The 922746-nt window shown below is 45.8% G+C and carries 861 protein-coding genes, 5 tRNA genes, 1 other RNA gene, 15 pseudogenes, 1 riboswitch and 3 other annotated features (3 of these 886 cut by a window edge); of the genes and pseudogenes, 482 read left to right on the top strand and 400 right to left on the bottom strand.

Features of this window, described 5'->3' with window-relative positions:
• Nucleotides 1-17 carry the 5' end (the start) of an SMC-Scp complex subunit ScpB gene (gene scpB / locus NIT79A3_RS16865; RefSeq protein WP_013967349.1) on the bottom strand. The gene continues 613 nt to the left of window position 1, outside the view, so the window shows 17 of its 630 coding nt (coding positions 1-17); it begins with the start codon at nucleotides 15-17; its stop codon lies off the left edge, out of view.
• Nucleotides 1-795, bottom strand: the 5' portion of a protein-coding gene (locus tag NIT79A3_RS16860) for a ScpA family protein (RefSeq protein ID WP_013967348.1). 18 nt of this gene lie to the left of the window's left edge; only the first 795 of its 813 coding nucleotides appear in the window; it begins with the start codon at nucleotides 793-795; the stop codon falls past the left edge of the window. Before NIT79A3_RS16860 ends, scpB begins: the two co-directional genes overlap by 35 nt.
• A 58-nt stretch (nucleotides 796-853) precedes the next feature.
• On the bottom strand, nucleotides 854-2056 hold the full coding sequence (locus NIT79A3_RS16855) for a tryptophan--tRNA ligase (RefSeq protein ID WP_013967347.1): 1203 nt from the start codon (nucleotides 2054-2056) through the stop codon (nucleotides 854-856).
• Nucleotides 2057-2082: 26 nt separating this feature from the next.
• Nucleotides 2083-2748, bottom strand: a complete 666-nt coding sequence (locus NIT79A3_RS16850; protein ID WP_013967346.1) for a site-2 protease family protein — start codon at nucleotides 2746-2748, stop codon at nucleotides 2083-2085.
• Nucleotides 2741-3373 carry an L-threonylcarbamoyladenylate synthase gene (locus tag NIT79A3_RS16845; protein ID WP_013967345.1) on the bottom strand — a complete coding sequence of 211 codons (633 nt, stop codon included), beginning with the start codon at nucleotides 3371-3373 and terminating at the stop codon, nucleotides 2741-2743. The genes NIT79A3_RS16850 and NIT79A3_RS16845 overlap by 8 nt, the downstream gene beginning before the upstream one ends.
• 51 nt (nucleotides 3374-3424) lie before the next feature.
• On the bottom strand, nucleotides 3425-4282 hold the full coding sequence (locus tag NIT79A3_RS16840) for a 3',5'-nucleoside bisphosphate phosphatase (RefSeq protein WP_013967344.1): 858 nt from the start codon (nucleotides 4280-4282) through the stop codon (nucleotides 3425-3427).
• Nucleotides 4283-4554: 272 nt separating this feature from the next.
• Here NIT79A3_RS16840 and NIT79A3_RS16835 point away from each other — a divergent pair, with 272 nt between their 5' ends.
• On the top strand, nucleotides 4555-5781 hold the full coding sequence (locus NIT79A3_RS16835) for an NnrS family protein (protein WP_013967343.1): 1227 nt from the start codon (nucleotides 4555-4557) through the stop codon (nucleotides 5779-5781).
• A 143-nt stretch (nucleotides 5782-5924) separates the two neighbouring features.
• Nucleotides 5925-6533 (top strand): hypothetical protein, encoded by a 609-nt coding sequence (locus tag NIT79A3_RS16830; protein ID WP_013967342.1) that lies wholly within the window; start codon nucleotides 5925-5927, stop codon nucleotides 6531-6533.
• A gap of 65 nt (nucleotides 6534-6598) precedes the next feature.
• Here the strand turns inward: NIT79A3_RS16830 and NIT79A3_RS18950 are convergent, their stop codons facing one another.
• Nucleotides 6599-6754 carry a hypothetical protein gene (locus tag NIT79A3_RS18950; protein ID WP_013967341.1) on the bottom strand — a complete coding sequence of 52 codons (156 nt, stop codon included), beginning with the start codon at nucleotides 6752-6754 and terminating at the stop codon, nucleotides 6599-6601.
• Between the two features lie 16 nt (nucleotides 6755-6770).
• Nucleotides 6771-7046 carry a hypothetical protein gene (locus tag NIT79A3_RS16825; protein WP_013967340.1) on the bottom strand — a complete coding sequence of 92 codons (276 nt, stop codon included), beginning with the start codon at nucleotides 7044-7046 and terminating at the stop codon, nucleotides 6771-6773.
• A 167-nt stretch (nucleotides 7047-7213) separates the two neighbouring features.
• Between NIT79A3_RS16825 and NIT79A3_RS16820 the strand changes: the two genes are divergently transcribed.
• On the top strand, nucleotides 7214-7477 hold the full coding sequence (locus NIT79A3_RS16820; RefSeq protein ID WP_013967339.1) for a type II toxin-antitoxin system Phd/YefM family antitoxin: 264 nt from the start codon (nucleotides 7214-7216) through the stop codon (nucleotides 7475-7477).
• 193 nt (nucleotides 7478-7670) lie between these two features.
• On the opposite strand, the gene NIT79A3_RS16815 is transcribed toward NIT79A3_RS16820, so the two are convergent.
• Both NIT79A3_RS16815 and NIT79A3_RS16810 read right to left on the bottom strand, forming a co-directional pair.
• The gene (locus NIT79A3_RS16815; RefSeq protein ID WP_013967337.1) at nucleotides 7671-7955 is read right to left on the bottom strand and encodes a plasmid stabilization protein; all 285 of its coding nucleotides are present in this window, start codon (nucleotides 7953-7955) and stop codon (nucleotides 7671-7673) included.
• Entirely contained in the window at nucleotides 7952-8200 is a 249-nt protein-coding gene (locus NIT79A3_RS16810; RefSeq protein ID WP_013967336.1) for a prevent-host-death protein, read from the bottom strand. Before NIT79A3_RS16810 ends, NIT79A3_RS16815 begins: the two co-directional genes overlap by 4 nt.
• Nucleotides 8201-8394: 194 nt before the next feature.
• Here NIT79A3_RS16810 and NIT79A3_RS18040 point away from each other — a divergent pair, with 194 nt between their 5' ends.
• The 3 genes from NIT79A3_RS18040 (at nucleotide 8395) to NIT79A3_RS16795 (ending at nucleotide 11191) form a co-directional block, all read left to right on the top strand.
• Complete coding sequence (locus NIT79A3_RS18040) at nucleotides 8395-8934, top strand: histidine phosphatase family protein (protein WP_083817980.1); 540 nt, start codon at nucleotides 8395-8397, stop codon at nucleotides 8932-8934.
• A 277-nt stretch (nucleotides 8935-9211) separates the two neighbouring features.
• Entirely contained in the window at nucleotides 9212-10486 is a 1275-nt protein-coding gene (locus NIT79A3_RS16800; RefSeq protein ID WP_013967334.1) for a prenyltransferase/squalene oxidase repeat-containing protein, read from the top strand.
• A 42-nt stretch (nucleotides 10487-10528) separates the two neighbouring features.
• Nucleotides 10529-11191, top strand: coding sequence for an HAD family phosphatase (locus tag NIT79A3_RS16795; RefSeq protein WP_013967333.1), 663 nt, complete (start codon nucleotides 10529-10531; stop codon nucleotides 11189-11191).
• A gap of 14 nt (nucleotides 11192-11205) precedes the next feature.
• Here NIT79A3_RS16795 and NIT79A3_RS16790 read toward each other — a convergent pair whose 3' ends face one another.
• Nucleotides 11206-11970: a M90 family metallopeptidase gene (locus NIT79A3_RS16790; protein ID WP_013967332.1), complete on the bottom strand. Its 765-nt coding sequence runs from the start codon at nucleotides 11968-11970 to the stop codon at nucleotides 11206-11208.
• Nucleotides 11971-12078: 108 nt separating this feature from the next.
• A complete protein-coding gene (locus tag NIT79A3_RS18945; protein ID WP_156797126.1) occupies nucleotides 12079-12246 on the bottom strand; it encodes a hypothetical protein in 168 nt (55 codons plus the stop codon).
• Nucleotides 12247-12296: 50 nt separating this feature from the next.
• Between NIT79A3_RS18945 and NIT79A3_RS16785 the strand changes: the two genes are divergently transcribed.
• The gene (locus NIT79A3_RS16785; protein ID WP_156797125.1) at nucleotides 12297-12773 is read left to right on the top strand and encodes a hypothetical protein; all 477 of its coding nucleotides are present in this window, start codon (nucleotides 12297-12299) and stop codon (nucleotides 12771-12773) included.
• 54 nt (nucleotides 12774-12827) lie between these two features.
• Here NIT79A3_RS16785 and NIT79A3_RS16780 read toward each other — a convergent pair whose 3' ends face one another.
• Complete coding sequence (locus NIT79A3_RS16780; RefSeq protein WP_013967330.1) at nucleotides 12828-13487, bottom strand: peroxiredoxin; 660 nt, start codon at nucleotides 13485-13487, stop codon at nucleotides 12828-12830.
• 364 nt (nucleotides 13488-13851) lie between these two features.
• Nucleotides 13852-14592 (bottom strand): FxDxF family PEP-CTERM protein, encoded by a 741-nt coding sequence (locus NIT79A3_RS16775; RefSeq protein ID WP_156797217.1) that lies wholly within the window; start codon nucleotides 14590-14592, stop codon nucleotides 13852-13854.
• 627 nt (nucleotides 14593-15219) lie between these two features.
• On the opposite strand from NIT79A3_RS16775, the gene cysK reads away from it, so the two are divergent.
• The 3 genes from cysK (at nucleotide 15220) to NIT79A3_RS16760 (ending at nucleotide 17694) form a co-directional block, all read left to right on the top strand.
• Nucleotides 15220-16200: a cysteine synthase A gene (gene cysK, locus NIT79A3_RS16770; RefSeq protein ID WP_013967328.1), complete on the top strand. Its 981-nt coding sequence runs from the start codon at nucleotides 15220-15222 to the stop codon at nucleotides 16198-16200.
• Nucleotides 16201-16286: 86 nt separating this feature from the next.
• Nucleotides 16287-17150 carry a serine O-acetyltransferase EpsC gene (epsC, locus tag NIT79A3_RS16765; protein ID WP_348225778.1) on the top strand — a complete coding sequence of 288 codons (864 nt, stop codon included), beginning with the start codon at nucleotides 16287-16289 and terminating at the stop codon, nucleotides 17148-17150.
• Between the two features lie 136 nt (nucleotides 17151-17286).
• Nucleotides 17287-17694 (top strand): heme-binding protein, encoded by a 408-nt coding sequence (locus NIT79A3_RS16760; protein WP_013967326.1) that lies wholly within the window; start codon nucleotides 17287-17289, stop codon nucleotides 17692-17694.
• Between the two features lie 141 nt (nucleotides 17695-17835).
• On the opposite strand, the gene NIT79A3_RS16755 is transcribed toward NIT79A3_RS16760, so the two are convergent.
• The 5 genes from NIT79A3_RS16755 to cysB all read right to left on the bottom strand — a co-directional run bounded on the left by NIT79A3_RS16755 (nucleotide 17836) and on the right by cysB (nucleotide 21681).
• Complete coding sequence (locus NIT79A3_RS16755; RefSeq protein WP_013967325.1) at nucleotides 17836-18330, bottom strand: DUF2165 domain-containing protein; 495 nt, start codon at nucleotides 18328-18330, stop codon at nucleotides 17836-17838.
• Between the two features lie 290 nt (nucleotides 18331-18620).
• Nucleotides 18621-19493 carry a Tim44-like domain-containing protein gene (locus NIT79A3_RS16750; RefSeq protein WP_013967324.1) on the bottom strand — a complete coding sequence of 291 codons (873 nt, stop codon included), beginning with the start codon at nucleotides 19491-19493 and terminating at the stop codon, nucleotides 18621-18623.
• A 142-nt stretch (nucleotides 19494-19635) separates the two neighbouring features.
• Nucleotides 19636-20064 carry a DUF3293 domain-containing protein gene (locus NIT79A3_RS16745; protein WP_013967323.1) on the bottom strand — a complete coding sequence of 143 codons (429 nt, stop codon included), beginning with the start codon at nucleotides 20062-20064 and terminating at the stop codon, nucleotides 19636-19638.
• 70 nt (nucleotides 20065-20134) lie between these two features.
• Entirely contained in the window at nucleotides 20135-20686 is a 552-nt protein-coding gene (locus tag NIT79A3_RS16740; RefSeq protein WP_013967322.1) for a cytochrome c, read from the bottom strand.
• Nucleotides 20683-21681, bottom strand: a complete 999-nt coding sequence (gene cysB, locus NIT79A3_RS16735) for an HTH-type transcriptional regulator CysB (RefSeq protein WP_013967321.1) — start codon at nucleotides 21679-21681, stop codon at nucleotides 20683-20685. Before cysB ends, NIT79A3_RS16740 begins: the two co-directional genes overlap by 4 nt.
• A 563-nt stretch (nucleotides 21682-22244) precedes the next feature.
• On the opposite strand from cysB, the gene NIT79A3_RS16730 reads away from it, so the two are divergent.
• From NIT79A3_RS16730 to NIT79A3_RS16670, 13 genes are all read left to right on the top strand, one after another.
• Nucleotides 22245-22475: a hypothetical protein gene (locus tag NIT79A3_RS16730; RefSeq protein ID WP_013967320.1), complete on the top strand. Its 231-nt coding sequence runs from the start codon at nucleotides 22245-22247 to the stop codon at nucleotides 22473-22475.
• Nucleotides 22476-22561: 86 nt separating this feature from the next.
• Complete coding sequence (locus tag NIT79A3_RS16725) at nucleotides 22562-24304, top strand: nitrite/sulfite reductase (RefSeq protein ID WP_013967319.1); 1743 nt, start codon at nucleotides 22562-22564, stop codon at nucleotides 24302-24304.
• Nucleotides 24305-24310: 6 nt separating this feature from the next.
• Entirely contained in the window at nucleotides 24311-24844 is a 534-nt protein-coding gene (locus NIT79A3_RS16720) for a DUF934 domain-containing protein (protein ID WP_013967318.1), read from the top strand.
• Entirely contained in the window at nucleotides 24837-25535 is a 699-nt protein-coding gene (locus NIT79A3_RS16715) for a phosphoadenylyl-sulfate reductase (protein ID WP_013967317.1), read from the top strand. Before NIT79A3_RS16720 ends, NIT79A3_RS16715 begins: the two co-directional genes overlap by 8 nt.
• A gap of 85 nt (nucleotides 25536-25620) precedes the next feature.
• The gene (gene cysD, locus NIT79A3_RS16710; protein WP_013967316.1) at nucleotides 25621-26526 is read left to right on the top strand and encodes a sulfate adenylyltransferase subunit CysD; all 906 of its coding nucleotides are present in this window, start codon (nucleotides 25621-25623) and stop codon (nucleotides 26524-26526) included.
• A 131-nt stretch (nucleotides 26527-26657) separates the two neighbouring features.
• On the top strand, nucleotides 26658-27935 hold the full coding sequence (cysN, locus tag NIT79A3_RS16705) for a sulfate adenylyltransferase subunit CysN (RefSeq protein ID WP_013967315.1): 1278 nt from the start codon (nucleotides 26658-26660) through the stop codon (nucleotides 27933-27935).
• A 75-nt stretch (nucleotides 27936-28010) separates the two neighbouring features.
• A complete protein-coding gene (locus tag NIT79A3_RS16700; protein WP_013967314.1) occupies nucleotides 28011-28451 on the top strand; it encodes a response regulator in 441 nt (146 codons plus the stop codon).
• Between the two features lie 91 nt (nucleotides 28452-28542).
• Nucleotides 28543-29754, top strand: coding sequence for an EAL domain-containing response regulator (locus NIT79A3_RS16695; RefSeq protein WP_013967313.1), 1212 nt, complete (start codon nucleotides 28543-28545; stop codon nucleotides 29752-29754).
• 112 nt (nucleotides 29755-29866) lie between these two features.
• Nucleotides 29867-33412, top strand: coding sequence for an FAD-dependent oxidoreductase (locus NIT79A3_RS16690; protein ID WP_013967312.1), 3546 nt, complete (start codon nucleotides 29867-29869; stop codon nucleotides 33410-33412).
• A gap of 205 nt (nucleotides 33413-33617) precedes the next feature.
• A complete protein-coding gene (locus NIT79A3_RS16685) occupies nucleotides 33618-34013 on the top strand; it encodes an Hpt domain-containing protein (RefSeq protein ID WP_156797123.1) in 396 nt (131 codons plus the stop codon).
• A 317-nt stretch (nucleotides 34014-34330) separates the two neighbouring features.
• On the top strand, nucleotides 34331-35458 hold the full coding sequence (locus NIT79A3_RS16680) for a Re/Si-specific NAD(P)(+) transhydrogenase subunit alpha (protein WP_013967310.1): 1128 nt from the start codon (nucleotides 34331-34333) through the stop codon (nucleotides 35456-35458).
• A gap of 79 nt (nucleotides 35459-35537) precedes the next feature.
• Nucleotides 35538-35846, top strand: coding sequence for an NAD(P) transhydrogenase subunit alpha (locus NIT79A3_RS16675; protein WP_013967309.1), 309 nt, complete (start codon nucleotides 35538-35540; stop codon nucleotides 35844-35846).
• Nucleotides 35847-37229: an NAD(P)(+) transhydrogenase (Re/Si-specific) subunit beta gene (locus NIT79A3_RS16670; RefSeq protein ID WP_013967308.1), complete on the top strand. Its 1383-nt coding sequence runs from the start codon at nucleotides 35847-35849 to the stop codon at nucleotides 37227-37229.
• Between the two features lie 101 nt (nucleotides 37230-37330).
• On the opposite strand, the gene NIT79A3_RS16665 is transcribed toward NIT79A3_RS16670, so the two are convergent.
• From NIT79A3_RS16665 to NIT79A3_RS16645, 5 genes are all read right to left on the bottom strand, one after another.
• The gene (locus tag NIT79A3_RS16665) at nucleotides 37331-38812 is read right to left on the bottom strand and encodes a protein adenylyltransferase SelO (protein WP_013967307.1); all 1482 of its coding nucleotides are present in this window, start codon (nucleotides 38810-38812) and stop codon (nucleotides 37331-37333) included.
• 146 nt (nucleotides 38813-38958) lie between these two features.
• Nucleotides 38959-40728, bottom strand: coding sequence for a restriction endonuclease subunit S (locus tag NIT79A3_RS16660; RefSeq protein WP_013967306.1), 1770 nt, complete (start codon nucleotides 40726-40728; stop codon nucleotides 38959-38961).
• The gene (locus NIT79A3_RS16655; RefSeq protein WP_013967305.1) at nucleotides 40725-41924 is read right to left on the bottom strand and encodes an AAA family ATPase; all 1200 of its coding nucleotides are present in this window, start codon (nucleotides 41922-41924) and stop codon (nucleotides 40725-40727) included. The genes NIT79A3_RS16660 and NIT79A3_RS16655 overlap by 4 nt, the downstream gene beginning before the upstream one ends.
• A gap of 240 nt (nucleotides 41925-42164) precedes the next feature.
• On the bottom strand, nucleotides 42165-43634 hold the full coding sequence (locus tag NIT79A3_RS16650) for a class I SAM-dependent DNA methyltransferase (RefSeq protein ID WP_013967304.1): 1470 nt from the start codon (nucleotides 43632-43634) through the stop codon (nucleotides 42165-42167).
• Between the two features lie 38 nt (nucleotides 43635-43672).
• Nucleotides 43673-46036, bottom strand: coding sequence for a DEAD/DEAH box helicase family protein (locus NIT79A3_RS16645; protein ID WP_013967303.1), 2364 nt, complete (start codon nucleotides 46034-46036; stop codon nucleotides 43673-43675).
• 283 nt (nucleotides 46037-46319) lie between these two features.
• Here NIT79A3_RS16645 and NIT79A3_RS16640 point away from each other — a divergent pair, with 283 nt between their 5' ends.
• Nucleotides 46320-46592: an exosortase system-associated protein, TIGR04073 family gene (locus NIT79A3_RS16640; protein WP_348225667.1), complete on the top strand. Its 273-nt coding sequence runs from the start codon at nucleotides 46320-46322 to the stop codon at nucleotides 46590-46592.
• Between the two features lie 335 nt (nucleotides 46593-46927).
• Here NIT79A3_RS16640 and NIT79A3_RS19645 read toward each other — a convergent pair whose 3' ends face one another.
• Nucleotides 46928-47494 (bottom strand): PEP-CTERM sorting domain-containing protein, encoded by a 567-nt coding sequence (locus tag NIT79A3_RS19645; RefSeq protein WP_013967301.1) that lies wholly within the window; start codon nucleotides 47492-47494, stop codon nucleotides 46928-46930.
• 635 nt (nucleotides 47495-48129) lie between these two features.
• Between NIT79A3_RS19645 and NIT79A3_RS16630 the strand changes: the two genes are divergently transcribed.
• The 6 genes from NIT79A3_RS16630 to NIT79A3_RS16605 all read left to right on the top strand — a co-directional run bounded on the left by NIT79A3_RS16630 (nucleotide 48130) and on the right by NIT79A3_RS16605 (nucleotide 52176).
• A complete protein-coding gene (locus NIT79A3_RS16630) occupies nucleotides 48130-49317 on the top strand; it encodes a site-specific integrase (protein WP_013967300.1) in 1188 nt (395 codons plus the stop codon).
• Nucleotides 49318-49328: 11 nt separating this feature from the next.
• On the top strand, nucleotides 49329-50030 hold the full coding sequence (locus NIT79A3_RS16625; protein ID WP_013967299.1) for a hypothetical protein: 702 nt from the start codon (nucleotides 49329-49331) through the stop codon (nucleotides 50028-50030).
• A 144-nt stretch (nucleotides 50031-50174) separates the two neighbouring features.
• Nucleotides 50175-50405: a helix-turn-helix domain-containing protein gene (locus NIT79A3_RS16620; RefSeq protein WP_013967298.1), complete on the top strand. Its 231-nt coding sequence runs from the start codon at nucleotides 50175-50177 to the stop codon at nucleotides 50403-50405.
• Nucleotides 50406-50482: 77 nt separating this feature from the next.
• The gene (locus NIT79A3_RS16615) at nucleotides 50483-51031 is read left to right on the top strand and encodes a hypothetical protein (protein WP_013967297.1); all 549 of its coding nucleotides are present in this window, start codon (nucleotides 50483-50485) and stop codon (nucleotides 51029-51031) included.
• Nucleotides 51032-51232: 201 nt separating this feature from the next.
• Nucleotides 51233-51952 carry a phage antirepressor KilAC domain-containing protein gene (locus NIT79A3_RS16610; RefSeq protein WP_013967296.1) on the top strand — a complete coding sequence of 240 codons (720 nt, stop codon included), beginning with the start codon at nucleotides 51233-51235 and terminating at the stop codon, nucleotides 51950-51952.
• Complete coding sequence (locus NIT79A3_RS16605; protein ID WP_013967295.1) at nucleotides 51949-52176, top strand: hypothetical protein; 228 nt, start codon at nucleotides 51949-51951, stop codon at nucleotides 52174-52176. The genes NIT79A3_RS16610 and NIT79A3_RS16605 overlap by 4 nt, the downstream gene beginning before the upstream one ends.
• 555 nt (nucleotides 52177-52731) lie before the next feature.
• On the opposite strand, the gene NIT79A3_RS16600 is transcribed toward NIT79A3_RS16605, so the two are convergent.
• The gene (locus NIT79A3_RS16600) at nucleotides 52732-53064 is read right to left on the bottom strand and encodes an HU family DNA-binding protein (RefSeq protein WP_013967294.1); all 333 of its coding nucleotides are present in this window, start codon (nucleotides 53062-53064) and stop codon (nucleotides 52732-52734) included.
• A 316-nt stretch (nucleotides 53065-53380) separates the two neighbouring features.
• On the opposite strand from NIT79A3_RS16600, the gene NIT79A3_RS19640 reads away from it, so the two are divergent.
• The 18 genes and pseudogenes from NIT79A3_RS19640 (at nucleotide 53381) to NIT79A3_RS16520 (ending at nucleotide 70066) form a co-directional block, all read left to right on the top strand.
• Nucleotides 53381-53920, top strand: a complete 540-nt coding sequence (locus NIT79A3_RS19640; protein WP_348225666.1) for a type I restriction-modification system subunit M N-terminal domain-containing protein — start codon at nucleotides 53381-53383, stop codon at nucleotides 53918-53920.
• The gene (locus tag NIT79A3_RS16595) at nucleotides 53850-55124 is read left to right on the top strand and encodes a class I SAM-dependent DNA methyltransferase (RefSeq protein WP_348225665.1); all 1275 of its coding nucleotides are present in this window, start codon (nucleotides 53850-53852) and stop codon (nucleotides 55122-55124) included. Before NIT79A3_RS19640 ends, NIT79A3_RS16595 begins: the two co-directional genes overlap by 71 nt.
• A gap of 140 nt (nucleotides 55125-55264) precedes the next feature.
• On the top strand, nucleotides 55265-55546 hold the full coding sequence (locus NIT79A3_RS16590; protein WP_013967293.1) for a hypothetical protein: 282 nt from the start codon (nucleotides 55265-55267) through the stop codon (nucleotides 55544-55546).
• On the top strand, nucleotides 55536-55958 hold the full coding sequence (locus tag NIT79A3_RS16585) for a PIN domain-containing protein (RefSeq protein WP_013967292.1): 423 nt from the start codon (nucleotides 55536-55538) through the stop codon (nucleotides 55956-55958). Before NIT79A3_RS16590 ends, NIT79A3_RS16585 begins: the two co-directional genes overlap by 11 nt.
• Entirely contained in the window at nucleotides 55955-57346 is a 1392-nt protein-coding gene (locus tag NIT79A3_RS16580) for a restriction endonuclease subunit S (protein WP_013967291.1), read from the top strand. The genes NIT79A3_RS16585 and NIT79A3_RS16580 overlap by 4 nt, the downstream gene beginning before the upstream one ends.
• 49 nt (nucleotides 57347-57395) lie before the next feature.
• Nucleotides 57396-57671, top strand: coding sequence for a type II toxin-antitoxin system prevent-host-death family antitoxin (locus NIT79A3_RS16575; protein ID WP_013967290.1), 276 nt, complete (start codon nucleotides 57396-57398; stop codon nucleotides 57669-57671).
• Nucleotides 57658-58080: a putative toxin-antitoxin system toxin component, PIN family gene (locus tag NIT79A3_RS16570; protein WP_013967289.1), complete on the top strand. Its 423-nt coding sequence runs from the start codon at nucleotides 57658-57660 to the stop codon at nucleotides 58078-58080. The genes NIT79A3_RS16575 and NIT79A3_RS16570 overlap by 14 nt, the downstream gene beginning before the upstream one ends.
• The gene (locus NIT79A3_RS19220; protein WP_198009373.1) at nucleotides 58077-60029 is read left to right on the top strand and encodes a DEAD/DEAH box helicase family protein; all 1953 of its coding nucleotides are present in this window, start codon (nucleotides 58077-58079) and stop codon (nucleotides 60027-60029) included. The genes NIT79A3_RS16570 and NIT79A3_RS19220 overlap by 4 nt, the downstream gene beginning before the upstream one ends.
• The gene (locus NIT79A3_RS19215; protein WP_198009372.1) at nucleotides 60026-61201 is read left to right on the top strand and encodes a type I restriction endonuclease subunit R; all 1176 of its coding nucleotides are present in this window, start codon (nucleotides 60026-60028) and stop codon (nucleotides 61199-61201) included. Before NIT79A3_RS19220 ends, NIT79A3_RS19215 begins: the two co-directional genes overlap by 4 nt.
• Before the next feature lie 87 nt (nucleotides 61202-61288).
• Nucleotides 61289-63124, top strand: coding sequence for a DUF262 domain-containing protein (locus NIT79A3_RS16560; RefSeq protein ID WP_013967288.1), 1836 nt, complete (start codon nucleotides 61289-61291; stop codon nucleotides 63122-63124).
• A 48-nt stretch (nucleotides 63125-63172) separates the two neighbouring features.
• The gene (locus NIT79A3_RS16555) at nucleotides 63173-63463 is read left to right on the top strand and encodes a transposase (RefSeq protein WP_013964263.1); all 291 of its coding nucleotides are present in this window, start codon (nucleotides 63173-63175) and stop codon (nucleotides 63461-63463) included.
• Nucleotides 63454-63801: an IS66 family insertion sequence element accessory protein TnpB gene (tnpB, locus tag NIT79A3_RS16550; protein ID WP_013964262.1), complete on the top strand. Its 348-nt coding sequence runs from the start codon at nucleotides 63454-63456 to the stop codon at nucleotides 63799-63801. Before NIT79A3_RS16555 ends, tnpB (NIT79A3_RS16550) begins: the two co-directional genes overlap by 10 nt.
• A gap of 49 nt (nucleotides 63802-63850) precedes the next feature.
• Nucleotides 63851-65434, top strand: coding sequence for an IS66 family transposase (locus tag NIT79A3_RS16545; protein WP_013964261.1), 1584 nt, complete (start codon nucleotides 63851-63853; stop codon nucleotides 65432-65434).
• A 71-nt stretch (nucleotides 65435-65505) separates the two neighbouring features.
• Nucleotides 65506-66123: a hypothetical protein gene (locus tag NIT79A3_RS16540; RefSeq protein WP_013967287.1), complete on the top strand. Its 618-nt coding sequence runs from the start codon at nucleotides 65506-65508 to the stop codon at nucleotides 66121-66123.
• A gap of 1259 nt (nucleotides 66124-67382) precedes the next feature.
• Complete coding sequence (locus tag NIT79A3_RS16535) at nucleotides 67383-67688, top strand: type II toxin-antitoxin system RelE/ParE family toxin (protein WP_013967286.1); 306 nt, start codon at nucleotides 67383-67385, stop codon at nucleotides 67686-67688.
• A complete protein-coding gene (locus NIT79A3_RS16530; protein ID WP_013967285.1) occupies nucleotides 67678-68763 on the top strand; it encodes a HigA family addiction module antitoxin in 1086 nt (361 codons plus the stop codon). The genes NIT79A3_RS16535 and NIT79A3_RS16530 overlap by 11 nt, the downstream gene beginning before the upstream one ends.
• An 89-nt stretch (nucleotides 68764-68852) precedes the next feature.
• Nucleotides 68853-69173, top strand: a pseudogene (locus tag NIT79A3_RS16525) (IS1595 family transposase); the annotation flags it as partial.
• 185 nt (nucleotides 69174-69358) lie between these two features.
• Entirely contained in the window at nucleotides 69359-70066 is a 708-nt protein-coding gene (locus NIT79A3_RS16520; protein ID WP_013967284.1) for a restriction endonuclease, read from the top strand.
• Between the two features lie 204 nt (nucleotides 70067-70270).
• Here the strand turns inward: NIT79A3_RS16520 and NIT79A3_RS16515 are convergent.
• Nucleotides 70271-70346: transfer RNA gene (locus NIT79A3_RS16515), tRNA-Arg, on the bottom strand.
• A gap of 30 nt (nucleotides 70347-70376) precedes the next feature.
• Between NIT79A3_RS16515 and NIT79A3_RS16510 the strand changes: the two genes are divergently transcribed.
• From NIT79A3_RS16510 to NIT79A3_RS16500, 3 genes are all read left to right on the top strand, one after another.
• Nucleotides 70377-71609 (top strand): MFS transporter, encoded by a 1233-nt coding sequence (locus NIT79A3_RS16510; protein ID WP_013967283.1) that lies wholly within the window; start codon nucleotides 70377-70379, stop codon nucleotides 71607-71609.
• Nucleotides 71610-71624: 15 nt separating this feature from the next.
• Nucleotides 71625-72158, top strand: a complete 534-nt coding sequence (locus tag NIT79A3_RS16505; protein WP_013967282.1) for a peroxiredoxin — start codon at nucleotides 71625-71627, stop codon at nucleotides 72156-72158.
• 103 nt (nucleotides 72159-72261) lie between these two features.
• Nucleotides 72262-72633, top strand: a complete 372-nt coding sequence (locus tag NIT79A3_RS16500) for a TraR/DksA family transcriptional regulator (RefSeq protein ID WP_013967281.1) — start codon at nucleotides 72262-72264, stop codon at nucleotides 72631-72633.
• A 20-nt stretch (nucleotides 72634-72653) separates the two neighbouring features.
• Here the strand turns inward: NIT79A3_RS16500 and NIT79A3_RS16495 are convergent, their stop codons facing one another.
• From NIT79A3_RS16495 to NIT79A3_RS16470, 7 genes are all read right to left on the bottom strand, one after another.
• The gene (locus NIT79A3_RS16495; RefSeq protein WP_013967280.1) at nucleotides 72654-73202 is read right to left on the bottom strand and encodes a Smr/MutS family protein; all 549 of its coding nucleotides are present in this window, start codon (nucleotides 73200-73202) and stop codon (nucleotides 72654-72656) included.
• A 56-nt stretch (nucleotides 73203-73258) separates the two neighbouring features.
• Nucleotides 73259-74209, bottom strand: coding sequence for a thioredoxin-disulfide reductase (trxB, locus tag NIT79A3_RS16490; protein WP_013967279.1), 951 nt, complete (start codon nucleotides 74207-74209; stop codon nucleotides 73259-73261).
• A 3-nt stretch (nucleotides 74210-74212) separates the two neighbouring features.
• Nucleotides 74213-74848 (bottom strand): protocatechuate 3,4-dioxygenase, encoded by a 636-nt coding sequence (locus NIT79A3_RS16485; RefSeq protein WP_348225663.1) that lies wholly within the window; start codon nucleotides 74846-74848, stop codon nucleotides 74213-74215.
• A 453-nt stretch (nucleotides 74849-75301) separates the two neighbouring features.
• Complete coding sequence (locus NIT79A3_RS18940) at nucleotides 75302-75448, bottom strand: hypothetical protein (RefSeq protein WP_156797122.1); 147 nt, start codon at nucleotides 75446-75448, stop codon at nucleotides 75302-75304.
• A 65-nt stretch (nucleotides 75449-75513) separates the two neighbouring features.
• Nucleotides 75514-76836, bottom strand: coding sequence for a porin (locus NIT79A3_RS16480; RefSeq protein ID WP_013967277.1), 1323 nt, complete (start codon nucleotides 76834-76836; stop codon nucleotides 75514-75516).
• 334 nt (nucleotides 76837-77170) lie between these two features.
• Nucleotides 77171-77629 carry a hypothetical protein gene (locus NIT79A3_RS16475; protein ID WP_013967276.1) on the bottom strand — a complete coding sequence of 153 codons (459 nt, stop codon included), beginning with the start codon at nucleotides 77627-77629 and terminating at the stop codon, nucleotides 77171-77173.
• A gap of 333 nt (nucleotides 77630-77962) precedes the next feature.
• Nucleotides 77963-78874 carry a LysR family transcriptional regulator gene (locus tag NIT79A3_RS16470; RefSeq protein WP_013967275.1) on the bottom strand — a complete coding sequence of 304 codons (912 nt, stop codon included), beginning with the start codon at nucleotides 78872-78874 and terminating at the stop codon, nucleotides 77963-77965.
• Nucleotides 78875-79210: 336 nt separating this feature from the next.
• Between NIT79A3_RS16470 and NIT79A3_RS16465 the strand changes: the two genes are divergently transcribed.
• The 4 genes from NIT79A3_RS16465 to NIT79A3_RS16450 all read left to right on the top strand — a co-directional run bounded on the left by NIT79A3_RS16465 (nucleotide 79211) and on the right by NIT79A3_RS16450 (nucleotide 81041).
• The gene (locus tag NIT79A3_RS16465; protein ID WP_013967274.1) at nucleotides 79211-79420 is read left to right on the top strand and encodes a hypothetical protein; all 210 of its coding nucleotides are present in this window, start codon (nucleotides 79211-79213) and stop codon (nucleotides 79418-79420) included.
• 491 nt (nucleotides 79421-79911) lie between these two features.
• Nucleotides 79912-80127: a hypothetical protein gene (locus NIT79A3_RS19635; protein ID WP_013967272.1), complete on the top strand. Its 216-nt coding sequence runs from the start codon at nucleotides 79912-79914 to the stop codon at nucleotides 80125-80127.
• Nucleotides 80124-80471: a DUF488 domain-containing protein gene (locus NIT79A3_RS16455; RefSeq protein ID WP_013967271.1), complete on the top strand. Its 348-nt coding sequence runs from the start codon at nucleotides 80124-80126 to the stop codon at nucleotides 80469-80471. The genes NIT79A3_RS19635 and NIT79A3_RS16455 overlap by 4 nt, the downstream gene beginning before the upstream one ends.
• Before the next feature lie 276 nt (nucleotides 80472-80747).
• Complete coding sequence (locus NIT79A3_RS16450) at nucleotides 80748-81041, top strand: DUF190 domain-containing protein (RefSeq protein WP_013967270.1); 294 nt, start codon at nucleotides 80748-80750, stop codon at nucleotides 81039-81041.
• Between the two features lie 344 nt (nucleotides 81042-81385).
• On the opposite strand, the gene NIT79A3_RS16445 is transcribed toward NIT79A3_RS16450, so the two are convergent.
• The 3 genes and pseudogenes from NIT79A3_RS16445 to NIT79A3_RS19630 form a co-directional block, all read right to left on the bottom strand.
• Complete coding sequence (locus NIT79A3_RS16445) at nucleotides 81386-81973, bottom strand: TIR domain-containing protein (RefSeq protein ID WP_013967269.1); 588 nt, start codon at nucleotides 81971-81973, stop codon at nucleotides 81386-81388.
• A gap of 101 nt (nucleotides 81974-82074) precedes the next feature.
• A complete protein-coding gene (locus tag NIT79A3_RS16440) occupies nucleotides 82075-82584 on the bottom strand; it encodes a DUF1269 domain-containing protein (RefSeq protein ID WP_013967268.1) in 510 nt (169 codons plus the stop codon).
• Nucleotides 82585-82987: 403 nt separating this feature from the next.
• Nucleotides 82988-83098 (bottom strand): annotated as a pseudogene (locus tag NIT79A3_RS19630) (IS5/IS1182 family transposase); the annotation flags it as partial.
• Between the two features lie 165 nt (nucleotides 83099-83263).
• Here NIT79A3_RS19630 and NIT79A3_RS18035 point away from each other — a divergent pair.
• Complete coding sequence (locus tag NIT79A3_RS18035) at nucleotides 83264-85066, top strand: type IV pili methyl-accepting chemotaxis transducer N-terminal domain-containing protein (protein ID WP_013967267.1); 1803 nt, start codon at nucleotides 83264-83266, stop codon at nucleotides 85064-85066.
• Nucleotides 85067-85715: 649 nt separating this feature from the next.
• Here the strand turns inward: NIT79A3_RS18035 and NIT79A3_RS16430 are convergent.
• From NIT79A3_RS16430 to NIT79A3_RS16390, 7 genes are all read right to left on the bottom strand, one after another.
• Nucleotides 85716-86924 (bottom strand): hypothetical protein, encoded by a 1209-nt coding sequence (locus NIT79A3_RS16430; RefSeq protein ID WP_013967266.1) that lies wholly within the window; start codon nucleotides 86922-86924, stop codon nucleotides 85716-85718.
• A 937-nt stretch (nucleotides 86925-87861) separates the two neighbouring features.
• The gene (locus NIT79A3_RS16420; protein WP_083817976.1) at nucleotides 87862-88299 is read right to left on the bottom strand and encodes a hypothetical protein; all 438 of its coding nucleotides are present in this window, start codon (nucleotides 88297-88299) and stop codon (nucleotides 87862-87864) included.
• Nucleotides 88300-88734: 435 nt separating this feature from the next.
• Nucleotides 88735-89211 (bottom strand): hypothetical protein, encoded by a 477-nt coding sequence (locus NIT79A3_RS16415; RefSeq protein ID WP_013967263.1) that lies wholly within the window; start codon nucleotides 89209-89211, stop codon nucleotides 88735-88737.
• 416 nt (nucleotides 89212-89627) lie between these two features.
• Nucleotides 89628-90140, bottom strand: coding sequence for a hypothetical protein (locus NIT79A3_RS16405; RefSeq protein ID WP_013967261.1), 513 nt, complete (start codon nucleotides 90138-90140; stop codon nucleotides 89628-89630).
• Between the two features lie 94 nt (nucleotides 90141-90234).
• Entirely contained in the window at nucleotides 90235-90498 is a 264-nt protein-coding gene (locus NIT79A3_RS16400) for a hypothetical protein (RefSeq protein WP_041360391.1), read from the bottom strand.
• 120 nt (nucleotides 90499-90618) lie between these two features.
• Entirely contained in the window at nucleotides 90619-91122 is a 504-nt protein-coding gene (locus tag NIT79A3_RS18030) for an Imm57 family immunity protein (RefSeq protein WP_013967260.1), read from the bottom strand.
• Nucleotides 91123-91124: 2 nt separating this feature from the next.
• The gene (locus NIT79A3_RS16390) at nucleotides 91125-95510 is read right to left on the bottom strand and encodes an RHS repeat-associated core domain-containing protein (protein ID WP_013967259.1); all 4386 of its coding nucleotides are present in this window, start codon (nucleotides 95508-95510) and stop codon (nucleotides 91125-91127) included.
• Between the two features lie 429 nt (nucleotides 95511-95939).
• Between NIT79A3_RS16390 and gdhA the strand changes: the two genes are divergently transcribed.
• The 3 genes from gdhA to NIT79A3_RS16375 all read left to right on the top strand — a co-directional run bounded on the left by gdhA (nucleotide 95940) and on the right by NIT79A3_RS16375 (nucleotide 100632).
• Complete coding sequence (gdhA, locus tag NIT79A3_RS16385) at nucleotides 95940-97283, top strand: NADP-specific glutamate dehydrogenase (RefSeq protein ID WP_013967258.1); 1344 nt, start codon at nucleotides 95940-95942, stop codon at nucleotides 97281-97283.
• A 157-nt stretch (nucleotides 97284-97440) separates the two neighbouring features.
• A complete protein-coding gene (locus NIT79A3_RS16380) occupies nucleotides 97441-99357 on the top strand; it encodes a lytic transglycosylase domain-containing protein (protein ID WP_013967257.1) in 1917 nt (638 codons plus the stop codon).
• Between the two features lie 42 nt (nucleotides 99358-99399).
• Entirely contained in the window at nucleotides 99400-100632 is a 1233-nt protein-coding gene (locus NIT79A3_RS16375) for a multifunctional CCA addition/repair protein (protein ID WP_013967256.1), read from the top strand.
• A 69-nt stretch (nucleotides 100633-100701) separates the two neighbouring features.
• Here the strand turns inward: NIT79A3_RS16375 and NIT79A3_RS16370 are convergent, their stop codons facing one another.
• The 4 genes from NIT79A3_RS16370 to NIT79A3_RS16355 form a co-directional block, all read right to left on the bottom strand.
• Nucleotides 100702-101790 (bottom strand): hemolysin-type calcium-binding protein, encoded by a 1089-nt coding sequence (locus NIT79A3_RS16370; protein ID WP_013967255.1) that lies wholly within the window; start codon nucleotides 101788-101790, stop codon nucleotides 100702-100704.
• Nucleotides 101791-102091: 301 nt separating this feature from the next.
• Nucleotides 102092-102442 (bottom strand): YdbL family protein, encoded by a 351-nt coding sequence (locus NIT79A3_RS16365; RefSeq protein WP_013967254.1) that lies wholly within the window; start codon nucleotides 102440-102442, stop codon nucleotides 102092-102094.
• 25 nt (nucleotides 102443-102467) lie between these two features.
• Nucleotides 102468-102683, bottom strand: coding sequence for a YnbE family lipoprotein (locus NIT79A3_RS16360; RefSeq protein WP_013967253.1), 216 nt, complete (start codon nucleotides 102681-102683; stop codon nucleotides 102468-102470).
• A 101-nt stretch (nucleotides 102684-102784) separates the two neighbouring features.
• Nucleotides 102785-105337 carry a YdbH domain-containing protein gene (locus tag NIT79A3_RS16355; RefSeq protein ID WP_013967252.1) on the bottom strand — a complete coding sequence of 851 codons (2553 nt, stop codon included), beginning with the start codon at nucleotides 105335-105337 and terminating at the stop codon, nucleotides 102785-102787.
• 235 nt (nucleotides 105338-105572) lie between these two features.
• Here NIT79A3_RS16355 and NIT79A3_RS16350 point away from each other — a divergent pair, with 235 nt between their 5' ends.
• From NIT79A3_RS16350 to NIT79A3_RS16320, 7 genes are all read left to right on the top strand, one after another.
• On the top strand, nucleotides 105573-107000 hold the full coding sequence (locus NIT79A3_RS16350) for an alkaline phosphatase D family protein (RefSeq protein WP_013967251.1): 1428 nt from the start codon (nucleotides 105573-105575) through the stop codon (nucleotides 106998-107000).
• Nucleotides 107001-107146: 146 nt separating this feature from the next.
• Entirely contained in the window at nucleotides 107147-108157 is a 1011-nt protein-coding gene (locus NIT79A3_RS16345; protein ID WP_013967250.1) for a metal-dependent hydrolase, read from the top strand.
• Between the two features lie 69 nt (nucleotides 108158-108226).
• Nucleotides 108227-109063 carry a hypothetical protein gene (locus tag NIT79A3_RS16340; RefSeq protein WP_013967249.1) on the top strand — a complete coding sequence of 279 codons (837 nt, stop codon included), beginning with the start codon at nucleotides 108227-108229 and terminating at the stop codon, nucleotides 109061-109063.
• Nucleotides 109064-109271: 208 nt separating this feature from the next.
• Nucleotides 109272-110522: a hypothetical protein gene (locus tag NIT79A3_RS16335; protein WP_013967248.1), complete on the top strand. Its 1251-nt coding sequence runs from the start codon at nucleotides 109272-109274 to the stop codon at nucleotides 110520-110522.
• Nucleotides 110523-110872: 350 nt separating this feature from the next.
• The gene (locus tag NIT79A3_RS16330; RefSeq protein WP_013967247.1) at nucleotides 110873-113671 is read left to right on the top strand and encodes an SUMF1/EgtB/PvdO family nonheme iron enzyme; all 2799 of its coding nucleotides are present in this window, start codon (nucleotides 110873-110875) and stop codon (nucleotides 113669-113671) included.
• A 112-nt stretch (nucleotides 113672-113783) separates the two neighbouring features.
• Entirely contained in the window at nucleotides 113784-114026 is a 243-nt protein-coding gene (locus NIT79A3_RS16325) for a type II toxin-antitoxin system Phd/YefM family antitoxin (protein WP_013967246.1), read from the top strand.
• Nucleotides 114026-114286, top strand: coding sequence for a Txe/YoeB family addiction module toxin (locus NIT79A3_RS16320; RefSeq protein WP_013967245.1), 261 nt, complete (start codon nucleotides 114026-114028; stop codon nucleotides 114284-114286). Before NIT79A3_RS16325 ends, NIT79A3_RS16320 begins: the two co-directional genes overlap by 1 nt.
• Nucleotides 114287-114308: 22 nt before the next feature.
• On the opposite strand, the gene NIT79A3_RS16315 is transcribed toward NIT79A3_RS16320, so the two are convergent.
• The gene (locus NIT79A3_RS16315; protein ID WP_013967244.1) at nucleotides 114309-115010 is read right to left on the bottom strand and encodes a type 1 glutamine amidotransferase; all 702 of its coding nucleotides are present in this window, start codon (nucleotides 115008-115010) and stop codon (nucleotides 114309-114311) included.
• A 168-nt stretch (nucleotides 115011-115178) separates the two neighbouring features.
• Here NIT79A3_RS16315 and NIT79A3_RS16310 point away from each other — a divergent pair, with 168 nt between their 5' ends.
• Both NIT79A3_RS16310 and NIT79A3_RS16305 read left to right on the top strand, forming a co-directional pair.
• Entirely contained in the window at nucleotides 115179-116561 is a 1383-nt protein-coding gene (locus NIT79A3_RS16310) for a DUF2868 domain-containing protein (protein WP_013967243.1), read from the top strand.
• Nucleotides 116562-116564: 3 nt separating this feature from the next.
• Entirely contained in the window at nucleotides 116565-117977 is a 1413-nt protein-coding gene (locus tag NIT79A3_RS16305) for a DUF3482 domain-containing protein (protein ID WP_013967242.1), read from the top strand.
• A gap of 67 nt (nucleotides 117978-118044) precedes the next feature.
• On the opposite strand, the gene NIT79A3_RS16300 is transcribed toward NIT79A3_RS16305, so the two are convergent.
• From NIT79A3_RS16300 to NIT79A3_RS16265, 8 genes are all read right to left on the bottom strand, one after another.
• On the bottom strand, nucleotides 118045-119079 hold the full coding sequence (locus tag NIT79A3_RS16300; RefSeq protein ID WP_013967241.1) for a methyltransferase: 1035 nt from the start codon (nucleotides 119077-119079) through the stop codon (nucleotides 118045-118047).
• Complete coding sequence (locus NIT79A3_RS16295; protein ID WP_013967240.1) at nucleotides 119079-119597, bottom strand: SRPBCC family protein; 519 nt, start codon at nucleotides 119595-119597, stop codon at nucleotides 119079-119081. The genes NIT79A3_RS16300 and NIT79A3_RS16295 overlap by 1 nt, the downstream gene beginning before the upstream one ends.
• Before the next feature lie 155 nt (nucleotides 119598-119752).
• Nucleotides 119753-121039: a porin gene (locus tag NIT79A3_RS16290; protein ID WP_049785387.1), complete on the bottom strand. Its 1287-nt coding sequence runs from the start codon at nucleotides 121037-121039 to the stop codon at nucleotides 119753-119755.
• A gap of 161 nt (nucleotides 121040-121200) precedes the next feature.
• Nucleotides 121201-122043: an alpha/beta hydrolase gene (locus NIT79A3_RS16285; RefSeq protein WP_013967238.1), complete on the bottom strand. Its 843-nt coding sequence runs from the start codon at nucleotides 122041-122043 to the stop codon at nucleotides 121201-121203.
• 26 nt (nucleotides 122044-122069) lie between these two features.
• Nucleotides 122070-123806 (bottom strand): ABC transporter ATP-binding protein, encoded by a 1737-nt coding sequence (locus NIT79A3_RS16280; protein WP_013967237.1) that lies wholly within the window; start codon nucleotides 123804-123806, stop codon nucleotides 122070-122072.
• Nucleotides 123807-123834: 28 nt separating this feature from the next.
• On the bottom strand, nucleotides 123835-124908 hold the full coding sequence (locus tag NIT79A3_RS16275) for a molybdopterin-guanine dinucleotide biosynthesis protein MobB (RefSeq protein ID WP_013967236.1): 1074 nt from the start codon (nucleotides 124906-124908) through the stop codon (nucleotides 123835-123837).
• A 117-nt stretch (nucleotides 124909-125025) separates the two neighbouring features.
• Complete coding sequence (locus tag NIT79A3_RS16270) at nucleotides 125026-125679, bottom strand: hypothetical protein (RefSeq protein ID WP_013967235.1); 654 nt, start codon at nucleotides 125677-125679, stop codon at nucleotides 125026-125028.
• Nucleotides 125680-125763: 84 nt separating this feature from the next.
• A complete protein-coding gene (locus NIT79A3_RS16265) occupies nucleotides 125764-127611 on the bottom strand; it encodes a multicopper oxidase (RefSeq protein ID WP_013967234.1) in 1848 nt (615 codons plus the stop codon).
• Nucleotides 127612-128257: 646 nt separating this feature from the next.
• On the opposite strand from NIT79A3_RS16265, the gene NIT79A3_RS16255 reads away from it, so the two are divergent.
• The 4 genes from NIT79A3_RS16255 to NIT79A3_RS16240 all read left to right on the top strand — a co-directional run bounded on the left by NIT79A3_RS16255 (nucleotide 128258) and on the right by NIT79A3_RS16240 (nucleotide 131684).
• The gene (locus tag NIT79A3_RS16255; RefSeq protein ID WP_013967232.1) at nucleotides 128258-128998 is read left to right on the top strand and encodes a TorF family putative porin; all 741 of its coding nucleotides are present in this window, start codon (nucleotides 128258-128260) and stop codon (nucleotides 128996-128998) included.
• Nucleotides 128999-129105: 107 nt separating this feature from the next.
• The gene (locus NIT79A3_RS16250; RefSeq protein ID WP_013967231.1) at nucleotides 129106-129708 is read left to right on the top strand and encodes a sigma-70 family RNA polymerase sigma factor; all 603 of its coding nucleotides are present in this window, start codon (nucleotides 129106-129108) and stop codon (nucleotides 129706-129708) included.
• A 2-nt stretch (nucleotides 129709-129710) separates the two neighbouring features.
• Nucleotides 129711-130412, top strand: a complete 702-nt coding sequence (locus NIT79A3_RS16245; RefSeq protein WP_013967230.1) for a zf-HC2 domain-containing protein — start codon at nucleotides 129711-129713, stop codon at nucleotides 130410-130412.
• Nucleotides 130413-130421: 9 nt separating this feature from the next.
• Nucleotides 130422-131684 (top strand): S8 family serine peptidase, encoded by a 1263-nt coding sequence (locus NIT79A3_RS16240; RefSeq protein WP_013967229.1) that lies wholly within the window; start codon nucleotides 130422-130424, stop codon nucleotides 131682-131684.
• A gap of 22 nt (nucleotides 131685-131706) precedes the next feature.
• Here NIT79A3_RS16240 and istA read toward each other — a convergent pair.
• A pseudogene (gene istA, locus NIT79A3_RS16235) lies at nucleotides 131707-132390 on the bottom strand (IS21 family transposase); the annotation flags it as partial.
• The gene (locus NIT79A3_RS19625; protein ID WP_348225662.1) at nucleotides 132354-132545 is read right to left on the bottom strand and encodes a hypothetical protein; all 192 of its coding nucleotides are present in this window, start codon (nucleotides 132543-132545) and stop codon (nucleotides 132354-132356) included. The pseudogene istA and the gene NIT79A3_RS19625, both read right to left, overlap by 37 nt.
• A 283-nt stretch (nucleotides 132546-132828) precedes the next feature.
• Between NIT79A3_RS19625 and NIT79A3_RS16230 the strand changes: the two genes are divergently transcribed.
• Genes NIT79A3_RS16230 through NIT79A3_RS16215 form a run of 4 tightly spaced genes read left to right on the top strand, consistent with a single transcriptional unit; the run spans nucleotide 132829 to nucleotide 138771 of the window.
• Nucleotides 132829-134220: a diguanylate cyclase gene (locus NIT79A3_RS16230; protein WP_041361169.1), complete on the top strand. Its 1392-nt coding sequence runs from the start codon at nucleotides 132829-132831 to the stop codon at nucleotides 134218-134220.
• Nucleotides 134221-134223: 3 nt separating this feature from the next.
• A complete protein-coding gene (locus tag NIT79A3_RS16225) occupies nucleotides 134224-135552 on the top strand; it encodes a glycosyltransferase family 2 protein (protein WP_013967227.1) in 1329 nt (442 codons plus the stop codon).
• Nucleotides 135549-137732 (top strand): TolC family protein, encoded by a 2184-nt coding sequence (locus NIT79A3_RS16220; RefSeq protein WP_013967226.1) that lies wholly within the window; start codon nucleotides 135549-135551, stop codon nucleotides 137730-137732. The genes NIT79A3_RS16225 and NIT79A3_RS16220 overlap by 4 nt, the downstream gene beginning before the upstream one ends.
• On the top strand, nucleotides 137716-138771 hold the full coding sequence (locus NIT79A3_RS16215; protein ID WP_013967225.1) for an HlyD family efflux transporter periplasmic adaptor subunit: 1056 nt from the start codon (nucleotides 137716-137718) through the stop codon (nucleotides 138769-138771). The genes NIT79A3_RS16220 and NIT79A3_RS16215 overlap by 17 nt, the downstream gene beginning before the upstream one ends.
• A 10-nt stretch (nucleotides 138772-138781) precedes the next feature.
• On the opposite strand, the gene NIT79A3_RS19210 is transcribed toward NIT79A3_RS16215, so the two are convergent.
• The gene (locus NIT79A3_RS19210; RefSeq protein ID WP_041360387.1) at nucleotides 138782-138982 is read right to left on the bottom strand and encodes a hypothetical protein; all 201 of its coding nucleotides are present in this window, start codon (nucleotides 138980-138982) and stop codon (nucleotides 138782-138784) included.
• Nucleotides 138983-139162: 180 nt separating this feature from the next.
• On the opposite strand from NIT79A3_RS19210, the gene NIT79A3_RS16205 reads away from it, so the two are divergent.
• Entirely contained in the window at nucleotides 139163-139666 is a 504-nt protein-coding gene (locus tag NIT79A3_RS16205) for a septal ring lytic transglycosylase RlpA family protein (RefSeq protein ID WP_013967224.1), read from the top strand.
• A gap of 16 nt (nucleotides 139667-139682) precedes the next feature.
• On the opposite strand, the gene NIT79A3_RS16200 is transcribed toward NIT79A3_RS16205, so the two are convergent.
• A complete protein-coding gene (locus NIT79A3_RS16200) occupies nucleotides 139683-140369 on the bottom strand; it encodes a response regulator (protein WP_198009371.1) in 687 nt (228 codons plus the stop codon).
• A gap of 122 nt (nucleotides 140370-140491) precedes the next feature.
• Entirely contained in the window at nucleotides 140492-141901 is a 1410-nt protein-coding gene (locus tag NIT79A3_RS16195; RefSeq protein ID WP_013967222.1) for an IS5 family transposase, read from the bottom strand.
• Between the two features lie 252 nt (nucleotides 141902-142153).
• Between NIT79A3_RS16195 and NIT79A3_RS16190 the strand changes: the two genes are divergently transcribed.
• The 5 genes from NIT79A3_RS16190 to NIT79A3_RS19205 all read left to right on the top strand — a co-directional run bounded on the left by NIT79A3_RS16190 (nucleotide 142154) and on the right by NIT79A3_RS19205 (nucleotide 151231).
• Nucleotides 142154-142873, top strand: a complete 720-nt coding sequence (locus NIT79A3_RS16190; protein WP_013967221.1) for a Crp/Fnr family transcriptional regulator — start codon at nucleotides 142154-142156, stop codon at nucleotides 142871-142873.
• A gap of 109 nt (nucleotides 142874-142982) precedes the next feature.
• On the top strand, nucleotides 142983-144230 hold the full coding sequence (locus NIT79A3_RS16185) for a lipoprotein-releasing ABC transporter permease subunit (RefSeq protein WP_013967220.1): 1248 nt from the start codon (nucleotides 142983-142985) through the stop codon (nucleotides 144228-144230).
• Nucleotides 144223-144912, top strand: coding sequence for a lipoprotein-releasing ABC transporter ATP-binding protein LolD (gene lolD, locus NIT79A3_RS16180; RefSeq protein WP_013967219.1), 690 nt, complete (start codon nucleotides 144223-144225; stop codon nucleotides 144910-144912). Before NIT79A3_RS16185 ends, lolD begins: the two co-directional genes overlap by 8 nt.
• A 50-nt stretch (nucleotides 144913-144962) precedes the next feature.
• Complete coding sequence (locus NIT79A3_RS16175) at nucleotides 144963-146699, top strand: ABC transporter ATP-binding protein (RefSeq protein WP_013967218.1); 1737 nt, start codon at nucleotides 144963-144965, stop codon at nucleotides 146697-146699.
• A gap of 362 nt (nucleotides 146700-147061) precedes the next feature.
• Nucleotides 147062-151231: an EAL domain-containing protein gene (locus tag NIT79A3_RS19205; RefSeq protein WP_013967216.1), complete on the top strand. Its 4170-nt coding sequence runs from the start codon at nucleotides 147062-147064 to the stop codon at nucleotides 151229-151231.
• Between the two features lie 45 nt (nucleotides 151232-151276).
• Here NIT79A3_RS19205 and NIT79A3_RS16165 read toward each other — a convergent pair whose 3' ends face one another.
• Nucleotides 151277-152089 (bottom strand): YiiX/YebB-like N1pC/P60 family cysteine hydrolase, encoded by an 813-nt coding sequence (locus NIT79A3_RS16165; protein WP_013967215.1) that lies wholly within the window; start codon nucleotides 152087-152089, stop codon nucleotides 151277-151279.
• 170 nt (nucleotides 152090-152259) lie between these two features.
• Here NIT79A3_RS16165 and NIT79A3_RS16160 point away from each other — a divergent pair, with 170 nt between their 5' ends.
• Both NIT79A3_RS16160 and NIT79A3_RS16155 read left to right on the top strand, forming a co-directional pair.
• On the top strand, nucleotides 152260-152733 hold the full coding sequence (locus NIT79A3_RS16160; RefSeq protein WP_013967214.1) for a potassium channel family protein: 474 nt from the start codon (nucleotides 152260-152262) through the stop codon (nucleotides 152731-152733).
• A gap of 134 nt (nucleotides 152734-152867) precedes the next feature.
• Nucleotides 152868-154271 carry a S8 family peptidase gene (locus NIT79A3_RS16155; protein ID WP_013967213.1) on the top strand — a complete coding sequence of 468 codons (1404 nt, stop codon included), beginning with the start codon at nucleotides 152868-152870 and terminating at the stop codon, nucleotides 154269-154271.
• Between the two features lie 104 nt (nucleotides 154272-154375).
• On the opposite strand, the gene NIT79A3_RS16150 is transcribed toward NIT79A3_RS16155, so the two are convergent.
• Entirely contained in the window at nucleotides 154376-155425 is a 1050-nt protein-coding gene (locus tag NIT79A3_RS16150; protein WP_013967212.1) for a hypothetical protein, read from the bottom strand.
• Nucleotides 155426-155561: 136 nt separating this feature from the next.
• On the opposite strand from NIT79A3_RS16150, the gene NIT79A3_RS16145 reads away from it, so the two are divergent.
• On the top strand, nucleotides 155562-155738 hold the full coding sequence (locus NIT79A3_RS16145; protein WP_156797120.1) for a hypothetical protein: 177 nt from the start codon (nucleotides 155562-155564) through the stop codon (nucleotides 155736-155738).
• 70 nt (nucleotides 155739-155808) lie between these two features.
• On the opposite strand, the gene NIT79A3_RS16140 is transcribed toward NIT79A3_RS16145, so the two are convergent.
• A complete protein-coding gene (locus NIT79A3_RS16140; RefSeq protein ID WP_013967211.1) occupies nucleotides 155809-156336 on the bottom strand; it encodes an SHOCT domain-containing protein in 528 nt (175 codons plus the stop codon).
• Between the two features lie 179 nt (nucleotides 156337-156515).
• Nucleotides 156516-157028, bottom strand: coding sequence for a ribosome biogenesis factor YjgA (yjgA, locus tag NIT79A3_RS16135; RefSeq protein ID WP_013967210.1), 513 nt, complete (start codon nucleotides 157026-157028; stop codon nucleotides 156516-156518).
• A gap of 133 nt (nucleotides 157029-157161) precedes the next feature.
• Here yjgA and pmbA point away from each other — a divergent pair, with 133 nt between their 5' ends.
• Nucleotides 157162-158520, top strand: coding sequence for a metalloprotease PmbA (pmbA, locus tag NIT79A3_RS16130; RefSeq protein ID WP_013967209.1), 1359 nt, complete (start codon nucleotides 157162-157164; stop codon nucleotides 158518-158520).
• A gap of 193 nt (nucleotides 158521-158713) precedes the next feature.
• On the opposite strand, the gene NIT79A3_RS16125 is transcribed toward pmbA, so the two are convergent.
• On the bottom strand, nucleotides 158714-158944 hold the full coding sequence (locus NIT79A3_RS16125; RefSeq protein WP_013967208.1) for a sulfurtransferase TusA family protein: 231 nt from the start codon (nucleotides 158942-158944) through the stop codon (nucleotides 158714-158716).
• 42 nt (nucleotides 158945-158986) lie between these two features.
• Nucleotides 158987-163027, bottom strand: coding sequence for a PAS domain S-box protein (locus NIT79A3_RS18020; protein ID WP_013967207.1), 4041 nt, complete (start codon nucleotides 163025-163027; stop codon nucleotides 158987-158989).
• Between the two features lie 863 nt (nucleotides 163028-163890).
• Here NIT79A3_RS18020 and NIT79A3_RS16115 point away from each other — a divergent pair.
• The 12 genes from NIT79A3_RS16115 to NIT79A3_RS16060 all read left to right on the top strand — a co-directional run bounded on the left by NIT79A3_RS16115 (nucleotide 163891) and on the right by NIT79A3_RS16060 (nucleotide 174610).
• Entirely contained in the window at nucleotides 163891-164574 is a 684-nt protein-coding gene (locus tag NIT79A3_RS16115; protein ID WP_013967206.1) for a zinc metallopeptidase, read from the top strand.
• Nucleotides 164575-164723: 149 nt separating this feature from the next.
• Nucleotides 164724-165158 (top strand): type II secretion system major pseudopilin GspG, encoded by a 435-nt coding sequence (gene gspG, locus NIT79A3_RS16110; protein WP_013967205.1) that lies wholly within the window; start codon nucleotides 164724-164726, stop codon nucleotides 165156-165158.
• Between the two features lie 9 nt (nucleotides 165159-165167).
• Nucleotides 165168-166352, top strand: a complete 1185-nt coding sequence (locus NIT79A3_RS16105) for a type II secretion system F family protein (protein WP_013967204.1) — start codon at nucleotides 165168-165170, stop codon at nucleotides 166350-166352.
• Nucleotides 166353-166387: 35 nt separating this feature from the next.
• A complete protein-coding gene (locus NIT79A3_RS16100; RefSeq protein WP_348225777.1) occupies nucleotides 166388-168040 on the top strand; it encodes a GspE/PulE family protein in 1653 nt (550 codons plus the stop codon).
• Nucleotides 168021-168854: a hypothetical protein gene (locus NIT79A3_RS16095; RefSeq protein WP_013967202.1), complete on the top strand. Its 834-nt coding sequence runs from the start codon at nucleotides 168021-168023 to the stop codon at nucleotides 168852-168854. Before NIT79A3_RS16100 ends, NIT79A3_RS16095 begins: the two co-directional genes overlap by 20 nt.
• The gene (locus NIT79A3_RS16090) at nucleotides 168842-169393 is read left to right on the top strand and encodes a PilN domain-containing protein (protein WP_013967201.1); all 552 of its coding nucleotides are present in this window, start codon (nucleotides 168842-168844) and stop codon (nucleotides 169391-169393) included. The genes NIT79A3_RS16095 and NIT79A3_RS16090 overlap by 13 nt, the downstream gene beginning before the upstream one ends.
• Nucleotides 169390-169971 (top strand): hypothetical protein, encoded by a 582-nt coding sequence (locus NIT79A3_RS16085; protein ID WP_348225661.1) that lies wholly within the window; start codon nucleotides 169390-169392, stop codon nucleotides 169969-169971. The genes NIT79A3_RS16090 and NIT79A3_RS16085 overlap by 4 nt, the downstream gene beginning before the upstream one ends.
• Before the next feature lie 5 nt (nucleotides 169972-169976).
• A complete protein-coding gene (locus NIT79A3_RS16080) occupies nucleotides 169977-170537 on the top strand; it encodes a hypothetical protein (protein ID WP_013967199.1) in 561 nt (186 codons plus the stop codon).
• Nucleotides 170534-172819 carry a secretin and TonB N-terminal domain-containing protein gene (locus NIT79A3_RS16075; protein ID WP_013967198.1) on the top strand — a complete coding sequence of 762 codons (2286 nt, stop codon included), beginning with the start codon at nucleotides 170534-170536 and terminating at the stop codon, nucleotides 172817-172819. The genes NIT79A3_RS16080 and NIT79A3_RS16075 overlap by 4 nt, the downstream gene beginning before the upstream one ends.
• 7 nt (nucleotides 172820-172826) lie before the next feature.
• On the top strand, nucleotides 172827-173339 hold the full coding sequence (locus tag NIT79A3_RS16070) for a type II secretion system protein (RefSeq protein WP_013967197.1): 513 nt from the start codon (nucleotides 172827-172829) through the stop codon (nucleotides 173337-173339).
• Nucleotides 173340-173344: 5 nt separating this feature from the next.
• Entirely contained in the window at nucleotides 173345-173728 is a 384-nt protein-coding gene (locus NIT79A3_RS16065; RefSeq protein ID WP_013967196.1) for a type II secretion system protein, read from the top strand.
• Nucleotides 173729-173767: 39 nt separating this feature from the next.
• On the top strand, nucleotides 173768-174610 hold the full coding sequence (locus NIT79A3_RS16060) for a hypothetical protein (protein WP_013967195.1): 843 nt from the start codon (nucleotides 173768-173770) through the stop codon (nucleotides 174608-174610).
• 139 nt (nucleotides 174611-174749) lie between these two features.
• On the opposite strand, the gene NIT79A3_RS16055 is transcribed toward NIT79A3_RS16060, so the two are convergent.
• Complete coding sequence (locus NIT79A3_RS16055) at nucleotides 174750-175139, bottom strand: RidA family protein (protein ID WP_013967194.1); 390 nt, start codon at nucleotides 175137-175139, stop codon at nucleotides 174750-174752.
• 117 nt (nucleotides 175140-175256) lie between these two features.
• On the opposite strand from NIT79A3_RS16055, the gene sbcB reads away from it, so the two are divergent.
• Nucleotides 175257-176690, top strand: coding sequence for an exodeoxyribonuclease I (sbcB, locus tag NIT79A3_RS16050; protein WP_013967193.1), 1434 nt, complete (start codon nucleotides 175257-175259; stop codon nucleotides 176688-176690).
• 11 nt (nucleotides 176691-176701) lie between these two features.
• Here sbcB and NIT79A3_RS16045 read toward each other — a convergent pair whose 3' ends face one another.
• Complete coding sequence (locus tag NIT79A3_RS16045; RefSeq protein ID WP_013967192.1) at nucleotides 176702-177418, bottom strand: hypothetical protein; 717 nt, start codon at nucleotides 177416-177418, stop codon at nucleotides 176702-176704.
• Nucleotides 177419-177429: 11 nt separating this feature from the next.
• Here NIT79A3_RS16045 and NIT79A3_RS16040 point away from each other — a divergent pair, with 11 nt between their 5' ends.
• A complete protein-coding gene (locus tag NIT79A3_RS16040; RefSeq protein WP_013967191.1) occupies nucleotides 177430-178464 on the top strand; it encodes an IS630 family transposase in 1035 nt (344 codons plus the stop codon).
• Between the two features lie 2 nt (nucleotides 178465-178466).
• Here the strand turns inward: NIT79A3_RS16040 and NIT79A3_RS16035 are convergent, their stop codons facing one another.
• From NIT79A3_RS16035 to NIT79A3_RS16025, 3 genes are all read right to left on the bottom strand, one after another.
• The gene (locus NIT79A3_RS16035; RefSeq protein ID WP_156797118.1) at nucleotides 178467-178712 is read right to left on the bottom strand and encodes a hypothetical protein; all 246 of its coding nucleotides are present in this window, start codon (nucleotides 178710-178712) and stop codon (nucleotides 178467-178469) included.
• Between the two features lie 142 nt (nucleotides 178713-178854).
• Nucleotides 178855-179229: a DUF86 domain-containing protein gene (locus NIT79A3_RS16030; RefSeq protein WP_348225660.1), complete on the bottom strand. Its 375-nt coding sequence runs from the start codon at nucleotides 179227-179229 to the stop codon at nucleotides 178855-178857.
• Nucleotides 179204-179494: a nucleotidyltransferase family protein gene (locus NIT79A3_RS16025; protein WP_013967188.1), complete on the bottom strand. Its 291-nt coding sequence runs from the start codon at nucleotides 179492-179494 to the stop codon at nucleotides 179204-179206. The genes NIT79A3_RS16030 and NIT79A3_RS16025 overlap by 26 nt, the downstream gene beginning before the upstream one ends.
• 232 nt (nucleotides 179495-179726) lie before the next feature.
• On the opposite strand from NIT79A3_RS16025, the gene ilvA reads away from it, so the two are divergent.
• From ilvA to NIT79A3_RS16005, 4 genes are all read left to right on the top strand, one after another.
• The gene (gene ilvA / locus NIT79A3_RS16020; protein ID WP_013967187.1) at nucleotides 179727-181238 is read left to right on the top strand and encodes a threonine ammonia-lyase, biosynthetic; all 1512 of its coding nucleotides are present in this window, start codon (nucleotides 179727-179729) and stop codon (nucleotides 181236-181238) included.
• 272 nt (nucleotides 181239-181510) lie between these two features.
• On the top strand, nucleotides 181511-183619 hold the full coding sequence (locus NIT79A3_RS16015; protein WP_013967186.1) for a methyl-accepting chemotaxis protein: 2109 nt from the start codon (nucleotides 181511-181513) through the stop codon (nucleotides 183617-183619).
• A 41-nt stretch (nucleotides 183620-183660) separates the two neighbouring features.
• Nucleotides 183661-188250 (top strand): Hpt domain-containing protein, encoded by a 4590-nt coding sequence (locus NIT79A3_RS16010; RefSeq protein ID WP_013967185.1) that lies wholly within the window; start codon nucleotides 183661-183663, stop codon nucleotides 188248-188250.
• A gap of 90 nt (nucleotides 188251-188340) precedes the next feature.
• On the top strand, nucleotides 188341-189036 hold the full coding sequence (locus NIT79A3_RS16005) for a TIGR02594 family protein (protein WP_013967184.1): 696 nt from the start codon (nucleotides 188341-188343) through the stop codon (nucleotides 189034-189036).
• 98 nt (nucleotides 189037-189134) lie between these two features.
• Here the strand turns inward: NIT79A3_RS16005 and NIT79A3_RS16000 are convergent, their stop codons facing one another.
• The 5 genes from NIT79A3_RS16000 to NIT79A3_RS15980 all read right to left on the bottom strand — a co-directional run bounded on the left by NIT79A3_RS16000 (nucleotide 189135) and on the right by NIT79A3_RS15980 (nucleotide 193787).
• Nucleotides 189135-190355: a class II fructose-bisphosphate aldolase gene (locus NIT79A3_RS16000; protein WP_013967183.1), complete on the bottom strand. Its 1221-nt coding sequence runs from the start codon at nucleotides 190353-190355 to the stop codon at nucleotides 189135-189137.
• Nucleotides 190356-190393: 38 nt separating this feature from the next.
• Nucleotides 190394-190738, bottom strand: coding sequence for a hypothetical protein (locus NIT79A3_RS15995; protein ID WP_013967182.1), 345 nt, complete (start codon nucleotides 190736-190738; stop codon nucleotides 190394-190396).
• A 26-nt stretch (nucleotides 190739-190764) separates the two neighbouring features.
• Nucleotides 190765-191706: a CbbX protein gene (gene cbbX / locus NIT79A3_RS15990; RefSeq protein ID WP_013967181.1), complete on the bottom strand. Its 942-nt coding sequence runs from the start codon at nucleotides 191704-191706 to the stop codon at nucleotides 190765-190767.
• Nucleotides 191707-191871: 165 nt separating this feature from the next.
• Nucleotides 191872-192306: a ribulose bisphosphate carboxylase small subunit gene (locus NIT79A3_RS15985; protein WP_013967180.1), complete on the bottom strand. Its 435-nt coding sequence runs from the start codon at nucleotides 192304-192306 to the stop codon at nucleotides 191872-191874.
• A gap of 20 nt (nucleotides 192307-192326) precedes the next feature.
• Entirely contained in the window at nucleotides 192327-193787 is a 1461-nt protein-coding gene (locus NIT79A3_RS15980; RefSeq protein WP_198009441.1) for a ribulose-bisphosphate carboxylase large subunit, read from the bottom strand.
• A gap of 192 nt (nucleotides 193788-193979) precedes the next feature.
• On the opposite strand from NIT79A3_RS15980, the gene NIT79A3_RS15975 reads away from it, so the two are divergent.
• From NIT79A3_RS15975 to NIT79A3_RS15965, 3 genes are read left to right on the top strand one after another with little or no spacing between them, the layout of a single operon-like run.
• Entirely contained in the window at nucleotides 193980-194933 is a 954-nt protein-coding gene (locus NIT79A3_RS15975) for a LysR family transcriptional regulator (protein ID WP_013967178.1), read from the top strand.
• Nucleotides 194934-194965: 32 nt separating this feature from the next.
• Entirely contained in the window at nucleotides 194966-197344 is a 2379-nt protein-coding gene (gene ppsA / locus NIT79A3_RS15970) for a phosphoenolpyruvate synthase (RefSeq protein ID WP_013967177.1), read from the top strand.
• The gene (locus tag NIT79A3_RS15965; protein ID WP_013967176.1) at nucleotides 197341-198171 is read left to right on the top strand and encodes a pyruvate, water dikinase regulatory protein; all 831 of its coding nucleotides are present in this window, start codon (nucleotides 197341-197343) and stop codon (nucleotides 198169-198171) included. Before ppsA ends, NIT79A3_RS15965 begins: the two co-directional genes overlap by 4 nt.
• A gap of 133 nt (nucleotides 198172-198304) precedes the next feature.
• Here the strand turns inward: NIT79A3_RS15965 and NIT79A3_RS15960 are convergent, their stop codons facing one another.
• The gene (locus NIT79A3_RS15960; RefSeq protein WP_013967175.1) at nucleotides 198305-199711 is read right to left on the bottom strand and encodes a hypothetical protein; all 1407 of its coding nucleotides are present in this window, start codon (nucleotides 199709-199711) and stop codon (nucleotides 198305-198307) included.
• A 116-nt stretch (nucleotides 199712-199827) separates the two neighbouring features.
• Entirely contained in the window at nucleotides 199828-201621 is a 1794-nt protein-coding gene (gene mutL / locus NIT79A3_RS15955) for a DNA mismatch repair endonuclease MutL (protein ID WP_013967174.1), read from the bottom strand.
• Between the two features lie 121 nt (nucleotides 201622-201742).
• Here mutL and NIT79A3_RS15950 point away from each other — a divergent pair, with 121 nt between their 5' ends.
• Entirely contained in the window at nucleotides 201743-202324 is a 582-nt protein-coding gene (locus tag NIT79A3_RS15950; RefSeq protein ID WP_348225659.1) for a glycoside hydrolase family 19 protein, read from the top strand.
• Nucleotides 202321-202836: a hypothetical protein gene (locus NIT79A3_RS15945; RefSeq protein WP_013967172.1), complete on the top strand. Its 516-nt coding sequence runs from the start codon at nucleotides 202321-202323 to the stop codon at nucleotides 202834-202836. The genes NIT79A3_RS15950 and NIT79A3_RS15945 overlap by 4 nt, the downstream gene beginning before the upstream one ends.
• An 11-nt stretch (nucleotides 202837-202847) precedes the next feature.
• On the opposite strand, the gene NIT79A3_RS15940 is transcribed toward NIT79A3_RS15945, so the two are convergent.
• The 3 genes from NIT79A3_RS15940 to NIT79A3_RS15930 are packed head-to-tail and all read right to left on the bottom strand — an operon-like array spanning nucleotide 202848 to nucleotide 204770.
• Nucleotides 202848-203723: a cell envelope integrity protein TolA gene (locus NIT79A3_RS15940; RefSeq protein ID WP_013967171.1), complete on the bottom strand. Its 876-nt coding sequence runs from the start codon at nucleotides 203721-203723 to the stop codon at nucleotides 202848-202850.
• A gap of 11 nt (nucleotides 203724-203734) precedes the next feature.
• A complete protein-coding gene (locus tag NIT79A3_RS15935) occupies nucleotides 203735-204136 on the bottom strand; it encodes a biopolymer transporter ExbD (RefSeq protein WP_013967170.1) in 402 nt (133 codons plus the stop codon).
• A complete protein-coding gene (locus NIT79A3_RS15930; protein WP_013967169.1) occupies nucleotides 204123-204770 on the bottom strand; it encodes a MotA/TolQ/ExbB proton channel family protein in 648 nt (215 codons plus the stop codon). The genes NIT79A3_RS15935 and NIT79A3_RS15930 overlap by 14 nt, the downstream gene beginning before the upstream one ends.
• Before the next feature lie 467 nt (nucleotides 204771-205237).
• On the opposite strand from NIT79A3_RS15930, the gene NIT79A3_RS15925 reads away from it, so the two are divergent.
• Nucleotides 205238-205621: a surface-adhesin E family protein gene (locus tag NIT79A3_RS15925; protein ID WP_156797117.1), complete on the top strand. Its 384-nt coding sequence runs from the start codon at nucleotides 205238-205240 to the stop codon at nucleotides 205619-205621.
• A 136-nt stretch (nucleotides 205622-205757) separates the two neighbouring features.
• Nucleotides 205758-206714: a TIR domain-containing protein gene (locus NIT79A3_RS15920; protein WP_013967167.1), complete on the top strand. Its 957-nt coding sequence runs from the start codon at nucleotides 205758-205760 to the stop codon at nucleotides 206712-206714.
• A gap of 182 nt (nucleotides 206715-206896) precedes the next feature.
• On the opposite strand, the gene NIT79A3_RS15915 is transcribed toward NIT79A3_RS15920, so the two are convergent.
• The 9 genes from NIT79A3_RS15915 to NIT79A3_RS15875 form a co-directional block, all read right to left on the bottom strand.
• Complete coding sequence (locus tag NIT79A3_RS15915; RefSeq protein ID WP_013967166.1) at nucleotides 206897-207433, bottom strand: YaeQ family protein; 537 nt, start codon at nucleotides 207431-207433, stop codon at nucleotides 206897-206899.
• A gap of 139 nt (nucleotides 207434-207572) precedes the next feature.
• The gene (locus tag NIT79A3_RS15910) at nucleotides 207573-208217 is read right to left on the bottom strand and encodes a DUF2959 domain-containing protein (protein ID WP_013967165.1); all 645 of its coding nucleotides are present in this window, start codon (nucleotides 208215-208217) and stop codon (nucleotides 207573-207575) included.
• A 71-nt stretch (nucleotides 208218-208288) separates the two neighbouring features.
• Nucleotides 208289-210373 carry an acylglycerol kinase family protein gene (locus tag NIT79A3_RS15905; protein ID WP_348225658.1) on the bottom strand — a complete coding sequence of 695 codons (2085 nt, stop codon included), beginning with the start codon at nucleotides 210371-210373 and terminating at the stop codon, nucleotides 208289-208291.
• Nucleotides 210304-211542, bottom strand: a complete 1239-nt coding sequence (locus NIT79A3_RS15900; RefSeq protein WP_013967163.1) for a CDP-alcohol phosphatidyltransferase family protein — start codon at nucleotides 211540-211542, stop codon at nucleotides 210304-210306. Before NIT79A3_RS15900 ends, NIT79A3_RS15905 begins: the two co-directional genes overlap by 70 nt.
• Nucleotides 211543-211664: 122 nt before the next feature.
• Complete coding sequence (lptG, locus tag NIT79A3_RS15895; RefSeq protein WP_348225657.1) at nucleotides 211665-212801, bottom strand: LPS export ABC transporter permease LptG; 1137 nt, start codon at nucleotides 212799-212801, stop codon at nucleotides 211665-211667.
• Nucleotides 212723-213799 carry an LPS export ABC transporter permease LptF gene (gene lptF / locus NIT79A3_RS15890; protein WP_013967161.1) on the bottom strand — a complete coding sequence of 359 codons (1077 nt, stop codon included), beginning with the start codon at nucleotides 213797-213799 and terminating at the stop codon, nucleotides 212723-212725. Before lptF ends, lptG begins: the two co-directional genes overlap by 79 nt.
• A 63-nt stretch (nucleotides 213800-213862) precedes the next feature.
• Nucleotides 213863-214708, bottom strand: a complete 846-nt coding sequence (locus NIT79A3_RS15885) for a nucleotidyltransferase family protein (protein ID WP_013967160.1) — start codon at nucleotides 214706-214708, stop codon at nucleotides 213863-213865.
• The gene (locus NIT79A3_RS15880; protein WP_013967159.1) at nucleotides 214705-215856 is read right to left on the bottom strand and encodes a DNA-binding protein; all 1152 of its coding nucleotides are present in this window, start codon (nucleotides 215854-215856) and stop codon (nucleotides 214705-214707) included. Before NIT79A3_RS15880 ends, NIT79A3_RS15885 begins: the two co-directional genes overlap by 4 nt.
• Nucleotides 215857-216134: 278 nt before the next feature.
• On the bottom strand, nucleotides 216135-216620 hold the full coding sequence (locus tag NIT79A3_RS15875; RefSeq protein ID WP_013967158.1) for a hypothetical protein: 486 nt from the start codon (nucleotides 216618-216620) through the stop codon (nucleotides 216135-216137).
• Between the two features lie 485 nt (nucleotides 216621-217105).
• Between NIT79A3_RS15875 and NIT79A3_RS15870 the strand changes: the two genes are divergently transcribed.
• The 4 genes from NIT79A3_RS15870 (at nucleotide 217106) to folE2 (ending at nucleotide 221031) form a co-directional block, all read left to right on the top strand.
• Nucleotides 217106-217357 (top strand): exodeoxyribonuclease VII small subunit, encoded by a 252-nt coding sequence (locus NIT79A3_RS15870; RefSeq protein ID WP_013967157.1) that lies wholly within the window; start codon nucleotides 217106-217108, stop codon nucleotides 217355-217357.
• A complete protein-coding gene (locus tag NIT79A3_RS15865) occupies nucleotides 217347-218240 on the top strand; it encodes a polyprenyl synthetase family protein (protein WP_013967156.1) in 894 nt (297 codons plus the stop codon). Before NIT79A3_RS15870 ends, NIT79A3_RS15865 begins: the two co-directional genes overlap by 11 nt.
• A gap of 36 nt (nucleotides 218241-218276) precedes the next feature.
• Nucleotides 218277-220121: a 1-deoxy-D-xylulose-5-phosphate synthase gene (gene dxs / locus NIT79A3_RS15860; protein WP_013967155.1), complete on the top strand. Its 1845-nt coding sequence runs from the start codon at nucleotides 218277-218279 to the stop codon at nucleotides 220119-220121.
• 103 nt (nucleotides 220122-220224) lie between these two features.
• Nucleotides 220225-221031, top strand: a complete 807-nt coding sequence (gene folE2 / locus NIT79A3_RS15855; RefSeq protein WP_013967154.1) for a GTP cyclohydrolase FolE2 — start codon at nucleotides 220225-220227, stop codon at nucleotides 221029-221031.
• Between the two features lie 14 nt (nucleotides 221032-221045).
• Here folE2 and murJ read toward each other — a convergent pair whose 3' ends face one another.
• On the bottom strand, nucleotides 221046-222584 hold the full coding sequence (gene murJ / locus NIT79A3_RS15850) for a murein biosynthesis integral membrane protein MurJ (protein WP_013967153.1): 1539 nt from the start codon (nucleotides 222582-222584) through the stop codon (nucleotides 221046-221048).
• 260 nt (nucleotides 222585-222844) lie between these two features.
• Complete coding sequence (locus NIT79A3_RS15845) at nucleotides 222845-223567, bottom strand: hypothetical protein (protein WP_013967152.1); 723 nt, start codon at nucleotides 223565-223567, stop codon at nucleotides 222845-222847.
• Nucleotides 223568-223841: 274 nt separating this feature from the next.
• Between NIT79A3_RS15845 and NIT79A3_RS15840 the strand changes: the two genes are divergently transcribed.
• The 5 genes from NIT79A3_RS15840 to NIT79A3_RS15820 all read left to right on the top strand — a co-directional run bounded on the left by NIT79A3_RS15840 (nucleotide 223842) and on the right by NIT79A3_RS15820 (nucleotide 228297).
• On the top strand, nucleotides 223842-224177 hold the full coding sequence (locus NIT79A3_RS15840; protein ID WP_013967151.1) for a hypothetical protein: 336 nt from the start codon (nucleotides 223842-223844) through the stop codon (nucleotides 224175-224177).
• A gap of 12 nt (nucleotides 224178-224189) precedes the next feature.
• Nucleotides 224190-225047 (top strand): DUF692 domain-containing protein, encoded by an 858-nt coding sequence (locus NIT79A3_RS15835; RefSeq protein WP_013967150.1) that lies wholly within the window; start codon nucleotides 224190-224192, stop codon nucleotides 225045-225047.
• A complete protein-coding gene (locus NIT79A3_RS15830) occupies nucleotides 225025-225813 on the top strand; it encodes a putative DNA-binding domain-containing protein (RefSeq protein ID WP_013967149.1) in 789 nt (262 codons plus the stop codon). The genes NIT79A3_RS15835 and NIT79A3_RS15830 overlap by 23 nt, the downstream gene beginning before the upstream one ends.
• A 107-nt stretch (nucleotides 225814-225920) precedes the next feature.
• Nucleotides 225921-226628: a HAMP domain-containing sensor histidine kinase gene (locus tag NIT79A3_RS15825; protein ID WP_013967148.1), complete on the top strand. Its 708-nt coding sequence runs from the start codon at nucleotides 225921-225923 to the stop codon at nucleotides 226626-226628.
• 22 nt (nucleotides 226629-226650) lie between these two features.
• Nucleotides 226651-228297, top strand: a complete 1647-nt coding sequence (locus NIT79A3_RS15820; protein WP_013967147.1) for a tetratricopeptide repeat protein — start codon at nucleotides 226651-226653, stop codon at nucleotides 228295-228297.
• A gap of 53 nt (nucleotides 228298-228350) precedes the next feature.
• Here NIT79A3_RS15820 and NIT79A3_RS15815 read toward each other — a convergent pair whose 3' ends face one another.
• From NIT79A3_RS15815 to NIT79A3_RS15790, 6 genes are all read right to left on the bottom strand, one after another.
• A complete protein-coding gene (locus NIT79A3_RS15815) occupies nucleotides 228351-229232 on the bottom strand; it encodes a hypothetical protein (protein WP_013967146.1) in 882 nt (293 codons plus the stop codon).
• A 284-nt stretch (nucleotides 229233-229516) separates the two neighbouring features.
• On the bottom strand, nucleotides 229517-230050 hold the full coding sequence (locus NIT79A3_RS15810) for a YfiR family protein (RefSeq protein ID WP_348225655.1): 534 nt from the start codon (nucleotides 230048-230050) through the stop codon (nucleotides 229517-229519).
• A 62-nt stretch (nucleotides 230051-230112) separates the two neighbouring features.
• Nucleotides 230113-232209 carry a TonB-dependent receptor gene (locus NIT79A3_RS15805; protein WP_348225654.1) on the bottom strand — a complete coding sequence of 699 codons (2097 nt, stop codon included), beginning with the start codon at nucleotides 232207-232209 and terminating at the stop codon, nucleotides 230113-230115.
• 20 nt (nucleotides 232210-232229) lie between these two features.
• Complete coding sequence (locus tag NIT79A3_RS15800) at nucleotides 232230-233201, bottom strand: TonB-dependent receptor plug domain-containing protein (protein WP_348225653.1); 972 nt, start codon at nucleotides 233199-233201, stop codon at nucleotides 232230-232232.
• A gap of 323 nt (nucleotides 233202-233524) precedes the next feature.
• Complete coding sequence (locus tag NIT79A3_RS15795; RefSeq protein WP_049785384.1) at nucleotides 233525-233971, bottom strand: YfiR family protein; 447 nt, start codon at nucleotides 233969-233971, stop codon at nucleotides 233525-233527.
• Between the two features lie 144 nt (nucleotides 233972-234115).
• A complete protein-coding gene (locus tag NIT79A3_RS15790) occupies nucleotides 234116-236029 on the bottom strand; it encodes a TonB-dependent receptor (RefSeq protein ID WP_156797115.1) in 1914 nt (637 codons plus the stop codon).
• A 155-nt stretch (nucleotides 236030-236184) separates the two neighbouring features.
• Here NIT79A3_RS15790 and NIT79A3_RS18920 point away from each other — a divergent pair, with 155 nt between their 5' ends.
• Nucleotides 236185-236343, top strand: a complete 159-nt coding sequence (locus NIT79A3_RS18920) for a hypothetical protein (protein WP_156797114.1) — start codon at nucleotides 236185-236187, stop codon at nucleotides 236341-236343.
• 18 nt (nucleotides 236344-236361) lie between these two features.
• On the opposite strand, the gene NIT79A3_RS15785 is transcribed toward NIT79A3_RS18920, so the two are convergent.
• From NIT79A3_RS15785 to NIT79A3_RS15750, 8 genes are all read right to left on the bottom strand, one after another.
• On the bottom strand, nucleotides 236362-238299 hold the full coding sequence (locus NIT79A3_RS15785; RefSeq protein ID WP_013967140.1) for a diguanylate cyclase: 1938 nt from the start codon (nucleotides 238297-238299) through the stop codon (nucleotides 236362-236364).
• Nucleotides 238286-240406 carry an EAL domain-containing protein gene (locus NIT79A3_RS15780; RefSeq protein WP_013967139.1) on the bottom strand — a complete coding sequence of 707 codons (2121 nt, stop codon included), beginning with the start codon at nucleotides 240404-240406 and terminating at the stop codon, nucleotides 238286-238288. The genes NIT79A3_RS15785 and NIT79A3_RS15780 overlap by 14 nt, the downstream gene beginning before the upstream one ends.
• Nucleotides 240403-243168 carry a response regulator gene (locus NIT79A3_RS15775; RefSeq protein WP_013967138.1) on the bottom strand — a complete coding sequence of 922 codons (2766 nt, stop codon included), beginning with the start codon at nucleotides 243166-243168 and terminating at the stop codon, nucleotides 240403-240405. Before NIT79A3_RS15775 ends, NIT79A3_RS15780 begins: the two co-directional genes overlap by 4 nt.
• Nucleotides 243168-243764, bottom strand: a complete 597-nt coding sequence (locus tag NIT79A3_RS15770; RefSeq protein ID WP_013967137.1) for a YfiR family protein — start codon at nucleotides 243762-243764, stop codon at nucleotides 243168-243170. Before NIT79A3_RS15770 ends, NIT79A3_RS15775 begins: the two co-directional genes overlap by 1 nt.
• A gap of 70 nt (nucleotides 243765-243834) precedes the next feature.
• Nucleotides 243835-245769, bottom strand: a complete 1935-nt coding sequence (locus NIT79A3_RS15765) for a TonB-dependent receptor (RefSeq protein ID WP_156797113.1) — start codon at nucleotides 245767-245769, stop codon at nucleotides 243835-243837.
• Nucleotides 245770-246154: 385 nt separating this feature from the next.
• Complete coding sequence (locus NIT79A3_RS15760) at nucleotides 246155-246673, bottom strand: YfiR family protein (protein WP_198009370.1); 519 nt, start codon at nucleotides 246671-246673, stop codon at nucleotides 246155-246157.
• A 668-nt stretch (nucleotides 246674-247341) separates the two neighbouring features.
• The gene (locus NIT79A3_RS15755) at nucleotides 247342-249192 is read right to left on the bottom strand and encodes an ABC transporter ATP-binding protein (RefSeq protein WP_013967134.1); all 1851 of its coding nucleotides are present in this window, start codon (nucleotides 249190-249192) and stop codon (nucleotides 247342-247344) included.
• Nucleotides 249193-249198: 6 nt separating this feature from the next.
• Entirely contained in the window at nucleotides 249199-250440 is a 1242-nt protein-coding gene (locus NIT79A3_RS15750; protein ID WP_013967133.1) for a TraB/GumN family protein, read from the bottom strand.
• Between the two features lie 494 nt (nucleotides 250441-250934).
• Between NIT79A3_RS15750 and NIT79A3_RS18015 the strand changes: the two genes are divergently transcribed.
• A complete protein-coding gene (locus tag NIT79A3_RS18015; protein ID WP_013967132.1) occupies nucleotides 250935-251489 on the top strand; it encodes an FxDxF family PEP-CTERM protein in 555 nt (184 codons plus the stop codon).
• 461 nt (nucleotides 251490-251950) lie between these two features.
• On the top strand, nucleotides 251951-252394 hold the full coding sequence (locus NIT79A3_RS15740) for a hypothetical protein (protein WP_013967131.1): 444 nt from the start codon (nucleotides 251951-251953) through the stop codon (nucleotides 252392-252394).
• A 28-nt stretch (nucleotides 252395-252422) separates the two neighbouring features.
• On the opposite strand, the gene NIT79A3_RS15735 is transcribed toward NIT79A3_RS15740, so the two are convergent.
• Genes NIT79A3_RS15735 through NIT79A3_RS15720 form a run of 4 tightly spaced genes read right to left on the bottom strand, consistent with a single transcriptional unit; the run spans nucleotide 252423 to nucleotide 256596 of the window.
• Nucleotides 252423-254162, bottom strand: coding sequence for a hydrogenase maturation protein (locus tag NIT79A3_RS15735; protein WP_013967130.1), 1740 nt, complete (start codon nucleotides 254160-254162; stop codon nucleotides 252423-252425).
• Nucleotides 254134-255192, bottom strand: a complete 1059-nt coding sequence (gene hypE / locus NIT79A3_RS15730; protein ID WP_013967129.1) for a hydrogenase expression/formation protein HypE — start codon at nucleotides 255190-255192, stop codon at nucleotides 254134-254136. The genes NIT79A3_RS15735 and hypE overlap by 29 nt, the downstream gene beginning before the upstream one ends.
• Nucleotides 255192-256340, bottom strand: a complete 1149-nt coding sequence (gene hypD / locus NIT79A3_RS15725; protein ID WP_013967128.1) for a hydrogenase formation protein HypD — start codon at nucleotides 256338-256340, stop codon at nucleotides 255192-255194. Before hypD ends, hypE begins: the two co-directional genes overlap by 1 nt.
• Nucleotides 256341-256350: 10 nt before the next feature.
• On the bottom strand, nucleotides 256351-256596 hold the full coding sequence (locus tag NIT79A3_RS15720) for a HypC/HybG/HupF family hydrogenase formation chaperone (RefSeq protein WP_013967127.1): 246 nt from the start codon (nucleotides 256594-256596) through the stop codon (nucleotides 256351-256353).
• A gap of 142 nt (nucleotides 256597-256738) precedes the next feature.
• Between NIT79A3_RS15720 and NIT79A3_RS15715 the strand changes: the two genes are divergently transcribed.
• From NIT79A3_RS15715 to NIT79A3_RS15700, 4 genes are all read left to right on the top strand, one after another.
• Nucleotides 256739-257245 carry a L,D-transpeptidase gene (locus NIT79A3_RS15715; protein ID WP_013967126.1) on the top strand — a complete coding sequence of 169 codons (507 nt, stop codon included), beginning with the start codon at nucleotides 256739-256741 and terminating at the stop codon, nucleotides 257243-257245.
• 220 nt (nucleotides 257246-257465) lie between these two features.
• Nucleotides 257466-258182, top strand: a complete 717-nt coding sequence (locus NIT79A3_RS15710; RefSeq protein ID WP_041360383.1) for a transposase — start codon at nucleotides 257466-257468, stop codon at nucleotides 258180-258182.
• A gap of 31 nt (nucleotides 258183-258213) precedes the next feature.
• Nucleotides 258214-258789, top strand: a complete 576-nt coding sequence (locus tag NIT79A3_RS15705; RefSeq protein ID WP_156797112.1) for a transposase — start codon at nucleotides 258214-258216, stop codon at nucleotides 258787-258789.
• Between the two features lie 319 nt (nucleotides 258790-259108).
• A complete protein-coding gene (locus NIT79A3_RS15700) occupies nucleotides 259109-259399 on the top strand; it encodes an Lpp/OprI family alanine-zipper lipoprotein (protein WP_013967125.1) in 291 nt (96 codons plus the stop codon).
• Between the two features lie 104 nt (nucleotides 259400-259503).
• Here the strand turns inward: NIT79A3_RS15700 and NIT79A3_RS15695 are convergent, their stop codons facing one another.
• Nucleotides 259504-260496 carry a L,D-transpeptidase family protein gene (locus NIT79A3_RS15695; RefSeq protein WP_013967124.1) on the bottom strand — a complete coding sequence of 331 codons (993 nt, stop codon included), beginning with the start codon at nucleotides 260494-260496 and terminating at the stop codon, nucleotides 259504-259506.
• An 839-nt stretch (nucleotides 260497-261335) separates the two neighbouring features.
• Here NIT79A3_RS15695 and NIT79A3_RS15690 point away from each other — a divergent pair.
• From NIT79A3_RS15690 to NIT79A3_RS15680, 3 genes are all read left to right on the top strand, one after another.
• On the top strand, nucleotides 261336-262547 hold the full coding sequence (locus tag NIT79A3_RS15690) for a porin (protein WP_013967123.1): 1212 nt from the start codon (nucleotides 261336-261338) through the stop codon (nucleotides 262545-262547).
• A gap of 116 nt (nucleotides 262548-262663) precedes the next feature.
• Complete coding sequence (locus tag NIT79A3_RS15685; RefSeq protein ID WP_348225652.1) at nucleotides 262664-263137, top strand: hypothetical protein; 474 nt, start codon at nucleotides 262664-262666, stop codon at nucleotides 263135-263137.
• 13 nt (nucleotides 263138-263150) lie between these two features.
• Nucleotides 263151-263711: a DUF2806 domain-containing protein gene (locus NIT79A3_RS15680; RefSeq protein ID WP_156797111.1), complete on the top strand. Its 561-nt coding sequence runs from the start codon at nucleotides 263151-263153 to the stop codon at nucleotides 263709-263711.
• Here NIT79A3_RS15680 and NIT79A3_RS15675 read toward each other — a convergent pair.
• Nucleotides 263701-264972, bottom strand: a complete 1272-nt coding sequence (locus NIT79A3_RS15675; RefSeq protein ID WP_013967120.1) for a glycerate kinase — start codon at nucleotides 264970-264972, stop codon at nucleotides 263701-263703. The two genes, NIT79A3_RS15680 and NIT79A3_RS15675, sit on opposite strands and share 11 nt — an antisense overlap.
• Nucleotides 264969-267788 carry an excinuclease ABC subunit UvrA gene (gene uvrA, locus NIT79A3_RS15670; protein WP_013967119.1) on the bottom strand — a complete coding sequence of 940 codons (2820 nt, stop codon included), beginning with the start codon at nucleotides 267786-267788 and terminating at the stop codon, nucleotides 264969-264971. The genes NIT79A3_RS15675 and uvrA overlap by 4 nt, the downstream gene beginning before the upstream one ends.
• 93 nt (nucleotides 267789-267881) lie before the next feature.
• On the opposite strand from uvrA, the gene NIT79A3_RS15665 reads away from it, so the two are divergent.
• Together NIT79A3_RS15665 and ssb are read left to right on the top strand one after the other, a co-directional pair.
• Nucleotides 267882-269240, top strand: a complete 1359-nt coding sequence (locus tag NIT79A3_RS15665; RefSeq protein ID WP_013967118.1) for an MFS transporter — start codon at nucleotides 267882-267884, stop codon at nucleotides 269238-269240.
• Complete coding sequence (ssb, locus tag NIT79A3_RS15660) at nucleotides 269241-269690, top strand: single-stranded DNA-binding protein (RefSeq protein WP_013967117.1); 450 nt, start codon at nucleotides 269241-269243, stop codon at nucleotides 269688-269690.
• Between the two features lie 555 nt (nucleotides 269691-270245).
• Here ssb and NIT79A3_RS18010 read toward each other — a convergent pair.
• The 3 genes from NIT79A3_RS18010 to NIT79A3_RS15640 all read right to left on the bottom strand — a co-directional run bounded on the left by NIT79A3_RS18010 (nucleotide 270246) and on the right by NIT79A3_RS15640 (nucleotide 271900).
• The gene (locus NIT79A3_RS18010; RefSeq protein WP_198009369.1) at nucleotides 270246-270812 is read right to left on the bottom strand and encodes a DUF2325 domain-containing protein; all 567 of its coding nucleotides are present in this window, start codon (nucleotides 270810-270812) and stop codon (nucleotides 270246-270248) included.
• Nucleotides 270813-271034: 222 nt separating this feature from the next.
• Entirely contained in the window at nucleotides 271035-271499 is a 465-nt protein-coding gene (bfr, locus tag NIT79A3_RS15645; RefSeq protein ID WP_013967114.1) for a bacterioferritin, read from the bottom strand.
• A gap of 215 nt (nucleotides 271500-271714) precedes the next feature.
• A complete protein-coding gene (locus NIT79A3_RS15640; protein ID WP_013967113.1) occupies nucleotides 271715-271900 on the bottom strand; it encodes a hemin uptake protein HemP in 186 nt (61 codons plus the stop codon).
• A 349-nt stretch (nucleotides 271901-272249) separates the two neighbouring features.
• Here NIT79A3_RS15640 and NIT79A3_RS15635 point away from each other — a divergent pair, with 349 nt between their 5' ends.
• Entirely contained in the window at nucleotides 272250-273263 is a 1014-nt protein-coding gene (locus tag NIT79A3_RS15635; protein WP_013967111.1) for a DnaJ domain-containing protein, read from the top strand.
• A gap of 123 nt (nucleotides 273264-273386) precedes the next feature.
• Here NIT79A3_RS15635 and NIT79A3_RS15630 read toward each other — a convergent pair whose 3' ends face one another.
• Nucleotides 273387-274247: an MBL fold metallo-hydrolase gene (locus tag NIT79A3_RS15630; RefSeq protein WP_013967110.1), complete on the bottom strand. Its 861-nt coding sequence runs from the start codon at nucleotides 274245-274247 to the stop codon at nucleotides 273387-273389.
• Nucleotides 274248-274371: 124 nt separating this feature from the next.
• Here NIT79A3_RS15630 and NIT79A3_RS18435 point away from each other — a divergent pair.
• The 7 genes and pseudogenes from NIT79A3_RS18435 (at nucleotide 274372) to NIT79A3_RS15605 (ending at nucleotide 278223) form a co-directional block, all read left to right on the top strand.
• Nucleotides 274372-274804: pseudogene (locus NIT79A3_RS18435) on the top strand (YeeE/YedE family protein).
• Between the two features lie 31 nt (nucleotides 274805-274835).
• Nucleotides 274836-275249, top strand: coding sequence for a DUF6691 family protein (locus tag NIT79A3_RS15625; RefSeq protein ID WP_013967109.1), 414 nt, complete (start codon nucleotides 274836-274838; stop codon nucleotides 275247-275249).
• Nucleotides 275250-275369: 120 nt separating this feature from the next.
• Entirely contained in the window at nucleotides 275370-275702 is a 333-nt protein-coding gene (locus tag NIT79A3_RS15620; RefSeq protein WP_013967108.1) for a metalloregulator ArsR/SmtB family transcription factor, read from the top strand.
• Nucleotides 275703-275787: 85 nt separating this feature from the next.
• Nucleotides 275788-276216: a sulfur transferase domain-containing protein gene (locus tag NIT79A3_RS19620; RefSeq protein WP_348225651.1), complete on the top strand. Its 429-nt coding sequence runs from the start codon at nucleotides 275788-275790 to the stop codon at nucleotides 276214-276216.
• A gap of 147 nt (nucleotides 276217-276363) precedes the next feature.
• Nucleotides 276364-277398, top strand: coding sequence for an FAD/NAD(P)-binding oxidoreductase (locus tag NIT79A3_RS19615; RefSeq protein ID WP_348225650.1), 1035 nt, complete (start codon nucleotides 276364-276366; stop codon nucleotides 277396-277398).
• Nucleotides 277399-277402: 4 nt separating this feature from the next.
• Entirely contained in the window at nucleotides 277403-277657 is a 255-nt protein-coding gene (locus NIT79A3_RS19610; RefSeq protein ID WP_348225649.1) for a TSUP family transporter, read from the top strand.
• On the top strand, nucleotides 277612-278223 hold the full coding sequence (locus tag NIT79A3_RS15605; RefSeq protein WP_348225648.1) for a sulfite exporter TauE/SafE family protein: 612 nt from the start codon (nucleotides 277612-277614) through the stop codon (nucleotides 278221-278223). Before NIT79A3_RS19610 ends, NIT79A3_RS15605 begins: the two co-directional genes overlap by 46 nt.
• Before the next feature lie 24 nt (nucleotides 278224-278247).
• On the opposite strand, the gene NIT79A3_RS15600 is transcribed toward NIT79A3_RS15605, so the two are convergent.
• A complete protein-coding gene (locus tag NIT79A3_RS15600) occupies nucleotides 278248-278760 on the bottom strand; it encodes a protein tyrosine phosphatase family protein (RefSeq protein WP_156797109.1) in 513 nt (170 codons plus the stop codon).
• 144 nt (nucleotides 278761-278904) lie between these two features.
• Between NIT79A3_RS15600 and NIT79A3_RS15595 the strand changes: the two genes are divergently transcribed.
• Nucleotides 278905-281622 (top strand): cation-transporting P-type ATPase, encoded by a 2718-nt coding sequence (locus NIT79A3_RS15595; protein WP_013967106.1) that lies wholly within the window; start codon nucleotides 278905-278907, stop codon nucleotides 281620-281622.
• Nucleotides 281623-281643: 21 nt separating this feature from the next.
• Nucleotides 281644-281835 carry a hypothetical protein gene (locus NIT79A3_RS15590; protein WP_041360381.1) on the top strand — a complete coding sequence of 64 codons (192 nt, stop codon included), beginning with the start codon at nucleotides 281644-281646 and terminating at the stop codon, nucleotides 281833-281835.
• 11 nt (nucleotides 281836-281846) lie between these two features.
• On the opposite strand, the gene NIT79A3_RS15585 is transcribed toward NIT79A3_RS15590, so the two are convergent.
• The 8 genes from NIT79A3_RS15585 to NIT79A3_RS15550 form a co-directional block, all read right to left on the bottom strand.
• A complete protein-coding gene (locus NIT79A3_RS15585; RefSeq protein ID WP_013967105.1) occupies nucleotides 281847-283238 on the bottom strand; it encodes a hypothetical protein in 1392 nt (463 codons plus the stop codon).
• A gap of 449 nt (nucleotides 283239-283687) precedes the next feature.
• On the bottom strand, nucleotides 283688-285127 hold the full coding sequence (locus NIT79A3_RS15580) for a cytochrome c peroxidase (protein ID WP_013967104.1): 1440 nt from the start codon (nucleotides 285125-285127) through the stop codon (nucleotides 283688-283690).
• A gap of 298 nt (nucleotides 285128-285425) precedes the next feature.
• Nucleotides 285426-286151, bottom strand: coding sequence for a glycosyltransferase (locus tag NIT79A3_RS15575; RefSeq protein ID WP_013967103.1), 726 nt, complete (start codon nucleotides 286149-286151; stop codon nucleotides 285426-285428).
• Nucleotides 286152-286238: 87 nt separating this feature from the next.
• The gene (locus NIT79A3_RS15570; protein ID WP_013967102.1) at nucleotides 286239-286829 is read right to left on the bottom strand and encodes a protoglobin domain-containing protein; all 591 of its coding nucleotides are present in this window, start codon (nucleotides 286827-286829) and stop codon (nucleotides 286239-286241) included.
• Nucleotides 286830-287017: 188 nt separating this feature from the next.
• A complete protein-coding gene (locus NIT79A3_RS15565; RefSeq protein WP_013967101.1) occupies nucleotides 287018-288424 on the bottom strand; it encodes an FGGY family carbohydrate kinase in 1407 nt (468 codons plus the stop codon).
• On the bottom strand, nucleotides 288409-289998 hold the full coding sequence (locus tag NIT79A3_RS15560) for a glycerol-3-phosphate dehydrogenase/oxidase (RefSeq protein ID WP_013967100.1): 1590 nt from the start codon (nucleotides 289996-289998) through the stop codon (nucleotides 288409-288411). Before NIT79A3_RS15560 ends, NIT79A3_RS15565 begins: the two co-directional genes overlap by 16 nt.
• A complete protein-coding gene (locus NIT79A3_RS15555) occupies nucleotides 289995-290747 on the bottom strand; it encodes a glycerophosphodiester phosphodiesterase (RefSeq protein ID WP_013967099.1) in 753 nt (250 codons plus the stop codon). Before NIT79A3_RS15555 ends, NIT79A3_RS15560 begins: the two co-directional genes overlap by 4 nt.
• Nucleotides 290748-290761: 14 nt before the next feature.
• Complete coding sequence (locus NIT79A3_RS15550; protein ID WP_013967098.1) at nucleotides 290762-291922, bottom strand: ankyrin repeat domain-containing protein; 1161 nt, start codon at nucleotides 291920-291922, stop codon at nucleotides 290762-290764.
• A gap of 232 nt (nucleotides 291923-292154) precedes the next feature.
• On the opposite strand from NIT79A3_RS15550, the gene pgeF reads away from it, so the two are divergent.
• From pgeF to NIT79A3_RS15535, 3 genes are all read left to right on the top strand, one after another.
• A complete protein-coding gene (pgeF, locus tag NIT79A3_RS15545; RefSeq protein ID WP_013967097.1) occupies nucleotides 292155-292901 on the top strand; it encodes a peptidoglycan editing factor PgeF in 747 nt (248 codons plus the stop codon).
• Between the two features lie 72 nt (nucleotides 292902-292973).
• Nucleotides 292974-293774, top strand: a complete 801-nt coding sequence (locus NIT79A3_RS15540; RefSeq protein WP_013967096.1) for a ZIP family metal transporter — start codon at nucleotides 292974-292976, stop codon at nucleotides 293772-293774.
• Between the two features lie 9 nt (nucleotides 293775-293783).
• On the top strand, nucleotides 293784-294239 hold the full coding sequence (locus tag NIT79A3_RS15535; protein ID WP_348225646.1) for a DUF4019 domain-containing protein: 456 nt from the start codon (nucleotides 293784-293786) through the stop codon (nucleotides 294237-294239).
• Between the two features lie 221 nt (nucleotides 294240-294460).
• On the opposite strand, the gene NIT79A3_RS15530 is transcribed toward NIT79A3_RS15535, so the two are convergent.
• The 10 genes from NIT79A3_RS15530 to NIT79A3_RS15485 all read right to left on the bottom strand — a co-directional run bounded on the left by NIT79A3_RS15530 (nucleotide 294461) and on the right by NIT79A3_RS15485 (nucleotide 304180).
• Nucleotides 294461-297049 carry a glycosyltransferase family 39 protein gene (locus NIT79A3_RS15530; RefSeq protein ID WP_013967094.1) on the bottom strand — a complete coding sequence of 863 codons (2589 nt, stop codon included), beginning with the start codon at nucleotides 297047-297049 and terminating at the stop codon, nucleotides 294461-294463.
• Nucleotides 297050-297096: 47 nt separating this feature from the next.
• Nucleotides 297097-298092, bottom strand: coding sequence for an endolytic transglycosylase MltG (gene mltG, locus NIT79A3_RS15525; RefSeq protein ID WP_013967093.1), 996 nt, complete (start codon nucleotides 298090-298092; stop codon nucleotides 297097-297099).
• Between the two features lie 23 nt (nucleotides 298093-298115).
• Complete coding sequence (fabF, locus tag NIT79A3_RS15520) at nucleotides 298116-299357, bottom strand: beta-ketoacyl-ACP synthase II (protein WP_013967092.1); 1242 nt, start codon at nucleotides 299355-299357, stop codon at nucleotides 298116-298118.
• Between the two features lie 36 nt (nucleotides 299358-299393).
• Nucleotides 299394-299630 (bottom strand): acyl carrier protein, encoded by a 237-nt coding sequence (gene acpP, locus NIT79A3_RS15515; RefSeq protein WP_013967091.1) that lies wholly within the window; start codon nucleotides 299628-299630, stop codon nucleotides 299394-299396.
• 117 nt (nucleotides 299631-299747) lie between these two features.
• On the bottom strand, nucleotides 299748-300491 hold the full coding sequence (gene fabG / locus NIT79A3_RS15510) for a 3-oxoacyl-ACP reductase FabG (protein WP_013967090.1): 744 nt from the start codon (nucleotides 300489-300491) through the stop codon (nucleotides 299748-299750).
• 48 nt (nucleotides 300492-300539) lie between these two features.
• Complete coding sequence (gene fabD / locus NIT79A3_RS15505) at nucleotides 300540-301484, bottom strand: ACP S-malonyltransferase (RefSeq protein WP_013967089.1); 945 nt, start codon at nucleotides 301482-301484, stop codon at nucleotides 300540-300542.
• Between the two features lie 3 nt (nucleotides 301485-301487).
• Nucleotides 301488-302444 (bottom strand): beta-ketoacyl-ACP synthase III, encoded by a 957-nt coding sequence (locus NIT79A3_RS15500; protein ID WP_013967088.1) that lies wholly within the window; start codon nucleotides 302442-302444, stop codon nucleotides 301488-301490.
• The gene (plsX, locus tag NIT79A3_RS15495) at nucleotides 302444-303484 is read right to left on the bottom strand and encodes a phosphate acyltransferase PlsX (RefSeq protein ID WP_013967087.1); all 1041 of its coding nucleotides are present in this window, start codon (nucleotides 303482-303484) and stop codon (nucleotides 302444-302446) included. Before plsX ends, NIT79A3_RS15500 begins: the two co-directional genes overlap by 1 nt.
• 66 nt (nucleotides 303485-303550) lie before the next feature.
• Complete coding sequence (rpmF, locus tag NIT79A3_RS15490) at nucleotides 303551-303730, bottom strand: 50S ribosomal protein L32 (protein ID WP_013967086.1); 180 nt, start codon at nucleotides 303728-303730, stop codon at nucleotides 303551-303553.
• A gap of 18 nt (nucleotides 303731-303748) precedes the next feature.
• On the bottom strand, nucleotides 303749-304180 hold the full coding sequence (locus NIT79A3_RS15485; protein ID WP_348225645.1) for a YceD family protein: 432 nt from the start codon (nucleotides 304178-304180) through the stop codon (nucleotides 303749-303751).
• A gap of 151 nt (nucleotides 304181-304331) precedes the next feature.
• On the opposite strand from NIT79A3_RS15485, the gene NIT79A3_RS15480 reads away from it, so the two are divergent.
• From NIT79A3_RS15480 to NIT79A3_RS15460, 5 genes are all read left to right on the top strand, one after another.
• Nucleotides 304332-304928: a Maf family nucleotide pyrophosphatase gene (locus NIT79A3_RS15480; RefSeq protein WP_013967084.1), complete on the top strand. Its 597-nt coding sequence runs from the start codon at nucleotides 304332-304334 to the stop codon at nucleotides 304926-304928.
• A 215-nt stretch (nucleotides 304929-305143) separates the two neighbouring features.
• A complete protein-coding gene (locus NIT79A3_RS15475; RefSeq protein WP_013967083.1) occupies nucleotides 305144-305530 on the top strand; it encodes a hypothetical protein in 387 nt (128 codons plus the stop codon).
• A gap of 112 nt (nucleotides 305531-305642) precedes the next feature.
• Nucleotides 305643-307076: a TolC family protein gene (locus tag NIT79A3_RS15470; RefSeq protein ID WP_013967082.1), complete on the top strand. Its 1434-nt coding sequence runs from the start codon at nucleotides 305643-305645 to the stop codon at nucleotides 307074-307076.
• A gap of 15 nt (nucleotides 307077-307091) precedes the next feature.
• Nucleotides 307092-308594, top strand: coding sequence for an efflux RND transporter periplasmic adaptor subunit (locus NIT79A3_RS15465; protein ID WP_348225644.1), 1503 nt, complete (start codon nucleotides 307092-307094; stop codon nucleotides 308592-308594).
• A 38-nt stretch (nucleotides 308595-308632) separates the two neighbouring features.
• Nucleotides 308633-311785: a CusA/CzcA family heavy metal efflux RND transporter gene (locus NIT79A3_RS15460; RefSeq protein ID WP_013967080.1), complete on the top strand. Its 3153-nt coding sequence runs from the start codon at nucleotides 308633-308635 to the stop codon at nucleotides 311783-311785.
• Nucleotides 311786-311863: 78 nt separating this feature from the next.
• On the opposite strand, the gene NIT79A3_RS15455 is transcribed toward NIT79A3_RS15460, so the two are convergent.
• From NIT79A3_RS15455 to NIT79A3_RS15400, 12 genes are all read right to left on the bottom strand, one after another.
• Nucleotides 311864-312181 carry a type II toxin-antitoxin system PemK/MazF family toxin gene (locus NIT79A3_RS15455; protein ID WP_348225776.1) on the bottom strand — a complete coding sequence of 106 codons (318 nt, stop codon included), beginning with the start codon at nucleotides 312179-312181 and terminating at the stop codon, nucleotides 311864-311866.
• A gap of 52 nt (nucleotides 312182-312233) precedes the next feature.
• Complete coding sequence (locus tag NIT79A3_RS15450; protein WP_013967078.1) at nucleotides 312234-312428, bottom strand: CopG family transcriptional regulator; 195 nt, start codon at nucleotides 312426-312428, stop codon at nucleotides 312234-312236.
• A gap of 167 nt (nucleotides 312429-312595) precedes the next feature.
• Nucleotides 312596-314791, bottom strand: coding sequence for a bifunctional 23S rRNA (guanine(2069)-N(7))-methyltransferase RlmK/23S rRNA (guanine(2445)-N(2))-methyltransferase RlmL (gene rlmKL, locus NIT79A3_RS15445; protein ID WP_013967077.1), 2196 nt, complete (start codon nucleotides 314789-314791; stop codon nucleotides 312596-312598).
• 80 nt (nucleotides 314792-314871) lie between these two features.
• Nucleotides 314872-315084, bottom strand: a complete 213-nt coding sequence (locus tag NIT79A3_RS15440; protein WP_013967076.1) for an RNA-binding S4 domain-containing protein — start codon at nucleotides 315082-315084, stop codon at nucleotides 314872-314874.
• Nucleotides 315081-315326 carry a VF530 family protein gene (locus tag NIT79A3_RS15435; protein WP_013967075.1) on the bottom strand — a complete coding sequence of 82 codons (246 nt, stop codon included), beginning with the start codon at nucleotides 315324-315326 and terminating at the stop codon, nucleotides 315081-315083. Before NIT79A3_RS15435 ends, NIT79A3_RS15440 begins: the two co-directional genes overlap by 4 nt.
• Nucleotides 315327-315573: 247 nt before the next feature.
• Complete coding sequence (locus tag NIT79A3_RS15430; RefSeq protein ID WP_013967074.1) at nucleotides 315574-316242, bottom strand: NAD(P)H-dependent oxidoreductase; 669 nt, start codon at nucleotides 316240-316242, stop codon at nucleotides 315574-315576.
• A gap of 104 nt (nucleotides 316243-316346) precedes the next feature.
• On the bottom strand, nucleotides 316347-316859 hold the full coding sequence (locus NIT79A3_RS15425; RefSeq protein WP_013967073.1) for a hypothetical protein: 513 nt from the start codon (nucleotides 316857-316859) through the stop codon (nucleotides 316347-316349).
• 10 nt (nucleotides 316860-316869) lie between these two features.
• Nucleotides 316870-318309, bottom strand: coding sequence for a magnesium transporter (gene mgtE, locus NIT79A3_RS15420; protein ID WP_013967072.1), 1440 nt, complete (start codon nucleotides 318307-318309; stop codon nucleotides 316870-316872).
• Between the two features lie 334 nt (nucleotides 318310-318643).
• Nucleotides 318644-319459: a shikimate dehydrogenase gene (aroE, locus tag NIT79A3_RS15415; protein WP_013967071.1), complete on the bottom strand. Its 816-nt coding sequence runs from the start codon at nucleotides 319457-319459 to the stop codon at nucleotides 318644-318646.
• Between the two features lie 60 nt (nucleotides 319460-319519).
• Nucleotides 319520-320437 (bottom strand): energy transducer TonB, encoded by a 918-nt coding sequence (locus NIT79A3_RS15410; RefSeq protein WP_013967070.1) that lies wholly within the window; start codon nucleotides 320435-320437, stop codon nucleotides 319520-319522.
• A gap of 89 nt (nucleotides 320438-320526) precedes the next feature.
• Nucleotides 320527-322383 (bottom strand): RNB domain-containing ribonuclease, encoded by a 1857-nt coding sequence (locus tag NIT79A3_RS15405; protein ID WP_013967069.1) that lies wholly within the window; start codon nucleotides 322381-322383, stop codon nucleotides 320527-320529.
• Between the two features lie 284 nt (nucleotides 322384-322667).
• Entirely contained in the window at nucleotides 322668-323132 is a 465-nt protein-coding gene (locus tag NIT79A3_RS15400; RefSeq protein ID WP_013967068.1) for a DUF721 domain-containing protein, read from the bottom strand.
• Between the two features lie 34 nt (nucleotides 323133-323166).
• Here NIT79A3_RS15400 and NIT79A3_RS15395 point away from each other — a divergent pair, with 34 nt between their 5' ends.
• The 8 genes from NIT79A3_RS15395 to NIT79A3_RS15360 all read left to right on the top strand — a co-directional run bounded on the left by NIT79A3_RS15395 (nucleotide 323167) and on the right by NIT79A3_RS15360 (nucleotide 331042).
• A complete protein-coding gene (locus tag NIT79A3_RS15395; RefSeq protein WP_013967067.1) occupies nucleotides 323167-324084 on the top strand; it encodes a peptidoglycan DD-metalloendopeptidase family protein in 918 nt (305 codons plus the stop codon).
• Between the two features lie 257 nt (nucleotides 324085-324341).
• Entirely contained in the window at nucleotides 324342-327074 is a 2733-nt protein-coding gene (gene secA / locus NIT79A3_RS15390; RefSeq protein WP_013967066.1) for a preprotein translocase subunit SecA, read from the top strand.
• Between the two features lie 217 nt (nucleotides 327075-327291).
• On the top strand, nucleotides 327292-327900 hold the full coding sequence (gene petA / locus NIT79A3_RS15385) for a ubiquinol-cytochrome c reductase iron-sulfur subunit (protein ID WP_013967065.1): 609 nt from the start codon (nucleotides 327292-327294) through the stop codon (nucleotides 327898-327900).
• The gene (locus tag NIT79A3_RS15380; RefSeq protein WP_013967064.1) at nucleotides 327901-329136 is read left to right on the top strand and encodes a cytochrome bc complex cytochrome b subunit; all 1236 of its coding nucleotides are present in this window, start codon (nucleotides 327901-327903) and stop codon (nucleotides 329134-329136) included.
• Between the two features lie 4 nt (nucleotides 329137-329140).
• Entirely contained in the window at nucleotides 329141-329863 is a 723-nt protein-coding gene (locus NIT79A3_RS15375; RefSeq protein WP_013967063.1) for a cytochrome c1, read from the top strand.
• 47 nt (nucleotides 329864-329910) lie between these two features.
• On the top strand, nucleotides 329911-330510 hold the full coding sequence (locus NIT79A3_RS15370; protein WP_013967062.1) for a glutathione S-transferase N-terminal domain-containing protein: 600 nt from the start codon (nucleotides 329911-329913) through the stop codon (nucleotides 330508-330510).
• On the top strand, nucleotides 330507-330935 hold the full coding sequence (locus tag NIT79A3_RS15365; protein WP_013967061.1) for a ClpXP protease specificity-enhancing factor: 429 nt from the start codon (nucleotides 330507-330509) through the stop codon (nucleotides 330933-330935). Before NIT79A3_RS15370 ends, NIT79A3_RS15365 begins: the two co-directional genes overlap by 4 nt.
• Nucleotides 330936-330966: 31 nt before the next feature.
• A tRNA-Thr gene (locus tag NIT79A3_RS15360) sits at nucleotides 330967-331042 on the top strand.
• Nucleotides 331043-331055: 13 nt separating this feature from the next.
• On the opposite strand, the gene NIT79A3_RS15355 is transcribed toward NIT79A3_RS15360, so the two are convergent.
• The 8 genes from NIT79A3_RS15355 to NIT79A3_RS15320 form a co-directional block, all read right to left on the bottom strand.
• Nucleotides 331056-332060 carry a site-specific integrase gene (locus tag NIT79A3_RS15355; protein ID WP_348225775.1) on the bottom strand — a complete coding sequence of 335 codons (1005 nt, stop codon included), beginning with the start codon at nucleotides 332058-332060 and terminating at the stop codon, nucleotides 331056-331058.
• A complete protein-coding gene (locus NIT79A3_RS19605) occupies nucleotides 331970-332299 on the bottom strand; it encodes a helix-turn-helix domain-containing protein (protein WP_013967059.1) in 330 nt (109 codons plus the stop codon). Before NIT79A3_RS19605 ends, NIT79A3_RS15355 begins: the two co-directional genes overlap by 91 nt.
• Nucleotides 332296-333678 (bottom strand): replication initiation factor, encoded by a 1383-nt coding sequence (locus NIT79A3_RS15345; RefSeq protein ID WP_013967058.1) that lies wholly within the window; start codon nucleotides 333676-333678, stop codon nucleotides 332296-332298. Before NIT79A3_RS15345 ends, NIT79A3_RS19605 begins: the two co-directional genes overlap by 4 nt.
• Nucleotides 333679-333783: 105 nt before the next feature.
• Nucleotides 333784-334620, bottom strand: a complete 837-nt coding sequence (locus tag NIT79A3_RS15340) for a hypothetical protein (protein WP_013967057.1) — start codon at nucleotides 334618-334620, stop codon at nucleotides 333784-333786.
• Between the two features lie 494 nt (nucleotides 334621-335114).
• Nucleotides 335115-335456 (bottom strand): hypothetical protein, encoded by a 342-nt coding sequence (locus NIT79A3_RS15335; RefSeq protein WP_013967056.1) that lies wholly within the window; start codon nucleotides 335454-335456, stop codon nucleotides 335115-335117.
• A 144-nt stretch (nucleotides 335457-335600) separates the two neighbouring features.
• Nucleotides 335601-336611: a hypothetical protein gene (locus NIT79A3_RS15330; protein ID WP_013967055.1), complete on the bottom strand. Its 1011-nt coding sequence runs from the start codon at nucleotides 336609-336611 to the stop codon at nucleotides 335601-335603.
• A 746-nt stretch (nucleotides 336612-337357) separates the two neighbouring features.
• A complete protein-coding gene (locus NIT79A3_RS18005) occupies nucleotides 337358-338242 on the bottom strand; it encodes a DUF2971 domain-containing protein (RefSeq protein ID WP_013967054.1) in 885 nt (294 codons plus the stop codon).
• 461 nt (nucleotides 338243-338703) lie between these two features.
• Nucleotides 338704-339159, bottom strand: coding sequence for a hypothetical protein (locus tag NIT79A3_RS15320; protein WP_013967053.1), 456 nt, complete (start codon nucleotides 339157-339159; stop codon nucleotides 338704-338706).
• Between the two features lie 806 nt (nucleotides 339160-339965).
• On the opposite strand from NIT79A3_RS15320, the gene NIT79A3_RS15315 reads away from it, so the two are divergent.
• A complete protein-coding gene (locus NIT79A3_RS15315; RefSeq protein ID WP_013967052.1) occupies nucleotides 339966-341765 on the top strand; it encodes a P-loop NTPase fold protein in 1800 nt (599 codons plus the stop codon).
• A gap of 240 nt (nucleotides 341766-342005) precedes the next feature.
• On the opposite strand, the gene NIT79A3_RS15310 is transcribed toward NIT79A3_RS15315, so the two are convergent.
• The 4 genes from NIT79A3_RS15310 to NIT79A3_RS15295 all read right to left on the bottom strand — a co-directional run bounded on the left by NIT79A3_RS15310 (nucleotide 342006) and on the right by NIT79A3_RS15295 (nucleotide 345463).
• Nucleotides 342006-342854 carry an HDOD domain-containing protein gene (locus NIT79A3_RS15310; protein WP_013967051.1) on the bottom strand — a complete coding sequence of 283 codons (849 nt, stop codon included), beginning with the start codon at nucleotides 342852-342854 and terminating at the stop codon, nucleotides 342006-342008.
• Nucleotides 342855-343002: 148 nt separating this feature from the next.
• Nucleotides 343003-343839 (bottom strand): indole-3-glycerol phosphate synthase TrpC, encoded by an 837-nt coding sequence (gene trpC, locus NIT79A3_RS15305; RefSeq protein WP_013967050.1) that lies wholly within the window; start codon nucleotides 343837-343839, stop codon nucleotides 343003-343005.
• A gap of 7 nt (nucleotides 343840-343846) precedes the next feature.
• Nucleotides 343847-344872 carry an anthranilate phosphoribosyltransferase gene (trpD, locus tag NIT79A3_RS15300; protein ID WP_013967049.1) on the bottom strand — a complete coding sequence of 342 codons (1026 nt, stop codon included), beginning with the start codon at nucleotides 344870-344872 and terminating at the stop codon, nucleotides 343847-343849.
• Nucleotides 344873-344899: 27 nt separating this feature from the next.
• Nucleotides 344900-345463, bottom strand: coding sequence for an aminodeoxychorismate/anthranilate synthase component II (locus NIT79A3_RS15295; RefSeq protein WP_013967048.1), 564 nt, complete (start codon nucleotides 345461-345463; stop codon nucleotides 344900-344902).
• 320 nt (nucleotides 345464-345783) lie between these two features.
• On the opposite strand from NIT79A3_RS15295, the gene rpsF reads away from it, so the two are divergent.
• The 10 genes from rpsF to NIT79A3_RS15245 all read left to right on the top strand — a co-directional run bounded on the left by rpsF (nucleotide 345784) and on the right by NIT79A3_RS15245 (nucleotide 353321).
• Nucleotides 345784-346197 (top strand): 30S ribosomal protein S6, encoded by a 414-nt coding sequence (gene rpsF / locus NIT79A3_RS15290; protein WP_041360379.1) that lies wholly within the window; start codon nucleotides 345784-345786, stop codon nucleotides 346195-346197.
• Between the two features lie 12 nt (nucleotides 346198-346209).
• Nucleotides 346210-346506 (top strand): primosomal replication protein N, encoded by a 297-nt coding sequence (gene priB, locus NIT79A3_RS15285; RefSeq protein ID WP_013967046.1) that lies wholly within the window; start codon nucleotides 346210-346212, stop codon nucleotides 346504-346506.
• Between the two features lie 19 nt (nucleotides 346507-346525).
• Nucleotides 346526-346807, top strand: a complete 282-nt coding sequence (rpsR, locus tag NIT79A3_RS15280) for a 30S ribosomal protein S18 (RefSeq protein WP_013967045.1) — start codon at nucleotides 346526-346528, stop codon at nucleotides 346805-346807.
• 11 nt (nucleotides 346808-346818) lie between these two features.
• On the top strand, nucleotides 346819-347274 hold the full coding sequence (gene rplI / locus NIT79A3_RS15275; RefSeq protein ID WP_013967044.1) for a 50S ribosomal protein L9: 456 nt from the start codon (nucleotides 346819-346821) through the stop codon (nucleotides 347272-347274).
• 117 nt (nucleotides 347275-347391) lie between these two features.
• Nucleotides 347392-348777: a replicative DNA helicase gene (dnaB, locus tag NIT79A3_RS15270; RefSeq protein WP_013967043.1), complete on the top strand. Its 1386-nt coding sequence runs from the start codon at nucleotides 347392-347394 to the stop codon at nucleotides 348775-348777.
• A 194-nt stretch (nucleotides 348778-348971) separates the two neighbouring features.
• Complete coding sequence (locus NIT79A3_RS15265) at nucleotides 348972-349808, top strand: CPBP family intramembrane glutamic endopeptidase (RefSeq protein ID WP_013967042.1); 837 nt, start codon at nucleotides 348972-348974, stop codon at nucleotides 349806-349808.
• Nucleotides 349798-351015, top strand: a complete 1218-nt coding sequence (locus NIT79A3_RS15260; RefSeq protein WP_013967041.1) for a hypothetical protein — start codon at nucleotides 349798-349800, stop codon at nucleotides 351013-351015. Before NIT79A3_RS15265 ends, NIT79A3_RS15260 begins: the two co-directional genes overlap by 11 nt.
• A gap of 301 nt (nucleotides 351016-351316) precedes the next feature.
• Entirely contained in the window at nucleotides 351317-351778 is a 462-nt protein-coding gene (locus tag NIT79A3_RS15255) for a hypothetical protein (RefSeq protein WP_156797108.1), read from the top strand.
• A 211-nt stretch (nucleotides 351779-351989) separates the two neighbouring features.
• A complete protein-coding gene (locus NIT79A3_RS15250; RefSeq protein WP_013967039.1) occupies nucleotides 351990-352958 on the top strand; it encodes a 2-hydroxyacid dehydrogenase in 969 nt (322 codons plus the stop codon).
• A gap of 30 nt (nucleotides 352959-352988) precedes the next feature.
• Entirely contained in the window at nucleotides 352989-353321 is a 333-nt protein-coding gene (locus NIT79A3_RS15245; RefSeq protein WP_013967038.1) for an SMR family transporter, read from the top strand.
• Between the two features lie 6 nt (nucleotides 353322-353327).
• Here the strand turns inward: NIT79A3_RS15245 and NIT79A3_RS15240 are convergent, their stop codons facing one another.
• On the bottom strand, nucleotides 353328-354644 hold the full coding sequence (locus tag NIT79A3_RS15240) for a pyridoxal-dependent decarboxylase (RefSeq protein WP_013967037.1): 1317 nt from the start codon (nucleotides 354642-354644) through the stop codon (nucleotides 353328-353330).
• 162 nt (nucleotides 354645-354806) lie between these two features.
• Here NIT79A3_RS15240 and greB point away from each other — a divergent pair, with 162 nt between their 5' ends.
• A complete protein-coding gene (gene greB, locus NIT79A3_RS15235) occupies nucleotides 354807-355355 on the top strand; it encodes a transcription elongation factor GreB (RefSeq protein WP_013967036.1) in 549 nt (182 codons plus the stop codon).
• Nucleotides 355356-355406: 51 nt separating this feature from the next.
• On the opposite strand, the gene NIT79A3_RS18910 is transcribed toward greB, so the two are convergent.
• Entirely contained in the window at nucleotides 355407-355568 is a 162-nt protein-coding gene (locus tag NIT79A3_RS18910) for a hypothetical protein (RefSeq protein WP_156797107.1), read from the bottom strand.
• A 57-nt stretch (nucleotides 355569-355625) separates the two neighbouring features.
• Here NIT79A3_RS18910 and NIT79A3_RS15230 point away from each other — a divergent pair, with 57 nt between their 5' ends.
• Nucleotides 355626-356699: a hypothetical protein gene (locus NIT79A3_RS15230; RefSeq protein WP_156797106.1), complete on the top strand. Its 1074-nt coding sequence runs from the start codon at nucleotides 355626-355628 to the stop codon at nucleotides 356697-356699.
• Nucleotides 356700-356755: 56 nt separating this feature from the next.
• Here NIT79A3_RS15230 and NIT79A3_RS15225 read toward each other — a convergent pair whose 3' ends face one another.
• Nucleotides 356756-357166 carry a YchJ family metal-binding protein gene (locus NIT79A3_RS15225; RefSeq protein WP_013967034.1) on the bottom strand — a complete coding sequence of 137 codons (411 nt, stop codon included), beginning with the start codon at nucleotides 357164-357166 and terminating at the stop codon, nucleotides 356756-356758.
• Between the two features lie 43 nt (nucleotides 357167-357209).
• On the opposite strand from NIT79A3_RS15225, the gene dinB reads away from it, so the two are divergent.
• Nucleotides 357210-358391 carry a DNA polymerase IV gene (gene dinB, locus NIT79A3_RS15220; protein ID WP_013967033.1) on the top strand — a complete coding sequence of 394 codons (1182 nt, stop codon included), beginning with the start codon at nucleotides 357210-357212 and terminating at the stop codon, nucleotides 358389-358391.
• A gap of 171 nt (nucleotides 358392-358562) precedes the next feature.
• Entirely contained in the window at nucleotides 358563-359228 is a 666-nt protein-coding gene (locus NIT79A3_RS15215; RefSeq protein ID WP_013967032.1) for a CAAX prenyl protease-related protein, read from the top strand.
• 29 nt (nucleotides 359229-359257) lie between these two features.
• Here NIT79A3_RS15215 and NIT79A3_RS15210 read toward each other — a convergent pair whose 3' ends face one another.
• Nucleotides 359258-360133, bottom strand: a complete 876-nt coding sequence (locus tag NIT79A3_RS15210) for a flagellar brake protein (RefSeq protein ID WP_013967031.1) — start codon at nucleotides 360131-360133, stop codon at nucleotides 359258-359260.
• Nucleotides 360134-360774: 641 nt separating this feature from the next.
• Between NIT79A3_RS15210 and NIT79A3_RS15205 the strand changes: the two genes are divergently transcribed.
• On the top strand, nucleotides 360775-362148 hold the full coding sequence (locus tag NIT79A3_RS15205) for a porin (RefSeq protein ID WP_013967030.1): 1374 nt from the start codon (nucleotides 360775-360777) through the stop codon (nucleotides 362146-362148).
• Nucleotides 362149-362214: 66 nt separating this feature from the next.
• Here the strand turns inward: NIT79A3_RS15205 and rluD are convergent, their stop codons facing one another.
• Nucleotides 362215-363246 carry a 23S rRNA pseudouridine(1911/1915/1917) synthase RluD gene (gene rluD, locus NIT79A3_RS15200; protein WP_013967029.1) on the bottom strand — a complete coding sequence of 344 codons (1032 nt, stop codon included), beginning with the start codon at nucleotides 363244-363246 and terminating at the stop codon, nucleotides 362215-362217.
• On the opposite strand from rluD, the gene NIT79A3_RS15195 reads away from it, so the two are divergent.
• Nucleotides 363245-364048 (top strand): outer membrane protein assembly factor BamD, encoded by an 804-nt coding sequence (locus NIT79A3_RS15195; protein ID WP_041360377.1) that lies wholly within the window; start codon nucleotides 363245-363247, stop codon nucleotides 364046-364048. The two genes, rluD and NIT79A3_RS15195, sit on opposite strands and share 2 nt — an antisense overlap.
• 26 nt (nucleotides 364049-364074) lie before the next feature.
• On the opposite strand, the gene NIT79A3_RS15190 is transcribed toward NIT79A3_RS15195, so the two are convergent.
• Together NIT79A3_RS15190 and NIT79A3_RS15185 are read right to left on the bottom strand one after the other, a co-directional pair.
• Nucleotides 364075-364524: a universal stress protein gene (locus NIT79A3_RS15190; protein ID WP_013967027.1), complete on the bottom strand. Its 450-nt coding sequence runs from the start codon at nucleotides 364522-364524 to the stop codon at nucleotides 364075-364077.
• 121 nt (nucleotides 364525-364645) lie between these two features.
• Nucleotides 364646-365515 (bottom strand): prolyl oligopeptidase family serine peptidase, encoded by an 870-nt coding sequence (locus tag NIT79A3_RS15185; protein WP_013967026.1) that lies wholly within the window; start codon nucleotides 365513-365515, stop codon nucleotides 364646-364648.
• A gap of 426 nt (nucleotides 365516-365941) precedes the next feature.
• Here NIT79A3_RS15185 and NIT79A3_RS15180 point away from each other — a divergent pair, with 426 nt between their 5' ends.
• Entirely contained in the window at nucleotides 365942-367606 is a 1665-nt protein-coding gene (locus tag NIT79A3_RS15180) for a diguanylate cyclase (protein WP_013967025.1), read from the top strand.
• Between the two features lie 38 nt (nucleotides 367607-367644).
• Here the strand turns inward: NIT79A3_RS15180 and NIT79A3_RS15175 are convergent, their stop codons facing one another.
• The 10 genes from NIT79A3_RS15175 to NIT79A3_RS18905 form a co-directional block, all read right to left on the bottom strand.
• The gene (locus NIT79A3_RS15175; protein WP_013967024.1) at nucleotides 367645-368646 is read right to left on the bottom strand and encodes an alpha-L-glutamate ligase-like protein; all 1002 of its coding nucleotides are present in this window, start codon (nucleotides 368644-368646) and stop codon (nucleotides 367645-367647) included.
• Nucleotides 368627-370180 (bottom strand): inactive transglutaminase family protein, encoded by a 1554-nt coding sequence (locus tag NIT79A3_RS15170; protein ID WP_013967023.1) that lies wholly within the window; start codon nucleotides 370178-370180, stop codon nucleotides 368627-368629. The genes NIT79A3_RS15175 and NIT79A3_RS15170 overlap by 20 nt, the downstream gene beginning before the upstream one ends.
• Nucleotides 370180-370899 carry a RimK/LysX family protein gene (locus NIT79A3_RS15165; protein WP_348225643.1) on the bottom strand — a complete coding sequence of 240 codons (720 nt, stop codon included), beginning with the start codon at nucleotides 370897-370899 and terminating at the stop codon, nucleotides 370180-370182. Before NIT79A3_RS15165 ends, NIT79A3_RS15170 begins: the two co-directional genes overlap by 1 nt.
• Nucleotides 370900-371077: 178 nt before the next feature.
• The gene (locus NIT79A3_RS15160; RefSeq protein WP_013967021.1) at nucleotides 371078-371479 is read right to left on the bottom strand and encodes a hypothetical protein; all 402 of its coding nucleotides are present in this window, start codon (nucleotides 371477-371479) and stop codon (nucleotides 371078-371080) included.
• 89 nt (nucleotides 371480-371568) lie between these two features.
• Nucleotides 371569-373335 (bottom strand): dihydrolipoyl dehydrogenase, encoded by a 1767-nt coding sequence (gene lpdA / locus NIT79A3_RS15155; RefSeq protein WP_013967020.1) that lies wholly within the window; start codon nucleotides 373333-373335, stop codon nucleotides 371569-371571.
• 54 nt (nucleotides 373336-373389) lie between these two features.
• A complete protein-coding gene (locus NIT79A3_RS15150) occupies nucleotides 373390-374655 on the bottom strand; it encodes a glutamate-5-semialdehyde dehydrogenase (RefSeq protein ID WP_013967019.1) in 1266 nt (421 codons plus the stop codon).
• Nucleotides 374656-374913: 258 nt separating this feature from the next.
• Complete coding sequence (locus NIT79A3_RS15145; RefSeq protein WP_013967018.1) at nucleotides 374914-376041, bottom strand: flavodoxin family protein; 1128 nt, start codon at nucleotides 376039-376041, stop codon at nucleotides 374914-374916.
• A gap of 275 nt (nucleotides 376042-376316) precedes the next feature.
• Nucleotides 376317-377879: a di-heme oxidoredictase family protein gene (locus tag NIT79A3_RS15140; RefSeq protein WP_013967017.1), complete on the bottom strand. Its 1563-nt coding sequence runs from the start codon at nucleotides 377877-377879 to the stop codon at nucleotides 376317-376319.
• Between the two features lie 548 nt (nucleotides 377880-378427).
• Entirely contained in the window at nucleotides 378428-379072 is a 645-nt protein-coding gene (locus NIT79A3_RS15135; protein WP_013967016.1) for a hypothetical protein, read from the bottom strand.
• Between the two features lie 243 nt (nucleotides 379073-379315).
• A complete protein-coding gene (locus NIT79A3_RS18905; protein ID WP_156797105.1) occupies nucleotides 379316-379480 on the bottom strand; it encodes a hypothetical protein in 165 nt (54 codons plus the stop codon).
• A 41-nt stretch (nucleotides 379481-379521) separates the two neighbouring features.
• Here NIT79A3_RS18905 and NIT79A3_RS15130 point away from each other — a divergent pair, with 41 nt between their 5' ends.
• The gene (locus NIT79A3_RS15130; protein WP_013967015.1) at nucleotides 379522-380376 is read left to right on the top strand and encodes a hypothetical protein; all 855 of its coding nucleotides are present in this window, start codon (nucleotides 379522-379524) and stop codon (nucleotides 380374-380376) included.
• A gap of 89 nt (nucleotides 380377-380465) precedes the next feature.
• On the opposite strand, the gene NIT79A3_RS18900 is transcribed toward NIT79A3_RS15130, so the two are convergent.
• The 7 genes from NIT79A3_RS18900 to NIT79A3_RS15100 form a co-directional block, all read right to left on the bottom strand.
• Complete coding sequence (locus NIT79A3_RS18900) at nucleotides 380466-380615, bottom strand: hypothetical protein (RefSeq protein ID WP_013967014.1); 150 nt, start codon at nucleotides 380613-380615, stop codon at nucleotides 380466-380468.
• A gap of 13 nt (nucleotides 380616-380628) precedes the next feature.
• On the bottom strand, nucleotides 380629-380952 hold the full coding sequence (locus NIT79A3_RS15125) for a hypothetical protein (RefSeq protein WP_013967013.1): 324 nt from the start codon (nucleotides 380950-380952) through the stop codon (nucleotides 380629-380631).
• A 237-nt stretch (nucleotides 380953-381189) separates the two neighbouring features.
• The gene (locus tag NIT79A3_RS15120) at nucleotides 381190-382401 is read right to left on the bottom strand and encodes an IS110 family transposase (RefSeq protein WP_041360563.1); all 1212 of its coding nucleotides are present in this window, start codon (nucleotides 382399-382401) and stop codon (nucleotides 381190-381192) included.
• Between the two features lie 295 nt (nucleotides 382402-382696).
• A complete protein-coding gene (locus tag NIT79A3_RS19200; RefSeq protein ID WP_198009368.1) occupies nucleotides 382697-383101 on the bottom strand; it encodes a hypothetical protein in 405 nt (134 codons plus the stop codon).
• A gap of 467 nt (nucleotides 383102-383568) precedes the next feature.
• Nucleotides 383569-383931, bottom strand: coding sequence for a hypothetical protein (locus tag NIT79A3_RS15110; protein WP_013967011.1), 363 nt, complete (start codon nucleotides 383929-383931; stop codon nucleotides 383569-383571).
• Entirely contained in the window at nucleotides 383928-384152 is a 225-nt protein-coding gene (locus NIT79A3_RS15105) for a hypothetical protein (protein ID WP_013967010.1), read from the bottom strand. The genes NIT79A3_RS15110 and NIT79A3_RS15105 overlap by 4 nt, the downstream gene beginning before the upstream one ends.
• Nucleotides 384149-384583 carry a VOC family protein gene (locus NIT79A3_RS15100; RefSeq protein ID WP_013967009.1) on the bottom strand — a complete coding sequence of 145 codons (435 nt, stop codon included), beginning with the start codon at nucleotides 384581-384583 and terminating at the stop codon, nucleotides 384149-384151. Before NIT79A3_RS15100 ends, NIT79A3_RS15105 begins: the two co-directional genes overlap by 4 nt.
• An 828-nt stretch (nucleotides 384584-385411) precedes the next feature.
• Between NIT79A3_RS15100 and NIT79A3_RS15095 the strand changes: the two genes are divergently transcribed.
• Nucleotides 385412-386317 (top strand): DUF3494 domain-containing protein, encoded by a 906-nt coding sequence (locus NIT79A3_RS15095; RefSeq protein ID WP_013967008.1) that lies wholly within the window; start codon nucleotides 385412-385414, stop codon nucleotides 386315-386317.
• Nucleotides 386318-386455: 138 nt separating this feature from the next.
• Here the strand turns inward: NIT79A3_RS15095 and NIT79A3_RS15090 are convergent, their stop codons facing one another.
• Nucleotides 386456-388255, bottom strand: coding sequence for a hypothetical protein (locus NIT79A3_RS15090; protein ID WP_013967007.1), 1800 nt, complete (start codon nucleotides 388253-388255; stop codon nucleotides 386456-386458).
• Between the two features lie 190 nt (nucleotides 388256-388445).
• Here NIT79A3_RS15090 and NIT79A3_RS15085 point away from each other — a divergent pair, with 190 nt between their 5' ends.
• The 5 genes from NIT79A3_RS15085 (at nucleotide 388446) to NIT79A3_RS15065 (ending at nucleotide 391693) form a co-directional block, all read left to right on the top strand.
• A complete protein-coding gene (locus NIT79A3_RS15085; RefSeq protein WP_013964816.1) occupies nucleotides 388446-389561 on the top strand; it encodes an ISAs1 family transposase in 1116 nt (371 codons plus the stop codon).
• Between the two features lie 204 nt (nucleotides 389562-389765).
• Complete coding sequence (locus NIT79A3_RS19195) at nucleotides 389766-390044, top strand: CsbD family protein (RefSeq protein WP_013967006.1); 279 nt, start codon at nucleotides 389766-389768, stop codon at nucleotides 390042-390044.
• Nucleotides 390045-390138: 94 nt separating this feature from the next.
• On the top strand, nucleotides 390139-390453 hold the full coding sequence (locus NIT79A3_RS15075) for a BolA/IbaG family iron-sulfur metabolism protein (RefSeq protein ID WP_013967005.1): 315 nt from the start codon (nucleotides 390139-390141) through the stop codon (nucleotides 390451-390453).
• Between the two features lie 103 nt (nucleotides 390454-390556).
• Nucleotides 390557-391027, top strand: a complete 471-nt coding sequence (locus NIT79A3_RS15070; RefSeq protein ID WP_013967004.1) for a ferritin-like domain-containing protein — start codon at nucleotides 390557-390559, stop codon at nucleotides 391025-391027.
• A 135-nt stretch (nucleotides 391028-391162) separates the two neighbouring features.
• Nucleotides 391163-391693: a peroxiredoxin gene (locus NIT79A3_RS15065; RefSeq protein WP_013967003.1), complete on the top strand. Its 531-nt coding sequence runs from the start codon at nucleotides 391163-391165 to the stop codon at nucleotides 391691-391693.
• A 20-nt stretch (nucleotides 391694-391713) separates the two neighbouring features.
• Here the strand turns inward: NIT79A3_RS15065 and NIT79A3_RS15060 are convergent, their stop codons facing one another.
• Nucleotides 391714-392451: a Crp/Fnr family transcriptional regulator gene (locus NIT79A3_RS15060; RefSeq protein WP_041361112.1), complete on the bottom strand. Its 738-nt coding sequence runs from the start codon at nucleotides 392449-392451 to the stop codon at nucleotides 391714-391716.
• A 147-nt stretch (nucleotides 392452-392598) separates the two neighbouring features.
• On the bottom strand, nucleotides 392599-392829 hold the full coding sequence (locus tag NIT79A3_RS18890; RefSeq protein WP_156797104.1) for a hypothetical protein: 231 nt from the start codon (nucleotides 392827-392829) through the stop codon (nucleotides 392599-392601).
• A 315-nt stretch (nucleotides 392830-393144) separates the two neighbouring features.
• On the opposite strand from NIT79A3_RS18890, the gene NIT79A3_RS15050 reads away from it, so the two are divergent.
• The 3 genes from NIT79A3_RS15050 (at nucleotide 393145) to NIT79A3_RS15040 (ending at nucleotide 395306) form a co-directional block, all read left to right on the top strand.
• The gene (locus NIT79A3_RS15050; RefSeq protein ID WP_348225642.1) at nucleotides 393145-393366 is read left to right on the top strand and encodes a hypothetical protein; all 222 of its coding nucleotides are present in this window, start codon (nucleotides 393145-393147) and stop codon (nucleotides 393364-393366) included.
• Between the two features lie 62 nt (nucleotides 393367-393428).
• Nucleotides 393429-393839 carry a low affinity iron permease family protein gene (locus NIT79A3_RS15045; RefSeq protein WP_013966999.1) on the top strand — a complete coding sequence of 137 codons (411 nt, stop codon included), beginning with the start codon at nucleotides 393429-393431 and terminating at the stop codon, nucleotides 393837-393839.
• Nucleotides 393840-393890: 51 nt separating this feature from the next.
• Nucleotides 393891-395306, top strand: coding sequence for a dihydrolipoyl dehydrogenase (locus NIT79A3_RS15040; protein WP_013966998.1), 1416 nt, complete (start codon nucleotides 393891-393893; stop codon nucleotides 395304-395306).
• 49 nt (nucleotides 395307-395355) lie between these two features.
• Here the strand turns inward: NIT79A3_RS15040 and glgA are convergent, their stop codons facing one another.
• The 5 genes from glgA to glgC all read right to left on the bottom strand — a co-directional run bounded on the left by glgA (nucleotide 395356) and on the right by glgC (nucleotide 403732).
• Nucleotides 395356-396831, bottom strand: a complete 1476-nt coding sequence (gene glgA, locus NIT79A3_RS15035; protein ID WP_013966997.1) for a glycogen synthase GlgA — start codon at nucleotides 396829-396831, stop codon at nucleotides 395356-395358.
• A gap of 10 nt (nucleotides 396832-396841) precedes the next feature.
• The gene (pgi, locus tag NIT79A3_RS15030) at nucleotides 396842-398476 is read right to left on the bottom strand and encodes a glucose-6-phosphate isomerase (RefSeq protein ID WP_013966996.1); all 1635 of its coding nucleotides are present in this window, start codon (nucleotides 398474-398476) and stop codon (nucleotides 396842-396844) included.
• 103 nt (nucleotides 398477-398579) lie between these two features.
• On the bottom strand, nucleotides 398580-400592 hold the full coding sequence (locus NIT79A3_RS15025; protein ID WP_013966995.1) for an alpha-amylase/4-alpha-glucanotransferase domain-containing protein: 2013 nt from the start codon (nucleotides 400590-400592) through the stop codon (nucleotides 398580-398582).
• A gap of 89 nt (nucleotides 400593-400681) precedes the next feature.
• Nucleotides 400682-402385 (bottom strand): glycoside hydrolase family 57 protein, encoded by a 1704-nt coding sequence (locus NIT79A3_RS15020; protein WP_013966994.1) that lies wholly within the window; start codon nucleotides 402383-402385, stop codon nucleotides 400682-400684.
• A 27-nt stretch (nucleotides 402386-402412) separates the two neighbouring features.
• On the bottom strand, nucleotides 402413-403732 hold the full coding sequence (gene glgC, locus NIT79A3_RS15015; RefSeq protein ID WP_013966993.1) for a glucose-1-phosphate adenylyltransferase: 1320 nt from the start codon (nucleotides 403730-403732) through the stop codon (nucleotides 402413-402415).
• Nucleotides 403733-403892: 160 nt separating this feature from the next.
• Between glgC and glgB the strand changes: the two genes are divergently transcribed.
• On the top strand, nucleotides 403893-406097 hold the full coding sequence (gene glgB, locus NIT79A3_RS15010) for a 1,4-alpha-glucan branching protein GlgB (protein ID WP_041361108.1): 2205 nt from the start codon (nucleotides 403893-403895) through the stop codon (nucleotides 406095-406097).
• 324 nt (nucleotides 406098-406421) lie between these two features.
• A complete protein-coding gene (locus tag NIT79A3_RS15000) occupies nucleotides 406422-407075 on the top strand; it encodes a response regulator transcription factor (RefSeq protein ID WP_013966991.1) in 654 nt (217 codons plus the stop codon).
• Here NIT79A3_RS15000 and NIT79A3_RS14995 read toward each other — a convergent pair.
• The gene (locus tag NIT79A3_RS14995; protein ID WP_013966990.1) at nucleotides 407065-408870 is read right to left on the bottom strand and encodes a hybrid sensor histidine kinase/response regulator; all 1806 of its coding nucleotides are present in this window, start codon (nucleotides 408868-408870) and stop codon (nucleotides 407065-407067) included. The genes NIT79A3_RS15000 and NIT79A3_RS14995 overlap by 11 nt on opposite strands.
• A gap of 496 nt (nucleotides 408871-409366) precedes the next feature.
• Between NIT79A3_RS14995 and NIT79A3_RS14990 the strand changes: the two genes are divergently transcribed.
• On the top strand, nucleotides 409367-409666 hold the full coding sequence (locus NIT79A3_RS14990; RefSeq protein WP_041360374.1) for a LuxR C-terminal-related transcriptional regulator: 300 nt from the start codon (nucleotides 409367-409369) through the stop codon (nucleotides 409664-409666).
• Nucleotides 409667-409759: 93 nt separating this feature from the next.
• Here NIT79A3_RS14990 and NIT79A3_RS14985 read toward each other — a convergent pair whose 3' ends face one another.
• A complete protein-coding gene (locus tag NIT79A3_RS14985; RefSeq protein ID WP_013966989.1) occupies nucleotides 409760-411166 on the bottom strand; it encodes an outer membrane protein transport protein in 1407 nt (468 codons plus the stop codon).
• A gap of 171 nt (nucleotides 411167-411337) precedes the next feature.
• Between NIT79A3_RS14985 and NIT79A3_RS14980 the strand changes: the two genes are divergently transcribed.
• Nucleotides 411338-412084 (top strand): response regulator transcription factor, encoded by a 747-nt coding sequence (locus NIT79A3_RS14980; RefSeq protein WP_013966988.1) that lies wholly within the window; start codon nucleotides 411338-411340, stop codon nucleotides 412082-412084.
• Here NIT79A3_RS14980 and NIT79A3_RS14975 read toward each other — a convergent pair.
• Nucleotides 412012-414018 carry a hybrid sensor histidine kinase/response regulator gene (locus NIT79A3_RS14975; protein ID WP_013966987.1) on the bottom strand — a complete coding sequence of 669 codons (2007 nt, stop codon included), beginning with the start codon at nucleotides 414016-414018 and terminating at the stop codon, nucleotides 412012-412014. The two genes, NIT79A3_RS14980 and NIT79A3_RS14975, sit on opposite strands and share 73 nt — an antisense overlap.
• A gap of 227 nt (nucleotides 414019-414245) precedes the next feature.
• On the opposite strand from NIT79A3_RS14975, the gene NIT79A3_RS14970 reads away from it, so the two are divergent.
• From NIT79A3_RS14970 to NIT79A3_RS14945, 6 genes are all read left to right on the top strand, one after another.
• On the top strand, nucleotides 414246-414764 hold the full coding sequence (locus NIT79A3_RS14970; RefSeq protein WP_013966986.1) for a hypothetical protein: 519 nt from the start codon (nucleotides 414246-414248) through the stop codon (nucleotides 414762-414764).
• 120 nt (nucleotides 414765-414884) lie between these two features.
• Nucleotides 414885-415391: a TIGR02594 family protein gene (locus tag NIT79A3_RS14965; RefSeq protein ID WP_013966985.1), complete on the top strand. Its 507-nt coding sequence runs from the start codon at nucleotides 414885-414887 to the stop codon at nucleotides 415389-415391.
• 37 nt (nucleotides 415392-415428) lie between these two features.
• Nucleotides 415429-415848 (top strand): DUF6006 family protein, encoded by a 420-nt coding sequence (locus NIT79A3_RS14960; RefSeq protein WP_013966984.1) that lies wholly within the window; start codon nucleotides 415429-415431, stop codon nucleotides 415846-415848.
• 217 nt (nucleotides 415849-416065) lie between these two features.
• Nucleotides 416066-417010: a hypothetical protein gene (locus NIT79A3_RS14955; protein WP_013966983.1), complete on the top strand. Its 945-nt coding sequence runs from the start codon at nucleotides 416066-416068 to the stop codon at nucleotides 417008-417010.
• Nucleotides 417011-417086: 76 nt separating this feature from the next.
• Nucleotides 417087-419105 (top strand): hypothetical protein, encoded by a 2019-nt coding sequence (locus tag NIT79A3_RS14950; protein WP_013966982.1) that lies wholly within the window; start codon nucleotides 417087-417089, stop codon nucleotides 419103-419105.
• Nucleotides 419106-419178: 73 nt separating this feature from the next.
• Complete coding sequence (locus NIT79A3_RS14945; protein ID WP_156797103.1) at nucleotides 419179-421371, top strand: hypothetical protein; 2193 nt, start codon at nucleotides 419179-419181, stop codon at nucleotides 421369-421371.
• A 405-nt stretch (nucleotides 421372-421776) separates the two neighbouring features.
• On the opposite strand, the pseudogene NIT79A3_RS14940 reads toward NIT79A3_RS14945, so the two are convergent.
• Nucleotides 421777-422945: pseudogene (locus NIT79A3_RS14940) on the bottom strand (IS3 family transposase).
• A 44-nt stretch (nucleotides 422946-422989) separates the two neighbouring features.
• Nucleotides 422990-423083, top strand: a sequence feature (AL1L pseudoknot).
• On the opposite strand from NIT79A3_RS14940, the pseudogene NIT79A3_RS14930 reads away from it, so the two are divergent.
• A pseudogene (locus NIT79A3_RS14930) lies at nucleotides 423012-423917 on the top strand (IS3 family transposase); the annotation flags it as partial. It overlaps the preceding feature by 72 nt.
• Before the next feature lie 157 nt (nucleotides 423918-424074).
• Here NIT79A3_RS14930 and NIT79A3_RS14925 read toward each other — a convergent pair.
• From NIT79A3_RS14925 to NIT79A3_RS14910, 3 genes are all read right to left on the bottom strand, one after another.
• The gene (locus NIT79A3_RS14925) at nucleotides 424075-425163 is read right to left on the bottom strand and encodes a hypothetical protein (RefSeq protein ID WP_013966979.1); all 1089 of its coding nucleotides are present in this window, start codon (nucleotides 425161-425163) and stop codon (nucleotides 424075-424077) included.
• 568 nt (nucleotides 425164-425731) lie between these two features.
• Complete coding sequence (locus NIT79A3_RS14920) at nucleotides 425732-426625, bottom strand: DUF3616 domain-containing protein (RefSeq protein WP_013966978.1); 894 nt, start codon at nucleotides 426623-426625, stop codon at nucleotides 425732-425734.
• Between the two features lie 3152 nt (nucleotides 426626-429777).
• Nucleotides 429778-430803, bottom strand: a complete 1026-nt coding sequence (locus NIT79A3_RS14910; protein ID WP_041360372.1) for a helix-turn-helix transcriptional regulator — start codon at nucleotides 430801-430803, stop codon at nucleotides 429778-429780.
• Nucleotides 430804-431480: 677 nt separating this feature from the next.
• Here NIT79A3_RS14910 and metK point away from each other — a divergent pair.
• The 5 genes from metK (at nucleotide 431481) to NIT79A3_RS18885 (ending at nucleotide 437483) form a co-directional block, all read left to right on the top strand.
• Complete coding sequence (metK, locus tag NIT79A3_RS14905) at nucleotides 431481-432674, top strand: methionine adenosyltransferase (RefSeq protein ID WP_013966977.1); 1194 nt, start codon at nucleotides 431481-431483, stop codon at nucleotides 432672-432674.
• Nucleotides 432671-433252, top strand: a complete 582-nt coding sequence (locus NIT79A3_RS14900; protein ID WP_013966976.1) for a hypothetical protein — start codon at nucleotides 432671-432673, stop codon at nucleotides 433250-433252. Before metK ends, NIT79A3_RS14900 begins: the two co-directional genes overlap by 4 nt.
• Before the next feature lie 333 nt (nucleotides 433253-433585).
• A complete protein-coding gene (locus NIT79A3_RS19600) occupies nucleotides 433586-433711 on the top strand; it encodes a hypothetical protein (RefSeq protein ID WP_348225641.1) in 126 nt (41 codons plus the stop codon).
• A gap of 190 nt (nucleotides 433712-433901) precedes the next feature.
• Nucleotides 433902-437252, top strand: coding sequence for a C25 family cysteine peptidase (locus tag NIT79A3_RS14890; protein ID WP_083817973.1), 3351 nt, complete (start codon nucleotides 433902-433904; stop codon nucleotides 437250-437252).
• 54 nt (nucleotides 437253-437306) lie between these two features.
• On the top strand, nucleotides 437307-437483 hold the full coding sequence (locus NIT79A3_RS18885) for a hypothetical protein (RefSeq protein ID WP_156797101.1): 177 nt from the start codon (nucleotides 437307-437309) through the stop codon (nucleotides 437481-437483).
• A gap of 39 nt (nucleotides 437484-437522) precedes the next feature.
• On the opposite strand, the pseudogene NIT79A3_RS14885 reads toward NIT79A3_RS18885, so the two are convergent.
• The 3 genes and pseudogenes from NIT79A3_RS14885 to glk all read right to left on the bottom strand — a co-directional run bounded on the left by NIT79A3_RS14885 (nucleotide 437523) and on the right by glk (nucleotide 442430).
• A pseudogene (locus NIT79A3_RS14885) lies at nucleotides 437523-438696 on the bottom strand (IS3 family transposase).
• Nucleotides 438697-438781: 85 nt separating this feature from the next.
• Nucleotides 438782-441334 carry an alpha-glucan family phosphorylase gene (gene glgP, locus NIT79A3_RS14875; protein ID WP_013966972.1) on the bottom strand — a complete coding sequence of 851 codons (2553 nt, stop codon included), beginning with the start codon at nucleotides 441332-441334 and terminating at the stop codon, nucleotides 438782-438784.
• 91 nt (nucleotides 441335-441425) lie between these two features.
• Nucleotides 441426-442430, bottom strand: a complete 1005-nt coding sequence (gene glk, locus NIT79A3_RS14870; protein ID WP_013966971.1) for a glucokinase — start codon at nucleotides 442428-442430, stop codon at nucleotides 441426-441428.
• A 202-nt stretch (nucleotides 442431-442632) separates the two neighbouring features.
• On the opposite strand from glk, the gene NIT79A3_RS14865 reads away from it, so the two are divergent.
• Both NIT79A3_RS14865 and NIT79A3_RS14860 read left to right on the top strand, forming a co-directional pair.
• On the top strand, nucleotides 442633-444153 hold the full coding sequence (locus NIT79A3_RS14865) for a helicase HerA-like domain-containing protein (protein WP_013966970.1): 1521 nt from the start codon (nucleotides 442633-442635) through the stop codon (nucleotides 444151-444153).
• A 61-nt stretch (nucleotides 444154-444214) separates the two neighbouring features.
• Nucleotides 444215-444499 (top strand): phage tail protein, encoded by a 285-nt coding sequence (locus tag NIT79A3_RS14860; RefSeq protein WP_013966969.1) that lies wholly within the window; start codon nucleotides 444215-444217, stop codon nucleotides 444497-444499.
• A 98-nt stretch (nucleotides 444500-444597) separates the two neighbouring features.
• Here NIT79A3_RS14860 and NIT79A3_RS14855 read toward each other — a convergent pair whose 3' ends face one another.
• A complete protein-coding gene (locus tag NIT79A3_RS14855; RefSeq protein ID WP_013964369.1) occupies nucleotides 444598-445560 on the bottom strand; it encodes an IS5 family transposase in 963 nt (320 codons plus the stop codon).
• On the opposite strand from NIT79A3_RS14855, the gene NIT79A3_RS14850 reads away from it, so the two are divergent.
• The 3 genes from NIT79A3_RS14850 (at nucleotide 445533) to NIT79A3_RS14840 (ending at nucleotide 446914) form a co-directional block, all read left to right on the top strand.
• On the top strand, nucleotides 445533-445868 hold the full coding sequence (locus NIT79A3_RS14850; protein WP_083818002.1) for a phage tail protein: 336 nt from the start codon (nucleotides 445533-445535) through the stop codon (nucleotides 445866-445868). The two genes, NIT79A3_RS14855 and NIT79A3_RS14850, sit on opposite strands and share 28 nt — an antisense overlap.
• Before the next feature lie 318 nt (nucleotides 445869-446186).
• The gene (locus tag NIT79A3_RS14845; RefSeq protein WP_013966968.1) at nucleotides 446187-446558 is read left to right on the top strand and encodes a hypothetical protein; all 372 of its coding nucleotides are present in this window, start codon (nucleotides 446187-446189) and stop codon (nucleotides 446556-446558) included.
• Between the two features lie 20 nt (nucleotides 446559-446578).
• Complete coding sequence (locus NIT79A3_RS14840; protein ID WP_013966967.1) at nucleotides 446579-446914, top strand: hypothetical protein; 336 nt, start codon at nucleotides 446579-446581, stop codon at nucleotides 446912-446914.
• A 446-nt stretch (nucleotides 446915-447360) separates the two neighbouring features.
• On the opposite strand, the gene NIT79A3_RS14835 is transcribed toward NIT79A3_RS14840, so the two are convergent.
• Nucleotides 447361-448296 (bottom strand): DUF6279 family lipoprotein, encoded by a 936-nt coding sequence (locus NIT79A3_RS14835; RefSeq protein WP_013966966.1) that lies wholly within the window; start codon nucleotides 448294-448296, stop codon nucleotides 447361-447363.
• Nucleotides 448297-448501: 205 nt separating this feature from the next.
• On the opposite strand from NIT79A3_RS14835, the gene NIT79A3_RS14825 reads away from it, so the two are divergent.
• Nucleotides 448502-449104, top strand: a complete 603-nt coding sequence (locus tag NIT79A3_RS14825) for a DsbA family protein (protein WP_348225774.1) — start codon at nucleotides 448502-448504, stop codon at nucleotides 449102-449104.
• 295 nt (nucleotides 449105-449399) lie between these two features.
• Entirely contained in the window at nucleotides 449400-450017 is a 618-nt protein-coding gene (locus NIT79A3_RS14820) for a hypothetical protein (protein WP_156797100.1), read from the top strand.
• A gap of 71 nt (nucleotides 450018-450088) precedes the next feature.
• Here the strand turns inward: NIT79A3_RS14820 and dapE are convergent, their stop codons facing one another.
• On the bottom strand, nucleotides 450089-451291 hold the full coding sequence (gene dapE / locus NIT79A3_RS14815) for a succinyl-diaminopimelate desuccinylase (RefSeq protein ID WP_013966963.1): 1203 nt from the start codon (nucleotides 451289-451291) through the stop codon (nucleotides 450089-450091).
• A 241-nt stretch (nucleotides 451292-451532) separates the two neighbouring features.
• Between dapE and NIT79A3_RS14810 the strand changes: the two genes are divergently transcribed.
• The 4 genes from NIT79A3_RS14810 (at nucleotide 451533) to NIT79A3_RS14795 (ending at nucleotide 457083) form a co-directional block, all read left to right on the top strand.
• The gene (locus NIT79A3_RS14810; protein ID WP_013966962.1) at nucleotides 451533-454004 is read left to right on the top strand and encodes an acyl-CoA dehydrogenase; all 2472 of its coding nucleotides are present in this window, start codon (nucleotides 451533-451535) and stop codon (nucleotides 454002-454004) included.
• Nucleotides 454005-454073: 69 nt separating this feature from the next.
• Complete coding sequence (locus NIT79A3_RS14805) at nucleotides 454074-455903, top strand: long-chain fatty acid--CoA ligase (protein WP_013966961.1); 1830 nt, start codon at nucleotides 454074-454076, stop codon at nucleotides 455901-455903.
• Nucleotides 455904-456071: 168 nt separating this feature from the next.
• Complete coding sequence (locus NIT79A3_RS14800; protein WP_013966960.1) at nucleotides 456072-456431, top strand: YajD family HNH nuclease; 360 nt, start codon at nucleotides 456072-456074, stop codon at nucleotides 456429-456431.
• A 190-nt stretch (nucleotides 456432-456621) separates the two neighbouring features.
• Nucleotides 456622-457083 carry a helix-hairpin-helix domain-containing protein gene (locus NIT79A3_RS14795; RefSeq protein ID WP_013966959.1) on the top strand — a complete coding sequence of 154 codons (462 nt, stop codon included), beginning with the start codon at nucleotides 456622-456624 and terminating at the stop codon, nucleotides 457081-457083.
• 45 nt (nucleotides 457084-457128) lie between these two features.
• Here the strand turns inward: NIT79A3_RS14795 and sixA are convergent, their stop codons facing one another.
• Nucleotides 457129-457653, bottom strand: a complete 525-nt coding sequence (gene sixA, locus NIT79A3_RS14790) for a phosphohistidine phosphatase SixA (RefSeq protein WP_013966958.1) — start codon at nucleotides 457651-457653, stop codon at nucleotides 457129-457131.
• A gap of 58 nt (nucleotides 457654-457711) precedes the next feature.
• Here sixA and ppx point away from each other — a divergent pair, with 58 nt between their 5' ends.
• A complete protein-coding gene (ppx, locus tag NIT79A3_RS14785) occupies nucleotides 457712-459196 on the top strand; it encodes an exopolyphosphatase (protein ID WP_013966957.1) in 1485 nt (494 codons plus the stop codon).
• Here ppx and ppk1 read toward each other — a convergent pair.
• The 3 genes from ppk1 to NIT79A3_RS14770 all read right to left on the bottom strand — a co-directional run bounded on the left by ppk1 (nucleotide 459193) and on the right by NIT79A3_RS14770 (nucleotide 464775).
• The gene (gene ppk1 / locus NIT79A3_RS14780; protein WP_013966956.1) at nucleotides 459193-461268 is read right to left on the bottom strand and encodes a polyphosphate kinase 1; all 2076 of its coding nucleotides are present in this window, start codon (nucleotides 461266-461268) and stop codon (nucleotides 459193-459195) included. The genes ppx and ppk1 overlap by 4 nt on opposite strands.
• 284 nt (nucleotides 461269-461552) lie before the next feature.
• Entirely contained in the window at nucleotides 461553-462677 is a 1125-nt protein-coding gene (locus tag NIT79A3_RS14775; RefSeq protein WP_013966955.1) for a PQQ-dependent sugar dehydrogenase, read from the bottom strand.
• Nucleotides 462678-462753: 76 nt separating this feature from the next.
• Nucleotides 462754-464775, bottom strand: a complete 2022-nt coding sequence (locus NIT79A3_RS14770) for a TonB-dependent receptor (protein WP_348225640.1) — start codon at nucleotides 464773-464775, stop codon at nucleotides 462754-462756.
• 379 nt (nucleotides 464776-465154) lie between these two features.
• Here NIT79A3_RS14770 and NIT79A3_RS14765 point away from each other — a divergent pair, with 379 nt between their 5' ends.
• The 18 genes and pseudogenes from NIT79A3_RS14765 (at nucleotide 465155) to NIT79A3_RS14685 (ending at nucleotide 485557) form a co-directional block, all read left to right on the top strand.
• Nucleotides 465155-466234, top strand: coding sequence for a PEP-CTERM sorting domain-containing protein (locus NIT79A3_RS14765; protein WP_013966953.1), 1080 nt, complete (start codon nucleotides 465155-465157; stop codon nucleotides 466232-466234).
• A gap of 178 nt (nucleotides 466235-466412) precedes the next feature.
• On the top strand, nucleotides 466413-467291 hold the full coding sequence (locus tag NIT79A3_RS14760; RefSeq protein WP_013966952.1) for a hypothetical protein: 879 nt from the start codon (nucleotides 466413-466415) through the stop codon (nucleotides 467289-467291).
• 261 nt (nucleotides 467292-467552) lie between these two features.
• Nucleotides 467553-468515 carry an IS5 family transposase gene (locus NIT79A3_RS14755; protein WP_013964369.1) on the top strand — a complete coding sequence of 321 codons (963 nt, stop codon included), beginning with the start codon at nucleotides 467553-467555 and terminating at the stop codon, nucleotides 468513-468515.
• A gap of 158 nt (nucleotides 468516-468673) precedes the next feature.
• A pseudogene (locus tag NIT79A3_RS14750) lies at nucleotides 468674-469813 on the top strand (beta-ketoacyl-[acyl-carrier-protein] synthase family protein); the annotation flags it as partial.
• 19 nt (nucleotides 469814-469832) lie between these two features.
• Nucleotides 469833-470087, top strand: a complete 255-nt coding sequence (locus NIT79A3_RS14745; protein WP_013966951.1) for an acyl carrier protein — start codon at nucleotides 469833-469835, stop codon at nucleotides 470085-470087.
• Between the two features lie 260 nt (nucleotides 470088-470347).
• On the top strand, nucleotides 470348-470644 hold the full coding sequence (locus NIT79A3_RS18420) for a DUF6516 family protein (RefSeq protein ID WP_013966950.1): 297 nt from the start codon (nucleotides 470348-470350) through the stop codon (nucleotides 470642-470644).
• A complete protein-coding gene (locus tag NIT79A3_RS14740; protein ID WP_013966949.1) occupies nucleotides 470625-470972 on the top strand; it encodes a transcriptional regulator in 348 nt (115 codons plus the stop codon). Before NIT79A3_RS18420 ends, NIT79A3_RS14740 begins: the two co-directional genes overlap by 20 nt.
• Nucleotides 470973-471281: 309 nt before the next feature.
• Nucleotides 471282-472442 carry an alpha/beta fold hydrolase gene (locus tag NIT79A3_RS14735; RefSeq protein WP_348225639.1) on the top strand — a complete coding sequence of 387 codons (1161 nt, stop codon included), beginning with the start codon at nucleotides 471282-471284 and terminating at the stop codon, nucleotides 472440-472442.
• A 480-nt stretch (nucleotides 472443-472922) separates the two neighbouring features.
• Nucleotides 472923-473807, top strand: a complete 885-nt coding sequence (locus NIT79A3_RS14730; RefSeq protein WP_013966947.1) for a hypothetical protein — start codon at nucleotides 472923-472925, stop codon at nucleotides 473805-473807.
• A 42-nt stretch (nucleotides 473808-473849) separates the two neighbouring features.
• On the top strand, nucleotides 473850-474170 hold the full coding sequence (locus tag NIT79A3_RS14725) for a hypothetical protein (protein ID WP_013966946.1): 321 nt from the start codon (nucleotides 473850-473852) through the stop codon (nucleotides 474168-474170).
• Nucleotides 474171-474634: 464 nt separating this feature from the next.
• Entirely contained in the window at nucleotides 474635-474973 is a 339-nt protein-coding gene (locus NIT79A3_RS14720) for a cupin domain-containing protein (RefSeq protein ID WP_013966945.1), read from the top strand.
• Between the two features lie 41 nt (nucleotides 474974-475014).
• A complete protein-coding gene (locus NIT79A3_RS14715; RefSeq protein WP_013966944.1) occupies nucleotides 475015-475368 on the top strand; it encodes a Spx/MgsR family RNA polymerase-binding regulatory protein in 354 nt (117 codons plus the stop codon).
• A 129-nt stretch (nucleotides 475369-475497) separates the two neighbouring features.
• Nucleotides 475498-478071, top strand: a complete 2574-nt coding sequence (locus NIT79A3_RS14710; protein WP_348225638.1) for a 3-hydroxyacyl-CoA dehydrogenase/enoyl-CoA hydratase family protein — start codon at nucleotides 475498-475500, stop codon at nucleotides 478069-478071.
• Between the two features lie 58 nt (nucleotides 478072-478129).
• Nucleotides 478130-479329, top strand: coding sequence for an acetyl-CoA C-acyltransferase (locus NIT79A3_RS14705; protein WP_013966942.1), 1200 nt, complete (start codon nucleotides 478130-478132; stop codon nucleotides 479327-479329).
• A 728-nt stretch (nucleotides 479330-480057) separates the two neighbouring features.
• Nucleotides 480058-481647 carry a GGDEF domain-containing protein gene (locus NIT79A3_RS14700; RefSeq protein WP_348225637.1) on the top strand — a complete coding sequence of 530 codons (1590 nt, stop codon included), beginning with the start codon at nucleotides 480058-480060 and terminating at the stop codon, nucleotides 481645-481647.
• Nucleotides 481644-483071 (top strand): HDOD domain-containing protein, encoded by a 1428-nt coding sequence (locus tag NIT79A3_RS14695; protein WP_013966940.1) that lies wholly within the window; start codon nucleotides 481644-481646, stop codon nucleotides 483069-483071. Before NIT79A3_RS14700 ends, NIT79A3_RS14695 begins: the two co-directional genes overlap by 4 nt.
• Nucleotides 483072-483465: 394 nt before the next feature.
• On the top strand, nucleotides 483466-484965 hold the full coding sequence (locus tag NIT79A3_RS14690; RefSeq protein WP_013966939.1) for a transglutaminase domain-containing protein: 1500 nt from the start codon (nucleotides 483466-483468) through the stop codon (nucleotides 484963-484965).
• Between the two features lie 76 nt (nucleotides 484966-485041).
• On the top strand, nucleotides 485042-485557 hold the full coding sequence (locus NIT79A3_RS14685) for a hypothetical protein (RefSeq protein ID WP_013966938.1): 516 nt from the start codon (nucleotides 485042-485044) through the stop codon (nucleotides 485555-485557).
• A gap of 53 nt (nucleotides 485558-485610) precedes the next feature.
• Here NIT79A3_RS14685 and NIT79A3_RS14680 read toward each other — a convergent pair whose 3' ends face one another.
• Nucleotides 485611-486537, bottom strand: coding sequence for a rhodanese-related sulfurtransferase (locus NIT79A3_RS14680; protein ID WP_013966937.1), 927 nt, complete (start codon nucleotides 486535-486537; stop codon nucleotides 485611-485613).
• 250 nt (nucleotides 486538-486787) lie between these two features.
• Here NIT79A3_RS14680 and NIT79A3_RS14675 point away from each other — a divergent pair, with 250 nt between their 5' ends.
• Together NIT79A3_RS14675 and NIT79A3_RS14670 are read left to right on the top strand one after the other, a co-directional pair.
• The gene (locus NIT79A3_RS14675; RefSeq protein WP_013966936.1) at nucleotides 486788-487483 is read left to right on the top strand and encodes a Crp/Fnr family transcriptional regulator; all 696 of its coding nucleotides are present in this window, start codon (nucleotides 486788-486790) and stop codon (nucleotides 487481-487483) included.
• A gap of 104 nt (nucleotides 487484-487587) precedes the next feature.
• On the top strand, nucleotides 487588-487944 hold the full coding sequence (locus tag NIT79A3_RS14670; RefSeq protein ID WP_013966935.1) for a hypothetical protein: 357 nt from the start codon (nucleotides 487588-487590) through the stop codon (nucleotides 487942-487944).
• A gap of 39 nt (nucleotides 487945-487983) precedes the next feature.
• Here the strand turns inward: NIT79A3_RS14670 and NIT79A3_RS14665 are convergent, their stop codons facing one another.
• The gene (locus NIT79A3_RS14665) at nucleotides 487984-488355 is read right to left on the bottom strand and encodes a DUF4156 domain-containing protein (RefSeq protein ID WP_013966934.1); all 372 of its coding nucleotides are present in this window, start codon (nucleotides 488353-488355) and stop codon (nucleotides 487984-487986) included.
• Nucleotides 488356-488623: 268 nt separating this feature from the next.
• On the opposite strand from NIT79A3_RS14665, the gene NIT79A3_RS14660 reads away from it, so the two are divergent.
• The 3 genes and pseudogenes from NIT79A3_RS14660 (at nucleotide 488624) to NIT79A3_RS14650 (ending at nucleotide 491088) form a co-directional block, all read left to right on the top strand.
• The gene (locus NIT79A3_RS14660) at nucleotides 488624-489136 is read left to right on the top strand and encodes a LemA family protein (protein WP_198009437.1); all 513 of its coding nucleotides are present in this window, start codon (nucleotides 488624-488626) and stop codon (nucleotides 489134-489136) included.
• A gap of 14 nt (nucleotides 489137-489150) precedes the next feature.
• Nucleotides 489151-490080, top strand: a complete 930-nt coding sequence (locus tag NIT79A3_RS14655) for a GIDE domain-containing protein (RefSeq protein ID WP_013966932.1) — start codon at nucleotides 489151-489153, stop codon at nucleotides 490078-490080.
• 151 nt (nucleotides 490081-490231) lie between these two features.
• Nucleotides 490232-491088, top strand: a pseudogene (locus tag NIT79A3_RS14650) (IS1595 family transposase).
• Nucleotides 491089-491168: 80 nt separating this feature from the next.
• Here NIT79A3_RS14650 and NIT79A3_RS14645 read toward each other — a convergent pair.
• From NIT79A3_RS14645 to NIT79A3_RS19595, 3 genes are all read right to left on the bottom strand, one after another.
• Nucleotides 491169-492659 (bottom strand): CYTH and CHAD domain-containing protein, encoded by a 1491-nt coding sequence (locus tag NIT79A3_RS14645; RefSeq protein WP_013966931.1) that lies wholly within the window; start codon nucleotides 492657-492659, stop codon nucleotides 491169-491171.
• Between the two features lie 52 nt (nucleotides 492660-492711).
• Entirely contained in the window at nucleotides 492712-493530 is an 819-nt protein-coding gene (locus NIT79A3_RS14640) for a polyphosphate kinase 2 family protein (RefSeq protein ID WP_013966930.1), read from the bottom strand.
• A gap of 157 nt (nucleotides 493531-493687) precedes the next feature.
• Nucleotides 493688-494506, bottom strand: coding sequence for an FxDxF family PEP-CTERM protein (locus NIT79A3_RS19595; protein ID WP_013966929.1), 819 nt, complete (start codon nucleotides 494504-494506; stop codon nucleotides 493688-493690).
• Nucleotides 494507-494789: 283 nt separating this feature from the next.
• Here NIT79A3_RS19595 and NIT79A3_RS14630 point away from each other — a divergent pair, with 283 nt between their 5' ends.
• Nucleotides 494790-495056 carry a hypothetical protein gene (locus NIT79A3_RS14630; RefSeq protein ID WP_013966928.1) on the top strand — a complete coding sequence of 89 codons (267 nt, stop codon included), beginning with the start codon at nucleotides 494790-494792 and terminating at the stop codon, nucleotides 495054-495056.
• A 359-nt stretch (nucleotides 495057-495415) separates the two neighbouring features.
• On the opposite strand, the pseudogene NIT79A3_RS14620 reads toward NIT79A3_RS14630, so the two are convergent.
• Nucleotides 495416-496290, bottom strand: a pseudogene (locus tag NIT79A3_RS14620) (IS1 family transposase).
• 147 nt (nucleotides 496291-496437) lie between these two features.
• On the opposite strand from NIT79A3_RS14620, the gene NIT79A3_RS17995 reads away from it, so the two are divergent.
• Nucleotides 496438-497439 carry a P63C domain-containing protein gene (locus tag NIT79A3_RS17995; RefSeq protein ID WP_013966926.1) on the top strand — a complete coding sequence of 334 codons (1002 nt, stop codon included), beginning with the start codon at nucleotides 496438-496440 and terminating at the stop codon, nucleotides 497437-497439.
• Here NIT79A3_RS17995 and NIT79A3_RS14610 read toward each other — a convergent pair.
• Nucleotides 497422-497661 carry a hypothetical protein gene (locus tag NIT79A3_RS14610; protein WP_013966925.1) on the bottom strand — a complete coding sequence of 80 codons (240 nt, stop codon included), beginning with the start codon at nucleotides 497659-497661 and terminating at the stop codon, nucleotides 497422-497424. The two genes, NIT79A3_RS17995 and NIT79A3_RS14610, sit on opposite strands and share 18 nt — an antisense overlap.
• 161 nt (nucleotides 497662-497822) lie before the next feature.
• Here NIT79A3_RS14610 and NIT79A3_RS14605 point away from each other — a divergent pair, with 161 nt between their 5' ends.
• Nucleotides 497823-499640, top strand: coding sequence for an adenosylcobalamin-dependent ribonucleoside-diphosphate reductase (locus NIT79A3_RS14605; protein WP_041360368.1), 1818 nt, complete (start codon nucleotides 497823-497825; stop codon nucleotides 499638-499640).
• Between the two features lie 24 nt (nucleotides 499641-499664).
• On the opposite strand, the gene NIT79A3_RS14600 is transcribed toward NIT79A3_RS14605, so the two are convergent.
• Together NIT79A3_RS14600 and NIT79A3_RS17990 are read right to left on the bottom strand one after the other, a co-directional pair.
• Nucleotides 499665-500639 (bottom strand): isoaspartyl peptidase/L-asparaginase, encoded by a 975-nt coding sequence (locus NIT79A3_RS14600; RefSeq protein WP_013966923.1) that lies wholly within the window; start codon nucleotides 500637-500639, stop codon nucleotides 499665-499667.
• 79 nt (nucleotides 500640-500718) lie between these two features.
• A complete protein-coding gene (locus NIT79A3_RS17990) occupies nucleotides 500719-501213 on the bottom strand; it encodes a hypothetical protein (protein ID WP_013966922.1) in 495 nt (164 codons plus the stop codon).
• A 263-nt stretch (nucleotides 501214-501476) separates the two neighbouring features.
• Between NIT79A3_RS17990 and NIT79A3_RS14590 the strand changes: the two genes are divergently transcribed.
• Complete coding sequence (locus NIT79A3_RS14590) at nucleotides 501477-502334, top strand: hypothetical protein (protein ID WP_013966921.1); 858 nt, start codon at nucleotides 501477-501479, stop codon at nucleotides 502332-502334.
• Nucleotides 502335-502472: 138 nt separating this feature from the next.
• On the top strand, nucleotides 502473-503396 hold the full coding sequence (locus NIT79A3_RS14585) for a carotenoid biosynthesis protein (protein WP_013966920.1): 924 nt from the start codon (nucleotides 502473-502475) through the stop codon (nucleotides 503394-503396).
• A 46-nt stretch (nucleotides 503397-503442) separates the two neighbouring features.
• Here NIT79A3_RS14585 and NIT79A3_RS17985 read toward each other — a convergent pair whose 3' ends face one another.
• Both NIT79A3_RS17985 and NIT79A3_RS14575 read right to left on the bottom strand, forming a co-directional pair.
• A complete protein-coding gene (locus NIT79A3_RS17985; RefSeq protein ID WP_156797097.1) occupies nucleotides 503443-504612 on the bottom strand; it encodes a L,D-transpeptidase family protein in 1170 nt (389 codons plus the stop codon).
• A gap of 576 nt (nucleotides 504613-505188) precedes the next feature.
• Complete coding sequence (locus NIT79A3_RS14575) at nucleotides 505189-506355, bottom strand: IS4 family transposase (RefSeq protein WP_013964525.1); 1167 nt, start codon at nucleotides 506353-506355, stop codon at nucleotides 505189-505191.
• A 143-nt stretch (nucleotides 506356-506498) separates the two neighbouring features.
• Here NIT79A3_RS14575 and NIT79A3_RS19590 point away from each other — a divergent pair, with 143 nt between their 5' ends.
• The 37 genes from NIT79A3_RS19590 (at nucleotide 506499) to xerD (ending at nucleotide 544219) form a co-directional block, all read left to right on the top strand.
• A complete protein-coding gene (locus NIT79A3_RS19590) occupies nucleotides 506499-507023 on the top strand; it encodes a PEP-CTERM sorting domain-containing protein (protein ID WP_013966918.1) in 525 nt (174 codons plus the stop codon).
• Nucleotides 507024-507101: 78 nt separating this feature from the next.
• Nucleotides 507102-507848, top strand: a complete 747-nt coding sequence (locus NIT79A3_RS19585) for an FxDxF family PEP-CTERM protein (protein ID WP_013966917.1) — start codon at nucleotides 507102-507104, stop codon at nucleotides 507846-507848.
• A 99-nt stretch (nucleotides 507849-507947) separates the two neighbouring features.
• The gene (locus NIT79A3_RS19580) at nucleotides 507948-508958 is read left to right on the top strand and encodes a PEP-CTERM sorting domain-containing protein (protein ID WP_013966916.1); all 1011 of its coding nucleotides are present in this window, start codon (nucleotides 507948-507950) and stop codon (nucleotides 508956-508958) included.
• A 177-nt stretch (nucleotides 508959-509135) separates the two neighbouring features.
• Nucleotides 509136-509849, top strand: coding sequence for a class I SAM-dependent methyltransferase (locus NIT79A3_RS14555; RefSeq protein ID WP_013966915.1), 714 nt, complete (start codon nucleotides 509136-509138; stop codon nucleotides 509847-509849).
• Between the two features lie 25 nt (nucleotides 509850-509874).
• Nucleotides 509875-510795 (top strand): bile acid:sodium symporter family protein, encoded by a 921-nt coding sequence (locus NIT79A3_RS14550; protein ID WP_013966914.1) that lies wholly within the window; start codon nucleotides 509875-509877, stop codon nucleotides 510793-510795.
• Between the two features lie 81 nt (nucleotides 510796-510876).
• Nucleotides 510877-511782, top strand: coding sequence for a 2-hydroxy-3-oxopropionate reductase (locus NIT79A3_RS14545; RefSeq protein WP_013966913.1), 906 nt, complete (start codon nucleotides 510877-510879; stop codon nucleotides 511780-511782).
• Nucleotides 511783-511786: 4 nt separating this feature from the next.
• On the top strand, nucleotides 511787-513241 hold the full coding sequence (locus tag NIT79A3_RS14540; protein WP_013966912.1) for an FAD-linked oxidase C-terminal domain-containing protein: 1455 nt from the start codon (nucleotides 511787-511789) through the stop codon (nucleotides 513239-513241).
• A 5-nt stretch (nucleotides 513242-513246) separates the two neighbouring features.
• Entirely contained in the window at nucleotides 513247-514320 is a 1074-nt protein-coding gene (gene glcE, locus NIT79A3_RS14535; RefSeq protein ID WP_013966911.1) for a glycolate oxidase subunit GlcE, read from the top strand.
• Complete coding sequence (gene glcF, locus NIT79A3_RS14530) at nucleotides 514321-515571, top strand: glycolate oxidase subunit GlcF (RefSeq protein WP_013966910.1); 1251 nt, start codon at nucleotides 514321-514323, stop codon at nucleotides 515569-515571.
• 305 nt (nucleotides 515572-515876) lie between these two features.
• Nucleotides 515877-516647: a hypothetical protein gene (locus NIT79A3_RS19185; RefSeq protein WP_013966909.1), complete on the top strand. Its 771-nt coding sequence runs from the start codon at nucleotides 515877-515879 to the stop codon at nucleotides 516645-516647.
• Between the two features lie 182 nt (nucleotides 516648-516829).
• Nucleotides 516830-518542, top strand: coding sequence for a multiheme c-type cytochrome (locus NIT79A3_RS14520; protein ID WP_013964980.1), 1713 nt, complete (start codon nucleotides 516830-516832; stop codon nucleotides 518540-518542).
• Nucleotides 518539-519573, top strand: coding sequence for a hydroxylamine oxidation protein HaoB (gene haoB / locus NIT79A3_RS14515; RefSeq protein ID WP_013964981.1), 1035 nt, complete (start codon nucleotides 518539-518541; stop codon nucleotides 519571-519573). Before NIT79A3_RS14520 ends, haoB begins: the two co-directional genes overlap by 4 nt.
• 159 nt (nucleotides 519574-519732) lie before the next feature.
• A complete protein-coding gene (cycA, locus tag NIT79A3_RS14510; RefSeq protein WP_013964982.1) occupies nucleotides 519733-520452 on the top strand; it encodes a cytochrome c-550 CycA in 720 nt (239 codons plus the stop codon).
• Entirely contained in the window at nucleotides 520452-521126 is a 675-nt protein-coding gene (locus tag NIT79A3_RS14505) for a NapC/NirT family cytochrome c (RefSeq protein WP_013964995.1), read from the top strand. Before cycA ends, NIT79A3_RS14505 begins: the two co-directional genes overlap by 1 nt.
• Before the next feature lie 296 nt (nucleotides 521127-521422).
• A complete protein-coding gene (gene pstC / locus NIT79A3_RS14500) occupies nucleotides 521423-522355 on the top strand; it encodes a phosphate ABC transporter permease subunit PstC (protein WP_013966908.1) in 933 nt (310 codons plus the stop codon).
• A gap of 92 nt (nucleotides 522356-522447) precedes the next feature.
• Nucleotides 522448-523374 carry a phosphate ABC transporter permease PstA gene (gene pstA, locus NIT79A3_RS14495; RefSeq protein WP_013966907.1) on the top strand — a complete coding sequence of 309 codons (927 nt, stop codon included), beginning with the start codon at nucleotides 522448-522450 and terminating at the stop codon, nucleotides 523372-523374.
• Nucleotides 523322-524176 carry a phosphate ABC transporter ATP-binding protein PstB gene (gene pstB, locus NIT79A3_RS14490; RefSeq protein ID WP_013966906.1) on the top strand — a complete coding sequence of 285 codons (855 nt, stop codon included), beginning with the start codon at nucleotides 523322-523324 and terminating at the stop codon, nucleotides 524174-524176. Before pstA ends, pstB begins: the two co-directional genes overlap by 53 nt.
• Before the next feature lie 254 nt (nucleotides 524177-524430).
• Nucleotides 524431-525186 (top strand): triose-phosphate isomerase, encoded by a 756-nt coding sequence (gene tpiA / locus NIT79A3_RS14485; protein WP_013966905.1) that lies wholly within the window; start codon nucleotides 524431-524433, stop codon nucleotides 525184-525186.
• Nucleotides 525187-525204: 18 nt separating this feature from the next.
• Nucleotides 525205-525588, top strand: coding sequence for a preprotein translocase subunit SecG (gene secG, locus NIT79A3_RS14480; RefSeq protein WP_013966904.1), 384 nt, complete (start codon nucleotides 525205-525207; stop codon nucleotides 525586-525588).
• A gap of 56 nt (nucleotides 525589-525644) precedes the next feature.
• Nucleotides 525645-525729, top strand: a tRNA-Leu gene (locus tag NIT79A3_RS14475).
• 78 nt (nucleotides 525730-525807) lie between these two features.
• A complete protein-coding gene (locus tag NIT79A3_RS14470) occupies nucleotides 525808-526164 on the top strand; it encodes an NADH-quinone oxidoreductase subunit A (protein ID WP_013966903.1) in 357 nt (118 codons plus the stop codon).
• Nucleotides 526165-526168: 4 nt separating this feature from the next.
• A complete protein-coding gene (locus tag NIT79A3_RS14465; RefSeq protein ID WP_013966902.1) occupies nucleotides 526169-526645 on the top strand; it encodes an NADH-quinone oxidoreductase subunit B in 477 nt (158 codons plus the stop codon).
• A 5-nt stretch (nucleotides 526646-526650) separates the two neighbouring features.
• Nucleotides 526651-527271: an NADH-quinone oxidoreductase subunit C gene (locus tag NIT79A3_RS14460; protein WP_013966901.1), complete on the top strand. Its 621-nt coding sequence runs from the start codon at nucleotides 526651-526653 to the stop codon at nucleotides 527269-527271.
• Between the two features lie 60 nt (nucleotides 527272-527331).
• The gene (locus NIT79A3_RS14455) at nucleotides 527332-528585 is read left to right on the top strand and encodes an NADH-quinone oxidoreductase subunit D (protein ID WP_013966900.1); all 1254 of its coding nucleotides are present in this window, start codon (nucleotides 527332-527334) and stop codon (nucleotides 528583-528585) included.
• 6 nt (nucleotides 528586-528591) lie between these two features.
• Entirely contained in the window at nucleotides 528592-529068 is a 477-nt protein-coding gene (nuoE, locus tag NIT79A3_RS14450; protein WP_013966899.1) for an NADH-quinone oxidoreductase subunit NuoE, read from the top strand.
• A complete protein-coding gene (nuoF, locus tag NIT79A3_RS14445) occupies nucleotides 529065-530342 on the top strand; it encodes an NADH-quinone oxidoreductase subunit NuoF (protein ID WP_013966898.1) in 1278 nt (425 codons plus the stop codon). Before nuoE ends, nuoF begins: the two co-directional genes overlap by 4 nt.
• Nucleotides 530343-530411: 69 nt before the next feature.
• The gene (gene nuoG / locus NIT79A3_RS14440; RefSeq protein ID WP_013966897.1) at nucleotides 530412-532823 is read left to right on the top strand and encodes an NADH-quinone oxidoreductase subunit NuoG; all 2412 of its coding nucleotides are present in this window, start codon (nucleotides 530412-530414) and stop codon (nucleotides 532821-532823) included.
• A gap of 22 nt (nucleotides 532824-532845) precedes the next feature.
• The gene (gene nuoH / locus NIT79A3_RS14435; RefSeq protein WP_013966896.1) at nucleotides 532846-533943 is read left to right on the top strand and encodes an NADH-quinone oxidoreductase subunit NuoH; all 1098 of its coding nucleotides are present in this window, start codon (nucleotides 532846-532848) and stop codon (nucleotides 533941-533943) included.
• 15 nt (nucleotides 533944-533958) lie between these two features.
• A complete protein-coding gene (gene nuoI, locus NIT79A3_RS14430) occupies nucleotides 533959-534447 on the top strand; it encodes an NADH-quinone oxidoreductase subunit NuoI (protein WP_013966895.1) in 489 nt (162 codons plus the stop codon).
• A gap of 19 nt (nucleotides 534448-534466) precedes the next feature.
• Complete coding sequence (locus tag NIT79A3_RS14425) at nucleotides 534467-535072, top strand: NADH-quinone oxidoreductase subunit J (protein ID WP_013966894.1); 606 nt, start codon at nucleotides 534467-534469, stop codon at nucleotides 535070-535072.
• Between the two features lie 55 nt (nucleotides 535073-535127).
• The gene (gene nuoK, locus NIT79A3_RS14420; RefSeq protein WP_013966893.1) at nucleotides 535128-535433 is read left to right on the top strand and encodes an NADH-quinone oxidoreductase subunit NuoK; all 306 of its coding nucleotides are present in this window, start codon (nucleotides 535128-535130) and stop codon (nucleotides 535431-535433) included.
• 59 nt (nucleotides 535434-535492) lie between these two features.
• The gene (gene nuoL, locus NIT79A3_RS14415) at nucleotides 535493-537433 is read left to right on the top strand and encodes an NADH-quinone oxidoreductase subunit L (RefSeq protein WP_013966892.1); all 1941 of its coding nucleotides are present in this window, start codon (nucleotides 535493-535495) and stop codon (nucleotides 537431-537433) included.
• A gap of 92 nt (nucleotides 537434-537525) precedes the next feature.
• Nucleotides 537526-539010: an NADH-quinone oxidoreductase subunit M gene (locus NIT79A3_RS14410; RefSeq protein WP_013966891.1), complete on the top strand. Its 1485-nt coding sequence runs from the start codon at nucleotides 537526-537528 to the stop codon at nucleotides 539008-539010.
• Nucleotides 539011-539060: 50 nt separating this feature from the next.
• The gene (gene nuoN, locus NIT79A3_RS14405) at nucleotides 539061-540506 is read left to right on the top strand and encodes an NADH-quinone oxidoreductase subunit NuoN (RefSeq protein ID WP_013966890.1); all 1446 of its coding nucleotides are present in this window, start codon (nucleotides 539061-539063) and stop codon (nucleotides 540504-540506) included.
• A gap of 241 nt (nucleotides 540507-540747) precedes the next feature.
• Nucleotides 540748-542658, top strand: coding sequence for a molecular chaperone HtpG (htpG, locus tag NIT79A3_RS14400; protein WP_013966889.1), 1911 nt, complete (start codon nucleotides 540748-540750; stop codon nucleotides 542656-542658).
• Between the two features lie 159 nt (nucleotides 542659-542817).
• Nucleotides 542818-543321: a methylated-DNA--[protein]-cysteine S-methyltransferase gene (locus tag NIT79A3_RS14395; protein ID WP_013966888.1), complete on the top strand. Its 504-nt coding sequence runs from the start codon at nucleotides 542818-542820 to the stop codon at nucleotides 543319-543321.
• Nucleotides 543308-544219 (top strand): site-specific tyrosine recombinase XerD, encoded by a 912-nt coding sequence (gene xerD, locus NIT79A3_RS14390; RefSeq protein WP_013966887.1) that lies wholly within the window; start codon nucleotides 543308-543310, stop codon nucleotides 544217-544219. The genes NIT79A3_RS14395 and xerD overlap by 14 nt, the downstream gene beginning before the upstream one ends.
• A 10-nt stretch (nucleotides 544220-544229) precedes the next feature.
• Here the strand turns inward: xerD and NIT79A3_RS14385 are convergent, their stop codons facing one another.
• The 5 genes from NIT79A3_RS14385 to NIT79A3_RS14365 form a co-directional block, all read right to left on the bottom strand.
• Entirely contained in the window at nucleotides 544230-544703 is a 474-nt protein-coding gene (locus NIT79A3_RS14385; protein WP_013966886.1) for a disulfide bond formation protein B, read from the bottom strand.
• A 99-nt stretch (nucleotides 544704-544802) separates the two neighbouring features.
• Entirely contained in the window at nucleotides 544803-545147 is a 345-nt protein-coding gene (locus tag NIT79A3_RS14380) for a hypothetical protein (protein ID WP_013966885.1), read from the bottom strand.
• Between the two features lie 389 nt (nucleotides 545148-545536).
• A complete protein-coding gene (gene lon, locus NIT79A3_RS14375; protein WP_013966884.1) occupies nucleotides 545537-547912 on the bottom strand; it encodes an endopeptidase La in 2376 nt (791 codons plus the stop codon).
• A gap of 152 nt (nucleotides 547913-548064) precedes the next feature.
• Nucleotides 548065-548514 carry a CBS domain-containing protein gene (locus NIT79A3_RS14370; protein WP_013966883.1) on the bottom strand — a complete coding sequence of 150 codons (450 nt, stop codon included), beginning with the start codon at nucleotides 548512-548514 and terminating at the stop codon, nucleotides 548065-548067.
• A gap of 165 nt (nucleotides 548515-548679) precedes the next feature.
• Nucleotides 548680-549183, bottom strand: coding sequence for a BCAM0308 family protein (locus NIT79A3_RS14365; protein WP_013966882.1), 504 nt, complete (start codon nucleotides 549181-549183; stop codon nucleotides 548680-548682).
• A gap of 479 nt (nucleotides 549184-549662) precedes the next feature.
• On the opposite strand from NIT79A3_RS14365, the gene NIT79A3_RS17975 reads away from it, so the two are divergent.
• Nucleotides 549663-552923, top strand: coding sequence for a DUF4347 domain-containing protein (locus tag NIT79A3_RS17975; protein ID WP_013966881.1), 3261 nt, complete (start codon nucleotides 549663-549665; stop codon nucleotides 552921-552923).
• A gap of 104 nt (nucleotides 552924-553027) precedes the next feature.
• Here NIT79A3_RS17975 and NIT79A3_RS14355 read toward each other — a convergent pair whose 3' ends face one another.
• The 5 genes from NIT79A3_RS14355 to NIT79A3_RS14335 are packed head-to-tail and all read right to left on the bottom strand — an operon-like array spanning nucleotide 553028 to nucleotide 557441.
• Nucleotides 553028-554386, bottom strand: a complete 1359-nt coding sequence (locus NIT79A3_RS14355) for a nicotinate phosphoribosyltransferase (protein ID WP_013966880.1) — start codon at nucleotides 554384-554386, stop codon at nucleotides 553028-553030.
• Nucleotides 554383-554967: a nicotinamidase gene (locus tag NIT79A3_RS14350; protein ID WP_013966879.1), complete on the bottom strand. Its 585-nt coding sequence runs from the start codon at nucleotides 554965-554967 to the stop codon at nucleotides 554383-554385. Before NIT79A3_RS14350 ends, NIT79A3_RS14355 begins: the two co-directional genes overlap by 4 nt.
• A gap of 35 nt (nucleotides 554968-555002) precedes the next feature.
• Complete coding sequence (raiA, locus tag NIT79A3_RS14345; protein WP_013966878.1) at nucleotides 555003-555563, bottom strand: ribosome-associated translation inhibitor RaiA; 561 nt, start codon at nucleotides 555561-555563, stop codon at nucleotides 555003-555005.
• A gap of 46 nt (nucleotides 555564-555609) precedes the next feature.
• Nucleotides 555610-557037: an RtcB family protein gene (locus tag NIT79A3_RS14340; protein WP_013966877.1), complete on the bottom strand. Its 1428-nt coding sequence runs from the start codon at nucleotides 557035-557037 to the stop codon at nucleotides 555610-555612.
• Nucleotides 557034-557441 (bottom strand): archease, encoded by a 408-nt coding sequence (locus NIT79A3_RS14335; RefSeq protein ID WP_013966876.1) that lies wholly within the window; start codon nucleotides 557439-557441, stop codon nucleotides 557034-557036. The genes NIT79A3_RS14340 and NIT79A3_RS14335 overlap by 4 nt, the downstream gene beginning before the upstream one ends.
• Nucleotides 557442-557576: 135 nt before the next feature.
• Between NIT79A3_RS14335 and polX the strand changes: the two genes are divergently transcribed.
• From polX to NIT79A3_RS14315, 4 genes are all read left to right on the top strand, one after another.
• Complete coding sequence (gene polX, locus NIT79A3_RS14330; protein ID WP_013966875.1) at nucleotides 557577-559310, top strand: DNA polymerase/3'-5' exonuclease PolX; 1734 nt, start codon at nucleotides 557577-557579, stop codon at nucleotides 559308-559310.
• Nucleotides 559311-559328: 18 nt separating this feature from the next.
• Nucleotides 559329-559973, top strand: coding sequence for a phosphoribosyltransferase family protein (locus NIT79A3_RS14325; RefSeq protein WP_013966874.1), 645 nt, complete (start codon nucleotides 559329-559331; stop codon nucleotides 559971-559973).
• Nucleotides 559974-560018: 45 nt separating this feature from the next.
• A complete protein-coding gene (locus tag NIT79A3_RS14320) occupies nucleotides 560019-560519 on the top strand; it encodes a hypothetical protein (protein ID WP_013966873.1) in 501 nt (166 codons plus the stop codon).
• A gap of 121 nt (nucleotides 560520-560640) precedes the next feature.
• Nucleotides 560641-561090 carry a hypothetical protein gene (locus NIT79A3_RS14315; protein WP_013966872.1) on the top strand — a complete coding sequence of 150 codons (450 nt, stop codon included), beginning with the start codon at nucleotides 560641-560643 and terminating at the stop codon, nucleotides 561088-561090.
• Between the two features lie 148 nt (nucleotides 561091-561238).
• Here NIT79A3_RS14315 and NIT79A3_RS14310 read toward each other — a convergent pair whose 3' ends face one another.
• The 3 genes from NIT79A3_RS14310 to NIT79A3_RS14300 all read right to left on the bottom strand — a co-directional run bounded on the left by NIT79A3_RS14310 (nucleotide 561239) and on the right by NIT79A3_RS14300 (nucleotide 563247).
• Entirely contained in the window at nucleotides 561239-562000 is a 762-nt protein-coding gene (locus tag NIT79A3_RS14310; RefSeq protein WP_013966871.1) for a DUF1829 domain-containing protein, read from the bottom strand.
• Nucleotides 561997-562440 carry a hypothetical protein gene (locus NIT79A3_RS14305; protein ID WP_013966870.1) on the bottom strand — a complete coding sequence of 148 codons (444 nt, stop codon included), beginning with the start codon at nucleotides 562438-562440 and terminating at the stop codon, nucleotides 561997-561999. The genes NIT79A3_RS14310 and NIT79A3_RS14305 overlap by 4 nt, the downstream gene beginning before the upstream one ends.
• A gap of 108 nt (nucleotides 562441-562548) precedes the next feature.
• Nucleotides 562549-563247 (bottom strand): SDR family oxidoreductase, encoded by a 699-nt coding sequence (locus NIT79A3_RS14300; RefSeq protein WP_013966869.1) that lies wholly within the window; start codon nucleotides 563245-563247, stop codon nucleotides 562549-562551.
• A gap of 210 nt (nucleotides 563248-563457) precedes the next feature.
• On the opposite strand from NIT79A3_RS14300, the gene rlmJ reads away from it, so the two are divergent.
• The 4 genes from rlmJ (at nucleotide 563458) to dapD (ending at nucleotide 568786) form a co-directional block, all read left to right on the top strand.
• Nucleotides 563458-564330, top strand: coding sequence for a 23S rRNA (adenine(2030)-N(6))-methyltransferase RlmJ (gene rlmJ / locus NIT79A3_RS14295; RefSeq protein ID WP_013966868.1), 873 nt, complete (start codon nucleotides 563458-563460; stop codon nucleotides 564328-564330).
• A 206-nt stretch (nucleotides 564331-564536) separates the two neighbouring features.
• A complete protein-coding gene (locus NIT79A3_RS14290; RefSeq protein WP_013966867.1) occupies nucleotides 564537-566558 on the top strand; it encodes a CopD family protein in 2022 nt (673 codons plus the stop codon).
• 187 nt (nucleotides 566559-566745) lie between these two features.
• The gene (gene dapC / locus NIT79A3_RS14285; protein WP_013966866.1) at nucleotides 566746-567942 is read left to right on the top strand and encodes a succinyldiaminopimelate transaminase; all 1197 of its coding nucleotides are present in this window, start codon (nucleotides 566746-566748) and stop codon (nucleotides 567940-567942) included.
• A gap of 22 nt (nucleotides 567943-567964) precedes the next feature.
• Complete coding sequence (dapD, locus tag NIT79A3_RS14280) at nucleotides 567965-568786, top strand: 2,3,4,5-tetrahydropyridine-2,6-dicarboxylate N-succinyltransferase (RefSeq protein ID WP_013966865.1); 822 nt, start codon at nucleotides 567965-567967, stop codon at nucleotides 568784-568786.
• A gap of 69 nt (nucleotides 568787-568855) precedes the next feature.
• Here the strand turns inward: dapD and NIT79A3_RS14275 are convergent, their stop codons facing one another.
• Complete coding sequence (locus tag NIT79A3_RS14275) at nucleotides 568856-569191, bottom strand: BON domain-containing protein (RefSeq protein ID WP_013966864.1); 336 nt, start codon at nucleotides 569189-569191, stop codon at nucleotides 568856-568858.
• A 196-nt stretch (nucleotides 569192-569387) separates the two neighbouring features.
• Nucleotides 569388-570350, bottom strand: a complete 963-nt coding sequence (gene miaA, locus NIT79A3_RS14270) for a tRNA (adenosine(37)-N6)-dimethylallyltransferase MiaA (RefSeq protein ID WP_013966863.1) — start codon at nucleotides 570348-570350, stop codon at nucleotides 569388-569390.
• 125 nt (nucleotides 570351-570475) lie between these two features.
• Here miaA and NIT79A3_RS18415 point away from each other — a divergent pair, with 125 nt between their 5' ends.
• Together NIT79A3_RS18415 and NIT79A3_RS14265 are read left to right on the top strand one after the other, a co-directional pair.
• Nucleotides 570476-570697 carry a twin transmembrane helix small protein gene (locus NIT79A3_RS18415; RefSeq protein WP_348225636.1) on the top strand — a complete coding sequence of 74 codons (222 nt, stop codon included), beginning with the start codon at nucleotides 570476-570478 and terminating at the stop codon, nucleotides 570695-570697.
• A gap of 45 nt (nucleotides 570698-570742) precedes the next feature.
• Nucleotides 570743-571969 carry an NAD(P)/FAD-dependent oxidoreductase gene (locus tag NIT79A3_RS14265; RefSeq protein WP_348225635.1) on the top strand — a complete coding sequence of 409 codons (1227 nt, stop codon included), beginning with the start codon at nucleotides 570743-570745 and terminating at the stop codon, nucleotides 571967-571969.
• A gap of 166 nt (nucleotides 571970-572135) precedes the next feature.
• On the opposite strand, the gene NIT79A3_RS14260 is transcribed toward NIT79A3_RS14265, so the two are convergent.
• Complete coding sequence (locus NIT79A3_RS14260; protein ID WP_013966860.1) at nucleotides 572136-573440, bottom strand: IS5 family transposase; 1305 nt, start codon at nucleotides 573438-573440, stop codon at nucleotides 572136-572138.
• A 195-nt stretch (nucleotides 573441-573635) separates the two neighbouring features.
• On the opposite strand from NIT79A3_RS14260, the gene NIT79A3_RS14255 reads away from it, so the two are divergent.
• Nucleotides 573636-574358 carry a peptidase M10A and M12B matrixin and adamalysin gene (locus NIT79A3_RS14255; protein ID WP_013966859.1) on the top strand — a complete coding sequence of 241 codons (723 nt, stop codon included), beginning with the start codon at nucleotides 573636-573638 and terminating at the stop codon, nucleotides 574356-574358.
• Here the strand turns inward: NIT79A3_RS14255 and NIT79A3_RS14250 are convergent.
• Nucleotides 574351-575517: an IS4 family transposase gene (locus tag NIT79A3_RS14250; protein WP_013966332.1), complete on the bottom strand. Its 1167-nt coding sequence runs from the start codon at nucleotides 575515-575517 to the stop codon at nucleotides 574351-574353. The genes NIT79A3_RS14255 and NIT79A3_RS14250 overlap by 8 nt on opposite strands.
• A 164-nt stretch (nucleotides 575518-575681) precedes the next feature.
• On the opposite strand from NIT79A3_RS14250, the gene NIT79A3_RS14245 reads away from it, so the two are divergent.
• The 6 genes from NIT79A3_RS14245 to NIT79A3_RS14220 all read left to right on the top strand — a co-directional run bounded on the left by NIT79A3_RS14245 (nucleotide 575682) and on the right by NIT79A3_RS14220 (nucleotide 581185).
• Nucleotides 575682-576215 (top strand): hypothetical protein, encoded by a 534-nt coding sequence (locus NIT79A3_RS14245; RefSeq protein ID WP_013966858.1) that lies wholly within the window; start codon nucleotides 575682-575684, stop codon nucleotides 576213-576215.
• Between the two features lie 491 nt (nucleotides 576216-576706).
• Entirely contained in the window at nucleotides 576707-577516 is an 810-nt protein-coding gene (locus NIT79A3_RS14240; RefSeq protein ID WP_013964653.1) for a methane monooxygenase/ammonia monooxygenase subunit C, read from the top strand.
• A 180-nt stretch (nucleotides 577517-577696) separates the two neighbouring features.
• Nucleotides 577697-578521 (top strand): methane monooxygenase/ammonia monooxygenase subunit A, encoded by an 825-nt coding sequence (locus NIT79A3_RS14235; protein ID WP_013964654.1) that lies wholly within the window; start codon nucleotides 577697-577699, stop codon nucleotides 578519-578521.
• Nucleotides 578521-579783 carry a methane monooxygenase/ammonia monooxygenase subunit B gene (locus NIT79A3_RS14230; RefSeq protein WP_013964655.1) on the top strand — a complete coding sequence of 421 codons (1263 nt, stop codon included), beginning with the start codon at nucleotides 578521-578523 and terminating at the stop codon, nucleotides 579781-579783. Before NIT79A3_RS14235 ends, NIT79A3_RS14230 begins: the two co-directional genes overlap by 1 nt.
• Nucleotides 579784-579952: 169 nt before the next feature.
• The gene (locus NIT79A3_RS14225; RefSeq protein WP_013964656.1) at nucleotides 579953-580537 is read left to right on the top strand and encodes a hypothetical protein; all 585 of its coding nucleotides are present in this window, start codon (nucleotides 579953-579955) and stop codon (nucleotides 580535-580537) included.
• Between the two features lie 66 nt (nucleotides 580538-580603).
• Nucleotides 580604-581185: a hypothetical protein gene (locus NIT79A3_RS14220; RefSeq protein WP_013964657.1), complete on the top strand. Its 582-nt coding sequence runs from the start codon at nucleotides 580604-580606 to the stop codon at nucleotides 581183-581185.
• Between the two features lie 691 nt (nucleotides 581186-581876).
• On the opposite strand, the gene NIT79A3_RS14215 is transcribed toward NIT79A3_RS14220, so the two are convergent.
• The 9 genes from NIT79A3_RS14215 to NIT79A3_RS14175 all read right to left on the bottom strand — a co-directional run bounded on the left by NIT79A3_RS14215 (nucleotide 581877) and on the right by NIT79A3_RS14175 (nucleotide 591017).
• Nucleotides 581877-582653: an adenosylcobinamide-GDP ribazoletransferase gene (locus NIT79A3_RS14215; protein WP_013966857.1), complete on the bottom strand. Its 777-nt coding sequence runs from the start codon at nucleotides 582651-582653 to the stop codon at nucleotides 581877-581879.
• Nucleotides 582650-583246 carry an alpha-ribazole phosphatase family protein gene (cobC, locus tag NIT79A3_RS14210; protein WP_013966856.1) on the bottom strand — a complete coding sequence of 199 codons (597 nt, stop codon included), beginning with the start codon at nucleotides 583244-583246 and terminating at the stop codon, nucleotides 582650-582652. The genes NIT79A3_RS14215 and cobC overlap by 4 nt, the downstream gene beginning before the upstream one ends.
• Nucleotides 583247-583259: 13 nt before the next feature.
• On the bottom strand, nucleotides 583260-584324 hold the full coding sequence (cobT, locus tag NIT79A3_RS14205) for a nicotinate-nucleotide--dimethylbenzimidazole phosphoribosyltransferase (RefSeq protein ID WP_013966855.1): 1065 nt from the start codon (nucleotides 584322-584324) through the stop codon (nucleotides 583260-583262).
• Entirely contained in the window at nucleotides 584321-584851 is a 531-nt protein-coding gene (gene cobU, locus NIT79A3_RS14200) for a bifunctional adenosylcobinamide kinase/adenosylcobinamide-phosphate guanylyltransferase (RefSeq protein WP_013966854.1), read from the bottom strand. The genes cobT and cobU overlap by 4 nt, the downstream gene beginning before the upstream one ends.
• Nucleotides 584848-586329, bottom strand: coding sequence for a cobyric acid synthase (locus tag NIT79A3_RS14195; RefSeq protein WP_013966853.1), 1482 nt, complete (start codon nucleotides 586327-586329; stop codon nucleotides 584848-584850). The genes cobU and NIT79A3_RS14195 overlap by 4 nt, the downstream gene beginning before the upstream one ends.
• A 4-nt stretch (nucleotides 586330-586333) precedes the next feature.
• The gene (gene cobO / locus NIT79A3_RS14190) at nucleotides 586334-586939 is read right to left on the bottom strand and encodes a cob(I)yrinic acid a,c-diamide adenosyltransferase (protein WP_013966852.1); all 606 of its coding nucleotides are present in this window, start codon (nucleotides 586937-586939) and stop codon (nucleotides 586334-586336) included.
• Nucleotides 586940-586943: 4 nt separating this feature from the next.
• Complete coding sequence (locus tag NIT79A3_RS14185) at nucleotides 586944-587528, bottom strand: hypothetical protein (RefSeq protein ID WP_013966851.1); 585 nt, start codon at nucleotides 587526-587528, stop codon at nucleotides 586944-586946.
• A 13-nt stretch (nucleotides 587529-587541) separates the two neighbouring features.
• A complete protein-coding gene (gene btuB, locus NIT79A3_RS14180; RefSeq protein ID WP_013966850.1) occupies nucleotides 587542-589377 on the bottom strand; it encodes a TonB-dependent vitamin B12 receptor in 1836 nt (611 codons plus the stop codon).
• A gap of 140 nt (nucleotides 589378-589517) precedes the next feature.
• Nucleotides 589518-589737, bottom strand: a riboswitch (cobalamin riboswitch).
• 161 nt (nucleotides 589738-589898) lie between these two features.
• A complete protein-coding gene (locus tag NIT79A3_RS14175; RefSeq protein ID WP_013966849.1) occupies nucleotides 589899-591017 on the bottom strand; it encodes a transglutaminase domain-containing protein in 1119 nt (372 codons plus the stop codon).
• 84 nt (nucleotides 591018-591101) lie between these two features.
• On the opposite strand from NIT79A3_RS14175, the gene NIT79A3_RS14170 reads away from it, so the two are divergent.
• Complete coding sequence (locus NIT79A3_RS14170) at nucleotides 591102-591782, top strand: dienelactone hydrolase family protein (protein ID WP_013966848.1); 681 nt, start codon at nucleotides 591102-591104, stop codon at nucleotides 591780-591782.
• 23 nt (nucleotides 591783-591805) lie between these two features.
• On the opposite strand, the gene NIT79A3_RS14165 is transcribed toward NIT79A3_RS14170, so the two are convergent.
• On the bottom strand, nucleotides 591806-593251 hold the full coding sequence (locus tag NIT79A3_RS14165) for an undecaprenyl-phosphate glucose phosphotransferase (protein ID WP_013966847.1): 1446 nt from the start codon (nucleotides 593249-593251) through the stop codon (nucleotides 591806-591808).
• Nucleotides 593248-594540 carry an XrtB/PEP-CTERM-associated polysaccharide biosynthesis outer membrane protein EpsL gene (epsL, locus tag NIT79A3_RS14160; protein WP_156797067.1) on the bottom strand — a complete coding sequence of 431 codons (1293 nt, stop codon included), beginning with the start codon at nucleotides 594538-594540 and terminating at the stop codon, nucleotides 593248-593250. The genes NIT79A3_RS14165 and epsL overlap by 4 nt, the downstream gene beginning before the upstream one ends.
• Nucleotides 594541-594929: 389 nt before the next feature.
• Between epsL and NIT79A3_RS14155 the strand changes: the two genes are divergently transcribed.
• Nucleotides 594930-598673: an ATP-binding protein gene (locus NIT79A3_RS14155; protein ID WP_013966846.1), complete on the top strand. Its 3744-nt coding sequence runs from the start codon at nucleotides 594930-594932 to the stop codon at nucleotides 598671-598673.
• A gap of 44 nt (nucleotides 598674-598717) precedes the next feature.
• Here the strand turns inward: NIT79A3_RS14155 and NIT79A3_RS14150 are convergent, their stop codons facing one another.
• The 5 genes from NIT79A3_RS14150 to NIT79A3_RS14130 all read right to left on the bottom strand — a co-directional run bounded on the left by NIT79A3_RS14150 (nucleotide 598718) and on the right by NIT79A3_RS14130 (nucleotide 604614).
• Nucleotides 598718-599947: an EAL domain-containing protein gene (locus NIT79A3_RS14150; RefSeq protein WP_013966845.1), complete on the bottom strand. Its 1230-nt coding sequence runs from the start codon at nucleotides 599945-599947 to the stop codon at nucleotides 598718-598720.
• Between the two features lie 181 nt (nucleotides 599948-600128).
• Entirely contained in the window at nucleotides 600129-600698 is a 570-nt protein-coding gene (locus NIT79A3_RS14145) for a hypothetical protein (RefSeq protein WP_013966844.1), read from the bottom strand.
• An 8-nt stretch (nucleotides 600699-600706) separates the two neighbouring features.
• Nucleotides 600707-601219 carry a hypothetical protein gene (locus NIT79A3_RS19180; RefSeq protein WP_013966843.1) on the bottom strand — a complete coding sequence of 171 codons (513 nt, stop codon included), beginning with the start codon at nucleotides 601217-601219 and terminating at the stop codon, nucleotides 600707-600709.
• 336 nt (nucleotides 601220-601555) lie between these two features.
• Nucleotides 601556-602866 carry a GNAT family N-acetyltransferase gene (locus NIT79A3_RS14135; protein WP_041360365.1) on the bottom strand — a complete coding sequence of 437 codons (1311 nt, stop codon included), beginning with the start codon at nucleotides 602864-602866 and terminating at the stop codon, nucleotides 601556-601558.
• 227 nt (nucleotides 602867-603093) lie between these two features.
• The gene (locus NIT79A3_RS14130) at nucleotides 603094-604614 is read right to left on the bottom strand and encodes an Ig-like domain-containing protein (protein WP_013966841.1); all 1521 of its coding nucleotides are present in this window, start codon (nucleotides 604612-604614) and stop codon (nucleotides 603094-603096) included.
• A 241-nt stretch (nucleotides 604615-604855) separates the two neighbouring features.
• On the opposite strand from NIT79A3_RS14130, the gene NIT79A3_RS14125 reads away from it, so the two are divergent.
• From NIT79A3_RS14125 to NIT79A3_RS14115, 3 genes are all read left to right on the top strand, one after another.
• Nucleotides 604856-605452 (top strand): TetR/AcrR family transcriptional regulator, encoded by a 597-nt coding sequence (locus NIT79A3_RS14125; protein WP_013966840.1) that lies wholly within the window; start codon nucleotides 604856-604858, stop codon nucleotides 605450-605452.
• A 202-nt stretch (nucleotides 605453-605654) separates the two neighbouring features.
• On the top strand, nucleotides 605655-605933 hold the full coding sequence (locus NIT79A3_RS14120; RefSeq protein WP_013966839.1) for a DUF4242 domain-containing protein: 279 nt from the start codon (nucleotides 605655-605657) through the stop codon (nucleotides 605931-605933).
• Nucleotides 605934-605992: 59 nt separating this feature from the next.
• Nucleotides 605993-607741, top strand: coding sequence for a hypothetical protein (locus NIT79A3_RS14115; protein ID WP_013966838.1), 1749 nt, complete (start codon nucleotides 605993-605995; stop codon nucleotides 607739-607741).
• Between the two features lie 192 nt (nucleotides 607742-607933).
• On the opposite strand, the gene NIT79A3_RS14110 is transcribed toward NIT79A3_RS14115, so the two are convergent.
• Together NIT79A3_RS14110 and NIT79A3_RS14105 are read right to left on the bottom strand one after the other, a co-directional pair.
• A complete protein-coding gene (locus NIT79A3_RS14110; RefSeq protein ID WP_198009365.1) occupies nucleotides 607934-608944 on the bottom strand; it encodes an ABC transporter ATP-binding protein in 1011 nt (336 codons plus the stop codon).
• The gene (locus NIT79A3_RS14105; protein ID WP_013966836.1) at nucleotides 608851-609672 is read right to left on the bottom strand and encodes an ABC transporter permease subunit; all 822 of its coding nucleotides are present in this window, start codon (nucleotides 609670-609672) and stop codon (nucleotides 608851-608853) included. The genes NIT79A3_RS14110 and NIT79A3_RS14105 overlap by 94 nt, the downstream gene beginning before the upstream one ends.
• Before the next feature lie 234 nt (nucleotides 609673-609906).
• Here NIT79A3_RS14105 and NIT79A3_RS14100 point away from each other — a divergent pair, with 234 nt between their 5' ends.
• From NIT79A3_RS14100 to NIT79A3_RS14090, 3 genes are all read left to right on the top strand, one after another.
• Nucleotides 609907-610419: a DUF1993 domain-containing protein gene (locus NIT79A3_RS14100; protein ID WP_013966835.1), complete on the top strand. Its 513-nt coding sequence runs from the start codon at nucleotides 609907-609909 to the stop codon at nucleotides 610417-610419.
• Nucleotides 610420-610497: 78 nt separating this feature from the next.
• Nucleotides 610498-610911 carry a DUF3617 family protein gene (locus NIT79A3_RS14095; protein ID WP_013966834.1) on the top strand — a complete coding sequence of 138 codons (414 nt, stop codon included), beginning with the start codon at nucleotides 610498-610500 and terminating at the stop codon, nucleotides 610909-610911.
• Nucleotides 610912-610992: 81 nt separating this feature from the next.
• Entirely contained in the window at nucleotides 610993-611355 is a 363-nt protein-coding gene (locus NIT79A3_RS14090) for a hypothetical protein (RefSeq protein WP_013966833.1), read from the top strand.
• A gap of 47 nt (nucleotides 611356-611402) precedes the next feature.
• On the opposite strand, the gene NIT79A3_RS14085 is transcribed toward NIT79A3_RS14090, so the two are convergent.
• Nucleotides 611403-612092 (bottom strand): VIT family protein, encoded by a 690-nt coding sequence (locus tag NIT79A3_RS14085; RefSeq protein WP_013966832.1) that lies wholly within the window; start codon nucleotides 612090-612092, stop codon nucleotides 611403-611405.
• A 301-nt stretch (nucleotides 612093-612393) separates the two neighbouring features.
• Here NIT79A3_RS14085 and NIT79A3_RS14080 point away from each other — a divergent pair, with 301 nt between their 5' ends.
• From NIT79A3_RS14080 to NIT79A3_RS14060, 5 genes are all read left to right on the top strand, one after another.
• Nucleotides 612394-613107, top strand: coding sequence for a carbonic anhydrase (locus tag NIT79A3_RS14080; RefSeq protein WP_013966831.1), 714 nt, complete (start codon nucleotides 612394-612396; stop codon nucleotides 613105-613107).
• Nucleotides 613108-613206: 99 nt separating this feature from the next.
• Nucleotides 613207-614556, top strand: a complete 1350-nt coding sequence (locus tag NIT79A3_RS14075) for an HD domain-containing phosphohydrolase (protein WP_013966830.1) — start codon at nucleotides 613207-613209, stop codon at nucleotides 614554-614556.
• Between the two features lie 21 nt (nucleotides 614557-614577).
• Nucleotides 614578-615117, top strand: a complete 540-nt coding sequence (locus NIT79A3_RS14070; RefSeq protein WP_013966829.1) for a DedA family protein — start codon at nucleotides 614578-614580, stop codon at nucleotides 615115-615117.
• A 275-nt stretch (nucleotides 615118-615392) separates the two neighbouring features.
• Nucleotides 615393-616163, top strand: coding sequence for a toll/interleukin-1 receptor domain-containing protein (locus NIT79A3_RS14065; protein WP_013966828.1), 771 nt, complete (start codon nucleotides 615393-615395; stop codon nucleotides 616161-616163).
• Nucleotides 616164-616560: 397 nt separating this feature from the next.
• Nucleotides 616561-617112 carry an acyloxyacyl hydrolase gene (locus NIT79A3_RS14060; RefSeq protein ID WP_013966827.1) on the top strand — a complete coding sequence of 184 codons (552 nt, stop codon included), beginning with the start codon at nucleotides 616561-616563 and terminating at the stop codon, nucleotides 617110-617112.
• A 30-nt stretch (nucleotides 617113-617142) separates the two neighbouring features.
• Here the strand turns inward: NIT79A3_RS14060 and msrB are convergent, their stop codons facing one another.
• The 6 genes from msrB to NIT79A3_RS14030 all read right to left on the bottom strand — a co-directional run bounded on the left by msrB (nucleotide 617143) and on the right by NIT79A3_RS14030 (nucleotide 622568).
• Nucleotides 617143-617661 carry a peptide-methionine (R)-S-oxide reductase MsrB gene (gene msrB / locus NIT79A3_RS14055; protein ID WP_013966826.1) on the bottom strand — a complete coding sequence of 173 codons (519 nt, stop codon included), beginning with the start codon at nucleotides 617659-617661 and terminating at the stop codon, nucleotides 617143-617145.
• 68 nt (nucleotides 617662-617729) lie between these two features.
• Nucleotides 617730-618437, bottom strand: coding sequence for an N-formylglutamate amidohydrolase (locus NIT79A3_RS14050; protein ID WP_013966825.1), 708 nt, complete (start codon nucleotides 618435-618437; stop codon nucleotides 617730-617732).
• 16 nt (nucleotides 618438-618453) lie between these two features.
• Nucleotides 618454-619704: a glutamate-cysteine ligase family protein gene (locus NIT79A3_RS14045; RefSeq protein ID WP_013966824.1), complete on the bottom strand. Its 1251-nt coding sequence runs from the start codon at nucleotides 619702-619704 to the stop codon at nucleotides 618454-618456.
• Nucleotides 619701-621173 carry a RimK family protein gene (locus NIT79A3_RS14040; RefSeq protein WP_013966823.1) on the bottom strand — a complete coding sequence of 491 codons (1473 nt, stop codon included), beginning with the start codon at nucleotides 621171-621173 and terminating at the stop codon, nucleotides 619701-619703. Before NIT79A3_RS14040 ends, NIT79A3_RS14045 begins: the two co-directional genes overlap by 4 nt.
• Nucleotides 621170-621892, bottom strand: coding sequence for a hypothetical protein (locus tag NIT79A3_RS14035; protein ID WP_041360364.1), 723 nt, complete (start codon nucleotides 621890-621892; stop codon nucleotides 621170-621172). Before NIT79A3_RS14035 ends, NIT79A3_RS14040 begins: the two co-directional genes overlap by 4 nt.
• Nucleotides 621893-622214: 322 nt before the next feature.
• Entirely contained in the window at nucleotides 622215-622568 is a 354-nt protein-coding gene (locus tag NIT79A3_RS14030) for a DsrE family protein (RefSeq protein ID WP_013966821.1), read from the bottom strand.
• 282 nt (nucleotides 622569-622850) lie between these two features.
• Here NIT79A3_RS14030 and NIT79A3_RS14025 point away from each other — a divergent pair, with 282 nt between their 5' ends.
• From NIT79A3_RS14025 to NIT79A3_RS14015, 3 genes are all read left to right on the top strand, one after another.
• Nucleotides 622851-623885, top strand: a complete 1035-nt coding sequence (locus NIT79A3_RS14025; protein ID WP_013965466.1) for an IS630 family transposase — start codon at nucleotides 622851-622853, stop codon at nucleotides 623883-623885.
• A 252-nt stretch (nucleotides 623886-624137) separates the two neighbouring features.
• Nucleotides 624138-625115: an IS1595-like element ISNtsp4 family transposase gene (locus NIT79A3_RS14020; RefSeq protein WP_013966820.1), complete on the top strand. Its 978-nt coding sequence runs from the start codon at nucleotides 624138-624140 to the stop codon at nucleotides 625113-625115.
• 115 nt (nucleotides 625116-625230) lie between these two features.
• Entirely contained in the window at nucleotides 625231-625530 is a 300-nt protein-coding gene (locus NIT79A3_RS14015) for a hypothetical protein (protein ID WP_013966819.1), read from the top strand.
• A gap of 96 nt (nucleotides 625531-625626) precedes the next feature.
• Here NIT79A3_RS14015 and NIT79A3_RS17970 read toward each other — a convergent pair whose 3' ends face one another.
• From NIT79A3_RS17970 to gyrA, 10 genes are all read right to left on the bottom strand, one after another.
• Nucleotides 625627-629658 (bottom strand): EAL domain-containing protein, encoded by a 4032-nt coding sequence (locus NIT79A3_RS17970; protein WP_013966818.1) that lies wholly within the window; start codon nucleotides 629656-629658, stop codon nucleotides 625627-625629.
• A gap of 431 nt (nucleotides 629659-630089) precedes the next feature.
• Complete coding sequence (locus tag NIT79A3_RS17965; protein ID WP_013966817.1) at nucleotides 630090-630887, bottom strand: response regulator; 798 nt, start codon at nucleotides 630885-630887, stop codon at nucleotides 630090-630092.
• 291 nt (nucleotides 630888-631178) lie between these two features.
• Nucleotides 631179-631391, bottom strand: a complete 213-nt coding sequence (locus tag NIT79A3_RS13995) for a hypothetical protein (protein WP_013966816.1) — start codon at nucleotides 631389-631391, stop codon at nucleotides 631179-631181.
• 90 nt (nucleotides 631392-631481) lie between these two features.
• Nucleotides 631482-632369, bottom strand: a complete 888-nt coding sequence (locus tag NIT79A3_RS13990) for a prephenate dehydrogenase/arogenate dehydrogenase family protein (protein WP_013966815.1) — start codon at nucleotides 632367-632369, stop codon at nucleotides 631482-631484.
• Between the two features lie 21 nt (nucleotides 632370-632390).
• Complete coding sequence (aroF, locus tag NIT79A3_RS13985; RefSeq protein ID WP_013966814.1) at nucleotides 632391-633407, bottom strand: 3-deoxy-7-phosphoheptulonate synthase; 1017 nt, start codon at nucleotides 633405-633407, stop codon at nucleotides 632391-632393.
• Nucleotides 633404-634522, bottom strand: a complete 1119-nt coding sequence (hisC, locus tag NIT79A3_RS13980; protein ID WP_013966813.1) for a histidinol-phosphate transaminase — start codon at nucleotides 634520-634522, stop codon at nucleotides 633404-633406. The genes aroF and hisC overlap by 4 nt, the downstream gene beginning before the upstream one ends.
• Before the next feature lie 84 nt (nucleotides 634523-634606).
• The gene (gene pheA / locus NIT79A3_RS13975; RefSeq protein WP_013966812.1) at nucleotides 634607-635677 is read right to left on the bottom strand and encodes a prephenate dehydratase; all 1071 of its coding nucleotides are present in this window, start codon (nucleotides 635675-635677) and stop codon (nucleotides 634607-634609) included.
• A 47-nt stretch (nucleotides 635678-635724) separates the two neighbouring features.
• Nucleotides 635725-636921 carry a 3-phosphoglycerate dehydrogenase family protein gene (locus NIT79A3_RS13970; RefSeq protein ID WP_013966811.1) on the bottom strand — a complete coding sequence of 399 codons (1197 nt, stop codon included), beginning with the start codon at nucleotides 636919-636921 and terminating at the stop codon, nucleotides 635725-635727.
• Nucleotides 636914-638005, bottom strand: coding sequence for a 3-phosphoserine/phosphohydroxythreonine transaminase (gene serC / locus NIT79A3_RS13965; RefSeq protein WP_013966810.1), 1092 nt, complete (start codon nucleotides 638003-638005; stop codon nucleotides 636914-636916). The genes NIT79A3_RS13970 and serC overlap by 8 nt, the downstream gene beginning before the upstream one ends.
• 57 nt (nucleotides 638006-638062) lie before the next feature.
• Entirely contained in the window at nucleotides 638063-640633 is a 2571-nt protein-coding gene (gyrA, locus tag NIT79A3_RS13960; RefSeq protein ID WP_013966809.1) for a DNA gyrase subunit A, read from the bottom strand.
• 291 nt (nucleotides 640634-640924) lie between these two features.
• On the opposite strand from gyrA, the gene NIT79A3_RS13955 reads away from it, so the two are divergent.
• From NIT79A3_RS13955 to hemB, 41 genes are all read left to right on the top strand, one after another.
• Nucleotides 640925-642085 (top strand): aspartate aminotransferase family protein, encoded by a 1161-nt coding sequence (locus tag NIT79A3_RS13955; protein ID WP_013966808.1) that lies wholly within the window; start codon nucleotides 640925-640927, stop codon nucleotides 642083-642085.
• A gap of 47 nt (nucleotides 642086-642132) precedes the next feature.
• Nucleotides 642133-643059, top strand: a complete 927-nt coding sequence (argF, locus tag NIT79A3_RS13950) for an ornithine carbamoyltransferase (protein ID WP_013966807.1) — start codon at nucleotides 642133-642135, stop codon at nucleotides 643057-643059.
• Between the two features lie 60 nt (nucleotides 643060-643119).
• Nucleotides 643120-644346: an argininosuccinate synthase gene (locus tag NIT79A3_RS13945; protein WP_013966806.1), complete on the top strand. Its 1227-nt coding sequence runs from the start codon at nucleotides 643120-643122 to the stop codon at nucleotides 644344-644346.
• Nucleotides 644347-644405: 59 nt separating this feature from the next.
• Complete coding sequence (locus NIT79A3_RS13940; protein WP_013966805.1) at nucleotides 644406-644891, top strand: YajQ family cyclic di-GMP-binding protein; 486 nt, start codon at nucleotides 644406-644408, stop codon at nucleotides 644889-644891.
• 259 nt (nucleotides 644892-645150) lie between these two features.
• Nucleotides 645151-645528: a 30S ribosomal protein S12 gene (gene rpsL / locus NIT79A3_RS13935; protein ID WP_013966804.1), complete on the top strand. Its 378-nt coding sequence runs from the start codon at nucleotides 645151-645153 to the stop codon at nucleotides 645526-645528.
• A gap of 64 nt (nucleotides 645529-645592) precedes the next feature.
• A complete protein-coding gene (gene rpsG, locus NIT79A3_RS13930; protein WP_013966803.1) occupies nucleotides 645593-646063 on the top strand; it encodes a 30S ribosomal protein S7 in 471 nt (156 codons plus the stop codon).
• A gap of 61 nt (nucleotides 646064-646124) precedes the next feature.
• A complete protein-coding gene (gene fusA / locus NIT79A3_RS13925) occupies nucleotides 646125-648215 on the top strand; it encodes an elongation factor G (RefSeq protein ID WP_013966802.1) in 2091 nt (696 codons plus the stop codon).
• A gap of 31 nt (nucleotides 648216-648246) precedes the next feature.
• A complete protein-coding gene (gene tuf, locus NIT79A3_RS13920; protein WP_013964986.1) occupies nucleotides 648247-649437 on the top strand; it encodes an elongation factor Tu in 1191 nt (396 codons plus the stop codon).
• Between the two features lie 70 nt (nucleotides 649438-649507).
• Complete coding sequence (rpsJ, locus tag NIT79A3_RS13915) at nucleotides 649508-649816, top strand: 30S ribosomal protein S10 (RefSeq protein WP_013966801.1); 309 nt, start codon at nucleotides 649508-649510, stop codon at nucleotides 649814-649816.
• A gap of 88 nt (nucleotides 649817-649904) precedes the next feature.
• Complete coding sequence (rplC, locus tag NIT79A3_RS13910) at nucleotides 649905-650552, top strand: 50S ribosomal protein L3 (RefSeq protein ID WP_013966800.1); 648 nt, start codon at nucleotides 649905-649907, stop codon at nucleotides 650550-650552.
• Between the two features lie 32 nt (nucleotides 650553-650584).
• Nucleotides 650585-651205: a 50S ribosomal protein L4 gene (rplD, locus tag NIT79A3_RS13905; RefSeq protein WP_013966799.1), complete on the top strand. Its 621-nt coding sequence runs from the start codon at nucleotides 650585-650587 to the stop codon at nucleotides 651203-651205.
• A complete protein-coding gene (gene rplW, locus NIT79A3_RS13900) occupies nucleotides 651202-651537 on the top strand; it encodes a 50S ribosomal protein L23 (protein ID WP_013966798.1) in 336 nt (111 codons plus the stop codon). Before rplD ends, rplW begins: the two co-directional genes overlap by 4 nt.
• Nucleotides 651537-652370, top strand: a complete 834-nt coding sequence (gene rplB, locus NIT79A3_RS13895) for a 50S ribosomal protein L2 (RefSeq protein ID WP_013966797.1) — start codon at nucleotides 651537-651539, stop codon at nucleotides 652368-652370. The genes rplW and rplB overlap by 1 nt, the downstream gene beginning before the upstream one ends.
• Before the next feature lie 7 nt (nucleotides 652371-652377).
• The gene (gene rpsS / locus NIT79A3_RS13890) at nucleotides 652378-652659 is read left to right on the top strand and encodes a 30S ribosomal protein S19 (protein ID WP_013966796.1); all 282 of its coding nucleotides are present in this window, start codon (nucleotides 652378-652380) and stop codon (nucleotides 652657-652659) included.
• Nucleotides 652660-652668: 9 nt separating this feature from the next.
• Nucleotides 652669-653016: a 50S ribosomal protein L22 gene (gene rplV, locus NIT79A3_RS13885; protein ID WP_013966795.1), complete on the top strand. Its 348-nt coding sequence runs from the start codon at nucleotides 652669-652671 to the stop codon at nucleotides 653014-653016.
• A 14-nt stretch (nucleotides 653017-653030) separates the two neighbouring features.
• Entirely contained in the window at nucleotides 653031-653825 is a 795-nt protein-coding gene (gene rpsC / locus NIT79A3_RS13880) for a 30S ribosomal protein S3 (RefSeq protein ID WP_013966794.1), read from the top strand.
• Entirely contained in the window at nucleotides 653809-654225 is a 417-nt protein-coding gene (gene rplP / locus NIT79A3_RS13875) for a 50S ribosomal protein L16 (protein ID WP_013966793.1), read from the top strand. The genes rpsC and rplP overlap by 17 nt, the downstream gene beginning before the upstream one ends.
• 2 nt (nucleotides 654226-654227) lie before the next feature.
• Nucleotides 654228-654425, top strand: coding sequence for a 50S ribosomal protein L29 (gene rpmC / locus NIT79A3_RS13870; protein WP_013966792.1), 198 nt, complete (start codon nucleotides 654228-654230; stop codon nucleotides 654423-654425).
• Nucleotides 654418-654681, top strand: coding sequence for a 30S ribosomal protein S17 (rpsQ, locus tag NIT79A3_RS13865; protein ID WP_013966791.1), 264 nt, complete (start codon nucleotides 654418-654420; stop codon nucleotides 654679-654681). The genes rpmC and rpsQ overlap by 8 nt, the downstream gene beginning before the upstream one ends.
• A gap of 177 nt (nucleotides 654682-654858) precedes the next feature.
• Nucleotides 654859-655227 carry a 50S ribosomal protein L14 gene (rplN, locus tag NIT79A3_RS13860; RefSeq protein WP_013966790.1) on the top strand — a complete coding sequence of 123 codons (369 nt, stop codon included), beginning with the start codon at nucleotides 654859-654861 and terminating at the stop codon, nucleotides 655225-655227.
• Nucleotides 655228-655246: 19 nt separating this feature from the next.
• The gene (rplX, locus tag NIT79A3_RS13855) at nucleotides 655247-655564 is read left to right on the top strand and encodes a 50S ribosomal protein L24 (protein WP_013966789.1); all 318 of its coding nucleotides are present in this window, start codon (nucleotides 655247-655249) and stop codon (nucleotides 655562-655564) included.
• A 17-nt stretch (nucleotides 655565-655581) separates the two neighbouring features.
• The gene (gene rplE / locus NIT79A3_RS13850; protein WP_013966788.1) at nucleotides 655582-656121 is read left to right on the top strand and encodes a 50S ribosomal protein L5; all 540 of its coding nucleotides are present in this window, start codon (nucleotides 655582-655584) and stop codon (nucleotides 656119-656121) included.
• A 9-nt stretch (nucleotides 656122-656130) separates the two neighbouring features.
• Nucleotides 656131-656436, top strand: coding sequence for a 30S ribosomal protein S14 (gene rpsN / locus NIT79A3_RS13845; protein WP_013966787.1), 306 nt, complete (start codon nucleotides 656131-656133; stop codon nucleotides 656434-656436).
• 90 nt (nucleotides 656437-656526) lie between these two features.
• Nucleotides 656527-656922, top strand: coding sequence for a 30S ribosomal protein S8 (gene rpsH, locus NIT79A3_RS13840; RefSeq protein ID WP_013966786.1), 396 nt, complete (start codon nucleotides 656527-656529; stop codon nucleotides 656920-656922).
• A gap of 16 nt (nucleotides 656923-656938) precedes the next feature.
• A complete protein-coding gene (gene rplF / locus NIT79A3_RS13835; protein WP_013966785.1) occupies nucleotides 656939-657478 on the top strand; it encodes a 50S ribosomal protein L6 in 540 nt (179 codons plus the stop codon).
• A gap of 11 nt (nucleotides 657479-657489) precedes the next feature.
• Nucleotides 657490-657846, top strand: a complete 357-nt coding sequence (gene rplR, locus NIT79A3_RS13830; RefSeq protein WP_013966784.1) for a 50S ribosomal protein L18 — start codon at nucleotides 657490-657492, stop codon at nucleotides 657844-657846.
• Between the two features lie 14 nt (nucleotides 657847-657860).
• Nucleotides 657861-658403: a 30S ribosomal protein S5 gene (gene rpsE, locus NIT79A3_RS13825; RefSeq protein ID WP_013966783.1), complete on the top strand. Its 543-nt coding sequence runs from the start codon at nucleotides 657861-657863 to the stop codon at nucleotides 658401-658403.
• Complete coding sequence (gene rpmD / locus NIT79A3_RS18410; protein ID WP_013966782.1) at nucleotides 658396-658584, top strand: 50S ribosomal protein L30; 189 nt, start codon at nucleotides 658396-658398, stop codon at nucleotides 658582-658584. Before rpsE ends, rpmD begins: the two co-directional genes overlap by 8 nt.
• Before the next feature lies 1 nt (nucleotide 658585).
• A complete protein-coding gene (rplO, locus tag NIT79A3_RS13820) occupies nucleotides 658586-659017 on the top strand; it encodes a 50S ribosomal protein L15 (RefSeq protein WP_013966781.1) in 432 nt (143 codons plus the stop codon).
• Between the two features lie 17 nt (nucleotides 659018-659034).
• Nucleotides 659035-660366, top strand: coding sequence for a preprotein translocase subunit SecY (gene secY, locus NIT79A3_RS13815; RefSeq protein ID WP_013966780.1), 1332 nt, complete (start codon nucleotides 659035-659037; stop codon nucleotides 660364-660366).
• A gap of 17 nt (nucleotides 660367-660383) precedes the next feature.
• Nucleotides 660384-660602: a translation initiation factor IF-1 gene (gene infA / locus NIT79A3_RS13810; protein ID WP_013966779.1), complete on the top strand. Its 219-nt coding sequence runs from the start codon at nucleotides 660384-660386 to the stop codon at nucleotides 660600-660602.
• A 59-nt stretch (nucleotides 660603-660661) separates the two neighbouring features.
• On the top strand, nucleotides 660662-660775 hold the full coding sequence (gene rpmJ, locus NIT79A3_RS18405; protein ID WP_013966778.1) for a 50S ribosomal protein L36: 114 nt from the start codon (nucleotides 660662-660664) through the stop codon (nucleotides 660773-660775).
• Nucleotides 660776-660813: 38 nt separating this feature from the next.
• Nucleotides 660814-661173, top strand: a complete 360-nt coding sequence (rpsM, locus tag NIT79A3_RS13805) for a 30S ribosomal protein S13 (RefSeq protein ID WP_013966777.1) — start codon at nucleotides 660814-660816, stop codon at nucleotides 661171-661173.
• Nucleotides 661174-661223: 50 nt separating this feature from the next.
• Nucleotides 661224-661613 carry a 30S ribosomal protein S11 gene (gene rpsK / locus NIT79A3_RS13800; RefSeq protein WP_013966776.1) on the top strand — a complete coding sequence of 130 codons (390 nt, stop codon included), beginning with the start codon at nucleotides 661224-661226 and terminating at the stop codon, nucleotides 661611-661613.
• 10 nt (nucleotides 661614-661623) lie between these two features.
• Nucleotides 661624-662250 carry a 30S ribosomal protein S4 gene (gene rpsD / locus NIT79A3_RS13795; RefSeq protein WP_041360363.1) on the top strand — a complete coding sequence of 209 codons (627 nt, stop codon included), beginning with the start codon at nucleotides 661624-661626 and terminating at the stop codon, nucleotides 662248-662250.
• A gap of 42 nt (nucleotides 662251-662292) precedes the next feature.
• Nucleotides 662293-663297, top strand: coding sequence for a DNA-directed RNA polymerase subunit alpha (gene rpoA, locus NIT79A3_RS13790; RefSeq protein WP_013966774.1), 1005 nt, complete (start codon nucleotides 662293-662295; stop codon nucleotides 663295-663297).
• Entirely contained in the window at nucleotides 663284-663679 is a 396-nt protein-coding gene (gene rplQ, locus NIT79A3_RS13785) for a 50S ribosomal protein L17 (RefSeq protein ID WP_013966773.1), read from the top strand. The genes rpoA and rplQ overlap by 14 nt, the downstream gene beginning before the upstream one ends.
• 97 nt (nucleotides 663680-663776) lie before the next feature.
• A complete protein-coding gene (locus tag NIT79A3_RS13780) occupies nucleotides 663777-664766 on the top strand; it encodes a biotin--[acetyl-CoA-carboxylase] ligase (protein WP_013966772.1) in 990 nt (329 codons plus the stop codon).
• A gap of 7 nt (nucleotides 664767-664773) precedes the next feature.
• Complete coding sequence (locus NIT79A3_RS13775) at nucleotides 664774-665508, top strand: type III pantothenate kinase (RefSeq protein ID WP_013966771.1); 735 nt, start codon at nucleotides 664774-664776, stop codon at nucleotides 665506-665508.
• Nucleotides 665509-665601: 93 nt separating this feature from the next.
• A complete protein-coding gene (yihA, locus tag NIT79A3_RS13770) occupies nucleotides 665602-666138 on the top strand; it encodes a ribosome biogenesis GTP-binding protein YihA/YsxC (protein ID WP_348225634.1) in 537 nt (178 codons plus the stop codon).
• 212 nt (nucleotides 666139-666350) lie between these two features.
• Nucleotides 666351-667358, top strand: coding sequence for a porphobilinogen synthase (gene hemB / locus NIT79A3_RS13765; RefSeq protein ID WP_041360362.1), 1008 nt, complete (start codon nucleotides 666351-666353; stop codon nucleotides 667356-667358).
• A gap of 32 nt (nucleotides 667359-667390) precedes the next feature.
• On the opposite strand, the gene NIT79A3_RS13760 is transcribed toward hemB, so the two are convergent.
• Entirely contained in the window at nucleotides 667391-669709 is a 2319-nt protein-coding gene (locus NIT79A3_RS13760) for a penicillin-binding protein 1A (protein ID WP_013966768.1), read from the bottom strand.
• A gap of 223 nt (nucleotides 669710-669932) precedes the next feature.
• Between NIT79A3_RS13760 and NIT79A3_RS13755 the strand changes: the two genes are divergently transcribed.
• From NIT79A3_RS13755 to pilQ, 5 genes are read left to right on the top strand one after another with little or no spacing between them, the layout of a single operon-like run.
• Entirely contained in the window at nucleotides 669933-671036 is a 1104-nt protein-coding gene (locus NIT79A3_RS13755; RefSeq protein WP_013966767.1) for a pilus assembly protein PilM, read from the top strand.
• Entirely contained in the window at nucleotides 671033-671623 is a 591-nt protein-coding gene (locus NIT79A3_RS13750; protein WP_013966766.1) for a PilN domain-containing protein, read from the top strand. The genes NIT79A3_RS13755 and NIT79A3_RS13750 overlap by 4 nt, the downstream gene beginning before the upstream one ends.
• A gap of 13 nt (nucleotides 671624-671636) precedes the next feature.
• A complete protein-coding gene (locus NIT79A3_RS13745; RefSeq protein WP_013966765.1) occupies nucleotides 671637-672251 on the top strand; it encodes a type 4a pilus biogenesis protein PilO in 615 nt (204 codons plus the stop codon).
• A 3-nt stretch (nucleotides 672252-672254) separates the two neighbouring features.
• A complete protein-coding gene (locus tag NIT79A3_RS13740) occupies nucleotides 672255-672773 on the top strand; it encodes a pilus assembly protein PilP (RefSeq protein WP_013966764.1) in 519 nt (172 codons plus the stop codon).
• A gap of 10 nt (nucleotides 672774-672783) precedes the next feature.
• Nucleotides 672784-674880: a type IV pilus secretin PilQ gene (gene pilQ, locus NIT79A3_RS13735; RefSeq protein ID WP_013966763.1), complete on the top strand. Its 2097-nt coding sequence runs from the start codon at nucleotides 672784-672786 to the stop codon at nucleotides 674878-674880.
• A gap of 7 nt (nucleotides 674881-674887) precedes the next feature.
• On the opposite strand, the gene NIT79A3_RS13730 is transcribed toward pilQ, so the two are convergent.
• On the bottom strand, nucleotides 674888-675352 hold the full coding sequence (locus tag NIT79A3_RS13730; protein ID WP_013966762.1) for a tRNA (cytidine(34)-2'-O)-methyltransferase: 465 nt from the start codon (nucleotides 675350-675352) through the stop codon (nucleotides 674888-674890).
• Nucleotides 675353-675377: 25 nt separating this feature from the next.
• The gene (locus NIT79A3_RS13725) at nucleotides 675378-676073 is read right to left on the bottom strand and encodes a ComF family protein (protein WP_013966761.1); all 696 of its coding nucleotides are present in this window, start codon (nucleotides 676071-676073) and stop codon (nucleotides 675378-675380) included.
• A gap of 131 nt (nucleotides 676074-676204) precedes the next feature.
• Here NIT79A3_RS13725 and bioB point away from each other — a divergent pair, with 131 nt between their 5' ends.
• The 14 genes from bioB to NIT79A3_RS13655 all read left to right on the top strand — a co-directional run bounded on the left by bioB (nucleotide 676205) and on the right by NIT79A3_RS13655 (nucleotide 686995).
• Nucleotides 676205-677209 (top strand): biotin synthase BioB, encoded by a 1005-nt coding sequence (gene bioB / locus NIT79A3_RS13720; RefSeq protein WP_013966760.1) that lies wholly within the window; start codon nucleotides 676205-676207, stop codon nucleotides 677207-677209.
• A gap of 3 nt (nucleotides 677210-677212) precedes the next feature.
• The gene (gene bioF, locus NIT79A3_RS13715; RefSeq protein ID WP_013966759.1) at nucleotides 677213-678379 is read left to right on the top strand and encodes an 8-amino-7-oxononanoate synthase; all 1167 of its coding nucleotides are present in this window, start codon (nucleotides 677213-677215) and stop codon (nucleotides 678377-678379) included.
• Nucleotides 678376-679146: a pimeloyl-ACP methyl ester esterase BioH gene (bioH, locus tag NIT79A3_RS13710; protein WP_013966758.1), complete on the top strand. Its 771-nt coding sequence runs from the start codon at nucleotides 678376-678378 to the stop codon at nucleotides 679144-679146. The genes bioF and bioH overlap by 4 nt, the downstream gene beginning before the upstream one ends.
• Nucleotides 679124-680005 carry a malonyl-ACP O-methyltransferase BioC gene (gene bioC / locus NIT79A3_RS13705; RefSeq protein ID WP_013966757.1) on the top strand — a complete coding sequence of 294 codons (882 nt, stop codon included), beginning with the start codon at nucleotides 679124-679126 and terminating at the stop codon, nucleotides 680003-680005. The genes bioH and bioC overlap by 23 nt, the downstream gene beginning before the upstream one ends.
• 10 nt (nucleotides 680006-680015) lie before the next feature.
• Complete coding sequence (gene bioD / locus NIT79A3_RS13700) at nucleotides 680016-680687, top strand: dethiobiotin synthase (protein ID WP_013966756.1); 672 nt, start codon at nucleotides 680016-680018, stop codon at nucleotides 680685-680687.
• 234 nt (nucleotides 680688-680921) lie between these two features.
• Entirely contained in the window at nucleotides 680922-682031 is a 1110-nt protein-coding gene (locus NIT79A3_RS13695; RefSeq protein WP_013966755.1) for a lipase family protein, read from the top strand.
• Nucleotides 682032-682213: 182 nt separating this feature from the next.
• On the top strand, nucleotides 682214-682375 hold the full coding sequence (locus NIT79A3_RS13690) for a DUF3175 domain-containing protein (RefSeq protein WP_198009363.1): 162 nt from the start codon (nucleotides 682214-682216) through the stop codon (nucleotides 682373-682375).
• 47 nt (nucleotides 682376-682422) lie between these two features.
• A complete protein-coding gene (locus tag NIT79A3_RS13685; RefSeq protein ID WP_013966753.1) occupies nucleotides 682423-683061 on the top strand; it encodes a hypothetical protein in 639 nt (212 codons plus the stop codon).
• Nucleotides 683062-683376: 315 nt separating this feature from the next.
• The gene (locus NIT79A3_RS13680) at nucleotides 683377-683748 is read left to right on the top strand and encodes a DUF202 domain-containing protein (RefSeq protein WP_013966752.1); all 372 of its coding nucleotides are present in this window, start codon (nucleotides 683377-683379) and stop codon (nucleotides 683746-683748) included.
• Between the two features lie 398 nt (nucleotides 683749-684146).
• Entirely contained in the window at nucleotides 684147-684608 is a 462-nt protein-coding gene (locus tag NIT79A3_RS13675) for a hypothetical protein (RefSeq protein WP_198009362.1), read from the top strand.
• A gap of 128 nt (nucleotides 684609-684736) precedes the next feature.
• Nucleotides 684737-684949, top strand: coding sequence for a DUF4177 domain-containing protein (locus NIT79A3_RS13670; protein WP_013966751.1), 213 nt, complete (start codon nucleotides 684737-684739; stop codon nucleotides 684947-684949).
• A gap of 24 nt (nucleotides 684950-684973) precedes the next feature.
• Nucleotides 684974-685357 (top strand): membrane protein, encoded by a 384-nt coding sequence (locus tag NIT79A3_RS13665; RefSeq protein WP_013966750.1) that lies wholly within the window; start codon nucleotides 684974-684976, stop codon nucleotides 685355-685357.
• 85 nt (nucleotides 685358-685442) lie between these two features.
• Nucleotides 685443-685949: a hypothetical protein gene (locus NIT79A3_RS13660; RefSeq protein WP_013966749.1), complete on the top strand. Its 507-nt coding sequence runs from the start codon at nucleotides 685443-685445 to the stop codon at nucleotides 685947-685949.
• 458 nt (nucleotides 685950-686407) lie between these two features.
• Nucleotides 686408-686995: a PEP-CTERM sorting domain-containing protein gene (locus tag NIT79A3_RS13655; protein ID WP_156797095.1), complete on the top strand. Its 588-nt coding sequence runs from the start codon at nucleotides 686408-686410 to the stop codon at nucleotides 686993-686995.
• Between the two features lie 54 nt (nucleotides 686996-687049).
• Here the strand turns inward: NIT79A3_RS13655 and NIT79A3_RS13650 are convergent, their stop codons facing one another.
• Nucleotides 687050-688027 (bottom strand): IS1595-like element ISNtsp3 family transposase, encoded by a 978-nt coding sequence (locus NIT79A3_RS13650; protein ID WP_013966747.1) that lies wholly within the window; start codon nucleotides 688025-688027, stop codon nucleotides 687050-687052.
• 168 nt (nucleotides 688028-688195) lie between these two features.
• Between NIT79A3_RS13650 and NIT79A3_RS13645 the strand changes: the two genes are divergently transcribed.
• The 4 genes from NIT79A3_RS13645 (at nucleotide 688196) to NIT79A3_RS13630 (ending at nucleotide 691479) form a co-directional block, all read left to right on the top strand.
• Nucleotides 688196-689230 carry an IS630 family transposase gene (locus NIT79A3_RS13645; RefSeq protein WP_013966746.1) on the top strand — a complete coding sequence of 345 codons (1035 nt, stop codon included), beginning with the start codon at nucleotides 688196-688198 and terminating at the stop codon, nucleotides 689228-689230.
• An 86-nt stretch (nucleotides 689231-689316) separates the two neighbouring features.
• A complete protein-coding gene (locus tag NIT79A3_RS13640) occupies nucleotides 689317-690186 on the top strand; it encodes a tyrosine-type recombinase/integrase (protein WP_348225633.1) in 870 nt (289 codons plus the stop codon).
• A gap of 236 nt (nucleotides 690187-690422) precedes the next feature.
• Nucleotides 690423-690755, top strand: a complete 333-nt coding sequence (locus tag NIT79A3_RS13635; protein WP_013966745.1) for a helix-turn-helix domain-containing protein — start codon at nucleotides 690423-690425, stop codon at nucleotides 690753-690755.
• A 1-nt stretch (nucleotide 690756) separates the two neighbouring features.
• Nucleotides 690757-691479, top strand: a complete 723-nt coding sequence (locus tag NIT79A3_RS13630; RefSeq protein ID WP_156797094.1) for a UPF0149 family protein — start codon at nucleotides 690757-690759, stop codon at nucleotides 691477-691479.
• Nucleotides 691480-691609: 130 nt separating this feature from the next.
• Here the strand turns inward: NIT79A3_RS13630 and NIT79A3_RS13625 are convergent, their stop codons facing one another.
• Together NIT79A3_RS13625 and NIT79A3_RS13620 are read right to left on the bottom strand one after the other, a co-directional pair.
• The gene (locus tag NIT79A3_RS13625) at nucleotides 691610-691852 is read right to left on the bottom strand and encodes a hypothetical protein (protein ID WP_013966743.1); all 243 of its coding nucleotides are present in this window, start codon (nucleotides 691850-691852) and stop codon (nucleotides 691610-691612) included.
• Between the two features lie 354 nt (nucleotides 691853-692206).
• A complete protein-coding gene (locus NIT79A3_RS13620) occupies nucleotides 692207-692446 on the bottom strand; it encodes a hypothetical protein (RefSeq protein WP_013966741.1) in 240 nt (79 codons plus the stop codon).
• Between the two features lie 919 nt (nucleotides 692447-693365).
• On the opposite strand from NIT79A3_RS13620, the gene NIT79A3_RS17960 reads away from it, so the two are divergent.
• The 4 genes from NIT79A3_RS17960 (at nucleotide 693366) to NIT79A3_RS13600 (ending at nucleotide 695930) form a co-directional block, all read left to right on the top strand.
• A complete protein-coding gene (locus NIT79A3_RS17960) occupies nucleotides 693366-693809 on the top strand; it encodes a MazG-like family protein (RefSeq protein WP_013966740.1) in 444 nt (147 codons plus the stop codon).
• A gap of 286 nt (nucleotides 693810-694095) precedes the next feature.
• Nucleotides 694096-694743, top strand: coding sequence for a 5,6-dimethylbenzimidazole synthase (bluB, locus tag NIT79A3_RS13605; RefSeq protein ID WP_013966739.1), 648 nt, complete (start codon nucleotides 694096-694098; stop codon nucleotides 694741-694743).
• 229 nt (nucleotides 694744-694972) lie between these two features.
• A complete protein-coding gene (locus tag NIT79A3_RS18855) occupies nucleotides 694973-695125 on the top strand; it encodes a hypothetical protein (protein WP_013966738.1) in 153 nt (50 codons plus the stop codon).
• 484 nt (nucleotides 695126-695609) lie between these two features.
• Entirely contained in the window at nucleotides 695610-695930 is a 321-nt protein-coding gene (locus NIT79A3_RS13600; RefSeq protein WP_013966737.1) for a hypothetical protein, read from the top strand.
• A 77-nt stretch (nucleotides 695931-696007) separates the two neighbouring features.
• Here NIT79A3_RS13600 and NIT79A3_RS13595 read toward each other — a convergent pair whose 3' ends face one another.
• A complete protein-coding gene (locus NIT79A3_RS13595; protein ID WP_013966736.1) occupies nucleotides 696008-696388 on the bottom strand; it encodes a hypothetical protein in 381 nt (126 codons plus the stop codon).
• Between the two features lie 193 nt (nucleotides 696389-696581).
• Here NIT79A3_RS13595 and NIT79A3_RS13590 point away from each other — a divergent pair, with 193 nt between their 5' ends.
• From NIT79A3_RS13590 to mauJ, 4 genes are all read left to right on the top strand, one after another.
• Nucleotides 696582-697748 (top strand): IS4 family transposase, encoded by a 1167-nt coding sequence (locus NIT79A3_RS13590; RefSeq protein WP_013964525.1) that lies wholly within the window; start codon nucleotides 696582-696584, stop codon nucleotides 697746-697748.
• Between the two features lie 520 nt (nucleotides 697749-698268).
• Nucleotides 698269-698874: a DUF1566 domain-containing protein gene (locus NIT79A3_RS13585; protein ID WP_013966735.1), complete on the top strand. Its 606-nt coding sequence runs from the start codon at nucleotides 698269-698271 to the stop codon at nucleotides 698872-698874.
• Between the two features lie 332 nt (nucleotides 698875-699206).
• Complete coding sequence (locus NIT79A3_RS13580) at nucleotides 699207-700724, top strand: hypothetical protein (RefSeq protein WP_013966734.1); 1518 nt, start codon at nucleotides 699207-699209, stop codon at nucleotides 700722-700724.
• Between the two features lie 193 nt (nucleotides 700725-700917).
• Nucleotides 700918-701754 carry a methylamine utilization protein MauJ gene (mauJ, locus tag NIT79A3_RS13575; RefSeq protein WP_013966733.1) on the top strand — a complete coding sequence of 279 codons (837 nt, stop codon included), beginning with the start codon at nucleotides 700918-700920 and terminating at the stop codon, nucleotides 701752-701754.
• Nucleotides 701755-702191: 437 nt separating this feature from the next.
• Here mauJ and NIT79A3_RS13565 read toward each other — a convergent pair whose 3' ends face one another.
• The 12 genes from NIT79A3_RS13565 to NIT79A3_RS13510 form a co-directional block, all read right to left on the bottom strand.
• Entirely contained in the window at nucleotides 702192-703775 is a 1584-nt protein-coding gene (locus NIT79A3_RS13565) for an IS66 family transposase (RefSeq protein ID WP_013964261.1), read from the bottom strand.
• 49 nt (nucleotides 703776-703824) lie between these two features.
• Nucleotides 703825-704172: an IS66 family insertion sequence element accessory protein TnpB gene (gene tnpB / locus NIT79A3_RS13560; RefSeq protein ID WP_013964262.1), complete on the bottom strand. Its 348-nt coding sequence runs from the start codon at nucleotides 704170-704172 to the stop codon at nucleotides 703825-703827.
• The gene (locus tag NIT79A3_RS13555; RefSeq protein WP_013964263.1) at nucleotides 704163-704453 is read right to left on the bottom strand and encodes a transposase; all 291 of its coding nucleotides are present in this window, start codon (nucleotides 704451-704453) and stop codon (nucleotides 704163-704165) included. The genes tnpB (NIT79A3_RS13560) and NIT79A3_RS13555 overlap by 10 nt, the downstream gene beginning before the upstream one ends.
• A gap of 397 nt (nucleotides 704454-704850) precedes the next feature.
• On the bottom strand, nucleotides 704851-705057 hold the full coding sequence (locus NIT79A3_RS13550) for a hypothetical protein (protein WP_013966732.1): 207 nt from the start codon (nucleotides 705055-705057) through the stop codon (nucleotides 704851-704853).
• Nucleotides 705054-705314: a hypothetical protein gene (locus NIT79A3_RS13545; protein ID WP_013966731.1), complete on the bottom strand. Its 261-nt coding sequence runs from the start codon at nucleotides 705312-705314 to the stop codon at nucleotides 705054-705056. Before NIT79A3_RS13545 ends, NIT79A3_RS13550 begins: the two co-directional genes overlap by 4 nt.
• A gap of 134 nt (nucleotides 705315-705448) precedes the next feature.
• Complete coding sequence (locus NIT79A3_RS13540) at nucleotides 705449-706732, bottom strand: YfjI family protein (RefSeq protein WP_083817971.1); 1284 nt, start codon at nucleotides 706730-706732, stop codon at nucleotides 705449-705451.
• 77 nt (nucleotides 706733-706809) lie between these two features.
• Nucleotides 706810-708114, bottom strand: coding sequence for an IS5 family transposase (locus tag NIT79A3_RS13535; protein ID WP_013966730.1), 1305 nt, complete (start codon nucleotides 708112-708114; stop codon nucleotides 706810-706812).
• Nucleotides 708115-708224: 110 nt separating this feature from the next.
• Nucleotides 708225-709130 carry a hypothetical protein gene (locus tag NIT79A3_RS13530; RefSeq protein ID WP_156797092.1) on the bottom strand — a complete coding sequence of 302 codons (906 nt, stop codon included), beginning with the start codon at nucleotides 709128-709130 and terminating at the stop codon, nucleotides 708225-708227.
• Nucleotides 709130-709429: a CHC2 zinc finger domain-containing protein gene (locus NIT79A3_RS13525; protein WP_041360357.1), complete on the bottom strand. Its 300-nt coding sequence runs from the start codon at nucleotides 709427-709429 to the stop codon at nucleotides 709130-709132. Before NIT79A3_RS13525 ends, NIT79A3_RS13530 begins: the two co-directional genes overlap by 1 nt.
• Entirely contained in the window at nucleotides 709426-709713 is a 288-nt protein-coding gene (locus NIT79A3_RS13520) for a hypothetical protein (RefSeq protein WP_013966729.1), read from the bottom strand. The genes NIT79A3_RS13525 and NIT79A3_RS13520 overlap by 4 nt, the downstream gene beginning before the upstream one ends.
• 129 nt (nucleotides 709714-709842) lie before the next feature.
• Nucleotides 709843-710772 (bottom strand): hypothetical protein, encoded by a 930-nt coding sequence (locus NIT79A3_RS13515; protein ID WP_013966728.1) that lies wholly within the window; start codon nucleotides 710770-710772, stop codon nucleotides 709843-709845.
• A gap of 8 nt (nucleotides 710773-710780) precedes the next feature.
• Nucleotides 710781-711851 (bottom strand): site-specific integrase, encoded by a 1071-nt coding sequence (locus tag NIT79A3_RS13510; protein WP_013966727.1) that lies wholly within the window; start codon nucleotides 711849-711851, stop codon nucleotides 710781-710783.
• Between the two features lie 284 nt (nucleotides 711852-712135).
• Between NIT79A3_RS13510 and NIT79A3_RS13505 the strand changes: the two genes are divergently transcribed.
• Nucleotides 712136-713047, top strand: coding sequence for a restriction endonuclease (locus NIT79A3_RS13505; RefSeq protein ID WP_013966726.1), 912 nt, complete (start codon nucleotides 712136-712138; stop codon nucleotides 713045-713047).
• A gap of 143 nt (nucleotides 713048-713190) precedes the next feature.
• Here NIT79A3_RS13505 and NIT79A3_RS13500 read toward each other — a convergent pair.
• Nucleotides 713191-713266 (bottom strand) — tRNA-Thr (locus NIT79A3_RS13500).
• A gap of 227 nt (nucleotides 713267-713493) precedes the next feature.
• Here NIT79A3_RS13500 and aroQ point away from each other — a divergent pair.
• From aroQ to NIT79A3_RS13475, 5 genes are all read left to right on the top strand, one after another.
• A complete protein-coding gene (aroQ, locus tag NIT79A3_RS13495) occupies nucleotides 713494-713946 on the top strand; it encodes a type II 3-dehydroquinate dehydratase (protein ID WP_013966725.1) in 453 nt (150 codons plus the stop codon).
• Nucleotides 713947-714096: 150 nt separating this feature from the next.
• Nucleotides 714097-714579 carry an acetyl-CoA carboxylase biotin carboxyl carrier protein gene (accB, locus tag NIT79A3_RS13490; RefSeq protein ID WP_013966724.1) on the top strand — a complete coding sequence of 161 codons (483 nt, stop codon included), beginning with the start codon at nucleotides 714097-714099 and terminating at the stop codon, nucleotides 714577-714579.
• 25 nt (nucleotides 714580-714604) lie between these two features.
• The gene (gene accC, locus NIT79A3_RS13485; RefSeq protein WP_013966723.1) at nucleotides 714605-715960 is read left to right on the top strand and encodes an acetyl-CoA carboxylase biotin carboxylase subunit; all 1356 of its coding nucleotides are present in this window, start codon (nucleotides 714605-714607) and stop codon (nucleotides 715958-715960) included.
• Between the two features lie 53 nt (nucleotides 715961-716013).
• Nucleotides 716014-716931 (top strand): 50S ribosomal protein L11 methyltransferase, encoded by a 918-nt coding sequence (gene prmA / locus NIT79A3_RS13480; protein ID WP_013966722.1) that lies wholly within the window; start codon nucleotides 716014-716016, stop codon nucleotides 716929-716931.
• Nucleotides 716932-717048: 117 nt separating this feature from the next.
• Entirely contained in the window at nucleotides 717049-717864 is an 816-nt protein-coding gene (locus tag NIT79A3_RS13475) for a zinc-ribbon and DUF3426 domain-containing protein (protein ID WP_013966721.1), read from the top strand.
• A gap of 309 nt (nucleotides 717865-718173) precedes the next feature.
• Here NIT79A3_RS13475 and NIT79A3_RS18850 read toward each other — a convergent pair whose 3' ends face one another.
• Nucleotides 718174-718323 carry a hypothetical protein gene (locus tag NIT79A3_RS18850; protein ID WP_156797091.1) on the bottom strand — a complete coding sequence of 50 codons (150 nt, stop codon included), beginning with the start codon at nucleotides 718321-718323 and terminating at the stop codon, nucleotides 718174-718176.
• Nucleotides 718324-718589: 266 nt separating this feature from the next.
• Between NIT79A3_RS18850 and metH the strand changes: the two genes are divergently transcribed.
• Nucleotides 718590-722300, top strand: coding sequence for a methionine synthase (metH, locus tag NIT79A3_RS13465; protein ID WP_013966720.1), 3711 nt, complete (start codon nucleotides 718590-718592; stop codon nucleotides 722298-722300).
• A 46-nt stretch (nucleotides 722301-722346) separates the two neighbouring features.
• Here the strand turns inward: metH and NIT79A3_RS13460 are convergent, their stop codons facing one another.
• From NIT79A3_RS13460 to NIT79A3_RS13425, 8 genes are all read right to left on the bottom strand, one after another.
• Nucleotides 722347-722805, bottom strand: coding sequence for a hypothetical protein (locus NIT79A3_RS13460; protein WP_013966719.1), 459 nt, complete (start codon nucleotides 722803-722805; stop codon nucleotides 722347-722349).
• A 166-nt stretch (nucleotides 722806-722971) separates the two neighbouring features.
• Entirely contained in the window at nucleotides 722972-724588 is a 1617-nt protein-coding gene (locus NIT79A3_RS13455) for an IS5 family transposase (RefSeq protein ID WP_013966533.1), read from the bottom strand.
• 76 nt (nucleotides 724589-724664) lie between these two features.
• On the bottom strand, nucleotides 724665-724991 hold the full coding sequence (locus tag NIT79A3_RS13450) for a hypothetical protein (RefSeq protein WP_013966718.1): 327 nt from the start codon (nucleotides 724989-724991) through the stop codon (nucleotides 724665-724667).
• A 191-nt stretch (nucleotides 724992-725182) separates the two neighbouring features.
• Nucleotides 725183-726301 carry a DNA polymerase III subunit delta gene (gene holA / locus NIT79A3_RS13445; RefSeq protein ID WP_348225631.1) on the bottom strand — a complete coding sequence of 373 codons (1119 nt, stop codon included), beginning with the start codon at nucleotides 726299-726301 and terminating at the stop codon, nucleotides 725183-725185.
• A complete protein-coding gene (gene lptE / locus NIT79A3_RS13440; RefSeq protein WP_013966715.1) occupies nucleotides 726249-726749 on the bottom strand; it encodes an LPS assembly lipoprotein LptE in 501 nt (166 codons plus the stop codon). The genes holA and lptE overlap by 53 nt, the downstream gene beginning before the upstream one ends.
• Before the next feature lie 17 nt (nucleotides 726750-726766).
• Entirely contained in the window at nucleotides 726767-729367 is a 2601-nt protein-coding gene (gene leuS, locus NIT79A3_RS13435) for a leucine--tRNA ligase (protein WP_013966714.1), read from the bottom strand.
• A 64-nt stretch (nucleotides 729368-729431) separates the two neighbouring features.
• Nucleotides 729432-729668, bottom strand: a complete 237-nt coding sequence (locus tag NIT79A3_RS13430; protein WP_013966713.1) for a DUF3622 domain-containing protein — start codon at nucleotides 729666-729668, stop codon at nucleotides 729432-729434.
• 314 nt (nucleotides 729669-729982) lie between these two features.
• On the bottom strand, nucleotides 729983-730189 hold the full coding sequence (locus NIT79A3_RS13425) for a dodecin (RefSeq protein WP_013966712.1): 207 nt from the start codon (nucleotides 730187-730189) through the stop codon (nucleotides 729983-729985).
• A 165-nt stretch (nucleotides 730190-730354) separates the two neighbouring features.
• On the opposite strand from NIT79A3_RS13425, the gene NIT79A3_RS13420 reads away from it, so the two are divergent.
• Nucleotides 730355-731140, top strand: a complete 786-nt coding sequence (locus tag NIT79A3_RS13420; protein WP_013966711.1) for a M48 family metallopeptidase — start codon at nucleotides 730355-730357, stop codon at nucleotides 731138-731140.
• Nucleotides 731141-731144: 4 nt separating this feature from the next.
• On the opposite strand, the gene NIT79A3_RS13415 is transcribed toward NIT79A3_RS13420, so the two are convergent.
• Complete coding sequence (locus NIT79A3_RS13415; protein WP_013966710.1) at nucleotides 731145-731531, bottom strand: VOC family protein; 387 nt, start codon at nucleotides 731529-731531, stop codon at nucleotides 731145-731147.
• A gap of 413 nt (nucleotides 731532-731944) precedes the next feature.
• On the opposite strand from NIT79A3_RS13415, the gene NIT79A3_RS13410 reads away from it, so the two are divergent.
• A complete protein-coding gene (locus NIT79A3_RS13410; protein WP_013966709.1) occupies nucleotides 731945-732457 on the top strand; it encodes a chemotaxis protein CheW in 513 nt (170 codons plus the stop codon).
• A 44-nt stretch (nucleotides 732458-732501) separates the two neighbouring features.
• The gene (locus tag NIT79A3_RS13405; RefSeq protein WP_013966704.1) at nucleotides 732502-734229 is read left to right on the top strand and encodes a methyl-accepting chemotaxis protein; all 1728 of its coding nucleotides are present in this window, start codon (nucleotides 732502-732504) and stop codon (nucleotides 734227-734229) included.
• A 193-nt stretch (nucleotides 734230-734422) separates the two neighbouring features.
• Here NIT79A3_RS13405 and NIT79A3_RS13400 read toward each other — a convergent pair.
• The 8 genes from NIT79A3_RS13400 to NIT79A3_RS13360 form a co-directional block, all read right to left on the bottom strand.
• A protein-coding gene (locus NIT79A3_RS13400; protein WP_156797089.1) for an IS3 family transposase occupies nucleotides 734423-735591 on the bottom strand; the annotation gives its coding sequence in 2 pieces (ribosomal slippage) (nucleotides 734423-735339 and nucleotides 735339-735591; 1170 coding nt in all).
• A 71-nt stretch (nucleotides 735592-735662) separates the two neighbouring features.
• Complete coding sequence (locus tag NIT79A3_RS13390) at nucleotides 735663-737399, bottom strand: methyl-accepting chemotaxis protein (protein ID WP_013965091.1); 1737 nt, start codon at nucleotides 737397-737399, stop codon at nucleotides 735663-735665.
• 63 nt (nucleotides 737400-737462) lie between these two features.
• The gene (locus NIT79A3_RS13385) at nucleotides 737463-737975 is read right to left on the bottom strand and encodes a chemotaxis protein CheW (RefSeq protein WP_013966707.1); all 513 of its coding nucleotides are present in this window, start codon (nucleotides 737973-737975) and stop codon (nucleotides 737463-737465) included.
• An 877-nt stretch (nucleotides 737976-738852) separates the two neighbouring features.
• On the bottom strand, nucleotides 738853-740577 hold the full coding sequence (locus tag NIT79A3_RS13380) for a methyl-accepting chemotaxis protein (protein ID WP_013966706.1): 1725 nt from the start codon (nucleotides 740575-740577) through the stop codon (nucleotides 738853-738855).
• Nucleotides 740578-740622: 45 nt separating this feature from the next.
• Nucleotides 740623-741135: a chemotaxis protein CheW gene (locus tag NIT79A3_RS13375; RefSeq protein ID WP_013966705.1), complete on the bottom strand. Its 513-nt coding sequence runs from the start codon at nucleotides 741133-741135 to the stop codon at nucleotides 740623-740625.
• 612 nt (nucleotides 741136-741747) lie between these two features.
• A complete protein-coding gene (locus tag NIT79A3_RS13370) occupies nucleotides 741748-743475 on the bottom strand; it encodes a methyl-accepting chemotaxis protein (RefSeq protein WP_013966704.1) in 1728 nt (575 codons plus the stop codon).
• A gap of 44 nt (nucleotides 743476-743519) precedes the next feature.
• Nucleotides 743520-744032, bottom strand: a complete 513-nt coding sequence (locus NIT79A3_RS13365; protein WP_013966703.1) for a chemotaxis protein CheW — start codon at nucleotides 744030-744032, stop codon at nucleotides 743520-743522.
• 453 nt (nucleotides 744033-744485) lie between these two features.
• Nucleotides 744486-746414 (bottom strand): IPT/TIG domain-containing protein, encoded by a 1929-nt coding sequence (locus tag NIT79A3_RS13360; protein ID WP_083817970.1) that lies wholly within the window; start codon nucleotides 746412-746414, stop codon nucleotides 744486-744488.
• Between the two features lie 477 nt (nucleotides 746415-746891).
• On the opposite strand from NIT79A3_RS13360, the gene NIT79A3_RS13355 reads away from it, so the two are divergent.
• Nucleotides 746892-748127, top strand: coding sequence for a D-alanyl-D-alanine carboxypeptidase family protein (locus tag NIT79A3_RS13355; RefSeq protein ID WP_013966701.1), 1236 nt, complete (start codon nucleotides 746892-746894; stop codon nucleotides 748125-748127).
• A 532-nt stretch (nucleotides 748128-748659) separates the two neighbouring features.
• On the opposite strand, the gene NIT79A3_RS13345 is transcribed toward NIT79A3_RS13355, so the two are convergent.
• Together NIT79A3_RS13345 and NIT79A3_RS13340 are read right to left on the bottom strand one after the other, a co-directional pair.
• Nucleotides 748660-749208, bottom strand: coding sequence for a FecR family protein (locus tag NIT79A3_RS13345; protein ID WP_013966700.1), 549 nt, complete (start codon nucleotides 749206-749208; stop codon nucleotides 748660-748662).
• A 624-nt stretch (nucleotides 749209-749832) separates the two neighbouring features.
• Nucleotides 749833-750231 (bottom strand): TraR/DksA family transcriptional regulator, encoded by a 399-nt coding sequence (locus NIT79A3_RS13340; RefSeq protein WP_013966699.1) that lies wholly within the window; start codon nucleotides 750229-750231, stop codon nucleotides 749833-749835.
• Nucleotides 750232-750685: 454 nt separating this feature from the next.
• Between NIT79A3_RS13340 and NIT79A3_RS18385 the strand changes: the two genes are divergently transcribed.
• The 5 genes from NIT79A3_RS18385 to NIT79A3_RS13315 are packed head-to-tail and all read left to right on the top strand — an operon-like array spanning nucleotide 750686 to nucleotide 754688.
• A complete protein-coding gene (locus NIT79A3_RS18385; protein WP_013966698.1) occupies nucleotides 750686-751816 on the top strand; it encodes a transposase in 1131 nt (376 codons plus the stop codon).
• 48 nt (nucleotides 751817-751864) lie between these two features.
• Nucleotides 751865-752155 carry a transposase gene (locus NIT79A3_RS13330; protein WP_013964263.1) on the top strand — a complete coding sequence of 97 codons (291 nt, stop codon included), beginning with the start codon at nucleotides 751865-751867 and terminating at the stop codon, nucleotides 752153-752155.
• Complete coding sequence (gene tnpB / locus NIT79A3_RS13325) at nucleotides 752146-752493, top strand: IS66 family insertion sequence element accessory protein TnpB (protein ID WP_013964262.1); 348 nt, start codon at nucleotides 752146-752148, stop codon at nucleotides 752491-752493. Before NIT79A3_RS13330 ends, tnpB (NIT79A3_RS13325) begins: the two co-directional genes overlap by 10 nt.
• Nucleotides 752494-752542: 49 nt before the next feature.
• Nucleotides 752543-754126 (top strand): IS66 family transposase, encoded by a 1584-nt coding sequence (locus NIT79A3_RS13320; protein ID WP_013964261.1) that lies wholly within the window; start codon nucleotides 752543-752545, stop codon nucleotides 754124-754126.
• Nucleotides 754119-754688 carry a transposase gene (locus NIT79A3_RS13315; RefSeq protein ID WP_013966697.1) on the top strand — a complete coding sequence of 190 codons (570 nt, stop codon included), beginning with the start codon at nucleotides 754119-754121 and terminating at the stop codon, nucleotides 754686-754688. Before NIT79A3_RS13320 ends, NIT79A3_RS13315 begins: the two co-directional genes overlap by 8 nt.
• On the opposite strand, the gene NIT79A3_RS13310 is transcribed toward NIT79A3_RS13315, so the two are convergent.
• From NIT79A3_RS13310 to NIT79A3_RS13300, 3 genes are read right to left on the bottom strand one after another with little or no spacing between them, the layout of a single operon-like run.
• Entirely contained in the window at nucleotides 754685-754975 is a 291-nt protein-coding gene (locus tag NIT79A3_RS13310; protein ID WP_013966696.1) for a DUF504 domain-containing protein, read from the bottom strand. The two genes, NIT79A3_RS13315 and NIT79A3_RS13310, sit on opposite strands and share 4 nt — an antisense overlap.
• 2 nt (nucleotides 754976-754977) lie before the next feature.
• On the bottom strand, nucleotides 754978-756012 hold the full coding sequence (gene rtcA / locus NIT79A3_RS13305) for an RNA 3'-terminal phosphate cyclase (protein ID WP_013966695.1): 1035 nt from the start codon (nucleotides 756010-756012) through the stop codon (nucleotides 754978-754980).
• 3 nt (nucleotides 756013-756015) lie between these two features.
• On the bottom strand, nucleotides 756016-756888 hold the full coding sequence (locus NIT79A3_RS13300; protein WP_013966694.1) for an NAD(P)-binding domain-containing protein: 873 nt from the start codon (nucleotides 756886-756888) through the stop codon (nucleotides 756016-756018).
• 517 nt (nucleotides 756889-757405) lie between these two features.
• Between NIT79A3_RS13300 and NIT79A3_RS13290 the strand changes: the two genes are divergently transcribed.
• The 10 genes from NIT79A3_RS13290 to NIT79A3_RS13250 all read left to right on the top strand — a co-directional run bounded on the left by NIT79A3_RS13290 (nucleotide 757406) and on the right by NIT79A3_RS13250 (nucleotide 768725).
• Complete coding sequence (locus NIT79A3_RS13290) at nucleotides 757406-758221, top strand: SDR family NAD(P)-dependent oxidoreductase (protein ID WP_013966693.1); 816 nt, start codon at nucleotides 757406-757408, stop codon at nucleotides 758219-758221.
• A gap of 79 nt (nucleotides 758222-758300) precedes the next feature.
• The gene (locus NIT79A3_RS18380) at nucleotides 758301-758462 is read left to right on the top strand and encodes a hypothetical protein (RefSeq protein WP_198009361.1); all 162 of its coding nucleotides are present in this window, start codon (nucleotides 758301-758303) and stop codon (nucleotides 758460-758462) included.
• Nucleotides 758463-758779: 317 nt separating this feature from the next.
• Nucleotides 758780-759256, top strand: a complete 477-nt coding sequence (locus NIT79A3_RS13285) for a DUF4396 domain-containing protein (protein ID WP_013966692.1) — start codon at nucleotides 758780-758782, stop codon at nucleotides 759254-759256.
• A gap of 9 nt (nucleotides 759257-759265) precedes the next feature.
• A complete protein-coding gene (gene cueR, locus NIT79A3_RS13280) occupies nucleotides 759266-759730 on the top strand; it encodes a Cu(I)-responsive transcriptional regulator (protein ID WP_013966691.1) in 465 nt (154 codons plus the stop codon).
• Nucleotides 759731-759804: 74 nt separating this feature from the next.
• Nucleotides 759805-761403, top strand: coding sequence for a hypothetical protein (locus tag NIT79A3_RS13275; RefSeq protein ID WP_013966690.1), 1599 nt, complete (start codon nucleotides 759805-759807; stop codon nucleotides 761401-761403).
• A 59-nt stretch (nucleotides 761404-761462) separates the two neighbouring features.
• Nucleotides 761463-761846 carry a hypothetical protein gene (locus NIT79A3_RS13270; protein ID WP_013966689.1) on the top strand — a complete coding sequence of 128 codons (384 nt, stop codon included), beginning with the start codon at nucleotides 761463-761465 and terminating at the stop codon, nucleotides 761844-761846.
• Nucleotides 761847-762104: 258 nt separating this feature from the next.
• Entirely contained in the window at nucleotides 762105-763409 is a 1305-nt protein-coding gene (locus tag NIT79A3_RS13265; protein ID WP_348225630.1) for a TolC family protein, read from the top strand.
• A gap of 24 nt (nucleotides 763410-763433) precedes the next feature.
• The gene (locus NIT79A3_RS13260; RefSeq protein ID WP_013966687.1) at nucleotides 763434-765026 is read left to right on the top strand and encodes an efflux RND transporter periplasmic adaptor subunit; all 1593 of its coding nucleotides are present in this window, start codon (nucleotides 763434-763436) and stop codon (nucleotides 765024-765026) included.
• 1 nt (nucleotide 765027) lies between these two features.
• Nucleotides 765028-768174 (top strand): CusA/CzcA family heavy metal efflux RND transporter, encoded by a 3147-nt coding sequence (locus NIT79A3_RS13255; protein WP_013966686.1) that lies wholly within the window; start codon nucleotides 765028-765030, stop codon nucleotides 768172-768174.
• A complete protein-coding gene (locus tag NIT79A3_RS13250) occupies nucleotides 768171-768725 on the top strand; it encodes a methyltransferase domain-containing protein (RefSeq protein WP_013966685.1) in 555 nt (184 codons plus the stop codon). Before NIT79A3_RS13255 ends, NIT79A3_RS13250 begins: the two co-directional genes overlap by 4 nt.
• A gap of 532 nt (nucleotides 768726-769257) precedes the next feature.
• On the opposite strand, the pseudogene NIT79A3_RS13240 reads toward NIT79A3_RS13250, so the two are convergent.
• From NIT79A3_RS13240 to NIT79A3_RS19575, 3 genes and pseudogenes are all read right to left on the bottom strand, one after another.
• A pseudogene (locus NIT79A3_RS13240) lies at nucleotides 769258-770277 on the bottom strand (IS256 family transposase); the annotation flags it as partial.
• A gap of 155 nt (nucleotides 770278-770432) precedes the next feature.
• Nucleotides 770433-771395, bottom strand: a complete 963-nt coding sequence (locus NIT79A3_RS13235; protein WP_013966683.1) for an IS5 family transposase — start codon at nucleotides 771393-771395, stop codon at nucleotides 770433-770435.
• A 159-nt stretch (nucleotides 771396-771554) separates the two neighbouring features.
• Entirely contained in the window at nucleotides 771555-771698 is a 144-nt protein-coding gene (locus NIT79A3_RS19575) for a hypothetical protein (RefSeq protein WP_348225629.1), read from the bottom strand.
• A 712-nt stretch (nucleotides 771699-772410) separates the two neighbouring features.
• Here NIT79A3_RS19575 and NIT79A3_RS13230 point away from each other — a divergent pair.
• Both NIT79A3_RS13230 and umuD read left to right on the top strand, forming a co-directional pair.
• On the top strand, nucleotides 772411-772623 hold the full coding sequence (locus NIT79A3_RS13230; protein ID WP_041360352.1) for a hypothetical protein: 213 nt from the start codon (nucleotides 772411-772413) through the stop codon (nucleotides 772621-772623).
• Between the two features lie 80 nt (nucleotides 772624-772703).
• Nucleotides 772704-773309 carry a translesion error-prone DNA polymerase V autoproteolytic subunit gene (umuD, locus tag NIT79A3_RS13225; protein ID WP_013966681.1) on the top strand — a complete coding sequence of 202 codons (606 nt, stop codon included), beginning with the start codon at nucleotides 772704-772706 and terminating at the stop codon, nucleotides 773307-773309.
• Between the two features lie 262 nt (nucleotides 773310-773571).
• On the opposite strand, the gene NIT79A3_RS13220 is transcribed toward umuD, so the two are convergent.
• On the bottom strand, nucleotides 773572-774255 hold the full coding sequence (locus NIT79A3_RS13220) for a hypothetical protein (protein WP_013966680.1): 684 nt from the start codon (nucleotides 774253-774255) through the stop codon (nucleotides 773572-773574).
• 959 nt (nucleotides 774256-775214) lie between these two features.
• Here NIT79A3_RS13220 and NIT79A3_RS17950 point away from each other — a divergent pair.
• Entirely contained in the window at nucleotides 775215-775622 is a 408-nt protein-coding gene (locus tag NIT79A3_RS17950) for a DUF3579 domain-containing protein (protein WP_013966678.1), read from the top strand.
• A gap of 95 nt (nucleotides 775623-775717) precedes the next feature.
• On the opposite strand, the pseudogene NIT79A3_RS13210 reads toward NIT79A3_RS17950, so the two are convergent.
• From NIT79A3_RS13210 to NIT79A3_RS13190, 5 genes and pseudogenes are all read right to left on the bottom strand, one after another.
• Nucleotides 775718-776029 (bottom strand): annotated as a pseudogene (locus NIT79A3_RS13210) (transposase); the annotation flags it as partial.
• A gap of 22 nt (nucleotides 776030-776051) precedes the next feature.
• Nucleotides 776052-777635 carry an IS66 family transposase gene (locus NIT79A3_RS13205; RefSeq protein ID WP_013964261.1) on the bottom strand — a complete coding sequence of 528 codons (1584 nt, stop codon included), beginning with the start codon at nucleotides 777633-777635 and terminating at the stop codon, nucleotides 776052-776054.
• Between the two features lie 49 nt (nucleotides 777636-777684).
• The gene (gene tnpB / locus NIT79A3_RS13200) at nucleotides 777685-778032 is read right to left on the bottom strand and encodes an IS66 family insertion sequence element accessory protein TnpB (protein ID WP_013964262.1); all 348 of its coding nucleotides are present in this window, start codon (nucleotides 778030-778032) and stop codon (nucleotides 777685-777687) included.
• Nucleotides 778023-778313, bottom strand: a complete 291-nt coding sequence (locus NIT79A3_RS13195; RefSeq protein ID WP_013964263.1) for a transposase — start codon at nucleotides 778311-778313, stop codon at nucleotides 778023-778025. Before NIT79A3_RS13195 ends, tnpB (NIT79A3_RS13200) begins: the two co-directional genes overlap by 10 nt.
• A 75-nt stretch (nucleotides 778314-778388) precedes the next feature.
• Nucleotides 778389-779117: pseudogene (locus tag NIT79A3_RS13190) on the bottom strand (IS630 family transposase); the annotation flags it as partial.
• Between the two features lie 152 nt (nucleotides 779118-779269).
• Here NIT79A3_RS13190 and NIT79A3_RS13185 point away from each other — a divergent pair.
• Nucleotides 779270-779593 carry an IS3 family transposase gene (locus tag NIT79A3_RS13185; RefSeq protein WP_013966677.1) on the top strand — a complete coding sequence of 108 codons (324 nt, stop codon included), beginning with the start codon at nucleotides 779270-779272 and terminating at the stop codon, nucleotides 779591-779593.
• A 227-nt stretch (nucleotides 779594-779820) separates the two neighbouring features.
• On the opposite strand, the gene NIT79A3_RS13180 is transcribed toward NIT79A3_RS13185, so the two are convergent.
• Both NIT79A3_RS13180 and NIT79A3_RS13175 read right to left on the bottom strand, forming a co-directional pair.
• Nucleotides 779821-782283 (bottom strand): plasma-membrane proton-efflux P-type ATPase, encoded by a 2463-nt coding sequence (locus tag NIT79A3_RS13180; RefSeq protein ID WP_049785375.1) that lies wholly within the window; start codon nucleotides 782281-782283, stop codon nucleotides 779821-779823.
• 134 nt (nucleotides 782284-782417) lie between these two features.
• Nucleotides 782418-783278, bottom strand: coding sequence for an MBL fold metallo-hydrolase (locus NIT79A3_RS13175; RefSeq protein ID WP_013966675.1), 861 nt, complete (start codon nucleotides 783276-783278; stop codon nucleotides 782418-782420).
• A 103-nt stretch (nucleotides 783279-783381) separates the two neighbouring features.
• On the opposite strand from NIT79A3_RS13175, the gene NIT79A3_RS13170 reads away from it, so the two are divergent.
• From NIT79A3_RS13170 to NIT79A3_RS13140, 8 genes are all read left to right on the top strand, one after another.
• Nucleotides 783382-783813: a YeeE/YedE family protein gene (locus NIT79A3_RS13170; protein WP_013966674.1), complete on the top strand. Its 432-nt coding sequence runs from the start codon at nucleotides 783382-783384 to the stop codon at nucleotides 783811-783813.
• Between the two features lie 25 nt (nucleotides 783814-783838).
• Nucleotides 783839-784279, top strand: a complete 441-nt coding sequence (locus tag NIT79A3_RS13165) for a YeeE/YedE family protein (RefSeq protein WP_013966673.1) — start codon at nucleotides 783839-783841, stop codon at nucleotides 784277-784279.
• A 64-nt stretch (nucleotides 784280-784343) separates the two neighbouring features.
• A complete protein-coding gene (locus tag NIT79A3_RS13160; protein WP_013966672.1) occupies nucleotides 784344-784751 on the top strand; it encodes a metalloregulator ArsR/SmtB family transcription factor in 408 nt (135 codons plus the stop codon).
• A gap of 105 nt (nucleotides 784752-784856) precedes the next feature.
• Nucleotides 784857-786545 (top strand): bifunctional protein tyrosine phosphatase family protein/NAD(P)/FAD-dependent oxidoreductase, encoded by a 1689-nt coding sequence (locus NIT79A3_RS13155; protein WP_013966671.1) that lies wholly within the window; start codon nucleotides 784857-784859, stop codon nucleotides 786543-786545.
• Between the two features lie 4 nt (nucleotides 786546-786549).
• On the top strand, nucleotides 786550-787368 hold the full coding sequence (locus NIT79A3_RS13150; protein ID WP_013966670.1) for a sulfite exporter TauE/SafE family protein: 819 nt from the start codon (nucleotides 786550-786552) through the stop codon (nucleotides 787366-787368).
• Between the two features lie 243 nt (nucleotides 787369-787611).
• Nucleotides 787612-787767 carry a hypothetical protein gene (locus NIT79A3_RS18840; RefSeq protein WP_156797088.1) on the top strand — a complete coding sequence of 52 codons (156 nt, stop codon included), beginning with the start codon at nucleotides 787612-787614 and terminating at the stop codon, nucleotides 787765-787767.
• A 163-nt stretch (nucleotides 787768-787930) separates the two neighbouring features.
• Nucleotides 787931-788140 carry a hypothetical protein gene (locus NIT79A3_RS13145; protein WP_013966668.1) on the top strand — a complete coding sequence of 70 codons (210 nt, stop codon included), beginning with the start codon at nucleotides 787931-787933 and terminating at the stop codon, nucleotides 788138-788140.
• Nucleotides 788141-788349: 209 nt separating this feature from the next.
• A complete protein-coding gene (locus tag NIT79A3_RS13140) occupies nucleotides 788350-789270 on the top strand; it encodes a cation diffusion facilitator family transporter (protein WP_041361021.1) in 921 nt (306 codons plus the stop codon).
• Between the two features lie 242 nt (nucleotides 789271-789512).
• On the opposite strand, the gene NIT79A3_RS18375 is transcribed toward NIT79A3_RS13140, so the two are convergent.
• The 5 genes from NIT79A3_RS18375 to NIT79A3_RS13115 form a co-directional block, all read right to left on the bottom strand.
• Entirely contained in the window at nucleotides 789513-790064 is a 552-nt protein-coding gene (locus tag NIT79A3_RS18375) for a YMGG-like glycine zipper-containing protein (RefSeq protein WP_013966666.1), read from the bottom strand.
• 14 nt (nucleotides 790065-790078) lie between these two features.
• On the bottom strand, nucleotides 790079-790564 hold the full coding sequence (locus NIT79A3_RS13130) for a hypothetical protein (RefSeq protein WP_156797087.1): 486 nt from the start codon (nucleotides 790562-790564) through the stop codon (nucleotides 790079-790081).
• Nucleotides 790565-790767: 203 nt separating this feature from the next.
• Nucleotides 790768-791043 carry a GIY-YIG nuclease family protein gene (locus NIT79A3_RS13125; protein WP_013966664.1) on the bottom strand — a complete coding sequence of 92 codons (276 nt, stop codon included), beginning with the start codon at nucleotides 791041-791043 and terminating at the stop codon, nucleotides 790768-790770.
• Nucleotides 791044-791258: 215 nt separating this feature from the next.
• Nucleotides 791259-791828, bottom strand: a complete 570-nt coding sequence (locus tag NIT79A3_RS13120; RefSeq protein ID WP_156797086.1) for an HNH endonuclease family protein — start codon at nucleotides 791826-791828, stop codon at nucleotides 791259-791261.
• A gap of 70 nt (nucleotides 791829-791898) precedes the next feature.
• Nucleotides 791899-792108, bottom strand: a complete 210-nt coding sequence (locus NIT79A3_RS13115; protein ID WP_013966662.1) for a transposase — start codon at nucleotides 792106-792108, stop codon at nucleotides 791899-791901.
• Nucleotides 792109-792355: 247 nt separating this feature from the next.
• On the opposite strand from NIT79A3_RS13115, the gene NIT79A3_RS13110 reads away from it, so the two are divergent.
• The 4 genes and pseudogenes from NIT79A3_RS13110 (at nucleotide 792356) to NIT79A3_RS13090 (ending at nucleotide 796135) form a co-directional block, all read left to right on the top strand.
• A complete protein-coding gene (locus tag NIT79A3_RS13110; protein WP_348225627.1) occupies nucleotides 792356-793030 on the top strand; it encodes an IS5 family transposase in 675 nt (224 codons plus the stop codon).
• Nucleotides 792957-794185, top strand: a protein-coding gene (locus NIT79A3_RS13100; protein ID WP_156796972.1) for an IS3 family transposase whose coding sequence is annotated in 2 segments (ribosomal slippage) — nucleotides 792957-793245 and nucleotides 793245-794185 — 1230 coding nt in all. Because the reading frame shifts where the segments join, the coding sequence is not laid out codon by codon here. Before NIT79A3_RS13110 ends, NIT79A3_RS13100 begins: the two co-directional genes overlap by 74 nt.
• Nucleotides 793235-793351 (top strand) — a sequence feature (AL1L pseudoknot). It overlaps the preceding gene by 117 nt.
• 33 nt (nucleotides 794186-794218) lie before the next feature.
• A pseudogene (locus NIT79A3_RS13095) lies at nucleotides 794219-794635 on the top strand (IS5/IS1182 family transposase); the annotation flags it as partial.
• Between the two features lie 274 nt (nucleotides 794636-794909).
• Nucleotides 794910-796135 (top strand): annotated as a pseudogene (locus tag NIT79A3_RS13090) (IS256 family transposase).
• 38 nt (nucleotides 796136-796173) lie between these two features.
• On the opposite strand, the gene NIT79A3_RS13085 reads toward NIT79A3_RS13090, so the two are convergent.
• The 3 genes from NIT79A3_RS13085 to NIT79A3_RS19570 form a co-directional block, all read right to left on the bottom strand.
• Nucleotides 796174-797402 (bottom strand): IS3 family transposase gene (locus tag NIT79A3_RS13085; RefSeq protein WP_156796972.1). Its coding sequence is split into 2 segments (ribosomal slippage): nucleotides 796174-797114 and nucleotides 797114-797402, totalling 1230 coding nucleotides; the frame shifts between segments, so codons are not numbered across the junction.
• Nucleotides 797008-797124: a sequence feature (AL1L pseudoknot), on the bottom strand. It overlaps the preceding gene by 117 nt.
• Nucleotides 797403-797486: 84 nt before the next feature.
• Nucleotides 797487-797594, bottom strand: a complete 108-nt coding sequence (locus NIT79A3_RS18370) for an entericidin A/B family lipoprotein (protein ID WP_348225773.1) — start codon at nucleotides 797592-797594, stop codon at nucleotides 797487-797489.
• A gap of 150 nt (nucleotides 797595-797744) precedes the next feature.
• Complete coding sequence (locus NIT79A3_RS19570; RefSeq protein ID WP_013966660.1) at nucleotides 797745-798095, bottom strand: CsbD family protein; 351 nt, start codon at nucleotides 798093-798095, stop codon at nucleotides 797745-797747.
• A 245-nt stretch (nucleotides 798096-798340) separates the two neighbouring features.
• Here NIT79A3_RS19570 and NIT79A3_RS13070 point away from each other — a divergent pair, with 245 nt between their 5' ends.
• The 5 genes from NIT79A3_RS13070 (at nucleotide 798341) to NIT79A3_RS13050 (ending at nucleotide 802811) form a co-directional block, all read left to right on the top strand.
• Nucleotides 798341-798547 carry a DUF3185 family protein gene (locus NIT79A3_RS13070; RefSeq protein ID WP_013966659.1) on the top strand — a complete coding sequence of 69 codons (207 nt, stop codon included), beginning with the start codon at nucleotides 798341-798343 and terminating at the stop codon, nucleotides 798545-798547.
• A gap of 64 nt (nucleotides 798548-798611) precedes the next feature.
• Nucleotides 798612-798770, top strand: a complete 159-nt coding sequence (locus NIT79A3_RS18360) for a DUF3309 family protein (RefSeq protein WP_013966658.1) — start codon at nucleotides 798612-798614, stop codon at nucleotides 798768-798770.
• A 610-nt stretch (nucleotides 798771-799380) separates the two neighbouring features.
• Nucleotides 799381-801111 carry a ubiquinone-dependent pyruvate dehydrogenase gene (locus NIT79A3_RS13060; RefSeq protein WP_013966657.1) on the top strand — a complete coding sequence of 577 codons (1731 nt, stop codon included), beginning with the start codon at nucleotides 799381-799383 and terminating at the stop codon, nucleotides 801109-801111.
• Between the two features lie 185 nt (nucleotides 801112-801296).
• Nucleotides 801297-802001 carry a glutaredoxin gene (locus tag NIT79A3_RS13055; RefSeq protein WP_013966656.1) on the top strand — a complete coding sequence of 235 codons (705 nt, stop codon included), beginning with the start codon at nucleotides 801297-801299 and terminating at the stop codon, nucleotides 801999-802001.
• A gap of 561 nt (nucleotides 802002-802562) precedes the next feature.
• The gene (locus tag NIT79A3_RS13050; protein WP_013966655.1) at nucleotides 802563-802811 is read left to right on the top strand and encodes a hypothetical protein; all 249 of its coding nucleotides are present in this window, start codon (nucleotides 802563-802565) and stop codon (nucleotides 802809-802811) included.
• A 72-nt stretch (nucleotides 802812-802883) separates the two neighbouring features.
• Here NIT79A3_RS13050 and NIT79A3_RS18835 read toward each other — a convergent pair whose 3' ends face one another.
• The 14 genes from NIT79A3_RS18835 to NIT79A3_RS12990 all read right to left on the bottom strand — a co-directional run bounded on the left by NIT79A3_RS18835 (nucleotide 802884) and on the right by NIT79A3_RS12990 (nucleotide 814942).
• On the bottom strand, nucleotides 802884-803042 hold the full coding sequence (locus tag NIT79A3_RS18835; protein WP_013966654.1) for a hypothetical protein: 159 nt from the start codon (nucleotides 803040-803042) through the stop codon (nucleotides 802884-802886).
• Nucleotides 803043-803407: 365 nt separating this feature from the next.
• Nucleotides 803408-805867, bottom strand: a complete 2460-nt coding sequence (locus tag NIT79A3_RS13045; protein ID WP_013966653.1) for an SIR2 family protein — start codon at nucleotides 805865-805867, stop codon at nucleotides 803408-803410.
• A 286-nt stretch (nucleotides 805868-806153) separates the two neighbouring features.
• Nucleotides 806154-806528, bottom strand: coding sequence for a transcriptional regulator (locus NIT79A3_RS13040; RefSeq protein WP_013966652.1), 375 nt, complete (start codon nucleotides 806526-806528; stop codon nucleotides 806154-806156).
• A gap of 20 nt (nucleotides 806529-806548) precedes the next feature.
• Nucleotides 806549-806851, bottom strand: a complete 303-nt coding sequence (locus NIT79A3_RS13035) for a type II toxin-antitoxin system HigB family toxin (protein WP_013966651.1) — start codon at nucleotides 806849-806851, stop codon at nucleotides 806549-806551.
• Between the two features lie 36 nt (nucleotides 806852-806887).
• Nucleotides 806888-807973, bottom strand: a complete 1086-nt coding sequence (locus tag NIT79A3_RS13030; RefSeq protein ID WP_013966650.1) for a site-specific integrase — start codon at nucleotides 807971-807973, stop codon at nucleotides 806888-806890.
• Entirely contained in the window at nucleotides 807949-808143 is a 195-nt protein-coding gene (locus tag NIT79A3_RS13025) for a MerR family transcriptional regulator (protein WP_013966649.1), read from the bottom strand. Before NIT79A3_RS13025 ends, NIT79A3_RS13030 begins: the two co-directional genes overlap by 25 nt.
• The gene (locus NIT79A3_RS13020) at nucleotides 808140-808553 is read right to left on the bottom strand and encodes a hypothetical protein (protein ID WP_013966648.1); all 414 of its coding nucleotides are present in this window, start codon (nucleotides 808551-808553) and stop codon (nucleotides 808140-808142) included. Before NIT79A3_RS13020 ends, NIT79A3_RS13025 begins: the two co-directional genes overlap by 4 nt.
• 77 nt (nucleotides 808554-808630) lie before the next feature.
• Nucleotides 808631-808903: a hypothetical protein gene (locus NIT79A3_RS13015; RefSeq protein WP_013966647.1), complete on the bottom strand. Its 273-nt coding sequence runs from the start codon at nucleotides 808901-808903 to the stop codon at nucleotides 808631-808633.
• Nucleotides 808881-810569 (bottom strand): replication endonuclease, encoded by a 1689-nt coding sequence (locus tag NIT79A3_RS13010; RefSeq protein ID WP_348225626.1) that lies wholly within the window; start codon nucleotides 810567-810569, stop codon nucleotides 808881-808883. Before NIT79A3_RS13010 ends, NIT79A3_RS13015 begins: the two co-directional genes overlap by 23 nt.
• Before the next feature lie 137 nt (nucleotides 810570-810706).
• Nucleotides 810707-811068, bottom strand: a transfer-messenger RNA (tmRNA) gene (ssrA, locus tag NIT79A3_RS18355).
• A 238-nt stretch (nucleotides 811069-811306) separates the two neighbouring features.
• On the bottom strand, nucleotides 811307-811954 hold the full coding sequence (locus NIT79A3_RS13005) for an HAD-IA family hydrolase (RefSeq protein ID WP_013966645.1): 648 nt from the start codon (nucleotides 811952-811954) through the stop codon (nucleotides 811307-811309).
• A 162-nt stretch (nucleotides 811955-812116) separates the two neighbouring features.
• Complete coding sequence (gene ubiG, locus NIT79A3_RS13000) at nucleotides 812117-812824, bottom strand: bifunctional 2-polyprenyl-6-hydroxyphenol methylase/3-demethylubiquinol 3-O-methyltransferase UbiG (protein WP_013966644.1); 708 nt, start codon at nucleotides 812822-812824, stop codon at nucleotides 812117-812119.
• 19 nt (nucleotides 812825-812843) lie between these two features.
• A complete protein-coding gene (locus NIT79A3_RS12995; protein ID WP_013966643.1) occupies nucleotides 812844-814175 on the bottom strand; it encodes a TRZ/ATZ family hydrolase in 1332 nt (443 codons plus the stop codon).
• A 77-nt stretch (nucleotides 814176-814252) separates the two neighbouring features.
• Nucleotides 814253-814942, bottom strand: coding sequence for an OmpA family protein (locus tag NIT79A3_RS12990; protein WP_013966642.1), 690 nt, complete (start codon nucleotides 814940-814942; stop codon nucleotides 814253-814255).
• A 554-nt stretch (nucleotides 814943-815496) separates the two neighbouring features.
• Between NIT79A3_RS12990 and NIT79A3_RS12985 the strand changes: the two genes are divergently transcribed.
• From NIT79A3_RS12985 to NIT79A3_RS12935, 11 genes are all read left to right on the top strand, one after another.
• Nucleotides 815497-816225 (top strand): ABC transporter ATP-binding protein, encoded by a 729-nt coding sequence (locus tag NIT79A3_RS12985; RefSeq protein ID WP_013966641.1) that lies wholly within the window; start codon nucleotides 815497-815499, stop codon nucleotides 816223-816225.
• A 22-nt stretch (nucleotides 816226-816247) separates the two neighbouring features.
• Nucleotides 816248-816991, top strand: a complete 744-nt coding sequence (locus tag NIT79A3_RS12980; RefSeq protein ID WP_013966640.1) for an ABC transporter permease subunit — start codon at nucleotides 816248-816250, stop codon at nucleotides 816989-816991.
• A gap of 17 nt (nucleotides 816992-817008) precedes the next feature.
• Nucleotides 817009-818367 (top strand): GldG family protein, encoded by a 1359-nt coding sequence (locus tag NIT79A3_RS12975; RefSeq protein WP_013966639.1) that lies wholly within the window; start codon nucleotides 817009-817011, stop codon nucleotides 818365-818367.
• A 2-nt stretch (nucleotides 818368-818369) separates the two neighbouring features.
• Nucleotides 818370-819242, top strand: a complete 873-nt coding sequence (locus NIT79A3_RS12970) for a DUF4340 domain-containing protein (protein ID WP_013966638.1) — start codon at nucleotides 818370-818372, stop codon at nucleotides 819240-819242.
• A complete protein-coding gene (gene mutM, locus NIT79A3_RS12965; protein WP_013966637.1) occupies nucleotides 819242-820072 on the top strand; it encodes a bifunctional DNA-formamidopyrimidine glycosylase/DNA-(apurinic or apyrimidinic site) lyase in 831 nt (276 codons plus the stop codon). Before NIT79A3_RS12970 ends, mutM begins: the two co-directional genes overlap by 1 nt.
• Before the next feature lie 113 nt (nucleotides 820073-820185).
• A complete protein-coding gene (gene proC, locus NIT79A3_RS12960) occupies nucleotides 820186-820998 on the top strand; it encodes a pyrroline-5-carboxylate reductase (protein ID WP_013966636.1) in 813 nt (270 codons plus the stop codon).
• 62 nt (nucleotides 820999-821060) lie between these two features.
• A complete protein-coding gene (locus NIT79A3_RS12955; RefSeq protein ID WP_013966635.1) occupies nucleotides 821061-821636 on the top strand; it encodes a YggT family protein in 576 nt (191 codons plus the stop codon).
• 15 nt (nucleotides 821637-821651) lie between these two features.
• Nucleotides 821652-821948 carry a DUF167 family protein gene (locus tag NIT79A3_RS12950; protein ID WP_013966634.1) on the top strand — a complete coding sequence of 99 codons (297 nt, stop codon included), beginning with the start codon at nucleotides 821652-821654 and terminating at the stop codon, nucleotides 821946-821948.
• Nucleotides 821949-821980: 32 nt separating this feature from the next.
• Complete coding sequence (locus NIT79A3_RS12945) at nucleotides 821981-822433, top strand: histidine phosphatase family protein (protein ID WP_013966633.1); 453 nt, start codon at nucleotides 821981-821983, stop codon at nucleotides 822431-822433.
• 39 nt (nucleotides 822434-822472) lie between these two features.
• On the top strand, nucleotides 822473-823030 hold the full coding sequence (locus NIT79A3_RS12940; protein ID WP_013966632.1) for a pseudouridine synthase: 558 nt from the start codon (nucleotides 822473-822475) through the stop codon (nucleotides 823028-823030).
• Nucleotides 823031-823324: 294 nt separating this feature from the next.
• Entirely contained in the window at nucleotides 823325-824515 is a 1191-nt protein-coding gene (locus NIT79A3_RS12935; RefSeq protein WP_013966631.1) for a fatty acid desaturase, read from the top strand.
• 84 nt (nucleotides 824516-824599) lie between these two features.
• Here NIT79A3_RS12935 and rpmG read toward each other — a convergent pair whose 3' ends face one another.
• The 3 genes from rpmG to radC all read right to left on the bottom strand — a co-directional run bounded on the left by rpmG (nucleotide 824600) and on the right by radC (nucleotide 825867).
• Entirely contained in the window at nucleotides 824600-824755 is a 156-nt protein-coding gene (rpmG, locus tag NIT79A3_RS12930; RefSeq protein ID WP_013966630.1) for a 50S ribosomal protein L33, read from the bottom strand.
• A gap of 34 nt (nucleotides 824756-824789) precedes the next feature.
• On the bottom strand, nucleotides 824790-825026 hold the full coding sequence (gene rpmB / locus NIT79A3_RS12925; RefSeq protein WP_013966629.1) for a 50S ribosomal protein L28: 237 nt from the start codon (nucleotides 825024-825026) through the stop codon (nucleotides 824790-824792).
• Between the two features lie 166 nt (nucleotides 825027-825192).
• Nucleotides 825193-825867, bottom strand: a complete 675-nt coding sequence (gene radC, locus NIT79A3_RS12920; RefSeq protein WP_013966628.1) for a DNA repair protein RadC — start codon at nucleotides 825865-825867, stop codon at nucleotides 825193-825195.
• A gap of 224 nt (nucleotides 825868-826091) precedes the next feature.
• Here radC and coaBC point away from each other — a divergent pair, with 224 nt between their 5' ends.
• Complete coding sequence (coaBC, locus tag NIT79A3_RS12915; RefSeq protein ID WP_013966627.1) at nucleotides 826092-827294, top strand: bifunctional phosphopantothenoylcysteine decarboxylase/phosphopantothenate--cysteine ligase CoaBC; 1203 nt, start codon at nucleotides 826092-826094, stop codon at nucleotides 827292-827294.
• Between the two features lie 25 nt (nucleotides 827295-827319).
• On the top strand, nucleotides 827320-827769 hold the full coding sequence (gene dut, locus NIT79A3_RS12910; protein ID WP_013966626.1) for a dUTP diphosphatase: 450 nt from the start codon (nucleotides 827320-827322) through the stop codon (nucleotides 827767-827769).
• Nucleotides 827770-827987: 218 nt separating this feature from the next.
• On the opposite strand, the gene ffh is transcribed toward dut, so the two are convergent.
• A complete protein-coding gene (gene ffh, locus NIT79A3_RS12905) occupies nucleotides 827988-829337 on the bottom strand; it encodes a signal recognition particle protein (protein WP_013966625.1) in 1350 nt (449 codons plus the stop codon).
• A gap of 141 nt (nucleotides 829338-829478) precedes the next feature.
• On the opposite strand from ffh, the gene ccsA reads away from it, so the two are divergent.
• Nucleotides 829479-830318, top strand: a complete 840-nt coding sequence (ccsA, locus tag NIT79A3_RS12900; protein WP_041361004.1) for a cytochrome c biogenesis protein CcsA — start codon at nucleotides 829479-829481, stop codon at nucleotides 830316-830318.
• A 76-nt stretch (nucleotides 830319-830394) separates the two neighbouring features.
• Here the strand turns inward: ccsA and NIT79A3_RS12895 are convergent, their stop codons facing one another.
• The 10 genes from NIT79A3_RS12895 to rnr all read right to left on the bottom strand — a co-directional run bounded on the left by NIT79A3_RS12895 (nucleotide 830395) and on the right by rnr (nucleotide 842533).
• Nucleotides 830395-832500, bottom strand: a complete 2106-nt coding sequence (locus NIT79A3_RS12895; RefSeq protein ID WP_013966623.1) for a bifunctional (p)ppGpp synthetase/guanosine-3',5'-bis(diphosphate) 3'-pyrophosphohydrolase — start codon at nucleotides 832498-832500, stop codon at nucleotides 830395-830397.
• Between the two features lie 233 nt (nucleotides 832501-832733).
• The gene (gene rpoZ, locus NIT79A3_RS12890; RefSeq protein ID WP_013966622.1) at nucleotides 832734-832940 is read right to left on the bottom strand and encodes a DNA-directed RNA polymerase subunit omega; all 207 of its coding nucleotides are present in this window, start codon (nucleotides 832938-832940) and stop codon (nucleotides 832734-832736) included.
• Between the two features lie 85 nt (nucleotides 832941-833025).
• Nucleotides 833026-833643: a guanylate kinase gene (gene gmk, locus NIT79A3_RS12885; protein WP_013966621.1), complete on the bottom strand. Its 618-nt coding sequence runs from the start codon at nucleotides 833641-833643 to the stop codon at nucleotides 833026-833028.
• A 40-nt stretch (nucleotides 833644-833683) separates the two neighbouring features.
• A complete protein-coding gene (locus NIT79A3_RS12880; RefSeq protein ID WP_013966620.1) occupies nucleotides 833684-835297 on the bottom strand; it encodes an HDOD domain-containing protein in 1614 nt (537 codons plus the stop codon).
• A gap of 149 nt (nucleotides 835298-835446) precedes the next feature.
• Complete coding sequence (gene msrA, locus NIT79A3_RS12875) at nucleotides 835447-835911, bottom strand: peptide-methionine (S)-S-oxide reductase MsrA (RefSeq protein WP_013966619.1); 465 nt, start codon at nucleotides 835909-835911, stop codon at nucleotides 835447-835449.
• Nucleotides 835912-835985: 74 nt separating this feature from the next.
• On the bottom strand, nucleotides 835986-836624 hold the full coding sequence (locus NIT79A3_RS12870; RefSeq protein ID WP_013966618.1) for a thiol:disulfide interchange protein DsbA/DsbL: 639 nt from the start codon (nucleotides 836622-836624) through the stop codon (nucleotides 835986-835988).
• Between the two features lie 98 nt (nucleotides 836625-836722).
• Entirely contained in the window at nucleotides 836723-837511 is a 789-nt protein-coding gene (locus NIT79A3_RS12865; RefSeq protein WP_013966617.1) for an SPOR domain-containing protein, read from the bottom strand.
• Nucleotides 837512-837535: 24 nt separating this feature from the next.
• A complete protein-coding gene (gene argS, locus NIT79A3_RS12860; RefSeq protein WP_013966616.1) occupies nucleotides 837536-839293 on the bottom strand; it encodes an arginine--tRNA ligase in 1758 nt (585 codons plus the stop codon).
• A 104-nt stretch (nucleotides 839294-839397) separates the two neighbouring features.
• Nucleotides 839398-840138: a 23S rRNA (guanosine(2251)-2'-O)-methyltransferase RlmB gene (gene rlmB, locus NIT79A3_RS12855; protein ID WP_013966615.1), complete on the bottom strand. Its 741-nt coding sequence runs from the start codon at nucleotides 840136-840138 to the stop codon at nucleotides 839398-839400.
• A 151-nt stretch (nucleotides 840139-840289) separates the two neighbouring features.
• Nucleotides 840290-842533 carry a ribonuclease R gene (rnr, locus tag NIT79A3_RS12850; protein ID WP_013966614.1) on the bottom strand — a complete coding sequence of 748 codons (2244 nt, stop codon included), beginning with the start codon at nucleotides 842531-842533 and terminating at the stop codon, nucleotides 840290-840292.
• Nucleotides 842534-842590: 57 nt separating this feature from the next.
• Between rnr and NIT79A3_RS12845 the strand changes: the two genes are divergently transcribed.
• A tRNA-Leu gene (locus NIT79A3_RS12845) sits at nucleotides 842591-842675 on the top strand.
• A 282-nt stretch (nucleotides 842676-842957) separates the two neighbouring features.
• On the opposite strand, the gene NIT79A3_RS12840 is transcribed toward NIT79A3_RS12845, so the two are convergent.
• From NIT79A3_RS12840 to NIT79A3_RS12805, 8 genes are all read right to left on the bottom strand, one after another.
• Nucleotides 842958-843599, bottom strand: coding sequence for a hypothetical protein (locus NIT79A3_RS12840; RefSeq protein WP_041360349.1), 642 nt, complete (start codon nucleotides 843597-843599; stop codon nucleotides 842958-842960).
• Nucleotides 843592-846447, bottom strand: coding sequence for a DUF927 domain-containing protein (locus NIT79A3_RS12835; protein ID WP_013966612.1), 2856 nt, complete (start codon nucleotides 846445-846447; stop codon nucleotides 843592-843594). The genes NIT79A3_RS12840 and NIT79A3_RS12835 overlap by 8 nt, the downstream gene beginning before the upstream one ends.
• The gene (locus tag NIT79A3_RS12830; RefSeq protein ID WP_156797085.1) at nucleotides 846425-847291 is read right to left on the bottom strand and encodes a hypothetical protein; all 867 of its coding nucleotides are present in this window, start codon (nucleotides 847289-847291) and stop codon (nucleotides 846425-846427) included. Before NIT79A3_RS12830 ends, NIT79A3_RS12835 begins: the two co-directional genes overlap by 23 nt.
• Nucleotides 847288-847662 (bottom strand): hypothetical protein, encoded by a 375-nt coding sequence (locus NIT79A3_RS12825; protein WP_013966610.1) that lies wholly within the window; start codon nucleotides 847660-847662, stop codon nucleotides 847288-847290. The genes NIT79A3_RS12830 and NIT79A3_RS12825 overlap by 4 nt, the downstream gene beginning before the upstream one ends.
• Nucleotides 847659-847907, bottom strand: coding sequence for an AlpA family phage regulatory protein (locus NIT79A3_RS12820; protein ID WP_013966609.1), 249 nt, complete (start codon nucleotides 847905-847907; stop codon nucleotides 847659-847661). Before NIT79A3_RS12820 ends, NIT79A3_RS12825 begins: the two co-directional genes overlap by 4 nt.
• 133 nt (nucleotides 847908-848040) lie before the next feature.
• Nucleotides 848041-848985: a hypothetical protein gene (locus NIT79A3_RS12815; protein ID WP_013966608.1), complete on the bottom strand. Its 945-nt coding sequence runs from the start codon at nucleotides 848983-848985 to the stop codon at nucleotides 848041-848043.
• Between the two features lie 339 nt (nucleotides 848986-849324).
• Entirely contained in the window at nucleotides 849325-849582 is a 258-nt protein-coding gene (locus NIT79A3_RS12810) for a hypothetical protein (RefSeq protein WP_013966607.1), read from the bottom strand.
• 617 nt (nucleotides 849583-850199) lie between these two features.
• The gene (locus tag NIT79A3_RS12805) at nucleotides 850200-851423 is read right to left on the bottom strand and encodes an integrase arm-type DNA-binding domain-containing protein (RefSeq protein ID WP_013966606.1); all 1224 of its coding nucleotides are present in this window, start codon (nucleotides 851421-851423) and stop codon (nucleotides 850200-850202) included.
• A gap of 551 nt (nucleotides 851424-851974) precedes the next feature.
• Between NIT79A3_RS12805 and NIT79A3_RS12800 the strand changes: the two genes are divergently transcribed.
• The 5 genes from NIT79A3_RS12800 to NIT79A3_RS12780 all read left to right on the top strand — a co-directional run bounded on the left by NIT79A3_RS12800 (nucleotide 851975) and on the right by NIT79A3_RS12780 (nucleotide 859745).
• Entirely contained in the window at nucleotides 851975-852439 is a 465-nt protein-coding gene (locus tag NIT79A3_RS12800; protein WP_013966605.1) for a type I restriction-modification system subunit M N-terminal domain-containing protein, read from the top strand.
• The gene (locus NIT79A3_RS12795) at nucleotides 852436-853374 is read left to right on the top strand and encodes an SIR2 family protein (RefSeq protein ID WP_013966604.1); all 939 of its coding nucleotides are present in this window, start codon (nucleotides 852436-852438) and stop codon (nucleotides 853372-853374) included. The genes NIT79A3_RS12800 and NIT79A3_RS12795 overlap by 4 nt, the downstream gene beginning before the upstream one ends.
• A complete protein-coding gene (locus NIT79A3_RS12790) occupies nucleotides 853367-856192 on the top strand; it encodes a hypothetical protein (RefSeq protein ID WP_013966603.1) in 2826 nt (941 codons plus the stop codon). Before NIT79A3_RS12795 ends, NIT79A3_RS12790 begins: the two co-directional genes overlap by 8 nt.
• Before the next feature lie 245 nt (nucleotides 856193-856437).
• Nucleotides 856438-859221, top strand: coding sequence for an EAL domain-containing protein (locus tag NIT79A3_RS17945; protein ID WP_013966602.1), 2784 nt, complete (start codon nucleotides 856438-856440; stop codon nucleotides 859219-859221).
• A 251-nt stretch (nucleotides 859222-859472) separates the two neighbouring features.
• On the top strand, nucleotides 859473-859745 hold the full coding sequence (locus NIT79A3_RS12780) for a TMEM165/GDT1 family protein (protein ID WP_013966601.1): 273 nt from the start codon (nucleotides 859473-859475) through the stop codon (nucleotides 859743-859745).
• Nucleotides 859746-859763: 18 nt separating this feature from the next.
• Here the strand turns inward: NIT79A3_RS12780 and NIT79A3_RS12775 are convergent, their stop codons facing one another.
• The 4 genes from NIT79A3_RS12775 to NIT79A3_RS12760 form a co-directional block, all read right to left on the bottom strand.
• Nucleotides 859764-861098: an ATP-binding protein gene (locus NIT79A3_RS12775; RefSeq protein ID WP_013966600.1), complete on the bottom strand. Its 1335-nt coding sequence runs from the start codon at nucleotides 861096-861098 to the stop codon at nucleotides 859764-859766.
• On the bottom strand, nucleotides 861095-861781 hold the full coding sequence (locus tag NIT79A3_RS12770; RefSeq protein ID WP_013966599.1) for a response regulator transcription factor: 687 nt from the start codon (nucleotides 861779-861781) through the stop codon (nucleotides 861095-861097). The genes NIT79A3_RS12775 and NIT79A3_RS12770 overlap by 4 nt, the downstream gene beginning before the upstream one ends.
• 36 nt (nucleotides 861782-861817) lie before the next feature.
• Nucleotides 861818-862111, bottom strand: a complete 294-nt coding sequence (locus tag NIT79A3_RS12765) for a PepSY domain-containing protein (protein ID WP_013966598.1) — start codon at nucleotides 862109-862111, stop codon at nucleotides 861818-861820.
• A gap of 80 nt (nucleotides 862112-862191) precedes the next feature.
• Nucleotides 862192-862506: a hypothetical protein gene (locus tag NIT79A3_RS12760; RefSeq protein WP_013966597.1), complete on the bottom strand. Its 315-nt coding sequence runs from the start codon at nucleotides 862504-862506 to the stop codon at nucleotides 862192-862194.
• A 390-nt stretch (nucleotides 862507-862896) separates the two neighbouring features.
• Between NIT79A3_RS12760 and smbP the strand changes: the two genes are divergently transcribed.
• Nucleotides 862897-863241, top strand: a complete 345-nt coding sequence (smbP, locus tag NIT79A3_RS12755) for a small metal-binding protein SmbP (RefSeq protein ID WP_013966596.1) — start codon at nucleotides 862897-862899, stop codon at nucleotides 863239-863241.
• Between the two features lie 47 nt (nucleotides 863242-863288).
• On the opposite strand, the gene hemH is transcribed toward smbP, so the two are convergent.
• Together hemH and hrcA are read right to left on the bottom strand one after the other, a co-directional pair.
• Nucleotides 863289-864374, bottom strand: a complete 1086-nt coding sequence (gene hemH / locus NIT79A3_RS12750; protein ID WP_013966595.1) for a ferrochelatase — start codon at nucleotides 864372-864374, stop codon at nucleotides 863289-863291.
• Nucleotides 864375-864472: 98 nt separating this feature from the next.
• Complete coding sequence (gene hrcA / locus NIT79A3_RS12745; RefSeq protein ID WP_013966594.1) at nucleotides 864473-865492, bottom strand: heat-inducible transcriptional repressor HrcA; 1020 nt, start codon at nucleotides 865490-865492, stop codon at nucleotides 864473-864475.
• A gap of 300 nt (nucleotides 865493-865792) precedes the next feature.
• Here hrcA and NIT79A3_RS12740 point away from each other — a divergent pair, with 300 nt between their 5' ends.
• The gene (locus tag NIT79A3_RS12740; RefSeq protein ID WP_013966593.1) at nucleotides 865793-866665 is read left to right on the top strand and encodes an NAD kinase; all 873 of its coding nucleotides are present in this window, start codon (nucleotides 865793-865795) and stop codon (nucleotides 866663-866665) included.
• A gap of 22 nt (nucleotides 866666-866687) precedes the next feature.
• On the top strand, nucleotides 866688-868364 hold the full coding sequence (gene recN, locus NIT79A3_RS12735; protein ID WP_013966592.1) for a DNA repair protein RecN: 1677 nt from the start codon (nucleotides 866688-866690) through the stop codon (nucleotides 868362-868364).
• A gap of 17 nt (nucleotides 868365-868381) precedes the next feature.
• Here the strand turns inward: recN and NIT79A3_RS12730 are convergent, their stop codons facing one another.
• Nucleotides 868382-869935, bottom strand: a complete 1554-nt coding sequence (locus tag NIT79A3_RS12730) for a fused MFS/spermidine synthase (RefSeq protein WP_013966591.1) — start codon at nucleotides 869933-869935, stop codon at nucleotides 868382-868384.
• A gap of 491 nt (nucleotides 869936-870426) precedes the next feature.
• Here NIT79A3_RS12730 and NIT79A3_RS12725 point away from each other — a divergent pair, with 491 nt between their 5' ends.
• From NIT79A3_RS12725 to NIT79A3_RS12695, 7 genes are all read left to right on the top strand, one after another.
• On the top strand, nucleotides 870427-871161 hold the full coding sequence (locus NIT79A3_RS12725) for a hypothetical protein (RefSeq protein ID WP_013966590.1): 735 nt from the start codon (nucleotides 870427-870429) through the stop codon (nucleotides 871159-871161).
• Between the two features lie 139 nt (nucleotides 871162-871300).
• Nucleotides 871301-872077: a hypothetical protein gene (locus tag NIT79A3_RS12720; protein ID WP_013966589.1), complete on the top strand. Its 777-nt coding sequence runs from the start codon at nucleotides 871301-871303 to the stop codon at nucleotides 872075-872077.
• Between the two features lie 143 nt (nucleotides 872078-872220).
• On the top strand, nucleotides 872221-872679 hold the full coding sequence (locus tag NIT79A3_RS12715) for a hypothetical protein (protein ID WP_013966588.1): 459 nt from the start codon (nucleotides 872221-872223) through the stop codon (nucleotides 872677-872679).
• A 56-nt stretch (nucleotides 872680-872735) separates the two neighbouring features.
• A complete protein-coding gene (locus tag NIT79A3_RS12710; protein WP_013966587.1) occupies nucleotides 872736-873242 on the top strand; it encodes a TlpA disulfide reductase family protein in 507 nt (168 codons plus the stop codon).
• 2 nt (nucleotides 873243-873244) lie between these two features.
• Nucleotides 873245-873499 (top strand): DUF4266 domain-containing protein, encoded by a 255-nt coding sequence (locus NIT79A3_RS12705; RefSeq protein ID WP_013966586.1) that lies wholly within the window; start codon nucleotides 873245-873247, stop codon nucleotides 873497-873499.
• A 57-nt stretch (nucleotides 873500-873556) separates the two neighbouring features.
• Nucleotides 873557-876256 carry a DUF3570 domain-containing protein gene (locus NIT79A3_RS12700; RefSeq protein ID WP_013966585.1) on the top strand — a complete coding sequence of 900 codons (2700 nt, stop codon included), beginning with the start codon at nucleotides 873557-873559 and terminating at the stop codon, nucleotides 876254-876256.
• Nucleotides 876257-876320: 64 nt separating this feature from the next.
• On the top strand, nucleotides 876321-877235 hold the full coding sequence (locus NIT79A3_RS12695; RefSeq protein WP_013966584.1) for an FAD:protein FMN transferase: 915 nt from the start codon (nucleotides 876321-876323) through the stop codon (nucleotides 877233-877235).
• Between the two features lie 203 nt (nucleotides 877236-877438).
• On the opposite strand, the gene NIT79A3_RS12690 is transcribed toward NIT79A3_RS12695, so the two are convergent.
• On the bottom strand, nucleotides 877439-877978 hold the full coding sequence (locus tag NIT79A3_RS12690; RefSeq protein ID WP_013966583.1) for an FxDxF family PEP-CTERM protein: 540 nt from the start codon (nucleotides 877976-877978) through the stop codon (nucleotides 877439-877441).
• Between the two features lie 593 nt (nucleotides 877979-878571).
• On the opposite strand from NIT79A3_RS12690, the gene NIT79A3_RS12685 reads away from it, so the two are divergent.
• From NIT79A3_RS12685 to NIT79A3_RS12650, 8 genes are all read left to right on the top strand, one after another.
• Nucleotides 878572-879810 (top strand): lipase, encoded by a 1239-nt coding sequence (locus NIT79A3_RS12685; protein WP_156797084.1) that lies wholly within the window; start codon nucleotides 878572-878574, stop codon nucleotides 879808-879810.
• A 48-nt stretch (nucleotides 879811-879858) separates the two neighbouring features.
• On the top strand, nucleotides 879859-880596 hold the full coding sequence (locus NIT79A3_RS12680) for a cytoplasmic protein (protein WP_013966581.1): 738 nt from the start codon (nucleotides 879859-879861) through the stop codon (nucleotides 880594-880596).
• A 112-nt stretch (nucleotides 880597-880708) separates the two neighbouring features.
• Entirely contained in the window at nucleotides 880709-881491 is a 783-nt protein-coding gene (amrB, locus tag NIT79A3_RS19565; RefSeq protein WP_013966580.1) for an AmmeMemoRadiSam system protein B, read from the top strand.
• 14 nt (nucleotides 881492-881505) lie between these two features.
• Entirely contained in the window at nucleotides 881506-882099 is a 594-nt protein-coding gene (amrA, locus tag NIT79A3_RS19560) for an AmmeMemoRadiSam system protein A (RefSeq protein ID WP_013966579.1), read from the top strand.
• Nucleotides 882092-883189 (top strand): AmmeMemoRadiSam system radical SAM enzyme, encoded by a 1098-nt coding sequence (gene amrS / locus NIT79A3_RS12665; RefSeq protein ID WP_013966578.1) that lies wholly within the window; start codon nucleotides 882092-882094, stop codon nucleotides 883187-883189. The genes amrA and amrS overlap by 8 nt, the downstream gene beginning before the upstream one ends.
• Complete coding sequence (locus NIT79A3_RS12660; protein ID WP_013966577.1) at nucleotides 883186-883815, top strand: dienelactone hydrolase family protein; 630 nt, start codon at nucleotides 883186-883188, stop codon at nucleotides 883813-883815. The genes amrS and NIT79A3_RS12660 overlap by 4 nt, the downstream gene beginning before the upstream one ends.
• A 572-nt stretch (nucleotides 883816-884387) precedes the next feature.
• A complete protein-coding gene (locus NIT79A3_RS19555; RefSeq protein WP_013966576.1) occupies nucleotides 884388-885071 on the top strand; it encodes a PEP-CTERM sorting domain-containing protein in 684 nt (227 codons plus the stop codon).
• Nucleotides 885072-885296: 225 nt separating this feature from the next.
• Nucleotides 885297-886190: an ROK family protein gene (locus tag NIT79A3_RS12650; RefSeq protein WP_013966575.1), complete on the top strand. Its 894-nt coding sequence runs from the start codon at nucleotides 885297-885299 to the stop codon at nucleotides 886188-886190.
• A 50-nt stretch (nucleotides 886191-886240) separates the two neighbouring features.
• Here the strand turns inward: NIT79A3_RS12650 and NIT79A3_RS12645 are convergent, their stop codons facing one another.
• Nucleotides 886241-887758, bottom strand: a complete 1518-nt coding sequence (locus NIT79A3_RS12645; RefSeq protein WP_013966574.1) for a bifunctional ADP-dependent NAD(P)H-hydrate dehydratase/NAD(P)H-hydrate epimerase — start codon at nucleotides 887756-887758, stop codon at nucleotides 886241-886243.
• An 85-nt stretch (nucleotides 887759-887843) separates the two neighbouring features.
• On the opposite strand from NIT79A3_RS12645, the gene purL reads away from it, so the two are divergent.
• From purL to NIT79A3_RS12630, 3 genes are all read left to right on the top strand, one after another.
• On the top strand, nucleotides 887844-891854 hold the full coding sequence (purL, locus tag NIT79A3_RS12640) for a phosphoribosylformylglycinamidine synthase (RefSeq protein ID WP_013966573.1): 4011 nt from the start codon (nucleotides 887844-887846) through the stop codon (nucleotides 891852-891854).
• 116 nt (nucleotides 891855-891970) lie between these two features.
• Nucleotides 891971-893200: a ChaN family lipoprotein gene (locus tag NIT79A3_RS12635; protein ID WP_013966572.1), complete on the top strand. Its 1230-nt coding sequence runs from the start codon at nucleotides 891971-891973 to the stop codon at nucleotides 893198-893200.
• Nucleotides 893201-893218: 18 nt separating this feature from the next.
• Entirely contained in the window at nucleotides 893219-895252 is a 2034-nt protein-coding gene (locus tag NIT79A3_RS12630; protein ID WP_013966571.1) for a M1 family aminopeptidase, read from the top strand.
• Between the two features lie 121 nt (nucleotides 895253-895373).
• Here the strand turns inward: NIT79A3_RS12630 and NIT79A3_RS12625 are convergent, their stop codons facing one another.
• The gene (locus NIT79A3_RS12625; RefSeq protein WP_041360563.1) at nucleotides 895374-896585 is read right to left on the bottom strand and encodes an IS110 family transposase; all 1212 of its coding nucleotides are present in this window, start codon (nucleotides 896583-896585) and stop codon (nucleotides 895374-895376) included.
• A gap of 275 nt (nucleotides 896586-896860) precedes the next feature.
• Between NIT79A3_RS12625 and NIT79A3_RS12620 the strand changes: the two genes are divergently transcribed.
• From NIT79A3_RS12620 to NIT79A3_RS12605, 4 genes are all read left to right on the top strand, one after another.
• Complete coding sequence (locus NIT79A3_RS12620; RefSeq protein WP_013966570.1) at nucleotides 896861-897748, top strand: SEC-C domain-containing protein; 888 nt, start codon at nucleotides 896861-896863, stop codon at nucleotides 897746-897748.
• 438 nt (nucleotides 897749-898186) lie between these two features.
• A complete protein-coding gene (locus NIT79A3_RS12615; protein ID WP_041360563.1) occupies nucleotides 898187-899398 on the top strand; it encodes an IS110 family transposase in 1212 nt (403 codons plus the stop codon).
• 427 nt (nucleotides 899399-899825) lie between these two features.
• Nucleotides 899826-900989 (top strand): hypothetical protein, encoded by a 1164-nt coding sequence (locus tag NIT79A3_RS12610; RefSeq protein ID WP_013966569.1) that lies wholly within the window; start codon nucleotides 899826-899828, stop codon nucleotides 900987-900989.
• Nucleotides 900990-901445: 456 nt separating this feature from the next.
• Nucleotides 901446-901982 (top strand): hypothetical protein, encoded by a 537-nt coding sequence (locus NIT79A3_RS12605; RefSeq protein WP_013966568.1) that lies wholly within the window; start codon nucleotides 901446-901448, stop codon nucleotides 901980-901982.
• A 61-nt stretch (nucleotides 901983-902043) separates the two neighbouring features.
• Here the strand turns inward: NIT79A3_RS12605 and NIT79A3_RS12600 are convergent, their stop codons facing one another.
• The 11 genes from NIT79A3_RS12600 to NIT79A3_RS12550 form a co-directional block, all read right to left on the bottom strand.
• Complete coding sequence (locus NIT79A3_RS12600) at nucleotides 902044-902652, bottom strand: glutathione S-transferase (RefSeq protein ID WP_013966567.1); 609 nt, start codon at nucleotides 902650-902652, stop codon at nucleotides 902044-902046.
• 146 nt (nucleotides 902653-902798) lie between these two features.
• On the bottom strand, nucleotides 902799-903587 hold the full coding sequence (gene djlA, locus NIT79A3_RS12595; protein WP_013966566.1) for a co-chaperone DjlA: 789 nt from the start codon (nucleotides 903585-903587) through the stop codon (nucleotides 902799-902801).
• A gap of 110 nt (nucleotides 903588-903697) precedes the next feature.
• A complete protein-coding gene (locus tag NIT79A3_RS12590; RefSeq protein WP_013966565.1) occupies nucleotides 903698-903940 on the bottom strand; it encodes a BolA/IbaG family iron-sulfur metabolism protein in 243 nt (80 codons plus the stop codon).
• A gap of 63 nt (nucleotides 903941-904003) precedes the next feature.
• Nucleotides 904004-904759 carry an ABC transporter permease gene (locus NIT79A3_RS12585; protein WP_013966564.1) on the bottom strand — a complete coding sequence of 252 codons (756 nt, stop codon included), beginning with the start codon at nucleotides 904757-904759 and terminating at the stop codon, nucleotides 904004-904006.
• Nucleotides 904756-905673: an ABC transporter ATP-binding protein gene (locus NIT79A3_RS12580; protein ID WP_013966563.1), complete on the bottom strand. Its 918-nt coding sequence runs from the start codon at nucleotides 905671-905673 to the stop codon at nucleotides 904756-904758. The genes NIT79A3_RS12585 and NIT79A3_RS12580 overlap by 4 nt, the downstream gene beginning before the upstream one ends.
• Before the next feature lie 62 nt (nucleotides 905674-905735).
• Nucleotides 905736-906074: an STAS domain-containing protein gene (locus NIT79A3_RS12575; protein WP_013966562.1), complete on the bottom strand. Its 339-nt coding sequence runs from the start codon at nucleotides 906072-906074 to the stop codon at nucleotides 905736-905738.
• Nucleotides 906075-906083: 9 nt separating this feature from the next.
• Complete coding sequence (locus NIT79A3_RS12570) at nucleotides 906084-906704, bottom strand: ABC transporter substrate-binding protein (protein WP_013966561.1); 621 nt, start codon at nucleotides 906702-906704, stop codon at nucleotides 906084-906086.
• Between the two features lie 74 nt (nucleotides 906705-906778).
• A complete protein-coding gene (gene mlaD / locus NIT79A3_RS12565; protein ID WP_013966560.1) occupies nucleotides 906779-907246 on the bottom strand; it encodes an outer membrane lipid asymmetry maintenance protein MlaD in 468 nt (155 codons plus the stop codon).
• On the bottom strand, nucleotides 907246-908043 hold the full coding sequence (gene mlaE, locus NIT79A3_RS12560) for a lipid asymmetry maintenance ABC transporter permease subunit MlaE (RefSeq protein ID WP_013966559.1): 798 nt from the start codon (nucleotides 908041-908043) through the stop codon (nucleotides 907246-907248). Before mlaE ends, mlaD begins: the two co-directional genes overlap by 1 nt.
• The gene (locus NIT79A3_RS12555; RefSeq protein WP_013966558.1) at nucleotides 908036-908848 is read right to left on the bottom strand and encodes an ABC transporter ATP-binding protein; all 813 of its coding nucleotides are present in this window, start codon (nucleotides 908846-908848) and stop codon (nucleotides 908036-908038) included. The genes mlaE and NIT79A3_RS12555 overlap by 8 nt, the downstream gene beginning before the upstream one ends.
• A gap of 115 nt (nucleotides 908849-908963) precedes the next feature.
• Nucleotides 908964-910415, bottom strand: coding sequence for an alanine/glycine:cation symporter family protein (locus NIT79A3_RS12550; RefSeq protein WP_013966557.1), 1452 nt, complete (start codon nucleotides 910413-910415; stop codon nucleotides 908964-908966).
• A 310-nt stretch (nucleotides 910416-910725) separates the two neighbouring features.
• On the opposite strand from NIT79A3_RS12550, the gene NIT79A3_RS12545 reads away from it, so the two are divergent.
• Together NIT79A3_RS12545 and NIT79A3_RS12540 are read left to right on the top strand one after the other, a co-directional pair.
• Nucleotides 910726-911562, top strand: coding sequence for a thermonuclease family protein (locus NIT79A3_RS12545; protein WP_013966556.1), 837 nt, complete (start codon nucleotides 910726-910728; stop codon nucleotides 911560-911562).
• Nucleotides 911563-911975: 413 nt separating this feature from the next.
• On the top strand, nucleotides 911976-912410 hold the full coding sequence (locus NIT79A3_RS12540) for a universal stress protein (protein WP_013966555.1): 435 nt from the start codon (nucleotides 911976-911978) through the stop codon (nucleotides 912408-912410).
• A 226-nt stretch (nucleotides 912411-912636) separates the two neighbouring features.
• On the opposite strand, the gene NIT79A3_RS12535 is transcribed toward NIT79A3_RS12540, so the two are convergent.
• The gene (locus NIT79A3_RS12535; RefSeq protein ID WP_156797083.1) at nucleotides 912637-913401 is read right to left on the bottom strand and encodes a hypothetical protein; all 765 of its coding nucleotides are present in this window, start codon (nucleotides 913399-913401) and stop codon (nucleotides 912637-912639) included.
• Nucleotides 913402-913761: 360 nt separating this feature from the next.
• On the opposite strand from NIT79A3_RS12535, the gene NIT79A3_RS12530 reads away from it, so the two are divergent.
• Both NIT79A3_RS12530 and NIT79A3_RS12525 read left to right on the top strand, forming a co-directional pair.
• Nucleotides 913762-914196: a universal stress protein gene (locus tag NIT79A3_RS12530; protein ID WP_013966553.1), complete on the top strand. Its 435-nt coding sequence runs from the start codon at nucleotides 913762-913764 to the stop codon at nucleotides 914194-914196.
• 79 nt (nucleotides 914197-914275) lie between these two features.
• On the top strand, nucleotides 914276-916990 hold the full coding sequence (locus NIT79A3_RS12525; protein WP_013966552.1) for a cation-transporting P-type ATPase: 2715 nt from the start codon (nucleotides 914276-914278) through the stop codon (nucleotides 916988-916990).
• A gap of 31 nt (nucleotides 916991-917021) precedes the next feature.
• Here the strand turns inward: NIT79A3_RS12525 and NIT79A3_RS12520 are convergent, their stop codons facing one another.
• Nucleotides 917022-917891, bottom strand: coding sequence for a universal stress protein (locus NIT79A3_RS12520; protein WP_013966551.1), 870 nt, complete (start codon nucleotides 917889-917891; stop codon nucleotides 917022-917024).
• 170 nt (nucleotides 917892-918061) lie between these two features.
• Here NIT79A3_RS12520 and NIT79A3_RS12515 point away from each other — a divergent pair, with 170 nt between their 5' ends.
• A complete protein-coding gene (locus NIT79A3_RS12515; RefSeq protein ID WP_013966550.1) occupies nucleotides 918062-919102 on the top strand; it encodes a transporter in 1041 nt (346 codons plus the stop codon).
• Nucleotides 919103-919166: 64 nt separating this feature from the next.
• On the opposite strand, the gene sdhA is transcribed toward NIT79A3_RS12515, so the two are convergent.
• From sdhA to NIT79A3_RS12490, 5 genes are all read right to left on the bottom strand, one after another.
• A complete protein-coding gene (sdhA, locus tag NIT79A3_RS12510; protein WP_013966549.1) occupies nucleotides 919167-920930 on the bottom strand; it encodes a succinate dehydrogenase flavoprotein subunit in 1764 nt (587 codons plus the stop codon).
• 1 nt (nucleotide 920931) lies between these two features.
• Nucleotides 920932-921285 (bottom strand): succinate dehydrogenase, hydrophobic membrane anchor protein, encoded by a 354-nt coding sequence (sdhD, locus tag NIT79A3_RS12505; protein ID WP_013966548.1) that lies wholly within the window; start codon nucleotides 921283-921285, stop codon nucleotides 920932-920934.
• Nucleotides 921279-921656 carry a succinate dehydrogenase, cytochrome b556 subunit gene (gene sdhC, locus NIT79A3_RS12500; protein WP_348225624.1) on the bottom strand — a complete coding sequence of 126 codons (378 nt, stop codon included), beginning with the start codon at nucleotides 921654-921656 and terminating at the stop codon, nucleotides 921279-921281. The genes sdhD and sdhC overlap by 7 nt, the downstream gene beginning before the upstream one ends.
• A gap of 320 nt (nucleotides 921657-921976) precedes the next feature.
• Nucleotides 921977-922357, bottom strand: coding sequence for a DoxX family protein (locus NIT79A3_RS12495; protein WP_013966546.1), 381 nt, complete (start codon nucleotides 922355-922357; stop codon nucleotides 921977-921979).
• A gap of 24 nt (nucleotides 922358-922381) precedes the next feature.
• A protein-coding gene (locus NIT79A3_RS12490) for a pirin family protein (RefSeq protein ID WP_013966545.1) crosses the window boundary here: on the bottom strand, nucleotides 922382-922746 show its end. Its footprint extends 505 nt past the window's final position; only the last 365 of its 870 coding nucleotides appear in the window; its start codon lies off the right edge, out of view; it ends in the stop codon at nucleotides 922382-922384.

The raw sequence follows: 922746 nt of genomic DNA, 5'->3' as shown, positions 1-922746 counted from the left end.
ATCAATGGCGCAGACATAAATAATTCCGGAATCTTTAGCCTGAGAAATTTCCAGCAACAATTCCTTAGCCAGTTCCAGGATCGCCAGAAAAGTGACGACAACTTCGGCAACTGTCGCTGAAGGGCTGAACAAGTCATAGAACTCAACCTGTTTGTGCCCGCGCAGATCGCGCAGAACCTGACTCATATAGGCACGCACGGAAAGGGTTTCACGTTTGATTTGATGATGGCGATTGACTTTGGCGCGCGCCAGAATGGCGACCCAGGCATGGTACAAATCATCCATGTGGATACTGGGTAATCGTTCGACGGTATTTTGTTCGATCCACACCTGAATGATGCTAAAGTCACGCTCAACTTGCGGCAATTCATTGAGGCGTAATGCGGCTTTTTTCATTTGCTCGTATTCGAGTAAACGCCTTACCAGCTCGGCACGCGGATCATGTTCTTGTTCTGCTTCAGTCTTTGGATTGGGCAATAGCATGCGTGATTTGATTTCAATCAGCAACGCGGTCATGAGCAGATATTCCGCTGCCAGTTCCAGTTGATCAACACGCATCATTTCAACGTAGGCCATATATTGCAGGGTGAGTTCGGCCATCGGAATATCCAGAATCTCCAGATTATGTTTGCGGATCAGATATAACAGCAAGTCCAGCGGACCCTGGAAGGTATCCAGGAAAATCTCGAGTGCGTCGGGCGGTATATACAAATCCTGCGGAATTTCCAGTAATGGTTCGCCGCAGATTTTGGCTATAGGCTGCGTCGTATCAGCAGAATCAATAACGGAATTCACTGCTGCCCCCTGTTGCTTATTGGGTGATCGATTCAATTGCCCGGTGTTGCGTGGTCAATCAGGAATAACTGAGTCCCATGGCTTCGCGGATGTCACGCATGGTCTCTTCGGCCAGTTTGTTGGCTTTCTCACAACCATCCGCAATGATGTTGCGCACCAGGGTGGGATCTTCTTCGTACTTCATAATGCGCTCGTACATCGGCGCCTGTTCAGCCAGAATCTTGTCGATGATGGGCGATTTGCAATCCAGGCAGCCAATTTCCGCATTCTTGCAACCGCGCTGCACCCATTCACGGGTATTGTCGTCGGAATAAACCAAATGGAATTGCCATACCGGGCACCTGGCAGGATCGCCGGGATCACTACGCCGCACCCGTGCCGGATCTGTCGGCATGGTGCGGACTTTTTTCCGGATGCTTTCCGGGTCTTCGCGCAGGCTGATGGTGTTGTTATAGGATTTGGACATTTTCTGACCATCCAGGCCGGGCATTCTGGAGGCGTCGGTGAGCAGCGTTTCGGGTTCGGTCAGAATCATTTTGCCGCCGCCTTCCAGATAACCAAATAAGCGTTCCCGGTCACCCAGACTGAGATTCTGTTGCTCATTCAGTAACGACCTGGCTTCTTCCAGCGCATGTTCATCGCCCTGTTCTTGATACAGATTACGTAGCTCGGTATACAATTTTGATTTCTTTGAACCCAGCTTCTTGATGGCTAATTCGGCTTTTTCTTCAAAACCGGGCTCTTTGCCATAAATATGATTGAAGCGGCGTGAAATTTCGCGTGTAAATTCCAGATGCGGCGCTTGATCTTCCCCGACAGGAACCAGATTGGCGCGGTAAATCAGGATATCCGCGCTTTGCAGCAGCGGATAGCCAAGAAAACCATAGGTGCTGAGATCTTTCTCAGACAATTTTTCCTGCTGGTCTTTATAGGTGGGTACGCGTTCCAGCCAGCCGAGCGGTGTCATCATTGACAGCAATAAATACAGTTCGGCGTGTGCAGGGACTTTGGACTGAATGAATAAAATCGCCTGAGAGGGATCGACACCCGCAGCCAGCCAATCAATCACCATATCCCAGACATTCTGTTCGATAATTTCCGGCGTATCGTAATGGGTGGTTAAAGCATGCCAATCCGCGACAAAAAACAGGCATTCATATTGCTGCTGCAATTTCACCCAATTTTTTAATACGCCATGATAATGACCTAAATGCAGGCTGCCGGTGGGGCGCATGCCTGATAAAACACGATCAGCAAACATTTTGATATCCTAAATGTAAAACGTTGTTAGATATATAACCCAAAAATTGACACAATAATTATCTTGGCCCAAGTAATCACTGGCCCGATCACAGCACCCAGCACGCCACTGAATAGCAATCCCAATAATATGATAAGGCCGTAAGGTTCGATCCGTGAAAACGGGTAAGCTAAGCGGTGTGGCAATAGACTGATGGCCATGCGGCCGCCGTCCAAAGGCGGAAGTGGCAGCAGGTTGAGCACCATCAGGATGACATTGATTTCGATCCCTGCGATTCCCATTAGCGCCAACGGTCTTGCGAAACCGCTTTCCGGCATGGCGATGGCTAATTTGATCATCAAAGCCCAAAAAATCGCCATCAACAGATTGGCACCAGGGCCTGCTGCAGCTACCCACAGCATGTCGCGTTTCGGCTGGCGCAAGTTGGAAAAATTAACCGGCACCGGTTTGGCCCAGCCAAATAAGAATCCCGCGCCGACCGTCATCTTGCTGAGAACGAATAACGTCAGCGGTACCAGAATCGTGCCGATGAGGTCAATATGCCGGATCGGGTTGAGGCTGATGCGTCCTTCATTAAAGGCAGTGAAGTCACCAAAATGTTTGGCAATATAACCATGCGCCGCTTCGTGCATGGTGATGGCAAAAATGACCGGTAAGGCATAAATGGCGATGCCTTGAATAATTTCATCCATGACTGAATCCAAAGGGTTCGAGACCGCCTTTACCTTGCCGGATCAATTCGGGCACATCAGTCGTCAAATCAATCACGGTGGTCATTTCTATTCCGCAGGAACCGGCATCCATAATCAGTTCAACCTGATGCTCCAGGCGTTCGCGGATTTCTTCCGCATCATTCAGCGGAAATTCGTCTTCCGGTAATATTAACGTAGAACTGAGTAATGGTTCGCCGAGTTCTTCCAGCAGCGCCAGAACAACCGGATGGTCAGGAATGCGCAGGCCGATGGTATTGCGTTTGGGATGTTGCATGCGGCGTGGGACTTCCCGCGTTGCCTGTAAAATAAACGTGTAGCTGCCGGGTGTCGTGGCTTTGAGTAACCGGTACTGACTGTTATCGACTTTTGCGTAGGTTGAAATTTCCGCCAGATCCCGGCACACCAGCGTGAAATGATGGCGCTCATCCACTTGCCGGATAGTGCGGATACGCGCCATCGCGTTTTTATCACCGAGGTGACAACCCAGGGCATAGCAGGAATCCGTGGGGTAAACGATGATTCCGCCACTGCGAACGATTGCGACGGCCTGTTTGATCAGGCGTAAATGCGGTGTGTCGGTGTGAATAGAAAAAAATTGGGCCACAGTAAGGACTGTATCTGGATTAAATGAGTGTTATCAGTTTATCAACAATTGTTATACAAGTTCGGCTGCCATTGTGTTTTTCCAGTGATGCCAGATGGGTGTGCATCCCTGCGGAAATTCGGGTAATTGCCCCAGGTCGTGAAAGCTTTCTCCCGGACCATGAAAATCAGAGCCGCATGAAGCCATCAGATTCTTGTTTTGCGCATGTTGCGCAAAGTGACGAACCTGCTCCGGCGTGTGACTCGACGTGACCACCTCAATGGCCGATCCGCCCAGCGTACAAAATTCATCGAGTAAATCATTGAGTACATTTTTGCCCAAATCATAGCGTCCCGGATGCGCAATGATTGCACACCCCCCGCTGCCGCAGATCCAGCTTACCGCATCACTGAGCGCCGCCCATTCGTGCGGAGTATATCCCGGCTTGCCTTTCACCAGATATTTTTTAAATACGGATTTTACGTCTTTGGCATAGCCTTGCTCAACCAGGAAACGGGCAAAGTGTGTGCGTCCGATCAAACGCCGTTCGCCCACGTGGGCATAAGCGCCTTCCAGGCTGCCGTGGATACCGATTTTTTCGAGTTCCGCAGCGATATTTGCGGCACGTTGCGAACGGCCTGCGCGGATAGCGGTCAGACCTTCGATGAGTGGCGTATACTCTGGATCAATGTCCAGTCCGACAATGTGCAAGGTACGGCCGCGCCAACTGACGGATATTTCCACGCCGTTTATAAATGTGATATTTTTCGCAGCGGCTGTCTGGCGCGCTTCTGCCAACCCGGCGATGTCGTCATGATCGGTCAAAGCCAGCGTTTCAACACCACGTAGCGCGGCGCGTTCGACCAGTTGAACGGGTGTTAATAAACCATCAGAAATTGTGGAATGACAATGCAGATCAATATTGAGCATGAAGATTCGTTGCGCAAAGCAGGACATGCATCATAGCAAATAACCCGGTTTAAGAGAAATAATTGATCTGGATAATTAAAGAGATAGTTAGAACTATGAAGAAATGCATATTTCATAAGGGCACTTCTAAAAATTCAAAGTTCCAAACAAAACGAGGCGCGAGCAAAAAATGGTGACGCAGCATATAATTGATATGTAAGGAAACATTTTTTGTGAGCAACAAAGTGTTGTGACGAAATTTGGATTTATAGAAGTGCCCATAAGGAGCTTGAATGACCATACCATTGACCGTTCGCGATCATATTTCGGCTGCGCCGCATCGCAGCTTGTTTCTTGCCGGCGCGCTGCAAGGCGTGCTGACACTGCTTTGGTGGGTGTTTGATCTGACCGGGCGCTATGCCCTAATGGGATCCGCTACAGTTTGGAGCATCGCTCCGACCTGGGCGCATGCTTTCCTGATGGTCTATGGGTTTTTCCCGTTCTTTATTTTTGGTTTTTTGTTTACCACGTATCCCAATTGGATGAACGGTGACAAAGTAAAAACGAGTGAGTACATGGCCACCTGTTGCTTGATGGCGATCGGTGTTGTGTTGTTTTATGCCGGGCTATTGACGCACAAAGTAATCCTCATCATGGGCGTAGAATTCATGCTGGCCGGATGGGGCGTTGCGGTTTATGTGTTATTCCGCATCCTGTTGGGCACCGCGCCTGCTCAGGATAAACGCCATGCGCGCGTAATCAGTGCCGCGCTACTCATGGGTTGGCTGGGTATGGCTGCGTATTTGTTGTGGCTGGTCACCGAAAGCCCGGCTGCACTGGATTTTGCGCGCCATGCGGGCATCTGGTTTTTTCTGTTGCCGATCGTGCTGACCGTTTCGCACCGCATGATTCCATTTTTCTCCAGCCGGGTATTGGACAACTACGTATTGATCAGACCCTACTGGATGCTCTGGTTAATGCTGGCTTGTATTGGCGCGCATGGCTGCCTGCAATCGCTGGATATGCCAGCTTATCTATGGATTGTTGATTTTCCGCTGGCGGGCTGTGCATTCTATTTATCGTACCGCTGGGGATTCCTGCGCAGCTTCCGCGTGAGTTTGCTGGCGGTATTGCATGTTTCATTCGCTTGGCTGGGTGTAGCCATGACGCTGTACGCGGTGCAAAGCCTGGTGTATATGCTGTCCGGCAGCATGTTGCTCGGCCTGGCGCCCTTGCACGCACTGGCGATTGGCTATTTTGCCAGCATGATTCTGGCGATGGCGTCACGCGTCACGCTCGGGCACTCGGGGCGTCCACTGGAACTGGATCACATTACCTGGATTCTGTTCTTAAGTTTTCAAGCGGCTACAGTACTGAGAATATTGGCGGATATCGTGCCGATGATCGCGCCGATTTTGTATGTGGCTGCAGGACTTGCTTGGCTGTGCTGTTTTGTATTTTGGGCGGCTAAGTATGCGCCGATTTACTGGCGGCAGCGGGTGGATGGGAAGCCGGGGTAACAAAGTTTGATAGGATGAAATCTAAATCGACGTATTATCCTAAGGAATAAGGAGAAATAATGAATTTAGTAATGATGGATGTTATTTTTGACGTAAGCTATCACGTCATTTCAGAAATCTAATTCGTTAGGCAAGAGAACCAATTGACGAAGCAGCACTTTACAGATAAATATTTACGGTTCACCGAAGAGACGAATGCTTTAGATTATCTGGAGAGGGCGGGCGAGTTTATCGGTCAGGCAATGACCGACGAAAACGCCTGGAAATGGGTGGTGTTGTCATTACACGGGGCTCTGTATGGTTTCGCTATCGCTGCTTGTAAAGATTCTGATTATCAGTCGGTCGTGAAGATTACAAAGAAAGGTCATGAGCGACTAATTACGCTCGATGAAGCCTTGGAAAGCTGCCAGGATGCTAACTGGATGGGAACACTTCACGGTGGGTTACCGCTGAATCTCTCTGAGAGTCAAGTGGATTCCATCAGGCGATTAAAAGAAACACTGAGAAACAGTTTCGAGCATTATATTCCGGGCAGTTGGTCGATAGAGTTGCATGGATTGCCACGAATATCGATGGATGTTCTTGATGTCATTCACTTCCTTGCGATAGAGACGTTCCGATACCAGCGTCTAAACCAGGCACAGCAAGAAAAGATAAAAGCCATGCTTTTTCAAAGCAAACAATTGTTGGAAGAATCGTCTTTGCACCTAGAACTTCTGGCGGCAGAACGTGCCGATAAGGCCGAATCTTGACCAGGCGTAAAAACGTACAGAGATGTAGGGCGTTAATAAGCGTAGCGCATTGCCCCGATTTTGACTCACACAATACAGTGTGCCGGTAATGCGCTTTGCTTATTTTTCATGACGACAAAACATCCCTTGCTGCGCACGGTGATGATGTCTTCCGTCTTATCCGCCAGATTTTCTTGCAGGCACACAATCTCTTTGGTCTTTAGATCGTTGGTTGTAATCATATTCAGCTTGCTCAGATTAAGAGATGTCAGTGATTCTACGCAGAAGTTGTGGCGATACGGTCCATTTATTACCATCCTCTGCCAGGATGGAGACAGTTTTTTTGTTGTAGCGCGTAATGATTCCGAATACCGGAGGTTCATTGTCAGGCTCGAAACAAACTTTGTCACCAATTGAGAATGCAAGCATGCTTGTGTGAGCTCGCATTTGGCGGAGAAAGCGAAGTCGTTCAACGATTCGTCTGTTGAGATCAATGAGTTCTGATTCATTCAATTGATCAATATCGATTTTCATGGATATTCCCCTTTCTTATTCGTTGGCTAACGAGAGAAAAACCGCATTGTATCGTTTTGCTACTGAATATGCGGCAGTGGATTTATGTCTTATTTAGAGATTTTGACCTAATGAACTGACTTGACTAAACGTAGTCCAGTTAATCCAAGTGATAAGAAAATACCAATATGCTTACCATCAACATCCATGAAGCACAAACCCATTTGTCCCGATTTATTGAGAAAGCTGCAGCCGGTGAGGAAATCATCATCGCTAAAGCGGGGAAACCCATTGCTAAATTAGTGCCATTGCACAGCTTACCTTCCTCTCGAAGCCTGGGTATATTCAAGGGGCAATTGAATGTTCCGGAAGATTTCGATGCGGCATTACCCGAGAATGTGGTGATGCAATTTCAGAATGGAGCCATCGAACCATCCTCTGAGAATCGCTAACAATGCGATTGCTGCTCGATACGCAATTCTGCTATAGGCACTGGATACGCCTGATCGATTGCCCTGCTCCCTGAGAACGCAGTTGGAATCGCCGCCTGTCGAAGTGTATTTTAGTGCGGCTAGCATTTGGATTGGGTAGGAAAGCCATAATGGCCGCGCATTAAAAATCTTGTGGTGGCGCAAAGTAGCGCGCCTACCCCGTCTGATACACATCCTCATGACTCCCCACATTAACCAGAATGATTTCTTTTTCAGTAATCAGTATTTCAAGCGTAATGCGGTAACTGAGATTAATCGATACTGAATGTAACGCTGACAATTTGCCTTTTAGCGGGTGAATTCTCAGGGAAGGGTGGTAAGGATTAAAGGCCAGTAATTGCAAGGTCTTGCGATAAGGTTCCTTTAAATCCGGGTGTTTTTGTGCAAAGCGTCGGGCGCGTTTTTTGTAACTGTCGGTGAAGATGAGCGTGTGGCTCATTTAGAAAACAGGTCATCGACATGTTGATCGATCGTATCTTTGCTGAATTGACCGGATGCCATGTCTTGTTTTGCTTCGTAAAGCGCTGCTTCCAATTCCATCTCACGCAGATAATGATATTGCTCGATTTTCATCACGACAAAACATTCTTTGCCGCGCACAGTGATGATGTCTTCCGTTTTATCCGCCAAGCTTTCTTCCAGGCAGGCAATTCCTTTCGTTTTTAGATCATTGGCTGTAATCATTTTTAATCGCTTGTTTAATCGTGTTGTTGACTATATGATTGAAAGTGTGACGTGTCAATTAGAAATTGGCAAATGAATTATGGAGATATCAAATCACCAATAAAGATCAATTTAGTGAAAATTGGTAATCAACTAGCCAAGGAATCGTATCGTGTAATGCACTGTAAGCTTCTTAAATTCTGCTCAACATATACATGAACATCTATTGTATGCGCCATGGGCGCTCGAACTATAACGACCTTGGTCTGTGTAACGACGACCCCAGCCGGGATGTTTATTTAACGGAGGCAGGCATAGCGCAGGCGCAATCGGCAGCGTTGGCGCTGCGCAATGAGGTATTTGAGCGCATCATCGTTTCACCTCTGCCGCGCACGCGTCAAACGGCGGAGATCGTGAACCGGTATCACGCCGCGCCGATTGTGGTGCATGCGGATCTTGCCGACATCCGTTCGGGATTTGAGGGCAAACCGGTATCGGATTATTTTGCAGCGATCAGCCATAATCCGCTCCGGGCGCGCGTGAATGGCGGTGAGTCTTTGCTGGATCACAAGCTGCGTGTTTTGCGCTTTATCGACTGGTTAAAAGCGCAGCAGGATAAAACCCTGCTTATAGTCGCGCATGAAGAAACCATGCGGGTATTTGTCGCCTATTTTGAGGGCGGCGTCGAAGATTCTCAACTAAGGGATATTCATGTGGGGAATTGCGAATATCAGCATTATGTTCTGGGACAATAATTCCAGACGCATCTATACAATGTACCAACCACCTCAAACCTTTTGCTTGTAAGCTCTGGACATAAAGCCGTTCACGGATTCCATTGACCGTATTGGTCTTCGGAAAGGTATCCAGTTGAATCTTGCAAATATTTCACTTCCTGTAAACAAATCAACCCTCGAGTGAGGCACTTCCCAGCATTGGCACATCCTGCCATACTGCAGATTAATTTTTTAGCATCATTCGAGCGGTCATTGTGCCGGTTCTGGCGGTAAAAAATTTAGGAGGGGAGATTGCATGACTCAGATCACTGAAATTATCAAAAATGCGGGTCGATGGCTGGAACAGCAGCAGGATAGTGAATCGAAGGGATGGGGCGAGCGTCGCGGCAGTCATATCAATGTACTCAATACCGCCGAAGCAATGATCGCTCTGATCGATAGCGGGATTTGTCATGCGGGCACTAGCTCGATCCGCGGCGCGGTTGATTTTCTTCTGAAGCATCAAACAGTGGATGGCCAAGATGCCGGTTCGTGGGCACGGGAATTAACCACGGATGATGGTAAAACCATCGATATTCCTGACTTGGTGCGTACTTGCTATGCGATTCAGGCGCTCATCAAAGCCGGCAAGGGGATTGACGAAGGCCCGGTGCAATTGGCGCTGATATGGCTGCTTGCACGCAGAAATGAAAATACAAAAGGCTGGAGTTACGCCCGAGGTAAGCCCGATGCACTGATGCCGACTTGTTTTGCACTGACAGCTTTGCTGGATGCCTACGATGCCTATCCTGGCGCTTATCAAAGCCAGATATCAGAAGGTCTGCAACATTTGGTGGGTGCTTATTACAACGACGGGGGCGATGAAGTGCGCGGCTCATTCGGCGAAGCTGGTCACCTGCAAGGCGTTCATACCATTCATGCCGCGCTGGTATTACAAATTGCGCGCAACAATAATTTAAGTACATTTCCGGAACAGGAAAAACAGGCCATCGAATGGCTGCTGCGAAACCCGGATAAAGCCATCAGGTTGCGAGAAGAATGGGTGGAAATTGACCAAACCAAAATTGCGAATGGCCAAACTGGCGGTTATGGCTTTATGTTCATGACCGATACCTTGTTGATGCGGCTTCTTCTCGGATCGGAGAATTTGGATGATAAAAAAAGCGCATTGGCGCATGAAGCCATGCATAGCCTTAAAGACAAGATCGATGAAAACACCGGGGCTTTTTATGGGCCGCGATTATTTTCCTGGGCCACAGCAAAAGCATTGCCTGCCTTGGCTGTTTTGCAAAAGCATGCCGGTACAGAATATCCGGATCTTCCTGCGCGCACGCCGGAGTCCCGGTCTGAATTAACTGGCTGGAAAATAGCCCCGATTATCATCATCATGGGATTTGCAACCCTGCTCTCCGGGCTTGGTTTTTATTTGATGGTTACCGAGAAATTCGGTCTTCTGGCCTTTACCTTTTTTGTCGTGATGTTGTTAGCTGCCCTTCTGGTATATGGCCATATTAAAGAAAAAACCTTCAAAGAATTATTAAGTAGCCTTGGCGGGCTATTAAAAAAATAAAATGCTGTTTTACATGAACGATTCTAATTTGAGCGCAATATCGTGATTGATACGATTATTTTTGATGCGGAAGGCATCGTGATTGATACGGAAGCGATCTGGGATAAAGGGCAGGAAATCTTTTTGCAGCGTAGAGGCTTTGTCTATGACCGAGAACGGATCAAACCATTACTCACCGGACGGACGCTCGTCGAAGGGGTGGAAGTAATGAAGCAAGCGTATCAGTTTGCAGGAGATACCGAAACGTTAGCGCAAGAACGTGCAGATATCGTGCAGGATCTTTTTATTCATGAAACCAGCTTCATCTCCGGATTTCTTGAATTCTACGAATCCGTGCGCAACCGCTACAAAACCTGTATCGCAACGTCGATGGATAAAGATCTGCTGAAACGCGTGGATCAGCGCCTTAACCTCTCGGCACTGTTTGAGAATAAAATCTACACGCTGGACAAAGTAGGCTATCGCTCCAAACCCAATCCCGACATTTTTCTGTACGCAGCGCAGCAACTCCAGTCATTGCCGGAAAACTGTGTCGTCATTGAAGATGCGCCGCATGGGATTGATGCCGCGAAAAGCGCCGGAATGTGGTGCATTGCGATCACTACAACCTATGATCCCGGAAAATTAGTAAAAGCCGATTTTGTCGTTAGTGCGTACAAAGAAATTGATCTTGACGCTGTGAATAAGTATGCATTAATAAAATAGGCACATAGCAAGAATCAACGCCAGCGCTGCGCCGGATCCTGGCGGTAAAACAGCGCCAACTGTTCATAAACCGAGGGAAAGTATTGCTGGGTGATGAGCGGCAGTTCAAAAAATACTTCACTCAATACCGCGAAAAACTCTGCCGGACTCTCCGCCGCGTACGGATCAATGATGGTTTCATGTCGCTTATCGACCTGATGGCAGAATTTGGCATAGGCGCTGCTGAATACTTCATGCCAGGTATACGCGCTCATGTTGGCGTGTAACTCCGGACAGCCATTGGCGCCTTCGTATAGCATGTCAATCTTGTGCGCAAATTCATGGATGACTACATTATGCCCGGGATGAGTGTTGGTATCTGCTGCATCCTGCCAGGAAAGAATCACCGGCCCGGCAGACCAGGCTTCGCCCGATGCGACGCGATGCACATGATGCACAACGCCAAATTCATCCGCATAATCGTAATCCAGAATAAATTCACCGGGGTACACAATAATCTGGTTCCAGTTCTGATAATAGTCCAGATCAAGATTCAGAATTAGAATGCAAGCCTGCAGCGCAATCGTCACACGCATCTCATCGGTGATTTCCAGCTCGTGCGCGCCGTAAATTTGTTTGTCGTGCAGAAACAATGTCACGCAATCACGCAAGCGCGAGAGTTCCTCAGGACTAAGCCCTTTTAAACAACGCAGATGAATCATCTTCTGCCAGATGGAATCGGATATACCTTCTTGCTGAAGAATGTGATTCCGGTGCCAATTCTTTAGACTCCATGACATGACGGTAATCTCCTGGTTGAGTTATTTGCAGTCATACACCAACAGCTGGATTGCAGTAATCCTGACAAATCAGGTGGCAAGCATTATTATCCTAATTATTTTTTAATTTCAAGCCAATAATGCCAACGGGAGGCCGGTGTGGTTCAAGAATTTGACATTTTTCTTTCCCACAACAGCAGCGATAAACCGGCTATCCGTGAAATTAAGCGATTGTTGGCGCACGGTAGGGTGACGCTGGTGCGGGCGGAATATGATCTGAATTGTTGAACTGACCATTTCACGAATTGTAATTTGATGGCTCTTGCATCGACAAAGCCTATATTCGGGTGCGTGTATTTGCAGCAGGGGGATTTTTAGCAGGCCGTCCGTTGGCTGGATCAAGCTGTAGCCGGCTTGCGCACAGCAGGCATCAGGACATGCTACCTCGCGGCCTGCTTGCTCATGCCGCGTTGTATCGAGACACCCGCAATCCCAAACTTGATTTCACCCGCGCCCATCAAGATTTGCAAGAAGTGTACGGCATCGCCGAACCGAACGGCATGCGGTTGCATTTGACCAGATTATCATCTGGAAATGGCGCGGCTGCTGATTGCGGAGAAAGGGAATCCCCCTTTTTCAAAGAGGGAAGCCGAGAAAGCGGTGTGCCGGAAGTTCCCCCCCCCCTTAGAAAAAGGGGCAGGGGGATTTCGCTGCAAGCGCATGTGGCGCAGGCGGAAAAACTGATCGAAGAAACCGGCTACAAGCGGCGCTTGCCCGAGCTGCAAGAATTACAGAAAATAATCCGTGAGCAGTCATTCAGTTAGCGTTCGTTCATCGCTATCCAGATTCATTCCGTACTTGGACGGAATTAACCTAAATTAACCGGGTTGTTTTGTCGTGCGCAAGTAAGGCTTGATGGTTTTAAACCCTTGTGGAAAGAGTTTTTCTGCTTCTTCATTGGACACACTGGGCACAATGATCACATCTTCCCCTTTTTTCCAATTGACCGGTGTAGCCACTTTATATTGCGCGGTCAACTGCATCGAATCGAGCACGCGCAGAATTTCATTAAAATTGCGGCCTGTGGTCATCGGGTAGGTCATCATTAATTTGATTTTTTTATCCGGCCCAATGATAAATACAGAACGAACGGTCGCATTGGTTGCGGCTGTGCGCCCTTCCGATGTGCCTGATTCATCAGCAGGCAGCATGTTATACAACTTGGCGACAGCCAAATCGGTATCGCCGATGATCGGGAATTTAACCGCGTGACCTTGTGTTTCTTCAATGTCTTTAGCCCATTGCTCATGGTTATCAATTGGATCGATACTTAAACCGATTACCTTGCAGTTGCGTTGTGCAAATTCTTTTTCCAGACCGGCCATATAGCCCAATTCGGTGGTACATACTGGCGTAAAATCTTTGGGATGAGAAAACAGGATAGCCCAGCTATCGCCGATCCATTGATGAAAATCGATAGTTCCCAGAGTAGTTTTCGCAGTGAAGTTCGGGGCGATATCGTTGATGCGTAACGACATGATATTCTCCTTTATTGATAATTTTTAGTCAGTTAGAACGGTTTTAAACGTAATAATTTGTCAGTTGTATCGTAGAGACTATCACGACGAGGATTAAAACGAAATCCAGTTTTTGCTCAAGTGTAAACAGAAAATCTGTTCAGGCTTGCTATTGAGCTTTGCCAAATGATGCTTAAGGAAGCTCTGATTAAGTCCTTCGGCAGGCTCAGGACGAACGGTAATATATTGATTACGTTCGTGGTGAGCTTGTCGAACCATGAATGTATCAACTTAATCAGAGCTTCCTTAACAAAACGACAAAAGAATATTATTCAAGCATTCAGAACAGGGGCAACAGCTCACTCCTGTTCTGAATAATCCCAAGTTATTTGACCATCACCTTCCTGCGTTGTGCCATAAATCCCAATAAGCCTAACCCAGCCAGCAGCATAGCGTAGGTTTCAGGTTCTGGAACGGGTGTTATTTCGAACCCCGCGTATCTTACGGCTTCCTGTGAATTGTTGTAGAACCCGAACTGCCCTGCAGAAAATGTTGAGTCGTTAACGGTAACATTCCACAACTCAGTTACGCCTTGTGTAACAACGATATGAATCTCTCCAGGGTTCAAATTAAAATCGAGGTGAAAGTTATACAGGACATTGTCATTCCAGCCATTGCCGGTATGATTCGTGGCAAGAATTTCCATGTCACCAAAATTAGCTCCATTTTCCCAGAATTCTTCTAAGGATAAATCCACAAGGCCATCGCCAGTCGCGCCGTGAAATTCCTTAATAGTCATTCCTTCCGTAGCGGTTTGGCCAACGTAGCCCTGAGTTCCCTGCTTCCAATCAAACAAATAAAAATTACTCGAATTCTGGTAGCCAAACACGAAACCCATGTAATCATCATCGCTCGTCGTTGTAACTTCCCATGAGCCGTCTACCGAATAACTCGCAGTGTTCTGGTTATTCAGAAAAAAAGAAGGATCGGCGTTAATTACCTGTTTGACAGCAGTATTTCCTGGTTCCAATACCCAGCTGCCGGCTCCTTGCCCTCCCGGATAATTAAGCGTCAGCGGCGTCCAGCTTGATAGATCGATTGGTGCTGCGTAAGCGCCTACCGGCATTAATGACAGTAATCCAATAATTGCGTTATGTTTGAAATTCTTTTTCATAATTTACTCCTTTTGATTTTATAGTAAAAATAATTGCTCTTTTTTATCGAAAATGATTGCATTTTCAATCAATTACTTCAAGGAATTGGGTGTTCAATAACTAACCTTAGTACAGTCAATATATAGCAGCGATATTGATGAACTCCATTTTCTATAAACTGGTTGCCTTGCTTGTTCTGACACCTTTAGCCTTCATCTATTCTTTTCATATATTAAACTGCCGATTTAATTTGTAAATAAGCATTTTGCTTATATTTATGCAGTTTTTACATTTGTATATCTATCCATTCTATTGGCCTGCTAGAAATGAGATATTCAAAAATAATTTATTATCGAAGTACTTTCTTACGTGGCAGCGTGCCAGACAACTTATTTTGGCAATACTGCCAATGCTCCCATAAATTGATGAAATAGCAGCGTATGTACTTTCAGCCTAGGAACGAATGCGCTATAGTGAAATCCTTATGATTCCAGTGAATCCGTTTGGTTAAGTAATATCAGAGCGGGCGGTTTTTTATTTTTGATTAATAAAAGAGTGGTAATGCGTTTGAATAGGCATTACACAAAAAAGGGAAAATCATGTCAAATTGGTTTGAGAATAATTCGTTGTCCATTGGCCGTACGCCGCTGGTGCGTCTTAACCGGGTGATTGATGGCGCACCGACATTGGTATTGGCAAAAATTGAAGGGCGTAATCCGGCGTATTCGGTGAAATGCCGCATTGGTGCTGCAATGATCGATGATGCTGAACACCGGGGATTACTCGGTCCTGGGAAAGAAATTGTCGAACCGACCAGCGGTAATACCGGCATTGCGCTGGCTTTTGTCGCGGCGGCGCGGGGAATCCCGCTGACCTTGACGATGCCGGAAACGATGAGTGTGGAACGGCGTAAATTACTGGTTGCATTGGGTGCCAAATTGGAATTAACCGAAGGGGCGCGAGGGATGAACGGTGCTTTGGCCAAGGCGGAAGAGATTGTTGCTTCTGATCCGGGCCGCTATGTGCTGTTGCAACAGTTCAGAAATCCGGCCAATCCGGCGATTCATGAAAAAACGACCGGCCCGGAAATATGGGATGATACTGATGGCGCCATCGATATTTTTGTAGCGGGCGTGGGAACCGGCGGTACGATTACCGGTGTTTCCCGTTATATCAAGCAAACCAAAGGCAAAGCCATCACGTCGGTGGCGGTTGAACCCGCGGCGAGCGCGGTATTGTCGCAAAAGCGCGCCGGTGTATCACTGGCACCTGGGCCGCATAAAATTCAGGGAATCGGCGCAGGCTTTGTGCCCGATAACCTGGATCTGTCACTGGTCGATGAAATCGAGCAAGTCAGTAATGAAGAAGCGATACTCTATGCACGGCGCTTGGCACGGGAAGAAGGCATTCTGGCCGGTATTTCCTGCGGTGCGGCCGTAGCGGCTGCGGTACGCCATGCCAAACGCCCGCAGAATGCCGGAAAAACCATCGTGGTGATTTTGCCGGATTCCGCCGAACGTTATCTGAGCAGTATTCTTTTTGAGGGCATGTTTGATGAGCGGGGTTTGACGACATCGTGAACGATATCAAGAGAACGCAAGATCCCCTTTTGCGGAGTGCTTATTTGGATGTGGATAATATTGTTGCTGAGTTGCGTGCTTTACGCATGGCTTCACTGGAGAGCCGTAACCGGCGGCACAACAAGCCACCGAAGTTACCGTCGCGCAAAATTCTGATGGGTGTCGCTGAGGGTTTGAGCGCGGCTTTGTTTCCTAACCGTCTGGGTTCGTCGGAATTTGCGGATGAAGGCATTGATTATTATGTTGGGCATACGCTGAACATGACATTGCGCGAATTAATGGTGCAGATCCAGCATGAATTGCACTATAACTCTGGCCTGGAAGTTCTTAGTAATGAAGATCGTGAGCAATCAGTAGCTATTACGCAGGCATTTGCCAAACGGCTGCCGGAAGTCCGGAGTCTGCTGGAAAGCGATATTATTGCAGCTTATGAAGGTGATCCGGCTGCGCGTAATGTGGATGAGGTGCTGGTTTGTTATCCTGGAATAATGGCTATAACGCATTACCGGCTGGCGCATGTTTTGCATGGTCTGGGCGCGCCGCTGATTGCACGCATGTTTTCAGAAATTGCGCATTCAGTAACCGGTATAGAGATACATCCGGGTGCGCAGATTGGCGGCAGGTTTTTTATTGATCATGGTACCGGTGTGGTGATTGGTGAAACCGCGATTATTGGCCAAAATGTGCGCCTGTATCAGGCTGTCACCCTGGGGGCCAAACGTTTTCCGGTAGATGAGAATGGCGCTTTGGTGAAGGGAAATTTGCGCCATCCCATTGTGGAAGATGACGTGGTGATCTATGCCGGTGCAACAATATTGGGACGCATTACCATAGGTCGAGGCTCAACGATCGGCGGTAATGTGTGGTTGACGCGCAGTGTGCCACCGGGCAGTAATATTTCACAAGCCCAGATGCGTCAAGAAGTATTCGAAGGCGGTGCTGGGATTTAAATAACAGTTCCATGAACCAAATAGGCCATTTAGATTTTATTGCAACATAAAAAATAAGCTGCGGGTTCGGACCTGTGGCATCGAAAGTTGGTGTCGATGGGATTACCGGCTTGGCCTGTAGCTTTGAGGGGTAAATATGACTATGAACAAGATAATTCTTACGCTGGACGACGCCAAGAAAATAGCTGCGGGTGCAGAAGCGGAAGCCAAGCGGAATGAATGGCCAGTTGTCATTGTTATCGTAGATGACGGCGGTCATTTGCTTTATCTGCAACGCCTTGATCATACCCAATTCGGCAGTATTAATGTGGCCATTGAAAAAGCGCGCGCCGCCATTGCATTTCGCCGTCCAACTAAAATCTGGGAAGAGAATATTGCGGAGGGACGCCTGAGGTATCTAAATTTACCCGGCACATTGCCCATTGAAGGCGGACTGCCGGTCACTGTCAACAATCAATTTGTCGGCGCGATCGGTGTCAGTGGCGTGCGATCATTCGAGGATGCGCAAATTGCCCAGGCCGGAATAGATGCTTTGGTATCATGACCCGAGTATTCGAAGTTAAGGAAACTCTGAATAACCCTCATATGTCATTCCGAACAAAGTGAAGGATCTTTGGCAATCAATACCATAGATTTCTCGCTACGCTCGAAATGACAGTTATTCAGAGTTTTCTTAGGTATGGTTTTATGGATGTCCCGCTTCATCTGTTTGAGTCAAATAGATGAGGGTGATGCCAATTATCATAACTAAACGAAACGCAGCTTGTTGTCCATTGGCAGTTTCTGATTGCCACATCAAAAACCATTCTCCGCCAATCGTCATGAATCCTGTAAACCACAGGATAAAACCAAGTGTTAATCCCAGGATTGCCAAACCTTTTGCCTGATTAAAGGATGGAGGGTCTTTAAGGTTCTGATATAAACGCAAACTGCCCAGCCAGCAAAGTCCTGCAATCACGACTTCTATCCCAATGATGAAACTATAAACCGTATGATGAATGAAGGGAGAATGAATAGCCCGCCACATTCCCTGGTTATCAGGAAGGGTTGTATCCATCGTAAGAACGTGAGTCACGAGGGAAAAATTTGAGTTGTAATCAGTCAAATTGCCGAAAGCGACCAGCGAGGCATACAGTGCAAAAGCCAAGACCATCACAGTTTTTGATAATCTCGTATACATGGTGTTAGTGATTGGGTGCAGTCATTAAATGAATGCTGAAGATTAATTGGGAGAAATTGTGCGGGTTGATGCAAGCGATAAAAACTATCTGCGTTGCTGTTGCAGTGTTAAAAACTAGACCCAAAATGCTCATTTATCATGCATAAACTGTGCTTTTTCGCCTATTTTCGCCTTGCATCGGCTACCTCGAATACGTTTTTCAACTGCTTGTTAAACCCCGGCCTGATCGTTTAACCAGAAACAGGTGCGTTCCGGCCGGGTTAACTCAATAATGCTATATTGAAAATAACTTAGGAAACTTGCTGAATACCTGCCAATAACCAAGTGGCATCAGGATTCTTAAGATCTTTCTGGACATGCCAGATTTCATCAAATGCTTCAGGCTCGCCATCGGGCGCATCGCGTAGCTGACCGGTGAAGCGGACACTGGCGACTGCCATATCATTGGTTGTTTCAACTTCCAGCAAATTGGCATCAATGAACAGTACTTCCGTTTTCTGCTGCGAATCACCCCGTTCATTAATTTGCGCGCTAATTTCTGCAAGCATTTCGGGGGTTGTGTAGTCACGGATTTCGTTGACATCGCCATGGTCATGCGCAGTCTGTAAGCGCATGAACGAAGCCTTTGCATTGCGTATGAACGGCTCTACTTTAAAGTCTGCCGGAATATTCGGCTGACGGTAAGCAGTTTCGCTGTTATCTGCTGTTGCAGTTCCTGCGGGTGCGGTAAACGGTGGCGTGCTGAAACGGTCTTGCGTGTTTGTGTTCGTCCCTGAATATTGCATCGAAGGTGTGGATTCTGCAGTTTTGGGTTTGCGCAGCATGCGGATAACAAAGAACACTGCGCCGATTAATAACGCCAGCATGACCATATCCATCATGTTGATGTTCTCAAACGCGCCACCCATAAAGAGCGCGGCCAGTAAACCGCCGGCTGCAAGACCTGCCAGTGCGCCACCCCATTTACTTCCACCGCCTGCAGCTGCAGCCGCAGGCGCGGCTGCAGCTGATTTCTGGGAATTAGGCGCAGCTTGCTGCGGGTTAACAGATTGACGTTGTGTGCCTATATTTTTGCCGCCGCCCATGCGCTTTGCTTCCGCATCAAAAGCAAGCAATCCAAAACTGAATATAGCCAAAGTCAGAAAGGTGAGTGTTTGCTTCATAGTTGTATCTCCCAAACTGTTGTGAAAGTAATGAGTATAGCACCGGGTTTGCGTTGGCAGCTATACTGAATTTTTTGATACCCCAATATCTTGTCTGGTGTTAAGTCATTTTCTGTTGAAACAAATGCTTAGTCAATTGTTTCTAGCGCAGCAGGATCAAGCGGGGGATTGCATCACCACCGATCCATACAATCGCATTCTGATCAAATTGCTGTCCTAATGGTTGAGCGGTATTCAGATCCAGTCCGGGCACAAAAAAACTTTTTTCTGCGGGCCATAAGCCGGCCGGGTCAGTATTTAAGCTTTCAATTGTCGGGTAGGAATGCTGACTCAAGAAATTCCTGAGCGATTCGTGCGCCGTCAAATTTTGTTCATTACTTAATCGCCGACTGTATGGATTATAGGCGCTGATAATAGCCGCGCAAGATTGCCCCGATGAAATCAGGAGTTTTGCGAGTGGTTCTGAGAATTGATCAATTCGTAACGAAATTAAATCAGGGCCGGTACCAATCTGATAATTTGCGCACAGGTAGCTTGCAATAAGATCCTTGGCTATGACGGATTGAATCAAAGTTATATACCTTGATAGGCGCAGATCAGGTAATCAAGCTAAGCTGAATCTTGGTTTTTTACTATTCAAGTTAATGATGACTGTGATCATGGTCATGCGAGTGATCTTTGGCTGAACTGATGAGATTTTCATATTGCTCAGGTGTCATATGGCTCATTTTGACAACAAAGGCTGCCATTGCCCAGATCGAATCATCATCGTGACTAAGACCCCAGGCTGGCATGGCGGTCATTTTTAAGCCATTTTTTATTACCCAGAAATATGCTCTGATGCGATCTAATTGTTTGGCTGGATCATTGACTGATTCGCGTTGATGGAATGCGGGTGCTTGCGGATACAAACCTATGGACAATTCTGTTGGTCTCAAACCGGGAGCCAGATGGCAAGTTGTGCACATGGCATTGTAGTGTTCGGCGCCTTTCAGGAGTACCTCTGTGTCATCCAGAGGAGGTACTTCCAGGTTCTTGGCGCGCGCTTCGATGGAGCTTTCACGCACCCATTCGATAATCTTTTCCGTGATGCCCCAGTGTTTTTCTGTGGCTGCCATATTGTAAGCACCGGAACCAAGGACAATGAATGTCAGTATGAGTGATGCCAATATCAAACTAAGAAATGTTTTCATTTTTTGACCTCAACAAATGATTGGTTACTTGCTTTCAATGGAAATGAGTTTGCGATCTCCGCGTCATCATATTTACTACTTTCCAGTTTAGCTTGGATATTTGCGTGGTCAAGATGCGGTGCAAACATTTCGATAAAATCGAAGACATAACCACGTATATAGCTATTGCGGCTGATACCGATGCGTGTCGTGCTGGGTTCGAACAAATGACTAGCATCTATTGATCTGAGATTTTTGTCTCGCTTGGAATCAAAAGCCATGTTTGCCAGTATACCAACACCCAGCCCCAGTTCTACATAAGTTTTGATCACATCCGAGTCAATGGCCGTCAGCACCACATTGGGTTCCAGTCCCCGGCTAGCAAATGCCTGGTTGATTTTTGAACGCCCGGTAAAAGCAAAATCATAAGTAATGATAGGATATTGATTAATCGCCTCCAATGAGAGTTTTTTTAGCTTTAGAAGCGGGTGCTTGGGCGGCACAACGACACATCGATTCCACTGATAACACGGCAGCAATATGAGTTCTGGAAATTGCTCAAAGGCTTCAGTGGCAATCGCAATATCCGCTTCGCCCGAGGTCACTAAAGCAGAAATTTGCATCGGACTTCCTTGCCGCAGGATTAATTTGACTTTTGGGTAACGTTCGGTAAAGCGCTTGATCACAGGGGGTAAAGCATAGCGCGCCTGCGTGTGTGTTGTGGCGATAGTCAGTGTGCCGCCGGCTTCATTAGTAAATTCCTCCGCAATTTTTCTTAGATTATCGGCATCGCGAAGCATCCGGGTGGCCGTTTTTATGATTAATTGCCCAGGTGGCGTTATTTGCACAATACGTTTACCATTGCGCAAAAAAATATCTACACCGAGCTCATCCTCAAGCATCTGAATTTGCTTGCTGATGGCGGGTTGAGAGGTATGTAATTTTTTTGCCGCTTTGGATAAATTCATATCCTGGCTGGCGGTTTCACATAAATAGCGAAGTTGCTGGAGTTTCATTGGTCGTGCCTGTTAATAATAAGTGGTTATATCGATCTAACATAACATTATTTTGAATTATAAAATTGTATTGTTATGATGCTACTTTTTAAAAAGAAAGTAGCAAGATAGCTAAAAGAAATTACCTATGAGGTGCGCGGTGTCAGATTTCCTGATTGGCTCCAGCGCAAGCTCTGTCAAAATGAGTAAAATTCTTTGTGATTTTCTTATTGTTCGTATTTTGATATTTTGTCGGTTTTGCTAACTGTACCATTTCACATCAATTTTTATGTGAAATGAGTGTACTGCATTTTGTCTGTGATTAAATGCATAGGGCGATTCCCATTTCGTTTTTTGCTAGAATAGCAGCATTGCTTATTTTGCCCGCAGCAGGAGTGGCAGATATCAAACTGACTCTTGAAAGTTGGAATTAGAGCCGGACAGTATGATCAATGTGCAATAAATTTAAGGTGACAATTAAGAAGTTGCTTTGTGTGTCAGTGTGATAAGGGGCTGTGATGGTGAGTTGCTGATTCATTGACAGGCTTCAGCAACTTCCCATTAATGAAACAAAGGATTGATTGATGAGTACAAATATTGAGAATAAACCTAAACAGGTCTCATGGTTTAATGGTTGTGGCGGGCGCATTGGTGTGGTGGTGGGTGAGAGTGGCGAACATGCTTATATTGGTATGGCATTAAGACATGACGAGGATGATGATGTGAATCATATTATGAAATATGGTGCTAAATTTCCCTTGGATGCAGCATTATTGTTGCCCGTGTCCAAGCGTTACACGCAATCAGAATCCTAGAATATCAGTTGAATTTCTGATTAATAAAAATATTTTTGTTGCATACCTTACTGAGCAGCTTTAAATGAATATGCGGGGAAATAAATATGTATCGCTATGATGAATATGATCAACAAATAGTGGATGAGCGTGTCAAGCAGTACCGTGATCAGGTACGCCGGCGTCTTTCCGATGAATTGACTGAAGAGGAATTCCTGCCTTTACGGCTGCAAAATGGTTTGTATATGCAAATACATGCCTACATGTTACGTATTGCGGTGCCTTATGGTTTGATCTCGTCGAAGCAGATGCGCATGTTTGCCCATATTGCCCGCAAATATGATCGTAATTACGGGCATTTCACGACACGCCAGAATATTCAGTTTAATTGGCTAAAACTGGAAGATACCCCCGATATCTTGGCTGATCTGGCTTCGGTCGAAATGCATGCCATCCAGACATCCGGTAACTGTGTGCGCAATATTACGTCGGATGAATTCGCCGGTGTGGCTCAGGATGAAGTAGTAGATCCACGTCCCTATGCGGAGATTTTGCGCCAGTGGAGCACTTTTCATCCGGAATTTGCTTATTTGCCGCGAAAATTTAAGATTGCCATCAGTGGTGGAAAAGAAGATCGTGCTGCTGTTTATGCGCATGACATTGGCTTATCCGTCACAAAAAATGCGCAAGGCGAAATCGGTTTCCGGGTGCTGGTGGGTGGAGGATTGGGGCGTACGCCGATCATCGGCAGTGAGATTTGTGGATTTGTGCCCTGGCAACATATCTTGACGTATGTAGAATCCATTTTGAGAATCTATAACCAATATGGGCGCCGGGATAATAAATACAAAGCGCGTATCAAGATACTGGTAAAGGCGTTAGGGATTGATGAGTTTAAACGTCAAGTCGAAGCCGATTGGGCAGATCTCAAGGACGGTCCCGGCACTTTAACCAGTGAGGAAGTCAATCGCGTTGCCACGTTCTTCACTGATCCGGCTTATGAAAAATTAACCGATCATGATTCGCAACTGAATGAATTCAAGGCAGATAGTCGCTCATTTTCCAACTGGATGTTACGCAATGTGAAGGCGCATCGTGTTCCCGGTTATGCGATTGTCGTCTTGTCGTTGAAGAAGCCGGGCACTGTACCCGGCGATGCTACGGCTGAACAGATGGAAGCCATAGCAGACTTGGCGGAGCGCTATAGTTTTGGTGAATTACGCATCACGCATAAACAAAATCTGGTATTGGCGGATGTCCGGCAGAAGGATTTGATTCGGTTATGGCAAGAAGCGACCGCGCAAGAACTGACCGCGCCCAATATCGGTTTGCTGACTGATATTATCAGTTGTCCCGGTGCGGAGTTCTGCACGTTGGCCAATGCACGCTCCATACCGTTGGCACAGTTGATTGCCGAGCGTTTTGAAGATTGGGATTTTCAGCATGATATTGGTGAGATATCACTGAACATCTCCGGTTGTGTCAATGCTTGCGGGCAGCATCATATCGGCAATATCGGCATTACCGGGGTGGAAAAAAAAGATCACGATGAATGGTATCAAGTATCACTGGGCGGTGCTGAAGGTAACCTGAGTTCGATCGGTAAGATTATCGGCCCATCTTTTACATTTAACCAAGTGCCTGAAGTGATCGATCGTCTGCTTCAGGTTTATCTGCGTGAACGGTTGGAAGCTGAAAGCTTTATCGACACAGTGCGCCGCATTGGTCATGCGCCTTTTAAAGAACATGTGTATGCGACGGATTTTGCTGTAGCGGAAGAAGAGATTGCGGATAAGCATGTCGTGGTTCCTGCGCAATATTCAATTCCTTATTATTCCCCAAGGTTTTAAGTGAAGATGATAATAAAAAATAAAACAATCGTTGCAGATGATTGGATTGTTCTCCGTTTAAATGAACAGGAGTCAGCTGAAAATGTCACGGTTCCAGAAGGCAAGGTGATTGTTCCATTGTCAGTGTGGCTGCAGCAACGTGATGCATTGCAACAACGTGCTGAAATTGGTGTGTGGCTGGCGAGCGCCGAGCGGCCGGAGGATTTGAAAGGCGATATACACAAATTTTCTGTGATTGCGGTTGATTTTCCAAAATTCTCAGATGGCCGAGGTTATTCAATAGCTTATAACTTGCGTGCGCGCCTCGGGTATACGGGGGAATTGCGGGCGATCGGCGATGTCTTGCGTGATCAATTATTTTATATGCAGCGCGTGGGTTTTGATGCCTTTGCAACACGTCCGGATCGTAACATGGAAGACGCATTAAAAGGATTGACTGATTTTTCCGAAGTTTATCAAACTTCTTTTGACCAGAAACTGCCATTATTCCGGCGGGTGCAGCGCAAGGGAAATCCGGCGGTGGATATGGTCAATGAGTGAGTTGCAGCAAAAAATTGAGCAGGTTGTTGCAATCCTGACCGAAACCATACGCGACTTTGCACCGGTTACATTCGCGAATAGTCTGGGCGCAGAGGATATGGTGCTGACTGATATCATTGACCGGTATCAACTCGCTATTGATATGTTCAGTCTGGATACCGGGCGATTGCCGCAAGAAACCTATGATTTGATGCAAACAGTACGGGAACGGTACAAAACGCCGCTACGCATCTATTTTCCCAATGTAAAACAAGTGGAAGCCTATGTTGCCGAGAATGGCGTCAATGGTTTTTATCAGAGCATCGAGCTGCGTAAAGCCTGTTGTCATATCCGTAAAGTGGAGCCTTTGCGCCGCGCTTTACAGGGTAAACGTGCGTGGGTGACCGGAATAAGACACGAGCAGGCAACCAGCCGGCTGAGTTTGAAGGTGTCTGCCTATGATATGGGCAATCGTATGCAGAAGGTGAACCCGTTGCTGGAATGGTCTAACGCGGAAGTCTGGGAATATCTCAAGCAGTATGAAGTGCCTTATAACAAGCTGCATGATAAGTTTTATCCGAGTATCGGCTGCGCACCTTGCACGCGTGCGATTACACCGGGCGAAGATATCCGTTCCGGACGCTGGTGGTGGGAAACGCCAGAAACGAAGGAATGTGGATTGCATACCGGCAAGGTTATTCCATTAAAATAGGCGCAATTGAAAGCACCGTCATGAATCCTTTTTTGCAAACTGCGTGACTAGGATTTGCCTTAAACTGAGTATTAAGAGAAAGAAAATGAGTACCCATCCTTTTACCCATCTTGATGCGCTGGAAAGTGAAGCGATCCATATTATGCGCGAAGTGGCGGCAGAATGCGCCAATCCCGTTCTGCTGTTCTCCGGTGGTAAGGATTCCATTGTTTTATTGCGCTTGGCTGAGAAAGCATTTCGTCCCGGCCGCTTCCCGTTTCCCCTGATGCATATTGATACGGAACATAACTTTCCTGATGTCATCGAATTCCGTGATCATCGCGTCAAAGAGTTGGGTGAGCGCTTGATTGTGCGCAGTATGGAAGACTCGATCAAGAAAGGCAGAGTAGTGCTGCGTTCAGAGAATCAGAGCCGTAACGCTTTTCAATCAGTGACGCTGTTGGATGCCATTGCAGAATTTAAATTTGATGCTTGCATCGGTGGTGCACGCCGGGATGAAGAAAAAGCGCGCGCCAAGGAGCGAATCTTTTCTTTCCGCGATGAGTTTGGCCAATGGGATCCAAAAAATCAGCGTCCGGAGTTATGGGATCTTTATAATACCCGGACACACCCCGGCGAGAATATCCGGGTATTTCCAATCAGCAACTGGACTGAGCTGGATGTTTGGGAATATATTGCACGCGAGAATTTGGAAGTACCTAAGATTTATTTTGCCCATAGGCGCGAAGTTATACGGCGTGCTGCAGGCTTGTTGCCCGTTTCTCACCTGGTGCAACCGCAAGCGGACGAAAAAATTGAGCAAATGATGGTGCGCTTCCGCACTGTGGGTGACATGAGTTGCACCTGCCCAGTAGAATCCAATGCTGCTAATGTGGATGCAATCATTGCAGAGACAGCAATGACGAGAATTACTGAGCGCGGTGCCACGCGCATGGACGATCAGACATCCGAAGCATCCATGGAATTGCGTAAAAAAGAAGGCTATTTCTAACATTGGCGGATGCGTGGTGATAATTGACTGGGAAAACACCGCATTCAGTCAATTGAGTGAATCGGCTTCTACTATTCCAAACCACTTGTTTCTATCTATTGCGGTGATACGAATTTCCAGAAGGTTCCTAAATGTCGGCAATTGAAAAAATTTCGTTTGATCAAACCGGGTTATTACGCTTTATTACTGCCGGGAGTGTGGATGATGGCAAAAGTACTTTGATTGGCCGTTTACTGCATGACTCAAAGTCGATTTTTGAGGATCAGTTAACTTCCATTACCAACACGACACGTAAGCGTGGCTCGGAAGGTGTCGACTTGTCTTTGCTGACTGACGGGTTACAGGCCGAGCGTGAGCAAGGGATAACCATTGATGTGGCTTATCGTTACTTCGCGACGCCCAAACGCAAATTTATCATTGCCGATACGCCAGGCCATGAGCAATATACGCGCAATATGGTAACCGGCGCATCGACTGCCAATCTGGCGATTATTCTGATTGATGCACGTAAGGGTGTGCTCACGCAATCGCGCCGCCATGCGTACCTGGCAAGCCTGGTAGGGATTCCGCATCTGGTTGTAGCCATTAACAAGATGGATTTGGTGGATTATTCTCAGTCGGTATTTGAGCACATTTGCAAGGACTTTGCCGCTTTTGCTGAAAACCTCAAGCTGCATAATATTACCTATATTCCCATGTCAGCGCTTAATGGGGATATGGTGGTTGAACGCGGTGATCATCTCGATTGGTATCAAAATTCCACGCTGATGGATTTGCTCGAAAATGTATCGATCGAGGATGATATCAATCGTGAAGATTTTCGTTTTCCAGTGCAATGGGTGTGCCGGCCGCAAACTAAGGAACTGCATGATTTTCGTGGTTACATGGGACGAATTGAATCAGGTTCCATACATGTAGGAGACAATGTCACATTGCTACCATCCGGTTTAACTTCACGCATCAAAGAAATTCTCAGGTACGAGGGGCCCATTGATGAGGCGGTTGCTCCTCAATCCATCACATTGACCATTGAAGATCATTTAGATATTTCACGTGGCGATATGCTGGTGAAAACAGGTGATACACCACGGACTAGCAAAGCGTTTGATGCGATGTTATGCTGGCTTTCAGAACAGCCCCTTGATCCGGGCCGGAAGTACCTGATCAAACATACGACCCGCCTTGTTAAAGCAATCATAAGCCGGATTGATTATCGTGTCGATGTGAATACCCTGGATCACGAAACCGTGAATACTTTAAATATGAATGATATTGCCCATGTTGGACTGAAAGTACAGTCGCCGATTGTGTTCGACGATTATGCACGTAATCGTGCGACCGGGTGTTTTATCATCATTGATGAAAGCAGTAATAATACGGTGGCAGCCGGTATGATTTCTCCCGCATAGAAGTTAAGCGCAAATTCGAAAAAGGACAAAACTATCAAGTTGGTGCTCGCTCCTTGATTAAAGCAAACTAACAAAATGAATTTAACTCAAAATTCACATCAGGAACTAAAAGGATTTACTATCCTGGTAGTCGAGGATAACGAACTGAACCAGCTGGTTGCTAAGGGATTGCTGGAATACAATGGGGCGCATGTAGCTATTGCGAATCATGGAAAAGAAGCATTGGAGATATTGAGTAAGGAGACTATTGATTGTGTGTTGATGGACATTCAAATGCCTGTCATGGATGGCCTGGAGGCTACAAAAATAATCCGCACTAATGCGCAATGGGCGGATTTATTGATTATTGCAGTAACAGCCAATGCAGATCATCATTATAAGGATTTGTGCCGGAGTGTTGGCATGAATGATTTTCTAACTAAGCCAATCAATCCTGAATTATTAGTCAATACGCTATTAAAATGGCTGGTTCCGGAACAGGATAGTAAAGCACGTGTAGATGACAGTAATCGGTAATATGGATTGTATTAGAACAGGGAAAGTGATGATTGAGTGGTTCTTGTACAATGGATCAGCAGCATGGAAGTAGGCTTTAACTACTATTCGAATGAATAATGAAAAGCAGATACGTGTGCTGGTGCTTGATGACGACAAATTCATGCTGGAATTTGTCAGTCATTTATTAAGAGAACTGGGTGTCAATGAGGTGCTGGTTGCGGAAGATGGGAAGGCGGGCTTATTTGTATTGTCTGCGCAAGTAACTGCTGTTGACCTGCTGATTTGTGACATAGAAATGCCGGGGATGGACGGTATTGAGTTTTTGCGCAACATTGCTGATCAAAGTTATAGCGGCAAGATAGTATTGTTTTCAGGCGTAGATCCTGATTTGCTTAAAGCAACAGAACGCCTGGCTACTGTACGCGGACTGAACGTCATTGGCACATTGGCTAAACCGGTTACGGTCGGTTCTTTGGCAACGATTTTGGAACAGCTTGCTTCGCCGGTCCGGAGAAACAGTGATTTGTCCCGAATGAGACAGATCTTTAATCTGGAAGAAATTAAACAAGCACTGCTTGCTGATCATTTCGACTTATTCTATCAACCCAAAGTTGCTGTTTCCAGCGGCCATGTGACGAGCGTTGAATGTCTGGCACGCTGGCGCCATGCGCATTACGGTTATGTTTCACCGGATAGTTTTATTCCCGTTATCGAGCAATGCGGTTTGATCAACGAATTTACCCGCAGAATTTTAACAAAATCCGCTCAGCAATTGGATGTGTGGTTACAGCAAGGTTTGGATTTAAAGATTTCCGTTAATGTTTCAATGGAAAACCTGGATCGGTTTAACTTGCCGGAAATTTATGAAAAAGCAGTGGGTGATTGTAATGTGCCGATCGACCGGGTGACTCTGGAAATCACTGAAAGCAAACTGGGAAAAGACTTTGCGCAAACCCTGGATATTTTGACGCGGATAAGACTTAAGGGGTTTGGATTGTCTATTGACGATTTTGGCACAGGTTATTCATCTATGGAAACACTTAAGCATATGCCCTTTACAGAGCTCAAAGTGGACCGGATCTTTGCGCATGGCGCCGCGGAAGATCTTGCCACTCGTGCAATGCTTGAGTCGAGTATAAAATTAGGCAAGGTTTTTGGCCTGAATGTGGTGGTAGAAGGAATCGAAATTAAAGCGGACTACGAATTGGCAACAGTGCTTGGCTGTGATGAGATTCAAGGCTATTTTATTGCAAAACCTATGTCGCCCGATGAATTTATTAAATGGCTATTTGATTATGAAAAATTAAATTACAAGCATTAATAAAGATTCAGTGCCCGGTACAACTTGCTAACAATAACTGCAAGTATTATCAGAAATAATAACGGCATGTACGGATGTTAGAAATAAATAATAAAATATTGAATAATTGATTATGACAAAAATAGATGCAACGTCGCACACCCAACAAGAAACAATGACAAACTCATCGAATTTTAACTTTGGTTTCACAATTACCGATCTCTACCGGCGCAGTGGCTTGGTCAAGCTGGATCAGATATTTCTGGATTTTCTTCGTACCGGCGATGAGGTGCTATATAGAAAGCTGGAGTATGCGCGCGCGCACCCTGATGAATTGCTACCCAAAGATGATTCGGCACTATTGATTGAGATTGCACCTTGGGTGGAAGATTTTATTGCCCGGTTGTTTAATATAGAGACGGAAGTGCAGCAACTGGCTGCAAAGCATCATGAACTGGCTCCGCTTTATTTCTGTAAACGGCAATTTGTTCAACGCCGGGCCAAGGGAAAAGTCAGTGATGAAGAATTAAGCGGTATCGATGGTTTGGCGCTAGAAAAAGAACTGGCGGCAGAATTTGGTGAAACCTTTTCCGAATTGGTTTTTGCCACCAAAGTGACGCAATGGATGGAAGCGGAAGCAGAAAATGAGTCACGGCTGAACAAGGCACTACACTATGCAGCCTGGGCATTAAGAACACCTGCCGGACAACAGCATACGCAGCAAGGTATTTTATTCAAGTCACCAGCAAAATTAGATTTCCAGCATCTATTGTCGCTGGATACCGATGAATCAGCCGGATACCCCGTGCATCGGCTTGGGCATTTACGTGAGCGTAACGGCTTTGCACTGACTGACGCCGGTACTGACTTAATGGGTGCGCTGGATGAAGCCAATTACTGCATCTGGTGCCACGAGCAAGGTAAAGACTCGTGTTCCAAAGGTTTGATACAAAAATCCAAATCACCGGATGAACCACCCGCCTTCAAGAGAAGTGAGCTGGGTGCTTTGTTGGCAGGCTGCCCCTTGGAAGAGCGTATTTCTGAATTTCACAAGCTCAAGACGCAAGGCGTTGCGGTGGGTAGTCTGGCGATGATTGTGCTGGATAATCCGATGTGCGCTGGCACCGGGCATCGCATTTGTAATGACTGTATGAAATCCTGTATTTATCAAAAACAGGAACCTGTCGATATCCCGCAAGCCGAGACACGGACGTTGAAAGATGTGTTGGCGCTACCGTGGGGATTTGAGATCTATAGCTTACTGACACGCTGGAATCCATTGAATCTGCGCCGGCCGGTACCGAAGCCGGCATCTGGCCGCAAAGTTTTGGTGGTCGGAATGGGGCCTGCCGGCTATACATTGGCACATCATTTGATGAATGAAGGCCATTCCGTTGTAGGAATTGATGGACTTAAGATCGAGCCCCTGTCAGAAGAGATCTCGGGTGTTAATCAACAAGGTAAACGCGTGCCATTTAAAGCGATCCAGGTTGCCAGCATTCTTGAAGAGAATTTGGATCAGCGCATGCCAGCCGGTTTTGGGGGTGTGGCTGAATATGGAATCACTGTGCGTTGGAACAAAAACTTTCTGAAGCTGATCCGTTTGTTACTGGAGCGTAGAGAGGAGTTCGCCTTGTTTGGAGGGGTGCGTTTTGGCGGCACCTTGACGGCCGATGATGCGTTTGCTATGGGTTTTGATCATGTTGCCCTGGCAGCGGGTGCCGGGCGCCCTACCGTGTTGGATTTGCCGAATGGATTGGCACGTGGCGTGCGTGCGGCGTCGGATTTTCTGATGGGGCTACAATTAACAGGTGCCGCACAGAGTGATTCTATTGCCAATATGCAATTACGCTTACCGGTGGTGGTGATTGGCGGTGGTCTGACGGCTATCGATACGGCGACTGAGGCGCTGGCTTATTATCCATTACAAGTAGAAAAATTTCTGCAACGCTATGAAATTTTATCTGCTGCGAAGGGAGAGTCAATTGTTCGTGAAGCTTGGGATGCTGAAGAAAAAGAGATTGCTGACGAATTTCTCAGTCATGCGCGCGCCATTCGGGCGGAACGCCAAGCTGCACAACAGGAAAGAAGGACGCCGGGTGTTATCAATTTGCTGCAATCCTGGGGCGGGGCAACGATAGCTTACCGGAAACGCCTGATAGACAGCCCTTCCTATACGTTGAATCATGAGGAGGTTGAAAAGGCTCTGGAAGAAGGTATCTGGTTTGCCGAAGGCATGACGCCGGTGCGAGTCAATGTGGATGCTTGGGGACATACGCAATCGGTGCGGTTTGCAGTGCAGAAGCGGGATGAGACCGGACAGTGGCAAGATACCGGCGAAGTGGAATTGCCGGCGCGCGCTTTGCTGGTTGCCGCAGGAACTCAACCCAATACGGTGCTGGCGCGGGAAGATGACAAGCAATTTAAACTCAATGGCCGTTATTTCGCAGCCTGCGATGAAGAAGGCAATCCGGTGCAACCGGCGTATGCCAATCCCAAACCGGAAACACCGATGGTGCTGCTCAGCCGCTACAAAGATAGCCAGGATGGGCGTTTTATCAGTTTCTTTGGCGACCTGCATCCGTCTTATTCAGGTAACGTTGTGAAGGCGATGTCCAGTGCCAAGCAAGGTTACCCTGTGGTGAGCCGGGTACTGGAACGTGTCAAGCCAAAATCGGATCAGCCGGCGGAGCAATTTTTTGCACAACTGAATGACCAGTTGCGGGCAACTGTTTATAAAGTGGAAAGGCTTACCCCCAATATTATCGAAGTGGTAGTACATGCCCCGATGGCTGCTGAGCATTTTCAACCGGGCCAGTTTTACCGGTTTCAGAATTATGCAACGCTGGCAACAGTTGCCGGAGATACCCGGCTCGCGATGGAAGGCCTTGCACTGACGGGTGCATCCGTGGATATCGAACGCGGCTTGGTTTCACTCATTGTTTTGGAAATGGGCGGATCGTCTAATCTGTGCGCGTTTTTGAAACCGGGTGAGCCGGTTGTACTGATGGGACCTACTGGTACGCCGACAGAAATTCCAGCGGGTAAAACGGTGGTGCTGGCGGGCGGCGGTTTGGGTAACGCGGTGCTGTTTTCTATTGGCGCAGCGGCGCGCGCTGCCGGGTCTAAAGTATTGTATTTTGCTGGCTATAAAAAGCTGGTAGATCGCTATAAGGTGGCCGAAATTGAAGCGGCAGCGGATATCGTTGTATGGTGTTGTGATGAATCCCCAGGTTTTGAAGCAACCCGTCCGCAGGATAAAAGCTATGTGGGGAATATCGTACAAGCCATGGTTGCTTATGCCAGCGGTGAATTAGGCGTGCAACCGGTGGCGTTGACTGAAGCCGATCATATTATTGCGATTGGTTCAGACCGCATGATGGCAGCAGTCGGCCTGGCGCGTCATAACCAATTGAAACCTTACTTAAAAGCAGATCATTTTGCCATTGGCTCAATTAATTCTCCAATGCAATGCATGATGAAGGAAATTTGCGCACAGTGTCTGCAACCGCATCAGGATCCTGAAACTGGAAAAATCACCTACGTGTTTTCCTGTTTTAACCAGGATCAACCGTTGGATCAGGTGGATTTTCCTGGACTGGCAACGCGCTTACGTCAGAATACGGTACAGGAAAAGTTGACGAATCAGTGGATCGGACGTTGTGTAACGGGCCGTTGAAAAACATTTTCGAGGCAGCCGCTGTAAGGTAAAAACAGGTGAAGAAGCGCAGTTTATGCATAATAAGTAAGTGAGCATTTTTAGCCTGTTTTTAACACCGCAGGGCGACGCAGGTAGTTTTTCAGCGGTCTGATAAACGGCTTGGAATGAAATATTTTGTTTAGGCCTGGATTTTATACACAAAATTTTGCAACGATCTCGGAGGATGAAAAAAGTGACTGAACGAGTAGAGAAAGCGCTGTTGCAGGCTGAACCATTAGCAGTTGATATTGCAGTGCTGCGTCAAATGTTTCATAACAATAATGCATTGGTGCGTAAATTTGGGCTTAAATTCATTGAAGTTGCCAGTGACACGTTAGCAGAGATGAAAGAAGCGCAAGCTAAAAAAGACTTAGCAGAATTAGGCCGTTTAGGACATAAATTAAAATCTTCCGCCAGAACAATCGGTGCTTTAAGTTTCGCTGATTTGTGTGAAGGGCTTGAGAAAGCCAATACCGGCAATGATTGGTCCGGCGCGGAGTCATTGCTGGAAAAGATTCCACCTTTACTGGAAAGTATTACGCAACAATTAGCAAACGAGTTCAGTGAAATGAGTGAATAAGATCTTCCAAAGGGAAGTGCGTGATCAGAAAATCAAGCAATATCAAGTTTTTCCTAATCCATGTAATGCATTACGTGCAAATTGATTTATAATTCGCAGTTCGTTAAAAGAATTCAGGGCGCCTCTAAAAATTCAAAGTTCTAAACAACACGAGGCACGAGCAAAAAATGGTTACGCAGCCTATGTATGATAGGTAAGGAAACATTTTTTGCGAGCAACAAAGTGTTGTGACGTAATTTGGATTTTTTAGAGCTGCCCTTAAGCACAAATTTTGGTTTTTGTATGTAAGTAGGTTGGCAAGAAAAGGGAGATCATCAATGCATATAGGCATACCAGCAGAGATTCGCGGCGGAGAAACGCGTGTATCAGCGACACCGGAGACCGTGAAAAAATATACTGCCAAGGGTGTTCATAAAGTTTTAGTGCAGTCAGGCGCTGGTGCAGGTGCCAGTATACCGGACTCGGCTTATCAAGAAGCGGGCGCAACGATAGTCACTGATGTGGCCGAGTTATATGCGCAATCACAGATTGTACTCAAGGTCCGTAGCCCGGATTCCAGCGAATTAGCAATGGTGCGCAAGGATGCTGTGTTACTGGGTCTTTTGTCCCCCCATCATAAAGAGGGGGTAGATGCATTGGCACAACATGGGCTGACTGCGTTTGCGATGGAAAAGTTGCCACGTATTTCGCGTGCGCAGAATATGGACGTTTTATCCTCACAGGCAAATATTGCGGGCTATAAAGCTGTGATCATGGCGGCAAACGTTTATCAAAGATTCTTTCCCATGCTAATGACGGCAGCGGGTACTGTGAAAGCAGCGCGCGTTCTGATTTTGGGCGCGGGTGTAGCCGGTTTGCAGGCGATTGCAACAGCGAAAAGGCTGGGTGCCGTGGTTGAAGCTTTTGATGTACGGCCGGCAGTCAAAGAACAAGTGGAAAGCTTGGGTGCCAAATTTGTGGAAGTGCCACTCAGTGATGAAGAAAAAGCCAAAGCTGAAACGGCGGGCGGCTATGCAACCGAGATGTCGGAAGACTATAAGCGGCGCCAGGGTGAGTTAGTGCATGAACGCGCGATTGCGGCAGATATCATTATTACAACCGCGTTAATTCCCGGACGTCCGGCACCTGTTCTGATCAAGGAAGAAACTGTGCAAGCGATGAAGCCGGGTTCGGTGATTGTGGATATGGCAGTTGAAGCAGGCGGTAATTGCCCGCTGTCCGAGTTGGATAAAGCGGTCGTTAAACATGGTGTGCATTTGATCGGTATTGCAAATCTTCCAGGATTGGTAGCAGCGGATTCCAGTACATTGTATGCACGAAACCTGATGAATTTTCTGAATTTGATGCTTGACCCAGAAAGCGGTGAACTTAAAATAGATCGTTCTGATGAGATTATTGCAGGGACATTGCTTTGTGCGGGCGGGGAAATCGCCAGTAAATCATAGTCAACGCCGGACTCAAAAATTACGCGATATCAATTGCTACATTGAGAACGTACGGTTAACGAATTTTAAAGGAGTAATCATGATTGGTGAAATTGATCCATTTATTATCAATCTAACGGTTTTTGTGCTGGCGGTTTTTGTTGGCTATCATGTTGTATGGAATGTGACTCCAGCTTTGCATACACCTTTGATGTCAGTAACTAACGCTATTTCTGGCATTATTCTTGTGGGCGCGATGTTAGCAGCCGGACCGGCTGAAACGGATTGGGGAGTGTGGCTCGGTGCTGTTGCGGTAACACTGGCTTCAATTAATGTTTTTGGTGGATTTCTGGTAAGTCAGCGGATGCTGGAAATGTTCAAGAAAAAAGACAAAAAAGGAAGCGCATAAATGTCAGCAAATATGGTAGCACTTGCATATTTAGTGGCTTCAGTATTTTTTATACTGGCACTAAAAGGGCTAAGCTCGCCTGAATCTGCGCGCCGTGGCAATTTATTCGGTATGGTTGGTATGGCGATTGCGGTTGCCACAACCTTGACGCTTACCCAGAACTGGCCTCTGATTTTGGGGTGTATTGCAGTGGGTGGCATTATTGGTGCGCTCGTTGCGCAGCGTGTGCAGATGACAGCAATGCCGGAACTGGTTGCGTTTATGCACTCACTGGTTGGTTTAGCGGCCGTATTTATTGCGATTGCAGCGGTTAATAATCCGGTTTCATTCGGTTTGCCAGAAATTTTACCCGGCGGCAGTAAACTGGAATTGTTTTTGGGCACCTTTATTGGCGCTATGACATGGTCCGGTTCAGTGATTGCGTTCCTGAAATTATCCGGCCGCATGAGCGGTACACCAATTGTTTTCAGCGGTCAGCATATGATTAATCTATTGCTGGCAATCATCATGATTGGATTTGGTCTGTGGTTTTTCTTTAGTGAAACGACAAACTGGAACGCATTTATCGCAATGACCGCCATCGCATTCATTTTGGGGTTCCTGATTATTGTTCCTATTGGCGGCGCTGATATGCCGGTAGTGATATCCATGCTGAACTCCTATTCGGGGTGGGCTGCAGCAGGTATTGGTTTCTCTTTGGGCAATCCAATGTTGATCATCGCAGGATCACTGGTGGGCAGCTCGGGTGCGATTCTTTCCTATATTATGTGTAAAGCCATGAACCGGCCATTTCTATCAGTTATATTGGGTGGATTTGGCAGTGACGGCGGAACTGCAGCAGCGGCAGATGATGGCGTACAGAAGACATACCGCAGCGGCAGTGCGGAAGATGCCGCTTTCTTAATGGGTAATGCCGACAGTGTCATAATTGTGCCTGGCTATGGTTTGGCCGTTGCAAGGGCGCAACATGCCGTCAAGGAATTGGCTGAGAAGCTGCATGAAAAAGGCGTTAATGTACGCTTTGCGATTCATCCGGTAGCCGGACGTATGCCGGGACACATGAATGTGTTGCTGGCAGAAGCCGAGATTCCTTATGAACAAGTCTTGGAAATGGATGAAATCAACAGTGATTTCTCAAACACAGATGTTGTGCTGGTGTTGGGTGCGAATGATGTGGTGAATCCGGCAGCGAATGTTCCCGGTAGTCCGATTTATGGCATGCCGATCTTGGATGCGCATAAAGCGCGTACTGTTATGGTGGTTAAACGCAGTATGGCTGTGGGTTATGCCGGTCTTGATAACGACCTGTTCTATATGGATAAAACCATGATGATCTTTGGAGATGCCAAGAAAGTTGTGGAGAATTTGGTTAAAGCGCTGTGACGCACTGAAATTTTTTATTCAAAGAACGAAGGCGCAATTATTGAAAAATAATTGCGCCTTCGTGTTATCTGGCGCTGATTTAGAATTGTTGCGTAACAGACTTACGTTCCACAGAAAGTTTGATACACACGCTCTGAAGGCGCCGGTGGGGTGCGATACTCTGAATATTCCGGCGCATCGGCGTAGGGATTTGTCACTGCTGCAAGCAGCCGTTGCATCAGCGCGTAATCACCTCGCTCAGAGGCGGCCGCTAGTGCTTCTTCAACGCGATGGTTGCGCGGTATGACCGCAGGATTATTCGCCCGCATTAAGCCCAAAGCCGATGCTATCGATTCCGATTGGCGCGATAGTCTCGCCTGCCAGCGTGCATGCCAGGCAACAAAATCAGCATCTTGCAACACGGCATCTTCAGGAAATGTCTCAGCAGCCAGCGCGCGGAAGCTATTGGTGTAATCGGCCTGATGTTTGTGCATCCAGGTGAGCAGGCTTGCAATCAGCTCGCTATCTTCGGCCTCTTCAGTGAACAATCCCAATTTTCTCCGCATTCCTGCCAGCCAATGGGCTTGGTATATTTCCGGGAAAGCATGAATGGCTTGTTCCGCTAACGCCACTGCTTTTTCCTGCTCGGGATGGATGAGCGATAGCAATGTTTCGGCGAAGCGCGCTAGGTTCCATTGCGCCATATGTGGCTGGTTACTGTAACTATAGCGGCCACGCTGGTCGATTGAGCTAAATACCGTATCCGGATCGTAGGCATCCATAAATGCACAAGGGCCATAATCAATCGTCTCGCCGCTAATGGTCATATTATCCGTATTCATCACGCCATGAATGAAACCAACCAGCAACCACTGAGCAACGAGCGACGCCTGGCGTTCAATCACGCTATTTAAGAGCGCAAGATAAGGATTCTCCGCTTCGGAAAGATCCGGATAATGGCGCTGGATAACATAATCAGCCAAGGTTTTAATCCCCGCTTTATCCCCGGTTCCCGCAACATACTCAAATGTCCCCACACGAATATGACTCGCCGCTACACGAGTGAGAATCGCGCCGGGAAGCATGGTTTCCCGCATCACAGATTCACCGGTGGCAACTACCGCAAGACTGCGCGTAGTGGGTATGTGAAGCGCATGCATCGCCTCGCTGATAATATATTCGCGCAGCATCGGCGCAAGCGCTGCACGGCCGTCGCCGCGCCGTGAGAACGGCGTCTGGCCGGAACCTTTTAGCTGAATATCAAACCGTTCGCCCGCCGGAGTAACATGCTCGCCAAGCAATATCGCCCGCCCATCTCCCAGCATCGATAAGTGGCCAAACTGATGACCGGCATAGGCTTGCGCAATCGGCTGCATCGAGTCAGGCAAAGCATTGCCGGAAAACAGCAAAGCAGCTTCTGCTTCGGGTAATGTGCGGAAATCCAATCCCAGCGATTCTGCGAGTGCATGATTGACTATCACCACTCGCGGTGCACGCACTGGCACGGGATGAAGCTGCGCATACAGCGATTGGGGCAAACGCGCATAGCTGTTATCAAATCGCCAGCCAATGCGATCGTTCGCGGGTTTTGTATCTGTTTTCATGAGCGCTATCTCGTATTTATTAAGCCGGGCATTGTAAAGCATTAGCCGATGAGACAGCCGATGCGGGCATAGGTTGCAAACAGCTCCGCTGCGGAATCTCGGTTCAATTGCTGGAGATAAGCGGTTATTGCTGCTCATACATTCTTTCAGGAAGCTATCGCCTGCTCAACCACCCCATCCGCCAGCTTTTTCTGCAATTGGCTGGCTTGCGTGATGCGGGATTTGAGTTGATCGCAGAGGGTCATGAGTTCGTCGACTTTGGTGACGATGCGGTGTTGTTCACGCAATGTTGGAACTGCGAGTAAACAATTCTTTAGTTGAGTCATGTTGATAGATGCGAGATTAGTGGTTTGCTTTGATGATGCTTGGAAATATGCTTTTGCAATCGAATTCATATACATTTGAATCCATGAACTAGAAAGCCCCTCTGTTATTCTACGCATTCTGAAGATATGATTTTGATGAAGGCAATTCTCAATTTCAGCATTCCAGATAGCTGTTCTTCCAACTTTGTCCCAATCACCGCCTTCTGTTACGAGCAGATCGTCTCTTAACAATTGATAGCGTGATAATTCAGAATACTGTATTTCAACGGTCTTGATGCTATCAAGAACTAAGTATCCTCTCTGTACATTAGCTACGCGCAAGTAGGGTAATTCAACCAAATCAGCACTGGAGATTTTTCTACCGAGAGTTACACCACCAGTAATTTCAAGAACACTACCAAGTCTGACCCACTCCCACCCTTGCGGCAGCTCAAATGGCTTTTCCTCATCTGAAATCGGTGGTAATTGCTTATCCTTCTTGATTTTCCCTTCAGCAACCAACTTAGCCTTTTCCGCCTGTATGCGTTTCAACAATTCACTGGCCGGTTCATCGTTCGGGTCTTGCGGCACGAGTTTGCCCATCACCGCCAGTTGCAGCAAGGTTTGTTTGAGCGCATCGATACTGGCTTCGGTTGTGAACAGCGTATCGAAATGCGCAGCGATGCGTTGCCAGTTGGCGCTAAAGTCTTCCGCACTTTGCGATTGGGTCAGTGTGCCGAGCAGGTGGTTTACCAGTTTTTCGTGGGCTTCGGCGGCGTTGATGTGCTGCGTTTCCAGTTGATCGCACAGCGCCATTAGTTCATCGACTTTGGCTACGATGCGGTGTTGTTCTTCAGTCGGAGGTATAGCTGTGACAATTGCATTTATTTGCTCAGTGCTTAAGTTTGGGATCGCGCTGCCAAATGATTTCTTAAGGTTCTCTGCTATTTTTGTAGTCAAATCAAAATACAGGAACCTCTTTGAAACAATAAATGGAACAATCTTTCCTACACGCTGATTCAGATAAAAAACCTCTTCTGTAGCATTAAATCCAAGCTTTCCTGTGGTGGCACCAGACATTGCAATCACCAGATCACCATTTACAACTTGAAGCCGGACATCCAAGCTATCAACAACATCCTCAGAAACACGCGACATAAACTCAGGTTCGATTTTCCCTTGCTGAATATCACCAATTTTTACAACCCCAATTCCTTGAGTCGTAAAATCTTTACTGGAAAATGCAAAGCCGTTCACGTAATCAATAATACTGCCTAAACGCACCCACTCCCACCCCTTAGGCAATTCAAACGGCTTCTCCTCATCCGTAATCGGCGGCAATGGTTTGTTTTTCTTGATTTTTCCCTCAGCCATCAACCTAGCTTTTTCAACCTGTATGCGCTTCAACAATTCACCAGCCGGTTCATCATTCGGGTCTTGCGGCACCAATTTGCCGCGCACCGCCAGTTCCAGAATCAGCTCGCGCAGTTTCTTGATGCCATATACGCTGGTTCCATTGCCGCTACTGCGGCCACGGCCGGATTTCTTTTCTGTTTCGGCGCTGGTCCAGATGTCGAGTTGACCGGTCAACAATGATGGCAGGACGTTCATGTTTTACCGCCCTTGCCCGGCAATTGCGGCATGGCGCGCTTCATGAAGGTATCAAACAAAGGTACGGTAAATGCCGTGTCGCCGTGTGCCGGGCTGTAAATCATGCCTTTTTTCATTAAGCTGTCGCGCAGGGGGGCTACGGTTTGTACTTTGACACCCAATACGGCGGCGACATCGCCGGAGCGTTGCGGTTCTGCGCCGAGCTCAGCCAAGGCGCGCAAATAGTCTTTCTCACGCGGGGTCAGGCGATCAAAGCGCACGCGGAAAAAATTGGCATCGAGACGCTCGATGATTCGGGGTGTGGCGTGTTTTACATCGGCTAATTGTACCGGTGATTGCGGCGCATAATTCCAAGACTGATAGCCCCATTCTTGCAGAAAATAGGGGTAGCCTTGAGTCAGGCGGATGATTTCATCCAGTGCTTCGTCGGTGAAATCGGCCCCCTCTTTCTGCGCAGGCTCTCGTAAGGCTTGGCGTGCATCATCCGGCGCCAAGGGGCCCACTTCGGGAAAATCAAACAGTCGCTCGGCGTAGGATTTGGAGTCCCCGGCCAGTCCGGCCAATACCGGCAAGCCGGCACCGATCAGCACCAATGGCAAGCGCTTTTGCGCCATTTTGTGCATGGCCATGATCAGGGCGCTCAGTTCCTTGGCGGACAAATATTGAATCTCATCGAGCAGGATGGCGACAGGGATTTTTCTGTCCTGTGCAGCCTCTGCCACAGCGATGAACAACTCGGGTAGATCGGCTTCCAGATCCCCGCTATCGGCAGTCCCTGCTTCCGCTTCGATATCCAGACCGATTTCGAGATCACCCACGGTTATTTTTACGCCGTTGACAAAGCCTTTCAGCACACGCAAACCGCGCCGCACCTTGTTACTGACATTTTCCATGCGATCCAAGGACAATAACAGCTTGCGTAACGACGGTGCCAGCAAGGCTGTGAGTGACTTGCTTTCATGCGCTTCCACCAAAATAGTTTTGTAGCCGATCTGCTCCGCCAGGTTTTCCAACTCATTGAGCAGCACGGTTTTACCTACGCCGCGTAAACCCACCAGCAAGGCGCTTTTTCCCGGACGACCCTCACGGACGCGTGCCAGCAGTAGTTTGATCCTGTCAATTAGGGCGCTACGACCTGCGAGTTCGGGTGGTGGAGTGCCCGCGCCCGGAGAAAAAGGATTGCGTATTTCATCCATTGTTCAAGTCCTCTTTGTTTTTAGCAGTCTGTTAAGGAAGTTTTGAATAACTGTCATTTCGAGTGTAGCGAGAAATCTATAACGTTGATTTACAAAGATTCCTCACTTTTTTCGGAATGACAAACATGACTTAATCAGAGCTTCCTTAAGGTTATCGATATTTATAGATAAGTATATCAGATAATAAGTAACTAATAGTAAACCATAGTAACCTTATATAATCTTTCTATAGAATACCGATCAACGGGATCTGCCAAGCGCCTCTTCCAATATATCTTTCAACTGCCCGCGGAGCGCGGCGATGTCCTTTTGCATGGCGTGGTATTGCGCTAACAGCACGTTCGGGTCATGGATTTCCTGTTCGTTGATGTGCGGGTTTTTGCAGTCGAGGTTGTAGTTGCGTGCTTGGATGTCTTCCAGGCTGACTTTCCAGGTAAATTGGTTGGCTTCGCGGTGCTTGAAGCCGTTGGCTTCAACTCCCCACCAGGCTGCTGCGGCGTCGAATTCTTCGATTTTCATCGGCTTGGTTTTGTTGTAGCTTTTCACGCCAGGCGGGTACGGGTGTTCGTAAAACCAGATGTGTTGGGTCGGTGTGCCTTTGCTGAAAAACAGCAGGTTGGTTTTGATGCCGGTGTACGGGCTGAACACGCCGTTGGGCAGGCGCACGATGGTGTGCAGGTTGCATTCTTGCAGCAATTTTTCCTTGATGCGGGTTTTAATGCCTTCACCAAACAGGAAGCCATCGGGCAGAACCAGTGCAGCACGGCCGCCGGTCTTGAGCAGTTGCATAATCAGCACTAAAAACAGATCGGCGGTTTCGCGCGTGCGGAATGCCGCCGGGAAGTTGGTTTCGATGCCGTCTTCTTCCATGCCGCCGAACGGTGGATTGGTGATCACCACATCCACACGTTCTTTCGGTGTCCAACTGATGAGCGGGCGTGCCAGCGAGTTGTCGTGGCGGATGTTGTTCGGCACGTCGATGCCGTGCAGAATCATGTTGGTGGTGCACAGCAAATGCGGCAGCGGTTTTTTCTCGACGCCGAAAATACTGGCCTGGAGTTGCGTTTCATCATCCACCGTTTTCACGTCGTGTTTGCGCATGTGTTCAATCGAACAAGATAGAAAACCGCCGGTACCGCAGGCCGGGTCCATGATTTTCTCGCCGAGGCGCGGGTTGACCATGCGCACCATGAATTCGGTGACCGCGCGCGGGGTGTAAAACTCGCCGGCATTGCCGGCCGCCTGTAAATCGCGCAACAATTGTTCGTACATATCGCCAAACAGGTGGCGCTCCTGCGCTTTGTTGAAATCGACACCTTCCTGAATCTTGTTGATCACTTGCCGGATCAACTGACCGGATTTCATGTAGTTGTAGGCATCTTCAAACACCGAGCGGATCACATAAGCGCGCTGGTCGCCGCCTTTGGCTTCGAGTTGCTGCAAACCGGGAAACAGATCATTGTCGAGAAACTGCTTAAGGGCATCGCCGGTCATGCCTTCGGCATCCGCCGCCCAGTTGCGCCAGCGGTATCGCTCCGGCAATGGCGACTGGTAAGCGTCTTGCAGCAACTCCCACTCTCTTTCGCGGTCGTCAAAGATTTTCAGGAACAACATCCATACCAATTGGCTCAGGCGCTGCGCGTCACCGTCGACGCCGACGTCTTTGCGCATGATGTCTTGAATGGATTTAATGGTGGCGGAAATGCTCATCGGTGGAATTTTGTATTATTTTGTATTAATTAGGTTAATCAGGCGTAGAGATTGTCTTCCAGCTCGTGCAGCGCAGCCAGATAGGCGGATTTGCCGCCAAAGACGGAGACCAGTTCGCTGGCCGTCCCCATGTCTTTGAACGGGTCGAGCGTGAGGATTTTGATGTCTTCGATGTTTTCAATGCCGGTATCGGCGTATTTTTCCAGCAGACTTTCCAGAACCTGGCGTGCTTGTTCGCTGTACTTGGCAAAGTAGTTGCGCTTTTTCACTTGCTCCGCACGTTCGCGCCGGGTCAGCGGCGGCTGGTCAAAGGCGACATGGCAGATCAGATCAAACGCGTCGAAATCCTTGCCCACTTCATCCGCCAGCGGCTCGAGCAACACGCCGTGTTGTTGCAATTCCAGCAGAATGGAGGCTTTGCGTTCGGCCTGACTCCAACGGCGCAGGAATTCATCCAGCGAGGCATAATCTTTGCGTACTGTCTGGCGCGTGTAATCCTTGAGTGATTCGGTGATCAGTTTACCTTCCGGGCCGTAATACTGCACGCGTTCGGCAACGATATACACGGTGACATCGCCCAGGGTGTATTTCACTCGCTTGGGGGCGGATTCTTCAAATCCCCCCTCGATCCCCCCTTTTTCTAAGGGGGGAAGCGGGTTTCCTTGTTCATCGAAGTGTGTTCCGGGTTCTTCATCCGGTGGTACGGGGGATTCGTCGCTTGCCGGTTCGTAGATCATCACGGGGTCGCCGTCGAAATTCTTGTCGGCGAAAAGTTCGGTTGCTTTCTTAAAGTCCATGATGGTGAACCAGAACTTGTTGTAATCTTCGTTGATACGGGTGCCGCGCCCGATGATTTGTTTGAATTCGGTCATCGACTTGATGTGTTGATCCAGCACCACCAATTTGCAGGTTTGCGCATCGACGCCGGTGGTCATCAGTTTGGAAGTGGTGGCGATCACCGGGTAGCGCTCTTCCGGGTTGATAAAGTTATCCAATTCAGCCTTGCCTTCGATTTCATCGCCGGTAATGCGCATGACGTATTTGCGGTTTTCCTTGATCCGCTCGGGATTTTGATTCACCAACGCTTGGCGCATGCGCTCGGCGTGGTCGATGTCGTCACAAAACACGATGGTCTTGGCATAGGGGTCTGTGGCCGTTAGGAATTCGGTGATTTTCCGGGCGACCAGCTCGGTGCGCTGTTCCAGCACCAGCGTGCGGTCCATGTCGTTCAGATTATAAATACGGTCTTCAATCAACTGGCCATGCTTGTCGGTCTGGCCTTTACTCGGCCGCCAGCCTTGCAGGTCTTTGTCGATGTCGATACGCACGACTTTGTACGGTGCGAGAAAGCCATCTTCAATACCTTGCTTCAGCGTATAACTGTAAATGGGATCGCCAAAGTAATGAATACTCGAAACGTCCCGGGTTTCTTTCGGTGTGGCGGTTAAACCGATATGCGTGGCGGAGGAAAAATACGCCAGGATCTCGCGCCAGGCTGAATCTTCCGCGGCGCTGCCGCGATGGCATTCGTCAATCACGATCAGATCAAAGAAATCCGGCGAGAATTGCTTGTAGATGTTTTGTTCTTCTTCGTTGCCGGTAACCGCCTGATACAGCGACAGGTAAATTTCGTAACTCTTGTCGATCTGGCGTTTACTGATCTTGGTCATCGCTGCGCCAAACGGTTTGAAATCATTGTTTTTGGTCTGATCGACCAGAATATTGCGGTCAGCCAAAAACAGGATGCGCTTCTTGGCGCCGGACTTCCACAATCGCCAGATGATCTGGAATGCTGTGTAGGTTTTGCCCGTGCCGGTTGCCATGACCAGCAAAATGCGCTGCTGGTTTTTCGCCACGGCTTCCACCGTGTTGTTGATGGCATTGGCCTGGTAATAGCGCGGAACACGGCCGGTGCCGTCATCATAGTAAGGCATTTCGATGGTATGGCGTGCCTCGGCTGATTCCAGTCCTTTCGATTGGCAATAGCGTTGCCAGAGTTGTGCGGGCGATGGAAAGGCATCCAACGCCAGTTCTTGTTCGATCCGATCAGCCAGTCCGGTACGGTCATGCATCAGAAAACCATTGCCATTGGAGCTGAATACAAAGGGTACGCCAAGCGTGTCGGCATAATTTAACGCCTGTTGCATACCGGCACCCACGCTGTAATTGTTTTCCTTGGCTTCAATCACCGCCAGCGGGATATTCGATTTAAAGTACAAGATATAGTCGGCGCGTTTTTGTTCTCCACGCGTATGCAACTTGCCGCGCACGATAATGCGGCCTTTGGTGAAACTCACTTCCTCCCGGATCTGACTGTGCAAATCCCATCCGGCTCTAACCAGCGCAGGGGTAATGTATTTGGTGCAGATATCACGTTCGGAAAGGTTCTTTTTGTCGACCATGCGGCGGGTATATCCTTGTGTAGCCGTTTCAATTAGCTTTTATCGATAGGCTATAAAAATGGGCCTTTGAAAAATAGCATGCTTACGATTAAAGTAGAAAATATTCTTATGACGCTAGACTATCAGATTATATCTGCTAGTCTAGAACCTAAAAATTAAAAGGAGTTTTTTGATGAGATCAATTTCCAGATTAGCTTTACTAATTTCTATGCTATTCCTTTTTTCGTCTCAAGCTCAAGCAGACGAATCAATAACCACCGATGTTTATTTTAGCAGGGCAGGCATGAAGATTCTGAGTGGCGTGGCCAATGTGACTACCGGTTGGATGGAGCTACCCAAAAATATCAGTATATGGAACCAAAAGAATAACAACATGCTCAGTGATTTTACTGAAGGCGTGCTATGGGGCATTGTTCATACGGCTGGCCGCACCGCAAGCGGTGCAGTGGATCTGGCCACTTTTTGGCTGCCAACCTTTCCAACGCCAAGCCCAGTATTTGTTTGGGATGATTTTTCTAAAGAGTCAGACTACTACGGGTTCCGGATGGGTAGGTGATCTGCATGGGAAACTGGTCTGATCGCTCGACACATGCCACAATTTGCAGCGTATGTGTCGATACTGTCCAATTTACTGTTTGATTCTTTTCAGAGAAGGCTAACTTTAGTTTAGATGATGCCGGGTGCGTACTTCAATTTCTTTCTAAACATCCAGGAAAAAAATGAAAAGCACTGAGATTAATGGAGTTTAAAGTTGTAAGTTTACGATATTGCTTGAGAATATTTCTTATTCTGCTGTGATTCAGGGATAAAGAGGGATTCATTATCCGAGAAACAGAACGGGAGCTAAAGCTCCCGTTCTGAATTAAAACTGAGTCATAGTCATGAACAAAATTACATGACAGATACTTTTTTACGACGTGTTGCAAAGCCCAATAGACCAAGACCTGTCAGTAACATAGCATAAGTTTCAGGTTCTGGCACAGCAGCTATCGTGTTGGTGAACGAGAAGCTGAGATCATTATAATCGAAAGGCCCGCCGTTGAGATCCTCGAAGCTAACCAAGGTAGTATTGGGTAACCAACCGGATTCTACTCGCGCATGGGCGTGACCATCTGGATTCCGGCTCGCTGGACCAGTAAAAAAATCATCTCCTGTATTGTTGACATGCAGACGGAAAATTAACTCGGTTCCAGCAGAAAATGTGCCCAGACTGACTTCCGTTCCAACCGGTGTGGCGTGATTATTAAAAATAAAAGTTGAATCAAGGTAGAGGTCGTTGCTGTATGCAGCTGAATTACCTTGGTAGGTAGCTTTGATCTCTCCACCTGTTGCTATCACTAATAATCCTTCAGTGCCTGGTGCAGCGATTGGGAAAGCAAAAGCAGAAGTGCTCACCGCTCCAGCTACGATTACCACAGTGGCCAATCGAGCAAATACATGGAAAAGTACTTGAAACATGAAAATCTCCTTTTTGTTGTTGACGGAGAAAACGAAGGTCAACCCGTAATACTTCTCATGTTGAAATTTTCTTCAACACAAAATGTAATTTCTTGTGAATAGCTTATTACTTATTTTTGCAGTTTAAGTATTAAACCGAATAACGGTCTTTAGCTTATATATAAAATTTGCCTAACAGAATGGGAAACTACTCCTTTTTTCCCAGTACATAGATACTGCTATTCTGCATGAGACTGGTAGGACATTTGTCCTATACAATGTTCACCAACATACCGAGATTTCGGTATCTCAACCGCATGCAGCATAATCAAACAGTCATGACTCACTTTCAGATTAAGGTTTTTTGACGGCTGTGAATGTCTATCAAGGAGACTATACTCTGCCGTCAGGTATGCTTATTACTAATATAATCACAATAAAAAACTGAGGAAATATTATTGGCGCCCTGAACACGAATCGAACGTGCGACCTACCCCTTAGGAGTTTCAAAGTCTCCATATTTCCACTGATTAACCAACATTAATGTATATATATTTAACAGCATGTTATAATATTTTTGCATTAATGATGCTACACTAGAATTAACCAAAATTTATCTATTATGTGGCACTGGTGTGGCACCGGATTGGGGCGATATGGAAAATAAAGTTAATTTTACTAAAGCAATTATTGACTCATTGCCGATGCCGGAATCAGGCAAGCGCAATATTTATCACGATACGAAAATATCTGGCTTACAACTACGCGTAACCAGCGTAAAGACTTTTTTTATCAATAGACGAATTAAAGGAGGCGATCCTCAACGCATTACTCTTGGGCGCTATCCTGATATGACGATCGAACAGGCAAGACGCAAAACATTGGAGTTAGTCCACGATATTGCTGAAGGTAAAAATCCTGCTGATATGGTTCGAGAAGCAAGGAAAGAAATGACGCTAGATGGATTATTTGAGGAATATATGAATAGGCGCGCAGTCTTCAATAAACGTCCAGATAAGCCGAAAGCGACATATCGACTTTATTTATCAAAGTTTGGAAAACGAAAGTTATCATCTATCAAACACGAAGAAATCGATCGGTTTCATAAAAAGATCGGGCGAGAAGTTGGAATAGTGACTGCCAATATTGTTCTAAAACTACTTCATGTCATGTTCAACAAAGCAATCAATGAGTGGCGAATATGGAAAGGCGAGAACCCAGCTCACGGGATAGCAAAATTTTCCGAGCAATCCCGTGACCGCTTTCTGCAATCCGACGAATTACCCCGATTCTTTCAAGCAGTAGCAGAAGAAGAAAACGAAACAATCCGGGATTACGTGCTGATATCTTTACTAACGGGCGCAAGAAGATCGAATGTTTTAGCCATGCGCTGGAAAGATATTAATTTTGATCGGGCAGAATGGCGCATTGAAAAAACCAAGAACGGCACACCACAAACCGTTACACTTTCACCCGAAGTGATAGAGATATTGCACAACAGAAAACCTCTAGATGGCACTGCATTTGTTTTTCCTGGTTCGGGTAAATCTCTTCATCTTGAAGAGCCGAAAAAGGGCTGGAAGCGCATTTTAGATCGGGCTGGTATTGAAGACTTACGCCTTCACGATTTGAGGCGAACGCTGGGAAGTTGGCAAGCTAAAACAGGTGCTTCATTGGCGATTATTGGAAAATCACTCAATCACAAGAATCAAAATACTACCGCGATTTATGCACGGCTTGATCTAGATCCCATTCGAGATTCGGTCAATAAGGCTACAAGCGCAATGCTGACTGCTGCCGGTCTTAAAGAAAGCAACAAAGTTGTGAAACTAAAGAAAGACTGAAATGAACTGTTATGTTAAAGCGTTACTACAGTATACAGGAAGCAGTAGAATTCCTAACTTTTGAGATAAAACAAAACTTAAGTGCAAAGGATATAGTGGAAAGCGCTATACGAGGTGAGATTCGTTTCTGCATTTGGTTTGATGGGGGTCTTGCAAAATTCAAATATACCGAAGAATTTCCCTTTTCTTCACTTGATGATGGTCCGTATCTATTTAGAGGGTATATTAAAATTCCGAGAAGTGAGATTGAGCCAGAACGCGAACTTGTATGTTTCGATCCTAATGAAATTCACGAAATATTATTTACTTACGATGATTATCAGTTCCCTGAAATTGAATCTCCCTATTTTTATAGTCCATATGATTACAATCATGAAAAGAAAGAGTATGAACGAGCTTTTTACCAGGTTAACTATAATGATGCCGTAATTCCTAGTGAAGATATATTGGCTCTGATATCGACAAACCAAAGAAAAGTAGTGGCACAGATAATTTCCGTCAATCAGCATAAATCGAAAATGTTGGTAATATTAAATCAAGCATTTAATAAATTTTGGACTAACGTTGACAAAAATGATCCAACAACGTATCCAAAAAAAATTACTGTAGTAGCTTGGCTTCAAAAAAATGGCTTTTCCCAGAGTCTTGCAGAGAAAGGTGCAACAATAATCCGACCAGAGTGGGTGCCAGCAGGACGCAGACCTGAAGAATAGTGGTATCCTTAAACTCAGTAATGACGCCATTTTATAAATGGTTGCACCTTTAATATAGAATCCTTTTTAATTTTTTTATTTCTTCGTTTTGTGTAACTTTCCTAATATCTCTGGATGTGTTCCAGTTTTTACTTAAGGAAATTTATGCAAGCACAATCAGCAATATCATCAATCCTAAAGAATCAATCCACCGATCCACTATTCACTCCATCGGAAGCAGCCGCCTATATTGGCGTAACTGAAAACACACTCAGCGTTTGGCGATGTGTGGGGCGCTATAACATCCAATTCGTCAAAGTCGGTCGGCTGGTTAAATATCGCAAATCTGCACTGGATGCTTTCCTTGATCGTCGCACAATCGGCGGCGAGCCATAATTCCTATGGCAATAAATCTAATTTGTAGCGCACAACAAATAAATTAGTATTTCCGATCTTTCAAGGGAACTTTCTGCATGAGTGGTAAGAAGAAGAACTGGCTTTCACCCGAACGCCGTGAACCGGGTGGATTTGCAGCTTTGCCTCATTGCTTGCTTGAAAGCAAAGTCTATATCGGATTATCCGCTCAGGCAGTGAAGCTCCTGAATGATCTGCTGGCACAATTCAAAGGATTCAATAACGGCGATTTGTGTCTGTCATGGTCGGTCATGGAGAAACGCGGCTGGAAATCACGCGACACACTCAACAAAGCCCGCAAGGAGCTAATGGATGTGGAATTGATCATAGTCTCGCGCTATGGAGACCGCAAGCGCGCACATCTTTACGCCCTGACCTTTTCTGCCATAGATGAATGTGGTGGAAAACTGGATATTAAAGCAACCAATAAGCCCTTGAGTTTATGGCGGCTGCATGAACCATTACCGCCTCTCAAAATTAAATTGACTCCCACGCCCGGCGTGTCAAATGTGGTCGATATAACACGCCCAGCGTGCGGTCCTCCTGATGAAACTGCCGAATATGACACGCCCACCGTGTTAAATCAGGCAATTTCTCAGAACTTATGACACGCCTGTCGTGCACCTTTCTATATAGCCATACTATGGGTTTGAATTTAATGGATGTCAGGAAAGTCTTTATTGGTTCCTTTTTGACAATGAATGCTGTGATAAGGGGTATGAGGCCGGTATCGATGATGGTGACATGAGATCAATTAAAACGATAGAAGATTATCTTTGTCTGGCGAATATAAATAAGGAAGTTTAATCATGAACAATCTAATTAATAGAGATACAGAAGCCGTGACAATGACCAGCCTTGAGTTGGTTGAATTTATCAACTTGCAACGCGAAGAGGGTGAATCTGAGCTTCGTCACGATCATTTTATAGCAAAAGTGCCTCAAGTATTGGGCGAATCAGGTGCCCCAAATTTTCGGGACACCTACAGAGACGTTCAAAACAAAGAGCGTCCTAGCTACCGCTTCCCTAAGCGCGAAGCCTGCCTAATGGCTATGAGCTACAGCTACGATTTGCAGGCAAAAGTGTTCGATAAGATGACGACACTAGAAGCTCAATCAGTCCACAAGATACCTGAAACACTTCCTGAAGCTTTACGTCTTGCGGCTGAGCTAGCGGATGGCCTAGCTAAGGTCGAGGCGAAACTTGCACTTGTCGCACCGAAGGCGGAAGCGCTCGACCTTATCTCAGCCGGGAAAGACACGCTGACGATGACCCAAGTCGCGAAGGTGCTGGGGGTCAAGCGAAAAGATCTCATGGCGCAACTGCATGTTGATGGTTGGGCATATCGTCAGAACGGTTCTTGGGTCGCCTACGACGCGTACATCAAAAACGGGTGCCTGCAATTTAAGGAAGCCATCTACACGGACGACAAGACCGGGCAAGAATGCCGCAAACCTTACTGCCATGTAACTCCCAAGGGTCTGACGAAATTGGCTCGCATGTTTTCAATTGAACTGGAGGCAGCATGAACCGAAACGAACTTATTGCAGAAATCAATAAACATGCAGACTACTTGATTAAAGAAGATCTGCTGGTTAGTCCCAATGATGAAGCATTTTCAGTCTCGATTCTGAATGAATTGGTTGAGGTTGGCGAGAAGCTCCCGGAAAGCACTCTATTAATTTTGTTCGGGTTGCTGGTGGTTTTCGAGATACGCCATCGGAATGAGAAGGCGAGATCGGTAATGCAATGACAAACCGCTACACCTGTGCACATTACGGCGAAAGATATGGTTTTTTTGTCAGAGATATTTCAAGTGAATTAGTTTTGAATTAATTGAAGTAGAAGTGGATCCTGGTAGCAGAGTTCTTTGAGGTTAGTGTGAGTACCATCCTCAATTGGAAGAACGAACATCCTGAATTCTTGGCATCCATAAAAAAGGGAAAGATGGCAGCTGTTTCAAAAGTTGCCGAGAGGAAAAAGACCATAACAACCAGTCTCACTGGATAGGACTGGATAAGCGGATGGTGATTCAAGGGTTATTGGCACACAGAAAGAGACAAAGAAACTCGGGTTTATGTGGTAACTATCGATGCGCCACCTGAATATACTTGGATACATGACCGCTGGCCAAGATTGGTTCGACTGAAGGATCAATAGTCGTTCAGGTTTTATTTGATCTGGTCGATGAATTAATTGTAGACAGAAGAGAAGTCTACAATATGATTTTATTCATAAACTTTCCCCAGGGAATTGTTCTTCCTTGATGATTCCCTGGGCTCTTCCAATCAAAACACACCCAATCGTATTATTTCTTTTTTTCAGTTTGTTTAGGCTTTGCTGATTTGGCAGCATTGGTTTTCTTAACAGAAGCCGCAGCATCAGAAAGGGCTTTACCTGGCTTGAATTTAACGACCTTTTTGGCAGGAATTGTCATGGTTACACCAGTCGCTGGATTGCGGCCTTCACGACCTGCGCGTTCTGTTACTGAGAAAGTACCAAATCCCACAAGCTGAACATCGCTGCCACTAGCCATGGCTTCCTGAATAACTTCAAGCAATTCGTTCAGCATCGCGGTTGTTTGGGCTTTGGTAGTATTAGAGCGCGTAGCAATGGCTTCAATCAATTCGGTCTTGTTCATGGGGATGCCCTATTAGTGGTTTAAGAAGTGGTTGGTAATCTAGCAGGGTATAATGTGAAAAATCAACAACTTTTATTCATTTTATACATTTATCATCTGAAAGCTTATTTCATTCGCAAATATAAGACACAGTAGGATTTTAAAAACAATTATTCGATTTGCTTCATTAGGCTCAATGCAACATTTTATTATTTCAAAAATTAAGCGTGTGGTCCTTTGATATTCTTATTCCAGTATTTTCATGTTACCTATACCATTATGGGTAAATAGAATGCAAATCAGCAGCAAAAATAATAAAAATCAGAATTAAGGACGTATGAATCATCAATCTCTCTCAGCCTTCATTTGGTCGGTCGCCGATCTGTTGCGTGGCGATTACAAACAATCCGATTATGGCAAGATCATCCTGCCATTTACCGTGTTGCGCCGTTTGGATTGCGTTTTGGAATCTACCAAAGCCGCTGTGCTGGCTGAGCATGAAGAAAAGAAAAAACTCGGCTTAAACGCCGATCCCTTCCTGCTCCGTAAAGCCAAGCAAAGTTTCTATAACATTTCGCCCCTGGATATGAAGAAGCTGATGGGCGATCAAGACCATATCAAGGAAAATCTGTTCTCCTATATCCAAAGTTTTTCAGAAGCGGTACGGGATATATTCGAGCGTTTTGAGTTTTATGCCCAGATCGACAAGCTTTCTAAATCTGGGCTTCTGTATCAAGTTACTGAAAAGTTCGTCAATGTCGACTTGCACCCCGACAAAGTCAGTAACAGCCAAATGGGGCTGGTGTTTGAAGAACTCATCCGCAAGTTTGCTGAAATCTCCAACGAAACCGCAGGGGAATCACTTCACCCCACGTGAAGTGATCCGCCTGATGGTCAATCTGCTGTTCATCGAAGATGATCAAGTGCTGGCAAAAGCGGGTGTCGTCCGCACCATTTACGATCCCACGGCAGGAACGGGCGGGATGCTGTCGGTCGCGGGTGAATATCTGGAAGAGCACAACCCCGAAGCCCGCCTCACCATGTTTGGGCAGGAGTTGAACCCGGAATCCTATGCCATTTGCAAAGCCGATATGCTGATAAAAGGGCAGGATGTCGCCAATATCGTGTTCGGCAATACCTTTTCAGAAGACGGCCACCCCCATAAGAAGTTTGACTATATGCTTTCCAATCCGCCCTTTGGTGTGGAATGGAAGAAGGTCGAAAAAGAGGTCCGTAAGGAATATGAGCAGCAAGGATTCAATGGCCGATTCGGGGCGGGCTTGCCGCGCGTGTCCGACGGTTCGCTGCTGTTTCTCATGCACCTGATCAGCAAAATGCGTCCAGCCAACGATGGCGGTAGCCGCTTTGGCATTGTCCTTAACGGTTCTCCGCTGTTCACGGGTGGGGCAGGTTCGGGTGAAAGCGAAATCCGACGCTATGTGCTGGAGAACGACTTTGTGGAAGCCATTATTGGCTTGCCGACCGATATGTTCTACAACACGGGCATTAGCACTTATGTCTGGATACTCAGCAATCGCAAGCTGGCGCATCGCAAAGGCACCGTGCAATTGATTGATGCGAGTGGCTTCTGGCAGAAAATGCGCAAAAGCCTTGGCTCAAAACGCAAAGAGCTATCGGATGACCATATTACCGAGATTACCCGCCTGTTCGGGCAATTCATCGAGACCAGCGAGGGCAAAAAGCCGATTTCCAGAATTTTCAAGAACAGTGATTTTGGTTATCGCACCATCACCGTTGAACGTCCGTTAAAAGACGAGAACGGCAAAATCATTCTCGGTGAAAAAGGCAAGCTAAAAGGCAAACCGCAACCAGATTCCAGTTTGCGTGACACTGAAAACGTGCCGCTCAATGAAGACGTGGAAATCTATTTCAAGCGCGAAGTGCTGCCCCATGCGCCGGATGCGTGGATAGACCATGACAAAACCAAAGTCGGCTATGAAATCCCGTTCAACCGGCATTTCTATGTGTTCGAGCCGCCGCGCGAACTGGCCGCGATTGATGCGGATTTGAAGCAATGCACGGATCGTATCCTGACCATGATTAAAGGGCTGACGGCGTGAGCGTGGCGCGGCAGTTTTGCGAAACTTGCAAGATGATAGAAAATCTCACCACTGGTGAGACAATAACTTGTAACAACATTAATTGCGCCAGTACCGAATACACACTTTTTTAAAACTTTTCTAACTATCATGAGACATCCATGCAAACCGTCTACAAACTAAATGCCGATGAACTGAATAATGAGTTTTTGGAATCAATCAAAACCCTATTCCCTCATAAAACCATCGAAGTTGTCATTCATGAAATTGATGATGTAGACCAAAGCCCACCGAGGGTTGGCCTGCAACATGCAAAATTCTCCCCGCTTCCGACCCGCTTGAAATTGACCCACGATGAGTTACATGACAGAAAGCCGGATTATCTGACCCTACCAGTCGATGAAATCATCATGCCATCCAGAGATGAGCGTTATGAACGCTAGGCTATTTGCAGATGCCAATGTTTGGATATACGCCCATCTGCAACGGGCAAACGATCCGCGCTGCCAACGGGCTGCCGAGATGGTGAAGGTATTGCCGTTAATTATCAGCAATCAAGTAATTAACGAGTATTACAGTGTCATGCTCAAAAACAAGGCCAGCGATGCTTTTATTCAGGTCAATATCAAAAACATGCTTTGGCATTGTGATGTGTTTTGTCTATACCTGGAAACCTTGGCTGCCGCCTTTGAGATACGGGAGCGTTACCGCTTTTCATGGTGGGATAGCCTGATTGTGGCTTCTGCTTTAGAAACCGAATGCGAGCAGTTATATACCGAAGACCTGCAACACGGACAAATAATCGAAGACCGGTTGCGGATCGTCAATCCATTTTTAGAAACGACGCAAACATGAGTTTCCCGCGTTACAAACGCTATAGGGACAGTGGTGTGGAATGGCTAGGTGACGTGCCAGAGCATTGGGATGTAAGGCGATTAAAGGAAGTCTGTGAAGTATTTCCGAGCAATGTTGATAAAAAAACTTACGAGAACGAAACGCCAGTCCTTCTCTGCAATTACACCGACGTGTATTACAACGAGAAAATAACGCCGCATATCGATTTTATGGCGGCAACCGCGTCAGCGGATCAGATCAAGAAATTCACCCTGCGAGGGGGTGATACGATCATCACGAAGGATTCGGAAACCGCCGATGACATTGCAATTGCCGCCTACGTTCCACAGGATTTGCCTAATGTCATTTGTGGCTACCACTTGTCAATGATTCATCCTCGTGAAGCAACTTGTGGCGCATTCATTAAGCGGCTTTTTGACTCAATATATGTGAAGTCGTGCTGCGCTGTATATGCGAATGGACTTACTCGCGTCGGCCTCGGTCAATACGCGCTGGATAATTTGGAAATGCCATTTCCTCCGAAGACAGAACAACAAACCATCGCCGCCTTCCTCGACCGCGAAACCGCCAAGATTGATGCGCTGATTGCCGAACAGCAACGGCTGATAGAACTACTCAAGGAAAAACGGCAAGCGGTCATTTCCCACGCCGTCACCAAAGGCCTAAACCCCAACGTACCGATGAAAGATTCCGGTATCGATTGGCTGGGCGAAGTGCCAAACCATTGGGAAGTTAGACCCATTAAATTTGTAATTGGCAAAATAGATTCTGGTACTAGCGTTAATGCTATCGATGAACCCGCGCAAAATCATGAAATTGGTGTTCTAAAAACAAGTTGTGTCTACTCAGGGATATTTGATCCTGCGGAGAACAAAACCGTAATTGAGCAAGAAATTGATCGTGTCACTTGTCCACTTAAAGCTGATACCCTGATTGTAAGCAGAATGAATACACCTGATTTGGTTGGCGCTACAGGATTAGTAACTGCTGCTCCTATAAATATTTATTTACCTGACCGACTCTGGCAAGTCAGTTTTTCTGATACTTGCACCGCATTCATTTATTTTTGGACGCAAACGCCGGTTTATAGGGCTTACATTAAATCCGTATGTGCTGGAACAAGCTCTAGTATGCAGAATTTGTCTCAGGACCAATTCCGATCTTTTATTTTGGCATTACCGACATTTGATGAACAATTTCGAATCGCCGAGTTTCTTCAGAATGAAACCGCCAAACTCGACACCCTAACCACGGAAGCCAAAACCGCCATTACCTTACTCCAAGAACGCCGCACCGCGCTAATTTCCGCCGCCGTGACCGGGAAAATTGACGTGCGTGGGTTGGTCTCAGCTAAAACGGAAGTAAAAGCGGAAACCGTGCCTTGTTAATTTAGCCGTATTAACTATAATACCTATATTAGCTAGTTGGAGAAAAAATATGCGTACTATGACCTCTGTTGAAGCCCAAAACCGTTTTGGCGAATTGCTGGATACAGCGCAACGCGAACCGATAACCATTACCCGCCGTGGACGTCCTGTGGCGTTTATGGTTTCCTGCCTGGATATGGAGGAACTCATGGAAATCCGTAAGCAGCGTTCCAAAGCGGTAGCGGCTTTCGAAAGTTTTTTCGCCGAAACCGATAAAAAATTAACACCGGAAGCAGATGCATTAACCGTTGAAGCTGTCAAGCAGTTGGTCAATGAGCTTCGTTAAACGAATTGTCATTGATACCAGCACGTTGATCAGTACATTGTTAAAGCCGCAGTCAGTTCCCAGGCAAGCCTTCAATTATGCCTTGGCAACCGGAACGCTTTGTGTCTCGCCTGCTACGCTGGCTGAGTTGGAAAGCGTTTTGCTGCGCGATAAGTTTGATCGTTACCTTGACCGGGAAAGCCGCCTGGGTTTTTTGCAGCTTTATCATGCCGCAACCGCTCTATTTCCGGTCACTCTTGACGAAGAAAAAATCCTAACACCGCCATGCCGGGATTCTCGCGACAACAAGTTTTTAGCTTTGGCATTGCATTGTTCGGCACAGACTGTGATTTCAAGCGATGAGGATTTGCTTATCCTGAACCCTTGGCATGAAATTACAATTGTTAGTCCTGCCCAATTTTTGTCATGAGCGATTTACATAAGGAAATCAATTTCGAGGTTGAAATCTGTGATCATCTGGCCATTAACGGCTGGCTGACTTCGCAAGGCGATGCGGCAAACTATGACCGCACACGGGCGTTATTTCCGGCGGATGTGCTGGCTTGGGTGCAGGATACCCAACCGAAGGCGTGGGAAGCACTGGTGAAGAACCACGGCGCACAGGCGGCGGATGTGTTACTGGGGCGGCTGCGGGATTCACTTAACCAACGCGGTACGTTAGACGTTTTACGCCACGGAATTGAACTGCTTGGGCTTAGGCAACCGCTCATGCTTGCCCAATTCAAACCCGCCTTGGCTATGAATCCGGATATTCTCGTCAAATACACCGCTAATCGTCTGCGGGTTGTGCGGCAATTGCGTTATTCGCTGCACAATGAAAATGCGCTTGACCTTGGCCTATTTCTGAATGGCATTCCGGTTGCCACGGCAGAGTTAAAAACCAACTTCACCCAGTCAGTTGAAGATGCGGTTGACCAATACCGCTTTGACCGCGAACCGCGCCCGAAGGGGCAGGGAAGCGCGGAACCGTTATTGTCTTTCCCCAATGGGGCTTTAGTGCATTTCGCGGTGAGCAATAGCGAAGTGCATATGACCACGCGGCTGGAAGGTTCGGCAACGCGCTTTTTGCCGTTCAACCGGGGCGATAACGGGGCGGCGGGTAATCCACCCAACGAACAAGGGCATCGCACCGCTTATTTATGGGAAGACATCTGGGCGCGGGATAGCTGGCTGGAGATTTTGGGTCGCTATCTGGTGGCGCAAAAGGACGAGAAAAAACAGATTAAGAAAGTCCTCTTCCCGCGTTTTCATCAGTTGGACGCAACGCGCAAGCTGCTGGCGGCGGTGTTGCAGGAAGGTGCGGGCGGTAAATACTTGATCCAGCATTCGGCGGGTTCCGGCAAAACCAATTCAATTGCATGGTCGGCGCATTTTCTGGCCGATTTGCACAATGCCAGCCATAAAAAACTGTTTGATACCGTGTTGGTGGTTTCTGACCGCACTGTGCTGGATGACCAGTTACAGGAAGCGATTTTCGATTTTGAGCGCACGGCTGGCGTGGTCGCCACGATCAAAGGAGAGGGCGCTAGTAAAAGTACGGAATTGGCGGCGGCGCTGTCCGGTGGCAAGAAAATTGTGGTTTGCACCATCCAGACTTTCCCTTTCGCGCTTAAAGCTGTGCAGGAACTGGCCGCGACACAGGGCAAGCGCTTTGCTGTAATTGCTGATGAAGCGCATTCGTCGCAAACCGGAGAGGCGGCAGCTAAACTGAAAGCCGTGCTATCGGCGGAAGAATTGCAAGAGCTGGCCGACGGCGGGGAAATCAGCACTGAAGACATACTGGTCACGCAAATGGAAAGCAGGGCGGCGGAAAGTGGTATTACCTATGTGGCCTTTACCGCTACACCCAAAGCCAAAACCCTTGAACTGTTTGGACGATTGCCCAATCCTGATTTGCCAGCCGGTGCGGACAATCTACCTGCGCCGTTTCATGTCTATTCGATGCGGCAAGCGATTGAAGAAGGCTTCATCCTCGATGTGCTGCAAAACTATACCCCTTATAAATTAGCGTTCAAACTCGCGCATGATGGCAAAGAATTGGATGATAAAGAAGTCGAGCGTAACGAAGCCCTGAAAGGCATTATGCGCTGGGTCAGGCTGCATCCTTACAATATCAGCCAGAAAGTGCAAGTGGTGGTCGAACATTTCCGCGAAAATGTAGCCCCACTGCTGAACGGCAAAGCTAAGGCTATGGTGGTGGTCGGTAGCCGTATTGAAGCGGTGCGCTGGCGGCTGGCGATTGATGCCTACATTATAAAGCCCAAGGCTATAAAATCGGCACGCTGGTGGCGTTTTCCGGTGAGGTCAACGATAGCCAATCAGGCAATGAGCCGTTCAGCGAAACCAGCAAGACCATGAACCCGAACCTAAAAGGGCAGGGTATCCGTGAGGCTTTCAATACAGAAGACTATCAAATCCTGCTGGTTGCCAACAAGTTTCAAACCGGATTTGATCAACCTCTGTTGTGCGGTATGTATGTCGATAAACGGCTGGCAGGTATTACGGCGGTGCAAACGCTGTCCCGCCTCAATCGAGCCCATCAGGGCAAAGATACCACCTATGTGGTGGACTTCGTGAATGACCCCGAAGAAATTCTGGCTGCCTTTCTTACCTATTACGAAACCGCAGAATTAGCCAACGTCACCGACCCGCACCTGGTTTATGATTTACGCATGAAGCTGGACGCGGCGGGTTTTTATGATGAGTTTGAAGTCAACCGTGTGGTTGAGGTGGAGTTTAACCCGAAGTCCAAGCAAAGCGATCTGGCCGGAGCATTAGAGCCAGTCGTCGCACGGATTTTGCATCGTTATAAAGCGGCTCAGGAAAAGCTGAAAGCTGCCAATGCCAAGGAAGATAGCAAAGCAGCCGAAGATGCTAAGAACGAAATGAACGCGCTTATCCTGTTCAAGCATGATATGGGCGCATTCCAACGTATGTATGCGTTCCTTTCCCAGATATTTGACTATGGCAACACTGCCATTGAGAAACGTTTTATCTTCTACAAAAGATTGATCCCGCTGCTGGAATTCGGACGGGAACGTGAAGGACTTGACCTCTCCAAGGTCATGCTGACGCACCATAACTTGAAAGCTGAGGGAAAGCGGACGTTAGCCTTGGTCGATGGCGAATATCCAAAACTGACACCAATGGAAGGTGCGGGTACCGGGCAAGTGCAGGAAAAGGAAACAGCTTATCTGGCGGAAATTATTGCCAAGGTGAACGATTTGTTTGAAGGTGAATTGTCCGATGACGATCAGCTCATTTATGTTAACAATGTCATCAAGGGTAAGTTGCTGGAATCGAAAACACTGGTTCAGCAAGCTGCCAACAACACCAAACAACAGTTTGCCAACTCGCCTGACCTATCCAACGAGTTGATGAATGCCATTATGGATGCCTTGGCTGCCCATAGCACCATGAGCAAACAAGCCCTGGAGTCAGAAAAAGTGCGGAGCGGGTTGCGGGATATTTTGCTCGGCCCGGCGCAACTTTATGAGGCGCTTAGGGAGCGATCGGAAGGACACCCATGAATATGACTGGACTGTATTGGGGGAGTAGGATGGCGTATAGCGGTTGAAAAAACATTAGTGATAGATATTTAGATAAGGACAACGCACATGAAAGCCACCGAAGCCAAACTCCTTGATTTCTTAAAGAAGTCACCGCAATTCGTCATTCCCATCTACCAACGCACATATTCGTGGACCGAGAAAGAGTGTCGACAACTGTGGGAAGATGTTGTCCGCTGTGGAAGAAACGATCATATTCCCGTTCATTTCATTGGGTCCATAGTCTATGTGGAGAGCGGGCTATCGCAGGTTACACATCAAGCGCCTTTGCTGGTCATTGATGGACAGCAACGCCTCACTACTGTATCGCTGTTGCTGACGGCGCTGGCCGAAGCGGTAGGTGAAACGGAACCGTTCGAAGGCTTCTCCCAACGAAAGATTCGTAACTATTTCCTGTTAAATCCAGAGGAAATTGGTGAAAGGCATTTCAAACTTTTGTTGTCACAAACCGACAAAGACACACTGACCGCGTTGGTAGGCAAGCACCCGCAGCCTGATAATCATTCTTTGCGCGTATCTGAGAATTATGCCGCTTTTCAGAAGTGGATCAAGAGCGACGTGGTGAATTTGCCGACTCTTTGCAAGGGATTGGCTAAGCTGGTGGTGGTTGATATTGCTCTGAACCGCGATCAGGATAATCCGCAGCTCATTTTTGAGAGCATGAACTCGACAGGAAAAGAGTTGAGCCAAGCTGACTTGATTCGCAATTTCATATTGATGGGGCTAGAGCCTGCGCTGCAAACGCGCCTCTATGAACAATTCTGGCGTCCTATAGAGATGGATTTCGGGCAAGAAGCTTACGGTACTCATTTTGATGGCTTCATGCGTCATTACTTGACGGTGATGTCGGGCGAAATTCCCAACACCAATGCCGTGTATGAAGCGTTTAAGACCCATGCCCGAGAGACAAGGGCCGGGGCTGTGAGTGATGACAGTCATGTAGAAATGCTGGTCAGTAGAATCCGAGACTATTCGCGCTATTTTTGCGCAATGGGTTTGGGCAAGGAGATCGACCACGAACTGAGTCGAGCGTTTCATGACCTGCGCGAATTGAAAGTCGATGTGGCTTATCCATTCCTACTGGAACTTTATCGCGACTACGCTACACAGTACCTGAGTAAGTCGGATTTTGTGAGCGCGGTGCGTTGGGTTGAAGCCTATGTGTTTCGCCGTGCAGTTTGTGCCATACCCACTAATTCGATGAACAAAACTTTTGCTACCTTTAGCAAGGCACTAAAGAAAGACCGTTATCTGGAGAGTATCGCCGCCCACTTTATGCTACTTCCTTCATACCGACGTTTTCCAAGTGACGATGAATATGTACGCGATATTCAGACTCGTGATCTCTACAATTTCCGCAGTCGCAGTTATTGGCTGCGTCGATTCGAGAACCACGGGCGCAAGGAAGTGGTGCCAGTGGATGAATACACCGTGGAGCACATCCTACCGCAAAATGAAAACCTGAATACTGCGTGGCAAGAATCTCTGGGAGCCGAATGGAAACGTATCCAGCAAACCTGGTTACACACCTTGGGCAATCTGACACTCACTGGTTACAATTCGGAATACAGTGACCGACCATTTATTGTAAAACGCGACATGGATGGAGGCTTCAGGCAGAGCCCTCTCAAGGTAAATCAAGGGCTCGGTCAGGTTCATGTTTGGGACGAAAGTGCGATCATTGAGAGAGCTAAGCGCCTCGCCAAACTCGCCGTGCAAGTTTGGGAATCACCGAAGTTAGACGACGCTATTTTGGCAGCTTATCGCCCCAGGGCTGAGCCTTCCTCAAACTATACGATAGACGATCATCCACACCTGATTACACCGGCAATGCTCTCTCTGTTCGAGGCGTTTCGCAGTAAGCCTCCAATCCATCCACATTAACACCCTGATACGTCATCGCTATCCTCAAACCTTTTACAAGGAGGGACGATGTCATCATCAGAAGCGCGACGAATTCATATCGAAGCATGGCAAACCAGCGGTAAGTCTCAGGCGGCTTATTGCCGGGAACATGGTTTGAATACCAAGACGTTTGGCAATTGGGTTCGCAAGCATCGTGCCGGTCAGGTTATCCGGCCGCCTGCGTTGGTCCCGGTCACGATCAAACCGATGCCTGCACCGACGAGCACGCTACGTCTTCGCGGTCAAGGCAATCATGTGTTGGAGCTGCCATCGACGGTTTCGCCGCATTGGCTGGGGGAGTTGTTGAAGTGTCTTTGATTGCGAATCCAGGGAAGATTTGGTTGATGGTTGAGCCGGTGGATATGCGTCGCGGCATTGACGGATTGTCGGTATTGGTGGAGCAGGCGTTGCAGCGCTCGCCTTGTGCGGGTTCGGCGTTTGTGTTTTGCAATCGCGCGGGCAATCGCATCAAAGTGCTGCTGTGGGACGGCACCGGCGTGTGGTTGTGCCAGCGGCGCTTGCATCAGGGACGGTTCGTTTGGGGGCGTTCGGATACGGGCGGGATGGAACTGACTGCGTTGCAATGGGAGTGGTTGATTGCCGGGGTGGATTGGTGTCGTTTGGGGTTGCAATCCTGCGCAAGAAAATATAGCTGAAAGCCAATACTGGAATCACTTTGCGCAAGTTTTGCAGTATAATAACGCCATGAAAACGCACGCAAAACAGTCAATCGAATTAGATCATTTGAACCTCACGCCGGAAGCTAAAACCGAGGTATCGAACCTTATTCAATCACTGCTTACGCAAGCACAAAACGAGCTCAAACTGCTGGAAGCGAAGAATCAGGCACTGAAGCTGGAACTGGCACATTTGCGCCGCATTCGTTTCGGCGCGAAGAGCGAAGCACTGTCGCAGCCACAATTCAGCCTGTTCGAAGAAGACTGGCAAACTGATGCGGCGGCGATCGAAGCGGAAATCGAGCAACTGCCGCTGCCGGTTCCGCAAAAACCCAAGCGTGCACGCGCTGGGCGCCAACCTCTGCCGGATCACCTGCCACGCATCGAACACCGGCATGAACCGGAATCTTGCCAATGCAAACAGTGCGGCAGCGATCTGGTAAAAATCGGCGAAGACGTCAGCGAACAACTGGACGTCAAACCCGCCGAATTCTTCGTGCACCGTCACATCCGCCCGCAATACGCCTGCCGGGCTTGCGAAACCGTGGTCGCGGAACCGGTTCCGCCCGCGGTGATCGACGGCAGTATGGCAACACCCGGACTGCTTGCTTGGATCACGATCTGCAAATACCTCGATCACCTGCCGCTGTATCGCATCGCACAAATCGCCGCCCGGGAAGGTGTCACTTTATCGCTTTCCACGTTGGCGGAATGGATCGGACGTGTAGGCGTGGCACTACAACCGCTGGTTGACCGGCTGATTTTGCACTTATTGCATGGCTCTGTGTTACACGCCGACGAAACCCCGGTGGCGCAACTTGATCCCGGCAGCGGAAGAACGCAACGCGCCTATCTGTGGGCGTATCGCAGTAACGATTTTGAGTTGGGGCCGCGCATCATCGTATTCGACTACCAAACCAGCCGTAGTGGCAAACATGCGCAAAACTTCCTCAACAGCTGGCAAGGCCACTTGCTGGTAGACGACTATGGCGGTTACAAGGCTTTATTCTCCAAAACAGCATCACCCTGCACTGAATTAGGGTGCTGGGCGCACGCGCGCCGCAAATTCTTCGACCTGCACCAAGCCAATGCCAGCACCGTCGCGTATGAGGTGTTGCAGCGCATAGGCGGACTTTACGCCGTCGAAGCCGAAGGCAAGCACTTATCGACCGAAGCCCGGCAGATACTACGTGCAGAAAAAAGCCTGCCGATCCTGCAATCGTTGCACGACTGGTTACTGCAAACTCGCGCCCAAACTGCCAATGGCGGCGGCACCGCCAAAGCCATCGACTACACCTTGAAGCGCTGGCAAAGCCTAATCCGCTACGCCAGCAGCGGACACCTGCCGATTGACAACAACCCCGTCGAAAACACTATTCGCCCCATCGCGCTCGGCAAGAAAAACTGGCTGTTCACCGGCTCCGAACGCGCCGGAAAACGTGCCGCCGCCATTCAAACCCTACTCGGCACCGCAAAACTCAACGGCCTCAACCCCGCACAATGGCTAGCCGACACCCTCGAAAAACTCCCCACCTGGCCTAATAGCCGAATCGATGAATTGCTACCGCTTGCACCGGAGGATATTGAAGCATTGTTGAAGGAATGTGAGTAGATGGTGGGGTTGGAGGGATACAATCAACAAAATAGAAGGATTTTTAAACCACCAAGGAATGAGGTTCATTTATGGCTGAGTTGACCGATGAAGAAAAGCAGCGGTTTGTCGAATCTATTAAGAATGCCGACACCATCATGGACACTGCTAAACTACATGCAAACACATTGGTGAATGTTTATAAGGATAGGGTGTTTGGAGGAAAAAAAGTAAATCAAGATTATCTGGCGTCATTGGTAAGCGATTTTGCGCTTGATGCAGTAGAAGGCAAATTCGCTAAGTTTGAGCTGCTATTAGCCGGACAGGTCATAGTGCTTGATGCCATTTTTACTGATATGGCGGTAAAAATGGGCAATTCTGATGATGTCAAAACGATTGAAGGCTTGGCGCGTGTGGTGTTAAAAGCGCAGGATAACACTCGGAAAACAATTCTATCTTTATATGAAATGAAGAATCCAAAACCGACAACTTTCATAAAACAGCAGATGAATCAATCCCTTGGGCACATGCAAGTTAATAACTCAGATAAATCAGAAGATCTTAAAAAATCTCAGAATTTACAAAAAACCAAAAACGAACTATTGGAGCAACAACATGGCGAAAGGCTGGACTTTGGAAAGACGCAAGCGACAAGCAGAACAAATCAGGCAATGGCAGCCGTGGGCAAAATCCACGGGACCGAAGACTAAGCAAGGTAAACTTATTGCTTCACAAAATTCACGAAAAAATGGTCTGCACTCCCGTGAAATGCGAAAATTAAAAACTATCTTATTGCTTCAACAACGTAATTTACAGAATTTTCGAATGAGAACTCAAGAATAAACCGCAATAGTCAAATGTAAAAGCTAGGATTTAATCGTGTAAGACATTCACCAAAGCTTCAGACGTAGAAATTGTCCGAGAATTTTGCACGGCCAGAGTCAGTTTTAGATGCGTTTAATGATATAATATATTTTTGAATCAAACTGTTGAGCTAATGAATATGAGTTTTTCAGAACTTGATGTTACCCGTCGCACTCGTAAAGGAAAATTCCTCGATCAACTGATCAACTGATCAACTGATCAATTGGGCACCGATAGAAAGAGCAATCGCCCAGCATTATGCACCTATACCGAAGCACGCTGGGTCAAGAAAGGCGGAAAATCAGTCTTTTGTTATAAACAACATACCGTAGTCGATGATAATGGCTGAGTGATAGCGGTTGAGACGACTGCCGCCAATTGCCATGACAGCAAGCCGTTGCTGACACTGCTTGATAAAGCGGGGATCAAACCCAGCCCCGCGTTCATGCCGACAAAGCTACTGCAGCCAAAAGCATCACGATACCTTGAAGTCACGCGGCATAAAAAAAAGGCATTCAAGATAAAGCGGTCAAGAACAAACCACTAACGCAACGACAATTACAACGAAATAGCCTGATTACCAAAGTTCGCTACGTTGTAGAACGAACCTTCGGCAAGCAGACGCGATGGTTCGGCCATGGTACTTCGTTATCGCGGTCATCCCCATATCTTTTTAGGATATATTGACTATTGACATGACGTTTCCAAATGATTTCGGGCTGAAATGTTACACACTGAGCAGAAAATCGTTGGAGTGGTTGGACTCGAGGAAGCTGCCATAAAAAGAAAGGGGGCGAGCATTTTAGGAAGAACCTTCCAAAAGCCCCAAAGAAGCCAATTTTTAAGATGGTTTTGAAGTATCTATTTATACCCCGGTGGAGATATGGAAAGGTACGGCGGTAATCCGGCGATGTTTGTCAATTCAATTCAATTCAATCCATCCAACATTTACTGGCTATATAAAATGCGTCAATATAGTCAACTTAAACTTTGCGCTGATTTTGGCGTTAGAGCTTTACATCTCGACATAATACCCGTAACCATATACTATTCACCTATTAGGTGAATAGTAGTTCTTAATTCAAATTATACTTAGGATGCAAACTTGATTGTAAACTTCAAGACTAAAAAGCTTGAAAAGTGCTATTGCCAAAGTAGCCAAGCTAAAAAGGAGTTTGGAGACCAAGTTGCAAGAAAGTACATTCATAGGGTTAATTTAATAAAAGCAGCAAAAAACCTAGATGAGGTGATGTTACTTCCAGGTTTAGGATGCCATGCCTTGAAAGGCAATAGACATGGACAATATACTGTCAAGTTAACAGGTTTTTATAGGTTAATTTTCACGGTGGCTGATGGGGATTGTTTAAATATAGCCTTAATTGAAGAAGTGAGTAAGCATTATGATGACTGAAACAGCATTTATTTCTGATATAGCAATTCCTCCTGGAGAATATCTTGAGGAAGTGTTAGAAGATGCGGAAATTAGTCAAGCGGAGTTGGCGAGGAGAATGGGGCGCCCTCCCCAGGCTATCAATGAAATAGTGAAGGGGGAGAAGGCGATAACGCCAGAAACAGCATTGCAATTAGAGCAAGTGCTTGGAGTTTCCGCGCAGTTTTGGAGCAACCTTGAAACTGAATTTAGGCTGATTCTAGCTAAACAACAACAGCTTGAGGAAATTAAAAAAGAGCAGAGCTTAATTAACAGTTTTCCCTACTTACAACTAAGCAAACTAAAATTAGTTGAATCGACAAGCGATAAAACCAAAAGGGTTGTTGAATTAAGAAAATTTTTTGGGGTTTCTTCATTAGAAAATATTCGCACTGTTAAAGAGTTTGCTCCTGCCTTTCGCCAAGAAGAAAAAAACTCTCTCTCTCACGAATCATTAGCTGCATGGCTTAGGGCTGGTCATGTAATAGCTGAGCGTGCAAATGTTTCAGATTTTAGTAAAGAGAAGTTACAACTTACAATTCCTAAACTAAGGAAGTTAACAAATATTGTAGAACCAAACCAATTAATTGAAAAAATTAAAAAAGTTTTAACTGATTGTGGAATAGTATTAGCGCTCGTACCAACATTTCCCAAATCATATACTACTGGAGCAACTTTCTGGGCAGGAAAGAATAAGGCAGTAATTATGATGTCCTTACGTGGTGCATGGTCAGATATTTTTTGGTTTAGTTTATTCCATGAAATTGGTCATATTCTTCTTCATGATAAGAGAGCCACTTTTCTTGAGAACGGAAAGCTTGATCCACAATATCAAAAGCAAGAACAAGAAGCAGATTTGTTTGCTCAGAAAGCGCTAATACCTTGTGAAGAATATCAAACGTTTCTAAAATCAGAAGACATTTCACATGTCTCAATTAAGAATTTTTCAGATTCAATAGGTATTTTCCCAGGAATAGTAACCGGTCGGCTTCAGCATGATAAAAAACTACCTCACACAATTCATTACCATCGAATCAGATATAAGTGGAATACCTAGCACTCTAACAAGTTATCTTCAGAATTGCATACGATGGTCGCAAGAAAGCAGAGACAATCAACCAGAATTAGGCCAGATCAAGCCAGAGCGCTTATAAGCACGGATTAAGTAAGCTGCAAAAGGAAATCGGCCTGTTACTGAGAGAGCATGGAAAGGCGATGAAGTTATTAAGTAGCGCTATCCCGTTGTTAAGCAAAGATGCCATTCTTTGCACAGATGGAATGCCCGCCTACAGACAGATCACCAGGAATGCAAGAATTGTTCATCGTCCAGTCAACATTGCTGCAGGTCAACGAGTTATCAACGATGTTTACCACATTCAGAATGTTAATGCTTATGGCAGCCGACTCAGACAATGGATGGCGAAGTTCCATGGTGTGGCAACACGCTATCTTGCAAGTTATCTGGGGTGATTCACATCTGTATATCGTTCCAATTTAGGATGATATACATTTAGCGAACTTAACAAAGTAATGGCATTGTTGCTGTTAATACTAAAAGCATGGAAAATATGCCTATTAATATAATTACTTGTTGAACATAATGAAATTACTCGCGGTGTGCCCGCATTTATCGGACATGGAAGGCTTTTTATTTGTCAGAAGATTGGAGTGAGTATCAAGAAGAAGCTGCTGAATTCTTCAGATCGCTAGGGCTTGAAGCCAATACAAACGTTACCATACAAGGGGTACGAACAAAGCATGTTATTGACGTCGTAGTCAAATCTCAACATGCAGGGTTCGAGATCACCTGGATTGTCGAATGCAAGCTCTGGAACTCCCGTGTATCGAAGCTACATGTTCTCGCACTTCGCGAGATTGTTGCTGATACTGGTGCAGATCGAGGCATTCTTCTGGCCGAGAAGGGGTTTCAAAGCGGTGCTTCGGAAGCAGCCGCGCTAACCAATGTTCACCTTACATCGCTCGCTGATACTCGTCGAGAAGCTAGGGATGAAGTATTCAGTATGCGACTCAGCGAGCTGTATGATCGAGTAGAGTCAGCAAGCAAGCAATATTGGTCGATCCCAAAGCGCGTTCGAATTGAGCACGACCTACGCCAAGACTTACTAGAGGATGGGTATTGTGGGGCTAGCGTCATTTCCTTAGTCGAAGATCTTCTTAAAAAAGGTTTTCGTGGCACTTATCCTTTCAAGACGAATCACATATTCAGATATGCTGAGTCAGAATTTCCTGAAATCATTAACTCTGCCGAGGAATTGGTTGTTCATCTAGAACATCTTGTCAGTGAACTGGAATATCGCATTGGTACCTGTTTGAAGGCTATTAATGTCACAATGCCTTGAGTTCCAATCTATTTTGGATTAATTAGAGATGTTTCAGAACTAATGTTATATGTACTACCACCATCGCATTTGGTATATCCTTAGATGGGTATAAAAGTATATTGGTATTGATTTTAATTATCTTGTAATTTCTTTGTAGCGTAGCACTGGAGTGGCACTGGATTGTACTTGTCAATTCTATTGCTGATTAACATATTGATTAATTGGCGCCCTGAACACGAATCGAACGTGCGACCTACCCCTTAGGAGGGGGTTGCTCTATCCACTGAGCTACCAGGGCTAACTTGGTATTTTACGCTAATATCACACGATGAATAAGCCTGATCAGACGAATCCTGCGCAACCGGCCATTTCAAGACAATTACCCAGAACAGTAGTTGTTCTCGGATTAGTCAGTTTTTTCAACGATTTTGCTTCGGATATTGTTGTGCCGCTGATTCCTATTTTGCTGGCGACTGTGCTGTCTGCAGGTCCCATTGCGCTGGGGTTGATAGAAGGGGTGGCGGATGCGCTGGCTTGTTTTCTGAAATTATGGGCGGGACGGCATTCCGATGTAATGAGCGGGCGGCGTAAAGGGCTGGCGTTGTCGGGTTATATGCTTTCCAATCTGGCGCGCCCGTTGCTTGGATTGGCGGGTTCCTGGGTCACCGTATTGCTGCTGCGCAGTGTGGATCGTGTCGGTAAAGGATTGCGTAGCGCACCGCGCGATGCGATGGTGGCCGATGCGGCGCCGCCACATATCCGTGGCTATGCGTTTGGTTTTCATCGCGCGTTGGATAATGCCGGTGCGGTTGCCGGCGCATTGACGGCGGCGGCAATACTGGCATGGTCGGATTTGAGCTTAAGTGAAGTGATTCTGTGGTCGGCGATTCCCGGTTTTGTCGCGGTAGCGCTGTTGGGTGCGGGTGTGAAAGAAGAGAAAATCAATCAAGTTCGGCGAACAGAATTGCCGCGAACACTTCCACCGCTACGCTGGTCTGCGTTGTCTGTGCCGATGCAGCGTTATTTATGGGTATTGATGCTGTTCACGTTTGCGCGCGCTTCTGAAACTTTTATTTTGTTATTCGGCCATGAATTAGGTATCGGCGTTGTTGAATTACTGTTGTTATGGGCGGCGCTGAATCTTGCCAAGGCCATCACTTCCACGCAAGGCGGGCAATTGGCGGATCATTTTGGACGCGGTGTTTTGATTCTGATTGGCTGGTCAGCGCTTGCGGTATCGTTTCTGGCAATAAGCCAAGTAACTGCCAGCACCGGCCTTTGGACAGTGAGTATTTTCTATGGCCTGTTGATAGGGTTGAGCGAAGGCGCGGAGCGTGCATTGATCAGTGATTATGCATCACCTGATGAGCGTGGCACGGCTTTTGGCTGGTATCATTTGGTCAGCGGCATTGCCGCCATCCCGGCGGGATTGTTGTTTGGGGTGATTTGGCATCTATACGGCGCGGCGTCGGCATTTTTGTTTGCCAGCTTGCTGGCGCTGCTGGCAATCGTACTATTGCGGCTATGGGCCTGGCCGGTGCGGCATCACTATAACGAATAAGGACGAATAAGTATCATGGAATGGTTAACTATTATCTTGTCGGTGTTTGCGTTGGGATTCATGTTCTGGTTTTTTTCCACGAATAAAAAATCACTCGAAGTGGGGCAATCTGCGCCTGACTTTAAATTGACGGATCAGCATGGAAAGATACATACGTTGGCCGATTTTCACGGGAAATGGCTGGCGTTGTATTTTTATCCGAAAGACGATACGCCCGGATGCACCAAACAAGCCTGTACCTTTCGTGACGGCCTTCAGGAATTGGCGGATTTAGGTGCGGAGGTGATTGGCATCAGTGTAGATGACACGAATAGTCATGCTGATTTTGCTAAAAAATATCATCTGCAATTCCCGCTTCTGGCGGATACCGCAGCAGAAATAGCAGCGCGTTACCATTCCCTGATCAACCTGGGTATTGTTAAGTTTGCCAGGCGCAATACGTTTCTGATCGATCCACAGGGCAAGATCGCACGCATTTATTTGTCGGCAAGTGCGGCACAAAATTCTAAGGAAGTGATTAAAGATTTAAAGCAATTGCAAGCTGCATAACGAATGGCAGGATTTCAATGGATTGATGCTCTGTTGACTTCCATCAAAGATTAATTTTCCATTTCATACAATATGCATGAGATTTCTCTAAAGGGGGTACAGGATGGCCAATTTTACTGAAGATCAATTGACGCAACTTAAAGTTGCATTACACAAACGCTATTTGGATTTGCAGGAAGATATTCGCAGCGAGTTGGCGCATACCAAGGATATTCGTGATTTTGATCTGGTGGAGTATTTAAACAATATTCCCGATGACGTTGATACGGCGCTGGTCGACCGGCAGATTAACGAAATGCGCGAATTGGAAATGTCCCTCAAGTACTTGAGCGAGCTGGAATTCGGCGATTGTATTGATTGCGGCAATGCAATCGGGTTTGAGCGATTGCTGGCGCATCCATCTGCGCAACGTTGCATTGAATGCCAGAGCCGATATGAGAAGTCTTTTCCGCAAGAATCCAACCCTTCGTTATAAATACCGGCTATTCCCCAAGTTTATGCATTGACTTTGAGCAGAATCAGGATAGCACCGCCACCGCCGTCTTCTGGTTTGGCTTGGCAGAATGCCAGAACATCAGCACGTTGCATCAACCAATTTCCGATCCGGATTTTCAAAACCGGCTCACGGTTTTTTGAACTTAACCCTTTGCCATGAATGACACGGACGCAGCGATATTTTTCTAGCACACAGGCATCCAGAAACGCACTTAGCTCCTGCCTTGCTTCGTCGCGTGTGAATCCATGTAAATCCAGATTATCCTGGATTCCCCAGTAACCACGACGTAAACGCCGCAGTGTTTGGCGTGACATGCCCGGCCGCAGATAAGACCACTCGTCTCCCGCCTCAATTTCCATGGCGATATGATCTGAAAGAGCATCTTCTGCTGGAGCCTGTTCTTGAGTATTCTTTTTCCGGGGAATCGGGGGGATTTTTGGACCGCTAGGAGCTAGCTTATCTGTGGCAGGTAATGGCGAAACATCACGCATTGCTGCGTAAAACAGCGCCATTTCGTCTTCATCATGGGCAGAATCTTTTTTAGTCATCCAATCCTATCGTCGACTCGCTGTAGCCACTGTAGCCAAATCTCCGATTCATTCAATTATTTCAGATTGTCCAGATATTTCTCTGCATCAAGTGCTGCCATACAGCCACTGGCAGCGCTGGTTACAGCCTGGCGGTAGATGTGATCCTGCACATCGCCCGCGGCAAATACGCCGGGGATACTGGTTGCCGTCGCATTACCCTGACCACCGCTGTGCGTAACAATATAGCCATTCTCCATTTGCAGTTGTCCGGTAAAAATATCAGTATTGGGTTTATGGCCGATGGCGATAAAAACACCCTGCAAATCGATCTTTTGGGTGGAATCATCCTTTGTGCTTTTAATGCGCATGCCGGTAACCCCGGATTGATCGCCCAGCACTTCATCGAGCACGTGATTCAATGCCAATTTTATGTTGCCGCTACGGGTTTTTTCCATCAATTTATCAATCAGAATTTTTTCCGACCGGAACTGTTCGCGTCGGTGAACTACCGTTACACTGCGTGCGATATTGGCCAGATAGAGCGCTTCTTCCACTGCGGTATTGCCGCCGCCAATCACGGCGACATCCTGTCCTTTATAAAAGAAGCCGTCGCAGGTCGCGCAACCGGATACGCCTCGCCCCATAAATGCTTCTTCTGAAGGTAAGCCGAGATATTGCGCGGAAGCACCGGTGGCAATGATCAGTGCATCACAGGTATAGGTGCTTTGATCACCGGTTAACGTAATCGGTTTTTCAGTCAGTTTTGCGGTATGAATATGATCGAAAATGATTTCGGTATGAAAACGTTCGGCATGCTTCTGGAACCGCTCCATTAATTCCGGGCCTTGCACGCCCATCGCATCCGCTGGCCAGTTGTCCACATCGGTCGTTGTCATCAATTGCCCGCCCTGAGCCAGCCCGGTGATCACGACCGGATTCAGATTGGCGCGCGCGGCATAGACCGCAGCGGTATAGCCAGCAGGGCCGGAACCCAGAATAAGCAATGCACTGTGTTTGGTTGTCATAATTTATTTGCGAAGTAAATCGAGCACGATATTGTACTCGTAAATGGGTAAATTTCCTTGCTGGCCGACATTCTTGGCAATCATCGCGGATTTCTCCGCTGCGGATTTTGCGTTCAGCAATAAATCGGTTTTGTTATGTTTCTCATCGGGAAAATACATTTGTGTCGTCAGCGCGCGATAACCCGGTTTTGAGATCTTTATATGGATATGCGGCGGTCTAATCCAATTTCCGCTGGCTGGATAAGCGCCGGGCATCACGGTTTTAAAGCGGAAGAAACCTTTGTCATCAGTTTGAATGACCGCCCATCCTTGGAAGTTTTCATCCAGCTTAGCTTTGTTGGGATCACGCGGATGACGGTAACGGCCGTTGGCATCGGCTTGCCAAATGTCTAATACCGCATTTGCAATCGAGTGGCCGGTGACATCCTGGACTTGTCCGCTGACAATGATGTATTGCCCGTGAGCAACACCCGTATGCCCCTCAATTTGCGTTAAATCGGCATCTTTATCATTTTGATCTTTTGCCGGATAGAACGGCCCTTCTGTTTCATCGGGCGTAGGTATCAGCGCTAATGCTTTCCCAAAACTACTGCGGCTGCCCAAAGCGCTGGTTATGCCGCCTAACAGACTTAATTGCATCAATTTTCTTCTGGAAATATTTCTCATGGAGTTTTTAGTGCGATTAATTCATAAATATTAACTATTTCATGAGCAATATGCTCAAGTTGTTCAGAATCAACAATTGATATCGGTTTTTGTAACCCATCACTTTTTTGATGACTTTGCTTGATGTTCGTTCAGATTAATTAATCCAGATTGTGCTATGCCGTTTCGTAAACAAAAGGATCATACGCACAAAGTGCGTTAGGTACCGAATCACTCATTCTGATTACAAAAATAGTATGTCATCTTTACTATTCTGGCAGACCAATCAGCTTTGCCAATCTTGGTTTGAGTTTTAATCATCGGTTTTCAATGCAAAAAATACTTCTTCTTCAATATCTAGCAAGTTAACAGCAAATAGGAATGCCCGGTTTTGTAGCAAATAAATTGTCTGCTTTTAATTAAAACGCAGCGAATCTATGTTGCAGTTCATTGCGAAGCTGAAGCGGTGGATTTGCGCGCCAATTTTCCATTTTGTTTTATTTTTAGTCCTGTTTCGTCAAAAGTGACAATTTCTCGTGGCCCATGCAAGATTGCCCGTTTGACCATACTATCCACTTGTGTTGTGTAGCTCAATGCAGCCCCGCCATTCAAGAATCTAAGCGGGTTTGCCAGATTATCGCTAATCTTGTTGATTTGAATTAGAAGGGAATCGTAGCGTCCAGCGAGAACAAAAATTGATCCTTCCTGCCATCAAACGGGCGGAATGCCATATCGATGCCATCTGCCCTGTCATAGCGGATATTTTTACGGATACTGATATTTCGCATCGGTTTCCAGTTAATTTTCAGTCGCTTAGCTGGCTTCCAGTTCATGCCTAGTGTGACAGAGTAATAATCTGCAGGTGCACTAATAAATGGTTTGTTGCCTGCATAGCTAACTCCTTTGTTATTCAGAGCGGAAAGTATCCGGTAAGGTGAGAAAACACGCCAGCCATTCCGGTCATGAAATCGTTCAGCACGTATGCCTATGGATAAATCACGGAAAAGATCATATGTCAGGTGTGTGTTGATGCTATACCATGCGGCATTTTGAATTCCTCCGGGTAGATTGATGTTACTTGCCCAGCCATGGGTATGGTGTAAGACCAAGTGAGTCTTGGGTGTGATCCAATGCTGCAGGACAGTGTTGTACATTATCCAGGGTTCATTGACTGCTGTTTGTCCGTACGTTCCACCCAGTGCTACCGAGGTTTTTTGATCATTACTGTTCCAGCGGATATTGGCTAATCCTCCCCAGTTATCTAATTGTTTATCAAAACCGCCATCCCAGCCACCGGTCGCGCTGCCCGTGGTTGTGCCAGCTTGAATCGCCCAATTTTGATTGATTGTATAACTACCTAAGAAACCTGTATGAGTGAACGGTTCGCCGCTGTTAAGAATATAAGCACGGGTGTAGAAGAAGTTATCGGGAGCAGGGACAGTTTCATAACCAAGCGGTGAATAAAAATGACCGGCTTTAATATTGAGGCCCTTCCCGATCGGCAGGTAAGTTTCAAGGTAAGCTTGAGGAAGTGCGATTCCATAAGTACGGGTCGATTTACAACACAAATTGAGATCCCAGCTACCCCTGTTCGATGGTTCACCGGTATTTTCATCGAAGGCTGATATACCAAAAGCCTGTGTATAGATAGCATCTGTTCCGAATAAAAAATCGAAGCGACCGCCAATATCCCATTTTTTGCCTTCTGATTCCACGTTACGCTGTAAAAAAAGATTGAGCTGATTTAACTGAAATCGGTTGGCGCGATCCGCAAACGTAACGGCACCATTGAAGCCATCCGATGGATTATTAGCATTGTAGGTTGCGCCACCGTTGATCCAGCCACCCAATTCCAAACCACTTTCCTTGAACAGGTTGGTCATGCGATTCGCATGTGCATTACTCAAATTCAATAGAACCGAAAACAAAATCCCTATCCAAATGTATAGCGTTTGATTATTTTTTTCTGCTGTACGATTCATTTTTTTAAATTCTCTTTTCAAAGTGGGTCGTACCTTAGCTCAGTCAAGTCAATGGCGCATACCGGGAAAACCATTATTCTTTATTAAGAGAAACCACTAGAATCGCATTCCGCTTTGTAGAAGGATTTATGATTATTTAGATAAAATGAAGCAACTAACTTGTACGGTCTACGAATGCTTTTGATGTAAAAGCCACTGCAGGAAAAACACAACGCCCAGGGTCAGGAAACCGAGGGCGCTTTGAAGAGGTGGTGTCGGGAATCAAATAATTCTTACTGAATTCTTAGTACCTAATAAAACCAAGATCTTTATCTTTATTGGATTTATAGGTGTTTCACAAGTTGTTTGAGTTCAAATTTTTCTTAGTCTTGATCGTAAGGTTGTCTTGTTGACCGGGAATTTCTGCTGGCTTGGCATATTCGCGTTGCAACAATTCTGCTGCTATCTTTCGATGAAAATGAGCCTGTTTTTGTGCTTCTTGTAAAGCTTGTTCGTAATAACGTAAATTGGCCGTGGCATGTGATTGGAAATCCTGCCCTCCTCGCCCATAGTATTGGCTTTTATCTTCATAGTGCTGCAAGGCTTTCTTTTTTTCTGCTGCTTTTGCCGCCATTTCTTTGGCTACGTCGTCATAGTAATTAGCCAACTTATCATGATCGCTATAAGTTTTTGCATTCTGTGCCAGCTTTCTATCATCATCAATTTGTGCTTCTAGTTGACCCAGTTGTGCACACGCGACCAATAGAGAAAGCAAAGGTAAAACTACAAGATATTTTCTCAGTTTTATGCTCATGATTGTAACTCCAGGTAGAACGATATGGAGGCATACTATCTGAGTCAATAGAGTCATGTATATTGGGGAAACTATTGTTCTTTACTAAGGAAAACTATTAAGAAACATTCAGCTTGGTAATATGACTATGGTTACTTTTTTTGATAAACAGAGCATTTTTAGTTTCTTACTGGAAATCTGACATATGGATTGTTGAAGAATACATTGCATAAAATCAGTCAGAGGGTAATGGTTTGGAAACTTTTCAATGTAGTAAATGGTATTGCGGATCGAATAGGGGTATCGGTCAATAGCTAATTACTTTTCATAAAAGCATTAAATCTAAAGCTTGGCCTATTTCAAAGATTGATCCCAGTAAGGCTTATCTCCGACGTGTTCTGACAAGAAATTAATAAAAGAGCTTATCTTTTTCGGCAAATGCCGACTTGGGAGATAACAGGCATAAATATGACGTTCTACCGACAGGTATTCCGGAAGCGCCGCCTGTAGCCGACCTTTTTGTAATTCCATGCCAATAGTATAAGTGGGCAACAAAGCGATTCCTAATCCATGAAGAGCTGCCTGAGCAAGCGCATCATTATCGTTGATACGTAAGGTTCCTGATACTGGAACTTTGATCTTTCCCTCCGGCCCGATGAAGCGCCAGTAGCTTTGTTCGGCTGAGAGCGCGCAATCGAGACAGTTATGTTTCACCAGATCTTCTGGTGTTTGTGGCACACCCCATTGTTGGAAGTACTGCGGGGTTGCACACAATATGCGGCGCACAGGTGCAATCTTACGAGCTACTAAATTGGGATCAGGCTCGTTTGTCACACGAATTTGTACATCATATCCCTCTTCGATCAAGTCGCCTGGACGATCGGTAATGGTCAAATCAACTTTTATTTTAGGGTAACGAGAAAGAAAACAAGGGAGTGCGGGAGCGACGTGGCGCGTGCCAAAAGAACTCGGTACACTCACTTTCAGTGTTCCGCGCGGCTCAGCATGAAGGCTATTGACTACTTGTTCGGCATGTTCAGCTTCTGTCAGTATACGTGCCACATGCTCTGAAAGCGCGATACCTGTCTCAGTCAAACTAAGATGTCGAGTGCTGCGTAGAAGTAATCGTGTACTAAGATCCTTCTCAAGTTTGGCGACAGCTTTACTGACCGCTGCACGAGAAATATCCATACGACGCGCCGCTTCCGCAAAACTACCTGCCTCCACGACTCGTGCAAAAATGATGAAAAGGTTAAGATCTTGCATAATGTCATTGTATCCAATTTGGAAACAAAATGTTTCATTTCTTGGTACTTCTCTCTAGCGTATTCTCGCTATATTATCTCTTCCAAGGTGAGATATTTATATGATATGCCGTAAAGAAATTATGGTTATTACTGTAATTAAACGACTAATATTTATACGAGCCTTAATTAGCGCGTTCTTGCCCACTTAAGGTGATGTACTTCCGGTTGATTAATTAAGAGTTTTATTGTCAACCTGAGAGAACGTATTATTAATAGGGTTATTTTTACAAGTCAGACGCACATTCTTTACTGCTTGCATAAATAATCAACAAATGTACTACAAGGAGTAGAACTTATGGAAACCAAAGAGTTATTAAAATCACCTCAGTTATTTGTAGTTTATGCAATTACCATCCTTTATACCATTACGTTTTATTTGGCGGCGGTTATAGCACCGTCTAATGATAATGCAGTATGGGGCCTGCAAGGCATAAACCAGGTTGCAAAGCTAGAAACAAATAGCCTTAATCGTTCCCAAGTAGTGCGGAATAACAGCTCGGGTTAAACCGGATATGGATCGTGCCCCCGTGTTTGTAATCAAGCAAATCATTGCAAGGGAACAAAAAATGAGCAACGGGGGCATTTGAACAAAAATATGCGGTTAGGGGGAAATAATACAAACGATTGAAAGGAGTAAGACTTATGAGGATCAAAGATTTATTAAAAAAACCTCAGTTATTTGAGGTTTATGCAATTACTATTTTTTATACTGTCACGTTCTCTTTAATTCTCTTAAGCGGCAGTTATAACGGCATTTACTGATAATGCAGTATGAAGCCAGTAAGGCATACAACAGGTTGTTAAGATAGAGGAAAATAGTCTTTGTTGTTATCAAGTAGTGCGGAATAACAACTCAGGCTAAACCGGATAGGGATCGTGCCCCACCATTTTTGTAATCAAGCAAATCGTTGCAAGAAAGCAAATGCATCGGTGGGGCATTTGAATAAAAATATGTAGCTGCGGAAAACAATACAAACATAAAGGAGAATTAAACAAATGAAGCATCTTTTTTGGCAGGGCATGGGTATTATGCGAGTACAACGACCATATTGCCCTGTACGAATCCTCTCAGAACCGGACATATGCCACGGCCGCACCCGCACCCGCACCCGGCTCCGGAGCAAACAGACTGCCCCGAATCAAATCAGTGAATATTTGAGCACTGATACAGTTTTGAAATTGCTGCCCGATCAAATTCAACAAAAACCATGAGCGCAATTAAAATTAAACGCGTATATGAAAAAGCTGCAAAAGATGAATACAGGATCTTGGTGGATAGATTGTGGCCTAGAGGATTGACGAAAGAACAGGCAGCGATTGATTTGTGGTTAAAAGAGATTGCTCCTTCTTCAGAATTACGTAAGTGGTTTGCGCATGACTCAGAAAGATTCCTAGAATTTAGTACTCGTTATGTCGAGGAGCTTGCACAAAATCCTGCTGTAGCAATTCTTTCAAACTTATTAACCAAACATAAGCATGTAGCTTTGGTCTATGCAGCCAAAAGTGAGGATATTAATCATGCTGTCGTACTTAAAGGATTTATGGAATCAAATTAGCTGATCCTGGTTATGTACACCATCATGCACATCATTGCTGATCTGATTTGTCCGGTAAATAAGTGTTATCTAATGGTTTTCTTTAGGAAAAAACCATGGTTTCCTTAATATACACCTAATGTTAACTGAACTAAGATGGCAGCGTTTGTTTATAACTGAAGAGGATTATCATAAAAGCACATGAGGTTTTTGATATCAGCGAGACTGTCGGTGATTATACGAGAAAGTATCTCGTAATTTTATTTAATGGTTATCTGGTTTTTTTTGGAAAAATAAATGAATAATGCAATCTTAATGAAAAGATTCGAAATTGTTATCGGAGCAGGATATCTCGATCAGCTAATTGAATTATTAGAAAGATCCGGGTTGCGCGGATATACAGTTATCAAAAATGCAGGCGGCCTTGGTTCACAAGGTAAACGAAATCCAGATGATGTTCTCATCGCCGATGAGAATGCTGTAATAATTCTCGCTTGCAATGAAGATCAAGCGCAGGCAGTGCTAAATGAGCTGCAACCGGCAATGAAAAGCTTTAATGGTATGTGCTTGATTTCAGATTGCTATGTATAAATGCACTAAAAAGCTGATCGAGGTAATTGCCGTGGTTATGTAGGCAATGATATGACGGATGTTTTATCATAAATATTTATCGATAAGCAAGATTCATCGTCGCTACCGGCAAAATTCATCTGGCCATTGCAATCGATAATTCTGGCATTTGGTATCACAACATATCATTAAACTGGTAATGAATCATTTCGCTTCAAGCAAAGCAGTGCAACTGCAAAATATGCGAAAAACTCCGTTTTCCAAGTAACAAATTTTGTGACTATTTAAGAATCTGCAACGGCAGTCTTGACTGCTTAATTATAATATAGAGTGGTGTGAATAAATGGTTGCAGAGGTAATATGCGCTAGACTCCAGATTCATGCCACGCATTCCCGAATAAATTTTCCACGAAACTTGGGCGTGAATTGTCTGGGTCGAGTTTATTCCTTCTCTCAGAAGCATCATGGATCCATTTCTGAACGATAAACGGATCAGTATCCCAATCGTAAATGCTGGCGAAGCCGCATTTAATGTTGTCATACAACCTTGGCGGAATAGTATATTGATCGTATTTGGTTATGTCGTTCCGAGGGTATGTGGGAAGGATTATCCCGAGCAACCCCGATCCCGGATTGACTTGTGTCTTTCTGACACTTGCCCCAATTTCCCAGTCCACATGCTTTCGTTTCCACGTCTCAGAGCCTATGAGTACGATCGTAACCGTTGAATCTTTTAGATACATATCCCTTATTTTTTGCTGTAGCATCTCCGAGTCAAGATTAGTATCTATGTTTCCAATCTGAACTGATTTCATAATTAAGACATCTTGGTTGGCTAAAAGGATTTCTTCGAAATGATTGCGATATTCCTGATCTTCAATGGAGTGATGGTAGCTTACATAAACTTTATATTGTGGCTCGGGGAAAAGATTTCTTTCAGGTAGATGATTCATGACAGTTTCCTAAAAACATGAAGTGTGGAAAATTGCAATTTAATACATTGCGCTCAGAATTATTGCAATTTCCCACTCAGAAGAAGATTCAAAATTTTCCCTTAAGGAAATGCAGGTATTCTTGGTTCAGTGCCTTCTATCTCAGCTTGAGGAATATGTTGTTTGATACGTTCCTCAATTTCCTTAAGGCGGCTCGTCGGAGCATCGACAAGGACTAGAAATTTACCCGCTTCTACTGCGTCCTCAAATTCTTTAATCCTTCTGTTCCCAATACTCATTCCTACCATGCCGCTTACCCATGCACCAACACTTGCACCTACAACAGTGGTTGCAAGCAAAATGCCCCCAGCAATCACTGTTGAGGCGGGCGGCAGCATAATCGCAATTAAGCCTGCAAGCATGCCGGTTGATCCTCCAACTGCCAATCCTTGTTCAACTGCAGGAACAAAATCACTCTTTTGTAAAAGAGTAGCTTCCGGAAGATCTTCTAATGGTGTGTTGCGTTTTGCAATTACGTGGATATGTTTTTCATCGATTCTTGCCAGTATTAAGTCATCAACTACGCGCTTAGTTACGGCAATATCAGGGGCAAGAAAATAGATTCGTCGCATAATAACCTCCAAAATTTGGTTATTCAGTACTTAAATCACATGAGATGAATATAATTTTAATTATTGATCTCGTCTGTGATGATAGGAGGGGAGAATAGAAAATACAATAAGCAGTTTCCTTAGATTTTTAAGCCGCTTTATTGATCCAGCCATTAAAAAGATTTACTAGAATCTCCGTATTACGGCCTTCTCTGCTATGAAAAATAGAACTGTTTAATGGCCGACTCTATAATAATTCCAGTGATTGTGAAATAGTAATTCATGCAATGCACGTTCTTCTGCCAAGTCTTCTAGTCTTAACATCGGAATCCGTTAGGATCAGGTACCGAATCACGATTCAGATTACAAAACAATAATATATTCATCGACAATACTCCCAATTCGGGACCTGTCCCCATACTTTCTTCATTCGATGCAAAACACCTTCTACCGTCATGCGCAAATTGTGCTTGTTATAAATGGTTTCTTGAAGCAGAATCTTCTTTAGCTTCGACCAAAACTCATCACTGAGCATCAAGCGGGTATCGTAAACCCGTTTTGTTGGTGGTGAGGGAACACCAATAGTGCGAGTTTGTTTTTTTCTATGAAATACTTATCCCGTACTTCATGCATTAGAATTAGTTAAGGCCCAGAAATGGGAAATTCTGTTTAATCCAAAAAAGTCGCCTCTATAATATCAATGATGACAGATAGAAATTTCGGTTTAAAAAATAAATTATTTCTTATAGGAACCATAATTTTTCTTATAGCATTCCTCTCTGTTGCTTTTACTTTTGTTATCAGCAAGAGCTTAACTGGCACAGCTGCCGCTATTAATGAAGCTGGAAGACTCCGAAAGTTGACCTACAAGATTTATTTGGCACATAAGGGGGAAGACCTGAGCAATTTTAGCTCAGCGATTACTAAATTTGAGAAAAATCTTAATCTCTTGCGCGTGGGAAGTCGGGAAAGGCCTCTTTTTGTTCAGTGGGATAAAATGCAGCGCATACAATTTCTTAAAATTGAGAATGACTTTCAGCGTATCAAAGAAAAATGGTCCAAAAAAATATATCTACATTACGAATCCATAGAAATAAAAAGTTTTATTGACGATATTGAAAATTTTGTGAGGGCGTTAGAAACAAGAAGTATTTATTTAGCAAGGTTATTGCAATTTTCTCAATTCATAATGCTGCTTGGAATTTCATTTATCTCATTATTCATCTTTTATTTCACCAGAAGTTTCATCCTTTCTCCCATTATGCAATTGCATTCTGCATTTGAAGCAGTCAAAGCAGGAAAACTAGACACTAAAGTCAGCATTGAGACAAAAGACGAATTTGCAGATTTGGGTACTAATTTTAATGACATGACTAGTAGCTTGAATAGCATTCATAGTGAACTCAAGATGCAGAATCGTAAACTTAAGGAAACCTGGCAGCAATTGAAGGAAACAAGCGATCGCTACGCTGCACTCTATGACTATGCGCCTGTAGGTTACTTTACCATGGATAAATCTGGGAATCTGCTGGATATTAATAAGACCGGCATTTCCATGCTTCGGATGGAGCGCGCATCCATTATTGGTCAATCATTTTTGGTACATGTTGTCGAAAGAGATGCCTCGCTATTTTTTCAGCATCTAGGAGACATGCTTAGTAATCCTAATAAAATTATTACCGAATTGCGAATTCATGATCGTGACAATAAAGAGCGCTTTATTCGATTAGAATCATCAACTGAAAGTGACGCGAGTGTTATTCGCACTGTCATGACTGACATCTCTCAACTTAAAAATAAAACTCGTCAAATTGACGAGTTGTTGAGAGAGAACCGGCAACTAACCCAGAGCATGTTTATGGTACAGGAGGAAGAACGCCGTTACATTGCGCGAGAGTTACACGACGAGCTGGGGCAGTGGTTGACCGCCATTTCTGTCGAACTCAATCTGATTACTAGTGACGTTGGTGCGTATTCCGGAATCAAAACCTGCGCCCAGGGGGTCAGCGCTTGCGTCGACAAAATGCATACTGTGATCCATGATCTGCAAAATCAACTGCGTCCTCCGCTATTGGATACACTTGGGCTCAAAGATAGTCTGCGCGAATTGAAAAAAGAATGGTGCTCACACCGTCCCGAAATCAGTTTCAAAATGGTGTTAGAAGGAGATCTTGAGAACCTCTCCGAGAGGATTAATATCACCATATACCGCATTATCCAGGAATCGCTCAACAATATTTCCAAGTACGCTGAAGCTTCCCAGGTGAAAATACGGTTGAGTCGTGAACAAGACGAGACTTCAATCGATATCCTGTCCCTGAATGTGGAGGATAACGGCAAAGGTTACAATCTCAATCAGCAAACCGATGGAATAGGGGTGTTGGGGATGCGTGAGCGGGTAATTGCAGCGGGTGGTGAATTTGCTATTCGCAGTGAACCAAACCATGGCACACGTATCGATGTCAGATTTCTTCACGCTGGATCTGTGGACATCTGTGGTTAATCTTTTCTCTATAAGTAATTTATTCTTAACCCTGATTAATATATTGATGTCACTTTTACAGTCAAGAAGAATTCCACAACACCACAACGGGGTCGGATACCGAACTACGAATTTTGATTACAAAACAAAAAATCTATTCATCGACAACATTCTCAATTCGCGACCTGTCTCCATGCTTGCAAAACCTGGACTCAAAACGATTTAACCGAAAAATCGGGAGCGCAGTCGTATATCGAGGATTTGTGAGACCTGCCCACATTTGTGCTCAAAAAAAGTAGCGCTTAGGGTTATCTTCCACTGATGCAGGAGTACATGAACGCTTTTCCTGCTAAAGCACATTCGCTATTTTGTTCTGACTGGTTAGAAGAACCATTAGTTGCGCAGCCGATCAAGCTCCAAATAATCAATGATACGATCACAAAAATTTTCACAAACATTTTTCATCCCAATAAGGTAGCTCGATATCGTTTCTGAAAATAATCTATCACTGTCTCACAAGGCGGCACACTTTAAGAGTGTATTTGGGTGTACATGATTGTAATAACTCAACCGGAGTGACATGTGAGTATCCTAACTTAATCAATACAATGATGTATATTAGGGAAACTTTTGTTTTTTTATAAGTAAAACCATTGTAAGAAATTAGATCTCATTTCTTGCTAGCAATTGCGGCATCAATTGCTTCGCCTATTCCTTGAAGCTTCGAGACGACTCTTACACCATAGCGAGCAGCGTGTTTCTGGATGTGTGGGGCCATGAACGAATCCGCACGGAAGACGTGAACGTAAGGTGCATAAATGGCGTGCATAGCATCGGCGAAGTCGTTGGGTTGCGGTGCTCTCGGCATCTTTGTCGTTGTGGTCCACCAAGCTGAGAAAAGTGATCTAACCGCGACGGTCAAGCCAGGACATCGAAGTTCAAGAATTGCTGGACTAAGAGGTTGAGGCTGAATGTTCAACGCTGATTCGGCCAACTGGGCAGCTACGTTGCTGAGAAACGAGTCTTGGAGCTCGATCCATTTTTTATTGGTAATGATGCTATCAGCAAAGCCCGAACCAAAAGTATGATCCAAGTCACGAATCTCCTTCGCTTTCTCGAAGGCTGATAGAATTGCCTCAACAACGGTGGCAGCTGGTTTACGTAACAGGGTAACAAACTCGTTGAGTTCTGTATGATGTTGCCTGAACCACTGAATCATCCATCGGGGATCACCAAGACTTGCGCGGAACGCTAAGGTTGCCTCGTCAGCGGTTGCGTGGCCTGTGTAGAAGCGCATGAGTGTTCGGGCATCTTCAGGACGCATTGGAAAATGGGCCATGAGCTTATCAATAGACTGATTTTCCGGGTCTTCGCCAAGTGCAGCTCTGACAGCTGGTCTAGGCTGGCCACGTTTTAGGAGCTGTTTCTGAGCTTTCCTTCGTTCGGCGCGGCTGACTCCTGGACCACTAAGCACATCTATGATCGTCTTACAGATGTCAAGTTGATCGTTGGGCAGTAGTCGGAAAACCTCCAATGGATACCAATTCCCGGTGTCAGAATGTGCCGAAAATACAGGGCCTTCTACCTCATAGGCTGAGGCGAGTTCGCTTGCAAGTATCGTGCTATGCCAAGCAAGCGCATTGGTGCCGCAGAGGCGTACCAGCATATCTGTACGTTGTTCTGCCGCGAATGCATATGCAGGATCAAGTGGCGCCATCTCACTCAAGATTGTTCCGGTGTAGTAAAAGCGAATCCGGCCCGAGTCTCTCAGATCAAACAACTCCTGCAATGTATCAGCAAGTGCTGGAGTTTGCTTGTTGGGGTCAGACAGCATTGAGTAGTCGCTGCTATCTAGGAAGATCCGAATCGCTTCGGTCATGCTGTGATGAGACCTAAAGTGAGGTTGAGGAATTGCAAAACTTTTCGGCAGCCCCTTCGAGCTTAGGGCTGGGAATAGGTAGAGAAAATATCATGATTGTAGGCAGCACACAACGGGGTAAGGTACAGAATCACCAATCCAGAATAGGCAATGTACAAAACAAGATCATAAAACATGAGCCATACTTATCCATCGGCTATATTCTCAATCCGCGACCTGTCCCCACGCTTCTGCCCATTTCTCCTACATCAAGCTTTCAAGGTTTGGATCAAGTCAATTCCCGGATAACGCGAACTTATCCGGGCTACTTGCTAGGATTCGTGAGACCTGTCTACATTTGTGCTCATAAAAGTAGCGCTTAGGGTTATCTTCGACTGATGCAGGAATACATAAACGCTCTTCCGGCTAAAGCACATTCGTTATTTTTTTCTGACTGGTTATAAGAGCCATTGGTTGCGCAGCCGATCAAGCCCAAAATAATCAATGAGACGATCACAAAAATCTTCACAAACATATTTCATCCCGATATGGTAGCTCAATTTCATTTCTGAGAATAATCTATCACTGTCTTACAAGACGGCGCACCTTAAGAGTGTTTTTGGGTGTACATGAATGTAATAACTTCAACCGGAGTGATATGTGAGTATCCTAACTTAATCAATACAATGATGTATATTAGGGAAACTTTTGTTTTTCTATAAGTAAAACCATTAGCTGCAACTGCTCTCACAAACGTTGGGGTCAGGTACCGAATCACGAATTCTGCATTACAATGCAAAAAAATATATTCATCGACAACATTCTTAATTCGCGACCTGTTTCCATGCTTTCCCCATGCTTTCTGATTCATGATGTTATTAAATCAGAACAGCCCTTTGATGCAAGTCTCAATCATTCGACAATTTCAATTCATTGCGGTATCTGGCCCTAAAGTTTGTTAACGGGATAAAATTGCTTTCAAGGATGGAGCGTTATTCCCTGGATAAACAATGTCACTAATTCGCCAATCTTCTTTAAATTTAGTAAGCTTATAAAGTAGATTGACCTTCATTCCATTAGAAGGGTAAATAAACTGCACCGTTACAGTATCGTTTTCCACGGAGCTAATGGTTAACTCGCTAGCCGCAGGATCTTGTGATGCAAAAATTGGATCAAATTCTAGGTTGCACAATTCACCTTTGCGAATAACATTACAGTTAGCTTCCTGTAAAAAGAGCATCACCAATTCAGGAGAAAAATATTTACTAAGAACATCCTGTGATTGTTCCTCAATTGTTTTGCCCAGATAATATTTAGCTTCGCCTGAGGCATCAAAAACGGCGCTCCAACCAAAGTCTTTGTATAACTGATAAACAATAGCTTTTTTTGCATCCAATTCAATCGCATTTGCTACACAAGATAGAAAAAGTATTGAACATAAAAAAAACCTAATAATGATGCACTTCATAATTCAATACCCGTACTTCAATGAAAATTATTCAGAACACTGACAATCAGATGCCCTATAAATTTGATACTGTGAGTCATGATACCCTTGTCCTGCAAAATTTTTTTTGCGCACCACAATAGGATCAGGTATCGAACGCACCACAACTAGGTCAGGTACCGAACCACGAATTTTGATTACAAAAAAAACTATTCATCGACAACATTCTCAATTCGCGATCTGTCCTATTAGACGACAATTAACCTGCCTCCATGTATTCCTTCAAAAGCACGGGCAGGATATAGGCACAGATACAAAGGGCTCAGAACAATTTAGGATGCTAATTTAAGGGCCTAACTCTAAGTTTTGCTAAAGTTCCTTCCTTTACTGAAGAATGTCAGATAGGTGTAAACGTGTTACCTTTCGCTCACCCTCATCAAAACGAATGAAGAAGATTTCTAGTTTTCGAGTAGATGAGAGCTCTCTAAGCCTGCATTCGACAAGCTGTTTTGTGTTTTGAATTGTGCATGTGGCATTGGATAGTCGTTTAATTTCCATCTGAACCGCTTCATTTCTACGAGTCTCTTCTTGCCATTGGTTCAAATAAATGTACGAAGAGAAGTAGACGAAGAAACCGAGTACTAGCCGCTGGACATCGTTTTCATTGACAGCTGTAGAGATTTGCAATAAATCACAAGTGTTATCTGGGCAATATTGTACTGACCAATAAATATCCTCGCGCTCTATGATTACAGGGCCTTCCGGAATCTTTGTTAAATACGTTCCTGAATCGATTGTCTCAGCATTAGCAAAGCTCAGAACAAAAATACTTAGAATCGCCATCACCCGCTGCCACATCATGGAAATCTCCGGATCGGAATAGGATCACCTGGTAAAATTTTAGGCACACCATTTCCGGGCTCTAGCTGAAGATGCCAGTGATCTCTATTAGGATACCTCGGAAACATTTCATACTGACCACTACCAAACCCACAGGAAACAGCGCAGGTACCTACGTTCTCATTAGTTAAACCAGGATTAAACTTTGCACTTGCGATATCACAAGCTTGTCCTTTGGAATGGTGAGAATTCTTACTGTGGCCGGTTGTTTCAGCGCCGCCCGTGATTAGCAAGTCCAAACGCTGATTTCCGGTCGATGTCAGATACCGAATCACGAATTCTGATTACAAAACAAAAAATATATTCATCGACAATATTCTCAATTCGCGACTTATCCTTATTCTTTCTTGGAGCCAGATTCCGAGGTTTACTCGCGGCTAAAGTCCATCAATGTTGACAATTTTCCAACTTGATTCATATTTCTTAAAACGCACTAAATCTTCGCGTATTAACAAATTACCTTCAGAAAACAAAATTACGTAATGCTTGAGATTGAGCGTATTATTTTGTTGAAGTTCGAAGTCCGTAACAGCGGTAACAAAGATTTCAGTTTCTGGATCAAGAAGCTTCGACAGTAATTCATTTCTAGTTTTATACCGAGCAAGAAATTCCTGTCCTAAAAATTGCGATAAATCGACATCAGGGTTTTGTATAGGCTTAATAAATGAAGTAAGTATTTGTCTTGCTTCCAATAAATCACGTTTTTGTACAGAAGTAAGAGATTTGAAACGATCTACACCCATACCAAAATGGCTCAGTGCTTGAGGTGTGAACAGTTCTCTCTCGAAGCGTATCAATTCGTTGTCATCATTTGCAAGAACAATACTGAATAAACAAAACTGAAGTGTAAAAATCAGCAAAAGTTGATTTATTTTTAATTTTTTGCGCATAAGCAATTATCTCTGTTTAGTATTACTTCATTAGTTGGGAAAAATACTCGCATACTTGATTTTTGAATATGGGAGAAGAGGAAAAACTTGGAACTCAACGGACATTCTTGGCGATGCGCTGATTCAGTGCGTTGTATTTATAGTTATGCGTTTTGGCGTTCTTGACGGTTGTCGAGAGTTTGCCAGCGGCATTCCAGGTAAAAGTAGTGGCGTCATCGTTCAACGGATTACCGGCTGCGTCATAGCTGTAAGTCTTGGTAACCGGTCCGGCAACATTTTGCAGGCGATTACTATCCGTTGCCACGGCATACGGATAGCCAGTGCCGCCAAATTGCGCAGTCGTGCGGTTACTTTTCAAGCTTTCAAAGTTTGGATCAAGGTGACTCCCGGATGACGCAAGCTTATCCAGGCTACTTGCTGACTAAAAAGTTATATTTTCTAGGTTGCTTCAAGGTTCGCATAGTTATCTACAGAAAAATCAAAAATCCTCAGCCGCACAACGCTGTTCAGAGAGAATGCCTTCAATAAGAAATTGAGTTCGATCTTTTATTTGCGTTTGATTAGAGCAAATATCACTTGGTTGAATTTTCTCAAATAGCCGAGGATTATGTTGTTTATGAATCTCAAATTCCAATTGACATTGTTTCACCAACTCATCCGGTTTAACATTTTTTAAGTAAGTGAGTACCTTCTTACTTTTGTCTAAGGTATAGCACGTATAGTTTTCTGATAATCCTGCATCAATTCTGTACCTCATAAGCTTCACTAGGTGTTTTAATGCGCTGGGAGAATTTTTAATTCCAAGTATGATTAAGCCCAATTCTGCTTGATTATCGGCAGCTATATCTTTACTTACAAGTGCCCAGAATACAGCACTCTCCGCCATTTCAATTTCACGCTGATCTCGAGTTTTTTCTTTTTCGGCATAAGCCGAAAAAGAAGTAAAACTTAACAAGCATGCAAAAATAATGAATTTCTTCATTTCTACTCCATCACATTTAAAGTACTTGTGGGTTCTGCATCGAGTAATTGATTAAGTTGTTGCATGCTATTAGCAGAACCAGTAATACAACCTTCAGAGCAAAATGTAGGACCTAAGGAAGCACCAAAAGCATTCAAGCAGCTATGAGTAAGAAATCCACTTCTGCCAAAAGTATTCGTACCTTTAGCAGGGACTAAACGACGTCCATTAGACTTGGTATTGGCGGCCCCAGGCCCATTGATATTCCAAGTCCACATTCCTATTGGAATAGGACCACGATTTGGAATGTTAATACATGAAGGATTGTTCTTGCACTGCATACTCCGTCCATTATTCCCTGAAGCTACAGGAATATCTACAACAGGGTTAACAGGGCTGTCTGGTATACAAATCAAGCGACCTGCTGAAATACTATATGTGCAGCTTGCTAATCCCAACGAATCGAAAAATGAAATCGGGTTAGCTCTAGCATACCCATAAACATTCACACCCCCTGCCAGCCCAATCGGATCAGGGCTGATATATCTTCCCGTTTCCGGCTCATAATACCGGAAATAATTGTAATGCAAGCCGGTTTCCTTATCAAAATACTGCCCGGGAAATCGAGGGGGGTATTCAAAGAGTTGGCCGTTGCCGTCCGGGTCTTCGTCGGGCAGGTTGGCACCGAAGGCGTGAGTGTTTTCCCAGCGCCACACGGTGTTGTTGTTTTGATTGACGATCACCCTCGGGGTATTGAGATGATCGGCGTGAATGAAGTACACCTGGATCGGGCTGGTGGCTGTGGCTTTCTTGATCACCGCTACCGGAATATCTTCCAGCCAGATGGTTTCTTGTTTTACTAACCAATCATCTGCTGGTGTGGTTGTGAAGGAATTGTCTTTGTATTCACCGATCAGTTTCCCGGTTGGATCATAGAAGAAGAAAAACTTTGAATTCAACGGACCATTTTTGGTGATGCGCTGATCCAGGGCATTGTATTTATAGATGTGCGTTTTGGCGTTCTTGACTGTGGCCGAGAGTTTGCCAGCGGCATTCCAGGTAAAAGTTGTTGCGCCATTGCTCAGAGGATTACCGGCTGCGTCATAGCTGTAAGTTTTGGTAACCGGCCCGGCAACATTTTGTAGGCGATTACTATCCGTTGCCACGGTATACGGATAACCGGTGCCGCCAAATTGCGCAGTCGTGCGGTTACTGTTGGCATCGTAATTCCACAATTTGAATCCGCTGTTGTCCGATTGGCTGATCAGACGATCCAGCGCGTCATAATCATAGGTGCGGTTAGTCACCGGATTGGTATCGGTCATTTGCGTGATGCGGCTGGCGGCATCGTAGGTGAGTGTGCGGGTGTCGCTGCCTATAGGATGGGTTTTGAGCCGACCATCGAAGTCGAAACTGCGTGTATACGCCTGATTATTTCCCCACACCCAGCTTTTGGGTTCACCAAACGGTTGATAAGCGATATTGCTGAGGAGCAGGCTGCCATTAACACGAATTTCAATTGGGCGGCCATCGGCACCATAGGTGGTGCTGACTTGCATGCCGGAAGGATAAACCATTTGCTCAACGCGGCCAAAGCTGTCGTATTGGTAGCTCAGCGTCTGGGTGTAATTGATGGTACCGATCTTGGTGATTTGGGTTTTGTTGAGCAGACGGCCATGCAAGTCATAGCTGAAGCTGGTAGAGCCGGATTCATCCGTCATGCCGGTCAGGCGCCCAATGCCATTGGTGCCGGTATCGTAGCTCCAGACCAGCGCGGTTGCGCCGGGAACTCCGGTCACTGTGGTATGGGTACGCTTGGTCGGGCGATTGAGCGCATCCCAGGTATAGGTATGTTTGACACCGCGCGCATCGGTTACCGTTTTGAGGTTAACGCCGGTATCATAGGTGTAAGTGATCGTGCTGCGATCGGCTGAGATTTCCTGGGTGATATCGCCAAAGCCGTTGACCGTGTAGGTGGTGGCTATGTCTCGCGGATCGGAGACTTGCGTGATCTGATCAAGCGCGTCCAGGGTTTGCCGGGTATGGCCGTTGGCTGGATCGGTGGTCTGTGTCAAGCGATTGAGCGTATCAAACTGATAGGCTGCGGTATGCAGCAGCGGATCGGTGATTTGCTTCAGATTGCCTTGCGCGTCGTATTGGTACTGGGTGATCTGGCTTTGTGCGCCGATGTCTTTCCACAGACGGCTTAACGCATCGAATTCGCGTTGTTGGGTTTTTGTCAGGTTATTGAACGGATCGAAAAGTTCTTCCTTAGTGCGGTTACCTATGTTATCCAGCGTGTAGTGGATGCGGTTGCCGAGATTATCCGTAATATCGGTCAAACGATGCGCGGCATCAAAGGTGTAGCTTAAGAAACTGTTATCCGGAAAAATAATTTTTTTGAGCTGCCCCACGCCGTCATACTGGTAGCTGGTAATTTTTGTGCCGCTGGTGCGCGACAGCAGTCGTTGGCGCATATCGTAGGCAAGTATTGTGGTCAAGCCATTCGGATCAATAATTTCTTCCGGCTGGCCGTGGGCGTTATAACGCGTGATTTGCGTGATATGACCCAATGCGTTGGTGATGCTGGCAACTTGTGCGCGGCAACCCAAATGACCACCCGCACAGGCAGCATCCGGCGCGTAATAATCGGTGGTGGTGACATCGGTTACATCAAAGCGCGGGCCGTCTTCGGATTTTTGCAGGATCACGCCGGGAACGCCGGGGTGATAACTATAGCTGGTATTCCACGTGCGCGTGGCATTGGTGGTGGTGTCTTTAATTTGATGCTGTGTGACGTTGCCGTGAGTATCATACACATAGCTGGTTTCGCGCTTAGATTCAGCGATGAGCGCGGGCAGCCGAAAACTGGCATGCCAGGTCGTGAGGGTTTTGCGCTCGCTGCTGTTGGCGGCCGGTGTGTAACTGAGCAAATCGCCCGGACAAGCGGCACCAGCAGCCAAACCTTCAATTCGGGCGATTTCCAGGTTCCGGGTCAGATCATAGGCATAGCAGGTTTTATTGCCATTGAAATCGGCGCGGCTGTCGACATTGCCGTTGGCATCGTAAGTGGTTGCACTGGAAGCGGCACTACACCCTGAACCGGCCGGTTGCGATTGACCGGTGCTTTTGGCCACGCCAAGAATGGTTTGGAAGGTGTGCGTGTATTGGCTATTCAGCGGATTGGTAACGAGGGTGTTGCTGCCATCTGCGCTGTAGCCCAGTACATACCGGTCAGCACCGCCCGCATGTTCGGTCACTACTGCGCGGCCTTGCGTATCATACGTATAAGTCGCATAACGCACGCCGTTCTCGTCGGTGATGCCGGTTAGCGCATTGGGCAGATTCGCATTGCTAGTGTAAGCGGGTTCGTTGTAGTGGTAGGTGCGGGTTTTGGCATCGGGTGTGATCACCGAAGCAAGATTGCCAGCAGCGTCGTAAGTATATTGAAAGACACCATTTGCCGGATCAGTCATCGTATTGATGCGGCTGGAACCATCGTAGGTAAAGCTCAGTGCGCGACCGGTGTCGTCGGCAACGCTTGCCAGGCGGCCGTTGGTGTCATAATTGAGCGTTTGCGTGCGATCATTGCGATCAGTGATGGAAAGTAATTTACCTGAAGTGTTGTAGGTTTCGATCGCGTCATCGGCTGTGGTCAGCTGCCAGCCGCTACCGGGAACTTCAATGAGTTTATCGGAAATATCACCATCACCTACCCATAGACCACCATTAAGCCTGAAAAATATCGTTCTGCCATCGGGGCGTTCTGCAAAAATTAAAGATTGGATAAAAACCAGTTTGGTACTATAACTATGCCGCCACCGTATACCGATGTGCCGGTCAAGTGTATTTTGCGTGCCGTGGTAGATGCGAGTAAACTCAAGCGGGTGAGAGTTATAATCAGATTCAAATATATATTTGTTGCCGGTTCGAGTATGTATTGGGTTTCCTGCATATAGCCCACAGCTGTTCGAATCAACTCCTAAATTTTTTACTGGGTAAATATTTGTAGTGTTTTGCTCACAATTGTATGCTGCTACCCCAGTAGGGTTACCACCGTATGAACATACATACCATGGCCACATTCTCTGTGATATTGTCCAAGTCCAAGGTGCCCCCATATGAAAACCTGATGCAGTGCAAGTAACATCTTGGGATTCATAAATTATCTCATGCGAACAAGAAACCGATGTTGCATTGTAATATGCCGCAATTGTAGCAGGACATGTAGGTTTAATAGATGCGAATGGGGCTCCTCCAAGCAGACACCCCTCAAGTTGCGCAGGATAAGAAATTATTTCAGCTTTGGCTGGGGTAGATTGGAATCCCAGAGATAATAATGTCAGGAGAAAAAACAAAAATAAATTAAGCAAATGCTTATTTTTATTGCGAATTAAATTTCCTGTCATAACTATCCCCTTGATAGCAGCAGATAATTGGTTATTGCTACAGTTGGTGAAACAATTGCATACATCCATACACAGAACAGTGAAAAAGTTTAATTGTTTTAGTATTACAAGTACTTAAAGTATTCATAAGTGGAGCGCGAGATTCTTAAGAAGCAAGAAATCTTATGATGATTCTTTTAAATTAAAACGGTAAATAGCAATCAGTTTTTCCCTTATTCCTTAGTTTTCCTTCAACAGATTTATCCTTTAATGGACGAGATAACTTGAATCACCTATCCTTGGTAAGAGGGATAGATATTTCAAGTTATCTTCTTATTGGAAAATAACTTCTAAAAAATCCCATTTTTAATAAAAATACAGTGCAGCCTGTACATTAATTTGGCAGAATTAGGCTATTTGAAATAACCTTTCACTAACCGGGGAAATGAAATGAAATATAAGAGCCTTCAAGAGTTCAGCGCGTATGTGGCTGAGCGTAATCCTAATCAACCAGAGTACATGCAAGCGGTTACTGAGGTCGTGGAGAGTTTGTGGCCTTTTATTATGGAACATCCACGTTATGCGGAGCATGGCTTGCTGGATCGCTTGGTCGAGCCGGAGCGGGTGATTATATTTCGCGTGTCCTGGGTTGATGATCATGGTGAAGTTAAAGTTAATCGCGGTTACCGGATACAACACAGTTCTTCCATCGGTCCTTACAAAGGCGGCGTCCGGTTTCATCCTTCGGTGAATTTATCGATTCTTAAATTCCTGGCGTTTGAGCAGACCTTTAAGAATGCATTGACGACGTTGCCGATGGGCGGCGGTAAAGGCGGTTCCGATTTTGATCCGAAAGGGAAAAGCCCTGGCGAAATTATGCGTTTCTGTCAGGCTTTTATGAGTGAGCTATTCCGGCATATCGGCTCCGATACTGACGTTCCCGCAGGCGATATCGGTGTGGGCGGGCGTGAAGTCGGATTCATGGCGGGTATGATGAAAAAATTATCCAATCGCGCGGATTGTGTGTTTACCGGGAAAGGACTGAGTTTTGGCGGATCATTGATTCGTCCGGAAGCAACCGGTTATGGCACGGTGTATTTTGCCCAGGAAGTGTTGAGGCATGCCGGGCGTTATCTGGAAGGCATGCGTGTTTCTGTTTCCGGTTCGGGCAATGTCGCGCAATTTGCCGTGGAAAAAGCGATGTCGCAAGGCGCCAAGGTGGTTACTGTATCCGATTCCAGCGGCACGATTGTGGATGAAGCTGGCTTTACCCCGGAAAAACTGGCGGTCTTGGTCGAAGTAAAAAATCATTTGTATGCGCGTCTGGATGAATATGCCAAACGTGTCAATGTAACTTACTTGCCGGGTGTAAAACCTTGGCATGTGCCAGTGCAAGTGGCATTGCCGTGCGCGACACAAAATGAAATCAATGGCGAGGACGCGCAAACCCTGGTTAAAAATGGTGTTATTTGTGTTGCAGAAGGCGCCAACATGCCATCAACTGCGGAAGCCGTTGAGTGTTTTATCCATAACAAGGTACTGTATGCGCCGGGTAAAGCGAGTAATGCGGGCGGTGTGGCAACGTCCGGGCTGGAAATGAGCCAAAATGCAATGCGCATGTCCTGGTCACGGGAAGAAGTGGATGTGCGCTTGCAGGAAATTATGCAGGCAATTCACAAATCCTGCCTGAAGTACGGCACCAAACCCGATGGCAGCGTTAATTATGTGGATGGCGCCAATATCGCTGGTTTTGTTAAAGTAGCCGAAGCCATGCTGGGTCAGGGCGTCATTTGAAAGTTATTGCCGGTTTATAGACTGGCCGTTAAAATTTCACATCAACTTGAAGCATGACACTGGATTATCGCGGCGCTGCTGCGATAATCCGGATTGATTGCAGAGTGCTCGTTTCCGTCTCTTTATTGTAGTCTCCATTGGTTGTACTTTATTAGCTATGAGAAATTACCTTTTTGGATTAATCCTTTTAGCTTATGCTGGAACGTTATCAGCAAACCAGGACAGCGATTTTCTTGCCGCCCGGCAGGCATTCCAGACTGGCGATGCGAAGCGCCTAGACGATTATGCCAGACGGTTGCAGCGCCACGCGCTATGGCCTTATGTCGAATATTATCAATTCCGCATGGTGTTGCAAACGACCGATATCGCAACGATCAGAAATTTTTTGCAGCGGCACGAAGGCAGTCTGGTTGCAGACCGGTTGCGGGCCGACTGGCTCAAGATACTGGGAAAAAATCAACAATGGCAGCTTTTTGACGCTGAATACCCACTGCTGGGCAATAAGGATACCGAGCTATTGTGCTATTACTATCAGCGCCGCCTGAGTGCCTCTGATAAAACGGCACTGACGGACGCGCGATCATTGTGGTCTACGCCTACCAGCATGCCGGATAGTTGCACACCCATTTTTCAAGCGCTTATTTCCAGCGGGCAGATCTCTCAGCAAGATATCTGGACACGGATCCGGGCTGCGCTGGAAGAAGGTCAAACCGCCGTGGCCACACATGTTAATCGTTATTTAACTGGCAACGATGCGCTGAACAGCGCCGATTTGAATAATGCCGCGAAGAATCCGCAGCGTTACCTGGAGACGCTGAAAAGCAAAATCAAGACGCGTAGTGACCGTGAAATTGTGCTGTTTGCATTGCTGCGCTTGCTGCGCAACGATACTAATCAAGCGTATGTGCAGTGGCTAAAAATAAAAGATCAGCTCACCGCATCCGACCGGTCTTATTTCCTCGGAAGACTGGGATATCGGGCCGCAATGCGGCATGATTCCCGTGCACTGGATTGGTTCAGAGAAGCGCAAAATACCGCGCAGCCTTACCCGCCTTCGGATACCGTGCTCGCGTGGCAGGTACGTGCCGCATTACGGGTTACCAACTGGGACGAAGTCCTGAGAACCATCAACAGAATGTCGCCAGCCGAGCAGCAGGTTGATACGTGGCGTTACTGGAAAGCCCGCGCATTAAAAACAAAAGGGGAAGCGCTGGAAGCGCATAACATTCTTATTCCGCTCAGCGATGAACACAGTTTTTACGGCCAATTGGCGAGAGAAGAACTGGGGACAATGCTCAGTATTGCGGACAAAACCTATCGTGTCAGCAGCGGTGAAGTGTCCGCAATGGAGCATAAACCTGGCATACAGCGCGCTTTGGCTTTTTCCCGTATGAATTTACGTACCGAAGCGTACCGTGAATGGAGCTGGACCGTCCGAAATTTTAGCGACCCAGAGTTACTGGCAGCAGCAGAAGTAGCCCGCCGTCATGGTATGTATGATCGCGCGATTAACACCGCAAATCGGACCGTATCGCAGCATGATTTTAGTCTGCGCTTTTTGTCACCGCATCGGGAAACACTCAAAAAGGTTTTGCGGCAACATGAGCTGGATGAAGCCTGGGTCTATGGTCTAATCCGGCAGGAAAGCCGTTTCATTGCGGATATCAAATCCCATGCCGGGGCGGCGGGCTTAATGCAGTTGATGCCCGCTACTGCCGAATGGGTTGCCAAGCAGTTGGGCATACAAAATTTCCGCCAGAATATCGTGGTGGACGTGAATACCAATCTGCAACTGGGCACGTATTATCTCAAGCATGTGCTCGGTACGCTGGACAATCAGCCGCTGCTGGCTTCAGCCGCTTATAATGCCGGGCCGGGACGAGCCAGGCGCTGGCGCGACAATACCATGCCGCTGGAGGGTGCGATTTATGCTGAGACGATTCCTTTTAATGAAACCCGCGATTACGTCAAAAAGGTCTTGAAGAACTCGATGTATTACGCCAAAGTTTTGGATCATGGACACGATTCGCCAACGCTTAAGCAGCGTCTGGGTGTCGTGCGGGCGGCGAAATAACGGTTGGTTAAACTTTCATTCATTCTGCGATTAGAGTAAACAGTGAAGACTTATCTGGTGGGTGGTTCCGTGCGCGATGAACTGCTGGGGTTGCCCGTCAAAGATCATGATTATGTTGTTGTGGGTGCTTCGCCAGAGGAAATGGAGCGTTTAGGTTATCGTCCGGTCGGCAAGGATTTTCCGGTTTTTTTGCATCCGCAAACCCATGAGCAGTATGCATTGGCCCGTACCGAACGAAAAATTTCACTCGGGTATAAGGGATTTGAGGTGTTTGCCTCACCGCAAGTCACTTTGCAGGAAGATTTGGCGCGGCGTGACTTAACCATCAATTCGATTGCCAAAGACGAAACAGGCAATATCATCGACCCGTTTAACGGTGTCGCCGATTTGGAAGCTGGCATATTGCGCCATGTCAGTCCTGCATTTTCCGAAGATCCGGTACGTATTCTCAGAGCTGCGCGCTTTGCGGCGCGTTTCGGTTTTCGCATTGCACCGGAAACATTGGCGCTGATGAGTGAAATGGTGCATAACGGTGAAGTGGATGCGCTGGTACCTGAGCGCGTCTGGCAAGAGCTTGCGCGCGGACTGATGGAAGAAAATCCTTCACGAATGTTCTATGTGCTGCGCGAATGCGGTGCCCTGACGCGTATCTTGCCGGAGGTCGATGTGTTATTTGGAGTTCCACAACCGGCGCATGCCCACCCTGAAATCGATACCGGGCTGCACATCATGCTGGCCATTGATTACGCTGCAGTAAGGAATTATTCGTTGCCAGTGCGTTTTGCAACGCTGACGCATGATTTAGGTAAAGGCACGACACCGCCCGAGGAATGGCCGCGCCATATCGGTCATGAAGAGCGCAGCATTGATTTGACGCGGAATTTATGCGAACGCATCAGAATCCCCAAGGATTCCCGTGATCTTGCGTTACTGGTCGCCCGCTATCACGGTAATGTGCATCGGGCGGAAGAACTCAAGCCATCTACGCTAGCGGATATACTGCAAGCGGTTGATGCCTACCGGAAACCTGGGAGATTCGAAGAATTTTTACAAGCCTGTGCGTGTGATTTTCATGGACGTCCCGGTTATGCAACAAAAGCTTATGTTCAAGCTGAGCGGTTTCAGCAGGCCTATGTTGCAGCAAAAAGTGTAGACGCCGGTGCAATTGCAGCCGAATTAAGCCAGAGTTTTTCGGATTCCACAAAATTACCCCTGGCAATTAATGCGAAGGTACGCGAGGCGCGAATCGCCAGAATAAAAGCCGAATCAATCTAAAACGGCTTCAGAGAAATAACGCCCCACATACGCAACGCCGTGCAAGAAAACCTATAGCGAGCACAATCGCTATGCGAAAACTACACCGCTTTGCTGAAGCCCGACAAGATCAATGTTCGTTGCATTGACATCAGAATTAGCAGCAAGTACTAGCAGCTCCGCCTGCGTATATGATCCGCCGCTGCCCTGTAGCAATCCGACATAAAAATCATGATCTGCAGCCGAAGGCGCTGCGCCCACTACGTTCTGGAAGACTTTATCCACAAAAGCCCCATTACTAGGATTACCCAACACGCCGATCACGAGTTGCGCTACTTCCAATATACTCTGGCCGGAGTCAAACAGATTTAATCCGATACCAACATAATCCGGATGTTCGTCAATGGTAGGCGCATCGAACGCGGCGCCGATAATTCGAACCGTGTTGCTGGCTGCTTGCCCGGCATTAAGATCAACAGCAATATTTTTATCGGTAAATTGAAAACGCTCAATACCGGAAACTGTATCGTTACCATCGGGCCCGGAAATGCTGAGACCGGTACTTGTTCCGAGAATCGAGTAGTTCGCACGATTGCTGTTGTAGATTGCAGTATCAACACCCAAGCCCCCGCTCAGTGTGTCATTGCCTCCCGTACCATTCAGCGTGTCTTGACCGTCGGCACCCAGGATAAAATCATCCCCTGATGTACCTACCAAATTGTCTGGACCATCTGTCCCAGAAAACACATTGCTGGGTACAGTGCCGGTATCACCCGCAAAATTTTGGGGGGAATTGATTCCAGAGGAGCTGTCAGGGTTGAGTGACTTTATTCCATCAACCGGTAATGTGGCGTAGGTTATCTTGCCTCCAACCATTCCGGGAAAATTCACGATGCCACTGGTGGTAAATAGGAATCCATTCGGAATGATGTAATCGGGTGTAACAATACCCAAATCCGCAAACCCTTGGGTCGCAACCAGTACCGTTTTGTTGAGGGTTGCTTCGCTAGGCAGATTCGTAGGAATAGTGTATGTGTTAGTGGTAACGCCATTGGTCGAAGTAATGGTATGTCCTGCCCACTCGTCCTGGTCATTCGCATCTCCTGAAAATTCGATGAATTGAACAGTTCCATTAGCATTTGAATAGACTTCGTTAATGTGGAATACGTGGAATGTCATTTTTTTCTCCTTAGATCAGCCGTTGAGAGTGCAGTGAAGCTACTAACATGGTAAAAGAATAATTTAGATGTCAGATTGTCTCATTGACTGACCTCAAAATATATAATTTTATTATCCAAATTATAAAATTGTCGCTTTAATAAGGGAATAAGCGAATTGCTTATTTTTATCTATCCTAAACGAAGTAGAAATTTACGGGCAGCGATTTGCTGCAGAAAAATTCTGATGAAGTTTCTAAAATTAAATAATCAGCAGAGAATATGGTATGCGAGCTTTATTTTCTCGCCGGATTTGTTTTGGGCTATTTCTTTCTCCATTGCCCATTGACTTGAATCCAGGTTCCTGCGGGAACTTTCCGGATAATTTCTGCCGCATATACTTTCCCTACCTGCTCAATGTCTATTCCCTGTGCGGCGGCTTTTTCCTGGTAAATTGCTTTGCGCTTGGCGTTAATCGCATCGGCTTCTGCCCGAGCACTCGCTTCTCTTGCCACGACATAGCCCTCGAACGTTTCTCCAATCGCACCCGATGCGCGCAGATCATCGAGCGCATCAGCCCATGCCGGGGTTGTGCAGAGTGCGAGAGCCAGCAAAATAGAGCCGCTGATCCGCGCTAGCGGGTTTTTAACTGTCATTTTTGGAATACGCTGCATAGTGTTCTCCTTGTCTCGTTTAATATCAGAAAATGCCGGGGTTGGCCGCGATATCTTTCTTGGCTTCTTCTTCAAGTTTTACCCGGATATCAGCATCCAGCTTGATATTGAGATTAATCGTAATCGGTTCCTGTGGTGTTTCCAGCTTGACTGTCGGTGCGCACGCAGTGATCACCAGGCCGCAAAGGATCAGGATTACTGTGATGCGTATCGTATTTGTCATTCGATCAATTTTGCGCATGATTGCACTCCTTTTCTAATGGATTCCCAAGCTGTATTTTGGCTGGGAACCGGTAATGAGCATAACTGTGCTCTATGGCTATAAATATGATGCAATCTAACTTAATGACGCCTGAACGCGCTACGCAGAATTTCATGGGTTAAATTGTAGCCTTGATTAATCGTCTGCAGAATTTTGTCGATATCACTTTCCAAATTGATATTCAAGCGAAAAACCTGCCCATCCTTAACCTCAGGATTATTCCCCAGCAAGGAAAGTTTGGCGATCAAACCATGTGCTGCCGATTTATCCAGATCCAGTGACAGCTCGGTGTAATGAAAATCCTGCACAGCTTGCAGTAACAAGTTCATCTCTTCACCGGCGGTGGCTAACAGTTGTGAAGCTTTTGCGGATTGGAAGCGCAAAACACCCGGTGCCTTTGCTGCTAAATGGCCTTTCCTTATCATAACCTGATTATCTTCCAAGCGGAGCGGAATCTGACCATCCAGATGCCCGCTTCCGGTGAGACCATCGATTTGAATCAAATTAAAAAAGGGCTTCAGATCAATGTTGTTCGCGCGGATCAGGATGTCGGTGTGCGTAGCGGCAGGGTTAATGATCGCGGGTGCTAATGAGAGGATGCCATCCATCATGGAAAATTGCGCTTTCTCAAGCGCGATACGCGGTGGATCAGCAGCCTCGATCTGGTAGGAAACCAGCAGATTCTCAACCGGTATGCCGAAATCAATGCGCCGGATCGTGATGGTCTGCTGCGGCGGGCTGCTGGGCGATAATAAGTTCTCTAAATTGAGTGATGCATTGAGATCGCTAATCTTGGCGGTTTCTTGAGTAAATGATACATGGCGCAATTCAAACGCACCGCGACTGCTATGTATTCCCTTGTTGGACCATTTGAATTGCGCGCTCGCGCTGATCTGACCGCTCACATTTTCTAACTGGGATAGAGCAGGGGAAAGTGTATTGGGCTGCAAGCGGTCTGATGAGAAATTGAGCGGAACAATCTCGGCTTTTACCATCCCGTTACCGCTGCCGGGCGAATGCTTACCGGTGATTTTTAAATAGCGTAAATCCGGTACGCCGCCCGCAACGTTTAAAGCATACTCCACTGGTTTTCCTGCGGCGGCTTCATTCCGGATGCCGCCGGAAATGGACAGCGCTGCGAACAGCGGCTCGGGTGCCAGATGTTGCAATTGGCCGACAGTAAAATCAGCGGTAGTGCCGGTTTCTGGGTCATTCAGATGCAGCGTGGCTGAGATAGCCTGCGATTGTAGTTGAGATTGCGGCAACAATACCGCTGCATCGCTGATAGTAAAACGTCCCTGGTACTTCTGTTTGGTGTTGAATGCTCCGGTCAGAGTTATTTTTCCTGGCTGAATCTGTGCCTCAATGGCCGGAGATTTATCTTGATCAATCAGCATGGTAAAACTGGCGGGAGCTATAGCGATATCCTGTTTAACTGCCAAGCTCTGCGAATTCTTAACCAACTCCAGATTGGCTTTGGAAATTGAAAACCTCAAAGGATTCTGGAAGCGCAAAGCAGTGCCGGAGTTAATCTTGCCCAAGGTAACCTGCCCCGGATTGCGCAGTCCAATGCGCCAGCTAGCCTGATCGAGAATAACTTGCATTGGTAAGGAAACAGATATCTGCCGGATATCCATAGAACCAATGATCGATTGGCCGCCAACGATACCTAAATCGAGCTGTCCTACCCAGGAATCCGGTAATCCGCGGATATCTCCTTTGACACTGATTTGATCAATGGCCGTGTCAGGCAATAGGAATGCTGCCGAGTCTTTATCAGCTTGTTCTGAGACTGGTTTCTCTGACATTTTTCCCGGCAATTTAATATCGGATAAAGTAAGTTCTGTGTGGATGTGTTGTAGCCGCATTGCCGCAGCTGTAAAAGTTACTTCGCCCGAGAAATTGGAGATTTTTGCCTCACGCAAGTTCAGTATGCCTTCTGCAACGGAGATCTTGCCCCGCATGTTACCCTGCCTATCCAGAATCGCAGTTAGCGTTACGTTGGTTTGACCAAGTGAACCGGAGACTTCGGCGCCGAGACGTATCGCCTGAGTGCCCGGCTGGTCTTGCTTGATGTCGCCAGCCAAAGCAACCACCAAATCACCCGCCGACGAATGGAGATGAATCGCCGAATCCTTGAGAGAAAAGGCAGGTAGCCAGGGTATGTTGACATCTCTTCCAGTCGTTGACGTCATGGCTTGCAGAGAATCCGAAGGAAAGCGTTCTCCGTTCAAATCGAGCACCCATTGCAAACCGCTGATCTCAACCGATGCCGGTTTTCCGGCGAGCAGATCCTGCAGTTGCCAAGCGACCAGAATTTTTCCAACACGCAATTCCTTGTTATCACCTGCTGTCAGATCCTGCAAGTGTAAGGAATTGAGTGAAATATCGAGAACTGAAATGGATTGCAGCGGAATCCCCTGTTTTTGTAGCTGATCGTTGATAAGCGTCTCTAACAGGGGGTACCGAAATATATAAAGACTAATTCCGGCGGCGATCAGAAGACCTGCTAGAACTAGAAGCCAAGTGTTGAGATGTCTGCGTCTCTTGTTAATTGATGAGGCTTGCAAATGGCTCATTTTATTAGTCGATAAATTATTGGCAATTGCAATGGTTTCTCCGGTAAAGCCCATTTTCTCTATTTATACTTTTTCGGATTTTCAAAATAAATAGAATCTAGTGTAACAAGTGTCGCAGCAAATCTAATGACTGGGTTAGGTAAAATCTATATAGTGACATAAAAGGTCTAGCATAAATCAACAATGGATATTTAAGCTTTTTTATTAGAATGCATTGTTCTTAATGGTCAAGTAATAAGTTAAGAACCAATATGCAAGATATCCGACAGCCAGTTAATTGGAGAAGTAAATGAAAATTCAAACGCCCACGATTGGGCCGATCATCGGATACACCACGCCCAATCAAACGAGGATATTCTTACGTGGCATGGATGAGCGTCAAGGCACTGAATTCCGGCGCTGTTTCGGTGTAGTGAGATGGCGGGCGGCGGGCTTGGAGGCTTGGTCCAAACCGGTATTTAACAAGCTTTCGCCTAACTTTGACATGACCGGTGTTTTCGTGCTGAATGGATTGTCCCCGAGCACGAAATATGAGTATCAGGCAGGTTGGTTCTATGCTGATTCCGAGTTGGAGATGGTTCAGATTCTCGACGACAGACAACTCGAATGGCCGGATCAAATTGATGGTTTCCAAATGAGTTTTAGAACCAGCACTTCGGACACCAATGTTGCGCGATCCTATGTGGTCGGCTCCTGCCGTTACCTCTTGCGTCTCTTTGGCGGCGCATGGTTTGACGATCGTGGCGATAAGGTGTTTCGTACTATTTTGCAACAAATCGAGCAAGAGTTGCATATCGATGCCTTGCTGATGATCGGTGATCAGATTTACGCTGACGACCTCAATTTTGTTTCGCCGGACACTCGTCTGGATCAATTTCTCGAGCGCTACCGCAATGTTTTCTCGCAAGAGAATATTTGCAAACTGATGGCGCAAGTGCCAACCTATATGATTCTTGACGATCACGAAATAGAGGACAATTGGCCCTCCAAAGCGACGAAGCGAGATTGGGTAACCCTGTATCCCCATGCTATTCACGCCTATCAAATTTATCAGTGCAGCCATAGTCCACTTTTTTCTGCACGCGAAGATGGCCGCATTGACGGTACGCTTTCGCGTTTCTGGTACCAATTCTCGGACGGATGCGCAGATTGGTTCGTAATGGATTCCCGCACTGAGCGAAAGCTATCGAAATCTGGCGAGAGAATGATCAGCGAAGTGCAAATGGCGGGATTGTTGGACTGGCTTAACGACGGCTCTGGCCGAGTTAAGTTCGTTGTTACGTCTGTTCCGGTTTTTCCGGACCTGAGTGCGGAAAGTGAGGATGCCAAGGACAAATGGGGCGCCTTCCCGATGCAACGGCAAGCCATCCTTGAACACATCTATAACAATAAGATTCGCAAAGTGGTGTTCGTGTCAGGTGACGTCCATTGCTCCTTCACCAGCCAGCTTACCCTGGAATCAAACCCTGATTTTTCTATCCACTCGATCATCTCTTCATCGTTTTTCTGGCCTTATCCGCATATGACAAAGAGCGATTTCTTGTTTGGTGAAAAATTACTTGGCATGGATCGGCACTACACGAGTGAGTTGACGTCACCGGTATATACTACGGATAACTTTGCAAGAATCGACGCCGATTTGTCTGAAGTCCGGGTTACTTTTTATGAGCGGAAAGGGACTCAGCTCGGGGAAGCGATTCGACTTCCTCTGAAATAATTCAAATGATTGTAGTCGCGCCATGCTTAGTGCTATTGATGGGGAATGCAGAGGTGCACTCATTTCGGGCTATTGGATCTTGAAGAATCAGTAATATACTTTCTAGTACACTAATAAGTATCTTTTCATTTATCGCCTTTTAGAATATGGATTTATTGACCCAGGGATTGCTCGGCGCCACGATGGCGCAATCAGGAGCCAAACAACAGGAAACGCGACTTGCGACCGGCATTGGTTTTTTTGCTGGAATTGCTGCGGATGCCGATATTTTGATTCAGTCGTCGAATGATCCCCTATTGAATATCGAGTTCCATCGCCATTTCACGCATTCGCTGTTTTTTGTGCCGTTCGGTGCCTTAATTGCAGCGCTGCTGCTGTGGCCATTTTTGCGCAAACGCCTGCCCTTTGCCCGTCTGTATTTATTTGCTTTGCTCGGCTATTGTTTGAGCGGCGTGCTGGATGCTTTTACCAGCTATGGTACCAATCTGCTCTGGCCAGTGAGCGATGCGCGCGTGGCGTTTAATATCATTTCGGTACTGGATCCGGCTTTCACGTTGATCTTACTGATTGCCGGGGTGATTGCTTTCAGGAAATACAATCACACGGCGGCCCGGATTGGGTTATTGCTCGCGGGGGTTTACCTATCATTCGGTTGGATGCAATTGCATCGCGCTGAAAACGTCGCGGAAACACTAATTGCGGAAAGGGGGCATCGTGCGGAACAATTGCTGGTGAAACCGACGCTCGCTAACCTGGTACTGTGGCGTTCCATCTACGAATTTGAGGGCAGGCTCTATGTAGATGCAATCCGCGCCGGTTTGTTTTCCGAAGCACGCATTTATCCGGGAGAATCCGTTGAAAAATTTATCCTGGAGCGCGATTTGAGTACATTGCCGCCGTCGTCGGTACTGGCCAACGATATCGCGCGTTTCAGCCATTTCTCGGCAGGATTGCTTGCGATTCGTCCGGAGCAACCGAATGTGCTCGTGGATGTGCGCTATTCCAATTTACCGATGACGCTGGCGCCGTTATGGGGTATCGAAATCAATCCGGAACAACCGAATCAGCATGCGAAATATACGCTTTACCGGGATTCATCCAGCGCAACGCGCGAGAAATTTCTGGCATTGCTCCTGGGTGAACATATTTTAGACTGATTGATCCGGCCTGGATTCTGAAGCAGAAATGAAACCAATCAGGATCAATGTGATAAAGAGGAGAAGAACATGAATTCATCCAATCGTCCTATTACTTCACGAGAATATAAATTGATGCTGAATACAGATCGTTTCAAGGACAGGGAAGAAGGGATCGAAGTATTCCTGCGCCTGATTGAGTTTCTTATCAAGAAAGAAGGCGGGGTTATCAAAAAAATACAAAACAAAAAAGAAGACGAAGAAATTCGTCTAACCTCGTACTTGGATACCCCGGAACTCGCCCTTCGCCAGCAGGGTTACTCGCTACGATTACGCGATGAAGCCAACGCGGAAAAGAGATTCCAGATCAACCTCAAATACCGGTCATCCGATCGCTATATTGCAGCTGCCCGGGATCTATCGTGCACGTATGAAAAAAACGATCATAAATTTGAGGAAGATATTCTGCCGCCATTTGTCAGCAAATTTTCTCATTCCACATCAATCAAAACTGCTGAGATGCCTGATTTAAATAAGGTGAAGAAACTGGCCGCTCTGTTCCCGGGGTTAAAAGAACTGCCGATTGACGAAAAGACTGAAATCAAAACAATCAATGACTTTCAGGTATACGAAGTGGTTCGTAAGCTTTGCCAATTTCGATTTGGCGAAGAATTACTAACTGTCAAAGCCTGTTTGAGTTTCTGGTATTTCATTGACAAAATGAATGATTGGCCACTGGTCGGTGAATTTTCTTTTGATTATGATATGCCTGAAGAAAAAGAGGAAAGCAAAGGAACAAATCTGGAAATGTACCCAAGCCAAACAGTCGAGGGCGCCAATCGGTTTTTCAGCGCGGTGCAAAATCAGGCAGGCTGGATAAATTTTAATACCACAACGAAAACAGCTTTTGCGCTGGAAGTTTTATAGGGAATCTCCGAATGACTCACCTTTGTCATTCCGAACGTAGTGAGGAATCTTTGGCAATCAACTGTATAGATTTTTCGCTATGCTCGAAATGACAGTTATTCAGAGGCTCCATAGCTTTTAAAATGGAACGACCATAGGTTTAATCACGAAAATCAGATTGCGTGGAAGCAGTATGCAAAACGGCATCAACTTGCGGTGAGGAGAAATGATGTTCAAATCAATTGATATACTTATTGGATTATCCGTCATTATGCTGGTCGCCAGTATGGCTGTGACGATGATTACGCAAGCAATCATTGCTGTAAGCGGAAGCCGGGGGCGGAATCTACTGGCAGGGCTTGTTGGTATGATTGAGCAGCTTGATCCTGGATTTTCAAAAAGACACGCACAAGAGATTGTAAAAATGATCCTGACGCACCAGGCTGTCAACGGTGGAACTTCATTTGGCATTGTTCGATATGGTGATGTGATTCACCGCGAAGAGTTGACCAAGATACTTCTGGAACTGGCTTCCAAAGCAGAAACTCCGGATCAAAAAATTACCAAGATCCAGCAGCAGGCATTGAGAGCTCTTAAGAACACAATGGCAGCCAACGGGATCGTCAATCCTGAGCAAACCCTGGATAATGTGCGGCTATTTGCGCTCCAACTGGAGAAATCCAGTCCTGAAATGGCAAGCAATGTTCGACACAACATTGCTTTAATGCGATATGCCCCCAGTCAATTCCTTGCTAAAATTAATAGCCGCTTTGATTCGATCATCGATCGTGTCAGTGATCGATTCACCTTCAATGCCCGCATCCTGGCTTTTTTAAGCGCAACCCTTGTTGCTGTGGCGTTGCAGCTTGATACAATCATGCTGGTCAACCGCTTGGCCATGGATGAATCAACGCGAACGGCAATCGTGCAAGCAGCCATTGATGAAGTCCAGAGTAAGGAAAATAATAACCTTGCGGAAAATCCATCGGGTCAATCTGCTGCAACTGCACCGGAATCAGTAAAGGTTCTTTATAGATCCTTGGCAAATGAAGGCATTCTGGTGGTGCCCAAAATAGGTGAGTGGTCAGATAGCTGGAAAAATGTAAATCCTGCTGGGGTTTTCCTCTCAATCCTGCTTCTCAGCCTAGGCGCGCCGTTCTGGTACGGTGCCCTGGGTAAGCTGCTGCAATTGCGCTCTCTATTGGCGCGGAAAGATGATGTAGAGCGTGTCCTTCGGCAATCTACCCAAGAAGCGGGGAAGTCTGCCACACCAGTGGCACAATCAATGCCACCTATGCCCAGCAATAAATCTGCGACCGCTGCAGCGCCAAGCAGCCCAACGGATAGCACAGCTCTTACTGCCGCCAAGGCTGCAGTAAATGCAGCAAAAGTCGCAGAATCCAAGGCCCAGAGCGCAATGACTGCGATCGATGAGATCAATGTAAAGCTCGATCAACTACTTAAAAAGAAATCTGATTAGTTACTTGACTAAGTGAACTTTAACGATCAAGCGGTGGTTTTTTCGTCGGTCGATATTTGAAATGGATTTGCGATTCACTGTAGTTTTGCCACGGGGTTGTTTATTGGCTGCCGGCCGCTTTTTTCAATGCTGAACCATGGCGCTACGTATCATCGACATCGAGACCCGCATAGAGTATAGTTTTTGCATAGAAACCTAATTTGAATCCGCTATCCCAACAAGAGTGCGTTTGTTTTTATAATTTTCTCAAGTCTTATCATCTCAGTGATTATTTCACCCCCATCTATTTTGAGAAATTTTCAGGCGACTTTCGCCTATGACCCGATTACCTCTTTCTTTTCTGATTGATCATGAGAGTCTATCTTTCTTCCACGTTGAACGACCTGGGGCCTGAGCGGCAGGCGGTCAAAGAGGCCCTTGGCGGCGAGTGCACGGTTGTCGAAAGCTATAGCGCCGACGAGCGCAGTGTGCGGGACAGTTGCCTTGCTGATGTGGCTGGGTGCGATCGATTCATCGGCATTGTTGGTCGCCGTTATGGGTTCATTCCTCCCGGTCAGCCATTTTCCATTACGGAGCTTGAGTACCAGAAAGCACGTGAACATAAACTGCCGACCTTGATCTTCGTCAAGGATGATTCTGCGATCACATTGCCTTTCAGCGATGCAGGCACCAGAGAGCGGGATCCAGAACTGATCGAATCGTTTAGGCAAAAAATCAATAGCGGAGCCGATGATGCTTCTCGTGGAGTACCCTTCAAGACCCCGGCAGATCTAAAGTTTCAAGTCTTGAAAGCTTATCATAATCTTTCACTTCGGCATGACAAGCCCCTATCAAAATGCATCGAGGGCCGCCCATACCCAGGCTTGCGTGCCTTTCGGACCACCGAGTCAGATCGATTCTTCGGCCGGGATGCGGAAATCGAAGCGTTGACTGAACGTCTCATTGTTCGCAGTGAGCGCTTTCTTGCCGTGATCGGGCCATCGGGCTCGGGCAAATCTTCACTGGTGTACGCAGGATTAATTCCAGCTCTTAAGGAGAACGCGATAACAGGAAATGTTCGCTGGGTTCCAGTCAGCTTTTCCCCGGGTAAATTGGGCAATGATCCGTTTCTGCCCTTGGCGGATGCTCTGAGCGAATTATTTCCAGACCAAAACTGGTGCGCGCCGGATCTGACGCAGCGGCTGCAGATGAATCCGGTCGATATTGCCACTGTGGCGAGAGATGCTCTGGGGCTGGATGGCGCAGCCGCCCAGCTTTTGCTGTTCGTCGATCAATTTGAGGAAGTATTTGCCAGTAAAGTGGAAGAAGCTGCTCGCAGTAATTTCTTTAAGCTGCTGACTGCTGCGGTGGAGTGTCCGTTGGTGCGCGTGGTGGTCGCAATGCGCTCTGACTTTTACGACCAATGGCCACAGGAGGAAACCTGCATCGCGTTACTGCGCTCGGGGCATTTTCCGGTTGCCGTCCCGGGACAGGCAGCGTTGGAAAGAATGATCACCGGCCCAGCCCAGGCGGCGGGACTGACTATTTCCCCGCACTTGGTGCAGCGCATTCTGGACGACACTGGATCAGGGCCGGGTGCATTGGCGTTAGCTGAGTTTGCTTTGTCCTTGTTGTATGACAAGCGGGATGGCGATACGCTGACCGAGGCAGCTTACGAGGCCATAGGCGGTGTTGCTGGCGCCATTGACGGCCTGGCTGAGCAAGCAGTTGCGAAGGCAGTTGTGAAGGCTAAAGAAAAGCTTAATCAGGATCCGGAAGTATTTGATGAGAAATCCATTTCACCTTTGTTTCTGGCCATCGCCAGCGTAGAACAGCGCGATAATGCAGCGGGTGGTGCGTTGGCGGTGGTGCGCCGCCGTGCAGCCAAGGGTGATCTGCCTGAAGCTGCTTTGATCCTGGCTAAGGAACTCGTCGATAAGCGCATCTTAGTCAGCAGTAACGAACAGCCGGCGGTGTATGAAGTGGGACATGAGGCCGTGTTTAGCCATTGGAAACGTTTCAAGGACTGGTACGCTCGCTATGCGGCGGATCTGGCGCTGCGCCATCAGGCCGAGCAGGCAGCGCGGGATTGGGACAGGAGCAATGATCAGCAGCGGTCTGTCCTGAAGTGGGGCTGGGAACGGCAAAAGCCCGCCATTGAAGCGTTGCGCAAGCTGAACCAGCTTGCATTGCCTGCTCACGATAAGTATTTTTCTGATTCAGGCATCGCGACTTGGCGGGTGCTCGAACCACAATTGCCCGAGCTCCTGCGTCACTTTCTCACCCCGGAGCCGCTCGCACTGCTTGACGAGCTGAACACTGACCATACACCGCATCACCGCCGCGAAGAAATCGGCCTGCGCCTCAATCAGTTGGGTGATCCACGGCGTGGTGTCGGGCTGAGAGAGGATGGTCTGCCCGATATCGTGTGGGTAGACATGCCGCCTGGTGAAGTCATCCTGGAAGGAACTAAATCCGATAAACTCTTCCCGGTGCCACGTTTTCGCCTGGCCCGCTACCCGGTCACCTGGGCGCAATACCGCGCCTTTCTTGACGCAGCGGATGGTTATTGCAATCCAGCCTGGTGGGAGGGCCAGCCGAGGGAAGAGAAACCCGGTCAGCAGCTGTGGTCTTTTGACAATTACCCTGCGATCAACGTCTCCTGGTACGATGCAGTAGCCTACTGCCGCTGGTTGAGAGTAAAACTGCAATTGCCGATTCGATTGCCCACCGAGTGGGAATGGCAATGGGCTGCTCTCGGGAATACACAGCAGAATTACCCGTGGGGTGAGTGGAACGGGCAGCGTGCAAACAGTGATGAGTCGGGTATTGGTCGTACGGTTGCGGTAGGTTTATATCCGCTGGGCCGCAGGCCGCCCCGTGAAGATGTTTTGGTAGACGATATGGCTGGTAATGTTTGGGAATGGTGTTTATACGAACATGCCGTGCAGGAAAATTGCCAATTATCAGGAAGCGAGGCCTGCGTGCTGCGCGGCGGTTGCTGGCTCGATAGTCCGGACGGCGTGCGCGCGTCGGTGCGCGACGGCACCCATCCGGGCAATCGTAACTTCAATATCGGTTTCCGGGTATTGTGTTCGTCCCCCATCGAATTGCGGATCGCTGAAACGCTGGTGTGCTGTTCACTGATAGCGCCGCGCAGCGGCGCTTGAATTTTATTACCTTTGATTTTGTGCCTGTGCCAATTATTGCCGGCTATTCTACCTTGAAGCAAAATGGACAATGCGTACGTGAAAACGTATGATGCGCTATTGGGAGGTTTTTATGACAACGTTGAATGTAACCGAAGCCAGGGCTAAATTATATAGTTTGATCGATGAAACGGTATCCAGCCATCAGCCTATTATTATTAAAGGGAAAAGATCAAATGCGGTATTGCTTTCCGAGGAAGACTGGAATGCCATTAATGAAACACTTTATCTGGTTTCCATGCCTGGCATGCGTGAATCGATTAGGGAAGGTTTGCAAACTGAGGTTGATGCTTGTAGCAAAGACCTGGATTGGTGATGTGGGTGCTGTGCTATACGCATCAAGCAAAAATGGATGCCAGAAAACTTGCAGCAGCCGGACTGAAACAAAAGGCACTCGCGTTGCTCGATGTCATTCGTAATGATCCTTATCAAAATCCACCGCCTTATGAAAAATTAGTTGGCGATTTGTCGGGCGCTTATTCTCGTCGCATCAATATCCAACACAGGCTTGTTTATCAAGTATTGGAAAAAGAAAAAATTGTGAAAGTATTGCGGCTGTGGACGCATTATGAATAAAGCATTTTGCGAAGCTGTCTACTTATTTCAAATTAATAATCCATTTCTGATATAACCGTTCGGCCACTGCATTCAGTTCCGCTACACGCTCCGGCAGATTCTTCTCAATCTCAGCGATAGCTTGCACCGATGGCTCGTTCAGGCTGGCGAGTTCTTCCGCGCCGACGCTGCACCAGTCAATGACCAGGCGTTCGGTCATTTCCACGTGGCATTGCATGCCTAAGTGCATTCCCAATGCAAACGCCTGATTCTCACAATACGGGCTGGACAGGATGCAGGTGGCACCTTGCGGGATGCTGAACGCTTCGCCATGCCAATGAAATGAGTTGAAAGTCGTCAGATCATCAAACCATGCACGGGCAACCGGGTTGTCCGGCACATTGACTTCGCCCCAGCCCATTTCTTTGACCGGATTGGCGCTGACGATACCACCGAGCGCCTTGGCCATGAGTTGTCCGCCGAGGCAATGGCCCAAAACCGGCATATCTTCTGCAACCGCTTGCCGGATTAAAGCTAACGAGTTTTCAATCCACGGCAAATCGTCATTGACGCTCATCGGCCCGCCCATAAACACCAGGCCGCTGAATTCAGCAATGCCGGTCGGCGGTTTTTCACCGGCGTCTATTTTAATCAGTCGCCAGGGAATATGATTGTTGTCGAGAAATGTGGCAAAATAGCCTGGCCCTTCGATGGGCAAATGTCTAAAAATTGCAACCGGCTTCATGGAATTTTCCTGCCATAATTTTTGAATAATTTAATAATGAATTTTAGCTTGTTTTGCAGCAAATTTTCTGCTGAAAATCCCGGCAATTTTTTCTTTAATACTTGTGAAACAAACATACACCACCAACCGTAACACCCGAATCGTCATTCTCCCGGAATGGGCAAACCCATGCCAGTAAAAAAACATACATTTGATGATCTGGTGCGTATCGAACAGGTACGCAAGATAGAGTCTGCTAAAGCGGAGGATTTGTCGTACGCCAGTATTCAGGAGTTGCCGAGGTCTGCCAATGGTGATTTCAATTATGCGGATTTTATCCAGCGATTGAACACGCGCGCCAAGCGATTGATTCAGGAAAACACGCTGAACGATGCTTTGCAGCAGCCGCACCGGCAATTTATCCGCGCGCGCCGGATTTGTCTGGGAGTTGCCGTCATTCTGGGCGGGTTGGCGGCAAGCCAGGCGGTGGGGGATTATTCGACGCTGAATATTTACTGGTTGCTCGCGGTATTGCTGGGATTTAACTTGATTTCCCTGTTGCTATGGATTTCGGGCATTACGCTGAATCTGCAAAGTTTAAGCAGCGGCATTGTCGCGCAATTGGCCAGTTGGCTGCCTTACCGGCACAAGAAAGATCCCACGATTGCCTCACTGGCATCGCACGCCTGGTGGGAGAGTTGCTTAACCGGCGATGTCGGCAAGTGGCGTATCAGCGTACTCACGCACAAATTCTGGTTAACCTACTTGATCGCCGGCATGGTGTTACTGATATTACTCATGCTGGCCAAACAATATAATTTCATCTGGGGCACCACGTTGCTGCCGGACAGCACGCTGCCACGACTCACGCAAATTCTAGGCACGCCGCTGGAGGCGATGGGATTAAAAATACCGGATGACCCGCAAACTGTTGCCAGCCGGATAGGCGTCAGCAAGCAGGATGCGGAAACACGAATGGCTTGGGCTACTTTTCTAATCGGTGCGTTACTGGTCTATGGCATATTCCCGCGCCTTTTGGTGCTCGGCCTCTCGCTCGTCATGCAAAAATGGAGTGAGCACCGGTTCAAGCTGGATCTTTATTTGCCCTACTATATAGAGCTGCGTCAGCGCTTGATGGCGCGTGAAGTGAAAGCCGAGGTTATTGATGCCGATCCGCTGGCTGGCGTCAAACCCGCCGAAGTTACACTGCCGCCAGCGAATGTCGCCATTCCATCGAATGCGCAGGCGTTTGGTATTGAATTGGATCAAGCAACAAACTGGCCGGAATCAGTAACTTGCCGGTTGAATATCATTGATCAAGATTCTCATGACGAAGCCATTGCGTTGATAAAAAATCTCAATGGCCCGTTATTGCTGGGTGTAGCTGCGCATCGCTTGCCCGATCGCGGCGTGCAACGCCTGATCAAGGAATTGGTCGACAGCAGCAACGGAAAACCCTGGTTAATCCTCTTGAGCAAGCCGTCGGCTCCGGTTACCAATGCGCGCGAATTTGCCTGGTTCCGCCTGGCGGAAGCCTGCGGCATTCCCGCAGAACATGTGATTACCCAATAAATTATGATCGTAAAGAATCCCCATCGCCCGCATACCGATGCTTTGCTGAATATTGCCGTCGTCGGGCATACCAATACGGGCAAAACATCATTGATCCGCACCATGCTGCGCAGCACTGAATTTGGCGTTATTGAAGACGGTGCAGGCACTACGCGGCATGTCGAGCAAGCGACGATATCCGCTGACAACGAAGCGATTCTGAATTTATACGACACACCCGGTTTGGAAGACTCACGGGCGCTATCCGCACATATCAAAAAGCTGGCTGCAAAATCGAAATCGCTACCACCGGTGCAGATACTGGAGCATTTCGTGACGAATGTTGCCGTCAATGATCCACTCGAGCAGGAAGCGAAGGTTATCCGGCAAGTGCTGCGCAGCGATATTCTTCTCTATATCATCGATGTGCGCGAGCCTTTCCTGGAAAAGTACCGCCTGGAACTGGACATACTCACACAATCGGCCAAACCGATTATCCCGGTGTTTAACTTTATCGCCGGGCATGACCGGGAATTGGCGAAATGGCGCGAGCATCTGGCAGCTTTCCACATGCATGCCACGCTGGAATTCGATACCGTTGCGTTTACTTTTGAAGCGGAAAAGCGTCTGTATCAGAAAATGCAGACTTTGGTGGAGTCCCATTACGACCGGCTGCAGAAGCTGATTGATTACCGTGCCAAATTATGGAACCAGCTTTGCTTATCCGGCGCCAAACGGGTTGCTGCGCTGATTGTGAATGTGGCCTGTTATCGCGAGAGCAAATCGACCCAAAATAATCTGATCGCGCATTCACTACTTGAAGACCGGCTGCATGAATTTGTCCGCAAAGCCGAGCAGCATTGTCTGCACGACTTGTTATCCATTTTTAATTTTTCGGAAAAAGATGTCGCGATCCAGAAAATTCCGGTCAGCAACGGCCACTGGCAATTGGACATCTTCGCCCCCGGCATACTCAAAGCGTACGGACTTGATGTCGGCAGCGCCGCAGCCAAGGGCGCGGCAGCCGGAGCGGGTATTGATTTGATGGTTGGTGGCATGAGCCTGGGCGCTGCCACTGCATTGGGTGCCATTGCCGGTGCTGGTTGGTCGACCTTCAAGCGCTATGGCGATGAAATTAAAGCAACCGTAAAAGGTACACAGTGGCAATGCGCCGACGAAACCACGCTGCAAGTATTGTATCTACGCCAAAAACACCTGCTGAATAAATTAATGCACCGCGGTCATGCCGCGCAGGATACCTTGCATGTGGACAAAGCCGAGAGTGAAAAATTACCCGATAACTGGAGCAAACTGACCAGCGCTTTACGCCAGAATCCCTCTTGGCAAGAGCCTTCCGCCGTTCGTAACAACAATCCGCAATACCAGGAAATAGAAGCGAAGCTGGTAGAAGCGTTGCTGGATGAGGGCGCAAACTAATTGCTTGCTCCCGTCTAGTCCGCCCAGCCTGATCGGCTCAAAAAATGCCTGCAAGTATAAGCAAAAGTTAGGGTTTGCGGGCGGTAACGATACTGTAATAGCCTGAGGCTTTGTGAATTTGAATTTCTTCAAATCCTATTTCCTGCAACATCGCTGATAATTCCGAGCCGGAGTATTGCTTTCCTTCGGTCCACCCCATCATCATCATGCCAAATGCCGCCGGTGCAAAAGGACCTGTTTTGTCGTCGTTACACAGCATTTCATGAATTACGATACGTCCGCCACATTCCAAGTAGCGGAAGCTTTTCGCGGTCAGGAAATGACATTTTTCCGGTGGCCAATCGTGGTACATATTTGAAAAGAAATGGAGATCTGCCGATGGCCAATGATCGCACCAAATATTAGCCTCATAGGTTTTAACGCGATCCTGCAAGCCATACTCAACAATGTACCCTTCAGCCACTTCGCACACTTGAGCAAAATCCAGAACAATCGCCTGCAGACTGGGCAAGCGTAAAGCTGCGCCAATCGAGTGCGCGCCTGAGCTGCCGCCGATATCCAGCATCGTCCGGTACTGGGAAAAGTCTATTACCTTCGGCCACACCAGCGCTGAAGCCATGCTCATACTATGCATGCCACAAGTGAAGCGGTGCAACAATTCGATTTGCTCTTCATGCGTCTTGAAAATATCACCGCCGCCGTAAGCCTGCGGGGAATCTGTCAGAATTGCTTTCTCCAGGCTGGCAAAGGAAGATACCTGATAATTGTCGATCATCAGATCCCAAAAAAAACCGAAATAATTAGGGCTGCTCTTCAGCAAATATTCTTCTGAGACGGCAGTCAGAGAATAACGCTCTTCTTGCAATGACAAGAAATCCAAAGCGGTCGCTACGGTCAGGATAGCCTCCGCTGGGCGTTGCTTAATATTTAACGCGCTGCAGATATCGGCCAGTGTGCGCGGGCCATCCGCCAGCAAAGAAAAAACTTCCAACCGATGCGCCAGCAGTAACGCTGGATAGCCATAAACCGCGAAGACTACGTCCCATACCGGACGATCATCGACTCGTGGTGCCTGAATAGTGGGAAAAGTATCTTGTTCCATCAGCCCTCCTTTTTGGCAGAAATTTTTGCGGATCTTTCTGCTTCAACCAAGCGTTTGATATTTTGAACCGTTCTTTCAGCACCCTCTTTGATGGCAATACGAACCAATCCTTCAAATGGCCGCATGATTGCCAGAATCTCAAGCAGCTCAAAAGAAAATGTCAGTTTGGTTGATTCTTCAGGATTGATAGCCTGTAATTCATAGGTGCAGCGGAAAGGATCAGACACCCCGATAAGCGTTAAACGTACGCCGGGTTCGTATGCGGAGATTTTAAATTTAGATTCTGTCCGGCGTCCTTGGTCGATACGCACCTGCCGTCCTTCAGTTCCCAGTTTTATCGGGCCGGGAGTGATTTGCTCAAGCTCTTTAACTTCTGGTGACCATTTTGGATAGTTCTGAAACAAACCTTCTCCGACATACTGGAAAATCTCTTCGGCCGGACACACTACGACAGTATGCGCCTTGCCTACGACCGGCTCGGTGGAGCCTAAATTGAGCATGGAACCTAAATTGAACATATTGCTTAGTCCTTTCTGACTGGTGGATGCCCAATCCAGCTTATTGATTGCGATTGGCTTAGACAGTAAACGAATAAAGGATCTATTTCAAGCGCTATTTTAGTATGTTAGGCAAGAAGAATCTGTTCAGTGCGTATTGTAATTGGCTAAGAAAATCAAAATGCGATTTGCATGCGTGAAAACAAAACCTTCTCTTCGGGGCGGTTGATTCCTCCGCTTGCGCTGCTGGTAAAGTGAGTCTGATTGTAATCCAATTGGAATTTAATATTGCGATTGAGATACCAATTGATACCCACTCCGAAGTCCTGCGCCTTTCTGGCTGATCGATCCGGGTCAAACAATCCATTTGTAAACGCATTGGAATCCAAGTTTAACACCGAATAACGTGTCACGAGTTGCACAGCACCCCATGCGCTGATATTTTCTAGCGTTATTGGATTAATTGGTCTTATCCTGCGAAAAGAAGCATTGCCATTAAATACAACCCAGGATAATTGCGCTTGATAAGCTTCGTTTGAAACCTGATCAGTGGATGTTCCAATCTTGATATCTTGCTGGGAAATTGTATATTCGCCAAGTAGGCCAAATGGGCCGTAATGATAGTAAAGCTGCGGGGAAATTCGTTGGCGGCTGCCATCGGCGAATGCGCCTTGTACATAAGAAGCAATGACTTGCTGACCCGGAGAAATAAAGGCTGGTAAATTATAATGGCCTTGCTGTGCGCGGCCTTGCTGCGTTCCATAACTATAAGCAATACCTAGCCCAAGTCCTTTCAAGAGTTCAGCATCGCTATGTTTCAGGGGATGGGAGAAAATACGTGCAACAAAATCTACACCGCTGTTGTTTGAATTAATAACACTGCCGCGTAATCCTGAGCTATTGTCGATTGCGCCGTTAAATAGTCCAATCTGATATTCCGTCGTATCCCAGAGTATGTTGCCGAAAATTTGTGCACCGATTTCACGATTGGGTGCTAAGTTGGTAGGAAAGGCGCGTTCGTTAAAGGCCAACGCCGTGGCTGATTGCAGCCGCTCCAGCCCAAACGGGGGTTTGAACTTGCCTACACGAACATTGAATGGTTTCGTGAAATTACCCTCTAGATAGACATCCAGGATTCCTGGTGTAGCCCCAAAACCTGACATGATATAGAAACTATAAGTCTTGTTAAATTTAACCTCGAGTGATGGTTGAATTCTCCGCAAAATAAAGCCATCGTTGCCTGAGTTGGTTTGATCATCAAAAAATGTTCGCGAATCAATCTGCATAAACCCGCCAAGGCGGATTTCACTTTTACCTTTATTCCATTGATAGCCTAAGCCAGCATTTCCGATGAAGGGGCCAGGTTTTTTCTTTCTTCTTTTCTTTTCTTTGGAGGTTTTTTTTGAGATTGATTTCTGCGATCGGTCAGAGGTATCTTCTTGTGCATAAGCAGTGATACTCATTAAGAGGCTGCAAGCCATTGCACTGAGCACAATCTTTAACCAGGATATTTTCATTTGCGCGCACTATCAGATTGGCGGATTCTTTTGGTATCACTACCAATCTTTAATAGGATTCTAATTAAACGTATTCGATCTGTTCAAGTGAAAGAAATGGCACACTGTCATCCCTCAGGAAATAAAAAATCAAATGTTTTCTCTCCCATGCCGCCGCGCTGCATACTGATAGAAAACGAGTGGGGTGAATCAGGTAGCAGATGAAATGCATAGGTTGTCAGTAAGCCCTGTGTTCTGGCTTGATGATTCATCTCTTCTACCCAATATTGACCGCGTTCAATGCGGGTTCTACCTTGCAATCTGTCAATTTGTGATGATTTATTGAGTTCTGCATCACGCCGATTATCTTTTTCTCCCACCAATACACAAACAGGGATATGTAAGAATTGCGCAGGGTCGAATTGTATCTGCGGTAGGCGGCGGGATTCTTTGATCCCGATTGGGTACTCAAGTGTTGGATTGGGCAGGGTGTACCACCCCGGCGCCCCCAAAACAATCTTTGCGACACGTTCCGGATAAGCAAGCATATAACGATGCACAAATTGTGCTCCGCCCGAATAGCCAAACAAGTATAGCTTATGTGTGCTGGCTTCAGTAAGTTGGGCAACTTCAGTTACGATTTCATTGAGCATGAGATCGGCGCGTTTACCTTTGTGCCCTAATCTCTGATAATCAGGAAAACGATCAGCTGGAAAATAGGGGGCGATCATCACGACGCCAAATTTCTCAGCAAAAGCTGCAAATCGCTTGGCATGTTCTTTAACATTACGCGAAATTCCATGTACGGTAACAAAGACTCTTGCGTTGTTTCCACCGTAATGGGGTATATAAAGAAAGTATTTCTGGCGTGAATCCATTTGCAGCGTACGTTGCAATACAACTCCTCGCTCTAATGGTTTGGAACGGGGTGTCATATCTATCGCCCTAGCGGTAGAGGCTTGTAGCAACATGAGTAATATCCCCCAGACGATTAGCTTCAAATGGCTACCGATTTGTTCATGCCAAAGAACTGTGCGGTTGGCCCATTGCCGGATAACAGTTCGGCGGGCGCACCAACTTCCAGCAAAAGGCCTGCCTCGAGATACCAAATTACATCAGCGGTCATGATATGGCTTAAGTGGTGCGTTACCATCAATACGGTACCTTGATGTTCAGCGAGCACACGGTCTAAGATTTTGTTGGCTTGTGAATCCAAATTGGCATCCACCTCGTCCAGCAGGAGAAGCGCGGGATTGCCGAGTAAAGCACGTGCTAGAGCGATTCGTTGGCGTTGGCCTACCGACAAGCTCAAACCACCTTCGGCAACACGTGTTTTTTCTCCTTCCGGAAATTGCGCAAGTAATTCATCAATACCGCATAATGCGCGTACTCTGGCAACTTCTTCATCCGGTGCATTACGCCAGCGATAACGCAAATTCCTATCGATGGTACCGCGCAACAAAGGCAAATCCGGGCCTGCCATGCCGATAGCATGCCGGACAGAATTCAAGTTGTGCTCCGCCAGGTTTTGCCCATCAAGAATCACTTTTCCTTCATGAGGGTCAATTAGGCGTGCAGCCAATAACAACAGTGTCGATTTGCCTGCGCCATTGGGACCCACTACCGCAACAATCGTACCTGGCTCTACCGTGGCACTCAATTGACTTAATCCGCCCGCTACACTGACAGAAGCGAACTCTAAACGGCCTGAATTGACTGTTAAATCCGGTGCATTTGCTGATTGTGCGACCAATGAAGGGCTGTCTAAAAATTCTTTGATTCTTTCACGCGCAATACAAGCGCCATGCCAATACTCCTGAACGCGTCCTAAATCACGCAAAGGAGGTAAAAGAATGCCGACAATACTGATCGCTGCAATTACTGAACCCATACTGGCTGTTCCAGCGGCTACGGCAAAAACACCTGCCAGTAGCGTTGTTGCTGATGTCATGGCCACTGAGAATTCAGTTATTCCAAGAATCTGTCCGGCGACCCGTGCTCGTGCGACCATTGAGTTTTGTAAATATTTTCCCTGACGGACAATATGTTCGCGTTCGCGATCAACTTGACCAAATACTTGTACGACAGCAATGCTGGTTACTTTTTCATTCACATTCGCTGCTAAATTGGATAAGCGGCGCCGAGACTCAATTGCAGCAGCACGCATGCGTCTGCCAAATAAGTAGGTTAATCCTGTGCCGATGACTAATGATAGGGTGACCGTCAGAGTCAGCTGCCAATTGATCATTCCTAACACCACTAATGCGGATGCTGTTGATACACCTGCCACCGTTACACGCGCCAATCCCATGCTGACCCAGCGCCGCAATGAAGTCATATCTCCGACAAAACGGAGTGATACACCGCCCCTGCTACGTTTTTGCAAGGTTCTGGGTGTCAGATAACTCAGGCAATCGTACAATAGAATTCGAACCTCGGAGGCATAGTGTTGGCCCATATATTCGGCATCAATACGTTCCATCATGCGCAACCAACTAATGCCAGCAGCAGTAGTGATTAATCCAATGATTAGCCACGCCACGTGCAGGCTGAATGTGGGATGTTCAGCAATCAGAAAACTGTCAAATATTTCTCTTACCAGCCACGCCGTACCAATTGCCAATGCAGCTTGAGTTAGGCCATTGGCAACAAGACGCGTAAACAGAGTACGGCGGCGGCCGTGAAGTATGGGTGGAATGATCATTTTGTCTTTATAAAGGGTATTGATATTCACGGGATCCTGCTGTTGTAGTGAATCAACCTTAACTTGCCAGTACGCTCCGTAGCGATGGTGGTATCTGCAAGGGAATTTGCAATACATCGACTATGGTTGGAGAACTGAGTGCCGCTTTATCTAAAACGGGTAATCCGGTGGCTTTTTCAGTTTCAAAGATCGCCAGGGGGGATGCGGTCAATCGACCGCTGATGGCAGTCACGGGTAATTTGTTACTTTGAAGGCACGCAATGCCAGCCGCCGCGCCCATTGCATCGCCCGCTGCAAAAATTACACTATCTACAGTTTTTGCAAAGACCTTGGAATGAAGTAGAGCGGCTGTTTCGGATTGAAATAAGCCATCCGCTACTTCAATCACAATCGCATCTACTTTGGCTACGCTCAAATGCGTAACAAGCGTTTCGATAATATTGTCAATCTGTGCTGGTGTGGCAAGGTAAGTCGAAGGAAAGCCCGCATGGGTAAAATCTAAGGTTAATTTTGCTCCCGCATCTGTCATGAGCCAAGTATCCCGGCCTGAGCCGGTACCTGTCACCTTGGCAGCACCTACTGTATAACCTGCATTAACCAGGCCACGAATCAAGGTTGCCGCGGTCGTTGTTTTTCCGGCGTTCATGGATGTGCCAACCACTCCGATTGTGTAAGGGCGAGAAAACAAGCTAATCAGCTTAGGCAAAGCAGTATCTTTTAAATTGATTCGCTGTTGAGTATCTGCTAGTAAGCCAATCGGTTGAATACTGGTAGGGGCTTTTACATTGGCATGACGATGATTCATACGTGCTGCGATACCGCCTGATGCGACGAGATCGCACGATTCCAAATCATTGGGTACTTGGGCTTCAAATTGATCAGGCGCATAGCGGTTACCGTAGCACACGATAATTTCATCCCCTACAAACAAGGCAGAACGCCGGCCGTGTGTTAATTCTAACCCGGCATGGTGACCTATCTTTGTTACCTTCGCCAGTACCATATCCCCGGCCTTAGGAATAACATCGTCTCCATCCAGCAAAGCGACCACCGATTCCAGTTTTAAATTGCGCGGCGTATAGGCTATCTTGGCCTTGAGAAGGCGTTCTTGGTTGATGTGTGTAATGTTCATACGAATTCCTTTATCTATGAATCCTAGAAGATAAGATTTTTATGTTGATTATTTTGGGAAAATTTGATAGCGCTTATCAATTCAGAGGAGTTGAAAAACTCCTCTGTTTGCTTGGAATTAGCTCATTACACTGACATCATCCCAACTAATTTGGTCCGGTTGTACGCCAACCAGCGTGATCGATACATCATCGCCAAAGTGCACGATAAAATCTTGACCATCGTGATGGGCATCTGTAACAAAACTAGCCAGCTGCGCGATTGACGTGAGACCAAGGCCGGTGTCAAACACCAGAGTATCGTGGTCCTCCAGTGAATTAAAGTCTGCGATACGCAAATGTGCTGCTTCACGGATAACGAAATCGTCAGCCCCGTTCCCGCCATGACAGTCCTCACCCCCGCGTACTGCAATATGATCATCACCATCTGATGGCGAGAATGAGAGATCGTCCTCAAACTTAAAGTGGTGCCCGTCAGGAGGAGCATCCGGTGAGATTTGCCATTGCTCAGAAACACGCAGATAAACACCATCTGCATCCATGTCAGCATAATGAGTGGTTTCCGTGCCGAATGGTTTCACTTCGGTGCGGATGACTTCACTTCCTTCCACTGTGTAAGTTTCGCTGCCATCGTCATCAATGGACTTGGATTTCCATGAGCCATCGTCCTGTTCGAACACCTCAGTTACCTTGCCGTCCACAATTGTAAACTTGAAGGCTTTGTGATCGTGTCCAGATGAATCATCCTCAAATTCGTCATGTCCTGAACTCATGTTTTTCTCCTAATTAATGTAAGTAAAAGTAGTGATGCATCGTGTTGATGTTAAAGGGATTGACTAAAATAATATTTGTTTTAACTAATTAGTTATAAACGGATTACGTTGGGATGGGGTCAGTTGATTGCTCCAGGAAGCGGGTAGATTCTGAACCCAGCCGTTATAAACCACCGGGATCGGTAAAATACCTTGCCCGCCCATTCCTGGATTGCCTGTTATGCTGGCATCTTTCAGCGTTGTGCTTGCCGAGAAAAGTCCCACCTTACCTACAATCTTGGCATCGGATGGATCTCCATCACCATTTGGATCTGGATCAACAACCAGCATTCTGTTTGAGAATTTGCTTGATACGTAGGCGTAGTAACCGCCTCCTTTCTTAGCGCCGTATTGAACGCCATGGCAACCGGGGTCGCATGCCAGCATCGCCACGACTTCATCCGTTGTAGCCAAATTAGGCCGGGTATCGATGATGGTAATTGTGCCTGTCAGCGTATTGGCTGTGACCATATTTTTTCCGTCCGGAGAAACAGGAGTCTGAATCGGCAATGCGCCTACAGGGCCAGAAATTGCTCCTGATATGGGATCGTAGTGTTCAATCAGGTTGATGTTCTTGATGACGTGGTGTGTATTCATATCCACGACCGTAATTGTGCTATCCAGCAGATTGGCAACGTAATATTTGCTGGCGTCCGGCATCATGCCCGTTGCTAAAGGATGACTAAATGGACGAGTGCCCGATGGCAAAATAGCCTCTATCACATTTGTCTTGAAATTGTATTGCGTGGTATCGCCGGTAATGACATTGGGCGTTACCATGGTTTTGCCGTCATGACTCATCCAATGTGCGTGCGGATTGCCTCGCCCAATGTCCACCCTGCGCAGTATCTGGGTAGCAAAAGGAGTCAGTTCCATCACAGAATCTGTGCGTGTATCGCCGTTATTGGTGATATGAATTCGATCCGAATCGGTCAGAGTCATCACATGCGCCGGTGCTTCACCGACAGATACATTACGGATCAGTGCACCGGTTTGACGATCATAAACCGTCAGTTTCATGTCAAACCATTGTGTCACGTAAATAACGCTTTGATCCTTGTCCGTCCACATATTATGCGGATTGTTCATCTTGATTGAAGGTAGCGCTACTTTGCGTGTTACTTGCCAGGAAGATCCGCTAATCGCAGATACCGTTCCCGGTTTTGATTTACCTGATGTCGTTTCAAACTGGGTAGCTACCCAGATTTCACCTACTGCGGGGGTCACTGGATTTGCCAGCGCCGCCAGATTGATATCATTTCCGTAACGGGCGTTGAGCACAGCGGGTAGATTAACAACTCCGATATCCACGCGCACATCAACATCTGGATAAGTTATATGCCATGGCGCGCTACTCGCGTAATTCTGCCAGTTAGCCGGGTTGGTTGCGATAAAGAATGTTCGCAACAGACGTGTAGCCAGGTCGCTACTGCTCGGAACGGTAATTCCATTAACTAAACTGAGTGAAGATCCAAGATCCAAACCGGTGGTTGTTGGATCATCCACAATCACTGCACCAAACATATACGGATGGATGCTGCAGGTAAAAACATACAACCCCGGTGTTGTTAACGTTAGGCTATCGCCTCCTTTCTTAGGATCGGTATTAAATGGCATACTCGCTGCACCGGATGGATAAATCAGACTGGTTCTCGTATGAACGGTGTTGGAATTGCCAGAAAAATTGATTTGTACACCTGGGGAAGCGATTGCAATCGAACGGTTGCCCGCAACTACGGATCCGGTATCAAACCAGCGTCCTGGATTATCTGTAAGTGCGAAATTGACTTGGTTGCCATCCGCAGAAGCATTGTTTACTGATAAAAAGGTCAGGGTTGTTGTGAAATAAATCATTGTGCTAACAATCTTTCTAAATTGTTTTGTTTCAAACATAGAGAGCCTTCTTCCTTAAGATTGAATTTATTTTGTTCTGTGAGAAAACCTTTTGATGCAACGTTGAAGCGAATGAATGTTGTTAAACAAATAAATGCTTTTTCCTCACATGCTATGTTCATTCTGTTAAAACCAAAAAAGGTTCAAAAGTAGTAAATATTGCAACGATCCCGAATTCTCTGGACTTTGATTTCTATGGTCAAGTGTTTCATTTGTATCAGGTGTTCGGGAAGATATTCATACCTGGCTACCGTTGATTTACGCTTGCGAGTATTTACCGAACCATGCTGCTCGATAATCATAGATACTTCCGCGGCAATAGCTGCTGCCAACATGCCACGCGTTCCTTAATGGATTATTTAGTTGAATAACATTATTATTTGCCATAATGGAGTGTTCATTATCTTGATGGTTAATGTGCGAAATCTTTAGCAAAAGATTTCATCGCTCACTTCCCCAGTCATACATCTGGAGTGGTAATGTTCCAGCATAACTGTGCTGCTCTATACGAGGTGATTGTGATCCTGGCGCTTTCTGATGCTGGTTGTCACTTTGTTGGGTAGATGATTTGTTATTAACCTGCCTATTGCAAATCGAACTTAATCAGAGATTCTCTTTAGTAATTTTTTCAATTAGCAGCTGAAAAATGAAAATACGCTTAAGTTGTTTGAGCCCATATTTCTTGTGGTTTCTACTGATCCTTACCTGTTCTGCAAATTGCTATGCTCAATTAAGTGGCAGTTTTACTGGTGCGACTGATTATATTTGGCGTGGCTATTCTAAGAGTGATGGAAAACCAGTACTGCAAGCTAATATTGATTACGAATTCAGGTCGGGTATTTATCTTGGTACTTTTGCTTCAGCAGTCAATTTTGCTGACCATGGGTTTGAGAATCGTTCCACTGCAGAATTCAGGCCATACCTGGGTTTTGCCTATAAGCTATCTGATGATTGGCGATTTAATACAGCATGGACCCGCTATATCTATGATGGTAAGATTTTCGGTCAGGTGTCTGATTATAATGAATATTATTTATATAGTCATTTTCGTGATTTGCTGACAGTCAACTTAAATTTTTCAGAAAATAGCTATCAGCAGAACCACATGTCATTCAATTCCGAGATTACAGGCCGTTATCCAATCACCGATTCGATCGAAATATCTAGTACCTTTGGCTACAATGACCAGAGGAAGGTTCTGCGCTATGATTATCTTTATTGGACATCCGGGCTAACAATCCATTTCTCCCGTAATATTGGCATCGATGTGCGTTATTACGGCGGCAGTTATGCGTCGTCTGAAAAAGAAGCATCGTTTTCACAGTGGCAATTCCATCCCCATGTTGCCGACAACCGTGTTGTGTTTTCTATCACAGTCGGATTTTGATTTTTCAATTGCTTTCGTGAGTCGTGAACTTTTTTTTCGTTGTGAGGAATAAACAGATCAAAATTATTAAAATCTTAAAAATTAACATTTCAGATTTATGAAACAACATGTATGCGCCGCCAGAGTTAAAAATGCAAAGATCCTTTAGCTCGCAAGCGCAGCAGGAAAAGGAACGGGGTTTGATCGCAGAAATCGCGATTGGGGATGAGCATGCCTTTGAACAACTTTATCAAATCTACTTTACTAGGTTATCTCAGTTTATATTCCATATCACAAGACGACAGGACTGTATTGGAGAGATTATTAATGACGTCATGTATGTGGTCTGGGAAAAAGCACACACTTATGATCAAGTGTGCCGTCCCTCCACGTGGATCTTGGGTATTGCTTATTTTAAGGCATTAAAAAGTACAGTTCAAAGCCAGATAAGAGAGGATCGTTCGGTGGAATTGAATGACGAACTGGATTATTTTCCTGACAGAGGTGCGCAATGGACTTCTCAAATGGAAACCCGTAACTGGCTTGAAGCTGCTTTCGATAAATTGTCTATGGAGCAGCGTGCCGTGGTGGAGATGACATATTATCAAGGCTTGCATTACAGCGAGATTTCAGAAATTATGCAATGCCCTGAAAATACAGTGAAAACAAGAATGTTTCATGCGCGAAAAATTTTGGCAAAAGTTCTTCCAGAGCTTAGCGGCAGGAGTTAAATATGGCACTTACAGATATCAAAATCACTAGTAAAAGCGAGCATCAAGAGGTATGGAACCTGTTACCTTGGTATGTTAACCATACCTTAGAGCCTGCTGAACAATATTTTGTAAGGAAGCATGTTAAGACTTGTGTCACTTGTAGGATTGAAATAAATCAACAACAACAATTGCTTGAAAAGATACAACAGCCTGATCTTTTGCAACAGGTGTCGCAGGTTTCTTTTGCTCAGCTGAAAAAGAGAGTACGAGAACAATCCAGACTGACTGGATCTGCTGAACAAGCCAAGCCAGAAGGAGAGCAAAAGAATTTTTCGCATCAGTTTCCTAGCTTTGTAAAATACACTGCTCTAGCAGCAAGCTTGTTATTGCTGGCAATGCCGTTTATGTTAAATCCACCAACTAATCACCCTGAGTTGAAAGGCGATTACAGAACACTAGCCAGTCTGGCTGAAGGCGAACACAAAAACAATATCATACGTATTGTTTTTGCAGAACATTCAGGCACAGAACAAATTAAAGTCATTTTGAATGGTGTTTCAGGCCATATCATTAAAGGACCATCTAAAAATGGCATTTACGAAGTTCAAATCGGCAATCGGCAAGCTAATTCTCTTGAGGTCAATGATGCCATCACACAATTGCGTAAAAATTCGCTGGTTGTTTTTGCTGAACCCTCTCATGAATTACTTTCTTCTGATTAGGATCATACAATGATGCTGAGTATTCAAATGAGGATTAGTTTACTAATAATAATGCTCGTTGCATTACCAGTCAAAGCTGAGCAGGAATTATCTATTGATCCTCAACTTTTTGATACCGAACAAGCAGACCGTATCATTTTAGTGACCTATGCTGATAAGCACATAAATCGCATTCCGATTGGGGCAGCGAACCAAACATATCGTCGAAGGGGGGATTACAGCAGTTCAACTTGGAGCAAAAGAGTAGCTGCCAGCATAGAGGAGGATTACAAAATAAAAATTCTTTCTCAATGGCCCATCAGAGAAATTGGTGAACATTGCGTGGTATTTCTGGTTAGTGAAGATCAATCTATTGTTGAGGTCATCAACGCGCTAACAAATGACGATCGTATCGATAATGTCCAAACAATGAGCACTTTTAAAGTCATGGCGGACAAATACAATGATCCTTATTATCGTCTGCAATCGAATATTCATTCGATGAATTTAGCTGAAATACACAGCCAGACTACTGGAAAAAATATAACTATTGCGATTATTGATACCGGTGTTGATACAAAACACCCTGATTTGAAGGGGCAAATTCAGCAGAGTAAAGATTTTGTTGCACAAAAATCATCGGATTCTTTTGGTGATAATCATGGTACGGCAATAGCTGGTGTTATAGTGGCCAAGGCAAACAATGGACAAGGCATTGTCGGTATCGCGCCAGATAGTCACGTGATCGCATTGAAAGCCTGCTGGGGAATAAAAACTGGCGGTTTAGAGGCAATTTGTAATAGTTTTACCTTGGCCTTAGCTATCAATACTGCAATTGAGATGAAGGCTGATATTCTTAATTTAAGTTTGACTGGCCCACATGACCCACTTTTGGCCAGGTTAATCGAAAAAGCCATGCAACGAGGTATTATTATCATTGCTTCGCAGCCTGACAAGGATGATGAGAGATCTGGGTTTCCAGCACATCAACCGGGTGTCATTGGGGTTCGAAGCTCAAGTAGCAAGGTTATTCAATCATCTTCTGGAAATCAAATTCTTGCTGTATCCGCTCCTGGGGACGAAATACTCACTACTTTACCCAGGGGTGCCTATGACTTCGTTTCGGGCAGCTCCCTCGCCGCAGCACACGTTTCTGGCCTCGTCGCATTATTGTTACAACTAAAACACAGTTTAACCAAACAAGAGCTTTTCAACCTATTGGCAAGAGCAAATGAGCCAACTTTCTATAAATTATTTAGTAAAGACCAAATAAGCTATACAAACAATTTATGATCAGTAGCAGGCTGTTGTATCTATCAGGCCAACCTTTGACCAGTACTTCCCGGTGATCATATTGGGTAGGCACTGGGTAGTCGTTGGTCCGATAACGTACAAGTGATAGTGACGATGCGCGCGTGGAAATCTTGTGGCAGGTATCAAGAGCAACCGCAGGTAAAGCCATCAACGCAGCGGTGTCGAGTTTCATACGTTCGGCGATGGTTTCTGTTTGGCCGCGTAGTTTGGCTTGGCATCGTTTGATGTAACCATCCAGAAGTTTGGCATTTAAAGCATCAAAGTCATCGGCAATGGGCGGCAGTACCATGAAGTGTCGACGACTATAACCGACCATGCTTTCAACATTGCCCTTGTCGTTACCTTTAGCTGGTCGTCCAAACTTGTCTTCAAACAGGTAGTGGCTTTGCAGTTCGCTGAATGCTTTAGTGCGTTGGCGCTTACCATCACCCAATATCTTGGTTACCGCAATCTTGGTGTTGTCATACAAGATCGATTGCGGCACTCCACCAAAAAACGCAAATGCAGCAACATGGCCATCCAGAAAGGATTCAGTATCTTCAGTCGGGTAAGCTTTGACAAAACAACCATCCGAATGCGGCAAATCAAGGCAGAAATAATGGAATCGAACCAGTTTGCCGCCAATATAGCCATCAGCTTCACCAAAATCTACCTGGGCATGACCAGGCTGGTGCGCCAGCGGCATAACATTTCCTTTTGCCGAACTGCAGCCGTGTAAACAAAATGAACTTGCTTGTCAGCTTCCAGAATGGCATCAATAATGCCAGTGAAAGGGGCAGGCTTGGGAGACACTGGCACGCTCTTGTGCCGATAACCCGGCGATGCCGCGTATTGACACATCTTCTTATAGATCCGGCCAGTGCGTCTCAGTGGTACATTTTTACACCGCTATTTACATGCCATAAAGGCAAGCCGGATCGTAAGCGACATGTGCAGCTTAGTATGAGCATCTTTGTTTGGAAGTTTTCGCTCTAAGGACTGTAATTAATCATATTACTTTATAAATACCAGGTATTTAGGTGGCTATTTGGAGGTAATTTAATAGCCTCTGATGCTATAATTCCTACAAATATTTTTGAGGGAATAAATGATAAATAAATCATCAAGTTTAGGATCGCTCGAAATGAGTGATGAGCTGATATTCTTCTCACATGAAAAAATCAATTTGTTAGATCAATATAATGAATCTTTTAGAACGCATATTTTTCACGACTATGCGGAGTGGAAGAAAGGGAGAATTCTCTCACCGGCAATAATAATCGCCGGGGGAGATAAAAATTACACCGCTGCCATTCTGGATAAAATTCGCAGAGATGAGGATCTATTTGCATCTTTATGTTTTGTAACGGAATCAATTCCTGCATTTTATAGCAATCTTGTGGATGGGCAATTACCGCAACCGCCACAATTAAAACAGATCGTTAATCAATTTTTAGATCTTTTTAGTGCTTACAAGAATAGTGAAGCGCAGATTTCACATTTAGGGCGATTAATTAAATACCTTTGGTTACGTCCGAATTTCATACTCCATCCCTATCAGGATTGGCAGCATCTACGATTTTACCGGTATCCCTTACTAGAAGTGCTGAGTCAGGATAAATCCGATTCCTTTGAATGGTTAAAAAGTCTTTCCGCTTCTAAATTACTGGAACCTGTCGCGCTGATAGACCGGCAAAGGGAGTGTGCTTTTTGTCATTCCTCTCATCTAAGCTTTATCGATATTTGCCCGGGCTGTCATGCAATTGATATTGAACTACAGGCGTCTTTACATTGCTTTACCTGTGGATGCGTTGATGTGCAGGAAAAATTTATCCATAGCGGCGCGCTCATTTGTCCAAAATGCAATACCCAATTGCGGCACATTGGGAGTGATTACGATCGTCCGATCGAGAATCATAGCTGCCATGTTTGCCATCAAACATTTGTAGAGCCGAATGTATTGGCGCGTTGCACCGTGTGTGAAAAAGAAATGTTGCCGAATGACCTCGCTTCAAATCGGATCAGAAGCTGGAAACTAAGCGATAGAGGAAGGATTATTGCGGTGCGTGGTGAAGTTTTTGACATTGCAACGAGCTTTGATCAATTAAATTTTATTCCTAAAGACCTATTCATTCATGATCTCGATTGGTTATTGATCTCATCCCGGCGCTACCCGGATATAACTTTCAGTCTGTTTGGCATTTATTTTTTAAACTTGACAGAGCTGATTGATTTCATCGGGCATACGCAGCTATTGCAAATGCTGGAATCCTTTGCGCAGCGACTGCGTAGTATGCTGCGCACACCTGATTTATCAACACGTACGGCTGAGAATATGCTGTGGTTATTGTTGCCGCATACCGATGTGCAAGGTCTCGGCAGCTTTCAAAAACGTATCGAAAATAGCATGCAATTATTACAAGCAGAGGGAGACATGAAATTGGATTGCCGCTTCATAAGCATTGCTTCTTCTCAAATAGCAAAAATAGAAACTGCGGAATTATTACTGGCTCGCTTATATGGCGAGTTGATTTAAGTCATGCAAACTTTGACACAAACCGGACAGATTCTTCTGGTCTTTTTGCTACAAGATCAGGGCACAGTATCCTATTTGCTTGTATTTGTTCCCTTTGTGTTATTCCTTGAATTGCCATTGTATTTTATTAGTTGGCTGGGAATCTTTCGCTATATTACTAGAGATACTTATGAGATCCCTTTTATCTTACCCTCAGCCCCCCGCGTTACTTGTGCCATTACTTGTTATGCGGAAGGAAAGGCCGTGCAGAATACGGTTATCTCGTTATTGGAACAGACTTATCCAGGGCATATCGAAATCATTGCGATGGTCGATGGCGTCCAAAAAAACCAAGCAACCTATCAAGCTCTGAGAGATCTCATTCCACGGATTTCATCCTATCCCAGACGGTCATTTATTATTATTCCAAAGATTCAACGGGGTGGCCGGGTCTCTTCTCTGAATGCAGGATTGAGTCGTGCGAGCGGTGAAGTGTTTCTGGCACTGGATGGCGATACGTCATTCGATAATCAAATGGTTCACCGGTCTGCTTTGCATTTTCAAAATGACAATGTTGTTGCTGTTACAGGTCCCATGCGTGTGCGGAATGCCAAGAAATCTTTAGTAACCCGGCTGCAAAGCTTAGAGTACATGTTAAGTTTGCAAGTCGGCAAGCTGGGTCTAACGAATCTTAATGTGATTAATAACATACCCGGTGCTTTTGGTATCTTTAGAAAATCTTTTCTCCAGAAAATTGGAGGGTGGAATACGGGTACTGCTGAAGATCTTGATTTAACGCTACGTATCAAACAATATCAAAGACGCTATCCGCAGCTTCGGATTGAATATGAGGCCGGTGCCGTATCGCATACTGATGCGCCTGAAAAATTCAGTGATTTTCTAAGACAACGGCTAAGATGGGATGGAGATCTCTGGTATACCTACTCGAATAAGCACAGGCTCGGGATTTCTGCAGCAATCATGGGTTGGGGTAATTTTCTATTTATACTTTGGTACGGCATCCTATTTCAGATCGTTATGCCTTTTACTATTGTGCTCTATACGATCTATATGGCGATCACTCAACCTCTGCCGTTTTTTTTAGCCAGCATGGTATTAGTCTATCTTTTCTATTTTTGTCTGATACTGGTTCAATTTGTTTTATACCTTGCGGTTCTTTCGGATAGAAAATGGGAAGATTGTAACGCTTTTCTGGTATTGCCAATTTATCCATTATTTTTATTCATCGCGCGTCTCTGGAGTGCGGTTGCTCTTCTCAATCAGATGTTCAACAAAGGTCACTTAGATTCTGCCATGGCGCCCTGGTGGGTTCTGAAAAAGGGTAAGCAATGAAGATTCATTGGTACCTTTTACAGATATTGTTCCTCTTATTACCTATCACTGCTGGAGCTGAAGTCAGAACACTTGCGGATTTTTATTTGCATTTGGATCAAGCAGCTTCCGTTCTGAAGACACAAGCAGATCTTGAAGCGCAGCAATTTCATTTGCGGGCTAGCGAAGCGCAAAAAGGTTGGGAGGTTTTTGGCGGTGTATCAGGAGGTTATCAAAAAAGTCCATTTGCAAGAGAGCCTTTCGGTCACTTTTTTGACCCTTTGGCCCGTATCGGTTTACGTTACCCCTTGCTGGGGAGTGCAGAAAGACAAGATCGTGCGATTGGTGATGCGGAAGCCCAAGTAAAAATTGAGAATGTCCGCCATGAGTGGAGCAAACGATTAGCTGCACTGTTTATGGAAGAGAATTACGCGGCTTATTGGAGCGCAGAGAAAATGCTGGCGCTGAACAATGCCTACATCCATCTGCGCAATGCAGGCATCGAAAAAACTTTGCGCCAGAGACATGAAACAGGGTTGTTACTCATGTCAGATTATTTCGATTTTCTTTCTGCTTTTGAACAGGCAGAGCGGAGGCGATTAGAGTTCATGAACAACAAAGAGCAAGCGTTGATTAGGCTAGCACATTTAACGAATACTTCCGTCACACCTTTTGAGGCAATTAAACCCAAGTTAAATGCGGTAACAGATATCTTATCTTATGATATCAAACAGCTTGATCTGGAGATTTTACAAACTCAAATCGATAATTTACGCAAGGTCCGGGAAACACAAAACTGGCAAGGAATCGATTCCGATATCTCAGTCACTGCATTTGGCGGGCCTGCGATACCGCATCCTTCTCCTGATTCAGTGCAATGGGGCTATGGGGGGGTGGTAGGATTCAATTTTAGGATGCCGCTTGAAATCGTTAGCTACCGGAAAAATGAACAATCTCGCTTAAACAGCCAGCTGATTAGCTTTCAGGCTGAATATACCCGCCGGGATCAGGAACTTAATCTGGAATTTCGATCTATGCTAGGCCGTTATCAGCAGCTCATGCAACAAATCAAGTTTCAGCAAACCCGGCTTGATGCGACCCGGGAATCTGTGCGCGAGCGGTATTTACGTCTGCACGCATTGGATGGAGATGCGCTTGAAAAATATATTCAAGCTATTAATACGTATTACCGGGCTGCCATTGAATACGTGGAAGCGGAAGCAGAACAGTGGAAACTGCATGTTCGTCTGCGTCAATTTATTTCAGCGCCGAGCGGCACGAGCGAGGCCGTTCGCTCAGAAACGGATTTGGCTGGAATGCTTGAACCACTGAAGAAAGCTGATCATTTTTTTGAAAAGCGAGGTGCGAAAGAGACGAAGCCATTGAAATTAATAGATTCGAACGATCAACCTATAGTCAATCGCTCGGATTCAACATCGATGAGTTTCTCAGTTTATGCCTGGAATTATGACGACATTGTGAATCGGCCAGGGTTCTGGGAGAAAAGCCGGTCGATGCAAATAGGCCGCGCACTGCTGTCTTTAGATGAACAACAAATTGCATCGGTTGTCTCTCATCCCGCCGCATTAAATAAATTCTTGCGAGATGCCAAGCACCAGGGCGTGAAAGTTGAATTGTTACTGGGTGATCCGGATTGGATTCTTCCGAAAGAGCGGATACGGTTACTGGAAATTATCAAGAGATTAAAGCCTATTAATTTCGAAGGATTGCATCTTGATATTGAACCCGATCAATTTGCCGGAGAATTAGAGGGAAGAGATAAGCTGGAAGCGTTTTTAGAAACAATTCATCAAGCTGCCCGTATTTCTCCCTGGCCAGTTGCAATCAGTATTCATCCCCGTTATCTGGCGAAAGAAACATCCTTTGATCTATGTATTCCCTGTCAATTGAGAGAGAGCGGCATAAAAGAAATCACGGTAATGTATTACTCTATGAATTTAAACAGTATTGCAATGACAATGAAATCCGCAATGCAACAGTACCCGGAACTCATGTTTAGCCTGGCTCAGAGTCTGGAACCTGAACTAGGTGTGGAAAATAGCTATGCACACAAGCCGCAAGCATTTTTTAGGGACACAATGCAAAAGCTTTACAATCATTTGCGTGCCTCAAATTTTAATGGACTGGTTATTCAATCATTGAAAGATTGGGAAAAATATATTCATGAAAATCCGCTTTAATCAACCAGAGCAAAGAATGCCGGATGATGACCGGGGCTTACGTATTCAGTATGGAGAGGCAAAACGCCCTAGAAAACCGTGGCGCTGGTATTTGATTTTAATCGTCGCTAGCCTTCCCCTGCTATATCTGATTGGATTGGTATTGCAAGAAATGATAATTGTCAAAGCGGACGGGCGTATTACTGTCCCGCATATCATCGTGCGCGCATCGGTTGATGGCTATGTAAAGCAGGTATTTGTCAAATCATTGCATACGGTGACAGAGGGTGAAGAGCTGGCCATATTGGAGAATTTGCCACTGGAAGATAGTTTCCAGCGGATAACCACTGAAATTAATTTTCTGAGTGAGGAAAAAAATAAGCTACAACGCCAATCAGGCAATGCGACGTTGCAGTCTGCGCCACTGTTGAAGTTTGCCCAGGAACAAGAAAAATTCTATCAAAATCGTTTGCATCAATATGAATCATTATTTAAGCAGGGCGCAGCCACACAAGCTGAAGTTGCAACAGCGCGTAACCAATATCATGGTGCGCTTGAGAGTTTAGCGCTGCATGAAAGGTCGCAACGACGAGACCAAGGGTTTCCTGCAGATACTTTTCAGATGGCGAACCGGATTAGTCAATTAAATTTAGAACTGGAGCAAATTAAAGCGCAGAAGAAACAGTTACTGCTTACAGCACCCGCAGAAGGATTAATCACAGAATTATTTGTGCAGCCCGGAGAATATCTAGGGAAAGGTCAACCATTTTTAGACATCATCTTTCCTGAAAAAGCACATATCAGCGCGTTTATTCCGCCGAAATATCAGGATTATGTGGTAATTGATCAGATCGTTACGGTAATTTTTCCCAACGGAGAAACTGCCAAAGCTCGAATTACCTCTATTCCAGGCGTGACTCAAAAATCACCGACTGACGGCATTAATTTACTAGAATACCCTCGATCAGCCATATTGGCTCACCTAGAATTTATCAACCCGGTAGAAACACCATTAATTAATGGTGCGCCGGTTGATATTCGTTTTCCATTTTTTCAGTGACCGGGTAGATTTAACAAGCCGCTAAGTTTTGCGTTTTGCGTAAAGGCAGATCAGGTCGCAGGCGATATGCGCGGCGGCCAGTGCTGTGATCATAAGCAGGAGCAACTTTAACGATATCCATGCCGATCAGATTGATTCCGGTAAAACTACGAATGATCGCTATGCCTGCGCAGTGGACAAAATCCGTCGACAATGCGCTCAGCTTCTGCAATCACGGTATCCGTGTCATGCCGATTTGCACCACGCGCCTGAGATCAGTCCATTTTCATAATGTGATTGACTAGAGCAGATTCAAAATTTTGTTACCAGGACAAAGACCCGCCCAATGGATATTTGCAACAGGATGTGGTTATAATAATCTGCGTATATAAACTTTTGTATTAAAGACGCTATGCAACAATCTGTCTATCGCAAACAAATTGGCTTAATGTTGCTGACCGCCGGTTTGATAAGCGGTTGTGCTTCCATGTTTTCCGGCACTTCGCAGCGATCGGCAGAAATGCGCGGTGATCAGGCGCCTAATCTTACCGCTCCTTACAACAAACCTTATAAAGTACAAGGGATAACCTATTACCCATTACGCTCAGCTGCCGGATACCGGGAAGTCGGCCATGCATCCTGGTACGGTTCAGAATCAGGCAATCGCACGGCCATGGGTACGCGCTTCGTTCCTCATGGTTTAACCGCAGCCCATAAAACGCTTCCGCTGCCTTCCAAAGTCAGAGTTACCAATCTGCACAATGGCCGTCATGTCGATGTCCTCGTCAATGATCGAGGTCCTTTCAAAAAAGGAAGAATCATCGACTTATCCCACGCCGCTGCAAAAAAAATCGGCTTGCATGGGGTGGTTAAAGTAAAAATTGAGCATCTTGACGATAAGATCAGCCAGAAGTAATAACTGGGCTGAAATACTAGTTTCCATTTGATAACGGAAGAAGACTAAGAAGCGTAGTTCCTGATGACGTTATTTCATTGACTCCAGCTTGCAGAGACTCTTGATGTAGTTTTCTTGCCGCCCAACTGCCACAGAATATAAAAAATGGGATCTGAGGATCTATGGTTCGAATTTTCAAGGCAAGATCTATTCCCGCCTTTCCACCCTCAGGACGTCCCATGTCCGAAATAATCATGTCATATGAATGTGATTTGAATTTCGCAATGCCTTCATTAGTATTTAGTGCGACATCCACTTTCACACCTCTGTCCTCAAGCAAAGCGACCAAAAAGCTATTATTCTTTGGCTGATCATCAACCCAAAGAATCCGTTTGGTGCTTGGAGTAAGTGAGTTAATAACTCTAAGAGGTGTAGCATCATTTTTAGCAAGTCGCTTTTCTAGCTCTGCCAGTTTTGACTGAATGTCATCAAGAATTCGACGTTGCTGTTCCGACACTTCTTCCATTGTAAGCTCATTCCCTGCTATTTTGATCTTAAACTTTCTGGAGTGTGCTGATTCGATCAATTTTTTTAGCGGGTCAGAAAATTTGAATAATATCAGAGCAAAAATGACTGGCCATGCTAGCGATGCAAGAGCGATCAAGAGTTTAGAGAGTGATTCCATATGCATTTCATCAAGAAAGCTATTATTTTTAGTAAACAAACCTCAACTTAAAACATAAAATTCTCCAAGTCAATGACAGCATAAAAACGATTGTTGACTAAATCTTTAAATGCTCGCCTTATCCTCATTGTTACGGAGGAGCTGCCGGCCAATCGGTTTTGTTAATTAGTCGACCCTGAAAAAGTATCAAACGACAGTTGTTCTGGAAAAGCTGCCCGGGGAAACTCTTGCTTACTAAAATGCATGCCCTGGTAGTTTAAATTTCCATCAAGGAATCCGATAATTTGCAGTTTCCGCCATGGGAAAAAGAGCCAAAAAATGGCCAGCAGCCATTGTTTCAGATTCCAGGCGGCAGCAGCCATCAGCAGGTTGATGCGATCGCCAATAGCGCCTTTCAGATAGTTCCTCGCCATTCGATAATCCGATTTCAGGTGGCCGATAATGGGTTCAATCGCGGCACGCCTCCTGCACTGTTTCCGCTTCTTGTCTTTCTGGTATCGGGTATCTTTCTTGAGTCCTTTTCCGGGCAAAATGATCTGGGTTCCATTGACTTCACGTTTGCCGCGGTAGCCGCGATCGCATACGGCTTGCTTGGCTGCTTTCCCGCGCGAAATCTCAACATGACGCAGGATCTCTGGTAACGTATTGCTGTCATGCAGATTCTGTTCGTGACTGATTACGCCGACGATCAGATTACCTTTTGCGGTACTGGCGACCGATGCTTGGCTAGCGTACTCATATTGTTTGTGGTCTTTCCCCTTGGCGACACAGTACACTTGCGGTTCGTGCAATGAGTAGATCTTGTTCTTATCGTTTTGCTGTTGCCGTAATACGCGCTCATACAATAGAAAGTCCCGTTGATAGCATTCAAACAGACAGTGCTGCGGTAATTCCCTCCTGAGTTCCCGTATCAATACACCTGCAATGGTTCTGAGCCGCTTTAATGCGCGTTTGGCCTTAGCTCTTTTCTTCACGTGCCGGTAGTACCGAATATCCAGGCGCAGTGACTTCACTTCTTTGACGAAAGTACGCCGCTGTGAAATGCCGTGGGCGGGGCCAATCTTGTTGAGGCGATTGATAATCTTGATCGCTAGTTTGCTATCTGTCGGGTACGTGATGTTCTTCTCATGCACAGTCGTGTCAACATGAACCACATCTTCCAGCGCCGATTCCCCATGCAAACCAACGCTCATCTGGAAAATCCGCTCTACCCCTTGCGCACCTATGCGCTTGCGAAAATGTACTAGCTCCGTACTATGGCAAGGCAGCTTTTGCTGGAATTCTTTCATGCCGCAAAAAGCCTGGTAATAAGGATTGCGCTTCCACTGCAATACTATCGATTCGTCACTCAGATTCTCTAACTGCTTCAGTATCAATAACCCAACCATCAGCCGGATCGGCTTACTCGGCGCACCTGCCGCCGTCGTGTAATGGATGGAAAATGATTCCTCAAATTCTTGCCAGGGTATCGCTGATGCAAGCTTCAGCAACGGATCATTGGGGTCAAGTTGCATCAACAAATCTGTTCCAAACAAATTCGGTTGATGAATCGTACTGCTACGTCTGAGCATTTTTAATCACCATTTCGACCAGAAAACACTTGGATATTTTAACATTTCCGGTCGTTATGAGCATTAAGAATCAGATCATTCAAGCATAGTATCAAGTGCTTGTGGATATTTCAGGGCTGACTAAGTAGTTCCATCAAACAGAATATTCTGTCGAATTGATATATCATTACTCATTTCAGGGGAAAGCAGAGTTGTTTAGAATCACCGGACTGATTGAGGAAGAAACATTCTGGAACGTTGGATAAAAGCGAAATGACCACACGAAATATACCGGCTGAGCGTGCTAATGCCATGCTATCTGTTATCAAGGAATTTCAATGTCTGTCACATGCAGATATTGAAATGGTTGCGGCTGCTTGTCAGTGGCATCGCTATGAGGCCGGGAATGAGATTGTGCGCTATCATGATCACACCAACAGCGCCTTTTTTATTGTGCAGGGTGAAATTCGTGTCATGTATCATGGCCTGTTGGGTCAGGAAGTTATTTTATGTGATTTATCCACCGGTGAGATGTTTGGTGAATTGACGGCGATTGATGGCCATCCCCGCTCGGCAACAGTGGTTGCCAGAACCAGTGTATTGCTGGCATCGATGCATGCGTTGGATTTTCAGAATCTGATTTATTCCAATCGCCAGATAGCCGAAATCATTCTGAAGCGCTTGACCGGCCAAGTTCGCCGCTTGACCGAACGCGTTTATGATTACAGCACACTGGCTGTGCGTAATCGTATTCAGTCGGAATTGCTGCGTTTGGCAAGGAATTACATGACATCTGCGAATGCTGCAATCATCTCTCCGGCGCCAACCCAGACTGAAATCGCCAATTTGGTCAGCACGCATCGTGAAGCCGTATCGCGAGAGCTGAATAAGCTGGTAAAAAGTGAGCTTATTATGCGTCAAGGGCACGATTTACATGTGTTGGACGTAGCCAAGCTGACAGAAATGGTCAATGCGGCGCGCGGCGGTTTCTAACGGAAATCCTGCAGTAACAATTCCTGATTACAATTTCTTGATTATTTGTTATGCCGCGCTTAAGTGTGGCAAACTTCGCAATTGAACTTATTACGGGTCTATTAAATTCGTGTCCCCTTATGAACTTTTCATTGGTTTACGCTATACGCGTGCCAAAAAACGCAATCATTTCATCTCGTTTATTTCATTGATTTCTCTGATGGGTATTACGCTGGGAATGACGGCACTCATTACCGTCATGTCGGTCATGAATGGGTTCCAGAAAGAAGTGCGTACACGGATTCTAGGCGTCGCTTCGCATGTTCAGATCGGTAGCATTCATGGCAATCTGAGTCACTGGCAGCAAACCGCAGAAGAAGCCGTTAAGCATCCATTCGTAGAAGCTGCCGCGCCTTATGTCAATGCGCAAGGTATGCTATCGCACAACCAAGTTGTTCAAGGCGTTGTTGTGCGTGGTGTTCTGCCGACGATGGAGGACAAGGTGGCGGATTTTGGAAGAATGATGGCTAGCGGAAAGTTGGATAATCTGGTGCCGGGCGAATTTGGTATCGTCATCGGCATGGAATTGGCCCGATCTATGGGCACTTTCCTCGGTGATAAAATTGTTTTAATTTCACCGCAAGGGCAAGTCACGCCAGCGGGTATCTTGCCACGGTTAAAGCAATTCACCGTGGTCGGCATCTTCGAAGCAGGGCATTTTGAATATGACTCCGGATTGGTTCTGATTCACATGTTCGATGCGCAAAAACTTTATCGCATGGATAACGATGATGTTTCCGGTGTGCGGCTGAAGCTGAAGGATTTGTTTCTGGCACCTCAAGTTGTTCAAGAATTACCCGCGATGCTGACGATCGACAGCTATATCAGTGACTGGACAAAACAGCATGCCAATTATTTTCGTGCAATCCAGATCGAGAAACGCATGTTATCGTTGATTCTTGCATTGATTATTGCGGTGGCAGCATTCAATATTGTTTCCACATTGGTAATGGCGGTGACCGACAAAGAATCGGATATCGCGATTTTACGTACCCTCGGCGCAAGCCCGCGCAGCATTATGAAGATATTCATTGTGCAGGGGACGTTTATTGGCGTTTTTGGCACTTTTCTGGGCGTTGCGGGTGGTATGCTGCTAGCCTACAACGTGGGTGAGGTGGTGGCATTTATTGAAAGTTTATTCCACGTTCAGTTCTTGTCGCGGGAGATTTATTACATCAGCAAGATTCCAACCGATCCGCAGATGGGGGATATCACGACTGTTGCCGTAACCTCATTTATCCTTAGCCTGCTGGCAACGATTTATCCCAGCTATCGTGCTTCCAAAGTTAATCCGGCAGAGGCGTTACGCTATGAATGATACCGTCATCTCTTGCCGCAATCTGGTCAAGCAGTTTTCCCAGGGTGATTTGGCAGTTCCCGTATTAAAGGGCGTTAATCTGGATCTGATTAAAGGGGAAATGTTAGCGATTGTCGGCGCGTCCGGTTCCGGCAAAAGCACGTTGCTGCATATACTCGGCGGATTGGATGCGCCGACAAGCGGGAATATCCGGATTCTCGGACAAGATATCGCACAAATTAATGAAGAAGAGCGTTGCCGGTTACGCAATGGTTCACTCGGCTTCATTTATCAGTTTCATCATTTGTTACCGGAATTCAGCGCGCTGGAAAATGTGGCCATGCCGCTGCTAATTCGTAGATTGCCGAACCAGGAAGCGTATGACCGGGCAGAAGATATTTTGAAACAAGTTGGATTGAGTCATCGCCTGACACATACTCCCGGTGAATTATCCGGCGGTGAACGCCAGCGCGCTGCGGTTGCGCGTGCATTGGTTACACAACCCGCCTGCATCCTGGCTGATGAACCTACTGGAAATCTTGACCGGCAGACAGCTGAAAGCGTCTTTGATTTGATGCTGGAGTTGAACCATAGAATTAATGCCAGTCTGGTCATTGTGACGCACGATTCCCGTCTTGCCAATCGTGCCCAACAAATCAAGCAATTGATCGATGGCGTTTTATGCGATATTCCAAATGCATAATGACTACGTGAACAAACCACCGATTATTCATCCATTTTTATAACCGGCTTATGCGTACTTTATTTACGTACATTATGGTTTTTCCCCGGCGCAGCGCTTTTGTTCTGATTGCATTGCTGATTGCCGGTATCGCTGAAGGCTTGAGTTTAACAGCGCTGCTGCCTTTATTATCGATCGCTGTCGGCGATTCAGGCGAGTCGGGCGATTCGGGCATCGGTAAATTCATGGAGAAAGCGCTGCAAGATATCGGGATTGAACCCACGCTGGATGCGATCTTGATCATTATCGTTGGCGGTATGTTTCTCAAAGGTGTGGTGCTGCTGCTGGCTAATCGCCAGGTGGGATACACTGTTGCGCATGTGGCGACGGCCCTACGGCTGGATCTTATAGAAGCTTTGCTGGCCAGCAAGTGGCAATACTATTTGCGGCAACCTGTCGGATCGCTCGCCAATTCGGTTGCGACGGAAGCTTATCGCGCAGCCAACGGTTTTGAACACAGTGTTAACGTGCTGGCACTCGCCATTCAAGTGCTGGTATATGCCATCGTGGCATTGTTTATTTCATGGGAAGCAACACTGGCGTCATTGATCATTGGCTTGTTCCTGCTGATTGTGTTGAATAGCTTAGTCAGCGCAACTCGGCGTGCAGGTAACAAGCAAACCCAATTACTGCGTAATTTATTAACGTACTTATCCGATGTGCTAGGTTCGGTGAAATCACTGAAAGCTATGGCGCGTGACAATGTTGCCGACGCTATTCTGCACGAACAGACGCAACACTTGGAAAAAGCCACACGCCGGGAAGTGATGAATAGAGCCGCGCTAACCGCGCTGCAAGAGCCCATACTTGCTGCTCTGACAGCCAGCGGCCTTTACCTTGCTTTGGTAGTATGGCAATTATCTTTGCCGGAAGTCATGTTGATGGTTTTTTTGCTGACGCGGATTCTGGGACTGCTGAATAAAACACAGCGCAGACACCAGCAATTGGCCGCGCAAGAAAGCGCTTACTGGGCTTTACGTAAGGCTGCAGAGGATGCGCGCGCAGCGGCAGAAAGAGCAACGGGAACACTGCAGCCTACGCTGCAAAAAGGCATTTCATTGCAGCATGTCAAATTCGATTATGGCCAGAAAACTATATTCAAAGATCTGAGTATCGAAATACCGATTAACTCATTTACTGCGGTCATGGGACCATCCGGTGCCGGCAAAAGCACTTTGCTGGATCTGCTCTGTGGATTGGCCGAACCACAGTCCGGCGAAGTCCAGATCGACGGCATATCTCTGCATGATATCAATTTGCGCCAATGGCGCCACATGATTGGCTATGTTTCGCAAGATACTATTTTGCTGCATGACACGGTGATGAATAACATTCTGGTTGGAGAGTCCGCACTGACCGCTGCCGACGCAGAACGGGCACTACGTCAGGCCGGTGCTTGGGATTTTGTCAATGCTTTGCCGGAAGGACTGCAAACGGTTGTGGGTGAGCGTGGCGGGCTGCTTTCCGGCGGACAGCGCCAGCGCATCGCCATCGCACGGGCGCTGGCTCATAATCCACCCTTCTTAATTCTGGATGAACCCACCAGCGCACTGGACCCGGAAAGCGAAAAAACTATCTGTGAAACACTACAGAAATTGGCCAAAGAATTGACAGTTATTGCTGTTTCGCATCAACCGGCTGTCATCAATGCGGCAGATCGTGTGTTTATACTTTCCAATGGTATGGCGGAACCGTTGTCGCAGGCAGCGCACCTGAGTAACGAGCTCAGCAGTGAGCGATCCAGTTAAACACTATATGGTAGCGCAATTCAATTAAGATTATCTTTGTGCCGGGTTTCTGTTCTATCAACAGCATCAATCTTACATTGAAGCCATTTGATACTGCACTGGCCATGGTTTCACATCACTCCAAATTCAGATTTATCCTGCTAATTTATCTAAATGTAAATTCTGTTCGTGTCGTTCAACAATAAATGATTACTGGCATTATCAGCCGCGCTCATGCTTTTCTCTTGAGCCTGTATGAAGATAACTGACAGGCTCCTGGGAGTTCCTGAATAAGTAAGATAAAAAACAATAAAATCAATCAATAACCTCCGATATCCAGATGCAGTGCTAAAATTAATAGGTTTAACAAGCCCTCGTTTTCTATGAAACAACACCTAAAAGAATCAGCGGTCCTTCTCGTAGCACGGATTCTGCTACTGGCAATAGCTTATTTCGCCGGAGGAAGGCTTGGGTTAAGCATACCTTATGTGGATTCCAGCATCACTTTGTTCTGGCCGCCGTCTGGGATAGCGTTGGCGGCACTTTTGGTATGGAGACTCACGTGCTGGCCCGGTATCTTTCTGGGCGCGCTTGCTATAAACCTGACTGTCGGTGATCTGACGCTACCGGCTGCTATGGGAATTTCTTTCGGTAATACCGTAGGCCCGGTATTGGGAGCTTTGCTACTCAAACGAACGGTCGGATTCCAGAACAGCTTCATGCGCGGATGTGATGTGACAGCCTTCTTGCTAATCGGGCCAGGTAGCATGCTATTGTCCGCAAGTGGTGGTGTCTTTTCGTTGTATACCGGCGGGAAGCTGCCGGCTGATTTGATATCCCAGGCTTGGTTAGGCTGGTGGCTTGGCGACACTGTGGGAGTTTTGGTTTTTACTCCACTGCTTCTGTTCTTTAGAACTTATCAAATGACTCCCAAATTCCACTTTCCACAGATTAAGTTGGAGTTTATTTTAGCCATGGGGGGATGTCTTTCCTTAGCATGGCTGGTATTCGGTGGTATTCCGGAGATTGGTCAACTCAAGTTGTCGCTTGCTTTCCTGGTGTTCCCTCCTTTGCTATGGGTAGGTTTACGCTTCAATGCTTTAGGGGCTTTTACTGCAGTCATGGCGATTACCTCGATGGCTGTGATAGGAACCGCTAAAGGTTTAGGTCCTTTTTCCAGAGGAAATCCTCAGCTCGATCAATTGATCTTGTGCATTTTTGTGGCGACTACGACGCTTATTGCCTTCATGATGATTGGCATCCAGGCCAGCCGGCGTCAAGCTGAGCAAAACTTGCGTGATAGTGAGTCGCGCCTACGCTTGGCGCTGATGGCGGCAGATCAAGGTCTCTATGACCTCAATGTGCAGACAGGGGAGGCAATCGTAAGTCCAGAATACGCCCGCATGCTAGGTTATGATCCGCTCTCTTTTATAGAAACCAATGCCAGCTGGCGTGATCGTATGCATCCCGAAGATCGTGAATCTGTTTATCAGATTTACACAGACTATATCAGCGGATTACGTAAAGACTATCAGGTGGAGTTCCGGCAACTCACCCGGCAAGGCGAATGGAAATGGATACTTTCCTTAGGTAAAGTGGTTGAGTGGGATCACCAAGGCCACCCGCTACGAATGTTGGGTACACACACCGACATCAGCGAGCGAAAAGCGAAGGAGCTTATTCTACAGCAAAGTGAAGAAGCCCTTCTGCGCGCGCAAGCGTTAGCTAAACTTGGAAGCTGGCACCTCAATTTAGAAAGCAATATGCTGACATGGTCTACAGAAACATTCCAGATTTTTGGCATTGAAGACAACACACCGCTTACTTATGAAGGTTTCCTGGCATGCGTTGTACCAGAGGATCGAGAGCGAGTTGATTTTGCCTGGCAAGCAGCCTTAACAGGCGCGACATACGATATCGAACATCGAATCAATGTGAAAGGACAAATAAAATGGGTGAGGGAACGCGCTGAGATTACGGTCAATGGTACCGGCAGACTAGTTGAAGTATTGGGAACTGTAGAAGATATCAGCGAGCATAAACGAGCAGAAGAAGAAATTAATCAGGCAAAAAATTTATTACGTACTGTTATTGATGCCACCCCGGATTGGATTTTTGTAAAAGACAGACAGCATCGTTTTGTATTGGTAAACCAAGCCTTCGCGAACAGCCAAGGACTGGAGCCGGCAGCAATGCTCGGCAGACCGGATACGGATTTCTGGCCAGAAAATCGATGTTATGGCAATCCAGCTGAAAATATCCGAGGATTTCATACGGATGACGACGAGGTATTTGCTGGCAAAAGAATCCATAATCCTGTTGATCAGGTGACGCTTGCGGATGGCCAGTTGCGCTGGTTTGATATCATAAAATTACCGTTATGCAACGATGTGAACGGTGAAATCATCAGCGTCATAGGGTATGCGCACGACATTACAGAGCGCTTGAGTATCGAATCGAAGTACCGGTCACTGATCGAACAAATCCCGGCTGTGACCTACACCGCTGCCATTAATGCTGATTTCCATACCATTTACGTTAGCCCGCAGCTCGAATCACAACTTGGCTATAGTGTGAAAGAATGGCTTGATAATCCGCAACTCTGGATCAAACAGATACATCCTGATGATAGAGAGCGCGTTATGTCTGGTTTGTCGATCAGCCTGATGACGGGAGCGCCTTATCATTCAGAATATCGTATCTATAAAAAAGGCGGCAGCATTGCCTGGGTCCGGGATGATGCAGTTTGGCTGAAAGATACAGATGGGAAACCTAAGCTGCTACAAGGTGTGATGTTTGATATTACGTACCAAAGACAAGCGGAGGAAGAATTAGGATCAGCCTTAGAAGAATTACAGGTTTCCGAGAAACATCAGCGCGAATTGCGCACCCTGGCAGAGCGAGAACAAAGCCGCATGGGCGCATTACTTTCTGCCATGAGCATTGGTATTTTATTCGAAGACAATGAACGGCAAGTAGAATATGTTAATCCAGCATTTTTGCGCATGTGGGGGATTAATGAACATGAAAATTTATTGCATACGCCCACTAAAGCTGTACTTGAGCGTGCCGTCGAGCGCTTTGTGCAGCCTATCCTTGCCTCCAAGCAAGTGCTGAATGTGCTGGATACGCATGAAATTAGTGAACGGTTTGAACTTGAACTGAATGACGAGCGGATACTTACTCAGTCATCCTACCCGGTAAACGATATTAAATGCCTAATTATTGGGCGGTTGTGGATTTATGAAGATATTACGCAACAGCGTCAAACTGCCCAACAGCTTCTCTATCTGGCTGAGCGCGATCCATTGACCGGTTTGTATAACCGCCATCGCTTTCAGGAGGAGCTGGATAATCTGATTGCAACATCTTTACGCAGTCATCATAAATTTGCACTGATCTATTTTGATTTGGATGATTTTAAATACATTAACGATACATTTGGGCACAAAGCTGGTGATACGGTACTGGTGCGAACTGCTGGGGAAATTTCCAGTATTGTTCGGCATATCGAAGTATTTGCCCGCTTAGGCGGGGATGAGTTCGCCATCCTGAGCCTTATACAGCCGACTGATGATATCGGCATACTGCCCGCTCGTATTGTGACGTCTATTGCAGCTATTCCGCTACATTTCGGTGGAACTAACATTCGGCTGACTACGAGTGTTGGTGTGGCCGTTTTTCCTGAACACGGCGAAACAGCAGAGGACTTAGTTGCTCATGCAGATACCGCCATGTATCAGGCCAAGAATCAGGGCAAGAATACCTGGGCAATCTACGATGCTACTCGTGACTCTTCTGAAGTCATGATGCATAGGCTGACTTGGTATAACCGGATTGCTCAGGCACTTGAGCAAGATCTGTTTCAAATTCATTTCCAGGGTGTATACGAAACTGCGCACAATAGATTGATTCATCTAGAAATACTCGTCAGAATGCGGGATACGAATGAACCGGATAATTTGATTATGCCCGGTCAATTTATCCCTATCGCAGAAAAAAACGGGCAGATTGTCAACATTGATCGATGGGTTATCAAGCGCAGCATCGAGCTACTGAATCAGCATCCGGATATACCGCCGGTGGCAATTAACATTTCCGGGCGTACGTTTGACGATCCGGCTATTCCCAATTTTATTCGTAGCTTGCTTAGCGAATTCAATGTGAATCCGGAACGCCTTATTATTGAGTTGACAGAAACCGCAGCGGTATCAGATATCCAAGATGCCCAGCGTTTTATCGAGGCAGTTCATCAAGCTGGTTGCCGTGTTTGCTTGGATGATTTTGGCAGCGGATTCTCGACTTTTGGCTATCTAAAATATTTAGGAGTTGAAATTCTCAAGATAGATGGGCTATTTATCCGTGATCTTCCCAATAACCGGGATAATCAGATTTTTGTCAAAGCCATGGTAGAAGTCGCGCGTGGACTTGGCAAGATAACTGTTGCCGAATTCGTTGAAGATGCAGCCACGCTTGAAATGGTAAAGAACCTGGGTATCGATCTTGCGCAAGGTTATTACTTTGGGCGCCCGGGAGCAGATATTCCCAGTTAAATCATGCGATAAGATGTAAAAAAATAATTAAGGTTATCAAAATAACTAATCTGCGTTTATTTCCGTTGACTTGCATGGAATCTTCTTTAAATCGTGTGTGGTGTCACTCCAGGGTAGTGACCGGTAGTCAAAGCCATTTTCGATTGCTGGTTTTATAATGTCGAAGAAGGGTGATATGTCGAAATCGCGCGGTGTGTACAGACTGTGATGGCGTATGTGGTAGATTTCTGCATAGCAATCTGCGTGCATTGGATTGTCTGACCAAGTGCGCTGAATCTCCGGTAAGATTGGATAGCGCACCGATTCAAACGCTTGTGCGATCAGGGTGGAACAGATAGCGCGTGTCGGATCGCCGCTGCCAAGGGCCAGTAGGCGTCTGCGGAATCTTGTGGGCACCGGCAGAGTGGGTAGAAGATACCGAACGAGATCGAAAATATGCTTGAGGTCATAGTGATGACCGATACGTGCAATTACATAATCGACAACCCGTTTGCGATCCTCGTCGCTCAAACCGACAGGCCGGCAAATCCGGGTGTGCATTTGCGCATAGTGTGCCAATGATATTGCGCGCACGCCTTCTTTCAGATCGGCTTCAATCAATACCTGCGGTAGCTGCCAGGGTGCGCTATGGGGAAGTACATTACCGACATACAGTGCCGCATGCGACCAGGTGGATTGCGTAAGATATTTGATAGCGACACTGATACGGGTATTTCCTTCAACCAATAGAACATCTCCGGGTTGCAAAGCTGTTGCGAGTTTTTCCTGACTGATCGTGGCAACCTGGGTGCTTTGCCGCACTGGCTTGGTTAGGAATCGTGCCAGACCACGGCCGACAAATTCAGTTACCTGGCCCATAAATTTTTCCTTATGACTATAAGTATTGGTTTGAAACCGTTATTCCCATGGTTATGTAAGGTAATACTGAAGCACATAGAATAATTAAAATAGGCAAAATTTTATGTAATGACAGTAACTTCTATTATATGTGTCTACAATGCGTTTTGTGATTGATAATTTACCTGTTAATGATGAATGAAAATACTTCCTACGTGATGGCATTAGCAATCTCCATTACTATCGTGACAGTCTGCGTAGTATTACATTACGAGGCATTGCGTTTCTTAAGCCGTGCGGTGGGCATACATATGCATAAGCGGATTGGGGTGCTGGTGGTGATGCTAGGATTGCTGGTGGCGCATGTGCTGGAAATTCTTATATTTGCTTCGGGTTACATAGTTATGCAGCATGGCATTGGATTGGGGCATATCACCGGGATGACCGAAGATAATTTATTTGATTTTATTTATTTTTCATCCGTTGTTTATACGACAGTCGGATTTGGCGACTTATTACCGGTTGGAGCCATCCGGATATTAACTGCTGCTGAAGGTTTGGCAGGATTAGCCATGATTACTTGGTCGGCTTCTTTTACGTTCCTGGCGATGCAGCGTCTATGGCCGCATCTATTGACACAATCGGAACGCAATTCCAAAGACTAACAAATGAGGTTTTTTTCTTGAAACCTGCTCGCATGTAAAGTAAAAGGAGTTATTAAAACAACGCATAGCCCTGACGTTCTTAGAAAATGAAGGGTTTTTTTGATTTTGCAGTGTTTAATCTTTAGGAGGCTTGCATGAAGCGTGTGCTTACAGTTGTATTATCTGCTTTAATTTTCTTTCCATTACTATCTTCTGTGCAAGCAAAGGAAAATGAAAGCAATAGTCTTACGGTTACTTCGAATCAACCTAATTTTGTTCCAGGCGAGCTTTTAGTACAGTTTCGTGCTCACAGTGTGGATGAAGATGAGAATAGAGTGCTTGGGAAGATTAAAGGGGAAGTTTTGGAGAGAATCAGAACGCACTTGATGATCTCTGAAGGGCGTGGAAATTTGCTAAGAATTCGTTTTCAACCGGATTTATCACAGCATGTGGCAATCAGATTGCTAAAAGATGATTCTGTCGTTGAATTTGCAGAACCCAATTGGATTTACACACACCAGGCAACTTCAAATGACACGTATTACACCAATGGCTCGCTATGGGGCATGTATGGCGATGATGCTACCACGCCGGTAAATGGCTTCGGCAGCCAAGCGGATGAGGCTTGGGCGGCAGGATGTACGGGAAGTAATAGCGTTTACGTTGGCATTATCGACGAAGGGATTCAATTTAACCACCCTGATTTAATCGCAAATGTATGGACAAACAGTTTTGATCCTGTCGATGGCATCGACAATGATGGAAATGGAAAGATCGATGATATTCATGGCTGGGATTTCGCTGGCAATAATAAGTCAATTTATGACGGTGGTTTGCAAGGGATTGTTGACAGTCATGCTACACACGTTGCCGGCACAATTGCAGGGAAAGGCGGTAACAATAAAGGTGTCGCAGGGGTCAACTGGAATACCACCTATATATCCGCTAAATTCCTGGGTCAGAATGGCGGAACAACTGCCAATGCGATTAAATCGGTAGACTACATAACTGATTTAAAGACTCGCCATGGATTAAATATTATTGCTACGAATAATTCCTGGGGAGGCGGCGGATTCTCGCAAGCCTTACTGGATGCGATTAACCGAGGAGGAGATGCGGGAATCCTGTTCATTGCCGCAGCAAGTAATGGCGGCGCGGATGGTGTGGGCGATAATAACGATACTACGCCAAATTATCCCTCGAACTACCAATGTACCTCGAATGGTAAAGATTACGACTGTGTGATTGCTGTTGCAGCCATTGCCAGTGATGGTTCTAGAGCTTCCTTTTCAAATTATGGCGCGACAACCGTGGATCTCGGAGCTCCCGGATCTGGAATTTGGTCTGCTGTTCCTTACAATAAATATTCCTCATTCAGCGGAACGTCGATGGCCACCCCGCACGTAACGGGTGCGGCGGCGCTTTATGCTTCAAGAAATCCCGGCGCAACCGCGGCGCAGATTAAAGCGGCCATCTTAGATAAAACCATTCCGACGGCTTCACTTTCTGGCAAAACACTAACCGGGGGAAGACTCAATGTGGGGGAATTCTGTCAATAGAATCATTGTGTAAAGACATGCTGTATTAACAAATTAAAACTTGGATGGATGGTTTCTTGTGGTGCACAAAAACCATCCATCCATCCAAGTTTGATTTATGCGGCTTATTTCAGATTACTCATTTCCTGATTCAATTTGCCTTTACATTGTTCTACCTTGCCGCCCAAATCTAGCAATCCCGCAGTTCGCATGCATTCGTTATATTCAAATAAAACGTCATTCTTTTTCTGAGCGATTTCTAACGAAGCAGATAATTGCTTAACTTGCTGGGCAATATTCTTTAAATTGATATCCGAAATTGTGACGCCAATCCCATCAATACTTTGTTTGGTTTCATCCAGTTTCTTCAATGATTCTTGATTGATTTTTTTGGCTTGCTCGGCGAAAGCCTGATTGGCTTTGCCGGAGTAATTTTTTAATTCATCAACGTTTTGTTGGGTAATGCCAGCCAATTTTTCTTGATAGTTATTGAGTTCACCTTGAACAAAAGTATTGATACCTTCTTTGAAACCATCCAATGAGCTGTCAATCTCCTGCTTAAATGCCCGCATTTTCTTTTCGACCAATTGTTTAACGTCATCATCCAGTTTCTTCACAATCGTGTCAGAGATTTTCTCAATAGGAGGCCGTGAGTCGATAATTTCTGTTTTGGTTGCACTCAGGCTGGATTTGATGTCATCGGCGAGCACTTTTTGCTTGCCTTCGATCTGATTGAGCGAATCTTTTTCATTTTCTGCAACCAGCCATGCAATCAGCAGGAGATCTTTTTTCTTCTCCTGATCGAGACCAAGTATCAGTTCATCCAGCATGCTGGTAGCAACTTCTTTATCGGTAACAGCTTTCATGTGGGTTAGGTTGGCGGAATTTAATATGCTCTGCAGGTTGCCATGAATCTCTTTAACATTCGCATCCGCTCTGGCCAAGACAATAGACTGGCGATACAGCTCATACGGCAAATAAACCAATGCCAGGACAGCACACACAACGGAAGCCGCGGTTTTCCATCGTTTGTTTTGAATAAAAAAACTCAACCCAAGAAATACTAAAGCTAAAATGAAAACGGGCATTAAAATTTGCACGATCTCTAGCCAATCTCTTTCTATCAGCGCTTCAATCGAAATAAATTTCAACATTTTGGTAATAAACTCGTTCATCAATGACTCCCCGTACGACGAAAAAATGTAATTAAACGTAACAGCTTTTTTTAGGATACTGATAATTTATCATGGTATCGCCGATTTGATTGTACAAACTTTGGATTTTATTACTGCGTATGGAAGTTGGGTGCAAGTGTCATCATGTAAAAAATTTCACTGGGGGGAATATGCGCATAGCCGCATCGTACTCATATTGGCAGGCGGGCATGAGTGGCAAGCCATCGGGGGTTGTGCCGCAGCGCGTAACCCGCCATTCGCCTATTGTTTTGAACTGCTCTCGGTGGGTTACGCGATGCTTACGCATCACTAACCCACCCTACATTTATGAGGTGTCTTTTTTCATTGAGGCATCTTGCCGCACTTCACTTCATTCACAGCCATTAAAGTTCTGAGACAAGTTTCTTACGCTTTTCTTCATACTCAGCATCAGTAAGTAAGCCGGCGGAATGCGCTTCTTTAAGTTTCTGCATTAGTTCAATTGTGCTTGTTGCCACCTTAGTTATGTTTGCTTTCGAGCGCGCTGAACCTTTGACTTCAGCGATCAACAACTTCAGCTCACTCTTAGCTTCCACAAGCTGCTCTTTTAGGTCGCGCACCAAATCTTGAGCCTCTCTCTTTCCGTCAGCGATCTTGGTTCTTTTTTCGGCAACTTCTTGGGAGATAGATGCATTACTAGTGGCTGCTGCTTGCCTCATTGCTCCCCTAAACTTTGAACCGAGCAGCCCACTAAGGAAGCCTCTACCTGTCCCCTGATTCTTTGCTCGTGCTTCTGCAGCACTTCTTGCCAAAGAAGCGTTGGCGTCAATCCACTGTTGAACTGCGGTCTTAGCTTGATCTAATCGCTCGGTAAGGTAGAGTATCTTATCCTCTAGCACTGCGATTTCAGCGCTCTTATCTTGATCTTTCATCCACAACCTCCTGTTTCTGGGAAGCAATCTCTTGGGGATTGAGTAAAATTAGATGGATTATAAAAAAGCAGAACATTTGCATAAAACCATCTGTCTTCAAGTTAGTGCCTAATTATCAATTCATTAGAATTCTATTTTTATTTTATTCTAATTTTTTTAGGGCATTTTTACACAAGAAATCAAACCGCCGTAATGATTGTCTGCAATTCCTGAAACAATAACCGGAAACTCTTGGGTGGTTTTTCGGCGGCTTTTTCTTTTTGCGCATTGCGGATCAGCAACCTCAGGCGCTGTAAGTCGGCTTGCGGGTATTTCTGCGCAAACTCGGTGAGCGCGTGTTCATCGGCGAGAAGACGTTCGCGCCAGCGTTCGAGCTGATGCAGCCGGGCGGTTTGGTGCACCGATACTTGATGCCAGGAATCGAGCTTTTCTTGGATCGGCAGTGCATCAATTTCGCGCATCAAGCGGCCTATGTATTGCATTTGCCGGCGGCGTGCGCCGTGCTTATTCATGGGCCTAGCAAGGTTGATGGCGTCGACTAAAATTTCCGGCAGATCAAATTCGCTCAATTTCTTTTGATCCAGTTCTACCAGTTGTTCGCCAATTTCCTGCAATGCGTGCATGTCTTTCTTGCGCCGGGTTTTGCTCGGCGTTGCGTCTTGTTCGATATCGTTTTCCGGGGTGTTTTGCACGGTAACCTGTGTAATGCGGTGTCAAGAAGCTGCTATCATAGCGCTTTACAGGAATATTTTCGCCTTTGATTTTTTTAACGATTGAAGCTTTTTATCTAAAATCCAGTTTAAATTCTTTGTCACAACGCTATTTATGAACAATCTACCCGTTTCAGATTCCCGATTCTCTTATCCGCTGAGCACACTGCAACAAATTGCCAAAGATATTTTGGCGCATGCCAAGAAGGGCGGCGCTACTGCCTGCGAAACCAATGTCTCCGATGGCTTTGGCCAAACCGTTACGGTGCGCCAGAATGCGGTTGAAACGATTGAATACAATCGTGATAAAGGACTGTCGGTGACAGTTTATATTGGGCAGAAGCGCGGCCATGCCAGTACCTCCGATTTTTCCCCGCAAGCTATCAGCGATACGGTTACGGCTGCTTTGTCGATCGCCCGCTATACAGCGGACGACGATTGTGCCGGATTGGCGGACGCAGAGCTACTGGCGAAAACATACCCGCACTTGAATTTGTACTACCCTTGGGAATTGACTGTCGAGGGAGCCATCGGCCTGGCAAAAGAGTGCGAGCAAGCAGCGTATGCAGTGGATAAACGCATTACCAATTCCGAGGGTGCAACGATTTCAGTCAGTGAATCGCAATTTATCTATGCGAATAGCCTGGGCTTTATGGGGGGATATCCACTTTCCCGCCACAATATCAGTTGCGCCATGATCGCTGAACAGGGCGACAGCAAACAGCGGGATTACTGGTATAGCGTTGCGCGTGATGCCGCTGATCTGGAGGCAGTGGAAAGTATCGGGAAAAAAGCCGGTATGCGGAGCGCGGCACGCCTGGGCGCAAGAAAAATCGCCACCTGTGAAGTCCCGGTATTGTTTGAAGCGTCAATCGCTTCCGGCTTGATCGGACATTTCGCTTCGGCGGTGAGCGGCGGCAACCTTTACCGGAAATCTTCCTTTTTGCTGGATAGCATCGGGCAGCAGGTTTTTGCACCCGATATACAGATACTTGAATTGCCGCATCTGCACAAAGGGCTGGCCAGCAGTGCATTTGACGATGACGGCGTGGCGACGGTCGAACGTAAAATAGTGGAAAATGGCATCGTACAGGGTTATTTTTTGAGCAGTTATTCGGCCCGGAAACTGGGGCTACGCACGACTGGAAACGCCGGCGGCACGCATAATCTGATTATGCAGAATGCTGCGCCGATGCGTTTTGATGCGCTATTAAAGAAAATGGGTACTGGCTTGCTGGTAACGGAATTAATGGGGCATGGCATCAATGCAGTGACAGGCGATTATTCGCGCGGCGCTTCCGGTTTCTGGGTGGAAAATGGTGCAATCAGTTACCCGGTCGAGGAAATCACCATTGCTGGCAATTTGAAAGACATGTTCCGGGGAATTCTGGCGATTGGTGACGACGTCATAGTGCGCGGATCGAAACAGTGTGGATCAGTTCTGATCGATCGCATGACCATAGCCGGTGGTTGAAAACGTTGCATGGATGGATTGCTTCAACGTCAATCAGTGCGAAGAGCAATTTATTGTTCCGCTTGTATTCCTGCAAGTGCTCATGGGCACTCTCGTGATGATATTTCCGGGGATTATCCAGGTGTTTTGATGACGCTATTTTCAGCCGGTAGAAAAAAGTAAACGGCTGGATTCCTAACGGGAGGATCTACAATTATCTCTTTCTGAGAAGAAAAATAAATTCCTTGTCAGATTCGGATAGCGACAATAATTCATTTCCCGTTTGCTCGGCAAAAACCTGGAAATCAATCACGGAACCCGGATCAGTGGCAACAATTTTCAAGGTTTGTCCGCTGGTCATTCCAGCCAGCGATTGTTTGGTGCGTAAGATGGGCAATGGGCAAACCAAGCCGCGTGCGTCCAGTTCTTTGTCTATTTTCTGCATTTTCCGGTAAAGTAAATTGGCTGGTATCAGATTCTAAAGAGTCTATTTCTGATTGTTGTTATTTTTCTTCTTCAAGAAGCGATAGAGAATCTGGTATAGCTGTTCAGGATCAAATGGCTTAGGCAGGAAGTCGTTCATTCCCGCTTTCATGAATTCATGTTGATCATGCTCTTTCGTGTTAGCGGTGAGAGCAATAATCGGAATATCAGTCAGGTGCAAATCTTGACGAATATGCCGGATTGCTTCTAGTCCCTCCATTTCCGGCATTTGTATATCCATAAAAATTAAATCGAACGGGTGAGAGTCTGATGTCCTGAGCAGATCCAAGCATTCAATGCCGTTTCGCGCAAGACTCACGGTCATCCCCAAATTACTGAGCAACTCAGATATCAGGATTTGATTAACTTCATTGTCTTCGGTAACCAGGATATGCGCACCGGCAAATTGCTTCCGGATAGCGCTGCTCCCTTGTTTCTGATCGGCTTTGCCAGCAGTTTCACTAAAAAGCGCTGCAACTGTATCAAACAGGCCTAATGGCGTGAACGGTTTGATCAGGGCGCTGATCATTCCTTGCGTTTCGTTCCCTTTTGAAAATAGAGAATCCTCTAAATTGCTGGTGATCAGTATAATTTTAGGCCGCCGTGAATCAGGTAGCGCAACTTCAATCGCATGAATGGTCTCGCGATACCCTGGATTGGCCAAATGTGTGGTGAGCAGCAGCAAATCAAACGGTAAGGAATCGGGATCAGCAAGCTGTTCGCTGGCTTCAGCAATGCTGTTGATAGCCACAGCATTCCAGCCTAGAGATTGGACTATTTCCGAAAGCGCTGCACGGGTGGTTGCATGATCGTCAATAATCATGATCTTAAGCGACCGCAGGGTATCGGGGAGGGATATCCATGGCTCCTCGTGAGGATCTGGCCGATGTAGTTTAACCGTGCAATAAAACCGGCTGCCTTTACCATACTGACTTTCGGCCACGATATCGCCGCTCATTTGCTGAGCCAGCCGATGTGAGATGGATAAACCTAAACCGGTACCACCAAAACGTCGTGTAATCGAGCTATCGGCTTGCGAGAAAGCCTTGAAAAGTCCTTCCATCTGTTCACTGGTCATACCAATGCCGCTGTCGGTTACGCTGAAAGCAAGGATGGCCGTTTCAGAGTCTTCGGTGTTCTCAATCGTGATGCGGATAATCACTTCACCTTGGTCGGTGAACTTAATCGCATTGTTAGTGAGGTTGACGAATATCTGACTCAGCCGTAACGGGTCGCCGGTAAAATGCCTGGGGACATCAGGTGCCACATAAATAAGTACATCGATGGCTTTGTCTTTTGCTGCTATTGAGGCCATTGCCGACAGGTTTTCCAGAATACTATTCAGATCGAAGGGAATGTTATCCAATTCGATTTTGTTTGCCTCAATTTTGGAATAATCCAGAATGTCGTTAATGACGCCTAACAGAATATTCGAAGATCCTTCAATGTTGCGCAAATAGGCGTTTTGCTGGGAGTCAAGCGAAGTTTTGCTCAATAGATAAGCCATGCCCAGCACGGCATTCATCGGTGTGCGGATTTCATGTGACATCATGGCTAAGAAACGGGTTTTGGCAATGCTGGCAGCTTCTGCTTGTTGACGTGCTTGTATCAGCATGGTTTCGCGTTCTTTCCGGTCAGTAATGTCCTGATGCGTTCCAAACATCATCAAAGGCTTGCCGTCATTTGTCCAACTTGATACTCTGCCTCGATCAAGAACCCAGATCCAATGCCCTGCTTTGTGATGCATTCGTGCTTCACATTCGTAATAAGGAATCCTTCCGGAAAAATGATCGTTAAGGAGTGCTTCGGATTGCTTTAAGTCATCCGGGTGAGCAAACTTGAGCCAGGTTTCAATGGACGTGGGGGAAAGTTCATCGAGGGTGTAACCGATTATCTCTGCCCAGCGCTGATTGAAAATGACTTCACCGGTTTGCACATTCCATTCCCAGGTGCCGATATGCGTCCCTTCAATGATATTGGATAAGCGCAGGCGCTGGTATTCCAGTTCCTTACTGTGTTGTTTGCGACTGGTAATGTCGCGCGATGAGGCATAAATTAGTTTCTTTCCTGAGATCTCCAGTCTTCTGGCATTGATCTCGACATCGATGATAGTGCCGTCTTTACGCCGGTGTAGCGTTTCAAAAACGCGCGGCGTTATCGAAACTTCACGCACCGCGCTGATCAGTTTTTCTTTCGGAATCATGGCATCCCAGTCCATTACGTTGAGCCGGGCAGTTTCTTCGTAGGAATAACCGAGCATCTTTGCGAATGAGCGGCTAAATTCCACAATATTTCCATCTTCATCCAGAATATGGACGCCATCACTGGCGAGGTCTAGTAAAGCTTCAAATTTCAGTGATACATCTTTTAGTTCCGTAATATCAGTGGCGTAACCATTCCAGATGACGCTTCCGTCATTCTGCTTTTCAGGTTTTGATTGCGCCTGTATCCACTTGAATTTATTTTGCGCAGTAACGATCCGGAACTCAAAGTGCCAATCATGCAGTGTATTTGAAGATTCCTGGATCGACAGCTTCAGTGTTTCAGAATCCTCTGGATGAATGAGTGAAAATATTGGAGAAGCATCTGAGACCACTTTCTCAGGAGGTATGCCAAAAATGTCAATTATTCCTCTGCTGACATAAGGTAAACAACTTCGACCATCGGGAAAGAGTTGGAATTGGTAAATAAATCCAGGAATATTATTGGATAAATCTTCGAGAAATTTATGACTCTTGATGAGCTGGTTTTCCAGATTCTTGCGTAATGTGATATCAATCAGAGTGACCAAATAATTTTTGGGGGATGCCGGAGATTCAAGCGGCGAGGCGGTGGCAATGACACTACGTAGGGAGCCATCTTTACAGCGGATTACGACGTCAATAGGCTCGAAATCCGTATTTTCCCTTGATGCCTTTTCCAGATTCCTGTTCCATGTTTCTGCCACCCATTGGCGATATGCGCTGTCCGGGTAGGCTTTCGGCCACCAATCAGCCAATGTGGGTATATCTTTCAATGTATACCCAAATAGTTGAACAAATGATTTGTTTAAAAAGATGATATTTTGGTGTTCATCATTCACTGCCTTGGGTATAGGGGATGAATCAATGATCGCGTAAAGCTTGGCTTCACTTTTTCGCAATTCTGCTTCAACCTGGCTGCGCTCAGCAAATAGCACACTGACAAACTGTGCTGTGAGCGAGATACCGAGGATAAAGATATTCATGTCGAAAATCTGCGGATTTTCATTCACGACAAAGGGGCCGAATCCGCGTGATGTCTCAAACAATGCCAGTACGGTAATTCCGCTGCAAATAAGGGATACAACGGCTAATCCGCTTTTGATCGCAACCCATAGCAAAAGGGGTACATAGATGACTAGCGCCAGGGCAATGCCGCCGATAGGCGTGTCGCCGAAAACCAGCCAAGTGGCCGGCAGCATCAGAACAATTGGCACGGTCGCGCTTTGAGTGGATAGCAGGATACTTTTGATACGGGCGGACGAGGAAAAGAGAATCAGTAAAAATGGGGTAACCAGGAGTTGCCCCAAGCAGTTTCCAAACCACCAGTATGTCCAGGTTTGTAAGTAGCTCTGTGACTCTTGAATGACGTTAAAGAATAGCAGTGTTGCAGTACCAAAGGTGGCGCTAAATGGCTGGAGAATTAAAAAAATTAAGGTAGCCAGGCGGCTGAAGTCATGTACGCTGCTAAGCGCCGGATCAAGTTTCCAGCGTTTAAACAAGATTGCCCCAATCACTGCTTCGATGCTGTTAATGGCAGAAATAGTCAGGGATGGCAAAAACTCAAGGCCGGTGCTTAAAGCGAGCGCGAGTTGTCCCAAAAAAATACCTGGCCAAACTCTGCGGCCAAATAGAATGATAGCGGCCAGTGCGATACCTTCAGCTACAAAGAAAACTGGGGTGATAATGAAGTGCGAGACGGTAATTAAAAAGCTAATATGACCAAAGGTAAAGTACAAAACAGCTAATGCCAGCAACTGAAATATATACCGACGATAGGAAGCTGGTAGATCGTTACTTGTCATGTCCGGATGGCTTAAAGAAATTGAATATGCAGTTAAAGCCGGTTTGAGTGGATTAATTTGAGTAGTAAAGCATCAAACGTGGAGATTATCACGGCAATGATTAAAACAAAATGTTCGGTGGAGCTCATCGGTATCTGGGTGTTTTTATTTGCGGATAATTTCATATTCTAACCGCATAGCTTATATGCGAGCGCTCAGAATCAATATAGCGGTGCGCTGTTTAATTAGTTTAGCAGGCCGTTGAAAAACTATCTGCGTTGCCGCTGCGGTGTTAAAAACAGACTCAAAATGCTCATTTATTAAGCATAAACTGCGCTTTCTCGCCTGTTTTTGCCTTGCATCGGCTGCCTCGAAAACGTTTTTCAACGGCCTGTTAGACTTGTTGGGATTGTTTTGCTTCTACAAGATTGCTGCTTCTGTGTGATTTAAGGTGTTATCTATATGTTTAATTAATTCTTTATTTTTCAAATGCTGGCTGGATGTCGATGATAGTTACTTTAAAATACTTTTTTATCAAGTTATATCTGAATTCAACAGGTAAAATACGCAATTAAATATATAAATAGTGCCTTTTGATTGATCTGATCGATAAATCGAATGAATGTGTTATGAGTAATCATATAATTTTAGTGCTTTGTAATGGTGTGCTTTTAGGCTTATATTTGGATCGATAAGCAGCATGGCGCGATGTTTTCTTACGATTGATTCAAAAAAGATATTTCCGGACTATATATTTAATAACAGGAAATTTCCTTACGGAACCAATAATTCGAGTTTGTATCTGAATTAACAGTGAAATATTTTCAGGATGCCTAATTTTTTATGCGTTTTCTTGTTGCACTGATGAAGCAGTCGAGTAGATTATGTTTTACTTAGTACTCGTTATTGCGATGACAGCGCTCATTGTCGCGCCGTCTTACTGGGTCAAACATACCCTTAAGAAGTACAGTTACCCTGAAGATCGTTATCCGGGCACTGGCGGAGAGCTGGCGCGTATTTTATTGGATTGGGCAAATTTACAAGCGGTTAAGGTGGAAGTGACGGAACAAGGTGATCATTATGATCCGCTAGAAAAAGCTGTTCGTCTAACGCCGGACAAATTTAACGGCAAATCGTTGACAGCAATTACTGTAGCTGCACATGAAGTGGGGCACGCGATCCAAGACCGGGATGGCTATTTGCCGCTAAGATTACGTACACGATTGATACAAATAGCTGCCCCGGCTGAGAAATTGGGTGCGGCTATTTTGATGATGGCTCCTGTCATTACAGTGATCACCCGGGCACCGGTGGCGGGTGCATTGTTTTTTGCTGGTGGTCTGTTAACGCTGGGTACGGCAACAGTAGTGCATTTGGTTACCCTTCCGATGGAAATGCACGCGAGTTTTGCGCGTGCATTGCCGATGCTGGAGCACGGTAAATACCTGATTCAAGGGGATGAGCCGCATGCACGCAAAATCCTGCGCGCAGCAGCTTGGACGTATGTTTCAGCCTCATTGATGACATTACTCAATATCGGCCGGTGGTGGGCGATTCTTCGACGCTAGCTGTTTTGAGTTTGTAGAATGCCAGCATTTTATGCTACATGCGGTCTTGACCCTGTAATATAGGCGGCTTACCATGTGAATATTCGATGGTAACTATCTATTTACACACAAGTAAAATTATCAGCAATCTCTTAAGTCAAAGGATAAATATGATGCATTTGGTTAAGCGGCAAACAGCAAAAGCGGTACGTGGTTTTACACTTCTTGAGTTGCTCGTTGTGATGGTCATCATTGGTTTACTGGCTGCCTATGTCGGGCCGAAATACTTTTCACAAGTCGGCAAATCGGAAATTAAAATGGCTCAAGCGCAAATCGATGCGTTGGAAAAGGCATTGCATCAATATCGTTTGGATGTGGGAAGCTATCCAGCCACCGAGCAGGGATTAACCGCACTGGTCGCGCGCCCCAATAATGAAGCAAGATGGCAAGGGCCTTATCTTTCAAAATTACCGCCTGCGGACCCCTGGGGGCGCGCCTATGTTTACAAATACCCTGGCGAGCGTGCGGAATTCGATTTACTTTCTTACGGGAAGGATGGGCAACCGGGCGGTGAGGGTGAGGCAGCTGATATAACAAATTGGTAAGACCTGGTAATGCGTTATGAAGTAAAAGCAGTTTTGTCCGGGCAAGGCACCGTGTACCTGGAACTGGAAGCTAACAGCGAGGAGGAGGCTCGTCTTCAGGTTATTGAGCAAGGCGGCATGGTTTTAAGTATCCGGCGAAGCTTTTCAGGTTTCTCGCTGAAATCGAAAAGCCATTTTCCATTAGTGCATTTCAGCCAGGAATTGCTTTCATTACAAACCGCGGGACTCAGTCTGGTAGAAAGTATCGAAACCTTGCTAGAGAAGGAGCAAGACACCGGTAATCGCAAAATTATCCAGAATATCCTTGCAAGACTTTATGAAGGTGTAACCTTCTCGCAAGCGCTGAGTGAGTATCCTCAAGCATTTCCGCCTTTGTATATTGCAACAGTGCGTGCCAGTGAACGAACGGGAGATCTTGCGGAAGCTTTAACACGATTTATTACTTATCAAACACAAATGGATTTTGTACGCAAAAAACTGGTCGGTGCGTCGATATATCCTGTGCTGTTACTGGTTATTGGGTTTTTGGTTTCTATCTTCTTGATGGTATTTGTTGTTCCCAAATTCAGCGCTATTTATGACGATATGGGCAGCGATTTGCCCTGGCTTTCGTTATTGCTGATTAAATGGGGGCATTTTGTCCATGAGCGTGGCTGGGAATTGGCTATTGCAACAGTGATCCTGCTTGCCGTGACAATTTACACAGTAAGCCGGCCAGCCTTTCGCGCCAATGTCATGCGGTTATTGTGGCGCATCCCCGCGATTGGAGAACACATGCGTGTTTATCAGCTGGCGCGTTTTTACAAAACACTGGGTATGTTGTTACGCGGCGGAATTCCCATTACACAAGCACTGGAAATGGTCAGCGGGTTGCTGCAACCCCATTTCCGGCCAAATGTTAAAGCAGCGGCCAAACATATTCGTGAAGGCAAAACGATTTCCAGCGCGATGGAACTCGAGGGGCTAACAACTGCCGTGGGGAATCGTATGCTCCGCGTTGGTGAAAGAACAGGTTTGATGGGAGATATGATGGAGCGAATCGGTAATTTTCACGACGAGGAAATCGCCCGTTGGGTTGAGTGGACAACCAAACTGATTGAGCCGCTACTGATGGCAGTCATCGGCATTGTGATTGGCGGTATTATTATTCTTATGTATATGCCAATATTCGAATTAGCAGGAAGCATCAATTGATTGAAGCGTCGATACCATCCGGGAACAAGCAACCGATTGATATCAATCGCCTGGCTGATGTCCGGCGCAGGGCATTCGAACAAGGCATTTCTGTTATCCAGATTTTGGAAGAAACCGGCGGCTATACACCCGATGAGTTGGTACAGCAGTTAGGGCAACTACTGCATTTGCCGGTGCTGGAAATGAAAGCGATCCATGCCTTAAGTCCGGCATTTGATCGCTTGCCTTTCGCGGAAGCAATCCTGCATGAATGCGTATTATTTCGTCGAGACCAGAACTATTTGCTTGCTGTCAGTAATCCATTTTCAAGCAAATTGCGCGCATGGGCAGAAGAGCGTTTCGATATGGCTGTTGAATGGTATTTGGTGCATCCGGCCGACCTGACTGCTTTTTTTACTCAGCAAGAAAAAACCATGCGTGCCATGGATCAAGTATTACCTTCTACTGAGCTAGACAATATACAAAGCGGCATCGAAGATCTGTCGTTAAAGAGCATCAATGCGGGTACCAGCCAGGTTGTACGGCTGGTACATTCTACGTTGTATGACGCGCACAAATCCCAGGCCAGCGATATTCATCTGGAAATGACAACCGGTGCGCTCTCGATCAAATACCGCATCGATGGTGTATTAACATCCATTGGTGTGATGCAGGGCGCGGACTTGGCTGAGCAAGTCATTTCCCGGATCAAAGTGATGTCGGAATTGGATATCGCTGAGCGCCGGGTGCCGCAAGATGGCCGATTTAAGATTTCTATTCAGGGACGGGAAATTGATTTTCGCGTTTCCATCATGCCGAGTATTTTTGGCGAAGACGCTGTCTTGCGTATTCTTGACCGGCAAGCGCTATCCGATCATATTGAAGGATTGACATTAAACCAGCTGGGTTTTAATCAAGCAGCCATTGCGATTATTCGCCGCCTTAGCTCGGAACCCTATGGAATGTTGCTGGTTACGGGTCCAACCGGCAGTGGTAAGACAACCTCGCTGTATGCGGCGATATCGGAAGTGAATCAGGGCCATGACAAGATCGTTACCATTGAGGATCCGATTGAGTATCAGTTGCCCGGTGTTTTGCAAATACCGGTTAATGAGAAAAAAGGACTGACCTTCGCGCGGGGGCTGCGCTCAATCTTGCGTCATGATCCTGATAAGATAATGGTGGGTGAGATTCGTGACGCTGAAACAGCGCAAATCGCCATACAGGCTGCGCTGACCGGGCATCTTGTATTTACAACGGTTCATGCCAATAATGTGTTTGATGTCATTGGACGCTTTTCCCATATGGGCGTGGATCCTTACAGCTTTGTATCTGCCTTGAACGGGATCGTTGCGCAGAGATTAGTGCGTTTGTTATGTGTACACTGCGCAGTGGATGAACGCCCGGAGGATAAACTGATTGCAGAATCCGGAATTTCCGCCGACGAAGTCAGCCAATTTAAGTTTCGTAGTGGAAAAGGCTGCGGCCAATGCCGGGGAAGCGGGTATCGGGGAAGAAATGCAATTGCCGAGATTCTGATTTTGAATGATGAAATCCGCGAACTGATTGTTGCACAAGAGCCGATACGGCGTATCAAAGAAGCGGCCCGAAACAATGGCACGCGTTTTCTCAGAGAAGGCGCTTTAGATATGGTCAAGCAAGGATTAACCAGTTTAGAGGAGGCAAACCGTGTCACAATTGTGGCGTGATCAGATTCAAGTTTTCCTGGCACCTGAGCGGGTGGACCTGGTTCGTACAGCTCGGGGCTTTAAGCCAGTACAATCCGCTAAAGTGACAGTATTATGCGAGCGTGTTCAAGGCGTGCCTGCTTGGGAATCCGCCTTGCGCCAATTGGAACAAAAACTGGGGGATGCGGCGGGTGCTGGGTTGTCGATGACTCTGTCAAATCACTTTGTTCGCTATGTTGCGCTGCCGCCGCAGGCAGAAATAACCTCACCGGAGGAAGTGATGTCCTATGCCATTTTTCGTATGCGCGAAGTTTATGCCGAGCGTGCTGATTCTTGGATACTCAGTGTCAGCGAGTGGAGTCCGGTGAATGGCGCTGTTTGCGCGGCAATACCTCGTGAATTGATGGCACGGGTGGAAGAGATGGCCGCACGTTATCAATTTAAACTGAAAGAAATTGAACCTTATTTGGCATCCGCTTATGATCGGTGGCAAAAGCTGTTGCGTGGCGACAAAATATACTTTGTTGTAATAGAAACTGGGCGAATTTGTGTTGCCCTATTGATAGACGGAACTTGGTACAGCATACGTAATCAGCGAATCCTGCAGAATGTGGCGGATGAGCTTCTCGCTGCACTGGATCAGGAAGCGGTATTGTCTGGAAATAAAGAAACTGTTGAGGTGGTTCACTTGTTTGCGCCGGAACATCCGGATTTAACACTGCCTGAGAACTGTGGATGGCGTATTGTGCCGATACAAACCGGGCAAATACCTGCACTGGCCCATTATCCATCTGTACCGGCCGATTATGCCGGGATAAATCAATGCCTCGCTTAAGATTAAAATTTCCTGATCATGGGCAATCCGTTCCGCATATTGATTATTCAATACTATTCATTGGATTGTTGGTTCTTGCCGGTGTGCTTTTGCAATTCCAGCAAATCACGGAAGAAGTGAATTACTGGACTAATCGCGTCGAGCACCTGGAAAAACAACAGCAACAAAAAAAGACTGCGCCACGTACTCGTGGAACACCGCGGGTCAAAGAATTTAGTCAGGAAATTCGCAAAGAAATCATCCAAGCCAATGCGGTTTTGGATCAAATTAATTTACCCTGGGAAGCATTATTTGATTCAATCGAAAATGCGGCTACTGAAGAAATTGCGTTATTATCATTGCAACCGACCGTGTCTAGCCGGACATTACGTATCAGCGGTGAAGCTAAGAATATGTCCGAGTTACTCGATTTTGTAGAAGCATTGGAACGTGAATTGACTCTTGAAAATGTACATTTGTTAAATTACAAGATAAAACAAGATAATCCATATCGTCCGATTGTTTTTCTTCTGACTGCAGCATGGATTCAGGCCTCTTGAAAACTGAAACACTCCAAACACAATTAAATCAACTGGCGTTGCTACTGCGCTGGCAGGTAGGCCGCCTTGGTAATATTGGGAAGATCGGTCTAGGCTTAATTGTGGCTAGCGGCATCTATTTCTTCTCGGCGGTTTTGCCGCAAGAATCAACTCTGCTGAAGCTGAAAGAACGCGCTGATTTACTTCAGATGCAGGCATTATCAAAACAAATGCCCGGCGAAATGGAATCTGGAAAACAAATGAGCGGTGAACAAGCGTTGCAAGCGTTTTATGAGTTTTTCCCGCGTATTGATTCATCACCATTTTGGATTCGTGAATTGGTGCAACTGGCCAAGAAACAAGGGGTGGAACTCAGTAGCAGTGAATATCGCCTGGTTAATGAAAACGATGCACGTTTAGCCCGGTATGAGATGATATTGCCGGTAAAAGGCGGATATTCTCAAATACGCGCTTTTATGGCTGATGCGCTTGAGGCTGTTCCTGCCATGGCAATTTCCGCTATCGCCATTAAACGTGAGAACGCCACCTCTGAAAAACTTGAAGCGCGCCTTGAAATTAATCTTTACTTGAATAAATAATCAAGATGGATAAAGCTGAAAAAAAACGTAAATTGATTGTGGGCGGTGCTTTGATTGCAACATTGATCGCCGCCGTGCTGGTTGAAGAGGATGAAACATTGATCGATACAGTAGATACCATACAGCCGGTCAAGCCATCCGGTGATCGGGTAAAGAATCAGGAAAATAATGCCGAGCAACTGGATGTGAGTAAACTGGGTCAAAGAAAATTCAATGCGCTGGCTGGAGAACTTTTTGTATCCACCACATGGGCACCCAAGCAACCGCAAGTCAATCTGCAAGAACAGGCCGTTATCGCAGCACAAGTGGCTAAATCGACTCCTCCTCCGGCGCCAACAGCACCTCCCTTACAATTTAAATATGCTGGTAAGGCAATCGCAGACAATGAAACTTGGGTTTTTCTTTCGCAGTCAGGAGAAAATCTCATTGCCAAGATTGGTGGAAGGATTAACGATAAATACCGGCTCGATTCAATCAATGACGATGCGATTACAATGACTTACTTGCCACTGAATGCCAAACAGACGCTGACGATCAATAATAAAATAGCAGGAAATTTTCGATGAGAAGCTGGAAAATTTTAATCCTTAGCATTCTACTTGCGATCACGGCAGGATGTGCGATTAATAACAAAACATTCGGCACCAGGAATATTGCATTTTCCGATGGGCAGAAACTGATCACGGAAGGCAAGTTGGAAAGCGGTCTTCAGAAACTGGAGCAAGCATTACGTGAAGAACCTGAAAATAAAGAAATTCGCGCAACGCTTATCCGTGTACGCGAGGAAGTGATTGCTAAATTGCTATTTGATGCCGATAGCACGAAATTTTCCGGAAATTTGGAAAAAGCAGAACAAGATTATCAACGTATACTCAACTTATCCCCATTCAATGAGCGTGCAAATGCAGGTCTAGAAGAACTTGAATTAGAGCGCCGGCACATTGCTTCCATCGATTCCGCAAAAGAATTGCTGCGACGTAATGAGGTGATCGAGGCAGAAACAATCGTTCGTGCCGTGTTGCAGGAAAATCCAAAACAATCTCATGCTCGTCAATTGATCGCAGAAATCAATTCACAAATGACGCGTCCGGAAGTATCTAATCTGGCACTAGAGTCTGCTTTCAAAAAAGCGCTGAGTATGGAATTTAAAGATACCGATTTAAAGTCGGTATTTGAAATCATGGCGCGGACGGCCGGTATTAATTTTGTTTTTGATAAGGATATCCGGCAAGATACCAAAATCTCTATTTTTGTGCGTAATAACACTATTGAAGATATTCTCAAATTATTACTCTTGACTAATCAACTGGCCTATAAAGTACTCAATAGTAACTCGCTATTGATATACCCCAGCACACCGGCCAAACAGAAGGATTATCAGGAACTGGTTGTACGCAGCTTTCATGTGGCGCATACGGATGTGAAGCAAATGGTCGCGATGATCAGGGGCATCGTTAAAGCAAAAGATATTTATGTCAATGAACAACTGAACTTGTTTATTATGCGAGATACGCTCGAAGCCATCCGGCTGGCGGAGCGATTGGTAACATTAAACGATCTGGCAGAACCGGAAGTCATGTTAGACGTCGCAATCCTTGAAATCGCGCGTAATAATGATTTTTTGCTAGGTCCAAAGCTACCTCAATCAGTTACATTCAGTGGTTTAACGGGTGTGGGCGCAGCAGCTGCGCCAGCGACTGCTGTACTTAATCAAATTGGTTCTAATGCCCTTGGCCTTAAAAGCTTCACGATCAATAATCAGGCAGTGATCGATTTTAAACAAACTCTCTCAAACGCCGACGTACTTGCAAACCCGAGAATTCGCGTAAGTAATAAAGAAAAAGCCAAGATTCATATTGGTGAAAAGCGGCCTTTTTTCACCGCCAATGTTCAGCCCGGTATTAATTCTATCGTCACCTCAACACCTACTTTTATCGATTTGGGGGTTAAGCTGGATGTCGAGCCGCGTATCGGTTTAAATGACGATGTCACGATGAAAATTACGCTTGAAGTGAGTAATAAAACAGGGGATGCGTCAGGCCCGGGTGGCGCAACTGCTCCCATAGTTGGAACCCGGAATGCTGAAACCATTCTGACATTGAAAGATGGGGAAACGCAAGTATTGGCAGGGCTCATTGATAATAGGGATACAAGAACGGTAGGCGGTCTCGCAGGATTATTAAATATTCCCGGTCTTGACAGACTGCTGTCGAGTCAACTTGTAGCCCGTCAAAAAACTGAAATTGTGTTATTAATTACACCGCGCATCATCCGGAATATTCCTAAACTGACCAACCTGGAGCGAGAATATCATTTTGGTACCGCCAGTGATGCAGGTAAACTGCCGGTCACCATTAAAAAGACTGCAGCGCAAGCATTATCCATTGCACCGGCTGGACCAGGAGGCCGTGGTGCTGTAAGAAATGTGTCTGATGCTTTCGCGCCATCCGATGACCAACAAGCTCCTCCCAATCCTTTTGCCAATGTTGCATCAGCTGCTACGCCATCGCTTACTTTGCAAGCGCCAACCAACGTTGGCTTGGATAAAGAATTTTCAGTTAATGTCCGGTTGCTTGGTGCGAAAGCTACTGTTAATGCTGACTTACAACTAAATTACGAAGCCAGTGTGTTGGAAGCGCTGGATGGCGGAGATAAATCCGGTACACGTACAATCAAGTTAGGTAAAGATCAAACTTCTGGCTTGGCGACACAGATACGCTTTAAGGTAATTGCAGCTAATCCGGGCGCGACAGAAATTAATATTCAGAATGTTGTCGCAGAAGACCTGGAAAATGGCACGGCAGTTGAAGTAACACTACCGCCGCCTGCAAGTGTTACTATCAAATAATCGCGTTATGAAGAATTCATTCGGAATCTCTGGAAGAAACAGGGGTTTTACGCTGATTGAATTAATGATTGTGGTGGCGATTATGGCCATTCTGGCCACATCAGCAATGCCTTTGCGTGAACTCATGGTAAAGCGTGAGAAAGAACAAGAGTTGCGCGTTGCCTTAAGACAGATACGCTCGGCTATTGACGCCTATAAACAAGCGGTAGACGAAGGACGTATCACCAAGAAAGCAGATGAATCCGGTTATCCGCCCCGTCTAGAAGAATTGTTTATGGGTGTGCCGGATATTAAGAGTCCGGATAAGAAGATTATTTATTTTCTGCGCCGCTTACCCAGGGACCCGATGTTTGTCGAGTTAGATGTTGCCGGTATAACGGCAACTCCGGCTGTAGACACCTGGGGAAAACGTAGTTATGAGAGTCCATGGGATAGTCCTAAAGATGGCGATGATGTTTTTGATGTTTACTCACGTTCAGAAGACATCGGCCTTAATGGTGTTCCTTACCGGGATTGGTGATTGATATGCCTGGCAAGCCAAAGCACATGGGATTTACACTGATCGAGCTACTGGTAGTCATGGCAATCATCGCCACTTTATTAAGTATTGTCGCGCCGCGCTATTTCAATTCACTCGATAAAGCCAAAGAAGCCGTTTTGCGCCAGGATCTCGGTATCATGCGTAATGCAATTGATCAATTTTATTCCGATTTTGGTAAGTATCCCATAGATCTGTTGGAGTTGGTCGATAAGCGCTACTTGCGCAGTGTCCCGATAGATCCATTCACTGAAAGTGACAAAACCTGGATTGAAGTACCTCCCAAGAATCCAGTAGAAACAGGTGTCTATGATGTTCACAGCGGCTATTCTGGACGCGCATCGGATGGTTCGTTTTATGAAGAATGGTAAGCGATTCCAACATATTGGAATTTTCGTAGCAAGTATAGTATGTCAAAACTAGAAAATGGTTTTGTTTATCTCTGGGCTTTGTTTGCTGTCGTTTTGGCTGGAATAGTGATGGCAGGTACGGGGCAGGTATGGCAAGTCAAATCACAGCGGGAAAAAGAAGCTGAATTGTTGTACATTGGCGAAGAATTCCGTAAAGCAATCATGTCCTATTACAACACAGGACCTAAGCAATATCCGGAATCGTTAGAAGACTTGCTTCAGGATAAACGTACACCGGCTATCAAGCGCCATTTGCGTAAAATCTATACGGATCCGATAACCAATACAATTGAGTGGGGTATCGTTGAAGAGTCTTCGCCCGGTAATAACCCTGCGTCCACTAAGAGCGCAGCACCTGGTAGTAACCCGGCATCCAATAAGAACTCAACGCCTGGTAATAGCGCTTCACCCAGCAGTAATCAGGCATCAAGCAATACCCTGGCGCCCAGTAATCAGGCGTCGAGTAATAGCCCAACACCCGGCAGTGCAACGGTAAATAGTAGCTTGGCTACAAGCTCCAGTATTAATAAGAGGATTACTGGGGTATACAGCCTCTCTGAAAAAAAGCCGATTAAGAAAGATAAATTTCCTGAGCATTTTGCCAAATTCTCGGAAGCGCTAAACTACCAGGATTGGAAGTTTGTTTATAAGCCGGGTGATACCGGTAGTTCGGCAAAGCCAGCAGCGACCCCAGCAAAACCCAATGCGGCTTCACCAACCGCTTCGCCCTTTACACCACAATCTTCACCAAAGACAAATCCTTCGCCTTTTCCCCCGCAATCTTCGTCACCGGGAAATGCTTCACCCTTTGCACCGCAATCATCAGCACCGGCTAATCCATAGCCATCGTCATCCGGCCTCTCAGCAGAACGCTAATGAGCCGCGCCGGTTAGCCCCGGAAACTGCCCATTCCGATTTACAAACATTAGCCGCGTTGTAAGGCGAGGCTTCTTTTTTTGATTGGAAAAGATTGCTTGCTCCGCTATGCCCCTTCGCTGCGATAAGCCGTCACCTGAATTTCAATTTTCATGCGCGGATCGGATAATCCCGCAGCCAGCATCATGGCCGATGGCCGGACCTCTCCCAGATATTTGCGCATAACCGGCCAGCATTTTTCGAAATCCTCGGCTTTTGGAAACACATACGTGACGCGCACCACATCTTTCATGCTTGCGCCGGCTTGCTGTAGCGCAGCATCGATGTTTTTAAAACACTGCTCCGCTTGTTCCAATAAATCATCAGAAATCGTCATTTTGCTGTAATCAAAACCAGTCGTGCCGGAAACCAGAATCCAGTTGCCTTCAACCACCGCGCGCGAATAACCGATTTCATGTTCAAATGTGGAGCCCGAGCTAATGAGTTTACGTGCCATACTGTTTTATCCTTCTTATTTGATTTAAAAAATTTTGCGTAAGATACCACTATAATTGCGCAACGAGTCAGTTGCAAAGCAAGTTTTTAACCGGCACTTCCAAATCTGTAAACAACAATGGCACTCACACTGTACTGGCATGATTATGAAACCTTTGGCGCCGATCCACGGCGAGACCGCCCTGCGCAATTTGCCGGGGTGCGCACCGATGAGGCGCTGAACGAGATTGGCGAGCCACTGGTTATTTATTGTAAGCCAGCCCGCGATTTCCTGCCGCATCCGGAAGCCTGTTTGCTGACCGGAATTACACCGCAGCTAGCCGATGAGAAAGGCTTACCTGAACCGGAATTTATTGCGCGTATTCATGCCGAGTTTGCGCAGCCGAATACCTGCGGTGTCGGCTACAACTCGCTGCGTTTCGACGATGAAGTCACACGTTTTACGTTGTATCGCAATTTTTACGACCCGTATGCGCGCGAATGGCAGCAAGGCAATTCGCGCTGGGACATTATTGATCTGGTGCGCATGACCTACGCCTTGCGTCCCGTAGGTATCGTTTGGCCGCAACACGAAGAAGGGCAATCCAGCTTCCGCCTGGAAGATTTGGTGGCGGCCAACGGTATTCTGCATGAATCCGCGCATGATGCCTTATCCGATGTGCGTGCCACCATTGCATTGGCGCGATTGCTACGCACGCAACAACCGCGTCTCTACGATTGGCTTTTTCAACTGCGCGATAAACGCACGGCCGCAGCCCAGCTTGATTTAGCTACCCACAATCCGGTCTTGCACACAACACGCATGTACCCGGCCAAAACCGGCTGCACGTCGCTGGTAATGCCAATGATCACCGAACCGGGTAACAACAACAGTGTGCTGGTTTATGACTTGCGCCAAGATCCGGAGCTGTTTCTGCCGCTGGATGCTGATGAGCTGAGTCAATTGCTTTTCACCCGTAGCGACGAATTGCCCGAAGGCATGCAACGGTTACCGGTCAAATCGATAAAGATTAACAAATGCCCGGCGCTGGCGCCAAGGAATACGCTGGATAATGAGGCCGCTGAGCGCATCGCGCTTGATTTGGATGCATGTCACCGGCATTGGCAAGCACTGTGTGCACAACCGGATTTTTTTCAACGTGTGGCAACCGCGTACACCAGCCGCGCGTTCGAGCCTTCCGGTGATGTGGATGTGGCGCTGTATGACGGTTTTCTGGACAACGCGGATGCTGCATCACTGGCGCAAATACGGCGTGCTTCCCCGAAACAACTGGCGAAAATGCGGTTTGATTTTCATGATCAGCGATTGCCTGAGCTGCTATTTCGCTACCGCGCCCGCAACTGGCCGGAAACATTGACGACAATAGAATCTGAACGCTGGGAGCAAATGCGCCTGCAGCGACTGACACAAGGTAATGGCGGTGGGAGCATTACTTTTGCCGAATTTGCTGCGCAGATTGTGTTGTTGCGAGAGGTGCAAAAAGCGGATGAGAATGCTCAACAGATACTGAACGCACTGGAAGCGTGGAGTAATGATTTGTTGGGTTCATAAGAAATTTAATATCATTGAAGTTTTTCTGAAATTAGATTTCTTTCGGCGTGACGTGTAACCCACAGGAACTCCGAATATACATATTTTAGGAATATTAGAATCTCCTCGTCCTGTAAGGATTGCTGATTAGTTGAGAGACTGACTGGGGTAGCATGAAGTAAACGACTCGTATAGCTATAGATGAATTCATATTCTATGTCCATTCTGACCTGTTTTGCTCGCTTGCTCCATTTTTTGATGTTGTACTTTGGGTCACTATCTAAAATACTCTTCCATACTCCGTCGAATTCTGAAAGTGATTCACGATTCTGATTTGCTAAAGAAATAAGCTGTGGGAGTGCTTGAGTTTCGAGGCGGTCAGCTTGAAATGCAAACCCGTAAACTTTGGCATCATCTGAATAGAGCGTGAGCATTGTTGCCAGCCTCTCGTCAATCGCATCTGATGCGGCTTTAATATCTTCAGCTATTTTGTAACCCGGATTTTCGTCCCAATTTTCCTTCGGTGTCAGACTGGTAGATTTGAGGATCGCATCATATTTTTCTATTTCTTCAGCGCTTAAGCTTCGGTATAGTGCAATTTCACGTTCAAGATGCTTTGCGAGCTTTTCATAATGTTCTACGTGTTTCTCGAAAATCTCTCTTGCATAAACTATCGCAAAATGTGGATCGAGTTCAATTCTCTTATAGATCCGGCCAATAAATAGTTTGAATTTTTGTTGATTTTGCATGTCGTAGGAGGATGGAAAAAATAGATGCAAGAACCTTAAAAGATGAAGCGCTGCATGAACGTCGCCGGCAAGTGATTCGTCTTCACAAGCGAGGCGGGAAACCTGGGCAAATAGCGCAGGTTACGGAGCTGAGCGACACGGCTGTGAAGAAGATTATTCGACTTTATGAAGAAGGTGGTGCAGCTGGACTAAAGCCTGGTAGACGCGGCCGACGTACGAGTGACAAACGCAGCCTAAGCGAAGAGCAGGAGTTGAGATTGCAACGGCTTATTTGTGATAAGCGTCCTGAGCAACTGAAGATGGATTTTGCGTTGTGGAATCGTGGGGCGATAAGACAGTTAATTGAGCAGGAATGTGGCATATCCATGCCGATACGCACGGTGGGACACTACCTCAAGCGTTGGGGATTTACCCCGCAGAAGCCGATCCGACGTGCTTATGAACAACGCCTGGAGGCGGTAAAGCAATGGCTCAATGAGCAATATCCGGATATTGCCAAGCGCGCTCAAACTGAAGGCGGGGAGATTCACTGGGGTGATGAGACAGGATTAGTCAATACGGATGTGCGAGGACGTGGCTTTGCACCCAAGGGAAAAACACCCGTGACCTACGCTCCTGGCACGCGGCAACGGCTGTCAATGATTGCCACTGTAACCAACAAAGGCTGTGCACGCTGGCAGATTATTGATGGAAATTTCAATTCAGATAGACTCATTGAATTTCTCGAACTACTGATCAAGGATGCAGGGAAGAAAGTGTTCTTGATCCTGGATAATTTGAGAGTGCACCACAGCAAACCAGAGAAGGCTTGGCTGGAAGAAAATAAGGAAAAGATCGAATGCTTTTATTTACCCAGCTACAGTCCGGAATTAAATCCAGAAGAAAGATTAAACTCAGATTTGAAGCAGGCTATCGGTTCGAAAGTTCCGGTGCGTACCAAGGAGAAATTACATGCCGCTGTCGATGATCATATGTTGATGCTGCAGAATAATCCAGAGCGCGTTGCTTCTTACTTCCAAGATCCGTACGTAAAATATGCCGCTTAAAACTATTTAATGGCCGGATCAATAAGATGGACAACCATTTCGAATGTGTAGCGAGTTAAAGATAGTACGCCCAGAGTTTCTATTACTGAGAAGTTGTTTTCGATGAAATTGCTTACACGCATGAGTGAATCATGCAAGGCAAGTGTTCGCCAGAATTCGATGGTTTGATCCTTATCCTTGTCTGCGGGAAACGAGCGTACTTTGTCAGCATAAACTTGTGCAAGTGGTTTTAGCTGAATTTCGAGCAATTTGATTCTGGAAACGTATGCCGAGATCTGATTTCGAAGCGGTTGAGCCAAATTCGTCTCTGGTGAAATCAAGCTTGAGTTAGTACTCTGAAAATGAAGCAATATAACACTTCAGGAATTTCTTTAGTCTCGATCAATTTCCTCATTTTTGGTGAGTTGTTCTGAGTGACTCCAGCAGCGGCAGTAAGGCTGGAATATCGTCCCGAATAATGCTCCATAGGGTATCGTTGTCAATGCCGAGGTAGCCATGAATCAGTCGGTTACGGGTAGCAATGATCATGCGCCATGGTACTTCAGAATGTGCGGCTCGTATTTCATCTGGGACATGAGTCGCTGCTTCACCGATGAGTTCTAGGTTGCGCAAAGTAGCATCGTAATTCAACCCACTCGCCACGAAAGTAGCTTGATCTAAGCCTTCACTATAAGCAAGTACTTTGTGAGCAAAGTCGACCATATCTTCGATATAAAAGCGCCATTCTCGCGTCAGTAAATCAGACATAAATCCGTTCTTTTTCAATATAAGGGCGCAACTCCGATCGCAATGCTTTTTCGGTAACCAGATCCACCGGGCAGCCCAGCAAATCTTCCAGATAGAATTGCACACCAAAGTAACGCTGTGAGGTTGCCGGTCCATCAAAGGCAACTAGGATATCCACATCACTACCAGCACTCGCTGTATCGCGGGCTGTCGAGCCGAACAGAGCGAGGCGGGTAACGCCGAAGCGGGTTTGCAGTTCTGGCTTGCTTTGGGCCAGCAGTGCCAGGGCGTATTGTCGATTCATTTCTTGATTTTCAGATTATCGCGGATGAACGTACGAGAAGATTGAGTACTGTTCTGCAAATTACACGAATCAAATACGCTGAGTCAAACAATCTTTGTTGATTTGAACCATTCTCCCGCGATGATAATGCTTGTTCCATGACTGTAAGAAAATTTATGCCATCCCTGATCGTGATAAAATCCCTTTCCCCGTTTCGGATTAGAAGGTTGTCTGAATTTACTCATCTCGCATTATGAAAAACAATTACCTAGAAAGAATACTGACCGCGCAGGTTTATGATGTGGCGATCGAGAGTCCGTTGGAGCTTGCTGCCAATTTATCCGGGCGCATCCATAATCAGGTGTTATTAAAACGAGAGGATTTGCAGCAGGTCTTTTCTTTCAAGTTGCGCGGCGCGTATAACAAGATGATTAAGTTATCGCCTGCGGTGCGCAACCGCGGCGTGATTGCGGCCTCTGCCGGGAATCATGCGCAAGGCGTGGCATTAGCTGCCAAGCGGTTGAGCTGTGGCGCTACGATTGTGATGCCGGTGACGACGCCGCAAATCAAGGTAAATGCGGTGATGGCACTGGGTGCGACAGTTGCTTTGCATGGCGATTCCTATAACGATGCTTACGAGCACGCGATAAAACTGGCAAAAGTAGAGCAAGCCACGTTTGTTCATCCCTACGATGACCCGGACGTGATTGCTGGGCAGGGAACGGTCGGCATGGAAATCTTGCGGCAGCATACCGGGAATATTCACGCTATTTTTGTGCCGATTGGCGGCGGCGGGTTGATCTCCGGCATAGCGGCTTATGTGAAGCGGCTGTATCCGAAAATCAAAATCATCGGCGTCGAGCCGGTCGATTCGGATGCGATGTATCGTTCGTTGCAAAGCGGCCGCCGGGTCAAATTGGCGCAAGTGGGTTTGTTTGCGGATGGCGTGGCGGTTCGGCATGTGGGCAAGGAAACCTTCCGCTTATGCCGCGAACTGGTCGACGAAGTGATTCTGGTCGATACCGATGCCATTTGCGCTGCCGTCAAGGATGTATTTGAAGATACGCGCACGATATTGGAGCCTTCCGGCGCACTTTCCGTTGCGGGCATCAAAGCGTACGTCGCGCGTGAAAAGATCTTGCATAAAACGCTGGTTGCGATTGCGTCCGGTGCCAATATGAATTTTGACCGGCTGCGGCATATCTCGGAACGCGCGGAAATCGGTGAACGGCGTGAGGCTGTGTTGACCGTGACGATTCCGGAAAAACCCGGCAGTTTCAAGAAATTCTGTAACTTATTGGGTGCTAAAAGCATCACCGAATTTAACTACCGTTATGCCAATCCGAAAGTGGCGCATGTTTTTGTTGGCGTATCGGTGCGCAATCAGGAAGAAACCCAGAAACTGATCAGCGAATTAAAACAAAGCGGTCTGGCCACCGAAGATATGAGCGACAACGAAATGGCCAAACTGCATATCCGCCATTTAGTCGGCGGGCACGCGCATGACGTTAAAAACGAAATTCTTTACCGTTTTGAATTTCCCGACCGTCCCGGTGCGCTGATGAATTTCCTGAATAACCTGAGCCATAATTGGAACATCAGCCTGTTCCATTACCGAAACCATGGTGCCGACTATGGCCGCGTATTGATCGGAATCCAAGTTCCTCCGGAAGAAAGATCTGACTTCAAAGCATTCCTGAATCAATTGGGTTATCACTATTGGGATGAGACTAAGAATCCCGCCTACAAGTTATTCCTCGGATAATTCATTCAGAGCACGTCAGCTCCTGAGAAGCTGCGTTTGTCATTCCGAATAGAGCGAAGAGTCTTAAGAAATCAATAATATAGAATTATCGCCCTGCTCGAAATGGCTGTTATTCAGTAACTCGCTAAAAGACCTTGTTTTACAGGTCTTATCCCGTTTTTGACCCCACGCTTCAGCGGTTAAGCTATCACCTGACAACAATCGTGTCTGGTGTCGTCTGTCATCAAAAACCTGAATATTCAGACAAGCCCGTATCAATGCTGGAGCAAACAATGGAAGACAATTTTTCTAAATTTGGATTAACAACCAGAATGGTTGCCATAGGAAAGAAACTGCCGGTTATTACCTTGCCGGTGAAGAAAAGTATTCCTAAGAATATTTCCATTTTAAACAATAGCTGGATAATGGGCGGCATCCTGATGCTTTTCACCGTGCTGCTGTTGATCACACTGGCTATCAGTGTCAATCAAGCCAGGCATCATACGATTCAACCGGAACTCGTTGCGCAGTTAGAGATGCAGCATTTGCGCCTGTCAAAGGCCGCACAGCAAGCCCGCATGGGCAATGTCAATGCGTTTGCCGAGTTGCAGGACAGCCAGTATCAGCTAAATCAATATATTGCACTGCTATCTCAGGGCGGGATCTATGGTCACGACAAGACCGTTCCTGCTGCAGATCATTCGCTTGCATTAATCCTGGATGCTTACCAGCAAAATTGGCAGCTTGAGGCTAAAAAGATTGCTCTGATTTTGAATCATAAAGAATCTTCGATTAAGCTAAACAGCAGTATCAAAACAATCCATATCACGCATAGCCAATTGGCCAGACGCATCGAAGAATTAATCCGGCGTATGACAGATATTGGCAATCTGTCGCAGGAAATACGCACGATGGAATCCATAAAAATGCATGCGCGAACCGTAACAAAAAATATTAGTACGATTCTTTCCAGCGAATTCACGATGACAGAAATCACCGCGCAGCTTGCTCAGGATCATGCACAAATTTCAGCGATTACCCAAATTCTAAGTCAAGGGAATAATGGACTTGGGGCGGCTTCAAACAGGGATGAGATAATTCAGGATCTGTTATCTCATGCCTATTCGCTGTTGAGAAAATTTGAAGATCACCTGCGGGTGATTCAACAAGAGATACCGGTAGCTTTTACTGTTCAGTTGGCTATGGATGAAGTTGCGGACAATAGCGAAGCCATGCTGGATATGACACGCGCGCTGGAGAGTGAAATTCAGGAACAAAATAGGCATACTGCGTCCTTATTCAATGCGCTGATTTATACATTCGGCGCATGCGCAGTGCTTGCGCTTATGTTTTTTGTCCAATCAGTACGACGGAATGCGCATTATCAAGATTTGGCGAGCAGAAATGAAGTTGAAAAAGCGCAAAAGGCGATCGTGACGCTTCTGGACGATATGAAAAAAATCGCCGATGGCGACCTGACCGTCCGCACGGATATCACGAACCATATGACCGGTGCGATTGCCGATGCCATCAATTGCACGATTGAAGAATTACATACACTGGTAGAACAGGTCAATCAGGCCAGCGCACTGGTTGTTAAATCGTCGAATCAGGCGCAATATGTTTCATCGGGATTATTAACAGCGGCACAACAACAAACGGCAAAAATTGAACAAACCACCCTGGCAGTGATCGGCATGACGGAATCGATCAGTCAGATTTCCGATATGGCGACGGAATCCGCCAAAGTCGCCAAACAATCGTTATCCACTGCGGAAAAAGGTACCTCGGCCGTGCGTGAATCCATCGCCGGAATGAATGAGATCCGCGCTTATATTCAGGACACTTCCAAGCGGATCAAACGCCTGGGAGAAAGCTCACAGGAAATCGGAGAGATTGTCGCATTGATCACCGATATCACCGATCAGACTAACGTGTTGGCTTTAAATGCAGCGCTGCAGGCAACCGCTGCAGGCGAGGCCGGCCATGGTTTTACCGTGATCGCGCAAGAAGTCCAGCGTCTGGCTGAACGCTCAGCAGAAGCCAGCAAACAAATCAGTGAATTGATCATAACGATACAAGGTGATACTCAAGATGCCATCGCAGCGATGGAAAGAAGCACGCTCGGCGTGGCAAAAGGTGCAAAGCGCTCCGATGCAGCTGGGCGGGCACTGGAAGAAATCGAAGAAGTTTCAAAACAGCTTGCCCAACTGGTTACCAATATTTTTGATGTCACGAATACCCAAACACGGGCGGCACACAAGGTGGTTGCCAATATGGAAGAGATTCTGCATATTACCCGGCAGAATACCGAAGGGACCTTGAAAACCACCGGGTCAATCAAACAGATCACCGGTTTTGCATCCGAGCTGAAAGCATCGGTATCCAATTTCAAGGTGTAATGTTGATTTCGATTTCAAAATGGAATAGATGGTATTGAAAAATGAGCGCGCAACCCAAACTTAATATTGCCTCGATTATCGGAATCAAGGATGGAATCTATCAAGTATTCGCTTTGATTGACCAGAATCTGGAGGTGTATAGCAAACATCCTGGTAATGACAAGCTAATCAGAGATTGCCTGAACTATATTCACCAGCTGGATGGCTTGCTGGAGATGCTGAATCTGACGAGCATCACCATTGTTACGGAAAAAATGGAGCAATTGGTTGCAGCGCTCGTCAGCAAGAAAATTGCGCCCAGTCCGCCGATTTTTGATGCGCTGAAACAATCCACCAAGGCATTGCTGTATTACCTGAATGAACTGATTGAAGGTATGGAAGAAAATCCGCTACGCTTATTTCCGGCGTATCGCGGGTTGATGCAGGTGTATGGTTTTGAGAATGCGCCCGAGAGTGATTTGTTTTTTCCCCGGTTAACGGCTAGCCCGGCGTTAAAAGCGGAATCAGCCCATATTAACGCCATAACAGGCAAATCCTTAGCCAAACAATTGGGAGCCGAATATCAGGCTGGTCTGCTCAAGTGGCTGCGTGATCCATCGAACAGAGACGGCTTGCAGCAGATGGCTGCGGCAGTCAATCAGCTCGAGGAATTTCCGGGAACTACTGAAGGGCGGGCATACTGGTGGGTAGCCGCCGGTTTCCTCGAGGATTTATTGCAGCTGGGAGGCGATCAAATCGATCTTCCGGTGCGCCGCCTGTGCGGAAAGATTGAACAAACCATACGCCATCTTGCGGCTGGGACACTGGGTAATACCGCACCGTTGATGCGTGAATTGCTGTTTCACATTGCCCACAGCGAATCAGCCAGTCAGCGCATCAGCGATATCAAGAACAGTTATACCTGGCCCGGTCTGACGGCAGACCAGGATACGCTGACTTTTGAACAGTCGGAAACCTTGCGTCCCATTTTGGATAGGCTACGTAGCACGCTGATGCAAGCGAATGATATCTGGCGTGAATTTTGTGCGGGGCACCAGGAAAGTCTGGCCTCGTTGCTTGAATACATTGATTGGCTCAACCATCAAGCGCAGCAAACCGAATGCGCGCCGTTAGTGAAATTAATCGATGCCATTGATAGCACCGTTACATATTTACATGATCAGCCTCAGGATGCCAGTGAAGAGCTGGCGATGGAAATGGCGACCGCTTTATTACTGGTTGAGAGTATTATCGATGACTTTAACAAGCTGCCCCCGGATTTATCGCAACAGATCGATGTGATTGCCGCCCGTCTGCGTGGTATTACTGCGGGCGATGTCAATGTCAGTGCGCTGCCACATGCTCCAGCGTTTACTGTGTTAGAAAGTAAATCACAGGAAAAAGAATTACTGGCGCAGGTTGCACAGGAAATTCTGACCAATTTGGGTCAAATCGAGACCATTCTGGATAAATTCTTTTTTGAACCCGAAAAACGTGCAGAATTGTTCGTGTTGCCCGGTTTATTCAAACAAGTCTTCGGCGCTTTGGTCATGCTGGATTTGGAACGTGCGCACACGTTGCTGCATCATTGCCTGAACCTGGTCGAGAAACTGTTAAAACCGGGCTATGCAATTGTTGAGACAGAGCAGATCTTGCTGGTGGATGGATTAAGCAGTCTGGGTTTCTTTATTGAAGCGCTCAGAAGCGGGCAACCCGAGAGTCACCAGATTGTCGAAGAAGCGATCAAGTTATTCCAGATCGCATCAATTCCCGCAAACGCAACGTTACCGGCGCAAACGGCTCCTGCGGAATCCGCCGTCGCGGCAAAACCGGATGCAGCAGCCGTTAAAGCGGCGAGTCCCAGCGTCAATGCCGATTCGGAATTGCTCGCTATTTTCCTGGAAGAAGCGGATGAGGTGCTGGCAAATATTGCCGCTGAACTGCAGAAGTGCCGGATTGACGCAGCCGATCATGAGTCACTCACTGGCTTGCAACGTGGATTTCATACAATCAAAGGCAGTGGCCGCATGGTCAAGCTGGAGAAGATGAGTGAAGTGGCCTGGCGTTTGGAACAAGTTCTGAATCATTGGCTAACTGAAAAAAGACCGGCATCCGATCCATTAATAAACTTAGTCACGCGCACGCATCAGGCCTATAGCGAGTGGTGCGGGAATCTGCGCGAACAGGGTTCAGCAGAGGTTGATGCCGGTGAATTATTGCTTTTAGCCAAAGCGCTATTAACCAGTGAAGAAGCAATTGAAACGCAGGGGATGGATTCAGCAGCAACGGCTAACAGTCTTGTTGATATAGACGCCTCGTTTGAAGCCGAAGCGGAAGAGCCAGCCGTATTCCCGGATTCTTCATCCAGCGGAACAAAAACTAAGCCTGTACAACCTGTGCCGTTTACCGCTGAAGCAGTTGATCGGATCAATTTTGAGCTGCTTCCGGTGTTTCTGGAAGAAACGCAAGACATTATTCCGCAAATGGGCGGTAAATTGCGCGCCTGGCGCATGCTGCCGCAAGACGAGGATATTCATCATGCGCTACTGAGATTGTTGCATACCTTGAAAGGCAGTGCCCGCATGACAGGAGCACTACATCTGGGTGAATTGATCCATGCGATGGAAAGTCATGTGGAAACAGCTTTTCATGCGCGCAATATTTCCGACTCCGCACTGGACCAGCTCGAAAGTGAATTTGATGCCATCAGCGGCAAGATTGAACAGCTTCAGAGCATTGAAGTACCGCCGCTTCCGGCAAAACAAATCGCTAGGGATGCTTTAGCGGATATAGTTGAATCAACAGATTCTGTGTCCGGGAAATCCGAATTGCTTCAGTCAAAAACCATTTTGCGTATTAATTCCGAACTCATTGACCGCTTGGTGAATGATTCCGGAGAAGCCAGCATTCTGCGTTCAAAAATTGAGGCGCAGCTCAATAATTTTAAACAATCGCTGCAGGATCTTACTGAAAGCACGCATCGCTTGCACGACCAGTTGCGCGAAGTGGAGATTCAGGCGGAAACGCAAATGCAATCGCATCTTGCGCAGCAGCATGAAAGTGAGCCTGCGTTTGATCCGCTCGAATTTGATCGATTTTCCCGCTTCCAGGAACTGACGCGGCTGATGGCTGAAAGTGTCGATGACATTATCACCGTGCAAAAAAGCCTGCGTGCAACACAAACGGTCGCGGAAGAAGCTGTCGCGCAGCAATCCGTGATAAACCGCCAGCTCCAGCAATCTTTGCTGCAAATCCGCACGATACCATTTGGTAATTATGCCGAACGTTATTATCGTATCGCCCGGCAAGTGGCGGACGATGTGGGTAAAAAAGCCAATCTGGAAATCCAGGGTGCAGAAGTTGAAATTGACCGCAGTGTATTAGAGAAGATTAATCCGCCTCTGGAACATTTGCTGCGTAACGCGATAGCCCACGGCATCGAAGAACCGCGGCTAAGACAACAAGCAGGCAAGCCTGAAATAGGACAAGTCGCTATCCACCTGCGTCAGGAAGGCAACGAAGTGATCATCACGCTGAGTGATGATGGCCGTGGTTTGAATTTGCCGCGCATTCGTGAGGAAGCACAACGGCTTGGCTTGATCCAGGAAAATGAAATATTGGATGATGACAAGGCGATGTCGCTGATCTTCATCCAAGGCTTATCAACAACTGATTCCATCACCGGAATTGCCGGTCGCGGAATTGGTCTGGATATCGTCAAAAATGAGATTTCGATGCTCGGCGGCCGCATCAGCGTCCAGTCTGTTCCCGGCCAGGGAACAACGTTCACGATTTATTTACCGCTTACACTCTCCGTTGCACAAACTTTCATGGTTCGCGCCGGGAAACAAATCTATGCGATTCCTGCTTTTATTGTCGAACATAACCGGGAATTCGATCCCGATACGCTGAAAACAATCTATCAGGATCGACAGATCGAGTTTAATGGAAAGAAATACTTGTTCTCCCATTTGTCGCATTTGCTGGGTCAGACAGATCATATTCCGGAAATCACCAAACACAGCCAAGTGTTATTCCTGCACAGCGGGACACAATATCTTGCCGTGCATGTCGATGATCTGATCGGTAACACCGAAGTGGTGGCCAAGAACATCGGCTCACAGCTTGCGCATGCGCCCGGTGTTGAAGGCGCTACGATTACCGGTGACGGTGAAGTCATACTGATCCTGAATCCGGTGAAGCTGATACAACGCACCGATGTTCAGAAAGCGCTCAATACTCCGCTGCCAGAACTCACGGCGATCACGCAAAAGAAAACCAACACGGCACCCGCCATCATGGTGGTTGATGATTCATTGACGGTGCGTAAAGTAACCTGCCGCCTGCTGGAACGTGAAGGTTGTGATGTGTTGATTGCTAAGAATGGCAAGGAAGCGATTGAGATTCTTCAGGACAGTATTCCGGATGTCATGCTGATCGACCTGGAAATGCCTAAAATGAATGGTTTTGAGTTGATCGAAAAAGTGCGCGCGAACCCGGAAACGGCTCATATCCCGATGATTATCATTTCCTCACGAACCGCGGAAAAACACCGGAAAATTGCCAAGGATCTGGGAGTTAATATATTTCTTGGTAAGCCTTATAAAGAGGATGAATTGCTAAATCATTTGTCTGAGTTGATAAGAAAGTAAGCAGTAGAAATAATAGAGAAAAATATTGCATAATTCCACCGCCGGATTGTTCACTCAATCTGATTAAATTCAATAAATCGCGGGGACATAATGGGAAGCAATGCAATTACACAGATTCAGCAAGCACTGAAAAACAAAGGATTCGATCCGGGCGGGATCGATGGCATTTGGGGGCGCAACACCATTGCCGCAGTCAAACAATTCCAAATGCAACAAGGTCTTGAAGTGGATGGTATTGTTGGTCCGCAAACCACAGCAGCACTTTTCAAGGATGTTCCATCGGCCATTGAATCACTCCTTCCCTGGTTCGAAGAAGCCAAGCACTTGATGGGCACGAAGGAAGTGCTTGGCGATAAGAATAATCCTGTCATTATGGACTGGGCGAAGGATCTTGATATCAACTATGCCGGTGATGACATTCCATGGTGTGGGCTATTTGTTGCCCATTGTGTTGGGGCGACATTGCAGCAAGAAGTACTGCCGGGGAATCCACTGGGTGCGCGGCAATGGGAAAAATTTGGGAATAGCACTACGCCTTGCCTCGGCGCAGTGATGGTGTTCTGGCGGGAATCACTGGCAAGTGGAAAAGGTCATGTGGGTTTCTACGTCGGTGAAGATGATGAGGCCTATCAGATTCTTGGTGGTAATCAATCCGACAAAGTTTGCCTGATGTGGTTGGGTAAGGACCGATTCCGTAGCGCACGTTGGCCCAGAACTGCTTCTTCACTAACCAGCAGAGTTGTACAAAAAGACAGGGATGAAGGTCTGTCGCTCAATGAAGCTTAATTTATCTGGTCACTTTGCTGATACAAACCTGGTGTTACATTGTAGGGCATGCTGCAATTGTTGCTTATAGCTCTGCTGCTACGGAGCTCAAGGATAGGCTATGCATTGACAGACTCCTTCAGCTGATGGTCCCAACTGGATAAAGTCGAGACAAAAGTAATATTGATTTTTTTAGAGTCAATTGAGTGTGATATTTGACTGTAGAAAGCATTATAGTGCGGATGAGATTGGTAACTGTTAATAACTTCCGCATGTGCCAGTTGTATACGCCAACAAAGGCGGTATTGACCCGGTTCTGATAATGCCCAACTTGAGAAAACCTGGCGCACACCAGGAATTGTCGTTAAAGTTTTACGTGCCTGTTCAGTCAGGGTATCAAATTGCTGTAGATAACGGCTCTCAACATTACAAATAATGATTTGTTCTACAGATTGCCAAGGGCGGCACTGAATCAAAACTTCCGCTGCGCGGCCCGCTGATCCCCAGAGATGCATATACAATTTGATTTGTTCATGGAGGCTTTCTTTAACACCGCGCAACGATTCAATATAGCCTTTTTTGTTGCTTGCTTGGGCATTGGAACGAATTACTGCGGCAGCGATATCGGAAAGCTCCGTGTAGCAGTTAATTTTAGCGATACCATTTAAGATCAGCTTATGGTATTGCTCTTCAACTAATCCACTTCCGCCATGTAGCACCAGTGGAATGCCGAGCTCGTCGTTAATACGTTTCAGACGTTTGAAGTCTAATTTAGTGCTGCGATTGGGCTGGCGGCCATGCATTGTGCCAACGGAAACTGCAAGGAAATCAATTCTGGTACGTTCAACATACACTTTAGCTTCTTCAGAGGAAGTATAGACGGCATCTCCTAAATTATTGATTGCATTTTCTCCCTCCACTCCGCCTATAAAACCAAGTATCCCCTCAACTGCTGTACCGCATGCATGAGCTACTTCTGTAACACGGCTGGTTTGCGTGATATTAACCGGGAGTGCTTCTAAAGAAACATCCAGCATGACACTGTTGCAACCAAGATTAATCGCTTGGACAATGGATTCATGCGCTTTTGCATGATCAAAGTGGATAGCAACCGGCACTTTGGCGTGATGTGCGGCTCGTTCAACAGCTGGCATGATCAGGCTGAAATCATGTTGGTGGAAGAGCGGCTCAGAAAGATTGAGAATAACTGGTGAACGACAGAACTCGGCTGTCATGATAATAGCTTCCAAGAAATCCAAGCTTACTAGTCCAAAACCACCGATGGCGTAGTTATTTTGATAAGCATGATTCAACATATCGCGCATATCTACAAGTGGCATTTTTATCCTCTGAAATTTAAGGGTGTGAAAGAATTAGCTCAATGCATAATTTTTTCAAGTGCCTGATCCAAATCATCCAGAGCTGACCCCATGATAAGACCTGCACAGCTATGGTATAGCCACAATTCACAAGAAACAGGTAGGTGTAAACTACGTCGCCCACGAATCTGAAACTCGCGCCATGCCAAAATGGGCTGATCCTCTGTATTGCTGTCAACACATAACCACATGGTACTGTCTAGAATGACTTCTAACCCACGATGCTGCTGTAATGTAACTCGCAGTGGATAGCCTAATCGCAGCAGCGCAAGCCGCCCGCGGTTATAACAAGCCGCTTCAATCGTTTTAGGGAAAATTCTCCAGGGTAGAGTCAGCGTTTCCATCGCTATTAGAAATATGTCTTAAATTTTTATTTTCTATTTTTTAAATCGGATTCATTATCCGATGTACTTTCAAGAAAAACACGACTCGCTAGAATATCTTCCGCTTCTAATGTGATGAGATCAGTTTTGGACAATGATTTCTTTGTTCCGGAAAATAACCGATTCGCCTGCCGTAGTCGAGCACGATCTAGCGCATTGCGAACCGAGCGTGCATTAGCAAAATGCTCCGACTTCATACGCAAGCGGATATATTTCCCGAATGCCTCTTCTCCGGCTGCACTGAAACAGTAATTCTGGCTTGCTAACATTAACTTAGCGATCGCGACTAACTCATCTGCACCATAATCCGGAAAGTCGATATGGTGCGCTATACGCGAGCGCATACCGGGATTGCTATGGAAGAATTTATCCATGCGATCTTTATAACCTGCCAAGATAACGACCAAGTCTTCGCGGTTATTTTCCATCGTTTGCAGCAGAATTTCTATTGATTCCGCACCATAATCACGTTCGTTTTCTGGTTTATAGAGGTAATAAGCCTCATCGATGAAAAGAACACCTCCCATCGCTTTTTTGATCACTTCTTTTGTTTTTGGTGCGGTATGTCCAATATATTGACCGACCAAGTCATCTCGAGTTACCGAAACCAGATGCCCTTCACGTACATAGCCGAGGCGGTGTAAGATTTCTGCCATACGCAGAGCTACTGTCGTTTTTCCCGTACCAGGATTCCCAGTAAAACACATGTGTAAACTAGGTGCGCCTGCAGATAATCCTAATTGTTTGCGAACGCGATCGACCAGCAACAATGCTGCAGTCTCACGAATACGAGTTTTCACTGGGATTAAACCAATCAACTCCCGATCTAGTTTATCCAGTACTTCCTGGATATTAGATGCTTGGAACTCTGCATCCAAATCAATCGATGTGTCTTGAGTCGATGTTAAGTGTTTAGTTTGCTTAGACATGTTTGATCATCTCTATAAGATAGATACTGGCAACATATATCTATTGTATTAATTTAATTATTAGGACTATTTGTTGAATGCAAAGAAACTTCTTAAGCGACTGCGTTTGCGTTGTTAACTATCTCTCTCTTCTTAATGAAGAGAGAGATTGCTAGCTGCTAGCTGCTAGTAGCGCTCAGCTTCCGGTTTGTCGGTTGCATAGGAGTGAATGGTATAACTAATACTCCGCCCCGCACCTTCTTGACGTACTAAACCAAAACCTGGTTCTTTCTCAGGCCGGTTGACAATATATGACATGGTCGGACTTTCCACGCCGCGTGTTGAGTTAAACGCAGTCACACGGATATAGTGATTTGGGAAAGTTTTGCGGCAGCTATTAATTTCCATCAAAATTCCTGCCGGATCTTTCAAATCAAACATAGGATTGCCAAACATTTCCCAGTACGTGTTACGTGGGTGAGGATCATCTGTATATTCAATTCCGATTGCCCAGCCATTTTTCAACGCATACTTGAGCTGTGTTGAAATTTGCTTGTCGGTCAACGGGGGTAGGAAAGAAAATTGCCCCTGTGTGACGATGTTACCTGGATTGGTCATCATAACTGTTTCTCCTAAATTGATTAAACGTTCGCAGTTGCGGATGGCACAAAGTCAGCGGTATCCGTAGAATCGTAATTAAAGGTAATATCTTTCCACGTATCCAACGCTTGTTTGAGCGGCGTGCACCACTTGGCAGCATCGGCAAGAATTTGCGGACCTTCTTTGACGTAATCCCGGCCTTCATTACGCGCCAGAACCATAGCTTCGAGTGCTACACGGTTTGCCGTTGCGCCTGCCTGGATCCCTTGAGGGTGACCGATCGTGCCGCCACCGAACTGCAATATCACATCTTCGCCGAGATAATCGAGCAATTGATGCATCTGGCCTGCATGAATACCGCCGGAAGCAACAGGCATGACTTTATTAAGTGACGCCCAATCTTGATCAAAGAACAGTCCGTGTTCTAGATTCTTCTCAGTATGTGTGTCGCGCAAGGTGTCGTAAAAACCCTTGATCATCAGCGGATCGCCTTCGAGCTTGCCCACAACGGTGCCCGCATGAATATGATCGACACCCGCCATACGCATCCACTTACAAATCACACGGAAATTCATGCCGTGATTTTTCTGGCGTGAATAGGTTGAATTACCCGCACGATGCAGATGCAATATCATGTCGTTCCTGCGAGCCCACTTTGCCATCGACTGAATCGCGGTATAACCGATCACCAGATCGATCATGACAATGACTGAGCCCAGAGATTTTGCAAACTCTGCTCTTTCATACATGTCTTCCATCGTGCCGGCCGTCACATTCAAATAATGCCCTTTGACTTCACCCGTGGCCGCAGATGCTTTATTCACTGCCTCCATGCAATACAGGAAACGATCACGCCAGTGCATAAAAGGCTGTGAGTTAATATTCTCATCGTCTTTCATGAAATCCAGACCGCCTTTAAGGCCTTCGTATACAACGCGCCCGTAGTTACGTCCGGAAAGACCCAGCTTTGGTTTGGTCGTGGCGCCAAGCAGTGGACGACCAAATTTATCTAAACGTTCACGTTCTACCACGATACCGGTTGCAGGACCTTGGAAGGTCTTGAGGTAAGCAACGGGAATGCGCATGTCTTCCAGACGCAGGGCTTTGACCGCTTTGAATCCAAATACATTACCGATAATAGAAGCGGTTAAGTTTGCGATCGAGCCTTCTTCAAATAGATCAATATCATAGGCGATATATGCAAAGTATTGTGCTTCGTTTTTAGTGCCCGGCCCTGTATTGGGAACAAGCTCAGACTTGTATGCTTTGGCACGATAAAGTTCGCATGCGGTTAGCCGATCAGTCCATACCACGGTCCATGTCGCCGTAGAAGATTCACCTGCGACTGCTGCCGCTGCTTCTTCATGATCTACCCCCGGTTGAGGCGTGATGCGAAACAGCGCGATGACGTCCGTGTCTTTGGGTACATAGCTAGGTTCCCAGTAACCCATTTTTTTGTACGGAATGACACCGGATTTGTAACGTTCTTTACCTTCTTTCATGGTTTCTGAAGCCATAATTTTCTCCAAGTTATTGAAAAACCCACGCTATAAACTTTAGTTAGGAAGTAGACATCAGCGGGTGAAAATATAGTAGAATTTTTGAACTATAAATAACAATCAAATGTTTCTATTATTGCGATAGATTTATATCTATGATAGATCTTTATTGGCAGATAATAAAAGGAGAGACTCATGCGTCACAGCACGTTACGGCAACTTGAAGTATTTGAAGCGATTGCTCGCTTGAAAAGCTTTACTCGTGCAGCCGAAGAGCTATTCTTGACGCAGCCGACGGTATCGATGCAAATCAAGAAACTGACGGATGAGATTGGCCTGCCTTTGTTTGAACAAATCGGTAAAAAAATTTATCTGACCGATGCAGGAAAAGAGCTGTATCAAACCTGCCTGGGTATTTTTGAACATTTTTCCCGTTTTGAAATGATCGCATCGGATATGAAAGGCTTGAAATCAGGAAAACTGCGGCTTGCGGTAGTGACCACCGCAAAATATTTCACGCCACGTTTATTGGGCATGTTTTGCCAGAAATACTCCGGCATAGACGTTGCACTGATAGTGACGAATCGCGAGCGTGTTCTGGAAAGATTAAGCGGTAATCAAGACGATCTCTATATCTTGGGCCAAGTTCCGGACGCCATTGATGCCGTAGCGGAAGAATTTTTGGACAATCCGCTGGTTGTTCTGGCATCGGCCGATCATCCACTGTCTCGCGAAAAAAAGATCAGCATTGAGCGCATCTGTGATGAACCCTTTATCATGCGTGAGCCGGGCTCCGGAACGAGGATGGCGACAGAACGTTTTTTTCTGGAACATGGTCATAAATTGAAAGTCCGCATGGAACTGGGCAGCAACGAGGCGATTAAGCAGGCTATTGTCGGTAGATTGGGTATTGCCGTCTTGTCTCGGCATACCCTGGCCCTGGATGCGCCGATGGGGCAGCTTGCAATACTTGATGTTGAAGGATTTCCGATTGAACGTCACTGGTATTTTGCTTATCCATCCGGCAAGCAATTGTCGATTGTGGCGGAGACATTCTTAGAGTATTTGCGGCAGGCATCTGATTACCTTGAAGATTTATCGTGCCGCCATGCGATTTCTGGACATTGTCCTTTGTTAAAAAACGAATAAGGTATCATCGAATTTGTTGATAGGAGTTTTCTATGACTGGATATATCGCCTGGTTTGATCAATTGACGATGCACGATGTAGGCTTGGTTGGTGGTAAGAATGCCTCGCTGGGAGAAATGATCAGCCACCTTTCACAGGCTGGTGTGAACGTGCCGGCAGGTTTTGCGACCACGACAGAGGCTTATCGGGAGTTTCTGGTTGCCAATGGGCTCGTTGATCGTATCAACCATATATTGGATGGATTGGATATTGACGACATTAATGCGCTGACCGCCGCCGGTAAAGCAATTCGCGGTTGGGTGCTCGATGCCACGCTACCGGATACTATTTTACAAGCAGTGTCAGAAGCCTACGAAAAACTGGCAGCAGGCAGCGGGGATGATGCGGTTTCTTTTGCAGTGCGTTCATCAGCAACGGCTGAGGATTTGGCCGATGCTTCATTTGCCGGTCAGCAGGAAACGTTATTGAATGTTCATGGGTTGAATCAGATTCTTGCAGCGATCAAAGTGGTATTTGCTTCACTGTATAACGACCGCGCCATTGCTTATCGGGTTCATCAACATTTTCCGCACGACAAAGTATATCTGTCCGCCGGGATTCAGAAAATGGTGCGCAGCGATCTGGGCGCCAGTGGCGTGATGTTCACGCTGGATACCGAATCCGGTTTCCGCGATGCGATTTTTATCACCGCTGCGTATGGACTGGGCGAAACCATTGTGCAGGGTACCGTTAATCCGGATGAATTCTATGTGTACAAGCGCGGGTTGACTGCCGGTCGTCCGGCAATTCTCTCGCGGCGTTTAGGTACGAAAGCCATTGAAATGATTTATGGCGATAAAAAAGGCGCCAACGATGCGCTCACGCTTACGCGTGATGTAGAAATGGATCGCCGCATGCGTTTCTCGTTATCGGACAGCCAGGTGGAAGCGTTGGCGCGTCAAGCGCTGATTATTGAACAACACTATGGCCGCCCGATGGACATTGAGTGGGCGCTGGATGGACTGGATGGCCAATTGTACATTGTACAAGCTCGCCCGGAAACTGTGGAAAGCCGCGCTAACCAAGTCATAGAGCGATTCAAACTCAGTGACAAGGGAGAAGTGCTCGCAGAAGGCCGGGCAATCGGACATAAAATTGGCCAGGGAACAGCCCGCCTGATCATGGGTATTGAGCAGATGCACGAAGTTCAGTCCGGCGATGTGCTGGTTACCGAAATGACCGATCCGGACTGGGAGCCGATTATGAAGCGGGCTTCTGCGATTGTTACCAATCGCGGCGGGCGCACTTGTCATGCGGCCATTATTGCACGGGAAATGGGGATTCCTGCGGTGGTCGGATGTGGCAATGCGACAGCACATATCGCGGCGGGGGCGCAAGTCACGGTTTCTTGTGCCGAAGGCGATTCCGGTTATGTGTATGCAGGGCTATTGCCATTCGAGCATACCACGGCGGATACCGGTCAATTGCCTGATTTGCCAGTAAAAATCATGATGAATGTAGGTAACCCATCGCATGCCTTTACATTTTCCCGCATCCCCAATCAAGGCGTCGGGCTGGCCCGACTGGAATTCATTATCAACAACATGATTGGCATCCATCCCAAAGCGCTTTTGGAGTTTGATCAATTACCCGATGCACTGAAAGCCGAAATTAGCAGCCGAATCGCGGGTTATGAAAACCCCGTTCACTTTTATGTGGAAAGATTGGTCGAAGGCATCGCCACGTTAGCCGCTGCTTTCTATCCGCATCCTGTGATTGTGCGCACATCCGATTTTAAGTCCAATGAGTATGCGAATCTGATTGCGGGCAGCCGCTACGAGCCCCAGGAGGAAAACCCGATGATTGGTTTCCGGGGCGCATCGCGCTACCTTGCGGCAACTTTCCGGGAATGTTTTGAGCTCGAATGCAGCGCTTTACGTAAAGTCCGCGACGACATGGGCCTGACCAATGTTGAGATCATGATTCCCTTTTGCCGGACACTCGAAGAAGCAGAACAAGTGGTCGCGTTATTGGCATCACAAGGATTGGTGCGCGGCAAGAATGGTTTACGCTTGATCATGATGTGCGAAATTCCTTCCAACGCGTTACTCGCGGAAGAATTTCTGCAGTACTTCGATGGTTTCTCTATTGGTTCCAATGACATGACCCAACTCACACTCGGTATTGATCGTGATTCCAGTTTGGTTTTCCATGTGTTCGATGAGCGCAATCCCGCCGTGAAGAAATTACTGAAAATGGCCATTGATGCTTGCCACAAGCAGGGTAAATATATCGGTATCTGCGGGCAAGGGCCTTCGGATTATCCTGATTTTGCCGCCTGGCTCTATGAGCAAGGCATCAGCAGTCTGTCGCTGAACCCCGATTCGGTGATGCAAACCTGGCTTGATCTGGCAAATCTGGGCAAACAATGACGCAGCAAAAACGCACGGTTTTCTATTTATCCGATCGTACCGGCATTACTGCGGAAACACTCGGGCACAGTTTGCTGACGCAGTTTGACGGTATTGAATGGGAAACGATCAACGTACCTTTTCTCGACGATATCGAGAATGCCCAAGCCGTGTTAGCGCAGATTAATCACGCTGCCGAGTGCGACGGACATCGGCCTTTGGTGTTTAGTACTTTGCTGAAACCGGAAATTCTGGAAGTCATTAAACAAGCGAATTGTCGCCTATTCGATTTCTTTGAAACATTTGTCCGCTCAATCGAGGAAGAATTGCACCAGCCCTTTGCCCGCATGGCTGGACGTTCTCATGGCTTGCAACATCACTTGTCCTATTTCAAAAGGATTGCCGCTATCAATTACGTGTTGGCGCATGATGACGGCGTTAATCCGAAGAATTTCGCCGAAGCCGACATTATTCTGACCGGTGTCTCGCGTTCCGGTAAAACGCCCACCTGCCTATATTTGGGACTGCAATACGGCATCGCCGCGGCGAATTATCCGCTGACGGAAGAAGATATGTCCTCACAACAGTTGCCGAAGGTATTGGAAAATGTCAGAAGCAAATTATTTGGTTTGACGCTGACCCCCGCCCAACTACATTTTATCCGGCAGGAACGCCGCCCGAATAGCCAATACGCTTCACTGGCGCAATGCCAGCGGGAAATTCAGTGGCAGGAATCGTTGTTTCGTTTATGCAATATTCCCTATTTGGATACAACCCGCATTTCGATTGAGGAAATCAGCGCAATCATATTGAATCGTTGCGGCTTGAAGCGGCAGTTGTATGGTTGATTAGCAAAAAAAGGATTGGGGTGCGTAACTAACGCAAGATTTTGCGCTAGTTACGCACTTTAGTTACAGGGTAAATTTCCCAATCCTGCTGTCATTTCACACAATAGCTTAGAAGTGAGCCTGAAACACGGGGCTATGCCTTCTTCTCAATGGTTATATTCTTTTTAATAATCGCTTGGGCACGATCAATTTTCACGATCTCTTTTGTTTCCACGCTCTCCGTGCTGGTAAATAGGATGCTATGATCTCCAACTGGTACATTACCCAGTATATAAAACCCCTGCGCGTCAGTGATTGATTGTATTTGAGGTGATCCGGACAAAGATACTTCGATTTTCTCAGCAGGCTTTCTTAAGCTAGGATCTTTATCATTCCATGTAACAACGCCGGTAACAGCACCGTACTGTGGCGCAGCATTGTTTTCCGGGGTTATCTTATTGGCGATGGATCGCACCATAAGCAGGATCGTTTCTGATGCAAATCCAGCGGTAAATGCCAAAACGACAGCATTGGTCGTATTGCTGGGTTCAATGAGATAGTACGCAAGAATCGCAAGAAAAGGCGCTGAAATAAATTGCACCATTTGAAATATCAAATGTTCACGAAATTCGTATTGCGATAATTTTGGTTGCTTCTCGGTGGCGATATGCTCTGAACCGGCCTGCTTTTGAAGTTCGGGTAGCCGTCTGGTCAAGCTGATACTGCCTCCCATCAAAGCCATAATGATAAAATAGAGCGGAACAAGCAATCCATCTTTTACCTCACAGATAACTGACTTTCCGAAACCATCCTCATCCTCATTATTAGTACATTTTTTTACATATCCGCCGATGTTTATAACCCATGCATAACCAAAACTAGCTGCTGCTGAGCCAGCAGTAGCAGGTGCTGGTTTAGCATCAGGTGCAGGTGTAGGTGCAATAGGTGCAGGTGGTTGAGATTTATCTTTGAACTCGCAACGTAAATTCTTTGCTTCGCTATCCAGGGTGCAACCAATAAATACAGCAATTGGTCGTTCACGAAGTGTTTTGAGATATTGCTTGTCAGATGCAGTCTCAGACGGTTTATCAGATATAGGCTTAGACTGCTTATCAGGTGCAATCTCAGATGGTTTGTCAGATATAGGCTTAGACGGCTTATCAGATACAATCTCAGACTGTTTATTAGATGGCTGCTTATAAGAACTAAAAAGAGGATTAATAAATGGATAGAAAGTTAAGAACAGTGATAGCAACATAAAACTGTAAGCAAATTTCATCCATTTATTCCGCTGCTGGGATCTTTTTTCTTCTATTTTATTTCTCTCTTCCGGGTCTGATCCTTCTAGGGGTAGCGGTTTGATCGGATCAGTATAGATTTGCACGAAAATGATGCACATAAAGATAACTACTGAAAGTATTTGAATGCCACCTTCTGGAGGAGAGTTTATCAAGGCATACAATAAGTTAAAAATATGAGCGGCAATCCATGGCCAATTAGCTTCTATCCACTCTCCGATGGATGCCTTCCTCTCAGGAATTGTATTTTTATCATCAACCATCACACCCCCCTTTCTATTAGTTTTAAGAAAAAGAACTTTAGGCTACTGTTATACATTTAACCTCAATTTGTTAAAACTCGCTATATCGCAAAGAAAATAAATTAACCAGAATCAATTTACTTTCCCCGCATAAACAATTTATCCAAGTCAGCAAGATTGGTCTCAAACCAGGTGGGTCTGCCATGGTTGCATTGGCCGGCGCGTTCGGTGGTTTCCATTTCGCGCAGCAAGGCGTTCATTTCTTCGACAGTCAGTTTGCGGTTGGCGCGGATTGCGCCGTGGCAGGCCATGGTGGCGAGTATTTCGTTGCGTTTGGCGGTTAGAATCTGACTGGCGCCGTATTCGCGGATTTCGCGCAAGATATCGTGCGTGAGTTGCGCAATGTCGGCGTGTTGTAGCGTCGCCGGGACTGCGCGGACTGCCAGTGTGATGGGTGATAGGATCGCGATTTCGAATCCCAATTGATCCAGCGTTGTCTGATTTTCTTCCACCACGGCGACTTCCAGGCCATCGGCGTAAAAAGTGACCGGAATCAGCAGCGGCTGCATCGGTATTTCATGATGATCAAGCGCCTGCTTGAGTTTCTCGTACATAATCCGCTCATGCGCGGCGTGCATGTCAACAACCACGAGGCCGCGCGTATTTTGCGCCAGAATATAAACGCCGTGCAGTTGTCCCAGCGCGAAACCGAGCGGGTGGCTGTCCTGTTCTTTTTGCACTGAGGCGGGCTGATCCGATTTTTCTATGGGTGTGACAGGCGCTGTGTTTATCGGTGCCGGTTGGTATGAACCAGTCTCCGTGCCAAATAACGTGCGATAAAAGCTTGCCGGTTGCGACACGGCATTGGGCTGAGTAGGGGCTGCTCTGGGGTAAGCAGGGAATGACTGCGTTGCTTGTATCGATTCGCCGGTTTTTATTTCTTTGTTCGGCGAAGCCAGTGCCTTGTTGATTGCATGAAAAATGAATTGATGCAGCGCGCGTGATTCATGGAAACGGACTTCTGTCTTTGTCGGATGCACATTCACATCAACGCTTTCCGGGTCGACATCCAGAAACAGAACAAAAGCCGGATGTTTGTCCAAATGCAATACATCCCGATAGGCTTCGCGCAGGGCGTGCGAGATCAGTTTGTCGCTGACAAAACGGTTATTCACGAAAAAATATTGTGCATCCCGTGATGACCGTGCATAGGCTGGTAGCGCCACCATGCCGTGCAGATAAATATCTGTAGATCGCTCGTCGACAAACGCAGCGGTTTGGCCGAATTCTTCGCCCAGTATTGATTGGATTCGTTGCGCTGAATTGGCTGCGCGTAACTGGCGGCGCACTTTGCCATTATGTTGTAATACAAATTCAATACCGGCTTGGGACAGCGCAATACGTTTGAATACCTCGTCACAGTGCGCAAGCTCAGTGGCTTCCGATTTTAGGAATTTGCGCCGTGCGGGGATATTGAAATATAAATCGTTCACATCCAGAGTTGTTCCGCTTGTCAGCGAAGAAGGCTCTGGCTGCGAGACCGATTTGCCATCGACCTGTATCTGCCAGGCATGACTTTGCCCGGCTTGGCGGCTGGCTAATGTCAGTCTCGATACGGCGGCGATACTTGCCAGCGCCTCGCCGCGAAAGCCCAGGCTGGTGATTTTGTGTAAATCTTCCAGTGTGCTGATTTTGCTGGTGCTATGGCGCGTCAAGGCCAGCAGTAACTCCTCTTTGGCGATGCCCGTGCCGTCATCCATGACGCGAATCTGCTTGACGCCGCCTTGTTGGAGCTGCACGGTAATTTTCTTTGCGCCTGCGTCGACACTATTTTCCAGAATTTCCTTGAGTGCCGAAGCAGGGCGTTCGACCACTTCACCGGCGGCGATTTGGTTAATCAATAACTCGGGAAGCGGCTTAATCGTGGACATAGGAAACGGTGGCTCTAAAGATTGCTATTATATTATTAGGGGCTATGTTTCAATTGTACTTGGGTCGATTATTTAACTCTATTAAATCATTGGAGGTGCCATGATGTTATCAATAGATGGATTGAAAACCCGCATTCCGGATGCCGTGCTCGATCAAATTCCAGATTGCGCCGAGAAGTTCGCTATCAATACGCCACTACGCCTGGCGCACTTTCTGGCGCAATGTGCTCATGAAAGTATGGACTTTAAAGCGCGTGAGGAGAACTTAAACTATTCTGCCGATGGGTTAAAAAAGACCTTTCCAAAATACTTTCCTGATAATTTGGCGGATAGTTATGCGCGCCAGCCAGAGAAAATTGCATCACGGGTTTATGGCGGCAGAATGGGCAATGGCGACGAAGCCAGCAAAGAAGGCTATAAATACCGGGGAAGAGGTTATATCCAACTGACCGGAAAAGACAATTACAGCAAGTTTGCTCAAACCGTCAACGATGATATTTTGAATAATCCTGATTTGGTGGCTTCAAAATATCCACTCCTGTCAGCTGCCTGGTTCTGGAATATTCGTTTACTTAATCAATTGGCCGATGAAGGATCAAGCGATGACGTGGTGACAAAAATAACTAAAAAAGTGAACGGTGGGGTCATCGGTCTAGACGATCGTATCAAGCATTTTAATAATTATTATTTGCTGTTGGCTTGAAGCTAAACGCTTTTGTCTGTCTGTGCGGCCTGCTCACGCTAACCGCCTTACCTGTTTGGGCGGCAGAATCACTTTGTGACACGCATGAACAAGTTATCTTTTCTTGTTCGCTCGGTAAAAAAACAGTTTCAGTGTGTGCTTCCAATGATTTTTCAGCTAGCAAAGGCTATCTGCAGTATCGGTTCGGGCAAAAAGGTGCGCTCGAACTGGCATTCCCGGATTTGACCGAAGCTGCTCCGGCTTCTCAATCCATTCAAGCCAGAACCCTGATGTTTGCTGGCGGTGGCGGGGGTTATCTGCGCTTTATCAACGGGCTGCACCATTACATTGTATATGCCGCGATTGGCAAGGGTTGGGGCGTAAAAGACGGCGTTGCCGTTGAGAAAAACAACCAATTGGTCGCCAATCTGGAATGCCAGGACGTTCCGGTTTCAAAGTTGAGCGAAGCATTTTTCACGCATGCCGGTTTATCGGCTGATCAGAATGAATTCCAGATTCCTGGGATTGACTGATCTCAATACGGTTAACGTACCGGATTAATAAAGAACTCGCGCATCAGAAAATCTTCCAGTCCCGCTGAATCTTTCTCGCGTGCGGATAACACGACGACACGGTGCAGACGGTGTGATTCCCAGTTGAAATCTTCTTTGTAATGCTCACGAATTAATTGGATCATCCGGCGAATCATGGCCAGTTCAACATTGCCATCCGGTCCGGCTTCCACTTGGATCGTTTGCAGCCGGGGGTTACTTTGACCCGTTGTCCAGGCGCGGAAAGAGAATTCAGCCGTGCGCGGACCTATTCTAAGAATTTGAAATATGCCACTGGTGCCGGGAGTCTGAAGGTTGCGTCTGACGTTGGCCATACGGATTTCATCGGCAGTGGGTTGCGGCGCGGCAGTGTTCGCTGCCATTTCATCATTATCAAAAAGTCCTTCCGCTCGGCGGCGCGCTTTGGCCTGATTAATATAATCAGACAGATCGGTAGCTGTATCTGGAGGCGCTTTTGGCGGCGTTTTAGTGATTACCTTGTCTTTGGCAGGCTGGGTGGGCGTGGGTTTGCTGGGCTTCTCAGCCGCTTTCGGCTTGGGTTGTGAACGTGATGGCGGACTTGGAGCGGGAAGCGGCGGTAATTTCGGTGCCGGTTTCGCTTCCTCGACAGGTTTAGGTTTCTCCTGTGGTGGCGTTGGGGCAGATTGCGGAGAAGCGGGCAGCGAGTTCTTGGCATCCTCTGTTTCGTTCAAATCGATAAAGCTGGCAGCAATTGGGGGTGGTGTTTCAATTTCTACTTCGGGAATTGACAAGAAAAACCCCAATCCCCAGATAAGCAACAGCCAGACGAGCGCAGCCAGTGGCAATGGCCACCACAGGCGAATTTCTCTCGATCTGGAACTTACCATTCTTTTCTGTGCTATTTATGTTTGACCGCGATCAGAAAATGCTGGGCACCGGCGGATCGGGCGCGGAGCATGGCCTGCACGACAATACCTTGCGGTGCATCATTATCCGCGGACACAATCAGCTTCTGTTTGGAGTCTGCGAGTAACGGCTTGAGTGTTGTGGCCAGCGTTTCTAGCGTAACCGCCGTCTGATTGATGAAGATTTTACTGTCTTTGGTCAGTGTCAGAGTAACAGGCTTTTCCGCACTGAGCTTCTCAGCTTGGCCTTCGGGCAAATCAACCTGCAATGAATCCAGTTTCTGCATCGATAAAGAAGCCAGCATGAATGTCGCCAGCAAGAAAAACATCACGTCGATCATCGGGATGATTTCTATCTTACCTTTATGAATCACGCGGGATTTACGGAGCTTCATGGGTATTATCCTGTTGATCCAGGCGGATGTTATCGATCAGCCGCGTACCCAGGCGTTCCATTTCATCCAATGTCAGTGATTGTAAGCGGGAAAAATAATTGAACCCAAATAAGGCCACCAGCGCAATCGCCAGGCCCACCACGGTTGCAATCAGCGCCTCTGCAACACCGCCGGTGACCGCCGCGGGGTTAACAATGCCTTCGCTGCCAATCACCTGGAAAGCACGCATCATACCGACCACGGTTCCGACCAATCCAAGCAACGGTGCGGCTGTGACGATGGTTTCTAAAGCCCAAAGCCGGCGCGACAAGGATTCTTCAATGATTTGCGCTTCATCGGCAGCGCGCGATTCCGTCCACCATGCCGGTTTATGCCGGTTGGAAATCACCACTTCAAAGAAGCGCTTGTAATAATGACGCTTATCCAGCCCGGAAAGGATTTTTTCCAGGTCGTTCCACTTGAAGCCATACGTTTCGACAAGATTGAGCAAATCGCTGGAAAGGCGCGCGTAACGCCAATAGATAAATGCTTTTTCAAGCATGATTGCCAGAGCGATAACCGCCAGTAAAGATAGTGGAATGATAATAATTCCACCCAGCTTTAACATGACCCAGGCTTGATTTAGTTCTTCCATAGTTAACTCCAGATTAAGGCTATTCATAAAGCTGTAGATTGCTAGTACTTATTGAACCCAAGAATATACTTTCATTCCAGCAGGCCGTTGAAAAACTATCTGCGTTGCCGCTGCGGTGTTAAAAACAGACTCAAAATGCTCATTTATTATGCATAAACTGCGCTTTTTCGCCTGTTTTTGCCTTGCATCGGCTGCCTCGAATACGTTTTTCAACGGCCTGTTACATTCATAACGTGCACGTCATCGTGTCATTCCATTGAGAAACTGCGATACAGAACCTCACATCACTAGGCCGGATGGATGCTAAGAATAGTTGAAAACACCAGCAGTTGGAACACTTTAATGGCAAAATGATTTACTTTTGTGACTTTGTTGCAGAAAGGCACGAAGCCTATACGGATTACCCATTGCTTGGAAATTCCGGGGAAAGAAAAACAGATTGGACAAGCCAATTATAGCGATTAATTATGAAAAAATGTTTAATGGTACTGTTTCTGCTGATGGCTGTTACAACTGTGCAAGCCAAGTGGATTAAAGCCGATGCTGCTGCCAAACCCGGCGAAGCGCATTACTTTGACCCGGAGACCTTGCAAAAAAACGGCCAGTTCCGAAGAATCTGGGTGTTATCCAGCTACGATGAAACGCAAAAAGGCGGGCACCATGCAGTCAAAACATTGTATGAATTTGACTGCACTTATCACAAAGCCCGTTCAATCACGATGCTGTTGTATCCGGATAAAGAAGCCAAAGGCATGGTAATCGGCGCGCATCATGATGAATCCCGGGATTGGTTTGGTTTTTCGGCCAATTCTATTTTCCGGCATATTGCGGAGACGGTTTGTATTGATTGAATTGATGTGTTTGTTACTTTGAGATAAATGGGTTATAACTTCGCGCACTTCATTGATTTGGTAAATTTGTATTTTATGTGAAGCATGCCTAATCTTAGTTAAGTCACAAAGCTCTCACTTCTTTCAAAGGAATTATATGGATATTACCATTCGCAAGCACGAAACTTGCGTCATTGGACTTCCACGTTGCGATTTTGTCTTTTCTTCGACTCGAACTTGTTTCATCGCATATGGATTTGATGAAAGCACGCTCGAGATGTCATTGCTCAGCAAACTACTTGAGGAGCGCGGAGTTCAAGCAATCCAGGCCGGCGGCACCTTAGCTCCAGGTCAAAACGCATACTGTGCAAAGATTTGCTCGAAAATAATCACATCACAATTTTGCATTGTCCTCCTGAATAATGAAGAGACCGCAGCTGCAGAAATACCGAACGCAAACGTAAATATGGAATATGGCCTCATGCTCGGCTTCAATAAATACGTGATACCATTTCAAAGAGGAAACCAGAAGTTACCTTTCAACGTAGCAGGGCTAGATACAATCAAGTACAGTACTAGGGATTTTGAACGCCTTGCATCTGAAGCCATTGATCAAGCAATCACAGTCACTACTCAGAAGTCATCATCAGAAGTTCCTATTGATCAATTGCTAAGCAGCTTTCTCCTTACGAAAGGTGCTCTGGTGGCTACACTTTCAGAGCAAGGAGAGAGAAACTTATACGAACTTGGTCGTCCACTTGGATTTTCATTTCTTAATGATTTCAGTGGGATGCAAGGAATATATTTTGGCAATTTTACTGCTCTTCGTCCTGAAGCAGTGCTTTGGAGAGTCAGAACAGTTCTGGACATTCTTTCCGAACGTATTGGTAGTTTGGAGCAGCGTGTAAAGACCGGTATCGTTTCATCAGAACAAATTGAATTATTTAATGAAATTCTAAGTAAGCTTGCGATTTGGATATTGGTTACTAGTGAGGATGACAAAAAGTATGTCTCCGAGGCTATTGCTAGCTTACAGGATGGACGCCATTTTGACGTCTTTTCCCTTACCGATGTTTCGGAAGCTTTGGCGAAATCAGGATTCGGTGCGCTCTAGTTTTACCATAGAGGAGAAAACTTCTAGCGGTTTTTGTGAAGAATTTATGCCTAAAGATGACGCTATATAAAACTCAGTTTCAGAGAATAGAACAATAGTTCACTGAGTTTTGCTTCCTTTACTCATTTCTCTGATTCGAGGTTTCTAAGTAGGAATGACGATCGCTTCAAATCCTACAAGAATCAGCCAGCCTTTAATGTCCCCCAATTTACCTCACATTCCCCAGATTCCGCCGCCACATAAGCTGATTCCTCAGTAATCGTGACGGAGATATCCATCGTGCGTTGTACCAACTTGGCTAGTGCCTGAATGTTTGGCCATTGAAACTGGAAAATGGCGGCGGTCAGTTCGTTGAATTTTGCTTTTTCCTGCATCCACCAGACATTCGATTTGGAGTTAAAGCTATACACTTTGACGGTTTGTGCGATCCGGGTGGCTTTTTTGACTCGATCCGGGGCGGGTTCTCCGACATCGATCCATAAAGCAATCCGGCCATCCGGGGTATGTGCCCATAGGTCGGGCTCTTCTACGGTACTCAATCCTTTGCTGAGCGCTAGGGATTCCTGTGCATTGATACAAAACACCAGCATACGCACCATCATGCGCTCAAGCGTCTCGGAGGGGTGCTGGGCAATGGTCAGGTTGAGCGTATCGTAATAATTACGATTGAGGTCGGTCAGTGCAATTTTAAATTTGTAGATGGTGGGTTTGAGTGCCACAGACGTGCCTCTATCGTTAGGAGCTATTGAATAAACCCGTTTGTCATTCCGGACGCTGTGGGGAATCTTTGGCAATCAACGCTATAGATTTCTCGCTGCGCTCGGAATGACAGTTATTCCAAGGTTGCTTTGAGATGGTTTATTTTTCCATCGTGCTGATAAACGCATTCGCTTCATTGATTGATTGCTCCATGGAAACAACCAGCGCGGATACGTCTGATTTAATCGTACCCAATTCACCTTTGAGTGAAGCAATAGCGCGTGCGTTGAGGTTGTGTTTGAGGAACATGACCTGATCGTGAAACACGGTGAGGATCGGTTCAATTTTGCCTTCCGCCTGTTTCATCGAAGCGATTAGCTGACGGTAATGCGTTTGCGTGGCGTCGAGTTTTTTCTGACTGCTTTGCTTCAGCGCGGCGCTGCTGTATTGCGTGATTTCCTGTTTCCATTCGGTAAATAACGCTTCAGAGACGCTTTCAATATCGGCGATGCGGCTTCTGACTTCTTCGGCTTTAGCGGCACTGGCTTCATAGGCTTCGTTCAGCCTTTTATAAGTGGCTTCCAGATCGCCGCCTTGAAAATTGGTTGCGGCGGTGAATTGTTCCAGGGCGGACTTAAATTGTTCTTTGGTTTCTTCCTGTGTGTCGCGCGCTTTTTCAACCCGGTATACCATCACGTCGCGTTTCGGAATGCCAACTTTCTCCAGGCCCTCGAGATACATCGTGGCGCAAGCTGTCAGCATCAAGAATAATGAAAGAACGAGTAGCCGATACAGATAATTCATGTTTGTCTCCATTAAAAAGTCCGTAGATTGTTGATCTTTATTATCTTTTGAAGCACAGTACTGGACTGTACTTAGCGCAATACACCCCGTCGCATCAACCGCCAGGCTACTTTTAAACCCCATAGGATAGGGTGGCGACGCAGCATCGGGGTAATCTCCACTCTGACACCCGTGTGCCGCTCTATTTTCCAGGCAGCGTACTCGACGCTATTATTGAAAGTAAGTGTGGCCTTGGATAATCGCAGGATCGACAGGATCTTTCCTTGCCAGCGGCGCAGCCGCCAGAGCCAGAGCGCTTGCCGTTGTGTTTCCGGAGTGGTCAGGCAGCGATATTTTCCGTTTTCTTGTTTTTCCAATATTCCTGTCAGCATGGGGGCTGCCACTTCTGTCAGGCGGATTAGTGCACTCAGGTTAACCTGCGCCAGGTGGCGTGCACGTGTTTCTCGCTCTGCACGTAATTCGGCAGCGTAGGTGAGCGTCAGACAACGGGTCCAGATTTCTTCGACATCGAGTATGCCTGCCTCGAGTGCCGGTACGCCGGATTTTAGAAAGGTGACGACCGAATGCGCCAGTGCCGCATAAATACGCTCCCGTACGGAATCGTCACGGCAGTAGAGCAGCCGCGAGGGTTGCGCAAAGCGCGCCCAGATATACGGATGAAACCAGAATTGCGCGCCGCGCGCAAAATCACCGGTAGAAATGACGGCGTATTTGGCGCGTAACGTTCTTTCCTGATGCGGGATTTCCAGATAAAAAACATTGGGTGCCAGCCAGGCGTTTAAATTGGCCAAATAACGCTCGGGATAAGCCTTGTGGTAGCTATCAACAATGACATACAGATCGACAATGCCTTCTTCCAGACTGATGGCGGAATGCAAGCAGGAACCGTACAGAATCACCGCATCCAGTGATGTGCCGAAGCGCATGATGAGTGCATCCACCAAAGGAACGAGATCCGGCGATACCGCCTTTTTGCTTTCCCAAGCCACTTCGTTAATCAATCGAACAGGCAGTTGCACAGCGGATGTGGCTTTGGATCTGGTCATGGAAATCGTGGTGTCCTCGGGTAAAAAAAATGTTACGGGATCCGTCGCGGAAATTCGCAAAGGTTCATGTGGGCTTGCAGATCGATACAATTCACCGTCCACAATATATTCATCGTCCATTTGCAAGGTCAAGGAATGGGTATTATGGCTATAGTAGCCATCGGTTTCTTGTAACACTTGGCCGCCGCCTGATAGCAATGGCCATACCGAACGCCACAGATGCTTAGGTTGTTGATTGACCCAAGTGACATGAAGCGGTGCGGGTTCCTTACCCCAATACGGACGGATGTTGAGTAACAAACGATCCAAGGCACTGACCAGTGCAAACAGATAAGTGCCGTGATGGGTTCGTCCATTCGCTTCCGTCATTGTCATATTGACCGGCGCCCACTCGCTTTGCTGGCGGCCAAGTAGCATATCGATAATGATGCCAATGAGTGATCGCAGCATGATCAGAAACGTAAAAATGCTGCCGGTGATTCCCAGTTGTTTGACCGGGCTGCGCGAAAATTTCACGCCGCGCGCCACCAGCCCAATCGCGAAGAACATGCCGTAAATGGGAGGCATTCCAGTCTGTTCGATTCGTAGCACCGGGCGCTGCACCAGCGTAGGTGTTGATGGTTTTAACAGATAATCCCGCAAGCGGTGCAATGCTTGTTCGGGTTTGCCCTGTATGCCCAGATCCAGTGGCGTCATATTGGTGGTGCCGCCGGGTATGACCATCAGCACCGGCCATTTTTCGGGTGCTAATAATTTAAACAGATTGCCGAGTATCGCATGCGTCGTGCCGTCGCCGGCGACAATCACCAGTAAATCGATGTCTGCTTGTATTAGCTGATCAATGGCGCTTTTAAAAGTGATTGCATCCGTAGCTTCGCAGACCATGATGCCGGGTATTTCATGCAATGCTTGCCGGATAGCCGGTTGGCGTTTGCGCGTCTGGCCGCCCATTGGATTAATCAGGCAGCCGATTTTGGCTGTTCCGGTTTTCAGGCGATCAATCCGTGCTTGTGATGTCATTGAGCGTTGCTGCGTGTGGCTTAATGGGATGATACGGAATAGGATTTTCTCAAATTGATCGGCGCGCGTGTAAATATTTTGACTGCCCATATTTCCCGGTCACGTGCGGGATCGATATCCTGCAGCCAGGATCTCAGTGTTCCCTCTTTCTGCTTGGTTTGCCAGCCGATCATCAAGCGCCATATCAGTATCGCCGTTGAGATGACATGCCAGGCGACGACTAACAGCAATCCGAAATCCGGTTGATCGGTTAACCACCCATACGTGAGTAGAATCAGATTCGGATTGCGCCGGGCAGTAATCAGCCGGTTAAATGAGTCTAATTTTTGCCAGATGAACATGTCGAAAGATGCCAGCCAAAACTGGAACGCGCCTTCGCATAAGCGCCCACCCACATAACCTAGGAACATGAGCCACATCATGATCTCCAAGCCGCTGATTGGCGTAAGGGTGCCCGCCAAACCGGCTCCCCACGCCAGATACCACAGGGGTGGATGAACAATATCCAAACCATGATCCAGTACATCCCCCAGGCGGCTGGAAGTTACAGTGACGCGTGCAAGCTTTCCGTCCACGGTGTCGAGAAAGGTCATGAACCATCCCATGAGCAATCCAATCCCGAAAAATCCGCCCCAGAATGCCAGTCCGGTCAGAATGGCGAGCACAATGCTGAGATAGGTGACGTGATTGGGTTGCCAGCCTCGGCGTACGCAATAATGCGTCACCCAGAATGCCGGCAGCGGCCACAGCCATTTGGTGACCAGATCAGTCACGCCTTTGTATGATCCGGAGAACAGCTCTTGTTCCAATAGCGGGCGATTGGCTTCGCTGACCGGTAAAATATAAGGCGGGTCTTTCTTTTTCAGATTTTGCTGAAAATCTATTTTCAGATCTTTCAAGCCAATACGCGGAATGGTTAGTAACACGAATTTGTAATTCTGGCTTTTGTTATTGTTAAGATTCCTGAGTAATTGCGGTGCTTGATTGCCATCGGTGCGTATCGCGGCGGGACAGCCTTCGTCGTTGTATAAGGCGATTTTCTTATCCAATCCGAGCAACGCAGTCAACACTCTGGCGTCAAATAGAAAATTAGAATTCAAAAATAAAGCAGTGGCGCTTGCAGGAATTTTTTCAGCATCATCAACCAGCAGGGCGTGCTCGTGTGCCTGTAACATGCGTTGCAAACGCTCTCGGCCGGTTAGCCCCCAAATGGTTATTTCACTTTCACCAAAAATATAAATATATGTTGAAGTCGACATGTGTGATGGATATTGGATTCTGTCTGAACGCAATTAACGATTGAATTATTAACGTGATGTGCAATGGGTTACGTAAGGCTACGCGATTTTAGATGTTTTGTGGCAACATTAACAGTTCGGTGTTAAAAAGTCCGGCGTAACCAGACATTGGCCAGAATGATCATGGTGAAGCCAGGGGCAAGCGCAATGAATGCAGGGTTTATACGCAATATCAATCCGGCATTGGCAATAATTTGATCCAGCAAGTAAACGGCTATGCCGATCAATGCAGCAAATACCAGTTTGTTGCTCAAGCCGGTGCGGATTGATCCAAATACAAATGGAATGGATAACAGCAGCATGGCTACCGTCATCAGTGCGCTGCCAACTTTTCGCCATAACGCCAATGCGTAGGAATCCGCATCCTGACCTGTGCTGCGGAGAAATTCCACATGCCGCACCAATTCGAGTGGAGACAAGCTCTCGGGTGGCTTGGTGAGCGTCAGGATATCTTCCGGATTCAGAAAAGAGGACCAATTTAATGTATTGAAGCGGGTTGCTAAAATTTGATCATCTTTAAATGTTCTGACAACGACATTGCTTAATTCCCAGATATCGTCATCGATAATGTCCGCATATTGTGCCAAGGTATGTCTTATTAAGAAACCTTCCTGGTCCAGTTGCAGGATTTCAATATCCGCTGCTCTTTTGGCATGTAACATGTGGCCAATGCGCAGGATATTTTGCTCGTTGCGCGTCCAGATTCCCAGATTCTTGCCCAATTCAGCACTTTGCTCCAGCGCGATAGCTCGATAGGTAATCGCTTTTTGTTGCAGTTGGGGTGCCACAAATTGCTCTAATATCGCGACGCTCAGCAGCAGTACAATACCAACGCTTAATGGTGCAAGACTGATACGAAGCGGTGACAATCCGGCAATGCGCATAGCGATTAATTCAGAATGCACGGCCAGTTTCCCAAGTGCAACGACTGTGCCTAATAAAGCAACAAAAGGTGCGATCTGAATAAATCTGCGCGGCAAGAGCATTGCTGTGTAGAGAAAGGCATCTTTGACGCGATAGGTGCCTCTGCCTACATCGTCCAGTTGATCTAATAAATCAAAGAAGCTGAATAAAGGAAGCAGAACCGAGGTGGCAATCATGAAGCCGATCAGAACTTGGTATGCGATATAGCGATAAATGATCATCGTGGGCGCGGAAATTGTCTTTGTCTTAACAGTGCGTAGATACCCAATGCTGCCAGCATGAGCAGGTAAAGCCACCAAACTCCCGGTATGCTGCCAACGACACCTTGCTCAACCCAGCTTTTGGCCAACCCGGTAAAATTATAATAGGCGGCGAAAACGAGTGCTGCAATAAGATACGTTCGATCGGTTTTATCTTGGCGTGGTGTGCTACGAATAAATGTTGCGGCAATTAGAGCCAACAGGATTGTAGAGACCGGGCGGGAAATTCGCCATTGCAATTCGGCAATATCACGCGGCTGATCGGATTCCCAGAGTGTTCTTGTGGCGGCCGCCTTGCGCCGGTAATTCAGAACATAGTCACTATCAATAAAATAAGTCATGGCTTTGAACTGGATGACATCATCAATGCTTGCTGTGCTGGTTAATTGATAAACCATGCCGTCGAATAGCCGAATGTGCGGTCTTTGTTCCGGTTCTGACGGTTGAATCTGGCGAGCTTGCTTGGCAATGACAATCTCACTGCCATCCGGCTTCTTGATATAGTGGAAAATATGCTGCATTTGCTTGTCGGTGTCATTCTTGCTGCGTACATAAACGATTCTGCCCGTCCGTTCACTGCCATGAAAACGCCCTGCCTGAAACCGGTTTGTATTTAATTCGGCTTCCGCCTGTGCATCCAGAATGTAACTTTCTGCATAAGCCCAAGGGCGGACATACGAAGAGAGCATGCCGCTGACAATACCAACCGGTATTGCCACTGTCAGTACGGTGAGAACAATGCGCGTGCCACTGACGCCGAAAGAACGCATTACATTCAGTTCCTGGTCTTTATTGAGTCTGCCAAGACCTATAATGACCGAGATATAGAGCGCGATGGGGATTAATACTTCCAGTGCAATCAGCGTTTTTAGAAATACCAGTTTCAGCAGGGCGGCGATTCCTAAAGTTTCAGTGACGGCTCCTGCCAGAAGCCGTGCGCTACTGAAGCTGGCAAATAAACCGACCAGAATAAGAATCACTACCATGAACGGCAGCAATATCTCCCGCGCGATATACCGTTCAACTAATTTCATAAATCTGCATGATCAACAGGTAACTGATGGTTGGCGAATAGCATTGAAAAGAACAGGTACAACTCACTTGATAGATTGTATGTCACTGTGAAAAAAATTTGGCTTTTGCTTGAGTATGGATTCGGCAAGCACCAAATCTTCTATTTTATCGACATCGACGGCCGCTCGTGGATCATCAAGCATGACTCCTTGTATTTTTACCCCGGATTTTTCGGATACCGCTTGCAATCCTTGTTGCAACGTGAGAAATCCAAACAAATACGACAATACCATTCTGAATCCAAGTATTTGTGCGATCAATCGCCAGGGGCGTTTGCGCAAGTCTTCGGCTTGCCGCCAGAATCTGATCAATGCCCGTCCTTGTGGATTAAAAGTGAACAGATTGCAGCCGCAAAATCCATCGTCGCGTAAGCGGATAACAGTGCGTTTGGAACCGGGAAATGCGACGGTGATATCTTGCTGTCTGACCAAGCCAACCGTGGCATCACACTGGGTTGACAAGGAATCGCGCAGAAAACTGTATACCATATCGGGTGTTAGCAAGGCATGATCGGCGGTGGTTAATAATACCGGCGTATCGCTGGGTATTTGATTCAGACCGCTTTCAGCGCTACGGCTGGGGGAATCCAAATTCGGTATCCAAATAACTTGCCCGGAAGCAATGCGCTGTTTTAATTCCGGACAATGTGAGTGCAGGGATTCGGGAGGGCCGCAAAGGATGGTTGTAGTGACCAAATCGCAAGCCGCCAGCGCATCCAGAACGCGGATAACCATTGGAATGCCATTCACGGGTGCAAAGGCCTTACAAGCTGCACCGGTATGACGTGTGATAGGATCTTTGTTGGTGCGGTCGGCAGCCAGAACCAGTGCGACGAATCGCTGGGGTGCAGGATTAGACGCATCGTTCACAATGTTTTTCCATAAATACGATAACGCTTGTATTGCTCGCTGCCAATACTGTCGAGGATACTGCGCATCGCGACGTTATCTTCAAGTATCCATGACATCTCAACTTCTTCAATACCGCGTGCAATTCCTGCTTGACGTGGCGCATCAATGACCAGGCAAGCCAATGCCAAGCCCAGAGGCGTATTGTGAAATTGTTTGCGTACACCCATCAGGGGTATGCGGCCTGTCCGTATTTCTTGGTTTCTGATCTTTTGGATCATTTTGAGCCAGCCAAACGGAAACAGACTTCCGTTTAATTCGATCAAAACTTCGTTGAGATTGGGCAAACCCACCATAAATGCCGCAGCTTTGCCATCGACTTCGGCAATCTGGATGAATTCATCAGGCAGCAACAGGCGCAGGCTGGTGCCCAGTTCGGCAAATTCTTCCCGGGTAAAGGGAATGAAGCCCCAGTTATTGGACCAAGCGTCGTTAAAAATATCCCGCAACGTTTCCATTTCTTCATCAAAATTATTACGTTGTAATGTACGTAATGTTATCTTTGAAGAAAACCGGTTGATCATAACTTGCATGACACGAGGTATCTCAAAATCGACCCGGACCTTATAAGCCAGTAAATCTTTGACAGGAAGATATCCCTGTTCTTCCAGTAAACGGCCATACCAGCGCGGCGAATGCGGCATCATGATGACCGGTGCTGTATCAAATCCATCGACCAGAATACCGCACTCCTGATTGATAGAGAGATTGAACGGGCCACTCACATGGCGCACTTGCCGGGAAGCCAGCCAAGCTTCGGCATTCAGTATCAATGCAGCAAAAACTTCTGAATCGTCAATACATTCCAGCAAGCCAAAGTGGCCGCTATCTGCGCCGTAGCGTTCCTGGTGCAGCGAATCGATCTGTGCACTGATTCGTCCAACCGGTTGACCATTCTGAAAAGCGACCCACGCCTGCCATTCGCCATGCTTAAAGAAAGGATTGAAACGGGAAAAATGGAAACGCCGCTCCAAGCGTAAAGGCGGTACCCACAAAGGATCATTGGCATAGACGTGCCAGGGAATTTCAATGAATTTGCTCATGTCACGATAAGTCATTACCGGGCGCACCGTTATTTTGGAACCAACCGGTTTATCGTGTGTATTCATGACAGATGAATGATGTGGTTTTAATGAAAATGCATTGAAACTAAGAAACTAAGAGCCGCTGATCTGCTTTCTAAACAATCAGACATCATTGACAATTGCATAAAGTCTATTGTTATACCAATATTTGTTCACTACTAAGGAAACTCTAATTAAGTCCTTCGGAATGCTCAGGACGAACGGTAATATATTGATTACGTTCGTGGTGAGCTTGTCGAACCATGAATGTAATCAACTTAATCAGAGCTTCCCTAACATAAGTAAGTATGGCGAAGAAGTTTTTATATGTGCGTGTGTTTCAACAAATCCGATACAAGCTTATGAAAAACTTCTCTGAGATCTGACTCTTGATTCATAGATTGTTTTTTATCCGCGGATTGATCGGATGCCGAGGATTGTTCAGCTGCGGCAATTTTCTCATCAGTGATATTGCGGCAGAAATCACAAAAGTTATTCCAGTCCGTATTGTAGCTGAGCAGGCGATCCTGCGGAAGGAATACTCTTAAAACTTCAAAATTCTGTTGCATTCCAGGCAGCCGCGAGCAGAGGTAGATGTTGATATTCTTAGGCCAGCGTTTATGTTGGGGATACATATCAGCCAGTTCTATTTCAATCGTATAACGGAAGTTATCAATCGCATCGGCACGGCGCTTGCGATTAAGAATTTCAACAAATACAGCTACCAACCCTAAGAAGCCAAATAAGACAAATGGCCATAAAGGCACGGTTTCAAAATACCCGGAGATTTGATCAATGATTTCGTTCATGGTTGTCTCAATTTAAGTTCATTAGAAAATACAGAATGGGTTCTTGTGTCGAGAACCTTTACCCAGGGATATTGCTGAGATAAGCGGTCGTAATGATGAAACAGGCAAATGACGATTTTGCCAATGGCTTATATTTTGTAACAAATCGAACGTCGAATGTTTGCCTGATCTTAACGAGACCGATCAAAGCTCGTATCTTGCCATAGTAAGCACCATGTATCAATATTGTTGTTTTGTGCAGTGAAAATTGAAAACCAGCTAAAGAAAAAGTGCGGGTAGTCTGTTTTGATTAAAGCACCTACAATCACATGTGGCCTGTGATCCAAGCGGGTTTGCAACTAATCAACAGAAGCTCCAGAAAGCGGGGGGGGGCAGTTATTACTAAATTTGAATTGACCTGACACTGCTTATTGCGTTATTTTTATCTGCTTTTTTATAAAAAAACCACCTATTTCTATATTTGTATTATTGCTGGCTACGTATTTATGACCAAATCAACAAAGCATGCTGTTTCATCTCAGCCAGAGAGTTTTGAGGCAGCATCCGCTGAACTGGAGAAAATAGTGGTTGCCATGGAAGCAGGGCAAATGTCACTGGAAGATTCTCTCTCAGCGTATCAGCGCGGAGCAGAGTTATTGCAATATTGTCAGAATAAACTGCAGGGTGCGCAACAGCAGGTGCGCGTGCTTGAGGCTGGTCTGTTAAAAGATTTCACAGGATCCGACAATGAGCGCTGATTTTCAGAACTGGACTAGCAGTTGTCAGGCGCGTATCGAGACACTTCTGGAATCGCGATTACCTGCCGCAGATTGCGTGCCTGAACGATTACACAAAGCAATGCGTTATTCAGTGCTGGGTGGAGGAAAACGGGTACGTCCGCTATTGTCTTTTGCAGCCGGAGAACTTGCACTTGCAGATACTGATCGGGTGATGGTTGTTGCCGCGGCAGTAGAACTCATTCATGCTTATTCTTTGGTGCATGATGATTTGCCATGCATGGACGACGATATTCTGCGGCGCGGCAAACCTACTTGTCATATAGAGTTTGATGAGGCTACTGCGTTGCTGACGGGGGATAGTTTGCAAACGTTGGCTTTTGAGTTATTGGCAGAGAAGTGTTTGGCGGATGAGCCGGGGACGCAATTAGAGATGATCGCGCAACTGGCAGTAGCTGCTGGTTCGCGTGGTATGGCAGGGGGGCAGGCATTTGATTTGGATAGTGTTGGCAAAACTTTAAGCCTGCCAGAGCTGGAATTTATGCATATCCATAAAACCGGTGCGTTGATTCGTGCTGCTGTGATGCTCGGGGCGCGTTGTAATAACCGTTTAAATAATAATCAGTTGGGTAAATTGGATCACTTCGCCAAATGCGTTGGTCTGGCATTCCAGGTGGTTGACGATTTGTTGGATACCGAGGCAACAACGGCCACATTGGGTAAAACCGCCGGTAAAGATGCTGAGAATAATAAGCCCACTTATGTCAGTATTCTAGGTATTAGTCAGGCGCGTGAATTGGCGGAGAAATTGCAGCACGACGCTTATCAGGCTTTAGATAGCTTTGGTGAAGCTGCATTACGATTGCGTCAAGTAACCGATTTTATAATTAAACGTAAATTCTGAGTCTTATTTCTCCATTATTTTTATTTCAGGTTTTGAATGTATCCATTGTTAGATACCATTAGTTTCCCCTCCCAGTTACGTGAACTGGATCAAAAGAAATTACCGCAGGTTGCTAAGGAATTACGTGGTTTTCTCATTGAATCGGTCGCGAAAACCGGAGGGCATCTGTCCTCCAATCTGGGTACGGTTGAATTAACCATTGCCCTGCACTATGTTTTTAATACACCGCATGACCAGATTGTTTGGGATGTGGGGCATCAAACCTATGCGCACAAAATTCTGACCGGCCGGCGAAGTGGCATGAGTAAGTTGCGCATGCAGGGCGGGTTAGCCGGATTTCCACGCCGCGATGAAAGTGAGTATGACGCATTTGGCACCGCACATTCCAGTACCTCCATCAGTGCCGCACTCGGCATGGCGGTCGCTGCGCAATTAAATAAGACGGACCGGCGTGCAATTGCAATTATTGGCGATGGCGCCATGAGTGCGGGGATGGCGTTTGAAGCGTTGAATAATGCCGGTGTGATGGATGCCAATTTGCTGGTCATTCTAAATGACAACGATATGTCGATTTCACGGCCGGTCGGCGCACTGAACAATTATTTAGCCAAGTTGATGTCGGGGCGATTCTATGCTACGGCGCGGCGTGCTGGCGAAAAAGTGCTGGGTGTCGTCCCGCCTATGCTGGAATTGGCTAAACGCGCCGAGGAGCATGTCAAAGGCATGGTAACGCCGGGTACCTTATTTGAAGAATTCGGATTTAATTATATCGGCCCGATTGATGGCCATGATCTGGATGTTTTAATTACTACGCTGAATAATATCAAGCTCCTTGATGGCCCGCAGTTTCTCCATGTAGTGACGCGTAAAGGTGCTGGTTACAAGGTGGCTGAAGAAGACCCCATTCTGTACCACGGTGTGGGTAAGTTTGATCCGGAAAAAGGAATTATTCCTAAATCAGCAGGAAAACCTGCATATACACAAATATTTGGTGACTGGTTGTGTGATATGGCTGCGCAGGATTCCCGTTTAATAGGCATAACTCCGGCAATGCGTGAGGGATCCGGATTGGTTCGTTTTTCACAGGAATATCCTGAACGTTATTTTGATGTCGGTATCGCTGAGCAACATGCGGTTACATTTGCTGCGGGAGCGGCATGCGATGGCTTAAAGCCGGTGGTGGCGATTTATTCAACCTTTTTGCAACGAGCATATGATCAATTGATTCATGATGTTGCAATCCAGAATCTGCCGGTTGTATTTGCCATTGACCGGGCTGGCTTGGTGGGGGCGGATGGCCCAACGCATGCAGGTAGCTTCGATCTTTCTTATTTGCGTTGTATTCCAAATATGACAGTCATGGCACCTGCGGATGAAAATGAGTGTAGGCAGATGTTGTATACCGCTTTTCAACTGGATACACCAACAGCGGTACGATATCCAAGAGGTACCGGAAGCGGTGTGCAGGTACAAAAAGAAATGAAAGCGTTACCCATTGGCCGCGGTGAAATCCGGCGTCAGGGGGAAAGAATTGCTTTGCTGGCTTTTGGCAGTATGCTGGCACCGTGCCTGGAGGCAGCAGAAGAACTCAACGCAACGGTGATCAATATGCGCTTCATCAAGCCTCTAGACGATGATCTGGTGGCATCTTTGGCTGCCAGCCATGACTTGCTGGTTACGGTTGAAGAAAATACTGTGATGGGGGGGGCTGGTAGTGCTGTTACAGAATCACTAAACAGTCAGCGAATTTGTGTCAAAGTGTTACAACTAGGCTTGCCGGATGTTTTTATCGATCAAGGTGATCATGCACAAATGCTTGCGGATTGCGGATTAAGCAAGAATGGTATTATCCAATCAGTGCGGTCAGTATTTTCTGAGTAATATTTATTTATTGTTGCTTCAACAGCATTGATCCTGACGGGGAGCTGGCGAGTGTGGAACTCAGTTGTTGCCAGAGACTCCTAATCAAATAGGAGGAAATAATATGAATAAACAAATAGATTTGCCCATTGCCGATGTGCAGAGTTCGCCTGACACCCGGCGTATTGCGATCGATAGGGTAGGGATTAAGGCCATACGCCATCCCGTGGTTGTAGCTGACAAGGATGATGGGGTCCAGCATACTGTAGCAATCTTTAACATGTATGTGAATTTGCCGCATAATTTTAAAGGTACGCATATGTCCCGCTTTGTGGAAATACTCAATAGCCACGAACGGGAAATTTCTGTCGAGTCATTTCAGGCTATCTTAAGGGAAATGATCGAAAAACTGGAAACAGACTCCGGTCATATTGAGATGACTTTTCCATATTTCATTAATAAATCCGCACCGGTATCGCAAGTAAGAAGTTTGTTGGATTATGAAGTGACTTTCATTGGTGAGATTAAAAATAGTGAGTATTTCTTTACGATGAAAGTCGTTGTGCCGGTCACGAGTTTATGTCCGTGTTCAAAGAAAATATCGAATTATGGCGCGCATAATCAACGCTCCCACGTCACTATTTCGGTACGCACGAATAGTTTTGTATGGATTGAAGATGTTATTAGAATTGCAGAGAGTAATGCTTCCTGTGAGCTCTATGGTCTTTTGAAACGGCCTGATGAGAAATATGTGACTGAGAAGGCCTATGACAATCCCAAGTTCGTTGAAGACATCGTGAGAGATATTGCGGAAGTGCTAAACCATGACGAGCGTATTGATGCCTATGTGGTCGAATCAGAGAATTTTGAATCTATTCATAATCATTCAGCGTATGCATTGATTGAGAATGATAAGAAAAAACGCGTGTAAATTAATGGTTGTTTTTATATTGCTTGCTGCTTGGTAAAGTCAGTGATACGAAACCCCAGTAGCCATAAAGCGGCAAAATAGCTGAAGGCACCAAGAATGACTATCCAGCTTAGTCGTCCGGCACGCGCTATGGCTGAGCCAGCTAACCAAGAAGCATCGCTGCCTGTTGCGAACCATAAGACAACGCCCATAATCGTCAAAGCAATTAGTATTTTTATTAAGAAAATAAGCCATCCGGGTTGCGGTTGATAAATTTTATGACTGCGTAACTTGTAATACAGTAACCCCGCGTTAAGACAAGCGCCCAGGCCAATTGCCAATGCCAGACCGGCGTGTTTGAGAGGAATGATAAACGCGAGATTCATCAGTTGCGTGGCAATCAGCGTGATGACAGCAATTTTGACAGGTGTTTTGATGTTCTGGCGCGCATAAAATCCAGGCGCAAGCACTTTAACCAATATTAATCCAAGTAATCCCACACTATAGGCAATTAATGCTTCGCGCGTCATCCATACATCATGGTCAGTAAATGCGCCGTGGTGAAAAAGAGTCGTGATTAAAGGCGTCGCTAATAATGCCAATGCCAGGGCTGCCGGTAAGGTCAATAGCATTGTCATTCGCAAACCCCAGTCGAGCAAGCGGGAATATTCTTCGGTGCTATTGCTGTTGTAATGCCGGGCCAGCGATGGCAGAAGAATCGTGCCCAAGGCGACACCCAGCAGACCGGCGGGGAATTCCATCAATCGATCGGCATAATAAAGCCAGGACACACTGCCGGTAACCAGAAGTGAGGCAAAGATGGTGTTGATCAGCAAACTGATCTGACCGACCGAGACTCCAAAGATCGCCGGGCCCATTAACTTGATTACGCGCCAGGCGCCGGTATCCGGGTTTCTGAAACGGAAACGCGGTAATAATTTGAGCCGTAGCAGAAAAGGTATCTGGAAAGCGAGTTGTAATACACCGCCGATAAACACTGCCCATGCCAGCGCCAGAATCGGCGGATCCACTAAAGGCACGAGCCAAAATGCGCAGCCGATGAATGATAAATTCAACAGCGCCGGTGTAATCGCAGGAACATTGAACTTGCCATGGGTGTTGAGTATGCTGCCTGCCAAAGCAACCAAGGAAATAAAAAAAATGTAGGGAAACGTAATCTGCAAGAGTTCAACGGTTAAATTGAATTTCTCCGGATTGGCAGAAAATCCTGGCGCGCTGGCGTAGATGATCAGTGGCGCTGCCAGGATACCAATGAGGGTGACGAGAAAGAGACTGATACTTAAAAGCGTGGTGATGTGATCAACCAAGTCGCGCGTTTCTTCCGGAGTGCGCGTGTTTTTATACTCGGCAAGTATTGGAACAAATGCCTGAGAAAATGCGCCTTCGGCAAATAAGCGCCGTAACAGATTGGGAATACGGAAAGCAACAAAAAAAGCATCGGTGACCATTCCTGCACCAAAAATCCGTGCAATGATGACGTCACGCAAGAAACCGAGAATACGCGATATGAAGGTCATGCTGCTGACAGCAGCGAGGGCTTTGAGTAAATTCAAAACGGTTTATAAGTATATTTGTGCGCTATCGATAGGAAGAATGAAAAATTTTCACGATTGGATTTGTTTCAATCCGGCCTTGATCATTTGAATTTAGCAAGCTGTTGAAGAACTATCTGTATTGCCGTTGCGATGTTAGAAACAGGCTATAAATGCTCATTTATTAAGCATAAGCTGCGCTTTTTCGCCTGTTTCTGCCTTACATCGGCTACTTCAAATACGTTTTCCAACGGCCTGTTAAGAATCGGTTATGCGCTTGTTTAGAAAAGATGGCTTAATTTTTTAATAAAACCTTCTTCAGACCAGTTCCACTGCAGGCAGTATTCCGCACCCAGTTGCGGGTTTTTAATATCCGCTTCAATTTTAGTTTGCCCAGTGACAACTGGCGGCAATAGCGCTTCTTCCTTGCCATTCTGCTTACAGAAAAACCTGGCTGATGAAATACCGCGCCCCTCCGGTAATTCTACGATCAGATGCAATCTGCGCGTGTCATTGTCAATTACATGCGAGAGAACGCCTTCTGTTTGTGTAAAAGCATCTTCATATTCATAGGATAAGGTCAGATCAGAACCATTAATTATTTTTAACTCGGGCGGAAGCTTCATGCAGATTTGATAGCTCCCATTTTCTTTTTTCTGTTCGGCTGGTTCGCTATCATTAACTTTGAAGTTACTGATGCTGCCGACAGCACGGATATTTCCGAACCAATACTCGGTATTATCAACATGGCAGGCAGTAGTCATTTGTGTTTGTGTCAGCGTTGCTTTGTTGCCGCCGGTATCATGGATAATCAGTATTTTTCTTAAATCTGCAATAGAAAATGCGGATTTGTTTTGTCTGATTTGATCGAAAATCAGTAGCGCGGCGCAGATTGCAACGATCAGTCCAATCACAATGAAATTCGTCAGCAGTGCAACCAAAACACCAAAGACAAGGATCACGGCATTGATGTAAAAAACAAGCTGGTTGGGTTTGTCAAACATTCGGAGCTCCTTAGTTAACTGGCATATTTTTATAATATTTTTCGAAGCGCTGAGTTTATCAGAGAGGCGCAGGCAAAAAAAGTAAGATAGATCAGATTGATGTTAGCCGCGTGAAAATAGGGTATTACAGTCTGCATCTAAATATCATCAGCTATTTTTGGGCAAGTAGAATGTGCCAATCAAGCAGACAGTAAAGAAACCAGCGACTTCGCTCTGATTTGGCGCTATCATTGATATTTGCAGTAATTATCAATTTTTATGGAGAAAATAATAGATGTCGAAAAAATCAATGAAACCAGTTTCACTGGCATTAGGCGCTGCATTAGTAACCGGCGTGGCGGCTGGTAATCTCTCGGCTGACACCGTTGCCAACCCGTTTGCTATGAATGAGTTATCCGGCGGCTACATGCAACTTGCCGATGCCAGCGGCGCTAATAAACCAGCGCAAGACGGCGGCAAGGAAACCAAGCAAAATATGGAAGGCAAGTGCGGTGAAGGCAAATGTGGCGGTAAAAAAGAAATGAAACAAAACATGGAAGGTAAATGCGGCGGCAAGAAAGCCGAGCAAGAGGGTAAGTGTGGTGAAGGTAAATGCGGTTCTAAGAAGTAATCCGCACAACCCATGAGCAGCCAGCATTATCCTGTTCATGGTGCCGGTTTGGGTCTGCGGCGTGCTTTGCTCAGTCTGCTGACGGATCAAACCGCCCAACCGGTCGATTTCTGGGAGGCGGCGCCGGAAAATTGGATCAATGTCGGCGGGCGTTACGGCAAGACGTTCCGCGAGCTGACAGAAAGGTTTCCGTTTATTTGTCATGGACTATCGCTTTCAATCGGCGGGCCGTCGCCATTGGACGAGGCTTTTCTGCAACGGCTGAAACGTTTTCTACGCGAACATCAGATCCGTTATTACAGTGAACACCTGAGTTTTTGTAGTGACGATGGTCATCTGTACGACTTGCTGCCGATTCCTTTTGCGGAAGAGGCCGTTCACTACGTAGCCGCACGTGTTCAGCGTGTCCAAGACATCCTCGGACAACGCATTGCAGTGGAAAATGTCTCGTACTATGCGGCACCAGGTAAGGAGATGGAAGAAATTGATTTCCTCAATGCCGTATTGCAGGAAGCGGATTGTGATTTATTGCTGGACGTCAATAACATTTACGTGAACAGCATCAATCATCGTTATGATGCCGGATTATTTCTCAAACAACTGCCAGCCGAACGCATTCGCTATATTCATGTCGCTGGACACTATCAGGAAGCCGAAGATCTCATCGTTGATACGCACGGCGCAAATGTCATCGATCCTGTCTGGCAGCTGCTCGAACAAGCCTATCAACATTTTGGTGTCATTCCCACTTTGCTGGAGCGTGATTTTAATCTCCCCCCCTTGGTAGAGTTGCTGGGAGAAGTAGAAACCATTCGTGCATTGCAGTCGAAATATTCAAACCAAAGCAATGACCTCATACAACACCGCTGATCGCCCTGATTTTGTGCGGCAGCAATATGCCTTTGCGGCACACATTCGCAACCCGGAAAAAAATCCGTGCCCTGAAGCGATCGAAGAACGGCGCATGAAAATTTACCGCGAACTGTTTTATAACAATGTGGAAGATTTTATGGCTAATACGTATCCAGTATTACGTCAAATTACACCGGATGAATGCTGGCATGCCATGATCCGGGATTATTTTGCTAACCACCTGTCGCATACCCCTTTGTTTCCGGAGATGCCGCGCGAATTTCTTAAGTATCTGGAACATGAACGCAGGCCGCATCCTGATGCCCCGCCATTTATGCTGGAACTTGCTCACTATGAGTGGGTTGAATTAGCACTTTCGTTATTGGATGAAAAAATTGACGAAACAAAAATAGATAGACATGGCGATTTGCTGGATGGAATACCTTTTATCTCTCCCTTCGCCTGGTCATTAAGTTATCACTTTCCAGTCCATAGCATTGGCCCGGCTTTTCAGCCTCAGGAAGCCGGTGAGACGCAAACGCACTTGATCGTTTATCGCGATATCAATTTCGACGTGCATTTTATCGAGATCAATCCGGTGACGGCGAGGTTGATGCAACTGATCATGGAAGATAACAGCAAATCTGCGCGGGTTTTGTTGCATCAGATTGCCACAGAACTTAATCACCCGCAGCCCGGTATCGTCATCCAGGGTGGTATGGGAATAATGAACGATCTCAAACAGCGTGGAGTGATCTTGGGGGTTTTTTCTAAAATGGGATGATCAAGAAATAACGTTACAGCTTCAAAGCTTTATGCCGTTAAACTGCCATTGATCAATGATGAAAACGCATACGCTGTGCGTAAAATCAAATGGTATGGACATCCGACATGAAGGAAAATAGCACCGATAGTATCCGCTCTGTGCGCAATATGACAAACTTCCTGGTTTCTTCCGTGCATGATATGAAGAATTCAGTGAGTATGCTGATTGGTGGTCTGGAAAAGGCACTTGCTTCCGTTGAGGCGACCAAACTTTCTACGCACGCTGAATTGATGCAGATGAATCATGAAGCAAAGCGTATTAACAACAACCTGATCCAGCTGCTGACGCTTTATAAGCTGGGTCAGAAAATTTATCCCTTTGATCCGCAATCCGTTTGTCTGGATGATTTTTTGCATGTGATGGTTGCGCAATATAGCGAGTCACTTAAGTTCCATGGGATTAACCTGGAAGTTCTTGCCACTCCTGGGATGTACTGGTATTTCGATGAGGATCTAATCAGTGACGTAATCGGTAATGCGCTAAATAACGCAATGCGTTACACGCGTGATTGCATCCGTATAATCGTTGAGGAGCATGAAGGGAAACTGGAGTTGCGTATTGAAGACAACGGAAATGGCTATCCGAATGAAATTTTGCAGGAAAGCGATGATTATGTACGCAACGTTGATTTTCAGGGAGGTAGCACAGGGCTAGGCTTCTATTTTTCAGCGATGATGGCACGTATGCATCATCATCAAGGTTGCTTAGGCGAGCTAAAGCTGGAGAACGGCGGTTCACTCAGAGGCGCTTGCTTTGTATTACGTCTTCCATAATTAATGATCATTTCTTGTAATCATGAATACTAGCTCGCTTAATTTTTCAACAGCTGAATTGGATTTCTCAGACAAAACTGTGCTGATAATCGATGATTATCAAGAAATGCGTAGCATTTTCCGCGATATCCTGCGTAGTTGCGGAGCTGATGTAAAGAAAATATCCATGGCGGCAAGTGGAAGTGAGGCCATTTCTTTAATCAAAAAAGCGCAGTTTGACATTGTGCTGTGTGATCTCAATTTAGGATCCGGGAAGAATGGGCAGCAAGTACTTGAGGAAGCCAAACATCAATCGCTTGTTGGACCTTCTTGTCTGTGGATCATGATCTCTGCAGAGAAATCTCCGGAAGCAGTGACAGGTGCCGCAGAATATCAACCTGATGCCTATTTGCTTAAACCGGTTACCGAAATGAATTTGCGTTTGCGATTAGCCAAAATCTGGGAAAAAAAGAAAGCATTCACAGAGATTCACCAGGCTATGGAGCAACTGGATTATTCCAAAGCTATGAGTTTGTGCGATCAACGTCTGGCCACTGATAAAGTTAATGCGGCAGATTTGCTCCGGACTAAGTGCAATTTGTTATTCAAGACTGGCGAATATGATCGTGTTAAAAAAGTGTTGGAAAAGATCTTGACTGAGCGTGATTTGCCTTGGGCGAAAGCAGCGTTAGCTAAAATTCTACTAAAGAAAAATGATTTTGAAGCAGCCAGAACTTTGCTCGAAGAAACTACTGAAACTAACCCCGCATTCCTTGAAGCACATGATTTGCTTGCGCAGACATTGCAAGCTATGGGCGATCTCGAAGAAGCAAACAACGTACTGGAGCGTGCAGTAAAGCTATCGCCAAACTCGGTATTACGGCAGAAGAATCTTGGCGGCGTGGCGATGAAAATTGGCAAACTGGAGAATGCTGAACGGGCTTTCCGTAAGAGCGTATCGTTAGGGGAAGATTCCGTACTAAAAACAGCAGATGCCTATTTTGGTCTCGCCAAAGCATGCAGCGCCAATAAGAACCCTGATGAAGCAATTAAAGTGCTGGGCCAGCTCAATAAGAGCTTCGCTAACGACGAAGTGCGCCAGAAAGTGTTAGCAGTTGAAGGAATGATCTATCATCAAAATGGTAACCTTGAGAAGACTAAACAGATTGCCAATGAAATTAACCAGTTGATTGACCAGGATGCTATTCATACAGACAGTGATGGATCATTGGAAATAGCTCGGCTGTTGATGGTTACGGACGATAAGGATAAAGCCATCAAATTATTGCAGCGAGAGATTAAAAATAATCCAGAGAATGCTGCCTTGCTTCAAGATGTCGCAGAAATATTTGATCAAGCTGGCATGGGCGAAGAAGGCAGTAAATTGATCGAGACGTTACGCCAGGAAGCCATGCTGATTATGAATCGCGGTGTATTGCTCGTCAGTAAGGGGCAGTATGAGGAAGCGGTAAGCGCCATGCGGGATGCTTATGCAGCAATGCCAGCAAACATGCGGGTGTTACTGAACTTGGCCTATGTAATTATTACGTATATACAAAAAAACGGGCCAACGCCAGAGTTGATTAAAGAAGCGCACAGTAGTCTTCTCGCAGCAAATGGATTATCGCCCGGCGAACCTCGTTTTATCCGCTTGATGGCTTCACTGAATGAGCTCTCCGCATCAGCATGATCGATCTATACGAAAGCTTTTCTTCTGAAGAAAAGCTTTCAGTACAAACGAGCTTAACTGCCCAGTTTAACAAACCCCCCACCTTGGTTAATCCAAACTTCCCCTGTCAAGGCGTCACTAATCGTCGTAGCATCCGTCTCAAAGCAATCGGGTACGCTCTGACTTTTGTAAGTGCCTTTTGTGAAATAATTCACCGGGGGTGTCATCACTATGCCATCGATGGGTAGAGCCGCGATCGTTTCGGTTATGGCTGTTGTAATATCGAGACAAAGATCGGAATTGACAACCAAGTTGGCAGTTTCAGCCGGCGCATTCATCGTGCAGTGTTTAACGTTTGCTGCTGCATCGACAATAGCTTGAAACGGATTAGGTAATCCTGGAATGCTGGTTGATAAACCTACTATGCTTGATGAAGTAATCGTATTGCTGCCAAGCAAGGAAATGCCGCTTGCAGTAGTTTGTTTTGGTACCTGACAGAGATTGGTTTTAGTCAGATCAGGGGCGGGGACGCATTGGCCGCTGGTAGTGACCGTTACGACATTGCCGCTCTGGCTATAAGATACGCCAGAAAGCGCATCAGTAGTATCACAAGCGGCGATACCGCCACTCCCGCCAGAATTTTCGATTTGGCTAATCAGGTTTGCAAGCGTATCAATAACTGCCGGATTATTTCCCCAAGGCCCCCCCAACACATAAACACTATTATCGTTTTTGTTTACACCGGCATAAATACCAGATTCTGGATAGTGCCGGTATAACCAGGGCTCGATGTTTTGCGTGGCCTGGCGGCTCGGGAAGATCGTCGGGTAAGTGTTCTCAGCCCAGTTGAGCAATGTTTCGGTATCACTTGCAGTATCAGCGAGAGCAGAATGCGTATTGCAGAACAGAAAGAATGTGCAGGCCGATAAAAGTAACTGTTTTATGTGCTGTTTCATGTTAAAGCACCTCGATTGATTAAATGAATTGAATGCTTACGTGATGGAATGTTCCATATATTTTAAAAATCATGGAGACATTATTGCATTTTATGTATTGAATCTAAATTAGGAATTAGTTGGAAGAAAGTGGGTATTTCAACGATTGCGCGGCAATTAATTGTTATAGGAAACTAACAAGTATTGGTCTTCTTGGTGTATTTGTTTGTCAGCGCATATTGCAAGATAAGTCATTGTCATTATAGCGATTTCGTTTGAGTCTGGTTTTTCCAGAGTGGAAGTTTCTATTGATGCACTTTAACAGCGAGTTGTAGTAATTTTGAACTGATATCAAGCCCTGACCTGCGTACTCTGGCTAAATTAATTTCAAAAACAATTTTCTCATTGATTAAGCTCATATTGATTGCAATACCCTGTGCAGTAGCATTCGGGCTGTCAGCAAGCGTGAGGATGGGTTCATTCTGTAATTCGCTTAAGATGCTTGATAAGTGGCTGCTAACCGATTTAGAAAAAAAGATTACCTGACACGCTTTTAATTTCTCAACATCATCAATACGCGTTACTTTGATATGACGTTTATTAATCGATCTGCTTTCTAGCTTGTCGATTTCTTTGCCGAAATAATCTTCCCCATAAACACAAAGATTAATCGTTTGACTGGTGTTGTCCGGCCAATGCGTGAAAGCAATAAAGTTATAAATAAACGCTGCTTTGACTTGATATTCAATTATGCTGTCGGCCATGGCCACCGAGTGAGAAACCGGCAGGCAGAAACCCAGATACAAGGCGAATAAGAAGTGATAGAAACTTCGTTTCACGAATGTGAATGTATCTGAGAGTCTGAGTAGTCGATTAAATAAGGGCATGTCCACGTTTCTCATTAGAAGCGCCACTCCGCTCCTGCGTAAATTCCACGTGGTATAAATGCCGGCATGAAAGGAACACCGTCGGATACTAATTCTCGGTGGTTTTGACTAAAAAGATTTTGCCCTACGAGAAATAATTCAACATTTCGTATTGGTTTGTACGCCAGCTTTGCATCCATCGTGACATAGCTCGGGATACTGTAAAACGAGATAGCACTGGTATAACGCAACCAAAGGTTAAGCTGCAATTTTTCAGAGAAATCATAGTTTGAGCGCAGTGACAATTGATGCTGAGGGTTCACCTTGGCTGCGCCACCATTGGTTGGATCCAGTTTTTTTAGTAATTCATTGGAGGAAATATGCATATCAAGAAAGCTGTAGCTGCTTTGCAGGCGCCATTTATCCACAGGCCGCCAATCAGTAGATACTTCAAAACCATAAGTAAGCGCAGAGGCCTGATTATTAAGTAATGCTGGTAATATCAATTGTCGCGGCAGCCCTGTGCTTAATGACAAAGCACCAAAGCTTAAATCACGCAATTGACTATAATCGTTGATAAAACCAGTCATATCGATGGATGCCTGCGGAGAGAACTGATGCCGGTATCCTATTTCGTAAGCAAGCAACTTCTCTGAATTGAAGCTACTTGAACCTTGCAGTGTTGCTAGAATAGGGATGGGTAAGGGAAAAGATGATCCTGGTAGAGCATGCAATTGCGCTAAATTAAGAATTGCATCATTCTCACTGCGTGAAGGCGTCCGCACGGCACGAGAAACTGACATCCAAGCTGAATTCTCAGGATTGGGCGTCCACATTAAGCGTGCATTGGGTTGAATTTCCAATCCGGTAAAGTCATTGTGATCGAGCCGAGTGCCTAGTGTGAACCGCAAGCGATCCGGCACCAGCGAGATGTCATCTCGTATAAAAGCACTAAACAATTGATTAGATTGCTGGCGGGGACTAAAAGTTACAATATCAGTATCAAAGACTTTGTTGCGGTATAAGCGGTAATTGGTTCCCCAAGTGAGGTCGTGTCTATCGAATAGCGGAAATCGATGTTGAAAATCAATGTCAAAGCTCTCAGAAAGATATTTTCCGACTGGCAATAATTCAGAGCGGCTTTGATCGTAATACGTTTGTAGCATGACTGAAGAACGCTCGGAATAAGTCCGATCCCAGCGGAAGCGTATATTTCCACCTTCCTGATGACCGCGTTGACCATTAGCAGATACAGAAGGTAAATCGAGCACTGCTCTATTGAGTGTCCCGCCGACAGAATTGGTGAAAATATCACCCTGCAAGGTAAATTGATCGATTCCACGGGAGTGGTCTACGCGGAATCCTCCTCTGGCAGAATGCCATTGATCGTGATTGTTCGCTCCTGATAATGATGCCGTGTTGTCTCTGGAGAATCCTTTTGCGTAGACGCGGAAAGGTGTCTCTTCATTGATTTTTCCACCATAGCGTGCCCCCACAAAGCCCTGCTCGAAACTTCCTCCACCAGCAGTAAGGAGTGTGCCTTGCGTATCCGCGGCTTTCTTGGTGATGATATTAATGACGCCATTCACCGCATTCGCTCCCCAGACTGTAGCGGCTGGGCCACGAATCACCTCAATCCGCTCAATGTCTTCAATGAGCGTATCTTGTTGTTCCCATAGCACGCCTGAGAATATCGGAGAATAAACGCTTCGCCCATCCATGAGTACCTGAAGCTTATTGGCATACAGACCATTAAAGCCACGAATACTGATGGACCATTTGTCCGTACCCACGCGTTCCACTTGCACGCCGGGTGCCATTCTTAAAGCATCAGGAATATTCGTTACACCAGACCGGCGTATATCATCTTGTGTAATCACAAAAACAGCCGATGGTATTTCGGTCAATTTTTGTGAGCGTCTGGATGCAGTGGTTACACTGACATTCATCAGTTCTTCGATGCTTAAATTCAGAAACTGATTCTCAACGGATTTACTTCCCGCGTATGAGGTATTTCCAATACCTGCAAGAATGGCAATTATTAAGAATTTCTGGATAAAAAATTCAAACCGGCCCAATTTCAAGGCTAAAAGAGCAGGTGATGACTGGGTTTCAGATTCTAATGTTTTCATAGTGTTTTCGCTTAGATGGGTCATTCGACACCAGCGTATACTCCCCTCGGAATTTGCGTTGCCATGCATAGCCGGTAATTGAGGCCCCAGGTAACATCGTACCGGGTAAATAGCGGCAATCGATGTCGAAAATCTACGTCAAAGCTTTCTGCATATTTTGTCCATGGCGCGAGCTGGTTATTTACCCGGTCGTAGTATGCTTGCAGAATAATGGAAGATTTTTCGGATAAGGTACGGTCCCAGCGCAAACGGATATTTCCGCCTTTTTCTTTGCTATCCACGATATCGGGACGAGTGAAAGGTGCCGCGAGTGATGGTTGTAGTAAGCTATCGCCGATGCTATTAACGAAAATATCGCCTTGTAATGTCAACTGATCGATTCCGCGCCTATGATCCAAGCGGAAACCAGCTCTGGCGGAGCGCCAGTTGTCATGAACGTTGGTGCCGGACAGCGACGTGGTATTGTCTCTGCTAAATCCTTTGGCATAAATGCGGAAGGGCGTGTCTTCATTGAATTTTCTGCCATACCGCACACCTACAAAACCTTGTTCAAAACTACCGCCACCTGTAGTGACAAGCATGCCTTGTGTATCGGCGGCCTTTTTGGTAATGATATTGATCACGCCATTGACGGCATTAGCGCCCCAGACTGTGGCACCGGGTCCGCGTATCACTTCAATGCGTTCAATATCTTCAATGAGCGTATCTTGCTGGCTCCAAATCACACCGGAAAATAGTGGCGTATAGACACTTCGTCCATCCATCAAGACTTGCAGTTTATTGGCAAAGCGTCCATTGAACCCACGCACGCTGATCGACCACTTATCAGTTCCTACGCGTGCCACCTCTACACCAGGTGCCATACGCAGTGCTTCGAGGATGCTGGTTGCGCCTGATCGGCGAATATCGTCTTGAGTTATAACGAAGATCGCAGAAGAAATTTCTGAAAGTTTTTGTGAGTGTCTTGATGCCGAAGTGACTTCAACTTTCATCAACTCCTCGATGCTCAGATCTAGTAGCCGATTGTCTAAAGGCTTATTGGCAGGAATTAATTTACTTCCGGCAACCGCAGAATTTTCTAGGCAATTGGAGAAGGCAAAAATCAATAACCCTAAATTTAGTTTTGCAAATGAATTTTGCAATGGAATCATAAACAAATTGTTTTCAGGGATTATTGAAGTAGGATTTGCTATGGTATTTTAGTATTGGGTGCCTTGAAGCTTGAAGTTGATGGGTTTAAGTCCTTTTTTTGACGTTTAAAACAGGTTCTTTTATCTCCAGAGTCTGGCGAAATAATTCATGCTCACAGAACTGATTATTGATGTACCTTAACAGCGAGCTGTAGCAATTTGGAGCTGATATCCAACCCGGATTCCCGGGCGATAGCTAGATTGATTTCGAAAACAATTTTTTCATTAATCAAGCTCATATTTATTGTGATACCTTTTGATGTGGCGTTTGGAGTATCTGCCAGTGTCAGGATGGGCTCATTTTGTAGGTTAACCAAAATACTTGATAGATTATTACTAACCGATTTGGAAAAGAAGATAGCTTGGCATTCTTTTAATTTCTCAACATTATCAATACGTATCACTTTGATATGACGTTTATTAACCGATCTGCTTTCGAGTTTGTCGATCTCGTTGCCGAAATAATCTTCGCCATAAACACAAAGATTAATCGTTTGACTGGTGCTGTCGGGCCAATGGGTGAAAGCAATAAAGTTATAAATAAAGGCTGCTTTGACTTGGTATTCAACCATACTGTCAGCCATCGCCACTGAGTGGGAAACCGGCAGACAAAACCCCAGACACAAAGCGAATAAAAAGTGATAGAAGCTTAGTTTTACGAATGTAATTAAGCGCTTGAGTAGTCGATTAAATAAGCGCATGTTCACGAAGTTCACTTAGAAGCGCCATTCCGCACCCGCATAAACACCACGGGGTATGGTAGTGGGAAATGAGGGAATAAAATCAGATGCAAACTCTTTGTGGTTTTGGCTAAGCAGGTTCTGGCCAACCAGGAACAGTTCGAAATTTTTTACTGGCTTGAATGACAGCCTGGTATCCATGGTGACGTAGTCTGGAATATGGTAGAAATCTACTTTGCTGACATAGCGCAGCCAGAGGTTGAATTGCAATCTTTCCGATACATCATAGTTTGAGCGCAATGAAACCTGATGTTGCGGACTTACCTTGTTTGCACTGCCTGTTGTTGGATCCAGGTTCTTGAGCGCAGAATCAGAGTGAATATGCATGTCGATAAAGCTGTAGTTCCCTTGTAGACGCCATCTTTCGTTGGGCCGCCAATCGACAGATGTTTCAACCCCTTGTGTATAACCGGAAGCTTTATTGGTTAGCCCTACGGGTAATATCAGGTGAGGGGGAAAGCTGGCATGAAAAGATGGGATTCCGGCAGATAAGTCCCGTAGTTGACTATAATCATTATAGAAAGCCGCGATATCAATCGATGCCTGCGGGGAAAACTGATGGCGATATCCCAGTTCGTAAGCCAGTAACTTTTCAGAATTAAAATTTGATGCACCATTTAACTGCGCAAGAATCGGGAAAGGTAACAATGCTGACAATCCAGGGGCAGTGCTTAATGTTCGGGCATTCAACTGAATATCATTTTCTGCCCGGGATGGTGTGCGAACGGCACGTGAAACTGACGCCCAGATAGAATTTTTTGTATCGGGTGTCCACATCAAGCGTGCGTTAGGCTGAGTTTCCATGCCGGTAAAGTCATTGTGATCGAACCGTGAGCCCAGGTTAAATCGCAAATGTTCGGGTATCAACGTGATTTCATCCCGAATGAATGCGCTCAGGAGTTGATTGGTTTGCAGACGCGGGCTAAATGAGATGAGTTCGGTATCCGAAACTTTATTATGATATAAACGGTAATTGGCTCCCCAGGTCAAATCGTGCTTGTCAAAAAGCGGAAAGCGATGCTGAAAATCAATATCAAAACTTTCGGCTTTAAATATTGAACTGGTTAATAATTTATAGTCGACACGATCGTAATAGGTTTGCAGCATGATCGCCGACCTCTCAGAGATAGTCCGATCCCAGCGCAAGCGGATATTCCCTCCTTCATTATGTCCTCTGGATGCCTCCATTTGAATAATGGGTGCGCTGAGTTGGGATTTGTCTAGCCTATCGCCATACGAGTTGTAAAAAATATCTCCTTGAATTGTAAACAGATCAATTCCGCGTGTGTGATCCAGTCTAAATCCCCCTCTGGCGTTGTGCCAAGCATCATTGGCATTGTCTCCCGAGGTGGTTTTCATCTGATCTCTGGTGAATCCTTTGGCATAGAAGCGGTAGAAGGTATCGTCATTGATTTTTCCACCATGGCGTGCGCCAAAAAACCCTTGCTCAAAACTGCCACCACCCGCTGAAAGCAAGGTACCTTGGGTATCAGCAGCTTTCTTGGTGATAATATTGATAATGCCATTCACCGCATTAGCGCCCCATACGGCTGCATTGGGGCCGCGTATCACTTCGATACGTTCGATATCCTCCATCAAGGTATCTTGTTGTTCCCACTGGACGCCAGCGAAGAGCGGATTGTAAACACTCCGGCCATCCATCAGGACCTGCAGCTTGTCTGCAAACCGGCCATTGAAACCCCGTATGCTGATTGCCCATTTATCCGTGCCGATCCGCGCGACTTCTACACCGGGAGCCATACGTAAGGCTTCCGGGATGCTGGTCGCGCCAGAGCGGCGGATATCGTCCTGGGTAATCACGAAAATAGCAGAGGGGACTTCAGAAAGTTTCTGTGTGCGTCTTGATGCGGAAGTGACTTCAACTTTCATCAATTCTTCGATGCTGAGATCTAGAAATTGATTCTCAATCGATTTTCTTCCAGTAATCGCTTTGCTATCTGCCGCCGAGAAATTGGTTAAACAACATAGAAAAATGAATATGAACAGCTTCAGATTCAATAATATTGTCAGGCCGGAGCCGGGTATTGAGATCACAAGAAACGATTTTAGGGGTTGTTATTGATGTATCGGTTTTTGTTAAAAAAGGATATTCATTCTTTTTTGTCAGAATTTTCCATGATAACCGGGCAGTGTATTCTTTAAAACTTAAATTACCGGGAATTCATGGTTCTTTTCTAGAATAAAAGGGATTCGGCTATGCTTTACCTGGGGGGATTAACGGGTGTTATGGGTGCAGCTAAGAACTTATTGTTTATCATCAGGAAAACTCTATTTCTACCGGCATTTTTAGCGGCATAAAGCGCCTTATCAGCAGCATTGACGAGTTGGTCTTCGCTTTTCATGCTGGTTTCTTTTAAGGCAATACCGATACTAATGGAGACTTGGATGTGCAATTCACCGATGACAATTTGTTGTGCATTGATATGCTGGCGGAGTCTTTCTGCAAATAGAACAAGGGACTTTAATTCGATGTTCCCCGGCTGGCAAATGACCAAAAACTCTTCTCCGCCCATACGGCAAAAAGTATCGCCTTTGCGGGCAATTTTTCGAATAGATGCGGCTACTTGTTTTAGCACTTTGTCGCCAACGGCATGGCCATGGGTATCGTTAACAGCTTTGAAGTGATCAATATCGAGGAGCATAACAGCCATCGATTGGTTGGACCGGTTCGCAACGCTCCATACTTCAGCCAGTGTTTCCATGCCTGAGCGCCGATTGGGCAATTCGGTCAGCATATCGGTCAGAGCAAAATACTCCAATCTACGATTAGTGACGGCTAATTCGGCGGCAAAGCGCTTCAGCTGTTCGCGATCATGATCCCATGAATCCTGTAACTTTCGATAATGCCAGGCTGCTCGCAATCTGGCTCGAAAGGCACGAATATTAATGGGCTTTGTTACATAATCATCAACACCCGCGTCAAATGCCTTGATGACTTCTTCTTCATCTTCTATGCCAGTCAGCATAATGATATATAAATTTTGCCCCCACTCTGTTGCACGCAAAGATTTAGTTAATTCAAGGCCATTCATTACCGGCATCAGCCAGTCTGTTACGACAATATGCGGTAAGATTTCCATCGCTAGCGCTAAAGCTTGCTGACCGTCACTGGCTGAATAGACCGTGTGACCAAGAACTTTAGATAACAGCTCTTTGGCAAGAATGAGGCTGGTTGGATCGTCTTCTACCAAAAGGATGCGCAGCGAAGCGGCATCCGTCGCATTTTCGGTGCGTGGCGCAGCCGCATTCATCATCTTATCGAATGGGGGAGGAATTTCCACAGCAGGCAGCTTGAGTATTTGTCCCCATGCGTGCCATGCCTGCATGATTTGGTCTATAAAGGTACCAAATGTTTCTGTGTCCAGGCCAATTCGTCCACCAAACAATATCAGTTCGGAGATGCGCTGGTTACGTTCAGATTCTTCGGCCAATCCAAAATCAGCTATCTGTTTAGCCAAATACAGCAGATGTACAATTTGATACGGGCGAGAACCTTCGGAAAAACCTGATTCAGTCGGTATTTCATGATAATAGATTGGTTCTACAAAGATTCTGGGAACACCAAAGTTGATCAGCATAGCCGCGGTCAATTCATTATGGTCAGTCTGCAAATATTGTTGTTCCAATTCATTCAGAGTTATGCCGGGCGATTGTTTTGCTATGAGTTCCGTGTACTTATCCGGATAAATTGTGGCTAACGCCAAACAACCGATGCGCATCATCAAACCGCAAGCAAATAATTCATCGGGTGCAGACACGCGAGTTGTTTTACCCAACTCTTGCATAGCAATCGCCATGAGCAGCGAATGTGACCAGAATTCTTGATAATTAAATCCTTTACAAGCGCCCTCTTGATATTGATCGATCAATGAAAAGCCCATTGCTAGCTGTTTGACTACCGTTAAACCGACATGAGGTACTGCCTCAAATACAGAAGAAATAGCGCGGCTACGCTGATTTGTTGCATTGGCTCGTTGAATCAAACGGCCAGAGAGTGCAGGGTCAGTTTGAATGAGTTTGGTGATTTCATTGATGGTGACATCTTCTCGTTGGCAAGCTTCCAGTAGTGCAAGCGCGACCCCTTTGGGACTGGGTAATAATGTGCCGATTTTTAACTGGTCAATATCAGCAATTTTCATGATCTATTCCATTGGGTTTGACAGCCTGGATGATCCACTGTTTATCCGCGAGAGAAAAAATTTCTTTCATGGCGATGGGCTCGCTGAAGAAGAAGCCTTGCAAGGTTTCGCAGCCGAAATATTTCAGAATTTGAGCCTGATTCAGTGTTTCGATCCCTTCGGCAGTCACGGAAAAGCCAAGATTCTTCGATAAAGAGATTATTGCCTTGACGATCGCAAGGCTGTCTTTATCATTCAGCAGGCCACGTATAAAGCTTTGATCCACTTTGATGTTATTAATAGGCAGGCGTTTTAAATAATTCATTGAAGAGTAACCTGTGCCAAAATCATCCAGAGCAATTTCGATACCATGATCGCGTAACGTGTGGAGTCTGGTCAAGGTATTAGCATTGTGCTCCATTAAAGCGCCCTCGGTGATTTCCAGAACAAGCTTATTGGGTGGAAAACCGGTCTCAGCCAGAATGTTGAGGACAGTATCAACCAGCTCAGGGTTTTTTATCTGCAGAGGAGAGAGGTTTACCGCTACTTGTAAGCATTGCCCGTTCTTGTGCCACTGAGCAGCTTCAGAGCAGGCTGTCCGCAACACCCATGCACCGATTGAGATGATGAGGCCATTTTCTTCGGCTAATGGAATAAAATCGAGAGGCGAAATGAGCCCTTGTTGCGGATGCTGCCAGCGAATCAGTGCTTCTACCGATTGTATACTTCCAGTCGCAACATCCAACTGCGGCTGGTATACAAGATGAAATTCATTTTGCTGCAATGCATTACGTAAATCATTTTCCAGATGCATGCGTTTTTCGGCGTGAAGTGTTAGGTCGATATTGTAAAATTGACAGTTATCCCGGCCTTCATTTTTTGCGTGATACATTGCGGTATCCGCATGTTTCAGTAGCGTTTCCGCGTCTTTACCATCGTCTGGGTAGAGGGCAATGCCGATACTCGCAGTCAGGACGACATCACGACTCTCAAGCTGGAAAGGGCGGCGCATGGCTTCACGAATTCGATGCGCCAGAATTAAGGCATCTTCTGCACGAGGGAGATTAGGAATGACGACAGTGAATTCATCGCCCCCGAGGCGAGCGAGTTTAACCTCTGAGTTATCAGCGTTGCTACGGGATATAAAATCAGATGGACGAGTGCTGCTTTGCAGCCGGTCAGCGGTTGATTGCAGAATAACATCGCCGGTATTATGTCCCATCGTGTCATTAATGCTTTTGAATCCATCCAAATCCAGAAAAAGTACCGCCAATTTGCTATCTGTATAGTTTGCGCGTTTAATTTCTCCTTCTAAACGCTCCATAAAGGATTGGCGGTTGGGTAATCCAGTCAGATTATCAAAATAAGCGAGGTGAAATATTTTGTTTTCCGAATCCTTGCGCTCTGTAATATCACGAACCAGGCAAAGTGTTTCCTGAGGATCAATAACCACAATACGATTTTCATAGTATCTGGTTTTATCATCATCCAGTTTGAGCGGATACTCGAAAAGCTCGACCGTTCCATACCGGCGAGCTCGGCCAGCCGCATCCAGATACAAATTGACAATATCTGCAGGTAGGCTTTGATTCAGATTATTTTCCGGTCCGGTGATTAGCCAAGGTGTATTATCCGAATGGCTGCACATATCGACGATTTTGCCGTCATTATTCAAAATGAACATCGTATCTGGAATGGCGCTAAAGATTGCTTTGCTGCGTGCGTTAGCGATTTGGAGTGCAAGGAGGTTCAAGTAGGCGCGTTTTAAATACAGAATGCGATAATTGATCAAATTCCAGTTTATCGGTTTGGCGATAAAATCTGTTGCACCGGCTTCAAAGGCGCGGTCAATGGATTGCACATCATCCATTCCGGTTACCATGATGATGGGTAACTCATTGCCTATTTTCGCGCGAAGGTACGAACAAACTTCATGACCATTCATATAGGGCATTTCAACATCCAGCATGACCATGTCTGTTGGGGATGCTTCAAACAGGCGGATGGCTTCTTCTCCATTGCAAGCCAGCGTTACACCGAAGCCTGCCTTCTCTAATGCAGCCTGCATGAGCAATCTGACTGTGGCATCATCATCGGCCAGTAAGATTTTAAAAGGTTCAACTGTCACGATGGATTGAGTATTTTATTAATTTCGGTGATGACTTGCAGATAGTGTTGCCGTAGGCTTTCTTTTAATCTCTCTGCCTGTGCTAATTCTCCTGTTCGTCCATTCGCTTCCAGTTGCTTGAATAGAGCGGATAGGTTTTCAGCCCCGATATTCCCCGAACTGGATTTTAATGCATGCGCTGACTGACGCAAACTGTCAGCATCACCATTAAGAATAGCTTGTTCAAGCTGGTGCATATTACTGGTGGCAGATTCGAGAAAAGCTTGCAGGATCTTGTGCAGCAAACCGTTTCCTCCGGTTGAGTCAAGCTCGCGAATTTGATCGAGCCGTATCGGATTAAGTGCAGGCATGGCGTTAGTTTTAGGTTCTAGTTCAATGATTTCTGATTTTACAGTATTCATCGGATAGTTTTTTTCTTTACTTAACCAATGATGGATTTTTTGTTGCAATTGATCGATTGAATAAGGTTTGGAAAGAAAATCGTTCATTCCTCCGTCTAAGCAGCGTTTGCGATCGTCTTCTGTGGCATTGGCGGTCAGTGCAATAATGGTATGACTATTGCCAAACTGCTGCCGGATGTGTGCGGTTGCTTCAAAACCATCCATGTTAGGCATTTGGCAGTCCATCAGAATGAGATCGTATTGGTTGTTTTGGATAAGATATAAAGCTTGTTGTCCATCATGAGCAATAACTGTGTCCAAGCCGAGTTTCGCCAGCATCGCCTTGGCTACTTCCTGATTAACAGGATTATCTTCAGCCAGCAAAACTTTGCCATGAAAGCTTTGTGTAAGCGTGCTGACAGATACTTTCTCAAATTCAGGATTTGTGGCGTGGTTATCAAGATCACGCCCCATGACATCAATGATAATGTCCAATAATTCCTTCTGGCGGACAGGCTTGTTTACACAACGTAATATACCCGTATTCTGTCTTTCGAGCTGGCTCGCGTTACTGTAGGTTGAAGTCAGCATCATCATACGGGTCTTGCTGAAATCCGGATGTGCATGAATTTTTCTTGCCAGTTGCAATCCATCCATTTGGGGCATGTGCATGTCCAAAATGACCAAATGAAACGATTTATTCTCGGCAACAGCCTGAGTCATATATGCTAGTGCCTGCTGTGCATCTTCCGCACATTCAACATTTATTTGCCAATTCTGCAATTGTAGTTTAAGAATCTCCCGGTTAGTTTGATTGTCATCTACAACCAGCGCCCTGACGCCGCGTAATTTAGTCATGTCGGGAAAATTGCTGTGTTGCAATTTGGATTTCTCCAGCCGCAGATTAATCCAAAACTTGGAGCCGTGCCCCGGAGAACTTTCAACATGAATGCTTCCTTCCATCAATTCCAATAATTTTTTGCAGATAGTCAGACCAAGGCCGGTTCCTCCATATTGACGGGTTGTGGAACCATCTGCCTGAGAAAAATTCTGGAAAATCTTCTCATGGTATACCGGAGGAATTCCGATACCCGTATCTTCAACGCATATGGAGACCCTAGTCAGGGTTTCGCTTCCATCAAGCAGCATTGTGCGAATGACAATTTCTCCTTGTTCGGTGAACTTAATGGCATTATTGAGCAGATTTGCAATGATCTGACGTATTCGGAATGAATCGCCGCGTAACATGAAGGCTGTGTTGGGTGGCGTAAACTGCGCGATCAATTCCAGACCCTTCTTATCAGCGGGTTGTGCAAACATGGTTAGTGTATCTTCAATCAGCTTGACCAGATCGAAATCGATGGTTTCCAGTTCCATGTGATCGGATTCAATCTTGGAGAAATCAAGAATGTCATTGATGATACCGAGGAGGTGTTGACCTGAGCTTTGAACTGTTTCTGCAAAACGGTGCTGATCTTTATCTAATTGAGTGTCTAACAGTAACTCGGTCATTCCTAGGATGCCATTCATCGGTGTGCGGATCTCGTGGCTCATCGTGGCCAGAAATTCACTTTTGGCTTTACTGGCCGCTTCTGCTGATTCCTTGGCAAGCACCAGCTCTGCTGTCCGTTTTTCAACTTCATCTTCGAGGTGATCAAGATAGTTAGCCAACTTTGCATCACGATCTTGTATCATTTCCAACATGCTATTGAACCCCTTCGATAACATATTCAATTCAACAATCGCACTGGGTTCGGTTCGAGTTGTGTAATCTGCCTTACTCGTGACATGCTCCATGACAGTGGATAGATTATTGAGCGGGTCGAGAACCGATCGATTAAGCCGTTGTAGCATAAGGTTGGCAATCAATAATGCGATAACCGCCGCAGTGATTGTGATCACAACGTGCCAAAGTATTTGCCAGTAAAGGGGATGCAAGGATATTTCCAAGTACAGACTGCCCAGAGGCTGGTGATTGAAGTGAATCGGTTCCGTAATGGCTAGGAAATGGATATTCGTTTGAACGTCTTCTTGCAGAGAAGCTAAAGTTTCCGGAAGCAGTCTGTTTTCAATAGAGTATTGTACAAATTTTGCTTTTTCTGCAGTATAAATGGCTGCAGCCTGGATTTCCCGTGTATTGTTGAGCGAATGTAATAGTGTCTGCGCCGTGCTGGTATCCTGGAACATCAATGTTGCTACTGCATTTTCAGCCAATAATTTTGCGGTTGATTGACTGGTTTGTAATAAAGAAAAAAAGCTTATGAAGAAGCTGCTTAAGATAACGAGTGTTGCTACCAGCAGCATTGCGGTACCCTGTGTGGCAAAGCTGATTTGTTGCAATTTAGAACGCAGTGTCACAGCAGTCGATGATGAACTCTTCATTATTGATAAACCTCGGTGGCGAAACGTAGTAGTTGAGAACTGAGTTTTAAACGATTTCTTTTTGCAATAGCCACATTGGCTTCAAATGTGACTTTTCCCTCATTAATGGCCATGTTGAGAATAACGCCCTGCTGGCTGGCGCCGGGGGTGTCGGCAATAGTTAATATCGGCAATCCATTCAATTGTTTGATGATGTCACTGAGATTATCGATTCCCGAGCGGGTGATGAAAACAATCTGGCAACCGGGAAGATCTTTTGTATTTGTCGTATGCCGGACCAGTATTTTATGTTCATGGACTTTCTTATGCTGTAAGTGCTGTAAATTTTCACCAAATGGATCTTCACCATAAATACATAAATTCAGGGCCTGGTCCGGCAAGCTAGGCCATTCCGTGTAAGCGGAAAAATTATAAAGAAAAGCCACTTTTAAACGGTATTCTGACGGTTGCTCGGCTTGTGTCAATGGCGAGTAACCCAATAACAAGAACCAGCACAGCGGCAAGATTGGAAAATAACGGGTGCACAATCGCTTTCTGATACGGTGATTGCCATAGCAGATCATTGTTTCTTGCTTTCCCAGTTTCCAAATGAGCATATCGTGAGATCTGATTGTCAGTTGTTTTTCAGACGATGTTTTTATACAATAATGTCATATTAACAATCACCTAGAAGCGATAATCCATTCGGAGACGCACGGTCCTGCCAGGCTGCCAGAAAAAGTTCTGCCAGTTGGTATCTGCAGCCGGGTGTTGGTAGTTCTCATTAAACAAGTTGTAGAAGCTCAACGATGCTTCAAGACCTTTCACCCACCGTACATCGGTGACGAGATTCAGATTAGAAAGAAAATAATTATCGGTATGTGTGCCATCAAGCGTTTTGCGCTTGCCGTAATATTGCAACTCATAACCGGCGCGCAAGCCGGTGATCAGCGGTATCGGAATGGAAATATTCAACTTGCCCAGATGGTAGGGTGAGTTGGGGAGGTGTGAGCCCTGTTGCTCAGCATTCTGAATACCAAAACTACTGCGCAATCGTACGCCCCAATCCCATGTTTTATCCAACGATAATTCTGCGCCTTTGGCCAATATTTTTTGTGATGTCTGTTGATATTGCGATAATCCGCTGACCGGATCGATTCCGAGCGCGATGATGTTGTGCATATCCCATGCGTAAACGGTAGCGCGTAAATTCATATTCGGCAGCGGAAGATAATCTGCCACGAGTTCAGCGGTATCAACCATCTCGCTGCGTAATCCTGGATTGGCAACTTGGGAAATGCCATCGGTGTAGTCACGCTCATACGCATTCGGTGACCGGTGGGCGCGGCCATAGAGTGCTTTGAATGTTGTTTTTGGGGTGGCTTGCCAAATCAGCGCGCCGCGTGGACTCAATCGATTGCCAAGACTGCCAATCCAGGCGCTGTAGTCATAACGCAGCCCTACGGTTGCGGACAAGGTGTCGGTAATGCGCCATTCGTCTTGCGCGTACACACCAACACGGACAACAGAACTTTTGATCGCGATATTATCTTCAGGATGATCGAAATTCTGAAAGGATTGCTTGATGGACGTATTATTTTGATACTCAACACCTGCCATCAGTTTATGATTCGACAAGGCAGTGGAAAGCAGGCGCAATTCAGCACCATGCCAGTCGCTGGGTCCGGTGGATAGCGTTTTTTCACCACCATAGACTAAAGGGTTATCATAGCGATATTGACCAAGAAACAACCGGCCCAATACGTTGAGGGTGTCGTTGGCAAAACTGTCGTTATACTGGATTTGTGTGTTGAGCCGACGATCTCGTTGAAATTGACCGGCTGCCAATGGATCAGAAAAGAACATGCCGGTTGGGTCATCTTTACGTCGGTCACCATAAATGAAGTCGAATGCGAGCGGACCATGCTTGGTTTGTGCAAATAATTGCTTAACATTTTCCCCATCCAAACGGCGCGCCACCCCTGAAATACCGGAATCGCCATAATCAAAAAAACGATCTGTTCCGCGGGACTGAAGACCTGAGAAAGAAAGTAACGCATCAGTGCCGTTACTGAACTTTTTACCGAAGGTGGCGCGTTCCTGCGGCATGGTTTCCGCTGTCTGGTATGAGGTCGATAGCTCGGCACCATTGACACTTGCGCCAGTACGCGTAACGATATTGACAACACCCATCATGGCGTTCTGTCCATACACGGCACTGCCAGGACCCGGAAAAAATTCAATCCGTTCGATCAAATCTATATCGAGTGGAAAATCACGCCCGGTGGGTCCCTGGTCATAAGTTGCGTCGTTGATGCGGTTGCCATTGATCGTGATCAGTACGCGGGAATTGAAATCCCCTGGCAGGCCGAATCCGCGTGTGCCTAAATATTCATATTGATAATCATACGTGGTATGAATTCCGGGAAGGCTGGCGAGAGCTTGATTCAGCGTGCGCCAGCCATAGGTTCTGATATCTGCACGGGTAATGACACTGACTGCAGCGGCAACCTGCTGCTGTTTCTGCTCATATTTTGAAGCGCCGACAATGCTGATATTCATCAATTCCTCTAAGCTCATTTGCTCCAAATTCTTTGCCGCACAGACCGGAAATATTTGCATGAAAAGCAAACCGAGCAGCAAGCTTTGTTTTATAGGAGTATTGACGATCGGAAGAACAAGTTTTCTGGGGGTAAACACAATGAACAGGGTTGTTTTTTTAGTTTCATGATTTAAACATACCCAATCACCGATTAAAGCCGAGAAGTAAGATTTTTATTACCCTTAATTTATCAAATTAGGGAGCCTCTGAATCACTGTCATTTCGAGCAGAGCGAGAAATCTATACTGTTGATTGCCAAAGATTCCTCACTACGTTCGGAATGACAAAGGTGAGTTATTCAGAGATTCCTTAGGGATTGTGATCTTCCTTCAGGGAAAAGGACGTGAAAATATGAGATCTTTACAACATACTACAAAACAGTGTGCAGATTTCAGCCATACTTTATTACTGAAGCACCGAAGTGGCAAAGCGCAATAGCTGAGAACTTAGATTCAGACCAGCTTTTCTGACTACTATTAAATTGGCTTCAAATGTAATTCTTTCGTCTTTAACTTCCATGTTGAGTGCAATGCCTTGTTGGATGGCACCTGGACTGTCCGCTACGATGAGTGCAGGTTTATCTTGCAGGGTGTAGATGACGTCTTTTAAGTTGTCAATCGATGAGCGGGAGATAAAAACTAACTGGCATGAATCGAGACGATCAATATTGTTCGTTCGATGAATGGTGATGGTGCGATCACCAATTCTTTTTTTCTGCATTAACAAATCGAGATTCTTGCCAAATGGATCGTTTCCATAGATACATAGGTTAAAAGTACTGGCGTCAGTATCAGGCCATGTCGTATAAACTGCAAAGTTATATAGGAAAGCTGTTTTTAACGTGTATTCATCCAGTTCGCCTGCTCGTGCGTGCGGTGAGTAACTTAAGATCACCCAAAAGAGCAACAGGTATAATTTTGCCAAGGGCATTCTAGACTAAAATACCTTGCAAAATTGATGAGCGAATATCTTGGGTGTTGTCGTCATGGCGCGAAAATTTAATCACTTGAGCAGGGCGCATCATGCATTAAATGTTTTCGATTAAATAGAGAAAGATGTCATTAAAATAATAAGACAAGTGCACTAAAAATGCCCTGGGCGTTAATAGTCTGAGTGCACGAGGGGATGTGCTGAATGTCTTGTTTTGTGCAGAAGGGGAGATTGAGGATGTTCCATAAATCGCTATATTAAATATAGAAATTTAAAGAAATAATGCCTCGACACTATTAGCTATCGTTTACACAAGATCTAGCAGGCCGTTGAAAAACTATCTGCGTTGCCGCTGCGGTGTTAAAAACAGACTCAAAATACTCATTTATCATACATAAACTGCGCTTTTTCGCCTGTTTTTGCCTTGCATCGGCTGCCTCGAAAACGTTTTTCAATGGCCTGCTAGGATATCCTCTAGAAAATTCAACCAAATATTTTCTTCGTTGTTGTGCAGAGGTCTCTGCTGGGTACGGTTCTGTTATATAAGAATAAACAGGAGATCTTGCTTCAGTTCGAAATTAGACCGGTAATTGGTATAAATTGGTATCTATAAGGTACAAACTAAGAAGATATGCATAGGCATTAGCCGTTTCACTATTCAGTTACTCATTCTCCAATAGGCCTAGAAATCCACCCGACTGATGGTTCCATAATTGTGCATAGAGCTGATTACTGGCAATGAGTTTGGCGTGGCTGCCTTGTTCTACAATATGACCTTTGTCAAATACGATGAGCCGGTCCATTGCTGCGATAGTCGATAAACGATGCGCGATGGCGATTACCGTTTTACCTTCCATCAGTTGATACAGGCTTTGCTGGATGCTGGCTTCCACTTCGGAATCCAGCGCGGATGTCGCTTCATCCAATACCAGAATGGGCGCATTCTTTAATAGCACACGGGCAATGGCGATGCGTTGCCGCTGCCCGCCGGAAAGCGTGACGCCGCGTTCGCCCACATGGGCATCATAGCCAATCCGGCCTTTAATATCCCGCAATGTCTGGATAAATTCATGCGCTTGCGCCTGTTTGGCCACTGCGATCATTTGTGCATCGTCGGCATCGGGTTTGCCGAATAGAATATTGTCTCGTACCGAGCGATGTAATAACGAAGTATCCTGTGTCACCATGGCGATGCTGGCACGCAGGCTATCCTGAGTTACTGTACGGATGTCTTGTCCGTCGATGGTGATATTGCCTTGTTGCACATCGTAAAAGCGCAATAACAGGTTAACGAATGTCGATTTGCCTGCGCCTGAGCGGCCAACGATGCCGACTTTTTCGCCAGCTGCAATGTGGAAATTGAGATCATTAAAGATACGATGAGAATCGTGCTGATCGGGGTGATAGGAAAAATAGACGTGATTAAAATCAATCATGCCTTGATGAACTTGTAGTTCTTTTGCATCCGGCACATCGGTGACATGCTGTGGTTTGGACAGTGTATTGATACCATCTTGTACCGTGCCGATATTCTCAAATAGTGCGTTGACTTCCCACATGACCCAATGCGACATGCCAGTCAGCCGGATAGCTAAACTCATGACAATCGCAATAGCCCCCGGGCCGATGGCACCTTGCAACCATAAATGGATACCCAATCCCCCTGTTGCGAATACCAGCAGCATGTTGATAATCCAAACACTGGCATTGAGTTGGGTCGACAGGCGCATTTGCGGGTATACCGTGGCCATGAATTCTTCCATGCCCGCTTTGGCATAAGCGGATTCCCGCTGGCTCTGAGAAAAAAGCTTGAGTGTCAGGATATTGGAATAACTGTCGACAATACGCCCGGTCATGAGAGAGCGTGCATCGGCTTGTAGCGTGGAGATGCGTTTTAATTGCGGGATAATATGCGACAGAATGGCAATGTATAGGAATAACCAAGCCAGTAGCGGCAAACATAGGCGCGGATCTGCATTGAATACCAACAGTAACGTTGTCGTGAGGTAAACGGTTACGAAAAGTATGACGTCAAGCAGTTTCATGACTGTTTCACGCACCGACAGCGCGGTTTGCAGAACTTTGGTGGCAATCCGGCCACTGAACTCATGCTGAAAGAATGCGTAACTTTGATTAAGCAAGTAGCGGTGCGACAACCAACGGACACGCATAGGGAAATTGCCCATGAGCGTCTGGTGGATTACTAACGAATGTAGCAGCACCAGAAGCGGAATCCCTATCAAAATAAATACGGACATGGCCAGTAAAGTCGGCCATTCATCTTCCAGAAAATGTGCGGTTTCTTTTTCCGCCAGCCAGTCGACCATTTGCCCAAGGACACCATACAACATGGCTTCGCTGATTGCCAGGCAAGTAGTTAGTATCGCCAGTAAAATCAGATAAAACTCAATCCCGCGGATATAATGGCGGCAGAATTGATACAGCCCCTTGGGTGGCTCAGCAGGATGCTCTGGAGGATAAGGGTTTATCAGGCGTTCGAAGTAGTCGAACATATCTATTTAACTATTAGTGAGTTGTTCAAATATTCTAAATCCTGCCACATAAGTTCCAATTGCTGAACCCAGCGTTGAAAGTATAAAAATCAGTAAGATGCGCGTTACCTGGTTATTCCACCAACCTTTCAAAGTGGTTGTGTCCGTTCTGAGCCGATTAAAATCACTGACCTTAGGTTTGCGTAAATAAGCTTCAACGGCAGCGACAACCATACCGGCGCCAATGGTTGGATTTAAAGATGTCAAGGGAGCTGCCAAAAAAGCGGTCAGAATAGAAAGTGGATGAGCAAAAGCAATCGCTGCACCCAATGCGGAAAGCCCGCCGTTAATCACTATCCAATCAACGACCATGGCGGTGCCCATTTCCGGGCTGCGCGTAAAACCGATTGCGAAGCCTGCCAGAATCAGCACAACAATTATCCAGGGAATAAATTTGAGCCATTGAGAGGGTGCCGGAATGGTATCGAGTTGTGCAATTCTTTCATCCGGATTGGTGATGCTCTGAGTCTCAAGTTGTTGCACCATGCCATTCAGGTGCCCGGCGCCAATCACCGCCAGGATATGCTGGTAGTTATTTTCTTCGCACTCTTTGATGAGGCGGGCGGACATGTATTCGTCTCGTTCGCTAATGAGCGGACGGAACAAATCCTTTTCGTTCTCAGCAAATTGTGCAAAAGAACTTTCTAGGACGTCGCCTTCTTTGAGTTTTTCAATTTCGGCTGCACTAAATTTTTCTTTGCTGATGACACTTTCTATCAGACCGGCAAATAAAGTAAAACGTTTCCACCAGGGCACATTATGATAAATTCGTTTCAGCGTCGTGCCAATTTCTCGGTCTATCAGTAAAACCGGTAATTTGGCGGCCTGGGCATCTTTGATCGCAACACGCATTTCTGCGCCTGGCTCAATATTAAACTGTTCCGCCATGCGCTGCTGGAAAGCGCCTAACGCAAGACTGGCAGCAACCATACTGGCTTGACCGTTCTTGATTACTTGGAATAAATCCATTTTAGCCATGGCATCGGGGTTGACGATGACTTTGTGACGGCTCGGACATAATTCAACAGCCACAGCATCATACTTTCCTGTGGCAATCAGTTCCTGAACTTTATCTGCACTGGCTTTTGAGACATGTGCAGTTCCCAGTAATGTGACGTTGCAGTTTCTCACCTTGACAGTTTTAAGCGGCTCAGCCTGTGTGGCGTGCTCGCTTGTTAATTCAATAGCTTGTTCTTCTAATTTAAACATTGGTTGTTATTTTTAAGAGTCGTAGGGTTGGCGGGTAAAGGTAATCCAAGTATTGCATAACGGAGATTATCATGGCGATAATTCAAACGACATTCATTTTCTCTAGAATACTTGGGCACTTGAAAAAAGTGTGTAAATGATGCAAAGCGGAAAAACTGGGTTTATTTGCAAAATGAGGAATTCTGTTAGTGTTTTTCAATTTCTGTAATGATGTAACCGTGAACAGGGTCGAATGACGTAGTTCCATATAAATAGTAGGGTTATGATTCGAAATATAAGCGACTGAAATGTTTGCAGGATAGGACAAGTACTAGTACATGTGTACTATAAAAAAAGGAGGAATTTCCTGTGTGCTAAAGTAACTTAGGCATTATAATTCGATCGTAAGGGCTTATTCATAAAATATATTTGTTAATGAATAGACATCTTATGTAAGCTTGTGTTTTATAATGGTAATTTATTGGTTTTTGTAAACTCACCTAGGAGAATTTAAAATGAAAAATAGCTTTAAGTTAAATTTAGTGGCAGCCGCCGTATTGATGGCAAGCAGCGTTGCCCATGCAGGAATTGCTAATGTATCTGGGGATGGTTCGGTAGGAAACGCTTATCAAATGGGGGCGATTACTCCAACTCCTACGGTACTCGCTGCAATTGTAACCGGCTCTCCCTTATCATACTTTGAAGAGTATGCAGATTTTACTATTGCTGGATTTGGCCAGGCGAGTGGTTCTGCGAGTACTCTGTTGCTGACCTTAAGCAACATTAATGTGAGTGAGATAACGGGCTTGACTGTAGAGGTATGGGATAATGTTCATCCCAATGGTAATACTTTACTTACAACATTTTCAGGCAATAATGTAACCACGGCGTTTGGCTCACTGCCTAATGGACAGTATCATTTAGACATTAGCGGCTATCTCGGTAGCCAAGCTTCTGTTGGACAATACTCGGTTGCAATTAGTGCAGTTCCAGAACCAGAAACCTACGCTATGCTGCTGGCTGGCCTTGGTTTAGTCGGTTTTTCAGCACGCCGTCGTAAAGTAGCTTAATCGGTACTTGAGACAGTAGCCACAGAGAAGAGTTTTTCTCTGTGGCTTTTTTGTTTCCAGAATTCAGCATGTAAAAGTATTTCTATCAGCAAATGCGAAGATGCATTGAATAACTGGTAGCTCACAGCACTCTTCCTGTCATTCTGTCCCTAGAATTCCGTTCTTGTGGCTAGCAGAAATCCAATTCATTCAGTTTTGCAAATTACTCTCTAACAAGACGCTGAAGGCTTGAGTTGTCCAGAAGATCAACAACGAATCGTTACTGTTCTTTTTGCATGGCAACTAGAAATATATTGTTTATTATCTTCACTGCATCAATATTATTTCTGGCTGTGATTCTGATTATTTTAGGCGATATCAGGATGCGGGGCTGAAAGGACTAATAACGGTGTACAATTAATAAAAATTAGGTGTGAGAAAGCACTTTGACAGTGTAAGAACCCGAGAAGGAAGTTGGTATTATGAAAAGATTAATTGCTACTATTTTTTTTACCGCTGTGATTCTACTATCGGGTTGCGCGGTATCATCAGAAAACAATCATGTGCCTTACATTTCCCCCGCGCAATTTCAAACTTATAATTGCAATGAATTATTGGCTGAGATTGAACGGATTCAGACTAGAGTCAGCCAGTTAACGGGTAAACCGGATGACAAAAATCCGGCCAAAGACAAATGGGTGCTCGGTGCGGATTTATCGCTTTCATGGGCGGCATTATTTGCATTGGGGGGGACCAAAGAACAAGAAGCTGAGTATGAACAATTAAAAAATGAGTATGATGCGATACAACGGTGGGCAGTTATCAAGCAATGCCCGGGTGTAATTCCACCGGCAGAGAAACCGCCTGAATTTGATCCAAACCTGGTAGAAACATTGAAGTGGGATACAGTGGCAGAGCAGCGGTAATGAAGCAATGCGCAATGAGGATGTTTGTTTATAAGTGGTGATGCCGGGCAAGATAACGGGGCGTCCAACTATGCGGAATTTTGTGTACGAAATGGTAGCGTGCAACATGGTAGCTGGGATCAAAACCATAGAAATTAAGTTGCATATGACGGAGTTCTTCGTCGCGATAATTTTGTAAGGATTTTTGCTGCTCGTCTACTTGACGTTGATGTACTTTTCGCTGAAGTAATACGGGGAAATTAGGGTCGTTTGCGATTGTTTCAGCGATTTGTGTTATCTTTTTCTTGAAATCAATTGGGCTTAAAGCAAAACAATCATCCATTAATCCGATATTGCGCGCCTCCAGAGCACCGATTGGCAAACGATTCTGTGTCAATGACTTTACATGGGATTCATTGACTCGCCGAGGTAGTAGATAAGTCCAGTATTCCGAACCGTATAGATTGCCCATACTTTTATAATGCGGGTTCAGGATAATGCTATCACGAGTGAAAATATAATCGGCGGCCAGTGATAAAAATACACCGCCCGCTCCGGCATTGCCTTGTAGTGCGGCGATCGTCAGTTGCTGGTTAGTGGTGATAATGGCCTGTACCAGATCATTCATGGCGTTAATATTGCACCAGGATTCATCGGCGGGACTGATAGCCCGTTCAATGTGGTTCAAGTGTATGCCATTGCACCAGAAATCAGGTCCACCCATTAACACGATGACTCGAATAGAACGCTCAGTCGCTTTCAGGTATGCTTCCCGCAAACGCTCGCATTGTTTGGTATCCATAGCGCCGTTGTAAAAGGTAAAGTGCAGGTAACCGATAGCATCTTTCTGCTCAAACCAGATGTCACGATAAGTATTGCCGGGTTCTTTGGAGAACGGATCAAATGATATTTCCGGTACATCGGTAAGGTGATTTTTCAATGCCATTGTGGCAGCTAACTTAAAAGTTGATTCGGTATTATTTTTTTGTTTTAGATGGCCAATCCAGATTGCACCATCCACTGTCGCCCGGCAAATGGCATTATTGCGCTTTGCTATAACTGTTCCAGGTCTGCCGGTTAAACATTCTTCCCTGCAAGCATCAAATAGAAAATAAGATTCTCCATACAGTGTGTCCAATACCCCCGGGAATCCGTCAGCAGCATGAATTTTTTTTAAAATGGTAAGTGATTTATCTTGCTGCCAATTGATACTGCGGTCGAGTTGCCGGACTGGAGCATGTAACCGGCCCAGGACGCCGGGACATGAATAATCTAGTGGGAGCGGCTTGAATGTATCAGACTGGAAACGTACGATAGCGGTTAGTATTGCGCGGGTAGCTGCCTCAACAACTTCGTGGCGATAGAGGCTGCTTTTCCTGGCGAAGCGCATCGGGAAAATTTCCGATGCCCAGATATCGCCGGCATCCATTTGTGCGTTTGCCTGTAATACCGTTACCCCCCATTCCTGCCGGTCATGCATGATTGCCCAATCCAGTGCAGAGGGGCCACGATCACCGATAATCCCGGGATGGACAATAAAACAAGTATGCTTGCGCCAGATAGTTTCCGGAATGGCGCGTTTCAGAAATGGGGCAATAATCAGATCGGGCTGAAACAGTTCGACCGCTTGGCATGTAACAGCGTCGTTGATATCAAATTCGATCGATATGCTGTGCCCGCATCGCGTCAACTCAACAAACAGGCGTTGCGCCAAACTGTTGAAGCTATGTGTTAGAAATAGAATCTTCAATTCAATAGTTTTAACAGATACGCGGAAGTTGTTCGCCACTTAACCAATCTACAATGCGTTTGCCACCGAAACGGGTTTGCATCTGTACAAAACAATGGGTATCTTCGATTATTTCACCAATAATGGCAGCATTTTCGCCTAGGGGATGGGCGCGCATCGCATTCAGCAAGTTCGATGAGTCTTCCGCTGCACAGATCGCGATGAGCTTGCCTTCATTGGCAATGTATAGTGGATCCAAACCTAAAAATTCACAGGCCGCGCAGACTTGTTCGCGAATGGGTAGTTCGCTTTCATATAACATCATTCCAACCGATGATTGTAAAGCGATTTCATTGAGTGCGGTGGCAACCCCGCCACGTGTCGGGTCACGTAGTACATGAATATCCGGAGCCGCAGTGATCATATGTGCCACCAGATCATGTAATGCTGCGGTATCGGATGTAATGCTCGTATGAAAAGATAAGTTTTCACGCAATGCCATAATTGCGATACCGTGATCTCCCAGTGTGCCGGATACGAGTATTTTGTCACCGAGTCGTGCATTCTCGCTGGAAATGTTGATTCCTTCCAGTACCATGCCAATTCCGGTGGTGGTGATAAATACGCCATCGCCACTGCCTTTTTCAACTACTTTGGTATCCCCGGTTACAATCGGCACTTGCGCGGCGTGTGCGGCATTTGCCATGGAATCAACGATACGCTTGAGATCAGAAAGCGGGAAACCTTCTTCCAGAATAAAACTGGCTGCCAGATAGGATGGTTTGGCTCCAGACATGGCAATGTCATTAATGGTGCCGTGGACCGAAAGGCTGCCAATATCTCCGCCGGGAAAGAATAATGGTGTAATAACATGACTGTCCGTGGACATCACCATGCGCCCGTTAAAGCTCTGGAAACAGGCTTGATCATTCATTTTTCGCAAATATTCATTATCGAATGCTGTCAAAAACAATTGATGAATAAGCTGCGCCATAGCACGTCCGCCGCTGCCATGCACCATCTCAATACAGCCATTTTTCAAATCAATAGAGCGCATGTATCCGGGTTTGACGATACCATTGCGGGACATCAATTTTCCTTCATCGCAGCATGATTTGTTTCCCGGAAACGGCCATAACTATAATGAGCGGCGCAAGCGCCTTCCGACGATACCATGCAAGATCCGATTGGATTCTCCGGTGTGCAGACTGTACCAAAAATCTTGCAATCCTGTGGCCGTTTTACACCGCGTAAAATTGCACCGCATTCGCAGGCCTTGTTATCTGCGATAGAGAGTGCGGGAATTTGAAAACGTTGTTCGGCATCAAAGCCGGCATAGCATGATTTGATTTTCAGTGCACTGTAGGCCACTAGCCCTAAACCGCGCCATTCAAATGTGCGGCGCAATTCAAAAATTTCAGCTACGAGCTGTTGTGCCTTGATGTTGCCTGCAGGCAACACTGCACGCGTAAATTCATTTTCAACCTCTGCGCGGCCTGCATTAATTTGACGTATCAACATCAATATTGCCTGCATAACATCAAGGGGCTCAAAACCTGCTATTACCACAGGTTTTTGGAATTCTTCCGCGAAATATTCGTAGGGTTGACTGCCGATCACCACAGAAACATGCGCTGGGCCAATAAAGCCGTCTAACGAGACTAATCCGAGCTGGCGGACTTCAGCGGACTGAAGAATATGGGAAATCGCTGAAGGTGTTAACACGTGATTGCAAAATACTGTGAAATTATTCAAACCTAGCGCTTGCGCCTGCTTGATTGCAACAGCGGTGGGCGGTGTGGTGGTTTCGAAGCCAATGGCAAAAAATACCACTTGATGTTGCGGATTTTTCTGTGCAATTTTTATTGCTTCCGCACTGGAATACACCATGCGTACATCTGCGCCCTGTGCTTTTGCTTTCAACAAACTCATACCATTTGCAGTAGGTATGCGTAACATATCGCCGTAACTGCAGAGTATCAGCCCGGGTGTTTGTGCCAACCGAATGGCATTTTCCACGCGGCCGATTGGTAAAACACATACCGGGCAGCCAGGTCCATGAATCATATGTACATTGTCAGGAAGCAGATCAATAATACCGAAACGTGAAATGGCATGAGTATGTCCGCCGCAAAATTCCATAAAATGATAATCGCGTCGAGGACTTACTTCGGATGCGATTTTGGCAGCGATGTTCTGCGCCACAGTACCTGTACGAAATTCGTCAATATATTTCATAGTGGATCATTCAATCGCCATCATTAGGTATTTCTCTGTTGAAAGCGGATATTTGTGCAAACATGGCCAGTGTACGTTCTGCTTCTGTCTGATCCAGTTTCTGTAGCGCAAAACCAACATGTACGATGACATAATCTCCAGGCAAAATATCTTCAACCAATGCCAGCGAAATTTCCTTGCGTATGCCACCCAGGTTTACGATTGCATGATTTTCGGTAGTCAATTGTTCGATGCGAGCAGGAATAGCAAGGCACATAAGCTTTTATGTAAGTTTCTATAGGCTTAAATTATGACATAATTAACTATCTCTAATTTTAATAGTCTAGAAAGTGATCAAACAAAATTCTTTTATTCTTTACATAGTGATCATCCTGATTGGATGGTTTGGCTTGTCAGTAATGCCGAGTTCTGTTTGGGCAGACAATGGAATATGGATTGATGTGGATACGAACGCACATACTTTGTCAGTGATGCAGGGAGATACTATCCAGGCGGTGTTTAAGAATGTAGCGATTGGACGCTATGGCACTACCTGGTCCAAGATGACAAAAGACGACAAAACCCCGCTGGGCAGATTCAGAGTGGGTTGGATCAATGAAAAAAGCCGCTATTATCGTTTTTTTGGGCTGAACTATCCAAATCTCGATACAGCAAAACGTGCATTGGATGAAAATAGAATTACTGAAGAAACTTGGCTATCGATATTGGAAGCAAAAATTATGGGAAAAACGCCGCCTCAGAATACACCGTTAGGAGGGCACATAGGTATACACGGAATCGGGAGAGGTGATCAAGAGATTCATCATGAATACAATTGGACAAATGGCTGTATTGCGCTTACGAATGAGCAGATTGATCAGCTGGGTAAATGGATCAAACCCGGTATATTGGTGAATATCCGTTAGCCACTGATGATTAGCAACCGGATCAAAATGTGAGTTGTTTGTTGTTACTAGAGTTTAGAGTCTCAGCCCCAAAGGAGGTAAATCACCGCAAGAAAATAAGAAAAAAGCTTGACAAAGTAGCATAAAAATCGTTGCCGCCTTTCTAAATATCTTTGTTTTTGAAAGATATTTAGAAAGGCGGCTTCCAGAAAGGAATTTTCATTCACTTCTGGAGGCCGCGATGAATGCAAAAGGATATTCTGGTATCCCAAGCGAACTGTGCCATTGGATAACATTTTTGAGCAAGGCGCTACCCATTAGATCAATCGGTACGTTTATCGAATTGTTGATTGGAGCGATGTTAACACCGACGGGCTTTGTGGCAGATGCGTATTTGATGGTGAATATGCGCAACCACTGGACGAGTTATTACAAGTGGTTGCAACATGGAAAATGGTCATGGCTTGGGTTGGCGCGGCAATTTGCACGACTGGTTTTAGCTTGTTTGAGGCAACATACGGTGTATCTGGTGATCGATGATACGCTGACGCTACGCGCAACGAAGAAAGCGCCGGGAAGCCAGATTCATCATCAGCACGGCAACAAGGCAAACCTAGCTGCATATGTGCTGGGGCAATGCTGGGTAAGTCTGGCAATGGTTGCCAAACGGACAAACGGTGAATCGGTTGCGTTGCCGAATCTATCTCGGCTGATGCCAAGCACCGGCAATACCGGCAAGTTGATTGCGGCCAATACGCTGGTACGCGCGATACAAGGCTTACTGCAAGGATTGAAGGTTTATGTGTTGATGGATAGCTGGTATATGCGGCGCCGTGTGATTTCCGCCAACACCCGGCTAGGTTTTTCGGTGATTGGTCAGGTAAGGATAGACACTCGCCTCTACGATCTACCGCTACCCCGGCGTCACGGCGAATTAGGGCGAAGTAGGGCGAAGTAGGAAGTATGGGGAGAAATACACGCCGGAACATATTGATCAACTGCATCGTACCATCACAACGCTCAAGATTTACGGCAAAGAACAACGCGTGCGATTGCGCAGCCAACTGGTCAAAGCGCGCTTTCTCGATGGTCAGTTAGTGCATGCTGTTTGGTGCGAATTTGAAAGAAGCAATGGAGAATGGAAGGCAGCCAGCCTGATATTGAGCACAGACATCACACTGACGGCGGAACAAGTGATTGAAAGCTATAGCCTGCGTTGGTCGATTGAGCCCATGTTCAATCAACTTAAACAAACTTGGGGCATGAAAGAAGCATGGCAGCAAACACGCAAAACCTTACATCGCTGGGTGCATATCACTATGGTGAGCTATGGCTTAGTACAATTGCTGAGTTGCTTAAACAACCCAACAATCGATGCGCTTTGTCAGCATACGCCTTGGCGCAAAGAAAATCCCAAAACTGCCGGACAAATCCGCAGAGGATTGACTCTTCTTTTTCGACATGTTGCGATCAGGCAGTGGCGGGATGCTACTTGCAAAAAATTCAGACCACCTGACTGGGGCAAAAATGAAGATTATAAGCATCAACAGCGTAACACAACGTAATGCAAAGAAAATTAGTGAAGCAATCAACAGATTCAAGCTGAAAATTACCAGCTTGAACTGATGGGTTCGCTCTAAACTCTAGTGTTGTTAATTACTTGAATTGAAGTTTATAGAAAAAATGTGTTGCTTTATTAGTTACTTAACCGATTGTTTGTGGCTTTTATAGCTGGGTGCTTTGTAAATTTGTCATGCAATCCATTTATTTTGCAGAAAAAATCAGATAAGATTCCGGTGCGTTGCTGATATTTAGGTATCAGTAGCTAGTAAAGTGGTGGATGATTGTGCGTTTTGAATAGAATAAACAACTGAGGAGATCGGAATGAGAGAGAAAATCCAGCATCCAGTTCGTATGCTAACACTGGCAGCAATAGCAGGTGCTTTTATTGGACTAACGGGCTGTGCAACCACAGGTCAATTAGAAGAACATCAAAACAAACTCAGCGCTGATATAGCAGCTGCTAAAGCCGATGCATCTGCCGCTAAAGCAGCAGCAGATGCTGCTAACGCCAAAGCAAATGATGCAGTACGTATTGCAGAGGAAGCAAACAGACGTTCAATGGATACGGAATCAAAAATTGATCGTATGTTTAAGAAAGCGATGCATAAGTAATAACAAAGTAAAAAAACAAGTATAGTATAGCAAGTTATTGTATTCATAAAAAAACCCCTCATCAGAGGGGTTTTTTTATGAATATTTTTTTCTCTTTTCTGGAATTAGTTGTTATTCAGTGTATGAAATTGTGTCTGAGTACGTGAGCGTGATATTAGAACGGGTATACCGCTTTTTTCCATTATCGCTTGCTTTAGGGCCTCTTGGTCTATTTCAAAATCTGCGGGAATATTTTTCTTGCTGCTCTTTAGTTCCAGAAAATCATTAATCGCAGCTATGACTATTTGTTTGTAGTTGGTATATTTTCCTTCATCTTCTTCCAGCGGTGGATGGAGTTCAATAAAAAGCGAATCGAGTAACCAGCCGAGCTTAATAGGTTGGTTAACAATTTGTATTTGCGTGCCTACTGGAACTTTATCAAAGAGCGCTTCGATGTCCTCTGGATACATCCGAACACATCCAGCTGAGACGCGCATTCCAACGCCGAATGGTTTGATAGTCCCATGTATGAGGTAGCTGCCACTGCCGATGCCCAAGCGCATGGCATGTCGGCCGAGTGGATTGGTAGGGCCAGGTGGCACTATGTTTGGATAGGGTTGCTCGCCATTTGCTATCCTGTCCATCTGGAGGGATTTTGGAGGTATCCACGTAGGATCTTTCTTTTTCTCGACTATTTTGGAAATTCCCAATGGCGTTACCCAGTCCATCCTGCCGATCCCTACCGGGTGTGTAATAATCATGGGTTTCTCCCCTTTTTTAGGTTCTGGAAAGTAATAAATCCTCATTTCGGGTAAATTAAGTACCAGATCCTTACGCTCAGCGTGAGGAATAATATAGCGGGTTGGCAAGATAACTTTCGCACCATCTTCAGGCAGCCATCGATCAACATTAGGGTTAGCCAACAAAATCTCTATCTGACCGATATCGTATTGGCGCGCTATATCTAGTAACGTTTCTGCACTACTGGCATGAGTGGTGCGTATCTGACCAAAAATGTCAATATCTGGGGGTGGAAGTGTCCAAGTTTCGGCTCGAATAGAAGAAACACCAATTAAATTAATTATGGCAATAATAATTAGAAGAAGAATTCTAAGCATAAGCTTACCTTGCAATGTGGGGCTAGTTGTAGAGAGATAAACAAAATAATAACTGAAATTTTCTGATTGAAAGCGAGAAAAAGAGGTATATCTGCAAAGATTTAACTGGAATACGTATGCATCAAACTCATCTTTTAATTAGTATACAAGATACGCAACCTATGGTGATCGTATTATGTGCTCACGGCGCGGCTCATATGGCCATGCCATAAAAGAAAGAATCCTATGATTAGTGGAGCCTAATAGGAGCAGAAGATATGGTACGAGTGCGGTGACACAAAGAAAATTACATAAACCGGAATTAAATCTGAAGGATTGGGTGTCTACATTGTTCCAAAATTGTGTGAGGTGGAAGAAAATAAATCACGATAAATCAATATCCTGATTTCTTATTGAGTAATTATTAAGACTTGCGTAGAGCACAAGAATCGTCAGAATCATATACATTTCTTGTGAATAAAAAGCTTGTTAATTTTAAGTGAGGAAGAAAAACTGGATTCGCTCCATTTATCTCTTTTTTTCATAAATTGCAATGCGTGAAATTATTGAGTGCTTGCTGATATTTAAAGGGATTGAGGAAATATAGATTACATCTGGAATGAATAATTAATACAAATTATAGTCAGAAAAACAACAATGATGTTGCTTGGATACAACAGATTTGTTATTTAATTTGCAAAATTTACTCGTTTTTCTTGCAGAGTGCTTCTGTGTTGGGCACAATCCAATCAAACCTCCTGATTCGGGAGGTCCGAACAAGCGGGGTGCATTCCACCGGAGTGTAGTAGGGCAACAATAGGACGGCCCCAGTCGTTTTAACATTAAAGGAGAACTTCCGTATGAAGAAGAAACTTATTTCGTTGGCAGTAGCCGGTGCACTTGCAGCTCCAATGGTTGCGTCAGCACAAGGAACAAATGTAACACTCTTTGGTAGTGTTCAGGCTGAATATGCTACAGTCAATCGTGATGGTCAAAGCAGCCAAGCACATATCGGCGATGATACAGGCCGTTCAAGATGGGGTATGCACGTTACCGAGAATCTGGGTGGCGGATTGAAAGCAAAAGCGCATGTTGAGTATGGCTTTAGCACAGGTAGTGGCGCTTTGGGTATTGCTCGGGAACGTTGGGTTGCGTTGGCTAACGATAGCTGGGGTGAATTGAAATTTGGCCGTGTTCAATCTCCATTTAAAGATTTTGCCGGTGGTATGACCATTGATCCATTTGCATACACAACTCTTCAAGCTTCGGGCAGTGGCGGTACTATGAGTGCTGGAGCCAATGGCTTGGGATCAGGTGCTAATGGCTTTGTAAACAGTGCTGCGCGTTACGATTCACCAAAAGTTGAAGGTTTCAGCTTTTCAGGTTTGCTAATGCCAGGTGACTCTAATAGATTAGACCCAGCAAATGTTATTGCTTCATCGGGAAGTTACGCTGGAAGTCAATCCAATTCCGGCGGTGAAGATGGTGAGTGGGACTTCCAAGTTGCAGGTAAGTACGAAGCGCAAGTCGCAGGGCATAATTTAGGTGTGTTTGGTGGTTATTCTCGCGATAATATCAGTACCCGGCAAAGAACAGGTAATGCGGGTTATCCAGCTTTAGTTAACAACGAACACGTCTGGCGTGGTGGTGCAATGTGGAGTTTCCAAAACTTTAAGCTCAGCGGTCAGTACGAAAATATTAACAATGCAGTGGGCGCAGCAACTTGTACCAATGCTGCTGCGTTAGGTAATCCAGCAACAGGTGCAATTGACTCACGCGGACAATGTAATTCAGCAATGAATTTGGGTGGTGATGGTAATATTTGGTTTGCAGGTGGTCAGTATGACTTTGGCAATACCAGTCTTATCGCTCAAGGCGGTATGACAAATGCCCATGGATTGGCTGGTGGTCCAGCGAAACGTGAAGTAAGTAGTTTCACAGTCGGTGCAATTCATAATCTAAGCAAGCGTTCAAGCCTGTTTGGCGGTTATCAGCGTGCCATGGTTGACGATAGAAACGCTATATTTAAAGATAGCAATACCTACACAGTGGGTATGCGTCACAACTTCTAAAAAAGGTTGATCTCGTAAAAAAGGCACCAATTGGTGCCTTTTTTATTGCTGGAAAGAAATATAATAAGCCTTGTTGATTATTTTCTTGTTGTAAATTGATATCTCAAGAAATGCCGATGGATTCTAAAGGAGGCTTGGTAGTTATGAGTATGAAAAAATGGACGGATGATGAGTTGGTTACCACGCGCGATAATCTCGAAGCCTGGAACAAACGAAATAATAATCTAGGCTCCGGCTCAAAATTATGGTTATTCACTGCATTCTTAGGCGCATTTGCCATTTCTACGGGAGTTGCATTTATCTTTTTAGATGGCGTTGATGTGATGAGCATCATATTGATAACTATGGGAGCAATTACGTGTGCATCTTGGTATAAGAGTGAAAAACAACGCAAAGATAATATTACATTTCTTGCCGAGATTAATAAGGAAATCAAATCCCGCAAGATAAAAGAGGGTTCGAAATCGAAAGATAAAACTGATACGCAGACAAGCGAGATTAAAGAGGATGCACAGAAAGAGTCAGTTGTAACGGAGTCTCAAGTTACTGAGAAGAGTTCTAAGAAAATGGAAGAGAAATCCGAAGAATAATTTGAATATGAAAATGGGTAATTTATTGACAGAATTTTTGCAATTTATTACTTCCAAACTAACCCGATCAGAAAATTTTCTTCGTGGAAATGATTCAAAAATTCAAGTTAATTTGAATCCAGAAGACAGCCGCAGTTTTGAAACGTTGTGTCAATTTTTATGGATTCAAGGGGACCCATTGCCACTTATTTTTGATGTGGAAAATGAAGTTTATACGAAACATGGGCTTACGCTATCAAAATTAAAATATCTCGAAGAAATCGACTTAATTGTATTTGATGTCCACGGATTTGTTAAAAAAGGGTTGGGTAAGCATACGCGATTATTTTATAGTGGAAGGCCGACAAAAATAGGTTTCCAGAACGATGGAAATAATTTTCTGGAGTTGGGGCACGTATTGCTAACAGAGCGTGGTAAAAAAATGGTCTCGATTGTTAAGTTATCAACGAACCAGGAATTTTATGAATATGTGATTAAAAGGTGGTATCAGCAGGGATTAGTATTATCATCAATACAGATTGACCGGAATCAGAAAACTGATTTTGATGGTCGAGCGTGTTCGACTAAAGAATAAGGATGGCGCGGTAATCATTAACATTGGTATAAGTTGGTCCAGTAATCACTAAATCGTTTAGCTGCTCAAAAAAGGTATAGGCATCGTTATTGATTAAAAATGATGCAGCATTCAATCCAAGTTGTCTTGCACGAACTAATGAATCGGGTGAGATGAGCGCTCCGGCATTATTCTCAGTGCCATCCAGTCCATCCGTATCACAGGCAAGTGCATAAGTGTCCTTAAGGCCATCAAGCTCAATCAGCAGCGATAATAAGAACTCAGAATTACGGCCTCCGCAGCCATTGCCTTTGATGGTGACGGTCGTTTCACCGCCCGATAAAAGTGCAATGGGTGCTTTTAACAATTGTGGATGTATGCGGATCTCCCTCGCCAGTGCCGCATAACTTTTAGCAATCTCCCGCGATTCTCCGGTCACTGTATCACCTAAGATCAATGTAGCTATTTTGAGTCCTTGAAAATAATTTGCTGATGCAAGCAGTGATTGATTGGCGCTGGCAATAATTTTATTTTCAACACGAGTGAAAATAGGGGAACCGGGTTTAGGAGTTTCACTGGTTGCATGTACTTTGCCTTCAAGTAAAATTCTCCTAACCGATGGCGGTACATTCAGATGGTACTGATCGAGTACTGCAAGCGCATCAGAAAAAGTACTCGGATCGGGTGAACAAGGGCCAGAAGCAATATGTGTCGCTTCATCGCCGGTAACATCAGAAATAATTAATGCCAGTATGGGGGCTTTGCAAGCTGCAGCAAGCCTTCCGCCCTGAATAGCAGACAAGTGTTTGCGGACGGTATTGATTTCCTGAATACGGGCTCCACACCATAGTAACTGATGGGTGACTTCTTTAAGTTCTTGTAATGAGATACCGTCGACCGGCAGAGAAAGTAGGCTGGATCCTCCGCCACTGAACAAACAGAGTAATAGATCATCAGATTTTAACGCTTTCACCGCAGCCAAAATTTCTCGTGCTGCCTGTTCTCCATTTTCATCGGGAATCGGATGACCGGCCTCAATTACCTTGATCCTTTGGGTGGGTAATTTATGCCCATAACGCGTAACCACTAAACCGTCCAGTTGAACAGAAGACGGCCAGGCGTTTTCAATCGCTAACGCCATAGCAGCGGCCGCTTTGCCAGCACCGACAACGAGCGTGCGGCCTTTAGGGGGGCTGGGCAGATGTTGCGGTACGATGTGAGCCGGATCGGCAGCTTTAACTGCGATTGAAAAACTTCCTAGTAAATAGCTGCACGGATTCATTTTGTTAGCATAGATTGCAGGTAATGGCCTGTGAAACTGTTTGTATTGACCGCAATTGCTTCGGGTGTGCCTTCTGCGATGATACACCCGCCACCGTCGCCACCCTCCGGGCCTAAATCAATAATCCAGTCGGCCGTTTTGATGACATCCAGATTGTGCTCAATTACCACCACGGTATTCCCATGATCACGCAATCTGTGTAAAACTTTTAGCAGCAGATCAATATCCTGGAAATGCAAGCCGGTTGTGGGTTCATCTAGAATATACAGAGTGCGTCCCGTATCACGTTTGGACAGTTCCAATGATAGTTTTACCCGTTGTGCTTCACCGCCGGAGAGTGTCGTGGCAGACTGTCCCAGAGTAATATAGCCGAGACCGACTTCCAGAAGTGTTTGTAATTTTCGCGCGACTACGGGTACGGGGGTAAAAAATTCGGCTGCTTTCTCCACAGTCATTTGCAGAATTTCATTGATATTTTTACCCTTATACTGAATTTCCAGCGTTTCCCGGTTATATCGCCGGCCGTGGCATACGTCACAGGTAACATAAATATCCGGCAGGAAATGCATTTCCACTTTAATTACGCCATCGCCTTGACAAGCTTCGCATCGCCCGCCTTTGACATTGAAAGAAAAGCGGCCGGGTGCATAGCCCCGTTCTCGTGCCTGTGGCACCCCGGCAAACAATTCCCGGATGGGGGTAAACAATCCGGTGTAAGTTGCCGGATTGGAGCGCGGTGTGCGTCCGATGGGACTTTGATCCATATTGATTACTTTATCGAAAAAAGCTAAACCGTCAATTTGTTGATAAGGCGCGGGCTCGGCATTACTGGCGTAAAGGTGCCGGGCGACCGCACGATGCAGCGTTTCATTGATAAGCGTAGACTTGCCGGATCCCGAAACGCCTGTGACGCAGACGAATAATCCTACTGGCAGGTTAAGTGTGACATTTTTAAGATTGTTACCGGATGCGCCATCAATTCGGAGTACTCGCTCTGGATTGGGGGCGTGACGTTTTTCCGGTATTGGGATCGATAATTTGCCAGATAAGTATTTGCCCGTCAGGGAATCATTGTTTTCCTGGATAGCTTGCGGATTACCTTGCGCGACAACGAAGCCGCCATGCTCTCCAGCACCAGGCCCCATGTCGACCACATAATCCGCAATCTGTATGGCATCTTGATCATGCTCAACCACAATGACGCTATTACCCAGATCACGCAGATTTTTAAGTGTATCCAGGAGGCGTCCATTATCACGTTGATGCAATCCGATGGAGGGTTCATCCAAAACGTACATGACACCAGTCAAGCCCGAGCCGATTTGACTGGCAAGCCGTATGCGCTGCGATTCACCGCCCGACAGCGTGTCAGCAGAACGATCCAGGGATAAGTAATCCAGTCCCACATTATTGAGAAATTGCACGCGGCTGGAAATTTCCTTGACGATACGCTCGGCAATTGCGTGTTTGTGACCCGTTAATTCAATTTGATCAAAAAACAGCTTGGCCTTTTTCAACGGGAAAGCACTGATTTCGTAAATCGCTTGTCCGGCAACATGCACATGGCGAGCAGCCTGGCATAAGCGGGTACCGTGGCATTCCGGGCAAGTTTGCGCGTTGAGATATTTTGCCAGCTCCTCACGAACCGTCTGGGATTCCGTTTCCTTATAGCGACGTGTCAGATTGGGAATAATGCCTTCAAAAGCATGCGTTTCCTGGTGCTTGCGGCCACCTTCTGTTAAATAGGAAAAATGTATTTTTTCTTTACCGGAACCATGCAGAATGATATTACGAATAGGCTCATCCAGATTCTCAAATGGGGTTTCCAGATCGAACTCATAATGTTTTGAGAGTGCTGTTAATAGTTGAAAGTAAAATTGATTGCGCCTATCCCAATTTTTTACCGCACCAGCAGCCAGTGAGAGATGCGGGAAGGCTACTACGCGCGCGGGATCAAAGAAAGTGATTTGTCCCAGACCATCGCATTTATTACAGGCACCCAACGGATTATTGAATGAAAATAATCTGGGTTCTAATTCGGATAGGGAATAACTACACACGGGGCAGCTAAACTTGGCAGAAAAAAGGTGTTCAGCGCCAGTGTCCATTTCAACCGCTAAAGCGCGGCCTTCGGAATGGCGTAATGCCACTTCAAATGATTCAGCGAGGCGTTGTTTTGCGTCGGGGGAAACTTTCAAGCGATCAATGACAACTTCAATTGTGTGCTTTTGGTTTTTCTGTAGTTTGGGCAATGCATCAATTTCATACACTTCCCCGTCAATCCGTAAGCGCACAAATCCTTGTGCACGTAATTCATCAAATAATTCAGCTTGCTCGCCTTTGCGTTCAACGATTAATGGTGAAAGAATCATTAAACGCGTATCAAGCGGGAGTTGCAGCACATGATCGACCATTTGCGAGACGCTTTGTGCTGTCAAGATAATGTTGTGTTCTGGACAATGCGGATCACCGACACGGGCAAACAGCAAACGCAAATAATCATGGATTTCAGTGACGGTCCCTACTGTCGAGCGGGGGTTATGTGAGGTTGCCTTTTGTTCTATGGCGATTGCCGGAGAAAGGCCTTCGATCAAATCCACATCGGGTTTTTCCATGAGCTGAAGGAATTGCCTCGCATAAGCTGAAAGTGATTCCACATAGCGGCGTTGGCCCTCAGCATAGAGTGTATCGAACGCGAGTGAGGATTTGCCTGATCCGGATAGCCCAGTGATGACAACAAGTTTGTTACGTGGCAGATCGAGACTGATGTTTTTCAGATTGTGGGTGCGCGCACCGCGTATTTTTATGGATTCCATTAGCTATCTATGTATGAGTCAACCTGCTAATATACCCAACTTTTTGGGAATATCACAACCTGATTCATGTCTGCTTCATCTTCTTCTGAAAAAATGTCCCCAGCAGAGCTGCGTGCGACCATCGGTTTGGCCGGCGTTTATGGTTTGCGGATGTTTGGATTATTTATCATTCTGCCGGTATTTGCTTTTTATGCTGAGGATTTGCCTGGCGGAAATGACTATACACTGATTGGTATTGCACTAGGGGCTTATGGTTTAACTCAAGCCATTTTGCAGATTCCTTTCGGTTGGTTGTCTGATCGTATCGGACGTAAGCCTGTTATTTATTTGGGTCTGATCTTATTTGCAATTGGCAGTCTGATCGCTGCCCTTGCGATAGATATTTACTGGGTGATACTGGGTCGCGTTATTCAAGGTGCTGGCGCAATTTCGGCTGCGGTGATGGCGCTTGCTGCGGATCTCACACGCGAAGAACATCGTACCAAAGCAATGGCGACTATCGGTATGACCATTGGCACTGTTTTTGCCATTTCTTTGATTGTTGCCCCTGTTCTGAATCAATGGATTGGCGTGCCGGGAATTTTTGCTATGACAGGCGTATTGGCGCTTCTGGCCATGATCGTAGTGAAGAAAATAATTCCAGATCCGCAGATCAGTCGTTTTCATTCTGACACGGAAGCATCGGCTGCAAGTTTTGGCAGTGTGTTGCGTGATACACAGTTGTTGCGTTTAAACTATGGTATTTTTGCTCTTCACGCTACTTTGATGGGACTATGGCTGGTTGTGCCGCTCACTTTGCGGCAAGCGGGGATGGAAGCAAATGATCATTGGCAGATTTATTTACCCGTTTTACTTTTGTCGATTGTATTAATCATCCCGGCGATTATCTATGCCGAGAAAAAGGCTCAGTTAAAATTTGTATTTATTGCAGCGATTGCTTTATTGTTGATCGGACAGGTATTGCTGGCAATTGCCTTCGATTCTATTTGGGGTACAGCGATTGCGTTATTAGTTTTTTTCACAGCATTCAATTTGCTGGAAGCCAGCTTGCCATCATTGATCTCAAAGATCGCACCGGTTGGTGCAAAAGGAACTGCAATAGGAATTTACAGTAGTACCCAGTTCCTAGGTGCTTTTGTAGGCGCGGCAGTAGGGGGGTACTTATTTGGAAATTTTGGAAGCTACGCGTTATACACTTTTTGCGGATTACTACTCGTCGTATGGTTGATACTTGCTGTAACGATGAAAGCTCCGGCCGCAGTGCGTTCCAGAATGTATCATGTGCAAGAAATGGATTCGAATAAATCAATAGAACTGTCACGTGCACTTGCAGCAATACCCGGTGTGCATGAAGCATTGGTGCTGGTCAACGAGAGAGTGGCCTATTTGAAAGTTGACATGAAAGGTTTTGATGAAGAGAAAGTGATTAAATTGCTAGGGAAGGAGACATAAATGGCATCAGTCAATAAAGTTATACTCATTGGTAACTTGGGAAAAGACCCGGAAACTCGTTACATGTCAAATGGTGATGCGGTAACGAATATTACATTGGCAACGACAGATACCTGGAAAGACAAGAATGGTGAGAAACAGGAAAAGACTGAATGGCATCGCGTAACCTTTTATCGCAAGCTCGCAGAAATTGCGGGGGAATACTTAAAGAAAGGCCGCCCTGTGTATATAGAGGGCAGGCTGGAAACCCGGAAATGGACTGATAAAAATGGTGTAGAACGTTATACGACGGATATTATTGCAAGCGACATGAAAATGTTGGGCAATCGATCAGGAAGCGGTAGCTTTGAGTCACCTGATCATGAAGAAGTAAATTCTGCTCCTAACCGCTCTTCTTCAGCTAAGAGTGCAGGTGGATTTGATGATATGGATGATGATATCCCGTTCTAGCCGAATAACTGAATTAACGTTTGTCAGGTAACCGAAGCACTCCCGTCCGGAGTTCTATCGCGGGTACATTTGATTGGCGGCGCGGGGGTGATGAAAATTCAATACTTTCTATATTGCCACCAATCTCTCTGGCTATGTTTCTGAATTCAAGTGCTAGCATACATTTTGGAACAATAAATGTTTGCTTAAATCCAGATTTGAAGTGAACAAGAATTTTCATAACTCTATTCCAGGTAAGTTTTATTTATTAAAGGGTTAATTAATATATTTACAGCAATGAAGCTGTTTCTACGACCTAAAAAAATTAAACTTTAGAATATCTTTGTTATGGTTCTTTTATAGCAGTTTCTGCTTGCCAAACTTGCGATTATGATTCCCGTCGCTTTCAGGTTTTACCCAATACAATTGACGGGCACGCTTCACGAAATCCAACCGATAGTCGCTAATTCACCTTAGCCATTCCGCCCGTTTGTAGAGAAATAGAAATTAAATGTAATTCTTATAAGATAGATTCCTAATCGTTTATAAAAAAGATTCAATTGAGATTTCTGGTTTCTAATTGAATGCTTCTTTTGCGGTCATCATGACTAACATATGTATTCCGGCGTTGAAAGTATCTACTTCCGAACGATCCAGCAATACGCAAGGTTTGCCGGAATACTTACAGTAATGCTTAACAATTAAAAAAGCATCATGGTTAACACAATCAACTGGGCAAATTATCATATCGGCCTTGTCGAGGAGTTGCGGTAATTTATCTAAGCGATCACCGGGGTCGCCATGGAATGCAATAAAACTGCCACCGGAATTTTCTATTAGTTGGCTGTATTCCGGATAAAGTTTAATGCGTCCGCCTACACATAGCACAAATCGCTCAGCTAAATAATCACTGCTATTATGCGAATTATTTTGATTGGCGTTGTTAGTGCTGCAAGTTTTTATAGGGAAAGAAGTCTTGACCAAGGGCGCCCAATCGATAATAGGAAAATTTTTAGGAAAAGTTGGATTAACCTTGGTGATTTTATGATCAAGACAATTGAATTCCAGTTTCAGTAGACTGAATATTTCACAGATTAACGGACACTTACTTAGTGTATGGATTAATTTTTGTGGATTGCCCAAACAGAGCAACGAGAACACATTCGTGTATGCAGAATCAGGGGAAGGATATTGAAAGACACTGCCCGGTGAGGTAGTTAAAGCCAGCTTCTTTAGAAAGTTCATAATCGAATCTCCTACAAATCATCAGCAAATAAAAAATTGGCTGGCTGACCTGAAAGGAACAGGTTGGCTGGCTGAGTGTGCCGCTGGAGAAGGAGGAGAACGCCAGCGGCAAGGGAAAAACTATATCTGGCTTTGTAGCCAGTTATGGATACCAATTTTTTGCATGACATCAAGCTGAGTCTCCAGCCAATCTATATGCTCTTCGGTATCTTCCAGAATACGTTCAAAAATTTCCCGTGAGACATAATCTTGTGCTGATTCACAGGCAGCTATTGCAACAAGAAGGGTGTCACGCGAGATATATTCAAGTTTTAGATCGCACGCGATACATTCTTCAGCGGTTTCACCAATCATTAATTTGCCAAGATCTTGCAAGTTTGGCAGGCCTTCCAATAATAGAATTCGCTCAATTAACGCATCAGCATGTTTCATTTCTTCGCAAGATTCTTCGAACTCGTGTTTTCCAAGACTGTTAAACCCCCAGTTCTTGTACATGCGGGCATGAAGGAAATATTGATTAATGGCAGTCAGTTCATGTTGTAGTTGCTGATTCAACCAGCGAATAATATCTACGTTACCTTTCATTTTTAGCTCCTAAGACAAATATATTTTGTATGTGATCGAATTCAGAAAAAAGCTATCGCTCTGGTATTTTACGCTTTGCTTGCTTGGCACCACCTATGCATGATGGCCGTAAACATTTTTCCGCTAAGAAATACCCGGCATAAGTCCAAATCACGCATAACGATACCGGTAACAACTTGCAAGTATAAATATACATGATATGTATCTTTAATCCACTATTTGTTCAGAATTAACTTGCCATTCCGTGTGCGGCGTAGCGTGTATTGTTCGCCTTTATGCAGAATAAATACGACATCGCCATTTCTAAATAGGGCGTCGCTATCAATTAATGTGCTTAAATCTGACAATCCCGATTGATGCAAATTTCTGAGTTGTATTTGGGGTAATTTTAAAATATCCATCTTAGATCAACAATTGTAAATGAGAGTCATTCTCATTATAGTCATTTTTAAACGGTGCGCAAGACTTAAATGTCAAATTATCAAATTAAGAGGCGTATACGATAGGTTGTTCTTGTATTTACAGCAAATAAGATTTTTAACTTGTAATTCCCATGGTCTTGCCACAGGGCGCGTGGAGCAAATTTATTTTGTATTATTATGCATGAGCGGAATCCTAGCGAGCTATCTTGGTGATATTGATCGATATGTGTATACTGTGGATGTTTTTTGATTGCAAGCTATTGAGATAAATGAATAAAAGAATGTTGCGCTCATTCATTGCTAAACTAAACACATTTCTTCGATACGCATGATCGAACGACGTAATTTCTATCGAATTCTTCATGTCCAGCCGGATGCGCCGATGACTGTTATTCAGGAAAGTTATCGGGTATTACTGCAAAAGCTTAAAATTCATCCAGATCTTACTGGCTCTGATTTGAGCGAGAACTTACTCGATATTGCCTATAAAACGCTGCGAGATCCGCTCAAGCGAGCCGCTTATGACCTTGAGTTACTGAAACGTTATCACATTAAAACGCTCAGCCAGGGTGCATTTGGCCAAATTACGGATTCCGGGGGGGAGAAGCAGAAGAATGGACGAGCTTCACAGCTGAATCAACGTAACTATTATCGAATTCTTCAGGTTCAGCCTGATGCGCCCATCGCTACAATTACGGCAAGTTATCAAGCGTTAAGAAAGAATTCATCAGTAGAAGCTGCATTACTTGATGAAGCCTACCGGATTCTTTCAAATCCTTTGGCGCGTAAGCAGTATGATGCCATTTTTGCGGGCAGCTTTTTTCATGCTGCCGGGAAATCTGCCCAAGAAAATACCAACCTGACTGGGTTTTCGTCCGAAGTTAAAAGCATGCCGCAGTTTGCTATAGAATCATATCGGGCAGTGATTACACATTACTGTTTTTTCTGTAAGACGCCGTATGTGCCGCAAACAAGTATATATCGCAGTGAGAGTTGTCTGGAATGCGCAAGCCCATTACTTGTTTTGCAACATGAGAATCTTGAATCCTCGCGCCGGCTAATGATGCGGATCAATGTCAGGGGTGAATTTGTATTTTACTTATTTTGGCCGGGTAGGCCTTGCCAAGGCATATTCCAGGATTTGTCACCTACAGGGATTCGTTTCTTAACCGACGTGATGCTTGATCCAAATGACATCATAAAAATTGATGCGCCTAATTTTCAGGCGGTGGCTGAAGTAACGCATAAACGCTATGACGGTGAGGGGATCTCTGTTGGAACTCGCTTTATTGCAGTGAAATTTGATCAGCAACATGGTAATTTTGTCACAGTACAAGCCTGAGTCTGGTTATATTAAGGAAACTCTGATTAAGTCCTTCGACAGGCTCAGGACGAACGGTAATCAACTTAATCAGAGCTTCCTTAAAATGTTAATTTTCCTTTGCAGCTGGTTTATTGAAACGGATCAAATTAAGTTAACCGGTATTTTAAAATATGCAACTCCGTTTGTCTCGACCGGTGGCAATTTTCCGGCTCTGATGTTTACTTGTATTGAAGGAAGCAGCAAATTGGGCATTTCCAGCGTCGCATCACGTTTGTTGCGCATCGTTACAAATTCATTTTCATTGATGCCATCATGTACATGGATGTTATGGAGACGTTGCTGTGCGACTGTACTTTGCCACGCAGCAGCGCGATTGACAGGCGGATAATCATGGCACATAAACAATCTTGTTTCCGGTGGAAATACCAGTAATTTTTGAATGGACTTAAATAATTGACGTGCATCGCCACCTGGAAAATCTGCGCGTGCAGTACCAATATCGGGCATGAAAAGAGTATCTCCTACAAAGATGGCATCGTCAAATTGGTAAGCCGTGTCCGCAGGCGTGTGACCTGACACGGAGATGGCCTTGGCCGTTAATTTTCCAACCTGAAATAGCTCGTCTTCCGTAAACAAGTGATCAAAATGATGACCATCCGGAATAAACGCATCGCCGAGATTGAAAATTTTCTTAAAAGTCTCTTGTACGACAGGAATATTACTGCCGATACCAATTGTTCCGCCCAATCGATCTCTAAGATAATCAGCAGATGACAAATGATCTGCGTGCGCATGCGTTTCAAGTATCCACTCAACAGATAAACGCTGTTCGTCGATAAACGCTATCAGCTTGTCAGCTGAGCGAGTGCTTGTTCTACTTGCTTTGGGATCGTAATCCAGGACCGGATCAATGATGGCGCAACAACCGCCCGGTTCATCAAAAACAACATAACTGACAGTCCAGGTTGCTGAGTCAAAGAATGCATTGATATTTGGTTTCATATTATTTATCTGCCAATTTAATTAGAACTCTTGCATATTATAATATATAATTATGCATATCGTATGATATCATATCTAAGATATTGAGATGAACTGATTTTCGTTTCTTAGCAGGAGAACGAGAATGTATATTAATCTGGATTCAGTGCCATGGCATGCGGCAGCTGGCGGGTTGATGATTGGTGCCGCAGTGGCACTGTTATTCTATTTAACGGACGTATCGCCGGTATATCGTGTATTGTGGGTGGATTATATCGAATTCAAAAAGGCGATATCAGTTGGCGCATTGCTTTTATTTTAGGACTAATTTTATCAGTGGTTATTTGGAAGTCTTTTTTTGTTTTGCCGGAGATAGTTATTGAAACTAGTTACACGATGTTAGCATTGGCAGGTTTCTTGGTCTGTTACGGTACACGCGCCTGGGTTCTGGTTGTACCAGTGGTCATGGGGTTTGTGGAATAGCAAGAGGATCACCGCGCTCAATTGCAGCGACAACAGTATTTATGCTGGCTGGTTTTGTGACAGTCTATTTGATACGGTATGCATTTACTTTCTAGCTTGGATAGGCATGTATAAGGAAGGCATTTAATGGTTAACTTTATCGCATTGCTATCAGGGATTGTTTTCGGTTTGGGAATTATCTTGTCTGGTATGGTAAATCCAGCCATAGTTTTGGCTTTTCTTGATATAACAGGTAACTGGGATTCTTCCCTGCTATGGGTTATGGGTAGTGCCGTGACTGTGGGTTCGATTGCTTTCGCACTGGCAAAAAACCGTAAACACAGTTACCTAGGCCCATCGATGCAGATACCTGCAGTCACGAAAATAGATAACCGCTTGCTGTTAGGAAGCCTTGTGTTTGGCATTGGCTGGGGGATAGCGGGTATTTGCCCTGGACCGGCCGTGTTGCTGGCTGGAACAGGAAGTATTGATGCATTGGTATTTCTTGCCGCGATGCTATTGGGTATGGGTATTTACCAGAATCTGCAAGGGCGTGGATAAACTTCTTACAATTTGTAGGAAGTTTAGGAAAATGATTTAGAATTTTAACCATTACTGGTCTAATGGATTTATCATTCAGGATTTAAACAGATACACACTAACGTTAGATAAGAATTAATTATGAAAACAGAATCAGTTCCAGTTTTACACAATATCGCTGCGCTACATACATCCGCTTCGGCTGCTTGCGCTTTACTGAAAATACTGGCCAATGAAGACCGGCTACTCATTCTGTGCGAACTGAGTCAGGGAACCCGGAATGTGGGTGAGCTGGAAGAAATGCTCGGCATTCATCAACCTACGCTGTCGCAACAACTGACCGTGCTGCGAGAAGAAAATCTGGTTGCAACGGAGCGCAAAGGTAAATATATTTACTATAGTTTGGCGAGTCAGGAAGCCATTAAGATTATGGAGACTTTGTATAACTTGTATTGTAAGAATCAATCTACCTGAACGGATAATCGTCAATCAGGATTATTTGTGAACTATTGCAACAATAGCTGATACTCAGTATGGTCTGATTGATAGAGGATAGGATATGCGCCTGGATATTACCAAGCTTGACCACATACTGTCGGTTGCCGGTCAAATCAATATCGATGATATCGCCGATATTGCAGCAGCTGGCTATAAATCCATTATTTGTAATCGCCCGGATTATGAGGGTGGCAGAAGCCAGCCGGGCAGTGAAGAACTGGAGGCGATGGCCGAGTTACTGGATATTACTTTTGTCTATCTACCTGTCAGGATGAGCGCCATAAACGCAGAGCGTGCCGAAGCTTTTCAGAAATTTATGGTTGAATTACCCAAACTGGTTCTGGCGTTTTGCGGTTCTGGCAAGCGTGCGACTGCTTTGTATGAAATGACTAAGCAGAATGATAAGGGTGACATAGAAGCGCGGGAATCTGTGGTGACGGCCTGCAACTGGGATAATGCCTTTGATGTGGTTGTCATAGGGGGCGGTTAGGCTGGCATCGGTGTCACTGTAAGCCTGCTTAAACGGCGGCCAGCCCTGCGTGTCGCGATTATCGAACCAAGCGACAAACATTATTATCAGCCTGCTTGAACACTGGTGGGGGCCGGTGCTTATGACATCGCCGAAACAGTGAAACCGATGGATGATGTAATTCCGAGAAATGCTGAATGGATTCAGGCGGCTGCAGCCGGATTTGATCCGGAACACAACAGAGTACACTTGGCAGATGGCCGTGTGATGGGATACCGGCAATTAATTGTTTGCCCGGGTATACGTCTGGCATGGGAAAAGATTGAGGGACTAGAGGAAACACTGGGTAAAAACGGCGTTACTTCAAACTACCGGTATGACCTTGCACCTTATACCTGGTCGCTGGTAAAAGAACTTAAAGCCGGAAAAGCAATTTTTACCCAGCCGCCGATGCCAATCAAATGTGCCGGTGCGCCACAAAATGCCTTGTATCTTTCATGCGATCACTGGCTGCATACACACTGCCTGAAAAATATGGATGTTGAGTTTAATACGGCAGTTGCTGTGTTATTTGGTGTGGCAGATTTTGTTCCACCTCTGATGGAATATGTCAGACGCTACCATGCAAAATTGATATTCAATTCTAATCTGATCAAAGTAGATGGAAACAAAAAGATCGCCTACTTTGAAATTAAAGGCAATGATGGAACGGTAACCCTCGAAGCGAAACTTTTTGACATGCTGCATGTGACACCCTCACAGGCCGCTCCGGATTTTCTTCGCAATAGTCCTTTGGCAGACGCGGGCGGTTTTTGCAAAGTAAATGAAAAGACACTGCAGCATACCGATTACCCGAATGTATTTTCATTGGGGGATGCCTGTTCATCTCCTAACACGAAAACGGCTGCGGCAGCCAGAAAGCAAATCGTTGTAGTGGCGGAGAATCTTCTGGCGGCAAAAGAAGATCGGGAACTGACGACTATCTATGACCGTTATGGCGCATGTCCGCTGACAGTGGGGGATGGCAAAGTCATACTGGCTGAATTTGGTTTTGGCGGAAAATTACTGCCCACATTTCCACTTGACCCAACAGTGCCGAGAAAGCTTAATTGGTTTCTTAAAACGACAGTTTTTCCATGGATCTATTGGAATGGCATGCTAAAAGGCAAGGAATGGCTTGCTCGTCCCCGTAAATTAAGCTGAGCATGTGGATATTTTGTTGATCAGTATTCTGCTCGGCGCTTGTGCTGGTGCTATACTGGCCCTGACTGGCGCTGGCGGTACGATCATTGCAGTTCCTCTGCTGATGTTTGGATTGCATCTGGTTGTTGCCGAAGCTGCTCCCATTGCTTTATTCGCCGTGTGTTTGTCTTCGGCTATCGGTGCGCTATTTGCGCATAGGCAAGGAAAGGAAAGGTGCGTTACCGGGCAGCGGGATTTATTGCTATTACCGGTGTCATGACTGCACCCATCGGCATATGGCTGGCGCAGAAATTGCCTAATGCGCCTCTAACACTTTTGTTTGCTCTGGTATTGTTCTATGTTGCAGTCAGCATGTTGCTGCAAAGTAAGAAGAAGGATGAGAAAAATATGACAGACTCTCCCTCGGATACTGCCTCAATCCCTTGCCAGCTAGCCTATGATCAAGGCCGTTTGGTATGGACTTGGCCGTGCGCCCGGGCATTGGCGTTCTCGGGGATTGCAACCGGATTCTTATCAGGTTTGTTAGGCATCGGAGGAGGCTTTGTCGTTGTGCCGGCGTTAAAAAAAGCGACCAATCTTTCGATGCAATCCATTCTTGCAACCTCATTGGCAGTGATCGCACTTATTACTGCCATAGGTGTTGCCTCTGCAACCTATCTCGGAGGTATGAATTGGACTATTGCACTACCTTTTGCCGCCGGTGCATTGACAGGTATGTTGATCGGGCGAATTTTTGCCCATTTTCTTGCTGGCCCGAGGCTACAGCAAGGATTTGCTGTAGCCTCCATGGGTGTGTCGGTATGGATGATTATTAAATTGTTCTGAGCGAGTTGATGGATGGATTAAAGCTCAGTTCAGCATGATTTCACGAAGTTTTTCTTCCAGCGGCGGGCGCAAACCGGTTTTGCGGGCATCCTCAATGGCTACTTCCGGATCAACACCTTTGGTGATTCGATAGCTAGCCCACATGGCACTTGCCCGGTTACCCGATCCACAGTGAATCAGTATCGGGGCTTGCGCTGATTCGATCACTTTGGTAAATGCGGCCACCTGTTCTTTAGTGATTCCAGCAACGGTCGTCGGAATATTGACATACATCATGCCGGCAATATCGACCAATGCTTTCTCCTCCATAACGCCTTCGTTTTTGGTGCGTAAATCAATAATGGTTTTGAAACCAGTGGCTGCCAATGCTGGCACGCCGCCCTCGCTAATCATTCCTGATATGGCAATTTTTTCCGTAGCGCGGCTGTAGTTTTGTACCGCAATAACCTGATGACCAAAAGGTACCCGCCCAGATGCCTGCGCTATGCTGGTAAACAGAATGGTTAAAAGTACCATCAGAATGATAGAGTATTTCATAGAAAGCCCCATTTGCTGTGTTAAGTGAGAAAAGAATGTTTTCATTGTAGCTGTACTGAATAATTAAATACAAATTATTCCTATCGATTCTGGTCTATGAGATAAACATAATACAATCTGTGATTCCAAAGAAGGAAAATACTTATGCAACACGATCAGACTTCTACACCCGATAAACCACCCGCATGGCATAGCTACTCAGCGCAACAGGTGCTGGAAGCGCTTAAATCTGATTCTGCCGGATTATCACAAACAGAAGCGCAGCAACGTCTCGAACAATATGGTGCAAACCGTTTAAAACCACCTAAGCCAAAAAGTGCCGTTATTCGCTTCTTGCTGCAATTTCATAATGTATTGATTTACATTCTACTGGGGGCATCTGTGATGACTGCTTTTCTGGGGCACTGGGTGGATAGCGGTGTGATCCTGGCAGTCGTTGTCATCAATGCCATTATCGGCACTATCCAGGAAGGTAAGGCGGAAAAAGCATTGGCTTCTATCCGCAATATGTTATCGCTCAATGCTTCAGTTCTGAGAGAAGGACAGCGCAAGCAAATTCCGGCAGAAGAATTGGTGCCTGGCGATATCGTGCTACTGCAATCCGGTGACAAGGTACCCGCCGACTTGCGGTTGCTCAATTGCAAAAACCTGCGGATCGAAGAAGCGGCATTAACCGGAGAATCCGAGGCCGTTGAGAAATCCATCCATGCAGTCGATGCTGTGACCGCGATCGGGGATCGTTTCTGCATGGCGTATTCAGGCACATTGGTGGTTTATGGCCAGGGAATGGGTGTAGTGGTTGCTACCAGTGATCATACTGAGATTGGGCACATTAGTCAGATGCTGGAACAGATCGATAAACTGACAACGCCCCTGTTACGTAAGATTGCAAAATTTGGGCGCTGGTTGGCTAGCGTAACTTTGGTTCTGGCAGTCACTGTTTTTACCTTTGGATTACTGTTTCATGATTACAGTATCGGTGAGATGTTTCTGGCTACAGTCGGTATGGCTGTCGCGGCAATTCCTGAAGAGTTACCGCCTATCTTAACGATTGCGTTAGCTCTAGGGGTGCAGAGTATGGCACGAAATCATGCCATTATTCGCCACTTGCCGGCAGTGGAAGCATTAGGTGCGGTAACCGTGATATGTACCGATAAAACAGGTACTTTAACGCGTAATGAGATGACCGTACAGCTTGTGATTACTGCGGATCATCAGGTACAGGTTAGCGGCGTAGGTTATGCACCGACTGGTGATTTTCGTCTGAATGGAAAGAAAATTGAGATCATTGAATATGCAGGAATGCAGGATATGTTTCGTGCAGGATTGTTATGTAATGATGCAACATTGCATCAGGGTGATGGTACATGGGGCATTCACGGCGATCCGACAGAAGGTGCCTTAATTACCCTGGCAATGAAAGCGGAATTGGATCCGATTTCTGAGCAGGAAACATTACCTCGCACAGATGTGATTCCGTTTGAATCGGAACATCGTTTTATGGCAACGTTGCATCATGGCCATGCCGGGCATAGCCTGATTTATGTCAAAGGCGCTCCGGAAGAAGTAATGGCTATGTGTAGTTATCAGCGCAGTCTGAGCGAGGATCAATTAATCAAACTTGATTTCTGGCATACCAAGATACGAGAAGCCAGTGCGACGGGACAGCGCATCCTCGCCATGGCAAGCCGTGTTGTGCCAGAGGGACAACAAATCCTTCAATCTTCTGATGTTGAAGCGGATTTTACCCTGTTGGGATTGGTAGGAATTATAGATCCTCCGCGTGAGGAAGCCATTGTCGCTGTGCAGCAATGCCATACGGCGGGCATTCGCGTCAAAATGATTACGGGCGATCACCATATTACTGCTTGCGCTATTGGAGCAAAATTAGGCATTGGGGATGGCCACAGCGCCATTACAGGCGTTGAACTGGATAATATGGATGATGCGCAATTGCGTCGAGTGATTGTGGATGTGGATATTTTTGCACGCGCGAATCCTGAGCATAAACTGCGGCTGGTGACAGCCTTACAGGATAACGGCGAAATTGTCGCTATGACCGGTGATGGTGTGAACGATGCCCCAGCTTTGAAACGCGCAGATATTGGCGTCGCCATGGGGCAGAAGGGCACTGAAGTGGCGAAGGAAGCGGCCGAGATGGTGCTTGTGGATGATAATTTTGCGTCGATTGCACACGCCGTGAAGGAAGGGCGCACTGTCTACGACAATATCAAAAAGACCATTGTTTACGTGCTACCGACAAACGGTGGGGAGGCCGGGATAATTATCTTGGCGATTTTTCTGGGAGTGGCAATGCCGATAACCCCGGTTCAGATATTGTGGATCAATATGGTAACCACAGTTACTTTAGCCGTGACACTTTCATTCGAGCGGCCAGAAAGTGATGTGATGTGGCGTCCGCCACGCGACCCTAATGCACCGATATTGTCTGGCTTTCTGGTGTGGCGCATCATTTTTGTTTCGTTATTGATGATTGGTGGCAGTTTAAGTTTATATTTATGGGAAACCATGAATGGCTCCAGCGTCGAACTGGGACGCACGGTGGTGGTTAATGTACTGGTGATGTTTGAAATAGTCTATTTGTTCAATTGCCGTTATTTGGTGGCTTCCGCATGCTCGCGTCAGGGTTTGCTGGATAATCGTTATGTTTTATTGGCTATTGGTCTGTTGTTGGTTTTGCAGTTACTATTCACGTATTTGCCAGTGATGCAACAGTTATTTGGCACGACAGCTCTGGATGTGACAGCCTGGGGACGCATCATCGCAATCAGCTTATTGCTATTTCTGATCATTGAACTTGAGAAATACTTGTTACGGCGGAGGGGGGTGAAGGATCTGTAATCGTTAGAGGTGTTTTTTTACATGTCCTGGAATTTATTGATTGGTCGGTTCACAGCAATTCATTTCGCGCTGGGTTGCCATCAAATTTTCAACTGCCTCTCCGTCGTTGCCAACATCGTTCTATTAAATGTCAACCAGCAGCGTTTTGGCACGAGTTATCAAGTAAACCGTGGCGATGTTTGCTGTGTTGCGGTAAACATCGCCACAGGATGAAACGCATAGGCTTATTTGATAGCAGTTGTAGAAGCCATAAGCTTGGTATAGATATTGGATAAGTTGCTATAAAAAAAGTTGTTATTCCATATGGCTATGGCTTGTCCCGATGCGGCAGCAACTGCTGTAGGACTGGGTGTTATATAGGTGCCCTGCATATCAGCATCTAAAATAGTGTTGGACCAGTTAGTATTGCCCGCTTCCAGTACCGAAACGCCCATATTGTAGCCAGGCGATCCAGCGGGTTGGGCGTCTATCCAGCCGACTACAAATGATCCCGCAGGCGTAGCTGCAATATTAAATGCTTCGACGCTGCCGCTTGGATATGTGATTTCAACAGGTATGCTCCATGTATTGCTGCCGCTCGGTAAAGTGGCGGCATTGAGCGGTGCAGGCGGCACATTTGCATAATAGGTATTGTATGCGGCAACAGCTGTGCCATTGCTGGCCATAGCAATCTTTACGGGTACGGCTGGTACAAAGCCGTCGAAGGTGGCCTTGGCTGTCCAACTGCCGTCGGCCGGTGAACGCCTCGACCACTGAGCGCCCAGATTGGCATCGCTGAATACCGCAATGGCTACACCGTTATCGGCAATTGCTACCGAGGGTGCTGTACCGTACGCGCCGGAAGCAAAATTGGTGAGGGTAGTCCATGTGCCGCTGGTATTGCGACTGGTAACCACGGCAGGGCTGCCGGCATGACGAATGGGCGGGGGTGTTGCACCCAGTGCCAGTGCCGCTTCGCCGCGTTTGTTGATTGCCAAATCAATAAAGTTGTAGCAAGCAGACCCAGTGTCCGCAACAGTAATAACATTGTTCCAGCCGGTGCTCGCATTACCGGTGGCGGCTTTTACGGCACAGGAAGCGCCGGTTTTCTCCGACCAGACCAAAGTGGCAGTGGGTGTTGCCGATGGGGTAGTTTTGCTATCGTATTTAACCCGAGCGTTTAAAACGATAGCGCCTGTTGCTGCTGGGATAACTGCTGGCGTACTCCAAGTACCGGCATGAAAAAAGCTGCTTTGTACCACGGAATTAACAGAAACGACAGCTATAGCATCTCCTAATGGTGACTTGGTTAAATCCAGAAGACTGGCGGTCTGCCCCGTGGCAGCCGGGACTAAAGTGACTACTCCGCTCCAGGTGGTGGCAGATCTGCTGCGTGCCTGGATTTGCGTACCGCGCACCCAAGCAGCGACAGCTTGTCCTTTGGAGTTGATCGCAACCTTTTGGTCGCCCAGGTTTTCATTGGTCTGATTGATATTTTTGGTTGAGGCCAGCAGCGTTGGCGGTGTTGACCAGACTTCGGCTGCTGCGAAAGAAGCGTTACAAGTCAGATAAATCGCCAGGCCGATAATGCCTAATTGCTGGGCGGTGTGGATTGATTTTGCATGACTAATGAACATGTTGGTTACCTCTCAATGATTATTAATAATATATCATATATCATTATATATTATTTTGTGTAAGACACAACATTAGCTGTAAATTTGCTGAAAGAATCGTAAGTGTAATGAACAGATCTGGAAAGACGTGCGGCGTATTGGAATCAAGCTAGTGACAAACGGTGGAGTTTAAACAGGCAAGCCTATAAGATTTAAGGTTTTAAGTGTCGAATGTTTCGAAAACGTACGCTAGTGCAAATGAGGTGCCCGGGGCGGTACGGGGAAGTGAACATTTGGAAGGCTATGATGCGTTACCTCCGCTTTATGCAGGATAAATGCATTTTTTCCAAAAAACGCAGAAGTTCATATGCGGAATCACGAATAATTTGTATCGGAGCAATGAGGCTAATCTATTTTATGATCTAAAATAAATTGCCCCATTGCTCTTCAGCTAGATAGAAAAGGCAGTTTTACAGTGCTGCCAAGAATGCAACGAGATCGGCTTTCTCATCTTCAGTCAGACCAATGCTAAAGCGATTATTGTAAAACTCAACAACGGCTGGTAAGTCTGCAGCAGAACCATCGTGGAAGTAGGGTGGCCGTGAAGCTACCGAACGTAAAATAGGTCCTTTAAAGCGGCCAATATCTTTCCATTTGCCCGTAATCAAAGCCCGGCCAGGATCAGTTGTTTTAATGATTTCATCAGTTCCTATCTTTCTCAGCGTATACAAAGGCATATCCGGTGTCCGGCGCGATTCATCAGCGATACCGATGTCTAGCGGCATCGGTGTTGAGTGATTGCCCGAGTTCGGGGTGTTATGGCATGTTGTGCATGTGCCAGGGAGCACGCTCACGCTTAAGTCATCATTAATCCCTTTTACACCGCTGATCTGGATAGGTTTGGTATTAAATAGTGCTTGACCACGTGCAATGGCGGCACGAGCATTTTTAGTGCTATTGGAGGATTTATTTTTGTTGAACTTATTCCAACTGTCATAGAGTGACATTACATTGGGGCTAAAAGGGCTGTGTGTTTGATAATCCCCAACCAGCGTGTCATTAATACCAAAGTGATATTCTTGCTTCTTCAGCTCTTTTGGACCACCGCCTGCTCTTTCTGCAGTTAGGTTGCCAGCATTGTTATCCTGTATCTGTGCTGTAAATAACCCTAACTCAAATGCCACAATCGCATCACGCTCTTCATCCGTTAATTCGTGTGATGCTTCAGCATGACCTAATGTGGCATGATTGGCCTGGGTTGACAAATCAAAAGGTATTGGAGAAAAACAAGTTGAAGTGCCAGAAATGCAATCAGTGGAACCCGGCATCAGGGTTGTTTCGCGACCATCCCACATGACAGTACTCAGAAACTTAAGATTGGTGGTTGGCATTGGACGGCGGAACAGTGATAGTTGACCTGCACTTGCGAAGCCATAAGGATCATCGGCTTCAAGCAATTCGAATTCTGCGTTAAGCGGGATACCAATTCCTACACGGATATTCCCTTTTTCCAACAACATACTATAGGCTTTGCGACGTTCCTCTAAGGTAGATACAGGTGCATCAGGAGAATTGGCACCATCAACCAGCCGGAAAAGCGGATCAAGGCCCTCGGTGTCGTCGAAGAGCTTTTGAACACCCTGTGGCGTTATTGTCCATCCTTGAGAAGGGGCATGACAGGAACCGCAACTACGGCCATTACTTCCCAAACTTTTAAAAAACGGATTTTTAAGATCAATAAAACCCGCAGTACTATAAGTTGCATCTTTGCCGTGACTATTGGTCGAGCTAAACATATTGGGCAGATGATTAGAATGGTGATCATGATCATGGTCACTCTTCGCAAATGCTGGTGCTGCTAGCATAACAAATAGTGCTGATATTGTTTGTAACTTAATAATATTTCGCATTAAATTTCTCTTGGTTATGGATGTAAAAAAGCTAAATTCTGAAAAAAAATTTAGCTCAACAAAATTTTCGTTAATTGATAACTAATTTGCTAATTAGTTTAGCTACGCTAGTTGAGATTAGACATAGTCTCGCTGTACTAGTGGTTATAGTCTAAATAAACTGGGTGCAATCAGCTGTGAGAAAAATCACATTGTTAGAATTAAATGAAGATGGTTGAGTGGATTCATTTGCTTTGCCAATTCACATGACAGCCAGAGTATCTTTTAAAGAACTATGCTTTGGGGAGTATTGTTTTATTTAACGTCGTCCATCGTACCAAATCGGAAGCTTTTTCTTGTCTTGTAAGGTTTTTCTCGGGTTAAATAGGACGCTGAATATCTGACCGGCAATTTCACGGCCGGTATACAGTTGTACTTTGCGGGGTGAAGTAACGAGCGGGTGACGGGTGAGGATGGTAAATTTCAGGCCGTGTTTGTGCCCCCATTTTTTAAGTAATTGACTGAGGTCAATTTCGTCAGCGGCAAACATCTCCTGATTAAATCCACCGACCTCGCGGAATGCATCCGCCCGGCATACTACCAGCGCGCCCGATGCCCAACGGAACGTAACTGATAACGCGGTCCATAATTGCATCGCGGCGTTACCCCACCACGGCAGGTCGGGCATGTGCATGATGCTGCCGCAGCCAACATGTTTGCCACCTTCAATCATTTGTAAGATATCAGCCACCATACCAGGATTGAGCAAGCTGTCGGCATCCACAAACAGTAGCCAATCTCCCGTTGCAGACGCTGCGCCAGTGTTGCGTGCGCGGCCGATCTGATTGACCGGTTCAAACACGACTTTGGCTCCAGCTTGCATGGCCAGTTCCGCGGTTTTGTCGGTTGAGTTGTTGTCCACGACGATCACTTCGTGAGTAAAGCCGGGTTTCTGATTGGCGTTGACTGATTCTTGAATGGAATTCAGACAATCCAGAATCAATAGTTCTTCGTTAAAAGCGGGGATAACGATGGATAGGTGCATGGGTAAGCGCAGGAATTTCAGTGAGAACGCTATCTGCTGAATGAAGTGATGATGGAGAGCGGGAAATGACCGCTCTCCACAGCAAGATTAGAACTCGCCTTGTTTGATATAAGGTTGTGACCACAGAATGACTTGCATCAAGACTGATTTGCGCCAGGCATCTTGCATACGATCCACATCATCACGGGAGTGGCCGGCTTTTTCCAGGAATGGGCGCAGCGTGGTGGTGATCGGAATGAGCAATGCAAAAATGTAGTGCAAGTGAATGATCGGCACTGATTTTACGTTGTCGGTAGTATTTTTCTTCGTGGTGTGGTGGCGCAATCCAATTTCGTACTGGTAGTTGAGCCAATCTTGGTTGTATTCGGCTTTTGCGGTGTCCAGAATCCATTGACCAAAGCGTTTACGCACACCGCCTAAATAATCCATGTTGGGTGTGCCATCGGCTGCATTGGTGAAGTAGTGCAGCAGGAAAGGTGTCGAGCCTACAAAACCATACCAAACATCCAGAATTTGTTCGGTTTGATCTTTAAGTATGTCGTGCGACATTTTCAGGTAGCGCACATCATCATCGCCAAACAGAGAAGCTTGTTTCAGATTGGCAAAATCATCAAGTGATACGGGTGATTTTGCAAGCGAAGCGCTGCCATAGGTATAGCCAGGTATGTTTGTTGTCATAAAATTTCCTTTTGTTAGATCTGTTAATCATCATAGATAACAAAGCTTATTGTTATCTATGCATTTGATATCATGCTGTTATGCAATGAATTCTTGTCAAATTATATAGAAAAATGCGCCGATTGAGTAATTGAATGGCGGATTCTACAGGATTGATAATTTGTGCGGGAATACTTTTGGGGACTCGGTTAGTTTTTGTGCGTTGCCAATAAGCCATCCAGCCAATTTTTCCAGTGTTGGAATTTTTCTGATAGTGCGTTGTTTCCGCAGTTTATTGCTATTTGTTTAGCTTGCTGGCGGCAGTTTATTTTAAGCCTGGAGGCGAGTAAAGCAGCACCCTGAAGGCTTGCTTCTTTTTGCTGTAAATGAAAAACCGCGAATGGCACGCATTGAGCGATACCTTGCTGCAGGCAGGGTAACTCGGACAGGCCGCCGGATAGGTAGACTTGAGTCAGCGGCGAGTGGTGGTGGAAATCTTCCAGAATGCGTGCGACCCGGAAAATGATAGCTTCGAGCATCAGTACGGTAATTTGTTGTGTGGTCAAAGCGGAGATAGATTGAGAAAAGTAAACTCCCCAGTCTTGGCGGAAATACGGTGCGCCTAAACCACTCGACTCCGCCAGGCAGAAGATGTCGTTGTCAGCCAAATTTTCAATGCGGCAATCTTTCACAGAATATGGCGCCAGTGCAGCGGCGATGGAATTGAGCGTGCCTTCAACGGCAAATTGCGCCTGCTGATTCTCATTCTGATAAACCAATGTCTGAAGGTAACCATCAAACGCCAGCTCGTTTTTGGCGAGGGAACGAATCACAAATCCACCGGTGCCAAGATTGACCAAAGCGTCGGTTCGGCTATCGGTCAGGCTGGCGATCAGCGCAGCCGATTGGTCACCTACACAGGCTTGTAGAATCAAACCAAAATCCGGTAAAGATAAATTCAATCCGGTTGAAAGTTTTATTTGCGGCAGAATCGAGCATGGAATATCGAAGAGTTGGCACAAGGTATCTGACCAGTGTTGCCGGTGGATGTCCATCAGCAAGGTGCGAGCAGCCATCGACGCGTCGGTGAGAAAATGTTGACCGTGCGTCCAACGCCAGATCAGAAAAGTATCCAGCGTGCCTGCCAGCCATTCGCCCTGAACAAGCTTCTCACGCCATGCCGGATTTTCCTGCAATAGGAAGCTGAGCTTGGGAGCAAAATAATAAGCGGTCAAACGTAAACCGGTCAGGTTATGAATGGTGTCTGTTGATGCGTGCAGACGATCACAGCAACTTGCCCCTCGAGCATCTTGCCAAGAAATCAGGGGCGTTACCGGGTTACCACTGATTTTGTCCCAGATCAGGAAAGATGAACGCTGGCTGCATAACCCTAAAGGAAGATTGTTGCCGGTTTGTGCAATACATTCTTTTAGAACCTGCTCGGCAATTACAGCATAATCAAGCGCGTTACTTTCATAGTGTCCATTGTGACTATCAATGGCAGGTGCAGAGCGAGTGACGATATGCTGGAGGTTTCCCTGCCGATCCATTAAAGCGGCTTTAATGGATGTCGTTCCCAGATCAAGGGCAATTGCTGAGGTCAGTGCGTGATCCATTGTTTGCAGCAGCGCTCAATTTCTTGGTGAGTCCTAGTAGCGTCCCAATGCATGGTATCGGCTACGCGCAGGGCAATTTGCTGTAACTCGTTTTCCGTTAGCTTGGCTAGAATGAGTAATGGCAGGCGGCGGCGTAACAAATCTTCTAAGTGGATAACCATTTCCGTAGCGGCGCAATGTAGCAGATCGGCAACAATAAACGGCAGAGACGGAATAATGCGTCGCGCCAAATCAGCTTCTGTTTCAATGCTGCGAAAAATCTCAGTTATTTGTGTGCCATGACGATGCAGCAGCCATCTGGCACTTTCTGTATCAATGCCCAGCTGTGTTGCTTGGCCAAGCATGCGGGCAGACCAGTCTGGAAAATTTTCCTGCGGCGCCCAGGGAAATAATCGATCCTGGGTTGCGCAGGGCAAGGCAGTGCCGAGTTGTGAGCACACCGTATCGACGATACAGGCGGCATCCTGGCGTGACGAAGTTATTTTTCCACCGATGGCATAATGTACGCCGTTGGGGGCAGATTTTAATTCCCAATCGCGGCTGACCGCAGACGGTGAACCGGAAGAAGCCGTTTGAGTATTTTGTTTAAAAACCCGCACCCCGGCAAAATAGCCAATAATGTCTGATTCTTTCCACGGTGTTTTCAGATAATTATTGGCGGCAGCCAGCAAATAATCAATATCACTCGCATCGACGGAAACCTGTTCGATATTGCCTTTAAAATCGGTATCGGTTGTGCCCAACAGCGTCAAGCCATACCAGGGAATCATAAAAAACACCCGGCCATCTGATTTGGTCGTTAGCAATAAGGCTTCATCTTGCAGCACGCCGGGCATGACCAGATGAATCCCTTTCGCAAGACGAAACCATTCGCGGCTTTGCGCTTCTTTTGCCAGCCACTGACCGGTAGTGAAAACAATTTGCTTGGCACTGATTTTCTTCTCGGTTTGAGTGAGCTGATCCTGGACGATTGCTCCATCCGCTTTTCCGTTGGTTTCCAGTAACCGGACCAATTTGCTGTAATTGATGCAGCTTGCACCGGCATCTTGCGCGCCTGAAATTAATTCCAATACCAGCCGCGCGTCATCGGTTCGTGCGTCGGCATAAGTAAATCCGCCTTTCAGTGCCTGTTCATCGAGGCAAGGGAAGTGTTCGGTGAATTGTTTTGGATTGAGATAGCTGTGACGCATTTGCGGATCGGTATCACCGGCCAGAAAATCATAAAGCGTTAACCCTAATTTCAGTTGCAGCCGGTTCATTCGTTGCCGCGCGTAAACAGGTACACCAAAACGTAGCGGCCAGACGCGGTGAGGTGCTGCTTGTAGCAACATTTTGCGTTCTTTGAGCGATTTGCTGACCAGCTTGAGATCATAGGTTTCCAGGTAACGTAGGCCGCCATGGATGAGCTTGCTGGATGCGGATGAAGTGGCGCTGGCCCAATCGCCCTGCTCAACGATGGCAACTTTCAGGCCACGCAGTGCCGCATCATACGCAGTCCAGGCGCCATATATGCCGCCGCCGCAAACCAGGAGATCGAAGTGTTGGTCTTGCAGTGTTGCAAAATCTCTTTTCATTGATCGCGCAATATCAGCGCTTTATGGGGAAAATCGCTGATAAGAATATCCACGCCCAATTGTAAGGCTTTATTGATTTCTGAGTCACTGTTACAGGTATAAACGGCGATACACTTGCCATGTTCTCGTAGCATGTGGACGATCGCTTGATCCAGATTCGCAATAGGCAAACAAAGGCCCTGGAGAAAAGCGTGTGTGTTTAAAAGTTTGCGTGCATCTGCGATGGTTTGCGTGGTTTCAAAGTTGTAAACCAAGGGAAACGCCGGATTGTATTGGTGCGCATAAACCAGGCTGGGAAGATTGAATGAAGAAACGATGATCCATTGATCAGGGTTCTGACCAACCAGATCGAGTGTTTGCCGGATTTTTAATTCGTGACGGGAAACAGGTTCCCAGTCACGATTCTTGATTTCAAGCAATAAACGGCAGCGTCTTCGGTAAGCGGCCAGAAAATCTTGCAAGGTCATAATGCCTTCGCTTTCAGATTCCGGATTAATCAGCGCCTTAAGCTGATGATAATCAAAATCGTCAATATGCTTATCGCTCAATCCGATTCTATCGAGAAAACGGTCATGCCAAAGTACCGCAATTTCATCCCGGCTTAATTGGATATCCGTCTCAATGCCGTCAATCGCATACCCCAATGCTTTATCAAATGCGTTTCGAGTATTTTCCATTGCTTCCGTATTTGCGCCGCGGTGGGCAAACACCAAGCAATTCTTAGGGGAATGACGGGTTTTTCCTGGCATCTATTGATAGATGGCTATTGTGTTGCTGCTTGCAGTAATTCAATAATAGCTGGATCTTTGGCAATTTCGAGTGCGGTTTTTTCTGTTTTGCTTTTAATTTTGGGGTTTGCACCTTTTGCCAGCAACAATTTCACTGCATCGGTATGATCATGTAAAGCAGCCCACATCAGCGGTGTAATGCCATCTTCATTTTGCAGGTCGATTTTAGCGCCATTCTCCAATAATTTTTCTATGACGGACGTATGCCCGTTCTGCGCCGCCAGAATTAGTGCTGTAAAACCATTGGAGGCCTTGTGATCCACTTTGGCGCCATGTTTGATCAATGCATCGACGATTTCAGTATTGCCTATGAGAGCAGCGAGAGTCAGTGCTGTCGCGTCATTTTTATCTTTCAAATCTACTTTAGCGCCTTTTTTTAGCAGTGCATTGACAACCTCAGTATGTCCATTTTGTGCGGCGATATAAAGTGGCGTGGTATCGTTAGCAGCTAACAGATCAACAGGCGCATTCTTGGCCAATAAAGTTTCTACAATCGCTGTGTGTCCGTTTCTGGCGGCCATATAGAGTGCAGTGGTATTGTCAGACGCTTGTACATCAACTTGCGCATTTCTTGCCAATAGCTTGTCGGCAATGCTTGCTCTGCCATCCAATGCTGCAAGCATTAAGGCTGTCAGTTTCTCTTTGGTCTGCAAATTGACATTGGCGTCTTTTTCCAACAGTGCATCCACAATACTTTCATGTCCTTTTTGTGTCGCCAGCATGAGGGCTGTAATGCCATCCGTTGTCTGTGCATCAACCTTGGCGCCTTTACTCAATAGCGCATTGACAACATCGGCATAGCCATTTTTTGCAGCGATAATCAGAGCGGTGGCTCCACCGGCGTTTTGCAGATCAACATTGGCTTTATTTTCTAGCAATAGGTTGACGATATCCCCATGTCCATATTGTGAAGCAATGATGAGTGCGCTAAACCCCTTGTCATTCTGAAGATTAACATTAATACCCTTTTCCAATAGCTGCTTGATTGTTTCCGGTTTGCCTGCAAATGCAGCTTTGATAAACTCTTCTTCGTCATTGGCAAAAGCGCTGGCAGCAGAAATTAACAAGACTGCAGCAGTTACCGTAAAAAATAAAAATGTACGCGTATAATTAATTAAGTGTTTTATATCATTCATTTGTTATACCTATATCTGGCCTTTTTGTTATCAATTCTTGGAGTCTGTTTGTTGGATCGCTCATGATTCACTTTGCAATTTTATGAAGTCAGGGATGAATTGAGAATTGATTTGAACAAGTCCGCATCCGGAAGAAAACCTCAAGCCCGATATTTTAACCTAGAAATGCTGGATTCAAGGTTTAATTAGTTTGTGATTAATAGGAAATACTTTTTCTAAAAATTAGACACCTATGAATGATTGGATAATCCCTGATTGGCCGGCACCCGGCAATGTGAAAGCACTTTTTACAACCCGCAATGGCGGTGTGAGCCGCGGTACAAATGGTACTTATGCTACTTTGAATTTGGGCGCGCATGTCAATGATAATTTGGCGGATGTTGAATGTAATCGGACTCTACTGCGTCGCTATTTACCGGGGGAGCCGAGATGGTTGAAACAGGTTCATGGTACGTTGCCTATTTGGATTGATCAAACGGCAACGGTAAATCCGGAAGGCGATGCGGTATTGAGCCGTACACAAGGTGCGGTTTGTGCTGTCATGGTTGCTGATTGTTTGCCGGTATTCTTGTGTGACGCAGCAGGCACCACAGTGGGTATCGTGCATGCAGGCTGGCGTGGACTGGCCGGAGGTATCATCGAACGATCGATTGCTGCAATGGCAGTGGATCACAACAAACTGATGGCGTGGCTGGGACCGGCTATTGGTCCTGATTACTTTGAAGTCGGCGCAGATGTTTACGAAGCTTTCGTGCAGCAAAATGCGCAGGCGGCGCAAGCTTTTGTGCCTAAGAACAGTAGTCATGAAAAGAAGTGGCTGGCGGATATTTTTTTGCTGGCTCGTCAGCGATTGACAAGTATTGGCATTACAGAGATTTATGGCGGAGGAATTTGTACATTCAGTGATCCTGAACTTTTCTTTTCTTATCGCCGGGATGGTGAAACCGGGCGGATGGCTGCTTTAATCTGGCTCGAATAAACGCTGCTTTAACTTGTTAAATTATTGCCTTGTAACAGCGTATAATCCCGCCTTTATTTTTCAATTAACTTTATGTCAACGCTTACTTGGATTATTGTTGCCAGCTTATTTGGAGGAATATTAAGCTTATTGTGTGCAGCAATATTGGCATTCAATATGCGGGTGTCGTGGCTTTCCATATTGGTTTCTTATGCGATTGGCGCATTATTGGGAGCCGCTTTTCTCAATACCTTGCCAGAAGCATTTGAGCTTTCTGAGAACCCGATGCAGGTGACCGTCACCGTGTTAATTGGGATTCTGATTTTTTTTATTCTGGAGAAATTAGTGTTGTGGCGTCATTGCCATATCGAGGATTGCGAAGTGCATGACCCATTACATGGATCCGCGGCACCGATAGCTAATCAGCATGAGCATGATCACGGGCGTAGCGGAATGATGGTTATTGTGGGGGATACCTTTCATAATTTTGTCGACGGTATTTTAATTGCTGCTGCTTTCATGGTTGACGTGCAATTGGGTATTGTGACATCCATCGCGATTATCGCCCATGAAATTCCTCAAGAAGCAGGGGATTTCATAATCCTTTTGAATTCCGGTTACACGCGCCGCATGGCATTTTTGATGAATTTGTTATCCAGTTTAGCGACCTTGGTTGGCGGTGTATTGGCCTATTTCATGTTGCACAAGATGAGTTTTCTGGTACAGCCGCTATTAGGGCTTGCCTCAGCCAGTATGATTTATGTGGCGATGTCTGATTTGATTCCAAGTTTGCATAAACGCCCGGAAATTAATGCAACTATCCAGCAAGTCGCATTAATATTATTAGGAATATCCACTATCTGGCTGATAGGGAATATTTTTCCGCATGACTAGGCGCGTGTGGTGATTGCAAAATACGGAGTTTTTTTATTAGGAGTTGCAATGACAAAACGGTTAATTGTGTTATTACTGTTGCTTTTTTGTACAAGTGTTGTTTATGCGCAAGAGAGCAATATTCTCGAAAAAGTAGAAAACAGCGCACGTTCCTGGCTTGGGCTGGTCGATAGTGGAAAATATAAAGAAAGCTGGGAAAATTCCTCCGCGCTATTTAAGTTGAAAACATCTGAGTCTGAATGGATCAAATTGATCACAGCAATTAGAGCGTCACGTGGCGCAATGAGTGCTAGGTATATTGCGACGGCAGCATCTGGAAAATCATTATCGGGGTTTCCAGATGGGGAATATGTTGTGCTCCAGTTTTACACAACTTTCCCAGAAAAAGGATTGGCATTTGAGACGGTAACGCTGGCAAAAGCACAAAATGAAACATGGCAGGTTACGGAATACTCGATCAAGTAAAAATAAGAATACTTGAAACTTGGTAGTCATAATTTTTAGCACAAATTGCGTGTCAGATTGATCTTTCTGTACAGATGCTTTTAACAGACCATTGAAAAACATTTTCGAGGCAGCCGATGCAAGGCAAAAACAAGCGAAAAAGCGCAGTTTATGCTTAATAAATGAGCATTTTGAGTCTGTTTTTAACACCGCAGATAGTTTTTCAACGGCCTGTTAATGCATTACGGCAAATTTGCCCCTTTAAACCCCTGGGAAACTCGATAGTAAACGCGACGCACCGGTGTGCCATAGCGTTCAATGACACGGTACTCAATGGCGCCAGGTTGATCAAGCATCTGCTTAACATCAGTGCCCATCCGGGTTTTTTCTAAATGGCGGCGCTTCATGCCTACCTGAATGATGGGCCGGCCGGTCGGGGCTTGAGAAGGAAACCAGAATTCATACATGGCACCGCTATCACCAAACATATTGCGTGAGCGGATATCTAACTGTGCGTTACCATGGGTGTAAAAATATAGTGCGCTGGCAACAGACCACTTGCTCATGCCGACAATAATGGGCTCTTTGCCGGTTTGATTTTTGACTTCTTCGGCAATCTGTGTAATTTCAGTAGCTGTTTCTCGCCAGAAATAATGTTCAGTGAACAGGTGGTAAGGAATTCCTGGAATTCCCAGTACTACGTAGTGCAGTACAAAGGCATACGCAAAGATGCATGTAATAATGGTTACTCGCCAAGACGTCTGGATGCGTTTGGCCAAAGCGCCCAGGTGATCGGTCTGACTGATCATCCAGGCGATAGTTGGTAATATTGCAAGCCAGATTGGGCCAGTCCAGTGAAAGCGCGGCGCATCAAAAGTACTGAGTGCAAAACAAATGAACAATGGAACGCCGGTGAATATCTGTACGAATAACTGGCGCCTGCGTTCAATTTGATGCGCTTCAGGTTTTTTGATTGTAAATAAGGCCAATGCAGCTGCAAGAAAGCCGACTGGGGTTAGCAGGATGATAATGTGGGCAATCAAATAATGTACTGAAAATTTAAAACTATCGGCCAGCACGCGATTCGACTGAAAGGCAAAGGATGCCCAATTATTTTCGTAGTTCCAAATGATGGCCGGCGAAAAGAGTAACAATGCCAATAACGCGGCCAGATAAGGGGGAGGATGTTTCATCCAGCGGCGTGCTGTTGGATCTACTATGACAAATACCAATGCCGCAATACCCAATAACCCCACTGTGTATTTGGATAGTAATCCGAGACCGAAAGCGATTCCCATACCTAGCCATGCCGTGCGTTGGCCAGCTAATAACGCACGCTCCATGTAATACAGTGTGGCAGCCCAAGTTGCGACTAATGGGGCATCGGGTGTCATCAGTAGGCCAGAAGCAAATCCCATTGGCAATATAGACAACAATAATACAGTGCGCATTGCGGTAGATTTGTTGTACAGGTTTTGCGCCAATGCGTATAGATAACCCATGGTTACAAAACCGCAGAGAAGAGCACCAATGCGTACACCAAATTCATTGTGTCCCAGTAATGATGTGCCGAACCAGATTAGCCAGGCCACCATGGGAGGATGATCATAGAAGCTCAGATCCATGTGTTGCGCATACTGCCAGTAATAAGCTTCGTCTGGGATGAGTTGTGCCAAACCAAAATAAACCAAACGCAGTAATATGATAAATATTACAATACCAATTGCTGCAGTGCGCCAGCGTATCTCCAGAGATGGCGGGTCTTCTTTATTGGGGAATACATAAAAAGCTGAGCCTAAGTAGTTTACGGCCGCTGTAGCGATGATCGCCGGAAAAATTGCCAGCAGAGGCGGTACGTGCCAGATATAAACGAGTAAAGCTAATACACCTCCGCGCAGTAATAACGCGAATGCACCCACAGTCAGGAAACGGCCAAATTGATGCCATTGCAGATAGCCTGTGTGATGTTCACGGAACGCCCATTTTGAATTAAGGGTATAGTTAGCCGTTGCGGCGACAAAGAAACTTACGAAGTGGGCTAGAGCAAGCCCGGCGCCACGACTGATCATCCATTGGAAAATGATCGCGTCAATTAAAACGCCCAGCAATCCCACCGCAGCAAAGCGGCCAGCCGTATTGAGTGTGGCCGTGCCTCCGGCTAGTGTGATCAGGCGTTGTATATAAGCTTGCTGATGCGAAAAAGACAATTTGGAAGTGCCATGCGTGCGATCATGGAAACAAATAGGCACTTCGATGACGCGAAGCTTTCCCTGATTGGCCATGAGCAGCTCGAGTAGAATTTTGTAGCCATGTGCAGTATTTGAAATACTTCCAATCAGTTCACGACGGAATGCAAAAAAACCGGACGTGGCGTCATTTACATCACAAATCGGGCGCGCTATCCAGCCACCAACACGTGACAGTAATTGCCGATACAGTGGCCAATTCTCAGTACTTCCGCCGGTAATATAGCGGCTACCAATGGCTACGTCATGGGTGTTGTTCAGTATGGGCGTGACGACAGCCGGTAAGCGTTCGGGCGGATGGCTGAGATCTGCATCCATAACCACAATGACATCGCTTTGCGCTGCAGCAGCTCCTGCCAGTATCGATGCGGTCAAATCCGGTTTCTCCCGCCGTTCGATGAGATGCACGTTTGATCTATTTTCCCAGGCGCGCACCTTGTCGGGGGTGCCATCCGTGGAGCCATCATCAACAAAAATGACTTCAAAACTACCCGGTGCAAAATTCAGTGCAAATATGCGGGATAAGAGTAAATCAATATTCTCGGATTCATTCAGTGTGGGTACTATGATTGAAAATTGGGTCATGTAGCTCCACAGATTAAGATTGATACTTGATTATTGGCGGCATGATTTTATTTTTTTAGTTTTTGGTATTTATTGACCGCTTTATTATGGTCTGCCAGATTACTAGAAAATTGAGATTCTCCATTTCCTTTTGCGACAAAATAGAGTGCATCGGTTTCAGCTGGATTAAGTGCTGCACGGATGGAAGCTAGACTGGGTAGCGCAATGGGAGTGGGCGGCAAGCCTGGGCGCGTATAGGTATTATATTCCTGATCGGCGAGCAGGTCTTTTTTGCGCAGGTTTCCATCAAATTGTTCACCCAAACCATAGATAATGGTGGGATCTGTTTGCAATCGCATGCCCTTACGCAACCGGTTAATAAATACACTGGCTATCGTAGTGCGATCACTTTCCAGGCCGGTTTCTTTCTCTACTAATGAGGCTAGAATGAGCGCTTCATAAGGTGTGGCCAATGGCAAAGAATCGGCGCGTGACGACCAGTTGGATTGTAAATGATTCTGCATGGTTTGATAGGCACGCTGCAGAATTTCTATATCACTGCTATTTTTAATAAAATAATAAGTATCTGGGAAAAATAATCCTTCGGCAGCTGTTTCAGTTGCGCCGATTAATTGTAGAATTTCCTGATCACTCAGGCTGGCTGTATGGCTTTGTATGGCAGGGTGTTCGTTTAATACTTTGCGCATTTGCGCAAAAGTGGAACCTTCAAGAAATCTTATTTCATTCTGCTTTGCATCACCCTTGGTCAGATAATCTAATAGCGCTATTTGAGAGATATTTTCATTCAGCTGATAGTCGCCAGCTCTGATTGCTGATTCCTGATTCAGATAACGTGCTAATAGTATCAATGGCCATTTACTGGGAAAAACACCCGCATCAGCCAGTTGTTGCGAAACTTGTTTTAGATTACTACCAGGACGGATTGAGAACTCATAGGGTGTAGCAGGAAGAGAAATATTTGAATGAACATGAAGATAAAGCCATCCCATTAGTAGAATGGCGATAGAAGCGATCGAAATTAGAAGGCGTTTTAGCGTAGGCATGCGCCACAAAAAGATGAAATTTTTTATACGCTACGGAAAACAAGCGTTCCGTTAGTTCCCCCAAACCCGAAGGAATTCGATAGTGCAACTTTGATGTCCATAGCTCTTGCTGTATTAGGGATATAGTCCAGGTCACATTGCGGATCTTGATTGACAAGGTTGATTGTGGGGGGGGCAATTTGATGATGTATAGCCAATACAGAGAAAATTGCTTCCACACCTCCGGCGGCGCCGAGTAAATGTCCAGTCATCGACTTGGTTGAATTAACGGCAAGTTTGCTCGCATGGTCACCGAAGCATCGTTTAACTGCTATTGTTTCAGCAATATCACCCAGTGGCGTGGACGTGCCATGTGCATTAACGTAGTCGACTTCTGTGGTATTAATGCCTGCATTTTTAAGTGCGTTAGACATGCAACGTGCTGCGCCTTCACCATCGTCGCTAGGCGCGGTCATATGATATGCATCAGCACTCATGCCAAAGCCAGCTAATTCTGCATAAATTTTTGCTCCCCGGCGTTTGGCGTGTTCTATCTCTTCCAGCACCAAAACCCCGGCACCCTCACCGAGTACAAAGCCATCACGGTTGATATCCCAGGGACGGCTCGCAGTTGCCGGATCGGCATTGTGTGCCGATAAGGCTCTTGCAGCAGCAAATCCGCCGATGGCGAGCGGCGTTACGCATGATTCGGCACCGCCGCACACCATGACATCGGCATCGCCATATTCAATCATGCGGGCCGAGCTGCCAATACTGTGTGTGGCTGTGGTGCAAGCTGTCACAATCGCAATGTTGGGACCTTTATATCCATACATAATGGATAAGTTACCTGCGATCATGTTGATGATAGTACTGGGAATAAAGAAAGGTGATATTTTGCGTGGCCCACCTGCATGATAAGCAGTATCTGTATGCTCAATCATGGGCAATCCGCCAATGCCTGAGCCGATATTGACACCGATCCGTTCCGGGTCAAGTTGTCCAGCTTCATCTATACCAGCATCTTTAACAGCTTGAATTGCTGCTGCCATACCATAATGAATAAAGGTATCCATGCGGCGGGCCTCTTTGGCAGACAAATATTGCTGAATATCAAAATCTTTCACTTCACCGGCGATTTGTGAAGTGAAATTGGATGCATCAAAACGGGTTATCCGAGTGATACCGGATTTTCCTGAGATGATATTCTCCCATGCGCTTGATACCGTGTTTCCAACAGGCGACACAATACCCAATCCGGTAACTACTACCTTACGTTTGGACAAAATAACTCCGCTTACATGTACTTGAAAAACAAAATACTAATTAGTATTAGCTGTGACGTAGTCAATCGCTTCCTGGACGGTATTTATTTTTTCAGCTTGTTCATCTGGAATCTCGCATTCGAACTCTTCTTCTAATGCCATTACCAGTTCGACTGTATCGAGTGAATCTGCTCCCAGGTCATTCACAAAAGATGATTCATTCTTGACTTCTGCTTCATTCACGCCAAGCTGTTCAGCTACAATCTTTTTAATACGCTGTTCAATATTTTCCATCTAGGTATTTCCTTCTCGGGTAAGATAAACATTTGCATTCTAGCAAATTTTCAATGCTAGCAAAACTGAAACATGACTGCTAATCGCGTAGTTCCGATTCTCTAACGATTTGTGATATTAGTCCATATACATCCCGCCGTTAACATGGAGTGTGGTGCCCGTAATATAACCAGCCGCCGACGATGCTAAAAACGCCACCGCTGAAGCGACTTCTTCAGGGCGCCCCAGTCTTCCCAAAGGAACATGCTGTATTAAGTTTTGTTGAAACTCCTCGGCCAGTGAGCGTGTCATGTCCGTGTCAATAAAACCAGGGGCAACACAGTTTACAGTAATATTACGACTGCCGACTTCCCGTGCCAATGATTTACTAAAACCAAATATGCCCGCTTTAGCGGCAGCATAGTTTGTTTGTCCCATATTTCCCATTGCGCCGACAACAGAGGAAATATTAATGATGCGTCCGTAACGCGCTTTCATCATGGCACGGAGGACTGCGCGACTGAGTCGAAACACCGATTTTAGATCAGTTTCTATGATTTCATCCCATTCTTCATCTTTCATGCGGACTAACAGGTTATCGCGCGTGACTCCGGCATTATTGACCAATATCTCAACTTCACCAAATTTTTCACGAATGGTTTGAATCGCATTGTTAATTTGCCCGGTATCATTCACATTCAGAGTAATGCCCATGCCTTTGGCACCGGCTTTCTCCAAATATTGATTAATCGTGTTGGCACCGCTTTCAGTGGTCGCTGTACCAATCACTATTGCACCCAGCTGACCCAGCTTAAGTGCAATGGCTTGCCCTATCCCTCGGCTGGCGCCTGTTACTAAAGTTATTTTTTTATCCAAAATCATACCTCCATGAATAGAGCCATGACTGTTCGTTGTAAATGATCATTGTTTTTATATTATCCTTAGATTATCAACAGCTTGTTTGATGGTTTCACTGTTTGACAATGACAGCTGCTGCAAATTTTGATCGATGCGTTTGTTTAGTCCGGCCAATACCTTTCCTGGCCCGCATTCGACAACATGGGTTATACCGGCAGCGGCAAAGGCTCGAATAGTTTCCACCCAGCGTACGGGGCTGATAAGTTGTTGAACTAAAATTTTTTTAATGGCTGCCGTGCCGGGATGCGGTTTTACATCGGCGTTATGCAGAATTGGTATTTTAGGGGCATGCAGCATCACGTGCTCCAGTTGCTGCTGCATGCTTCCGGCTGCCGGTTGCATCAGTGAGCAATGCGAAGGGATACTCATTGGCAACATGATTGCTCGTTTTGCCCCCTTTGATTTAGCCATTTCAATTCCTTGCAGGATGGCATTTCTGTGCCCGGCAATTACTACCTGACCCGGTGAATTGAAGTTGGCCGGCTCCAGAGATTCTCCTTTACCTTGGTTTGTGATGTCATGACATATTGTTTCGATGATTTCATCATCTAATCCGAGAATTGCTGCCATTCCACCCACACCTTCCGGTACAGCCTGTTGCATAGCTTGCGCACGGAAGCGCACCAGCGATAAGGCATCGGTAAAACTCAGCGTCTCGGCTGCGACCAATGCGGTGTATTCGCCCAGGCTATGCCCGGCCAGTAATGCCGGTTTGCCGCCTTCTAAACTGTTCCATGCACGATATACAGCCACCCCTGCAGTTAACATGAGCGGTTGTGTATTGATCGTGAGATTGAGGTCATCCGCCGATCCATTATTTACCATGGACCAGAAGTCCTTCTTGAGGATGTCGGATGCTTCCTGAAAGGTTTCTTGAACGATGGGTAAATCCGTATACCCATTCATCATTCCAACGGATTGTGACCCTTGACCTGGAAATACAAATGCAAATTTCATAAATTACCAGCGCAGTAATACTGCTCCCCACGTAAACCCGCCACCGACACCCTCCAATAGGATAAGTTGATCGGGCTGAATGCGTCCGTCACGTACCGCCATGTCAAGCGCGAGCGGAATGGAAGCCGCAGAAGTGTTGCCATGTTTGTCTACAGCTACCACCACTTTATCCATGGGTAATCCCAGTTTTTTTGCCGTTGATTGAATGATCCGGATATTGGCTTGATGAGGGATTAACCAATCGATGTCTGTAGTCTGCAAGTTATTCTTGGTTATAGCTTCTTGTACTACTTCTTCCAGTACTTTGACAGCAAATTTAAAAACGGTATTGCCTTCCATGTTGATGTAAGGTGTGCCTTGTACTTTTCCACCGCTGATGCAACCCGGTGCTGATAAGATATTACTATAACTGCCATTGGCATGAAGATGAGTGGATAAAATGCCTGGTTGATCACTTTGTGAAAGCACTACTGCACCGGCACCATCACCAAATAAAACACAGGTGCTGCGATCGTTCCAGTCAAGTATTTTAGAATAGATTTCGGTACCGACCACTAAAGCATTCCTACACTTACCCGAACTCACGAACATATCGGCGGTCGCCAACGCATAAACAAAACCACTGCAGACGGCTTGGACATCAAATGCCGGGCAATTTTCTATGCCGAGTTTGTTTTGCAGAATACAAGCAGTACTCGGAAAGATCATGTCCGGAGTCGTGGTGGCGACAATGATGAGATCGATATCTTTATTGGTTACGCCAGCAGCCTTCATAGCATTCTGACACGCATAGAACGCCAAATCGCTGGCTACCTGATCCTCACTGGCAATATGCCGCTGGGTGATACCTGTGCGCGTTCGTATCCACTCGTCACTGGTATCCATCATGCGTTCCAGATCAAAGTTGGTGAGAATTTTTTCCGGTAAATAACTACCTGTTCCAGTAATTCTTGAATACATTATTTTATAATTTCTTTTGAAGAGGCCTGAGAATGCCGGGAAAACTCGGCTACCCGTTCACTGATATGCCGCAGCATCCCGCCACGTACTTCTTCAGCGGCGCGTTTTATGGCAAAACCAAACGCATATTTATCTGCAGAACCATGACTTTTAATCACAATGCCGCGTAAGCCCAGGAAACTGGCGCCATTGTAACGGCGATGATCGACGCGGCGTTTAAAGGAATTGATGACCGGCATTGCGATGACACCAGCTAATTTGGTGAGTAAATTGCGCCTGAATTCTTCGCGTAAATAGGTTGCCAGCATTTGTGCCAGACCTTCTGAAGTTTTTAAGGTGATATTGCCGACAAATCCATCACAAACCACGACATCCGTGGTTCCTTTGTAAATGTCATTGCCTTCAACATTACCATAAAAATTAAGTCCGCTATTGCGCAGTAACTCAGCCGCTTGCTTAACGATTTCATTTCCCTTGATCTCTTCTTCACCAATGTTGAGCAAACCAACGCTTGGGGATGCCTTATTCTCCACCGAGGATACCAGCGAAGCGCCCATGAGTCCAAATTGGAACAAGTGCTCCGCTGTGCAGTCGACGTTGGCACCCAGATCCAATACATAAGTGTGACCAGTAATAGTGGGTAATATGACGGCAAGTGCCGGGCGGTCAACTCCTGGGATTGTTTTTAATACAAACCGGGAGGTTGCCAGCAACGCGCCCGTATTTCCAGCGCTGATACAAGCTTGCGCTTCACCCGTTTTGACGAGATTAATGGAAACACGCATTGAAGAATCTTTCTTGCTTCGCAGGGCTACTGCAGGGGATTCATCCATGCTGACAACTTCACTTGCTGGATGTAACCGGATTCTCGGGCCAAATTCAGAATTTGCGGCGCGCAACTCCGCCGCAATGGCATCGGGAATGCCTACTAGAATAATATTGGCTTCAGGATCGCTGCGCAAATATTCAACTGCTGATGGAACCGTTACGTGCGGGCCATGATCACCGCCCATACAGTCTATTGCTACAGTAATATCCAATTTCAGTGCTCTTGTGGCTGGGAGAAACTATATATTTAGTGCGGTTTGTAGCAATAGATATTATGTTTAATCGTTTTTGGTTTTAACAACTTTCTTGCCACGATAATATCCATTAGGGCTAATATGGTGACGTAAATGAATCTCTCCAGTACTTGATTCAACAGCTAATGGCGGATTGGTCAGAAAATCATGCGAACGGTGCATGCCGCGTTTCGAGGGGGATTTTTTATTTTGTTGAACTGCCATGTGAATAACTCCTTGAACTCAATTTGTCTTTTTTAATGCCAATAATGCTGCAAAAGGATGTGCCGATTGTGTTTTGCTGGGCAGGCTATCATTGATTGATTCCAATTCCTGCATGCTGCATTCACCTTCTGCGTGACGTGATGAAATCGATAAGCTGAGAATTATCTCATCCTCAATTAAGCTGACTATATCCATATCAGGTGTTGCTAAAATCGCATCAGCGGTATCGTCTTCGTCAGCTTGCTCCAGTTCCGCCTCATTCTTCGCCAGTACTAAGAATGTCTGTAAATCAACTGTATGTATTAATTTTCCTAGACAACGCTGGCAGCTAAGATGTATTTTACCCTTGATTTCCAAATGTAGAATGGGCTTTTCATTCTTGTCAAACTGACCACGGATTTGGTAGATTAGCTCCCCTTCTTTGTCAAACAAGAAATCATGCAAACGCACAAGCGCATCCACCGGGATTTTACCATGATGTATACCCGCATTCTGAACAAAATCTAAGGGGTCTATCACAAAGCTTACAGACATATGGCGCGCATGTTATATTTTTTACTCTTAAGTGTCAAAAAATCAGAAGAAAAATCAGAAGGAAATTTTGAAAACACAAAACTTTACCCCGAAAGTGATATTGGGATCCAGCTCGATTTATCGTAAGGAATTGCTCCAGCGCCTGCAAATTCCATTTGAAACGACCAATCCTCAGATTAATGAAGCACCGTTACGCAATGAATTGCCCGAAGAAACTGCCGCACGATTGGCTGAAGCCAAAGCACGCGCAGTTGCTAAAATTCACCCGCAGGCCCTGATTATAGGTTCTGATCAAGTGGCGGCATTGGGAGATATCCGCCTTGGGAAGCCGCTGAACCACACCAATGCTACGGAACAACTCCGACGAGTCCGTGGTAAGGAAGTTGTTTTTTACACTGCTTTATGTCTCCTGAATAGCTTTACGGATCGGCTGCAAATGCGTGTTATTCCTTATCATGTGAAATTCCGGCAATTCAGTGATCAACAAATTGAAAATTATTTGCTCAAAGAGCAACCATATCACTGTGCCGGTAGTGCAAAATCAGAAGGGCTTGGCATTGCACTGATTGAGCAGATGACTGGAGATGACCCGAACGGACTGATTGGATTGCCGCTCATTGCTTTGGTCGACATGCTGGTTCAGGAAGGAATGGAAATTATTTAGGGAGCTTCTGAATAACTGTCATTTCGTGCGTAGCGAGAAATCTTTGCTGTTGATTGCCAAAGATTGCTGACTCTGTTCGGAATGACAAAAGTGAGTTATTCAGAGATTCCTTTAAGGTGTAATTTCTTACAAAGACTTTTGAATTGCAAATATGTTAATAATGTGAAATCATTATACATAGAGTGAAACTTTCACTTATTATAAATCAGACTCCTATGCGGAAATACTCTACCTATCCTGTCATCCTTATGCTGATTGTCAGTATATTAGTGAATGGGCTGAGTTTGTCATTCAGAGGGGAAGTATTTGCGCACGAGCTGGATCATATCCGTCAATCGTTGTCAGCAGATCCTGCGATGCATTTGGAATTGCATCGCAATAATGTATCGTGGGAGGGTGTCGATCTCGATGCGGCAACCCACCTGTGTTTGCATTCGGCGGGGCAGTACCAGCCTTTTTTCTTTAATTCTTTTCCGTTGATACCTGATGTGATTGTGACGGAAGTCATCGCAGTATTCATTTCTCCATTTATCCCCGAAACAATTCCAGATTTACCTTTGCGTCCTCCTCGAAGCATTTCTTTTGCTATAAACCAGATTTAATAAATTGTGTTGTTTGTGGATTGACTGTAGTAATCCATAGCTATGCAAAAACAGATTAATTCTAATTTAATGATCTGTTTTACATTTTGCGTAGGTGTATGCGGAGGAGTTTATGACATTGAGCGGCCTATCGATAGCGCTCTGCTATTGGCGAGCATCCGGGCTAAGGCTCATGCTGCCGGGTTTTATTCTTTTACTGGGTTTTTCATTCCAGCCCGAGGCCGGTGCTGATTCTTTCAGTACTTTGCCGAGGGGTATAAAAGATCACGCAACTGAGTCACTAGTGCATGAAACGGGTGAGCTCACGTTACGTGACGCAGTAAATCTCGCACTACTTCGTAATCCGGAATTGGCTGCTTTTGCCAAGGAAATGCGTGCCTTGGAAGGTGTCACATTACAAGCCGGTTTATTGAAAAATCCGGAATTGACGGCCAATGTGGAGAATCCTGGAAATATACAAAAACTGAGCGGTGACATCAATTCACCGGGTTCGGTGGCTCAAGAAGTGGTGCAACAACTCACAACCATCCGGATAGGACAATTGATCGAGCTGGGCGGTAAACGAGCAGCTCGTGTCAATGCGGCGTTGATTGGTGAAGAACTGGCCGCCAGGGATTATGAATCTAGGCGTGTGGAAATTATGGCTAGGGTTGCCAATTTGTTTACCGATGTTTTGTCCGGTCAGGAGCGGCTTAAGCTTGCAGAAGAGACCAAACAACTGGCGCAAAACGTGGTGGATACCGTGGTTAAGCGGGTGCAGGCGGGTAAAGTGCCGCCCATTGAAGAAACCAGAGCTAAAGTAAGCCTGTCCACGGCGCGCATTGAATTTGAGCAGGCGCAGCGGGATTTGGTCTCCGCCCGGAAACGGTTAGCCTTGATGTGGGATAGTACTGCGCCGCAGTTTGAAAAAGCGTTAGGGGCTCTGGAAGTATCGATTGCCCCTCCCGATTTTCAAACGCTGCAAGAACGTGTGTTAGAAAATCCGATGGCGCTTCGTGCCATGAAAAGCATTGAACATCGCAAAGCACTGCTCGAGGTCGAACAAACCCGCCGCATACCTAACCTGACCTTGAATGCTGGTGCTGTGCATCACGCGCAATTAGGCGGCACCACGGCGGTCGCGAGCGTGATGATTCCATTGCCGCTATTCGATCGCAATCAAGGAAATCTTAAAGAAGCTTATCAGCGGGTGGATAAGGCTGTCGATGAACAGGCGGCGATGGAAATACGGCTTAGAACCGAGCTGGCGCAATCCTATGAGGCGATGTCAGCGGTGTGGAATGAAATTAACATTTTACGTGATGAAATTTTGCCGGGTGCCAAAAGCGCCTTTAACGTCATGCGCAGGGGCTACGAATTAGGAAAATTTGGTTTGCTGGAGCTGCTCGATGCGCAACGTGTGCTATTCCAGAATCAAGTGCTTTATGTTCGCGCACTGGCAAATTATCAGCGTTTAGTAAACGACATTGAGCGACTCATTGCGGCGCCTATTGATAGTGTTAAGCCGAGACATGAGATCAACTTACGCCAACCTGAACGGCGATAAAAAGAAAAGGATTAAATGATGAACAAAACACGATTGATGCCCATCCTGATCGTGATTGCGACCGGGATTGTACTGGGCGGGTTGATTTTGGTGCTGGATAAATCTCCAGGGAATTCAGTGGAAGCGGTAACCGCCGATGCCAATGCCAAGCCTGGAGATACTCCATCAGGTGTTGGGCCAAGAGGCGGTAAGTTGTTTACTGACAATGGTTTTAGCGTAGAACTGACGATCTTTGAAAAAGGTGTGCCACCGCAATTCCGGATTTATCTGTATGAAAACGGTAAGCTGCTTCCGCCGGCCGCCGCCAAAGTCGATATCACATTAACCCGGCTCGGCGCACCGGTGCAATTTTTTAGGTTTACGCCGGAAACAGATTATCTGCTCGGCGATCAAGTGGTGGAAGAACCGCATTCTTTTGATTTGGCGATTGCCGCGGAGCGAAATGGCCGGACGTTCCGGTGGGGTTATAGCCAGGTCGAAGCACGGCTGGAAATGACGGACGAGATGCTAAAGACAATTGGCGTTGAGATACAAACAGCCGGTCCAGCCATTATTAAGTCAACACTCAAGCTACCGGGTGAGATTGTGTTTAATCCGGATAGGATCGTACAAGTGGTGCCGCGCTTGGCGGGCGTGGTGGTCGCAGTGAACTTTGAGCCTGGTCAAGTGGTGCAAAAAGGCGACGTGCTGGCGGTTATCGAAAGCCAAATGCTGGCCGATTTGCATAGCCAGTTCTTAGCAGCTCAAAGGCGGTTAGCATTGGCCCGGACGGTCTATGACCGGGAAAAGCAGCTATGGGAAGAAAAGATTTCGGCTAAGCAGGATTATCTGGCTGCCGAATTGGTGTTGAATGAAGCCAAGATTGCTGCCGATCTGGCGGCGGAAAAGCTGCGCGCGCTGGGTGTGCGGCCTGAAACCGGTGTGCGGACGAAGGAACTGACGCGCTACGAAATCCTTGCGCCTATTTCCGGGCTTATTATTTCCAGAACAGTAGCCCTCGGTGCTGCGCTCAAAGACGATGTGACTATTTTTACCGTAGCGGATATGTCGACCGTGTGGACAGCCGTTACGGTTTATCCGAAAGATCTCAGTGTGGTCAGAATTGGCCAGAACGCAATGGTAAAAGCAACTGCATTTGATGTCGAGGGTGAGGGGACTATTGCCTACATCACTACATTGATCGCCGGGCAAACTCGTACTGCTACGGCTCGAGTCGTACTGGACAACCAGGACGGCAGATGGCATCCGGGCATGTTCGTAAACGTTGAATTGGTGTCTAACGAAATTGAGGTGCCGGTTGCGATTTCGGCGCGAGCCATTCAGACATTCCGTGACTGGACAATCGTTTTTGGCCGCTATGGCAATTATTTCGAAGCGCGTCCGCTTGAGTTGGGCCGCAGCGACGGCAAAATGGTGGAAGTATTAAAGGGTCTTGTCACGGGCGAACAGTACGCTTCCGGCAATAGCTTCGCCATTAAAGCCGATCTGGAAAAGGCCGGTGCCTCGCATGACCATTAGCCAGGTAATTCTAAGAATAAGCTACCCAAGGAAAAGTCATGTTTGAACGCATTTTGAAAATGTCGATATATCAGCGCGGGCTTGTTTTGCTGGCAGTGCTGGCGATGGCTGCATTCGGCATATACAACTATCTGAAGTTACCGATCGATGCAGTACCCGACATTACCAATGTGCAGGTGCAAATCAATACGACGGCACCCGGTTACTCACCCTTAGAGGCTGAACAGCGCATCACCTTTCCGATCGAGATGGCCATGTCCGGTCTGCCCAATCTCGAATATACCCGCTCTCTATCGCGTTACGGCTTGTCACAAGTCACGGTGATTTTTAAGGATGGCACCGATATCTACCTGGTGCGGCAGTTGGTCAGTCAGCGAATTCAGGAATCCAGGAGCAGGCTGCCTGCCGGGATCGTGCCGACGATGGGGCCGATCTCCACGGGTCTGGGCGAGATTTTCATGTGGACTGTTAATGCAGAAAAAGATGCGCTCAAGCCAGATGGCACGCAGTATACGCCGACCGATCTGCGCGAGATTGAAGATTGGATCATCAAGCCGCGGATGCGCATGGTGAAGGGGGTTACGGAAGTCAATTCAGTCGGCGGCTACGTCAAGCAATTTCATGTCACACCGTATCCTGAGAAACTGATTTCTTTTGGACTGACACTGCAAGACCTTGTTGTTGCGCTGGAGCGCAACAACCTCAATGTGGGTGCAGGTTATATTGAAAAAGGCGGCGAACAATACCTGATCAGGGTGCCAGGACAGGTAGCGAATCTGGCTGAAATTGGCGAGATCATTCTGGGCAGTAATCAAGGTGTGCCGATACGCGTCAAGAACGTTGCCGATGTGCTGATCGGCAAGGAATTACGCACCGGGGCCGCGACCCAGAACGGCCATGAAGTGGTGCTGGGTACGGCGCATATGTTGATTGGGGAAAATAGTCGTACCGTTTCGCAGGCAGCGGCGGAAAAACTGACCGAGATCAATCGCAGTCTGCCCGCTGGCGTAGCCGCCACACCCGTTTATAATCGCACTACACTGGTCGATAAAACCATCAGTACGGTTTCAAATAACCTGCTGGAAGGTGCTGCACTCGTCATCGTAGTGCTGTTTATAGCGCTTGGCAACCTTCGAGCTGCCCTGATCACTGCGCTGATTATTCCGCTGTCGATGTTGTTTACTATCAGCGGCATGGTAGCCAGCAATGTCAGCGCTAACCTGCTGAGTTTGGGCGCGCTTGATTTCGGCATCATCGTCGACGGCGCTGTCATTATTGTCGAGAATTGTATTCGCCGTCTTTCGCTTGAACAAGGACGATTGGGGCGGGAATTGACGCCTGCCGAGCGCTTTGAAATCGTCTTTGATGCCTCCAAGGAAGTGAGAAAGGCACTGCTGTTCGGGCAGATTATTATCATGGTGGTTTATCTGCCGGTGTTTGCATTGTCCGGTGTGGAAGGCAAGATGTTTCATCCGATGGCATTCACGGTTTTACTGGCGTTGCTGGGAGCGGTGTTTCTGTCGGTCACATTTGTTCCGGCGGCTGTTGCCATGTTTCTATCCGGCAAAATGATGGAAAAAGAAGGTGCTACGGTGCTATGGGCGAAGAAAATCTATGCGCCTGCGCTGGATTTCTCCATGAATAATAAAGGACTGACGGTCACCATTGCGGCTGTCATCGTGATTCTGTCTCTGATGCTGACCACACGCATGGGCAGTGAGTTTATTCCCAGCCTCGACGAAGAGGATATTGCGTTGCATGCCATTCGCATTCCCGGTACCAGCCTCAGTACAGCCATTGAGATGCAGAATGAACTGGAAGAAACGATCAAGAAGTTTCCAGAAGTCAGCCGGGTGTTTTCCAAGATCGGTACTGCCGAAATTGCCACCGATCCGATGCCGCCGAGCGTTGCGGATATTTTCATCATCATCAAGCCGCAATCCGAATGGTCTGGCAAGTATCGCAATAAACAGGAATTGATCGCAGCGATGGAACAAGCGGTGCGGAAAGTGCCGGGCAACAATTACGAATTCACGCAACCGATACAAATGCGCTTTAACGAACTGCTATCCGGGGTGCGTGCGGATGTCGCGGTAAAAGTGTTTGGTGATGATCTTGACGTCATGCTCAATCTTGCCGAACGGATTGAAAAAATCATCAAAGCGGTTCCCGGCGCGGCGGATGTGCGGGTGGAACAAATCACCGGCTTGCCGGTGCTGTCGATTCAGATGGAACGGACCAAAATGGCGCGCTATGGTCTCAATGGTAGCGATGTGCAAGATGCCATCAATATTGCGATCGGTGGCAGAACAACGGGTCTGGTTTTCGAAGGTGATCGCCGTTTTGAACTGCAAGTGCGGTTACCGGAACAGATTCGCGGTGATATTGAAACGCTCAAACGCTTGCCGATTAAACTTCCTATCCTAAATCCAGCGGGTGCGCCGAATGCACCAGCGGCTCCTTTGCCCATCTATGTTGCTCTGGGTGAAGTGGCTGATCTGCAAATTACCAAAGGCCCCAATCAAATCAGCCGCGAAAATGGTAAACGCCGAGTAGTGATCACTGCGAACGTGCGCGGACGTGATATCGGCTCTTTCGTCATGGAAGCGCAACAGCATATCGAAAAGCAAGTCAAAATTCCGCCTGGCTACTGGCTATCCTGGGGCGGGCAGTTCGAACAACTGATTATGGCTGCCGAGCGCTTGCAAATTGTCATTCCATTGGCACTTGGGCTGGTATTTTTTCTGCTGTATACCATGCTCGGCAGTTTTCGCGACAGTTTACTGGTGTTTAGTGCGATTCCACTGGCGATTACCGGCGGCATTGTGGCGCTGTGGTTACGTGACATCCCGCTGTCGATTTCCGCTGGTGTCGGGTTCATCGCCATGTCCGGCGTAGCGGTACTGGACGGTCTGGTGCTGTTGTCATTTATTCGCGATTTACGGCAACAAGGTTTTTCTTTGGATGAGGCCATTCGAACCGGTTCTCTGTTGCGGTTGCGTCCGGTATTGATCACAACTTGGGTCGAATCGCTGGGTTTTCTGCCGATGGCGCTTAGCACCAGCACCGGTGCCGAAGTGCAACGCACACTGGCGACGGTGATGATCGGCAGCACACTGTCGCAGTCATTGCTGTCGTTGCTGGTTGTGCCGGTGTTGTATCATCTTGTGCACCGCCGGGATAGCAAATGATCCAATGCCATCGAGTGTTGCGGATACTTTCCGCCCGGTAGGATGTGCCGGCCGCAAGGAGGCAAATCCTACCGGGCTTTACAAATCAAACACAATAGTTAAGGCATCTTTTATAGTATCGATATACTGACTTTCCAGTTTTCCTTGTTTTTTGCCAATTCTTGAAACATCAACAGCACGTAATTGCTTAAGATTGATATGACGGTTTTTATCCAAACCGTTTTCTTGGGTTGGTTCAAGGTTTACTGCAAAAGGCCAGGGTTTGTGGTTCGGTAGCAGAGGAGCAACAATCAGTGTTCTGAAGTGTATATTTACAAGATCGCCTTGAACAATCACGCACGGTCTCAGTTTCTTGGTTTCTGCACCTTCTGCCGGTTCAAGATCTATCCAGTGAATATCCAGTTGCTCGAATTCAGTTATTGGTCAGACCATCGGACAGGGTGCTTTCTCATGACTGCAATTCTTCCTGATAATCCGTATCTCCCGCTTCTTCCTGATTTTCTTTGATTAATGCCTGTTTGAGGAGATTAGTACGTTCTTGCTTTAAAAGCGCATTGATGTAAACGCTACGGTTATCACCGGCAACATGATCTAGAAATGCAAAAATTTCATCATCCAGAGTGATGGTGGTTCGGTGTGTCATAATTTAACTCACACTTATGTGAAAACAATCTGATCATACGAAGAAGCATGATCGTTGTCCAGTACGGACAGGATACGTGAACGCATGCAGGTGCGCCAATCACGAAAAATTGACCTGCGTTTATTTGCCTTAACCGGTGGAATACTTGCCTTGTCCCTGCAAGAAGCTCAACGAGAAATTTTCCAGCAATAATGAATCTTGGCATCGCGGGCGAAATCCTCCGGTATCATCTTTGCGCTGATGTCTTCGATGATTAAATCACTGAGCGCTTCCTTGTCCATTTTGAAACGGCGGAAGTTGGTGGAGAAATACAAGATTCCGTCCGATGCCAGCAGGGCGGCGGCGTTACGGATCAGTTGCACGTGGTCTTTCTGGATGTCGAAAGCTTCGTCCATTTTCTTGGAGTTCGAGAAAGTGGGCGGATCGAGGAAGATCAAATCGAACTGCGGTTTGGGTTTGGCACCGGCTTGCTCGACCAGCCATTGCGCGCAATTGGCGCGCACCAGCTTGTGATCGCCGCGGATGTCATTGAGGACGAAATTTCGTCTGGCCCAATCCAAATACGTGTTGGACATATCCACTGTGACGCTCGCCGTTGCACCGCCGATCGCCGCATGTACCGTGGCGCTGCCGGTGTAGGCGAATAAATTCAGGAAGCGCTTGCCTTTGACTTGCTGCTGGATCAGCAAACGCAACGGCCGGTGATCGAGAAACAGGCCGGTGTCCAGATAGTCTTCGAAATTTACCCAGAACTTGCAGCCGCCTTCTTCCACGACATGAAAGCGGCGGGAATCGCCTTGTTTCTCGTATTGGTCGGTGCTTTTCTGCTTGCGGCGTATTTTTAGAAAAACTTGATCGGGAGAAATTTCCAGCACTTTGGGTATCTCCGCCATGATTCCGGCCAGCCGCTGATTGGCCTTGGCGGGATCGATCGTTTTCGGTGACTCGTATTCCTGCACGTTGACCCAGGTTTGCTCGCCTTGATACACATCCACGGCCACCGCGTATTCGGGCAGGTCGGCGTCGTACAGGCGGTAGCAATGAATCTGATTTTGTTTGGCCCACTTGGTCAGTTTTTTTAGATTCTTGCGCAAGCGGTTGGCGAACATCTCCGCTTGGCTGTCGACTTGCCCGGACTGGGCGCGGCGGCTGATGTGTTCGATGCGCTCCTGTTGCGATTTGGCTTTTGGTTCAAAGAAAGCTTTTTCCTCGATCGTGAAGCGCAATAACTTGCACTCCAATGCGCCATTGAACAGTGTGATCGGCTTTTGCGAGCGGATGCCCAATCGGAAGCCCAGTTCCGGATTGCCGATGATCATCGCCACCTGCCAACCGGCGAAGCGTTGCTTTAAGACCTCACCAAACTGGCGGTAGAGCAAGGCGGCTTGTTCTTCATCGCCGAGCCGTTCGCCATACGGCGGGTTGCAGACGATCAGCCCTTTTGCCCAGCTTTCTGCCGCGGAAGCATCGGCAATGTCACGTTTCTCGATGTGGATTCTGCCTGACAATCCGGCATTTTCGACATGTTGCAACGCGGCAGCGACGGTGCGGCGATCCTGGTCGAAACCGGCGATCACCGGCAATTTACCCAGGCCAATCTCGCGGCGCTGCTGCGCATCGTCCCAAACGCTTTGCCAGAGCACGGTGTCGTGCTGTTTCCAGCCAAGAAAACCGAAATAATCGCGTTGTAAGCCCGGTGCAATATCCCCGGCGATCAGCGCGCCCTCTACCAGTAACGTACCGGAACCGCACATCGGATCGAGCAGCGAGCCGCCTTGCGCGGCAATTTCCGGCCAGCCGGCACGCAGCAAAATGGCCGCTGCCAGGTTTTCCTTGATCGGTGCGTCAATGCTGATTTCGCGGTAACCGCGTTTATGCGAACTCTCGCCGGATAAATCCAGGCTCAACTGCGCGGTGTCGTTGTGCAGATAGACATTGACGCGGATGCTGGGGTACTCGGTATCGACATTGGGGCGGCTGCCAAACTTGGCGCGCAGCTGATCGACGATGGCATCCTTTACTTTAAGCGCGCCGAAATGCGTGTTGTTGATTGCCGGATTATTCTTGCTGTTAAACGATACCGCCAGACTGTCATCAGCGTTCAGATGCTCAGACCAGTCGATGCGTTGCACGCCATCGTAGAGATCCTGTTGCGATTTAACCTCGAAGCTGCTGAGCAACAATAGAATGCGGCTGGTGGTGCGCAACCATAAGCAGGCTTGATACGCCATCGCCAGATCGCCTTGGAATGCCACACCGGCCATTTTTTGCTGCACATTTTTCCCGCCGAGCGCTTGGATTTCATTGGCGAGTATGCCTTCCATCGCTTTCGGCGTGGTGGCGAAGAGTTGGTATTGCGTCATGATTCGCGGCTGTGGTTTGAATAGCCGCGTAGGATACTCGAATGTGCTGCCACCGCGCTGGCTTTTTTGAATCGAATCGCTCAGGGTGTTACGGTGATTTGCTCTCGAGCATATTCCACCACTTGGCCATTGCGAATCTTGCAAGTTTTGCGCAACTCAACCTGACCATCCACCTTGACCTTGCCCTTGGCGATCACCACCTTGGCCGCGCCGCCGCTTCCGCACAGGCCGGTGATCTTCAGCAGATCATTCAATGCGATCGTGTCGTGCCCTTTAAGACTGAACTCACTCATGATTTACCTTGTTTCAATTGGATGTAGAGGGCTTCGACTTTCTCTCTGGCCCAGGGCGTCTTGCGCAGAAATTTTAAACTGGACTTGATGCTGGGATCTTGCTTGAAGCAATTGATAGCTACCCTTTTGGCTAATCCCTCCCAGCCATACTGCGCATGCAGCTCGGTCAACAGTGTTTCCAAGGTAACGCCTTGCAAGGGGTTTTTGGTTTGCGGGTGTTTGTTACTTTCGGGGCCGGGCATGGTGACAGGGTGAATAGTTAACTGGATTGTATTATACGTGGAGCAATCACTCGGGCATGAAGCATTTGAAACACCCGCTAGACTTTTCCCTGCTCAGCGCGCAGCCTGCGGGAGCGATGGTTTGCCTAGCGCTGTTGGATAATTCATTCACTAAGGGAGCTGAAAAATTGTCATTTCGAGCAGAGCGAGAAATCTATGCGGTTGATTCGAAAAGATTCCTCACTATGTTCAGAATGACAAAGATGGGTTATTCAGAGTTTCTTGAGGGAGAATTTCTTTGCGAGGGATCTCTTTTGAATGCTGGCACCAGCTTGTGCGGGTCGACTTCGTTCCGCTGATTTTTGGCGGCGGATGCCCACCAAGTGAGCTGCGCGAAGGATCTGGAAAAATAATTCGTCCATCTTTCCGCATCGACGGACGCGAGAAAATTTCCGTCTTCGGCGAGCACTTCATGTGCCTTGGGAATATGGATCATTGCCGAAACTGGTAAACAACCCAGCTCCGACAGAAAAGACCGCATGCCCACCGCGGCCCTGACACCGCCCCATTGCCCCGCCGAATAAGTGACAATCGCGCTGGGTTTATACGAAAACAGCGAGCTGCCGAAGTGATTGAGCAAATGCGCCAAAGCCGGGCTCAGCGAATGATTGTATTCCGGGCTTACCATGACATAGCCGTCTGCGGCTGCGATTTTGTCCGCTAGAGATTGGAGTTGAGCGGGCGCTATGTCTCGCGCGTAAGCAAAGTGCGGTTTGAATATCGAGCCAAGATCAAAATCCAGTGGATCGATCAGTTCCACCGAAATGTCGCCTTGGTGAATCTGCGCCAAACAAGCTTTCGCGACTCTCAGACCCAGCCGGGGAGGGTTGGGTGGTGTGCTGTCTCGGACTGTGCCCAGGAAGATCAGGAATTTCATGGGTGTTCTATATACATTTTTAGAATGTGCATAATGTTTGAATTACTAAGTTTAATCTGGTGCCAATCCTCTCGATGGAGAAGTTAAGTATCTACCTGTTTTGCCTAAAGTGGTAAACCATAGTATGAGCCAGTCTTTTTCTCTGCCGACCAGACGCACTGTACTTTTGGGTTTGAGAAAATGATCTTCATTCCATTGAACCAAGCTTCCCAGACTGATGGATCAATGTAGCCTTTTGTATAGTAGAGATACTCTTCTCCACAAAGGTTGAAATAATCAATCAATGTTTCCATCTCTTGTACTGAGATTTCTACTTCCTTGGATTCGAGAATACTTGCCAACTGCTCGTTCAATTCATCATATCGTGCATTAAACTCTTTGAATAATTCTCGGAACAGGCGTAATTCTTCAAGCTTCTGCTTCTGAAGAAAGTAGACTAAAGAGAGTAATGCACCGATCACAGTAGCGATCGTTGTTATGGGTTCTTTCAACACAATCAAGATGACGCAAGTGGACACAATGACGATACAAAGCAACCACCAATAGTGCTTAAAGAACCAAAATTTTAGTTTGACGCTTATGTGCGTTTGAGATCTCTCATGTGGTGTATACGCCATTATTGTCCATTCATAGCAAAAAGATAGTTGCCAGTCCTAGAAAAATAAAGAATCCGCCACTGTCTGTCACGGCGGTGATCATCACGCTGGAACCGATGGCCGGATCGCGCCCGAATTTGCGCAGAGTCAGCGGGATCAGGACACCGAGTAGCGCTGCCAGCAGTAGATTCAACACCAGCGCCAAGGTCATGACCAGACCCAGTTCGGCGTTCTGGTAAATGGCGAAGGTAAACAAGCCGACGATGGTTCCCCACAGCAGGCCGTTGACGATACTGACGCCGACTTCCTTGGTGATCAATTTCCAGGCGCTGCTGGTGTTGATTTGATCGAGCGCCAGCGCGCGCACGATCATGGTGATGGTTTGATTGCCTGAGTTTCCGCCAATGCCGGCGATGATCGGCATCAGTGCGGCGAGCGCGACCAGTTTTTCGATGGAGTCTTCAAACACGCCGATGACGCGGGAGGCGATGAAAGCGGTGACCAGGTTAATGGCCAACCAGACCCAGCGATTTTTAACGCTCTTTAAGACTGGCGCAAAGAGATCTTCCTCTTCCCTCAAACCCGCTAAATTCAACGCTTCATTCTCGGCTTTTTCGCGGATAAAATCGATCACGGTGTTGACGGTGACGCGACCGAGTAATTTGTCGTTTTCATCCACTACGGAAGCGGAAACCAGATCGTAACGCTCGAATGCATTGGCAGCCTGCTGGGCGACATCGTCCGGTTGCAATTTGATTATTTCGTTGGTCATGACATCGGCAACGAGGGTGTCCGAATCGCTGACGAGCAAGCGGTTGATCAGCAGCACACCTTTCAATTGTTCATTCCGGTCGACCACAAAGAGCTGATCGGTATGATCCGGCATTTCGTCCAACATGCGTAAATAGCGCAGAACTACCTCTATCCGGACATCTTCGCGAATCGTGATGACATCGAAATCCATTAATGCGCCGACGGAATCCTCCGGGTACGACATGGCGGCACGCAGTTGTTCGCGTTCTTCCACAGGGAGCGAGCGGAAAACATCGTCCATGACTTCTTGCGGCAAATCGGGCGCAAGATCGGCGATCTCGTTAGCATCCAGATATTCCGTCGCCGCGACCAATTCCTGATTGTGCATGTCGGTAATCAGTGTGGCACGCACGGCATCGGAGGTTTCCAGCAACACTTCTCCGTCCCGGTCCGATTTGACCATGCTCCAGATCAGCAGCCGGTCTTCCAGCGGCAATGCTTCCAGAATCAGCGCGATGTCCGCAGGGTGGAGTTGATCCAAAAAGGCTTGCAGCTCGAACAGATTTTGTTTCTGTACCGTGGATTCAGCCAGCGATTCTTCCGGCGCATCCTGCAAATTCACCAGGCCTTCGACCAATTTGTATTTACGCAACAGGTAGGTGACTTGTTGCTGCGGGGTCGGTACGTTTTCCGGGTCGTTGGTATCGTTTTCGGTCATAACGGATTGTCACTTGCAAGACAGTTAGTATTATTGTGAGTCAGCCCAGCGCGTTTATACGCGGAACAGTTTGCAGTTTGATGACCGGAAAGTATAACCCTCCCTACGATACCAATACCATTAAATTATCCGATGGATAGTGAAATCATTTAAGGAGTCTCTGAATCACTGTCATTTCGAGCATTGCGAGAAATCTGTACTGTTGATCCCTAAAGATTCCTCACTGCGTTCGGAATGACGAAGGCGGATTTTTCAGAAATGGCTAAAAGTGGTTTGATGGAACTTCTGCAGAACCGCTTTTAATCGGAAAAGCATCCGCTCGTGCAGCATGCATTCAGATCTGTGATTTCAACATGGCAATCACCGGTTTTGTTTGGGGCCGGATGCCGCGCCATAGAAAGAAGGATTCAGCCGCTTGTTCCACCAGCATGCCGATACCATCCGCTATCTGACGCGTGCCATTTTGTTGTGCAAATTTGAGAAAGCGCGTGGACTCCTGGCGATACATCATATCGTAGGCGAGTGTAGCTTGCGCAAAAACACCGGCGGGTATTTCAGGCAGCGCATCGTGCAGGCTGGCGGAAGTGGCATTGATGATAATGTCAAAATGCGCATTAGAAGGCATAAAAATATGCATAACAATATTTCCATAAGCACTAAACTGATCCTGCAGTGCCTCTGCTGTTCCGCGGGTGCGGTTAGCAATCGCCAGCAGCGAAGGTTTTTGTTGCAGCAGCGGTAGGATGACGCCGCGTGCAGCACCGCCAGCACCCAGCAACAATATGCGTTTTTCTGCGATGGGAATTCCAAGATTGTTCTCGATGTCGCGGACTAATCCTGCGCCATCGGTGTTATCACCGAGAATTTCATCGTATTCGAATTTAAGTGTATTGACCGCCTGCGCGATGGTCGCCCGTTCCGTTAAGCGGGTGGCCAGCCGGTAAGCTTCCAGCTTGAATGGCACAGTAACATTCATGCCCTTGCCGCCTTGCTGACGAAAGCTTTCCACAGTTGCCTGGAAACCATCCAGTGGCGCCAGAAGCGCGGCATACTGCATCGCTTGGTTTGTCTGTTGTGCAAAGGTTTTGTGGATCAAGGGGGATTTGCTATGTGAAATGGGATTGCCAATCACGGCATAAGAATCGAGCATGGATAGAGGAATACCTGGTTAAGTTGGAATTAAGAACCGTTTCCGGTTGCTCATGAATGACTATTGACTCAGCAGCATGTCCGAAGAGGCAAATACCCAGGTGCGGGTAATATGCAGGATATCCGTATCCTGACTGATATCAGGCGGGAAAGGCGCAAATCCATTTTGTCCGGCGAGTTTTACAATATTGATGGCGGCGTCATCGAGGATTTTTTCTCCGGATGAGCGATTGATTTCAATCGACTCCACACTGCCATCCGCCCGAATGCTGACGGTAAGCTGTAAATTGCCATAGAGTTTATCTTTTCTGGCGGCTTCGGGGTAATTCAAATTACCGATGCGTTCGACTTTTAAGCGCCAATCCTCGACATAGCGCGCAAAGCGGTACTCTTTGGTGCGCGCCCCGACAAATTTGCGTTTCGGGCGCTTTTGGTAGTCATCATGATCTTGATCAACCTGTGCTCTGAGACGGACGATATCAAGACTGCGCAGCAATAACTCAGCCGGATCTGTTGTGACTGGCTTGCTTTCGGCTTCGTTCTTGTGTTCGCTAGGTTGTTCGATTTGCGGGCTATCGCTGACCGCAGCCATCAGTTTCTTAGCTTCCTGCTCCAGTTGCTTAAATTTTTGCTGGGCTGCGTTGTTATCGATAACCGGTTTGCTTTTGGGCAGTACCGGAAAGGGTGTTTTTGCCCGGCGATCGGCGTCCGTGTTGCCGCCGCCGTCCAGATTATCTTGCGCAAGCAATTCGGTTTCTTTCGGTTTGGTCAGTGTTTTGTTGTTAACCAGCACAACTTCCAGGGATGACGCAATTTTGTCGAATTTCGGTTGAGGGAACTGAAAAGTCACCCCCAAAAAAATGATGACATGCATTAGCATGGAAGCAACCATCGCTACAATCATGCGATTGGTTTCGGAAGCTAGATAACCGCCCGGCGCTGCTGAGGTGGTTTCGTGTGTTTGAATGGTAACAGCCAAAGGGTTAAACCTTGAAAATTAAGTCTTAGCTAATATCATGCAATTATATTATTTTAGGCAGCCGATTCATCATAAATTTGGAGAGTAGCTTATGTATCCTGTTTTTGCAGGAATTCTGCGTGCAAGCTGCGCTCCAGCAGATCCACTTCAGATAATTTAAGTTTGACGTAAGTATTCGGCGCCATCTCGGGGAGTGAAGGTACCCGTGTAACGAATGGAATATGATCAAATTTCACTAAATTTTCTTTAATAACCTGTGCATTGATGATTTGAATTTTTTCCTGCAATAGCCAGCGCAAACACCAGTAACGTTCCATCGCCCGCTGGAATTCGCTATAAATTCCATAGGCTGTTTCAAAGTCTCGCATTGCGATTAAGAGACTGGTGCTCTCCTTGGTATAGTGCGGCGGTTCGGCGCGCAACATGGCAATGAGTTGCCGCTGATTGATCAGATCAACATAACGCCGCATGGGGGAACTGCTCCAGGCATATTGCGAGACTCCCAATCCTTGGTGAGGGGCGGGTGAAGTGCTCATTTTGACCTTGCCATTAGCTTGACTGCGAAAGATGCCGGTAATGCCCGCGTCGGTCAATTGTTTGCCCCACTCCGTATTGACATAAATCATCAGCTCGGACACCACTTTATCAATGGGAGATCCGCGCCGGCGTTCGCTGATTGTGATATGGTCATTGTTGATTTCAAAACTATAATCAACTTTGTCATTATTCGTATCACTGGCTTTGCCGCGTTGGTTTTCCATCTTGCAGGCAAATTTCCACAGCAGGCTCAATTCCTTGCTAAAGGTGTGTTCAAAGTCTCCTTTGCTTAATGTGGCTTCGTTGAAATACGGTTCGAGTGAATTGTGACGTAAATTTGCTGCAATTTTTATTTTCTCAATCCGGCTCTCCGTAGCTGTGACGGTAAAATCATCCGCTACATCAAGATATAGGGAAAGCACGGGGCACAACCGGTTTTCAGCTAATGTGAAGTGATTAATCGTTACATCCGGCAGCATGGTGATTTTGTTTCCGGGCAGATAAACCGTCGACAGGCGCGATGAAGCGGCTTTGTCGAGGGTTGACTCAGGATCGATTCCCAGCGCTGGCGCTGCAATATGTATGCCGATGCGGAAACTGCCAAATGCTAAAGGTGTCACAGAAAAAGCATCATCAATTTCCGTCGTTGAGGCGTCGTCGATACTGAATGCAACCACATCTGCGGCGGGTAAGCCGGGGAAATCGTTCGCTGCCGGATGCGGTTCGAGTTCACCAAATCCGATGCCTTCAGGAAAATGTTCCCAGACAAACTGATTGAAATGGTAATCGTGTGAGGACGGAATGGCGCCACACTTTTCCATCAGTTTTATGACGGTGAGTTTTTTTTCTGTACAGACCGCTTCGAGTGCTTTCCACTCAATCGTGTTTTTGTCCGGTTTGTAAAGTAAATTAGGGATGCGCGGTTTAAATTCCTCTGGCAGAACAAACTGATTTAATTGTTCCATATAACAGGCTTGTTGCGCAGCTTGCAGGCGTTTTTTTTCCTGACCGGCTAAAGCTGCTTTAAGTGCATCCGGTGGTGCCGCTTTGTAGCGTCCGTGCCCTTTTTTATAGAAATACATCGGCGCGTTTTGCAGCAGCAGCAAAGTGGCCGCAGCTTCAACCGGATTGGGCGTATGGCCAAAGTAATCGGCTGCCAGAGTGTCGCTGGCAAATTCTGTATCCTGTGCGCAGCATTCCCAGAGAAAATCCGGATCCAATTCATCGACTATTTCTTGCACATGATTCATGAATTCGGATAAAGGCGGCGCATCAAATCGGAATAGCACTGACGTTGCTTTGATCTTTGACCGTTTGCCATGCACAGCCTCAATCTGTAACGAGGTATTGTTATCAGCCAGTATGGCACCAACCTTAAAGGTTCCAGCTTCTTCGTAAAAAACATTCATAAGATTGCTTTTATCATTGCGGTAGGACAATTAGAGCAGAACTGCATCGGGAGAAATTGAGCCATCATCGGAAAATTAAAGGTTTGACATACAATTCATGAAGGTTTTTTGTGATGTATAAACCTGATCAACAATTCAGCATTATATACGAGACGTTTGCCAAAGATAAAAAGCAGTAGACAATTGTTGCCAGAAATAGTGCCAGCCTTTCTCAAGGAACCGGCTGGGACTGTTGGCAGGACTTCAGAAAGCTACAGGTATTAAAAAAGATAAAGTTATAGAATTTAATCGTTTTTGTGTTTTTTTACAAATGACTGGATAGTGTTTTTTAGCTCGGAATCAGGCAAAGTCGTGGCTAATTGACTTAAACAATCTTTTCCGGTCTGGCTCAATTTTAATTTTTCCTTGGTATATCCTTTATCTGCAAGTGTTTTTGTATTTTTCGCAAAGTTATGTGCTTGCACCAAAATTTGAATTGAAGTAACTTCCCATCCTAGTTCTTGTAGCTTGAGCAGTATTGAGGGTGACATTTGCTTAAGTTTTGAAGCAATAGCGCCATTCTCAGCCATTATTGTCAGCTTGCCATTCGAAGTTCTACTCAAGATGCAATGCTGCGCTAATTGCGCGGGAACAAGTTTAGAGAATATTAATTGATCTGCATATAATTGCTGAGCTAAAGAGAATAGGTTTTCATATTCGGGCGTTTTGCCAAGAAGATTAAGATAAGAATTAACTTTATAAGAGGTCATGTGGTTATTTAAAAATATCCAATGAATACAAAATATGAATATTATTTTTATTTCTAATAAATCAGAACGAGCGAGAAAGATAACATTAACCAGGCTACACATTGCAATATTAATAAGTGCTTTACTATTCGTTATCGTGACTTTAGCACTGAGTCTAAACTTTTTTTCACTCCGTTACGCTGATCGGATCGATGCACCGGTATTAAGAGCGGTATTAGTCAATCCCCAAGAGGAAAGACATCAAAAAATTCAAACCCATTTGCAAGATAACTTGAATATCATGGCCATTAAGTTGGGTCAAATGCAAGCGCAATTATTACGCTTAGACGCATTGGGTGAACGTTTGGCAGAATCTTCCGGTATCAAGTCGAGAGACTTCTTATTTAATGAAATTCCGGGGCAGGGCGGCGCACGGACGGATCAATCGTCTGAAGAATTAACATTTGCTGAATTTAATCATAAGCTCCAGGAATTATCGAATATGTTGGATGAAAGGACAGATAAACTGGGTGCATTAGATTCTTTATTGCGTCATGACAGATTAACAAAATATGTTCTGCCTTCGAAGATGCCAGTTGAGACGGATTGGTATTCATCGGGTTATGGATATCGAATTGATCCATTTACGGGAAAGAGAGCGTTTCACGAAGGCGTGGATTTTTCTGCTGAGATAGGTACGCCGATAAAAGCTGCAGCGGGTGGAGTGGTGGTCTATTCAGATCGACACGCTGAATATGGTAATATGATTGAGATTGATCATGGAGATGATTTGGTGAGTCGTTACGCGCATGCATCGAAACGTTTGGTAGAACTCGGGGAGGTCGTATTGCAGGGGCAGAAGATTGCTGAAGTAGGTAATACGGGACGTTCTACAGGCGCGCATCTGCATTTCGAAATTAGACACAAAGACAAACCCCTTAATCCATCCAAATTTTTAAAAAAAACGAGCTAAAGCGAATTTAAGGAACTGCTGATTTTTCATGTATGCGTCTTTATTATTAAATGTTCTTCGGTTGATCGTTGCGCTTCTTAGAACCAGAGTTGCTTTTAGCGGTGAGTTTCGTTTGAGTTTTATTTTAAGAGATTTTAATCCACTCTATAAATGGTTAAAATTTAGTCGATAATTCATTAAAGTATTTTTGCGGGTGAGGTAAAATCTCACCCTTTGTTTTTTAAACTAATTGTTTAAATAGAATTTCTAGAGACTTTATGCTAAGTAATCTACTTAAGAAGATTTTTGGTAGCCGTAACGACCGGATGGTTAAGCAGTATTCTCAAGCCGTGCGTATTATTAACGAAATGGAATCAGCTATCGCGGGTTTGTCGGATGCTGAATTACGTGCCAAAACAGATGAGTTCAAGCAGCGCATTCATAATGGAGAATCATTGGATGTGTTATTACCCGAAGCATTCTCTGTGGTCCGTGAAGTGGGTAAACGGGTGCTGGAAATGCGCCATTTTGACGTGCAGCTCATTGGCGGCATGGTATTGCACGAGGGCAAGATTTCTGAGATGCGTACTGGCGAGGGTAAAACCCTCATGGCAACTTTGCCTGCATATCTAAATGCTCTGGCGGGTAAAGGTGTGCATATCGTCACTGTGAATGATTATCTGGCAAAGCGTGATGCGGATTGGATGGGAAAAATCTATCAGTTTCTCGGAATGAGCGTGGGTGTGATTTATGCGCAAATGCCCTACAGTGATAAGCAAGCCGCATATGCCGCTGATATCACTTATGGCACTAACAACGAATACGGCTTTGATTATTTGCGTGACAATATGGTGGCGCATGCTTATGAGCGTGTGCAACGTTTGCTCAATTTTGCAATTGTGGATGAAGTGGATTCCATCCTGATTGATGAAGCACGCACGCCATTAATTATTTCGGGGCAGGCAGAAGGCGATACGGAAATATATGTGCGTATTAATGCCTTGATCCCTAAGCTGACGCGCCAAGAAACAGAAGAGAGTCCAGGCGATTATAGTGTGGATGAAAAAACTCACCAGGTTACTCTTAGCGAGGCTGGTTTCGAGCATTCTGAGAAGTTGCTGGCAACAGCTGGTTTGCTGAAGTCGGGAACCAGTCTTTATGATCCAGCTAATATCAATTTGATTCATCATCTGAATGCAGGTTTGCGCGCACATAATTTATATTTTCTGGATCAGAATTATGTCGTACAGAATGGTGAAGTAATTATCGTCGACGAGTTTACTGGACGTTTGATGGCTGGCCGCCGCTGGTCTGATGGGTTGCATCAGGCTGTAGAAGCGAAAGAAGGTGTAGCAATTCAGAAAGAGAATCAGACGCTGGCTTCAATAACTTTCCAGAATTATTTTCGCATGTATCAGAAATTATCCGGTATGACCGGAACTGCTGATACCGAAGCTGCAGAATTCCAGCAAATCTATGGATTGGAGACAGTTATCATTCCGACGCATCGCCCGATGATTCGTGATGATCGTATGGATCAGGTGTTTCGTACAACGAAAGAAAAAAATGAAGCGATGATTCAAGGAATCAAGGAATGTTATGAGCATGGGCAACCGGTTCTGGTGGGTACAACATCCATCGAGAATAATGAATTGCTGTCCAAGTTACTGGAACGGGAGAAACTGCCGCATCAGGTTTTGAACGCAAAACAACATGCCAGTGAAGCGAATATCGTCGCACAAGCTGGCAGGCCTAAAATGATTACCATAGCAACCAACATGGCAGGCCGTGGTACGGATATTGTACTGGGGGGTAATCCTGAGCCGGAAATTGAACGTATACGGCATGATGAAAAATTAAGTGAAGCAGAAAAAGAAAAGCAGATTAATGAAGCTTATGCGAGATGGAAAGTAGCGCATGAAGAGGTTCTGAGTAAAGGCGGCTTGCACATTATTGGTACTGAGCGACATGAGTCACGTCGAGTGGATAATCAGTTGCGCGGGCGCTCAGGCAGGCAAGGGGATCCAGGATCCAGTCGTTTTTATCTTTCACTTGAGGATCCTTTGCTGCGTATATTTGCATCTGACCGTGTTGCCAACATTATGACGCGTCTCAAAATGCCCGAAGGAGAAGCTATTGAACATCCGTGGGTTACTCGTGCTATCGAAAATGCTCAACGCAAGGTAGAGGCGAGAAATTTTGATATGCGCAAGCAGCTGCTGGAATTTGATGATGTGGCTAATGATCAGCGTAATGTAATTTATCAACAGCGTAATGAATTATTAGAAGAAAATCATGATATTTCGGAAACAGTCACAGCAATTCGTGAGAATGTTTTAAGTAATCTATTCAGTTTATATATTCCACCTCAAAGTGTGGAAGAGCAGTGGGATGTGCAGGGATTGGAAAAAGCGCTTGCAGCGGAATATCAATTGCACTTTCCTCTGCAGAAATGGCTCGAGCAAGAGCCAGAGTTGCATGAAGAGAACTTGTTAAAACGTATTATTGACCTTGCAAATGAGCAATATCAAGCGAAAGTCGATACGGTGGGCGCTGAGCCGATGCATCACTATGAACGTGCTGTAATGTTGCAAAGCCTTGATTCGCATTGGCGGGAACATCTCGCAGCATTGGATCATTTGCGTCAAGGTATCCACTTGCGTGGTTATGCGCAGAAGAATCCAAAGCAAGAATATAAACGTGAAGCTTTTGAGCTTTTTACCAATATGCTCGAAGAGATCAAAAATGAGGTCTCGAAAATACTTTTAGCTGTGCAAATAAAGAGTGAGCAGCAGGTAGAGGCCGTGGCCGAGTCGCTTCGATCACCAGAAAATATTCAATTTCATCATGATTCTTACAAGGAAGCACTGGTTGAGGAAACAGAGTTCGAGAGGACTCAAGATGAGAGAACACAACCTTTTGTGCGCCAAAATGAAAAAGTTGGCCGTAACCAATTGTGTCCTTGTGGTTCTGGTAAAAAATATAAGCAATGCCATGGAAAGGTTAAATAGTTATTCAAGTAAACAAGCTGCCATGTGTGTATTTTGTTGGCTTGCTCCATTGAAATACGTTTAAGTCCTCTATAATCCTTAATATGGTTATGGTATACTGCGCGCTTTTGTAGTTTATAGTTTGTAAATTTGCTCGCGAAAGTGGTGGGAGGTCGATAAAATTTGCCTTTTTATTGATAGCCTTACTTGAAAAATATAACTGATGGAATAGTCGAATATGGCTGATAGTTTTAGCATCCCTGATAAAATGAGCGGCAGAAGAAAATTCTTGGTCGCGGTAACATCTGTAGCAGGCGGAATTGCAGGTGTTGCAATTGCAACGCCTTTTGTGATGAGTATGATGCCGAGTGAACGGGCTAAAGCGGCCGGTGCGCCGGTAGAGGTTGATATATCAAAGCTTGAGCCTGGCATGCTTCTGATGGTCGAATGGCGTGGAAAAGTCGTATGGGTTTTGAACCGCACTCCGGAAATGCTTGCGACGCTCACGAAATTAGAACCTGAGCTAGCCGACCCCAATTCAGAAAAACCGCAGCAACCGGAATATGCTAAAAATCGTACGCGATCAATCAAACCGGAAATTCTCGTTACTGAAGGTGTTTGTACACACTTAGGATGTTCTCCTGTATTTAGGAAGGAGATTGCGCCTGCGGATTTGGGTCCAGATTGGTTAGGCGGTTTTTTCTGCCCTTGTCATGGTTCGAAATTTGATTTGGCTGGCCGCGTGTATAAAAGTGTACCGGCTCCAACTAATATGGTTGTTCCTCCTCATGTATATTTGAGTGATAGCCGTCTTTTAATTGGAGCTACAAGCGAGGGATCTGTGTAAATGAATAAGATAATCGAATGGATCGATAAACGATTTCCATTAACGTCAAATTGGAAAGCACATCTTTCCGAATATTATGCCCCTAAGAACTTTAATTTCTGGTATTTCTTTGGCTCATTAGCCTTGTTGGTTCTGGTTAATCAGATACTTACCGGAATTTTTCTCACCATGAATTATAAACCGGATGCCGGTATGGCGTTTGCTGCTGTTGAATATATCATGCGTGATGTGGATTATGGTTGGTTAATTCGCTATATGCATTCCACAGGTGCTTCCATGTTTTTTGTCGTGGTCTATCTGCATATGTTCCGTGGAATGATGTACGGTTCTTATCAAAAGCCACGAGAGCTCTTGTGGTTAGTTGGTATGGCGATATTCCTTGTGTTGATGAGTTTAGCTTTTACTGGGTATATCTTACCTTGGGGACAAATGTCTTACTGGGGTGCGCAAGTGATTGTAAGTATGTTTGGAGCAATTCCGACTATTGGAGAATCTCTTCAGCAATGGGTGCTGGGTGATTTTACACTTTCGGATGTTGCGCTTAATCGTTTCTTTGCCTACCACGTTGTAACGTTACCTTTGATAATGTTAGTTCTAGTGTTCGCACATATTCTAGCGCTGCATGAGGTCGGATCGAATAATCCAGATGGTATTGAAATAAAAGCAAATAAAAACCCGGAAACGGGTATCCCTGTTGATGGAATACCATTTCATCCATATTACTCTGTAAAAGATATAGTCGGTGTTGTGGTGTTTTTAATGGTGTTTTGTGGAATTGTCTTCTTTGCTCCGGAAATGGGCGGATATTTCCTAGAATACAATAATTTTATACCTGCTAACACATTGCAAACGCCAGATCATATAGCGCCTGTATGGTATTTCACACCTTATTACTCTATGCTGCGAGCAGTGACTGTTAATTTTCTTTGGGTAGATGCAAAGTTGTGGGGTGTGATATTGATGGCTGCTTCTGTGGTTATCTTTGCTTTCTTACCTTGGCTAGATAGAAGTCCGGTTAAGTCGATACGCTATAAAGGTAAATATTTCAAGACAGCTTTAACGCTTTTTGTGATTAGCTTTTTCGTATTGGGTTGGCTCGGAACAAAATCTCCAACTCCTTTATATACTTTATTAGCGCAAATCTTTACAGTCATCTATTTTGCATTCTTTATTTTAATGCCGTGGTATAGCAAGATAGATAAAACAAAACCAGAGCCCAAAAGAGTAAAAGAGTGAAAAAATGAAGAAAATAACAATTGTTATATTTATCTTGTGTATGGCTCCATTTAGCTTGTTCGCTGCTGAATCTGGTATGGCACTAGATAGTGCTCCTGTTAGTACAACTGACAATGCTTCGTTACAACGTGGTGCAGAGAGTTTTGTTAACTATTGCCTAACTTGTCATGGCGCAAGCTATATGCGCTATAATCGTCATCTTGATATCGGATTCACTAATGACGAGATTCTTTCTAAGCTGGTATTTACAGGTCAGAAAGTTGGCGGCTTGATGGAATCTGCAATGCAGAAAAAAGAAGGTGAAGTATGGTTTGGTGTTTCGCCGCCTGACTTATCAGTTATAGCTCGTTCGCGAGGAGCGGATTGGTTATATACTTATCTACGTGCTTTTTATCGTGATGATACCACTGCGACTGGATGGAACAATCTTGTATTTGATCGCGCGGCGATGCCACATGTTTTTTATCAATTACAGGGCGAGCAGAAACTGGTTGTTAAAACAAGTGGTAAAGGTGAACAAAAGACCTTGGTACTTGATAAGCAAGGTGAAATGACCAAGGCAGAGTTTGATAACTTTGTTGGTGATTTGGTTAACTATCTGGTTTATTTAGGTGAGCCTCATGCCAATGCCCGTAAGGAATTAGGGCTTAAAGTCATGGCTTTTCTTTTAGGGATGCTGATTTTATCCTATGCGCTAAAAAGAGAATATTGGAAAGATATTCATTGACATCAAACTTGCTGAATATATTGTAAAGAAGTCTGGGAATAGAAGTTATGATGACACTATATTCAACAATTACATGTCCATACAGCCATCGTTGCCGGATTGTTCTGCACGAGAAAGATATGGACTTTCAGGTAATTGATGTTGATCCTAATATTAGATCAGAAGACTTAGCAGTAATGAGTCCATATGGTAAAGCGCCGGTACTTGTGGAACGCGATCTTGTGTTATATGAATCGAATATCATTAATGAATACATCGATGATCGTTTTCCACATCCGCAATTAATGCCGGCCGATCCGGTAATGCGAGCTCGTGCTCGTTTACTGCTGTTTCGTTTTGAACAAGAATTATTTTGTCACATCGATGCATTTGAAGGATCGGATCAAAAAGCAATTGATAAAGCTCGTGCAGTGATAGCAGATAATCTGACGATTATTTCTCCAATCTTTGAGAAGCAAAGATTCATGCTGGGTGATGAATTTTCAATGCTTGATGTCGCTATAGCACCTCTGCTGTGGCGTCTTGAACATTTTGGAATTCGCCTTCCTAAACAAGCGGCACCATTACTAAAGTATTCGGAAAGATTGTTCAGTCGCCCGCTGTTTATTGATGCATTATCAGCTTCAGAAAAAATAATGCGGAAATGAACATTAATACAACGAAACCATACTTAATTCGCTCAATTTATGATTGGTGCATTGACAATGATTTTACACCTTATGTGTCTGTAAGGGCCTACCCGGAATTAGATGTTCCAATGGAATATGTAAAAAATGGTGAGATAGTTTTTAATATTAGTGCAAAAGCAGTACATGAACTTATAATTAATAATGACTATATTTGTTTTACTGCACGATTTAATGGTGTTCCGAGAAAGCTAGAAATATCACTTAATGCTGTAAAGGGTATTTTTGCAAAAGAAGTAAATCAAGGAATAGCATTCTCTTCTGATAATAAGGAAGAGGAGAATCGAGGAAAGTCAGATGATGAACAGCAAAACAGTGCAATCCAAAATTCTTCAACATATCAAACCAAAAAAACACGCAAACCTAATCTTCGGATAATCAAATAACTCTTTTATTTGGGTTTGGTCATAGTAAGTTGCCGGCATAGCTCAGATGGTAGAGCAGCTGATTTGTAATCAGAAGGTCCCGAGTTCGATTCTTGGTGTCGGCACCATAAAAACAATAAGTTAGGTATTTTCTTCAGACTCCTGATTTACCAATTGTGTCAAAATTGTGTCATTCAGGAGTTCATCTACAACCATTGCATGTTTTCTGAATTGCTCAGGAGCCAAATGAGCATAACGTTTCACCATCTCAGTTGACTCCCAAGCACCCATCTCTTGAATCACATTTAACGGAACGCCTTTTTGAGTTAACCAACTCGCCCAGGTATGCCGCAAATCATGCCAACGGAAGTTATCTATTCCAGCCCGTTTCAATGCTCTATACCATGCTTTAGTATTGACCTGAATAATTGGCTTTCCTCGATAAGTAAATACTCTTTCCGGATGTTTACCAATTTGTTTTCTCAATACTTCCATAGCAGTTATATTCAGCGAAATATGAATACTTTTTCTTGCCTTGGCTTGATCAGCATGGATCCATGCAACATTTCTTTGCATATCAACTTGCGACCATTCCAACTCAGTCACATTTCGTTTGCGTAGCCCCGTACAAAGTGAAAATTTTACTAAATCAACCAAATGATCCGGTAACTCATCTAACAACATTTTCACCTGTTCAGGCTCGATCCAACGAATACGCCGTTTAGGTTCCTTATACAGCCGGATAAAAGGTGCTTTCTCGATCCATTCCCAATCTAGAGCAGCTCGACGCAAAATAGCCCGGATTGTTGCTAAATAACGATTAGCCGTTGAAGGTGAAGTTTCCTTACGTTTCACTTCACCCACTTCAGCAATCACTTCCCGAGTCAATTCAGAAAGTAAGCGACCTCTAAAGAACTGTTGTAGCCAGGCAACTTGCTTCATATCTTGCTTATGTGAAGCTTTATGCTGCGTTTCCATCAGCCATTTATAAGCCGCTTCATCCCAAGTGCGTTTTGGCTTATCCCCTAGTTTCACAACTCGCCAAGAATCAGCTTTTAGCTTGTCGTGGAATTCCTGTGCTTGGGTTTTATCTTCAGTTGCAGCAGAGCATCTAATTCGCTCGCCGCTTGGTGTGGTGAAACTAATCCACCACGTCTTACCACGTTTACAGAGTGACATAATTGTTTTTCTCCATGTCCCACTTGCAACGCTTGCCGAGGAGGAGCATATAACGAGCGCATGTAGGCAGCAAGATCTTCTTCAATAAATACCCAACACTTCCCTACCTTAGCGCCGGGGATAATTCCCGCTTTGGCACGACGGCGCACTTCTTCGGGGTGCAATTTGAGAAACTGAGCAGCTTCATCTAAGTTGAGGGTTTTCATTCACCCTCCGATGACTGGCGATAATCTTTAGCAGCCTTCTGAATTTCCAGATTTTTCTGCTCTGCTTCATTGATATTTATAATCGTATTGAATTCTTTGCCACGTAAACGCACTTTTTCAAGAAGACAATCTTCGCCTGAAAGCCCGCCAAACTCTCCGCAGGCGCAAAGATATTGATGCAGCGCTAACAAATAACGATCCAAACCTTCATCAAAGTCAGTAATGCCATACTTCGCCATGTAGGAAGCCATTGAACTGACTCCCAATGCTAATATCCGCTTATCTTCTGGCAATCGTGTGGCTTGGAATGATCTGGAAAGCGTATTTAGGTTTGTTTCCCAATCTATTGATGAGATATAACCCCAAAGCGGATGAATCGGCCAGCGGGAGCGTGTTTGATCATCGGGGTTAGGCAACGTGAGACGCAGCCATTCTGTTGAAGCATAGCTCCATAAGCCGTTTAAATTAGCTAATACCGTATCAAGGCTAATCAAGCCATGCTCAGCCAATACATCGCGCATCAACTGAAATTCAATACGCCAAACAGGTTCACCCTCTTGCCATCCAGCAGCTTTCCATAAGGGAATAAGATCGGTTCTGCCACTGGTATGAATTTCTATTAGTTTGTTATACAAACGGCAGGAAATCTTTCCACCCAAACCAATCGACCAACCCGTGAATTTCTCATTCACTGCATGAGCATCTATCTTCTTACCGCGCGTTATCCATGCCTCACGACCCCAGGATTCCATGTTTTCATGGGAAACAAAATCAGCACATAAATCGATACGGCTGACATGGGCATAATCTGACAAGATACCCAATTCACTCAGGATATGACATAAATGCGTTTCTGCTTCAATAGGGGTAATACTGCATAGATAGCGGGAAGATAACTTCACATACGCCATCGGGGTCTTTTTGCTGGTTTTGGATAGACTGATACGAAAAGCGCCATCTTCTATGACATACGGGAATATTGATGAGCCTTTATCCTTGACCTCAAAGATATGGCCAGCAATAGCATATTGTGCTTGCGCTTGTTGATCTGCTTCAGGATGCTGCGCTAACTGTTTAAGCTTTACCAAACGTTCTTTGACTTCTGGGAATAATTCACCTTGATAAGACAAATACAGACTATCAATCCCAAACCTTAAAAGCTTGAAATACTCATTATTGCAGTTATAGGGTACTGTGTTACTAGACGGCGTACCCTGTGGGAATGAAACAGACTGATGCGATGCGCCAGTCAAATCCTTTTCCACCTCGCCCTCGCATCGCTCCTCCTCGCTGAAGCTCGTCGTCCTCTGCGTTGGCTCGGCGGCTTCGATTTCATTAGATGCTATAGCTTCAGATGAAACTTTTGTTTCTTTCTTCATGATAAACCTCGTATCCACGGCGACCATGCAAAAATTGCTGCATCGCAACGGATAGAGATTTTGTAACTCAGCTCAAGATTTGTATTCCACTCAAAAATTAAGTTTTTAGGTGGTTGCGTTTTTCTTCATGTAGGTATCAGCAAATTTACGCAATGCCTTTTCACTACCGCCGCCTTTTGAATTGGCAGTATAAAGCTTTAATTCCTCGACAAATAATTGGTAAAGTTGCTTATCAGTTAAGCGCAGAGCGCCAGTTTCATAAAGCACTTCAAAGACCAATCGCATTTTTTGGAAGTTGTCTTGTTTGAGCTTTTCCTTCTTGCCATTAATGGCGGATTTCAGTTTCGCAAAAAACTTCACGTCTTGTAATCGCGTAGCCTTGCTTATTTTTCCAACGACAGTTGGACAACCAATAATGGAAGCGTCAATCTTTATGGCATCAGTCAAGGCTTTGTTGTCACCGTTGCGAACCCGTTCGATTAATTCATTCAGGAAACAACCGTGATAAAGCACACACCACAGTGAATATTGCACAGCAATAAAAGTAGCACTAATCTCCGGAAGAAAGGAGCGCAACGATTCAAGATCATCTTTAGTTGGGTTTGGCCGTGCATCAAAGTGCTCGTGCACCTGATTCCAAATATCTGGTAATGCCCCAATGTTTCCAGGAGAATCTGACATTTGCTTGAACCAGCCCAAAATTTGCTCAAGTGAAACAAACTGCAAAAACCCAGTACATAACAATACCAAAAGGTCTTTAGTGGAAACCTCGTAAAAATAGCACCAGCTGAACTCTTCATCTTCTTTATCAAAGAGCCGATCATCACAATCATTTATCGTTTTCTTGGTATCTTCGATCCCAATTGCAACCAATGGCCACAATTCAAGAAATGCACGAAGATTCTGTGCTGTAATGCCTTTAGCGTAGTGGGTTTCATTCATGATAAGAGACCGTGACAATAAATTCTATTTGCAATCAAAACACTAATTGTTAGTTTTATCTTGATTTTTAGCCTGTTACAAAATTTACGGCAACATATACAAATACTGAATGTTAATATTGGGCACAACAGCTTTGCTCTTGTGCATGGCATGGGGACAGACTGGCTATGCCAGACTGTGATGATGGATGTGAAGCTTGCTGCAATTATGGGCGGTAAAGCAAAAAGGGAAAATGAATTTAAATCAATACATAGAAACTATTCATAGACGCTTTCAATCATGCATCACTAACGAACCCGCCAATGTAACTGTTTGTGGTTGCGTGACATTGTTTATATGCTTAGCAAGAATTTCAAGTTGTTGATTTATATAGATTAATAATTTTAAAATTATGTTTTGATCTGACGGTTGCCTTGTCAAGTCCGGCAACTGTCAGATCGAGTACTATTAACTTAAAAGGTGTACTCCAAGGAGGAAAGATTATTGCATACTATCTAACCAACCTTTTTTGCATAATCCAATAGGTCTTTTGCTGACTTCGTTGAGGTTTGGAGTTTTTTGATAAAATTAGGAATTTCCTCGGCCTTAGCACGAGCATCTTTTATAGCTTCGTGGGCTGTCTGTGCGGTCGCATATGCATTTTCGACAAGTGGATTATTATTAGATAGCTCACTGGCAACAGCAGTATAAAAAATCGTGCGTGCATAATAAACATTTGCTTGAATTGCCGTTATCTGGTCTGGTACTAAAGCGCGAGCTAAATCATACGGTTCATTTTCAAGAGCATCTCTATAATTCTTACCTATTATATCTAAGCGTTCTTCCGAAGTAGACATGATAATTACCTCATTTATTTTTGTAAAAGTTAAAAAAAACTATAATTAAACCCTTTAACTGATTCAGGAGCAACAGTAATCCATAAGGAGGTTGGATTATTATTACGTCAAATCATGAATAAAATAACCTATCAAATTGATAGGTTATTTTTTTTGTTTAATCTGATCAAGTAAATCCTGTATTCGTTTAACATGAGCAACAATGCTGTCAAGAGCGATTTGCTGCTTTTCTTTTAATTTTTTATGTTCCAAGCTTAAGGCTTTCAGTGTAGCAAGCGCTGCTTCGTAACTTTCAACGGTAGCTTTTTGTTTACGTTTAGATCTCTCAGCGATAGATATATGTGCCGCTACTTTAATCAAAGCAATATTTTCTTTGGGTGGTGTTTCAACCATTTCAATACCAGGTGCTATTTGTGCCAATAAAGGAGCTAGTGCATTATTGGGTGACACTAATCCACTTTGAACAAAAGCCGAAAATAAAGTATCAGCTTCGCTTCCTAAAGTCATAAGAAATTGTTCTGTAGCATTTTTTTCTATTGTAAGTGCTGCTATCATCGCCTCATTAGCGCGGAGAAGATCTAAATTTGCTGAGAGGATTAATTTGTTTTGGCGTTCTGAAGCAATGATATTACCTATACCAGAAGCAACTGTTGTAAATGTCGAACTTATGGCACTAGCACCTGCGGTTTGTGGAGATGGTGCAATCTTGGCTGCTGCCGCCGTTAATTCATTTATTGCCCCTACAGCTCCCTTAATTGCTTGCTCCGTTTCTGCACCAGCATCGTATTCTGCAAGATTAGCAAAAGATTGATATGCATCATAAACCGCTTGCTCCGCAACAATACGCTTGTTCATAACATCTGATAGCAATTTCAGCTGCTCAGAGAGTGTGCCCGGCTTACTTTTAATAGCTTCATCAACACAATATTTTTTTAAATCTTCTTTTTGAATCGATGAACAAACTAAAACGCCTCTTACGTTCCACCACTCTGGTAATGCATTCACAGTTCTTCTAGAACTATCAGTTTGCTCAATTATAGCTTGAGTAGCTAACTGTCCAGCTTTACCTAATGCTTTTCCATCATCACGAACGCTAACGCAGCCTGAAAAAGATAAGAACAAAACTGGAATTAAAATGCCTAATAATGCTTTCATAAATTTCCTCTTCCTCTAAAAAGTTGTTTGTAAATTCAAAACTAACTATGTTTCTTATTCCCTACAACTAACTACCAAACCTCTTTTGCTCTAATGGTGTTAAGCAAGCCCTTTTCTGTGTATATTTATGTTTCTATATCTTTTTAAGGGAATGCAAACAATGCTAGGATCTGTTGACAATTTGAGATAAGGTTTTAATAAAAAAACAACAAACTCGCAATATCGAGACTTCTACACTACCCATAAAACGAGTTTGCGATGCCCGATTGATGCTCGGTGATGAGTTCTGGGGCTCACCGTTATGAATCGTGATAATTGAATGTATAGGTTATTTTTGTTCAAAATTCACTTTCCATTAAATTCAATTTTATTTCAATAAGCTCTTTTTTTATGTGATTTTTGTCACATTGAAATAAATTTTCATTTTTTTATTAAGGCGAGCGCTAGCAATATCAATCGAGATTCTATCAGAAGGAAATTGAAATAAAAGAAGCAGTACGTGACAAAACTGATGAGTATTAGCGAATGTTGGCGAGCACTGACGAGATTAATATCAATAAAAACAGTCATATATTACACCTGCTCATTCGCAAGCCCTAGGTTCGAACTCTGGTCGGGGATTGATGATTCTCTTGGTCTTATGCTGACAATCTGATTTTTAGTGTTGATGAGCGAAATAAATGATTCAGTAGCTGCAATGCGAGGCAAGGATTAGATCTACAAGGTAAGAAGCAAGTAAATCGATATTATCCATTAATTATAATTGTTTGATTTGTAGTATTTAATTCAACCTTCTTTAGAGAGATGTGCTCGCAATTTGGTGTTGATAGTAAAACTGTTCTAAGTTCTTCATAAAGCAAGGATGAAGCACGCGCACCGATGATTATTGACGATATCGATGATGATGGAACCGAGTAAAGATAAATTTTATCATCCAGTCTTTCCAATGTTTTATTGGCGCTTGCAAGTGGGGCAATTATTCTCCATTCAGCCTCATATTCCCATGATATGTCTTTTGTAGCTAATATATCGTCACCATGCATTTCAGATAGTGTTATATCAGTGCTCAATGAATTATTAACATACCTGACTTTTCTTAGATGGAACAACTCGTCTTTATCAGAACGACGACGATTAAAAAATTCATGATCCGTTTTAAATTCAATTGTAAAACCTCTATGAGAAGCAGCATAGTGCGCCCATAGAAGAGGATGATCAAGCTTTTCAGAAAGGCTTAATATTCCAACTGTTTGAAGGACATCAGACAGAATTTTTTTAGCTTTCGGAGTAAAATTGGATATCTCATTTTTTAGTAGCGGTGCTACTTTATCAATTTCTCCTTGAAGAACGTGCGGATCTTTTTTGGCTTGTAAAAGAAGTTGTCTTATTATTTTTTTTCGAGTTTTCTGTGGGAATTTCAAAAGTTGTTTATTTAAGGCTTCTTCCAGAAAATTGAGATTAAGCTTAAACATATCTCTTAACTCATTTTCAGAGAAAATTTCACCGAATATGGGTTGTAATTCAAATGGATCATTGAGTGCAGATGGTTGAGAAAATCGTATGAGTTGATTTTTTAGAATATCGATACGGTCTGGAACCACATACTTGTATAATTTAGATGGATAACTCATGATTAATATGGCTTTGATTCAATTTATTCAAATATGTCACAGGCCTATTTTCTTTATTAATTACTCAGGCCGACAGTGACAATATATGTGCACCTGTAATCTTTAAAGAATTGCAATTACTAGATTCATCTAATCATCTAATCTGGTAAGCCAAACAGATCAGAAAATTATTGTGACAAATTTGTGTCAATTTTATCTTAAAATGACATTGAATGGAGCTGTGTTACATCGTTTTTAGGCATGACGATTAAAGCAAGTTAATGACTTATAAAGTTATTCTATTTTTAATCACGTTTCGTAATCAGTTGGGCATAGATTCAACTTGCGTAATCGTATGCATTGAGTTACAGATTGCTTATGATTTCTGCGACTGCTTACGATCCGAAGCCGACGGTAGATAGTACAAAATTATTTAAACGTGAAGCTAAGGGGGCGCACTCTTGAGCGTCATATTATGGCTATCAAAGGTTTATTATCCAGCTTGCAAAAGCTCCCCCACCCACAAGAAAAGCAAGGATAGATCCAATTTGGAATGTCGTTATAGTCTTCGAGAAATAATTAGGAGCATTACTAAACTCGACCATGCTTATCTCACCCCTATGCAACTTGATAATTCTCTCCCGGTAGTCGTTCAAGCAATACCATTGGCTTCCCACCAAGAATAGTGCGGCTAGAATCGCCAACAATATACCGAGAGAAAAAACGCTTGCGCTGATTTTCAGAAAAATCGGTGCACAATTTAATGTAACAAGTTTCACAACGCTAACAAATCCAGCAACATTGCCGATGATTAGATAAATAATTAGATGTTTCAGAGATTCACCGAATTTCCGATTTTCATCACTGAGCCATTCGAGCGCAATTGCAGCCCATCTGTCCTTGTCGGCTTCAGAAGCAGAGTCACTGAATTCATTCATACTATTTCTTCTTTTTTGTAACCCAAAGTTTTATTATATGCATGATGCTTCACCTTCATATATGCATAACGAATAATCATACAGTTTCCGTAATCTTCCATACTTTTGGTATTTATAGCAACAGGGTTGACCGGAGATTTATTGAAAGAAATTGACTGGTTGGTTTTGGCGGAAATCAGACACTTGGTCTAGCAAATATAATTGTGTCAAATTTGTGTCAAACTACACTGAAAACCTCACTGATTGAGGTTGTGTGACACAGTTTTTATGCTTGGCAGGCATTGCAAGTTGTTGATTTATATATTGTTAATATTTTAAGTTACGTTTTGTAATCAGAAGGTCCCGAGTTCGATTCTTGGTGTCGGCACCATATAAATCATAGTTATATATTAGTTGGCCTAGAGAATCGCACTTAAGCGGCACTCTAGGGGTGCTAGCTAATAACATTCCGCAACAAATCTCATGTATTTTGTACATTTATCTATGTGCCCCGGTAAGTTTCTAATGGTTTTGGTGCCTTCATTTCTGAGATGAGAAAAATGGCGACATAAAGTCGTAAGCCCACAGTATCAACATCTAATTCAATTAGCGTTCTTTTACTCTTTGCTATATAACAAGAATACGTGTGTTTAGTAGAATAGTTTAGAAAGAATAAGCCAGTAAAAATTAATGAATCTGGCAAGCATTGTAATTATTAATGGTTACAAGTTGTTATTATCCGAAATCATAATATAACTGCATTGATGCAGTTAAAGTCTGTGACAAAGTAAAATTAATAATCCTAGAAATCAATTTTCTCAAAATTTATGAAAAAAATAACTGACACATTAGATGTTTTTTTTAAAGGTAAAGAACAAGTCTTGGTTATAAAGGGCGATTGGGGTTGTGGTAAAACTTTTTTTTGGGATAAATACATACAAAATAAAATAGAAGCTAAAGAAAAAACCGGAAAGATTGATCAAATTGCTTACAGCTATGTTTCTCTTTTTGGAAAGAATTCTCTCGTTGATATTCGTGCTTCCCTATTACAAGCCGCAAAACTTATTACAACAGAAGAAAAGTTTAATGCTTATGTTGAAAAGCATGTGTTTGAGAAGAGTGGATTCTTAGGCCGGATCCTTATCCTAAAAAAAAGATTTCAACGCATAAAATATAATGATTATGTTTTAAAAGCTTTTAATATAACGAATAACATTGATAAATTCACGAGATCCACTGCATTTCTAGAAGATAAACTTGTTGATAATTATGTAATATGTTTCGATGACATAGAGAGAAAAGGTAATTCTTTGTCAATGCGTGACTTTATGGGGTATATCGATGAATTGGCCCGTAAAAGAAACTGTAAGCTAATTCTTATCTTTAATGAGAAATCATTTACAAACGAAATTGATATAAAAGATTTAGAGCAATATAGAGAAAAAGTTGTAGATATTGAATTGGCTTTCAAGCCAACTTATAAGCAAAATCTAAGTTACATATTTCCTGATACACATCCAGTATTCCCTTTACTAGAAAAAGCATTAAATGTTCTGAATCTCAAGAATATACGGATAATAAAAAAAATAAGAAGCCTGATCGATTTAAGCTGGTCTGAGTTGGAGAAATCGGACAAATTAATAATAGAAGAATTTGTTAATCATGCGACCGTATTATGCTGGGCATATTATGCGGAAAGTTCTGGTTTATCATTAGAATTTGTAAAAGAACAGCTTGAAGAAGGCGATTGGACGGCATATTTAACTAAAAAAAAGGGGGAGTTAACGGATAAAGAAAATTATTACAGTTCAATTTCTATAGCACTACAGCTTTCATCATCGCTTTTCGATGAGCAAATAATCGGTTACCTTAGGTATGGGTATATAGATATTGAAGAAATAAGGAGAACAGTAACAGAGCTATCAAATGAAATACAAAAAAGTCATGCACGTGAAGCACTTTCCGATGTATGGAATCTTTATGCGAATTCTTTTAAAGATAATCAAAATGAAATTGTAAAATCTTTTAGGGAAGTTCTCACGAATGACTATACAAAACTCAAGCTATACGATTATGCAGCGGCATTAGAAATGCTAACCGAACTAAATGATGATCCTATAGACTTAATGGAACTCTACATAAAAAACGATCAAGAATTACTACACGATATTATTCAAAAAGAAAGTTGGACAGTAGAAAATAGTAAGATACGCTATGAACCTCTGATAAATTATATGGCACAAATTCAGAGTAGCCGAGAAAATGCGTGGGACATTAATACATTAAGTGCAAGAATTGCTGATAATCATGCATGGAATCCAGAGGACATTGATTATTTGAGTTCTGTCAGCGTAGATGAATTTGTAGCATGGATAAAAACTAATCCTGATGATTTGCCGCGGAAGCTGAAAGAAGGATTGTTGTCTTTCGGTCAGATTGCAGGTAAAGATTCAAGCAAAGCTAAATATGATCGTATTGCAACCAATGTAAAGTCGGCCATTATTAAGCTAGCAAGTGAAAGCTATATAAACAACCACCGAGCCCAAATTTTATACAATATTATTCCGGAACAAGAAACTGAATTTGGACGCCCATCGCTCCGGTCAGGACGGCGTGATTTTCAATGAAGTAAGTCGAACTAAATGGGAGACCTAGTCGACATGACCCTATAAATATGTCCCGGAGCCTCAGAGATACTTTATGTATTCATTTAATACAATCCAGTAATTCAGATCATTTGAAAGTCTTTGATTACCCGCTTGTGCTATTCAGAAGTTTATCTGCGGTCCTTATTTGTTTTCTGAACTGCTTTCATTTCATATGAGTATAACTTTTAACACAGATTTTCTACTTGAAGAGATTCACTCTTAGGAGTGGCTAGTTGATTCCTCATGTTGTTTGTGAGAGCCTACTATAGTCATGACATCCCCTGTTTGTAAATGCAAAAGCTTGGCTATTCCTTCATAATCATCAGGTAAAGCTGCATCACTCCATCCGTTAGCAGAGTGCCTGGCCAAATTGACAGCGAGAGCAACATTGCGCACACGTTGCAGGTTGGAGCAATTATCATCCATCAAGGTAATTAATAATTTAGGTAATCTCCATTTAACAGCAAGTTCCAGTTGTAACTGGTTTAACGAGAAGCCGAAAATACTTTCTTGCGCTGTGACGCTACGCATTGTTTTGTCTAATTTTTGTAGATGCTTGATCTTTAACATCTCATTGGGTGCGAAACACCACATGAGCATTTCAGCAATATCATGTAATAAAGCTGCGATCCGAATTTCTTCAAAATGCAAATCATGTAAACGAACCGCCCAGTCAAAAGCATATGAAGAAGCAATATTTGCGCGATGTGCAGTTTTTAGTAAGTAAACAAGCGCGCCCATGTTGTCGCGTCCTAAAATTTCTTCAGCTAATGGTTTTGCTGATACCTTATTTAAGGTGGTCTCAAGTCCAAGTATCATGATCATCTGTTCAACTTCCACTACATCATGTTCTTGGCTGCGATGTTTGTGTTGCTGTAGATAGCGTAACAACTTTACTGTCATTAGCGGATCATATTTCACAATATGAGCAATGCTGCGAGCGCACATGTGCTGTTCGTCTTGCACCAGAGCTGTAAGATTACGAGCGGTTTGTTTTAGAGCTGGAATTTCCGTTGTCGTGAGAAAATTTACCCACTCAGATAAGTTTCTCTGTTTTGGCTGTAGCATATTGAACCCCAGGTTTGGAATAATGTAAGTTTTTTTACGACAATTCCGTATAAATATTTAGGAAACAATGAGCTATCTGAATATATCTTATCTGATAGTAATAATCGCTTGATTTATGTGAGTTTCTTTAGAGAAAATAAATGCTTGATCAGAAAAATAACCTTTTTAATTCAATGCCTGGATCTTCAGCGCGCATGAAAGCTTCACCAACAAGAAATGCATTAACGTGTTGACTGCGCATCAGTGCAACATCGGCAGGACTATGTATACCGCTTTCCGTAACGACTATTTTGCTGGATGGAATTTGATTCAATAATTCCAGAGTGGTATTTAAAGAGGTTTCAAAAGTCCGTAAGTTGCGGTTATTGATCCCGATTAACGGTGTATTGAGCTGGAGTGCCATCTCCAATTCATTTGCATCATGAACTTCAATCAGAACGGCCATTCCAAGCGAATTGGCGAGTTCTTCAAGCTTCAGCATACGCATTACCGGTTCAATGTTTTCTAGCAAAAAAGCACTGACTATCAGCAAAATACAATCCGCATTCATAGCGCGCGCTTCAGTAACCTGATAATCCTCAAGAATGAAATCTTTGCGTAGAACGGGAAGCGTGCAGGCTGCGCGCGCCTCTTGCAAATATTCAGAGCTTCCCATAAAAAATTGTTTATCAGTCAATACTGACAGACAAGCTGCACCATGTTGCGCATAAGTTTTGGCTATCTCGGCAGGCAGAAATTCAAACGATTGTGCATTGGTGTCAGAGGAGCATCCGCGTAATATCCCTTTGCTGGGACTGGCTTGTTTGATTTCAGCAATAACAGCGGATTGCCCTACATTGATTTTGTTACGAATTGCTGCAACGAAATCGCGCGGTGGGGATACGGATCGGGCTTCTTGGAGTAATAATGGATAGGGCTTTAATGCCGTGGCAGCCATAATTTCTTGTTTTTTTACTGCAAGGATTTTCTTTAAGATATCGGGCATTTTGCGATTAAACAGAATTTCTGTGCGTAAATTTCACTAGTTCCTGAAATTTCATGAGTGCTGCGCCGCTTTCTATTGCTTGATGCGCAGTTTTTATTCCCTGTTCAAGAGTGTCCGCAATACCGGAAACATATATTGCAGCGCCAGCATTCATCAGAACAACATCACGCGCAGGTCCGGCAACATTCTCCAGTACTGAAAGCAACATTGTTTTTGCATGTTCGCTATCCGTAACTCTGATAGTCTCAATTGGTGATGTTTTTAGGTTAAAATCTTCTGGTCTGATGGTATACACTGATACTGTACCATTTCTCAATTCACCGATATTGGTTTCACCGGTTATCGTAATTTCATCTAAGCCATCTTTACCATGAACGATTAATACATGCTCACTACCCAGTAGCTGCAGCACATGCGCCAAGGTTGTAACCAGATCTTCATTAAATACACCCAATACTTGTCTTTTTGCGCTAGCAGGATTCGTGAGTGGTCCCAGAATGTTGAATAATGTTTTAATGCCTAACTCGCGACGTACCGGCGCGGCGTGTTTCATAGCTGCGTGGTAATTTGGAGCAAACATAAAACCGGCACCAATTTCATGGATGCTTTGCGCAACCTGTTGCGGCGTTTGATTTAAATTAACACCGAGCGCTTCAAGCACATCTGCGCTACCCGATTTACTTGAAACTGACCTGCCGCCGTGCTTGGCGACGCGGGCTCCCGCAGCTGCGGCGACAAATGCCGATGCGGTTGAGATATTGAATGTGTGCGCAGAATCTCCGCCTGTGCCGCAAGTATCCACCAAATGCGTGCTGTCGGAGATATCAACTTTGGTTGCGAATTCGCGCATCACTTGAGCTGCCGCAGCTATCTCTCCGATAGTTTCTTTTTTTACCCGGAGACCGGTGATGATCGCGGCGATTAGAACAGGTGAGATTTCTCCCCGCATGATTTGCCGCATCAGAGAAACCATCTCATCATGCATTATTTCTTGATGCGCAATGATGCGGTGTAGCGCTTCTTGTGGAGTCATTAAATTGCCTTTATTCAACTCGAGCTATTAGCGATTCAGAAAATTCTCGAGTATTTTATGTCCATGCTCGCTCAAAATTGATTCAGGGTGAAATTGAATACCTTCGATTGCGAGTGTTTTATGCCGGATACCCATAATCTCATCATCTTCAGTCCACGCTGTAATTTCCAGGCAATCAGGAAGTGATGAGCGCTCAACGACGAGGGAATGATAGCGGGTTGCGATAAAGGGATTGGGCAAATCCCGGAAAACCCCCACATTATGATGAAAAATGGGCGATGTTTTGCCATGCATCAGCTGTTTTGCATGAATAATCCGGCCGCCGAATGCTTGCCCAATACTTTGATGTCCCAGACAAACACCTAAAACCGGAATATTCTGACTGAACTGATTAATCACTGACAGCGACACGCCTGCTTCATTGGGAGTACAAGGTCCTGGAGAAATCACTATTCTTTCAGGATGCAATTGTGAAATTTTATCCAGAGTAATTTCATCATTCCGGTATACAACAACTTTTTCACCTAATTCAGAGAAATATTGCACCAGGTTATAGGTAAAAGAGTCGTAGTTATCAATCATTAGCAACATATTTATTAACGCTTTGTTTGTGCGTGCTATTGTTCAAATATTTCAGTGAAAATTATATCAAATGACGGGTTGTTGGATAGAACAAGCAAATTTTACCAGTTCAATGGACATGAGTGTTGCTTCATCTTTTGTTGTGAATGGTTTATTTTCGTGAGTAATCGATCCGGAAGTTTCCCGAGCTTCTGAATTTATCAATGCAATATATTCGTAATTAATTGAACATTATTTGATATTGCCTTATTAATTCAGTAAAATTAAACGTTTTTAAACCTTGTCTCACCACAAACTAATTGATGGGAGGCTTTATCCATAAGGAATTTATGCGACATTACGAAATAGTTTTTATTGTTCATCCTGATCAGAGTGAGCAAGTACCTGCAATGATCGAACGTTATCGCAGCATTGTAACCGCAAAAAATGGCACAATTCATCGCGTGGAAGATTGGGGGCGCCGCCAGCTTGCCTATCTGATTCAGAAAGTTCACAAGGCGCATTATGTATTGATGAATATTGAATGTGATCAAGAAACCTTGAATGACTTAGACCATGCGTTTAAATTCAGTGATGCTATTCTTCGGCACTTAACCATCAAGACAAAAGGTCCGGTCACAGAACCATCGCCGATGATGCGTCAAGAGGAAAGATCCGTTTCTGCGAGCGTGCATGTCCCCGATGTGATTGCTGATGAAGCAGAGCCTGATGAGGCGCCTGAAGAATCCAGTACTCCTGCGTAAACTTTATAGCAATTGGATTGTAATCAAACAATTATTTGTGGAAAAATTGCTAAACTAGGAGTTATACGCTACACACCTGCTGGTGTTGCCGTCATTGAGTTTACAATCAATCATGTATCGCGGCAAAAGGAAGCGGGGATAGCTCGGCAAATAATATTTGATATTCTTGCAGTAGCATTGGGACCACTGGCTTTGACTGTTGCCGGGTTTGAGATTAACAATACGGTTAAACTTACCGGGTTCATCAATAGAAAAAGCCATATGAATCATCAGCTAGTATTGCATACCGATCATATAGAACTTATTTAATCAGTCAATAGGAATTAAAATGGCACGTTTTACAAGACGTAAAGACAGTAAAGATAAAGAAAGAGAAAAGAAAGTCAACCGCCCTTTATTTAAGCGCAAAAAGTTTTGCCGTTTTACTGCGGAAGGCATAAAAAATGTTGATTATAAAGACATTGAGATATTAAAAGACTTTGTTAATGAAAACGGGAAGATAATCCCAGCACGTATCACCGGTACGACATCTTTTTATCAGCGCCAACTGGGTACAGCGATAGAGCGAGCTCGTTTTCTAGCATTATTACCTTACACTGATCGTCATTAAGGAGTAATCATATGCAGATCATTTTGATGGAAAAGGTTACTAATCTCGGACAATTGGGCGACATTGTTAATGTTAAAAGCGGTTTTGCACGTAATTATCTGATCCCGCAAGGAAAGGCAAAACGAGCAACCGAGCAGGCCATTGCGGAGTTTCAATCCAAACGTGCCGAGCTTGAAAAAGTACAAGCTGCAGCTTTAGCGGCTGCTCAGGCAATGGCAGCGAAACTAGATGGATTATTAGTACAAATTTCCCAGAAAGCCGGGAGCGATGGTAAATTATTTGGTTCCGTGACTAATGCAAATATCGCTGAGGCACTCAGCGGGCAGGGTTTTGCAATTGAAAGAGCCATGATCCGTATGCCGAATGGTCAATTAAAACAAGTTGGCGATTATCCTTTGACAATTTCTCTGCACAGCGATGTTTCAGCCCATATTACTGTTTCGGTATTAGGCGAGGCAATGCTCTGATAGTGCAATTGTAAGCGCACTCGTTTTTAAAAAGGACTATTTCGGTAGTCCTTTTTCATTTGTTCTTCAGCAAGTGATAGAATCAAATATCACTGTTGTGCTTCTATACGGATACCCATGGCGTCAACTCTCAGCATCAATCAGGATCAGCCCATAGATTCCTATAAAACGCCTCCTCACTCTATTGAAAGTGAGCAGTCTGTTTTGGGTGGATTGATGCTGGATAATCATGCTTGGGAGAAAGTCGCTGATGTTATTACGGATAGCGATTTTTACCGGCAGGATCATCGCCTGATTTATCATCATATTTGCAAACTGATAGAACACAATAAACCCGCTGATGTGATCACTGTGGCCGAATCCTTGGAAATATCGGCCGAGCTTCAAAAAATCGGTGGACTCGCTTATATCGGCGCAATTGTACAAAACACTCCCTCTGCGGCGAATATCAAACGCTATGCGGAAATTGTCCGTGAACGTTCAATTATGCGCAATCTGGCACAGATCGGTGTACAGATCACAGATTCTGCATATAGTCCGGCCGGACGTTCTGCCGCGGATTTACTCGATGAAGCGGAAAAGAAGGTTTTTGAAATTGCCGAAGAAGGCGCTCGCGGCAAAGAAGGCTTCATGGATATTCAACCGCTCCTGAAACAAGTGGTTGAAAGGATTGAGCTACTCTACAGCCAGGATAATCCAAGCAATGTCACAGGTATTGCTTCCGGCTTTCACGATCTCGATCAAAAAACATCCGGATTTCAACCCGGGGATCTGATCATAGTGGCGGGGCGGCCATCCATGGGTAAAACTGCTTTCTCACTGAACATCGCCGAACATGTCGCGCTGGAATTGAACAAGCCGGTCGCCGTGTTCAGTATGGAAATGGGGGGAGCCCAGCTTGCCATGCGTATGCTGGGATCGGTCGGAAAGCTGGATCAGCATAAGGTACGTACCGGCCGCCTGGAAGATGCGGATTGGCCCAAGTTGACGCATGCGTTAGGAAAACTGAATGAAGCACCGATTTTCATTGATGAATCTGCGGCACTGAATGCTTTGGAACTCAGGGCACGAGCCAGGCGGCTCTATCGCCAGCATGGTGAATTGGGTTTGATTGTGGTGGATTATTTGCAGCTCATGTCTTCCAGCAGCCAAGGGGAGAATCGTGCCACGGAAATTTCAGAAATATCGCGCGCGTTGAAAGGATTGGCCAAAGAACTGAAAGTGCCGGTCATCGCGTTATCGCAGCTTAATCGCAGTCTTGAGCAACGCCCCAACAAGCGCCCGGTCATGTCGGATTTGCGCGAATCCGGCGCGATCGAACAAGACGCTGATGTCATTCTCTTTATTTACCGGGACGAAGTGTATAACCCGGATTCGCCAGATAAAGGTATCGCTGAGATCATTATTGGTAAACAGCGTAATGGTCCGATCGGAAAAGTCGATCTAACTTTCTTGGGTGAATACACCCGTTTTGAAAGCCATGCCCGGCCTGGATATTATTAGCAGGACTTTACTTTTTCGGTTCAGAATGACAGTTCTATATCCTCAATAAACAACTTGTCATAATCCGATCGAAAAATTAAACTAAAGCATCACTTTATGGTGCGTGCCGTGTTGATGCCTTTGACTTAAAAACGTTAAGCGCTGTTTTGGGGTTCGTCTCTTTTCTATATTTGAATTTCTTCTAGATTAGAAAGATGATCAATAACAAACTTTTCTCATTTATTTTTCTGAAGTCGGAAACTGGCTCACTAAGATCTTTACGGGAAAATGTTAGAAGAATTGATGTTAAAGTCGTTCTGATTTGCTTGGTTGTTGCTTTTTCCCTGACTTGTACGCGTTATCTTGGCGATGCCTGGTTCCTGATTGCCATCTTGCAAGATTTGAATTTAATCCGGTTTGCGCAAGGAATGGAAAATATTTTTACCCATCATGCCAATGCGCAATTGCACCAATTAAGTTATTGGGCGGCTGTCGTCATATTCTTTTATTTTGTACTCCCTGTCTGTATTATTCTTTTTGTTTTCAAGGAGAGTCTGTCCAATTACGGCTGGCGTTTTAAAGGCGCATTGAAAGGTTATCAGCTTTATCTCGGGATGCTGATTATCATGGTTCCACTGGTATTTTATTTTTCCGGAACAAAAAGTTTTCTTGCGCGCTATCCATTTTATAACGTATCTGCGGGTGAGAGCCTTTTCCCGAATTTCTTTATTTGGGAAATATTTTATTTTTTGCAGTTCATCGCACTCGAATTTTTCTTTCGCGGTTTTATAGTGCATGGAACCAAACATAGATTCGGGTTTTATGCTATTTTTGTGATGGTAATTCCGTATTGCATGATTCACTTTGGTAAGCCAATGGCCGAAACAATTGCCGCGATCATCGCAGGTGTTGTTCTGGGATTTCTCAGTTTAAAAAGCAAAAGTATCTGGCTGGGTGTTATGATTCATTGCAGTATCGCACTGACAATGGATCTTTGTGCTTTGGTTAGAAAGGGCGTATTCCAGGATAGCGAGATGATTGGTGAAATATAAAAATGTGAATCCAGAGCGTGGCCTGCGACTGCTGCCTTGCCTCCTGATTCTGATCCTGCTTGCCGGTTGTGTCTCACCGATGGCGCTGAATCGCGCCGTAATCGCTTATGATGATGCCGTCACTGACGCCATATCGCAACAGTTACTGATCAATATCGTGCGTGCGCATCACCGCCATCCGGTTCATTTCACCGGCGTTTCAAATATTGCAGCCACTTTCACCTTCCATGCGAATGCCGGTGCGACACCCGCATTGGGAGGGCTTGCCGGAGCGACCATGTTGCCGATTTTCGGCGGCGGTGTTTCGGAAAGCCCCACCATCAGTATCGTTCCGATCGAAGGAGAAGACTTTACCAAACGCTTGCTTACGCCGTTTCCACAAAGCAAATTAACATTGTTGCTGCGTCAGCGTTTTGATGTCGATCTGTTATTACGGATGATGGCGCAGGAAGTGCGTTTGCTAAATGCTACTGAGCAACATAGCAGTTATCGCAATAATCCATCGGATAAAACCGGTTATGAAATGTTCCGGCGTGTGGTATTGCATCTTTCCGCGATTCAAGATAAAAATGAATTGTATGTAGAACCATTGCCGCTCATCCAGACCTGGACCATCCCGGCTAGCTCAATTGCAGCCGAAGGTTTCCAGGCGCTGCAAAAAGAATTTGGTGTACGCTACAACCCGGAAGACAATACCTATACGCTGCGTAAACAAGTACCGGGGCCGATTCTAATCACCAACCACGATCCCAGCACGCTGACCGATGCAGAACGTGAGGCGTTGCATGATCTGGCGGGAGACTGGAATGTCAGTGATATTGCTTTTGATATCCGGCCCGATCATTACGGTGGGGAATGGCCGATCAGCGGGGTTTTCCGGCTCAGGAGCTTTCACTCGATTCTCGGTTTTCTTGGCAAAGCGCTCGGTGAAGAGCCGGGATATCACGTCGAGAAAGATCCAAGAACACCGCCGATACTCTGGAACGAGAATCCTGATCTGACCATGGAATTTGTCGTTTCAAACTCAACGCCTGCGGAAGTCGATTTCTCAATCCGTTGGAATGATAGCCAGTATTATGCGGTGAATACCAAAGGCCCCTACGCCCGCTGGAATCGCGATGCCTTCCAGTTATTATTCCTGTTGTTCCAAATGACCGTCACCGACATTCCGCGTGTCGGCGTGCCGAGTATTACGATCGCTAAGTAGTTCATTTTGGATTGCTAAAAGATGTTGAATTTCTTTTTGGATTAATTTCTCACTTGTTGCAGCAGCGCACTTTAATTGTTTAATTCTTGGGTGAGAATTTTATTTTGTGCATTGCCTAATCAAATGCATATTGTAAAAAATTTTACAATATGCATTCTTAATGAGTTATCGATGTTGAAAAATGGCTAAGCTCAATACATTATGACGAATATTGAAGTGGGCAAGTGTACTAGCTAGCTTAAATCCAAGCCACCGTGTCATTCTATTTTCATAACTATGGGAGACAGTCGTGATTGAATGTATGAATAACCCCACCATAGGGCACTTGTTAACAATAGTAGGAACAACTTCAAGCAATGCCATGACAGTATTTAATATGTTTATAACAGTGGCGTTTGGTTCGTTTGCATTTGCTACAGGGCTGCCGATGAAAAATATTGGGAGATCCATTAAATTTTTTAACTTTGGTTTAAGTACTACATCAATAACGGTGGGCTTTTCACTACTGGCATTCTACATAATTAGTTTTATTTCTTTTAATGATTTCATTTCAAGTGCAGTTGTTACAATAAAAGATCTGCATCGCATTGTTAACAAATGTGGTGAAGAAATTGAAGTAATTGAATTAATGCTATCAAACGATAGAAAAATATTCGGTATTTATCTCGCAAGTTTCGGATTCATTGTGGGAAGCGCAATAAGTTGGATCGTATTTTTATGGATAGCAAATGCGGATAGAAAATCAACGCAAGATGAATCATGAATAAATTAGATTCTGCATAACTTAAATTTTGGCTATGTAACAATTAATTGTTGAATCTGGTCATCGATATTTAATAAATACCTATTAATTATATAATTGAACAAATTTTTAAGCACTGAAAGCCCTTCAGATTAAGGGGGTTGCAAATTTCAACAGTTATTTGTTACATAGCCTACATTTTTATCACATAAGAACTAACGAGAATCATTCGATGCGTGCTGTTTTTCTGGATTTTGGTTCCGTAACCCGCGGCGATATGGATTGCGTGGCACTGGAGCGGGCGATATCGCCGTGGCAGTATCATCACGATTCTTCCGAAGCGGAAGTGTTGGAGAGAATCCGCGAAGCTGAGGTGATTGTCAGCAACAAGGTATTCATCAGCCGCGCGGCGATTGTCGCGGCGAAACATCTGAAACTCATTTGCGTGGCCGCCACCGGGTACAACAATGTCGACCTCGTTGCAGCCGCCGAGCGCAACATTCCGGTATGCAACGTGCGCGGTTATGCCACGCCTTCGGTAGTGCAGCATGTGTTCATGCTGATGCTGAATCTGGCGCGCCATTTCGTCGACTATCAGGAACTGGTGAAACGCGGCGGCTGGCAAGAGAGCCGGTTTTTCTGTCCGCTGGATTTCGGCATCCAAGAGCTATCCGGGAAAACACTGGGGATCATCGGATTCGGCGAACTGGGCCATGCCGTGGCGCAAATCGCGCAAGCATTTGGCATGCAGGTGCTGATCGCAGATCACAAAGATAAATTGCCACGTCCTGGCAGAATGGCATTTGACGACGTGCTGCAGCAGGCGGATTTTATTACGCTGCATTGCCCGTTATCGCCGGACACGCATCATTTGATCAGCCGCCGCGAATTTGAATTGATGAAACCTTCCGCGTATCTGATTAATACTGCACGGGGGAAACTGGTGCAAGAAGCGGATCTGCTGCATTGCTTGTCCACCGGCCGGATTGCCGGTGCCGCCATCGATGTGATACAGGAAGAACCGCCGGACAAAAATAATCCGATACTTCTGCAACAACCGGCAAACTTGATTATCACACCGCATATCGCCTGGGCCAGCCGCGAATCCCGGCAGCGGTTGCTAGATCAATTGGCGGGCAATATTGATAACTTTTTTCAGCACAAACCCTTTAATCAGATTACCGATGCGCTGGATCAGTAACCTGTTAGCGCAACATATTGGAGTGACCAAATGCAACATTGGATTTATCTTGCTGTCGCCATCATCAGCGAGGTGATCGCGACATCGTTTCTCAAATCAGCCGAGGGATTTACCCGCTTCTGGCCGTCGCTCGTGGTTGTCGTGGGCTATTTGCTGGCTTTTTATTTACTTTCCTTGACGCTTAAAACCATTCCGGTCGGTGTGGCGTATGCGATCTGGTCTGGTGTTGGCATCCTATTGATCGCGCTGAGCGGCTGGCTTTTTCTTGATCAATCGCTGGATATGCCTGCGCTGATCGGTTTGTCATTGATTGTCGCGGGCGTTGCCGTGATCAATGTGTTTTCCCGTACTGTTGCGCACTGATAATCGTCAGGTTTTGCGCAGATCGGTGAGAAATTGATCAAGAATTTCTTTCTTGGCATGCGGCATTACTACGGCATGTGCGCATGGCGTCCACTCTCCTTCAATGTCGATTTGCATGGTCGCTAATGAATAATGATCGACCACGGTTTTGCTCGGTGTGATGAAATAAACCGTATTGGAGCGGTCATTGGCGCGCACTGGCTGCAGGTAGCTATAGTGATTGTTCATTTCCTTCAGCAAATAACCGGTATTATCCAGCATTGCTTTGGCATCGGCAGCTTGCCGTGCAAACGCCGATTCCGAACTGAAGAAATAAAACTCGGCCGGTTTGACCGCATCGCGCGAGCAGGTAATCGTGCCCGGTACTTGCTTGATGTATTCCGGGTCATGAATTTGGCTGAATTGGGCGCGGAACGATTCAAAGTTTGTTCGCGTGGTGATGAACAATCCGGCGGGTGATGGGAAGCCAAAAAATTTGTGGCAGGAAACGGCGATTGAATCGTAGCGTTGCAGTTTTGCTTTGGAAATTGGATCAACGATGCTATGCAACAAATCGCCGGCAAGCGCAGTATGTGGCAAATAGCCGCCGAATAACGCGGCATCCAAGTGAAGGTAAGCGGTGCGTCCTTTTAGCTTAGCCTGAATAGCGTCAACCGGGTCTATCGCGCCTTTGAAGGTGGTGCCAATGGTTGCGACCACCAAAGCAGGGTGGTTGGGGTTGGCATTCAATTGCCGTTCTAAATCATCGGCATCCATGCCGCCATCAGGTCGAGTGGCTACTACTACCCAGTCGAGATGCAATAAGTCGCGTAGGATCTGAATCGAGTAATGCGCTTCGCGGGTGAAATAGATTTTCGGCATTACACCGGTACGGTTTTTCAGGATCGTACGCCCCATATACAGTCCGTGCATATTGCTGTCGGTGCCGCTGTTGGTGAGGAATCCCCAAATATCATCCGGTGCGAAGCCATACACTGCGCCAAAACGATTGATCAATTCTTTCTCAAACGGATGGCAGTTGAAAGGGATATGGCTATGATCGTAAGGATTGCCGACATTATTGAAAGAAAATTGATTGAAACCCGCAGCCGCGAGTTCGTTGCGCCAAGCGAAAAATTCTTCTGGCGGGGTAGTCATATTAATCGGATAGCCGAGTAGCCGGTTTCTCTGTTGCGCGAGTTGCTGCATCGCTTTCAGTGTGGCAGATACGTTTTGTTGCGCACCATGCGTCAGCGTTTGCGCTGTGAGTGCTTGAGGTGAGCATACAGCCACTAGGGCCGTTGCGCCAGACATGCCCAGAAATTGGCGCCGGTTCATTAACATGATCACGACCTCCTGATTAGTATGTTCTTTAGATTCATTGCCGGATGCAAGGTTTCTTTACAATATCGCAGAATATGCACATAAGTATGGAAGTTGTCTTGAATAGATGATAGAAGACCGCTATCTTAACGCTCTGTCTGTTTCCAATGAAGATTTATCAATATGAGTAAAGCATTCACCAAGGAAAGCGAAGACGACGACGAACTCGACGGCACGCCGAAATTACCGCAGGGTTTGAAGAACTATATCACCCCGGCCGGGCATCAGCGCTTGAAGGAGGAGTTCGATCAGTTGTGGAAAGTGGAGCGCCCGGAGTTGGTTAAAACTATTACCTGGGCGGCTTCCAATGGAGATCGTTCGGAAAATGGCGATTATATTTACGGCAAAAGGCGTTTGCGTGAAATTGACCGCCGCCTGCGTTTCTTGTCTAAACGTCTGGAAAACGCCGAAGTGGTCGACCCTGCCCAGCGCGGTGAATGCGATCAGGTGTTCTTCGGCGCCACCGTGACTGTCTGTAATGCGCAAGGCGAGGAACACACTTACAGTATTGTCGGCCTGGACGAGGTAGACCCCGGCCACGGCCGTATCAGTTGGATTTCTCCGCTGGCCAAGGCGTTACTCAAGGCGCGTGAAGGCGATACGGTGAAACTGCATACGCCTGCCGGCGTGGAAGATTTGGAAGTGGTGGAGATCCGCTACGTGGCTTTATGAAACTCGATTGCCGCCACCATTGCGATTGCCCCCTCTTACTGACCTGACTGCTCAATATTCATAAATCTCTGGTGATCTGAATTGATAAGATTCATTGCCTATACATTCTTGTTGCTGCTGATCGCGGCCCCATTTGCGCTGATCGGCATTCTTCATCTGGTGATGGCGGATCAGCCCACGGTCAACCGTGCCGCAGAATTCACGCCGGCGCATATTGAGCGCGCCAAGCATATCATTAAAAAAAATGATCCGCGCACGATGAAACCAGGCGTGTTGCGTACGTTTGCGCTTTCGCAGGAAGATGTCGATCTGACCGTCAATTATCTTGCCAGCCGCTATGCACACGGCAGTTCTCGTGTTGTGCTACAACCGTGCAAGGTGATGCTCTCCGCGAGCTTCGAACTGCCGTCCAATCCTTTTGGACGATTTCTGAACATTTCGGCAGTGCTGCATGAAACCGATGGGCTTCCAGTCTTCGATCTGCTGCAAATCGGGCGGTTATCTGTTCCGGAGTGGCTTGCGGATACGTTGCTCGAATACGCACTAAAACTACTCAGCGCGCGTGAAGAGTATCAAATCGCGAGTGACACCATTAAGAAAATCAGTGTTGCGGATGGCCGATTCACCGTAACCTATGCCTGGCAGGCAGACCTGCCGGATCGAATCAGAAGTATCCTGCTGCCGCATGAAGAACAGGCGCGGTTGAAGGTTTATCAGGAGCGGCTTGCCGAGAATATCCGTAGTGGCTCAGGCGCGGCTACGATGACGCTTGCAGATGTGATGGTGCCGCTGTTCGGGTTGGCAGCCGAACGCTCCACGAGCGGCGATGCCGTGGCGGAAAACCGCGCTGCGATCGTAGTGCTGGCGTTCTTTGTGAATGGTAAGGGGCTCGGCGCCATTGTGCCTGGCGCGCGAGACTGGCCGCAACTGCCGCCAAGCAAGGTATTACTGGACGGGCGTGAGGATTTTTCGCAGCATTTCACGATATCCGCAGCCATCGCCGCCAATGCCGCCGCGCCGCTCTCGGATGCCATTGGACTTTACAAAGAAGTCGATGATTCGCGCAATGGCAGCGGGTTCAGCTTTAACGACGTTGCTGCCGACCGTTCTGGCACGCGCTTTGGCGAACTTGCAGTGAGCAACAAAGAATCTGCGCTGAAATTGCAACGCCAGATTTCCGCAGGTATCCGTGATTCAGATATCCTGCCGAGAGTCGCGGATCTGCCGGAATTTATGCCGGAGACAGAATTTAGGAAACGCTTTGGCGGCATTGGCTCGCCCGCTTATAAGCGCATGATGGGCGATATCGAAAGACGCATTGCCGCTTTGCCATTGCATCGCTGACCGGGGAAGTAAGCGCCGCACCTGGATAAAACGGCGAACTCACTTTGTAATTTCCTTCAATCTTGTAAGATATCCCCATCAACATAAAACCATAATCCGCCCTCACGTACGAATCGGCTGATTTCATGTAACCGGTCAGCGCGGCCATTGATTCTGTAGCGTGCGATAAATTCAACAATCGCATGATCCGGAGCCGATTGTTCGTGACGTTTCACTGTGAGACCCAGCCATTGGTTGCGCGGCTGATTTGCCAGTCCGAGTGCGGCGGGACGCTTGCTGTGATGCCAAGTTGCAAGCAGATAGTCTTCACGATTCAGTGTATAGGCAGTGTAACGCGAGCGCATTAGGTGTTCTGCGGTGGCGGCGGATTCACCCTGATCCAGATGGTGGCCGCAGCAGCCGGTATATTGTTTGCCGCTGCCGCACGGGCAGTGCGGTGTTTTTAAATTTGCAGCTTTGGTCTTCATATACAATGCAAGGTAATTGATGGCGTAATTTATCACAGTCCGCATGAATAACGTTTTGATCAATACAATAAATACTTCGCAACGTCGTATCGCGCATCTGGATATGGATGCCTTTTATGCCTCCGTGGAGTTGCTGCGCTATCCTGAGTTACGCGGTCTGCCGGTTGTGATTGGCGGGCGGGATGAACATCAGCCGTTGATCCAGGCGGATGGCAGCAAGCATTTTTTCCGCTTGCGTGATTATGCCGGACGTGGCGTCATAACGACCGCCACTTATGAAGCGCGTGCAATGGGTGTTCATTCCGCCATGGGTGTCATGAAAGCAGCGCAGCTTGCGCCGGAAGCGATTCTTCTGCCGGTTGATTTTGCTATGTATCGCCATTATTCGCGTTTGTTTAAAGCTGCGGTTGCCGGTATCGCGTCGCAGATTGAGGATTCCGGTATTGATGAGATCTACATTGATCTTACTGATCTCCCGGATGATACCCCGGCACTTGCGCAGCGCATTAAACAGGCGGTGGAAGATGCCACCGGATTATCTTGTTCCATAGGCATCGCACCGAACAAATTACTGTCAAAGATCTGTTCAGATCTGGAGAAACCGGATGGATTGACTATCCTTGGGATATCCGACATACCTGAGCGGATTTGGCCGCTGCCGGTCAGTAAAATTAATGGTATCGGCCCTAAATCCGCCAAAAAACTTGCATTACTGGGTATCACGACCATTGCCGAGTTGGCGCAAACTGAGTTGGGTTTTCTCCGGACTCACTTTGGACGTAGCTATTCGATCTGGTTATATGAGGTGTCTCATGGGATCGACCAGCGTCCAGTCATCACCAATGCTGAACCGAAGTCCTTCAGCCGGGAAACCACTTTTGAAAGAGATCTGCATCCGCGTCAGGATCGTTTTGATCTATCCGAAGCCTTCACCGCATTGTGTCTTCAGGTGGCCGATGACCTGAAACACAAAGGTTATGCTGGGCGTACTATCAGCATCAAACTGCGTTTCGAGGATTTTCATACGCTCACACGAGATTGCTCGCTGGCTACGCACACTGCCGATCCAGCTCTGATTCGCCGCGCAGCAGGAGAATGTTTACGACGGGTGCCGTTGCAGAAAAAAATTAGATTACTCGGCGTAAAAGTCAGTACACTTTCTCCGCTTGAGTCCAAGCGGAGAGACGGAGCTCTTCGCCAGAGAGAGTTGCCGCTCGTGCCTTAAAGTATCAGAAGTGTCCATTGGCAAGTAATTTGCCCAAGGCCGGTTTGCAATTTTTTTCATTATTTCTTCAATTTACGAACTTATTAGCGCTTGCCAGAGCGCAATGAATAAGCGTAGTGTTCATTATGACAATAAACCATAATCAGAAGAAAAATTCAGAAGGAATTTGTTATGTTTGATCGTGTTAATTTATATCGTATAGCGCCTTTCGGCGCGTATGTCTTTTTCATGCTGCTGGAAGATATGCTGTTGAAGTTTGGCTGGGAGGCTAATGATTTGCGCCTGCTTTATGCGGTGAAAATAACTGTCGTGGCCGGTTTGCTTTGGGCGATGAGAAGTGCCTACAGTGAATTGCGCTGGCCGGTTGGTGCAAGCTTTCGTACCTGGACTGTCGCGATAGTTGCCGGTATCGTTGTTTTTGTGGCGTGGATTAACTTGACAGCAGACTGGATGGTGATGGGAGAGCCCGTCGGTTTTGATCCGCGCGAGCAGGATGAGATTGACTGGTTTCTTGTTGCGGTGAGGCTGATGGGTGCGGCACTGATAGTTCCGGTGATGGAAGAGCTTTTCTGGCGGTCATTTTTGATGCGCTGGATTGATCATCCAAACTTCCTTACTGTCAATCCGGCACATGTCGGATTAAAAGCATTCTGCATCACGGCTGTACTTTTTGCACTGGCACACAGCTTATGGCTGGCTGGCTTATTTGCCGGTATTATCTATAACTTGTTATATATGCGTAGCGGAACGTTATGGTCACCGATTCTTGCCCATGCGACCACCAATGCAATACTGGGTATATGGATCGTATCGACAGGTAACTGGGGTTTCTGGTAGACGGATTTGCCGGTGAGATTTTTTCCCGATTAAATTACATTCTCAGGATGCTCGACAATTTCTTGATAAATCAGATGGCGTATTGTATGCATATGTTCCGATTTCATGTCGATAAACTCAACGCCAGAAGAGATTGTTTTCTGGCCATTCTTATTGACTTGTTTCGCAGATCTGATAGCACTTTTTATTGTTACGGGGATTTCTTTGTCAAGGATTGTGATGGTAAAAGACAAGGTGATCATTGTTCCGAGTGGCCCCAAAGGGAGGTTTGAGCTGATCCCCGCACCACATACACTGAGATCTATCAGAGAAACCGGGATAGATTTTTCAACGACAGATCCTGGGAGACTGCAACGGATTCTTCGTGATCTTCGAATGTTTTGACCTTGTATTTCCTTAGGGAAGGACAAGTGCAGATACTTAAACGGCACTTTAATAACCTTGTCGACAAAGACTATAAAATTAAATACTGAGTTTCCGCTGAATAAGCTTACTTGAACTTGATCGCCTTCCACGAAGGGCTCTCCTATTAACTGATCAGTTGCGGGCATGGCGATGATGAGCGAATTGTCTTGCACATAACCAATCAGAGTTGATACATAGGAATTAAATTTTATCTCGATAGGACCTTTTTTTAATCGCGAGGATAGTTTGAGCTGTAGCTTATGTCCTACTCTGAGTTGCATATCATCAAAGCTAAACTTATTGTCGCTTGACTCCTCAGTCTGCTCCGGTTCGGGTTTTTGCATGCGAAATATCGACGATCCTTCCAGTTGCTTTAATTCATCTTCTGTTTTGAAGATATAACCGCGTTTTTGTATCGGTTGATGCGCTTGATCGAATAAATCCCATGGTAATGGCTGGCCAATTGTCAGATCGGTAGTTTGTATCGGTATCAAATTCATAATCAATTATTTTTAGAGTGAACAATGAGTGTCTGGTAATGAATCAGGCAACTGAACTTATAGGATACAAGCCAATGTTAGCAATTAACGCCAGATTTTCTTTATAACGGTGTGAGTGATTCAGAACTTTAGTAGTAGGAACGTTCTGGGATGGATGTATCGGCTAGCAGTGAGTTGGTTATGGAGATTTTTAGCAGGTAAAGGCAAGTTCTATTGCGAATATTTGCTTTTATTGCTTACTCATATGAATTAATCAAGCTTTGGCGGCGTGATGACAGCTCCAGAACTTGCTTGTCATAGTAAGGAATGCTCATTTATTAAGCATAAACTGCGCTTTTTCGCCTGTTTTTACCTTGCATCGGCTGCCTCGAAAACGTTTTTCAATGGCTTGTTAACCAGTGCTTCGATCAGGATGGATGTGGATGACATAATTGCACTGATGTTATAAAACGAACTAAAAATAGTGACGAGAAATTACTATTTGTGTTGTATTTTTTAATGATAAGCCGATTTACTCCCTTGTTCGCGTTGACCCCTTAAGCGATTCAGTGTTAGAGTTCTGTCCATGTGGTGGCTAGGGTCTTTTATAGTTTTTAGTTTTTGTATCTTTTTCATTGTGTTATTTAGAGAGGGGGAGAGTAATGGAATATCAATCGCTATACAAGAAACAGATGATTCATGCTGTGGCTGGTGGGTTACTGTTGATCGGCATGAGTTCATCGGGTGTTCATGCAAACACTGTCACGACTAACAAAGACAGTGGCGGTAACAGTTTTATGAATTTACTTAAAAACAGCGGCGTTAAGTTTGGCGGCTGGGTTCACGGCGGCGCAACTTTCAATCCAAGTCAAACTGATGGTTTTAACGGTCCGGTTACGTTTGCTGATCAGGCGAATAGAGTTCAAATGAATCAGTTGAACCTTTTTATGGAGCGTGCGGTAAAAACAGAAGGCAAAGGCTGGGATGTCGGTTTTCGTGCTGATTTCATGTTTGGTACTGATGCTATCTTTACCCAAGCCTATGGTAACCCGGCGTTTGATCCCAACACGGGAAGGGCTTTGCCTGATCGGGGTAACTGGGATCTTGGAATATGCTGTAATTCCAGTCGTACATACGGCATCGCAATTCCACAAGCTTTTGCAGAAGTTTATGTGCCGGTTGGCAATGGACTCAATGTGAAAGCGGGTCATTTTTATACGCCGATTGGCTATGAATCAGTGCCAGCCCCTAACAATTTCTTCTATACCCATGCATACACGATGCAGTATGGAGAACCTTTTACCCATACCGGTGTATTGAGTAATTATTCGGTGAATAAGAATTTTACCGCGATGGCTGGTGCAATCGGCGGTAGTGGAACCGGTGGCTGGGATGGTAATTTTGATAGGCAGATGGGAAATTGGGGCGGGATTGGCGGCGTTACCTGGACCAGTGATGATAAAAAAAGCTCACTGAATGTTGCTGGCACCGGTAGTACAGCTTCCACACGCAGCAATAATTTCTGGGGTATGTATAGCATCGTGCTGAAACATATGTTTACAGATAAGACTCATTTTATCTTGCAACATGACCATGGTTTTGCAGATGGCGTATTGACAGCTAAAGGCGTGACGAATGCCGAGTGGTATGGCGTTAACTCGCATGCGTATTATGATCTGACGCCGGATCTATCGATCGGTGTTCGCGGTGAATGGTTTCGCGATAGAGACGGCTTTCGTGTTTTCTCGCCAGGACGGGTAAGCGCAGCGACGAATCATCTTGGAAACAGTTATGCGCTGGGCGGTGCAACCTCACTGGCCACCGGTACTCCTGCAGATTATTATGCAGTGACCTTGGGCGCAAACTGGAAAGCAGCTAGAACATTAAATCTTGGCTGGCAGGGGTTAAGAAATCTGAATATTCGCCCCAATATTCGTTACGACAGGGTTGATGCGCTTCATGCCGCTGCTTATAGGCCATTTGGCGGTAATAAAGATCAAATTTTATTCTCACTGGATGCGATACTGCCTTTCTGAGTTTTGACCAGCCTATGAATTTATTGATGAAACATGAAGAAAAAATGCGCCTGCGGGCGCATTTTTTTATTCCCCGATCTCTAATCCGCTCTGTTGCCGTAATTGCTGCAATAAATTATTCAAGTCTTCTGGTGCATCAGCTTCCCATCCAAGGATTTGTTCCGTTTGAGGGTGAGTCAATGCAAGTTTCTGAGCATGCAGGGCTTGCCGGGGAAAGCTAACCAATAACTGTCTGATAATTTGTCCTGTTTTTCCGGGTTTGCCGCCATAAACCGGATCACCAGCCAATGAATGTCCAATGGAACTCAAGTGCACCCGGATTTGATGTGTGCGCCCGGTTTCAAGGCTACACTGCAGTAACGTGCAACCTGTAAAGTTTTCGATAACCTGATAGTGCGTGCGTGCTGACTTGCCTTTTGTTGTAACGGCCATTTTCGTGCGATGTATCGGATGACGGCCTATCGGCGCATCAACACTGCCAGCTTGCGTAACCTCTCCCAGAACCAATGCCAGATAGTCGCGTTTTACAGTATGTTGCTGTAGTTGGCGTACAAGGTTTGTTTGTGCTTCTATTGTTTTTGCAACGACAAGTAAACCGCTGGTGTCTTTGTCCAGACGATGAACTATACCGGCGCGTGGTACAACCTCCAATTGTGGCGCATGATGCAGTAGGGCATTTAACAAAGTGCCCTGCCAGTTGCCATTCCCTGGATGGGTGACCAAACCGGCCGGTTTATTGACAATGATGATTGCATCATCTTCGTGAATAATGTTCAGATTGATATCTTCAGCTACATGCGTTGATTCAACGATAGTATCCTGAGGGGAAATCTGAATAAGCTCATTGCCCCATACTTTTTGTTTTATCGTGGTGATCTGGCCATCCAGTATGACCCGATTCTCAGCAATCCAAGTTTGCAAGCGGTTGCGTGACCAGTTGGGTAGAAGCTTCGCCAAGGCTTGATCAAGGCGCAGTCCTGCATAATCCGCAGGAATCGTTAACGCAATGACGCTATGCGCCGGTTCGTTGCGTACTAGCGGTGGTGGCTTTACGCTATAATCGCAAGATGTATCTTTGTTTTTTACGGAATTCGTCATGTTACGTAGTTTAGCTTTATTTCTGGTGTTATGGTTATCAGCGTGCGGTTTATTGCCGGATCGCACCGAAGATCAACAGGATTGGTCTGCTAATAAGTTCTATAGTGAAGCAAAGGATAAATTAAATGATGGCAATTATGCTGCAGCCATCAAACTGTATGAATCACTGGAAGCGCGCTATCCATATGGCCGAATAGCACAGCAGGCGCAGCTTGAAATTGCCTATGCGCATTATAAAAATGAAGAACCGGCTTCTGCAATCGCTGCGACGGATCGATTTATTAAATTGCATCCTAATCATGTGAATGTTGATTATGCATATTATATCAAGGGATTATCGAGCTTTAATGATAATTGGGGTATGATGGGTTTCTTGATGAAAGGCCCAATCAAACAGGACATGAGTGAGCGTGATTCTAAAGCATCGCGAGAGTCATTTGAAAATTTCAAAGAATTGGTGACAAGATTCCCCGAGAGCAAATACGCAGCCGATGCCAGGCAACGTATGGCCTATTTGCTGAATGCGGTTGCTATGAGCGAAATTCATATTGCACGTTACTATATGAAACGCAAGGCTTATGTTGCGGCAGCCAACCGGGCGCAAAATGCAGTCAAGGAATATCCTCGTACACCGGCGACTGAAGAGGCCTTGTATATTATGATTAAAGCCTATGAAGCACTGGAAATGTATGATTTGCGGGATGACGCTGAGCGCGTGATGCGAATCAATTTTCCTGACAGCCATTTCCTTGCGGAATTGCCGGAGGTAGGCGCTAAGGCTTGGTGGCAGTTCTGGAGATAACCTGAGCGCGTCAGTGGATGTTTTAGTTATTCTTGATGATCTTTCAGGTGAATAGCCAGTACATCACATTCTGCATGATATAAAACCCCCTTGGCCGTTGAGCCCATCAGCATGGCAAGTCCATGGCGCCCATGTGAACCCACAACAATCAGATCAATTTGTTCTTGTGCAGCAAGCTGAGTAATTTCCTGTTGTGGTTCACCCCAGATCATCCAGCGGCGTTCTGGTAAGATATCCAGTTGATTACTGATTTGAATTAATTTATTTTTTTCTGTTTCCAGTAAATCATACGATGAATCATCATTCAGTGGAATTACCATGCCATAAGGTGTGTCAGGCATAGGAATATTATCCAGAACATGGATGATATGGAGACGTGCATTAAATTGTTCTGCCAGAGATTTTGCCCGTTGCGCCACATAATGGCCATAATCGGAGAAATCGATGGCGAGTAGGATATTCTGGTAGTTATTCATATTGAGTTCCTTCTTGCGCAAGCAGAAATGTGGATTTTAAGACAGATCAAACAATACAAGTGACTTTATCACATCCTCTTTTTTGGGACGGGGCAATGTCCTGTCCGCTAGTCGGACGCTATCAGTCAACATTTTGGCGCAAATACTGCGACAGAAAAGCGCTAATACGTTGTTCATATTCTCTACCGGCATAAGCATGCATATTGAAATGTCTGGCGCCAGGAACAATCCATAGTTCCTTAGGGGCTCTGGCGGCAGCGTAGAGACGTTCGGTTTCCAGTTGCGTTGTGTGCGCATCATCTGTTCCGGAAATTATCAATAATGGTGCATTAAGATTATTGATTCGAGTGATAGGGCTTAATGCATCGGTAGAAGCATCCAGGTAAAAAGATAATTGCGACAGCATGAGCGGTAAAAGCACCGATCCATAGTTTCCGAAATGAAGCTTCAAACGATTATCAACTGCCTCTTCAATAGTGGGATGTAATGATTCCAGGATAACCGCATTCAGCTTTAAATCGTGTTTGGCGAGTACGATGGCTGCGGCGCCCAGAGAAACACCGATCGCGCCAATTCGTTCCGTAGGGAAAGTTTTTCTCAGAAAAGCGATTGATGTTTCAATATTCTCAGATTCCCTCAAACCAAAAGTAATTTTTTCCCCGGCAGTTTCGCCATGCGCTTGTAAATCAATGAATAGAGCGCTATAACCCTGGTCTCTCAGGAATCTTGCCCGGCTCAGCATTTCAAGCCGGTTACTGCGCATCGAATGCGCCAGCAATACAACGCCGCCGCCGGGTTGTCCATGAACTAGCCAGCCATGTACGGTGGATTCATTCGGGGCAGGAATCTGTACCGATTCAACCGGAAAATCTGCAGAGAGTGTTCCTACTGCCGTGGGGGCCGGTGCGGTCAAGAGTGCGCCAATGGCAAAGATGCCGAGCGTGATTGCGATGATGAAAGCCAGAATCTGAATAGCTATTTTATGTAACATGACTACGGATGAATTGTTTAACAGGTAAAATGATTAAGTAACCGGGTTTTAGGTGTTTGATCGCGGGATTGAGTTTCAATTCTTTTAATTAGAATGAGCGGGTAATTGTATTGGCTGCATTCAATCCCTCGAGCAGATGAAGCTTTTTGTTGTTTGGGCGGGTAGTGAAGACCCAGAATGATAGAGAAATACTTCGCATCTTATATTGCCGGATATCGTGATGTCAGATGTGGATGGTATAACAAGACAGATCACTTTGGGAAAATTCCACAGGCTGGTGAAATGTTCCTGTTATATTGATGATTAACCGGGTGCGATTGGATTAAGTCGCGCATGCCATGAATCTGGATACATTGACTGTTATCGCAAAACCATTTGATCTCAGGAAGCAAATCACTGAAATCGAACAACATTGGGCACCAAATTATGGAAAATAGAGTACACAACGAATTTCAAGAAAAAATGTGCTTGTTGGTTACTTCGTTTGCAGAAGAATTGCCGGACAGAATCAATGAAATAGAAGTGATATGGAATAAACTGCGGGCTGGCTGGGATGCGACTGTTTTGCAGGAACTTCATCGCGCTGTTCATAATCTGGTTGGTACGGGCAAGACATTTGGTTTTCCACAGCTGAGTGTTGAAGCGCATGCACTGGAGCAAATCCTCAAGAACTTAATGCAGAAAGCAGCTTCAGCGGATGATCTGCAGCTAAACCGAATCTTGCAGCAGATACTTGAGCTGAAGAAAATTTCTGCTGAGAAGGAATCCAGTGTTGCAAACGAAATCACTCAGACGATAGCGAATGAGGATGCATTTTTTTCAAACCCGCACCCATCCAATCTGATATTTGTGGTGGACGATGATGTGGAGGCAGCGCAGGAACTTGCGTTGCAATTGCGCTATTACGGCTATGAAGTGGAGGTGTTTAATCATTTAGACAAATTCCGGGTAGCCATCAAAGATAAACCTCATGCCATTATTCTTATGGAAACGGAGTTCCCAGAGGACGAGATGGGGGGTATCCATGTTATGGAAGAGATTCAAGGGGAATTGACGCAACCTGCACAAGTCATTTTTATTTCGGTACATGATAATATGGATTGCCGGCTGGGAGCGGTTCGAGCCGGTAGTGTTGCGTATTTTACAAAACCATTCAATCCGGTTGAGTTAATTGGCCAGCTTGATTTAATAACAGCATCGCAGATTCAGGATTCTTTTCGCATATTGATGGTAGATGACAGTCCAACGGTACTTTCCTACCATGCTGCGATACTGGAACAGGCCGGAATGGTTGTGAAGGCAGTAACAGAATCCATGAATCTGATGGAAATACTGAGTGATTTTAATCCGGATCTGATCCTGATGGATCTGTATATGCCAGGCTGTAATGGTATTGAACTGGCAAAAGTTATCCGGCAAATGGATGGTTTTGTCAGTACGCCTATTGTTTATCTTTCTTCCGAGAATGATTTCAACACGCAATTTGAAGCAATGAGTCTGAGCGGCGACGATTTCCTGGTTAGACCCATTGATCCCGGGCACCTGGTTTCAGCGGTCACATCGCGTGTTATGCGTGCACGTTCTTTACGCTCTTTGATGGTGCATGACGGTTTGACAAGCCTGCTCAATCATACGGCGCTTAAGGAAGAGTTAGTGCGTGAGGTCGTGCGTTCCATCCGGCTGGACACTCCGATGTCGTTTGCCCTGGTGGATATCGACTTCTTTACGAAAATTAATAATCGCTATGGGCATGCTGCGGGTGACCGTGTGATCAAGAGCCTGTCAAAGCTGTTAAAACAGCGTTTGCGCGGAACAGATATTATCGGGCGTTACGGTGGAGAAGAATTCGCTGTTATCATGAATGATACCGATGCGGCTTCAGCTGCGAAAGTGATTGATGAGATTCGCAATGTGTTTTCGCGTCTACTGCATCTGAGTCAGGATGAGGAGTTCTCGGTCAGCTTTAGTTGCGGGATAGCGGATCTTGCCCATTTCCCGGATGCTGCGAGTCTGAGTGAAGCCGCGGATAAAGCACTTTTTCAGGCTAAACAGAGAGGGCGCAATAAAGTTGTTGTTAATACAGATGATTAAATGCGCTTAACCAGCCTATTGAAATTCGTTTGAATCGCTTATGGTTTGGGGTCATCGCTCCGGGTGCGTAGCAGACGAGGTGGATGAGTGCCGGTGTTTGTTGCGAATTGTTGCTTGCTGAAAGCAGCGCGTGATTGCGGATCAGGATCAATCGCCTTGAGTGCTTCTATCACGGCAACACGCGGTGCCAGACCGGCAGCGTTGGCTACTTGAATGGAAAGCCCGGGGCGTGCGTTGAGTTCAATAATCATGGGACCTTGGTCTCTGTCCAGCACAATATCCGCACCCAGGTATCCCAAACCGGTCATTTCATAGCAGGCGGCAGCCAATTGCAAGAGTTTGTCCCAGTGAGGAATGACTAAATCCGAGAAAGTCTTGCGCGTATCCGGGTGGTGTAAGACCGGTTCACCATATTGCACAGCATGTAGCGCATGACCTGTTCCCATGTCGATTCCAACGCCCACTGCACCCTGATGCAGATTCGCCTTACCATCGGAAGCATGAGTTGTGAGCCGTAGCATCGCCATAATGGGATAGCCGCGGAGTACAATAATGCGCAGATCAGGAATGCCTTCATAGCTATAGTCAGAAAACACCGGATCAAGCTGTATCAACGACTCAATCATGACGTTATCGGGTTTTCCGCCTAAGCTATGGAGACCGCTCAGAATGTTGGAAACATGCCGTTCGATATCCGCCAGCTGTATCTCATCTCCACTGGGTTTGAAGTAGAGATTATGATCATGCGCGGTAATCACCAGGATGCCTTTTCCGCCACTGCCTTTGACCGGTTTTATGACGAACTGGGCGTGCGGGCGGAGTATTTCTTTTAGCGATTTGACATCATGCTGATATTCCACGGTGCCGAGTAATTTGGGTACGGTAATGCCGGCTTTTTGTGCCAGCAATTTGGTTTTCAGTTTGTCATCAACAAGCGGATATAAATGGCGTGGATTGTAGCGGGAGATCAAACCAAAGTTTCTTTGATTCATCCCGATGATGCCAAAACTCCTGAGTTTCTTAACGCTTGCCAGTAACATTGCGTCTTTCCAGCGCATGAAAACGATACAACTCGGATAACCGGTAGCCGGTATATTGTCCAAGGATCAGGATGAATGCTAGATTGACCAGCATCAGTTCGGGAAAGTTAAAGGTTAAATATTCAATCGTCCGGTTGGTCATAAACAAATAAGCAATAACCGCTGTTAACAGGCTACCGCCACCCTGGATAAGGACTTCTCTGGGGCCATCTTCCTCCCACAGAACCGACATGCGCTCAATGGTCCAGGACAGGATGATCATCGGGAAGAAGGTTACCGTCATGGCCTGATCAATTCCGAGTTTATTACTGATGATACTGATACTTGCCATAATTGCGATCACCACAATGATCACTGCCGAGATACGCGCCACAAACAGCAGGTTTAAGCGTGATAAGTAAGAGCGAATCAGCAATCCTGTGCCAACGACAGTCAGAAAGATGATGATGCCGGTTAGTAACGTGGTTTGTATCAGCGCTAATGCGATCAAGATCGGCATAAAGGTGCCGGAAGTCCGTATACCGATCAGCAGGCGCATAATGACCACAATCAATGCGCCAATCGGTAATAATAAGATCATTTTGAATGCATTTTGTTGTTCAATCGGTAAGCTGTAAATAGAGAAATCGATGATCCCGGCTTGCTTATTGATGCTGTCGCGCACAGCAAGATTTCTGGTTGATTGGGTGCTTTTTATGATCGAGAAGGAAATTTTCGAGTTTTTGCCCCCGATGACATCCAGCAGAGACTGATCGCCACGTTGCCAGATTAGAAAATTCTTGGGTTTGCCGCTTTCTCCGGAATTCTGATTAAACAAAAGCCATTGACCGCCTATATAAACTTCCACAAAATTGGTAAGCGACAATCTTTTTCGGCCCTCATTCAGATAGAGTCCACGAACAATATGCGCACTAATACCTTCTGATGCCAGTAAATGGATGATTAAGTGGGTTTTATAATCTTCGCTGGATTGGTCATTGAGGAGCAAGCGTTGATTCTGATCAGGGGTATTGGAGTTTAAAGTTCTGATCAGCTCACGGGTAAAGATTTCAGTATTAGCCGATTTGCTGCGAACTTGATCTAATAATGTGATGGCTGCGGTCTTAAGTACCCCATCAAATTCAGGTTTTTCCGGTTCCGCGGGAAGATCTGCTGCTGCAATGGGTGGTTGAATAAATTGGTCAGTTTCATACATGCTCAGGCGGTAATAAGCTGTTTGAGGCCCTGATGCCGTTCTTTTGCTCCATTGCGCGCGCCGTCCTGTTGGAGAAGCTAATTCACTAAACCCATAGCCGGGCGAAGCAAAGTCTTCTTCCATAAAAACAACATTGGGCGTTTGCGGGGGGAGTGCGAACGAGACGATAACGGGATCACCGCGTGCAATGAAATCGATTTTGGCTTCAATTGTCCAGACTGATTTCTTGTCATCAGGCGATAATGGAAATCCCAAAGCAAAGTGCTTATATAAAATCAGTCCTATGCCAAGCCCTAAAATCAGAAAGACTAAAATATAGAGCCTAAGTTTGGCGGACATTACCTTGTATCACCTTGTTTTATTTTATCATTCCTGACGGTCGTGTATTTTTTGCTGACATCCACGATGGCGAGATCACGTAATAAATTGCGTCCTATTAGAACCTGGTGCTTGAGTTTGCTGCGATCCACCAGCGTAAAATTTATTTGTTCATCAATGTCTGCGATTACTACACGCATTCTGACCACCGGACGATTTTGTGATTCGCGATTGTTCAGTTCTTTAACCCGTGCATAACGTCGCAAGCGTCTTGTTATTTCAGTCTTTTCTCCAGTTTTTGGATTGATTACATTAAACCGTACGTGCGGTTTGCCGTCCCGTTCAAATTCAACAATATCAATCGCATTCAGCGAGGATGTCTGAGCGCCCGTGTCAATTCGCGCGTTAAATTCCAGGCCTGGAGGATCCAGATAAACTTTTTCGATACGGCCTAATAATGTTCTGGAATCAGGGGTAAGATGAATTTTCTCAACACCGCCGGATACTGTCCGGGTATATTTCACAGTGGATTTGTCTCTTTGGGTATTCGCAGCCGGAGTGAGATCGCTGATTGAATCGCATAAACATTCAGTGGTTCTGGAAGGTACAGTATTTTCTTCTTTTTGGGCTGTTTGATTATTTTCTAATGCTTTTTTGTGTTCCAGCAATTCCGCAAATAATGTCACGAGTTCCGATTCCCGGGCATTAATTTCTGCTTCACGCTCTGATAAATCACTCATTTTTGGATTACAAGCGGAAAGCAAGAGCAGTGCTAGAACAAGAGCTAAACAGTTGCGGAAATTTTTAACGATAGGTAATTCCATAAGTATTCTTTTTTGTGCATCGAAGCATTGATAGGGTTTGAAATACTGTCAACTGTAGCTAACCTATTTATCTTGTGTGAATTATTTTTACAAGTTATTTGAATTCAATAGACAGTGTTTGATTTTTGTAGGTGCAAGCATACCGGTGAATTTCCAGGCAGTGTGAAGTAATCGTGATTTGATAGGTGCCTGGCGCTTCATTTTTGCTATCAAACTTAAACTCAAATTGACCTTCCTGATTGCTCGGATAGGATTGATCGACCGCTATCGTGCCATTGGGCCGAGTCAACTTGAAATTGAGCAAAACGTCGGGAGCTGGCTGCGCATTGTAGTCTACCCGCCCGTGCAGAATAACCGTTTCTCCGATTTTATAGCGGGTTCTGGGATCGATCAGAACAGGTTCTGAAATATGCGTTGCAAATGAATTCTGTATCACGCCGCATAAAAGAAGCAGCAATGCGAATGAAATAATGGAAGTTTTTATTGAAGCCATCATAAAATTTGTAAAAGTAAATTGTAGTCGTATTGTTTGCCGGAATCAGAAACCGGCTCGGAATCTTTTTGAATTTTCCGAGACATCCGCGTCTATTTCTTTGGTATATAGAGATCTGTGATAGTTCCTTCCGCCATTTCGGCAGCGAACAGTACGGTTTCCGAAAGCGTCGGATGCGGATGAATGGTCAGACTGATATCTTGCATATCCGCACCCATTTCCAGCGCTAAAACCGTTTCAGCGATCAACTCGCCGGCATTGATGCCCACTATGCCGGCACCCAATATACGACGGGTATTTTTATCCAGCAGCAGTTGCGTCAATCCTTCTTCGCGCGCCATGGATATGGCACGGCCGCTAGCAGCCCAGGGGAAGCTGGCTTTCTCATAATCGATACCTTGCTTGATGGCTTCTTTCTCAGTCAGACCCATCCAGGCAATTTCAGGATCGGTATAAGCAACGGAAGGAATGGTACGGGCATCAAAGATGGCTTTATGTCCGGCAATAATCTCTGCAGCCAATTTGCCTTCATAAGTGGCTTTATGCGCCAGCATCGGCTCACCCACGATATCACCAATCGCAAAAATGTGCGGCAAGTTGGTGCGCATTTGCTGATCCACCGGGATAAAGCCGCGTTCGTTGACTTGAATGCCGATTTCTTCGGCACCGATAGCGCGCCCATTCGGGCGGCGGCCGACGGCCATTAAAATACGGTCATAGGTTTGCGGTTCCGGCGCATTTTCTCCCTCAAAGGTCACTGTCAGCCCGGATTCACCGGCTTCAATCTGAGTCACTTTGGTTTTCAAATAGATCGCTTCGTAGCGCTTCTTGATACGGCGATGCAGCGGTTTGATCAGATCGGGATCAGCGCCCGGGATCAATTGATCCATCCATTCCACCACGCTGATTTTGCTTCCCAGTGCGGAATAGACCGTGGCCATTTCCAGGCCGATGATACCGCCACCAATAACCAGCATGTGTTTCGGCACATCTTTTAGTTCAAGCGCTCCGGTAGAATCAATCAAGCGCGGATCATCGTAAGGAAAACCGGGGATGCGGGCGACACTGGAACCGGCTGCGATAATGCACTGCTCGAAAGAAATTGTTTTCTGTCCCTCCGTAGTTTCGACCTGAATCAGATGGGGCATGGCAAATTTTCCGGTGCCATGGACGATTTCTACCTTGCGTTGTTTCGCCAGTGCTTTCAGGCCCTTGGTCAGTTTGCCGATCACCGATTCTTTCCACGTGCGCAGCTTATCCATATCGATTTGGGGTTTGCCAAAAGCTATGCCCTGCGATTCAACATCTTCCGCTTCCGTGATTACTTTAGCCGCATGCAGCAAAGCCTTGGAAGGAATGCAGCCAACATTCAAGCACACGCCACCGAGTGCGGCATAGCGCTCGATTAAAACTACCTTTTTACCCAAATCGGCGGCGCGAAAAGCGGCGGTATATCCTCCGGGGCCAGCGCCAAGTACTACCACGTCCGCGTGAATGTCTCCCAGTGGGATGGATTGCGGTGATATTGGCGCAGGGGGTGGGGTAACAATGGGAGCAGCAATTGCTTTTTCGCTGGTTGTGGTTGTGGCTTCTGAGTGCGTTGCGGCTGCGGGTTGCTCAGTCACTGCCAAAGTCAGAATGACTGAACCCTCTGACACTTTGTCACCTGCTTTGACTTTGATTTCTTGCACGATACCGGCGTATGGGGAAGGCACTTCCATTGAAGCTTTGTCCGTTTCCAAAGTGATCAGCGAAGTTTCCTTTTCAACCGTATCGCCGGGGGAGACGAGCAGCTCAATGACCGGAACATCCTTGAAATCACCGATATCGGGGATCTTTATTTCGACAACTTGCGTCATAACGGCCTTTTGGGGTGGATTGAGTGCCGGGCACTCGTTATATTCAAAAGCAGGTTACTGTCTTAACTGACCGTCGCCCAGTACGATAAATTTTTGACTGGTTAATCCTTCCAGACCGACCGGACCGCGCGCGTGGATTTTGTCGGTCGAAATGCCGATTTCAGCACCCAGGCCATATTCAAATCCATCGGCAAAACGCGTCGTGGTATTGACCATCACCGAACTGGAATCCACTTCACGCAGAAAACGCCGCGCACGCGTATAGTTTTCCGTGACAATTGCATCGGTATGTTGCGAGCCGTATTTCGTAATGTGATCAATCGCCTGATCCAACCCAGCGACAATGCGGATGCTCAGAATCGGGGCCAGATATTCTTCGTACCAGTCCTGCTCAGTGGCGGCATTCATTTGCGGAATGATGCCGCGTGCTGCTGCATCGCCGCGTAATTCGACACCTTTGTCAAAATATATCTTGCTCAAGGCAGGCAATATTTTCTGTGCAATGTCTTCATGGATCAGCAATGTTTCCATAGTGTTACAAGTGCCATAGCGCTGCGTCTTGGCATTGTCGGCAATTTTTATGGCTTTATCAAAATCAGCCTGATCGTCAATGTACACATGGCATACGCCATCCAGGTGCTTGATCACCGGGATGCGCGCTTCATTGGCAATCCGTTCGATCAATCCCTTGCCGCCGCGCGGCACAATCACATCGACAAATTCTTTCATCGTAATCAATTCGCCCACTGCCGCGCGATCGGTGGTTTCAATCACTTGCACCGCCGTTTCCGGTAAACCGGCCAGTCTTAATCCTTCTTTGACACACGCGGCAATCGCCTGATTGCTATGAATTGCCTCCGATCCGCCGCGTAATATGGCGGCATTTCCCGCTTTCAGGCATAGTCCTGCGGCATCAGCCGTTACATTCGGGCGCGCTTCATAAATGATGCCGATAACGCCCAAAGGCACGCGCATTTTCCCCACCTGTATGCCGGAAGGGCGGTAATTCAATCCACTGATTTCGCCTACCGGATCAGCCAATGCTGCGATCTGCAACAAGCCTTCCGCCATCGTCGCCACGCCTCTGGCCGACAAAGTCAAACGATCAATCATCGAAGCCTCCAAGCCTTTGGCACGCGCATTGTCCAGATCTTTGGCGTTGGCTGCTAATAATAATGGCTCGTCCCGCAGGATGGCATCCGCCATCGCAATCAAAGCACGATTCTTCGCCGCCGTGTCCGCTTTTGCAGTCAAACGCGAAGCCGCGCGTGCTTCCTGGCCGACGGACTGCATGTAACTTTTGATGTCAGTGGTGTTCATGAATTTAGTTTTAATAGGGGAGCGATATGAATTGATGAGTAGTTCGGAATTATAGTACAAGATGGTGGTTATATTGTTGGTGCCGGGTTTAAATTGACCGGCCGTTATCGCGACATAGCGTACTACACCACTGTGGATAAGTCGATCAGACTGAAATGATTGTTCCTCTATAGATTCTGTTCAGATATAGATAGAGTGCCAACAGCGAAGCACCCTCCAGTGTTAGAGTGTGCTGAAGGATGAAATGAGAGAATAGATCTACTTTGGCCGTGGGCGTGGCAGCTCCGCCCGCACCGCATGGAGACGTCCGGCACGTAACTCGACGACGGCTTTCGCTACGGCCAGTGCGACATTGCGTGTCTCTGCCTGTACCGCGATATCCTTGTCCAGGACATCGTGACTGGTCGCATAGGGTTCGAAGTATCCGATGTAGCGATCCAAGCGTGCCTGAGCTCCTGCGTCGATAAAACCCATCCAGTCGAGCCAGTCGGACAAAGAACGGCGCGAACCTTCAATACCGGCCACATCACCGTGGACAATCACGCCGTAGGCACGTCCAGCTAGGTGCTGCGGGTAATCCCATCCGGCCATCTCAAGTTCTTTCGCTTTGCCCGCATTCTTGCCCGATGTCGACGTAGGGTCAGAATTACCCCCATCGGCGCAGACCATGCGGTCTATCATCAATTTCAAAGGGCTTGGGCTCTGGTACCAATACACTGGGGTTACGATGATCACGGCATGGGCAGCCGTCCAGCGCTCATAGATTTCGGCCATCCAATCATTGTTTTGATTAAGAGAATGATTGGGGTAACAACTACACGGCCAGTGACACAAAGGCATTGCCGTCGACACACATCCCTTGCATGGGTGTATGTTACGACCATATTCAGAGGTAATCAGACTCAGATCGAGTACGTCAACCTGGATATCAGCCTGCTCCAGCGTTTCGCGAACAATCTTCAACAGCCGGAAGGATTTGGACATCTCGCCTGGACAGGTTCCATCGTTGCGTGCCGAGCCGCAGATCAGCAATACCCGGGATGGTGTGGAAGGCTCACTCCAGCGCTGTTGTGCTTCTTCTATGCGTTGCTTTGTGGACAGCCATTCGACTGATAATTCGTAATCCGGATCAACATATCCCGGCCCCGCCTTCTGTGTAAAGGGTGCCTTGCGGCCATCGGTGTAGGCTTGCCAAGCGACCTCTTCAAGCCGTGCGATGGATTCGTCTTCGCTTCGAAATGCGGGATCGAGGAATGTGGCACGGAAGCGAACGCTAAATTCAGCACGATCAAGCCGACCTGACGTCTGGCCTTTGCGAATCTCGATCTCAGTTGATTTTACTGCTACGTTGGCCGGATCGGTGTTGTTGCCGCGATGGTTTTCCATAAGTTACTCCTTTATGCATGAGAAGCGATGACAAATAGGCGGCAATGTGTATTGCCAACAAGATTTATCGAATGCAGAGTAATGTTCTGGTGAGTTTGCCGTCTGTGCGCTAACTAACTCAGTGCGAGTTTATGGTAGTCACCGCGCAGCATGTGGCTTCCAAATTCTGTTAATCGGCGTGCGGAAGTTACCAGAAAATATTGCCGGGATTTATCTATGATGGAAACAACCTCGCCACAAGGACGAAGTCGCTTATTTTTCAGATTATTACTTTATTAAGGCCATTCTTTTTTATTGCCACGCTCATCAACCACCAGATGTTTAGTTCCTTCAGGCAAAATCTGGAGAGTTTTCAGGAATTCAATGACTGAATTCTGATTTGCCTCACTGAGAGCTGTCCACTTGACATAGGTGCTATATGCTTCGCCACGATGTGCTTCGATAGCCTGACGCATAGTCGTATATTGCCCATGATGAAAATATGGCGGCTCATTAGCCGTGCCCCAGAGTTTTCGCGTCATAAAACGAGAGTTTCCTGCAAAAAACTCAGCGGATCCTTCAGGCGTATTCTGGTCAATGGGTTCTCGATTGGGATCGCCCGGACCGCTGGTAATATCATGTAGTTTGAGGTCGGTAAAAGCGGGCACCCAAACTATTTCCTTTTCAACTTTCAGTCTTGGTTGATCAAGCTTTGCTTCTGTTAAATCAAGTTTATACTCCGGTGTATTGCCTGCTTGCAAGTTACCCTTGGGATTAAAAGGATTCGGTTCACTATAGATCCATCCTTTTTTATCTAAGGGTAGCTTAGGCACATGGCAGCCGGAACACCCAATGTTTTGGAAAATCTGCTCACCAACACGAACAGCCGCTTCAATTTCAGGATCATTAGGAATCACCCGGCCAGGCACCGCAAGTTGCGCTTGAAATAAAGTTACTGCAGTGATGTCCGCACGAGTAATTTCGTTAACGAACTCATCTCCATCCGCATCAATGTTGGTACCAAACCGTTCGGTCGACTGAATGCCATGGTGCTGATTAAATGCGTTATTAGTGAATTGGCGTAACGATACGACGCCGCCAGACTGATGAAAGGGCTTAATAATCAGGCTTGGCGGATTATCGGCGCCATCACTAACCAGGCTTGATGCAAGCAATCCGTTAACATCACTGGTGTTCCAACTGCCGTCTTCATTTTTGGCCAGAGTGCCGAATGAAACACCTTTACTAATCAACTCCGCATTCTTGCCGGAAGTAATGGAATCCCGGATCTTTTGCAAATCTGTTGTCATCTGACGGCTCAACATCTCTATATAACCAGAACCGAACAAACCCAGCGTATTGCGGGAATTGGCAATAGTTTGCTGTTGTACAAATTTGCCTTCTTCATCTAACGCGCCCCGCGTTGGCGTCGTGTCGTTATGGTCAAAGGTTGCAAAATCAAAACGTTGCCCAGTAATAAATGCATTGGTAACAATTTCTCCTCCGCCACCGATACGGGGCTTGTTATGGCAGCCTGAACAGGAATTCGTATCCGGTGCTGAAATGCGATTAAAGTTACGTGGAAAAACTAATGGCGAGGATGAATCTGTTAGCGGAGAACCGGTTCCCTTGGTTAATGGTCGCCCGCCGCCTTCTTGGCTGGTCCAAGCCGCACCGAATAATAGCTTGCCGTGATTAATAAGCTTTCGCACTTTCATGTTGAATTCATCGCCGTCCTGCAAATGGTTTTGCACAGAAACTTCCTTGCCAAGCTCTGTTGCAAATGCATGGGACCCTCCCATTGTAAATAAGCCGATAACAAAGATTGGAATGACTGCTAATCGATATTGATTATTCATAAATTTCTCCTGTAACAAAATATTTCTAGCCTGAATGTTTTAATAACTGCTTTGAAGCAGAACTTTGTATTAAGGAATCTCTGAATAACTGTCATTTCGAGCAGAGCGAGAAATCTATACTGTTGATTTACAAAGATTCCTTATTATGTTCGCAATGACAAAGATGAGTTATTCAGAGATTCCTTAATTGTTGGCATCGCGTGAAAATGGCAGGGTGTTATGGCTGTGTAGCGGTACTACACAATGATAGGTAAGACGACCAATCCGAAATTTCCAGAAACTTAAAACAATGTATTTCAGCGCTTATTTTTATCATTGCACGCTCGGCTGATGTGCTCAGTTCGGTAACGTACATAGAATCAGGACAAAGTTGCTGTCGGCCTAGTCATTGTTTGATGCAAGTTTTTGCGTTGGCATGGCTAAAATGCTCGGACCGCCGCCTCAATGACTGGTAAGTTTGCACAGTGCTTCCGGCAGGCTATCCGGCGCACCAAACAAAACAGCCCTCCAGAGAGGGCTGCCAATGTTATTGTGTTAGCAATATTTGCTTAAGCGATGGAATCAATTAGCGATGTTTCGCTCGCGGCATCCGATGGCACTATACCGGCCGGATTGCCTTGGTGGTTGTAAACCGATTGGTTAATATTATCTAAACGCTGGGTAATATGGTTCGTTAGGCGCTCAAGGTTGTTAGTGAGCGTGTCCGCTCTCGCATCCAATCTTGACGCAGCGCCTTCATGCGCATCTGCACGCTCCGTGATGGCTGAAAGTACATCGTTAACGTGCGTCGTGACCTTATCGAGACGCTCGGACAATCTCTCACTTACTCGCGCTCCCTGCGACTCGATACGTCCGGCGGCATTATCCAGACCATCAAGGACGCGTGTGCGGTACCCTTCTAAGCCCGCAACCAACTGGTCGCGGCCTTGAGCAGTGGCTCCGGTGATCAACGTATCGACACGAGTATTCACACGATCCTTCAAATAATCGATCCGCTCCAGCGCATCGGCTCTCACTTGTCCGAAGCCTGCTGCAGCGGCTGGGTTGGTTGCCGCGCTGGTATTAGCGTCCGGTGGAAGTGGAGCAATATTGCTCGGGCTTGGCGTGACGGCACCAGATTGCTGTGCTCGCTGTGTTTGATTCAAATGAGACAGGTGATTTAATTGCACTTGTGGGTTAAATGAAATTGTCATGAAAAAATCTCCGTGTTTATTAACAATCAGCGCTCCGTTTGGAGCAGCCACTTTGGTTGCCGGGGGCTAATCACCGCGGCGATAATCTGGAATTAGCAAGCATCGTGCCAATAAGATTAAGAGGTCTTGAATAACCCATCATTGTCATTCCGGAAGCGATTGGGAATCTATTGAAATCAACAGTATAGATTTATCGCTCTGCTCGAAATGGCAGTTGTTCAGAAGCTCTTTCTATCAAGTTTTTTACGGTATTTGAAAGGCGATCATTAAATGACATATCTTGCATTCGATAGGCATTGCTGGAAAAAGCGGCAACAATTGCCGGAGCGGCAGCCGGAAAGCCTGTTTTGACTGCACCGATTCTTCATTCAGTCCTGATTCAGATTGATCGCTATACAGTGATCTCATCAGGAATCCACCCGGAACGAGTAATTGAAAGGAGAAGCTAAATGGACACCAGAAAAACCAAGCTATGCTTCTGCGAGACAAGGGATATTTGTTCGAAGCACTCTCAATGGTTCATGCCATTTTCTTTTAATTTGTCTGGCAGTAAAGGTTTGCTGCTGCTTCTACTGGCAGTTTTTCTACTTGCCGGTTGTAAAACAGTGCCCCTCCAGGATAGGAATTTTTCTGAGAGAGGCGGCTTCTTGGAACAAGCTGAAAATACAGGTTTTCGTATTCATCACAACGCCAGCACTGACAATGCAGTCATCGGTTCGCTATATGCATCGGGCAAAAGCGTTTTACTCAATGGCGCGCAAGTAAAGATTTCTGCGAAGGTAAAGAATAATTCATTTGTGAGCACGGGTCCTCAAAGCAGCGCGCGCATTGAATTCAACGCAGCGGATTCATCCTGCTTGCTACGCGTCGATAGATTTAATGCGGGTAATGCTTATGCGGATTCATCAGATTGCCAGCAAAAAATTGAAACCCTGCATGCAAGGCTACAAGCCAAGGATGCTATCCTGCATATCAGTGTGTCGCAGCATCAAACGGAAGTCATGGTACTCAGCGGCGCGATCAAGGTAATATTGCTGGAAGATGCGACGCAATCCATTGACGTCAGAGCGGATCACGGAATTATTATTACTCACGAGGCGATCGGCCACCCTTATCCGGTTACTCCGGACGAGGTTTGGCAGCGCATACGCTGGAGAGGCGATTTCCAACTCTATAAAACAGTCATTGATTGGAATAAAATAATCGCAGGTGCAGTGACTGTTGCCATCATCGCTGCTGCGATATTATTCAGTAGAGGTCGTGGAGGTGGCGGTTATAGCAGTGGGTTTCCTAGACATCGCTAGCTAGCGATCATCTGTCTCGTGTTACCTATTCATTTTCTTTGTTCGCGGCCCCGGTTGCTGCGACAAGATCTCAAACTTTGAGAGATAATCTATTTTCCTATTTTTATATCTTTAATAGTTATCGTTTCCAGAGCATCGAATTTTTTCGGATCCATCATTTCTTCCAATAATTTCTTTATGTCGGCAATACTGGTTTTATATAAATTGATGTCTAATTCGACCGTCACTTCAACTTTCATAAGTTGCTCTCTTTTATTTGCATTTGATAAATAGATTACGGGTGACTATTGAACCCGAAGATGTCAAATATCCGATTGATGCCGATTGCGTGTTTGCACCAAACTCACGGATTGCTTGAGAGAAAGGAACAATATCACCTTGCTGATTCAGTAGGTGATACCCTCGTGTGCCACAGATTTCCCCCGCTTTCTCAAGACAGTTGCTATAGTTCATTCCAGAGCCGCTGCAGTTGATGTTATGTCCTTTGGTCCCGTCAGCCAGAAACACTTCTCTGGATGAAGCGCAACCTTGAAGCGTTATGACAAAGAGGATAAAAATAAAAAGTGATCGGGACATATTGGTTCCTTCTAATATTTGACCATACTACTGCTATGTGGAAGTAGGACATTGTTCAGTTCGATTTTATACTACATTACAATAACGTTGTTAAGTTCGGATGCTATGTCAAATTGTCACATTCCAAAATATAATTTATTTAATAATTACATCGTCATAAACGAACGATCCCGGCTAATTACCCCGCAACACAAATTCATTTTCTTCGTTCGCGACCTGAACATCCCGCTAGAATTTTCAAGTGTTTTCGTCGATTTTTTTACGTATCTCATAGGCACGATTTTGTTTCAGCATTCTGAATATAATACGGCAAAGCTGTCGGCCAAGCGCCCGAATTGCCTGATTATGTGATTTCCCCTCAATCCGTTTTTTCTCATAGTAACGCTGTGATTCAGGTACGCATTTTCGATGCTTGTCTACAGCGGCCATCATCGCGGTTTTGGCGCGTTTGTTGACATGTTGCGGTGCTTTTGAACCTCGAAACTTCCCTGAGCTGTTATCAAGGTTGGCCATTCCCAAATAGAGCGCCAGACTGCGTTCGCTAGCAAATCGATCAATGGTGCCAATCTCGCCCGCCAACTCTGAAGCACAGATCACAGCGAACCCTGGAATACTGTCAATTAACTGCGCAGCTTGGGATTCTTGCATTAACATCTTGCAACGTAATTCCAATGCTTTGATGTCGTTTTTGAGCGCCAGGATACGCCGGGCATCTTCAATGATCATCTCGCCGACCCATTCCACTTCATGACTAAATGACGCATGCGATTGCCATGCGACAATACTATCGGCGTACTTGCGGCCCACACCAGGAATCTTTAGCAAGGTAGATACGCGTAAACGCGACAGCTTGGTCAATTCATCAACGCTGGTGATAAAGCGTAAGAACCAAAGATTATCTGCATCTTTTGTGATGTCCAGCAGGCCGGGGCACACTGCGTGAAGATCGCCCTGAAGACGACTTTGCAGGCGGCTCTTTTCATCCACCAAAGCACGACGACGGCGACTCAGCCGTTTGAGCATATCGTTTTCCCGTGGTGTCGGCATGATTTCCTGAAGAACGTCTTTAGCCAATGGCAGGTGATCCCGCAGTTGGAATAGCTCCAGGCCTTTGCAAGCATCAATGCGGTCATTCTTGGCCGCAGCCGGAAAAATTTCCTTAAAGCGAGCCAGCTTCAGATTGTTGATGTTGTAGAGTTCATAACCGCGTACTTTCACCAGACTGTCCAAAGGGCGGGCATAGCCATTGTAGCCTTCCATTGCTACCGCTACCGCACCACCATGGCGTTGTCGATGATGTTCAATACGTTCAAAGAATTGTTTAAAACCTTCCGGGCGGTGGAAAATGGCAAACTCATCCAGCACATCGCCATTGGACAGGCCTATTGCTACACTGTGCTGACGACAACCTATATCAACACTGACATAAATTTGTGGGGTATTATCCATGATCATGGGGCCTCCGTACTGTTGCAACTAAACCGATAAATCATCCGTCGGTCTCGTCTACATACAGAGCCACAATCTACTGATCGGCACCATCCCGAACGACACACCGGATGACGCAGGAGGACGGGGACGGCATTTCAAGTCTAGCGAACCAGAATCCCAGCCGCTGACCCCATGAGCCACATCCCCGTCCGTTTGCTATATTAAACTATGGTTCTGTGGCCTGTCATCCTGCAAAATACGATGGTAGACTCCGTTGTTTGTGGTTTCTTGAATTCACTGGCGCTACATGGTTTCATCGCGCAGCGCCCGGTGGAATGATGGGTTGGGCGTATTGGCTAAATTCAGGCATAAGCTGATGAATTGTACTGAGAAGTTCATGAGCAATTTGGCGCATACACGCAAGCTCAGGGCGACTCTCGGGGGCGGATGTTGCGCTGCTATTTACGAAAAGCCAGCCAAGCGAATTTTCACGAGAAATGGCCATATATGCTTCTTCCAGCTCGGGATCGACGTGGGCACCACCATCTGTATCTGCGACGTTAAGCACTAGTTCTCGACGACAGAATGTTCGGTTGCGGTTGTCTTTCAGAACTGGATCATTCCACCAATTTACGAACGGAATGGGTTGCAAAGGCCATGGCCCTCCACCAGCTGCAATGAGTGGGAGATAGCGTGCTTCATCGTTTGAGAACTGCATTGTAATAAGGTCGCAAGTCGTGATGAGGTTTCTGGGGTCTAGTGGTGGTGCTGAAGTTAAATAGTGGCCTAAACGAAAGCCAAGTTGATCAAGGAGGGCGTGTGACTGTCGGTGGTTGTGCAATAGGACTCTGAGATTTAGGGAAATGTACTTTCCTGCTGCTTCCAATCCATTATCAAAGGTTTGGCAAGAGTGCCTCAAGAGCTGTAGCTGTTCGATTAGTTCGCGTTTTAGCTCATCTTTGGGTCGTTGTATCCGCTTTGGCTTGGTCATATTTATCTGGCGCCCCACTAAAATTAGACGTCCGGAATGACGCAATTTATTACGTCAAAAATGAAATCTATTACGGTAAGCTTCATGCTATGTCCTTATGTTTTATGAAAATTGATTAATTTATCTTTCATAATAACAAACTTTGTTAGATCCATAATGAGTGATTTTCACTCATTCCACCACCATGCAAATGCTCAAAACACCATCACATGATCAACCAAATACCTTCCATTTTGATGCACAAGCACCATTTCCGCGACGAACTCCCCCGGCACTTTCGTGAACGATTGTTTCCACACAATGGCTGCTGAGTCCGGGCGTCTGAAAACAGCGACCGGGACGCGGTGAGAGAAATAACCTTTTTCAGCCTGGTACTGCTGGCAGACGTGTTGAAGATACGCCGGAGTAACGATGGCTTTCATCCGGCCAGTAAAATCCCGGACATGCCTGGCATAATCGATATGGGTTGAGGCATCCATCAAGTTGTCCATGATCGGGTTAGCGATGTCCCAGATCTGTTGTTCGCTCAGCTTGTCGAAGCGGATGAGGTGCGTCATTTCGGTTCGCTTCCGGTTCCGGTTCCGGATTGTTGCTTGTACGCCTCATACGAAGTGCTGGTACTCGATAGGCAGCGGCTGCGTTCCTGTTGGTCCATCAGCCGGTTACATTCATTCCGCTGCCACGCTTGGCCGGTGGAGTAGAGCTGCTGAGTGGTGCAACCGGTTCCGGTTATCAGTGCCGTCGCTGCGATGCCAATGATCCAGGCGCCGGATTTCATCCGGTGCATTCATTGGCTACGACATTGATCATCCAACTGATGCCAAAACGGTCGGTGAGCATGCCGAAGCGCGATGACCAGAATGTTTTGGCTAGCGGCATTTGTACCTGGCCGCCATCGGACAGTGCGGAAAAATAGCGATCCGCTTCGGCTTCGGTGGCAACCGCAATCGATAGCGAGAAGCCTTTGAATTGTTGGCCTTCTTCGCAGCCATCGGAGGCCATCAGTACGTTGTCGCCGATGCGAAAGCTGGCGTGCATCACTTTATTTTCAAACCCCGGCGGCAGCATGCCGGGTGGCGTGGGATCCGGGCTTTCCTGGAAGCGCATCAGCATTTCAATCTGCGCGCCGAGCGCGGTGCGGTAAAATTCGAGCGCCTCTTCGCAGCGGCCGCCGAACATTAAATAGGGTTGAATCAATGGGTTTGGCATGATAACTCCTTAAGCTTGGGATTGATCAATATTTTTGGTAGTTATTTTATTGTTGGCTGGGTTTCATGAAGATTAACCCCAAATAGGACTATTCCGATTTTCGAATGAATACCCATATATAAATCCGTGATTGTGAGTGGGGCGGAGGGGCTTTGCCGTCACTCTGAACTGCTTTATTTACGATGCCATCAACATCAGCTCGGTTTTAGTATGTTTGACACAAAAGCACTTTGGTATTTTGATGGGCATTGTAGATCGGCTTATTAGTAAACATACTGAAATGCTGCTTTTGTCAGCAGCATGGCGTAAAATAAATTTTCTTTAGTATAATTTAGGACAAATATCCTGCATAAAAGAGCGTGATGTACTATTCTTTTAACCTCCTTATTAAACTAGCATGCGAGATGTAATTAATTGTATCCGATGAAGAAGTGTAAGAGTGACAAATATTGTTAAAGTAATGTAAGCAGTGAAAACTTATATTTTGCATTCGAAATATATTTTTATTTTTAGTTTAACGATGTCAGGGCAAAGGATATTAGGAATAAATTCGATTTTGTCGTGATTGTAGTCGGCACTTCTTTGTGTCAGCAATTAATTAAACACCGGATGAATCTGATCTATCATATGGTGCGCCTGGAGAATTTGTTCAGGAATGGCAGAAGAGGTGCGCCAGCTGTGACATAAAGTGGCTGATTACCTATGAAAAAAGCAGCCATCGCACGATTTCGACACTAAAGCAATTGGATTTCTGAGAATCTCTAAAGCATAGAACGGTGCGAGATAAAATCGCATTTTAGCAATACCCTCAAAAAAAGGAGATTTACCATGAATGATCATCAAAAATACTTGCCCGTATGGGTTCCAGCACTTACCGTTCTTGCTGGTTTTTTTTCAGTTCCCTCTTTAGGATTGGCTGCGCCGCTTCTGGGTTCGGAATTGGCAAGCTTTGCGGTTCTGGGTGCCTCGACGGTGACCAATACCGGGTCGACTACCCTTAATGGACAGTTAGGTGTCTACCCAGGCCTTTCTATCACTGGCCAAACTGGCATCACCATCAATGGGGAGCCTGCGCTTACTACGGGAGCGGGGTTCGTGCACGCAGGCGATGCAGTCGCAGAATTGGCTCATAATCAACTCACTGCTGCGTGGACTAATCTGGGACTCATGGGACCTGGTACCCTATTGAGTGCAGATCTCGTTAACCTCACGCTTTCTCCGGGTGTCTATACTGTTCCCGCCGGGGTGAGTAATTTGACAGGAACGCTCACGCTCGACGGTGGCGGCAATGCTAACGCGGCTTGGGTATTCCAAATGGAGAGCACGCTGATCACTTCACCCAACTCGGTCGTAAACGTGATTAATACTGGCTTAGACGCTGGGGTATATTGGAATGTTGGCAGCTCCGCCACACTTGACACAAACACATTGTTCGAAGGCAATATTCTTGCACTAGCGAGCATCACGCTGAATACTGGTGTAACCATTGGTTGCGGTAGCGTCTTGGCGGATACTGGCGCTGTGACTATGGACACGGACACCATCGGTGGTGGTTGCGGAGATAGTACGGGTGGGATACATCACAGTTTCAGCGGTGGCCTTACGCTTCCAACAGGTGCAATCGGTGAGACACCCACTTTCCTTCCCTACAGTCCCGTTCCTGAGCCGAGTTCTGTGCTTCTTCTCATTACCGGCCTTGCTGGGTTGACGATTTGGAGGCGCCGTCAAAGCTAATTTCTCCGTTAGGGAACTGGAATTGAGTTTTGTGTGCCCCGCTTCCAGAAAAGAAAAACTCGATGATCAAGTGAGGCAGGCTCGATTATCCCGCCTCTCGCCATACTAGCTAACGGCTTACCACCGCAGGCAATGAAATTACAGAGTTTTTAAATATTCAATAATCGCAAAAGCGCCTTGTTTGTCACTAGACCAGTTGAGGCGATAAGTTTTTTTGCCTTCCGCGATGTCTTTGTCATGGCCTTTATTGCTCAGCGCGGGAATCGCGTTGGTCTGGAATAAGTAGCCTTCGTTTTGGCCGGTTGCCTGTTGCGAATTCCAGGAATAACCGAGATATTTCTGGTCGTAATCCAAGTGGCTCTTGATAAAGCTGGCTGGGCGCTCGTCCGGCACTAATAAGTGATAAACAGTCGGCACGGTGCCATTGTGCAAATACGGCGCTTGCGCCCAGATACCGCTCAGCGGACGGGCATTGTAGCCGTGGTGTTCGTCGTTCGGCGACATTAGCAGATCTTTTTTACCGGCTAACGAAACACCCTCAAATTCAGCGCAAGGTTTGATATCGTTTCCATATAGCTTGATCGTCGTGTCCGGAGAGCAATTATCATAGAGTTCTTTGCGCGCGGCATAGTTTAACAATGCACCCACTACGTAAGCCCGTTTCAGGCTGGTGCCGAGGTTGTCGTAGACTTTGCCGTTCTTGGGTTGATGACAATCGGCGCAATGTTCGGCAAATAAAGTTTGTCCTTGTTTGGCCAGTTCGACATTCACAGCAAAAGGATAGGGACTGGCGGGTAAACCATCCAGCAGTTCCTCGGCAAAGGCAGCGACACGCACGTCGGTTTTTTCCAGGCCCAGGGTTAGCATGGCAATCAGGTTGCGGTAGATGGGCATCGGCACATTGCCGTTCCACTGGCCGCCGCCGTTGATGAGTCTTTTGTGGCTTTCATCCCAACTGGCGAGACGCTTATCCTGTTCCCATACTGCCATGAAATCGGTGATGCCCGGTTCTGGCGGCAAGGTGATACCGGCGAACCATTTCAATAGCGAGCTATTGCGCAAACTGATATAACCATTGACAGCACTCAAACCGGTGGCATCGGCCATGCCGGGGAAACCAGCCAGCATGGCGGATTCAAGCCCCTGATAGTTCTTTGCGATTAAAGCGCCAAAGCCCTCATACTCAGCTTCTGCGCGTTGCGCGAACTGCTTGATTGTTTGCCCGGCGGTTTTCTTGAACAGGGCAATTTGTGCAGCTTCATAGTCAGCATCAAAGCTTCTGCCGGCAGATTGATAATTGTTATAAAAGTAATTGGGGTTTTGTTGATGCGCTGCATCCAATGCGCTCAGTAATTTTTGTGTTAACAACTGGTATTTGTTGTCGCCGGTTTCACCCGCATAGGCTTTCTGCAGGGTTTGATACAGTTTGACGCGGAACTGCACAATGTTGAATGTGGTATTCACTCCGCCATCCAGGTAATCCATTTGGCCGTTCTCCAGCCGCACACGGCCAATGTGACAGGCGCCGCACGTAAACGAAGCGTAGTCAATGTTGCCTTGCGCTTCACTTCGGGATAATCCGCTAAAACCAATGCCGCGCGCGACCGGGTAAGATTTCTGCCGTTCATCGATAAACAGCCCCACGGCATCGAGAAAGTTTTTTTCGCTGCCCCAAAGTTCCGGCACCAGCTTGGGCAATAGCTTCAACGCAATGTAGGGAATACCGTCCACTTCGCTAAAAGCAAAATTGGAGAACCAATCATAAGCAGTCTGATGAGACTGAATATAGTCGGCTTTTTCCTGGGATTTTTTGGTTTGGGCCTGCAACCAATTATCCGGCACTGCATTGACAAAAGCGGGAGGAGATGGCGCTTCCAGCGGGTGAGAACTACAGGCTATAAGTGTGGTAGCGAGCAAAGCGGCGAGATGGACTTTCATGATGTTCCTTACCTTGTTGTTTTGTAGTGATAATGCCATTGCTATGCAATGATCTTCTCAATGCGGATTGATTGTAGCATAGCTTTGATAGGACTCATTGGGAGTGGATTTAACCGGCAGGGCAATCGGGCTAAAAGAGGCTTGAAAACAGAAACAAGATGAGGTATTAGCTTTATCATTTTGATTTCAAATGATAGAGAAACCGATAGCGTCAATTATCCATCACTTTTCAAGCATTGAAGACCCGAGAGTAGACAGGCAAAAGAAACACCAGTTACAGGATATATTTTTTATCGCCTTATGCGCTGTTATCTGTGGGGCGGACAATTGGGTGGCTATTGAAGAATTTGGCAAAGCCAAGATAGACTGGTTCACTAAATTGCTTGGTTTGCAGCATGGGATACCCGCGCATGATACCTTTGGAGATGTTTTTGCAGCGATAGACAATGAACAGTTTGGCGAGTGTTTTTCCAACTGGGTGTCTGACTTAGCCAGTCTGACTGAAGGAGAAGTCATTGCAATTGATGGTAAATGCTTAAGGCGTAGCATTGATAAGGCTTCAAGAAAGGCAGCTATCCATATGGTCAGTGCATGGGCGCAGCACAATAGCCTGGTCTTGGGTCAGGTTAAAGTGGACAATAAATCCAATGAAATTACGGCCATTCCCAAGCTGTTATCGCGACTGAATATTGCAGGAAGTGTGATTACAGTTGATGCCATGGGTTGCCAGAAAAGAATTGCTCAGCAGATTATTCAACAAGGTGGCGATTATGTCTTGAGCCTGAAGGGCAACCAGGGTAACTTACATGAAGATGTTGCCACGTATTTTACCTCGCAGTTATCGCCTGAAGCCGCCATGGTGACTGTTGATGGGGATCATGGACGCATTGAAACACGTACTATCTGTGTGACAGATGAGATCGCATGGTTAAAAGAACGTCATGCTTGGGCAGGACTACAAAGTATCATTGCGGTTACAGCAACAAGAGAATCAGAAAATAGAATCACCGGGGAAACGCGTTATTTCATCAGTAGTCTGAGCGCCAATAATCCGGCTAAACTGGAACATGCTGTTCGCGCTCATTGGGCTATCGAGAACAATTTACATTGGGTGCTTGATATTGCTTTTGATGAAGATAGCAACCGGACACGCAAAGGCCATAGTGCAGCCAATCTTGCCACTATCAGACATATTGCTTTAAACCTGATAAATAAAGAAAAAATATCAAAAGTCGGTGTAAAAATAAAACGATTAAAGGCCGGTTGGAATAATGATTATTTGCTCCGCATTATTGGAGTAATTTAAGCCCGATTGCCCTGATTTAACCGGTGCTTCCGATTTTACACTGCGTTTACGTGCGGTACTGCACAGAACCGATTCGAGGATGATTGTAATGTAGCAGCTGGGCAGTGGAATAGGTAATTCACGCTTTGGCCGCAACTATTCGGTTGTGGCTGAACAGTTCTCAGGAGAGATTCCTGATTACAATTATTTTTAAAGGAAAAAAACATGCAACGCATTAAAATGGAATTTACTCAGCTAGCGGTCGTCATCGCATTGACCTTCTGCACAGTTGGTGTTTATGCGCAAAAAAGCCAAGGGCCAGCCCAAATGAATAAAGATCAAGTAGACGGCCGGGTCGGTGAAGCGGAAGGTAAGGCCAAGGAAGCCACCGGAGTGATACTGGATGACAAAAATATGCAGACAGAAGGCAATGTGCAAAAAAATGTCGGCAAAGCCCAGAAGGGTTATGGTGATATGAAACAAGATATTGAGCAAGGCAAATAACACGAGCAAAACTGAAGTGGGCAGGCGAATCACGGTAGACTAGCGAACTTTGTTTGTTAGGATCCGAGAGGGGTGATATGAGAGTGACCGTACTATGAAAGTTAAAAATTCGATTGAAACCAAACTGCAATCATTACGTCCAGAGTTTCTGGAAGTGGTGAATGAAAGTGATAAGCACAATGTACCGGAAGGATCCGAATCCCATTTCAAGGTGACGATCGTCTCCGATGCGTTTCATGGAAAAATGCTGTTAACGCGTCATCGTATGGTTAATGAAATCCTGGCTGATGAGTTGGCGCAGTCTGTTCATGCGCTTGTTCTGCATACATGGACAATGGAAGAATGGTTTGAAAAGCATGGAACACGAAATGATTCGCCGCCATGTCTGGGGGGTTCCAAATCCCAATAACGCCGGAGTTAATCGATTGGCATCAATTACTCGAGCTTTCCACCTATTTGCGGAGTAGTCAGATTAATCCACGAGCTGTTGAACTAAGTAAAGGAGAAGTCTAATGAACGAGAAATTTGACAAACCAGCGGTGCTGAACTGCCTCAGCAAGATCCTTGAACTTGAGCTGGCTGGTGTGGTGCGCTACACTCACTATGCTTTCATGATCTATGGCTACAATCGTATTCCAATTGTCTCCTGGTTGCAGGAACAGGCGGACGAATCCTTGGCCCATGCGCGAGCGGCAGGCGAGATGATCACCTACCTGGGGGCGCATCCGTCCTTGGCCATCGGCCCTTTGCTCGAAACCCATCAGCATGACATTGGCGACATACTGCGTGAGTCTCTGGAACATGAGCGCGCGGCGCTGGCGGTTTACAAAGAATTGTTGTCTCTGGTGGATGATAAGTTCGTAATGCTTGAAGAGTATGCGCGCCGGATGATCGCTGCGGAAGAAATGCACCAGGGTGATGTGGATAAAATGTTGCGTCGGCCGGGCGCTGTGGAAACTTTTTCAGAGACGAAGGCGGTTTAGCCGGAATACTGCAATGGATTGGTGCGAGATTCGCTGATTTTTACTTTTCTTCAACATGAGTGGGATAGAGTCCCCGGATATCCGCACATTCGGTGTAGTAATTGATAGATGTCACAATAAAACGAGGAAGCGATCATGATAGAGCAATGGCAAGTCCCCAGTGCAACTTTTAAAACGCGCGTGCGCGATGAATCGATAGGTGGCGATAATCCATTTCGCTGGCAGGATGTTACAACGGACGATATTTTTAAGAATAAGCGAATTGTATTATTCGCGTTACCCGGCGCATACACGCCGACGTGTACTACTGCACACTTGCCTGGTTACGAAAAGCACTATGATGATTTCAAAACATTGGGAATTGATGAGGTGGTTTGCTTGTCGGTGAACGATGCATTTGTTATGTATCAATGGCGTAAGCATCTCGGGGTCGAGAAAATATTTATGCTGCCCGATGGCAATGCCGAGTTCACTCGCAAGATGGGAATGCTTGTAGATAAATCGAACTTAGGATTCGGCATGCGTTCCTGGCGGTATTCCATGGTTGTTCAGGATAAGCAGATCGAGAAAATGTTCGTTGAGTCAGGTTTTGCAGACAATTGCCCTACGGATCCATTTGAAATTTCAGGCGCTGATTCTATACTGAAGTACCTGAAGTCTCGCTAAGTGTTGCTGGCAAAGTGTCATTACGAGTCGTGCTGGGAGATATATTTTCCCAGTATCCTTTCGTATTGATCCTTAACAACCTCGTAACACTCACACGCGGCAGCCAGCAGACCCTTTCGATCAAGCAATTCAATTTTGCCGCGCGCATATTTGATGAGTCCTTTGTCCTGAAGCTGTGCGGCCGCTTCGGAAACGCTTTCACGGCGCACACCCAGTATGTTGGAGATGCGGTCGTGCGTCAGATGAATGGTTGTTGATTGCAGATTGTCGCTAATGATTAGCAGAAGCCGGCATAGCTGCTGATCAATAGGATGCAGGCGATTACAGATCACATTCTGAGAGATTTGGGCAAGCAGCGTCTGTGTATAAAGCATGCAGACTTCCTGGAAATCCGGTATGTCTTCAAAATATTTCTCAACATCTTTGGCTTTCATCACATAGGCCTGGCCGGGGTTCATGACTACGGCCCTTTTAGCCATCCGGGCATCCCCGATAAAAGTTACGACACCGACCAACCCCTGCCTACCGGTCATTCCAACCTCAATCGAATCTCCATCTTCTGTTTCGTAGAGTAAGCAGATCATGGCGCTAGTAGGAAAATAGACATGCTTGCGCTTTTCGTCCATTTCCCACAGGACTTCATCCAGTTTAAGGTCGACCAGTTTTAGCGAAGGCTCAATCTTGTCGAATACCTTTCCCGGCAAGGCTGCCAGAAGCAGGTTCTGTATTTTTGAGGGGGCTTTTTCGACCGTGGGCATAATGGCTATCCAAATTATTCCGGCCTTGACCTGCATCGTCAATTCGTCTGGAAATCGTTGATCTTTTAAGAGAATCGTTTGACAGTCCAGATATTAGCATAATTTTGAGTGATATCTCAAAGTGCGATAGCGTACAGACGCTTCTTTTCACCCCCCGTATCTTTTGCGTAATTGCAATTTATGTCTGTAGCTTTTTCTTTCAAGCAAGCTGCATAGAATGCAAGTCGCTTCGTACATCACCTTACTGGAGAATATAACATGAACGATATCAACATGCAGACGTGCATAGATGCGTGTAGTCACTGTCATCAAACCTGCTTGCATACCGCGATGACTCATTGTCTTGTAGTAGGCGGCAAACACGTCGAAGCGAGTCATTTTCAACTCATGATCAACTGCGCAGAAATCTGTCAGGCATCGGCTAACTTCATGTTAAGCGGCTCGGCCTTTCACCAGAAGGTTTGTGCAGTCTGTGCCGAGATATGCGACGCCTGCGCCAAGAGCTGCGAGGAGATCGGTGGTATGGAAGATTGCGTCAAGGCCTGCCGAGAATGCGCGGAGAGCTGCCGAAAAATGGCTGCCGCCAAGCCTTATTAGGCTGAATTGAGGAATGAAATCCAACGGTAACTTCCAGTTTCGATATCGTGTTTAGTCTGCACGATGGATTATCTGCATCAGCTCCAGTGGCCTGCAATGATCGTTACAATAATTGCCGCATGGCTGATTGCCTCTCAAGACAAACGCAGGCGTAAGTTCGGTTTCTGGTGTTCTCTATTCAGCAACTTCCTTTGGTTAGTCTGGGGATGGAATGCCCATGCGCATGCACTCGTTGTCTTGCAGGTCGCATTGGCATTTCTGAACATTCGAGGTGCGAGCAAGAATGAACCAGAATTGAATGCCAAATCAGAGACGTAGCTCTCTACAAAGATGTACACTGATCTTCCAGTGCCGGCTAAGAGCCGAAGGAGAAATATCGTATGCGCAGCGCTGTTTGGTACTCCCAGTTTGCAAAGGCGGCAGCCCATTTCTGCGGCCGTCCGCGTGTGTTCACTTTGGCTGTCGCTGTTATTGTTGTCTGGATCATCACAGGCCCAATGTTTGGTTTCAGTGACACCTGGCAGTTGGTCATCAACACGGGGACAACGATCGTTACGTTCTTGATGGTATTCTTGATTCAAAATACACAAAATCGCGATACGGAAGCGATTCAGGTAAAGCTGGATGAGTTGATCCGTGCAACTCAAGGTGCGCACAATGCCTTGCTAGATTTGGAGGAACTTGAAGAAGAAAATCTCGATGCTTTCAAAGCAAAATACCAGGCACTTGCCGCTGGAGCACGTACTGATTTGAATATGGGAAATCAAGATACAGGAACACCGGAACCATAGATTACAAACGGGCACAGTACTGAATTGCCGTCATCATCGGAGGAAATTGCTATGAATGAGATATTGGATGTGATTATCGTCGGAGCGGGTAGCGCAGGCCTGGCCGCATTGCGGGAGGTAAGAAAATACACGCAACGCTTTGTGATTATCAATGATGGACCCTGGGGGACTGTCTGTGCGCGGGTGGGCTGTATGCCATCCAAAGCATTGATCGAAGCGGCGAATGCCTTTCATCGTCGCGGTACCTTTGAAGAATTCGGTATTCGCGGCGGGGATCAGCTCATGCTTGATATTCCTGCTGTGCTGCGGCGTGTGCGGCGATTGCGTGATGATTTTGTTGCCAGCACAGTAAAAACGACAGAAGAACTGGGCGAACGTGCCATTTCCGGACATGTGCATCTGCTTGCGCCGGATAGATTGGAAGTCAATGGTGAGGAATTGCGTGCGCACAAAATTATTATTGCCACCGGATCGCGTCCGATTGTACCTGCGCCCTGGAATGCATTGGGGGATCGGCTGCTTACGACGGATACTTTGTTTGAGCAAGAGACTCTGCCCGCACGCATGGCAGTACTAGGAATGGGGCCTATCGGTGCCGAGATGGCACAGGCGCTTTCACGGCTTGGTATTCAGGTGGTGGCATTTGGCGGTAGCCAAGCGATCGCCGGATTAACAGACCCGCAGGTGATTGCAGTGACGACAGATCTGTTAGGAAGCGAATTTTCTTTGCATCTGGGTGAAAAAGCCGAGTTGAGCAGGGTGGGCGAGGGCGTACAAGTACGTGCCGGAAAGACAGATGTGATGGTCGATTGTGTGCTTGCTGCGTTGGGGCGTCGCCCGAATATCGACAATCTGGGTCTCGAGACATTGGGCGTTCCGCTCGATGAACACGGCATGCCGCCTGTGAATCCAGGTACCATGCAAGTGGCCAATCTGCCGGTATTCATGGCGGGTGACGCGAATGACCAAGCGCCGCTGCTGCATGAAGCTGCCGATGAAGGATACATCGCTGGGCTTAATGCCACGCGCCCTAATTCAATTTGTTTTACACGCCGGACACCACTGGCCATCGTTTTTGCTGACCCAAACATCGCAGTTGTAGGCAGTCGCTTTCAGGCACTTGACCCTGCAAAGATTCTGGTTGGAGAAGTACATTTTGACCGCCAGGGGCGCGCGCGTGCCGGCCAGCGGAACAAGGGTATTCAGCGTCTTTATGCCGATGCGCTAAGCGGCCAGTTATTGGGTGCGGAAATGTGCGCACCTGCCGGCGAACATATGGCACATCTGCTGGCGCTGGCTATCGATCGCTCGCTCACAGTGCAGCAGTTGCTGCGCCTGCCGTTTTATCATCCGGTTCTGGAAGAAGGCTTGCGTACGGCACTGCGTGCTTTGGCAGTGCAGCTTCCTGCCGTCAACCAATCCGATCTGTCCATGTGCGGCGCTTTTAATACGGAAGCTCTTGATTGATAGCTATCTTGTGAAGCATGCAGTGATGGCATTTTTGCGATTAATCAGGTCAGGGTAACAACGACAAATAGATTTCCCGGTAAGCCGCTGCGCTGGCGTGCCAACTGAAATCTTTTGCCATGCCGTTTTTCTGCAAGCGCTGCCAGACTTTTTTATTGTGATAAGCGAGAGATGCACGTTTTATCGTGCTCAGCAGATTGTCGGCGGTCATTGGGTAAAATAAAAAGCCGCTGGCACTTCCGTCGGCAAGCTTTGCCGGTGTGTAATCCACCACCGTGTCTAACAGACCGCCAGTGGCGTGGACTATTGGCGGCGTGCCGTAATGCTGGCTATACATTTGATTCAAACCGCACGGTTCAAATCGGGATGGCATCAGGAAACAATCTGCGCCTGCTTCAACCAAATGCGATAAGGCTTCATTAAAACCGATACGGACAGCTATTGCATCGGGGTAAGCTTGAGTCAATGTGGATAATTGGTGTTCCAGCTCAGCATGATCGCTGCCGAGTACAACCAGTTGGGCGGGTATTTTTACCAGTTGGGATGCGATCTGTATCAGCAGATCGGTGCCTTTCTGGTGATTCAAACGGCTGACTACACCGAATAATGGGATATCGGCATCAACTGCTAACCCCATCTGCTGTTGTAAAGCGCTTTTATTCGCGGCTTTGTCGGATAATTTCTTGCTGGTGTAGTTTTGCACCAAATGGGGATCTGTCGCAGGATCCCATTCCCGTGTATCGATGCCATTGATAATGCCGGTGAGATGGCGGCGGCGTGTTGCTAGTAATCCTTGCAGACCAAAACCCAATGGTTCGGTTTGAATTTCCTCGGCATAATTGGGACTGACTGTAGTGATATGGTCGGCATAATAAAGTCCTGCTTTGAGAAATGACATGTTGGCATAATATTCAATACCATTGATGTCAAAACTCTCCGCAGGCAATCCCAGTTGGACGACACTGCCGGGTGGAAAGATACCTTGAAATGCGAGGTTGTGGATCGTCATCAGCGTGGCCGCTTTTTTCCCGGAATGATAATGCAGATAAGCGGGGGTGAGGCCGCTTTGCCAATCATTGCAATGCGCGATATGCGGGCGCCAGGCAAGCGGACTGGCGTCACTGGACAGAATCGCGCCAATTTTCGACAACAAACCAAAACGTAATGCATTATCCGGCCAGTCGCGCCCCAGCGTATCCATATAAGGGCCGCCTTCGCGCTGATATAACCCCGGGCAGTCAATCACAAAAACCGGAATGTTTTCAGATTTGCTCAGCGATAACCGCGCTGAGAACAATGTGGCGGGCGGAAATTGTGGCAAAGTATTGAAGTCGGCCACTTTGGATTTGTATTTAACACCGGCCAAAACTTTCGGGTAGCCCGGTAGCAAAAGCCTTACATCGTTTTGCAGCGACCGTAGCGCCGCCGGCAGTGCGGCGCTGACATCGCCCAGGCCGCCGGTTTTGCACAAAGGAAAAACCTCAGAAGTAATAAACAGAACGCGGAGTTCTTGGGATGACAGCATGGAGGTATGTTTACTGATTTGCTTTGAAATAATTGATCAAGCCGTTAGTGGAAGCATCATGCGAAGCCACTGGGGCTTCTTGCTCCAATTCGGTCAGGATTTTTCCGGCCAGTTGTTTGCCCAGTTCCACGCCCCATTGGTCAAATGGATTGATGTTCCAGATCACGCTTTGCACAAAAATTTTATGCTCGTACAGTGCAATGAGCGCGCCCAATGTTTTAGGGTCGAGTTTTTTGAACAAAATGGAAGTGGTCGGACGATTTCCGGGGAAAACTTTATGCGGCAATAGCTGTTCCAGGGATTCACCGCTTAACCCTTGTGATGCCAATTCAGCACGCACTTCCTGTTCATTCTTACCAGCCATCAATGCCTCAGTCTGGGCAAAGAAATTGGCCAATAATATGCGGTGATGTTGCGCCAGCGGATAATGGCTTTGGCAAGGAGCCAGGAAATCAGCCGGAACAGTTTGTGTCCCTTGATGCAATAGCTGGTAGAAAGCATGTTGGCCGTTGGTTCCCGGTTCGCCCCAAACGATTGATCCGGTCGCATAATCGACGGTTTCTCCGTCACGGGTAATGCGCTTGCCATTACTCTCCATTTCCAGTTGTTGTAAATAGGCGGGGAAACGGTGCATGGACTGATCGTACGGCAGCACTGCATGCGCTGACGTACCAAAAAAATTAATTTGCCAGATACCCATCAAACCCAGCATGACTGGGAGATTTTCTGCTAACGGGGCTGTGGCAAAATGCTGATCCATTTCACGTGCGCCCGCAAGCAACGAATAAAAATTGTCCATGCCGACAGCCAAAGCAATCGGTAAGCCAATCGCTGACCATAATGAATAGCGTCCACCCACCCAATCCCAGAACTCAAACATGTTGTCCGGATTAATACCGAATTTCTCCACGGCGGAACGATTGGTGGAAACTGCGACAAAGTGAAGAGCGATATCTTTTTCACTGCCGCCATGAGTCAGAAACCATTTTCGCGCAGAATTTGCATTGGTGAGCGTTTCTTGTGTGGTGAATGTTTTCGAGGCAATCACAAATAATGTTGTGGCTGGATCAAGATGCCGCAACGTTTCGGATAGCTGCGCGCCATCAATGTTTGAGACAAAGTGTGGTGTGATACCGTTTAATTGATAGGGTTTGAGCGCTTCGGTCACCATCACCGGGCCAAGATCCGAACCACCGATGCCAATATTAACGATATCGGTAAAAATTTTTCCGGTATAGCCTCTGCGTGTGCCACTGTGTATGGCGCCTGAAAAGCACTCCATCTGTTTCAATACCCGCTTAATCTCAGGCATGATCGCTACGCCATCCACTTCAATGGGTTGTTCGCCACGTAGCGCAATATGCAGTGCGGCACGGTGTTCCGTTGAATTGATCTTCTCTCCCGAGAACATGCGCGTAATCCAGCTTGGCAGTTGTTGCTGATGTGCCAGCGCCAGCAGTAAGTCCACCGTTTCACGAGTGATTGGCTGTTTCGCGAAATCGATCAGAATATCATTGAAACTGAGCGAGAATTTTTCAAAGCGCTGCGGATCATTTTGAAATAACGCACGCAAGTGTTGCTGCAACATGACAGGTTGATGTGCTTGCAAGGCAAGCCAAGCAGGTGATTGAGTAAGAGATGACATAAGTTTGTTTTAATCGCTGAGGATTATGAATCGTATTGATTGCGCCATAGGCCGCTTGTTAAAGCGGGTAACCGAAGGGGATTAATTTTACACTGTGCACGGGTTACATTTTCCTTGCATTGATCTCCAGCGTGATAACCAATTCTAGCGCTGTGATCGGCCATTCCAATAAGAGAGTGGTTGCCTGCATGATTTTCTCAAATCCGCTCTCGGATTGTGATACCGAAAAATGCGGTTGTGCAGAAAACGTGACAGGAGAAGAAGTTCTGAGTACGACACTGCCGCCTAACGTATCATCGTCCAGTGTTATTTCAGTCAAACCAGACAGCTCGAGCACTTGACCGAAACCGCCGGGAATTTCTCCCCGGTAAATGTAACGCCCGCCCATTCCGTCGCAGCTTGGCATCGCGAGATTAATTTCGGTACTGAACACCTGCGCCATTTTGGCGGTGAAACGATAGGCGACTTGTAGCTGATTATTGTCAAGCAGGATGTGCTTGTGAATCGGATACGCGGTATTCTCGGATTGAAAATGGCTATTCTCAAGTGCTGAAGCTTTGGATCGATAGGTGATGAACGCGCCATCGAGACGATCTACGAACAAACTTCGGGGGTGGTCGTCCGCTTCGGTATCTTCTGCATTGATTTCGTGTTTATAGCTGATTCTGTCGTGCGCCGAAGCAATGCCTGTGACGGCGTGGTCGGATGCTTGACGCTCACCCGGTTGAATTTTCTGGTAATAGTGCTCGATCTGGCAGCGCAGTGTATCGCCAAAGTTATGTTTCAGCCGGTAAGCATCCAGCTCACAAATACTGGCGAAACTATCCAGTTTCACAACTGCCTGCAGTATGCCATTCTGGTGATAAGCTTCTTTCACGCCATCCAGATCGGTGTCTTCGGTTAAAGACACTGGACGTGGCATGCAGGCATCCAGTAATGCTTCCAGTTCAACGAGCGCGCCGTACACGGCGCGCCGCAGATGCGGAAGATACAAACCACCGAACAAACCATGCCAATAGGCATCATTGGCTTGAGATTCGTAGAGTTTCTGCTGCATCAGATCCGTACGATGTTTTTCCGGCAGTGCGTTTAATCGCGCAGAAAGCCCTAACATACGCTTATGCATCCAATTCGATTCAGGGTAACGTGAAAAGAAATTTTTCCAGATACCGCCGCGTAGAAATGCTTTTTTGTGTTCATACCAGCCACTTGCTTTGGCCTGCTGTACCAGATCTGCGTAGGTGTTGGCAGATTGGGCAGGCAGCGTCCATTCATTCATTTCAATATAGGATACTGTGGGCAGATAGATAATACCTCGCGTTTTTTCACTGGCATGGTATTCGCTGTAGTGCCGGGTGCGAATTTTTGTTGATGCGAGCACGCCTTGGATAAATTGCTCAAGCCAGCCTTTTTCATAGACCCACTGGTAGGTTTCCGGCCAGATGCCAAATTTCTCAATGTCATCAAAATAAATCGCCGCGGCGCTGGTATTTAACGAATGGTTATCTGCCAATGATTCCAGATAAGCGATCGTTTCCTCAACGGGTGAAAAGGGGATTTTATAGCGTAAAATCTCAGAAATCGGGAACAAATCAAGTGTCCGCGTATCTTCCTCGGTGGTGAAATAACCGTTTAATTCTTCAGGCGCCTTGCCAGCACAGAGAAAATGGTAGTCATCGACAATCACATAACGGATTCCGCAGTCCGCGAGCGCCGGGACTACGGTTGATTCCCACACGCGTTCTGTCAGCCAGGCGCCTTGCGGGCGTTGCCCTAACTTTGCCGCCAGTTTGTTGGAGAAGGTTTCAATTTGTCCGATCCGGTCACGATTCGGAATAACCGCCAGAACCGGTTCAGTATCGCCTGCGCCGAACAACTCGACTTGTTTCCGCAGAACCATTTCATGAAGTAGCTCCATATCTTCGGGATAATGTTGCATCAGGTAATCGAGCAACCAACCAGAGAAATGGACTGCAAAACGAAAATCCGGATAGCGATAAAGTACTTGTAGAAAGGGTTTGTAACAACGCAAGTGAGCGTCAGTCAGCACGCTGGGGAAATTGCCAACGGGTTGATGCGCATGGACACCAAAAAGTAGCGATACAGGTTGTGACATTCAATTTTTCCGGTAATCGTTTTAAAAACCTGGGCAATCGAAGACCCAATTTCAGTCACTGCGCAATGCAGTTTGAAATCAATCGGGTATTATGAAGATCGCCGCATGGTGCCGCTTGCTTCAGTTTGTACATCACCTTTGCTAATGGGTTCAAGTACTGTAGCGGGTGCCGGCAGTTTTAGCAAAAGATAAAGATTAATCAGATTTTTCCTGAACAACTGATCAAAACTGGCTACCGAATGTGCTGGATTGTAATCACCAAACCACCAGAACCAGTCGGAGCTTTCGCATGATGCCAATTGCCGGCTGGCTAGGACTTTTTCTTCATCGGTCAGCCGGCCGCTTTGCATCACCAGATCAAAACTATGTTTGGCTGCACATAGCATATCCCAGGCATAATTCTTTTCCTTGTCGCCAATCCAGGTGGAAAACGTTCCATATACCCAACTTCCGGCAGCCAGCGTCGGTAATGTCATAATCTTATCCCTGTTTTCAGCGCTGGCGACATAATCACGATAAGTTGTGGTGCGAATAAACGGGTGGTTGTCGAGTAAACTGTAAAGATCATCAAGAAAATAAAATCCATTGTAAGGATAAGATTCCCAGGCATTTTCTCCATCCAGGATGACACTGACAACCGGATTCTCCTCAGCGGGTGTGTTATGGTAGATATGTTCCAGAGATTGTATGAAATTTTCTGCCGCATCACGTCCAAACCATCTGGAATATTCAAAACCAATCAGATCGGATAATTGATCATCACGAAAAAAACACGTGATTTGTTCTGTCTCTCCGGCTATCCGGTAGGGGTGATATAAATAACTATTGCGATCCGGCAACGGGGTATCCGGATAAGCGGCGCGCAGGCTATTCACCAAAACACCTTCACCACTGGCGCTCCACTGACAATTTTGTTCTGCCAGGATTTTCAATAATGCGGTTGATACGGCGCCTTCAGCAGGCCAGATACCGGTGGGTTTTTCATTAAAACGCTGCGTGTGACTGGCGATTGCCGAGGACAGATGAAACGCGACGCGGCCGCGCCCGCCGGGGTAAATAGTATGCGCCGGTAAGGTAACATCGGGTTGACTGTCCCGGGCGGAAGAAAAATCAATCATCAGCGGGGCGAGCGGATGATAATGCGGTGTGGTGGATAATTCAATTTGACCGGATTCAGCGAGTTTGCGGTAGCGCGGAATCAATTTCTGAATCAGCTCCCCGATCAGGTTGAACAACTGCAACCGATCCGCATGGGTGAATCCTTCGCTTTTCGCCATCAGTTTCATCACGAACTCGTTATTCCGGCGCACACTTTCGCCCATCCATGCCAAGTGATACCACACCAGCAGATCGGCCAGATATTGCCCGGAAAAATAAGTTAATTCCCGTTCACCGCGCTTGTTCAGAATAGTGTAGAGCTCATGCAGTCGTTTGTAAGCCGGATAAGGCTTGAGCATCGTTTCGTGATTGCTGAGAAAGCAACTGTCGAACACATATAGCCGATCCTGCATGGTGATGTGCTCGAGTTCGGGGGCGGCTAATAGACGCAGCAAAGGGCTGCGCATCTGTTTTGTGGAAAATTGTTCAGTGAAATCTTCCAATTGATCCAGCAGTACCGGTACAAAATTGATAACCGCTTTGGTTTGTGGATGCATCTCCAGGTGGTAAGCCATATCGGTATAATCCTTGATGGCATGCAGATACACCCAAGGCAGGACGAATTCTTTGGTTACATAATCCCGGTAATCCGGTTGATGCATGTGCCACAACAAGACAAGGTTTAATTGCTTCATTTAATAATAATCATGTGATTTTTGTCATTAGCGTACTTTATGGATTTGCTGCCCCAGCATTTCCGGTGTAATCAATGTGATGCCTTTTTCAGTCACATAAAATCGTTTGCGATCCGCTTTTACGTCATATCCCGCTACCAATCCTTCCGGGATGACGCACTGTTTTTCGACTACCACGCGCCGCAAACGCGCATGCCGGCCAATTTCGACATTGGGTAGTATGACCGAATCCTCCACAGTGCTATAGCTGCGGACTTTTACGTTGGAAAACAGTAAAGAACGGCGAACCGTCGCTCCGCTGATGATACAGCCTCCCGATACGGAAGAATCCAGCGCCTGACCACGGCGATCTTCATCATCGAAAACGAATTTGGCGGGAGGCAATTGTTCCTGATGCGTCCAGATCGGCCAATCTTCATCGTACAGATTGAGCTGCGGCGTTACGGAAATGAGGTCTAAATTGGCTTCCCAATAAGCATCCACCGTGCCCACATCGCGCCAATAAGGTATTCCCGAAGCCATATTCACGCAACTGTTCAGGAACCGGTGCGCAAAAACGCGATAACGAGGCACCAAATACGGGATGATATCTTTACCAAAGTCATGCGACGAATGATCTGCGTTATGGTCACGAACTAATTGGTCATAGAGAAATGCTGCATTAAAAACATAAATCCCCATGCTCACCAGCGCTTTTTCGGGCTGACCCGGTATCGGTACGGGATTGTCTGGTTTTTCAGCAAAACTGGTCACTTGCCATGCATCATTGACACCCATCACGCCAAAAGAACTGGCTTCCTCTACTGGAACTTCAAGACAAGCCACCGTCATATCCGCTGCCTTTTCGATATGTTCGTCCAGCAACTTGCTGTAATCCATTTTGTAAATGTGATCGCCGCCCAGAATCAATACATACTTCGCATCGTGACGCTGCAAAATATCGACGTTCTGGAATACCGCATCGGCTGTGCCCTGGTACCATGTTTCTTCGGCGGTTCGTTGCTGAGCGGGTAGCAGTTCGACAAATTCTTTGAAGCGGCCGTCAAGAAAGCTCCAGCCATGTTGTATATGACGGATCAGGCTCTGTGATTTGTATTGCGTAACGACGCCGATACGCCGGACACCCGAATTAACACAATTTGAAAGCGGGAAATCAATAATACGGAATTTCCCGCCAAAAGGGACTGCTGGTTTGGCGCGCCAATCCGTTAATTGATGCAGGCGGCTGCCGCGCCCGCCCGCTAGTATCAATGCGAGCGTATTGTACGTAACACTGTTATGGAAGCGTGTGCTGGTTGTGCACTCCGCCTGGGATTCGTTCGCATGCATCCGTTCGTTATTATCCATAGCGATGTAATCCTCCCCGATTCATCTCAATATATAGTATCGCATTATGGCATTTTCTTACACCTTACTATTATTTTAATTGTTAATCGCGGTATAAGTAGTATAAGGTGGCAGGCAAGCTATAATTCATTCTAGACCAGTTAACCATCTATAAAATGTGATCACCTTGCATAAAACCAATTCATTGCAGAACGCATTGCTGAAGGCTCAGCTACACGATCCATTTGCGTATCTTGGGCTGCACAAAGAGCACGGACAAACTTTGGTGCGCGTATTCCGTCCCTATGACGTGAATGTGTGGATCAAGACAGCCATCGGTTTTGAGCCGATGCAACGTATTCATCCGCATGGGGTTTTCGAGTGGCGCGGGGAATCACCGCCTGATATGCCGTATCGGTTGCGGATCGAAGAAAAAGGGGCAAAGCATACCGTCTATGAAACGTATGATCCGTATGCTTTTCCACTGCAAATTTCCGATCATGATTTGTATCTGTTCAATGAAGGTAAGTTGCGGCAGGCTTACCGGATGCTCGGCGCGCAGCGGGTCAGGAATGCCGATGTGGACGGCATGCGCTTTTCGGTATGGGCACCGAACGCCGGGCGTGTCAGCGTAGTCGGTGATTTTAATCGCTGGGATGGGCGCATTCATCCGATGGCGGTACACCACGCCAGCGGTGTCTGGGAGCTGTTTATTCCGGGACTGTTGCCGGATTCACTCTACAAATATGAGATCCGCAATCGCGATAGCGGGGAAATTGTTCTCAAGACGGATCCTTATGCTAATCGCTATGAACTCCGTCCCAACACGGCGGCACGGACGCCTGCCACAAGTGCCTATGACTGGTGCGATGCAGCGTGGATAGCGAAGCGCAATAATTGGGATTGGCTGCATGCGCCATTAAATATTCTTGAGATTCACGCCGGATCGTGGAAGCGGCATCCGGATGGCCGTTTTTACACTTACCGGGAATTGGCGCAGCACCTGTTGCCTTATGTGCAGGAAATGGGCTATACCCATATCGAATTGATGCCCGTTTCAGAGCATCCGCTGGATGAATCGTGGGGCTACCAAACCACCGGCTATTTTGCGGTCACCAGCCGCTACGGTTCACCCGATGATTTCCGGTTTTTTGTCGATGCCTGCCACCAGGCAAATATCGGTGTAATCCTTGATTGGGTGCCCGCGCATTTCCCGCAAGATACTTTTGCGCTGGCACGCTTTGACGGCACGGCATTGTATGAACATGAAGACCCGCGCCTTGGATTTCACCAGGATTGGGGTACTTATATCTTTAATTATGGCCGCAACGAGGTCAAATCATTCCTGATATCCAGCGCGCATTACTGGCTATCCGAATTTCATCTGGACGGCTTGCGTGTCGACGCAGTGGCTTCCATGCTGTATCTGGATTACTCGCGCAAAGAAGGCGAATGGCTGCCGAATAAATATGGCGGCAGGGAGAATCTGGAAGCGATCGATTTTCTGCGCGAGCTGAATATTATGGTGCACGAGGAGTTTCCCGGCGCGTTGACCCTGGCGGAGGAATCCACCGCTTGGCCGGCCGTATCGCGCCCAACCTATCTCGGCGGGCTGGGGTTTTCGATGAAATGGAATATGGGCTGGATGCACGACACGCTGTCCTATATGCAACAAGACCCCGTCCACCGGCGCTATCACCACGATAAGCTGACGTTCAGCCAACTGTATGCGTATACGGAAAACTTTGTATTGCCGTTCTCACATGATGAAGTGGTGCATGGAAAAGGCTCTCTCTTCAACAAAATGCCCGGCGATGCCTGGCAAAAATTTGCCAATGTACGCCTGTTGTTTGTCTTCCAGACGACTTGGCCGGGCAAAAAGCTCAATTTCATGGGCAATGAATTTGCCCAGAAACAGGAATGGCGCGTGAGCCATGAGCTGGATTGGCCCTTGCTGCAACAACAACAGCACGCCGGAATTCAGGCTGCATTGCGTGATTTGAATCAATGTTATAAAAACACCCCCGCCTTGCATCAACTCGATTTTGCTGCCGAAGGTTTTAGCTGGATCGACTGCCAGGACGCCGATCAATCCGTCATCAGCTACCTGCGGCGTGCCAAAGACGGCACATTTGTATTGGTGATTCTCAATTTCACCCCGGTTCCGCGCAGCGCTTATCGTATCGGTGTTCCCGCCAGCGGTATTTACCGGGAAATCTTTAACAGCGATTCCACTTATTACGGTGGCAGCAACCTCGGCAATTTAGGCAATATTGCCAGCGTACCGATGCCCTGGATGGGATTTTCTGACTCGATTGCGATTACGTTGCCGCCGTTGGCGGGAGTTGTTTTTTCTTTACAAAAATTATCCGATACTGAAGTTTAATGGGCTGCCTCTAGCTTGTCGGGTGGAATCGGCAAGCCAGGGTATTGTTTTTTGTAGCCGATTCTGGTGATGCTCAATTTCTTGCCGTCCGCGATAAACCAAAAAGACCCGGAGTATACGGGCATCTCTATTAGGCGACATGCAAAGATCTGTAACCTGACGCCATTGATTTTGTCAATCAGTTTTAAGCCCGCAGATACATTGCTGTATGAACCAGTGAGGTGCGTATTTTCCTTTAACACTACCGTTCTTTTAAAAAAGTCGCTACTATTATTTTTAATACTTTAATTACGAGACGAATTACAATCAGGGAGTGTCTAATCGATGCATGTTTTGCTTGTTGACGATCATACCCTGTTTAGAGAAGCACTTATTCATGTGCTTCACCAGCTGGACTCACAAGTCATCGTGCTTGAAGCGGCTAATATTGAAGAAGCAAGACAACTAATCACCCACACCCGTAACCTTGACTTAGTCTTGCTAGATATAGATTTGCCCGGTATTGACGGGTTGACTGCCTTACCCAGTTTGCGGGACTTAGCTCCTACAATTCCAATTGTAGTGCTATCAGGCTCGGAAGCTCCTCAACATGTTAAGCTGGCTTTAGATAATGGAGCAGTTGGTTATATTCCTAAATCATGCAGTAGTCATGAAATGTTGACCGCGCTACGCCTTGTATTACAGGGCGATGTCTATATTCCACCCAAGTTATTGAGTAAATTACACGAATCAGAGCAATCTTTGGTAGCTACCGACGATAAAAACCTACCTCAGAGTTTATTATTAACAGCTCGCCAAATTGAAGTTCTTGATCTTATGGCGCAAGGATTGCCGAATAAATCGATCGCTAAATCATTGAATATGGCAGAAGGAACTGTAAAGCAGCATGTAGCTGCTATCCTGAGAGTGTTGGGTGCACTTAACCGGACGCAGGCAGTGGCGGAAGCTACGCGCCGTGGTTGGTTTCCTACGCCTTGAACAATTTATTATCTGCATTCGATTTCATTAAAAGATATTGCAAAGTGCTTCGCAGTTTGGCAGGTTCTACCGGCTTGTGTAATAGAGGATAACCACTCGCATCGGCCTCACGTAATCGTTCCGGGCCTGTATCACCAGTGATGATTAATACAGCAATTGGGTATCCCAAGTTGGCTTGGAGATTTCTTGCTACCTCTATTCCAGAGATATTTTCTTGCAATCGGTAATCAATAATCAGTAACTCAAACTTTTGCTCACTTGAAATCAGTTTTTCCATCAGCTCATCAGGGGATGAAGCCGTCGTCACCTGACTTCCCCAGCGGGTTAGCAATCCTTTCATACCATCCTGGACTGCGATATCATCGTCCACTACTAAGATAGAGCGGCCTGCTAATGAGTGGTTGGAAAGATAATTTTTGGTAATCTGCCGCTCAGGAAAATTGTTCGCTGTGTCGTGAGCCAAAGGCAAGATGATTGAAAAACAAGAACCATGACCTAGGCGTGAAACTACCTTGATATCGTGATTTAAAAGATTACCCAATCTTTTAACAATTGCTAGCCCCAACCCTAATCCTTGTCGCCGATCCCGTGCCGGATTATGCAATTGATGAAATTCCATAAAGATTTCATCAAGCTGATTGTCAGGAATGCCTGAGCCAGTGTCCCACACCTGAATTTCAATGTTTTCTCCGCGCGGACGGGCAGCCACCAAAATGCGCCCATTCTTAGTGTAGCGTAAAGCGTTTCCTATCAAGTTACGCAGCATTTGTTCCAACATGGCGGGATCAGTATTTACTTTTGCAGTTGTTTGACGAAAGTGCAATGCATTGTGGTTTTCCAGTGCGATCTGCTTAAATTCCCCTTGTAAGCGGATGAACAGCTTCCCTAAAATAAATGGTTCAATATTAGGCTTGACGACCCCGGCATCCAGTTTAGAGACGTCGAGTAAAGCATTCAGCATAGAATTAATGGCAGTGATCGAATCTTCCACTTGCCCTATCACCAAAGCTGTTTCCGGGCTATATACTCGATCAGATAATTCCGCAAAGAACAATCCTAAAGCATGAATTGGCTGGCGTAAGTCATGGCTGGCAGATGCCAAAAAACGGGTCTTGGCTGCATTGGCCTGTTTGGATTCTTCCAGCGCTATTTTCAACAAATCCGATTTTTCATCGGCTTCGCGACGCAATGCAGCATTCTCAAAATTCAAGTACAAAGCATGATCAAGTATTCCGGATAGCCTAAAGCTAGTAGTAACACCATAGACAGTCAATAATGAAAGTATGAGAGCGGGTGCAATGAAGGAATCTCCGCCCTGTAGAAAAAGAAGACTTATCAATAATATTGCAGGTGGGAATGAAGCGATAATCACTGCAGGCAAATAATAAAATGCTGTTAACATGACGCCCACTACGTGAATAATTAAGGCAAAGCTAATGGTGAGTACATTGACTGGTTGAGAAGGCACCAAGAACCAAACTATAGCCATTGCCCAAACCAATCCAAAAAAGGCTGTTACTAAAAGTAAGATGCGCTTAAATTGCCCGAGATTCGCGCTAAGCGTTTTCTTATGTGTATGGTAAAACCGCAGTACCATCCAAAATATAAAACTTACCGCAGCCCATAAAATAAACCAGAGTATGAGTTGTCTATGTGAAGCAACATCCCAAAGCCCAAAAACAAGTAAGGCAGTGACAGGTAACATGCAGAAAAACGAATACCCTGCTTGTTGGGTTGAAACCCACATCCGTTCCACTTCAATTTCATCTTGAAATCTTTGCTTGGTGTTGTTCATCGTTAATTCCCATCAATTACGAATGAAGTCAGATTTTATCTTACTCGCAAAGCGCTAACTGACTTAGCTTTGCTATTATTAATTAAGTTTCAGATTAAGCGTGTAGCCGGTATAGCACAACAGGCCATACGGCCTATGTCTTTTGGCCAAATCTGGCCTTTTGTAGTGCTTTTATGGGCTTGGGGTCTAGGTCATTTGATCAGTACGATAAATGAAACTATATCAGCACTGATTTTTTATAGGACTATAAGTCAAGAAGCCTAATGAAATAAATTGTTTAGCACTTATGGCCCAGGCCGCATGGGATATTTATGAAATGAATGAATCTCATCATACTCTCGACTAAAGATATCTCAGGATACTTTTATTTGTGTAGGTAAAAACTGGATTGGTGAATTTTTCTTGATCACATCATAACTGCATCATAAAAGAAGAAACCACTTAAGAGCTTTCTAGTTTCTGATTTATGTAATAAATAGGACAGGAGGATTGGAAAATGATCACAGATATTGATCAGCCACAACCAATTTCTGCGGCTGACTTGAATATCACAGAGCGGGAGTTTGATGTGTTGCGGCTTGCGATGCAGGGCAACGCACCGTGGAAAGTGGCCAAGATATTGGAGATCAATCCTACGAATACCCGACGTTACTTATCCAAATTGTACAATCAATTCGGAGTGATTGACTTGTATGGCCTGCAATATCACTTCGCTAAAACGGGTCAGTTACTGGGAATTATTTCTTCTTCCCGTGCGCGTGTAGAGCGACGGCTAGGAGAGTTTCCTGAACCTTAATAATGAGAGAATTCAGTGTGTGACTTCCTTATATTTGGCGTATCTTGGAAAACAACTCCTAGGGAACATGAAAATCCGCAAAGCTTAATTAAATCAAAAACGCCAATCCATTTGCAGGCCGCCGATATTGTATTGCTCAGAATATTGCCCTACTAGAAAATCAGCACTTGAGCCTGTTTTGTTGATGGAAGCATCATTCATAAACAAATGTGCATAAGCAGCATGGATACTGATATTTTTTAGAACTAAATAAGTGAGACCAACGGTCAGCCAATAACGACTACTATCAGGGATTCGTGGTGATCTAAGCTGTGAACTTGGAACGGGTGTTTGGTCATAAGCAAACCCAGTTCTAAGAATCCATTTATTAGTTTCTGAAAAATAATTGATACCAAAAGCATATTGCCATGTATCCCGCCATTTTAAATCTAGAACATCGTCACGTTGTGCGGATGCGAAATCTGTTCTGAGCTCCCGTATAAGACTCCAATGTGTCCACAGCGCATCTGCGGAAATAGCCCAGCGATGATTAAGACGGTGGGAAAAACCAAACAAAACAGTGTCAGGTAATGTAACGGAAGTACGAGAATGGGTATCGACGAAAGAATTACTTTGAGTCAGCACAATGGCGTTGTCAGGCACAGAAAAATTCGCGTTGCTGTGCACTTCATGTGCAACTCTGGATCGATAACTGACGCCCAGACGGGTATCTTGAGTAGGTGCATAAAATGCACCGAAATTGTACCCAAACCCTACACTATTACCTTTGAGCGCGGCATGTCCGTCTGCTGCTTGCGGCAAGAGCCCCTGGCTAGCGCAAGATATAGGATCCCTCAGAGCTTGAAGACAAGCTGCTCCTAAATCGACAGCATTCGTTAATTTGGATTGCAGGTACTGGACATTGAAGCCGGCGCCAAGCGAAAATTTTTCCGTTACCTTGAACGATAAGGATGGGTTGAAGTTTAAGGTAACTATTTCTGAGTCTATGGCCTGATAACGCCCTTTCCAATCGGGATGGTAGCTAGTTCGCGCAGCAAATGGAGCATTTACGCCAAGGCCGAATGTAAACCGGTTCGCTAGTTCCTGAACGTAATAAAAGTTTGGAATAAAAGCTGGATTTATTGGTCCTCCTCCATTGCCTCCGGTTAGAGGGGCGCCTCCAAGCACCGGACTTAAATGCGAGGAACTATTTTGGAAGGGATTGGATGGCGCAATGATGTATCCCGATACAGTTACCAATTTGCCTCGGACTTGGCTCATCGCCGCAGGATTAAAGAAAACCATACTGCCGTCTTCGATATTAGTTGGTGCGCCAGAAAATGCCTGACCCAATTCCTTAACACTTTGCTCCATCAAAGCAATACCTGCGCCTAATGCCGGAGCTGAAAAATAAAATAAACTATAGCTTATTAGGCAGCAGATACCTCGACGAGAAGAAGCGGCTACAATTCCATATGATTGAATGATTTCTCTCTCCGTATTTTCATTAAGTACAACCAACCAATTGAATGTATTATTAATTGTAGTGCATTTAGGGTAAAATCAGTAATCTCCATTTATGTTTAAAGAAAATTATGGCAGTACCCTTTGTTTTACTGACAAAAGGGCACCTAGTTTGGTAAATCGTTACCTGCAAAGTGGCGTTATCTTATTTGCGAGAAGGAATTTAGAATGCGAGTTTTGCTTATCGACGATCACAGCTTGGTTTGTGCAGGAATAAGAAATCTGATTTTGCAGGTGCACAAAGAGGCGGAGATTTTTGAAGCAGCCGATGCCAAGGAGGGATTTCAGCTTGCTCGGGATGAGAAACTGGACTTGATTTTCCTTGACCTGAAACTTCCACAAGAAGTAGGGGGCGCAAGTAGTGGTGAGGTTGGATTGAATCTACTTAAAGCAGTTTGCGATCTGGAAAAGTCAGCGCCTGTTATCGTAATGACCGGGGAATTTCTCAGCAAAGGCGCTGTGGAGCGGATCTTGAGGGCCGGAGCTGTTTCATTTGTTCCTAAGACATCTTCTCTGGAAGTTATGCTGGAAGCTATTCAACGTGCGATAGGCGGTGGTGTGTGGCTTCCATCCGAGATGACGGAAATCGGGCAATCTATAGACCAACCCAGTATTGATTCGTTATTGTCTGATCCACCACGGCCAATTACTGCGGCTGACTTGGATATCACTGAACGGGAGTTTGATGTGTTGCGGCTTGCTATGCAGGGCAACGCACCCTGGAAAGTGGCCAAAATATTAGAGATCAATCCTACGAATACTCGACGCTATTTGTCGAAATTGTACAATCAGTTCGGCGTAATCGACTTGTACGGCCTGCAATGCCATTTTGCCAAGACGGGTCAACTGCTGGGAATTATTTCTTCTTCTTCTTCCCGGACGCGGGCGGAGCGCCCGGCTAAAACGGCTTCCTGAACTTTGGTAATGAGGGAGTCCAGTGCGATTCCTTTACGTTCGGTGTACCGAAGCGGCTTGGCAAGTAACTCTTTGGGAATATTAAAATCCGCCGAATAGAAGACGATGGGTACGGCAGTCCAATCAAAGTGTTCTTCAATGAGTTTAGCAACCTCGGCTCCAGTCTGATTGTTACGTAACCGATAGTCCGAGATGACCACATCCGGTGCTCGATCAGGAGCATTTTCAACTAGCTTGTTGAAATCTTTTAGATTGGTGGCTGTGCGTACAATGCAGTTGATAGATTCAAACAATGCTCGTAGCCCGTTTAGTAAGCTCTTATTGTTCTCGACGATGATCACGTAAGCTCCGGCCAGAGAAACTGCGGGTATGCTTACATTCAGTAAGTGTTCGTCATCATATTGGGCAGGCGCATCAGATTTAGGTAAATCAATCGAGAAATGTGAACCACGATTTACTTGGGAGCTAAAGCTTATCTTGTGTCCTGGTAGACGCTCAACCAATAAGCGAACGATGGGTAGGCCAAGGCCGATTCCCGGCGCTTGTTCATCCACTTGATAGAATTCCTCGAATATTTTTGAGCGCTGTTCGGGTGCGATACCAATGCCCGTGTCCCATATATCTATCCGCAGTGTGTGGTGAAGCGCTACTGTACCCACTACGATGCCGCCTTTCTCCGTGTATTTGAGAGCATTGGAAACCAGATTTTCAATCACGCGTTTGAGCATGGCTGAGTCACTTCTTCCATACAATTCATTTGTTCTCGACTGATGAACACGAAACTGAAGATTCGCTAATTTTGCAGATTCGGCGAAGCGTTTCTCGATCTCCATTAATAGCTTTTTCATCGAAACAACTTCCAGCTTTTCCTTGTACACATCCCACTGAAACAGGTCATAGATGCCACGCATACTGTCTCCGATGTCCCGCCCGGATCGTCCGATTTCGTTTAATGCTTCAGTTGCCGAGAGATTGGATCTCAGATTGGGATCCATTTTCATCATCACGGCCTGTGCGCCGATTGCAGCCAGAGGCTGCATGGTGTCATGATAGGCTGCTCGAATAAAGCGTTGGCGTTCTTCCGTTTTACGCTTGAGTAGGTTGATGAATATTTCGCGCTGCTGCGCAGCCGCCGTCATAGTTTCAACGCTGCGTTTACGTTCAAGCCGCGCATTCTCAGCTTCTTGCTCTGCCCGAGCACTGGCTGCAGTTGCCAGGTGTCTTTCCTGATTGGCAATCTGACGTTGCTCTTCCAGTGCTTGTTCCCGTATGAAGCGTTCGCGCTCACTCACCTCGAAACGAACCGCATGACTCACCCCAAAGAAACAGAAACAGAAGTAATAAAAAAACACGGCAAAGGTAAAGTCGGCCTCAAAAGCAGGATGTAACTGATTGATCAGAATGAGGGAGCAAGCTATTACCACTGCCTGTATGATCAGCGGCCTAGCAAAGATATACAGTAATCCAAAAGTAAAAGTGACGGCTAGAATCAAGCCGAAAAAATAGAACTGGTAGTTGACAGGGGTTGGGGCGATGAAAAACATGGCAATGATCCCGAAGCAGCAAAACGTGGATGTGCCTATACCTAGAGCTGTTGCCACTTTCTCATTATGTATGTCACGTGTCCAGAACATTACAAGGCAGATTCCAAGCATAATGGCGCCAGCCAAGCGAATAGCCATAATGGTTGCAAACATCTGCGTAGTATAAATCCATGTTTGGGCTTCATAACTAATCCAATCCCAATAAGCAAAAATAGACCAGGTGAGAAGGGTGATCAGCAAGGTGGCACGGCGGTGTGGAAGAAACCGTTTAGCGTGCGCTGTGCGAAATTCCTGCTCTTGTGCCGGCGGGAAAGGTTGAGGAGGAATCAGTGTTTCCAACACTGCAGCAGCAATTTTCTGAAGCCACTCCGGAAAAATAAATTTGTGCATGATTTGCCTCTTAAACTACTACAGTTGTAGTGCTACGACTGTGGTCTATTAATCAGCCGGTGCTCTCGCCATAATTGAATCAGCAAGCTGAAACATAACGTATTGCTGTTACAAGCCTTGTTGCTGACAAATGGCATGAGGATCAATAGATTGGTCAATTTTTTAACCACATCATATCAATTTACATTAAGTTTCTAATTAATGAAATAAAACAGGAGATTTTAAAAATGATAGCAACAGATAAAGACTCATGGTTTCCTGGATTTGAGTTTCAGGATTGGTTTTATCAGAGCTATTTGGTTCTGCCAACACCTGAGGAAGTCGATGACCTACCAGGTAAAGCAGTTACAGCGAGGAAATGGGCCAGAGGGGAATTCATATGTGGTCAAGCATTCAGATCCACTGTTAATGATAGCGATGGTTACGTATTGGATGGTCGCTTGTCTTTCTTTCCAGGTGTTGAGTTATCGGTATCGGTGAAAGGAGCTCTTGGATCTGGAAAAAATCCAGCGCAATTTGAAGCGACTGGCATCGGAGTGGAAGGTCCAACAAAGGGAGCAATCTATCAACTTACTGGTTGGGCATTCCCCATTGAGAATTTTTTAAACACAGGCGGTAGGAGTATGAGTATTAGAGGTTCGGTGTGGGCAGTTCATGGACCCGATTCGAAACCGGATGTTGATCTTGGTGGTATGCCCATAGGAACAGTTGGAACATTTGTCATTGTAAGCAGAGGCTATGCGTAGTCGGATAAAAATGAGTACGAAAGCGAGAATTATCACGTACAGAATGGCAAATGCATAAGATCATATTGAAATGCACATTCTCAATGTACATTAACTAAATTGAAAATTTGGAGATCTGTTATGTCAAAACCTGATTGGATTATGGAAGCGGAAAAGTTGATCGGCTTACACGAATCACCTGGATCAATAGATAACCCTATCGTTGTTGGATTGTTCAAAGATGCCGGACATTCTGAGGTTATTCATGATGAAACACCATGGTGCGCTGCGTTTGTTGGAGCGGTATTAAATCGCTCTAATCATAAAGGTAATGGATCGTTGTGGGCATTGGATTACGCGAAATGGGGACAGGCACTGGATGATGTTGCACTAGGTGCTGTCGCAACAAAAAAACGCATTGACAATAAAACTGGAAAACTGGTTGGTGGACATGTATTTTTTGTGGTGGGTTGGGATGATAAGCATGTATATGGGCTTGGTGGCAATCAGAGGGATCAAGTATCTATCACAGAATTTAATCGCTCTGACATTGTGGCCTATCGCTGGCCAAGTGATGTACCACTTCCAGACCAACAACCTAAGTTTCTAGCAGTTACGGATTTTGCAGCAGCGGGCTCAGAAGCATAAAAACACGAACATAAATTCAATATCAAGGAAACATATCATGATGATTCTAAAACCACTTTCTTTACTTACAGTGCTAATTGTTATTACTCATTACTTGGTAGAGCCGACACCAGTCAAAGCCAGCATGGTAGTTGGTGGCTGGTGGGCAGGTAGTTGGACATGCAAGATCGATGGAAGGCCTGCTAGGATGGAGTGGCACATCGCGAACAATAGCGAACAAAGCTGTGATGACGACGGTATTTGCAGCTCTACTTCTGCTGTGACATGGAGAGGCCATTTTTCTGACAATGGTTCTCAATGGGTCCAATTAACAAATCTTCAAGTAGGTAAAAAAGGAGGCATCTTTTTTCGTCATGCTGATGGTAATCAATGGTATTTGGGCAAGCCGGTAAACAATAACACGAGTGGATGGACGACATGGAATGGTGTGCGTTATCCACTGTCGTGCTCAAGATGATCGCTAAGAGAAACCTTTTAAAAATCATAGACTGAAAGCTTAGCAAAATAGTGGGCGTTCATGTGTAGAAAGGCTGCTTAAAAAAGTATCCGGTTTTATGTACCACTGCCTAGCCTTTAACCAGTAGTACTGGCAGTTATAGATGCGGGTTCTGGCGGTTCAGAGTCATAAAAATACACTGTAACTGCCAGAATATTTAAAAGTGAGGAGATACATTATGAGTAATAGTGGGAATGAATTGGCCTTTGACGATGCTGATCAACTAGATACTTTTTTAGAAGATAGCAAATCCTTTGATAAGTTGCGTAATTCAACAATTGCAGATGCTAGAAGCGTCATTGATGCATTTAGCACAGAAATTGGTGATAGTGCATGGCCATTCCTAAATCGAGTCGATGTGGCCAACCGACTACTTGAACTAATCGGCAGCGAAAGCAGCGATGCTGAAGACCAGCCGGATGTTGCAGGACGGTTGATCCAGCAAGGTGCGATGAATCTATGTGGCCCTGCTGCATTCTTCCAGTTTGTTATCAAACGCGATCCACTTATGTTTGCGAGTTTTTCAACCAGCCTGTTTAACAATGGGAAGGCTGAACTCGGGCAATTATCTGTGATTCCTGGAGATGAGATTCTCGAGAAAAACTATTCAGATTTTATCCCAAATATGGGAGGATCAATTTGCCCGCAGGCAGATTGGATGGTGATGGGTGCCCTACGTAATGCAACCAATGCTTTCTGGACTGGCTCCTTCCATGGAACACCTGACGAGATGCTCGCTGCAGGGACTACGCCAGCTGAACTTTGCGACTGGCTTAAGAAAACGGGATTGTATTCTTCAGTTCTCAATGAAGCAAACTGGATGCAATCCGCTGGCATCCCCCATGCAACGGGATTGCTGAATGCCGAAGGTACCGATGTCGCGGGACTCATTAATGCTGATCTCATTCGAGCCGCACGTAACCTACCCGCCAATACCTCCTGGCCATTAACAGAGTTTCCCAATCATTGGGTGGTCATCATCGGGGAAACCTCTAAAGATGTGGAGAGAGACGCAGTATTTTTCAATATCTGGACTTGGGGTGGCAGTCAGGCGCTTGAGGTGCCTATGGATGCCTTCATCAATAATTACTACGGTGCTGTGCAAGCCCGGTTCGCGTTTTAATCAATGCTATGTGGCAGATCAGAGATCACGCCGCTATGAACCATCGTTCTTCTAATCATTAACAGGAGATTTAATTATGACCTCTGATTTGCTTTCCCCTCTCGGCCCTCTTTTCGGGCCAAACTTTATCACTATTACGCAGAATGATGAGACTGGTCGAGAATTCCAGCTTGAGGTCTATCCTGATGCGAACAACCACATGTTGAGGGCAAACGGGATGCCGACTCATTATTATTTTGTTCCGCAACGAGTGTTTCTCGCCAAAAAACAGACTTCTCCAGCAGACTTTGATTTCGGGATGACGTTATTTAAGGGACTGCTCACAGGTGAGACTACGATCGGCATTACTGACGACGTGACCACGGGAGGAGCCGTCGAAACAGGGGGCTCATTCTGCACATTTGCGACAACATTTGCAGTGCCAGACAGCGTAATACGGGGCGCGACCAAAAAGTTGAAGCAGTTGGATGGCATTAGACCAGATGAACCCAATCCAGAGCTTGGAATCGTCACGATTGTTGAGAATAATGCTACGATCGAAGTGCCAGATTTAATTAAAGTCGGGCCGGCCAAGATGCCTATGTTTATTAGTGCTCAAGGTGCTGGGAAAGGAAGTATCGAGGCGACCGGCATAAGCGCCTTCCTGGTCACCTGTAACGAGCTTGCTGCAGGTGCGATTGTCGGCTCCCTGAAGAAAGGGATGTCACCGTTTACAGTCCACTACAATCTGAAACAGCAATTTTATATTAATGCGTGCCAGGTTGAGGTGAAGGTCGATGTCGACAAAGTGTTCGAACAGTTTTCCGTAGCACTCTCAGCAGGGGGATTTCTGGGACTTGACAGCATCTCACTTTCCCATGCTTATCAAAGTACCGTAACAAGCGGTGGAATATCGACAAAAATCACTATGAATAACGCCGTGGTAGATGATGCATTGAAGAAAATGATTGAATCTCAAGTCGAAGATATAAGAAAGTTTGCTCTCGACATGGTAAAGCATGAGATTTTTGATTTCAATCCAAAGCCAGACACTCCCGCAACTGCCGATCGTGGATTCTTCAGCAGTATCTTTGGAGGTTCCAACGTCTCGATGAAATCTAACTATCAGAAGCGTAGTGTGCATTTTACTCAAACTTTGGAGATCAACGGGACTATCGCGGTCTATGACACTAAATCCGGTGATCTAAATGATCTAGAGCCAGCAATCAAGGCGAATCTTGATAAATATCTGGCAGTAGTAGATATTGGTGAATATTTTAAAAAACTCCAGGTTGCTGCTACCACAAACGTTAATTGGGATGAAGCTTTGCCCGATGGCACTAAGCTCAATGATCCGATCACTTCGATTCAACTCGAAGTTGGTTATCCGGATTTCTCGAATTCATTTGGAGAAAACAAAAAGCCAAACCCTCAATTCCGCGGTGAAGGCTTTCACTACGTCACTGGTCATAAGGATCAGAACAGGCCAAGTGAGTTGATTCTGTGGAATAATAAGGAGAATGGCAAAGAGATCGTGAATATTGCGTTTATGAAGATGCAGGATCCTGTTCCCGGTTGGGATGTTGATGAAGTGATTCTTCGTAAAACGATTGTCTACGATCCAGGCGATCCACGTGTCGAGTTGTCCAATGGTGGGTCGACCTTCACCAAGGAAGTGCGGACAAAGAGTCATGCTCCCGTCATTACACCCGATGAGGTAGGATATACATTTGTCAAGTTCATGCTTAGCCAAAGGATTCCTAACGCGGCAATTTCTGTGACCTTGGTGTGCAAAATCGGTGAGCGCACAGACCGATTCAACATCACTGCGGAGAACGAGAAGAATATTATTTGGGAGATATTCTCCGACAAGTACTTCAATGAAACCGCTTTCACATACGAGCTCGAGGTTCAAGTGGTTGGCCCGGATTTTACTGACCCCCCCGTTGCTTACGAGACAAAGGAACCCATAAAAATTGACTTGCCGACTGGGCGCATCAAGTATGTGAATCCGGTGAAGCTTCTATTGCCTCCTCCTCCGGTGGATAAGATAGCAACAATCAATGATTACATTAAGAGATTTTCTTCTCTGATAATTGAAAAGAATAACATTTAAGCATCCATAGTTTACATAATCAAAAATATATTCCAGGATCTATTTCTATACAGTATTAGGAGGCTTTATGCCCATGAAACCGATATTCGTTGAATTTGGAAAAAAGCAGACGTCAGATTTAGTGAATCACCAGATATTTGTAGCCCAGGCCACAGACAAGCACGCGCTAGATTCAGTAAGTCGCCAGGAATTTGTAGCGGTATCCCGAGCTTCCACAACCACGCAAATGCTTGATTCAGTAAGTCACCAGAAATTTGTAGCCCAGGCACCTACAGCTGTTAGTGCCCGTACTTTACGTTTCGATGAAAGCCGGATCGCTCTTCGCGCTGTGAATCGTGATATGATTCCAGCGGATGTACCTCATCCTTCCACACCTCCCTTAGATGTGCCTCATATCGCTGAACAGACCGGTAATCTCTTTTCAGTTCCTTCGCAACTTGGTCAGAAGTGGTATCTGCCAAGCTTTTCCCTGATCGATGATCCTGATCTTGCATTCGGATTTGCGGCAAGCCAAACTGCCGAGATCGAGCAAGCTACCGGCAACCCGTTTAATAAGTGCCGGTTTACGATGACAATAAAAAAAATCATACCATCGGATGCAATAGCCTGGAGCGCCGAGAATCCAAAGGGAAATCTGCGAGAAGTTCCTTTGCAAAACCTTATGGGAGACATCGTCATTCAAATGGTCAACCAACAAGGTATTTCCGAGTCATTCGCTTGCTCAGCCACTCTTACACCCAACGATGACGGAACTTATCTGTTTGCCGTCGATAACATTTTCGGTATCCGCGTTATCAGTCTCTATCAAGGTTTGATAGCCGGGAGCTCAGTCAGATGTCGAGTTTCAGCAAGCTATCAAGCTTGGGGGAGAATCCCACAATCGCACATATCTAGTAATATGGCAATGCTCGGGACTATCCCTATTCCCTACAGTATTTCACTAGATATCAATCGAAAGTACGAAGCGGATCTGTATCGTCTTAAATACACTATCGCTTCAATCAGTACACCTCATGTAATCATAAATGCCGAGGATCTTCGCAATTTCAATGCGCATCAGACTGAATTCGTTGAATTCCGGACCTTAGGAGATGTTTCAGCTCGTTATCCTTCCATCAGTAAACTCTATCTGGGTGTGGTTAGTCGGACAATTCTGGTGATCCCTTCCCGTTATGTTATCTTGCGCGAATCCGATAGTTGTGCAGCGGTTTGCAATGCTTTGGTCGATAGCTCGCCGGGACTCAACGCAGGTTGCAAATTCCAGTTCAGTTTTACGCTTATTCCTGACGTCAGCAGTATTGATCTCCTGTTGCTCATTAACGAGATCAATGATCAATCGGAACTAGAACTCCATAATCTGACTTTTCACTTGCCGCGAAGCTTTAAGCTAGAATCCGAATCCGAGCTTGTGACACCGTTTCTCACTTCATTCCACTTCGTCAACGAGGCAACCGATCTTCACGGCGTTACTCTCTCTACCGAAATCAGAGAACAGGTCGGAGGCACTCCAGCCGTTGCCAATGCCAATATGTTTATTGCGCAATTACGGATAACACACGAACCGTTTCTCACTGGAATGCTTGGTATTCGTCTCGATGATGCATTTCCGATTCCGATCGAAGTTCCCGTGCTCTTAAATTTCACAAATACCCAGACCAATGGATCAGCTGGTATGGCTCTTCGGGTTGATGAAGCTAATCAGAAAGCGATTCTCGAGAATGGGTCGTCATTCGATCTTTTCGTGACAAGAATCGCTCTGCTCACGCCACAGAATGTTTCAGTAGTGCCGGTTGGTGAAGTAATTCCTGCTAAGGGGATATTTGCCATGGACTTGCCTGCTGACCACAAAGAATTGGGTTTGTTGTGCGATTGTGAACTCCAGATCGCTGATAATTTGACGAAAACAGATCTTTTTAAATTTGTTCAATTCCAGACGGTCGATGTGCAGAACGTTCAATATCTTTTTTCAGTAAACGCTACAAAGGTGAATTTTGTCACTATGGGTATTGATCGAATCGATATTCTGATTACCTTGCTGAATGCACAAGATGTCGCGATTACACCGATGGTCCTTCATAAGGATCGTCCATTTGACAGCACTAAAATTTTACTGCCTCTTGAACAAGCAATGACTGAGCTTAGTTCGATGCTCATCGCCAAACTGAATTTTCTTGATTCGACAAAACCTCCTGTTCAGCTCACCCTACAGAACGATTTTAGCCAACACCCTATCTTTCTGCTTGACGATCTGAATGAGGTATGCTGATTTTCATGGAGCCCATAGTTTTATAGTTGGGCATAGACCATTTCAAGGATGTAGATTGTGCTGTGTTAGGAAATTTGATGAGACAAGGCAAGAATGATTATATTCCCATGTCGAAACTCAGGAATGTAAGCAATATTAATTCAGGGAGAATTTGCTATGTTCAGAAAAGCACTCAAATTTCGTTTCGATACGATCAAACTTAAAATCTGCTGGCAGCTTTCCAGGATCATTTTTTTCTACAGATGCTGCTTGCTGATAGGATGATCACAAACTAAAGTTTCACGCTTTTTTTATGAACCGATGATTCAATTGTCTGGGATTTTTTCTTGAGTGGCAAGATAGCGCTGATATCGACTGAGGTTCCCTCTGTTTTTCGTCTTCCAACAGGCGAACAGTTTTATGCTATCAGCTTTTTCTTCTGTTGAGGATTAGCCAGTCATTTAGAAACCTCATTGGCGATTTATAGCCTAACGTTGAGTGCTGCCGTTTCCGGTTGTAAAGTACCTCGATGTACTCGAAGCTCATGGCAGCCATCTCTGCGCGTGTTTCATAACGCAGTCCATGTACTCGCTCGTTCTTGAAGCTATTGAACCAACTTTCGGTTGGGGCATTATCCCAACAATTACCTTTACGGCTCATTGAGCAGATCATGCCGTATTTCTTGAGCCTTCTCTGAAATTCTTTGCTGGCATATTGGCTACCCCGATCTGAGTGGTGCATCAATCCTGCTGCAGGTTTCTTGCGAAACCATGCCATCGTTAGTGCATCTGTAACGATGTCTGCAGTCATGCGCGGTTTCAGCGACCAGCCAACCACCTCACGGTTAAACAGATCAAGCACGATAGCCAGATATAGCCAGCCCTCATCTGTCCATAGGTAAGTGAAGTCGAACGTCCAGACCTGATTAGGCGCGACTGGGTTGAAATTCCGATCCAGCAGATTCGGTGCAATCGGCAGATTGTGCCTGGAGTCCGTCGTTATCTTGTAGCGCCGCTTGTGCCTTGCACGAATGCCGTTCTCTCGCATTAGACGTTCAACCCGCTTCTTGGAAGCTGGAAACCCACGGTCACGCAATTCTCTGACCATTCTCGGACTACCGTAGATCCCCTTGAGTTCGGCATGAATAGATTGGATCAGCGTCAGCATTTGAATGTCGGTGAGGCGTTTGCGATCCGGTTTGCCACCACGCTTCTACGACCGGTATCCGCTCACGCTGACATCTAATATCGTACACATCTCGGCGAGAGAAAACTCCCGTTGCTTATCAATCCAGGCGTACTTCGCACAACATCTCTCGCGAAGTACGCCGTTGCTTTTTTTAGGATCTCACACTCCCGTTTCAGCCTTACGTTCTCAGCACGTAACCGGGATAGATCCATTTGTTCCGGTGTGACAACCTTGGTACCCTTACCGTTAAGTTTGCCTGCCTACGCCAACTTTACCCAGTTGCGCAGTGTTTGTTCTACCAGCCCCAGTTCCTTCGCTACCAGAACAATCGACTTTCCCATCTTCACTTGCTTGACCGCTTGCTCCTTGAACTCGGTCGTGTATTCCTGCTTCGGTATCTTCTTCATCGTCTTCCTCTCAATAGTAACGTTAATTGTATGTCACCCTTGGAAGACTATTTTTCGGGGGAAGCTCAGTCGTTTATCGACCGGTATCGTGACACCCACGGGGTCGAGCCGATCTGCAAGGTTTTGCAGGTCGCCCCGTCAGGGTATCGACGTCACGCTGTCGAACTGCGTAATCCGGCATTACGCTGTGCCCGAGCTATTCGTGATGACGAGTTGATGCCGCAGATACAACGAGTCTGGCAAGCCAACCTGCAGGTGTATGGTGCCGACAAGGTATGGCGGCAACTTAAGCGCGAAGGAATACAGGTAGCTCGCTGCACTGTTGAACGGCTCATGAAACGGTTGGGGCTGGAAGGTGTGCGGCGCGGTAAGATTGTCCGCACGACGGTTTCAGACAAGGCGCTGCCGTGCCCGCTGGATCGCGTAAACCGGCAATTCAAGGCGGATCGCCCAAACCAGTTATGGGTGTCGGATTTTACCTATGTTTCCACCTGGCAGGGCTGGCTGTATGTCGCGTTCGTCATTGACGTGTTTGCCCGGTGCATCGTGGGTTGGCGGGTCAGTTCCAGCATGCACACGGACTTCGTACTGGATGCGCTGGAGCAGGCTTTATACGCCCGGCAACCGGAGCTGGGTGCCTTGATTCACCACAGCGACCGGGGTTCCCAGTATGTCTCTATCCGTTATACGGAGCGGCTTGCCGAGGCTGGAATAGAACCGTCTGTTGGCAGTAAAGGAGATAGCTACGACAACGCACTAGCCGAAACGATCAACGGGCTTTACAAAGCTGAATTGATTCACAAGCAGGGGCCATGGAAAAACAGGGAATCCGTTGAATTGGCGACGTTGAACTGGGTGTTCTGGTTCAATCACCAGCGTTTGCTGGGACCCATCGGCTATATACCGCCTGCAGAAGCTGAGGCACAATACTACCGGCAGTTAGCCAACTCGGATTCTGCCAAAGTTACTTAAACCAAACAGCCTCCAGAGAACCCGGGGTGATTCATACAGATACTCTTTCGACAACAATTCAGTGAAGCCACTGACAATAGGCGAAGTGTGGGCTGTTCCCACAAGCGATCAATAGTGTCTGACAGTATTGATTCTGTTCTCTGACGCACTTCTCAATCTAAGGCAGGCAGGTACTATCTTCGTAATTGAATTCCACTGAGCCGGGAACGATCGCGGTGCAAGGAATGCTCCGCTTCGGCAGCGGGCCGGAAATCACTTCCGCCGTTACAGCCCATGTTCCGGTCATCAGTTGGCAAGCTTGGAACGGAACGGCCTTGTAGCCCGCGTAGTTGCTCAGCGTCGGTGACTCGGTTTTCGTGAATTGCATCGCGGCAGTGCTGCCCGACACCGGCGCGCTCTTAAGCGTGCCGTGGAAGCGAACGCCGACGGTGATCTCGCCGGTACCACCATAGCGGCCGGGATCCCAAACGAAGTTCAAACCACCGGCGAGACAGCCTTCTTTCGGCCGCTCCCCAACAGTGACCGTCGCACTTTTTGTCGTGCTTTCGAGCCAATCCTTGGCGGTAAGCGTGTAAGTGGTGGTGGCGTTCGGGGTGACGGTTTTGGAGCCGCTGGGTGGTTGCGTGCCAAGCGGATCGATCCGCACACTGGTGGCATGAGTTGTGTTCCAGGTGAGGGTCGAGCTATCTCCTGGGTAGATGCTGGCAGGAGACGCCGCAAGGCTCGCCTGCACATGGCCGTCGACATAGTAGGTAACCGTGTAGAGCGACGTCATGTCGTTGTAGTTCGTCGCGGACACGAGCGCAGTAAACGTCCCGATCGGATTATTCATCTTCGCGCCGATAGGCGTATTGCCTACACCGCCGGTGCCATTGTGGCCTGCGATCGTCAATTGCGTCGGCACGCGGTTCTGCTTGTCCGGCTGGCTTTCGAGTTGCACGCTGTAGGAGGGCTTGCCGGTTTCAGAGATGACCGCCGAAAGATATTTCACGCCGCCCGGATTCTGCGCAGAAATCGACAGCACCAGTTGTGCGCCGGTGCTCACCGGGTTCTTGCACGGCGAGGCGCAACTCCCGGTGTGCGCATCTGGCACTTTGATCTCACCGCCACCGGAAGCGACCGCGCCGACGTGGATAATGGGATTGGCGTCCTGCTCCGGCGCAGGAATCGGGACCCGCTGATCACAACCGAGCGTGGCGAACACAAGCAGCGTTACAAGCATCCAGCGATAACGGAAGTTGCGCATGGTGATCTCCATTGTGTGGCCGCGCAGGCCGGGGAACGTGCAGTGCGTAGATAACGGCGTGAAGATACAAAAAGAAATATACACCGCTTCGCGTATAGGAAAAATAAAAACTCTTTTCCACCACAATTAAATATATCTGGGAACGGTTTGGTCGTCAACTGAGGTTTCCTCTGTTTTTCGTCTTCCAATGGAAGAATAATTTTATGCTATCAGTGCAATTATTGATCCGGCCATTAAAAAGATTTAGTAGAATCTCCGCATCCCGGCCTTCTCTGCTATGAAAAATCAAACTGTTTAATGGCGGACTCTATATACGATCGCTATATTTCTCACGACCAAAGAAACGAATGTGATGATTTATGGAAAGAGCTGGGTATTGAGCATCTATATAAGGGTGAGTACTGCTGGAATAACTTTATCCGTGTGTCAATGCCACCAGAACCCCGAGGAAAAGGTTTTATTAAGGCTCTATGTTTACCCAAGTGCTGCGAAAGTTCTTATCCTGGGCCTTAGCCAAACCTTTGCAATTTTGTCCGTTTATCGATTTTGATCCATCATCACTAATGATCTAAATTATTTCTTTTTTCTTCGGATAAACAACCAATGCCTCTGGATGTAATCCTCGGAAGTCAGTCTTAATTGATTCAGGTGCTTCGGAAGGATTGCCTGACCATTGATAAAGCTGGAAAACGCCATTATCGTCATAGGGGCCTGCAATAATGAAGTACGCTCCTTTGGCATCCGAGTATTCAATACTGCGTATACCTAATCCATTCAATGCCAGAAGTATTGGCTTACCCAGCTTTGGTTTTTCATTTCCAGTAATGACTTCTTGTGGATTTTCCAATGGAACCAGCAACGCCCTTCCCTCCGGAATAGGGTTACGGAATCCGATCAACAGGGTACCTTGCGGGGTTTTAGTTAGTCCTTCGATGTTGAGCCCATTCTTGGATTCTGGAGCATTCTTCGCGGATTCTCCAAGATTGTAACCCTTTAGTTCTGGGGAATCTTCAAAGGCTTTGACTAGGCCAAGGAAAGGTATGCCAATAGGCTTCAAATTGAACTTTCCGCCGATAGTTTCGATTTCTGTTGCAAAAAAACGGTGGCGGTTAGGACGCGTCTTGCCCTCTTTGTTTGAACCATGTGAGGTGATCCAGTAGATACGATTCTTAATGCGAGTAGCTCCCTCGATATCAGCTTCCGGATGCTTGGGATCAATTTGCAGAAATGAAGAAAGATCCTGCGAGTATATTGATTCACCGGACTCATTCCTTTTATAGACCCTCAGTTTGTTGTCTTCGTCGTTGGCGACGATAAATAGATTAGATCCAACAGGGACGGCGGCGGATGCGTCACACATTCCAAAGTGCTTGGTGATAGGCGAGAGTGTGGCTGCTGTAACTGGTAGCGCAAGAACCATGGCGTCGATAATGACTGCTACAGCGGAAAATTTTCTATTCATAGAAATTCCTTTGGTTTGTGTAACGGCTATAGGATAGCCCAACAAGCTATCAGAAAGGACAAAGATCTGCTGGTCTCTTCGTGATCGATATCCAGTTTTGGACAAGCTCTGATTTTCTCAATTGGCTAGACGTTGATATAAATCACTCACCTTCGAATGCTTCACGGTCTCTGCGCGAGCGATTGATACCATCCTCTGCGCTTTTCTTTAATGATTCATATAGGCGACGTGCTGGCGCGAATCTAGGGATTTCCTGAAGTGCTTTTTCTGCATTATCATGCATCTTGACGTCTTCGGGGAACGGTTCCCCGGGAATGCCCGATTTCGAGTCAGGAATGGCTGAAATGTATAGTGCACTCATCGCATTTTCGAGCATCTCTTTTCCATGCTGCTTTGCCTTGTCCATAAATCGAGTTACGAAAGCACGTTGCTCGAATACAAAGTTCGGACCGCTCTTGCTAAGTACTTGAGAGATGATTCGCATATCGTCAGGTGTGCTTACTTCGACCCAGTCTTGGATGGATCCAAGTAGCTCGTCATCCAAGGGGCTAAACATCACACTAAATAGTTCACCGGCGTAATAATCCTTTTCGGTAAGGTTTTTCATCCACTGAGCCACCTGTCGAAGAAGTGAACCAAACTCCTCTGATTCTCGAAAGCGTAGAGGTATGTGAAGATACGGCCCATAATTGCATGGGCGGTAGCTGTCATCTGTACTTGCCGCATATTCAACCCTAGCCATGAAGAACTCAGCGGTAAATTGCGCGTGATACCTAGAAGCCTTTGACAAGAACTTTTCGATCCAATGCCCATCCAGCTCAGGTATTGTCATCAACTTCTTGAGAAAATGTTCAATATCACTGTCTGTGAGCAAGCGAAACGGAATCATTTCATCTCCCTGAAAGAGCATAAGAACCTCGTCCGCAACTTTGCCTGAAATGCCGATATCAACGCACTTAAGCAGATCAATGGCAAGTAGCTTGTTGTTCTTAGCTACAGATCTGATTGCTCCAATTCCGTTCCGAACGACCCACTGGTCTCTGGACGATAGAACACACCGAAGCAGCATCAAGTCATCTTCTGTATACCCATCGTCTTTCAGGTCTAGTGTGCTGTAGGCTCGACCGATCGCTTTAAGTAGTTCAGGCAAATCTGTTTCGATGAACTTTCGAGCGACAGTTAATCCATAAGCATGGTTATCACTCATCAGCTTCGAGAGTGCGATACCCGCAAACTGTTTTGTCCTTGAACTGGCATCTTGGAGAGCATTTTCTGCCGTTGCTTGAGCAAGGGCATTTGAAGATTGGATGAGCATCTCATACAGAACATGAGGTGATGCATTTCCACCGGCATAGTTTTGATCAATGTTGGCTAGCATAATTTCCAAGAAAGTGCGGAGTTTCTCCCCGTTTGGATATGCGGAAAGGAGATTGCTTGTAAGTGTTACTAAATGCTGGCTCCGCTCCTGCTTGTGCTGTTCATAGTCCAAGCGCTCAAGAAGCTGCCCGTATCCATCAATAAATGCGAGGGTTGTACGAAACTCAAGCGATTGGGGAAGTGAGTCTACTAGCCGCTTTGCAAGTGGTGTCGTCTCCTCCTTTGCATAGTGAGCATGCCACGACACTGAACGAATGAGTTCAATGAAAACGAGCGGGTCAAGTTCATTGGCTTGCGCTGCCACTTCAATCTTTTTCAAAGTACTAACAAACTCTACCGTCCAAACATCATGGGATTCTGTAGATATCTGCATATTAAACAACCCCGTAGGGTATCGCAGGCACTCATGAAGGAACTTGGCTGCTAGCACGGCAATTTTTGTGTCTGTATGCGTGAGCAGATTTATGGTGATATCAATGACCTTTTGACGAAGGGTCGTTACAGCACTAGATAGAACTAGAAACGGTTCATACGAGAAACTATTACGATTCGATGTGGTTGTATGTCCTTCTGTTTTCATAATCCCGTTAAGCACGTCGAACGGGTTGTATGCATATTTCCAAGAGGCTTCCTGATCAAGCAGTGAAAGCCCGAATTCAACAACTACCTCGTTATATTCGATGGGTTTGTTGGGTTCTACCGCACATAACTCGGAGAGGATGCGAATCGCATGACCAGGATGCTGGTGGAGCGCACGATCATCGCTTTTTCCCAGATCCCACAAGCATTCACAAGCACGCGGAAGGTGCTCTAAATTGTATGCTGCATGCTTGATGAGAGTGGGTAGATCGCGGAGATATGCACCTTCGCGGACAAGATGCTCGGCAAATTCAAGTGTACGTCCCGGCTGATAGTAGGCGACGGCTGTGACAGCACTGATGTGCGGGTCTGAGTAATCGCATGAAGGCTTTAATTTCTGCCAGACGCCGTCCAGTAAGCTGCTATTGCTTGGATCGCCATTCGCGCGACGCCAATCGAGCTTTCCAAGATTAACGAGAACATGCTCAATATATGCATAGCTGACCGCATCAAAAACCTGCTCCGCATATCCAGTTGACCTTCCGTTTATCCCTATACAGGCCTTTTCGATGATGTAATCAGCCAGCAAGTCAGGTGAGAGCCGATATTTTCCGCCACGCTTGAACAATACCCCCGCTTCAGTCAATAGGCGAATGAGCCTGTTGGTTTCTGGCAAACTAAGTCCTTCAACTTGCTCGACTGTTTGCGCGACTGCGCTATCTTCAGGATGAAAAGGCTGAATAAGTGCAAGAACATTGAGCAGCTTCTTGATTGATTCTGCATCGCTTTTGTTGCCGACATGGCCAGCGATGATGTCACGGAATTTTCCAAAGAGCGTATCGCGAAAAATACCTTCGTTTTTTGCGAGTTCGAGAGGAATATTTCCTTTGGCGACAACCTGTGCTCCTATAACGGTAAAGAGTGGGCAGTCGAGCGTAAGCCGAGCAATATCCTTTGCAGCTCTGGTGGGGACAGCAAATTTTTCAAGTACTTGGGTAGCAAGCTGCGTGGCTTGATCTAAATTCAGTGGAATAAGTTTGATCTCCGTGATGCTTCCGCCAGTCAAAGCAAAGTTGCTTGCTTGGCCTTTGATATAGTCGAGACCGTATGGGCGAAACGATAGCAGAAGCGTTGTCTTGTTTGCCGGAATGGATGCGTGCTGAAATAGGAGCTGCAGATCGTCGCGATTATGCGCGTCATCGACGATTAATAGCTTCGCACCTCGCCCCAAGTCTTCCAAACTTTTGTTGGTCGCATCTTCCGTGGGCGAAAGGAAGCGGATTAGAACCGTCCTGTTCGTTTGTTCGAAATTCTCCACTGCCTGCTTTAGTACACGCGATTTCCCGCCCCCCCCCTGAGCCGATGAGAAAGGTGGCTCGAATAGTAGGGTTTGACAAGCTGTTAACGATATCCTCTGTTTCCTTCTCCCTCCCTACAAGCCGCCATTGATGGCTAAAGACTTTCTGTTCTCCTGTGAATGCCTCAAAAAATCGCAAGGTGGTCTGCCACGGGCCTGCTTCTGTCTCTCCAAGTAATGCGAGTCGTTGACCATGAAAAAAGGTATCAACAAGACGTAGCTGCTGATCTTTTGATAGGTATTGCCGTATGGTTCTTGATACGTCTTCCCTATCCCAAATATCCCAATCTTCATAATCACGTATTGCTTGCCTAGCCTGAGGGCTTGCGGCAGGGCGAGTGAGAAGCAAGAATTTCTTCGTTGCCTCACGGGTATGTTTGGCAACTGCGACATGTACTTTTTCGGGGCCAAAATTGTCAACACGTTTACATTGAAAGGTATAGTAGATTTTGTCAGGAAAGATCACGTCTATATCAAGACCATCTTGAGTGTGCCCTTGCCCCCCAACACGATGCACTTTGGCGGTCGGATACATTTCCTGCAAGAAATAGAAGCAAAAGCGTTCAAAACTATCAGGATTGAGTGCATCAATTGGGAACGGTTTATCGAAAGTTGCTACTGGTGTAGGTGCCGTGTATCCAGCTGCAACAAGAAGCTCCGCAAGATCAACTTTCAAAACACTAGCAAGCAAAGGCATCTGATTAACTCGCGGACGGGAAAGCCTTGATTCCCAGCGACTGACGGTCTGCTGACATGATTTCACTAAACTAGCAAGATCGGATTGTTGGGCAAATCCAGCCTTTAGTCGCAATTGCATAACTAAATCGCCAAATGCCGTGTATAAAAATGGTTTTTCTGTGGTCATAATTTCGTACTCAAAATATGTGTATTGCATTGCACACACATTATATGTGTACTACATCCCATCAGCATAAGTTGGATAAAATAGCCTGATTGCTTAAGATTTAAATAGCATCAAATAATGTTAGTCACAAGCATTACATACCATACAGTTTTCATTAAAAAACCTTTTGAACTGCTGATTGGGGGGGGGCAGAAGCGGACTTTCTGAATGTTTTGATTGAATGGCCATTTGGCTGAGAATAAGTCATTTCTGATGAGTGGATGTAATGACAGCTTTTGGCCGGACGCGGTCTTTCAAAAATGCCAAAATTGTCAGCGCTTATTCAATTCTATTCCTGAATATGTCAGGTTAAATCCAACCTTTTACAATACAGTCACTTTGCTATGAACCGTTACTACTTCCATCACAGCAAGAAAATTATCACTTGCAAAAATAATCTGACAAGAGAATATATTCAAAAGCGCCGATTTGTTTCGATTGCGGGCGCATTATAAATACAGCTAAACCGGAGAACTTTGAACCCGTTCTCTAGCTTAAAGCCAGAAACGGGTTTTTGCTTTTCAAGTCGCCGATTTACCGATAATTGCGGGCGACTCATAAATTCAGCTAAACGTCGCCAAACTCCTCCTCCCCTAGGAACCGGCGAACGCAGGGATAAATGGGGGAAGGAGTTATTTATGAAAACTGTATACCAATCTAATTCTTTACCATCGGGTAAGAATTGCCTGTTCACCTCGGAATCTGTTTCAGAGGGTCATCCCGACAAAATGGCCGATCAGATCTCTGATCGCATCCTGGATACTTTTCTGACGCTTGAACCCAAAGCAAGGGTCGCATGCGAAACAGTACTGGCTGATCAGTTCGTGCTGGTTGCCGGAGAGTTCAAAACAGCCGATCCGGCAGTATTTGAAACGGCTCGTGACAACGCAGAAAAGATAGTACGCCAGACAATCCGCGACATTGGTTATACCAGCAAGGAAGATGGCATTGATCCTGATCAGTGTGAAGTAAGGATTGCCTTTAATCGCCAGTCTATTCACATCAGCCAGGGTGTTGATCAGGTTGACGGCGAAATTGGTGCGGGCGATCAGGGGCTCATGTTCGGTTATGCCTGCGACGAGACGCCGGAATTCATGCCGCTTGCCCTTAGCTTGGCTCATAAGCTTGTACGTAAGCAATCGGCAATGCGTAAATCGAGTGCACTGCCCTGGCTGCGGCCCGATGCCAAAAGTCAGGTCAGCGTTCGATATGTCGATGGAAAACCCGTTGCAGTGGAGAAGGTGGTTTTATCCACCCAGCATTCGCCTGACATCAGTACCGAAGAGCTACGGAAGACGGTGCGTCGGGAGATTGTTGAAGCAGTGATCCCGATTGAACTGCGCGGCGATCACTTCGAGGCGCTGATCAATCCGACAGGCCGCTTTGAAGTGGGTGGCCCAAATGGTGATACAGGATTGACAGGACGCAAGATCATCGTGGACACCTATGGCGGCAGTTGCCCGCATGGTGGTGGCGCGTTCTCAGGTAAAGACCCCAGTAAAGTAGATCGTTCAGCCGCCTATATGGCGAGATACATTGCCAAGAACATCGTGGCAGCAGGATTGGCTGAAAGATGCCTGGTGCAAATGGCTTACGCCATAGGGGTTGTAGAACCCGTATCGGTGATGGTGGATACCTATGGTACCGGAAAACGATCTGACGAAGATCTTGAATCATTGGTGCGTCATCACTTCAAACTGACACCGAGAGGCATCATCACAACATTCGATCTGGAACGCCCCATCTATGCGCAAACATCGGTATACGGGCACTTCGGACGAACGGATGTCGAGTTGCCTTGGGAAGAGATTGGAATGAAGGGGTTAGTATGAATGGAAAAATTGTAAGTATTAACCTCAAAGCCAGAAGCATTAACGAAATCGAAAAGAATAAGCTCTTTATTAAGCGTTGGCTTGAGCATAGTTACATCATTCGGAGATCGCCAAAAACCGCAATGCTCATAAATGCTATCAGCAACAAAGAAGTAAGTAATGAAAAAAGCAAAGTTAATTACCCACGACTCTGGTTCTGGGTTACTGGTCTTGCTGGTGGTTATGTGAGTATCCCGGAAGATGCAACAATAGAAGAGATTCTGGCGCAAGCAATGAAGGTGGTTATGGGTAGAGGCACCAAATCACGCATTTATCTCTCTGAGTCGGAAATCATAACAATTGCGCCACCGGGTTGGCGTTCATATTTTGGTGCGGAATATCCTCATATTGCAGCATACGACCGTGTTTTGATTTATCCAAACAGCATAACAAAGGATGAGCTAGTCGAGAATGCTAAAAGAATCGCAGCAACGTGGTGCCCGATGGCGTGCGTTATCTGGCCTGCAACAGAAACAATTTGGGCTAGAGATGTTGAAGAAGTAGTAATAAATATTAAAAGGTTTACTGCTCAGGTTTGAACCGTTTTCCGGATGCTGGCATTTATTGCCTCCGGAATCGAGTTGATTAGGTGAATTCCTCTTTCAGCTCGTGGCCAAAAAATGCCTCAATTCAAGACTGTAATTACAGCAAATGCATGAAATAGAAGAGATATGCCGCAAGGAATGGCGAAAATGTCGAAGCGTATGGAAGGGCTCGGATTGGGGACTGTCGGGGATTTATTTGTCGATGCGATTCATGAAGTTGCTATCGATAGTCGGGCCGCTTTGGATGTGCGGTTGCAAGTTTGAACGCGTTTGCTAAAACGGGTGTTCGAGATCGATATTGAGCGCTGCCCGCATTGTGGCGGGAATATGAAAATTATCGCCGGCATTCTGGAGAAAGCCGCAATCACTAAAATTCTTGACCATCTTGGTTTGCCTGCCAGGGTGCCGCCTAGAGCACCTGCACAAATCTTTGATCCTTTCGAGCCAACCTGATCCCGTGCTCGCTCCTTTCAATCCTCTTCATCACTGGGCTGACCTTTACCCCTGGGCGTCTTTCGCCTGAAGCGCCAAAACGCGGCAAAATCTTTGACTTTTTGTGACAACTGAATCGGAATACAGTAATTTTTCAATCGATTATCACCGTGTTTGACAATTGAGCCAGCTTTCAGTACATTCAAAAGTTATGGAAAAGGTGGTTTATTTTTCCTATACCCACACAGGAGAAGGAGTCATGCACTGCGAATGCCATCATGAACCTAACACGGAGCGCGGGACCGTTCGCGTTACCATTTCTTTCGACGCTCACGACCTAACGCTTCACCGCACACCGTTCGGCTTTGTCGCCGAGCTTGCAGGCACTCAAACCAGTGGGGCGGTCGGTGCGCCAGCCCTTCCGCGACGCGTCATCAAGGTGGCGGTGCCGCAGATGGAATGGCCCACAAGCCTCGCGATCGAGAACACCCAGTGCGTCCTCGTCACGCAGGAGCCGACATTCGTCGCGCCGGTGCAACCGCTTCAGCCGGGCGTCGACAAGCGAGCGAGCACAAAGTACCAGGAGGAGAAGCGCCCCGACTGCGAGCCATCGTGCCGGCGGGTGCGGCCGAACGAGCCCTCGGAATTCCCGGAGCCATTCCCGGCGCCGCCGGTCGTCCCTCCCGACGCACGGCTCTACGAGGAGGAGATTCGTTCACCGCGGCCGCTGGCGCGGGCGTTAGGCATCGAGCAGGCTGGCCTGGCGCACCTCGCGCTGATTGAGCTCAATCCACTGCGCTTCAACTCCGAGGGCCTGCTCGAGCTCTGCACGCGCTTCGACCTGGTGCTCACCACCAGTGACACGGTGCCGCTCGCCGACAAGCGGGCGGCGCAGAAAGAGCTGGAGCAGCGCCTGGGCTACGAGATCGACCCGAATCGTATCGCGCCGCTCCCCGAGCCCGTCATCACGTCATCGACGCACGCCAAGCGCGTGTACGACATTGCCCGCGTTGAGGTCGTCAACCCGGATCTGGTGATTGACATCTCGAAGCGCTGGCCGACGCTCGAGTTGAGCTCCGAGTACCTGATTATCACCGACGACTGCGCCTGGAATGAAGCGACGATCACGCGCGGCGCCGCGATCCCCGGCATGGTCGCTGCCTTCAATAAGCTCGCGAGCTGGAAGCGGAGCCGCGGCATCACGACGCGCGTGGTCACGATCACCGACATCGTCGGTGGACGGTACGGGAGCTATCGAAGCGGCGCGCGTGACTTGCAGGAGGTCATTCGCCGCTTCCTGCAGGACGTCGTGCCGCGCTGGGGCGTCTCCTGGCTGCTCCTCGGCGGCGACGTCGGGGTGGTGCCGATCCGCCGCGTCGCGGGAGCGATCGAAGGTGGCATCGGCGTTGGAGCTGTCGATCCTCCGGCGGACAACACATCCTTTTGGACCGGCAGCTTTCTCAAGATGCATGTAGTCAATCCTGGTACGTGGTGGAGTGGCAGTAGCTCCATGAACGTCCTCGTGAATCCGGCGAGCGGAGCTCTGATCCCGTACGACGGCACGGGTGCGTCGAGTGCGACCAGTCCCGGGTGGTACTTCACGACCACGAACAGCTACGCGACGCGCACGACGATGCCGACGAACTTCGTCAGGGTCAACGGGCCGGCTTCCATGGTCAATGCGTCGCTGCAGTGGCTGTACCAATGGAATACACTGCCGACCGACTTGTACTACGCCAGTCTCTCCAGCTACGTGATCGCGTACCTAACGCTGAGCGGTCCATTCGGCATGACGTTCACGCTCCCGTATGTCTACTTCCCGGAACACGATTGGGATGCGCTGAACAACGGCCTGTACGGCCAGTACAACAGCAGCGGCGACATGGATGGGGTGGTACTCAACACCGACATCAGCGTCGGTCGTGCGCCGGTGGACAGCGCGGTGCAAGCGGACACCTTTGTCGCTAAGGTCATCGCCTATGAGAGCTTCCGTTCTCCGGCGACCGGCTTCTCGCTCGATGGAAACTGGCCGCGGCGATTGCTTCTCGCCTCGAGCGACTGGGGCGGCCCGACCTGGATTGCCTCAACGGCGTCCTTCCCCCCCGCCGACAACCAGTATCACCATGCGGCGGGGAGCCAGCACGCGATCATCAAGCTTGCCGCCGCGCCTAACAGCTTTGCGTTTGACGTGATCGCCGAGATCTCGGACAGCGATCGCCGGGTGATCCCGTATGATGAAGCCGTCACCGACGGTGGTCGCGGCTGGCACTTCGCCCGCAGCGTCGCCGACTTGCGTGCCAATGGCATTTCGATTCCACTCCCGCCTTTTGGCATCATCTTCTTCCCGCTTCCGAGCCCCTGGATTGTTGTCTACGGCGCGGTAGTGGAGGTATCGCCGCCAAACTTCCTGATCGACTCGTCTGTTCAGGACAGCTCGATGTCGGATCAGGAGCAGCTGCGCGAGCAACTGCGCACCGAACTCCCTGGGTGGGACAGGGTCTCCCGGTTGTACGAGGACGAGCTCGACCTCACGCCGGCCCAGGCGGTGGCCGCGCCGGTGCAGCATCTGACACCGAACCGCCTGGAAGCGGCGTTGAATGCGGGGCCCCACGTGGTGTCGCTCTCCGGGCACGGTTACGACGGCGGCTGCTGCGGTGGATCGGTCTACATGGCATCTGGGCTGACCAACGGCTACCAGACCTTCATCGGGTATGCCGATTCATGCCTAACGAATCAGGTCGACTCGAACGATGCCTTCAGCGAAGCGCTGGTCTGCGCCCCGAATGGCGGCGCGGTTGCATATGTGGGGAACACGCGTTTTTCCTGGATCAGCGTCGGTGACAACTTCCAGCGCGCTTTCTTCCACCGTTTGACGGCCGTTCGCCAGATCGGTCTGCTGAACGACAGCCGCACGGGGCTGGTTGGCACCACAGGATTCAACCCGGTCTATGAGCGCTGGGCGATCTTTGCGCTCAACCTCCTCGGCGATCCGGAGATGCAGCTCTATAGAAGCGGCCGAGTTCGGCGCGTCACGGTGAAGGTGTCCGAGGTCTACAAGCGCGGGCCGATCGTGGTGCATGTCGAAGAGGTTCAACCACCGATTCCGATCCCACATCCGGAACCGCCGGCGGATGTCCTCGTTCACATCCGCCAGGGCGAGCGAGTTCTCACGGCACGTACCGATGGCAACGGCGACGCACGCTTCGACTTGAGCGGCTTTGCGCGCGGGGACATCGAGATCACCGCGTCGCACAGCGACTTCGCGACGCATCGCGTTGACGCGATCATCACTGGCTCTGACTGGGTGCGCGGTACGGTGCTCGAACTCTCGCACCGGGAGGGTGGGGCGCACCGCAGTACGGTGCGGATGCAAGTGGACGGTTCGGAGCGAAACTTCGTGGCGAGCTCCGAACGCCCCGACTACCGTCTTATCCTCGACGCACTCGAGAACGCGTTTGTGGCTCGGCAGGCGATCGAACTGTTCGTGGACAGCGTAGAGGACGGTGGTGTCATCGAGCGGTTCCGCTTCAGCGAAGGAGAACCGACGTCAGCCGCAACATGAGGACGTGACCTGACCGCGAACCGCACCGCGGATACGCATGGAGAGGCGTCGCCAATGATTCTTGCGCCGCCTCTCCATCGTTTACGAGATTGCCATCGAAAAGCGAGACTTATGCGCCTGGTTGCGGGGCCGGGCGTTCGGTATTGGCGTAGTCGCCCTTCGCCTCTGCTGTTGTGGCCACATCATCGGCGCCCGGAAACATTGGGTAGAACGCCAAACACGGCATCCTGAGGTTCCCCCTGTTTTTCGTCTTCCAATGGGCGAATAGTTTTATGCTATCAGCTTTTCCTTCGGTTGAGTAATTAGCCAGTCATTTAGAAACTGCATTGGCGATTTATAGCCTAACGTTGAGTGCTGCCGTTTCCGGTTGTAAAGTACCTCGATGTACTCGAAGCTCATGGCAGCCATCTCTGCGCGTGTTTCAAACGCAGTCCATGTACTCGCTCGTTCTTGAAGCTATTGAACCAACTTTCGGTTGGGGCATTATCCCAACAATTACCTTTACGGCTCATTGAGCAGATCATGCCGTATTTCTTGAGCCTTCTCTGAAATTCTTTGCTGGCATATTGGCTACCCCGATCTGAGTGGTGCATCAATCCTGCTGCAGGTTTCTTGCGAAACCATGCCATCGTTGCATCTGTAACGATGTCTGCAGTCATGCGCGGTTTCAGCGACCAGCCAACCACCTCACGGTTAAACAGATCAAGCACGATAGCCAGATATAGCCAGCCCTCATCTGTCCATAGGTAAGTGATATCGGATGTCCAGACCTGATTAGGCGCGGCTGGACTGAAATTCCGATCCAGCAGATTCGGTGCAATCGGCAGATTGTGCCTGGAGTCCGTCGTTATCTTGTAGCGCCGCTTGTGCCTTGCACGAATGCCGTTCTCTCGCATTAGACGTTCAACCCGCTTCTTGGAAGCTGGAAACCCACGGTCACGCAATTCTCTGACCATTCTCGGACTACCGTAGATCCCCTTGAGTTCGGCATGAATAGATTGGATCAGCGTCAGCATTTGAACGTCGGTGATGCGTTTGTGATCCGGTTTGCTACCACGCTTCCACGACCGGTATCCGCTCACGCTGACATCTAATATCGTACACATCTCGGCGAGAGAAAACTCCCGTTGCTTATCAATCCAGGCGTACTTCGCACAACATCTCTCGCGAAGTACGCCGTTGCTTTTTTTAGGATCTCACACTCCCGTTTCAGCCTTACGTTCTCAGCACGTAACCGGGATAGATCCATTTGTTCCGGTGTGACAACCTTGGTACCCTTACCGTTAAGTTTGCCTGCCTCCGCCAACTTTACCCAGTTGCGCAGTGTTTGTACTACCAGTCCCAGTTCCTTCGCTACCAGAACAATCGACTTTCCCATCTTCACTTGCTTGACCGCTTGCTCCTTGAACTCGGTCGTGTATTCCTGCTTCGGTATCTTCTTCATCGTCTTCCTCTCAATAGTAACGTTAATTGTACGTCATCCTTGGAAGACTATTTTTCGGGGGAAGCTCAGTTAGCGCTATCGTAATTTACAACCAAACCATCATGCCCATTTCCAATGGGTGAGACAGCAACGGATGACAGGGATAAATACGGATATAATATTCCTGCTTGCCACACAATTCCGGTGTTAACTGCAGTTCAAAAATATGTTCGTCTGAATCCTTTGTGCCTGTATATTCAAACTTGAAATGATTAAAGTTGCTTAATCGGGTTTTTTTATACTGGCGGTGCATCAGTAGCTCTACGATGACATCCTCCGGTTCCAAATTGTTCAGTCTGGCGGCTACTTTAAAATTCAACGCTTCACTAAAATGAGCGCGTTCAGAGGGAATGTCTAACCGGCGTAGTGTTACGCCACGCCAAGCGTTTCTTATTTTGGCTTTCCACGCAGCAATATTTTTTGCGCCAGCAAAATTATTTTCTGTGTATAGCGTGCCTTTGTTACTGGCGGAACGATAGAATTTTGTTACGTATTCATCGACCATGCGGGTAGAGTTATAACGCGGCAGTAGTGACATCATCGAATGTTTCGCCATTTTCACCCATTCAGGCGAATAGCCGAGTTTGCCATAGTTGTAATAGAGCGGAACTACCTGATCTTGCAGGATTTCATACAGCGCGCGGCTTTCTTCTTTATCGCGCAGCACGCCCTCCATATCTCTCGGACCCGGTTTGATCGCCCAGCCATTTTTGCCGTCGTAGCCTTCTCCCCACCAGCCATCCAATACACTCAGGTTAATGGCGCCGTTAATACCAGCTTTCATGCCCGATGTGCCACTGGCTTCGAGCGGATAGATCGGGTTGTTAAGCCAAACATCCACGCCGGCAACTAAGCGGCGGGCGAGCCGTAAATCATAGCCTTCAATTAATAAGAGCCGTCCTTCAAATTCTGGGAATTGTGCAATCTGACTGATTCTCCGGATGACATCCTGACCCGGCACGTCGGCAGGGTGTGCCTTGCCGGCAAAAATAAGCAACACGGGGCGATCCTGATCAAGGATAATTTTCCGCAGCCAGTCGAGGTTTTCGAATAGTAAAGCGGCGCGCTTATACGTGGCGAATCGGCGTGCAAAGCCCAATGTCAGTACGTTTGGATTGATGGGGTCAACAAACTTCAGTAGCCGGTCAAGATGTGCCTCGGAGCCATGATTCCTAGTGTTTTGATCAGTGATGCGCGAGCGGATGCCGTGAAACATTTGCGATTTTAACGATTGACGCACACTCCAGAATAAATGATCAGGTATGGCATTAATATCCGACCAATAGCCGGTATCGCACATTTTATTGCGCCATTCATGGCCGAGATAACGATCAAACAGATCAGACCATTCCTGCGCCAGGAAGGTTGGCACATGGACACCATTCGTAATATAGGAGATCGGATTTTCCTCCGGTTCAATCTGCGGCCACAAATCCCGGCAGATATTTGCTGATACGTCGCCGTGTATCTTACTGACACCATTGTGTGTGCGTGAACCGTGAATCGCCAGTGCCGTCATATTGAAGTCAGGACTTCCAGGGGCATGACCGAGTGCCAGGAATTCTTCGCGCGTAATGTTAAAGCTGCGATAAAAACTGTCAAAATAAGTTTGCATCATTTCTGCACTGAAATGATCATGCCCGGCAGGTACCGCAGTATGCGTCGTAAATACAGTATTGACGGCCACACTCTCCAGCGCACTGGCAAAATCAAGCCCTTGTTCCACCAGATTGTAAATGCGCTCGAGAATCATAAAAGCAGCATGACCTTCGTTGATATGCCACACAGTCGGTTTTATACCAAGCGCCTGGAGTGCACGCACACCCCCGATGCCCAAAATAATCTCCTGTTCAATCCGCATGGTTCTGTCACCCCCATAAAGGTTGTGCGTGATATAGCGGTCTTGTGGAGAATTCTCCGCCAAATCGGTATCGAGCAGATAAAGTGTTACATGGCCGATTTTTGCTTGCCATACTTTTGCAACAACTATGCGTTGCGGCAATGCCACTTCGATTTGTACACTTGAACCATTAGCATGCAAGATTGGCGTGACTGGCAGATCCTCAAAATCCGAGATGGTGTAGGTAACCTGTTGATTGCCCATGCTATCGATCGTCTGAGAAAAATATCCTTGGCGATAGAGCAAGCCAATCGCTACGAATGGCAAGTGTAAATCGCTGGCTGCCTTACAGTGATCACCGGCCAGAATGCCCAAGCCGCCGGAATAAATCGGCAGGCTTTCATGAAATCCAAATTCGAAACAGAAATAGGCAACCTGATCTTGCGGGCCTAGGTGACCCGCATAATCCTGTGATGATGCATCATGATAGGAATCATAAGTGGACAGGATGCTGTTGTAGGTAGCCAGGAAAACCCGGTCTTCCGTTGCTTTCAACAATGCCGATTCATCTACGCGTTTAAGAAACGCCTTGGGATTATGCCCTACTGCTTCCCATAGATGCGGATCAAGGCGGGAAAAAAGCGTGCGTGTAGCACGATCCCAGCTATACCAGAGATTGTTGGCCAATTCTTCCAAACGCCTAAGACGTGGCGGAATTTTAGGATTGACGGTAATGGTGAAAGCAGTTCTCGAAAACATGTTGACTCTCCTTGATGAGAATTATTTTTTGTATGGGTGGCTAATTCATTGTGTTGAAGAATGGGAATTGAATCTTGAAACCGCCAAATTTTCAATCCTGACTATTGAGCAGATTATGTGCCTCTTGTTTGGCACCCAGCAAGCTGATTTCAGTATTTGTTATGACATGCACGGGAATTTCATTCATCAATGCAGAAAATCGTCCTTTGTCTCGAAATGCGCGCATAAAGCCGCCCGAGCTTAATATATTAATAATCCGAGGGGCAATGCCGCCTGCTATGTATACGCCGCCGCGGCATAATCCAGCCAGCGCCAGATTACCCGCGTAGACCCCATAAATCTCAGCAAATAAATCCAATGATTTGATTGCGATCGGATGTTTGCGGGTCTGGGCCAGTGCGGTTATGGTGGCGCCGCTGTCTTCCTCAAGAATAACCGGTGCTAAATCTGAAGCTATCGCTGCATTCATTTGCAGGAAATTAAAAATATTGGTTAATCCGGATCCGGATAGCAAACGTTCTACCGATACATGGCCGAATTTATCATGTAATGCCTTGAGCAAGTGGATTTGTAATTCATTGACCGGTGCAAAATCCATATGACCTGCCTCAGTCGGCAATGCGAAATAGCGGCCTTCCAGCCAGGTAAGCCAGGCCACGCCCATCCCTGTGCCCGCACCCAGTACGACACGCATCGCTTGTGCATGGCTTTGCCCTGTTTGAAGTGTGATCAAATCGTTGGGTGACAGGCTTTCAATCGCCAATGCCGCCGCTTCAAAATCATTGATGAGCTTGACAACGGGAATAGAAAATTCAGCCGAAATGCCCGTGCTACTTATTTGCCAGGGTAAATTGGTTACTTTTGTTTGTTGGGCAACGATAGGTCCTGCGATTGCAAAGCAGGCTGCTACCGGATGATTCGTTGTTTCGGTCCGATTCAGAAAATCTCTCAGCATGTCAGAGAAAGTTACAAAGGCGGCGCTGTCATAACGATGTGTGAATTGCTGATGGATTTCTCCGTCTCTTATTTCAGCCAATTGCAGAATGGTTTTGGTGCCACCAATGTCGCCATAAATAAGCTGTTTGTTCAAAGTCATCAATCCAGAAATTTCTAGGAAGTTTGCTTAAAAAACTGGTGCGTGCATCAGTACCAAAGTAATAGTATACATCGATAGACATGTTTTCATTGTCTTTGCTACGGTTTGACATACAATTGAACATTCAGTACATTTTTTCGGAAATTGGAAGGAATTGATTTCTCAACCGGTAATTTTTTAAAGTGTTTTTATTGAATACATTATGATTGAACCACTGATCATCGCTAAAACAAGTAAAACTGACTTGGCGCTTCTGCCCGCCATGGCGACACGTCATGGCTGCATTACCGGTGCAACCGGTACCGGTAAGACGGTTACCTTGCAGAAGTTGGCAGAGTGTTTCTCCAGTATCGGAGTGCCGGTGTTTATGGCGGATGTCAAAGGCGATTTGACGGGTATTTGTAAACCTGGATCGCTGTCCGGAAAAATAAAAGCACGTGTGGATCTGTTAAAACTGGATCTGCCGGAATGGCAAGGTTTTCCAGTGACTCTGTGGGACGTATTGCAGGAAAGCGGTCATCCGTTACGTGCGACGATTTCTGATATGGGGCCGCTGCTGCTGGCGCGCTTGCTGAATCTGAATGAAACACAGGAAGGCGTACTCGCATTGGTTTTTAAAGTGGCCGATGATCATGGCCTGTTGTTACTCGATTTGAAGGATTTGCGCGCATTATTGCAATTTGTCGGCGACAATGCCGACAAATTCAGAACACAGTATGGCAATGTTTCATCCGCTTCAATCGGTGCAATTCAGCGCAGCTTATTGCAGATAGAAAAGCAGGGCGGGGACAAGTTCTTTGGTGAGCCGATGCTCAATATCGAGGATTTAATGCAGACAATCGATGGCAAAGGTGTCATCAATATTCTTGCTGCTGATAAGTTGTTAAATTCGCCGCGGTTGTACAGCACGTATTTGCTCTGGATGCTGTCTGAATTGTACGAAAATTTGCCGGAGACCGGTGATCGTGAAAAACCTAAACTGGTATTCTTTTTTGACGAAGCGCATTTGTTGTTTAGTATGGCATCTCCCGCTTTGCTGGAGAAGATTGAACAAGTCGTGAGATTGATCCGCTCCAAAGGTGTGGGGGTTTTTTTCGTGACACAAAACCCGTTTGATATCCCGGAAAAAGTCTTGACTCAATTGGGTAATCGCGTTCAGCACGCGTTACGCGCATTCACGCCGCGTGACCAGAAAGCTGTAAATTCTATTGCTGAAACCATGCGGCCTAATCCGAAACTGAATGTCAAACAAGCCATTCTAGAACTTTCGGTTGGCGAAGCATTGATCTCTTTCCTCGATTCCGACGGTTCTCCCAGTATTACCGAGCGCGCTTTTATAGTGCCTCCGGTTAGCCAGATTGGCCCTATTATGCCAGAGGAACGAAAACAACTGATTCGATCCTCGCTTGTGGCTGGTGTGTACGAACAGGAGATAGATCGCGAGAGCGCTTTTGAACTATTGCAGGCGCGAACCGGTACTGAAAAACCGCTTGGCGACTCATCTCAAACCAAAAATCAGGAGAATTTGCAGAAACCAGCGAGCGAAGGAATCTTGGGGGATTTGAGCGACTTGTTGTTGGGTTCATCCGGGAAACGTGGCGGGCGCCGCGAGGGGGTAATTGACGCCTTTGCAAAGAGCGCAGCTCGTTCGGTGGGTTCGTCTATCGCCCGTGAAATTACCCGCGGCTTGCTGGGGTCATTACTAGGCCAGAAAAGGCGCTAGGAGGCTATCCGAGAATAGAGCGATGTTTAATTAGCTTTAGACATAAAAATAGAGATAATTTATGGCAGATGATGGATCAAGTCAATCGACTACTGTTTGGCCCATACCAAAGTTTTATTTTCAGGTTAAGTGGGATTCTCAAGTGATGTTATTTCAGGAAGTGAGCGGATTGGACATCCAGTCAGAAGAAATCAAATATCGTCATGGCGATAGCCCGGAATTTTCGGTGATCAAGATGCCGGGAATGAAGAAGGCCGGAAATATCACCATGAAGAAAGGCATCTTTAAGGAAGCTCTGATTAAGTTATTTATTCTAGTTTTGTCGACAAAGCTATCGGTAGAGTAGCTAATATAGGCATTATTGTGCGATTAATAACTGTAATTTTTAGCAGATTGCATACTATTCTGTCCCCTGATGCTGATTTTCAGGGATATTGGACGGAATTATCCCGTGGTTGGCATCCACACCTTACGGACATGGTAAAGATTAGCCAAGGCAAACAACAGATAAAGCTGTTGTGCATTCTTGAACAATCCTCGGTAACGGACTTTGGTATAACCAAATTGTCTTTTGACAATACGAAACGGATGTTCAACCTTTGCGCGTAGTGAAGCTAGCATACGATTGAGCACGGCATGTTCTGCTGGCAATTCCTCACCGCGCTTGCGTTTGAATGGCATACCCCAGACCGGCTCTTCCGGCTGTCGTTGCGCTTCCAGATTGCGATCATTACGAGTATAAGCCCGATCACCCAATACAATTGCCTCTTCGCCATGTACCAGCGCATCAATCATGTTGCCATCGGCCACTTTGGCCGTGGTAATTTCCAGGCTATGCACCAGGCCGGAATCGGCATCTACGCCTATGTGTGCTTTTAATCCAAAGTAATAGTTGTTGCCTTTCTTAGTCGAACTCATCTCGCCATCACGTTTGCGTTGCCGGTTCTTGGTCGATGGCGCAGCCGCTATCAGCGTGGCGTCAACTATCGTGCCCTGACGCAGCAATAATCCCTGTTGCGCTAACCGCCCAGTTGTTTCAGCAAACAGGCTTTGTGCCAAGTGATGCTTCTCCAGCAGGTGGCGAAACTTGAGGATCGTCGTCTCATCAGGCATAACATCTTCTCCCGCATCTAGTCCTGCAAATTCACGTAGCATCGGCACATCATGTAACGCTTCTTCCATTGCCGGATCTGAATAACCAAACCATTGCTGCATCATATGAATCCGCAGCATCGCTTCCAACGCAAATGGCTTGCGTCCCAAACCTGCTACCGGATAGTGCGGCGCGATCCGATTCGTCCAGTCTACCCATGGAACCACTTGCTCCATTTCTTCGAGAAACTTTTGCCGGCGAGTTACTTTTGGTTTCTTGATAAATAATGGAATCGACAATACTAATTGTTTCATCAATGCATTCCCTTGCAGTGGTTACAATCTACCGCGTATTTTACAAGTTTTTGGGACTTAATCAGAGTTTCCTTAAAGGGGATAGCAAATTCTGGGATTGGTTTAAACAAATTAAAATGAATACGATTAAACGATTGCCGATTACCATCAGTCTGCTGGATGAAACCGGTAAGGCCACCATGGTATGGACACTGACGAATGCTTGGCCGACAAAGATTACCAGTACCGACTTGAAATCGGAAGGTAATGAAGTGGCAATTGAGAGCATAGAAATCGTGCATGAAGGCATAACTATCTCAAATAGTTGATTTTTTAACTCTAATTTTGCAAGTAGGCTAGTACCTGATGGGTATTTCGCTATTCGGACATTTTTATCCACCATCTGCTTTCTATTTTAATGGGGTGGTGGCACCTCCATTAGGCTTGGCGACAATCTGTCGTTAAAACGCGGCATTGCTCCGCTGACTAGTGGTGTAAAAATGTTTTCCAGGGGTTCGGTTGAATCTCTACGAGGCAATTCCTTCTTACTTGCGGCGAGGTTCATAATTTTGAAAGATGCAAATATCACAGAATATGCGGTAAATATTGTCTTACAAATCTAGTCTGCGAAATTCATTTCTATAATCATGGCAAAGAAAACAGAAATTAAGTGGTTAAGTGAACCAGAAGCTCATAATTATCCGGCAGCCTTGTCTTACTTGAACCTGATTTACGATGAACAGACAGCGATTGGTTATGTGGATAATCTAAAACAGGCGAAGATTTCAGAGTTCAAAGCCAAGGATATTTTTAGAGCATCCAATTTATCTTTGCTCGGTATAAGCAATACGCAAATCAATAAAAATCAACAGAAAATACAATCTGGGGATAAGTTATCCCCTATTTTGCTGGTACGAGATCCGGTAAATGGAAAAGTGATTGTTGCGGATGGCTATCATCGGCTTTGTGCAATTTATACTTATGACGAAGATGCCGTCATTCCGTGCAAAATTGTCTAGCAAGTTCAGAGGTATGAGATTTGATTGAGGATATCGATAAGGCCGATCCAACAGTAGTCATGGATGAGATTCAGCTTATTTTGGCTGAAAAACGCACTTCACTTTCCGTGATGCGAACGGGTATAGCCATATTGGCCCTTCCTTTGTCTGTTATGAGTGTGCTGGTAGCGACTTCAAGACTGTATGATGCGCCCAGTGTTTTGCATTTTCTGATTCCATTGGCGATACTTAATTTTGCTTTGGTTGTTTTAAGTGTCTATTTGATTGTTCGTTCGATCATTCGAATTCACTTTTACGACAAGCTGCTTTACAAAATAAAGTTAAAGAAAAGTGATCTTGCTGAGCTGATTGAATAAAATTAACTCAGGAAGTGAGTGGCCACGCTGTGATTCTCATGTTTTTTCGTGGCGCTGATGTGTGTGTTTTTCTCACAAATTCAATGAATTACAATTTCATTCCGGGTGTCATTTTTAATCAGTTGTGATCAAACCCTCTGCTTGCGACAATTTGTCACATTCCCTTTTCTTTATTTCCCCGGGATAATCCTATCCGAACAGTACAGGTTGTGTTGCAGATGTAATCATCTTATGGATCATAACTTTACTTTCTTCCCCCTCCCCATTCCATGCCTCCTTCCCTCAAATGCGCTTCTACTCAGGCAGGCATCGGAATGGTTCTTTTCTTCAATCGGTGAACTGTCAAGTTGAGTATTGGTTGAAATTTATTTCACGCGATTAATGGCTCGGAACAAGAAGCGAACGTCATGGGAGCAAAAGCTGCCGGATAGGTTGGATAGAGCACGTTACCGAGTGTGTTGGCTTGCCAGCGCACGAAAATCACCTTCCCAGCCCTTGAGTTTGTCATGCGCATGGCGGCGCTGGGTGGCATTGGTGCTGTTGTGTAGTTGCGCGATGAAAGCGCAGTTGTATTCGGTCAGTTTCACCTGGTAGGCGCGGTAATCGGCATCAGCAGAGCGCTCGACGCGCTCGATCAATACGCGCAGTGCTGCGACGATTTGCTCGGTTTCGACCGGCTCAGCAGCCAGGCGGCGCAGTGTCAGCAGCGTTTCGTGTTGCCGGCGTTGGCGTTCGATCAGCCAGGCTTCGGGGTCGAAAGGTGATGCTTCAATGTTGGCAACGACCAAGCGCCGTTGCGCCTCGTCAATGCTGCCGTAGAGATTCTCGATGCGTTTGATGGTGCGTTTGGCCGATGCTTCCAGTCGCTCTTCGATATTCGGTTGCAGGTGGTCGCGCCGCAGTTCTTCGTTACCCTTGCTGTAGTGTTTCTCCATGTGTTGCCATTGTGCCTCGCCCAAACCCGGCACCAACGGTGCACCGAGCTGCAACATATGGTCGAACGCTGGCGCCACGGTGTTTCTCAGTTCTTCAGACCAACCGCAAACCTGTGCCGGTGTCACGGAATCATTGAGCTGGTTGCGCAGCCCGGCTAGCAAAGCCGCGTATTCGGGGAGCTGCGTTTTGCGGTGCCAATCAAACCACCGGCGGATCGCCTCCTTAGCGTGTGGCGTCTGTTCGCTGCTAAAGTTCACGTAACCATCGAGCCACCACCAGACGAGCTGTGGTCCTTGATCGTAACCGAGGCGCAACATACTGCAACTGCCGAGCAGAAGCAGCAAACAGATCAATATGCCTTTCGCAAGAGACATCCGCACGGCATTCCCCATTGTACTCATCGGTTGCAAACTAAAAGATGCAAGCAGGGGCTTACGATAATGCATTTGGGTTCTCACGAGATAGAAATACTCCTAGTTTTTTTATAGCAATAGCAATAGCAATAGCAATAGCAATAGAAATTTATATCAATCTGGGCCAAATGGTTAGGATTAATCGCTTATTAGCGATAAGATTACTGATAATACTACCCTTTGAACATTCATTTAAGCATTGAAATCCATTCCTCGGCTTTTTTATATCCATGACCCCATGTGTAGCTGGTGCTACGCATTCAGCCAAAGCTGGTCTGCGTTGCAGCAGGATTTGCCGCGAGACATGAAAATTGTCTACCTTGTCGGCGGGCTGGCACCGGATACCATGGAACCCATGCCGCTCGCGACACAAGCAATGGTGCAACAGGCATGGCAGCGCATCGAGCAAACGGTTCCCGGAGTTCACTTCAATTGGGACTTCTGGTCACAGAATACGCCGATTCGCTCAACTTATCCGGCCTGCCGGGCCGTTCTGGCAGCCAAAAAGCAACGCGCAGAAGCTGAAGTGGAAATGATATGCGCCATTCAGACCGCTTATTATCAACAAGCGAAGAATCCATCGCTGCCGGAAACCTTGCAAGCATGCGCCCGCGAGATTGGATTGAACGAAGCAATTTTTATCGAAGATCTGAGAAGTCCGGCGATAGAAAGTGAACTACGCCATCAAATTCAACGGGCAAGAAGCCTGGATGGCTATTCCTATCCGTCTTTGCGGCTGGTGCATAACAATACCGTGTTTCCGATTGCTATCGATTATTGGGATCATCGAGCCATGCTGGATGAAATAAAATCAATCGAATCTGTATTCACTCAAACTTGATCTGATAGTGATTAACTGAATTCGACCCAAAGGCGACGTATGCGTACGCAGGTGATAGTCCGATGCGTGGAAACCACCGGTACGGAGTCAGAATATACTGATTATGATTATAAATCAAAGCGAAAAACTTGCATTGTGGACATTGTCTAAGTTGCTTCCTGAGGGTAGCCAAGTTGTGCACGTTGAGAAGCAGAGCGACAGAGAGCACGACTTCGATATTTTTGACAAAGAAAATAAAAAGGTTGCAATCGTAGAGGTTACAGCCGCAATCCATCAGGAATCAAAACGCTCTCTCATGAGAGAGAGTAAACATGGGGCGATCCGATGTGCCACGCTCCAGAATGGATGGCTACTGATGGCGCACAATCCAGATCCACGATGGATTCAGGAGTGTGGATGCAAACACCTTGTGGTTTTAGAGAGTCACGGGGTGATTAAGTTTGACCATCAGACCCAATACTTTCAGAACAATGCAGTCGCCCAAGCAGCTACAGAGCTTTATAAGATGGGTATCGAAAACGGTGGAGGCGGGTTTGGTATCCCTGGCGCTATCAGCTTTCTGACTTCGAGAGGCGAAAATTCGGGCGACTGGGTTTTGTCGCATGAGCGGGTTACCGATGTTCTCTTCAAAGCCTTGGAGCAGCCTGATAACCTCAACAAGCTATCGGCAGAAAAGCATTCTCCTGCCGTTAACCGCCATTTCTTCGTAGAAATCGATCGAGCCACACATCCAGCTGCAGGCGATAGCTTGGCCGAGGTGAATCCACCCTCTGAAACACCAGATCTCAACTGCCGCGCAACCCACATTTGGGCGGTGATGCGAACGAACGACGAAGTCATCGCTTGGTGCGGTGACCTAGCGGGCTGGAAGTCGTGGAAGTTGTCTGTTGATAATAGCCTTGATGGCAATTAACCTGCTAGGTATGACGAATGTGCGACTGCAATTGGCCAGAAGCGGGCATTTCAATCATGCCAATTATCATTTCATCCAAAAGAAAAAAATTTCTTCAATTTATCCATGAAACTGTCTGAATTTGCGTGGGCTGTTTCATTTTTTATGGCCAATAAATTTTCCAGGGTAAGCTGATAAATTTTCGACAATTGCTCGATGTCATCGACTGCAACATACTCATTCAGTTTGTGTATCGTTGCATTGAGCGGGCCAAATTCGATGACCTGCGGGCAGATGTCCGCGATAAACCGGCCATCGGAAGTGCCGCCGGAAGTTGAAAGCTGCGGTTCTAGGGTGGTGACTTGGGTAATGGCGCTGCTCATGGCGTTGGCTAATTCACCTTTGGGCGTGAGAAAAGGTTTTCCTGAGAGTTCCCACTCTAATTCATAGTCAAAGCCATGCCGGTCAAGAATTTCATGCACGCGGGCTTTGAGCGATTCGACGGTGCTGGCGGTTGAGAAGCGGAAATTGAATAATAAATTCAGTGTGCCGGGGATGACGTTGGTGGCGCCTGTGCCGCCGTGAATATTCGAGATATGCCAGGTCGTTGGCGGGAAATATTCATTGCCCTGATCCCATTCGGTTTGCGCCAATTCCGCAATCGCAGGTGCGGCGAGATGGATCGGGTTTTTCGCCAGATGCGGATAAGCAATATGGCCTTGTATGCCTTTAATCGTCAGATTGCCGGATAAGGAACCGCGGCGGCCATTTTTGAGGGTATCTCCCAGCTTTTCAGTACAAGTGGGTTCACCCACAATACAGTAGTCCATTAGTTCGCCGCGTGCTTTCAGCGCTTCAACCACTTTGACCGTGCCGTCGATTGCGATGCCTTCTTCGTCGGAAGTGATCAACAGTGCAATCGATCCTTGATGATTGGCATGTTGTGCGACAAAAGCTTCGATGGCGGTGATAAAGGCTGCGAGCGAAGATTTCATGTCGGCAGCGCCGCGTCCATAGAGTTTGCCATCACGGATGGCGGGGGTAAACGGATCGCTGTCCCATTGTTCCAGCGGGCCGGTGGGCACCACATCGGTATGTCCCGCGAAGCAGAGCACCGGAGCCGTATTGCCACGGCGCGCCCAAAGATTATCGACTTCGCCGAAACGCATTTTTTCAATATGGAAGCCGAGTTTTTCCAGACGCTCGATTAAAATGTCCTGACAACCGCCATCGGCAGGTGTCAGTGAGCGGCGGGTAATCAGTGTCTGCGCGAGGGCCAATGTGTCATTGGACATGGGATTTCTCCTGAATTTAAGTAATGAAATATTTTTTATAGCGTGAGTGTATGAATTACACAACAATATGTCTATAAAACTTTCGGGTTAATGTAGGGATTTAAGTGATTATCCTGTAAATTTGAGGCCGTAAGCTGTTTAGACCGATGCCGGATTCTACACAGCTGATTCATGTCTTGCACTGTTGACATGTAATGTGCGTAACTTGATTTGGGCTTAACTCACTACGGGGAAAATCATCATGCTCATGTTTCTCTTTTATGTCATCTTGCTGCTCGTTGCAGTCATTAGTTTGATTCTGGCAGTTCCTGTCATACGCCGTTTCCTGGTTTCCAATCAGATTCTGAAAATTTTTCGCAAAATGCTTCCGCAAATATCCCAGACGGAACAGGAAGCATTGGATGCGGGCACGGTTTGGTGGGAAGGTGAATTATTCAGCGGCAAACCCGACTGGAAAAAATTGCTGGCCTATCCAAAGCCGCAATTGACGGCGGAAGAGCAAGCTTTTCTCAATGGTCCGGTTGAGCAATTGTGCGCGATGCTGGATGAATGGCAAATTACGCATGAGTTGAAAGATTTGCCGCCGGAAGTCTGGCAATTTATCAAGGAAAAAGGCTTTTTTGGTTTAATTATCCCCAAGCAGTATGGCGGTTATGGATTTTCGGCGCTGGCACACTCTGAAGTCGTGATGAAAATCGGTTCGCGCAGCGGTACGGCGGCAGTGACGGTGATGGTGCCGAATTCATTGGGACCGGCTGAGCTGTTGTTGCATTATGGCACCGAGAAACAGAAAGAATATTATCTGCCGCGTCTTGCCAAGGGTCTGGAAGTGCCGTGTTTTGCGCTGACTTCACCGGAAGCCGGGTCCGATGCCGGTTCCATGCCGGATTTTGCTGTCGTCTGCCGGGGTGAATATGAAGGCAAAACAGATGTCCTGGGCATGCGGGTAACCTGGGAAAAACGCTATATTACCCTGGGGCCGGTTGCGACCATTTTAGGTCTGGCATTCAAGCTGTATGATCCCGACAAATTACTCGGCGGAAATGAAGATCTCGGGATTACCCTGGCGCTCATTCCCACCAATACCCCTGGGGTGAATATCGGGCGGCGGCATTATCCGCTCAATGGGGCATTCCAAAATGGTCCGAATTGGGGTAAAGAGGTATTCATTCCCATGGATTGGATCATCGGCGGACAAGAAGGGGTCGGGCAAGGCTGGCGCATGTTGATGAATTGTCTGTCAGTCGGGCGCGCCATTTCGTTGCCAGCCACCAGTGTGGGCGCGGCAAAATTGGCAGCACGAACCGCTGGCGCGTATAGCCGGGTGCGCACGCAATTTAAAACGCCGATCGGTTATTTCGAAGGAATTGAGGAAGCGCTGGCGCGGATTGGCGGTAATACTTACATGATGGATGCCGCGCGGGTTATGACAGCCGGTTCGGTGGATCTGGGTGAGAAACCTTCGGTGGCCTCGGCGATCGTCAAATACCATCTGACCGAGAGGGGGCGTCAAGCGGTTAACGATGCCATGGATATTCACGGCGGCAAAGCAATCTGTATCGGCCCGAGAAACTATTTGGGGCGCACTTATCAGCAGATTCCCGTCAGCATCACCGTGGAAGGCGCCAATATTCTGACGCGCAACATGATCATTTTTGGTCAGGGTGCGCTCCGTTGCCATCCTTATCTGTTAAAAGAAGTCAACGCCACTCATGATAAGAACCCGGATAGCGCGTCGCTGGCATTTGATGAAGCATTGATAGGGCATGCAAAGTTTACGCTGTGTAATACCGCCAACAGTTTGGTGTACGCATTGTTTGGTGATTATATAAAAGACAATGCGCCGGAAAACAGCTCCCCGGAAACGGCCGTTTATTATCGCCAACTGGCACGTTTTTCCGCCAGCTTCGCCTTTATCGCCGATGTCGGGCTGATGCGATTAGGCGGCTCTCTCAAACGTAAAGAAAGATTATCTGCGAGACTGGGTGATATTTTGAGCATGCTTTATTTGTGCTCGGCGACATTGAAACGTTTCGAGGACGATGGCCGTCCTAGCGCTGATTTACCGCTGTTGCACTGGTCGATGCAGGATGCCATGTATCAAATGCAACAGGCTTTCGATGAATTTCTGACTAACTTCCCCGGACATATTGCACTGATCTGGTTGCTGAGAGCGTTGGTTTTTCCGCTCGGCAAACGCTGCAAACGGCCTGCTGACGACCTGGCGCATGAAGTTTCCCGGTTAATGATGGAACCGGGTGCCGTAAGGGATCGATTGACGACCGGGATCTATGTGCCGACAGCGGATAACGAGCCGATGGCGGATTTGGAATTGGCCTTGCAGTGTGTTATCGAGTGCGGGGCGGTTGAGGCCAAGCTGCGGGAAGCTACTAAGTTGCGTCAGATTACTGCGCGAGGCGATGAGAAAATTGCCCAGGCATTGGCACTCAAAGTCATCACTGCTGCAGAAGCCGATTTGCTAAATAAGATGAAAGATTTGCGCAGCCGGGTGGTTAAGGTGGATGATTTTCCACCTGATTTTGGTAAGGAAACCAAAACCGCTAGTAATGGGGGCGGCAAAGCAACCAGAAGTGCAGTAAATAGTGATAAAAATACTGCTGCTGCCAAGCGTGGTGATGATACGGCCAGTACGGCCAGCGAAAGTACAGAGAGCGCCAAGACAGCCAGTGAAAATAAGGATACAGTGGAGTAAAGTTAAGTAGGAGTCCGAAATACTCCAAGAGCTGGATTGGAATTTTTAACTGAAGTAAAAGGGAAAGTTATGCAAATTGAGCAAGACGGAATGACGAGTGTCATTTCGTCGGAGACGGCAATAACACTGGATGGTCTTTTTAATGAACGTGTGCAACGCTCGCCGAAAGAAGTGGCGTACCGTTATTTCAATTTAGTTAGCGAACAGTGGAGTTGTTATACCTGGGAAAGAATGAATCAACTGGTTGCCCGGTGGCAGGCGGCGCTTGAACAGGAAGCGCTGGTTCCAGGTGACCGAGTGGCAATAATGACAAGGAACTGCCCGGAATGGGTTATGTTCGAGCAAGCGGCGCTCGGTCTCGGGTTGATCGTAATACCTTTGTATACCGATGATCGTGCTGAGAACGCGGCTTATATCATTAACGATGCAAACATCAAATTGCTGCTTCTGGAGAATTCTCATCAATGGCAGGAGTTTTTTGCCATCCGTGACCAGATAGAGGGATTGCAACGTATTGTCATATTGCGATCTTATGAATCCGGCGGTTTTGGTTCGTATCATGATGATCGCGTTTTATCAACCTGGGACTGGTTGCCTGCGCATGCCGGCGCAGTCAAGCATATTGGTAACGATCCCGATAGTCTGGCGACAATTATCTATACATCCGGTACGTCAGGCCGCCCCAAAGGGGTCATGCTGAGTCATCGCAATATATTGACTAACGCTTCGAGTTGTTTGCAAGTCATACCGGTATTCCCCGGCGATCTGTTACTTTCATTTTTGCCTTTGTCACACACTTTTGAGCGCACAGCGGGCTACTATGTACCGATGATGGCCGGCGCCACCATTGCCTATGCACGTTCAATCCAGCAATTACAAGAGGATCTGCTGACAATCCGGCCGACATTGTTGATCTCAGTACCACGAATCTATGAAAGAGTGTATGCGGGCATCCGTGCAAAACTTGCCGAAGGCTCCGGTTTTGCACGCTGGTTATTTAATTTTGCGGTAGACGTGGGATATAGCCGTTTTGAATGCCAGCAAGGCAGAGGGAGCTGGCGGCCCGCACATTGTTTGTGGCCAGTATTAGAGAAACTGGTTGCAAGTAAGGTGATGAATAAACTGGGTGGCCGGTTGCGTTTTGTGATGAGCGGCGGGGCTGCGTTATCGACTGAAGTTTCGCGCATATTCATCGGCCTTGGATTACCCATTCTGCAAGGCTATGGTATGACTGAAAGCAGTCCGGTAGTTTGTGCCAATCGAATTAAAGATAATGTTCCGGCCAGTGTGGGTTTGCCTATTCCCGGAGTCGAAGTCAAGTTGGGGGAGGGTAATGCATTACTGATACGCGGACCTAATGTCATGCTGGGGTATTGGAATAATCCGGAAGCAACGAAAGCAATTATTTCCTCGGATGGCTGGCTTAATTCCGGTGATATTGCTTCGATTGATGAACAGGATCATGTAACCATTACCGGGCGCCTAAAAGAAATTGTTGTATTGTCTACCGGTGAGAAAGTACCGCCGGCCGATATGGAAGCGGCAATTTTGCGTGATCCGCTGTTTGATCAAGTGATGTTAATCGGTGAAGCGCGTTCCTATTTAAGTGTTCTGGTTGTTCTGAATCCGGCCCTGCAGAAAGATTTCATGACACAATATGGTCTGGATGGCAGCTTGGACAATGAACAGCAAAGACAACAAGCTGAGGAGATTTTATTAAACAAAGTCGCTCACCAAACCAGTGAGTTTCCAGGCTATGCCAAAATACGCCGTATTGCAGTTATTCCTGAACCCTGGAGTATTGAAAATGGTTTGTTAACGCCTACTTTGAAGTTAAAACGAGCGAAGGTGCTGGAGAAATATAAGGCGGAAGTCGATAAACTTTATACGGGGCACTAACTTTGTTGGAAAACTATCATTTAAGGAACCTATGAATAACTGTCATTTCGAGCAGAGCGAGAAATCTATACTGTTGATTGCCAAAGATTCCTCACTCCGTTCGGAATGACAAAGGTGAGTTATTCAGAGATTCCTTAACTTATCCCTCGCTGTGGAGGAAGCAAATCGATGGCAAAAGACACCAGTAAGCTGGATAAAGTGGTTCTGGAAGCACGCCTGAATGCAGAGAAACGTGCAAGAGGATACCGGGAGCAAGCACTCAAGTTGTTTCCATGGGTCTGTGGCCGTTGCGCACGCACGTTTGATCACAAAAACCTGCAGTTGCTGGAAGTGCATCACAAGAACAGTAATCATGATGACAACCCGCTCGATGGCAGTAATTGGGAACTACTCTGTACCTACTGTCACGAAAATGAACATTCCAAGCTTAAAGATTCCATGGGGCGCGTTGATAGCGGGGGAACTGAAACAGTCGCCACATTTAATCCGTTTGCCAATCTGAAAGACAGACTCAAGAATAAATCGTAATTCATCGGGTGTTATTTAAGAGGAATCTTTGGCAATCAACAGTATAGATTTTTCGCGCCGCTCGAAATGACAGTTATTCGGAGGTTGCTTAAAGTTACGGTTGATAACACCAATACTGCTTGCCGAATGTTCGTTGTATTAAATTGACAGACGGATATAATGAGCTTTTCAAGCAAACAGGAATCTAGTCATGGCTAAATTAACTGATGTTACTGGAATTGGTCCCGCCACAGTCAAACTGCTATCTGAACGCAATATCAAAACTGTCGAAGCACTGGCTTCAATGAGTCTGGCAGAATTGCAGAAAATACCGGGGATGAGTGGTGATATACGCGCACGTGCAGTCAAGAAAGCAGCGGCGGATTGTTTGCGGAGTAAGGTGACTAAGCAGCCAAGCACGCCAGCCAATAAGATTCAGACAGCCGTTAAAAAAGCCGCGACTAAAAAGACTGCAATTGAACAGCCCGCGGTTAAACAGCCTGTAGCTAAACCACCTGTTAATCAGGCCGAAGCGGATGAAATGAAGGACAAGGGCAAGAAAAAGGATAAAAAGGACGACAAGAAAGAAGAAAAAAAAGATAAAAAGAAGAAGGATAAGAGCAAAAAGAAAGATAAAAAGAAAGATAAAAAGAAAGATAAAAAGAAGTCATAGCTAAAACAAGTATTCCAATAAGCTTTTAAGCTTTTTTCAGGAAGCTTATTGGAATTTTGATAAATCGTTGGGTCTGACCAAGTATTGCAACTGTGCCTGAAGCGGATTTGCCGTAATGGCGGCATTGCCGTAATTTAGTATGGCGACTGCGGCGGTAGTCAGAAGTTTGCCGGAGCTGCTGACAGGTGGCGGGTCTTTGGATAGGTAACAGAGTAATTGATCAAGCCCTGGATTATGACCAATGATTAGTAACGTATGAATTCCTTCGCTGTGTTGATTGACAAGGGAGCGTAAGTTATTCAATGAGGCCTCATAAATCCCTGGTTCCCAAAGAATATTATTCTGGGGTATGCCCAGTTCCTTTGATACCAATTGGCAGGTTTGTTTTGCGCGCAACGCAGGTGAGCAAATGATTCGGTCTATGCGATATTGTTTCTGCTTTAACCATTTACTCATGAGTTTTGCGGCTTTTTCCCCGCGAGTTGTTAAAGGCCGATCAAAATCAGATCGGTCTTCTTCAGACCAGTCTGATTTCGCATGGCGCATGATGATCAGTTGATGTTCTTGCATGGGTCTGTTATGAAATTCCTTCGTTGATCTACATATTATCATTTCTATGACACCAAACATGGATGAATCCTACGCCGCTGTCGATTTAGGCTCAAATAGTTTTCACATGATTGTTGCTAATCTGGTGGACGGCCGTCTACAGATTATTGACCGCATGAAAGAGATGGTCAGGTTGGCTGCAGGTTTGAATAACAAGCAGGAGTTGTCGAAAGAATCCATGCAGCAGGCACTGGAATGCTTGCAGCGGTTCGGTCAACGCATCAGAGATATTCCGCATGTGAATGTTCGCGCTGTGGGGACCAATACACTGCGTCAGGCACGAAATGGCGGGGATTTTTTGTCGCAAGCCTATAGCGCACTGGGTCATCAGATCGAGATCATAGCGGGGCGTGAGGAAGCCAGGCTTATCTATTCCGGTGTTGCGCACAGCTTATACGATGATATCAATAAACGTCTGGTTGTTGATATCGGCGGAGGCAGTACCGAGGTAATCATTGGCCGCGGATTTGATACGTACTATACCGAGAGCCTGTATATGGGATGCGTCAATATGCAGCAACGCTTTTTCGAAGATGGCAAAATAAAAGCGAAGAAAATGCGTAAAGCTGTATTGTTTGCGATGCAGGAATTGGAATCGATCGAAACGGCCTATAAGAAAATGGGGTGGGAGCATGCGCTGGGATCTTCCGGAACCATCATGACCATACGCGATGTGGTACAGGCGCAAGGCTGGTGCGATTCGGGCATCACCGCTTCCGCGCTGACACGGTTAATCGAATCACTCATTGCGATTGGTGACAGCGCGTTGATCAATTTTGAAGGTTTATCCGAACGCAGAAAACCTGTATTTGCCAGTGGCGTGGCGATATTATGCGGGGTTTTTGAAGCTCTGAATCTGGATAAGATGAATATATCCGAAGGTGCGCTGCGCGAAGGTTTGTTGTACGACCTGATTGGCCGGGTACACAATGAGGATATCAGAGACAAAACCATCATGGTTGTCGCGCAAAGATACAATGTTGATATGGAGCAGGCGGATCGGGTTAGGGATACGGCGGAGAATCTTTTTCGTCAGGTAGAGACCGATTGGGAGCTGGATGAAAAAACGGATTTGAAATTATTAGTATGGGGGGCCGTCATTCACGAAATCGGTTTATCGGTTGCGCATAATCAGTATCACCGGCATGGCGCCTATTTAACGGCTAACTCGGATTTGGCGGGTTTTTCCCGCCAGGAGCAAATTAAGCTGGCGATGCTGGTTAGAAGTCATCGCAGGAAATTCCCGCTGGAAGAGTTTGAATCCATTTCCCAATCGCGAAGGGTCGCTATCATCAGGATTTGTGTTTTGCTGAGATTAGCCGTCGTTCTGCACAGAAGCCGGTCCAATAGCAAACTTCCGGAAATTCGCATTCGTGTAAACAAAAACAGAATTAATCTGGATTTCCCGCCAGAATGGCTGGATAAACATCCTTTAACACTCGTTGATTTGGGTACTGAGCAAGACTTTCTACAGGTTGCAGACATCAAATTGATGGTCAACTAGGACAAATCGCAATAATGCTCCAATAGAAGCTGTTGCGCCGAACGCGGTTTAGCAGATCCGGGTTTTAAACGTTTGTACGAGCCATCACTTTGCAGTACCCAGGCCTGTGTGTTGTCCGAGAGATAACTTAATAATCCATATTTAATCACGGTGTCACTGGTGCGTTTTTCTTCGATTGGGAAACACACTTCCACCCGGTAATGTAAATTGCGTGTCATCCAGTCAGCACTGGAACAAAATACCAATTCTTCACCGCCGTTATGGAAATAATAAACGCGGGTGTGTTCCAGGAAACGGCCTACGATGGAGCGTACATTAATATTCTCCGAGATACCTTTAATTCCTGGGCGCAGGCAACACACACCGCGAATGATCAGATCGATTTTGACGCCGACCTGTGAAGCCTTATACAATGCTGCGATGATTTCAGGATCAACCAACGCATTCATTTTGGCAATAATCCAGGCTTTTTTTCCTTCATTCGCAGCGCTGATTTCTTTTTCGATATAGTTGAGTATGCCTTTGTGCAGCGTGAAAGGCGATTGCAAAAGCTTTTTCAATTTACCCGCCCGGCCGAGGCCGGTCAGTTGATGAAACATCTTGTTCACATCTTCTCCGATCGCTTTGTCACAAGTCAGCAGACCGTAGTCGGTATATAAACGCGCGGTTCGCGCATGATAATTACCCGTTCCCAAATGGACATAACGACGCAGAGTGCGGCCTTCCCGTCTGACCACCAGGATCATTTTGGCATGGGTTTTATAATTTACTACACCGTATACCACATGCGCCCCAGCTTGCTGAAGTTCACTGGCCAATTCGATATTGGCTTCTTCATCGAACCGTGCCCGCAGCTCAATTACCACGGTGACTTCCTTGCCGGCACGCGCGGCTATTTTTAATATTTCGACGACTGCCGAATCGACACCGGTGCGATAAAGCGTCTGCTTGATCGATAACACATTGGGATCGGCCGCGGCCTGCCGCAGAAAGTCGATAATTGGCGCAAACGATTGAAATGGATGATGCAGCAAGATGTCGCCATTGTGCAGCGCATCAAATATATTGGTATTCTTGAGCAAACGCCTGGGTATTTCCGGTGTGAATCCGGCAAATTTTAATTCAGGACGATCAACCAAATCACAAATCGCGAGCAAGCGTCCCAGATTGACAGGTCCTGCAACCTGATAAAGGTCGCTTGGTTGTAATCCAAATTTTTGCAACAGGAAATTGCTGAGATTATCCGGGCAATTATCTGCAACTTCCAGGCGCACGGCATCACTGAATCGCCGCGAAGGCAATTCACCTTCCAGGGCGCGCAGCAGATCGTCAATTTCTTCATCGTCAATAAACAAATCGCTGTCGCGCGTGACTTTGAATTGGTAGCAACCGGTTGCATTCATACCGGGAAACAGATCGCTCACATGCGCATGAATGATTGATGACAGCATGACAAAATCATGATTCCCGCCACTATATTTTGGCGGAATCTGGACAATCCTGGGCAATGAGCGCGGCGCTTGCACAATGGCCAGTCCTGAGTCTCGTCCAAAGGCGTCTTTTCCTTCCAACGATATAATGAAATAGAGATTTTTGTTCAGAACCTTGGGAAAAGGATGCGCAGGATCCAAGCCAATCGGGCTGAGCACAGGTAATACTTCATCCTTAAAATAGCGATGTACCCAGCGGCTGAGCAAGGGCTTCCAATGCGTGCGGCGTAGCAATCGTATTTTGTCCTTGGCCAGTGCGGGTATGATCATGTCATTCCATACGCTGTACTGCTCAACCACAAACTGATGTGCTGTTTCACTGACACGTGCCAGTACTTCTGCCGGTGACAGATTGTCTGCCCCCGTTTGCACAGAGCTGTATTTGACTTGTTGTTTCAAACCGGCCACGCGGATTTCGAAGAACTCATCCAAATTGGTGCTGGCAATACATAAAAAACGCAGTCTTTCCAGCAGCGGCAAGCTTTCATCTTTGGCTTGTTCGATGACGCGCCGGTTGAATTCCAGCAGACTCAGCTCGCGATTGATATAAAGCGTAGGATTTTTGAGGTCAATGGTATCCATCAATGGTAACTGCTCAGAAAAATTGGTATTTGTTGCGGGCCGGTCAATTCCGCTTAGGGGCGATTAACAGGGAAATATAAAACAAGCTTCATTCTAGCCTAGGAGGCTGTCCGAGAATAGAGCGATCTACTGCAGAAAAGCTATTTTGGTCATATTTCCCGATTATTCTCGTTAAATAGAATAACTATTCGCCTCAAATAATCGAAAAATCTGTCTCAAAATAGCTTTCCCTCGCTACGATCACTATTCTTGGACAGCCTCCTAGTTTGCGCGGTATTGAGCCTTTACTTTGGTGTCAGCTTCAACAGCTTGCCGTTTTCTTCGTCCGTCAATAAATATAACGCGCCGTCCGGGCCTTGTTCCACATCGCGGAAACGCAGCGTATTGGTTAATAATCGCTCTTCGCTGAGAATTTTCTTATCGTCAATCGTTAATCGCACGAGTTGCCGGCCCGCCAAGGTACCGGCAAACAGGCTGCCACGCCACCCCGGAAACAGTTTGCCGGTGTAGAACACCATGCCGGAAGGTGCGATCGAGGGCGTCCAGTAGTGAATCGGTTCTTCAAAGCCCTGTTCGGCATGCTCGTTTTTTATCGGCACACCATTGTAATGTGTGCCGTAATTAGCCTTGGGCCAGCCGTAATTTTTGCCGGGCTGCGGAATATTGATCTCATCGCCCCCCTTGGGGCCGTGTTCATGAATCCACAACGCGCCCGTTTGGGGATGAATCGCAGCGCCCTGCACACTGCGGTGGCCGTACGACCAGATTTCCGGTTTGGCTTGCGGATTATTGACGAATGGATTATCGGCGGGCACCGAGCCATCGGGACGGATACGGATTATTTTGCCGATATGGTTGCTCAAATTCTGCGCTTCTTCCATGTAATCGCCGCGGTCGCCCAAGGTGATGAAAAGATTGCCATCAGGCGCAAATGCTAAGCGTGATCCAAAATGCACTGGTCCTTCCGTTTTTGGCAATTGGCGGAAAATCACTTGCAGGTTTTCCAGCGCACCGTCCTTCAGTTCCGCTCTGGCAACCGCAGTACCGGCTTTTGATCCTTCCGGTTCAGCATAAGACAAATAAATTAGACGGTTTTTTAAAAACTCCGGATCCAACGCAACATCCAGCAAGCCGCCCTGCTGCTGGAAAAAAACAGCGGGCACACCTTTAACAGGCTCTGACACGCGCCCATCCGGCGTGATAATGCGCAATTGGCCAATTTTTTCCGTGACCAGCACATTGCCATCCGGCATAAATGCCATGCCCCAGGGAAATTTCAATCCCTCAGCAACTAAGCGCACATTGAATTCGGTCTGGATGCGTTGCGCTTGTGCAGCGGATGAAAAGAAAAGGCTGCTGCCGATGAGTAAGGTAATCAGTGCGATAACGCTTTTAAGTTTTAATATCATTTTTATTGCCTGATGGTGTATTGCTCGGATTTGCAAATGTACCATCCCTTACAGGAAGGCCTCAATACTTGCGGTATCAAAACGCCACAATGCGGACACGCACGCCGCCAAATACATTGAGCGGCGGGCCGGGCTCATAATAACGTCCGAGCGCGGCATTGATGCGGGTGTTGGCATTGTATTGCGCGTCGAACAGGTTGTTGATACCAAAAAACACAGAACCTTCGATTCCATTGCGCTTCAATTCCCAGCCTGCCAATAACTGCCCGAGGTTATAAGCCGGATTGGTTGCGGTATTGACGTCATTGACGTAAAACTCGCCGACACGATGCACGTGAATTTGCCCGAAGAAACCTAACGGGTGCGAATAGCGCACTAATCCTTCCCAGCGATGGGAGGGAATGCCGGGAAAAATATTGCCTTTCAGACTGACATCGTTGACCACATATTTCTCAAATTCGAAGTTTGAATAGGTATAGCTGACTTCACCGCGCAGTCCTTTCCATTCCGGTGTGGCCAAACGTGTTTCCACGCCTATCCGGCGCGATTGTCCGGCATTGCGGAAAAACGCCCGGCCTGGCGAGGAGGGCAATTCGAACGGCGTGATTTCATCCCAGGTGCGGATGAAAAATACTGCCGTATCGTATTGGAATCCAGCCGTGTTGCCGCGAAAACCCAGTTCGTTGCTAAGCGAGGTTTGCGCATTCAGATTGGGGTTGAATCCGCCTCTTCCTGCCGGATTGTTAAGTAGTTCGGTGGTGGTCGGTGCTTCAAACACAGAAGCAACATGCGTATAAATCTGCTGCTGATTGGTCAGGTGATATACCAGACCGGCCGAGCCGCTGGCCTGCGATACTGTGCGTGAACCGGATTGATTGCCGTCGGTTTTAAATTGGTCTTTGACTTGATAGTTCAACCAATCCCACCGGCCGCCGATGACCAGATCGAGCTTGTCTCGCATATTCCATTCATTGCGGAAAAATGGCCCGGTGCTTTGTACACGCTCGATTTGACTCAAGTTCAACACACTGCGCACACCGAAATTGTTATTGAAACGCTGGCGGTCATCGTTTTGTATGCCGTAATCCACTCCCGCCAGAAAACGGTTGGGCCGGTTGAATAAGATATGATCGTTGACAAACTGCATCATCAGTCCGCCAACCCAGCGATCAAACTGCACCTGCCCGCCGTCAAAAAACGCCTGACGGCTTTGAAAATCACGATGCAGCAGGTGTGTGGTTACGCTGAATTCTTTGCCAGCAGACGGCCTGTGACGGAAACGCGCTCCCATTTCCTCCTGCCGGATTTCCTCACCGGCGTTGTACTGCACATTGCGTGCGGAGGCTTGCCGGGGATTGGCTTGCACCTCCGCACTGGTCAAAGCCCCAGGATCTTTGGACAGTGGCGAATAAAATTCGCGGAATACCAGCATCAAGTCCGAATCGTCGCTCGTTTTGAAGTTTAGTTTGGCTTGTGAAAATGTATTTTGCATCGCACTGTGATCGCGCCAGCCGTCCTGCTGTAAGTGTGAACCGTGCAAACTGTAACCAAAATTCCCTTGCCGTCCGCCCATGAACAATTCCGATTTCAGGTAACCGTACTGACCAAACACCTGGCGCGGCATGATAACGAATTTCTCCGGCGGCGCCTCGCGCGTGGTGATATCGATCATGCCGCCCGATGCATTGCCGTACAACGCCGCCGAAGGCCCGCGCACAATATCCATGCGCTCGATCAATGACGGATCGATTGAATCCAATTGTGTCTGCCCGTCCGGCAATGTGGCCGGAATGCCATCCACGCGCATCTGAATGCCGCGCACGCCGAACGGAGACCGCGCGCCAAACCCGCGAATCGCAATGCGCAAATCCTGTGTGAAATTGAACTGATTCTGAAAGAAAACTCCCGGCGTGCTGCGTGCAAATTCATCCAATGTCGCACCGGGCTGGTAATTATGCTGCGGAGTGCGCGTGATTTGCGTGATGCTGTTTGGAATTTGCGCCGGTGAGCGTTCACTGCGGGTTGCGGTGATGTTGATGGAATCTAGGATGGCGGGGGATGACTTAGGTGCCTGGGCTTGTATGGGTATTGATGTCAAAAATATACCCGGCAGAATAAATAGGAAATTAATCAGAAACAAGAGCCGATGAGAATGATCTGAGGGATTTCTTATTAATAATATTACTTTATAAAACATTATCTTATAGTGATATTCTGGAATCGTAAGATGGATTCTGTTTTTCGAGTAGTAATGATAAATGTGAGTAAGCTTACCATTCCAGTCATTACTGCGTTTCTCTTCACACACATTAAAAAACTTGATCTGAATCAACATTCATATTTAATAATTTTTGATATGATAAAAATTATAGCTTTTGGTAATGTAGGATTTTCTAAAAACAATTTAGTATTGTTTAAAACTTTAGCGGCTCCTAATGGGTGTTATAGTTTTTTAATTATTAAAGGGAGGGGGGGAAATGATTTTTTGCAGAACGAGTATTTTTTTAAGCATTGCTTTTTCTTCTGTGGTTACTACAAGCATTGCATCGGCCTCAGTAATAGGGACATTGGGTAATTTTGATGTCATTAATGATACGGGGAAAACGGCGCATGGTTTTGAAATTGACCTGGAAGGTATCCATAGTTATGAAGTAACTGATGTATTCGGTGGACCCGGAAGAGGGTTTCCAACAGGTCGCGGGTTTGATCCAAGTACAAGCGTTGAACGTTACGGTTCCCCAACCATAACGGAATATACAACTGGCTCTACATTTGGCACGAAAATAACCTATGAGGGAATTTTTGATGGCACAAATTGGGATTATGGAACGCCAAGCGGGACATTCATTACACCAGGCGATAACTGTTGGTCAGGTGGCGGATTGGGTTATGGTGCAGACACGCCCTGTGATCACTTTGGTGTAGGAACCTCTAAAGAGCCAACTCATACTACCTATAGCTGGCTTGTGGAAACCGGCACACCGGGTGTGTTAACTAATGGAATTGTTATCCTTCCAACACCAAGCTGGCAAGTAATTCCTTCTCCTATTCCAGATCAGCCACCACAAGTCATCGCAAAAGTGGAAGCACCTGAACCAGGACCTGGTCAGGAATTTGGTGATGCTATTTGGGTTGAAGTATTCACCACAGAATTGGAAGGCCCGGTGGAATTAGAAGATCTGGTTGGTGGTAGTCCTGTCATTGAACAGGCAGAGACAGAAATTGAATGGCAATTGCTGCAAAAGGAAATTGGCAATCCATTATCCGGTATCCTCGAAAATGAAAGTCCGGTCGGTGCAAATGCGGAATCGATCATTCGGCGTTATGAGTTTTATGAATTTAGCGGAAATTATGATCCGGAAACGCACGAGGCGCTATTTGATGTAGGTTTTGGCGATACTAATCCAGGTCCAAATGATGTTGGGCATTACTTAGGTGCACAGAATGGAGCCGTCAATTTGGTTGCAGCTCCTGTACCTGAACCATCAACCTACTTAATGTTACTCACAGGAGTGTTGCTATTGGCTGGTGTAAGAAAATATTCGCCCAACATTTGAGAAAATTCTGTTCATTAACAAAGAAAGGTGTGGCTGTATTGGAGAAAGGTCTAATTCTGTGTTGATCTGTTTTTACATCTAGTACTGCCACCACATCTTTCAGCTTAAAGATTCCATGAACTCATGCTTCAATGAAGGCAACTCATCTATGTGGTTATAGAATCTGGCAAACAGTTTCATGAATCAGATAATTCTGCTCGGTGCTAGCAACCTTACTTTATCGTTACGTCTCGTTATACACTTGCTGCAGCAGAAATTGGGCGGGCCATGTGAGATTCTGGCTGCTGTCGGGCATGGTCGAGCGTATGGCGTATTCAGTCAAATGCTGTCGCGCGGGTTGCCAGGGATTGTCAACAGCGGATTGTGGCCGCAACTGAATTCGATCGGAGTGCTTCCGACCTATGCGTTGATGACGGATATCGGCAACGATATTTTGTACGGATCGGCGCCGGAGCAGATTTTGCAGCAAGTGGAATGGTGCATTGAACAGTTGCAGAGACAGTCTGCACAGATTATTGTGACTAATCTGCCGATGGCTTCAATTGAGGATCTGTCCGAGCGGCGTTATACGTTCTATCGCAATATTTTTTATCCGTTCTGCCGATTGCCCCGAAGTGAAACCGTGAGCCGGGTTCGAGCCGTGTATCAAGGATTGATTGAACTAGCATCTTGCCGGAATTTTACGTTGTATGAACAGGAACCCGTCTGGTTTGGGCCGGATGGCATTCATGTGCATTACTGGAAACGGCGAGCGTTTTATCGGGATATTTTGGAGCAGTTTCCATTGCGCAGTGATAGGCAAGGTGGTGTTGATGAATCTCCGGATCAGGCGCCGTCCATGGTTCGACAGGCTCACTGTGAGCGGAATCCGCATCTTGTTGTTCGCCCTGAGCTTGTCGAGGGGGCGAATCAAAACTTTCATCCGGACAAAAAAGAATGGCTGCTAACCTGGCAACAACGTCCGAAATTTGCTTATAAGACGTTATTGGGACGAGAAATACATTGCCAGCAGCCGAGTGGCCGGTTAACGGATGGATCAACGATCTCCAAATATTGAACTGGATTCGCGTGTTTGACAGCCCATTCGGCTTTAAGTATATTTATTGAAATAGTAATGCAATCTTATTTTTTGATACCCTGCCTTAAAACCCTCTGTTCAATCTTGTATGCGCGTAGTTGTTACTGGAATGGGGATTGTTTCACCGATCGGCACCGGCACTGACCAATTCTGGAATGCGGCTGTTAAGGAAACTCTGATTAAGTCCCAAAAACTTGTAAAATACGCGGTAGATTGTAACCACTGCAAGGGAATGCATTGATGAAACAATTAGTATTGTCGATTCCATTATTTATCAAGAAACCAAAAGTAACTCGCCGGCAAAAGTTTCTCGAAGAAATGGAGCAAGTGGTTCCATGGGTAGACTGGACGAATCGGATCGCGCCGCACTATCCGGTAGCAGGTTTGGGACGCAAGCCATTTGCGTTGGAAGCGATGCTGCGGATTCATATGATGCAGCAATGGTTTGGTTATTCAGATCCGGCAATGGAAGAAGCGTTACATGATGTGCCGATGCTACGTGAATTTGCAGGACTAGATGCGGGAGAAGATGTTATGCCTGATGAGACGACGATCCTCAAGTTTCGCCACCTGCTGGAGAAGCATCACTTGGCACAAAGCCTGTTTGCTGAAACAACTGGGCGGTTAGCGCAACAGGGATTATTGCTGCGTCAGGGCACGATAGTTGACGCCACGCTGATAGCGGCTGCGCCATCGACCAAGAACCGGCAACGCAAACGTGATGGCGAGATGAGTTCGACTAAGAAAGGCAACAACTATTACTTTGGATTAAAAGCACACATAGGCGTAGATGCCGATTCCGGCCTGGTGCATAGCCTGGAAATTACCACGGCCAAAGTGGCCGATGGCAACATGATTGATGCGCTGGTACATGGCGAAGAGGCAATTGTATTGGGTGATCGGGCTTATACTCGTAATGATCGCAATCTGGAAGCGCAACGACAGCCGGAAGAGCCGGTCTGGGGTATGCCATTCAAACGCAAGCGCGGTGAGGAATTGCCAGCAGAACATGCCGTGCTCAATCGTATGCTAGCTTCACTACGCGCAAAGGTTGAACATCCGTTTCGTATTGTCAAAAGACAATTTGGTTATACCAAAGTCCGTTACCGAGGATTGTTCAAGAATGCACAACAGCTTTATCTGTTGTTTGCCTTGGCTAATCTTTACCATGTCCGTAAGGTGTGGATGCCAACCACGGGATAATTCCGTCCAATATCCCTGAAAATCAGCATCAGGGGACAGAATAGTATGCAATCTGCTAAAAATTACAGTTATTAATCGCACAATAATGCCTATATTAGCTACTTTACCGATAGCTTTGTCGACAAAACTGGAATAAATAACTTAATCAGAGCTTCCTTAACGGTACGAGTGGAATAAGTGCCATTCAATGTTTTGATGCATCCAGTCAGCATTCCCGGATTGCGGGAGAAGTAAAAGGATTCGATCCGAGCACTTTTCTGTCGGCTAAGCAGGTGGAACAGACCGATCGATTCACGCAACTGGCGCTAGTCGCCGCCAATCTGGCGCTGGAAGATGCCGGTAGCCTTGAATCCTATGCACCAAGACGCCTAGCCGTTAGCTTGGGATCAGGAATGGGCGGATTTTCAACGTTTGAATCCTCTGCCGCGCGTAAGCTTCAGAAAAAATCCATGCCGCCCTTTACCGTTCCCCGCATCATGGCAAACTCCGCCGCCGCCTGGATAGCCACTCAATACGGACTGAAAGGTGTGAATTTGATGTGCAGCACGGCGTGTTCCTCGGGTGCGAATGCAATCGGCATGGGGCTTGATCTGTTGCGCACAGGAAAAGCGGATGTTGTCGTTGCAGGCGGCGCGGAAGCATGTGTGTTGCCATTGACCATGTCGGGCTTTGAAGCGTTGTATGCGCTATCCACCGGTTTTAATAACGATCCGGCGCGTGCGTCACGGCCTTTTGCCAAAAACCGAGATGGATTTGTCATGGGAGAAGGCGCGGGCATACTCATTTTGGAAAAAGAGGAAGAAGCGCAACGGCGGGGAGCCAAAATCTATGCCCGGCTCGCTGGCTACGGTTGCGCCTGCGACGCAGCGCATATCGTGATGCCGGATAGGGATGGGCAAGTGGCGGCCATGCAGGCCGCTCTGCAGGATGCTGGCATGCAGCCGAAGAGTGTGGATTACATCAACGCACACGCGACATCCACACCACTGGGTGACGTCGTAGAAACCAAAGCGATTAAGCAGCTTTTCGGAGAACGCGCGCAAGAAATCGCCATCAGTGCCACCAAATCGATGATCGGGCATACCATCGGCGCATCGGTTGCGATTGGCAGCATTGCAACCATCATGGCGTTGCATACCGGCACAATACATCCAACCATCAATCTCGATGAAGCCGACTCGGAGTGTGATCTCAACTACACTCCCAATCATGCTGTCGAGACAAAATCGCAAACCGGCCTATGCAATGCCTTCGGATTCGGCGGCAACAACGCCAGCATCGTCTTTACAACTCTTTAACACAGGTACCAATCAAAGTATGGATACAGCAGACCTCGAAGCGAAAGTCATCGCATTTATTGCCTCAAAAGTTGAAAACATCGACGTTTCTACGATTACCACCGCATCAAAATTTGGTGAACTCGGACTCGACTCGATGGATACCATCCAGCTACTGTTTGACGCGGAAGATACTTTTGGTGTTAGTTTTGACGGCGAAGAAGTCAAAGGTCTCAGCAGTGTGGGGGATATTATTGATTATATCAGTAAGCATCCGCCGGCGGGATCGTCGTGAAATATCTTGGCGTTTCGAGAATTTGTTGTAATTCATATTACGCATGAATCAGTTCGAAGAGCTCAGTAGGGCGCAATCAATATTGCGCCGAATGAAGTTCGCAGGGAAAGCGACTGGTTACTCAAAAAAATTCAGTACAACGCGCTTTGCTTATTATTACTTTCAATTTTCTCGTAACCACAATCAGATGCTTGATTGGGTGTAGTATACTGGTGTTGGGGTAATTGACAACAGTGTCATGTGTTGGTATACCTTACAACATGAAATCTACCGAACTACTTCGACAACGCATAGTATTGGCTGAGAACAAATTCGCCGAACTCGTGCTTTGGCGGCTTACCCAGCCGTTGGCAGAATCTGAACATACTTTTAAGTACCGTCTTGCCTATGTGGTTAATGGGGAATGTGTTCTTCGGTATGACAACGAGGCAGGGAAAGGCGATCATCGGCATTGGGGCGAGAAGGAAACCGAGTACACGTTTTCCACCCCAGAAAAGTTATTGGCAGATTTTCAATATGATATCGAGAGGTGGAACTATGAAAACAGTGATTCTTGACGTTCGAGATCCAAAGGAAGCGATGGCTGACTTTGCCCAAGCCTGGAATTCGAATAAGCAACAAAAATCGGATCGAATCAGTTTTGCATCACCAGAATTGCTGTGGAAAGTGTTGACCGCAAAGCGGTGGGAGCTTCTAAAAGCGCTTTGCGGTGCGGGCCCAATCTCAATTCGAGAGGCTGCGCGGCGTGTAGATCGTGACGTTAAAGGTGTGCACGGAGATGTCGTCGCGCTTCTCGAAGCGGGTCTACTTGATCGTACTAAAGAGGGTGCGATCGAGTTTCCTTATGAGGCTGTGAAGGTTGAATTCCTATTGCGGGCAGCTTAGTTTTGGCGCAGGGAAGCAGCCAAACAATGCGTTTAACTAAAATTCATCTCGTTGAATTGATCAACGATAGTTTTGCGGTGGCACTCAAATCTGTGGAAATTTCACCTGCGGCTAATAGCCGAGCTTGAAGCAAACCCGGAAGCTGGTTAATCATGGAACATGTCAATTTGCACCTTAATGATGATTCTGGCTTTCCCGTCTAAAATTCTTTTTAATGAGCAGTTACCGGCCGGGCCACGTAGGCGATACGCGCCGCGAAATGGGGCTTATTTATTTGGTAGGGTGACAATTCTGATAAGCATGTTTTTGATGCTAATGACGTTATCAGGTTGTGTACATCAGAAGTTTGTTACTGAATCCTATCCTCGCTGGGGGGATGAAAGCAGTTTTTGCCAACCTGGTGGTAATGTGCCACTAATCCTGCGGACCCTTGTTCCGTCAGAATCCGCTAAAGCGCCAGCCTGTGTATTGCTGGTTCACGGCATGAATGAACATATCGGGCGTTATAGCGAAGTGGCGCGTTATTTTTCCCGGCAGTTTTTAGTTACAGGGTTCGATTTTTACGCGCACGGCCTGTCCAATCCGGTATTGCAACAGGCGGATCAAGCACTTGCGGCGGGTGCAGGCAGACAGGAGGTTAGCGACGCTTTTCTGGCGCAATCATTGTTGCATGATCTGGAGCCGCTGCGCAGGACTCTGGATCTGGCACTCAGGCAGACGATTGCGCTTTGTGATGCACAGAGTGATTCGAAACGGCCTGTGTTTATTGTTGCGCACAGCCTGGGTGCTCTGGTTGCTGCTTCTTATCTGATGCAATCCCAGAAAGAAGATGATCCGGCCAAGCGCGTGCAGGGTATTGTTTTTTTGGCACCGGCTTTTGCTGTCAGCGAACCACCCGGTTGGCGTGGCTGGGTGGCAAATCCATTGATCAAGCTGTCTTTTCATGCTGAAACGCATTTTATGCATCCGCAGAATGAGCCTTTGCCACTGTTACTATTCAATCAATTGTTCTCATTGATAACGGTGCCCCTATTAGATGGCATGTTCGAAGTGTTTTCCTGGCCGGGTCTGCGAAGTTTCATGACACCGGTTTCACCGGAGTGGGTGACGGATTATCTGACTGATAGTGAAGCAGAGAAAGCGCGCTTACGCGCCGATAATTGGATCGTCCGCCGCAGCCTGTTGCGCTACGTGAAAGGTATTGAAGAAGAGGTTGTGCGCTTTCGCCGTAAAATGGATCAATTCAAAATACCTTATTATTTGGTTTATTCGGAGCATGATCCGATTACACCAGCTTGGGGCAATGAGGATTTCTCTCGTGCTACATTGAAGAATCATTCCGATAACGAAGTCTTGGCGCTGCCCAATCTTCATTATCACCAGCATCTGTTTTTAAAAGAACCTGCGCGCACTGAGCTTCTGATGAAGATTGAAAAATGGATGGATTTCCGGTTGAGTACTCTGGAATGATAGGTTCTGATCAGCGATTTCTGGCCATGAAAAATTTAAGCGGCTGAAAAAACTATTTGCGCTGCCGCTGTAGTGTTAAAACTGGCTTAAAATGCAAAATCATGTAGAGATTGCCCTTTCTCACCTAATTTTTCTTGGCTATGTCACAATTGATTGTTGAAATTGACTTGAAAAATTACATTATTTATTTTTAATCAATTAGTTATATTTCTTCATCGCTATCAAAAAATCATTTATCAACAGTGAATTGGAAAATTCAACAATTAACTGCTACATAGCCTTTTTCTTGGTATCGGCTGCCCCGAATATAGATTTTTCAGAAGCCTGCTAGAACGCAATAACCTGTCCAGCCTTACACTAACCACTAACGTTTCATTTTTGTGACAATACTCACAACGCGCTGATTTTTAGTTAAGTATACTTTTTGAGTAAGCTCTAATTAGGGTTCCGATAACAACAAACAACAATTTGGAGAGCAGTATGAAAAAACTACTTTGGATTTTCTCATCCGCAATGATGATAGTATTTTTATCGGGCTGTGCGCTAACCTCGACGCAGAAAGAGGCAGCAAGTCGTTTCGCACAAGCATCTGCGGACATTGGAGATTTTGCTGCGACAGAATTTAATCATTTTCGAGCTGCGACTATTGATATGAACGTTACTAGCATAGCGATTCATGGAAAAGCAAAGTTGCTTAACGATAAAAATGAACCAAATCTTGATGAAGCACTAAAGCCAGAATCTGTTATCGAGCGTGTCAAGTCGGCTCAAGCATTATCGAGTTATGGAAAACTGCTATTGTCTCTGGTCACTGAAACTCAAGAAGCTGAGTTAAAACAAGCATCGAATAATTTTGTGAATAGTTTTAAATCCGTGAGCGGAAAGAAGCTGAGTGACGCCCAATATGAAGGACTTGGTCAGTTAGTACACGCTATCGGTTCATTTTGGGTGGAAGCCAAGAAAGCTGAAGCTGTTAAGAGCATAGTAAAGAATGCTGGACCGGATATAGACAAGTTATGTGATTTGCTTATAGAGGATTTTGATAAAGTAGGGCTTCATAATGCTCAGGGATTTGATGCGACGATTTCGAATCTTAGAGCCGATGCCGACATCGCATTGGCAAAAAGCACAAGCTATACGGATCGCCTCATCGCGATTAATGGATTTAAGCAGGCTTTTGTAGAAAGAGAACATTTAAATCATATATCTAAAACAGCTATCGCAACGCTGACAAAATTGAAAGCCGCTAACGTGCAATTGAAACAAGCAATCGAGAGTAACAACCTTTCGATTGATGATATCAAAGCCGTAGGGCAAGAAATGAACAATTTAAGATCCGCCATCAATGCCTTAAGTAGCAAATAATAATTCACTGAGTAGTTTAACAATATTAACAGGAGAGTCTCAATGTCCAACACATCTTTAGGTGCAGAATTACAACAACTATCTCATTTGCTTGAAATACTTATTATTAAGGAACCTGATATTGGCAGAAAAGAGCAGCTCAGAGAGAAACTTCAAGAAGTATTGAATATAATACGTGAATTAGTTGATGCAAACGTTGCCGCAGCTACTCAAGAGTATGCCGAAGCTCGTGAAAGTGTCGAGCAGGTAAATGCTAAAATTCTTGTAGCAATTCAAGATTTGGCAAAAGTTGCTGAAACTATAAATAACCTTTCTAAGGAATTGGATATATTAGAGAAATTATTAAAGGCAGCAAAACCTTAAGATCGGTAGCTCGGGGGAGTGTAATCCATGTTGCACCGAATGAAAACATTCGGTGCAACATAATTATACTGCTGTCTATACTTGCTCTTTATCGGTTTATTCAGAAAATTTTTAAAACCCATTATATCGGTGTTCTTTGTCAAAGGAAAACGTTCCTTGCAGGGATGTTTGTATATCCGGAATATAATTCCGGTAATGCAAGGTTAAAAGTATTCCCAAAAATTCAAATTTTCGAACATATTCTTTGTGGATTATCTGTTTATCGCATCTCGTTACTAAGCTTCGTTACTCGCAGAAAATACTTCCTTGCATATCATATCGGATATATTCTTCATCATCATTTTTTGCGCGTGCTTTGTTTAGCACTGTGGAAGTGCGGTGATTGTTGGTGCCACCTATCGAGTTCACTTATATATGGTCAATATCAAAAAGAGTAGTTTTAAATAGAATACGGGATGATAGTAATGATGAAAGCAACATTATTTGATCTGATGCAACGCATACCCGGCAAAGCGAGTGTGGAATGGCCGATGGGTGAGCCGTTTGCTCAGGCGTTTGCGCATGGTTCCATGTCGGTCGAGTTATATGTACCCAAGGGTACCGATATACAAACGCCGCACGATCAGGATGAGCTGTATTTTATCCATTCCGGTCATGGCGAATTTGTTGTTGCCGGTGAGCGGCACAAATTTGAGCCGGGTATGGTATTTTTCGTGGCGGCCCACGTCGAACATCGTTTCGAGAATTTCTCACCGGATTTTTCTACCTGGGTCGTGTTCTGGGGCCCCAAAGGTGGTGAATGAAAATTCTATCCTCCATTTTTTGAATACTAAGATCACGACACATGCTCAAATTGTATGGTTATAAACAATGCGGTACTTGCCGCAAGGCGGAGCAATATTTGCAACAAGCTGAGATTGCTTACGAATTTATTGATATCACAGAAAATCCGCCAACCGGGGTGGAACTTGCTGCCATTGTCGAGTGCGCCAATGTTCCGCTGAACAAACTCTTCAATACCAGCGGCGTGCAATACCGCGAATTAGAAATTAAGAAAAAATTACCCGTGTTATCCAGCCGGGAGATTCTGGCTTTGCTGGCGAGCAACGGCCGCCTGATCAAAAGACCGTTGATTATCGACGGAAAACGCGCGACGGTGGGTTTCAATGCAGAACAATTTGCAACAGTCTGGGGTTGATGGCTATAGCTGCCCTCCTACCTGCAGGGTACTGACAACGTGAGGCGCTTCAAGCACTATTCATAATCTTGTAATCATACAAGCTTGCGCTTTAGGGCTCATGCTTGTACTCTTTCGGCCATAGGCGGCATGAACAAGGTTTTATTCCATAACCGGATCAAGCAGGAGGCAAAATTGGCTGATAAAAGTTTTTTAGTGCGCAAGGCGGCGGTACTGGGGGCTGGTGTGATGGGAGCGCAGATTGCGGCGCATCTGGTGAATGCTAACATCGAAACGTTACTATTTGAGTTACCGGGTGACGCGGATAATCCCAACGCCAATGTGATTAAGGCGGTGGAGAAACTCAAAAAACAGGAACCTGCGCCGCTATCGGTTAAAGCCAAAGCAACCAGTATTCAGCCTGCGAATTATGATCAGCATCTTGAATTGCTCAAGGATTGCGATCTGGTGATCGAAGCGATTGCCGAGCGCATGGACTGGAAGCGGGATTTATACACCAAAGTTGCTCCATATCTGGGCGAACAGACCATTTTTGCGAGTAATACCTCCGGGCTATCAATCAACCAATTAGCCGAGGCTTTCCCGGAAGCATTGCGTCACCGCTTCTGCGGGATCCATTTTTTCAATCCGCCACGCTACATGCATCTGGTGGAATTGATTCCGTGCAAAACCAGTGATGCGGATATGCTCGATCACCTGGAAGAATTTTTAGTGACTTATCTGGGCAAGGGCGTGATTCGTGCCAAGGATACGCCGAATTTTGTTGCTAATCGCATCGGCGTGTTCTCTTTACTGGCGACGATGCATCATGGCCGGGCTTTTAATTTTGGTTTTGATTTGGTCGACGCGTTGACCGGCTCGCTGATCGGCCGCCCCAAAAGCGCTACATTCCGTACCGCGGATGTCGTGGGCCTGGATACCTTGGCGCATGTCATCAATACGATGCGCGATACTTTACCGGAAGATCCTTGGCATCCTTATTTTGCCGTGCCGGATTGGCTGCAAGGATTGATTGAGATTGGTGCGTTGGGAGAGAAAGTTAAACGCGGCGTGTATCAAAAAATAAAAAATGAAATCCATGTGCTTGATCGGGTGGCACAAACATACCGTTTATCGGCTGCGGAAGTGGATGAGGATCTGAAACGTTTGCTGAAATATAGCAGCCCGGCGGAAAAGTTTGCTGCATTACACAATAGTCAGCAGCCGCAAGCGCAGTTTTTGTGGTCAATTTTTCGTGATTTGTTTCATTATTGCGCCGTGCAACTGGAAACGATTGCCGATAATGCGCGTGATTTGGATCTGGCGGTGCGCTGGGGATTTGGCTGGAATCAGGGGCCATTTGAAATTTGGCAGGCGGCCGGTTGGAAACAGATTGCCAACTGGATTCAAGAGGATATTGCGGCCGGTAAAAGCATGAGTCAAGCGCCATTACCGCAATGGGTGATAACGATTGCAGAAAGCGCTACGCAAAGTGTGCACACGGCGCAAGGCTCTTTTGCCCCGGCATCCGGAAAAATACAACTGCGTTCAAAACTGCCGGTGTATCAACGCCAGCTTTTTCCGGATCGATTAATCGGCGAGGAAGCAGTTTACGGCGAAACCATCTTTGAAACCGATGCGGTCAGGTTATGGCATACCGGCGATCAAATCGCCATTCTCAGCTTCAAGAGCAAAATGCATACGATCGGCGTGGATGTGCTGGAAGGTGTGCAACAGGCGATCAAAGAAGCCGAGCAAAATTGGCGCGCATTGGTGATTTGGCAAACAGAGCCACCATTCTCGGCCGGTGCTAATTTACAGAAAGCCACTGAGCGGCCTAAACCGGATATGCAGCATGGCAGTGCGCCACCTGCTCCACATCAGCCGCCCACCGCTTTTCAGTCATTCTTAAAGAAATTAAGGAAATCGACCCAGGCGACCGTGCTTCAGGTGGCGCGTGAGCTGGATCTCGCCGATGTGCTAATGGCCAAGAAGCTGGCTGAAGTTGATGGAATGATCAAATTGTTTCAGCAAACTTCGCAAGCACTGCGCTATTCGATGATTCCAACTGTTGCTGCTGTGGATGGGTTGGCATTGGGCGGGGGCTGTGAATTTGTGATGCACTGTGATCGTGCCGTGGCTACGCTGGAAACTTATATCGGTTTGGTGGAAGTGGGCGTTGGATTGTTGCCGGCTGGAGGCGGGTGTAAAGAATTTGCCATGAGAGCTGCGCAAGCTGCCAAAGATGGTGATCCTTTCCCGCAATTGAAATATTATTTCCAGACGGTAGCAATGGCGGAACTGGCGAAAAGCGCCGAACAGGCGAAAGAACTGGGGTATCTGCGCCTTGCTGATATCGTGGTGATGCATCGTTTTGAGTTGCTGCATGTCGCCAAAGCGCAGGCGCTGGCGTTAGCCGAAGCAGGCTATCGCCCGCCATTGCGAGCCCGGGAAATTCCGGTGGCAGGTAATACCGGGATTGCGACGATCCAAAGTCAGCTTGTTAACCTGCGCGAAGGTGGATTTATCTCCGAGCATGATAATCTGATTGCTAGTAAGGTGGCGCATGTGATGTGCGGTGGCGATTTGACACCGGGTAGCCTAGTGGATGAAGACTGGTTCCTGGAACTGGAACGCGCAGCCTTCATGGAATTGCTGGCAACCGAAAAAACCCAGGCGCGTATCGAACATACACTGAAAACCGGTAAGCCATTAAGAAACTAAATTTACGACAGGATTCACTTTAAACGTATTCCAAGATCGACGATCCACGGAGAAACCAATGACTAAGCAAACTCAAGAAGCCTATATCGTAGCTGCTGCACGGACACCGGTTGGCAAAGCACCGCGCGGCATGTTCAAGAATGTACGTCCCGACGACATGCTGGTCCATGTGTTACATGCTGTAATGAAACAATGCGAAGGATTGGATCCGGCAGCGATTGACGATGTGATCGTCGGTTGCGCCATGCCGGAGGCGGAGCAGGGCATCAATGTCGCGCGCGTGGCATTGTTATTGGCGGGTCTGCCAAACAGTGTGGCCGGTATGACGGTCAATCGTTTCTGTGCATCGGGTCTGCAATCCGTTGCGCTGGCAGCGGATCGTATCCGTCTAGGGGAAGCGGACGTGATGATCGCAGGAGGAACGGAGAGCATGAGCATGGTGCCGATGATGGGCAACAAAGTTTCCATGAATCCAGCCATGTTCGAGCATGAGGAAAATGTCGCGATTGCTTATGGCATGGGTATGACTGCCGAGAAAGTCGCCGAACAATGGAAAGTGTCGCGGGAAGATCAGGATGAGTTTGCTTTGACCAGCCACCTGCGTGCCTTAAAAGCCATTGAAACGGGCGAATTTCAACAGGAAATCGCACCGTACCGGGTAGACGAGAAACGTCCTGACCTGATCACACATCAAGTGCATGAAGAGATTGCTGTCAAAGATACGGACGAAGGCCCGCGCGCCGATACGAGTCTGGTCGCGCTGGCTAAATTGCGGCCGGTTTTTGCTGCCAAAGGCTCTGTGACCGCAGGGAACAGCTCGCAGATGTCCGATGGTGCGGGTGCTGTGGTGTTGATGAGCGAAGCAGCGATGAAACGTTTTAATCTTTCCCCGTTGGGGCGTTTTGTCGGGTTTTCAGTGGCGGGCGTACCGCCGGAGATTATGGGCGTTGGACCTATTAAAGCCATACCCAAAGTGTTGGCGCAAACCGGTATCAAACTGGATGATCTGGATTGGATTGAGTTGAACGAGGCATTTGCTGCGCAGAGCCTTGCTGTGATTCATGATCTGGGATTGGATCGCAGTAAAGTGAATCCTTTGGGTGGCGCGATTGCACTGGGCCACCCGTTGGGCGCAACCGGCTCCATTCGTGTGGCAACGCTACTACATGGGCTGCGTCGTCATAAACAAAAGTATGGCATGGTAACCATGTGCATTGGCAGCGGCATGGGTGCAGCAGGCATTTTTGAGTCCCTTTAACAGGCTCTTGAAAAACTGTCTGCGTTGCCGCTGCGGTGTTAAAAACAGACTCAATATGCTAATTTATTAAGCATAAACTGCGTTTTTTCGCCTGTTTTTGTCTTGTATCGGCTGCCTCGAAAACGTTTTTCAACGACCTGTTAAGCACGTAGATCAATATTAAATAAAAATAATGTAACTTAAGGAGAGCTACTCAATTTCTGGTATGAATTTTTATAAAAATTTTGTGAAAAAAGTCACAATGAAATTCCTGTCCAATGTATGTCGAAGAAAGCTTATACAACCTGAATTTTCCAAGAAATTTGTGCTTATTTAAGCGCGAAGGTATCGATCATGTTCATCCCGAGCACAATTAACATTTTTTATTTTAATCCCTTAAGAGAATACCCTATTTCTTCTTAATCATTTCCATACTCGTATAGCCAAACCTCAAGTGAATCGACTTGCACGCCGTAATAAACACTGCACCGCATGCGTATTTGGAATGTCTCTGAAAGCGGTGTGAAACTGAATAATTCATACTTTCAGTAAGCGCTCATTAAGTGCAGTAATGGGCTGCTCCATAAGTTATTGGTATTGTTGTATTTGCCGGAAATATTAATCGGCTATGTGTGAATAATTATAAGGCGGCTTTCATACTCAAGTAAGTAGCCGTCCTATAGGGGGATTTTTTTATAGTGAGTTCACAAGCTTCTTACGATTTACTTTCATGTATAAGTGATTTTGCCGTGCGCATTAATGCGCATGGGGTCATTCAGCAAGCATCCGCGTCGTCACAAGCATTTCTGCAATTGCCTGCGGAGTTGTTGCAAGAGTCTATCGAGTTTTTCATTCAGCCTGAAGATAGAGTGCTATTTACGGAAGCCCGGGAGAAAGCGAAGCGTAGTGGAGAAAAACAGGCTTTAGTTTGCCGTCTCTTACGCCAGCGAGTATTGCCGGTGTGGGTCGATTGTTATGTGTTTCAGTTGCCTGAAGACGAGTATCTCATCGCAGCATTTGATGCGACGCACTGGAAGGATAATGAGAATCAGCTGATTTACCTTTCCACGCATGATGCGCTGACCGGATTGCCTGGCAAAGTATTACTAGACGATCGTATTGGTATGAGTATTCATACGGCGCAGCGGGAAAAGAATTTTCTGTCATTGATCGTTTTAAGTTTGGATGGATTCAGGAAAATTAATGACTTGTTGGGACATGGTATTGGCGATGAATTAATTAAAGCTGTTGCTGATCGCTTGGAGAATTCTGTAAGGCATAGTGACACGGTTGCGCGCGTGAGCGACGATGAATTTTCCTTGATCATGATGGGAGTAGGGCAAGCCAATATTGAATTGATAGCCAGGAAAATTTTGACGGCTATGCAGCGGCCTTTTCGTATTCGTGACCACACATTACACATCAGCGCCAGTCTTGGCATCTCAATGTATCCGGAGCACGGTGATAATTCTTTGCACTTATATAGAAACGCAGAAATGGCCATGTACAGAGCCAAAACATTGGGTAAGAATCACTGGAATATTTATAGCGACCAAGTGGATGATACGGAGAGAAGTGATTTATCACTCGAGTCTGCCATGTATGAAGGTATTGAGAACGGTGAATTCATGTTGCATTACCAGCCGATTTTTTGCGCGCAATCCGGTCAATTAAGGGGTGCCGAAGCGCTGATGCGATGGCAGAATCCGAATCACGGCTTTATTTCACCGATGCGATTTATTCCATTGGCGGAAAACAGCGGTTTGATAAAAATTCTCGGTGCGTGGGCATTGCGCAGTGCTTGTCATCAAGCGAAACAGTGGCAGGAAAACGGTCTCGAAGATTTCTATATCTCGGTTAACGTATCTCCACGTCAATTTGTGCAGGAAGATTTCCTGGAAATGATTAATGGGGCGTTAAGTGAATCCGGATTATTACCGGAAAATTTGATGCTGGAAATCACGGAAGGCGTGTTAATGGATAATCCGCAGAAATCGGGGGCGATTCTGGCTCAGCTGCATGCGGCAGGAATAAAAATCGCAATTGATGATTTTGGCACCGGTTATTCATCACTGGCTTATTTAAAGAAATTTCCGTTATCGGTATTGAAAATTGACAAGTCTTTTGTAGATGATGTGGTTAATAGCGCTGAAGATATGGCTATCGTAGGCACAATTCTGAGCCTAGCAGAAGGGCTAAATTTGCTGGTAGTGGCTGAGGGAGTGGAAAATGATGCGCAATTGGGTTTCTTACGGCAGGAAGGATGTAATCTGATACAAGGATACCTGACAGGCAGGCCGGTAAATTCTGAAATGTTTAGAGAGCAACACATGGCATGACAGCATTAATTTCGATGCTTGAAAATGGTAAGGATGATTTTTTCGCGCTATTGACAAAACGTATGGGCGAGAAAGGTGATTTTCCTGCATTCTCTGAGTCAGTTCAGCATCTTGATGAATTAATGCATGACGAAGATATAAATATTGCAGCAATCGCCAGTGTGATTTTAAGTGACTTTACATTGACCCAGAAAGTGATCCGATTAGCTAATTCAGCCATGTATTCCGGTATGGGCGGGGAGATCACAACGATTACTCAGGCAGCAGTAGTGCTTGGCTTAGATACGATTGCACATATTGCGCTCAGTATCCGTTTTATTGATACGCTTTCTACGGCTGCTCCGGATTCTGCAGAGGCTCGTGAGGAACTGGCAAAAGCAATTTTGGCTGGAGAAGTTACGCGAAATATCGTAACTAAATCAACTTTGGTCAATGGTGAGGAAGCGGTAGTTTGCGCCATGCTACATCATTTGGGCCGTCTCCTGCTGGTATTCTACTTTCCCGAAGAGTGGTCGCAGATTCAGAAAATTGCACGGAGTGGCCAAGCGAGTCATAACAGTGCCGCGCTCGAGGTGATTGGTGTGACGACTGATGAGATTTCTCAGGAAATTGCCAGGAACTGGCGCCTGCCAAAGAAAATTTCCAATAGCATGGCAAGTTCAGCAACCTTCGATGAAACCAGCTTGCCGGGCTCAGCAGACTGGCTTAAGGTTATGGTTAATTTTGCCGGAAGCGTTGCATCTATGCTCGCTAATAATAGTAGCAGAGATGATTTAAATAATTTGGTATCACACTATAGTGAATCATTGCTGATTCCCAGTGAAGATATCATGGATTCGATTGATTTGGCTCAGCGTATGGCTCCAAAGCTTATTGTTAAGTCTGAAAACGGAGGTATTCTTGGCAAGCCAAATGATTCTGATGAGCGGTTGGCGGGCAGTGTGCACGAATTCAGTGTCGCGTTGACCCAAGGAATAGATTTTAATAGCGCACTGAGTATGGTTCTTGAAACCATCTATGCGAGTATGGGGTTTAATCGCGTAGTTACTTTTTTTCGCGATGCCGGGATGTTCAGAGCTAAGGTGGGTTTTGGTAATAGGATGCCGGAAGCATTGCCGGATCTCATTTTCCCCGAGGCTTACGCGGCCGATGTGTTTCATTTGTCGCTGGCGAACAAAGCCGATGTATTTATCCAGGATATTACCTCAAGTAAGTCAGCATCCAGTATACCTGCTTGGTTAAGAGAAGCATTGCCGGATGTAGATGCTTTCATTCTGTTGCCTCTGGCTTTCAATGGCCGTGTTGTCGGTTTAATCTACGCTGACTGGCGAACGGGAGCGCCGGGTATGGTTGAACCCGGCGAGCTTTCATCTATGGGTATGCTTAGGGATTACTTGATGCAGGTTTTGGCAAAGAGAAAATAACCTGAAGTTTTTGTCCTATCAGTTTTATCAAAACATCCTGTTTTATTCTATTTCGCGCTATAACACGTAATAATAATGTCGTTCGGGTTCACATAAATTAATGACCATTGCGACAAAATCAGCATATCAATCTCCGGTACTTTGGATCAAACGATAACAGGGTTTGCTGTGTCGCGACCGAATCTCGTTGAGTCGATGCACTTCAGCGTATTGAGGAAACTATGAGTTTGGTGAAATCAATCTCTGGATGAGATTGAATAATTTATTCACTTCATAACGCTAAATAGAATAAGTATCCGGTAGAATGTTCGTGGCTCTTGTGATTCACATAATTTATGTCAAGCCAGAAAATTGGCTTGATGTTTGAAAACGATCATGAGTAAAGGAGAAGGGTATGTGTTTCTCATTTTCAAAAATATCTCAGTCATCTAAATGGAATTGGGATGGAGAACGAATTGTTCATGATTCCATAGTTCCTTCATCGCGTCCCCCGATCGGACATAAAGACGGCAATTATGATATCGATGTCAGGGAATTTCTGATTACTGAGCGCAATGTCGTCATGCGCCGTACGTTGGAAGTCGATATCAAAAAATTTATCGCTAAATTACCCGGTGCCAGTTGGGATCTTTTTCGTTCCAGAGATACAGGGTCTTTTGATTTCCGTGCCCAAATTATTTCCGAATTCGTTTCCGGGAAAATTGAATATCTGCAATCTGACGGGCTTGATCCATGGCAGTTTCCGGAGGAAACGCTAACGCTTAAATCAGGGGATTGCGAGGACCGCGCATTACTGATTGCTTCCTTATTACTGGCCAGTGGCATTAGTTCGTTTAATGTCCGAGTCGCTTTGGGAAAATTTCGCGTATCGATCAAAGGAAAAGAACAAAATTTTGATCATGTGTGGGTCATGTACAAGAGTGAGGCGGGTAACTGGCAAGTCATTGAACCCGCCCACGCAAAAAAAATCAGAACACAAATAGACGTAAAAGAAGAAATGCCCGAACAGGCTGAATATGTGCCTCTTTATTTGTTCAACGATGTGCATTTGTGGCAGGTGCAGCAGCCATCGGTGTATAAAAAAGACATTGCTAAGGATTTAAAACGTAACTGGTCCAGTCTGCATCCCGAGTTTGCCGGATGGGTTCATAAAAGCCTGCTGAACAAAGCACTTTCGCCGGATATCTGCCCGCCTTGGGTTTTGAATGCACTAAACCGGCACTTCACCAGCGTTTTATGGCAGAAGAATTTGACGGTTGATAGTGTCGATCTGCCCGGCTCGTATGATCCCAGAGACCATTTCGATAATGGGTACATCACTGAAGGCTGGCAGATGGTAAAAGACCGGTTAGCGCAGTTTGAGGTGGAAGGTGTAAAAAACCTGGATGCATTTCATCTTGCAGCTCACTCCATTGCTGATTTTTATGCCCATACCAGTTATGGGCACTTTGGCAAGATCACTAATGGAAGCCTGGAATTATTTGATCCGGAGAACCCTAAAAACAATTTACGAGAAAATCCTGATTACAGCCCAGGAGCGTCCTTTGATTTTCAGAAATTCTCCAGAAACGGTAAAGTCAATCCGGGAACAGCTGAAGATGCTGTGAAGAAATGGCAGGGGGAAATCATTTCCGGTCGCTACGCACAGAAAGCAGATTCTCACGATTTGGCTGAACGGATTACTTTTATTCCCAGTTCTTTATTGAAAGACAAGAATTTTACGAACCGGGGGCTATTGCCGCATCATAATGAAATTGCCGTCGATGAAGATAAACGGGATAAGGAGCATATCCTGTATGCCGATAAAAATACCTACTTAAAACAATACGAGTTGCGCTATGACGCAGCGACAAGACACATTAGGGAAGCTTTCCAAAAACATTGGAAACCCTGATTCTACCTTCAGCTGACTCTGTTGTCATCCGATCAGTCGAACGGGTAAATATTGTAGTGAACCTGTGAGAAATAACATGATGAAACTACTTTTGATTCCTTTTTGGTTAACTCTGTTTGCAACATTCTCAATTCACGCTACGGAAAAAGCAGATGAAAAACGACTTGATGAGATTTCAGAGCGCGGTTCTCATGTCATGCCGTTTGATCTGGAAAGGACCACACATATTTTTACCCAAACTCCGGACGGAGGGATACAGCAGGTAATTGTCAAAGACAAATCGGATACCAAGCAAATCAATTTAATTCGAGCCCATCTGTCTGAAATTTCCAACGAATTTAAGTACGGCAACTTTTCTAATCCGGAAAAAATTCATGGCACGAACATGCCTGGGTTGGCTGAGTTGAAGGCGGCGCAACCGGGTCAGATTAAGTTCGAGTATGAGGAACTGCCAGATGGCGCACAGATCACTTATTTCACCAAAGATGAGAAACTTAAGCATGCCATCCATCAGTGGTTTGACGCCCAACTCAGTGACCATGCGCGTCATGCTGTACCGGGACATTCGCACCACCCTATGCGCCATCAGTAAATAAGAAGACCGTAAAAAAACGAGGCACAAACGCTTTAAATCAAGGGCGGCGATCACTTGCTTTTGTAGTTTATCTCCCCAATATGAATTTCGCCTCTGGTTTCGGCTAACTGTACCTGTTTTTCTCGTTCCCGGTACCGGGCCTTGTCTTCTTCCGAGCGATCGTAGTAACAAGCTGGGCAACTGATTCCCTGTTGATAGTGCTCACTTAACTTATCTTCTTCTGATATCGGCAAACGGCAAGCGTGACACTGATCATAACTGCCTTTTTCAAGCTGATGATTCACGGTGACTCGTTCATCAAATACAAAGCACTCACCCTGCCATAAGGATTCAGTCTCTGGAATTTCCTCCAGGTATTTCAGAATGCCGCCCTGCAAATGGTAGACCTCCTCGAATCCCTGCTGTTTTAAATATGCTGTGGATTTCTCACAACGAATTCCGCCCGTACAATACATCGCCACTTTTTTATGCACCGAGGGATCCAGGTACTGGGACACATACTGTGGAAATTCCCGGAAAGTTGTGGTGTGTGGGTTTACTGCATTGACAAAAGCACCGACCGCGACCTCATACTGGTTGCGGGTATCGATTAACAAAACCTCCGGGTCGTTAATTAATTTGTTCCATTGCTGAGGCGCCACATAGGTTCCAACCAATTGCTTGGGATCAATTCCCTTAACCCCCATTGTGACGATCTCTTTCTTCAGTTTTACCTTGCTGCGTTTGAACGGCATCTCGTCGGTCATGGATTCCTTGACCGTGATGCCAGCAAACTCTGGTATCGTTTCCATCCAGCTTAGAACAGAATCAATACCTGCCCGGCTGCCAGAAATGGTGCCGTTGACCCCTTCCTCCGCCAGCAGCAATGTGCCTTTTACCTGATTTTCAACCAGCTTCGCCTGCAGCGGCTGTTGTATCTCTTTGTAAGAAGGTAAGGAGACAAATTTATACAGTGCACATACAACAAATTTTGACATTATGGTTTCCTCTTGCATGCCGAATAGTGAATTAGGCGTAGTAACAGTCATGTTGACACTTATTCAAGGACGCGATCCAGTGACTGCGGTAATTCTGCTTGCTTATTATTATCTTGCATTGTTCTATTTTTAGCATTCATTGCGTTTTGCAGGATAATAGCGCTTTTCATTGTAAGATTGTATTGCTTGTGAATCTTCGAGTCATTAAGAGCGCGTAAGTTGTCAAATTCAGAATTAAAGGGAGGAATGTGTGGCTTTGTCAGAACACAACGCTAAACTGGAATCGATGGATGCATTTTTTGAGTGTGGTTTCGAGCAATTAAAGCAGCATTATCCTTCGATTCAGGAAGTCAATGCGGCAAGTAAAGATTGCCTTTATCGTCAAGGGGATCATTGTGTTTACATCATCTGGATAAAAAGCGGTATCGTGAAACTTTCCCATCTGACCGCGCAGGGAACAGAAATTACCATTGCGCTGCTGAGAAAAGGGGATGTCATTGGCCATTTGCAGGGCGATTCCATCCACCAGGAAATGGAGGAGACGGCGCAAGCACTCGGGGAAGTGAGTTACTATCGTTTGGCCTATAGCGATTTCAAGGCATTGCTGTCACATCACGCAGAACTGGCGTGGCATGTGTTTGAGGAGACATACGCCCGCAAGCAAAAAATCGAACGCAAGCTTCGAACCATTCTGACGCAACCGGTTGAAATGCGTCTTGCCGCAACGTTATTGGAGCTGGCCGAGATGTTTGGAATCCGCTGCACGCATGGCTATGCATTGGAAATTCACTTAACACAGCAGGATGTGGCGGATTTGATCGGTGCCAGCCGTTCGGTCGTGAGCACCATTCTGAATGATTTAAGAAACCGCGGCATGCTCGACTATACGCGCGACCAGATTTGTATCAATGATGCTGCACTCAGTGATCTCTGTCACACCAAGTAATCTCTAGTTTGTTTGGTAGCTAACAGACATCGCGGCAGCGCTGTATTAATGTATGCAACATGGTAACCATTGGGGGAGCCACCCTTTAATACAGGAGCATTAACATGAAAGTGATTTCACCGCGTCTACACGGCTATCTTGATTTTCTGACCGTTATTCTATTTCTACTTGCCCCGGCACTATTAGACTTGGGCCAAGTGCCAGCGATGCTTGCGTATGGCCTGGCGGCAGTTCATCTGATCGTTACATTGGCATCCGACTTTCCTTTCGGTGTCATCAAGATCATTCCATTTCCCATCCATGGCTGGATTGAACGCATCGTCGGTCCTTCGCTGATTGCGGTGCCTTTTATTCTCGGTTTCGCCAATGAAGAGATCGCGCGGAATTTTTATATTGCCGCCGGTCTGGTCATTATCATAGTGGGTGCGTTGACGGATTATCAAGGTACAGTAAAAGAGTGAAAGGATTAATCCATCCAAATTAACCAATATTCTCCGGGGTCATTCGCAACGATAAGCGTTTCCGATAAATAGGATTTCCTTATCAACCCCGGGAATTTCATATTTTCCAGTGTTATTGGAATAGATAATATGCACATTATTGCCGCCCAGTTTCTGTGTTTCGCTTCTTAAGTTGTTTCTGGCTTTAATCAGCCGGCCGGTATAGGGAGTATTGTCTTCTTCGGTTTCGCTCTCTTTTGATGAGCCTTTCACTTTGCCAAGTAATTCGCAGCCATCAGGGCCTTGTTCGCCGAGTATGATCGTTACTGCTTTGGCGCCTTCCGGTTGTGCTGAAATTTCCATGCAGCCGATGATGAGTAATACCAGCACTACTTTTTGGATTCGCTTGTTTATTTCTTTTGAAACACTCATGGGTGACTCCTGATACGTGATTATATTTTTCTTAAGCCGGGGTAGCATAGATAAGCGCAGTGTCACCCGTCAATAGCATTTGTTCAAGCAGCGCAAGGAAATGGTATGCAATGAAAGGAAATAAAGCCACTAGTCGTTCCTTTTTAAGCCATTTCCTGAATTCTTGCTGAGGTATATTGCGTCAATGTAACTTACAGGAGGCGTGACATTGGATATCATCATCTATATTTCCCTGGCAGGGATAGCCATCGTTTTCATCTACGGCATCATGTTGTATAACAGCCTGGTTGATATTAAGCATAGTGTGTCACAGGCATGGTCGAATATTGATATTCTGTTGAAGCAGCGCCATGATGAGCTTCCCAAGCTGGTTGAAACCTGTAAGCAGTATATGGGTTTTGAACAGGAAACGCTCAAGCAGGTGATTGCAGCACGCTCGCAGGTTGCAAACGCACGTGAAACCGGCAATATCGGTGCATTAGGTTCTGCGGAAAACATGATGCGGGTTGGGTTGGGCAATTTGTTCGCAGTGGCGGAAGATTATCCGGAACTGAAAGCCAGCGAAAGATTCCAGCATTTGCAGGCGCGAATTTCCGGATTGGAAAACAGCATCGCGGATCGCCGTGAATACTACAATGAAGCGGTCAGAATTAATAATGTGCGGATTGAGCAGTTTCCCGATGTCATTGTCGCCAATTGGTTTAAATTCAAGCCGCGCGATTTGCTCGAGTTCAGCGATGCCGACAAACAAGATGTCAATATTGGCAAATTGTTTGGCTAATACACAGTTACCCCATGAATATCTTGCCAGCAGAATTTTCACCGGAAGAATATCATTTTGTTTTGGGGGCATTGCTACTAGCCGTCTTGATCAGCTTTTACTTGTTTGTTCGCAATTGGAAGCGGCTGCGTATCATCGAGGATACCCCTACCGCCAAATTACGTTCTGCGCATCAAGGCTATATTGAACTGGAAGGAAAGGGGCAGTTTGTTGATGACCAGCCGATTTATGCGCCGCTTTCGAACCACCCCTGCCTCTGGTATCGCAGTGTAATCGAGCAACAGGAAATGTTTACTGAGAATGGCCGTACACAAACACGTTGGAATGTTGTTTACAAAAATAACAGTGATCACCGGTTTAAGCTGACAGATGGTGTAAACAGTTGCTATGTGGATCCGGATGACGCGGAAGTCAACGGCAACGAAAAACTGGTGTGGTATGGCAATACCGAATGGCCAACCCGGACTCAGATTCTGGAAAGTCAGTCGATAGTGAATGCGATGACAAACAATTACCGCTACAGTGAATGGTTGATACTACCGGGCCAGCCGCTGTATGTATTGGGTCAATTCAGTACTTGGTCTGCAATGGCGCAGCAATCAGCCCGCAATGTGATGATCAATCTGATTAATGACTGGAAACAAGATCAGCAAGCGTTGCGAAACCGGTTTGATGCCAACAATGACGGCAAAATCGATCAGAAAGAATGGGAATCCGCTCGCCAGATGGCGCAATCAGAAGCGCAAAAAATCCATGAGCAACTGGTTCTGGAGCCGGATACCCATGTCATTGCAAAACCCAGAAACACAGCGCAGCCATTTATTATTTCGGTATATCCGCAGGCTTTATTGGTGCAAAAATATCGTCGCAACGCCTTCATGGCACTGGCAGCGTGCATTACATCAATTTGTAGTATCGCTTGGTTCGTCCATATGCATGGGTAATTCAATCAACGGTTAGCAGGCCGTTGAAAAACTATCTGCGTTGCCGCTGCGGTGTTAAAAACAGGCTCAGAATGCTCATTTATTAAGGCTATGTCACCGTTAAATAGTGGTCTATACTGTTTTCATATGAATCAATGAGATAGGATCTTTGATGAAAACTGAAGAATTCCAAATATTAGCGGCAGAACTTGCAAGATTGACGCCGCACCAGAGAAGGTTATTAGCAGATTGTTTGCACAAGATTGGGCATATTCAGGCCGTCAGTACGTTGATTGAAAATCGTATACTGGTCACGCCATTGTGCCCCAAGTGCGGTCATAACCAAATTGCACGCTGGGGATCGGCTTCTGGGTTACAACGCTATCGCTGCTGTGCCTGCCGCGTCACCTTCAATACACTAAGCGGAACACCACTGGCACGCCTGCGCCATAAGGACAAGTGGCTGGAATACGCGCAACAAATAGCATCAGGTCAGAGCGTGCGCACCAGCGCAAAAGTCTGCGATATGCATCGCAACACGGTATGACGCGCCCGCCACATAAGCGCGGCGGCAAAGCATCGAAGCGTGGTTTGTCCTCTGAACAGATTCCTGTGTTGATTTGCCGTGACCGTACTGGGAGCACATCTGACTTCGTTTTGGAGAAAGCTGACAAAGAGCATATCGGCGCGGCACTCAAACCATTGCTGGCAAACGATGCAGTTCTCTGTACTGATAGCGGCAAGGCATTGGGTGCCGCAGTGCGGGAAATCGGCATCGCCCACCGCCCAATCAATCTGGCTGCAGGTATCCGGGTTGTCGGCAAGATCTACCACGTGCAAAACGTGAATGCCTACGATAGTCGACTCAAAGAATGGATGCGCCGATTTCACGGCATCGCCACACATTACCTTGCCAATTATCTCGGGTGGCGACGGCTGATTGATCGTGCTCATGGTTCCTTGTCTCCCCGCTCAGTTTTGCTTGCCGCATTGGGTATGAATGACATTCAACAATTAACGGTGACATAGCCTTTATTAAGCATAAACTGCGCTTTTTCGCCTGTCTTTGCCTTGCATCGGCTGCCTCGAAAACGTTTTTCAACGGCCTGTTAGCGCCAAAACAATTCCGATCTTTCCAGCCGGCGCCAGACAGAATTGGATAAATGCGCGTGCTGCGCAGCTTCAAATTCCAGTGCGCCGCTGAGCCGGCCAAGCTCGAAGCTGAGCGGGATCGATTTTTTAGGCAATGCGCGCAGTAATTGCACACCGGCACGCATATCGTTTTCGCGTCCCAGCTCATCCTGTAATGCCGCTAAAGCCGTGATGAAATGGTTGGCATGTTTGCCGTAGAGCGGTACAAAAGCTTCTGCCGTGTACCGCATCTTCTTGGCGGCGATGCGTGCCAAGTGACGTTCGGAAGAACCCAATGTGGCAAAGCCGTGGCAGCGTTTGTGCAATTTTTGCCAGCGTTTCTCGAGAATCACTTCTGCCCATGCCTTGGAATCCTGCATTTCCAGGCTGGATGGCGTAACCAGCAGGCTGCGGCCGATGTCGAGTACAAGCTGGGTGAAAATGGGTTTGATCAATAATGTTTGCGCCCGCTGACGCGCGTGCGCAGCAACATCACGCATCAGAGCAAGTGTTGTATCATGAATCGGCGCATTCCCCGGTGATTTTTCAAGTACCGCCAAGGTTTGAGATAAAGTCTCCTGTAAAAACACATCCCAGTCGCGCGCCGGATTGAGCGTGTGCAACGATTCACGTAGCGGCTGATCCCAATCGAGGGATTTCTGATCCAACGATTTTGCCAGCAGCACGCCGGTACGCAGGCGGCGAAAAGCGATGCGAAGCTGATGCAGATACTCAGTGTCGTGCGCATTTTCCAGAAAACCGGGTACATTTCTGACCAATTGCACCAGTGCAGCTTGCATCGTCGCATTCCAGACTTCACCAGCAGTTTGATTCTTATGGATTGCCGCTTGCACCGCCTTGATTGGTTCTGGATTCACTGCGCCGCTCAAGATATAACCCCGTTCCGCTTTGCTGCGCGATTCGATGTGGAGTGGCGCCTGTTCTAGCAATTGTGTTGCACTATCGAACAAAAATTCCGGTGCGCCGGATTTTAGCTCAATTTCCACTTCGCAGATGTCCCGGCACATTTCTCCTGCACAGATTTTCCCGATATCGAGCGCCACCTCGGCTTGTGCTGCTGAGTTGCCAATTTGCCAGGTGGTGCGTTCAAACTTGGTCGTGAAAACCGGTGCAATACGTTTTAGTTTGATTCCAGCCAGTAAATCCATCGCTGCTGGTGGTAATACGGAAAAATCCGGCTGGTTGCCGCCGGTGATCGCCATTTCCCACTCCGGGCGGCTCGACAACGCACCGACGGATTGCGTCTCGGCTTTTAACGTCTGAATCCATTGATCATCAACTTGGCGCACGCGCAACGCGATGCCGCGCCGCATCAGATCAAACTTTGGAGTATCGAAATAAATGCTGAGCAGCGGGCGTTTTTCTGGCGTGGTCTTGCTCAGCAAGGGATGTTTCCGGATGCGCGCAGTATGGCGCGGGTGCAAAGCGAGTTTAAGCTCAATTTCCATATCGATTCCTTGTCTAGTGCCAATGCGTGCAGCGGTTGGAACAGATACTTTACTACTCAATCTTCAACGTATCAAAATTGATTCCTGCCGGAGCCCGGGGCGTTTTTAGTTTCATGCTATCCAGCGCATGCACAACCTGTTCAGCGATAACCAGATTGCGATACCACTTCCGGTTGGCGGGTACGATATACCAGGGTGCTCGATCGGTGCTGGTGGCAGCCATCATAGTTTCAAACGACTCAATATAATTTCCCCAAAATTTCCGTTCTTCGATATCTCCTTCATTGAATTTCCAGCGCTTATCCGGATTGTTAATGCGCTCCTCCAGCCGTTTTTTCTGCTCATCCTTCGAGATGTGCAGAAAAAACTTCAGAATGACTATTCCGCTCTCGGACAATAATTCCTCGAATTCTATGATTTGATTAAATCGTTGCTTTATCACTTTTTCCGATATCAGTTCATGCACGCGGGTAATTAGCACATCTTCATAATGCGAGCGGTTGAAAATGCCGATCTGGCCCTTGGCAGGTACTTTTTGATGTACGCGCCACAAAAAATCATGATCGAGTTCTTCTGGAGATGGCGTCTTGAAGGACACCACCTTGCAACCCTGTGGATTGACACCGGACATTACATGCTTGATCGTCCCGTCCTTGCCGCTGGTATCCATCCCCTGCAACACGATCAGCAATGTGCGGTTGCTATTTGCATATAAACGTTCTTGCAGTTCACTCAGTTTGCCAATCAATTTTTCTGTGACTGCTTTGGCTTTTTTCTTGCCTTGCCCGGTCTTTTTGCAATCACCGGTGTCATCGGGATCGAGATGGGACAGTATTAATTTGCTGCCAGGCTTTACTTGGTAGTTTTTCATTTAGTAATGTTACTTCGATTGTTGCCATACGGAATGATATATTGCGATGGGCCGGAAGTATTAAAACACAGAAGCCGGATAATCACGATGTACCATCGGCCCAAAAAACAAAACCCTGTCACTGGGACAGGGTTGTCTGAAACACAGCTCAATCAAATTAAGTGTTTTCTTTTCTGCGGCGTGCTACGAAACCTAGTAGTCCCAGTCCGGCTAGTAACATGGCATAAGTTTCTGGTTCTGGAACGGGTGTGACGTCGCGCAGTACGTAAGCGTTCAGTATCGGGTTGTTGCTACTGTCGATCAGTTGCAGCGTCTGTGTGAGAGCGTCGGCGGTAAAGTTGCCAACGATGCTGGTGTAGCTGTCGCCGCGCACTGCGTCAGATGTGTGACCTGCGCCATCAGAGAAGGACGCCGTGCGCGTGCCGCAGCAGTCGGAACGCGCGGCGAATAGTTGCAGCTGGTATTGGTGCCCCGTTGTCAGTCCGCTCAGGAAATTGGAAATCGTCGGATTGGAACCCGAAATCCATTCGAACGTGTTGAGGATGGTTCCCCACGCTGCATCTGTGTTGCCGCCATTTCCAGCACTGCTCCAGGAATTGGGGTAGAACGGTGAATTAATAGTACTGAATGTGATATTCAATCCACCGGGATCAACCGTTATTGATGCGCCGGGTGCGCCAGCTAGGTTGATGGCTTCGACCAGGCTTCCGTTAGTAAGAATGCCAAGGTGACCGTTTGGTCCGTTGAACGTTGGACCGGTCGACCAAGAAATGTCGGCGGCTGATACGGGTACAGCAGCGGCCAATCCGAGCAAGACGGCGGTAGTACGTAAGAATTTCTGGGACATTACAAGCTCCTTAAGGTTGGAATCTCTTGCGCTGCTGCAGGGCCTAGCATCAACAGCCGGATTTTTAATCTCAGCACATGCAATCAATTCTTTATTGTTAATCTTAGAGAGGATTTTAAAAATTAACATTATGATTTTATTGTTGTATTATTTCTGAAAAATTCTGAAATCTTAATCCTAATAATACAAAATAATTCTAGCATAGCTTCTCATTTGCAAGGAATAAAAGGAATAAGATGCTAGGTAGTGTCTCAGTTTGAAATAATATAAAAATCAGTTTAACTTTGTACATATACAACACAGTTATAGTATATGCACTTATATAAATTAAATTATGGCTTTCTCATAATTTAATAGGCATAATTCAAATGCTATATTTAGCATTAACTATTTAACTAAATTGGAGGGGGAAATGCCAAACACTGCTATCAAAAGACCGGATAGAATTCTTTCCCTAAGACTTCAAAAAAAGTTATACAGGGCATCTTCGTATATTCAATATGCAATAACAGGTGCATTTCTAGCTTTCTCTATACTTACAATAGTCAACATTTTTACAGATGTTCCAGATGTTATACTGTCAATTAAGACAGAATATATATGTACAATACTTGGTGCTGTGATTGGTGGTTTAGGAGGTAGAATTCTTTCTGAGAGATATGAACCTGGTTTTAGATGATATCTGCAGAAATAGCTAACAATGTAGCCGTTATTTTAGGGATTTTTCTTGCGATATGTTTTCCTTATATCAGGTATAGATGTAGAAGAGATCAGAAGATAACTCCACATTATGAGATAGCCCTCTTAAAGCACGACGTGCCAAGTGGTTTGGCTCTACCGCAATACATGCTAATACTTTTCAGTATGTATTCACCAGAAATCGCACCAGGGGCTATACAACTTATCTTGTGCGTATTTTACACATCTCATCTAATGTTCATGGATTTAATGAACAATGGAAGGAATCCATGTTCACGTACTAGATTGGGTGATAAAATTGAAACCGATAATTAATTGATCCTATTAAATAATTATATCTTAATCTCTTGATTTATATTTTCCCCTGCTTCTATCTTTCGATGCTTCTTTAGCATCAATCAACGCAACAACATCATTCATAGACCATAGCGTGTTAGAAATACCTGCTGCCATTGCTGGTGTAACTTTAAGTGTTTTATGAATACGCACAAAGTTATAGTGCATAAAGTGCAATGCTACTGCATGAGCTAAGTTCTCAATCTTCTTGCTGAATCCGTTGGTTAATCTTGTGAATCTACGCATTCCCATGCGCATTGTTAAGTTCTGACGTTCTACATAGCTTGTAGAAACATGTTCAATATCTGGACTTCCTGACATTACACGCTTTTCAGCACTAACAAATGATGCTGGGCTGTAACGTTTTTGTCCTTTTGTTTCTTCTCCATAAATCTTAACCAGCATTGCTAATCAATCGCACCGCCAAAGAACTGTTCAACTGTATTTATATAGCAGCCATAACCATCTGTTGTTAATTGAATACGATCACTCAAGCGGCTTGCCAGATCACCGATGAATGCTTCCGCATATTCATAGTCACGGCGACCAACTAACCATGAAATAGCAAGCTTTGAATCCGCATCAATTGCGGTCCATGTGTAAACATCGCCATAACCAAGAATACCTTTGTCTGCTGGCGCTACGTTCTTTTCTTTCGAGTAGCAGAAAGCCCAAATCTCATCGCATTGAACGCGCTTGCTTTTGATATTAACTAAATGCTCATTCTGATATTAAGCACAAACGATACCGGCATCAACAAGTAACTTAGTTACAGTATTAATTGAAACATCGGCTATACGTGAGACTGAACGCATTGAGCTACCTTCTACTAGCATCGTTAGAATCATTGCGCGTTTTTCAATTGATAGTTTGTTCATTTCAACACCCTTAAGCATTTAATTCATTTTGAATTATACATTATATTTACATAATAGCAAGCATTATTTAAGTTATGCTTGCTATTTATTGAGCAAGCATATAAGCTTCACAAATACTATGCTTGCATTACATAAAAGGAAAAATAAATGGACAGCGATACTAAACAGTCAAAAGGTGGAATAGCCAGAAGAGATTCCCTTACAAAGGAACAGCGTTCAGATATTGCTAAAAGAGCAGCAAAAACGCGATGGACCGGAGAAAAAGCAATCCCAAGCCCCGCACACATTGGAACACTTAAGATACTCGGCAACGAAATACCTTGCGCTGTTATAGAAATAGATGGAGAAATTAAAAGGCTAATTGTTCAGAGGGAGGTTGTTGGACTTATTACAGGAAATAAAAAAGGCGGCTTGGACCGGTACCTATCTGCTATGAATTTACAGCCATTTGTTCCTGAAAAATTCAAAAATAAATCCTTGGACCAAGCCTCAATCCTTTTAGATATTAATGGAAAGAAAGCCCATTGTTACGAATGTGATGATATTGTTGATATTATCAGTATGTATCTTGATGCAAGAAAAAAAGAAAGGGTAGCTGGACATAAAATATTGCTGCCAAGTCAAGAGCATCTTGCTGACAAAGCAGAAATCATCATAAAAAGTCTTGCGAAGGTTGGTATAGTAGGACTAATAGATGAAGCTACCGGATATCAATATGTTAGGGAAAAACTCGCCCTACAAGGTTATTTAGAGAAAGTAATCAGAAAAGAAATTGCTGCATGGGTGCAGATGTTTCCAAACGAATTTTTTGAACAGATCCATAGACTACATAACTGGACATATACAGGACCAGGCAAGAGTCCTTCTGTTGTTGGAAAATATATTAATGACTTAGTCTATTCAAGGCTTGGTCCAAGGGTATTAGAAGAATTAAGAAAAGCAAATCCAAAGAACGAAAAAGGACAAAGGAAAGCAAAGCACCATCAATGGTTAACTGAGGATGTTGGACATCCAATGCTTGCACAGCATTTATATTCATTAACTACATTAATGAGGGGTTTTAAAGGATGGGAAGAATTTTATAAATTTGCTAATAAAATTTACCCAAAATATGATAAAAATCAAATGGACCTATTCTTGGATATCTGACCATCTCTTCTGTGCTGCTTTTTTAGCAATATCGGATCGCTCTCCAGGCGTCAGTTTATCTGCTCTAGCTTTACCACCTTTGATACCACCAAGCCGCCCTGATTCAATGGCGGCTTTTTTCTTTTCGTCTATTTCTGGTTCTGGCTCAATTTCTCCAATAGCCTCATCTACAATGCGCTTGGCTAGTTGATTCAAATCCATCTTTTTAGATCGTTTACTCATGCTGCTATGATAGCATTGATGCAAACAAGTTCAAGCGGATCGAAATTCAAACTGAGACACTACCAGATGCTAATCCCTTTTTTCTAGGACATTTGTCATGGTTTTGCTGTAGTTCTAGTTCTTATTCTTATTTGCCGGTGATTGGTGTTACTCTGGAAATTATGGATAACTCCTATTTCACGACTCCTATAGCGCGACACATCTGGGATACAAAATATCGCTACCGTGAACGCGGCGTAGTCCTGGATGCTTCCATCCAGGATACTTGGAACCGTATTGCGAAGACGTTAGCTGCGCAGGAAACCGGCCGGGATTACTGGCAGGCGCGTTTTTACGATATCCTGCGCAATTTCAAATTCTTGCCGGGCGGGCGGATTCAGGCAGGGGCGGGGACCGCGCATCAGGTAACTTTATTTAATTGTTTTGTGATGGGAACGATTGCCGATTCCATGGATGGCATCTTTGATGCGCTCAAGGAAGGAACATTGACTATGCAACAAGGCGGCGGCGTTGGCTACGATTTTTCCACGTTGCGTCCGCGTGGTGCGCAGGTCCATGGCGTGGGATCGGTGGCCTCGGGTCCGGTTTCTTTTATGAGTATCTGGGATAGCATGTGCGCAACCATTCTCTCTACTGGCGCGCGGCGCGGCGCCATGATGGGGACGTTGCGTTGCGATCATCCGGATATCGAGGAATTCATCGCGGCCAAACAAGACCGCAGCCAGTTGCGGTATTTCAATATCTCGGTGCTCAGCAGTGATGCTTTCATGATCGCCGTGCGAAACGATGAAGATTGGCCGCTGGTTTTTCCTGCCGGTGCGGGCGAGGCTGATGGAGATATGGTGCTGAGAAGCTGGCCAGGCTATGAAAATCCTGTGCCGTGCAAGCTATACAAGTGCGTTCGCGCACGTGTGCTGTGGCAGAAAATCATGCGCGCCAGCTATGACTATGCGGAGCCGGGCGTTCTGTTTATTGATCGCATTAATCAGCGCAATAATCTGTATTACTGCGAAACGATACAAGCCACCAATCCCTGCGGGGAAGTGCCGCTACCGCCATATGGCGCTTGCAATCTGGGTTCGATTAACCTCACGCAATTTATCCGCGACCCTTTTACTGCGCAAGCGCAGCTTGATCTGGATGGCATTGGTACGACAGCCGGGATTGCGGTGCGGTTGCTGGATAATGTTATTGATGTTTCTCATTTTCCATTACCCGGTCAGGCCAAACAAGCCCGCAATTCCCGGCGTATCGGTTTGGGATTGACTGGTTTGGCTGATGCGTTGATTCTATTGCAAATCCGTTATGGCAGCAGTGAGGCAGCGCATATTGCACAACAAGTAATGCAGTGCATCTGTCACGCGGCTTACCGGGCTTCCATTGATCTTGCGCGGGAGAAAGGATCGTTCCCCTTGTTCGACAAGGAAAAATATCTTGCGAGTAATTTTGTGCGAACCCTGCCTGAATCCATCCGCAACGGTATCGTTCAACACGGTATCCGCAATAGCCATCTGACGGCCATTGCCCCGGCTGGCAGCATTAGTCTCCTGGCGAATAATATTTCGAGTGGACTGGAGCCGGTATTTGATAGTAGTTACTCACGGTGGGTATTAAAGCAGGACGGGAGCTATTCAGAATATCAGGTCGTGGATTATGCCGTGGAGGCATGGCGGAAAGTAAGTTCCAGTGGCACTTTTCCGCCTGTTTTCGTTAATGCGTATGCACTAACTCCTGCCGAACACCTGCAAATGCAAGCGGCTATTCAGCCTTATGTGGATCAGGCTATTTCCAAGACGATCAATATACCGGCAGACTATGATTTCGATGACTTTCGTCATCTGTATCAAGATGCCTATGATCTTGGTTTGAAAGGATGTACCACTTTCCGTCCAAATCCGATTACCGGCGCAATTCTAAGTAATGTAGATACAGAACAAGCAATTCTTCATTGCTGTAATTTGGAACGTGAAGCCGATTGAGGATAAGGAAGAGGATAGGGAATGCTAAACCGGCGTTCCGGTTTCGGGAAAAACACCCGTCCACGCAATGCCATCGTTGCCGATGGTGCCGCGGTACATGCCGCTGGTATTGAAACGCATTGCATAATTGCCGTGCATATCCAATACGATCAAGCCGCCATCACCACCCATAGCAGCGATTTCTGCCAGTGTATTATCGGCCGCCTCGGCAATTGGAACGCACTGCAGCCGCACTTGTGCGGCCGTGTTGAAAGCCGCAGCCGTGCGAATGAACATTTCTCCTGTTCCAGTTGCAGATACCGCAACAGAGCGATTGTCTGCATAGGTTCCGGCGCCGATGATCGAAGAATCGCCCACGCGCCCGTAACGTTTGTTCGTGAGCCCGCCGGTCGATGTGCCGGCGGCGAGATTGCCGTAGCGATCCAGTGCCACGGCGCCGACGGTTCCGCGTTTTTCATCCACGCCTGGCAGCGGTGTGCCGGGATCAGCGTCATGGTCACGTAATACGCGTTCTTTAGCGATGGCTTTCTGCAACTGATCCCAGCGGTGCTGCGTGTAAAAATAGGAAGGATCGACGATTTCGAGACCCTGTTCGGCAGCAAAAGTTTCGGCGCCCTGGCCGATCAACATCACATGCGCGCTTTTCGTCATCACGGCTTGGGCGGCACGAATTGGATTGCGAATTGTTGTAACTCCGGCAACGGCACCCGCCATGCGCGTGGCGCCATCCATGATTGACGCTTCCAGTTCATTGTGGCCTGCATGGCTGAAAACGGCACCTTTGCCTGCATTGAACAAAGGTGAGTCTTCCATCGTCACGATTGCCGCAATGACAGCATCCATACTACTGCCGCCTTCTGCAAGCACGGCATGACCAGCAATCAACGATTGCGCAAGTGCGTGCCTATAAGCGTGTTCACGCTCATTAGTCAGCTTGTTGCGCTTGATAGTCCCGGCGCCTCCATGAATGATCAGCCGGATGGGTGAGCTATCTGCCATAGTTATCAGTTTGTATTGTCATGGCCAGCAGAATAAAAGTAGGATTTGTGAAGTCAATCACGATAGGCCGTCTATTCTATTAATTTTTCGGGTTTTCCCAAATGACAGCACCGCCTGTGCGCGTATCTGTAAAATCGGGACATTTGCCGTCTCCGCCACCCGAAAAGCCGCCATCAGGCGCACAAATAATACTGCCGGTTACGTCATAAAGATAATTGAACTGATCGCAACACTGCGAAGTAAAGTGATAAACCACTGCCCCTTTGTATCCAAACTGTCTGATTAATAACGGGTGATCGGCTGCCGGTTCTTTTATGAAGCCATCAATCATTTGCATCAGCCATAACGGAAGAAAATTTTCTCCATAGCCTTCGACAACAAATGTATTCCCGGATGGCGTTAATCTTAGATTCGCCCATATCTTTTTATCACCAATCGTAACACAAGGGATATGCACAACATTATTGGTAATGTCGTAACGTGCGGCACACTGTTCCTCCGAAAATGCTTTTGCCGGGAGAAAAGCAAATAACATGATGATTGCGAGCAACCGTAGCGGGTATTTTCTCGGCATTTCCTATCCTTTCTTTGCTTATAAATGGCGTAAAAAATGAATCTGCAAGGATACTATTATAAAAGTTTCTTTCTCTCGGTAAACAGACAGCGTTAAACTGCACATAGCCGGTAGCTGATAGTACCAAACCGTATACAAGGATAGGATGGAAAGTCTGGATATCTTTCCTAGACATCTAAGTTTTTTACTTGTACGGGGTTCTGGCAGAAATTCCTGCATTCTCAAGTTTGAAGTCCTGCAGCACACAAGGAGGTACGTGATCAATGAAGCTCAGTCATAAATTGCAGCAGATGGCGGTATTTATCGAATTTCTCGCCGGAGCAGGATTAGCAATTTTCTTTCACTTGGTGCTGCATAATGAGATGGCATCCTACCTGATTTTTGGTGTCGGAGTGCTCTTGTCATTGGCTACCTATCTGCTTCGGGAAGACATTGAAAAGACCCGCACTGAATTGACAAACCTTTATCACCAAGCCCACGAAGTAACCTACGCTATCAGCCGGGTTACCGATGCCGAATGTCAGGTAAAGGCTCAAGAATTATTGGCTAATACGATGCGCACCATTACCATGTTGCAGAATGGTTTTATTCCGCTGGATGAAACCGAATTCTATCTGGATGGCGCAAAATGCAGTGATGCGGCTACTCTGCGCATCCGGGCTGTCGATCCGGTAACTTTTGGCTGGCTGGCTCGCGCGACACTGGTGAATTTCTACCAGAGCAACTTGCGAGCTCTGGAACGGAAGGTCAATATCACACGGATTTTTGTCATGCATCGGGAAGAATTTGTTGAACCGGAATTTCAGAAGATCATGATGGCCCAATTGAAAGACGGAGCCGATATCCGGGTAGCTTTTCGGGATGAATTCCCAGGAGCTAATGCCGTGAGCGATAGGGATACGAATATTCCCTGGGATTTTGCGGTGTATGACGATCAAGTTGCCACCGAAGTTTTTCCCAATGCCGGCAAATACTATGGCCGCAAGACCAGTCAACCAGCAGAGGTGGAAAAATATCTGCATTACTACCAGTTGATTGAACACAGCGCGCATGCCGTGATGATTGAAGGAGAGCAGGTAATGCTGGCTAGCGATATTATAGCCAGCGCTCAGCTAAAATAATATTCCGGTTATTACCTTGCTGTACGCTACGGCGGGGTTGATCCTTAGCTTTAGTATGCGAAAATCAAATCACAATTTCATTTTTCTATTTTGCTTTATTAAATTTCAGTATGCCTGATAAATCAATCTGATCATTTCATGTTAGAACTTCTCTACAGCTTCGCGTTTCGTCCCTATGTAACCCTATTCCTGTTGGCTTTTCTGACTTTGAGCTGGCTTGAGCAGGGAATGCTGCGCACTTTTATCTGGCTGGTTACGGGCTATCTGGTTGCGCTTGCCGCCGAGTGGGGGAGCATTAATCACGGCATACCGTTCGGCTACTATGCATACCATTACGAAGCCCTGGAAAATGACTTGATTGTCTTCGGTGTCCCGTTCTTTGATTCACTGTCATTTGTTTTCCTCAGTTACGTGAGTTTTTCGTTCGCGCAATTCCTTCTGTCTCCGCACTGGCATCGCGGACTCAACGTGCAACGCGTAACCCCACGCGATCTTCGTAACAGCACTACCATGCTGTTCGTTGGCGCTTTCTTCATGATGGTACTGGACTTGATCACCGATCCCGTTGCGCATCTGGGTGAGCATTGGTTTCTGGGCGATATTTACCACTATCCCGATCCCGGCTGGCACTTTGACGTTACGCTGGCTAATTATGCCGGCTGGTTTGTCGTCGGGTGGGCGATCATCTTCATCAATCAGCGGGTGGATGTGGCGCTGGCCAGGCGCGAACAGTTTGGCGGCAAGCCGTTACAACTGCACTATGTCCCCGGCAAGGGACTATTCGCGCCATTGTTTTGGTTCGGCATTGCCATCTTTATGCTGGGAATGACAGCGTGGTTGGGTTGGGGTTACGATCTTGCGCAGGTGCCCGTTGCAGAACGCGAAGCTTTTGTAGCTGAGACACGTAAGCTGTTTATTGCCGGCGCTTTTATCATCGCACCGATTGCCGTGCTTGCCTGGGTGCACCTGACGCGGCGTGGCGGCCAACCTTCATCCGAGCAACTGAGGGTGTGGCTGAAGGATTATCCCAATACCGAGCTGAAGGCGCGTTTAGACGTTTAGTACTGTTAATCGGCATGCCATCGAACTGAAAGAAATAGGGATAATCCTATCGAGCCGGATCGGATTCCTTATTCGCTAACTTGAGTACTTCCGCAGCAGTCAACTGTCCATCCATATCGCCTTCCCAAGTTGCGTTGAAAGGCAGGATGTTTTGCACGCGCGTGGCGCGGTCAAGATAGGTTTGTAACGTCATATTCTGTTGCGTGACTGGCGTGGCTATGGCGCGCGGATTGCGGGTGACTTCATCAAGCAGAGCCTGGTTGATCTTGGTTTGGGCGCGCGCCGCGCGTTTTGCCTTAGGTGTTGCGCGCACGGCGCTTAGCGACTTCTTAAGTAATTGAGCGTGATTGCGCTTATCGTCTTCCAGAATCGGATAGGTTTGCAGATACAATTTCTGGTCAAGCCAGCCGAGCAGGCGGGGTTGATTCACTACGCGCACGGGGGTGCCGACCGGTACACTGTGATATATGCCTACGATATCTTCCGGATACATGCGCAGACAGCCGTGACTGCCGCGCAGACCGACACTCGGCGGTTTGTCGGTGCCGTGAATGGCGTAGCTCGGCCAAGCGAGTTTCAGCACATGCGTGCCCATCGGGTTATCCGGTCCGGGTGGAACAATGGCAGGCAATGGATCGCCGTTTTTTTCGTGTTCTTTACGGATGGAAGGCGTCGGTATCCAAGCGGGATTTTCCTTTTTGGATACAACCTGAGTGATACCTTCCGGTGTTTTCCATTCCACGCGTCCGATGCCGAGTGGATGGGTAATGACTCTCTGCGGTTCACCGGCTTTGGCTTTGGGAAAATAAAACAATCGCATGGCAGCGAGATTGATCACAATGCCTTGGCGCGGCGCATTTGGCAGCACGAACTGGGTGGGGATCACGATTGGAGTGCCTGCTTTCGGCAGCCAGGGATCAACATTCGGATTGGCGCTGACGATTTCCTCGAAGCCCAGGTTGAAACGCCGGGCGATATCGGAGAGCGTGTCATCTTTGTTGGCAGTGATTACCTGAAGCGTGCCGACGACATCATCACGGGCGGGATCGAAGCTGAACTCATGGCTGGCCACCGGAATGGGCAGTGGCTTTACCGATGGTACGGGTGACACCGCTTGTTGGATTGGGACTAATTGGCAGCCGCTCAACAGGAAAAGGCTGATGCAAAAGGCGCATGCGAGACCATCGCGGAGTAACGATAAATGTTTTTTATTCATAGTAATCAACAAGATCATTAAAATTTAACGTGATCGATGGCAGTCAATTTACTAGATTTCTCATGATGACACAACCATTAATCCTAACAAATCAGGATATTCTTAGTGTTATTTAAAGTACTAGCTGAGAGATTGGAAGTGTGTTAATTACGTTATCCAGGACAGTAAATCCGAGTGTAAATCTCTGAGAGTTCAATTCCCTCTCCCTTGGGGCGAAAGCTGGTTGAAAACCACCAGATTGAAGAGTGAAGCTAATACCCCGCTGAATGCGGCGAGGTGCTTTATTTTAAGCCTGTATCAAAATCTAAAAGGAACAATATAATTGATGGCTTAGATAAAAATAAGCATTTTGCTTATTGTCTTATTAGACAGACAAGATCAATATCCCAAAAAAAGAATAATAGTTTGTATCCAAAAGCATTTTGGAACAAGTGAGTAAATCAGTAGAATTTCGAGCTTACCAAAAACGCTAATCAGCATTAACTTTTTTTATGGAGTGATCAAAAATGAAAATGAAACTTAGAGCAAGTTTTTTAGCAATAGCGTTAATATCCTCTACCAGAAGTGTCCGGAGATTTAATTGAATAGATTCAGTTGGTTATTATTTTTCGACATGGTTATTTGCACCTCGGTATTTTTAACCAATTGATCGATAGGTGTTTTCTCGAAAAGAGTCAGGCTTAAAATCTGTAGAATTGTGTAAAGCGAAGCTTCGGTATTGAGCCGCTTTTTCACGATGGCAACCAAGACATAAACCGATATGGCAATCCATATCTGCGTTTTGACTGCGTTCTCAGTAGTTCCGTAGAAACGCTTGATACGAAGATGTTGCTTGATCCACTTGAAGAATAGTTCGACCTGCCAGCGACAACGATAAAGCTGAGCGATGGTCAGCGCAGGTAAGTCGAAGTTGTTGGCTAGAAATACCAGATGCTTGTCGTGTTCTGCATCGTAGAACTTGATACGCCGCAGGTGCTGAGGATAATCCTTGCTAGCCTTGGGAGCCCTTAGGGCAATGGTTTGGTCACAGCGCAGTCCGGTGGATTTGTCCACGGAGCGAGAGTAGACGCGGCGAAAAAGCAGATTGGATTTAGCGCGTGTTACAAAAAATGCTTGTGCTTGGTGCATGGTGTACCAGCGAGAAAAATCGGTGAAGCCCCGATCCATGATGTAAAAGCTGCCAGCTTCGGGTGTCAGGATGTCGAACACATTGACCTCGTGCATCTTGCCATCGCTGATATGAATGAAGGTTGGAATATTGCCGCGCAGGTCAAGCAGCGTATGCATCTTAACGGCAGCCTTGGTGGAGCGGAAGCGTGCCCACGGAAAGACGCTCAAGCACAAGTCAATGGTCGTGGTATCGAGTGCGTAGACCGTTTGTTCCAGCTCGACAGCAAAGCTGTCGCTGGCGTAAAGCTTTCTGGCTGTCTGGATCAGGCTCATCGCGAAATCCATATAGATGCGGCAGTCGCGCTGCTCGTTGGCATCAGCCAACGTACTCTTGGCGATGTTGCCTCGTATGCCCAAATGGTAGAGCTTGGCTTGGTGGGCGCGCAGACAGGTTTCGATGTCGCGCAGACTCTCGCGGTAAGTCAGTTGTGCGAAAGCCATGCACAGAAACTGGTCGAGATGCGAGAACTTGAGTGTTGGATATCGACCTGAATATCTGGCTACGCACTGATGAAACGTGCGCAAAGGCAGGTGCTCCATTAATTGGGCAAACACCAATTTCCCTGCGTGCATATGCAGTCTCCTGACAAAAGTCAGAAGTTTGGCGCAAGTTGAAATCGATTACAGAAAAATATGTCATTTAGTAATGGTCGTTCAACGAGTTATCATGCGACAATTCTCGAATCTCCGGACACTACTGATCCTCTACCAGTGTTATGGCCGCACCTATGCAATGGGGGAACACCGGTCACTGGTATGAATTCATCAGTACCCCTACTTCTGCAACAGATGCATTTACCTTTGCACAAGCTTCTACTTTTGATGGCATGCATGGCTATCTCGCAACCATTACAAGTGCCGACGAAAATTGGTTTGTTTCAAATGATATAGCTGGTGGTTCTTTTGCGTGGCTGGGAGGTTCTGATGCTGGTGCTCCAATTAATCAGTTCACATGGCGTAATGGTCCAGAAACAGGGCAGGCCTTTACCTATACATCTTGGTGGCGTGACGATCCAAACAATGTCGGTGGAGAAGATTATGTCTTCACTAACTATCAAATAGGCTTGTGGGTTGATTACACCGACAGCCCATTTCATAGAGGTGAACCCATTGGATATGTAATTGAATATGGCGACACTCCTCTTCCTCTAGTTCCAGAGCCAGAGACATATGCGATGCTGCTTGCAGGGCTTGGTTTGTTGAGTATTGCGGCACATCGCAGAAAAGTAACTGAAGCGTAATTCAAATTTACAATAAAGCATCCCCGCAGCAAATAGCGAGTGTTCCATTTTTTTCTATTCTTTGAGGTGAGGCAGCAAATGAAATTGAATCGAATCAGCATTTTCTTCGCTTTGCTAGTTCTAAGCTTGGGTTTCGCCGCTCAGTCGCAAGGAGCGAATGTGCCTTTACAGAACGCAACCGCAACGTTTAGCCAAAATTCAGATTTAACTCCCGATAAAACGATCGATGGCATTATATCTGGTCCAGATTGGACTTCATGGGCTGTCTTTCCGCACCAAACCAGTACGCAAATTATCGTGTGGGAAACGCAAAGCGATCAAACATTCAATCACGCATCTGTGAATTTTTTGCTTTATCATCATGACCTTCTAGCTGCTCCGGCGCACAGTTTGGGACATTTTCGCCTTTCTTACACAACGGACAGTCGTGATTTGTTTGCCGATGGACTCGCCAACGGCGGTGACGTGACAGCCAATTGGATACCGATTAATCCTATGCTTATGTCATCAACCGAAGGGGAAACTTTTACCGGGTTGCCAGATTTTTCGATACTGGTATCCGGTGGCGCGAATCAGTTTCCGACTTACACCATAGGCAGCTTACTCACTGCAAGCGGTGTCACCGGATTTCGGCTGGAAGCGATACCCGATCCTTCCTTGCCGCATGGCGGTTCGGGCCGACAACCCGCCAACGGCAATTTTGCTTTGTCTGAGTTCGTAGTTTCGGTAGTGCCTGAGCCGGAAACTTATGCGATGTTGCTGGCAGGGCTTGGCTTGTTGGGTTTTATTGCACGTCGTAGAAAAGAAAACGCCATGTCCATGTAATTGTATATTCTGATAATTTCTATTTATATTCATAAAAGAATAGAGACATATAAAAGAAAGCTGGTAAAGATTGGGGTAGTACTTTAAAGGAGGATCAGCATGAAAAAATCTTTTTTTCAAAAGATAGTTGATGTTATGAAGGTACGTGACTTTGCTCGTGCAGGCAGTGTCGCGCGTTTGGCTACCTTAGGGTTGGTTATGTTGCTGATGGGTCTACCGGCAGTTGCCAAAGACCAATATCTTCTGGTCGGCAGCATTGCTTCCAACGATATCCTTCGTTACGACGCAAACACCGGTGCCTTTGCCGGCGTTCTTATCCCTTCGGGTACAGGTGGGATGGGTCAGCCCCAAAGCATGACTATTGGCCCAGACGGTAACCTGTACATCGGCTCCGGCTCGAACATACTGGAGTTCGATAGCCAAACTGGGAAATTTCTGGAAACGTTTGTGTCGGATAGCCAGATGGGCCAGCCGATCGGTTTAAACTTCGGTCCAGACGGAAACTTATACGTAAGTGACCCTGGAGCTCATGATGGGAGCAAAGTGTTCCGTTTCGATGGAAAAACCGGGGCATCAATGGGTGTATTTGCCACAACCGAACCCAGCGAACGAAACCCGGGGTTCATCGGGAGCGCCTGGGGTCCTGACGGGGATCTATACGTAGCAATGGGTTGGGACGGCTACGTCGCCCATTTCGATGGCGCGACCGGCGCTCGGCTGGCTAACCTGTCGACACCTGAGATAGAGTATGGGAACGGCGCGATGTTCGGTCCGGACGGTTTGTTGTATGTCAGCGATTATTGGATCGGCGAGGTAGAGGTCTACGACATTCACACCGGAACACATGTCAAGACATTGGATGGAGGAATGTATGGTGCTGCTAATATGGAGTTTCGTGACGATGGCAGTCTTCTGGTAGCAAGCGTTTTTACCGACCATATCTTCGAATTCAAAAGCGGCTCCGATTCCCCGACTGTATTTGCAGCAGCCTCCTCTCCATACGCATTGGTGCTATCCGCCGTCCCAGAGCCTTCCACCTACATAATGCTGTTGGCAGGTTCATGCCTACTGGGTTTCATGGCACGCCGCAGAAAAGAATCAGTAATTTAAATTAGGCTTATATTTAATCCAGAATGGGGACTTAGGCTCCCATTTTGTTTCGCGAAATGTGAAAGTTCTGTAGGGCGGATAAGCGCAGCGTCATCTGTCATGAAGCTTGAATGGCATCCACCATCGCTTAAATTTCATGTACAGTGCTACCTACTGAGTTTTCTTATTTAATCACTGATGACATCTGCTGAATCAACCACCATCTTTACGCGTTCCTGGTCGTTGTACGATCTGATCACGCAACACAATTACATGTTTCATCAGGAAATCTACGCGGGCGTGGGGCGGCTGTTGAGCTTGCGCGAGGATACCGGGCGTTACCGTTTGCTGGATTTGGGTTGTGGCAATGCGCGCTATCTGGCGCATTGCCTAAAGCAATCTCCTCCGGCGGTGTATGAAGGCGTTGATTTGTCCGAAGCGGCGTTGATCGAAGCGCGCGGTTATTTGGCCGACTTGCATGGTTCAGCGATTACGCTGACGCAGGGCGATCTGCTGGAAGCTGTCGAAGCCACCGGCAAAACCTGGGATGTGATTTTCACCGGATTTGCGGTGCATCATTTGACGTCTGCGGATAAAGCACGTTTTTTCCAGGCCGTTGGGCGTTGTCTGGCCGAGAAAGGCTGGTTGATTCTGGTGGATGTGGTGCGTGAGGAAAACCAGAGCCGCGAGGATTATTTGGATGGTTATCTGAAATGGATGCGCGACACCTGGAGCAAAATACCGCCGGATCAATTGGAGGAAGCGTGCACGCATGTGCATGATCACGACTATCCGGAGTATTTCTCAACGTTGCAGACAATGGCCGCAGCGGCCGGTTTGCAAGCCAACCGTATCGTCAATCAGTACGGGCAGCACCATACCTTGTTATTTGCGCGTTCTTCCATGCCATAAATCTAAACGGATCCGACAAACCCCTATGCTGCAAAGATTGACCCTGTTGTTTCCGCTCTGGATGATATTGGCCGGTGCTTTGGCTTTGTCCTCGCCGGAGTGGTTGCTGCCGCTGAATCAGGGGCCGGTTGTGGTGTTGATTCTGGCTTTTGTCATGCTGTGCATGGGATTGACCTTAACCTTCGATGATTTCCGCCGGATCGCCCGCATGCCGGGGGTGGTGGCAATTGGGTTTGCCGCGCAATATACCATCATGCCCTTGCTGGCTTGGGGAATTGCAACGGGGCTTGATTTGCCGGTGCATTTTGCGGTCGGGTTGATTCTGGTGGGCTGCTGTCCTGGCGGCACGGCTTCGAATCTGGTGTCTTATATCGCGAAAGCTGATGTGGCGCTGTCAGTGGTGATGACCGTTTGCTCCACGTTGGCGGCGGTGATTCTGACGCCGGTACTGACGCAATTATTTGCGGGCACGCTGGTTCCGGTGGATACCTGGATGTTGTTCAAACAAACCCTGCAAGTCGTGATTCTACCTGTTGTGCTGGGCGTTTTGCTCAATCGCTGGGTGCCGCAGCTTGTGCAGCGCGTGATGCCTGTCGCGCCGCTGCTGTCGGTGCTGGGGGTGTGCGTGATCTGCGCGGTGGTGTTTGCAGCCAATGCTGAGACCATTCTCAAGCATGGCGGCGCGCTGATTCTCGCGGTTGCGTTGTTGCATGGCGGCGGTTTTCTGATTGGCTATCAACTCGCACGGATCCTCGGTTGTCAGACACAGAGCGCCCGCACTATCTCGATTGAAGTCGGCATGCAGAATTCCGGCCTGGCTATCGTGCTGGCCAAACAGGCATTTCCGTTGCTGCCGCTGGCACCGGTTGTGGGGGCGATTTCCGTGCTGATGCATTCTTTGGTCGGCAGTTCGCTGGCGGCGCTGTGGCGGGCCCGGTCATCTTAGCGCTAGCAATAGTTTTTTCTTTCGTTATTCCTGCTGTCGACATATCATTCGACTATTCACTTTCTAACTAAGTAAGCAGCTATGGCAAATATCGGTTTTATCGGTCTGGGTATTATGGGCAAGCCTATGGCCGGGCATTTGATCAAGGGCGGACACAGTTTGTTCTTGCATTCGCGCAGTGGCGTGCCTACAGATTTGGTTGCGCTGGGCGGTAGAGCATTTTCTTCGCCTAAGGTGGTGGCGCAGCATGCGGATATTGTTATTACGATGTTGCCGGATACGCCGGATGTGGAGAAAGTGTTATTCGGGGAGAATGGCGTTGTTGAGGGCTTAGAACCCCATTCTGATCAGGCCAAGATGATTGTGGATATGAGTTCGATCTCGCCATTGGAAACACGCAAGTTTGCGACACGGTTGAATGGGCTGGGGCATGAATATGCCGATGCGCCGGTATCAGGCGGCGATGTGGGCGCGCAAAATGCGACGCTGACGATTATGGTGGGTGCAAGCGCCGCGGTATTTGCAAGGATTAAACCGGTGCTCGAATTGATGGGTAAGACAGTTACCCATGTGGGTGAGACGGGTGCCGGTCAGATTTGTAAAGTCGCCAATCAAATTATTGTGTCATCAACCATTGAAGCCGTGGCTGAGGCATTGCTGTTTGCATCCAAGGCGGGTGCCGATCCGGAAAAGGTGCGGCAGGCTTTGCTGGGCGGTTTTGCAGCTTCGCGTGTGCTGGAAGTGCATGGCGAGCGCATGATCCAGCGGAATTTTGAACCGGGTTTTCGCATCGAGTTGCATCAAAAAGATTTGGATATTGCCTTGGCGAGTGCTTCCACTTTGGGGGTTAGCCTGCCCAATACCGCAACTGTGCGCGAATTGTTTTCTGCCTGTCTCGCACATGGCGGCGCGAAATGGGATAATTCGGCCATTGTAAAAATGCTGGAAAAATTGGCCAATCACGAAATTCAAAAGCATCCGGAATAATTGTATGTCTCCTCAAGAACTCGTCAATAATTTGCGGTCTTTTTTACCTCCAGAGGCGGTGTTGTATGAAACCGAGGATTTGAGGCCGTATGAGTGCGATGGTCTGTCGGCTTACCGGCAATTGCCGCTGGTGGTTGTTTTGCCGCGCACGGAAGAACAAATCATCAAAATCCTCAAGCTTTGCTATGCAACCCAAACGCCTGTAGTGGCGCGGGGCGCGGGAACAGGTCTGTCAGGCGGTGCATTGCCGCATGCCCAAGGTGTCCTGTTGTCACTTGCCAAGCTGAACCAAATCATCGCGATTGACCCGCTCGCACGCATGGCGCGGGTTCAGCCGGGCGTCAGGAATTTGGCGATCAGTGAGGCGGTGGCGGCGTATGGTTTGTATTATGCACCGGATCCTTCGTCACAAATTGCTTGTTCGATTGGCGGCAATGTGGCGGAAAACTCAGGCGGTGTGCATTGCCTAAAATATGGCCTGACAGTGCATAACATTCTCAAATTGCGTGTTCTGACTATCGATGGCGAATGTCTGGAAATTGGCGGCGAAAGCCTGGATAGTGCGGGGTATGATTTGCTGGCGTTGATGACGGGCAGTGAAGGTATGCTGGGCATTGTCACGGAAGTTACGGTGAAGCTGATTCCGCTACCCGAAAAGGCGCAACTAGTAATGGCTGCGTTTGATGATGTGCATAAAGCAGGCAATGCGGTGGCGAATGTGATTGGTGCGGGCATTATTCCTGCCGGTATGGAAATGATGGATAGAATTACCATCCATGCGGTGGAAGAATTTTTGCATGCGGGTTATGACCTGGATGCAGCGGCAATTTTGTTGTGTGAATCGGATGGAGGCACTGAAGAAGTGGCCGATGAAATCGAGCGCATTTATGCCATCATGCAGCAAAGTGGCGCGACTAAAATCAGCACTTCTCGAAATGAAGCTGAGCGGCTCAGGTTCTGGGCCGGGCGTAAAGCGGCATTCCCGGCAGCGGGCAGGGTTTCGCCGGATTATTACTGTATGGACGGCACCATTCCGCGCAAGCATCTGGCGGATGTGTTGGACGGCATTGAAAAACTTTCCCAGGAATATGGATTGCGCTGTATGAATGTGTTCCATGCTGGAGATGGCAACCTGCATCCGCTGATTCTGTACGACGCCAATCAACCGGGTGAACTGGAGAGAACGGAAGAATTTGGCGGAAAAATACTGGAAATGTGTATTCATGCCGGTGGCACGATCACCGGAGAGCATGGTGTGGGGATGGAGAAAATCAATCAGATGTGTAGCCAATTTAACACGGGCGAACTGGAAATGTTTCATGCGGTGAAGGCGGCATTTGATCCTGCAGGACTGCTCAATCCCGGTAAAGCCGTGCCCACACTACATCGCTGTGCAGAATTGGGTGCGATGCATGTGCATCGCGGTGAAGAAAAATTTGCTGAATTGCCGCGTTTTTAAAGTCCATGCAAGCCATTTTTGAGCAATATAAAGAAATTATTTGTACAGCGGCTGAACACAAATCCACGCTGCAGATACGCGGTGGCGGCACTAAAGACTTTTATGGCAACGCGGTAATGACACAAAGTAACACGATACTGGATGCGACAGCTTACAGCGGCATTATCGAGTATGAACCGACTGAGTTGGTCATCACAGCGCGTGCAGGCACCCGTCTGGCTGATTTGGAAGCTGCGCTGGACCAAAAGGGACAAATGCTGGCGTTTGAGCCGCCTCATTTTGGCGCGGCGGCAACATTGGGTGGCTGTATTGCTGCCGGTTTGTCAGGTCCGCGCCGTGCTGCTGTCGGTTCGGTGCGCGATTTTGTGCTGGGTGTCCGGTTACTCAATGGCAAAGGGGATGATCTAAGTTTCGGCGGGCAGGTGATGAAGAATGTTGCGGGTTATGATGTTTCGCGACTGATGGTCGGTGCTATGGGCACACTGGGGATGTTGCTTGAAGTCTCGCTCAAAGTCTTGCCGAAGCCGATGACCGAAATAACTCTGCATATGCAGATGGATGAAGCTACAGCCATCGAGAATATGAATCAATGGGCCGGTAAGCCGCTGCCGATTTCTGCGACATGTTATAGGAATGGTGAGCTGTTTCTCAGGTTATCCGGTGCTGAGTCCGCGGTACGCGCAGCCCAGTTAAAATTGGGCGGTGAAGAATTACGTGAATGTGAAATTTTCTGGGAATCGATACGCGAACAAACGCATAGCTTTTTCCAGTCTGCTGACTCTCTGTGGCGTTTATCGATCAATCCGGCAACACCGCCTCTAAATTTACCTGGAGAACAGCTAATAGAATGGAATGGTGGTTTGCGCTGGCTACTGGGTGATGAAAAATTGGATGCAGTAGCCATTCGCAAAACAGCGAAAGATGCGGGGGGGCATGCCACCTTGTTTCGCAGCAATGAGCCGGGTATTTCCGTGTTTCATCCGCTTGATCCCGGCATGAGAAAAATTCATTGTGCGCTGAAAGAAAAATTTGATCCGTCGGGGATCTTGAATCCTGGCCGACTCTACTCTGAGATGTAAATGCAAACTAAGCTCGCTGATTTTATAAGAAATTCTCCGCAAGGACAGGAAGCAGACGCCATTCTACGCAGTTGTGTGCATTGCGGTTTTTGTTTGGCTACTTGCCCGACTTATCAGATTCTGGGCGACGAACTGGATAGTCCGCGCGGTCGTATTTATCTGATGAAGCAGATGATGGAAGGACAGCCGGTTACGCAAAAAACACAACTGCATCTGGATCGTTGTTTGACTTGCCGTGCCTGTGAAACAACTTGTCCATCAGGAGTGCGATATGGAGAATTGGTAGATATCAGTCGCGATCTGCTTGAAAAGCAGGTAAAACGTGACATCAAATCTGATATTGTGCGTTATATGCTACGCAAGATCTTACCAAACGCATTGATATTCAACGTATTACTTAAGTCTGGGCAGGCAGTGCGTCCATTTCTGCCAGAAAGTTTAAAAAAAACAATCCCGGTCAAGTCTAAACCCGCTAAAAAATGGCCTGTCGCAAATCATGCGCGCAAAATGCTGGTCCTTGATGGTTGTGTGCAACCGGTATTAGCGCCCAACATCAATGCAGCGACTGCACGTGTACTGGATAATCTCGGTATAGCTTTGATTAGGGCAGAGAAGGCGGGATGTTGCGGTGCTGTTACTTTTCACCTGAATGCCCAGCAGGAAAGTTTGGATTATATGCGCCGTAATATTGATGCGTGGTGGTCATGGGTAGAACGGGAGGAGGTTGAAGCGATTGTGGTAACAGCCAGCGGGTGTGGTGTAACTGTGAAAGAATATGGCCACTTATTACAGCATGATCCGGTATATGCCGGGAAAGCGGCCAAAATATCAGCACTTGCAAAAGACATCAGCGAAATACTCTATGTTGAGCTCGAAAATATTGCGCGATTGATGGATAAGCGAAATATCAATACCGGTAAGACAAAGCTGTCTTTTCACTCCCCTTGTACTTTGCAACATGGCATGAAAATTCGTGGTGTAACTGAGAAAATATTGGTTGCTGCCGGTTTTGACTTGACCATAGTTCCCAATGCACACCTTTGCTGCGGTTCGGCCGGAACGTATTCAATTCTGCAACCTGAACTTTCGCAGCAATTACTAAAAAACAAAGTGATCGCCCTGGAGTCTGGTAAACCTGATCAAATTGCTACTGGCAATATTGGTTGTCTGATGCATTTACAAGGTGGCACCGCGAAATCTGTCAAGCACTGGATTGAATTGGTTGATGAACGATTAGCCTGTGGTGAATAGATTTAATGTATTTATATAGTGCAATTCCGCAAATTTTGTTTATGATCAAAATCAAATTCCGGCTATTGTTTGTGCTGAGAAATTGAGAGCCTCTGTTTGCTGGTTGTATACGGTAACTCGATTTGTCATTGCTTGATAAGCAAGGAAATTGCCGGAGATCTATAAGTTAGAGGACTAAAAATTTTTATTTCGATTAAAATTCTGAATTTTTTGTTATACAATCCCGTGCTAAGTTGTTCGGGCGGAATTTCTGAGCATACATAATTATGAAAAAATTAGCTTACAGATAACAAATTGGAGAGAACATGAAGGTAGTTCCTAGAAGTGGTTGGGTAGCAAGATTAAGCGGCGCCATATTGGCATCTTTTTTAGCACTGCCGGTATATGCACAGTTAATGCTGGCGCATGAAGGTCATCATGACGCAGGAGGGTGTACGATAACCAATGCTGAATTTCCAATCGCATTCAGTGCTTATGAGGTTCCTGAAAACGATCTGCCGCCAATGCACTCATATTGTTCAAATATACCAACGCCTGGTAGAGTGCAACTAACTATAGAATTGTCTGACTGGGATTCTCGTGAAATACCCTTGGCTGTGCGTTTGGTAAAAGCCGGACATGACGGTCACGGCGGAGGACATAGCGATGGCCATAAAAGCGCGGCAGTAAGTAAAAGTAAAGAAGGGTCAAACAATGAAGAAGACCACAGCGGCCATGATATGGGTGATCACCAGGATCATGTAATGGAACATGAAGGGCCCGGGCACACAGATCCCAGTGCTGGCGAGCATGGTATTAATTACATTCCATATATGAAACATGCTTCTGGAATTATAGTGGTTTCTGCAGTACTTGAAAAAGGGAACTATGAGATTTTGCTAGAAAGAAAGGATGATGCGGGTAATGTAGTTGTTGCTGGCCGTGTTCCTTTTGGTGTCGGTGGTAGTGGCGGCCATGGTAGTCATGGCGGTGGTTTTGGTCTGATGGAATTTGTCGTATTACTGCTGGTATCTGTTGGCGGCGGATTTTATTTTTTACACCACCGGAAATCGAAACAGTTGGCAGATAAATCTTAATATATTCTTTGCTGAAGAGAAGCTGATCGAATTGTCTTGACAGTAAAGATCTGGCTAAGTAGTCTAGTCAGGCAGATCGTTATGAACCGTAAGTGGAACGAAGGAGAAGCTTGCGGTAGAAGACAAGAAGAACGACGAGAGCAAGAGAAGGCAAAAATTTTGGAAAAACAAAGGAGAGAGAGATGGTTGCCAAGCTATGGCTGAGGATAGTTACGGTAATGTTGGGAGGGCTGCTGATAGGAGTGGCACAAGCGAACATACCGACAGTTCCGAATGAATTATATGAAGCACTGAAGCTGGACCGTGAGAAGACGAGTCCAAAGGAATTATACGAAGCGCTGGTGAAGCGTTACAAGGATCCTGCGCAAGGAGCGGGTCCTGGAACGTTGGCGCAATACTGGGAACCGATACCGTATGGAATCTATCTGGACCCGGCGACCTTTTACAAAGCACCTACATCGAACAAAGACGTAGCGAGCCGTAAGGAATGCGTAGAATGCCACACTGACGAATCGCCGGTATGGGTACAAGCCTGGAAGCGCAGCAGCCATGCGAACCTGGACAAGATCCGCAACCTGAAGCCAAGCGACCCTACTTTTTACAAGAAAGGGAAACTGGAAGATGTAGAGAAGAACCTGCGTTCGATGGGCAAACTGGCGGAAGGCGAGCAACTGAAAGAAGTCGGTTGTATTGACTGCCACGTAGAAGTTGGTGCGAAGAAGAAAGCGGACCACGCCAAAGACCTGAAGATGCCGACGGCAGACGTATGCGGCACCTGTCACCTGCAAGAATTTGCAGAACGTGAATCGGAACGTGATACGATGATTTGGCCAGCAGGCCAATGGCCGGATGGACGTCCATCACACGCCCTGGACTACAAAGCAAACGTAGAAACCACAGTTTGGGCGGCAATGCCACAACGTGAAGTAGCCGAAGGCTGCTCGATGTGTCACACCAACCAAAACAAATGCGACTCCTGTCATACCCGCCATGAATTCTCAGCGGCAGAATCACGCAAGCCAGAAGCCTGCGCAACCTGCCACAGTGGTGTAGACCACAACAACTGGGAAGCTTACTCAATGTCCAAGCACGGCAAGATGGTGTCGATGTTGGGTAACCAATGGAACTGGGACGTGCAATTGAAAGATGCGTATGCCAAGGGTGGTCAGAATGCACCAACCTGTGCAGGCTGTCACATGGAATACGAAGGTGAGTATGCCCACAACATGGTTAGAAAGATCCGTTGGGCGAACTATCCATTTGTTCCAGGCATTGCAGAGAACATCAACAGTGAATGGTCGTCAGCTCGCTTGGACTCATGGGTTGTCACCTGTACCCAATGTCACTCAGAACGTTTTGCTCGCTCCTACCTGGAATTGATGGACAAAGGTACGTTGGCAGGACTGGCTAAATACCAAGAAGCGAATGGCATTGTTCATCAACTGTACAAGGAAGGTTTATTGACAGGTCAAAAAACCAACCGTTCTGCACCGCCAGCGCCAGAGAAAGAAGGCTATGCATATTTTGCACAGCTATTCTGGTCTAAAGGCAACAGTCCGGCAGCAATTGAGCTGAAAGTACTAGAAATGCATGAAAATGACTTAGCGAAGATGCACGTAGGCTTAGCCCACGTTAATCCAGGTGGCTGGACCTACACCGAAGGCTGGGGTCCAATAAACCGTGCTTATGTTGAAATTCAAGACGAAAACACCCGCATCCGTGAAATGGTTGCACTGCAAGAACGTGTTAAGAATCTTGAATCCAAGAAAACCAGCTTACTGGACTTAGACGGCACAGCAGAGAAGATCTCGCTGGGCGGTTTAGGTGGTGGCATGCTGCTGGCCGGAACACTGGCCTTAGCAGGCTGGCGCAAACGTAAGCAAAGCGAAGCTTGACAAGCACTAACGCAACCGATCGCACTACCGCCCAGGTAGCGCGATCGGGAGACAAACTACTCCCGTCATTAGGTATACTCCTGGTGACGGGAGGTTTGGTTTTATTGGGCTGGTTTGCTTATCTTTGGTTTAAACTGCCGCCTGCCCCCTACCAATATCAACTGATTGCGGAAGGTGACAATAAACGATTCTCCCAAATGAACCTGGATGATTGGCCGGAGCTAAAGCTAGGTCAATACAAAGTACAAGCGGACGGAGTAGACAAACCGATTGCTGAATTCATCGTTGCGAGACAAAATGAAGGGCCGCCGGTACTGATCTACTGGAAGAACAGTACGAATGAAATACTGTACAATTTTGACAGAAAGCCATCGGAACTCAGTGCACTGGCAGCAGCGATCAGCAAGCACGCACCGAAAGACGCCCTGATACTCTCCTGGTGGGACACCTCTCGGCAAATCAAACTGCTTACCGGACACGACACGCTTTTTACCAATCATCTGAACGAGCCACTGATGATACCGGTAACCTGGTTAGAACAAAGTAAAGCCATTCAAGCCTATGAAAACCAATTCTGGGGAAGCAAAGCCAACCCAAAGGAACGGGAACAATTTGAACGCTTCAGTCAAGCACTGGCAGCCCCCGCAGAAGAAGGTATCAAGCAACTGCGCGAACTGATTGGTTCAAACCGGGAAGCGTATGTAATCGTACACGTCACTGACCTATACAGACTAGGAATCATGTACCCGGAAAAAATGGGTGTTGCATATCAGAACTTCCCCATGACAGGCAACATGCACGGCATGATCAATCAAATGAAAATGCAACTCAAGCAAAATGGTTTTGATACCTACACACTACAATCCGTATCGGATAATGAAATCAGAGCATTCTTTCTGAGTGATAAAGCCAGTAGTGAAACGTTATTAGCAAGAATGCTGCCCTTTGTAGACAAGAAAGCGCCAGTGGAATTGGACGTGGCACAACTGATATATCAACAAGGCGGTTACTGGGTTTACAAAATACCTTAAGAAGAATAAGGCACAAAAGCTAAGTGAGACTGCAAGTAAAAAGAGACAACTGAAGAACCAAAAAAATACAAAGCGAACACATAGTCATTTACACAATCTGATGATAGCGTACAATACGCGGCATAAAAACTTGAATTAAAAAAAGCATAAGGAGGAAGGATGAAACACCCAATAGCTTACATACTTGCTGTTTTGGCAATGATCGCATTTTTTAGCGGTGCGGCAATAGCAGACACCTTTGAAGGACGCAGCAAATGCAGCTCCTGCCACAAATCGCAAGCCAAATCATGGAAAGACACGGCACATGCGAAAGCGATGGAATCGCTGAAGCCTGGTACACGTAAAGAAGCCAAAGTTAAAGCCAAACTGGATCCGGAAAAAGACTACACGCAAGACAAAGACTGTGTAGGTTGCCACGTAGATGGATTTGGCAAGAAAGGTGGATATACGATAGATACACCGAAGAAACCACTTGCAGCGGTTGGCTGTGAATCCTGCCATGGACCTGGAAAGAGTTACCGGGGAGATCACCGTAAAGCAGGGCAAGTATTTGAAAGTAAAGGAACCGCAATGCAACGCAAAGTAGTTGCTGACAAAGGCCAAGACTTTCACTTTGAAGAAGCATGTGCTGCCTGTCACTTGAACTATGAAGGCTCACCTTGGAAAGGCGCGAAAGCACCTTACACCCCATTCACACCGGCTGTAGACCCGAAATACACCTTTGACTTTGACAAAATGGTCAAAGATGTGAAAGCGATGCATGAGCATTATAAGCTTGACGGTACCTTCGCAGGAGAGCCCAAATTCAAGTATCACGACGAATTCCAGGCGAATGCTAAGGAAAAGACAGGGGATAAAAAAGGTAAAGGAAAAGAGTAATGACAGGCATACAAAAAGGCGCGATAGGCACGCTACTGACAGGGGGGTTACTGGGGATAGTACTGGTAGCGGTTGTATTTGGAGGAGAAGCGGCACTCTCAACGGAAGAGTTCTGTACCAGCTGTCACTCGATGACCTATACGCAGAAGGAACTAAGGGAATCGACGCACTATGGAGCACTGGGAGTAAATCCCAGTTGTAAAGACTGTCATATACCGCAGGGATTCAAGAACTTTCATTTAGCGGTATATTCCCATGCGGTAGATGGAGCCAGGGAATTATATTTGGAACTGATTAATGATTATTCGACGCTAGAGAAGTTCAATGAACGTCGTTTGATTATGGCGCATGATGCGCGCATGAACCTGAAGAAATGGGACAGTATAACCTGTCGCGACTGTCACAAGAACCCAAATCCACCTGGAGCGGATGCACAGGAAGCGCACAAGAAGCTAAAGACGGAAGGAGCGACCTGTATAGATTGTCATCAGAATCTGGTGCATGAAGAGGTTGCAAAGACAGACCTGAATGCGAGCTTAGCGGCTGGTAAGATGGTACTGCAGAAAGAAGAGGATAGTGGCGCAGACGAAGAAGGCGAAGATGAAGATGAGGATGCGGCGAGTGAAGTAGAAGCTGAAGCTCAGGGTGACGAGGATGACGAGGATGAGGAGTAATTTCAGCCCGGATTCTCACATCTGAAATAGAATATATAGAATTCTGAAGATATATTATCTCTCCAGAATTCTGTAGATAGCAGAAAGGCATCACAAAGAGATAGTTTTTTTTGATAAATTTTATTTTTACACATCTAAAATAATCAACATTATTTTAGATGTGTAAGTGTTTAATAAAATTCTTCCGAAGTAAATCAATGCTAATCCTAATCTCTTTATTAGAAAGTTAATTATTTACTTTCCTCGATTAGCGACTCTCTTACTATAATGCTTCAACTTATAGAAGGGCTTTCACTGTGGCAGAAGAGTCACACAATAAAATAGTTCACGCTGGCAAATTAGGATATAGCTTTCGTCGTCATTTGCGCGAAAGATTTATAGAAACATTTCTATTTTTGTCAGCAGTGCTTTCGGTTGCCATAATGCTTGCAATCATTATGATGCTGGTGAAAGAATCATTTGTATTTTTTCAACATGTATCTATCTGGGATTTTCTAACTGATACGCAATGGACACCATTATTTGATGATGCACACTATGGGATTTTGCCATTAGTTTCCGGTACGGTAGTGAGTTCTCTTATTGCGCTTCTGGTTGCTCTTCCACTAGGAACTATTATTGCAATCTATCTTTCAGAGTTCGCACCATTCACCGTACGTGAAATAGCAAAGCCATTCCTTGAACTGTTGGGGGGTGTGCCGACAGTTGTTTATGGTTATTTTGCATTATTATTTGTAACTCCGTTGTTACAAGTTATCTTTCCTGAACTGCCTGGTTTTAACTTACTATCTGCCGGATTAGTTATGGGGATTATGATTATCCCGTATGTAAGTTCGATGACTGAAGACGCTATGCGCGCAGTTCCTATGAATTTACGAGAAGGCTCTTATGCAATGGGGGCTACTCGTTTTCAAACGGCAATTCGGGTTGTTATGCCGGCAGCATTTTCTGGAATTGCGGCCGCATATATATTAGGTATATCACGCGCGGTAGGTGAAACAATGGTGGTTGCAATTGCAGCAGGGATGCAACCAAATCTGACATGGAATCCAATGGAACCTGCGGCAACAATAACAGCTTATATAGTACAGGTTAGCTTAGGTGATTTGCCTCATGGAAGTATTGGTTATCAAACCATATTTGCTGCGGGTTTAACTTTGCTGCTAATTACGCTTGTGTTTAATATTATTGGGCATGTATTACGCAAGCGTTATAGAGAAATTTATTGATTGAGTTGGAATAAATATCGTGTCATAAGAAGTGCGAGCTAATTTGCTGTACCTTTAGTGTCTTTGGAAATGCTAGCAGGTGATGTTTGACGATGAAAAATGTTAACAATCTAGATGAGATTAGAAGAATTATCAGTTTGCATAAAAAATGGGATTTCATTTTTATGATAGCTGGTGTTTTTGCACTGATGATTGCAGTAATGACCTTTATGGCGTTATTTGCACATATGCTGATTGATGGAATGCCGCGTTTATCCTGGGATTTCTTTACGTCATTTCCATCACGAAAACCTGAGTCCGCCGGAATTTTATCGGCTTGGGTTGGCACTACTTTAGTTATGCTAGTCACAGCGGTTGCAGCAGTACCCTTAGGGATAGGATCGGGCGTTTATTTGGAAGAGTATGCTCCTAGAAATCTGTTAACAGAAATTATCGAAATCAATGTAACAAACTTAGCCGGTGTACCTTCAATAATATATGGTCTACTTGCATTAGGATTATTTGTATATCAACTAGGTTTCGGACAAAGTATTTTAGCAGCGGGATTGGCTTTGGCGCTACTGATTCTACCTGTTGTTATTGTAGCAACGCGTGAGGCGATTCGATCTATTCCCGTAACAATTCGAGAAGGCGCATATGCACTAGGAGCAACAAAATGGCAAACCGTATCGGACCATTTATTACCGTACTCATCGGCGGGAATTCTAACAGGAATTATAATCGGTCTGGCGCGAGCTATCGGTGAAACAGCGCCGATTATTACTATTGGAGCACTGACATTTATTGCATTTTTGCCGCCATCGCCCGTGAAGAATGAATTTCCATATGTTTCGATTGAATGGCTAACAGCGCCTTTCACTGTGATGCCAATACAGATGTTTAACTGGGTATCGAGGCCAGAAGAAGCTTTTCAACTGAATGCAGCAGCAGCGGGTTTAGTATTAGTAGTCATGACGCTTGCCATGAATGGTCTGGCAATTTATTTACGATATCGTATGCGTAAAAATATTAAGTGGTAAAAGAATCGTGCAAAATAACTCCGACAAGAAAAACGTACTGAGACAGTTTAAATCTGAAGTAAAGAATTTGAATTTCTATTATGGTGGATTTAATGCGCTGAAAAAGATCGACATGGTGCTACATGATAAAAAAATTACAGCATTAATAGGGCCATCAGGTTGCGGTAAATCAACATTTTTACGTTGTTTTAATCGAATGCATGATTTATATCCCGGAAATCGATATGAAGGTGAAATTATATTGCATCCTGATGATGTAAATATTTTAGCGTCTAACGTTGATCCGATTGAAGTGCGGATGAGAATAAGTATGGTGTTTCAGAAGCCTAATCCCTTTCCGAAATCAATCTATGAAAATGTTGCTTATGGATTACGTGTTAGAGGGATTAAGCAACGAGCTATTTTGGATGAGAAAGTTGAGGTGGCTTTACGTAATTCAGCTTTATGGGATGAAGTAAAAGATCGCTTGCATCATTTGGCATTTAACCTGTCTGGGGGACAACAACAGAGGCTTTGTATAGCGCGTGCACTTGCAACTGATCCAGAAATATTGCTATTTGACGAACCAACTTCAGCGCTCGATCCAATAGCGACTGCCAGTATTGAAGAATTAATAACTGATTTAAAAAATAAAGTCACTATATTAATAGTAACTCATAATATGCAACAGGCTGCGAGAGTATCTGATTATACAGCTTATATGTACTTAGGTGAGTTGATAGAATTTAACGTGACAGATACAATATTTATCAAACCACAGAATAAACAGACAGAAGATTACATAACAGGTCGGTTTGGTTAATCCATGTAAAGCGATGTAAGACAGGTATTATTTTTCGGTAAATGGGTAATATTTAATTTCATATCTGAAATAAGAAGAATCAGTTGTTAAAAATAATTTAAGAATTTGTATAAATTAAGAATCTGTAAAATATTAAATTTCTAACCTTAAATTAGTGCACATAAATAGGCGCAACAATAAAGATCTAGAATTGACTTGATGAAGAATGAAGGGTAGCATCGCCCATTTTGGTAAGCTGATGCAAGAGAGGTGATATGCGCAAAAAGATGGTGGCTGGTAACTGGAAGATGCACGGTAATTTGGTTGAAAATAAACAGCTACTCGATGCGATTGTTACGGGCTTGAATGGATTATACAAGGTTAATTTTTTTGTTTGTGTGCCTTATCCCTATCTACCGTCGGTACAAAGCATATTACAGAATACGAACATAGCTTGGGGTGCTCAAAATTTAAGTCAGTTTGAAAGAGGCGCATATACAGGAGAGATATCGGCTTCCATGTTGAATGATTTTGAATGCCGCTATGTAATTGTAGGACACTCGGAAAGAAGGTCATTATTTGGTGAAGATTCTCAAATCGTCGCTGAAAAATATCAAGCAGCCCAACGGGCTGGTATAACTCCTATCCTATGTGTAGGGGAATCACTTGAACAGCGTGAGGCGGGTACAACAGAGCAAGTTATTGAAGAGCAGTTAGCAACGGTTATCAAATTGGCAGGAGTCGAATCGCTAGCTAAGGCGATTGTCGCTTATGAGCCAGTATGGGCTATCGGTACGGGTCGAACAGCATCGCCGGAGCAAGCTCAAGATGTGCATTCTTTTATAAGAGAAGGTATAGCTAAGCAAAATGTAAATATAGCCAAAAGCTTAACTATTCTATATGGCGGAAGTGTCAAAGCAAGCAATGCATCAGCGCTATTTGATATGTCTGATATTGATGGTGGTTTAATTGGTGGTGCATCACTGGTTGCAAATGATTTTGTTGCGATATGTCGCGCTTTACATCAATAAATTTTTTGGAGTAACACGTTGGAAATCTTGGTCTGGGCAGCACATGTTTTGTTAGCGATTGCGCTAATCGTTTTGGTATTATTACAACATGGAAAAGGTGCGGACATGGGAGCTGCGTTTGGTAGCGGCTCAGCGGGCAGTTTATTTGGAGCAAGTGGTTCAGCGACATTTCTGAGCCGTGCAACAAGTTTTGTTGCTGCGCTTTTTTTTGCAACAAGTATGAGTTTAACTTATCTTTCTGTGAATCAAACTGGAAGTGGAAAAGTCATGAGCATCATGGATCGGATCGAGGAATCTGAAAGTGGATCTGAAGTCGAGCTGGAAAAAAATTCGTCTTTAGAAAAGGATCGTGTTATACCCGAAGTTGAAGGAAACTCAAAAGTTAATCAGATACCAGAGTAGCTTCTTTGATAGAAATATTGTGGCAGATTTTTGATCAAAAAATGCATAGTTTTGCCGCCGACGTGGTGGAATTGGTAGACACGCCGTCTTGAGGGGGCGGTGGCGAAAGCTGTGCGAGTTCGAGTCTCGCCGTCGGCACCACGCAAAGATCGTATCAGTATAGCTTGTAACAACAAATTCAGTTTCTGGAATCTGTCACATTTAAATAAAAGATCAAATATGCTTGAAAACTATTTTCCAATATTACTTTTTCTTGTTGTTGGATTTTTGGTTGGTGTTGTACCCATGCTATGTGGTTGGCTACTTGCACCAAATCGTCCTGATAGTGAGAAGTTATCGCCATACGAATGCGGATTTGAAGCCTTTGAAGATGCGCGAATGAAATTTGATGTGCGCTATTATCTGGTCGCAATTTTATTTATCTTATTTGATCTGGAAATTGCTTTTCTCTTCCCGTGGGCAATCGTACTTGATGAAATTGGAATGTTTGGATTTATTGCTATGATGATATTCCTGAGTATCCTGGTGGTTGGATTTATCTACGAATGGATGAAAGGAGCATTAGAATGGGATTAAAGTTATGAGTATAGAGGGAACTCTTGAAAAGGGTTTTATTACAACCAGCTTAGACTCAATTATTAACTGGGGACGTACTGGCTCCATGTGGCCAATGACCTTTGGATTGGCTTGTTGTGCAGTTGAGATGATGGAGACAGGAGCGTCACGTTATGATCTTGATCGATTTGGTATAGTGTTTCGGCCAAGTCCGCGGCAGTCCGATGTCATGATTGTGGCGGGTACATTATGTAACAAAATGGCTCCAGCTTTACGTAAGGTTTATGATCAAATGGCTGAACCGCGCTGGGTAATATCGATGGGATCGTGTGCAAATGGTGGAGGGTATTACCATTACTCATATTCAGTAGTACGTGGTTGTGATCGCATAGTACCGGTTGATATTTATGTGCCTGGTTGCCCTCCCACAGCAGAAGCTTTGTTATATGGCATTATCCAGTTGCAAAATAAAATAAATCGTACCAACACCATTGCACGATAATTCCTATGCTTACTAATTATCTGGAAAAGCTTGCAGAATCGTTGCGGGGTGTGCTCGGGGATAAACTGATCAGTTTGCAAATTCGGTATGGAGAAGTAACTATCAATGTGCGTGCAGAAGACATATTAGCAGCCAGTGAAATGTTGCGTGACAGTCCTACTCTGATTTTTGATACGTTGATTGATTTGTGTGGAATTGATTATTCGACGTATGGTGACGCGCTTTCTGAAAAAAATAACTTTAAGAATAGGCGCTTCGCCGTGATATATCATTTACTTTCGGTTGATCATAATCATAGATTGCGTATTCGGGTTTTAGCTGAAAACAATGATTTTCCGGTAGTGAATTCAGTCACTGAAATATGGCCTGTCGCTAACTGGTTTGAACGTGAAGCATTCGATCTTTATGGCATTGTTTTTACTGGACATCCCGATCTGCGAAGAATATTGACAGACTATGGTTTTATTGGGAATCCATTTCGTAAGGATTTTCCAATAACAGGTCATGTTGAAATGCGTTATGATGCGGAACAAAAGCGCGTTATTTATCAGCCTGTCACTATTGAGCCGCGAGAGATAACGCCGCTCGTGATACGCGAAGAAAATTATGGGGACTGTGAATCCTGATCTTCGTACGATTTCAGTGCATGGATTATGTTTTTAAATAAGAATTTTGTGAAATAACTTATGGCTGAAATACGTAATTACACCATGAATTTTGGACCTCAGCACCCGGCAGCTCACGGCGTGTTGAGATTGGTACTTGAATTAGATGGCGAAGTTGTGTTGCGTGCGGATCCCCATATTGGATTGTTGCATCGTGCAACTGAAAAATTAGCGGAAAATAAGACTTATATTCAATCAGTTCCATATATGGACCGATTGGATTATGTTTCGATGATGGCTAACGAACATGCGTACGTCATGGCTATCGAAAAACTGCTGCAAGTTGAAGTGCCAATAAGAGCACAGTACATACGTGTAATGTTTGATGAGATTACTCGTATACTGAATCACTTGTTGTGGATTGGCGCGCATGCGCTTGATGTCGGTGCTATGACAATGTTTCTGTATGCTTTTCGTGAAAGAGAAGATCTGATGGATTGTTATGAAGCAGTATCAGGGGCTCGGTTGCATGCTGCCTACTACAGACCTGGTGGAGTATACCGTGATTTACCCGATACTATGCCTCAGTATCAATCATCGAAAATTCACAATCAAAAGCAGACTCGTCTTCGAAACGCTAATCGAGAAGGATCTTTATTAGATTTTATTGAAGATTTTACGAATCGTTTTCCAAAGTATGTTGACGAATATGAAACATTATTAACTGACAATAGAATTTGGAAGCAACGATTGGTAGATATTGGTATCGTTTCTCCTGAGCGTGCTAAAGCGTTAGGTTTTACTGGTCCGATGTTACGTGGTTCTGGTGTGGAATGGGATTTAAGAAGGAAACAGCCATATGAAGTATACGACCGTATGGATTTTGATATACCAGTAGGCGTTAATGGTGATTGCTATGATCGTTATTTGGTGCGTATGGAGGAATTTCGACAATCTAATCGCATCATTAAGCAATGTGTAGATTGGTTGCGTAAGAATCCTGGACCGGTGATCACTGATAATCATAAAATTGCACCACCTTCACGTGTAGATATGAAACAAAATATGGAAGAGATGATTCATCATTTCAAATTATTTACTGAGGGTTTCCATATACCTCCGGGGGAAACTTACGCAGCGGTTGAACATCCCAAAGGTGAGTTTGGTATCTACTTAGTATCCAATGGGGCTAATAAGCCTTATCGACTAAAAATACGTGCACCTGGATTTGCACATCTGGCTGCTTTGGATGAAATGTCGAGAGGACACATGATTTCAGATGTAGTAGCAATCATTGGCACACAAGATATAGTATTTGGCGAGATAGATAGATAATAAACGATGTTAAGCACAGAGTCCCTTAAAAGAATTGATCGAGAGATCGCTAAATATCCGGCTGAACAAAAGCAATCCGCTGTCATGTCAGCGCTTGCAATTGCACAAGATGAAAAGGGTTGGCTGGCCAATGAGACAATGAATTTTGTGGCTGAATATTTAGGGATGCCTCCCATTGCAGTCTACGAAGTGGCCACTTTTTATAATATGTATAACCTCGAGCCCGTGGGTAAATACAAGATTATGGTATGCACTAATTTACCTTGCGCGCTATCTGGTAGTAATGATAGTGCTGCCTATTTAAAGAAAAAATTAGGCATTGAATTTAACCAGACAACTCCTGATGGTAAATTTACGCTAAAGGAAGGTGAGTGCTTTGGGGCTTGTGGTGATGCACCGGTGCTATTAGTCAATAACAAACGCATGTGTAGTTTCATGTCTAATGAAACGATCGATAAATTGCTGGAGGAACTGAGCGAATGAATCAGTATCCGAAGACATTAATGCATGGTGTTGACCCTTCTGATCCGGAAAATTGGCGGCTCAGAAATTATGAGAAACGTGAAGGCTATGCAGCGCTTAGAAAAATACTGGCTAAGAAAATTACGCCTGAAGAAGTGATTGAAGAAGTTAAGAAATCTGCACTTCGTGGTCGGGGGGGGGCTGGCTTTCCCACCGGATTGAAGTGGAGTTTCATGCCTAAAGGATATGAAGGAAGCAAATATATCGTTTGTAACTCAGATGAAGGCGAGCCTGGTACATTTAAAGATCGGGACATTATGCGATTTAACCCGCATTTATTGATCGAAGGCATGATAATAGCTGCCTATGCAATGGGTGTTAAAGCTGGCTACAACTATATTCATGGTGAGATATGGGAAACTTACGAGCGCATGGAAGAAGCTGTAGAAGAAGCGCGAGTGGCGGGTTATCTAGGGAATAATATTCTGGGATCAACATTTAGCTTCCAACTATACAATCATCATGGGTATGGGGCTTATATTTGCGGTGAAGAAACGGCATTGTTGGAATCCATAGAAGGCAAGAAAGGACAGCCGCGCTTTAAACCGCCTTTTCCAGCAAATTATGGCCTGTATGGCAAACCGACCACTATTAATAATACTGAAACTTTTTCTTCGGTTCCCTGGATTATTCGTAATGGTGGAGAGAAATATTTGCAACTTGGTAAACCTAATAACGGTGGTACAAAACTATTTTCAGTATCAGGGCATGTTAATAAACCAGGAAATTATGAAATACCGCTAGGAACACCTTTTGCTGAGTTATTGGAATTGGCAGGAGGGATGCGCGGAGGACGAAAATTAAAAGGCTGTATCCCGGGTGGATCGTCGATGCCAGTATTACCTGGTGATATTATGATGCAAACGGATATGGACTATGATTCTATAGCGAAAGCAGGGTCTATGCTCGGCTCGGGGGCCGTCATCATCATGGATGACACAACCTGCATGGTAAGAGCGCTGGAAAGATTGTCATATTTTTATTACGAAGAGTCATGCGGTCAATGTACGCCGTGTCGTGAGGGTACAGGATGGCTTTATCGTATTGTTAATCGCATTGAACATGGCAAAGGCCGACTTGAAGATCTAGATCTGCTTGATAATATTGCTGATAACATACAGGGACGAACAATTTGCGCCTTGGGCGATGCTGCGGCAATGCCGGTGCGTGCAATGATTCAGCATTTTAGGAACGAGTTTGTTTACCATATAGAGAATAAGAAATGTATGGTCTAATTGTTCTTATGCTAAGTAATTAGCACGCATCATTTTTTTAATTCGTGATTAACCCAAGAATTTTAGCCGATGGTCAATATAGAAATCGACGGTAAGCAAGTATCTGTTCCTAAAGGGAGCACCATCATGGATGGTGCTAAACAGATTGGTGTATATATTCCGCATTTTTGCTATCACAAGAAATTATCCATTGCAGCCAATTGCCGCATGTGTCTTGTACAGGTAGAGAAAGCACCAAAACCATTACCTGCTTGTGCTACACCAGTAATGGATGGAATGAAGGTATATACACATTCACAGCAGGCAGTGACAGCACAAAAAGGTGTCATGGAGTTTCTGCTGATCAATCATCCGCTGGATTGCCCTATTTGTGATCAAGGTGGAGAGTGTCAACTGCAAGATCTCGCTGTTGGGTATGGTGCAAGCGGGTCACGCTATGCCGAAACGAAACGGGTCGTAGTCAATAAAAATTTAGGACCACTGATATCAACAGATATGACGCGGTGTATCCATTGCACACGTTGCGTTCGCTTTGGTCAGGAAATTGCCGGAATTATGGAACTTGGAATGGTTGGGCGCGGTGAACATTCTGAAATAATTTCATTCGTCGGTAAAACCGTGGATTCTGAGTTGTCTGGCAATGTTATAGATCTCTGCCCTGTTGGTGCACTGGTTAGTAAACCTTTTCGTTATTCAGCGCGGACCTGGGAGTTATCGCGCAGAAAATCAATAAGCCCGCACTGTGGTCTAGGTTCAAATCTGATTGTGCAAGTCAAACAGAATCGCGTAATGCGCGTTCTTCCGCGGGACAATGAAGCGATCAATGAATGTTGGTTGTCGGATAAAGATCGCTTTTCTTACGAAGGATTAAACTCCGAAGATAGATTGACACGTCCCATGATCAAACGCGATGGACAATGGTTTGAGTGTGACTGGCAAGAAGCATTGGAATTCACCGCCAATACCCTACAGTCAATCAAACAAAAATATGGTGTGAAAAGCATAGCTGCATTAGGATCTGCGCATAGCACATCAGAAGAATTGTATTTATTGCAAAAATTATTACGCGCCATGGGCAGCAGCAATATTGATCATCGTCTGCGCCAGTCAGACTTTCGTGCAGATAAACAAATACAAGGCGTTCCGTGGTTAGGTACTAGTATTGCAGACATTTCACAATTAAAGTCGACGCTTCTTATAGGCAGTACGTTACGTAAAGATCATCCGCTTATAGCACAGCGTTTACGCCACGCCGTTAAAAATGGCATGCAATTAAATATTGTAAATCCAGTAGATGATGATTTATTAGTTAGTGTTGCGAATAAGGCCATAGTTGCTCCTGGTGCAATGATAAAGAAGATGGCAGAGATTTTAAAAGCAGCAGTTGAGATAAAAGGTACAGAACAAACGAAAGAGATACAGCAACTTATCAATTCATTAAATGTTTCGAGTACTGCCAGCGCATTTGCTATTGCTTCGAGTCTAATAGAAAACGCACCAGCAGCAATTTATTTAGGTAATTTATCCCAACACCATCCAGATTACTCAAAGATTAATTTGCTTGCAAATTTGCTTGCGCAAATTACAGGAGCGAGCTATGGCGTATTGGGTGAAGCTGCAAACAGTGTCGGCGCTTATCTGGTAGGTGCAATACCGGACATCAACACACTGTCTATCACAGAGAAATTTTATCAGTTAGAAGCCGGATTAAACGCAGCACAAATGCTGGGATTTAGCAATGACTTGGCCGATGAAAAGTGTCAAGCATTTATATTAATGAATATGGAACCAGAATTTGATACCTATAATTCCCAGAAAGCATTAAAGACAATCAAGTCAAGTGAATTTGTGGTATCGCTGAGTGCTTATAAAGGAAATGCAGCAGATTACGCAGATGTCTTATTACCTATTACACCCTTTACCGAAACATCGGGAACTTATGTCAATACTGAGGGTAGAATACAAAGTTTCAATGGTGTTGTTTCCCCATTAGGAGAAGCACGACCTGGTTGGAAAGTGCTTCGTGTACTGGCGAATTTACTGGCCCTGGAAAAATTCAATTATGAAACACCAGAGCAGATTCGTGCAGAAATTTTTCCTGATGGATTAGAAATAAATCGATACCTCAATAATGCTGTAGGAAACTTTGATATTGAGATCAAAGTAACTGAAGAACAGGGCATACAACGTATTGGAGAGGTGCCAATTTATCAAGCGGATCCGATTGTTCGTCGCGCTGAATCCTTACAGGCTACTCATGATGCTGTGCCACCCAAAGCTTGGATGACAACTGCAATGCTAGAGAGCTTGGGTGTTATCGCGGGTGATCAGGTAAAAGTTATGCAGGACGATGAATTCGTTAAGCTCGAGGTAGGGCATGATGAAAAATTACCTGATAATTGTGTACGTATTGCAGGTGCACATCCTAAGACAGTAGCGCTCGGCGATTTGTTCGGGGAAATTCTGGTGGAAAAACTGTGATGGCAAAGGTTGGAATCTATTAATGGATAATATTCAACAACAATTTTTGGAAATATTGGGAGCAGAATGGGGATCCATGTTGTTCTCTTTAGCTTCAAATATGACATTTATTTTTGCTATTGTCATCCCATTGTTATTAGGTGTCGCCTACCTAACTTTTGCTGAACGGAAAATAATTGCCTATATGCAAATTCGTGTCGGACCTAATAGAGTAACCTTTTTTGGAATACCGTGGTTGCGCGGGTGGGGTCAACCGATTGCTGATGCAGTTAAGGCAATAATGAAAGAAATCATTATTCCGACTGGCGCAAACAAGTTTTTATTTATTCTTGCACCAGTGTTAACAATTATGCCAGCGCTTGCGGCCTGGGCAGTAATACCTTTTTCTCCTGAGCTTGTTCTTGCTGATATCAATGCAGGTTTACTATATATTTTGGCAATGACGTCAATGGGTATCTACGGTATTATCATCGCTGGATGGGCATCGAATTCGAAATATGCTTTCCTGGGTGCCATGCGTTCGGCTGCTCAGGTAGTTTCATACGAATTGGCAATGGGTTTTGCTTTGGTCTGTGTTTTAATGATGTCGCAAAGTTTGAATTTGGGTGATATTGTTAACGGGCAACAAGGTAACAGTTTGTTGAACTGGTATTTGATTCCGCTATTTCCAATGTTTCTGGTTTATCTAATTTCAGGGATAGCTGAAACAAATCGCGCCCCGTTTGATGTAGCAGAAGGCGAATCAGAAATTGTTGCAGGTTTCCATGTAGATTATTCAGGTATGGCCTTTACCGTATTTTTTCTGGCCGAATATTCTAACATGATACTGGTGGCTACTCTGACATCGATCATGTTCCTGGGTGGCTGGTTACCGCCGGTTGATATGGAGCCTTTTACATGGATTCCCGGTTTTATTTGGCTGTTATTGAAGATTGCATTTATCCTGTTTTTCTTTCTTTGGTTTCGTGCGACCTTCCCGCGCTATCGCTATGATCAAATTATGAGATTGGGATGGAAGATATTTATTCCGATTACACTCATTTGGATTGTTCTATTAGGATTGGTAATGCAACTACCAGAATCGATAAGGAATTCATTTCCTTTAAATATCTGGTTCTAAAATAGAGAAAATACCATGGATCGCATCAAGAATTTTTTCAGTACCTTTTTATTATTTGAATTATTAAAGGGAATGGCTGTTACTGGACGGTATCTATTCAAGCCAAAGATTACTGTACACTTTCCAGAGGAAAAAACTCCTCAATCGCCCCGGTTTCGTGGCCTGCATGCATTGCGACGTTATCCAAATGGTGAAGAACGTTGTATTGCTTGCAAATTATGCGAAGCAGTTTGTCCTGCTATGGCAATAACTATTGATTCAGAACAGCGTGCGGACGGCACACGACGTACTACACGCTATGATATTGACTTGAGTAAATGTATCTTCTGTGGTTTTTGTGAAGAATCCTGTCCTGTTGATTCAATCGTAGAGACTCGTATATTGGAGTATCACGGCGAGAAAAGAGGTGATTTGATCTATACCAAAGAAATGCTGCTGGCTATTGGAGATCGTTATGAGGAACAGATTGCCAAGGATCGAGAAGCCGATGCTCGTTATCGTTGAATCTCACTGGTAAATTCAAATGAATTTTCAAGATATTTTATTTTATATTTTTTCAACTGTATTGGTTGCATCGGCCCTCGGCGTGATTACAGTTCGTAATCCAGTCTATTCGGCGCTATTGCTGGTGCTGGCTTTTGTTACCTGTGCCGGCTTGTGGCTACTGCTGGAAGCGGAATTTCTTGCGATTACCTTGGTGTTGGTGTATGTCGGTGCTGTAATGGTATTGTTCCTGTTTGTAGTGATGATGCTGGATATCAATCTGGATCGATTACGCGAAGGATTCTGGAAGTGGTTCCCCTTCGGTGCAGTTATTGCGCTTATTATGGTTGCTGAAATGTCAATGGTTTTGATGGGCAAATATTTTGGAATCGAAGAAATGCCAGCACCCCAGCCACATGACGCTGATTACAGTAATACCAGAGAGTTAGGCCGCTTAATTTACACCGAATATGTGTACGCCTTTGAATTGGCAGCAGTACTTCTGCTTGTTGCAATGGTAACAGCGATTGCATTGACTTTGCGACATCGTGAAGATAAGAAATCACCGAATCCATCCAAACAAGTCAAAGTGAGAAAAGAAGATCGGATACGTGTGGTGGCAATGGCATCAGAAAAGAAAGAATGAGACGGTCAAACGATAAATTTTTTGCAGATTTTAATCATAGGAAGAGGTAGTTAGCTTGGTATCGTTATCTCATTACTTAGTACTTGGCGCAATTTTGTTTGCTATCGGTTTAGTTGGTATTTTTCTCAACAGAAAAAATGTCATTATTTTACTGATGTCTATTGAATTGATGCTGTTAGCAGTAAATATGAATTTTGTTGCGTTCTCGCACTATTTGCAGGATATATCTGGCCAAATTTTCGTATTCTTCATTCTGACAGTTGCGGCAGCAGAGTCAGCTATTGGTTTAGCTATACTCGTTGTGCTGTTTCGCAATATGCGTACGATTAATGTTGATGACCTGGATAAACTCAAAGGCTAGTACAAAATAACGAAGAAAAGTTTTAGTACTCATAACTGACATAAGAATAATTGACCGAGATGCAAAATCTATATTTACTAGTGCCACTAGCCCCGCTATTAGGAGCACTTATAGCTGGATTATTTGGACGTTTTATCGGCCCCGCGTGGAGCCACCGCACAACGATCTTACTTGTTTTCGTTTCCTTAGTGGCATCTATAGTGATTTTGCTCGATGTGCTGAAAGGTAATATTTATAATGGTAATGCGTATACTTGGTTGGTGACTGGTGATACTCGATTCGAGATTGGATTCCTGATCGATCAATTGTCAGCAACAATGATGGTAGTTGTCAGTTTAGTTTCATTGATGGTGCATATTTATACCATTGGATATATGCATGACGATCCAGGTTATCAACGATTCTTTAGTTATATCTCCTTATTCACCTTCTCAATGATGATGTTGGTGATGTCAAATAATTTCTTGCAGTTATTTTTTGGTTGGGAAGCAGTCGGACTTGTATCTTATTTATTAATTGGCTTCTGGTATACGCGCCCAACGGCTATCTATGCAAATATGAAGGCATTTTTAGTTAACCGTGTCGGCGATTTTGGTTTTCTCCTTGGCATCGCTCTGGTGTTAATGTATTTTGGTACATTAGATTATGCTGCTGTTTTTTCTCAAGCAACTGGGATAGTCGATGAAAAGATAGAATTAATACCTGGTATGCCCTGGCTGGTAATTACACTTATTTGTATTTTACTTTTTGTCGGTGCAATGGGTAAATCAGCACAGTTTCCATTACATGTGTGGTTACCTGATTCGATGGAAGGTCCTACACCAATTTCTGCGCTGATTCATGCGGCTACCATGGTGACAGCAGGAATTTTTATGGTGGCACGAATGTCGCCTCTATTTGAATTATCGGATACGGCACTATCTGTCATATTGATTATTGGTGGAATTACGACATTATTTATGGCACTTGTTGCAGTAGTGCAAAACGATATTAAACGAGTTGTCGCCTATTCTACTTTATCGCAATTAGGATATATGACTGTTGCACTAGGCGCGTCTGCCTATTCTGCTGCAATTTTCCATTTGATGACCCATGCCTTCTTTAAAGCTGTGCTATTTTTAGGTGCAGGTTCTGTCATTATTGCCATGCATCATGAACAAAATATGCAGAAAATGGGTGGACTTAAAAGTTATATGCCTATTACTTATTGGACGATGTTTATCGCTGCCCTGGCCAGTGCTGGTGTTCCCGGCTTCTCCGGTTTCTTTTCTAAAGATGCGATCATTGAAGCTGTGCACTTTGCCAATATTACTGGCAGTGGTTTTGCTTATTTCTGTGTGTTGGTAACGGTTTTTATTACGGCCTTATATACATTCCGGCTGATATTCATGACTTTCCATGGACAAACTCGAATGGATGCGCATACCAAAGAGCATTTACATGAATCGCCCTGGGTAGTCACTTTGCCGCTTATGATTCTAGCTGTACCAACCATTGCTGCGGGCTGGTTAATTGGTCCAATTGTTTTTGGTGATTATTTTTACAATGTAATTTATGTGCTGCCGCAACATGATGCTCTTGAGAAATTGGGTGCGGAATTTACAGGAATCGGTGGAATGATGATGCACGCGTTGTCGACAGCACCATTCTGGCTATCTGTGGCTGGTATTTTTACCGCATGGTATTTATATAGTGCAAGAACGGATATCCCTGGAAAAATAAAAGCGCAGTGTGGCCCTTTATATAATTTATTGGATCGCAAATATTATATCGATGAATTTTATTCGTGGTTGTTTGCTGGCGGCACACGTGCTTTAGGCACTATGTTATGGAAGTATGGTGATATAAAAGTGATTGATGGATTCTTTGTTAATGGTGCTGCTCATGTTGTAGCTCTGACGGCTACAGTAGTGCGACGTTACCAAACAGGTTATATCTATCATTATGCGTTTACTATGATTGTTGGCGTATTTGTTATCTTGACGTTATGGCTTTACTAGATTTTATTAAGAAACTGTAATCCTGATGTTGGATATATTAATAAACAAAATACTTAAAGATAATAAGTACTAACAAATAAAACGGAAAAAGCATGTCGTTTGATTTCCCACTACTGAGTTTAATTATTTGGTTGCCAATTGTGTTTGGTATTGCCGTATTTGCAACTGGAAATGATCACAATGCACAGTTAGCCCGCAGGATTTCGCTCGTAGGATCCATAATGGGATTGCTGGTAGCGATTCCTCTTTTTACCAGCTTTGACTCTACGACTGGTGCAATGCAATTTATTGAGAATCATGTCTGGTTTGAACGTTTTAATGTTAATTATCATTTGGGCGTAGATGGCATATCAATGCCGTTAATTTTGTTGAATTGTTTTATTACACCATTGGTTATTGTGGCAGGGTGGGAAGTGATTAAGGAACGTGTATCACAATACATGGGTGCATTCTTAATCATGTCGGGTATTGTCAATGGTGTTTTTGCTTCATTAGATGCAATTTTATTTTACGTGTTTTGGGAAGCATCACTAATACCAATGTTTTTAATCATTGGTATATGGGGCGGTCCAAATCGTGTGTATGCCGCTATTAAGTTCTTTCTTTATACACTCCTTGGTTCTTTACTGATGTTGATTGCATTTATTTATCTGTATCAGGAATCTGGTGGAAGCTTCTCGATTGAGGATTATCATAAACTTGCAATTCCATTAACACCGCAGATCTTAATATTCGTTGCATTCCTGCTTGCATTTGCAGTTAAGGTACCAATGTGGCCAGTACATACGTGGTTGCCCGATGCGCATGTAGAAGCGCCAACGGGGGGATCGGTTGTTCTGGCGGCGATTCTGCTTAAACTAGGAGGATATGGTTTTCTTCGTTTCTCCTTGCCTATTGCACCTGATGCCAGTCATTATTTGGCGACTATGATGATTGTGTTGTCGCTGATAGCAGTGGTCTACATTGGACTTATTGCGCTCATGCAGGTTGATATGAAAAAGTTGATTGCTTATTCGTCAGTAGCGCATATGGGATTCGTGACATTAGGCTTTTTTCTGTTAAACGCCTATGGGATTGAAGGTGCGATGGTACAGATGATTTCGCATGGATTTATTTCCGGTGCCATGTTTCTGTGTGTAGGTGTGTTATACGATCGGTTGCATTCGCGTCAGATTGCTGATTATGGCGGGGTTGTGAATAAAATGCCTGTATTCGCTGCTTTCTTCATGTTATTTGCAATGGCAAATGCTGGGCTCCCAGGCACAAGTGGTTTTGTGGGTGAGTTCATGGTCATTATGAGTGCAATGAAAGTTAATTTCTGGTATGCATTCTTGGCAGCAACTACACTGATTTTTGGTGCAGCTTATACCTTATGGATGTATAAACGAGTCATATTCGGTGCCGTGGCAAGCCCTGCAGTTGAAGGGTTGAAAGATATTTCAAAGCGTGAGTTTGTATTATTGGCAATTTTAGCAATTTCAGTTTTATGGATTGGTATTTATCCTTTCCCGTTAACTGAAGTTATGCATGTAACAGTAGATCAACTTCTGACACATGTCAGTAATAGTAAATTGTAATAAACTGATTCTGGAATAGTAATAGTTCCTGATATAAGGATTATGAATTAATGAATTTTATACCACCTGATTTTGCGCCAGCCTCTTCTGAGATATTTATGCTCATCATGGTGTGCGTGGTAATGCTGGCAGATCTCACCGCAGGTGACAATAAGCGTTATGTTGCATACCTGCTGACACAGATTACGTTATTGGGTTGTGCGCTGCTTACTTTTATTTCATTTTCTACAGAAGTTACACAAACATTTAGCGGTATGTTTGTTGATGATGCGATGGCGGATATATTGAAATTGATGGTGTATGGTACTGTATCGGCAGTTCTTGTATATTCTCATACTTATATCAGCGATCGTGGCATGCTGAGGGGCGAGTTCTTTAGCTTAATACTTTTTGCAACAATGGGAATGATGGTGATGATTTCCGCCAGCCATTTTCTGACGCTTTATATTGGTTTAGAGTTGCTCTCGCTATCGCTTTATGCATTAGTAGCATTACGGCGCGATTCATTGGTGGCAACTGAAGCAGCTATGAAGTTCTTTGTGTTGGGTGCCTTGGCATCCGGTTTTTTGCTTTATGGCATGTCAATGGTTTACGGCGCAACTGGAACACTACATGTTTCTCAGCTTGCTCAAATTATACAGAGTGAAGCAAGCAGTAAGGAGGTTTTAGTTGTAGGTCTTGTATTTATTGTGGCTGGAATTAGCTTCAAGCTAAGCGTGGCACCTTTTCACATGTGGGCGCCTGATGTATATCAAGGTGCACCAACTGCTGTGACATTGTTTATTGGTTCCGCGCCAAAATTGGCAGCCTTTGGTTTTGTAATGCGCTTGTTGGTCGAAGGAATGGGAGAAATGTCCGATGATTGGCAAGGTATGCTGGTAATCCTGGCTGTCATGTCGATGGCGATAGGTAATCTTGCCGCCATTGCACAAACAAATATCAAGCGCATGCTGGCTTACTCAACCATTTCGCATATGGGTTTTTTGTTACTTGGATTCATAAGTGCAGATTCGAATGGCTATAGCTCCGCGTTATTTTATGTTATTGCTTATGTTCTGATGACATTAGGCACTTTTGCAATGGTTATGCTGTTGTGCCGCAGTGGATTCGAAGCTGAAAATATAAATGATTTCAAGGGTCTAAGCAAAAGAAATTCTTGGTACGCATTTATTGCCTTGTTGTTGATGCTATCGCTCGCAGGCATTCCACCGATGATTGGATTTTATGCGAAATTTTCTGTATTACAGGCAGTTGTCAATGCTGGGTATGTTTGGCTAGCGATTGTAGCAGTACTGTTCTCGTTAATTGGTGCTTTCTATTATTTGCGCATTATCAAGTTGATGTACTTTGATGAACCAGAAACCAATGAACCCATTATGCCTAATAGTGATGTAAAGATTCTTCTCAGTGCAAATGGTCTTGCAGTACTGGCATTCGGTATATTTCCTCAGGCATTGATGGGACTGAGTCTCTATGCCATTCAGAATTCAATGTAATTAAATGCAATTCATTAACAAGGGTATTCTTCAATAACTCTCTTGTGATTACATTCACAAAAGCATTTTAAGCAAAAATTTCTGCAAGTAGAGTCATTTACTGAAAGCTCTTTGTGATTCTCTCATATTAATTCTCTTCTTGAAGCACTGAGTTTGTTTGAAGTAAATAATTCGCTACCAAACAAACTTGAATTTTCCGGTGTGATCTCCATATACAACCAAAATATTTTAGGAGGAAAACGTGCAATCTGAAACAATCAAAGAACAGTTAAGTTTTCAAGCAGAAGCTAAGCAGCTGTTAAAGCTGATGATTCACTCATTGTACAGCAACAAAGAAATCTTTTTGCGTGAACTGATTTCGAACGCATCTGATGCTGCCGATAAATTACGCTTTGAAGGCCTTACAGATGCAGCGCTTTATGAATCGGATTCGGACCTCAATATTCAAGTGAGTTACGATGTCGATGCGCATACCATCACCATTTCGGATAATGGTATCGGTATGTCTCGGCAAGAGGTAATCGACCATATCGGAACTATTGCCAAATCAGGCACGCGAGAGTTTTTTAATTCGTTGACTGGTGACCAGGCTAAAGATGCGAATTTAATCGGTCAATTCGGAGTAGGTTTTTACTCAGCATTTATAATTGCAGATAAAGTAACCTTGATTACTAGGCGTGCGGGAATAACCCCTGAGCATGGGGTCCGATGGGAATCAAGTGGGGAAGGTGACTATACACTGGAAACGGTAACGAAGCAGACGCGCGGCACCGAAATAATTTTACACCTGCGCAAAGATGAGGATGAGTTTCTCAATGGAATGCGGATTAGGACAATTATTCGTAAATATTCCGACCATATTACTTTGCCCATTTTAATGAAGAAGGAAGAATGGTCTCAGGAAGAGAAGAAAAACAAAATCACTGATGAAGATGAAACAATTAATCAGGCAAATGCATTATGGACGCGACCCAAGAATGAAATTACGGTTGAGCAATACAATGAATTCTATAAACATGTGGCGCATGATTTTGAGCCACCGCTTGCTTATTTACATGCACGAGTAGAAGGCAAACAGGAATACACGCAATTACTCTATATACCTGCGCGGGCGCCTTTCGATTTGTTTGACCGCGAACATCGACATGGCATTAAGTTATATGTGCAGCGTGTATTTATTATGGATGACGCTGAAAAACTGTTGCCAAATTACCTGCGCTTCGTGCGCGGGGTAATTGATTCGAGTAGTTTGCCTCTGAATGTGTCTCGCGAAATATTGCAGGAATCCAAAGATATCGAATCGATCAGAGCAGGCATAGTCAAGAAGGTGTTGGGATTGATAGAAGAATTATCCAAGAATGAAGATGTTGACGGGAAAGAGAAGTTCAGAACTTTCTACCGGGAATTTGGACAAGTTCTGAAAGAAGGCGTGGGTGAAGATTATACAAATCGTGAACGTATTGCCAAACTGCTACGTTTTGTCACCACTCAAAGTGATACCGATGAGCCGACTGTTTCTCTGGAAAACTATTTGCATCGTATGAAAGAGGGGCAGGACAAGATTTATTATGTCACTGCTGACAATCTCAAAGCAGCTAAAAATAGCCCCCATTTAGAAGTTTTCCGTAAGAAAGGTATCGAAGTACTCCTGTTATCAGATCGTGTTGATGAGTGGCTAGTAACCAATTTGACCGAGTTCGAAGGAAAGCCGCTCCAATCCGTTGCAAAAGGTGGTTTGGATCTGGGAAGCTTGGAAGACGAAACTGAAAAAGAAGAACGTGAGAAAGAAAGCAACGCCTATCAGGAATTAACAGAAAGAATGAAAGCGGCGCTCAATGAACAGGTAAAAGATGTACGTGTGACATTTCGCTTGACCGAATCGCCAGCCTGCCTGGTCGCGGATACTTATGATATGGGTGGTAATCTGGAAAGATTACTGAAATCTGCAGGACAGAAAGTACAACATGCTAAGCCAATCCTTGAAATCAATCCACATCATCCGATGGTGCAAAGGCTAAAAACAGAAGTGGAGAATTTTGAAGACTGGAGTCATATTTTGTTTGATCAAGCATTACTGGCTGAAGGCGGACAGCTTGAGGATCCAGCAGCATTCGTAAAAAGACTTAACGAGTTATTATTGCTAAAATACTGAGTCCACGAACGCTTTATGGTATGCGCAATCTCCCGGCTTTGTTCTATTAGGCTGGGAGATTGATGTTGTATTATGAAACTTCTTCTCATTTCTAATGTCCATTCTTTGAATATTGCATAAAACGCTAAATCATTTCCTAAATAAATATTCAAGTAGACAGTGGGCAAATCAACGAATAATCATATTTCTGATCCAATCAAGGTATATCAAGCAAAACTGATTACTCCATTTGCTGTTTTAGGTATTAGAACAGAAGAAGATTGGCTTACGGATATTGATTATTTGCCGGTTGATACAAAACCTTTATTACCACAAACCCTACTGGCAAAAGAAGTAAGTAGGCAATTACTGGCATATCTGGCAAAACCAAATTTTATGTTTGATTTATGTTTGCATATCGGTGGTACAACGCACCAGCAGCGTGTTTGGCAGGCTATTCAGGCTATCCCTAGCGGTGAAACGAGCAGTTATGCAGAAATAGCAGCGCAACTGCACTCTGCACCGAGAGCCGTAGGCCGGGCATGTGGCGCCAATAGAATTCCGATCGTCATACCATGTCATCGGGTTATTTCTAAGAATGGCGGATTAGGAGGCTTTATGAATGCAAGTGATGGAGACCCTTTAGAGATCAAGCGTTGGTTGTTGCGTCATGAGAGCACCTGAACTAAATGCCGGTTTGCTGGATGAGTTTTCCGATGCCTTATGGCTGGAAGATGGCTTATCGCGTAATACACTGGATAGTTACCGTAACGATCTACAGCTTTTTAGTGAATGGCTAAGAAAACGAAATCAAGATAATAGTGTACTAACTGACGCAACGCACTCTGACTTGCTCGATTTTCTGGCGTCCAGAGTTTCCGCTAAAATGAAGGCCAGTACAACAAGCCGTGAATTGTCCAGCTTAAAGCGTTTTTACCGTTTCTTATTGCGCCAAGGCAAAATTACGACAGATCCCAGTCTCAACATTGATACACCCAAACTGCAGCGCAGCCTGCCCGATAGCCTTACAGAGACAGAAGTCGAGCTGCTGCTGAGCGCACCTGATCTTAAACACCCGCTCGGTTTGCGTGATCGTGCGATGCTGGAAGTTCTGTATGCCAGTGGATTACGGGTATCTGAACTGATCAACCTAAGATATTCGCAAGTCAGCATGGATATGGGAGTGTTACGAGTCATGGGCAAGGGGAGAAAGGAACGCCTTGCTCCGCTTGGAGAAGAATCTCTTGAGTGGTTGAGCCGTTATACCAAAGAAGCCAGACCTGCTTTGCTGAATGGTATTGTTACCGATACCATATTTGTGACAACACGCGGAGCTGCAATGACACGCCAGGCATTCTGGTATCTCATCAAACGTTATGCGCAACTAGTGGGTAATGATAAGCCGCTATCCCCGCACACCCTGCGCCATGCATTTGCTACTCACTTGTTGAATCACGGTGCTGATTTGCGAGTGGTACAATTACTGTTGGGTCACGCAGATATCTCCACTACGCAGATTTATACCCATATCGCGCGTGAACGCCTGAAACAATTGCATACCAAGCATCATCCTCGCGGATAGTAGCTTTAAACTATTTTTTCGCCAATAGTATATAAAGCGATACGATTCCAAGGCTAATAAAAGCAATCAACGACCAATCCGGAATGGTCAGCGATAAGAATTTCCAATCGATGTCCGCACAATCCCCATTTGCTTCGAACATCCCTGGCCACCAACCGGCAAGGGGTAATGAATTTAGAAAAGCTTCCTCCGGACTAATACCGCATTCAAATGATTCCGGGAAACGTACCAACCAAGCGTGCCTTGCAGCGATGACTGTGCCTATGAGTGCCAAAATGCACATCAAAACAGCATAGAAGCGGCGCCCTATGACTTTAGGATTGTGTAGAAATGCCAATAGTGCGACTAATCCCAGCAACCAGTAGGCAAGACGTTGTGCTACACAAAGCGGGCAGGGTAGTAATCCTTCCAAATGTTGCAGATATTGTGCATAGCCCAGAAGACTGATGCAGATGAGCAGGATAAATAAGAATAATAATCTCATTGGGCAATCTTTCTTTTTTGCAAACGATCATATGATCACAATAAGAATATTAGCATGATGAGATTGGGATTTTAGTGTAGTTTCTACTGCGAATTAGAATTAGATAATGACAGAGGCTTTATATTGGAGATTTTCTGAGATATCTTGATATGCGCCAAGTATGGTTCGGATTCTTTGGAATTCGTTACGGATTGTGGCCGGCGATCGTTTTAAGTAAACAGCAAGAGTTTTCGAATCTGTTGTTTCCAGAACCAGGCTGGCTTCCAATAGCCGGTGCAAGGACGGAGGCAGCACTTTGTTGCTGTCGATAGATTCGATAAGGCATGCTGCATGCATCTTTGCGCGTCTTAATTGGCCAATTCTATGAAATGACTCACTGCCTTTTTGTTTATTTAGGTGATCATTATTGCTACTAAGTTTGGTTTGGATTTCGGACTGTTTCATTTGAATTCACTCCTCGTACATGATTATGGCTCTAACAGCCCGTTGAAAAACGTTTTCGAGGCAGCCGATGCAAGGCAAAGACAGGCGAAAAAGCGCAGTTTATGCTTAATAAATGAGCATTTTGAGCTTGTTTTTAACACTGCAGCGGCAACGCAGATAGTTTTTCAACGGCCTGCTAGAGTAACAAGGGAATATGACAAGAATATAACAGCTTCATTTAAACTTATTCATTAATGTTTTTTTCTATTTTGGGTTATGGCGGCTCAAGCGTCAATGCGGCATATAGCCGCATCTGTTGCGATGTGATGAGTTTATTTCAGGAAAGACTTTGTTGGTTTAAATTACTGATATATTTTAGTCTTAGGTTTGTATGCTATGGTGAGCTATGCTCACACAAGTTTGAATTCCGAAGTCGGCGCATGTGTTCCGGCATGGCGTAATGCAACTTGAATGGCGTCATCTGCTGTTTCTAATAAAACAAACTGCATTGCCGTACGTGTTGCTTCCGGTAAATCGCGTAGATCCTTCTGGTTTCGAGCAGGCAACAATACCGTTCGCAGACCGGCACGTTCTGCCGCCAGTATCTTTTCCTTGATGCCGCCTACGGGTAATACTAATCCACGTAGACTGATTTCTCCGGTCATTGCGACATCATGACATACGGGCCGATTAGTGAATAACGAAACGAGCGCAATGAACATCGCCACACCTGCACTCGGCCCGTCTTTTGGAATGGCGCCTGCCGGGACATGCAGATGCACATCAACACCATCAAACAGGGATGCCGGGATATTCAGATCGCTGGCACGCGCCTTGACTAAGGTAAGTGCTGCTTGCGCACTTTCTTTCATCACATCACCGAGCTGCCCGGTCAGAATCAATCGCCCGCTACCATTGACCCGTGTGGCCTCAATAAACAGAATATCGCCACCCACTGGTGTCCAGGCCAAGCCCGTGGCGACTCCGGGCAGATCGGTATGCAGTGCTAATTCATGTTCATATTTTTTCGAACCCAGAATAGCATCCAAATCAGCTGCATCAATATGCACTTTCTGCTGTTCACCTTCCGCGATACGCAAAGCCGCGTGACGCATCACCCGGCCGATTTCCCGTTCGAACTGACGCACGCCGGCTTCACGGGTGTAATCAGCAATAATGCTTGCCAGCGCTTCGGATGTTAATTGGCATTGTTCCTCGCGCAAACCATTTGCTTCACTCTGCCGCTGTACTAGATAACGCAACGCGATTTGAAGCTTTTCTTCTTGTGTGTAACCGGGCAAATCAATAATTTCCATGCGGTCACGTACTGGCGGCGACACATTGTCGATTACATTCGCCGTAGCAATGAAGATCACCCGGCTTAGATCAAACGGCACACCTAAATAATTATCACGAAAAGTTGAGTTCTGCTCCGGATCCAGTACTTCAAGCAGTGCCGCGGACGGGTCGCCCTGTATGCTGGCTGACATTTTGTCGATTTCATCAAGCATCATGACACAATTACGCGCGCTAGCCTTACGTATTCCTTGCACAATATTTCCTGGCATGGCACCGATATAGGTGCGGCGATGGCCGCGCATTTCGGCTTCATCATGCACGCCGCCTAATGACACACGCACAAAAGGCCGTTGCAAAGCACGTGCGATGCTTTGGCCTAGCGAAGTCTTACCTACTCCCGGCGGTCCGACAAAGCAAAGAATAGGCGCCCGGCCCTGCGGTTTCAGCTTTTGTACCGCCAGAAATTCAATAATGCGCTGCTTGATGCGCTCCAATCCAAAATGATCGGCTTCCAGAATTTGACGCGCGCTATTCAAATCGATCGGTGTTTCCTCAGGTAGCCGCCACGGTAATTCGGTCATCCATTCCAGATAGGTATGCAGCATCGAGTATTCGCTCGATGCGCTTGGCATGCGCTGCAATCGTTGCAATTCTTTGCGTGCCTGCGCTTCGATATCACTGGGCATGCTTGCTTTGGTGATCGCCTCATTCAATTGCGCAATTTCTTGATCGTTACCGCCGTCTTCACCCAGTTCTTTCTGGATTGCTTTTAACTGTTCGTGTAATAAATACTTGCGCTCGCGATCTTCCATTTGTTCTTTGGTGCGCTCGCCGATCTCCTGGGAAAGTCTTAAAACTTCGATGCGGCGCGACAAAATCTGCAGTACTTTCTGCAACCGTTCTTCGGTATCAACCGTTTCGAGCAGCATCTGCTTCTCAACGACTTCGGTATCAAGCAGGCTGGCAGTTATGTCGGCCAGATCCGAAGGCGCGCGCGTGGCTTGCAATGCATGTGCAAGTTCTGCGGGAACTCCGGGCAATAGCGATAAAATCTCGACAGCCCGTTCGCGCAATTGTAATGCGAGTGCTTCCGCCTGCGTCGTGACTTGCGCTGTTTCCTTAATACGTTTTATACGGGCTGCAAGGAATGGATAACCTTCGATGATTTCTTCAATCTGAAAACGCTCTATTCCTTGGCAGATGGCATGATGAGTTCCGTCGTCTGAAGCGACATGGCGCACAACGTTGGCAATAGTGCCGATACTGCACAATGCATCAATTCCCGGATCGTCGACAGCGGCATCCTTTTGTAGCACGATACCGATGGATGCTTTGGATTGCAGGGCATGCTCCACGGTGGCTATTGATCTGATCCGGCCAACAGTGATCGGCATTAACACATGGGGAAATAACACCACATTGCGCATTGGCACCAATGCGATGACATCGGCAGGCAGCTCAAATTGGGTTGGGGCAGATTGTTCCATAGCAACTCATCCTCCAGGGATTTAATGACTGGTTTTAATATTCACTAGAATATTTGAGTGCTTAACCAGGAATTCAAGTGAACCCCTTTTATTTTATTTAACGCAACCGGTCAGTGCGAGCAATTTTCCGGTTGCCTGGAGTCACTACGTTACTACGGACGATGCCGTGATTCTTTTTTTTGCTCGTACCTTACCAGTTTGGAGAGATTAAGTAATTCTTCGGATAGCAATTCCAGCGCGTCATCCAAAGTCAGTATACCGACCAATTCTCCGGATTCATCCACGATCGGTAAGCGCCGGATAGTTTTGCGGCGCATAAATTCAATTGCTTCGTAAGTCGCGGTACTTTCTTTCACCGTAAATACTTCCGGCGCCATGATATCGCCGACGGTAATCACCGTTTCATCCAATTCCGTTGCCAGAACTTCGACAACCAGATCACGATCCGTGACAATACCTACAGGGGCTGTACGACCATCAAGCTTATCGGTCACAATAACAGCCCCGACATGATATTGCCGCATCAGCTTGGCAGCTTCCAGAACCGTCTCATCCCGTTGAATAGTAATTACTTCACGATTGCAAATTTCACCGACACTCATCATATTCTCCTTTATTGTTTATCCAATCTATCTAACGGGCTGAATCTCGAGTTAGGGGATCTCTGAGTAACTGTCATTTCGAGCAGGGCGAGAAATCTATACTGTTGATCTAAAAAGATTCCTCACTTCGTTTCGCATGACAAAGGTGGATTGTTTAGAAGCTCCTTAACGCGACCAATTCACACGCAATAAGTTTTCTGCCGGATTGTAGTGAAATTCCAAGTCACCTTGATAAGCATGGTGAATCGCTTCACCAATACCGCGCGCAAGGTGAATATCGGTGGTGGTTATCAATACCCCATTTCCCTCTTCTTCGGTTGCCATGATTCGCTTCAGCGGATGCTCGGATTTTTCTTTTTTTTCTACATTGTGTATCAAGCTTACGATTTCATCCCGATGCGCAACGAAAAAATCACCTGCTAAGGTCACAAAGCCTGCTGGCTGACTCTCAAGAATACGCTGGCAAGCCGGACAGTTGTGTTGATGCGCATTAGCAGGCGCCGCAAGCCATTGCCATCGCCCTTTATGAAATACTGCGCTGCATTGCGGGCAAACCGTTGGTTCCGGGAGCTTGCCTTTGGTTTGGTAAGTATCGTGTACTTGTTCCTGAAAAATACCATCGTGGCGGGCAATTGGATGAAAACCGGGGGGTGTGCTTTTTGTACCCATGATAAATCTCCTCTGATGCAATTTATTGATTGTAAATTAGTAGCCATATTGGTTCATTCGGACGGTAGCTATTTATTAAGTAATGGCTAAACCGCTAATTACATCTTGCGCGCTTTGATAATTTTTCTCAAGCGTTTCACAAGACAGGATGACGATATACTTTGATTCATAAGGCGGATTCAGGAATGAAGCGTGATTATGAATAACCCAAGAATGAGAAGATGCCTATCTTGGGTTAATTCTTCTTTGTCGCATTATCACAGCATATAGGCAACACATAAACCGGGACATATGTCCTGGTAATTGAATGAATTATCAGGGCAGATGAATTCTATCTTCTTCACAAATACTCTGATATATTCCCGCGAGATTAAAAGAATGGTGTGATTAACCAGTTAAAACAACTGTGTCTCAAACTGGGCTCGCCTATTCACTCATGAAGAATGGCCACTTTATTTCATCAGTAAGGAATAACAATAATGACCTCTCGCATCGTATTCATCGATTCAAATATAGCCGAATATCAAAGCCTGATTCCACAACTACCATCAGATTCACAAGTGATTGTGCTGGATGCAAACAAAGATGGAGTGTTGCAGATTCTGACTGCATTGCAAGGAGAATCAGAATTCAACGCGATAGACATCATCTCGCATGGTAAGCCGGGTACATTGCTGCTGGGTTCCATCGAGTTGAACAATGTCAACTTGACAGATTATGCCGAGCAATTAACTGAAATTGGCGCACATTTATGCATCGATAGCGACATCCTGCTGTATGGCTGCGAGGTGGCGCAAGGGAAGACTGGGCAAGCGTTTATCGATCAACTGGCGCAATTAACCGGCGCAAATGTTGCGGCATCCACCAATCTGACCGGCGCGGCTGATTTGGGAGGAGATTGGGTACTGGAAGCACAAGCCGGTATGACTCAAGCGCCAACGTTACAACTGTCTTATCACGGAGTCTTGGCAATTCTCACCGGCACTACCGGCAATGATGTACTCAATGGAAGCACGGGTGATGACACATTCACGGGTGGTTTAGGCGACGATACTTTGAATGGGGGAACTGGCAACGATATAGCAATTTTTTCAGGCAACGAAGCGGATTATAGATTCTCGCGCAATTCAAGCGGTCATATTACGGTGAAGGATATGAACACCGCCAATGGTGATGAAGGCACGGATACTCTATTAAATATTGAAACTGCCCGGTTTTCGGATGGGGATATTGGAACATCTTTTGAGAAAAATGGTGAATTCGGCGTCAACACTTATTATTCTTACGGAAATACACCAGCTGCGATCACCGGATTAAGCAATGGTGGTTTTGTAGTTAGTTGGTATTCTAATCCGCAAGATGGTTCGCTTTCTAGTATTAGCGCTCAGCTTTATGATGCCAATGGAGTGCCGCAAGGCGGTGAGTTTAGTGTAGGTAATGCATATAGCGGATATCTCTATCCCACAATAACCGCATTGAACAATGGCGGTTTTGTGATTGCCTGGGATTTTCCTGGGGCTGAGACTGCCAATGATGGCATACATGCCCGGATTTATGATGCCAATGGCATAGCACATGCCAGTGAATTTATTGTTAATACTAATACTGGCGGCTATCAAGGAAATCCTTCAATTGCCACACTGAGCGATGGAGGATTTGTGGTGAGTTGGAGTTCAACTTCTAACTATAGCCCGGATGAGATCAATGCCCAACGCTATGATGCTAATGGTGTTCCTCAAGGCAGTGAATTCAAGGTCGATACTTATACGGCCATCGATCAAATGGACGGGGAATGGTGGCCTTCGATCACTGCACTAACCAATGGTGGTTTTGTAGTGAGCTGGACGTCTTACAATCAAGATGGCCGTTATGGCTATGACATTTATGCGCAACGCTATGATGCTAGTGGAGCGGCACAGGGCGGTGAGTTCATGGTCAGCACTACTACAACTGGCGGCGGATTGGATTCTTCAATGACTGCGTTAACCGATGGCGGTTTTGTGGTGACCTGGTCAATACCTTTTAGCCCCGGTGGTATTTATGCTCAGCGCTATGATAGTAATGGAGTGGCACTGGGCAGTCAATTTCAGGTTGGTTCTGATACATTCGTTTATGGTTCACGATCTTCTATTACTACGCTGACTAACGGTGGTTTTGTGGTGGCTTGGGAATCTACAGATCCTGAAGATGGCAGCAGGAGCATTTATGCCCAACGCTATGATGCTGATGGCATTGCTCAAGGCAGTGGATTCAGGGTTAATACTTATTTAATCGATACTCAAGAATGGCCTTCTATCACTTCACTGGCCGATGGTGGTTTTGTAATCACCTGGATAGATGGTAACCGAGGCGGTATTTTTGCCCAGCGCTACGATTCCGAAGGAAAGGCTGTTGGTGGCGACCTTACGTTGACGGGCAGCGCAAATGACGATCATCTCACTGTTGCTTCAACATTGACTGAACCAGTCTATCTGCTGGGAATGGCGGGAAACGATGTGCTGCAAGGCGCAAAAGGTAATGATAATCTGGATGGTGGAACTGGCAACGATACGATCAATGGTGGCATTGGTGCGGACACGATGATCGGCGGATTGGGTAACGACAATTTCACTGTTGATAATGTCGGCGATGTCATCATCGAGAAACCTGCTGAAGGAACCGACAAAGTCAATAGCAGCGTGTCTTATTATACGCTACCTGCTAAAGTTGAGAATCTGACGTTGACAGGTACAGCGGCAATCAATGGCGCAGGCAATGACCTGGCTAACAGTCTCACTGGAAATGCTGCAATCAACGTACTCACTGGCGGAGCAGGCAATGACACACTAAATGGCGGCGCGGGTGCAGATAGCCTAATCGGTGGATTGGGTGATGATACTTATACTATCGACAACGCCGGTGATGCCGTCACAGAAAATCTCGGTGAGGGCACTGATAAAGTCAATAGCAGCGTGACCTACACGTTATCAGCCAATGTTGAAAATCTTACGTTAACGGGTGCATTGGCCATCGATGGCACAGGCAATGACCTGGCGAACAGTCTCACTGGGAATACTGCAATCAATGTACTCATTGGTGGCGCTGGCAATGACATACTCAATGGTGGGGCGGGTGCAGATAGCTTAATCGGTGGATTGGGTAATGATACTTATACGGTCGACAACGCTGGTGACGTCGTCACGGAGAATCTCGGTGAGGGCACTGATAAAATCAATAGCAGTGTGACTTACACGCTATCAACCAATGTTGAGAATCTGACCTTAACCGGATCATCAGCCATCAACGGCACGGGCAATGACCTGGTGAATAATGTGACTGGCAATACAGCGGATAACCAGTTGAATGGCGAGGCGGGTAATGACACGCTCAATGGCGGGACGGGTAACGATATGCTCACTGGCGGCACCGGAAAAGATACCATGACAGGCGGAACTGGGAGCGATATTTTCAGATTTATTGCAAAAGACAGTATTGACAAGATTGTTGACTATAACGCCGCTGATGACACTATTCAGCTCGAAGACTCTATATTCACGGCATTAACAACGATTGGCACTTTAGCTGCTAATAATTTTATCATCGGCACAAGCGCAGCCGATTCAAACGATTTCATCGTATATAACTCGGCAACAGGCGCACTGCTCTATGATGCGGATGGCAATGGAGTGATTGCTGCCGTACAAATTGCTACACTGACGAGTGGATTGGCTTTGACCAATGCGGATTTTGTAGTGATCTAAAGAGCCTCTGAATAACTGTCATTTCGAGCATAGCGAGAAATCTGTACTGTCTTTTCTCAAAGATTCCTTGCTACGTTCGGAATGACAAATGTGTATTGGCCTGCTTACTTGACAGCTTCCCGGTCATGCAGAACTCGTTCCTTATCTAACTGATCTGCCATTGCTCTTAATGCGGAAGAAATTGTTACCGGATAACCGGGAGCGGGATCGAGAGCAGTCATTGCAGCGGGCAGACGTTTGTAATTGACTAAGGTTTGACTGCGCAGTTCATGCAAGGACGGATTCGGATGAAGACGTTTACCTGATCGCATGAAAGGCTGGATTAGCGATTCACCTTGCTGCGGATCATCATCTTCCAGCGCCACGATATCTCCGGCCATACAGCCAGCATCAGCATGCTGCCGGTAGACCTGCTTTCTTCCGGGCCATGTGGCCTTGCCTTCCGAGCGTTTGCGGCGGGGCTTGCCAGCATATTCTTGAAGTTTGTATGCGCAATCCAATGAAGGGGCATCGATCGAGATATCCAATGCGGTACCGATGCCAACACCATCAATCGGTGCGTGGGCGGATAACAGTGTTTGCAGTTTGTATTCATCCAGGTTGCCGCTGGCGAAGATAGTTGTGTTTTGCAAGCCGCCTTCGTCGAGTATCTGGCGTACATTTTTAGCGTGTTCAGCTAGATTGCCGCTATCCAGACGAATCCCTTGGATGTTGATCTTGTCTGCCTTGAGTTTCTTCGCCAATGTAACGACTTTGTGTGCCGCCGCTTCGGTGTCATAGGTATCAATGAGTAACACCGTGTTGTTGGGATGGGAGCGCGCAAAATGTTCAAAGGCGTCGCTTTCATCTTGATGCGCCTGAATGAAGGAGTGCGCCATCGTGCCGAACAGTGGAATGTCGAACAGTGTTCCCGCCAGTACGGTTGCCGTGCCGGAAAAGCCTGCTAAGTAACTGGCCCGGGCGGCCAGTAATCCCGCTTCTGCGCCATGCGCCCGGCGCATGCCGAAATCAACCAGCAGTTGATCCGGCGCTACCAGTACCGAGCGGGCTGCTTTGGAAGCGATCAGTGTTTCAAAATGCATCAAATTAATAATACGTGATTCGACCAATTGAGCCTGCGGCATCTTCGCAGTAATCCTCAGAATAGGTTCATTGGGGAAGAAAATCGTCCCTTCCGGCATGGCATGAACATCGCCATCAAAACGGAATTGTTCGAGATAAGTCATCACATGCGGTGGAAAGCGTGTTGCCAGCCAGTCCAGTTCTTCCGGCGAGAATTTGAGGTTTTCCAGGAATTCCATGACCTGTTCCAGTCCGGCTGCAACCATGAAATTTCTTCCAGGCGGCAGTTTACGCACGAACAGTTCAAATACCGCAGTTTCTTCCATATCCTGTTCAAGATAGGTTTGCAGCATGGTGAATTGATACAGATCGGCCAATAAAGGACTGGTTAGCGGGTTCATGGCATAAGATCCTCATAATGGACCGGTCTGGCGCCCAGCCGGATCATTTCGTTAAGCGCGCGCTGGCCGTCTCCGGGCTGCTGATTGATTGCGCGCACCGCGTCCTCGAGTATAAGAGTTGTGTACTGGAGTCGCAGGGCATCCTTCACGGTGTTGAGCACACAGTATTCGGTTGCGATGCCGCCCACAAAAACCCGCTGAATATGGAGTGATTGTAATAGCGCATTGAACTGCGTTCCGGTAAAGCCAGAATATGCATCGGTTTCCGGTGAAGTTGCTTTGGAAATGATGTGAGCATTGGCGGGTAATTTAAGGCCGGGATGAAATGCCGCGCCGTCTGAACCGGCAATGCAGTGTGGCGGCCATGGACCCCCTTGCGATTGAAAGGAACAATGCGACAAGGGGTGCCAGTCACGTGTTGCGAAGACCGGCAATTGATGTGCAGCAAAATGCGCAAGGTAGCGATTCAACTGCGGGATGATTTCATTTCCTCCCGCAACCGCGAGATTACCGCCCGGCAAAAAATCATTTTGCATATCAACCACAATCAACGCGTCTCCTGAAGCAGGCGCAATTTTCACGATGTGGACTGAATCAATAGCTTCTTGATAGCCGGTTATTCATTTTCACTGCCGGGAATATGATGTTTTCCTGTGCTTACTCGTTTTGCTTGATAACCCTCGCTGCCAATATCTTCAAGAAATTGCACGGTGTCGCCGACTGCCAATTGATCAAAATCATGACCTGCCAGATTGTCACGGTGAAAGTACAATTCACACCCGTCAGACGTCTCGATAAAACCATAATCTTCCGTTTTAAACAGGCGCATTACCTTGCCCTGCAATACCGGCGCGTGCAGCTTGGTATCGCCGCGCTGACGGCGGGCATAATCTTCCAGTTGCCGCTTGGCGGCATCGAAAGCATCTCGCACGGCGACATACACATCTTCATTGGCGACACGATTGACCACCAATTCGCCGCCCGGCACCGTCATGTCAATGCGCACGTCAAATAGTCTTCCTTGATGGTGATGCTTGTGCGGAAGCTCGACGACTATCCGGCAACTCATGATGTGCGGATAAAACTTTTCAAGCTTTTCCGCTTTTTCCCGGATATGGGTTTCAAGCGCTTCAGAGTGGGGGATATCCCGTGTTGTGATTTGTAAGGTAACTTCCATAGTTATTTCCTCTTAATAGACTGATAAATAATATTATCTTCAGAAACTATCCTTTAACACATACTTTCGGGCGCAGAAAGGCAATCCGGCGCGCCAATCCTGCTTGTTCCGTAACCTCGGCCACTTGGTCGACATCCTTATAAGCGCCCGGCGCTTCTTCCGCTGCGCCGCGCATTGAGCGAGTGCGAATTAGTATACCTTGTTGCGCTAGATCATTGATCAATGCACGGCCATTCCATTGCTTCAATGCTTGGTTCCGGCTCATCGCGCGGCCTGCGCCGTGGCTGCATGAGGCAAAAGCCTGATTGCTGCTGGTGCCAGCAAGAATATACGAACCGGTACCCATGCTGCCGCCGATGATGACAGGTTGGCCCGCTGCACGATAACGTGCTGGCAGTTTGGGATGTCCTGGCGCAAACGCCCGTGTTGCACCTTTACGATGCACATGCAGCAATCGGGATTTGCCATCCACTTCGTGCATTTCTTCCTTGCAAGTATTGTGCGAAACGTCAAACAGTGTTTCCAGCGCTGCATGCGGATAAACTTCTGCAAACGTGGCGCGGGTCAAATGTGTCAGGATTTGCCGGTTAGCCAGTGCGCAATTAATGGCGGCATTCATCGCGCCGATATATTGCTGGCCTTCCGGAGATTTTATCGGTGCGCAGGCTAACTCCCGGTCGGGCAAGTGTATGCCGAGGCGACTCGCCGCCTTGGCCAGCATCATCAGATAATCGGTGCCGACTTGATGCCCGAGTCCCCGTGAACCGCAGTGAATGGAAATGATTAGCTGACCTTCGTGTAAGCCGAAAGCTTGCGCAGTAAGGGCATCGTAAATATGCTCTACTACCTGTACTTCCAGATAATGGTTGCCGGAACCCAAGGTACCCATTTCACCACGCTGGCGCTTTTTGGCCAGTTCAGAGACATTTTCCGGTATAGCACCGGCTACACGCCCATTTTCTTCCACATATTCCAGATCGGCCGCATCACCATAACCCTGTTTCACAGCCCATTGCGCGCCGCCGTGTAGTACTTGGTCGAGCTGGTGCGGATTCAAACTGATATTGCCTTCTTCACCGACGCCAGCAGGAATGGTTGCGAACAGTCTATCCGCCAGTTGACGCAAAAGCGGTGCGGCGTCGTGCAAATTGAGATTGCTGCGCAGGCAGCGGATGCCGCAGGAAATATCGAATCCGACACCGCCGGCTGAAATGATGCCGCCTTGTTCCGCATCAAATGCCGCCACGCCGCCGATGGGAAATCCATACCCCCAATGCGCGTCCGGCATTGTCATTGCTGCACCGGCCAAGCCAGGTAATGCGGCGACATTGGCAATTTGCTGCAATACCTTTTCATCCATGCTTTCGAGCAAAGGTTGATTACCGTAAAGCAATACTTCTGCGCGTTTTTCACCGGCGGCTTTGGGGAGCGTCCAGAGATAAGCGTGCAACTGCTGTAATTGTTGACTATTCATACGTCCACCACGCAACGAGATTCCCAGATCGGGCCGATTTGTTTTACCGCAAGCATAGTCAGCGTAGCGCCTTTGACTTCAACGCCGCGCTCCAATCCATCGCGCCATTTCTCACCGAGCGCTTTTCCATGCCATCGATTCTCCTGGCGCCGGATATAAAAATGACTGAACACCATGCCGAGCTCTCGTGATTTACCGAGTAAAAGATTGAGCCAAACCACCAGTGCCAGTTCAATATCGGATTCTTCAAACTCGATGGTCACTGTAATATCCGGCTGCACTACCTCAAGATTGGTAATAATCGCAAAAACCGCATGCGCCGCCGCTTCGAAAGACTGTTCGATGGTTAAACCACGGCCGATAATTCCAATGTCAGCGTCATGTTCAAAATACGATGAGCTCATGTTTGATCATTCCAGATGCATGATTTTTCATTGTAGTAGTTTTGTAGATTGAAATGTATTAATCTGAATAACCGTTGCGATAGATCAATTCTCCAAGGTGTTAAGACGCAGTACAGTACAAATGAGGAGATTTTTATGCCGAAACATAATGCTGATATTGCCGCTGTCTTCGAGGAAATTGCCGATTTGCTGGAAATACAGGGTGCCAATCCGTTTCGCATACGTGCCTATCGCAACGCCGCGCGTGTGGTAGGCGAGTTCTCGCAGGAAGTATCCCGTTTATTGGAGAAAGGTGAAGATCTGACAGAGCTGCCGGGTATTGGAGACGATCTGGCTGGCAAAATCAAAGAAATTGTCGGCAGCGGTCATTGCAGCTTACTGGATCGATTACATACCGAACTGCCGTCCGCCATTACTGAACTTCTGAAAATACCCGGTCTTGGTCCTAAGCGGGTCAAAGCGCTGTATCACGATCTCGATGTGCAAACGCTGGAACAATTGTACCGGGCTGCGCGTGATGGTCGAATTCGCGCCTTGCCGGGTTTTGGCGAAAAAACCGAGAACAACATTCTGCAAGCGATCGAGGTGCATGCCAATCAGACACGGCGCTTCAAATTGGCAATAGCAGCGCAATATGCGGAAGCGCTGGAAAAATTTCTTGTGGCGATTCCAGGCGTTTTGAAAGTCACTGTGGCAGGCAGTTACCGGCGCATGCGTGAAACGGTTGGCGATTTGGATATTCTCGCAACAGCTTCAACGACCGCAACAAGCCAAGTGGTGCAACGTTTTACAAATTACGACGAGGTGGCCGAAATCTTGTCGGCAGGGCCCACACGCGCCAGTGTGATTCTTAAATGCGGCTTGCAAGTGGATTTGCGCGTCGTCAAGGAAGAATCCTATGGTGCGGCACTGCATTATTTTACCGGCTCGAAGTCACATAACATTGCGATCCGGCGCATGGCACAGAAGAGTGGATTAAAGATCAATGAATACGGTGTTTTCCGGGATAAAACACGTATTGCGGGTGAAACGGAAGCATCAGTATATGCCGCTGTGGGACTATCTTATATTCCCCCTGAGTTGCGTGAAAATCGCGGGGAAATTGCCATGGCAAGGGCAGGGAAATTGCCGCAATTAGTGGAACAAACCGATCTGCGCGGCGACTTGCATGTGCATACCAAGGCAACGGATGGGCATAACAGCTTGCGTGAAATGGCGCAGGCGGCTTTATCGAATGGTTTTGAGTATATTGCGATTACCGAGCATTCGCGCCGGTTAGCTTTCACGCATGGTCTTGATCCATTGAAACTGGCGCAACAATGCGATGAAATTGATCAACTCAATGCCGAGTTAAAAGGAATTACCTTGCTTAAGAGCATTGAGGTGGATATTCTGGAGGATGGCAGTCTGGATTTGCCGGATAGCGCGCTGGCACGGTTGGATATGGTCGTGGGTGCGGTGCATAGCAGTTTTAATCTGTCGCGAGCCAAACAAACGGAACGCATTTTGCGCGCCATGCAGCATCCGTATTTTACCCTGCTGGCACATCCGACAGGACGCTTGATTCAGCGCCGCGCGCCTTATGACGTCGACATGCTGCGCATTATTCGCGAAGCCAGAAATCGCGGTTGCTTTTTGGAACTGAACGCGCATCCGGAACGACTAGATTTGCTCGACACCCAATGTCAAATGGCCAAGGAAGAAGGTGTGTTAGTCAGCATTAATTCCGATGCCCATAGCGTTTACGATTTCGCCAATCTGCGCTTTGGCATCGGGCAAGCGCGGCGTGGCTGGCTGGAGAAACATGATGTACTGAATACCCGTTCCTTGAAGGAATTGCGTCTCCTAATCAATCGCACCATGTCATAATTATGTTAAGGAGTTATTATGATTTTTTCCGACCGTATCACAGCAGCCGGGAAACTGGCGGAAGCGCTTTCTGAATATCAAGATAGAAATCCGCTGATACTGGCGATTCCCCGAGGCGCCGTGCCGATGGCCAAGGTGATTGCTGAGGAATTGAACGGTGAAATGGATGTGGTGCTGGTGCGTAAATTGCGCGCACCAGGCAATCCCGAGTTTGCGATCGGTTCTGTTGATGAGAGCGGTTGGGTTTATCTGACGGAGTATGCCGAGCAAGCCGGTGCCGATCAGGATTACATCAACCGGGAAGTATCTGTTCAGCTTGAAACCATCCGACAGCGGCGTGCGCAATACACCCCTATGCATCCGCCGGTTGATCCCGCTGGACGGATTGTCATTGTCATCGATGACGGGCTGGCCACGGGATCGACGATGATTGCCGCACTGCATGCATTACGTAACAAAAAACCGGCAGAATTGATCTGCGCCGTGCCCGTCGCTCCGCCGGAGACATTGAGGAAATTAGAAGGAAAAGCGGATCGAACCGTATGCTTGTCATCGCCGCTCAATTTCTATGCGGTAGGACAGTTTTACGCGGATTTTCCGCAAGTGACCGATGAAGAAGTGATTGCTTGTCTTGCCGGGTCAAATCGGCGAGAGAAGGAGTAATTGTGCGTATTCTGTTGATCGAAAATTATTTACTAGGAGTTTGCCATGATACGAAACCCGATTGATATAGCTAGCCGTGTCAGCTCTAATTTATCCGCGCTTATTGAAGATCGCGTGAATAAGTCAGAACTGGGACAGGACATAACGCTCGCCACCATTCATGATTTTGTTGCGGGTCTGCTTAGCGATGCATTTACTGAAACAGAGGAGCGGCACCATTTTGATATTAATGAATCATTGCTGGATGAGCTGAATGCATTGATCGAGGAATTTGGAGAATCGGCGCTAGCCATTGACTTTGTGCAGGAAAATGCCAGTGAGCCCTTATCACGAGTCATTGACGCCGTGGTTAATGACAGGGATCAAGAAAACCCGCCGACACTCGAGGCCGTAAAAGATGCGATGATTTCTGGGTTGTTAGCAAGTTTGGTCGGCGCTGGTGTATTGGATGAGGATGAAGATGATGTCTTGCTGGCAGAAATTGATGCGCTGATCGACCGGCATGGCGCCGATGCCCTGGCAGAAGAGTTTATACGATACGAATAGAATAATCATTCGTTTCTTTTTTGTTGCAACTACCATTCCTCTGAGTAAAAATGAACCTTAGCATCGATTCTCAATCGAATTGTTCATTGGCTTCGGCTTCTTTATTTATTTTTACTGATTTATGGACCTCGATAAAATCTACGTATTGCAAACGGGTGTAAGCCTTAAAATTTCGACTATTGCTTTGCAAGAATTAATTGCAAATGCCATCAGTAAACAAAAGTTTCCTGAACTTGAAAAGATCCGAAGCACATCGGATTTATATGCCTATCTATCGGTTGTTGTCTGTGAAGGCGCGGAAGATTTAATCAGCAGACGGCAGCGTTGGATAGATCAAAAAATAAAAGCCGACTTAATCGCAGGACGGCCGGTTCCCTTCAATAACTTTTGCAATCTTTTCTGGCGCAATCTCGATGAAGACGATCCGGATGGTGACGAATGGCAGCAGTTGATGGCAAGCGACCAGTTTTATTCTCAATTGACTGTGCTGCTGAACAAATTGCGCATCGCTGAACGCAGCTTGCAGCAATATAAGGGAGCAGTTCCTGATTGGTATATGGGTTCGGCTTAAGGGTCATCCAGATTAATCAAGAAGTATCTTCCCGAGAAATCGTATTAGCACTATGGTATACGGTCATTGCTGCTGCAATGAATGAAATATTTCTATATGCGTTTTGCTTATTGACTCGTGAGCCTTGCGTGTTGCAACATGATTCCAATTATGCCGCGAGGCGATCTCTGAAATTTTCACGTTTCGACCATAGAATTGGAGTAATGTCGTAACTTTGGAGAGCATCTTCTATTGCATTCGTGACTTTGTGTTCGCGATCATTCAGTACAGCAAAGGCTAGCGAATCAGCTGGACGAACGTCTTTTGTATCCAGCCAGGCAAAGGCTGCATTTTTGGCATTATCTTTATTTGGGTTGTTGATAACCCGTAATATTCTTTCCGGTTCATGCCGAGACTTCGGTATAACAAAATCAAACTGATGGTTGAAGCGGCTATGACCAATAAAATTAACCCTTGGTGTATACCGTACATCCGCTTTGTCAAGCCAGAGGGCTACGTCTTCAAAGAAAAAACTCTCAACATTAGTCCGTGTCACATAAAACAGATCATTTACAGCAAGAATAGCCTGCAACAAATTGTGTTTTTGCAAAGAAAAATTGTCTTCGGTAGCTTTTATCTCAATTGCATCATGAACTTGATGTACGCCAAAACCATTCAGCGTTGCTTGAAGAAGCGCCTTGCGGTGGGGGGTATCAATTATGCAGCCTGACTGAGCCAGATCCGTGAGTGTGTAGCCATCATCCGTGAGTGTCCATTCATTACCTTGTTGTCGTAAATAAATTTGAATGTAATCGTTGTGCCGATCCAGGTAAGGTGTTGTTATTTCAATCCAGTCATCAATCTCTCGCCACGCAGTTTTAGCTTTGAGCCAGTCGTAATATCGGCCGATAAGATCATCTGTCGTAGTCACGCGAATAATCCTCTAATGATATTTGGTTTTTCCATAATGTGACAGTAAAGCATAAAGTCCTGAAGTACCTGCCATACATCATCAGGATTGCTCAGCATCCCGTCGGGAATGTCATACGCCCATTTGTCGCCATAGCCTTCACGATAGAGGTGAAGGTGGGGAATTCCCACTTCGACACCATCTGGGTTTCGATGAGGGGAAGCGAAATCAAGCCGCGCTAGCACTATAACTTGACGTCCTCGTGTTTGAAATCCTGTTTTTAATGAGATTCGCTTCTGATTAATATCAAGCGAAAAGCTCTCCCGTTGATCGCGAGAAGATAACGGTATCTCCAATCGACCTCCCAAGCCTGGAAAGTAGAATGGTTGGATACTGGCGGAAATCTTTTCCATCCGAAGCAATGCTTCGGCATCAGCTTGAGAAAACGAATCTTCGGTCACTACTCTGTCCTTAAAATTTATTGTATTTATTTGACATGCCAAATCGCTAAGGAACTGGAATGATAGCTTGATACGAGACATCCTACCAGGATGACGGAATATCTTTGGTTACCAAGGTACAATCTGCCCATCAAATGCATAAAACTTCCCGGAATCCGAAAATTTCAAGTTGCTGATGACAGCGCGCATGCCGGTGACGCTTTGTTCGGTAGTAATCAATGCATTCGGGCCGCCCATGTCGGTTCTGACCCATCCCGGATGGAGTAATACTGCGGTAATCCGGCTTGAATCCAAGTCAATCGACAGGCTTTTCATTACGATATTGACCGCCGCTTTGCTGGAGCGGTAAATGTGGCTGCCGCCGCCACGATTGTCTGCGATGCTCCCCATTTTGCTGGTGATGGTGATGATGGTTTTTAGCTGGCTTGTGGAAATTTGTTGAATGAATGCTTCGGCCATTTTTAGCGGTGCCATTGTATTGACCGCAAAGGAATAAGACCATGCGGCATAATCCGTTGTTCCAAAGGAATCGCCGTGTTCTGGCGGATAGACACCGGCATTATTGATCAATAAGTCAATCGTCTGATTGGATAAAGCTTGCGATAACTGTTCAATCTGATGATGGCTGGTTACATCCAGAGGATGGACAGTTATCTGATCCGGATATTGCGCGGCCAAACGATTCAGTGCCTCCGCTGTTACCGGATTGCGGCAGCAAGCAAAAACACGCCAGCCATCTTTGGCATATTGCCGGACAAATTCAAGTCCGATGCCACGATTTGTTCCTGTAATTAATGCTGTTTTCATGTCTTTTCCTTATAATTATTCGATAATCTGTGTTTTAGCGCTTAAATCCAAACTTCAATGGCGCTTATTTTACAATGCTTGATAACTTTCGAAACGGCTGTTGCAAGATCATGGTGTCAAAGCACGTTGTTTTCTCACAATATCCCAGCAAAAGCTGATAGCATCAACCCAGTCTGAAGATGTAAATCCGAGAAAATTTCAATCCAATCCATGCTGAGTTACCGACACGCCTTTCATGCAGGCAATCACGCCGATGTCCTGAAACATTTGATTGAAGTGCAATTGCTGCGTCATCTGATGCAGAAAGATAAACCGTTTTGGTATATCGATACCCATGCTGGCGCAGGCTGCTATGTGCTGGATCGCGGCTTTGCTGCACAGAATGCGGAATACGAAAGTGGTATCGCCCGTTTGTGGGATCGCGACGATTTGCCGGGTGCGCTGGCCGATTATGTGTCGCTGGTGAAAAACATCAATCCGGACAAGCAGATGAAGTTGTATCCCGGTTCGCCATTGTTCGCGCTGCACTTGTTGCGTGAGCAGGATCGGCTGCGGTTGTTTGAGCTGCATCCGGCGGATAGCGAAATCCTTTTACAAAACTTTGCCGCCGAGGGTGCACGGGTGCAAGTGCAGAGTACCGATGGTTTTGGTGCGTTGAAGGCTTTGTTGCCCCCTCCATCACGCCGCGCGCTGGTGTTGATTGATCCGCCTTACGAGGATAAACAGGATTATCGTCGCGTCATTTCGGCGCTGGGAGAAGGATTGAAGCGTTTTGCCAACGGTATCTATGCGGTGTGGTATCCGCAGTTGCAGCGCGTTGAGGCAAAACAGTTGCCCGAGCAGTTCAAGCGATTACCCATGAAGAGTTGGCTGCATGTTGCGCTCAGTGTGCAGACGCCGGGTAAAGGCGGCTTCGGTATGCATGGTAGCGGCATGTTTGTGTTCAACCCGCCGTGGACACTTTATGGGATATTGCAGGAGGTGATGCCTTATCTCGTCCGGCAATTAGCGCAGGATGCACAAGCACATTTCATTCTTGAGAAGCACGAATCAAACTCTCATTCAGGCAATCTGGGGCAATGACAACGCTACCCATCTGAGTGGCAGATAGCCTTAAAATGCCTTGAATATCATGCGGCGCTACGCTAGGCTATCGCATTTTTGTAAAATGTTTTACGGATATTCTGTTGAATCCGGGAAATCCAGAATTTTTCCGGTGCTGCATATCCGGCAAACTCCCTAGATACCGGTGTTGTCAAAATAATTATAATAATTCCTATTGTAAAACCATGATTGAAACCATTGCTGCATTTGCCCGGTGGTCGCAACTGACCGCCAATTTGATCTTGTTTGGAAGTTGCGTTTTTTTTGCCATTATCGGGTCGCAAAAAACCATTTTTGAGACGCCGTGGGTTATGCGGCTGGAAAAGGGATTTCCGTGGTTAGCAGGCGCGGTCTTGCTGGGGCTCATCGGTATTTTGGCTACCACAACGAGCGAAGCAACCGCGAATTTAGCCAATTTCTGGAGCCCGGCAGCCTGGCTGAAAATTGTGCAGCAAACGCAAATTGGGCATATCTGGGTGGCTCGCGCGCTTTTGGCATGCGTGTTATTGGGTGTTATTTTGTTGTTTCGGCGTATTCATCGGGAACGATGGCATTATTTTTTATGGGCTGGTGTCGCGTCGCTTCCTTTGATAGCAGGCGCACTCATGAGTCATTCCAGCGCGGATGAGATGTCGTTTCAGGCGGTTGCGCCTTATGCGTTGCATATTCTGTTTGCTGGTGTGTGGTTTGGCGCATTGCCGGCATTTTTGTTTATTTTGTATAGTAATCATAGTGAGCCAGGTAAGCCATCCAATCTGACAATTGCAAACTATCTGAAGAAATTCTCGGCAATTGCGTTACCCGCTATGGTGTTACTGGTAGTGACTGGTCTGATTGTAACTGATCGTTTAGTTGAAACCTTTTATCACACACTGGTTTCCAGTCCTTATGGCTGGTTATTGAATGCCAAACTGAGTATTTTGGCAATTATTCTGGTAATTGCCTTTCAGGCGCGTAATAAGTGGCTGCCTATGCTTTTAGAAGGAAATACACAACAGAATAATGAAGGTGTTATCCATTTAAAAAAATGGGTCGGCATCGAATTTATTCTGGCGCTATTACTGGTTCTGATTGCAACTATCCTGGCTAATACACTTCCTGCCAAACATACGATGATCGAGAATTGGCCTTATCCGTTCCGTTTCTCGATCAGTGCGACATGGGATGAGCCGAATGTGCAGGAAATGGTGTGGTCGGGTGTTGTGCTGTTTCTTGTTGCACTGGGTACGGTTTGGCTGGGCGCAAAAAATAACTGGAACAAAATGAAAAGAATTCTGGTTCCGGGTTTATTGGGAATCAGTTCGATGGCGATCGCTTTGCCGCCTTTGGCCATTGAGGCTTATCCTGAAACTTATCTGAAACCAACCGTTCCTTTCGATGCGATTTCAATCTCGAATGGGTTCCGGTTGTTTAGTGAGCATTGCGCAAACTGTCATGGCCCGCAAGGCAAAGGAACTGGCACTATCGTAGATCCGGAGGTCAGAGATCCAACGGATCTTTTGACCGAGGAGCATACGGCTAAATATACCGTGGGTAACGTTTTTCACCAGCTATCGCAGGGTATTCCGGGAACAAAAATGCCGGGTTTTGCTGCGTCTTTGTCCGAAGACGACCGCTGGGATCTTATCAATTTTCTCCACGCGTTGTCGCGCGGTTTTGATGCGCGCTTACTGGGAAGCATGATCGTCCCAGAGAGTCCGGTGATTGCATCACCAGTATTTAATTATTCTGCAAGTGATGGTTCCGATGGCAATTTAAAGGATTTTCGCTTGCAAAAAAATGTGGTGCTGGTGTTATTCTCCTGGCCGCAATCAAAGGAACGATTTTTTCAACTGGCTGCATCTTATGACAGAATAAAAGCGCTTAATACTGAGATTCTGGCGGTTCCAATTCATGCACTTAATGAGCAGGAATTACAGCAAATCGTCAGTATCGCTCCTTTCCCAGTAGTTACTGAAGGCTGGTCGGAAATCAAAGACAGCTACTGGTTATACCGGCGTGTTAGAACGGTTCCCGATCTGTCGAGAAAAGGTATGTTTCCAGGGCATATGGAGTTTGTAACCGACCGTTTCGGATATTTGCGCGCCCGATGGGTTGCTCAGTTTGAAGGGTTTGGCTGGCAGAATATCAGTGCTTTAACGCTGCAATTGACTCAGCTCAATCAAGAAGGCGAGATTATGCCGCCGCCAGGCGATCATGCGCATTGATGTGCCGCACTGAAGATCAACCGAGGTTAGAAGCCAAACAAGCTGGCACAACTACATTATTACGCTTTACTATTTAAGTTGGTCATTCTTCTAAGCGCGTTTTATAATCCCTACACAAAACAATAATCCTAATCTTCCGGGGCAATCAGTGTGACAATTTATGACTAAGCACTGCAGCTAATAGCGAATGAATCCAAATCTGAATCAGTTACAACCTTATCCTTTTCAGAAGCTGCGCCAACTGTTTGAGGGGGTAATACGCAACACTGCGCTGCACCCGATTGATTTGCAGATTGGTGAGCCCAAGCATGCGACACCCGATTTTATTCGTCATGCGATGATAGATAATCTGGATGGTTTATCCACTTATCCGACCACGCTGGGAACGCCGACGCTGAGGAATAGCATCGCGGCGTGGATCAATCGACGATTTAACCTGCCCGGTATCAATCCAGACACAGAAATCATTCCCGTCAATGGCAGCCGTGAAGCTTTATTTTCTTTTGCGCAGGCGGTGATTGATCCCAGTGCCAATCATCCGGTGGTGGTTTGCCCCAATCCTTTTTATCAAATTTACGAAGGTGCCGCGCTATTGGCAGGCGCTACTCCCTATTTTATTAACACATTGCCGGAAAATCGTTTCAGATTGGATTATTCACAATTAGCCGATGCAGTGTGGTCACGCACGCAGTTGATTTATGTGTGCTCGCCGAACAATCCAACAGGTGGCGTGATGAAACTGGATGAATGGCGGGAATTGTTTGCGTTGTCGGATCGTTATGGTTTTGTGATCGCTTCGGATGAATGTTATTCAGAAATATATTTTGATGAAACAGATCCGCCTTTAGGGGCGCTGGATGCTGCGCAGCGACTGGGCCGTTCTGGTTTTCCGCGGTTGGTGGTATTCAATAGTTTGTCGAAACGCTCAAATGTGCCGGGGTTGCGTTCCGGGTATGCGGCCGGAGACGCTACGCTACTGGAAAAATTCCTGCTGTACCGGACTTATCATGGCTCTGCGATGAATCCAGCCGCTCAGGCGGCGAGTGCCGCAGCGTGGAGTGATGAAGCGCATGTGGTGGAGAATCGTCGTTTATATGCGCAGAAATTTTCTTCATCGATAGCACTGTTGTCGGATACGATGGCGGTGCAGATGCCGGATGCGGGTTTTTATTTGTGGATTAAAACACCGGTCAATGACACTGAATTCACCAAACGGCTTTATCAAGATTATAATGTTACGGTGCTGCCGGGCAGCTATCTGGCACGTGATGCGCATGGCATGAATCCGGGAAAAAATTATGTACGGATTGCGCTGGTTGCTTCACCGCAGGAATGTATCGAGGCCATGAACAGAATCAAGAGCTTGGTGATTCAACTGAGCTGAATTTAAATTATTAGGAAAAATTATGAATGAATTGAAAACCATCATTGAAGAAGCTTTTGACCGCCGTGCTGATATTACCCCGCGTAATGTCGATGCCAATCTGAAGGAATCTATCGCGCAAGTGCTCAATATGCTCGATGGCGGCAAACTACGCGTGGCCGAGAAAATCAATGGCGATTGGGTGACGCATCAATGGATCAAGAAAGCCGTGCTGCTGTCATTTCGTATCGAAGACAATAGTTTCATCAAAGGCGGTTTCTCCAACTATTTTGACAAAGTACCGTCAAAATTCGCTGATTACAGTTCCAGGGATTTCCGTGACGGCGGTTTCCGTGTGGTGCCACCTGCAGCCGTACGCAAAGGTTCGTTTATTGCTAACAATGTGGTTCTGATGCCGTCTTATGTCAATATTGGCGCGTATGTGGATGAGGGTACCATGGTTGATACCTGGGCAACAGTGGGTTCCTGTGCGCAAATTGGCAAGAATGTGCATTTATCCGGCGGTGTTGGCATCGGAGGTGTGTTGGAGCCGGTTCAGGCAAATCCAACAATTATTGAGGATAATTGTTTTATCGGGGCACGTTCAGAAGTGGTGGAGGGTGTGATTGTCGGTGAGAATTCAGTGATTTCGATGGGTGTATATATTGGCCAGAGTACAAAAATATATAACCGCGAAACGGGTGAAGTTAGTTATGGCCGTATTCCGCCGGGATCGGTTGTGGTATCAGGTAACTTGCCGGCTGAGAATGGAAAATACAGTCTGTATTGTGCAGTGATTGTTAAACAGGTTGATGCCAAGACCCGGTCAAAAACGGGTATTAATGAGTTGCTGCGTGGAATCTGAAAATTTTCTAGAAATATAAAGATATAATAAAAATCCCCTTATGAGGGGATTTTTATTGGGTATTTAAGATTATTTTTTGACGATCTGGTTATCTACTTTTTTTACCCCGTCTACAATCCAGGTATGCATATTGACACGGGTAAGTTGGTCTTCATTATTGACCGTGCCACTTAAAACGACATTGCCATCGTTGACCTTAATTTCGACTTTAGCGCCTTGTAACACAGGATCTGATTGCACGGCTTGGGTGATGCGGGCAAAAATAGTTGAATCATCATAAACGGCTCCTGGCGGTGGTGTAACCCAGGATTCATGTGTTTTTTCTGCATAGTTTTCGCAACCGCTCAGTGTGAGTATACTCATGAGGAGTATGGAAAAAGTAAATAATTTATAACGAGTTTGCATGGTGTTTTTTTCCTATCAATGATTTTCTTGAAATTGCATGTGAATGTTGTAACGTAATTGTTTTGTTTTTATGGCAGCCACTTCTCATCTATGTATGTTATTTATCCCCTCTGGCATGTATGGAATCATAACGCTACAGGCGGGACATAAACAAGCCGGTGTAATCAAAATGTGGTAATGGAGATGTCTTCAGTACTTAAAATGTGCACTTTTCTATTGCTGCATGTAAAAAGTGTTGTACTTGAGCGGTTAAATCACTCGTCAGGCAATCAAATTCTTTCACTTCATCAGTTTTCATGCTACGTAGCCATGTGAGTTGTCGCTTAGCCAATTGTCGAGTGGCAGCAACCCCCATGTCATGTAATTCCGTGCTATTTATTTTGTTATCCAGGTAAAGGCAGGTCTGGCGGTAACCGACACAACGCATCGATGGGGATTCCAGGCTAAGTGAAAATCGTTTTCGAATAGATTGAACTTCATCAATTAATCCATGGCTCAACATGGCTTCAAAGCGTTCTGCGATGCGCAGGTGTAGCTGACTGCGATTACTTGGGATGAGTGCAATACTTATTTTACGGTAAGGAAAATTTGTTTGTCTGGGGATTTTGAGAATCTCAGACATCGGTTGTTGGGTTAGATAACATACTTCCAAAGCGCGTTGAATGCGCTGACTATCCGTTGGTTTGATACGTGCTGCAGTTTCCTGATCCAGTTCTTCGAGCTTTTGATGCATGGCTGGCCAGCCCAATTCCTTGGCCATGTTTTCAAGCATCAGGCGAAGATTCTTATCCGCCGATGGCAATATCGAAAGTCCATCTTGCAACGCCCGGTAGTAAAGCATGGTACCACCTACAAGTAATGGAATTTTATTGCGCAGTGTAATTTCATGCATGATATTTAATGCATCACTACGAAATTGTGCTGCAGAATAGTGCTGGTCTGGATCGATTAGATTAATCAGGTGATGAGGTACTCGGATAAGGGTTGCTGGTTCTGGTTTAGCTGTTCCGATATCTAAATGTCGATAGACTTGGGCAGAATCAACGCTAATGATCTCAACAGGAAAGTTGTCAGCAATATCCAGAGCTATTTGACTTTTGCCACTTGCGGTTGGTCCCATCAGAAAAATAGCGAATGGCAAGGGTGTTGAATATTGCATTTTAGGTTTTAAGTGATGAATGTTGAAACGAAGTATCGGTCTAATGACGACTCAGTTGATGCTGTGAATGATTAGAATTTAAAAATTAAATAGTCATTGGACAATCAGCAAAACTCGGCTAAACTTTGAAAAATTTAACTTCTCGTGGGAACAAGCCATTGAAAATCTTCGCAGCGGTAATATTTGTCCTTATATTATATAACCTGGGATCGGCTCTGTATTACATGTATAAAGATAAAGGTCAATCGCCACGTATGGTCAGGTCCTTGGGTATACGTGTTGGTTTGTCACTTTTTCTGTTTATTGTCATGATGATATCAACTCGTTTGGATATGATGTCTGATTAAGAAGCTTTCTCTTGCAAGAAAGCCTTGATGCATGCATTGCGATCAATGCTCTTGAAAAAAATCTCCAAAGATGTGGTTATCATTGGTGCGGGTGCTGCAGGAATGATGTGCGCGATTGAAGCCGGCAAACGGGGTCGCAGTGTGATGCTGGTTGATCATGCCCGTAAGTTGGCAGAAAAAATCCGTATCTCCGGCGGTGGCCGCTGCAATTTTACCAATCGTGATGCCAAGGCCGAAAACTTTCTCTCCGGTAATCCTCATTTTTGCCGTTCTGCACTTGCTCGTTTTACACCCCAGGATTTTATTGCATTGCTTGAGAAACATGATATTCGCTATCATGAGAAAAAATCAGGACAATTGTTTTGTGATGACAGCTCACAGCAAATCATTGATATGCTGCAGCGTGAATGCGCAGCAGTTGGTGTGGATTGGCAGATGCCTTCTCAGCTAAAGCAAGTCGAATATCTCCCAGCAGATAAAGAAACCCGGCATACCGAGCGGAAATTCATACTGACGACTGAACGCAATATTATAGAAGCGAGCTCATTAGTAATTGCCACAGGTGGTTTATCCATCCCGCAAATTGGTGCCAGTGGTTTGGGTTATCAAATTGCGAGTCAATTTAGTATTCGTGTGACGCCCTTACGTCCTGCCTTGGTCGGTTTGACTTTTGCAGTTGAAGACTTTATCAGTTTTAAGGATATTCCAGGCGTAGCGATGGATGCTGAAGTGAGTTGCAGGGGCAACGCATTCCGTGAAAGCATATTATTTACGCATCGTGGCTTGAGTGGGCCAGCTATCTTACAGATTTCTTCCTACTGGCAACCGGGGGAATTAATCCATATTAATCTGTTACCGAACCAGGATGTTCAGCAAATTTTTTTGGCGCACAGACATAGTGCGATGCTGTTATCCAATTTGCTGGCACATTATTTGCCTAAACGGTTTGTGCAGGCGTGGTGTTCAGCAATGTTTGCTCAACTATCTTTGACTGCAAAACCTATGAACCAATATCGTGAAGTTGATTTGCGCCAGGTTGCACATAAACTCCATGATTGGAAGATTACTCCAACTGGAACAGTTGGTTATAAAAAAGCAGAAGTGACGCTGGGGGGGGTTGATACACATGAATTATCATCCAAAACCATGGAATCCAAGCGCATACCAGGTTTGTATTTTGTTGGAGAAGTAGTCGACATGACCGGTCACTTGGGTGGGTTTAATTTTCAGTGGGCTTGGTCTTCGGGTTACGCAGCCGGGCAGGTTGCCTAGATTACTAACAAAATGTCCATCAAAAGTGTTAGCGATCATCTTTCTAGGGTTCTACTCACGCTAATTAGTCGACCCTGAAAAAGTATCAAACGACAGTTGTTCTGGAAAAGCTGCCTGGGGAAACTCTTGCTTACTAAAATGCATGCCCTGGTAGTTTAAATTTCCATCAAGGAATCCGATAAATTTGCAGTTTTCGCCATGGGAAAAAGAGCCAAAAAATGGCCAGCAGCCATTGTTTCAGATTCCAGGCGGCAGCAGCCATCAGCAGGTTGCTGCGATCGCCAATAGCGCCTTTCAGATAGTTCCTCGCCATTCGATAATCCGATTTCAGGTGGCCGATAATGGGTTCAATCGCGGCACGCCTCCTGCACTGTTTCCGCTTCTTGTCTTTCTGGTATCGGGTATCTTTCTTGAGTCCTTTTCCGGGCAAAATGATCTGGGTTCCATTGACTTCACGTTTGCCGCGGTAGCCGCGATCGCATACGGCTTGCTTGGCTGCTTTCCCGCGCGAAATCTCAACATGACGCAGGATCTCTGGTAACGTATTGCTGTCATGCAGATTCTGTTCGTGACTGATTACGCCGACGATCAGATTACCTTTTGCGGTACTGGCGATCGATGCTTGGCTAGCGTACTCATATTGTTTGTGGTCTTTCCCCTTGGCGACACAGTACACTTGCGGTTCATGCAATGAGTAGATCTTGTTCTTATCGTTTTGCTGTTGCCGTAATACGCGCTCATACAATAGAAAGTCCCGTTGATAGCATTCAAACAGACAGTGTTGCGGTAATTCTCTCCTGAGTTCCCGTATCAATACACCTGCAATGGTTCTGAGCCGCTTTAATGCGCGTTTGGCCTTAGCTCTTTTCTTCACGTGCCGGTAGTGCCGAATATCCAGGCGCAGTGACTTCACTTCTTTGACGAAAGTGCGCCGCTGTGAAATGCCGTGGGCGGGGCCAATCTTGTTGAGGCGATTGATAATCTTGATCGCTAGTTTGCTATCCGTCGGGTACGTGATGTTCTTCTCATGCACAGTCGTGTCAACATGAACCACATCTTCCAGCGCCGATTCCCCATGCAAACCAACGCTCATCCGGAAAATCCGCTCTACACCTTGCGCACCTATGCGCTTGCGAAAATGTACTAGCTCCGTACTATGGCAAGGCAGCTTTTGCTGGAATTCTTTCATGCCGCAAAAAGCCTGGTAATAAGGATTGCGCTTCCACTGCAATACTATCGATTCGTCACTCAGATTCTCTAACTGCTTCAGTATCAATAACCCAACCATCAGCCGGATCGGCTTACTCGGCGCACCTGCCGCCGTCGTGTAATGGATGGAAAATGATTCCTCAAATTCTTGCCAGGGTATCGCTGATGCAAGCTTCAGCAACAAATCATTGGGATCAAGTTGCATCAACAAATCTGTTCCAAACAAATTCGGTTGATGAATCGTACTGCTATGTCTTAGCATTTTTAATCACCATTTCGACCAGAAAACACTTGGATATTTTAACATTTCCGGTCGTTATGAGCATTAAGAATCAGATCATTCAAGCATAGTATCAAGTGCTTGTGGATATTTCAGGGCTGACTAATTATACTAATATTATTAGAACCAACAAAAGCAGGGGTTTTTGAATTCGCCGGAGATGTTTACGGGATTGATGTGATAACTCATCCAACTGGCTATGATGGAACAGGGGGAAAACTGATTATAACAGTAGGTATTTTACCTTCCTCACTCCATGCGGATAGGATGGAAATACCTCTTCAGAATGCTATTAACATTTGGAATCAATTAGTGCCTACAACCGGGAATGTAATCACATCAGGAAATAGTATTCCTGAAAATCACTTTGATTTTGAGTCTGTTGCTCTTCATGAGCTGGGGCATTGTATTGGGCTTTCGCATCCCAATTTGGCGTCGGAATCAGGTCTTGCCGATGATAATAAAAATTATACGGCCTCTACCAAAGGCGCCAATAATTTATTTGATTTAAATAGCGGTACTGATGGAGTCATTGGTTCCAGAGATGACATACGTGGCGATGATGTGAATTTATATTGGTTTTTAAAAGGAATTAATAATCCTTTTCTTTTGCCAATAGTGATTGATAAGACAACATATAGTCAGAATCTTGACGATCTACCTTTGCGTGATCAGTATGTAGTCAATGGTGATCGCAGTGTATCGAAATTATTCGGATTGGAGAAAACTGAGGCAGTAATGCAGCAAGGTATCCAAGCAAGCGAGTCAAGGCGTACCTTAACTAGTGATGATGTGGCAACCTTACGTTTGGGTATGAGTGGTCTTGATATGCTTGCAGGGACGAGCGATGACTATACAGTACTACTGCAGTATGTCAGAAGTGTCCGGAGATTTAATTGAATAGATTCAGTTGGTTATTATTTTTCGACATGGTTATTTGCACCTCGGTATTTTTAACCAATTGATCGATAGGTGTTTTCTCGAAAAGAGTCAGGCTTAAAATCTGTAGAATTGTGTAAAGCGAAGCTTCGGTATTGAGCCGCTTTTTCACGATGGCAACCAAGACATAAACCGATATGGCAATCCATATCTGCGTTTTGACTGCGTTCTCAGTAGTTCCGTAGAAACGCTTGATACGAAGATGTTGCTTGATCCACTTGAAGAATAGTTCGACCTGCCAGCGACAACGATAAAGCTGAGCGATGGTCAGCGCAGGTAAGTCGAAGTTGTTGGCTAGAAATACCAGATGCTTGTCGTGTTCTGCATCGTAGAACTTGATACGCCGCAGGTGCTGAGGATAATCCTTGCTAGCCTTGGGAGCCCTTAGGGCAATGGTTTGGTCACAGCGCAGTCCGGTGGATTTGTCCACGGAGCGAGAGTAGACGCGGCGAAAAAGCAGATTGGATTTAGCGCGTGTTACAAAAAATGCTTGTGCTTGGTGCATGGTGTACCAGCGAGAAAAATCGGTGAAGCCCCGATCCATGATGTAAAAGCTGCCAGCTTCGGGTGTCAGGATGTCGAACACATTGACCTCGTGCATCTTGCCATCGCTGATATGAATGAAGGTTGGAATATTGCCGCGCAGGTCAAGCAGCGTATGCATCTTAACGGTAGCCTTGGTGGAGCGGAAGCGTGCCCACGGAAAGACGCTCAAGCACAAGTCAATGGTCGTGGTATCGAGTGCGTAGACCGTTTGTTCCAGCTCGACAGCAAAGCTGTCGCTGGCGTAAAGCTTTCTGGCTGTCTGGATCAGGCTCATCGCGAAATCCATATAGATGCGGCAGTCGCGCTGCTCGTTGGCATCAGCCAACGTACTCTTGGCGATGTTGCCTCGTATGCCCAAATGGTAGAGCTTGGCTTGGTGGGCGCGCAGACAGGTTTCGATGTCGCGCAGACTCTCGCGGTAAGTCAGTTGTGCGAAAGCCATGCACAGAAACTGGTCGAGATGCGAGAACTTGAGTGTTGGATATCGACCTGAATATCTGGCTACGCACTGATGAAACGTGCGCAAAGGCAGGTGCTCCATTAATTGGGCAAACACCAATTTCCCTGCGTGCATATGCAGTCTCCTGACAAAAGTCAGAAGTTTGGCGCAAGTTGAAATCGATTACAGAAAAATATGTCATTTAGTAATGGTCGTTCAACGAGTTATCATGCGACAATTCTCGAATCTCCGGACACTACTGGCAGTATGTAGGAATTACTGAAAATGCAAATATTGTTTTGGTTTTTGATAACAAAACTCCTTTTTCTGCCTGTGAGGTCAGTGCGCAGTATATAGGTGATAATGATTCTCATATTGTCATTAATTCAGGACATATTTCATTCAATAGTGATTATTCATGGTTCTTTAATCAGGAATTGGCTGTTACAGATTCACATCTTCCGGAAGTCTCAGTGGTCGCCAATGGAACATCGGATTTAGTCAAATTAAAGCAAGGTGAAGATCTGACAATTTTGGTTGCGCTAAACCCGAATAAAAGTGTCGGGAATTTGGCCGATTATTGGATCAAGGCAATAACTCCAGCAGGGACGATATATTGGTTCAATGATCAATTTCAATTTGTTGCATCAGAAACACCCATAAGAGTTTTTGGTGGACCCTTAGCGAACATTGCTTCATTTACACTTTTTGATAGCGATACACTTAATCTACCCCCCGGAAAATATATTATCAGCTTTGCAGTTGATAATAATATGAATATTATTCACGATGCTACTTATGAAGATTCGGTCATTATTACAATAAGGCCATAATTTATCTTTGTTTAAGCAGGAAAAATTTGGTTAATATAATGGTTAGTAATGTTTTTATTGGCTATTTTATTAGCTAGTTCTATGAAGTAGTTTATCAATATCAGATGAATTTCGTTGATGCGTTTTGAGGTAATTGCATGATACCCTGATATCAATTTTTCTGGCTAGCAATGAGGTAAATTTGGAAGTGCCTACAGAAAATTTCACAAAATTTTGGAGGAAGGCAATTATCCCTTTACTTATTGTGAGTAAAGGAAAAAGTTTGAATATTGGGGTGTAAGACCATTGGGGAAGGTAGGAGATTTTATGACAAATGACTTGACTTTAAACCCCAAGGTCGACTAGCCTGAGAGGTGTAGCTAAATTGAGAGAAGTAAGCAGGGAAGATTTAGCTGCCGAATTTTAAAGCAGTACTAATTAATTAGTATTAAAAGTGATAAGAAGTAGTAAGAACGGGAAGTAGTTTTGATTAACAGTTAGGAGATAGAAACATGGCAACAACTTATGGCACAACGAGCGCAAGTTCGAGCGCTAACTATGACATGTCGCTGTGGTACGACTCAAAGTACTACAAGATAGGAATGCTCACCATGTTATTGGTGGCGATATTTTGGATCTGGTATCAAAGGACATTTGCATATTCACACGGCATGGACTCGATGGAACCGGAATTTGACAAAGTGTGGATGGGACTGTGGCGCGTACACATGACCCTGATGCCTTTATTTGCTTTGATCACCTGGGGCTGGATCCTGAAGACCCGTGACACGAAAGAACAACTGGACAACCTGGATCCAAAGTTAGAGATCAAACGTTATTTCTACTGGATGATGTGGCTGGGTGTGTATTTGTTTGGTGTTTACTGGGGCGGAAGCTTCTTCACCGAACAAGATGCATCGTGGCACCAAGTGATTATTCGTGACACTAGCTTCACGCCAAGTCACGTAGTGGTGTTTTACGGCTCATTCCCGATGTACATCGTATGTGGCATAGCCTCATACCTGTACGCGATGACCCGTTTGCCACTGTATAGCCGCGGCACATCATTCCCGCTGGTTATGGCAATTGCAGGCCCATTGATGATTCTGCCTAACGTAGGATTGAACGAATGGGGTCATGCATTCTGGTTCATGGAAGAACTGTTCAGTGCGCCATTGCACTGGGGCTTTGTGATTCTGGGCTGGGCAGGCTTGTTTTCAGGTGGTATCGCAGCACAAATTATCACCCGTTACTCCAACCTGACCGACGTTATCTGGAATAACTCAAGCAAAGAGATTCTGAACAACCGGATAGTTCCTTAATCTAGGCGAGATTACCACTCCTGTCTCGAAGAGAGATAGGAGTGGTAAAGAGATTTAAGTTACTTGCAGTTATGGAAACGAAATGTATCGCGACGACGAATTAGCAGCAAAGTAGTAGTAAAGGAATCGTCAAAGAGTTTTCATATTTAATATCACACGAAAAGAAGAAGGGAGGGTCTAGTGAGTAGAACAGACGAAATTTTAGCAGCGGCAAAGATGCCGCCAGAAGCAGTCAGAATGTCCAGATATATAGATGCGGTGTATTTTCCAATTCTCTGTATTCTTCTGGTTGGTACCTATCACATGCACTTCATGCTACTGGCAGGAGACTGGGATTTTTGGCTTGACTGGAAAGACCGTCAATGGTGGCCTGTTGTAACACCGATTGTAGGTATCATGTACTGTGCAGCGCTTCAGTATTACCTGTGGGTAAACTATCGCCTGCCATTTGGCGCGACACTCTGTATCGTATGCCTGTTAGTAGGTGAATGGCTGACCCGTTACTGGGGCTTCTACTGGTGGTCACATTACCCAATCAACTTTGTATTGCCATCAACCATGATTCCTGGTGCGCTGATGTTAGATACAGTTTTACTGTTGACGGGTAACTGGCTGATTACAGCACTGTTAGGCGGTGGTTTCTGGGGATTGTTTTTCTATCCAGGCAACTGGCCGATATTTGGCCCGACCCACTTACCAGTGGTAGTAGAAGGTGTATTACTGTCAGTAGCTGACTACACAGGATTCCTGTATGTGCGGACTGGTACACCGGAATATGTGCGCTTGATTGAACAAGGCTCACTGCGTACGTTTGGTGGACACACCACAGTGATTGCGGCCTTCTTCGGGGCTTTTGTATCCATGCTGATGTTCTGTGTATGGTGGTACTTTGGCAAATTATATTGCACCGCTTTCTACTATGTTAAAGGTGAAAGAGGTCGTATCTCTATGAAGAACGACGTAACAGCTTTTGGTGAAAAAGGCTTTGCACAGGGGATCAAATAATGAATATAAAAAGCATTTTAAAGCTGGGCGTATTAGGCCTGTATGGAGCTGCGATAGGAGCGGCATCACTGGCGGTAACGCTGGTAGTAGACGTAGCACCGGCAGCGGCACACGGTGAACGTTCACAAGAACCGTTCCTGCGTATGCGTAGTATTCAATGGTACGACTTGAAATGGCAACCGAAAGTCACCAAAGTCAATGACATTGCTACCATGACAGGGAAGTTTCACTTAGCAGAAGATTGGCCACGTGCGGTAGGTAAGCCAACACGTGCATTTTTTAACGTAGGAAGTCCTAGCCCGGTGTTTGTACGTTTAAGCACCAAGCTGAATGGCGAACCGACCTTCATATCAGGCCCACTGGAAATTGGACGTGACTATGAATTTGAAGTGAAACTGAAAGCAAGGATTCCAGGACGTCATCACATGCACGCGATGGTAAACATCAAGGACGCAGGACCTATTGCAGGCCCAGCCTCTTGGATGAACATCTCTGGAAGTTGGGATGACTTCACCAACCCAATCACCACACTGACTGGTAAAACCATTGACCTGGAGAATTTCAACTTCAGCAATGGCATATTCTGGCATGTATTATGGCTAGCTATCGGCTGCTTCTGGATTGGCTACTTTGTAGCGAAACCGATGTTCCTGCCACGTAGCCGTGTATTGCTGGCGTATGGTGATGAGTTACTGACATCACCAACGGACAGAAAAGTTGGATTGGCAGTTGCGATCCTGACCTGTGCAGTGGTATGGGGAGGCTATCGTTATACAGAAAGCGTGCACCCATACACAGTACCGATCCAAGCTGGTGAATCTAAAGTAGCACCAATGCCGATTGCACCGAACCCAGTTGCAATCAAAGTAACACATGCTAACTATGACGTACCAGGCCGCGCATTACGTGTGACCATGGAAATCACCAACAATGGAGACTCAGCGGTCAACATCGGTGAATTCACCACAGCAGGTGTACGTTTTGTTAACAAATTGGGACAGCAACACCTGGATCCAGATTATCCAAGAGAACTGGTAGCAACTGGTTTATCAATGGATGACGACAAAGGAATTCAGCCTGGAGAAACCCGTGAAGTTAAGATGGAAGCCAAAGATGCGTTGTGGGAAGTACAACGTTTGATGGCACTGTTGGGTGACCCAGAAAGCCGCTTTGGTGGCTTACTGATGACCTGGGACCAAGAAGGCAATCGCTATATTAATAGTATTGCTGGTGCAGTTATCCCAGTCTTTACCAAGCTATAAGCTTAGTTAAGCATCAACGCCGGTACACCACTGTCGCAAGACAGCCGGTGTACCGGCTTTTTTATCAGTAGAAGAGAACAAAGTAAAATTTAGGGTACTACACAAAGAGAATGCGGACACTAGAAGAACAGGCAAAATTAGAGGCGCTTACCCAAGAGGAGGATTTGTCGTGACAAGACAAATAACACAAGCAGGGATCGCAGTCTTTATACTTGTTATGGCACTTTACACAAATACAGTTAGCGCACATGGCAAAGTTGCCATGGAAGAAGACAGCTGTATGCGCCGGATCGGCGAGAACATGATTCACCTCAGTACCTACCAGCCACAGGTAGATGAAGGCGGACATTATTGCACGGATATACCCAAGGCAGGCAGCACCGTACTCGTTATAGATTTAGTAGATCCAGCATTGCGTGATATGCCAATTGGCGTAAAGGTAATCAAAGGCAGCAAAGCAAGTGAAGGAGAAACCGTCACAAATGCACGACCTGCACTGTATCAAGATGGTGTCATCAGCATGAGCAGCGCGTTGGACCCAGGGAAATATCTCGTAGTGGTCACGGCGGAAGGAGTGCCGCCACTGAACTATGAGTATCACTTGCGAGTAGAAATGATTAATTATGCAGAAGTATTCAGAGCAACCATAGGACCAGCAGTCGGCCTATTGCTGACAACAATACTTGGGTATAAACTCATCAGATCAAGGCGTTTCAGAGACTGGATAGCCTCGCGTCGTGCAAAGAAAAGCTGAATTACACGATGACACCTAAAAGAAAGTCATCATAAACTAACCATTTATCGACAGGAAATTCAAACAATGTCAGCAAGAATAATAGATATAAAGCAAGCAATATTGACAGTATTATTTGCAATGAGCATGATGTTCACAGCGCAAGTACAAGCGCATGGCGGCTTGGCTTTGGCGGAAGATATGTGTGTATTGACAGTAGGGCCCTACAGAATGCACTTTACGGGCTATCAACCCCTCTCACAAGAAGAAGAGTTCTGTGAAGACATCCCGGAAGTTGGAAAAACAGTGATCGCACTGGATTACATCCAAGAAGAATTGCGCCCACTAAAAACGGAAGTACGGATTATTCGTGACACGGGATCAGAAGAGAATCTGGATGCGATAACAGTATTTCATTTACCGCCGAAGGTATACCCAACGGCATCAATAACTGTAGACCATACTTTCCCGGAGAAAGGTAAATTTGTAGGACTGGTGACAGTGACAGGTGGTGCACAGGATTATGTGTCACGCTTTCCATTCTCAGTAGGAGAAGGCCGTCCAACACCTAAATCGGCAATAATTGCACCGGTTGTGCTGGTGCTTGCAATTGGCGTTTTCTTCTATATGCGAAGCAAACGCAAATCAGATAAACAAACTGCAGCTTAAAGTGGTTGTAAATCTGTATTAAGATTTAAAAATAAGCGGGGATTATTGAGCTCATACTCATGAGAAAAGAATGTTGGATATGCCAAAGCTGAAGAATCGAGCAGAAAATAGCACAAGATAACTATCATTAGGGTTTTGGCTGAAAAGGCAGTTGATTTTGTATTTTGTTACATTGCTAGCGATATAAACACTGTTGTTCCAAGTAAACTCCGTGAGTGTGCACGAAGCCTAGTTTAAGTTTGAGTCGCCGCGAAGAGATAGTCTTTCATTCCAGGTTTTCTATTAGAACTTTTTAAGGGGAAAAGATTGGTGCTAATTTCACGGGCAGCGTGAAAGTTATGGATTTATCCCTAAAGCCTTTCGCGCTGACGCATGGAAACTGCTAGATTGATAATTTTTTTGCGACAGTTCTTGGTGATGTAACCTACTTTAGAAATAACTTTATATGCCTCTATACTATTTTCAGTATGAAGTTCGAATTTCAGAAAAATTTTCCGAAATTGCAGGGTAAGTCGCCACTTAATTGCTTTAATAATCCCCAGAAAGCATCAAACTGAAAGTGGTATTGTTCATAGACATATAAATCAATGGGGTGGTGTTTGATATTAAGAGGCGGAAGCAACAGAGAAGCTTGCCGAATCGAAAAAAGATAAAAATATAGTTATCAGAATAATTTTTGCTGGTTATAAAATTATTGCAGATTCATTATAGTATTGATAATACTGTATATATTTATAGTTATCACCGAAACCAATAAAACAGTAGTTTCTGTAATCTCTACCAAGGCACCTGCCGTATCACCCGTTGTTCCGCCGATTCGTTGAATCATAAGATTGCGTAAAAAGAAGAACGTAATGAGTGCAGTCAGTGCTAGTAATAAATAGCGCATATCAGCTATTAGGAACATAAGCATAAATACTACGACTATGATTAAAATACTCAATAGTCGCGGCTGATTGGAAGACAGTGATGAACCTAATCCATTGCTTCTGACGTACGGTGTGGTCAGAAACAGCAGCGGTAATAACGTTCTGGCGAGAGTAATAGCAAATAATAGAGTGATCCATTCGCCAGCAATTATCGTGGTATGTAGCGCTACAAACTTGAGTAGTATGATTACTACGATTGCCACCACACCGGCTGGGCCGCAACTCGGATCTTTCATAATTGCCAGTGTTTTTAATTGATCGCCCATTCCGCCAATCCAAGCATCAGCACTATCCGCTAGGCCGTCCAGATGTAATCCTCCGGTTAGTAATATCCAGGAAGTGATAAGTAATGCAGTAATCACCAGCGGTGGTGTGCCGGTCAACAGCCAGCCCAATCCAATGAGAATGGACCCGATGATCAAACCAACAAGCGGATAGAACAGTAAGGAGTATCCAAGGTCTTTCTCGCTAGGCTGTGTTGCCAGCTGAACGGGTAATCGAGTCAGGAATTGCATCGCAATGAGAAATGGCCTAATCATGTATAAGGATTGGAAATATACAGGTCATGAGGGGGTTCTGTTTGTTCGATACATACATGCTTGATATCTGCATGGTTAACCGAAAATTCTAGCAAACGTTCAAGCGGGTGCTGCTGAAGATGACAAAGAATGATGCGAATTACGCCACTATGCGAAATGAGTAAAACTTTCTTACCGCTGAATTGTTGCTGAATATCCTGCCATGCGGCCAATACGCGCGCTTCGAAATCAAGTAAATGTTCGCTGTTAGGAGGGGGATAATGCAGAGGATTATGCCAGAAACGGGATAAAGCGTCGGCATCGGTTTGCATCAACTCAGAAGCAGAATGATCTTCCCACTCTCCAAAATGAATTTCCTGTATACGGCCATCTTGTGTTACCGGAATGGAATATTGTTGTCCTAGTGCGTGTGCAAAGCTTGCGCAACGTGCTAAAGGCGAAGTGATGATCTGTTGCCACTGGCATGGATTTTCTTCAATGGCGCTCCACATTTGCTTCCAGCCGAGTTGAGTCAGTGGATAATTAGTGCTGCCGCAATAGCGATTATTGTTCTCAGTTTCACCATGTCTGAGTAGATCAATAAAAGTCATCATGGTTTAATGGAGATTAGTTCTTTTGCGAAACCTGGGCTTCTGAGAATGTAGCCATTTCATTATGCAACTTACAGGCCATGAGTATTAGACTGAATGCGATCGCTGCGCCACTACCTTCTCCTAATCGCATGTCTAAATCAATCAACGGCTTTGCATCGAGCGCTTTGAGAATCGTATCGTGTCCGGATTCTGTAGATCTATGGGAATATAAGAACCACTTCTTACATCCCGGCAAAATATGCTCAGCGGTTAATGCAGCAACTGTACTGATAAAACCATCAATTAGCATCGGTAATCCTATTTGCGCACCATGAATATACGCACCGGTCAAAGCAGCAATCTCAAATCCTCCGACACGGCGAAGCGCATCCAAAGGAGAATCGATGATTGGGTTATGCAAAGACAATGCTTGTGAAATGACGTTGATCTTATGTGCGATGCCGTCACTGTCAAGTCCGGTACCGGAACCAGTCAGCATTGCAGGCTGCTCATTCAGTAAGACACACGCCAGAGCAGTGGCGCTTGTGGTATTGCCAATTCCCATTTCGCCCCCGATAAATAATTGTTTGTTATTTTGTTTTGTGCGCTCAATTACCTCAAAACCAACGCTCAATGCTCGATTCAGTTGATTCCATGTCATTGCGGGCTCGTGAAGAAAACTTGCTGTGCCAGATCCCAGGTTGAAATGCTCTACACCCATCAATGACTGCATATCTTGCACTGTTCCCAGATTAATAATCTCAAGCGAAGCCTTCAGAGTGCGAGCGAGAATATTGATTGCACCGCCGCCGTTTGCAAAGTTACGGATCATCTCACCGGTTACCGATTGCGGAAACGCTGAGACACCTTCTGCTGCAATGCCATGATCACCGGCAAATATTGCGATGTGAACCTGATCAACGCAAGGTTTTTGTGTATTTTGCAAAGCGGCCAGTTGAATAGCAATTTCTTCAAGGCGACCGAGAGATCCGGGTGGCTTAGTCAGTTGTGCTTGGCGTAGCTGTGCTAGTCGAGCCATTTCAAGGTTAGGAATAGCTAATGGTATATTCAGCCAGCTAAGGGTAGTTTGTTCGGTCACACACGTTCTCCTTTGAGCATCAAAGGCAATCCGGCAACGGTTAAAACCACTTGCTCGCAGTGGTGAGCAATTTCTTGGTGCAATTTACCGGCTTCATCACAATAGCGCCGACTCAGTTCACCCATTGGTGTGATTCCCATGTTTGTTTCGTTGCTGACTAGAATAAGTTTTCCTGTTAAATGAGGCAGTGCTTTAATCAATGCCGCACGCTCAGTGTCAAATTTTGATGTGTCCGGTTGAATCAATAAATTGGTTAACCAGAGTGTCAGGCAATCGACTAATAAGCAGCTTTTTATATTTGCATTCTGGATCAGAACTGAAGCTAGCTCTAAAGGCTCTTCAATGACTTGCCAATGATCAGGACGTCGCACCCGATGCGCGGTAATTCGCTTTCGCATTTCGTCGTCTTCGATAGTGGCTGTTGCGATATAGGTAACTGGAAGCTGGCTTTCCGTGGCTAATCGTTCTGCCAACCGGCTTTTACCTGAACGGACGCCGCCGAGAATCAATGTTTTGCCTGTCCTCATGATGTTTTCACTGATAAGCTGAGTAAACGATGCAAATATGCAGTATCCAGATATTGATCAACACAATCTGCTAAACGATTAATTTGAACGTCGCGTATCGCATAGTAATCAAGTTTATGATTTAGATTACCTAATCCGGACCAGATTAATAATTCGTCGCAGGCGGGAGGTGATTCAAAAATGCCATGCAGATAGGTTCCCAGTATCAAGCCATCCTCACTGATTGCGCCATCATCACTGTGCGTCAGATGAACGGAAGGTTGATAGTGGGTGTGATAAGTGGTGATGCCTGTATGGATCTCATAACCCGTTATGACTGCATTATTAAAGGCGAATGTTCCCTGCGTGTTACGCAGTAATTTTTCTGGTTCAAGCGTTGTTTCCATATCGAAGAAAGCAAATCCTTGTGCGCTACCGGCGTCACCTTCAAGGCCGTTGGGGTCATGAATATGTTTTCCCAGCATTTGGAAACCGCCACAGATACCTATCAGTTTTCCGCCGTAGCGTAAGTGCCGGCGGATTGCCAATTCCCAACCTTGATCGCGTAGCCAATTTAAATCAGCGCATACGCTTTTGGAGCCCGGTAGTATGATCAAATCGGTAGGTGGAATGGTTTCTCCGGGACCAATAAATTGTAGATTGACCTGTGGATGCAAGCGCAACGGGTCAAAATCGGTGTGATTACTGATGCGTGGTAAAGCAGGGACAATAACTCGAAGACAATCCTGCTCCATAGGTTCAACAAAATCTGTTGTACGCGGTAAAGCATCTTCCGCTTCCAGATGTAAGCCCTGTAGATAAGGTAAAACACCCAATACGGGCTTGCCTGTATATTGTTCCAGCCAGTCTAGTCCCGGTTGAAGTAATGCGATATCGCCACGAAAGCGATTGATGATGAAACCTTGGATGCGCGCCTGCTCACTTTCGCTTAATAATGCCAGTGTGCCCACTAGATGGGCAAAAACACCGCCGCGATCAATATCGGCAATGAGAATCACCGGGCAATCGACAGCTTCCGCAAAGCCCATATTTGCAATATCGTTGGCACGCAGATTGATTTCAACCGGTGAGCCGGCACCTTCCACAATAATCTTGTCGTATTTTTCGATGAGCCGCGAATGCGATTCGAGCGCTGCCTTCAGTGCTATCGATTTATAATCATGAAATCCGCGAGCATCCATGTTGTCGATTGCATGACCATGAATGATGATTTGCGCATTTTTATCTGTATTGGGTTTGAGCAATACCGGATTCATATCCGTATGCGGTGCCAATCCAGCGGCCAAGGCTTGAACTGCCTGCGCACGACCAATCTCTCCGCCATCAACCGTTACAACACTATTGAGTGCCATATTTTGCGGTTTGAATGGCGCAACACTAACACCTTGACGTGCCAGCCAGCGGCATAATGCCGTCACCAGCATACTCTTCCCCGCATCCGAAGTGGTGCCTTGAACCATCAATGTTTGTGTGGTCATGATGTTACAGGTCAATGCCTTTCTGTGCCTGAATACCGGCACGAAAGGCGTGCTTGATGTCTGTCATCTCAGTAACCGTGTCCGCAGCTTCGCACAGTGCTTCGGGTGCGCTACGTCCGGTAATCACGACATGCTGCATGGGCGGGCGGTTTTTCAGATCGCCCAGCACCGTGGTTAAATCCAGCCAGCCAAACTTGAGCGGATAGGTCAGTTCGTCGAGCACGATTAGATCGATTGCTGGATCGTGCAGCATTTCCTGTACGATGGCCCAGCCGCGCTGTGCTGTTTCCGTGTCGCGTTCCAGATTTTGCGTGTCCCAAGTAAAACCTTCACCTAAGACATGCCAGATGACATTCTCCTGTTTACGGAAAAAGGCTTCTTCGCCCGTGTCCGAGCGGCCTTTGATAAATTGCGCCACGCCTACGCGCATGCCATGACCCAGTGCCCGTGCGATCATGCCGAATGCTGAACTGGATTTGCCTTTGCCGTTGCCAGTGAGAATTAGCAGTAAACCTTGTTCACGATCCGCACGTGCAATCGCCGCATCAATGACTTCTTTTTTGCGTTGCATGCGTGTGCGGTGGCGTTCAGAACGCTCGGAATCAACCATACCGTTATCCCGTTGTGGTGTTACGTGGATTATTGAATTGCTGAATAATCAACGTAAATAGCGTATGCATCACGATGGCGAGGCCCAAATAAAAAACGAATGTCTCGATATAAAGCGGGAAGTATTTGATCACTTGCTCGCCAAATTCGCTAAAGGACGTTTCCGCAATTCGACCGGAGAAAAAATAAAAGCCGCCGCTGGAAAATAATTCACACAGAATTAAACCTGCTATGACACTGAGAGAAAGCGGCGCTACGGTATGCCATGTAAATTGGTATTGCTTGGCGTACCAGCGGCCAGCCAGCCATAACGAAGCATAAGCCGGTAGCAGGAACACATAAGCCGGTGTGATACAAAAATCACTGACGCCGCCCCAAGTATAAGCTGCAAAGTCCAGCCACCAGCTCAAAGCAAAGAAACCCAGTAATGGCCATGCAGAACGCAGATAGACTCCGGCCAGAAAGAAAATGGCCCAAGAGGCATCTGCCAGATTATGTACCGAGGCAAAGTGATGGCTGCGGGTGAGAATCATCAATAACACAAGTAACAATCCGATAGCCATTTGATTGCGGGTGGATAAAGTCAACATATTTAACTCCTTGTTAAGGTTGATAACGTACCATGGCAAAGAAATTCCGCCCTGGTTGATTGAAGAATGCAGCTGTTTCATAGCGTTCATTAAATAAATTTTCAATACGTCCCTGCAAGCGCCAATGTTTGTTCAAGATATATTCAGCACGCAGATCAAATTTGACGTAACTGTCCAGTTTACGGGTATTGGCCAGATCATCATAACGCTCGCCTTCGGCCAGAAGCATGGCACCCAATTTATAATATTGCCCAAACTGACGATCGGCATCCAGCCGAAATGATTGTTCAGCGCGCCGTGGCAGTATATTACCTCGATTTAACTCAGATGAACGATTCACTGGGTCAAGCAATGACAGGTTCGTATTGAATTGCCAGCCTTTAATTTGTGTGCTGATTACGCCTTCAAATCCGCGTATGCGTGCCTGATCAATATTGGCGGGTGCGAAGGTATTGGCGTCAAAAGCAATCAAATGGAGAATATGGGTTTCATAAACGTTCAACGACCAATTTCCCCAATCCGCTTTGCCGCGAGTGCCGAATTCGTAGCTGCGTGAGTCTTCCGGACGCAAATTCGGGTTACTAAAGCCGGGAAAATACAGTTCATTGAATGTGGGGGATTTAAAAGCGCTGCCAAAATTGGCCAGCAGGCGAATATTCTCAGTGAGCGGATAACCCCAGCCAGCGCCACCGGTCACTCGGCTGCCAAATTGCTGATTATCATCATGTCGCAGGGACAGCAGGATATCATGCTTAGCGACAGTTGCCTGATGCTGAGCAAATGCGCCCCAATTAGTGCGCGAGTTGACAATGAATGCTTCCGTACTTTTGACGTGATCATTTTGATAATCTGTACCGACTGTTAACAATTGATTTTTGCCCAAAGTAAAGTCGTTCAACAAGGTAACTGTATCACGTATGGTATTAAACCGGCTTTGGAAGGCAGTGCCCAAGAAATTGTCTGAATCGTCCCGGCTGCGGCCTGCAATCAGATTGATGCGCCAGAAATCTACTGGGGAGTAACGTGCTGTGCCGCCAAGGACCTGTTGTGCCAAGACAGCCTTATTGACAAAACTGCCATCAAACTCGGTTTTGCCCGCGGAATGCATGAAGCTGGCATCAATTTCCAGCCCATTCTGAAACCGATAGCCTGCGCGCATGCTGCCCGCGACATTGCGATAACCATCCCGGTCAGGCTCATGAGTAAAGCAGCCTGCCGTATCGGAACCGGTACAAGCATTGAATCCTTTTGTGCCGATTCCGCTGGCGTTCATATTTAACCAGCCTTGCGCACCTCTTTGCGACAAGCCCACCGAGCCCTCCAATGTGCCATAGGTGCCGCCGCCAAAACCAAAATTCGGCTTGAGACCGCCACTATCACCTTTTCGGGTGAAAATATGAATAACACCGCCGATGGCCTCAGAGCCATACAAACTGGAGCGTGGGCCACGTACAATCTCAATTCGTTCAATCTGTTCAATGGGAATATTCTCAAACGCAGTCGCGCCCGATGTGGCCGAGCCAACCTTGATGTTATCGATCATCACCAGAATATGGTCAGATTCAGTGCCACGCATGAAAACCGAAGTGCTCTTGCCAGCTCCCCCGCTATTGGAAATACTCACGCCGGGTACACCGCGTAACAGATCCTGAATCGATCGCGCTTGCTGACGCTCAATATCCGCGCGTGTAATGACCGTCACTGAAGCCAGCGAAGATTCGGCAGTTTGTGCCGTGCGTGTGGCCGTGACAATAACGGGTTTTTCCTGATGATTTGCAGTGGCTGCAAACACACTTGATGCTGTGCCAAGCCATAGCACAGCCACTGCCGGTAAACGGCATTTTTGCATGATCTGATTCCTTCGCGCACACCCGCGCGTTGATAAATTCAATAAATAAGGAATGCAGAAGGGAGATTTGGAATGGACAAACAGACCAGCCTGGAAAATGAAAGCTGATCATATTGACACCGATTGCCCTCCGCAATACCGTAGTAATGTTCACTTCTGGCCGGTCTCCGGACTCATGAGCGGAATAAATCCCAGATCTGCGCCTTCCCGTGTCGTTGCACAGTGGCATGATGCAGATTGTTAACTCAATTACCGTTGCGGGGGCAGTGCTGGCATTGCCTGAATTTAATCAGAGCGCACCAGCTTCCCGTTTAACCTTCAAGGAGAAAACTTAAAGGCACCTGAAGCAAGTGTGACGCAGACTACATAAATGAAAAGTAAGTGTCAAGTTCTGAAGAAGTATATGTAGAATGTATTCATATTAGGGGATTAAACAGACTCAAGTTTGGGTGCCTGAGCATTCGTGTTGTAAATTGCAAGTTCAAATGTGTCCTTTACTTTACTTCAGCAGCTAACTATATCTAAAACTTAGCGCCGGTTCCTATCAGCTCAGCTGAGGTTATTTTGTATGAAAAACTCTCAGGATCTAAGCTATCCAACGTTTTTCCGTCTATTTCAGCATGAGGGAACATAAAGAATGGTAACTTGCTGGTATTACTTGCAGGGTTTAGTGACAAGTCTTCAGCGTGATTGAATGCCAACCAGTTCATTTCCCAAGTACCAAAAAATTTTTCCCTTAACTGAACAATCTTCGAATCATTCAGAGGCAGGTTTTCTAATTTTGATACTTGTAGAACATCAGCTGGATTTACCGGTATCCAGCCGCGACCGGCTAGAAAGAATTCTGCCCGGCAATGCTGGGATTGACTAATGTCACCGTATTGCCCGATACAAGGGTGTAATTTTGATTCGTTGATGCGAATGCCATATTGGTTGCGTGCGGGAATATTGGCTGCTTTTGCAAGCGCAACAAACAATGAGTTTAGATCAACGCATTTTCCGGATAAATCGTTTTTTTCAAGCATTGATTTAACGTCGCCTCGCCCGCGTCCACGAGTTCCTTCATCATATTGTCCATTGTCTATAACCCAATTATAGATAGCTCTTGCCTGTTCCAAGGTCGTTGCGGCATTTTTTTCCTTTATGATGGAATGTACGGTTTCACGTACAATGCCATTCGTTGGTTTTAGGTGGGTTGGGTTAAGGTAATTCTTGATGCTATTGGGCAGTGCAGCATTCTTGCTCGCAGGGTAATGGTCAAGATCAAAGGAATGATTGGAAGTTTTTACAATGCAACTGACCGTGATATGCCGCTGATTGCTCTTTTGTTTTCCTTGCCATTCTGCTTTAAATATGGGAAAGGCACTTGTGCCGATGGTGGAAAATGAAGCTTTTGTGGCATTGCCGCTCCAGTTACTACCTTGAGTAAATTGAAAACCGGGATCGTTGGTGTCCGGCAGTGGGAGCCATAATCGAGCAGAATTACCTTTATCCGGTAGGTCGACCTGAAAGGACAGACGATAGCTGGTCCAATTACTAAAATCTGTCGATTGTGCCGACTGTTGCGAGGCCATTAAGGACGAAATTGGAAAAGTCAGTACACCTGATCCAATTAATTTAATAAAATCCCTGCGTTTCATAGTTTCCTTTATAGTTTCTTTGAGTTGCGCAAATTTTATCCTATCAATTCTTTATGTCAATACAATGTAGGTTATTGCTTCTATATGATTAATGAAACAGCTGATTATTTACCCGTTGTTGAGATTGAGACGAGTATTTGCCCTACGCATGCTATTATTTGGTTACATGGACTGGGTGCCGATGGGAATGATTTTGTGCCGATAGTCAGTGAACTGGAGTTACTGCCTGAAACATCGATGCGGTTTGTTTTTCCGCATGCGCCTGAGCGTCCAGTCAGTATAAATAATGGCTATATCATGCGTGCCTGGTATGACATTTATCATGCTGATTTTAATAATCGTCAAGATGAATCCGGTATTCGTGATTCGCAAAAAGCTATTGATGCTTTGATTGAAAGAGAAATTCAGCGTGGTATTCCCTCAAAACATATCCTGTTGGCCGGATTCTCACAAGGCGGTGCGATGGCATTGCAGGCCGGGTTGCGTCAGACCAATCCTCTTGCTGGGATTATCGCTTTGTCATGCTACTTACCGCTTGTGGAAACACTTACGACGGAAGCCAGTGTTGCAAATGCCTCAACACGAATATTTATGGCGCATGGCATTTATGATGCAGTAATACCCATAACACATGCAATTGCTTCGAAAGAAAAATTACTCACCGCTAATTATTCGCTTGAATGGCATGAATACCCTATGGCGCATAGCGTATGTGAACAGGAAATAAGCGATATCAGTCGCTGGCTGGGGGGCATAACTGGATAAGCTTCATCCGGGATAGGCATTAGTTAGTACGCATTATCTTTACGCAGTACGATCCAGACGGTTTTGAGGATGATCCAGAGGTCGAGCCAGATAGACCAATGTTTAAGATAATACAAATCGTGTTCGATGCGTACTTTCATTTTTTCCAACACTTCAGTTTCACCGCGCCAGCCGTTGACTTGAGCCCATCCGGTAATGCCTGGTTTGGCCTTGTGGCGTAGCATATAGCCTTTAATCAGCTTGCGATACAGCTCATTATGGGCCACCGCATGCGGGCGCGGGCCGACAATACTCATGCGTCCCTGCAACACATTAAAGAACTGCGGCAACTCATCCAATGATGTGCGGCGCAAGAAGCCGCCGATTTTCGTAAGCCGTTGATCGTTTTGTTTCGCCTGTTGAATGCTTGCACCATCTTCCGTGACGGTCATCGAGCGAAACTTATAGACGATAATCTCCTCGCCGTTGAGACCATAACGGCGCTGTTTAAAGATAACCGGACCCGGCGAAGTAAACTTTACCGCCAATGCAATGCACGCCATCACTGGAGAGAGCAAAATAATAATCACCAAAGCCAGCACAAAGTCGCTAGCAGCCTTGACCACGCCATCGACACCGACAAAAGGTGACTCACTCATTGCAACTACTGGCACATCACCAATGTATTCGAAACGGGTTTGCATCAAATCAAAGATATAAATATCCGGCAGGAAATAGATAGAAACCGTAGTGTCGGGTAACTCATCCATAAGCTTCTGAATACGCGGCTGAGACGACATCGGCAAGCTAATAAAAACCATCTCGATATTATGCTTTTGAATGTAAGGCACGACATCAGCCAGTCCACCCAAACGGGATCCGAAGTTATCCGGCCTGGTAACCGTTGCGGCTACGGGAGGATGGGTCAGTTCTCCCAAATGGGATCCAAAATCGCCGGCGATTCGGGAACTGTTGCGTTCATCGAAGAAACCCTGATATTTAATCAACAGAAAGGGGAGCTCTGCGATATGCTGGATGAACGCAAAACTGGTTTCGTTCGCTCCGATCACAATTGCTAAACGCAATTTACCTTTGTTGTACAGGTTGGTGACGATACTGCGTACGGTGATATGACTGGCAATCAGCATCAATGGTGTGACAATAAACCAGGTCAGAAGCACTTTTCCGGAAAACTGATTGTGAAATTTGGTGGCATAACCTAGAAATATCAGGATAGTGATAATCACCAGCCAGCCCATTACCGTATCCCGCATATAGGCAAGCAATCTGCCTTTGCGCCAATTGCGGTAAATGAGAATACGCTCGTAAATGTAGGTGGAAATGAAAAAGGTAATAATGACTAATACTAGATAGTAACTGGTAAAATCTTCGTCATACATCCAGGTTGTCAGTATCAGCATGCTCCATATGATGAAAGGGTCGAGCAGGTGCTTGAAGAAGGCCACTATGGGTAAATCGTTGGCTGTCATCGTCTTCCGTAAGTATACTGTAAATTGATATTTGCACCATTTGCGTCAAACCCGCCTCGAGAGGAATCTGATTTTAAGTGATTATTGTAGATCGAGGCACTGAGCTGCAAACCAAGATAAGGGGTGTATATGAGTTTTATCGCTGCATTGCGAAGCGTGTTGTTTATACCCAATGGTAATGCTCCGTCGGTGAGAATCGAAAAGCGGTCAAACTTCATATGCTGATAGAAAAAATCTCCCTCCAATCTTATTTTCTGTGTAATGTCCCAGGATGGAGCAACACGTACCCCAGTATTAAGACTAAAACTTGCAGTAAGCTGTTGCATTGCTGCGGTCTCGCGCCATCCGGAAATCGATAATCCGATCTTGTCGGTAGGTTGCCAGTGATAGGTCATGCGGGCATTAAATCCGCTAAAATTACGCGCTGTAAAGCTGGCATTATTGCGTTCTACCCACCCGCCCGTCCCGCTAAGGCTGGATTTTGCAGATACTGCCCAGTTGATTTTGGCCAATGCTTCTTTCTGATCATAGCTGTTGTCTGTGAATGAGCCATCCGGTGCTCGGACAAGAATCGGAAAATCACCGATTATATTGCGAAAGAGCACACCCACAGTATTTCTACCGGATGTCAGGTAGTCTACTCCGCCTTCAAACCGGTCTTCAGTCCGGTTTAGAAATCTAAAGATGTTGCTCGGACTATCGTTACTGAGATCATAGCGCGTATAGTCGCCATGTAAATTCCAGCTTGGGTGAAAGCGCCAGACGGCATTAATAAATTCTCTCTGCTCGGTACGTATATTTCTAACACCCGGCTGAAACAGGAACGGTGACAGGGATTGCACGTAGCTTGCTCCCATATTACCTTCCAACCGGTTGCCTAAAAACCAGTTCCAGTTACCGGTCAAACTCTTCAGATCGTTATCCATCTGATTGAATTTATCGAAACTGGTGTGGGTCCAGTTCAAATTGGCGGTCAATCGTTGCCGGCTGATTTCTTTCTCGAACATGAGACCGCCGGTAAAACGATGGGACATATCGAAAAGATTACGCGTGCCGAGCAGCGGCAGGGGATCCACTTTATCCCGTATACGCAATAGGTTGTCATCAGCAGTATAGGTATAACTCCCAAAGGGCTGCACTACTTTGCCTATTACGGCAGCAGATGCAGGCTGGTGGAGAAAGAACAACAGCAAAACCCCTGGAAGGAAGGACTGCAACCGGCTGGGTCGTGTAAAGCAGGGCGCTATGCGCGGAAAATACTGATTGATGTTCGTAAGTGTAACTTCCATGAACTGATGTATCATTAATGTGAGATTCTCAGAATTTCCAATGGCCAAGTATCAATGGCATTTGACAGAATTTACCTTTTCTTTAACATGTTCTCATAAAACTATTTTGAACAACACCTTTTACAGGAGAAAAAACGCTTTTTTGCCCAAAGGGCAATATTACTGTCGCTATTTTTGGCAAATCGGACTAGGCTCATAATTTGAGAGGCAATCTTGGTTATCTATAATAAGTATTGCAGAAATGATTGTGGCTGGATCAACGGCACAATGTTCAATAAAATTAATACGAGGATATGTACAACGAAATTTTATAATCTGGGGCCGTCAGTAAAAATTCAAATAGCTTAGACAAAGAATAGAGCCTCCAACCAGAATTCAAGGAGAAACTGATGAAATTTACTTCACTGACACAGCGTTTCGCTGTTTGGTTTACATTAGTTTCTTTATTACCAATATTGTTTATTGGTAATAGTTTACTGCATACCTTTGAAAATGAAATAAAGAAATCAGCTATCCGGAATGTTTCCGCCATCGCCGATAAAAAGATTGAGCAGATCGACAGCTATTTGAAGGAGCGTTTTCTTGATTCCAGCTTGGTGCGTGATTCCAGTACAACGCACGAAGCCTTAATAGAATTCTCCAGAATCTATGAGCAAAGCGGCGTGGAATCCGATGACTATCGTCGATTGGATGCCAGTTATCGTGAAAATTTCAAACGTTTTGTTCAGGAAGCGAAATATTATGATATTTTTCTGATTTCTACAAAAGGCGATATCGTCTACACGCAAGCGCATGAGTCTGATTTTGCAACTAATTTACTCACAGGTCCGTATCGCGATACGGGACTCGGTAAGGTCACTCGCTATGCACTGGATAATTTAAGAAGCAGCATCTCTGACTTTGAAAGATACGCGCCATCCAAGGGAGCAATCGCAGCTTTCGTTGCAACTCCTGTAATAATAAATGGAGAGATTAGAGGTGTATTAGCGCTGCAAATCTTTAGTGAACGTGTATTCGCAGTGATAGCGAATAACGTTGGACTAAGTGAGAGTGGTGAAACGGTTGTGGCGCGTCTTGAAGATGATCGTTCCGCTTTGGTAATGGCCCCGCTTAAGTATGATCCTGATGCTGCATTAAAACGCAGGATTCCTCTCAATACACCTTCCGCTGAATCCATGCAGAAAGCTCTAAACGGTGATTCTGAGAGCGCGCTGACTTTAGATTACCGTGGCAAAGAGGTTGTTGCCGCATGGCGCTACTTGCCGCTCATGAAATGGGGCATCGTGGTGCAAATTGATGCCGATGAAGCATTTGCCTCAGTGAATAAACTGCATTATGTCGGCTTAATGATCTTGGTTGTGACATTACTTGCCGCGCTATTGGGCGCTATTTTGTTTAATCGCCGTGTTGTAGATCCTTTAAAACATTTGAATCGAAGCGCTTTAGAAATCTCGACAGGTAATTTACATCAACGTGTTGCGATAGAAGGCTGGGATGAAATGAGGCAATTGGCGAATACCTTCAACATTATGGTGGAGCGGTTGAATGCCAGCGATCAGGAACGCAACAAGGCAGAAGAAAATCTGCTGCAACTCAATCAAGAACTGGAAAATAAAGTAGCAACGCGCACCGCCGATTTGCAACGCGCGAATGTGTCTCTGGCCATTAAAGAAGAAGAAATGCGTTCTGTCGTTGAGCACATGGTGGATTGCGTGGTGACTACCGATGAAAGGGGCGTGATTCTCTCCGCCAATCCGGTGATGGAAAAACTATTCGGCTATAGTCATGATGAAATGATCGGGCAGAATGTATCGATTATAGTGCCCGAACCGGATCGTAGTAAACATGACAGTTATATGGAAAATTATTGCCGTACCGGGCATGGTCAGGAATATGTCGGTCGTCCTTATTTGCCGGGTTCGCATGGAATTGGGCTTGGCCGTGAAGTTGAAGGCGTCCGCAAGGATGGCGAACGAATCGAACTGTATCTGGCAGTCAGTGAATATTTTGTTGGGGGAAAGCGGCATTTTACCGGCGTGATGCGTGATATTCGTGAGCATGTACGCATGATGAAGGACTTAAAGCAAGCCAGAATCGATGCTGAACAGGCAAGCAGAGCCAAATCTTCTTTTCTTGCCGCCATGAGTCACGAGATTCGCACGCCCATGAATGGCGTGATTGGCATGATTGATGTGTTGCGGCAAACCAGTTTGAGCGGCTATCAAATGGAAATGGCTAATTTGATTCGGGATTCTGCTTATGCCCTGCTTTCCATCATTGAAGACATACTTGATTTTTCCAAGATTGAAGCAGGCAAGCTGGAAATAGAAAAAATTCCTATGCGCTTGGCCAGTGTTGTGGAAAATGCTTGTGGCATGCTGGCACATCTGGCGCTCACTAAAGGAGTGGAATTGACTCTGTTTATTGATCCAGGAATTCCAGAAAATGTATTGGGAGATCCACTGCGGCTTCGCCAGGTACTCGTCAATATTATCAATAATGCGATCAAATTTTCCAGTGCACAGGAGAAACCGGGTAAGGTTTCAGTGAGAGTATTATTGACCGAATCGAATCCTGATCAAGTAGTGATTACATTTCAGATTACCGATAATGGCATCGGAATGGATAAAGAGACGCAGGACAAACTCTTTAAATCCTTCTCACAAGGCGATCCTTCAACGACTCGGCGCTTTGGAGGGACCGGACTTGGATTGGCGATTTCTCATCATCTGGCGGAATTGATGGATGCAGAAATAACGGTACAAAGCGAACCTCTGCAGGGTTCCACATTTATCATACAAATGCCATTTAAGCCGTTGCCCGCGATAACCGTCTCGGATAGCAAGCTCGATGATCTCAGCGGCTTGACTTGCCTGATACTGGGTGACGACAATGGTATGAGTGATGATCTGGCCATCTATTTGAAAAGTGCCGGAGCGAATGTTGAACAAATCTCCGATCTGAATACAGTTCGTCAACGAATCCAGAGTTTGGCGCCCGGCTTGTGGCTTGTTGTCATTGATGCCGGGCAACAAACACCTTCTATTGAGGAATTACGTGCTGCATTTACTGCCCGTTCAAGTGCAATAAAGAGTGCCGTAAAAGTTGAATCCGATGCGTTGCAACCTGATATTGAGCCGCGTTTTATCGTTATCAAACGTGGTCGCCGCCGGCAAGCGCGGACTGAGGATATCGATATCGTCACGCTGGATGGTGATGTAATGTATCGTCAGTCCTTGCTTCGGGCAATGGCCATTGCTGCCGGAAGAGCAGAAGTAAGCATGGGAAGTGCGCCATCAGACAATTTGCTCAAGTCAGGACCTGTGCCTGTTTCGCGCGAGGAAGCACTGCGGCAAGGCAAACTGATATTGGTGGCAGAAGATAACGATATCAATCAAAAAGTGATCCGGCAACAGCTTAACCTGCTCGGTTATGCGGGTGATATTGCAAACGATGGGCGTGAAGCATTGAAGCGTTTGCAAGACTGTAATTACGCTCTGTTACTGACAGACTTGCATATGCCAGAAATGGATGGTTTCGAGTTGACCAAAGCGATCCGTTCCGGGGAAACAAGCAAGAAACATATTCCCATTATCGCGCTGACTGCAAATGCGCTGAAAGGTGAAAGAGAACACTGTTTGAATGCCGGGATGGATGATTATTTGAGCAAGCCGGTACAGCTTGAAGATTTGCGCTTGACCTTGGAAAAATATCTGTCTAACGCTAAATCGGCAGAAGAGCCAAAATTAGCTTCTCAGTTATCTGTACCAATGAATGGTGCGGGATCAGCTGTTGCTCCGGTTAACGTTCATGTTCTTGAAGAATTAATAGGCAATGACCCGGAAATGATTAAAGAGATGCTATTGGATTTTCGCGCCAGTTCGGGAAAAATAGCTACAGAACTGCATGCGGCTTATCGGATAAGTCAATTCGCAGTGGTTGGTTCACTCGCGCATAAGCTCAAATCATCAGCACGTTCTATCGGTGCGCTTGCACTGGGTGAGTTGTGCGCAGAAATGGAACAAGCGGGTAAAGAAAGTGATACGGAAGCGTTGACTGTATTACTGCCGTTATTTGATGCTCAATTAATGAGCGTAAAAAACTATCTGGATACTTTGTATGCGAAGGAGTGAAAGAAACTCTGAATATTAGATTATTTTGAGATAAAGCCACGGCGTTAAGATGATGCAGGCGAAGTTATTAAGCCATCGTTTACCCTGGCTTGCCATTCTTCCACCCAACGTGAAAAATCGGCGGGTAGTAATGGAATCGAAACAAAATTTCCTTGCGCATAATCACAGCCTGTTTGCCGTAAAAGCTCCCAGTCGTTACGATCTTCAACCCCTTCTGCCACGACTTCCATACCCAGTTGTTTGGCCATCGATAAACTGGCATCATAGATGGCACGCAGCGTGTCATCCATCCAGGCGCGATGAACAAACCCCTGGTCAATCTTGAGTTCACTAAAAGGAATGTCGCGTAATTGAGCCATTGATGAATGCCCGGTACCAAAATCATCAATCGACAAATGAAAACGTTTGAGACGTAACCGAGTCAGAATCTCCAAAGGGATTCGTGTATCAGGCCCCATTAATTGGCTCTCCGTGACTTCGAGTGTGATTTTTTGCGGCGGCAGGCCATTCTCGGTAACCAGTTTCACTACGAGATCCTGAAAATCCAATGATGCCAGATTGTCCATTGAAACATTAATCGCTACACGTAGTATCTGTCCACTCTGATGCCATATTTTCGCCTGAGCCAGTGCTTGCTTCAGAACCAGGCCTGTCAAGTCGTTGATCAGATCATGCTGTTCTGCAGTATGGATAAACCGGTCCGGCAGTATCAGACCATCTTGCGGATGGTGCCAGCGTACCAGTGTTTCTACGCCGATTACGTCACCGGTGGCCACGGATACTTTAGGCTGGTAATAATTCACTAATTCATGATTGGAAATAGCCGATTGAATCTCTGCGGCGCCATAGATTTTTTTGTCGGATGGTTTGGCTGGAGAGTAGGGTTCCCATTTCTGCAATAATTCAGATAGTTTTTCTGGATTCACTGGCTTATGTAGATAGCCAAGCATCGGAATTTTATGCGCATGAACCAGTTTTTCCGCAGTTTTTAGCATGCGCTCATCTTCACCGCTAACCAATACAAGATTGCCTTGGTAGTTCCGGTCAACCAAGTAACGTACAAATTCAATCCCATCCATATCCGGCATATTCAAATCAAGCAGAATCAAATCTGGGCAGGTATCGGCGTGATCAATTTTTTTGAGAGCATCTCGTCCGTTGTCGCACGCGCTGACAGTAGTATAGCCTTGCTTGGCGAGCATCCGTGTCAGAAGCTTGAGCATAAAGGTGTCATCATCAAGGATTAATATCTTAATATCTGAGGCGCTCTGCATGACTTGCCTTTTCTTTGAATATTAGGGTAGGAATAATGAAAATTGTATGATTCATAATGCTATGAATCATACACTGTGTTTCTACTATGATGATAGTGATAGCTGGATTCCGGCGTGTAAGCAGGATTCGCGAGCAGCCTCGATGAGATGGCAGAAGTATGACTGAGCAGATAATGTGAATTTAGTCATCGATCAGTAGGTGCCCAAAAAAAGCAAAAACTCCGATGGCGATGCCGGTGACAAACTGTGCATGCACTAAGTGAGAAAATTTCTTGAGCTCATCGGGTGTGTAACGCCAAGTTAAAAACAGGCCGAAAAGTCCTTGCCAGATAACCAGCGCCAATAATGCTGGAAAGAAGAGAATATGACTGTAACGGGAAAATCCCATTAGCGAGATATGCAGCAGGATGACAGCAATGGCCGCGATACCGAAATAAATGTGCGTGCGGTTCATCCAGGTTAACAGTCGATTCAGATGGGATGAATCGATTGGAGAGGTGTAGTCCGGGAGCAGGCGCTGTGCCAATTTTCCTTGTCCCAGCAGCAGTTTCAATAAGGTACGGAAATAAATAAATACCAGCATCGCCAAACCAATTTTTCCAAAACCCTCACCCATCTCAGTCAGAAAAGTTTCACGCTCTTCAGGAATCGAGTGAACTGCGTATGCATAAATAAAATACGCCAATGAAACCAGTGCAATCACAAAGGTGTAAATAAGGATATTTCTAATATTGTTAAGTGATTTCTGCATGGTATGGATCAGTGCGTTTGATACCCCATGACCTTAATGATTTTCCACTCAAAATCATGGATATGGACATCTTCATTGGCTAGTGGCATGGAGAGAGCGCCTTTCGATAAAGGGGCTAGCTCCTGATTAATTTGATGTATTTTAGGGTCATGTGACATGCTTGCGTGCATTTCCATGTGATGATGCCCGTGGATAGGTACCATGCTGACAATCAATTGCGTCACATGGTAATTTTCATTGCCATTGTAGATAGTGCCACTAAAAATCCCCCAGCCGAAACCGGCGTCAATTTTTAGTTTCTTGATTGCTTCATCCGGTAGTTCAATCCACTTAGATTGAGTCTTGTGACAAGTGCTTTCGCTCTGGCCGGATTGTGCTGAGCTTAATTGATGAATGCATGGATTTGCGTTCGACTGAGACTGATCGGCGCTAGCGCTGTGTGAAACCAGGAGTATTGCCAGCGCTGTTTCAGCGCAAATAAGCTTGAAAAATTTTGAATGTTCAGCAGTTATCTTAGCCATCCGGTGCCTTTTAATGAATATCAGTATTTTAGGAAAGGGCAGTCAAGTTTGATTCTATCGATTCTTGCAATTGACTCCCCAATCGATGAGTTTTCTTTGGTTATGATTGTTGATTCTTTGTAGAGACCTAGTCCCGTCGTTTAATTCACCAGTGGTAACCATCATTATTGATGAGTCTACCAAAAAAGAAAAGGTCTCGTAAGGTGATACTGCCAGGCTGAGCAACTTGATCTGAGCTAGAACAAATTATTGGAAATAAATCTCGCAGTCATTTGGTAAATTCGTGCGTGTTGAGATGACTGGCGTAGCCGCAAAATATCCTCGCTAAATAATCGATTAGTTGTCTTTCAAGCTTAATGGGCATGTGATGTCACGTCTCAACAAGCGCCATGATAATTTTGGTATGCGCTTGTTGTTACGAAAATCATTCAGCGTCATTCCATTGCCATAAAGATTTAAAAATTTTTCACCGTTTGGTTCCATAATCTGCTCGCGTAGATAGCTTTCTTGAACAAACCCCAATGCCAAGCTATTTTTCTGCGCGAAGACGTTATCGCTGTACACGATAGTAGTCAGTTTATTCAGGCCAACCCGATTGAAAGCATAATCGAGTACCAGCAAGGTTGCCTCTAGGCCATAGCTTTTATTATGGTGTTCAGGGTTTGCAAAACCAATCAGAAACTCAGCACGCCGGTGATGGAATTGGATTTCGACAAGATTAGCAATACCGACAGGCTGATCAGTCGCTTTCTTGAAAATAATCCAATCAACCGATTTCAATTGACAGGGATGTTTCGCATTGGTTTCGCGCAACTTTATTGCCAAATCTTCAATGCGCTGATGACGAGGTATATAGTGATTATATTGTGTCATGAAAGTGTTATTTTTATAACATTGATGTAGATACTCAGCATCGTCTTCGCTGTATCGGCGAAGCGTGAGTTTCTCTCCGTCCAATGGTTCAATCCAAGCCGGATCAATCTCCAAGTAATTCTGCGCTGCTTTATGAAAATCAGGGCGGAGTTTAATTGCGCTACGAAAATGGCCTCTCGCTTCATCAAGCCTACCTAAGCTTTTGAGCGCTTGCCCGAGGTTATTGTGTGCTTCCGGATAGTTTTCTTGCAACTTGAGTGCCTGGCGATAACAATTGACAGCATCTTCTGCCTGATTGAGTTTTTGCAGCGCATTTCCCAGATTGTTCAATACATGAACGTAAGTTGGATGAATCTCAAGTGCTTTGCGGAAACTGATGACTGCTTCTTCCAATCGATTTTGCGACAAATAAACATTACCCAGAATATTATGCGCTTCAGCACGATTTGCATCGAGTGCTAATGATTGATGGCAATAATGTATTGCTTCTTCGATACGATTTTGTTCCCACAATGCATTCCCATAGTTACTATAAAAATCAGCACGCGAAGGATCTTTGTCAATTGCTTTAAAAAAATTATCATTTGCTGCCTGATAATGCCCTGTTTGCGCATAGATAATCGCAAGCAAATGCAAAGCATCCGGGAGATTAGGAGCGACAGTGCAAATACGCAGGCAATGCTTTTCTGCTTCCTGAAGCCTTCCGGCTTGATGGCATTGAATAGCCGCTTGCAGCAGAGCAGACAATGAAATACCAGTGTTAGGCACTGTCATCTTCTTTTTCATTTCCTGTTGTAAATTTCAGCCAGAGTGAGAATTCTTCTATTAAAACTATTAGTATCAATAGCATCCAGAATTTCTATTCAAATGATAGTACTGTCATCAAAGCGAGTGAAATTAATCAGGAGTAGCTCGGCCAGGTATAACAGAAGACCTCCGCTGATTGTTTTGATGAGATACTTACAACAACAGAATCTTTCAGGAGCCTATCAACGTAAAGTTCAAGTCTGTAAAACTTGGATTCCTATTAGGTCTGCGTATGTGGCGCCGCCAGTATCATCTATGGTAGTGAATTTTAATGTAGTTTCATCGTTAATACCTTCATAAGGATTCCCTTCTGTATCCATAATGACACCGCTGGCCATTTGGATATTGTAGGCCGTGTTAGTAACCAAATCCGTCGCTAGATTGATGATGACGGCACCATATCCATCAAACGTGACTTGATTGGTGTCATGAATGGCTATATTACGTGTGTCTGATCCGTTGGAGATAATAATATGACCATTGCCTGCAATTACGTCTTCATCAAAAAGTAAAAAAATATTGTTACTAACCCCGATGAATGACTCATCCCATGGATTGCTCTGTATCAGGAGTGGATTAGAGGACAAAGTTGTGAAGTTAAGCATAGTAGTATCACTGATACCTGCATAGGCATTGCCCGCTGTATCTGTAATAACGTCACTGCCCATCTGGATACTGTAGGTGGTGTTAGGGATCAAATCCGCTGTCGGATTGATAGTAATGGTGTTGCCCATTTTACTGTTACTAAACGCAACCTGACTTGCATCATTAATGGCGATAGTACGTGTATCCAAACCGTTAGAGATGACAATATTGCCGATGCCAGCCGCCACTTCTTCATCAAAGTATAATGTGATATTGTCATCAAGCTTTAAGGTTGAATCATCTTGTGGATTGCTCCATACCAGGAGTGGATTTGATGCGACGGATGTGTAATTGAGTGGATTAGCATTGCTGGTACCCGCATAGGAATTGCCTGCTGTATCCCTGATGACGCCACTGGCAATCTGGACACTGTAGGTGGTATTCGGAATCAAGTCTTCTAGCGGATTGATGCTTACCGTGCGATGCGACTCATCGGAGTAAGTGACTTGACTGACATCATTGATAGCGATAGTACGCGTATCCGAGCCATTAGAAATGATAATATCACCACTACCTGCCACTACTTCCTCATCAAAGTATAGTTTAAAAGTGTCATCAATTTTGAACTCCTGAGGGCCAAATAGCGCAGCGGAGCTGTCCCAACCGTTGCCGAGCAGCAGTGGATCAGAGGCGATCGTCGTGAAATTAAGTGTGGTTTGATCGCTGATACCGGAAAAGGAGTTTCCTGCTGTATCCCTGATGACACCACTGGTCATCGTAACATGGTATTTGGTGTTAGGAATCAAGTCCGCTGTCGGGTTGATCGTTACTTCACCATACTCGTTAAATGTGACCTGACTGGCATCATTAATAGCAATAGTACGCGTGTCCGAACCATTAGAGATGACAATATCACCGCTACCCGCCATCACCGCTTCATCAAAGGACAATGCAAGATTTTCATCAATTTTAATGGTATAGCTCGTAAGGCTGTCACTCCAGAAAAATTGGCCATTCCATGTATAACTACCAACAAACATTGGCGTTGTATTATCAATTTGGTAAATCGAATTAATTACATTTCCAATTCTTTTGCCGGATTCCTGATCGTTCTCTTTTGCTACGCTCATGGTATTAATCTCCTATTAACAATAATCGTTAGCCGATAACTACAATTCCTGTATTTGCGTAAAAGGTATCAAAATTTCCGGGGCTACCAATTCATAAGAACAGCCATTAATTGCCCTCTATACGATCCGCTGACTTTGCGGAGAGGATTTACATTCTGAAACAACAGGAAATTTCGTAATTCTGTGTGCAAGGTTCAAAAGACAATTTGACATATGAGACAACCGGTCGTATTATCTGTGCATGTCAAAATCAACCAAAAAAGAATTAAATAGAGAGAGTCTGCTAAGCCAAGGCGTCACTCGATTCATCGGACAAGGTTATCATGGCACCGGACTGCAAGAAATCTTGGATGCAGTCAATGTTCCCAAGGGTTCTTTTTATAATTATTTTGGCAGCAAGGAGGATTTTGGCGCCGATGTCATTCAGTACTACATTGATCCGTTTATTGCACAATTGGCAAGTTACTTGGATAACTCGGGTACCGATGCTCTTGGTGCAATCAAATGTTATTTTGATGAGCTTATTATAGAACTTGAAAAGAATGCGTTTAAAGGGGGGTGCCTCTTAGGCAATCTGATGGGAGAAATAGGCGATACCAGCGAAGTTTGCCAGAAATCTCTGCAGTCTGCGGTCAATCGCTACCGAGATCTTTTGCAACTGGGAATAGCTAAGGCGCAGCAACAAGGTACGGTAAGAAAAGATAAATCAGCAGAAGAAATGGCTGATCTGCTCATAAATACCTGGCAAGGCGCTTTACTGCGGATGAAGATAGAAAAATCATCCGCTCCGCTCAAACAGTGTTGTCAGAATTTATTGGGCGCTTATTTCAGACCTTAATTTTTTTACTGAGTAGAAATACGACTGGTCATATTTAATTAATTCTAACAGGCCGTTGAAGAACGTTTTCGAGGTAGCCGATGCAAGGCAAAAACAGGCGAAAAAGCGCAGTTTATGCTTAATAAATGAGCATTCTGAGTCTGTTTTTAACACCGCAGCGGCGACGCAGATAGTTTTTCGACGGCTTGCTAAGGGAGGCGAAATGCCGAAATATATAATAGAACGTGAAATTTCCGGAGCAGGTTCACTGACACCGCAAGATTTACAAGCCATTTCTCAGAAATCGTGCAATGTGTTGAACCATATGGGTCCAAGAATCCAATGGCTGGAAAGTTACGTGACGGATGACAAAGTCTATTGCATCTACATTGCACCCGACGAAGCGACTATCAGAGCGCATGCCGAACAAGGCGGGTTTCCCGCTCAGCGTGTTTCTCGAATCAAATCTGTGATTGATCCAACTACTGCCGAGCAGAATTAGAGCATTTCTCTCGGTTACGTAAATTGAGTACTGTTATGTTATAGAGGGAGGTAAAAATCATGCAATCCTATACTGCCATCCGTTCCACGATTTTAGTTCTGACTCTGGTTGTCGCGAGTACCCACGAATCGTATGCCGAGTCAGAAGCAATAACAGCAACCCAACAACAGCAGTCTTCCACCGGACATGGCGGTGGCCATAAGCATTATAAGGAATCCGAGATGGCGAATAAGCCAAGCCCGGATGGCCAGCTTGCGCCCAGGTTGCATAATTTAGGTACGCACACATTCCCCGTCAGTACCCGCAACCCGTTAGCACAGCAGTACATCAACCAGGGACTCAATCTTGCTTACGCGTTCAACCATGCCGAGGCACGCCGGTCGTTCCGTGAAGCGGCGCGATTGGATCCCGGGCTTGCGATGGCTTATTGGGGGCAAGCACTCGTGCTGGGTCCCAACATCAACGCGATGATGGAACCGAACGAAGAGCCACAGGCTTTGGAGATCGTGCAGCAGGCCAGATCATTGATGAAAAATGCATCACCGAAGGAGCAAGCGCTTATCAGCGCGCTCGAGAAGCGCTATTCCGGGCAGGCTGAGCAACGAGAGGCGAATAATAAGGCTTACGCAGAGGCGATGCAGGCAGTGCATGAGCGTTTTCCAGACGACCCGGATATTGCGATGTTCTATGTGGAATCCATGATGGATCTCCGGCCTTGGGGTTATTGGATGCTTGATGGCCAGCCGTATGAGGGAACAGCCGAAATCGTCGCGCTCACCGAGGAAGTGCTGCGGCGCAATCCGAAACATCCGGGGGCGCTGCATATGTATATCCACCTGATAGAGCCAACCAGTACGCCCGAGCGCGCAGAGCAAGCAGCCGACACGCTACTGACGCTGATGCCAACGGCGGGGCATATGATACACATGGCATCGCATATTTATCAACGTGTAGGCCGCTATGCCGATTCCATGAAGAGCAACCAGCTTGCAATCGCCGCCGATGAAGATTACATCACGCAGTGTCACGCGCAAGGGTTATATCCGATGGTGTACTACCCGCACAATATTCATTTTCTTTGGTTCGCAGCGACCGTGGATGGTCAAAGCAAGATTGCCATCCAATCCGCACGCGAAGTTGCCAGTAAGATTAGCGATGAAGTGTTGAAGGCAATACCGTTGACAGCAGTTTTCCGTGTAACCCCTTATTGGGCCCTCGCAAGATTTGGGCACTGGCAGGAAATTCTAGCTGAACCCGCACCGCCATCGACCAATCTATTTTTGACGGGAAGCTGGCACTATGTACGCGGCCTCGCATTGGTCGCAACAGAACAATTACAACAAGCCGAGCAAGAGCTGGAATCGCTACGCAAGATCATGAATGATCCATTGCTGGATGGTCCTCTTCTTTCAAAAAACACCACAAAAACGGTACTGAGTGCTGCACCGGAAGTACTCGCGGGTGAGATTGCTGCTGCGCGTGGACAGTTCGATCAGGCCATTACACACCTTGAGAAAGCAGTTCGTCTGGAAGATGCGCTGGTGTATACAGAACCGTTAGAATTTCATTTGCCGCCACGGCTGGCACTGGGTGCTATTCTGCTTAAATCAGGGCGGGCAGACGAAGCAGAGACGGTGTATTGGGAGGATCTGCGACGGAATCGTAACAACGGATGGGCGCTTTACGGATTGCAGCAGGCTTTGCGTGCGCAAAAGAAAGATGATCAAGCAAGGGTCATTGCAGCGCGGTTTGAGCAAGCCTGGGCGCGTGCAGACGTAAAATTGAGCGCTTCCCGTTTCGGGCGTTAGTGGAAGTAAAGTGCTGTGAATAAGGATCTTAGCCCGGATATTGCATGAATTCGCACTAAGGAACCTCTGAATAACTGTCATTTCGAGCAGAGCGAGAAATCTATACTGTTGATTGCCAAAGATTCCTCACTACGTTCGGAATGACAAAGGTGAGTTATTCAGAGATTCCTTAGTGCGAATTCATTAGAAATGCTATGAATTTCTTGAGAAAAGCTTTTCTTCCAACGTTTTGCCGTGGCTTAACTGCCGGTATTGCCAGTGATTGGTTTGAATACAATGCATGAGTTGCAGATCCATGCTGGGTTGCAAGTCAGGGTTGTATTCTACGATAAATTCATTTTTTTGCGGGTTAGTGACTTGTAAGACGCCTTCTAAAACTATGAATTTAGCAATTACCTCCGCTGCCGGACAATTTTCCATTTGCAGGGTAATGAATCGGGAAGCAGTCTGTTGCTGGTTAGCGCTTACTTTCTCGGTCTGCAAAATGCCATTTTCCAGCAGCAAAATTTGCTGACATAACCGGTCAAGTTCGGCCAAATCGTGAGAACTGATGATGAAAGTCGTCGCGGACGATAGTTCTGCAATGATTGATCGCACGGTCCGGACGCTCATAGGATCCAGCCCAGCGGTGGGTTCATCGAGTAAGATGAGCGCTGGTTTGCCGATCAGCGCTTGCGCGATGGCCACCCGTTTTGCCATGCCATGACTGAGTGCCAGAGGTTTTTCATGTGCGGCGTCTTTAAGTGCAAATATCTCTAACACCCGGCTGGCTTCCAGGTTTGCTTGTTGGTGAGTGAATCCTTGTAGCCGCGCATAAAAAACCAGTTGCTCTGTCAGCGTAAAGCTCGGGTCTAACCGGGCATCCTGGGGTAATGCCGAGACTTTGCCAATGAGTTGCGTGGTACCGGGCGGATGACCAAACACCCGGACAGTGCCGGAAGAAGGGTGTAGAAAACCAGACAAGATACTTAGCAAGGTGGTTTTTCCAGCGCCATTCGGACCTACCAAACCGATAGGTTCCCCCGCATTCAGTTCAAAACTGACATTGGTGAGGGCGGCTTTGCCGGAATAAGCGTGGCTAAGCTGCTGGCATTGAATAATAGGCGAATTCACAGGGCCTGCCTTGCCATTATCCAGCGCCCCAAGATTAACAAGATCAGGCTTTGCAGGAGCGGAATATAAGCCAATGACAGCGTTTGCCATCCGGACAGTTGCGCCAAATCAGATAATTGATAGCCGGGGATCAGGCATTTTAGAAAAGCCAGTACGGGGAGATAATAAGCTAAGCTGCCGATAATCCCAGCCAAAAACATCCAGATCAGAATAGCCCAGAGGGTTGCTTGCCGGGCAGATTTAACTTTGGCGGATAAAGCGGCCATCATGGCGGTAAAGGGTAGAACGACCAAGATTAAATTAACGTTTAAGATGAGTAGATCCGGTAGTGCAAAAGCAAGAAGCGACGCATCACGGGTCAGGGTCAGCGCGAGGGTGCTGAATAGGGCGCCACTGATCCACAGTGCCTGAATCATCATTGCGCCAACAAACCGGCCAAAGAACACGCTGTCGCGGCTGCTGCGTATGACAATAAAACGTAATGTGCCGCGCTCACGATCGGAACAGGTTTGATCGGCTGCAAGCATAATGCTCAACATCGGGAAGATCATCAGCGCAAAATGCCAAAATACGCCGAATTCAGGAATGGGCCAATGCTGGATTGCGCCAAAGCCAATCAACTCAAAAATACTGAATTCTGCCTGTAATCCCTTTTCCTGCACCAACAGCTCAGCGGCAAATCGAAGCGGATAAAGCAGAATAAAATACCAAATGACCGCAAAGGTCACTAGAGACACTATGCCTTTTCTGGTCGCAAAGCCTCTCTTGAGTTCAAACGCGCAGATGAGTAAGAGATGATTGAAGAAAGCTGGTTGCATTGTTGAATATTCAGAAATAGTCTAAGCGTTTATCTTGACTGGAAAATTCGGAGCATTTTACCTCGAATACACACACCAGCCGAATTTAAACTAGAAAAAGCACTTCCCCAGAGCGAGTAGAATCTACCCGCCTTAGCGGTAGGTACGTATTGTCCGCACCCAACCAGGCTTGTTCATGAGATACTTAATTCCAATATATGACAATCACTGCCATCAATTAACCGAGGAAAATCTATGACCACTCCCTATATGTACAAAACATCCATACCCGTTTTCAAACAATTGCTGAACAGCTTAAGCGCCATTTTGACGAAAGCCGAAGCCTATGCCGCCGCGAAGAAATTTGAACCGGCAGTATTGCTGAACGCCCGGCTATACCCGGATATGTTTCCCCTCATCCGGCAAGTGCAAGTTGCCGCCGATTTTGCCAAGAGTGTATCAGCGCGGCTGGCAGGTGTTGAAGTGCCGGTGTATGAAGATAACGAACAAACCTTCGCCGATTTGCAGGCACGAATTAGCAAGACCTTATCATTTATCGAGAGACTGACACCCGCACAATTTGAAGGCAGCGAAACGCGTGAAATCGTGTTACGCCCGGGCACACCGAAAGAGAAAAAGCTAGTTGGCCACAATTACCTGATCAATTACGGGCTGCCGCAATTTCTCTTCCATGTCACCACTGCCTATGCGATTTTGCGCCACAATGGTCTGGAAGTCGGTAAAGGTGATTTTATGGGTGCTTTTTAGGTTCTGTTGCACTATTTACCCGGCGCATTCCATGGTGAGGTTCTTCATTCATTTTAATGCAGGCAGGAGTGGTTTGAATTGAAGCATTTTCTTAGATACCTGGTGTTGAGTATTACTTTATTGCTTGTTTTTAGTGCTCATGCGCAACAATTTCCGAAAGGTAAGTGGGAGGTGACAACTCAAACAATAATGCCTCACATAATGACTCCACTGCCAGCCCATAAAGACATAATTTGCATTGATGATAAAAATCGGGGAAAACCGCCGATTGCTGTCCATGAGTCATGTGAGTTTTTTGACTATAAAATTATAAATAATGATGCTTCATGGCAAATGAAATGCAAAGGCGAATTGAAAATGAATGGCGCTGGAAGAATTATTTTCAGTGCAGATAGATATAAAGGTTCCGCGATCATCAAAATGAAAATGCCTCAGTCAGAGCCGATGGAAATAGACCACATCTACTCAGGTAAGCGAATTGGTGATTGCTAGGAGTCTGCCGGACTTGCGGCTGATCTACGGCACCGGTGGGAATGGCGGTTCTTATTTGCCCGAATTGTTTTCCATTCAACTATGAAAACCGTCAACGCGGAACAAGCTGCAGAATCGATCTTTGCGCTTCTCAAAGCAAATCCATGGCTGAATACGCCTGAAGTAATGACAGAAAATGATTTTCACGCGAAAGGTGAGGCCATTCTGTTTTTACAGCGGATGGCGACTCATGGCGTAAAAGGCTTTGGTGATACCAGCGAACCAGCGCAGCGGATAGCAAGCGGGTTTTTGCTGGACTTTATGGGCAAGCTGATGCAGCCTGAACATCCTTTAAACAGAAAGACCTGGCTTGTGGATGACTCAAAATCATTGATTGACCAAGCGTTGCAGATCATCGCTGCAGAAATTGTTGAAAGTCATCCCCGGTTTCAAGATTTGCATTAATAGTTTGCCTTCTGGAGGGATCGATTAATTCCTGGTTTCGCACCTGATCAAACAGCCACACCAAATAATCTGCCTACGGCCGCAGTTAAGCCCATTGCAAGCGCACCCCAGAATGTAACGCGGAGCGCACCGATAGAGATTGCCGCGCCGCCTGCGCGTGCGGCAAGGCCGCCTAAAGCTGCCAGAAATACCAGTGACGATACCGCAACCGCCGGTATAAGCTGAATGCCCGGCACATTCCATGCAATCAATAATGGCAGCGCAGCGCCAATCGTGAATGTACCCGCAGAGAAAAGTGCGGCCTGAATGGGGCGGGCTCTCACATTCTCAGCTAAACCTAATTCATCTCTCGCGTGTGCTCCCAATGCATCATCTGCCATTAGTTGCTCCGCCACTTGTCTGGCTAGATTGGAATCCAGTCCTCTTTTTTCATAAATATTGGCAAGTTCTTTCAGCTCAAATTCGAAGTCATTTTTTATTGATTCTTTCTCAAGTTCCAGATCAGCTTTTTCTGTATCGGATTGAGAGCTGACCGATACATATTCGCCGGCAGCCATAGACATCGCGCCGGCAACCAAGCCAGCAACGCCAGCAAGAAGAATATCTGCATGTGCAGCTTGAGCTGATGCCACGCCGATAATAAGGCTGGCTGTTGAAACGATACCATCATTGGCGCCAAGAACAGCAGCGCGTAACCAGCCGATGCGATGTGATCGATGTATTTCATGGCGGCTCATAATACTTCCCTCCGGTATTTTTAAGTGTATTCTTAGATAAAGCATTCTTATCCATTTTTCCTGATTCTTGCTTTTTTCTGGTTTACAGAACTGGCAACTAAAAAGCAAGAACAGAGTAACTTGATTTCAATTTCATCACATTGCGTTGATATCGATCCATAATTGAAGCTGTCAATGATTTTGAATGCTGTTAGTATGAAACGATATCGATTTATACTTCTTAATGATGACAGTGCAAGATTATCAAGGCATCGAGAAACCCTAAATTACGGTTTATTTTAACCAGTGGAGCGTGAATGAAATGCAGAAATTTAGTTTCATTGTTTTACTAGCCTTCTTGCTTAATACCACTAGCTTGATGGCTGAATCTCCAGCGCCCGTCAACAAGAGCGAGAAAGATCAGGTGAGAGAGATTATTCGTCATGTTCTGGAATCCAATGAGAAATTCGTTAATGGCTTGCCGCCGGAGTACTTCGCTCATTTTATTCACGGGCAAAAGCCTATGGCCACCATGGTAACCTGTGCCGATTCCCGTTTGCATACGCATGCGCTGGATATTCATCCTGACGGAGACCTTTTTCTAGTTCGCAACATTGGCAATCAGGTTTCAACCGCTGAAGGATCGATTGAATATGGCATCCGTCATCTGCATACCCCGGTATTATTCATTATAGGGCATTCCTCTTGCGGCGCGGTTGAGGCGGCAATGTCTAAACCGGCGCATCTTGAACCATCCATTTGGCGTGAATTAGATACAATAAAGGTTGCTGGTCATAAATCGGATGATCCCGCAGAAGTTAAAGCAAGTGTTGAATCAAACGTGAACCATCAGGTTTCGTCCGCCATAAAGAAATATGCAACAGAAGTCAATGCAGGACATTTGACTATCATTGGCGGTGTTTATGACTTTCGCAATGACTATTCTCAAGGCAGTGGCCGTCTTGTCATGATTAATGTTAATGGCGAAACAAACTTGGCGGAAATCAAGAAAATGCCTGTCGTTAATTACAAATAAACGTAAAGTGCGTTCTCAAATATAGGGAACCTCTTAGGTTATCGGTTGTGGTCAACTGTGCAAAGACATTAGGCTACTGGCAGGCAGTCAGGAAAATGGATGAAACAAAAACCGATTACTCAGAGAACCTTTGATGTCAGGGCGGATTCAAAAGCGGCGCTTGCTACCAGCCAGCTGATACATCGAAAAATTCTGGTTCGCTTGTTTCTGGGATGGTTGCTGCTTTGCATCACCATTGGCGGTATTGTCTTGTGGCTGGAAATCAATCGTTTTCAGCAAGTAATCCATGAACTGGCATTGAAGGAGTCTGCGACATTAAGCGCAGAGTCACCCTACAATCTGAAGCAATTGGATGGAGCGGCTTATCAGCATTTAACAAACTTGGCGCAGCAGCTTGTTAACCAACATTTCGTTGTGGTTGAGCTTTATGATCTCGACAAACAACTCAGGATTGAAGCCGTCCGGCAGGGACAGGAAGCTACTGAGCAGTGGATTGACCAATATCGCCACCGGTTTCCACAACAAGGAGAGTTCTCCAACCAATTCCGTTTGATCAATAACACGTTTCTGATGGTCATACTGATCCCGATGAAAGGATCGCAGAATACTCTGGCTGGTTATTTCGAGGGCATTTACCAGGTTGATCAGCAGACTCAGGATTCGATCCGGAACGAGCTGCTTCGCACATTACTATTTATAACCATCAGCATCACGGTAACTACCCTCCTGATGTATCCAATCATCCTGACGCTTAATCGGGGATTGATCAAGCTTTCAGACGATCTCTTAATGGGAAATATGGAGCTAATGAATGTGCTGGGTTGTGCCATTGCAGAACGTGATTCTGATACCAATAGCCATAACTACCGGGTAACTTATTATGCGTTGCGGCTTGGAGAAACCATAAGGCTCTCTCGCGAAGATATCCGCAACCTGATAACGGGGGCCTTCTTGCACGATGTGGGTAAAATCGGTATTCGCGATCCGATTTTGCTGAAATCCGGAAAATTGACGCCACAAGAGTTTGATGTCATGAAAACCCATGTTTCTCTGGGCGTGGATATTTTGAGCAAATCAAGCTGGCTCGGTGGCGCACGCGATGTGGTTGAATTTCATCACGAGAAATACGATGGCAGCGGCTATCTGCAGGGACTCAAAGGTGAATCGATCCCATTGAATGCGCGGATTTTCGCCATTGCCGATGTGTTCGATGCGCTTACTTCCAAACGCCCTTATAAGGAATCATGGACTGTGGATGCCGCGATCGCCATGCTTGAGCAGAATAGTGGCAGTCATTTCGACCCGAAGCTGGTGAGTACTTTTGTAACAATTGCGCCAGCGCTTTACCATGAGGTCAGTTGTTTGGAGGAGCATCAGATGGTGACATTGCTGCAACACCGCATTGCCCATCTTTTTCTGACAACTGCAATTAACACCGGCAGCAAATAAAATGCTCGTATTGGAAGTGTTGTGAATTTAGAAGAAATAGTTACGCATTATGGCTATATCGGCATCCTGGCGGGTACCTTTCTTGAAGGTGAAACCATATTGGTGATTGCGGGATTCTTAGCGCATCGCGGTTACTTGGAGCTACCTTTCGTCATAGCCGCCGCATTTGTGGGTACGTTAGCGGGCGACCAATTATATTTTCACATTGGCCGTAGGAAAGGCAAGGAATTCATTGACAACAAGCCGGGCTGGAAAGCAAAAACTGATCGCGTGTTCAAACTGCTTGAAAAATACCATACTTTATTCATATTAGGATTTCGTTTTCTATATGGTATTCGAACAGTCGCGCCATTTGTTTTAGGCGCCAGCGGGATCTCCCCAATTCGTTATCTTGCCCTCAACCTATGCGGGGCACTGATCTGGGCAATCGTGATAGGAATGCTGGGATATTATTTCGGCCACGCGATTGAAATTCTGCTGGGTGAAATAAAGCAGTATGAAGAATGGGTCATCATGGGTTTGCTGTTAGTGGGTGCCACGGGATGGGTCGTATATAAATGAGAATGCTTTTTTTGGGGTAGGCCGAATGTTATTGCGGCAGGCAGGGGATCGAACTTTGATCTCTTTATGATATTTCAATCATTTATTTCGCCTCTGCTATTTCCCTATCATTTCAAGTTATTTACATTAGCTTAAGAAAAACAAATGCTATATTAAATTAAATCTAAACTCATTCGCTAAAACTCTCGAGAATACTGTCACCTATAATCATAGTTTATTCACGGTAAAAACATTAATTTTCTTTACGTTAACACCACTTAAGAAGGCTACCTAAATTGAGCAGCATATTCCTCAGTCATTCACATGCTGACAAAATATTTGCAAAGAAGCTTGCCGCTGATCTACGTAGAGCGGGACATGGCGTTTGGATAGATGAGGCTGAAATTAATATCGGTGACTCACTGATCGAAAAGATCCGCGAAGGCCTAGATCAAGTAGATTTTGTTGCGGCAATACTTTCTTCCGCATCAATAAGCAGCCCGTGGGTTACGCGTGAACTCGATATTGCATCAAATCGGGAGATAGACGAGAAAAGAATAGTAGTATTACCACTTATGTTAGAACCGGTTGAACTTCCTGGATTCCTTAAAGGTAAGTTTTACGGCGACTTTACTGATCTCTCTTGGTATGAAGAAACCCTTTCTCTACTTCTTCGAAAACTAAATCCAGCAATAGAGCCAGTTCAACCTTCTGAAGCTGAAATAGCTACTTTACGTGCTCAATTGGCTACCGCAAAAGCGGTGGCAGCGCAGCACGAAGAGGCATTGCAGGCACATCAAAGAATTGCGCTTAGAGGTAAAAGTGAAAAGCTTGTTAAAGCAATTCTGGCGGCAAATAAAAAGTTTCCTTTTCATGCACCAGTTAACACCACCCATGCATTTGAAGTTTCTAATACTCTTATAACACTTGATTATTTACTATGGGTCATCGCAAAATCAAACCGGAAAGGCGGTCATCCCTTAGAGGTACTTCTCAGCACAGATAACAAATGGCGAGAAGTTGAAGCTATGCTTGAAGCATACGATGATTTGCTCCACGCAATTTAATGCGAATTCTTCCCTTTAGTTGAACTGCGCAATAGTTATTGCGCCGAATGATAATCTTGGTGTAATGCGCTTCGCTTGTTGACACCCTACCTCATTGATAAGTGAGTGTTCATTAAGCGTTATTTGTTTGAGCGGGTTGTTTTATCAGAAATTAAGCAGGAATATCCAATTCTTGATGAAGTTTCCAGGTCATTTTTTGCTCGTGCCGCGTGTTGTTTAGAACTTTGAATTTTTAGAGGTGCCCATAAGGAATCTCTGAATAACTGTCATTTCGAGCAGAGCGAGAAATCTATATTGTTGATTGCCAAAGATTCCTCACTACGTTCGGAATGACAAAGGTGAGTTATTCAGAGATTCCATAAAGTAATCATCAGGATCTGAACGGGAGGATCTGATCATGCGTGGACAGATTAAACTATTGGTTTGTTGCTTGGGCTGTGTGATTTCATCCGCTGCAGTCGCGGATGAGCGGAGGGTGTCCGCTTGGTTGCATGAGGTTAAGTTCGGTGTGCTTCACCATGACACGGGTGATTTGTGGAGTGGCTTCCGTCGCGAGAACGGCGTTGATCTGAATCTGGAAGGTATTTTTTCGCCGCATATTAAATTTTTGGGCGGAACCGTTCGTCCCGCTTTAGGCGGATCGGTAAATACTAACGGTGATACGTCCAAACTTTACTCCGGCCTTCGCTGGCAATACGAACACGCGAGCGGTATGTTTTTTGGTGTTGGTTTGGGCGGGGCGATTCATGACGGCAAACTTCATCTTCAGCACAATGACCGCAAAGCACTCGGATCACGAGTGCTGTTTCACATTCCGGTCGAAATCGGCTACCGCTTCACTGCCAAAAGTTCATTATCCGTGTACTTTGATCACGTCTCCAATGCCTATCTCGCGAGTTCCAATGAAGGCATGGATACCTTGGGCGGGCGTTTCGGTTACCGATTTTAGGGGGCAGTATCCCTGAAGCGCAACCAATCCTCAGCTCCTGAGCGTTGGCAGTTGTTCGTCTTTGGGCACAAACTTCAGTGCAGTGCCGTTGTTGCACCAGCGTTCTCCACGCGGCGGCGGACCATCATTAAATACGTGGCCTTGATGACCCCCGCAGCGCACGCAATGGTATTCCGTGCGCGGCTTGATCATCTTGAAATCAAGCTTGGTCGTTATGTGTCCAGCGATGGGGTGGGTAAAACTTGGCCAGCCTGTACCGCTTTCATATTTAGCCGTGCTTTCAAATAACGGCAGATAACAGGCGGCGCAAATAAAGGTGCCTTCACGATCCTCATACACCAGATTGCTGGATTCCGGGCGTTCGGTTTCTTCTTCAAACAAGATCTTGTAAGCTTTGGGCGAGACTAACCCGCGCCATGCTTCGTGGGGTTTGTTTAAGGGTGTAACCGGATTGGGCACATCTCCAATTACATTTTCACGCAAGCAGGCGGGAATCAGCGGAAACACGGCCACCATGGCGAGGCTTTTTAACAAAGTGCGTCGTTTCATCAAGTTTTCTCCAAAGCAGGGGTATTTTACGTAGGTTGATCAGTTTGAGCGTATTTCATACCACTCAGTCAGTTTTTTATTCGAGCTATCTCATCCAGTGCTTCCAATACTGAATGACGCAGTGCTAGCCATTCAGTTCCGTCACTGAGAACATATTTCTGGTTAATCTCTAACTCGATCCCTGCATACACGTCCGCTGGAAACCGGCGGCGCAAGTAAGTCGTGAATCCATCCGCTTTACCGGTATAAGGATAATTGCGCCGCACCGTCAAACCAGGCGCTTTTGTTTTGAGGGCTGCTTGCCAGCGCTGGCATAGCGCTCGTTCAGCGGGTCGTGATGGATCATACAGCAAGCCGATATCGGCCTTACGTGCTTGCCCATCAAGTTCCGGCGTGAAACTGTGTGAAGAGATATGGATGACCCGGTTTCCGTGCCGGATCGTTTCAGCAATCGCCAGCTCGACCCGATTGCGGTAAGGCAGATAGTATCGTGCCAGAATCTCTCGCCGCGTGTCATTCGGCAGGCAGCGAGTTATTTCGGAGAATAGGTTTGGATGCGCAATGGAGCGGTTTAGATCAACCAATAAACGGCTTGTGGTAGCGGCGAACAAGGAAGCATCGAGCTTCCGGGCCATTTCCCTGGCCATGCGTAATGCGCCGAAGTCATAGCCGCGATGACTGTGCAGCAAGGATTCAAATCCGCGAAAGATAGATAGATAGGTATGTGGTATTCGATTCCCTCCGTGCTCACAACTAATGACAAAATGTGTGGCCACGATTGATTCTCTTACCTTATTTTTTGGAAATTCCAGAAAACATGCGTCCTTCCGCTAAGCAATCACACAGCTCGCGGTAAACCGTTTCCAGCCGCGCTGGACTAAAATCCTGGTTAACTGCTTGTAAGATCCGGCGTGCGAGCGGACCCTGTTCCAGTAGGGTAGTAAGCGCTTCTTGCCAGATTTCTGATTGTGTTGTTTGCTTGGGTTTCATTGAAGCGATGAGATGTTGCCAGAGTTCTCGCGCCTCACAGCGCGGCGCAGGAAAACCCATTAATTCCAAATATTCTCGATCGGTTATGATCGTTTGTTCAGCATGCCGGATACAATCACGCAGGATGTTGACCAGCGCATCCGTGCTGATTGCCTGTTGCTCAGCTTGCGGTGCGGTTTGCTGATCATACAACGCGTGCACAACGTCACGCACGGCAGCGGCTATAGCCAGATCGGCATATGGACATTCCTGCACGTCGATCACACGGATTTCAATGGCATGCCGGATAAAGCGCGCCGCTGCGCCACGGACATTGAGCCATTCGTGTTGCAATACCCCCTCTAAATCCAGTTGTGCGCTCTCACGGTACATCGGCGCCAGAATCTGTGTTTCATATGCGGCATGGCTCGTAATCGTGTCGGGTATCACTTTCCCCATCGTCGAGGGGATTTTCATTTGATGTGTCAGATAATTTTCCATGCGGAAATCCAGAAATCCGGCCTGACGGCCTTCAGCAATCGGTGAACTTGCTGCCAGCGCAGGAAGGATGGGCAGCACTAACCGGATAGCTGCGTGCAAGCGGGAAAATTCCTGATTATCAGCAAACGGCAAGTTAAGATGCATGCTTTGCAGATTCGCCCAGCCGTGGCGCTTGCAATCAAAAATACGATCATAGGTACGGTAGATTTCTGCATTGTCGTACGGCCATAGCTGGGTTTCATGACGGGGATTCATCCAGGGATGCATGGCGGAAGGCATCAGCCTTGCGCCCAAGGGCTCGAGTTCACTATTGATGCGCTGAATTTCGCTCTGGAATAGATCCGGAAGCGATTCAATGACAGGCTCCGGGTTTAAATTCTTTAACTCAATCAGATGCAGCACGATCTCATTGGACCAGGCAAGCCGGCCATGCGTGACTTCAGAAACAAACTTGCCCGAGAGTTTGTGCAACAGCTTATCTGCAATGGGCATAATTGAAAGATTCTTGCGGCCGACAATCATGTACTCCAATTCAATACCGTAACCGGTAAAAGCTGGCAGCGGAGCATTCACCGCTGATTACCCCGTTTACGGATTTCTATCCGGCGTAAGAACACTTCCATGATTTGCGCATACACAGCATCTTTGAGTATGCCGTCTTCATTGCCGGCATCTACATTAGGGTTGTCATTGATTTCGATAACATAACATTTCTTGCCAATCTGTTTGATATCCACCCCATAAAAACCATCGCCGATCAGATTGGCTGCCTTGAGCGCAATTTTTACTACCTTGACTGGCGTTTCTTCCAGTGATATGGCCTGCGTGAGCCCTTCGATATAATCGCGTTTTTGCTCACCATGTTTGATAATTTGCCAGTGCCCGGGTGCCATGAAGTATTTGCAGGCGAATAATGGACGGCGGTCGAGGATGGCTATTCGCCAATCAAACTCAGTCGGTAAATATTCCTGTGCAACAATCAGCTCAGACTTATCCAGCAGTTCGTTCACTTTGTTTCGCAACTCTTCTTCTGAAGTAACTTTGACGACGCCCAGCGAGAATGAGCTATCCGGCTGCTTGAGCACACAGGGTAAGGCCAGTATGGGAATGACTTGTTCCAGGTTGTCCTTGTGTACCAGTATGGTTTTAGGCACGGGGATATGGTGCCGGATCAATAACTCCGCTAAATAAACCTTGTTGTTGCATTTCAGTATGGAGTTCGGATCATCGATTACCACCAACCCTTCTGCAACCGCGCGCCGCGAGAAACGATAGGTGTAATGGTTAACAAATGTAGTGTCGCGAATAAACAGCGCATCAAATTCCGGTAACCGTCCTAGATCAGTCCGCGTAATCAATTCCACATGCATTCCCAAGTTTTCTGCGGCTTTCTCGAAATGTTTCATTGCCTTGGCATTGGATGGCGGCTCGGTATTATCCGGGTCATGCAGGATAGCCAGGTCGTAGCGTGGTGTAACCAGTTTGGTCGGCCACGGTGTATGCCGCGAAAAATAATCCGTTGCAGCCTGCACGACAAAGTCCTGATGTTGTGGCGGAATATCATTAGTGGCGATGGTCTTTATGCTACGAATACTCCATTGATTGCCGTGACGATCAAAATAAGCGCGCAACAAAGGAGCCTGCAACAAGTTAAATAACTGACGGCTCAGATGATCGTAATGTTTGGCCACATTGTGACCAAAATAGATACTGAGTTCGAAGTGATCCGATTTGATCGCTGACAGGGATTTTTGTACTAATTCATCCAGATTCTCAGTGAGCAATCTTACCAAGCTCGGGGATTGCATATCCTCGATGGCATTAACCCGCGGCAGAGGTTTATGTCCTCGCGCCTCCGCGAGTAGCGAAACATAATATCCAAGGCTTTGGTAGCGATAGGATTTACACAAATTGAACACGCGCGCCCTGAGCTGTCCCCCATAAGCTGGATCAGTCAGATACACTCTTGCAGATACCACTGTTACGTCGGGGATATCCAGCGGCCAATCATGCGGGTTGCTCACGACAATGAGAATACTCATGGCATTTTAGCGACTTGTTGTTTATGTGCAGAATGGATAACGAGCAAATTGGAATCATATGTCACGATTCCTAAGAGAATCGCGCTGATTACCCGATCAATATTACTCCAGTACTCTTGAATTGGCCCGTAAGGATCGGCAACCAGCAAAGTACGCTTGGTTCGATTATATCCAGTGATAATAACAAAATGCCCCGAGGGGACGCCACGTACATCATCCGGTGTGTCATCCGGTCCATATTCACGCGCGACACGATATAAAAATGTTGAACTCAAGCCAGTTAGAATCGGCAGGCCACGGCGCAGGAGTCCATGAATCAGAGAATGGGAAAGATCAGCCAATCGCAGGCGGCCGCCCAGACTCAAAAATTCCAGATAACCTTCAGTAACGTATTGCAATCTCCTGTTCGTTTTGATCTCACATTGTTGCCGCAATCGCTCGGCGATATCGACACCCGCGACAAACCAGGTAGGATCGAATACCGTCAAGTTGTAGGTATAGATCGTCGCCTGAAAACCACTACGCAGTGCATCACAAGCCAGAAAAACATCAAAGGTACCGGCACCGCTTTCCAGCTTTCGTGTGCGGGCTATAATATCTTTCAGCGATTCGCTTTTTCCCCAATAGTTGTAAATAGCATGCAAGCAAGTCGGGCCACAGGTGGTTTCATCCGGTTGCGGCAGTATTTTTATGGGTAAGTGGTGTACTGGTCGTAACAAACATGGTAAGCAATTAAGGATTGGCTGAATAAGTCCTACTGTGGAACATATCTGCATCGTGCGGCATCGATAATTTCATTTTCGCTCCAGCTATGTTCAATGTTGCGGCGCACCTGATTGATTAAGGAAACTCTGATTAAATCCTTCGACAGGCTCAGGACGAACGGTAATATATTGATTACGTTCGTGGTGAGCTTGTCGAACCATGAATATAATCAACTTAATCAGAGATTCCTTAAACTATGCCAGTTTATCGTTGCATTTCCTCATGCCAATCAATAATTCCTGGCAATGCCAGTGTTTCTCATCGAAAACACACAAGCTAGAAACTGATGAATTTCGCATCTGGCCGGGATGCATGCTGATGCAAGTCGTTCATGCCTCCAAATGAAGCGTTCTTTACCAGCATATCTTCCCTGATGGAACGCGTCTCAGCACAGGGTTTACATACAAGAACCTTAGCGTTGGGACTGGAAAATATTTCAGAAAATTTTGAAGGCGGGCCAAAAGGAATCATTTTTTGATGGGCTCCATCGAGAGCGATAGTTACTGCATCATGAAACAGCATAATCATTACCGTGTCTCCTGCTTGCAGGGCCGAGGACGCAAAAACAAACGGTAACGCAGCCCGTGTGACATCTGTTGGACCCCAGGTTGTAGAAATAACGTAATGCATCTAGCCTCCTAATTTGATTTGAATTTTACTGTAAAAATAATTGTTAACGGAATTCATTGTAAACCCTCCGGGCCTTCGCAGCAGAACGAAAGCAATTTTTTGAGCTGGCTAAACAAATTAATTCGTAGAGTGGCTGCTATATTTGGGTTTTATATTGCTTTAATAAATATTATTTGTTAATACCACTCAAAATCTAACATATTTTTATCGTTCCAGAAAACTTCCTATAGATACGGCCAATAAATAGTTTGAATTTTTGTTGATTTTGCATGTCGTAGGAGGATGGAAAAAATAGATGCAAGAACCTTAAAAGATGAAGCGCTGCATGAACGTCGCCGGCAAGTGATTCGTCTTCACAAGCGAGGCGGCAAACCTGGGCAAATAGCGCAGGTTACGGAGCTGAGCGACACGGCTGTGAAGAAGATTATTCGACTTTATGAAGAAGGTGGTGCAGCTGGACTAAAGCCTGGTAGACGCGGCCGACGTACGGGTGACAAACGCAGCCTAAGCGAAGAGCAGGAGTTGAGATTGCAACGGCTTATTTGTGATAAGCGTCCTGAGCAACTGAAGATGGATTTTGCGTTGTGGAATCGTGGGGCGATAAGACAGTTAATTGAGCAGGAATGTGGCATATCCATGCCGATACGCACGGTGGGACACTACCTCAAGCGTTGGGGATTTACCCCGCAGAAGCCGATCCGACGTGCTTATGAACAACGCCCGGAGGCGGTAAAGCAATGGCTCAATGAGCAATATCCGGATATTGCCAAGCGCGCTCGAACTGAAGGCGGGGAGATTCACTGGGGTGATGAGACAGGATTAGTCAATACGGATGTGCGAGGACGTGGCTTTGCACCCAAGGGAAAAACACCCGTGACCTACGCTCCTGGCACGCGGCAACGGCTGTCAATGATTGCCACTGTAACCAACAAAGGCTGTGCACGCTGGCAGATTATTGATGGAAATTTCAATTCAGATAGACTCATTGAATTTCTCGAACTACTGATCAAGGATGCAGGGAAGAAAGTGTTCTTGATCCTGGATAATTTGAGAGTGCACCACAGCAAACCAGTGAAGGCTTGGCTGGAAGAAAATAAGGAAAAGATCGAATGCTTTTATTTACCCAGCTACAGTCCGGAATTAAATCCAGAAGAAAGATTAAACTCAGATTTGAAGCAGGCTATCGGTTCGAAAGTTCCGGTGCGTACCAAGGAGAAATTACATGCCGCTGTCGATGATCATATGTTGATGCTGCAGAATAATCCAGAGCGCGTTGCTTCTTACTTCCAAGATCCGTACGTAAAATATGCCGCTTAAAACTATTTAATGGCCGGATCAATAAGCTATCATTCACAGGCCGTTGAAAAACGTTTTCGAGGCAGCCGATGCAAGGCAAAAACAGGCGAAAAAGCGCAGTTTATGCTTAATAAATGGGTATTTTGAGCCTGTTTTTAACACCGTACCGGCAACACAGATAGTTTTTCAACGGCCTGTTAAAGGCTCTGTAGCAATTAATTGTTGAATTGCTAGTCAAATATGCATCGGAATGTAAAAGAGGGGTTATGCATCATGAAAGCAGCTGAATTCAAAGATTGGATAAAATCGATTGAGAGGATGAGCCGCGGTCAGCGAGACAAGCTTCGAGAAAGATTAGAAAGAAAAGCCGGTGCTGATACGATCATAGAATTGATTGAGCAAGGGCAGAATGAAGAACGAATTTGTCCCTATTGTCAGGGAACAAAGCTGTATCGGTGGGGTAAAGCCAGTGAGTTACAACGCTACCGATGCCGCCACTGCAATCACACATTTAATGCCCTGACAGGCACGGCATTGGCCCGATTACGCCACAAAGACAAATGGTTTGATTATGAGCAAGCGATGGTTCAAGGGGTAAGTGTACGTAAAGCAGCGGTCAGCTGCGGAGTAACCACGAACACGAGCTTTAAATGGCGTCACCGTTTTTTGCGAACGCCTGCACTCCATCAATCTCCCAAAATGAATGGCATTGTTGAAGCTGACGAAATGTATTTTCTGGAATCTTTTAAGGGACAACATCATTTACCGAGAGCCGCACGCAAACGAGGCGGCAAAGCTGCCAAGCGCGGCACATCAAAAGAACAGATACCTGTGCTAGTGGTGCGCGATCGTTATGGTGAAACTGATGACCGTATACTGCATGACACAAGCGCAGAGCAAATCGGAACAGTGCTTATCCCTTTGTTAAGCAAAGATGTCATTCTCTGCACAGATGGAATGCCCGCCTACAGACAGATCACCAGGAATGCAAGAATTGTTCATCGTCCAGTCAACATTGCTGCAGGTCAACGAGTTATCAACGATGTTTACCACATTCAGAATGTTAATGCTTATGGCAGCCGACTCAGACAATGGATGGCGAAGTTCCATGGTGTGGCAACACGCTATCTTGCAAGTTATCTGGGGTGGCATAGAATGATTGACCGTCTCGGTCAGAACGTTACACCAACCCTTTGTTTCCTAATGTCACTTGGGAAAACAAGACAATTTCAACAGTTAATTACTACATAGCCCTGTTAAACCCCTTTATGATAGAAGCCGTGCATACGGGAGATTTAGTTGGTAAACTTGCTGACCAGAATGCCTAGCACACGCGGCAAGCACACTTTGAAAAGAGGAAAATGAAATGAATGAAAAAACAGTGAAAGAACAATTGCAAACTGAATTGGCAAACTTACAGGCAATGGTTGATGAAGTTAAGTTGCAGATGCACCTTGGCGTGAAAGAAGCGCAGGACAATATGCGACCACATCTTGAGGAACTGGAACTGGAGTTAAGCCAGGCAAAGAAAAAATGGGATCAGTTGGAAAGCAGCTCAGAAGGCGCATGGGAAGACATTCAAGCCGGACTCAGAAAATCACTGAAATCTATGCAACAAGCCTTTGAGAAAGCGAAGAAGCATTTTCCAGAACAGGACAAAAAGTGATTCACAGGTTTATTGAAACTTGAACTGAAACTGATCTGACAGATACCCGGATCAATTTGGTAACTGTACGATTTGATTTGAACTAGTACAATTTTGTTAATAAATTGAGCTGTGTTCTTTTGTACGCAGTAAATTTACGATTTCTGAAGCAGGCACAGGCTTACAAAAATAAAATCCTTGAAATAAGTCACAACCTCTCTCATTCAGAAATGCCAACTGTGCTGCGGTTTCTACGCCTTCTGCAATTACTTCTATACCTAAGCTATGTGCCATTCCTATCGTCGCGATTACGATAGCAGCATCGTTCTCATCGGTTGTAATATCGCTCACAAAAGAGCGGTCAATTTTAAGCTTATTGATTGGATAATGTTTGAGATAAGATAAGCTTGAATAGCCTGTACCAAAGTCATCAATTGCAATCATGAATCCCAAATTACTTAACTGATTCAGCGTTTTTATCACATTATCATTATCTTTCATCAGCAAACTCTCTGTGATTTCTAAAATTAAGTGATGTGCAGTTACGTCAGTTTCATTCAAGATACGTTGAATATTCGGGAAAAAGGATTTATGCTGGAATTGCTTCGCCGAGAGATTTATTGATATTCTCGGTACGTCGAAGCCATCATTTTCCCATGTTTTGATTTGTAGGCATGCTGATTTAATAATCCATTCCCCTAGCGGCAAAATCAATCCGGATTCTTCAGCGAGTGGAATAAATTTGGAGGGGGAAATCCATCCTTCTACAGCATGCTGCCAACGTAGTAGTATCTCCAAGCTAATGATAGTGTTTTTGACATCAACGATTGGCTGGAAAAATAACTGTAGCTGATTTCCTTTGATTGCAGAGTGTAAGTAATTGGTGAGTCTATGATTTTCTATCGCTTGGAGATTCATTTCCTCGGAGAAATAGCGGAAACTGTTGCGGCCGGCTGATTTTGCATGATACATCGCTGTGTCGCTGTGTTTTAGAAGTATATCTGCTTCTTTGCCATGCTCTGGATACAAAGCAATACCAATACTGCAGGTGATATAGAATTCATGCTCATTGACGAAATAAGGTTCTGACAGTTGATTCAATATCTTCTGTGCTACAAAGTCAACAACGTTAGTTTCGATTAGATAAGGCAACACAACGATGAATTCGTCACCTCCCTGACGTGCTACAGTATCTTCGCTACGTATACTGGCAGAGAGTCTCTCTGCAACCTTTTTAAGTAAAAGATCTCCCAAATTATGGCCAAATGTATCATTGATATTTTTAAAATTATCCAGATCAATGAATAAAACAGCGATCATGCCATGATGACGTTGATTAAATTCCAATGCTTTGGTGATCCGGTCCTGAAGTAAAAGCCGGTTGGGCAAACCGGTTAATACATCATGACTCGCCATGTGATTGATATGTTGCTCATGATTTCTACGTTCAAACCATATGCCCAGATCTTCAGCGATGAAATTGATGAGATTTTGTTCATCAGGCAAAATGAAAGGTTTGTCTTCGGTGTAGAAAACGCTTAATCGACCGCAGACATTTCCGCTCACTTTGATTTTTGTGGAGATATAGTTTGAAAGATCACTCTGATAATTATCAGAGGTAAAAAATTCTTGGAACAATTTGATGCTGCAAACAGCGATTTCCGGAAAGCGCATTGCTAACGTCAGGTGCTTAATAATCTGGCTACACAGTTTTTGTAACGAAGTTTCTAGCACCATATCACGGTGAATTGCATAGAGGCAGCTTTTTTCTTTGAGCTGCTCCACGAGTTGCAACTCCTTTTGCTTACGTTTGCTGATATCAACCCGGATGGATATATAGCGTTCAACTCGCCCTTCAGTATCCTTGAGGGGCACAATTACCGAGTCTACCCAGTATAGTTTGCCACTCTTTGTGCGATTGCATATTTCCTTGTGCCAGATGTTCCCGCCTGCAATGGTTTTCCACAGCTCTACAAAAAAAGCCTTGGAGTGCGTTCCCGATTTGAGAATGCTGTGGTTCTGACCGATTAATTCTTCTTTGCTATATTCGCTGATCTCGCAGAATCTTGCATTGGCTTCCGTGATTTTACCTGTACGATCTGCTACAGATACCAGTGCAAGTTCACCGATTGCCTTAATGTAGGTGACCAGTTCTGTATTGGTCGACTTCAATCGTTCATTGGTATCGAGCAACTTCTTCTTAAAATCAACCAATTCTTGGTTAGTAAGCTGTAAATTTTCATTGGCATGGTGTAAATCCTCATTAGTAGCACGCAGTTCTTCATTGCCCGATCTAAGCTCTTCCTGTGATGTTTGCATCTCTTCATGGACGGCATGAAGTTCCTCGCGTGAAATTTGTAGTTCCGTCATCAATGACTCCAGAGTAGTCACATCGGATAAATTTTCTAAGGCACTGTTTTCATTTAAGCCGGAGTGAATATTGGAATTCTTGATGGAGTACACAATCTCCCCCTTTTTATTTATCAGTAAAGACAGTGGGGTGTAATCGTCCGATTGGGATTCGTCTAACAATGGCGATAGCTTGACATTCTTATTTGAGAAAATTTTCTTATTTCTTATTGTTTCTAAATAAGCGTCCTTTATATTCGGGAAATGCAAATATACTGATTGCAAGCTGCTGTCAGTGCGTTTGTAAATCGGCAATTTAATATCGATTGGATGAAATAAATCATTATATCGGCCTATCGTTTCAGCGGTTCCAAGCAACAAAATCCCTTCAGGATTCAGTGCGTAGTGAAACATTGGCAGGAGATTTTCTTGTAATTCCCGGTTTAGATAAATCAACAGGTTACGACATGAAAGTAAATCCAGTTTAGAAAAGGGAGCCTCTTTTGTAATATTATGTTCTGCGAATATTACCAATTCTCTGACTTCATCTTTGATTTGATAGCCGTTTTTGTTTTTGATAAAGAAGCGCTTAAGACGTGCTGATGAAATATTCTCAGCAATAGTGAGCGGATAGAATCCTTTGCGCGCTTTATTAAGTGCTTCTGCATCCAAATCAGTAGCAAAAATTTGTAGCAAAACTGCGTTTTTCAGTTTTGTCCGGTTAATTGCTTCTTTAAATAGTATTGCCAGGCTATAAGCCTCTTCTCCGGTAGAACAGGCAGGAATCCACGCGCGTAATACTGTCCCTTTGGGATGTTTTCTAAGTAACGGCGGGAGCGCTTCTTCTTCTAAATATTGCCATACATCGGGGTCACGAAAGAAGTATGTGACATTGATTAATAGCTCCTTGAATAGAATATCTACTTCTTGATAATTTTCATGCAGATACTGCGCATAGGCAGCCATACTATTAATTTTGCATTCTTTTACGCGACGCTCGATGCGACGATATAAAGTGCTTTTTTTATATTGGGAAAACTCGTGACCGGTTCGCTCATATATCAAATGCAAAATTTTGTTTAAAGCACTTGAATGTTTACTGGTGTCTAAACCGTTCTGATCGGGCTTATTTAGCTGATAGTGTTTTAATCTGGATATAATCATTCCTGGTAGTTCTTCAACCAGACCAACATCGTCTACATAGCCCGCATCAATGGCGTTTCTTGGCATACTGTCAAATTCACAAGAAATTGGATCTTGTACAAAGGTCCAACCATTATTTTTCTTTATGGCTTTTAGACCCAGTGTGCCATCAGAACCCATGCCTGAGAGGATAACGCCGATTGCCGATTCTCCCTTATCTTCTGCGAGTGCTTGAAAAAACAAATCAGCAGGTAAATGCAGTTTGTGCTGAGAGGGTCGACTAACCAGATACAGAATTCCATCTTTGATTGTAAGATCGCGATCGGATGGCATGACGTAAATACAATTGGAATTGATTTCCATCCTGTTATCCGCTTGGATAACTTTCATTTGAGTGCCCGGTTGCAGTAGCTCAACGAGCTTGCTCTCAAAAGTTGACTCCAGATGTTGTATAACAACAAACGCCATGCCTGTTTTGGGTGGCGCATGCATAAAAAAACTCTTTAGTGCCGAGACCCCTCCCGCCGACGACGCAATACCAACAACTGGAAGGGTATCTTCAGAAGTATTCTTAGTATGTCGGGTATATTCGGCGCTAGTTGAATTATTAGTAATATTTATCGATTCAGATGATTTTGATTTTTCTTTCTTAGACATTTAACAAGAATGCCTTGATATGATTTTTAGCAGACTGGCGGATTAGTGTGGTTGACATACAGAAAGTTGGATGAGAGAGCACATTCATGTGGTTCTAGGCCAAAAGTGAAGCTATGCAATTGAAATTCGGTAAAATTTGCATTCCCGTTCAGGCCGGGTAGTGAATAGCTCTCAAGTTTAACTAGATATTAGAATGCCATAATATACAAATAGCTTTTGATAATAGCTGTTTGGAAAGTTATAAGCCATAGGAATATTCTGATATTTTCTTATTTTATTCAACTATTTTTGATCACTGTCCGTCTCAACGGAAGTCGAACTAATTTGGAATATATCTATCGTTTCAACAACTAATTTAACCGGACACTACTGAGGAATAATGGCGTTGAAAGTTGGGATAAATAGGCGCCTATTGGTAATTAAATCTGATTTTAACCCACAAGTATTCGGGAGATATTTTGTGTTACTTTATCCGGATGAAATGGTTTGATGATGTATCCCTTCGCTCCGGCGTTTGTTGCCCGAATAAATAGTTCACGGCTGGCTAAAGCGGTAATCATGACGACCTTGGTTGCAGCATTTTGATTGTGTATGATTTTCAAAGCTTCTAAACCGTTCATTACAGGCATTTCGAAATCCAGACATGCAATGTCAGGTTTGTGTTCTGATACCAGTTCGGCGGCTTGCTTGCCATCATACGCTTCGCCGACCACTTCAACTCCCATGTGCGTCAGAATTGCCGTCAGCAACCGGCGCAGTGTCAGGCTGTCATCGGCAATCACTGCCCTGGCGTGATAAGGTTTATCCTCGAAAGGATTATTTTTCCTGGCGGCGATCATCAACAGCCGCTGCGCGTGCGCTACTTTTTGCAGCACTTTAATTATTTGTTCTTGCGAAAAGGGCTTGTAGATAAAACCGGCAGTACCCGCTTCGGCTGCGATATGCTCTAGCTCGAGATTATTGCTACCGGTGATCATGACCACGGCGATGTGTGGATACGCCGCCTGAATCTTATTCAGAAGTGAGAGGCCATCGGTATCAGGCAAATTGTAATCAAGACAAATGATATGCGGATTGAGCTTGGCGATAGTGGCGAGAAGTTTTACACCGCTGCCAAGCTCGCCCACAACCTCATAGCCATCGTTGTTGAGTAACGCGCGCAGAACACTGCGAATAGAAATGGAATCGTCCACGATGAGGATGCGGAGTTTGTTTTGTGTCTGCATCATAATTCTGAGCACCTCTGTATTCTTTTTTCTGGCAAGCGATGTCGGATAATGCGATGTATACGACATTATTCACCCAGAAATTTATAGAGATGCTGCATAACTATGGCTAATTTCTATTAGCCTATGATTCTAAGATATAAAGTTATGAGTATTGGAAGTTAAGTTTCGATACAAGATTTGGAATATTTCTGCTCCTATCTAAATGATGTTTGAATCTTATAGAGCAATCAAAACTGACTCGATTGGTCTTAAGGTAGCTTTCATTGATTTACTTATATTAAGAAGAAATTATCAGCATGCAATTTGAAGAATGGCAGCGTATGCACTGGCACCTGTAATAGCTGTTGTCAAGATCCACTTCCAATGTAGAAGGTAAAAGTGGATGAACGGATTTAAGGCAATACGCCACGGAGGTAAGTGTGGTTTCCCCGCCATTTCTGTTTCAAAGTCATGGTTTTCTAACCAGTCATCGTATTTCTTCTTCAGATTAGAAATCGGCCACATAGAAACCTCCAGCTAGATTTAGATAAACTATAAACATGCGATTCCCCATGGCTTGCCACGGGGTTGTTTATTTAGAACGTAAAGACTACATCAATTCTTGCTCATCAACCAATTCTCCCTGATACTCCGCGCCAGAGAAAAAGTTTTTTCCAGTGCCTCACCGTCATTATTTTTTAGAATTTCCTGCAAAGCATTCAATTCATTCTGATACATATCGATCTGCTTGAGCAGTGCGTCGCGATTGGCCAAACAGATGTCGCGCCACATTTCCGGGGAGCTGCTGGCGATGCGGGTGAAGTCGCGGAAGCCGCTGCCGGCAAAACGGAGCAGGTTTTCTGGATTGCTGGTGCTGTGATGAAGGTGATTCATCATGGCGAATGCCAGGATATGCGGCAAATGGCTGGTGGCTGCGAGCACTTGGTCGTGCTCATGGGCTGGCATCAATGAGACTTGCGCGCCGCAGGCTTGCCATAATTCGCTGATTCGATCGACAGCATCTATGCTGGTTTCCGGCAGCGGAGTCAGGATGACGTGTTTATTGCGATACAAATCGGCTTGTGCAGCTTGCGCGCCACTTTGTTCCGTACCGGCGATGGGATGGCCGGGCACGAAGTGATGCCGGTTTTGCATCGGGAGATGGTGGCGTGCTGCGGCGATGACATCCTGCTTGGTGCTGCCGGCGTCGGTGATGATCGTGTTGGCTTGCAGATGCGGGGCGATTCTCTCCATGATGTGGGCGGTCTGGCCCACCGGCATCGCCAGCAACAACAGATCCGCTTGATGCAAAGCAGAAGCCATATCGGCGGCTATTTCATCAATGACACCACACTCTACAGCACATTGCATATTTTGCTGGCTGCGCCCGATCCCAACGATATGCTTGACCAAACCTGCTTTACGTAGTGCTAGGGCAAATGATCCGCCGATCAAGCCGACACCGATGATGACCAGTTTGCCGAGTGCCGCGGTATTTGTCATGAGTTTAACCAGAGTTTCGCGTTATAAGGTGCGTCCGATGACTTCTGCGATGCCTCTTAATGATCCCATCAGATCCTTGAATTCCTGCGGATTGAGTGCTTGATCGGCATCGCACCACGCTTCGCACGGATTCGGATGCATTTCTACCAGCAAGCCGTCAGCGCCTGCTGCAATGGCTGCGCGCGCTAACGCGGGTACCATCCAGGCTTTACCGCCGGCATGCGAAGGATCAATGATAACCGGTAGATGGGTTTCGCGTTTGAGAACTGGCACGCAAGTGACATCCATGACATTGCGGTAGGCGGTTTCAAACGTGCGAATACCGCGCTCGCAAAAAATAATATTATGATTGCCACCCGCAGCAATATATTCAGCTGCCATGAGCCATTCGGAAATGGTAGCGGATAGGCCGCGCTTCAGAATAACCGGTTTATTGATGCGACCGACCTCTTTCAGCAGGTCAAAATTCTGCATGTTGCGCGTACCGATTTGAATCACATCGACATCATGTTTGAGAAAAGTATCAAGCATGCGCACATCCATCAGTTCAGTGACAATCGGCAAGTTATATTTGTCGGCTGCCTGACGGAATATGGCCAGACCATCGACGCCTTTACCTTGGAAAGTGTACGGACTGGTGCGGGGTTTGAAAGCGCCGCCGCGCATCAGGCGGCAACCGGCTGCCGCGACTTGCTGTGCGGCCAGATCCATTTGTTCTTGTGTTTCTACCGAACAAGGTCCGCCGATTACCTGTATTTGTTTGCCGCCGACCGGGATGCCGCGTACATCGATGATCGAGTCTTGTTTATGGGATTCGCGCGAAACAATTTTGTATTGTTTGACGATGTGCATGGAATATTCAACACCCGGCATGGAATCAAATAATTCCGTGTCGAGCTTGCTTTCATCGCCGATGGCACCGATGACAATACGATTGGTGCCCCGAGAAATATTGACTTCGTGACCCAAATCTTGGATTTTTTGCACAACTGTACCGATTTGCTCCTCGGTAACATCTTTATTCATGACGATAATCACGCTAATTCTCCCATTGCATGCTCAAGTGATTCCAGAAATCGTTTATTTTCGGATTCTAATCCAACCGTAACCCGAAGGTGGTGAGGCATTTCGTAAATACCCAGAGGGCGCACGATCACACCCTGCTGTAGAAGGCTCTGATAGACTTTCGGAGTGTTCGTCGCATCGCCTTTCACGCGGAAACTGATAAAATTTCCATACGAAGGAATGTGTTCAATACCTAGTTTACGAAAACCATCGGTGAGTTGTAACATGCCTGCCCGGTTCAGGGCGTACGATTTCTGTACAAATTCGGCATCCTGTAGCGCGGCCAGCGCACCCACCAAACCAATGCTACTGACGTTGAACGGTTGGCGCACGCGATTCATCAGGTTCGCCACATCCGGATGCGTCAATCCAAACCCGACACGCACCCCGGCGAGGCCATAGACCTTGGAAAAGGTGCGCGTGATCAGTAAATTGGAAAATTGTTTTAACCATTTGATACTGTCCGGTTTGTTGGCCTCGGGCAAATATTCGTGGTACGCCTCATCCATAACGACCAGTACATCGCGGGATACGCGCTCCATGAAGCGCAGTAGATCGTCGGCGCTGGATAATGTGCCGGTAGGGTTGTTGGGGCTGGCAATAAATACAATACGTGTTTCAGGTGTAATGGCATCCAGCATGGCGGGCAAATCATGACCATAATCCAGAGCAGGCACCGATATGCCATTAGCGCCGATCATCTGCACCACCAGTGGATAAACCGCGAAAGCATGCTGTGAATACACCGCAGCAGCGCCCGGTTTAAGGAATACGCGCGCAGCGAGATCCAGGATATCATTGGAACCATTCCCTAAAATGATTTGTTCTGGGGCAACATTATAACGTTTGGACAATGCGGCTTTTAATTCATAACCGCTGCCGTCCGGATAGAGTGCGACATCATGTAATGCATTAATCATCGCATCGAGTGCGAGCGGACTGGTTCCCAACGGATTTTCGTTGGATGCCAGTTTGATGACACACGACTCGTCCAGTCCCAGTTCCCGTGCCAGCTCAGAGATAGGTTTGCCGGGTTGATAAGGTTGAATGGAGCGGATATATTCCGGAGCAAAGTCACAAAGATTCATAAAATTAAGTCTGTTAGCGATTGAGAAAAGATTACAAAGAGTTTGATAAGTTTGAGTGGATGACTATTCGGAAATCACGAACAGTTATGTGGCCGGATAAGATCCAAGGATTTTCAGGAAAGCCGCTTTTTCACGTAATTCAGTCAATGCTGCTGCTACATTCTCATCTTGTTGGTGCCCCTCGATATCAATAAAAAATACATATTGCCAGAGACCGGTACGCGATGGTCGTGATTCCAGGCGGCTCATGCTGACGCCATGCTGCGCCAGCGGTTCAAGTAATTTATAGATAGCCCCGGAACGGTTATTGGTCGATAGGATCAACGAGGTCTTATCTTTTCCGGAGACATCCACAATTTGCTTACCGATAACCAGAAAGCGTGTGGTATTTCGCGGATCATCCTCAATGTTTTCCGCGCAGATACTGAGTCCAAATAGCTCTGCCGCTCTTTTGCTTGCCACCGCTGCTGCTTGCTTGTCAGCCGCGGCCAGCCGGGCTGCATCGGCATTGCTGGCGGCATTGATAAATGCAGAATGAGGGACGTGCGGTAAATTGGTTTTTAACCAATGATGGCACTGCGCCAACGATTGCGGATGCGAATAGATTTTGCTGATTTGTGATAAATCAGTTTGCTGTGCCATCAGAAACTGATGTACGGGCAACTGAATTTCGCCACAGATGGTTAATGGTGTTTGTAACAGCAAATCCATGGTTCTGCCAACCGCGCCTTCGGAAGAATTCTCAACCGGTACCACGCCATAATTGGCATTATCCGATTCGACGTTGCGGAACACGTCGTCGATCGAATCACAGGCTATCGTTGTGATGGCGCTGCCAAAACGTTTTAATGCGGCATCTTCAGAAAAGGTACCGTTGGGGCCCAGGTAAGCCACGCTCATGGATTTTTCCAATGCGCGGCACAGCGACATAATTTCAGTGAACAACTGTTTGATATGCGTGCTGCTGATGGGGCCGGGATTTTGTTTCTGGATACGTGCCAATATTTGCGCTTCACGTTCAGGGCGATAGACGATACCGCTCTTTTTTATCTTACCAATCTGCTGCGCAAGGCCAGCGCGTTTGCTTACCAGCTGGAGTAATTTGTCGTCAATGGCGTCAATCTGATCGCGTAATTGTTTGAGTTGTTCGGACATGGGTGGTGAAGATTTTAGCTTAATGATAATTCATCAAAGTTCAGATTTTATCGGGGAAGCGGTAGATAGCGTGCCAATAATACACCCGTGATCCCGGCAATTTCATCCACGACATGCTGCGGTACCGGACTGTCTACATCAACCAGTGTATAAGCCATTTCGCCACGTGATTTGTTGATCATGTTATGGATATTCAATCCGGCCTTGGCCATACTGGTGGAGATCTGCCCCAGAATATTGGGGACATTGGCATTTGCTACCGCGACGCGGTAAGGGGATTCTCGCTCCATGAAGATGTCAGGAAAATTGACCGTGTTCGTGATGCTGCCGTTTTGCAGATGATCCATGAGTTGATTGACCACCATGATGGCACAATTTTCTTCCGCTTCCAGTGTCGAAGCACCCAGATGCGGCAGGGTGATCACTGCATTTTGGTGCTGCAGTTTTTCACTGGGGAAATCACAGACATAGTATTTTATTTTGTTAGCGGCTATACCCGCTAAAATAGCCTCTTCATCGACGATAGCGCCACGCGAGAAATTTAACAGAATGACGTTCTGATTCATCATTCTTATATGCTTCTCATCAATCAGGTGCTGCGTGGAATCCAGCAACGGGATGTGCACGGTGACAAATTCGCTATGGCGGAGCAAGTCTCCCATGCTGTGTGCTTTTTTTACTTCTGCGGATAGGCTCCAGGCCGAATCGACAGTAATCTTTGGATCATATCCGATGACCTTCATTCCTAATTTAATCGCTGCATTGGCCACTAACCGGCCGATTTCACCCAAACCAATAATGCCCAATGTACGGCCCGGTAATTCGATGCCGGAAAAGCGTTTCTTCTCACTCTCCGCCAGCTTGTTTAGCGTCGCATCATCGCCTTGCATGTTTTCTACAAACCGCAAGGCGGGAACCAAATTGCGTGCGGCTAGAAACATGCCTGCCAGAACCAGTTCTTTGACTGCATTGGCATTTGCACCCGGTGTGTTGAATACTGGAACACCACGGGTATTCATATCCTGCACAGGAATGTTATTGGTACCGGCGCCCGCCCGTCCGATTGCTTTGACACTGCCAGGAATTTTCCAATTCAGTAAATTTTGCGAGCGCACCAGAATGGCATCCGGCTCTGCGATATCACTGCCTACTTGATAGTAATCTGCAGGTAAGCGCTTCAGGCCGAGAGGGGAAATCTGATTAATGGTTAGAATCTTAAAGATTCTGTCTTGATGTTCAGGCATGCTGACTGGCGAACTCCTTCATAAACGCTGCCAATTTTGCCACACCTTCTATGGGCATGGCATTATATATTGAAGCACGCATGCCCCCTACTGAGCGATGTCCCTTCAGTTGGATTAAGCCATTGATTTCGGCTTGCTTGAGGAACTCGCCATCCAATTCAGGGTTTTTGAGCGTGAAGGGCACATTCATACGCGAGCGATCGGATTGAGTCACCGGACAATGATAAGAATCGGTGTTATCCAGTAAGTCATATAACAGATTGGCCTTGGTGATATTGATTTTTTCCATTGCCGCCAGACCGCCTTGTTTCTTCAACCATGCGAATACCAGTCCGGTAATATACATGGCATAGGTTGGCGGTGTGTTGTACATCGAATCATTTTTAGCATGAATTTGGTAATCATAAAGCGTTGGGGTGCCTGCTATCGGCATGCCCAGTAAATCCTCGCGCACAATGACGAGTGTCAGCCCGGCCGGTCCGAGGTTTTTCTGCGCACCTGCATAGATCAATCCAAAACGTGTGACATCCAAAGGTCGAGACAGGATATTGGATGACATATCGGCTACCAATGGAATATTGTTTTCCGTAGCGATTTCCGGGATCCAGTGAAACTCGACACCACCGATAGTTTCATTGCTGGTGTAATGAACATAGGCTGCCTCCGGATCCAAGTGCCATTGATCTTGCGGCGGGATATATGTGAAATTGGCACCCTCTGATGAAGCGGCGACATTGACTGCGCAATACCGGTTGGCTTCTTCGATGGCTTTTGCCGACCATTGACCGGTACTGATGTAGTCCGCTTTGTTTTTGCCGCGCAGCAGATTCATCGGTACCATGGAAAACTGGCTGGAAGCGCCGCCTTGCAGAAATAAGACTTTATAGTTTTGCGGTATTCCAACCAGATCGCGTAAATCGCTTTCAGTTTTTTCAGCAATGGCCATAAATTCTTTGCCGCGATGGCTCATTTCCATGACGGACATGCCACTGCCATGCCAGTCCAGCATTTCATCACGCGCTTGCTGCAGAACCTCTTTGGGTAGAACCGCAGGCCCTGCACTGAAATTATAGATTGGATCCATTGAATTTTTTTGAGTAATTATTGTTTCGCACCCAGGAGGTAGGCAGCTCGTTTGATTTTAATCATCACTATCACCACCACTATCGCTGTCTTCGCTCTCTACCACTCTTTCCAAGCCAGCGAGTTTCTCGCCTGCATCCAAGTTAATTAGGGTAACGCCTTGCGTGGCACGGCTCATTTCCCGCACTTCGTTGACACGGGTACGGATGAGTACACCGCCGGAAGTGATCAGCATGATCTCATCATCTGGTTTTACCAGCTTTGCTGTGACAACTTTACCATTACGTTCACTGGTTTTAATCGCAATCATGCCTTGCGTGCCGCGGTTGTGGCGTGTGTATTCGCTGATAGGCGTACGCTTGCCATAGCCATTTTCAGTTGCCGTTAATACAGAGAGTTCCTCATTTTCGGCAACCAGCAAGGAAATTACTTTTTGTCCGGAACCGAGTTTCATGCCACGCACACCGCGGGCGGTTCGTCCCATTGGGCGTACATCATTTTCACTGAAGCGCATGGCTTTGCCGTTATCTGAGAACAGCATGACATCATGCTTTCCTTCGGTCAGTTCAACACCAATCAAATAATCGCCTTCATCCAATCCGATGGCGATAATGCCATTGTTCCGCGGGCGGGAAAATTCTGATAGAGGTGTTTTCTTGACGGTTCCAAAAGAAGTCGCCATAAATATATAGCGGGTTTCATCGAAAGCCTTAACCGGCAGAATCGCGTTAATTTTTTCGCCTTCTTCCAGTTGCACCAAATTAATGATCGGCTTGCCGCGGGATAATCGGCCACCCTGCGGCACTTCATAGACCTTGATCCAGTACACACGACCCAAACTTGAAAAGCACAGAATATAGTCATGGGTGTTCGCGATGAACAGTTTGTCTATGAAATCATCTTCTTTGGTGCTTGTGGCCAGCTTGCCGCGTCCGCCACGTTTTTGTGCGCGATATTCATCAAGTAATTGCGATTTAATATAACCGCTGTGCGATAGTGTGACGACGACATCGGCCGGTGTAATCAAATCTTCCATACTCATATCGTGAGTATCGACAATAATTTCACTGCGGCGTTTGTCACCAAATTGCTGTTTGATTGCATCAAGCTCTTCGGTGATGATGCTGGTGATGCGCTCTGGATTAGCCAGAATATTGAGATAATCAATAATCTTTTCTATGATTTCTTTGTATTCTTCAACGATCTTTTCTTGTTCCAAACCGGTTAGGCGTTGCAAGCGTAATTCCAGAATCGCCTGCGCTTGTGCGTCCGATAAACGGTATCCCTGAGCCTTTAAACCAAACCCTTCACCTAATCCATCCGGGCGGAGTGCGTTGGCATCCGCCATGGCACGTGACAGCATTTCCTCTACCAATTGAGAACGCCAAACTTTTGCCATGATTGCATCTTTGGCGACAGCTGGTGTGGGTGCAGCTTTAATTAAGGCGATGATTTCATCGACATTGGATAAAGCAACTGCCAGACCTTCCAATAAATGTCCGCGTTCACGCGCTTTCTTGAGTTCGAAAACAGTGCGTCGCGTGACAACTTCACGGCGATGCCGCAAGAAAGCATCCAGTATTTGCTTTAAATTCAGCAGGCGCGGCTGGCCATCCAAGAGTGCCACCATGTTCATGCCGAAGGTATCTTGCATCTGTGTTTCTTTATACAAGTTATTCAGTATGACTTCAGGTACCTCGCCGCGCTTTAGTTCAATCACAACACGCATACCTGATTTATCCGATTCGTCACGCAAATCAGAAATGCCTTCAATTTTTTTGTCGCGAACCAGCTCGCCAATACGGATTAATAAATTAGCTTTATTGACTTGATAAGGCAATTCATCGACGACGATGCATTGACGGCTGCCTTTCTCCATATCTTCAAAATGAGTACGGGCACGCATGACAACACGGCCACGGCCTGTGCGATAACCGTCCCTTACTCCGGAAATACCATAAATAATGCCGGCCGTAGGAAAATCCGGAGCCGGGATGTATTCTATGAGCTCATCAATACTGATATCGGGATTTTTGAGTAAGGCGAGACAGGCTTCAATAACTTCATTCAGATTGTGCGGCGGAATGTTGGTCGCCATACCTACGGCAATGCCTGATGAGCCGTTGATCAGCAGATTGGGAATTTTGGCGGGAAGTATGAGCGGTTCTTTCTCGGAATCGTCATAATTGGGGCCAAAATCCACTGTTTCTTTATCGAGATCAATAAGCAGCTCGTGCGCAATACGCGACATACGGATCTCAGTGTAGCGCATCGCTGCGGCATTATCGCCATCCACTGAACCAAAGTTACCTTGTCCGTCAATTAACATGTAGCGCAAGGAAAAGTCTTGCGCCATGCGAACAATCGTGTCATAAACGGCGGTATCGCCATGGGGATGGTATTTACCGATCACATCACCCACAATACGCGCAGATTTTTTGTAAGGCCGGTTCCAGTCGTTAGAAAGCTCATGCATTGCAAACAATACGCGCCGATGTACCGGTTTTAATCCATCGCGCACGTCTGGCAGAGCGCGGCCGACAATAACGCTCATGGCGTAATCAAGATAGGAACGCCGCATCTCTTCTTCAAGACTGATGGGCAAAGTTTCCTTAGCAAATTGATTCATATCTTATGATTTTTCTGAGAAACAACGGGTTATGATGCAGAGGTGAATCTTCTTACAATTAAGTATAAGAAATTTATAAACAGTGCATTCTAACATGCTGTCATCGTTTCTCAGTTAACTTTGACATATAAAGATTGTGATAATAAGTAGGTCTTTAAAGAAAAAAAGCTTGAAAAAGCAGAACAAATAGGTAAACATAATAGCTTTTCCAAATTTTCCTTAGCTTGCTGGTTGGGACGCCTAATATGAATTTTTCATCTGAAATGCGAGTGTAATGTTGTGCCTAATTTAATGAATACCTACTCACGGTTACCCGTTACCTTTGTCAAAGGCGAAGGGGTGTGGCTGTGGGATAACCAGGGTGAACGGTATCTGGATGCATTGGCTGGTGTGGCAGTCTGCGGACTGGGGCATTGTCATCCAAGACTAACTAAAGCAATATGTGAGCAGTCAGGAACGCTGATCCATACTTCTAATCTGTATCATATCGAAAAGCAGGAACGGTTGGCGGATCGCTTGATTGAATTATCAGGAATGGATAATGCATTTTTCTGCAATTCCGGTGCGGAAGCCAATGAAGCAGCCATAAAACTAGCGCGACTGCATGGACATAATAAAGGAATTTCAATCCCAACTATTATTGTTATGGAACGTTCATTTCATGGCCGCACGATGGCAACACTGACGGCAAGCGGAAATCGCAAAGTACAAGCTGGGTTTGAGCCTTTACTGTCCGGTTTTGTGCGCGTTCCCTATAACAATATGGAAGCGATTACACAGGTTGCTGTGAATAATAAAGATGTCGTTGCGGTACTGGTGGAGCCGTTTCAGGGAGAAGGTGGTGTCAATATTCCTGAGGCGCATTATCTCCAGGAATTACGGAGTCTGTGTAATCAATATGGCTGGCTTCTGATGCTGGACGAGGTGCAATCTGGGATCGGGCGGAGTGGAAAATGGTTTGCGTTTCAGCATAGTAATATTATGCCGGATGTCATAACGCTGGCTAAAGGCCTGGGAGGAGGGGTCGCGATTGGCGCTTGCTTAGCAAAAGGCATAGCTGCAGAAGTCTTCAAACCGGGTAATCATGCGTCTACTTTTGGCGGTAATCCACTGGCTTGTGCTGCAGCGCTGGAAACACTGAGCGTAATTGACGATGAAAATCTTCTCGATCATGTGACAAAATTGGGCGATTTCATTCGTGATAAACTGAGAAGTCAATTGGCAGATGTCACAGGAGTTGTGCAAGTAAGGGGGCAGGGTTTAATTATCGGTATCGAGCTGACAGTACCTTGTGGCGAGTTGGTGAAGAAAGCATTAGAAAATAAGTTATTAATCAATGTAACATCCGATAAAGTGATACGTTTGTTGCCTGCGTTTGTGATGCGGCAAGGTGAAGCCGAGCAAGTTGTTGATATTACTTGCTTGTTAATAAAGGAGTTTTTGAATAGCTAATACAGATTACCTAAGGTAATGTATCTCTATTAGTTATTTATCTCGTTATGCAACTAAAGCATTTTCTGCAATTCAATGATTTTTGCCGTGAAGAATATGAATATTTATTTGAGCGCACACGCTGGATAAAGCGGGAGTTCAAGCAATACCGGCAATATTGGCCATTGAGCGATCGCACGTTGGCGATGATTTTTGACAAAAATTCGACACGTACGCGCCTGTCCTTTGAAGCAGGTATGCATCAATTAGGCGGTGCGGCAATCTATCTGTCAACGCGGGATACGCAACTGGGGCGAGGTGAACCGGTAGAGGACGCGGCGCGAGTGATTTCACGCATGGTCGATTTGATAATGATTCGTACCTATAAGCATGACATTATTAAGCGCTTTGCGGAAAACTCGAGAGTACCTATAATTAATGGTTTAACCGATGAATATCACCCCTGCCAAATTATGAGTGATATTTTTACTTATACAGAATACAGAGGCAGTATAGAAGGCAAAACCGTCGCGTGGATTGGTGATTCCAATAACATGTGTAACACTTGGTTGCAGGCCGCTGAGATTTTTAATTTTAAAGTGCATGTGTCAACGCCTCCGGGCTATGATGTTAATCCTGAGCGAATAGGGTTAAGTGGTACAACTTATTATGAAAAGTTTGTTAATCCCCACAAAGCAGTGATCGGCGCGGATCTTGTTACTACGGATGTGTGGACCAGTATGGGATTTGAAGCAGAAACTGAGCAACGAAAAAATGATTTTGCTGAATTCTGCGTTGATGAAGAGATGATGTCTTTGGCTAAAAGCAATGCGTTATTTATGCATTGTTTGCCGGCTCATCGCGGAGAAGAAGTCAGCGCTGAAGTTTTAGACGGACCGCAATCCGTGGTATGGGATGAAGCAGAAAACCGGTTGCATACGCAAAAAGCACTGATGGAATATTTGCTGTTGGGTAAATTAGATACCGGAAGTTAAGTTTATAATTAAAATTAATGGTTGAAGCGTTAGATCATAGCTGCGCGAGAAAAAAACATAATGAGAAAAATTAACAAAGTGGTATTGGCCTTCTCGGGGGGCTTGGATACTTCAGTGATCTTGAAATGGTTACAGGATACCTATCAATGTGAAGTAGTTACATTTACTGCTGATATCGGGCAGGGAGAAGAAGTTGAACCAGCGCGGGCAAAGGCAAAACAACTCGGTGTGAAAGAAATTTATATTGATGATTTGCGCGAAGAGTTTGTAGGTGATTTTGTATTTCCCATGTTTCGGGCGAATACGATTTATGAAGGGGAATATTTACTGGGTACAAGTATAGCGCGCCCATTGATTGCAAAAAGGCAAATTGAGATTGCCAAAGAAACAGGGGCAGACGCTGTTTCGCATGGTGCAACTGGTAAAGGTAATGATCAGGTTCGGTTTGAATTGGGATATTATGCCCTACAGCCAGATATTCATGTGATCGCTCCATGGCGCGAGTGGGATTTAACTTCAAGAGAAAAGCTGCTTCTGTATGCTGAGCAGCATGGTATTCCGGTTGAAATGAAAAAGAAAGCTGGTTCACCGTACAGTATGGATGCAAATCTCTTGCATATTTCCTACGAAGGCAGGATTCTTGAGGATCCAGCGGCGGAGCCGGAGGAATCGATGTGGCGTTGGAGTGTTTCGCCCGAGAAAGCACCCGATGAGCCTGAATATCTGGATGTAGAGTTTAAGCGTGGTGATGTTGTCGCCCTGAATGGCAATAAATTATCACCAGCGAGTGTACTAGAGAAGCTCAATAAATTGGGTGGAAAACACGGGATTGGCAGGTTGGATTTGGTTGAGAATCGCTATGTTGGAATGAAGTCTCGAGGATGCTATGAAACGCCCGGTGGAACAATCTTATTGCGTGCGCATCGTGCCATAGAATCAATAACTCTGGATCGGGAAGTTGCGCATTTAAAGGATGATCTGATGCCGCGCTATGCCGCTCTAATTTATAATGGCTATTGGTGGAGTCCGGAACGCAAAATGCTGCAGACAATGATTGATGCGAGTCAGGAAAAGGTGAACGGGTGGGTAAGATTGAAATTGTATAAAGGAAATGTCATTGTAGTAGGCAGAGATTCTCATACAGACTCGTTATTTGATCCTAACATAGCGACATTTGAGGATGATGCGGGTGCTTATAATCAAGGCGATGCGGCAGGATTCATAAAACTGAATGCATTGAGGCTGCGTATTGCAGCCGGAGTAGAGCAGACTAAGAGTAAAAAGTAGGAGCTTTCTGCTATCGCAGAGTAAGATCCGGATCAATAGTCTCAGTTAAGAGAGATAGAATGCCGACATTTGATATTGTCTCAGAAGTTGATAAACAAGAAGTCAAGAATGCAGTGGATCAAGTAAACAAAGAAGTAACCACGCGATTTGACTTTAAAGGATCCGATGCGAGGGTAGAACAGGCTGATTACCAACTGACAATATTTGCTGATGATGAATTTAAATTGGAACAAGTTTCTGACATTCTGATGGCTAAATTAACGAAGCGGAATGTGGATGTGCGATGTCTGGACAAGGGACAGGTTGAGAAAATCAGTGGTAATAAAGTAAAACAGGTAGTGACAGTTAAAACAGGACTTGAAACAGAGCTAGCAAAAAAAATTATTAAGTATATAAAGGAAAGTAAGCTTAAAGTGCAAGCGAGTATTCAAGGGGATATAGTGCGCATAACAGGTGCTAAAAAAGATGTGCTGCAGGAATCGATACAATTAATTAAAAAATCAATTGATGATTTTCCACTGCAATTCCAGAACTTTAGGGATTAATAAGACGGAATAGTCAGTATGGAACAAATTGGAAATCTTCAGCATGATTTAAGAAATAAAATTGTAGCGGCAAAATGCGCCATGATTGTCTTGACATAAAACAATAAACCCAATAGAATCCGCTCTCTTTTTTGTCGCATACGGTTTGTAAAATGAAGGTGCCGTATTACGAATTACCTAGCGGTATTAGTGAATTAAATCAAATCAGCAAATAGCAAGTGGACGGCGAAAAGCCGTCCCAGTTTTTTAGGACATAGAAATGCCGACAATCAGTCAGTTAGTTCGAAAACCACGCGCAGCTAAGCGAGTCAAAAGCAGTGTTCCAGCATTAGAGAACAGCCCACAAAAAAGAGGGGTGTGCACAAGGGTATACACGACAACACCAAAAAAACCGAATTCTGCGTTGCGTAAAGTTGCAAGGGTTCGATTAACTAACGGATTTGAAGTGTCAAGTTATATTGGTGGTGAGGGGCACAATCTTCAAGAGCATTCGGTTGTGCTGATACGCGGGGGTCGTGTAAAAGATTTGCCAGGTGTGCGTTATCATACTGTTAGGGGTAGTTTGGATACAGCTGGTGTGAAAGATCGTAAGCAAGGACGATCAAAGTATGGTTCCAAAAGACCAAAAACTGCTTAGAAGCTAGAAACAAGTGCTGTTATATAGATGAAAAACATGTTGGAAAAGGTTATGAGGTTGCATAATGCCAAGACGTAGAGAAGTTCCAAAGCGTGAGATATTGCCAGATCCGAAATATCACAATGTAGAATTAGCAAAGTTTGTAAATGTTCTCATGACTCGTGGTAAAAAATCGGTAGCGGAAAGGATTATCTACGGAGCGTTGGAGAATATTGAAAAGAAAACCGGTAATGATCCTTTGGAAGTATTTACACAAGCGTTGACTAATGTTCGCCCAATAGTGGAGGTTAAGAGCCGACGGGTTGGTGGAGCAAATTATCAGGTGCCGGTAGAGGTACGATCAGTGCGTCGCAACGCTTTGGCAATGCGATGGCTTAGGGATGCGGCTAGAAAAAGAAGCGAAAAATCAATGGATGCAAGGCTAGCTGGAGAGCTAACAGAAGCAGCTGAGGGACGTGGAGGGGCGGTAAAGAAAAGAGAGGAGGTGCATAGAATGGCGGAATCAAATAAAGCATTCTCTCATTTTAGGTTTTAATTAATAGAAATTAAAGTATTAAAATCATTCATCAATTGAATAAATCGTAAGGCATCTGACTGTGGCAAGAAAAACACCCATTGAGCGTTATAGAAACATCGGTATTATGGCGCATATCGACGCTGGAAAAACAACGACAACAGAGCGTGTGCTCTTTTATACTGGCGTATCGCATAAATTAGGTGAAGTTCATGATGGTGCGGCGACCATGGATTGGATGGAGCAAGAGCAGGAGAGAGGGATAACAATTACCTCTGCAGCCACAACTTGTTTCTGGAAAGGAATGGCTGAAAATTATCCAGAGCATCGAATCAATATTATTGATACACCAGGACACGTAGATTTCACTATTGAGGTTGAGCGCTCATTGCGTGTTCTCGATGGAGCATGTACGGTATTTTGTGCGGTTGGTGGTGTGCAGCCACAAACTGAAACGGTTTGGAGGCAAGCAAACAAGTATAAAGTTCCTCGCTTGGCGTTTGTAAATAAGATGGACAGGTCGGGGGCGAATTTCATGCGTGTGTATGATCAGATAAAAACGCGGCTTAAAGCCGTGCCTGTACCAATACAACTGCCAATAGGTGCAGAGGATAAGTTTGAAGGTGTCATTGATTTAGTAAAGATGAAAGCTATTTACTGGGATGAAGAAAGTAAAGGCACAAAATTTGAAGAGCGTGATATACCAGCAGATTTGACAGCGGATGCGCAGGCGTGGAGAGAAAAAATGCTCGAGACGGCAGCAGAAGCAAACGAAGATTTGATGAACAAATATCTTGAGAATGGAGATTTGGAAGCTTCGGATATTAAAAGTGGTTTGCGAGCACGGACTATAAATAATGAAATAGTTCCAATGATGTGCGGAACCGCCTTTAAGAATAAAGGTGTGCAAGCTATGTTGGATGCTGTGATAGATTATATGCCAGCACCCACTGATGTCTTGGCGATTCAGGGTGAAACTGAGCGTGGTGAGCCGGATAAAAGAATGGCTGATGACAACGAGCCTTTTTCAGCATTGGCGTTCAAGATTGCAACCGATCCCTATGTAGGGCAACTAATATTTTTTAGAGTTTATTCTGGGGTTGTTGTGTCAGGTGATACAATCTACAACCCAGTGAAAGGAAAAAAAGAAAGAATTGGCAGGATACTGCAGATGCACGCAAATCAGCGTGAAGAAATCAAGGAAGTCCGGGCTGGAGATATTGCGGCAGCTGTTGGTCTGAAAGATGTCGTTACCGGAGATACCTTGTGTGATCCGCAAAAAATAATCACACTGGAAAGAATGGATTTTCCAGAACCGGTCATTCATGTGGCAGTTGAGCCAAAGACAAAAGTAGATCAGGAAAAGATGGGGATTGCGCTCAATAGATTGGCGCAGGAAGATCCTTCGTTTAGGGTGCGGACAGATGAGGAATCTGGGCAGACAATTATCTCTGGTATGGGTGAATTGCATCTCGAAATCATCGTCGACCGTATGAAAAGAGAATTTGGTGTAGAAGCAAATGTAGGAGCGCCACAGGTTGCTTATCGTGAAGCGATACGAAAACAAGTTGAAATAGAAGGTAAATTTGTGAAGCAATCGGGAGGGCGCGGGCAGTATGGTCATGTGTGGTTGAGAATGGAGCCAAATGAAACTGGAAAAGGTTTTGAGTTCATAGACCAAATAAAAGGTGGCTCAGTGCCGCGAGAATATATACCAGCCGTTGAAAAGGGATTATTGGAAACGCTGCCAAGCGGCGTATTAGCTGGGTATCCAGTAGTGGACGTAAAGGTTACACTTTTTGATGGCTCATATCATGATGTGGATTCTAATGAGAATGCATTCAAAATGGCTGCTTCAATAGCATTCAAGGACGGAATGCGCAAGGCAAGTCCAGTGTTGCTGGAGCCCATGATGGCGGTTGAAGTGGAATCACCAGAAGATTTTATGGGGAATGTTGTCGGCGACTTGTCTTCAAGACGCGGCATGATCCAAGGAATGGAAGACGTTCCGGGATTCAAGGTAATTCGGGCTGAAGTGCCCTTGGCAGAAATGTTTGGATATTCCACGGCATTGCGCTCAGCTACTCAAGGCAGGGCAACCTATTCAATGGAGTTTAAGCATTATTCTGAGGCTCCGAAGAATGTAGCAGAAGCAATAATAAATAAGAAATAATTGAATTGTATAGAGTGTAAAGGAACGAGTCATGGCAAAAAGTAAATTTGAGCGGTCGAAGCCACACGTAAATGTAGGTACGATAGGACATGTCGATCATGGAAAGACGACGCTGACGGCGGCGATTACGACGATATTGACAAAGAAATTTGGTGGTGAAGCGAAGAGCTACGCGCAAATTGACTCAGCGCCAGAGGAACGTGCGCGCGGAATTACAATCAATACGGCACATGTGGAGTATGAGACAGCTAATCGCCATTATGCCCACGTAGATTGTCCTGGGCATGCGGATTATGTGAAAAACATGATTACTGGTGCAGCGCAAATGGACGGAGCGATACTGGTGGTGTCAGCAGCGGATGGCCCGATGCCGCAAACGCGTGAGCATATACTATTAGCACGCCAAGTAGGCGTACCGTACATCATCGTATACATGAATAAAGCCGACATGGTGGATGATGCGGAATTAATTGAGTTAGTGGAAATGGAAATAAGGGAATTGTTGTCGAAGTACGACTTTCCTGGAGATGACACGCCAATCATTGTTGGATCCGCTCTAAAGGCACTGGAAGGCGATCAAAGTGAAATAGGTGAAGCCTCCATCCTGAAACTGGCAGAAGCATTAGATAGCTATATTCCACAACCCGAACGTGCAATCGATGGTGCCTTTCTTATGCCGGTTGAAGACGTTTTCTCGATCTCAGGTCGTGGAACGGTAGTGACTGGACGAGTGGAGAGAGGTGTCATCAAAGTCGGGGAAGAAATCGAAATTGTTGGTCTTAAGCCCACACTGAAGACTGTATGTACAGGTGTTGAAATGTTCCGTAAACTGCTGGACCAAGGTCAGGCAGGTGACAATGTTGGAATATTGTTACGTGGTACGAAACGTGAAGAAGTAGAACGAGGTCAAGTTTTGGCAAAGCCAAGTAGCATATCACCGCATACTAAATTCACGGCTGAGATTTATGTGTTGAGCAAAGAAGAAGGTGGAAGGCATACGCCGTTTTTCCCCGGATATCGTCCGCAATTTTATTTCCGTACAACGGACGTTACAGGGGCAATTGAATTACCGGCGGGAACTGAGATGGTAATGCCTGGGGATAATGTGTCAGTGACAGTGAATTTAATAGCGCCGATAGCGATGGAAGATGGATTGCGTTTTGCTATACGCGAAGGCGGAAGAACTGTTGGTGCCGGTGTCGTTGCTAAAATAATTGAGTGATTTTGGAAGGTTATAAAGAGTAAAGTTCAATCAAAAGTTATATTGAATTTATAAACTCAGAAACGAATATATGCAAAACCAGAAAATTAGAATTCGTCTTAAAGCCTTTGATTATCGGTTAATAGATAAATCGGCATTAGAAATTGTTGAAACAGCAAAAAGAACGGGGGCTGTTGTTAAAGGCCCCGTACCCTTGCCGACTAGAATTGAACGTTTTGATGTGCTGAGATCACCGCACGTAAACAAAACATCACGTGATCAATTTGAAATTAGGACGCACTTAAGGCTAATGGATATTATTGATCCAACGGATAAAACAGTCGATGCGCTTATGAAACTGGATCTGCCGGCTGGTGTGGATGTAGAAATTAAATTGTAAAAAAATACATTTCTTTGGTAAGAAGAAAATGTTTATTGAAGTAAAATAAGTTAGATAGTATTAAAAAGACTCCTTAAAGAGGATAAAAATGAGTTTAGGATTAATCGGTCGGAAGATCGGTATGACACGAATATTTACAGAAAATGGCGAAAGTTTGCCAGTGACGGTCATTGATGTATCTGATAATCGTGTGACTCAGATAAAGAAAATTGGGAAAGATGGCTATTCTGCTGTTCAACTTGCTTTTGGAAAAAAAAGAGCGAGCAGAGTAAACAAATCCAGTGCTGGTCATTTTGCTAAAGCAGGTGTTGAAGCTGGGAGTATTCTAAAAGAATTTAGAATAAATAAAGATGAAGATCTTGATCAACTTCAAAACGGAATGGTGATTAAGAATGATATTTTTAAAGTTGGACAAAAGGTAGATGTGTCAGGAATAACAATCGGTAAAGGATATGCCGGTGTAATTAAAAGACATCACTTTTCATCTAATAGAGCAAGTCATGGCAACTCAAAAGCACATAATAAGCCTGGCTCAATTGGTATGGCGCAAGATCCAGGACGTATTTTCCCCGGGAAACGTATGTCTGGGCATTTGGGGAATGTTAAAAGAACCACACAAAATCTTGAAGTAATAAGAATTGACAGTGAAAGAAATCTATTGTTGGTAAAAGGTGCGATACCTGGAGCAAAAGATGGGAATGTCATTGTGCGTCCGAGTATAAAAGAAAAAAAATAAATTAATTGAAAAAGTAATAAGGTGAACAGGTAATGGAACTACAGCTTATCGATAAAAAGAATCAGAAAACAGGCAGTATTACAGTTTCTGATGAGCTTTTTAATAGAGATTACAATGAGGCACTTGTTCATCAAGTCATAACATCATATTTGTCCAATGCGCGTGGAGCTACACGAGCTCAAAAGGGTCGATCAGATGTGGCTAAATCAACACGTAAACCATGGAGACAAAAAGGTACTGGGCGTGCGCGCGTAGGGATGGCATCTAGTCCAATTTGGCGTGGTGGTGGTAAAATTTTTCCAAGTAGTCCTGATGAAAATTTTAGAAAAAAGTTGAATAAAAAAATGTATCGTGCTGGTGTCAGTGTGATTGTATCTCAGTTAATACGGGATAATCGATTGTTAGTCACAGATGCGTTTGCTGTTGATACGCATAAAACTAAAGCACTTTCGGAAAAATTAGAAGCACTTGGATTAAATGAAGTAATGGTTATAACCCATGAGATTGATGATAATTTGTATTTGTCGTCACGAAATATTCCTCGTGTTGCTGTTGTGGAAGTAAAAAATATTGATCCGGTAAGTCTTTTAAGATTCGAAAAAATTCTTATTACCACTGAAGGACTGAAGAAATTTGAGGAGCTACTTTCATGAATAATGTAAATATCAACCATGAACGCTTATTAAAAATAATATTAGCTCCACATATTTCTGAAAAAGCAACATTTCTGGGAGAAAAAAATAATCAAACAGTATTCCGTGTGGCGACAGATGCAACTAAAAATGAGATTAAAGCTGCTGTCGAATTATTGTGGAAAGAACAAAAAATTGAAGTTAAAAATGTTCGCACTCTCAATGTAAAAGGAAAACGAAAGAGATTTGGACGTTTCATGGGGAGTCGAAGGGATTGGAAGAAAGCTGTTGTTAGCATCAAAGAAGGACAAGAATTAAATTTTACAAATTTTTCAAATGCAGAGGCTAAGTGATGGCACTTGTAAAATTAAAACCGACATCACCAGGGCGAAGATCTGTAGTCAGATTGATTAATAAGGATTTGCATAAAGGTGAGCCACATAAAAATTTACTTGAAAAACAATCCAAAACTGCTGGGCGTAATCATCATGGACGAATTACAACCAGGCACCGCGGTGGTGGTCATAAACAGCATTATAGAATGATTGATTTTAAGCGTGACAAAGATGACATTGCAGCCGTTGTTGAGCGTATCGAATACGATCCAAATCGAACTGCGAATATTGCTTTGATATGTTATATAGATGGTGAAAGAAGATACATAATAGCTCCTAAAGGGCTAACTGTTGGTACCCGAATTAGTAGCGGCAGAAACGCCCAGATTAAGACAGGTGATTCTTTACCATTACGCAACATACCGATGGGAACGATAATTCATTGTGTTGAATTGTTGCCAGGTAAAGGAGCTCAATTGGCACGTTCTGCGGGAGCATCGGTTCAACTGCAAGCACGCGAAGGTAATTATGCTCAAATTAAGCTTCGCTCTGGCGAGATGCGTAAGGTTCATATCGATTGTCGAGCAACAATAGGTGAAGTGGGGAATGCTGAGCATAACTTAAGATCTATTGGTAAAGCGGGTGCAGTACGATGGCGAGGAATCAGACCGACAGTTAGGGGAGTTGCGATGAATCCAATTGATCATCCTCATGGAGGAGGTGAAGGTAGGACTTCTGCTGGACGGCATCCCGTAAGCCCATGGGGAACTCCTGCCAAAGGCTACAGAACTCGTAATAATAAAAGAACAGATGTGATGATTGTACGTCATCGTTATTCAAAAAAAGGATGATAGTTAAATGGCACGCTCAGTAAAAAAAGGTCCGTTCGTTGATTCACATTTATTATCAAAAATTGAAAAATCGCGTGAAACAAATGATAAGAGGCCTATAAAAACATGGTCAAGGAGATCAACAATTCTGCCAGACTTTATAGGATTGACAGTTGCAGTTCATAATGGAAAACAACATATTCCGCTTTTTGTGACAGAAAATATGGTTGGTCATAAGTTTGGTGAATTTTCATTAACACGCACTTTTAAAGGCCATGCTGGCGACAAAAAAGCTGTAACGAAGCGATAGGACATAATCATGGAAACAACTGCTATATTACGCGGCGTTAGTTTATCAGCTCAAAAAGGACGTCTTGTAGCTGATCAAATTAGAGGTCTTTCTGTAGACAAGGCATTAAATATATTATCGTTCAGTCCAAAGAAAGGAGCTGAAATAATACGAAAGCTTTTGGAGTCTGCAATAGCTAATGCAGAGCACAATGATGGAGCTGATATAGATGAACTTAAAGTTTCTACTATATATATCGATCGAGGAACATCGATGAAGCGCACAAGTGCGCGCGCGAAGGGACGTGGCAATAGAATTGTAAAACCTACATGTCATATATTGCTTACTGTAGGCGATAGTGATAGTCACACTAAATAAAGGTATTAATTGATATGGGTCAAAAAATTCATCCAACCGGATTTCGTCTATCAGTTCAAAGGAATTGGTTGTCTAGATGGTATGCAAATAGTAATAATTTTGCCACTATGCTCAATGAAGACATAAAAGTTCGAGAATTTCTTAGCGATAGATTAAAAAATGCATCGGTTGGTAGAATCCTGATAGAGAGACCCTCGAAAAATGCAAGGATTACAATTTTTAGTTCACGCCCCGGTGTTGTGATTGGTAAAAAAGGGGAAGATATCGAAGTGTTACGGAGTGAACTGCAAAAAAGAATGGGGGTTCCTGTTCATGTTAATATCGAAGAGATCAGAAAGCCGGAGCTTGATGCGCAGTTAATAGCAGATAACATAGCACAGCAATTAGAAAAACGAATAATGTTTCGTCGTGCCATGAAACGGGCTATGCAAAATGCAATGCGGCTGGGTGCCCAAGGGATCAAAATAATGAGTTCTGGAAGATTGAACGGAATAGAAATTGCTCGTACAGAGTGGTATCGTGAAGGAAGAGTTCCTCTTCATACGTTAAGAGCTGATCTCGATTATGGAACATCGGAAGCAAAAACTACTTATGGAATTATAGGTATAAAGGTGTGGATATTTAAAGGTGAAGTGCTTGGAAAGGGCGATCAGGCTGCACTTACAATAACAAATCCTAATACAGATAACGAAAAAAAGAAGACTTCTAAGAAAACAGCTGTTTCTTTTGTGAAAGCAGCTGGTACAGAACATACAACAAATACAGAAGTTAACAAGAATTCTGGAGAGAAAAATGCTTCAGCCAGCTAGAACAAAGTATAGAAAACAGCAAAAAGGTAGGAATACCGGAGTGGCAACACGTGGAGCAAAAGTAAGTTTTGGCGAATTCGGACTCAAAGCGATTGGTAGGGGTAGATTAACAGCACGTCAGATTGAGGCAGCACGTAGAGCCATGACAAGGCATATAAAAAGAGGCGGACGTATTTGGATTCGGATTTTCCCAGACAAACCCATTTCACATAAACCAGCAGAAGTTAGAATGGGTAAGGGAAAAGGGAATCCAGAATATTACGTAGCTGAAATACAGCCAGGCAAGATGTTATATGAAATGGATGGTGTTAATGAAGAAACGGCAAAAGAAGCATTCCGTCTTGCTGCTGCTAAGTTACCAATCAGAACAATGTTTACAATAAGACAAATTGGCGGATAGTAATGAAAGCAAGTGAATTAAGAGAAAAACAATTGCCTGAATTGAATAAAGAACTAGTTTCATTGCTAAAAGCACATTTTGGTCTACGTATGCAACTAGCCACTCAACAGTTATCAAATACAAGACAATTGAAATTAATAAAAAGAGATATTGCAAGAGTGAAAACTGTTATAACTCAGAAACAAGCAAATCATGACTAATGAAAAATTAAAGCGTACTTTAAGTGGGCGGGTCACAAGCAATAAAATGAATAAAACTGTGACAGTTCTTGTAGAACGTAGATTAAAGCATCCTTTGTATGGAAAGTTTATAACAAGATCTAAGAAGTACCATGCCCATGATGATAGCAATCAGTTTTCGATTGGAGATTTTGTTCAAATTGTTGAGTGCAAACCATTATCAAAAACCAAAAGCTGGATGGTAACAAAGCTTCTTACTGATGAATCAAATACATGATCTTCTAATTGTAGATTTAATATTATGTTTTCTTGCAGTGAATCATTAGGTATAATGAAAAATTTAGCCGTGAATAACTCAAGGTGATAAATTAACTTTTGCAAGCTTTAATGTAAGCGATACTTTAGAGTGCTATAAAACGCTGGTTACGAAAAATCATATGAAAAGCGAATAAAAATGATTCAAATGCAATCAATATTAAAAGTAGCAGATAATACTGGGGCAAGGTCACTAATGTGTATCAAAGTTCTCGGTGGTTCTAAAAGACAATATGCTGGCATCGGTGACATAATTAAAGTAAGTGTTAAAGATGCAGCTCCTAGAGGCCGAGTTAAAAAAGGTGAAGTTTATAATGCTGTTGTGGTTCGCACCGCAAAAGGCGTAAGACGTATTGACGGATCTTTATTAAAATTCGATGAAAATGCTGCAGTATTGTTGAATAATAAATTTGAACCAATTGGAACACGTATTTTTGGCCCAGTAACTAGAGAATTACGTAACGCGCGTTTTATGAAAATCGTATCATTAGCGCCAGAAGTTTTATAGTAGTAAAAAGGGAACAGATATGCAGAAAATTAGAAAAGGCGATGATGTTATAATTATTGCGGGAAAAGATAAGGGTAAAAGAGGAGCTGTGATGCGTACCGTTGGCGAAGATCGTGTTTTGGTTCAAGGTATAAATACTGTAAAAAAACATCAGAAACCAAACCCAACCATCGGAAATGCTGGTGGAATAATTGATCGTGAAATGTCAATACATATTTCAAATGTTGCTATTTATAATTTTATTTCAAAAAAATCGGATAGAGTTGGCGTTATTGTAGATAACAATAATAATAAAGTACGTATATTTAAATCTACTGGCGATTTAATTAAAACTTAATAAGGGAATTGGAATTTATGGCGCGTCTGCAAGAGTATTATCGGAATACTGTTACTAAACAGTTGATCGATCAATTTAGTTACAAATCCATTATGGAGGTACCTTGCATCAGCAAAATAACTCTAAATATAGGTTTAGGTGAAGCAACTGTTGATAAAAAGATTGTCGAGCACGCGATTTCTGATATGAAGAAGATTTGCGGACAGCAACCTGTAGTTACAAAAGCCAAAAAATCAATTGCTACTTTCAAGGTGAGGCAAGACTATCCTATTGGATGTATGGTTACACTTCGTCGAGTAAGGATGTATGAATTTCTTGATAGATTGATAACAGTGGCGATACCTCGAATTCGTGATTTTCGTGGTATATCTGGAAAATCATTCGATGGGAGAGGAAATTATAATATGGGCATTAAAGAGCAAATAATATTCCCTGAAATTGATTACGATAAAATAGACGCATTGCGCGGCATGAATATATCGATTACAACAACTGCAAAGAGTGATGCAGAAGCAAAAGCTTTGCTAATTGCTTTTAATTTTCCATTTAAGAATTGAGGTTATACGATGGCAAAGCTTTCAATTATTAATAGAAATTTAAAAAGAATTAAGGTAGTGGAGAAATTTGCTGAAAAACGCTTAGCATTATTTAAGATAATTAATGATGCTAAACTTAATGAAGATGATCGTTTTAATGCACGAATAGCATTGCAAAATCTTCCAAGAGACTCGAGTCCTGTAAGATTGCGAAATAGATGCTCATTAACAGGAAGACCACGTGGAGTATATTCAAAATTTGGTTTGGGAAGAAACAAACTAAGAGAAATAGCGATGAGCGGTAAGATACCTGGCATTATTAAAGCGAGCTGGTAAATTTATTGTGCCCCTCCATCTACCGAATTTACTAAATCAAAACAAATATGAAATTTTTTATTTCAAATATTATAAATAGTAGGTACTGATATGAGTATGAGTGATCCAATTGCCGATATGTTAACGCGAATAAGAAATGCGCAATTGGCAAAGATAAATTCTGTAAAAATGCCGAGCTCGAATATTAAGTTATCGATTGCAAATGTTCTTAAAGATGAAGGATATATTTCTGATTTCAGTATAATTACCGATAAAAATAAAAATATTTTGGAAATTTCTCTGAAATACTATTCAGGTGCTCCTGTTATCGAGCAAATAAAACGTATTAGCAAACCGGGTTTGAGAATATATAAATCTAGTAAGAATCTACCTGATATAATGAACGGTTTGGGAATAGCAATAGTATCCACTTCTAATGGAGTAATGACTGAAAGGAAGGCGCGTGCATCAGGTATTGGTGGTGAACTTCTGTGTGTTGTTGTTTAGTTTAAAGGATTTTTAAATGTCTCGAGTAAGCAAGAACCCGATATCAATACCTGCTAATGTAGAAGTTAGTATAATGCCTTGCAATGTTTCAGTAAAAGGACCTTTAGGCACACTGAATCAGGCATTAACTAATGATATTATGCTAGAAATTAATGAAAATGTTCTAAAGATTCAAACGACTAACAATTCGCAACATGCAAATGCGCTTTCAGGTACTATTCGCGCACTTATTGCCAATATGGTTCATGGAGTATCGATTGGATTTGAAAAAAAATTACAATTAGTTGGTGTTGGCTATAGAGCACAAGCACAGGCGGGTCAGAATAAAGTAAATTTAACTTTAGGTTTTTCGCATCCAGTAGATCATGTAATACCAGATGGTATAACAATTGAAACTCCATCACAAACAGAAATAATAATTAAGGGTATAGATAAGCAGAAAGTAGGTCAAACTGCAGCAGATATTCGTGCTTATAGAAAACCTGAGCCCTATAAAGGTAAAGGTGTTCGGTATTCTGATGAGGTTATTATTCTCAAAGAAACGAAGAAAAAATAATTGAGATAAATATGTTGAACTTAAAAGAAAATAGAATTAGACGCTCATTAAAAACACGTATTAAAATTGCAAAATTAGGTGTAATTCGATTATCTGTGCATCGTACAAATTCTCATATATATGCTCAGCTCATAGATGATAAAAATAATAAGATCATAACTTGTGCTTCAACTCTAGAACCTGAAGTTCGAAAGTCTCTAACAAAAGGCGGTAACGTAGCTGCAGCTGCGTTAATAGGCAAAAGACTTGCTGAAAAGGCAGTAAATTGTGGAATATCCAATATAGCTTTTGATCGTTCAGGTTATAAATATCATGGACGTGTAAAAGCCTTAGCTGATGCAGCTCGTGAAAATGGATTGAAATTTTAAATTAAGGTTTTACTATGGCCAAAACTACAAAAACTAACGGAAAAACAACAGGAATAGAAGAAAGCGGTGATGATTTACGCGAGAAAATGGTGGCCATTAATAGAGTTACTAAGGTAGTAAAAGGTGGGCGTATTCTCGGCTTTGCAGCACTCACAGTTGTCGGAGATGGTGATGGTAGTGTCGGAATGGGTAAAGGAAAATCCCGCGAAGTTCCGGTTGCTGTACAAAAGGCCATGGATGAAGCGAGAAGACGAATGACTAAAATTAAAATTAAGGGCGGTACTATTTATCACCCTATTACTGCTTCGCATGGTGCTGCAAAAGTTTATATGCAACCTGCGCCAGAGGGAACAGGAATTATTGCTGGAGGACCCATGCGCGCGATTTTTGAAGTCATGGGAATGACCAATATTCTTGCGAAATGTATCGGCTCTACAAATCCCTATAATGTTGTGAGAGCGACCCTCAAAGGTCTTAATGCAATGAATACGCCAGCAAATATTGCAGCAAAAAGGGGTAAGACAGTAAAAGAAATTCTTGGACAAGATAATGGTTAATAAAGCATTAAGAACAATAAAAGTTACTCTTGTAAAAAGCCCTATAGGTACGAAACAATCTCATCGAGCTACTGTTCGCGGATTAGGATTACGCAAAATTAATAGTTTTTCAATCCTAAATGACACGCCTGAAATTCGTGGAATGGTTAATAAAATTAATTACTTAGTTAAGTGTGAATAATATGTACTTGAATTCAATTAAATCAGCAGCTGGCTCAAAGAAAAATAAATTAAGAGTCGGAAGAGGTATGGGTTCAGGAATTGGAAAAACTTGTGGTAGAGGACACAAAGGACAAAAATCACGCGCAGGTGGTTTTCATAAAGTGGGATTTGAAGGTGGTCAAATGCCGATTCAACGAAGATTACCTAAACGTGGATTTTCTACTATAAAAGAACTTAATACTTGTGAATTAAAATTATCCGATCTAATTGATTGTTCAGATCAGGAAATTAATCTTCAATTATTGAAGAAATTAAAACTTATTTCAAATAAAGTACAAAAAGTAAAAATATTAAATTCTGGTACTTTAGATAAGAAAATTCAAATAAAAGGAATTCTTGTAACTAACAGTGCTAAAAAAACCATAGAATCACATGGTGGCTCTATTACATAGAAGTATAAGGATATAAATTGGCTACAAAAGGTGCATCAGTTAAAGCTGTTGATAAATTTGCTGATCTGAAACAACGTTTATGGTTTCTACTGTTAGCGTTGATAGTATATAGAATTGGAGCGCATGTCCCTGTTCCAGGAATTGACCCAATTACTCTGAAAGAGTTATTTGATTCTCAAGAAAGTAGTGTGCTGGGAATGTTTAATATGTTTTCCGGTGGAGCACTTTCAAGATTTTCAATTTTTGCACTTGGTATAATGCCGTATATTTCAGCTTCCATCATAATGCAATTAGGAACAGTGGCAGTTCCTTATCTCGAAGCATTAAAGAAAGAAGGGGAAAGCGGACGTAGAAAAATTTCACAATACACAAGATATGGTACGTTAGCATTAGCCTTAGTTCAAAGTTATGGGATTTCAGTTGCCCTGCAATCTCAACCAGGTTTAGTTATACAACCTGGTGGAATGTTTGTACTTACGACAGTCATAACATTAGTTACAGGTACCATTTTTTTAATGTGGCTTGGTGAACAAATTACAGAACGCGGAATAGGAAATGGCATATCTTTAATTATTTTTGCAGGAATTGCTGCTGGATTACCAAGTGCAATTGGTGGAACTTTAGATTTAGTTAGCACTGGTTCTATGCATTTTCTTGTTGCACTCTGTATTTTTCTTGCAGCTGCATTAGTTACTGCAATAGTTGTTTTTGTAGAAAAGGGACAAAGGCGAATTCTTGTTAATTACGCCAAACGTCAAGTTGGACAGAAGGTATATGGAGGACAAAGCTCTCATTTGCCTTTAAAGCTCAATATGGCTGGTGTTATACCACCTATTTTTGCTTCAAGTATTATTTTATTTCCTGCTACTTTAGCAGGTTGGTTTGCTACTGGCGAATCAATGATATGGCTAAAAGATGTTAGTGCAGCATTATCACCTGGACAGCCTATATACGTAATACTGTATGCCGTAATGATAATATTCTTTTGCTTTTTTTATACTGCGCTTGTATTTAACCCAAAAGAAACATCCGATAACCTTAAAAAGAGTGGCGCATTTATTCCAGGAATAAGACCAGGCGAGCAGACAACAAGATACATCGAAAAGATAATGCTGCGCTTGACTCTTACAGGATCTATTTATGTGACTCTCGTTTGTTTATTACCTGAATTTTTAATACTTAAATGGAACGTGCCATTTTATTTTGGCGGTACATCATTATTAATCATTGTAATCGTAACAATGGATTTTATGTCGCAAATTCAATCACATGTTATGTCTTCACAATATGATAGCTTACTGAAGAAAGCTAATTTTAAAACAGGTAACGCGAAGTTACCTACAAGATAATTAAATAATGATAGTTAATGGCTAAAGAAGACACTATACAGATGCAAGGTGAGATATTAGAAACTCTCCCTAATGCTACTTTTAGAGTAAAACTAGAAAATGGGCATATTGTGCTTGGACATATTTCAGGAAAGATGCGTATGCACTATATACGTATCTTACCTGGTGATAAAGTTACAGTAGATTTAACCCCATATGATTTAACAAGAGCCAGAATAACATTTAGAGCTAAATAACTTTCTTATTTGAACAATTGTTTAAATAAAATTAATTTTCGTTTAATGGAACTTCTATAATGAAAGTAAATGCATCTGTTAAGAAATTTTGCAGAAATTGTAAAATAATTCGACGTAATCGGGTAGTTCGCGTAATTTGTTCTGACCCGAGACATAAGCAACGGCAAGGTTAATTGTAATAAATTTTGTATATACAAGACAGGAAAATTAAATGGCGCGTATCGCTGGCGTAAATATACCCAATCATCAGCATGTTGGTATCGCACTTACAGCAATTTATGGTATTGGAAGATCCAGTTCTAAAAATATTTGTAATGTGGTTGGTATTGAAACAGATAAAAAATTAAAAGATTTGTCTGAAGAACAAATTGATCAATTACGAGATCATATATCAAAGCTTACTATTGAAGGTGATTTACGTCGTGAAATATCCATGAATATAAAAAGATTAATGGATCTTGGATGTTATCGAGGACTCCGGCATAGACGAGGCTTGCCAGTGCGGGGTCAACGAACACGAACAAATGCTCGAACAAGAAAGGGGCCACGCAAAGCAATACGAGCAAGATAAAGAATTAAATTTAATCCAAATATGTATTATTAAAAAGGAATTTATTTTCCATGGTAAAAGTAGCTACAAGAGTTCGTAAGAAAATTAAAAAAAACGTATCGGAAGGGATAGCACATATTCACGCCTCGTTTAACAATACCATTGTTACTATCACAGATAGACAAGGCAATGCATTATCGTGGGCAACTTCAGGTGGAGCTGGTTTTAAAGGATCAAGAAAGAGTACTCCTTTTGCTGCTCAAGTAGCAGCTGAAAATGCAAGCAAAATTGCTATTGAATGCGGAGTAAAGAATCTCGAAGTAAGAGTCAAAGGGCCGGGTCCTGGACGCGATTCTGCTGTAAGGGCATTAAATGCAGCTGGTTTCAAGATTACAAGTATTTCTGATGTAACGCCAGTCCCGCATAATGGTTGTCGACCACCAAAAAAACGTCGTATTTGAGGAGAGTACGTTGGCTAGAAATCTTGATCCAAAATGCAAACAATGTCGGCGGGAAGGCGAGAAGCTTTTCTTGAAAGGCGAAAAATGTTTTACTGATAAATGCGCAATTGAAAGACGAAATTATCCTCCGGGTCAACATGGCCAGAAGAAAGGAAGATTATCAGACTATGGCGGACAACTTCGTGAAAAACAAAAAATTAGAAAGATATATGGAATTCTGGAAAGCCAATTCCGTAATATTTACAAATCTGCAGATCAACAACGTGGTGTAACGGGTGATAATTTGCTTCAATTATTGGAAAGCAGACTAGATAATGTTGCTTATCATATGGGGTTTGGATCATCCCGATCAGAAGCGAGACAAATAGTTAGGCATAATTGTATCCTTGTCAATGGTAAGCGTGTGAATATTCCAGCTTATTTGGTTAAAACAGGTGATACGATTGAAATAACTAAGAATGCTAAAGATCAATTAAGAATTAAAGCATCTATTGAAGCTGCAGATAGACGAAATTTCCCTGCTTGGATAGATATGAATGTGAAAGAAATGAAAGGAATTTTTAAATCTAAGCCAGAGCGATCTGAACTACCTGCAACAATAAATGAATCCTTAGTTGTTGAATTATACTCTAAGTAAAATAATAAATTTTTGGTTAGCTTTTAGCTAAAGGACATTACTATGCAAGGTAATGAATTATTAACACCACGTATTATTGATGTTCAGAATATATCTCCTTTACATGCTAAAGTTGTTATGGAACCTTTTGAAAGAGGATATGGCCATACTTTAGGTAATGCTTTAAGAAGAATACTTTTGTCGTCTATGACAGGATTTGCTCCTACTGAAGTAAAAATAGCTGGAGTAGTACATGAGTATTCAGCGCTTGACGGTGTTCAAGAAGATATTGTTGATATTCTTCTGAATATTAAAGGGATAGTATTAAAGCTTCATAATAACGATGAAGCTATTATAACTTTGAAAAAATCTGGGAAATGTGTTGTTACTGCTGGTGATATTGATGTTGGGCATGATGTTGAGATACTAAATCCTGATCATGTTTTAGCGCATTTAACATCTGATGGAAAGATTGATATTCAATTAAAAATAGAAAAAGGAAGAGGGTACGTACCTGCTACTGTTAGAAAAAATAAAAATATTGAAAATAGTGTAGGTACGATCTTACTGGATGCTTCATTCAGTCCTATCAGACGTGTTAGTTATACAGTCGAGAGTGCTCGCGTTGAACAAAGAACTGACCTTGATAAATTAATAATGGATTTGGAAACTAATGGTGTAGTTGAGCCCGAAGAAGCAATACGCTTTGCTGCGCGTGTACTGGTGCAGCAATTATCTGTGTTTGCCGATTTAGAGAGCACGCCTATTCCTAAGGAACAGCCGCAAGTACCTCAAATAGATCCTATTTTATTAAGGCCAGTTGATGACCTGGAACTCACAGTAAGATCTGCTAATTGCTTGAAAGTAGAGAACATTTATTACATTGGTGATCTTATTCAACGTACGGAAGCTGAACTACTACGTACGCCTAATCTAGGAAGAAAGTCTTTAAATGAAATAAAAGAAGTCCTTGCTTCACGCGAACTTACTCTTGGAATGAAATTAGATAATTGGCCACCGGCAAATCTTGATAATCTAGCTAAGGACTCAAATCATGCGCCACAATAACGCATTAAGAAAATTAAACAGATCTAGTAGTCACAGGGCAGCAATGTTTCGTAATATGAGTAATTCCTTATTGAAGCATGAAATTATTAAAACAACTCTTCCAAAGGCAAAGGAACTGAGAAGATATGTTGAACCTGTTATAACATTGGCCAAGATACCAACACTCGCAAATAGACGATTGGCATTTAATAGATTAAGAGATCGAGACAATGTTACAAAACTCTTTAGCGAACTCGGACCGCGCTATATAACAAGACCTGGTGGATATATTAGAATTCTTAAATATGGTTTTAGAAAAGGCGATAATGCACCTATGGCTCTTGTTGAACTTGTTGACAGACCACAAGATAATCAAGATCTGAAAACTGAAGTTGCAGAATAATAATTAGTATTTAATCTGTTAATAGAAGATCGCTAATTTATGAATTTCATAATAATTCAGAATAAAATATAAAAATCTGACATACCCCTCTTTTTGTATGAATCAGAGAACATTAACAATTCTGAAACTTTTGAATGATGGACAATTTCAAACCGGTATATCTTTAGCTAAGAAGCTTAATTGTTCACGTGCAACAATTTCCAATGCTTTAAAAAATATTGATTCTTATGGTATTGTATTAGTTAAAATTAGAGGACGTGGGTATCGTTGGATTAATACAATTTCATATTTAAATAAGGATGTAATTCTTGGTTTTTCCTTAATTAATCCGAAAAGCTTCTCTATCAGAATTTTTGAGACTCTAGAATCAACAAATAGTTTTTTATTAAACAATCTGGAATTGAGAGTATCAAACAATGATTGTATACCAGTAGTTGCTACTGAATTTCAAACACATGGACGAGGTCGTGCAGGAAGATCTTGGCAGAGTGGTTTTGGGGACAGTCTTACTTTCTCTATAGTCTGGCGCTTTGAGCAAGGCGTGTCTACACTATCGGGATTAAGCTTATTGATAGGTGTCGCTGTAGTTCGTGTTTTAAAATCATTCTCGATTACTGAAGTTGGTCTTAAATGGCCTAATGATATTTTATTTGATAATCAAAAATTGGCCGGCGTATTGATTGATCTTCGAGGCGAAATATTTGGACCTTCTTATGCAATAATTGGAATTGGTATCAATTTTAAGCTCTCTGAAATTATTAAATCTTCTATTAAACAAAAAATAACCGATTTGTCAACAGTTTCTTGTCTAAAAATCGATCGTAATTTAATCTTTAGCGCATTATTAGTAGAACTTAAAAAATTATTATCTGATTTTGGTTGTTATGGCTTTTCATATTTCAAGAATGAATGGATAAGCTATCATGTGTATGAAGGAAAGGAAGTTAGCTTGATATTGCCAAATGGTAGTAGCATTGTGGGCACTGTTGATGGCGTAGTTGATGATGGTTCGATTTGTTTAAGAACGCCTGTGGGGAAAAAATCGTATCATGTAGGTGATATTTCTTTGCGCTCGAATTATCATTGAGATTTTGATGCCTTATATTCTAGCGATTGACTCTGGCAATTCATACGTAAAATGGGGATTGTTTAATCACGGACGATGCTTAAGACAAGGAAAAGTGTCTAACGAACAGATACTTAGTTTAAATAAAGAATTTAGAGAATTAATTATTCCAGAAAAAATTGTAATTTCTCATGTCGCACGAGTGATTACGAAAAATGAAATCTGTGAGCAAATTTCAATTTGGCCGGTTGTGCCACTTTGGATTCGAACGCACTCCTTCCAATGTGGTGTTTCTAATGGTTATTCTGATTTTAGTCAATTAGGATGTGATCGCTGGGCAGCTTTAATTGCAGCATGGAAAATGCAACGACATGCTTGTTTAGTTATAAATGTTGGTTCGGCTGTGACCATTGATGCTTTGTCTGATTCTGGAAATTTTCTTGGCGGCATCATTTTACCTGGTTTCCAAATGATGCTCAAAAGTCTGCAACAGGGCACTCAGTTAATTGATGCGGATTTGGATAAATATGAAGACTTCCCTGTGTGCACCAATAGTGCAATACATAGCGGTATAATAGATTCTTTGGTAGGAGCTATTGAACGTATGTATAATTTACTATCTCTAAAGATAGATCATCCTGTAGAAAAGTGCATTATAAGCGGAGGTGGGGCATCTTTATTAATTCCTTTTATTAAGCTTCCAATTAAAGCTATTGATAATTTAGTACTGGAGGGACTTATTGTTATCGCTGAAGATTCTTAATGCGCTTTTAAGTTGTAATTTCAAAGTAAATTTATGTCTCGATTCAACAATGTAACCTTCTATACATCAGTCAATGATATACGGGATTTGCCCGTGCATGCAGGTATTGAGATTGCATTTGCAGGGCGGTCCAATGCTGGAAAATCAAGTGCAATTAATACACTTACAAATCGGAGCCGGTTGGCTTTTGTCAGCAAAACTCCTGGTCGCACACAATTAATTAATTATTTTAAATTAAATACAGACCAATTCTTGGTTGATTTGCCTGGGTATGGATACGCTAAAGTTCCAGATTCGATACGCCAACACTGGCAGAATTTATTGAGCAATTATTTGCAAACGCGCGAGCCCCTCAAGGGCTTAGTGTTGATAATGGATATTCGTCATCCACTCAAACCTCTCGATATTAAAATGCTTGATTGGTTTGCACCAACTGGAAAAGCAATTCATATATTACTAACGAAAGCTGACAAGTTGAGCGCACAACAGGCAAATATTACCTTAAAAGACGTAGCTCTGTATCTGAAGAGTGCCTATCCGCAATGCACTGTTCAGTTATTTTCGAGCTTAGCATCCACTGGCGTTGAAGGTGCCGCGACCGTTATTAGCGATTGGTTAGGTGCTAATTAGAAATTTACTGATAATGATATTGTTAGTTCAGCGGAAGAATAAAAAAACCCCGGTTAAAGGGGAGTAAAACCGGGGGAACCGCCTTAATATCACTTAAGGCCCTGCCTCAGGGAGGAAAGACAGGGGGACAATCAGAATGTCCTTTTATAAGAGGACTTAAAGATTAAATTAGTTCCCAACCAGAATTCTTTTTTATTATATTTTTATTCATTATGTTTTCTTATAGCCAATTTCCTCAAAGAAGAATGCGTCGTATGCGTCGTGATAAATTTTCTCGGCGTCTTATGCAAGAAACTCACCTTCGAATCGATGATCTGATTTATCCAGTTTTTGTATTGGATGGAAAAAAACGTATTGAGAATGTCAAGTCTATGCCTGGCGTTGTAAGGCAGAGTGTTGATATTTTAATGACTAAAGCTGAAAATTGTTTGCAACTAGGTATTCCAGCGCTTGCTATTTTTCCGGTTATTGATACTGAACTTAAGAACCTCACGGCGAGCGAAGCATATAATCCCGATGGGTTGGTACCTAGAGCGGTCATGCAATTAAAAAAGAATTTTCCTGAGTTAGGAGTGATTACAGATGTAGCGCTGGATCCATATACAAGTCATGGTCAAGATGGTTTGATTGATCAACATGGCTACGTACTGAATGATGAAACAGTAGATGTTCTCTGTCAGCAAGCATTGGTACATGCGCAAGCTGGTGCTAATATTGTAGCGCCATCCGATATGATGGACGGACGCATTGCGGCAATCCGTAATAGTTTGGATAGTCAGCAGTTTATTCATACACGAATATTGGCTTATTCAGCTAAATATGCTTCAAGTTTTTATGGGCCATTTCGAGATGCTGTCGGTTCGGCGACAAACCTCGGGGCTAGTAATAAATATACATATCAAATGGATCCGTCAAATTCAGATGAAGCACTTTGGGAAGTTGGAGCAGATTTGAACGAAGGTGCTGACATGGTAATGATTAAACCTGGGATGCCCTATTTGGACATTGTTCGTCGGGTGAAAGATCATTTTGGCGCACCGACCTTTGTATATCAGGTTAGTGGCGAGTATGCAATGCTCAAAGCTTCTGCAATTAACGGATGGTTAAATGAAGAGGCCTGTGTGCTTGAATCTTTGCTTGCTTTTAAACGCGCAGGCGCGGATGGGATTTTAACTTATTATGCGGTAGAAGCAGCAAATTGGTTGAGAAAGAGTCTATAATTTATTGAATAATAATAAATTATTGGTTGATATTAGAACAATTGGTCTTTTAAATCTCTTGTTACTTTCGGTGCATCATGAATAAAACTGTCAGTGAGCGGAGGAAGTTGTTCATTATAGAAATATTCTGTAGCATCTCCGGATGGTTCTCTGAATCCTGTTACTGAATTAATTCTTGTGGCAAGGACTCCATTAGGAGGTTTGTATTCTGCCATGGGTATACCCTTCAGGACTGGACCCATATAATCCATCCAAATAGGTAATGCTACACGACCCCCTGTTTCATTATTTCCTAGGGACTTAGGCTCGTCATATCCTGTCCAGGCAATTGTGACCAAATCTTTCTGAAAACCACAGAACCAAGCGTCAATAAAATTACTGGTGGTACCGGTTTTTCCTGCCAAATCGTTGCGTCCCAGCTGTTTAGCTTTAATGGCTGTGCCGTGATTGATAACATCCTGCATCATGCTTGTCATGATAAATGCATTACGGGGATCAATGACACGTTTGGCGCCATTCAAAACTGCTACGGGTTGGAATTGTTCGATTATGGTTCCTTTCTCATCTTCAATTCGCTTTATAAAATAGGGCGCAATACGGAAACCGCCATTTGCAAAAATTGCATACCCTGCAGCCATTTGCATTGGTGTAACCGAACCAGATCCTAATGCCATGGGTAAATACGGTGGATGACGATTTGCATCAAAACCAAATCGGGTAATGTAATCTTGAGCATACTGTATACCGATTGCCTGAAGTATTCGAATAGACACAAGATTTTTAGATTTTACTAGCGCAGTACGCAAGCGCATAGGCCCTTCGAATTTTCCATCAAAATTCTTTGGCTCCCATAATTGACTACCCGTTTGGGCAGCACTGAAAGATAGCGGTGCATCATTAATGATTGTGGCGGGAGTGAAACCCTTTTCCAAAGCTGCTGAATATATAAATGGTTTAAAACTGGAGCCAGGTTGTCGCCAGGCTTGCGTGACATGATTAAATTGATTTTTCTGAAAATCAAACCCGCCAATTAAAGCACGGATAGCACCATCATTGGGGTCAAGGGAAACAAGCGCGGCTTCTATTTCTGGAAGTTGGGTGATATGCCAACTGTTGTTTTTATCTTTTTGTACACGAATCAATGCACCCGGAGTAATGTATTTTTTTCCAGCTTCTTTTTTATCAACCAGAAATTTTTGTGCAAATTTAAGCCCATCGCCCGTAATTTCAATGATTTCCCCACCCTTACGATAAGCCTGGATTGTATTTGGTTTAGCACTTAGTACGATGGCTGCATAAATATCATCACTATCATTGATTTCTTCCAATGCATCATCAAGAGTTTTTTCCTGATTACTGCCATGTTTAAGTAAGTTCACATATGCTTCTGGGCCACGATAACCACGACGCCTGTCATATTCGATGACGTTTTTACGTAGCGCCCTGTAGGCGGCTTCCTGATCCAACTGACGGATTGTTGTATAGACTTTGATACCTTTGCTATAGGTTTCTTCTTGGTAACGGTCATATATCACCTGGCGGACCATCTCAGCAACATAATCAGCCGGCATTGCAAAGGTGGTCGACTGCTTCTTAACGGGAATAGGTTGTTTCTCTAATTCGCCCAATTCCTCGCTGGAGATGTAGTTAAGTTTATGTAAGCGGCCCAATACATAAAGTTGCCTGCTTTTAGCACCCTTAGGATTACTGATAGGGTTATAACTCGAAGGCGCCTTAGGTAATCCGGCCAACATGGCCGCTTCTGCAATATTAATTTCTTGCAGTGATTTTCCAAAATATGTTTGTGCCGCAGCTGCAAAACCATAACTGCGCTGGCCGAGGTAAATTTGATTGACGTAAAGTTCTAGGATGTTGTCTTTGCTAAGATTGTTTTCAATTTTGAAAGCCAAAAGCGCTTCGCTGAATTTTCTAGTCAGTGTTTTTTCTCTTGTCAGAAAAAAATTTCGTGCTACTTGCATTGTTATAGTGCTGGCACCCTGACGTACACTTCCCGCAGAAAAATTTGAATAAGCTGCACGCAAAACTCCTAGGTAATCAACGCCGCTATGTTCATAAAAACGATCGTCTTCGGCAGCAAGGATTGCCTGTTTAAGATTTTCCGGTACATCAGAAATATTGACAACATTCCTACGTTCCGCTCCAAATTCTCCTATTAATAGGCCTTCATCACTATAAATGCGCAAAGGTATTTTAGGGCGGTAATCAGTTAGTGTATCTAATGATGGTAAGTTGGAATGGATGACCAGTGCGGCAAATCCAGCTAGCAACACGCCAATCAAACCTAATGCTGATAATGTGACAAAAAAATAATACAGCCAACGTGCTAACATGAATTTGGATTTATTAATTGATGCGATCGTTAAAATACACAGTTATAGGGGGTATATCTATTGTTTTTCTTTGAATAGGATTTCTTGGATTCTGTCAGAATCAATGCCAATCATTTAGTCTGTTGAGTAACTATATTGAATTGCTGTAGATAATGAGTAGTTTACATATATTCAGCATTAATAGGGTAATTTATAATTTGCGAGTATCGCTTCTAATAAGCCAATGTTCAAGGGAAATTTTGCTATCAATTTAGACTTCTTTAAGATGAAGTCGCCACCATTAATAGGTGTGGACATTAGTTCTTCATCTGTAAAGATGGTCGAATTATCATTGGTTGATAAAGAAAATCATACCTATCGTATTGAACGCTATGCAATTGAATCCATGCCGGCGGATGCAATGTTGGATGGCGCGATCGAAAACATGGAGGCGGTCAGTGAATGTCTGCGGCGTGGATGGAAACGTATGGGAACCCGCCAGAAGAATGTTGTGCTTGCACTGCCCGCGACTGATGTGATTACCAAAAAGATCGTTGTTCCAGATGGACAGCGTGAGGATGATTTGGTTTTTCAAGTCGAAAACGAAGCCAGTCAATATATCCCTTTTCCTTTAGATGAAGTTGATTTGGATTTTCAAGTTACTAGGCCAGTTCCAGATAATCCGGAAGAAGTTGAAGTGCTTATCGCCGCATCACGTAAAGAGAAGGTGGAAGACCGTGTGGCTGCCGCGCTCGCTGCAGGTCTTAAGACAGTCATTATGGATGTTGAGCCTTATGCAGCGCACGCAGCATTTGAGTTAACCCTGAGTCAATTACCTGGGGGTGGAAAAGATCAGGTTATGGCACTGGTTGACATTGGTGCAACAATTATGAAAATTAATGTACTTCTTAATGGAGAATCATTATATACGCGAGATCAGCCATTTGGTGGCAATCAACTGACTCAGGAGATTCATAATCAATTTAATCTCTCGCTGGAAGATTCGGAGACTGCTAAAAGAGGTGGGAGTCTTCCTGAGAACTATAAAGCGGATGTTTTGCAGCCATTTTGCGAAACACTGGCTATTGAAGTGATGCGCGCTATTCAGTTTTTTTACACATCAACACAATATACCGAAGTTAATTATATTTTTATTGCAGGTGGATGCGCAGTTATTCCCGGGTTAGACGCAATCATCACATCACGTACCCAAGTAAGCACGCTCGTTGTGAATCCTTTCTCAACCATGGAGTTGTCGAGTCGTATCATTCCAAGGCAACTTAATATGGATGCGCCTTCTCTGCTAATTGCCTGCGGTTTGGCGCTACGTAGTTTTGATCCATCATGATTCGTATTAATCTACTACCCCATCGCGAACTAAAGCGTAAAGCGAGGCAGCAGCAGATTGCAGTTCTGGCAGGTTTGATAGGTTTATTATCGATTGCTGTTGTTATGAGCATTCATACGATTAACGCTGGAAGAATAGATTACCAGAATGGCCGCAATCAATACTTAACTGACCAGATTACTATTCTGGATAAAGAAATTGCTGAAATCAGAGAAATAAAAACGCAGACACAGGAACTGCTAGCGCGCAAGCAAGTTGTTGAGACATTGCAGAGCAGCAGGTCTGAAGTTGTTCATCTATTGGATCAGTTGGTCAGATTACTTCCGGATGGCGTGTATTTACAAAGTGTCAAACAAGTAGACCATAACATTACTTTAGTTGGGTATGCGCAATCTAATGCCTGGGTTTCTGTGTTGATGCGTAACCTTGAATCATCTCAATGGCTTGAATCACCCTTATTGATAGAAATTAAGGCGATGACTGTGAATAATGTGCGCCAAAATGAATTTAACATGCAAATAAAGCTCAAGAGGGTAACTTTAGACGCTGTGCCAAATCTATCCCGCGGTACCGCTACGAAATCTTAAGACTGTGCTTGCGATGAATAATCTACTTCTTGAATTACGCCAGCTCGATATCAACCAAGCTGGAAACTGGCCGGTGGCATTTAAGATTGCCGCTTTGGCTATTTTATTTATTGCCATTATCGTTGCAGGTCATTTCCTGGTGTGGCAGGAGCAAATTGAAACACTGGAGAATATTCAAGCTCAGGAAGAAACTTTAAAAAACACTTATCTGGCTAAAAAAAGAAGTGCTGTTAATTTGCCCGCTTTACGTCTGCAATTAAAGGATATTGAACAATCGCTCAGTGCTTTGCTGAAACAACTTCCCAATAAATCAGAAATGGAAGCGTTATTGGTTGATATTAATCAGGCTGGCCTAGGCCGTGGGTTACAGTTTGAATTATTTAAGCCAGCGGCGAAGGAAACGATGCACGCGTTTTATGCCGAACTCCCCGTTTCTATCCGTGTGACAGGCGGCTATCACGATATTGGGGCATTTGCCAGCGATGTTGCACAGTTATCACGTATCGTAACATTAAATGATATTAGTGTAACACCGGGAACTGATGGAAAATTAGTCTTGGATGCTGTTGCAAAAACATTCCGCTATCTGGATGAAGAAGAAATAACAAAGCAAGCCGGGGGCAAATGAATTATGATAAGAAATATACTTCTGCTCGCCTTGTTTGTGATTTCTCTAACCATGATAGCTGCTTGTACTCAGAATGATTATACTGACCTGGAAGCATTTGTTCAGAGTTCCGGAAATGGCTTGCAAGGACAGGTTGATCCAGTGCCGGATGTTAAGCCTCACCAATATTTTACTTATCAGGCATTTGATATATCCAGCCCATTTGTGCCGCGTAAAAACGATCAAGCACAAACTATTACGAGTGGAGTTCAACCTGATTTAAACCGGCATAAGGAAGTACTGGAATCCTACCCACTGGAAAGCTTATCGATGGTTGGCTCACTGCAGCGACACGATAGCATTTTTGCCTTGATTAAATCTCCAGATGGTACATTGCATCGAGTGAAAATTGGTAATCACCTGGGTCAGAACTTCGGGAAAATTGACCATATTTCAGAAGCAGAAGTTAAACTGTCGGAAATTGTGCAAGACGGTGTGAATGAATGGACTGAACGGACTAGTGCGCTTATGCTGAAAAATTAGGAATAAAGCCATGAAGCTAACAATAATGAGAAGATATAGCCTATGCATGGTTATAGCAGCACTGCTAATTTGTTTTGCATCAGTAATTTTTGCTGCAGAAACAGCTCAAAACAGTATCCGTTCTATTGATATTTCTACTTTCCGGAATGGTCAGGTAATTGCCAAATTAACTTTAGATCAACCGTTAGACACTCTACCAACGGGTGTTGCACTGGATAATCCCTATCGTATTTATTTTGACTTCTATCAGGTTTCTAATGGTCTGGGTAAGAACATTCAAGAAGCCGCAGATGGAGATTTACGCAGTGTCAATATCGTGCAGGTCGGGGATAGAACACGGCTGGTACTGAATTTAGCGAAATTAATGCGGCATGATATCCGGGCGCAGGAGAATGTACTACTAATCAAATTGGTGAGTGTGGCTGAGAATCCAATGGCTAATACAGTCGTTCGTTTTGCCGAAGAGACACCCAATAAGCAATTGAATAGTCTGCAGGATATTGATTTTCGGCGTGGCGAGAATGGTGAAGGCCGCATAGAAGTTGATATGACAAAAGCGGGTGCAGCCGTTGATGTACAACAGCAAGGCGATGATATTTTTGTCGAGTTTGTGGATGCTTTACTGCCAGGTAGCATGCGAAGACGATTTGATGTTGTGGATTTTGCTACACCTGTGCATACCATTGAAACTTCCAAGAAAGGCGATAATGTTCGGATGGTGGTGAAGTCCAAAGGCCGATGGGAGCACTCTGCGCGACAATCCGGTACCCGGTTTATTCTGGAAGTACGGGCATTGAGTGAAGATGAAGAGGAATTGGCACGAAAAAAACGTGCCAATGGCGGATATACGGGTGAGAGACTTTCGCTTAATTTTCAGGATGTGGAAGTGCGAGCAGTACTGCAAGTGATTGCTGATTTCACTAATTTTAATATCATTGCCAGTGATTCCGTGGCGGGAAATCTCACATTGCGTTTAAAAGATGTTCCTTGGGATCAGGCACTCGATATTGTGCTGCAGGCGCAAGGTTTGGATAAGCGTAAGACGGGCAACGTTATTTTTGTAGCGCCGCGTAAAGAAATGGCAGACAGAGAGCTGCTTGATCTGGAAGCACAGTTGCAGATAACTGAAATGGAGCCTTTGCGCTCAGAAATTTTTCATTTGAACCATCGCAGAGTGAACTCATTGTCGTTTGAAGGAATGTTGAGCAAACGCGGCACGATTAACTTGGATGAGATCAGTAATACCGTAACGGTTACCGATATTCCTATGCGATTAAGTGAAATTAGGAAGCGTATACAGCGATTGGATGTTTATGAAAGGCAAGTCATGATTGAAGCCCGTATTGTGGATGCGACAGACACATTCAGTCGTAATTTAGGTGCGCGTTTTGGTATTCAGAATTCATCAAACATAGGCAATCAGGGACTCGGAATATCAGGGAATTTGACTGATTCAAGTGCATTAGCTGGCGGTGGTTCGGCGGGGGGCGGCGGCAATCTGAATGTGAATTTGCCAGCTGCTGCTGCGACTGGATTATTAGGCGGACCTGCTGCGCTGGGGCTAAGTTTGATGAAGATTAATAATGGCCGTTTAATTAATCTCGAGTTATCTGCATTAGAAACCGATCAAAAAGGAAGAGTGATCGCCAGTCCTCGTGTGGTGACCGCACATGGCATAGAAGCGGTTATTGAGCAAGGTGACCGGATTCCGTATCAGCAAGCAACCAGTAGCGGTGCCACCAGTATCCGCTTTATGGATGCGACACTAAAACTAAGAGTTAAGCCATTGATTACCTATAATGGGCAGATTGATATGGAATTGAGTGTTAACCAGGACCAGATTGGTACAGCCATCAATCAATTCCTGCCGCCACCGATTAATACTAAACAAGTAACGACCAAGGTTTTGGTAGAGAATGGTGGAACCGTGGTGATTGGCGGTATTTTTAACCGGACTGAGAATCAAGTTGTGAATAAGGTACCCATGTTGGGTGACATTCCTGTGCTAGGTCATGTTTTTCGTAATACAACCAAAGTGGATAATAAACGTGAATTGTTGATTTTTGTGACGCCACGTATTATTAGTGAAAATCTCAATCTGCAGTAATTGTCTTTTATTGCCCTGACGGGAATCCAGATTGGCGCCATGCCTCATAAGCAACAATGGCTACAGCATTGGATAAATTCAAACTTCGGCTGGTTGTAATCATTGGAACTCGAATACGCTGTAGTTCCAGGAAAGATTCCATGATGTGAATAGGTAATCCGCAGCTTTCTGCGCCAAACAGGAAAGCATCTCCGGCCTGGTATATCACGTTGTCATAGCGCTGTTTTCCCTTTGTGGTTATCGCAAACATGCGATGTCCTTGCAAACTTTGACAGCAATCTGTCCAATTCTCATGCACTTTTATTTGAGCAAATTCATGATAATCCAGCCCGGCTCGTAATAACTGTTTATCTTTCAGTGGAAAGCCTAAGGGTTTAACGAGATGTAATTGCATACCGGTGTTAGCGCATAGGCGGATAATATTACCCGTATTGGGGGGGATTTCCGGTTGATGAAGAATGATGTTAAACATATAAGTAAGATTGATGATGCTTTGGTTATAACGTGTAACGGACGATCTGATTTTTCTCGGGAAGTGTTCTGGCGATAACCCAGTTACTGATTTCCGTAGCGCCTTGCTTACGCAATACTTTAGCCAGCTCGTTTAATGTAGCACCTGTTGTCATCACGTCATCGACCAGTGCGACATGTTTGCCAGACAAATCTATTTTACAGCTAAAAGCCTTACGGATATTTTTCTGGCGATCCTTCCAGGGTAATCCGGTTTGCGGCGGCGTATGTTTGATACGCTGACAACTATCGGGTAGTAAAACAATTCGCATATGTTTCGAGATATAACGGCTGATCTCCATCGCCTGATTAAATCCGCGTTCACGTAATCTGACCCGATGTAGCGGCATCGGTATGATGATATCCGGCATTCTTTCTGTTGCTATTAATCGTGTGATGAGCAAGTTAGCAAGAATCGGTGCGATAGCGAGATTGTTTTGATATTTTAACGCATGGATCATTGCATCGACAGGAAAGGTATAACGCAGTGCTGCAATGGTGCGGGTGAATGCAGGCGGTTTTGTCAGGCAAGCGCCACAGATTTCCGCTGTTGGCACAGGCCACAGACAAATAGGGCAGTGATTAAGCGGGAGTTGCGGTAAGTGGTTATAACAAGGCTCGCACAAATCCTGTTTTGCGGAGACGCTGCACAACACACAATTTTTCTGGCTGAAAATTTGCACGATAACTAATCAGTTGTTTAAAAATGAGTGCTAGAGAAATTGACAATGTTCATTGAATCCTTGATCATCCAGAATTATCGGCAATCGGTGCGATTGATGCATCAATTTTACAAAACGACAGGTAAATTGGTATGAATTTGGATTCACTCACAACCAGCGAAACACAAAGTGACTTAAGCAGTATAACCGGGAAATCAGATGATTCAGTCTATTGGAGTGTGGCAGAAATTCAGTCGTTACTGGATACGCCATTTAATGATCTGATGTACCGTGCCCAGTGTATACACCGCCAGCATCATGATGCCAATGGCGTGCAATTATCTACATTGATTTCAGTCAAAACAGGCGGTTGCCCGGAAGACTGCGGTTATTGTCCGCAAGCAGCCCGGTATCATACCGGCGTTGATAATCAGGACATGCTATCGCTGGATGAAGTGGTATCTGCAGCCGCTGCAGCAAAAGCTAACGGTGCTTCGCGGTTTTGCATGGGAGCGGCGTGGCGTGGACCGAAACAACGGGATATGGACAAAATGACCGAAATGGTACGCGCGGTCAAATCGCTAGGGATGGAAACTTGTGCGACATTGGGATTGTTAAAACCCGGGCAGGCGCAACAACTCGGTGATGCCGGTTTGGATTATTACAATCACAATCTCGATACCGCACCGGAATTTTATGAAGAAATCATCACCACACGTCAATATCAGGATCGCTTGGATACATTGCAGCAAGTGCGCGATGCCGGAATTAACGTGTGCTGCGGCGGTATTGTCGGCATGGGAGAAACGCGTTTGTCGCGTGCCGGACTAATCGCGCAATTGGCCAATCTGAATCCTTATCCGGAATCCGTTCCGATCAATCATCTGGTCCAAGTTCAGGGTACGCCACTGTATGGCACTGCGGCGCTGGATCCGTTGGAGTTTGTACGTACGATTGCAGCAGCGCGGATTACCATGCCGAAAGCGATGGTGCGGTTGTCTGCTGGCCGGCAGGAAATGTCAGAAGCCGTACAAGCGCTGTGTTTTCTGGCCGGTGCCAATTCGATTTTTTATGGCGATAAATTGTTGACGACGGGAAATCCGGAAACAGATCGTGACCGGGCGTTATTGGATAAACTGGGACTACACGCGCTGTAACGCATGTTTCCGGATTGGGCTGAACAACTGCGTGCCCGCGAGCAGCAAGGGCTGCGGCGTTTCCGGCAAGTCGTGGAAAGCCCGCAAGCAAGCCATATCACCATTAATGGTCATGACTATCTCGCATTCAGCAGTAATGACTATCTGGGACTGGCCAATCATCCGGATTTGATTAAATCAGTCGAAGAAGGCGCGCGGCATTATGGCGTGGGTGCAGGCGCATCGCATCTCATTCATGGCCATTCTGCCGCGCATCATATTCTGGAAGAATCTCTGGCGCAGTTTGCCGGTTTTCCAAAAGCACTACTGTTTTCTACTGGGTATATGGCAAATATCGGTGTGGTAACGGCCTTGGTGGGACGGGAAGATGCTATTTTTGCGGATAAGCTAAACCACGCTTCGCTGAACGATGCGGCTTTACTGTCACGGGCTAAATTTATTCGCTTTCCGCATTTGGATCTCACTGCTTTGGAGCAACGCTTGGCGGACTCCAATGCCCGGCGCAAACTGGTCATTTCTGACGCGGTGTTCAGTATGGAAGGCGATATCGCACCGGTCAAGCAGCTTACTGCACTGTGTGAGAAATATCATGCGCTGTTACTGTTGGATGATGCGCATGGTTTTGGTGTATTGGGGCGGCAGGGGCGAGGCAGCTTATTCGTGGCGGACAGCGATGTTGTTCATTCACCGAGCGTCGTGTATATGGCAACGCTGGGTAAAGCAGCGGGTGTATTTGGTGCGTTTGTTGCCGCGCAAGCAGATGTGATCGAAACCTTGATCCAGTCTGCGCGCAGTTATATCTACACAACAGCGACACCGCCATTGCTCTCGCACGCGCTATTGACGAGTCTGAAACTGATTGAACAAGAGGAGTGGCGGCGTGAAGCCTTGCTGCAAAACATTGCACAATTGAAAAATGACTTACTGTCCTCGTGCTGGAAATTACTGCCTTCCAGCACGCCGATTCAACCCTTGTTGATTGGTGAAAGCCATGAAGCAGTGCGCGTCAGTCAGGCATTACACGAACGCGGTATTTTGGTTCCGGCGATTCGCCCGCCGACGGTGCCGCAAGGTAAGGCTCGATTACGTATCTCCTTGTCTGCCGCGCATCAGCCGAATGATATTTTGCGCCTGACACAGGCATTGAATGAGTTGGCACCCCATTCATGACGCATCTGCATGTCGAATCGATAGGGAATGGCCCCGATCTCGTTTTATTGCACGGCTGGGCCATGCACAGTGGTATTTGGGGTGGCGTTCGTGATCAATTGGCGCGAAAATTCCACTTGCATTTGGTAGATTTGCCGGGGCACGGACTCAGCCCCGCGTGTGAACCGGGAACGCTGAATCACCTCATTGAGATTATCACGGAAATTCTGCCGGCGCATTGCATGGTGGGCGGTTGGTCATTGGGCGGACAGATTGCGATGGAACTGGCGCTGCGTGAACCGGTACGTGTGCAGCAACTGATTCTGATTTCGACTACGCCCAGTTTCGCCAAACGTGAAGATTGGGAGTGGGGAATGGAGCAGAAATTGTTACAACTATTTTTGGAAAATCTGAAACTCAATTATGCGACCACGATCAACCGCTTCCTGACTTTGCAAATGAGCGGAGACCGGGATGCAAGCAAGATTCTGCTGCAACTGCGCGAGCACTTTCTTCAGCGCGCCGAACCCGATCCGGATGCATTGCAGAAGGGGCTCAGGATTTTGCAAGAGAGTGACTTACGTGATCGTGTGGCAGCCATCAAACAACCGGTTTTAATAGTGCACGGTAATAATGACGTGATTACGCATCCCGCCGCTGCCGAGTGGATGCATCAGCAATTACCGCAATCGCAGCGGGTACTGTTTTCGCACTGCGGCCATGCACCATTTTTATCCTATCCTGAACAATTTGTGACTTGCCTTAATGAATTCCGAACACACGCTTGATAAAAAACAATTGCGCACTGCGTTTGAACGCGCCGTCGGCAGCTACGACCAGGCAGCTGTGCTGCAACGTGAAATCAGTAATCGCATGCTGTCGCGCTTGGAATTCATTAAATATGTACCCGAAGTCATTCTAGATGCTGGCAGTGGAACGGGGTATGGCAGTCAACAGTTGGCTAAACGCTATTCAAACAGTCAATTGATTGCCATGGATATCGCCTGGGCGATGCTATCGCACGCGCGACCGAACACGGCTTGGTGGCAGCGCTTGCTGCCATTACTGCAACAACACTCTTACTATGTGTGCGCCGATATTGAGCAGATTCCGGTTAAAAATGAAAGTGTCGGTATGATATGGTCGAATCTTGCGCTGCAATGGTGTAATGATCTGGAGCATACGTTTGCCGAGATGCACCGGATTTTACGCACTGATGGCTTGGTGATGTTTAGCACCTTTGGTCCGGATACGCTGAAAGAACTGCGCCAGTCTTTTGCCCAAGTGGATGCGTTCAGTCACGTCAACCGTTTTATCGACATGCATGATATCGGCGATCTGCTGGTGCACAATGGTTTTTCTACGCCGGTTATGGATATGGAATATATCACTCTGACTTACCCGGATGTTACGAGTGTGATGCGTGATTTAAAAGCCATTGGCGCGCATAACGTGACACAAGGCCGACAGCAGGGGCTGATGGGGAAAAACAAATGGCAGAAAGCCATCGCGGAATACGAAAAATTACGCCGTGACGGCAAACTGCCCGCCACGTATGAAGTGGTGTACGGCCATGCCTGGAAACCGCAATCGCGCAAATCCGTATTGACGCCGGAGACGCGCAGACAATTGGGTTTAATGGGGTAATCAGCTTCTTATGAGTAAAGGTTTTTTTGTCACCGGAACCGATACCGGCATCGGCAAAACCACTGTGAGCTGCGCATTGCTGCATGCTTTTGCCGCACAAGGCAAAAAGGTAATCGGCATGAAACCGGTTGCCGCGGGTAGTGAGAACGGCCAATGGATGGATGTCGAGCACCTGCTGGTAGCGAGTAACGTGAGCGTTTCGCGTCAGCAGATCAATCCCTATGCATTCGATCCGCCCATTTCTCCGCATGTCGCGGCACAACAATCGGGAACGGAAATTGATCTGTTGGTGATTCATCACGCTTATCAGCAACTCAGTGCAAAAGCGGATCTTGTCATCGTCGAAGGTGCCGGAGGGTTTCTGGTGCCGATCAATCAGCATCAGACCGGTGCGGATCTGGCACGTGCGTTGAATCTTCCGGTGATACTGGTGGTCGGTATGCGCTTAGGCTGTTTAAATCACGCATTGCTAACAGCTCAGGCAATACAGGCTGCAGGATTGACATTGGCAGGCTGGGTGGCGAATTGTATAGATCCGCAGATGGAAGTGATTGCCGAGAATATTGCGACATTGGAGCAGCGGTTGGATTGTCCGTTGCTGGGTGTGTTGCCGTTTAGCAAAAAAGAAGATGTGGGAGAAATATCTAACCTGATAAATTTTAATAAACTTTACACCTCCTAAACGAGAATGATTGCTCTGATTCAAGAATTGATTTCATTTCATTCCATTTATTCGCACGGGGGTGACTTGGGTTAATTGATTACGGTTCTCGCAATGTGAAGAATTTCAGGCGGATTGTGACTTTTCACACGAGATGATAGTTTTAAAAATCTAATTTCAGATTGCGCAGTGCTATATTATGGATCAGTAATCGCACTTATAGATTACGCCCAACTTCAATAAAAGGAGAATATTGTGAAATTAGTATTAGTAATAACTGCTATTTTTTCTGCGTTCTATGCCTTGTCATCTAGTGCTGCGAATGAATGGGATATCAAAACTGCATATCGATTAGCAGTAGCGTCGGATTGTGCTTATAGTGCAGAAAACGGAAAATCAAAAGTAAGAGACTGTTTTAATCTACATATTAATAATGCTCCAAAAGGATCAGATGTTTTAGATGTATTCAAAGAATTACCTGACAATGCAATAGAGACTTTTAGAACCGGTGGTGTGTTTAGTGATGAGGATATAAACGCCGCTATATTGGTAAAAATTCCCGGTGGTGCGATTGTTGCTTTTAGGGGAACCAAGGCATCGCCGCAAGATTGGTTGCATAACATTTTTCTTACCAGTATTGAAAATGTATCGCAAGGGACATTATTTGATGGGGGTAGGCATTATGGCTTTAATCAATCCCTAGACTCCTTGAAAAAAGAAATCATAAAAGACAAAAACATTTGGCTACCTTTCGAAAATCAATCAGGAGAATCTCTATATATTACTGGGCATAGCAAAGGTGGTGCGTTGGCAACGGGAGCAACTGTTGATTTTGCCGAACAGTTTCCTGGTAAGAAGATTGAAACTTATATTTTTGAAGCAGCGAGATTTTTTACGGCAAAAGGAGCAAATGATAAACATAACAAACCTTTACTTGATAAAATTTGGCGCTTTGAGTATCAATATGACCTAGTTCCACATGTCCCATTAGGAAAAGTTACGTATGATTTCTTGCTAGAGCATGAGCGGCCACTTGCATATTTGGCAGAGAAATTTAAATTACCTGAGGATTCGATCAAGAGTTGGGCTAAAAAGGTTGAAGATAATAATATCAACTTTGTTTCAGTGGGTAAATTGGCATATGTTGATGGGAGTGATCAATTAGCGTTTTTTCCAACCGTGCAACCAGATCAAATTGATCTTAAGTATTACAGAACTCGCTTTATAAAGTCTTTAGGAATGACAGCAATGGAGATGGGTAATATGGGACATTTTGTGAAAGAGCAACACAGCGATTGTTATCTCGGTTATCTCAAGGCTAAGGCGACTAATCGATCAATAACCGAATTATCAAAAAACTGCTAGGGGCTCGATGATACGTATGTGCTGTTAGGAGAAATAATTGGGTATGGCGTAAAATGTTTGTATTTTGCGCCATACTAGCATCAAATGTGGCTCACTGTCTCAACACAAATTTAATCATTGGATGCAGCAAGCCACCGGGGCCAGCACTGTGCTTGATCCTGAATACGGTGTTTTTACGTAGGATGATCCGCGCAAATTCGCATTGTCGCTTAAGCGGTATGTCGATGTTCAATGTTTATATCAGCCGGGTGGGAAAGCATTTGTCCGTACAGAAACGGGAAGTGCTGAAAGAATCCAAGGATGAGCTGTGTGAATTGTATGGAAAGCCGCGTACCAAAGTTTAATAGGTATATTAATAACCTATTAGTTAGGAATAATTTTCTTGATATCCATGAATTACTTAGATCTAGCAGACAATCAATTCAACCCATTCGGATATTGGGATCAACCGCTTGACAGGTTGTGTCCGCCTTTGGCCAGCGATTTGGCTCTTTTTGATCAAAACGGTTACGACTTAACCGATTTGGAGCAATGTTTCGCGGTAGCTAACTTAACGCCTGTTCACGCGCATCGAGAACATCGCCATGCTTTAAAGGCGCCTTGGTTCACACAACCGGATAGGGTAGAAGGTGCAGTGCTTAACCACAGTTTGTTATTTGAACGCAAAGGGTATGCCGGAGAAGCACTTGAACAGCTTGAACGCTGGGCGCACACAAACCCTCTGGTCTACAAAATCATCAAAATGCGCCCCAAGTGGGGGCTGGACTTCAGCATGGATTATGCGGATCGCGCAGGCAATGTCTTTGAAGTACTGCACTGGGAATACGACGGCTTTGATTTTGCGGAAGTAGCGGAACGTAAGCGCCAACTAGAGGTTAAATTTGCGGCCACGGATTGGGACGATGCCGCAGCCCGAATCCTGAAACAAAAAGACCAATGGCATCACTTGGATTTTTTTGCGCAAAGCGATTGGAAGTGTAACTACTTTGGGATCGTTAAAGAACGATTCAAAATGGTGATTTGGGAGTAGAAATCTGCCGGACTTGAGACAAGTTATTGAGAGATATCTGTCGTGATGTATGGGACATAGCATGCCGTACCAAGCGATATCGTAAAGTGGATCTCATTCGACATGTTATGATGAAATGCAAATCATGCGTCATTTCGGAATCTAACAAGCCATTGAGAAACGTTTTCGAGGTAGCCGATGCAAGGCAAAAACAGGCGAAAAAACGCAGTTTATGCTTAATAAATGAGCATTTTGAGTCTGTTTTTAACACCGCAGCGGCAACGCAGATAGTTTTTCAACGGCCTGTTAATTCTAGTCCTACGAATAGGAGAAAGTATGTCAGACCTCAAAGATCCCAGAGTTCTCTTCGCGGCAGAGCGCACTTTACTGGCATGGAACCGTACCAGCCTTGCCTTGATTGCTTTTGGCTTTCTGGTTGAGCGTGCTGGTCTTCTGCTGAATGCCATTGCGCCAAGCCAGGCGCACGCTGCTAGTATGGTGCTGACATTTTGGTTGGGTTTGGCTTTCATCGCTTTGGGTGCATTGTCTGCAGCATATTCTTCCCGTCAGTATGCGGCCGTTCTGAAAACCCTGAGTCCAGCCGAATTTCCTGAGGGTTACGAAGCGCGTTGGGGCATGTTGGTTAATGTCATCGTGGCAATCTTGGGTGTGGGGCTCATCGTGGTTCTCTACATTGCACGCTCCTAATTTTCTCTCACCTTGCTGTCAGACAAATTTCTTTGTCATCAGGGCCGTAGGGTGCAATAGCGGTCTTCCGCGTATTGCACCGAATGAGTTCCGTGGCGCAATACGGCTATCGCCTATTACGACCTACTAATGAATGTGGATTACGAGTTACTGCATTCCAAACGTAGTAAGGGATCTAGGATAATCAACAATAACGATTTTTTGTTGTGTGCGAAATGACAGTTATTCAGGTTTTCGTCAGCAAGGAAGAACAAAGGAGCTATGCCTTACAAAGAGATTTTAAGCGGTGTTGCTATCGTACTGACATTGATGGCGTTTATTCCGTATATCCGCGCAATCTTTAATGGAGCCATCAAACCGCATGTCTTTTCCTGGGTCTTTGGGGTGCGACTACCTTTTTGGCTTTTCTGGCGCAGTTGGAGGACAAAGGCGGCGTGGGCGCGTGGCCGATCGGTGTTTCGGGTAGCATTACGATATTTATTGCATTCCTGGCTTACTTGAAACGTACCGATGTGACTATCACCAAAACCGATTGGCTGTTTTTTGTCGCGGCATTGTCTTCTTTGCCACTCTGGTATCTCACGTCAGATCCATTATGGGCGGTCGTTTTGCTGACTACTGTCGATGTGATCGGATTCGGACCAACAGTCAGAAAAGCCTACCATTTTCCGTATTCAGAATCGTTGCTGTTTTTCGGTTTGTTCGCGGTGCGTAATCTGCTCGTTATGATGGCGTTTGAAAATTATTCGGTGACAACGCTATTGTTTCCTGCCGTCATCGCGGCAGTGTGTGTAGCTTTAATTGTCATGATCACGTATCGCAGGCGAGTTCTCGCCACTCAAAGAATGGGGGCGATATGATTTTGAGGAACTTGAGACCATGATTTAGCAAAATTTCCGGAATGCTGCGCCAGTTAATGATACGCATGGTTTGATGAGCTCATTTTCTGAATGGGCTCCATTCTGATTAAACTGCAGGAGATTAAAGGATGGCTTACAAGGAATATAAAGTGTTATATGTGACCGAAGGCGGACTGGGGACCATTTTTCTGGGCGCTTCGGGGATTCCGATCAAGCGGCTGGAAATAACGCTCAATAAGGAAGCCGCAGATGGCTGGACGTTGGTGTTTCAGTTTGTCGAGCAAAAGCGGTTTATGCTGTTCTGGAAACGGGAAGCGGTCATTATTACGCTGGCCCGCTGACAGTCAAAGCGGATACGCAGAAAGGTGAAAACGAAAGAAGCAATCCAAGAAGAGGAGGAGCGTATCCGAAAGCTGGTGCGCGAATTGCCGGATGAGAAAAGGCTTCTATTTTTCCAGCAGGCAGAAAAAAATCTGAAAGATCCGGACACCTACGCGACGTTAAACTTTCTGTTTGTGGCCGGGCTTCATCACTATTATCTGGGTCAATGGGTTCGCGGTTCGATTAATTTATTTATATTTTTGGCCGGCATTGTTTTTCTATTTTCTGGGCAAGTGGCAATTGGAATCGTGTTGCTGATTGCGATCAGTATGGTTGAGCTAAGAGCTTTATTTGCTGCGCAGACCGTGGTTCAGGATTACAACAATGCTGTGATGGAAAGAATCTATCGTGCAGTGATCAAGGATTGATTAAACTTAAGTTCCGCTCGTGATCGCGCTGTTTGTACCTTTTAACAGGGTGGTGTTATAAAGACTGCATCTTAGGAAATATCAAATGCAAGAGTTGTTACGTGTGATCCTATCAAAAGCCGCTTCTGTCGCACTGCTCGTTGCCGGTGCGCTATTCGTGCAAAATGCCGGAGCAGAGAAAATATGGAACTGGACCTATAGGGGGGGCAACATTGTTGCCAGCGGGACATTTACGACGTCCGAGAACGTGGATTCTCTGGGTTTTTATCAAATTACCCGTATTGCCGGTCACCGCAACGGTGATCCCATTAAAGGATTGCACCCGGCCGGTAGCGTGATTCCGGGTAACGAACCCCATACGCTGGATAATTTAATCCGCGTTGACTCACAAGGTCAGATCACAGCACATGGGTTTGGTTTTGTTACCGCATCGGGTAACTATGCCAACACCTTTTATTCCGATTCTCATGAAACACTGGGTTATATTGAAGTGTTTACAACCGTATCGACCTTTAGTGAACTACCGGTTACATTCGTTGCTACACCGGTGTCCGAACCCGAAATCAATGTGGAGCTGCCTGCCGGGCAATGAAGGAATTAGGATCAATAATATCGAGGCAATATCGTTTATAAGATGTGACTCTATTGGTTTCGTGAGGCTGTCAGGGTGTGTTCGCAGTGTCGATCAGATAGTGTGCGATTATAGTTCCTGATAAATACTGTAATAATACGGAAAAATCTTTTTTGGAGCGCTAACAGGCCGTTGAAAAACGTTTTCGAGGCAGCCGATGCAAGGCAAAAACAGGCGAGAAAGCGCAGTTTATGCTTAATAAATGAGCATTTTAGTCTGTTTTTAACACCGCAGCGGCAACGCAGATAGATTTTTCAATGGCCTGCTAATAGTATATCTGTACTAGCAGAAAAGGAGCAATGTGCTATTTCTTTAAGGAAATTTTAAGCTTATTCTCTATTCATCTTGCTGCAGATAACCTGCACTATTTGCAGAGTTTTTCCCAGGCTCAACTTATCCACTATCGAAAGGGGTTAGAAATGAAAAAATTAATCGGACTTGTGACACTTTTTACGCTCGCTATGCCGCTGCAATCAATGGCAGCAGCAGTTAGCGTTGATGCGAAACTAAACTCCACGAGTGGCGGCAGTGGTGCAAGTGTATCTGTTTTCTCAGGTAATTCTTTTTCGGTAACGGTTGGTCCACTTGATTTATGGAGTGCAGGGGCTTTTCCGCGCTGGTCTAATGCAAATGGCATTGATGGTCCGGACTTGCTTGCTACCGGATTGCCAGATACTAATGGCGACAATCCAGGTGTTTCTGCAGGCACGATCATTGGATCAGATATTTTTGGAAACTGGACGCAAGGTGGCTTGAATGCACCGTTCGGTTCGCTGGTGGGGTCTTTTGATAATGGTGTAAGCTTCTTTAATATTGGTACCAATTATGTTGGAATTGCTGCCAGCAATATTTTGAATCTATACTACTTTGATTCCAACAATGGGGACAATATAGGCAGTATTATCGCTAATGTATCCGCCGTGCCCGAACCAGAAACCTACGTCATGTTGTTGGCTGGACTAGGTTTGCTGGGTTTTTCCGCAAGCCGTAGGAAGCAAGGCACCTAATTTTATTAAGGCCCGCTTCAGACAGCCCCGTTCAAGTAGCGGGGTTTATTTGGGCTATGTCACCGTTAATTGTTGAATGTCATTCATACCCAATGCGGCAAGCAAAACTGAGCGGGGAGACAAGGAACCATGAGCACGATCAATCAGCCGTCGCCACCCGAGATAATTGGCAAGGTAATGTGTGGCGATGCCGTGAAATCGGCGCATCCATTCTTTGAGTCGACTGTCGTAGGCATTCACGTTTTGCACGTGGTAGATCTTGCCGACAACCCGGATACCTGCAGCCAGATTGATTGGGCGGTGGGCGATGCCGATTTCCCGCACTGCGGCACCCAATGCCTTGCCGCTATCAGTACAGAGAACTGCATCGTTTGCCAGCAATGGTTTGAGTGCCGCGCCGATATGCTCTTTGTCAGCTTTCTCCAAAACGAAGTCAGATGTGCTCCCAGTACGGTCACGGCAAATCAACACAGGAATCTGTTCAGAGGACAAACCACGCTTCGATGCTTTGCCGCCGCGCTTATGTGGCGGGCGCGTCATACCGTGTTTCTTACCTTTGAATGATTCAAGAAAGAAGGTTTCGTCAGCTTCAGCAATGCCAACCAAACTTGTGGCTTTCTGCTCATTAGGCAGCTTAAGAAAACGATGGCGCCAGCGAAATGCCGTGTTGCGATGCATATCGCAGACTTTTGCGCTGGTGCGCACGCTCTGACCTGATGCTATTTGTTGCGCGTATTCCAGCCACTTGTCCTTATGGCGCAGGCGTGCCAGTGGTGTTCCGCTTAGTGTATTGAAGGTGACGCGGCAGGCACAGCAGCGGTAGCGTTGTAACCCAGAAGCCGATCCCCAGCGTGCAATTTGGTTATGACCGCACTTGGGGCACAATGGCGTGACCAGTATACGATTTTCAATCAACGTACTGACGGCCTGAATATGCCCAATCTTGTGCAAACAATCTGCTAATAACCTTCTCTGGTGCGGCGTCAATCTTGCAAGTTCTGCCGCTAATATTTGGAATTCTTCAGTTTTCATCAAAGATCCTATCTCATTGATTCATATGAAAACAGTATAGACCACTATTTAACGGTGACATAGCCAAAAGAAATATAAAGCACTGCAAGGAACCACTCTGGAGCAAGCCCTTATAGATCCGGCCAATAAATAGTTTGAATTTTTGTTGATTTTGCATGTCGTAGGAGGATGGAAAAAATAGATGCAAGAACCTTAAAAGATGAAGCGCTGCATGAACGTCGCCGGCAAGTGATTCGTCTTCACAAGCGAGGCGGCAAACCTGGGCAAATAGCGCAGGTTACGGAGCTGAGCGACACGGCTGTGAAGAAGATTATTCGACTTTATGAAGAAGGTGGTGCAGCTGGACTAAAGCCTGGTAGACGCGGCCGACGTACGGGTGACAAACGCAGCCTAAGCGAAGAGCAGGAGTTGAGATTGCAACGGCTTATTTGTGATAAGCGTCCTGAGCAACTGAAGATAGATTTTGCGTTGTGGAATCGTGGGGCGATAAGACAGTTAATTGAGCAGGAATGTGGCATATCCATGCCGATACGCACGGTGGGACACTACCTCAAGCGTTGGGGATTTACCCCGCAGAAGCCGATCCGACGTGCTTATGAACAACGCCTGGAGGCGGTAAAGCAATGGCTCAATGAGCAATATCCGGATATTGCCAAGCGCGCTCAAACTGAAGGCGGGGAGATTCACTGGGGTGATGAGACAGGATTAGTCAATACGGATGTGCGAGGACGTGGCTTTGCACCCAAGGGAAAAACACCCGTGACCTACGCTCCTGGCACGCGGCAACGGCTGTCAATGATTGCCACTGTAACCAACAAAGGCTGTGCACGCTGGCAGATTATTGATGGAAATTTCAATTCAGATAGACTCATTGAATTTCTCGAACTACTGATCAAGGATGCAGGGAAGAAAGTGTTCTTGATCCTGGATAATTTGAGAGTGCACCACAGCAAACCAGAGAAGGCTTGGCTGGAAGAAAATAAGGAAAAGATCGAATGCTTTTATTTACCCAGCTACAGTCCGGAATTAAATCCAGAAGAAAGATTAAACTCAGATTTGAAGCAGGCTATCGGTTCGAAAGTTCCGGTGCGTACCAAGGAGAAATTACATGCCGCTGTCGATGATCATATGTTGATGCTGCAGAATAATCCAGAGCGCGTTGCTTCTTACTTCCAAGATCCGTACGTAAAATATGCCGCTTAAAACTATTTAATGGCCGGATCAATAATGACTTCATCACGGTTAGAAAGAATCTTAAACTCCGAACTTTTTATAATTATCAGCGTGTAATGCAGGTTGTGTTTGCTGATTGGCAAAACAAAGCAATGCTGGATATTGGTAAAGATATGATCTCCAAACGTCACAGCAAAATCGGTACAAAGCGTGGAGAAGCCTACGCCAACCTTTCTATGCGCTTTCTACGTGCACTATTTAATTTCGCTAGTGCACAATACGAAGATGGCAGTGGCCATGCAATCTTACGAGAGAATCCCGTGATGCACCTCACCCAAACCCGCGCGTGGTATCGGGTAGATCGCCGTCAAACTGTTATCAAACCCCATCAACTTGCCTCTTGGTATCAGGCCGTTCTATCTCTAAAACAAGACAAAGTTACTAACCAATCCGCACTGGTGGCTGATTATCTTTTATTCCTTTTGTTTACCGGTTTACGTCGTCAGGAAGCTGCAACCGTGAAATGGGAAGATATTGATTTAAATGATCGTTTTTTCACATTGACTGATACCAAGAATCGAGAACCTTTGACGCCGCCGTTAACTGATTTTATTTCCGATCTTCTGAGAAGCAGAAAGGCTGCAACAGATTCGGAATATGTTTTTGCTGGGGATGGTAAAGCAGGGTATTTAATTGAACCCCGCCGGCAGGTGCAGAAAGTCACCGAATTATCCAGTGTATCGTTTACGCTTCATGATCTACGCCGGACTTTTATCACGGTGGCCGAGAGTATCGATATATCCGCTTATGCACTCAAACGACTAGTGAATCATAAAATGACCAATGATGTAACGGCGGGTTATATTTTTAATGATGTGGAACGCTTAAGAAAATCTATGGAACAAATATCAGCGCAATTATTACGATACTTTGAAATCAATGAAGAAAAGAAAATACTGAAATTTCCTGTTCATCAGAACACTTGAATATAATATTTTATAACTTATAATATGCGCGAACCATACAGCTTATTGATTCGGTCTCAAGCCAAGAAAAAATTACAAGGTTTGCCCAGATCAGAGTGATTCAGGATTGCCGAGAAACTGGAAGGTGAACCGTACTTTCGATTAAGAGTTGGTAACTGGCGTATTATTTTTGAACGGCATGATGTCGTTAAGATTATTGCTGTTGAAAAAATCAAACCGCGTGGAGATGCTTACAAATGACATTACAAAAAATAAAATCCATTCATGGAAAAGATGAATATGTCTTGTTACCTGTGGCGATTTATCGTGCCCTGAAAGATCAGATCGAAAAAGAATTGGCTGCTTGTGCGACAAACCAAAGTTCTGAGCAAGCTTATGAGCCATTTATTCTTGAAGATTATGTCGATAATCCTGTGGCCTTGGCACGCATCAAGGAAGGTATTACCCAAGAACAGCTTGCACAGCGGCTTGGTGTCAGTCAAGCTTATGTTAGCCAGCTCGAACGCCGTTCTCACCTGACCAACAAAATGCTTGAGCGGGTACGTATTGCTATTCGTGAAGAAGGTTAGCGTGAGAAAAAACCACCCAAATACAATGTCTGAAGCTGACTATGATCAGCTTAGTTTATTCTTGGATCGCTTTAAGCATGAACTGGCAATGAATCTGGAGATGTTGGATGGTTTCTTTACAGCCTTGCACTGTTCCCCAGAAATAATGCCGCCAAGTACCTATTTACCAGAAATCTGGGGCGGCGGAGAAATGCCTGATCATGAAGCCTTTGAAAGTGACCAGCAATCCGAAATATTTGTGAAACTATTATTGCGTCATTGGAATGATGTTCTGCACAGATTAAAAAATGAGAAAGTTTTTTTGCCTATCATTTTCAGTGATGAATCGGGTGAGTCTTTTTCCGGTAATGATTGGGCGAAAGGATTCATGCGCGGCACAGAATTTCATCGCGCTGATTGGTTGGACTTGATGGATAACGAAGAAGAAGGCGGTGCATTGGTAGCCATCTTTGCGCTTTTTTACGAACATGATCCTGATCCAAGCATGCGGCCATACAAAGAACCAGTTAGTGAAGAATTGCGTGAGAAGTTATTGATTAGCCTATCTGCTGGTGTAATGCACATTTATCGTTATTTTGAGCCTCAGCGAAAAATGGCATCACAATTAGCAAAACAAACAGGCGCACTGCGCCGCGAACAGGCAAAAACAGGACGTAACACCCCCTGTCCTTGTGGTTCCGGGAAAAAATACAAAAAGTGTTGTGGGGAAGTAACGCTGCATTAGATGAATCAAATGCATGGTGCACCAAAAACAAACTACTTGAGAAGCTACGCGCTGCTATTGACTAACAAAATTCTGAATAGAAAAAGCCCAATGTATAACGACAATGGGCTTCCTTTGAACCTAAGCAAATTTAGGCATAAATTTTCTGCATTGGTAAGCGCGTTTTATTTTTAAACGTACTGCCAATTACAAGATAGCTTAGAAAAAATACCGTTCCTAAAAAGAGATCAGCCTCTACCCAATTTACTTCGGATTGTAGTACTGAAAACGAAGGCAAATCACCAAATAGCATAAGCCCGATCATGGGCACAATCCCGAATAAAACGAAAGTGAATTTTACAGCTGTGTAAAAAATATTTTTATTTGTTTTCATGTGAATCTCCAAGTTAGAAATTTATCGAAATTATTTAAATATGGACTTGCCTTAATTATAAGATAGCATACTTCACGCAAAGTTCACAATAATTTAACAATAAATTAACATTCTTAAATATACATACAGAAAATCTAAGAAATCTCGATGGTTGTCTTAAAGAATCGATTAAAAATAATTGATGACGCAACGTCTCTCCCACGGGGTGATATTGTGCGCGGTTCAGGTGGTTATCGAAAGGTGCGTTGGATTCAAGAAGGACGCGGCAAAATGGAACAGATATCTATACCTTCGTTTCTAAATAGAAGGAGGCCAATGTATAACAACATTGGCCTCCTTTTTGCCTAAGAAAATTTAGGCATGAATTTTTTGCTTCGAAACGCGTGCTTTAGTAGATATGCTGGCAAATACAAGGTAGCCTATAAAAAATAGAATTCCTAAAACGATATCAGCTTCTATCCAATTTACTTCAGTTCCCATTACTGAAAACGAAGGTAAATCACCAAACATCATAAGCCCAATCAGAGGCACAATGCCAAATAAAACGAAAGTAATTTTTACAGCTGTGTAAATAGTATTTTGACTTGTTTTCATGTGAATCTCCTGGTTGGAAGTTTATTGAAGCTATCTTGTATATGGCCTTGCTTTATCTAAGATAGCACACTTCACAAAAAGTTCACGATTTGTTTACATAAAATTCACATTATTAAATTTGATATACAGAACTAGATACGAAATCTCGATTCTTCTTACCGACATGGCGCATACATCGAAACATTAAAATCTTTTAAATAATTATAACCTACTGTTTTATTGGTGCTGTTGCGCAGAATCGAACTGCGGACCTACTGATTACGAAACATAGTCATTAATTAATTTATGAAATAATCAATAACTTGCATTGCTTGCCATGCAGTAAATCAATGCCACGCAGCCCCAAACAATGGAATTTCTAGTACAGTTTGGCACAATTTTTCCACAATTAATCTAGCTGCTAATCAATACAAAAATTTTCTACGCTAATTAATTCATGAATCTACTAAGATCAGTATTCAATATTTCTTTCAGAAATTTGTTTAAAATTTCTTCTTTATCTACAGTATCAAATACTCCTTCTTTATAGAAACTTGCTAGAGTATATTTTAAGACGTTGAGGATATTTTTTAGACCCTCAACATGTTTAATGTGTTCCAAAGGTGGAATTATTCCAATTACAGATAGAAATAGCAATAATTATATTAGTTTAAATTATTAAAAACAGTTACTTATATATTTTATAAATTTGCATATCTATCGAGAATTCGAATTAGATCTTTAATTTTACTAAATCCAATATTAATTTCATCTAAATTGCCTGTGCAAATATTAAGTAAAGCAGATTCTATTGTTTTAGCTTTACTAAGCAACGAATCTAAGCTAATAAAGAAGTTATTTGGCAATTGGTAGCTGCCAAGAAGAAAAAGGTACGTTAAATTGAGCGTGGGGTTACAAAACAATTTAAGGAGAATGCTAAATGAACGAACTAATTCAAAAAGTAACAACCTGGGCAGAAGAAAGAAACCTGATTGCGGGCTCTGATCCCAAGATCCAAACCCTTAAACTTATTTCAGAAGCAGGCAAGTTATCAAGATCAATAGCTAATCGAAAAGATTGCAGAAATGATGTTGGTGACTGTTTTGTTGTGATAATAGTTCTTTCTGCAATGGACAAATACAACATTGGAGAATTCATTGCACGATCAGATCTTTCAAAAATCGATGATGATCATGACGCCATCAGCAGCTTCATGTACGAACTATGGGAAGAATTCGGAGTACTATCGGACGCAATAAATAAAGGCAACCCTTACAGAGCAATTTTAGATGATTTGTTGATCATATTATCTGGAATAGCAAGATTCTATAATTATTCACTGGAAGAATGCCTTGAGGTAGCTTACCACCACATCAAAGATTGATGAGAGTTATACGAGTACTTCAAGGCTGTTAATGATAGTCGTGACACCAATATAGTTAACTGCAGCTCTAGTACAACAAAATGATCGAGTACGAACTATCAATATTCCTTTTAATCTCCAGTACAATCATATTGGTGCAAATCGGTTTTAGAGATTTTTTTATTAAAATGTTGAGTATCCCAACAGAGACATACACCAGGGTGTTGTTTTACCTCACAAGCGCACAACTAATCATGATTATTGCCGCATCAATAATGTCGATAATTGATAACAATCAATAAATAGCATGAGCGATAGCCATCATTTCAGTGATGCCGAACGTGCTGCCATTTATCGCGCCATCGCCGAGCGCCGCGATATGCGCCATTTTCTTCCTGATCCGATTGATCCGATCATACTGAAACGCCTACTTTCCGCCGCACACCAAGCCCCTAGTGTGGGTTTGATGCAACCGTGGCGATTTATCCGCATTACCGACACCCAGTTGCGCAGCACCATCGCGTCAATGGTTGAAGAGGAACGGCATCGTACCGCTGAGGCACTCGCAGAAAGGGGTGATGAATTCATGCGCCTGAAAGTCGAGGGTATCCGCAAATGTGGCGAACTGCTTGTAGCTGCATTAAGTGATCAACGCGAGCAACATATCTTTGGACGGCGTACTTTACCTGAAATGGATCTGGCTTCTGTCGCCTGCGCAATTCAAAATCTTTGGCTGGCTGCGCGTGCAGAAGGATTAGGCATGGGCTGGGTTTCACTATTTGATCCCATACAGCTTGCACAATTGCTAAACATGCCGGAGGGCAGTAAGCCTGTCGCCATTTTGTGCCTGGGGCATGTCGAAGCTTTTTATCCCGCTCCGATGTTAAAACTAGAAGGTTGGGCAGAAGAACGTCCATTGCAAGAATTACTATTTCACAATCGCTGGAATTCGTGAAGTTGCTTTACCTGTGGATAGAAATCCTTAAATATTGCATTTTTTATTGGTTCGGTTGCTCTTGTCGCAATCGTACTGTATTCACAAAATCATTTTAGGCATTTACCATTTATTGAAAGCAGCTAATTATGTTATACATAACAGGCCAAAATATGGCATTTCAGTTATGCAAATAACCAATTAAGGGAACATAAAAAATAATTTAAAGACTAATGCCGCAGTTGCAGCAATGCTGTTGTCAGTAGGAGTCTTATCCGTACCAGCAGGCGTACAAGCTTCGCCCGTGCTGAATGTTACCAATTTCATTGGGGCACCCACCAACTTCAATGGCTTTGAACCCCATCTGAATATCACTGGATTTATGATCGGTGGCCAAGATTGAGGAAAGTGCCAGATTCAAAGCTATTAACCTCTGATTGAATATGGCAGTACTCTTACGCACATCTTACTCTGCTATTTACAAGAGCATAAACTATGCAAATAACCTGGGCAAAATGCTCTGAGAAAATGCCACCAAAATCACCACGAATGAGGGTGATATTCAGAACAAGCGAGAGTCACTATTCCGATATTTCCGCATTGGCTGCGTATATAACAATACTCATAATGTATTTGCCGTACAAGATTATGAATAGAAATATATTCCAAGATACATCATGGACACCATTCACCAAAGAAAAATGGAACTGGTTGCATCAAATTGACGCAAGTTAACCGTTAGAAAACGTCAGTTCTGTCAAGTAATCTGTATCTTCTCTGCAGATTTTTCAATTTATTTTGTTTAGATAAAAATAAGCAAAATGCTTATTTTATTTTTCAATATAAAAATCCATACTGTTTATCCTTGCTATTTTTGGAGAGTTCAAATGAATAAAGCTGAAATCCAAGATAATCATAAGGTAAATGCTTACTTAAGCGAATGGAAGGCTAACCATAAGTTGCTGGAAGCAGGTCAATTAAGACGAGCAAAGATGCATGCAGCACGTCTCATTGATACTATCGATGACAAGAAAAACTTAACCCCTGCACTACATCAGCTATTAGAAACAAGTCTTGTTCTGGAAACAACAGATTCTAAAATTCTTGCTGCTTACTTACAACAATCGCCAGCCTTTATTCGGACTGAGTTTCAAAAAATTCTTTCATTTTTAGGAAAACATCAGAAAAATTCAAAAAGTTTCTTCTGACTAAAATCATAGTTATCTATCGCGATCATTTGGAGTATTTAAATGGTGCGATTTTCGCCAAGAATGTTTTGACATTATTAGTCATAAGTTAGATAAACAGCGCCGCGTTCCCACCCTCTGGTGTGCCGCCCTTGCCGCCGATGGTCACTTGGCCAGCTGGCCCGACGGCCCTCAATCCGCGCGGTGAGGCAGGAACGTTCCATCTGGACATCTCGACTTGGCCGATGTGCTCGTACACCGTGAATCTCACTACCCGTCGTGCGCTGACTACGGGGCTTATCGACGACGATGCGAACACCATCCCCAAGACGTTTTGCATTGGGCGAAAAACGAAGTAGCAATGTAATGGGGGTAGACCATTTCTGGGATTTATGCCTGGGAAAACCATGGTTTGCCCCTGTTTTCCTCAGAATAGAAGCAATTTCCGCGCAGCGCGGTTCGCTGAGGCTTACAGTCATTCTTAATTAATCTACTGTTTACATAGTGTCAATATTGAAATTAAAAAACTTCTTAATATTATTTATCAGTAGTGTCCGGAGATTCGAGAATTGTCGCATGATAACTCGTTGAACGACCATTACTAAATGACATATTTTTCTGTAATCGATTTCAACTTGCGCCAAACTTCTGACTTTTGTCAGGAGACTGCATATGCACGCAGGGAAATTGGTGTTTGCCCAATTAATGGAGCACCTGCCTTTGCGCACGTTTCATCAGTGCGTAGCCAGATATTCAGGTCGATATCCAACACTCAAGTTCTCGCATCTCGACCAGTTTCTGTGCATGGCTTTCGCACAACTGACTTACCGCGAGAGTCTGCGCGACATCGAAACCTGTCTGCGCGCCCACCAAGCCAAGCTCTACCATTTGGGCATACGAGGCAACATCGCCAAGAGTACGTTGGCTGATGCCAACGAGCAGCGCGACTGCCGCATCTATATGGATTTCGCGATGAGCCTGATCCAGACAGCCAGAAAGCTTTACGCCAGCGACAGCTTTGCTGTCGAGCTGGAACAAACGGTCTACGCACTCGATACCACGACCATTGACTTGTGCTTGAGCGTCTTTCCGTGGGCACGCTTCCGCTCCACCAAGGCTGCCGTTAAGATGCATACGCTGCTTGACCTGCGCGGCAATATTCCAACCTTCATTCATATCAGCGATGGCAAGATGCACGAGGTCAATGTGTTCGACATCCTGACACCCGAAGCTGGCAGCTTTTACATCATGGATCGGGGCTTCACCGATTTTTCTCGCTGGTACACCATGCACCAAGCACAAGCATTTTTTGTAACACGCGCTAAATCCAATCTGCTTTTTCGCCGCGTCTACTCTCGCTCCGTGGACAAATCCACCGGACTGCGCTGTGACCAAACCATTGCCCTAAGGGCTCCCAAGGCTAGCAAGGATTATCCTCAGCACCTGCGGCGTATCAAGTTCTACGATGCAGAACACGACAAGCATCTGGTATTTCTAGCCAACAACTTCGACTTACCTGCGCTGACCATCGCTCAGCTTTATCGTTGTCGCTGGCAGGTCGAACTATTCTTCAAGTGGATCAAGCAACATCTTCGTATCAAGCGTTTCTACGGAACTACTGAGAACGCAGTCAAAACGCAGATATGGATTGCCATATCGGTTTATGTCTTGGTTGCCATCGTGAAAAAGCGGCTCAATACCGAAGCTTCGCTTTACACAATTCTACAGATTTTAAGCCTGACTCTTTTCGAGAAAACACCTATCGATCAATTGGTTAAAAATACCGAGGTGCAAATAACCATGTCGAAAAATAATAACCAACTGAATCTATTCAATTAAATCTCCGGACACTTCTGATTATTTATCTAATTGTTTTTATGGTGCTGTTGCGCAGAATCGAACTCTGGACCTTCTGATTACGAATCAAATGTAATCAATAAATTACGACACCTCACAACAAACTAAAACAATTCTATCAAATAGTTAATTCATTATTCTTGTTGCTGTTTGTTGTACTTTTTGCTAGTTTTTTATCTGTGAGTGTCCCACTAGTGCCCCATTATTTGCTGCGGGGTAATTGCCAATTCCTTGTCGTGATATTTTTTTATCTATAGAAAACTGACCACAAAAACCACAAAATGGTTTTCAAACCTTATTCTCTAGCTATTTACAAGGGGCATATATCCCGAAAAACAAGGTATTTTGACCTATATACAGCATAGTTTCTTTATCCTAGCATGTGCGTTTCATTGCATTAATCGGAGCGGATCTGAAATTAGGTTTTCTGCAAGTTGCCAATGAATATTAATAATATTATTTGTTTTCGAGCTAATCACTTTTTTCAAAAAGAGAGAAAACCATGAAACGATATAAGTCCTTCACGATCCTTAACTTTCTGTTATTCAGTATTGCAATAATGTTGTCAGGCAATGTCTTTGCTGTAAAACCCCAAAAACCCTCTGCTATTCCCATCTATGAAATTGGTAAAACTGGGCCAGCCGGTGGTATTGTGTTTCATATTAGCGATGGTGGGGGAAACAGAGTTCGTGGACATCACGGGCTAGAAGTCGCACCAGTAGATCAGGGTATGGCTGCATGGGGGTGTTATGCGACAGAAATTACTGGAGCCAATGGAGCTGCAATCGGAACTGGGGCGAAAAATACCACCGATATCCTGACAGGCTGTACAGAACCAGGTATAGCGGCTGAACTTGCCACCAATTACGAACTCAATGGCTACACCGACTGGTTTTTACCATCACTGGAAGAGTTAAACCTGATACGCAGAAACTTATTTCCCTTAGAGCTAGGTGGTTTTCTTGGTGGCTATTGGACATCTACAGAGGTGAGTACCACTGGGGATTCTGGTTTCGCGTGGGCCAATAATTTCGACTATGACAACTCCCCTCAGGTTCGCACTCCGACAAACACACAGCTCATGGCGCGTGCTGTTCGGGCTTTTTAATCACTTACCTTATTACAATTAGATTTAATCATGACGGGGGCTTTAAGCTCCCGTTTTTGTTTTCTTAAGGGCAGAGTGCCGCCGACCGGCGCGAAGGGTATGACCGCAAAGCGGGCATGCTGCCCGATCCCTAACACAGTTTATCTTTCTCCTGACTTCCTCTTATTGCTAAACAAAAATTTAGCAGATTTACTTTGTTTTAGCGGTATCGATTTTTCGAATTCATTTCTTATATTTAATCCATTAATATAGAAATATTGCATGAATTAAAATGCAAATCTCTATAGTAGATAGTAGAATTTTTGGGGTGGATTGAAATAAGGGGAAATTTCATGAAAACTAAACCGCATGAGCACCTATGCAATGCTCTAATATTTGTTTTGGTAATTTTTCTATTTTTACCTTTTTCATTATTAGCTACGCCGAAAGATAAAGGAGTGGATTCAAAGCCGAGCATTTTTGATGCTTCATTGGATAAAATGAGATTAGCAATTATTTCATACGATAATCTTCCAGCCGTGGTTAAGAGAGGAGAATCCATTCGAATTAAGCTTGAATTGTTTATTATTCATACAGATACGACGAAGAACAAACAGATCTATAGTAGGGAGCGTATTAATCATGAGATTAATGTAGGAGATATATTAGAAATAAAACTCGTTGGTCAGAATTTCAATATCACTCCGTTAATATCGGAAAAACAAGCATTATCTAGCATGCAAAATCGAACTTGGGAATGGAACGTATACCCTAGGAGTATGGGTAAAGATAATCTGCATCTGACGATAACTGGTTTTCTAAAAATTGATGGAGAAACTATTCCATGGGCTATCGCAAACTATAGTCACGATATTGAAATTATTAATCCTAATTCATTTAAAAAATTTGAAGTATTTGGTTCTAATTATGATCTGAGTCAATCGCAGTTTATAACTCTCATAATTTTGTTTGTTTTTATATTTGTATATTTAATAAATATTTGGAGTAAGAAATTTAAAGTATTTATCAATTTAGCTATTACTAGACAATTCAATCGTGCTATTTCACAGAATTTCGCTTCTGCAAATATTTTGATACTTATTAGTTTTTTTATATTTATTTTCGCATTAATTATTTCACATGAAGTTTGGAGCACCTTTGATGACAGAACTGTAGCAGTTACATTATTTGCTGGCGGTACTGTCGTGGCTAGTTATTTTCTTAATGCTGGATTTAAGATATATACTGAAATGCGTGATCATTCATTAATTATGATACGTGAAGCTCGTAATAATTCTAAACTTGCGCAAGAGATATGTGATGTAAATGCTTATTTTTCCATTTTAAAAAAAGAAGGAAAATGTATGGATTTAAACACTGTTCATTCAATTAAGATTTGCAATAAAGAGCTATTTGTAAAAATAAATACAGTTGCTAATTTTTTTGAAGAAATGGCAATTTCTATTCATAATCGTGAAGCTCATGAAACATTATTAAAAGACTATTTTTTATTTACTTATCTTACTTTTTACGAGGGTATTAAAGAGGGGTATGTGGAATATGCTCAAGAAGAAACTAAAATTATCAATCCTTCTTCAGAAAAAATATACAAAAACATGAAATATCTTTATGAAAATTGGAAATGGCGCGAAAAAGATCAGCGTACAACCAAAACTATAATTAACGAATGGATTATAAAAACTTGTGACTTTTTAATGAATTTCTATAAATTTGATTTATTTAAATCTAATAAACCTAAGCTAATAATTCTTATTAATTATTTTAATAAGATACTTTATTCTTTAACTCTGATCTTATTTTTTGTATTGATGGTTTGGTTTTTTGGAGTCCATTCACTTACCAACAAATAATTTGATCCTTAAGAAAATAATTAGTCATAGTTTTATCCCAAATATTCCATTTTAATGAAAAATCTCATCTTTTTACCTTTTCTATATCTTGCATAATAATTAAGCAAGCTTGAGTAACACAAATTAATAAGTTTTGAAGCAAACTGATGAAGAATAAATTTTTAAGTAATTGTCTTAACGAGCAGATTTTAAGATGAAGAAAATTCATCTGGGGCCAGAAATACCACATATTTATGGGGATCAAATTACAGAAAAATTTAGCTCCCATCACGCCTGGCTTATCGCAGCAGTGCATTATTCCATTTCATGGCCTGAAAAAACTGTTCTATTGCAGTATGACAAGGAAGATTATTTTTTAACTGGTCTTAACGAAGACAACAACAAATTTTCCACTGCATGTGTGATCGTTCGTCTTTCTGAACTCCATAATGATGCCGCTCTGCATATTGCTTTAAAAAAAGTTTATCGATTCACATCCATCTTAGGATGGTTTGTACGCGGTTATGTCGATGTAGTTGGGTACATTACGGGAAGCCGTCCTATTTTATATTCATTAGCACGAACACAAATGTCTATTATGACAATGCATTTTAATTGTAATTTTATGCCTTTAATCAGAGATAAAAACATCTGGAGAGCTCTTGCATTTTGGCGCGAAGGTCTTCGTTTAAGTGAACTGCATGAAAGTTATTCCTTCTTGAGTTTTTATAAAGTTATTGAATCACAGTTTAATAAGGATGAGGGAAAAGCACGGGGAGCATGGATTAATAACTCAATTATTATGCTTACTGGTAAAGCAGCTGACCGCGTTCGAGAACTTCAATCATCCCAATTGGATTTAGGTAAGCATATCTTCGATAGCGGAAGATGTGCAGTTGCTCATGCCTCATTAAACAGTGAATTGATTGATCCAGATAATCCAGCTGACCGTATTAGAATTGCTAAAGATATTGAAATTGTTCGGTCTCTAGCGGAGAAATATATTTGTGAAGAACTTGGAGTGCCTAATGAAACAAATTTGTGGAAGTAAGATTAAATGTAACTTAGCTCAATCAAAGCTTCTTTGTAAGATCAAACCAAACCGACTTTCAAGCACCAGTTGACGCCTATAAAAATCTGCTTTGATTTCTAAATTATCAATTTCGCTATTTCGTCTTTCTAACTCTTTTTTTAACAAAGCATTTTCATTTTTTAAACTTGCAATTTGTTGGGTATTCCAGAAAACCGCTCTGATCTCATGCGGTGCAAAACCGTTACGCCATTCTGGTACATAAAATAAATTACCCAGGAAATGATATCCTTTCCATTCATCGCCCAGTAAAGCACTCGCATCGCCATTAAGATATAACCTTAAAAGCCTGAGTGCTGATTCCGGAATAACCTTATTTCCTTTTTTCCATTTTCTTAATGGCTTTTAGATCTTCACCAGTAATTCTTTTAATTTCTGTATCCCTCCAACCCCACCATCTACTCACATTCCTTCAACAATGCTTCAATATCCTCCGGTGCAAGCGGTAGCAATTCATCGATTCGGCTATTAGGCCAGGTGGGGAGTTTTTCGAGGGTGTCGGCTAGCCATTGTGCGGGGTTGAGGCCGTTGAGTTTTGCGGTGCCGAGTAGGGTTTGAATGGCGGCGGCACGTTTTCCGGCGCGTTCGGAGCCGGTGAACAGCCAGTTTTTCTTGCCGAGCGCGATGGGGCGAATAGTGTTTTCGACGGGGTTGTTGTCAATCGGCAGGTGTCCGCTGCTGGCGTAGCGGATTAGGCTTTGCCAGCGCTTCAAGGTGTAGTCGATGGCTTTGGCGGTGCCGCCGCCATTGGCAGTTTGGGCGCGAGTTTGCAGTAACCAGTCGTGCAACGATTGCAGGATCGGCAGGCTTTTTTCTGCACGTAGTATCTGCCGGGCTTCGGTCGATAAGTGCTTGCCTTCGGCTTCGACGGCGTAAAGTCCGCCTATGCGCTGCAACACCTCATACGCGACGGTGCTGGCATTGGCTTGGTGCAGGTCGAAGAATTTGCGGCGCGCGTGCGCCCAGCACCCTAATTCAGTGCAGGGTGATGCTGTTTTGGAGAATAAAGCCTTGTAACCGCCATAGTCGTCTACCAGCAAGTGGCCTTGCCAGCTGTTGAGGAAGTTTTGCGCATGTTTGCCACTACGGCTGGTTTGGTAGTCGAATACGATGATGCGCGGCCCCAACTCAAAATCGTTACTGCGATACGCCCACAGATAGGCGCGTTGCGTTCTTCCGCTGCCGGGATCAAGTTGCGCCACCGGGGTTTCGTCGGCGTGTAACACAGAGCCATGCAATAAGTGCAAAATCAGCCGGTCAACCAGCGGTTGTAGTGCCACGCCTACACGTCCGATCCATTCCGCCAACGTGGAAAGCGATAAAGTGACACCTTCCCGGGCGGCGATTTGTGCGATGCGATACAGCGGCAGGTGATCGAGGTATTTGCAGATCGTGATCCAAGCAAGCAGTCCGGGTGTTGCCATACTGCCGTCGATCACCGCGGGCGGAACCGGTTCCGCGACCACGGTTTCGCAAGCCCGGCAGGCGTATTGCGGGCGGATGTGACGGTGCACGAAGAATTCGGCGGGTTTGACGTCCAGTTGTTCGCTGACGTCTTCGCCGATTTTTACCAGATCGCTGCCGCACTGTTTGCATTGGCAAGATTCCGGTTCATGCCGGTGTTCGATGCGTGGCAGGTGATCCGGCAGAGGTTGGCGCCCAGCGCGTGCACGCTTGGGTTTTTGCGGAACCGGCAGCGGCAGTTGCTCGATTTCCGCTTCGATCGCCGCCGCATCAGTTTGCCAGTCTTCTTCGAACAGGCTGAATTGTGGCTGCGACAGTGCTTCGCTCTTCGCGCCGAAACGAATGCGGCGCAAATGTGCCAGTTCCAGCTTCAGTGCCTGATTCTTCGCTTCCAGCAGTTTGAGCTCGTTTTGTGCTTGCGTAAGCAGTGATTGAATAAGGTTCGATACCTCGGTTTTAGCTTCCGGCGTGAGGTTCAAATGATCTAATTCGATTGACTGTTTTGCGTGCGTTTTCATGGCGTTATTATACTGCAAAACTTGCGCAAAGTGATTCCAGTATTGGCTTTCAGCTATATTTTCTTGCGCAGGATTGCAACCCCAAACGACACCAATCCACCCCGGCAATCAACCACTCCCATTGCAACGCAGTCAGTTCCATCCCGCCCGTATCCGAACGCCCCCAAACGAACCGTCCCTGATGCAAGCGCCGCTGGCACAACCACACGCCGGTGCCGTCCCACAGCAGCACTTTGATGCGATTGCCCGCGCGATTGCAAAACACAAACGCCGAACCCGCACAAGGCGAGCGCTGCAACGCCTGCTCCACCAATACCGACAATCCGTCAATGCCGCGACGCATATCCACCGGCTCAACCATCAACCAAATCTTCCCTGGATTCGCAATCAAAGACACTTCAACAACTCCCCCAGCCAATGCGGCGAAACCGTCGATGGCAGCTCCAACACATGATTGCCTTGACCGCGAAGACGTAGCGTGCTCGTCGGTGCAGGCATCGGTTTGATCGTGACCGGGACCAACGCAGGCGGCCGGATAACCTGACCGGCACGATGCTTGCGAACCCAATTGCCAAACGTCTTGGTATTCAAACCATGTTCCCGGCAATAAGCCGCCTGAGACTTACCGCTGGTTTGCCATGCTTCGATATGAATTCGTCGCGCTTCTGATGATGACATCGTCCCTCCTTGTAAAAGGTTTGAGGATAGCGATGACGTATCAGGGTGTTAATGTGGATGGATTGGAGGCTTACTAATTTCTTCTATGCTGATGCCAAAGATTAGCTCGTTCATTTTCTCAACCTGAGAGCAAAGACTAGATCATTACAAATTTCAAATGCTTTTCATTTCGAAAAAAGAAAGCCGACAAGCAATGTATTCAAAAGTTGTTATTGCTTGTCGGATATGAGGATATTGCACTAATGATGCGGGTTTAGAATGATGATTCAATGACTAATGCTGATATTTTGAAAACCGCTAAACAGCTTATCAAAGAACTCTGAAAATTTATCGGATTTTCTGCGGAATTTATTTCTACGGTTATTCAATTTAACATTACAAATTACAACTTATAAGTTTATTTAGCTGCCTCTACTATTTGATTGTCTGCGCATATTTCAGCCAGTTCTTCATCAGAAACAGAAACATATTTACCATCGGCATTACGCTGCGTAGCGCCAGAAATAGTACCATCAGGTTCGATGATTATGTGAATGATATCAACCTTAACATCCTGCACTATCTTAGCGGCTTCCAGCTTCTCTAATCGCTGTTTAATGCTCATTTTTTTAATCTTTGCTCCAGTTCTATTAAACGTTGCTCAAGCTGTCCGGTTTCAATGAGTTTGCCAATCTGCGACAATATATACACGAATCTGGAAGCATCCTGTGTATCAATGCGGGCTGTGCGTGCATCCCGATAAACTCGCGCCATTTCGCGCCTGCAATCTTCAATTGTGGCAAGTTTTATCTGAGGGGTAGGTAATGCTTGCAATACTTGCCCCTCAATGATTACAGGCGAATTTGTTTCCTTTTTTGGCATAATTGTTCTTTTTGATTTGATTTATTAATAATAAAAAGCAAAGTAAATTTTATTTTTCATCCATAGAAACTTGACCACAATAACCACAAAAAGAATTGCGCTTAAGGTTTCTGTGGTTTTTGTGGTGTAATTTCTTAGGATTCTTTTTCTAAAATTGCCGGATTAATTTCGTAAATTCGGCTTGGTCTGCCCTGTACTTGTTTCAATGCCCTTGGCCGGATGTAGTGCCGTTCAATCAATACTTCCATAATCGGCTCAAGTTCCGCTGTACGTTTGTATCTTGTTTTGTGTGCATAGTAGCAATCCCTGAATGTAAATTCTGGCTTACCTTCGCGCTCAATCCATCGCAATACTACGCGGGCACCGTCAAGGGCTGGGTCTGCCCCCATCAGATCAAATACAGCCAAAGCATGAACGCTTAATACATCAGCCATGCGCAGTGCTGCGCTCATATCTTCAATACTGATTTCCTTTTCCCACGGCCTTAAAAGTGCATGCTGTGCAATGTGAAGCAAGGCGGCAATCCGTATGACTGCGCCCGGCAATTTTCCAGCCCAATCAGTCAAGTGTGCATAGGTACAGCCTTCACGCATACCGGCTTCAACTTTAAGGGCATAGCTTTGCCAAGCTTGCAAAGCATCATCCGTGATTTTCAGGATATGCGGGCATGGTTTGTCATCGCTATCGTTCGCCATTTCCTGATTGAGTATGCCGGTTAAAATACCTTCATAGCGGGCGCTATAATCTGGAAATATCGGGCTTGCATCAAGTGTGCGATAACCCAAGTTTGAAGGCGGCAACACATACAGGAAACGCCCTAATAATCCACGACCTCGAAAGCTGGGCTTTTCTGTCAGTCCGCGCAATACTTCCGGTTGGGGTGATAATCCAAAGGTTAGAGCGGGTGTTTGCATAAATACAGGCGGGCGGCTGCCTCGATTCACCCTTACTGCGCTTCCTGCATGACCTTGCAGAAATAAATCAAGATTCGGAATGCCGCCAGAATACCGCCCGCCCAATATATCGAATATTCCCGCTTCATCACTCAAGATAGCCATTCGCTCATTATTATCTGACATGATAGTACCCAGATTTTCCGGGGTTACATCCTGCGCCCAAATCTGTGGCACTGTTGGAATTTCCGGTAAACTGGCTTCAGTATCGGCAATCTCTTTTTTTAGCTGTTCAAACTCTGCCCCCTTGGCTTTGCTTGCCTGTTTTCGTAAGTAGTTTATTTGTTCGCGTATAGTGGCATCATCGGCCTGTGCTTTCTTGATTGCAGGCTCTAACTTTTCACGCTGTAATTTCTCCCACTTGGTCAACGGTGCGGTTGCTGCCGTTTGAACGGCTGTCTTACGGCTGCCTGGTGGAAGGGCTGCGCATGCCCAAATATTTAGTCGACCCTGAAAAAGTATCAAACGACAGTTGTTCTGGAAAAGCTGCCCGGGGAAACTCTTGCTTACTAAAATGCATGCCCTGGTAGTTTAAATTTCCATCAAGGAATCCGATAAATTTGCAGTTTTCGCCATGGGAAAAAGAGCCAAAAAATGGCCAGCAGCCATTGTTTCAGATTCCAGGCGGCAGCAGCCATCAGCAGGTTGCTGCGATCGCCAATAGCGCCTTTCAGATAGTTCCTCGCCATTCGATAATCCGATTTCAGGTGGCCGATAATGGGTTCAATCGCGGCACGCCTCCTGCACTGTTTCCGCTTCTTGTCTTTCTGGTATCGGGTATCTTTCTTGAGTCCTTTTCCGGGCAAAATGATCTGGGTTCCATTGACTTCACGTTTGCCGCGGTAGCCGCGATCGCATACGGCTTGCTTGGCTGCTTTCCCGCGCGAAATCTCAACATGACGCAGGATCTCTGGTAACGTATTGCTGTCATGCAGATTCTGTTCGTGACTGATTACGCCGACGATCAGATTACCTTTTGCGGTACTGGCGATCGATGCTTGGCTAGCGTACTCATATTGTTTGTGGTCTTTCCCCTTGGCGACACAGTACACTTGCGGTTCATGCAATGAGTAGATCTTGTTCTTATCGTTTTGCTGTTGCCGTAATACGCGCTCATACAACAGAAAGTCCCGTTGATAGCATTCAAACAGACAGTACTGCGGTAATTCTCTCCTGAGCTCCCGTATCAAGACACCTGCAATGGTTCTGAGCCGCTTTAATGCGCGTTTGGCCTTAGCTCTTTTCTTCACGTGCCGGTAGTGCCGAATATCCAGGCGCAGTGACTTCACTTCTTTGACGAAAGTGCGCCGCTGTGAAATGCCGTGGGCGGGGCCAATCTTGTTGAGGCGATTGATAATCTTGATCGCTAGTTTGCTATCCGTCGGGTACGTGATGTTCTTCTCATGCACAGTCGTGTCAACATGAACCACATCTTCCAGCGCTGATTCCCCATGCAAACCAACACTCATCCGGAAAATCCGCTCTACACCTTGCGCGCCTAGGCGCTTGCGAAAATGCACCAGCTCCGTACTATGGCAAGGCAGCTTTTGCTGGAATTCTTTCATGCCGCAAAAGGCCTGGTAATAAGGATTGCGCTTCCACTGCAATACTATCGATTCGTCACTCAGATTCTCTAACTGCTTCAGTATCAATAACCCAACCATCAGCCGGATCGGCTTACTCGGCGCACCTGCCGCCGTCGTGTAATGGATGGAAAATGATTCCTCAAATTCTTGCCAGGGTATCGCTGATGCAAGCTTCAGCAACAAATCATTGGGATCAAGTTGCATCAACAAATCTGTTCCAAACAAATTCGGTTGATGAATCGTACTGCTATGTCTTAGCATTTTTAATCACCATTTCGACCAGAAAACACTTGGATATTTTAACATTTCCGGTCGTTATGAGCATTAAGAATCAGATCATTCAAGCATAGTATCAAGTGCTTGTGGATATTTCAGGGCTGACTATTTACAGGCTCAAAATAATCAGCTTTAACGCGTACCCGGTACTTACCTTGGGCGGCGGCGCTAATTGCTGCCAGCACCATCATTGCTGATAATTCAGGCGGGATTTCAGTAGATTCACTCAAGGCGCTTACAAAGTCCTGAATGCTACCCGGAAAGGCATCATCCGGCCATGGTGGAAGCGTGGCAGACTCAAGACTGATCGGCGCTTGCCAGTTGTTCATGACTGGTTGTTCTGAATCAGCTTTCCATTCATCGGGCACTGGTTCGCTATGCTGTTTTACGGCTTTTTTAAAATCATTCAGCAAAGCACCATAATCTAATATGCTTTCTGATATTGGCTCATAACCATCCCAATCCAGTAAAACTTCATCAATTTTTGAAGTTATCCAATCGACAACATCACCAGCAAGCGGAAGATTGGGTAAACGTACAATTAATAGCGCAGGCGGTCTATCAAGGCTCATCAGGATTGCAGCCACAGCCTTAATATAGCTTTCGCCAGCCTCATCATTGTCTGGAAGCATATAAACGAGTTCACGCCCATTTAATGGTTTCCAGTCTGCTTTGTGGGCTGCATTGCTGCCACCTTGTGAAGTAATTGCCACTAGCCCCAATGATTGCAGTGCAGCGGCGGCTTTTTCGCCTTCAACAATGAATGCAGCACGCTTAAGTTCAGCTTGGTTTAGTACATCCAATCCAAATAATGGGCGCGGTTCAGTTGCACTGCCATGCTGCCATTCGTGCCCGTTGATTCGTTTAAAATATGGCACAATCTCTTTTTTCTTGCCATCATCAAAGCGGGCAACATAGCCAAGCGATTCATCTTGTTGGCTCCGATATTCCCACACAAAGCGGCGCGGTTTGCTGTTAAATGTTTGAGGTATGCCCTGCATCATAACCCCCATTCATCAGATAGTTTTTGCACTGCTTCTGGGAAGCTCAAGCCGTCTCGCTGTTGAATGAAGGCGATAATATCCCCACCCTTGGAACCACAAGAAAAGCAAAGGAAAGCACCCGTTTCAAGATTTACTCGAAAGCTTCCAGCGTGCTTATCAGGATGAAATGGACATAATCCGCCATCACGCCATCCGCTGCCACGCGGCGGCGGCATAGCTGGTAATTCGCTGCGGTAAAAATCAACGGGGCGAATATAAGCCTTAACGTTTTGAAGTGATTGAGCAAGAGTTTTCATTTGCTGATTTCTTGCTGCTCATCAATCCACTGAAAAAACTTGGCTTCATCAATAAGCAATTTTCGCCCTATTCTTACCAAGGCAATATTCAAACCATTACCTGTGATAATGCCTTTGGATGTTTTTCTACTTTCGGCTAAAAAAATTAGATTGCGGATTGCGCCTTGTGTGAAGGCCGAATGTTTGTCGCTGAACTGGCGAACAGTTAGCAGTGTGCGGGGTTGTGAGGGTAATTCTGGATAAGCTGAATTAATAGCTTGCGTTACGGTAATATTATTATGCATCGTAAATCCTTTTCAGTTGCCCGTTACGGTGCAAGATTGCTTTGTAACGGGATGTTCTGACAAGAACTCTACATTGCACATTTCCCAGATAACATCACATCGGGATGGCGTGACGGCAGCCGGGATAAATTATTTTTTTCGTAATGTTGAAAGAAAATTATCGAATGTTTTTCGTTTCATTGTTTGCTCTATTCCACGGCGGGAAGTCCAATAAATAATATTTCCTGTAATTTCCTGCACAATCTCATTTTTATCATATGCCTTATCTTCTTTATCTGATTCCAGGGTTTTCCAAACAATTTTATTGTTGCTTGGGCAGTCAAGGTCTTTATAGATATCTTCTATCAAAACATGTAACTCATTTTCCCTTCCATTATGTGATTCTGAATCAATTTCTTGTTCATGGTTTGAAGAACTAGAATGGCCAGTAGAGAATCCCTTGCGCTTTGCCCATGCAATCCAATTGGCAGGCGTATCAATAATATTCTTTTGACCTGCTTGTATGACTTCTTTGCCGATAGAACCTATGGGAATACTTCTTTCAAGCATTGCATATTCATTAGGAAAATGAGTTCTTACCTCATCAAATCCCTCAATATCTCCGCACGGTTTGAAGCCATGGATTAAAAATATTGCTTCATAGTATGCCCAGCTATCTAGCCTCATATACCAAGCTAACGATTCTTCACTTATTTTCTCTAGCGGCTGCGCTTTAAGAACACGTATGCCTTTTTTCTTGGCTTTAAAAGCTAAATCATGAAATTGCTTTGAAACTGGTATGCCCTTTCCTTCCGCCCAACATACCCAATCCCAAGGTGAGTTATATTCCTTTTCCTTTTCAGCCCGGATATCGGATTCAACCTGAGTAATAGCTTTTTTAATTTCAAGTATCTTTTCATCAGATAAATAGTATTTACTTTCTATTGACTCGATATTGTATTTAATTGGATCTACTCCACAAACCAACCAACATGCTTCTTTGGCCGACATTGATTGCACATTTGCCCAAAATGCCCAATCTAATGATTCGCTATTCCATTCAAGTTTATTGTGATTCATAACAATCTCTATCCAAAGATTTTATTATTCATAGAAGCCACTACGCGAGCGGTATGCCCTTCGGATAAGTGAGCATAGCGCTTCACCATTTGCAAGGTTTTATGTCCCAGCACTTCGGCAATTTCTGCTAGGCTTGCGCCATTCATGGCTAGATATGAAGCAGCACTGTGACGTAAATCATGGAATTTGAAATCTTGAAGTTCTGCTTTTTTTACGGCTGTTTCCCATGGGGAGCGTAAATCCATAGGTTTTTGTGGTTTTTGTGGTGCGTTTTCCTTAGATGGAAAAAGTAAATTGCTATCAATCCGGCGTACTTTGGAAAGTTCTTTTATTAGCTCTAAAGCATGACCAGTAATCGCCACGGCGCGGCGTTCGCCGTTTTTAGTTTCATGCAGTATTGCACGGCCTTGGTTTAAATCTATCACGTCCCAAGTTAATCCCATAATTTCACCTTGACGCATTCCGGTTGACAATGCCAGCACTACGACAACATAAAGATAAGGGTTGCTTGATTCTTTGCAGATTTTTAATAAGCGTATGCGTTCATCATCAGAAAGGAAACGCACCCGTCCGCGTGATTCCTTCGGTTTGGTTACTTTTCGCATTGGGCTATCTTCTAACCATCCCCATTCTTTTACGGCGATTGTGAAAACATGAGATAGTGCGGCTATATATCGCACTACACTTGCAGGTGAACGAGGTTTATTGCGTACAGTGATTTCACGGCCTAGTTTATCCCTGCATTCTGCCAATAGTGAGGGTGTTACATCAGCAAGGGCATAGCTTCCGATTTCGGATTTCCACCATGTTAATTGCTGCGTTTGGTCTTTTGCGCTCTTTTTGGCTGGTAATACGTCCCGGCAATAGCGGTCTATCAAATCGGCCAAAGTATGGCGCTTAGCTTCTGTTGTTTTGAAGTGACGACCTTCACGAATTGCAGATTCTGTATGTTGCGCCCATTTCTTGGCATCAGTCAGGCGTTCAAATGTTGCTGATTGCCCAGGGTGGCCTTTTAATCTTATTTTTACCCGATAGCTGGTTTTTCCATCATTGGAAATACGCTTTTCGATATTTGCCATAATTGCCATCCTTCAAGTGATAAACACTAGAAAAGATGCTACAACAAACGGCAATAAATGGCAACTTATGATTAACATTCATAAGTATTTGTGGTTAATTATTATTAATAACAGTTATTTATCGACTATAAATTTAGTAAAGGGGCATTAATGGGGCAATTGAAAATAAAATAGGCTGTTTTTTTAGTGGTTATGAAAGGATTTTAAAAGATTCTTTATGCTACAGTGCCAACATTTAAATTTCCTAGCATTGAGTATTCTTATCTATAAAAATATCAAAAAATATGACAATTCCTGATTACCAAGCACTTATGCTTCCTGTCCTGAAAACAGCGTCCGACGGCAAGGAATATAAATTCAGTCAGTTGGTTGAAGAATTGGCTGATCAGTTTAATCTTACGACAGAAGAAAGAAATGAACTTCTCCCAAGCGGAAGTCAGGCTATTTTTACTAACCGCGTGGGCTGGGCGCGCTCATATCTTAAGCAAGCTGATTTGCTTGCAACACCAAAACGTGGATTTCTCAGAATCACACAAAAAGGTATTGAGTTACTCTCAAAAGATCCAATCAAGATCGATATATCAGTACTTGAGCGATATCCTGAATTTATTGAATTTAGAAATCGTAAAAAAGATAAAAATGAATCTCTGATAGAAGCATCAGGATTGGAGTCAAATCTAACTCCAGAAGATTCGCTAGCATCTGCTTACAATAAGCTCCGTTCTGCTCTTGAAGCCGAAATTCTGAGTGCTATTAAAGATGCTTCCCCATCATTCTTTGAACGTTTAGTTGTCGACCTTCTTGTAAAAATGGGGTATGGCGGCAGTCGTCAGGATGCTGGAAAGGCGCTTGGGAAAAGTGGCGATGGTGGTATTGATGGAATAATCAATGAAGATCGTCTTGGCTTGGATGTTATATACATTCAAGCTAAACGATGGGAGGGTGTGGTCGGTCGCCCTGAAATCCAAAAATTTGCAGGTGCACTGCAAGGACAACGTGCTAGAAAAGGTGTTTTTATCACTACGTCGTCATTCAGCAAAGAAGCAAAAGAATATGCCTCATTTATTGATACGAAAATAATATTAATTGATGGCGAGCAATTGTCGAGACTTATGGCAGAACATAATGTTGGAGTCTCAATTGTAGGGCAGTATGAAGTAAAGAAATTAGATTCTGATTATTTCGATAACGAGTAGTTAAGCAATAAGTAGTCAAATCAATAGAAGCTTGGCTGGTATCAGCGAAAAGTTTTTATGGTGGTTTGTTGTCTCTTAGTGCCCCTGCAGTGCCCCACAACTATGTATTAATCCGTTTTATTTTTTATAACTATTTGTTTTTATGGTGCTGTTGCGCAGAATCGAACTGCGGACCTACTGATTACGAATCAGTTGCTCTACCAACTGAGCTACAACAGCCCGGAATTGAACCAAGCGGGCTATTATAGATGCTTGGGCAATTGCGGGCAAATTATAAAGAACCGGGTTTAATTATTGGCGGTTTGGCTATGATTTTCTTGCGGGCCGATCTCGATTCTGTTTTTTTTGCATGATCGGATTCAATATTTTTTCAACAACTTTCGCTTAAGTTCGGCGAAATTCTTTAAAAACTGTACATTTTTAGCATAAGAGTCCATAATTATTAAATGGATTCGAAAAATGTAAAGGCAAGAAATATCTTGATTATTCACGGACCCAATTTGAATCTGCTGGGGGTTCGTGAGCCGGAGATTTATGGTGGTGTGACGTTACAAGATATTAACAGAAATTTAAGCAGATTAACTGAAAATACAGGTGTTAAACTGGATTTTTTTCAGAGTAATGCTGAATCGGCCCTGATTGATAGAGTCCAGCAGACTATGAGCGATGGAACAGATTTCATTATCATCAATCCGGCTGCATACACGCATACCAGTATTGCTTTGCGGGACGCGCTTGCTGCTGTAAAACTGCCTTTTATCGAAGTGCATTTATCAAATATCTATTCCCGGGAATCTTTTCGTCAGAAATCCTATTTTTCCGATTCGGCGATAGGTATTATTAGTGGTTTGGGTGCTAAAGGATATGAATTGGCACTGGAATACGCAATGACATCTTAAGTTAACCGGATATTGAATCTGAATTATCGATAAATCTCAATTTTAACTTCAATTCTTTCGCAACGCAGCCGTAATCTTGCTCATTTTTATATTAAAAATTTTTGTTCTCAAAACTACCTTAAAACGAGGCCTTGTCTCGGGAGATTGGATATGGATTTAAGAAAGCTTAAGAAGCTCATTGAGCTGGTTGAAGAATCAAGTATTGCTGAATTGGAAATTACGGAAGGCGAAGAAAAAGTTCGCATCAGTAAATCTGGTTCCGGGGTTCAAAATTATGCATTTATGCCGCCTGGTATGCAGCCGGTTATGTCCCCTGTTCAGCAGCAAACACCAACGCCTGGGCCGGAAGCAGCTAATGCCAATGAATCTGCAGTGGTTGAAAAAAATGCAATACCTGATGGCCATATTGTTAAATCGCCTATGGTGGGAACATTTTATCGGGCCGCATCACCCGGTGCGAGTGCATTTGTCGAAGTCGGGCAAAGGGTCAAAGAAGGCGATACGTTATGTATCATTGAGGCAATGAAGCTATTGAATGAAATTGAGGCCGATAAAGATGGGGTCATCAAGGCGATCTTGCTAGAGAATGGTCAGCCAGTTGAATATGGCGAACCCTTGTTCGTAATTCAATGATTATCTGAATAGAGATCAGATAACTATGTTTGAAAAAATTCTTATAGCAAATCGTGGCGAGATTGCCCTGCGGATCCAGCGCGCTTGTCGTGCGATGGGTATCAAAACAGTTGCAGTGCATTCTGAAGCTGATGCGGAAGCAAAATACGTCAAGCTGGCCGATGAGTCGGTATGTATTGGCCCGGCACCGGTGGCGCAAAGCTATCTGAACGTGCCGGCGATTATCAGTGCTGCAGAAGTGACCGATGCCGAAGCCATTCATCCCGGTTACGGATTCCTGTCAGAAAATGCAGACTTTGCCGAACGGGTGGAAAAGAGTGGTTTTGTGTTTATCGGTCCGCGGCCGGAAACGATTCGCCTGATGGGTGACAAAGTCAGCGCGAAGAATGCCATGAAAAAAGCCGGCGTTCCCTGTGTGCCGGGATCAGATGGCGCATTATCTGAAAATATCGATGAGGTGAAGAAGATTGCGCGGGAGATCGGCTATCCCATCATCATTAAAGCTGCTGGCGGCGGTGGCGGCCGCGGAATGCGGGTCGTACACACCGAAGCGGCTTTATCCAATGCTGTGATCATGACGCGTAATGAAGCGCAATCAGCGTTTGGGAACCCGATTGTTTATGCAGAAAAGTATCTGGAAAATCCGCGCCATATCGAATTCCAATTATTGGTGGATGAACATGGCAATGCTGTTCACTTGGGCGAAAGAGATTGTTCAATGCAGCGCCGCCACCAGAAAATTCTCGAAGAAGCGCCCGCACCCGGCATATCGGAAAAATTGCGTAATAAAATGGGCGAACGTTGTGCCGATGCTTGCCGCCGTATTAAATATCGGGGTGTAGGCACCTTTGAATTTCTGTTTGAGAACAATGAATTCTACTTCATTGAAATGAATACGCGCTTGCAAGTGGAACATCCGGTGACGGAAGCGATTACCGGTATTGATCTGGTACAGGCGCAAATTAATGTGGCAGCCGGTCTGGTGTTACCGATTAGTCAAAAAGATGTCATCATCAAGGGGCATGCGATAGAGTGCCGTATCAATGCGGAAGATGCTTACAAACTGACACCTTCCGCCGGACGTATTACGCAATATCACGCGCCGGGCGGACCGGGTGTGCGGGTTGATTCACATGTATACCATAATTATATGGTGCCGCCGTATTATGATTCCATGATCGGCAAGATCATTACTTATGGGGATACGCGTGAACAAGCGATTGCACGCATGCGGATTGCTCTGTCAGAAATGGTGGTTACCGGCATTAAAACAAATATTCCATTGCACCTGGATTTGTTGACCGACGCTTCCTTCCTGCGCGGCGGTGTCGCGATTCATTATCTGGAGCAGAAACTTGCCCTGCATAATAAGAAGGACTGATAGGCATCGATCTCTCCCTTACTAACTGACTGTTAACAGGCTCGATAAGAAGCATGTCCTGGGTTACCCTGATTATCCGAGCTGATGCGGCGCATGCCGAATTACTGAGTGATGCCTTGATGGAACAGGGCGCACTGTCAGTGGATATTCATGATGCAGCCGCCGATACGCAAGATGAACAATTACTGTTCGGAGAACCCGGAGAACCGAGCGGAGTAATCTGGCAGAATGCGGAAGTTTCTGCATTGTTTAATCATGGTGCGGATTTTGACGCAATTATGCAAAATGTGACACATCTCGCGCAACTGGATAGTCAACCCAATTATCGTTTGGAACGCGTTGAAGAACAGGACTGGGTACGCTTGACTCAGTCACAATTTAATCCGATTCAAATATCCCCGCGTCTATGGATTGTTCCAACTTGGCATCAATCGCCTGATCCGGCGGCAATCAATCTGATTCTCGATCCTGGGCTTGCTTTTGGCACCGGCAGCCATCCGACTACGCAATTGTGCCTGGGCTGGCTGGACCAAAATCTGCAGCGGGGAGACCGAGTCATTGATTATGGCTGCGGTTCGGGAATATTGGCTATCGCAGCGATAAAGCTGGGTGCAGATCACGCCACCGGTATTGATATTGACCCCCAAGCGATTTCGGCCAGTCAAGACAATGCACTGCGCAATGATTGCGATCCCGCTAAATTTGTTTTTGCAACAGCGCATAAAGCTGCCGGACAGGATTTACAACCCAACGAACAAGTCGATGTTGTGGTTGCGAATATTCTGGCGAATCCTTTGATCATACTGGCACCCATCCTTGAACAAGCAGTCCGGAGAGGCGGTCATATTGTGCTATCAGGCATTCTGCAGGAACAAGCCGAGGACGTCAGGAGCGTTTATCAACAATGGTTTGATATGCGCATTGCCAATGCCCAAGAAGGTTGGGTGCTGTTAACCGGAATTAAAAGGTGAAATAATAATCCCTTTGACTAGGATTACCGGGATTTTAAGTTGATACCGAAGCAATTGAATTCCTATTCAATTATCCGGCTATGTGCATTTAACCCGATCCATTTCAGGGAGTAGTGAATGGCGCTGGTAACACTCTGTCCTGGTTGTGGCACGACCTTTCGTGTGAATTCCGCGCAATTACAAGCCTACGGCGGCGAAGTGCGTTGCGGACATTGTCAGCGGATTTTCAATGGGTTTGCCACGTTGATAACCGTTAATGAATCCGCCATTGAATCCGCCTTTGAATCCCCAACCCAGTTGCAATCGCAATCGATCAGCGAACCGGAAACATCCACAGAAAATCTTGCAGTAATCACGAATTCGGGCAACGCAATGGATCTGCCGGTTTCTACGGATTGGAATCAGCAATCAACTGAAACTTCGGATAATCCCTTTGATGATGATAAGCCAGCCGAACAAGCGCGGGGTTGGGGACTGGCTAATGTCCTTCTGCTGCTGTTGTTGATCGGGCAGATTGCGTATGTCTATCGTACCGAACTGACGATCATTTCCCTGGAAATCAGGCCGTATCTGGAACGCTACTGTGCGTTCATTGCCTGCACGGTACCCTATCCGCAAGATATCAAACAACTGGGTATCGAATCATCGGATTTGCAAAAGAATCTGGCGCGGCAACCGGAAGTCACGACCATGCGGGCGATCATCAGCAATCACGCACCTTTCCCGCAAGCATTTCCGGCACTGCAACTCTTATTGCTGGATGTCCATGATCAAATCATCACCAGCCGTATTTTTACCGCCCAAGATTACTTGCTGGATCAAGATAAATCGCTACAATTTATTGAACCCCGGCGTGAGATTGAGATTCGGCTGGATTTTGATAGCAGCCAATTGAATGCCCTGGGCTACCGTTTGCAATTACTCTATCTGTAATCAATTTTATCGATTGTGACAAAATACGATTGAATGGGATGCAAAAAGAGAGTTGAATCCGCCAAAGCTAAAATAAGGTAATGGATTGGTAACATTGGTGGATGGCGCTTCACTTATCCACCCTAATTGCTGCAGTATCGATTGCCAGAAGCTATTGATTGAGACGATTATTTAATAGACCGCACCCTGACAAAGCACATGTGCAACGCAGCTATAAGATATTTGTCTGTACATATGCGGAAATCCATCAGTATGGGCTCCCCCTTATGCGTTCACACGTACAGATAAATTAATAATATTGAATTATGATTATGACTCCCTATTCTGGAAAAATACCGCACCAGCCAGCGCATGCCATGTTGCGTAGCCGGATGGCTGGAAAGTTTGCAACCCCAGTGCACCATCCACTACGGACTCCTCACCGGCTGCACTGGGTCTTTTATGGGCGGGACTGTGCAACGGAGCCTACGACTCTCAGGTTTGTAGCATTAATGCATAGGACGACGCAGTTCTGCTCACCTCTATTCTGAATATCCAAATTTAAAATATACTTCCATCGTGCTTTAATTGATGCGAAGAATCCTATTGTGTATTGGGCAAGCCATAGCATGTAGAGTGGGATAAACAAAGCGTCATCCATCGTCAACTGCTAACACCTCGCGCCATAGATCGAAACAGCTCAGGTATAATGCCCCATCCATTTTTCTTATAACATAACCAAATCCATGACTAGAGAATCCCGCACCGCCTTATTGGAAAGTTTGTTTGCCCAGCGCATCCTGATTTTGGATGGCGCGATGGGCACGATGATTCAGACATTCAAACTGACCGAGACGGATTTTCGTGGGCAGCGTTTTGCCGATTTTCCGCATGATCTGCGAGGAAATAATGATTTATTGACACTCACGCAGCCGCAGGTTATTCGTTCGATTCATACGGGTTATCTGGAAGCGGGGGCGGATATTCTCGAAACCAATACCTTCAATTCGAATGCGGCTTCGATGGCGGATTATCACATGCAAGATCTGGTGTATGAATTGAATTGTTCTGCCGCAAAACTGGCGCGTGAAGCCGCGCAAAGCTTCGAAGCGAGAACACCGGAAAAGCCGCGTTTTGTCGCTGGTGTGATCGGTCCGACCACCAAAACAGCGTCCATTTCTCCGGATGTCAATGATCCGGGGTTTCGCGGGATTACTTATGACCAACTCGTCGTCGACTACACCGAGTCGATTCGCGGGTTAGTGGATGGCGGAGTGGATATTCTGCTGGTTGAAACCATTTTCGACTCGCTCAATGCCAAAGCGGCGCTGTTTGCTATTGACCAATTCTTCGAAGACCATGGCATACGGCTGCCGATCATGATTTCGGTCACCATTACCGATGCCTCCGGACGCACGCTATCCGGACAAACACCGGAAGCATTCTGGAATTCGGTCAGTCATACGCGGCCGATCTCCGTCGGTATTAATTGCGCGTTGGGTGCTGAGCTCATGCGCCCGTATATTGAAGAATTGGCGGGTGTGGCGGATGTTTATACCAGTGTGCATCCCAATGCCGGTTTGCCGAATCCGTTATCCGACACGGGCTATGATGAGTCGCCCGAATATACTGCGAATCAAATCAAAGGATTCGCGCAATCCGGCTTTGTCAATATTGTGGGCGGCTGTTGCGGGACAACCCCGGCGCATATCAAAGCCATTGCCCAAGCCGTCAGTGATATTGCACCCCGAAAAATCCCCGAAATTCCCAAGAAACTGCGTCTGTCCGGTTTGGAACCGCTGAATATTGGCGATGATTCACTGTTTGTGAATGTCGGTGAACGGACTAATGTCACTGGCTCCAGAGCATTTGCCCGTTTGATACTCAATGATGATTATGCCGAAGCGTTGAACGTGGCGCGTAGCCAGGTTGAGAGTGGTGCACAGATCATCGATATCAACATGGATGAAGCCATGTTGGATTCGCAAAAAGCCATGGTGACATTCCTGAATCTGGTTGCCGCCGAGCCGGATATCTGCAAAGTACCGATCATGCTGGATTCCAGCAAGTGGACAGTAATCGAAGCGGGTTTGAAATGTGTTCAAGGTAAATCCATCATTAACTCGATCAGCATGAAAGAGGGCGAGGAAGAGTTCATCAAGCACGCTAAACTGGCTCGCCGGTATGGTGCGGCGGTGATTGTGATGGCGTTCGATGAACAAGGCCAGGCCGACACGCTAAAACGCAAAGTGGATATTTGCACACGCAGTTATCGTTTGCTGGTTGACCAGGTTGGTTTCCCGCCCGAAGACATTATTTTTGATCCGAATATTTTCGCGATTGCGACGGGGATTGAAGAGCATAATAATTATGGCGTCGATTTTATCGATGCTACCCGGATCATCAAACAAACCCTGCCGTATGCCAAAGTGAGCGGCGGGGTATCCAATGTTTCGTTTTCCTTCCGCGGCAACGAGCCGATTCGTGAAGCCATTCATACCGCATTTCTGTACCACGCGATTAAAGCCGGTATGACGATGGGGATTGTGAATGCCGGACAACTGGGGGTATATACGGATATTCCTGCTGAGCTGCTAGAAAAAGTTGAAGATGTCATTCTGAACCGGCGTGCGGATGCGACCGAACATCTGGTTGAATTTGCAGAAAATTTCAAGGGTAAGAAGAAGGAACAGGTTGAAGACCTGGCTTGGCGCGCTGAGCCGTTGCAACAAAGGCTGACGCATGCCTTGGTCAGGGGCATCGACACTTTTATTGTGGAGGATACCGAAGCGGCGCGTGTGGAGATTGAAAACAAAGGTGGCCGCCCGATTCAGGTGATCGAAGGGCCGTTGATGGAAGGCATGAGCGTCGTGGGTGATCTGTTTGGCGCCGGTAAAATGTTTTTGCCGCAAGTGGTCAAATCGGCGCGGGTGATGAAACAAGCGGTAGCGCATTTGCTGCCGTTCATCGAAGCCGAAAAGAAATTATCCGGTGATAACAAGCCCAAAGGAAAAATTGTCATCGCCACCGTCAAGGGCGATGTGCATGATATCGGCAAGAATATAGTCACTGTGGTTTTGCAATGTAACAACTACGAAGTGATCAACATGGGCGTGATGGTGCCGAGCGCACAGATTCTGGATATGGCGCGGCGTGAAAAGGCCGATATTATCGGTCTGTCCGGACTGATCACACCTTCCCTGGAAGAAATGGCGCACGTCGCCAAGGAAATGCAGCGCGAGGGATTCACGATTCCACTATTGATCGGCGGCGCAACCACTTCGCGGGTGCATACCGCTGTCAAAATTGCGCCGCATTATGAAGGTGCAACCGTATGGGTACCGGATGCCAGCCGTGCGGTGGGTGTGTGCACTAATCTGCTTTCCCGGGATTTATTAGCGGGTTATGTGCAGGAAATCAAGGAAGAATACGAAAAAGTCCGCACCCAGCACAAGAACAAGAAAGGAACGGCGAAGCTGCTGACACTGGCTCAAGCGCGCGCCAATGCGTATCAGACCGATTGGGCGAATTACCACCCGTATCAGCCCGAACTGATCGGTGTTCGCACGCTGAATAATTACCCGCTGGACAAGATTGTTCCGTATATCGATTGGACGCCTTTCTTCCAGGCTTGGGAACTCGCCGGGCGTTATCCGGACATCCTGCAGGATGAAGTCGTTGGAGAAACGGCCAGCCAGCTATTTCGCGATGCGCAGACGATGCTGAAAAAAATCGTCGAGCAGAAATGGCTGAACGCCAACGCGGTGATTGGTCTGTTTCCGGCTAATTCCGTCGGCGATGATATCGAAATTTATACCGATCAAACACGCAGTAAGCTGGCCATGACTTATCATTGTTTGCGTCAGCAAGACCAGAAACCGACCGGCAAACCCAATCGCTGCTTATCCGATTTCATTGCGCCGAAGGAAACCGGTATCAAAGACACCATCGGCTTGTTTGCCGTAGGCGCCGGGTTTGGTATTGATGAACGCGTCAAAGCCTTTGAAGATGCCAATGATGACTACAGCGCGATTGTACTCAAAGCGCTGGCGGATCGTCTGGCAGAAGCTTTCGCCGAGCACATGCATGCACGCGTGCGCCGCGAGTTCTGGGGTTACGCCAAGGATGAAACCTTAAGCAACGAGCAACTGATCAATGAAGAATATAAAGGCATCCGTCCTGCACCGGGTTACCCGGCTTGTCCTGATCACACCGAAAAAGGTCCGCTGTTTGCAGTTCTGAATGCTTCAGAAAATGCCGGCATCATTATTACAGAATCCTTCGCCATGGTGCCGACTGCAGCTGTGTCGGGATTTTATTTCGCCCATCCCGAATCCACCTTCTTTGCAGTAGGAAAAATCGGCAAAGATCAGGTGGAGGATTATGCGAAACGGAAAGGCTGGACAGTAGAAGAAACGGAGAAATGGCTGGCACCGGTGCTGGCGTATGAACGGTAAGCTAAATGTGATGTTTTATCAGAACGCAAGTTAACAGAAGCAGTTATTAATTTGAAGATAAGAAATTCTGCAAGAATAGCTCAAGATTATTAATTGCTTCTGTATCAACATATTTGTTAAGTAAGACTACCAATATAGTAAGTATCGCTGCTCTAATAATTATTGGCCTCATTATTTGAGGACTTAGTTTGTCCAGTAATAGATTTGACTGCATTTTTATATCTTTTTCAGTTAATGGGCGCAAACGAGTCTCCAGTATGCAGTAGCGCTCAGAATTTGGTGGTAACTCGCCAAGAACTAAATGCACATCTTGAGTAGTATTAACCAAAATAGAGAATCCTTGTTTATCGGCAAACTCAGTAACTAGCTTCATGACACCACGATATTCATTAGTGATAAGCAGATGAATATTGTTGATACTTGCATGATAGGGGTTCTTTAGCTGAACAATGTTAATTACTTTGTAAGCACTATTAAGGTGATTAATTGCTTTTACTCTTTCCATATCGTTAGGGCATTCTTTTTCAATATCAGCTAGAATCAGTGCAAGAAAATCCTGCTCATCTTCGTAATATATAGGCTGAGGTTGAACTGATTCTTCCCCAAATTCTAGATTTTTACCAAGATCATAACCGTATTTTCTATTTAGAGCTTACTCAGAAATTCAGCAATCAGATATGCACTGCTAAGTAAGAATCCCGGTTTAAGATGAATTGGCAATCACGCGCAAACGGAATTTCTCTGGGCATGCACTTTTTTGTCACCCAGAAAGCTATTTTGGCAGCAAGATTCTTCAGGCAAATAAAAACCCGCACCAAGATGAGCAGGTTCATAACCAGGAAGATACTATTAATCCATGCGGCAGACGTATCAGCGCGCTTGGCTCGAATATTGTTGAGCCGATAACCATACTTTCCTTGGCCAAACTTTCCTTCAATTGGAATGCGCTCGCGATATTCCTGTCGGCGTTGTGCTTTCAGGCGTTTGATCTCATCTTTGTTTTCAAGTGTACTCTTTGGCGGACGTCCCAGTGGTTTGCCTGCGAAGCGGATATGCTTGCGTTCCAGATAGCTGCGATTATCACGTGAACCATATAGCGTATCGGCAATGACGACTTCAGGATAATAGCCATAACGCTTTTTGTAGGCTTCAACTTGCGCTTGAAGATCATGGCCTTCATGTTGCGCATCCCAGTGCAGCTTATCGACATGCGCCAATCCTTTGCCTGTCAAGCTCACGCTTATTTTGGCGCCAAATTCCACTGCCTTGCCTTGCTTTCCCCTGATAATAGGCCGAAGATACGGCTGACTGATACTGACAATGCGATCATCACAGCGTCTGGTGTTGGTTTTGTACATTGCATAGTGTTGTTGGTACAGATGGGGCAATACCCAGTAGCGGCGCAACAACCAATTGGATAACGGTATGGGCGTGCCAAACGGATATTCCGTCAGCATCGCTTCAATATGATTTAAATTCCGCTGCAGGAACTGCAATTGCTGCCTGATACCGGCACGGCGTTTTCTGCTGGATGGCCGTCTTAACTTGACCAGGCTGAGGTAGGCTTTTCTGGCAATCTCGCGATAAGTGCGCGGCTTCTTTTTCTGTGGACGATTACTTTTGGCATGCAGTTCATCAATGATACGCTCACTCAATTCACGCGCTTCGTTCAGCAGTCCAAGATCTGTGGGATAGCGTATGGCCTGTTCTGCAACGGTGGCGTCCAGTATTAATTTGCCGCGATTGCGCAGCTGCTCATCGGCCAAAGATTGAGCTGCCTCCATTGGGGTAGCCGCGTCATTGCTGCCCGCATCACCGCTATTTGATACAGCATTGTCGCCGTTGTCGTCATCCATTGCTTTGACTGATTGCTTTGTCCGCCGAGGTTCAACCGTTTCGATGATCGCCTCATGAAATTCATCAAATACCGTCTGACCCATGCGCTTGCGTATCTCAACCAGTAATGATGACGCAAAGGGCGCCTTCGCTTGAAAACCTTTCAGCCCGATAAAATATTGCAGGTACGGATTTTCTCGAATCTGTTCAACAGTCTCTTCATCTGAAATCGATAATTTATGTTTAATTATCACTGCTCCAATCACGATTCTGGCATCTTTGGCTGGGCGGCCCAGTCTTGAACATAACGTCTTATAGTAACTCTCGGACAACTCATCCCACGGTAGACAATCTCTCAGTTTTACCCAGCGATTATTGGGATCAAGAATCATGCCTGGCGGTGTATCAAATCCTTCGAGGGGCAGTTGCTTTTGGCTTATATAACGAATCATAGTGCACGGTTTTTGGTGTTAATTCACATATTTACGTGCACTATTTTACCAAAAAATAAAATATTGTTAAACTCAATCAGTTAGTTATGCTTTTTGAGTAAGCTCTATTTATTACCTCATGCAAGCGATCTATAGGTCCTCTTCTATATTCAGGCGCAATCTTGAAACTTTGTTCCTTGCCTATACCGAATTGATATTTTCGAAGTCGAAGTTCTGATTCCCAGCGCCTTTCATCATCGTCGCTGAGATACACCACAGGACCATAAGTATATTGAGTTGATTCCCATTCAGATATTTCCTTTATCACATCGAGTCCTCGAAGTGGTGCTCGATATCCAAATATTATTCGGTTATGATCACTATCAGTTTTTTTGTAATCCGATTTAAATAATTGGATAGGCATTGGCAATCACCGTATGCACTGTATATTTTACTTCGCAGTGCTAAATCTATATTGAGAACGAAAATAGCGGTTGCAAGTCGTAGCTTCGGTTTTCGAATAGACAAAGAAGTAACCAAAAGCACCTGGATAGCGGTTAATTGAAGAAACAGTGTTAAGAAATCTTTAATAATCTCCATAAGTTTCTTCTTTTGCTAAAAGTTAGTTTTTTTTTCCCTGAATTGCCGACTGTCAGGAATGGCAAAACGCAAACCCAATTGCAGCAATTCATCCCAAATATCCCCTTGCGCTACCCCCTTTATAATCCGGTCTATTTTTGCAGCGTCGGATAATCCCTGCGTCAGCGATTGCAGACTGATACTTTTGGCGGCGGTCATCACTGATTTTTGCCGGTCGCCCCAGACTCTGGCTGCCTGTAGCAATTGTGCGGGCGGTTGACCGTTGTCGAGACCTTTGCGGAGGATGATCAACTGGCGGATTTGCTCGGCGAGGGTGGCGAGGATCAGTAACGGTGCGGTGCCTTCGCCTTGTAAGCCGGTCAGGATACGGGTGTAGCGGGCAGTATCGGCTGCGATCATGGCATCGGATAATTGATAGACATCGTAGCGTGCCACGTTCAGAACCACCTCTTTCACTTGGTCGAATGTCAGGCCGCCGTCAGGGTAGAGCAGCGCAAGTTTCTGGATTTCCTGATGTGCGGCGAGCAGGTTGCCTTCCACTTGATTCGCGAGAAATTGCAGCGTGGCTAAATCGGCTTTTTGTTGTTGCCGGGCAAGGCGTTGCCCGATCCAGCCGGGTAACTGCTCACGCTCGATGGCGTAAACCGGGATCAGGGTACTGACGGTTTCAAGCGCTTTGAACCATTTGGTTGCTTGCCCCTGTTTGTCTATTCTGGGGAGAGTGATGAGCGTGAGGGTGTCGGGTGGCAGGGCGTTGCAATAGGCTTCTATGGCTTTACCGCCTTCCTTGCCGGGCTTGCCGGACGGGATGCGGATATCCATGATTTTGCGATCGCCAAACAGAGATAAGTTGTTGCCTGCATTCAGAAGATCCGACCAATCGAAGTGCTGATCAACAGTAAACAGCTCACGTTCGGTATAACCTTGCTGTCGCGCATGCGCGCGGATCAAATCAGCGGCTTCCAGAATCAGCAGCGGTTCATTGCCAAATAATGTGTAGAGCGAAGCAGTTTGTTTTTGCAGGTGCTGGGGGAGCTGTTCGAGTTTTATCCGCATGCCGGAAAGTGGAATCAACGAGGGTCTAAGATGGCATTTTAATTGCGGACAAGCGCCAGATGATTTGCTGGATGGCATCGGCCTGCATGTCTTTTTGCAGCAATTTCTCCTCTGCTTCTTTAGCCAGGATTTGCGCATCCAGGAAAGGCAGGATGCGTGTTATCGCAATTTCAGTGTTGGGAATGATCTCTATGCCTTGTTTATCAACAAGACGATACACAACCCGGTAGATCAAATTAAAATCGCGCACACGGCCACCGCCGGACAAGGATAGAATGACCCGCTCATGGATAGCACTGACAACTTCCAGAACGGCTTCCGCCTCCACCGCATTGGTGCTGACTTTGGTCGTGGATGAAGCGCCGACCGCACGTTCCAGATCCATGCCAATGGTATGTCCTTCAGGTGCGGAGATATACATTGACTTGAATGGCAGTGAAGAGATCTGCCCACGCAACTTGAACCCGCAAGCAGTCAGCAGGAACAAGACCACCAGGATAAGAATTTTCTGTTTACTCAGATTCATATTTATTTGCTCTATTCCTATACAACAATATTGACCAATCTGCCGGGCACGACAATGATCTTTTTGACTGCTTGCCCCTCGATAAATTTCAACACATGTTCATTAGTCAAGGCAGCATGCTCAATGACGTCTTTCCCGGCATCTTTGGCGACATTGATTTCTCCACGTAATTTACCATTGACCTGCACAATCAGCTTAATTTCATTCTGTACCATGGCTGCGTTGTCTGCTTGTGGCCAAGGCTGATCAAAAAGTTCGGTACCCGGTTTGAGTTCACGCCACAGTTCATGGCAGATATGCGGAACGATCGGGGAGAGCAGTAATACTATATTTTCCAGCGCTTCTTGCATCAGGTTACGGCTGGCTGGATCAGTGCCCTGACTTTTTGCCAGGCCGTTCATCAATTCCATCACAGCGGCAATAGCGGTATTGAATGTGTGACGCCGGTCCAGGTCGTCGCTGACTTTGGCGATGGTCTGGTGTAGCTGGCAGCGCAGGGATTTGAGTTCCGGCGTTAATGTTTGATGCAACGCGGGATCGATCCCGGCAACGCCTTGCTGGAGGTGGGTGTAAACCTGTTTCCATAGCCGTTTGAGGAAACGGTACGCGCCATCGACACCAGCATCAGCCCATTCGAGTGTTTGCGTCGGAGGACTGGCAAACATCATGAACAAGCGCGCGGTATCGGCGCCGTATTCTTCCACCAGTTTCTGTGGATCAACCCCGTTATTTTTGGATTTCGACATGGTGCCGATGCCGCCTGATTCAACCGGCTGGTTGTCGGCTTGCAGGATTGCGCTGTAACGTTTGCCTTGTTCGTCATACTGGATGTTGACTTCCGCCGGATTGAAATAGGTCATGCGCCCGCTGCCGGATTTACGATAAAAAATTTCGTTCAGCACCATGCCCTGCGTCAGCAGATTGGTAAACGGTTCATCCAAAGTCATTAAACCCAGATCGCGCATGACTTTGCTCCAGAATCGCGAATACAGCAAATGCAAAATGGCGTGTTCAATACCGCCGATATATTGATCGGCTGGCAGCCAGTAATTGACACGCTCATCGGTCATTGCCTGATTCTGGTCGGAGCAGGCATAGCGGGCGTAGTACCAGGATGAATCAACAAAGGTATCCATGGTATCGGTTTCCCGGCGTGCAGTTTTGCCGCATTTAGGGCAGGCGCATTCATAAAAGGACGGCGTTTTGGCTAATGGATTGCCCGAGCCATCGGGCACCAGGTCCTGCGGCAGCACCACCGGCAACTGATCGTCCGGTACTGGCACTATACCGCAATCAGCGCAATGAATCAGCGGAATCGGGCAGCCCCAGTAGCGTTGGCGTGAAATGCCCCAATCGCGCAACCGATAGTGTACGCGTTTGCTGCCCAGGCCTTTTTGTTCGAGTGCCGCTGCGATAGCATCTACTGCTTTCTGAAATTCCAATCCGGAAAATTCATCGGAATCAAAGGTCACACCATGTTCTACATAAGCTTGTGCCAGCGGCATTTCCAGATCACCATCCAGTGGCTTGATAACCGCTTTGATCGGGAGTGCGTATTTTGTGGCAAACTCAAAATCGCGCTCATCATGCGCAGGAACTGCCATAACTGCGCCTTCGCCATAACCCATCAACACGTAATTGGCTACCCAGACCGGTAATTTCTTGCCATTCAGCGGATGGATGACGAATAAGCCGGTATCCATGCCTTTCTTCTCTTGTGTCGCCAAATCGGCTTCCTTAGCTGAGCCGAGTTTGCATTCCTGGATAAAAGCTCGCAGCGATGGATTATTTTTGGCGGCATGCAAAGCGATCGGATGTTCAGCAGCAACGGCGACATAGGTTGCGCCTTGCAGCGTATCCGCGCGGGTAGTGAACACTTTTAGATCTTGCGGTGTACCGGATCCGGTATCGGCCGGAAAGGTAATGTCGACACCGTAGCTTTTGCCGATCCAATTAGCTTGCATAGTTCTGACTCGTTCCGGCCAGCCGGTCAGTGTGTCCAGTGCCGCCAGCAGTTCGTCGGCATATTGGGTGATTTTCATGTAGTACATCGGGATTTCGCGTTTTTCCACCGGTGCGCCGGTGCGCCAGCCGCAGCCATCAATCACCTGTTCGTTAGCCAATACAGTCTGATCAACCGGGTCCCAATTAACTGTGCCGGTAGTTTGATACGCCAATCCCTTTTCCAGCATGCGCAGAAACAGCCATTGATTCCAGCGGTAATAACTGGAATCACATGTAGCGATTTCACGCGACCAATCGATACTCAGTCCCAGGCTTTTCAGTTGCTTGCGCATGTAGGCAATGTTGTCGTACGTCCATTTCGCCGGAGAAACATTGTTTTGCATGGCGGCATTTTCAGCAGGCAGGCCAAATGCATCCCAGCCCATCGGCTGCATGACGTTGTAACCCTGCATGCGGCGGTAACGCGACAATACATCTCCAATCGTGTAATTGCGTACATGCCCCATGTGCAGTTTGCCGGATGGATAGGGAAACATCGACAGGCAGTAATATTTTGGTTTTTCGGTAATCTCGATCGCTTTGAAGGCGGCTGTTTGTTCCCAGTATTGCTGTGCGTTTTTCTCGATTTCCTGGGGATGATATTTTTCTTGCATGGAATTTAGCTTTTTACTGTAAAACGCTGATTATACCGTGAAGTATTTGGGGTGATTGTGCCTATTATTCGACAGATTTTTGTTCATGCTGTTGGGTGCGTTGCATGTTTCGTTCATGCACGCTCTGCAAGATTGCTTTCAATTCACTTTCTCCCCATGCTTGCGCCTCAGATTCAGATGAAAATCCTTTCTGGCGCTTTGAAACAATAGTTCTCTTTGCTGTTACTTTTCTGATAATTTCTGCGGTCCAGCCGGTATTTTCTTGCTTGACACGAAATTCGTATTTTTTACCTTTTGCCATTTCTAATTTCCTGAGAATTGATGGATGATCGCTACGTTGGGTTTGCCGCACTAGTGGTATGGCTGGCATATCGAGCGGAATAGAGAGGGTTTGTGTATTGTACGCTGGAGATTATAGGCGTGTTGGAACAGTTACTTTTGTACTTGGTGTAATTTTTTATCAGCGGTTTGGCAGTAGTCTACTTTGAGTAGAAGCCAGATGGTTCTTCCGCAGATTTTGCTCCAAAATCTGCGGCTATTTGCTTGACCAGGTATTGCCTGATTGCTGTGGTATATATTCTTTTGCTGTGACACAGCAATTTCAGACGCGGAAGGTTAATCCAGACGAAAACCGATCTTTAGTTTTATCTGATAGTGTGCAACTTTTGCTTCAACGATATGCCCACGGGTTTCTACCACTTCAAACCAATCCAGGTTACGCAGCGTTTCGCCGGATTTGGCAATGGCTTGCTGGATGGCATCTTCAATGCTTTTAGTTGAAGAACCAACGATTTCGATAACTTTATAAACGTGATCGCCCATTTTGGAATTCCTCTTTATATTATTGGAAAAAGCGTTATATCATACTTTAGGTCATCAGAAATACCAGAATCTTTACGCGGAAATAACAAAAAAGTAGTTATTATTCTGGAGTCTGTCAGACTTAAGCAATCGCAGTGATCCATTTTAAGGAAATTACTTACTACTATGAAACTCAGAATAATATTTGCTCTATTAATTGTCATCTCTCTTGCTGCCTGTGCGATTACTCCAACGGGTAGAAGTCAACTGGCTTTTATGCCCGATAGTGAAGTGGATGCGATGGGGTTGCAAGCTTTTTCAGATTTAAAGAAAGAAAAAACAATCAGTCAAAATGCACAGGAAGACCAGTTTGTGCGATGTATTGCAAATGCGATTACACGTGAAGTCGGCGGTAATTGGGAAGTGGTTGTCTTTGAGGATAATACACTGAATGCTTTTGCGTTGCCGGGTAACAAAATTGGTGTGCATACTGGATTGGTTGAGCTGGTGGATAATCAGGATCAATTGGCCTCTGTCATTGGTCACGAAATCGGTCATGTGCTGGCCAGACACAGTAATGAGCGAATGTCTCAAAAACTGGGCGCGCAAATTGGTATTTCATTGATTGCAGCTGTGGCGGCGCCACGAACGCCAATGGGGCAGAATGCATTGGGTTTGCTTGGTGTTGGTGCACAGTACGGATTGATCATGCCGTTTAGCCGCTTGCATGAGAGTGAGGCGGATGCTATTGGTATTGAGTTAATGGCAAAAGCTGGATTCAATCCTTCTGAAAGTATCACGTTATGGCAGAAAATGGCTCAGGCCAGTCAAGGTTCTCAACCTGTGGAATTTTTGTCAACTCATCCTTCTCCTGAAACGCGTATCGATGATTTACGGGGTCTTTTGCCTAAAGCCATGCCCCTGATGCAGCAAGCCCATGCAGCCGGCAAGGCTCCGAATTGTGTGAAATAAACAGCTATTCTCCGGGTTCCGGTTCGCTTGCCGGAAAATCCAGTTCCATTTTTGCACCGTCTGGGTCATGAAAGAATAATTGCCAGCTTTCCAGTCCTTTTAAACGGTGCAACTCGTAGTGAATGCCACTTTGCTTTAAGGTATCGATAACAACTTGTAGATTAGATGCAGTAAAAGCCATGTGATCAATTACACCGGCTGCATTGGCCGGTAATGGTCTGCCAGCCATGATATGCAAGATCGCCTGATTTCCGGCATAAAGCCATGCGCCTGGAAAGGCAAAGGGAGGGCGATAACCTTCCGTGAGGCCAAGAATATTGATATAAAAGGTCTTGCTCCTTTCCAAATTACTGCTTAAAACTGTGAAATGATTCATTCCTTCGATTGTCATTTTGCTTATCTCTCGGTTAAAACATAATTTTATAACAAGAAGTATGTGTTCGCAGCCTGCAAGAATTCAAAAGGCATAATAATCCGCCGCGAGTACTATGCCGCATGCTTAGTCAATACGCGCAGCACATTGCTATATTCCTACAGTAGTCCTCATTTCTTCCTATTAAGATAAGCGGTTATATATGCTTTCTATTCCATCCTTACTTCTATTATTGTTTTCACTAAAATCCGCAAAATCTGTTAAAGAAAGTTTTTCTTAGGTCGTAAGATAAATCCTACGCTTGGCTTAATTAAAATAAGTATGAAATAAAGGTAGGAGAAAATCGATGACAGAGATTTCATTAGAAAGATGATAGATCATAAATTGCCGGTGGATAGGAATTTATATAGCAAACAAGAGGAGCATAACTCATGATGCAGGAGCAAGCAGCAAACATAGTCACTGAATCATCCGGCCCGGTTACCAGCCATATGGCCAACGAATTTCTGACCTTTCGTCTGGGCGGCGAAGAATACGGGATAGAAATACTTAAAGTGCAAGAGATTCGCGGGTATGACTCGATCACCCAAATTGCCAATGCACCCGAGTTTATCAAGGGAGTTGTTAATCTGCGCGGGATCATCGTACCGATTATCGATATGCGGATCAAATTCAGGCTAGGTAATGCAGACTATGATCAATTTACCGTGGTCATTATTTTAAATGTAGCGGGCCGCGTCATGGGGATCGTGGTGGATGGGGTATCCGACGTGCTGACTCTGGAAGCCGGGCAGATGCGGCCGATACCGGGATTTGGCTCGATTATTGATACGGAATATATCATGGGATTGGGAACAGTCGAGGAACGTATGCTGATATTGATTGATATCGAAAAGCTGATGGGTAGCAGTGATATGGGTCTAATTGAACAAAGTATTAATTAACAGGAATAGTAGTTTTTTGATATGAAGATTTAAAGGAGATTCTAATGTTTAATAATATGACGATTAAGTCACGATTGATGTTTGTAATTAGTATGCTATCCCTATTGCTGGTAGGTATCGGTTCTTTGGGCCTGTATGGTATCAATCAGTCCAATGCGGGATTAAAGTCAGTTTATGAAGACCGTACTGTACCCGCAGTCCAGCTCGGAAAAATCCTGGATGTTTGGCACCTAGTTCGCCGGAACGCGACAGAGGCTGCACAAGCAAAAAATGTGGATGTTGCAAAAGCACGGGGAGAGGAAGCACTTAAATTAGTGAAACAGAACGAGGCGGTTTGGGCGCAATTCATGGCGACCAAATTAACGACTGAAGAAGCGGCGCTTGCTAAAACTAAAGGCGAACAGCACGTTCAATATGTGGAATCACTGAATCGAACGCTTCAGCTGGCTTCAGCAGGAGAGTTTGAAGCAGCCGCACTTAATGCTTCGACAGATGCAATGCAGAAGTTTAATGCACTGCGAGATACCGTCTTTGCTTTACTTGATTTGCAAGGAACTGCTGCCGCTCAGGAATATGCAACAGCGCAAAATCACTACGAGAATATTTTCATGACTTCAGTTGTAGTGATGATCCTGGGTGTTTCTCTGGCAATCATTGTCGGCTTTTTGTTAATACGCGCCATTGTTGGTCCACTCAATGAAGCCATTGCGGTGGCAAATGCGGTCGCAGCGGGTGATCTGACCAGCCGCATTGAAGCCAACTCGACCAACGAGACCGGCCGCCTGCTGCAAGCATTGAGAACAATGAATGACAACTTGGCAGATCTGGTGGGTAAAGTGCGGATGGGCACAGACTCTATCACAACTGCATCGGGTGAAATTGCCTCCGGTAACTTGGATTTGAGTCAACGCACGGAAGAACAAGCCTCCAGCCTGGAAGAAACCGCGTCTTCAATGGAAGAACTGACTTCCACAGTAAGACAAAATGCGGACAATGCGCGTCAGGCCAATCAATTGGCAGCGGGTGCTTCCGAAGTTGCGGTAAAAGGCGGTGCCGTGGTAGGGCAAGTGGTACAGACCATGAGTTCTATTAATGAGAGCTCGAAGAAGATTGTCGACATTATCAGTGTCATTGATGGCATTGCTTTTCAGACCAACATTCTGGCGTTAAACGCAGCGGTAGAAGCGGCGCGTGCCGGTGAACAAGGACGTGGTTTTGCAGTGGTAGCAACAGAAGTACGCACACTGGCGCAACGCTCAGCGGCTGCAGCAAAAGAGATCAAAGAGCTGATCAGCGATTCAGTCAGCAAAGTGGAAGATGGCACGCGCCTGGTTGATGAAGCGGGCGCAACCATGGATGAAATCGTCAGTGCTGTCAAACGTGTGACCGACATCATGGCTGAAATCTCTGCGGCGTCGCAGGAACAAAGTTCAGGTATTGAGCAGGTTAATCAAGCCGTGACTCAAATGGACGAAGTCACGCAACAAAACGCGGCGTTGGTGGAAGAAGCAGCAGCAGCGGCAGAATCCATGCAGGAACAAGCGCAAACACTCACTCAAGCAGTCAGCACCTTCAAACTGTCTGGCGGTGGCAGCCATACACCAACACCGGTGAAAAGAAGTAACCGTCCTGCCACGGTTGCCAAATTGCCCAATCGCGGTCCTGCTACGAGGAAAGCTGCGGTCAATTCAAACACAGAATCCCCATCGGTACCGGCGCAACCGCGCAAAGTTGCATCAGGCGGTGGCGGTGATGAGTGGGAAGAATTCTAAATCATCACACAAGAACACTTCCCGTAACCGGGATGTGTTCTTGGTATATTGAATTGTGATAGTCCCGGCCTGATCATACAGATACCCAGTTAACCCGGTAGCTATACGATCAGATTCGGCTTAAGTTTTTAGTATTCCCAATTTGAGGTTCCCTCTGTTTTTCGTCTTCCAACAGGCGAACAGTTTTATGCTATCAGCTTTTTCTTCTGTTGAGGATTAGCCAGTCATTTAGAAACCTCATTGGCGATTTATAGCCTAACGTTGAGTGCTGCCGTTTCCGGTTGTAAAGTACCTCGATGTACTCGAAGCTCATGGCAGCCATCTCTGCGCGTGTTTCATAACGCAGTCCATGTACTCGCTCGTTCTTGAAGCTATTGAACCAACTTTCGGTTGGGGCATTATCCCAACAATTACCTTTACGGTTCATTGAGCAGATCATGCCGTATTTCTTGAGCCTTCTCTGAAATTCTTTGCTGGCATATTGGCTACCCCGATCTGAGTGGTGCATCAATCCTGCTGCAGGTTTCTTGCGAAACCATGCCATCGTTAGTGCATCTGTAACGATGTCTGCAGTCATGCGCGGTTTCAGCGACCAGCCAACCACCTCACGGTTAAACAGATCAAGCACGATAGCCAGATATAGCAAGCCCTCATCTGTCCATAGGTAAGTGATATCGGATGTCCAGACCTGATTAGGCGCGGCTGGACTGAAATTCCGATCCAGCAGATTCGGTGCAATCGGCAGATTGTGCCGGGAGTCCGTCGTTATCTTGTAGCGCCGCTTGTGCCTTGCACGAATGCCGTTCTCTCGCATTAGACGTTCAACCCGCTTCTTGGAAGCTGGAAACCCACGGTCACGCAATTCTCTGACCATTCTCGGACTACCGTAGATCCCCTTGAGTTCGGCATGAATAGATTGGATCAGCGTCAGCATTTGAACGTCGGTGATGCGTTTGCGATCCGGTTTGCCACCACGCTTCCACGACCGGTATCCGCTCACGCTGACATCTAATATCGTACACATCTCGGCGAGAGAAAACTCCCGTTGCTTATCAATCCAGGCGTACTTCACACAACATCTCTCGCGAAGTACGCCGTTGCTTTTTTTAGGATCTCACACTCCCGTTTCAGCCTTACGTTCTCAGCACGTAACCGGGATAGATCCATTTGTTCCGGTGTGACAACCTTGGTACCCTTACCGTTAAGTTTGCCTGCCTCCGCCAACTTTACCCAGTTGCGCAGTGTTTGTTCTACCAGTCCCAGTTCCTTCGCTACCAGAACAATCGACTTTCCCATCTTCACTTGCTTGACCGCTTGCTCCTTGAACTCGGTCGTGTATTCCTGCTTCGGTATCTTCTTCATCGTCTTCCTCTCAATAGTAACGTTAATTGTATGTCACCCTTGGAAGACTATTTTTCGAGGGAAGCTCAGATTTAGAATTCTTCCCACTCGTCACCGCCACCGCCTGACGCAACTTTGCGCGGTTGTGCCGGTACCGATGGGAATTCTTTGTTTGAACTTACAGAGGCCTTTTTCGTAGCAGGACCACGATTGGGCAATTTGGCAACTGTGGCAGGACGGTTACTTCTTTTTACGGCCGTTGATGGACGGCCGCCATCGCCAGACAGTTTGAAGGTACTGACTGCTTGAGTGAGTGTTTGCGCTTGTTCCTGCATGGATTCTGCCGCTGCTGCTGCTTCTTCCACCAACGCCGCGTTTTGTTGCGTGACTTCGTCCATTTGAGTCACGGCTTGATTAACCTGCTCAATGCCTGAACTTTGTTCCTGCGACGCCGCAGAGATTTCAGCCATGATGTCGGTCACACGTTTGACAGCACTGACGATTTCATCCATGGTTGCGCCCGCTTCATCAACCAGGCGCGTGCCATCTTCCACTTTGCTGACTGAATCGCTGATCAGCTCTTTGATCTCTTTTGCTGCAGCCGCTGAGCGTTGCGCCAGTGTGCGTACTTCTGTTGCTACCACTGCAAAACCACGTCCTTGTTCACCGGCACGCGCCGCTTCTACCGCTGCGTTTAACGCCAGAATGTTGGTCTGAAAAGCAATGCCATCAATGACACTGATAATGTCGACAATCTTCTTGGAGCTTTCATTGATTGAACTCATGGTTTGTACCACTTGCCCTACCACGGCACCGCCTTTTACCGCAACTTCGGAAGCACCCGCTGCCAATTGATTGGCCTGACGCGCATTGTCCGCATTTTGTCTTACTGTGGAAGTCAATTCTTCCATCGAAGACGCAGTTTCTTCCAGGCTGGAGGCTTGTTCTTCCGTGCGTTGACTCAAATCCAAGTTACCGGAAGCAATCTCACCGGATGCAGTGCTGATCGTGTCGGTACCGCTACGTATTTCACTGACGATCTTAACCAGACTATCCTGCATTTCTTTAATTGCGAATAACATGCTATTCGGGTATTTTGTGTTAACCGCGATATTGCTCGACAAATCACCCGCGGCAATTTTTTGCATGACTTCCGCCGCATATTTCGGTTCACCGCCCAATTGCGCCAGCAGATTACGTGTGATCACCAAGGCAAGCACGATCCCGATAGCAATGGCAATTGCCAATAATGCGATGACCAGCGTTTGGGACATTGCGAAGGTCTGATCGGCTACTTCGCTGGCCGCAATTCCTCCCGCAGTATTCAAATCCGATAACTTAATTAACTGATCGGACATTTCATCATAGACCTGCTTGGATTGACCATTCATAAATGCCCGCGCTTCTTCGGTTTTGTTTGCACGAGAAAGCGAAATCAGTTGACGATGCGCAGCTAAATATTGCCCCCATCGTTCAGAAAATAAATCGAATATCTTTTGTTCCTCAGGAGAAGAAATTAGCCTTTTGGATTCTTCGCTAGCTTTTTCTATCCTAGAAAGCAAATTGGCAATTTCTTTTTCATAATGCTGCATATCCTGTTCGGATGTGGAAAGCACATGACTCATTTCGCCAATCCTGAAATCGGATGTAAAAAGATTCAAATCCGCTGCAGCTTTCGAGGCAGGCAGCCATTCCCCGGTAATTGCAGTTGCAGCTTTATTGAGGCTATTTAACTGGAATAACGAAAAGACACCCAGAAAAATCATAAAACCAAGCAGTACCATAAAGGAACCAGACAGCTTGGTGCCGATTTTCATATCATTCAACATGTTCATTACTCCTAATAAAGACTGTTATTGCAACTTGTTTATTTTCAAACAAACTCATACTCATTAATTAATGTTTTGATCAATTAAGCCCATTTCGCTACTACCCATCAGCTTTTCGATATCAATTAATATCAGCATGCGTTCTTCGACTGTTCCCAATCCCATGATATATTCCGTATCAATGACTGAGCCAAATCCCGGTGTCGGCCGCATCTGCTCGGCTTCCAGAGTCAGCACGTCGGATACCCCATCCACCACGATACCCATGACGCGGCCCGCTACATTTAAAATAATGACCACGGTAAATTGATCATAGTCCGCAGTGCCCAGCCTGAATTTGATCCGCATATCGATAATCGGCACGATAATCCCGCGCAGATTGACGACTCCCTTAATAAACTCGGGCGCATTGGCAATCTGTGTGATCGAGTCGTACCCGCGAATTTCTTGCACCTTAAGTATTTCTATCCCGTATTCTTCGCCGCCCAGACGAAAGGTCAGAAATTCATTGGCCATATGACGGGTAACCGGGCCGGGTGATTCAGTGACTAAACTTGCTGCCTGCTCCTGCGACATAATTTATGCTCCTCTTATTCGTATACTAAAACCCGAATCAATTGATAGTCCACGCGCTATCATTTACTTATTAAAAGCTGGCAAGAATGTTGCATTATCTTATTTTGCACCTTCGAAACTTGATCAAACGAGATATGATTTAAGTGCTGATATTCATTTACGAATGTCTTTTCATTGATTCACGTATCCGATGTTATATTTGGCTATGTCACAATTGGTTGTTGAAAATGACCTGAGAACTAACACGATTTATTTTTAATCAATTGGTTATATGTTTTTATGGTTATCAAAAAATCATTTGTCATCAGTGAATTGGAAAATCCAACAGTTAAGGAATCTCTGAATAATTCACCTTTGTTATTTCGAACGTAGTGAGGAATCTTTGGCAATCAACAATATAGATTTCTCGCTCTGCTCGAAATGACAGTTATTCAGAGGTTCCTTAACTGCTACATGCTTTATATTTAATTTGTGATTTTGTTGGGGTGAAGCTTATCTTTACGGAATACGGGAAATTATATTTTGTCGGCAGGTTCTGCTTCTTTAGCAAGAAAACATGATTATTCTTTATAAGAAATATCTTACATAGAGGGGTGCATTGATGAGAAGTGCAATTTCTACAGGAAATTAGGATTTAACCTGATCAATATCTGTTACATCGTACTTATAATTACCAATTGTGCAATTTGATTGAACACCAATCTTGTAATCCGCCGTAACACGAAGCTGGGTGATCTTGTTGACGCATTCAAATTGACTAAAACTATCGCCTAAAACTTAGTATCATGAGTATGGATAGCTTTGATTCATCCAAGTAAATTTGGGGTTGAGTGGACGAACACCACCCGGTTATCGGGCGGTGTTCGGGTATGATGACTTAGAATTCTTCCCACTCATCACCGCCACCGCCTGATGCAACTTTGCGCGGTTGCGCCGGTACCGATGGGGATTCTGTGTTTGAATTGACCGCAGCTTTCCTCGTAGCAGGACCGCGATTGGGCAATTTTGCAACCGTGGCAGGACGGTTACTTCTTTTCACTGGTGTTGGTGTATGGCTGCCACCGCCAGACAGTTTGAAGGTACTGACTGCTTGAGTGAGTGTTTGCGCTTGTTCCTGCATGGATTCCGCCGCAGCTGCCGCTTCTTCCACCAACGCCGCGTTTTGCTGCGTGACTTCGTCCATCTGAGTGACGGCTTGATTGACTTGTTCAATACCTGAGCTTTGTTCTTGCGATGCGGCAGAGATTTCAGCCATGATGTCGGTCACACGTTTGACCGCACTGACGATTTCATCCATGGTTGCGCCCGCTTCATCAACCAGGCGCGTGCCATCTTCCACTTTGCTGACTGAATCGCTGATCAGCTCTTTGATCTCTTTTGCTGCAGCCGCTGAGCGTTGCGCCAGTGTGCGTACTTCTGTTGCTACCACTGCAAAACCACGTCCTTGTTCACCGGCACGCGCTGCTTCTACCGCTGCGTTTAACGCCAGAATGTTGGTCTGAAAAGCAATGCCATCAATGACACTGATAATGTCGACAATCTTCTTCGAGCTCTCATTAATAGAACTCATGGTCTGTACCACTTGCCCTACCACGGCACCGCCTTTTACCGCAACTTCGGAAGCACCCGCTGCCAATTGATTGGCCTGACGCGCATTGTCCGCATTTTGTCTTACTGTGGAAGTCAGTTCTTCCATTGAAGACGCGGTTTCTTCCAGGCTGGAGGCTTGTTCTTCCGTGCGTTGACTCAAATCCAAGTTACCGGAGGCAATTTCACCCGATGCAGTTGTGATAGAGTCTGTGCCCATCCGCACTTTACCCACCAGATCTACCAAATTGTCGTTCATCTGTTTCAAGGCTTGCAGCAAGCGGCCGGTCTCATTGGTTGAATTGACCTCAATGCGACTGGTCAGATCACCCGCTGCGACGGCATTCGCCACCGCAATGGCTTCATTGAGTGGTGTAGTAATTGCCCGTATCAACAAAAATCCGATAATCGCGGCAAAAAATATGCCTAGGGCAATAACGGTAACGCTGGTCATAAAGATATTTTTATAATCATTTTGAGCCGCTGCATATTCTTTTGCACCCTCATCACGCTGCAATTCAAGTAACTTGAACAAGGTTGCGTGTGCCGCGTCAAATTTAGGTGTTGCAGATAGGGCATTTGTAATAGCGGCGTCATAATCCCCAGCAGCAGCCAAAACCATCGTCTGATTGCGTGGCTCGACATATGCTTTCCATTGTTGATTAAAATTCTCAACCAGTGTTGCTTCTTCTGGAGTTAGATTAGTCGCCGTATACTTCTGCCAAGCGGCGGCAATCTCGGCATCGCGCTGATTAGTCATCGCTTGTCTTTCTTTTACTATTTCAGCATTTCTCCCATAAGCAGACATCACCGCATTTAGGCGTGCGCGTTGCATACGATCCAGAATTAACCCCAAATCCCCTAATGGCACGGCGCGATCTTCATAAACCCCTCTGAAAGAATCGTTGGTCTGATTAAGACCATATATGCCCAAACCACCCACACCAATCAATAAAACCGACAGCATGCCAATCACCAATATCAATCGCGACTTAATTGTCATATTATTAAACATTAGAATCTCCTTTAAATCTTCATATCAAAAAAACTACTATTCCCGTTAATTAATACTTTGTTCAATTAGACCCATATTACTGCTACCCATCAGCTTTTCGATATCAATCAATATCAGCATACGTTCCTCGACTGTTCCCAATCCCATGATATATTCCGTATCAATAATCGAGCCAAATCCCGGTATCGGCCGCATCTGCCCGGCTTCCAGAGTCAGCACGTCGGATACCCCATCCACCACGATCCCCATGACGCGGCCCGCTACATTTAAAATAATGACCACGGTAAATTGGTCATAGTCTGCATTGCCCAGCCTGAATTTGATTCGCATATCGATAATTGGCACGATGATCCCGCGCAGATTGACAACTCCTTTGATAAACTCCGGTGCATTGGCAATTTGGGTGATCGAGTCATACCCTCGAATTTCTTGCACCTTAAGAATTTCTATCCCGTACTCTTCACTGCCCAGACGGAAGGTTAAAAATTCATTAGCCATAAGATTGGTAACTGGACCGGGTGATTCAGTGACTAAACTTGCTGCCTGCTCCTGTGACATAATTTATGCTCCTCTTTTTTACTTTATAAAACTCGGATCAATTAGTAATCTATGAGCTACTATTTCTCTATTAAAATCTTATAAGGATATCGAAAATCTATTTATTGCACCTTCGGGGTTTAGTCCGGCTCGATATGTTTTAAATGCTGATATTCATAAATAAATATCTCATTATGAATTCACTTATCCAATGGGATATTTATTGTGATTTTGTTGGAGCGAAGCCTATCTTTACGGAATAAAGAAAAATATATTTTGCCGGTAGATTCTTATTCTTTATTAAGAGATTATGATTGTATTTGGCAGGAAATGTCTTACGCCAAGAAAGAAACATTGATGAGAAGTGCAATTTCTACAGGAAATTAGGATTTAACCTGATCAATATCTGTTGCATCGTACTTATAATTACCAATTGTGCAATTTGATTGAACACCAATCTTGTAATCCGCCGTAACACGAAGCTGGGTGATCTTGTTGACGCATTCAAATTGACTAAAACTATCGCCTAAAACTTAGTATCATGAGTATGGATAGCTTTGATTCATCCAAGTAAATTTGGGGTTGAGTGGACGAACACCGCCCGATAACCGGGTGGTGTTCGGGTATGATGACTTAGAATTCTTCCCACTCATCACCGCCACCGCCTGATGCAACTTTGCGCGGTTGCGCCGGTACCGATGGGGATTCTGTGTTTGAATTGACCGCAGCTTTCCTCGTAGCAGGACCGCGATTGGGCAATTTGGCAACCGTGGCAGGACGGTTACTTCTTTTCACTGGTGTTGGTGTATGGCTGCCACCGCCAGACAGTTTGAAGGTACTGACTGCTTGAGTGAGTGTTTGCGCTTGTTCCTGCATGGATTCCGCCGCAGCTGCCGCTTCTTCCACCAACGCCGCGTTTTGCTGCGTGACTTCGTCCATCTGAGTGACGGCTTGATTGACTTGTTCAATACCTGAGCTTTGTTCTTGCGATGCGGCAGAGATTTCAGCCATGATGTCGGTCACACGTTTGACAGCACTGACGATTTCATCCATGGTTGCGCCCGCTTCATCAACCAGGCGCGTGCCATCTTCCACTTTGCTGACTGAATCGCTGATCAGCTCTTTGATCTCTTTTGCTGCAGCCGCTGAGCGTTGCGCCAGTGTGCGTACTTCTGTTGCTACCACTGCAAAACCACGTCCTTGTTCACCGGCACGCGCTGCTTCTACCGCTGCGTTTAACGCCAGAATGTTGGTCTGAAAAGCAATGCCATCAATGACACTGATAATGTCGACAATCTTCTTCGAGCTCTCATTAATAGAACTCATGGTCTGTACCACTTGCCCTACCACGGCACCGCCTTTTACCGCAACTTCGGAAGCACCCGCTGCCAATTGATTGGCCTGACGCGCATTGTCCGCATTTTGTCTTACTGTGGAAGTCAGTTCTTCCATTGAAGACGCGGTTTCTTCCAGGCTGGAGGCTTGTTCTTCCGTGCGTTGACTCAAATCCAAGTTACCGGAGGCAATTTCACCCGATGCAGTTGTGATAGAGTCTGTGCCCATCCGCACTTTACCCACCAGATCTGCCAAGTTGTCATTCATTGTTCTCAATGCTTGCAGCAGGCGGCCGGTCTCGTTGGTCGAGTTGGCTTCAATGCGGCTGGTCAGATCACCCGCTGCGACCGCATTTGCCACCGCAATGGCTTCATTGAGTGGACCAACAATGGCGCGTATTAACAAAAAGCCGACAATGATTGCCAGAGAAACACCCAGGATCATCACTACAACTGAAGTCATGAAAATATTCTCGTAGTGATTTTGCGCTGTTGCATATTCCTGAGCGGCAGCAGTTCCTTGCAAATCAAGTAAAGCAAAGACGGTATCTCGCAGTGCATTAAACTTCTGCATTGCATCTGTCGAAGCATTAAGTGCGGCTGCTTCAAACTCTCCTGCTGAAGCCAGCTGAAGCGTTCGATTCAGTGATTCCACATATTGAACGTGCTGTTCGCCTTTAGTTTTAGCAAGCGCCGCTTCTTCAGTCGTTAATTTGGTCGCCATGAATTGCGCCCAAACCGCCTCGTTCTGTTTCACTAATTTAAGTGCTTCCTCTCCCCGTGCTTTTGCAACATCCACATTTTTTGCTTGTGCAGCCTCTGTCGCGTTCCGGCGAACTAGGTGCCAAACATCCAGGATTTTTCCGAGCTGGACTGCGGGTACAGTACGGTCTTCATAAACTGACTTTAATCCCGCATTGGACTGATTGATACCATACAGGCCCAAAGAACCGATACCTACCAGCAATAGGGATAGCATACTAATTACAAACATCAATCGTGACTTAATCGTCATATTATTAAACATTAGAATCTCCTTTAAATCTTCATATCAAAAAACTACTATTCCTGTTAATTAATACTTTGTTCAATTAGACCCATATCACTGCTACCCATCAGCTTTTCGATATCAATCAATATCAGCATACGTTCCTCGACTGTTCCCAATCCCATGATATATTCCGTATCAATAATCGAGCCAAATCCCGGTATCGGCCGCATCTGCCCGGCTTCCAGAGTCAGCACGTCGGATACCCCATCCACCACGATCCCCATGACGCGGCCCGCTACATTTAAAATAATGACCACGGTAAATTGGTCATAGTCTGCATTGCCCAGCCTGAATTTGATTCGCATATCGATAATTGGCACGATGATCCCGCGCAGATTGACAACTCCTTTGATAAACTCCGGTGCATTGGCAATTTGGGTGATCGAGTCATACCCTCGAATTTCTTGCACCTTAAGAATTTCTATCCCGTACTCTTCACTGCCCAGACGGAAGGTTAAAAATTCATTAGCCATAAGATTGGTAACTGGACCGGGTGATTCAGTGACTAAACTTGCTGCCTGCTCCTGTGACATAATTTATGTTCCTCTTATCCACTATACTAAAAACCAAATCAATTGATAATCTAAGACGCGCGATCATCTTTTGTTGAAGGTTGAAAGAACTTCATATCATCGTTTTTGTTCGCTTTTGAAGCTCATAATTGAGATCTTTTAGTATCAAGATCCATCTTTTTGAATATCTTTATCGCTGCTTTATTTATTCTGGTTTCGTGCATTAATGATATATAAGTGAAGTAAGTATTAGCGGTAAAAATATAAATATGTTTTGTCGGGATATTCTTTTTATTGATTCAGAAATCATGAATATAATAAATAGGATAAGTCCTACATTTTTATTAAAAATTATCTATATAGCAATATTTATGAAAGCCTGGCAAGCGTAGTGTTTCTGATGAAAGAGTCTTCTTCCGCCGCGCCTTAGTGCCCGGCATTGGACTTCGAGCTCCAATGCCGGTGGGGGGTCACTTACTTAATTCGAAAGTAGGTGGGTGAAGATGTGTAGCCGCTGGGAGCGATGACAGTGATACGACTATACGTGGGAGTACCAACGGGTACGGTGGTGGTGATTTGAGTGTCAGACACTACGGTAAAGTTGGCTTCAATGCCAGAGAATCTTACGGAAGTGGCGGGTGTGAAATGTGAGCCGGTGATAGTAATTAAAGATCCAATTGTTCCCTGCGAAGGGGATATTGACGTGATCACCGGTGGCGGGAATAGGATCATGTCGGTTTCGCTGACGACAGTGCCTTGCGAAGTGGTGATTGTGATCGGTCCGGTGGTTGCGCCACTCGGCACTGTGGCAGAGAGTGTTTTTGGACCGAACGAATTAAAGCCTGCTGTGACGCCGTTGAAGGCTACTGCTTCTACGTTGGTCAGGTTGTCGCCTGTGATAGTTACCGATGTTCCGTTTCCACCTGTGGAAGGGGTAAAGGAAGTGATCGTGGGTGAGCCGACTAAAAAGTTGGTTGTGCTGGTGGCGGAAGTAATAGGATTGGTAACTGTAATGGGGCCGCTTAAGGGGTTTGCTGGAACATATGCCCAAATTTCCGATAATGAAACAACTGCGAACTGCGTCGTGACGCCGCCAATAGCAACCGATTGCACATCGAAGAAGTTACTGCCAGTAATCGTTATTTGTGTACCAGGCGGGCCCGAAGTCGGCGCGAATTCGCTGATACTCGGTTCGACGTTAATGACGGTGACGGGATTAGCGAAAAAATCGAATACCGGCTTGTTCAGGTGCCCCATGAAAGAATGCTCTGCAAAGGCTACTTTCAGTTGGTTGCTTACCTGGTCTTTATAAGACTCGTACATGGCAGGCAAGCTGGCTTCCCAGCCGGATGTAGTGGGGTTGCTAAGAAGATAATCTTTTCCATCGAGAAAGCCTGCATTGTCGATAGCGTTGTAGATTGTCTGGGAATCCAAGGCAGACAAACCTTCGATTCGCCAGAAGCGTTCAGGGTAAAGTTGGCTCGGTGTACTACTGATCAGTTGAGTTGGTATATCTATGGACAGGAGTTGCGCGTAGCTGTTCTGGACGTTGTTGTAAAGTGTCAATGTGTCATTTACCCCTGCGACGAAGATTGTGGGGGTGGAGGCGGAGAGTATGGAATTCCAGTTTCCTGAAGCTATGTATAGAGCCATAGCCTCGATAGGAAATTTCAGGTAATCCTGGACTGACTGTGTGAATAGGGATGCAAAAAATCCTCCAGAAGAGATACCGACTAGATAGGTTGGGTCGGCCGAGCTTATGCTTCCTTGGCCTATTAAAGCTTGACGCAATGCAGCTACGCGTTGCAGATCGGGGTTGTTAGTCGGTTGCATTTCTAAATTCCAAGCCTTGTTTTGCCGGTCATAACTATTCAATGCGACAATGGCGTATCCCCGTGCCGTGGCATCTTGTATGAATGATCGAGTTTCAGTCTGATCGAAGAAACAAGCGGCACATCCTCCCATCCCGTGAAACATGAAGATTACGCCGATGTGGGGATCGGGGAAGTAAGTCACAACGTCAAGCCATCGGGGTGCATCCTTGTATTGTGCCGTGATGTTGATATCGCTTGCAGGCATGGTTACGGTAGTCTGAGGGGATTCAACGTTTGCTATCTGGGCGGTGTCTCCTACCCAACGGTTGAATATCCGCATCGGTAGGTTTGCGTCAAGGGGAGCTCTCGTTGTATTCAGCGTATTTGCGTCTTCTTGCGGATTTGCCCAAATGGTAACTTTAGTGCTTGCGGGATAGCTCCCACTACCGCTACCATTATTCACGATTAAGTTACCGGCAAGCACCTGGGAAGCGGATGCGAAAGCAAGTGTCAGGACGATTAAGTATGCGCAAGAAATCGATTTTAGTACGGATAAAGTATAAGTAGAATCCATAGGTCTTAGTGACATTCCGTTATCAAAAAGATAAATAACGGACGGGCATGGCGAAAATTAATGAGGTCATGCTCGATTGGGCCAAATATGACTGTGTCAGGCCCTGAAAGATTGGTGATAACAGAAAATACTTTTTAGATAGAGGAAAATATGCTATTTATTACTAATTACTGCGATGCGTTAAGGTATTAGAATAGGCAGTAAGAAAAAGTAACAAGAAGAAATAACAGAAGATATTTTGAGAATTATAAATAATAGCTTATGAATAATAAGAATAATGAATTCAAGTTCCTTTAGTATATAAATTTATAAATCGTGGTGTGCGTAAAGATAATTTCACGAGATGAAAAAAGTGATAACTAAAAAAGAAGATGGCGGCAAAGGGTGCTTGGTGTTGTTGCCTGGTATGGAAGACATTCCGGGCCGGTATAATATAATTATACCGATCATATTGTTTTTCCATCTTGAATAACATTCAGAGAGGATAGGTTTATGTTTACTTTGAAACATGCAATAAGAAAAGGACTGCTTGTTCTTGCTGTCTTGTTGTCATTGTCCCTAGCCAATCAAGCGCAGGCAAATCCCCGCTATTCCTCTATCGTAATAGATGCGGATACAGGTGTAGTACTGCACGAATCTAACGCTGATGCCAGCCGTTATCCAGCATCTCTAACCAAGATGATGACCCTCTATATGCTGTTCGAGGCGATTGAACAACGCAAGATGTCGTTGGATGAGCGAATGCAAGTGTCGGCGCATGCGGCATCAATGCCGCAGACGAATATCGGCTTACGTGCAGGAGATAGTATCAGTGTGCGTGATGCGATTCCGGCATTAATTGTACGTTCTGCCAACGATGTGGCAGCAGTGGTAGCCGAGGCGCTTGGCAGTAGCGAAGCAAACTTTGGCCATATGATGACTGATAAGGCACGTAAACTGGGTATGCATTCCACCACTTTCCGTAATGCTTCTGGTTTACCCAATGGTGAGCAAAAGACCACAGCCCGGGACTTGGTGACTTTGTCGACACGATTAATGAGGGATTTTTCCAAGCACTACCATTATTTCTCTACCCAGACATTCAGCTACAATGGTGCTACTTATAGAAGCCATAACCGCATGGTGCGAAATACCCCAGGTGTGGATGGCTTGAAAACCGGATTTATTCGCGCCTCTGGGTTCAATGTAGCTACTTCCGCCAAACGTGGTGGCCGTCGTGTAATTGCAGTAGTAATGGGCGGACAAACCGCAGCTGCGCGTGATCAGCATATGGCACAATTGCTCGATCGCAGTTTTAACCAGGGACACACGACTCAGCAGTTGGCCAGCAATACTAGTAATACCCGCGCTGTGCCGGTTGCAGCCTTGAAGACTAGTACTTCGACTCCTGTACCGAAACCATCTCCCGTGCTGGAAAAGATATCTGTTTCCGTCGTGACGCAACCGGTTGTACAACCGGCGGTCAATGCACGGCCGCAAAAAGTTGCGATGCTGGAGAATGACACTTGGGCCGTGCAGATAGGTTCTTATCATGAACCCGACCGGGCTCATGCCCAGGCCCAAGCCGCTGCTCGTTGGGTACCAGGAGAAGTGATGGTCACTGAGGTGGAAATCAGTAACCGCAAGTTGTATCGGGCGAGGCTGGTGGGTTTGCACGAAAGCCAAGCACGCACAGCCTGCCAGAATCTCGCCCGGCAAGGGATGGGATGCTTGGTGGTACGATCATAGGGTTGAGCATAACAAGCAGTATTTGTCATTTCTGATACCGGTTTGAAAGAGCCAACAGTTGCAAACTAGGACAAATGGCTTACATAAATAGAATAGACCTCTGTATATTTTCCAACTCTTTTTTACTATTTTATCAATCAACTTTATCAAACGGATCTGATTGGTGGAAATCTCCAGCTATTTGGAGCGCCACTGCCCATAGGGAACGGAGGTATTGGTGATAGATATGTTTCCAGTTAGCCAATGATTTTCTAGCTTGCCGGAGGGTGCGGTGATTAAATTGCAACATGTATCCCATATTCTGGGATAGTTTGGTCGGTGCATTCAGTATCATCGGTACATTTTCGAATCAACCGGATGATGGAATTTTCCTGACCTCAGCTATTCTCACTCCAGTGCTAGAACCTGAGACCTATGCAATGTTGCTGGTTGGATTGGGTATACTGGGTTTTGTAGTGCGTTTCCGTAAAATTTCTTCAGTACTTACTGAATCACAGAGAAGCTGTTGCTTCACTGAGAGCAAATCCATTAATCACGGGTCAGAGCGCCAAGGCGCGATGTCGCGTTCAGTAATGAGACTGTGTTTGCGAATGCAGGCATCATCAAATTCAGCCTGTTCAAGCGCATTGATCTGATATATTCCAGATGCCACTTGGATTTTGATGTGGCCATCCGCAACCGCAATATGGCTACTGCCATCTTTTTGCATCCGGATACTGAAGCGGGTTCCGGTGTTTTTAATGATGGCATTGCCGACTTTGACCTCAAGCTGGTTGTGAGCATTTTTCTTGATGTCAAAATAAACATTTCCCTTAAACAATTCGACTTGCAGTGGCTGATTTTCTTTTACCGACACAGAGCTGCGGATATCAAGCGTCATGTTGATATCGGGCGCAATCGATGCAGCAAGCTGTGTTTCCGATTTTGTTTCATAAAACCGGACGCTATGCGGTTTGCCAAAATACCAAGTCATCATACCTAGCAACACACAAACGCCCATAATTGCGCAGTGCACCGAAAAACGCCGCCAACTGAAAACAAAAGTAAAGGGTTGTATAACTGGTGGTTCAGGTTTCTGCATCTGAGTTCAACGAAATAAAGGTCGAAAGCAGAAATTATATACTGACAGCAAAAATTTTTTTAGCCTGAAATTCATAACTGATTTGCGTCAGGCATTTTGCAAAAAAATGTAAGGGAGCCCACTACCCGAAACGGCATCGAAGTGCCAAAGTAGGGCTGCCGATAAATTAGGAATCTCTGAATAACTCACCTCTGTCATTCCGAACGTAGTGAGGAATCTTTGGCAATCAACAGTATAGATTTCTCGCTATGCTCGAAATGACAGTTATTCAGAGGTTCCTTAGGCGATAATACGGAAAATTCAAATCGGTAGGATTTTTTTGCTGAAGGAAAGAGAGCAAGGCAATTTATTTTTTAGGTTGGACGCGCGTTGATACCGCTGGATCATTCGTATCGCAAACTGGATTGGTTATTGTCATTTGGTAAGCTAAGTTTGGATTATCGAGGGCTTTATTCGCCCCAAGGCCGCAAGGAGATTGGGGTGAATTTGCCATTCGACCATTGATTATTCAACTTATGATTCCCCGTGGGCTTGCCACGGAGCTGTTTATTCGAGAAATCTTTGTAAAGAGCTTGAACGCGCAACCCAGTAGTGTACTGCCATAGCTACTAATTCAAGTATTCTTCACAGACTTGGGCGCGCCTCATGTGCATACATCTGATCGTGCCTTTCCTGACAACTCACACACCGCATAGCTACCGGATAAGCCAGTAAGCGTTGCAAGCCGATTTCCTTGCCGCAATCGATGCATTCATTCAGATTGCCTTCTTTGATCTGCGCCAATTTGGTTTCAATCGCGCGTAGCTCTTTGATTTGGCGATCCACCCGGAGTATGTTCAGATCTGCCAGTTCATCGGCCAGCGATAAATCACCGTTATCCCCCGGGTCATTGCCCATCAACGCAGCCAAGTGCTGGTCCTCGCGCTCGTCAAGTTCATTGCGAACTTCTTCGAGCAATTCTTGCTGGCGGTTGCGTAATTTATTTTCGATCGATTCGATTTCGTTCTGGGTCAGATGCGTCACAGTTCACCTTCCTGTTTTCTGGCTAAAAAAGAGGATTATCTACTTTTAACTAAGAAGGTGCACTACAAAATGGATCAAAATAATTCGCCTCCAAAATAGGGAGGCCTATTGATCTTCCCATTTTTCCAAATGTCTTGGTATTTAGCCTATGCTCAGGATACTAAGGAAGCTCTGATTAAATCCTTCGGCAAGCTCAGGACGAACGATAATCAACTTAAGGAATCTTTGGCAATCAACAGTATAGATTTCTCGCTCTGCTCGAAATGACAGTTATTCAGAGGTTCCTTAATCAGAGCTTCCCTAAGTAGTGATTTTTGATTTCTTTGGTGAGGTTGGCCAGTTACCGTTGCTCAAGCAATGGCCTCATTTAACCTATTTTCCTCAGTTGATTCCAGTAAAATTGCCACGAATGTATTTCTGGTAAGGGTTTTCGACAGAATAGGAGGCTCACCCAATGGGTGAAATTAAATTTGAGAAGAAGACACTGGTCGAGGCGATCAATACTACTTTGCAGGAGACGGAACAAACGACGGCTGAACAAAGCGTAGCCACTCCTGGTGGCCGGTTTCACGTTCGCTGGGACGAAGGCGGAAGCGCCACAGCACTGGGGCAATTACCATTCTTTGCCGAGTTTTTGGAAGTTTCTGGGTTATTCACCCGCTGGGTGGATGGATGTCCAATGGATTACACCAGTCCCAACGCACCCAAGGTAGTTGATGTGCTTGGCACCTGGCTATTATCGATCTTGGATGGACAGCGGCGCTATGCACATGTTGCCGGGCTGCGCGGCGATGAAGTTGCTCCCCGGATACTCGGCATGAACAAGATCATCAGTGACGAGAGTCTGCGTCGCGCACTGGCGCACTTGGCACCGGCCCCATGCAAGAAGTATGGTAGCGAAGAAGAACGCGCTGCCCACGCAGTCCAACTGGCGAAGAGCACAGCATGGATGGATAAAGCCCTGGGTGAGAGCATCCAAGAATCTTTACGCACGCCCTGGATACTCGATGCCGACACCAGCGTCAAACTGTTGTATGGTCACCAGGCAGGTGCCGAGATTGGCTACAACCCAACCAAGCCGGGACGGCCGAGCCATACTTTGCACACCTACTGGATCGGCAACATTCGACTGGTGCTCGATGTCGAGGTACAAGGCGGTAAAGCCAGTGCGGCGAAACATAGCCTACCGCGCCTGTGCCGGCTAATTGAGCGACTCGCTGCCGAGGAACGCCCCGCCCTGGTGCGCGGTGACAGTGCCTTTGGCAATCAGGGGGTAATGGTCGAGATGGAGCGAATTGAACAGCACTACCTCTTCAAGCTACGGCAAACTGCCGGAGTTAAGCGCCTGATCGAGCGGCAATGGCAGCAAGGCGACTGGCAGAACGCGGGGCAAGGCTTTGACGCGGTGGAAGGCAAGCTTCGGCTGACGGGTTGGAGTGGTGCGCGGCGTGTAGTGGTACTGCGGCGGCGAATCAAAGACAGCATGGCGGCAGCCGAGACGAGCAATGAGAACCAGCAGCCGATGCTCCACTTCATTGACCATTCAGACAAGGTTAAACGTAAGCCTCCAATCCATCCACATTAACACCCTGATACGTCATCGCTATCCTCAAACCTTTTACAAGGAGGGACGATGTCATCATCAGAAGCGCGACGAATTCATATCGAAGCATGGCAAACCAGCGGTAAGTCTCAGGCGGCTTATTGCCGGGAACATGGTTTGAATACCAAGACGTTTGGCAATTGGGTTCGCAAGCATCGTGCCGGTCAGGTTATCCGGCCGCCTGCGTTGGTCCCGGTCACGATCAAACCGATGCCTGCACCGACGAGCACGCTACGTCTTCGCGGTCAAGGCAATCATGTGTTGGAGCTGCCATCGACGGTTTCGCCGCATTGGCTGGGGGAGTTGTTGAAGTGTCTTTGATTGCGAATCCAGGGAAGATTTGGTTGATGGTTGAGCCGGTGGATATGCGTCGCGGCATTGACGGATTGTCGGTATTGGTGGAGCAGGCGTTGCAGCGCTCGCCTTGTGCGGGTTCGGCGTTTGTGTTTTGCAATCGCGCGGGCAATCGCATCAAAGTGCTGCTGTGGGACGGCACCGGCGTGTGGTTGTGCCAGCGGCGCTTGCATCAGGGACGGTTCGTTTGGGGGCGTTCGGATACGGGCGGGATGGAACTGACTGCGTTGCAATGGGAGTGGTTGATTGCCGGGGTGGATTGGTGTCGTTTGGGGTTGCAATCCTGCGCAAGAAAATATAGCTGAAAGCCAATACTGGAATCACTTTGCGCAAGTTTTGCAGTATAATAACGCCATGAAAACGCACGCAAAACAGTCAATCGAATTAGATCATTTGAACCTCACGCCGGAAGCTAAAACCGAGGTATCGAACCTTATTCAATCACTGCTTACGCAAGCACAAAACGAGCTCAAACTGCTGGAAGCGAAGAATCAGGCACTGAAGCTGGAACTGGCACATTTGCGCCGCATTCGTTTCGGCGCGAAGAGCGAAGCACTGTCGCAGCCACAATTCAGCCTGTTCGAAGAAGACTGGCAAACTGATGCGGCGGCGATCGAAGCGGAAATCGAGCAACTGCCGCTGCCGGTTCCGCAAAAACCCAAGCGTGCACGCGCTGGGCGCCAACCTCTGCCGGATCACCTGCCACGCATCGAACACCGGCATGAACCGGAATCTTGCCAATGCAAACAGTGCGGCAGCGATCTGGTAAAAATCGGCGAAGACGTCAGCGAACAACTGGACGTCAAACCCGCCGAATTCTTCGTGCACCGTCACATCCGCCCGCAATACGCCTGCCGGGCTTGCGAAACCGTGGTCGCGGAACCGGTTCCACCCGCGGTGATCGACGGCAGTATGGCAACACCCGGACTGCTTGCTTGGATCACGATCTGCAAATACCTCGATCACCTGCCGCTGTATCGCATCGCACAAATCGCCGCCCGGGAAGGTGTCACTTTATCGCTTTCCACGTTGGCGGAATGGATCGGACGTGTAGGCGTGGCACTACAACCGCTGGTTGACCGGCTGATTTTGCACTTATTGCATGGCTCTGTGTTACACGCCGACGAAACCCCGGTGGCGCAACTTGATCCCGGCAGCGGAAGAACGCAACGCGCCTATCTGTGGGCGTATCGCAGTAACGATTTTGAGTTGGGGCCGCGCATCATCGTATTCGACTACCAAACCAGCCGTAGTGGCAAACATGCGCAAAACTTCCTCAACAGCTGGCAAGGCCACTTGCTGGTAGACGACTATGGCGGTTACAAGGCTTTATTCTCCAAAACAGCATCACCCTGCACTGAATTAGGGTGCTGGGCGCACGCGCGCCGCAAATTCTTCGACCTGCACCAAGCCAATGCCAGCACCGTCGCGTATGAGGTGTTGCAGCGCATAGGCGGACTTTACGCCGTCGAAGCCGAAGGCAAGCACTTATCGACCGAAGCCCGGCAGATACTACGTGCAGAAAAAAGCCTGCCGATCCTGCAATCGTTGCACGACTGGTTACTGCAAACTCGCGCCCAAACTGCCAATGGCGGCGGCACCGCCAAAGCCATCGACTACACCTTGAAGCGCTGGCAAAGCCTAATCCGCTACGCCAGCAGCGGACACCTGCCGATTGACAACAACCCCGTCGAAAACACTATTCGCCCCATCGCGCTCGGCAAGAAAAACTGGCTGTTCACCGGCTCCGAACGCGCCGGAAAACGTGCCGCCGCCATTCAAACCCTACTCGGCACCGCAAAACTCAACGGCCTCAACCCCGCACAATGGCTAGCCGACACCCTCGAAAAACTCCCCACCTGGCCTAATAGCCGAATCGATGAATTGCTACCGCTTGCACCGGAGGATATTGAAGCATTGTTGAAGGAATGTGAGTAGATGGTGGGGTTGGAGGGATACGGTTAAACTCTGGGAATACGCTATATTGGTGACCAATACAAACTACTCCCTCGACGCCATTGGCCAGTTATACCGGGATCGGGCCGACTGCGAGAACGGCTTCGATGAGCTGAAAAACCAATGGGGTTGGGGTGGCTATACCACGCAAGACCTGGAACGTTGCAACCTCTCAGCGCGAGCAGTCGCGCTCATCTACAATTGGTGGAGTTGGTATGTCAGACTGGCACACCCGAAGACACGCCTGGAGGCAATCACTAGCCGTCCCATGTTGCTCAGCGGCATTGCCCGCCTGACCCAGCATGCCGGTCAATCCCGATTGCTGCTCACTCTGACTCACGCAGCCGGAGATCATATCAAGTCGATGATCACCAATATACGAAAAGGTCTTGATCATGTTCTGGCAAATGCGCCTCAGTTGACCAAAGCGGATCATTGGGGCGTACTTGGACGCTATATCATTAACAAAATTATTGCGACCAGACCGAAAAATTCACAGCTCCTCGGTTTCCTTCCACCCTCTTTGGCCATTGGAGTGACCTAACAGAGGAGTTTAGGTTTAATTTTTCCTACCGTTCCTGGATGCCGTTCCCATATGAGCACCTCATCCCGCCAAACTTTCCGCACCCGGTGAAAGGGAATGGTGTGTAGCGTGCCATCTTCCGTCTCCACTTCGAATGCGAAGTGCTGGCCTGGTTCGATGGTTATCTGCTCGAGTGGCGCGCGCTTGAGCTGGTGTTCGACTTTATCCTCGTAGGCGAGTTCAAATTTCCCTTTGCCGAATTCGGGATCCCAGCGGATGCGAGCAAGCAGTTCGTGGATTGGTGTCATGGTTATTTCCCGCGTGGTGTCACGGTAACGTGTGCGAGTTCTGCCGATTCTGATACGCCGAAGGTCACCGGCAGAAACTGTTCGATCAGCCACATCGCCGTGCGCGCATGCAGTGAGGCGCTACGCGTGCTAAACGATCCGCCTCCAGCGAGCGCAAGGTAAACAAGTATCTGATCAGCCGCATGCACATCGAGCGCGGCACCTGCTGCAAGGTCTGCAGCAAGCTCCTTCCCTACGGCCTCACCCAGCGCTTCCGCGCGTACGTCCCGCTTTGCGACGCGCGCTGCACCCAATACGGTATGCTCACGCTTGATCCAGCAAACGATTGCTCCGCCGGGACCAAAGGCTGCTTCGTGACCGAGAATCTGCGTCTCGAAACTCGCCTGTGTTGCGTAAGCGCCAAGCTGGTCGAGTACCGCCTGTTTCATCCGCAACGCAATGTGTTCAGGAAGATTGGCCACGTGGGTAATGCCATAGATCGCCTTGATGTGGCCGGTTGCGTCGAACACTGCGGGGACAAGAGTTGCTGGCTCCACTGCGAGCTCAATTTCACCTCCGCCACGCGGATAGTAGCCGCGCCGCAGCACCCGTATGGTTACCCGTGCACCGAGCCGCTCGATCAGTCGGATAAGCACCTCGCGCAGATAATCCGCGGCCGGTGCTTGCCGAATGTCGGTGCCGCCCGTTATATGCACCTTGCAAGGCATCTGCGCCGCCAGCATGACTGGCAGCAGCGCCTGTAGTACCAGCGTTATGCTGCCCGCAGTGCCGACATCGAAGCGGTAATCACCGCCACGCAGCCTGGCCGGTTCAAAAGTGATTTGCTGTGATCGTGGCGTAAGGCCTTCGATCTTTGCACCGCAGAGCTGGCCCACTGCCTGCACCCCGGTGAGATGTTGTGGCGCGAGGCCGGGTTTGTCGCGTCGCGCGCGGATATTCGTGATGCAAACTCTGGTGCCGGTGATGGCAGCCAACGCCACGGCAAGCCGCAGCAACTGACCACCGCCCTCGCCATAGCTACCATCAATTTCGAGCACGCATTAACCCCAGAAGGCGTAGCGATGCGCACCCGGCTTAAGACTCGGAATACACTTGGCGGCATCGATCATCACCCTCGCGGTGAATGTCGGCACGTCAAAACGTCCCTCGAGCAACAGCGCAGCATGCGCGCCCGTTCGCTCCGTACCGGTTCGCTCGAGCAGAATACCGCGACCTTCCTCCTCGAGTGCGGCGATGTTCTCGACTTCAAATACATGCGTCTGTTCGCCAATGAAGAGCGGATCAGCGGCAAGTGCGGCTTCAATCGCATCAAGCGACGTTCCCCCTGAACCCTTTATGCCCTTTTCGAGTTCCAGGTAGACATAGCGGGTCAGCTGTCCCTGCGCATCGTGTGTTTCGGCAGCAAGCGCACCTTTTACACCTTTGATGTTTTCCACCGCCTCGGTGTGATGAAGGCTCGCGCTAGGCCGGTTGGTGTGTTTAGTGCGTCCATCGGGAACCAGTGTCGTGAACGCGCGCTCGAAAAGCGGCAAAATACCTGGGTTCCATCCCGCGCCAACAATGGCACATGCACCGTGGTGACACGCCGCATCGCCGATAGCGTCATAATGTATCTCGAGTGCACGCATTTCGAGCACCGCACACTCGATAATCGGGATTCGTGCCTGCAGCAGCTCGCATGCAACGCTCAGAACAGCATCTGCTGGCACACAAACAAGCGCCACGTCGACACGCTTCAGATCACGCACATGCGCAACCACCTGAACATTGCCGAGTGGATTAGGCAGTTTCATCGGCGAGGTTGAGCGCCATACAACACCGGCCAACACAAGATCGTCTGCATTGCGCAATGAAAGTGCACAGGCACGTCCTACCCGCCCAAAACCGATGATTGCAATATTAAGTTTCGTCATCTGTACTCCCTATAACAGCCTGCTAAGCCTAAGTTGTCTCTACGTTAGAAACTGTGAAAATCTTCCCAAACTCGAGTTTAGCAGGCCGTTGAAAAACGTTTTCGAGGCAGCCGATGCGAGGCAAAAACAGGCGAAAAAGTGTAGTTTATGCTTAATAAATGAGCATTTTGAGTCTGTTTTTAACACCGCAGCAGCAACGCAGATAGTTTTCCAACGGCCTGTTAGAGCTAATCCATCCATTCCGGCTGGAAATCTGCAGCTGGAATCTGTCGATTACCCTATTGTCTCCCATTCTACTACGCTGCTTTATGCAGTTCATGTGCAATCAATACCATAGATTTCTCGCTACGCTCGAAATGACAGTCATTCAGAGACCCCTTAAGTTATTTCACTTTCTTGAGTATTTATTGATGAAAGAGATAAAAGATCAATAAATATCTTACAATTAGGTTGTTATAAGCGTTGTAGTAGATCAGAGATTCCCTCCCATTTTAAAAATAATTGAGCGTATAAAATAATGACACAGAAAATTGCATTAGTTACAGGCGCTTCGAGTGGTATTGGCAGGGCTACTGCTGAGCTTCTGGCAGCAAATGGTTATTATGTGTTTGCTATGGCCCGGCGTGTCGAGCGGCTAGAACAGATCCGTTCGGATTGCATTGAACCGATTCCGCTCGATGTAACGGATGAAAAAGCCATCGCTTTGGCCATAGAGCACATAATTTTAACTAAGGGTCGCATTGACGTATTGGTGAATAACGCTGGTTTTGGTCAATTAGGCGTAATTGAATGTGTTTCTATGGAAGCAGCGCATTATCAGTTTGAAGTGAATGTCTTTGGTTATGCCAGATTTATGCATGCGGTCCTTCCACAGATGCGCAAGCAAAAATCAGGGTGTATTGTTAATATTTCGTCAATTCTGGGCAAGATCGCGCTGCCTGGTTTTGGATGGTATGCCGCATCCAAACATGCGATAGAGGCATTGTCGGAATCCTTGCGTGGTGAGGTCAAGGCGCTGGGGATTGATGTGGTAGTAATTGCGCCTGGTTTAATTAAAACTGAATTTGCGGCCAAGCAGTTTGAATTACTTAAAACGATTTCTCACCCACTGGCTTATCAGAAAATAATAGCGGGTTTATATAAACTTTTGGCGGGTGAACCTACCGCACCCGGTCCGGAAATTATTGCCCGGGCTGTGCTGAGCGCTGTTACAAAATCGATTCCTCCCGTGCGGCACGCATTACCGTGGGATTCTAAAACAGCCGTAATTGCCAGATGGTTACTTGGAGGCCGGCTTTTTGCATGGGCTGTGCGTCAACAGATGAGAGTTTAGACAATACTAAAAATTTTTTCCTTCACTGGCGGATTACGCCTACACCATCCGGGATAAAGTCAGTGAAAATGCCCTAATCATGAAGCAAATTGCCAATAATTCACCGGAACAGGCGGTGCTGGGAGATTTTACCAAAGCCGTTGATGACGCTGTTATGGATAGCAATGATGCGCATCAAAACCAGATGATGCAATTATTATCCGGCCCCGCCAAAGCAGCGGGTTTTGTAAGGGGTGTTTGATTTGCTGAAGCTGGCGAAGTAGGATTTGGTAGGCTTGTTGAGCTTGGTTTTACATAGTGATGTATGCATCGGCATCACACATGCAATTAGGTTCTTGTTGTATCGGAATAATTTCCACGCCGATAAGAACCTGCACTTAGGGGGCAGGGAAGTAGTTAAATTTCCAAACGCTCAATCGAACTAAGTAGGTTATAAGGATGTTGTCCCTGCTTTTGCTACATCAGGCTTAATATTGTTTTGAGATTTGAGTATTGACATTCCAATGATGGGAAGGTTCAGCATTAAGACTCCATAAACAAATCTCTCAGGAGTTGAACATGAAAAAACATTTACATCACAATCACAAATCGGTTAAAGAACAATCGTTGAATAGCGTTGCTTTGATTGCTACCGTGCATTGCCTATCGGGTTGCGCAATTGGCGAAGTTGCAGGGATAGTGATTGGAACGGCTTTGGGCTGGAGCAATGCTGAAACGATAGCGCTTGCGATAGTACTCGCTTTTCTATCTGGCTATCTTCTCACCATGCTACCCATGCTGCGTTCTGGGTATGGTTTTGGAGCCGCCGCGCGTATTGTACTGGCTTCCGATACAGCTTCGATCGCGATTATGGAAATCATCGATAATCTGATGATGTTGATGATCCCGGGAGCGATGAATGCGCCGCTTGATTCGTTGCTGTTTTGGAGCAGTCTTACGATTGCATTAGTTATTACGGCTGCGGCTGCTTTCCCCGTCAATCGCTGGCTTATCGCACAAGGTCGCGGTCATGCGCTTGCGCATACATATCATTGAGGTGACGGCATGAATATTGGACAGGCAGCACGTGATTCCGGTGTATCTGTAAAAATGATCCGCTACTACGAGGCGACGGGACTTATCCCGAAAGCAGCGCGCTCTTATTCAGGCTATCGTCACTATGATGAACGCGCTATACACACGTTGCGTTTCATACGCAGGGCGCGTGCAGTCGGTTTCAGCGCGGTGCAAATCAAAAAGCTACTTTCACTCTGGCAAGATCGGCAGCGGCCAGCACGCGAAGTCAAACAGCTTGCAGCAGAGCACTTAACTGAGATGAGAGCGCGAATATCTGAGTTGGAATCAATTGCTCAAGCATTATCGCAGTTAATCGCGCACTGTCACGGGGATGAGCGCCAGGAATGTCCGATTCTAGATACTTTGGCTGGTGAGAATAGCACCAAAGAATTCCTCGAGGCACATGGCGCGAGTCATACGCATGCTCGTGCTCGCCGGTCACGAGCAAAATAGAAAAAACAGTCTCAATCTCATTCAGATGATCGCTGATTATCTCAATGATTTATCAAAATATTTGGAGGTATCACATGAAAACATTCATATCAATTATCTTTTTCATTACCGCAATGTCTGCGGGCTTTCTGCAGGCAGACGGGGATCATCTACATTTGAACCATTTCGATGAGGAAAAATTAGGGAAGGTTAATTTTCCGGTTTCATGTACGCCGATTGCTCAGGAACAATTTAATCAGGCTGTCGCCATGTTGCATTCCTTCTGGTATGACGAGGCCGAAAAGACATTTCGGCAAGTCACTGTTAACGATCCAACCTGCGTCATGGGCTACTGGGGAGTAGCGATGAGTCTTTATCACCAGCTATGGGCCACACCTCTGGCCGCAGCAGAACAGCAAAAGGGGCGCGAAGCGCTGCAGCAAGCGAGAAAGCTGGCAATCAAGACAAAGCGGGAAGATACCTATCTTGAAGCTATTGAGTCCTTGTATCAGGATGATGAAAAAGCCGACTACGGCGCAAGAAAGCTTGCATATCAGCAAACAATGGAGCGGGTTCTGGCACATAACCCGGATGACCGGGAAGCTGCGGTTTTTTATGCTTTGGCGCTGATTTCCACCGCTTCACCTAAGGATAAGACCTACGCCAATCAGAAAAAAGCATTGAATTTGTTGCAGAAGGTACTGGAGCAAGAGCCGAATCATCCAGGCGTCGCGCATTACATCATCCACAGCAGCGATTATCCCGAACTGGCTGAGCTTGGAATGAATGCAGCCCGGGCATATACACACATTGCTCCGGCGGTTCCGCACGCATTGCACATGCCGTCGCACATCTTCATCAGACTGGGGCAGTGGCAGGAAGCAGCGCAATCCAATCTGGCGGCATATCATGCGGCAAAAGACTACGCGCGGAAAAATTCACTGTCGGGAACCTGGGATCAGCAGTTCCATTTTATGGATTATATGATGTACGCTTATCTGCAAAACGGTCAGACAGAAAAAGGCAGGGAAATCTTGCGAGAACTGCAAGCCATCAAAAAAGCGCAGCCGGAAAATACTACCACTGCCTATGCATTTGCGGCGATTCCGGCGCGCTATGCGATAGAACGTGGTGAATGGATCGAAGCCTCTGAACTAAACGTGAATCCAATTGATTTTCCCTGGGGTCAATTTGGCTGGTGCGAGTCAATAACGCACTTTGCCCGCGGCTTGGGCGCCGCCAGAAGCGGAAGAATGGATATTGCCCGGAATAGTCTGCAACGGCTTGCGGCATTGCGTGATGCCGATAAAGCGGCAAATAAGGACTATACGGCTGATCAAATCGAGATCCAACGCTTGGCGGTAGCGGCCTGGATAGAGCATGGAAAGGGTAGAACGGAGGAAGCGGTGAAACTCATGCGCGCTTCGGCTGAATTGGAAGATTCAACCGAGAAAGACAATGTCACGCCGGGTTCGGTAATACCCGCCAGGGAATTGCTGGGCGAGCTGCTGCTTGAATTGCAACGGCCCGGTGAAGCACTGAATGAATTCGAAGCTTCATTGCTGCGCACGCCCAATCGCCGCAATGGCATTTATCGTGCGGCACAGGCAGCCAAGCTTATTGGCGATCAGGTTAAAGCAAGCTATTATGCTGAAAAGTTTCAGCAATTGATAGCATCTAGTCAACCGCTCTGATTATAAGAGATGCTTAAAGATTTTATTTATCAAAGCTGTAAATTGTTTATAATAAAAAAATGAAAGCACACAACTACTACAAATGGCTATTGCTTTTTTTTATGCTGTGGTTGCCATTGCAAGGCGCTGCAGCGGCTGTTTTGTCGGTGTGTGTGCAGGAAAAGAATTTCCAAAGTCATCATGAGAAATCGGCGGCAGCTATCGATAACCATCATCATGATGCTTGTCATAAGCAAACAGCAAATAATACAACCGATCATTTGTTAGCAAGCCTGCCGTGCGATGATACCTCTTGTAACGCATACAGTAATACGCCGATCCTGTCTGGCTACACGGCCTCTATGTTAACCATCGGCACTTCCGCTATTACTTCATTGAATCCCAGTTTTATCTCATTTGTACCCGAACAGCCGCAACATCCTCCGCTAGCTAGCCGCCTTTAAAAATCCGCCTGTAATCCAGGCATAGAGCTATTTTTTGCATTAATCCTGCGTGTAAGTGTAAGTAAATGTGCGCAGGTTGTGCAATATCGCAAACTAATCGCACTGTTTGTTCATCATCGATGAAACAGGTGATATTACCTGTCAGGAGGCTAATATGTTCCTTTCATTCATTATTAAAGCTAATCCGAAACAAAAAAATTTCTTCCGGAGGTTACGATGAACCGCGCTGGTATGATCATATTTGCATGGATTGTGATCATGCTAACAACCCATGCGCAGGGACAGGAAGTTATTTCAAACAAAACCGGAGCAGTAGTCTTCACGCAATCTGTTCCGCAAAAAACCTTTACAGCATCCAACTCCCGCAACGTGACGCTGCTCCCGAGTTTGATTGCAGAAGCACTGGAAAATAATCCGGAGATTCAGGCTGCGTATCAAGAACGTGAAGCTGCTCAACAAAGAGTATCACCAGCGGAAGCGCTGGATGATCCCATGCTTGAGGCTGGTGTGATCAATGCACCGCTGGCATCTTCACCATTCAACCGCGAGGATATGACCATGAAAATGATCGGTCTATCTCAGCGTTTGCCTTTTCCGGGAAAACGCGGTTTGCGTAAAGATGTTGCCGCCAAGGATGCCGAAGCGATTGGGCAGGGTTATCATGAAACGGTTAATCGCGTTGTGCACGATCTTAAAACAGCTTACTTTGATCTCGGGCTTACGCTGGAAATGATCAAATTGGTTGAAAAAAATAAACAAACACTCGAACGTTTTCTGCTCGTTGCGGAAGAACGCTACCAAGTTGGACAAGGCAGTCAGGCGGATGTACTGAAAGCACAAACACAAGTATCGAGAATGCTGGACAGATTGTCGGGATTGGCGCGCGAACAGCCAGTGTTGGAAGCAGAACTGATTCGCACTCTGGGACGCCACATCAAAGGCGAGATTCCGGTTCCGGTACCACTACAAATTCAAGAAGTGCCTTTGAATTTGGCGGCATTACAACAGGAAGCTCTAACGCAACGCCCGCAATTGCTTGCATTGCAAAGCCTGATTGCACGCAATGAGAAATCTGTTGATTTGGCACGCAGGGCCTACTATCCGGATTTTGACGTGCGGTTTTCGTATGGCCAGCGTGACAACATGATGGACGGTACGAGACGCGATGACATGGTCAGTATGACTGTGGCGGTTAATCTGCCGGTATGGCGCGGTAATAAAATTGAGCCTCGCATCATGGAATCACAGGCAATGCGTGATCAAACAGTCAGTCTGTATAAAGCGCAAAGTAATGAAGTTACGGCAAGATTGCGTCAGCAAATTGCCATCGCTGAGCAAAGCCTGAAATCGGTCAAGCTCTATCAGACTGCCATTCTTCCACAAGCGAAATTGACGGTTGAATCCGCATTGGCTGCTTACCAGGTAAACCGGGTTGATTTTCTGACCTTGCTGGATAATCAAATGACAGTATTTGATTTCGAGACCAGTCTCATCACCGCGATGGCGAATTACAGCAAAGCAGTGGCGGAAATTGATTTGCTGGTCGGCAAAAAGCAGCACTAACTGTTACCGATTATGGAGTTTCCAATGAAATCTACTATTAAGCCAATTATGATTGGGATTGCGATTACAACCGCGCTGTTCGCGGGTTATTGGTTGGGTAATACGCAATCACAAACATCAACCGGAGTTGCTTTATCCGCAGCAACCAGCACCGAAAAAAAGATTTTATATTATCGCAATCCAATGGGGTTGCCCGATACCTCCCCAGTACCCAAAAAGGATGCCATGGGAATGGATTATCTGCCGGTTTATGAGGGAGAGGAATCTCAATCAGATCAAACTATTGTAAAAATAAGTACCGAAAAAATTCAAAAGCTAGGGGTGCGAACTGAAACTGCAACATTACGTGAACTGACGCGCACTATTAGAGCCGTAGCAACGATACAGGCAGATGAACGCAAATTATATACGTTAGTGACTAAATTTGAAGGCTGGATCCAACGGCTCTATGTAAACACTACAGGTCAGGCAGTGAGAAAGGGCGATGCCTTGATGGATGTATACAGTCCTGATTTGATTACTGCACAACAGGAATACTTGATTGCGCTAAGGGGGTTGCAATCCACCGCTGATAGCGATTCCGATGTGCGGGCCTCTATGCAGCGATTGGTTGCCAGCGCATTGCAGAAACTGCGCAATTGGGATATTGCGGAAACCGAGTTACAACGCCTGCAGCAAACCGGCGAAGTGCGGCAGTATATGACATTGCGTTCTAAAGCCGATGGTGTGGTGCTGGAAAAGAGGGCTGTCATGGGTCAACGCTTTATGCCTGGAGAAGTGCTTTATCAGATTGCTGATTTATCCAGCGTGTGGGTGCTAGCGGACGTATTTGAACAAGATCTTGGAATGGTACATCAAGGTCAGGTGGCCACCATCAGAGTGGAAGCTTATCCAAACGAAGTATTCAACGGTGAAATTGCTTTCATCTATCCCACAGTAACTCCTGAGACGCGTACTGCGATCGTGCGTGTTGTACTTCCCAACCTCGATGGCCTGCTGAAACCTGCCATGTACGCACGCGTGGAATTTGCTTCATCCCACAGCAAAGACAAAGTGCTGGTAATACCCGATTCAGCCGTGCTGGATACTGGCACCCGCCGGGTGGTATTGGTGGATCTCGGCGCAGGCCGATTTGAACCGCGCACGGTTAAACTGGGTATGCATGCCGATGGCTATGCTGAGGTGCTGGGGGGAATTAATACTGGAGAAACCGTTGTGGTTAAAGCTAATTTCCTGATTGATGCAGAAAGTAATCTCAAAGCGGTTCTGAGTGGCTTTGGTCATGGAGGTCACCAACTGCCGGATGAGGAAAAAGAGGCTGGAACTGGCTCGTTTGTTAAGGCATCGCCATTAAAAACGCATCGCGGCGAAGGAACCATCAATACCATGGATTTTGCGCATGCAACAATCACACTTGCGCATGGCCCAATTGCTAGTCTTCAATGGCCTGCAATGATCATGGATTTTCGCATTTCTGATCCAGCGTTACTTCGTTCATTTAAGCCTGGACAAAAGGTTATATTCGAAATCACCGAGGAATCAGCCGGTGAATATATCATCGTGCGCATTCAGCCAGCAGATCTCAGCCCCGGCGCCACCGCTCACGGAGGACACTAAGATGATTGGCAATATAATCGAATGGTCGGTGCGGAATGTCTTCCTGGTACTACTTGGAGCCTTTTTTGTGGTAGCTTGGGGCGTGTATGCAGTGTTGAAGACGCCTATCGACGCAATACCCGACTTATCGGACGTACAGGTCATCATCTACACGGAATATCCCGGACAGGCGCCGCAGGTGGTCGAAGACCAGATTACTTATCCGCTGACTACCGCTATGTTGAGTGTGCCAAAATCAAAGGTTGTCAGGGGATTATCAAATTTCGGTGTATCGTTTGTGTACGTCATCTTTGAAGATGGCACCGATATCTACTGGGCGCGTTCGCGAGTACTGGAATACCTGAGCTTCGCAGCAAACTGGTTGCCAGAAAATGTCAGGCCTTCTCTCGGCCCGGATGCAACGGGGGTTGGTTGGGTTTACCAATATGTGCTAATTGCCAAGAATCGCGCACTCGACGAATTACGTGCTATTCAGGATTGGTTTCTGCGCTATCAGTTGACTGCAGCACATGGCGTGTCGGAAGTGGCGAGTGTAGGCGGTTTTGTAAAAAACTATCAAGTCACTGTAGATCCCCGGCGCCTCCAAGCCTACGGGATATCACTCAAAACCATTTCCGATGTTGTCGCCTCCAGCAACCGCGATGTCGGGGGACGTGTGATCGAGCTGACGGAAACTGAGAATATGGTTCGCGGTAAGGGCTATTTACGCGGAATTAGTGATCTTGAAAATCTGGTTGTGAAGGCACACGAGGGTATGCCGGTATTGCTGAGTCATGTTGCCCGGGTGGAGTTAGTTCCTGATGAGCGCCGTGGCATTACTGAATACAACGGAGAAGGAGAGGTTGTTTCGGGTATCGCAGTGGCGCGGCATGGTGAAAACGCTCTCAATGTTACCCATAATCTTGAAAAAAAGATCGACGAAATCGCGTCCGGTTTACCGGAAGGTGTTTCGATTCAGCCTGTCTACAACCGCTCGGAGTTAATTCACCGCGCCATCGCGACGCTAAACGAAGTATTTATCGAGCAGATCATAATCGTGGCGCTGGTATGTGCAGTATTTCTCATGCATGTGCGCAGTGCATTGGTGGCGATCATCATGCTTCCGATCGGTGTGCTGATCGCCTTCATTGCAATGTTTCACCTTGGCATTAATTCCAACATCATGAGCCTGGCCGGTATCGCACTGGCGATCGCAGAAATGACAGACGCAGCCATCGTCATGGTCGAAAACGCGCATAAACATCTTGCGCGCCTTGCTCCCGATGAATCACGCACGGAGGCTGTCATTGCAGCCTGCAAAGAAGTCGGCCCACCGTTATTTTTCAGCTTGCTGATCATCACGGTATCATTTATACCGGTGTTTGTGCTCGAAGCGCAGGAAGGGCGCATGTTTCACCCGCTTGCTTATACCAAAACGTTTGCTATGGCGGGTGCTGCGCTGCTTTCGATCACTTTGGTACCGGCTCTGATTCTGCTTTTGCTTCGTGGCCGCATTCCGCGCGAGCAAGACAATCCACTGGGCCGGATCATGATCCAGCTCTATCGGCCTGTAATGGCTCAGGTGTTACAGTGGAAAAAATTCATTGTCCTGGCAGCAGTCGTGGTAGTTGGGGTTACTGTTTATCCAATGCTCAGGCTGGGAACAGAGTTTATGCCAACATTGAATGAAGGCACACTACTTTATATGCCAGTAACACTTCCAGGTATTTCCGTTACCAAAGCGGCAGAAATCCTGCAAACACAGAATAAAATCATTAAAAGTTTTCCCGAGGTGGCATCGGTATTGGGCAAAGCCGGACGCGCCAATACCGCTACCGATCCAGCGCCATTGGAAATGACTGAAACGATCATTAATTTGAAACCGGAAAGCGATTGGCGACAAGGTATGACCATCGACAAGTTGATCGCCGAATTGGATCAAGCATTACAAATGCCAGGAGTCAGTAATGCCTGGACGATGCCGATCAAAAATAGAAACGATATGCTTGCCACCGGTATTCGTACGCCCGTCGGCATCAAGGTGTTCGGCAAGGATTTGGGCGAGATTGAAAAGCTTGCCAAACAAATTGAATCAGTTGTTAAAACGGTGCCAGGAACCAGTAGTGCCTTCGCGGAACGCACGACCGGCGGCTACTATCTTGATGTTGAGCCCGATCGTCTTGAACTTGCCCGATATGGATTGGCTGTCGGCGATTTATTGTCTGTGATTTCAGCAGCACTTGGCGGCGAGATGGTGACGACCACGGTTGAAGGCCGGGAACGCTTCGGTGTTACCGTACGCTATCCACGCGAGCTACGCAGCGATCCGCAGGCAATTGCTACTCAGGTGCTGGTTCCGACCATGGGAGCCACAATGATTCCGCTTGGCCAGCTTGCACAGATCAGTCTTGTCAAAGGCCCGCCAAGCATCCGTACGGAAAATGCACTGCTGTCTGCGTATATTTTTGTTGATATTCGTGATCGTGATATCGGTAGTTACGTTGCAGCCGGACAGAAAGCAGTGCGTGAACAAGTGCAATTTCCTCCCGGGTACTATGCCACCTGGAGCGGGCAATTCGAATACATGGAGCGGGCCAACGAGAAACTGAAAGTGGTAGTGCCTATCACTCTCCTGATGGTATTCCTGCTTGTATATCTGAATTTCAATCGTCTTACAGAGACATTGATAGTAATGCTATCGGTACCTTTTTCCTTAGTCGGAGGTATCTGGCTGATGTATTGGCTCGACTACAACATGAGCATCGCAGCCGCAATTGGTTTCATCGGTCTCGTTGGTATCGCGGCCGAATCTGGAATGGTTATGCTCGAGTTTCTCGATCAGGCGCTCAAAGAGGTGACTGCAAAGCGTGAAGCTTCTGGCAGCAAAGTCACCGTCGAGGATCTTTACGAAGCGGTAGTGCAAGGGGCGGTATATCGAATACGACCCGTGATGATGACCATCGCGGGAAGTGTCTTGGGCCTGCTTCCGGTTATGTTTAGCAGCGGCACGGGTTCCGAAGTGATCCGGCGCATTTCTGCCCCGATGGTGGGCGGCATGGTTTCCGCTACAGTACTAACATTGATCGTGTTTCCCGCAATCTATGCGCTTATCAAGGAAATTTCAATTCGACATTCACTTAAAACGGAAAAGATGAGGGATTTGTCATGAAGAAGCATCCTCATTATATCCCGGCGTTTCATTTCCACTGGCTGACACGCTGGTACGATCCGATAATGCGGCGCTTATTTCCTGAATCGAGAATTAAGACTGCATTGATCGCGCAAGCCCGCATCCAGCCTGGTCAAGATGTGCTGGATGTGGGTTGCGGTACGGGCACACTCACTCTGATGATCAAACAAATTCAACCGGATGCCGGAGTAAATGGTCTTGATATGGATCCTCAGATATTGGACATCGCACGAAGGAAGGCCGAGCAAACAGGAGTGACTATCGTCCTGCAACAGGGTACGGCGACTTGTTTGCCCTATCCGGACGAAAGCTTTGATCACGTTTTTGCTAGCCTGATGTTGCATCATTTGACGCAGCAAGATAAACAGCAAGCACTCAGGGAAGCATTTCGCGTATTGAAGCCCGGTGGCGAGTTGCATATTGCGGACTTCGGCAAACCGCAGGATTTGGCCATGTGGCTAATCTCTCTGGTAATGCGGTGGGCTGAAGAGGTTCACGATACATTCTGGGTTTATTGCCGGTTTTTATAGCAGATGCCGGATTCCATCCAGTGGAGGAGACTACCCGTTATCGCACAGTGGTCGGAGTCATCGCTTTATACCGTGCCTGCAAGCCAATGAGAAATAAACTATGAATGCATGGCATAGCCAATCAATAGCCGAGCTCAAACACGTCATTGCAACCGATGTGGAACGGGGATTTACTGATGAAGAAGTGGTTGATCGGCTCGTTCGGAAGGGGCCTGATTATAACTCTAATGAGTTCGATTTGAATTGGTCTGATGGGCCGAAAATAAGGTATGGAGGGGGGTTGATGCAGTGGTCTGGATAGGTAAGAGAAGGTATTTTGGCTTCAAGTATTCCTGTACCGCCAGGCCGGCAAAATACCGTATTACAACAAGTAGGCAACTAGAAGCGCAATGCATTTTTCTACTTGTATAACTTAATTACCTGACTTATCGGGTTTATCAGATTATAAAGGATTAGAATTACTTTCTACTCTGTTTTTTGTGTATGTGGCACCCATAAATATGAGCTATAGTCAAATCTGGTGTATAGAGAATCAAGCGGCATTCTGTTTTTGATCCTCTGCTTGTTTAATACCGTTAACAAATTTAACGCCATTGATTACATCTGCTAACAGATTATAACCTCTTAAGCGGAACCATTTTTTCTGTGCGGTTTCCATGAGTTTGAATGCCATCGTCAGTGTTGTTATACGGCTTCCACAATTTTTCATTTTGGCAGTTCTTAGTCTGACAGTAGCAAATACAGACTCAATTGGGTTGGTGGTTCTAATGTGCTGCCAGTTCTCGGCAGGATAATCATAGAAAGCCAACATGGAATCTTTGTCCTTGGCCAAGCAATCCATCGCGCCTGGATATTTTGGGCTGAATCGTTCAATACAATCATCAAATGCTTTGTAAGCCTCTTCCCGAGTTTCCGCTTGCCAAATATCATGCAAGGCTTCTTTGACTTTGGGTTGCATGGCTTTGGGTAGTTTCTCCAATACATTGGCGGTCTTATGCACCCAGCAGCGCTGCTGATCGGTTTCTGGCCAGAGCTTGGTGACAGCTTTCCAGAATCCCAGAGCACCATCACCGACAGCCAATTTAGGTGCGTTCTTGAGTCCTCGCTGCTTTAAATCCGTTAATACTTCCTCCCAACTCGCAGCCGATTCACGGTAGCCGTCAGACAATGCCAGCAATTCTTTGCGCCCCGTTTCATCGGAACCGATAATCACCAACAAACATAACCGGTCATCCATTCGGACATTACTGTAGACGCCATCAGCCCAAACATAAACGTAACGTTTCTTACTTAAATCACGTCGGCTCCATTCCTGGTAATCCTGCTCCCAGTCCTGCTTTAATCGGCTAATCGTGGCCGCCGACAGTCCCGTCGCATTCGCCCCCAAAAGATGCTTCAGCGTCTCTGAAAAATCTCCCGTTGAAATGCCCATCAGGTAAAGCCAGGGTAAAAACTCCTCAATATTCTTGGCACGCTTCAAGTAAGGCGGTACCAGGCTACTGTTAAACTTAATACCAGAATTAGAACGATCTCGAATCTTCGGAACTTTAAGGAAGCTCTGATTAAGTTATTTATTCCAGTTTTGTCGACAAAGCTATCGGTAAAGTAGCTAATATAGGCATTATTGTGCGATTAATAACTGTAATTTTTAGCAGATTGCATACTATTCTGTCCCCTGATGCTGATTTTCAGGGGTATTGGACGGAATTATCCCGTGGTTGGCATTAACACCTTACGAACATGGTAGAGATTAGCCAGAGCAAACAACAGATGAAGCTGTTGTGCATTCTTGAACAATCCTCGGTAACGGACTTTGGTATAACCAAATTGTCTTTTGACAATACGAAACGGATGTTCAACCTTTGCGCGTAGTGAAGCTAGCATACGATTGAGCACGACATGTTCTGCTGGCAATTCCTCACCGCGCTTGCGTTTGAATGGCATACCCCAGACCGGCTCTTCCGGCTGTCGTTGCGCTTCCAGATTGCGATCATTACGAGTATAAGCCCGATCACCCAATACAATCGCCTCTTCGCCATGTATCAGCGCATCAGTCATGTTGCCATCGGCCACTTTGGCCGTGGTAATTTCCAGGCTATGCACCAGGCCGGAATCGGCATCTACGCCTATGTGTGCTTTTAATCCAAAGTAATAGTTGCTGCCTTTCTTAGTCGAACTCATCTCGCCATCACGTTTGCGTTGCCGGTTCTTGGTCGATGGCGCAGCCGCTATCAGCGTGGCGTCAACTATCGTGCCCTGACGCAGCAATAATCCCTGTTGCGCTAACCGCGCAGTTGTTTCAGCAAACAGGCTTTGTGCCAAGTGATGCCTCTCCAGCAGGTGGCGAAACTTGAGGATCGTCGTCTCATCAGGCATAACATCTTCTCCCGCATCTAGTCCTGCAAATTCACGTAGCATCGGCACATCATGTAACGCTTCTTCCATTGCCGGATCTGAATAACCAAACCATTGCTGCATCATATGAATCCGCAGCATCGCTTCCAACGCAAATGGCTTGCGTCCCAAACCTGCTACCGGATAGTGCGGCGCGATCCGATTCGTCCAGTCTACCCATGGAACCACTTGCTCCATTTCTTCGAGAAACTTTTGCCGGCGAGTTACTTTTGGTTTCTTGATAAATAATGGAATCGACAATACTAATTGTTTCATCAATGCATTCCCTTGCAGTGGTTACAATCTACGCGTATTTTACAAGTTTTTGGGATTTAATCAGAGTTTCCTTAACTTCAATGTCTCCGAGTCCTGTTTGAATCGATCGCTTAGGCAGATAACCATTTCTAACCACTGCCGATTTACCTTCAGCGGTTTCTAAAAGTCCATGCCGCTCATAAAGATCGATACTTCCGCTTCAATAGCTGCAGCCAACATTTTACGTGCACCTTCCCGGAGCACCTCTTGCAACGGATCATCCTGCTCTGGTCTATTCAGTTTAAAAACATTATTATCTGTCATTGCGGTGTTCTCCTTATTTTGATAGTTGATCTGGGCAGATCTTTATCAACAGATTACACCGCTCTCTTCTCCTGTCATACACCAGAAATGATCATAGCTCCCCATAAATCTTTCTAATCTGACCCCTAATCCTTATGCCCCATTTGCTGCGCAACCCAAAGCGAATTTTCACCTCTTAAAAGTAGTGCCCATGCGAAAGTATGGCTGGTCAGGTAAGGATTGCGGTATCTAGTCCTTCTCTGGTTTAATTCCTCGCCCCAAGGGGCGAGGTAGTTCATTAAAGCACTAGAAATCAAAGAATTTTAGGCGCTTGCGTCGATTACTTACGAAAAATACATCGATATAAAAATCAAACCCACCGCCACTGCGCTTATGACTGTTAAATTGAAACCCAATTTTTTAAATGTAATAGCATCTTCTGTTTCTAGCATTTTCATTATTGCCTCCAATTATATGTAATAGTGGAAACAAAATTTTCAATCGAATCAAAGTTGGATTCATTGATTTAGATCAATAAAATGCTAAAATGTGTTTGATGCTTACCTAAAAAGTGCAGCCAATTGATTGCATTCAACCATGCTGTCTCGCGTCAATTATCTTGACCGCTTTGGTGACAATTATGATGACCGTTTAGGCACGTATCGATTCCATCAAAGTAGGTAAATGGAAACCGTGGCATCCGAGACCCGTATTGATTCCTGCTGGAAACTTCGTGGGAAAAGATCAAGATAAACAATCCCATTGGATCACTCTGGCACCCAGCATGGCTATCCAGGCATTACTTGCTGAGCGTGATGGTGAACAAAGGGTCTACGTGGCTACTGAAGAAACACTGCCTGAATATCACTGGATTTATGATCGTTGGCCAAGACTGCAGAAATTGCCGGAGCCAGAATCGGAATCATCATCCAACAACCTGATATAGATTCTTTCAGCATATTTGACATCACTCTAGCTGGTGTGTTTGAATGCTGTTTCGTATATCAAATATGGAGTGATTCAAGCATGTCAAATCGTGGCGGGAAAAGAGAAAATGCAGGCAGGCCGCGCGGTCAGGGTAAATATGGCGAGCCGACAGTTTCAATACGTATACCCGAGAGTCAGGGAGCTACCATTAAAAACTTTCTTGACGCATACCAGCGTAAAAGAACAGGCCCCGATAGTGAGGCAACCAACGTGGATGAGTTTTTTATTCCCGTCATTAGCGATCAACCGACCTTGTTACCGCTTTTTTCCACTAAAGTGGCAGCAGGTTTTCCCAGTCCGGCGGATGATCATGTCGAGAAAAGCCTCGATGTCAGTGAATTTCTGATCGATCATGCCGCATCGACGTTCTTCGTTACGATTAAGGGAGATTCGATGATTGATGTCGGCTTGCTGCCAGACGATAAAGTTGTGGTAGATAGATCAAAGACACCAAGCATCGGTGACATTGTGCTTGCAGTGGTGGACCGTGAATTCACCATTAAAATCTTTGATTACGGGGCGAACAAAATGCCCAGGCTTATGCCAGCCAATTCATCAGGTGCTTACAAACCCATTTACATTCGCCCAGATATGCAGTTTGAAATTTTTGGTGTCGTGATAGGATCATTCCGCCGTTTCAAATAACCAGACTATTGCCGGTATTTCTTGCAGAAAGCAATTTAGACTACTCATCGCCATGCAAACAAGCATGGATCATGGGGGATTTCTGGATTCGGACCTGCATCCAACATGCGTCCATTAAATCAAGTTAATAAGTGGTTATTAGTATAGAAATTAATGGTACGATTCAATAAAATACCCCCAAGGTAAGTGGATGTGATTGGATTTGTATTTTTACACAATATAAAACCTGGAATCAAAGGGGAATGATGATTACTATCATGATTTACTCATGAAGGCCTAGATTATTCATTTCAATTAGGTCATTTTTATTGGGAGATCTGTGGCATCCTAAAAACCAATCTGCGCCGAGCATCAAATTAAAATTGCAATTGATATACTTATGATGAAGATAATGATGTTGAGCAAGGTATTTGAAATACTTAGTTTTTATTACTAATCTCATTATAGGGGAAGCCGTACCAATTGCTTTGCTATATGGCAGATGAATATAAGGGTGAACATATTCTGCAATCCAAATGTAAAAAAAGAGTGGAACAAGAACACCTAAAGTAAACCAACCTCCTCCAGCGTAACAAACAATAATAAGCCACAGAAAATGGGGATAAAGATAGCGGATTTTTTCGTATATATTCCCTATTCTGAGACCGTAGCTACTTAGTACAATCTGTTCTTTGTTATTTTTAATTAAAAACTGATGCAATTCCTTTTCTTGCTGCTCGGAGTCAAAAAGAGTCACATGATTGGTTTTAAAGGTTTTGCAGTGATGAACAACGTGATGCGAATACCATGAATTGGTGATATATTCACCTAAGTATCCTAAGTTTTTCCAATAGATGTGTGTATGCCACTTTGCATGCAAAAGATATTTGTGAGCAACAGACTCAAAAATTGAGAAAAGAATATATCCTAGCGCAACACCCAATAATGTCTGACTTGAAGCAAACATATCAACACTCTCGATCTACTATCGCAATTAATTTTGGTTTTGTATTTTTGAGTTACGTCTGGTTCACTATTTTCTGACGAGCGGCTCTCGCTATATAGAAAGGCTTATAATTCATAAGAGGCTCAAAAAAATGGCAATATTTTGAGTCTGTATTTTAGAATACATAGCCTTTCAATTGATTTAATTGTTGTCGAAATAACAGCCACTTATTATTAATCTAATTATAGATAAGGTAAGTGCTATCACCCGCCGAGTAGGCATACACAAACAAGTTCTTTTCCAATTGATACTCCATAAATTGCAATGCAACAAAGTTCTTTCATCCTTAACCTCGCTATTTAATATTTTAACACCCTTAACAGAGTATCCGGTTATATTGAACCACAACACGCGATACGAGCACGATTTTTTCACCGGAATACAAGCCTTTGATATAACTCCATGATTAATAAATGGCTCGCTATCCTACTCAAGTTTGGTCACTGGAATTAATTCTTTTTTATTTACTGCTAGACCTAATGTAGTCAATCACTAAGTTCTATGTAAGTTAAAACAAGGGCATGTTTTTTCATGAAGATGTGAATTTTTTATTACATCTTTATGATTGCTGATTCACAGCATTTTCACGATGACTGCATCACAATGTTGCGGTGATTACTATGTGAATGTTTGGTTAGGTATGTGATACCACATCTGAAACACTATGGCCTTTTGAGGAGTAGTGGAACAATGAATCAGCTTAATGACTGCATAAAGCGCTACGACTACGATTATGGCAACATTCGTTTTGACACGATGCGAAGGCTATCAATTGCTTGTGAAAGTTACGCAGTTATTGTTTGGAATAACAACAAGAAAATTGACCACACCCTTTCGGCATTCACATCAAAAGCATTGCCATGGTTTCTGCTAACGCTGTCTCGCAATTTAAGTTTCTCCTCCCACTGTTTGCTGCGCACATGAAAACCGAGCCTAAAGAGTGGTTGATTCTGGGTATTACTCCAGATGGCCGGCCATTTCGACCGAGTGATTGGGCGGAGCGACTCTGTGGCGTGCTTGCTTATTATAAAAATGGACGCTGGGTCTATTCAAATTATGCTCATCCCGTTATACGCCAGGGTCAAATGGGTATATTAGTGGAGACCGTATTAAACGATATTAATCCGAATGCCTACAAATTTATTATGGATTTTGCCTGCGACAATAGCCTTAGAGTGATGCCAGGAAGAGAAGTTATTAATCTGGATGCATCTGTCCCAGTGATTGAGTTCTCATTATCTGTGAGAAAATTTATATTGGTTTTAATAATGCATCAAAGGAACATGAAATTCCCATTTATTGATCCGGCCATTAAAAAGATTTATTGAAACTCCGTATTCCGGTCTTCTCTGCTATAAAAAATCGAACTGTTTAATAGCCGACTCTATAGAAATTAACTTATTGATCCGGCCATTAAATAGTTTTAAGCGGCATATTTTACGTACGGATCTTGGAAGTAAGAAGCAACGCGCTCTGGATTATTCTGCAGCATCAACATATGATCATCGACAGCGGCATGTAATTTCTCCTTGGTACGCACCGGAACTTTCGAACCGATAGCCTGCTTCAAATCTGAGTTTAATCTTTCTTCTGGATTTAATTCCGGACTGTAGCTGGGTAAATAAAAGCATTCGATCTTTTCCTTATTTTCTTCCAGCCAAGCCTTCACTGGTTTGCTGTGGTGCACTCTCAAATTATCCAGGATCAAGAACACTTTCTTCCCTGCATCCTTGATTGTATCCCTCCAACCCCACCATCTACTCACATTCCTTCAACAATGCTTCAATATCCTCCGGTGCAAGCGGTAGCAATTCATCGATTCGGCTATTAGGCCAGGTGGGGAGTTTTTCGAGGGTGTCGGCTAGCCATTGTGCGGGGTTGAGGCCGTTGAGTTTTGCGGTGCCGAGTAGGGTTTGAATGGCGGCGGCACGTTTTCCGGCGCGTTCGGAGCCGGTGAACAGCCAGTTTTTCTTGCCGAGCGCGATGGGGCGAATAGTGTTTTCGACGGGGTTGTTGTCAATCGGCAGGTGTCCGCTGCTGGCGTAGCGGATTAGGCTTTGCCAGCGCTTCAAGGTGTAGTCGATGGCTTTGGCGGTGCCGCCGCCATTGGCAGTTTGGGCGCGAGTTTGCAGTAACCAGTCGTGCAACGATTGCAGGATCGGCAGGCTTTTTTCTGCACGTAGTATCTGCCGGGCTTCGGTCGATAAGTGCTTGCCTTCGGCTTCGACGGCGTAAAGTCCGCCTATGCGCTGCAACACCTCATACGCGACGGTGCTGGCATTGGCTTGGTGCAGGTCGAAGAATTTGCGGCGCGCGTGCGCCCAGCACCCTAATTCAGTGCAGGGTGATGCTGTTTTGGAGAATAAAGCCTTGTAACCGCCATAGTCGTCTACCAGCAAGTGGCCTTGCCAGCTGTTGAGGAAGTTTTGCGCATGTTTGCCACTACGGCTGGTTTGGTAGTCGAATACGATGATGCGCGGCCCCAACTCAAAATCGTTACTGCGATACGCCCACAGATAGGCGCGTTGCGTTCTTCCGCTGCCGGGATCAAGTTGCGCCACCGGGGTTTCGTCGGCGTGTAACACAGAGCCATGCAATAAGTGCAAAATCAGCCGGTCAACCAGCGGTTGTAGTGCCACGCCTACACGTCCGATCCATTCCGCCAACGTGGAAAGCGATAAAGTGACACCTTCCCGGGCGGCGATTTGTGCGATGCGATACAGCGGCAGGTGATCGAGGTATTTGCAGATCGTGATCCAAGCAAGCAGTCCGGGTGTTGCCATACTGCCGTCGATCACCGCGGGCGGAACCGGTTCCGCGACCACGGTTTCGCAAGCCCGGCAGGCGTATTGCGGGCGGATGTGACGGTGCACGAAGAATTCGGCGGGTTTGACGTCCAGTTGTTCGCTGACGTCTTCGCCGATTTTTACCAGATCGCTGCCGCACTGTTTGCATTGGCAAGATTCCGGTTCATGCCGGTGTTCGATGCGTGGCAGGTGATCCGGCAGAGGTTGGCGCCCAGCGCGTGCACGCTTGGGTTTTTGCGGAACCGGCAGCGGCAGTTGCTCGATTTCCGCTTCGATCGCCGCCGCATCAGTTTGCCAGTCTTCTTCGAACAGGCTGAATTGTGGCTGCGACAGTGCTTCGCTCTTCGCGCCGAAACGAATGCGGCGCAAATGTGCCAGTTCCAGCTTCAGTGCCTGATTCTTCGCTTCCAGCAGTTTGAGCTCGTTTTGTGCTTGCGTAAGCAGTGATTGAATAAGGTTCGATACCTCGGTTTTAGCTTCCGGCGTGAGGTTCAAATGATCTAATTCGATTGACTGTTTTGCGTGCGTTTTCATGGCGTTATTATACTGCAAAACTTGCGCAAAGTGATTCCAGTATTGGCTTTCAGCTATATTTTCTTGCGCAGGATTGCAACCCCAAACGACACCAATCCACCCCGGCAATCAACCACTCCCATTGCAACGCAGTCAGTTCCATCCCGCCCGTATCCGAACGCCCCCAAACGAACCGTCCCTGATGCAAGCGCCGCTGGCACAACCACACGCCGGTGCCGTCCCACAGCAGCACTTTGATGCGATTGCCCGCGCGATTGCAAAACACAAACGCCGAACCCGCACAAGGCGAGCGCTGCAACGCCTGCTCCACCAATACCGACAATCCGTCAATGCCGCGACGCATATCCACCGGCTCAACCATCAACCAAATCTTCCCTGGATTCGCAATCAAAGACACTTCAACAACTCCCCCAGCCAATGCGGCGAAACCGTCGATGGCAGCTCCAACACATGATTGCCTTGACCGCGAAGACGTAGCGTGCTCGTCGGTGCAGGCATCGGTTTGATCGTGACCGGGACCAACGCAGGCGGCCGGATAACCTGACCGGCACGATGCTTGCGAACCCAATTGCCAAACGTCTTGGTATTCAAACCATGTTCCCGGCAATAAGCCGCCTGAGACTTACCGCTGGTTTGCCATGCTTCGATATGAATTCGTCGCGCTTCTGATGATGACATCGTCCCTCCTTGTAAAAGGTTTGAGGATAGCGATGACGTATCAGGGTGTTAATGTGGATGGATTGGAGGCTTACCCTTGATCAGTAGTTCGAGAAATTCAATGAGTCTATCTGAATTGAAATTTCCATCAATAATCTGCCAGCGTGCACAGCCTTTGTTGGTTACAGTGGCAATCATTGACAGCCGTTGCCGCGTGCCAGGAGCGTAGGTCACGGGTGTTTTTCCCTTGGGTGCAAAGCCACGTCCTCGCACATCCGTATTGACTAATCCTGTCTCATCACCCCAGTGAATCTCCCCGCCTTCAGTTTGAGCGCGCTTGGCAATATCCGGATATTGCTCATTGAGCCATTGCTTTACCGCCTCCAGGCGTTGTTCATAAGCACGTCGGATCGGCTTCTGCGGGGTAAATCCCCAACGCTTGAGGTAGTGTCCCACCGTGCGTATCGGCATGGATATGCCACATTCCTGCTCAATTAACTGTCTTATCGCCCCACGATTCCACAACGCAAAATCCATCTTCAGTTGCTCAGGACGCTTATCACAAATAAGCCGTTGCAATCTCAACTCCTGCTCTTCGCTTAGGCTGCGTTTGTCACCCGTACGTCGGCCGCGTCTACCAGGCTTTAGTCCAGCTGCACCACCTTCTTCATAAAGTCGAATAATCTTCTTCACAGCCGTGTCGCTCAGCTCCGTAACCTGCGCTATTTGCCCAGGTTTCCCGCCTCGCTTGTGAAGACGAATCACTTGCCGGCGACGTTCATGCAGCGCTTCATCTCTTAAGGTTCTTGCATCTATTTTTTCCATCCTCCTACGACATGCAAAATCAACAAAAATCAAACTATTTATTGGCTGGATCTGTAAGTTTTGTGGAATACAGAAGGAGATAACTGACTATAGTGGCCCCTCCTTTCAGGACAGTAAATTAAGATGGTATCCTGCTAAAGAAGGAGCAGGAAATGACTGGAGTAAAGCGAAAGAATTTTACGGGTGATTTGAAGGCTAAAGTAGCGCTTGAAGCAATTCTGGATATCAAGACAGTAAATGAAATTGGTCAGGAGTTTGGTATGCATCCGACGCAAGTTGGTTTATGGAAGAAGGAACTGCAAGAGCAGGCATACAGTCTGTTTGAAGCCAAGCGCGGCGTGAAGCATGTTGATCCGTCAGTGAGCTCGGAACGACTGTATTCCGAAATTGGTCGATTGAATATGGAATTGGACTGGCTCAAAAAAAATCCTGGACCAGCCAATAACGGTGCGCAAACAATGGGTCGGTGCGACTGAACCATTGCGACTGATGCGGCAATGTGAACTAACCGGCGTGGCGCGCTTCACTGATTCGAACTATTATTGTCTTGACTGCGAGGTCCACTTTAGTGTCTGGAAAGATTTGATCCCGCTGGCTAAAAGGCTGATTTGAAGTAATGATGAGACTTCCGCTTTTATAGCTATAGTTTATGAAACTTTGGAATCCATGAAAATCAGCATAACTCAGATTATTAATGCTGCTTCTAGATAGAGCTGGAATAAGCTGCCGTAGTAGGCGAACGCCATTTGATCATCGCAACTTTTATAGTGTCGTTCACTACGAGACAAGAAATCATCGCGTAAGCGAAAATTGCTAGTGTTTGCTGCCAGGGTAATGTCATGAGTCCTGGGAGTCCCAAGAATGTAAGGGTGGTACCCAAGAAAGTAACTGAGACAAGAGCAATTACAAGAGTTCTGCTGGGCATCGTTGACCAGAAGAAGTGACGTTCCCGAGCAGATACGATAGAGAACACTGCAAAGTAGAACAGTGTTAGAAAACTGAAAGTGTAGAGGGCATCATCATTTTTTGCCAAGTTAAAATGTGACCAACCTATCCACAAGAGAAGTAGCGACTCTACAACCATGACGATGCCCAGTACCACGGATACGGTAATGAACCCTCCGATGTTCCACGTTTCCGGTTGCTTGGACGGCCGCACATGATCAGTGGCGAGAGCGATCTTCGCAAAGTCAGTCATAAATACTAGCAGCAGCATCGCAAAGGCGGAAATGACGAACTTGCCGGTCACCACAAATGCGATAGCCACGAAGGCGGCTTTCAGGATCGTCCGGCTGATCTTGTTGATGATCCAGGTTAGAATGCGCTGATAGATCATTCGCCCTTGCTCGACTAACGCGACGATATTGGTTAATCCCGGTTCGGTCAGGACGACACTTGCGGCCCCTTTAGCCACATCGGTTGCGGTGCTGACGGCGATGCCCACTTCGGCCTGGCGCAGTGCGGGTGCGTCGTTAACACCATCGCCCGTCATGCCGGTCACATGCCCTGCGGCTTGCAGGTGCTGCACCACGATATATTTATCTTCCGGATACACTTCGGCAAAACCATCGGCGCCTGCTAACAAATCTACTGCTTTGTTGTCGGCCTGAGCGCTTGCGGCCTTTAAATCCGCTACGCGCCTGATGTTGGGTAGCCCGACTCCCTGTGCGATTTTACTCGCAACCGCTAATGCATCACCCGTGAGCATTTTCACCGGAACACCGAGGTCGTGAAGTGTAGCGATGAGTTGCTTGGCATCCGGGCGAGGCGGATCATACAAGGTTACCAATCCGACTAATGCCAGGGTACCTGTTTCGGAGCCGCGCGCCACCGCCAGTGTCCGATAACCTTTGAGGGCAGATTCGGCGACACGGGCTTCCAATGCTTCGATTTCCTGGGGATGAAACCCGCAGGCCTGGGCGACGGTTCGCACAGCGCCCTTCATCACACGCAGTCGTTGCCCACTCTGTTCAACAACGGCTTCTGTTCGTCTGTTTGTGGCATCGAAAGGTGTGAAGGAGACTGGCGTGACAGCGGGTATGCCATCAAAGATCTGTCGTTTTTTCGACTCAGCCAGAAATGCCAAGTCAATCGGATCCTGGTTGGCTTCTTGAGAGGCGAGTGCACCGACAAACAACACATCGGTTTCCGTCGTATGCTCCATTGGAATCACGCCAGTGACAGCCAGTTGGTTCATCGTGATTGTGCCCGTTTTGTCCACACAGAGCACGTCCATCGTCGCGGCATCCTCGACAGCACTGAGGCGCGTAACCAGCACACCGCGCTTCGCTAACTCTTTCGATCCGATGGCCATGCTAACTGTAAACATGACAGGCAAAGCAACCGGCACCGCACTCATCAATAGGACGAGCATAAGTGGAACCATTTCAAGCAGCGGCGCGCCGCGGATTAGCGATATGACGATCACCAGGCTCAACAGTGCGCCAACAATAACGAAAAGCCAGCGAACCACCTTAGCCACTACGGCTTCGATGTGGAGTTTCGGTCGTGCTTGCTGTACCAGTTCTGTGGTGCGGCCGAAGTAGGTTTTTGCCCCAGTCAGGATAACCACGCCGTTGCCTTCGCCATGACGAACGACAGATCCCGATGACACCACTTCGCCCAGAACCTTGTCGACATCCTGTGATTCACCGGTCAGAGCCGATTGGTCTACATTCAATTCTCCAGCGAAGAGTTTTATATCCGCCGGAATGATATCGCCGGGGCGCATTCGGATGATGTCGCCTGGAACCAGTTCGCGAGCGGGGCAGACTTGCCAGCTTCCCTCGCGCAGTACCCGCGCGCTTACTTGCAAGCGTTTACGCAATGTTTCAACGACACCGGCAGCCCGCCGTTCCTGTAAAAAGCTCAATACAGCATTGACTACCAGCAATGCGCTCACTATAACCAAATCAGAGAATTTACCCAGAATTGCCGACAAAATCATAATCAATTCCAGCATCCACGCCGACACGCCCCAGAATTTCCCGAGAAACATAAGAACCGAATGCTTTTTTTGTTCGGCTACTTCGTTGTAGCCATATTCTTTTCTACGGTTATCCACTTCAACGTGTGTGAGGCCTATTTCTGGATTTACATCAAGCGCTTTGAGCGTTTCAGAAACAGAAGCGGAGGCGATATCAGGAATATTGGAGGTCATTGGCATGTTCGAAAGAGTTGAGTGATTTTCAACACCACTTCTTCGGCATCTTGATGCCGTTTGAAGTAGTGGTGATCCATGTAAAAGCTGAGTATCACACAACGCATCTATGAGTTCGCTGTAACCACTTCTTGACCTTCCTAGATTATATTGACCGGTATTTTAAAATAGATAACCCCGTTATCTTCCGCTGGAGGCATTTGACCTGCGCGCACATTAACTTGTACGGAAGGTAGCATCAATACCGGCATTTCCAATGTGGCATCGCGTGCGGTGCGCATGGCAACAAATTCATCTTCACTTACACCATTATGGACATGAATATTATGTGCGCGTTCCTGTGCTACCGTGCTTTGCCACTGTGCAGAGCGACCGTTGGGCGGATAATCATGACACATGAACAGTCTCGTTTCAGGTGGAAGATCCAATAGCTTACGAATAGAGCGATAAAGCTGGCGCGCATCGCCACCCGGAAAATCGGCGCGCGCAGTGCCCACATCCGGCATAAACAGGGTATCACCCACAAATATCGCATCTTCAAACTGATAAGCCATGTCCGCTGGTGTGTGTCCCGAAACTGAAATAGCTTTGGCACTTAGCTTCCCGACATGGAATATTTCACCATCCGACAGTAAGTGGTCAAATTGCTTGCCATCTGTTGTGAATTGCGACTCCATATTGAACAACTTTTTGAAAACCTTTTGTACTAAAGGAATATGATCGCCGATGGCTGTTTTGCCTCCCAGTTTGTCTTTGAGATAGTGAGCAGATGAGAGGTGATCGGCATGAGCGTGTGTTTCGAGAATCCAGCTTACAGTTAAATTCTGTTCATTGATGAATGCGATCAATTTGTCTGCGGAAGTGGTTTTAGTTCTACCTGCTTTCGGATCGTAATCAAGCACGGGATCAATAATGGCGCAACTTCCTCCTGGTTCATCAAATACAACATAACTCACCGTCCAAGTAGCTGGATCAAAGAATGCCTGGATATTCGGATGCATGTCTATCTCCTTTTTTAAATTAAATATATTCATTGACTATAGTATATCATAACATGTAATATATATTTTGTTTAAATGTTATGAGAAATTTGGGGAAAACATCATGATGATTGATTGGACGCATTTCACACCAGGATCTGCATTGGCTGGAGGCATGGTAATTGGTATTGCAACTGCAATATTGTTATTGCTTGCTGGTCGGATCGCAGGTATTTCCGGCATTGTTGGTAGTCTGTTTAAGCTGCATGGTGGCGACATGGGATGGCGTATTGCTTTTGTTTCAGGGCTTATCATGGCACCCCTGATTTGGCAGTTATTTAGTGAATTACCGCCCATCCAAATTGACACCAGTTACGGTCTTTTAGCATTGGCTGGGCTGATCGTGGGTATCGGTACACGTTATGGTTCCGGTTGCACCAGTGGTCACGGAGTGTGCGGACTATCGCGCATGTCACCACGCTCGATCGTTGCAACCCTGATATTTATTACGACCGGTGTTGCCACAGTTTATGTCATAAGACATCTATTGAGCTAATTACTCTGGTGAGGAAGAACATACTATGATTATTATTTTAATTGCATTGATATCCGGCCTTATTTTTGGTATCGGCCTGATCTTTTCGGAAATGGCAAACCCAGAAAAAGTCTTATCATTTCTCGATATGGCCGGCTCATGGGATCCATCACTGGCATTTGTAATGCTTGGAGCGATCAGTGTCGGCGTGATTGCTTTCACCTTAGCACGCCGCCGTGGCCAAACCTATTTGGGCACATCCATTAATTTACCTACTTCGCGCGTAATTGATAGACGTCTGGTTTTGGGAAGCTTGGCATTTGGCATAGGCTGGGGCATTGCAGGTATTTGCCCGGGCCCAGGGCTTGTTCTCGTTGGAACAGGTAGTCTTCATGGCATTGTTTTTGTAGTGGCAGTGTTGATTGGAATGGGTATTTTTGAGCTGCTGGAACGATATCGAGAAAATCATTCCAGCTCTAATAAATAAGCTGAAGCGCGTAACTTATGGAAACTTTTGCAGATACTTTTAACCAAAAATTGAGAATGTATTTATGTCGAGAAACCAATCAATCATTCAAAAAATAGAAAGAAATACTGATTTGGGCGACATACTGTCCAATAAGGCATTGGCAGCACAAGCATGCGCCTTACTGAAAGCCTTAGCCAATGGAGATCGCTTACTGATTCTATGCCAACTCGTGCAAGGCGAAAAAAATGTACGTGAATTGGAACAGTCACTGGAAGTTCGCCAGCCAACACTGTCACAACAACTTACCGTTTTGCGTGGAGAAAAGCTGGTAAATACTCAACGCAAGGGTAAATATATTTATTACAGTCTGGCCAGTCAGGAAGCGTTGCAAATCATGCAGACTTTGTACCATATTTATTGTGCCGGTAAAAAATTACCACTCTCAGCAGAAAAGCAGATGGAGCATAATGCTGAAACACATATCAAGTAAATAGGCGAGGCGAACACCAGCCAATGCGGCTATCGAGACATGCATTAGATTTACTCACAAGCTCTGTATTCGAGCGAAAACCAATCCTTACTGGAGGAGAGAGAAATGAGCATTGTTACGAAAAAACTGGATGAGAAACTGTTTGTTACCGGTCAGATCAGCGTTGATGATTTGGCAGAAATAGCATCAGAGGGGTATAAATCTATTATCTGCAATCGCCCAGATCATGAAGAAAACGAAACCCATCCCGCCAGCCTGGAACTGGAAAAAGCGGCGCACTCGTTTGGAATCACTTTTATTTATTTACCCATTGAGATTGGCCCAGTCTCCACCGAAAAGATTGAATCATTTAACAAACTACTGACTGAATTGCCCGGACCAATCCTGGCTTTCTGTAATACCGGCAATCGGGCCAAGGCATTGTATGAACTGATCAAGCAAAAACAAGCGTCCGAAGATGAGGATGAATCTGTCATAGCCGCTTGCAGTTGGACAGGTGAAGCACTTGAAACAATTCACATTCCACACGCATCCCAAGACAAGTCACTTTCAGTGGCAGCTGCTTGTAATTGGGGTAATGCATTTGACATTGTTGTGATAGGTGGTGGCGCGGCAGGAATCGGTGTGACTGCCAGTCTCCTGCATCGCAGACCAGCTCTTCGCATCGCTATCGTTGAACCCAGTGATAAACACTATTATCAGCCTGCCTGGACACTGGTCGGTGGCGGTGCTTATGACATAGCACAGACGGTGCGAAACATGGCGGATGTCATTCCTCCGAAGGCAGAATGGATACAAGCAGCAGCGGCTGGATTCGATCCAGACAACAATTTGATTAACCTGTCAGATGGCCGGTCAATCGGCTACAGACAATTGATCGTTTGTCCAGGTATACGTCTGGCATGGGAAAAAATAGAAGGTTTACAGGAAACACTCGGCAAGAATGGCGTCACCTCCAATTATCATTTCGATTTGGCTCCTTATACGTGGTCACTGACGAAAAACCTTAAAAGCGGAAAGGCCTTGTTTACGCAACCTTCCATGCCGATCAAATGTGCCGGTGCTCCTCAAAAAGCCATGTATCTTTCTTCAGATTATTGGTTACGCCACCGCACGCTGGACGATATCGAAGTCGAATTCAATACAGCCGGTGCAGTCTTGTTTGGTGTAGCTGATTTTGTTCCGCCATTGATGGAATATGTAAAACGTTATCACGCAAAACTGGCATTCAATTCCAATCTGGTAAAGGTCGATGGCACCAACAAAATAGCCAGCTTCGACATCAAGGATAGCGAGGGAAATGTAACGCGTATAGAAAAACCGTTTGATATGCTACATGTCGTACCGCCTCAGGTAGCACCAGACTTCATTAGTAAAAGCCCATTGGCCGATGCTGCCGGATTCTGTGAGGTCAATCCCAAAACATTGCAGCACCCGCGTTACTCCAACATCTTTTCCTTAGGAGATGTTTGTTCTTCACCTAATGCCAAAACAGCCGCTGCAGCCAGAAAGCAAATCGTTATAGTGGCAGAAAATCTCCTGGCAGCTAAAGAAGGCAAAGAGTGTACCAATATTTATGATGGTTATGGCGCTTGTCCTCTCACGGTGGAGAATGGCAAAGTGATACTCGCCGAATTTGGTTTTGGCGGTAAGTTGTTGCCCACTTTTCCGTTCAATCCGACCGTACCAAGCCGATTTGCGTGGTTTCTCAAAACCAAATTATTCCCCTGGATATATTGGAACGGCATGTTGAAAGGCCGTGAATGGCTCACTGATTCAACAGGTGTAAGCTAAGCAGATGGAACCAAACCTAATCAGCATCTTACTGGGTTCATTCACGGGCATCGTGCTTGCACTGACAGGGGCAGGTGGAGCCATCATTGCTGTCCCGCTGCTCATGTTCAGCTTGCATCTTACGGTTGCAGAAGCTGCTCCCATTGGTTTGCTTGCGGTCGGCTTGTCAGCAGCAATCGGAGCATTGTTGGCATTCAAGCAGAAAATAGTCAGGTACCGGGCAGCCAGTCTGATCGCAGCGACAGGCGCATTGACCGCTCCAATAGGCATATGGGCTGCACAGCAGTTGCCAAATGCACCGCTGACCTTGTTGTTTGCTTGTGTGTTAATTTATGTTGCTATTCGTATGTTCCGCCAAAGCCTGCATGAAAATGGCAAAGACGTGAGAATATTGACTGATACACCTTGTCGGATGGATGATATCGGTGAGCGTTTAGTTTGGAACATTCCTTGCTTTAGAGCATTAGCATTCTCAGGCGCGATGGCAGGTTTTTTGTCAGGCTTGCTAGGTGTAGGTGGTGGATTTGTAATCGTGCCGACACTCAAGAAAGTCACTAATCTGGATATGCAATCCATAATGGCCACATCACTCGCCATTATTGCATTGATTTCCCTGACTGGTGTGGTTTCAGCAATATTCATTGGCGCCCTGAAATGGCCGATTGCTTTTCCCTTTTGTGGTGGGACTATTATAGGCATGTTGCTTGGCAGATTATTCGCCGATCGTTTCGTAGGACAAAGATTGCAGCAAAGTTTTGCTATATTGGCAATCAGTGTAGCAATCGGTTTGATTGTTAAAGTAATTTGGATTGCATTTCTTTAGCATCGCAGGGTAAATGCATGTCATTGCTCACGCGCTATATCAGGGATAGTCAGTTGTTTGTTGATCACACAGTTTGCAAGCTATGGTAAACGTGATGAGTGATGAGAGAGATGTTAGATCGACCCGGCAAGACAGCATTGATCACCTGTGCGGGGTTTATTCTGTACTGAATGCGGCAGAGATGGTGATAGGCAAATATCAGGTTGATAGAAAGCGTAAGAAAAAAGTAGTCAATGAAAAGCCTTGTTCAATGATTTAATTGGTCATCTAGCCAAGAAAGACCTGCTCGGGGAAGTACTCACTTCCGGAATTGATGGTATTGATATTGGGTTCATTGATGTCGCCATTGTATCGGTCAGATTCTGCCAGAATCAGAAAATGCAAAAGGAAAGCATTTGAAACTGATCTCGTCACCTTAGGGAAGCTCTGATTAAGTTGATTACATTCATGGTTTGACAAGCTCACCACGAACGTAATCAATATATTACCGTTCGTCCTGAGCCTGTCGAAGGACTTAATCAGAGTTTCCTTAGATGAATATTGGGAAAAACTTACCCAGCACATGAGGCAGGACGATATTGCCGTGATTATTTTATTCAGTGGCGGGATCAAACACTGGACTTGCGTCAAAGCAATTACACCAGAAGCAATGATTCTGTCTGACTATACTGGTATGGAAAAGATTGCTCGGTATCACTGCACTGTTGATACAGTAAGTCGAGACTTGTACACCTTATGGCCTGCGATGACTTATTTATTAGCGATGGAATGAAATATGTTACTTTGATCTGCCTCAGCTAAATTTGAGGCGCACTAAAAAGTATGCTAATGCGGATAACCATCTTATTGATTATTTGTAAAATAATAGTGATTTTTGGGCAGCAGAAAAAAGTAGGTCGCTATATGATTTGATTGTACTGCTGTTTAAAAATAGTTAAGCCGCTAACTTTAGAATTTCACATGCTGGAAGAAAATCAATACATGGCACATAACCACGCTCACGATCATGATCATAGCCACGTTCCAAAAAGCTATGATCGCGCATTCGCAATTGGGGTTGCACTAAATGTAGGTTTCGCTGTGGTAGAAGTTATTTTTGGTTTACTTTCAAATTCTCTCGCGCTGTTGGCAGATGCTGGCCACAATCTCAGCGATGTGTTGAGTTTGTTATTCGCGTGGGGCGCAAGCGTATTAGTGCGCAAGCTGCCAACACAGCGGCACACATATGGTTTACGCCGTACTTCGATATTAGCTGCATTGATTAATGCGCTAGTATTGCTTGTTGCTGTCGGCGCTATCACCTGGGAAGCCATTCACAGATTTGGCTATCCCGAGTCGGTGGCGAGTGACACAGTCATTTGGGTGGCGTCAGTTGGCATTGTAATCAATGGGTTTATGGCGTGGCTTTTCATGTCAGGCGAAAAGCAAGATATGAATATTCGCGGCGCATATTTACACATGGTGGCTGACGCAGCGGTTTCTCTGGGTGTTGTTATAGCAGCTATTACCATAAAAATTACAGGCTGGTTGTGGTTGGATCCAGTCGTAAGCCTTGTGGTCGCCGTAATTATCGGTATAGGAACTTGGGGTTTGCTCCGCGAATCGCTGAACCTTGCACTTGATGCTGTCCCAGCCAATATTCATCCGGCCCAAGTTGAGGCTTATCTCGCGAATCTTCCAGGAATAGAAGCAGTTCACGACTTGCATATCTGGGCAATGAGCACGACGGAAATTGCGCTAACCGTGCATTTAATCAAACCGGATGCGGTCATTGACGATCTGCTATTGGTTCAAATCAATAACGAATTGCGTGAGAAGTTTGGAATTCAGCACACTACTGTTCAGTTTGAGTGTGGAAATGTATCTCATCCCTGTGAACAAGAGCCTTCAGACGTGGTTTAAAGTGGCAACGTAGCGATGAAGTTTTTGCGTGTGGAGTAAATTGCGTGCCCAAAGAACATCATTAAGAATAACTGCAAACTCCAGATGAAAAACGAGCGCGTCGAGTCACATTCTTCCAAGACAAATGAGCGGGATATGAATGTGACACTGTTAAGCGTTTATGGGGCAAGTACCCTAGGTGCCAAATTGCTGCTTAATCTACGTACCTCATATTTGACAAAACACTGCAGCTATAGAGAATTCTACCGTGGAGGTGGAGGTGGAAGCGGTGGGTTACCGGGTGGTGGTGGCGGTGGAGTAGAATTTACTGGTGGTGAAGAAATTCTTCGACTGATGCCACTATTTGCGGGCAGATCCCTGCTGATGTTACCTGAGACAGGAACATTATGACCTTTCGAATACATGCATGGGATATAGCTGTTGTCATAACGCTGTTGACTTTCATAACCTGAAGATGTGCCACTGCTTGTTCCAAACAGTGCGCCCGCTAAAAGGCCTATTCCAGCACCTATGGCAGCTCCCTCACCACCAGCTATGGCAGCGCCGGAAGCAGCGCCCAACCCAGCTCCAATAGCGGCGCTTTCTACACCGCTAGTTCGGGATGATTGTTGAGGAGTCTTGCCGCTAATTTGTTGGTAAGCATATTCTCTGCATTCACTATCATCCTGACGAAACTGATCAAAACTTTTACCGGCACCAGGTAACGTCATTACGCTTGGACCTGTCGGCATGTTTGCGCAGGCAGTTAGTAGCCAAACAATTAGCAATATAAGTAATCTTTTTGTTATAAACATGTTTTCTCTTTGCTTTATTGTGCAGGTGGTTGCGGAGCTACCTGTAACCATCCCCCCGGGCAATTCTTGACATAGGGATAGTAACCATCCGGATTTTGGCAATAGTACCAGTAATTGGTTTGTGGCTGGGCAGGCTCAACCTGTTGCTGCTGCGTATAAACCGGAGGTGTTGAAGGCACTATCACGGTTGGCGGATAAGCATAATAAGGTGGGTAGTAAAACGGATAGCCATATCCATAACCACCAAACCTGTAGCCACCATAGCCATAGCGGCTATAACCGCCATATCCTCCATAGCCATAAAATCCTGGACCATAATAACCGCCGAGATTGATACCAAGATTTAAGTGGCTATGCCCATGACTACTATAACCACCCGAATGACCGTAACTGCCTCCATAATGTCCGTTTCCTCCACCATGCCCATCCCGCGCTAAAACAGAATGGTTTACTATCATTGCAAGCAGGGCAATCAGAAACATCAATCTAATATTTTTCAAATGAAGCCCATTGTGCATTAGTAGTGAAAGACTAAGTTGATTCTGAATACCAACTCGTCATTTAAGAGCTTTCTGATCAGATTGATAATGATATTCCCATCATATAATATAACAAAGGAATCCATTAAAACTATTTCGTTTCGTTTGACTGGATCCAAACCGCATTAGTTTCAGTTATTCAATCGGGGGATAACAAGCAACATTCAGAAGTGAATCAGGGCTTTCTCATTCTGCGGAACTTCCTGAATCAGTGCTAACTTTCTAGTCCGAGTCATAGCTTTTATTATGATTTCTCTTTTTGAGGCTTCTGCTCTATTTTTGTGGAGCTCCTGATGTACAAGCCGAAACGGACCGCGACCATGGGTATATCGTGCTCCTTTACCCATTTCATGCTCTGCGATCCGGCGGACTAAATCGGTTGTAATGCCGGTATAGAGACTTGAATCAGCACATTCCAATATATAGACCGTCCAGCTCATGATTTTCTGCGTTATCTTCCTAAAATTCGAGACTGGCTAATTTATTTGATGATTTGTATCAGCTGGTATTGAATTTATTGCATATTACTAAGTAATGGGGGCATCTTTGTGACTGCGACGTTAAGTTTATGCGATCTCATGCAATCCCGATGCAGTAGTGTACAAAATTCGGAATACTAAAATCCAATATTAGTCGTATCTGTTGGTTTCCACTATTACTGGCATGTTTCTGCCAACAACTCCAAAGTTTTTTGCTCCTGAACGCTATGCCACAACCGATATTTATCCTTGATGCGAGTCCACCGTTTGCCATATTCGCACCAGTAATTTCTACTCGGCGGCAGCCATTCATGCGGTGCCTGATCCGATTTCGAATGGTTGGCTGAATCAGAAACGACTAGAAGGTTTTCGAAATCATTGGCAAATGCTCTACGCCGATCACGTGTCCATTTATCTGCACCGTGCCTGTGTGCATGGGCTAGCGGCACAATGTGATCAATATCGACATCAGAGGCTTTAGTAAATGTTTTGCCGGTGTAGACGCCGAACCATTCGCCGGAAATAACTGTGCAATGTCTAGGATCTTTGAATTTAACCGGCACCCGGCTGGTAGCGATCAGCATTTCTTGCCTAGTATTCTGACAATCCGCATCAGCATCAATCCAATGCGGCCAATCTTTGCGATTATATGAATTCTGTGTGGCGCTGGAGATTGATTCTTGTTGAATATTGTCACGCTTTTCTACAGCACAACCGGAAATGATCGCGAGGACAGAAACTAACAAGGGTATGAAAACGATATTCTTCAATGGCTAGCTATGTCTACATCTACGTTTGGGTTAAGAGCATTACACTCTATCTGATGATAAGCCGGGTTTGAACGGCTTTGTCGCAACCTATCTGCTCAAACTCAATGTCGTGTCGATCTTCTATCTCTTTCGCAGCCATCATAATGATTTTTACAACTGCGTCATCTAACAATCCCAGTCTGTATTTCACAGGAAATACAATGTGATAATGTATCTGCCACACACAGTGGCTCGCCTTCTCTACAACATCTCTCATTCCAACATTCTAAAGCCTAATTAGATCCCTGTGGCAAGACCACGGGGAATCGCAAGTTTAATATTAGATTTATGATTTGATTCATGGTTGGCGGGGGATTATTCTTCTAGATTAACGTAACTGAGAAGGTGTCGTTGGGAATGTTTTATGCCGTGCATAATTCAAAATAGGTAAGGGAAACTCTGATTAAGTTCCAAGAACTTGTAAAATACGCGGTAGATTGTAACCGCTGCAATGGAGTGCACTGATGAAACAATTAGTATTATCGATTCCATTATTTATCAAGAAACCGAAAGTAACTCGCCGGCAAAAGTTTCTCGAAGAAATGGAGCAAGTGGTTCCATGGGTAGACTGGACGAATCGGATCGCGCCGCACTATCCGGTAGCAGGTTTGGGACGCAAGCCATTTGCGTTGGAAGCGATGCTGCGGATTCATATGATGCAGCAATGGTTTGGTTATTCAGATCCGGCAATGGAAGAAGCGTTACATGATGTGCCGATGCTACGTGAATTTGCAGGACTAGATGCGGGAGAAGATGTTATGCCTGATGAGACGACGATCCTCAAGTTTCGCCACCTGCTGGAGAAGCATCACTTGGCACAAAGCCTGTTTGCTGAAACAACTGGGCGGTTAGCGCAACAGGGATTATTGCTGCGTCAGGGCACGATAGTTGACGCCACGCTGATAGCGGCTGCGCCATCGACCAAGAACCGGCAACGCAAACGTGATGGCGAGATGAGTTCGACTAAGAAAGGCAGCAACTATTACTTTGGATTAAAAGCACACATAGGCGTAGATGAATCGCCCCGGGTTTTGAGGAGGCTCCAAATCTTGAGAGAATGGAGCGATGAACAAAACAAACAAATATTCCCCCGAAGTAAAAGAACGAGCAGTCCGCCTGGTGCAAGAGCATCGCAGTGAGTACCCTTCGCTGTGGGCGACGATAGAATCGATTGCGCCCAAGATCGGCTGCGCGCCGCCGACATTGCATGATTGGGTAAAGAAGCACGAGATCGACACAGGCCTACGAGATGGCATCACCAGTGAAGAGCGCGAACGCATCAAAGCACTGGAGCGTGAGGTCAAGGAATTACGTCGCGCCAATGAAATTCTGAAACTGGCCAGTGCTTTTTTCGCCCAGGCGGAGCTCGACCGCAAACTCAAATCCTGAGGTCGTTCATCGACCGGTATCGTGACACCCACGGGGTCGAGCCGATCTGCAAGGTATTGCAGGTCGCCCCGTCAGGGTATCGGCGTCACGCGGCCGAGCGGCGCAATCCGGCATTGCGTTGCACTCGTGCCCAACGCGATGAGGTTTTGATGCCAGAAATTCAGCGTGTGTGGCAGGCTAACCTGCAGGTGTATGGTGCCGACAAGGTATGGCGGCAACTTAAGCGCGAAGGAATGCAGGTAGCTCGCTGCACTGTTGAACGGCTCATGAAACGGTTGGGGCTGGAAGGTGTGCGGCGCGGCAAGGTTGTGCGAACCACGGTTCCGGACAAGGCGCTGCCGTGCCCGCTGGATCGCGTAAACCGGCAATTCAAGGCGGATCGCCCAAACCAGTTATGGGTGTCGGATTTCACCTATGTTTCCACCTGGCAGGGCTGGCTATATGTCGCGTTCGTCATCGACGTGTTTGCCCGGTGCATCGTGGGTTGGCGGGTCAGTTCCAGCATGCACACGGACTTCGTACTGGATGCGCTGGAGCAGGCTTTATACGCCCGGCAACCGGAGCTGGGTGCCTTGATTCACCACAGCGACCGGGGTTCCCAGTATGTCTCTATCCGTTATACGGAGCGGCTTGCCGAGGCTGGAATAGAACCGTCGGTTGGCAGTAAAGGAGATAGCTACGATAACGCACTAGCCGAAACGATCAACGGGCTTTACAAAGCTGAATTGATTCACAAGCAGGGGCCATGGAAAAACAGGGAATCCGTTGAATTGGCGACGTTGAACTGGGTGTTCTGGTTCAATCACCAGCGTTTGCTTGGACCCATCGGCTATATACCGCCGGCGGAAGCTGAGGCACAATACTACCGGCAGTTAGCCAACTTGGATTCTGCCAAAGTTACTTAAACCAAACAGCCTCCAGAGAACCCGGGGTGATTCATAGATGCCGATTCCGGCCTGGTGCATAGCCTGGAAATTACCACGGCCAAAGTGGCCGATGGCAACATGATTGATGCGCTGGTACATGGCGAAGAGGCAATTGTATTGGGTGATCGGGCTTATACTCGTAATGATCGCAATCTGGAAGCGCAACGACAGCCGGAAGAGCCGGTCTGGGGTATGCCATTCAAACGCAAGCGCGGTGAGGAATTGCCAGCAGAACATGCCGTGCTCAATCGTATGCTAGCTTCACTACGCGCAAAGGTTGAACATCCGTTTCGTATTGTCAAAAGACAATTTGGTTATACCAAAGTCCGTTACCGAGGATTGTTCAAGAATGCACAACAGCTTTATCTGTTGTTTGCCTTGGCTAATCTTTACCATGTCCGTAAGGTGTGGATGCCAACCACGGGATAATTCCGTCCAATATCCCTGAAAATCAGCATCAGGGGACAGAATAGTATGCAATCTGCTAAAAATTACAGTTATTAATCGCACAATAATGCCTATATTAGCTACTCTACCGATAGCTTTGTCGACAAAACTAGAATAAATAACTTAATCAGAGCTTCCTTAACTCCGTTTACACAAAATTCAGGATACATCTCGGCGAGTTAGTTTGGAGGGTGTAAGAAATTTTGTGTAAGTGGTCATTTTGCAGGAAACTGCTACTTTCAGAAATGGATAAGAAATGACGACAACAAGAACTTTACCCAACGATTTAATTGACCAACTGTTATCAGGCTATAAAAAGCCAGAAGACCTAATTGGAGAGAATGGCCTACTTAAGCAACTCACCAAGGCGCTGATTGAACGTGCGTTACAAGCGGAAATGACTGAGCACTTGGGTCATGACAAACATGCTACTGTCAGCAACCTCACTGGCAATGCCCGCAACGGCAAAAGCAGCAAGACCCTTAAGGGTGAATTTGGTGAGTTGCCGATTGAAATCCCTCGTGATCGCGAGGGCAGCTTTGAACCACAACTGATCTCTAAGCACCAAACACGCTGGACTGGCTTTGATGACAAGATCATATCACTGTACTCGCGTGGTATGACGGTACGCGAAATCCAGAGTCACCTGATCGAGATGTATGGTGCGGAGGTTTCGCCTACACTGATCTCATCCGTTACCGATGCAGTGATGGAAGATGTGAAGCAATGGCAGTCCCGCCCGCTGGATGCAGTCTATCCCGTCATTTATCTGGATTGCATCCACGTCAAAGTCCGTGATGCCGGTGCGGTGCGTACCAAAGCCGTATACCTTGCCATTGGCATAAACATGCAAGGCGAAAAAGAAGTGCTGGGTTTATGGGTCTCACAGACTGAAGGTGCTAAATTCTGGCTGGGCGTTGTCACTGAACTTAAGAACCGTGGCATACAAGACATCTTCATCGCCTGTGTGGATGGCTTAAAAGGCTTTCCTGAAGCCATTGAGGCGGTCTACCCGCAAGCCACGGTACAGCTTTGCATGTGCATATGGTGCGTAATAGTTTAAATTACGTGGGCTGGAATAAACGCGGTCTGGTTGCAACTGATTTGAAGCGCGTTTACAGCGCATCAACAGCAGACGAGGCAGAGCAATATCTCACTGAATTTGAAGTGAAATGGGATGATGCTTATCCGCCAATTGCTAAATCCTGGCGTAACAATTGGATGCGTATTATTCCGTTCTTCGATTACCCCCCTGAAATACGCAAAATCATTTACACCACCAATGCCATTGAGTCGGTGAACATGAGTTTACGTAAAGTTAGTAAAAATAGGAGCTCATTTCCAAATGATGAAGCTGTTACTAAATTGTTCTATTTGGCACTGATCAATATCAGCAAGAAATGGACGATGCCACTGCGCGATTGGAAACCTGCGTTAAACAGGTTTACTATTCAGTTTGAGGAAAGGATGCCTCAGCAGTAATTACTGAATCACCCCGGGTTCTCTGGAGGCTGTTTGGTTTAAGTAACTTTGGCAGAATCCAAGTTGGCTAACTGCCGGTAGTATTGTGCCTCAGCTTCCGCCGGCGGTATATAGCCGATGGGTCCAAGCAAACGCTGGTGATTGAACCAGAACACCCAGTTCAACGTCGCCAATTCAACGGATTCCCTGTTTTTCCATGGCCCCTGCTTGTGAATCAATTCAGCTTTGTAAAGCCCGTTGATCGTTTCGGCTAGTGCGTTATCGTAGCTATCTCCTTTACTGCCAACCGACGGTTCTATTCCAGCCTCGGCAAGCCGCTCCGTATAACGGATAGAGACATACTGGGAACCCCGATCGCTGTGGTGAATCAAGGCACCCAGCTCCGGTTGCCGGGCGTATAAAGCCTGCTCCAGCGCATCCAGTACGAAGTCCGTGTGCATGCTGGAACTGACCCGCCAACCCACGATGCACCGGGCAAACACGTCGATGACGAACGCGACATATAGCCAGCCCTGCCAGGTGGAAACATAGGTGAAATCCGACACCCATAACTGGTTTGGGCGATCCGCCTTGAATTGCCGGTTTACGCGATCCAGCGGGCACGGCAGCGCCTTGTCCGGAACCGTGGTTCGCACAACCTTGCCGCGCCGCACACCTTCCAGCCCCAACCGTTTCATGAGCCGTTCAACAGTGCAGCGAGCTACCTGCATTCCTTCGCGCTTAAGTTGCCGCCATACCTTGTCGGCACCATACACCTGCAGGTTGGCCTGCCACACACGCTGAATTTCTGGCATCAAAACCTCATCGCGCTGGGCACGAGTGCAACGCAATGCCGGATTGCGCCGCTCGGCCGCGTGACGCCGATACCCTGACGGGGCGACCTGCAATACCTTGCAGATCGGCTCGACCCCGTGGGTGTCACGATACCGGTCGATGAACGACCTCAGGATTTGAGTTTGCGGTCGAGCTCCGCCTGGGCGAAAAAAGCACTGGCCAGTTTCAGAATTTCATTGGCGCGACGTAATTCCTTGACCTCACGCTCCAGTGCTTTGATGCGTTCGCGCTCTTCACTGGTGATGCCATCTCGTAGGCCTGTGTCGATCTCGTGCTTCTTTACCCAATCATGCAATGTCGGCGGCGCGCAGCCGATCTTGGGCGCAATCGATTCTATCGTCGCCCACAGCGAAGGGTACTCACTGCGATGCTCTTGCACCAGGCGGACTGCTCGTTCTTTTACTTCGGGGGAATATTTGTTTGTTTTGTTCATCGCTCCATTCTCTCAAGATTTGGAGCCTCCTCAAAACCCGGGGCGATTCATTACCGCCACTTACACAAAATTTAGGATACCCTCTTAGTTTGTCGATTTCTGGATTGCTTCGCCACTCTTCTCAACATCCTTACCCACCCCCCTCAAAGTGTTACATGCAGACAATTGGATAACAACAATTAAAGCAATCATTAATGTCAATATTTTCATAGCGACCCCTTTATGGTTTAATAAAAAATAAAATCTACTACAAGTTTAATGTAACTACTCAGCGAGAAATAATTAAAATGCTATTTAATCATTACTTTAGACGCGGTGTTGATGTTCGCGCTACCGAAATTCCTATCCTTTCTTGACAGTTTCTTTCAAATCGCCGACACCTTTCTGTATCTTTCCTTCGATCTGTTTTTCCAGCCCTTTGGCTTGCTGCTCTTTACTGCCAGTCAGCTTACCGGCTTGTTCCTGAATTTTGCCAGCCAAGTCTTTTGCTTCGCCCTTTACTTGATCCTTGTTCATGCCGAATTCCTCGCTGACAGTTTCTTTCAAGTCGCCAACACCCTTCTGTAACTTTCCTTCGATCTGTTTCCCCAGCCCTTTGGCCTGCTGTTCTTTGCTGCCAGTCAGCTTACCGGCTTCTTCCTGAATTTTGCCAGCCAAGTCTTTTGCTTCACCCTTCACTTGATCCTTGTTCATGATGAATTCCTCATTCTAAGTTGAAACATCCACAAAACGAACCGACATCAGTCTGTGCTACCTACCAAATAACTAATTCACTTCAAATCCAAACTTACTATAAAGTGGATGTAATTACACTTCAGTGCGCTATCGCACAGAATCAATAAAAGAATCGGCGTAATTTTATTCTTAGCAATTGTCGCAAGTGGGATGGCTATTTTAGCTACACGCTTTCTTGACCCTCAATCCTTCAGGAGAAACATATGAACAAAGGTATATCCGTTGCACTACTTATCGTTGGAGTTCTTTTGATTGTCTGGGGCGTGAGTGCCTTTGATTCCGCAAGTTCAGATGTATCGCAAGTACTAACAGGTTCGCCCACTAACAAAGCCATATGGCTATTGGTCGGCGGCATTATTGCAGGCGTGGTTGGGTTATTTGGTGTGTTGCGTTCGGGAAAGATAGATTGAAAGTGGCAATCCTGTTACCTAATTTATAGCCAAATATTTTTGAGAATTTTTAAGGAGAAATAAAATGACACTAGGAACAATACTGTTGGTGATTCTGATTCTGATGCTGATTGGCGCGATTCCAACGTGGCCACACAGTAGGGAATGGGGCTATTTCCCCAGTGGTATCCTTGGGACAGTGTTGCTGATCTTACTCATTCTGATGCTGTTGGGTCGAATATAGTACCCGCATTTGATTGCGTAGAAAGCATAAAATCAAAGTAATGACAGATCGTACCTCCGGTTGGTTCTGTGTTTTATGCAGAGAACCAGAAAGAGGTGCTTCTCGTAATCTTTAGCGAATATGAATGAGAGAAAATGAATTGCGAGAATGTTGGGAAACGATTGAGTGAAACATAACTACATAGTCAGTGGAAGAACTACTGCTGTACCGAATGATGTCTGCTGTATCGACGTATGGCGTAATTGAATTCCTGATTCAGCAACTGTGTCACCTTAGTCGGTGGGTGTGGTCTGTACTGTGCACCACGAACACATGGGACGTAATATTCCTACCTATCCGGGTGTTAAAAAACCGACGAATTAGAGAACATGAAATATATCCGTCAGATGTCTTGCAAGACATCTTTTATCTGTATATTTCATGAATTACATTGCGCTCACTTACTTATTGTTTCTATAGAGAATTTGTTTGATTCGGCGCATGAATAACTACATCACTTTCTGGAAAATCCCTCTTTAACAAATATCATGCACGAGCATTCTGCCTATTTAAATATCACTCAGTTTGAATACATACCAACCTGCCGCACTTAAACCTTTAGGAGAATCCCATGGGCCGCACCGTCGCCGAACAATTGGTTGAAATGCTCAAGGCTGCTGGTATTCGTCGCATTTATGGCGTCACTGGCGATAGCCTTAATTTCTTCAACGATGCTCTGCGTCGAGATGGCAGTATTGACTGGATTCACGTCCGTCATGAAGAAGTCGGCGCCTATGCAGCGATGGCTGAAGGCGTGCTTGGTGGGATGGGTTGCTGCGCTGGCAGCTCCGGGCCGGGCCATGTTCACTTGATCAACGGTCTCTATGACGCCCATCGCTGGGGATCTCCGGTATTAGCATTGGCTTCGACCATTACTTCTGAGGATTACGGCACTGAGAGCTTTCAGTCCACCGACCTGCACATGTTCGACGGATGCAGTCATTACAATGAGGTGGCGACGACACCGCAGCAATTGCCGCGAATGTTGCAGCAGGCGCTTCAGCACGCATGGAATCGTAAGGGTGTGGGGGTGTGCGCTTTTCCTGGTGATCTAATGACGTGTAACGCCGAGGAAAACGCGCTGTGTGCTGACTTGTATCGGCCACAGCCGGTTATGATCCCTTCCGATACTGAGATTCAGCTATTGGCGGAATTGATTAATAGTTCCGAGGACATTGGAATTTATGCAGGCGTTGGCTGTGCTGATGCTCGTGTAGAGGTAATTGAATTGGCTCGCCTTCTCAAGGCTCCGATGGCTTATACGCTTAAGGCCAAGATGATGTTGGAATACGATAATCCTTACGCTGTCGGACTGACGGGTTTGCTTGGCAACAAGGCCGGTGCTCGCGCCATCACAGGTGGCAAGCTGTTGCTCATGCTCGGTAGCGATTTTCCGTGGAAGGAATTTCTCGATAGCTCGATCAAAATCGTACAGATCGATACCAAGCCAGAGCGGCTTGGGCGGCGAGTTGCATTGCACATGGGTCTGTGCGGTGATATTGGCCCCACGTTGCGGAATTTGTTGCCATTAATTAATCCTAAGGTAAAAGATGTTTTTTTAAATGCCTGTCTAGCTGACTACGCCGAAGTGGAGGAAGATCATCGCGTACATGCCGCCGATCCTGGCGAGGAAAACCTGATCAAACCCGAATTTGTCGCCGCAATGATTGATCGTCTAGCCGACGACGATGCCATCTTCACTGCGGATACCGGCATGAGCACGGTGTGGGCTGCACGCTATCTGCACGGCAGCGGAAAGCGCACGCTGATGGGTAGTTTCTCGCACGGATCCATGGCCAATGCTATGCCGCAATCTATCGGCGCCGCGCTGCACTCACCCGAGCGTCAAGTCATCGCATTTTGTGGCGACGGAGGTATTTCGATGCTTATGGGTGATCTGATGACTATTGCCCAATATAAACTGCCGATAAAACTGATTGTTTTTAACAATCATAGTCTGGGCATGGTCGAACTGGAAATGCAGGTAGCAGGCTTGCCCGACTGGCAGACTAAGATGATCAATCCCGATTTTGCGATGGTGGCTGAGGCTTGTGGTATCCGAGGTTATTCGGTCACTAATCCAGACAAACTGGAAAATACTCTCCAAGAGGCGTTGTTACACAATGGTCCGGCTTTAGTCGATGTTTTTACCAATCCGCATGTGCCGACTCTGCCGCCGCATACTTCGATCGGCGTAATGTCCCGTTATATACAGTCACAGGCCAAGCTGGCGCTGGGAGGTCGGATGGACGAAGCCTGGGATGCGTTTAGGACCAATATCAAATATATCCGAGATCTGTGATATACCAATTAAGTAACTCTCAATGCTGCGCAGAATTCATTTGGCCGATTGGCTTTAACCCAGCAGCGGCAACGCAGATAGTTTGGGTTGCTAAGACGAGATGTAAATCAATTCCATATTAAAGTTGAAATCTTGGGACACGATTAGATTAATACAACCAATCGATCCAAAAATAGGAGCCAGAAATGAGTGAGAAAATCTCAAACGAAGTGTTTCGAAAGGAAAGCTGTCCATGGGGTAAGAAAGCGGTCAAATTGCTTGATGAGCATGGCATAGATTTCAATGATCATGTCTTTAACTCTGTGAAGGAAGAAGAAGACTTCAAAACAAAGTGGGGAATTGATACCACTCCGCAAATATTTTTAAATGGTGAACGAATTGGCGGATATTCAGAGTTGGCAAATCACTATGATGCAAAAGCTGATCACAAGCCGGAAGAGACGTCATACGTTCCTGTCATCGCACTTTTTAGTGTTGCCTTGCTCATGGCAATATTCACCCAAAACATCATGTATAGTTTTATGGGGTATTCCTTGTGTCTATTGGCGTGTCTTAAGTTGATGGATCTGGATAGTTTTGTAGAAGGCTTTAAAAAATATGATTTAATCACCAAATCATTGCCGTTTTATGGAAAAGTCTATCCCTTTGCCGAATTAATTGCCGGGCTTGGTTTTTTAGCGCCGCAGTATTTGTATATTACAGGGTGGTTATCCTTATTCGTCGGTATCACAGGTGGTGTTTCAATTTTTAAAGCTGTTTATATCGATAAAACAGATTTAAACTGCGCTTGCATTGGCGGTAACTCTAAAGTACCACTTGGAGCAGTCAGTTTCTCTGAAAATGCGATGATGGCATTTATGGGTGCGTGGGTATTGACAGCTCAGATTTAGAAAAAGAGACATTAATGGAGTCTCTGAATAACTCAACTTTATCATTCCAAACGTAATGAGGAATCTTTGGCAATCAACAGCATAGATTTCTCGCTATGCTCGAAATGACAGTTATTCAGAGGTTCCTTAAAGTTAGTATAAATGTAGAAAACTAATCAATTTTTTAGACAATGGTGAAGTTTGTACTAATGCAATTGGACATCTTGAACAAGATCAATTTACTTCCCCGAGTAATTGTTCTCTCAGTTATCGCTTTTGCCTTTCTAGGAGCCTGTCGGATTTAAGCAATCGTAGCGAGCCGAGTGGGAGAGCGAGTGCAGATTTTTTCAATTTTGAAGCGCATAGCGAGACTATGCAATGAAAAATTGAGGAAATATGAACCGCTATCCCATTGGCGTAGTAGATTGACCTTAAGCCCGACAGGCTCCTAGCGTTTACGATAACTGAGCTTTGTCAATTAAAGATAAAAAACATTATTGACCGCTAGTTGGTCTTGGATTAGAAGGACTTACTGAATTCATTCCCGGTGCGCTACTGGGGGGAATTCCAGGAGAGCTAGGAATGTTTGAGTTTACTCCTGTAGGATCGTTTGGATTAACCATAGCAGGGTTATTTAGATTGGGTACAGCAGGGGTGTTCTGTTTTGAACTAGATTGTGACTTTTGTGCTGAATCCGTATTTTCAGTAATATTCGATGATAATGAGGTTTGTGCAACTGCAGATGTACTCAATACGAAAACAGCACTGAAAATAAGTGGTAGTGATATTTTATTAAATGGAATCATGATATTAATCCTTGATGCGCTATGAATGAATTTGTATTATGTCTGACGGCGTTTTCAACGTCGGTTCGTTCTCCCACACATAGAGGGAGAAAAAAAACTATAGTTCTTCGATATGAAACATACCGTCCGACAACGTGAAGTTTTGCTCATCATCAGCTTCAAGCAGTGGAATATCTTCCGGGTATGCAATTTTTGGGTTATAGAAGTTCTGATTACTTGATTCGGTTACGCTATTGTTATCTTCATGGAAAGTCATAGCAGCAGCCCTCTTTTATGAGTTGATGAGCTTTCATAATGCAATATATATCCATGTTGAATCCGTACGGTAGAGCACATAGGCGCTCCGGGCAAAAAAAATCCCAACCGATCAGGGTTGGGATTTCAAATGGCGGCGGGAATCGAACCTTGGTCTCTTGCTAATAAATCAACCATTTAGTGTTTTCCTGTGTTATTTTTGTGTCATTTCACGACAATTCGTGAGTCTTAAGCAGCAGCATGTGCTATTAGTAATTAGGTCGAAGCTAATTTGCAAGCACTATTAAAATTACTGTTATATAGTCAATCATCATTCACATGCAAAGTTTAATATAAACTCAGACTTTCAAGTTTAAATGAATCATCTTAATTGATTCTAGCAATATATAAAAGATTGTCTTTTGCTCTCTTTATGCTTCTTTGTTTAGTTCCATCAATATCGCCACTTTCTTCTGCAGATGCCATGTCTTTGAGCATTTTTTTACATGCTTCATGGAATTTAGTCCTCTGGGGACCAGACAGCTTTTTGTAACACACGTCATAAAACTCTTTATATCTTTCTACCTGTCTAAATTTATAAACATCATTATCTAACCCACAAAGTAATCTATGGGCTTTATCAAACTTATCGTAAATTTTTGCGCCATCACTTTCATCCATAGCAATAAGAATTAACAATCTGGCTTGCTGTGTATCTATGTTACTTGTATGATAATTATCTCGTTTTTCTGCTAAAGCATATGCTTGATCCAGGAAACTCTGAGCTTTTGAATATTCCTTGAAGGTAATATTTGCCATCCCATATTGAAGCCAAAAGTGCGGGTCTTTTATAAGCCACGGCACTGAGATTTTTAAATCCTCGTAATATATTTTTAGAGTTCCCTTTTTATTGGCATCTGGTAGTAATCGCTCGACAAAAGAAAATTTTAGCATTGATTTAAAAATTCGTTCTTGCTCAAAATCCTTTTTTATATTTGAATGGGAATTAAAATGCTTAGCTATTTTTTGAAGTTGCTCAGTAATATATGAAGCTGAAAAATGGTTTCTTATTAAAGACAAACAAAAAAGGCTTGATTTTGTTAAAACTTGACGATCTGACAGTTTAAACAATTGCTTAAAATCTTCATTCTGACGCAGTAAAGAGCTATAAATATCATTGCTGGCAGCAACTTCAGAAACTAAACTAAAACTCGGTTTAAGATCTAATACTTCAATAAGGGCAATTGAGAATATCGTATTTTTATGCTCTTGGTTTTTTATTATATTAACTAGAAGAGATGTAATTCTATTTTTTATTTGAGGTGCGTCGAGTAGAGCTAAAAGCGATAAGGAAAATTGGAAAGAATCTTTTTGTTTTAAATGATCTATTTTTCTGTCATGGGATAATCCGGCCTTTTCTCCCCACATCCCAATATTATCTATGATGTCTATGAATTTTGATGCTTCTTTATGAGATAGTGTATCTATATTTATTTCATAAAACTGAAAGTGTATTAACTTTAGCTCAGATCTGAGCCTCTCATGTTCTGATGTTCTTGCAGAGGCAATAATATTTATATTGCTTGGAAGAGTTGCAGAATAATGCTTAATTAGATCAAGATAGCGCTCATACCCATCAAGAATGATTACAATTTTTTTATTTGATTTACTGAGTTCATCGAAATCTCCAATATAATCAGCTTCCCAATCCACGATATCGTAAACATCAATAGAATTGATTGTAAAGTGAGACTTTATTTCTCTTAGTAAGATACTTTTTCCATTTCCAAGATCGCCATAAATGACAGTGTTTACACCTTTTTTTATGAATTCTAAAATATCGGAGACTTCATCGCGGACAACTAAATATGGAAATCTTTGTTCTCCACTGATGCCATTGTCAATATGTACATCGTCAATATCGCCATACAAAAGCATGGTTTCAACATTAGAATCTCTGATTTCTTTAGATTCATTTGATAATTCATAAAGATTTAAAGCTTGTAGATAGTGCTCTCTATTAGTGTGCTCAAAATTATGAGCATACTCATGAATGATTTTTGAGAAGCCTTTAACTCCAATTGGAACTATCTTTCCAAACTTTGATAAAGTAAAAACTGATTTAGAATCAGGGTTCTCTTGTATAATAAAATATACTTTTTCTTTAAAGGTTTGATTCTCAAATAATAATTTCTGGATTTCCACGTCATACATAGAATATCCAACAAAGACTACTGCACTGCTTCTTTCCAAATCCTTTTTGAAATAATAGAACCAATCTGACTTTGTAAATGAATCTGCAGAAATGTAAGAAGATGTGGATAGCTTAAAGCTATTTTCTAGTGAGTCTTGAGTAAGGCTGTCTATTGAACCATTCAAATGAATACATAAACCATCACGCTTATAATATTCTTGTGTTTGATAATTTATATCAATACATTCAACTACTTTTCCTGATTTTGCAGAAGCAATTTCTATACATTTATCGTAATTAGTTGTATAGAATCTTCTCCAATTTAATTTACATATATTTATATGTTCGTCAGATACTTCGTTTAGAGAGAATTTCTTTTTTAGAAAAGTAACTAATTTATCCTTATCTCTATTTTCTAGATAGTAGTCCGCAGCATATCTAAGATCATCTTCCTTATCAAACTGACCTAAGTGGCATATTTCAGTAGCTAATTTTTTAGCAAGTGGGGGTTCTTCATTGTCAATATTTTTGGTTTCCTTTGAAAATCCAGCACCTGTGAATAAGATAGCTTTCCCTGTTAAAATTTTACTAATGAGTTCCTCTGTGTCAGGTTTTTCTTTTTTTAATAGATTTTTATCTATATCAATTTTCATCGTAATTCTTCAAAGTGAGCTCAATATAGAGCAGGCATATTTAAATTTGAAATGGAATAACTATGCTGGTTTAATATAACTTGTTGACATTTTGAAGAATACCTCATGTGGGGCTCTAAATCAAAGATCGGAATGCCACATACACAAGCGCATTTTAGAAATTACCGATTTTACATCAGATTAACATTCTGTCTGCGTAAGGCATTCAGTTTAGAAATACGCAAAAAAGAAAACTAAATCAAGTCCCTTCTTATTTCATAATTTAATTAGAATTATTAGGTGTTTCTTAAACGATATGCGTTTGAGTGGGTTGTTTTATTAGAGATTCAGCAGGAATACCCAGTTCTTGATGTAGTTTCCAAATCATTTTAAGTGTCAGGGAACGTTTCCGGTTTAGAACTTCATACACTCGATTGCTCTTTCCAATCATCGGTTCTAGGTCTTTGACTGTTAGCCCTTTCTGCTCCATTTCAAATTTGATGGCTTCAACAGGATCAGGTAGGTCAAGCGGAAAGTGTTTGCGTTCATAGGCTTCGATCAACGTAACCAGAACATCCAGTTTTTCACCTTCTGGCGTGTTGGGTTCTGCCATCATTAGTGTTTCAACTTCCTTTAATGCCGCACGGTAATCGGTGTCGGTTTTGATTGGTTTGATGTCCATAATCAGAGTTGTTTCCGGAATTAAATAGTTTGTGCATCAATTTGATCATATTGGGCATGGGTGCCGATGAAACGGATGTACACGACGCTATAAGCATAGTTAATCCATACCACTAGCCGGTATTTATTCCCGGCAATATTGAATACGACTCTGCCGTCTTTGAGGATACTGGCATTTTTGAAATCTCCTTTCACTTCTGCGGGAGTTGCCCAGTTAGCCTTTAATGCATGTCTGTACCAAGCAAGTGTAGGCTGAATTGCATTGGCGTAAGATGGATCATTTTCCCAGAATGTTTTCAAAGTCGATAGAGCGATGATTCTCATGGGTGAAATATTAGTCCCATTATGGGACTTTGGCAACTATCTTGATGGAGGAATCCATTGTCCATAAATCTTTATGATCTGCCCCCAATCCTTATGTCCCATTTGCTGAGCAACCCAAAGCGGATTTTCGCCTCTTGAAAGCAGTGTAGATGCGAAGGTGTGACGTGTTTGGTAAGGATTGCGGTATTCAATGCCAGCTTTTTTCAGTGCCGGAGTCCAAACATTTTTACGTATCGGCTGATCGTCTTTCCAGGAGTTGTTAGTGCGGGGATCATGGAAAACAGTATCATTGAGTTTCTCGGTATAGGTCTGCTGATTGAGTAGGGCTTCTCTGGCTTGCGGCTGAAGTGTGACTTCCCTTTTTCCTGATTTTGTTTTGGTTTCTTTCAATTGACCGCGGACGCAAGCGGTTTTGACAAATATCCGGTTTTGCTCAAGATCAACATCTTGCCAGCGCAAGGCAATCAGCTCGGAAGTGCGCAGCCCTGACCAAAAGGCAAACTGAATCAGGTTTTTTTCTTGCCCAGTCAGTTCATTCAGAATTTTGGTGACTTCTTCTTGTGTGAAGGGTTTCGGCTCTCGGGATTGTGTCGGGAGGTTCTTTACCCTTTCCAGCGGATTTTTGTCAATGATCTCATCATGGTACATTTCGTCATACATTTGACGCAGCGGGGTAAGAACGTTACTTTTGCGTTTGTTGGAGCGGGGCAGGTTATTCAACCATTCCTTGATCATGTTAGCAGTCAGCTCAGCAATGGTAATCTCACCAAAAGCTGGAATCAGATGGTGATAGATGGCGCTGTTATAGTCTTGTAGCGTGCTTGTCTGGAATCTGCTTTGGTTACGCTGTAACCAGCTTTTTAAACCTTCGCCGATGGTGTAACGATCCGGGCGAGTTTTGCGAAGCTCTTTTGCCTTCTTGCTAAAGGGAAAGTGTTTAAGATAATCAAAAGTGCCGATTTTGATTTCGTACTTGATAGATTGCAGTTTAAGCGCCAGTTCCTTTTGTGCGGTCTTGGTTGGGGGAATAGGGAGAGTCTCCCGACAACGTACACCCTGATAGGTGAACGCGATCTGGGCACTATTGCCGCGGATTGTTATGCCCCGATTCCCTCGATCCATGCGTAAGCTGCCTTGGTTTTGATGAAGATTCTGCCGTTTGGTGCTTTATCCCAGTGAATTTTCTTTAGCCATTGTCCTTTCTTTATATATTGACGAATGGCTTCTTCAGTTAAGCCGGTCAATTCAGCAAATTTTTTGATGGTGACCAATATATGTTCGGAGTGATTCATTTCTTTTCCTCCTTATCCATACCGGCTACATGATCAGCTACATGACGTTCAACTTCAGATTGATTATCAATCTTGCCTTTGTCCGCTACTTTGCGCTTTCCCATTACTACCGCCCAGAAACTGCCGAGTTTTTCAGTAATGGCATAGCCAATACTTTTTTTCCGGCCAAGCTCGGTTATTTCCGGACATACATTTTTGAACTCAATGCCGAGCACTTTTTCATAGATGCGATAAGTAGCAGGGTTGTGCAGTAACTTAAGAACTCGCCAGCCAAAATACTGACCTAAAATCAGTGCACCGAGAGCGCTTTCTAAAGTGGTGCCTACACCCCTGAATTCCTTCATATGTTGTAGAATGGTTTGTTCGTCTTCTTCGCTCAGAACAAGTAGTCTTTTTGGATTGTCTGTCATAACAAGTAGTGCCTCTCATGATTAATATTGTTCATGATCGTACACTACTATTTATGTCAGTCAATATGACATTTGTCCTATTTATCTAAAAGTTTTACTTGCGCATAGAATTCCTCTTTGGTGAATTGCCGCATTTCATTGTGAAACTTGATGACAATCTCAATCTGATCATTAAGTGTCAATACGCCGCAGATATGGCCAATTTGCGTGATACTGAGTTTTTTGCCCGGTTCTGGTGCATCCTTTTTGAGAACGGCAAGGCGGTAAATTAAAGAAACTGCTTCTTCAAGATCGAATGTATTCATCATGTTTTTTCTTATGTCTTTTTTAGTGTTGAGTTGGGTATTCATGGATAACCTCCTGATGATGAAATGGGGTTGGTACAGTTATTGATACAAGTCCAAGAGAAACAGCTCCGGCGTGACATTGCGTGCGCTCGGCTTGCGCCTCGCTCCTTAATGTCACGTCCTCGCTGTCGACTTTGAAAAGCGTCCAAACATGCTTGCGGGTACTTAAATTCATTCCTTTCCAAACGATACCGGCAACCCGAAGTGGGGCAGTGTCGCCATAGCGCCCAATGAGCGGTGAATAAACTTCTTCGGTTAGTGGATTGAGTTGTTTGCTCTCGTCGTAGAATGGTTTGATTGCGTGTGAGCGGTGCGGGGTTTCAGGGTTACCCATTGCCAGCATGAAGGCTGCCCAATCGCTCGCCGTTGCGGATCGTCGGATAGCTTCAAGTTCCGGGTCGTCGGCTTTGTCCAGTTTTCGTAATTGCCGCCAGACGGTAACACTTGGGCCGCCAATTTGTTGGAACTGACGAATGCCCCAGGTATTCGCCCAAGCGGTGATGCGCTCGGATGCTTTTACGGCATCATTGCCATACAAATCTTGATCCAGCGCATAACCATCAATATTCTTGGCGATGTACTTGGCAATGTAACCCGCAGCCGTGCCTTTTTCTGGATCAATGGCAACGGCTTTGAAGCGATGTTCTTGTGCACCGGGTTCATTGCCACTATCAAGAAGTGCATAATGGCGCATAACACTCCGCACAGCTTCCCGGTGTTTGTCTGGCATGAATAACAGCAAATGCCAATGCGGGGTGCCGTCGTGATGCGGTTCGACTACACGGAAGCCGTAAGGCTGGATACCTTGGCGATGCAATTCAGCGCGTATCAAAGACCACTGATGCGTTAAGTATTCATGCGCTTGTAATACAGTGGTTTCGTCATAACGTGGATTGATTGCGCCATGGTGCAGACAAGCATGCATGCGGGAAGGGGTGGTAAGAGTATAGAACTCACCGACATGACCCAGATGATCAGCCACCATTTCAAACCCTCGGATGCGTACCATCAATTCAGCACGGCGAATTGCTGGATTGGATACCGAACGATCGGCTAGGTTTTGCAGGGAAAAAAGCTCACCATTTTCATTACCTACAAAGGTAGAGGCCAGATAGAGCCGGTTTCTCTCCTTTTGCTTACGCTTAACATGAATGGTGTAATCGCTGGCATAAGTGCCACGGAGGCGGCTGACCAACTCGATATTTCTGGAAATGGTTTCAATCTTGCGCAGTCGTAGTATCTGGATTCTACGATACCACCAGCGATGGCAGCACATTCGATTCAAAGCCGGTTCTAAGTTATCGCCTTTGATGGATGGTCGTTTGACTTGGTAGTGATCGACGACCCGCAAACAGGCTTGATAAGCATCAGAAGGAGACTGCGCGCGGTTTCGTGCCAGATAGCATTTTTCAGCGAAGCACTTGGCGGCATTGAGCAGTTCTTCAGGATCAGCGCATAGATTCAGGTCTTCAATGCGCAATTGATCATGAATATCGATTAATGCATGGTTTGCTTGTTCGAAGCTGGATCGTTCAGCCGTTTTGACATAGTGAGCCGCTAAGTCTCCCGCAATTGGGGAAAGCTCAGTGAAAATGTGTTGCCGAATCCGGCGGCATTTTTCTGTTCCATACGCTTCAGTGAGATTATCGGCATAAATGACTTGTGGCAAATTTGTGTCATTTTTGTGCCACAACCGAGGCCTTTGGAGACCAGCCGAGACTAAAGGGGGATTTGTGATACTTGAACTAAGACCCTGTTTTATATGGGTCTTAGTTGGTCTTGAGTGGTCTGGATTAGACCGCTTATTGGTGGAGACGGCGGGAATCGAACCCGCGTCCGCAAGCCCTCTACAGACAGTTCTACATACTTAGCCATGTTATTTAATTTAACCTGGCATTCGCCAACTGGCGGGCTAATGACAAGCGAGTCACCTTGCGTTTAGTGTTCTGCAAAGTGACCCTGCAGAACACGATCCTCGTTAGTGACTCTGCTGTCTGTTGCCAGACCCGGCGTTGAGGCCCACCGGTGCAGAGGCTAGCCGTATTAAGCGGCTAAAGCGTAGTTTTCGTCGTTTGCGACTATTTTTTTTCAGATGGATTTACGAGGTAGACTGATCCTCGGTATGCCCTGCGCTGCTTTGCAACCCACGTCGAAACCAGATCGTCCCCGGTATTCGTTTTGGTAGTGTATAGGATGGTGTTGAAACCAGAAAGTTCAAGTCCTATATGTGGGTTATTCTAACAGAATTAATACGTGCTTCTTTAGGGGGATCTCTAAAAATCCAAATTTTGTCACAACACCATGTTGCTTACAAAAAATGTTTCCTTACATATCAGTTATATGTTGCGTCACCATTTTTTGCTCGGACTTTGTTTTGTTTAAGCCCTGGGTTTTTAGAGGCGCCCTTTACAGATAATTCAGTAATTCTTTGGGATGATCGATTAGATGCCGGGCACCCCAGGTTTCGGGCGGTTGATCGTTACCCAAATAGCCATAGCGGGCAACGATGGGTTGCATGCCTGCCGCCAGACTGGCTTGGACATCGCGGATATCGTCTCCCAGATAAATGCAGTGGGCGGGTGAGATGGCTATTTTGTTGCTGGCGGTCAGTAGTGGTTCCGGGTGTGGTTTGGTATTGGTGGTTTCATCGCCGCAAATGACGCAGGCAACCCGCTGAGCCAAACCGAGCAGTTCAATCAATGGGTGCGCGAAACGTGCAGGCTTGTTGGTTACAATGCCCCAAGGTAGATTGCGTGTTTCCAAATGATCCAGCAATTCATCAACACCCGGAAACAAGCAAGTGTCGTGGCATAGGCGCTGTGTATAGAAATCAAGGAATTCATCGCGCATGGATTCATAGTCATTGTCACCCGGCTTGATATTGAAACCGAGTCCCAGCAATCCCCGTGAACCGGCTGATGCCTGGGTGCGGATCTGTTCAATGGGCAATGCAGGCATGTCACGTGCAATGCGTTGCCGATTAAGGGCATGGCCGAGATCGGGGGCGGTGTCAGCCAGCGTGCCATCAAAATCGAAAAGGACTGCTTTAATCATTGGTCAGAAATTAAGTGGTGAAAATTACGTTGTGCTGGGGAATTTACGGAAGCTTTGAATAACTCATCTTTGTCATTCCGAGCGCAGTGAGGAATCTTTGCGAATCAGAAGCATAGATTTCTCGTTATGCTCGAAATGACAATTATTCAGAGGCTCCTTAAATTAGCTGCGATAAGCCATGATGTAGTTAACGTCGGTATCATCTTCCAGTGCGTAGACTTTGGTGATTGGGTTGTACGTCATGCCGATCAATTTTTCATCCGTCAACCCCGCATTTCGTGCCATGCGTGCAAGTTCGGATGGTTTGATAAATTTGGCGTATTCGTGCGTGCCGCGCGGCAGCAGTTTCAATACGTATTCAGCACCAATGATGGCAAACAGATAGGCTTTCGGGTTGCGGTTGATGGTTGAGAAGAAAACCCATCCTTTGGGTTTGGCTAGCTGAGTGCATGAGCGAATAACGCTCATTGGATCAGGTACATGCTCGAGCATTTCCATGCAGGTGACTACGTCATAGTGTTGCGGCTGTTCTTTCGCCAAGGATTCGACAGTAATCTTGCGATAATCAACTTGGTGACCACTTTCCAGCAAGTGTAGCTTGGCAACCTTGAGCGCTTTATCGCTGAGATCAATACCGGTTACATGAGCGCCTTTGGATACCATGCCTTCGGATAAAATGCCGCCGCCGCATCCGACATCCAGAACGGTTTTTCCTTCCAGTCCATCGACCAATTCATCAATGTAATTAAGGCGTAATGGATTGATTTCATGCAGCGGTTTGAATTCACTGTTCGGATCCCACCAGCGGTGCGCAAGTTGGCTGAATTTTTCAAGTTCCAGCGGATCAGCGTTAATGCCGTCATTTTCCATTTGTGTTCCTTTATGCGGATTATCTTGATGTCGTGGCAATACGTTCTTGCCAGTAAGCTGTACGATATTGCAGTTCAAACGGGTTCAGTGTAGTCAATTCTTTATCGTCTAGTAACATTCTACCATTTACCCATACATGACTCACTTGCTCGCGGCTTACTGTGTATACCAAATGTGAAGCTGGATCATAGCAGGGCGTGAGATTCAGGGCGGAAAAATTGATTGCTGTGATATCAGCCGCTTTTCCAACGGCTAAAGAACCGGTTATTTCGCCTAATCCCAAAGCATTGGCACCATTCAGAGTGGCCATTCTGAGTGCTTGATGCGCAGGTAAGGCATCGGCTTGGCCACTGGTTGCTTTTGCCAGCAATGCCGCCTGACGCATTTCTTCAAACATATCCAAGCGATTGTTACTGGCTGCGCCATCGGTGCCGAGGCCAACATTCACGCCCTGATTTAACAGTGCAGGAACCGGTGCAAAACCACTGGCAAGCTTCATGTTGGATGAAGGGCAGTGTGCAACACTGCAGCCATATTGATGCACGAGTTTAATTTCATGGTCTGTCAGATGCACCATATGCACCGCAATCAAGTTTGGACTGAGCAATCCTAATTGATGCAAACGTTCAATCGGGCGTACACCGTTGGATTCCAGATTGATGCGGATTTCATCCTGGCTTTCGTGTAAATGGGTATGGATGGGGGTATTGAGTTGCTCTGCGTAAGTCAGGATGCTGCTAAAAGTTTTATCGCTGACAGTATATGGCGCATGCGGGGCAAAACAGAAGGAAAGCAGCGGGTGCTGGTGATATTGATCACGTAATTTCAGTCCCTTAGCCAGATAATCATCAGCGTCACTGGCATAGGCAGTTGGAAAATCAATCACAATCATGCCGATCGCAGCGCGCATTCCTGAGTGGATTACAGCCTCAACACAAGATTCCGGAAAGAAATACATGTCATTAAAGCAGGTGATGCCGCCTTTGATCATTTCCGCGCAGGCAAGTTGAGTGCCATCCAGTACAAATTGGGCATCAACATGTTGTTTCTCGATCGGCCAGATGTGTTTGTTGAGCCATTCCATCAGGGGTAAATCATCGGCAAATCCACGCATCAGTGTCATGGCCGCGTGGGTATGCAAGTTGATGAGGCCCGGGATCAGCGCATGATCGTTCAGTGTAATTGTTTGCTGGGGTTTGTAACGCAGTCTGGCTTCGGATATCGGCAGAATAGCTTTGATGATTCCTTTGTCTACTGCAATTGCGTGTTGATTCAGTGTGATTTCAGCCGGTTCAATGGGAATAATCCATTTCGCTTCTATTACGGTGTCGATTTCTAGCCGGTCATTCATGCATTATGCAATGTGTAGAAAGTAAAAAGCCCTGCGCATTATGGCAGGGCTTTTTAGAGAAAAATTAACGATACCGCTTATTTTGTACCTGCTACTTCGATTTCAACGCGGCGGTCTGGTGCGAGGCAATCAATCAGTGCTTTGGTTTTTTTCTCACCAACACAACTGTTACCCGTTACTGGGTTTGCTTCACCTTTGCCATCGACAAAGACACGGCTAGGCTCTATGCCTCTTGAAACCAGATGGGCTTTGACTGATTCAGCGCGGCGAACAGAGAGTTTTTTGTTGTAATCATCGGATCCAATGCGATCTGCATAGCCGACAGCAATGATGAGGTCATACTTAATACCTTGAATGGCACTAACAAACTCATTCAATGCTTGGATACCATTTGGTTTCAATGTTGCACGGTCGAAATCAAATAACGCATCTGCAGAGAATGTAATCTTCTCAGGAGCTGTTGTGGCTGCCGCTGCTGCTGGTGCCGCTGCTGCTGGTGCTGCAGCAACTTCGGTTTTTTTAGCCAGATCCGGATCGCATTCAGGAATAGCCATAGCAGGTGTCCAATACCCAGTATGCCAGCATAAACCGGTTGTGTTTCTGGCAACTACGCCACGATCATCAACGCCATAAGCTTCCGGTTTTTTTACAGATCGATCTTGATCATACTGATCAATACCTGCTGCATGTGCCAAGACAGCACCAGAAAACATTGCTGGTATAAGAACCATTCCAATAAGAGTATTTTTGGCTGATATTTTTTTCATGATGTTGTCCTTTTAATGAAAACTATGTTTCTAAGAGTTCTGGTGGTAATGCAGAAATTGCTTTACCAATACAATTGAAAGTCTTTACTATTCTACTACTTCATGCTTATAAGTGTTCAATTATCAGTTTGTTTGCTTATTGTCTCAAATTAATGTGTGGTTTAATTGCAACAAATATATGCTATAAATCTAAGTAAAATAGAATTAATGAGCTAACATGTCTGAATGGTCAAGAATCAGTTTCTTTACGGAGATAGCCGCACAGTGATTAAAAATGACTGTTTGCATTCTGTCTTAGTATTAAAATCGAGTCAAAGCCGGTGAATTATTGATCTATCAGACGTAAACTGTCTGTCTGCCTAGGAAAGCTCTGACCAAGTTGATTACGTTCGTAGTTCGACGGCTCGCTACGAACGTAATCAACAATTTTGCCTTTCATCCTAAGCCTGTCGAAGGATTTGGTCAGAGCTTCCCTAGATTGTAAAACTTTACAAATAGATTTACTTGCAAAGAAAGCTCATCATATCACTATTTAACTGCGGGAACTCTTAGGCATGGCAGATGAAACGGCAGCTTTAACCTTGTCAGCACAGAATCTGTCTCGTAAATATGGCCACCATACAGCGGTACAAAATGTGAATGTCGAATTAAGGCGCGGGGAAGTGTTAGGGTTACTTGGGCCGAATGGCGCGGGTAAAACCACGACGATGCGTATGCTGACGGGTAATCTTGCGCCAAGTGCCGGCAGTATAGAGATTTGCGGCATCGATTTGCTGGATAAACCCCGAGAAGCCAAATTGCATTTAGGTTTTTTACCTGAGATTCCACCGCTTTATCATGACATGACCGTCGATGAGTATTTGCTGCTGGCTGCTCGATTACATCGTATCAACAAGCAAGCGTTACAATCTGTGTTGGATAATGTGAAACAACGTTGTGGTCTGGAAGTTCAAGGCAGGCATGTGATTGGCACATTGTCGAAGGGATTTCAGCAACGCGTGGGTATTGCGCAGGCTATCATTCACAGCCCGGACGTCATTATTCTTGATGAACCAACGGTAGGTCTTGATCCTAATCAAATGCGTGAAATTCGCTCGCTGATCCGGGAGTTGGGTGTATCCAGTAGTGTCATCTTATCAACGCATATATTGTCTGAGGTAGAGAGCATATGTGACCGGGTGCAGATAATGCATAAAGGTAGCGTCGTATTTGATCAAACCATGGCCGAATTGCAGCAGCAGGGTACCAGTCTGGAAGCGGTGTTTACGCAACTCACACAGTGATGAAAGAACAGGAATCTTCAAAATGATTGTTACCATTATCCGTAAGGAATTGAGCATGTTGTTCATCTCTCCTTTGGCCTGGATACTGCTGGCTTTGATACAACTCGTGCTCACCTGGGTTTTTCTGGTCCGTCTGGATGCATTTCTGGAGATACAGTCTCAATTGATGCAGATTGCTAATCCCCCGGGAATTACGGAAATCATTATTTCCCCTATGTTTGCAATGGCAGCCATTATTTTATTGATGGTTACGCCATTATTATCCATGCGTTTGCTGGCTGAAGAACGACGGAATCACACACTGACATTATTGATTTCAGCGCCGGTTTCCATGACGGATATTGTGCTCGGTAAATTTCTGGGCCTAATGGTTTTCTTTTTGGCTGTAATTTCCCTGATAGTTGCACTATCTATTTCATTACGCCTTGGCGGTGCGCTGGACTTTGGCTTATTACTCAGCAATACGCTAGGTTTATTTCTGGTGACTGCATGTTTTTCTGCGTTGGGTCTTTATATTTCCAGCTTGACGGCACAGCCTGTCATTGCCGCGATTGGCACCTTGGGCGTGTTGTTAGGATTGTGGATGATCAATCTGGCTGCAAGTGAAACAGATGGATGGTTACAATATTTTTCTTTGCTGAAGCATTTTGAACAGTTTAATCAGGGTTTAATTGATACCTTGAGTATCGCTTATTTTATTTTATTTATCGTTACCTTTCTGGTGTTAACGATTCGCCGCCTGGATGGGGAGCGATTGCATGGGTAAGCTTAAAAGTTACGTAAATGATTACGCTGAATAAAAAATTACGCTGGCATCACTTGATACAAAATGGCGTATTTGTCATTTTGCTACTGTTGCTGGTTATTTTGTTGGGCTATCTTGCAGCACAAACCCGGTTGCAATGGGATGTTAGTCAGAATGGCCGTAATAGCCTGAGTGAGGCGAGTGTTGAGATACTGCAAAAATTGCAAGGGCCGGTTCAAGTGACGGCTTATGCCACTGAGCAACATGCGCAATTGGGAGATATTCGCAAGATTATTGCCGACTTTGTGGCACTTTATCAGCGTGTAAAACCAGATCTTTCTCTGGCCTTTATTGATCCGGTGGCGCAACCTATATTGACGCAGGAAGCGGATGTTCAGGTTAACGGTGAGATAGTAATCAAGTTTAATCAGCGCGTTGAGCATCTCACAGCCATCAATGAACAGGCATTTTCCAACGCATTGATGCGATTGGCGCGCGCTGAAGACAAACTGATCGTGGCATTGAGCGGTCATGGGGAACGCAGGCTTGATGGGAGTGCCAACTACGATTTAGGGGAATTTGGCAGGCACTTGCGCACAAATGGCTTTAACAGCCAGCCATTGAACCTTGCCATTGAGCAGGATATTCCCATGAATGCAAGCATGTTGATGATTGCTTCTCCACAGACCGACTTATTACCGGGAGAAGTAGATAAGTTACTGAATTATGTCGACCAAGGTGGCAACCTATTATGGTTGGTTGATCAGGAATCGTTGCGCGGACTGTTACCCTTGACAGAGATGTTACGCTTAACACTCACTCCGGGCGTTGTCGTTGACCCTCAGGCAGAACAGCTTAAAGCGCCGGTTACATTTGCCTTGGGTGCTATTTATGGGCAGCACGTCATTACCGATAATTTTGACTACATTACGGTGTTTCCGTTTGCGCGCCAGATAACGATTGATGAAAGTGAAGAATGGAGCAGCGTTTCACTGGTTGAAGCGGCGCAACAAGGCTGGGTGGAGACCGGTGATCTGAATGACGTGATTAATTTTGATCAAGCCGATGATGTGGCCGGTCCAATCAGTATTGCAGTGGCATTGACGCGCAATATTCAGGATCGCGAGCAACGCATTGTTGTAGTAGGCAGTGGACATTTTCTTGCCAATACTTATTTGGGAAACGGCAGTAATTTAGATTTTGGTATTAATCTGATTAATTGGCTTACCGGCGATGAAGAGCTGATTGTGATTCAGCCGCGTGCAACATTGGACAGTAATCTAATTTTAAGTGAATCGGACTTGACTTTAATCGCGGTTGTTTTTCTTGTATTGTTGCCGGTACTATTTTTGGTGAGCGGGACTTTGATTTGGTGGCGTCGCCGAAGAAAAATATAAAAATGACTCATCACGCGCGACTTAATCTGATCATGTTTGCTACGATTGCCGGTTTGGCGGTGTTTCTGTATTTCAGACCGCAATCTCCGGATATCCATAAATACCCGCTTTCAACCAGTCCGGTTGAAGCGGTGCAAAGCCTGCGTATGGTAAGACAGCAACAAGAGATTGCACTGCAGCAATTAGATAATCACTGGTATTTGGTAAAGCCGGTACAAGCTCGGGCGGACGAAGGAAAGATCGCGGAAATTCTGGAAATTCTGACGGTAACAAGTAGTCAACGTCTTCCGCTGGTGGATCTGGGACGTTTTGGTTTGGATCAACCCAATGTGAGATTGTATCTGAATGACGAGTATTTTGGTTTTGGTGGATTTGCACCCACAACCAACCAACAATATGTGGCGACAAGTGATCAGGTGTATTTGATTTCTCCGCGTTATGTGCTTGCTTTGCCATCCAATGCCAGCGACCTGATCAATTCACAATTGCTGGCATCCGATGAAATTCCGGTTAAATTTGAGTTGAATCATTTGACGGTAGAATTACAGAATGAGAATTGGCGCGTTACCATGCAGCATTCTGACGAAGTACTTGACGAAGAGACAATAAAACATTGGATTCAGTTATGGCAGACAGCGCATGCCGATGAACTGAGGTTGGAGCAAGCGATAGGCCCTGATTTCGTTGAAACGGGTTCCATTGAAATCACGCTGCAAAATAAGCAGGAAATCAATCTGAGAATTTTGCAAAATGAATTTTCGGTATTGTTGTTACGTGTTAATGAGGGGTTCGGCTATCAGTTTCCTATTGATGCGGGTCAGCAATTACTCGATCCGTACCGGATAAAATCAAACCAGATATTGTTTGACGACTGATGCCGGAATTACCAGAAGTCGAAACCACACGGCGCGGTATCGCGCCGCATTTGCTGGGACAATCCATTGCAAATGTAATTATCCGTAATCCTAGGCTACGGTGGCCTATACCGGGTAATTTGTCTAAGTTATTGGCGGGTTTAACGATTCAAGCAGTAACACGGCGGGCTAAATATCTTTTGCTTGATTGCGGTGCAGGAACATTAATTTTTCATCTGGGCATGTCAGGGAGTTTGCGCATACTGCCGTATAGCGTGATGCAATCGATAGAACCGCCCCTGAAACATGATCATTTTGATTTGATTCTAAGTGATCAGACTGTTCTGAGATTGCGAGACCCGCGTCGTTTTGGTGCAGTGTTATGGCATACGGGAGATATTCTGCAGCATCCGCTTCTGATGAATCTTGGTCCCGAGCCATTAACAGCAGATTTCAATGCGCAGCAATTATTTGAGAAAACCAGAGAATGCCGCGCTAGTATCAAACAAATTCTGATGAATAGCCATGTGGTCGTTGGCATTGGTAATATTTATGCGAATGAAGCTTTGTTTCTAGCGGGGATCAATCCCAAAATAGCCGCTGGCAGAATTGGTATGACGCGTTATGAAAAACTGGTTCAAGCGGTTAAACAAATTTTGCAGTTGGCAATCGAAGCAGGTGGCAGCAGTTTGCGTGATTTTGTTAACAGTGACGGGAATCCTGGGTATTTTCAGCAGCAATATTGGGTTTATGGGCGTGGCAGGGAGTGTTGTAAAAAATGTGATCACGAGATTAAACAAATCAGACAAAGTCAACGCTCTAGCTTTTATTGTTCGCGTTGTCAGCATTGACTGAGGTCCACACTGAATTGTGGTTTAATTTCTAGCGCCAGTCTGTTTTGTTGGTAGTTACAGGATCACTTTCTGTGCAGATGAATCAATTAACATAATGATAGGGTTTTAATATGAATATTACATTCATTGGCGGCGGCAATATGGCTTCTGCGCTAATCAGTGGCTTGTTACAGCAAGGTTACGCAGCAGAGCAGCTTCATGTGGTGGAAATAAATGCAGAAAGCCGTGAGAAAACAAAACATGCATTGGGCATTTCGGCCGTCGCTGAACTTGCCGATGGAGTCAAGGGCAGTGATGTGATTTTATTGGCCGTAAAACCACAGCAATTATTTGAGTTGACCCAGAAACTTGCACCATTATTGAATAATCAGCTGATCATATCAATCGCGGCGGGTATTCGTGTGACTGATATTATACGCTGGTTGGGCGGTTATGCGCGGGTGGTGCGCGCGATGCCTAACACGCCTTCGTTGGTACGTAGCGGTGTTGCCGGTCTTTATGCTGCGCCAGGCGTTGGTGAGTTAGATAAAAAGAATGCTGAGTCGATTCTTGCTGCGGTAGGTACGACACTTTGGGTGGATGATGAAGAAATGCTGCATACTGTGACTGCTATTTCCGGTAGCGGCCCTGCTTATGTTTTTTATTTTATTGAATCCATGCAGCAAGCAGGGATAGAATTGGGCTTGACGCCGACTCAAGCCAGACAACTCAGTTTGCAGACATTTGCTGGTGCCAGTAAACTGGCCAGCTTGAGTGATGAAGATGTAGCTGTATTGCGTGCTCGAGTGACATCAAAAGGTGGCACAACCGAACAAGCAATACAGACTATGGAAGAAAATGCTATTCAGTGTAAGATCATAGCCGCCGTACATGCTGCGAACAGGCGTTCACGTGAATTGAGTGATGAGTTCAGCAGAATTTAAATCTTGATAGAGTCAGTTAGTGATTTCTTATTTATCAATTACAGTTTTTCCGGAAAACTCTTATGTCCAATCAGATCTTAATTTTTCTTCTTGATACTATCCTGGGGTTGCTTTCGTTGGCGTTGCTCCTGCGGTTTTATTTTCAATTATTACGTGTTCCCTACTACAACGCAATATCCCAGTTTCTTATTGCGGCGACTGATTTTATCGTGCGGCCTGCACGCCGTGTTATTCCTGGCTGGGCTGGCATAGATTTATCCACGTTGATCCTCGCCTGGTTAATGGAATGTATGATCATTACCAGTGTTTATATGGTGCAGGGGTATGATTTTGCAGAAAATATCGGCGCTGCATCCGGGGTAATGGGGTTGTTGGGTATCGTCGAGATTATTAAAGTGACACTCTATATCGTGTTAATAATGATTATTATGCAGGCTATTTTGTCCTGGGTTAATCCACATAGTCCGTTAGCGCCGATACTGGATAGTTTCACCCGTCCATTCCTGGCCGTTTTTCGTAAGCGTATTCCGCCGATTGCGAATGTTGATTTGTCTCCGTTGTTTGTGTTGATCTTAATTCAAGTGCTGCTGATGCTAGTGGCTGGTGTGCATAAGGAAATCATTACTATGCTCCTTTAGGTTATTAAGGCGATCATGAGCTGGTATCGTTATGATGATGCAAATAATCTTGTATTAACATTGCATATTCAGACGGGTGCAAAAAATACCGAAGCGGCAGGATTACATGGGGATGCGCTGAGGATAAAGCTTGCGGCCGCACCGGTGGAAGGTAAAGCAAATGCCGCGCTACTGAAATTTCTTGCTAAGCATTTTGATGTGCCTCTTAGCCAAGTGATATTGAGGCAAGGTGATAAATCACGGCATAAAGTGATAATAATTCAACAATCTGGTTGTGGTCCGGATGTATTATATAGCGAGTTGCAAAGTTGATTATCAATGTACTTCTCTATTAAAGAAATGCGATGGAATTAATTCTGTGGCGTCATGCTGAGGCTGAGGATGGTTTTCCTGATGCAGCCCGTAAGCTCACTGCAAAAGGACTAGACCAGGCAAAACGCATGTCTGATTGGCTGAGATTGAAATTGCCGGAAAATACGCTGGTGATAGCCAGTCCAGCGCGACGCACTCAACAAACCGCGATGGCATTGAAATCTGATTTTGTAACTAATAATGAAATAGGTCCCGGTGCTAGTGTAAAGAGTATTCTTACTGCCGCTAACTGGCCCAATGCACAAGGCGCTGTAGTCATAGTCGGCCACCAGCCTACATTGGGTGATGTCGTCCGTAATCTGGTTCCGGTTATTCCTCCTGGATTGGGTGTTAAGAAAGGCTCTGTGTGGTGGATCCGGTATCAAGAAAAAGACAAAAATATTGAACCAGTGCTTCATTTCGTGATCTATCCTGAAATGTTATGAGTTTTGATTGGATTTATTTTTTGATTACAATCAGGCGCCATGCCTCGATTAATTTTGTTTAATAAACCTTATGGTGTGATTTGCCAATTTACACCGGAAAGCGGTCATCAATCATTAAAAGACTTTATTCCATTACCGGGCTTTTATCCGGCAGGCAGACTGGACGCTGATAGTGAGGGCTTGGTTCTATTAACAGATGATGGAAAATTGCAGAATAGAATTAGCAATCCAGAGTTTAAACTCCCTAAAACATATTGGGTGCAAGTTGAAGGTAAACCCGACGAGATTGCATTAAATAAGTTGCGCCAAGGTGTGGTTCTGAATGATTTCAAAACGCGGCCTGCACAAGCATTTCTGATGGATGAGCCCGGCCATCTTTGGCAGCGGACACCGCCCGTTCGTTACCGCAAGCATATCGCAACTGCTTGGATGTCTTTGGTTCTCAGTGAGGGTAAAAATCGTCAAGTAAGGCGGATGACGGCAGCGGTTCTATTTCCTACTTTGCGATTGATTCGTTATGCAATCGGTAAATACACCCTGCAGGGGATTGCTCCCGGAGAGTGGCGCATACTGAATAACTCCGCTCTGGAGAAATGAAAGATTATCAATTCTTCTCAGGATTCCTTCTGGAAAATGAAGTTTGATTTTACTAAAGCCATTTATATTAAACGGATAATTGATACAGATTAATATTTTTTTTCAATAAAGTGCTAATATAAAAAATTATGTAAAGAAGTGGAAAAGAGTAAATACTTCATGTACAGTAAATGAAAAAATAACGTTAATGATTTTTTATCTATAAGTTAAGTGAAGTGCAAATGGTTTGGAGGGTGTTTGTTTTTTATTTATCAGGTCTGCGCCTCGGTAGGCTATTAAAAGGATGGTAACTCTATGATTTCTGATTTTCTTACTTTAATCTCTGGTGTGATTGATATGCCTTGGTGGGGCTATGTCGTCGTTACCTTGGTTTTTACGCATATTACAATTGCGGGTATTACAATTTATCTTCACCGCCATTCAGCGCATAGAGCGTTGGAATTGCATGCGATACCAAGTCATTTTTTCCGTTTCTGGTTGTGGTTAACTACTGGGATGGTTACAAAGCAATGGACAGCGGTTCATCGCAAGCACCATGCAAAATGTGAAACCAAGGATGATCCGCATAGTCCTGTAATCGTTGGTATCGCGAAAGTGTTAAGCGAAGGCTCGGAACTTTATAGAACAGAGGCACGAAATGAGGAGACCCTGAAAAGATATGGATATGGCACGCCGGATGATTGGATAGAACGTAATATTTATACCAAACACAGTGCAAAAGGTGTCGCATTAATGCTGATTATTAATGTAATTCTGTTTGGCCCAATTGGTATTACTATGTGGGCGATACAAATGATGTGGGCTCCGATTTTTGCTGCAGGTATTATCAACGGTGTTGGTCATTATTGGGGATACCGGAATTTTCAAGCGGAAGATGCCAGCAGAAATATCGTTCCATGGGGTATTTTGATTGGTGGTGAAGAATTACATAACAATCACCATGCTTATGCAACATCAGCGCGATTATCCAATAAATGGTACGAGTTTGATATCGGGTGGATGTATATACGTATTTTGGAGATGATAGGGCTTGCAAAGGTCAAGAAAGTTGCGCCTAAGTTACGTTTCGATAAGGAAAAGACCCAGTGCGATTCGGATACATTGCAAGCAGTCATCTCTCATCGTTATGAGGTTCTTGCTAAATATACGAAATCGTTGAAAGAAACTTTTGCAAAAGAGATGGTTCACTTGAAAGAAGCAACTGCGCAATATGGTGTGGATAATTCTACTCTGAAGCGTTGGATTCTGGCTGATTCAAAAACTCTGCAAGAGCATGAGCGTGAGAAGCTAAGTCAAGTGCTTAGTAATGCTAAGACACTCGATAAAGTTTATACCATGCGCGAGGAATTAGCTGAAATCTGGCAACGTTCTACTGCGACAACTGAAGAGTTGGTCAAGCAGCTGGAAGATTGGTGCCGTCGTGCAGAGGAAAGTGGTATTGAAGTGCTGCAAGCTTTTTCTCAGCGATTACGTTGCTATGCATAATAATTATTGATGGAATTGAAAGTCTAGCCAATAAAAAACCCGCTTCGGCGGGTTTTTTATTGGAAATTGCAGCTTATTTCAAATTTATTTAAGCTTTGTTTCTTTATATTTAACGTGCTTTCGTGCGACGGGATCAAACTTCATTAACTCCAATTTCTCGGGTTTCGCACGTTTATTTTTTGTGGTTGTATAGAAATGACCTGTTCCAGCTGAGGATTCAAGTTTTATCTTTTCACGCATTGTGATGACTCCTTAACTTACGTCGATTGGTTTCTTAAACGCTTTTGCCTTCTGAGCGCATTTTGGCGATCACTGCATCAATGCCATTTTTATCTATTGTGCGTAATGCAGCATTAGATAAACGTAAATTAATCCAGCGGTTTTCGCTTTCGACCCAGAATTTGCGGCGTTGCAAATTAGGCAAGAAACGTCTTTTGGTTTTATTGTTTGCGTGAGAAACATTGTTGCCTGACATCGGCTTCTTGCCGGTTACTTCACATACTCGTGCCATAATAGCGCACTCCAAGAATTCTTAAAAAGAGAGATTATATCCTGATTTGAGGTGTTTACTCAAATGTAACTGATTAAATATCATGATTGATGAGAGTATTTATCAAAAGCAGATATAAATTTACAGTATTCTTCAAAATCAATGCGATTTTTTGCGGGATTTGCGTTCAAATTAAATTATGTTCGGCAAATGACAGGGTAGTGCCGTTGCCAACAATAAAGTGATCCAATACTTTGACATCAATCATAGCCAATGCTTGTTTCAGGGATTGGGTAAGCACTTTGTCCGCATGACTGGGCTCGGCCACGCCAGAAGGGTGATTGTGCGCAAAAATGATGGCTGCTGCATTGTGATACAAAGCCCGTTTGATGACTTCCCGAGGATAAACGCTGGCTTGTGTCAATGTGCCGCTAAATAGTTCTTCAGTAGCAATGGTATGATTTTTAGCATCAAGAAAAATACCAAGAAAAACTTCGTGTTGTTTGTTTGCCAGACTCAGGCGTAGAAAATCTCGAACCAACTCCGGTGAATTCATTGCATTTCCGCTCTTCAGCTCTTCACTTAATGCACGGCGGGCCATTTCTAACACAGCCTGTAGTTGTGTATATTTTGCAATTCCCATACCGGGTAATTGACAAAAACTAATCTGATTGGCTGCAAATATATTAGTTAGGTTGCCGAAATGTAAAAGTAATTCTCTTGCGAGATCTACAGCACTTTTCCCTGTTATGCCAGTACGAAGAAATATGGCTAGCAGTTCTGTATCGGAAAGGGCAGTGACACCTTTTTGCAATAGCTTTTCTCGTGGTCGCTCAGATATAGGCCAATTTGGAATCGCCATAAGATATAGTTGGTAGCTTAGTCATGTAAAATAAGATTGATGGCAGGTACATTACAATCAGTTGCCGGGATGGCAAAGCCCTGCTTTTTAATTTTATTGATAGCGGCATGCAGTGCAGTCATATTGAGTAAAATGAGCAAGTAGCTGCTTATTTTATTAATACATCTAATACAGTGAATACCGGTTTAGTATCGGATTAAGTTTATCCAGAGAAATTTTATAAAATGACAACATGTGCATCTTCTGTATCTAAAAAACGCCTGTTGCTTGGTATAACAGGCGGTGTGGCTGCTTACAAAGCTGCGGAATTGGCGCGCCTGCTAACACAAGAAGGTATTGAGGTGCGGACGGTAATGACAAAGTCTGCTTGTCATTTTGTTGGGCCAGTCACTTTCCAATCTCTGACAGGTAATCCGGTTTATACCGATTTATGGGAGACTAATGCTGTAAATAATATGGCGCATATCAACCTATCCCGCCATGTCGACATGATTTTGGTGGCGCCTGCCAGTGCTGATTTTATTGCAAGACTTGCCGGTGGTATGGCAGATGATCTATTGGCAACATTATGTTTGGCGCGAGATTGTCCGCTCATAATAGCACCCGCTATGAATCGGCAAATGTGGGAGAATCCCGCGACACAACGTAATTTGTCTTTGTTGCAACGTGATGGTGTCAGAATAATCGGTCCGGCGAGTGGTGAACAGGCTTGTGGTGAAATAGGCATGGGGCGAATGCTTGAAGCCAGCGAGCTGGTAGAAATGGTGCGAACTGCGTTTCAAACAGGTGGCTTATTGCAAGGCAAAAAAGTTCTGGTGACAGCCGGGCCGACGTTTGAAGCGATTGATGCCGTGCGTGGTATCACCAACAAAAGTTCCGGAAAGATGGGGTATGCTGTTGCCCGGGCTGCAGTAGACGCGGGTGCAACGGTTACCCTTGTTTCTGGTCCAACTTGTTTGGTGCCGCCAATAGTAGATAAACTTATTCAAGTGGTGAGTGCAGAGGATATGTTACATGCTGTACAGGCAGAAATATCGCAGATCGATATTTTTATCAGTGTTGCCGCTGTCGCTGACTACCGTGTGGCAAGAGTCTGTCAGCAGAAGATAAAAAAGTCTGATAAAAAGCTGTCAATAGAACTGATTCCCAATCCGGATATTCTGATGATGGTTTCCAGTTTACCCGAACCGCCTTTCTGCGTTGGTTTTGCAGCAGAAACAGAAGATCTTGAGAAAAATGCAGAATTGAAGCGGCGCAAAAAAAACTTGCCCTTATTGGTTGCCAATTTAGCTCAAGATGCCATCGGTTCTGACGAGAGTGAATTGATTTTGCTGGACGGTGCCGGTAAGCATGTACTTCCGAAAGCATCAAAAATGGAACAGGCGCGGCATTTGATAAAACATATCAATTCGCTTTACCAGCAATAAATGAAAAATACTAATACTGAAGCGTATGAAAAAAATTGATATTAAAATTCTTGATGAACGTTTAAATGAACAGCTTCCTGCCTATGCCACACCGGGTTCAGCCGGTCTGGATTTGCGCGCTTGTATTGAGCAACCTGTCACGATCAATCCGGGAGAAACCAGCCTGATTCCAACAGGAATCGCATTGCATCTAGCCGATACGGGGTTGGCCGCATTGGTATTGCCACGTTCTGGTTTAGGTCACAAGCATGGGATTGTATTGGGAAATCTGGTGGGTTTGATTGATTCGGATTATCAGGGACAGATTTTTGTATCCTGCTGGAATCGTGGACAGACTTCATTTCATCTTAACCCATTAGAACGTATCGCACAGCTTGTCGTGGTTCCCGTTGTGCAGGTCGAATTCAACATGGTGGATAGTTTTGACCAGAGTCATCGGGGTGAAGATGGTTTTGGCAGTACAGGCAAGCACTGATACGCATGGGTTCGAAACTGTTCTTGCTCCGCTGGTGATGGTTTCTGCGGATGAAGTTCCGTGGGAGTAAATGCTATTCCATTGAAAATTAACGATACACACTTCTGGCAGAAGCAGCACAGACCTTACTGCAGGAATATGGGTTGGTCGGCAAGGAAAGATAGCCGCAGGTACTCAAGTTGTTGCGCTAGAGAAAGCACCCGCAGCCAATTGATATTCTAGTGCAGGCGAGGGAGCATCCCTTTTAATCCACGCATCATTTTGGACATTCCGCCTTTACTCATCATTTTCATCATTTTTTTGGCTTGCTCGAACTGTGCCAGCAAACGATTGACTTCTTGTACAGAAACACCTGCTCCTGCGGCGATTCGTCGTTTACGTGAGGCTTTCAGGATTTCAGGTTTAGTACGCTCTTGCTTTGTCATGGAATTAATAATGCCTTCCGTCCGGCTGATTATTTTGTCGTCCACTTTTACATTTTGTGCCGCCTGACTTAACTGCGCAGGCAATTTGTCCATAAGGGCGCTCATCCCGCCCATATTGCGCATTTGTTGAAATTGTGCCTTGAAATCGTCTAAGTCAAATGCTTTGCCCGATTTCATCTTCTTCATCAGCTTCTCAGCTTCTTGCTGATCAGCGCTACGGTGTGCTTCTTCAATCAACCCAAGCACATCCCCCATGCCCAGAATACGCGATGCCATCCGGTCAGGATAAAATGCTTCCAATCCGGTTAATTTTTCCGCAACACCGGTAAATTTTATGGGTTTTCCGGTAATGTGTTTGACCGATAACGCTGCACCACCACGTGCATCACCGTCCAATTTAGTAAGGATGATACCGGTTAAGGGGAGTGCATCGGAAAATGCTTTGGCTGTATTAACCGCATCTTGCCCTTGCATTGCATCGACTACAAACAAGGTTTCAATCGGTTTCAACAGTGCTTCAAGTTCACTGATCTCTTGCATCATGGTTTCATCAATACCTAACCGGCCAGCAGTATCCACGATCATTACATCATGATAATGCTTGCGTGCATAATCCAATGCAGCGGCACCAATTTCGCCAGGTTTCTGTCCGTCTTTAACGGGGAAAAAATCTGCACCGGTTTGGCCAGCCAGTAGTTCCAGTTGATGAATAGCAGCCGGGCGATAGATATCACAGGAAACTAATAACACTTTCTTTTTCTTTTGTTCTATTAACCACTTGGCCAGCTTACCACTACTGGTAGTTTTGCCGGCGCCCTGCAGTCCTGCCATAAGAATAACGGCGGGTGGTACTGTGGAGAGATTCAGATCAACTTTCTCTCCACCCATAATCGTAATTAACTCCTGATGAACCACCCCAACGAGCGCTTGTCCGGGTGTAAGGCTGCTCATGACTTCATGTCCCACGGCTTTTTCTTTAACGCGCGCAATGAAATCTTTGACTACCGGTAAAGCCACATCAGCTTCCAGTAATGCCATGCGGACCTCGCGTAAGGCTTCCTGGATATTGCTTTCTGTAAGCCTTGCTTCACCGCGTAATGTTTTAAGGACACCGGTCAGGCGGCTGGTCAGATTGTCAAACATACTTAAACCTCACAAAAAACGATGGTTATAGAACAAAGTGATTATTCAAATTTAAATAAATATCCGGATTGGCTCTTTGAATTTGTTAAAGTGCCATGTAGACTAAACAATTATTCCGGCCTATTAATATTTGTACTATCAATGACCAGCATTTTAACTTATCTCGCAGCCTTTTTGCTTTATATACTGATCGGTTGGTTTTTCTGGCGCAATACTTGGGATCAAGTATCATCGAAAGCTGATGATCATGTGCTGATAACTAATACCTGGGCACATTATGCCATGCTTGTTCCTTTGGTATTGCATGCGATGACGTTGTATCAATCGATGTTTGCTGGCACGGGACTCAGTTTTGGTTTGAGTAATGCAATTTCATCCATTGTCTGGCTAACTGCATTCATTTACTGGTTTTCTGGGTTTTTTAATCGTTTGCAGGGACTGCAAACCTTGGTTGCGCCCGTTGCAGCAGCGGCGGCCATAGCGGTGTTATTGCCGTTATTTTTTCCATCGTTGCGCCCTCTTGCGAACACCGAATTACCTGCATTTAAAGCGCATCTGCTGATTGCGATGATGGCATACAGTTTATTGACGATAGCAGCATTACACGCATTATTGATGACGGTGGTGGAGCGCCATTTACATCACCCTGCTACCCGTTCGATACTAACAAATCTGCCGCCGCTGCTGGCGATGGAAAAGCTGTTGTTCCATATTATCTGGGTTGGATTTATTTTACTTACCTTGACGCTCTTGAGTGGCGTAGTGTTCTCAAAAGAAGTATTCGGCCAGCCACTTACATTCTCACACAAAACTCTGTTTGGTTTTATCTCTTGGGGAGTATTCGCAGCGCTGCTGGCCGGCAGACAACTCTACGGCTGGCGCGGCCGGATAGCGATTCGCTGGACCCTGGTGGGCTTTGTTACATTGTTACTCGCCTACATCGGCAGCAAGTTTGTGCTGGAGATCATACTAAATCGCTAGTCTGCTGATTACCCGCTTCTCATGACTCGCGATCAGAATTTAGAAATATTCTACTGATTCACAACAAACTGGCAAATTAGCTTTGCGTGCGATGGATGTGAACAACTTCCTTAAGATGCCGTAGGCCACGTATAACCTGTGCCAGATGTGATCTATTGTTGATTTGCAGAATAAAACGCATATGCATGAAATCGTTCTCGTTTTCCATGGCGATGTCGTCAATATTTGATTCGGCTTTGGCTATTTCGGCAGCGACTCGTGCCAGGACGCCCTGCTTATTCACTGTAGTTACTTTGATACTGGCTTCAAAAGTTCTCGTGATGTCTTTACCCCAAGCTACATCCAGATAGTTTTCCGAGTGCTTTTGACTGCTGGTGACATTGGTGCAATTATGCGTATGGATGATCAGTCCGGAATCTTTCTTGATTACGCCAATAATGGCATCCCCGGGAATAGGGCGGCAGCATTTGGCAAACTGAACAGTCAATCCTTCTGTCCCCAATATGGTAATTGGCCCAGCTGTCTGTTCACTGGAGATGGACTCCAGTGGAGATGCCAGCCTTTTTGCCACGACAGCCGGAAGTTGTTTGCCCAGAGCCATTTCAGTGAGCAATTCTTCTTTGGATTTGACGCCACTGTCGCGTACTAATTTTTCCCATTGCGTATCATTAATTGTGTCCGGATTAATATTAAAAGACAGTAGCGCCTGGTTTAGCATGCGTTCACCTAGTTTGACCGACTCGTCGTATTGAATTGTTTTAAGAAAGTGACGAATGTGTGAGCGTGCTCTTCCGGTTGCCACATAACTGAGCCAGGAAGGATTCGGTTTAGCATACGGTGCTGTGACGATTTCTATGCGATCACCACTTTTTAGTTTGGTTCGCAGTGGTGCGTTCTCACCATTAATCTTGACAGCTACACAACAATTACCCACATCGGAATGGACTGCATAAGCAAAATCGACAGCGGTGGAACCTCGCGGGAGTGTTAGAATTTTTCCTTGCGGAGTGAAAACAAAAACATCGCCTGGAAACAAGTCGATTTTAAGATGCTCCAGGAACTCCAAAGAATCTGTCGAGCCGCTGAGTGTTTCCAGTAAATTTTGCAACCATTGGCTGGTTTGTAAATGCAGATCATTAAAATCTGCATCTGAGCTTTTATAGAGCCAGTGCGAGGCAACGCCATTTTCGGCGATCCGGTGCATTTCCGCGGTGCGAATTTGTATTTCTATCGGAATGCCGAACGGACCCAGTAAAGTGTTGTGTAACGATTGATAACCATTGGTTTTGGGGATTGCAATGTAGTCTTTGAATTTGCCAGGAATTGGTTTATATAGGCTATGTAACATGCCTAAAGCGACATAGCACGAGGGAATATCTTTGACAATAACGCGGAAACCATAGATATCAAGTACTTCAGAAAATGAAAGATGTTTCTCGACCATTTTCATATAAATACTATAAAGATGCTTCTCGCGTCCAGTTACCTCTGCATTCAAACCCGATTCTTTCAACTTAAGATCAATGGCTTCGAGAATTTTTCCAACGATTTCACGACGATTACCGCGCGCTGCTTTGGTTGCCTTGACCAACACTTTATAGCGCATGGGATAAGAATAACGAAAACCCAGTTCTTGTAATTCCTGATAGATATTATTGAGTCCAAGCCGATGCGCGATCGGTGCATAAATTTCGAGGGTTTCACGTGCAATGCTTCGTTGTTTTGCAGGAAGCATGGCTTCAAGTGTTCGCATATTGTGCAGACGATCAGCCAGTTTGATGAGTATGACACGTACATCTCGCGCCATCGCCAGTAACATTTTTCGAAAATTCTCAGCCTGCGCTTCTTCTTGTGTCTGAAATTCAATTTTAGTGAGTTTAGAAACACCATCCACCAGTTCTGCCACGGGTTCGCCAAATCTCTCACTGATTTCAGCTTTGGAGATATCTGTGTCTTCTACGACATCATGCAATAAGGCGGCTGTTAGCGTGGGTGCATCGAGATGCAGTGTGCTGAGGATCCTGGCTACTGCGACTGGATGAGAAATATAAGGCTCACCTGATTTCCGGAATTGTCCGGAATGAGCACCTTGACCAAATGAATAGGCATTTCTAAGTTGGTTAATATCTTCCGGTTTAAGATATTGGGAGGTCTCAGAAAATAGAAGTTCTGCTTCAGGCATGGAGTTTTATTAGTTTGGCGTGCATCAGATAAGTTATTTTGACTTTCTTCAAAATGACTTTAACTTGGACTGGCTGTCTTTTCCAAGCCGGTTTGTGCTCTCACGATCTTTAAATGACTTAGATCAATCTTTGGTGCGATTATGCACAGAGATTTATTTGGTGGCTGATAAGCGCCAAGTACTAGAAAGATAGCATCAATGCTTGACAGCATCTTCATAGCATTGAATCGGCACTAGATATTTTTGGGATTGAGTATATCCAAACCTATTTTGCCTTGAGCCAGCTCGCGCAGTGCGATGACGGTCGGTTTGTCGCGTGCAGGATCCACCATAGGCGCGGAGCCTATGGCCAATTGTCTGGCGCGTACTGTAGCAACTAAAGTCATATCAAATCTGTTAGGAATTTGCTTTATACAATCATCAACGGTAATTCGTGCCATGGTATTTATCTCGGTTATTTAGGGGGTTGCAAACAGATTTTACAATAATATATTAAAATCTATGCCATTTATTTATAGAAACTGATTATGACAATTGGGCGATTAATTCATGATATTTTATCAGCTGCCGGGCTTTCTTTAAGTGCTCAGCTCTGACTATGCAGATCAGATCATTAAGCGCATCTTCCAACTTGTCGTTGATAATAACATAATCAAACTCAGTGATATGACCGACTTCTTCGCGTGCTGCAACAAGTCTTTTCTCAATGATTCCCGGATTATCTTGCGCTCTTGTTTTTAGTCGCGTTGCCAGAGTGTTAGCAGATGGCGGGAGAATAAAGATGCCAATGGATCCGGGGAGAATTTGCTGGATCTGTTTCGCTCCCTGGCAATCAATCTCGAGTAAAATATCCTGCCCGGATGCGATAGCGCTATCAATCCATTTTTGCGAGGTGCCATAAAGATTGCCATAAACTTCTGCACTTTCCACGAATTCTCCGTTGCGGAGCATTTGTCTGAATGTTTCTTCATCGACAAAATGATAGTCACGGCCATTGACTTCTCCAGAACGTGGCGGGCGTGTGGTATGTGAAATAGACAGACTCAGATTTAAGTCCGACTGGAGTAACGCTCTGACCAAACTGGTTTTTCCGGTGCCAGAGGGTGCGCTGATAATAAATAAGCAGCCTGTCATTTTAGTCATTTTGTACCTATTGTCTATTATCTATGTGATCAGTAGTAACTTATCTCGAGTTAAAGGCTGTCAGTACTTGACCTTTTAATGTCCTGATTAGCCTTGTTTCTTCAGCAGTGATTCCTTCAGGTGCTTCTAATGCGCGATCGGCATAAAATAGGCCAATGGGTTTCTCGTTGGCAACCAAAGGGAGCACAATAAAACTACGTGCATCAGGTAATAAATCCATATGCCACTGGGGTATCAGTTTGCGGATTTTCGGGATGTAGGCATCTGAAATCAGCAAATCTACATTCTTCTTCAGGGCAAGATGGAGCAGATCATTAGACGGCGCCATTGGGAAGCTAAACGCCTTTTGATACGCCATGTTACTTCTTCCCAGGGAACTGCGTGCGCGAAACAGATTCATTTGTGGATCTTTAAGGCAAAGGGTGCAAAAACGAAAACCTAAACTATTATAATAAGTTTCCAGAACTAACATGATCAGATCCTCGAGCTTATACTTACCGGATGCCATAATTTCGGTTACGTCTTGCACACCAGCCAATAATAATGCGGATGCATTATACGGTTTGCCACTGGGGTAACGCTGAGTAATTTCTGAGTTATTGCTTTCATCATTGCTAAACAGCAGTTCACTGAGTGAATCTTCTACAGAAATATCAAATTCTGTCTGTGTTGTATCCGGACTGATTTTTTTACTTTTATCCGTTGTGAGTAAATTTGCATTGATTAAGAGTGTGCGTGTTTCTGCGGAAGCACTCATTATCAATTGATCCAATTTATATTTATCCAGATTAAGTGCTTTACCAAAACGGTTGAGTAGCTTATTTCTTAGCTCAGAATCTTCTGGTTCGGTGGTTGCTAAAACGAGTGACGTAGCTTTTTCACTAAATTCAGCGGCATGCTGCATCCACTCTTGTTTATTTCTTGCAGTGTTTAAGATACCAGTAGGCTTGTTTTTTAGCGCTTGTATAATACTGATGGGAATATTCCATTTTTCCAGAATAGTTTCAGTCAATGTATCTAGGTTGAAATCCAACACCGCTTGTGATGCTTGTACAGGTGTATGCGTGCCTTGCTTGATGAGAGTCATCATTTCTTGGTACAGATCATGGTCATAAGCAGCAAGCAATAAACGTCCAAGGTTCTTGAATAAGGCAACAACAGCAATTTCTTCTGCATCTTTAAAAGAGCTTAGCTTAACTAGCTCACGGCTAATCATACTGGCTGCCAAGGCGTAAATTAACTCTGTGCGCACGTGTTCCGCGCGTTTTCCGGACATGCCATCAACCAGCAGCATGGCTAAAGCGCAAGTCTTTACCGAATTAAAACCCAGCAGGAATATTGCTTTCGTGATACTGGTGTTGACTTTGTTAGATGCTGAGATAAAGGCTACAGAATTTGATAAACGCAAAATCTTTTGTGTTAATGAAACATCCGAGAGAACAAAATAGGCCAATTGTTGAATGGATTGATCATCCGATGACGATAGTTGTACGATGCGTGTTATGGAGCTGCCAAGAGCGGGGAGGTCCGGGTCATTAGTGACCGCTTCGATCAAATGGTCTCTTAAATTTTTTGTACCATCTTTTTTTACCACTGCAGGATCAGGAAAGTTGGATGGGTCTTGGGGAGTATAGGGCGATTGAATGGATCCCATCTTGAACTTCTTCTAAGAAAAATTGTTAGTTAGTATGTTGGCGCAAACCATATCGCAGTCTGTATTAGATTCTTTTTTCCTGAGTGTTATAAAAATCTAATATGCTTTTCCTGTTAACGGCAAATTAGAAGGTTAGTTAATAAGGAATGTTAATGAATGCCATGCTTGCTGAAATAATTCTGATGATATTCTTCCGCAACGTAAAATTGACCGGCAGGTAAAATTTTAGTTACGACAGGATCGCGCCAGCGTCCGCTATTTTGTAACCTATGCTTGGATTCTATTGCGGCAATCTCTTGTTCTGGTGTGAAGAAAAAGATAGCTGAACGATATTGTGTTCCAATGTCAGGACCTTGACGGTCCTGGGTGGTAGGATTATGGCAATTCCAGAAATTATCCAGCAATGTTCCAAAAGCAACTTCTGCCGGATCATATTCCACCAGAACCACTTCAATATGGCCGGTGGTGTTGGTGCAAACGGCCGTATAGGTTGGATTGCCGGTATGCCCGCCGGAATAGCCGCAAGTCACGCCGGTGACTCCTTCAATACTGCGAAAGGCTGCTTCTACTCCCCAGAAACAGCCTGCTCCAAAAATTATCTTGTTTGCCATCATTATTGATTCACCTGATAATAAATCAAATTAACAGAATATTTTGGTGTATTCCAATAAATGGAAAACTGCATACGTTATTTTTCCTTACGTATCTTTTCAATAAGTGCTTCTAAGGTTCTGATGGTATCTTGCGGTGTACCGCCCATTTTTCCGCTCGTGATGTACTTTCCATTGATGACCAATGCAGGAACACCGGTGAGTTGGTATTGACGAGATAATTGTGTTGATCTTGCCACTTGATTCTGCACAGAAAAAGAGCGATAGGTATCTTCAAATTTCTTTCTGTCGATGCCTTGTTTCTCAACCCAATCAAATAGAACAGATTCATTATTTATGTCAATTTTGTCACGATGAACAGCATCATAGACTTTGTCATGCAGAACATCGGTTTTTCCAATGGCTTCTATCGTATAGAAGATTTTTGCAGCGGCTACCCAATTGGCGCGAAGCGTCGCGGGCACATAGCGAAAACTGACATCCTTAGGAATGTTCATCAGCCAGGTTTTAAGATGCGGGTGCAAGCTGTCGCAATGGGGACAACCGTACCAAAAAAATTCTAAAACTTCAATCGTGTTACCATCCTGGGTGGGTTGCGGGGTAGCCAGGACGGTATAATCTTTGCCTTCAACGATATCAGCACGTGCACTGGATAGGCTTATTAAACTAAAACTCAACAATAAGAAGAAAACTGCAAGCGGCTTATATTGATTCATTTTAACTCCTTAAATAAAGTATCTAACTGGCTGTTGATTCTGTTTTGCATGAATGGGTTGCACAAAAATTGAGTTTAAGCAGGGTGTCAGGAAATATTTTATTGTACTTTTATAAATTGTGTTCCTATGCCATTTTCTTTTAATGAAGCGCTGATTTCATCAATATCCGCTTTGTTAGTCAGAGGGCCGATACGTACTCTATACCAAGTGCCTTTTTCCGCTAAATCGATTGGTTGAATGGATGCTGATACGCCAAGGAATGCAAGTCGGGCCTTCATGTTTTCCGCTTCATCGTTTCTTCTGAATGATCCAGCCTGGAGAAAGAATTTTTCTTTCACTGGAGGAGGGCTCTTAAGCTGGGGTGCTGCCGGTTGTGGTACCGGTTCTGCTGGAATAGTACGCGGCGGAACGGCAGCGATTTGCGGTGCGGTTACTGCCGGATTAGTATTCGGGCGAGCTGGCGGGGTGGGTTGTTGCACATTTTCAGCGGGTTTATTGCTATTTTCCGGAATCTTGGCAGTAACTTGCGGTTGAGCGGGTTGTGCAGCAACCGGTTTGTATTCAGGGTCAATCTCGGGCTCTTCAATACCAGGCAGTATCTTGTAAAAATCAAACCGCGGCTTTTCCTCAGCAGTAACCACGGGTTCTTCTTGTGGTTTAGCAGGTGTTTTGGGTTGCTCCGGCGTTGCTTTTGCTTCGCTTTTCTCAACTGAGCTGACCGCTTTCTCAGTAGGCAAAAACGGACTGGGTGCATAGTTAAGATACAGCCATATGCCAATGGCACTCGCAAGACCTAATGCGTAACCGACGAATCCGCCCAGAAATGCAGAACCGCCTTTTTCAGGCGTGGATTTTGAAGGCTTGCGGGTCTTATAATCTCGACTCATGAGTATCCTTATGCATTAATTCGATCACATTTTATCAGGAGCGCTGACACCAAGTAACCTCAGACCATTATTCAGTACCTGACGGATCGAAGCAATCAACGCCAAACGAGCGTGCTGCAATGGAATCTCAGGGACCAGGAAACGCGTTGAATTATAGTAACTATGAAATTCGCTGGCCAGCTCTCTGAGGTAGAAGGCAATCAGATGCGGAGAAAATTCCTTGGCAGCCATTTCCACAGTATCCGGAAAATCAATTAATTTTTGCAGCAAAGCCAATTCAGCAGGACTGGATAGCGCTTCCGTACTCGCCTCAATCAGATCGTTCATATCGCCATCCCATTGCGCCAACACACTGCACACGCGGGCATGGGCATACTGGACGTAATAAACCGGATTTTCATTGCTTTGCGATTTGGCCAGATCTAAATCAAAATCCAAATGCTGATCGCTTTTACGCATCACATAAAAGAATCGTGCGGCATCTCTGCCGACCTCCTGGCGCAATTCCCGCAATGTGACAAACTCGCCGGAACGGGTGGACATGGGCGCCTTTTTGCCGTCACGGTAGAGCACAGCAAATTGCACCAGGGCGATTTCCAGTTTTTCCGGATCCAGCTCCAATGCCTGTAGCGCGCCTTTCACCCGGGCAATATAACCATGATGATCCGCCCCCCAGATATTGATTACCTGGTCAAAGCCGCGTTCGAATTTGTTCAGGTGATAGGCGATATCCGAAGCAAAATAAGTAAATTGACCGTTTTCTCTTTGCACGACACGGTCTTTTTCATCGCCAAAATCGGTGGAACGAAACCAAATGGCGCCATCCTGTAGATACAAGTAATGTTTCTTCTCAAGCAACTGGATGGTATGCGCGACAAGGCCATTATCAAATAACGATTGTTCTGAAAACCAGGTATCAAATTCCACACCGAATTCCATCAAATCATTGCGGCAATCGCCCAATTGTTCTGTCAGCACAAAATTGTGAATATACGCATAATCCTGACCGAGTATTTTTTTTGCATTCGCAATTAATTGATCCAACTGCTCATCAGTATTAATTCCTGTTTCATGGATATTTTCTGGCAGATCCTCCAGCAATAAGACTGGTTGATGCACATACCGCTGGGCATGTGCTTGCTGGATCAGTTGTGCCATGGTTTTAACATAGTCGCCCTGATAAGCATTCTCCGGAAAAGGAACGCGAATATTGTTGAGTTCCAGATAACGCAGCCAGGTGGAAAGCGTCAGAATATCCATCTGCCGTCCTGCGTCATTGACATAGAATTCGCGAGATACATTAAAACCGGCCGCTGCCAGTATGCTGGATAAACTTGCACCGATCGCGGCGCCACGTCCATGCCCGACATGCAGTGGTCCGGTTGGATTGGCCGAGACAAATTCCACCTGAATCTTTTTTCCTTGACCAAAATCACTATGACCGAACGCTTCTTTGCCTTGGAGAACCTGCTGCAGATATTGCTGCTTGGCGGAGTTTTTCAGGAACAGATTGATGAAACCGGCACCAGCCACTTCAACTTTCTCCAGATAAGGCGAGGGCGGCAGCGCATCGACCAATAAATTGGCAATCTCACGCGGATTTTTATGCAAAGGTTTGGCCAACTGCATCGCAAGATTACAGGAATAATCGCCATGACTGGCTTGTTTGGTGCGCGCCAGCTCAATACGAATGGAAGCATCCAGTGTGGTGATGTGATTGCCTGCCTGGCGGAAAAGTCCGGCAAAATGTGTTTTAAAGTTGGGATAGGCAGATGAAGTCATGGTTGAGAATTAGCGATGTCAATATTTTGATTGAATTGGATTACCGGGCATAACATAGATTCTTTTTGTTTAAATGCTGAGATGTATTTTATCAGGTACATAGATCAAGCCGAAGATTGTTGGCGGAGCGTTTCAAAAAGACAAATTCCTGCGCTGACAGCGACATTTAAGCTTTCTATGCTGCCCAGCATCGGAATGCGCACCAACTGATCGCAGGATTCCCGCGTTAATCGCCGCAATCCTTTTTCTTCAGAGCCAAATACCCAGGCAACCGGCCCTTGAATCTGAAAATGAGTGAGATCGTGATCTGCATCTTCTGCGGTACCTATAATCCAGATTCCCTGCTTTTTTAATTGCTTTAGCGTACGCGACAAATTGGTCACGGCTATATAGGGCACCGTATCTGCAGCGCCGCTGGAAACTTTATAAACGGTTGAAGTCAATCCGACTGCCCGATCTTTCGGCGCAATCACGGCATGCACGCCAAACGCATCGGCAACACGTAAACACGCACCTAAATTGTGCGGATCTTGAATGCCATCCAATACCAGCAGCCGGGCGGGTTCAGTCAGTGTATCGAGAACATCGCTGATGTCGACATAACTGCGCGTAATATCAATATTGGCCACGACACCTTGATGACGGTCGGTACCGGCCATGCTTGTCAGTCTTGGTCCCTCACAGGTGATCAAACGAATCTTTTGGTCTTCGGCAAGCTTGATTAACCCGCGTGCACGCTGATCATCCCGCGTGGCGTCGATAAATATCTCTTTGATGCTATCCGGATTTTGCCGCAAACGGCTGGTGACCGCGTGAAAGCCAAAAATAAGGCGGGTGCTCGACATAATTCCTAACAAACCTGAAAATTTTGCTAAGCATCGCTTAACATAAGAGATATTTGATGAAAAATAGAAGCGTGGTGCTGCCGTGTTCTGATTTTCTCGCGGGTTATGATCCAATCATCATAACCCGCGTATTGTAAAACAATTTCAGAGGTTAAAGCGATTTCTTACTTTTTGACGCGGTCTTTGTTTTTGACACGGCCTTTTTCTTGGAGCTGCCTGATTTTTTGCTGGGCTCAGCTAATACAAAATCGATTTTGCTGGTTTCCAAATCAACACGGACCAATTTAACTTGTAATCGATCACCCAGACGGTATTGTTTGCCGCTGCGTTCACCCAATAAAGTATGTTTGGTAGCATCAAAATGAAAATAATCACTCGGCAGTTCTGAAATATGCACGAGACCTTCCACGTACACGTTATCCAGCGCTACAAATAAGCCAAACCCGGTGACGCTACTGATCACGCCATCAAAACATTCGCCGATTCTATCCTGCATGTAGAAACACTTGAGCCAGGATTCGACGTCACGCGTTGCTTCGTCAGCGCGCCGCTCGGTGAGTGAACAATGTTTGCCCAACTCGTTCCAATCCCCGGGTTCATAGGATTTTCCGTTTAATACCGCCTTGATGGCACGATGTATCAGTAAATCAGGGTAACGGCGGATGGGGGAAGTAAAGTGCGTGTAGTAGTCATACGCAAGCCCGAAATGCCCGGCGATATCCGGGCTGTAAACAGCCTGCTGCAACGATCTTAGCATGACCGTCTGGAGTAGCTGCGCATCCGGTCTGCCTTGTATTTTAAGCAGTGTTTGTGCGTAATCTTTGGCGCTGGGTTTATTTTTTCCACCTAATTGAATGCCAAACTCTTTGAGAAAATTACGCAAGACTTCAATTTTCTCGGGAGATGGATCTTCATGAATACGGTACAGCGTCGTCTGATTATTTTTTTGCAGAAAATCTGCGGCACATACATTCGCTGCCAGCATGCATTCTTCAATCAAACGATGCGCTTCGGTCCGTTGCACCGGTTCAATCTTTTCGATTTTCCCTTGTTCATTGAAGAACATTTGTGTTTCAGTCGTTTCAAAGTCAATCGCGCCGCGTTTCTTGCGTGCTTTCAGTAACGCCTTAAATAATTTATGGACCCGTTGCACGTGCGGCAACAGCTTTGCATATTCCTTGGCTTCAGGTCCTTTGGGGTTAGCCAGCATGGCCGCTACTTTATTGTAGGTCAGACGCGCATGGGAGCACATCACGGCGGGATAAAAAATATAATCGAGGATGTCGCCGTTCACTTGGAACTGTATTTCACAGACCATGCAAAGGCGGTTTTTATCTGGAACAAGTGAGCACAACTCATTCGATAGCGCTTCCGGCAGCATAGGAATAACACGGCGCGGGAAATAAACGGAATTTCCGCGGTTAAACGCTTCCTGATCAATGGCATCGTTGGGTTTTACATAGTGACTGACATCCGCAATAGCCACGTACAGCCGGTATCCTTCGTCGTCTGTTTCACAGTACACCGCGTCATCAAAATCACGGGCAGTTTCACTGTCTATGGTTACCAGGGGTAAATGGGAGATATCTTTGCGTCCCGTCAGTTCTTTCTTTGTTACATTTTTGGGAAATTTGGCCGAGAGTTTTTCAACCTCGGGAGAAAACACATAGGGAAGATCGTGTTTTCGTAACGCGATTTCAATTTCCATCCCGGGTGCGGTGTAATCCCCGAGAATCTCAATAATTCTTCCGATCGGTTGCGACTGTTTATTCGGCTGCTGGATAATCTCGACGACGACAATCTGGCCTGCTTTGGCCTTCAAAGAGTGTTCCTTGGCGATCAGAATATCCTGGCTGATGCGTTTGTTTTCAGCCACTACAAGCAGAATGCCGTGGTCAATGTATAACCGGCCTACCAACTGTGTATTGGTATATTCCAATACTTCTACAATCGCAGCTTCACGCCGGCCGCGCCGGTCCAATCCAATTTCGCGCACCAAAACCCGGTCACCATGCAACGCTTTATTCATTTCTTTAGCGCTCAGATACAAATCCGGACTGCCGTCATCGGGAATCAGAAAGCCAAATCCGTCTGGATGACCCTGGATTCTGCCTTTGATCAAATCCAGTTTTTCCATGACGCAGATATCGCCTTTGCGGTTACGGAAAATTTGACCTTCGCGCATCATCGCAGTTAACCGGCGATTAAACAGCTCTTCTTCTTTTTTAGTAATATCCAGCAACTTATATAATGCGTGTTCAGCAGTTGGGACACCCTGCTGTTTTAAAATCTGTAAAACATATTCCCGGCTGGGCAATGGGTGTTCATAGCGCTCTTTCTCACGCTTAAGATTTGGATCCAGATTACGTAGTTTTTGATTCTTCTTATTTGACAAAGCAGTGATTTCCTATAGAATTACGCGTTCTTTGGCAGCCGGATCCGGTTGTCTATTGCCCAGATGGCGGAATTGGTAGACGCGCATGGTTCAGGTCCATGTGCCTTCGGGTGTGGAGGTTCGAGTCCTCTTCTGGGCACCATCAAGCACTGTTAATATATTGATTAATAAGTGTATTATTTATTGTGGAAAAAGTTCTATGCCTAAAACTATGCCCAAATAATTTTGCTGGCTAAAAATTAAGCAATAAATTAAGCCTGCAAATTGTAATTTTGATCTTATATCACATTCACTAATGTTGCTTACTATATATGGTCAAAAAGACAAATTCAAATACCCCCCCGTCTAAAACTCCCGCACACAAAAATCTGACTCAGCGAACGGTCTAGAAGCATAAAGCCGTAAACATTAGACCCGCCCCCGGCTATGCAGTGGACAGGTAATCCCGGCATGATTCCGGTGCAATCAATACACGCTCATGAACATAGGTGGCTTCAAGTAACTGGTGATGCTGACTACAAACAAAGCGGAATACCGGGCGTTTGTCGGTGGGGATCTTCAGCATCTCTATGTGCTTACACCCTTGGCAGCTTGTGCCCTTGTTTGGTGATTGAGTGAATGGGTAAATGACACGATGCGGATCAATGCCGTTTTTATAGCAAAGTATCGCCCATGATCTGACCTGTTCTTGCTGCGGGATGGTTTGAAGTTTCCAGATTGCTTCGAGTGTTTCTTCTTTGCTGACTGTTGTTTTATGGCAACAGGTTAATAGCAAAGTAACGGCAATTGGATTTACAGGGTACGTTTTTGCATCGCAATAATTATCTGAAGCCCCGCCTTCAACGGGCGGATTATTTCCCTGTTCTTGTCCTACCCCCTTATTTTTTAGTAGGGCAGGTAGGGCGAGTAGGGCGGAATCGCTAGAACCCTTATGTTCATTAGATTCTAGCTGCCCTACTTTTTCTGAGTCACTATCCAAAGCAGTAGGGCGCGCCCTACTGTCAGGGGTAATTCTAGGGTTATTAGCGTCATTATCTGCCCTAATCAATTCATCCCAATCAATCATTTTCACCACCCCAGATCGTGGGAAGAACATGAAAAACACGCTTCCTACCTTCACCCGGCAAATTAACTTTGGGCTGTAAATTCTTGCCATCACCCTTCATAAATCCTCGTTCAATCAGCAATCGTGCAACCGCTCGATAATCAAAGCACTTGCATATTTCCGCCTTGAATACCTCCGGGTAGCAGTAATACTCAATGTTCCCATCATGATTCTTTTCACGGAACCCGGCTTTATTCATCGTGCGCGGTGTATGGTTGTCATCTACCACAGTTCGTTCAATATCAGTAAACCTGGCCTCACCATGCAATTCTAGAAAATGGCGGACTTGATCAATCATAGCCCGGTCTTCCTTGCTGCCCTCACCACCAAAAGCCTGAAGCCATGCCTTGAAGCACGTGATGGCGGCTTGCATTGCTTCGCCTGGTTGCCAGCCGGTAATTCCCCATTCGGTAGCCAATTCACCCGCAGCACCAGCGAGAGCAAACCTTGCCGCCACACGCTGCGCTTGTCCACTGGCCTCGCTGGTAAGTGTTGCCTTCTCAAACTTCAGCCGCGCATCAGCTAGTGAATCACGCAAGCTTTCACGATTCTTTAGCACATGCTCAATGAAAGCAGGGAATGCGGTACCATAATATTTGTTAACCATCGCGCCCAACGCTTTGGCGAATTCGTGCCCATTTTCAAAACCATGCAAATTCTCAAAACAGCCCAGACCATGCCCGGCATCTGCGGGAATATCAGCCATACGCAATTCAGCCCCGGCGGGTGTTTTCTTGCCTACTTCCGCCACATGCTGACTTAAAGACAATTCACCAGCGGACAAAAAAAGCAGCCGCCACTTTGCCGTATTGCGTGCGCCCCCGTTCTGGTTTGCTCTAACCTTAGCGGAACCATTGGCCAGCATATAGGCTGATTCGCCCGCAATCCTGGCATCGATCATCTTCAATTCATCCAATGTCAAGATTGCATCACAATGTGAAAGAGCGGTGCTTTCCAGCCCGTTGTCAGTTGACCGCCACCGCTGCAAATACTCAGGGGAACCGCACACGCTGCCAGCCATATACAACGCACTGGTTTTGCCGCTCGAAGTCGTGCCCCGGTAATGAAATCCGCCTGATTCCATTTCGATCAAATGCAGCAAGGGCGCGGCAAAAGCAACCGATACCGCAAACGTCAAGCGACTATTACCAATACATAGAGCCGCCACATGATCACGCCACTGCTTCAGCGTGCCACGTTGACGGAATAGACTGGAATCAGGTTTGCTATCACTGAATAGCCACTCATCATCAGATTGACCAATGGAACTATCCGGCAACACAAAGACCAGGCCATCATTAACACCATGCCAGCCGGTGCGGTTAGTTGTCCTGGCGCGTTTTTCTGGGTTCTGTGTTTGCAGGTACTCAATGACTAATTGCCGTGATTTGGGTGCAATGGTCAAACCTTCAGATAACAGGCGGCCTGAAGCTTCCAGACCATCACCATTAAAAGAACGGGCGGGAATAACCAACTGCTTAACCTTGTTATCTGGATCAGAAAAACGAACCAGCGTACCCCACTCCCTTGAATCAACATCACGCGCTAATGCCAGCACCTCAAGCGGTGCGCATACCTTGCGGCGGCGTAATCGCCCGTCTTTGGTGGGTTCCAGAAAATACAGCCCGTCATTGAATAATTCAAAACCGCGTTGCACAGTTTCGGATTGCTGTTCATTATCCTTCGTGCTGGCTGGCTTTGTTTCCTTGGTATCAGCCGACACAAAAACATCTTTTCGATTCAGCAACAGGGAAAAATGCTCAACCTTCCAGCCGCGTCCGACCAAATCAGCGGCATCGTCACCGATTGCCAGCGGTTCGCCATCCTTCAATGTTGCGGTCTTGTCTTTGCCTTCGCCGGGTGCCAGTGCCAATTTTTCAAGATCCATCACCCGAACCGAACGCGCACCCGCAGCCGTCAATTGGTTCATCAAATCATTAGCGGCTTTCTTTCCGGCCAGATCGTTATCAGGAAATATAATGCAGTCACGGCTAGTCAGCGGGCTGTAATTCGATTTCGTAACGGCCTGGCTTCCACCTTGCCAGCATAGGATAGGGTGATCAGGTAGCAGCTTTTGCAGTGCTTCCGCCGCCTTCTCACCTTCAACAAGCCAGCATTCCGCATCAGGATATTGCAGCAATCCGGGCAACCCATACAGCGGGCGCAACCCGGATGGAACCTTAAACCGCCACTCACGCTTGCCGTCTTTTTCCCAAAGCGTCAGCGGTGAAAATTGTTTCTTCTCACCTCTGGGCTTGTCGTACCGGTCATGATAAAAATTAACGCGGCCATCAATATCATGGTACGGATAACGCTTTGACGGCTTCCCGTGTTTGGAGTGTGCTGCCGGTGGCTTGGGTGCATTGTCTGGAACCGGCATGACACACTGCCAGCCGTCACCATCACCGCTCGGATTCTCAGCACTGTTTGATTCTTTCTGACTGGCTGGTGGGTTACTATTGCCGGGTTGTTTGGAATCGCTCCCGGCGCGCTTTGGCTGGCTGCTTTCTTCGGTTTCGATTCCTAGAAAAGCAGCCAGCCGTTCGGCTGCTTTTCCTTGGCCTTCATTTTCCAAATAGGCAACTAAAGAAACCAAATCTTTACCTTTGTCACCGATGGCAAAGTCAGACCATGCGCCCGTGCGTAAATTGATTGAGAATGAACCCGGCTCGCTGTCCGATCTCTTCGGATTCAGCGGCAAGTATTCATGGCCTTCACGTTTGCCGCCTGGCAGCCAATGATTCAGAACGGAATCAATGCTACCAAGCGCAGCGGCGGCAATCCGCTTAATGTAGGGGATCGTCGGCATTATTATTCTCTTCTACGGGATTGAGATCTGTTTCTCGCAAAGCATCAACAGATGCGTTCTTAATATTGGCTTGAGAAGATTTGCGATCACGGCCGGTCGTTGCAAGGCATGGGATTTTTGCTTTGAATGTTTGAAACTGCTTATCTTGCTGGGCTTTAGAATATCGCGACCAGAGTGCTTCATTCTCTGCGAAACCTTCCGAACTATTCCGATAGATTAGATCTTTCAGTTCTTTCGCCTTGCGCGCCAATTCCCGGCTGAGTGGGTCCGTGTCAATCAAATTCCAGCGTAGTTTAAACCAATCAACGTTTGCGAATTGTTTGCGCGATCCTTTTGCACCTTCAGGACGATGGCGTCTAAGCCAATAATCGAACTGATCATCTTTCCAATAAACATCGTTGTAACCTTCTGGCCACTCGAAGCCTTCTGGAATTATTCCTTCGCTCTCCAACATGGCTTTTGTGCCGTGATATTCGGTAATATCCCAGCCTTTAAGATCAATGATGACAATCAGGTCTTCAGGAATAACGTGTGATGATTCTTTGCTTGATGCGGACGCATCTTGGGTGTTAGCAGCCATGACTGGCCTCCTTTGTGATTTGTTCAATATTTGCCTCCTGTTCAGAGAGGCAGCCAGGTACTTGAACACCGCACAAAGACGGCTGGCAACTTTCCCGGATTTCTCCAGTATTTTATCGTTGCCCACTACCCGGCTATTAAAAACTATGGGCGAAAAAAAACCACGACTATCGGGCGCGGGGCATTCCGCTTTGTGAAGTGTGTTCAGCACTTGAGCGGAAGAATAAACCCTGCATGACGTGGAAGTCAACAAAATAAGTGTCATCCTCGTTTTTTCCCTTTTGGTATACCGATACCTTCAACTGCGCATGCCAGTCTTCCAATCTCACCCGCACAGCGAGTGAGTCCTTCCAGTACATCACCGCTTGATAGACTCATTTGATGGCATAAGTTGGAAACGTCATTTGAATCAATGGATGATCCAGATATTGAATCTAGTTTGTGAAAAAGTATTCCAGCATGAAAATCAATTCCGGTTGAGACGCACAGCAGAGCAAGAGCTATAGGTGATTTCTCAGAAAGACAAATCCCCGATTCTTCTCTAATTAAGCGGTCAATTTTTACGAAATTTCCAACAACGGATAAAGCCGAATCTTTGTGTATTTTTGAAATTGTCTCTTCGTCAGGATGTTTCATGCTGCCACCCCACACAGCTCTTTGCGGTCAGATACTAATTTTTTAACAAGCTGTTTGATTTGCTCATCAGATTGACCACTGATGCGAGCCGCATTTATAGCCAGAATCTCGCTCTCAACCCACGCCACAGATTGCTCGCCCAGTCTTACGGGCGGCGGCATTAGTCCTATTTTTATTTCATGGTAGTGAGTGGATCGAGATTTTGCGGTTAACCCAAGAACTTGGGGCAATTTGAGAAGTTTCATTAATCCTATCCTATAAATTGTTAGTAAATCCCCTCGGGTCTGAAGGGATTGGATAGGAATTAAACGTTAATAATTAAAAGGGTGGAAGACTGAAAGGGTAGCGCCGTATGGGTGCGACCCTTTGGAAGTACTTTCAAGAATGGCCTGATGACTTGCTTCCAGGGGTGCGGGGCTTGTTGCCACCAATTCTTGCAGCAGGTGGGCGGATAATCGTATCCATTGCTTCAGCCATTCGTTGCGATATACCTCGCTCCTTAAGCCATTCAACTACTGCAACTTTCTTTGGCGGCCTGACGGGATCGTGACATTCCCAAAATTCCCGCCTGGCCAGCTCAAGAACTTTCATTTCATTAGTGGCAAAATCTATCGAAGCCATTTCTATTTCTTCAGCGGAATTAATCGTCTCTTTGTAATCGAGTAATAATTTTTCAAGATTTTCCTTGGTAATTCCCACCATATCAATGGTTGCATGACGCGATCCGCCAAGCTCTGCGATGGCATCATGTGGCAAATACCCGTGACAAGCTCGTGAATATTTCTCGATACTTTCAACTTCTTCAGGCGTTAAGGATTTAATCGGATCAAACAGCGCATATTCCCACCCAAGCTTAGGCATAAACTCAATGCGGGGCTGACTGATTGCGGTTTTGCCATAAAGATAAATATCATTTAAGTGTTTTGGGTATAAGTTGGCAAAATCGATCTTGCTGTTAAACACCCGCACCAAGCCGCCTAGAATAGGTGTATAGCTCCCTGGCATCGGGTCTTTTATATCTGCCCGATATCTATACAATCCTATCGCTTCAGGTTCTGAAAATTTAACGCTTAGGTAAGTTGGGCTTGGTGGAAGAAGCGTAATAGACAAATTCTCTTTCGTATAGAAGAGGGTTCCAGCTTTACGAATGCGTCTTCCATCTTTGAAGCTATAAAGATGATTATCTTTCTTTTCCTTGTTTCTATCCTGGTATTGCTGAATAGAGAAATCAATCACTCTTTTATGATTCCACTTACTGCCAGTCTCATTGCTAAGCCAATCAGCAGCTTCATTCAATGTATTCCATAACAGCGGAGCATTCATCACACCTCCTTCAAAGCGTACCCTTCAGATAAGAATCATCCCAGGGCGGATGAAGGTTTCCGCTTTCGCTCCGTCGAGCTATGGGATGATCAAATTATTCTATACGGAAAACTCAGTTTTTCAACTCACAAATTTTTTGAAATCTAAGGAATCAGAAACCGTGATTTTGACTGCTTAAATATTAGGCAATCGTTGAGAAAAAGCAGGGCAGGAAGTAAAAGTGACGGTACTTTTGACGGTACTTTATAAATTAATCAATCAAAGAATCAAGTAAACACTGGCTATTATGGCTATATTAGGTTCCTTACTGAGAAACCAAACCAATAAAAACCGCAATATTCAAGAACTCTTATCCACAGGTGAAGCAGCTTCACGGCGCGCTATTCTGGCTTTCTTTGTGGGCGGTTCCAATAGGGTGGCGGCTAAATCATGGAGGGTTAACAATAGCTGAAGGTGTCGCTGTGCCCATACTGGCAAAGGTGCGACACCTGTTAACCAATTACTGACACTCACCGGCGTAATGCCAGCTTCCATTGCAAAATCTGATTGTTTCCAATCCAACTTAACCAGGCCTTTTCTGAATTCTTCCGGTGTCATGGCTTCCTTCGCGTGCGCGTGAGAATAAAACTCATGATAGCAAGGAATAAACGATAAAGCAACTTTAATGAAAAGTGGGGAATTGATTACAATAATTAACGTAACTATATCAAAAAGTGGTAAAAAGTTAAATATGTCTATTTAACATAATGCTCGTTATTGGCAATTGAATTTCAATTTTAGTGGAAAGTGGGACATCCAATATTCATGCGGGTTTCATCGGTGTTTCGGTGGCGTTTTGTCCATTATAATGAGCAATTCACATAATTATTTTTCATACCAAATGGCGCAATAAATAATTATTTATGCAATTGCATAACAAAATATTGCCCATTTTTACCCGTGCTGGTAGGGCGGCAACAGGACAATTCCGCGCTGCATTTTCGCTTTGAATTGATACCGGAATTGCAAAAAGTAGGGCGAATAATGAAACAAAAACTCCCGGATTATCCCTAAAAGTAGGGCGCGCCCTACTGCTTTTAATGATGATTCCAGAGAAGTAGGGCGGCTGTGATCAAGTATTCAAAAGGGTTTTGATGCTTCTGCCCTACTCGCCCTACTTGCCCTACTCAAAAAATAGGGGATGGACTATAACTAGAAAAATCATAATGAAAGATTCAATTTGCTTTCCTGAATAATGGGACAACAATTTCATTGTTCCCCAATGCTTCGATATAGTCAGTCCATTGCTGCACAAGATGGTGACGTTCAGTAAGAAATTGTGTCCTGTCGTAGGCTGATTGAACCTCCCCTTTCTTCGCATGCGCTAACTGAGCTTCCAATATATCAGGAGCGATACGCAGCCTTTCCCTTGCAACAGTTCTAAATGTGGCGCGGAAGCCATGCGTAACGGTTACATTGCGTAACCCATTCTCTCTAAGTACCTTGCTCAAGCTGTCACGGTGTATATGCCGGTTGATCGGATCACGGAAGCCGGGGAATACAAAAGGGGATTCACCGGTTAAGCCTTGTAATTCCTTCAGCATCGGTATTAGTTGATCCGGCAGGGGTGTAATGTGGTCATTACTTGATTTCATGCGGCTGGCTGGAATGTGCCATTCCTTGTTTTCTAAATCCAATTCATTCCATCGCATACCGGCCACAACACCAGGGCGGGAAGCAGTGTATAAACATACCAGTAATGCTACCTTTGAATAAATTGAATCAATACCTTTGATTGCCTTGAGTAGTTCTGGCAGGTCATTGGATTTTGTAATAGCGGCATAGTGTCCTTTTGTGGAATCGGGAAGCGCGCCCTTTAGAGATAGCTCCCGGCCATCCTCCCGCAATCCTGCTTGTATTGCATACCCAATGATCTGATTGCAATATTGCCGCGCTTTCACGGCCAGCCGTGGGGCACGTTCATGAATCTCCAATAGCACCGGTTTAATATCAGCGGAAGAAATTTCTGCAATAGGTTTCTTTGCCAGTTTGGGGAATAGGGAATCGTCTAGTATTTCCCGTGCTTTGCGTGCCGTTTCTTTTGCCCATCCTTTTGCTTTATGTGTATACCACTCTTCAGCTATTACTTTGAATGCGCCACGAATTGCGGTTTTCTGTTTTAGTTTTTCTGATTTCTTATACTCAACAGGATCGATTTCCTGTCTTAGCTTTTGACGGATTTCTTCGGCTTCTATGCGTGCTGCACTTGCGGACACATCAGGGTATGATCCAAGGCCAACCATATTACGCCGCCCATCAGATCGCCTGTAACGTAGAATCCAGCGCCTATTGCCATTAGCATCTACAATCAGTTCTAAACCTTTGCCGTCATACTTGGTTTCTCCCGGCTTTGCAGTCCTGATTTGCAAATCAGTAAGATTCAATATTTTTTTAGGCATCGGTTCGGGTCTCCATAGATTCCTATGCCCAAAACTATGCCCAAAAATTACCGGCTCGGCAAGGATTGTTTTGGATTGCTACGGACAACTATTTTTTAGAATCTCTTGTTTATTGAATTACAGAAAGGGGTTTCTGGATTTGTGCGGATGAGTGAGGATGTCGGTTCGGGGTTTCTTCTGGCACCATCAGCAGCATCAGATTTTCTCTCCGTTGTTATTCGTCACAAACAACCAACAGCCTAAAGCCAGATACTTAAATTATTTGAGGCGCATGCACAGTCTGATGACAACTTGCACCTTGCTTATAATATGGGATTTTAACATGCAAATACAAGATTGATGTGAGGGCAATTTGTTGATGCGGCGATTAGTTAAACCAGTTTTTGCAAAACCCCAACATTGACTGAATCGTTCTGATCGGTATTCCTCGCGATAAGGCGTTAACTGATTTTCGAGTTTTTCTATTGCATCCCAGGTTCATTCCTTTCCCGCATCAGTTGGTGTACGCTGCGGTCTTTTATGCAGAATAATGCGACTGGCGTTGTAATTCTATGATAACCGGTGTCATCAAAAATCAAGTCGACCAAATCTGGAACACCTTCTGGTCAGGCGGCGTGTCCAACCCGCTGTCGGTGATCGAGCAAATCACCTATCTGTTGTTCGCCAAGCGGTTGGACGAGCTGCATACGGCGAAGGAAAAGCAGGCCAACCTGCTCGGCGAGACCCTCGACAATCCGATTTTTGAACCGCAGCAAAGCGATCTGCGCTGGTCGCGCTTCAAGGATTTCGACCCCGAGCGTAAGTTCACGGTGTTCAAGGATCAGGTGTTTCCGTTCATCAAATCGCTCAATGGCCGCGCGGGCAGCGCGTACACCCGTTTCAAGAAAGACGCGGTGTTCATCATCCCGACGCCAGCGCTGCTGGATAAAGTCACCAACATGATCGACGCTATTCCGATGCACGACCGCGACACCAAGTTAGACTTATTTGTTTTAAAAAAGAGACTGTCGCAATGAGTAAGGCCCCAGATTTGCGAGAGATTCCAGATCTGCCTGAAGAAATTATTCAAGCTGGTCTTGATGGAGACTTAATTCTCTTTGTAGGAGCAGGTGTATCTATGCTGCTGGGGTTGCCATCTTGGGCAGGATTGGCTAGTAAAGCTTTGAATACCCTTCAACAAAAAGGTTTATTGAATTTCTCTGAGTTAGAGCACCTAAAAAATTTAGACCCAAAAAAACAACTATCAATTGCAAAATTGATAGCTGAAGAGCATAAATTTGATCTCAATTTAAGAGAATATTTCTCCACGAAGGATGAAAACAAGAATATTTACCAACCGATTAATGATATCGGATGTACTTGTGTCACAACAAATTACGATACCTATCTGGATCCAAAGTTTCATGTAAATAAAGACGATCATTCAAAATCAGTAAAACCGGAGAGTGGAAAGCGCATTACTAACAAAAATGAATTTCATGCGAAGTACCTTGATGCTCCAGGTAATGTAATTCATTTACACGGCGCTATCAGTGAGCAAGAGACTATGATAGTCACCACAAAGCAATATCTTGAACACTATGACGATGAGAATGTAAAACATATTCTTCGTGAATTATTCACAAAGAAGACTGTGCTATTTATAGGATATGGCCTTGAAGAAGTTGAGATTCTGGAGCACATACTGAGAAGAGGTACTGCATTACCAACTAGTGATCGGCGTAGATTTGCATTGCAAGGCTATTTTAGAAGTCAAGAGCCACTTTATAAAAATTTACATCACTATTATGAAAAATCATTTGGTGTCCATTTAATTGGATTTATACGAGATCATAAAAATTACGCTCAACAAGAATCCATTTTTAGAGACTGGGTTTTACGGATACAAATAAGAAAACCCACTCTTGTCGTCGATATCGATCGAATTAATGAGGTGCTTGGTAATGACTAAGCTCACTGCAGATGAGCTTGATTTGTTAATAAGAATCGACGATAAAGAAGAGCTACGTCCGTTTTTTTTTCGAAAAGCCAAAGGTCTGAAATGGTTTGATTCTTTGGAAAAGCGCGGTTATTTCAATTCTGATCAGAATCCACCGCCTGTAGCAGCTAAGGAGGAAGGATATATGAGTGTTCCTATCTGGCCCGCACTAGACTATTTAGTTACCACAAGCCCTGAGTTATGTTCCAAAGAAAACAAAGTATACGCAGAAAAATTCATGGAGCTTATCCGATCTGTAACAAATTATGCCATTGAGCACAAGTTTAGTAATTTTCGAACTTGGTGGCAGTTCTCAAAGATCATACAAAATATTCTGCCTGCACTGATTCAAGAAAATGATATTGAGCTATTCGATTACTGGTTAAGTGATCCATTTGATCGGGGTCTCGTAGCTGAAGAGATAGGTGAGAAATGGCTTGTATCATTACTTGAAAGTGATGATAAACATTGTAAGGAATTGGCAGGCAAACTTCTTACCATAATTTATAAGCCGGAATTTCCTGAGATTAAGGGCGTATCGGGAGATCGGAAAGAAATGGTACTTCGTTCCGGTTCATGGGAAGCAAAAAGGATCTCGGAAAGAGTTGTGAACAAAGCGGGCAGAGTGCTTGGGTTAAAAGCAACTCACATATTCCAAGATCAGCTTGAACTTATTTTGGTTAATTTAGATAACGACAAATGGTCATCAGTTTGGCGTCCGGCCATTGAGAAGCATGAACAAAATCACAGTGCCAATGATACTAAAGATATTATTCTTGAAGCATTTCGAGATTCAGTGTTGGCATACATTGAAACTTCCCGAGCAAAATCTCGTGAATATGTAGAGGAACTTCTTAACAATCGCTTCGAAACAATTAGACGAATTGCTTTATATGTAATTGATCAGCAATTCAAAGAGCTAAATGCCTATGTAGATCGGGTCATCACGGTCCAGTATTTTGCTAGCAATTTTCGCCATGAATTGTGGCATCTATTGAAGAATCACTATAACGAGTTGAAACCTAAACAAAAACGCCAGGTATTGAAAATAATCGAAAATCTCACTGAAACAGATGAAACCGGACAGAAGCAGGAAAGTTGGACTGCTTACAGTCAATCGACATGGCTATCCGCTATCAAAGACTATGATGGCAATGTTGCTCAGCTTTATCGGCACTGCATAAACATTGTTGGCGGAGAACCGGAGCACCCTGATTTTTCGAGCTACATGACTAGCGGAAGGGTGGATCACAAATCACCTTTCAGCGAAGAAGAGCTACTTTCATTTAGTACTGATGAACTAGTAAAACAGCTTGAGGCTTATCGAAAGACTTATAAGCCATCCATAAAATTTAATGAACCTAGCTTAGAAGGTTTTGCAAAGGCGTTGCGTCAAACTGTGAAAGCAGAGCCACTACGCTTTCATAATCAGTTGCACAAATTTTCCAAAAGTGACTTGTCCTTCATTTATGAATTAATTGAAGCATACCGTGAATTATGGTCTGAAAAGATTCAATTGCCTTGGGATGAGATTTGGAGTTCTCTGCTAGATTTTTGCCAGAGTGTTATCAAACAAGCCCGATTCTGGGCTTCAGAAAATGCGGAGGAAAGGAGTTCATTTGTTGCAAACAGGCATTGGATTGTCGGTAGCATCGGAACATTGATCGAGACAGGTACTAAATCCGATGAGCATGCTTTCAGCGAGAAGTTTCTAAAACAAGCGGAGAAAGTGATTCTGATACTTCTGGAAAAGCAGAAAGGCGAAGAATTCAAGTTAGAAGACGATCCAGTGAGCGTGGCAATCAATAGTCCTCGTGGACACTGTATTGAGGCGCTTATTAATTTAACTCTTCGATCTTGCCGCTTGGCAAATAAGCAAAGTGGAAACCATGCAGCGATATGGACTCACTTTGAGCCTATTTATAGTAAAGAGTTGGCACGAGCAGAAAAGGGTGAATATGAGTTTGCAACCCTTGTTGCCAACTACTTTCCTAATTTTCTATATATGTCGAATGAATGGCTATTGGAAAATCTCGATAATATCTTTGATCAGCATAATTATCAGAAGTGGTTGTGTGCCATGAATGGTTATGCTTATGTCCATACAGTGTATGAAAAAATCTATAAATATTTAAAGGAAAAAGAGCATCTTATTCGCGCTTTGGATGATGAAAATCTCAGAGATAGAGTAAATGAAAAGATCATTCAGAATATTGTAATCGCTTATATCAATGACTATGAGAAATTAGAAGATGAATCAAGCATGATTCATCAATTACTTGTTCGTGGAAAGCATGAAGAACTTAGCCAATTAATTTGGTTCATCTGGACACAACGAAAAGATGAAAATCTTCATGCCAAGGTTTTTGAATTATGGCCGTGCCTCTTGAAAGCTATTGATATGAGCAATCGGGAAGGCAGAAAGCTGGCATCAAGGCTTTGTGATTGGTCAGTCTTTATTGATGAGGTGAATGAAGGAAATAGAAGTTTACTGCTGGCAATTGTCCCATTTGCGGGGGAGGAATTTAACACTCCTGATGTACTTGAAAGCATCGCCAAGATTAGCAAAAAACAGCCATCCGAGGCTTACACGATATGGCTTAGATTGCTTGAAGGTACTAGCATGGATTTTCCTGAAGAAGCGATACGAGCTGCGCTTACTAATTTGGTAAATGCAGGGCCAGATGGGCAACGCCGAGCAAAAGAAATCGTTAGCAAATATATTGAAGCTGGTAATGAACGTCCGCATAAGTGGTTACGAGAAATCACAGAGCCGGGGCAAACTGGCTGAGTATCTTTGCTGGATTGTGCTGTATATCAGAAAAATGAAGCGAGCCTAAGATTGATCGAAATTGCTGGTATTGGACAGATCACAGCCAGTGAATCCTGACGCATGGTTGTAATTTCTACTTTCGTAAAATCATCGGGTGAAAGCTTGGCAAAACAGTAGATGTCCCTGTATGTTACGCTAGCGGGCCAAAACCCTACTTATTACTATTTAGATCGACGTTACATAACCGCATATAGACAGATAAAATGATCGAAGCGAATAGCTCTTCTACAATTGGCTATCTTACTCTTACGCAAAACGGCCGGATTTTGGAAATAAACCCGGCCGCTTCCCAGCTTTTGGGAATGGAACGTGACAATCTACTGCAGAGAGATTTTTCCGTTTTCGTGGCGCGTGAAGATCAGGATCGCTGGAGTTTGTGTGCAAGTGGCCACAACGAGCAAGGAAACTTACAACTGCTATTGCAACGTTACGATAGCACCGCTTTTCAGGTGCAGTTGCAATACAAACATCAGAGCGATGGGACGGGTAGTCCGATTATTCGCATCTTTCTGATCGAAAGTATGCAGCACAAGCAACCGGAAACGACCCAAGATGCACGCAATAGCCGGGAGGATTATTTATTTTTATTCTCTCCGGTAATTGTTTATACCTGCGATGTCTTTTCTCCCTATTCAGCGAAATTCATCAGTACGAATCTGACCAAGATTCTTGGTTATACCGTGGAGGAATTTCTTACTACACCGAACTTCTGGGCCGATCATTTACATTCTGAAGATCGCGATAGAGTGTTTGCCAATTTCCCGCTGTTGTATTTCTCCGGTATGCAGCTGCATGAGTACCGGTTTAAACACCGGGACGGCGGCTGGAAATGGATCAGGGATGAGCTCTATATGATTCCGGGAATGAATGGCAATTCCATAGAGGTGATCGGTTATCGAAGTGACATAACGGAAAGCCGGGAAAAGGAAGTCGCACTGTCCGAATCACGTAACTTGCTCAAAACTATTGTTGACACAGTGCCGGCGGGGATTTTCTGGAAAGATAAGGATTTGCATTATCTGGGTTGTAATCCGAACTTCGCTAAAGATGCCGGTGTGGAATCCCCTCGGGAAATTATCGGCAAAGTTGACTACGATTTAAGCTGGACCAAGGAGCAAGCGGATCATTATCGTAATGATGACCGGCAGGTGATCGATTCAGGTATCCCCAAACTTTATTATGAAGAGTCATTGAATACTCCCGATGGAAAAACCATTTGGCTGCAAACTTCGAGAATACCGTTGCGTAATACGCACCAGGAAGTGATCGGTGTGCTCGGTATCTATCAAGATATAACGGAACAAAAGCAGGCAAACGATTCCATGCGTTTGGCAGCGGCAATCTATCAATTTGGTAATGAAGCGATCATGGTTACCGATGAGAGTAACTTGATAATGGCAGTTAATCCAGCCTTTACCCGTATCACGGGATATGAATTGGCAGACGTGATCGGCAAGGATCCGCGTATTTTCCAATCGGGACGCCACAAGAAAGCTTTTTATCAGAAAATGTGGCAAAAGCTGCTTAACGAAGATCATTGGCAGGGCGAGATTTGGGATATGCACAAAAATGGCAGCATTCAAGCAAAATGGCTGAACATCAGTGTTATTCGCCAATCCGATGAACGCATTTATTGTTATGTCGCGCAATTTTCTGATATTACCGAGAAGAAAAAGCTGGATGAACTGTACTTGGCGCAAGCGAATTACGATGAGCTGACTCGTTTACCCAATCGAAATTTATTCAAGTATCAATTGAATAAGGAAATCAGAAAGTCACGCCGCAACGGTTCTTTGTTGTCATTGCTGTTTCTCGACTTGGATCATTTCAAGGATATCAATGATACGCTTGGTCATGCTATCGGGGATAAGCTACTCAAGGAAGTTTCCCTGCGCATTACAAAATGTGTGCGTGAAACCGATACCGTGGCACGTCTGGGCGGGGATGAATTTGCGGTAATTTTGCCTGATGTTAACAGATCACGCATTGAGATGATCGCGCAGAATATTATTAATGTGCTCAATCAACCATTTATTCTTGATCAGAATCAGGTCGAGCAGTACATTTCAACCAGTATCGGTATCGTTCTTTATCCGCAGGATGGCGTTGATATAGAAAGCTTAATGAAACACGCGGATCAGGCAATGTATAAGGCAAAACTGGAGGGACGCGGCCGTTTTTGCTACTTCACACGCTCCATGCAATACGAAGCCTTTGAAAAAATGATACTGACACATCACCTCAGGAATGCATTGGGGAATAATGAATTACAAGTTTACTATCAGCCGATTCTGGATTTATTTTGTAAACGTATTATCAAGGCGGAAGCGTTATTACGCTGGAAACATCCGGAACGCGGCATGATTGAGCCGTCAATCTTTATTCCGCTTGCAGAGGAAAGCGGTTTAATTCAGGAAATTGGCGAATGGGTGTTTCAGCAAGTTTGTTTTGATATTAAACGGTGGCACAACGCATTTGGTTATCTTATCCAAGTGAGTGTCAATGTATCCCCGATTCAGTTTAAGTATTTCAGTAATCATTCCTGGTCTGCAAGTCTTGCTCAGTTAGGATTACCTGGAAATAGTATTAATGTGGAAATTACCGAAGGGTTATTGTTAAAAGATGCGAGTAATGTAAAGGATCGATTGCTGGAATACCGTAATGCAGGAATAGAAGTTTCTATCGATGACTTTGGCACTGGTTTTTCCTCGCTTTCCTATCTCAAGAAATTTGACATTGATTATCTTAAGATTGATCGTTCTTTTATTAGCAATTTGATTAACAATGAAACGGATCGTGCTCTGGTTGAGGCTATTATTGTCATGGCGCATAAATTGGACATTAATACGATCGCTGAAGGTGTTGAAACGATGGAACAGCAAGATCTGCTGATTCAATTTGGCTGTGACTATGCGCAAGGTTTTTATTATTCTGAGGCCATTTCAATGGAAGCGTTTGAGAAATTGCTCGTTGATCAGCAGAATTAGAAAAATAAACTACCTGATTTAGGATCTACCCGAAGTGCTGTATTAATTGTATTAATAGTGAGTCTCCGGGTAATTGTCATTTCGAGCATGGAGAGAAATCTATGTTGTTGATTCTCAAAGATTCCTCATTATGTTCGGAATGACAAAAGTGGGTTATTCAGAGACACTTTAAAATTATGACGCTGGCGTTGCGCAATAACAGTTGTGTATCGTTTCGCAAAGATCGAGTTATTTTATAGGTTTCCTAACGTATGGATTACAAAATATTATTGACGGTTTTCGCCACTGTGTTTATCGCGGAACTAGGAGATAAAACGCAATTGGCAACAATGCTGTTTGCCGCCGACAAGGAAGTCAGCAAGTTAACGATATTTCTTGGTGCATCATTGGCATTGATAGCGGCTTCCGCCATTGGTGTTCTGGCGGGCAGCGTCATTTCCGATTACATCAGCGAAAAACACCTGCATTATATTGCGGGTGCGGGATTTATCCTTATCGGCGCATGGACGCTGATAAAAGCCTGAGAAGGAATTACTGATTGCTCATTTCTTTAAGCGTAAGGTAACGCAGAGACCGCCGGTTGGATTATTTTCAATCGCCAGTTCCCCGCCGTAAACCTGAATGATGTCGCGCACAATGGCCAAGCCAATGCCGTGACCGGGCGTAGATTGGTCGGCGCGCACACCGCGTTCCAGAATTCTGGCGATTTCATGCGGCTGTATGCCTGAACCATCATCTTTGACCTGGATAACCACTTGGTTTTCCTGATATTCGGAGGATAAATGGATGTTGTGGCGGCACCATTTAAAGGCGTTGTCGACCAGATTGCCGAGCAATTCCATTAGATCGCCTTCGTCGATACGCAGACTGATAGCTTCATCAATTTCGATGGTTATTTCCAGATGCTTGTTGCGATAAGCCTTTGCAACGGTAGTCACAATTCTGTCGACCATTGGCCGCAAGGTGATTAACCCCATGCCCGGAGAGCTGCCGGCGGTTGCGGCGCGGCGCAACTGATACTGGATGATGTTATCCATGCGGTCAATTTGTTCTTGAATCGTTTTGCGCCGGTTTTGCTCGTCTTCTTCGCCATGGATCGCACCCTGGAGCACTGCCAGCGGTGTTTTGAGGCTGTGCGCTAAATCGGCCAAACCATTACGGTAGCGTTTCTGCTGTTTGTGTTCGTGGTTGATCAAAGAGTTGATACTGTCGGTTAACAGCTTTAATTCGCTGGGATAAACACCTTTCAGGCTTTCCTGCTGGCCGGATTCGATCGCGGCAAGCTCGGTGGAAACCTTACGCATCGGTTGTAACCCCCAGCGTAATACCAGCATTTGCGTAACCAGAAGCAATACAGCCATGACACTGAGCCATCCCCACAGGTCTTCGCGATAACGTTCTATTTGTGCTTCAAATAGCACAGTGTCAATGATGACATTGAAAGTCAGCGGATAACTGCCCGATTGCGTTGCCCATGCGACGCCGTAGCTGTATATAAAATGTGGTTCGCCGTCGATTATGATTTGCGCGAATTCGTTTTTTCCTTTTTCAAGCAAAGGCACTTCCGGTATTGGTTTGTTGAGTGAGGAAGTGGATTGCCAGGCAATGCTATTGGTGTGGTCAATGACGAATGCATAAGCGCCTGAGTTCAGATGGGCAAATTCTGCGTCGAGCAGATTGGTTGGAATATCCAATGCGCCAGAATCTTCGACTTCCGCATCGCCCATTAGCATGAGCAGCTTTGTCAGCAGACGGTCTTGAACGCCTAAACGGGCGCTGTCATAAAAGGCGCGATCCAACGCCAACGCAATTCCAACGATGAAAATCAGTAAAACCAGGGTTGCGCTGAGCAAAATGCGCTGATTTAAGGACATCATGAAGATTTGTTGCACTCCAGGGTAAAGCGATATCCCCGTCCACGCATGGTTTCTATCGGATTCAGAGTGCCCTTCGGATCCAGTTTGCGGCGCAAACGCCCGACCATGACTTCGAGAACATTGCTGTCACGGTCTTCATCGTGCGGATAAAGATAGTCGGCCAGTGTGTGTTTGGAGAGAATCTCACCATGGTGGCGCACCAATTCTTCCAGCAGGCGGTATTCAAATGATGTCAGTTCGATGGTTTCTCCGTTGACAGTGACCGACTGGGCTGTAACATCCAGTGTAATGGGACCGCATTTTAATAATGCTTGCGGTATGCCGGTTGCACGGCGCAGCAGCGCTTTGACTCTGGCTTGCAGTTCCTCCATTTGAAACGGCTTGGTGAGGTAATCATCAGCCCCCATTTCCAGACCTTGAACTTTATCTTGCCAGCCGCTTCTGGCGGTTAGGATCAGAATGGGCAACAGACTGCCTTGCTCACGTAGTGCCTTGATAATTTCCAATCCGGATTTGCCGGGCAATCCGATATCAATTATGGCGGCATCCAAAGGGTATTCCGTGGCAAAAAATAATCCTTCCTCGCCGTCACTGCAGGTGTCAACCATATAACCCATGGATTCCAGTTGCTGGCGAATCTGGTTTTGTAATTTGATTTCATCTTCGATGACTAGGATGCGCATTTCATTATTTTTGAAAGAAAGAGAAAAAGGTCTGAATTAGTGGATGGATATTACCGATCCATCCGTTGCGTTGATCAGGATAGTGTGCACTGTGCCTTGACTGCTGAGTATTTTAATTCGATAAATATTGTCATCATGATTGATTGCGAGCACACGGCCTTTGAAATGCTGTTGTGCAATCGCAATCGCTTTTTGCTCGGTGATGCCAGTGAGCGGGTTGCTGCTAGTGCGATAATAGTTTGAGGCACTGCTTTGCCACCCGGCCATTGCTTGAGTGATTGGGCCAGCCATTAACATCACAATCACTAAAATTTCCTGCCATCTATTCATAACTCAACAGTCCTGCGTACTGAGGGTAGAAGCCGAACGATAATAGGTACTGCAACCGTGCCTATTACCATTTTTTCGTTTCAGAAGCGTAACATAAAGCTTGCATTTCCGGTATCAATGCCCATCATTCCATGAGGAGGAGCGCCATAAACCGGTGCTGGATAGTAATAGTTATACCGTGGTTGCGGGTAGTATGGCCGGTTATAGCCACGAGGTTGACTATAAATATAATTGTATCCATTCAAATGGTTGTGATTTTTTTGGTGGTGATGGCCGTGACGATGACCGTGACCATGATGACCTCTGCTCGCTTGTGCTAATGTGGGCGCTGCTAACGTAAATGCTAATAGCATAATGATTAAAAGGCTGGGCAACATTGTTTTTTTGGTTTTCATTTTATGTCTCCTTTTAGTTAATCGGCTTAGATTCATTCTTGTTGGTGTTAATTTACACAGGCGGATATGAATGGAAACTGAATAAAGGGCGCCTCTAAAAAAGATGCCGAGATATTGCAAAAGATCGCGAAAAAAATTGAGAGAACAGATTTTTTAAAATTTTGTAATGCAGGAAGATTGATGATGATCAAAACAACAATTGATGTACATCAACCATTTTGGACATTTGTACGAAAAAATAAAGTTTGGGTATATACTGAGAATAGTCTGAACTGATTAGCCTCAGAGGAGTGGATCGCAGGTTTTTCCTCGAAGTTGCAGTCCGGCTGCTGGGATTTGCCCAGAAGTATTCATGTTATTAATGTGTTGTTAAAGAAAGGAGTAATTGTCATGCGAGCTATATCAACAACGATTGCAGCGGGAACATTGGTCTTTTTCATGAGCACCCAGGTTTGGGCATCTGATGCAGGGCATACCTCGGAAGCAATGGAACATGCAGGTAAGGCCCAAGCACATGGAGAAATGGGGCATGCCAAAGACGCGCTCCAGCATGCTAAAGACAGCTTGGCGCATGCTAAGGCATCAAGAGATGACCATGCAGCATCCCATCAGCATATGGATGAAGCGATCAAGCATTTAGAAGAAGCGATTAAGCATGCTGATATGGGGCATGGACCTGAATCTGCAAAGCACACTGAAGAAGCCATGAAACATATGCGCCAATCCGGTCATTGATTATTCAGGATCAATAAGTCCCTCGGCATTGCCGAGGGACAAAGTCTCTAGTCTTTCGCACCCATTTCTAATGCCAATTTTCTGGATAATTGCGCTGCTTTCTCGGTAACTGTTATATCCAGCCATCCTTGTAGGTGCGTGCAGGTAATATCGGCCAACGCCTGGATCCAGTCGCTACGTTCATTGAGACAGGGAATGTAATGAAATTCCTTGCCGCCTGCCTGTATAAAAATATTTTTCGCTTCTATGGCAATTTCTTCCAAAGTTTCCAGGCAATCGGATACAAAACCAGGGCATATCACATCGACACGTTGTGTTTGTTCCTTGCCCATTTGCTCCAGGGTTGCCGCGGTATATGGTGTCAGCCATTTGGCTTTGCCAAAGCGCGATTGAAAGCAAACGGAATATTGGTTTGATTCTAAAGCCAATGCTTCAGCCAGTAATCGCCCTGTTTTTTGGCAGGCACAGTGATAGGGATCGCCTTTATCCAGGCTTGCTCGTGGCGTGCCGTGAAAGCTAATAATCAGCTTGTCAGGACGGCCATGTATGCCCCAGTAATCCTGAACATTCTGTGCCAGTGCTGCGATATAGCCTGGATGATCATGATATTGCTTAACGGTACGAATGGAGGGTAAATTGCGCATCCGGTTTAATACCGAAAAAACATTATCCATCGCAGCAGCAGTACTGCTGGCAGCATATTGAGGAAAGAGTGGAATGACGAGAATGCGCTCGCAACCCTGTTCCTGCATTTTTGCCATAACTGTCGCAACAGAGGGTTTGCCAATATTCATTGAGTATTCAACAATGGGCGGGTTCTGCAACCGCATTTGTAATGTTTCCCGTAATAATTTTGTTTGCCGTTCGGTATGAACCTTGAGCGGTGATCCTTCCGGCATCCAGATTTTGGCATATTTTTCAGCCGAAGCTTTAGGTCTGAAAGGTAAAATAAAACCGTGCAGGATGGGCCACCAGATCAATCTGGGTACTTCAATCACCCGAGGATTGCTCAGAAATTCTTTAAGATAAGGACGCAGTGCCTGGGCAGTAGGTGCATCAGGCGTACCCAAATTAATGAGTAATACCCCGGTTCGATTCGGTGATCCGTGTTGATAGATGGATTTGGAAGTCATAGAAATAAGAGTTTGGTCTGTTTAAGATAATAGAATTCTGTGTGGCAACGGTTGTTACAATACTGTTAGCGGCAAGCGCATCGCTAAAACCGCTTAGATTAATGCTGCGATAAGCTGCTGGAAAGAAGTTTTGCGGTAATTTCTACAATCGGAATAATACGTTCATAAGCCATGCGTCGAGGGCCGATGACACCGACTGTACCAACTATTTCTCCTTCTATTTCATACGGTGCCGTGACCACGCTGAATTCTTCCAGCGAAGCCACATCGGATTCGCCGCCAATAAAAATCTTTACGCCATGGGCTTGCCGGCTTAACTCGAGTAACTGTAATAGCTTGGTTTTGCGTTCGAACAATTCAAATAATTTTTTAAGGCTAATCAGATTATCCGACAAATCTTCGACCTGAAGCAGATTGCGCTCACCAGCCAGGACCACGGTTTCACTGCTTTCATTGACGGCATCACCGCCCGCTTCAATGGCTGCGCTCATCAGGCTGATCATTTCACCGCGCAATTGTTTGAGTTCGTTATCTAGACGCCCGCGAATTTCATCCAGAGTACAACCTGCATAGTGTTGATTAATAAAATTGCCTGCTTCGATCAGATCCGACTGGCTGTAGGGTGTATTGGTAAAGATAATGCGATTTTGCACATCCCCTTCAGGCGTTACGATGATTAGCAAGATGCGCTTTTCTGATAAAGCCATAAACTCGATATAGCGGAATACGGCGCCTTTTCGTTTGGGCGTTACGACAACGCCGGCAAAACGGGTCAGTTCGGATAGCAGTTGCGAGGCGACATTGATCACGCGCGAAGGATTATCAGGGTGTAATTGATTCTCCAGGTGATTCAGCTCAATCTTATCCAGTGTTTTGACCACCAGTAATGTGTCGACAAAAAGACGATAACCTTGTGCTGTTGGAATCCTTCCGGCCGAAGTATGCGGACTGGTCACCAACCCCATTTCTTCAAGATCAGCCATGACATTACGGATGGTTGCTGGACTTAAATCTAATCCGGAGAACTTTGAAAGAGCGCGGGAACCTACAGGTTGACCTTCGTGGATATATCGTTCTACCAGTGTTTTTAATAATATTTGGGCACGTTCATTTAACATGGTGTAATTCTACACGAATCAACAGGTTTCATTGTTTGGATGTAAGCAGTAATTTTGTCTCATCTCATCTATGCTAAACTTTCCCGATACCAACATATGCGTTATGGATTTGAGTTTCAGCGTGAGTTTAGGTATTTCTTAGGTAATTTAATTATTCAGGCTAAATATGTGCGAAAAGCTATTTTACAACTCTGTTCAGCTGACATGTGGACCAGCCTGTTTTGTTTTAACGGTAATTCTGGCGTTTAGACTTAATTTTGTACCCTAATCACAATCAATATTAGCTAAATAACTCAAGTAATGAATTCCCCATTTACAACTATTGCGTTGATCGGTAAACATAAGAATCCAGAAATTGCGATACCGCTTCTCAATCTCGCCGAGTATCTGACGGGGAAGAATTATAAGATTTTGCTTGATCATCTCACAGCATCGCATATTTGCAGTGACAAATATCCAGTATTGTCTCTGGAAGAGATTGGTGGACAGGCCGATCTCGCTGTTGTTGTGGGTGGCGATGGAACGATGTTAAATATCGCACGCATGCTGGTTTCATATGATGTGCCGTTAATCGGTATCAATCAGGGGAGACTCGGTTTTCTCACTGATTTATCCGTGGATACCATGTTTGAAACACTCGATGAAATGCTGGCAGGAAAATACACCACGGAACGTCGAATGCTACTATTTGCTGAAATCATTCGTGACGGTGTCAGTGTTTTTGGCAGCTTGGCGCTCAATGACGTGGTGTTGTATCGCGGAATGAGCAGTGGCATGATTGAGTTTGAAGTGAGAGTCAATAACGAGTATGTGAATACGCTACGCTCTGATGGATTGATTGTAACCACACCGACTGGTTCAACAGCCTATGCATTATCATCCGGCGGTCCCATCCTGCATCCCAGTCTGGATCTGATTGCGCTGGTACCGGTTTGTCCGCATACGCTCAGCAACCGCCCTATTGTCATCGGGCCGGATGCCAGTGTTGAAATCCAGATGCACAGTGCGGCCAATGTGCGCATTAATTGTGACAGCCATTCTTGTTACGATCTGGAACAGACGGATAACATTATTGTGCGGCGCTTTCCTAAAACAGTGCGATTGTTACATTCAGTGAACCACAGTTATTACCGCATGCTAAGAGAAAAACTGGGTTGGAGTGAATTTCCCTGATGACTCCGCAGAATGCGCAATTATGCTAAAACACCTGAGTATCAAAGATTTTGTCATTGTAAACCGGATTGAGCTGGATTTTATGCCCGGTTTCACAGTGCTGACCGGAGAAACGGGGGCGGGTAAATCCATTCTGATTGATGCGCTGATGCTTGCGCTGGGAGAGCGCGGCGATGCCAGTCAAATACGGCTTGGTTGTGAGCGTGCAGAAATCAATGTGACATTTGATATCTGCCGCTTGCCGGGGGTATTGCATTGGCTGGATGAAAATGACTTGCAGGGTGATCCGGATAGTTGTCTGATGCGCCGTATTATTGAAGCCAATGGCCGCTCGCGCGGCTATATCAATGGACATGCGGTTACCTTGCAGCAATTGCGCAGTGCAGGGGAGTATTTGCTAGCTATTCACAGTCAACATGCACACCAATCCTTGCTGCTAAAAGACGCGCAACGCGAATTACTGGACGCCTTTTCCGGTTGCGGCGATTTGGCGCGCGCGGTCAAGACGGCTTATCAAAACTGGCAAGATTGCTATCAACAAAGAATTGCAATGGAACGACATGCGGCGGAATCGCGCGACAAGCGCGAACAGCTTGAATGGCAACTGCAAGAGTTATCAGCGCTAAACTTTTCGCTTGAGGAATGGCAGGCATTGCAGGCCGACCATAGCCGGTTATCGCATGTGGCTGCGTTACTGACGGCAGCCGAAATGGGGGTGGATGTATTATCCGAAGGTGAAAATGCGGTACTGGCACAGATCAATACCGTGAATGGGCAACTGCAAAATTTGCTCGAATACGACAGTCAGCTCAAACCAATCACCGATTTGCTGGATTCGGCACAAATCCAGTTGCAGGAAAGCATTTACGAACTGAGACATTATCGCCAGCGCCTGGATTTGGATCCCCAGGTGTTACAGGAGATTGAACAACGGCTGTCGACGATTCATACAACGGCAAGAAAATTTCGTGTGACGCCGGAAGAACTGCCGCAATTGCTCGGGATGGTCATGCATCAACTGGAAATGTTGGGTTCGAATTCAGATATTAGTCATTTACAAACACGTGAGGTTGCTGCGCAGGGTGAATATTACAAACAGGCTAAACAATTAAGCGCTGCACGTCAAAAAGCCAGTGAAGCATTTTCCCGGCAGGTGAGTGCAGCGATGCAGATGATTGCAATGGTTGGGGGAGAATTCTCTGTTGCGTTGATACCAATCGAACACGGTAACGCGAATGGATTGGAGCAAATCGAGTTTCAGGTTGCAGCACATAAGGGGTTACCGCTGCGGCCTCTGGCCAAGGTAGCCTCGGGCGGTGAATTGTCACGCATCAGTCTGGCGATACAAGTTATTACCAGCAAAGTCGGTGTGGTACCGACGCTCATTTTTGATGAAGTCGATGTCGGGATTGGCGGACAAGTTGCTGAGATTGTCGGTAATTTATTAAAGAAACTGGGAAAAGAACGCCAAGTATTGTGTATTACACATTTGCCGCAAGTCGCTGCAACGGGTGATCAACAATGGCAAGTCGTTAAATCAGCGGATAAAACAGAGAGTCAGCAGATTGTTAGTCAAATAAATATCTTAGACAAGCAGGAGCGTGTGGAAGAAATCGCCCGTATGCTAGGCGGTGTCAATATTACCGAGACTACACGTCAGCATGCGGCAGAGATGCTGCAAAGTGGCCTAAATGACTAGTTTGTGCAACGCTTCCGTTAGCGGATAAAGTGACTGGTCCCAAATAAATCAACGATCATTCGCCGATAATGCTCGGATTTGCGGATCTGTAAGTGTTCAAGCGAACTGAGATTGTCGGTTAGTGTCACACCCTGAGAGTGATCAATATTCACGAGCCGCTGTTGTAACCAAGTGCGATGCGTATCGGGGAATGATGCATCGTTTAGATTGATTGCGTGATTTGTGGCAAGAAAAATAAAATCATTGAAATCGGTATCCGGATCGGAAATAAATACTTGTTGATGTGGAAAGACTCGGGCCAGTGTTTTCGCCACGGAAACCAGTGCTGCATTTTTCCCGTTGTCCAGAAATGAAACGAAATTAAGCGCAAGTATCCCTTGGTTTGTCAGTAAGCCATGTAATTGGGCTAGCGCTTCAACGGTCAGTAAGTGCGTTGGTTCCGAGCCGCCTGTAAACACATCCAGGATGATTAAATCATAGGGGCCGCTAAGCTGACGAATTTCATAGCGTGCATCGCCGATAATCGTTTGACCGGTTGGTGTAAAACCGAAATATCTGCTTGCTGCTTCAGCAACCGCCGGATCAATTTCCAGTGTATCAGTCACTATGCCGTGTTCTTTCAAAGTCATGGCCATATGACCGGCACCTTGGCCAACTAGAAGCGCACGTTTAATGTTGGGTGCCAAGGCGGGCAATAAATTGACTATTCGCTGATAAGTCAGAACATTCTCTCCGTGACTGAGACTGGCTGCACCAATGGTTGAAGCATCCACCGTCAATAAGCGAAAATTTTCTGCCGGTTTGTCGATTACGCGAACCCAGCCGTACAGGCTTTCCTGTTCAAACTGAACCTTGTGAGTGTCTGCATTTTGGGGGTTATTAGCTAAATCAGCTATACGTGGTAATAAAATAATCCCAATAGCGGTTAGTACCGCGACGGGTGGCAGCGTAATTATCAAACTCAAGTGTTTGCGTTCAAAATAGGCTACGCCCAAAGCGAGCAGGAACAAAGCAATACCCAAGCCCAGAAAGATTTCACGTGTACCGACCTGTGGAAACAAATAAAAGCCTAGAAATAAAGTCCCAATAACACTGCCTATAGTACTGACAGCATAAATAGAACCGGCGCTGGCACCAACACCTTCCAGGCTGGAGGTAGCCAGTTTAACCGCAAAAGGTCCAATCATTCCCAACATGATCAGGCTGGGTGAGAATAATACGAGCGTGCTGACAAAAACGCCCATGCGTAAGCCAAGAGAGTCAGTGGCGAGCAAAATAGGGCCCGTTAACCAAGGTATTAGCAGTGTCAGTAATCCGGAGAGCGCAATGATTAATGCTAGACCTGTATTTTTGGCTCTATCAGCCCAGCGGCCGCCAATGTAGTAACCGAGTGCCAGCGCAATTAATGTAACCGAAATGACCGATGTCCAGACGTAAAGACTGGCGCCATAAAATGGCGCGATCAGCCGTGTTCCTAACAGCTCTATCACCATAACCGCGGCGCCGGTCAAAAAGACAGTGCAGTAAAGCCAAGCCCGGTTTAATACTTGTGTTGAAACAGAAGGATTCATTCTATTTACTATAAAAGGAAGGCATGTGCAAAAAAGCCAGGAGTGCCGCGTCAATTAACAAAGCGTGAGAATTCTAAAGTTAAATCCTTAATTATGGAATGCGACAAATTGCCGCATCCCGACAGGTCTATTTGAGACGACTGAGATTTAATCGTGGCGTGGGATTGCACTATTTGATCGACAGGGTGCGACAATTTGCCGCATTGATGTTTTCCATATAAAGCAAGACAATCACTCGTAATATGAAATGTGATAGCTGAACGGTTTTCTGTTTTCTACATGGTTCAATGGATTGATGAAAGAGTTGTTAGCACAAAAATCCAAAATCTTTGATGGAAAGTCCAAGTGTGGTTTGGTTATGCATCAATTATTAAATCGTTTTTAGCATAAAACATCCGGTTGTGCATGGTTTTTGGGAGTCTAGATTGGCTGGTACCAAAAAGATTGTACATAGAATTATAAAATTGATTAGTAGGTTAGGGATAGAAGAAATGAATAAATACAGTAAAAAGATTTTTGCAGTTTCAATAATGGCTGTAATGACAACAAGTGTAGGGCTGAATGTACAAGCGCATACTCGGCTTGAAACAGCAACAATTAATGAAAATACCCGGACGGCTAATAATGTCGTTATCGGGCATGGTTGTGGAGAGAATTCGGTAATAGGAACCAGCGTAGTATTTCCTGACGGCGTGGATTCCACGATCACCGTTGATGGCGCGGCGCATACTGGTGCTTTGACTGATTTTGTTCAAAACTGGGGCAATGCAAATCAGAAAATATTAAACCGCGCTGTCTTTAGCTATGAAGATGAGAAAACAGATACCAATGGAAATGTTGTTGGTTTCTGGGCAGGCGGCGGCTCTCCGTTGCCGCACCAACTGCTTGGTTTTATTCCATTCAGAACCAGTGCCGTGATCATTGAGCCTACATCCTGCGCAAAAAGTGTGAAATTCTATATATCCATTGCAGATATTTGTCAAATTACCCCTGCCTCCGGTTTTAGCGACGAAACGGTTAATTTATGGACTCACACTGGTCTCGGTACACCTTATGACCGGGTGAGTGCGACAGATGATGGTCCGGCATCATTGATAATTACACGCACCAGCACTCTGCCCGCATCCTGTGGTACGGGCTTGGCAGTTGAAGTGAAACCTTCCGCCGCTCAAATAAACCGTGATATGCCGATCAAAATTGACGGCAGTCAAGTTTGGCCAAAGTAACGGTAAGTGTTGAGTACAGTTTGGTTTTATGAAACCCTCGCTTTTCCCTCCTGCTTTTTAAAGCGAGGGTTCTTATAAAAAAGCAAATAGTGAATGACAGTAGTAAATAAAAAATAAAATAGATAAAGGAGCCTTATAAATGTTGAAGTCTACAAAATTTAAAATGCGTGCTTTAATTTTGATGACAGCAGTCGGATTGGCTGGTGCATCGCAGTTCGCGTTTGCGCACACTCGTTTAAAAACACCAGAAATACAAGAGAATTCGGCAATGCACGGCAGTGACTATAATGCCGTGGTGATTGCGCATGGCTGTGAAAATCCAGCGACGGGTGCAGTGGATGCCAATACGATTGGAACAGTTGCAGTATTTCCAGACGGTAAGGATTCGATCATAACGGTCGATGGCGCGCCGCACACCGGATCTCTGACTGATTTTGTAACCAATTGGGGCAATCCTGTCACCAAAGTTCAAGATCGAAGTATCTTTGCCTATGAAGGATATATAAAGGATTCTTTGGGTAATAAGCTTGGCTTTTGGACTGGCGGTGGTAGTGGTTTGACGGGTGGTTTTAGAGCGGTAGTTCCATTCACAACTGCAGGTGTTATTATCAACGAAGCTTCTTGCGCAAAAAGCGTGACATTTGTTCTTGGGATTGTTGATATTTGCCAAATTACTAATGCGGCAGGGTTTAGTGATGAAACGGTTCAAATGTGGACACCTGCAGTCGGTTCGATTTATGATGGCACAGGACTTCATGGTTTCGATTCACCTGCTACATTGAAAGTCACGCGCAGTATCACTCCCTTACCGGCATCGTGCGGCGCAGGGGTTGATGTCGTGGTTAAACCATCAGCTAATCAGTTAAATCGTGACTTGCGGATTAACATTGATGGTAATCAAATATGGCCTCAGTAATTTAGATATTGTCATTAACATTGGCATAGACGGCGGACACGAATGAGTCAGTCTGGCATTCGTGTCCGGCTATCATCAGGAGAGGGATTGTAGAATTCTTAATATTTAACAAAACAGGTATTTCACTTGAGGGTTACACAATCATGCAGCAAAAACTTTTCGATAAAGCAGTAAAGATTATTTTTTTTGTAGTTTTTCTCGGTTATGCGGGTGTAAGCAGTGCGCATGATGCAGGTGCTACCATGGATCCCAACGGTAATGTCGCGGGCTTTACTGGATACGCGTTGGTTACTTGTTTTAATGATGGCAATGGGGATGCAGATCACTTGATTGCCAGTATTAAGGATGCTTCGCCGCCGCAAGATAAACTACTGGTTAATTTGCAAATAATCAAAGGAAACCACGCAAACAGCACGACTGATCCGGTTTCAGGTGATAGTAATTTCAGTCCCGCGGTCAGTGTGCGTGGCGGGAATGGTGTCTATTTTTTACTGGTAAACAAGACTGCTGCGGGTGCCCGATCTTTTCTTGTATCGTATCATTGTATGACTGCGAGTGAAGTACACACGGGAACGGATATTACTGTTCAACAATTTGAGTAATGTCCCTATTGTTTGAATTACACAATTTTTTTTAAGTTCGTTTAGGTAAATTTGCAATGAAAAAAATAAAATTATTATTTTTGATATTTTCAATGTGGTGTCTGTTTGCAACCGCATCATTTGCGGAGCACCTGGATCAGGTATCCCCTTCCTGTACATTGACGACATTGGATGGTAGCCCTGCGCATAATTTACAAGAACTGAAGGGAGAAGTTGTCTATGTGGATTTCTGGGCATCGTGGTGCCCGCCCTGCGTAAAATCCTTTTCTTTTCTAAATCAACTGGATCATGATTTGAAGGATAAGGGTTTGCATGTAATCGGTGTCAATCTGGATGAAAAAATTAAAGATGCTCAGGAATTTCTTGTTAAGTATCCGGCTAATTTTTCCATTGTTGTAGACTCAAATAAAGAATGTGCCAAGGTTTTTGAAGTAATGGCTATGCCAACATCCTATGTCATAGACCGGAAAGGAACCATTCGCCATATTCATCAAGGATTCCGCCCTGGCGAAACTGAAGAATTGCGTGCTTTAATTACGCAACTCGTGATGGAACATCCCTAGGAATGACAGAGATTTTCTTAACTGATATGAAAAGAAATCAACATGTTATAGTTAAATTGGTCCTTTTAATTTGTGTCGGGCTATCGGCCGGTTGTGCCCATGTGAGTGCCTGGGAACGAGGAAATCTGGCAAAGCCGCAGATGGAATTGGATCCCTACCCGTTGCAAAGTGAAATACAGTCACACAATTACAGTAGCCGCGAAGCGGCGCCAAGCCATAAATCTTCTGCAGGTGGTGGCGGTTGCGGTTGTTATTAAACTGATTCCTGCTAGAATTCGTTTTCTTTAGGTCAATAAAATTTGCAACGGAATAGTATGCCCCAACGCCCGGGCAGCAATCATCAATTAAAAAATCCGGAAGTACAGTCTGCAAAGCCAAGAAATACTACGCTACAAGCATTAACCTCGGCAGCGCTTGTATTGCCCGGTCTATTGATAACTTCAGGGCACGCGGCAGGTACAGATCGAATCAATTTTCAATACAGCCGTTACCAGGAAGGTGAACGCAATCTTTATGGTGCTCCGAATAGCTTAAAACCAATCAGCGCCGATGTTTTGCATGGCAGTGGCATTTTTTCTCTCACCGATCGCACCAAATTTTCTTTTGGCTATACGCAAGATACTTGGTCAGGCGCAACACCTGTAACTACAACGCCATTGGCTACCAATGGCGGTAATCGTCCGTATACCGTCAATGGGGTAGTGGCCGGTGCCTCGCCTATTCTGAATAGCACAATACTTTTAGACCGAGATCTAAATCCCATTGGAACTGATCCCATTACTAAACAATCAACGGGCGTTGTTGATAGCCGATCCGTCCTCGTCATGTCGTCTGCTTCTCCGGAAACACGCCGGCAAGCTAATTTTGGTTTGAGTCATGAGTGGAATGAGTCGGCTGTGAACGTGGGCGGGGGATTTTCCAGAGAAAGAGATTATCAATCGAGCTTTGGCAATATCGGTGGCCGCCTGGATTTTAATCAGAAACTGACCAGCGTTAAATTTGGCGGCGGCTATACGCACAGTCAAGTCGGCGCAATTCTCGATGGCGATTCATCTCCGTATATCACCAAAACTGCGTATGCACAGCAAATTGTTAATCGTAATGGTTCCGAGATTTTGCGGGGTAATCGCCAGGACTGGATCGCAAACGTTGGCCTAACCCAGGTATTGAGTAAAAATGCATTGATAGACGCCAATATTGGCTACACGCATAGCAACGGATTTCTGGAGAATCCTTACAAAGCAACCTCGATCATCTTTATTGATCCGGCCAGTTTGAACAAAAGTACAATTACTGGGGATGTGCGTGCTCTGATCGAGCAGCGGCCGGATATTCGTAATCAAGTAGCCTTAAACGCTAAGTATGTTCACTATGTCAGTCCGTTTAATGCGGCCATGCACCTGGGCTACAGGTTATCGGTAGACGATTGGGGCGTGAATACGCATACCTTTGATGCAAGCTGGGTGCAGCCGATTGGAAGCGGGTGGACTTTGACGCCGCGGATTCGTTATTATTCACAAGATTCTGCCAGTTTTTACCGTCCTTATTTATTTTCTCAGCAAGCTTACCGGAGACAAGAAACCGATAGTCTCGGACGACAAGTCTGGTTTGATGGGAAAAATCCCGCTATCCAGTATTTTGGTAGCGATCCTTTTAATCTGGTTGATCAAAACGGTAATCCGGTTGATGGGTTTTTGGCTAATCCACAGCCTAAAACAACGTTGTTTGATGCTGGAAAATTACCCGATAATTTTTCCAGCGATCATCGCTTGGCAGGGTTTGGCGCGCTAAGCGGCGGCGTGATATTGAGTAAAATTCTCGGCAAAGGCGTCGCGCTGGAAGCCGGTTTTGAATACTATACGCGTGCCAGTTCGATGCAGATTGGTAATGGCGGAAATAACAGTTTTGCTGATTTTGATTATTATGTAGCGAATGCGGCGGTAAAGTTTGATATTGAACCGGTTACTTCGCTGCCGATTGGTGGTTCAGGTGGATCTTCCGATTCACATCGTCATAACTCCTCGCATCACCATCACAAAATTCCCCCTGCGGGTATCATGTTTGGTCATATGCTCGATAAACCCGGAGATTTTATGGCGGGTTATCGATTTATGTATAACTGGACCGGTGGAAATATGATGCATGGCACACATAAAACGAGTGATCAAGCGATCATTGATCAAGGGTGCGGGAACGGTTCGTGTCAATTTACGCCCACATACATGGATATGCGTATGCATATGGTTGATCTGATGTATGCACCAACTAGGTGGCTCAATGTCATGCTGATGCCTACCTTTATGGATATGGATATGAATTTGCGCCAATTAGCCGGGGCAAAAATCGACACTTCGGGAGCACATGGACATCATGGTGCAGCGGGACATGAAACAGGTGCCATAGGCGATACCTATTTTTCATCATTGATTAAGTTGCTAAATATCCCCGGGCATCGTGTCCATGCGAATTTAGGATTCAGTGCACCAACCGGAAAAGTGGATATCGAAGTGCGGCGTACGCATCAAGCGGATGGCGGGTTGATTCATTTTGGCATGCAACTGGGTAGCGGCACCTGGGATTTTACGCCCAGTCTGACATATGCCGGAGAAAAGAGCCGCTGGTCTTGGGGTACACAGTTGAGCGGTGTTAAGCGTATGGAAGATCAAAATAAATCAGGCTACCGTTTGGGTGATGTGTTCCAGGCGACAACTTGGGGCGGTTACGATTTAGCCCATTGGCTGACTGCCACCGTGCGTGGCATATACACTTGGCAAGATGCCATACAGCGAGACTTTAATCAATTTAGTGCGCGTATCGGTCCGATGGATTTTCCGGCGAATTATGGCGGACAATTCTGGGATGTCGGGTTGGGATTGAACGCCAGAATTCCCGGCGGACGGTTCGCCGGTAACCGTTTCGGTTTCGAATGGATACAACCGGTCAAGAGTGATTTCAACGGATTCCAGCTGGATCGTCAGGGAGCCCTGTCAGCGACCTGGAGTTACCGGTTTTAAGAAAAATGAAATTTGTTTTTCTATAACTTTCACAACTTTCCCAGAGCTACCTGAGTGTAACAACATGGCTCATCTAAAGTACTGTCACTATGATTTTAAAGCGATGGGTTCACCCTGCTCGATTCAGCTTTATGCTGGCAGTGCTCAGAAAGCGAAGCGTGCAGCCAAAGTTGCCATGGATGACGTGTATCGTCTGGAGGCTAAATATTCCCGCTATCGCACTGACAGTTTCTTATCCGAAATTAACCGTATCGCAGCACAAGGCGGTCACATTAGAGTGGATGATGAAACTGCCGGGTTAATCGACTACGCAGACACCTGTTATCAACAAAGTGATGGCCTATTTGATATTACTTCCGGGATTCTGCGCCGCGCCTGGGATTTTAAATCGGGAATCATACCTGCGCAGGAAGCGATTGCATCTCTGCTCGAAATGATAGGCTGGCGTAAAATAAACTGGCAACGGCCGCTCCTGGTATTTACTATTCCCGGTATGGAAATAGATTTTGGCGGGGTAGTCAAGGAATACGCCGTCGATCGTGCCGCTTCATTATGCCGGGATGCTGGGATTAATCATGGCATCGTTAATCTGGGCGGTGACATCAAAATTATTGGCCCGCATGATGATGGCAGCCCCTGGCGTATCGCTATCCGCCATCCACGCAAACCCGGCGGCATATTACAAACACTGCTGCTGCATTCCGGCGCACTGGCAAGCAGTGGCGATTACGAACGGTGCATTACCTTAAATGGCGTGCGCTACGGTCATGTGTTGAATCCAAAAACCGGCCAGCCGGTCAATTATATGGCGGCAGTCAGCGTCATCGGTGAGTTTTGTGTCGTCGCCGGTAGCGCATCGACTATCGCTATGCTGAAAGAAGAAGATGGTCCTGCATGGCTTGATGCACTCGGGTTGCCGCACTTATGGGTCAATGTGCAAGGAGAATCAGGCGGATCGTTGATGGAAGAGAGGTTGTGAATGCTTGATTGATCAGCTGAAACTTGGCATGTGATGCCGACTTTTTAGGTGGAGCCAACTTGTTGCCGCTTTTGAGCGGTTAATAGATGCCGGATTTCGGTTTTGCCGGCGGTGATTTAACTATGCCGCGCTATCACACTTATTTCCAGAAAAAACAAGCCCCGCCAATGATGCGGGGCCGTCTGAAATGCAGCTAAACCAAATTAAATGCTTTCTTTTCTGCGGCGTGCCATAAATCCGAGCAAACCTAAGCCAGCCAACAGCATGGCATAAGTTTCCGGTTCAGGGATTGGGGAAATATGAAAATTTCCAGCATATGAACCACTGCCATGGCCTGCGGGGAGGAGGCCGCCTTTCACGACAAGCGCATAGTGATCAGTAGGATTTAAAGGGCCCGGAAAACTAATAGCCTTAAAAATACCAGGAGTTAGTGAGCCTGTGTCGATAATTGTATTCGTCGTAATATCAAATAAAGTAAATCTTGTAATATATACATCGGGGCCAGTTTGCGCGAAACCGGATATTACACTACCTCCTCCATCACCCCCCGCACCGGCGGGTAAATAAAAAGGAAAAATATCATTAAAGGCCCCAGTAACGTTATTGTTGCCAAAAATGGCATCCCAATTCGCCCCATTATGACTGAAGCTTGGTCCATACAACGAAGAAGCACTGGCTGAACCCATACCAAAACACAATACTGCAAGAATCGATAATACTTTTACCCGGAAACTATTTTTCATATCAAACTCCCAGAATGAGTCTAAAAAAATTTTTCTGATGACCATCAATCAGAAAAGCACACAGAACAAACGATAATAATTTTCAACTACCATTAATTCGAATTATATAGATAGCTCTTTCCTGAAACCATAGGAAGTTCCTCCTTTTCTTATAGTACGTATATGTCAATATTGTCATGGTATTAACTGCATTTTTGCCGGAAAAGGTAGATTGACATAAATTAAACCGGTAGCGATTGATCCGTACACCTACTGTTCCCGGCATGGAAATCAATTTTGGATGAGCGGCAAGGGAATACGCCGTCGATCATGCCGCTTCGTTATGTAGGGTTGCCGGACTTATGAGCCCGTGTGCGGAGTAATCCGATGGATCGAGGCAGTTTAAGGGAGCTCTGATTAAGTTGATTACATTCATAGTTCGACAAGATAACCACGAACGTAATCAATATATTACCGTTCGTCCTGAGCCTGTCGAAGGACTTAATCAGAGCTTCTTAATTTAGTCTCGCAATAAAATTTGGTAATGTATTCACATAGGTTTTGATTGCGATTAAACTGCGATGACTTGATCAAACCACTTAATAAAGCGACTTATGAAAAGCTGGAATTCGTATTTAATCAGAATAATCAGTTTTTCCGTTCTGATGGTTACTGCGCAAATGACGCAGGCATTGCCGGATGAGTGTACGGATTTGACCGCACCGGCCACTTTTCTGGAAGCAAACAGTCTTGTCTGTTTGCAAAAAATCATCGTGACCGATTCATCGGGTGATCAGCTATACAAAGCATCATTGCAATGGCTAGGAGTGGATAATCCGAACCGGTTTAAATTGTTAACTGTGGAGTTTGACGATGCTTCTGAGGAGAATAGTCCTGCCTTCTCATTTCTCAATGGCGTGCTGACTTTACCCAAGATCGATGTTCCGCAGCTTTATGGTACTGAGCGCTACACCGTCAGCTTAGCTTGGGTGACGGATACCGATATGGATACTGATGATCCGGTCTCGGTGTTTGAACTGAAAACCGTTGCCCTATACAACAATCCTGGATATTTTCCCAATACGACTTGGAAACCTTATGGCATGCTACTTCCCGATGAGAGGCGTGCGGTTGATTTGCTGGGGCGGTCTATTCCCTATGCAAAACTTGCTGATGCGATATATGATTTTGATAATGTTGCGGTTGATGCTTGGCAGTTAATAGAATCCAATGGAAAAAGTTCCGGAATGGATGCCGGTGTCTATAGAAACCGCGATACCAATGAATTAGCACTGGTATTTCGTGGCACTGAAACTTGTGATTTTCCTTGCTCATTTAAGGAATTGGAAGATACTGCCAGTGATGCGATAGCAGATGCCGCCATAGGGATTGGTACAGTCAGTGATCAATTTAAAGATGCGTTTAGATTTGCTCAAGATGTGGTCGGCCGGCATCCTGGCGTTAAAATTACTGTCGCGGGGCATTCTTTAGGCGGCGGATTGGCACAAGCGATTGGTGCAGTTCTGGGATTGGAAACATTTGCATTTAATTCTTCGCCTGTTCCGGATCATTTCTTTGATACTTACACTATTACGTTACCAAACGAAGAGATTCAAGAATTAATTTATGTGATTGCCGATGTTCATGATCCGGTTTCTAATACCGATAATACCGGAAAGTTTTATTTAGATTCTCATCATGTAACACCGCTTATTCAATTTGATTTTGATTTAAAAGAAATCATGCCGGGCCATTCAGCCGATCTGGAAGATCTAAGAATTGACCGTCACAGTATTACCCGGTTTACTAATAATGCAACCAATCTATTGAATACTTACCGGGATGGGTGGTAACAGGGAGTATTGCCTTCAAATCTATTCGGCCCAGCTGCAAAATGATCAATGCGTGATGTAACCGATACAAAAACATTTTATGCATCCTCTAAGCAGCAGGGAAAACCGCTGGATGCGCCAACATTGGTGTCTGAATTCGGCGGGCGCTATTCCACGCAATTGGGTATTCAACTGAGTGACCTGGATGCGGCGGAAATTTACAAGTGGTTGCTTGCTGCCCTATTATATGGCGCGCCTATTTCAGAAAAGATCGCCACGCATACGTGGCGGGTACTTGAGCGTAACGGACTTTTGACACCGGAAAGTATTGTCCGCACGGGTTGGGATGGATTGGTGAATCTACTCGATGAAGGCGGTTATGCACGCTATGATCACAAAACAGCGACCAAAATGCTTACAGTCAGTCAAACCTTGCTGGATCGTTATGCAGGGAATCTAAACCATCTGCACGCCGCCGCTTTGGATTCGGATGATCTCACGCAACGTATCATGAACCTTGGCAAAGGGATAGGCCCGGTGACGGAACAGATTTTTTTGCGAGAATTGCGCGGCCGCTGGCATAAGGCAATGCCGCCGCTTGCGCAATTGGCTTTTCAAGCAGCTCATGCGCTGGGATTTCTTCCACAAGATTGTCATAATGATGATCAGTCGGCGTTGATCCGTCTGCAGGATCTATGGGAAAAGTCGGGTATGTTCTTGTTAAACTTTCCCGATTTTGAAGCAGCGTTGGTTCGCTATGGGTTATGGCTACGTCATCAAAGCAATGCAATTAAGATTCCGGAATAGTAAATAGAATTCAATAGGAACGTTGAGTGTGAGTTAACCGGACAGTTGCAATCTTTTTCTTGATTTTGTGTCTTATGCCTATATTAATAAGACAACTGGAGAAGAAAGAACTATGACTACGATTCGTTCGCCTGCCGTGGCAGGCTTGTTTTATCCCGCTGATGCATGGCAGCTTGAACAGGATGTTCAGCACTTGCTTGCAATGGCGGAATTTCATGATACCAAACCCAAAGCATTGATTGTTCCACATGCGGGGTATGTGTATTCCGGTGCAATCGCTGCGACAGCGTATGCCAGCATATATTCTGTTGCAGCAGCAATCCGGCGCGTCGTATTGCTCGGCCCTGCGCATCGTGTCGCAGTGCAGGGTCTGGCTTTGCCGGGAGTGGATGTTTTTGACACGCCCCTGGGCAGAGTGAAACTAGATACGGATTTAGTCAACGCGATTGCCCATTTACCCCAAGTGACCGTCAGTAAGGAAGCGCACGTGCTGGAACACTCCCTGGAAGTGCAATTGCCATTCCTGCAAAAGGTTTTGAGCGATTTTACCTTGCTGCCGCTGGCGGTCGGCATGACATCGGCAGAAGCAGTGGCTGAAGTGCTGGAGCAGTTGTGGGGCGGTGAAGAGACATTGATTGTGATCAGTTCGGATCTTTCGCACTATTTGCCGTATGCGACGGCACAGCGTGTAGACAGTAAAACGGTTCAGTCCATAGTGCAGTTACGGCAGCCGATTGACCATGATCAGGCGTGCGGGAGTACAGCCATTAACGGCTTGATCATTGCCGCTCAACAGCATCATCTGACACCATATTTGCTGGATCTGAGAAACTCCGGAGATACCGCAGGTTCGCGCGATCAAGTGGTCGGTTATGCGGCGATTGCATTTAACTAATGGGAGATAGGCATATGTCACATGAAAAAAATGAGCAAGGAAAAGTTTTGTTGCAAATTGCACGTACGGCTATTTCCCGTGCTTTGCGCGTGCGCAGTGCATCTACAGCAGAGGTTAATGAAAATATGCCATGGCTATCCGAGCCGGGAGCAACGTTTGTCACTTTGACGCAGTGGGGTGAATTGCGGGGTTGTATCGGTTCGCTGCAAGCTTGTGACCCATTGATTGAGGATGTGAGCAATAATGCGGTATCGGCCGCATTGTACGATCCCCGTTTTTCACCATTGGCGGCTGATGAATTGGAGACAGTCAGCGTCGAAGTGTCATTGCTTTCCGAATTGCAGCCGTTTGATTTTAGCAGCGAAGCCGATGTGCTGGCGCAATTGCGCCCGGATATCGACGGGATTGTGTTCGAATATGGGCCATATCGCAGCACATTCTTACCCCAGGTATGGGAAAGTTTTCCGCAACCGCAGCAATTTCTTGCCCGGTTAAAGTCCAAGGCCAGATTATCTGAGGATTTCTGGGCTGAAGATGTCAAGTTATCCCGCTATACCGTGAGTAAATGGTGTGAGTCTGATTATTCTAAGGAGTATGTCAATGGATGAGCCGATTAGTGCCGCTGAGCGATATCCAACAAAATATTGGCATCAGCTTGCCGATGGCCGGATCCAATGTGATTTGTGTCCGCGCGATTGCAAATTGCACGAAGGGCAGCGTGGTGCCTGTTTCGTCCGGGGTCGTGCCGGCGATGCGATGGTATTGACGACTTACGGGCGCTCATCCGGTTTTTGTGTCGATCCCATCGAGAAAAAGCCATTAAACCAGTTTTATCCCGGCAGTAGTGTTTTGTCATTCGGCACTGCGGGTTGTAACCTTGCCTGCAAATTTTGCCAGAACTGGGATATTTCCAAATCGCGCAGCTTTGACAAGCTGCTGGATCAAGCCAGTCCCGAAGCGATTGCGCGCTACGCGGAAAAACATGGCTGTAAGAGTGTTGCGTTCACTTACAACGATCCGGTAATTTTTGCCGAGTATGCGATGGACGTGGCGGATGCCTGTCATGCCAGAGACATCAAGACTGTGGCCGTTACAGCGGGTTATATTCATGCGCAACCGCGGCGTGATTTTTTTGCCAAGATGGACGCCGCCAATGTTGATCTCAAGGCATTTACCGATGAGTTTTATGTTAAGCAAACTGGATCGCACCTGCAGCCTGTGCTGGAGACATTGAGGTATCTCAAGCACGAAACCGATGTATGGCTTGAGTTGACTACTTTATTGATTCCAGGTCTGAATGACTCGAGTCAGGAAATCAGCGCGATGAGCGAGTGGATAGTGAAAGAACTGGGTACCGATGTGCCGCTGCATTTCAGTGCCTTCCATCCGGATTACAAACTGAATGATATACCGTCTACACCGGCTGAAACATTGATTCAGGCACGTAAGATTGCGCTGGAAGCCGGGTTGCAGTATGTATACACCGGCAATGTGCATAACCTTGAGGGCGATACGACGTACTGTCCGGCATGCGGAAAAGCTGTCATCGTGCGCGACTGGTACGAAATCAAACAATATCACCTGACTCCGGATGGGCGTTGTGAAAATTGCAATACTGTGATTGCGGGCCGTTACGGTCAATTTACCAGCCAATTTGGCAGACAACGAATCCCAGTCAGGATCGGAGCGACAGTATGAATGCCGTAAAAATTCCAGCCGGTTCCGTTGAACTCAGTGGCGAACTTATATTGCCGTCTGCTTCATCGGGTGTCGTACTGTTTGCCCACGGCAGCGGCAGCAGCCGTTTCAGTCCTCGTAATACTTTTGTTGCCAATGTGCTGCAGCAACAAGGCATCGGCACGCTGCTATTCGATCTGCTGACGCGTGCAGAAGATCAAGATTATGCGATGCGTTTCGATATCGACCTGCTGACGCGCCGCCTGCTTGATGCTACAGCTTGGCTGCAGGCTAAGCCGGAAACAAAGGCTTTGCACATTGGTTATTTTGGTGCCAGTACCGGCGCCGCCGCTGCATTACAGGCCGCGGCAGAAATGGGAAACGCTATTGCTGCCGTGGTTTCACGCGGCGGACGCCCTGATCTGGCTGGAGAAATCGCGCTAAGCCAGGTAACTGCACCGGCGCTGCTTATCGTAGGCAGTGCGGATTACGGTGTGATCGAGCTGAACAAACAAGCTTTTGCTTTGATGAAATGCAAGAAAGAATTAGTGCTCGTACCCGGAGCAACGCATTTATTTGAAGAAGCGGGTACATTGGAACAGGCTGCACAGTATGCAGCCAATTGGTTCTTGAAATATTTGCAATAAACTTGATCTGCTCTGGTGCATTATTAAGGTAATCAATTGCTTTAACAGATCGTTGAAAAACTATCTGCATTGCCGCTGCAGTGTTAAAAAAAGGCCCAAAATGCTCATTTGTTAGAATAAACTGAGTTTCGCCCATTTTTGCCTTGCATCGGCTGGTCTCTAAAACGTTTTTCAACGCCTGTTAAAATCTTCATCGACAATCATCCAACGTATCTTGGTTTGATTGCTTGCCGTGGCTTTTATCGGCAGTATCCGGCATGTACTTTCGACCACAAATGCAATGCGCGATTTTTCTATCGGCCATACCTCGATTGCAGAAGGAGTTTCAGCATGAAACCGGAAACTTTCACGATTTCCTGCATTGCTGATGGAAATACAGTATTCATTTAGGACAAATGTACAAGAGATAAAGGATTGATTGACTATAGTATTGAACTAACCTATGGATTAATATCAAATCGCTGAGTTCTTTGCATCGATAAAGAATAGAAGCGGATGGTTCTTTAATTTAGATTTGGGGTTGATGTTCGGCCTCCCCCTTAAAACATAAAATAATATCAGAGGAATTTATAATGAAAATTCAAAAATTAGCTATTTTACCAGCTGTTGTAATGAGTATTCTTGCTGCCCCTGCTTTTGCTAACATTGGTGATACTGCAACTTACAAGTTCGATTTGCCTTCCACGGCGGTAGCCTCGCAAAACCCACCTTATCCCATAGTCGCCACACTCACTTTGACCGAAGTAGCAGGCGGTGTTGACTTCCTGCTAACTCCGAATTGGGGTGGCTCCACGGGTTTTAGTGCAAATTCACACATAGAACGCATTGATTATGTCTACCAAGGGCCAGCATCCCCGACATTCACGTTCCTTTCAGGAGCTCCGATTGATACGTTCTCGTACGAGACCAATCAGAATAATATGGATAGCGGCTACAAGACAGATGATCAGCACATCAATATCGACTTTTTTACATCGAACACTGCTAGCAGGTTTGATAATGATTGGTCGAGCAGTAGTTGGAATGTGTCCGGTGCGGGCGTAGATCTGACGGATTTCACCGGAACACAGGCAACGAGCGGCCCAAAACCATCACCAATCTTCGGTGTTATTTCGGTGGATCCTTATTCCCTTACGGATCCGCATCCAACACCTTCGAACTGGGTAACCTCACCAGTTCCAGAACCAGAAACCTATGCGATGATGCTGGTTGGATTAGGATTAATCGGGTTTTCATTACGTAATCAAAAAAAATAACAAAACCAGCTTTTCCTCTTAGCATCTGCTAAAGAGGAGACGTTTAAAGAGAGATCAATTCATTCTGGAATTTGATCTCTCTTTTTTTCACGGATTGCTGTCCAGAATAAAGACGCGGATTTAATTTTGAAGTGCAACTTCTGTAATTTCTGCCCGCAGCTTAATTTTGCACCGCAATGAATAATCCAGCAAAATAGGACGGGGAAACATTTTTGAAATTAACTAATGCGTATCGGTATTGATCTGGGTGGTACAAAAATAGAAGGCGTGGTGCTGGATCGTGATGGCTATGAGTTGCTGAGAAAGCGTGTGGATACACGGCAGTCTGAAGGCTATCAGGTTATATTGCACACAATTGAACGACTCGTCGTGCATCTTGAAGCCGAAGTAGGTAAAAAATGTTCGGTTGGAATCGGTACTCCTGGCGCTATTTCAGCGGTAACGGACACCATGAAGAATTCTAACACCGTCTGCCTGAATGGGCGGCCACTGCTTGAGAATTTGCAAACACTGTTGCATCGGCCGCTACGCATTGCCAACGATGCCAATTGCTTTACTTTGAGTGAAGCGCTGGATGGCGCGGGGAAAGGCTATGGTGTAGTGTTCGGCGTGATCATGGGTACCGGTGTGGGTGGAGGCGTCGTATTCAACGGGCAATTGCATCAAGGCCATCAACATCTCGGCGGTGAGTGGGGCCATAATATCCTGGAGCTGGATGGGCCGGATTGTTACTGTGGCCATAAAGGCTGTGTTGAAACGCTGATTTCCGGTCCTGGATTGGCCGCTGATTTTCAACGTCACGGCGGGAATAGTGCATTGCTAGCCAGCGATATCGCGGCGCTGGCAGCACAAGGCGATGCTTTGGCTGAAGCTACACTGCAGCGTTTTTTTGATCGTTTTGGCCGCGCCATGGCACTGGTGGTAAATATCCTTGATCCGGATGTCATTATACTGGGCGGCGGACTTTCCAATGTGGAGAGACTCTATTCTGAAGGATGTGCGCGGGTGGCGCATTATGTCTTTAATGATGAGTTCATTACCCCGATTTTGAAAAACGTGCACGGCGACAGTTCCGGTGTGCGGGGTGCCGCGCAGTTGTGGCGTAGTGATGAAATCTAAAGATAAGTCACGTTGCTAAGTATCTATTTCACCATCCGTGCAACACGGCATTATTTCCCCTGATAAATCCACTCATTCAACAATAACCGTCCAGCAACAATAATCTCCGACGCGACCATTCCCAGCGGTCCACGATTCTGCTGTAACAACTGATCCGCTGCGGCACCATGCAAATAAACCGCTAGCAACAGCGCTTGATCCGGATTCAAACCTTGTGCAATCAGTGCGCCGATTATTCCCGCTAACACATCGCCGGTACCTGCGGTGCTGAGTCCGGGATTGCCGCTGGTGTTCAGGTAACGCTTTCCGTCCGGGAAACAACAAATGCTGCCAGCGCCTTTCAATACTACGTAACAATTGAATTGCTGCGCGATTTTATGGGCGGCATTCATGCGGTTGCTTTGCACGGCGGCGGTATCGGTGTTCAAAAGACGGGCTGCTTCGGCGGGGTGTGGCGTCAAGATGGTGTGAGCGTTGCGCTGGCTGAGTTTTATGCTCAAGTGAGGGTGCTGCGCGATCAGGTTGAGCGCATCGGCATCGAGCACCAGCGTCACTTCGCTATTCAGTGCACTCTCCAGCCAGGACAACGCTTCCGCTGCATTGCCGAGACCGGGGCCGACCACCAGACAATTCAAGGGTTTTAACGTGAACAGCTCAGATGGGAAGCGCAGCATGAGTTCCGGTTGCGAGAAATCGACCGGCGGCGCAGCCTGTGCCAGCAAGCCCAAATAGACCCGTCCTGTGCCCAGATGCAAGGCTGATCGTCCTGCCAGCAGCGCTGCGCCGACCATGCCGATGGAACCGCCGAGGATTGCAACGCTGCCGAAAGAACCTTTATGGCTATTGGCGGAACGGGGTGGTGGCAGTAGCGATTGCGCGAGTTTTTGATTGAGCAGCCAGGTGTGTGGTGCGGGTGGTGAATTGAGTTGAATATCCAGCTTGCGCAGCAGAACAGTGCCGCAATATTCGGGTCCGAAGTTGGTGAATAAACCGGGTTTTAGTCCAATAAATGTCACGGTAGTGGTGGCGCGGATTGCTGTGCCATAAATGCAACCGTCGTCGCTGCCCAGGCCGGATGGAATATCCAGCGCCACGATGGGCACATTCAGTTGATTGACGGTATCCACCCATTTCTGGTACGTGCCCCCGATTGGCCGGTTCTGGGATTGATCCAGACCAATGCCAAACAGCCCGTCGATCACCGCATCCCAGTTTTGATCGCCGTCGGGGATGTCGGCAGAAATTTCGCCGCCAATGGCGAGCCAGGCTTGAATTGCCTGCTTGGCATCTGCTGGAACACAGTTGCGGTCGCCGCTGAATACTACGGTGATCGCGTTGCCCCATTCTTTCAGATAACGCGCTACAACAAAGGCATCGCCGCCGTTATTGCCCGGTCCGGCGAGCACCAAGATGTGATGGTTTGGGTTCTTGTGTAATTGGTCACGGACGATTTGCGCCGCGGCCAGGCCTGCTTTTTCCATCAGGCGGGGCGGTTTCGGCAGCATCGCGGCCTGATGTTCAATTTCGCGTATTTCGGTGGTTAAAAATACCGGGTCGGCAATGGTCATAATTTTCAGTATCGCTGGATGATCCACGATAAGTACATCTTCTCGTGTAAAATTGCAATCTTTAAATAATCGCTTATTTCCTCTGATGCTTCAATTTTGTGGTGGACGTGCGCTTTCTCCGTTTCGTCTGGAAAAATTACTCAAAGAAATTAATACACTGAACCTGCAAGTATCCGCGGTCCATACCGAATACTGGCATTTCTGTTCGTTAACACGAAACCTGCAGGATGATGAGTTCGGTGCGCTGAGAAAGTTACTCAACAATGATCCGGCGCAGGAGAGTAATCCGTATCCCGGCGAGTTTTTTTTAGTATTGCCGCGTCCGGGAACCATTTCTCCCTGGTCGAGTAAAGCGACGGATATTGCGCGCCACTGCGGTTTAGCAGCCATTGAGCGCATTGAACGGGGTATCGCGTTTTATATTCAATGTCATACAAAACTTTCTGCAGAGGATAAGGCACGTCTCGCCCCACTCATTCATGACCGGATGACGGAAGCCGTATTTGGTTCATTCGATGATGCGGTCAAGTTGTTTCAGCATTTTGCACCGAAGCCCCTTAACACCATTGATGTGATGAACGGCGGTATCGAAGCGCTACGGCAGGCGAACCAAGCCATGGGATTGGCGCTATCGGCGGATGAAATTGAGTATCTGGCCTATCATTTCACGCAAGCTGCGCGCAATCCCACGGATGTGGAATTGATGATGTTTGCCCAGGCGAACTCTGAACATTGTCGCCATAAAATATTTAATGCGGATTGGATTGTGGATGGCAAACCCCAAGACAAATCGCTGTTTGCGATGATCCGCAACACGCATCAAACGCATCCGCAAGGCACGATTGTGGCGTATGCCGACAATTCCAGCGTTATCGAAGGGGCGGAGATAACGCGTTTTTATCCGGGTAACCAGCAGGTTTATGGTTACGCCCAAGAAAAAACACACCTATTGATGAAAGTCGAAACGCATAACCACCCAACTGCTATTTCACCTTTTCCCGGCGCTGCTACCGGTGTCGGCGGAGAAATTCGCGATGAAGGTGCAACTGGCCGTGGCGCCAAACCGAAAGCCGGTCTGTCCGGTTTCTCGGTGTCCAATTTGAATATTCCCGGTTATACGCAACCGTGGGAATACGATCGTTCCAATCCCGATGGCCAGTCAACGTATGGCAAACCCGGCCGCATTGCTTCCGCGTTGCAGATCATGCTGGAAGGGCCGATCGGTGGCGCGGCGTTTAATAATGAATTCGGGCGGCCTAATCTGGCGGGTTATTTCCGCACCTTTGAGGAGCGCGTTGCCGGGGAGATGCGTGGTTATCACAAGCCGATCATGCTGGCCGGCGGTATCGGGCAGATTTCGGACCGGCATGTGCACAAAGAAAAATTTCCGCCCGGTACTTTGCTGATTCAATTGGGTGGGCCGGGTATGCTGATTGGATTGGGCGGTGGCGCGGCTTCCAGCATGGATACCGGTACCAATCGGGAAGCGCTGGATTTTGATTCGGTGCAACGCGGCAATCCGGAAATGGAACGGCGCGCCCAGGAAGTCATTGACCGTTGCTGGCAGTTGGAAAGAACCGGGGCAGGCAATCCGATTTTATTCATTCATGATGTCGGCGCCGGTGGCTTATCCAATGCGTTTCCGGAATTGGTCCACGATTCCGGCAGAGGCGGGCGTTTTAATTTGCGCGATATTCCCTTCGAGGAATCCAGCATGTCACCGATGCAGATCTGGAGTAACGAAGCGCAGGAACGTTATGTGCTGGCCATCAAACCGGAATCGTTAGCGCTATTTCAAAGCATCTGCGCGCGCGAGCGTTGCCCATTTTCAGTCGTGGGGGAGGCAACTGCTGATGAACAATTGCTGGTCACTGATCAGGAATCAGCAATACCGCCTGTCGATATGGCGTTGTCGGTATTGTTAGGCAAACCGCCAAAAATGACCCGCAATGTTGTTCACGGCGACAGAATACTCCCGGCACTCGATTGGTCTGGTACGGATTTGACCGAAGCCGCCTACCGGGTTTTGCGTTTGCCTGCGGTGGCCGACAAAACTTTTCTAATCACGATTGGTGATCGCAGTGTCGGCGGCATGACGGCGCGCGATCAAATGGTTGGCCCGTGGCAGATTCCGGTCGCCGACGTCGCGGTGACCAGCATGGGGTATCAGACTGATCTCGGCGAGGCATTTGCCATCGGCGAGCACACGCCGCTGGCGTTGATCGATCCCGCGGCGGCAGCGCGGATGGCGGTCGGCGAAGCGATCACCAATATCGCTGCCGCAGCGATTGCTGAGATCGGCAATATCAAGCTATCAGCCAATTGGATGGCGGCGACCGGTCATCCGGGTGAAGATGCCGGGTTATACGACGCGGTGTATACCGTCGGCATGGAATTGTGCCCGCAATTGGGAATCAGCATCCCGGTGGGGAAAGATTCGATGTCGATGAAGACCGCCTGGGAAGAGACCGATCAAAAGACGCATGCGAAGATTCGCAAAGAAGTGACCGCACCGTTATCACTGATTATTTCCGCGTTCTCCAGTGTCACCGATGTGCGCAAAACTTTGACGCCGCAATTACGCACCGATTGCAGTGACAGCGAATTGATTCTGATTGATCTGGGGCACGGGCAGAATCGTCTGGGCGGTTCAGCGCTGGCGCAAGTGTTTAAACAAGTCGGCAATGCCGCGCCGAATATCGACGGTGAAGCCGGTGCCGCCAAACTCAAGGCGCTATTTGCCGCGATCCAGCAGCTTAATCTGGAACACAAACTATTGGCTTACCATGACCGTTCCGACGGCGGTCTGTTCGTGACGCTATGCGAAATGGCGTTTGCCGGGCATACCGGAGTGACGATCAATCTGGATCAGTTGTGTTTTGACGCGCAGTGCAGTGATATCGACGGATCTGAATTGCGGCCCGAGCAATTGGGCGGTCGCTTCTTGGAACGTTTGCTTGCTGTGCTGTTTAACGAGGAATTGGGCGTCGTTTTGCAGATTAAAACCGCGCAGCGTCAGGAAGTCATGCAGGTGCTGACCGAAGCCGGGTTACGCGATGCCAGTTTTGTCATCGGACAACTGAATGCAACCGATGAAATCCGCCTGATGCGCAATAACAAACCAGTGCTGGCAGAAAAACGGATCGATTTGCAGCGCGCCTGGTCGGAAACCACGTATCAAATGCAAAAACTGCGCGACAATCCGGTTTGTGCGCAACAGGAATATGACCGCATTCTGGATGCCGCTGATCCCGGTCTGCAGGTTGCACTGCGTTTTGATGCGGATGAAGATATCGCCGCGCCGTATATTCAAACCGGTGTACGTCCCCGCATGGCGATCTTGCGTGAGCAAGGTGTGAATGGCCATGTGGAAATGGCGGCGGCGTTTGACCGGGCAGGTTTTGCTGCGATCGATGTGCACATGAGCGATATCATCGCGGGGCGTGTGTCGCTAAAAGATTTCAAAGGATTCGTCGCGTGCGGCGGATTTTCCTATGGCGATGTACTCGGTGCGGGCGAAGGCTGGGCCAAATCGATTTTATTCAATTCCCGCGCACGGTCTGAGTTTGAGGCGTTTTTCCAGCGTGCCGATACGTTTGCGCTGGGGGTTTGCAATGGCTGTCAGATGATGAGCAATTTGCATGAAATCATTCCCGGTGCTGAAGCTTGGCCGCGTTTTAAGCGCAATGTGTCGGAGCAATTTGAGGCGCGCTTTGTGATGGTGGAAGTACAGCAAAGCCTGTCGTTATTTTTTGACGGCATGGCGGGTAGCCGGATGCCGATTACCGTGGCCCACGGTGAAGGCAGGGTTGAGTTTTCTTCCGCTCAACCGGAGAATGCTGCTGCGTTAGTGACAATGCGTTTTGTGGATAATTACGGGCAAGTTACCGAGAATTATCCCTATAACCCGAATGGATCGCTTCAGGGGATAACCGGATTAACCACGCCCGATGGACGTTTTAATGTGTTGATGCCGCATCCGGAGCGGGTGTTCCGGATATCGCAACACTCCTGGTACCCCAATGCACGGTCTGGCTCGACTGAAGATGGCCCGTGGATGCGCCTGTTCAGAAATGCGCGCAAGTGGGTTGGATGACAACAAGCTCAGAGCGAACGGTAATGTGTCAATTCCGTTCGTGGTAGGCTTGTCAAACTTTGGACGAAATCAACGGTGTTTTCTTAGGAATTGATCTGTTAACAGGATGATCAGAAATGACGAATTTTAGTATAAGCCGACGCAACAGAATTTTGAGCTTGACCGCATTGCTATTGAGTTTGTGCTGGAGTAATAGTTGGGCTGCCATTACACCGGCAAAAAAACCCGTGCCGAAGGATTGCGTGCCACTGGGGAATTGGGTGATTCCAGGCTCCGGCCCGACCACGCAGCAGGATGTCATCTCGCGCGCGGCGAAAGCTTCTGTGGTGCTGCTGGGTGAAACGCATGTCAATGCCGATCATCACCGCTGGCAATTGCAAACGCTGGTTGCTTTACATGCGGTGCGTCCGAATATGGTGATCGGGTTTGAAATGTTTCCGCGCCGGGTGCAGGCGGTGCTGGATAAATGGGTTGCCGGCGAGTTAACGGAAAAAGAATTTCTGCGGGCGGCGGAATGGGACCGGGTCTGGAATACCGATGCCAATCTGTATCTGCCCTTATTTCATTTTGCGCGCATGAACCATATCCCCATGCGCGCTTTGAATATTGAAGCCAGTTTGCGGCGTCTGGTGTCGGAAAAAGGTTTTTATGGCGTTTCAATAGAACAACGTGAAGGATTGACGCGCCCGGCTGAGCCAAGCCAAGCCTATTTGGATTATTTATTCCCGATTTATAAGCAGCATGATCGCAAAGATAAGCAGAAAGGGGAAATGAATCAGGATGATCCGGATTTCAGGCGCTTTATTTCCGGGCAGCAATTATGGGATCGTGCCATGGCGCAGGTCCTGCACCGGGCTTTAGCGGAATCTACCGGTTCGGAAAAACCGCTGGTTGTCGGTGTCATGGGCGCAGGCCATGTGCTGCATGGTTTTGGTGTTACCCATCAGTTGCATGACTTGGGTGTGCAGAATGTTGTTGCGTTATTGCCGTGGGACAGCGATAAATCCTGTAAAAATCTGGTGAAAGGAGTGGCAGACGCCGTGTTTGGCGTTCTGCCCAATGTTTCCGAATCTTTCCAGCCGCAATTTCAGCGGCTGGGTATCCGCTTTGAAATGGGCAGAGGCGGGGCCGTGGTGCTGCAAGTTGAGAAAAATAGCATAGCCGAGGCAGCCAAATTGCAGGATTCTGACGTGATTCTTGAGATGGCCGGTTTGCCGCTTAAAAATACCGAGGATGTTGTCACCATCGTGAAACGTCAGGTGCCGGGAACCTGGATGCCACTCAAAATAAAAAGAGATGATCAAGAAATACAAATCATCGCCAAGTTTCCATTACTCAAACATTAATCAACATTCCATTATCTTATGACAGGCCGCAAATTCATCAGAAATTTCCTCATTTTTTTATTCATCGGCAGCGTTGTACAGCCTGCTTGTGCGGCCCCTGTCCAATATAACGAGATTGATTACGATATAACGGTACGGATCGACCCCATCGCCCGCACCATCGAAGGCAAAAGCATCATCACGGTTAAAAATCCCAGGGAAATTAACCTGGTTCTGGGGCAGGCATATGAAGTCACCGAAGCGCTATTTAATGGCAGCTTACTGGGCATCGGCCGTGAGCAGGCCAATCAGCCGCATGTTTGGAAGATCCCCTTTAATTTCAGTCAACAGCATCAGTTTGAGATTCATTGGCGGGGGAAATTGGCGCAACTGGACGATTCACTCGATCATCAACAAACTTTGGGTAGACCGGTTGCAGCCAGCAGTGAAACCGGTACTTTCTTACCCGATGCATCCGGCTGGTATCCACGTGTTGCAGATGGATTGGCGCGCTATAAAGTCACACTGGAATTACCTGCCGGACAGCGTGGCCTAGTGGCAGGGCGGTTAATTGAAGAGAGCGAATCGGCACAAGGCTATCGCGCTGCTTTTGAATTTCCGCATCCCGCCGAAGGAATTGATTTGATGGCCGGGCCGTATGGAATTGAAACGCAGACGTACCAAAATATCAACAACCGGCCGATCCAACTGCGCACTTATTTTCATCCGCAAATCAACAATTTGTCACGCGACTATCTGGAAGCCGTCAAACGCTATCTGACCCTGTATGAAAAATGGATAGGCGAGTATCCGTACACCGAGTTCAGCATTGTCTCGAGTCCCACGCCAACCGGTTTTGGCATGCCGACATTGACTTATCTTGGCATCAATGTGCTGCAACTGCCGTTTATCCGCGATACTTCGCTCGGCCACGAAGTGCTGCACAACTGGTGGGGCAATGGGGTTTATCCGGATTACCGAAGCGGCAACTGGTCGGAAGGGCTGACCACTTTCATGGCCGATTATGCTTACAAAGAACAGGAAGGCAGTGAAGCGGCGCGTGAAATGCGCCTGGGCTGGTTGCGTGACTTTGCCGCATTGCAACCGGGACAGGATGCCGCGCTGACCGCATTTACCTCACGCACGCATAGTGCATCGAAAATTGTCGGGTATAACAAAGCGGCGATGTTTTTCTTCATGCTGCGGGATCACTTGGGTGAGACGGTTTTCAATCTCGGCATCCAAGGATTGTGGGCTGTTCAGCGCTTCAAAGTCACTTCCTGGCAACATCTGCAGAAAATGTTTGAAATGATTTCAGGGAAAAATCTGCAACCGTTCTTTACGCAATGGCTGGAACGCACCGGCGCACCGGAAATCACCATCAGCGAAGCAAAAAGTGCTCCGGCGGATTCGGGCTATGGGTTATCGATCACACTGAACCAATCCGATCCGGCATACCAGTTACGGGTTCCAGTTACGATTCGAAGTCAGGAGAAAATAGAAATTCAATGGCTTGATTTGCACCAGGAGCAGCAAACATTCACACTGACATTGACGGATAAACCCCTATCCGTCTCACTTGATCCGGATTTGCGCTTGTTCCGTCAATTAGCGCCGAACGAAGCACCGCCTATCCTGCGTGAAGTGATGGTCAATTCCACCACCGAAACCATCATATTGTCAGACAAAGGCGAAATCCGCAAAATCGCAGAGACGCTCGCCAGTAAACTGCAACAGCGTGCACCCAAACTCATTGCAGCCAGTCAACCACTCTCCGCAGCGCCCACACTGGTCATCGGCCTGCAACCTGAGATCGATGCCTGGCTTGCCGCCAAACAACTGGCACCCAGACCGGATGAAATCAACAAAAAAGGCACCGCGCAAGCCTGGACACTGGCTCGCGCCGACGGCGCATCACTGGCCATCGTGTCCGCAAATGATGCCGCGTCACTCGAAGCACTAATACGCCCGCTTCCACATTATGGGCGGCAGAGCTATATTGCGTTTGATGGCCGGGAAGCGATAGAGAAAGGGATTTGGCCGATGAAGGTGCAGACGGTGATGGTTGAGTGATGGTTGAGTGCCTGATTGTGAGGGGGTTATGTTTTGGGTAACTCGTGATTTGACACCTGACTCTGGTTTTTACTGCGATTAGATATTCTTGATTCTAGACCTGAACATCCCGCTAGAATTTTCAAGTGTTTTCGTCGATTTTTTTACGTATCTCATAGGCACGATTTTGTTTCAGCATTCTGAATATAATGCGGCAAAGTTGTCGGCCAAGCGCCCGAATTGCCTGATTATGTGATTTCCCCTCAATCCGTTTTTTCTCATAGTAACGCTGTGATTCAGGTACGCATTTTCGATGCTTGTCTACAGCGGCCATCATCGCGGTTTTGGCGCGTTTGTTGACATGTTGCGGTGCTTTTGAACCTCGAAACTTCCCTGAGCTGTTATCAAGGTTGGCCATTCCCAAATAGAGCGCCAGACTGCGTTCGCTAGCAAATCGATCAATGGTGCCAATCTCGCCCGCCAACTCTGAAGCACAGATCACAGCGAACCCTGGAATACTGTCAATTAACTGCGCAGCTTGGGATTCTTGCATTAACATCTTGCAACGTAATTCCAATGCTTTGATGTCGTTTTTGAGCGCCAGGATACGCCGGGCATCTTCAATGATCATCTCGCCGACCCATTCCACTTCATGACTAAATGACGCATGCGATTGCCATGCGACAATACTATCGGCGTACTTGCGGCCCACACCAGGAATCTTTAGCAAGGTAGATACGCGTAAACGCGACAGCTTGGTCAATTCATCAACGCTGGTGATAAAGCGTAAGAACCAAAGATTATCTGCATCTTTTGTGATGTCCAGCAGGCCGGGGCACACTGCGTGAAGATCGCCCTGAAGACGACTTTGCAGGCGGCTCTTTTCATCCACCAAAGCACGACGACGGCGACTCAGCCGTTTGAGCATATCGTTTTCCCGTGGTGTCGGCATGATTTCCTGAAGAACGTCTTTAGCCAATGGCAGGTGATCCCGCAGTTGGAATAGCTCCAGGCCTTTGCAAGCATCAATGCGGTCATTCTTGGCCGCAGCCGGAAAAATTTCCTTAAAGCGAGCCAGCTTCAGATTGTTGATGTTGTAGAGTTCATAACCGCGTACTTTCACCAGACTGTCCAAAGGGCGGGCATAGCCATTGTAGCCTTCCATTGCTACCGCTACCGCACCACCATGGCGTTGTCGATGATGTTCAATACGTTCAAAGAATTGTTTAAAACCTTCCGGGCGGTGGAAAATGGCAAACTCATCCAGCACATCGCCATTGGACAGGCCTATTGCTACACTGTGCTGACGACAACCTATATCAACACTGACATAAATTTGTGGGGTATTATCCATGATCATGGGGCCTCCGTACTGTTGCAACTAAACCGATAAATCATCCGTCGGTCTCGTCTACATACAGAGCCACAATCTACTGATCGGCACCATCCCGAACGACACACCGGATGACGCAGGAGGACGGGGACGGCATTTCAAGTCTAGCGAACCAGAATCCCAGCCGCTGACCCCATGAGCCACATCCCCGTCCGTTTGCTATATTAAACTATGGTTCTGTGGCCTGTCATCCTGCAAAATACGATGGTAGACCCTGACTGTTCACTGGAACTAATATGCCTCGCACAACGCCTCCTGCTGATGTGCTACGACAGCTACGCTCAGAAGTTGGTTTTGGGTGTCCCCATCCGGGCTGCGGCAATCCATACCTCGAGTGGCATCACTTTGATCCACCCTATCGGGAAGAAGCTCATCATCGGCCGGAGGGAATGATCGCGCTTTGCGCAGAGCATCACAAAAAGGCTGATGCCGGGGCCTACACCAAGGATCAGCTTCGATCATTCAAGCTCAACCGTGCCAACGCCGAACTTGTCAAAGGAAGTTTTGATTGGCTGCGGAATGATTTGTTGGCAGTTGTGGGTGGTAACTATTATTACGACACACCCGTCGCGATTGAGATTGATGGAAATCGTGTGGTGTGGTTCCGGCGGGACGAGGAAGGATATCTTCGTCTGAACGTTAAAGTTCTAAGCCTGTCGCCGGAGCCGCGCGCTTCAATAGTAGATAACATTTGGGGGGAAGTTGGAGGACCAGAAGACTTACGCTCGCCACCGGGTGGGAAATCGCTTCTGATTAAGTATTCTTCTGGTGATCGTCTCTCAGTGGAGTTTCAGGAGTTTCCATCGGCAGAAGCTCTTTTTGCACGATACCGAAGTGATCTGCTTCGGAACCCCTTGCTCAAGTTCCCGCTTACTACAGTGGAGGTTAATTTTGCTGTCGGTTCAACCGAACTTCTTCTTTCGCCTAAAGGTACGACACTTCCTGGCAACAATCGAATTATCGGTGGCCTGTCTGTCAGGGGTGGTACTGGAGTATCAGTAGGAGTCGGCTTTCCCTGGCGTCAGAATTCCGCAATTTCTTCTGTACCAAGATTCCGGCGAAACGCGATGTGTCCATGCAAGAGCGGACTACGTTATAAATCATGCCACGGAATAGTGCGGTGAAGCCTAACCATTCGTTCAGCCGGAAGCAGTAGGGCATGCCGCCGTTTGGGCCTCCATTTCATTCTGGCCCAAACGTCGTCACGAAAACAAGGGGTCAGATACCGTCTTGAATTGCAAGTGCTGAATGATCGCACAAGGGTCACACAAGGGGTCATTCGCACACAAGGGGTCACACGCACAGCAGGGGTCTACCATCGTATTTTGCAGGATGACAGGCCACAGAACCATAGTTTAATATAGCAAACGGACGGGGATGTGGCTCATGGGGTCAGCGGCTGGGATTCTGGTTCGCTAGACTTGAAATGCCGTCCCCGTCCTCCTGCGTCATCCGGTGTGTCGTTCGGGATGGTGCCGATCAGTAGATTGTGGCTCTGTATGTAGACGAGACCGACGGATGATTTATCGGTTTAGTTGCAACAGTACGGAGGCCCCATGATCATGGATAATACCCCACAAATTTATGTCAGTGTTGATATAGGTTGTCGTCAGCACAGTGTAGCAATAGGCCTGTCCAATGGCGATGTGCTGGATGAGTTTGCCATTTTCCACCGCCCGGAAGGTTTTAAACAATTCTTTGAACGTATTGAACATCATCGACAACGCCATGGTGGTGCGGTAGCGGTAGCAATGGAAGGCTACAATGGCTATGCCCGCCCTTTGGACAGTCTGGTGAAAGTACGCGGTTATGAACTCTACAACATCAACAATCTGAAGCTGGCTCGCTTTAAGGAAATTTTTCCGGCTGCGGCCAAGAATGACCGCATTGATGCTTGCAAAGGCCTGGAGCTATTCCAACTGCGGGATCACCTGCCATTGGCTAAAGACGTTCTTCAGGAAATCATGCCGACACCACGGGAAAACGATATGCTCAAACGGCTGAGTCGCCGTCGTCGTGCTTTGGTGGATGAAAAGAGCCGCCTGCAAAGTCGTCTTCAGGGCGATCTTCACGCAGTGTGCCCCGGCCTGCTGGACATCACAAAAGATGCAGATAATCTTTGGTTCTTACGCTTTATCACCAGCGTTGATGAATTGACCAAGCTGTCGCGTTTACGCGTATCTACCTTGCTAAAGATTCCTGGTGTGGGCCGCAAGTACGCCGATAGTATTGTCGCATGGCAATCGCATGCGTCATTTAGTCATGAAGTGGAATGGGTCGGCGAGATGATCATTGAAGATGCCCGGCGTATCCTGGCGCTCAAAAACGACATCAAAGCATTGGAATTACGTTGCAAGATGTTAATGCAAGAATCCCAAGCTGCGCAGTTAATTGACAGTATTCCAGGGTTCGCTGTGATCTGTGCTTCAGAGTTGGCGGGCGAGATTGGCACCATTGATCGATTTGCTAGCGAACGCAGTCTGGCGCTCTATTTGGGAATGGCCAACCTTGATAACAGCTCAGGGAAGTTTCGAGGTTCAAAAGCACCGCAACATGTCAACAAACGCGCCAAAACCGCGATGATGGCCGCTGTAGACAAGCATCGAAAATGCGTACCTGAATCACAGCGTTACTATGAGAAAAAACGGATTGAGGGGAAATCACATAATCAGGCAATTCGGGCGCTTGGCCGACAGCTTTGCCGTATTATATTCAGAATGCTGAAACAAAATCGTGCCTATGAGATACGTAAAAAAATCGACGAAAACACTTGAAAATTCTAGCGGGATGTTCAGGTCGCGAGTTGAGAATATATCCAATAAGTTAGAGTTAGAGTTAGAATTAGGTATAGTTTTGTTTAGCGGCCCTGTGTGATGTGCGCATCACCTGTTTCGGATTTGTAATTAGGCACCTGGTCCTGGTCATGCACTATCAATTGCATCCAACAACGATTGGGGTTATTCTGCTCAAGAATAAAAAGTATGAATTCTTGATTCTAGATCTGACACCTTTTTTGGTAGTTGTAATATTTGTTCCAGCGTCAAAACTGGTTGATTCTTGTACTTAATCTGGTTAAATTATCTCTAAATGGGATTCCTTTAATGGCAATAGAAAAGGTGCATCTCTTTATAATTCAATGTGTTGATTTCACCTAATAACGAAGGAAGAGCACACAACTTAGCTTAAAAAAGGATCTCTAATATGGCAAACAATGTCACCACAAAACCCAAAAATAATGACCATTCCTCCACTGCAGCTAAGCAAATACATGCCGTTTTAATCACATTAGTGTTCGTCATAGGCATGGGGTGGACCGTCTGCAAGTCAGTATATGCCGCCAACAATGTCAGCTCTTCTGCAACCACCTCCGGGGTTAAGTGGCATCCCGGTCATTACTATACACTGATGGGTCAAGGTAAGAATAATGCCAAATATATGGCGCAAGTTTATAAAGAACTCAAAGAAACTCCGGCATTGCGCGGAATACAAATTCGCTATGAATGGGCAGAACTAGAACCAGCAGAAAATATGTATGACTTTACATCCATTGAGCATCACCTTGCCGAACTTGCTGCACAAAAAAAACGGCTTATTATTTTACTGCAAATGAAATCATTCAACCCTTCAACAGCTTTCGTACCAGATTACCTGAAACGTGAAGATAGCATATTCCCTTTCAGTACTTTTGGTAAAAAAGACATTACAGGATACAACCTTAAGTTGTGGAATCCACTCGTGCATGATCGCATGGTTGCATTAATCAGTGCATTGGGTAAGCGTTTCAATTCCCATCCTTACTTTGAAGGTATCGGCTTGACAGAAACCGCATTAGGACAACCTTTAGTAGAGATACCCAAAAACCAATTAGATAATTATTACAGCAATCTGCTCAGCATAAACCAGCAATTACGCAAGTACTTTCCCAATACAATGACGTATCAATACACCAACTATCCGCGCTCGATGCTCAAATCATTTATAAGTAAACTCAGAGAAATAGGAACTGGATTAGGTGGTCCGGATATTTTTATGGATGAACCAGGCTTGATCGCTAGTGAATCAAGGAATTCAGCAAAAGGTGTTTATCAACATTATCCTGAGCTTTCTGGAATAGTTCCTCTGACGCCTTCGGTAATGCAAACAAATTATGAGACTACCCGGCATGATAAAAAAGGCAAAGTTCCGTCCATTGATGAATTATATTTCTTTGCTCGCGACAACTTGAAAGCTAACTATATTTTCTGGACACGGGCTCCAAAATATTACCCGCAAGTGCTGGAGATGTTGAATGGGCTTGATCAAACAGGCGGTGCCGGCGGATTGAATTCAACTTGCCCAAAGGCCTACCCCTCTTGCGTTGACTAGGTATTTTTTAGCAACCCCACTGACTTGTATGCAAGTCACTAGATCCATGTACTCTTACACAAGGGTAGAGTAAAGGATTGGCTTTCGATCGCCATTAGGAGTTGCTTATCTGTTTCCGCCCCTTTCGTTTGACGGTGCCTCAATAGCCATTCCATAGTCAACTTCACCAGCCCTTCCTCATCACACAAGGGGTCTGGTCGCAAATTGTGAATATAACCAATGAATTAGAATTAGGTATAGTTTTGTTTAGCGGCCTTGTGTGATGTGCGCATCACCTGTTTCAGATTCGTAATTCGGCACCTGGTCCTAGTCATGCACTATCAATTGCATCCAACAACGATTGGGGTTATTCTGCGCAAGAATAAAGAACAAGAATTCTTGATTCTAGACCAGACACCTTTTCCGACACCTTTTCCCTTTTTGACACACCATGCTTAGCGGTAACAAATAACTCCGATGATAAAGAAAAACAAAGAAATTTCTTTCGACGAATCTGACGACTGCTCCACAGAAACCCAAGAACAGTTCAAAAAAAACGTTGCTGCTTTTGAGCGAGCGAAATGGTGCCAACCTTTTCAGGTTTTGGTTGAATCAGGCATCTCTTTGCCTCCATCTGGCGGTTTGTCAGATGCAGAACTTAATGCCAAATTATGGGAAGTCATTAAAGCTCTGGCATTGATGGGGATCTACTTGGAACATACAGATCACTTGAGCAATCGTGAACTTTACATCCTGCTTTTGGACGATATTCTACTGGAAGAAATGGTTTTTCAATCAGGCGAAATGAACCTGGCCTGCCATATTGATTTGATTGGCAGTGGAAGCGACGAAGATAACGACATCTACCTGAAATATTATGCTGACGAAAATGACCGCACTCTCTGGATTAAAGAATTTCCCGGCGAGCCAATACCCGATCGAGAGCGGCTCCCGTTTGATCGTGACTGTCGACTACCGAAGCCAGACCCGGAAGAAAATTTCGAGGTGCATTAGCCTAACGAATAAAGTTGAATCGTGGTTCGCTTCTCCGCGTGATCTAAAATTTATTCGTTAGTTAACCAGCTTCTTTCTGCATGATGTTTTGAAACAATTCCGAAGCAATCAATCGGTCCAGCCATACAATCAGATGATGATAGTGAGATGCATAAAACCAATCCGGATTGGCATTGGAGAATTGCCGGATAAACGGAAAGATCGCCATATCCGCCAGTGTGTAACGCCCGCCCAACAGATAACCGTCCTTGCTCAAGCGTGTGTTCAATTCGGCTAGAAACGGCTCAGCTTGTTCCCGGTAATACGCTTCAGAATGCTCCGGAAAACGGACGGCATATTTATAGAGATCCAGCGCAGGTTTAAACGATTCATCATTTTGCTTGATCAGTGACATGATCTCAGCCGAAGCGCCCGGATCGCTATCCAGCCAGTGCTCCGGATCATTCAGGGAAAGCGCCCATTGCATGATATCCAGACTTTGTTCGAGTACACGGCCGTCAGAAAACTTTAGTACCGGTACCGTGCCTTTCGGTGAGCATTCCAACATTTCTTTGGGTTTGGCACGTAAACTGACTTCGTGTGTATCCACTTCAACGCCGCTGACTTTGATCGCCAATCGGGCACGGATCGCAAACGGACAACGGCGAAAGCTAAAAAGCAGCGGTTTCATTATTCTGTAACGTTTAGCAAATACTGATTATCTAACAAGCTTCTAAATAACTGTCATTTCGAGCACAGCGAGAAATCCATTATTTTGATTCCCAAAGATTCCTCACTAAGTTCGGAATGACAGGTGGGTTGTTCAGAAGCTCATTATTAAGCTGCAGCACGATTCTGATCCCGGCTTTTTTTGATTAAATCATAAGCAGTTTGCACTTCTTTGGCTTGCTCAGTAGCCACCGCGATCATTTCTTCCGGCACGCCCTGCCCCATCAATTTGTCGGGATGGTATTGACTCATTAACTTACGATAGGCATGTTTGATTTCTTGATCGGTATTCTCTTTGCTGACACCCAGTGCTTTATACGCATCTTCCAATGCACTGGCCGATGTGCTTTGTCCACCAGCGAAATGCATTTGATTCAGTATCATGTCTAGCAATTGCTTAAATGCAGCAGGGCTATATCCCAGGCGCCCGGCGACCTCTTTAATCAGTTCTTCTTCGGCAGAATTTAATTGGCCATCGGATAATCCCATGATAATGAGATAAACCAGCAGCATCTGTTTCAAATTATTTGAAGGGCCGCATATGGCAAGGAATTCATTGATTTTGGGGTGAATATCATAGTCTGCAGCAGCGCCTTGCTTGAACAGTGCAATCGCCTTTAGCCGATGATCCGGTGTCATGCCGAGTTTCTGCATGAATTGTTGAACATGCGATACTTCAGTCTCTGAAACACGGCCATCTGCCTTAGCCAGTTTTCCCATTAAAATAAAAACAGTTTCCAGGAAAATCGACTGACGGCGCGCAGCATTAAACGGATTCATCCCAGCCGAACCAAAAGCTCTGAATCGATCAATGATGCTTCCGACAAAATAACCTAGGAAAATGCCTAAGAAACCAAGGATGAAGAAGCCCGCTAAGGCACCGAGTATTCTAAACAATGAAGTTCCAGACTTAGCAATAAAAGAAGTGATTATAACGAATTCCCGCTTGAGGAGATTGTTTTAAGGTTTGAATTAGCACCCTAAATCAAGTTTGCTCAATTACCGGATTAAGATTGGTTAGCCCATTGCTCAGGTGTCAGCGTTTTCATCGATAGCGCATGAATTTCCTGTTTCATCCGGTCACCCAGCGACTTATACACCAGTTGGTGTTGCTGAATCATATTTTTCCCATTGAATTCCGCGCTTACGATCAACGCGTGAAAGTGATTCCCATCATCTCCTTCTACCGCTACGTATTCACACGGCAACGAGGATTCGATATAGATTTTTACGTTTTCAGCTGTCAGCATTTCAGTCTCCTTCACGCAATTTATTAGGTTGCAAAATAAGCAATTGGTATCAAAACAATGAATCTAGTAGCGCAATTTATATCCGGATTTGAGCATTCGAATGGCCAATAGGGAAATGGCCAGCAAACATATTGCCACAATCAACAAGCTAATATAAGGCGAAATATCCGATACGCCAAAGAAGCCATAGCGGAATCCATCGATCATATAAAAGAATGGGTTGAGGTGAGACAAGTACTGCCAGGCGATGGGTAATGAGTGTATGGTGTAGAACACACCGGATAAAAATGACAGCGGCATAATGATAAAGTTCTGAAAAGCTGCCAATTGATCGAACTTATCGGCCCAGATACCAGCGATCAAACCCAGCGCACCCAAAATCGCACTACCGAGTATAACAAACAACAGCGCCCAGAATGGCAACTGCAGCGGAATATCAAAAAACACCAGTGTCACCAAATAAACTCCCAAGCCGACCAACAATCCGCGCACAATCGATGCCAGAATATAGGCAAAGAAAATGGCGCGATAAGACAATGGCGACAACAAGATAAACACAATATTGCCGCTGATTTTTGACTGAATCATGCTGGACGATGCGTTGGCAAATGCATTTTGTATGACGGCCATCATCACCAGACCCGGAACCAGGAAAACGGTATAAGCGACACCTGGATAAACTTCCATATGCGCTTCCAGCACATGAAGAAAAATCAACAAATACAGCAAAGTAGATACCATCGGCGCCAGGATCGTTTGAAAACCGACTTTCCAGAAGCGCAGCAATTCTTTATAGAGCAAGGTAAGAAATCCGGTCATTTCGATTGACTCCCGCTTTTTCTCATGATGCTGACAAAAACATCTTCCAAATCCGGCTGCTGCAAATGCATTTCCAGTATCTGGATATCCGCAACTCGCAATGACGACAAAATAAATTCCACTTGTGCATAGTTTTCAATTCTAAGTTCGGCTATTCCGTCGTGATGACTGATTTGTAATGGCTGCAATGTGGGTGGCAACCTGTCTGGCACCAATCGTAGCCGTACCGATTTCCCAGCGATCATTTTTCCAATCAAGTTTTTCGTACTATCCAGTGCAACTATTTTTCCTTCTTTCAGCATCGCAACCCGATGACACAACGTTTCCGCTTCTTCGAGATAATGCGTAGTCAGAACGATTGTGTGTCCATCTTGATTGAGCTGCTTGATAAAATCCCAGAGTGTCTGGCGTAACTCAACATCCACACCAGCCGTCGGCTCATCCAGAATAATAACCGGTGGCTTGTGCACCAGCGCTTGCGCAACCAAAACACGGCGTTTCATACCGCCTGACAGTGCACGCATGTTTGCATTCGCTTTGTCAGAAAGATCCAGGCGTTCAATGATCTCATCAACCCACCGGGAATTTTCCTTGATGCCGTAATAGCCGGATTGGATTAACAATACTTCGCGTACGGTGAAAAAAGGATCAAAAACCAGTTCTTGCGGCACCACACCCAAATTCCGGCGGGCTTGCTGATACTGTGTGTGCACATCGTGCCCCATCACATGCACTGAGCCTTTGTTGGCAAGAGTCAAACCGGCAATAATGCTGATCAGTGTTGTTTTACCGGCGCCGTTAGGCCCCAACAAAGCAAAGAATTCTCCCGCATGAATTTCAAGATCAATATCCGTTAACGCACGCAGATTACCGAAGTGCTTACACACTTGCTTGACTTCAATGGCAGGCAACATTCAATGGATAAATCAGAAGAAAATTGGTTTAGGGTTTCAAAGAACAGCAGGGTTTAGCCGGATCAGACAGCGTTCTTATCTGTGGCTTGATTGACTGGGATCGGAATCAACTCAACCACATCATACAACTGAATCAGGCTTTTAAGGCTTTCGGGCATGTTGATAAACTGCAATGGATAAGTGTTTTTGCGTGTCGCACGTAACCATTCCAGTAGCATACTAATAATCGTTGAGTCCACTTCGGTCACTTTATCCAGATCAATCGTTAAGGGATGGTCGTCGAACAATGCAATCCCATCCTCAGTCAGCTTCACAACATTATCAATGGTTACCGGACCTTGCACGATAACTGTATCGTCATCGCGAAAAACTATTGATACCAAAGCATCCAGATTATTCATCCGCCGGTATTATTTCTTACCTTCCAGAGACTTATTCTTATCTGTTAATGCCTTAAGCAATCCTTCGACACCGCCCTTGCGGACTTGGCTGTTAAAAGTTCCGCGATAATTCGTTACCAGACTCACCCCGGCAACCGTCACATCATAAACTTTCCAGCCATCCGGTTTTTTTTCCATGCTGTAATCAATCGGCACCGGTTCTTTTCCATTCCCTTGAATGACGACAGTCCGGACTGTTGTCTCTACCTGATCGCCCAATTGCTTGATCGGGTTTACATTAATCGTTTCGTGATTATAACTGGTCAATGCATTGGAATACGTACGCACCAACAGTGTACGAAATTCATTCACCAGTTTGTTTTGCTGCTCCGGCGCTGCTTTTGACCAGTGCTGCCCCATCGCCAGTTGGGTCATGCGCGAGAAATTGAAATGCGGCAGTATTTTAGTTTCAATCAGATCATGCATTTTATCCCGGTTACCATTTTTCAATGCTTCATCTTTCTGGATAATCTCGATCACTTCCTTAACGGTCTTATCGACCAATCTGTCAGGCGCCAAATCCATTGTCCATGCAGGGAACGCCAGCAAAATAGAAAGTAGCAATACAGTTATTCCAAGAAATCTTTTCATTGTTCCCTCACCAAAATTTTAAGTAATATGCAATACTAAACCAACAAGAATAAAATTAACAAATATCCGTTCAATCAGAAAGAATCATCATCAGCCGCTTTATCAAATAAGAAACGGCCAATTAATTCTTCAAGAACCATGGCTGAATTGGTTTTCATGACTTTGTCGCCATCTTTCAACATCTCTTCATCGCCGCCCGCAGCCAATCCGATATACTGTTCGCCCAGCAAACCTGACGTCAAGATACTGGCAAAAGTATCTTTCGGGAATGTAAACCGGCTATCAAGGCTCATCGTAACGACCGCATCATAGGTTTTCGTGCTGAACTGAATATCGGTTACACGGCCGACCACAACACCAGCCCCTTTTACCGGCGCGCGAACTTTCAATCCACCGATATTCTCAAAATTTCCAGTGATGACATAGCTCTGTGAAGGATTATAAACATTCAGATTGCCAACTTTAAGACTCAGTATCATGAGCGCAGCAATTCCTGTGATCACAAACAAACCCACCCACAAATCCATCGTTGTCCGCTGCATCAACTCACCCCTCTAAACATGAAAGCGGTCAAAATAAAATCAAGTCCTAAAATCACTAATGACGAAGTTACCACCGTACGTGTCGTTGCACCAGACACGCCCTCTGCCGTTGGCGGCGCATCATAGCCTTCAAAAACCGCAATGGCTGTGACTGCCACCCCGAAAAAACAACTTTTAATAAAACCATTTAAGATATCAAATCTAAAATCAACCGCACTTTGCATTTGCGACCAAAAGGAGCCTTCATCCACACCAATGAATACCACTGTCACCAGATAACCGCCAAACACACCCATTACAGAAAATATCGCCGCCAAAAACGGCATGGAAATTACGCCAGCCCAGAACCGTGGTGCCACCACACGTGCAATCGGGTCAACCGCCATCATCCCCATGGCTGCCAATTGTTCCGTTGCTTTCATTAATCCTATTTCCGCGGTTATCGCAGAACCGGCGCGGCTGGCAAACAATAATGCGGCGACAACCGGACCCAGTTCACGCACTAATGACAAAGCAACCAAAGTACCCACCGCCGATTCCGAACCGTATTTTTGCAATGTCTCATAACCCTGAAGCCCCAACACCATTCCCACAAACAGCCCGGAAACAACAATGATAATCAGAGACAAAACACCGGTGAAATACAATTCACGTATAACCAGATTAAAACGGCGCAAACTAGTGCCTGATTTTAATAAAATCAGGATAAAAAAGCGACTGGCAACACCCAAACGCCAAGTGCTTTCAATCACCCGGTGTCCGATATTCTGAATACTGGAAACGATACGTCTAGGCAAAAGTATCCTCCAGGTTCAAATCCTTTTTATAAGTCTGCGCAGGATAATGAAACGGCACCGGTCCGTCTTCCTCTCCATGAACAAACTGATGCACAAAAGGCGCGACCGATTCGCGCACTTCTTTCGGTGTACCCTCGGCGGCTATCACGCCGTCTGCAATGAAATAAACATAATCAACAATTTTCAAAGATTCTTGCACATCGTGTGTCACCACGATAGATGTCATACCCAATGCATCGGTCAACCGGCGTATCAGATTCCCAATCACACTCAATGAAATCGGATCTAGCCCGGTAAAGGGTTCATCGTACATAATCAGCATCGGATCCAGCGCAATGGAACGCGCCAAAGCAACGCGCCGCGCCATACCGCCGGACAGTTCGTTGGGCATTAAATGATGCGCTCCGCGTAAACCCACCGCATGCAGTTTCATTAATACCAGATCGCGAATCATCGATTCGGGCAAATTAGTATGTTCACGCATCTGAAATGCAACATTGTCAAAAACCGACAAATCGGTAAACAAAGCGCCAAACTGAAACAGCATACCCATCTTACGACGCAGCTTGAATAGCGCATCACGATTGAGTTCATGCACGACCTCTCCGGCAAACTTCACATAGCCGGAAGTCGGCTGAATTGTACCGCCGATCAATCGGAGTAGCGTCGTTTTACCCGACCCGCTTCCTCCCATGATCGCCACGACCTGGCCACGCGGCATCGACATCTGAATGCCTTTCAGGATCGCGCGCGTGCCATAGGAGAAATTCAGGTCATTGACCTCAATTAGAGTTTCAGCTGTCATACAATTTGAATTTGGCTATGAAATAGGCACGCTATGAATTGATTGAATATCCGCAAAATCGGGCGAGCAGCAATTTTAATCCACTTTCCCTCGAAATATTGCGCTATATGCGTTCTCACGATCGTTTTTCTGTTTTTTCCTTCAGATCCTGCAAATAAACCCGCAGATCATTCTTGATTTCGGGTGCCAGCATATATAGCCCGATGATATTGGGAATCGCCATAGCAAACACCATCGAATCGGTAAATAAAATAATATTGGATAATTGCGCCGATGCACCAATGATAATGAACGCGCAAAATAAAATTTTATATAGCCTTGTTATGACAAGCCGCTCACCAAATAAATACGTCGTGCATATTAATCCATAGTAAGACCAGGAAATCATGGTGGAATAGGCAAACAGAAAAACCGTTAAGGATAACACGTAAGGAAACCACGAAATGCCGGATGCAAACGCACGAGAGGCCAATTGCACCCCTTCAATGCCACCACCCTCCACATAAGTGCCGGATATGACAATCACCAAGGCAGTGACCATACAAACCACCACAGTATCAATAAATGGGCCAAGCATCGCAACCATACCCTGACTGACCGGCACATCGGTTTTAACTGCGGAATGTGCAATCGCCGATGAACCTAACCCGGCTTCATTGGAAAATGTGGCGCGCTGCACGCCCATTAGCAATGCACCCATTAAAGCGCCGATACCTGCCTGCGGATACAATGCCATTTCAAAAATGGTTCTTAGCGCATCCGGGATTGCCGCATAGTGAACGCCGATCACTACAAAACCGGCGATGATATAAATGATCGCCATCACAGGAACAATACGACCGGCTACCGCCGCAATCCACTGAATGCCGCCAATAATCACCATACCAACCAAAATGGCCATGAACAAACCAAAAAGCCAGCCCTTATCAGCCAAAAAACCGGCCTCTCCTCCCGTTACAACCAACGCCTGCTGATAGGCTTGATTGGCCTGGAACAGGCCGCCCGCACCGATGGTGCCGCCAATACAGCATACCGCAAACAATCCCGCCATAAACCTGCCCATTTGCGGCTGCTGCAGGCGATCAAAAGCACCGCGCAGATAATACATAGGACCACCCGATATGGTATGCGGATTGTGCTTGCTTCCGTATTGCCGGTATTTAATCCCCAAGGTGACTTCAACAAACTTGGTCGACATACTGAAAATACCCATAATGGCCATCCAGAACGTAGCACCCGGCCCTCCCACTGAAATAGCTACTGCCACACCTGCAATATTTCCCAGGCCAATGGTTGCCGACAGAGAAGTCATCAAAGCCTGAAATCGGCTGATATGTCCGTTTGAGTTTCCGCTGTCATGTTTCCCGCGCAAAACATCAATGGCGTGCTTGAAATAGCGGAAATTGATAAAACCAAGGTATACGGTAAAAAAAAGTGCCGCAGCAACCAGCCAAATCAATATCAATTTGATCTCAAGATCCAAGAATTGAATGCTGTAAAAAACTACCGACGCCACAGCGTTTGAAACAGGTTCAAAAGTGGAATCAATGACCTTATCAATTTCCATTAATTAAAACACTCCGTTGTACAAAGTATGTCAAACGCATTGTGTTTGACGCATACGGTACATTTGATCTGATTTATTTCAGAATTTTTATACGTTGAAAAAGAGAAAACTGAAACAGGCTTTATCCAAACAATACCGATAGCCATTTAACTGATAATATTTCATTTTTTTGCATAAATTCACTTTCTAATCCTAACGCGCAATAACCGCTAAATTTCTTCATTTTGCCATATTTTTCTGGGGTTAGCATACCATGGCGTTATATGTGATATATCAAATATGACACACACTATTTTCTCAAGATAACACCATGCTCCTCAGCAAAAAATATTATTTGATCTTTTGCTTGATTCTCAATTTTGCCGCCCCGACGTCATTTGCTACCGAAATATACCGCAGTGTCGATGAAAAAGGCCGGGTAACTTATTCGGACAGACCTTCCACCGGTGCAGAGCCCGTCAAGATCATCAGCCAGCCCAGCCGGCAATTGTATCCAGTCGCCCGCGTATACGATGGAGATACGATTATTCTGGAAGACAAGAAGCATGTCCGTTTATTGGGAGTCAACACACCCGAAATTGAAAGCCGTCAACGTGCAGAAGAACCCGGCGGTGTCGCCGCAAAGAAATGGTTGCAGGCTCAATTACAGGAAAACAAGGTTTATTTGGAATATGACCAAGTAAGACGGGATAAATATAAACGCTTATTGGCGCATGTGTTTTTACCGGATGGCAAGCATCTCAATCTTGCTCTGCTGGAAAACGGCTTGGCCGTGGTCAGTATTATTCCGCCTAACGGGCGTTACAGCGACAAACTGATTCAAGCGCAACAACACGCTGAGAAATTAAAACTGGGTATTTGGGGCATGCCGGAGTATCAACTTCGGCCAATTTCGCAGATTACCAATCACACCAAAGGCTGGCAACGATTTACCGGAATCCCTGTTTCTATAAAGAAAAGTAAAAAATATACGCGACTGCTGTTTAATGACAAAGTTGACATACGCGTCGCTAATAATAATCTCAATTTATTTCCAGAACTCGCAACTTACGTGGGAAAATCACTCGAAGTCCGCGGCTGGGTAGCGCGTAATAAAGATTATTACACTATGTTAATTAATCACCCTAGTTCGTTAATACAGAGATAGCTTCACAAGTAATCCCACAGTTTATGGAAAATCACGTGCGTAGTAACATTACACGCCATTCTGTGCTCTTTACAGCGTGATCCGCCAACTCACTGCGCAAGCGGCATGACGAGCGAATTCTCCAGGCATAAAAACCACTTTTAGAAACATTGAGTACGCGACACATGAGCGCAATCCAGTATGTATTTCGTATGGAATTAATCATCCCTTATTTCACCACTTAAAATAGCAACCAAGCTTCGCGAAACAGGTCACATAATTTATATGAAATCTCGTTCTGATTTGACTTCCGTGAACTCACGTTTGATCCCGGACAACTCCAACTCAAGGTAAATAATTCATTAGCATAGCCGCGAAATATACGTTAAAGTTTCAATCTATTTGATCACAATTATAAGAGCAGGGATCTCATTATGACTATTGCCTTGATTGCTTTCGATGGTTCAGAAAATGCAATGCGCGCCATTGATGAGGTACTGAATACGATGGATACAGGTAAGCTTCATGTGCATTTGCTCTATGTGTGCGAGCCGGTTCAAATGAACGAAGTCGTTTTTAACGAGAATCCACTTTTAGACATGCTGAGCATCAAAAAGGCACGCGAAGAAGCGGGGATGGTATTACTGACGCCCGCGAAAATGCGCCTCGAAAGTGCTGGTATTACGTTCGAGGCGCATGTCCGCAATGGCAATCCCGCCGAAGTCATCACCGGCTTCTCGGGCGAGTATCACTGTGATTTGATCGTGATGGGAACGCGCGGCATGGGTACGATAAAGAATCTGCTGCTCGGATCAGTAGCAAGCAAGGTCATCCACCTCACCGAAAAGCCGCTGCTGCTCGTCAAATAGTCGTGCCGTCACCGCCGATAATTCAGCTATGAACTCGAGGGGAAAAGGTGTTTATTTTTCCTATACGCAACATCTTTCTCATCAGTAATCTCCCATAAAATACATTAATCTGAATCAGAACCAGTATGCCGTAAGTGAATGAGCTACACGGAGGCTTGCCTTTTCTCGCTATGCTGTTGATCTACGAAAGCAGGAACAAGTCACAAATAAACAATGCGACAAAGCCTTAATCCCATATTAATCCTCTCCTTCCTCCGAAGCCAAAATTTGCCTTGAGAAGTATATGATCTGAGCCATTTGTTTGGCCAAAACCAATACCAACACTACTGCGAACTTCACCAGGAGCGATAAAGTGTACTACCGGCATTACATAATGCTGTTGCTCACGTAATGGGTCCATATTTTTGACTCCGCCCGGTCCGCCAATAAACAGGACGCCGAATCGCAAGCGGCTATTTTTCTGATAGCTTATCTCGGTTAAATAGCCGAACTCAAACAGTTGCTCTCTGCTGCTTTCGCCCCTTAAGATTTTTTCGAATGCAAAATTGGCAATAATACTTATGCGTCCGAAATCCTTTTGCAGGATTGGCGTAAACTCCAATTGAAGAGTGTCGTCGTTAATGGATCGCTGCCACTGTTTGACCTCGACTTTCCATCCCAAGTCCACCGGTAAGACACCTGCCTCGGCGAAACGTCCACGCATCCGGGCCTTAACTCCGGCGAATTGAAAATTTTCCCCTGCTGGACGCGCAAAATTCAAGTATGAGGCAACTTCTATTTTGTTGGTGAGACCGTACTCCAGCTCGATCGCCGTACGTATCATGCTTTGACTAGCGAATGTGCTTGAGGTGCCGCCTTCTCCTTCCTTGCGGCCGTAAGGAACGAAACTATTGAGAAGCTGAGGGTTGAATCCCCCTTTCCCCTGCGTGGCGTACCCATAAATCTGAAACTCGTAAGGATCGAGGGCGTTTGCCGGAGTAGGTAAGAACATGGCAAATAGCAAAAATATGGCTATATAATATTTGCTAGTCCTAAAGACGGTCACTGCTTCCTCTGACGGTTAATGTTAAGGCGAGGGCTGACTTGCCGCGCCGGTGCACCTGTCGATCGCATGTAAAAAATAAATCGAGATGGCTACGTTTGACCTTTCCAATCATTATTTAGATCAGGGACACAGGGTCGTTTTAACATTCCCGATCGACAGAATCATTAAGAATCTGAAGATTAATAAATATTATCAATCACTTGCTTGTATTTCAGAGACGACTAAATAAAATCATTGTTATTGACGGAAAATGTGCGTTAAAGTTTCAATCTGTTTAATCACAATTATAAGAGAAAGGATCTCATTATGACTATTGCCTTGATTGCTTTCGATGGCTCAGAAAATGCGATGCGTGCCATTGATGAGGTACTAAATACAATGGATGCAAGCAAATTGCATGTGCATTTGCTCTACGCGTGCGAACCAGTTCAAATAAACGAAGTCGCTTTCAACAAAGAGCCGCTTTTAGACATGCTGAGCATCAAAAAGGCGCACGAAGAAGCGGGACTGGCATTACTGACGCCAGCGAAAGCCCGTCTCGCAAGTGCCGGTATCGCGTTCGATGCGCATGTCCTCAGTGGCAATCCCGCCGAAGTCATCACCGACATCTCGCGTGAACATCACTGTGATTTGATCGTGATGGGCACGCGCGGCATGGGTGCGATAAAGAATCTGCTGCTTGGATCAGTGGCGAGCAAGGTCATTCACCTCACCGAAAAGCCGCTGCTGCTCGTCAAATAGTCGTATCGGCGCGGCATAGGCAAACCATGCCGGGGAACAACCCGATTTTTCTATATTATTGATTTTATTTGAAACAATTATGCAAAAAATAAAAGCAAAAATAACAGAGTCTTCTTGGCACAACATCTGCATTGATTCGGTGTTGGAAAAACTGGGCGTAACATCTACAGGCCTGACTCGGCACGAAGCCGAGGCACGCTTGAAGACCCATGGCCCCAACCGGTTGCCGGAGCCGCCAAAACGCAGTACCGTCATGCGTTTCCTGCTGCAATTCCACAATATCCTGATTTACGTGCTGATCGGTTCTGCAATCATCACGGCAGTTCTGGATCATTGGATCGATACTTTCGTCATTCTGGCGGTAGTACTCGCCAACGCAATCATCGGTTTCATCCAGGAAGGAAAAGCAGAAAAGGCGATGGATGCCATCCGCCAAATGCTGGCGCCTCATGCCTCTGTGCTGCGTAGCGGTGAGCGCCACAGTATTGAGGGAGAAAAACTTGTGCCCGGTGATATTGTGCTGCTTGAAGCAGGTGATAAGGTTCCCGCCGATCTGCGGCTGCTGAAAACACATGGTTTGCAGATTCAAGAGGCGATTCTTACCGGCGAATCCGTGCCGGTGGAGAAGCATATCGAGCCTGTTCCCTTCGATGCGCCGTTAGGTGACCGTTCCTGTATTGCGTTTTCCGGCACGTTGGTCACCTCCGGCCAAGGCAAAGGCGTGGTAGTGGCCACAGGTGCTTCCACCGAGATCGGGCGCATCAGCGGCTTGCTGTCGGAAGTGGAAACACTGACCACGCCGCTGGTAAAACAGATGGGTGCATTCGCTCAGTGGCTGACCATCTTCATCCTACTGATTGCCACGATTTTACTGGTATATGGTTATTTTGTCGGCCACCATGAATTCACCGAGATGTTCATGGCAGTAGTGGGACTTTCGGTCGCGGCGATTCCGGAAGGCTTACCCGCTGTGCTAACTATCACGCTGGCAGTGGGTGTGCAGTCGATGGCAAGGCGCAATGCCATTGTACGTCGATTGCCTGCGATTGAAACCATCGGTTCCGTTTCGGTGATTTGCACCGACAAAACCGGCACACTGACCCGCAATGAGATGATGGTTTCCTCGGTGCTGACGCATCAGCATCTTTTTACACTGCAAGGCATTGGCTATGAACCACAGGGCACTCTATTGCTGGAAAATACCGAAGTTTCTCCCGCCGAATATAGCGTTCTGGAAGAACTCGCTCGCGCTGCAACCCTGTGTAATGACGCCGCGCTGCATGCTCATGAGGGTGTGTGGGCGGTGGAAGGCGATCCGATGGAGGGTGCGTTGCTAGCCTTTGCCAGTAAAATAGGCATTGAAATTCGCAAGGAACAGGCTTCTTGGACGCGCACCGACGCCATTCCTTTTGATGCCAAACACCGCTTTATGGCAACGCTGAATCATGACCATGAACATCACGCATTTGTGTTCATCAAAGGTGCGCCGGAGCAGATTCTTGCCATGTGCAAAACTCAAAGCGTTGCGGACGGGAATGTGGAGCCATTGAACAAAGCTTATTGGCAAGAAAAGGCGGATAGCATCGCCGCTCTCGGTCAGCGCGTGCTGGCATTCGCTGTCAAGCCCGTTCAATCAGAACATACCGTGCTGGAACGCACGGATATTGAAAGCACGCTCACGCTGCTCGGTATGACCGGGATGATTGATCCACCGCGTATTGAGGCCATTGCAGCCGTAGCGGAATGCCACACAGCCGGTATTCGCGTGAAAATGATTACCGGCGATCATGCCAAGACAGCAGCAGCGATCGGCAAACAAATTGGCTTGCAGAATCCCACTAAGGTTCTTACTGGAGCTGATCTTGATGGGATGAATGACGCCTCTTTGAAAGACGCTGTATTGGAATGTGACATCTTCGCCCGCACTAGCCCGGAGCATAAATTGCGCCTTGTCATGGCGTTGCAATCACACGGCATGACGGTAGCCATGACAGGCGATGGAGTGAACGATGCGCCCGCACTAAAACGTGCCGATGTCGGCATTGCGATGGGCAAGAAAGGCAGCGAAGCCGCCAAGGAAGCAGCCGAGCTCGTGCTGGCGGATGACAATTTCGCTTCCATTGCCAGCGCCGTGCGCGAAGGGCGAACGGTCTATGACAACATTAAAAAAGTCATCAGTTGGACATTGCCCACCAACGCTGGGGAAGCGATGACCATCATAATTGCGTTATTGCTCGGCATGACGCTGCCGATAACCCCGATTCAGATTTTATGGATTAATCTGATTACCGCCATTACATTAGGTATTGCGCTCGCTTTCGAACCGGCCGAGGAAAACACCATGCGCCGTCCGCCGCGCCCAAGAGGAGAACCGCTGCTGGGTGGTGAGCTGGTGTGGTATATACTGTTGGTATCCATCTTATGTGTTTGCGGTGTATATGGCATTTATTCCTATGCGACTGACCGGGGCTACAGCATAGAATTGGCCCGCACCCTCGCGGTGAATACGCTGGTGGTAATGGAGATATTCACTTTGTTCTTTATTCGCAATATCCATGGCACATCGCTCACCTGGAAAGCGGCGTGCGGTACCAAAATGGTGTGGATGTCAGTAATTGCCGTTACCGTGGCACAATTAGCCATTACCTACCTGCCACCCCTACAGACAATATTCGCCACGGAAGCGATACCGTTTCTGGATGGCTTGCTGGTCATCGGGATTGGCGTCGCGCTACTTGCCATCCTTGAAACCGAGAAACAGATCCGCCTGCGTCTTAAGACTATAAAATCATGAGATGAATATTTTCCAGTTTATCTATAGTAAGTTACCGGCCCCGCACGACCATGGTATCGCATTCCAGAAGATGCAATAGATTCTCGGCTGTACTTCCGATCATAGTTTTAAGAAATCCACTGCGACCGTGTGTACCGAGCACTACAAGGTCGATCTCTTTGTGACTCACGTAATCGCACAGCAGCACTTCCGGGTGGCCTCTGTCAATGACACGATGAAGGCGGCTCACAACTGATGGTTCCAGTGCCATTCCGGAAAGAAAACTGTCGCACTGGTCGTTGGCAATAGTGTTCCACGCATCATTCGCCAGTGCATCCCCTCTCAAACCGGCGCCCTCGTAAGCGTGGAACAAGGTCAGTTGTGCATCACCAAACCAACGTATTGCAGTCTCTAAAGCTGGCTGTGATGCTGGCGAAAAATCTGTTGCTATTACCACATGCCGATAGGGGCCTCGTATCCGGCGACGCACGATCATTAATGGAACGGGCAGTTCTTGCAGTAGCTTATCGAGGGTGCTGCCGAATTGAGTCCGCGCGAGAGATTCATCGCGTCCCAGACCAGTGATGACTAAATCGCTATTTTCCCGGCGTGCGGCTTCAAGCACGACTTCGTGGGGTATACCTTCGGATACGTATACTCCAGCGTTAATCTTATCGGACGCCAAATCCATACTCAATCGACGTGCCGCAACTGTCCGGTAATCTTCCGGATGCCGCCACGAAGGCAGCTCTTGCGTCATCTTCGCATAGCGAACAGCATAGGCAGGATCTATTGCATGTACCACTAGTAATTTAGCTCTCCAGGCTTGGGCCAATTGCGCCGCGCGGTCCGTTGCACGATCACATCGACTGCTGAGATCAGAGGCAAGCAGTAAGTTGTGAACTCCAGAATTTTCTATCATAAAAATATCTCCTTCAAAAAATAATCAGCGTACGGTGCCAATAAATAATTCCACTCCACCTGGAGAGACGTTAGGCAGTTTGGATTAAAATAGAATCAACTATCTATCTTCATTTCTTATATTCTCCTATTTCATACTTACCATGTTTAACCAGCCGGAGCAAATTGAGCTTGCACGCATCTCTACAAATGGGCCAGTTTTCGATTATCGTTGATACCATCAGACAAAACAAAACCTTATCATTTAGTTTAACGTTAATGATAGCGTTCGCATGCATAGCCGCATCTCCAGAAACACAAGCCGATGAAGGCGGCGCGAGTTTTTGGCTGCCGGGACAATTTGGCAATCTCGCCGCTACGCTGACAAAACCGGGTTTGTCTCTATCGTTAGCTTACCATCATGCTTCTACAAGTACAGCCACGGGCAAGAATTTCGAGATTGGCGGCAGAATAGAAACAGGTGTAAGTGCCCGTAGCCATCTACTATTTCTTACACCAACGTACACCTTTTCCGATTCCGTGCTTGGTGGTCAGGCAGCGATCAGTATAACCGGGACATTTGGACGTAATGATGTCTCAGCCGATGCGACTCTGGCGGGTCCGAATGGAAATGTTTTGTCACGCAATGATCACACTTCTCTCACCGGTATCGGAGATCTCTATCCTTTTGGCACTATTCGCTGGAATGCTGTCGACCACAATTTCATGACCTACACGATGTTGGGAGTTCCTGTCGGTAATTATAAGGTAGGGCATCTGACAAACCTAGGAATCAACCACTGGTCAGTAGACATTGGTGGCGGCTACACCTACTTCAATATGCAGAATGGTCGTGAGTTCTCGGTAGTTGCAGGATTCACCCGTAACTTTGAGAACCATGGCACTCAATACCGTAATGGCAATAACCTGCACCTTGATTGGAGCGCTTCGCAGTTCTTGTCAAAAAATTGGCATGCCGGGTTGGTCGGCTACTTTTATCATCAAATTACCGGAGACAGCGGATCAGGCGCACTCCTGGGCGATTTTAAGTCGCGCGTCGTTGGCATTGGCCCACAAGCGGGTTATCAGTTCACCATAGGCAAACGGGAAGTCCACTTGAATATTAGAGGTTACAAGGAATTCGATGCCCAAAACCGGCCAGAAGGCTGGAATGCTTGGCTCACGCTGACGATACCGATTGGATCAAAACTGTTAGTAGCTTCTCAGAATTGATTACGCAACCATCCCAAGAATAGAAAAGGCTGCTGTCTTCAGAACCAAAACAAAGTTATGAAACCTAATAAGTTCTAGCTTTCGGCGGGAAAGATTCTACCGTTATCGGTTTCAACCGCACCGGCTTGTAATCCAACCGATTATCTTCACTGAAAAACAACGTATGTTTTAACCATTTGACATCATCCCGTTCGGGATAATCATCGCGCGCATGCGCGCCGCGGCTTTCACGCCGAGCTTCGGCGGAGATCATCGTGGCTGTAGCAACTTCTTTTAAGTTGTCCAGTTCCAGCGCTTCGATCCGTGCGGTATTAAACACTTTGCTTTTATCCTTGATTTCCATATGGCCAATCCGCTCGCCGACCTCAAGAATTTTTTCCACACCTTTTTGCAGCATGTCTTCAAAACGGAAAACTCCGCAATACGTCTGCATCGTTTTAGCCAAGGCGGCACCCACCTGCGCAACACTCTCACCGTCTTTCTGATTCTCCAGGCGATCCAGGCGAGTCAGTGTTTTATCCGCGGCATTCTCCGGCAGCGGCTTGTGATGTGGATTGGTTTTCAAATCCTCAATAATCTGATTGGCTGCGGCACGGCCAAATACCACCAGGTCGAGCAGCGAATTGGTACCCAAGCGATTGGCGCCGTGCACGGATACACAAGCGCACTCTCCCACCGCGTAAAAACCGGAGACAATTTCTTCCGGGCCGGTTTTATACGGCGCCACTACTTGACCGAAGTAATTGGTCGGAATGCCGCCCATCATGTAATGCGCGGTGGGCACGACCGGGATCGGCTCATTGATCGGATCGGCATGGGCAAATTTAATCGCGAGTTCACGGATACCCGGTAACCGGGTTTTGATGATTTCAGCACCCAGATGATCGAGTTTTAACAACAAATGATCACTCTCCTCGCCGCAACCACGCCCGTCCTTCATTTCCGTCGTCATGGCGCGTGAAACCACGTCACGGCTGGCCAGATCCTTGGCGTTAGGCGCGTAACGTTCCATAAAACGTTCGCCGTTCCTATTCAGCAAATAACCGCCCTCGCCGCGCACCGCCTCACTGATCAACACGCCCACACCATAGACACCGGTAGGATGAAATTGCCAGAATTCCATGTCTTCCAGCGGAATGCCAGCCCGTGCGGCAATCCCAAGACCATCACCGGTATTGATTAAGGCATTGGTACTGGCTTGAAAAATCCGCCCGCCGCCACCGGTAGCAAACAAGGTGGCTCTGGCCTGTAAGACCAAAATCTCGCCTGTTTCCATTTCCATCGCGGTCACACCCAGCACATCGCCCTGCTCATCGCGGATCAGATCGAGCGCCATCCATTCGATAAAAAACTGTGTATTGGCGCTCACGTTGCGTTGATACAGCGTATGCAACAGCGCATGACCGGTGCGGTCAGCCGCCGCACAAGAACGTGTGGCCTGCGCCCCGCCAAAATTCTGCGATTGTCCACCAAACGGACGTTGATAAATTTTACCATTCTCCAGACGATCGAATGGCATGCCGAAATGTTCCAGTTCATAGACCACTTCATTGGCCTGGCGGCACATGAATTCGATGGCATCCTGATCGCCCAGGTAATCCGAACCTTTTACCGTGTCATACATATGCCAGTGCCAGTTGTCTTCGGTGACATTTCCCAGCGAAGCGGCAATCCCCCCTTGTGCTGAGACGGTATGCGAGCGTGTAGGAAAAACCTTGGACAACACCGCCACTTTCAACCCCGCTTCGGACAACTGCAACGCAGCGCGCATTCCGGCGCCACCTGCGCCAACAATGACTACATCAAATTTTCGTTTGGTTATTGCCACATCAACTCCACAATATGTCAGCAGTCCACACCAGATAAAACAGCAAGGCGGTAATTACCAGAATTTGCACGGTTAGGCGGATTGCCACGGGGTGCACATAATCCATCAGAATATTACGCATCCCGACCCAGGCATGCCAGAAAACGCAAATGAAAAACACCAAGGTCGCGATGCGCATCACTTGGTGACTGAATAGGTCCTTCCATGCCGCGTAATCTTGCGGCGCAGCAATGTATAAAGCACCGGCCAGTCCAATGAGATAAAGCGTCATCAAAACAGCTGTCACGCGCTGTGCCAGCCAATCCTTCAAACCGTAGTGTGCGCCCGTTACAGCACGCTTGGGTTGCTTTACCATAGCATCGCCCCTATCAGCACAGTGAGCAAGATACCCGCCGCCACTACCAACATACTTCCCATGCGCGCCTGCGGCAACATGACGCCGATATGCAGATCCAACGCCAGATGACGAATGCCTGCGCACAAATGATGCATAAAAAACCATACTGGGAGCAACAACATCACTTTGGTGACTGGGTCGCGCAAACAATCCTGTAAAGTTTCAAAACTTTGTGGAGATTGCAGCAGCGTTTGCAGGCTATACAGTACTAATGGGATACCGGGAAAGAACAGCAAAGCACCACTGATGCGATGCAAAATTGAAACCACAGCCGGCAAAGGCTGCTTGATCTTGAAGAGATTCAGATGCTTGGGGCGTTTATTTTGCAATTTCGCTTCCATGCGGGAGATTCTAAAGTAGAAAATTCAATCGCCAAAATTCGGCTTAAACAGTAAATAACGGAGCCAAGTTTAGTCTGTTATGCCGCATGATACAAGCTATCGCCAATGAAAAACCCGGCTGCACACAGCCGGGTTCTAGAACAATGTAGTTTATCTGAATTTCTTATAGGCGCTTCTAAAAATTCAAAGTTCTAAACAAAACGAGGCACGTGCAAAAAATGGTTACACAGCATATGTTTGATATGCAAGGAAACATTTTTTGTAAGCAACAAAGTGTTGTGACAAAATTTGGATTTTTAGTAATGCCCTTATGACTTGCTACGGCGGCCATCCAGACTGTATCCACCCGCACCATGCACAGCCAATAATATAAGGCCGCCCGCTATCGCAATATTCTTCATAAACATAATCATCTGCATCTGATCGGAAAAGTTATTATGAAAGATTACAGCAGCGACAACCGTGAATGCTGCCAATGCAATCGAGACTAACTTGGTCTGCCATCCCGCAATGATCGCCAAACCACCGCCCACTTCAATTACTATCACCAGCGGCAATAGCATACCCGGCACGCCCATCGCTTCCATATAGCCTTGCGTGCCCTCATATCCGCCAATTTTAAAAATACCGGAAAGCAAAAAGATCTGCCCCAGAAATAGCCGTGCTACGAATTGACTGATTTTTTCCATTTGAATCTCCTTAAAATTGGTTAATCATTTTTTATCGCGCTTGATCCACGCACGATCACGCACAAAATTATTTGACTGAAAATCTTTCATCGCCTGATCAATTTGTTCTCGGGTATTCATCACGAATGGTCCGTATTGAACAATCGGCTCATGAATCGGTTTGCCGCTCACGACGACAAAACGTGCCCTCGTTTTTCCTGCAACAAAATCGAACGAATGGTCATCCGACTCCAATATAACGAGGGAATGCAGTGGCACCATTTGCTCATTGAGCTGCCCATCACCCTCGAACACATACAGAAAGCTATTGTTCTCCATCGGCAGTCGATGCTGGAAATGCTTGCCGGGTTTTACCTGCACATCCAAATAAGACACATCGGTAATGCGAT

Source organism: Nitrosomonas sp. Is79A3, from assembly GCF_000219585.1.
Taxonomy (GTDB): Bacteria; Pseudomonadota; Gammaproteobacteria; order Burkholderiales; family Nitrosomonadaceae; genus Nitrosomonas.
This window is presented reverse-complemented; position numbering and strand designations above follow the sequence as displayed.

Coding starts and splice junctions, on each gene's coding strand:
- NIT79A3_RS16855 (WP_013967347.1), bottom strand. CDS start 2,056: ATGTTTGCTGATCGTGTTTTATCAGGCATGCGCCCCACCGGCAGCCTG.
- NIT79A3_RS16850 (WP_013967346.1), bottom strand. CDS start 2,748: ATGGATGAAATTATTCAAGGCATCGCCATTTATGCCTTACCGGTCATT.
- NIT79A3_RS16840 (WP_013967344.1), bottom strand. CDS start 4,282: ATGCTCAATATTGATCTGCATTGTCATTCCACAATTTCTGATGGTTTA.
- NIT79A3_RS16835 (WP_013967343.1), top strand. CDS start 4,555: ATGACCATACCATTGACCGTTCGCGATCATATTTCGGCTGCGCCGCAT.
- NIT79A3_RS18950 (WP_013967341.1), bottom strand. CDS start 6,754: ATGATTACAACCAACGATCTAAAGACCAAAGAGATTGTGTGCCTGCAA.
- NIT79A3_RS16825 (WP_013967340.1), bottom strand. CDS start 7,046: ATGAAAATCGATATTGATCAATTGAATGAATCAGAACTCATTGATCTC.
- NIT79A3_RS16820 (WP_013967339.1), top strand. CDS start 7,214: ATGCTTACCATCAACATCCATGAAGCACAAACCCATTTGTCCCGATTT.
- NIT79A3_RS16815 (WP_013967337.1), bottom strand. CDS start 7,955: ATGAGCCACACGCTCATCTTCACCGACAGTTACAAAAAACGCGCCCGA.
- NIT79A3_RS16810 (WP_013967336.1), bottom strand. CDS start 8,200: ATGATTACAGCCAATGATCTAAAAACGAAAGGAATTGCCTGCCTGGAA.
- NIT79A3_RS18040 (WP_083817980.1), top strand. CDS start 8,395: ATGAACATCTATTGTATGCGCCATGGGCGCTCGAACTATAACGACCTT.
- NIT79A3_RS16800 (WP_013967334.1), top strand. CDS start 9,212: ATGACTCAGATCACTGAAATTATCAAAAATGCGGGTCGATGGCTGGAA.
- NIT79A3_RS16790 (WP_013967332.1), bottom strand. CDS start 11,970: ATGTCATGGAGTCTAAAGAATTGGCACCGGAATCACATTCTTCAGCAA.
- NIT79A3_RS18945 (WP_156797126.1), bottom strand. CDS start 12,246: ATGGTCAGTTCAACAATTCAGATCATATTCCGCCCGCACCAGCGTCAC.
- NIT79A3_RS16780 (WP_013967330.1), bottom strand. CDS start 13,487: ATGTCGTTACGCATCAACGATATCGCCCCGAACTTCACTGCGAAAACT.
- NIT79A3_RS16775 (WP_156797217.1), bottom strand. CDS start 14,592: ATGCCGGTAGGCGCTTACGCAGCACCAATCGATCTATCAAGCTGGACG.
- cysK (WP_013967328.1), top strand. CDS start 15,220: ATGTCAAATTGGTTTGAGAATAATTCGTTGTCCATTGGCCGTACGCCG.
- epsC (WP_348225778.1), top strand. CDS start 16,287: ATGGCTTCACTGGAGAGCCGTAACCGGCGGCACAACAAGCCACCGAAG.
- NIT79A3_RS16760 (WP_013967326.1), top strand. CDS start 17,287: ATGACTATGAACAAGATAATTCTTACGCTGGACGACGCCAAGAAAATA.
- NIT79A3_RS16755 (WP_013967325.1), bottom strand. CDS start 18,330: ATGTATACGAGATTATCAAAAACTGTGATGGTCTTGGCTTTTGCACTG.
- NIT79A3_RS16750 (WP_013967324.1), bottom strand. CDS start 19,493: ATGAAGCAAACACTCACCTTTCTGACTTTGGCTATATTCAGTTTTGGA.
- NIT79A3_RS16740 (WP_013967322.1), bottom strand. CDS start 20,686: ATGAAAACATTTCTTAGTTTGATATTGGCATCACTCATACTGACATTC.
- cysB (WP_013967321.1), bottom strand. CDS start 21,681: ATGAAACTCCAGCAACTTCGCTATTTATGTGAAACCGCCAGCCAGGAT.
- NIT79A3_RS16730 (WP_013967320.1), top strand. CDS start 22,245: ATGAGTACAAATATTGAGAATAAACCTAAACAGGTCTCATGGTTTAAT.
- NIT79A3_RS16725 (WP_013967319.1), top strand. CDS start 22,562: ATGTATCGCTATGATGAATATGATCAACAAATAGTGGATGAGCGTGTC.
- NIT79A3_RS16720 (WP_013967318.1), top strand. CDS start 24,311: ATGATAATAAAAAATAAAACAATCGTTGCAGATGATTGGATTGTTCTC.
- NIT79A3_RS16715 (WP_013967317.1), top strand. CDS start 24,837: ATGAGTGAGTTGCAGCAAAAAATTGAGCAGGTTGTTGCAATCCTGACC.
- cysD (WP_013967316.1), top strand. CDS start 25,621: ATGAGTACCCATCCTTTTACCCATCTTGATGCGCTGGAAAGTGAAGCG.
- cysN (WP_013967315.1), top strand. CDS start 26,658: ATGTCGGCAATTGAAAAAATTTCGTTTGATCAAACCGGGTTATTACGC.
- NIT79A3_RS16700 (WP_013967314.1), top strand. CDS start 28,011: ATGAATTTAACTCAAAATTCACATCAGGAACTAAAAGGATTTACTATC.
- NIT79A3_RS16695 (WP_013967313.1), top strand. CDS start 28,543: ATGAATAATGAAAAGCAGATACGTGTGCTGGTGCTTGATGACGACAAA.
- NIT79A3_RS16690 (WP_013967312.1), top strand. CDS start 29,867: ATGACAAAAATAGATGCAACGTCGCACACCCAACAAGAAACAATGACA.
- NIT79A3_RS16685 (WP_156797123.1), top strand. CDS start 33,618: ATGAAAAAAGTGACTGAACGAGTAGAGAAAGCGCTGTTGCAGGCTGAA.
- NIT79A3_RS16680 (WP_013967310.1), top strand. CDS start 34,331: ATGCATATAGGCATACCAGCAGAGATTCGCGGCGGAGAAACGCGTGTA.
- NIT79A3_RS16675 (WP_013967309.1), top strand. CDS start 35,538: ATGATTGGTGAAATTGATCCATTTATTATCAATCTAACGGTTTTTGTG.
- NIT79A3_RS16670 (WP_013967308.1), top strand. CDS start 35,847: ATGTCAGCAAATATGGTAGCACTTGCATATTTAGTGGCTTCAGTATTT.
- NIT79A3_RS16665 (WP_013967307.1), bottom strand. CDS start 38,812: ATGAAAACAGATACAAAACCCGCGAACGATCGCATTGGCTGGCGATTT.
- NIT79A3_RS16660 (WP_013967306.1), bottom strand. CDS start 40,728: ATGAACGTCCTGCCATCATTGTTGACCGGTCAACTCGACATCTGGACC.
- NIT79A3_RS16655 (WP_013967305.1), bottom strand. CDS start 41,924: ATGGATGAAATACGCAATCCTTTTTCTCCGGGCGCGGGCACTCCACCA.
- NIT79A3_RS16650 (WP_013967304.1), bottom strand. CDS start 43,634: ATGAGCATTTCCGCCACCATTAAATCCATTCAAGACATCATGCGCAAA.
- NIT79A3_RS16645 (WP_013967303.1), bottom strand. CDS start 46,036: ATGGTCGACAAAAAGAACCTTTCCGAACGTGATATCTGCACCAAATAC.
- NIT79A3_RS16640 (WP_348225667.1), top strand. CDS start 46,320: ATGAAGATTCTGAGTGGCGTGGCCAATGTGACTACCGGTTGGATGGAG.
- NIT79A3_RS19645 (WP_013967301.1), bottom strand. CDS start 47,494: ATGTTTCAAGTACTTTTCCATGTATTTGCTCGATTGGCCACTGTGGTA.
- NIT79A3_RS16630 (WP_013967300.1), top strand. CDS start 48,130: ATGGAAAATAAAGTTAATTTTACTAAAGCAATTATTGACTCATTGCCG.
- NIT79A3_RS16625 (WP_013967299.1), top strand. CDS start 49,329: ATGTTAAAGCGTTACTACAGTATACAGGAAGCAGTAGAATTCCTAACT.
- NIT79A3_RS16620 (WP_013967298.1), top strand. CDS start 50,175: ATGCAAGCACAATCAGCAATATCATCAATCCTAAAGAATCAATCCACC.
- NIT79A3_RS16615 (WP_013967297.1), top strand. CDS start 50,483: ATGAGTGGTAAGAAGAAGAACTGGCTTTCACCCGAACGCCGTGAACCG.
- NIT79A3_RS16610 (WP_013967296.1), top strand. CDS start 51,233: ATGAACAATCTAATTAATAGAGATACAGAAGCCGTGACAATGACCAGC.
- NIT79A3_RS16605 (WP_013967295.1), top strand. CDS start 51,949: ATGAACCGAAACGAACTTATTGCAGAAATCAATAAACATGCAGACTAC.
- NIT79A3_RS16600 (WP_013967294.1), bottom strand. CDS start 53,064: ATGAACAAGACCGAATTGATTGAAGCCATTGCTACGCGCTCTAATACT.
- NIT79A3_RS19640 (WP_348225666.1), top strand. CDS start 53,381: ATGAATCATCAATCTCTCTCAGCCTTCATTTGGTCGGTCGCCGATCTG.
- NIT79A3_RS16590 (WP_013967293.1), top strand. CDS start 55,265: ATGCAAACCGTCTACAAACTAAATGCCGATGAACTGAATAATGAGTTT.
- NIT79A3_RS16585 (WP_013967292.1), top strand. CDS start 55,536: ATGAACGCTAGGCTATTTGCAGATGCCAATGTTTGGATATACGCCCAT.
- NIT79A3_RS16580 (WP_013967291.1), top strand. CDS start 55,955: ATGAGTTTCCCGCGTTACAAACGCTATAGGGACAGTGGTGTGGAATGG.
- NIT79A3_RS16575 (WP_013967290.1), top strand. CDS start 57,396: ATGCGTACTATGACCTCTGTTGAAGCCCAAAACCGTTTTGGCGAATTG.
- NIT79A3_RS16570 (WP_013967289.1), top strand. CDS start 57,658: ATGAGCTTCGTTAAACGAATTGTCATTGATACCAGCACGTTGATCAGT.
- NIT79A3_RS19220 (WP_198009373.1), top strand. CDS start 58,077: ATGAGCGATTTACATAAGGAAATCAATTTCGAGGTTGAAATCTGTGAT.
- NIT79A3_RS19215 (WP_198009372.1), top strand. CDS start 60,026: ATGAACCCGAACCTAAAAGGGCAGGGTATCCGTGAGGCTTTCAATACA.
- NIT79A3_RS16560 (WP_013967288.1), top strand. CDS start 61,289: ATGAAAGCCACCGAAGCCAAACTCCTTGATTTCTTAAAGAAGTCACCG.
- NIT79A3_RS16555 (WP_013964263.1), top strand. CDS start 63,173: ATGTCATCATCAGAAGCGCGACGAATTCATATCGAAGCATGGCAAACC.
- NIT79A3_RS16545 (WP_013964261.1), top strand. CDS start 63,851: ATGAAAACGCACGCAAAACAGTCAATCGAATTAGATCATTTGAACCTC.
- NIT79A3_RS16540 (WP_013967287.1), top strand. CDS start 65,506: ATGGCTGAGTTGACCGATGAAGAAAAGCAGCGGTTTGTCGAATCTATT.
- NIT79A3_RS16530 (WP_013967285.1), top strand. CDS start 67,678: ATGATGACTGAAACAGCATTTATTTCTGATATAGCAATTCCTCCTGGA.
- NIT79A3_RS16510 (WP_013967283.1), top strand. CDS start 70,377: ATGAATAAGCCTGATCAGACGAATCCTGCGCAACCGGCCATTTCAAGA.
- NIT79A3_RS16505 (WP_013967282.1), top strand. CDS start 71,625: ATGGAATGGTTAACTATTATCTTGTCGGTGTTTGCGTTGGGATTCATG.
- NIT79A3_RS16500 (WP_013967281.1), top strand. CDS start 72,262: ATGGCCAATTTTACTGAAGATCAATTGACGCAACTTAAAGTTGCATTA.
- NIT79A3_RS16495 (WP_013967280.1), bottom strand. CDS start 73,202: ATGACTAAAAAAGATTCTGCCCATGATGAAGACGAAATGGCGCTGTTT.
- trxB (WP_013967279.1), bottom strand. CDS start 74,209: ATGACAACCAAACACAGTGCATTGCTTATTCTGGGTTCCGGCCCTGCT.
- NIT79A3_RS16485 (WP_348225663.1), bottom strand. CDS start 74,848: ATGCAATTAAGTCTGTTAGGCGGCATAACCAGCGCTTTGGGCAGCCGC.
- NIT79A3_RS16480 (WP_013967277.1), bottom strand. CDS start 76,836: ATGAATCGTACAGCAGAAAAAAATAATCAAACGCTATACATTTGGATA.
- NIT79A3_RS16475 (WP_013967276.1), bottom strand. CDS start 77,629: ATGAGCATAAAACTGAGAAAATATCTTGTAGTTTTACCTTTGCTTTCT.
- NIT79A3_RS16470 (WP_013967275.1), bottom strand. CDS start 78,874: ATGCAAGATCTTAACCTTTTCATCATTTTTGCACGAGTCGTGGAGGCA.
- NIT79A3_RS16465 (WP_013967274.1), top strand. CDS start 79,211: ATGGAAACCAAAGAGTTATTAAAATCACCTCAGTTATTTGTAGTTTAT.
- NIT79A3_RS19635 (WP_013967272.1), top strand. CDS start 79,912: ATGAAGCATCTTTTTTGGCAGGGCATGGGTATTATGCGAGTACAACGA.
- NIT79A3_RS16455 (WP_013967271.1), top strand. CDS start 80,124: ATGAGCGCAATTAAAATTAAACGCGTATATGAAAAAGCTGCAAAAGAT.
- NIT79A3_RS16450 (WP_013967270.1), top strand. CDS start 80,748: ATGAATAATGCAATCTTAATGAAAAGATTCGAAATTGTTATCGGAGCA.
- NIT79A3_RS16445 (WP_013967269.1), bottom strand. CDS start 81,973: ATGAATCATCTACCTGAAAGAAATCTTTTCCCCGAGCCACAATATAAA.
- NIT79A3_RS16440 (WP_013967268.1), bottom strand. CDS start 82,584: ATGCGACGAATCTATTTTCTTGCCCCTGATATTGCCGTAACTAAGCGC.
- NIT79A3_RS18035 (WP_013967267.1), top strand. CDS start 83,264: ATGATGACAGATAGAAATTTCGGTTTAAAAAATAAATTATTTCTTATA.
- NIT79A3_RS16430 (WP_013967266.1), bottom strand. CDS start 86,924: ATGACCGAAGCGATTCGGATCTTCCTAGATAGCAGCGACTACTCAATG.
- NIT79A3_RS16415 (WP_013967263.1), bottom strand. CDS start 89,211: ATGATGTGGCAGCGGGTGATGGCGATTCTAAGTATTTTTGTTCTGAGC.
- NIT79A3_RS16405 (WP_013967261.1), bottom strand. CDS start 90,140: ATGCGCAAAAAATTAAAAATAAATCAACTTTTGCTGATTTTTACACTT.
- NIT79A3_RS18030 (WP_013967260.1), bottom strand. CDS start 91,122: ATGAAGAAATTCATTATTTTTGCATGCTTGTTAAGTTTTACTTCTTTT.
- NIT79A3_RS16390 (WP_013967259.1), bottom strand. CDS start 95,510: ATGACAGGAAATTTAATTCGCAATAAAAATAAGCATTTGCTTAATTTA.
- gdhA (WP_013967258.1), top strand. CDS start 95,940: ATGAAATATAAGAGCCTTCAAGAGTTCAGCGCGTATGTGGCTGAGCGT.
- NIT79A3_RS16380 (WP_013967257.1), top strand. CDS start 97,441: ATGAGAAATTACCTTTTTGGATTAATCCTTTTAGCTTATGCTGGAACG.
- NIT79A3_RS16370 (WP_013967255.1), bottom strand. CDS start 101,790: ATGACATTCCACGTATTCCACATTAACGAAGTCTATTCAAATGCTAAT.
- NIT79A3_RS16365 (WP_013967254.1), bottom strand. CDS start 102,442: ATGCAGCGTATTCCAAAAATGACAGTTAAAAACCCGCTAGCGCGGATC.
- NIT79A3_RS16360 (WP_013967253.1), bottom strand. CDS start 102,683: ATGCGCAAAATTGATCGAATGACAAATACGATACGCATCACAGTAATC.
- NIT79A3_RS16355 (WP_013967252.1), bottom strand. CDS start 105,337: ATGGGCTTTACCGGAGAAACCATTGCAATTGCCAATAATTTATCGACT.
- NIT79A3_RS16350 (WP_013967251.1), top strand. CDS start 105,573: ATGAAAATTCAAACGCCCACGATTGGGCCGATCATCGGATACACCACG.
- NIT79A3_RS16345 (WP_013967250.1), top strand. CDS start 107,147: ATGGATTTATTGACCCAGGGATTGCTCGGCGCCACGATGGCGCAATCA.
- NIT79A3_RS16340 (WP_013967249.1), top strand. CDS start 108,227: ATGAATTCATCCAATCGTCCTATTACTTCACGAGAATATAAATTGATG.
- NIT79A3_RS16335 (WP_013967248.1), top strand. CDS start 109,272: ATGTTCAAATCAATTGATATACTTATTGGATTATCCGTCATTATGCTG.
- NIT79A3_RS16330 (WP_013967247.1), top strand. CDS start 110,873: ATGAGAGTCTATCTTTCTTCCACGTTGAACGACCTGGGGCCTGAGCGG.
- NIT79A3_RS16325 (WP_013967246.1), top strand. CDS start 113,784: ATGACAACGTTGAATGTAACCGAAGCCAGGGCTAAATTATATAGTTTG.
- NIT79A3_RS16320 (WP_013967245.1), top strand. CDS start 114,026: ATGTGGGTGCTGTGCTATACGCATCAAGCAAAAATGGATGCCAGAAAA.
- NIT79A3_RS16315 (WP_013967244.1), bottom strand. CDS start 115,010: ATGAAGCCGGTTGCAATTTTTAGACATTTGCCCATCGAAGGGCCAGGC.
- NIT79A3_RS16310 (WP_013967243.1), top strand. CDS start 115,179: ATGCCAGTAAAAAAACATACATTTGATGATCTGGTGCGTATCGAACAG.
- NIT79A3_RS16305 (WP_013967242.1), top strand. CDS start 116,565: ATGATCGTAAAGAATCCCCATCGCCCGCATACCGATGCTTTGCTGAAT.
- NIT79A3_RS16300 (WP_013967241.1), bottom strand. CDS start 119,079: ATGGAACAAGATACTTTTCCCACTATTCAGGCACCACGAGTCGATGAT.
- NIT79A3_RS16295 (WP_013967240.1), bottom strand. CDS start 119,597: ATGTTCAATTTAGGTTCCATGCTCAATTTAGGCTCCACCGAGCCGGTC.
- NIT79A3_RS16290 (WP_049785387.1), bottom strand. CDS start 121,039: ATGAGTATCACTGCTTATGCACAAGAAGATACCTCTGACCGATCGCAG.
- NIT79A3_RS16285 (WP_013967238.1), bottom strand. CDS start 122,043: ATGTTGCTACAAGCCTCTACCGCTAGGGCGATAGATATGACACCCCGT.
- NIT79A3_RS16275 (WP_013967236.1), bottom strand. CDS start 124,908: ATGAACATTACACACATCAACCAAGAACGCCTTCTCAAGGCCAAGATA.
- NIT79A3_RS16270 (WP_013967235.1), bottom strand. CDS start 125,679: ATGAGTTCAGGACATGACGAATTTGAGGATGATTCATCTGGACACGAT.
- NIT79A3_RS16265 (WP_013967234.1), bottom strand. CDS start 127,611: ATGTTTGAAACAAAACAATTTAGAAAGATTGTTAGCACAATGATTTAT.
- NIT79A3_RS16255 (WP_013967232.1), top strand. CDS start 128,258: ATGAAAATACGCTTAAGTTGTTTGAGCCCATATTTCTTGTGGTTTCTA.
- NIT79A3_RS16250 (WP_013967231.1), top strand. CDS start 129,106: ATGTATGCGCCGCCAGAGTTAAAAATGCAAAGATCCTTTAGCTCGCAA.
- NIT79A3_RS16245 (WP_013967230.1), top strand. CDS start 129,711: ATGGCACTTACAGATATCAAAATCACTAGTAAAAGCGAGCATCAAGAG.
- NIT79A3_RS16240 (WP_013967229.1), top strand. CDS start 130,422: ATGATGCTGAGTATTCAAATGAGGATTAGTTTACTAATAATAATGCTC.
- NIT79A3_RS19625 (WP_348225662.1), bottom strand. CDS start 132,545: ATGTGTCAATACGCGGCATCGCCGGGTTATCGGCACAAGAGCGTGCCA.
- NIT79A3_RS16230 (WP_041361169.1), top strand. CDS start 132,829: ATGAGTGATGAGCTGATATTCTTCTCACATGAAAAAATCAATTTGTTA.
- NIT79A3_RS16225 (WP_013967227.1), top strand. CDS start 134,224: ATGCAAACTTTGACACAAACCGGACAGATTCTTCTGGTCTTTTTGCTA.
- NIT79A3_RS16220 (WP_013967226.1), top strand. CDS start 135,549: ATGAAGATTCATTGGTACCTTTTACAGATATTGTTCCTCTTATTACCT.
- NIT79A3_RS16215 (WP_013967225.1), top strand. CDS start 137,716: ATGAAAATCCGCTTTAATCAACCAGAGCAAAGAATGCCGGATGATGAC.
- NIT79A3_RS16205 (WP_013967224.1), top strand. CDS start 139,163: ATGCAACAATCTGTCTATCGCAAACAAATTGGCTTAATGTTGCTGACC.
- NIT79A3_RS16195 (WP_013967222.1), bottom strand. CDS start 141,901: ATGCTCAGACGTAGCAGTACGATTCATCAACCGAATTTGTTTGGAACA.
- NIT79A3_RS16190 (WP_013967221.1), top strand. CDS start 142,154: ATGACCACACGAAATATACCGGCTGAGCGTGCTAATGCCATGCTATCT.
- lolD (WP_013967219.1), top strand. CDS start 144,223: ATGAATGATACCGTCATCTCTTGCCGCAATCTGGTCAAGCAGTTTTCC.
- NIT79A3_RS16175 (WP_013967218.1), top strand. CDS start 144,963: ATGCGTACTTTATTTACGTACATTATGGTTTTTCCCCGGCGCAGCGCT.
- NIT79A3_RS19205 (WP_013967216.1), top strand. CDS start 147,062: ATGAAACAACACCTAAAAGAATCAGCGGTCCTTCTCGTAGCACGGATT.
- NIT79A3_RS16165 (WP_013967215.1), bottom strand. CDS start 152,089: ATGGGCCAGGTAACTGAATTTGTCGGCCGTGGTCTGGCACGATTCCTA.
- NIT79A3_RS16160 (WP_013967214.1), top strand. CDS start 152,260: ATGATGAATGAAAATACTTCCTACGTGATGGCATTAGCAATCTCCATT.
- NIT79A3_RS16155 (WP_013967213.1), top strand. CDS start 152,868: ATGAAGCGTGTGCTTACAGTTGTATTATCTGCTTTAATTTTCTTTCCA.
- NIT79A3_RS16150 (WP_013967212.1), bottom strand. CDS start 155,425: ATGAACGAGTTTATTACCAAAATGTTGAAATTTATTTCGATTGAAGCG.
- NIT79A3_RS16140 (WP_013967211.1), bottom strand. CDS start 156,336: ATGAAAGATCAAGATAAGAGCGCTGAAATCGCAGTGCTAGAGGATAAG.
- pmbA (WP_013967209.1), top strand. CDS start 157,162: ATGAACAATCTACCCGTTTCAGATTCCCGATTCTCTTATCCGCTGAGC.
- NIT79A3_RS16125 (WP_013967208.1), bottom strand. CDS start 158,944: ATGCAGAAAATAGACAAAGAACTGGACGCACGCGGCTTGGTTTGCCCA.
- NIT79A3_RS18020 (WP_013967207.1), bottom strand. CDS start 163,027: ATGACAAGTAACGATCTACCAGCTTCCTATCGTCGGTATATATTTCAG.
- NIT79A3_RS16115 (WP_013967206.1), top strand. CDS start 163,891: ATGTTTTACTTAGTACTCGTTATTGCGATGACAGCGCTCATTGTCGCG.
- gspG (WP_013967205.1), top strand. CDS start 164,724: ATGATGCATTTGGTTAAGCGGCAAACAGCAAAAGCGGTACGTGGTTTT.
- NIT79A3_RS16105 (WP_013967204.1), top strand. CDS start 165,168: ATGCGTTATGAAGTAAAAGCAGTTTTGTCCGGGCAAGGCACCGTGTAC.
- NIT79A3_RS16090 (WP_013967201.1), top strand. CDS start 168,842: ATGCCTCGCTTAAGATTAAAATTTCCTGATCATGGGCAATCCGTTCCG.
- NIT79A3_RS16080 (WP_013967199.1), top strand. CDS start 169,977: ATGGATAAAGCTGAAAAAAAACGTAAATTGATTGTGGGCGGTGCTTTG.
- NIT79A3_RS16075 (WP_013967198.1), top strand. CDS start 170,534: ATGAGAAGCTGGAAAATTTTAATCCTTAGCATTCTACTTGCGATCACG.
- NIT79A3_RS16070 (WP_013967197.1), top strand. CDS start 172,827: ATGAAGAATTCATTCGGAATCTCTGGAAGAAACAGGGGTTTTACGCTG.
- NIT79A3_RS16065 (WP_013967196.1), top strand. CDS start 173,345: ATGCCTGGCAAGCCAAAGCACATGGGATTTACACTGATCGAGCTACTG.
- NIT79A3_RS16060 (WP_013967195.1), top strand. CDS start 173,768: ATGTCAAAACTAGAAAATGGTTTTGTTTATCTCTGGGCTTTGTTTGCT.
- NIT79A3_RS16055 (WP_013967194.1), bottom strand. CDS start 175,139: ATGGCACGTAAACTCATTAGCTCGGGCTCCACATTTGAACATGAAATC.
- sbcB (WP_013967193.1), top strand. CDS start 175,257: ATGGCACTCACACTGTACTGGCATGATTATGAAACCTTTGGCGCCGAT.
- NIT79A3_RS16045 (WP_013967192.1), bottom strand. CDS start 177,418: ATGCAAAATCAACAAAAATTCAAACTATTTATTGGCCGGATCTATAAG.
- NIT79A3_RS16040 (WP_013967191.1), top strand. CDS start 177,430: ATGGAAAAAATAGATGCAAGAACCTTAAAAGATGAAGCGCTGCATGAA.
- NIT79A3_RS16025 (WP_013967188.1), bottom strand. CDS start 179,494: ATGAATCGACAATACGCCCTGGCACTGCTGGCCCAAAGCAAGCCAGAA.
- ilvA (WP_013967187.1), top strand. CDS start 179,727: ATGAAAAACAATTACCTAGAAAGAATACTGACCGCGCAGGTTTATGAT.
- NIT79A3_RS16015 (WP_013967186.1), top strand. CDS start 181,511: ATGGAAGACAATTTTTCTAAATTTGGATTAACAACCAGAATGGTTGCC.
- NIT79A3_RS16010 (WP_013967185.1), top strand. CDS start 183,661: ATGAGCGCGCAACCCAAACTTAATATTGCCTCGATTATCGGAATCAAG.
- NIT79A3_RS16005 (WP_013967184.1), top strand. CDS start 188,341: ATGGGAAGCAATGCAATTACACAGATTCAGCAAGCACTGAAAAACAAA.
- NIT79A3_RS16000 (WP_013967183.1), bottom strand. CDS start 190,355: ATGCCACTTGTAGATATGCGCGATATGTTGAATCATGCTTATCAAAAT.
- NIT79A3_RS15995 (WP_013967182.1), bottom strand. CDS start 190,738: ATGGAAACGCTGACTCTACCCTGGAGAATTTTCCCTAAAACGATTGAA.
- cbbX (WP_013967181.1), bottom strand. CDS start 191,706: ATGTCTAAGCAAACTAAACACTTAACATCGACTCAAGACACATCGATT.
- NIT79A3_RS15985 (WP_013967180.1), bottom strand. CDS start 192,306: ATGATGACCAATCCAGGTAACATCGTCACACAGGGGCAATTTTCTTTC.
- NIT79A3_RS15980 (WP_198009441.1), bottom strand. CDS start 193,787: ATGAAAGAAGGTAAAGAACGTTACAAATCCGGTGTCATTCCGTACAAA.
- NIT79A3_RS15975 (WP_013967178.1), top strand. CDS start 193,980: ATGCGTCACAGCACGTTACGGCAACTTGAAGTATTTGAAGCGATTGCT.
- ppsA (WP_013967177.1), top strand. CDS start 194,966: ATGACTGGATATATCGCCTGGTTTGATCAATTGACGATGCACGATGTA.
- NIT79A3_RS15965 (WP_013967176.1), top strand. CDS start 197,341: ATGACGCAGCAAAAACGCACGGTTTTCTATTTATCCGATCGTACCGGC.
- NIT79A3_RS15960 (WP_013967175.1), bottom strand. CDS start 199,711: ATGGTTGATGATAAAAATACAATTCCTGAGAGGAAGGCATCCATCGGA.
- mutL (WP_013967174.1), bottom strand. CDS start 201,621: ATGTCCACGATTAAGCCGCTTCCCGAGTTATTGATTAACCAAATCGCC.
- NIT79A3_RS15940 (WP_013967171.1), bottom strand. CDS start 203,723: ATGGTAAGTTCCAGATCGAGAGAAATTCGCCTGTGGTGGCCATTGCCA.
- NIT79A3_RS15935 (WP_013967170.1), bottom strand. CDS start 204,136: ATGAAGCTCCGTAAATCCCGCGTGATTCATAAAGGTAAGATAGAAATC.
- NIT79A3_RS15930 (WP_013967169.1), bottom strand. CDS start 204,770: ATGGAAGAACTAAATCAAGCCTGGGTCATGTTAAAGCTGGGTGGAATT.
- NIT79A3_RS15925 (WP_156797117.1), top strand. CDS start 205,238: ATGAAAAAATGTTTAATGGTACTGTTTCTGCTGATGGCTGTTACAACT.
- NIT79A3_RS15920 (WP_013967167.1), top strand. CDS start 205,758: ATGGATATTACCATTCGCAAGCACGAAACTTGCGTCATTGGACTTCCA.
- NIT79A3_RS15910 (WP_013967165.1), bottom strand. CDS start 208,217: ATGAATTATCTGTATCGGCTACTCGTTCTTTCATTATTCTTGATGCTG.
- NIT79A3_RS15905 (WP_348225658.1), bottom strand. CDS start 210,373: ATGGGCAGTCAAAATATTTACACGCGCGCCGATCAATTTGAGAAAATC.
- NIT79A3_RS15900 (WP_013967163.1), bottom strand. CDS start 211,542: ATGTCGACTTCAACATATATTTATATTTTTGGTGAAAGTGAAATAACC.
- lptF (WP_013967161.1), bottom strand. CDS start 213,799: ATGAAATTAGTTGAACGGTATATCGCGCGGGAGATATTGCTGCCGTTC.
- NIT79A3_RS15880 (WP_013967159.1), bottom strand. CDS start 215,856: ATGAATACACACGATAAACCGGTTGGTTCCAAAATAACGGTGCGCCCG.
- NIT79A3_RS15875 (WP_013967158.1), bottom strand. CDS start 216,620: ATGAACGAAATCATTGATCAAATCTCCGGGTATTTTGAAACCGTGCCT.
- NIT79A3_RS15870 (WP_013967157.1), top strand. CDS start 217,106: ATGACCAAATCAACAAAGCATGCTGTTTCATCTCAGCCAGAGAGTTTT.
- NIT79A3_RS15865 (WP_013967156.1), top strand. CDS start 217,347: ATGAGCGCTGATTTTCAGAACTGGACTAGCAGTTGTCAGGCGCGTATC.
- dxs (WP_013967155.1), top strand. CDS start 218,277: ATGTATCCATTGTTAGATACCATTAGTTTCCCCTCCCAGTTACGTGAA.
- folE2 (WP_013967154.1), top strand. CDS start 220,225: ATGAATAAACAAATAGATTTGCCCATTGCCGATGTGCAGAGTTCGCCT.
- NIT79A3_RS15845 (WP_013967152.1), bottom strand. CDS start 223,567: ATGTTTGACAAACCCAACCAGCTTGTTTTTTACATCAATGCCGTGATC.
- NIT79A3_RS15840 (WP_013967151.1), top strand. CDS start 223,842: ATGTCGAAAAAATCAATGAAACCAGTTTCACTGGCATTAGGCGCTGCA.
- NIT79A3_RS15835 (WP_013967150.1), top strand. CDS start 224,190: ATGAGCAGCCAGCATTATCCTGTTCATGGTGCCGGTTTGGGTCTGCGG.
- NIT79A3_RS15830 (WP_013967149.1), top strand. CDS start 225,025: ATGACCTCATACAACACCGCTGATCGCCCTGATTTTGTGCGGCAGCAA.
- NIT79A3_RS15825 (WP_013967148.1), top strand. CDS start 225,921: ATGAAGGAAAATAGCACCGATAGTATCCGCTCTGTGCGCAATATGACA.
- NIT79A3_RS15820 (WP_013967147.1), top strand. CDS start 226,651: ATGAATACTAGCTCGCTTAATTTTTCAACAGCTGAATTGGATTTCTCA.
- NIT79A3_RS15815 (WP_013967146.1), bottom strand. CDS start 229,232: ATGAAACAGCACATAAAACAGTTACTTTTATCGGCCTGCACATTCTTT.
- NIT79A3_RS15805 (WP_348225654.1), bottom strand. CDS start 232,209: ATGAAAACATTAGAATCTGAAACCCAGTCATCACCTGCTCTTTTAGCC.
- NIT79A3_RS15800 (WP_348225653.1), bottom strand. CDS start 233,201: ATGAAAGTTGAAGTCACTTCGGCATCAAGACACTCACAAAAACTTTCA.
- NIT79A3_RS15795 (WP_049785384.1), bottom strand. CDS start 233,971: ATGGTTGAATACCAAGTCAAAGCAGCCTTTATTTATAACTTTATTGCT.
- NIT79A3_RS15790 (WP_156797115.1), bottom strand. CDS start 236,029: ATGAAAGTTGAAGTCACTTCCGCATCAAGACGCACACAGAAACTTTCT.
- NIT79A3_RS15785 (WP_013967140.1), bottom strand. CDS start 238,299: ATGAAAATTGCTGATATTGACCAGTTAAAAATCGGCACATTATTACCC.
- NIT79A3_RS15775 (WP_013967138.1), bottom strand. CDS start 243,168: ATGAAGAGTTCATCATCGACTGCTGTGACACTGCGTTCTAAATTGCAA.
- NIT79A3_RS15770 (WP_013967137.1), bottom strand. CDS start 243,764: ATGCTCATTTGGAAACTGGGAAAGCAAGAAACAATGATCTGCTATGGC.
- NIT79A3_RS15765 (WP_156797113.1), bottom strand. CDS start 245,769: ATGCAAATATTTCCGGTCTGTGCGGCAAAGAATTTGGAGCAAATGAGC.
- NIT79A3_RS15755 (WP_013967134.1), bottom strand. CDS start 249,192: ATGTTCGACTACTTCGAACGCCTGATAAACCCTTATCCTCCAGAGCAT.
- NIT79A3_RS15750 (WP_013967133.1), bottom strand. CDS start 250,440: ATGTTTAAATTAGAAGAACAAGCTATTGAATTAACAAGCGAGCACGCC.
- NIT79A3_RS18015 (WP_013967132.1), top strand. CDS start 250,935: ATGAAAAATAGCTTTAAGTTAAATTTAGTGGCAGCCGCCGTATTGATG.
- NIT79A3_RS15740 (WP_013967131.1), top strand. CDS start 251,951: ATGAAAAGATTAATTGCTACTATTTTTTTTACCGCTGTGATTCTACTA.
- hypE (WP_013967129.1), bottom strand. CDS start 255,192: ATGTCCCGCAATGGTATCGTCAAACCCGGATACATGCGCTCTATTGAT.
- hypD (WP_013967128.1), bottom strand. CDS start 256,340: ATGAAATATATTGACGAATTTCGTACAGGTACTGTGGCGCAGAACATC.
- NIT79A3_RS15720 (WP_013967127.1), bottom strand. CDS start 256,596: ATGTGCCTTGCTATTCCTGCTCGCATCGAACAATTGACTACCGAAAAT.
- NIT79A3_RS15715 (WP_013967126.1), top strand. CDS start 256,739: ATGCCGAGTTCTGTTTGGGCAGACAATGGAATATGGATTGATGTGGAT.
- NIT79A3_RS15710 (WP_041360383.1), top strand. CDS start 257,466: ATGAATGCAAAAGGATATTCTGGTATCCCAAGCGAACTGTGCCATTGG.
- NIT79A3_RS15700 (WP_013967125.1), top strand. CDS start 259,109: ATGAGAGAGAAAATCCAGCATCCAGTTCGTATGCTAACACTGGCAGCA.
- NIT79A3_RS15695 (WP_013967124.1), bottom strand. CDS start 260,496: ATGCTTAGAATTCTTCTTCTAATTATTATTGCCATAATTAATTTAATT.
- NIT79A3_RS15690 (WP_013967123.1), top strand. CDS start 261,336: ATGAAGAAGAAACTTATTTCGTTGGCAGTAGCCGGTGCACTTGCAGCT.
- NIT79A3_RS15685 (WP_348225652.1), top strand. CDS start 262,664: ATGGATTCTAAAGGAGGCTTGGTAGTTATGAGTATGAAAAAATGGACG.
- NIT79A3_RS15680 (WP_156797111.1), top strand. CDS start 263,151: ATGGGTAATTTATTGACAGAATTTTTGCAATTTATTACTTCCAAACTA.
- NIT79A3_RS15675 (WP_013967120.1), bottom strand. CDS start 264,972: ATGAATCCGTGCAGCTATTTACTAGGAAGTTTTTCAATCGCAGTTAAA.
- uvrA (WP_013967119.1), bottom strand. CDS start 267,788: ATGGAATCCATAAAAATACGCGGTGCGCGCACCCACAATCTGAAAAAC.
- NIT79A3_RS15665 (WP_013967118.1), top strand. CDS start 267,882: ATGTCCCCAGCAGAGCTGCGTGCGACCATCGGTTTGGCCGGCGTTTAT.
- ssb (WP_013967117.1), top strand. CDS start 269,241: ATGGCATCAGTCAATAAAGTTATACTCATTGGTAACTTGGGAAAAGAC.
- bfr (WP_013967114.1), bottom strand. CDS start 271,499: ATGAAAGGTAACGTAGATATTATTCGCTGGTTGAATCAGCAACTACAA.
- NIT79A3_RS15640 (WP_013967113.1), bottom strand. CDS start 271,900: ATGGATATTTTAAAATTACCCCAAATACAACTCAGAAATTTGCATCAA.
- NIT79A3_RS15635 (WP_013967111.1), top strand. CDS start 272,250: ATGATCGAACGACGTAATTTCTATCGAATTCTTCATGTCCAGCCGGAT.
- NIT79A3_RS15630 (WP_013967110.1), bottom strand. CDS start 274,247: ATGAAACCAAATATCAATGCATTCTTTGACTCAGCAACCTGGACTGTC.
- NIT79A3_RS15625 (WP_013967109.1), top strand. CDS start 274,836: ATGGTTAACTTTATCGCATTGCTATCAGGGATTGTTTTCGGTTTGGGA.
- NIT79A3_RS15620 (WP_013967108.1), top strand. CDS start 275,370: ATGAAAACAGAATCAGTTCCAGTTTTACACAATATCGCTGCGCTACAT.
- NIT79A3_RS19620 (WP_348225651.1), top strand. CDS start 275,788: ATGCGCCTGGATATTACCAAGCTTGACCACATACTGTCGGTTGCCGGT.
- NIT79A3_RS19615 (WP_348225650.1), top strand. CDS start 276,364: ATGGATGATGTAATTCCGAGAAATGCTGAATGGATTCAGGCGGCTGCA.
- NIT79A3_RS15600 (WP_156797109.1), bottom strand. CDS start 278,760: ATGAAATACTCTATCATTCTGATGGTACTTTTAACCATTCTGTTTACC.
- NIT79A3_RS15595 (WP_013967106.1), top strand. CDS start 278,905: ATGCAACACGATCAGACTTCTACACCCGATAAACCACCCGCATGGCAT.
- NIT79A3_RS15590 (WP_041360381.1), top strand. CDS start 281,644: ATGTCCTGGAATTTATTGATTGGTCGGTTCACAGCAATTCATTTCGCG.
- NIT79A3_RS15585 (WP_013967105.1), bottom strand. CDS start 283,238: ATGTTCATTAGTCATGCAAAATCAATCCACACCGCCCAGCAATTAGGC.
- NIT79A3_RS15580 (WP_013967104.1), bottom strand. CDS start 285,127: ATGCGAAATATTATTAAGTTACAAACAATATCAGCACTATTTGTTATG.
- NIT79A3_RS15575 (WP_013967103.1), bottom strand. CDS start 286,151: ATGCACCTATCCATCGTTATCCCCGCTTTTAACGAAGAACTATTGATT.
- NIT79A3_RS15570 (WP_013967102.1), bottom strand. CDS start 286,829: ATGACAACAAACATACCTGGCTATACCTATGGCAGCGCTTCGCTTGCA.
- NIT79A3_RS15565 (WP_013967101.1), bottom strand. CDS start 288,424: ATGGATCACGCACTGACCTCAGCAATTGCCCTTGATCTGGGAACGACA.
- NIT79A3_RS15560 (WP_013967100.1), bottom strand. CDS start 289,998: ATGAAAAGAGATTTTGCAACACTGCAAGACCAACACTTCGATCTCCTG.
- NIT79A3_RS15555 (WP_013967099.1), bottom strand. CDS start 290,747: ATGCCAGGAAAAACCCGTCATTCCCCTAAGAATTGCTTGGTGTTTGCC.
- NIT79A3_RS15550 (WP_013967098.1), bottom strand. CDS start 291,922: ATGAATGATATAAAACACTTAATTAATTATACGCGTACATTTTTATTT.
- pgeF (WP_013967097.1), top strand. CDS start 292,155: ATGAATGATTGGATAATCCCTGATTGGCCGGCACCCGGCAATGTGAAA.
- NIT79A3_RS15540 (WP_013967096.1), top strand. CDS start 292,974: ATGTCAACGCTTACTTGGATTATTGTTGCCAGCTTATTTGGAGGAATA.
- NIT79A3_RS15530 (WP_013967094.1), bottom strand. CDS start 297,049: ATGACCCAATTTTCAATCATAGTACCCACACTGAATGAATCCGAGAAT.
- mltG (WP_013967093.1), bottom strand. CDS start 298,092: ATGCCTACGCTAAAACGCCTTCTAATTTCGATCGCTTCTATCGCCATT.
- acpP (WP_013967091.1), bottom strand. CDS start 299,630: ATGGAAAATATTGAACAGCGTATTAAAAAGATTGTAGCTGAACAGCTT.
- fabG (WP_013967090.1), bottom strand. CDS start 300,491: ATGATTTTGGATAAAAAAATAACTTTAGTAACAGGCGCCAGCCGAGGG.
- fabD (WP_013967089.1), bottom strand. CDS start 301,484: ATGAAATTTGCATTTGTATTTCCAGGTCAAGGGTCACAATCCGTTGGA.
- NIT79A3_RS15500 (WP_013967088.1), bottom strand. CDS start 302,444: ATGTATTCAAGAATTACTGGAACAGGTAGTTATTTACCGGAAAAAATT.
- rpmF (WP_013967086.1), bottom strand. CDS start 303,730: ATGGCAGTTCAACAAAATAAAAAATCCCCCTCGAAACGCGGCATGCAC.
- NIT79A3_RS15475 (WP_013967083.1), top strand. CDS start 305,144: ATGCGGAAATACTCTACCTATCCTGTCATCCTTATGCTGATTGTCAGT.
- NIT79A3_RS15470 (WP_013967082.1), top strand. CDS start 305,643: ATGACATTGAGCGGCCTATCGATAGCGCTCTGCTATTGGCGAGCATCC.
- NIT79A3_RS15465 (WP_348225644.1), top strand. CDS start 307,092: ATGATGAACAAAACACGATTGATGCCCATCCTGATCGTGATTGCGACC.
- NIT79A3_RS15460 (WP_013967080.1), top strand. CDS start 308,633: ATGTTTGAACGCATTTTGAAAATGTCGATATATCAGCGCGGGCTTGTT.
- NIT79A3_RS15450 (WP_013967078.1), bottom strand. CDS start 312,428: ATGACACACCGAACCACCATCACTCTGGATGATGAAATTTTTGCATTT.
- rlmKL (WP_013967077.1), bottom strand. CDS start 314,791: ATGACGCAATACCAACTCTTCGCCACCACGCCGAAAGCGATGGAAGGC.
- NIT79A3_RS15440 (WP_013967076.1), bottom strand. CDS start 315,084: ATGAGTGAGTTCAGTCTTAAAGGGCACGACACGATCGCATTGAATGAT.
- NIT79A3_RS15435 (WP_013967075.1), bottom strand. CDS start 315,326: ATGCCCGGCCCCGAAAGTAACAAACACCCGCAAACCAAAAACCCCTTG.
- NIT79A3_RS15430 (WP_013967074.1), bottom strand. CDS start 316,242: ATGAAATTCCTGATCTTCCTGGGCACAGTCCGAGACAGCACACCACCC.
- NIT79A3_RS15425 (WP_013967073.1), bottom strand. CDS start 316,859: ATGGCGTATACACCACATGAGAGATCTCAAACGCACATAAGCGTCAAA.
- mgtE (WP_013967072.1), bottom strand. CDS start 318,309: ATGACCGAAAACGATACCAACGACCCGGAAAACGTACCGACCCCGCAG.
- aroE (WP_013967071.1), bottom strand. CDS start 319,459: ATGCTCGATTCTTATGCCGTGATTGGCAATCCCATTTCACATAGCAAA.
- NIT79A3_RS15405 (WP_013967069.1), bottom strand. CDS start 322,383: ATGAATGTTTTTTACGAAGAAGCTGGAACCTTTAAGGTTGGTGCCATA.
- NIT79A3_RS15400 (WP_013967068.1), bottom strand. CDS start 323,132: ATGACCTCTTATAAAGTTAATTCTTATCTTAATCTTCTTGGCAAAACG.
- NIT79A3_RS15395 (WP_013967067.1), top strand. CDS start 323,167: ATGAATATTATTTTTATTTCTAATAAATCAGAACGAGCGAGAAAGATA.
- secA (WP_013967066.1), top strand. CDS start 324,342: ATGCTAAGTAATCTACTTAAGAAGATTTTTGGTAGCCGTAACGACCGG.
- petA (WP_013967065.1), top strand. CDS start 327,292: ATGGCTGATAGTTTTAGCATCCCTGATAAAATGAGCGGCAGAAGAAAA.
- NIT79A3_RS15380 (WP_013967064.1), top strand. CDS start 327,901: ATGAATAAGATAATCGAATGGATCGATAAACGATTTCCATTAACGTCA.
- NIT79A3_RS15375 (WP_013967063.1), top strand. CDS start 329,141: ATGAAGAAAATAACAATTGTTATATTTATCTTGTGTATGGCTCCATTT.
- NIT79A3_RS15370 (WP_013967062.1), top strand. CDS start 329,911: ATGATGACACTATATTCAACAATTACATGTCCATACAGCCATCGTTGC.
- NIT79A3_RS15365 (WP_013967061.1), top strand. CDS start 330,507: ATGAACATTAATACAACGAAACCATACTTAATTCGCTCAATTTATGAT.
- NIT79A3_RS19605 (WP_013967059.1), bottom strand. CDS start 332,299: ATGAAAACCCTCAACTTAGATGAAGCTGCTCAGTTTCTCAAATTGCAC.
- NIT79A3_RS15345 (WP_013967058.1), bottom strand. CDS start 333,678: ATGAAGAAAGAAACAAAAGTTTCATCTGAAGCTATAGCATCTAATGAA.
- NIT79A3_RS15340 (WP_013967057.1), bottom strand. CDS start 334,620: ATGAATGAAACCCACTACGCTAAAGGCATTACAGCACAGAATCTTCGT.
- NIT79A3_RS15335 (WP_013967056.1), bottom strand. CDS start 335,456: ATGTCTACTTCGGAAGAACGCTTAGATATAATAGGTAAGAATTATAGA.
- NIT79A3_RS15330 (WP_013967055.1), bottom strand. CDS start 336,611: ATGAAAGCATTATTAGGCATTTTAATTCCAGTTTTGTTCTTATCTTTT.
- NIT79A3_RS18005 (WP_013967054.1), bottom strand. CDS start 338,242: ATGAGTTATCCATCTAAATTATACAAGTATGTGGTTCCAGACCGTATC.
- NIT79A3_RS15320 (WP_013967053.1), bottom strand. CDS start 339,159: ATGAATGAATTCAGTGACTCTGCTTCTGAAGCCGACAAGGACAGATGG.
- NIT79A3_RS15315 (WP_013967052.1), top strand. CDS start 339,966: ATGAAAAAAATAACTGACACATTAGATGTTTTTTTTAAAGGTAAAGAA.
- NIT79A3_RS15310 (WP_013967051.1), bottom strand. CDS start 342,854: ATGCTACAGCCAAAACAGAGAAACTTATCTGAGTGGGTAAATTTTCTC.
- trpC (WP_013967050.1), bottom strand. CDS start 343,839: ATGCCCGATATCTTAAAGAAAATCCTTGCAGTAAAAAAACAAGAAATT.
- trpD (WP_013967049.1), bottom strand. CDS start 344,872: ATGACTCCACAAGAAGCGCTACACCGCATCATTGCGCATCAAGAAATA.
- NIT79A3_RS15295 (WP_013967048.1), bottom strand. CDS start 345,463: ATGTTGCTAATGATTGATAACTACGACTCTTTTACCTATAACCTGGTG.
- rpsF (WP_041360379.1), top strand. CDS start 345,784: ATGCGACATTACGAAATAGTTTTTATTGTTCATCCTGATCAGAGTGAG.
- rpsR (WP_013967045.1), top strand. CDS start 346,526: ATGGCACGTTTTACAAGACGTAAAGACAGTAAAGATAAAGAAAGAGAA.
- rplI (WP_013967044.1), top strand. CDS start 346,819: ATGCAGATCATTTTGATGGAAAAGGTTACTAATCTCGGACAATTGGGC.
- dnaB (WP_013967043.1), top strand. CDS start 347,392: ATGGCGTCAACTCTCAGCATCAATCAGGATCAGCCCATAGATTCCTAT.
- NIT79A3_RS15265 (WP_013967042.1), top strand. CDS start 348,972: ATGATCAATAACAAACTTTTCTCATTTATTTTTCTGAAGTCGGAAACT.
- NIT79A3_RS15255 (WP_156797108.1), top strand. CDS start 351,317: ATGAATAACCCCACCATAGGGCACTTGTTAACAATAGTAGGAACAACT.
- NIT79A3_RS15250 (WP_013967039.1), top strand. CDS start 351,990: ATGCGTGCTGTTTTTCTGGATTTTGGTTCCGTAACCCGCGGCGATATG.
- NIT79A3_RS15245 (WP_013967038.1), top strand. CDS start 352,989: ATGCAACATTGGATTTATCTTGCTGTCGCCATCATCAGCGAGGTGATC.
- NIT79A3_RS15240 (WP_013967037.1), bottom strand. CDS start 354,644: ATGTTAATGAACCGGCGCCAATTTCTGGGCATGTCTGGCGCAACGGCC.
- greB (WP_013967036.1), top strand. CDS start 354,807: ATGAGTAAAGCATTCACCAAGGAAAGCGAAGACGACGACGAACTCGAC.
- NIT79A3_RS18910 (WP_156797107.1), bottom strand. CDS start 355,568: ATGCGCCGGCGTGAATTCTGCGGCACGGTTGACCGTGGGCTGATCCGC.
- NIT79A3_RS15225 (WP_013967034.1), bottom strand. CDS start 357,166: ATGAAGACCAAAGCTGCAAATTTAAAAACACCGCACTGCCCGTGCGGC.
- dinB (WP_013967033.1), top strand. CDS start 357,210: ATGAATAACGTTTTGATCAATACAATAAATACTTCGCAACGTCGTATC.
- NIT79A3_RS15215 (WP_013967032.1), top strand. CDS start 358,563: ATGTTTGATCGTGTTAATTTATATCGTATAGCGCCTTTCGGCGCGTAT.
- NIT79A3_RS15210 (WP_013967031.1), bottom strand. CDS start 360,133: ATGAATTTGATACCGATACAAACTACCGATCTGACAATTGGCCAGCCA.
- NIT79A3_RS15205 (WP_013967030.1), top strand. CDS start 360,775: ATGGAATATCAATCGCTATACAAGAAACAGATGATTCATGCTGTGGCT.
- NIT79A3_RS15195 (WP_041360377.1), top strand. CDS start 363,245: ATGTTACGTAGTTTAGCTTTATTTCTGGTGTTATGGTTATCAGCGTGC.
- rluD (WP_013967029.1), bottom strand. CDS start 363,246: ATGACGAATTCCGTAAAAAACAAAGATACATCTTGCGATTATAGCGTA.
- NIT79A3_RS15190 (WP_013967027.1), bottom strand. CDS start 364,524: ATGAATAACTACCAGAATATCCTACTCGCCATCGATTTCTCCGATTAT.
- NIT79A3_RS15185 (WP_013967026.1), bottom strand. CDS start 365,515: ATGTTACATAAAATAGCTATTCAGATTCTGGCTTTCATCATCGCAATC.
- NIT79A3_RS15180 (WP_013967025.1), top strand. CDS start 365,942: ATGGAAAATAGAGTACACAACGAATTTCAAGAAAAAATGTGCTTGTTG.
- NIT79A3_RS15175 (WP_013967024.1), bottom strand. CDS start 368,646: ATGTTACTGGCAAGCGTTAAGAAACTCAGGAGTTTTGGCATCATCGGG.
- NIT79A3_RS15170 (WP_013967023.1), bottom strand. CDS start 370,180: ATGTCCGCCAAACTTAGGCTCTATATTTTAGTCTTTCTGATTTTAGGG.
- NIT79A3_RS15165 (WP_348225643.1), bottom strand. CDS start 370,899: ATGAGTGATTTATCAGAGCGTGAAGCAGAAATTAATGCCCGGGAATCG.
- NIT79A3_RS15160 (WP_013967021.1), bottom strand. CDS start 371,479: ATGATGGCTTCAATAAAAACTTCCATTATTTCATTCGCATTGCTGCTT.
- lpdA (WP_013967020.1), bottom strand. CDS start 373,335: ATGACGCAAGTTGTCGAAATAAAGATCCCCGATATCGGTGATTTCAAG.
- NIT79A3_RS15150 (WP_013967019.1), bottom strand. CDS start 374,655: ATGAACACCACTGACATCAAAAGTTACATGCAGTCCGTCGGCCAGGAA.
- NIT79A3_RS15145 (WP_013967018.1), bottom strand. CDS start 376,041: ATGGAAAACCATCGCGGCAACAACACCGATCCGGCCAACGTAGCAGTA.
- NIT79A3_RS15140 (WP_013967017.1), bottom strand. CDS start 377,879: ATGAATAATCAATATCGATTAGCAGTCATTCCAATCTTTGTTATCGGC.
- NIT79A3_RS15135 (WP_013967016.1), bottom strand. CDS start 379,072: ATGACAATTTCATTTAACCCACAAGTGCAATTAAATCACCTGTCTCAT.
- NIT79A3_RS18905 (WP_156797105.1), bottom strand. CDS start 379,480: ATGAGATCACTGTATAGCGATCAATCTGAATCAGGACTGAATGAAGAA.
- NIT79A3_RS15130 (WP_013967015.1), top strand. CDS start 379,522: ATGGACACCAGAAAAACCAAGCTATGCTTCTGCGAGACAAGGGATATT.
- NIT79A3_RS18900 (WP_013967014.1), bottom strand. CDS start 380,615: ATGAAAGTTGAAGTGACGGTCGAATTAGACATCAATTTATATAAAACC.
- NIT79A3_RS15125 (WP_013967013.1), bottom strand. CDS start 380,952: ATGTCCCGATCACTTTTTATTTTTATCCTCTTTGTCATAACGCTTCAA.
- NIT79A3_RS15120 (WP_041360563.1), bottom strand. CDS start 382,401: ATGGATAATACCCCACAAATTTATGTCAGTGTTGATATAGGTTGTCGT.
- NIT79A3_RS19200 (WP_198009368.1), bottom strand. CDS start 383,101: ATGCAGTTCTCAAACGATGAAGCACGCTATCTCCCACTCATTGCAGCT.
- NIT79A3_RS15110 (WP_013967011.1), bottom strand. CDS start 383,931: ATGACGCACCTCATCCGCTTCGACAAGCTGAGCGAACAACAGATCTGG.
- NIT79A3_RS15105 (WP_013967010.1), bottom strand. CDS start 384,152: ATGAAATCCGGCGCCTGGATCATTGGCATCGCAGCGACGGCACTGATA.
- NIT79A3_RS15100 (WP_013967009.1), bottom strand. CDS start 384,583: ATGCCAAACCCATTGATTCAACCCTATTTAATGTTCGGCGGCCGCTGC.
- NIT79A3_RS15095 (WP_013967008.1), top strand. CDS start 385,412: ATGAATGATCATCAAAAATACTTGCCCGTATGGGTTCCAGCACTTACC.
- NIT79A3_RS15090 (WP_013967007.1), bottom strand. CDS start 388,255: ATGAAAGTCCATCTCGCCGCTTTGCTCGCTACCACACTTATAGCCTGT.
- NIT79A3_RS15085 (WP_013964816.1), top strand. CDS start 388,446: ATGATAGAGAAACCGATAGCGTCAATTATCCATCACTTTTCAAGCATT.
- NIT79A3_RS19195 (WP_013967006.1), top strand. CDS start 389,766: ATGCAACGCATTAAAATGGAATTTACTCAGCTAGCGGTCGTCATCGCA.
- NIT79A3_RS15075 (WP_013967005.1), top strand. CDS start 390,139: ATGAAAGTTAAAAATTCGATTGAAACCAAACTGCAATCATTACGTCCA.
- NIT79A3_RS15070 (WP_013967004.1), top strand. CDS start 390,557: ATGAACGAGAAATTTGACAAACCAGCGGTGCTGAACTGCCTCAGCAAG.
- NIT79A3_RS15065 (WP_013967003.1), top strand. CDS start 391,163: ATGATAGAGCAATGGCAAGTCCCCAGTGCAACTTTTAAAACGCGCGTG.
- NIT79A3_RS15060 (WP_041361112.1), bottom strand. CDS start 392,451: ATGCCCACGGTCGAAAAAGCCCCCTCAAAAATACAGAACCTGCTTCTG.
- NIT79A3_RS18890 (WP_156797104.1), bottom strand. CDS start 392,829: ATGACTCGCTTCGACGTGTTTGCCGCCTACTACAAGACAATGAGTCAT.
- NIT79A3_RS15050 (WP_348225642.1), top strand. CDS start 393,145: ATGATCGTTACAATAATTGCCGCATGGCTGATTGCCTCTCAAGACAAA.
- NIT79A3_RS15045 (WP_013966999.1), top strand. CDS start 393,429: ATGCGCAGCGCTGTTTGGTACTCCCAGTTTGCAAAGGCGGCAGCCCAT.
- NIT79A3_RS15040 (WP_013966998.1), top strand. CDS start 393,891: ATGAATGAGATATTGGATGTGATTATCGTCGGAGCGGGTAGCGCAGGC.
- glgA (WP_013966997.1), bottom strand. CDS start 396,831: ATGCTGTCATCCCAAGAACTCCGCGTTCTGTTTATTACTTCTGAGGTT.
- pgi (WP_013966996.1), bottom strand. CDS start 398,476: ATGTCATCTCTTACTCAATCACCTGCTTGGCTTGCCTTGCAAGCACAT.
- NIT79A3_RS15025 (WP_013966995.1), bottom strand. CDS start 400,592: ATGTCACAACCTGTATCGCTACTTTTTGGTGTCCATGCGCATCAACCC.
- NIT79A3_RS15020 (WP_013966994.1), bottom strand. CDS start 402,385: ATGAAGCAATTAAACCTTGTCTTGTTGTGGCACATGCATCAACCGGAT.
- glgC (WP_013966993.1), bottom strand. CDS start 403,732: ATGGATAATAACGAACGGATGCATGCGAACGAATCCCAGGCGGAGTGC.
- NIT79A3_RS15000 (WP_013966991.1), top strand. CDS start 406,422: ATGCATGTTTTGCTTGTTGACGATCATACCCTGTTTAGAGAAGCACTT.
- NIT79A3_RS14995 (WP_013966990.1), bottom strand. CDS start 408,870: ATGAACAACACCAAGCAAAGATTTCAAGATGAAATTGAAGTGGAACGG.
- NIT79A3_RS14990 (WP_041360374.1), top strand. CDS start 409,367: ATGATCACAGATATTGATCAGCCACAACCAATTTCTGCGGCTGACTTG.
- NIT79A3_RS14980 (WP_013966988.1), top strand. CDS start 411,338: ATGCGAGTTTTGCTTATCGACGATCACAGCTTGGTTTGTGCAGGAATA.
- NIT79A3_RS14975 (WP_013966987.1), bottom strand. CDS start 414,018: ATGCACAAATTTATTTTTCCGGAGTGGCTTCAGAAAATTGCTGCTGCA.
- NIT79A3_RS14970 (WP_013966986.1), top strand. CDS start 414,246: ATGATAGCAACAGATAAAGACTCATGGTTTCCTGGATTTGAGTTTCAG.
- NIT79A3_RS14965 (WP_013966985.1), top strand. CDS start 414,885: ATGTCAAAACCTGATTGGATTATGGAAGCGGAAAAGTTGATCGGCTTA.
- NIT79A3_RS14960 (WP_013966984.1), top strand. CDS start 415,429: ATGATGATTCTAAAACCACTTTCTTTACTTACAGTGCTAATTGTTATT.
- NIT79A3_RS14955 (WP_013966983.1), top strand. CDS start 416,066: ATGAGTAATAGTGGGAATGAATTGGCCTTTGACGATGCTGATCAACTA.
- NIT79A3_RS14950 (WP_013966982.1), top strand. CDS start 417,087: ATGACCTCTGATTTGCTTTCCCCTCTCGGCCCTCTTTTCGGGCCAAAC.
- NIT79A3_RS14945 (WP_156797103.1), top strand. CDS start 419,179: ATGAAACCGATATTCGTTGAATTTGGAAAAAAGCAGACGTCAGATTTA.
- NIT79A3_RS14925 (WP_013966979.1), bottom strand. CDS start 425,163: ATGCGCAACTTCCGTTATCGCTGGATGCTTGTAACGCTGCTTGTGTTC.
- NIT79A3_RS14920 (WP_013966978.1), bottom strand. CDS start 426,625: ATGAATAGAAAATTTTCCGCTGTAGCAGTCATTATCGACGCCATGGTT.
- NIT79A3_RS14910 (WP_041360372.1), bottom strand. CDS start 430,803: ATGACCACAGAAAAACCATTTTTATACACGGCATTTGGCGATTTAGTT.
- metK (WP_013966977.1), top strand. CDS start 431,481: ATGAAAACTGTATACCAATCTAATTCTTTACCATCGGGTAAGAATTGC.
- NIT79A3_RS14900 (WP_013966976.1), top strand. CDS start 432,671: ATGAATGGAAAAATTGTAAGTATTAACCTCAAAGCCAGAAGCATTAAC.
- NIT79A3_RS19600 (WP_348225641.1), top strand. CDS start 433,586: ATGAAAATTATCGCCGGCATTCTGGAGAAAGCCGCAATCACTAAAATT.
- NIT79A3_RS14890 (WP_083817973.1), top strand. CDS start 433,902: ATGGAAAAGGTGGTTTATTTTTCCTATACCCACACAGGAGAAGGAGTC.
- NIT79A3_RS18885 (WP_156797101.1), top strand. CDS start 437,307: ATGATTCTTGCGCCGCCTCTCCATCGTTTACGAGATTGCCATCGAAAA.
- glgP (WP_013966972.1), bottom strand. CDS start 441,334: ATGTTTTCGAGAACTGCTTTCACCATTACCGTCAATCCTAAAATTCCG.
- glk (WP_013966971.1), bottom strand. CDS start 442,430: ATGACTTTGAACAAACAGCTTATTTATGGCGACATTGGTGGCACCAAA.
- NIT79A3_RS14865 (WP_013966970.1), top strand. CDS start 442,633: ATGATTGAACCACTGATCATCGCTAAAACAAGTAAAACTGACTTGGCG.
- NIT79A3_RS14860 (WP_013966969.1), top strand. CDS start 444,215: ATGGCAGATGATGGATCAAGTCAATCGACTACTGTTTGGCCCATACCA.
- NIT79A3_RS14850 (WP_083818002.1), top strand. CDS start 445,533: ATGGAATCGACAATACTAATTGTTTCATCAATGCATTCCCTTGCAGTG.
- NIT79A3_RS14855 (WP_013964369.1), bottom strand. CDS start 445,560: ATGAAACAATTAGTATTGTCGATTCCATTATTTATCAAGAAACCAAAA.
- NIT79A3_RS14845 (WP_013966968.1), top strand. CDS start 446,187: ATGGCAAAGAAAACAGAAATTAAGTGGTTAAGTGAACCAGAAGCTCAT.
- NIT79A3_RS14835 (WP_013966966.1), bottom strand. CDS start 448,296: ATGCATTATCGTAAGCCCCTGCTTGCATCTTTTAGTTTGCAACCGATG.
- NIT79A3_RS14825 (WP_348225774.1), top strand. CDS start 448,502: ATGTGTAGCTGGTGCTACGCATTCAGCCAAAGCTGGTCTGCGTTGCAG.
- NIT79A3_RS14820 (WP_156797100.1), top strand. CDS start 449,400: ATGAGAGAGAGTAAACATGGGGCGATCCGATGTGCCACGCTCCAGAAT.
- dapE (WP_013966963.1), bottom strand. CDS start 451,291: ATGTCCAATGACACATTGGCCCTCGCGCAGACACTGATTACCCGCCGC.
- NIT79A3_RS14810 (WP_013966962.1), top strand. CDS start 451,533: ATGCTCATGTTTCTCTTTTATGTCATCTTGCTGCTCGTTGCAGTCATT.
- NIT79A3_RS14805 (WP_013966961.1), top strand. CDS start 454,074: ATGCAAATTGAGCAAGACGGAATGACGAGTGTCATTTCGTCGGAGACG.
- NIT79A3_RS14800 (WP_013966960.1), top strand. CDS start 456,072: ATGGCAAAAGACACCAGTAAGCTGGATAAAGTGGTTCTGGAAGCACGC.
- NIT79A3_RS14795 (WP_013966959.1), top strand. CDS start 456,622: ATGGCTAAATTAACTGATGTTACTGGAATTGGTCCCGCCACAGTCAAA.
- sixA (WP_013966958.1), bottom strand. CDS start 457,653: ATGCAAGAACATCAACTGATCATCATGCGCCATGCGAAATCAGACTGG.
- ppx (WP_013966957.1), top strand. CDS start 457,712: ATGGATGAATCCTACGCCGCTGTCGATTTAGGCTCAAATAGTTTTCAC.
- ppk1 (WP_013966956.1), bottom strand. CDS start 461,268: ATGGATACCATTGACCTCAAAAATCCTACGCTTTATATCAATCGCGAG.
- NIT79A3_RS14775 (WP_013966955.1), bottom strand. CDS start 462,677: ATGATATTAAAACTTAAAAGCGTTATCGCACTGATTACCTTACTCATC.
- NIT79A3_RS14765 (WP_013966953.1), top strand. CDS start 465,155: ATGATTTTTTGCAGAACGAGTATTTTTTTAAGCATTGCTTTTTCTTCT.
- NIT79A3_RS14760 (WP_013966952.1), top strand. CDS start 466,413: ATGAATCAGATAATTCTGCTCGGTGCTAGCAACCTTACTTTATCGTTA.
- NIT79A3_RS14755 (WP_013964369.1), top strand. CDS start 467,553: ATGAAACAATTAGTATTGTCGATTCCATTATTTATCAAGAAACCAAAA.
- NIT79A3_RS14745 (WP_013966951.1), top strand. CDS start 469,833: ATGGATACAGCAGACCTCGAAGCGAAAGTCATCGCATTTATTGCCTCA.
- NIT79A3_RS18420 (WP_013966950.1), top strand. CDS start 470,348: ATGAAATCTACCGAACTACTTCGACAACGCATAGTATTGGCTGAGAAC.
- NIT79A3_RS14740 (WP_013966949.1), top strand. CDS start 470,625: ATGAAAACAGTGATTCTTGACGTTCGAGATCCAAAGGAAGCGATGGCT.
- NIT79A3_RS14735 (WP_348225639.1), top strand. CDS start 471,282: ATGCTAATGACGTTATCAGGTTGTGTACATCAGAAGTTTGTTACTGAA.
- NIT79A3_RS14730 (WP_013966947.1), top strand. CDS start 472,923: ATGAAAAAACTACTTTGGATTTTCTCATCCGCAATGATGATAGTATTT.
- NIT79A3_RS14725 (WP_013966946.1), top strand. CDS start 473,850: ATGTCCAACACATCTTTAGGTGCAGAATTACAACAACTATCTCATTTG.
- NIT79A3_RS14720 (WP_013966945.1), top strand. CDS start 474,635: ATGATGAAAGCAACATTATTTGATCTGATGCAACGCATACCCGGCAAA.
- NIT79A3_RS14715 (WP_013966944.1), top strand. CDS start 475,015: ATGCTCAAATTGTATGGTTATAAACAATGCGGTACTTGCCGCAAGGCG.
- NIT79A3_RS14710 (WP_348225638.1), top strand. CDS start 475,498: ATGAACAAGGTTTTATTCCATAACCGGATCAAGCAGGAGGCAAAATTG.
- NIT79A3_RS14705 (WP_013966942.1), top strand. CDS start 478,130: ATGACTAAGCAAACTCAAGAAGCCTATATCGTAGCTGCTGCACGGACA.
- NIT79A3_RS14695 (WP_013966940.1), top strand. CDS start 481,644: ATGACAGCATTAATTTCGATGCTTGAAAATGGTAAGGATGATTTTTTC.
- NIT79A3_RS14690 (WP_013966939.1), top strand. CDS start 483,466: ATGTGTTTCTCATTTTCAAAAATATCTCAGTCATCTAAATGGAATTGG.
- NIT79A3_RS14685 (WP_013966938.1), top strand. CDS start 485,042: ATGATGAAACTACTTTTGATTCCTTTTTGGTTAACTCTGTTTGCAACA.
- NIT79A3_RS14680 (WP_013966937.1), bottom strand. CDS start 486,537: ATGTCAAAATTTGTTGTATGTGCACTGTATAAATTTGTCTCCTTACCT.
- NIT79A3_RS14670 (WP_013966935.1), top strand. CDS start 487,588: ATGAAAGTGATTTCACCGCGTCTACACGGCTATCTTGATTTTCTGACC.
- NIT79A3_RS14665 (WP_013966934.1), bottom strand. CDS start 488,355: ATGAGTGTTTCAAAAGAAATAAACAAGCGAATCCAAAAAGTAGTGCTG.
- NIT79A3_RS14660 (WP_198009437.1), top strand. CDS start 488,624: ATGTTGTATAACAGCCTGGTTGATATTAAGCATAGTGTGTCACAGGCA.
- NIT79A3_RS14655 (WP_013966932.1), top strand. CDS start 489,151: ATGAATATCTTGCCAGCAGAATTTTCACCGGAAGAATATCATTTTGTT.
- NIT79A3_RS14645 (WP_013966931.1), bottom strand. CDS start 492,659: ATGGAAATTGAGCTTAAACTCGCTTTGCACCCGCGCCATACTGCGCGC.
- NIT79A3_RS14640 (WP_013966930.1), bottom strand. CDS start 493,530: ATGAAAAACTACCAAGTAAAGCCTGGCAGCAAATTAATACTGTCCCAT.
- NIT79A3_RS19595 (WP_013966929.1), bottom strand. CDS start 494,506: ATGTTAATTTTTAAAATCCTCTCTAAGATTAACAATAAAGAATTGATT.
- NIT79A3_RS14630 (WP_013966928.1), top strand. CDS start 494,790: ATGCCAAACACTGCTATCAAAAGACCGGATAGAATTCTTTCCCTAAGA.
- NIT79A3_RS17995 (WP_013966926.1), top strand. CDS start 496,438: ATGGACAGCGATACTAAACAGTCAAAAGGTGGAATAGCCAGAAGAGAT.
- NIT79A3_RS14610 (WP_013966925.1), bottom strand. CDS start 497,661: ATGAGTAAACGATCTAAAAAGATGGATTTGAATCAACTAGCCAAGCGC.
- NIT79A3_RS14605 (WP_041360368.1), top strand. CDS start 497,823: ATGGATAACTCCTATTTCACGACTCCTATAGCGCGACACATCTGGGAT.
- NIT79A3_RS14600 (WP_013966923.1), bottom strand. CDS start 500,639: ATGGCAGATAGCTCACCCATCCGGCTGATCATTCATGGAGGCGCCGGG.
- NIT79A3_RS17990 (WP_013966922.1), bottom strand. CDS start 501,213: ATGCCGAGAAAATACCCGCTACGGTTGCTCGCAATCATCATGTTATTT.
- NIT79A3_RS14590 (WP_013966921.1), top strand. CDS start 501,477: ATGAAGCTCAGTCATAAATTGCAGCAGATGGCGGTATTTATCGAATTT.
- NIT79A3_RS14585 (WP_013966920.1), top strand. CDS start 502,473: ATGTTAGAACTTCTCTACAGCTTCGCGTTTCGTCCCTATGTAACCCTA.
- NIT79A3_RS17985 (WP_156797097.1), bottom strand. CDS start 504,612: ATGAATAAAAAACATTTATCGTTACTCCGCGATGGTCTCGCATGCGCC.
- NIT79A3_RS14575 (WP_013964525.1), bottom strand. CDS start 506,355: ATGCACGCAGGGAAATTGGTGTTTGCCCAATTAATGGAGCACCTGCCT.
- NIT79A3_RS19590 (WP_013966918.1), top strand. CDS start 506,499: ATGGCCGCACCTATGCAATGGGGGAACACCGGTCACTGGTATGAATTC.
- NIT79A3_RS19585 (WP_013966917.1), top strand. CDS start 507,102: ATGAAATTGAATCGAATCAGCATTTTCTTCGCTTTGCTAGTTCTAAGC.
- NIT79A3_RS19580 (WP_013966916.1), top strand. CDS start 507,948: ATGAAAAAATCTTTTTTTCAAAAGATAGTTGATGTTATGAAGGTACGT.
- NIT79A3_RS14555 (WP_013966915.1), top strand. CDS start 509,136: ATGACATCTGCTGAATCAACCACCATCTTTACGCGTTCCTGGTCGTTG.
- NIT79A3_RS14550 (WP_013966914.1), top strand. CDS start 509,875: ATGCTGCAAAGATTGACCCTGTTGTTTCCGCTCTGGATGATATTGGCC.
- NIT79A3_RS14545 (WP_013966913.1), top strand. CDS start 510,877: ATGGCAAATATCGGTTTTATCGGTCTGGGTATTATGGGCAAGCCTATG.
- NIT79A3_RS14540 (WP_013966912.1), top strand. CDS start 511,787: ATGTCTCCTCAAGAACTCGTCAATAATTTGCGGTCTTTTTTACCTCCA.
- glcE (WP_013966911.1), top strand. CDS start 513,247: ATGCAAGCCATTTTTGAGCAATATAAAGAAATTATTTGTACAGCGGCT.
- glcF (WP_013966910.1), top strand. CDS start 514,321: ATGCAAACTAAGCTCGCTGATTTTATAAGAAATTCTCCGCAAGGACAG.
- NIT79A3_RS19185 (WP_013966909.1), top strand. CDS start 515,877: ATGAAGGTAGTTCCTAGAAGTGGTTGGGTAGCAAGATTAAGCGGCGCC.
- NIT79A3_RS14520 (WP_013964980.1), top strand. CDS start 516,830: ATGGTTGCCAAGCTATGGCTGAGGATAGTTACGGTAATGTTGGGAGGG.
- cycA (WP_013964982.1), top strand. CDS start 519,733: ATGAAACACCCAATAGCTTACATACTTGCTGTTTTGGCAATGATCGCA.
- NIT79A3_RS14505 (WP_013964995.1), top strand. CDS start 520,452: ATGACAGGCATACAAAAAGGCGCGATAGGCACGCTACTGACAGGGGGG.
- pstA (WP_013966907.1), top strand. CDS start 522,448: ATGAAAAATGTTAACAATCTAGATGAGATTAGAAGAATTATCAGTTTG.
- pstB (WP_013966906.1), top strand. CDS start 523,322: ATGGTCTGGCAATTTATTTACGATATCGTATGCGTAAAAATATTAAGT.
- tpiA (WP_013966905.1), top strand. CDS start 524,431: ATGCGCAAAAAGATGGTGGCTGGTAACTGGAAGATGCACGGTAATTTG.
- NIT79A3_RS14470 (WP_013966903.1), top strand. CDS start 525,808: ATGCTTGAAAACTATTTTCCAATATTACTTTTTCTTGTTGTTGGATTT.
- NIT79A3_RS14465 (WP_013966902.1), top strand. CDS start 526,169: ATGAGTATAGAGGGAACTCTTGAAAAGGGTTTTATTACAACCAGCTTA.
- NIT79A3_RS14460 (WP_013966901.1), top strand. CDS start 526,651: ATGCTTACTAATTATCTGGAAAAGCTTGCAGAATCGTTGCGGGGTGTG.
- NIT79A3_RS14455 (WP_013966900.1), top strand. CDS start 527,332: ATGGCTGAAATACGTAATTACACCATGAATTTTGGACCTCAGCACCCG.
- nuoE (WP_013966899.1), top strand. CDS start 528,592: ATGTTAAGCACAGAGTCCCTTAAAAGAATTGATCGAGAGATCGCTAAA.
- nuoF (WP_013966898.1), top strand. CDS start 529,065: ATGAATCAGTATCCGAAGACATTAATGCATGGTGTTGACCCTTCTGAT.
- nuoG (WP_013966897.1), top strand. CDS start 530,412: ATGGTCAATATAGAAATCGACGGTAAGCAAGTATCTGTTCCTAAAGGG.
- nuoH (WP_013966896.1), top strand. CDS start 532,846: ATGGATAATATTCAACAACAATTTTTGGAAATATTGGGAGCAGAATGG.
- nuoI (WP_013966895.1), top strand. CDS start 533,959: ATGGATCGCATCAAGAATTTTTTCAGTACCTTTTTATTATTTGAATTA.
- NIT79A3_RS14425 (WP_013966894.1), top strand. CDS start 534,467: ATGAATTTTCAAGATATTTTATTTTATATTTTTTCAACTGTATTGGTT.
- nuoL (WP_013966892.1), top strand. CDS start 535,493: ATGCAAAATCTATATTTACTAGTGCCACTAGCCCCGCTATTAGGAGCA.
- NIT79A3_RS14410 (WP_013966891.1), top strand. CDS start 537,526: ATGTCGTTTGATTTCCCACTACTGAGTTTAATTATTTGGTTGCCAATT.
- nuoN (WP_013966890.1), top strand. CDS start 539,061: ATGAATTTTATACCACCTGATTTTGCGCCAGCCTCTTCTGAGATATTT.
- xerD (WP_013966887.1), top strand. CDS start 543,308: ATGAGAGCACCTGAACTAAATGCCGGTTTGCTGGATGAGTTTTCCGAT.
- NIT79A3_RS14385 (WP_013966886.1), bottom strand. CDS start 544,703: ATGAGATTATTATTCTTATTTATCCTGCTCATCTGCATCAGTCTTCTG.
- NIT79A3_RS14380 (WP_013966885.1), bottom strand. CDS start 545,147: ATGAAACAGTCCGAAATCCAAACCAAACTTAGTAGCAATAATGATCAC.
- lon (WP_013966884.1), bottom strand. CDS start 547,912: ATGGAACAATCTGCCCCAACCCAATTTGAGCTGCCTGCCGATGTCATC.
- NIT79A3_RS14370 (WP_013966883.1), bottom strand. CDS start 548,514: ATGAGTGTCGGTGAAATTTGCAATCGTGAAGTAATTACTATTCAACGG.
- NIT79A3_RS14365 (WP_013966882.1), bottom strand. CDS start 549,183: ATGGGTACAAAAAGCACACCCCCCGGTTTTCATCCAATTGCCCGCCAC.
- NIT79A3_RS17975 (WP_013966881.1), top strand. CDS start 549,663: ATGACCTCTCGCATCGTATTCATCGATTCAAATATAGCCGAATATCAA.
- NIT79A3_RS14355 (WP_013966880.1), bottom strand. CDS start 554,386: ATGAACCCGCTAACCAGTCCTTTATTGGCCGATCTGTATCAATTCACC.
- raiA (WP_013966878.1), bottom strand. CDS start 555,563: ATGGAAGTTACCTTACAAATCACAACACGGGATATCCCCCACTCTGAA.
- NIT79A3_RS14340 (WP_013966877.1), bottom strand. CDS start 557,037: ATGAATAGTCAACAATTACAGCAGTTGCACGCTTATCTCTGGACGCTC.
- NIT79A3_RS14335 (WP_013966876.1), bottom strand. CDS start 557,441: ATGAGCTCATCGTATTTTGAACATGACGCTGACATTGGAATTATCGGC.
- polX (WP_013966875.1), top strand. CDS start 557,577: ATGCCGAAACATAATGCTGATATTGCCGCTGTCTTCGAGGAAATTGCC.
- NIT79A3_RS14325 (WP_013966874.1), top strand. CDS start 559,329: ATGATTTTTTCCGACCGTATCACAGCAGCCGGGAAACTGGCGGAAGCG.
- NIT79A3_RS14320 (WP_013966873.1), top strand. CDS start 560,019: ATGATACGAAACCCGATTGATATAGCTAGCCGTGTCAGCTCTAATTTA.
- NIT79A3_RS14315 (WP_013966872.1), top strand. CDS start 560,641: ATGGACCTCGATAAAATCTACGTATTGCAAACGGGTGTAAGCCTTAAA.
- NIT79A3_RS14300 (WP_013966869.1), bottom strand. CDS start 563,247: ATGAAAACAGCATTAATTACAGGAACAAATCGTGGCATCGGACTTGAA.
- rlmJ (WP_013966868.1), top strand. CDS start 563,458: ATGCTGAGTTACCGACACGCCTTTCATGCAGGCAATCACGCCGATGTC.
- NIT79A3_RS14290 (WP_013966867.1), top strand. CDS start 564,537: ATGATTGAAACCATTGCTGCATTTGCCCGGTGGTCGCAACTGACCGCC.
- dapC (WP_013966866.1), top strand. CDS start 566,746: ATGAATCCAAATCTGAATCAGTTACAACCTTATCCTTTTCAGAAGCTG.
- dapD (WP_013966865.1), top strand. CDS start 567,965: ATGAATGAATTGAAAACCATCATTGAAGAAGCTTTTGACCGCCGTGCT.
- NIT79A3_RS14275 (WP_013966864.1), bottom strand. CDS start 569,191: ATGCAAACTCGTTATAAATTATTTACTTTTTCCATACTCCTCATGAGT.
- miaA (WP_013966863.1), bottom strand. CDS start 570,350: ATGCAATATTCAACACCCTTGCCATTCGCTATTTTTCTGATGGGACCA.
- NIT79A3_RS14265 (WP_348225635.1), top strand. CDS start 570,743: ATGCTCTTGAAAAAAATCTCCAAAGATGTGGTTATCATTGGTGCGGGT.
- NIT79A3_RS14260 (WP_013966860.1), bottom strand. CDS start 573,440: ATGCTAAGACATAGCAGTACGATTCATCAACCGAATTTGTTTGGAACA.
- NIT79A3_RS14250 (WP_013966332.1), bottom strand. CDS start 575,517: ATGCACGCAGGGAAATTGGTGTTTGCCCAATTAATGGAGCACCTGCCT.
- NIT79A3_RS14240 (WP_013964653.1), top strand. CDS start 576,707: ATGGCAACAACTTATGGCACAACGAGCGCAAGTTCGAGCGCTAACTAT.
- NIT79A3_RS14230 (WP_013964655.1), top strand. CDS start 578,521: ATGAATATAAAAAGCATTTTAAAGCTGGGCGTATTAGGCCTGTATGGA.
- NIT79A3_RS14220 (WP_013964657.1), top strand. CDS start 580,604: ATGTCAGCAAGAATAATAGATATAAAGCAAGCAATATTGACAGTATTA.
- NIT79A3_RS14215 (WP_013966857.1), bottom strand. CDS start 582,653: ATGATTAGGCCATTTCTCATTGCGATGCAATTCCTGACTCGATTACCC.
- cobC (WP_013966856.1), bottom strand. CDS start 583,246: ATGATGACTTTTATTGATCTACTCAGACATGGTGAAACTGAGAACAAT.
- cobU (WP_013966854.1), bottom strand. CDS start 584,851: ATGAGGACAGGCAAAACATTGATTCTCGGCGGCGTCCGTTCAGGTAAA.
- NIT79A3_RS14195 (WP_013966853.1), bottom strand. CDS start 586,329: ATGACCACACAAACATTGATGGTTCAAGGCACCACTTCGGATGCGGGG.
- cobO (WP_013966852.1), bottom strand. CDS start 586,939: ATGGTTGATTCCGAGCGTTCTGAACGCCACCGCACACGCATGCAACGC.
- NIT79A3_RS14185 (WP_013966851.1), bottom strand. CDS start 587,528: ATGTTGACTTTATCCACCCGCAATCAAATGGCTATCGGATTGTTACTT.
- btuB (WP_013966850.1), bottom strand. CDS start 589,377: ATGCAAAAATGCCGTTTACCGGCAGTGGCTGTGCTATGGCTTGGCACA.
- NIT79A3_RS14175 (WP_013966849.1), bottom strand. CDS start 591,017: ATGAAACGCAGGGATTTTATTAAATTAATTGGATCAGGTGTACTGACT.
- NIT79A3_RS14170 (WP_013966848.1), top strand. CDS start 591,102: ATGATTAATGAAACAGCTGATTATTTACCCGTTGTTGAGATTGAGACG.
- NIT79A3_RS14165 (WP_013966847.1), bottom strand. CDS start 593,251: ATGACAGCCAACGATTTACCCATAGTGGCCTTCTTCAAGCACCTGCTC.
- epsL (WP_156797067.1), bottom strand. CDS start 594,540: ATGGAAGTTACACTTACGAACATCAATCAGTATTTTCCGCGCATAGCG.
- NIT79A3_RS14155 (WP_013966846.1), top strand. CDS start 594,930: ATGAAATTTACTTCACTGACACAGCGTTTCGCTGTTTGGTTTACATTA.
- NIT79A3_RS14150 (WP_013966845.1), bottom strand. CDS start 599,947: ATGCAGAGCGCCTCAGATATTAAGATATTAATCCTTGATGATGACACC.
- NIT79A3_RS14145 (WP_013966844.1), bottom strand. CDS start 600,698: ATGCAGAAATCACTTAACAATATTAGAAATATCCTTATTTACACCTTT.
- NIT79A3_RS19180 (WP_013966843.1), bottom strand. CDS start 601,219: ATGGCTAAGATAACTGCTGAACATTCAAAATTTTTCAAGCTTATTTGC.
- NIT79A3_RS14135 (WP_041360365.1), bottom strand. CDS start 602,866: ATGACAGTGCCTAACACTGGTATTTCATTGTCTGCTCTGCTGCAAGCG.
- NIT79A3_RS14130 (WP_013966841.1), bottom strand. CDS start 604,614: ATGAGCGTAGCAAAAGAGAACGATCAGGAATCCGGCAAAAGAATTGGA.
- NIT79A3_RS14125 (WP_013966840.1), top strand. CDS start 604,856: ATGTCAAAATCAACCAAAAAAGAATTAAATAGAGAGAGTCTGCTAAGC.
- NIT79A3_RS14120 (WP_013966839.1), top strand. CDS start 605,655: ATGCCGAAATATATAATAGAACGTGAAATTTCCGGAGCAGGTTCACTG.
- NIT79A3_RS14115 (WP_013966838.1), top strand. CDS start 605,993: ATGCAATCCTATACTGCCATCCGTTCCACGATTTTAGTTCTGACTCTG.
- NIT79A3_RS14110 (WP_198009365.1), bottom strand. CDS start 608,944: ATGGCAAACGCTGTCATTGGCTTATATTCCGCTCCTGCAAAGCCTGAT.
- NIT79A3_RS14105 (WP_013966836.1), bottom strand. CDS start 609,672: ATGCAACCAGCTTTCTTCAATCATCTCTTACTCATCTGCGCGTTTGAA.
- NIT79A3_RS14100 (WP_013966835.1), top strand. CDS start 609,907: ATGACCACTCCCTATATGTACAAAACATCCATACCCGTTTTCAAACAA.
- NIT79A3_RS14090 (WP_013966833.1), top strand. CDS start 610,993: ATGAAAACCGTCAACGCGGAACAAGCTGCAGAATCGATCTTTGCGCTT.
- NIT79A3_RS14085 (WP_013966832.1), bottom strand. CDS start 612,092: ATGAGCCGCCATGAAATACATCGATCACATCGCATCGGCTGGTTACGC.
- NIT79A3_RS14080 (WP_013966831.1), top strand. CDS start 612,394: ATGCAGAAATTTAGTTTCATTGTTTTACTAGCCTTCTTGCTTAATACC.
- NIT79A3_RS14075 (WP_013966830.1), top strand. CDS start 613,207: ATGAAACAAAAACCGATTACTCAGAGAACCTTTGATGTCAGGGCGGAT.
- NIT79A3_RS14060 (WP_013966827.1), top strand. CDS start 616,561: ATGCGTGGACAGATTAAACTATTGGTTTGTTGCTTGGGCTGTGTGATT.
- msrB (WP_013966826.1), bottom strand. CDS start 617,661: ATGAAACGACGCACTTTGTTAAAAAGCCTCGCCATGGTGGCCGTGTTT.
- NIT79A3_RS14040 (WP_013966823.1), bottom strand. CDS start 621,173: ATGAGTATTCTCATTGTCGTGAGCAACCCGCATGATTGGCCGCTGGAT.
- NIT79A3_RS14030 (WP_013966821.1), bottom strand. CDS start 622,568: ATGCATTACGTTATTTCTACAACCTGGGGTCCAACAGATGTCACACGG.
- NIT79A3_RS14025 (WP_013965466.1), top strand. CDS start 622,851: ATGGAAAAAATAGATGCAAGAACCTTAAAAGATGAAGCGCTGCATGAA.
- NIT79A3_RS14020 (WP_013966820.1), top strand. CDS start 624,138: ATGAAAGCAGCTGAATTCAAAGATTGGATAAAATCGATTGAGAGGATG.
- NIT79A3_RS14015 (WP_013966819.1), top strand. CDS start 625,231: ATGAATGAAAAAACAGTGAAAGAACAATTGCAAACTGAATTGGCAAAC.
- NIT79A3_RS17970 (WP_013966818.1), bottom strand. CDS start 629,658: ATGTCTAAGAAAGAAAAATCAAAATCATCTGAATCGATAAATATTACT.
- NIT79A3_RS17965 (WP_013966817.1), bottom strand. CDS start 630,887: ATGATGCAGACACAAAACAAACTCCGCATCCTCATCGTGGACGATTCC.
- NIT79A3_RS13995 (WP_013966816.1), bottom strand. CDS start 631,391: ATGTGGCCGATTTCTAATCTGAAGAAGAAATACGATGACTGGTTAGAA.
- NIT79A3_RS13990 (WP_013966815.1), bottom strand. CDS start 632,369: ATGACAAATACCGCGGCACTCGGCAAACTGGTCATCATCGGTGTCGGC.
- hisC (WP_013966813.1), bottom strand. CDS start 634,522: ATGAATCTTTGTGACTTTGCTCCGGAATATATCCGCTCCATTCAACCT.
- pheA (WP_013966812.1), bottom strand. CDS start 635,677: ATGTCCGAACAACTCAAACAATTACGCGATCAGATTGACGCCATTGAC.
- NIT79A3_RS13970 (WP_013966811.1), bottom strand. CDS start 636,921: ATGCCTGAACATCAAGACAGAATCTTTAAGATTCTAACCATTAATCAG.
- serC (WP_013966810.1), bottom strand. CDS start 638,005: ATGGATCCAATCTATAATTTCAGTGCAGGGCCTGCGGTTCTACCCAAA.
- gyrA (WP_013966809.1), bottom strand. CDS start 640,633: ATGAATCAATTTGCTAAGGAAACTTTGCCCATCAGTCTTGAAGAAGAG.
- NIT79A3_RS13955 (WP_013966808.1), top strand. CDS start 640,925: ATGAATACCTACTCACGGTTACCCGTTACCTTTGTCAAAGGCGAAGGG.
- argF (WP_013966807.1), top strand. CDS start 642,133: ATGCAACTAAAGCATTTTCTGCAATTCAATGATTTTTGCCGTGAAGAA.
- NIT79A3_RS13945 (WP_013966806.1), top strand. CDS start 643,120: ATGAGAAAAATTAACAAAGTGGTATTGGCCTTCTCGGGGGGCTTGGAT.
- NIT79A3_RS13940 (WP_013966805.1), top strand. CDS start 644,406: ATGCCGACATTTGATATTGTCTCAGAAGTTGATAAACAAGAAGTCAAG.
- rpsL (WP_013966804.1), top strand. CDS start 645,151: ATGCCGACAATCAGTCAGTTAGTTCGAAAACCACGCGCAGCTAAGCGA.
- rpsG (WP_013966803.1), top strand. CDS start 645,593: ATGCCAAGACGTAGAGAAGTTCCAAAGCGTGAGATATTGCCAGATCCG.
- tuf (WP_013964986.1), top strand. CDS start 648,247: ATGGCAAAAAGTAAATTTGAGCGGTCGAAGCCACACGTAAATGTAGGT.
- rpsJ (WP_013966801.1), top strand. CDS start 649,508: ATGCAAAACCAGAAAATTAGAATTCGTCTTAAAGCCTTTGATTATCGG.
- rplC (WP_013966800.1), top strand. CDS start 649,905: ATGAGTTTAGGATTAATCGGTCGGAAGATCGGTATGACACGAATATTT.
- rplD (WP_013966799.1), top strand. CDS start 650,585: ATGGAACTACAGCTTATCGATAAAAAGAATCAGAAAACAGGCAGTATT.
- rplW (WP_013966798.1), top strand. CDS start 651,202: ATGAATAATGTAAATATCAACCATGAACGCTTATTAAAAATAATATTA.
- rplB (WP_013966797.1), top strand. CDS start 651,537: ATGGCACTTGTAAAATTAAAACCGACATCACCAGGGCGAAGATCTGTA.
- rpsS (WP_013966796.1), top strand. CDS start 652,378: ATGGCACGCTCAGTAAAAAAAGGTCCGTTCGTTGATTCACATTTATTA.
- rplV (WP_013966795.1), top strand. CDS start 652,669: ATGGAAACAACTGCTATATTACGCGGCGTTAGTTTATCAGCTCAAAAA.
- rpsC (WP_013966794.1), top strand. CDS start 653,031: ATGGGTCAAAAAATTCATCCAACCGGATTTCGTCTATCAGTTCAAAGG.
- rplP (WP_013966793.1), top strand. CDS start 653,809: ATGCTTCAGCCAGCTAGAACAAAGTATAGAAAACAGCAAAAAGGTAGG.
- rpmC (WP_013966792.1), top strand. CDS start 654,228: ATGAAAGCAAGTGAATTAAGAGAAAAACAATTGCCTGAATTGAATAAA.
- rpsQ (WP_013966791.1), top strand. CDS start 654,418: ATGACTAATGAAAAATTAAAGCGTACTTTAAGTGGGCGGGTCACAAGC.
- rplN (WP_013966790.1), top strand. CDS start 654,859: ATGATTCAAATGCAATCAATATTAAAAGTAGCAGATAATACTGGGGCA.
- rplX (WP_013966789.1), top strand. CDS start 655,247: ATGCAGAAAATTAGAAAAGGCGATGATGTTATAATTATTGCGGGAAAA.
- rplE (WP_013966788.1), top strand. CDS start 655,582: ATGGCGCGTCTGCAAGAGTATTATCGGAATACTGTTACTAAACAGTTG.
- rpsN (WP_013966787.1), top strand. CDS start 656,131: ATGGCAAAGCTTTCAATTATTAATAGAAATTTAAAAAGAATTAAGGTA.
- rpsH (WP_013966786.1), top strand. CDS start 656,527: ATGAGTATGAGTGATCCAATTGCCGATATGTTAACGCGAATAAGAAAT.
- rplF (WP_013966785.1), top strand. CDS start 656,939: ATGTCTCGAGTAAGCAAGAACCCGATATCAATACCTGCTAATGTAGAA.
- rplR (WP_013966784.1), top strand. CDS start 657,490: ATGTTGAACTTAAAAGAAAATAGAATTAGACGCTCATTAAAAACACGT.
- rpsE (WP_013966783.1), top strand. CDS start 657,861: ATGGCCAAAACTACAAAAACTAACGGAAAAACAACAGGAATAGAAGAA.
- rpmD (WP_013966782.1), top strand. CDS start 658,396: ATGGTTAATAAAGCATTAAGAACAATAAAAGTTACTCTTGTAAAAAGC.
- rplO (WP_013966781.1), top strand. CDS start 658,586: ATGTACTTGAATTCAATTAAATCAGCAGCTGGCTCAAAGAAAAATAAA.
- infA (WP_013966779.1), top strand. CDS start 660,384: ATGGCTAAAGAAGACACTATACAGATGCAAGGTGAGATATTAGAAACT.
- rpmJ (WP_013966778.1), top strand. CDS start 660,662: ATGAAAGTAAATGCATCTGTTAAGAAATTTTGCAGAAATTGTAAAATA.
- rpsM (WP_013966777.1), top strand. CDS start 660,814: ATGGCGCGTATCGCTGGCGTAAATATACCCAATCATCAGCATGTTGGT.
- rpsK (WP_013966776.1), top strand. CDS start 661,224: ATGGTAAAAGTAGCTACAAGAGTTCGTAAGAAAATTAAAAAAAACGTA.
- rpoA (WP_013966774.1), top strand. CDS start 662,293: ATGCAAGGTAATGAATTATTAACACCACGTATTATTGATGTTCAGAAT.
- rplQ (WP_013966773.1), top strand. CDS start 663,284: ATGCGCCACAATAACGCATTAAGAAAATTAAACAGATCTAGTAGTCAC.
- NIT79A3_RS13780 (WP_013966772.1), top strand. CDS start 663,777: ATGAATCAGAGAACATTAACAATTCTGAAACTTTTGAATGATGGACAA.
- NIT79A3_RS13775 (WP_013966771.1), top strand. CDS start 664,774: ATGCCTTATATTCTAGCGATTGACTCTGGCAATTCATACGTAAAATGG.
- hemB (WP_041360362.1), top strand. CDS start 666,351: ATGTTTTCTTATAGCCAATTTCCTCAAAGAAGAATGCGTCGTATGCGT.
- NIT79A3_RS13760 (WP_013966768.1), bottom strand. CDS start 669,709: ATGTTAGCACGTTGGCTGTATTATTTTTTTGTCACATTATCAGCATTA.
- NIT79A3_RS13755 (WP_013966767.1), top strand. CDS start 669,933: ATGTTCAAGGGAAATTTTGCTATCAATTTAGACTTCTTTAAGATGAAG.
- NIT79A3_RS13750 (WP_013966766.1), top strand. CDS start 671,033: ATGATTCGTATTAATCTACTACCCCATCGCGAACTAAAGCGTAAAGCG.
- NIT79A3_RS13745 (WP_013966765.1), top strand. CDS start 671,637: ATGAATAATCTACTTCTTGAATTACGCCAGCTCGATATCAACCAAGCT.
- NIT79A3_RS13740 (WP_013966764.1), top strand. CDS start 672,255: ATGATAAGAAATATACTTCTGCTCGCCTTGTTTGTGATTTCTCTAACC.
- pilQ (WP_013966763.1), top strand. CDS start 672,784: ATGAAGCTAACAATAATGAGAAGATATAGCCTATGCATGGTTATAGCA.
- NIT79A3_RS13730 (WP_013966762.1), bottom strand. CDS start 675,352: ATGTTTAACATCATTCTTCATCAACCGGAAATCCCCCCCAATACGGGT.
- bioB (WP_013966760.1), top strand. CDS start 676,205: ATGAATTTGGATTCACTCACAACCAGCGAAACACAAAGTGACTTAAGC.
- bioF (WP_013966759.1), top strand. CDS start 677,213: ATGTTTCCGGATTGGGCTGAACAACTGCGTGCCCGCGAGCAGCAAGGG.
- bioH (WP_013966758.1), top strand. CDS start 678,376: ATGACGCATCTGCATGTCGAATCGATAGGGAATGGCCCCGATCTCGTT.
- bioC (WP_013966757.1), top strand. CDS start 679,124: ATGAATTCCGAACACACGCTTGATAAAAAACAATTGCGCACTGCGTTT.
- bioD (WP_013966756.1), top strand. CDS start 680,016: ATGAGTAAAGGTTTTTTTGTCACCGGAACCGATACCGGCATCGGCAAA.
- NIT79A3_RS13690 (WP_198009363.1), top strand. CDS start 682,214: ATGATCCGCGCAAATTCGCATTGTCGCTTAAGCGGTATGTCGATGTTC.
- NIT79A3_RS13685 (WP_013966753.1), top strand. CDS start 682,423: ATGAATTACTTAGATCTAGCAGACAATCAATTCAACCCATTCGGATAT.
- NIT79A3_RS13680 (WP_013966752.1), top strand. CDS start 683,377: ATGTCAGACCTCAAAGATCCCAGAGTTCTCTTCGCGGCAGAGCGCACT.
- NIT79A3_RS13670 (WP_013966751.1), top strand. CDS start 684,737: ATGGCTTACAAGGAATATAAAGTGTTATATGTGACCGAAGGCGGACTG.
- NIT79A3_RS13660 (WP_013966749.1), top strand. CDS start 685,443: ATGCAAGAGTTGTTACGTGTGATCCTATCAAAAGCCGCTTCTGTCGCA.
- NIT79A3_RS13655 (WP_156797095.1), top strand. CDS start 686,408: ATGAAAAAATTAATCGGACTTGTGACACTTTTTACGCTCGCTATGCCG.
- NIT79A3_RS13650 (WP_013966747.1), bottom strand. CDS start 688,027: ATGAAAACTGAAGAATTCCAAATATTAGCGGCAGAACTTGCAAGATTG.
- NIT79A3_RS13645 (WP_013966746.1), top strand. CDS start 688,196: ATGGAAAAAATAGATGCAAGAACCTTAAAAGATGAAGCGCTGCATGAA.
- NIT79A3_RS13640 (WP_348225633.1), top strand. CDS start 689,317: ATGCAGGTTGTGTTTGCTGATTGGCAAAACAAAGCAATGCTGGATATT.
- NIT79A3_RS13635 (WP_013966745.1), top strand. CDS start 690,423: ATGACATTACAAAAAATAAAATCCATTCATGGAAAAGATGAATATGTC.
- NIT79A3_RS13625 (WP_013966743.1), bottom strand. CDS start 691,852: ATGAAAACAAATAAAAATATTTTTTACACAGCTGTAAAATTCACTTTC.
- NIT79A3_RS13620 (WP_013966741.1), bottom strand. CDS start 692,446: ATGAAAACAAGTCAAAATACTATTTACACAGCTGTAAAAATTACTTTC.
- NIT79A3_RS17960 (WP_013966740.1), top strand. CDS start 693,366: ATGAACGAACTAATTCAAAAAGTAACAACCTGGGCAGAAGAAAGAAAC.
- bluB (WP_013966739.1), top strand. CDS start 694,096: ATGAGCGATAGCCATCATTTCAGTGATGCCGAACGTGCTGCCATTTAT.
- NIT79A3_RS18855 (WP_013966738.1), top strand. CDS start 694,973: ATGCTGTTGTCAGTAGGAGTCTTATCCGTACCAGCAGGCGTACAAGCT.
- NIT79A3_RS13600 (WP_013966737.1), top strand. CDS start 695,610: ATGAATAAAGCTGAAATCCAAGATAATCATAAGGTAAATGCTTACTTA.
- NIT79A3_RS13595 (WP_013966736.1), bottom strand. CDS start 696,388: ATGACTGTAAGCCTCAGCGAACCGCGCTGCGCGGAAATTGCTTCTATT.
- NIT79A3_RS13590 (WP_013964525.1), top strand. CDS start 696,582: ATGCACGCAGGGAAATTGGTGTTTGCCCAATTAATGGAGCACCTGCCT.
- NIT79A3_RS13585 (WP_013966735.1), top strand. CDS start 698,269: ATGAAACGATATAAGTCCTTCACGATCCTTAACTTTCTGTTATTCAGT.
- NIT79A3_RS13580 (WP_013966734.1), top strand. CDS start 699,207: ATGAAAACTAAACCGCATGAGCACCTATGCAATGCTCTAATATTTGTT.
- mauJ (WP_013966733.1), top strand. CDS start 700,918: ATGAAGAAAATTCATCTGGGGCCAGAAATACCACATATTTATGGGGAT.
- NIT79A3_RS13565 (WP_013964261.1), bottom strand. CDS start 703,775: ATGAAAACGCACGCAAAACAGTCAATCGAATTAGATCATTTGAACCTC.
- NIT79A3_RS13555 (WP_013964263.1), bottom strand. CDS start 704,453: ATGTCATCATCAGAAGCGCGACGAATTCATATCGAAGCATGGCAAACC.
- NIT79A3_RS13550 (WP_013966732.1), bottom strand. CDS start 705,057: ATGAGCATTAAACAGCGATTAGAGAAGCTGGAAGCCGCTAAGATAGTG.
- NIT79A3_RS13545 (WP_013966731.1), bottom strand. CDS start 705,314: ATGCCAAAAAAGGAAACAAATTCGCCTGTAATCATTGAGGGGCAAGTA.
- NIT79A3_RS13535 (WP_013966730.1), bottom strand. CDS start 708,114: ATGCTAAGACATAGCAGTACGATTCATCAACCGAATTTGTTTGGAACA.
- NIT79A3_RS13530 (WP_156797092.1), bottom strand. CDS start 709,130: ATGCAGGGCATACCTCAAACATTTAACAGCAAACCGCGCCGCTTTGTG.
- NIT79A3_RS13525 (WP_041360357.1), bottom strand. CDS start 709,429: ATGAAAACTCTTGCTCAATCACTTCAAAACGTTAAGGCTTATATTCGC.
- NIT79A3_RS13520 (WP_013966729.1), bottom strand. CDS start 709,713: ATGCATAATAATATTACCGTAACGCAAGCTATTAATTCAGCTTATCCA.
- NIT79A3_RS13515 (WP_013966728.1), bottom strand. CDS start 710,772: ATGAATCACAATAAACTTGAATGGAATAGCGAATCATTAGATTGGGCA.
- NIT79A3_RS13510 (WP_013966727.1), bottom strand. CDS start 711,851: ATGGCAAATATCGAAAAGCGTATTTCCAATGATGGAAAAACCAGCTAT.
- NIT79A3_RS13505 (WP_013966726.1), top strand. CDS start 712,136: ATGACAATTCCTGATTACCAAGCACTTATGCTTCCTGTCCTGAAAACA.
- aroQ (WP_013966725.1), top strand. CDS start 713,494: ATGGATTCGAAAAATGTAAAGGCAAGAAATATCTTGATTATTCACGGA.
- accB (WP_013966724.1), top strand. CDS start 714,097: ATGGATTTAAGAAAGCTTAAGAAGCTCATTGAGCTGGTTGAAGAATCA.
- accC (WP_013966723.1), top strand. CDS start 714,605: ATGTTTGAAAAAATTCTTATAGCAAATCGTGGCGAGATTGCCCTGCGG.
- prmA (WP_013966722.1), top strand. CDS start 716,014: ATGTCCTGGGTTACCCTGATTATCCGAGCTGATGCGGCGCATGCCGAA.
- NIT79A3_RS13475 (WP_013966721.1), top strand. CDS start 717,049: ATGGCGCTGGTAACACTCTGTCCTGGTTGTGGCACGACCTTTCGTGTG.
- metH (WP_013966720.1), top strand. CDS start 718,590: ATGACTAGAGAATCCCGCACCGCCTTATTGGAAAGTTTGTTTGCCCAG.
- NIT79A3_RS13460 (WP_013966719.1), bottom strand. CDS start 722,805: ATGGAAAGAGTAAAAGCAATTAATCACCTTAATAGTGCTTACAAAGTA.
- NIT79A3_RS13455 (WP_013966533.1), bottom strand. CDS start 724,588: ATGATTCGTTATATAAGCCAAAAGCAACTGCCCCTCGAAGGATTTGAT.
- NIT79A3_RS13450 (WP_013966718.1), bottom strand. CDS start 724,991: ATGCCTATCCAATTATTTAAATCGGATTACAAAAAAACTGATAGTGAT.
- holA (WP_348225631.1), bottom strand. CDS start 726,301: ATGCCATCCAGCAAATCATCTGGCGCTTGTCCGCAATTAAAATGCCAT.
- lptE (WP_013966715.1), bottom strand. CDS start 726,749: ATGAATCTGAGTAAACAGAAAATTCTTATCCTGGTGGTCTTGTTCCTG.
- leuS (WP_013966714.1), bottom strand. CDS start 729,367: ATGCAAGAAAAATATCATCCCCAGGAAATCGAGAAAAACGCACAGCAA.
- NIT79A3_RS13430 (WP_013966713.1), bottom strand. CDS start 729,668: ATGGCAAAAGGTAAAAAATACGAATTTCGTGTCAAGCAAGAAAATACC.
- NIT79A3_RS13425 (WP_013966712.1), bottom strand. CDS start 730,189: ATGGGCGATCACGTTTATAAAGTTATCGAAATCGTTGGTTCTTCAACT.
- NIT79A3_RS13420 (WP_013966711.1), top strand. CDS start 730,355: ATGAAACTCAGAATAATATTTGCTCTATTAATTGTCATCTCTCTTGCT.
- NIT79A3_RS13415 (WP_013966710.1), bottom strand. CDS start 731,531: ATGACAATCGAAGGAATGAATCATTTCACAGTTTTAAGCAGTAATTTG.
- NIT79A3_RS13410 (WP_013966709.1), top strand. CDS start 731,945: ATGATGCAGGAGCAAGCAGCAAACATAGTCACTGAATCATCCGGCCCG.
- NIT79A3_RS13405 (WP_013966704.1), top strand. CDS start 732,502: ATGTTTAATAATATGACGATTAAGTCACGATTGATGTTTGTAATTAGT.
- NIT79A3_RS13390 (WP_013965091.1), bottom strand. CDS start 737,399: ATGTTGAATGATATGAAAATCGGCACCAAGCTGTCTGGTTCCTTTATG.
- NIT79A3_RS13385 (WP_013966707.1), bottom strand. CDS start 737,975: ATGTCGCAGGAGCAGGCAGCAAGTTTAGTCACTGAATCACCCGGCCCG.
- NIT79A3_RS13380 (WP_013966706.1), bottom strand. CDS start 740,577: ATGTTTAATAATATGACAATTAAGTCGCGATTGATATTGGTGATTGGC.
- NIT79A3_RS13375 (WP_013966705.1), bottom strand. CDS start 741,135: ATGTCACAGGAGCAGGCAGCAAGTTTAGTCACTGAATCACCCGGTCCA.
- NIT79A3_RS13370 (WP_013966704.1), bottom strand. CDS start 743,475: ATGTTTAATAATATGACGATTAAGTCACGATTGATGTTTGTAATTAGT.
- NIT79A3_RS13365 (WP_013966703.1), bottom strand. CDS start 744,032: ATGTCACAGGAGCAGGCAGCAAGTTTAGTCACTGAATCACCCGGTCCA.
- NIT79A3_RS13360 (WP_083817970.1), bottom strand. CDS start 746,414: ATGTCACTAAGACCTATGGATTCTACTTATACTTTATCCGTACTAAAA.
- NIT79A3_RS13355 (WP_013966701.1), top strand. CDS start 746,892: ATGTTTACTTTGAAACATGCAATAAGAAAAGGACTGCTTGTTCTTGCT.
- NIT79A3_RS13345 (WP_013966700.1), bottom strand. CDS start 749,208: ATGCAGAAACCTGAACCACCAGTTATACAACCCTTTACTTTTGTTTTC.
- NIT79A3_RS18385 (WP_013966698.1), top strand. CDS start 750,686: ATGGGTGAAATTAAATTTGAGAAGAAGACACTGGTCGAGGCGATCAAT.
- NIT79A3_RS13330 (WP_013964263.1), top strand. CDS start 751,865: ATGTCATCATCAGAAGCGCGACGAATTCATATCGAAGCATGGCAAACC.
- NIT79A3_RS13320 (WP_013964261.1), top strand. CDS start 752,543: ATGAAAACGCACGCAAAACAGTCAATCGAATTAGATCATTTGAACCTC.
- NIT79A3_RS13310 (WP_013966696.1), bottom strand. CDS start 754,975: ATGACACCAATCCACGAACTGCTTGCTCGCATCCGCTGGGATCCCGAA.
- NIT79A3_RS13300 (WP_013966694.1), bottom strand. CDS start 756,888: ATGACGAAACTTAATATTGCAATCATCGGTTTTGGGCGGGTAGGACGT.
- NIT79A3_RS13290 (WP_013966693.1), top strand. CDS start 757,406: ATGACACAGAAAATTGCATTAGTTACAGGCGCTTCGAGTGGTATTGGC.
- NIT79A3_RS18380 (WP_198009361.1), top strand. CDS start 758,301: ATGAAGCAAATTGCCAATAATTCACCGGAACAGGCGGTGCTGGGAGAT.
- NIT79A3_RS13285 (WP_013966692.1), top strand. CDS start 758,780: ATGAAAAAACATTTACATCACAATCACAAATCGGTTAAAGAACAATCG.
- cueR (WP_013966691.1), top strand. CDS start 759,266: ATGAATATTGGACAGGCAGCACGTGATTCCGGTGTATCTGTAAAAATG.
- NIT79A3_RS13275 (WP_013966690.1), top strand. CDS start 759,805: ATGAAAACATTCATATCAATTATCTTTTTCATTACCGCAATGTCTGCG.
- NIT79A3_RS13270 (WP_013966689.1), top strand. CDS start 761,463: ATGAAAGCACACAACTACTACAAATGGCTATTGCTTTTTTTTATGCTG.
- NIT79A3_RS13265 (WP_348225630.1), top strand. CDS start 762,105: ATGCTAACAACCCATGCGCAGGGACAGGAAGTTATTTCAAACAAAACC.
- NIT79A3_RS13260 (WP_013966687.1), top strand. CDS start 763,434: ATGAAATCTACTATTAAGCCAATTATGATTGGGATTGCGATTACAACC.
- NIT79A3_RS13255 (WP_013966686.1), top strand. CDS start 765,028: ATGATTGGCAATATAATCGAATGGTCGGTGCGGAATGTCTTCCTGGTA.
- NIT79A3_RS13250 (WP_013966685.1), top strand. CDS start 768,171: ATGAAGAAGCATCCTCATTATATCCCGGCGTTTCATTTCCACTGGCTG.
- NIT79A3_RS13235 (WP_013966683.1), bottom strand. CDS start 771,395: ATGAAACAATTAGTATTGTCGATTCCATTATTTATCAAGAAACCAAAA.
- NIT79A3_RS19575 (WP_348225629.1), bottom strand. CDS start 771,698: ATGACAGATAATAATGTTTTTAAACTGAATAGACCAGAGCAGGATGAT.
- umuD (WP_013966681.1), top strand. CDS start 772,704: ATGTCAAATCGTGGCGGGAAAAGAGAAAATGCAGGCAGGCCGCGCGGT.
- NIT79A3_RS13220 (WP_013966680.1), bottom strand. CDS start 774,255: ATGTTTGCTTCAAGTCAGACATTATTGGGTGTTGCGCTAGGATATATT.
- NIT79A3_RS17950 (WP_013966678.1), top strand. CDS start 775,215: ATGAAAACCGAGCCTAAAGAGTGGTTGATTCTGGGTATTACTCCAGAT.
- NIT79A3_RS13205 (WP_013964261.1), bottom strand. CDS start 777,635: ATGAAAACGCACGCAAAACAGTCAATCGAATTAGATCATTTGAACCTC.
- NIT79A3_RS13195 (WP_013964263.1), bottom strand. CDS start 778,313: ATGTCATCATCAGAAGCGCGACGAATTCATATCGAAGCATGGCAAACC.
- NIT79A3_RS13185 (WP_013966677.1), top strand. CDS start 779,270: ATGACTGGAGTAAAGCGAAAGAATTTTACGGGTGATTTGAAGGCTAAA.
- NIT79A3_RS13180 (WP_049785375.1), bottom strand. CDS start 782,283: ATGCCAATGACCTCCAATATTCCTGATATCGCCTCCGCTTCTGTTTCT.
- NIT79A3_RS13175 (WP_013966675.1), bottom strand. CDS start 783,278: ATGCATCCGAATATCCAGGCATTCTTTGATCCAGCTACTTGGACGGTG.
- NIT79A3_RS13170 (WP_013966674.1), top strand. CDS start 783,382: ATGATGATTGATTGGACGCATTTCACACCAGGATCTGCATTGGCTGGA.
- NIT79A3_RS13165 (WP_013966673.1), top strand. CDS start 783,839: ATGATTATTATTTTAATTGCATTGATATCCGGCCTTATTTTTGGTATC.
- NIT79A3_RS13160 (WP_013966672.1), top strand. CDS start 784,344: ATGTCGAGAAACCAATCAATCATTCAAAAAATAGAAAGAAATACTGAT.
- NIT79A3_RS13155 (WP_013966671.1), top strand. CDS start 784,857: ATGAGCATTGTTACGAAAAAACTGGATGAGAAACTGTTTGTTACCGGT.
- NIT79A3_RS13150 (WP_013966670.1), top strand. CDS start 786,550: ATGGAACCAAACCTAATCAGCATCTTACTGGGTTCATTCACGGGCATC.
- NIT79A3_RS13145 (WP_013966668.1), top strand. CDS start 787,931: ATGAGGCAGGACGATATTGCCGTGATTATTTTATTCAGTGGCGGGATC.
- NIT79A3_RS13140 (WP_041361021.1), top strand. CDS start 788,350: ATGGCACATAACCACGCTCACGATCATGATCATAGCCACGTTCCAAAA.
- NIT79A3_RS18375 (WP_013966666.1), bottom strand. CDS start 790,064: ATGTTTATAACAAAAAGATTACTTATATTGCTAATTGTTTGGCTACTA.
- NIT79A3_RS13125 (WP_013966664.1), bottom strand. CDS start 791,043: ATGAGCTGGACGGTCTATATATTGGAATGTGCTGATTCAAGTCTCTAT.
- NIT79A3_RS13115 (WP_013966662.1), bottom strand. CDS start 792,108: ATGAGAGATGTTGTAGAGAAGGCGAGCCACTGTGTGTGGCAGATACAT.
- NIT79A3_RS13110 (WP_348225627.1), top strand. CDS start 792,356: ATGAAACAATTAGTATTATCGATTCCATTATTTATCAAGAAACCGAAA.
- NIT79A3_RS18370 (WP_348225773.1), bottom strand. CDS start 797,594: ATGATTGCTTTAATTGTTGTTATCCAATTGTCTGCATGTAACACTTTG.
- NIT79A3_RS19570 (WP_013966660.1), bottom strand. CDS start 798,095: ATGAACAAGGATCAAGTGAAGGGTGAAGCAAAAGACTTGGCTGGCAAA.
- NIT79A3_RS13070 (WP_013966659.1), top strand. CDS start 798,341: ATGAACAAAGGTATATCCGTTGCACTACTTATCGTTGGAGTTCTTTTG.
- NIT79A3_RS18360 (WP_013966658.1), top strand. CDS start 798,612: ATGACACTAGGAACAATACTGTTGGTGATTCTGATTCTGATGCTGATT.
- NIT79A3_RS13060 (WP_013966657.1), top strand. CDS start 799,381: ATGGGCCGCACCGTCGCCGAACAATTGGTTGAAATGCTCAAGGCTGCT.
- NIT79A3_RS13055 (WP_013966656.1), top strand. CDS start 801,297: ATGAGTGAGAAAATCTCAAACGAAGTGTTTCGAAAGGAAAGCTGTCCA.
- NIT79A3_RS13050 (WP_013966655.1), top strand. CDS start 802,563: ATGTTTGAGTTTACTCCTGTAGGATCGTTTGGATTAACCATAGCAGGG.
- NIT79A3_RS18835 (WP_013966654.1), bottom strand. CDS start 803,042: ATGACTTTCCATGAAGATAACAATAGCGTAACCGAATCAAGTAATCAG.
- NIT79A3_RS13045 (WP_013966653.1), bottom strand. CDS start 805,867: ATGAAAATTGATATAGATAAAAATCTATTAAAAAAAGAAAAACCTGAC.
- NIT79A3_RS13040 (WP_013966652.1), bottom strand. CDS start 806,528: ATGGACATCAAACCAATCAAAACCGACACCGATTACCGTGCGGCATTA.
- NIT79A3_RS13035 (WP_013966651.1), bottom strand. CDS start 806,851: ATGAGAATCATCGCTCTATCGACTTTGAAAACATTCTGGGAAAATGAT.
- NIT79A3_RS13030 (WP_013966650.1), bottom strand. CDS start 807,973: ATGGATCGAGGGAATCGGGGCATAACAATCCGCGGCAATAGTGCCCAG.
- NIT79A3_RS13025 (WP_013966649.1), bottom strand. CDS start 808,143: ATGAATCACTCCGAACATATATTGGTCACCATCAAAAAATTTGCTGAA.
- NIT79A3_RS13020 (WP_013966648.1), bottom strand. CDS start 808,553: ATGACAGACAATCCAAAAAGACTACTTGTTCTGAGCGAAGAAGACGAA.
- NIT79A3_RS13015 (WP_013966647.1), bottom strand. CDS start 808,903: ATGAATACCCAACTCAACACTAAAAAAGACATAAGAAAAAACATGATG.
- NIT79A3_RS13005 (WP_013966645.1), bottom strand. CDS start 811,954: ATGATTAAAGCAGTCCTTTTCGATTTTGATGGCACGCTGGCTGACACC.
- ubiG (WP_013966644.1), bottom strand. CDS start 812,824: ATGGAAAATGACGGCATTAACGCTGATCCGCTGGAACTTGAAAAATTC.
- NIT79A3_RS12995 (WP_013966643.1), bottom strand. CDS start 814,175: ATGAATGACCGGCTAGAAATCGACACCGTAATAGAAGCGAAATGGATT.
- NIT79A3_RS12990 (WP_013966642.1), bottom strand. CDS start 814,942: ATGAAAAAAATATCAGCCAAAAATACTCTTATTGGAATGGTTCTTATA.
- NIT79A3_RS12985 (WP_013966641.1), top strand. CDS start 815,497: ATGGCAGATGAAACGGCAGCTTTAACCTTGTCAGCACAGAATCTGTCT.
- NIT79A3_RS12980 (WP_013966640.1), top strand. CDS start 816,248: ATGATTGTTACCATTATCCGTAAGGAATTGAGCATGTTGTTCATCTCT.
- NIT79A3_RS12975 (WP_013966639.1), top strand. CDS start 817,009: ATGATTACGCTGAATAAAAAATTACGCTGGCATCACTTGATACAAAAT.
- NIT79A3_RS12970 (WP_013966638.1), top strand. CDS start 818,370: ATGACTCATCACGCGCGACTTAATCTGATCATGTTTGCTACGATTGCC.
- mutM (WP_013966637.1), top strand. CDS start 819,242: ATGCCGGAATTACCAGAAGTCGAAACCACACGGCGCGGTATCGCGCCG.
- proC (WP_013966636.1), top strand. CDS start 820,186: ATGAATATTACATTCATTGGCGGCGGCAATATGGCTTCTGCGCTAATC.
- NIT79A3_RS12955 (WP_013966635.1), top strand. CDS start 821,061: ATGTCCAATCAGATCTTAATTTTTCTTCTTGATACTATCCTGGGGTTG.
- NIT79A3_RS12950 (WP_013966634.1), top strand. CDS start 821,652: ATGAGCTGGTATCGTTATGATGATGCAAATAATCTTGTATTAACATTG.
- NIT79A3_RS12945 (WP_013966633.1), top strand. CDS start 821,981: ATGGAATTAATTCTGTGGCGTCATGCTGAGGCTGAGGATGGTTTTCCT.
- NIT79A3_RS12940 (WP_013966632.1), top strand. CDS start 822,473: ATGCCTCGATTAATTTTGTTTAATAAACCTTATGGTGTGATTTGCCAA.
- NIT79A3_RS12935 (WP_013966631.1), top strand. CDS start 823,325: ATGATTTCTGATTTTCTTACTTTAATCTCTGGTGTGATTGATATGCCT.
- rpmG (WP_013966630.1), bottom strand. CDS start 824,755: ATGCGTGAAAAGATAAAACTTGAATCCTCAGCTGGAACAGGTCATTTC.
- rpmB (WP_013966629.1), bottom strand. CDS start 825,026: ATGGCACGAGTATGTGAAGTAACCGGCAAGAAGCCGATGTCAGGCAAC.
- radC (WP_013966628.1), bottom strand. CDS start 825,867: ATGGCGATTCCAAATTGGCCTATATCTGAGCGACCACGAGAAAAGCTA.
- coaBC (WP_013966627.1), top strand. CDS start 826,092: ATGACAACATGTGCATCTTCTGTATCTAAAAAACGCCTGTTGCTTGGT.
- dut (WP_013966626.1), top strand. CDS start 827,320: ATGAAAAAAATTGATATTAAAATTCTTGATGAACGTTTAAATGAACAG.
- ffh (WP_013966625.1), bottom strand. CDS start 829,337: ATGTTTGACAATCTGACCAGCCGCCTGACCGGTGTCCTTAAAACATTA.
- ccsA (WP_041361004.1), top strand. CDS start 829,479: ATGACCAGCATTTTAACTTATCTCGCAGCCTTTTTGCTTTATATACTG.
- NIT79A3_RS12895 (WP_013966623.1), bottom strand. CDS start 832,500: ATGCCTGAAGCAGAACTTCTATTTTCTGAGACCTCCCAATATCTTAAA.
- rpoZ (WP_013966622.1), bottom strand. CDS start 832,940: ATGGCACGAATTACCGTTGATGATTGTATAAAGCAAATTCCTAACAGA.
- gmk (WP_013966621.1), bottom strand. CDS start 833,643: ATGACTAAAATGACAGGCTGCTTATTTATTATCAGCGCACCCTCTGGC.
- NIT79A3_RS12880 (WP_013966620.1), bottom strand. CDS start 835,297: ATGGGATCCATTCAATCGCCCTATACTCCCCAAGACCCATCCAACTTT.
- msrA (WP_013966619.1), bottom strand. CDS start 835,911: ATGATGGCAAACAAGATAATTTTTGGAGCAGGCTGTTTCTGGGGAGTA.
- NIT79A3_RS12870 (WP_013966618.1), bottom strand. CDS start 836,624: ATGAATCAATATAAGCCGCTTGCAGTTTTCTTCTTATTGTTGAGTTTT.
- NIT79A3_RS12865 (WP_013966617.1), bottom strand. CDS start 837,511: ATGAGTCGAGATTATAAGACCCGCAAGCCTTCAAAATCCACGCCTGAA.
- argS (WP_013966616.1), bottom strand. CDS start 839,293: ATGACTTCATCTGCCTATCCCAACTTTAAAACACATTTTGCCGGACTT.
- rlmB (WP_013966615.1), bottom strand. CDS start 840,138: ATGTCGAGCACCCGCCTTATTTTTGGCTTTCACGCGGTCACCAGCCGT.
- NIT79A3_RS12840 (WP_041360349.1), bottom strand. CDS start 843,599: ATGATTGATTGGGATGAATTGATTAGGGCAGATAATGACGCTAATAAC.
- NIT79A3_RS12835 (WP_013966612.1), bottom strand. CDS start 846,447: ATGCCGACGATCCCCTACATTAAGCGGATTGCCGCCGCTGCGCTTGGT.
- NIT79A3_RS12830 (WP_156797085.1), bottom strand. CDS start 847,291: ATGACACTTATTTTGTTGACTTCCACGTCATGCAGGGTTTATTCTTCC.
- NIT79A3_RS12825 (WP_013966610.1), bottom strand. CDS start 847,662: ATGAAACATCCTGACGAAGAGACAATTTCAAAAATACACAAAGATTCG.
- NIT79A3_RS12820 (WP_013966609.1), bottom strand. CDS start 847,907: ATGAAACTTCTCAAATTGCCCCAAGTTCTTGGGTTAACCGCAAAATCT.
- NIT79A3_RS12815 (WP_013966608.1), bottom strand. CDS start 848,985: ATGAATGCTCCGCTGTTATGGAATACATTGAATGAAGCTGCTGATTGG.
- NIT79A3_RS12810 (WP_013966607.1), bottom strand. CDS start 849,582: ATGACACCGGAAGAATTCAGAAAAGGCCTGGTTAAGTTGGATTGGAAA.
- NIT79A3_RS12805 (WP_013966606.1), bottom strand. CDS start 851,423: ATGCCTAAAAAAATATTGAATCTTACTGATTTGCAAATCAGGACTGCA.
- NIT79A3_RS12800 (WP_013966605.1), top strand. CDS start 851,975: ATGATAACCGGTGTCATCAAAAATCAAGTCGACCAAATCTGGAACACC.
- NIT79A3_RS12795 (WP_013966604.1), top strand. CDS start 852,436: ATGAGTAAGGCCCCAGATTTGCGAGAGATTCCAGATCTGCCTGAAGAA.
- NIT79A3_RS12790 (WP_013966603.1), top strand. CDS start 853,367: ATGACTAAGCTCACTGCAGATGAGCTTGATTTGTTAATAAGAATCGAC.
- NIT79A3_RS17945 (WP_013966602.1), top strand. CDS start 856,438: ATGATCGAAGCGAATAGCTCTTCTACAATTGGCTATCTTACTCTTACG.
- NIT79A3_RS12780 (WP_013966601.1), top strand. CDS start 859,473: ATGGATTACAAAATATTATTGACGGTTTTCGCCACTGTGTTTATCGCG.
- NIT79A3_RS12775 (WP_013966600.1), bottom strand. CDS start 861,098: ATGATGTCCTTAAATCAGCGCATTTTGCTCAGCGCAACCCTGGTTTTA.
- NIT79A3_RS12770 (WP_013966599.1), bottom strand. CDS start 861,781: ATGCGCATCCTAGTCATCGAAGATGAAATCAAATTACAAAACCAGATT.
- NIT79A3_RS12765 (WP_013966598.1), bottom strand. CDS start 862,111: ATGAATAGATGGCAGGAAATTTTAGTGATTGTGATGTTAATGGCTGGC.
- NIT79A3_RS12760 (WP_013966597.1), bottom strand. CDS start 862,506: ATGAAAACCAAAAAAACAATGTTGCCCAGCCTTTTAATCATTATGCTA.
- smbP (WP_013966596.1), top strand. CDS start 862,897: ATGCGAGCTATATCAACAACGATTGCAGCGGGAACATTGGTCTTTTTC.
- hemH (WP_013966595.1), bottom strand. CDS start 864,374: ATGACTTCCAAATCCATCTATCAACACGGATCACCGAATCGAACCGGG.
- hrcA (WP_013966594.1), bottom strand. CDS start 865,492: ATGTTAAATGAACGTGCCCAAATATTATTAAAAACACTGGTAGAACGA.
- NIT79A3_RS12740 (WP_013966593.1), top strand. CDS start 865,793: ATGAATTCCCCATTTACAACTATTGCGTTGATCGGTAAACATAAGAAT.
- recN (WP_013966592.1), top strand. CDS start 866,688: ATGCTAAAACACCTGAGTATCAAAGATTTTGTCATTGTAAACCGGATT.
- NIT79A3_RS12730 (WP_013966591.1), bottom strand. CDS start 869,935: ATGAATCCTTCTGTTTCAACACAAGTATTAAACCGGGCTTGGCTTTAC.
- NIT79A3_RS12725 (WP_013966590.1), top strand. CDS start 870,427: ATGAATAAATACAGTAAAAAGATTTTTGCAGTTTCAATAATGGCTGTA.
- NIT79A3_RS12720 (WP_013966589.1), top strand. CDS start 871,301: ATGTTGAAGTCTACAAAATTTAAAATGCGTGCTTTAATTTTGATGACA.
- NIT79A3_RS12715 (WP_013966588.1), top strand. CDS start 872,221: ATGCAGCAAAAACTTTTCGATAAAGCAGTAAAGATTATTTTTTTTGTA.
- NIT79A3_RS12710 (WP_013966587.1), top strand. CDS start 872,736: ATGAAAAAAATAAAATTATTATTTTTGATATTTTCAATGTGGTGTCTG.
- NIT79A3_RS12705 (WP_013966586.1), top strand. CDS start 873,245: ATGACAGAGATTTTCTTAACTGATATGAAAAGAAATCAACATGTTATA.
- NIT79A3_RS12700 (WP_013966585.1), top strand. CDS start 873,557: ATGCCCCAACGCCCGGGCAGCAATCATCAATTAAAAAATCCGGAAGTA.
- NIT79A3_RS12695 (WP_013966584.1), top strand. CDS start 876,321: ATGGCTCATCTAAAGTACTGTCACTATGATTTTAAAGCGATGGGTTCA.
- NIT79A3_RS12690 (WP_013966583.1), bottom strand. CDS start 877,978: ATGAAAAATAGTTTCCGGGTAAAAGTATTATCGATTCTTGCAGTATTG.
- NIT79A3_RS12685 (WP_156797084.1), top strand. CDS start 878,572: ATGAAAAGCTGGAATTCGTATTTAATCAGAATAATCAGTTTTTCCGTT.
- NIT79A3_RS12680 (WP_013966581.1), top strand. CDS start 879,859: ATGCGTGATGTAACCGATACAAAAACATTTTATGCATCCTCTAAGCAG.
- amrB (WP_013966580.1), top strand. CDS start 880,709: ATGACTACGATTCGTTCGCCTGCCGTGGCAGGCTTGTTTTATCCCGCT.
- amrA (WP_013966579.1), top strand. CDS start 881,506: ATGTCACATGAAAAAAATGAGCAAGGAAAAGTTTTGTTGCAAATTGCA.
- amrS (WP_013966578.1), top strand. CDS start 882,092: ATGGATGAGCCGATTAGTGCCGCTGAGCGATATCCAACAAAATATTGG.
- NIT79A3_RS12660 (WP_013966577.1), top strand. CDS start 883,186: ATGAATGCCGTAAAAATTCCAGCCGGTTCCGTTGAACTCAGTGGCGAA.
- NIT79A3_RS19555 (WP_013966576.1), top strand. CDS start 884,388: ATGAAAATTCAAAAATTAGCTATTTTACCAGCTGTTGTAATGAGTATT.
- NIT79A3_RS12650 (WP_013966575.1), top strand. CDS start 885,297: ATGCGTATCGGTATTGATCTGGGTGGTACAAAAATAGAAGGCGTGGTG.
- NIT79A3_RS12645 (WP_013966574.1), bottom strand. CDS start 887,758: ATGACCATTGCCGACCCGGTATTTTTAACCACCGAAATACGCGAAATT.
- purL (WP_013966573.1), top strand. CDS start 887,844: ATGCTTCAATTTTGTGGTGGACGTGCGCTTTCTCCGTTTCGTCTGGAA.
- NIT79A3_RS12635 (WP_013966572.1), top strand. CDS start 891,971: ATGACGAATTTTAGTATAAGCCGACGCAACAGAATTTTGAGCTTGACC.
- NIT79A3_RS12630 (WP_013966571.1), top strand. CDS start 893,219: ATGACAGGCCGCAAATTCATCAGAAATTTCCTCATTTTTTTATTCATC.
- NIT79A3_RS12625 (WP_041360563.1), bottom strand. CDS start 896,585: ATGGATAATACCCCACAAATTTATGTCAGTGTTGATATAGGTTGTCGT.
- NIT79A3_RS12620 (WP_013966570.1), top strand. CDS start 896,861: ATGCCTCGCACAACGCCTCCTGCTGATGTGCTACGACAGCTACGCTCA.
- NIT79A3_RS12615 (WP_041360563.1), top strand. CDS start 898,187: ATGGATAATACCCCACAAATTTATGTCAGTGTTGATATAGGTTGTCGT.
- NIT79A3_RS12610 (WP_013966569.1), top strand. CDS start 899,826: ATGGCAAACAATGTCACCACAAAACCCAAAAATAATGACCATTCCTCC.
- NIT79A3_RS12605 (WP_013966568.1), top strand. CDS start 901,446: ATGATAAAGAAAAACAAAGAAATTTCTTTCGACGAATCTGACGACTGC.
- NIT79A3_RS12600 (WP_013966567.1), bottom strand. CDS start 902,652: ATGAAACCGCTGCTTTTTAGCTTTCGCCGTTGTCCGTTTGCGATCCGT.
- NIT79A3_RS12590 (WP_013966565.1), bottom strand. CDS start 903,940: ATGCTGACAGCTGAAAACGTAAAAATCTATATCGAATCCTCGTTGCCG.
- NIT79A3_RS12585 (WP_013966564.1), bottom strand. CDS start 904,759: ATGACCGGATTTCTTACCTTGCTCTATAAAGAATTGCTGCGCTTCTGG.
- NIT79A3_RS12580 (WP_013966563.1), bottom strand. CDS start 905,673: ATGTTGCCTGCCATTGAAGTCAAGCAAGTGTGTAAGCACTTCGGTAAT.
- NIT79A3_RS12575 (WP_013966562.1), bottom strand. CDS start 906,074: ATGAATAATCTGGATGCTTTGGTATCAATAGTTTTTCGCGATGACGAT.
- NIT79A3_RS12570 (WP_013966561.1), bottom strand. CDS start 906,704: ATGAAAAGATTTCTTGGAATAACTGTATTGCTACTTTCTATTTTGCTG.
- mlaD (WP_013966560.1), bottom strand. CDS start 907,246: ATGCAGCGGACAACGATGGATTTGTGGGTGGGTTTGTTTGTGATCACA.
- NIT79A3_RS12555 (WP_013966558.1), bottom strand. CDS start 908,848: ATGACAGCTGAAACTCTAATTGAGGTCAATGACCTGAATTTCTCCTAT.
- NIT79A3_RS12550 (WP_013966557.1), bottom strand. CDS start 910,415: ATGGAAATTGATAAGGTCATTGATTCCACTTTTGAACCTGTTTCAAAC.
- NIT79A3_RS12545 (WP_013966556.1), top strand. CDS start 910,726: ATGCTCCTCAGCAAAAAATATTATTTGATCTTTTGCTTGATTCTCAAT.
- NIT79A3_RS12540 (WP_013966555.1), top strand. CDS start 911,976: ATGACTATTGCCTTGATTGCTTTCGATGGTTCAGAAAATGCAATGCGC.
- NIT79A3_RS12535 (WP_156797083.1), bottom strand. CDS start 913,401: ATGTTCTTACCTACTCCGGCAAACGCCCTCGATCCTTACGAGTTTCAG.
- NIT79A3_RS12530 (WP_013966553.1), top strand. CDS start 913,762: ATGACTATTGCCTTGATTGCTTTCGATGGCTCAGAAAATGCGATGCGT.
- NIT79A3_RS12525 (WP_013966552.1), top strand. CDS start 914,276: ATGCAAAAAATAAAAGCAAAAATAACAGAGTCTTCTTGGCACAACATC.
- NIT79A3_RS12520 (WP_013966551.1), bottom strand. CDS start 917,891: ATGATAGAAAATTCTGGAGTTCACAACTTACTGCTTGCCTCTGATCTC.
- sdhD (WP_013966548.1), bottom strand. CDS start 921,285: ATGGTAAAGCAACCCAAGCGTGCTGTAACGGGCGCACACTACGGTTTG.
- NIT79A3_RS12495 (WP_013966546.1), bottom strand. CDS start 922,357: ATGGAAAAAATCAGTCAATTCGTAGCACGGCTATTTCTGGGGCAGATC.